The organism is Thermopolyspora flexuosa, assembly GCF_006716785.1.
In the GTDB taxonomy this organism is placed as follows: Bacteria; Actinomycetota; Actinomycetes; order Streptosporangiales; family Streptosporangiaceae; genus Thermopolyspora; species Thermopolyspora flexuosa.
Map to the genome: position 1 here is coordinate 3,273,357 of NZ_VFPQ01000001.1, position 922,746 is coordinate 4,196,102.

A 922,746-nucleotide genomic window follows, 5' to 3' on the forward strand; every position below is an offset into this window, starting at 1 on the left:
TCCCGCCGCCTGCCGACGAACCTCGTCTCGGCGGACGGCGGCACCGGCCCGTACCACACGGTCCGCTCCGGGCGAGCGCGGGTACAGGCGGCGGATCAGATGCCCGCGGCCTGCCGCAGGGCCTCGACGCGGTCGGTGCGCTCCCAGGAGAAGTTCGGTTCCTCCCGGCCGAAGTGGCCGTAGGCGGCGGTCGGGGTGTAGATGGGGCGCAGCAGGTCGAGGTCCCGGATGATCGCGGCCGGGCGCAGGTCGAAGACCTCGAGCACGGCGTCCTGGATCCGCTCGACCGGGATCTTCTCGGTGCCGAAGCACTCGACGAACAGGCCGACCGGCTTCGCCTTGCCGATCGCGTACGCGACCTGCACCTCGCAGCGGTCGGCGAGCCCGGCGGCGACCACGTTCTTCGCCACCCAGCGCATCGCGTAGGCGGCGGAGCGGTCGACCTTGGAGGGGTCCTTGCCGGAGAAGGCGCCGCCGCCGTGGCGGGCCATGCCGCCGTACGTGTCGATGATGATCTTGCGCCCGGTGAGCCCGGCGTCGCCCATCGGGCCGCCGATCTCGAAGCGGCCGGTGGGGTTCACCAGCAGCCGGTAGCCCTCCACCTCGATGTCGAGGTCCTTGAGCACCGGATCGACCACGTGCTCGGCGATGTCCGGCGTGAGCATCTCCTTCAGGTCGATCTCCGGCGCGTGCTGGGTGGAGACCACGACGGTGTCCACCCGCACCGGGCGGTCGCCGTCGTACTCGATGGTGACCTGCGTCTTGCCGTCCGGGCGCAGGTACGGGATGGTGCCGGACTTGCGGACCTCGGCGAGCCGCCGCGCCATGCGGTGGGCGAGCATGATCGGCAGCGGCATGAGCTCGGGGGTCTCCCGGCAGGCGTACCCGAACATGAGGCCCTGGTCGCCGGCGCCCTGCCGGTCGAGCTCGTCGGTGTTCACGCCCTCGCGGAACTCGTAGGCGTCGTCCACACCCTGGGCGATGTCCGGCGACTGGGCGCCGATGGAGATCGACACGCCGCACGAGGCGCCGTCGAAGCCCTTGTGGGAGGCGTCGTAGCCGATCTCCAGGATCTTCTCCCGGATGACCCCGGGGATGTCGACGTACGTCTCCGTGGTCACCTCGCCCGCGACGTGGACCTGACCGGTGGTGATCAACGTTTCCACGGCGACCCGGCTGCGCGGGTCGTCCTTCAGCATGGCGTCGAGGATCGCGTCGCTGATCTGGTCGGCGATCTTGTCGGGGTGGCCCTCGGTCACCGACTCGGATGTGAACAGGCGGCGGGACAACTCAATGGCTCCTCATGCAGCGGCTGCTGACGTATCAGGGCGTGCGCGCCTGCCGTGGCGGGCGAGCGGCGCCTCGCCGAGTCTAGCCCCACCCCCGGCCGAGCCGCGAAACCCCCACGGTGTCGCGCCGCGCGCGGACGCGATCGCGCAGGTCAGGCCACCTGTCAGGATGCGGACACCGGCGGCCGGCCCACCTCCGCGGTACGGCCCGGCAGGCGGGCGGCGACGAGGTCCCACACCACGTCGGCGAGCGCCTCCTTGGGCCCGCGTGGCACCTCCACCGCGGAGCCGTCGGCGCCGAGCACGGTGGCGGCGTTGTCCGGGGTGCCGAAGCCGAGCCCCGCGCCCACCTGGTTCACCACGAGCAGGTCGCAGCCCTTGCGGCGGAGCTTCGCGCGGCCGTTGGCGAGCACGTCGTCGGTCTCGGCCGCGAACCCGACGATCACGCCCGGCGCGTCCGCGCCGCCCTCCCGGCGGCGCGCGCACAGCTCGGCGAGGATGTCGGGGTTCTTCACCAGGCGGATCGGCTCGGGCTCGGCGTCCGTCTTCTTGATCTTGGACTCGGACGGCGCGGCCGGGCGGAAGTCGGCGACGGCCGCGGCCATGACGACCGCGTCGGCGTGCGCGGCGGCCTCGAACACCGCCTCGCGCATCTCGAGCGCGGTCTCCACGCGGATCACCTTCACCCCGGCGGGGTCGGCGAGCGCCGTGTTCGCGGCGATCAGCGTGACCTCGGCGCCCCGGGCGGCCGCGGTGGCCGCCAGGGCGTAGCCCTGCAGCCCGGAGGACCGGTTGCCGATGAACCGGACCGGGTCGATCGGCTCGCGGGTGCCGCCCGCGGTGACCACCACGCGCCGCCCCGCCAGGTCGCCGCGCCGCGCCGCCAGCAGGCGGCGGCAGAACGCGAAGATGTCCTCGGGGTCGGGCAGCCGGCCGGGGCCGGTGTCGGCCCCGGTGAGCCTGCCCACGGCCGGGTCGAGCACGTACGCGCCGCGCTCGCGCAACGTCGCGACGTTCGCGCGGGTGGCGGGGTGCTCCCACATCTCGGTGTGCATCGCCGGGGCGAACACGACCGGGCAGCGTGCGGTGAGCAGGGTGGCGGTGAGCAGGTCGCCGGCGAACCCGCCGGCCGCCTTGGCGAGCAGGTCGGCGGTGGCCGGCGCGACCACCACGAGGTCGGCCTCCTTGCCGATGCGCACGTGCGGCACCTCGTGCACGCCGTCCCACACCTCGGCGGAGACCGGATGCCCGGAGAGCGCGGCCCAGGTCGGCTCACCCACGAAGCGCAACGCGTCGCGGGTCGGCACCACGCGCACGTCGTGGCCGGACTCGGTGAACAGCCGCAGCAGCTCGCACGCCTTGTACGCGGCGATGCCGCCGCCGACCCCCAGCACCACCCGCGCGGGAGCGGTCATCGCCGGGTCAGCTCTCCACCGGCTCGGCGGTGAGCAGCCCCTCGGCGACCTCGCGCAGCGCGATCGAGAGCGGCTTCTCCTGGGGGTGGGTCTCCACCAGCGGGCCGACGTACTCCAGCAGGCCCTCGCCGAGCTGGGAGTAGTAGGCGTTGATCTGGCGGGCCCGCTTGGCGGCCATGATCACGAGACTGTACTTGCTGTCGACGACGTCGAGCAGCTGGTCGATCGGCGGGTTGGTGATGCCTTCGGCAACCGGGGCAGTGCCAGCCACGTTCGTGTCCCCCATGTCGGTGAACTGATGTCTGCGGGTCGGCGCCGGACCCGTCCGGTCACCGGCCGGGTCGCCGGGCGTCCGCGATGCCGCGTACGGCGGGCCGGCGGAGACGCCGGCGGGACCCGCCGGTCCTCGCCGGACCCGGGCCCTGCGGGCAGGGTTCAGCGGACGCCGCTACGGACCCGCATCAAATCTATCAGCCGCTCGCAGACTTCCTGGACCGACGTGTTGATCAGGGTGACGTCGAACTCCGGTTCGGCGGCCATCTCGATGCGCCCCTGGGCGAGCCGCCGCTCGATCACGTCCTCGGGCTCGGTGCCGCGGCCGCGCAGCCGCGCCTCGAGCACCTCCCAGCTGGGCGGGGCGAGGAAGACCAGCAGGGCATCGGGCATGGCCTTGCGGACCTGCCGCGCGCCCTGCAGGTCGATCTCCAGCAGCGTCGGGACGCCCGCCTCGAGCCTCTCCAGCACCGGCGCGGCGGGGGTGCCGTACCGGTTGCCGGCGAACTCGGCCCATTCCAGCAGTTCGCCGGCCGCGACCAGCCGGTCGAACTCCTCGCCGTCCACGAAGTGGTACTCCACCCCGTCGGTCTCGCCCGGACGGGGCTTGCGGGTGGTCACCGAGACCGACAGCCACACCTCGGGGTGCGTCCGCCGGAGCTCGGCGACGACCGTCGACTTGCCCACCCCGGACGGGCCGGACAGGACGGTCAGGCGGTTGCCGGTCGGCCCGGAGAAGCGCCCTGGACGGGGCGGCGTCTCCTCCGGGCGGCCGCTGCGGGGCAGAGGGTTCCGGGCACCCGTCCCGGTGCCGTCCCCGGCCGCCCGCGCCGGGCCTGCCGCGGCGCCCACCGCGGCGGTCTCGTGGAGCCGGCCTTCGCCGGACCAGGACATGCCGGTCACCTCATTACCCCCGTTCGACCATCCCCGCGTGCGGCGTCTCCGGGCGGAGACGCCGGACCGGAACGCTTCCGAACCTACCGGTTCGGCCGTCCCGCCCCGTCACGCGGGGCCGACCATCCGGCCGAAGCCGTCAGGCCTCGGCCCCGCCGAACTCGCGCTCCAGAGCGGCACGCTGGTTGGCCCCGAGTCCCCGCACTCGCCGGGACTCGGCGATACCGAGCCGCTCCATAAGCTGCTTGGCGCGGACCTTGCCCACGCCGGGTAGCGACTCCAGCAGCGCCGACACCTTCATCTTCCCGATGACGTCATCGGTCTGCCCGCTTTTCAGCACCTCAGCCAGAGAAACCGCGCCATGCTTGAGCCGGTTCTTGACCTCGGCACGCTCTTTGCGGGCCTTGGCAGCCTTCTCCAGGGCTGCGGCGCGCTGCTCGGGGGTCAGTGGAGGAAGAGCCACGCCGGGTCACCTCGAATTTCTGTCGATGTACTCGGACGGGAGGGGAAACTAGCTGGTCTTCGGCCTTCTAGCAACGTCAAAGCCGGTTTATCCCCCCACAAAATCCGGTTCATCTCGTTCCGTGACCGGAAAGGCACGTTCCGTCTATCAAAAGGCCCCCACCACCCGGCTTTGCCGCGCCCGCGCGGCGCCCCCGCCGTGCCCGCCGCGGGCCCGCTCCGCCCGCCGCTCCGGGACCACGGCGCCCGGCCGGCACCGCCAGCTGGCGCCCTGCGGGCGGCCACGGGCACGTCACGGCGGAGCCCGGAAGCCCGCGCCAGGGTACGGCGACGCCCACCGGACGCCGGTATCGGGCCCCCGGAACCACATGACCTGTGGGCCCGAAAATCGGCCAACCCGCCAAAAAACGGACTGAAATATCAGCACTAATCCGTGACGCTGTGTGGCCGGTTCCGGTCCGCCGGATCCCGGCCATGCCACCGGGGCGGGCACCGGCCCCCGGCGGGCGTGATTCGCGTCACACGATCACGCGGTCGCGGCGAATGCGAAAGCACGGTCCGGGCCGTGATTTTTCTCACAGCCCGTTCGAGCGTGGCGTTCCGTGAACCGTTCCGCGCGGCGCGGCCGGGCCGGCCGGCTCAGCCGATGGACGCGTGCCGGCGCAGCGCGCTGGCGATCGCCGCGGCGGCCGCCCCGGGGTCGGCGGCGCCGGTGATGGGGCGGCCGATCACCAGCAGGTCCGCGCCGTTCGCCAGGGCCTGCTCGGGCGTGGCGACGCGCGCCTGGTCCTGGACGGCGGCCCCGGCGGGCCGTACGCCGGGGGTGATGAGCGTCACGTCCGGGCCGACCTCGGCGCGCACCGCGGCGACCTCGTGCGGCGAGCACACCAGGGCCTGGGCGCCCGCCTCCACCGCCAGAACGGCGAGACGGCGCGCGGCGTCCGTGGCCGGGCCTCGGAGTCCCACCGCCTCGAGATCGCCCGGCGTGAGCGACGTCAGCACCGTCACGGCCGCGATTTTCGTCTGCGGGGCGGCCTCCACCGCGGCGCGGATCATCGCCGGGCCGCCGGCGGCGTGCACGGTGAGGATCGCGGGCTTGAGCCGGGCCACCGCGCGGGTCGCGCCCGCCACGGTGTTCGGGATGTCGTGCAGCTTCAGGTCGAGGAAGACCTGCACGCCGCTCGCCCCGCGCACCGAGGCGATCACGTCGGGGCCGTAGCGCAGGTACAGCTCCAGGCCGACCTTCACGGTGCTCACGTGGGGGGTGACCAGGTGGGCCCAGCGGGCGGCGGTCTCCAGGTCGGGCGCGTCGAGCGCGACCGCGATGGGGGCGGGCGTCACAGGGAACTCTCCTCAAGATCGATTCGGCCCCGAGGGCCGGTGCCCGGCGGCCGGTGGGCGAGGCCCACCGCGTCGGCCAGCCGCTCGAAGCCGCGTTTGTGCAGCAGATCCTCGAGCTCGCGCAGGATGCGCAGGCACGCGTAGGGGTCGTTGAAGATCGCGGTCCCGACGGCGACCACGCACGCGCCCGCGAGGATCAGCTCGAGCGCGTCGCGTCCGGTCATCACGCCGCCCATGCCGATGATCGGCACCCCCGGCAGCGCCGCGTGCACCTGCCACAGGCAGCGTACGGCGAGCGGCCGGATGGCGGGACCGGAGAGCCCGCCGGTGCCCGCGGCGAGCGCGGGGCGCATGGTGTCCACGTCGATCGCCATGCCGAGCGGCGTGTTGATCATGGAGAGCGCGTCCGCGCCCCCGTCCACGCACGCCCGGGCGACCGCGACGACGTCGGCCACGTCCGGGGAGAGCTTGGCGATCACCGGCACGTCGTACCGGCTGGAGGCGCGCACCGAGGCGATCACCTCGGCCGCGGCGGCCGGGTCCCGGGCGAAGATCCGGCCGCGGTCCTCCACGTTGGGGCAGGACAGGTTCACCTCGACCGCGGTCACCCCGGCCGCGGAGGCGAGCCGCCGGGCGAGCGTGCCGTACTCGGACACGCTGCCGCCGGCGATCGACACGATCGTGGTGACCCCGCGCTCGGCGAGCCAGGGCAGCTCGCGGTCGAGGAAGGCGTCGATGCCGGGCCCCTGCAGGCCGACCGCGTTGAGCAGGCCGGAGGGCGTCTCCGCGGTCCGCGGGGTGGGGCGTCCGGAGCGCGGGGTGAGCGTGATCGACCGGGTGATCACCGCGCCGAGCCGGTTGAGGTCGAAGAACTGGGCGAGCTCACGCCCGCTGCCCGCGCAGCCGGCGGCCGTGGTGATCGGGTTGGCGAGCTCGACATGCGCGAGGTACGTCCGCATATCAACTGACATGTCGGTTCCCTGTCTGGCCGCCGGGCTCGTGCGCCCGCCCGCCCGGCGCCCCAGGGGCGCCCAGGGCGTCGAACGGGATCGTGCCGATGTCCTCGAACCGCACCCGCTCGCCGCGGAACACCGGGCCCTCCACGCAGGCGCGCACCATCCGGGTGACCCCGTCCTCGCCGATCACCGGCAGCACGCACGAGCCGCACACCCCGAAGCCGCAGACCATGGTCTGCTCCACGGCCACCTGGATCGGGATGTCGAACTCGATCGCCACCGCGGCGACCCCGCGCAGCGTGGACAGCGGGCCGCAGGCGTACACCACGTCCGCCCGGGTGTCGGCGATCACCGACGGCAGCACGTCGGTGACCCGGCCCCGCACCCCCAGCGAGCCGTCCTCGGTGGTCAGCGTCGTGGTCTCCCCCATGCGCCGGGCGCGCAGCGCGCCGAACACCCGGTCCGCGCTCGCCGCGCCGAGCACGAAGTCCACCCGGCAGCCCCGCCGCTGCAGCAGGTCGGCGAGCCCGAACAGCGGCGCCGAGCCGTACTCGGCCCCGACCAGCACGCAGTGCACCGGGTCGCGGGGCAGCGGAAAGGGGCGGCCGAGCGGGCCGACCATGTCGAGGGTGTCGCGCGCCTTGCGCTCGGCGAGCCAGGCCGTGCCGGGGCCGCGCACGGTGAACACGAACTCCACCGTGCCGCCGTAGTCCGGCTTGACGTCGTGCACCGAGAAGGCGCGGCGGGCGAGCGTCGACGACGCCGGGCCGCCGACCGCGACGGTGATGAAGTGGCCCGGGCGGAACCGCTCGGCGATGCCGGGCGCCACCACGGTGAGCGCATGGTAGGCGTCGACACGGCGCGTCGTCAGCACCGTGCCGGTCACCTGTACCGGGCTAGCAGCCGTCTCACTCACCTCCGCCGGAGCACGCGCCGGGCCGCCCGCCGCCCGGACCGGCCGGGACGGCGCCCACCTTGCGGCGACCCCTCGACGGGACCCGGCCGGGCGCCCGCCGGGGGTGGCCGTCACGGGAACCCGTCACGCGGCCCCTGCGGCGGCCCGTCGAGGCGTCGAGGCGACCCGTCGAAAGCAACCCGCTGTAGCAACTCTGCCGTCAACGCCCCCCTTGTCGTCAAAGGACCCGCCGACAGCAGCTGCCGTTTTCCGGCCGCCTTCGGGCCGGTTCCGGACGGCACTGCGGCCGGGTTCCGGTGGGAACCCGGCCGTACGAGTGCCGCGGGCCGCCCTCAGCCGCGCAGCCGCCGCGCGTGCTCCTGCAGCGACCGCACGCCCACGTCGCCCCGGATCAGCGCCTGGATGCCCTGGACCGCCGCGGCGAGCCCCTGCACCGTGGTGACGCACGGGATGCCGCGCAGCACCGCGGCGGTGCGGATCTCGTACCCGTCGAGCCGCGGCCCGGACTGGCCCGGGCTGCCGAACGGCGTGTTGACGATCAGGTCGATCTCGCCGTCGAGGATGCGCCGGACCACGGTCGGCTCCCCGTCCGGGCCGGGCCCGTCGCTGTGCTTGCGCACCACCGTGGCGCGCACCCCGTTGCGGCGCAGCACCTCGGCGGTGCCCTCGGTGGCGAGGATCTCGAACCCGAGGTCGGCGAGCACCTTCACCGGCAGGATCATCGCGCGCTTGTCCCGGTTCGCCACGGAGACGAACGCCCGGCCCTTGGTGGGCAGCGAGCCGTACGCCGCGGCCTGCGACTTGGCGAACGCGGTGCCGAACACCTCGTCGATGCCCATCACCTCGCCGGTGGAGCGCATCTCCGGGCCGAGCACGGTGTCCACGCCGCGGAACCGGTTGAACGGCAGCACCGCCTCCTTCACCGCGATCGGGGCGTCGAGCGGCAGCGTGCCGCCGTCCCCCTCGGCCGGGAGCAGGCCCTCCCGGCGCAGCTCGGCGATGGTGGCGCCCATCATCACCCGGGCGGCCGCCTTGGCCAGCGGCACCGCCGTCGCCTTCGACACGAACGGCACGGTACGGCTCGCCCGCGGGTTGGCCTCGAGCACGTACAGCACGCCGGCCGACAGCGCGTACTGCACGTTGATGAGCCCGCGCACGCCCACGCCGCGCGCGATCGCCTCGGTGGCGGCGCGGATGCGCTTGATGTCGTGCCCGCCGAGGGTGATCGGCGGCAGCGCGCACGCCGAGTCGCCGGAGTGGATGCCGGCCTCCTCGATGTGCTCCATCACGCCGCCGAGGTAGAGCTCCTCGCCGTCGTAGATCGCGTCGACGTCGATCTCGATCGCCTCGTCGAGGAACCGGTCGATGAGGATCGGGTGGTCGGTGTCGGTCACCGCCCGCGCCATGTACGCGCGCAGCGTCTCGTCGTCGTACACGATCGCCATGCCCGCGCCGCCGAGCACGTACGAGGGCCGCACCAGCACCGGGTAGCCGATCTCCCGGGCGATCCGCTCGGCCTCCGCCAGGCTGCGCGCGGTGCCGTGCTTGGGCGCGACCAGCCCGGCCTCGGCGAGCACCCGGCCGAACGCGCCGCGGTCCTCGGCGAGGTGGATCGACTCCGGCGGGGTGCCGACCACCGGCACCCCGGCGTCCTTGAGCGCCTGCGCCAGCCCGAGCGGGGTCTGCCCGCCGAACTGCACGATCACCCCGGCGACCGGGCCGGTGGCCATCTCGGCGTGCACCACCTCGAGCACGTCCTCGAAAGTGAGCGGCTCGAAGTAGAGCCGGTCGCTGGTGTCGTAGTCGGTGGAGACGGTCTCCGGGTTGCAGTTCACCATCACCGTCTCGTAGCCCGCCTTCGCCAGCTCGAACGACGCGTGCACGCAGGCGTAGTCGAACTCGATGCCCTGGCCGATCCGGTTCGGCCCGCTGCCCAGGATGATCACCTTGGGCCGGTCGCCCTGCGGGACCTCGGTCTCCTCGTCGTAGGTGGAGTAGAGGTACGGCGTGCGCGCGGCGAACTCGGCGGCGCAGGTGTCCACGGTGTTGTACACCGGCCGCACGCCCAGCTCGTGGCGCAGCGCGCGCACCTCGGCCTCGGTCGTGCCGCGGATCTCGGCGATCTGCGCGTCGGAGAAGCCGTACCGCTTGGCCCGGCGGAGCCGCTCGGCGGTGAGCTCGCCCTCGGCGAGCGCGCGGGCCTGTTCGTCGATGGCGAACAGCTGGTCGATGAACCACGGGTCGATCGCGGTGGCCTCGTGCAGCTGCTCGGCGGTGGCCCCGGCCCGGATCGCCTGCTGCATGGTGCGCAGCCGCCCGTCGTGCGGGGTACGGCAGGCCTCCAGCAGCTCGTCCAGGTCCCCCGGCTCCCCCGCCCAGCTGAACGACGAGCCCTTGCGCTCCAGCGACCGCAGCGCCTTCTGCAGCGCCTCGGGGAAGTTGCGGCCGATCGCCATCGCCTCGCCCACCGACTTCATGTGCGTGGTGAGCGTCCGGTCGGCCCCGGCGAACTTCTCGAACGCGAACCGCGGCACCTTCACCACGACGTAGTCGAGCGCGGGCTCGAACGACGCCGGGGTCTCGCCGGTGATGTCGTTGGGGATCTCGTCGAGCGTGTAGCCGACCGCGAGCCGGGCCGCGATCTTGGCGATCGGGAAGCCGGTCGCCTTCGAGGCGAGCGCCGAGGACCGCGACACCCGCGGGTTCATCTCGATGACGATCATGCGCCCGGTGCGCGGGTCGACCGCGAACTGGATGTTGCAGCCGCCGGTGTCGACGCCGACCTCCCGGATCACCGCGATCGCCACGTCCCGCATGTTCTGGTACTCGCGGTCGGTGAGCGTCATCGCCGGGGCGACCGTGACGCTGTCGCCGGTGTGCACGCCCATCGGGTCGACGTTCTCGATCGAGCAGACGATCACGACGTTGTCGGCCCGGTCGCGCATCACCTCGAGCTCGTACTCCTTCCACCCGAGGACCGACTCCTCCAGGAGCACCTCGTGGGTGGGCGAGGCGGCGAGCCCGGCCCCGGCGATGCGGCGCAGCTCGGCCTCGTCGTGGGCGAACCCGGAGCCCGCGCCGCCCATGGTGAAGCTGGGCCGTACCACGACCGGGTAGCCGAGGTCCTGCGCCGCGGCGACGCACTCGTCCAGCGAGTGGCAGATCACCGAGCGGGCGGAGGAGGCGTTGAGGCCGTACTTGGCGGCGACCCGGTCGACGACCTCCTTGAACCGGTCGCGGTCCTCGCCGGCCCGGATGGCGTCGATGTCCGCGCCGATCAGCTCGACCCCGTACCGCTCGAGCACCCCGGCCTCGTGCAGCGCGACCGCGGTGTTGAGCGCGGTCTGGCCGCCTAGCGTGGGGAGCAGGGCGTCCGGCCGCTCCTTCTCGATGATCTTCTCGACGATCTCCGGGGTGATCGGCTCGACGTAGGTGGCGTCGGCGAACTCCGGGTCCGTCATGATCGTCGCGGGGTTGCTGTTGACGAGGATCACGCGGTAGCCCTCGGCGCGCAGCACCCGGCAGGCCTGGGTCCCGGAGTAGTCGAACTCACACGCCTGCCCGATCACGATCGGGCCGGAGCCGATCACCAGGATCGACTCGATGTCGGTCCGCCTAGGCATGCGCGCCTCCCGCCTTGCCCTTCTCCATCAGGTCGCAGAACTCGTCGAACATCCCCTTGGCGTCGTGCGGCCCGGCGGCCGCCTCGGGGTGGTACTGCACGCTGAACGCCGGGTAGTCGAGCAGCCGCAGCCCCTCCACGCAGCCGTCGTTGAGGTTGACGTGGCTCACCTCCGCCCGGCCGTAGGGGGTGTCGAACGGGCCGTCGAGCGGGGCCTCGAGGGCGAAGCCGTGGTTGTGGCTGGTGATGTGCACCCGCCCGGTACGGCGGTCGCGCACCGGCTGGTTCACGCCGCGGTGGCCGTACCGCAGCTTGTAGGTGGAAAGGCCGAGGGCGCGGCCGAGGATCTGGTTGCCGAAGCAGATGCCGAACACCGGCTTGCCCGAGTCCAGCACCCCGCGCACCGCGTCGACCGCGTAGCCGGCCGCGGCCGGGTCGCCGGGGCCGTTGGAGATGAACACCCCGTCCGGGTCGAGGGCGAGGACGTCGGCGGCGGTGCAGGTGGCGGGGAGCACGTGCACCTCGCAGCCGCGCTCGGCCATCCGGTACGGCGTCCTCGCCTTGATGCCGAGGTCGAGGGCGGCCACCCGGTACCGGGTCCGGCCGTGCGCCTTCACGACGTACGGCTCGGGCGTGGTGACCTCGCGGGCGAGGTCGGCGCCGATCATCGACGGGCTCTGCCGTACCCGCTCGACCAGCTCCTCGACGTCGGCGAGGGCGGCGTCGCCGGAGAACACCCCGGCGCGCATCGCGCCGCGCTCGCGCAGGTGGCGGGTGAGCGCGCGGGTGCCGGGCATGGCGATGCCCACGATCCCCTGGGCCCGCAGCTCCTCCTCCAGGCTCCGGGTGGCGCGCCAGCTGGAGGCGATGCGCGACGGCTCGCGCACCACGTACCCGGCGACCCAGATGCGGCGGGACTCGGGGTCCTCGTCGTTGACGCCGGTGTTGCCGATGTGCGGCGCGGTCATCGCGACGATCTGGCGGTGGTAGGAGGGGTCGGTGAGGGTCTCCTGGTAGCCGGTCATCGCGGTGGTGAACACCATCTCGCCGAAGGTCTCGCCCACCGCGCCGAACGGCTCGCCGCGGAAGGCCCGGCCGTCCTCCAGCACGAGCAGCGCGCTCATTGCAGCTTTCCTTCCAGGACCGTGGGCCGGCCGCGCAGGAACGTCGCCACGACGCGGCCGGGCAGGGCCATGCCGATGTAGGGGGTGTTGCGGCTGCGCGAGGCGAAGCCGGACGGCTCCACCAGGCGGCTCACCGACGGGTCGTACAGGGTGAGGTTCGCGGGCTCGCCGGGCCGCAGCGGCCTGCCGTGGCCGTCGAGGCGGCCGATCCGGGCGGGCCGGAACGACATGCGGTCGGCGACGGCGGCCCAGTCGAGCAGGCCGGTGTCGACCATCGCCCGCTGCACCACCGACAGCGCGGTCTCCAGGCCGATCATGCCCATCGCGGCCGCGTCCCACTCGGTCTCCTTGTCCTCGACCGGGTGCGGGGCGTGGTCGGTGGCGACGCAGTCGATCGTGCCGTCGGCGAGCGCCTCGCGCAGCGCCTCGACGTCCTCGCGGGTGCGCAGCGGCGGGTTCACCTTGTAGATCGGGTTGTACGCGCCGACCGGCGAGTGCTCCACCAGCTCGTCGGTGAGCAGCAGGTGGTGCGGGGTGACCTCGGCGGTGACGTTCCACCCCTTCGACTTGGCCCAGCGCAGGATCTCCACCGACCCGGCGGTGGACACGTGGCACACGTGCAGCCGCGAGCCGACGTGCGCGGCGAGCAGGCAGTCCCGGGCGATGATCGCCTCCTCGGCGACCGCGGGCCAGCCGACCAGGCCGAGCCGCCCGGACACCTCGCCCTCGTTCATCTGGGCGCCCTCGGTGAGCCGGGGCTCCTGGGCGTGCTGCGCGATCACGCCGTCGAACGCCTTGACGTACTCGAGCGCGCGGCGCATGAGCACCGCGTCGGAGACGCACTTGCCGTCGTCGGAGAACACCCGCACCCGGGCGGCCGAGTCGGCCATCGCGCCCAGCTCGGCGAGCCGCTCGCCCTGCAGCCCGGCGGTGACCGCGCCGACCGGCTGCACGTCGCAGTGACCGGCCTCGCGGCCGAGCCGCCACACCTGCTCGACCACGCCCGCGGTGTCGGCGACCGGGCTGGTGTTCGCCATCGCGTGCACCGCGGTGAACCCGCCGAGCGCCGCGGCCGCGGTGCCGGACTCCACGGTCTCGGCGTCCTCCCGGCCGGGCTCGCGCAGGTGGGTGTGCAGGTCGACCAGGCCGGGCAGGGCGATCAGCCCGTCGGCGTCGACCACCTGCGCCGTGGCGGAGGCCGCGTCCGGCCCCACCGCGGCGATCACGCCGTCGCGCACCAGCAGGTCGGCCGGCTCGCCGCCGAGCAGGCGCGCGCCCTTGATCAGGTACTCTCCGCTCACCTCGGTCCCCCCTTTCACGCCCCTGCTCATACGGCGCCCCCGAGCAGCAGGTACAGCACGGCCATGCGGATCGTGACGCCGTTGGTCACCTGCTCCACCACGGTGGAGCGCGGGCTGTCCGCCACCTCCGCCGCGATCTCCACGCCGCGGTTCATCGGCCCCGGGTGCATCACCAGCGCGTCCTCCGGCAGCCTGGCCAGCCGGTCGGCGTCGAGGCCGTACCGGCGGCTGTACTCGCGGGTGGACGGGAAGTACGCGGCGTTCATCCGCTCGCGCTGCACCCGCAGCATCATCACCACGTCGGACTTGGGCAGCACCGCGTCGAGGTCGTACGACACCTGGCACGGCCAGGTGTGCACCGACACCGGCAGCAGCGTGGGCGGGGCCACGAGGGTGACCTCGGCGCCGAGCGTGTTGAGCAGCAGCACGTTGGACCGTGCCACCCGGCTGTGCAGCACGTCGCCGACGATCGTCACCCGCCGGCCCTCGATGCCGCCGAGGCGGCGGCGCATGGTGAACGCGTCGAGCAGCGCCTGGGTGGGGTGCTCGTGGGTGCCGTCGCCGGCGTTGAGCACGCTGCCGTGCACCCAGTGCGCGAGCCGGTGCGGGGCGCCGGAGGCGCGGTGCCGGATCACCACCGCGTCGGCCCCCATCGCCTCGAGGGTGAGCGCGGTGTCCTTGAGGCTCTCCCCCTTGGAGACGCTGGAGCCCTTCGCGGAGAAGTTGATGACGTCGGCGGACAGGCGCTTGGCCGCGGCCTCGAAGGAGATGCGGGTCCGGGTGGAGTCCTCGAAGAAGAGGTTCACCACGGTACGGCCGCGCAGCGTGGGCAGCTTCTTGACCGACCGCTCGGAGACGGCGGCGAGCTCCTCGGCGGTGTCGAGGATGAGCAGGGCGTCGTCCTTGCTGAGGTCGGCCGCGGAGATCAGGTGCCGGTTCATGCGCGCTCCTTCTTGATGAGCACCACGGCGTCGCGGCCGTCGACCTCCTCGAGGTAGACCTTGACGGTCTCGGACTTGGCGGTCGGCAGGTTCTTGCCGACGTAGTCGGCGCGGATCGGCAGCTCGCGGTGGCCGCGGTCGACGAGGGCGGCGAGCTGTACGGCGCGCGGCCGGCCCAGGTCGTTGAGCGCGTCGAGCGCGGCGCGCACGGTGCGGCCGGAGAACAGCACGTCGTCGACGAGCACGACGAGCCGGTCGTCGATGCCGCAGGACGGCAGCCGGGTGGCGCCGAGCGCGCGGGCCGGGCGCAGCCGAAGGTCGTCGCGGTACATGGTGACGTCGAGCGAGCCGTGCGGGACGCGCGCGCCCTCGAACTGCTCGATGTACCGGGCGAGGCGCGCGGCGAGCGGGACCCCGCGGGTGGGGATGCCCAGCAGCACGACGTCCTCGGCGCCCTTGGTGCGCTCGAGGATCTCGTGCGCGATGCGCATCAGCGCGCGGTTGATGTCCGGGCCCTCGAGCACCGCGCGCGGCGGCTGGGCGGCCGGGCCGGAGGCGGGGTGAGAAGCGGAGGAGTGAGATCTGTCACGCCCCTTGGGGGCGGCGTCCGGGGATCCGGACCGGCCACGATCACCGGCAGGATCGTGGGCAGGCGAAACGGCAGCCGCCATGGCAAACGCACCACCTTTCCCGCCTCACTGGACGGGTCTTAAAGGGGACAAGCGGTATTCACGATTCGGACCGCCCCGCCTCGGACCGGGGACGACCCGGCGAGGGAGAACGCGTCCCGGCACGCTCGCGGCCGGCCGCGGCGGTCCTTCTCGCCCCTCACGTTAGCAGCCCGCTCCGAGCGCCCCGCGCCGCCCCTCGGCGGCCCCGGCGCGGGGCGGAGCACGTGGGTGGCCTGCCGGTGGGTACCCTTCCGGGCGACGGCCGGGTCGGCCGGGCCCGCCGGGTGAGGAGGGATCGGGTGACCTTCCACGTCGACTCGGAGGTGGGGCGGCTGCGCCGGGTGCTGCTCCACCGTCCCGACCTGGCGCTCAAGCGGCTCACCCCGGGCAACAAGGACGAGCTGCTGTTCGACGACATCCCCTGGGTGGCCCGGGCGATCGAGGAGCACGAGGAGTTCGAGCGGGTGCTCCGCGACCACGGGGTGGAGGTGCACCTGCTGGCCGACCTGCTGGAGCAGACCCTCGAGATCCCCGAGGCGCGCGAGCACATCCTGACCTCGACCGTCGACGAGCGGTGGTACGGCCCGCTCGCCGCCGACGCGATCCGCGAGGCCCTCGCCGCGATGGACGCGCCCGTGCTGCGCGAGTACCTGATCGGCGGGATCACCAAGCGTGAGCTCGCCGAGCACGGCACCGCGCCGCGCGGGCTGGTCCTGCACGCCCTCGAGCCGGACGACTTCGTGCTGCCGCCGCTGCCCAACCACCTGTACACCCGGGACCCCTCCTGCTGGATCTACGACGGGGTGTCCATCAACCCGATGCGGCGGCAGGCGCGGCGGCGCGAGACCGTGCACATGGAGGCGATCTACCGCTGGCATCCGATGTTCGCCGCCGGGTACGGCCGGCCGGAGCGGGGCGGCTTCCACGTGTGGAACGAGGGCATGGCGAGCGCGCCCGCCACGATCGAGGGCGGGGACGTGCTCGTGCTCGGCGGCGGCGCGCTGCTGGTGGGGATGAGCGAGCGCACCCGGCCGCAGGCGGTGGAGATGCTGGCCCGGCGGCTGTTCGCGGCCGGGTCGGTGCGGCGCATCGTGGCGCTGCGGCTGCCGCACGCCCGGGCCTTCATGCACCTCGACACCGTGCTCACCAACGTCGACGTGGGGGTGTTCACCAAGTACGCGGGCCTCGGCATGCTGCCCTCGCACACGATCGAGCCGGGCGACGGCGCGGAGGAGCTCAAGGTCACCGACCATCCGCCGGAGGACATGCACCGGGTGATCGCGGCGGCGCTCGGCCTCGATGATGTTGAAATTCTCACACCCACCCAGGACGTGCACTCCGCGGCGCGGGAGCAGTGGGACGACGGTTGTAACGTTCTGGCGCTGGCCCCGGGTCTGGTGGTCGCCTACGAGCGCAACACCACGACCAACAACCATCTGTACGCGCACGGCGTCGAGGTGGTCACAATCCGGGGCAGTGAACTGGGACGGGGCCGGGGCGGCCCGCGGTGCATGAGCTGCCCGCTGGAGCGGGACGCGGCCTGACCCGGCACCGGTCGGTGGACCGCCGAAACTACCGGGAAAATGGTACAAGTGCGACGTTATCGGGGGAGTTCACATGATCAGTCCGGATGGGATGCGGCTCATTCTTTCCAATCAGCTTGACCTTGGGCGGCGACACCTTTACCGTCACTGTCCGTAACCGCAACTCGCTACCTTCCCGGGTAAAACCCGACGCAGCGGTCACTGATGGTGCCTTCACCCCTGGCACCGGCCCGGTCGGTCTACTCGCGGCAAGGGAGCACAATCAAGTAAGAACAGAGATAGAAAGCCGGGGGCCAGACAAATGCCGTCTGATTATGCCAAGTCTCTGGGTGCACGACTCCGCGCCATCCGCACCCAGCAGGGACTGTCCCTGCACGGAGTCGAGGAGAAGTCCCGTGGGCGGTGGAAGGCGGTGGTCGTTGGCTCCTACGAGCGCGGCGACCGGGCCGTCACCGTGCAGAAGCTGGCCGAGCTGGCCGACTTCTACGGTGTTCCGGTCTCCGAGCTGCTTCCCGGCGGTGCGTCGCCGAGTCCGCTCGGCCCGACGCCGAAGATCGTGATCGACCTGGAGCGGCTGGCCCAGTTGCCGAAGGAGAAGGCCGGCCCCTTGGCCCGCTACGCGGCGACGATCCAGAGCCAGCGGGGTGACTACAACGGGAAGGTGCTCTCCATCCGCCAGGAGGACCTCCGCTCGCTCGCCGTCATCTACGACAAGTCGCCCGCCGAGCTCACCGAGGAGCTCATCGAGTGGGGCGTGCTCGACGCCGAGGCACGCCGGGCCGTCGAGGCCTTCTGACCGGGGATCTTCAGGCGTAACCCGGGCCGACGGCACCCGGGTGGTGCCGGCGGACGGCCCCGCGGCCGCGCCCGCGGGGTCCTTTCCCCTTCGGAGTTCCCGATGGGTCGTTCAGGTACGGCCTGCCCCGCCGGACGGCGGCCGTGCCGTACCGCGTCCCGGCGACCGCACCGATGGCGCGACCGGCGACGACCGGTGGCGCCCCGCACGGGAACACTCCCCGTTTCCGGCCGGGCCGACCGGCCGGAGACATCCCGCGGTCAGCCCGCGAGCGTGACCGGCAGTGTGGGCTGACCGGGAAGACCCAGCAGTCTCTCCACGGTGACGACGAACCTCGTCGCCTCCGCCACCAGTTCGTCGGCGTCCCTCGCCGAGACGACGCGGACGAGGCCCGCCTCGGCCGCCGCCCGCTTGCGCGCGCTCAACGCGAAGTAGGCCGCCCATTCGGTGAGCCGCGGCTCGACCTCGGGCAGCAGCTCCCACGCGCTGCGCAGCCGGCGGCGGCGCCCGTCGATCGGCCTTGGCCGCGCGGCGAGAACGGCGGCGGCCGCGCGCAGCGCGGCGAGATGGGCGGCGACGTACCGCTCGGCCGGGGTGCGCGCCGCGGCGGACTCCGCGAGGTGGGATCGCGCGTCGGCGAGGTGCGTGCGCACCGCGCTCGGCAGCCGCGGCCCGCCCAGATCCTCAGGCTGGTGCTCGGACACTGGCCCTCCTTCGTCGGCCTCGGCGGCGCGGGTGCCTCGCGCGTGCCTGTGTGTCACCCGTCCGGTCCGCCTCGGCCTCCTTTGGTGTGGCGCTTCCGGTGAAGCACCCTGCTCTGCCCAGATTCGCAGGTCCCACCGACAAAACCGCCGCCCCGCCGATGGGCGGCCGGACGAGGAGCTTCCCCTCTCCCCGTCCGGCCGGGCGGGCCGGGGCCCGGACCGTCTCCGCCGACGACGGGGGCCGCGCCCGTACGGCGGGGGTGCGCCGCGAGTCCCACCCCCGCGCGATCGAACATAGATTCGATCACGCTTCGTGTCAAGCATCATACGAACATCGGTTCGACATCCGCCTCGGACGTCCCGGCCGTGACAGGCCGTAGGTGGCGCGCGGCACCCCCACCGTGCCGGCCGGCGGGCCCGGCGGCCCGTGCGTGCCCGCTTCCCCGCCGCCCCGCCGCGACCCACCGCGCGCGGCCGCGTACCCGCCGGCACCCCGCGGTCACGCGACGCGGCCACTGCCCCTAAAGTGACCGCATGCGGGAAGAGTTGTCGCCTACCGTGGCAAAGGTCGCCGCCGCCCTGCGCGAGCACGGGGTGAGCGGCGAAGTGATCACGTTGCCCGAGCCCGCCCCGACCGCCGCCGCTGCCGCCGAGCAGCTCGGCTGCACGGTGGGGGCGATCGCCAACAGCCTCGTGTTCGACGCCGACGGCGAGCCGCTGCTCGTGCTGACGAGCGGCGCGCACCGGGTGAACACCGAGCTGATCGCCCGGCACGTCGGAGCGACGCGGGTACGCCGGGCCTCCCCCGAGTTCGTCCGGCAGGCGACCGGCCAGGCGATCGGCGGCGTCGCCCCGGTGGGCCACCCCGCCCCGATCCGCACCCTGGTGGACAAGTGGCTCGCGCGGCACGAGCGCGTCTGGGCGGCGGGCGGACATCCGCGTACCGTCTTCCCCACCACCTTCGAGGAGCTGGTGCGGATCACCGGCGGGACACCGGTCGAGGTGGAGTGATCGGGCGGCCGGACGCGGGCGGCGGCTCCGCCGGGTTCCGCCCGCGTCGGCACCGGCCCTGATACGGTGCGTGCGTGACCGTGCTACGACGTGTCGGCGCCGAGGGCTTCGCCCAGTCGCTGCACCGGGTGGTCGAGATCTACGGGGCGGCGATGCGGCCCCCGGCCGACCAGGTGGCCGGGCGCGCCGCGATCATGCGCGCCCACGCGTCCCACCCCGGCTTCACCTGCCTGTTCGCCGAGACCGAGGACGGCACCCTGGTGGGGTTCGGCTACGGCTTCCACGGCATGCCGGGCCAGTGGTGGCACGACGTGGTACGGCGCGCGCTCGCCGACCGGAACGGGCACCAGGCCGCCGAGGAGTGGTTCGGCGACGCGTTCGAGATCGCCGAGATCCACGTGCACCCCGACCACCAGAACCGGGGCATCGGCCGCCGCCTCATGCACGCGCTGTGCGAGGGCCGTACCGAGCGGACCGCGGTGCTCTCCACCCTCGACCAGCCCACCGCGGCCCGCCACCTCTACCACAGCCTCGGCTTCACCGACCTGATCAGCGGGTTCACCTTCCCCGGCGGCTACGAGCCGTACGCCATCCTCGGCGTCCGGCTGCCCCTTCCCGGCCCCGGCACGCCCGGCTGAGCCCCGGGCACGGGGAACGAGGACCGCGGCCGCTCAGGCGCCCACGGAGACGCCCGCGGGCGTGAGCGCCTGGAACACCTCGCGGGTCGCGCTCGACCGGTTGAAGGTGATGAAGTGAATGCCGGGCGCGCCCTCGTCGAGCAGGGCGCGGCACATCTCGACGGCGTGCTCGATGCCGAGCGCGCGCACCGCCGCCGGGTCGTGGGCGACCTTCGCGAACCGCTCGGCGAGCTCGGCCGGGAACGGCGCGCCGGAGAGCTGCTCGGAGCGGGCGATGGTGCTGTACTGGGTGACCGGCATCACCCCGGGGATGATCGGCGTGTCGCAGCCCTTCGCCGCCACCCGGTCGCGCAGCCGCAGGTAGTCCTCGGCGCGGAAGAACATCTGGGTGATGGCGAAGTCCGCGCCCGCGCGGCACTTGCGCACGAAGTACTCGGTGTCCGACTCGATCGACGGCGAGCGCGGGTGCTTGTACGGGAAGGCGGCCACGCCCACGCAGAAGTCGCCGGACAGGCGGATGAGCCGTACCAGTTCCTCGGCGTACTCCACGCCCTCGGGGTGCTTGACCCACTCGCCGGTCGGGTCGCCCGGCGGGTCGCCGCGGAGGGCGAGGATGTTGCGCACGCCGGCGGCGGCGAACCGGCCGATCAGGTGCCGCAGCTCGCGCACCGAGTGGTTCACCGCGGTGCAGTGCGCGACCGGGGTGAGGGTGGTCTCGTGGGTGATGCGCTCCACGATCTCGACGGTGCGGTCGCGGGTGGAGCCGCCGGCGCCGTACGTGACCGAGACGAACGTCGGGCGCAACGCCTCCAGCTCCCGGATCGCCCGCCAGAGCTGCCGCTCCCCCTCCGGGGTCTTCGGCGGGAAGAACTCGAAGGAGAACGACCGGTCCCCCGCGGCGAGCAGCTCACGAACGGTGGGGGCGCGGCCGATCAGACGCGAAGAGCGACCCAAGGACATGGGGTTCAGGCTACCCCGTTGACGCGGGGTGCCGCCGGGAGACACGTCAGGTCTCAGCAGTTCAGCGCTATTTCTCCCTAAAGTGCCATGATTTGCCAGATTGAACCCTCGCGGCCGAGGCGACCTCGGCGGCCGGTTAATCTCGGAACATGACCGCTACCGCCACCCCGCTGGATATCGTCCGCACCGAGGTGGACCGTGCCCTGAGCGAATTCGTCGACCGGCGCCGTCCGCTGTTCGCCGACCCGGCGCTCGGTCCCGTGCTCGCCGCGGCCGAGGATCTGCTCGCGGGCGGCAAGCGGCTGCGCCCCGGGTTCTGCTACTGGGGCTGGCGCGGCGCCGGCGGGGGCGACGATCCGGCGATCTTCAACGCCGCGGCGTCGCTCGAGCTGCTGCAGGCGAGCGCGCTCGTGCACGACGACGTCATGGACGCGAGCGACATGCGCCGCGGCATGCCGGCCGCGCACCGCCGGTTCCAGGCGCTCCACGAGCGTTCCGGCTGGCGCGGCTCGGCGGAGCAGTTCGGCGAGGGCGCGGCGATCCTGCTCGGCAACCTCATGCTCGTCTGGTCGGGCGAGATGTGGCGCACCAGCGGCCTGCCCGACGCGGCGCTCGCCGCGGCCGAGCCGGTGCACGACCTCATGCTCACCGAGCTCATGTGCGGCCAGTACCTCGACCTGCTGGAGCAGGCGCACGGCGAGAGCACGTTCGAGGGCGCGCTGCGGGTCGCGCTGTTCAAGAGCGGCAAGTACAGCGTGGAGCACCCGCTCCGGCTCGGCCTCGTGCTCGCCACCCAGGGCACCGAGCCGTGGATCGAGCGCCTCTGTGTGGAGTACGGCCAGCGGGTCGGCATCGCCTTCCAGCTCCGCGACGACGTGCTCGGCGTGTTCGGCGACCCGGCGGAGACCGGCAAGCCCGCCGGGGACGACCTGCGGGAGGGCAAGCGCACGATGCTGATCGCGCGCACCCTCGCCGCCGCGAACCCGGCCCAGGCCGACGTGGTGCGCAGCCACCTCGGCGACCCCGACCTCGACGCCGAGGGCGTCTCCCGGCTGCGCCAGGTGATCGCCGAGACCGGCGCGCTCGTCGAGTGCGAGGAGATGATCAAGCGGTACGTGGACGAGGCCCTCGCGTCGCTCGACGACGCCCCGATCACCGAGGAGGCCCGCCGCGCCCTCGCCGACCTCGCCGTGCTCGCCACCAGCCGCCGCGCCTGACCCCGCGGGAACCGCGCACCCGGTGGGCCGGATCATGTCCGGCGCGTCGCCGACGCCGCGCTCGCCGACCCTGCGGGCCGTCACCAGGACGGCATGACCGGGTGACCCGCCGCGGCTTCCGCTCCTCGTGCCCCGCCGCGGTCGCGGCCTCGGTTGCGCTCGTGGGTGACGCGCCGCTCTCGGCGGGCGCCGGTGAAGCCCGGAGCGAGGGCGGGCGAAGCCCGCTCCACGTCCGGTCCGCGCGCACCACCGGGCACGCCGCCGCCGGGCGGGCGGATGTCGCCCGCGGCCCGGAGCGGCGGGAGGCCAGGACCCGGCGGAGTGAGGCCGGGCCGCATACGGTGGTCCTCCGCCACCCGTGGCCACGCCGCGTGCGCGGCCGGCACTCTGGAGACCGTCCAGGGGGCGCGGGGCGGCGGGAGGTCCGCCTCTCTCGCCGCACCTCGGCCGCTCCGGCATATCCGCGCACAGGCCCGCCGAAGGATGGCGTACCCGCCGACGGTGGCCTCCGCCGCACCGCTCGGCACGGCTCGCCAAACAGGTGCGGCAAGCGGCGGCCGGGCACGCCGTACCGGTCGGCGACCCGCCCGGCGAACGCCCCGGCCGGGTGGTCAGACCGCGGCGAGGCGGCGGGCGAACTCGGCGGCGGCCGCGCCGGGGTCCTCGGCCTCGGTGATCGCCCGGACCACCACGATCCGGCGCACGCCGTACCCGAGCACCTCGTCGAGGTTGTCCAGGTTGATGCCGCCGATGCCGAACCACGGCCGGTCCGTGTCCAGGGATGCCGCGTGCTTGAGCAGGGGCGGACCCGGGGCCGGACGGCCCGGCTTGGTGGGTGTGGGCCAGATCGGGCCGCAGCAGAAGTAGTCCACGCCCTCCTGCCGCGCGGCCGCGGTGGCCTCCTCGGCCGAGTGCGTCGACAGTCCAATGATCATGTCCGGACCCACGATCCGCCGGGCGATCTCCACCGGCAGGTCGCCCTGACCGAGGTGCAGCACGTCCGGCCGGGCGGCGAAGGCGACGTCCGCGCGGTCGTTGACCGCGAGCAGTTTGCCGTGCCGGTCGCAGGCCGCGCGGAACACCTCGAGCAGCTCCAGCTCCTCCCGGGCCTCAAGGCCCTTCTCCCGGAGCTGGACGATGTCGACGCCGTTCGCCAGAACCGCGTCGAGGAACTCCTCCAGGTCACCCTGGCGGCGCCGGCCGTCGGTGCAGAGGTACAGCCGGGCGTCAGAAAGCGAGAGCTTGGGCACGCCGCTTCACTTCGGTGTGCCGGCCGGCCGCGATCGCCTCGACGGGCGCCCCCGGCAGGGAGTCGTCGACGGTGAACAGCCAGCGCAGCGACTCGATCTCGTCAAAACCCGCGTCCGCCAGCACGGTGAGCGTGCCGGGCAGGCCCTTGAGCACGTCTCCGTTCTTGATGAACGCCGCCGGGACCTGTGGTTCGCCGCCGTCGCGGCGGACGCCGATGAGCTTCCGGTCTCTGAGGAGCTGCTTGGCCCGGCCCACGGTGATCCCAAGCCGCCGGGCCGCTTCCGACAGGGGGATCCACTCGCCGACGAGCTGATCCGTCTCCCGGTCGATCTGTAGCACGGAAAGCGTCACGCCATCACAATTACCACGGGCGCACGCTTGTCAAACACCCCCGGCATGCGGCACGGACGTGCCACGCAAAGCTTTGGTCAAGTGCGCCGCACCGCCCACCCCCGGCCCACCGCGCCCACCGTGACGGCGCCCGGCGAGCGGCCCCCTGAGGACGGCGACGACCACCCCTGGAAGCCGGACCGGGCCGCCGTCCGCGGCACCGGACGGCGGCCCGGCCGTCGTGTCACCTCCGTCACCGGGGCAGCGGGCACCGCGCCCGCCGCCGGGACAGGCCCTCCGGCCGGCAGCGGCACCTGCCGCCGGGGGCCCGTTCACCGAGGCGGAGCGTCCGCCGCGCCGTACGCTCCGCCGGCCCCGACCGGCACATCGGGGCCGGCGGGATCAGCCGACGACGCAGTCGCGCAGGGTGACGTCGGGGTCGGCGATCCGGACCGGGTCGACCCGGTGGCGGCCCTCGATGAGGCGGCGGCCCTGCACCAGGTCGCGCGGGCGGTCGACGGTGAGGATCGCGGCGAGCCGCTCCTCGCCCGGCCGGCCGGTCAGCCAGCACACCGACCACTTGGCGTCCGCGGACGGCTCGCCCCGCGGCACCATGCGGGCTCCGGCGTGGTGGCCCGCGTACTGCACCATGCGGCCGAACTGCTCGGACCAGAAGTACGGCACCGGGTCGTAGACCGCCTCCTCGCCGAGCAGCGAGGCGACCGCGACCTCCGGGGCGCTGAGCGCGGTGTCCCAGTGCTCCACCCGCAGCCGCCGGGAGAACCGCCGTGACCACCAGGCGGCGCAGTCGCCCACGGCGACCACGCCGGGCATGGTGGTGCGCAGATGGGCGTCGGTGAGCACGCCGTCGCCGAGCTCGACGCCGGAGCCCTCCAGCCAGTCGACCGCCGGCCGTACCCCGACGCCGGTCACCACCACGTCGGCCTCGACGAAGGTGCCGTCGCCGAGGGTGACCCCGCCCACGTCCACCGACTCGACCTTCGCCTCCAGCAGGAGCTTGACGTCGGCCTCGGCGTACCAGGACGTGGTGTACGCCCCGACGGCCGGGCCGAGGGCCGCCGCCAGCGGGGTCGGGCCCGCCTCAACCACGGTCACCTCGCAGCCCGCCCGGCGCGCCGCGGTCGCGACCTCCGCGCCGATCCAGCCCGCGCCCACCACGACCACCCGGGTGCGCGGGGTGAGCAGCGCGCGCAGCGCGAGCGCGTCGTCGATGGTCCGCAGCACGTGCTGCGGGCCGTCGCCGGGCAGCCGGATCGGCTTCGCCCCGGTGGCGATCACCAGTCCGTCGTACGGCACCTCGCCGGACGAGGTGAGCAGCACCCCTTCACGCAGGCCGGTCGCCACCACGCCGGTGCGCAGCTCGACGCCGAGGGCGTCGAGGTCGGCGTCGACCACCGTGCTGTCGGCCTCACCGGCGAGAACCGCCTTCGACAGCGGCGGCCGGTCGTAGGGGCGGTGCGGTTCCTCGCCGATCAGCGTGATCCTGCCGCTGAATCCGCGAGCCCGCAGTGCTTCGACGCTTCGCAAGCCGGCCAGGCCGGCACCCACCACAACGACATGATTCACAACGCCGACCATAAACGGCGATGCCGCCCTCGCGCTAACCGCGTTTTGGTGACAGGTTCGCTCACCGGCGCCCGAATTCATTGATGAGACCACGCGCGGCGGCACGAACCGCGCCGGGGTCACGCCCGGCCCGCCGCAGGGCGCGCACGTGCCACGCCTTCCCGCCGGTCAGGAGGGGGCGCGTTTCGGACGGACAGCGACAGGTCAGCGGCCCTGCGTGCGGCGTCCGCCCGGGACGGAAATCCGCGTGGGTGGAAGTTTCAGCAGCCTCCCACTTCAACCGTGGTTACCGCATGTCAACATCTGCTGAAAAGTCAGGTCCTTCGGTACGCGTCCGGGCGCACCACCGAGAAAAAGCATATTTTTCCATGGATTTCGGACGTCCCTGCGGGCACCCCCACCGAAACGCACCGGCGACGCGCACGAGGTCTCGGTGACCGAGGGGTGACCTAAGGTCGTTATCCGGCGTCGCAAACGTTTTCGGTGATTGCATTCGATCGATCGCGCCGGGGTGGGCGGGACACGCCGGTCGCGCCGCGGTGATCGGGCACGGCGAATCGGCCGCGTGGAATCGGCCGCGTGGAATCGGCCGCGTGGAATCGGCAGGGTGCGATCGGCCGCGTGATCGGCTTCGGGCCGCCGGCGGCCTCGCCGTACCCCGGCGGGACCCCGCCTCCCCTGGCGGTCCTGCCGGGAATAGGCTGATATAGGAACAAAACGCGCGGGAGCCCGGCGGCCGGGCTGAGAGGAGGGCGGGGAGGCCCTCGACCGCAGGAACCTGATCCGGGTCATACCGGCGAAGGGAGCGATACAACCTCATGAACGACACCGGGATCGACGGAGCGGCCCCGGACGTGCTCGTGGTCGGCGGCGGGATCATCGGGCTCGCCGTGGCCTGGCGCGCGGTACGGGACGGACGGAGCGTCGCGGTGGTCGATCCCTCCCCCGGCTCGGGCGCCTCGCACGCGGCGGCGGGCATGCTCGCCCCGGTGAGCGAGGTGACCTACACCGACGAGCCCCTGTTGCAGCTCGGCCTGGAGTCGCTGCGGCGGTGGCCGGCGTTCGCCGCCGAGCTGACCGAGGCCACCGGCATCGACCTCGACTACCGCGCCGACGGCACGCTCGCCGTCGCGTTCAACCCCGACGACATGGCGGCGCTCGACGAGCTCGGCGCCTTCATGCGCAGCCTCGGGCTGGAGGTGACCCGGCTCACCGGGCGTGAGTGCCGCCGCCTCGAGCCGATGCTCGCCCCCGCCGTCTCCGGCGGCATGCTCGCCGAGCACGACGCCTGGGTGGACCCCCGGCGGGTGACCAGGGCCCTCGCCACGGTCGTCGAGCGCCTCGGCGTGCCGGTGCACCGCGAGCGGGTCACCGGCTTCCTGTTCACCGGCTCCGGCGACGATCCCAAGGCGTGCCGGGGCGTACGGCTCGCCGGCGGGGACGGCCTGCCCGCCGGCCAGGTGGTGCTCGCCGCGGGCGCGTGGTCGGGCTTCGTCGACGGGCTGCCGCCCGGCGTGCTGCCGCCGGTACGGCCGGTGAAGGGCCAGATCATGCGGCTGCGCGCGGAGCGGCCGCTGCTCGGCCACTGCGTGCGCGGCATGGTGTACGGCTCGCCCGCGTACCTCGTGCCGCGGCGGGACGGCGAGCTCGTGCTCGGCGCCACCCAGGAGGAGATGGGCTTCGACGAGCGGGTGACCGCGGGCGGCCTGTGGGAGCTGCTGCGCGACGCCCGCGAGCTGGTGCCCGGGATCACCGAGCTGGAGCTGGTCGACGTGGTCGCCCGGCCGCGCCCGGGCACGCCCGACAACCTGCCGATGATCGGCCCGAGCGCCGTCGACGGGCTCGTCCTCGCCACCGGCCACCATCGCAACGGCATCCTGCTCGCTCCGCTCACCGCCGACACCGCGCTGGCGGAGGACCGGTCCGTGGTGGCGGCCTGCTCGCCGGCGCGCTTCGCCAAGCACGGGCCGGACCAGGGCGACGGCCGTGACGACGTGTCCACCACTCGCTGACGAACAGGGGAGTGCCTATGCGAGTCACGATCAACGGCACCGACCACGAGCTGCCCGCGGGCGCCACGGTGGCGCAGGCCGTACGGGCGCTCACCGAGCGGACCACCGGCGTCGCCGTGGCGGTGAACGACGAGGTGATCGCGCGTGGCGCGTGGGACTCGACGCCGTTGGCGGAGGCCGACCGCGTCGAGGTGCTCACGGCGGTGCAGGGTGGTTGAGCGGCGGATGAGGCGGCCCGAAGCGGCCGCACACGAAGGCGGCGGACACCGGATGGTCGAGCACGGGATGGTCGAGCACGGGACGGTCGAGCGGCGTGGATGAACTGATCATCGGCGGGGAGAAGTTCACCTCCCGCCTCATCATGGGCACCGGCGGGGCGCCCTCGCTGGAGGTGCTGGAGCAGGCCCTGAAGGCCTCCGGGACCGAGATCACCACGGTCGCGATGCGGCGGGTGGACCCCAAGGCGCGCGGCTCGGTGCTCGACGTGCTGCACCGGCTCGGCATCAAGGTGCTGCCGAACACGGCCGGGTGCTACACCGCGGGCGACGCGGTGCTCACCGCCCGCCTCGCCCGGGAGGCGCTCGGCACCTCGTGGGTGAAGCTCGAGGTGATCAGCGACGAGCGCACGCTGCTCCCCGACCCCATCGAGACGTTCGACGCGGCCGAGCGGCTCGTCGCCGAGGGCTTCACGGTGCTGCCGTACATCGGTGACGACCCGGCGCTCGCGCGGCGTCTGGAGCAGATCGGCTGCGCGGCGGTGATGCCGCTCGGCTCGCCGATCGGCTCGGGGCTCGGCATCCGCAACCCGCACAACATCGAGCTGATCGTGGAGGCGGTGAGCGTGCCGGTGATCCTCGACGCCGGGATCGGTACGGCGAGCGACGCCGCCCTCGCCATGGAGCTCGGCTGCGACGCGGTGCTGCTCGCCAGCGCGGTCACCCGGGCCCAGCGTCCCGAGCTCATGGCGGCCGCGATGCGCGACGCGGTGATCGCCGGCCGCGCCGCCCGCCTCGCGGGCCGGATCCCCCGGAGGCGCCACGCGGTGGCCTCCTCCCCCACCGAGCCCTGACAACCGAGCCCGACACCGCCCGGCCCGCGTGCCCGCCCGGTGTGATCCGCCCGGTGCGTGACACGCGGGCCGGGCCGCTCACGGGCGCGCGGCCGAGACCGCCGCCGCACGGCACGCCGTCGCGCGCGTGGAGCGCGCCCGGACGGGCACCGGGCTCCCGCGGCGCGCCCCGGCGGGGTGCGCCCGCGCGGTCTTGGAGCGTTTCCGTAGCCGTTTCCGCGCAGGGGTTCAACGGAGGGTAGGCCGAGGGGCACGGCTCGGCATCGGTTTCGGGCGTCGAGACCTGCCCGGGCACAAAGCCGCCGTAAACTCGCCCCCGTGGACACGACGCTTGCGGACCCTCTGGTGGGGCGGCTCCTGGACGGACGCTATCGCGTCGAATCCAGGCTCGCCCGGGGTGGCATGGCCTCGGTGTACCTCGCGATGGACGTCCGGCTCGACCGCACGGTCGCCGTGAAGGTGATGCACCGCTCCCTCGCCGAGGATCCGTCCTTCGTCCAGCGCTTCATCGGCGAGGCGAAGTCCGTCGCCAGGCTCTCGCACCCGAACGTGGTGCAGGTGTTCGACCAGGGCATCGACGGGGAGCACGTCTACCTGTCGATGGAGTACGTGCCGGGGCGCACGCTCCGCGACGTGCTGCGGGAACGCGGCAGGTTACCCGCCCGCGAGGCCCTGGAGATCATGATCCCGGTGCTCGCCGCGCTCGCCGCGGCGCACCGGGCCGGCTTCGTGCACCGCGACATCAAGCCGGAGAACGTGCTGATCGCCGACGACGGCCGGGTGAAGGTGGTCGACTTCGGGCTCGCGAAGGCGATCGAGGGCAGCAACCACCAGACCCGCACCGGCTTCATGATCGGCACGATCGCGTACATGTCGCCGGAGCAGGTGACCGACGGCCGGGCGGACGCGCGCAGCGACGTCTACGCCGCCGGGATCACGCTCTTCGAGCTGCTCACCGGGCGGCAGCCGTACGCGAGCGAGAGCCCGATGTCGGTGGCCTACAAGCACGTGCACGAGAGCGTGCCGCCGCCCTCCAGCGTGGTCCCGGGCATCCCGGCGGAGATAGACCGGCTCGTGCTCGACGCGACCGCGAAGAACGCCGACGACCGGCCGGCCGACGCGGGCGCCATGCTCGTCGCGGCCGTGGAGGTGCACCGTTCGCTCCCGCCGGACGGCGCACCGGCCCCGGACGCGGACGCGCCGACCCGGCTCGTCGACCTCGAGACGGCCTCCGCCGGCGGCTCCTCCGCCGCGGACGCGGACGGGCCCGCCGAGCTCGGGCCGAACCGCACGATGATCCAGCCGCGGAGCGAGCTGCCGACCCGGGCCTCCCGGTCCCGGTCGCGGCGGCGGCTGCGGCCGCAGTGGATCGTGATCGGCGTGCTGTCGGCGCTGATGCTCGCGGGCATCGGGTTCACCGCCTGGTACTTCTCCCAGGGGCGCTACACCACGGTGCCCAACCTGATCAACAAGAACATCGTCGCCGCGCAGAACGAGGCGACCAAGCTCGGCTTCCAGGTCACCATCGCCAAGGCCGAGAACAGCAACGAGATCGAGGAGAACAAGGTGCTGCGCACCGAGCCCGCGTACGGCTCGAGCGTGCCCAAGGGCTCCCCGCTCGTTCTCGTGCCCTCGGCCGGGCCGGTGAAGATCCCGGTGCCGAACGTGGCGAACCTGAGCGAGGCCGAGGCCCGGTCGAAGATCGCCGAGGCCGGGCTCACCGTGGGCAAGGTGATCAAGCAGGGCAGCGCCGACGTGCCGCGCGGCCTGGTGATCCGGACGAGCCCGCAGATCGGGTCGAAGGTGCGGGAGGGCCGCGCGATCACCATCGTGATCAGCTCCGGCCTGCTCATGCCCGACGTGACCGGGATGCCGCGGGAGCAGGCCGAGCAGTTCCTCCGCGAGAAGGGGTTCAACCCCCAGGTCGTGGAGCAGGTCGACGACGCCCAGCCGGGCACCGTGATCGCGCAGAACCCGGCCGCCGGCGCTCCGGTCGACAAGGGCGCGGTCGTGCAGATCACGGTGGCGAAGCGCCCCGACAACGTCCTCTGCCTCAGCCCGTTCGGGCCCTGCCAGGAGGGCGGCCCCGGCCACAACCCGAACGAGGGCGGCCCCGGCGCGAACTGGCCCGGCGGCGAGCAGACGCTCGTCAACGTGCCCGACGTCCGGTTCAAGGACGTCCGGGACGCCCGCGAGGAGCTGCATCGGGCCGGCTTCAAGGTGCGGGTCCGCGACGTGGCGCGGTCGGGCCGCGTGTTCGCCCAGCACCCGATGGGCCAGGCCCCGTCCGGCAGCCACATCACGCTCTGGCACTGAGCCGCCCGCCCGGGCCGGGCGCGTGGGCCGCCGCCCCGCCCCGGCCGGGCCCCGCGGCGCGCGAGCCGTACGGCCCGGCCCGCGAGATCGCCGCGCCGATGGTGCAGGCCCGGTACGCGGTCAGGTGCGCAGCTCCGGCTCGGTGGCCGCGATCCGGGCCGCGAGCCGCTCCAGCAACGGCCCGGCATGGGCGATGCAGACGTCCGGGTCGGGCTCCAGGTCGGTGAGCGCGTACGCGGCGCGGATGCCCGCCGCGCGGAGCCGGTCGTCGTCGAGCGTGCGCCGCCCGCAGACCGCGATCACCGGCACGCCGCGCCGCCCGGCCGCCTCGGCCACGCCCGCCGGGGCCTTGCCGCGCAGCGTCTGCTCGTCCAGCGACCCCTCCCCGGTGATCACCAGGCGGGCGCCGTCGAGCAGCGCGTCGAAGCCGAGCACGCCGAGCAGGTAGCGGATTCCGGGCTCGATCCGCGCCCCCAGGAACGCCATCGCGGCGAACCCCACGCCCCCGGCGGCCCCCGCCCCGGGCCGCTCCGCGTACGGGACGCCGTCCCCCTCGCCCACCGTGCGCGCGGCGACGCGGGCGAACCGGCTCAGCCCCTCCTCGAGCACGGCGACGTCGGCCGGGGAGGCGCCCTTCTGCGGGCCGTACACCGCGGCCGCGCCGTGCGGGCCGAGCAGCGGGTTGTCCACGTCGCTCGCCACCACCACCTCGGCGCCGGCCCGCAGCCCGGAGACGTCGATCCGGGCGAGCCGGCGCAGCGCGGCCCCGCCCGGGGGCAGGTCCCGGCCCGCCTCGTCGAGCAGCCGGACGCCGAGGGCCTGGAGCATGCCCGCGCCGCCGTCGGTGCACGCGCTGCCGCCCAAGCCGAGCACGATCCGGCGGGCGCCGCGGCGCAGCGCGTGGCCGATGAGCACGCCGGTGCCGTGGCTGGAGGCGGTGAGCGGGGCCGGCCCGGCGGGCAGCCGGCGCAGCCCGGACGCCTCGGCGAGCTCGATCACGGCCACCGGGCCGTCGCCGTCCGGCGCGGCGGGCCGCCACGCGTACGCGGCGGTCACCGGCTCGCCGGTCGGGCCCGGCACCTCCACCCGAACCCGGGTGAGGCCGCGGCTCACCACGGCGTCCACGGTGCCGTCCCCACCGTCGGCCACCGGCACCGCGACGGTGCGGACGCGCGGCCCCAGCCCGGCGGCGACGTGCTCGGCCACCTCGGCCGCGGTGAGCGACCCCTTGAACTTGTCGGAGGCGATGACGACGTGCCCGCCCGCCCGGCCGTGACCGGTCACCGCGGGTCCCCGGCGGCGGCGAGCCGTACCGCGGTCCACTCCCCCATCAGGCGCTCCTTCGCGTCGGCGTTCCCGGCCCAGGTCAGGGTACGGCCTGCCGCCGCGGCCGGGAAACGGCCGGCGACCACGCCGGGCGGTGCGCCGGTTCCGGCCACCGCCGGCGATGCCGGTAGCGTGGAGGCGCGGGGGAACGCCCCGCGGCGGCCCGCCGGGCGCGGGCCGGAACGGTCGAGGTGAGGGACACGATGGCGGAGAGGTCCACGCCGATCGGCGGGCATGTCTTCGTGGCGGGCGGCCTGGCGAAGGGCGGCCTGGCCTACGCGGCCGAGATCGGCGCCGAGGTGATCCAGGTGTTCGTGAGCAACCCGCGCGGCTGGGCGCTGCCCGCGGGCGACCCGGCGCAGGACGCGCGGCTGCGCGAGTCCGGCATGCCGGTCTTCGTGCACGCGTCGTACCTCGTCAACCTCGGCTCCCCCACCCCGGAGACGCTGCGGAACTCGGTGGAGTCGCTGCGGCACGCGCTGCGCCGCGGCGCCGAGATCGGCGCCCGGGGCGTGGTGGTGCACACCGGCTCGGCGGTGACCCAGTCCCACGAGCAGGCGCTGCGCCAGGTGCGCGAGCACCTGCTCCCGCTGCTCGACGAGATCCCCGAGGACGGGCCCGACCTGCTGCTGGAGTCGATGGCCGGGCAGGGCCGCATGCTGTGCGCCACCGTGCAGGACCTCGAGCCGTACCTCGCCGCGCTCGACTTCCACCCGCGGGCGAACGTGTGCCTCGACACCTGCCACGTGTTCGCCGCGGGCCACGACCTCGCCGCCCCCGGCGGGGTGGCCGAGACCCTCGACGCCCTCGACCGGGTGGCGCCCGGGCGGCTCAAGCTCATCCACGCGAACGACTCCAAGGACCCGTGCGGATCCCGCCGGGACCGGCACGAGAACATCGGCGCGGGGCACATCGGAGCGCAGGCGTTCGCCGAGCTGATGCGGCACCCGGTGGCCGCGGGCGTGCCGCTGTGCATCGAGACCCCGGGCAAGGGCGAGAAGCATCGCGAGGACATCGAGCTGCTGAAGAAGCTGCGGGACAGCGCCTGAGACAGCGCCTCACGAGAGCGCCCGACCGGCGAGGGGAGCGTCCGGCGTGGCGGGTGGGCGCCCGCCGATGCGCCCGCCCCCGAATGGCGTATCGCTCGGGCCCCTGGTGGGGCGTCGCCCACGCCGCCACGCCGTGGCCGGCGGGCCCTTCGTCCCCCCGGCGAGGGCCCGCCGGCCGGTGCTCCGCCGCCGTCGCCGCCCGCACCCCTCCCCGGACGACGCGGCGGCGGAGATCACCGTGTGAACCGTCCCGGTGCTGCGTCTTCCCCCCCGTTCACCGGGCCGGTTCCGCTCCGACGTGAACGACTCTACGAGCCGCCTCGGGTAACAGGTAGATCTCGACCCCGGCCACTCGATAAACGGTGTGTAACCGTCGGTGTACGGAGCGTATCAGTCCGGTGAGTGGTCGGTTCCGCGCGACGAGCGGTCCAGCAGGTGGTGCGCGAGCCGCTCGGGCAGGTGCATGCGCGCCATCATCTCCGCCTCCCCGGGCGGCACCCGGCGCGGCGTCGCCGCGGACACGGCGAGCATGACGGCGAACGCCACCGGGACGGCGACGAGCGCCGGGTAGCGGCCCGCCGCGCCGACCGCCTCCGGGGCACAGGCGGCGAGGCCGGCGAGCACGGCGACCGCGCCGCCCCCGGCGAGCATGCCGGCCACCGCGCCGGTCGTGGACAGCCCGCGCCACCAGATGCCGAGCACGAGCAGCGGGCACAGCGTGGCCGCGGCGATGGTGAGGCCGAGCAGCACGAGGGCGAGCGAGTTCGCGTGCGGGACGAGCCGCAGCAGGGCGAGCGCGACCGCGAGCAGCCCGGCCACGGTGACCCGCAGGCCGCCCACGCCGCCGCCGAGCACCCGCGAGGAGATCGTGCCCCCGACCGTGACCACGACCCCGCACGAGGTGGCGAGGAACGCCGCGAACGCCCCGGTGGCGAGCAGGCCGGTGAGCACCTCGCCCGGCACGCCGGGCAGCATCCGCAGCGGCAGCAGCAGCATCATCCGGTCGGCCGGGGCGCCCGGGGCGTACAGCCCGCCGAGCACGCCGTACACCGGGGGCAGCAGGTAGAACAGGCCGAGCATGCCGAGCACGGCGACCACGGTGCGCCGGGCCGACCAGCCGTCCGGGTTGGCGTAGAAGCGCACCGTGACGTGCGGCAGCCCCATCGTGCCGAGCGCCGAGGCGAGCACGACCGCGAGCACCCCGGGCGGCGACAGGTCCCCCGCGGCCGGGCCGAGCGCGCCACGGGCCTCCCCCGGCCCGTACGGCGAGGCGAACGCGGCGGGCAGGTCCGCGACGGGCGGCGCGGCGAGCCCGGTGAGCCAGGCGACGGCGAGCGCGAGCGCACCCGCCCCGAGCACGGCGAGCATCACCCAGAACTGCACCGCCTGCACGTTCGTCGTGCTCCCGGCGATCGCGACCACGGCGACCACGACGGCGAGCGCGCAGCCGCCCACCCACGGGGGCACGCCGCACAGCACGTTGAGCACGGCCCCGCCCGCGTGGATCTGCGCCATCAGGTAGACCACGCCGATCAGCAGCACCACGCCGGTGACCACCCGGCCCGCCGCGGCCGAGCCGAGCCGCCAGCGGGCGAAGTCGCACAGCGTGTAGGCGCCCGAGCGGCGCAGCGGCGCCACCACGAGGGTGAGCAGCACCACGTACCCGACGACGACGCCGACCGGGTACCACAGCAGGGGCGCGCCGTGCCCGGCGATGAGCCCCGCCAGGCCGAGGAACGCCGCGGCCGAGGTGAAACCGGCCCCCACCGCGGAGGCGTTCCACCAGGGCGCGACGGCGCGCGCCGCGGTGTAGAAGTCGGACTTCGTGACGTACCTGCGGGACGGTGGCACCCCGGCGATCGCCGAGACGAGCAGGAGCACGGCCACCCCCAGGACGGAGGTGACGACGGCGGTCATGCCGATCCGCGCCCCGGCGGCCGGACCGGACCGTTGCCACCCGCCCCGGTCCGGCGGCGGACCGCGCGCACCAGGTCCCGTTCCGCCTGCTCGGCCGCGCGGACGTGGCGCAGCGCGACCACGAGCCAGGCCGGCTGCACCCCGGCGGTGAGCACCAGCCAGCCGAACGGCACGCCGCCGAGCGCGGCCGCCCCGGCGGCGGGCGCGAGGGCGAACGCCCCGAGCAGCAGGCCGAGCCCGGCGCCGACCACGGCGAGGGTGCGCAGCGCGTGCCGCCGCTGCACCGCGACGAGCGCGGCCACGCTCCCCCACACCGGGTCCTCACCGGCGCGCAGCGCCGCGGCGCGGGCGGTCATGGGCGCGGTCCCGTACGGCGGCGCAGCGGGGAGCCGCCGAGGCTCGCCTGGCCGATGAGCTGTTCCCGCACCTGGCGGCTGTGCCGGCGGCTCACCGGCACGGTGTGCTCGCCCACCTTGAGCACGATGCGCCCGGCCTCCAGGTAGAGCTCCTTGACGTGCCGGGTGGAGACCAGGGTGCTGCGGTGCACCCGGATGAAGCCGAAGTCGGCCCACTGGCGCTCGAGCGTGGCCAGCGAGGCCCGCACCAGGTAGTTGTCCGTCGCGGTGTGCAGGCGCACGTAGTCGCCCTGCGCCTCGGCGAACAGCACCTCGGGCAGCGCGACGAACCGGGTGTGCCCGCCGAGCTCGACCGGGATGACCTCCTCGGCGTCCGGCTCGGCCGCCCTGCCGACGGCGATGGACAGGCGGCGCACCGCCTCCGCCAGGCGCGCCGAGCGCACCGGCTTGAGCAGGTAGTCGACGGCCTCGAGCTCGAACGCCTTCACCGCCCACTCCTCGTGGGCGGTGACGAACACCAGGCGGGGCGGGTCGGGGAACCCGCCGATGAGGCGGCCGAGCTCGAGCCCGCTGAGCCCCGGCATGCGGATGTCGAGGAAGATCCCGTCGAGCCGCTCCCCTCTGCCGATCATCTCGACCATGTCGCGAAGCGCGGTGGCGCCGTCGGATGCGGTGGCGACGTGCTCCACCCGCGCGTCCTCGCGCAGCAGGTAGGCCAGCTCGTCCAGGGCGGGAACCTCATCGTCGATGGCCAGGACACGCAGCATGCCCCCACGTTGCCGCCCCGGATCCCGTTCGCGCAACCGAAACGCCAGCGGAACGTAAAAAAGTGACTACGCTCCGCTATGCTTGTCCCAGTTTTTCGGTACGCGGAGCCGTACCTTGGTCCCCTGGCCGGGGGCGCTCTCCACGACGAGCCCGTACTCGGGGCCGTAGATCTGCCGCAGGCGGCGGTCGACGTTGGTGAGCCCCACGCCGCCGGAGCCCGTGCGGCGGCCCTCGAGCAGCGCCTTCACCTGCTCCGGGTCCATGCCGACGCCGTCGTCCTCGATGGTGATGTGCGCCTCCGGCCCGGCGTCCCGCACCACCACGCGCACCTCGCCGGCGCCGTCGGTGGCGCGCAGGCCGTGCTTGATCGCGTTCTCCACGATCGGCTGCAGGCAGAGAAAGGGCACCGGGACCGGCAGCACCTCCGGCGGGACCCGGACGCTGAACCGCAGCCGGTCGCCGAACCGGGCGCGCTCCAGCAGCAGGTAGCGGTCGACGCAGCCGAGCTCGTCGGCGAGCGTGGTGAACCGGCGGGCGCGGCGCAGCGCGTACCGGGCGAAGTCGGCGAAGTCGAGCAGCAGCTCGCGGGCCCGGGTCGGGTCGGTGCGCACGAACGAGGCGATCGCGGTGAGCGAGTTGTACACGAAGTGCGGCGAGATCTGCGCGGTGAGCGCCTGGAACTCGGCCTCGGCCACCCGGCGGCGGCACTCGTCGAGCTCGGCGAGCTCGAGCTGCCCGGACACCCAGCGGCCCAGCTCGTCGGCGGTGCGCAGCAGGGCGGCGTCGGCGTGCGCGTCGTAGGCGGCGAGCGCCCCCACCACCCGGCCGCCGACGGTGAGCGGCACGACCACGGCGGCGCGCAGCGGGCAGCCGGGCGCGCCGCAGCCCGCCTCGTCGCGGGTGACGATGTGGGCGCGGCCTCCGGCGAGCACGCCGCGCACGTGGCCGAGCACCGCGTCCTCCGGCGGCTGGGCCCAGCCGCGGCGCGGGGCGCGGCGGTGGCCGGATCCGCGCCCGGGGCCGCCGCGCCGCCCCGGCTCCGCGCCCCGGCCCCGGCCGGCGTGCCGCGGTCCCCCGCGCGGGCGGCCGGCCGCGCCGGTCCGGGCGTCGTGGCCGCGCCCGGCGGCGGGCGGCGGGGACACCTCGATCCGGCCGCCGCGGTACTCCCAGCGCGCCGTCTCCCGCGGCACGGGCGGGCCGATCGGACGGGCGGCCGGATGGGCCCCGGCCCGGTGCCCGGCGCACCGGTCCGTGCCGAGGTCGTGCCCGGCCGGGCCCGCCTCGGCGGGCAGGGGGGTGACGTGGTCGTGGTCGCCCGCGGAGTCCCAGGCGAGCACCCGGTCGGTGGAGACGATCGCCAGGCCGCTCGTGCCCAGCAGCAGGCGCAGGTGCCGTACCGCCTTCGCCGCGGACTCCGCGGACAGGCCGGTGCGCAGGTGCCGCGCGGCGAGCCCGGTGAGCGGGAGGGTGAAGTAGGCGGCGCCCCGGGGCGGCTCGCCGACGGGATCACCCCGGCCGGCCGTGTGCAGCAAGGCGACGCCGTACCCCAGCAGTGCGGCGGCGGCACACACGAGGACCCACCACGCCGTCGACATGCCCCTCACGGTAATCAACACGCAGCGCCACCGCAGGTAAACGGACGGTTATCCGCATTGCGGATCCGCGGTCGCGGCCACGGCCGTACGGCGGGCGGTGGCGGCGGCCGCGCGGGGCGCGGCGCGCCGTGGGTCAGGGCGGGCCTTCGCCGGGTTCCTCCTGGTAGGAGTAGCGCTGCTCGCGCCAGGGGTCGCCGATGTTGTGGTAGCCGCGCTCCTCCCAGAAGCCGCGGCGGTCCTCGACCAGGTACTCGATGCCGCGCACCCACTTCACGCTCTTCCACGCGTACAGGTGCGGGACGACCAGCCGCACCGGGTGGCCGCGCTCCGGGGTAAGGGGCTGGTGGTCGAGCTCGGTGGCGAACAGCGTCTGGGGCGAGGTGAAGTCGGACATGCGCAGGTTGGCGCTGTAGCCGTACTCCGCCCAGATCATCACGTGCCGCACCTCGGGCGCGGGCGGCACCAGCTCGAGCAGGGTGGTGGCGGGCACGCCGGTCCACACGTTGTCGAGGACGGAGAACCGCGTGACGCAGTGGAAGTCCGCGACCACGGTCACGCGGGGCAGCGCGCGGAACTCGGGCCAGGTCAGCTTGGTCTCCGTGCCCGACGCCGTGGCGCCGAACACCATGAGGCTCCAGCGTTCCGGGCGAAACGGCGGGACCCTCCCGTAGTGCACCACCGGACGGCCGCGCGGGATGTGCTGGCCCGGGGGCAGACGCCGCTCCACCTCCATCTCATCCGGCACGATCGCCATACTGCCATCGCCGTGACGGCCGCCCGGCACCGCCCCCTGGGTTCGGTTGCGCTACTATTTCGGCGATGCGTACCGCGTTCGAGTTTTGGTATGGCGACGGACCCGAGGGTCGGACCGTTCGCCATCAGACGCTGCGCTGACACCAGACGGACGAAGGGCCCCGGGTCGATCGACCCGGGGCCCTTCGTCTTTGTCCGGACTATCCCCGACAACGCGTATATACCGAGCAGGAAGGCAGAGATGGTCATCGTCATGGCCCCGGAGGCCACCCAGGACGACGTCGACGCGATCGTGGAGCTGGTCGGCACCGCCGGCGGCGAGGCGTTCGTCAGCCGCGGCGTGAGCCGTACCATCATCGGGCTCGTCGGCGACATCGAGCAGTTCTCCTCGCTGAACCTGGGCGGAATGCGGGGCGTCGCCGACGTGATGCGCGTGTCCACGCCGTACAAGCTGGTCTCCCGGGACAACCACCCGGAGCGGTCGACGGTCTGGGTGGGCGGGGTGCCGATCGGCCCCGGGTACATGACCCTGATCGCCGGGCCATGCGCCGTGGAGACGCCCGAGCAGACGCTCAAGGCCGCGCGGATGGCGAAGGCGGCCGGGGCGTCGCTGCTGCGCGGCGGCGCGTTCAAGCCCCGCACCTCTCCGTACGCCTTCCAGGGGCTCGGCGAGCAGGGGCTGCAAATCCTCGCCGAGGTCCGGGCCGAGACCGGGCTGCCCGTGGTCACCGAGGTGGTGGACGCCCACGACGTCGAGCTGGTCGCCTCGTACGCGGACATGCTGCAGGTCGGCACCCGTAACGCGCAGAACTTCGCGCTGCTGCAGGCGGTCGGCGCGGCGGGCAAGCCGGTGCTGCTCAAGCGCGGCATGAGCAGCACGATCGAGGAGTGGCTCATGGCCGCCGAGTACATCGCCCAGCGGGGCAACCTCGACATCGTGCTGTGCGAGCGCGGCATCCGCACGTTCGAGAAGGCCACCCGCAACACCCTCGACGTCTCGGCGGTGCCGGTGGCCCAGCGGCTCTCCCACCTGCCGGTGGTGATCGACCCCTCGCACTCCGGCGGCCGCCGCGACCTGGTGCTGCCGCTCACCCGCGCGGCGATCGCGGCCGGCGCGGACGGCGTGATCGTCGACGTGCACCCCAACCCCGAGCAGGCGCTCGTCGACGGGCCCCAGGCGCTGGTCGAGGAGGACGTGGCCGAGCTCGCCCGGGTGGTCCGGGAGTTCCCGCCGCTGCTCGGCCGTACCCTCACCCCGGCCCTGGAGGCGGCCGAGCGCGCCGGCGAGGCCGCCGAGTCCGCCCCCGTGGCCTGATCCCCGGCCGTGCGGGCGGTGCTCCGGCGCCGCCCGCGCGACCGCGGTTTCAACCGCCCGCGGCCACCGGTCCGTCACGGTGTACGGCCGGCGGCCGCGGGGCCGTGCTCAGGCGTCCTCCTGCCAGGTGAGGATGCGTCCCTTCGTACCGCCGGACCTGGCGAACTCGCCGGGGAAGACGCGCAGCCGCCACGGGACCAGGCGCATCACGCCCCACGCGGGCGAGTCGGGGCCGTCCGCCCACTGCGGGATGATCGCCGGGTCGTAGCCGAGCGGCGGCGGGGTCGACCTGAACCGCTCCCAGCCCTCGTGCCGGCTCTTCTCGTCGAGCAGCAGCTCGGCGCGGCACTCGGCGACGCAGGTGTCGTAGACCTCGAAGCCGTCCCAGTAGTTGCACGACACGTACGGGTTGTTCGCCAGGTGGGCCTTCTTCATCGGGGTCACGATGCTGCCGACCCAGCCCACCAGGTGCTCCCCGTCCCACTCCCACAGCGTGTGGACCATGCGGGCCCTGGGCCGCCCGCGCCGATCGACCGTGGTGAGCGTCGCGTAGATCATCCGGTTCGCCATCTCGACGAACGCCGGGGCCGTCTCCGCGAGGGTGTCCAGGGCCATATCGTTACCTCCACATCCGGTTACCACTCCAGTTGTAGTACTTTGACTGTAGTGGTTGCAACCCGTTTCTCCCAGGAGGACCGATGGGCCGGAATCCCGCGCGCCGGGCGGCGCTGCTCGACGCCGCCATCGAGGTCCTGGCCCGCGACGGGGCCAGAGGGCTCACCTTCCGCGCGGTGGACATGCAGGCGGGGGTGCCGGTCGGCACCGCGTCCAACTACTTCGCGAGCCGCGACGACCTGCTCGGCCAGGCCGGGCGGCACATCCACCACCGGCTGGCGGCCACGCCGCAGGAGGTCGACGACTTCTCCCGCGAGTTCGCCGACGCCGGGCCCTCCCGCGCCCTCGCCGAGCGCATGCTGCGCGCGCTGCTGCGCCGCATCGACGCGGACCGCGCCGCCTATCTCGCCCTGCTCGAGCTGCGCCTGGAGGCCACGCGCCGCCCGGGGCTGCGCGCCACGCTCACCGAGACCATCCGGGCGAGTCACGCGGCGAACATGCAGGCGTACCGCGACTTCGCGCTGCCCGGCACCCCGGTCACGGGCCTGCTGCTCTACTACGCGATGAGCGGCCTCATCGTCGAGCTGCTCACCCTGCCCGACGCGATCACCGACCTGCCCCCGGACGAGGTGATCTCCGCGCTGGTCACGCACCTCGTCCCGGAGGCCTGACCGGGCGGAACGCATGCCGGGGCGGCGCCCCTTCGCGGGCGCCGCCCCGGCACGGTGGGCGAGGTCAGTCCTCGAGCTTGTACTCCTGGACGCTGTCGGCGAGCCGTACGGCGAGCTCCTCGGCGTCGAGGCGCCGCTCGATCTGGCGGAGATCCTCGATCTTGGCGCGGGTCTCGGCCCGGCGCGGGGTGAGCAGGGTGCAGCAGTCCTCGTCGGGCAGCTCGGAGATCTCCAGGGTGCCGATGCGGCGGGCCTCGGCCATGATCTCGGTCTTGTCCATGCCGATCAGCGGGCGCAGGATCGGCAGGTCGACCGCGTCGTCGAGCGCGGTGATGTTCGCCAGGGTCTGCGACGACACCTGGCCGAGCGAGTCGCCGGTGATGAGCGCGGCGGCGTTGATGCGGTGCGCCATCTCCTCGGCGGTCTTGAGCATGAGCCGACGCTGCGCGACCACCTGCAGCCGGTCCGCGCCGGAGGCCTTGAGGGACTGCTGGGCCTTGCCGAACGGCACCACCCACAGCCGGGAGCCGCCCTGGAACCGGTCGAGCCTGCGGACGAGCGCGTACGCCTTGTAGATCGACTCCGACCCGGTGAACGGGATGCCGGAGAAGTGCAGGAAGTCGACGCGCAGGCCGCGGCGCATCATCCGGTACGCGGCGACCGGCGAGTCGATGCCGCCGGACATGAGCACGAGGGCGCGGCCGCTCATGCCGACGGGCAGCCCGCCCTGGCCGGGAAGCCCGTCGGTGAACACGAAGACCTCGTCCCGGTCGACCTCGATGTAGACGGTGAGGTCCGGCGCGCTCAGGTTGACCGGCAGGCCGTAGGTGTCCACGATCGCCGCGCCGACGAGGCGGTCGATCTCGTTCGAGCGCAGCGGGAAGCGCTTGTCCCGGCGCCGGGAGCGCACCGCGAACGAGGCGCCGCGCCGGACGTCCTCGCGGTCGGCGAGCAGCTCGACGGCCGCCTTGGTGACCGCGTCCGGCTCCTTCGGCACGCGCCAGGCGCGGTGCACCCAGACCAGGCCCATCACGTCGGTGACCCGGCGGGCAACCGCGTCGGCGGTCGCCGGATCGGTGCCCTCGGGGAGGTAGAGCACGAAGACGCCGTGGCGCCGGCGGATGTCGACCTTGAGGCCGAACTCGCGCAGCGCGGTCTTGATGTTGCCCTGCAGCCGCCGCTCGAACAGCTCCCGGTTCTTGCCCTTGAGAACCACCTCACCGAGCTTGAGCAGCACGCATGGCTCGCCGAGCGCCGACGTGATGGCAAGGGACATGGTCTCCTCCGGCCGTTGCGGTGAGGGAAATGAACGGGGCAGGGATCCGCCGGTCCGGCCGATCCCCGGTTGCCCCGGCGTGCCGGAAGCGGCATCCCCTCAATGTACCCAACCACCGCACCGCCCCTGGGCATCCGCGGTGCGCCCGCCCCGCCCCTGGGGAATCGCGGATCGGTCTTTCACCGGGGGAAGGCGGGCCGCGCGGCACCGGAAAACCGGATATGTTGCGACGCCGTCCCCGGGTTTCGGCAGGCATTCAACGATCTTTTCTGGGCACCCGTTCCACCGGCACACAAGGAGGCTTTCGAAGATCATTCACAACCGGCCCGCCGTGCCATTCCGTGGAACGGTCCAATCCCGGCGGTGATGTTCCTCACCACAACCGCACGCGACCGGGTGTGCGACGCCGCCGCCCGCCGGGCCGTACCCCCTGCGCCGGGCCCGCGGCCGGGCCGCAGAGGGCGACGCCGCAGGTCGGCGGCGACCCGCCCGATGCGGTACCGGGGCGCCCCGGCGCCCCGCGGGGGGTGTTGCCCCGGCACACCCCACCGCATAATCGAGAAATTCTCGTATCCACCGGGGAAGGGCGCAGACCATCCGCCGCTGTCATACTTCCTGTTGCTCCTCCCGACCCTGTTTCATCGGGTGAAAAGAGTTCGGCCATGCATCACATCAACCACTTCTCCCAAGGGTTGATCACGCCCTTGCTCGGATATGCCATGTCCGTCGTCGGCTCCCTGCTGGGATTGCTGTTCGCGGCGCGGGCCCGCAGCACCGAAGGGGCCGCGCGGGTGCGCCGGCTCGCCGGCTCCGCGCTCGCCCTCGGCGGCACCGGCATCTGGGTGATGCACTTCATCGCGATGATGGGCTTCTCGGTGAGCGGGGCCACGATCCGTTACGACGTCATGCTCACCGCGGCCTCGGCCGTCGTGGCGGTCGTGGTCGTCGGCGCCGGGCTGCTGCTCGTCTCGTACGGCGGGACCCGTCCGGCCCCGCTGCTCGGCGGCGGCCTGCTCACCGGCTGCGGCGTCGCGTCGATGCACTACCTGGGCATGGCCGCGATGAACACCACGGTGAGGCTCTCCTACGACCCGGTCACCGTCGTGCTGTCGGTGGTGATCGCGGTCGCGGCGGCCACGGTCGCGCTGTGGTTCAGCCTGCGGGTGCGCGGGAGGCTGCTCACGCTCGGCGCGGCGCTGCTCATGGGCGTCGCCGTGACCGGCATGCACTACACCGGCATGTTCGCGATGAGCGTCACCGGGACCGGGTCCTCCGAGCCGCCGCCGGGCGCGGCCCCGATCGACTTCCTGGTCCCGCTGCTGGTCGGGATCAGCCTGCTCACCATCGGCCTGCTCATGGCCGTGATGCTCTCGCCATCGGAGAAGGAGCTGCGCAGCGAGGCCGAGCTGCTCGCGCGCATCGAGCGGCGCCGGGAGCAGGAGGACCCGCCGCCGGCGACCGGGGGCCGGCACCGCGGCCCCGCGGTACGGCACGGCGGGCCGCAGCCGCAGCGGCGGGCCGGCCGTACCCCGGCGTCCGGGCCCGGGTGGCCCGGGAACGGCGGCCCGGGTGCCGCCGGGCCGGACGACCGGCCGTCGCTGTTCGATCCCCGGTCCCGTCCCTGACCCGGGCCGGCCGGCACCGGCGTGGTGACGCCGGCAGGCCGTTCACGCACCGACCCGGCGCCGGCACGGGGCCGGACGCCGGGTCGGTCACGCGTGGTGCACCGCGGCCGGATCAGCCGAAGAAGACCTCGGCCTCCTCGTAACGCTCCACCGGGACGAGCTTGAGCTGGTCGACCGCCTCCTCGAGGCCTACGCGGACGATCTCGGTGCCGCGCAGCGCGACCATCTTGCCGAAGTCGCCGTCCTGCACCGCGTCGATCGCGTGCAGGCCGAACCGGGTGGCGAGCACGCGGTCGAAGGCGCTCGGGGTGCCACCGCGCTGGATGTGGCCGAGCACGGTGGTGCGGGCCTCCTTGCCGGTGCGCTTCTCGATCTCCTTGGCGAGTTGCTCGCCGATGCCGCCGAGGCGGACGTGGCCGAACGCGTCGAGCTCGTTGCTCTGCAGCGCCATCTGGCCCTCGATCGGGTGCGCGCCCTCGGCGACGACGATGATCGGGGCGTAGCGGGTCTTGAACCGGCTCTCGACATAGGCGCAGACCTTGTCGATGTCGAACGGCTTCTCCGGGATGAGGATGACGTTCGCGCCCGCGGCCATACCGGCGTGCAGCGCGATCCAGCCCGCGTGCCGGCCCATGACCTCGCAGATCAGCGCCCGGTGGTGGGACTCGGCGGTGGTGTGCAGCCGGTCGATCGCCTCGGTGGCGATGTTCACCGCGGTGTCGAAGCCGAAGGTGTAATCGGTGGCGTTGAGGTCGTTGTCGATCGTCTTCGGCACGCCGACGACCTTCACGCCGCTCTCGAACAGCTTGCGCGCCACACCGAGGGTGTCCTCGCCGCCGATCGCGATGAGGGCGTCGACGCCGTTCTTCTCCAGGTTCTCCTTGATCCGCTCGACGCCGTTCTCGATCTTCATCGGGTTCGTCCGGGACGAGCCGAGAATGGTGCCGCCACGGGGCAGGATGCCGCGGACCGCCTCGATGTCGAGCGGCATCGTGTCGTTCTCCAGCGGACCGCGCCAGCCGTCGCGGAACCCGACGAACTCGTGGCCGTACACGCTGATCCCCTTACGGACCACGGCCCGGATCACTGCGTTGAGACCGGGGCAGTCGCCGCCCCCGGTGAGCACACCTATGCGCATTGCGGGTTCCTCCCGATGGATCTCACAGATCGGTTCTGTTGGTCACGGCGGTCCATCCCGCCGGCCGACGCCTGGTCCGGCACGTCCCCCACACGCTGCCCGGCAGCGGGCAGGCGACACGGACGGACAACGCTACCGAATTGTGCCCTACACCAGGGGATTGGTCTAGACCAAACGGTGACACGACGAGAATCAGGACTTTATACTTGACTGAGTCAACGAATTAGTTGAGGTGGGCAGTGGATCAAGTCGCCGCCATCCGTGCCTTCAACCGCTTCTACACCCGGCACCTCGGGGTCCTGTCCGCCGGGCTGCTGGACACCCCCTACTCCCTCACCGAGGCCAGGATCCTGTTCGAGATCGGGCTGCGGGACGCCTGCGAGACCGGCGAGCTGCGCCGGATGCTCGGCCTCGACGCCGGATACCTCAGCCGCATCCTGTCCCGGTTCGAGGCCGACGGCCTGGTCACCCGGGAGCGCTCCGCCACCGACGGCCGCCGGCAGATCATCCGGCTCACCGACGCGGGGCGTGCCGCCCGCGCCATGCTCGACGAGCGCGCCGCCGCGCAGATCCGCGCCTTCCTCGACCCGCTTCCGGAGGAGGAGCGGCGGCGGCTCGTCGCGGCGATGGGGACGATCCGGGATATCCTCGAGGGCGCCCGCCCGGCCGGGCCGTACCTGCTCCGTCCGCCCCGGCCCGGCGACCTCGGCTGGGTGGTGTACCGGCACGGCGCGCTCTACCACGACGAGTACGGGTGGGACGAGACCTTCGAGCGACTCGTCCTCGGCATCGTGAACGACTACGTCGCCGCCCAGGGCGACAAGGGCCAGGCGGGCTGGGTCGCCGAGCTGGACGGCGAGCCGGTCGGGTTCATCGCCTGCATGCGCCAGGACGCCCGGACCGCGCAGCTGCGGCTGCTCCTCGTCGAGCCCTCCGCGCGGGGCATGGGCATCGGCTCCCGGCTGGTGGACGAGTGCCTGCGCTTCGCGCGCACCGCGGGCTACTCGCGCATCACGCTCATGACCTACGACGTGCTCGCCGACGCCCGGCGCATCTACCGGCGCGCGGGCTTCGAGCTGGAGAGCGAGACGCCGGAGCGCGCGTTCGGCAAGGACATGGTCCGCCAGACGTGGTCCCGCGACCTGTGACGCCGGTACGGCCACCGCCGCCGCGGGTGACCGCGCCGGGCCACCCGCGGCGACGCCGGCGTCAGGGGCGGGCCGCCGCCTCCGGGCGCGGGTCCGGGACGGGCGCCGCCGCGGGCTCGGGCCGCAGGCCGGACAGCCGGCGCAGCGGCCCGGGGGCCCACCAGTTGGCCCGGCCCGCCAGGCGCATCGCCGCGGGCACCAGGATCGCGCGGATCACCGTGGCGTCGACGAGCACCGCGACGGCCACGCCGACGCCGAGCATCTGCACGAAGACCACCTGCGCCGTGCCGTACGCCGCGAACGAGAGGGCGAGGATCCCGCCCGCGGCCGTGATCAGCGGCCCGCCGTGGCGCAGCCCGGCGGCGACGGCGGTCTCGGTGTCGCCGGTGCGCCGGTACTCCTCGGTGATCCGGGACAGCAGGAACACCTCGTAGTCCATGGACAGGCCGTAGGCGACGCAGAGCATCAGGATCGGGATGCTCGGGTCGACGCTGCCGGTCGGCGTGAACCCCAGCACTCCCGACAGGTTGCCCTCCTGGTAGACCCACACGATGACGCCGAACATCACCGCCAGGCTGAGCGCGTTGAGCACCGCCGCCTTCAGCGGGATCAGCAGGCTGCCGGTGAGCCGGAACAGCACGGCGAAGGTGACCGCGAACATCAGGCCGAGCGCCCACGGCAGCCGGTCCACCACCGAGGCCCGGTAGTCGGCGAGCTCGGCCGGATAGCCGCCGACCAGGACCGGGAACGGCGCGGGCTGGGCGCGCACCCGGTCGACCAGCCGGACCGGATCGGCGGCCATCGCCTCGGCCGACGGGACCACCGACAGCCAGGTCCCCTCGCCGCCGTCGCGGGGCCGGAACCGGCCGACATCGCCGTCGCCGACCCGGGCCCCGCCGGCGTAGGAGCCCGCGGCCGAGTCGACCTGCGCGACGCCGGGCAGCCGGGACAGCGCCGCCGCGTACCCGGCCACCGCGTCGCGGTCCACGGCCGCGCCGGGCGCGGAGACCACCTGCAGCGCGTCGGTCTCCTCGGCCGGGAAGGCGGCGCGGACGATCTCCTGGGTCTGCCGGGCGGGGGCGGAGGCGGGCAGGATGCGGTCGTCGGCCACCCCGAACCGCAGCCCGAGCACCGGCGAGGCGAGCAGCAGCAGGGCCGCGGCCGCGACGCCCCCGAAGGCGAGCGGCCGCCGCATCACCCGGGCGGCGAGGCCGGTCCAGAACCCGCCGCGCGCGACCGGCTCCGCGGCGTGTCCGCCGGCGTGGCCGCCCCGGGGCAGTACGGCACCGCCTGTCACGGCCAGCACCGCGGGCAGCACGACGAGCGACGCGACCACCCCGCCGACCACGACCGCGATCCCGGCGTAGGCGAACGAGCGCAGGAAGTCGAACGGCAGCACCAGCAGCACGGCGAGCGACGCGGCCACCGTGGCCCCGCTGAAGATCACCGTGTGCCCGGCGTGCTCCACCGCGCGGGCGACGGCCTCCTGCCGCTCGCGGCCGTGCCGTACCTCCTCGCGGAAGCGGGAGACCACGAACAGCGCGTGGTCGACGCCGAGGCCGAGCCCCATCGCCAGCGTGAGGTTGAGCGCGAACGTGGAGATGTCGGTGAACAGCAGCGGGATGCGGAGCAGCGCCAGCCCGATCACCATGGCGAACAGGCCCGCCGCGATCGGCAGCACGGCGGCGAGGATGCGGCGCAGGTAGAGCCAGAGCAGCAGGAAGACGAGCGGGAAGATGACCAGCTCGGCGCGGAGGAAGTCCTGCCGGGCCAGCGGCACGGTCTGGCGGAACACCTCCTCGCCGCCGCCCGCGCGCACCTCGATCGCGTGGTCGCCGCGGGTCACCTCGGGCAGCAGCGCGGGCAGGATCCGGGCCCGCACGTGGTCGGCGTCCCCGGGGATGCGGGCGAGGATCAGGGCGTGGCGGCCGTCGGTGCTGCGCAGCGTGGCCGGGGCGCCGCGGGTCCAGTACGAGGCCGCCTCGGCCACCCCCTCGAAGGCGGCCACCCGGGCGGTGAGCGCCCGGCCGGAGGCCGCGACCTGTGGGTCGTCCACGTCCCCGCGGCGGGCGGTGACCAGCAGGATCAGGTCGGCCCCGCCGGTGCCGAAGCGTTCGGCGAGCTGGGCGGCGGTGCGGTCCGACTCCGACCCGGGCGCCTCGAAGCGGGCGAGCGACAGCGCGCCCACGGTGCCCGCGGCGAGCACGCCCGCGACCACGGCGGCGACCAGCGAGCACAGCAGCACGAGGCGGCGCCGCCGCACCGCCCACCACCCGAGGCGGCGCAGCGGATGGCCCCGCCGGGTCCTGTTCTCCATGACTCCCCCGCGAAACTCGGTAAAGTACTCGTATTTGGTGGACCCAGAAATACAAGTAAACACTCGTGTTTGTCAACGGGGGTGGCGCATGCCCGAGCAGCGGCGGCCGGTGCGGCGGCAGGCCCGCGGGCTGAAACGCATGGAGGCGATCCTGGACGCGGCCGAGCAGGTGATCGAGGAGGTCGGGTACGCCGACGCCACGACGAACGCGATCGCCGCCCGGGCCGGGATCTCACCGGGGTCGCTCTACCAGTTCTTCCGCAACAAGGAGGAGATCCTCGACGGCCTGCTCGAGCGCTTCACCACCGGCCGCAAGCGGTTCTGGGACACCTACTTCACCCCGGAGACCGAGCGGCTGCCCCTGCCCGAGCTGGTCGACAAGGTGATCGACGCCGCCGTCGGGTTCAAGCGCGCCCACCCGGCCTACTGGTCCCTGCTGTACGGCTCGGCGATCGCCGACCGCCTGGCCGAGGCGTCGGCGCGGCTGCACGCCGACCTCGCCGGGCTGTTCGCCGAGGTGCTCGGCCGGCGCGCCCCGCACCTGCCCGCACAGCGCCGCCTCGCGATCGCCGGCATGGTGCTCGCCACGGTGACCGCGGTGATGCCGCGCATCGTCGAGGCCGACCCCGCCCGCGCCGGCGAGCTCACCGCCGAGCTGAAGGCCATGCTCACCGCCTACCTCACCGCGGCCCTGGCGCCCGGGCGGTGAGCAGGACGCACAAAGCCCGCCGGCCGAACCGGCCGACGGGCTTGCCGATACGAGAGGGCGCGCGACCTCAGCCGCGGCCGATGCGCCCGAACGGGCCGCTCACCGCGTAGGTGACGCCGCCGGTGCCGGACGCCGGCCCCGCGGCCCCGCGCTGCGAGGAGAAGTAGAGGTGCCGGCCGTCCGGCGAGAACGCCAGGCCGGTGATGGCCGAGGAGTCGTGGCCGGTGACCCGGAGGAACGGCGCGGCGGTGCCGTCGGCGGTCAGCACGTCGATGGTCATGCCGTCGCCCGCCACGAACAGCTCACCCGTGTCGCCGACCAGGGCCGGGATGAGCGACGCGGCGTCGGAGGTGGCCTCGAGGCGGTGGTGCACCGCGTCGTACGACCACACCAGCCCGTCGGCGGTGACGAACCGGCACACGCCGTCCGCGAAGTGGCAGCCGGCGGGGCGCTCGAACCGCCGGGCGCCGGGCACCTGGCTGCGCACCGGTTCGATCAGGCCGGCCGGGTTGGGCACCCGCCGCCAGACGATCGGCCCGGCCCCGGCGGGGGCGGTGACGAGGACCTCCAGCGTCCCGGAGGTCAGGTCGCCCCACTCGTCAGGGACGAACCGGTAGAAGCAGCCGTCCGGCTCGTCCTCGGTGAGGTACACGACCCGGCGGTCCGGGTCGCACGCCAGGCTCGAGTGGGTGAGCCGCCCCATGGACAGGCGGGGCATCGCCGCCGCCGTGCCGTACGGGTCGCATTCGAAGATCCGGCCGCCGGGGATCGCCTCGCCGGACAACCAGGTGTGCCAGGGCGTGGCGCAGCCCACGCCGTTGAAGCTGGTGCCGGAGAGGATGCGGTAGGCGCCGCGCGCCGTCCCGTCGGGCGCGAAGCGGATCGCGGTGACCCCGCCGAGCAGCGAGGTCTCCGAGTTGGAGACGTAGATCCACTCGTCGCCGTCGGGGAAGCAGGCGCCGCCGTCGGGCGCCGAATGCCACACCACGCCCGCGGTCTTGTACCCCGAGCGCGCGATCACCCGTACGGTGAACCCCTCGGGTACGGCGATGCCGTTCTCGTCGGGGGCGCGCAGCGGGCCGTAGGGGCCGTTGCGGGAGTGCGGGCGGGCGGCGGCGAGCACCGCTCGCCACAGCGGGCCATCGGCCGCGGTGTGCCGGATGGCGGAGGCGGTCGCGCGTCTCCCGCCGGGCGGCGCAGCGAGCGCCCCCGGCCGGGCTGAACTGCTGCGGGACATGCTCTCTCCCCCAGAGCACTCGGCGACGGACGCCGGCCGGATCGGGCGTCCAGACACACGCTACGCCTGTGCTCCGGCACCATGGGGGATTTCGGGTGAACGATGCGTGTTTCTTGCACCCTGCTCCGCCGCACCGCCCGGCCGGGTGCGGGGTGAGGGGCGTCCCGCGGCGCCCCGCCCCGCATCCCGCGTACGCTCCGTGCCGGGCGGATGCCGGTGGGTGAAGGGCGCGTCACCTCGCAGCGTCACCTCGCAGCGTCACCTCAAGATGGCCCGGTCAGCGCTGGGCCTGCATCATCCAGTGCTGCTGCTCGAGGTCCTGGGCGGCCTCGATGAGCAGGTCCTGGGTGACCGGGTCGGGCTGCTCGGTCCGGTCCACGCGCTCGCGCATGCGCCGTACGCAGCCCTCGAGGATGTCGGTGAACGCCTCGACGACCTGCGTGTCCTGGAGGTAACCGGCGTTGAGCTGCTTGAGCTGGGTCTCGCGGGCAACGGTGCCGCAGCGGCCGTCCGGGTTCACGCCGATGGCGATCGCCCGCTCGGCCACCCGGTCGGTGTGCTTGCGCGCCACGTCGACGATCTCGTCGAGCTGGAGGTGGAGCGAGCGGAAGTTGCGGCCCACGAGGTTCCAGTGCGCCTGCTTGGCGAGCAGCGACAGGTCGATGAGATCGATCAGCGCACCCTGCAGGCATTCGCCGACTATCTTGCGGTCGCTGTCGTTGAGGGGGCTGGTGATCGCCGACATGGGTCCTCCCGTGTTGGTCCTGGGCTTCGCCGCCGGATACCGGCCACCCGGCGGGTCCTCCGCCGCCTACCCGGGCGGTTCTCCGTTATGCGTCCGCCCGCGGAGCGCATCCTGACATTGACAGTGTCATAATGACAGTGTCATTGTTGGGGTATGAGCGAGACGTGGACGATCGGCGAGCTCGCCGAGCGGGCGGCGGCCGCCCTGGCCGGGGAGGCCGGGCAGGGCACCGGTGACGGCCGGATCCGCGCGGTGCCCAACGAGCGGCTGATCCGCTGGTACACCACGATCGGGCTGGTCGACCCGCCTCTCGCCCGCCGCGGCCGCGTCGCCCTGTACGGCCGGCGCCACCTGATGCAGCTGGTCGCGATCAAGCGGCGGCAGGCGGCGGGCCGCAGCATCGCCGAGATCCAGGCCGAGCTCGCCGGCGCCACCGACGCCGTGCTCGCCGACATCGCCCGCATCCCGCCGTCCGCCCTGGCGCCCGCGGCCCGCCCGGCCGCCGCCGTGCCCGGCGCGCCGGACGACCGGGCCGCCGGTGCGGCGCCGCGGCCCGTGACCACGCCGGGCGGCGATCCCGGCACACCGAACGGCCCGGCGGGCCGCCGCGACCGGTTCTGGGCGCGGCGCTCCCCCGCCGAGCCCGGCACCGGCCGGACCGGCGTACCGGCCGCGGCCGACGGGGGCGCGCCCGCACCGCCCGACGGTGTGGGGATCGCGCCCGCGCCCGCGTCTCCGCCGTTCCCCCCGGTGCTCCGCACGCCCGGGCCGGACGCCGTGCCGTACGGCGTGCCGGAGCCGGTGCCCGGGCTGCGGCTCGCGCCGGGGGTGACCCTGCTGCTCGACACGGCGGCGCGCCCGCCGGACCCGGACGACCTCGCCGCGATCGCGGCCGCCGCCCGGCCGCTGCTCGACGTGCTGCTGGCCCGCGGGCTCGTCGGCGGCCCTACCGAGGGGAGCCCCACGTGACCCGCCCCGGCCGCGGCCCGAGCCGCAACCGATACGTCACCGGCGCGCCCGGCGCCGGGCTCCGCCGTACCGAACCCGCCCAAGGGAGTTCTCATGAGCGTTACCGTCACACCGCTGCGGGGCCGCTGCGTCCCGTTCCCCGACGCCGGGCTCGGCGCGCTCGCCACCGCGCAGGGCAACCTGCCGCTGGAGAGCCTCGACGTCACCGCCGACGTGTCCGGCCTCGTCGCCGGGGTCGAGGTGGTGCAGGTCTTCCGCAACGCGTTCCCGGAGTCGCTGGAGGCCACCTACGTCTTCCCGCTGCCCGACCGGGCCGCGGTGACCGGCTTCCGCATGGAGGCCGACGGCCACGTGGTCGAGGGCGTGCTGCGCGAGCGCGGCGAGGCCCGCGCCGACTACGACCGCGCGCTCGCCGAGGGCCGGCGGGCCGCGATCGCCGAGGAGGAGCGGCCGGACGTGTTCACCGTCCGGGTCGGCAACATCGTGCCCGGCGAGCGGGTCACGGTACGGCTCACGCTCAGCCAGCCGCTCGCCTACGAGGACGGCGCGGCCGTCTTCCGGTTCCCGCTCGTGGTCGCCCCGCGGTACATCCCGGGCACCCCGCTCGACGGCACGCCGAGCGGCGCGGGCACCGCCCCGGACACCGACGCGGTGCCGGACGCCTCCCGCATCACCCCGCCGGTGCTGCTGCCCGGCTTCCCCAACCCGGTACGGCTGTCGCTCGCCGTGCACCTCGACCCGGCCGGGCTCGACCTGCGCGAGATCGAGTCCAGCCTGCACACCGTGGTGCGGGAGGGCGGGGACGGCGGCGCGCCGCTCACCCTGCGCCTGCAGCCGGGCGAGCGGCTCGACCGCGACTTCGTGCTGCGGCTGCGCCTGGCCGCCTCCACCTCCCTCGCCCTCGTCCCGGACGAGCCGGGCGACGGCAAGGCCGAGGCGGCGGAGGGCACCTTCACGCTCACCGTGGTGCCCCCGGCGGCCGAGGGCGTGCGCCCGCCCCGGGACGTGGTGCTGCTGCTCGACCGCTCGGGCAGCATGCACGGCTGGAAGATGGTCGCGGCGCGGCGCGCGGCGGCCCGCATCGTCGACTCGCTCACCGCGGACGACCGCTTCGCCGTGCTGTCGTTCGACCACGCGGTGGAGCGCCCGCCGGAGCTCGGCGAGGGCCTGGCGCCCGCGACCGACCGCAACCGCTTCCGCGCGGTCGAGCACCTCGCCCGGCTGGACGCCCGCGGCGGCACCGAGCTGCTGCGGCCGCTGGAGCAGGCGGCCGACCTGCTCGGCACCGCCGAGCCCGGGCGGGACCGGGTGCTCGTGCTCGTCACCGACGGCCAGGTCGGGAACGAGGGGCAGATCCTCGAGCGGGCGGGCGGCCGCCTGCGCGGCGTGCGGGTGCACACGGTCGGCGTCGACCGCGCGGTGAACGCGGGCTTCCTCGGCCGGCTCGCCGCGCTCGGCGCGGGCCGGTGCGAGCTGGTGGAGTCCGAGGACCGGCTGGACGCGGCGATGGAGCACATCCACCGCCGCATCGGCGGCCCGCTCGTCACCGACCTGGCGCTGCACGCCGAGGGCCTCGGCGTGCTCCCGGACACCGTGACCCGGCTCGGCTCGCTCTTCCCGGGCGTGCCACTCACCGTCAGCGGCCGGTACGCCGGCGCGGCGGGCGGCGCGGTGGTCGTCCGCGGCCGCACCGCCGACGGCGAGCCGTGGGAGCGGCGCGTGCCCGCGGTCGTGACCGGGGGCACGGCGGCCCGCGCGCTGTGGGCCCGCGCCCGGCTGCGCGACCTGGAGGACCGGTACGACGCCGGCGAGTGGGACCTGGAGCGGGAGATCGTCGAGACGTCGCTCCGGTTCGGCGTGCTGTGCCGGTTCACCGCGTTCGTCGCGGTCGACTCGCGGGTGGTCGGCGACGGCGGGCCCGGCCACCGGGTGATCCAGCCGGTCGAGCAGCCCAGCGGCTGGGAGCCGTCCGCCCCGCCGTCCCCGCTCGCCGCCGCGCCGATGGCGTTCACCGCGCCCGCCGGGCCGCCGATGGCCGCCGCGTACGGCGCCGCCCCGGCCGGCCCGCCGCCCGCCGGGCGGGGGGCGACCCGGGGGTTCTTCGCGGTGCGCCGCGCCCTCCCCGGCTCCGGGCTCGGTGGCGCGCCGATCGAGGTGGACTTCACGGCGCTCGCCGCCGAGGAGCTGGCCCGGCTGCGCGAGGCCGCCGGAGGCTCGCCGTACGAGCGGCGGATGCACCTCGCCGACCTCGCCAGCCGGCTGCGGGTCCTCGCCGAGCACCATGCCGAGCTGTCCGCCCTCGCCGCCGAGCTGGAGGCCGCGGAGGAGCCCGGTGCCGACCTCGACCGGCTCTGGCGGCGCGCCGAGGAGGTCCTCGCCCGCGTCGCGGGCGGGCGGCCGGCGAACCCCGACCTGCCGGGCGGCTCCGGCCGGCCCTTCTGGAAGCGCATGTGACCGCCGGGCCGCCGCCGCACCTCGCCCTGCGGCGGCGGCCCGCCGCGCAGGGGAAGGCTGCGCCGTGGCCGGTACGGCACCGCTCACCGGCGAGGGCGTTCCGCTCCCTCCGGCCGCTCCGCGGATACCACTGTCAATGGGACGCGAGTGAACATCCGTGACCGCCCGGCTCCGCGGCGGAGGCGGCCACGGGGGGCCTTGGCGATCTTCGCGGCGTGCGCCGGACCGGGTAACACGCTTGTCATGCCGGGTTGCTTCGGCTGCAACATCGCTGGGTTTCACTACCCGCTGACCCTGCACCGCCCCCACTTCACTGCGCGATCTTCCGCGGAGGTGGCCACCGTGGCCGAGGTGACCCTGGATGCCGACCGGCTGGGCATCCGCGGGCTCAACACGGCACTGCACGCCGTGCCCGCCGGGGCCCACGTCCGTGTGCTCAACCCGCGCGGGCGGCACAACCTGGCGGTCGGGCTGCGTGAGCGGGTGACGGTCGACATCGCCGGGCCGTGCGGCCACTACCTCGGCGGCCTCGGCGCGCGCGCGGAGATCACGGTGCGGGGTCCGGTGGGCCGCGGCGTGGGCGAGAACCTCATGTCCGGCGGCATCCGGGTCCGGGGGGATGCGGGGAGCGGCGCCGCCGCCGCGGCGCGGGGCGGCACCATCGCCATCTCGGGGGACTGCGACTCCGGCGCCGGGATCGCGCTGGCGGGCGGCACGCTCGCGATCGCCGGGAACGCCGGGCCGTACTGCGGCCGGGCCGCCCGGTCGGGGGTGATCCTCGTGTGCGGCGACGCCGGGCCCGGGCTCGGCGACGCGCTCGTCGACGCGGTGATCTACGTGGGCGGCCGGATCGCCGGGCTCGGCGAGGGCGCGCTCGCCGCGGAGCCCGACGAGAACGACCTGACCGCGGCGAAGCTCATCGCCGCGACCTGCGGGTTCGACCACGTGAACCCGGAGAACCTCACCAAGGTGACCTCGGTGCGGTACCGCCCGCGCCTGCTGACCGGCCGCCGCGCGAGCGGGCGTCCGCCCGTGCCCGGACGCCTCTCCGCGGCGAGCGCGTGACCGACCGGCGCGCCCCGCGTCGGCGCATCCCCGACGCGCCCTCCCTCGAGACCCACCACCCCGCCCTCCCCCCGGGAGGCCCGGCGCGGGGCCGCCGCGTCCACCTCCCGCACGGGGGCGGGACCGAAACGATCACCGGAGAGCAGAGGAGCGGATGAGGAGCCGTCAGGAGACCGCATGAGCCACACGTTCCCACCGCACGTGATCGCCGAGATCCAGGAACGGGCGCGGCTCGGGCGGTACGGCGTGCGCGGACGGGGCGCCACGCGGCGGCTCCCGACCTTCGACGACCTGCTCCTGCTCACCGCGGCCGCCGGGCGGGACGGCGAGGCGCCGCGCGGGCCGTGCCGTACCCGGACCGTGCTCGGCACCCGGTACGCCCGGGAGCCGGTGGTGCTCGACCTGCCGGTGACGATCGCCGCCATGGCGTACGGGGCGATCTCGCCGGGCGCGAAGGAGGCGCTCGGCCGGGCGGCGACGATGGCGGGCACCGCGGCCACGACCGGCGACGGCGGCATGACCCCGGAGGAGCGGGACGCGGCGAAGACGCTCGTCTACCAGCTCACCGCGTCCCGGCACGGCGTCGACCCGGACGACCTGCGCGCGGCCGACGCGGTGGAGATCGTGCTCGGCCAGGGCGCGCACCCGGGCGCGGGCGGGCTGCTGCCGGGCGAGAAGGTGCCGCCGCGGGTGGCGCGGCGGCGCGCCGTGCCCGCCGGGGTCGACCTGCGCGCGCCCGTGGACCATCCGGACTGGTCGGGCCCGGACGGCCTCGCCGTGAAGATCGCCGAGATCCGGGAGGTCACCTCCTGGCGGGTGCCGGTCTTCGTGAAGCTGGGCGCCTCCCGGGTCACCGAGGACGTGACGCTCGCGGTCACCGCCGGGGCGGACGTGGTCGTGGTGGACGGCATGCAGGCCGGCACCGGGGGCGGCGAGGAGGTGCTGATCGAGCACACCGGCCTGCCCACGCTCGCGGCGGTGCGCGTCGCCGCCGACACGCTCGCCGGGCTCGGCGTGCGCGGCGAGGTGCAGCTCGTGGTCTCCGGCGGCATCCGGACGGGCGCCGACGTCGCCAAGGCGCTCGCCCTCGGCGCGGACGCGGTGTCGGTGGGCATGGCCGCGCTGATCGCGCTCGGCTGCAACGCGTCGTCCGACGACACCGGCGCGGACGTCACCGCCGACTACCGGGCGCTCGGCACGGTGCCGGGCTCGTGCACCGCCTGCCACACCGGCGGCTGCCCGGTCGGCATCGCCACCCAGGACGACGTGCTCGCCGACCGGCTCGACCCCGACCTCGGCGCCGAGCGGGTGGCGAACTACCTGCGCGCGATCACCGCGGAGGCCGCGCTGCTCGCCGAGGCGTGCGGGCACGCCTCGGTGCACGACCTGCGCCGCGAGGACCTGGTCGCGCTCACCGTGGAGGCCGCCGCGATGGCCCGGGTCCCGCTCGCCGGGACGACCTGGATCCCCGGTGTGCTCCCCGGCCCGGCGGACGGCTGAGCCGTACGGCCGGGCCTCGGGGTCACTCCTCGGCCGTGACCGGGTCGCCGACCCGGATCGTGCCGGTGCCGTCCGGGATGAGGTTGACGGCGAACCACACCTTGCCGTCCCAGCGGCGGTGGCGGGACAGGGTGCGGATCGGCTCCTTGCCCTTGGTCAGGGTGCCGGGGTCGATCGTGGTGAGCACGCACCGGTCGCAGAGCTTGACCGCGCGGAACGGCACGTCGCCGATGCGCACCCGCCGCCAGCGGTCCTCGGCGAACGGCTCGGGCACGTCCTCCACGACCACGCTCGGCCGGAACCGGGTCATCGGCAGCGGTTCCGGCGGCTCCTCGCCGCGCTCCACCGCGCCCTCGGCGATCCAGTCGTTGAGCCGGCGCAGCGAGGCGGTCGAGGCGAGCAGCAGCGGGTAGGCGTCGGCGAAGCTCACCCGGTCGTCCGCCGTGCCGTAGTCGGGGTCGACCGGCCGCCGGGTGGGGTCGTCGAGCCACACCAGGCGGGCCGGGACGCCGAGCAGCGCGGTGAACCAGGCGGCCGCCTCGTCCCCGGCGTCGACCGCGTCGACGTCGTCGTTCCAGATGCGTACCCGCCGCGTCGGGGTGCCGGGCGCGGGGGACACCTGCAGCGGGTCCGCGTGCGGCCCGGTCAGCGTGAGGCCCCGGCCCTCGGCCGTGGCCGCGACGGCGAGCATCCGCGGGTGGTCCCGCGCGGTGAGCACCATGCCGTCGGCGTCCACGACCATGTAGCGGCGGTCCCCCGCCAGTCCCCAGGGTTCGACCTGCGCCGTGGCGACCTGCAGGCCGCGCGTGGACTTGATGGGGTAGATGTGGATGCTTCCGAGCCGCATGGGCCGACGGTACCAGCGGGCCGCGCAGAATCCGAGGGATTTTCGATCAAGCGGCGGCCGAGCGGGCCGGCGCGCCGGTGGCGGCCCGTTCCGGTACGGCGGGCCGCGCCGGGATGAGCGCGGCGACGAGCACGCCGAGCAGCCCGACGGCCCCGGCGATGACCATGGCGGTCTGGATGCCCGCGAGCGAGGTGAGGGCGACCGGGCCGAGGGTGATCGTCATGTTCGCCATGACCGCGCTGGTGACCGCGCTCGACGTGGAGGTGCCGACCGCGCGCATGAGCGCGTTGAGCCCGTTCGCGGCGGCGGTCTCGGTCACCGGCACCGCCCGCATGATCAGGTCGGGCATGGCGGCGTACGCCAGGGCGAGCCCGGCCCCGATCACCGACGAGGTGATCACGATCTTCCACAGCGCGTCGAGGGTGACCGCCGCGACGAAGTAGGTCACGCCCATGAGGATGCCGCCGAGCATGAGCGAGACCTTCGGCCCATAGCGGCGGGAGATCCGGGCCGACACCGGCGGCAGCACCATCGACACCACGCCGCTCGGCCCGAGGACCAGCCCGGCCTCGAGCATGCTCAGCCCGAACCCGTACCCGGTGGCCGCCGGGGCCTGCAGCACGTGCGGCAGCACCAGCGACATCACCATGATCGAGAACCCGACGAGGACCGAGGCGAGGTTGGTGAACAGCACCGGCCGCCGGGCCGAGGTGCGCAGGTCCACCAGCGGGGCCGGGCGGCGCAGCTCGTAGACGCCCCAGGCGGGCAGCAGCACCGCCGCGGCGGCGAAGAGGCCGAGGGTGGCCGCGCTCCCCCAGCCCCACGAGCCGCCCTTGGTGATGCCGAGCAGCAGGCAGCTCAGCCCGATGGTGAGCCAGACCGCGCCGAGCAGGTCGAACCGGGCCCGGGCGCGCACCGGCGACTCGCGGACGAAGAGGTACACGAGCACGATGTCGAGGGCGCCCACGGAGCCGGAGACCCAGAACAGGGCGTGCCAGTGCGCGTGCTCGGCGATCACGGCGGCGAGCGGCAGGCCGATCGCGCCGCCGAAGCCGAGGGTGGCGCTCATCAGCGCCATCGCCGAGCCGAGCCGCTCGGGGCTGAGGTTGTCGCGCATGATGCTGATGCCCAGCGGGACCACGCCGATCGCGAGCCCCTGCAGCGCCCGGCCGGCCACCACCCAGGGCAGCGACGTGGACAGGCCGCAGATCACCGAGCCGGTCACCATGAGCGAGAGCACGGCGAGCACCATGCGGCGCTTGCCGTACATGTCGCCGAGCCGGCCGACGACCGGGTGGGAGACCGCCGCGGCGAGCAGCGTCGCGGTCATGATCCATGAGGTGTCCTCGGCCGGGGCGTCGAAGATCCGCGGCAGCTCGGGGAGGATCGGCACCACGAGCGTCTGCATGAGCGCCACAATGCTGCCGCAGAAGGCGAGCACCCCGACCATGAGGTTCGGGTTCCGGACGCCGGGACGTGGGCTGGCCGACTCTCCGGGGTCCGATGCTGCGGTCACGCGCCTCCTCCGTGCACCATGCGAGAGAGCAATATGTGCATGGTACAGGCAAATATCGCCTAGATCACGATCGGGCGGCCAGAAAAGAACAAAACGCCCATCGAGGCACGATCAGCACCATATCCCGGCCACGACGGCGTGCCGCCCGCCGGGCCGGGCACGCGGGCGTCGGACCACCCCGCGGCCACGCCCCCGTCGACGGGCACGTGCGGGCCCGGGGTGAGCGAGAGGTCGCCCGCGCTGAGCGCGAACACCGCGGCGGCCACGTGCTCCGGCAGCACCTCGCGCTTGAACAGGGTGCGCCGGGTGGCGACCCCGCCGAGCCGTTCCTCCGGCACGCCGTACACCCCCGCCCGGTTCGCCCCGGCCGGAACGGACGATCACGCCGGGCGGCGCGGCGCACCGGCCGGGAAAATCCAACGCCCCGCAAAGCGCCGGTCAAGTTACGATGACCCCGGTCGATGATCGGATGCGGACGGTGCGGGAGGGATCCGTGCTCAGGTGGGGTATCGCGGCCACGGGCGGGATCGCGCGAACGGTCGGGCACGTGATCGCGGCGGAGCCCGACATGATGGTGACGGCGGTCGGCTCGCGCAGCCTCGACCGCGCCCGGGCCCTCGCCACCGAGCTGGGGGCGCGCAACGCCTACGGCTCGTACGCCGAGCTGGTCCGCGACCCGGACGTCGACGTCGTCTACGTCGCCACCCCGCAGTCGCACCACCTGGAGGTGGCCGAGCTCGCGATCGCGGCGGGCAAGGCGGTGCTGTGCGAGAAGCCGCTCGCCGCGACCCTCGCCGACGCGGAGAAGATGGTGGCGCTCGCCCGGGAGGCCGGGGTCTTCCTCATGGAGGCGATGTGGATGCGGTTCAACCCGCTCATCCGCCGCCTGCAGCGCATGGTCGCCTCCGGCGAGTTCGGGCGGGTGCGCAGCATCTCGGCGTCGTTCGGCTTCCCGGTGCCCGAGCGCGACCACCGGCTGTGGAACCCCGCGCTCGGCGGCGGCGCCCTGCTCGACCTCGGCATCTACCCGCTCGGCCTGGCGCAGCTGCTGCTCGGCGTGCCGGAGGTGATGACGGTCACCGGCGCGATGGAGAACGGCGTGGACGCCGAGGCCGGGATCCTGCTCTCCTACCGGGACGGGGCCCGCGCCCTGCTCGACACCTCGCTGATCAGCCCGCTCGCGGGCACCGCCCAGGTGACCGGCACCCGGATGCGCGCCGACCTCGACGCGCCGTTCTTCGCCACCGATCGCATGGTGGTCACCGGCCCGGACGGCGAGCGGCGGGAGTTCGTGCTGGATCCGGGCGAGACCGGCTACGTGGGCGAGATCCGCGAGGTCCGCGACCGGCTCGCCGAGGGCGCCACGGAGAGCCCGGTCATGCCGCTCGACGACAGCCTCGCCATGATGCGGCTGCTGGAGGACGCCCGCTCCCGCGTCATCGACCCGACCGGCGCGGCCGCCTGACCGCCGCCGGTACGGCCGGCCCGGTACGGCCCGGCCCGAAACGGCCCGGCAGGGCTCACCGCCGCGGCACGAGCGCGACGTCGAAGCGCACCGTGACGTCGTCGGCGACCCGGAGCGCGCCGAGGAAGGCCGAGTACGGCCGGATGCCCCACCGGGACTGGGTGACGACCGCGGAGCCGCGCGCCCGGCCGCCGGCGATCGTGCCGGTGACCACGACGTCCCGGGTGACCCCCATGATCGTGAGCGGCCCCTCGACGCGGAAGGAATCCGCCGTGCCCTCGACCCGGGCCGACCGGAACGTGATCTCCGGGTGCCGCGCGGTCTTCAGGATCCGCTCCCGCACGATCCTCTCGATCTCCGCGCGGTCGCCGGCGGTGAGCGGCTTGACACCGCCGGTGCCCCGCCGTACCTCGAGGGAGCCGGCGTCGGCGGTGACGCTCACCGCGCACGCGGCCGCGTCCGCGGTGTCGATCATGGCCTGGCCGTGCCACCGGGTGACCTCGATGAGCAGGTCGTGCCCGGCCTTCGCGACCGCCCCGGAGCGGCCCGTCTCGATGACGAGCCGCCCGGTCTCGGGCCCGAAGGTGTACTCGCCGATGGTGATGCCCACCCTCCCAGGCTAGGCCCGCCGCGAGGCCGCCATGTCCGTGCCCGCGGCGGCCTCGTCCTCGGTGGGCGTGCGCCCGGTCACTTCCCGGCCGCCTGCCTGGCGGCCTCCTTCGCGGCCCGGGCCATCTCCGCCTTGGCGGTGGCGGCGTACTTGTCGACGTACTCCTGCCCGGACAGCTCCATCAGGGCGTACATGATCTCGTCGGTCACGGCGCGGAGCACCAGGCGGTCGTCCTCCATGCCGTAGTAGCGGGAGAAGTCGAGCGGCTTGCCGAACCGGATGCCGGGGCGGATGCCGAACCTGGGGAAGATTTTGCCGGGGGGCATGATCTCGCGGGTGTTGATCACGGCCCAGGGGATGACGGGGGCGCGGGACATCAGCGCGAGCCGGGCGACACCGGTCTTGCCCTTGTAGAGGCGGCCGTCGGGGGAACGCGTCCCCTCGGGGTATATGCCAAGAAGGTGACCTTCGCGCAGGATACGGAGGCCGGTGCGCAGGGCGGCCTCGCTCGCCTTGCCACCGGAACGGTCAAGGGGGACGGTGCCGACGCCGCGGAAGAACATCCGGCTGATCAGGCCTTTGAGCCCGCGGCCGGTGAAGTACTCGGCCTTGCCCAGGGAGATGACCTTACGGGGGAGATGAAGGGGACCGAAGAAGTGATCGGAGAAGGACAGGTGGTTGCCGGCGAGGATCGCCGGCCCCTCTCGCGGCACGTTCTCCACGCCTTCGGCCCAAGGGCGGAACACCAGGTGGAGGAGCGGCCCGAGTGTGACCTTCAACACCCAGTACAGCACTTGGGCACCTCACTTCTGTGCGGGCGGTCAGGTGTACGGCGTCATCTTCCCATCTTCCGGCCCCTGCTCGTACCCGGCCCTATCCGGGCACTCGCGATGATGCGCCCGATCGTGCGACGATCGGGCCAGCACGTCCACACGTGTTCGACGGCGAACAAGGGTGGCCGGACGAGAGAGGTGTCGCCATGCCGCTGATGCCGGGCGCCGAGCCGTACCACCACGAGGGCGGCAAGGTCGGGGTGCTGCTGTGCCACGGGTTCACCGGCACGCCGCAGGCGCTGCGCCCGTGGGCGGAGTTCCTGGCGCGGGCCGGGCTCACCGTGTCGCTCCCCCGCCTGCCGGGGCACGGGACCACCTGGCAGGAGATGAGCCACACCGGCTGGGAGGACTGGTACGGCGAGCTCGAGCACGCCTTCGGCGAGCTGCGCGGCCGGTGCCCCGACACGTTCGTGATGGGCCTGTCGCTCGGCGGGTGCATGGCGCTGCGCCTCGCCGAGGTGCACGGCGACGCCGTGCGCGGGGTGGTCGCGGTGAACCCCTCGGTGGTGAACGACGTGCCGCTGCTCCGGCTCGCGCCGCTGCTCAAGTGGGTGGTGCCGAGCGTGCCGGGCGTCGCCAACGACATCAAGAAGGAGGGGGTCACCGAGCTCGCCTACGACCGCACCCCGGTGCGGGCCGCGGCGACGCTGCCCCGGCTGTGGTCGCTGGTGCAGAGCGAGCTGCACAAGGTCACCCAGCCGGTGCTCGTGTACCACAGCCCGCAGGACCACGTGGTCAAGCCGGCGAGCGTACGGCTGCTGCGCGAGCGGCTCGGCGACAACCTCACCGTGGTCGAGCTGCCGAACAGCTACCACGTCGCCACCCTCGACAACGACGCCGAGACCATCTTCCAGGGGAGCCTGGAGTTCATCACGGCCCACGCGTCGGTACCCTTGCAGCAGGACTGATCGGCCCAGGGACGAGTTCACCGGTGACGCCGCAGAGTGACGAGGACGAGATCTGGCGTCAGATCGTCGCCTCATTCCACGCACCGGCCGAGGAGACCTCGGCGGGCCAGCCCTGGCCCGACCGGGAGAACATCACCCCCCGCAGCGGCGACCAGCGGGACCGCGACGACCTCGCCGATCCCCTCGGGGAGCGCGCCCTCGCGGACGGCGGGCCGCCCGCCGCGGGCCGCGGCGGGGACCTCCACCCCGACGCCGACGGGGACGACGATGACGACCACTACGTGCCGCCGCCCCCGCCGCCGCTGCCCAAGGTCGAGCTGGGCACCAAGATCGCCTGGCTGGCGCTCTTCGGCGGCCCTGCCTACCTGCTGCTCGCGGCCCTGCTCCGCTGGCCGATGGACGGCTGGATCCTGTTCGCCGCGGTGGCCGCGTTCATCGGCGGGTTCGTGGCGCTCGTGGTGCGCATGGGCGACGGCCCGCCCAAGGACTCCGGCTGGGACGACGGCGCCGTGGTCTGAGCCCGCGCCGGTCAGGTCCGCTCGTCGCCCTGGACCGTCTCGATGAGGTCGGTGTAGCGGCCGGAGCCGTCCACGACGTGGCCCACGGCCATGGTGAGCCCGGTGACGTGGGTGACCGCGAGCAGCCGCACGGTACGGCCCGCCCCCGCCTTCCGGCCCCGCTCGGTCCGCCACCTGCCGTCCGCGTAACGCAGCAGGAACGGCTCGCCCGGGCGGGCCGGATCGAACCCGGCCGCCCAGAACCGCCCGGCGGCGTCCCCGGTCACGCCGTACAGCTCGGCCGGACGGTCCGGGACCCGCATCCGCGTCCAGCGCTTGCCGTTCCACCGCAGCGCGAGCGGATGGATCGCGCCCGAGGACCGGTAGACGCCGCCGATCGCGACCACCCGCTTGGGGCCGTCGGCGTGCACGTCGCGCAGGAAGCCGCCCTTGACCCGGGGCACCCGCACCTGCTTCCACTTGCCGCCGGACAGCCGCAGCACCAGCGGGCCCGAGGTGGTCTCGCCGACCGCCCAGCCGTCCTTGGCCGACAGCAGCGCCACGCCGTACAGGGTGCCCCGCGCCTTGCGGGTGACCACGGACCAGCGGCCGGACGCGCCGGTGGCGATCATGGGGTGGCCGTCGCGGCTGCCGACCGTGACCACGCGGCCGGGCACCGCGGCGACGCCGCCGAGCCAGTCGCCCGCCCGCAGCGTGGCCACGTCGATCCGGTCGAAGGTGGACCCGTCGCCGCGCACCACGTACGGCCGGCTGTCGTGGCCCTCCCCCACGGCCCACAGCTCGGTGGGCGAGGCCGCGGCGACCGAGCGCAGCCGGCCCGCGCCCGAGGCGTCGTTGCGGATGCCGACGGCGTTCCACGACGAGCCGTCCCAGTGGGTGATCACGCCGCGGCTCTGCCAGTCGTCCCAGACGCCCTCCTGGCCGACCGCCCACACGTTCTGCGGGCCGAGCGCCACGATGTCGGAGAGCGAGCCGTCGACGCGCAGCCTGGCGGAGGCGGACGGCGGGGTACGGTCGCCCGCCGCCGCGGTCGGCGGAGCGGCGTCCGGATCGGCGCCGGGGATCACGAGGGCGTGCGCGGCCGATGTGGGGCGCAGGAGCGTCCCGGCGAGAAGGCCGGAGAGGAGCACGCACAACGGCACCGCACGCCGCGGCGGGCGGCGGGTCATGAGCAAATCGTACGCAGCTGCGTGTCGCCCGTGCGGCACTCATCCCCCAAGTCGTGGTGAAAGAGCAGGTCGGCGAGGACGGGCAGGTGGTCGGTGGCGGCGGCGAGGTCGGCCGGGGCGGCCCGCGGCACGCCGCACGCCCGCACGGCCAGGCCGGGCCCGGCGAGCACGGCGTCGATGCGGTGGCGGGGCCGCGCGGCCGGGAAGGTGGCGCCGTCGCCGTCCGGCGCGGCCGCGAAGCAGTCGGTGTACCGGCGGGTCAGGTAGCGCCAGGCGGCCCGGCCCGGCCCCTCGTTGAGGTCCCCGGCGAGCACGTCCGGCACGCCGAAGCGCTCGCGCACCCGGGCCATGTGCCCGGCGATCTCGGCCGCGTGCCACAGCCGGGCCCCGGCGGCGAGGTCGAGGTGCACGCTGCCGACCGCGGCCCGGAACCCGTCCTTCGCCACCACGGCGATGGCGAGCGCCCGGCGCTGCAGCGGCGGGCAGGGCCGCAGCAGGTGGTACTCGCGGTGCACGGTCCGCACGCCCGGCCCGGTGAGGATGGCGAGGGCGCCCCCGCGCCGCCCGGCCGCGACGGTCATCCCGACCCGGCGGGCGAGCAGGGACCGGCGCCACCACAGCAGCCGGGGGACCTCCTGCAGGCACAGCACGTCGGGCCGCATCACGGTGATGACGCGCACCAGCGCGTCCACGTCGTCGCGCAGCGACCGCACGTTGTAGCAGGCGACCCGGAGCGTCGCCCGGGGCTCGCCCCCGGCGTCCGGCCCCGCGGGTGCGCGCCGTGCCGGGCTCACCCGCGGCGCCCCCTTCCCGGGCACGCCACGGGCCGCCCGGCCCGGGCGTCCGCGCAGCCGAGCCGGGCGAGGGGCCTGCCGGGCACCTCGCCCGCTCTCCGCATCATCGCCATGCATCCGATGAAACGGCCGGGGCCCGCGTCGCGGTTCCCCCGCACATGCGTCAGGTACGTCACTGTCCTCCAGTACGGCCGCGCGCCGGGCGCGGTTGCCCTCGTCCGCGGCGGCCGGCCGTGTCCCCCGAGCGCGGCCCTGCCCGCGTGGACCGGAGCGGGACGGACCCGGCGAGCGACGGCCCGCCGTCAGGCGCCGGGCCACGCAGGCTCGCATCCGTCGGGCCAAGGCGCCCGCGATCACCCTTGGTCAGGTCGGCCCGGCCCTGCTTCCCCCTCAGCGTGCGCGAGCCGGACCGTGCAGGCCCCAGGAGGGACGGCAGAGCGCCACGAGCAGGTCGGGTCGGGCCACGCCCGCGCACCGCGTCGCGGCCGCTCGTGGCCGCGGCGGCTCCGGCTCACCCCGGAGCGACACCAGAGCACCCGCCGGCGGGACGGCTGCCGCCCCACCGGGCGTATGGGGACGCACCGCCTGGATCGGCAGGCCCGGGGTGGCCTCGGGCCCGCGCGCGGCACCGCCGTACCCGGACTCGGCCGGTCGCGCGGGCCCGGTCAGCCGAGCCGGGCGAGGTCGGCCGCGCCCACGATGCCCGCGGCCGGGCCGAGCTCGGCGACCCTGATCTCCGCGAGCGGGCGGTGGCCGCGACCGGCGATCCGGCGGGCGAACTCCTCGCGGGCCGCGTCGATGAACAGGTCGGCGGCGTGCGACACCCCGCCGCCGATGACGAAGCAGCCGGGGTCGAACATCGCGGCGAGGTCCGCCAGCCCCTGGGCGAGCCACCGGGCGAGCAGGCCGAACGCCTCCAGCGCCACCTCGTCGCCCTCCCGGGCCGCGGCGGCGACGATCTCGCCCCGGGCCGCGTCGAGGTTGCCGCCCGCGAGCTCCAGCAGCCGGGCCCCGCGCGACGGGTCCGCCGCGATCGCCTCGCGCGCGTCCGCCACCAGCGCGGTGCCGCTGGCGTACCGCTCCCAGCAGCCCCGGTTGCCGCAGCCGCACGGGCGGCCGTCCGGCACCACCCGCATGTGGCCGGGCTCGGCGCCCATGCCGTACCGGCCCCGGTAGAGGCGGCCGTCGAGCACGATGCCGCCGCCGATGCCGGTGCCGACGGTGACGCACACCATGTGGCTCTCGCCCCGGCCCGCGCCGAAGCGGTACTCGCCCCAGGCCGTGGCGTTGGCGTCGTTCTCCACCACGACGGGCAGGCCGGTCAGGTCGCCGATCTTCTGCCGCAGCGGCTCCTCACGCCAGCAGGGCAGGTTCGGCGCGAACCGCAGCGCCGAGCGGGTCTCGTCCACGAAGCCGGCCGCGCCGACCCCCACCGCCTCCACCTCGTGGCGGCAGGAGAGCTCGTGCACCAGCCCGGCGATCACCTTCGCGACCTCGTCGGGGTCCTCCGCCGGGGTGGGCCTGCGCAGATACTCGACGATCGTGCCGTCCTCGGCCACCACCCCCGCCAGGACCTTGGTTCCGCCGACGTCGATCCCGATGGTGTACGCCATCGCCTCCCGCTTCCCGCCCTTCCGCCTCGCCGTGCCGCCGTACAGTGCGGCTGTACAGTGCCGCGCCGTACAGTATCGCGTCCGCTCAGTCCAGGTCGATCCGCTCCACCCGGCTCGTGCGCTCCTCCCGGTCCCGCTCCCGCGACCGCGCGCTCGGCGCCGGGCGCTGCAGCGCGTCGAGCGCCTGCCGGAGCGCGGCGACCAGCTCCCCGCCCGCCGCCAGCAGGTGGTCGGTCACGTCCCCGCGGGACTCCCGCGCGGCGGCCTTCATCCGGCAGATCGGGCAGGCCCGGCAGATGTACTCGTCGTGCTCCTCCTGCCCGGCCTCGGCGACCGCCTCGCTCCACACGTCCCGCGGCTCGGCCCGGCCGAACGCCTGGCCGAGCCCGCTCATCCCGGCCCGGGCGCCGCCCTTCACCACGCCCTTGCCGATCTCGCGCATCACCCGGTCCTGCAGCGCCTCGAAGAGCTTCATCGCCTCCTCGGCCACCGAGCCGATCGGGTCCCGGGCCGTGCCGCCCGGCCCCGGCGCGCCGGCCCCGGACCCCGGCGTGCGCGCCCCGGCCTCGGCGCCGCCGTCCGCCGCCCGCCCGGGCTCCTCGGTCACCCGGAGGTCCTCCGCCTTGCCGTTATCCCGGTTCTCGCTCATCTGACCCTCCTGACCCGAACCGTACCCGGAGGCGGCCGTCCCGGAGCGACGCCTCGGCAACGGTGCGCCGGGCGAGCGCCGCGGGCAACGCCAGGATCCGCCGGTACGGCCCGGCCGTGATGATCAGCTCGTCGCCCTTGCGCGCCAGGTCCACCTCGCCGCGCTCGGCGAACGGCAGCGCGAGCGACAGCTCCCAGCCGCCATCACCATCGGCCGCCACGCTCATCGGCGGCGGCACCTGCGGGCGGGCGAACGGATCGGCCTCGCCGTACAGGGTCTCGGCGAGGCCGGCCAGCGCGGGCAGGCCGACCGGCTCGGCGGGCAGGTACGGCACGGTGTGCACCGGCAGCGGCGCGAAAGATTCATGGATCTCGGCGAGCCGCCGCCCCTGGGCCGCCACCCACCCGTGCCGCCAGGCGTCCGCCCCATCGGCCGGGAACACCCGGTTGGCGATCACCGCGTCGACGCGGTAGCCGTACAGGCTGAGCGAGGTGAGGGTACGGCGGGCCTCGGCGACCACCACCGACTCCGGGGTGAGCACGAGCCGCACCGAGGCGTCGTCCCCGGCGAGCAGGCCGCGGATCTCCAGCAGGCCGCGGTGCAGCCGCTCGGCGGCGCCGATCACGTCGTCGCCGGGCATGCTCACCCGGGCGACCTGCCGGACCAGCGGCGACACCGCCCGGATCACCCGCCGCCCGGTGGGCAGCAGCCGGGTGACGTGCCAGTCGAGCGCCTCGGGCAGGGCGAGCAGCCGCAGCGTCTCCGCGGTCGGCGCGCAGTCGATCACGAGCACGTCCCAGCGGCCGGTGCGCGCCTGCTCGCGCAGCTCGAGGAGCGCGATCACCTCCTCGGCGCCGGGCAGCACGGTGATCTCCTCGGAGGTCACCTCGTCGAGGCCGAGCTCGACGAGCATGTCCTTGGCGTACTCGCGCAGCTCGCCCCAGTGCCGCTCCAGCGAGCGCTGGGTGTTCACCTGCTGCAGGAACAGGCCCGGCGCGACCTCGGCCGGGTCGTCGCTCGGCGGCACGGCGAGCGCGTCCGCGAGCGAGTGCGCGGTGTCCGTGGAGACCACGAGCGTCCTGTGGCCGCGGCGGGCGGCGAGCACGGCGGTGGCCGCGGCCACGGTCGTCTTGCCCACGCCGCCCTTGCCGGTGAACAGCAGCAGCCGCGGCGCGCCCGGGACGGCCTCCCCGGTGGGTTCCGGCCGCGCCGTCGCCGTCACCGGCCCTCGACGCGCTTCTTGAGGCCCCGCAGCGCGGTGTCGATGATCACCTTCTCGGCCTTGCGCTTGATCAGCCCGATCATCGGCACCTTGAGGTCGACCGCGAGCTCGTAGGTCACCTCGGTGGCGTCGCCGCGCCGGTCGAGCCGGTAGCTGCCGTTGAGGTCGCTGATCATGCGGCCGGGCTCGGTGATGCGCCAGTGCACCGCGTCGTCGCCGGACCACTCGTAGCCGAGCACGTACTCGTCGCTGATCACCCCGGCGTCGAGGACGAACCGCACGGTCGCCGGTCGCCCGTCGTCGCCCGTGGTGAGCACCTCGGCGCGCTTGACCTGCCCGGCCCACTCCGGGTACGACGCGAAGTCGGCGATGACCTTCATGATCGCCGGCTTGTCCGCGGCGATCGAGATACTCGACGTGGTGCGATCAGCCATGGTTTCACCGTACTCGCATTCTCAGATCTCGATGACGTACGGCGTGCGGCGGGCGCGGAAGTGGCCGACGTTGAGGCACTCGGTGCGGCCGATGCGGGTGCGCGGCTTCAGCGGCTGGTGCACGTGCCCGAACAGGGCGTAGCGGGGCTGGGTCTCGCGGATCGCCTCGAGCAGGGCCTCGCTGCCCCGCTCGTAGCGGCGGGCGACCACGTCGTACAGCAGCTCGGGCACGGCGGGCGGGATGTGCGAGCACAGCACGTCGACCCGGCCGAGCGCCGCCACCTTGGCCGCGTACTCCTCCTCGTCGACCTCGTTGGGGGTACGGTAGCGGGTGGGGAGGCCGCCGCCGACGAACCCGAACACCAGGCCGCCGATCTCGGCGGTCCGCCCGTCGAGCACGTGGTGCCCGTCGCGCACGTAGTCGGCCCACAGCCGGGGCACGTCCACGTTGCCGTAGGTGAGGTAGGCGGGGGTGGGCAGCGCCGCGAACAGCTCGGCGTACTGCGCCCGCACCGCCCGCTCCAGGTGCTCGCGCGGGTCGCCGCCGAGCCCGGCCCACAGCTCCGCGGACAGCGCTCGCGCCTCGTCGAAACGCCCCGCGGTGCGCAGGCCGATGTACCGGGTGGCGTTCTCGGCGCCGAACAGCTGGGGAAATATCCCCTGGGAGTGGTCCTCGTAGTCGATGAAGAGCAGCAGGTCGCCCAGGCAGATCAGCACGTCGGCCCCGTCGCCGGCCTTGGCGAGCGCATCGGCGCGGCCGTGCACATCACTGACGACGTGGACCCGCATGCCGAGCATGGTAACCCGCCGTGCAACGGCCCGGCCCGTCCGGAAAGGGCGCGACGGGCGCGGTTGGCGGCTCATCGACCCGGAAAGCTACCCAATCGTAAACATCGGGTGTAACGTCCCTGAAACCACCCAGTGCGTGCACCCGCAAGGAGCCACCGTGCGCGAGTACAGCGTTCCCACTCTCGTGGACGTCCCCGCCTCGGCCAACTGCACCGACACGGTGTTCGCCCGGGCCGAGCGGGAGCCCACGGCCGTCGTCATCCGGCGCAAGGAGGGCGACGGCTGGGTCGACGTGACGGCCCGCCAGTTCGCCGACGAGGTCGTCCGCATCGCCAAAGGCCTGATCGCCGCGGGCATCGAACCCGGCGACCGGGTCGGGCTGATGTCCCGCACCCGGTACGAGTGGACCGTGCTCGACTACGCGATATGGACGGCCGGGGCGGTGGGCGTGCCGATCTACGAGACCTCCTCGCCCGACCAGATCCGCTGGATCCTGTCCGACAGCGGCGCCCGCGCGGTCTTCGTCGAGCACGCCGCGCACGAGGAGACGGTACGTGAGGTCCTCGCCGAGCTGCCCGGGGTCAAGCACCTGTGGCGGATCGAGGACGGCGGCCTCGACGAGCTGGTGGCCGGCGGTGAGGGCGTGGCCGACGAGACGGTCGCCGAGCGCCGCACCGCCCGCGGCGGCCGCGACCTGGCCACGATCATCTACACCTCGGGCACCACCGGCATGCCCAAGGGGTGCAAGATCACCCACGACAACCTGCTGTTCACCGCCCGCAACGCCACCACCGGGCCGCTCAAGCCGATGTTCGACGTGCAGGACCGCGCGGCGCTGCTGTTCCTGCCGCTCGCGCACAGTTTCGCGCGGCTCATCCAGGTGGCGCTGATCGAGACCCACACGATCCTGGCGCACACCCCGAACATCAAGAACGTCGCGCCCGACCTGCAGTCGCTCAAGCCGACGTTCCTGCTCGGCGTGCCGCGGGTGTTCGAGAAGGTCTACAACTCGGCCGAGCAGAAGGCGACCGCCGAGGGCAAGGGCAAGATCTTCCACCTCGCCGCGGACGTGGCGATCCGGTACAGCAAGGCGAAGGACTCCGGCGGCCCGGGGCTCGGCCTGCGGATCCAGCACGCGATCTTCGACAAGCTCGTGTACCACAAGATCCGCGCGGCCACCGGCGGCAGGCTGACCGCCGCGGTCTCCGGCGGCTCCGCGCTCGGCGACCGGCTCGGCCACTTCTTCCGCGGCGTCGGCATCGAGGTGTTCGAGGGCTGGGGCCTCACCGAGACCTCCGCCCCGTCCACGGTGAACCCGGTCAACGCCAACCGGATCGGCACGGTGGGCAAGCCGCTGCCCGGCGTCACGATCGCGGTCGCCGACGACGGCGAGATCCTCGTCTCCGGCCGGCACGTGTTCGACGGCTACTGGAACAACGAGAAGGCCACCGCCGACGCGTTCGACGAGCAGGGCCGGCTGCGCACCGGCGACGTCGGCGAGCTCGACCAGGACGGCTACCTGCGCATCACCGGCCGGAAGAAGGAGATCATCGTCACCGCGGGCGGCAAGAACGTCGCCCCGGCCCCGCTGGAGGACCGCATCCGCGCCCATCCGCTGGTGAGCCAGGCGATGGTGGTCGGCGACGACCGGCCGTTCATCGGCGCGCTGATCACCCTCGACCCCGAGGCGCTCGAGCAGTGGAAGGCGGCGAACGGCAGGCAGGGCGCGACGCTCGCCGAGCTCGCCACCGACCCGGCGATTCTCGCCGAGATGCAGAAGGCGGTCGACGAGGCGAACCGCATGGTCTCCAAGGCCGAGCAGATCAAGAAGTTCGTGGTGCTCGACACCGACCTCACCGAGGAGACCGGGCACGTCACGCCGAGCCTCAAGCTCAAGCGCGACATCGTCGCCCGCGACTTCGCCAAGCAGATCGAGAGCCTCTACAGCTGAGCATCACGGCGGGGGCCGTGGTGACACGGCCCCCGCGCCGTTTTCCCGGCCGGCGGCGAGGAGTGCGGCGGTCAGGCCGCCGCCCGGCAGACGCGGGGCGTGCACCCGTCCTCGGGCTCACCGTGGGCGGCGTGCGCGCCGTGGCCGTCCCGGCCGGTCCATCCTGCCCGCTCGGCCTGCGAAACTCCCGGCGCGGGGGACGCCGGCGCCGGTGCCTGGCGTCGGTTCACGGTCCCCGAGCGTAGTGCAGGCCCCGCCGTCGGCCCAGGGATCCGCGTGGCTCCGCTCCCCCACCCCGCCGGTCGTCCCGGGCCGCAGGACCGGCGCGGCCGTACCGGCGGGGCGCACCAGCGTTCAAGACCGCGGCGACGAGGCCGGGCCGGCTGGGGTGCACGCAACGCGGTGGACAAGGCGCTCAAGGGTCTGCCCCTGCATCCTTGAGGTCGGCGGCGCCCGACAGCAGCGCGGCGAAGCGGTCGGCGACCGCGTCCCAGCGCCACTCGCGCTCGATCCACGCCCGGCCGCGCTCCCCCATCGCCCGCGCCCCGGCGGGGTCCTTGAGCAGGCCGATCAGCGCGTCCGCGACCTCGTCGGGCGAGCCGCCGTCCACGACCAGGCCGGTCTGCCCGGGCACCACCGCGTCCGGGGCACCGCCCGAGTTGCCCGCGACCACGGGCAGGCCGGTCGCCGACGCCTCCAGGTACACGATGCCGAGCCCCTCCACGTCCATGCCCCACCGCCGGGTACGGCACGGCATCGCGAACACGTCGCCCGCGTCGTAGTAGGCGGGCAGCCGCCCCCACGGCACGGTGCCGGTGACGAGCACCGACCCGCCCAGGCCGAGCGAGGCGATCATGCGCTCCAGCGTCCTGCGGTACGGCCCGCCGCCGACGAGCAGCAGGAAGGCCCCCGGGGCCGCGCGCAGCACCTCCGGCCAGACCCGGATGAGCATGTCCTGCCCCTTGCGCGGCACCAGCCGGGAGACGCACACCACCACCGGCCGGTCCCCCAGGCCGAGCGCCGCCCGGATCTCGGCACCGCCCGCCCCGGGCCGGAACACCTCGGTGTCCACGCCGGGCGTGAGCCGTACCAGCTTCTCCGGCGGGATCGGGCCGGAGAGCCGGTCGAAGGTGTAGCCGCCGAGGTAGGTGACGACGTCGGCGCCCTCGGCGATGCGGCGCAGCAGCGCGCGGCCGACCCCGAGGCCGGCCCAGGCGGCCTCGTGCCCGTGGGTGAGCATGACCACGCGGCGCGCCCCGGCCTGCCGCAGCGCGGGCGCGAGCAGGCCCATCGGCAGCGCCGCCCCGAACACGACCGTGTCGCACCCGTGCTCCCGCACCAGCCGGGCCGCGCGCCGGGCGACCGACGGCACCGGCAGCATGAGCGAGGTGGGGTGCCGCACCACCCGGTACGGCTGGCGCGCGTCGAACGCCTCGCACCCCTTCCACCGCGGCGCGTAGACCACCACCGAGCCGGGCGGGCGGCGCACGGCCAGGGCGTGCACGAACGCCTGGATGCCGCCCGGCCGGGGCGGGAAGTCGTTGGTGACGATCAGGGTGCTCACGTCGGGCCGTCTCGGTGCGCGGAGGCGGGTGCCTTGGCGTGCGCCCCGGAGGCGATGGGACGCGCTCCGAATCTACTGCACACACCGGTCGCCGCGGCGGCAGCCCGGAGCGATCCCCCGGCCGCGCCCCGGCGCCCCGCGCGCGGGGTGCGGCGACGGCCGGTCGCGGTGAGGGCCCGGGACAGGGCGCGGCCCCGCCCACCGCTGCGGTGGGCGGGGCCGCGCTCCGTCGCGGTTCGCCGCGGGCTACAGGCCCGGGCGCACGGCGCCGCTGAACGAGGACCTGCGCCAGGCGCTGAGCTTGTCGATCCGCACCCGCTTGCCGGAGCTCGGCGAGTGGATCATCCTGCCCTTCCCGACGTACATGCCGACATGGCCCTTGCCGTTGAAGAAGAGCAGGTCGCCCGGGCGGAGGTCGTTCCAGGAGACCTTGGTCTTGATCAGGCGGTACTGGGCGGTGGTCACGCGCGGAATCCGCACGCCGGCCTTCCGCCAGGCGTACTGCACGAAGCCGGAGCAGTCGAAGGCGTGCGGCCCGGTGCCGCCGTACCGGTACGGCGCGCCGATCTTCGACTTCGCGACGGCCACGGCCTTGCTCGCCTTGAGGCGCTGGCGTGCGGCCCTGCTCAGCTTCCTGCCGCTCGCGTCACCGGACTTCGCGTCCTTCGTCTTCGTGCCGCTCGACGAGGTGGAGGTGGCGTCCGCCGTGCTCCCGGTCGCCGTGCTCGCCGACGCCCGCCCCGCGGCCGACACGACGCCGCCCAGGGTGGCGCCGGCCGGCGTCGTGGTCTCCAGGATCCCGGTCGTGGCGGCGGGGACCGGCGATCCGGTCCGGGCCGCGGCCGTCGTGCCGTGCTCGGTGGTGGCGGCGTTCGCCGCGGGGGAATCGATGGCGACCGCCCCGGTCGACACGGTCACGGTGAGCGCCACGCCACCGAGGGTGACGCGGGCGGCACGAGACAGACGGGGGTTGTGCGCGTTGGTAGACAGGATCTCTCCTAGGGTCTTCCGCTTGTGCCTACCGGGTTAGCTGACGGGTTCGGGTGGGGAAGTCTCGCCCTACGGTGCGATCACCGATTCACCCCGTGGCCCTGGGAGGGCCGATTGGGTCCCCGGCTCCATGCCTCCTGACTGCATGGACTCGGCGGTTCGCCGCGCTCCGCTCCGGCGATCGTCCATCGCGCGGATCGCGGCCGGATATTGATCTGTTATCTGCACGCCCGGCGCCGGTGCCGGGCGCTTCCCGCAGCGGCATGTCGCGCTCGCCGCCGAACCGAAAAGTTACACAGCCGTGGCAAAGCCGTGAACCGTTTCGCCGAAACTGCTCACTCCGCGACGGCCGATCGGGAAACGAAAAGCGCAGTTCAGCGGCATTCTCGTTACCGTTCTGTGATTCGCATCACAAACCCCCTCCAGGGGCTTGAAACCGCCACATCCGCCCCATGGGCCACACGATTCAAGATCAAAACGCCGTCATGCGCCCGGGAAACGATGATCGCTACACATCGGCAGGAAACACGGGAACATGACCACACCCGAGAAAATCTCAGCATCCGAGAAACCCGGCATGCCGGTGAAGCGCTTTCCCGGCAGATCACGAGCCGATAAATCACCGCGCCATCCACTAAACGTGAGAAATATCACCCGCCGCCCAAGCGATTGTTCGGCCCGGTTCGACGATGAAAGGCGCTCGCAAAAAACAGCTCGTCGCAGGACGGCAAAGGGGTACGCGGGCGCGGCGGCGGCCCGCCGGAGCGAAGGGGGGAACGCGACCGGCGGCACCGCACGGGGCCGGTGCCGCCGGGAACGGCACGGGGTGCCGGATCCGGTTCGCGGCGGCGCCTGCTCACGTCACCGAGGCGTCGCCGCAGGGGCGAGGAGGCGATCATCAGGTTCGCCCGGCGCCGCCCGCCCGGCACGGCGGGCCGCCGTACGGCACGCGCCCGGCCCCGCGTCCCGTGACACCGTTCGGCGATGTTCCTTCCGGTGCCTCCCACGCCGGGACGCGACGGGCCGGGCGCCGCGGTTACGGCCGTACCCCGCCGAGCAGGCGGTGCATGCCGTAGGCGGAGAGGGTGGTGATCTTCACGACGTCACCGGTGCGCGGCGCGTGCACCATCTTCCCGCCGCCGATGTAGAGGCCGACGTGCCCCAGGCTCCGGCTGAACACCAGGTCGCCCGGCTGCAGCGCGTCCAGCGGCACCCGCCGGCTCGCGCCCCACGCCCACTGCTGCGTGGTGGTACGCGGCAGCTCCACCCCGGCCGCCCGCCAGGCCGCCTGGGTGAGGCCGGAGCAGTCCCACGCCCCCGGCCCGGTGCCGCCGTACCGGTACGGCTTGCCGATCTGCGCGAAGGCGAACTGCAGCGCGACCCGGGCGTTGCCCGAGGCGGGCCCGGTGTAGCGCATGCCGGCGCTGTTGGGGTCGCCGGTCTTGTAGGTCCCCAGCCGGCGCAGCAGCCGCTCCTGCTCGCGCACGAGCTTCTCGACCTCGATCTTCTTGCGGCGGAAGTCCTCGCGGTCCTCCTCCGCCTCCTTCATGGCCTTCTTGGCCTCGTCGCGCCGCTGCTCCAGCTCCTTGACCGCCTGCTCGAAGCCCTTGAGCGCCTCGGCCCGGGCGGCGGAGAGCTGGGTGAGCGTGGCGATGCCGCTCAGCGCCCGCTGCGGGTCCCCGGCGCCGGTGATGCCGGCGATCCCGATGTCGCCCTCGGAGTAGGCGGTCGCCACCAGGCTGCGGATGTCGGCGCGCATGCGGTCCACCCGCTCCTGGCGCTCCTTGAGGTCGGCGTTGAGCTCCTGGTACTTCTTGCGCGTCTTCTTCCAGCGCTCGTTGGCCTCGTTGTACCGCTCGACCGCCAGGTCCGCCTTGTCCTCGAGCTTCTTCAGCTTCGCCTTCGCCTCGGCGATCGTGGGCCGCGGCTCGGCCATGGCCGGGCCGGCCAGGCCGGCCTGGAACGCGACCACCATGGCCGCGGACAGGCCGACCGCGAGCGGCACCCGGCGGTGCCACATCGGACGCCCCCGGCCAGGAGCGGAATCCCGGCCCGACTCGTCGAGGATGCGTCCATTCCGAACATCGCGTACGGCCACGTTTGGTGCCAGCCTTCCCCAGCGAGATAACCGGGGCGTGACGTTACTCAAGAGAATTCTGGGATTTCAACCGGTTCACCGGTATTGAACCGAAGGCACGCGGCGGCCGTACCCCCAGGCGGGATCACCCTCGTCCCAGGCGACGGAGCAGCACGGATGACGGCAACGGACGGGCGCCCATGCGCCGGACCGACTCGGCCACCTCCCGGTCGGAGGAGACCACCGCCATCGCCCGGCCGGGCGGCTCGGCGCGCACCAGCCGGCGGATGAGGTCGTCGGCGATCTCGCCGGGCGCGCTGAACAGCACGCGCACCCCGCGCGGGGCCTGCACCTGCACCGGGCCGTCGAGCTCGGCGCCGTCGAACACGCAGGTGATCTCCACGCGGGACTGCACGGCGAGGCCGCCGAGCCCGGTGAGCAGCCGGGCGCGCTGGTCGACGAGGGTGAGCGACGGATAGCCGGTCTTGGTGACGTTGTAGCCGTCGACGATGAGGTGCAGCCGGGGGATGGCGAGCAGCTGGTCGAGCAGCTCCGGATCGTCGTCGTCGAGGGCGCGGGCGGGCATCGCCCGTACGCTCGGACGCCCCGGGGCGACCGCGGCCACCGAGTCCGCCGGGCGGGTGATGGACGCGGGCAGCGCCAGCTCGCTGCGCAGCCCGGCCGCGGCGTCCTGCAGCGTGTCGAGCAGCACCCGGATGCGCGCGTCGTCGAAGCTGCGCCCCTCGCGCGCGGCACGGCGGGCCGCGTCGACCTGTTCCTCGGCCTCGGCGAGCCGCTCCCGCAGCCGCCGTACCTCGGCCTCGCTCGCGCTCGCCGCCTGCGCGGCGGCGGCCTTCGCCTCCGCCGCGGCCGCCTCCAGCTCCTGCGCCCGCGCCTCGGCGGTCTTGACCCGCTCCCGCGCCTCGTGCAGCTTGCGCCGCAGGTCGGCGATCTCCGCGCGGGCCTCCTTGAGCTGCTCGCGCAGCCGGTCGATCTCCGCCTTGCTCGCGTTCTTCTGCGCCGCGAGCTGCTCGCGCAGCCGGGCGATCGTCTGCTCCTGCGCGGTGCCCTCGGCGGCGGCCGCGCACCGCTCCAGATCGGCCCGCGCGGTCTCCACCAGGTCCGGCCAGCCGGGCGGCCGGGTGAGGTACGCGGCGGCGGCGACGACCACCGGATCCGCGGCGGCCGGCACCGTGCCCTCGTTGAGGCTGCGCACCAGCTCGGGCCATGCCTCGGCGAGCGCCTCCGCCACGGTCTCGCGGAACCTCTTGTCGGTCTCGAGCTGGGTGGCGATCGGCGCACCGCCGAGCCGGGCCCGCTTGCGCGGATCGAACCGGGCGATGGTGCGCAGCGGCGGAGGCACGGCGGGGGGAGGCAGCGTCCCGAGCACCTGGGCCGCGAGCTCCACCACATGGGCGCGGACCGGCTCGGGCAACGGGCGAGACAGACCCTCTTCGGCTGAACTCATTCCCCTGCTCCCAGTCTGGCCCCTGCCATGCACACCCTCGGCGAACCCTTCATGTCCTCCTTGTCAAGGGTACGACCGTGTCGCACCTGATCGAGTCGGCAAGGTCACGCGGAGCGACATGAAGCGCCAGTGAACGGACGGTCATCTCAGCTTATAGACAAGCGCTTGGTCGGATCACCGTGGCGACGACCGGCGGCGCGCGGCCGTACCGCCCCACCCTACGGGCGATGTCGGTGGTGACCTTTAATGTCTCCGGCGTGGAACCGGTACAGGGCACGTTCGACGACCTCGGCACCCCGCTGCACGAGGTCACGTTCGTGGTGTTCGACCTGGAGACCACCGGCGGCTCGGCCAGGGAACACGCGATTACCGAGATCGGCGCGGTCAAGGTGCGGGGCGGCGAGCGGCTCGGCGAGCTCGCCACGCTCGTCGATCCCGGCACGCCCATCCCGCCGTTCATCACCGTGCTCACCGGGATCACCGACGCGATGGTGACGGCCGCGCCGAAGATCGCCTCGGTGCTGCCCACGTTCCTCGAGTTCATCCGGGGCGCGGTGCTCGTCGCCCACAACGCGCCGTTCGACGTCGGCTTCCTCAAGGCCGCCTGCGCCGAGCTCGGCTACCCGCCGCCCGCCAACCCGGTCGTCGACACCGCCGACCTCGCCCGGCGCATGCTCACCCGCGACGAGACCCCCGACTGCAAGCTCGCCACCCTCGCCCGGGTGTTCCGCACCCCGAACCAGCCCTGCCACCGGGCGCTCGCCGACGCCCGCGCCACCGTGGACGTGCTGCACGCCCTGCTCGAGCGGGCCGGCGCGTTCGGCGTGCACACGCTCGAGGAGCTCACCGCCTTCGCCCGCGCGCCCTCCCCGCAGCAGCAGCGCAAGCGCCACCTCGCCGAGGCCGTGCCGCGCGCCCCGGGCGTGTACGTGTTCGAGGACGCGCGCGGCGAGCCGCTGTACGTCGGCAAGAGCGCCAACCTGCGCAACCGGGTGCGCTCGTACTTCACCGCGGCCGAGACCCGCCCCCGGATCCGGGAGATGATCGGCATCGCCGAGCGGGTGCGCCCGATCGTCTGCGCCACCGCGCTCGAGGCCGAGGTGCGCGAGCTGCGCCTGATCGCGGCGGCCAAGCCGCGGTACAACCGCCGCTCCCGGTTCCCCGAGCGGGTGGTGTGGCTCAAGCTCACCGACGAGCCCTTCCCCCGGCTCGCCATCGTCCGCGAGGTCAAGGACGACGGGTGCGCCTACCTCGGCCCGTTCGGCGGCACGCGAGCCGCGGACGACGCCCGCACCGCCATCCACGAGGCGGTGCCGCTGCGCCGGTGCTCCGAGCGCATCGGTGTCCGCACCCGGCGCCCGGCGTGCGCGCTCGCCGGGCTCGGCCGGTGCGGCGCGCCGTGTGAGGGCCGGGAGACCCCGGAGGCGTACGCCCGGCACGTGACGGCCGCGCGCCGCGCGATGACCGAGGACGCCGGGATCGTCTACGCCGCGGTGAAGGCCCGCATGGACCGCCTCGCCGCCGAGCAGCGGTACGAGGAGGCCGCGGTGGACCGCGACCGCCTCGCGGTCTTCGTCCGGGTCGCGGCCCGCATGCAGCGCCTCGCCGCGCTCACCCGGATCCCGCAGCTGGTCGCCGCCGCGCCGGGCGCCGACGGCGGCTGGGACGTCCACGTCATCCGGCACGGCAGGCTCGCCGCCGCCGGGGTGATGCCGCGCGGCGCCCACCCGGTGCCGTACGTCGAGGCGCTGGTCGCCACCGCCGAGACCGTGGTGCCCGGCCCCGGCCCGACCCCGGCGGCGAGCGCCGAGGAGACCGAGTGCATCCTGCGCTGGCTGGAGACCCCCGGGGTACGGCTCGCCCAGGTGGACGGCTCGTGGAGCCTGCCGGTGAACGGGGCGGGGCGGCTGCTCGCCCGCATCGAGCTCGCCTACCAGGGGCGGGACGAGCGCCCGGCCCGGGAGGGGCGGCCCCTGCGCTGACGCCGGGCCCCGCGGGCCGCGCTAGAGTCGGGCACGGACCGGCGCGCGGGGCGTCCGCCGGCGTCCGCACCGGCCCGTGATCCGGCCGACCGGAGACGCGACGCCACCCGGCCGCGCAGGACCCGTGCCGGGGCACCGCGCATCCGGTGCCTCCCGGCGCACTCCGGCACCCGAAACCCGCGTCGCGGCCGCACCCCGGCCCGCGACCCTGCCGTATCCGGCGTCCGCCGCGCCCGCCCGGGGCGCCGCGCGGGACGCCGTGGGAGAGAGGAAACGATGGTCACCGCGATCGTGCACATCAAGACCGAGGTGGACAGGATTCCCGAGGTCGCCGAGGAGATCGCCGGCATCGAAGGGGTGAGCGAGGTCTACTCGATCACCGGCGACTACGATCTCCTCGCCATGGTGCGCGTGCCGGCCTACGAGGACGTCGCCGAGATCATCCCCGGGCGGATCAACAAGGTGCCGGGCGTGCTCTCCACCGAGACGCACCTGGCGTTCCGCACCTACTCCCGGCACGACCTGGAGGCCGCCTTCTCCATCGGCCTGGAGTCCGCCGACTGACGCGGGCACGCCTTCCGGCGGCACCGCTCCCCCACCGACGGCACGCCGTACCCGCCCGGCCGGACGAGCCGGGCGGGCGACCGCCGCCCGTACCCGCGGGACGCGGACGCACGCACATCCCCGGTCACGACGGGACCGGGACTCCGCGGGCGCTCCCGGCGGGATGCGTGCCCGGTCATGCGGCAGGCGTGCGTCACGGACGCCGCACGGCCGCGCCGTCGGCACGTGGCCTGACCGCCCGGCGCCTCGCCGATGCCGTGTCCATGCCGCGGCCGTGCCGTACCGATGCCGCATCAAGACGCCGTATCCGTGCGGCATCGATGCGGCATCGCGGCGGCGTCGATCACCTATCGATGCCGCATCGGATGCGCAACATCACACACAACATCAATACGTGTCGACAGACGCGAAAGGCCCGCCGGACGCCGCCTGCGCGTCCGGCGGGCACGAATCCGTACGTCGAAGCCGCCGCCTCGGGTCAGGACCGCGCGGCGTGCAGCGAGCGGCTGACCTCGATCCAGCGCTCCAGCGTCGCGGCGGCCGCGCCGGAGTCGATCGCCTGCGCCGCACGCTCGTAGCCCTCGGCCATCGCGTCGACGAAGTCCTTGCCCGCGCCGTCGAGCGCGGTGAGCGCCGCGGCCGCGTTCAGCAGCACCGCGTCCCGCACCGGGCCCTTCCGGCCGGCGAGCACGTCGCGTACGGCCTGCGCGTTGTACGCCACGTCCCCGCCCCGGAGCGCGCCGGGCTCCGCGCGCGGGATGCCGAGCACCGCCGGGTCGAAGGTGAGCTGCTCGGCGGTGCCGTCGCGGACCACGAACACCGTCGAGGTGGCCGAGATGCTCAGCTCGTCGAGGCCGTCGTCGCCGCGGAACACCACCGCCGACACGCCCCGCTCGGCGAACACGCCCGCGACCACCGGCAGCATGCGCTCCTCGAACACGCCGATCGCCTGCGAGGTCGGCTGCGCCGGGTTGGTGAGCGGGCCGAGGAAGTTGAACACGGTCGGGACGCCGATCTCCTTGCGGGCCGGGGCCACGTGCTTGAGCGCCGGGTGGTAGACCGGGGCGAAGCAGAACGCGATGCCCGCCTCCTCGGCGATCCGCGCGGTGTCCTCCGGGGTGTGGTCGAGCGCCACGCCCAGGTGCTCCAGCACGTCGGCCGCGCCGCAGGAGGAGGACGCCGCCCGGTTGCCGTGCTTGACCACGCGGGCGCCGGCCGCGGCGGCCACGATCGCGGCCATCGTCGAGACGTTGACGGTGTGCGCCCGGTCGCCGCCGGTGCCGACGATGTCGACCACCGGGCCCTCGACGCGCAGCGGCACGGCCCGCCGCAGCATCGTGCGCGCCATGCCGGTCACCTCGGCGACCGTCTCGCCCTTGGCGCGCAGCGCCACGGCGAACGCGGCCACCTGGGCCGGGGTCGCCGAGCCCGACATGATCTCGTCCATCGCCCAGGCGGTCTCGTCGGCGGTGAGGTCCTCGCCGGCCAGCAGGGCCGACAGTAAGGCGGGCCATGTGGTACGCGCGTCCATCTGCGTCTCCATCGTTTCCTTAACTCGCCTGTGGCTCGGGACCCTATCGGTCGGGCCCGCGTCCGGTGGCCGCAACACGTAACCGGAAACCACCGATTCATGTCGCTCGCCGGGCATGTCCGCGGCCCTGCCGTACACGCCCGGCGAGGACGCTCACCGCGTGGCGGGGAGCTTTGCGGCGGCCCGCTTGCGCATCAGGTCGGCGACGGTCTCGGCGAGGACCACCGGGTCGATCGGCCGGACCACGACCGCCTCCGCCCGGGACCAGGTGGCGAGCCACCGGTCGTCGCGCCGGGCCACGACGAGGCAGATCGGCGGGCAGTTGTAGATTTCGTCCTTGGCCTGCCGGGCGATGCCCATGCCGCCGGCGGGCACCGCCTCGCCGTCGAGCACCGCGACGTCGATCTCTCCGGACTCGAGGTGCTTGAACACCGCGGGCGGGGTGGCGGACTCCACGATCTCCACGGGAGGAAGGTCCGGGGCCGGGCGCCGCCCGATCGCCAGCCGGATCTCCTCGCGGGTGCTCGCGTCGTCGCTGTAGACGAGAACCCTCATGTCACGCTCACTGTCGGTCGGCGAGGTATTGTCACCTGGGGATGCTACCGGGCCGCCCGACCGTGCTCGGGCATCGGCGGTACCTGCGCGCACGTATGCGCGACCACGCACGGTGATTCAGAGGCTATAGGGGGGCCGTGCGGGGGACCGGCCACCTCAGCCGCAATAATGCTGCCCGTGGCGACAGCATCCGCAATCTCGACGTCGACAGCCCACGCGTCCCGGCGGCCGAATCTGGTCAGCGTCGGGACGATCGTCTGGCTGTCCTCCGAACTCATGTTCTTCGCGGCGCTGTTCGCGATGTACTTCACCATCCGGTCGGTCAGCCTTGGCCAGGACAAGCCCTGGCCATCGGTCGAACTTGACGTGCCGTTCGCGCTGTTCAACACGACCATCCTGGTGCTGTCGAGTGTGACGTGCCAGATGGGCGTGTGGGCGGCCGAGCGGGGTCAGGTCCGGAAGCTCCGCTTCTGGTACGTCGTCAGCTTCCTGTTGGGTGCGTACTTCGTGGGCGGCCAGTTGTGGGAGTACCGCAACCTGGTCCACGAGGGCCTCACCCTGTCCTCTGACGCCTACGGTTCGATCTTCTACCTGGCCACGGGCTTCCACGGCCTGCATGTGACCGGTGGTCTGGTCGCGTTCCTGTTCATGCTGGGACGCACGTACGCCGCGAAGCGCTTCACCCACGAGCAGGCCACCAGCGCCATCGTCGTGTCCTACTACTGGCACTTCGTTGATGTCGTCTGGATCGGCCTGTTCGCGACCATCTACATCATCAAGTGATCAGAACGGGGATTCCGGTGAATTCGATCACCGCGCGACGGCGGCATCCCCTCGCGCGTTATGCCGTCATTCTTCTGGCCCTGTGTCTGGTCGGGGGAGCGTACGCTCTTCTGTCCCCGACCGGGGACCGGGCGGACGCGGCCATCGCGTCGGGCACGAACGACGACGTGGCCAACGGCAAGGCGCTGTTCGAGGCGAACTGCTCCAGTTGCCACGGCCTCAACGGCCAGGGCGTGCCGGGCAACGGCCCGTCGCTGATCGGTGTGGGAGCGGCGTCGGTCGACTTCCAGGTCAGCTCCGGGCGCATGCCGGCGGCGAACAGCACCGGTCCGCAGGCGCCGCGGAAGGCGCTGCCCGAGTGGGTCACCCCCGAGGCGATCGACGACCTGGCGGCGTACGTGCAGTCGCTGGGCGGCGGTCCCACCCGGCCGACCGCCGACATGGTGGACCCGGCCAAGGGCGACCCGGCCAAGGGCGGCGAGCTGTTCCGTGCGAACTGCATCCAGTGCCACAACTGGGTGGGCGCCGGTGGTGCCCTGACCGAGGGCAAGCACGCGCCGAGCCTCAACAAGTCCACCCCGACCCAGATCTACGAGGCCATGATCACGGGCCCGCAGGCGATGCCGGTGTTCAACGACACCACGATCACTCCCGAGCAGAAGCGGGACATGATCGCCTACATCGTCAAGGTCCGCGAGCAGGTCGACCCGGGTGGTAGCGGTCTCGGCCGCATCGGCCCGGTCACCGAGGGTCTCGTCGGCTGGGTGGTGGGCATCGGCCTGCTCTCCCTCGCCTCCATCTGGATCACCGCGAAGAGGCGGGCGAAGACGAAATGAGTGAAAGGGAAAACACCGGAACCCCGGAGGAGCGGGTACCGCACCGGGTGATCGGAACTCCGCAGCCCGGCGCCTCGACCGGCGTCGCGACGGCCGGTGAGCCCGACACGCCCGCCACCCTGGACGGCGGCGTGCGCGAGCTGGAGCCCGGTACCGGCATCATCTACCCGGACCCGGCGAGCGCCCGGCGCGCCGAGCGGCTGGTCGCGCTGCTGTTCCTGGTGGCCTTCCTCGCCGGCGTGGGCTTCATCGTGTCGTACGTGGCGTTCCAGGTCGGCGACATCGACCGCACCGCGGTGTCGAACCTGGCGCTCGGTGGCACGATGACGGTCGCCTTCCTCGCGCTCGCCATCGGGCTGGTGGTCTGGGTGCGGCGCATCATGCCCAAGTACAACCTGGTGCAGGAGCGCCACCCGATGGCCTCGGAGCCCGAGGTCCGGGAGGAGGTCTCCCGGGTCTTCGCCCAGGGCGCGGAGGAAAGCGGCTTCCTCAAGCACAAGCTGCTGCGCCGTACGCTGCTGCTGGCCGCCGCGCCGCTCGGCCTGGCCCCGCTGGTGCTGCTCAAGGACCTCGGCCCGCTGCCCGAGGACAAGCTGCGCCACACCGTGTGGCGCAAGGGCATGCGGCTCGTCGTCGAGGGCACCGGCCAGCCGATCCGCGCCGCGGACTTCAACTCGCCCGGTGGCATCCTCTCGGTGGTTCCCGAGGGTTACGAGCACGACCTGAACGCGCTGGCCAAGGCCACGCTGATCCTCATCAAGCTGCGTCCCGAGCAGTTCAAGTCAGGGACTAACCTGAACTGGACCCACGACGGGATCGTGGCGTACTCGAAGATCTGCACGCACGTGGGCTGCCCCGCCGCCCTGTACGAGCAGACGACCAACCACATCCTGTGCCCGTGCCACCAGTCGACCTTCGACGCCGCCGACGGCGCGAAGGTGGTCTTCGGCCCGGCAGCCCGGCCGCTCCCGCAGCTGCCCATCACCGTGGACAGCGAGGGTTACCTCGTCGCACAGGGCGACTTCCAGGTTCCGGTCGGGCCCAGCTTCTGGGAGCGGGGCGACGCGGAAGCCGAAGTTAGGGGGAACGCATGAGCAGCGCGACACAGGCCGGTGCGCGCCCGGGCTCAGGTTCGTTCACGCCTCCCAAGGCGATCAGCGGCATCAGCAGGTTCATGGACGACCGCACCGGTGCGGGGAGCTTCCTCAAGCGCAACATGCGCAAGATCTTCCCCGACCACTGGTCGTTCCTGCTGGGCGAGATCGCGCTGTACTCGTTCGTCATCCTGCTGCTCACCGGCACGTTCCTGACCTTCTGGTTCGAGCCGAGCATGCAGGAGGTCGAGTACAACGGCTCGTACGAGCCGCTCAAGGGCGTGCACATGTCCGCCGCCTACGCGTCGGCGCTGGAGATCACCTTCGACGTGCGCGGCGGTCTGCTCATGCGGCAGATCCACCACTGGGCGGCCCTGCTGTTCGTCGCCGGCATGATGGCCCACATGCTCCGGGTCTTCTTCACCGGTGCGTACCGCAAGCCGCGTGAGCTCAACTGGCTCATCGGCCTCGGGCTGCTCAGCCTGTCGATGGTCGAGGGTCTGTTCGGGTACTCGCTCCCGGACGACCTGCTCTCCGGCGCCGGTCTGCGGATCACCCAGGGTGTGCTGGTCTCGGTCCCGCTGGTGGGTACCTACCTCCAGTTCTTCCTGTTCGGCGGTGAGTACCCCGGTGACGACGTCATCGGCCGGTTCTACAGCCTGCACATCCTGATCATCCCGGGCATCCTTCTCGCGCTGATCTCCGCCCACATGATCCTCATGTGGGTGCAGAAGCACACGCAGATGCCGGGCAAGGGCCGCACCGAGACGAACGTGGTGGGCGCGCCGTTCTACCCCGCCTTCATGGTGAAGTCGGGCGCCTACTTCATGTTCACCTTCGCGGTGCTCGCCGGCCTGGGGACGTTCGCCCAGATCAACCCGATCTGGCTGTACGGCCCGTACACCCCGGCGGACATCTCGGCCGGCTCGCAGCCCGACTTCTACATGGGCTTCCTCGAGGGCGCGCTGCGGATCATGCCCGCGTGGGAGATCAACATCGGCGGCTACACGCTGGCGCTCAGCGTGCTCATCCCGGCGCTGATCCCGCTCGGTCTGATCATGACCGGTGCGGCGCTCTACCCGTTCATCGAACGGTGGGTGACCGGGGACAACCGCGAGCACCACATCGCCGACCGTCCGCGGAACAACCCGCACCGCACCGCGATCGGCGTCTCCGTCATCACCTTCTACGGCATCCTGTGGATGCTCGGTGCGAACGACGAGATCTCGATGCACTTCCACATCAGCCTGTTCGCGCTGTCGATCTTCGGGCGCATCGCGATCTTCGTCGGTCCGGCGATCGCGTACTTCGTGACGTACCGGATCTGCATCGGCCTCCAGCGCAAGGACGCCGAGGTGCTGGCGCACGGCGTGGAGTCCGGCGTGATCGTCCGCTCGCCCGAGGGCGGCTACTCGGAGATCCACGTCGAGCCGGACGAGGACATCGCCGAGCACATCCGCGGCAAGAAGGAGATCCCGACGCTGCCGTCCGCCGAGGCCGACGGCGAGGGCATTCCGCCCAAGGAGGCGCGTGGCCCGCTCGGCAGGCTCCGCGTCAAGCTGAGCCGCGCCTACGGCACCGACCTCGTGCCGCTGCCCGCCAAGGGCGAGGGGCACGTCAACGGCGAGCACGCCGCGGTCGGCGCGGGCGAGGAGCGCAAGCAACTGCACTGACGGCGGCCGCACCGACCGCATCGGACCGACCGGCAGGCAACCGCATCGGCCCGGACGGAGACCACTCCGTCCGGGCCGATCGCTTTTTCGTTCGCTTCTCCCTGGGCGGCGACTCCGGGCGTCACCCCCACCCACGGCCTGGCACCTTCACACCTCGGACGATCCGGCGATGATGCCGCTGTACGGCCCTCAGGACTCCGTGGGGGCCTGCGCGGCCGCCGGTGGGTGCTGACTACCCGGGAAGGGCTCCGTCACGGCAGCGATGCGCAGAGCGCTCCATTTGAGCCACTGCCGCCAGGCGAGCTGCCAGTGCCCCCAGCCGTTGGTCGGCTCCAGCTCCCGCGGCGAGCCCTTCACGATGATCGGGTCGCCGATCAGGGTGTGGTTCTTGAACCACTTGGCGTTCGCCGGGCTCACGTTCACGCAGCCGTGGCTCACGTTCGCCCGCCCCTGCGAGCCCACCGACCAGGGCGCGCCGTGGATGTACTCGCCGCTGTTGGAGATGCGCACCGTGTCGTACACGGTGAGCCGGTAGTAGCCCGGCTGCCCGGGGGCCGCGTCCGGCGAGGTCATGATCGTGACGTCCTCGCGGGACATCGCCAGGTGGACGCCGTTCGTGGTGTGGTACTTGCGCACGCCGCCCCGGCCCGCGCTCACCGGGATGACGCGGATCACCCTCCCGTTGCGCTCAACCGTCATGTGGTGCGTGCGCACGTCCACGGTGCTGATCTGGGACCGGCCGATGCGGAACTCCCGCACGTAGTCGCGGTCGCCGTACAGCCCGTCGCCGCCGGGTGTGCCCGCGAGCAGCGCCTCGACGCGGACCTTGGTGCCCGCCGGCCAGAACCGCTTGGGCCGGTAGTGCACGGTCTTGTCGTCGAACCAGTGCCAGCTCCCGGTGACCGGCTTGGAGGTGAGCACCCGCAGGCTGCGCTCGACCGAGACCCGGTCGGTGATCGGCCGGTCGAACGTGATCATGATCGGCATGCCCACGCCGACCGTGTCCCCGGTGATCTCCTTCTTCGGGAGCAGGTCGGTGATGCCGAACGTCTGGGTGGCGGGCACCGTGGTGAACGTGCTGGTCCGGCGCGTCTCCCCGCCGGGCGTGGCGACCACCGCCTCCACCCGGTAGGTACGGCCCGGCAGCATGTTGCGCAGGCTGCGCCAGCGCGTGCGGTCCGCGCTCATCCGGCCCTGGACGGGCTTGCCGCCCGACTCCACCCTCACCTGCCTGAGCGTGCCGTGCGCGGCGCTGATGAGGATCGGCGTGTCCGGACGGACGTGTGTCGCGCCGTCGGCGGGGGTGATGACGATCTCGGCCGCGGGCCCCTGCTGCGGAGCGGCCGTCTGCTCCTTCGGTGCCGAGGAGCAGGAGGCCGCCAGCGCGAGGACGAGAGCCCCTGCTCCGTACGCGGAAATGTGTCGCACCTGAGTCCCCCAGCTCCGGATTGATCACGCGTCGTGCTGGCTCTATACCCCTGCGTGTGCGTCTCGCTCCACATATGGAGAACCGGGGAACAAAAAACACCATCGGGGCGGCCGGCGGTCCGATGACGGACCGCGGCCGCCCCGATGGCGGACCTCTTCGCTATGGCCTGGTCTGCGGGCCGGCCGACCCGTGGGGAGTTACGCGACCGGAAAGCGGTGCCCCCGGATCAGTGCGAGAAGTTCTTCCGGTAGAACTCGAACACGAAGCCGACCATGGTGCACACCACCGCGACCACGCCGATGAGGAACAGCCACCAGCCGATGACGAACCCCACGAAGGCGAGCGCGGCGGAGAGGCACACGAACAGCGGCCACCAGCTGTGCGGCGGGAAGAACCCGACCTCGCCGGCCGCCTGGTGGATCTCGCCCTCCTTGTCGTCCTCGGGCTGGTCGCCCACCCGGCGCGCGGTGAACAGCAGGTAGTAGCCGATCATGAAGGCCAGGCCGATGGAGATGGCCAGGGCGGTGGTGCCGGCGGGCTCACGCGACCAGAACCAGTAGATCACGTCGACCGCGGCGAAGAAGACGCCGATGGCGATCAGCAGCCATCCCTGGATTTTCATCGGACCTCCTCAAGCTCCGGCCGCTGCTCGGGCGGAAGGTGCGGGTGCTTCAGGTCGAAGGCCGGACGCTCGGAGCGGATCCGCGGCAGCGACAGGAAGTTGTGCCGCGGCGGCGGGCAGGAGGTGGTCCACTCCAGCGAGCTGCCGTAGCCCCACGGGTCGTTCACCGTGACCTTCTCCCCCACCCGGGCGGTGCGCCAGACGTTGTAGAGGAAGAAGAGGGTGGACAGACCCAGGATCAGGGCGCCGACCGAGGAGACCATGTTGAGCGTGGTGAAGCCGTCGGCCTCCGAGTAGTCGGAGTACCGGCGCGGGAAGCCCTCGACGCCGAGCCAGTGCTGCACCAGGAAGGTGGTGTGGAAGCCGACGAACAGCGTCCAGAAGTGCCACTTGGCGAGCGTCTCGTTGAGCATCTTCCCGGTGAGCTTCGGCCACCAGAAGTAGAAGCCGGCGAACATCGCGAACACCACCGTGCCGAACACCGTGTAGTGGAAGTGGCCCACCACGAAGTAGGTGTCGGTGATGTGGAAGTCGAGCGGCGGCGACGCGAGGATGACGCCGGTGAGACCGCCGAAGAGGAAGGTCACCATGAAGCCGATGGTGAACAGCATCGGCGACTCGAAGGTCAGGTGGCCGCGCCACATCGTACCGATCCAGTTGAAGAACTTCACGCCGGTCGGCACCGCGATCAGGAAGGTCATGAAGGAGAAGAACGGCAGCAGCACCTGGCCGGTGGGGAACATGTGGTGCGCCCACACCGCCATCGACAGGCCGGCGATCGCGAGCGTGGCGCCGACGAGGCCGACGTACCCGAAGATCGGCTTGCGGCTGAACACCGGGATGATCTCGGTCGCGATGCCGAAGAACGGCAGCGCGATGACGTAGACCTCCGGGTGGCCGAAGAACCAGAACAGGTGCTGGTAGAGGATCGGCCCGCCGGAGCTCGGGTCGAAGATGTGCGTGCCGAGCTTGCGGTCGGCCTCCAGCGCGAGCAGCGTGGCGGCGAGCACCGGGAACACCAGCAGCACCAGGAGGCTGGTGATGAGGACGTTCCAGGTGAAGATCGGCATGCGGAACATGGTCATGCCCGGCGCCCGCATGCAGATGATCGTGGTGATGAAGTTCACCGCACCGAGGATCGAGCCGAGACCCGCGAGGGAGAAGCCCATGATCCACAGGTCGTGGCCGATGCTCGGCGAGAACGTGTCATCCGACAGCGGCGCGTAGGCGAACCACCCGAAGGAGGCGGCCCCGTCGGGGGTGAGGTACGCGCTCAGCGCGATCAGGCCACCGAACAGGAAGAGCCAGTAGCTCACCATGTTCAGCCGCGGGAACGCCACGTCCGGGGCGCCGATCTGCAGCGGCATGATCGCGTTGGCGAACCCGGCGAACAACGGCGTGGCGAACAGCAGGAGCATCACCGCGCCGTGCATGGTGAACATCTGGTTGTACTGCTCGTTGGTGAGCAGCTGCAGGCCAGGGTGGGCCAGCTCGGCGCGGATGGCCAGCGCCATCACGCCACCGATCAGGAAGAACGCGAACGAGGTGATCAGGTAGAGGTTACCGATCACCTTGTGGTCGGTGGACGAGGCCCACTTGGCGATGATCGTGCCCACCCGGGCGCGGCGGGCACCGACCGCGGGCGGAAGAGAGTATTCGGCGGCGCTCACTGGGTACTCCCGGCTGCCTGGGCGTTCGTCGCCTGTGTGTTCATGTACTGCTCAAACTCGGCCTGCGGCACGAGCTTGACGTTGAAGAGCATACGGGCGTGGTCCTGCCCGCAGAGCTCGGCGCAACGACCGGCGAAGACGCCGTTGCGGTCCAGGGTCTTCACCTCGAACTCGTTCGTGACGCCGGGGATCACGTCCATCTTGAACAGGAACGCCGGCACCCAGAACGAGTGGATCACGTTGTTCGACTCCAGGGTGAACCGCACGGTCTTACCCCCGCTGGGGAGCACGAGCTGCGGCCCCTCCCGGTAGTCGCTCACCGGCAGGCCGGTGACGGTCGCCGTCTTGCCCTGGTACTCGGTGGTGAAGCGCCAGCTCCACTGGAACGCCTCCACCTTGACCTTCACGTCCGGGTTGGCGGACTTCTCCAGCAGGTAGTCCTGGTCCCGGGCGGTGAAGTAGAAGAACACCGCCACCATCACGATCGGGATGGCGGTGTAGAGGATCTCGATCGGCAGGTTGTACCGCACCTGCGGCGGGAGCTCGCTGTCCGCGTTCTTCCTCCGACGCTTCCGGTGGAAGATGCAGGCGTACAGGATCAGGCCCCAGACCAGGACACCGGTGGCGAGCGCCGCCACCCAGGACCCCTGCCACAGGCTCAGCACGCGGTTGCCCTGCTCTGTGATGTTCTCCGGCATCGCGCCCCGGGCCCACTCTTCGGTGCTGCACGCCGTCGCGGTCACCGGGACCAGTGCCAGGACGGCAGCGCACCTGGCCCAGCGGGCCGCTGGACTGCGCCGCGTCGAACGGCGGGTCGGACTCACGGATCGCCTACCCCACAGATCAAGCCCAAGAGGCCCTCCCTTGGGCGGTCTTTCATGTTTCGCTACAGTCGCGTTCTCGGCCTATCCAGTTATGGCATCCAGTCACGCACGGGACACATTAGCGCGGACCGTGGTCGCCCTCCCGTTCGCCCCCGGCAATGTCGGTCCCCTGAGATGGCCGTTCGCCCGGGAGTGGGAGGATGGACGGGTGGCGTACCTCGACGCGGCATCCACCGAACCGTTGCACCCCCGGGCGCGGGAGGCCCTGCTCGCGGCGCTCGACGCCGGATGGGCCGACCCGGCCCGCCTGTACGGCGAGGCCCGCCGGGCCCGCCTGCTGCTCGACCAGGCCAGGGCCGACGCGGCCGACGCGCTGGGCGTGCGGCCGGACGAGGTGACCTTCACCACGTCGGGCACGCAGGCGATCCAGATCGGCATGCTCGGCGCGCTCGCCGCCCGCCGCCGGGTGGGCCGGACCCTCGTGGTGAGCGCGGTCGAGCACTCGGCCGTGCTGCACACCGCCCAGGCCCACGAGCGCGACGGCGGCGAGGTGCGGATCGTCGGCGTGAGCCGTACCGGGCGGGTGGACGCCGAGGCGTTCGCGGAGGCGGTGTCCGCCCCGGGCACGGCGCTCGCCTGCCTGCAGACCGCCAACCACGAGGTCGGCACCCTGCAGCCGGTGGCGCAGGTGGCGGAGGCCTGCCGCCGGGCCGGGGTGCCGCTGCTCGTCGACGCCGCCCAGACGCTGGGCCGGCTGCCCCTGCCCGAGGGCTGGTCGCTACTCGCCGGCAGCGCGCACAAGTGGGGCGGCCCCGCGGGCGTGGGCATCCTGGTGATCCGCAAGGGCGTGCGCTGGCGTTCCCCGCTGCCCGAGGACGAGCGGGAGCGCGGGCGGGTGCCGGGCTTCGAGAACGTCCCGGCGATCGTCGCCGCGGTGGCCGCGCTGCGCGCCCGGATGGAGGAGGCCGAGGAGGAGAACCGGCGGGCGTTCGCCCTCGTCGACCGCATCCGCGCCCGCGTGCCCGAGCTCGTGCCGGACGTGGAGGTGGTCGGCGACCCGGTGGAGCGGGTGCCGCACATCGTCACCTTCTCCTGCCTCTACGTGGCCGGGGAGGCGCTGCTCACCGAGCTGGACAAGGCGGGTTTCGCGATCTCGTCCGGCAGCTCCTGCACGGCGAGTACGCTTCGTCCATCGCATGTTTTGGAGGCGATGGGCGTGCTCACCCATGGCAACGTCCGGGTATCACTGCCACGAGGCGCCTCGGCGGAGGACGTGGACCGGTTCCTCGAGGTCCTCCCGACGCTGGTACGCCGGATCCGGGAAGAGGCAGGAGTGATGTCGTGATGCGTCCGCAGCCCGGGACCGACCGGGAGCAGGCCGCGCCCGCGCTGACCATCGACGCGCTCGGCCGCAAATGCCCGATCCCGATCATCATGCTCGCGCAGCGGATCAACCAGGTGCCGCTGGGCGGGGTGGTGGCGGTGCTCGCCGACGACCCCGCCGCCTACAACGACGTGCCGGCCTGGTGCCGGCTCAAGTCCCACACCCACGTCGGCAGCTACGAGCTGCCCGGCGGCGGCTGGGCGATCCACGTGCGGCGCAACTACTGATCCGCGCCCGCCGAGGGGCGGCGCGCCGCACGCCCGCGCCGTCCCCGCACCCTCCCCGCAGCGTCTCCCGGCGCGTCCGCCGCCCCGGCATTTCCCGTCCGGACCGGGGTAGCGGGGCAGGGACACGTCATCGACTGTCGGGAGGGACGAGATGAGCGTGCACAGCGGTTCGACCGGTGCGAGCACCGTACGCGACATGATGCACCCGGGCGCCGAGTGCATCGGGGAGAACGACAGCCTGCTCAAGGCGACGCAGATGATGCGCGACCTCGGCGTGGGCGCGCTGCCCATCTGCGGCGAGGACGACCGGCTCAAGGGGATCGTCACCGACCGCGACATCGTGATCAAGTGTTGCGCCGAGGGCAAGGACCTGCGTACCACCACGGCGGGCGAGCTCGCCCAGGGCCTGGTGTACGTCACCGCCGACGCCTCGGTGGACGAGGCGCTGCAGATCATGGAACGCAACCAGATCAAGCGGCTGCCGGTGATCGACAACCGCCGCATCGTCGGCATGGTCACCGAGGCCGACCTCGCCCGGAGCCTGCCGGAGGACAAGCTCGCCGAGTTCGTCCACCGCGTCTACGCCTCGCGGTAGGGCAGGCCGGAGCATCCGCGCCGTCCCGGTCCGCGGCGACCGGGACGGCCCCGGTCACGGGTAGTGGCAGCGCACGTGCCGGGCGACCTCGGCGGCGGCCTCCGCGCCGTACGCCTCGGTGAACCGCTCGAGGAACTCCTTCTGGCCCAGCTCGTACTCCTGGCCGCCGACGTGCTCGAGCACGTGGGTCGCGGTGAGGTTGCCGATCTGGGCGCACCGCTCCAGCGACAGGCCCCAGGACAGCCCGGCGAGGAAGCCCGCGCGGAACGCGTCCCCCACCCCGGTCGGGTCGGCCTTGCGGCGCTCGGGCGCGGGCGGCACGTGCAGCGACGGCTCGCCCTTGATGTCGATGCGGGCGCCCTTGGGACCGAGCGTGGTGACCCGCACCCCGACGCGGTCCAGCACCTCCTCGTCGGACCAGCCGGTCTTCTGCTCGATCAGCGCCTTCTCGTAGTCGTTGCTGAACAGGTACGCCGCGCCCTCGATGAGGCGGCGGATCTCCGGGCCCTCCATGCGGGCGAGCTGCTGGGAGCAGTCCGCGGCGAACGGGATGCCGCGCTGCCGGCACTCGTCGGTGTGCCGGAGCATGGCGTCCGGGTCGCTCGGCCCGATCACGACGAGGTCGAGGCCGCCCACCCGCTCGGCGATCGGCCCGAGCTCGATCTCCCGCGACTCGGCCATCGCGCCCGCGTAGAACGAGGCGATCTGGTTGTGGTCGCGGTCCGTGGTGCACAGGAACCGGGCGGTGTGGTGCAGCTCCGACACGTGCACCGAGTCGCAGTCGACCCCGTGGCGCTCCAGCCACGACCGGTAGTCGTCGAAGTCGTGGCCCACCGCGCCGACGAGGATCGGCCGCAGTCCCAGGCAGGCCATGCCGAAGCAGATGTTCGCGGCGACGCCGCCGCGCCGGATCTGCAGGTCGTCGACGAGAAAGGACAGCGACACCCGATCCATCTGGTCGGCGACGAACTGGTCGCCGAACCGACCGGGGAAGGTCATCAGATGGTCGGTCGCGATGGAACCGGATACGGCGATGCGCACGGGGTCATTCTCCTCGTTGTCAGCAACGCGACCGGTCAAGAATACGCGACGACCCCTCCGGCCCGCGGCCGGACGGGGTCATCGTGATCGCTTCGTGGTCCCCGGTCAGTTGAACGAGTCGCCGCAGGCGCACGAACCGGTGGCGTTGGGGTTGTCGATGGTGAACCCCTGCTTCTCGATCGTGTCGACGAAGTCGATCGTCGCGCCCTTGAGGTACGGCGCGCTCAGCCGGTCGGTCACCACGTCCACGCCGTTGAACTGGGAGACGATGTCGCCGTCCATCTTCCGGTCGTCGAAGTACAGCTGGTAGCGGAGACCCGAACAGCCACCCGGCTGCACGGCGACACGCAGATGCAGGCCCTCCTCGCCCTGCTGCTCGAGCAGGCTCTTGACCTTGGCCGCAGCGGCTTCGGTGAGGATGACCCCCTGCTGTGTGGTCTCGCCGCTCTCAACGGTCATGTGCTGACTCCCGCGTCTACGCCGACCGCCCCCGGCGGCCGGTTCTCTGTGACGTCCTTACTAGACGCTACCAACACCCGGGGATTGCTACACATTCCTGTCCGCCATCCGGGCGACCTGCCCGCACTCCGCCGGCGGCGGCCCGGTGCGTGGCATGCCCGGCCCGGCGGGCCGTACCGCACAGATCGCCCGACCCGGAATAAATCACAACGAGCGGTGTGTCATCATTAGTCGTCAGTTCGACGATAAGTCCCGCAAGCGCAAGGGGGTGTGGTCGTGACGACCACTCAGACTCGGCTGCCGCTCTTCATCCTCGGCCAGAGCTCCGACCCGCACTGCGAGCGCGGGGTGGAGTGCCCGGGAGAGCTGCCGCCCGCCTCCGACCCCGCCCTGGTGGAGCGTGCGTGGAAGGCCAAGGAACGGCTCGGCGAGCGGCTGTTCGTCCTCGGCCACCACTACCAGCGCGACGAGGTCATCCAGTTCGCCGACGTGACCGGGGACTCGTTCAAACTGGCCCGGGAGGCGGCCGCCCGGCCGGAGGCCGAGTACATCGTGTTCTGCGGCGTGCACTTCATGGCCGAGTCCGCCGACATCCTCACCTCCGACGCGCAGAAGGTCGTGCTGCCCGACCTCGCCGCGGGCTGTTCCATGGCCGACATGGCCACCTTCGACCAGGTCGAGGAGGCCTGGGACGTGCTCACCGACGCGGGCGTCGCCGACGTGACCGTGCCGATCACGTACATGAACTCCTCGGCCGACATCAAGGCGTTCGTGGGCCGGCGCGGCGGCGCGGTGTGCACCTCCTCGAACGCCAAGCGCGCCCTCACCTGGGCGTTCGAGCAGGGCGAGAAGGTGCTGTTCCTGCCCGACCAGCACCTCGGCCGCAACACCGCGGTGCTGCAGCTCGGCCTCTCCCTCGACGACTGCGTCGTCTACGACCCGCACCGGCCCGGCGGCGGGCTCACCGAGAAGCAGCTGCGGGACGCGAAGATGATCCTGTGGCGCGGCCACTGCTCGGTGCACGGCCGGTTCACCGCCGAGGCCGTGGACGACGTGCGCGCCCGCATCCCCGGCGTCAACGTGCTGGTCCACCCCGAGTGCCGGCACGAGGTGGTGACCAAGGCCGACTACATCGGCTCGACCGAGTACATCATCCGCACCATCGCCGAGGCGCCCGCCGGTTCGGCGTGGGCGATCGGCACCGAGCTCAACCTGGTGAAGCGGCTCGCCTCGCAGCACCCGGACAAGTCGATCTCGTTCCTCGACCGGAGCATCTGCCTGTGCTCCACGATGAACCGGATCGACATGCCGCACCTGGTGTGGGCGCTGGAGTCGCTCGCCGAGGGCCGGGTGGTCAACCAGATCGTCGTCGACCCCGAGACCACGCACTGGGCGAAGGTCGCCCTCGACCGCATGCTCGCGCTGCCCTGAGCCGCGTCGCCCACCGGGGGAAAAGGCCGTGCCCGCCGGGCGGTCAGGTCCGGCGGGTCCGGGGCGGCCTCGTCACAGGCCGGGGGCGCCCCACAGCGGGAACCAGCGGGACAGGTCGGGCTCGATGGGGAGCTCGTCCGCGAGGACGCCGCGGAGCTGCAGCTCCAGTACGTTGTCCCGGCGCTGCCCGCCGAGCGGGGCGAACGGGTAGAAGGTGCCCTGCTTGTACAGGTAGACGAGCGCGACGTGGCGGTCCGCGCCGTACCGGTCCGTGGTGCCGGTGAACGCCACCAGCGAGCAGAGCAGGGACGGGCCGAACCCCGCCTGCTCCAGCGAGCTGTTCGCCGCGTGCAGGTCGGTGACGAGCGCGGACACGTCGTCCGCGGCGCGGCGGATCACCAGCCAGGTGTAGCCGTAGGAGTCGTCGACGCGCTCGATCGCCGGGCCGCCCGCCACGCCGAGCAGCGCGCGGATGTCCTGCTCCACCGTGGCGAACGCCCCGCCCTCGACGGCGCGGAAGCACACCGAGCCCGTCCCGGTGGGCGCGAAGCCGGTGGCCGCCCGCAGCGTGACCGCCGCGGACGGCAGCGCGAACAGCGCGTCGAGGTCGGGCTTGGCGGGCCGGCTGCGGCCGAGCAGGATGTCGAGCCAGCGGGGCATCGGCCTCAGGCCCCCCGGCCCAGCTCGGCGGCGATCCGGTGGAGCTGGGCGAGCCGCTGCTCGAGCGGCGGGTGGGTGGAGAACAGCGCCGCGAGGCCGGCCGCCGCGCCGCGCCGGGACAGCGCGGGCGCGAAGTAGAAGGCGTTGAACGGCTCGGCCTCGCGCAGGTCCCGGGTGGGGATGCGGGCCATCTCCCCGCTGACCTTGGTGAGCGCGCTCGCCAGCGCGGACGGCCGCTGGGTGAGCAGGGCGCCCGCCCGGTCGGCGGCGAGCTCCCGGTACCGGGACAGCGCGCGGGTGAGCAGGAAGCTCACCGCGTAGACGAGGGCGGACACGAGCAGGATGATCAGCCCGATCGGCGCCCCGTTGTTGCGGCTCCCCCGGCCGCCGAACCCGGTGTACAGGGCGATCCGGGTCATCAGCCCGGCGACGATGCCGAGGAACGAGGCGATCGTCATCACCGCGACGTCCCGGTGCGCGATGTGCGCCATCTCGTGGGCGAGCACGCCCTCCAGCTCGGCGGGTTCGAGCCGGCGCAGCATGCCGGTGGTGACGCACACCACCGCGTTCTTCTGGTTCCGCCCGGTCGCGAACGCGTTGGGCACGTCGCTGTCCGCGATCGCGACCCGGGGCTTGGGCATGTCGGCCATCGCCGCGAGGCGGTCGACCACGCCGTGCAGCTCCGGCGCCTGCTCCGGGGTGACGAGGCGTCCGTGCATCGCGAACAGCGCGATCCGGTCGGACAGGAAGTACTGCACGGCCAGCAGGCCCGCGGCGAGCGCGAGCACCACGATCGCCCGGACGCCCAGCGCGACCAGCGCCGCGACGAAGGCCACGTACAGCAGCCCGAGCAGGAACAGCGTGACCGTCATGCGGGTGGTCAGCCCCCGGTCGGGCGCGTATCGGGTCCGCGTCATCGGACCGCCCCCCTCGATCTCCGGGCCGCCGTTCCCCGCGACGCCGACACCTGGATGTCCGCCTCCCCCTGTGACACGATCAGCCGGCCCCGGGCCCCGGCGCACCGGGGCCCGGACGGCCGGGCGCGCCCGGACGTCAACCCGGGATCAGGCCCTGGTCGCCGAGCATGGCGCGCACCTCGTCCATGGCGGCGTCCGCCGGCGGCAGGATCAGCTCGGACGGCTCCAGCGAGTCGTCCGGCAGCGGCTTGCCGACCTGCCGCACCTTGTCGAGCAGCGCGTGCAGCTTGGCGCGGAACTCGGCCTCGTCGCCGGCCTCGATCGCCGCCTCCAGCTCGCCGTCGAGGGCGTTGAGCGCGTCGAGGTCGGCGGCGTCGATCTCGACCTGGCCCTCCCCCATGATGCGTACGATCACAGCCCCTCCCCCGGCTGACGGTACTGCTGGGTCGGCGCGGCGGGCGGCGGAGGCGGCGGCGCCTGGCCGTGCTGGGCGGGCGGCGGGGCCTGCTGCGCCTGCTGCCCCGGCCGGCCGGGCTCGAGCGCCTCACGCGGCGCGGGCGCCTGGCCGAGCTCGGCCTTCATGCGCTGCAGCTCCAGCTCCACGTCCATGCCACCGCCGAGCCGGTCGAGCTCGGCCTGGATGTCGTCCCGCTGGCCGGTGACGTCGTCGAGCACGCCGCTCGCGAGCAGCTCGTCGACGGCGCTCGCGCGGGCCTGCATCTGGGCGGTCTTGTCCTCGGCCCGCTGGATCGCCAGGCCCACGTCGCCCATCTCCTCGGAGATGCCGCTGAGGGCCTCGTTGATCCGGGTCTGGGCCTCGGCCGCGGTGTAGGTGGCCTTGATCGTCTCCTTCTTGGTGCGGAAGGCGTCGACCTTCGCCTGGAGGCGCTGGCTCGCGAGGGTGAGCTTCTCCTCCTCGGCCTGGAGGTTGTCGTGCTGGGCCTGCAGCTCGGCGATCTGGCTCTGCAGCGCGGCCCGCCGGGTGAGCGCCTCCCGGGCGAGGTCCTCCCGGCCCATGCTCAGCGCCTTGCGGCCCTGCTCCTCGAGCTTGTCGGCCTTCTGCCGCAGGCCGTTGATCTGCAGCTCCACCCGCTTCCGCGAGGTCGCGACGTCGGCGACGCCCCGCCGTACCTTCTGCAGCAGCTCCAGCTGCCGCTGGTAGGAGTAGTCGAGGGTCTCGCGCGGGTCCTCCATCCGGTCCAGCGCCTTGTTGGCCTTGGACCGGAAGATCATGGAAAGTCTCTTCATCACGCTCATGCGCGTCGGCCGTCCCCTTCTATGTCGTGCTGCGCCAACGGTCCCGGTTGCCGCCTCGCTCGCCGGCCATCGGCTCTCTGCGCTCGCATCCTCGCTCCCTCGCGTCGGGCGCCCGTCTCACCGGCCGCCCACGGCTCTGAAAGCCACCCATGAACGACGGAACCGCCTAGGGTAACCCTATGCATAACGTACGGGGGCGTCACCAAGTTGCGGCCCCGGTACGCTTACGACGTGTTCCGACGCCGTACTGAGACGCCCGCCGAGGACGCCGCCCGCGCGGCCTCCTCCGAACAGCCTAAGTCGGCACCCGTGGGTAAGGGCCGGCCAACTCCGAAACGCCGGGAGGCCGAGCGCCGCCGGCGCCAGCCGGTGACCGCGCCGAAGAACCGCAAGGAGGCCTACCGGCAGATGCGGGCCCGGCAGGCCGCCGAGCGCGCCCGCATCCGCGAGGCCCTGGCGCGCGGCGACGAGCGGTACATGCCGGAGCGGGACAAGGGGCCGGTGCGCCGGTTCGCCCGCGACTGGGTGGACTCCCGCCGCCTGGTGAGCCAGTACTTCCTGCCGTTCTCCCTGGTGATCCTGCTCGCCACGTGGATCCCGCTGCAGCCCGACATCCGCGCCTACGTCTACTTCGCGGTGGTCAGCGTGATCTGGCCGCTGATGATGGTGAGCGTGCTGGTCAGCACGATCTACGTCGGGTGGCGGGTCAAGCGGCTGGCGAAGGAGAGGTTCCCCGACCAGAACGTGCGCGGGGTCGGCTGGTACGCGGCGATGCGCGCGCTGCAGGTGCGCCGCCTGCGGTTCCCCCCGCCGACCGTGCTGCCCGGCGGAAAGCCGGTTCCGCAGAAGCGGTAACCCACGTACCGTCGTCCCGACGCCGGGGATGCCCGGGCGTGCGGGCGTGGCCCGGACGTCCGGTCTGATCCCGGGTGCGAAGATGGATCGGTAAGCGACCACCTCGCAGTTGGGGAAAGGTACATGGAGTTTCGCCACCTAGGCCGCAGCGGCCTCATGGTCAGTGAGATCAGCTACGGCAACTGGCTCACCCACGGCTCCCAGGTGGAGGAGGAGGCCGCCATCGCCTGCGTGCACGCGGCGCTCGACGAGGGGATCACCTCGTTCGACACGGCCGACGTGTACGCCGGCACGAAGGCCGAGGAGGTGCTCGGCAAGGCCCTCAAGGGCGTGCGCCGCGAGTCGATCGAGATCTTCACGAAGGTCTACTGGCCGACCGGCCCGGGGCCGAACGACCGAGGGCTGTCGCGCAAGCACATCTTCGAGTCCATCCACGGCTCGCTGCGGCGGCTGGGGACCGACTACGTCGACCTCTACCAGGCGCACCGGTTCGACTACGAGACACCGCTGGAGGAGACCCTCCGGGCCTTCGACGACCTGGTACGGCAGGGCAAGGTGCTCTACGTCGGCGTGAGCGAGTGGACCGCGGACCAGATCGCCCAGGCCCTCAAGATCGCCGACGAGATGGGCTTCGACCGGATCGTGTCGAACCAGCCGCAGTACTCGATGCTGTGGCGGGTGATCGAGGGCGAGGTCGTGCCGTTCTGCGAGAAGGAGGGCATCGGCCAGGTCGTGTTCTCCCCGATCGCCCAGGGTGTGCTCACCGGCAAGTACCTGCCCGGCCGGCCTCCGCCGCCGGCGTCCCGGGCCACCGACCCGAACGGGTCCGGCTTCGTCTCCCGGTTCCTGCGGGACGACGTGCTCACCCGGGTCCAGGAGCTCAAGCCGATCGCCTCCGACCTCGGCCTCACCATGGCCCAGCTCGCGGTCGCCTGGGTGCTGCAGAACCCGAACGTCTCCTCGGCGATCGTCGGCGCGAGCCGGCCGGAGCAGATCCGCGACAACGCCAAGGCGAGCGGCGTCCGCCTCGACGCCGAGGTGATGCGGAAGATCGACGAGGTGCTCGGCCCGGTCGTGGAGCGCGACCCGGCCAAGACCAAGGCGATGAGCCCGCCGTCCCGGCCGAAGTGATCCCGCGGACGGTCACGGTCGCGGGGCGCCCGGCGCCCCGCCTCCGGTAGGGAGGGCGCGGCTCACTCGGGGCGGAGCGACATCCCCGAGTACTCGACCCGGTCGTCCTCCAGCAGCGTGACCTGCTCGACGCCCTGCGCGAGCAGGTCACGCCAGTTCTCCCCGATCCACGACTCGGCGTCCGCCTGGCTGGAGAACAGCTCACGGGGCAGCGAGCGGTCGGTGATCTCCGCTCCGCGCGCATCCTCGTAACGCCACCGCCAGGCCATGCTCTACGCTCCTTCTCACGTCGCTGCTCAGTGACGAGGTCTCCGTTCGCCGCCGCCCTGGTGCGGCGAGTGCAGCAGACCCTATCCGATCACATCCGACCACACGCCGGGGGGCCAAGGGGGCATGCGGGTACGGCTTCGCGGCACCGGCGGCCCGCTCGGCTGGCCGGCGCCCGGCTGCCGCTGCGCCTCCTGCGGCCGGGTCCCGCCCGGCCTGCGCCGCCCGATCTCGATCGTCGTGGGCGACCGGCTGCGCCTCGCCCCAGCCCTCGGCGGCGCCGAGCCCGGGCACGCGGTCGCCGCCACCGCCGACGGGTGGACCGTGACCGGCCCGGACGGCGCCCGGGTGCTGTACGCCCCCGCGCGCGACGCGCTCCCCGAGCCCTGCCACGGCGGCGACCCCGCGCCGCCGTGCGATCTCGTGCTCATCGACGTGCTCGACGACCCCGGCCGGCTGGGCGACCTGCGGCGGCGCGGGGTGGTGCACGACCGCACGCCGGTCGTCGCGGTCGGGGCCGACCACCGGGTGGGCGACGAGGCCGAGCTCGCCCGGCGGCTCGCGCTGTGGGGGGTGCACGCCGTACCCGACGGGACCGTGCTCGAGGTGCGGCCCGGGGCGGTCCGCGTCCTCGCCGGCGGGGACGCGAAGGCCGAGGTGCTTCCCGGCGATCCGCTCGGGGCGGCCGGCGTGTCCCGGGCGCCGCGGCGCACCCTGCTGCTCGGCGGCAGCGGCTCGGGCAAGTCGGCCGAGGCCGAGCTGCGGCTCGCCGCGCTGCCCGAGGTGGTGTACGTCGCGACCGGGCCGTCCGGGGAGGGCGACCCCGAGTGGGCGGAGCGGGTGCGGGCCCACCGGGAGCGGCGGCCCGCGCACTGGCGCACCGTGGAGACCGTGGACGTCACCGGCCTGCTGCGGGAGGAGGGGCCGCCGCTGCTCGTCGACGGGCTGGGCACGTGGCTCGCGGCGGTCTTCGACGCCTGCGGCGCCTGGGAGTCGCGGGCGGGCGCGGCCGAGGTGACGCGCCGCTGCGACGAGCTGGTGGCCGCGTGGCGGGACACGCCGCGCCGGGTGGTGGCGGTCTCCGACGAGGTCGGCCTCGGCGTGGTGCCCGCCACCGCGAGCGCCCGGGCGTTCCGCGACGCGCTCGGCCGCCTCAACCAGCGTCTCGCCGCCGAGTCGGAGGAGGTGGCGCTCGTCGTCGCCGGGCGCCTCCTCCCGCTGTCGTGACGGCCGCCCCGGGGCGGGTGCCGCCCGCCGCCCTGGACGGGCTGCGCCTCGCCGTGGGCCTGCTGAGCGTGCTGCCGGTACGGGTGACCCGGGTGGATCGGGAGACCGCCGGGTGGGCGATGGCGTTCGCCCCGGCGGTCGGCCTGCTGCTCGGCGGCACGGCCGCGCTCGCCGGCGCGGTGCTGGAAACGTTCACGGGCGCGGGCGGGCTGCTGGCGTCCGCGATCGCGCTCGGCCTGCTCGCGCTGCTCACCCGCGGCCTGCACCTCGACGGGCTCGCCGACCTCGCCGACGGCCTCGGCAGCGGCAGACCGGCCGGGCAGGCCCTGGACATCATGAAGCGCTCCGACATCGGGCCGTTCGGCGTGCTCACCCTCGTCTTCACGCTGCTGGTCCAGGCCGCGGCGCTCGACCGGGCCGGGCCGGCCGCGCTCGTGGTCGCCGCGGCCACCGGGCGGCTCGCGGTCACCTGGGCGTGCCTGCCGCAGGTGCCCCCCGCCCGGCCCGAAGGGCTCGGCGCGACCGTCGCGGGCACGGTACGGCCGGCCGCCGCGGCGGCGGCGACCGCGGCGACGGCGGTGGCGGCGCTGCTCGTGGCCACCCTCCCCGGCGGCGAGGCGTGGGGCGTGACCGCCGTGCGCCACCTGCTCGCGATCGCCGCGGGGCTGGGCCTCGCCTGGGCGCTGCGGCGGCACGCGGTGCGCCGCCTCGGCGGGGTGACCGGCGACGTGTTCGGCGCGCTCGTCGAGGCCGCGGTCACCGCGGCCCTGGTCACCTGCGCGCTCACCGCCTGACCCGCACCGGGCTCCGTCGCCGCCCGGCGGTCGCCGTCGTCCGGCCGCGGCGGCGACACGTGGGCCCCGCGGCACGCCGTACCACGCCTTCGCGGCGGGTTCGAGGGGCGCCGCGTGGCCGGACGCACCGGGTGTCGCGGGCCGCGACACACCGATCATGATCGGTAACGCCCAATGGTAGGATCACCCCCTGTTTATGACCTTGGACAAAGCAGGGCTAGCATCGGGCTACGTGACCACCGTGAACCTCGACTCGTCCGGTACCCTCCCCGGCGACATCGACGCCCTCGTCGTGGGCGTGCACTCCGGAAGCGACGGGCCGCAGCCGGCGCCCGGCGCCGAGCACGCCGACCAGGCCCTCGGCGGACGGCTCGCCGCGAGCCTCACCGCACTGGGTGTCACCGGCAAGGCCGGCGAGATCGCCAAGATTCCCACCCTCGGAGCGGCGCCCGTCCCGCTGATCGCCGTGGTCGGCCTCGGGGACGCGCCGAAGGAGGGCTCCTACGACCTTGAGGTGCTGCGGCGCGCCGCAGGCACCGCGACCCGTTCCCTGGCGGGCTCGGCGCGGGTCGCGCTCGCCCTGCCCGCCACGAGCGCCGAGCAGACCGAGGCGATCGCCCTCGGCGGACTGCTCGGCGCTTACACGTTCACCCGGTACCGCACCCGGGACGAGGACAAGCCGCCGGTGCGGGAGCTGACCGTGCTCGGCTCCGCCGCGGGCGCCGACGAGGCCGTCCGGCGGGCGACCGTGATCGCCGAGTCGGTCACGCTCGTGCGGGACCTCGTCAACACCCCGCCCTCGGACCTGTGGCCCGCGCGGTTCGCGGAGATCGCCACCGAGCGCGGCACCGCGGCCGGCCTCGGCGTCGAGGTGCTCGACGAGACCGCGCTGAAGGAGGGCGGCTACGGCGGCCTCGTCGCGGTCGGCCAGGGCTCGGCCCGGCCCCCGCGCCTGGTGCGGCTCAGCTACCGGCACCCGGAGGCCGACAAGACCCTGGCGTTCGTCGGCAAGGGCATCACCTTCGACTCCGGCGGCCTGTCGCTCAAGCCCACCACGGCGATGGACTGGATGAAGTCCGACATGGGCGGCGCGGGCGCGGTGCTCGGCGCGCTCATCGGGATCGCGCGGCTGGGGCTGAAGGTGAACGCGATCGGCTACCTGTGCCTCGCCGAGAACATGCCGAGCGGCACCGCGCAGCGCCCCTCCGACGTGCTCACCACCTTCGGCGGCAAGACGGTGGAGGTGCTCAACACCGACGCCGAGGGCCGGCTCGTGCTCGCCGACGGGCTCGGCCGGGCCGCGCAGGACTCGCCCGACGTGCTCGTGGACATCGCCACCCTCACCGGCGCGCAGATCATCGCGCTCGGCAACCGCACCACCGGGGTGATGGGGAACGACGACGCGCTGCGCGACGAGGTGGTGGCGGTCGCCAACGAGGTCGGTGAGCCGGCCTGGGGCATGCCGCTGCCCGAGGAGCTGCGCCGGTCGCTCGACTCGGCGGTCGCCGACATCGCCAACGTCCACCCCGACCGCGTCGCGGGCATGCTCGCCGCCGCGGTGTTCCTGCGCGAGTTCGTCCCCGACGGCCTGCGCTGGGCGCATCTGGACATCGCCGGGCCCGCGTTCCACCGCACCGAGCCGTACGGCTACACGGTCAAGGGCGGCACCGGTGCGGGCACCCGGACGCTCATCGGCCTGGCCGCCCGGTACGCGAAGTGAGGGTCAAGCCCGTCACATCGCGCACGCACAAGTGAAAAGATGCCGTTGGACAGGCCGTGATCCGGCACCCGGCGGCACAGAGATCCGACAAGGAGCATTCCCGTGGCTGATGGCAGCGGCCCCTTCGACGTCGTGGTCCTGGGGGGTGGCAGCGGCGGCTACGCCTGCGCCCTGCGGGCGGCCGAACTCGGCAAGCGGGTGGCGCTGATCGAGAAGGACAAGATCGGCGGCACCTGCCTCCACCGCGGCTGTATCCCCACCAAGGCGCTCCTGCACTCGGCCGAGGTCGCCGACGAGACCCGTGAGAGCGCGACGTTCGGGGTCAAGGCCCGGTTCGAGGGCATCGACATGCCGGCCGTGCACGCCTTCAAGGAGAAGATCGTCAGCCGTGCCTTCCGGGGCGTGACCGGCCTCATCAAGGCGCGGGGCGTCACGATCATCGAGGGCTTCGGCCGGCTCGTCGGGCCGAACCGGATCGCCGTCACGCGCGACGGCCACCAGGAGGTCGTCGAGGCGGCCAACATCGTGCTCGCCACCGGGTCGGCGCCCAAGACCCTGCCCGGCCTGGAGATCGACGGCGAGCGGATCATCACCAGCGACCACGCGCTCACCCTCGACCGGGTGCCGGGCTCGGTGGTGGTGCTCGGCGGCGGCGTGATCGGCGTCGAGTTCGCCAGCATCTGGCGCTCGTTCGGGGCCGAGGTGACGATCGTCGAGGCGCTCCCCCACCTGCTGCCCGCCGAGGAGGAGTCGAGCTCGAAGCTGCTGGAGCGGGCCTTCCGCCGGCGCGGCATCGGCTACAAGCTCGGCGTGCGGTTCGAGAGCGTCAAGACCACCGCCACCGGCGTGGTCGTCACCCTCGAGGGCGGCGAGACCCTCGAGGCCGAGCTGCTGCTCGTCGCGGTCGGCCGCGGCGCCGTGACCGAGGGCCTCGGTTACGAGGAGGCCGGCGTGGTGATCGAGCGCGGCACGGTTAAGGTGGACCAGTACTGCCGCACCAGCGTGCCGGGGGTGTACGCGGTCGGCGACCTGATCCCCACCCCCCAGCTCGCCCACACCGGGTTCGCCGAGGGCATCCTGGTCGCCGAGCACATCGCCGGGCTCAACCCGGCGCCGATCGACTACGACGGCGTGCCGCGCATCACCTACTCCGACCCCGAGGTGGCCTCGGTCGGGATCACCTCGGCGACCGCACGTGAGCGCGGTTACGAGGTCACCGAGTTCGTCTACGACCTGGCCGGCAACCCCAAGAGCCAGATCCTGCAGACGCAGGGCGCGGTCAAGGTCGTCGCGGCCAAGGACGGCCCTGTGCTCGGGGTGCACATGGTCGGCCGCCGCATCGGAGAGCTGGTCACCGAGGGGCAGCTCATCTACAACTGGGAGGCGCTGCCCTCCGAGGTCGCCCAGCTCATCCACGCCCACCCCACCCAGTCCGAGGCCGTCGGTGAGGCGATGCTCGCCCTCGCCGGCAAGCCGCTCCACGTGCACGACTAAAAGTGCCCTCACACCACATGCGATAGAAGGAGTCACAGGACACCATGCCGGTCTCCGTACAGATGCCCCAGCTCGGCGAGAGCGTCACCGAGGGCACCGTAACCCGCTGGCTCAAGAGGGAAGGCGAGCGCGTCGAGGCCGACGAACCGCTCCTCGAGGTAAGCACCGACAAGGTCGACACCGAGATCCCCTCGCCGACGTCCGGCGTGATCACCAAGATCCTCGTCAAGGAGGACGAGACGGTCGAGGTCGGTGCCGAACTCGCCGTGATCGACCCGAACGCCGCCGAGGGTACGGTCGCCCCGGCCGCGCCGGCCGCCGAGCCGGCCCCGGCCCCGGCTCCGGCGCCCGAGCCGCAGCCCGCTCCCCCGCCCGCCCCGGCTCCGCAGCCCGAGCCGGCCGCGCCGCCGATCGCCTCGATCCCGCAGCCCGCGCCGGCCCCGGCTCCGGCCCCCGCGCCGCAGCCCGCCCCCGCTCCGGCCCCGGCCCCGGCTCCGGCGCCCGAGCAGCCGGCCGCCCCGGCGCCCGCTCCGGCCGCCGAGGGGCCGTACGTCACGCCGCTCGTGCGCAAGCTCGCCGCCGAGCACGGCGTCGACCTGAGCACGATCACCGGCACCGGCGTCGGTGGCCGGATCCGCAAGCAGGACGTGCTCGAGGCGGCCCGGCGCAAGCGTGAGGCGGCCGCCCAGGCCGCGCAGGCGGCTCCGGCCGCGCCCGCGCAGGCCCCCGCGGCCCAGCCCGCCGCCGGTCCCGAGCCGGTTCCGGTGGACACCACGCTGCGCGGCCGTACCGAGAAGATGTCGCGGCTGCGGCAGACGATCGCCAAGCGGATGATGGAGTCGCTCCAGGTCTCCGCGCAGCTCACCTCGGTGGTCGAGGTCGACGTCACCAAGATCGCCAAGCTGCGCGAGCGGGCCAAGGAGGACTTCCAGCGGCGCGAGGGCGTGAAGCTCACCTTCCTGCCGTTCTTCGCGCTCGCCGCGGTCGAGGCGCTGAAGCAGCACCCCAAGCTCAACGCCACGATCAACAACGAGACGAACGAGGTCACCTACTTCGATGTCGAGCACCTCGGCATCGCGGTGGACACCGAGCGCGGCCTACTCGTGCCGGTGATCCGCAACGCCGGCGACCTCAACCTCGCCGGGCTCGCCCGGAAGATCGCCGACCTCGCCGAGCGCACCCGCACCAACAAGATCAGCCCGGACGAGATCACCGGCGGCACGTTCACCATCACCAACACCGGCAGCCGCGGCGCGCTGTTCGACACGCCGATCCTCAACCAGCCGCAGGTCGGCATGCTCGGCACCGGCGCCGTGGTCAAGCGCCCGGTGGTGCTCGACACGGCGGACGGTGAGGTGATCGCGATCCGGTCGATGGTCTACCTGTCGCTCACCTACGACCACCGGCTGGTGGACGGCGCGGACGCCGCCCGGTTCCTCACCACGATCAAGCGCCGCCTCGAGGAGGGCCGCTTCGAGGCCCAGCTCGGGCTGGAGTGACCCCTGCGCCCCGCCGCCCGTGCGGCGGCGGGCGGTCCGCCTCCCGGACGCGTCCGGGAGGCGGACCGCGGCGCGTTCCCCTCGCGCACCCCACGGGCGCGCGAGCGGCGGCAGGGTAGAGTCTGAGGCCATGCGGGGGCCGGAACGGCGCACGCCGCCGTGGCGGGGCGGTGCCGTACCGGTCCGGATGTGCCGGGCGGTGCGGTGAGGGAGGCGTGATGAGCACTTCCGGGCAGTCCCACATCGTGGCGATCGGCGGCGGCTCGTTCCGGGCCACGCCGCGGTTCGGGGTGATCGAGCCGACCGGGCTGCTGCGCTACGCGCTCGACCTCACCGGGAAGGAACGGCCGCGGCTGTGCCTGCTCGCCACCGCGGTGGGCGACGACTCCGAGTGGCTGCTGAAGATGTACGGCGCGTTCCGCGGCTGGAACGTCGAGGTGAGCCACCTCGCGCTGTTCCCGATGCCGAACGTGCCCGACCCGCGCGCCTTCCTGCTCGAGCAGGACGTGATCTACGTCAGCGGCGGCAGCGTGGCGAACCTCATGGCGCTGTGGCGGCTGCACGGCATCGACGAGGCGCTCGCCGAGGCGTGGCGGGCCGGCGTGGTGCTCTCCGGGCAGAGCGCCGGGGCGCTGTGCTGGCACGTGGGCGGCAACACCGACTCGTTCGGGCCCGAGCTGCGGCCGTGGGCCGACGGCATGGGGCTGCTGCCGTACTCCTGCGGGGTGCACTACAACTCCGAGCCGCAGCGGCGGCCGCTGCTGCACCGGTCGGTGGCCTCGGGCGAGCTGCCCGAGGGGTACGCCGCGGACGAGGGCGTGGCGCTGCACTACGTCGGCACCGAGTTCGCGGGGGCGGTGTCGATCGACCCCAAGGGCGCCGCGTACCGGATCGAGCGTGACGGTTCGGGCGGTGTGAAGGAGCTGCGTATCGAACCGCGCCTGCTCGAGCGGTGAACTGCTCTACGCTGGGGCGGTGAGCAGCGGGGAGCGCCCGCGGCGCTGCCGAGGAGCCCCCTCCCAGTGGAGATCGGCATGAGTGAGCTGGCCATCGTCCGGTTAGGGGTGGACGTCCCCTACGAGCAGGCCTGGAGCCTGCAGCGCAAGGTGCACGAACGGCGCGTCGCCGGGGAGATCGGCGACACGTGCCTGCTGCTGGAGCACGCCCCCGTGTACACCGCGGGCCGGCGGACCCTGCCCGAGGAGCGGCCCACCGACGGCACGCCGGTGATCGACGTCGACCGGGGCGGCAAGATCGCCTGGCACGGCCCGGGACAGCTCGTCGCCTACCCCGTCATCCGGCTGACCGAGTCGCTCGACATCAACCGCTACGTCTGGCTGCTGGAGGAGGCGCTCATCCAGGTGTGCGCCGACTTCGGCGTCACCGCGCGCCGGGTGCCGGGCGTGGGCGGCGTCTGGGTGCCCGGGGACCCGGCGAGCGGGCTGCCCGACCGGGCGCTGGGCGCGGTCGGCATCCGGGTGCACAAGGGCGTCACCATGCACGGGTTCGCGCTCAACTGCGCCAACGACCTGAGCTGGTACAACCGGATCGTGCCGTGGGGCGTCAGGGACGGCGGGGTGACCTCGCTGTCGGCCGAGACCGGTCGGCGCCTCACCGTCGACGAGGTGACGCCCGTCGCCGAGAAGCGCCTCGCGGGAGTGCTCGGCGTGGAGCTCGTCGAGCTCCAGGAGGAGGACCTGCTGCGGCTGTGACCCCCTGCCGGGCGGCCGCGGCCGGCGCCCGCGCGGCGGGACGCGGGCCGATGCCGGGCCGATGCCTGAACGGGCATAGGCTGGAGGGGTGACCGACAGCACCGCGCGGACGAGGAGGGCAGCGTGACCGTCTCCCCCGAGGGCCGCAAGCTCCTCCGTCTGGAAGTCCGAAACAGTCAGACCCCGATCGAGCGCAAGCCGGAGTGGATCAAGACCCGGCTGCGCAACGGGCCGAACTTCAACGAGATCAGGTCGCTGGTCAGGGACCAGAACCTGCACACCGTCTGCCAGGAGGCCGGCTGTCCCAACATCTCCGAGTGCTGGGAGGACCGGGAGGCGACCTTCCTCATCGGCGGCGACCAGTGCACGCGCAGGTGCGACTTCTGCCAGATCGACACCGGTAAGCCCGCCGAGTACGACGTCGACGAGCCGCGCCGGGTGGCCGAGTCGGTGCGCCGGATGGGCCTGCACTACGCGACCGTCACCGGGGTCGCGCGCGACGACCTGCCGGACGGCGGGGCGTGGCTGTACGCGGAGACCGCCCGGAAGATCCACGAGATGGTGCCCGGGTGCGGCGTCGAGCTGCTCGTGCCCGACTTCAACGCCGACCGGGCCAGGCTCGAGGAGGTGTTCTCGAGCAGGCCGGAGGTGTTCGCGCACAACATCGAGACCGTGCCGCGCGTCTTCCGGCGCATCCGCCCGGGCTTCCGGTACGAGCGCTCGCTCGAGGTGCTCCGCATCGCGCACGAGGCCGGGATGGTGACCAAGTCCAACCTCATCCTCGGCTTGGGCGAGGAGCCCGAGGAGGTCGTGGAGGCGATGCGCGACCTGCGTGAGGTGGGCTGCGACCTGCTCACCATCACCCAGTACCTGCGGCCGAGCCCGCGGCACCACCCCGTGTCCCGGTGGGTGCGGCCGGAGGAGTTCGTCGAGCTGCGCGAGAAGGCCGAGGAGCTGGGGTTCGCCGGGGTCATGTCCGGTCCCCTGGTGCGCTCCTCCTACCGCGCGGGCCGCCTGTACCGCCAGGCGCTCGAGCGGCGCGCCATCCACCCCGTCTGACCCGCGGATCGCCGCCCGGGTCCGCTCCGGGCCCGTGGCACGCCACCGGGATCGGTGACCATCCGCGCCGCCGCCGATCCCGCACGGCGGCCCGGCGATCCCCGCGTCACCCCGTCTCCGTCGCGGCCGCGCCGACCGTGAGGCCCGGTCCGGCCGGGCGTTCACGGCCGGACCATGATCCGACCGAAATGTGACCGAGGCGGGCCGTTTTCCCAGTCGCACCCCGCTGTTTGTATCCTTCGAGACATGGCGAAGAAGCCCGCCGACCCCGCGACCACAGATCGCCCGGGCCGCATCCAGCAACTCAAACTGATCGCCCAGATCATCCAGCAGGTCAACCCGAAGGGCATGCCGATCGTCATCGCGTCGGCGCTCGGCACGCTGCTCGTGTGCGTGCTCATCGGCATCGCCACGAGCTGGCTCGTCTACATGATCGTCATCGGGATCCTGCTCGCGATGACCGTGGCGCTGCTGGTGTTCGGCCAGCTCGCCCAGAAGGCGCAGCACACGCTGCTGGAGGGCAAGCCCGGCGCGGCGGCCGCCGTGCTGCAGAGCATGCGCGGCAACTGGCACGTGACCCCCGCGGTCGCGGTGAACCGGGAGCAGGACGTGGTGCACCGGGTGGTGGGCTATCCCGGCATCATCCTCGTCTCCGAGGGCCCGCGGAACCGCGTGCAGCGGCTGCTCGCGGCCGAGAAGAAGCGGGTGCAGCGGGTCGCCATCGACGTGCCGGTGTACGACATCCAGTGCGGCAACGACGAGGGCCAGGTCCCGCTGCGCAAGCTGCAGCGGCACCTGCTGAAGCTGCCGCGGAACCTGCGCAAGCCGGCCGTCTCCGAGGTCAACTCCCGCCTGCGGGCGCTCCCCCAGACGCTGCCCGTGCCCAAGGGCCCGCTGCCGAAGGGCGCCCGCATCCCGCGCAGCGTGCGCATGCCCAAGGGCCGCTGACGCATCTCCCCCGGACTTCCCCTGACCGCGCCGCCGACGCGATGGTGATGGCATGACCGAGGAGTTCACTGCGGAGTTCCCCACGCGCGTGGCGCGGCGTCCGCTCTCCGAGGCGGAGACGTCCCGCGCGAGCCGCCGCTGGTGGGAGCAGGCCGCCGACGAGTACCAGGCCAAGCACGGGGATTTCCTCCGCGACGCCGGGTTCATCTGGTGCCCGGAAGGGCTCGACGAGGCCGAGGTCCGGCTGCTCGGGGACGTGCGCGGCAAGCGGGTGCTCGAGGTCGGCTGCGGGGCCGGGCAGTGCGGGCGCTGGCTGGTCGGCGCGGGCGCGCAGGTCGTCGGGTTCGACATCTCCCACCGGCAGCTCGAGCACGCGCTGCGGCTCAACGCCACGACCGGGCTGAGGCTGCCTGTGGTCCAGGCCGACGCGGTGCGCATCCCGTTCGCCACCGCCTCCTTCGACCTCGCCTGCTCGGCGTTCGGCGCGCTCCCGTTCGTCGCCGACGCGCGGAAGGTGCTCGCCGAGGTCGCCCGGGTGGTACGGCCGGGCGGCCGCTTCGTGTTCTCGGTGTCCCACCCCATCCGGTGGGCGTTCCCCGACGATCCCGGGCCGCGCGGGCTCACCGCCGAGCACTCGTACTTCGACCGCAGGCCGTACGTGGAGCTCGACGAGGACGGCGTGCCCTGTTACGTGGAGTACCACCGCACGCTCGGCGACTGGGTGGCCGCGATCGTCGGCGCCGGCTGGCGGCTCACCGGCCTGCTGGAGCCGGAGTGGCCGGACGGGCACGACCGGGCGTGGGACGGCTGGAGCCCGCTGCGCGGCCGTCACCTGCCGGGCACGGTCATCTTCACCTGCACGCGGCCCTGAGGCCGCGCCAGGGCCGCGCCGCGGCGCCGTACCCCGGCCGGCCTCAGGAGCGCAGCACGATGGTGCCGGCGACGCGGTCGTGGATGCCGCGCTGGTCCCGGTCCCAGATGATCGCCGGGACGGCGAGGCAGAGCAGCACGGTGCGGAGCACGATCGCGAGGAAGTTGAGGACGTAGGGCCGGTCCGACCGCACCATGGCGACGCGCACGCCGAACAGGCGCATGCCGAGCGTGGCCCCGACGGTGCCGACGAGCAGGATGTTCTCCACGGCGAACGCGGCGAGGCCGATCCAGGAGGCGCTCGCCGTGTCGGCGCCGAACAGCCCGCGGGCGATCGCCCAGACGCAGATCAGCCAGTCGACGAGGAGCGCACCGAACCGGCGGCCGAACCCGGCGACCGAGCCGCGGCCGTGTTCGGGCAGGCCCAGCCGCTCCCCCGGGTACCCAAGGTCGGCGCCCGCGGCCCGGACGCCGCCGATCCACGTCTGTGTCCACCTCGGCTGACCGCTCATGTTTCCAACGGTATCCGCCGCGGGCGGCGGGTCGCGCCGCGGGGTTCCCGGCGCACGACCCCGTGCCGGGCGGGAAGCCCGAGGTCAGGAGCACCCCGCCCGGTCACCGGAGACGCCTGCCGCCGCTTATAGCCCTGCATGTCCGAAGTAACACGGAGTGCCCTCTCCTTAACATCTGTGAAACAAGCGGGACACGGCGTCGAAACGGCGGGCACCTAGTTTCGAGCCTGCAAGCCCGTGCCCCTTGGAGGTTGGATGTTCAACTCCGCCGATGACGTCCTGAAGTTCATCAGGGACGAGGGGGTGCAGTTCGTCGACGTCAGGTTCACCGACCTGCCGGGTACGACGCACCACTTCACCCTGCCGGCCGAGAACGTCGGCCCGAATATCTTCACCGACGGCCTGATGTTCGACGGCTCGTCGATCCGTGGCTTCCAGGCCATCCACGAGTCGGACATGCTCCTGCTGCCCGACCCGACGACGTGCGTGCTCGACCCCTTCCGTGAGCACAAGACGCTCAACATGAACTTCTTTGTTCACGACCCGCTCACCGGCGAGCCGTACAGTCGCGACCCGCGCAACGTGGCACGGAAGGCCGAGGAGTACCTGAAGGGCACGGGCATCGCCGACACGGTGTACTTCGGCCCCGAAGCGGAGTTCTACATCTTCGACGACGTCCGGTTCGAGACGAAGGCGAACGCCGGGTACTACTTCATCGACTCGATCGAGGGTGCCTGGAACACCGGTAAGGCGACCGAGGGCGGCAACCTCGGCTACAAGCCGCGGTACAAGGGCGGCTACTTCCCGGTGCCGCCGATGGACCACTTCACCGACCTGCGCTCGGAGATGGTCCGCAACCTGATCAACGCGGGCATCGAGGCCGAGATGCAGCACCACGAGGTGGGCACCGCCGGCCAGGCCGAGATCGACTTCAAGTTCGGCACGCTGCTGCAGACCGCCGACAGGCTGATGCTGTACAAGTACATCATCAAGTGCACGGCGCTGCAGCGCGGCCACACGGTCACCTTCATGCCGAAGCCGATCTTCGGTGACAACGGCTCCGGCATGCACTGCCACCAGTCGCTGTGGAAGGACGGCGAGCCGCTCTTCTACGACGAGGTCGGCTACGCGGGCCTGTCCGACACCGCCCGGTACTACATCGGCGGCCTGCTCAAGCACGCCCCGTCGCTGCTCGCCTTCACCAACCCGACGGTGAACTCCTACCACCGCCTGGTGCCCGGCTTCGAGGCCCCGGTCAACCTGGTGTACTCGCAGCGGAACCGCTCCGCGGCCGTCCGTATCCCGATCACCGGGTCGAACCCGAAGGCGAAGCGGATCGAGTTCCGGGTGCCGGACCCGTCCTGCAACCCGTACTTCGCCTTCGCCGCCATGCTCATGGCCGGCCTCGACGGCATCAAGAACAAGATCGAGCCGCCAGAGCCGATCGACAAGGACCTCTACGAGCTTCCGCCGGAGGAGGCCCGCAACATCCCGCAGGTGCCCGGCTCCCTCGAGGCCGTTCTCGAGCACCTCGAGAAGGACCACGAGTACCTGCTCGAAGGCGGCGTCTTCACCCAGGACCTCATCGAGACCTGGATCGACTACAAGCGGACCAACGAGGTCGACCCGATCCGTCTCCGTCCGCACCCGCACGAGTTCGAGCTCTACTACGACGTGTGACGCCCTGGGACGTTGACCCGGACGGCGACCTCGGCACGCCGCATCCGGGTCACAACCGGGAAACCACCCGTCCTCCGTGATAAGGCCGTTGGCCGTCGCCCGCCAGGGCACGGTCAACGGCCTTTTCCGGCCCGGTCCCCGCTCGACGGCAGGAGACGGGTGTACGTGCGGAGCGTGAACCCGGGTCGGCGCGGCCCAGGTACTCGGCGAGGGTGCGGACGTCGACACCCTCGGCAAGCGGCGACGAGGCGGAGTAGTGCCGTAGGGCGTGAACCCATGTCCGCGCGCCTCGGCGTGCTTCTCCCCTTCCCCGGCTTCGGGCTCACCCCGGCCTCGGCGAGCCCGCAGGCAGGCCGGCCTGCGCACTGGACGCCCCGTTAACGGGTCGCGTGGGCCAGGGTGACGCGGACCTGCCAGCCGTCGCTGATGGGGATGAGTCGGGGTTGCAGCGCGTCGATGCCGGGGCGGCCGGCCAGTTGCCAGTCGCGGAAGTGGTCGCGGAGTTTGGCCAGCGCGGGAGAGTCGGACCTGTTGGCGAGGAAGCGGCCGTCCGCGGTGAGGACGGCGGCGTGTTTACCGCTGGAAAACCCGATGCCGGAGATCCAGACATCCCCGGCGGTGCCGTAGGCGGTGAGGCTGGACGGGGTGTGGGTGTTGTCGCGGCCGGCACAGTAGGCGCGGAAGTCCCGCCAGGCGATCGCCTGTTCTTCGTCGCTGTCGCCGAGCGCGACCGGTTCGGCGTGGGCGGGGTTCATCAGCATCCGCAGGGTGGTGACGGGGTCGTGGCCGGGGTGGTGGCCACGCCAGGCGACGCTGACCCACGCGATCCGGCCGTCTGGACTGTCGTGGCGGGCGTCGAGGTAGAACATCGGGATCCCGAGGCTGGTATTGACCTTCGGTCCCATGTCGACGTAGACGGCCCCGCCGAGTTGGGGCTCGGTGAGCCGGCCGTCGCCGGTGACCCGGGCACGGATGTGACCGACCGTACGGGCGACCGGGGCCAGGTAGATCGGGGTGGAAATGATCGCTCCGGGGCGGGCCTGCCTGATCCAGGCGTGGGGGATGTGGGTCGGGGTGGCCCAGCCGAGGATCGCGTCGAACGGCGCGTGATCGGGGGCGCCGAGGTGCCCATCACCAACGAGGAGGGTCAGGTTCGCCACGCCGCGTTCGGCATGCAGCTTCGCCGCCCGCTTGACGAGGGCAGGGTCGATGTCGACGGAGACGACGTGCCCGTCGTCGCCGACGAGTTCGGTGAGCAGCGCGCCGGTGTAGCCGGTGCCGGTGCCGATCTCCAGCACCCGCATCCCGGGCCGTACCCCGGCGCGGCGCAGGTCCCGTTCGATGGCGAACTGCGCGGTGGCCTGCGGGACGCCACCCAGGTGGGGGTGGTCGGTGTAGTGCTCGCGCGGCACGGCGGCGACGGCACGCGCGACGGCGTCATCGATGATGGCGGTCTCGGGCACGAGGTCAGTCTCCAAGATCGGTCAGATACGAACGGTAACGCGGAACGGGCGGTCGGGCAGGGCAGGCTCACCGACCGGCCGCCCGGCGGCTTCGATCCAGGCGTGCGACTCGCATGGGCGGCCGCTGAGCGCGAAGGCCGGAGAAGCGTGGTGGTCCGGTCTGCAGGCGCTGTTCCCGAGGATCTGACCCGGGAGAACGGCAAGCGTACCTTCGCGCTGAGCGAGCTTATGATCATCGAAGGCTATACCGGCCGCGGCATCGCCCACCGCCTCGACGAACTGTTGTCGGCCCGGCAGGAGCAACGGGCGACGCTGGCTTGTCCGCCCGAACAACGAACGCGCCTACAACGCCTACCGGAGGTTGGGCTGGTACAAGATGGCCCGGCTGCGACCGAGCCGGCCGAACACCCCCGTCTTCGACATCCTGCCTCTGGACCTGCCCCTGAAGGCCGGCACCTGACGCCGGCCACGGACGCCCGGCGGATCGGTGGGCAGCGGGAAGGCGCCCGATCAGCCACCGGTCCCATGGCCGCGGGCGGGGAAGCAGTCGGCGGGATCGCCGTCGCCGGGGGTCACGACGAGGTGCGGGACCGGGACGCGTGGGGATGCGGGTTCCCGGCGGAGGCGTACGGTGAGCGCCCGGGGCTCGGGTGGGGGTGGGGTGTTCCGGGCGAGGGCCTCGTCGGCGGTGGTGACGACGGGTTCGGCGGGGATCGGGAGCGGGGTGGCGGACTCGTGGGCGGACAGGTGGTCGAACAGGCGGGCGGTGAGGGACCGGGCCAAGGCTCTGAAGAGGCGGGTCCAGGAGGTGACCCGGCGGACGGGGATCGCCTCGGCGCGCAGCTCGGGGAGGCCGAGGCGGGCAAGGCCGGTGGTCTGCAGGGCGTAGCCGCCGGGATCGGGGTGGACGCCGATCCATAGCCAGTCGGCGACGGCGAAGGTGTCCGGCGTGGTCGCGATCGCGGGACGCCAGGGCCTCGGCAGCGGCCGGGGCGCCTCGGCGTCGAGCGGAAGGCCGCCGGTGGCCTCGGCGAGCGCCTCGACCGCCCGGGCCACCGCGTACAGATGCACCGGTGGCCAGCCGGGCCCGGCCGTACCGGTGACCCGGAGGTGGTGGCGGGACGTCCGCATCAGTTCGCCGAGCATGGCCTCCGCCCCGGGAGAGCAGTCCGGGCAGCAGAGGATCTCCCGGGCCCAGGCGAGGGTGGGGTCGTCGTCGCCCAGCTCGGTCACGGTGACGGTGAGCGGCTCACGACCCTCGGGAACGGGGAGGCCCTTCAGGGCGTCGGCGATCACGCTCGCCGGATCGTCCGGCACGCGCTCCGGGGCGGCCACCACGTAGCTCGCGCTCACCCTCGCGGGCACGGGCAACAGCAGGTCGTCGCCGGCGCGTCCGGAGGAGGCGCCGAAGACCGGGCCGGAAGGGTTGGACATGGGGATCGCCTCCCATGGTGTGTGCCGCGGATGGACACCGCCCACTCTCCCGGATGCGAACACCTGATCGAGGGCCGATCGGCCAAGCTGTGGATAGCCCGGAGGTTGTGGAAAACTCGAACTGATGCGCGAACCGCGTGGCTACTCGGCTGGTGTGATCTTGGGGCGCAGGCCGGTGATGCGGCGCAGCACGTCCCACCAGAAGGAGGCGCCGAACAGCAGGGCGACGAAGGTCAGCAGGAAGCCGGGCCAGTGTTCCGGCGTGGTGACCCGCTCCCACCACGCGCCGCCGTTCCAGGTGAGGCTCGTGGTGCCGTTCTCGGCCACCGACAGGCTCAGCGGGGCGTTGCCGAAGACCCGCACGAACGCCGGGCTGCTGAGGACCTCCGTGACACAGGCGTAGGTGTCGGCGTTCCCGGGGCTTGCGGCGCACGCCTCGCGCAGCGACGCCAGCCGCTCCGGGGCCGTGTCCGCGAGCGCCGCGACCACGGCGCGCCGCGCGTCGTCCTTCAGCAGCTCCTTGCCGTACTCCAGCGCGTCGACGGTGAACACCAGCGTGACGACCAGGCCGATCGCGGCCACCACCCAGCGCACGTAGCGCCGGTACAGCATGCTGAGCCGCTGCATCTCGCCGTCGAACCACCGCTCCACGCCGACGCGGAAGGCGTCGAGGTCCTCCGCGGCGCTCTCCCACACGCTCTGCAGCGGCCGGAACAGCGGGCTGCCCTGCTCCCGGAGCCGGGTGAGCAGGCCCGGCACGCCGCCGTGCCCCATGGCCAGCTCCATGATCGCCACACCGAACCGCTCCGGCGGGATCTGGGAGATCGCGGTCCGGCCGCCCTTGTCGTGGTCGATCTGCTGGATGCGCGCGTGGAACGCGTCGGTGACCGACCCCGTGGTGGGGATCTCCCGCGGCGCGGGCTCGTCGCGGAACACCGGGCGGGGATCACCGGTGAACGGGAACTTCAGGAAGACCCCCGCCACGCTGATCGGCAGCCGCGACCGGGCCTGCCCGGGCAGGAAGTCCCGGAACACTCGCCGCCCGATGCGCCCGATCACCGGCAGCCGGCACAGCCGTTGCACGAGCCTGGCGAACGTGCCGAGGACCCGCGCGTGCCCGGGCGGCAGCCCGCCGTCGAGGGTGTCCCGCAGGTAGGCCCACAGGAACTTGCTGCGCACGCTGAACAGCCGCACCAGGCCTTCGTTGATGCCGCTCACCAGCAGCGACAGCAGCAGGAAGGCGAGGGCGAGCCCGATCGCGAAGTCAAGGTAGACGGATAACAAGACATCACCTGAGTACCGTTAATACCCCTTTGCGATCGGCGTCGCAACGCGTTCCCCACGGTACGGCTCCCGCGGCGCGGCCGAGGACGCTGCCCGGTGCCGCGGCGGTCAGGTGTCGTAGAAGACGCGCTCGACGACGAGCCGGGCACGGCGGGTCGCGCGCCGGTAGTCGTCGAGGAAGTCCTCCGACCCGTCGGGCGGGTAGCCGAGCGCGCGGGCGACCCGGGCGCGCTCCCGCACGTCGACCGGGACGCTGTCCCCGGCCCGGCCGCGCACCAGCATGATCGCGTCCCGGACCTGGGAGGCGAACCGCCAGGCGTCCGCGAGGATCTCCTCGTCCTTGGGCGCGAGCAGGCCCGCCGCCGTCGCCGCCCGCAGCGCCTCCAGCGTGCGGGTGGTGCGCAGCTCGGGCACCCGGTGGGCGTGCCGGAGCTGCAGCAGCTGGGCCACCCACTCCACGTCCGACAGGCCGCCGCGGCCGAGCTTGATGTGCAGCGTGGGGTCGGCGCCCCGCGGCAGCCGCTCGGCCTCCATGCGCGCCTTGAGCCGCCGGATCTCGCGCACCGCCTCCATGGAGATGCCGTCGGCCGGGTACCGCAGCGGGTCGATGAGCTCGATGAACCGCCGCCCGAGGCCGGCGTCCCCGGCCGAGAACCGGGCGCGCAGCAGCGCCTGCGCCTCCCACGGCGACGACCAGCGCTCGTAGTAGGCCGCGTACGACGCGAGGGTGCGCACCAGCGGGCCCTGGCGGCCCTCCGGGCGCAGGTCGGGGTCGATGATGAGCGGCGGGTCCGGCGTGGGCAGGGCGAGCAGCCGCCGCAGCTCGTTGGCGACCGCGTGCGCCACGTCGGTGGCCTCGCGCTCCTCGGCGCCCGGCAGCGGCTCGTGCACGAACATCACGTCGGCGTCGCTGCCGTACGAGCACTCGTACCCGCCGAGCCGCCCCATCGCGATCACCGCGATCCGGGTCGGCGGCTCCCCGCCCCCGCGCTCGGCCATGACCGCGGCGATCGCGGCGTCGAGCGCGGCCTGGATGGTGACGTCGTTCAGCTCCGACAGGCCCTGCCCGACCTGCTCGACGTCGATGCGGCCGATGAGGTTCGCCACCGACAGCCGGAACAGCTCGCGGCGCCGCAGCGCGCGCACCGCGGTCACCGTCGCCTCGGCATCCGGCTCGTACCGCTGCGCGATCGAGGCCGCCTCGGCCTGCAGCGCCTCCATCGGCCGCACCTCGAGCTCGGCGTCGGAGCCGAGCATCGCCACGCCCTCCGGCGCGTGCAGCAGCAGCCCGGTGACGTACTTGCTCGTGCCGAGCAGGCGGGCCATGCGCTCGGCGACCGCGGTCTGGTCGCGCAGCAGGCGCAGGTACCACGGGGTGGCGCCGAGCCTGTCGCTCACCTGCCGGAACCCGAGGAGGCCCGCGTCCGGGTCGGGGGCGTCGGCGAACCAGCCGAGCATCACCGGCAGCAGCGTGCGCTGGATCGCGGCCCGCCGGGACACCCCGCTGGTGAGCGCGGCGATGTGCCGCAGCGCCCCCTCGGGGTCGGCGTACCCGAGCGCCTCCAGCCGGGCCACCGCCGCCGAGGTGGAGAGCCGGGCCTCGTCGGCGGGGAGCCGGGCCACCGCCTGCAGCAGCGGCCGGTAGAACAGCTTCTCGTGCAGCCGCCGGGCCTCCATCGCGTGGCGCTTCCACCGGGTGGTGAACTCGCCGACCGGGTCGGCGGTCATGCCGAGCCCGCGGCCGAGCCGCCGCAGGTCCATCACGTCGGTGGGCACCACGTGGGTACGGCGCAGCCGGTGCAGCTGGAGCAGGTGCTCGACCTGGCGCAGGAACGTGTACGCCTCGGCGAGCGCCTTGGCGTCGTCCCGGCCCACATAGCCGCCCCGGGAGAGCGCGTTGAGCGCGGACAGCGTGGCCCGGCGGCGCAGCAGCGGGTCGGTGCGGCCGTGCACGAGCTGCAGCAGCTGCACCGCGAACTCGATGTCGCGCAGCCCGCCGGGCCCGAGCTTGATCTGCCGGTCCGCCTGGTCGGCGCGCACGTGCGCCTCCACCCGGCGCCGCATCGCCTGCACGTCCTCGACGAAGTTCTCCCTGGCCGAGGCCTGCCAGACCAGCTCGTTGACGGCGGCGACGTACTCCTCGCCGAGCGCGAGGTCGCCGGCGACCGGGCGGGCCTTGAGCAGCGCCTGGAACTCCCAGGTCTTCGCCCAGCGGCGGTAGTAGGTGAGGTGGCTGGCGAGGGTGCGCACCAGCGGCCCGGCCTTGCCCTCGGGGCGCAGCGCGGCGTCGACCTCCCACAGCGAGCCCTCGGGGGTGCTCGCCGAGCAGGCGCGCATCATGCCCTGGGCGAGCCGGGTGGCGGTGCGCAGCGCCTTGGTCTCGTCGACGCCCTCCCGCGGCTCGGCGACGAAGATCACGTCGACGTCGGAGATGTAGTTGAGCTCGCGCGCCCCGCACTTGCCCATGCCGATCACGGCGAGCCGTACCCCGTCGTACTCGTCGAGCTCGGCGCGGGCGATGGCGAGGCCGGCCTCGAGGGCGGCGGCGGCGAGGTCGGACAGCTCGGCGGTGCACTCGGCGATGGTGACCTCGCCGGTGACGTCCCGGGCGGCGAGGTGGAGCAGCCTGCCCCGGTAGGCGGCGCGCAGCGCGGAGAGCGTCTCGGTGCTCGCGTCCCGCGCGACGGGCTCGTCGCTCTCCGGGTCGGCGCCGACGGCGAACAGCAGCTCGGCGCGGAGCTCCGCCTCGGAGGGCCGCCGCGCCGCCTCCTCCCCGGCGAGCGTGCGCCAGTGCTCGGGGTGCCGGACGACGTGGTCGCCGAGGGCGGCCGAGACGCCGAAGACGCGGATCAGCCTGCGGCGCAGTCCGGGGTCCTGGCGCATGGCGCCGAGCACGCTGGGGTCGCGTTCGGCGAGCCGGTTGAGCGAGGTGAGGGCGAGGTCCGGGTCGGCCGCGGCGACGAGCTCGGCGAGCAGCTCGACGTCGCCGACCGCCTCGGGACCGAGTTCGTCGAGCAGGCGCTCGGCCCGGGCACCGTCGACGAAGCCGAGCCGGGCGAGCCTGCCTGCGGTGGTGTCGATGCGTCCCGCGGCGTTCACTTTGACAAAAGTAGTCCGTAGGGCCGGAAGGGCGTTAGCGTCGGCGCACCGTAATCGTGCGCTCACGTGTGCGGAACGCGACCTCCGCGCCTCGCGGACCCGTCCGGTGCGTCAGCCCGCGACGTGCTCGCGTGCCCGCCGGACCACGGCGGCGAACCCCTCCGCGAGGGGCCGCCAGGCGGCGACGAGGCGGGGCTCGGCCCGCTCGACCGCCGCGGCGAGCGCGGGGACGTCGAAGCCCCGGGCGGACAGATCGTCCGTGCCCTTCTCCAGCCAGCCGCGGAAGATCTCGGTGGTGGCCTCGGGGTGGAACTGCACGGCCCAGGCCGTCTCGCCCAGCCGGTAGGCCTGGTTGGGGTAGACCGCGCCGGTGGCGAGCGGCACGGCGCCGGGCGGCAGGGTGACGCAGGCGTCGTAGTGGAACTGCACGGCCGGGGCCGCCGCGGACAGGTGGCCGAGGAGCGGGTCGCCGGCCGCGGCGGGCAGCGGATCGACGGGGACGACGCCGACCTCGAGGCCGTGGCCGCCGGGCTCGACGGCGCCGCCGCAGGCGAGGGTCATGAGCTGGGCGCCCAGGCAGATGCCGAGGGTGGGCACCCCGTCCGCGACCGACCGGGCGAGCAGCTTCCGGGTGGCGGGCAGCCACGGGTACTCCTCGTCCTGCCACGCCGAGGCCTCGCCGCCGAGCACGATCAGCCCGCCCTCGGCGCGGTCGGGCACCGGCTCGCCCAGGTAGGGCCGGACCACGTCCCACTCCAGGCCCGCGGCGGACAGCCACGGCCCGAAGTGCCCCAGTCCGCAGGTCCGCTGGTGCTCGATGACGATCACGTTCACCACCTCAATGTACGGCCGGCCCGGTGGGTCGGGCGATGCGGAGTCCGGACGCACTCGTGACGGGCCGGGGAACGCGACGCCACCGCCGCGACGGGCCGCACGGGGCGGAGCCGGGGCGGCGGGCGCCTCCGGTCCGGCTCCGGGCGGGAGACGCCCGCCACCGAGGCCGGACCCGCGGGGCCGCGATCACGGCACCGGGGAGTCGTCCGATACGAGGTCAGCCGGGTGCACCCCGGACCGGCGGGAGGCCCCGCGGGTCAGGGGTCGGCGGAGATCCGGGAGGGGGCGTACGGCGACGCCCTCCCCGGCGATCTCCGGTCACGCGTGGCGGGCCGCTCCATCGAGGCACCGCTCGACGGCACGGTACGGCACCGCGACACGGCCCGGTGCGGGCAAAGTGGCGCGGTACCGCGGCGCGCCATGGCGGGCGCGAAGGTCAGCGCGGGGCGATCCAGGTGGCGCGGGCGGCGGCGATCAGCGTGCCGTCGGTCTCGTAGATCGCGCTCTCGCCGTACAGCTTGCGCCCGTCGCGTCCGGTCGCCCGGGCCACGATGGAATAGGTGCCGCCGGGCAGGACGCGTCCGTAGATCCGTCCGGTGAGGCGGCCGAGCAGGGCGTACTCGCCCGGCTTGAAGTGCGCCCACCCGGTGGGGCAGTCGAGCGCGGCCCAGACGATCGAGTCCGGCACGTTGCCGCTTGCGTCGGCGACCGCGACCGGCACCCGCCACCCGGCGGCGACGACGCCGTCGCCCACCGGCCCGGGGAACACGCGCAGCCCGTCACCGGGGGCGCGTACCCCGCATACGAAGCATCCGGGGAAGGGGTGGTCCCGCAGGCCGGCGAAGCCCGCCTCGGCGCGGGCGGCGTCGGCGAACGGCACGAACGGCGGCGGCGTGATCTCCTCCGCCACCGGGATGGCCTCGACAAGCTGCTCGTCCCCTTTGGAGAGGGTGACGGTGTTCGCCACCTGGCCGAGCCGCAGCTCGGTCTCCAGCGGGACCGGGCGATGCAGCGTGACCTCCACCGCCGAGTCGCGAGCCGAACCGGCCACGACGCTCGCCAGCGTGCCCGCCACCCAACCGCCGTTGGCCGTGGTGTCGGGGCCCCGGAACCGCTCCGGGACGGTCAGCGCGGTCTGCAGGCCCGCAGCCGTCGTCATACCGAATCCTCCCAAAAGTGCTTACATGGTGCGAAAGCTCACAAACGTGATAAGGAATGGGATCAACTTTACCCCGGGTAAGTCGATCAGGATCTAACCAGGATGCCATGACGCGCCCGTTAGCGCGGCGTGACGTCTCGATTACGTGACCTCCTCGGGCGGGAGGCCGCGCACCGGCAATGCCGTACCCCACGACGGCCGCCGGAGACGCCCCGCCGGGACCGGGGACGCGGGCCGCATTACGGGCATGCTCACCAGCGACGATGACACCCGTTCAAACCCGGTCGTCCGGGCCGCGACGTGGGCGTATCCCCTAGAATTTTCGCCTCCCGGTGCCGGTGGAAAGGACGCGTCCATGCCCGAGTCCCCCTTCGACGCCTTGCTCTCCAGGGTGAGGCAGATCGACGGATTCCTCCTCGGGTGCATCATCGACGCCTCGACGGGAACCGTGCTGGGCTCGGCGCAGGACCAGCAGGACCTCAGCCTGCCGGTCGCGGCCGCGGGCGCCACCGACCTGGCGAACGTCATCTCGCTCATGGCGGCCGGCCTGGCGGCGAACGGCGGCCTCGAGGACGTGATCATCACGCTGAGCGGCCACTACCACCTGATCCGGCAGTTCAGCCCGGCGCCGAAGCTGCGTTTCCTGCTGCTGGTCGTGCTCGACCGGGAGCAGGCGAACCTGGCCATGGCGCTCCGGGAGCTGCGCGACTTCGACCTGGGCGCCGCCGTCCGGCCCGACCCGGCACTGCCCGGTCATCCCCGAGGCGTATGAAGGTCGAGCGAGAACAGGGGCCCGCCGTGTACTTCCAGAGGGAACCGCTCGTCGTACGGCTGACCAGGCTCGCCGAGGCCGGCCGGACCGGGGTGCTGCGCGTGTCCGGCGACGACGGCGGGGCGATCCACCTTCGGGACGGCGCGATCGTGTACGCCGAGTGCCGCCGTACCCCGGACCCGGGCCGCTGGTTCGCGCACCTCGCCGGCCCCGTCCCGGACGCCTTTCCCACGGCGCCTCCCGGTGCCCTGCCCGGCCCGGAACCCGGCCCCGATCCGGTCGCCGCGCCCGGCACGGACACGCCGGGCCTCGACCGCGACCTGGCGTGGGCCTACGCGGTCCGGGAGGCGACCCTCGACGCGGCGCTGGAGCTGCTGTCCGCCCGCCCCCGCTACGCGCTGCGGCAGCGGTTCCGGGACTCCGAGCCGCCGGTCACGCACGGCATGGCCGGATGGCCGCTCGCCGAGCTGCTCACCGAGGTGGAGCGGCGGCGGCATCTGATGCGGCAGATGGCCACCTCCCCGGTCCCGCTCACCGCGGACACGCCGCTCGTCCGCGTCCCGGACCTGGCCGCGCCCCGGATGCAGGTGTCCGCCCTGCAGTGGGCGCTGCTCATCCGGGTCGACGGCACGGCCACCCCGCGCACGCTCGCCTGGGAGATCGGCAACAGCGTCTTCGCCACCACGCTCGAGGTGTTCCGGCTGATCGCGCTGCGCTTCCTGACCGTCGCGCAGCCCGCGGCCTCCCGTAATCCCCCGCCCCCGGGTGCGCCGGCCCGCCCCGAGGGCGAGGCCGTACCCGGAGGCGGACGGCCGGTGGTGTCCTTCCTCCGCGCCGTCGACCCCTGACCGCCGCCTCGCGGCGTAACCACGACGACCAGGTCGCACGAGATTTGTGCGGAACCGAGCCGGTTGGGATGAGCACATGACGATGCCGTACATCGACGAGACGACCCCCGAGGAGCGCGTCCGCCGGGAACTGCGGGGCCTGCGCGACCAGGTGGTGGGCGTGTACGGGAGCCTGGTCGCCACCAGCGACGGCTTCCTGGTCACCCACGACATCCCCGACCTGGAGCCGACCCGGATCGCCGCCCTCGTCGCCACCACGCTCGGCCTGGCGCAGCAGGCCACGCACGTGACCGGCCGGGGCCGGTTCCGCGAGTCGGTGGCCCGTGGCAGCGACGGCTATCTCGCGGTGTTCGCGGCCGGGGACAAAGCGGTGCTCGCCGTACTCGGCACGAACGATCTCAACGTGGGCATGCTCCACTACCAGACCCGCGACCTCATCGGGCGCATCGTCGACCACCTCACCCGGTTCGAGGGCGGCTGGGAGGCGGACACCCTGCCGCACGGCGCCGTCCTGCCGCACGGGGCCGTCTTCCGCTCCTCCGACGCCCCGCCGCCCGGGCGCTGACCGCCCGGCCCCGCCGCGGTCACGGGTCCCGCGGGTCGTCCTCGTCGAGCTGCCGCAGGCCGTCCAGCAGCCGGCGCAGCAGCTCGGGGGTGGCCTGCGCGAACGGCATCCCCGCCGCATACTCCGCGGCCGGCGGCACGGGGTCCCGCCCCCGGATCGACGCGCCGGGCCGGCGACGCGGCATGGGCGGGGCCGCGTCGCCGGGGGTCCGTTCCTCGCCCGGGTCCGCTCCCCCGCCCTCCTCGCTCCCCGCCGGGCCGGTGGCGGGGTACGGCGGTGCGGTCGCCGCCGGAGGCTCCGCGAGGGCCGGGGGAGCCCCCAGCACCGGGGTGGCGCTCCTCGGCGGCTCCCCCGCGGGCTCGCCGGGTCGTGGCGCGGGAACCGGCCGCGGCCCGCCGTCCCGGCCGCCGGGGGTGCGCAGGGCGCACAGGCCCTCGCGCAGCAGGCCGCCGGCGCTCTCCACCGTGTCGTACAGCGCGAGGCCGTACCGCCAGGCGAGGTCGCGCAGGGACGTGACGCCGTCGATCCGGCAGGCCAGCGCCCACTCGTCGCGCCCGACCCTGCCGAAGGGACGGCGCAGGTCGGTGCCGACGAGGAGCGCGTCGAGGCGGACGGGGAGGGCCGCGAGCCGGTCGGCCCGGCGGGCGATCTCGGCGCGCACCCACTCGACCTCGAGGGAGAGCAGCGAGCCGATCCAGGGGCGTTCCCGCTCGTCGAACCACAGCCGGGTGACCGACGGCGGCCGCATGAGCGGCGCGGTGAGCGCGGTGAGCGCGTCGAGGGAGGCCGAGCGCAGCACGGCGAGCATCTCGTCCCGGCCGACGAGCCCGCGCTCCACGAGCAGCGTCCCCAGGCCGCCCGCGGGCCGGTCGGCGGCGCGCAGCGCGGCCCACTGGCCGGCGGACAGCCGGCGCGTGCCGACCAGGCGGGCCCCCACGTCCGGGACCCCGGCCGCCTCGGCGAACACGAGCCGCCCCTCGTCGAGGTAGACGACACCGCCGGGGTCGCCGTCGATCCTCAGCGCACCCGAGGCCCGGCCACGCGTCAGCGTGGCGAGCTCGTCGAGGATCGGGAACGTTCCGTCCACGGCCGATCGCCCGGGACGGGCTCCATCATCTGGGGAGGACACGCGACCACCAGACGCTCTCGTCAACGGTCGATGCGGCGACGGCCTCCGGGGATCCGAGACCGAGCGCCGACTCTAGCACAGCGCTTCCGGGGCGTCACCATTCGTATATCGAATGGGTAGAACTCGCAGGTAACGGGCGAAGCAAATAACAATTACCCAACGTGGCGGGATTCGCACGGGAATGCGCTTGCCCGGTCACCGTCCCCGGCGACAGACTCTCCTCCCACGACGCCTCACCACAACACGCGTCGCTTTGGCAACGTCTACCTCGGACGTGACAACGGCCCATCCCCAGAAAGCGACGGATGAACCTCACACAACTCGTCACCAACGCCCTGAAGTCCTTCCGCCGTGACGTCCCCGACTACGTCGGCGCCGGAGTCGTCGACATCTCCACCGGCATGCTGCTGGCGGTCGACACCGTCGACAACCATCCGCGGGACATCCTCGACATCGTCGCGGCCGCGACGGCGGACCTGTTCCAGGGCCGGATGGTGGTGCAGATCGAGGACCTCTGGAAGAAGCACCGCGGCGTGAGCGACAACCGCCGCTACTTCAACGAGATCCTCGTCAACAGCGAGAACCTCGTGCACCTGTTCATGCGCAGCAAGACCAACCCCGACATCGTCGCGGTGGTCATCTGCACCCGCAACGTCAACGTCGGCATGCTCTTCGCCCAGGCCCGCCGGGTCATGGCGGAACTCGACGCCCGCTGACCCGAGGCGGCCTCGCCTCGTGCGGCCCACCGGGCCGCGCCGATGGACCGTTCCCACACCGGCCGCGTACGGCGACGCCCGCTACGCGGCCGGGCCCAACCGCGGCCGGACGACCACCCCGCCCCGGCCGTACGGCACGGCCGACCGACGGCACCACGGACGGGACGGCCAGGGCCGTACGAGGGCATGGCGGACGGCCCGGCGGTGGAGGCGCCGGGCCGTGGCTCACGATCGGGCCGACGGCGGCCGCGCGGGCCGGGTCACAGGATCGGCAGGTAGCGGCCGAGCTCGTACTCGGTGATCTGGCGGCGGTACTCCTGCCACTCGGCGCGCTTGTTGCGCAGGAAGAAGTCGAAGACGTGCTCGCCGAGGGTCTCGGCGACGAGCTCGCTGCGCTCCATCGCGGCGATCGCCTCGTCGAGGTTCTGCGGCAGCGGGTGGATGCCGAGGGCGCGGCGCTCGGCCGGGGTGAGCGCCCACACGTCGTCCTCGGCGCCGGGCGGCAGCTCGTAGCCCTCCTCGATGCCCTTCAGGCCCGCGGCGAGGATGACCGCGAACGCCAGGTACGGGTTGCAGGCCGAGTCGAGGGAGCGGAACTCGATGCGGGTCGAGTTGCCCTTGTGCGGCTTGTACATCGGCACCCGCACCAGCGCCGAGCGGTTGTTGTGCCCCCAGCAGATGTACGCCGGGGCCTCGCCGCCCTGACCCGCGGTGGCCGCGGCCGCGCCCCACAGCCGCTTGTAGGAGTTGACCCACTGGTTGCACACCGCGGTGATCTCGGCGGCGTGCCTGAGCAGGCCGGCGATGAACGACCGGCCGACCTTGGAGAGCTGGTACTCGGCGCCCGGCTCGTAGAAGGCGTTGCGGTCGCCCTCGAACAGCGACATGTGGGTGTGCATGCCGGAGCCCGGGTGCTCGGTGAACGGCTTGGGCATGAAGCTCGCCCACACGCCCTGCTCCAGCGCGACCTCCTTCATGACCAGGCGGAAGGTCATGATGTTGTCGGCCGTGGTGAGCGCGTCGGCGTACCGCAGGTCGATCTCCTGCTGGCCGGGGGCGGCCTCGTGGTGGCTGAACTCCACCGAGATGCCCATCGACTCCAGCATCATGATCGCCTGGCGGCGGAAGTCGTGGCCCGCGGAGTGCGGGGTGTGGTCGAAGTAGCCGCCGGAGTCGATCGGCTCCGGCCGCTCGCCGGGCTCCGGCTTCTTCTTCAGCAGGAAGAACTCCACCTCGGGGTGGGTGTAGAAGGTGAACCCCATGTCCGCGGCCTTCGCCAGGGTGCGCTTGAGCACCCAGCGCGGGTCGGCGTGCGAGGGCGAGCCGTCCGGCATGAGGATGTCGCAGAACATGCGCGCCGCGCCCGCGGACTCGTTCCGCCACGGGAGGATCTGGAAGGTCGAGGGGTCGGGCTTGGCGAGCATGTCGGACTCGTAGACCCGCGCGAACCCCTCGATCGCCGAACCGTCGAACCCGATGCCCTCCGCGAACGCCCCCTCCAGCTCGGCCGGTGCGATCGCCACGGACTTGAGGAACCCGAGCACGTCGGTGAACCACAGCCGGATGAACCGGATGTCGCGCTCCTCGAGCGTGCGGAGAACGAACTCCTGCTGACGGTCCACGGCATACCTCTCTACGTACCGGACGTGACCCAAACGGTGGCCGTTGCGCCGGCGGTCAGATGGAAAAAGGGACACTCGCCCTCCAGTCTGCCCGTCGCGTGTTTCGCACACGTTACGGCAGCCAGCACCGACATGGCCACTCAGTGCTGACTGCCACGCCCGCGAAGCCGGAAACGTCCCGGTACGGCCCGGCCGGACGGCGGGTCGTACGCTGGATCGCGTGGCGCAACTCCGCATAGCTCTGGCCCAGGCCAACCCGACGGTCGGGGACCTGTCCGGCAACACCGACAAGCTGCTCGAATGGGCGCGTCAGGCGGCCGACCGCGGCGCGCACCTCGTCGTCTTCCCCGAGATGTTCCTCACCGGGTACCCGGTGGAGGACCTGGTGCTGCGCGCCTCGTTCGTCAACGCCTCCATCGCCGCCCTGGAGACCGCGGCGCGGCGGCTCGCCGACGAGGGGCTCGGCGAGCTCCCGGTCGTGGTGGGGTACGTCGACCGCGCCGGGCTGCAGCCGCGCGTCGGGGTGCCGAAGGGGGCGCCGCTCAACGCCGCGGCGCTGCTGCACCGGGGCCGGATCGTGGCCCGCACCGCCAAGCACCACCTGCCCAACTACGGGGTCTTCGACGAGTACCGCTACTTCGTGCGCGGCGACCGGCTGCCGATCTTCCGGCTGCACGGCGTGGACGTGGCGATCGCGATCTGCGAGGACCTGTGGCAGGACGGCGGGCCGGTCGCGGTGGTCTCCCAGGTGGGGGCCGGGCTGCTCGTGGTGCCGAACGCCTCGCCGTACGAGCGGGACAAGGTGGACGTGCGCGGCGACCTGTGCGCCCGGCGCGCCCGCGAGGCCGGGTGCGCGCTCGCCTACGTCAACCAGGTGGGCGGGCAGGACGAGCTGGTGTTCGACGGCGACTCGCTCGTGGTGGACGCCCGTGGCGAGCTGGTCGCCCGGGCCGGGCAGTTCGTCGAGGAGCTGCTCGTCGTCGACCTCGACCTGCCGGCCGCGCCCGCCGGCGTCCGGCCCGGGGCGGCCACGGTCGACGCCGGTGACGGCACCGCGATCACGGTCGAGCGGGTGGAGCTGTCGGCCGAGCCGGTCGCGCCGTACCCACCGGAGCCGCCGCGGATCGCGCCGCGGCTCGACGACCTCGGCGAGGTGTACGCGGCGCTCGTGCTCGGCGTGCGCGACTACGTGACCAAGAACGGCTTCCGCTCGGTGATCCTCGGCCTGTCCGGCGGCATCGACTCGGCGCTCGTCGCGACGATCGCGAGCGACGCGCTCGGCCCGGACCGGGTGCACGTGGTGCTCATGCCGTCGCGCTACTCCTCGGAGCACTCGCTCGCCGACGCGCGGGAGCTGGTCCGGCGGCAGGGCGTGCACGCCCGGACGATCCCGATCACCGAGATCGTCAACGCGGTGGAGAAGGAGATCGAGCTGCACGGGCTCGCCGCGGAGAACGTGCAGGCCCGGGTGCGCGGCGCGGTGCTGCTCATGGGGCTGTCGAACGAGCACGGCCACCTCGTGCTCACCACCGGCAACAAGAGCGAGCTCGCCGTGGGCTACTCGACGATCTACGGCGACGCGGCCGGCGGCTTCGCGCCGATCAAGGACGTGTTCAAGACGATGGTGTGGGACCTGTCGCGGTGGCGCAACGCGCAGGTGGGGCGCGAGAGCCCGTTCCTGTACGGCTTCGCCGAGCCGCCGATCCCGGAGAACTCGATCGTCAAGGAGCCGAGCGCGGAGCTGCGCCCCGACCAGCGGGACACCGACTCGCTGCCGCCGTACCACGTGCTCGACCGGGTGCTCATCGATTACGTGGAGAACGACATGGGCCGCGACGACCTGGTCGCCGCGGGCCACGACCCCGAGCTGGTCACCCAGGTCATCCGCATGGTGGACGCGGCCGAGTACAAGCGGCGGCAGTACCCGCCCGGTCCGAAGATCACGCCGAAGAACTTCGGCCGGGACCGCCGCCTGCCGATCACGAACCGCTGGCGGGAGACCGCCCCGTAGCCGCCGCGGCCGTCATCGCCCGCCGCCGTGCCGTACCCGGGGTGGCCGCCCGGCCGCGGGTACGGCCCGCCTGCCGGTGCCCCGCGCCTGACCTCGGGTTTCCCGCCCCGGCCGCGCGCCGTGACCGGGCGGCGGTGTTCGCGCACAGCGTGACCCGAAGGGAAGTGCGAAAGCACGGCGGGGGGTGTTGAAACCGATGACGGCCATGACATCATCGGAGACGTCCGGGGACGCCATGGGGGCGCCTCGAGGCTTGGAGGTAGGCACGATGTCCTCTGTCACGCCCTCTTCTCCCGCTTCTTCCCTTTTCTCCCCTGAAGCCGCATCTGACCGGTCGACCGCGCTGTACGGCGGCAAGGCGGTGCGCCGGGTGACCGTGCGCGACATCGCGGCGGCGAAGGAGCGCGGTGAGAAGTGGCCGATGGTCACCGCGTACGACGCGATGACCGCGCGGATCTTCGACGAGGCGGGCATCCCGGTGCTGCTCGTCGGCGACTCCGCCGCCATGGTGGTGTACGGCTACGACAGCACGATCCCGGTGACGGTCGACGACCTCGTCCCGCTCACCGCGGCGGTGGTACGCGGCTCCCGCCGGGCCATGGTCGTGGCCGACCTGCCGTTCGGCTCCTACCAGGCGTCGCCGCAGCAGGCGCTGGAGTCGGCGGCGCGGTTCATGAAGGAGGCGGGCGCGCACGCCGTGAAGCTGGAGGGCGGCCGCCGCGTGCTGCCCCAGATCGAGACGCTCGTCGCGTCCGGCGTCCCGGTCATGGGCCACCTCGGCCTCACCCCGCAGTCGGTGAACGTGTTCGGCGGCTACCGGGTGCAGGGCCGCGGCGAGTCCGGCGAGCGGCTCATGGCGGACGCCAAGGCCTTGGAGCACGCGGGCGCGTTCGCGGTCGTGCTCGAGTGCGTGCCCGCCGATCTCGCCGAGCGGGTCACCGCCGCGCTGTCGATCCCCACGATCGGCATCGGCGCCGGCCCCGCGTGCGACGCCCAGGTGCTGGTCTGGCAGGACCTGATGGGCCTCAACGCCCGCCCGCCGAAGTTCGTCAAGAAGTACTTCGACCTCGCGGGCGAGATGAGCCGGGCGATCCGCGCCTACGCCGACGACGTGGTCAACGGCGTCTTCCCGTCGTCCGAGCACACCTACGCCTGATCACCCACGATGTGGCCGGGGCCGCCGCGGCGGTACGGCCGGCGCGCGGCGGCCCGGTGCCCGGTCAGACGTCGGTGATGCGCAGCCCGGCGTGCGCCTTATAGCGCCGGTTGATGGAGATGAGGTTGGCGGTGAACGCCTCGATCTGGCCGGCGTTGCGCAGGCGGCCGCCGTACAGGCCGCGCACGCCCGGGATGCGCGCGGCGAGCGCCTGAACGGTGTCGGTGGCGGCGCGGTCGTCGCCGAGCACGAGCACGTCGAGCTCGATGCGCTCCACCTTCGGGTCGAGCAGCAGCACCGCGGACACGTGGTGGAACGCCGCCACCACCTTGCTGTCCGGCAGCACGGCCTGGGCCTGCTGGGCGGCGCTGCCCTCCGCCACCGGCAGCGGGTAGGCGCCCTTGGCGTCGAAGCCGAGCGGGTTCACGCAGTCGACCACGATCTTGCCCGCGAGCGGTTCGCGCAGCGCCTCCAGCGTGGCCTTGTGCCCCTCCCACGGCACGGCGACGATGACGACGTCCGCCTCGGCGGCGACCACCGCGTTCTCCGCCCCGCGCACCTCCACGTCGAGCTCGCGCGCCGCCGCCTCGGCCCGCTCCGCGCTGCGTGAGCCGATCAGGACGGTGTGCCCGGCGAGGGCGAACCGGCGGGCCAGCCCTTTGCCCTGGTCGCCGGTGCCCCCCACGATCCCGATCGACAGCGCGCTCACATCAGGCAGATCAGTACTCATGCGTCGATCCTGCCAGGTGGCCGGGCGGAACCGGACGCCGGGTCGGCTGCGTGCCGCGATTCCCCGGATCCGGAGCGTGCCGGTGCGGCAGGATTAAGGCATGGACGCGGCCTCGGTGACCTTCCTGCGTGAGGTGCTCTCCTCGGCCTGGGTGGAGGGCACGCGGCGGCTCGGACGGGCGTTACGGTCCACCCGCTCCCCCGGCGGCCTGCTCGTGGTGGGCACCCCGGGCGAGGACCCCTGGCACCTCGCCGCGCACCTCGACGACGAGGCGCGGCTGTCCGGCCTCGACCAGCTCCGGCCCACGCTGGTGCGCTGGGCCCCGCCGCCGGGCGCGCCGCCCCACCTGTCGATCGGGCTGGAGCGCATCGCGGCGGCGCGGCGCGGCGAGACCCTGCTCGTGGTCGCCGAGGAGCAGGCGCCCGCACCGCTGCTGGAGCGCGTCGACGACGCCCGCCGTACCGGGACCACGATCGTCGCGCTCGACGGCGGCGACCCGGAGCTGGAGGGCCTGGCGCACGAGGCGCTCGCCGTGCCGCCGACCGCGCCGCTCAGCTTCGACGCCGCCCAGCACCTGGTGAGCCTCGCCGCCGGGGAGGAGCCGCGGCGGCGCGGCCTGCGCGAGCGCCTCGCCCGCCTCGCCGACCTGGTGACCGGGCCGCGGGTGCCCGACTGATCCCGGCCGGCCGAGCCTCAGTCGTCCTCGGTGTCCTCGTCCCACTCCCGGTCGGCCTTGCGCCAGGCCTCGTTGCGCTCGTCGGCGGTCTGCAGCGCGGCGGCCGCCGCCTCCCGGCTCGGATACGGGCCCATCCGGTGCTTGTTGGGGCAGCCCTCGTCGGGCTCCACCCGCATGTGCTTGAGGCAGTACCACCACCGCTCGCCCATGTCGGCCGTCACACCGTGGCCCTGGTTCGCTTCCGGATACACCTGACCTCCTTCGGGGGCGCCGGCGTCCTCGCTGCGATCCTGCCCCCTCGTGACCACAACTAGACTTACCGGCATGAGGTCGCCACTCCGGCCGGGGAGGATCTCCCCCCAGCGCAAGGTTCCCCCGCACATCGAGCGCCCAGAGTATGTCGGCAGGAAGGAGCCGCGCCGGGGCACCACCGACGTGCAGACGCCCGAGACCATCGAGCGCATGCGGATCGCGGGGAAGATCGCGGCGCAGGCGCTGCAGGAGGTCGGCAGGCACGTCCGGCCGGGGATCACCACCGACGAGCTCGACCGCATCGGGCACGAGTTCCTGTGCGACCACGGCGCCTACCCCTCGACGCTCGGCTACCGGGGCTTCCCCAAGTCGCTGTGCACCTCGATCAACGAGGTGATCTGCCACGGCATCCCGGACGACACCGTGCTCGAGGAAGGCGACATCGTCAACGTCGACATCACCGCCTACATCGGCGGGGTGCACGGTGACACGAACGCGACCTTCCTCGTCGGGGAGGTGGACGAGGAGTCGCGGCTGCTCGTCGAGCGCACCCGGGAGGCGATGATGCGGGCGATCCGCGCCGTCGCGCCGGGGCGCCAGCTCAACGTGATCGGCCGCGTGATCGAGGCGTACGCCAAGCGGTTCGGGTACGGCGTGGTGCGCGACTTCACCGGCCACGGCATCGGCGAGTCCTTCCACTCCGGGCTGATCGTGCCGCACTACGACGACCCGACGCTCACCCGGACCCTCGTCCCCGGCATGACGTTCACGATCGAGCCCATGCTCACGCTCGGCACGATCGACTTCGAGCTCTGGCCGGACGGGTGGACCGCGGTGACCAAGGACCGCAAGCGCACCGCGCAGTTCGAGCACACGATCGTGGTCACCGAGACCGGCTACGAGATCCTCACGCTGCCCTGAGCGGGGCGGTGACCGGAACGGTCCCGGTCCGTGCGCGGGGCTCAGGCCTCGGCGTAGCGGGTGAGCATCTCCGCGGGCACGAAGCCGCTCACGGTCGTGCCCGCGCCGGGCACCGGGTTGACGGCGAGCCGTCCGCCGATCTCGGCGAGGTACGCGTGCATCGCGACGATGCCGCGTCCCGTCGTGCCCGGCTCGAAGCCCCGGCCGCCGTCGCTCACGGTGAGCCGGAGCCCGGTCCGGCCGACGGTGAGGGCGATCGACACCACCCGCGCCCCGCTGTGCCGCGCCACGTTGTCGAGCGCCTCGCGCACGGTCGCGTAGACGTTGTCCGCCACCTTCGGCGGCACCTTCTGTTCCGGGAGGGCCCACACCTCGACCGTGATTCCGGTGCGTTCGGACCACTCCGTCAGGTGATCGCGCAGCAACTGCGAGAGCCCCTCGTTCTCCCGCATGCGACGCTGTTCGGCCACGTGCCTCCCCCAACCGTGTGAGCGCATCTCGGCGGCGACGATCCACCTCCTCACCTTTTGGACTGATTTGTGTGCGACGGTATCGCTCCACGGCCGGTTACGAAACCGTCACTCGCCCGGTGTGGGCACAGGCCCGTGGGCCCGGCGTACCCGCAGGGTGTATCCAGACGCTACCCAAAGGCGGGTCGCGCCACGCCGGTGACGGGCCAGGTGACCGGCGTGTCCGTCGCGGTCACCGGTCATGTCAGGGGCACGCGCGGGGAGGCAGGACCGTCCGGCGGCCGGGCCGTACCGGGACGGAACGGACGGTCCGGTCAGGAGGAGGCGGGCCGGTACGGGGTCAGTCGGCGTTGCCCGCGGCCTGGTTGAGCCGGCGCAGGTACTCGTTGTAGGCGTCGAGCTCGGCGTCGCCCGTCCCGCCCGTCCTGGCGGCCCGCGCGTCGGCCCGGCGCTCGGCCTGCCGCGCCCGGCGCTCGTCGTTCCGGTACCACTGGAAGGCGAGCGCGACCACCACGATGAGCGTGGGGATCTCCCCGAACGCCCAGGCGATGGCGCCGCCGTCCGACTGGTCGGCGAGGATGGACGGCCCCCAGGTACGGCCGAGCTGGTCGTACCACTCCGGCGCGAGCGGCTCGGACATGCTCATCAGCGCCACGCCGAAGAACGCGTGGAACGGCATGGTGACGAACAGCAGCAGCAGCCGGTAGACGTGCGACAGCCCGTGCGGCGACGGGTCCACGCCGATGATCACCCAGAAGAACAGGCAGCCCGCGGCGAGGAAGTGCACGGTCATCGCGAGGTGGCCGATGTGCTCCTGCATGAGCGCGCCGAAGATCGGGGTGAAGTACAGCGCGTAGGTGGAGCCGACGAAGACCACGGTCGCGTACGCCGGGTGGCCGATCACCCGGATCACCCGGCTGTGCAGGATCGTGGTGAGCCACTCGCGCGGCCCGCGGTCGCCCCGGCGGCGCGCCGGCTTGAGCGCGCGCAGCGCGAGCGTGACCGGTGCGCCCAGCACCAGGAAGATCGGCACGAGCATGGACAGCACCATGTGCTCGACCATGTGCATGCTGAACAGCACCGGCGAGTACCGGGCGAGGCCGCTCTGGGTGGCGAACACGAGGATGACCACGCCGGTGTACCACGCCAGGGTGCGGCCCACCGGCCACCGGTCGCCGCGGCGGTGCAGCCGCAGCACGGCCGCGCCGTACAGGCCCGCGAGCACCGCGGCGAGCACGGCGAACAGCAAGTTGAACCACCACAGGGTGAGCACGTTGCCGAGCGTGAGCGGCGGCGGCACCGGGTAGCCCAGCAGCTCGAAGGCCCGGTCGGTGGGGAGGTTCACCGGCGGCGGCGCGGTGCGCGACAGCGCCACGGCCACGCCCATCGTGCCCGCCATCAGCAGCACCTCGCCGGTGGCGAGGGCGATGAACGCGTTCCGCCGCCCGGCGGCGAGCTCGGGCAGGGTGCGGCGGCGGTGCCACCAGCCGAGGACGCCCAGCCCGCAGAACGCGACCACCTTCACCACGATGAGCAGGCCGTAGGTTGAGGTGAACAGGTCGGTCACCGAGGCGAGCCGGGCCATGGAGGCGAAGGCGCCGGACAGCCCCACGCCGATGAGGCACCACAGCGCCATCGCCGAGAACCGCCGCGCGGCCTCGTCGAGGTGCTTCCCGCCGCGCAGCGCGTGCACGCCGAGCACCGCGAGCCCGCCGATCCAGATCGCGAGCGTGATGATGTGGAACGCGGCCGAGGTGATGGCGAGCCCGTGGTTGGGGGAGCTCGCCGAGTGCCCGGTGAGCGGCGGCGGCAGCAGCGTGATCAGCGAGAGCACCAGCAGCCACGCCGCGGCGCCCGCGGTGATCGCGCCCCGGGCGAAGAACGCGATCGCGACCGCGAACAGCACCACGAGCACGAGCGCCACGCCCTGCTCGGTCTGCGCGGCGTAGCTGGACAGCTCGTTGCCCGCGAGCAGCTCGCCCACCGGCATGCCGAGCACGTCGGAGGCGCCGAACACGAGCGTGGCGCCCGCGGCGCCGGACCAGATCAGGGCCGACCAGGCGGCGGCCTTGACGTAGCCGAGCGCCGCGGGGCGCAGCACCCCCTTGTCGCTGGGGAGGAGCACGGTCGCGGTGAGCAGCAGGCCCACGGTGAGCACGCCGGCGGCGTTCATGGTGAGCTTCGACACCGGCAGCATCCAGCGGGTGAACATGCCCTGGTCGGGCAGCCCCGGGATGATGCGCGGGTTCGCCGCGCCGCCGAACACCATCGCCATCACGAGCGCGCCCGCGGCGACGCACGCCGCGGCGATGATCAGCCGTACGGCGCCGCTCCGCCCCTGGGCGGCCGCCGCCCGCTCGTCCTGCCCGCTCGCCGTCTTCATCGTCCTGTCGCCACCGTCTCCGGGTACTCAGCGCGGTACGGCACGGCCGTTACCGGTCCTCCGCGGCCTTCGTGGTCTGCTCGCCGCCCGCCTTCTTCGGGCGCAGGCTGATGGCCAGGCCGATGCCGATGCCGGCGAGGCCGAAGACGACCATCCACACCCAGGCGGGCACGCCGCCGGACCGCTCCTCGGTGGACGCCGGCGCGGCGTTCCCCGCCGCCTCGTCCGCGGCGTCGCCGGAGCCGCCCGAAGTGCCGCCCGCGGGCGTCTCGCCGGCCCCGGCGGACGGCTCGGCGGACGCCGTGGGCTCCGGGGTCGCGGCGCCGTCGCCGCCCTCCTCCTCGGCGGTCGGGCTCTCGGTGGGCTCGGGCGCGACGAGCGTGAACGGGATCTCGCCGTCGACCGGGTGCCCGTCCGGCGAGACCACGCGGTAGGCGATCGTGTAGGAGCCCGGGGGCAGGTCGTCGGCGACGTCCTGGGTGACCAGCGCGCCGTCGACCTTCGGCTTGCCGGTGTGGTACGTCTCCCCGTCCGGGCCGCGGAGGATCACCGTGGGCAGCCGCACCGGCTGGGTGAACTCCAGCTCCACCCGCTCCAGGCTCTCGACCTTGGCGTTCTTCTCCGGGTCGCTGCGCTTGAGCGCGGTGTGGGCGAGAGCCGGGGCGGCCGACGCGATACCGAGCGCGGTGCCGAGCACCACGCCGAGGACCGCGGCCAGCAGGCGGGAGAACCTGGCCGCGAGGAAAGAGGTCTTCATAACGTCACAAGGCTACCCAGGCGGGCGACCGGTCCCCACCCCAACCGGGGAACCCCGCCGGAGGGTACGGCCGGCCGTACGGCACGGCCGATCCGCGCCACGACACGACGGCGGGGCGGGACCGGTGGGTCGGCCCCGCCCCGCGCGGGTCACGTCCTACAGCCCGGCGCCGGCGAGGGCGCGCTGGTAGGCGGTGGTGCTCGCCTCCACGTCGTCGAGGCGCTCGAGCGCGGCGGCGGCCACCACCCAGCTCCGGGTGTTCGACCGGGAGACCGGGGCCTTGTCGAGCCACTCGGCGGCGGCGGCCAGCTCGGCGGCGGCGTCCTCCTCCCGGCCCAGGCCCATGTAGGCGTGGCCGAGCATGAGGCGGGCCTCGGCGCGCATGCCGCGGGCGCTCTCGGTCAGCGCCTCCAGGGCGGCCTTGGCGTACTCGGCGGCCTTCTCGTTGTTGCCGAGGGCGAGCTCCGCCCGGGCGAGCTCGACGTCGCACAGGGCGCGGTCGTTGCGGCTCGCCGACGACTCGGTCAGCTCCCGCTTGACCCGCAGCAGCAGGTCGCGGGCGGTCTCCGCCTGCTCGGGGCGGACCCGCAGCAGCAGCCCGGCGTACGCGCCGCGCACGCGGGCGAGGTTGCGCGGGTCCCCGTTCTCGGAGTGGATGGCGAGGGCGCGCTCGGCGAGCGCGAGCGCCTCGTCGCCGCGCCGGGTCTGCTCGGCGAGTATTGCCGCGTTCCAACACGCGGCAACGATCGCCCGCGGCGTGCCGAGCCGGTCCGCGGCGGTGAGCAGCTCCCCGGAGAACTGCCGGGCGCGCAGCAGGTCGCCGCGCTCGATGTACGCCATGAGGAGCGTGGCGCCCAGCTCGACGAGCCCGTCGTTCCAGGCGACCTCGTCCGGTCGGCCGAGCGTCCGCTCCCCGATCCGCACCGCGGCGGACAGGTCGCCGAGGTCCCGGTAGCAGCGGCACAGGGCCAGGGAGATCGCGACCCGGCGCTCCTCGGTGAGCTCCTCCTCGGTGGACTCCAGCAGCCGCTCGTGGATCTCGATCGCCTCGGCGACGTCGCCGCACGCCTCGAGGGCGAGGGCGTAGCCGTACTCGGTGTCGAGGCGAAGCCGGGCGAGTCCGGCGAGCTTGGGGTCGGCCCGCAGCTCCGCGAAGCGGGTGCGCGCCTCCTCGACCTCACCGTTCTCCAGCGCGAGCTTGGCGTACCGCAGCCTGAGCTCGAGCTCCTCCATCTCCTCGGCGGTCACGCCGTTGAGCAGATAGGTGAGCGAGCACTGCAGCTTGGCGGCGAGCAGCTCGAGGACGGCCGGGGTCGGCGTGCGCTTCCCGCTCTCGATCAGGGATACGTAGCTGTCCGACAGTTCCGGATGCGCGAGCTGCGCCTGCGACATACCGCGCTGACGGCGAATCGCCTTGATTCGCTGGCCCACGAGATCTTGACTGCCCACCGGCACCCCTAAAATGCTCCAAGCCGTAACACACGATGGAGGTCAACATGCGTCGACGCCTCGCCTTGATCGGCGCGCTCGTAGTGGCAGCGTTGTCGATCCCCACCGCAGGAGCTAATGCTACGACTAACACAGCCAACGACGCGACGCTTTCCCGGTCGCCGATCGTCGCCCTCGGATACATCTGGGCCTGCTGCTGATCGGCGGCAACGCCCGTCCGGGGCGCCACGGCAGGCCGAAACAATGCGCCATTGACGCGCGGTTTCGGCGGGCGCTCCCCGCGGCGCGGCGAATTCGATATCCGACCGTGTTCACATCTATATCCGGAAGGGCGGCTCGGGCGACCGGAAGCCCGGCGGATAACGGGCCGGAGGGTTCGTCCGGAGAGCCCGACCGGCGCGCCGTTCCCGTCGGATAAACGGTCGCGCGGAACCGGGCGGCGCCGGAATGCCGGGCCCGCCGGGAACGAGCGGGCGACGCCGCGGAAACGCGCCTTCCGCCGCCCGCCGGGCCCGCCGGGTCGCGACCCGGCCGCCGCGGACCGCCGCCGCGCCGCACGGCGCGCACACTCCCGGGGCCGCACTCGCACCGGTCCTCGCCGGGGCGGGCGCGGCCTCCCCTTTGCCCGGCCACCGCCCGCGGGGAACGCGTCCGCCGGGGCACGACGGACGACCGCGGGTGCCCTGCCGGTGCGCTCCCCCGATTCCAGGGACGGCGTAGGCCCGCGCCGTGTTGCACGCACGGCGGAACTTTCGTTACCGAAGTTCGTTCCGGCGCACGCGACGCCGATGTGCGCGGGAATCGCCGCCGGGGCCTGCCGTACGGCCCGGCGAACCGCACGGCCGGGTCACGGGGTGGGTCCGCCGGCGCCGGGCCGCCCGCCGCCCGCGGGCCCGGGGGAACCGAGGCCGGTGGACCCGTCGGTGGGCATGGTCGTCGGCCCGGTGCTCGGCGCCGCCGGGTCGGACGGCGTGCCGGGCTGCGTGGCCGGCGCGGTGCCGGGAACGGTGGTGTCCGGCACGGCGGGGGACGTGCCCGACGGGGTGCCGAGGAGGCGGGCGACCAGGGCCTCGGCGCTCTCCTTGGTGAGGCCCGCGATGCTCAGGCTGTCCCGGGTGATCGCCTGGCTGACCCGGGGCGCGGTGACCACCTTGTCGCCCACCACGAGGGCGAGCTGCCGCTCCACCGTCTCCCGGGTGAGGTCCTCGATCAGGTCCCGGCTCTCCGGCGCGAGCACGATCCGGACCGCGTAGGCGCCGTTGCGCTCCTGCAGCGTCTCGATCTTCTGCACCGTGGTCACGGTGACCCCGGCCTCCACCTGGTAGCAGGTGGTGCCCGCCTCGTCGAGCACCGCCTCCGCGCCGGGGCAGGGGGCCTGCTTGACCGCCCTGACCGGGGCGAAGTGCATCGGCGTCGCCAGGCGGCGCACCTGGACGGTGGCGAGCGGCGGCGCGTGCGGGTTGCGGGTCATCAGCACCGCGACGGTGGCCGCCACGCCGGTCAGCACCACTACGAGGACGAGCGACACGGCGAGGATGATCGTGGCCGCGCGGGGAGCCCGCGGCGCCCCCGCACCGGGCCCGCCCGGCGCCGCGGCCGGTGGCGCGGAAGCCGGTGGCGCCGGGGTCGCGGGCGCGCCCGGGGCCGGCGGCGTCGCCGGGGCCGGTCCCGGCACGAACGGGCCCCCGGTCTGCGGGCCGTGCTCCTGCGGACCCGCCGCGGGGGCGCCGGATGGCCGCGCGCCCGGTGCCGGACTGTCGTGCATGCACTCCCTCTATCCGCCCGCCGGCCGCCCGCCGGATCACGGACGGCCTGCCGCATCCGGGGCAGAGCCTAGCGAGACGGGCGAAAACCGGGTAACCGGGCGGGCTCCGCCGCCGGGCGCGGCGGCCATGTGGGCCGCGCCGCCGGGACGAAGACGAACATTTCACGCCGATTGTGCGCCCCTGCCGTACCGGTGGGAAGCAGGGCGGTATGAAGGTGGCGGTCCCTCGCGAGGTGATGAGTCAGGAGTACCGCGTCGCCCTCACCCCGGCGGGCGCGTACGAGCTCACCCGGCACGGGCACCGGGTGCTGGTGGAGAGCGGCGCGGGCGCGGGCTCGGCGATCACGGACGCGGACTTCGCCGCCGCGGGGGCGACGATCGTCGGCTCGGCGGACGACGTGTGGGCCGAGGGCGAGCTCGTGCTCAAGGTCAAGGAGCCGGTGCCCGCCGAGTACCCGCGCCTGCGCGCCGGACAGGTGCTCTTCACCTACCTGCACCTCGCCGCCTCGGCGGAGCTCACCCGCGCCCTGCTCGGCTCCGGGGTCACCGGCGTGGCGTACGAGACGGTGCAGACCGACGACGGCCGGCTGCCGCTGCTCGCCCCCATGTCGGAGGTGGCCGGGCGGCTCGCCCCGCAGGCCGGGGCGCACCACCTGGGGCGTCAGGCCGGCGGGCGCGGGGTGCTCATGGGCGGCGTGCCGGGCGTGTACCCGGCGAAGACGGTGGTGCTCGGCGCCGGGGTGGCGGGCCGCAACGCCGCCGCGATCGCCCTCGGCATGGGGGCCGAGGTGCTGCTGCTCGACAAGGACGCCGACCGGCTGCGCCAGGTCGACGCGGTGTACCGCGGGCGCTGCCGTACCGTGGCGTCGAACGCGTACGAGATCGAGCGGGCGGTGCGCGACGCCGACCTGGTGATCGGCGCGGTGCTGGTGCCGGGGGCGCGGGCGCCCACGCTGGTCGACGACGACCTGGTGGCGCGGATGAAGCCCGGCTCGGTGCTCGTGGACGTGTCGATCGACCAGGGCGGGTGCTTCGCGAGCTCCCGCCCCACCACCCACGGCGACCCGACGTTCCGGGTGCACGGGTCGATCTTCTACTGCGTGACGAACATGCCCGGCGTGGTGCCGCACACCTCGACGTACGCGCTCACCAACGTGACCCTGCCGTACGCGCTCGCCATCGCGGAACGCGGCCTGCAGGGGGCGATGCGGGCCGATCCGGCCCTCGCCCGCGGGCTCAACGTGCACCGGGGCGTGCTCACCAACGCCGCGGTCGCCGAGGCGCACGGCCTGGCCGCGGTGCCCGTGGCGCAGGCCCTCGCCTGACCGGCCGGGCCGTCACTCCTCGCCGCTCTCCGACGGGGACGCCGACGGCGTGGCGCTCGCCTCGGGGCTCGGCGACGCGTTCTGCTCCGCCTCGGCGTGCGGGTCGCCGGTGGGCGTGGGCAGCGGCGCCTCGTCGGCGGTCGCGTCGGTGCCGCCCTGGCAGGCCGCGCCGAGCTCGGGCGTGTAGGTGGCGTTCTGCTTGTACTTGGCGATGTACCGCGGCAGCCGCGGGTCGTCGGCGCCGGTGAGGTGGAGCTGGTTGTTCCAGGAGCTCACCACGACCGGGGCGGGCAGGCCGGGGTACGGGCTGAGCAGGATGTAGTCGCCGGTGACGTGCTTCTTGAGCTTCTCCACCTCGGAGGCGGGCAGGTCCGGCCGGTAGGTGATCCAGACCGCGCCGTGCTCCAGCGAGTGCACCGCCGTCTCGTTGTTGATCGGCTTGTCGTACACGCCGCAGTTCTGCCAGACCGGGTTGTGCGGCCCGCCGACCGGCGGCGTTTCCTTATAAGTGATTTTGGTCGTCTGGTGGATCGCGCCCTCGTAGTTGTAGGTGCGGACGGCGTCGAGCGAGGCGACCGACCGCTCCCTGATCAGGTAGAAGGCGACCATCCCGATCAGCAGGACGATGACGAATCCTCCGGCACCCCACATGAGGAACGCGGCGCGACGCTCCCGGCGCCGCTGCTCGGCACGCATCCTGGCCAGGTGCTCGCGCCGGGCTCGCGACCTGTCGTTCGCCATCAACCCTCCACCGAGTGCCCGCGGCCGTGCCGCGGCCGGACATTACATAGTTGAAGTGAGGATAATGTGTCGCCAACGTGAGGGAGTTCGTGGACCGGGAAGATGAGGCGGCCGCCGGAGAAAGCACCCGGAACGGCTCGTCCCCGGGTAGCCTGGCGGCGATGATCCGGCAAAAGCGCACCCTGTTCTTCGCCGCCGGGACGGTGTTCCTGGTGGCGGGTCTGGTGCTGTTCCTCGTGCTGCGCGGGCCGGGCACGCCGGGCGACGCCTCGGCGGACGCCGGGTTCGCCCGCGACATGGCCGTGCACCACGCGCAGGCCGTGGAGATGTCGTTCATCGTCCGGGACGCGAGCACCGACCCGAAGATCCGCACGCTCGCCTACGACATCATCGTCACCCAGTCGGCGCAGCGCGGCATGTTCATGGGCTGGCTGCAGCAGTGGGGCCTCGACCAGGCCACCACCCGCCCCCCGATGGCGTGGATGGCCGGTCACGGCTCCCACGGCGGCGGCGGCCGGCAGCCCGCCTCCCCGCCCCCGGGCTCGGGCCCCGACGTGTCCTCGGTCATGCCGGGCATGGCGAGCGCGGAGGAGATGGAGCGGCTCAAGGCGGCGAAGGGCAGGGACGCCGAGATCCTCTTCCTGCAGCTGATGATCCGCCACCACGAGGGCGGCGTGGACATGGCCCGCGGCGCGCTGCGGCTCGCGGAACGGCCCGAGGTGCGCACCATGGCCCGGCACATCGTCTCCTCGCAGAACTCCGAGATCGACCTCATGACCGAGCTGCTCAAGGAGCGCGGCGCCGAGCGGCTTCCCTCGATCCTCCAGGAGCAGGGCTCCTGAGCGGCCGGGCGGCCCACCGCGCCGCCCGCCGTACCGGCTCCCGCCGGTGACCGGTCACCTTTCGGTGACAGGTTGCAAAGGCATGTCGGTACGGAATGACGTCTTGTCCGGTACCTCCCCCGCTGCGACTCTGAAAGGGAGTACGTCAGTGAGGAGACGCCGGATGCCACGCCTGCACTCCCTCATCGCGGGACTCGTCGTCCTCGGCGCGTTCGTGCCGCCTCCCCTGCACGAGCATCCGAGCGGCTCGACCGACCGGGTGACCCCGGCTGCGGTGCGCGTCGAGGCGGTGGCGCGGGTCTCGATCACGCTGTACGACGACCGTGGCGTCATCCGCCGGGTGCGCCGGGAGTACGAGGTCCCGATCGGCGAGGGCAGCGGCTTCACCGTGACGCCGGACGGCGCCGTGGTCACCGCCACCGGCGTGGTGAAGAGCGACCGCGACCCGCGCGTCTACGCCGCGAACCGGGTGTTCGCCGAGTACTACAAGGTGAAGGTCCCGGCGGACCACTCCCGGCACCGGATCCGGAACGCCGACCTCAACCTGCGGCTGCAGCGCTGCTACCCGCCGGTCGCCGAGGACTCGCTGTGCGAGGCCGAGGTCACCACCGAGGTGAAGGTGTTCCCGCACGAGACCTCGCCCGCCAAGGGCCTGCCCGCGCGGATCCTGCACACCGGCTCGACGCCGGCGGCCGCGGCCGTGCTCAAGGTGACCGAGGGCGCCGAGGACGAGACGCTGCCCACCGTGCCGCTCGCCACCTCCCTCGGCAACGTGGAGTCGGTGGACTTCATGACGCTGCCCGAGCGTCCCTCGCTCGACAAGCCGCCGGTGCTCACCGCGGTCCACTTCGACCCGCCGGGCAGCGGCACCTTCCGCAAGAACGAGGCGAAGACGATCGACAAGGTGCTCGGCCGGGACGGTGACGGCGCCGCGGTGATCGACGACGGGACCAGCGAGGTGATCGGCCTCGTCACCGGCGGGGGCGGCGACCCGGTGATCTTCACCCCGGTGGAGGACATCCGCGCCGCGCTCGTCGCGGCCGACGTCACGCCGCGCCGCGGCCGGGTGGACGTGGTGTACGAGACCGCGCTGGCGTCGTACCACAACAAGAACTACACGAACGCGATCCCCGTGCTGCAGCAGGTGCTGCGGCTGCGCAACACCCACGCGGTCGCCGCCGCCTACCTGCAGACCTCGCAGCAGAAGGCGGGGACCGCCGAGGACAGCGGGGCCGCGGGCGCCCAGCCGGAGACGACCCCGGAGCGGTCCGGATCGTTCTCGCCGTGGCTGCTCGCCGCCGGCGGGGTCGTGGTGGCCGGGCTGCTCGTCGCCGTGCTCGTGCCGATGGCCCTGCGCCGCCGCCGCGGGCGCGCCGCGGACGAGACGGGCGAGCCGGTGTTCGCCGAGGCCGCGTTCGGGGAGGCCCAGGCCGGCGGATCCGGGCTCGGCGGGGCGGGGCCGAACCCCGCCTCGTGGCCGCCGCAGGCGGCGCTGGAGTACGCCCGGCCCGCCGAGGCGCAGCTGCCGCTCGGCATCACGCCCGTGCCGGCGCCGGTCGCGGGCGGCGCCGTACCCGACCCGCAGGCCGCCGACGCGCCGCCGCCCGGCGGCACCACGATGCGCTTCTGCACCCGGTGCGGCATGCGCCTCGGCCACGCGCACCGGTTCTGCGGCTTCTGCGGCCACCCGGTGGAGTCGCCGTGAGCGAGGTGGGACGGGCCCGGACGCCCTCGCTGGTGGGCACGATGCTCGGCGACTACCACGTCGAGTCCGTGATCGGCGACGGCGGCATGGCGACCGTGTACCGGGCGCACGACCGGCGGCTCAACCGCACGGTGGCGCTGAAGGTGCTCGCCCCGCAGCTGTCCCACGACCCGCGGTTCCGTGACCGGTTCATCCGCGAGTCGCGGCTGGTGGCGAGCATCGACCACCCGCACATCATCCCGATCTACGAGGCGGGCGAGAGCGGCGAGCTGCTGTTCATCGCCATGCGCTACGTGGAGGGCAGCGACCTGCGCCGGCTGCTGCAGAGCAGCGGGCCGCTGCCGGTCCCCCGGGCGCTGCGGCTGTTCCACCAGATCGCCTCGGCGCTGGACGCGGCCCACCTCGCCGGGCTGGTGCACCGCGACGTCAAGCCCGCGAACATCCTGGTGGCGCAGGGCCACCCGGACGACCCGCACGGCGACCACGTCTACCTCACCGACTTCGGGCTCACCAAGAGCACCTACGCCGAGGCGGGGCTGACCAGCCAGGGCCAGTTCATGGGCACGCCCCGGTACGTCGCGCCGGAGCAGATCCGCGGGCTGCCGGTGGACGGGCGCGGCGACCTGTACGCGTTCGCGTGCGTCGCCTTCGAGACGCTCGCCGGCATCCCGCCGTTCCAGCGGGACACCGAGCTGGCGCTGCTGTACGCGCACGTCTCGCAGGAGCCGCCCCCGCTCACGCCGTACCGGCCGGAGCTGCCGCCCGCGGTGAACGAGGTGATGGCGCGGGCGCTGGCCAAGTCGCCGGACGCGCGGTACGCCACCTGCCTGCAGTTCGTCACCGCGCTGCAGGAGGCGATCGCGGCCGGTACGCCGCCCGTGCGGCCGATCGCCGAGGTGCCGATGCAGCCCGGCCCGGTGAGCGGGCCGACGCTCGCCCAGCTCGGCGCCGTCGCGCCCACCGGCCCGGTGGTGGGCGCGAGCACCTGGCCGCCCGGCGGCTCGGGGCCCCACTCGGTCGTCGGCCCGGGCGGGGGGAGCGTGCCGCCGGAGGCCGCCTGGACCCAGCCGACCGGGGAGTACCGCGCCCGGCGTCGCGGCCGCGCCCGCGGGCCGCTGATCGGCGCGATCGCCGCGCTCGTCTCGCTCGCGGTGGTGGCGTTCCTGTGGCTCAGCCCCGGCGGCCCCTCGGTGACGTGGCGGACGTTCCCCGGCAACCCGGCCGCGCCGTTCACCTTCGAGCACCCGGCCGCCTGGCAGACCCGGGTGCACGGCGACGAGTACGTGGTGCTCTCGCCCGCCGCGGCCGAGTTCGAGGCCCTGTTCTCGGTGCCGGTCGCCTCGGACTGGACGGCGGTGAACGGCATCCTGAACGGCGAGGAGCCCGAGCGGGCCTCGGGCCTGGTGGCGCAGGTGAGCAACACGCTCGACGTCTCCGACATCCCGCACATCAAGGACAGCCTGGCGGCGTCGCTGCCGGGCACGGTGGGCTTCGGCTCCGAGCCGTCCGCGACCACCGTGGGCGGCCGCCCGGGCTTCCGGGTGACCGGCACGATCAACGACCCGCAGGGGAACGGCCGCCTCGACTTCGTCGCCTACCTGGTACGGCGGGCCGACGGGCGGCGCACGGCGCTGCTCACCTTCTTCTGCGCGCCGGGCCGGTGCGACGACGGGGTGATCGAGCGCGTGGCCGGCAGCGTCACCTTCCCGAGCCCGTGACGAGCCCGTGCCGGTCAGCGGGGGCCGCGGTACCAGGCGCGGGTGCCCTCGAGCACGGCGGCGTGCACGGCGCGGGCGATCCGGGCGCCCCAGGTGGAGCGGGGGCCGCCGAAGATCTCCTGCGGCCCGTGCTCGGGCACCGCGACGCACACCGCGTCCGAGGCGGTTCCGGTGCCGGGGTAGCCGGTCTCGAGCAGCGCCTGCGTCTTCGCCTCGGTCACCGTCATCACCGCGTTCACCAGGGCGGCGTCGGACATCGCCACCGGCACCACGACGAGGATGTTGATCGTCCCCGGCACCGGGGCGGCCCCGCCGCGGCCGGGCCGTCCGGCCGGCCGTACCGGCTCCCCGCCCGGCTCCAGCACCGGGTCGGCGGCGTCCGGCGGGGCGGCGGCCCAGGTGGGGTGGCGCAGGCCCACGGTGGCGACCGCCTCCACGCCGCCGTCGCCGCGGCGCACGTACCGGTCGACGTAGGCGACGGTCATCATGCCGACGCCGGGCCCGGCCGGGCCGAGCGCGCGCAGGTGGTCGGCCGGGTCGAGGCGGCGGTATCCGCTCGCCACCTGCGCGTTGAGCACCCACTCACGCGGCCCGATGCCGCCGCCGAGCACGGCCGAGGAGATCATGCGCCAGCCGGGGCCGAACCGCCACAGCAGCGAGGCGAGCCGCTGCCCGTCCTCCTGCCGGTAGTCCAGGGTCATCGCGGGCCGGGCCACCGCCCCGGCCCCGTGCGGTGCCGCCTGACTTGTGCGCTCCTCCCCCACCGGCGCTCCTCCACCTGGTCCCTGCCTCTCCCCGGCTCACCGGTCGCCGTCCGGGCGGACGAGGTGCACCAGGGGCCGCCCGCCCGGACCGGCGTCGACGCGCACCCGGGCGCCGAAGTGCTCGGCGAGCGACGCCTCGGTGAGCACCTCGGCGGGCGGCCCGGACGCGACCGACCGGCCCTGCGACAGTAGCAGCACCGTGTCCGCGTACTGGCCGGCGAGGCTGAGGTCGTGCAGGGTGGTGACCACGGTGAGGCCGTCGGCGAGCCGCAGGTGGTCGACGAGCTCGAGCACCTGCTGCTGGTGGCCGAGGTCGAGCGCGGTGGTGGGCTCGTCGAGCAGCAGGATCGGCGCCTGCTGGGTGAGGGCGCGGGCGAGCACGACCCGCTGGCGTTCCCCGCCGGAGAGCCGGCCCAGCCTGCGCCGGGCGAGCGGGCCGAGCCCGAGCCGGTCGAGCACCGCGGCGGCGATCTCCCGGTCGGCGCGGCTCTCCCACCCCAGATAGGACAGGTACGGCGTGCGGCCGAGCAGCGCGTACTCGAACACCGTCATGTCCGGCGGCAGCGACGGCGTCTGCGGCGCGTAGGCGACGAGCCGGGCCCGCTCGCGCAGGGTGCGGGCGTGCGCGGGCTCGCCGTCGACGAGCACGGTCCCGGTGTACGGCACGAGCCCGAGGATCGCCTTGAGCAGGGTGGACTTGCCCGCCCCGTTCGGCCCGATCACCGCGAGCCAGCTGCCGCCGGGCACGGTGAGCCGGACGCCGGAGAGCACCGGCGTGCCGTCCAGCGCGACGTCGAGATCGTCGACCACGAGCCCGCCCGGCGCGGCGGGCACGCCACGCGGGGCACCCGCGCCCGTGGCGGCGTGCGCGGCACCGGCCGCGGCGGGCGCCGGAGGGCGGCGGCGGGCGGGCGCGGTCATGTCCCCACCGGCCGGGTCGCGCGGAGGATCGCCACGAAGAACGGCGCGCCGACGAACGCGGTGACCACGCCGATGGGCAGCTCGGCGGGGGCCAGCACGGTGCGCGCCACCAGGTCGGCGGCGACGAGGAACGCCGCCCCGCCGAGCAGCGACAGCGGCAGCACCATGCGGTACGAGCCACCGGCGAGCCGCCGCACCACGTGCGGCACCACCACGCCGACGAACCCGATCAGCCCGCTCACCGCGACCGCGGCGGCGGTGGCGAGCGAGGCGGCGAACAGCACCACGAGCCGCACCCGGCCCACGTGCACGCCGAGCCCGGCCGCCTCCTCGTCGCCGACCGACAGCACGTCGAGCAGCCGCCCGTGCAGCAGCAGGGCGACGGCCGCGACCGCCGCGTACGGCGCGATCATGCCGAGCCGCTCCCAGCTCCCGCCGAGATCGCCGAGGATCCAGGCGTACACGCGCTGCAGCTCCTCCACCTTGAGCTGCTGCACGAACGTCTGCACCGCGGTGAGGAACGACATCACCGCCACCCCGGCGAGCACGAGCGTCGCCGTACCGCCGCGCCCCGCGCTGCGGCCGAGCGCGTAGGCGAGCAGCACGCCGCCGACCGCGCCGGCGAACGCGGCGGCCGGGATCGCGGCCACCCCGGCCTCGCCCGGCAGGAACACCACGGCGAGGGTGACCGCGAGCCCGGCCCCGGCGGCGGCGCCGAGCAGGTACGGGTCGGCGAGCGGGTTGCGGAACACCCCCTGGTAACCGGCCCCGGCGACGGCGAGCAGCCCGCCCACGGCCACCGCGGTGAGCACCCGCGGCAGCCGCAGCTCGAGCAGCAGGCTCCGCTCCACCGGGGCGAGCCCGGAGTCCACGGAGACGAACGGCAGGCCGTCGAGCAGCGCGAGCAGCACGCCGCGGACCGGCATGTCCGCGGCGCCGGTGAGCAGCCCGGCCACCATGGCGGCGGCGAGCAGCACCACCGAGACGAGCAGCGGCGGCAGCAGCGACCGCCGCGCCGGCACCACCGGCGCGCGCATCCCGTGGTCCATCGGTCAGCCACCGGTCACGCGTTCGCCGGACGTCGCCCCGCCCATGGCTCAGCCGGCCGCCTTGCGCACGGCGTCGCTCACGGTGCGGGCGAGGTCCACGACCCGCGGCCCCCAGCGCGAGGCGATGTCGTCGTCGAGGTTGATCACGCGGTCGTTCTTGATCGCCGACAGGCCGGACCAGCCGGGCCGCTTGGCGAGGGTGTCCCGGTTCTGCCCGCAGCACTTGGTGGTGGCGAGGAAGATCAGGTCCGGGTCGGCCTTGGCGATGAACTCGGCCGACAGCCTAGGGTAGCCGCCGGCCGCGTCCGGCGCCCTGTCGGCGATGTTGACGAGCCCGAACAGGCCGTAGACGCGCCCGATAAAGGTGTTGGAGGTCACCGAGTACGGCGTGACGTCGAGCTCGTGGTAGTAGCTGAGCCTCTTCTCCTTGGGCGCCTCGGCGGCGAGCCGGTCGAGCTCGCGCCGCATCTCGTCGACGAGCCGCCGGGCGCGGTCGGCGTTGCCGGTCGCCGTGCCGAGGTCGAGGATCTGGTCGTAGGCGTCGTCGAAGTCGGTGGCGGACGGCTCGACCAGCACCGGCACGTTCACCTTGCTCAGCTTGGCGGCGATGTCGTCGATGTCACTGGCGATCACGACGAGGTCGGGCTTGTACTCGACGATCGCCTCGACGTTCGGCTTGAACCCCGACAGCGAGGTCTTCGGCGCCTCGGGGGGATGGTTGGAGCGCTCGTCCACGGCGACGACCTGCGGCCCGGCGCCGATGGCGAACAGGGTCTCGGTGGCGGTGGGCGAGAGGGAGACGATGCGCTCCGGCCGCCGCTCGATGGTGACCTGCCCGTTGCCCGCCTCGACGGTGACGGGGAACGCGGACGCGGCGGACGACGCGGATGCGGACGAGGGGGCGGACGGTGCGGGATCCTGCGCCTGGCCGCACGCGGCCAGTCCGAGGATCACCAGCAACGCGCTCGCCAAGGCCAGCCGTACGGGCCTCACGAGAGTCCTCCACAGGGGTCGGTTGCCGGGAATCGAGGGACCCGTACGCGACGGATCACCCTTTTCCACGAGGGCTGATGTCGTCGACGCGGCGCACAGGCGACCTGGCTCGTCCCCACGACGGGGGCTTGACAGTTGCGGGACAGCGCCGGACTCGCACCGGACTTCGCTGTACGTCGCGTTTGACTGGCACGTTACCAACCCCCGGGCCCGCGCTCCAGGGCGGCCCCGGCGAGCGGGCACGGCGCGGCAGGGGCGCGGGGGCAAGCCGAAGGCCGCCGCCTGGTCCGCGGGCCATGGCGAACCGGACGGCGGGCATGATGGTCACATATGGCAGAACTTTTCGTGATCCGGCACGGCGAGACCGAGTGGAGCCGTGACCACCGGCACACCGGACGCACCGACGTGCCGCTCACCGCGCGCGGCGAGGAGCAGGCACGGCTGCTCGCGCCCGTGCTCAAGGCCCGCTCCTTCGCCCTCGTCCTGGTCAGCCCGGCGCGGCGGGCCCGCCGTACCGCGGAGCTCGCCGGCCTGCTGCCGGACGGCGCCGAGACGCCCGAGCCGGGGCCGGGCACGCCGGAACGACGGCTCGACCCCGACCTGTGGGAATGGGACTACGGCGGGTACGAGGGCGTGACCTCGGCCGAGATCCGCCGCACCCGGCCGGGCTGGTACCTGTGGCGGGACGGCGTGATCCCCGGCGACGCGGATCACCCCGGCGAGACGGCCGAGCAGGTCGGCGCGCGGGCCGACCGGGTCATCGCCCGGGTACGGCCCGTCGTGGCCGGGCACGACGTGGCGATCGTCGCGCACGGCCACCTGCTGCGGGTGCTGGCCGCGCGCTGGCTCGGCCTGGAGCCGCGCGACGGCCGCCTGTTCCGGCTCGACACGGGATCGATCGGCGTGCTCGGCTTCGAGCACGGCGAACCGGTGATCCGGCGGTGGAACGTGCCGGTGCAGGGCCTGTGACCGGCCCGGCCGCGGCCTTTCCGGACCTCACGCCACGGTGCGGCGTACCGCCGTGCAGGCGCGCCGTACGGCGCCCAGGCGTGCCCTCGCGGGGGAACGGGAACGCCTCGGCGGGTGGCGTGCGTGCGGCGGGAACGGTCCGGGATCCCCGGCGCCGGGTGGGGCGCCGGGGCGTCGTCACAGGCGGCGGCACCCGGTTTCGCGCCCGGGTGCCGGCCGACGGCTCAGCGGGCGGCGGCCGGCTGCGGCCCGCGTCCGGTGAGCCACTCCAGCACCTTGCGGTGCCCGCGGCGGGCGTCCTCGAAGTGACCCCACCGCCAGTACCGCGGCTGCTCCCGGATCCCGGTCACCCAGGTGCGGTACGCGATCGCGTGCCGCTCCCCCGTCTCCCCCGTGGCCGGCTCCACCGGTGTGGCCACGCCGTAGGTACGGATCACGACCCGGCCGCCCGGTGCGAACAGCACGTCGTCGGCCACGGGATAGAGCGTCATCCGATCCAGCATTGGGGCCCCCACGATGTCGTCCATTGCCAGTCGTCCGACCGCGCGTCGTCGCACACGATGGACGATCCCCAATGTGCCGGACTCGACGAAGATCCTGGTTACACGTCCACCGCACCCGCGTTAATCGGATGCGGGCAATGTTAAATGCGTGTTACGCCAGCAGGTTGTCGAACTCGCCGTCCTTGACCCCCAGCATGAGGGCGCGGAACTCCTCACGGGTATAGATCAGGGCCGGGCCCTCCGGGTCCCGGGAGTTCCTGACGGCGATCCCCCCGTCGGGAAGCTCGGCGAGCTCCACACAGTTGCCGGTCGAGTTGCTGCGGATGCTCTTGCGCCACCGAACCCCGCGGATTGCGCTGGCCGGCATCCCGTTGTACGTCTGCTGCATCTACATCTCTCTGAGAATTTCCCCGAGTATCTCGGCGGTGCCCCCTGGCGTGGTGCTCTCCACGCACAGCTGCTCCATCGCGGTGAGGTACGGGTCGACGTCCTCCCGCTTGTCCAGGTACAAGGCACCCCAGAGCTGCTCGACGTAGACCACGTCCGGTAGATCGGACTCTGGAAACCGAAGGATCGTGAACGCCCCGCCCTCGGCGGCGTGCATGCCGTACTTGAACGGCATCACCTGGATGGTGATGTTCGGCAGCGTGGAGACGTCAAGCAGGTGCTGGATCTGCTCCCGCATGATCTCCGGGCCGCCGATGGGCCGCCGGAGCGCGGCCTCGTCGATCACCGCCCACAGCTTCGGCCCGTCCTTCCGGGTGAGCCGCTCCTGCCGCTTCATGCGCATGTGCACGCGGCGGTCGATCTCCTCCTCGGGGACGTCCGGATACCCCAGCCGGATGACCGTGCGGGCGTAGTTCGCCGTCTGGAGCAGACCGGGGATGAACTGCACCTCGTAGGTGCGGATCACGTTCGCGGCCTCCTCCAGGCCCACGTAGGTCGTGAACCAGCTCGGCAGCAGATCGCTGTACTTGTGCCACCAGCCCGGCGTGTTCGCCTCACGGACCATCTCGAGCAGGTTACGGCGTTCCTCGTCGTCGACGACGCCGTAGAGCGTGAGCAGGTCCTCGACGTCGCGTGTCTTGAATCCGACCCGGCCGAGCTCCATCCGGCTGATCTTGGACTCCGAGGCCCGGATGTGGAATCCGGCGACCTCTCTGGTGAGCCCTTTCTGCTCGCGCAGCCGGCGAAGGCTGGCACCGAGCATGATGCGCCGAACTGTGGAGCCGGAACCAGGCGGATCTATGGACACGTCACTTTCCTCCGGTTGTGGACTGCATCACACAGTCTGTCAAAGATCGCGCGTGGGCTCCCCTTTCGGTTCAGGGTTCCATGCTCCAACGGTAGCGCGTGCACGCGGCCTCTGCACGTGCATTCGCTCTTGCAATTGCACATGAGAGTGCACCATCATCGATCACATGCGATCCCTGACGCGTGGCGCGGGCACCCGGGTCTTCGACTGGTGGCCCTCGCTCGGCTGGTGGCCCGACCGCGCCCGCGACCTGCTCGGGGGACGTGTCCAGGTGCCCGCCGCGAGCGCCACGTTCGCGCTGCCGGCCCGCGCCGAGTCGGTGCACACGGCACGCGCGTACACCACCGGGACGCTGCGCGGCTGGGATCTCGGCCATCTCGCCGACGGCGTCAACCTCGTCGTCTCCGAGCTCGCCACCAACGCGCTGCGGCACGGGATCGCCCCGGCCGTCCGGTGGCCGGCCGACCCGATCCGGCTCTCCCTGGTCCGCCGCGGCCACCTGCTCACCTGCGCCATCGCCGACCCCGGCCGTGCCGTACCGGTGATGCGCGACTCCGGCCCGCTGGAGCCCGGCGGCCTCGGCCTGCACATCGTCGACTCGCTCAGCGTGCGCTGGGGCTGGTCCCCCATCGCCCCGTACGGCAAGGCGGTCTGGGCCGTGCTCGACGCCTCCGCGCCCGGCGGCGGGACCGCCGCGGCGTGCTTCTGATGATCTTCGTGAGCATGGTGGGACGCCTGCGTCCGACGATTTTCCGGGCTTCGCCGAAGAGCATTGACGAAGGTCGCGAAGTAGAGAACAGTTCCCGGTAACGGGAACAGCCGCCCACGTCCGCGAGGCGCGAGGGACCGTGCGCCCGGACCGGCCGGGCGACGGGTGCGGCGGGCGGAGGAGTTCCCGCCGCCAGGCGTACCCACCCACCTGCACCCTGCTCGTATCGACCCGTTCCGACCCGTGGAGAGCATGCTCATGACGGGGCTTCCGACGGGAGCCGTGCCGTACGCGGCCGTCCCGTCACGCCGGCCGCGCCGGGGCGACACCCGGGGTGTGACCGGCGGGTGCGGAATGGGTGTCGATTACGGCAGGCAGATCCCGCACCTTGGTGATCTGCATTACGGTGGCTTTCTGGTCGGTCCCGGAAGACGCATGAGAGATCTGTGATGGACGATCACCTGCTCGGCTGGCTGACGACCCTCGACGAAGACCGGCTCACCCGAATCCTCGCGAACCGCCCCGACGCCATCGCCGCCCCGTGGCCCCGGCGCCTCGAGGCCCTCGCCGAGCGGCTGACCGACCCCCGCGCGGTGCTCGAGGTCATGCGCACCCTGCCGCTGCCCCCGCTGGAGCTGCTGCAGGCCTGCCTGGTGATCGGGGACCGCGCCACCGAGGACGAGCTCGCCCGCTTCCTGGGGGTGAGCAGGAGCACGGTGCAGCCGTGGCTGGAGCAGGTGTACGACCACGCGCTCGCCTGGCCGGGACCGGACGGGCGCATCCACCTCGCCGACGCGGTCGCCCGCACGTGGACCGCGCCGTACGGCCTGGGCGACCCGCTCGCCCTCTATCTGGAGACCTGGACGCTCAACCTGGAGGAGCTGCGCCGGATCAGCCGCCGCCTCGGGCTGTCCGCGCAGGGCGGTAAACGCCAGCTCATCGCCCGGATCCGCGGCGTGCTCGAGGACCCGGACCGGCTGCACGCGCTGCTCGCCGAGGCGCCGGACGGCACGCTGGGCCTGCTCGACGACTTCGCCTGGGACGGGCCGGTGCGCACCGTGGACGGCGACCGGTTCGCGGTGGAGGGCACGCCGGAGAAGTGGGCGGCCGACCGCGCGCTGCTGTTCCGCACCCGGTGGGACCTCGCCGAGATGCCGCGCGAGGTGGCGCTCGCGCTGCGCGGCCCCGACTACCACGCGCCGTTCACCCCGCAGCCGCCCGAGGTGGCGACGGTGCGGGTGGACCTCGCCGCGGTCGAGGAGGCGATGTGCCTGGCCGCGCCGCGCGCCGTGGAGCGGGCCGCCGCCCTGCTGGAGAACACCGACAAGACCCCGCTGCCGCTGCTGAAGACCGGCGGCGTGGGGGTGCGCGAGGTGCGGCGGGTGGCCCGGGAGACCGGCGGCACCGAGGCCGAGACGCGGCTGCTGCTGGAGGTGTGCGCGGTGGCCCGGCTGCTCGCCGTGGACGAGGCGGCCGGGGGCCTGGTGCCCACCGAGCGGTTCGACGCCTGGCGCCTCGAGGACGCGCCCGCCCGGCTGCGGGTGCTGCTCGCCGCCTGGTGGCGGATGGAGCGCTCCTCCTTGTTACGCCGCCAGGACGGCCGATATCCGACCGTCCTGGGGGACGAACCGAGCGGCGAGACCGTGGCGCGGATCCGGTGGGCCGTGCTCTCCACGCTCGCCTCGCTGCCCGAGGGCACCACGTTCGCCACCATGCCCGAGCTGGTGCAGGCCGTGCACTGGCGGGCGCCGCTGCTCGACCGCACGCTGCTCGCCCGGTGCTGCCCCGCCGTGCTCGAGGAGGGGCGGCTGCTCGGGGTGATCGCCGGGGACGCGGTGACCCCGCTGGGACGCGCCCTGGCGCGGCTGTCCGGGGTGGCCGGGTCCGAGCAGGACGAGCACGTGCCCGAGGTCGAGCACGACCCGCAGCTGATCGAGCGCTCCACCAAGGCGCTGGCGAGCGCGCAGCGCACCGCGCAGTTCGGCGCCGACCTCACCGCGGTGGTCACCGGCCCGCCGTCGGCCGAGCTCGCCGCGCTGCTCGACCGGGCCGCGGACCGGGAGACCCGGGGATCCGCCTCGGTGTGGCGGTTCTCGCCGGCGAGCGTACGGCGGGCCCTCGACGCCGGGCACACCGCGGACGGCCTGATCGCCGACCTCGCCCAGGTGGGCGCGCTGCCGCAGACGCTCACCCGGCTCATCCGGGACGTGGCGCGGCGGCACGGCGAGGTCACCGTGACCACGGTGGCGTGCATCATCCAGGGCTCCGATCCCGCGTTGCTCGCCGAGATCGCGGCGCACCGCAGGCTCGCCCGGCTGGGCCTGCGGCAGCTCGCGCCGACCGTGCTCGCCAGCTCGGTGCCCGCCGAGCGCACGCTCGCCGCGCTGCGCGAGGCCGGGTACTCCCCGGTGCCGGTCGACGACACCGGCGAGATCACGGTACGGCGGGAGCCCGCGGGCGGCGGCAAGCTGATCCTGCTGCCCGGCGGCCGGGTCGCCGAGCTCGAGTCCACCCCGATCCCGATCGCCGACCCGCCCCCGGACCCGCGCGAGCACGCCCGCCGCCTGCTGCGCGCCCGCGCCCGCGAGGAGCCGCAGGGCCGTACCTGGGCGGTGATCGGCCGCCTCGCCACCCGTCTCCCCACCGCCCAGCAGTCCCTGCTCGGCAGCGTCGTCGACCGCGGCGCCCGGGCCATGATCACCCTCACCGACGGCATCACCGCGACGATCAGCCACGGCGAGCTCCGCCGCAACGTGCTGGAGGCCTGGTGCGAGGAGGCCGGCGACTACCTTGAGTTCCCGCTCTCCGAGATCTCCTCGGTGACCGCCGCGTACTGAGGCCGGCGCACCGAGCCCGCCCGCCGAACCGGCACGGCGATCCGTTCCTCCGCACACCTCCACGGCCCGGCGCGGCCTTCGGCGCGTGCGCGCGTACGTAAGGATTCACCTGCCGGTTCGCGTGCGGATTCACTTACAGGTGCACGTGCAGCCGCACGTGCGATCCATGACAATGAATGCCGGTGAGAAGGCCTGCCGTCGCGTGCGGGGGCCGTGGGCGGGGAGGGAGGCCCCGTGGCCGGCCGTCAGGGCTCGTCGGGCCGGGGCAGCTCCACGGCCGCCTGCTGGGCCGCCCGGAGGCTCTCCTGCAGCGCCTTCTTCAGGTCGGCGGCGTTGCGGGCGAGGCGGTCGATCTCGGAGACCGCGAGCTCGTCGGCGACGGTCTCGGCGAGCAGGTCCTGGTACTCGGCGGCCCGGTCGGCGACCCGCGCGACCTGGGCGTGCGCCCGGTAGGCCGCGTCCGCCTCGGCGGTGCGCTCCGCGTACCGCTCGAGCGCCTCCACCCGGGCGGCGACCGAGGCCTCGACGTCGTCGAGGGCCTTGCGCAGCGGGCGCAGCGCCTCCTCCGCCTGCGGGGCCACCCCCTCCGCGACCAGGCGGCGCTGGTCCTCGCGCAGCTGCGCGACCTTGCGCAGCGTCTTGGCGATCTGCCACTCCTGCCGGGGCAGGGTGACCGCGTTCTCCCCGGGCTCGAGCAGCCCGGCGCGGGCGACATCGGACTCGCGCACCCGGCGGATCGCCTCCTGGGCGCGGCGGAGCAGCGCCCGGCCGCGGTCGTCCAGGTCCCCGGGGAGGCAGAACCGGTCGGGGTTCGCCTTCGCCACCGCGGCCACCTCGCCGAAGCGGCGCTGCCAGGCCCCGCGCCGCAGGCCGTACAGCGCGGCGCCGGCCGCGGCGAGGGCGACGAAGACCAGCGGCGAGAGGTCCACGCCGGCCGCGCCGCCGAGCATGAAGACGGCGAGGAGGAGAAGCACGATGAGGCGCAGCCAGTCGCCGCCGTGCGGGCGCGACCGCTCGCCCGCCCACGGCGCGCCGGTGCGCACGTGCCGCAGCAGGTCGGGGCGGGCCCGCAGCCGGGCGGCGAGGTCCTCGCCGAGGTCGGGGTCGACCACGGGCAGGACCCCGTCGTCCTCGTCCTCCACGCCGGGCGCGCCCACGCGCAGCCAGTCGCCGGGCATGTGGGTCTGGAACGCGACGTCGCCGCTCTCGATGACGACCTCGGCCTCGCCGGGCGCGTCCGGCCGCCCGGCCACCGGGGCGGCGTTCCCGCCCGGGTAGCGGATCCAGCGGCCGTTCCCGGGCGTGCGGCACACGTAGCGGCCGGGCACGACGTCGGCGCCCACGACGAACATGCCCTTGGCCGGGATCCGGTCGAGGTAGCGGACGTTCAGGCACTGCCCCATGAAGGATGTGTTTCCACGGGACCGCGCCTCAGACGACCGGCGTCCCGGCGAATCGGTGGTGGGGTGGTGATCGTGGGGGTGGATCTCGCCCCGTTGGACCAATACGCCTCCCGCGCCCGCCGCGACACTGGTTCTCCCTATGGAACCAGCATGCTCGCAACTCGCCTAGGTCGGGAGAAAAAGGTCAGCAAGGTGAGACGATCAGGCAAGCCCGATTCCGCGCCGCCGTACGGCCGGCCGGAGACGCCCGGCCACGCCGCCCGGAAGCGACCGGGAACGCGGCGCCTGTGGCCGGGCCGGGCGACTCCGTACCGTGCCCGGGCGAACGCGGTCGACGCCGACCCCTCCCCACGCGGGCGGCTCGTCCACATAAACTTCCAGCGTGACAGAACCGAAGTTCGAGATACAGATGCTCCACGACCGTGTCATGATCAAGGTCGAGCGCGACCCGGAGGAGCGGCGGAGTACTTCGGGCATCGTCATCCCTGCCACGGTCAAGATGGCCAACCGGCTCACCTGGGGCCTGGTCTGCGGTGTGGGCGCGGGCGCCCGCCAGGTGAAGGTCGGCGACAAGGTCCTGTTCAACCCCGAGGACCAGTACGAGGTGGAGATCCACGGCGAGGTCTACCTCGTGATGCGCGAGCGCGACCTGCACGCCATCGCCACCCAGCACACCGACCACGGCACCGGCCTCTACCTGTAGCGGCCGGTCACGCACCGGGTGCGGCGTCCACGGGCGGCCCGCGGGCACGCCACGGGCGACCTCCGGCGCCCGGGGATGCGCGACCCGGCATGCGGCGTCCGGGGACGCAGCGGGCGGAGCGCCCTGGGCGATCCGCCCCCGGCCGACCTCACCGGCTCACGAACCGCAGTCCCTCCACGACCAGGTTGACGCCGAGCGTCAGCCAGACCGAGGCCCAGACGATCGCGCCTGCGATGGCGAACGTGACCACGGAGACGAGGATCCGGACAGGCCAGCTCTGCCGTACGAGCCACCGTGTCCACAGACCGAGCAGTCTCTTGCCGAACTGCAGCACGTGATGTGCCCAGGCGAACTCGGTCGCGAGCACCGCCAGTCCGCCGAAGACCACCAGCCAGCCCGGGCCGGGGAAGGGCACCATGATCAGCCCGCCGACGACCATCGCCGTGCCGATCACCCCGACGACGATCTTCAGCGTGAGGCGCCCGGCGGGATTGGCCCGTACGGCGTCACGCCAGCGCCTCAGCGCCGTCCGCCGCTTGATGACGCCACCCCCGTCGCGTGAAGCCGGCGTTTCCTGTGTCCGCAGCACCGTGCCGCCCTGTCGCTCATCGCCCAAGCCGCCGCCCCCCGTAGGTCCGTCCCCGCCGGTGACAGCATAGAAGGCGGGAGGGCCTCCCCGGGGAGCATGGGGTCGCCTAGGCTGGCTCACCGAGCAATGTTCTACGGCGGAGGTGGGCATGAGCAAGGCACTGGTCCTGGGCGGCGGCGGGGTTGCCGGGATCGCCTGGGAGGTCGGGGTGATCCACGGCCTCATCCGGGAGGGGGTCGACCTCTCCGACGCCGATCTCATCGTCGGCACCTCGGCCGGCTCGGTCGTCGGCGCGCTCGTGGCCACCGGGGCCGATCTGGAGCAGGCGATCGAGACCCAGATCGCGGCCACCGCCAAGGCCGGGGCGGACCGGGACGCGCTCGGGCCCGGGCCCGATCCGCAGTCGATCACCGCCGCCTTCGGCATCCTCTTCGACCCCACGCTCGAGCCGAAGGAGGCCCGGCGCCGGATCGGCGAGCTCGCCCTCGCCGCGCGGAACGTGCCGAGCGAGGAGCGCGCCCGGAAGGTCTTCGAGCGGCTGCCCATCCACCAGTGGCCCGAGCGGCCCCTCAAGATCACCTGCGTGGACGCGCACACCGGCGAGTTCGTCGTCTGGGACAAGGACTCCGGGGTGCCGCTGGTGCTGGCGGTGGCGTCGAGCTGCGCCGTCCCCGGCTTCGTCCCCCCGGTGACGATCGGGGACGGCCGGTACATCGACGGCGGCGTGCGCTCGCCGGTCAACGCCGACCTCGCCGCCGGGGCGTCGTCGGTGGTGATCCTCGAGCCGCTCGCCGCGGTGTGGCCGCGCGAGCGGCTCCGGGCCGAGCTGGCCGCGCTTGGCGACGCCCGGGTGCTCAGCGTCGTGCCCGACGAGGCGGCCCGCGCCGTGTTCGGCGTGAACGTGCTCGACCCCCGCCTGTGGGGGCCCGCCTTCCACGCCGGGCTGAACCAGGCGGCCTCACTCGCCGACGACGTGCGGAGGGTGTGGAAGCCCGAGGAGGAGTGACCCGGCGCGCCGTCCCCCGGTCAGCCGGGCCCGCCGGTCTCGGCGTCGGCGCGGCCGCGGGCGGTACGGCTCGCGCCGCAGCCCGCGACCGGAACGGCGACCCCCTGCGGGCGGGCGTACGGCCGCCTCGCGCAAGCGGCCGAGGACTCGGCCCGCAGGGGTTGCAGGGGAAGTCTGCCCGACGACCGCCGTTCTCCCCACCGTACCCGTGACCCACATCCGCCACATAGGCCGCAAAGTTTCAATCAAGCAAACAACAGCCGCACAACTCGCCGGGCGTGGCGATGAGCCGTCCGAATCCTCCCCGTCTACACTCTCCGTGATCAAACGACTACGCATGGGAGTGACTGTGGCTGATTCGGACGTGCGGCTGGACAGGCGGCGCCTGGTCGGGCTGACCACGGCGGCTGCGGGCGGCGGGCTCATCGCCCTGGCGGGCGGCATCGCCGGCGGCACGGCGGCGTCGGCGACGCGGGAGCTGCCGCTCAGCCCGCCGGAGGACCTCATGCGCGAGCACGGCCTGCTCAACCGCGTCCTGCTCGTCTACCGCGAGGCGATCCGGCGGATCAAGAAGGGCGAGCCGGTCCCGCACAAGGAGATCGGTACCGCGGCGGGCGTGATCCGCGAGCTCATCCACGACCACCACGAGCACGTCGAGGAACGGCACCTGTTCTCGGCGCTGCTCCGGGCCGGCAGGCACACCGCCACGATCGACGTGCTGCTCACCCAGCACGCGGCCGGCCGCGCCCTCACCGGCGAGCTGCTGCCGCTCGACAACACCCCGGCCCGCAAGATCGGGGCGCGCGACCGGCAGAAGATCGTCGATACCATGTCCGCCTTCATCCGGATGTACCAACCGCATGAGGCGCGCGAGGACACCGAGATCTTCCCGACGTTCCGCGCCATCACGCCGCCCCGGGAGTTCTACGAGCTCAGCGAGGAGCTGCGCGAGCAGGAGTTCCGCCGGTTCGGCCCGATGGGCTACGCCAGGTTCGTCTCGCGCGTCGCCGACGTCGAGAAGTCCCTCGGCATCCACGACCTGGCGCAGTTCACCCCGAAGGACGCGCCGAAGCCGCGCCGCCCGAACCGGCCGCGCCCGGAGGCCGCCGACCGCGGCGAGGACCGGCGCTCCTGACGGCCGCCGCGAACCGAGGCACGGCCGAAGGCGCCCGAGCGCCGGAGGCACGGCCAAGGCGGTGCCGGACGGCGTGGCCCGAGGCACCGCCCGTGCCGTACGGCGCGGGCCGGGCCACCGGACCGGGGTGCGGCACCGGGAACCGTCCGCACCCCGGCCGGGTCACCGCCTCGTGCCGGGCGGCCGTATGCCGGACCCGCGGCGGCCCCGGCCACCCGGGCCCACGCCCAGGCCACCGGCGGCCACGTCGTCCGCCGGGCCGTACCCGGAGTCGAAGGTCATCTGGGAGCTGTCGCCCTTCCACTCGGCGATCAGCACGGCCGCGTCGTCCTGCAGCCGCCCGCTCTGGTGGCGCAGGATGTCCTGCATGAGCCGCCGCAGCGTCTCCTGCGCGGCGAGGCCGCCCGCCGCGTGCCGGACGATGAACCGGACGAACCGCTCCATGCCGAACGGCTCCCCGGTCTTCGGATCGCGGGCCTCCGTGATGCCGTCGGTGTAGTACAGCAGCCGGTCGCCCGGTTCGAGGCGGCGGCGGTGCTCGCGCGGCCGCTCCGGCAGCCGCAACCCCATCGGCAGCGTCGGCTCGCTGTCGAGCACGTCCACCCAGCGGCCGCCGCGGACCAGCAGCGGCGGCGGGTGGCCCCGGTTCACCCAGGTCAGCTCGCCGGTGTCGAGGTCGATCCGGGACAGCACGCCGGTGACGTACCGCTCCCCGTCGAACTGCTCGATGACGTCCTCCTGGATCGCCATGCTGATGTCGGCGAGGCCCATCCCGGCGCGCCGGTGGCCGCGCCAGCTCGCGATCGCGATGCTCGCGGTGAGCCCGGCCGAGGTGTCGTGCCCCATCGCGTCGAAGATCGACAGGAAGAGGGTGCGCCCGCTCACCGCGTAGGAGAACGCGTCGCCGCCCACCTCGTACGCCGGCTCGATCGCCGCCCCGATCGTGACCCGGTCGTTGGCGAAGGCGAGCGGCGGCAGCAGGTGCCACTGCACCTCGGCGGCGAGCGTCATCGCGCGGGTACGGGTCACCCGCGCGTAGGTGTCGCTGTGCATCCGCTTGCTGACGATGAGCATGCCGACGAGCGCGGCGAGGCCGGATAGCAGCTCCCGCACGCGCCGGTCGTCCCGCGGCGAGCGGGCCTCCAGCACGCCGATGCGCTCGGTGCCGTCGAGGACCGGCACCCAGAAGCGGTACGGCTCGCCCGCCGCCGCCTCCTCCGCGGTGCGGTACGGGCCCACGATCTCGACCTCACGGAACGCGAGCCCGGCGAGCGTGCCGTCGATGTCGAGCTGGCCCTTCTCCGGGGACCAGTCCGGCCCCTCCCCCAGCATCCGCAGCACCTGCTGCTGCCGGTCGGCGAGGTAGACGCGGGCGTCGAGCAGTCCCTCGGCGGCGGCGTGCCGCGCGATCAGCGCCGGAAGGTGGTCGAAGTCGCATAGTTGGCTCGCCTTCAGCAGCTCGCCGAGCACTCCACCACCCCCTGGCGCCCGAAGGCCTTACCCGTCAGAATGACTCCTCTACCCCCACGGCGAGCCAACGAGTCCCGCAGGCCTGGGTAAATTCGCAGGCCACCACCTCAAAGGCCCGCCTTCCGGAAGGTGACCATGGTCGCGCGCCGGGCCGTACCTCCCCGGCCGTCGTACCTCGATGCGGTGGTGGTCGCCGATGCGCGGGCCCTCGCCGTTCGGGGGCGGTGCGCGCGCCGGACCGGCGAGCCGGACGGCCGGACCGTCCTTCCGTGGCCGCAAGCGGTGCGGTGAATACTATGCTGTGCTCTGCGTACGTATCCGTGGTAGGTTCTCTCTGGCCTGTGAAATGCGCAGGTCAAACCGTTTTTGACGGGGCGATAGCTCAGCCGGTCAGAGCAGCGGACTCATAATCCGTCGGTCCTGGGTTCAAGTCCCAGTCGCCCCACTCTCTCTTCCATCAGGTCCATCAGGCCGGACGGCCCACCGGGGCCCGCGGCCTTCACCCGGTGCCAGGGCCGCTGAACGGGGAACCGTCTCCCGAGCCCGCCCGCCGTGAACGCCCGCCTCTTGGTCTCCCGCACGACAGCGAAGCCGCGCCGCGCGAACGCGACGCGGCGGAGGGCGCGGTGGATGCGGTGGCACGCGGCCGGCCGGCTGGGCGATGGCCGGGCCCGCGTGCCACCGCGCGCACGCCCCGAGGTGATTTCCCCCCTCCGCGCCCAGGGCGTGCGGGCCTGACGGGCCGGAAGGCCCAACGTCTTCAGTCCTTGCGTCCGATTCCGCAGAGCACCGGGACGGTCAGTACGGCCGCCCGGTCGGGGTCGTCGGCGCCGATCCCGGCGATCGCGCCGGTGGTCAGCAGCCAGTCGCCCACCGGGCGCAGGCCGGGCTCGGCCAGGCGGGTGCCGGCGAACAGGGCCGCGATCTCCGGCTCGGTGCGGGCGATCGCCCACGCGGCGGGCTCCCGGCCGGCGGGCGCGGGAGCGTCGCACCGCCGCGGGTCGCGGTGCAGGTGGGAGATGACGAGCATCGAGCCGGGGGCGAGCTCGGCGACCAGGGTGGCGACCGCCTCGGCGGGGTGCTCGTCGTCGCGGACCAGGTGCATGATCGCGACGAGGAGCAGGGCGATCGGCCGGTTGAAGTTGAGGTTGCCGGACGCCATCACCTCGTCGATCAGCCGGACCGGTTCGCGGACGTCCGCCTCGACCACGATGGTGCGCGGGTCGAGGGCGAGCATCGCCCGCGCCTGGGCGACCACCGCCGGGTCGTTGTCGACGTACACGGTGCGCGCCTCGGGGGCCACCTGGCGGGCGACCTCGTGCACGTGGCCCTGGGTGGGAAGCCCGGAGCCGATGTCGAGGAACTGGCGGATGTCGTGGGCCTCCACGAGGTGGCGGACCGTCCACCGCAGGAACGCCCGGTCGGCCTTCGCCGCCGCCCGCACGGCCGGGTGGCGGGCCAGCAGCCTCTCCCCGGCCTCGCGGTCCACCGGGTGGTTGTCCTTACCGCCGAGGAACCAGTCGTGCACGCGGGCCATGTTCGGCGCCGGCACATCGATATTCCCCGGCGTCTCCGGAAGCGAATGCGAGAAGTTCTCGCCATTCGCCCGCTCCCGTCCCACGGTCACCATTTGCATGCCGGGTTTCCCGCTCGTGAGGCCGGGCCGGAGTCACCGGTCGTCGCCGGCCGTACACCCCGATCGATGATCGATAAGTGATCGATATCCGCACGACGGACCGGCCGCCGCCTCGGCCGCGTCCCCCGGCCGGAGGCCCGGCCCCTCCGGGCGTCCCGTACCCGATCACCGCAGGTGACACGGTCGTCCGCCCGCCCCCGTGGCCCTGCGGGGCGGGCCGCCGGGTACGGCGCCCGAATATGGTTCCGGAATGGCGGCATATCCGTCCCTACCGCCCCTTTCATCTGCGCAATGGACGTTTCTCCTGCCGGTCAGGGACACTAGAGCGGGGCGGACGCGGCATCCCGGAAAATAATTCCGGGGTTCTCGGGCGGATTTAGGCAAGGTTCATAAGCATGCGGGGCATGACGGATCATTTGTCGTTCGGCGAGCGTATCGCATGGTATCGCCGCCGTCGCGGAATGTCACAGGAGGTGTTGGCCGGGCTCGTCAACCGCACCCCGGATTGGCTGAGCAAAGTCGAGAACGACAGGATAGAGCTCGACCGGCTCTCGGTCATCAAAAGCCTCGCCACCGCCCTCGACGTTTCCGTCGGCGAATTGCTCGCCGAACCGTCGCTCACCGACTGGACCGGCGAGAGCGGCGACCGCACCGTCCCCGCCCTGCGCGCGGCGATCACCGACTACCGCCACCTCACCCCCGTCGCCGCGCTCGCCCGGGCCCACGATCCCCCGCCCCTCGCCGAGCTGCGCCGTGACGTCGCCGACGTGTGGGAGGCGTACCAGGCGTCGCGCTACGGCCTGATGATCCGCCGCCTGCCGCCGCTGCTCGCCGAGGCCCACCACGCCGCGGCCGCCGCGACCGGCGACGAGCGGGCCGAGGCCCACCGGGTGCTCGGGCAGGCGTACCACGCCGCCGCCGCCATCCTCGTCAAGATCGGCGAGACCGACCTGGCGTGGATCGCCGCGGAACGCGGCCTCAACCACGCCCAGAACTCCGGCGACCAGGTGGTGATCGCCTCGCTGCTGCGGTCGGTCACCTACGCGCTGATCGCCAACAACCGGTTCGACGCCGCCTCCCAGCTCACCGCGCACGCCGCAGGCATGCTCGAGCGGGAGCTGTCCCGCCCCACCCCCGAGCTGCTCTCGGTGTACGGCACGCTGCTGCTGTGCGGTTCCATGGCCGCCGCCCGGGCCGACGACCGCGCCACCACCCGCGCCTACCTCGACCGGGCCGACGCGGCCGCCCGGCGGCTCGGCGGCGACGCCAACCACGTGTGGACCGCGTTCGGGCCCACCAACGTCGCCATCCACCGCGTCGCCACCGCGGTCGAGCTCGGCGACATCCAGATCGCCATCGACCTCGGCCCCGGCCTCGACACCAGCGGCATGCCGGTGGAGCGCCGCGCCCGCCACGGCATCGCCGTCGCCCAGGCCTACAGCCGGTGGAACCGCACCGACGAGGCCCTCGACGCCCTCCTCGAGGCCGAGCGCATCGCCCCCGAGCAGGTCCGCCGCCACTACCTCAGCCGGCAGCTCGTCCTGGGATGGATGCGCCGCCGCAGGGGCAGGCCCGACCGCCGCCTCGCCGACCTCGCCCGGAGGCTCCACGTCGCCTGATTCCGGGCCCCGGCCCTCCGACCCGCCCTCCGACACGTCCCCCTCAGGTGAATGCGGTGACGGCACACGACACCCCGCCCATGGCCACCCCGCGCGCCGCCGCCGGCGCGCTCTTCTTCGACGAGCACGACCGCCTGCTGCTCGTCCAGCCCCGCTACAAGGACCACCGCGACCTCCCGGGCGGGTACGTCGAGCCCGGCGAGACGCCGTACCAGGCGTGCCGCCGGGAGGTCCGGGAGGAGCTCGGCATCGAGCCCGCCATCGGCGGGCTGCTCGTCGTCGACTGGGCGCCGCACCCGGCCGAGGGGGACAAGGTCCTCTTCCTGTTCGACGGGGGCGTGCTCAGCAGCACCGCCCGGCAGGACGTACGGCTCGCCGACGACGAGCTCGCGGGCTACGACTTCCACCCGGTCGAGGAGATCCCCGGGCTGCTCATCGGCCGCCTCGCCGCCCGGGTGACCGCGGCCCTCGCCGCCCGCCGGCTCGGCCACCCCCTCTACCTGGAGAACGGCCGCCCGCTTCCGGACTGAGCGTGCGCGGCCCCGCGCGGCCGCGCCGCCGGGGCCGGGGTCCGAGGCAGCCCCGCCGCCGTCCGCCCGCCCGGGCGCGGCCCGAATTTCCCGCCGGTCGCGCCGATTCCGTTGAACGCCGGCCGGGGCGGAGCCGTACCTGCGCATGGACGCCGATCTCCGTGATGCGCGGGCCCACGGGCGGGCCCTGCGCGACACCGGCCTGCCCTCTGGAGGGAATGCAATGTAAATGACGCAACCGGTTTTCTGTAACGTTCGCGTACCAAAGAGGCCCATGGGGCGGTAGTGTCATCGCGGCGTGGTTCAGCGATCTCGGGCTGGCACCCCCTCCTCGCCCCCACCATCCACAAGGACGGTATGAAGGACATGCGACAAGGTCAGGTGTCCGGGACGCCCGCCCTTCCGGGCTGGCCGTTCATCGCGTCGATACTGATCCTCCTGGCCGTACTGATCGTTCCCATCCTCAACGGCCCCTCCGTGACCGTGTTCGGCTTCCTCGAGCGGTACGCCGGCGTGGTCGTCCTCGTCTCCCTCAGCAACGCGGTCATGTTCGGCCTGGCCTGCACCGACCGCCTCATCGTCTCGATCCGGATGCGCGTCGCCCTGCAGCTCATCCACCGGGCGATGGCGTTCATCGGGGTCGGCTTCCTCTTCGTGCACGTGGTGACCAAGGTCGCGGCCTCGAAGGCGGCGGCGATCGAGGGCGTGCTCCCGTTCGTCGGCTCCGTCGCGGTGGGGCTCGGCACCGTGGCCGGCTACCTGATGGTCATGATCGTGGCGATCGGCATCCTCCGGGTGAGGTTCCACCCCAAGCCGTGGGTGTGGCGGCTGCTGCACAGCGTCGCCTACATCTGCTGGCCGATCGCGGTGGTGCACGGGCTGACGGCCGGGCGTCCCGGTGCGCTGTGGGTGATCCTCAGCTACTCGGGCTGCATGGTCGCCGTCGGCATCGGGCTGGTGGTGCGCTTCATGTTCTCCACGCGGCGGATGCGCAGCTTCGAGCAGGCCACCACGACCGCGCCGCGTCCGGCGGTGTCGCGCCGGCCCGGCCCCGCCGCCTTCCCCGGCGGGCCGCAGTCGCCGCTCGGCGGTGACACGGTGGACGCCGAGTTCTGGGCCTCCCTGCGCAAGGAGGTGCGGCGCTGAGGCGGCGCGGCGGCGCCGTCGCACAGGTGAGCCGGACCCGGACGGGAAGATCCTGGCCCGCGAGCGCTCGACGCCCGCGGGCCTTCGCGTGTCCGCGCCCGGGTCGGCGGTCGTGACGGCCCCGGCCGCTAGACGCCGGTGCTGCCGTCGATGCGTTCCCGCAGGATGTCGGCGTGCCCGTTGTGCCGGGCGTACTCCTCGATCATGTGGACGAGGATCCAGCGCAGCGAGACGGTCTTGCCGGTGCGCTTGTTGACGCCGGTCACCTCGAGGTCGGGCTGGGCCGCGACGATCTTGCGGGCGTACTCGACCTCGGCCCGCCAGGTGGCGAACGCCTCGCTCACCGAGGCGGTGTCGACGTGGTCGAAGTCGCCGTCGGGGTCGTCGGGGCCGTAGTAGATCGGCGGGGCGTCCTCCCCGGCGAGGGTGCGCCGGAACCAGGCACGCTCCACCTCGGCCATGTGGCGGACCAGCCCGAGCAGGGAGAGGGTGGAGGGCGGTGCGGCGCGCTCGCGCAGCCGCGCCTCGGACAGGCCTGCGCATTTGAGCGCGAGGGTCTCCCGGTGCCAGTCGAGCCAGGAGGTGAGCATCTCGCGCTCCCCCGCGACGTACGGCGGGGCGATCCGTTCGGTTGTCACGGTCCCGATCCTGCCCGAACCCGATGCCGCCTGGGAACCGTGCGCCAACCGGGAGGCGGTACGCCGCGTCTTCGGTTCGTGACAGGACGCGTTTGCAGAGACGTCAAGGGAACGGTGAGGCGCGTGTGCGACCCCGGGAAAGCGGGCGGGCGCGGCCGCCCGCAGGACGATCTCGACGGGCCGTTGGATCCGGACCTGCCGCTGAAGCTGCTGCTGGTGATGGCGCTGTGCACGGAGGCGGAGCGCCTGGTGCCGGACCGCGGCGGGCCGGATCGTCCGAACCGGTGAGCGGGCGGGGCCTCCCGGTCGCGGCCGTGCCCGCCACGGAGGTACGGCACGCCGAAAAGGGACTCACGCGCGGCGGTACGGCGGCGCCGCGCCGGCCGCGCGGTGCGAGGTCACGGCATGCGCGCTCCGCCGCGATCGCCGGGGGACGCGGCGAGGGCGGGCGTGCCGGCGGCGCGCACGCCGGGCCGTACGCGAGGTCAGGCGCTGCGCGGCGACTCTTCGACCAGGAGGGCGGCGAGCCGTTCCACGGTCTGCCGGGACACCACGTGCAGCCGGGCCAGGTCGAGCCCTTCGTCGCCCACGACGACGAGCAGGCCCTCCTCGCGGATGGCGTACACCACCACGTATCCGCGGCTGCAGCGAATCACCACCTCGCGCAGGTCGCCGAGACCGGTCTCGTAGCCGGCGCGCTTGCCGAGGCCGAGCGCGGTCGCGGCCAGCGCGGAGATCACCTCCGGCCGGACGATCTCGGTGTCGGCGGCGACGAGCAACCCGTCGACCGCGGCCACGGCCGATTCGGTCACACCGGTCACCTGTTCGCGCAAGGCGAGTAGTTCGGCAACAACCGCTTCGTAGCTCATCGCTGCACCCTCTCTGCCAATGGTTTCAGTTCCCTCGCCGCACGCCAACTATGGCAACCGAAATCGGTATGGGCTCATCCGCCGTCCCGCTCGTCCGGCTTCTCCTCCGAACCGTCGGATGCGGGGACCGGGGGAAGGGAGGTGATCGCACGCAGGCGGCGCAGCCGGACCGGACCGCCTGCCCGAGGCCGGGGCAACATCTCGTTGATCATACTTGCGCCGCGCCGCCGCCGGGGCAGCCCCGCCGGACCTTCCGCCGGTCCGGGGGCGGCGATCGGCACGCCCGCGTCGAGCAGCCCCTCGCGCACCAGCCGGGCGATCTCCCCGAGCACCGGGTACAGGCCGCGCCCGACGGCGAAGGCGATGTCCCGCGGGGTACGGCGGCCGTTCACCGCCTCGAGCACGTGGCGCTGCAGCGGGTCCGGGGCGACCCGCGACCGGGGCGGGGAGGCGGCGGGCCGGGGCCGGTTGCGCACGGTGACCCCGAGCTCGGCCCACGCGGCGGCGGCCCGCATCCGGCGGGCGGTCTCGCGCACGAGCCGCCGGGCGTCGACACCGGGATCGAGCGGCAGGGGCGGCGGGATCTCGTCCGCGTCCGCGGCGGCACGCCGTACCGACTCGGCGCCGTACGCGGCCATGGCGAACAGGGCGTCGGCGATCGCGAGCAGGCACACCACCTCGACCCCGGCCTCGCCGACCAGGCCGCGCCCGGCGAGCTCGGCGGCGAGCCGGCCGGACGGCATCGCGGCGTCGTAGGCCCGGGTCCACTCGTCCTCGGTGACGCGTCCCGACCGCAGCAGCAGCACCTCGGGGCCGGGTGCGGCGGGGGTGGCGGCGGCGACGACGCGGCCGTTGCGCAGCGTCACCGTCCCGCCCGGGGTGCCGTCGACGTGGAGCACACCGGTGAAGTGCTCCCGGTGGCAGCGGAGCAGCTCCGGCCCGAGGGGACCGATCTCCTCGCCCTCGGTCACGGCAAGCGCCGTACGAGCCGGGAGATGCCCACAAAACGGCGAGATGGAGAAAGCTCCGACATATCGCCTCCTTCACCCCTTAAGACACGCAAGAGTACTTTATGCTCACCTGCCACACGGAACCCGAGAGTTGATCACAAGGCGGACGCGAATGAACATCGAGACCGCGCTCAAGGAGGCCATGTCGATCAACGGGGCGCTCGGCGCGGCCCTGGTGGACTACGAGAGCGGCATGTGCCTCGGTACGGCCGGCGGCGGGCGCGACCTCGACCTGGAGATGGCGGCTGCCGGCAACGCCGAGGTGGTGCGCCACGAGATGCGGATGATGGCCACCCTCGGCATGGACGACGCGATCGAGGACATCCTCATCACGCTGCACCGGCAGTACCACCTGATCCGGGTGTTCTCCCGGAACGGCGCCTACCTGTTCCTCTACCTGGCCCTCGACCGCGAGCGGGCGAACCTCGCGCTCGCCCGGCACAGCCTGCGGCGCATCGAGCAGGACCTCTCCATCTGACCGCCGCCCATCCATCCCGGGGCCGCCCGCGCCACGGCACCGCCCCGGATGACGGTCCCGGCGCGGCTCTCGGGAACCCGCCACCCCCGGCCATCGACGGTGTCCGGAGCCGACGCCATGTTTCGGCATCGTTGACCGGTTCCGGCCGCATCGTTAGCGTCCGGGCTATGACGTCCTCCTCATCGGCGGCCCCGACCGGGGCCCGGCACCGGCGACCGCCCGCGCCACGCCGCCCGGAGGCGCGGCGATGACCGCGTCCGGCCTCCTCGTCGGGGTGGACGTCGGCACGACCCGCATCAAGGCCCTCGCGGTGGACGCCGCCGGAAAGGAACGCGCCCGCGCGGAACGGCCGACGCCCTGGCGCCGCGAGAACGGCCGCACCGAGGCCGACCCGGAGCGCGTCGCCGAGCTCGCCGCGGTCGTCGCCGCCGAGGCCGCCGCCGCGTCCGGCGAGCCCCGGGTGCTCGGCATCGGCGTCACCGGCATGGCCGAGACCGGCGTGCTCGCCGACGGTGCCGACCGGCCGCTCGCCCCCGCGATCGCCTGGCACGACCCGCGCGGCGACGCCGAGACGATCCACCGCGAGCTCGGCACCGACCTCTTCCAGCGCACCACCGGCATGCGCGCCGGCCCGCTGCCGTCGCTCGCCAAACTGCTGTGGCTGCGCCGCGAGCACCCGGAGACCGCCGCGGCCGCCCGGTTCTACTCGGTCGGCGAGTGGGTGGTCCGCCGCCTCGGCGGCGAGCCGGTGGCCGAGCTGTCCCTGGCGAGCCGTACCGGCCTGCTCGACCTCGGTACGGCACGGCCCTGGCCGGCCGCGGCCGAGCTGCTGGGCGGCCGGGTGCTGCTGCCCGACCCGATCCCGGCCGGGACCCCGGCGGGCCGCGCGGGCGGCGCGCACGTGCCCGCGGTGCTGCACGGCGCGGTGCTCACCGTCGCGGGCCACGACGACCAGGTCGCCGCGTACGGGGTGGGGGCGGCCGAGGACGGCGCGCTGTTCGACTCGCTCGGCACCGCCGAGGCGCTGGTCCGCACGGTGCGCCCGCCGCTGCCGCCGGAGCGGGTCGGCGCGCTCACCGCGCAGGGCGTGACCGTGGGGTGGCACGTCGCCGCGGGCCACCTGTGCGTGATGGCCGGGCTGCCCACCGGGCTCACCCTGGGCCGGATCGCCACCATGCTCGGCGCCACCACCGCCGAGGCCCGGGCCGAGCTCGGCCGCCTCGCCCTCGCCGAAGCGGGCGGCCATCCCACGCTGCGCCTGGTCAACCCGCGCGAGGAGCACTTCGGCCTGGCCGGCATCACCGACGACGTGACCCCGGCCCGGCTGTGGCGGGCGGCCGTCGACGGCCTCGCCGAGCACGCCGCCGCCCTGCTCGGCCGCATCGACGCCCAGGTGGGCCCGTGCCGCCGGGTGGTGGCGGCGGGCGGCTGGCTGCGCGACCCGGCGGTGCTCGCGGCGAAACGGCGGCACTTCCCCGGCATGCGGACCGCCGGCGTGTCCGAGCCCGGCGCGTACGGCGCAGCGCTGCTCGCGGCCAAGGCGGCGGGTGTGCCGCTGCGCCCGGCGGCGGACGGATGAGCGGGCCGACGGGCGTCCCCGGCGCCGCCCGGCCGCCGGCCCGCACCGACCTCGCCGAGGAGTCCCCTTGCTGATCGCCACGCCGAACCTCGCGGTGGACCGCATCCTCCGCCTGCCCGAGCTGCGCCCCGGGGGCGTGCTGCGCTCCTCCCCCGCCGTGGTCACCGCGGGCGGGAAGGGCGTCAACGTGGGCCGGACCGCGGCGGCCTTCGGGCGGCGCGCCACCCTGGTGAGCTTCCTGCCGCAGACCGACGCGGCGCTCGTGGCACGGCTCATGGCCGCCGAGCCGGTGGCGTTCGCCGGGGTTCCGGTGCCCGGCGAGGCCCGGGTCGCCACGATCTACCGGGAGGACTCCGGCCGGGTGACCGTGGTGAACGAGCCGGGCCCGGCGGTGCCCGGGGACGCCTGGGCCCGCTACGAACGCGCCGTCGCCGCCGAGCTGGCCACCGGCCGCCATGCCACCCTGGTGTGCTCGGGCAGCCTCCCGCCGGGCGCGCCCGACGACGGCTACGCCCGGCTCGTCGCGCTCGGCCGCCGCGCGGGGGCGCGCGTGCTGGTGGACGCCTCCCGCGCCGCCCTGGCCGAGGCGCTCCCGGCCGCCCCCGACGTGGTCACGCCGAACCTCGCCGAGGCCGAGCAGGTGCTGTACGGCCGGGCCCACGAGGGGGTCGCGGAGACCGGCGACGACGTGCCCGGGCGGGCCCGCCGGGCGGCGCTGGAGCTGTGCCGCCGCGGCGCCCGGAGCGCCGCGGTGACCGCCGGGGCGGCCGGGACCGCGTACGGCGAGTCCGGCGAGGTCGTCTGGGTGCCGACCGTGCCGGTGCGGGTGGCGAACCCGATCGGCGCGGGCGACTCCTTCGTCGCCGGCCTGGTGGAGGCGTTCGAGGCCGGCCGTACCGGCGTGGCCGCGGTCGTGTTCGCGGTCGCGACCGCCACCGCCGCGGTGGAGCACGAGCGCGCCGGGGCCGTCGACCCGGAGCGGGCGCGGGAGCTCGCCGCCCGCCTCACCGGCATCCTGTCCGGCGCCTGAGCGCCCCGCCCGGCCCTTGGCAAGGGGATCACACGCGCGATCCCGTACGGCCCGCTCCATGGCGCCCTGGCGAGCGCCGGGCGGTCCTTGAACCGGCCTCCCTCTCCTCGCGCCGCCATGCCCGTCCGAGGCGCGCCCGGACGGCCCGGCCGGTCAGGCGAGACGGCGGGCGCCCGGGGACGGGACCGCCTCGAGGAACCGGGGCGCGGCGAAGCCCCGCTCGCGGTAGGCCCGGTTCACCGACTCCTGCACGGACGCCACCCGGTCGGCGGGGACCAGCGCGATCGCCGAGCCGCCGAACCCGCCGCCGGTCATCCGGGCGCCGCGGGCGCCGCCCCGCACGGCCGCCTCCACCGCGACGTCCAGCTCGGGGCAGGACACCTCGAACTGGTCGCGCAGCGACAGGTGCGAGGCGTTGAGCAGGGCCCCGATCTCGGTGACCGCCCCAGCGCGCAGCAGGCCGACGAGCGCCTCGACCCGGTGGTTCTCGGTGACCACGTGCTGGGTGCGCCTGCGCTCGGCGCCGTCGAGCCTGGCGAGCGCGTCGTTCAGGTCGGTGACGTCGCGCAGCGCGGCCACGCCGAGCCGCTTGGCCGCGTTCTCGCACTCCCGCCGCCGCTGCGCGTACCGGCCGTCGGCGAGCTCGTGGTGCACGCCGGTGTCGATGATGAGGAACCGCATCCCCGCCTTGGCCACGTCGAGCGGCACGTTGCGGTAGGCGAGCGAGCGGCAGTCGAGGAAGAGCGCGTGCCCCTCGGTGCACAGCGCCGAGGCCGCCTGGTCCATGATCCCGCACGGCATGCCGACGAACTCGTTCTCCGCCCGCCGGGCGAGCCTGGCGAGCTCCATGCGGTCGAGCCCCAGCCCGTACAGGTCGTCGAGGGCGACGGCGACCGCGACCTCGAGCGCGGCGCTGCTGGACAGCCCGGCGCCCGGCGGCACGTCGCCGTCGAGCACGAGGTCCGCGCCGCCCACCTCGTACCCGGCGTCCCGCAGCGCCCACACCGCCCCGGCGGCGTACCGGACCCAGCCCTCGGCCCGGTCGAGGTCGTCGAGGGTGTGCGCCTCGCCGGGGGCCTGCAGCGAGCGGACCGTCACGGTGCGGTCCGCGCGCCGCGACGCCGCGACGGACACCCCCCACGGGAGCGCGAACGGCAGCACGAACCCGTCGTTGTAGTCGGTGTGCTCACCGATCAGGTTGACCCGGCCGGGCGCCCGCCAGACCCCCTCGGGGGCGCGGCCGTGGGCCTCCTGGAAGACGTCGGCGACCTGCATGACGCGGGACCCCTCCTGCCTCGGTGCGGTGGCTACCACTTCTCCCCGGTGATGCGCTCGTAGGCCTCGATGTACCGGTCGCGGGTGATCTCCACGATCTCCGGCGGCACCTCGGGCGCGGGCTCGGTCTTGTCCCACCCGGTGCTGAGCGCCCAGTCGCGCAGGTACTGCTTGTCGAAGGCGAACTGCGGGCCGCCCGGCCGCCAGTCCTCGGCGGGCCAGAACCGGGAGGAGTCGGAGGTGAGCAGCTCGTCGCCGAGGGTGAGCACGCCGTCCTCCGACCAGCCGAACTCGAGCTTGGTGTCGGCGACGATGATGCCGCGCTCGGCCGCGATCGCCGCGCCCCGCCGGTAGATCTCCAGGGTGAGCCGCCGCAGCTCCTGCGCCACCTCGGCGCCCTCCTGCGCGACGACCTGCTCGAAGGTGACGAACTCGTCGTGGGTGCCGAGCGGCGCCTTGGTGGTGGGGGTGAAGATCGGCTCGGGCAGCCGGGAGCCCTCCACGAGCCCGGCGGGCAGGGGCACCCCGGAGATCGACCCGTCGCGCTCGTACTCCTTCAGGCCGCTGCCCGCCAGGTAGCCGCGGGCGATGCACTCGACCGGGATCATCCTCAGCCTGCGGCAGCGTACGGCACGGCCGGCGAACTCCTCGGGCACGTCCGTGGCGGAGATCACATGGTTGGGCACGACGTCGGCGAGCCGCTCGAACCACCACAGCGACAGCCGGGTGAGCACCTTGCCCTTGTCCGGGATGGGTGTGGGAAGGATCACATCGAAGACCGACACCCGGTCCGAGGCGACCAGGATGAGGTCCCCCCGGTCCTCGTAGACGTCGCGGACCTTGCCCGAGTGAATGAGCCGCACGATGCCCCCTGACTGCTTCGGCCGATACCGGCGGACCTACCCGCAGGGCAACGGTACTAGGAAGCCGGAACGGGAGGACCAGGGGCGGCCCGCAACCGGGAAAGGCCGGGGGGCCGGGGCGAGGACCTGCGGAAACGCCGAGGCCCCGGGGTCGCCCCCGGGGCCTCGTGTGTGGCTCCCGCGATAGGACTCGAACCTATAACCTGCCGGTTAACAGCCGGATGCTCTGCCGATTGAGCTACGCGGGATCGCCACAGGCACCGCGGGTCGGGTTCCGCCCCGCCGTGCTTGCGTTCAATACCTTAGCGCACTCTCCGGGGTGTGTGTTCCACCTATTAATGAGGGGAGGATCGTCGCCCCGCGGGTAGGGGCTCGATGCCGGAGAAGCCGGTCGCTCGGAGGTGGGAAGCATGCGGTATCGGGTGGTGTTCGTCGCCGGTCTGGCCGTCGGTTACGTGCTCGGCAGCAGGGCCGGGCGGGAACGCTACGAGCAGATCAAGCGGCTGGCGCAGCGGGTCGCGGACAACCCCAAGATCCAGGAGGCCGCGGGTCTGGTCGGCGCGCGCGCGTCCCGGATCGTGGCGACGGCCAAGGACCGGATCGGTGACAAGGTGCCCTTCCTCGCGGACGTCATGCCCGCGAACGGCGTCGCGCACTCGGCCCGCACGAGCCCGGCGCCGAGGGGCGGGCGGACGGTCACGCCGGCCGGCGCGAGTGGCGGGACGAGCGGGAGCGGGGGCACCCCTGGCGCCTCCGCGGGCGAGGCCAAGGAGCCCGGCGGCACCGGCGCCGAGGACTCCGGGCCGATCGTCACCCCGACGAGCGGCACCGCGGGCGCGACGTCGAGCGGCACGAGCGGTGGTACGGAGGCCGGTTCGGCCGGGCGCGAGGACTCGGGCCAGATCGTGGCGCCGACCCCCGAGGCGGGCAAGGACTGACCCCGCCCGGGTCAGACGCCGAGGCTGCGCCGTACCTCCTCCAGCGCCTGCTCGGCGAGGGCGCGCAGCCCCGGATCCCCCGGATCCAGCCCCTCGTCGAAGACGAGGTTCCACTCCAGGACCGCGTCGTGGCCGTCTCCCCCGACGACCCTGCGGGCGACGAGGCGCACCCCGCCCCGGCTCCCCAGGGTGACGTGACGGCTGGCGACGATCGACGCGGTGACCCGCTCCTTGATCGTCTCGGGCAGCAGCCCCGGCTCGCGCACCGCCACCCGGTGGGACGCCCCGTCCGTGCCGGTCACGACGAGGACGGTCTCCTCCCAGCGTGCGTGCTCCACCCGGTGCCAGGGCAGGCGCGGCCCGCCGGGCAGGTGGAGGGCGCGGTCGGTGGCGACGAGGTACGCGCCGTCGGCGGTGGCGGTGTGCGCGAGCACGCGCTCCCCCGGCTCGATCCCCAGTGCGGCGCGGGCGGCGGCGGGCAGCCGCGAACGGAACAGGCGCATGGTGCGACGCTACCCGCTCAGACCGCCATCGGCGTGAGCAGGTCCAGCGTGAGCGCGGCCGAGCAGGAGAAGTCCCGGCAGCCCAGGCCGGAGCCGTCGAACGGGTCGAAGCACTCGCGGAACCCGGCCTGGCGCACCAGCCGCAGCGTCGCCGCGGTGACGCCGGCCGCGAGCGGCGCCCGCCCGTGCGTGAGCGCGCCCTGGCACACCAGCCAGTTCGCGCTCACCCAGGACGGCCCCCGCCAGTAGCGGGTGCGGTCGAACTCGGCCGCGCGCACCTCGCAGCTCGGCACCGGGTAGCCGGTGGTGCCCATGAACCGGGGCGACTCGAGCAGGTCGATGAGCGCGTCGACCACGTCGGTGGGCAGGCCGGGGTCGAGCAGCGGCGCGAACCCGCCCACGGTGCCCACCGGGATCGGCCCGCCGGCGCGCAGGTCGAGCGCGAGGAACCCGCGCCCGTCGTGCCACAGCCGCTCGATCAGCGCCTCCCGGATGCGCTCCGCCGCCTCCTCGTACGGCTTGGCATCCGCCCCGGCCACCTCGGCCAGGCGGGTCATCGCCCACGTGGAGGCGAGCCAGGCGCCGTTGAACAGCGGGTCCTCCACCGCGAACGGGTGCTCGTCGCGTAGGTAGCCCGCCCGGTACCCGGCGTCCCGGTAGCGCGTCGCGAGCCACACGTACCGGTCGAGGTGGGCGTTGCCCGCCTCCGGGAACGGCAGCGCGGCGAGCGGCCGGTCCCAGGCCGGGCTGTCGTCCATGCCCGACTCCCACGGGTGCACGATCGCGGCGAGCCCGCCCCCGCCGAGGTCCCGGCTGTCGGTGAGGTAGCGGTGCTGGGCGGCGAGCCGCGGCCACACCCGCCGCACGAACGCGGCGGTCTCCGCGCACGGCCGGCGCCGCCAGATCCGCCACGCCACGTACGGCTGCAGCGGCGGCTGGGTCAGCCCGGAGGTGGCGATGCCGGGCGGCGCGTCGGGGCACTCGTCCGACCGCCACACCGACGGCCCCGGGAAGTAGCCGTCGGAGCGGCCGGACCGGAACACGATGTGGGGCAGCATGCCGTCGCGCCACTGCGCGTCGAGCAGTCCGGCGAGCTCGGCGCGCGCCCGCACCGCCCGGTCGTGCCGGGCGGCGAGCCCGGCCGCCACCAGGGTGGAGTCGAGGTTCCACTGGTGCGGATAGAGGCCTGGGGCGGGGAGCGTGACCTGTCCGGTCCAGTTCGCGTCGAGCACCGCCACGGCGGCCCGCCCGAGCGCCCCGTCGTCGAGCGCGGGCCGATAGTCCATACGGCCAGTGTCGCCGCAGGCAGGGCCGCGGAACAAGGGCCGAAGGTCACGCCCTTGAGGGCGTGACCTTCGGTTTTACGCGCCTGCGTCACTCCAGGTAGTCGCGCAGCATCTGGGCGCGCGTGGGGTGGCGCAGCTTCGCGAGGGTCTTCGACTCGATCTGCCGGATGCGCTCCCGGGTGACGCCGAACTCGCGGCCGACCTCCTCCAGCGTCCGCGGGTGGCCGTCGCAGAGCCCGAAGCGCAGCTGGATGATGCGCTGCTCCCGCTCCGAGAGCGTGGAGAGGATGTCGTCGAGCTGGTCCTGGAGCATGATGAACGCGGCCGCCTCCATGGGCACCACCGCGTCGGCGTCCTCGATGAAGTCGCCGAGGTCGGAGTCCTCCTCGCCGATCGGGGACTGGAGGGACACCGGCTCCTGCGCGATGCGCTGGATCTCGACGACCCGCTCCACCGGCATGTCCATCTCGACCGCGATCTCCTCGGGGGTGGGCTCCCGGCCGAGATCCTGGTGGAGCTGCCGCTGCACCCGGACGAGTTTGTTGATCGTCTCGACCATGTGCACGGGAATGCGGATCGTCCGCGCCTGGTCCGCGATCGCCCGGGTGATCGCCTGCCGGATCCACCAGGTGGCGTACGTGGAAAACTTGTAGCCCTTGGTGTAGTCGAATTTCTCGACGGCGCGAATGAGGCCGAGATTGCCCTCCTGGATGAGGTCGAGGAAGAGCATGCCGCGCCCGACATACCGTTTCGCTATCGAGACGACCAGCCGCAGATTCGCCTCGATCAGGCGCTGTTTGGCGCGCTCACCCTCCCAGACCAGCTCCTCCAGTTCCGGGGACGGATGATCGGCGGCCGACAGCCGGGCCTCGGCGAACAGCCCCGCTTCGATCGCTTTGGCGAGCTCCACCTCCTCCTCAGCGGTGAGCAGCGGCACCCGGCCGATCTCCCGCAGGTAGATGCGGACGAGATCGCTGGTCGGTGCCCGTCTGCCGAGGTCGTCCTCCTCGGCGCGTAGCGAGTCGTCCTCGTTGGGCTCGAGAACCTCCACACCGTTGTCGGCGAGCATCCGCACGACGCCGTCGAGTTCGTCGGGCGGAAGCTCGGAGCGGTCGAGCGCGGCGGCCACGTCGTCGACGGTGACCCCGCCGCGTTCCCTTCCTCTCGCCATCAGATCGGCCATCCGGTCCACCGCCGGAGGCCCACTCGTTGGCAGCACCGATGCACCCACGCAACACAGTCTGCGCTATAAGTACGGCAAAACGGCAGACCCATTTTTGTCACGTGAGGTAAGACGACCACCCTTACCAAATCGAGATCGGATCAAGGTTTAATCGATCTCGAAAATGGAAAGGGTAATTTTTTACGCGCCCGTGGCGCGCTCGCGGAGCACCCGGCGCTGCTGCTCGAGCGCGACCAGCTCGCCGAACAGCCGGTTGTACTCCTGACGCTGCTCCATCGGGTTGAGCCGCTCCATGCGCGCCTTCACCTGGACCAGCACGCGGGTGACCGCCATCTCGCCGAGCCGGGCGAGCGTGGCCGAGGCGTAGCGCTCCTCCCCCTCGGGCGTGACCGCGATCGGCTCGACCGCGAGCCGGGTCACCAGGGCGCGCAGCCGCTCGTCGGCGGTGGCGGCGAGCAGCCGGTCCACCCAGGGCTGCCCGCCCGGGCCGGCCGCGGCGGTGCCCCCGGCCGCGGCGATGAGCTCGTAGACGGCCGCGTACTCCGGCACGGTGAACGTTCCGGCGCCGAGCGCGTCGAACTCCGGGCCGAGCAGCGCCGGGCGCTGTACGGCGAGCTTGAGCACCTCCAGCTCCACCCGTGCGGCCGGGTTCGCCGCATCGGCCGCGGGACGGGACGGCCGGGCGGCGGCGCGGCCCGCCGTACGCCCCCGGCCGCCGCCGCGGCCGGCCGCCTCCTGCACCCGCCGCAGCACGAGCTGCTCGTCGAGCAGGCCCAGCCACCGGTCGAGGTCGACGGCGTACCGCTTGCGCAGCGCCGGGTCCTTGATCGCGGCCACGATCGGCGCGGCCGCGTCCAGGGCGGCGATCCTGCCCTCGTTGGTGCCGAGGTCGTAGCGGTTGATGGTGCTGCGGATGGCGAACGCGAACAGCGGCTCGCGGCTCGCGATCAGGTCCCGCACGGCCGCGTCGCCCTGCTTGACCCGCAGGTCGCACGGGTCGAGCCCGTCGGGCTGGACGGCGACGAAGGTCTGGGTGACGAAGCGCTGCTCGCCGGAGAACGCGCGCAGCGCGGCCTTCCGCCCCGCCTCGTCGCCGTCGAAGGTGAAGATCACCTCGCCGCGGAACTCGTCCTGGTCGAGCAGGATCCGCCGCAGGATCTTGATGTGCTCGTCGCCGAACGAGGTGCCGCAGGTGGCGACCGCGGTGGGCACGCCCGCCAGGTGGCAGGCCATCACGTCGGTGTACCCCTCGACGATCACGGCCTGGGCGCGCCGGGAGATCTCCCGCTTGGCCAGGTCGATGCCGTACAGCACCGAGCCCTTCTTGAAGATCGGGGTCTCCGGGGTGTTGAGGTACTTGGGGCCGTCCTCGGCTTCGTTGAGCTTGCGCGCGCCGAAGCCGATCACCTCGCCGGTGATGTCGCGGATCGGCCAGAGCAGCCGGCCGCGGAACCGGTCGATCGGCCCGCGCCGCCCGTCCCGGGCGAGCCCGCCCTTGATCAGCTCGGCGGGGGTGAAGCCGCGGGCGAGCAGGTGGCGGGAGAGCGCGTCCCAGGCCTGCGGCGCGTACCCGACGCCGAACCGCTCGGCGTCGGCCCGCTCGAACCCGCGCTCGGCGAGGAACCGCCGCCCGGCCGCGGCCTCCGGGGAGGCGAGCTGCTCGGCGTAGAACTCGGCGGCGACGCGGTGCGCCTCCACCAGCCGGGTGCGCTCGCTCTGCTCCCGCCCGGGCACGTAGCCGCCCTGCTCGTAGCGGAGCTTGATGCCCGCCCGCTGGGCGAGCCGCTCGACCGCCTCGGTGAAAGACAGGTGCTCGATTTCACGGACGAAGGTGATGACGTCCCCGCCCGCGCCGCAGCCGAAGCAGTAGTAGTAGCCCCGCGACGGGGTGACGTTGAACGAGGGGGTCTTCTCGTCGTGGAACGGGCACAGGCCCTTGAGGTTGCCGCCTCCCGCGTTGCGCAGCTGGATGTGCTCACCGATCACCTCGGCGATCGGTGAGCGCTCCCGTACGAGAGCGATGTCCTCGTCACTGATGCGCCCGGCCACGCAGTGAGTGTATTGCTCCGGCATGCGCCTCAGCGATGCCGTACCGCAACCAATCGGTTGTGATATCCGGTCGTATGTGGACGAACCGTCCGTTACAAAGAAGAGTTAGCGAACCGTACAGAAGTGGCGGGGGTTTCGATGCGTTCGGGGAGAGTCGCGGCCCTGGGTGGGCTGGTGCTGCTGGCGGCCGGTTGCACCGGGCCCGGCGTGCCCGGTCTCGGCGCGCCGTCGATCCCGCCGACCAACCCCGCCGCGGCCGAGTTCGACCCGACCCCGGCGCCCGCCGCCATGCCCGAGCCCGACGACGAGGCCGCTGACGCGGCGAACGACGGGGAGGGCCAAAGCTTCCGCACCAACCCGTCGGCCGCCCCCTCCCCCTCCGGCGAGCCCGCCGCGATCCCCGGCCGGGAGACCGGCGCGCCCGGCGCCACGCCGTTACCCACCCCTGGGGTGACCGGCGACGGCCCGGTCCGCATCCCGCCGCCGAAGCTGTCCGACTACACCTACGTGTTCCCGGTCCAGGGGTGCAAGGTCAGCTACGCCCGCAAGCTGCTCGTGCTGCCCAAGACGACGATCTGGGCGAAGCGCGGCTGCCGCTTCGTCGCCCCGGTCGACGGAACCGTGCACGAGGTGAACACCGTGGACCGCTGGTCGCCCGCGACCGACCGCGGCCAGGACCGGGAGGGCAAGTTCGTCTCGATCATCGGCGTCGACGGCGTGCGCTACCTCGGCGGCCACCTCGACTCGGTCGCCCGCGGCATCAAGCCGGGCATGAAGGTGAAGGCCGGGCAGGTGCTCGGCCGGGTCGGCAACAGCGGCAACGCCGCCGGCCAGGCGACGAACCTCTACTTCGCCGTCTCCTGGGAGGCCCCCGCCGACTACTGGTGGGTACGGCGCGGCATGGTCAAGCCGTGGAACTACCTCGACGCCTGGTACGACGGCAACCGCACCTACTCGCCGCGCAGGGAGATGCTCGCGCTGCGCAAGCGCCTCGGCGCGACCCCGCCGTGCACCGTGCTGTGCGCGAGCAAGCAGCAGCCGGTGCGGTCCCGGCCCACGCCGCAGCCGACCACGAAGCCCAAGCCGAAGCGGACCAAGAAGCCCGAGGAGATCATCCTCACCCCGCAGCAGCAGTGACCGGCGGGGTCAGACCTCGGCGAGCGGCACCTCGGGGTCGGCGAGCCGCTTGGCGTCCACCGACCGGCCGGCGCGGATCATCGCCTGCAGGTCCGCGACGACCTCCCAGACGTTGACGTTCATCGCGGCGACCACGGTGCCGTGCCGCAGCCAGAACGCGATGAACTCCAGGTCCTCCACCGAGCCGCGGTAGACGATCTCGTCGTGCCCGGTGATGTCGCCGCTGAACTCCATGCCGAGCTCGAACTGGTCGCTGTAGAAGTACGGCACGCGGTCGTAGACGACCTGCTCGCCGAGCATGGCCCGCGCCGCCGCCGGGCCGCCGTTGCGCGCGTTCGCCCAGTGCTCGACCCGGATGTGCCGCCCGAGCAGCGGGTTGTACGACCGGGCGACGTCCCCCGCGGCCCAGATCGCCGGGTCGCTGGTGCGCAGCGACGCGTCGGTGACCACCCCGTTCTCGACCTCGAGCCCGGCGTCCCGGGCGAGCTCCACGTTCGGGGTGACGCCGATCCCGGCCACCACGGTGTCGGCGCGCAGCACCTCGCCGGTGGACAGCACCGCCTCGCGCACCCGGCCCGGCCGCAGGCCCCGCCCCGCGTCCTGCCCGTCCTCCTCGCCGGGGCCGGCCTCCGCGCCGCGCAGCTCGGTCACCGCCGCCCCGAACCGGAACCGCACGCCGTGCCGCTCGTGCAGCCGGGCGAAGATCCCGCCCACCTCCGGCCCCAGCACCCGGTAGAGCGGGGCCGGGTCGGGCGACACCACGGTCACCTCGCACCCGGCCTGTCGCGCCGCCGCGGCGGTCTCCAGCCCGATCCAGCCCGCCCCGGCGATCACCACCTCGCCGCCGCGGGCGAACGCCTCGCGCAGCGCCTGGCTGTCGGCGATCGTGCGCAGGTAGTGCACCCCGGCCAGGTCCGCGCCCGGCACGTCCAGCCGCCGCGGCGTCGCCCCGGTGGCGAGCAGCAGCCGCTCGTACGGCAGCGCCGACCCGTCGGTGAGCAGCACCCGCCGCGCCGCGCGGTCGATCGCGGTCGCGGCCACCCCCAGCCGCAGCTCGACGCCCTGCTCGCCGTACCAGCCCGCCTCGTGCACGTAGACCGAGCTCAACTCGGCGGTGCCCTGCAGGTAGCCCTTGGACAGCGGCGGCCGCTCGTACGGATGCTCCTGCTCGGCCCCGACCAGGACCAGCTCGCCGGTGTAGCCCTCGGCCCGCAGGGTCTCGGCGGCCCGCGCCCCGGCGAGCCCGGCCCCGATGATCACAATCGCCATGCCCGCTCCTCATCTCCTCGACGCGTCGCGCAGGTGCCGATGCCAGGCCACGGCCGAGGTGTCGGTCAGCGACGCGAGTTGGTCGATCACCACCCGGAGGCGCGCGGCGTCGTCCGGCGCGTCCAGGAACGCCTGCCGCAGCGCGGGTTCCAGCGTCGCCGGGGCGTCCCGCATGATCAGGTGCGCGAGCTCGGCGAGCAGCTCGCGCTGCCGCGCCCGGTTCGCGTTGTGGTCCTCGCGGGTCATCACGTAGTGCACGGTGACGCCCTTGAGCAGCACGCACTCGAGCCGGGTACGGCGCGGCACCACGAGGTCCCGCCCGCCCGCCTCCAGGGTGGCGACCTCGGCGGCCCGGCAGAACCGTCCGATCAGGGCGCTGGTGAGGCTCTTGAGCGCGACCAGGCGGGCGAGCCCGCCGTCCGCGGTGCGGCCGGGCCAGATCGGGTCGGTCACCAGCCGGGTGAAGGTCTCCTCCAGCTCGTTGAGGTCGGCCCCGGCGAGCTCCCGGCCGTACCACTCGAGCGTGCGCAGGCACACCTCGTGCCGCTCGGCGGGGTCGGCGAGCGCCTCGAGGGTCACGTGCCCCGAGTGCAGCGCGTCCTCCAGGTCGTGGACCGAGTAGGCGACGTCGTCGGCCCAGTCCATCACCTGCGCCTCGAAGCACAGCCTGCCCTCGGGCGACCCGGCGCGGAACCACTCGAACACCGGCAGGTCGTCCTCGTAGACGCCGTACGGCCCGGTGCCGCCGGGGCGGCGGGACCGCGGCCAGGGGTACTTGCAGCTCGCGTCGAGGCTCGCCCGGGTGAGGTTGAGCCCGGCGCTGCGCCCGTCCTCGGTGAGCACCTTCGCCTCCAGGCGGGTGAGCAGCCGCAGGCTCTGCGCGTTGCCCTCGAAACCGCCGCAGGGCGCGGCGAGCTCGTCGAGCACGATCTCGCCGTTGTGCCCGAACGGCGGGTGCCCGAGGTCGTGGGCGAGGCAGGCGGTCTCCACCAGGTCGGGGTCGCAGCCGAGCGTCTTGCCCATCTCCCGGCCGATCTGCGCGCACTCCAGCGAGTGGGTGAGCCGGGTACGCGGGATGTGCCGGCCCTGGTCGATCACGTCGCCCGGGCCGACCACCTGGGTCTTGGCCGCGAGGCGGCGCAGCGCCGCGCTGTGCAGCACCCGCGCCCGGTCGCGCTCGTACGGACTGCGCGCCGGATTGCCCGGCGGCTCGGGCACCCAGCGAGCCTGCCGGAACGCGGCATCCTGCCCATTTCGCTCGACGTAACGCCTCATGGGAGAAGGTGTCTTACCCACCACCAGACGTCACAAAGCGCCGGGGCGCCGAATCGCTCGTCGCGATCGACGCCCCGGCCGGATGTGAGCGAACGACGGTCAGCGAGTGTCGGACCCCGCCGCCGCGCAGGCCGCCCGCCCGGCCTCGAGGCGGGCGATCGGCACCCGGAACGGCGAGCAGGAGACGTAGTCGAGCCCGATCTCGTGGCAGAAGTGCACCGAGTCGGGGTCGCCGCCGTGCTCGCCGCAGATGCCGAGCTTCAGGTCCGGCCGGGTCTTCCGGCCCTCGTCCACGGCGATCCGCATGAGCCGGCCCGGGCCCTCGCGGTCGAGCGTCTCGAACGGGGAGACGCCGAACACGCCGAGGTCCAGGTACCGGGAGAAGAACGACGCCTCCACGTCGTCGCGGGAGAAGCCCCAGGTCATCTGGGTGAGGTCGTTGGTGCCGAAGGAGAAGAACTCGGCCGCCTCGGCGATCTGGCCCGCGGTGAGCGCCGCCCGCGGCACCTCGATCATGGTGCCGATCAGCGCGTCCACGCCGACCTCGCGGAGGATGCGCTCGGCCTCCTCGCGCACGATCTCCAGCTCCTGGACCGCGCCGACGAGGGGGATCATGATCTCCGGCCGCGGGTCGCCGCCCTGCCGCTTGCGCTCGGCCGCCGCCTCGGCGATCGCCCGCACCTGCATCGCGAACAGCCCGGGGATGACCAGGCCGAGCCGTACGCCGCGCAGGCCGAGCATCGGGTTCTGCTCGTGCAGCCGCTTGACCGCCTCGAGCAGCCTGCGGTCCTTCTCGCTCGCCTGCTCGCCGGCGAGCGCGACCTTGACCGACAGCTCGGTGAGGTCCGGCAGGAACTCGTGCAGCGGCGGGTCGATGAGCCGGATCGTCACCGGCAGGCCGTCCATCGCCTCGAGGATGCCGATGAAGTCCCGGCGCTGCAGCGGCTCGAGCGCGTCGAGCGCGGCCTGCCGCTCCTCGTCGGTCGAGGCGAGGATGAGGTCCTCCACGAGCTTGCGCCGCTCGCCGAGGAACATGTGCTCGGTACGGCACAGCCCGATGCCCTGCGCGCCGAACCGGCGGGCCCGGGCCGCGTCCTCGGGGGTGTCGGCGTTCGCCCGCACGGCGAGCCGCCGTACCGAGTCGGCGTGGCGGAGGATGCGGTCGACGGCGGCGACGAGCTCGTCGGAGGTGTCGCCCTTGCCCTCGAAGTACTCCACGACCGCGGACGGCACGACCGGGACCTCGCCGAGGTAGACCGCGCCGGTGCTGCCGTCGATGGAGATCACGTCGCCCTCGTTGACCACGACGCCGCCGGGGGCGGTGAACCGCCGGTTCTCGAGGTCGACGTCGAGCTGCTCGGCGCCGCAGACGCAGGTCTTGCCCATGCCGCGGGCGACCACGGCGGCGTGGCTGGTCTTGCCGCCGCGGCTGGTGAGGATGCCGCGCGCGGCGATCATGCCGCCGAGGTCGTCGGGGTTGGTCTCGCGCCGCACCAGGATGACGTCCTCGCCGGCGGCGGCGAGCTCCTGGGCGCGCTCGGAGGAGAACACGGCCTTGCCGACGGCGGCGCCGGGCGAGGCGTTCATGCCCTTGGCGATCGGGGTGTGGCCGCTGGCGTCGAACCGGGGGAACATGAGCTGGGCGAGCTGGTCACCGGTGACCCGGGTGACCGCCTCGTTCATGTCGATCAGGCCCTGGTCGACGAGCTGGGTGGCGATGCGGAAGGCCGCGGCCGGGGTGCGCTTGCCGACGCGGGTCTGGAGCATCCACAGCTTGCCGCGCTCGATCGTGAACTCGATGTCGCACAGGTCCTTGTAGTGGTTCTCCAGGATCTCCATGATCCGCAGGAGCTCGTCGTAGGAGCGCTTGTCGATGCGCTCGAGCTCCTGCAGCGGCATGGTGTTGCGGATGCCGGCGACCACGTCCTCGCCCTGGGCGTTCTGCAGGTAGTCGCCGTACACGCCCTGCTGGCCGGTGCTCGGGTCGCGGGTGAAGGCGACGCCGGTGCCGGAGTCCATGCCGCAGTTGCCGAAGACCATGGCGCACACGTTGACCGCGGTGCCGAGGTCGGCGGGGATGCGCTCCTGGCGGCGGTAGAGCACGGCGCGCGGCGCGTTCCACGACTCGAACACCGCGCGGATCGCGAGGTTCATCTGCTCGCGCGGGTCGGCCGGGAAGTCCTTGCCGGTCTGCTCGCGGACGATGCCCTTGAAGGTGTCCACCAGGGCGCGCATGTCGTCGGCGTCGAGGTCGAGGTCGCTGGTGGTGCCCTTCGCCCGCTTGACCTCGTCGATCGCGTGCTCGAACAGGTCGCCGTCGATGCCGAGCACGGTCTTGCCGAACATCTGGATCAGGCGGCGGTAGGAGTCCCAGGCGAAGCGCTCGTTGCCACCGGCCTGCTTGGCGAGCCCGTGCACCGACTCGTCGTTGAGGCCGATGTTCAGCACCGTCTCCATCATGCCGGGCATCGAGAACTTCGCGCCCGACCGCACGCTCACCAGCAGGGGGTCGGCGGGGTCACCCAGGCGCCGGCCCATGGCACGCTCCAGGTCGGCCAGGTGCTGGGAGATCTCGTCCTGCAGCCCGTCCGGCTCCCTGCCGTCTCGGAGATAGGCGCGGCAGGCCTCCGTGGTGATGGTGAAACCGGGGGGCACGGGCAGACCAAGGTTGGTCATTTCCGCGAGGTTGGCACCTTTGCCACCAAGCAGGTCTTTGAGATCCTTGTTGCCTTCGGTGAAGTTGTAGACGTACTTGGGCACGACAGCTCCTCCCGCGACCGCATGGCGTTTCACCGCCCTGCCCACGGGACTCTACCTATACCGAACCACATGAAACGCCACTGGCTCGCTCACACTACGTTCAACCAGGTAGATACCCAGGTAGCGGTCTAATCCAATCCTTATCAGGAGAAACTAAAGTGATTTCTGCCACAGGCTGGCAAATGGTATAAACCAGTGGTTCACACCAATGGTTCATACCAATTTCCGGGCGATATCCCAGGCGAAGGTCGGTGGGGCTCGGCCACAAAACCGGCCGCGCCCCGGATTGTTTCGCCGTCCCACTATTCGGACGGTTTACGTCGTGGAAACCTCCGGACCGATAAACGGACGCCTCGCCGGGCTCGGCCCGGGGCCGGCCGGTGGCCCACCAGCGGAGCCATGGCACCCCCGGAAGGCGGCGTCGAGCGGCTGCGCCGCACAACCGCGTTGGCCAAACACAACGGGCGGGCGCCACGGACCTCTCGCGTCCGTGACGCCCGCCCGGGGAGCGTCGTCGTCACGCCCGGCCCCCGCTGTGGTGACCGCGGCCCCTCGGCCGCGAACGCCCACGACGATGGGCGGGAGGGTCTGGAGACTCCCCTCGGGGACAACCCCTGACGCCGTGGCGGCGGCAGGGCTCGGGTGGCGCGCACCGACCGGTGCACAGTGTGGTGCCCATCCCGTCCGTCGGCACTCGGGCTCTTGGCTGCCGGCGCGGGCCGTACTCAGGGCCGCGATCTCCTCGCCGGGCCGGCCGCCCGCACGCCGTTGTGGCGGGCGTTCCCCTCCGGAGGCCCGGCTGCGTCAGGCGCGATCCGACGACGTCCAGCAGGTACGCCGCCCCCACCGACCGCCGAGGACGGCGTCCGCGGTGTGACCGTCTCGGGTGATGGCCTGCCGGCGTTCGCCGGGGGCGGTCAGCGGGTCGCGGCGATGCCGTCGAGCAGGGCGAGCTCGTCGGCGCTCAGCTTGATCGCGCCCGCCGCGACGTTCTCCTCGAGGTGGGCGACGTTGCCCGTACCCGGGATGACGAGGACGTGGTTGCCGCGGTGCAGGGTCCAGGCGAGCCGGATCTGGGCCGGGGTCGCGCCGTGCGCCTTCGCTACCTCGGCGACCTCGGCCTCACCCCGCGTGTCGGCCTCGCCGTGCGGGACGGCGCCGGGAACCGAGGCCGCGATGCTGAAGAAGGGCACGAACGCGATGCCGTGCTCGGCGCACAGGTCGACCAGCGCGTCGTCCGCCCGCTCGGTCAGGCCGTACCGGTTCTGCACGCAGGCCACCGGCGCGATCCCCATCGCCTCGGTGAGCTGCTCCGCGGTGACGTTGGAGATCCCGAGGTGCCGGATGAGGCCCTGCTCGCGCAGCTCGGCGAGCACGCCGAAGTGCTCGGCCACCGAGCCGGGCTCCTTGCCCAGCCCGGCGCCCCAGCGCAGGTTGACCAGCTCGAGGTGGTCGAGCCCGAGCTGCCGGATGTTCTCCTCGACCTGGGCGCGCAGCCGGTCCGGCCGTACGAACTCCAGCCCGCCGTCCGGGGACGGCCCGGGCCCGACCTTCGTGGCGATCACCAGGTCCTCGGGGTACGGCTGGAGCGCCGTGCTGATCAGCTCGTTGGCCGAGCGGGTGGGCAGGAAGTAGAAGGCGGCGGTGTCGATGTGGTTGACGCCGAGCTCGACGGCGCGGCGCAGCACGGCGATCGCCTCGGCGCGGTCCCTGGGCCTCGGGTCCCCGAACCTGCCGGGCAGCCGCATCGCGCCGAACCCGATGCGGTTGACGGTACGGTCGCCGAGCCGCCAGGTGCCCGCGGCGGCGGCGTTCGGCGTGCCGGAAGAGCCGGTGCTTGGAAGCGTCATGTCTCCCAGCCTGCGGACGGGGTCGCCGCCTGTCCGGGAACGGCAACAAGCTGCCAACTTCGCCACGATCCGCCCAGGGCACGCAGAATCGGTGGTGTGGCGACGAGCGACGGGCTCACCGGGCTCACCCAGGTGAGCCGATCGATCACGATCGTGCGCGGCGAGGAGGAGCTGTACCGGCGCACGGCCCACCTGTTCACGGCCGCCACCGACCTGGCCTGCGCCGCCGCCGGCCTGGCGAGCTGGGTCGGGGACCACCGGTCGGAGGAGTTCGCCGAGGCGGCCGCGGCGCGCCGGGGTGAGATGCGGATCCGCAAGCTGTACCCGGCCGGGCTGCTGCTCGACCCGGTGGCCGCGCGCGAGCTGGCCCGCCGCCGCGACCGGATCGGCGCGGAGATCCGCGTCACCCCCGACGAGATCAACGAGACGATCGTCATCGACCGCAGGCTGGTGATCCTCGCGGGGGACCGCAGGTCCGGCCCGCGCGGCTACAGCGTGATCACCCAGCCGGAGATCGTGCAGGGCGTGCTGTCGCTGTTCGAGACCGCGTGGCGGTCGGCGGTCGACCTCGCCGTCTACAACGCCCGGGTCGCCGAGATCCGCCAGATCGCGCCCGCCGTACTCGACCTGCTCAGCGAGGGCGTGAAGGACGAGACCGCCGCCCGCCGCCTCGGCCTCGGCCTGCGCACCTACCGGCGCCGGGTCGCCGAGCTGATGGCCGCGCTCGGCGCCGAGTCACGCTTCCAGGCCGGCGTCCGGGCCCGCGAGCTCGGCCTCGTCTAGCGCGTTCCCCGGCTCCCGGCGTACGGCTCGCCGCCCGCGCGGGCCGTACGCCGTGGGAAAGGCGACGGGGCCGGAGGGAGGGCGGCGCCCCGCCTCCGGCCCGTGCGCGTACGTCGGTGCCGGGCCGCGGCGAACCTAGTCGTCGAGCCGCTCGCGCAGGTACTTCTCGACCTGGTCGATCGAGATGCGCTCCTGCTGCATCGAGTCGCGCTCGCGAACGGTCACCGCCTGGTCCTCGAGCGTCTCGAAGTCGATCGTGACGCAGTACGGCGTGCCGATCTCGTCCTGGCGGCGGTACCGGCGGCCGATCGCGCCCGCGTCGTCGAACTCGACGTTCCAGCGGCGGCGCAGCTTGTTGGCGAGGTCACGCGCCTTCGGCGACAGCTCGGGGTTGCGCGACAGCGGCAGCACGGCGGCCTTCACCGGGGCGAGCCGGTGGTCGAGCCGCAGCACCGTGCGCTTCTCCATCTGGCCCTTGGCGTTCGGGGCCTCGTCCTCGGTGTAGGCGTCGACCAGGAAGGCGAGCACGCACCGGTCGACACCGGCCGCGGGCTCGATGACGTACGGGACGTACCGCTCACCGCTCTCCTGCTCGAAGTACGACAGGTCCGCCCCCGAGTGCTTGGAGTGCGTGGAGAGGTCGAAGTCGGTGCGGTTCGCGATGCCCTCGAGCTCGGCCCACTCGCTGCCGGCGAAGTTGAACCGGTACTCGATGTCGACGGTCCGCTTGGAGTAGTGGGACAGCTTCTCCTTGGGGTGCTCGTAGAGCCGGAGGTTGTCCTTGTTGATGCCCAGATCGACGTACCAGCGCATGCGCTCGTCGATCCAGTACTGGTGCCACTCCTCGTCGGTGCCGGGCTTGACGAAGAACTCCATCTCCATCTGCTCGAACTCGCGGGTCCGGAAGATGAAGTTGCCCGGCGTGATCTCGTTGCGGAACGACTTGCCGATCTGACCGATGCCGAACGGGATCTTCTTCCGCGCCGACTGCTGGACGAGGGCGTAGTTGATGAAGATGCCCTGCGCGGTCTCCGGCCGCAGGTACGCCAGACCCGACTCGTCCTCGACCGGGCCGAGGAAGGTCTTCAGCAGGCCGTTGAACATGCGCGGCTCGGTGAAGGCGCCCTTGGTGCCGCAGTTCGGGCAGGTGAGCTCGGTGAGGCCGCCCTCCGGCTTGCGGCCGTGCTTGGCCTCGTACGCCTCCTCGAGGTGGTCGGCCCGATACCGCTTATGACAGGAGAGGCACTCGGTGAGCGGGTCGACGAACTCCTTGACGTGACCGCTCGCCTCCCACACCTCGCGGGCGAGGATGACCGAGGAGTCGAGGCCGACGACGTCCTCCCGCCCCTGCACCATGGCCTTCCACCACTGGCGCTTCACGTTGTTCTTGAGCTCGACGCCGAGCGGGCCGTAGTCCCAGGACGCGCGCAGTCCTCCGTAGATCTCGCTCGACGGATAGACGAGGCCGCGGCGCTTGGCGAGGCTGACGATCGTGTCCATCACGTCGGTACGGCGTGCCATCAAGATCTCCATCCGGCTGGCGGTCGGGGTTGGTTTGCGTCGAATTCAGCGAGCATCATGGCGGGACGACCCTGGCGTCACCTGCTCGATCCTCAGACCCCTAGCCTAGGGGAATTCGCATGATGCCCGCGGCCACATTACTAGCCGCACACCGCGCCGGGCGCGGCTCCGCGCCGGTCACGACCCCGACACGACCTCGAAGGCGCTGGGCTCGTTGATCATAAGCGACATCATGGGATACATCGCCATCCGGGCGGCCGACAGCGCCCGCCGGTAGTATCCGGCGCCCTCCCATTCGCTGACGATCGCCCACAGCCCCGGCTCGTCCACCGCGCGCCCCACGCGCCCCGCCCGGTACCCGGGCTGCGCCGCGAACACGTCGAGGATCTCCTGCGCGTGCTTGCCGAACTCCTCGGCCCGCGCCTCGGGAACCGAGTACCGGATGACAGCGAACATGCCCCCAGAATCCCACGTCCCGCCACCCGCCCATGCCATGCCCGTGCGCGACGCCCGATGACCGGCGGCGACGGGACGTGTTCGGGTACGGCCTGGCGTGTCCGCGCGGGCGATGCCGCACGTGACGCCCTCTCCCCCGCCGTCGGCGGTACGAGGAACCATCCGGCCGGACGGGATTCAGCCGCGCCACCCACCGGCGCTAGGCTCGGCTCGTGGCGTCCAAGCACGATTCCGACCCCTCGGCGCGACGGCCCGCGCACCCGCTCGCCAAGCAGCCCGCGCCGGGCCGTAACGGCCGGCGGAAGGGCCCGCGGCCGCTGCCGCAGGGCGAGCAGTTCTTCACGCCGGGCGCGACCGGCCTCCGCCGCGCCGTCGAGCGCAGGAGCGCGACCCTGCTGGTCTTCCTCTACCAGCTCCCCCGCTGGATCCTGCCGATCGTCATGGTCGCCCTGCTGCTCGCCGGCCTGGTCGTGGACGACTGGCGCGGCGGCGTCGCGGTACTCCCGGTCCTCGCCTTCATCCTCTGGCTCGCCTACCTGTCCTGGCCGTCCCTGGGTACGGTCGCCAGGCTGATGCGCGTCGCCCTCGGCGCCTTCGTCACCCTCCTCGCCCTGGACCGCTTCGGGCTGTTCTGAGCCCGCGGCGGGACGCCGGAGGTCTCGCCGCTACATCAGCGATCGCGATCCGCCTCATCCGCGGCGAGCAGAAGCTCGGCCCAGACCGCGTGGCCCACGACGGGGTTGCCGCGTACGCCGGTCCTATGAGCGACGCGTGCGCCGAGATCGCGCACCTCGGAGAGGGAGGAGTCGAGGAGGCGGGACACGTGGAACGCTCCTTCGCTTCGATCGAGAAGTGCCGCCTCAGAACCCTGGGATGACGGGCAGTCCGCAGGCACTTCCGGACACCGCCGCAGAACCGCCCCCAGGCACAGGCACGCCTCGAAGGCCACACCAGCTGGGTCCATGACGTGTGCGCCTTCCTCCACAGCCAAACCCTCCTCGCCACCGCCGGCGACGACAGAACCGTCCGCATCTGGGAACCGGGGACAAGGAAGCGCCTCGCGATCATAAGCGTGCACGACGAGGCGCCGGCCATAACCTGGGACGGAACGCGACTTGCGACAGCCCTGTCAGCCGGATTGCCGGCCATTCGGCCGCCGCCACCTCTACTCGGCTTCTGATCTTGCTACGCTGAGGCAGCCATACTCGCCAGAAAATGCCGTTCGGTGAATTATCACCTCTACTTTTTACGCTTTCGATAGCGCATATGCCCGAAATTCTCCGAACCGCTCTTCAGGATGCTCAAGTCGATCTACTGTACGGCGATGGAGATACATGCACGCTGTCTGCCCCGTCCTCGGCCAGAGGACGAAGCCTGATGTTTTCGATTAGCAAGACTTGACCGACTCAGGTCAGGCCTGCACCCGATGGCCACGCCCTTTCGGTACAGCTCAACCCCGGCCACGGTGTACGGCACGGTGTTGGCCGGGAGGTCGTCGATCGGCGCCCACGTCAGGCCGCCGCACTTGTCCGGCTCGGCGTTGTACGGCTCGCCGTACCAGCGGGAGGTCGCGAAGAACACCCCAAGCCTCGCCTGGCCCTCGGGGTTGAGGTGGTGCACGACGGTGGCGGCCGCGGGTCGGCCGGGTCGATGGTCACGCCGGTCTCCTCGCGGGCCTCGCGGACGGCGCGCTGGACGACGGTCTCGCCCGCCTCCAGGTGGCCGGAGGGCAGGCGGGAGCGCAGGCCAGGAGCCGGCCGTCCCGTTCGAGGATGACGTGAACGTCCACGGTGATCTATAAGCGCCGCCGCATCGCCATGCCTCCTGCCACCGGGTCGCCGCCTGACCCTAGCCTCGCCATCCGTGGGCAGTCGACGGGACGGCAACTCACGATGAAGTGGCATCCGTGGTGAGCTGACATTGCGCACAACGCCGACCGTCAAGACTTCCCTTGCCCGCAACAAAACGGGCGATTCTTAGGAAAAGACGCATACTGGCCACGCCGCATTCCGGGCCAGTGCTGCACCTTCTGGACAATCACTCGCGGAAAAGGTCATGTCCATCTAAGCTTTCGGGCCACCAGGGGGTGGTGGAGCGTGGCGAGGGTTGTGACGTACCAGCTCGATCCTGAGACGACGGTCCAGTTCGAGATCGAGCCACCGCAGGGACCTTACGACTTCGAGCCGGCCGGGCCGGACCAGATCGTGGGACAGGTGCGCGCGGCCGTGGAGCCCGCGGTGCGGGCGGCCCAGGTCGTGCTCGAGAAGGCCAAGCAGATGGCCCCCAAGACGGTCGAGGTCAAGTTCGGCATCAAGGTCAGCGGCACCGCGAACTGGATCGTGGCCAAAACGGCGACCGAGGGGAATTTCGAGGTCACGTTGACCTGGGAGCCCGGCCCGCCCGCGGGGCGGACCGAGAACGGGCAGGCGCGGGCCGGTGAGGTGGAGGTCGGCGCCGCGTCATGACCGCCGGGCCCGCTGTAGGGCCTCCCGACCGTTCGTGGGTGGCCGCGATCCACACGAGTGAGAACGACCGTCATCCGATCGGGTCCGGCGTGGTCGTCGACACGCGGCGGGTGCTCACCTGCGCGCACGTGGTGCGGCCGGAGAACACGGTGAGAGAAGCCCTGTGGGTCGCGTTTCCCATGTACCAGGGGAATTTCACCGCCTGGCGAAGGGTCGCGCAGGTACGGCTCCCCACCATGGCCGATTTCCTTCATGTCGCCGACGTCGCGGTATTGGAGCTGGCCGAGGAGGTTCCCGCCGGGATCCTCCCCGCACCGCTGCGCAGTCCGAAACTCGATCAGATCACCGCTCTGCGGTGGTGGGCCTACGGGTTCCCCGGTGGTGACCCGATAGGAGACTCGGCGCACGGGGAGATCAGTGAGGTTCTCGGTTTCGGGTGGGTCCGGCTCCGCACGGACAAGGATTCGAGCTACCGGGTGTCCCAGGGGTTCAGCGGCGGCGGGCTGTGGTGCCCGGAATATCAGGCGGTGATCGGCCTGGTGGCGCAGGCCAACCAGGACGGTGACGGGCGTGCCATCACGCTGTTCCAGATCGACCGGTGCATGCCCGAGGAGAAACTGCTGGAGCTCGCCACATGGTCGGCCGACCAGGCCGGCGAGGCCGCCCTCGCCGCGTGGGGCTGGGAGCTGAGCATCGATCCCGAGGCCGGACGGCATTGGCGGCCGCGGGCACGAGGTGTGACCAGAGAGAGCGAGCGCGGATTCCGCTTCAGAGGCCGTACCGCCGCGCTCACCGAGATCCGCGACTGGCTGGACGCCGACCGCGTGGAACCGGGGGCCCTCGTGGTCACCGGCGATCCCGGTGCCGGCAAGTCGGCGGTGCTCGGCCGCATCATCACGACCGCCGATCCGGCGATCCGGCGAGAGCTGCCGCCGGACGATCAGGCGGTGAAGGCGTCGGTGGGCTCGGTGGCCTGCGCCGTGCACGCCAAGGGCAAGACCGCCCTCGACGTCGCCGTCGAGATCGCGCGGGCGGCCTCCGCCCCGCTTCCCTCCGACGTGGACGAGCTGGTCCCGGCCATCCGTGAGACGCTGGCCGAGCGTCCCGGACGCCGGTTCACCGTGATCATCGATGCGACGGCTGCTGTTCTTCGCAGGCCATGCCACATCACCGGAGGGCCGAAACCGGGCCCGGCTGCTCCGGCTGACGCATCAGGCCGCCACGGCGTCCCCGATCGACCGCGCGGCGATGTTCACGATCACCGAGGCGGTCTACGACCTCGGAGACGGCTTCCGCAGGACGACCCGAGACCTGCCCTACAAAGCGGAGTGGGCGTCGGATGCGGGTTCCCGCGACATCCACATGATCTTGAAGGGGCACAGCGGCCGGCTGTCGGCGGTGTGCGCCTTCACGCTGGGCGGCCGGCTCCTGCTCGCCAGTGGCGGTGACGACGGGGTGGTGCGCGTCTGGGATCCCCGTACCGGTCAGCAGTACCGAATGCTCGAAGGCCACCGCCACAAGGTGCGCTCCGTGTGCGCGTTCACGCTCGACGGCCGCACCCTGCTCGCCGGCGCCGCAGAGGACCGTACCGTCCGCATCTGGGACCCCCTCTCCGGACGCCAGGAACACGTCTTCGAAGGCCACCGCCGCAGGGTGCGCTCCGTGTGCGCGTTCACCCTCGACGGCCGCACCCTGCTCGCCAGCGCCTCCGCCGACCGCACCGTCCGCATCTGGGACCCCCTCGCGGGGCACGAGCGAACAGCCCTGAAAGGGCGCATCGACTGGGTGCACGCGGTCTGCGCCTTCGCCCTCGACGGGCGGCCTCTCCTCGCCGTTGGCACCGCCGACGGAACCGTCCGCATCTGGGACCCGCATGCCGGACGAGAGCGGCATCTTCTCAACGGCCATAGCGGCAAGGTCCGGTCGATCTGTGCCTTCGCCCTCGACGGGCGTACCCTGCTGGCCACCGCCGCTGAGGACCGTACCGTGCGCATCTGGGACCCCCAGACCGGACGCCAGGAGTACGTCTTCGAAGGTCACCGCCGCAGGGTGCGCTCCGTGTGCGCGTTCACCCTCGACGACCGAACCCTGCTCGCCAGCGCCGCCGCCGACGGAACCGTCCGCATCTGGGACCCGCGCACCGGGCAGGTGCAGCGCACCATCCAGGAGGGCTCTGACTGGGTGCAGGCGGTCTGCGCCTTCACCCTCGACGGCCACCCGTTGCTCGCGACCGCCAGCAGGTTCGCGACGGTCACCATCTGGGATCTTCAGCCTGACGAAGGGCGAGGGGCTCTCAAGGCGCACACCGGGTGGGTGCGAAGCGTCTGTGCCTTCACCCTCGACGGCCGCACCCTCCTGGTCGGTGCGGGCAACGACGCGACCGTCCGCGTCTGGGAGTCCGACACCGGGCGCGAGCTGCACGTTCTGCAGGGTCATACCGACCTGGTGCGGTCGGTGTGCGCCTTCCGCCTCGGCGGCCAGCCCCTGCTCGCCAGCGCCTCCGCGGACGGCACCGTCCGCATCTGGGACCCCGCCACCGGAACCGAGCGCCGGATCCTCAGGGACCTCGGCGACTGGGTGTACGCGGTGTGCGCCTTGCCTCCCGACGAGGGCGCCCTGCTCGCCACGGCTGCCGCCGATGGAACCGTCCGCGTCTGGAACCCTGCCACCGGGCGCCGGCGGCGAATCCTGAAAGGCCACACCGACCTGACGCGATCCGTCTGCGCCTTCACCTCCGGTGGCCGCACCTTCCTGGCCAGCGCCGGTAACGACGCGACCGTCTGCGTCTGGGACGCCCGGACCGGCGAGCGGCACCACCTTCTCGAAGGCCATACCCGCAGGGTGCGGTCCGTGTGCGCGTTCACCCTCGGCGGCCACACCCTGCTCGCCAGCGCCTCCGCGGACGGCACCGTCCGTATCTGGGACCCCGTCACCGGATACCGCCTCCGAACCCTGAGCGGCCACACCCGTGGGGTGCGTGAGGTGTGTGCCCTCGAGCTCGGCGGCCACACCCTGCTCGCCACCGTCGCCGAGGACCTCACCCTCCGAGTCTGGGAGCCGCGCACGGGGGTGTGTCTGGCGGCCATCGACGTGCCGCATCCGGGGTGGACGGTGGCGTGGGACGGGGAGCGGCTGGCGATAGGCACGTCGGCCGGCCTGCTGACGATCCGGCCCCTCCCACCGCTGCTCGACGACCGGCGGAGCCTGTTCGGTGATCCACCTGGTGATCCATACGACTGACTCCCCGGTCGCACGCGGACGGACCGGGTCGGGCGGGGCTCCGCGAGGTTCCCGCATCCGCCGTACGGCACGTGCCGGTTCGACCGCGTGGGCGCTGAGCGCCTTCATCCGGCCGTCACGGGCCGGTCGCGCGTGGCCGGAGGGAGGTCTTTCCGCCGGGCGGCGGGACCGCATCGCCCCTGTGGTCAGCGTCGCCACAGGCGGGTGCGGTGGTTCCAGATGAGATAGGACAGGGCGGACAGGGCGACGACGTAGGCCGCACCCTGGGCGAGCATGGCCGCGACGTCGGGGGCGGGGGCGAAGGCGGCGGACTTGAGGGCCTCGATGCCGGGCCAGTACGGCAGGTAGCGTTCGGCGTCGGCGCCGGAGCGGCCGAGGGCCATCTGGACGCCGGCCGCGGCGACGAGGATCATCGAGGCCTCGAACTCGCGGGGCACGATCAGGCCGACGAACGTGCCGAGGGCGACGCCGGTCAGGCCGACGAGGAGCAGCGACGCGGCGGCGAGCGGGACCGAGCGCAGGGTGACGAGCGGGGCGAAGAGCGCCATGAAGACCGCGGTGGACGTCACCGTGATGACGAGCAGGACGTGCAGGCGGGCGGTCAGCAGGTGGGCGGCGCGGTAGCCGACGAGGCGCAGGCGGCGCAGCGCGGCCATGCCGGGCCGTACCACGGTCATCGCGGCGAACGAGCCGGTGACGCTGATGCCGAGCACGGCGAGGTAGAGGGCCTTGAAGTCGCGGTCGAGCACCTGGAGTACGGCACGGCCGTCCGCGGTGCGCACCTCGGCGGGGAGCGTGGTGACCGCGTCGCTCGTCACGTAGCTGACGAGGAAGTACGCCCCCGGCATGAAGATCATGAAGAGCATGGACGGCCAGCGCCGCAGCAACTCCTTCACGGACATGCGGGTGGCGGTGCGGATCGGGCGGTGGGGCCGCGTATCCCCGGTCGGCCGCGTCGCCCGGGAGCGCACGGTCATGCGGCCGCCCTCCCGCCGAGCCGTACCTCGTCGGCGCGGCGGCCGCTCACCCTGACCCGCCCGTCGACGAGGTCGAGCATGGCGTCGAACCGGGACAGCTCGGTGTGCATGTGGCTCACCACGACCACCGAGCCGCCGGTGGCCCGGTGGAGCTCGGCGTACTCCCAGAAGCGCCGGTAGGTCTCGTAGTCGAAGCCCTGGTAGGGCTCGTCGAGGACGAGCACGTCCGGGCGATGGAGCAGCGCGGCGATGAGGTTCACCTTCTGCCGGGTACCGCCGGAGAGGCGGTCGACGCGGGTGTCGGCATACCTGGCGCAGCCGAACTCGTCCATGAGCGCCTCGGCCCGCTCGGCGATCTCGTCCGGGTCCAGCCCGTAGCCCGCGCCGAACAGCTCGAACTGCTCGCGCACGGTCAGGCTCTCGATCAGCGACGGGTCCTGGGGGCAGTAGCCGATCCGGCCGTGCAGCTCGACGCTGCCGCGGTCCGGCCGGAGCAGCCCGACCAGGCACTTGAGCAGGGTGGACTTCCCGGCGCCGTTCTCGCCCTGGATGCCGACGAGCACGCCCTCGGGCACGGTGAAGCCGACGTCCTCGAGGACCCGGCGGCGGCCGTAGCGCTTGGCCAGGCCGCGCACGGTGATCAGGGCCGCCACGGCCGCCCCCGGCCTGCCGCCGCGGGCGGCGCGACCACGCCGACCTGCGCGAAAGTTACACCGATCATTGTTCTCCTCGGGTTGACGCGCGCACGGTCCCCCGAAAAGCCGCACGTCGAAGTGTCACGCACCGGCCCGCCCCAGGCCATGCTCCGGCGGGGCCTGCTGCGGCCGTGGCAGCAAGCTGCCACCCGCCTAGGATCGGCACCGTCGGGGGATGTCCGTCGATCGGTGAGCACAGCGCGAGGCGGGGGCGCGTCGTTGGGCGGTCACATGCTCGATGCGCTCGGTGTCGACGCGGTGGCGGAGGCCGTGTACCGGGCGCTGCTCCAGCACCCCACCTGGGGACTGCACGAACTCGTGGCACATCTCGGCCGTCCGGAGGACGAGGTGCGGGCCTCGCTCGACGCACTGATGAGGATGGCGCTGCTGCGGCCCTCGCCGGACGGCGGCGCCGCCGGGCCGTACCGGCCGGTGAGCCCGGAGATCGGGCTCGCCTCGCTGCTCGCCCGCACCGAGGCGGAGCTGTACCGGCGGCAGCAGGAGATCGCCGCGATCCGGAAGGCGATCGCCGCGATCGCGCTGGAGTACGACGCGATCCGCGGCGACCGGCAGGCGGCGTTCGAGCGGCTCGACGGGCTGGACGCGGTGCGGTCCCGGCTGGAGGAGCTCGTGCACAAGGCCCGGTCGGAGTACGCGTCGTTCACGCCCGGCGGCCCGTCGGCGTTCACCCCGCCGGAGGCGCGCCACCAGCTCGACCGGCGGGCGCTGGAGCGCGGCGTGCTGATCCGCAACGTGTACCAGGACGGCTGCCGCAACCACGCCGAGACGCTCCGGTACGCCCAGTGGCTCGCCGCCCGCGGCGGGCAGACCCGCTCCTGCCCCACGCTGCCGATGTCGCTGGTGATCGTGGACCGGCGGGTCGCCCTCGTCCCGCTCGACCCGGCCGAGCCGCGGCGCGGCGCCCTCGAGGTGACCGCGCCCGGGGTCGTCGAGGGGCTGTGCGCGCTGTTCGAGCACGTGTGGGCGATCTCGGTCCCGTTCGGCGAGGCCCCGGCGGACGGGCACGGGCTCTCCCCGGTGGAGCGCACGCTGCTGCGGCTGCTGCTCGACGGCGTCACCGACGAGACGGCCGCGCGGCGGCTCGGGGTGTCGCTGCGTACGGTGCGGCGCACGATGTCGTCGCTGATGAGCCGGCTCGGGGCGCGGAGCCGGTTCGAGGCGGGCGCCCGCGCGGTGCAGCGCGGCTGGCTATGAGGCCCCGCCGGTACGGCACGGCCGACGGCTAACGCCAGCGGGTCCGGTCCGGGGTGAGCCAGCCGAACTCGCCGGCGCTCGGGCCGCTCGGCCGGTACTCGAGGGAGACGTGGCCGGAGTAGCCGGTGGCCTCGAGGCGGGCGAGCAGGTCCGGGTACGGCAGGACGCCGGTGCCGGGGCGGCCGCGGCCGGGGACGTCGGCGATCTGGACGTGGCCGAAGCGGGCGCCATCGCGGTCGATGAGGGCGGCGACGTCCTCGCCCATGCGGGCCAGATGGTAGAGGTCGGCGAGGAACGCGACGTTGGCCGCGCCCACCTCGCCGATGAGCTCGTAGGCCGCGGCCGACGAGGTGATGCCGTAGCGCGGGTTGTCGTAGGTGTTGGTGGCCTCGACGAGCACGGTGATGCCGGCGCGGGCGGCGGCCTCGGCGGCGCGGCCCAGGTTCTCCACGGCGAGGCGGCGCTGGACGGCGGCGGGGACGTCCGGATCGAGGTTGCCGTAGAGGGCGTTCATGACCCGGCAGCCGAGGGTGCTCGCGAAACCGACGGCGACGTCGATGTTGGCGCGGAACCGGGCCGAGCCGGTCGGCGAGCAGATCAGGCCGCGGTCCCCGGCGGCCATGTCGCCGCCGTCGAAGTTGAGGCCGACGAGCCGTACCCCGGCGTCCTCGATCGCGCGGCGCAGCGCGTCGAGCTCGCGGTCGGCGGGCTGCGGGCCGTCGAACGGCCACCACATCTCCACCGCGTCGAACCCGGCCCGCGCCGCCGCGGCCGGGCGTTCGAGCAGCGGCAGCTCGGTGAACAGGATCGACAGGTTCACGGCGAAACGCACGGTCAGGGCACCTCCATCATGATCCGCACCGGGCGGCCGGGCTCGGCGGCGACGGCACGCGACGCGCCCACGCACCCCGCCGCGCGGCCGTACGACGAGGCCCGCCGCGGACCGGGCCGGGCCGTACGGTTATCCACAGGCCGCGAGGGACGTGACGCGCGCAGCCCGAATCGTCGCATAGAGTCACAGCAACCCGATCAACCGGGGTGGACCTGCGAAGACGGGTGTCAAAACGGCCTGGCCGGGAAGGGGGGCCTGTCGTTCTCGCTTGGTGTACATGTCACCATTGATTGCCGACAATATGGTCAACACGACCGGCCGGGGCAGTCGTCTGCTACCAGGCGGAGAAGTTCTTGCCGAGACCGCCGAGGCTACCTAGCGTCGGGCGCACAGCCATAGAGGAAGGATGGGCATGAAGAGGAAACGACCCGAGCGCTACGAAAGACTCACCCATCCCCTGATCCGCGAGGACGGCGTGCTGCGCCGGGCCACGTGGGAGGAGGCGCTGGACAAGGCCGCCGAGGGCTTCCGGCGGAACATCGAGCGGAACGGCGTCGACGCCTTCTGCATGCTCGCCTGCGCCCGCTCCACCAACGAGCTCAACTACGTGGCGCAGAAGTTCACCCGCGTGGTGATCGGCAACAACAACGTCGACTCCTGCAACCGCACCTGTCACGCGCCCAGCGTGGCCGGCCTCTCGGCGGTGTTCGGCAGCGGCGGCGGCACCTCCTCCTACGAGGAGGTCGAGCACGCCGACGTGATCGTGATGTGGGGGTCGAGCGCCCGCGAGGCCCATCCGATCTTCTTCCAGCACGTGCTCAAGGGCATCCGCAACGGCGCCCGCATGATCGCCGTGGACCCGCGGCGCACGAGCACCGCCCAGTGGGCGGACCTGTGGCTGGGCCTCAACGTCGGCACCGACATCCCGCTCGCCAACGCGGTCGCCCGCGAGATCATCCACGCCGGGCTGGTCAACAGGACGTTCGTGGAGCGCGCCACCGAGGGCTACGAGGAGTTCGCCGCCGCGGTCGAGCCGTGGACGCTCGAGGTCGCCGAGCAGGTGACCGGGGTGCCCGCGGAGGCGATCCGCGAGCTCGCGCACGCGTACGCCACCGCCGACCGGGCGCAGCTCGTGTGGACCCTGGGCATCACCGAGCACCACAACGCCACCGACAACGTGCGCGCCCTGATCAACCTCGCGCTGCTCACCGGCCACGTCGGCCGGTACGGCTCCGGCCTGTCCCCGCTGCGCGGCCAGAACAACGTGCAGGGCGGCGGCGACATGGGCGCGATCCCGAACCGGCTGCCCGGCTTCCAGGACATCCTCGACCCGGAGGTCCGCGCCAAGTTCGAGGCCGCCTGGGGCGTCAAGATCCAGCCGCGGTACGGCCACAACCTCACCCAGATGCTCGAGGCGATGGGCGAGGGCCGGATCACCACCGCGTACGTGATCGGCGAGAACCCTGTGCAGTCCGAGGCCGACACGCTGCACACGATCAAGCGGATGAGCATGCTCGACCACCTCGTGGTCCAGGACATCTTCCTGACCAAGACCGCGCAGATGGCCGACGTGGTGCTCCCCGCCGCCGCGGCCTGGTGCGAGTCCGAGGGCACCTTCACCAACAGCGAGCGCCGGGTGCAGCGGGTGCGCAAGGCGCTCAACCCGCCCGGCGAGGCCCGCGACGACATCGAGATCATCTGCGAGATCGCGCGCCGGCTCGGCCACGACTGGCGTTACGAGAGCGCCGAGGAGGTCTGGAACGAGCTGCGCTCGCTCTCCCCGATCCACCGCGGCATGACCTACGAGCGGCTGGAGAGGCTGCAGGGCATCCAGTGGCCGTGCTACTCGGAGGACTCCCTCGAGCCGCCGTTCCTGCACGGCCGGCTGTGGGAGGAGGACCCGGCCAAGCGCGGCAAGCCCGCCCCGTTCGCGGTGCTCAAGCACTCCCCGCCGGTCGACACGCTCACCGACGAGTACCCGATCCGGCTCACCACCGGCCGCCGGCTCGACTCGTACAACACCGGCGTGCAGTCGAGCGGGTTCGACTCGCCGCTGCGCAAGGGCGAGACGATCGACCTGTGCCCGGAGGACGCCGAGCGGCTCGGGGTCCGCGAGGGCGAGAAGGTGCGCATCACCTCGCGCCGCGCCTCGGTGATCGCCCCGGTGCGGATCGACCCGGGCCTGCGCCCGGGCCTGGCGTTCATGACCTTCCACTTCCCCGACGAGGTCGACACCAACAGCCTCACCATCGAGGCGACCTGCCCCGTCGCGGGAACCGCCGAGTACAAGGCGGCCGCCATCCGGGTGGAGAAGCTCGAACCTGCGCAGATCGGGTGAACTGTGGACATTCGTTTCCGTGACGTCGAACCCACCGCCGAGGAGCGCGCCGCCGTCGACGCGCTCCTCGGCCCGGCCCCGTCCGCCTGGGAGGGCGGCGAGCGCAGCGAACGCGACCTGCGCGTCGCCGTCGGCGGGCACGCCGCCCGGGAGCGCCGCGACCTGCTGCTCCCCGCCCTGCACGCGGTGAACGACCGCGTCGGGTGGATCAGCGAGGGCGCGCTCGACTACATCTGCCGCCGCCTCACCATCCCACCGGCCGAGGCGTACGGCGTGGCGACGTTCTACTCCCTGTTCTCCACCAAGCCGCGCCCGCAGGCCGTGCTGCACGTGTGCACCGACATCGCCTGCCAGGCGAAGGGCGCCGACCAGGTACGGCAGGCGGTCGAGGAGCGGCTCGGCCCGCCCGGGCTGTCCTGGCACCCGAGCCCGTGCCTCGGCCTGTGCGAGCGGGCCCCGGCCGCGCTCACCCTGCGCGCCGGCGAGACCCCCTCCTACACCGTGTACGGCCCGGCCGACCCGGAGACCGTCGCCGAGGTGGCCGAGGTCGACGAGCCGCCCGCGGAGAGGGCGGTGCCGCAGGCCGGGCAGGACGGCCTGGTCCTGCTGCGCCGCGTCGGCGTGGTGGACCCGGCGAGCCTCGACGACTACCGGGCGCACGGCGGCTACACGGCGCTGCGCCGGGCGTTCGAGCTCGGCCCCGCCGGGGTGATTCGCGAGGTGCTCGACTCCGGCCTGGTCGGCCGGGGCGGCGCGGCGTTCCCCACCGGCCGCAAGTGGCAGGCGACCGCGAGCCGGCCGGACCGGCCCAAGTACCTGGTGTGCAACGCCGACGAGAGCGAGCCGGGCACCTTCAAGGACCGGGTCATCATGGAGGGCGACCCGTACGCGCTCATCGAGGCGATGACGATCGCCGGGTACGCGATCGGCGCCTCCCGCGGCTACCTGTACATCCGCGGCGAGTACCCGCGGGCGCTGCGCCGCCTGGAGCACGCGATCGCCACCGCGCGGGCGCGCGGCTTCCTCGGCGAGCGGGTGATGGGCCAGGACTTCTCGTTCGACATCGAGATCCGCCGCGGCGCCGGGGCGTACATCTGCGGCGAGGAGACGGCGATCTTCAACTCGATCGAGGGCCGCCGCGGCGAGCCGCGCAGCAAGCCGCCGTTCCCGGTGGAGAAGGGCCTGTTCGGCAAGCCCACCGTGGTGAACAACGTGGAGACGCTGGTCAACGTCCCGGTGATCCTCACCATGGGCGCCGAGGCGTACAGGGCGATCGGCACCGGCGGCTCGACCGGCCCGAAGCTGTTCTGCGTCTCCGGCACGGTCCGCAGGCCCGGCGTGTACGAGCTGCCGTTCGGGGCGACGCTGCGCGACCTGCTCGAGCTCGCCGGCGGCGTGCCCGAGGGCCGCACCCTGCGCGCGGTGCTGCTCGGCGGCGCGGCCGGGGCGTTCGTGCGGGGCGACGAGCTCGACATCCCGCTCACCTTCGAGGGCACCCGCGCGGCGGGCGCGACCCTCGGCTCCGGCGTGGTGCTCGTGCTCGACGACAGCGTGGAGCTGCCCGGCATCCTGCTGCGCATCGCCGAGTTCTTCCGCGAGGAGTCGTGCGGCCAGTGCGTGCCCTGCCGGGTCGGCACGGTCCGGCAGCACGAGGCGCTGAACCGGCTCCGCGCCAACGGCCGCTCCCCCGACGGCGACATCGCGCTGCTGCGGGAGGTCGGCCAGGCGATGCGCGACGCCTCGATCTGCGGCCTCGGGCAGACCGCGTGGAACGCGATCGAGTCGGCGATCGACCGGCTGGGGGTTTTCAACGCGACGCAGGGCGTCGCCGACGGCAGGGAGAGCTCGTGATGAGGGGTGTTCCGGTGGAGCCGCCGCGGCGGCTCGTCGAGATCACGGTGGACGGCGAGACCGTCCGGGTGCCGGAGGGCTCGACGATCCTCGACGCCTGCGCCTCGCTCGGCAAGGACATCCCGACGCTGTGCTACGGCGACACGCTGACGCCGAAGAACGCCTGCCGGGTGTGCGTGGTCGAGGTGGAGGGCGCGCGCACGCTCGCCCCCGCCTGCTCCCGCAAGGCCGAGCCCGGCATGGTCGTCGGGACCGACACCGAGCGGGTGCGGCACAGCCGCAAGATCGTGCTGGAGCTGCTCGCCTCCTCGGTCGACCTGTCCACCACCCCGCGGGCGCAGGAGTGGATCGACGAGTACGGCGCCGACCCGGACCGGTTCGGCCCGGACGCCGAGAAGCTCGACCGCCCGGCGAAGGTGGACAACGACCTCTACGTGCGCGACTACGACAAGTGCATCCTGTGCTACAAGTGCGTGGACGCGTGCGGCGAGCAGTGGCAGAACACCTTCGCGATCGCGGTGGCCGGGCGCGGCTTCGACGCGACGATCTCCACCGAGTTCGACGCGCCGCTGCCCGACTCGGCGTGCGTCTACTGCGGCAACTGCATCGAGGTCTGCCCGACCGGCGCGCTGTCGTTCAAGTCCGAGTACGACATGCGCCAGGACGGCACCTGGGACGAGTCGCGGCAGACCCAGGTGACCACGATCTGCTCCTACTGCGGCGTGGGCTGCAACCTCACGCTGCACGTGCAGGACAACCGGATCGTCAAGGTCACCTCGCCGCACGACAACCCGGTGACCCACGGCAACCTGTGCATCAAGGGCCGCTTCGGCTTCCAGCACGTGCAGAACCTGCCGAGTTCCTCGAAGGAGGGGTAGGCCCGTGGGCAGGGTCACCGTGCGCCGCAGGGTGATGCGGGTGCGGGACTCGGCGGTCTCGCACCGGGTGGACGTGCTCGCCGCCGAGGAGCCGCTGGAGATCCGGGTGAACGGCAGGCCGGTCACCGTCACCATGCGGACGCCGGGGCACGACTTCGAGCTGGCCGCCGGGTTCCTGGTGAGCGAGGGCGTGATCGCCTCACCGGACGACATCGCCGGCATGCGGTACTGCGCCGGGGCGCTCGAGGACGGGATGAACACCTACAACGTGCTCGACCTCAGCCTCGCCCCCGGCGTACGGGAGCCGGACACCTCGCTGGAGCGCAACTTCTACACCACCTCCTCCTGCGGGGTGTGCGGGAAGGCGAGCCTGGAGGCGGTGCGGACGGTGGCCCGGTGGCGGATCGCGGACGACCCGCTGCGGCTCGACCCGGAGCTGGTGGCGGCCCTGCCCGAGCGGCTGCGGGCCGCCCAGCAGGTGTTCGACCGCACCGGCGGGCTGCACGCGGCCGGGCTGTTCGACGCCTCGGGCGAGCCGCTGTGCGTGCGCGAGGACGTCGGGCGGCACAACGCGGTGGACAAGGTGCTCGGCTGGGCCGTGCAGGAGGGGCGGCTGCCGCTGCGGTCGACCGTGCTCATGGTCTCCGGGCGGGCCTCGTTCGAGCTGGTGCAGAAGGCCGTGATGGGCGGCATCCCCGCGCTCGCCGCGGTGTCGGCGCCCTCGTCGCTCGCGGTGGAGCTCGCCGCCGAGGAGGGGCTGACCCTGCTGGGGTTCGTGCGCGGGTCGTCGATGAACGTGTACGCGGGCGAGCACCGCATGGTCGCCTGAGCGTGCGTGCGTGTCCGTTGCCCCGGGCCGGCCCGTCCGCGCCCGGGGCCGGACGCCGCGCGTGACCGACCCGCCCGGACACGGCGCCGTTCGCGGGCCGTCCGGTACGGCGATGCGTCGTGTGCGAGCTGTGACGCGTACCGGACATGACGGCGTTCGCCCTGTTCAGGCGGCAGGTTCCACACATCCCGTTGCGGGGCATTGGGGCCGTTTGTCAGGCTTGGGCCGTTTTGACAATGGTTTTCATTTTGCCCCATACTCGGAGGCGTGAAGCGTGAAACCTCCCGCCATAGGCCCGCATTCCCCACCGTCTCCCGATCCGCGGTCGCGTCCCGCGTCGCCGCGCTGCGCCGCCCGGCCGCCGCGATCGCCGGCGGGCTCGCGCTGCTCGCGGCCACCGCGTGCGGCTCGCCGACCGGGGCGTCCGGCGGCTCGCCGGGGGGCGACCGGCCGAAGGTGCTCGCGGCCTTCTACCCGCTGGAGTGGGTGAGCGCGCGGGTCGCCGGGTCCGACGCCGAGGTGGGCACGCTCACCGCGCCCGGGGTCGAGCCCCACGACCTGGAGCTCACGCCCCGGCAGATCGCCGAGATCGCCGAGGCCGACCTCGTCGTCTACCTCAAGGGGGTGCAGCCCGCGGTCGACGAGGCGGTCGCCGAGCACGCCCCGGACCGGTCGTTCGACGTGGCGAGCGTGGTCGGCACGATCCCCGCCGCCGAGGAGCCCGGGCACGAGGAGGACGAGGAGGGCCACGGCCACGAGGGGACCGAGTACGACCCGCACCTGTGGCTCGACCCCTCCCGGTTCGCGACCGTCGCCACGAGGCTCGGCGACCGGCTCGCCGAGGCCGACGCCGCGCACGCCGACGGCTACCGGTCACGCGCCGCGGCCACCGCGAAGGAGCTCACCGACCTCGACAAGGAGATGAGCGACGGGCTCGCCGACTGTGCCCGCCGTACCGTGGTCACGAGCCATGCCGCGTTCGGCTACCTGGCGGAGCGGTACAGGCTCAAGCAGGTGGGCATCAGTGGCATCGACCCAGAAAGCGAACCTTCGCCCGCACGCCTGGCAGAGGTGGCGAAGGTGGCGAAGCAGGAGAAGATAACTACCATTTTCACCGAGGATCTCGTCAACCCGAAGGTGGCCGAGGTCCTCGCCGCAGAGGTGGGCGCGAAGACCGAGGTGCTCAACCCGATCGAGAGCCGCCCGGAGACGGGGGACTATCTGTCGGCGGCCCGGGAGAATCTCGCCCGCCTGCGGACCGCGCTCGGCTGCTCCTGACCCGGCCGGGCGCCGACATCGAACCGATCGACCTGGACCGATCTCACGTGACATCCGTCTTCCAGATGACCGGCGGCCGGGTGACCCTCGACCGCCGGCCCGTGCTGCGGGGCATCGACCTGACCGTCTCCGAGGGCGAGGCGGTCGCGATCCTCGGCGCGAACGGCTCCGGCAAGTCCACCCTCGTCCGGGCGCTGCTCGGCCTCGTCCCGCTCTCCGGCGGCACCACCCTGCTGTACGGCGTGCCGCCGTCGCGCTTCCGCGACTGGAAGCGCATCGGGTACGTGCCGCAGCGCCTCTCGGTCGGCGGCGGGGTGCCCGCGACCGTGCGCGAGGTGGTGCTCAGCGGCCGGATCGCCCGGCAGCGGCGGTGGCGGCGCACCACCGCCGAGGACAAGGCCGCGGTCGCCGACGCGCTCGAGGCGATGGGCCTGACCGCCCGCGCGAACGACCCCGTGCACGCCCTCTCCGGCGGCCAGCAGCAGCGCGTGCTGATCGCCCGCGCGCTCGCCGGGCAGCCGGACGTGTTCGTCATGGACGAGCCCACCGCCGGGGTGGACGCGGCGAGCCAGCAGGCGCTCGCCGACGTGCTCGCCACGCTCGTGGCGAAGGGCCGTACCGTCGTGCTCGTCATGCACGAGCTCGGCCCGCTGGAGCCGCTCATCTCCCGGGCGGTGGTGCTGCGCGACGGGGTGATCGTGCACGACGGCAAGCCGCCGCAGGCGGTCGGCGTGCACGCTCGGCCCGGCCACGACCACGTGCACCCGCACGGCCCGGCCGAGCGCGACGAGCTGCTGAGGTGGACATCGTGATGGAACTGCTCGCCTTCGACTTCATGCGGCGGGCGCTGCTCGCCGCGGTGCTCGTCGGGCTCGCCGCCCCGGCCGTGGGCACGTTCATCGTGCAGCGGCGGCTCGCGCTGCTCGGCGACGGCGTCGGGCACGTCGCGCTCACCGGCGTCGCGCTCGGCTTCCTCACCGGGACCGCGCCGGTGCTCACCGCGGTGGTCGTCTCGGTGCTCGGCGCGATCGCGATCGAGCTGGTGCGCAGCCGCGGCCGCACCGGCGGGGACGTCGCGCTCGCGCTGCTGTTCTACGGCGGCATCGCGGGCGGCGTGCTGCTCATCGGGCTCGCGCCGGGCGGCAGCAACGCCACCCTCACCTCCTACCTGTTCGGCTCGATCAGCAGCGTCACCGACCTCGACCTGTGGGTGATCGCGATCATGGCGGCGGCGGTGCTCGCGGTGGTGGCGCTGTTCGGGCGCGAGCTGTTCGTGCTCTGCCAGGACGAGGAGGTGGCCAAGGCGAGCGGGCTGCCGGTGCGGTTCCTCAGCCTGCTCATCGCGGTCACCGCGGCGCTCACCGTGGTCATCGCGATGCGCGTGGTGGGGCTGCTGCTGGTGAGCGCGCTCATGGTCGTGCCGGTGGCCACGAGCCAGCAGCTCACCCGGGGCTTCCGCGCCACCATGCTGCTGTCCATGGCGATCGGCGTGGCCGCCACGGTGGGCGGGCTCACCTCCGCCTACTACGTGGACGTCGCGCCCGGGGCCGCGATCGTGCTCATCGCCCTGGCCGGGTTCGGGGCGGCGCTGACCCTGGGTAGATTCGTACGGCGAAGCCGTACACAGGAGTCCGCACCATGACGACCAGTCGCCGGCAGGCCGTCCGGAAGGTACTCGCCGCAAGCACCTCGTTCCGGAGCGCGCAGGACATTTACGCCGAGATGCGGGCGTCGGGAGCCAAGATCGGCCTGACGACGGTCTACCGCGCGCTGCAGGCGCTCAGCGACGCCGGGGAGATCGACGTGCTGCGCACCGACGACGGCGAGGCCGTCTACCGCGCGTGCGCGACGGTGAGCCACCACCACCATCTCGTGTGCCGCCGCTGCGGGAAGACCGTCGAGGTGGCCGGGCCGGACGTGGAGCGGTGGGCCGAGGCGGTCGGCAAGGAGCACGGGTTCACCGACGTGACTCACACCGTCGAGGTGTTCGGCACCTGCCCCTCCTGCGCCGAGGAGGCCAAGGCGGGCTGACGGGCCGGGCGCGAGCCGTACAGCACGCCGAGGGCGACCGCGACGCAGCCGGCGAGCTGGAGCGCCGAGGGGCGCTCACCGAGCAACACGGCCGACAGCGCCACCGTGGTCACCGGCTGGATGAGCAGGATCAGCGCGGTGAGCGCGGCGGGCTGCCGGGGCAGCGAGTAGGTGATCAGCACCCAGCCGAGCACCTGCGGGCCGAGCGCGAGCAGCAGCAGCCAGCCGTGCGTCGGCCACTCCGGGCGCAGGTCGGCGCCGCCGAACAGCGGGCTCAGCGCCGCGATCGCGACCGTGGCGACCGCGGTGGCGTGCGCGAGCGGCCCGGCGGCGCGGCGGCCGGTGCCCGACCCGGCGCGCAGCACGAGCAGGTACGCGGCGTAGGTGAGCGAGGTGAGCAGGCCGAACAGCACGCCGAGCGCCGGGTCCTCCCCGTACGGCGCGGCGTCGAAGGCTCCGGAGATGAGCACGGCCCCGCCGAGCACCACCGGCGTGGCCACCGCGATCCGGGCCGAGGGGCGCTCGCCGAGCAGCGCCCAGGCGGCGAACGCCACGATCACCACCTGCAGGTTGCCGAGCACGGTGGCGAGCCCGGCCCCGATGTACCCGATGGACAGGTGCCAGAACAGCAGGTCGAGGGCGAAGAACACCCCGGCGAGCCAGGCACGGCGGCACTCGCGCCACGACATCGCGCCGAGCCGCCGCCGCTCCCACCAGGCGAGCGCGGCGAGCGCGGGCACCGCGTAGCCACACCGGAACAACGCGGACGTGGCCGGGGTGGCCTCGGAGAGCCGCACGAGCGGCCCCGATGTCGAGATCACCAGAGCGCCCGCCACGGCGACGAGAACGGGGATAGTCTTCCCAACAGTCGGCGTGCGGCGCATCAGGGCCACGCTAAGCCCACGAGCGGACAGGAGTCAACATGGCCTTCAGTCATGACATGGCGCATTCGCTCGCGACCGTGGTGGAGCTGATCAACACCGCCCCGGAGACCCACGGCGAGGAGGCGCTCTGCGACCTGTCCGACCTTGCGGACTTCCTTGCCCGCAGGCAGGTGAGCGGCATCGGCGCGCTGGAGCGGCGCGACCTCGACGAGGTGCGCGCGGTGCGGGCCGCGTTCCACGAGGTGTGCACCGCGCCGGACCGGGAGGGCGTGATCACCCGGCTCAACGCGCTGCTCAGCGGCACCCGGATCACGCCCCGGCTCACCGAGCACGACGGCCACCCGCTGCACATCCACTACTTCGCGCCCGGCTCCTCGGTCGCCGAGCACCTCGCCGCCGAGTGCGCGATCGCCCTCGCCTACCTGCTGGTGGAGAACGAGTGGGAGCGGCTGCGCACCTGTGCCGCCCCCGACTGCTCGCACATCTTCATCGACGAGTCGCGCAACCGGTCCCGCGTCTACTGCGACAGCCGTACCTGCGGGAACCGGATGCACGTGGCCGCCTACCGGGCCCGTCGCCGGGCCTGAGCCGCCGTACGGCCACCGGCCCGAAGGGCGGCCCGCACCCGCCGGAGGCGGGCACGGGCGTGGGCCGCGCCGCGGCGGGGCGGGCTAGACGGGCTCGGCGCCGCCGTACCGGCGGTCGCGCTTGGCGTAGATCTCGACGGCCTGCCACAGGTCGCGCCGGTCGAAGTCGGGCCAGAGCTGGTTGAGGAAGACCATCTCGGCGTAGGCCGACTGCCACAGCAGGAAGTTCGAGATGCGCTGCTCGCCGGACGACCGGAGGAACAGGTCGACGTCCGGGATGTCCGGCTCGTCGAGGTAGCGGCGGAACGTCTTCTCGGTGATCTTCTCCGGCTTGAGCCGCCCGGCGGCGACGTCCTGCGCGATCCTGGTCGCGGCGTCGACGATCTCGGCGCGGCCGCCGTAGTTCACGCAGAACTGGAGCGTCAGCACCGTGTTGTTCTTGGTGAGCTCCTCGGCGTCGCGCAGCTCCTTGATCACGCTCTTCCACAGCCGCCCGGTACGGCCGGCCCAGCGCACCCGCACGCCCATCTCGTGCAGCTGGTCGCGGCGGCGGCGGATCACGTCCCGGTTGAAGCCCATGAGGAAGCGCACCTCCTCCGGGGAGCGCTTCCAGTTCTCGGTGGAGAAGGCGTACGCCGACAGGTAGGGGATGCCGAGTTCGATCGCCCCTTCGATCACGTCGAACAGGGACGACTCCCCCATCTTGTGACCCTCGGTACGGGGAAGCCCGCGCGCCTTGGCCCAGCGGCCGTTGCCGTCCATGACGATGGCGACGTGCCGCGGGATGAGCTCACGCGGGAGGTTCGGCGGGGTCGCGCCGGACGGATGCGGAGAAGGTGGGCGAACTGCCATCACTCGCTCTCAGACTCGTTCGACATGGCGTAGCGAGCGTATTCCGTGTTCGAGGTGCCATTGCAGATATGCGGCGATAAGGCCGCTGCATTCGGCACGATGCCGGGGCTCGGAGGCGTCCGCCGCCGCCCAGTCGCCGCGCAGCAGCGCGATCATCAACGCGATCGTCTCCGCCGCGGGTACGGCCGCGCCCGCCGGGCGGCAGCGCGCGCACACCACGCCGCCGGCCGCGATCGCGAACGCCCGTACCGCCTGGGCGCCGCACCGGGCGCACTCGGTGAGCGCCGGGGCGTAGCCCGCCACGGCGAGCGAGCGCAGGAAGTAGGCGTCGAGCACGAGGCGCGGCTCGTGCTCGCCCGCGGCGAGCGTGCGCAGCCCGCCCACGAGCAGCAGGAACTGCCGGAGCGCCGGCTCCTTCTCGGCCACGGTGATGCGGTCGGCGGCCTCCAGCATCGCGCTGCCCGCGGTGTAGCGGGCGTAGTCGCGCACGACCGCCTCGCCGTACGGGTGGAGGGTCTCGGCCTGGGTGATAACGTCGAGTGACCTGCCGGTGTGGAGCTGGAGATCCACATGGGTGAACGGCTCCAGCCGGGCGCCGAAGCGGGACATCGTACGGCGGACGCCTTTCGCCACCGCGCGCACCTTGCCCGTGCGTTTCGTCAGAATCGTAACGATTCTGTCAGCCTCCCCCAGCTTCTGGGTGCGGAGCACGACGCCCTCGTCACGATACAGACCCACCCGGCCAGTGTACGGACCCTTGACGACGTGCTGCGTCGCACCAGGTCCGAAACAGGCGCAGACGGGGAACACCGAAGGAAGAACACAAAGTAGGGAAGAATCGGGGATGAACTTTCGCGTGCACGGGCCTTACCGAAAGGTCACTAAACTTCTCGCTTTGGCGGACCCCCCGCTTCGATCAAACCTTTCGCCGCTGCCTGAAAGGGTGCCATGACCCGCGTGGTCCTACTGGGCTCCTCGCCCAGGCCGATCGACTCAGATATCCAGCCGGTGTCGCCCGTGCACATCCGGCTGTCGTCCTTCCCCACCGCCCCCACGGTCACGGCTCGCCTGTACGGCCAGATGGCCGCCCTCGACCCGAACCCGATCACCATCGCGAGACCGGACGAGGCCAAGTTCTACCGCCAGCTTCCCGGCCGGGTGGTGGAGACCACCGACATCGCCGAGGACCTGCGCGCGCTCGCCGACGCGATCGAGGACACCACCGAGAGCGTGCTCATCATGCCGACCGCCTCGGTGATCCACGACGAGCTCATCTACCAGATCAACAAGACCAAGCGCGGCGCGCTCGCGCTCATCGCCAAGGAGCCCCGGCCGACCGAGAGCACCGAGATCGCCGAGGGCCCGGAGCCGGGCGAGGAGATCGCCGACAACGGCGAGCCGCTCACCCCCGAGCCGCCGATCGAGGAGGCCGAGCCCGAGATCTGCAACCGCACCTTCGAGGGCCTGCCGGTACGGCTGCGCGCCGGCCGGTCCCGGGTGGTCTCGGTCGGCACCGCCTACCACGCCGTCACCCGGCCCAACGCGGTCGCCCTCGGCCCGCTGTACGTGAGCGCGAAGAACGCCCCCGTGCTCGCCGAGGCCGCGCGCGAGCTCGCCGGCCTCACCCACCTGCTCGGCCCCGAGGACGACCTCGTCCAGCTGCTCATCCTGTGCCTGGTACGGCGCGGCGTCTCCGTGGGCATCCGGGGACGCCGCGACCTTTACTACCGCCGGGTGTTCACCCAGGCCGACGCGGACGAGGCCCAGCAGATCATGGCGGGCATCGACGAGGACCGGGTGCGGCTCAACAACGCGGTCAAGGGCGCGGACGGCTTCTTCACCACGTTCTTCGTCAGCACCTACTCGCGGTTCATCGCCCGCTGGGCCGCCCGGCGCGGCCTCACCCCCAACCAGGTGACGCTGTTCTCCATCACGCTCGGCGTCGCCTCGGCGGCCTGCTTCGCCACCGGCACCCGGGCCGGGGCCGTGGCGGGAGCCGTACTCATCTACTTCGCGTTCGTGTTCGACTGCGTCGACGGTCAGCTCGCCCGGTACGCGCGCAAGTTCGGGGTGCTCGGCGCCTGGCTGGACGCGACCTTCGACCGCTTCAAGGAGTACGTGGTCTTCGCCGGCCTCGCCATCGGCGCGACCGTGGCCGGGCAGGGCGACGTGTGGACGCTCGCGCTCGCCGCGATCGCCATGCAGTCGGTCCGGCACCTGCTCGACTTCGCGTACGGCGCGGGCCACCGCCGCCGGCGCAAGGCTCCCCCGCCGCTGCCGACCCTCGACCTGACGGTCAGCGCCGACACGCCGCTGCGCGAGGCGCTCGTCCAGCGCCGCATCGAGCAGACCAACACGATCAAGAAGCTGCTCAGGCTCTGGACGAAGGCCGGCAGGTTCCGCCCGCTCTACTGGGCGCGCAAGATGATCGTCTTCCCCATCGGTGAGCGGTTCGCCGCCATCGCGATCACGGCCGCGTTCTTCGAGCCTCGCATCACCTTCCTCACGCTGCTGATCTGGGGTGGCATCGCGGCCGCCTACAGCCTGACCGGACGTCTCATGAGGTCACTCGCATGATCACGCAACCACAGACAACTCCGGTGACCACCACCCCGGACCCCGACGAGGAGCGCCTGCGCGTCCAGACCGCGCGCCTCGTCTCCTACCGCGACGACGGCCCGCTCGCCGCCCTGCTGCGCGACCGGCTCGGTCCCGGCCTTCCCCCGGTCTTCACCACGCTCGTCGCGCTGGTCGCGGTCGCCGCCCTGGCGTTCACCGACACGCTGGCCGCCGGGTCGGGCCCGATCATGCTGGTGCCCGCGCTCATCGTCGTCGCCCTCGTGGTGCCGACCGTCCCCCGCGACCACCTCGGCCGCTTCGACTGGCTCGTCCCGCCGCTCGTCCGCGCCGCCGAGTTCCTCGCGATCCTCACCATCGGCCTCGCCACGGACACGCCCAGGTGGCTGCTGTTCGTGCTCCTGTACGTGATCGGCTACCACACGTACGACACGGTCTACCGCACCCGGCAGGGCATCTGGCCGCCCGCCTGGATCTTCAAGGCCGGCCTCGGCTGGGAGTGCCGCCTGATCGTCATCGGCGCCGGCGCGGCGATCGGCCAGCTCACCATCGTCGTCGCCGTCCTCACCGCGTACCTGTTCGTCCTCTTCGCCGCGGAGAGCGTCACGAGCTGGGTCCGCCTCGACAAGGCCTCCACCCAGGCCCAGGCCTCCGACGACCTCGAGGCCGCCCCCGAGGAGGCCGCCGAGCGCGCCGAGGCCGAGGCCGCCCAAGAGAAGGCCTGACCTCCACGCGACAAGGCCCGACCGGCTCCCTGGAGCGGCCGGGCCTTTCTTGTCTCCGTCCCCGCCGGGGTGCCCGCCTCCTGCCGCGAGCAGCGCGGTTAGCGAGCGTCAGGCGTTCTCCCGGTGGAACAGGCGGGTGCCGAGGGCCACGCCGATGACGAGGAGCGCGAGCCCGGCGAGCACTCCCCAGGCGACCGCGGCGCCGCCGTACGACCCGGAGAAGAACGCGCGCAGGGCCTCGACCACGTAGCGGAACGGCGTCAGCCGGGAGAGGACGTCCAGCCACGGCGGTGCGAGCGACATCGGCAGGAGCGCGCCCGACAGCAGCATGAGCGGCACGACCGCGGTCGACGCGACCGGCGGGAAGAGCTCGTCCGGCATGACCAGAGCGATCGCGTAGGAGAGCGACGCCAGGCCCGTGGCGAGCACGACGAGCAGCGCCAGGCCGAGCAGCACCCCGGCGAGCGGGGCGCGCAGTCCGAGCGCCCAGCCGAGCGCGAGCAGCAGCGCGGACTGCACGAGCAGCACGACGACGTCGCGCAGCACCCGGCCGAGCAGCAGCGAGGTACGGCCGGCGGGGGTGACGCGCAACCGTTCCAGTACCCCGAAACGCCGGTCGATGAAGATGCCGAAACCGGCGAGCCCTGCGCTCATCAGGGCGAGCTGCACGAGCAGCCCGGGCACGAGCACGTCCCACGAGCCGACGCCGCTGCGGTCGAAGAGCGGGCCGAACAGCACCAGGAACATGATCGGCTGGATGGCGCTGAACAGGACGGAGAGTTTGCTGCGGAAGGTCGCGCGCAGATAGTGGCGCGCGAGGATCAGGGCGGTCACAGGGGTTCTCCTTCGAGACGGCGGTCCGGCCCGGCTCAGGCGGCGGTGCTCTCGCGCAGCTCGCGGCCGGTCACGTGGAGGAAGACGTCGTCGAGGGTCGCGGACGGGCCGAGCTCGGCCTTGAGGTCCGCCGGTGCGCCCTCGGCGACCACGCGGCCGTGGTCGATGATGAGGATCCGGTCGCAGAGCGCGTCGGCCTCGTCGAGGTAGTGCGTGGTGAGGAAGACGGTCATGCCCTCCCGGTCGCGCAGCCGCCGCACGTGATCCCACAGGTTGGCGCGGCTCTGCGGGTCGAGACCGGTGGTCGGCTCATCGAGGAAGAGCAGCCGTGGGTTGTGCAGCAGGCCCATGGCGAGATCGACGCGCCTTCGCCGGCCGCCGGAGAGCACGGCGGCCGGGCGCGCCTCGACGCCGGCGAGGTCGAGCGCCCGCAGCGTCTCGGCGACCCGGTCCCTCGCCTCGGCCCGGCTCATGCCGTACAGGCGGGCCTGGAGCTCGAGCTCCTCCCCCACCTGGGCGGTGGGGGCGACGGTGTTGCCCTGGGGCACGTAGCCGATGCGGCGCCGTACCTCGGCGGGCTCGGCCACCAGGTCGTACCCGGCCACGGTGGCGGTGCCGGAGGTGGGTTTCAGCAGCGTGGTGAGCATGCGCAGGCTCGTGCTCTTGCCCGCGCCGTTCGGGCCGAGGAAACCGACGATCTCACCGGCGGCCACGTGCAGGTCGAGACCGCGTACCGCCTCGACCGTGCCCTTCCCGCCGGTGAAGGTCTTGGTGAGCGCTGTGGCGTGAATCACGTTCGATAGAGTAACACCAAATTTGGAGTCACTGAAAAATTGTGGTCACTGATAGCATGTCCGCCATGTCCGAGGAGCTGAGCCTGCGGGAGCGCAAGAAGCGGGAGACCCGGCAGCGCATCTCCGACGTCGCCATGGGTCTGTTCATGCGGCACGGCTTCGACAAGGTGACGGTCGCCGAGGTGGCGCGCGCCGCCGACGTCTCGGTGAACACGGTCTTCAACTACTTCAAGACCAAGGAGGAGCTCTTCCTCGACCGCCAGGACACCGCGGAGGAGTTCCTCGCCGACCTGGTACGTGGGCGCGCCCCAGGCGTGTCGGCGGTGCGGGCGATCCGGGACGACTTCCTCGACGCGGTGCGCACCCGGCACTGGCGGTACGGCTTCAACGCGGGCGCCGACTGGTGGCACCAGATGGTGGCGGACAGCCCGGCCCTCACCGCCGCCGTGAACCGGCTGCACGAGGCCCGCCAGGAGAAGCTCGCCGCCGCGCTCGCCGACGAGGCCGACGCCGACCCCGACGACCTCACACCCCGCGTCGTGGCGGCGCAGATCTGCGCGACACTGACCGTGCTCACCGAGCAGGCACACCGGCGCAGAAGGGCCGGTGAGGCATGGGAGGACATCCTCGCCGACACCGAGAAGAAGGCCGAGCGCGCCTTCGACCTCCTCGAACACGGCATCGGCGACTATCCCGAGCCATCCCGCTGAGCCACCGGGCAGGCCTCGGCCAGGCCGTTCGGCTTCGTACGGCTTGTCGCGCGGCGGACGCGTGGACGCCACCGCCCCTGTCTGGGCGAGCAGGTCACGGGCGCTGTCGACGACGGGGGCGAGGAGCCGGGAGACCGCGGCGTCGAGCAGGGTCTCCTTCCCGCCGAAGGCGCGTACCACCATGGCGGCGCCGAGCCCGGCGCGCTGCGCGACCGCCTCGACGGTGAGCGTCGCGCCGGCTCGGCAAGGAGGGCCATGGCGGCGTCGAGGGCCGGTTGGCGGTTGCGGACGGCGTCCGATCGGCGGCGCGGCGCGGCGTTGACAAGTGAAATGCTCCTTCCAGATATTCCAACTGGAATGCTCATTTCACCTAGACGCCGACGGAAAGGCGGGCCGAGGCATACCCTCAGTCACTATCTCTGAAGGAAACAAGGAGGCGGCAGAGAGATGGACGTGAGTCAAACTATATGGCGAAAGTCCAGCTATTCGAACGATACCGGTCACTGTGTCGAAGTGGCGACAAACCTGCCCGGCATCGTCGCGATTCGAGACTCTAAGAACCCCGACGGTCCCGTCCTTGTGCTCAGCCGAGCCGAGTGGTCGGCCTTCCTCGCTAGCGTGCGCGACGGCGCTGTATGACCTTTCCCGCCGTTCGAGGGCTGGGAGGTGCCGACCGGCCGGCGGGCCTTCCAACCGCCTGTAGACCAGATTTCGCCTGCACGAACAACCCCGATCGCTCGCCGAGCACGACCGAGTCCACATGCCCGCATGCGAAGCGGGACGCGCGCCAGGATCGATCAGGAACATGAAGAAAGGGCTGGAGAATGGACCTGAGTAAAGCGCGGTGGCGTAAGTCCAGCCGATCCAACGACGTCGGTGCCTGCGTCGAGGTGGCAACGAACCTTCCGGGCATTGTTGCCATTCGGGACTCCAAGGATCCCGACGGACCGGTTCTCGTGCTCACCCGCGCCGAGTGGCCGGCCTTCCTGGCAAGCGTGCGCGACGGCACCGTGTGATTCCGTTCTGCGGGCCTGATTGGCACGGCTTCGCCGAGGTGCTGGTGATGCCTCACCGTCCGGCAAGGCGCCCGGAGGCCCGCCGCGCCGAGGCGCGCCACGGGCCTCGAACACATTCCGCGCCAAGGCCACTCACCACTTACGCGAAGGGTACGGTGGCGGGGTCATTCCGGCCGGTCGGGGGTCGGGTGGACATGCGGGGGTTTCAGGAGCAGGCGATCGCGATCTTGCCGATGGCGCCCCTGGTGAACGCGGCGAACGCCTCGGGGGCCCGCTCGAGCGGGTAGACGGCGCCGATCGGGACCCGCAGCTTTCCGGCGGCGACCAGCTCGGCCAGGGTGGTGAGGGTCGTGTCGGTGGGGTCGGCCATGACCGAGCGGAGGGTGACGCCGTCGACGGCGTCGGCGGGGAGGCCGAGGGTGGAGGCGATGCGCCCGTCCTTGGCCAGCAGGCTCGCGAGGCGGGTCACGTCGCCCGCCAGGTGGAGGATCACGTCCACGCCGTCGGGGGCGATCTTGCGTACCGCGGACTCCAGGTCGTCGGTGTGGTCGACGACCTGCACCGCCTCGGCGAGGCCGGTGACGAACTCCTCCTCCGCGCCCGGACGTGCGGTGGCGATCACCCGGGCGCCGCGTGCGGCGGCGAGCTGGACCGCGAAGGCGCCCACGCCGCCGGTCGCGCCGGAGATCAGCACGGTGTCGCCCTCACCCACCTCAACCGTGTCGAGACTGTTGAGGGCGGCGGTGCCGGCGAGCCCGAGCGCCCCGGCGTCGCGGAACGACAGGCCCTCGGGGATGCGGGCCAGGCCGTAGCTGGTGGGCACGGCGGCGTACCGGGCGAGCGTCCCGGCCTGCAGGAACGGTGCCATCAGGACGCCGAACACCCGATCGCCGGCCGCAAGCCCCTCGACCCCCTCGCCCACCTCGACGACCGTCCCGGCGTAGTCCTTGCCGAGCACGAGGGGGAAGCGGTGCTCCATCAGGTCGCGCAGCTTCCCGGCGGCGACCGCCGCGTCGAATCCGTTCACCGACGCCGACGCCACCTCCACGAGCACCTCCCCGACCGCGGGCCGGGGGACGTCGATCTCGATGACGGACGGGGTGGCGGGGACGGTGGTGAGTGCTACGGCGCGCATGCGATGCACCTTTCGGAGCCGATAAGTGGAACGGACTTCCCGGTTAGCTCTCCTTCAGCATAAACACAAGTGGACCGGTCGTTCCACTTGTAGAGTAGGGACATGGCTCCATCCACCGAGTCGTACGCGTCACCCGGCGTGAGGACCGCGGGACTGCGCGCGGACGCCGAACGCAACCGCGAGCGCATCCTCGCCGCGGCCCGCCGCCTGTTCGCCAGCGACGGACTCGACGTCTCCATGGCCTGCGTGGCCCGCGAGGCCGGGGTCGGCAAGGCGACCCTGGCGCGCCGCTTCCCCAGCCGCGAGGACCTGATCAACGCGGTGTTCGCCGACCGGATGGACGCCTACGTCGGCGCGGTCACCGAGGCCCTCGCCGACCCGGACCCCTGGCACGGGTTCACCGGCTTCGTCCGCAACGTCTGCGCCATGCAGGCCGCCGACCGCGGCTTCGCCGAGGTGCTGGCGATGACCTTCCCGTCCGCCAAGGCGCTGGAGGCCCGCCGCGCCGAGGCGTACCACGGGCTGCTCGAGCTCATCCGCCGCGCCAAGGCCACCGGCCACCTGCGCGAGGACGTCACCGACCAGGACATGGTCATCCTGCTCATGGCCAACGCCGGCGTCGTCGCCGCCACCCACGAGGCCGCCCCCGACGCCTGGCACCGCCTCGTCGGCCACATGCTCCGCGCCTTCGCCGCCCCCGGCACCGAACCGCCCCCACTGCCGCCCGCCCCCAGCCCGGCGGCCCTGTACCGCGCCATGATCCAGGCGGCCCGCGCCGCCCGCCCGCCCGACGGACGCGCAAGGCACGACGCCCGCCAGGCGCGCGACGAATGACCGGTGCAAAGCCGCAGGCCCAGGGGCGCGGCCATGTGTGCGCGGGCGGGGCGCGGTATACAGGTCTGCGTGGAGCTGGATCAGCTTGATCGTGCCATCATTCGGGAGCTCGTCGAGGACGCCCGGGCGACGTACGCCGAGATCGGGCAGCGGGTGGGGTTGTCGGCGCCCGCGGTGAAGCGGCGGGTGGACCGGCTGCAGGAGAAGGGGGCGATCAAGGGGTTCACGGTGCGGGTCGACCCGGCGGCGCTGGGGTGGACGACCGAGGCGTACGTGGAGCTGTTCTGCCGGGGGAAGACCTCGCCCGCGGACATCGCGACGGCGGTGGCGCGGAACCCCGAGGTGGTGTCGGCGTGCACGATCACCGGGGAGGCGGACGCGCTGCTGCACATCCGGGCGACCGACATGCGCCACGTGGAGCAGGTGATCGAGCGGATCGCGGCCGAGGAGTTCGTGGTGCGCACCAAGAGCTCGATCGTGCTCTCCCGGCTGGTGGACACCCCATTGCCCACCTCGTAGCCACCGCGCCGCCCGTGGCAGGGGTGTTTCGGCGGCTTTTCGGGCGCGTTTCCGTGCAACAAATCGACACCGCGGGGCCGGAACACGCAACGGATCGACGGCAACGCGCAATTTTTTCGCCTGGGCCGCACGAAACCCGGTTTCTATCCTGAACCTATCCCCTGACCAGCCGTTTTGACCCTGTGGAGCGGTGTATGGCGCATGTTCGGCATTACGCCATGTGTCGGCCCGATCACTTCGCGGTGACGTACGCGATCAATCCGTGGATGGATCCGTCGGCCGGTGCGGACCGGGACAAGGCACTCCGGCAGTGGGAGCGGCTCAAGGCCGTGTACGAGGAGCTGGGCCACCGGGTGGACGTCGTCGAGCCGGTCGCGGGGCTGCCGGACATGGTGTTCGCCGCCAACGGCGGGCTGGTGGTGGACGGCAAGGTGTACGGCGCGCGGTTCGCCAACGCCGAGCGGGTGCCGGAGGGGCCCGCGTACCTGGAGTGGTTCCGCAGCCGGGGCTTCACCGAGATCAAGGAGCCGGAGCACGTCAACGAGGGCGAGGGCGACTTCCTCGTGCTCGACCACGTGATCCTCGCCGGGACCGGCTTCCGCACCCGGCCCGAGGCGCACCACGAGGCGCAGGAGTTCCTCGGCCGGCCGGTGGTGACGCTGCGGCTGGTGGACCCGCGCTACTACCACCTCGACACGGCGATGTTCGCGCTCGGCGGCGACAACATCGCCTACTACCCGGAGGCGTTCTCCCCCGGCAGCCGGGCCGTGCTCGAGCGCATGTTCCCCGACGCGGTGATCGCGTCCGCCGAGGACGCGGCCGTGCTCGGCCTCAACGCGGTCTGCGACGGGCGCCACGTGGTGCTGAACGCCGAGGCGGGCGGGCTCACGCTTGAGCTCAAGCGCCGCGGGTACGACGTCATCCCCGTCGACCTGAGCGAGCTGCGCAAGGCCGGCGGCGGGCCCAAGTGCTGCACCCTGGAGATCCGGTCATGAGCGTGACGAGCGAGTTCATCGCGCGCAGCGAACGGCACAGCGCGCACAACTACCACCCGCTGCCCGTGGTGATCCGCGAGGCGCGCGGCGCCTGGGTGACCGACGTGGACGGGCGGCGGTACCTCGACTGCCTGGCCGGATACTCCTCGCTCAACTTCGGGCACGGCAACGAGACGATCCTCGCCGCGGCCCGGGAGCAGCTCGACCGGCTCACCCTCACCAGCCGGGCGTTCTACCACGACCGGTTCGCCGAGTTCTGCGCCGCGCTCGCCGAGCTGACCGGCAAGGACATGGTGCTGCCGATGAACACCGGCGCCGAGGCCGTGGAGACCGCGATCAAGGTGGCCCGCAAGTGGGGGTACGAGGTCAAGGGCGTGCCCGACGGCAAGGCGAAGATCATCGTGGCCGAGGGGAACTTCCACGGCCGCACCACCACGATCGTCGGGTTCTCCACCGACCCGGACGCCCGCGGCGGGTTCGGGCCGTTCGCGCCCGGGTTCACCGTGGTGAAGTACGGCCACGCCGACGCGATCCGCGACGCGATCGACGAGCACACCGTGGCCGTGCTCATCGAGCCGATCCAGGGCGAGGCGGGCGTGATCGTGCCGCCGGACGGCTACCTGCGGCAGGTGCGGCAGCTCTGCTCCGAGCACAACGTGCTGTTCATCGCGGACGAGATCCAGTCCGGGCTGGGCCGTACCGGGGAGACGTTCGCCTGCGACCACGAGGGCGTGGTCCCGGACGTGTACGTGCTCGGCAAGGCGCTCGGCGGCGGCGTGGTGCCGGTGTCCGCGGTCGCCGCGAACGCGGACGTGCTCGGCGTGATCCGGCCCGGGCAGCACGGCTCCACCTTCGGCGGCAACCCGCTCGCCTGCGCGGTCGGCGTCGCGGTGATCGGGCTGCTGCGCACCGGCGAGTACCAGGCGCGGGCGCGCGAGCTCGGCGCGGTGCTGCACCGGCGGCTCGGCGAGCTCGTCGGCCGCGGGGTGACCGGGGTGCGCGGCCGCGGCCTGTGGGCCGGGGTGGACTTCGACCCGGCGCTGCTCACCGGCCGCGAGGTGTGCGAGCGGCTGCTGGAGCGGGGCGTGCTCGCCAAGGACACCCACGGCGCCACGATCCGGCTCGCCCCGCCGCTCGTGGTGACCAAGGAGGAGGTCGACTGGGCGGTGGACCGGCTCGCCGAGGTGCTGCCGCGCTGACCCGGGTCAGCCGCGTGGTACGGCCCGCCGGGACGCGGGCCGTACCCGGCCGGGGGCGAGCCGGGCCTCGGCGATCTCGCTGACCGTGTCCGTGGCGGGCCCGGCGGTGTGCCAGCGCACGGTCGCCTCCCGGCCGGCCAGGTCGAGCGTGCCGACCGCGTTGTGGAACCACGGGCCCTTGACGATCTTCCACCGGTACGGCGGGCGGGGCAGCCGCGCGAGCCGGGCGAGCAGCCCGCCGGCCAGGCCCGCCACCCCGAACGAGGCGACCACGTTGGCGAGGCGCAGCGTGCGGCTGAGCGGGTTGCGGATCGGCGAGCAGACGATCTGGTAGATCGGGCGGCGGCGCGCCTTGGCGAGGTACGAGTAGTGCACATCGCCCGAGAGCAGCAGGATCGTGGCGGGCGGCGCGCCATGGGCACCGTCGGCGACCTCGGCGAGCCGCCGGGTCAGCGCCTCGAACGAGCGGCGGAACGCGGCCCAGTGCTCCAGGTCGATCGCCTGCCGCAGCCGCTCGGACCAGCGGGCGACCCGCGGGCCCCACGCCCCGTCGGCGAGGGCCTCGTTCCACGCCTCCACGTGGTGGATGCCGCTCGGCAGCAGCACCGGGATCGAGGAGCAGACCACCAGGTGGTCCACGTCCCCGGTCAGCTGCCCGGTCGCCCACTCCCACTCCTCGTCGTCGAGCATGCGCCGCGCCCCGGGGTCGAGCACCCGGGCGGCGCGGGTGTCGAGCACGAGCAGGCGCACCCGCCCGATGTCGCGGGCGTGGCTCCACCGCACGGCCGCCGGTTCGGCGTCGGCGCGCGCGGCGTACGCGTCGAGCACCGCGCCCCGGTCGCCGTCGCCGGAGCGCAGCTCGGCGTACACCGGGTCGGCGGCCCGCTCCTCCGGGGACAGGTTGCCGAGGTGCTGGTAGACGTAGTAGGCCCCGAGCGCCGCGACGATGCGGCGGGGCCACCACTCCACCTTCGCCATCTCGGCCCGCCAGGCCGCGCTGGTGTTCCAGTCGTCCCGCACGTCGTGGTCGTCGAAGATCATCGCCGTGGGGAGGGTGGACAGCAGCCAGCGCATGTCCGGGTCGGTCCACGCCTGCCGGTACAGCTCGGCGTAGTCCTCGAAGTCGGCGACCTCGTCGCGCGGCTCGCCGTCCCGGCGGGCCCGGATGAACTCGAGCATCGCCTCCGACGGCTCGTCCGCGTACACCTGGTCACCGAGCAGAAGCAGCATGGCGGGCCACTCGTCCTCGGGGGTCTCGCGCAGCCGCCGGCCGTACGCGCCGAGCACGTCCACCCCGTGGGACAGCACGTGCCGCGCGTCGTGCGGCACGCTGGTCCGGCACGAGCCGAACAGCAGCCGCCGCGCCTCGGCCACCGGCCGGGCGAGGCTCGGCGGCGTCCCGTCGTCCCGCGGCCAGACCCGCACGCCGTCGAGCGCCACCGTGTACGGCACGGCCCGGCGCAGCCCGTCGAGATCGACGATCGCGTAGTGGTGGCCGTGCACGGTGAACGTGCGCTCCTCACCGCGCACCTGCCCGGCCTCGACGGTGACCGTGCACGGCTCGCTCGTCTCCACCCAGATGGAGACGCGGGTGGCGTCGGCGTACCGCGTCATGGGGCCGACGACGAGTTCCGCGCTCATCGGTCCTCGCTCAGAACCACCCCGGGCTCCTTTCCCCGATGGCCCTGGCTTGGAGCATACGTGCGCCTCCGGGGTGCCGGGCGGATCCCGGAGGCGCCTGGCCTACGCGAAGGTGTGGTACCTCCCCCGGTAGTAGAGCAGCGGCCGGTCGGCCTGCCCGGGCGGCGGGCTCAGCTCCCGTACCCGGCCGATCACGATGTAGTGGTCGCCGGCCCGGTACTCGGCCTCCAGCTCGCAGTCGATCCAGGTGTGCACGCCCTCGATGACCGGGTTCCCGGCCGCGGTGGGCCGCCAGGCGACCCCGCGCCACTTGTCCCCGCCGCTGCGGGCGAACCGGTTCGACACCTCCTGCTGGGTGTGCGAGAGCACGTTCACGCAGAACGCGCCGGCCGCGCGGATGTGCGGGTAGCTGGCCGAGGCCACCCCGACCGAGAACGACACCAGCGGCGGGTCGAGGGAGACGCTGTAGAACGACTGGCAGGTGAGCCCGAACGGCACGCCGTCCCGGACCGCGGCCACCACGGTCACCCCGGAGGCGAAGTGGCCGAGCGCGTCGCGGAACTCCCGCGCCGAGAAGGCGAGCTGGGATGGTGTCATGTCTCCTCCAGTCCGCGCCGCCACGGCATCGCCCACCGCTCGGCGAGCACGACGAGGCCGAACGACGCCAGTCCGATGACCGCGGCGACCACGACCGCGGCCCACAGGTACTCGTTGTCGAGCCGGGCCCGGGTGTCGTGGATGAGGTAGCCGAGCCCCTGCAGCGCGCCGATGTACTCGGCGGCGATCGCCGCGACGATCGCCGCGGACGCGCCGAGCTTGAGCCCGGTGAACAGGTACGGCAGGGCGGCCGGGAACCGCACGTGGACCAGCTCCTGCCGCCGCGAGGCGTTGAGCGTGTGCAGCAGCTCCAGCGTGGCGGCCTCGGCCGAGGCGAGGCCGCGCACCAGGTTGACGAGGGTGACGGTGTAGGCGAGGAACGCGGCGAGCAGCACCTTCGACGGCACGCCGGGCCCCAGCCACAGCACGAGGATCGGCGCGATCGCCACCAGCGGCACCGCCTGGAGGGCGAGCACGAGCGGGTAGGCCCCGGCGCGCAGCAGCCCGGAGTAGGTGAACGCGACCGCGCACCCGATCGCCACCAGGTTGCCGAGCGCGAACCCCAGGAACGCCTCCATGATCGTCACGAGGGCGTGGTGGGCGAGGTCGGCGTGGTTCGCCGCGATCGCGGCGGCGATGCGCGACGGCGACGGCACGACCAGGCTGCTCACGCCCGCCCCGGTGACGTACAGCTCCCAGCCGGCGAGCACCGCAACGAGCAGCAGCCCCGGCGGCAGCGCGCGGGCGAGACGCCTCATGCCGCACCTCCCTGCCGGGCGGCGGCGCCGACCCCGCCGCGGGGCACCCACGGCATGGCGACCCGCTCCACGAGCGTGATGATCCCGACCAGCCCGAGGGTGAGCGCGGAGGCGACGACGATCGCCGCCCACATCAGCCCGATCTGGAAGGTGTATCCGGAGATCTGCACGAGGTAGCCGAGGCCGCTGTCGCCGGTGATCCACTCGGCGACGGTGGCCTCGATCACGCACGACGAGGCCGAGATGCGCAGCGCCGCCAGCAGGTACGGCCGGGCCGCGTAGGCCCGGACCTTGAGCAGCCGCTGCATGCCGGTCGCGTTGAGCGTGTGCATGAGCTCCTCCACCTCGGCGTCGGCGGAGCGCAGCCCGCGCATGAGGTTGACGAGCGTGGTGAGGAAGGTGCTGAGCGCGCAGACCGTGATCCGCGGCTCGTACCCGGTGCCCATGATCACCACGAGGATCGGGATGATCGCGATGAACGGCAGCGCGCGCAGCGCGAGCAGCAGCGGGTACACCGCGTCCCGGACCAGCCGCGCGTAGGTGAGCGTCATCGCCACCGCGATCGCCGCCACGGTGCCGAGCCCGAACCCGGCGAGCGCGACGGTGAGCGTCGCCAGGCTCTCCTCGGCGATCGTGGGGGCGTACCGCGCCATCGCCTCAAGGACCGTGCTCGGCGCGGGCAGCACGTAGAACTTCACCAGCCCGGTGCTCGTCACCACCTGCCACAGCAGCAGGGCGGCGGCGAGGAAGGCCAGCGGGGCGCGCATGCCGCCCGCGCCGTCGCGGATTCTCCGTCCGACCCGGCTCATCCGGCCTCCACGCCTCAGCCCGCCAGCAGCGCCGGGTCCGGCTCCGGCTCCGGCGCGATGCGGACCGGCGGGACCTCGTGGCCGTTGCCGAGCGCCCGGCGCAGCTCGCGTTCGGCCGCGGCGAACCGCGGGTCGTCGCGCAGCGCGGGGGTGCGGTGGTGGCCGAACGGCAGCGAGGCGAGGTGCACGATCCGGCCGGGCCGCGGCGACATCACCGCGACCTGGTCGGACAGGATCACCGCCTCGGACACCGAGTGGGTGACGAGCAGCAGCGTCGCCCCGCTCTCCTCGAGGATCTGGATGAGCTCGAAGTTGAGCCGCTCCCGGGTGATCTCGTCGAGCGCGCCGAACGGCTCGTCCATGAGCAGGAACTTCGGCCGCAACGTGAGCGCCCGGGCGATCGCGGCGCGCTGCCGCATGCCGCCGGACAGCTCGTGCGGGTAGGCCTTCTCGAACCCGGACAGCCCGACCAGCTCGATCGCCTCCCGGGCCCGGGCCCGCCGCTCCCGCTTGGGGATCCCGGCGAGCTCGAGCCCGAGCTCGACGTTCTCGGCGAGCCGCCGCCATGGCAGCATGGTCGACTGCTGGGACACGAGGGCGAAGATCCGCGCGGCGCGGGCCTCCGCCGGGGTCAGCTCGTCCATGGTGACCAGGCCGCTGGTGGGCTTGACGATGTCGGCGAGGATCTTCAGCAGGGTGGACTTGCCGCAGCCGGAGGGGCCGAGCAGCGAGGCCCAGGACCCCTTCGGCACGACCAGGTCGCAGTCCGCCACGGCCGTGGTGGTGATGCCCCGCCGCTCGTAGGTCATGGTGAGGCCGCGGACGACGATGCCCTCTCGGTGACGCCGGTCAGCCACGGCCGCCCACCTCCGCCAGCGCCGGCCGTACGTGCCGCTGGAACAGCTCCAGGGTGCGGCGGGTCGGCTCGGGCGCGAGGCCGGGGAACTGGACGAGCAGGTCGAGCTGGTCCACGCCGGTCACCTCCAGGTACTCGCGCAGCCCGGCGGCGACGTCGTCCGGGTCGCCGACGATCACGCAGGCGCGGCGCATGCGCTCGTCGAGGGTGACCGCCTGCGCGGGCAGCAGGCCGGCGGCGGTGGCGTCCGCCGCGTACCGGCCGCGGCCGATCTGGGCGTAGTAGGTCTCGAAGGCGCTCTCGAACCGGGCGAACGCGTCGGCGCGGTCCTCGGCGATGAACACCGCGCGCACCCCGCGCACCCGGCCGGTGCCCCCGGCGGCGCGGTAGCGGGCCACGTAGCGGGCCTGCGCCTCGGCGACCTCGGCCTGCCCGACCACGAAGTTGAGGCCCTGCTCGGCGATGTACTCGATGGAGGCGTCGTCGCGGCACGCCGCCCACATGCGCTCCACCAGGTGCGGCGCGGGGCCGACGTTGAGCAGCGGCAGGCCGGTGGAGGTGTCGCCGCGCAGCAGCATGAGGATCTCGCCGAGCGCCTCGCGGAATCTCGCCTGCCTGCGCCGCCGGGACTCCTCGTCGTGCGGCCCGGCGGTGCCCTGGCCGATGCCGATCTCGGCGCGGCCGTCGGTCACCAGGTCGAGCAGGCACATCTCCTCGGCGCTGCGCTGCGGCGGCACGCCGGGCAGCACCTTCACGCCGGTGCCGAGCCGCAGCCTGGTGGTGGTCGCGGCGACCCGGGCGAGCAGCAGCTCCGGCACCGGGATGCGGCCGTAGAACGGGGCGTCCTGGACGTTGTGGTGCTCGCCGACCCACACCGAGTCGTAGCCGAGCTCCTCGGCGAAGGCGAACTCCTCGTAGGCGCGCCGGACCAGGTCGGCGGTGGCCTCCTCGCGCACCTCCCACATCTGGTAGAGCAGGCCCACCGGGGCGTGGACGGTCGTCATGGTCATGGTCGTGCGCTCCCGTCTCCTCGTGGTGTGCGGTCAGAGCTTGGCGGTGCCGGCCTCTTTGGACAGGTCGCCGATGAGCGGCTTCGTGTCGACGAGGCTCGAGGTGAGGCCGAGGTCCTTGGCCACCTGGGCGACCTTCTCCCATGCCTCGGGGTTGAGGGCGAGCAGGCCGTTCGCGGCGGTGTACTCGGTGGCGATGTAGGACGCCTGGGTCTTGGACTGGTAGATCTGCTGGTCGAGGTCGAGCCCGGTGGTGAACGCGTTGTCGACCATGTACCTGGCCCCGGCCTCCGGGTCGCGCAGCAGCACCTCGTACGCCTCGGCGATCGCGCCGATCCACTTGACGAGGACGGCGCGCTTGGCCGGGTCGTCGTAGATCGCGCGGGTGGTCACGTAGGTGTTGCCCTGCGAGGGGATGCCGAGGTCGCCGAGCGGGAAGACGGTGACCGGCACGCCCGCCATCTCGATGGACCGCGGCTCGTTGAACGCGAACGAGGAGAACATGCAGTCCACCTGACCGGCGATGATCATGCTGACGTCCTGGCCGCCGATCGGCACGATCTTTATCTGGTCCTTGGTGACGCCGATCGTGGAGAGGATCGCGGGCAGGTAGATGTTCGCCGCCTGCTTCAGGCCGAGGGTCTTGCCCGCCAGGTCGGCGGGCTTGCTCACCCCGGAGTCCTTGCGGCAGGTCATCGAGGTGGGGGTCTGCTGGTACTCGGTGGCGATCGCGACGAAGTCGGCGCCCTTGTCCGCCGCGGTGATGGTGCTGAGCGTGTCCATCACCGCGACGTCCACCTGCCCTGCGGCGAGCAGGGTGGACGGCGGGGTGTCGCCGCCCGGCTTGATGGTGACGTCGAGCCCGGCCTTCTCGTACAGGCCCTCCTTGAGGGCGTAGTAGGGGGCGAAGTGCTCGACGGTGCCGACGTAGTTGAGGCCGATGGTCAGTGAGGCGGACGACTCGGCGGATGTGGCGGGCTCCGCCTGCTGGGAGGCGGAGCCGCAGGCGGAGGTGACGAGGGCGAGGGTCGCGGCCACGGCCGCGGACCACAGCGCGGAGGGGCGTAGGCGCATCACAGACTCCTCACAGGGCTTTCGGCGGGGGGAAGGGGCGGACGGGCGCCGGCGTGGCCGGCGTGCCGGAGTCGAGCAGGGCGGCGAGGTCGGCCTTGCGGATCCGGCCGTGCACGCCCTTGACCTGGTCCACCACCTGGGAGACCGCGAAGTCCGCCGCCACGCTGAGGTAGGCGTAGGCGGTGGCGCGGTCCAGCGGGTACCGGCTGGTCAGCAGGTCGAGGCCGTTGCGGACGCAGGCCGTCATCGCCCGGTCGAGGTCCTCGTCGAGGCCCACCGGGATGAGCAGGTCGTCGGTCTCCCCGTAGAGCACGCCCATGTGCTCGGCGGCCCCGGCGGGGACGAGGTCGAAGCGCAGGGTGGCCCGCAGCGGGGCCTCGAACGCGGTGAGCGCCACCTCGCCGTCGCCCTGCGCGTAGTGCGGGTCCCCGACGTACACCAGCGCGTCGGGCACCTGCACCGGCAGGAACAGCGTCGAGCCTGCGGTGAGCAGGCTGATGTCGAGGTTGCCGCCGTGCCACCCGGGCGGGATCGAGCTGGGGCGGCCCCTGCCGGCCCGGACGACGCCGATGACGCCGAGGAAGAAGCCGAGGGGGAACCGGATCGTGCCGGCCGGGGTACCGATGCACCCGACCGGGCCGTCCGGGCCGTCGCCCGCGGTGCACAGCACGAAGGTGGATCCCGGCCCTTCGGGCATCTCCCCCGGCAGGGCGCCGCGGCCGTGCCGGCTGGAGACGAACCCGTAGGGCAGCCGGGGGCGCAGGTCCTCGATGCGTACGGCGAGCATGTCGCCGGGCCGTGCCCCGGTCACCGCGATCGGGCCGAGCACCACGTGCGGCCCGTCCCCCGCCCGGTGCGGCACGGTGCGCGCCACGTCGATCGCGTCCCGCAGCACCAGGTCGGCGCCGATGCCGTAACGGGCCATGAACGCGACCGGGTCCCGCCCCTGGTCCTCCAGGATGCCCTCGTGGCTCACCGTGTCGATCACCACCGGCTCGCCGGGGGCGACGCGCAGCACCGGCGGGTCCTCGGGGCCGGGCAGCCGGCCCCAGAGCACCGAGCCGGGGGTCGCGCTGAGGTAGGCGGTACCGGGTGGGACGCCGTCCCCGGCCTGCAGCACCGCGAACGGGCGGAGGTCGGCCGCCGGGGAAGCGGGCGGCCGCCGCTCGCGCCCGGGGTGCGCGGGCGGATCGGCGTGGATCACGCTGTCGAGAGTCACGGTCCGAGCATCGCCGCGGCCCCTGGCCACGGGCACTGTCCCGGGCGGACAACGATCCCGCCGCGGTCTCGTCCCCGAGCGGTCCCGGCCGTACGGGCGGGAGCGGGCGGCGGAGGTGCCGCGCCGGGCGGTCACGGGGACGCCCGCGAGGCCGGTACGGCCGCGCATCACCGGGCGCCGGGGCCGTCGGGGCCGTGCGTGGCGGGCGGCAGGCCCGCCACGGCCTCGTCCGCGAGGAGGCTCGGCCGCTCGGGCTCGAGCAGGCGCAGCGCGTACAGCGCCAGGTACATCTGGAAGCGGCCGCTCGGTGAGGAGAACCGGCCGCCGGTGAGCGCGTCGATCCGGGCCAGCCGGTACTTGAGCGTGTTGACGTGCACGAACAGCGCGTCGGCCACGGCGCGCAGGCCGCCGCGCAGGCAGTGGTACGCCTCCAGGGTGCGCACCAGCTCGCCGCCGGTGGCCGCGTCGTGGTCGAGCAGCGGGCCGAGCTGCTCGGTGACGAACGCGCGCCAGGCGGTCTCGTCGAGCTCGAGCAGCAGGCCGTACACGCCGAGGCGGCCGACGTCCACCGGGCCCGGGTGGCCGAGCCGCCGCCCCAGGTCGGAGGCGAGCTCGGCCCGCCGTACCGCGGCGCGGAAGCCGTCCGGCCAGACGACCGGGGTGCCGCAGCCGACGCCGACCGCCCTGCCGCGCAGCACGGCGGCGAGGTGGCGCGCGGCGGCCCGCGCGCGGGCCTCGACGTCGCCGACGGCCTCGTCGACGAGGGCGAGGATGCCGTGCGGGCGCTGGAAGAGCACCACCTGCGGCGGCTCGCCGAGCGCGCGGCGCACGATCTCGGCCCGGCTGCGGGCGGCGAGCGCGCCGTCCTCGCCCTCCCCCGCGTAGCCGAACCACACCGGCCGGTACGGCCGGGCGAGGTTGAGGCCCACCAGGCTCGCCCGGGGCAGCGCCTCGCGCGGGTCGGCGTCGTCGGACAGCAGCAGGTCGAGCACGTCGCCGCGGAGCCGGGACTCCACCTCGAAGGCGGCCTTCCACTTGGCGAGCTCGAGCGCGACCACGTGCGCGATGACCGCGAGGTCGTCCTCGGGCGGCGGGGCGGGGCCGACGAGCAGGCGGCCCGGCGGCGACTCGGCCGGGTGCAGCGGCAGCTCGGCCGAGACCTCGCCGTCGACCGTGCCGGCGAGCGGGGTGCCGAAGCAGTCGACGACGCCGAACCAGGTGCCGCAGGCGGCGCTCGCCTCGGCGACGAGCGCCTCCAGGCCGCGGTCGTCGAGCACGACCGCGACGAGCCGGTCGTAGAGGCCGGGCTCGCCGGTGGAGCGTTCCGGCTCGGGGGCCGCGGCGGGCGCGGCGGCGGGGTCGGGCAGCCGTTCCAGGGCGAGGCCGAGCTGCTCGGCGACGCTTTCCAGGTAGTGCCGGACCGCCGGGTCCCGCCAGCTCCCCGCGCCCTTGGCGGAGCGCAGGGCGAGCAGGCCGTGCCGGTCGCCGTCGCGGCCGAGCGGCAGCACGAGCACCGCGTCCTCGGCGGCGGGCGGGCCGCCGTGCAGCGCGGCGGCGAGGTCCGGGTGCACGTCGCTGCCGCCGTCGGGGGCGATGAGCACCGGCTCGGCGTCATGCCGCCCGGGGGACAGCGCGATCGCGGTGTCGGCCTCGGGCAGCACGACGGCGAGCTCGGCGAGCACCCGTACGCACACCTCGGTGCGGCCGCCGGAGGCGGCGACCATGCCGCTGAGCGTGGACAGCAGGGTGGGGCCGCGCAGCCGCAGGGCGAGATGGCCGTCGCGGCCGGTGCGGGCGAGGTGCCGGGCGACCTCGTCGGCCAGGCGGCACAGCAGGTCACGGTCGGCCGGGCCGTACTCGCGGGGGGCGACGGTCTGCACGTTGAGCACGCCGAGCAGCTCGCCGCGGTGGCTCACCGGCACCGCGAGGATGGACCGGTAGCGGCTCTGGTCGAACCCGGGGATGATCTTGAACTGGGGGTCGCGCCCGACGTCGGCGGCGGCCACCGGGGAGCGGCGCAGGGCCGCCTCGCCGCTGATCCCCTCCCCCAGCGCGAGGGTGACGAAGCCGATCGCCGACCGGGCGAGCCCGTGCGTCGCGGCGAGCACGAGGCGTTCCCGGTCGGGATCGTAGGCGTACAGGGTGGCGACCTCGGTGCCCATGCGGCGGGCGACCCGGGTGACGACGGCCTGGAGGGCCTCGTCGGCCTCGAGGCCGTCGATCTCGTGCAGGGCCAGCATGCCCCGCGTGCGGGCGGGCCGTCGCCGCCGGCGCGAGCGACGTCCTGCGGTCATCTCCACCATGGCCGGAAACTACGCAGGGCGTATTGCCCGCATATTTCCGCGGTGTTATCGCTCGCTTTAATGACGATTCAGGGCAAACCGGATCAGTTGAGCAGCTTGAAGGCGGCCTCGAGCAGCTCGCCGACCTCCGGGAAGCGGCCCTCCTCGGCCTTGGAGAACAGGGTGGTGTCCCCGAGCGCCACGTCGTAGACGCCCCCGGTGCCGGGGACGAGGGTGAGCCCGGAGACCGACTCGGCGAGCGGCCGGAGCAGCTCGCCCGCCTGCCAGAGCGCCCGCGGCAGGTAGTCGCACGGGACGCAGTACGTGATGGTGATCATCGGCTTGTCCATGCGCCGACGGTACGGCCCGGCGTGCCGTGGGCGGTATGTCCCGGCGGGCCAACGCGGTGCGGACGTCGTTGGCCCGCCTGGTTAGGGTGAGTGCCATGGTCGAGCGGAGTCGGGACGCCGGGCGCGGGGCGCGGAACCTCACCGACCGGCTGGAGGAGGTGCTGGCCGAAGCGGCCAGGGAGGGGCGGCCGATGCCCGGCGAGCCCGCCCTGACGAGCTTCCTGTCGGCGAGCCGGCCCGCCGTACGGGAGGCGCTGATCCGGCTGGAGGAGCGCGGCTACCTGCTCCGGCGGCAGGGGGCGAACACCGTGGTGAACCGGCCCGCACTGGAGATCCCGGCCCGGTTCGACGAGCAGCTGGAGCAGGCCGAGCTGATCGCGGCGATGGGGCACACGCCCCGGGTCGAGGTGGTCGCGCACGAGCGGCGCGAGGTCACCCCGGACGAGGCCGACGCCTACCGGGTGCCCGCCGGGTCGGCGGCGCTCACCACGACGAAGGTCTGGTACGCCGACGAGGTCCCGGTGATGCTCGCGACCGACACCGTGCCGCTGCCGCGCGGGGCCGCCCCGCCGGAGGGCCTCGACCCGGCGATGTCGCTGTTCGACCTGGTCGAGCTGGTGCGCGGCGAGCGGGTCGAGTGGGAGATCGCCTGGCCCGGCGCGGACGCGCTCGACGAGGAACGCGCCCGGCTGCTGCGCCGTCCCGTGGGCGAGCCCGCGCTCACGTTGCGGCTGACCGGCGTCGCCCGGGACGGCTCGACCGCGTACTGGGCGGCCGAGGCGCACGTGCGCGACGCGTTCCGCTACGCCATGGTCCGCTCGGTCCGCCGGTGACCCGCGGCCGCCGGGTGGCGGCTCCGCCCCGGAGCGCCCGCCGTACCCTGCCGGGACCTCGTCACCCGGGCAGCAGGGACACGTGGGCCAGCTCCACCTTCCAGCCGTCGGGGTGGCGCTTCCACGTCTGGGTCTGCCTGCCCCGCCGTCCCGATCCGGCCCGGACGAACTCGGTGGAGGCGATGCCCGCGCCCGGGGCGATGATCCGCACGTCGTACCGGACCAGCTCGCGTTCCAGGTCGGTGGCCGGGCGGGCGCGGCGGAACGCGGCGATCTCGTCCGCGCCGTACGCGGCGTCGGCCGGGCCGAACCGGATGGTGTCCGGGCCCGGCGCGAACAGCTCGATGAGCGTCGGCACGTCGTTGCTGACGAGCGCCTCCTCGTACCGGTAGAAGGCGGCGACCAGCTCCTCTCGGGCGGGGTCGGGCGGCTGCGGCAGCCACTCGGCGGGCAGCGCCTCGGCGAGATCGAGCAGCAGGCGGTCCGCGCCGCGCGGGCCGAGCACGGACACGCCGAGCGCGGCGCCCTCGGCCTCGGCGAGCGGCAGGCCGACGACCGGGGCGCCGGACAGGCCGCCGAGGCTGGTCAGGCGCAGGGTGGCGGTGCGCACCCGCTCGTTCGCCGCGGCCGCCTCGGGGTCGCCGGCGAGCAGCGGCTCGCGCAGCGGCGCGGGCCCGGACGCGCTCGGCAGCACGACCAGCGTGCCCTCGCCGAGCAGCCGGTCCAGCTCCGCGGACAGCTCGGCGCGCCGCCGCCGGGCCGCCTCGACCGCGGCCGCGTCGCCGTGCGCCCCGGCGCGGAACCGGGCCTCGACCTCGGGGGCGAGCGCGCCCGGGTGGGCCTCGATCCACGCGCCGCGCTCCGCCCACGCCTCGGCGCACTGGATGGTGCGGAACACGGTCAGCCACTCGTCCAGCGAGGTGCCGAGCGCGGTACGGCGCAGCGGCAGCGACCAGGCCTCGGCGAGCCTGCCCGCCCAGTGGGTGACCGCCGCGGCGACCTCGCCGGTGACCTCGGCCAGCGTCTCCTCGAGCACCACGACCCGGGCAGGGGCCGGCGTGCCGTCCGCGGGCGGCAGCAGCACCCGGCCGACCTCGGCCGCGGTGCGCACGTCGGCGGCGAGCCAGCCCACGGTGTCGAAGGACGGCGCGAGCCGGAGCACGCCGTCGAGCGGCAGCGCCCCGTGGGTGGGGCGGACGCCGACCAGGCCGCAGTAGGACGCGGGCACCCGGATCGAGCCGCCGGTGTCGGTGCCGAGCGCGAACGGCACGAGCCCGGCGGCCACGGCCGCCGCCGACCCGCTGGAGGAGCCGCCGGTCACCCGGTCGGGGTGGCGCGGGTTGACCGGGGCCGGGTAGTGCCGGTTGACCCCGGTGAGGCTGAACGCGAGCTCGTCGGTCTGGGTGATGCCGACGCAGGACGCGCCCGCCTCCAGCAGCGCGGCCACCACGGGGGCGTCCTGCTCGGCGGGCTTGCGCTCGGCGAGCAGCTCCGGGTTGCCGCCGCCGATGGTCTGACCGGCCACGTCGATGAGGTCCTTGACGGCGAACACGCGCCCGGCGAGCGGGCCGCCTGCCGTACCCGGGCGGAGGATGCGGGGGCCCACCCGCAGCGCGTTCCACTGGTCGCCCATACCAGACCTCCTTCGGTTGTTTTGTCCCCAACAGTCCTATCACGACTTGTCAGACAAGTGCTACCGTCGGAGGCGTCTCACGCCACTCACCCCGCCCAGGAGGTCTCATGACGACCCTCACCACCCACCGGATCACCGCCCGGCCCCTGACCGACGAGGCGTTCGCGCCGTTCGGCGCCGTGCTGCGCGCGACGCCGGACGGCGCGCCGTTCAGCGAGCGGGAGGCGCTGCTCGATTTGTCCCGCGGCACCCCCCGCTTCTACGTGATGGACCTGGTCGACAAGCCGCCGGCCTTCACCGGCATCACCCGGCACCGCGCGGTCACCCAGACGCTCGCCGCCGTGGGCGGCAAGCCCTGGCTGCTCGCGGTCGCGCCGCCGTACGACGTCGACGTGCCCGACGCGACCCCGCGCCTCGAGGACATCGTGGCCTTCCAGATCCCCGGGGACGTGGCGGTGCTGCTGCACCGCGGCACCTGGCACTCCGGGCCGTTCTTCACCGGCGAGCGGATGTCGTTCTTCAACCTCGAGCTCGCCGACACCAACCAGGTCGACCACCACACCTACCGGCTCGACCGCGACCTCGGCATCCGGTGCGAGGTGGTCGTGCCGGACTCCGAGGCATAGCCCTCGGCCCGCCGCCCACCCGCTCGTCCCGCGCAACCGGTACGGCGGGCGAGGACGCCGAGCCGTACCGGACATGGACGGCCCGGCCCCGTCCGGTCAGGCGGCGGCCGTCTGCCGGAGGACCCAGGAGAGTGCGCGTTCGGCGCGCTCCCGGGGCGCGGTCTTCGCCGAGCCCGCCTCGTACGGCGGGGCGGGGTCGTACTCGATGGCGAGCTGGACCGTCTTGGCGGTCTCCTCGTCGGTCATCTCGGCGAGCAGCCACAACGCCATGTCGACGCCCGCGGAGACCCCGGCCGCGGTGACGATCTTGCCGTCGACGACGACACGCTCCTCGACCGGCACGGCCCCGAACGCGGCGAGCTGTCCGGTGAACCCCCAGTGGGTCGTGGCACGTCTGCCCCGCAGCAGCCCGGCCGCGCCGAGCAGGAACGATCCACTGCACACCGACGTCGTCCACCGGGTGGTGGCGTCGGCCCGGGCGATCCAGTCGAGCAGGCGGCGGTCGGACAGCGCGGGCACGGTGCCGGTGCCGCCGGGCACGACGATGACGTCGTAGCCTGGCGGCTCGTCGAAGGACGCGGTGGCGGTCAGCGCCAGCGTCCCCTGCTCGTCGCGGACCGGGCCGGGCTCGGCCGCGACGAAGGTGACGGCGACGCCGGGGGCGGCGGCGAGCACGGTGTACGGCCCGACGGCGTCGAGCGCGGTGAACCCCGGATACAGCGGGATCGCGACCCTCATCTCAGCTCTCCTTGGCGTGCGCGGTGCGGAACCGGCGACGGTAGTCGCCGGGGGACACGCGCAGGTGGCGCCGGAACACCCGGTAGAGGGTCTCCCGCATGCCCAGCCCGGTCCGGCGGGCGACCCGGTCGAGCGAGTCGTCGGTGGTCTCCAGCAGCCGCTGGGCCGCCGCGGCCCGGCTCAGCTCGACGTACCGCCCCGGCGGAATGCCGACCTGGGCGCGGAACACGCGCGAGAAGTGCCGCTCGCTCATGTTCATCCGGCGGGCGAGCGCCGGCACGCTCAGGTCGGCGTCGGGGTTGGCGTCGATCCACTCCTGCAGCTCGCGCAGCGCCTCGTCGCGCGGCGGGCTCCCGCGCAGCGGCACGCTGAACTGGCTCTGCCCGCCGGAGCGGTGCAGGTAGACCACGAGCGTGCGGGCCACGTCGCGGGCGACGGCGTGGCCGTGGTCCTCGGCCACGAGCGCCATGGCCAGGTCCATGCCCGCGGTGACCCCGGCCGAGGTCCACACGTTGCCGTCTCGGATGTAGATCGGGTCCTCGTCGACCTTGACCGCCGGGTAGCGGGCGCGCAGCTCGTCGGCCATCAGCCAGTGCGTGGTGACCCGTCTGCCGTCGAGCAGCCCGGCTTCGGCGAGCACGAAGGCGCCGGTGCACACCGAGGTGACCCTCCGGGCCGTGGCGGCGAGCCGGGCGACCCCGTCGATCAGCTCCCGGTCGCCCAGGTGGTCGAACACGCCCAGGCCACCGGCGACCATGAGCGTGTCGACCGGCCCGGCGACGTCCGCGAGCGCGGTGCGCACCGTGGTCGTGATGCCGCTCGCGGCGCGCACCTCGCCGGCGCGGGCGGCGACGACCTCGACCGCGTAGCCCCCGTCGCCGACGATCAGGCTCGCCAGGCTGAACACGTCCACCGGGCCGGCCATGTCGAGAAGCTGGTAGTCGTCGTAGATCACGATGACGACGCCCCTGCGCATGGCTCCATGCTCACGAACCGGCGGAAATGGCGTCAACGACGCAGATGTTGCACATCCAGCCATCGGCCGGGCCGGTGGGGGTCAGGCGGCGGAGCGTTCCCGGGTTCGCCACCAGTCGAGGGTCTCGGTGAGCGCCTCGTCGAGCGGCGTGGGGTGCATGCCGAAGGTGGCCTGGAACGCGGAGGAGTCGAGGACGAAGGGCCGGTCGAACTGGTATTGGACCTCTCCCAGCTCGCGGAGCATCGGCGAGAACAGCCCGGCCACCAGGCGCAGCAACCGGGGCATCACGCTGATCCGCGGCGGCTGCGACACGCCGGCCAGCTCGCACACCCGCTTCGCGACCTCCCGGGCGCTGACGGCCGGGGCGGTTGGAACGTGCCACGGGCGGCCCCAGGCGCGCTCGTCGGTCGCCGCGATCTCCAGGGCGCGGGCCACGTCCTTGACGTACGTCCAGCTGTGCGGCTGGTCGGGGTCGCCGAGGTAGAACGCGGGCTTGCCGGCGAGCAGCCGCGGCACGAAGCGCTCACCCAGGTGCGACCCGGCGACGGCGCCCGGCCCGAAGAAGTCGGAGCCGCGCAGCTCGACGGCCCGGATCCGGCCCGCCTCGTGGGCGGCGAGCGCGTCGGCCCACATCCGTGCCCGCACCCGGCCCTTGGTCCCGGTGGCCGCGAGCGGCAGGTCCTCGGTGATCGGCCCGTCGACCGGGCCGTAGCCGTACAGGTTGCCGAGGATGACGAGGACGGCGCCGGTGCGCTCGGCGGCGGTGAGGAACGAGGCCGCCATCGGCGGCCAGTCGGCCGGCCAGCGCCAGTAGGGCGGGTTCACGCAGTTGAACAGGGCCTCGGCACCGCGGGCGAGCTCGGTGAGGCGCGCGGCGTCGGCCACGTCGGCCGCGACGCGGCGCACGCCCTCCGTCCGCGGCCCGGAGCCGGACCTGGTGACGACGACGACCTCGTGGCCCTGCTCGGCGAGCCGCTCGGCCAGGTGGTAACCGACCTGGCCCGCTCCGGCGACGACGTACTTGCTCATGGAGGGCTCCTCGGGGGTGCGTATGTCTCATATCGGGATATGAGGCACGGCGCGGCGCTCACACTACCGTGCCGCGTGTGAGTGAAGAAGCGGGTGTTCCGTACCGTGGGCCGGCCGACGACGGTGACCGGAAGCCGGTCGTCGAGCGCGGACTCTCGCGGACATCGGACAGGTCCGGCCGCTCTCACTCGAGAGCAATGCTCTCGTTTGTGAGCACCGATGTCAAGAGCACTGCTCTCGTTTGTGTTCGGCGCTCTCGATTGCAGTAGGATGCCGCCATGAGCGCGAGCCGTACCGCACGGGAGAGAGCCAGAGCCGAGCTGATCCGGGAGATCAAGGCGGTGGCGCGGCGGCAGCTCGCCGAGGCAGGCGCCACCGGGCTGTCGCTGCGGGCCGTGGCGCGCGAGCTGGGCATGGTGTCCTCGGCGGTCTACCGGTACTTCCCGAGCCGGGACGACCTGCTCACCGCGCTGATCATCGAGGCGTACGACGACATCGGCGAGGCCGTGGAGCGCACCGACGCGGCGCTCCCGCGCGAGGACCTGATCGGGCGGTGGCTCGCCTGCTGCCGGGCGATCCGCGACTGGGCGCTGGCGCACCCGCACGAGTACGCGCTGATCCACGGCACGCCGGTGCCCGGCTACGCGGCCCCCGAGGAGACGGTGATCCCCGCCTCCCGGAACGGCCGGGCGCTCGCCGGGATCCTGCGCGACGCCGAGGCGGCCGGGGTGCTCGCCCCGCCCACCGACCTGCCGCCCGCGCCCGCCTCCTTCGCGGAGGACGCGGCCCGGCTGCGCGAACACATCTTCCCGCCGGTCTCCGACGACGTGATCCTGCGCGCGTTGATCGCCTGGACCTGGGTGTACGGGGCGGTCAGCTTCGAGCTGTTCGGCATGTACCGCGACGTGATCACCGATCGCGCGGCGGCCTTCGACCACGGCGTGCTGTGCATGGCCCGCATGGTCGGCCTGCCCCTGCCCGACGGCGAACGGCCGGCGAATGGATAGTCCGTCCGTACCGGCCGGAACACGGGCGGACGAGACCGAGCGGCGGACCTGATCCCTGTCGCGCGGACGCGGCCGGTATTCCTGCCGGGCCACACCCGCTGCCGCGGCGCGTCATCCGCGACGCGCCGACGTCACGAGTGAGAAGGCCGGCAGCGCCCGTCGATACACACGGGCATTCGCGCCCGCACGTCCTGGACCGCAAGCGCGAGCGGCCCGGGCGGACAGCACGTCATCGTGCTCGGCCTCACGGTCCTGCGCGGCGGGGTCGGCGGTGGCAAGGCCCCGGACGCGCCAGGGCGGCCGGACGAACGAGGTTTCGGAACCGGCGTCGATGACGCGAAAACGGCCGAAGCCCCGCCGTACCGGCAGGGCTTCGGCGCGTACGTACGCAGGTCTGTCGAACGGGCTCAGCGCATCGCGCGGTTGACCGCCGACAGCACGGCCTTGAGCGACGCGGTGACGGTGTTGTGGTCGATGCCCACGCCCCACAGCGTCTTGTCGCCAACCTGGCACTCGATGTAGGCGGCGGCGCGGGCGTCACTGCCGGAGCTCATCGCGTGCTCGGTGTAGTCGAGGACCCGGACGTCGACGCCGATCGTGCTCAGCGCGTCCACGAACGCCGAGATCGGGCCGTTGCCGATGCCCCGGATCTCGCGGATCTCGCCGTCGATCCGGATGTCGGCGCTGATCTTGTCCTTCTCGTCGACGGTCGCCTCGCTGCGGTGGGCGAGCAGGCCGAACCGGCCCCACGGCTTCTCCGGGGTCGGCAGGTACTCGTCGGAGAAGATCTTCCACATCTCCTCCGGGGTGACCTCGCCGCCCTCGGCGTCGGTGCGGGCCTGGATCACCCGGGAGAACTCGATCTGCAGGCGCCGCGGCAGGTCGAGCCCGTGCTCGGTCTTCATGATGTAGGCGACGCCGCCCTTGCCGGACTGGCTGTTGACCCGGATGACCGCCTCGTAGGTGCGGCCCACGTCCTTGGGGTCGATCGGCAGGTACGGCACCTCCCAGCGGAACTCGCGCACCGGCACGCCCGCGGCGGCCGCGTCCCGCTCCAGGTGCTCGAAGCCCTTCTTGATGGCGTCCTGGTGGGAGCCGGAGAACGCGGTGTAGACGAGCTCGCCGCCGTACGGGTGGCGGGGGTGCACCGGGAGCTGGTTGCAGTACTCGACCACCCGGCGGATCTCGTCGATGTCGGAGAAGTCCAGCTCGGGGTCGATGCCCTGGGAGAACAGGTTCATGCCGAGGGTCACCAGGCAGACGTTGCCGGTGCGCTCGCCGTTGCCGAACAGGCAGCCCTCGATCCGGTCGGCGCCGGCCATGTAGCCGAGCTCGGCGGCGGCGACGGCGGTGCCGCGGTCGTTGTGCGGGTGCAGCGACAGCACGATCGAGTCGCGGCGGGCCAGGTTGCGGTGCATCCACTCGATCTGGTCCGCGTACACGTTCGGCGTCGCCATCTCGACGGTCGCCGGCAGGTTGATGATCACCTTCTTCTCCGGGGTGGGCTCCCAGACGTCGGTGACCGCGTTGCACACCTCGACCGCGTACTCCAGCTCGGTGCCGGTGAACGACTCCGGCGAGTACTGCAGGAAGATCTCGGTGTCGCCCATGTCCTCGGCGAGCTTCTTGCACAGCTTGGCGCCCTCGACCGCGATCGCGGTGATGCCGTCCTTGTCCTTGCCGAAGACGACCCGGCGCTGCAGCGTGGAGGTCGAGTTGTACAGGTGGACGATCGCCTGCTTGGCGCCGCGCAGCGACTCGAAGGTGCGCTCGATCAGCTCCGGCCGGGCCTGGGTGAGGACCTGGATGACGACGTCATCGGGGATGCGGTCCTCCTCGATGATCAGCCGGATGAAGTCGTAGTCGGTCTGGGACGCCGCGGGGAAACCGACCTCGATCTCCTTGAACCCCATGCGTACCAGCAGCTCGAACATCTTCAGCTTGCGGGTCGAGTCCATGGGGTCGATCAGCGCCTGGTTGCCGTCCCGGAGGTCGACCGCACACCACTTGGGGGCCTTGGTGATCACCTTGTTCGGCCAGGTGCGGTCGGGCAGGTCGATCGGCTTGAACGGCTGGTAGCGGTGGAACGGCATACGACTGGGCTGCTGCTGCGGATACATGCACATGCTCCTTGTCGAGGCGATCTGACGAACCTGGGACCGGCGGCGACGAACACCGAGACCGCAAGTCCGCGAAATCAGAGGAGAGTCGCCACCGGATCGGGGCGGCCGACACGCATGGCTGGCACCGCGACGAGGGAGCCGACCTTTGTCACCGACCCTCGCCGCGGCAGCTAAGGAGCAGCCCGCGCAGCATAGGAAGAACGTTAGCAGATACCTGGGAGTGCGATGTCAAGGAACCCCCACCTTCGGGCGGCCATCCCGCCGCTCGACCGCGGGCGGGGATGAACCGCCGCGACGCACACTCGACGGTCGAACCGCCGTTTCGCGCGTTCGACGCGGATCGGCGAGCATCGTACTCGCCGCGCGTATCGTATCCCAATTTTTCGGAGGGCTCCCCCGGTACGGCACAGCCGGGTCCACGCCTGCCACCGCGCCGCCCGGCCACCGGGCGCCGGCGGCGACCACCGATCCGCGCCTCGGCCACCGTGCTCCGCCCCGTCGGCGGACGGCCGCGCCCGGCGCGCCTCGCCGTACCCGGCACCGCCCGCCGTACCGGACAAGAAGGGCGGGTGCGGGCGTTTCGGTGGTCGGGGTGGGGGGCGAGGATTACGATCGCGTATCGATGGACGGTGTCCTCCTCGAGGGTGATCCGGTCCGGGTCGGCCCCTACCGCATCGTGCGCCGCCTGGGCGAGGGCGGCATGGGGGTCGTGTACCTGGCCGAGGCGCCGTCGGGGGAGCAGGTCGCGGTCAAGCTGATCCACCGGCATCTCGCCGCCGACTCGGAGTTCCGGCGGCGGTTCCGGCGCGAGGTGGAGACGGCGCGGCGGGTCGCCCGGTTCTCCACCGCGGCGGTGCTCGACGCGGACGTGGACGGGCCCACCGCCTACCTCGTCACCGAGTACGTGCCGGGGCCGACGCTGCTGGAGGAGGTGCGCAGGCGGGGGCCGCTGCGCGGCTCCGCCCTGGAAGGGCTCGCGGTGAGCACGGCGACGGCGCTGCGCGCGATCCACGCCGCCGGGGTGGTGCACCGGGACCTCAAGCCGTCGAACGTGCTGCTGTCGCCGCTCGGCCCGAAGGTGATCGACTTCGGTCTGGCCCGGCTCGCGGACGGGTCCACCCAGTCGATGCTCGCGCTCGGCACCCCGGCGTACATGTCGCCGGAGCAGGCGCGGCGGGAGAAGGTGACGACCGCGTCCGACATCTTCTCCTGGGGCGGGGTGATGGTGTTCGCCGCGACCGGCTCCCCGCCGTTCGGCAGCGGCCCCGGGCAGGACGTGCTCTACCGGGTGGTGCACGACGAGCCGCAGCTGCCGCGGATCGACGGCGTGCTGGGCGAGCTGGTGGCACGGGCGCTGGCGAAGGACCCGGCCGCCCGCCCCACGGCCGAGCAGCTCGTCGACGCGCTGGCCGCCGGGCACACCCGGAACCTGACCGCTCCCCTGCCGTCCCCGCGTCCGGACGCGACGCCGTCCACCGGGCCGTCGACCGTGCCGTCGACGGTGCCGTCGGGCGCGGCGCGCAGGCGGTGGCCGGTGCGTGCCGCGGCGGCGGGCCTGGTGGTGGCCTGTCTCGTCGCGACCGGGGCACTGCTCGCCCTGTCGGGCACGGACGACGACGGCGCCCCGGCCATGCGGCGGCAGGGCGTCGCGGGCGGGAACCCGCTGCGGGAGGGCGCGCGGCTGTTCGCGCCGCCGGACGGCGACGCGGCGCGGCAGGCGCAGGTGTGGGAGGCGCAGGGCCGGGCCGCGGACGCCGCGCTGATGCGGGCGCTCGCCCGGGTGCCGCAGGCGATCCGGCTGGCCGGCGGCGGCCCCGAGCAGGTGCGGCGCACCGTGCAGGACACGATGGCACAGGCCGCGCGGCAGGACGCGGTACCGGTGTTCGTCACCGACTTCGTGCCGCAGCGCGACTGCCACAACGGCGGCGCGGCGAGCCCGGAGGCGTACCGGGCGTGGATCGACGCCGTGGCCCAGGGCATCGGGGACGGCCGGGCGGTGGTCGCGCTGGAGCCGGCCGGGCTGTCCCGGGCGCCGGGCACCCCCGAGTGCCCCGCGGGCGGGCCGCAGGCCCTGCGGCAGCGGTACGCCGACCTCGGCTACGCGGTGACCCGCCTGGGCGGGCTGCCCCGCACTGCCGTGTACCTCGACGGCGGGCTCGCCGACTGGCCCTCGCTGGAGGCGTCGGCGGAACGGCTCGCCGCCGCGGGCGTGGCGGGCGCCGACGGCTTCTACCTCAACGTGAACGGCCACCGCCCGACCCGGGACTCCGTGGCCTGGGGCGTACGCCTGGCCAAGTGCGTGCACCTGCGCCTGTCGGCGGGCGCGACCGCCTGCCCCGAGGACGCGCTGCGCCACGTGCCCGACGACACGGCCGAGCTGCCCCGCTTCGTGGTCGACACGAGCCGGAACGGCACCGGCGAGTGGCGGCCACCGCCGGGGCGGTTCGCCGACCCGCAGGAGTGGTGCAACCCGCCCGGCCGCGGCGCGGGCGCCCGGCCCACCACCACCGACACCGGCCACGCCCTGGTCGACGCCCTGCTCTGGCTCAACGACCCCGGCCGCTCCACGATGCGCTGCACCCGCGGTACGGCGGGCCCGGAGGACCCGGTGTACGGGGTGGTCACCCCGGACGCGGGCCGGTGGTGGCCCGAGCTCGCCCTGGAGCGGGCGCGCAACGCCGTACCCCCGCTCACCGAGTGACGCCCCGTCCGGGCGGACCCGGCTCCTCGGGGAGGTGGGTCACAACCGGCTGAACAGGAGGATCACCGCGGTCCCGAGCAGGAAGATGCCGAACACGACGAGCGCCGGCACCTTGAACTCGTGGAACCGGTTCGGCGCGAGGCGGATGGGGTGCGGGGAACCAGCCGAACGACCGGCTCCCGCCACCGGCTCGGCCACCTCGCGGCGCGGGCGGGGCACCGTCGCCGACAGCTCGGTGGGACCGTAGTGCGAGAGCCAGATCTCGGCACCGCCGTGGGCGGCCACCGCCTCCAGCAGCGCCACCCGCATCCCGTGCGTGGTGTCCTTCCGGCCGGCCAGCTCCACCGCCTTGCGCAGCGACCTCTCGTCACCGTCCGCGAACGCGCAGGCCACCAGGTCCCGCAGGGCTCGGTCGAGCTCGTCGGGGGTGAGCACCGTCTCCAGCCGCTCGCGGAAGAACCCGTTGCCGATGAGGATGTCCCGCAGCTGGGCCCGCGCCTTGCCGTCCCCCTCGACCACCCGCGCAAGGCCCTCGACGCCACGCCGTACGTCCTCCGGGATCTCCGCCGTACGCAGCTTCTGCACCAGGAAGGGGACGTTCTCGTGCGGCTGCCGCTCCGGCACGGGCGGCAGCGGCCGGGTCTCCGCCGCGCCCTCACCGCCGGACGCCTCCCCCTCAGGCCCGACAGGCGGAAGTGGTGCCGTCTCCGCCGTGCTCCCCTCGGCATCCCCCGCCTCGCCCGGCGAGGACTCCGCCACCGGAGTCGAAACGGCCTCCTCCGCCACCTCGTCCGACGGCGACGGTACGGCACCGGCCTCGCTCGCCCCGGCGCCTTCGGCCGAATCCTCCACCGCCGACGGCGAATCAGCAGGCTCTTCGGCCTCAGGCGACGGCGATCCCGCAGAACCGGACGCACTCACCCCGGCGCCTGCGGGCGAACCCTCACCCCGAGGCGGCGAGTCCGTGCGCTCTCCGGCCCCGGACGACGGCGACTCCTCGGGGCCTGACGCGGCCGTCCCGGAATCCGCCGGGCCACTCGCCACCACACGCTCCGCCCCATGAGACGGGCCGGTCCCCGCGCCACCCGTCTCGGGTCCGGGCAACGGTGACTCCGCCGAACGAGCCGTGCTCACCGCTCCGGCATCCGGTTCCTCGATCTGGAGGACGTCCCCCACCACAGGAACCGGGCCGGGCCGCTCGACGGTCCTCGGCGACGGCACGTCCGCCTCGGCACCCGCGGTCGAATCCGGCACCGCTGATGGCGAACCGACGGGTTTTCCGGCCATAGGCGACGGCGACGCCTCGGAACCCGCCGTACCGGCACCGGCATCCGCCGGACCACTCGCCGCCACGCTCTCCGAGCCGTGAGCCGAACCGGCCCCGGCACCACTCGTCTCGGCGTCGAACGACTGCGGGTCGGCGGCCCCAGCGGAACCAGCGGCTGCCTCCGACGGCCCGCTCGGCGGCCCTTCAGAACCCGGCCCCAACGGGTCGACGGCTCGCGGCCACTGCGGCGCCGCGGCCCCGGCCGCGCTCACGGCGGCACCCGTCACGCCACTTGACGGCGGCCGCCCCATGTCCTGAGCCGAAGCGGCCACCGCGCCACTTGCCTCAGTGCCGGACGATGGCGAGCCCAAGGAGCCGAGCGCAGTCACCTCGGTACGCGCCGAGCCACCGTACGGCGGATCTCCCACCTCGGCGGTGGCATCGGTCCGCTCCTCGGGTGACGGCGAGACCGCCGCGCCGGCCGACCCCCGCCCGCTACCTGCCACCTCGCTCAGCGGCGGATTCGCGAACGCTTGTGCCGGCCGCGGGCCGCTCGACTCGGTCGGCGACACCGGGAAAGCGACCCCGCTTTCTCCGGATCCCGGTGCCCCACTCACCGGCGAGCCCACCGCCTCAGGCGTCGCACCGTCCCGCCCCGCGATCTCAGGCGACGGCGGTACACCGGGACCTGCCACCGCACTCGCCGGAGCATGCTCCATCCGTGGATGCGGACGAGCCCACCCCGCGGCCACGGGCGACGACACCTCGGAACCTGCCGCACCGGTTCCGGCACCCACGGTCCCGGTCGGCGACGGATCCTTCGGCCCTTCCGGCAGACCGGTCTCGGCGCCGCCCGCCTGGGCCTCGGACGGCGGCATCGCGGAACCGGCGAAACCCATCCCGGCGCCCGCCACCGGCTCCCCCACCGCGGGGGACGTACCGGGGCGCTCAACGGCGTCGGGCGAGGGGGCAGGACCGGCCGCGCTCGCCGCCACCCCTGACGGCCGATCCTCCCGATCCCGGGAAGGACCGATGCCCGCGTCCCTCCGCTCAGCCGGCGGCGGTGGCATCGCGGAACCGGCAAACCGCACTCCGGCATCGATCGGCGCACCCCCTGCAGCCCGAGGCGAACCGGCATGCCCGACGGTGCCGGGCGACGGCGAGGGCGCAAGCCCGCCCGCCGCCGCAGGGGTGCCTGCGGTTTGCGGCGATTCCGGATTCTCCTTCCGCGGGCCGCCCGCCGCACCACTCGCCTGGGCGTCCCGCGCCGCGGACGCGTCCGCGGATCCCGGCGCGTACGGGGTCGGCGCGAACGGGTACGGCTGCCGCCGGTGGGCGGGGACCCGCCGCTCCACGGTGGGGTCGCCGTCCCCCACGGTGGTGGCCTGGGGGGCGGGACCGGCCACCCGCACGCCCTTGACCTCGGCGTACTTGAGCACGATCGCGATGCGCTCGGCCTCGCCGTGCCGTTCGTGGCGGATGCCGATCCGCCGCAGCAGGCGGCGCACGCCCGCGGCCGAGCCGCCGCGGTAGGTCTCGAGGAGCGTGTCGGCGGCGTCCAGGTAGCGGTCACGGCCGGGCGGTGGCGCGGCGAGGTCGAGGCGGAAGTGGCCGGGTTGCAGGCCGCTGTGCCGCCAGTCGTCGAGGAAGACGAACCGCGGCAGGCCGGGCCGGGTGTCGTCGTTCTCCCTGGTGGAGAACGTCCAGTACCTCCCGGTGCCGTCACCGACGATCTCGCCGAGCAGATCGATCAGGCCCCACAGCAGGCGCCCGGGTTCCACGCCGGGCGGCAGCCGGCAGGAGAAGCCCTGGTCCGGGGCGCGCAGCACCTCGGCCGCGAGACGGCGCAGCGCGTCGTGCGGCCCTCGCCGGACCTCGTCGGTGCGCTCGTCCCGCAGGATCGGGGAGAGCCCGCCGATCCGGGTGGCGTCGATCGGCTCGTCCCCCTGCCCCGGCGCGGGGATCCAGTGGTGCCAGGTGTCCACCGTGGCGAGCACGGATCGCGGCTCGAACACCGGCCCCTCGCCGATGTAGGCGTAGGTGACGGTGCCCGCTTCGGGGTCCGGGGCGGGTGCGCGGTGCAGGGCGGCCACCCGGTCGTCCCACACCAGGCGGCACACGCTCGGCCCGGGTTCCACCCCCGGGATGCGGCGCGGCTCGGCCAGCGGCATGAGCCGCCGCTCCCACCGCTCCCGCTCGGCCCGGTCCACGAGCGAGGAACGGCGCAGCCCCGGCATCGCCGCCCCCTGCGCCCGGCCGAACACCAGCCAGTCGACGCGGCCGTTCATCGCCCCACCCCCGGAACCTGCGGACGGGCGGGCACGGCGATCTTGTCGGCGGACATCACGCCGGTGTGACGCACCACCCCGGCCGGCCGGTGCCCGCGCGCCTCACGGGCGGGCACGACCCCCGCCCACCACGGCACCGGTTCGAGACCTCCGGGCCATCCGGCTCCGTCCGCACCGACGGCACACTCCGCCACCCGCATCCGCCGAATACTGCCGGGGACATCGGCGACCTCCGGCATCGTCCCCCCTCACCGTCCACCCACGCTTCCCGGCTCCTTACCCCAGATTTACCGCCCCGCGACGGTTGGAGAGAACGATTTCCGGAAGCGGGCGGATACGGCGTGCCGCATTCTCCACGGCAGAGCCAGACTCACGGGACGATATCCGACATTTCGGACAGAGCTGACCCGGCATTTCGGACACCGCAGGCGGAGAAAAATACAACAGCGGAGAGATTACGCCTCCCCGCGAATGAACGGGCTGCGCGTTGCCGGGAAAAGCACTGGGCGGCCGGACCATCGTCACCGCACCCGTACCGTGCGCACGAGGCCACGCCGGCGGGAAGCCCGGGCCACGGCCCGGGGATCGCGGGTGGCGGCGATGACGCCGGCGGAAGCGGACCCACCGTGCGGATGCCGGAGCGGACCGCCCGCCGTGACAACCGGCACACGACAGCCGCGAGCGCGTGCACGACCGGCCGGCACGGGTGCGCGTGGCGAGCGACGGCGACGGTGGCGTCGCCCACCAGGCGCCGACCCGATCCGCCCGCGAGACCGCGTCCGGCGCGCACGCGACCCCATATCGGCGTGCCGCACGCGGCGGATCAGGGTGCACGGATCGGACGGCTAGACCGCGAGCAGCCGGTGGACCTCCTCGCCGCGCAGCTCGTCGGCCGAGCCGGAGTGGACCACGTGGCCCGCGTCGAGAATGAGGAAGCGATCGGCCATGCGCAGGGCCAGGTCCACGTACTGCTCCACCAGCAGCACCGCCAGGCCAGAGGCGTGCAGGCGTTCGATCGCTTCCTCGATTTCGAGGATAATCGACGGCTGGATGCCCTCGGTCGGCTCGTCGAGGATGAGCAGCTTGGGCCGGGTGACCAGGGCGCGGGCGATCGCGAGCTGCTGCTGCTGGCCGCCGGAGAGGAACCCGGCGCGGCGCTTGAGCAGCGGCTTGAGCCGGGGGAAGATCTCCAGCGCCTCGTCGATCGCGCTCTCGTCCCGGTGCGGCGAGGCCTCGAGCGTCACCAGCAGGTTGCCGAGCACGCTGAGCTGCGGGAAGGTCTCGTGGCCCTGGGGCACGTAGCCCATGCCGAGCCGTACCCGCTCGTGCGGCTTGAGCTTGGTGACGTCGCGCCCCTCGAAGGTGACCGTGCCCGCGGTGGCGGGGATCACCCCCATGATCGTGTTCAGCAGCGTGGTCTTGCCGACGCCGTTCCGGCCCATGACGCACACGAGCTGCCCGGGCTCGACGTCGAGCGAGACCCCGAACAGCACCCGCGCGCGGCCGTACCCCGACTCAAGACCGCGGACCGACAGCACCTATCCCACCTCCCCGGGCACCGGCTGGGCGGCCCGGCCGAGATAGACCTCGCGCACCTTCGGGTCGTTCCGCACCTGGTCCACCGAGCCTTCCATCAGCACCTTGCCCTCGTGCAACACCGTGACGACCGAGGCGTGACGGCGCAGGAAATCCATGTCGTGCTCGATCACGATCACCGTGTGCTCCTCGGCGATCCGGGTGAGCAGCTCTCCGGTGCGGGCACGCTCCTCCTTCGACATGCCGGCCACCGGCTCGTCGAGCAGCAGCAGCCGCGGTTCCTGCGCGATCAACATGCCGATCTCGAGCCATTGGCGCTGGCCGTGAGAGAGCGTGCCGGCGGCGCTGTCGGCGAGATCGGTGAGTCCTGTGACCTCCAGTGCCCGCGCCACCGCGTCCGAAACACCCTTTCTGCGCCGCAGCAGCGACCACAGCGGCCTGCGGAACGACGCGGCGAGGTCGAGGTTCTCCACGACGGTGAGCTCCTCGAACACCACCGACGTCTGGAAGGTACGGCCCACGCCCATGCGGACGATCTCGTGTTCCCTGCGGCCGACCAGCTCGGCCCCGGCGAACCGCACCGACCCGGTGGCGGGCCGGGTGAGGCCGGTGATCACGTCGACCAGGGTGGTCTTCCCCGCGCCGTTCGGGCCGATCAGGAAGCGCAGCTCGCCCTTTGCGACGGTGAGGTCGACGCCGTCGAGCGCGCGGAAGCCGTCGAAGACCACCGACAGGTCGCGGATCTCCAGCAGCGGCTCCGCGGCCGGGCCGCCTCCGTTGACGCTCATGCCGCCTCCTTCGCCTCACGCGCCGCCCATCCCGGCCGGGCCCGCCGCCACCGGGCGACCGCGTCCCGGGCCGAGGCGAGCAGCCCGGCCACGCCGCCGGGGGCGAGGGTCATGACGAGGATGAACAGCGCGCCCTGCAGGTAGAGCCAGCCGCCGGCGAACTCCTCGCTGAAGGCGGTCTTGGCGTAGTTCATCAGCACCGCGCCGAGCACCGCGCCGCCGAGCGCGTACCGGCCGCCGACCGCGACCATGACGACGAACTCGAGCGACGGCACCACGCCGAGCAGCGCGGGCGAGATGATGCCGACCACCGGGACGAACAGCGCGCCCGCGATGCCCGCCATGCCCGCCGCGACCGCGAAGGTGATCGTCTTGACCACGGCCGGGTCGTAGCCGAGGAACCGCACCCGGTCCTCGGCGTCCCGCACCGCCACCAGCAGCCTGCCGAAGCGGCTGCGGGCGAGCTGCCAGGCGAACAGGAACAGCACCCCGAGCGTGATCGCGACCACGAAGTAGAGCCCGCGCTGGGTGCCGTCGGCGGCGAGGTCCTGGCCGAACAGCTCGAAGAAGTTCGTCAGGCCGTTGGTGCCGCCGGTGAGCCCCTGCTGGCCGACGAGCAGGATCACCAGGGCGGCGGCGAGCGCCTGGGTGAGGATCGCGAAGTACGCGCCGCGCACCCGGCGGCGGAACACGAGCAGGCCGAGCACGGTGGCGATCGCGACCGGCAGCACCACGGCCGCGGCGAGCGCGAAGGCCGGGCTGCGGAACGGCGCCCACAGCGCGGGCAGCGTCTCGACCCCGCTCCACACCATGAAGTCGGGCAGCTCGCCTCCGGCGTCGTTGAGCTTGAGGTACATGCCCATCGAGTAGCCGCCGATGCCGAAGAACACCCCCTGCCCGAGGGTGAGCATGCCGCCCCGGCCCCAGGCGAGGCCGATGCCGAGGGCGACGATCGCGTAGCACAGGTACTTGGCGAGCAGGTTCAGCCGGAACGGCTCGAGCGCGACCGGCGCCACGGCGAGCAGGAGCAGCGCGACCACGACGAACAGCCCGGGCCCGGACCGCGCCGCCTCGGTGACGCGGGCGAGCGCGGCGGGCCGCCGCCGCTGCACGGGCCGCTCCGGAACGGTCTTCAACGTGACGGTCATGTGAGCGCCCTCGATCGGAGAACGAACAGGCCCTGCGGCCGGATCTGCAGGAACGCGATGATCACCGCGAAGACGATCACCTTCGCGAGGCTCGCGTTCGTCCAGAACTCGGCGTAGGAGTTGAGCAGCCCGAGCCCGAACGCGGCGAGTACGGCGCCGCCGAGCCGGCCGAGGCCCCCGCACACGACCACGAGGAACGCGTCCACGATGTAGTACGTGCCGAGGGTCGGGCCGACGGGCCCGATCAGGGTGAGCGCGACGCCGGCGATGCCGGCGAGGCCCGAGCCGATGAAGAACGTGAGCTGGTCCACCCGGCCGGTGTTGATGCCGCCGATCGCGGCGAGCTGCCGGTTCTGCATCACCGCCTGCATCCGGCGGCCCTGGGAGGACCGGGCGAGGTAGGCCCAGATCGCCAGCACGCAGCCGACGGCGAGGGCGAGGATGAACAGCCGCGCGTACGGGATCTGCGTGCCGAACAGCGGCAGCCCGCCGCTGAGCCAGGTCGGGGCCACCACCTGGACGTTCGGCGCGCCGAACAGGTCCCGCGCGAGCTGCTGCAGCACCAGGCTCACGCCCCAGGTGAGCAGCAGCGTGTCGAGCGGGCGGCCGTAGAAGCGGCGGATCGCCAGCCGTTCCAGCAGCCAGCCCATCGCGCCCGCGACGATGAAGGCGACCGGCAGCGCCACCGGCACCGCCGCGGTGCCGACGACGGCCTGCAGCAGGTAGGCGGTGTAGGCCCCGGCCATGATGAACTCGCCGTGGGCCATGTTGATCACGCCCATCTGGCCGAACGTGAACGTGAGGCCGAGCGCGATGAGCAGCAGCACGGCCGCGATCGACAGGCCGACGGGCAACTGGTTGAGAAAGGCCTGCACTCCGGCTCCTTGGATGGTCGACGTCCGGAAGGTCGGTCCTGTGGGGCCGCCCGGCGGCCGCGGACCCGGGTACGGCCGGCCGGGGGAGCGCATCCCGGCCGGCCGCCGCGTGCCCCGCGGCCCGGGCGTGCCCTGCGATCAGCTCAGGCCGCCCGCCCAGGAGTAGGTCTTCAGGTACGGGTCGGGCTTGATCGGCTCGCCGGAGTTCCACACCTCCCGGATCAGGCCGTCCTTCTCGATGACGCCGATGCGCGCCGTCTTGTACAGGTGCTGGTTCTCACCGTCGATCGTGACCGTGCCCTCGGGGCGCTTCAGGGAGATGCCGGCCGCGGCCTTCTTGACCGCCTCCACCTCGGTGGTGCCGGCCTTCTTGACCGCCTCGGCCCACAGGTAGACCGCGTTGTAGCCGGCCTCCATCGGGTCGGAGGTCACCCGGTCCTCGCCGTACCGGGCCTTGAACGCCTTGACGAAGGCCTCGTTCTCCGGCAGGTCGGTGGTCTGGTAGTAGTTCCACGCCACCAGGTGGCCGGCGATGTTGTCGACGCCGATGCCCTTGACCTCCTCCTCGGCGATGCTCACCGACATCACCGGCGTGTCCTCGGCGGTCACCCCGGCGCTCTTGAGCTGCTTGAAGAACGCCACGTTGCTGTCGCCGTTGAGGGTGTTGAACACCGCGTCCGGCTTGGCGTCGACGATCTTGTTCACCAGGGTGCTGTACTCGGTGTGGCCGAGCGGCGTGTACTCCTCACCGAGGATCTCCATGCCGTTCGCCGCCGCGTACGCCTTGATGATCTTGTTGGCGGTGCGGGGGAAGACGTAGTCGCTGCCGACGAGGAAGATCCGCTTCTTCCCCTCCTCCTTCAGGTAGTCGAGCGCCGGGACGATCTGCTGGTTGGTGGTGGCGCCGGTGTAGAAGATGTACGGCGAGCTCTCCAGGCCCTCGTACTGGACCGGGTACCACAGCAGCGCCTTGCGCCGTTCGAAGACCGGCAGCATCGCCTTGCGGCTCGCCGAGGTCCAGCCGCCGAACACGGTGGCGACCTTGTCCTGGGTGATGAGCTTGTCGGCCTTCTCGGCGAACGTCGGCCAGTCCGATGCGCCGTCCTCGACGATCGGCTCGAGCTTCTTGCCGAGCACGCCGCCCGCCGCGTTGATCTCCTCGATGGCGAGCATCTCCGCGTCCTTCACGGTGACCTCGCTGATCGCCATCGTCCCGCTCAGCGAGTGCAGGATGCCGACCTTGATCGTGTCCCCGGCGCCGGCTCCGCCGCCGGCGGCCCCACCCTCGGTCTGGCTCGTTCCACTCCCGCACGCGGCGAGACCGACGATCGACGCGACGACGAGCGCGCCGACTCTCAACACGACCGGCCAGGTTGTTTTCCGCAACTGTCCTCCCTGCGGCTTGGCCCCCGCGCTTGCATCTGCCGACAAGGTGACGTTGCGAAATTTCCCGGCATGTTCCGCAAAGTTAATTGCTGTTTGCGGGAGATTCACAGGTGACGTTTATTCACCGAAAGCTCGCCCACGAGAGGTGACACATCGCCGAAATGGCGGATTAACGCGGTGGAAACCGCCGTTCCCTACTGTCCGGCCATGCGGCTCACTCCACATGAACAGGAGCGTCTGCTCATTCACGTCGCCGCGAGCCTGGCGCGGGAGCGCAGGGCCCGCGGGCTGCGCCTCAACCATCCCGAGGCGACCGCGATCATCGCCGCCTACCTGCTGGAGGGCGCGCGGGACGGGCAGAGCGTGGCCGACCTGATGGAGGGCGGGCGCAAGGTGCTGCGCCGCGAGGACGTCATGGAAGGCGTGCCCGAGATGCTCGAGTCGGTGCAGGTCGAGGCGACCTTCCCCGACGGCACGAAGCTGGTCACCGTCCACAACCCGATCCCATGAGCGCCACCGGCATCAGCGGCGCGCCCGGCGAGATCGTCTTCGGCCGCGGCGGAATCCCGCTCAACCCGGGCCGCGAGCGCCGTACCGTCCGGGTGGTGAACACCGCGGACCGGCCGATCCAGGTCGGCTCGCACTACCACTTCGCCGCCGCCAACCCGGGGCTGGAGTTCGACCGCGAGGCCGCCTGGGGCATGCGCCTCGACGTGCCCGCCGGCACCGCGGTCCGGTTCGAGCCGGGGGTGGCGCGCGACGTCACGCTGGTACCGATCAGCGGCCGGCGGGTCGTTCCGGGCCTGCGCCCGGAGTGGGCCGGGCCGCTCGACAGGGGGTCCGATGGCTGAGCGGCCCGACCTTCCCACCATCGACCGCGCCCGCTACGCGGCGCTGTACGGCCCCACCCGGGGCGACCGGGTACGGCTCGCCGACACCGACCTGTACGTGGAGATCACCGAGGATCTCAGCATGGGCCCGGCCGGGGCCGGGGACGAGGTGGTGTTCGGCGGCGGCAAGGTGATCCGCGAGTCGATGGGCCAGGCCCGCGCCACCCGGGCCGAGGGCGCGCCCGACCTGGTGATCACGGGCGCGGTGATCCTCGACTACTGGGGCGTGGTGAAGGCCGACATCGGGGTGCGCGACGGGCGGATCGTCGCGATCGGCAAGGCCGGCAACCCGGACACCATGGACGGGGTGCACCCGGACCTGGTGATCGGGCCGTCCACCGAGGTGATCGCCGGGAACGGCAAGATCGTCACCGCCGGGGCGATCGACTCGCACGTGCACCTCATCTGCCCGCAGATCGTGGACGAGGCGCTCGCCGCCGGGGTCACCACGCTGATCGGCGGCGGCACCGGCCCGGCCGAGGGCACCAAGGCGACCACGGTCACCGGCGGCTGGTACCTGCCGCGCATGCTCGAGGCGATGGACGGCATGCCGGTCAACGTCGCCCTGCTCGGCAAGGGCAACACGGTGAACGAACAGGCCCTGTTCGAGCAGCTGCGGCTCGGCGCGAGCGGCTTCAAGCTGCACGAGGACTGGGGCACCACGCCCGCCGCGATCGACGCCTGCCTGCGGGTGGCGGACGCGGCCGGGGTGCAGGTGGCGATCCACACCGACACGCTCAACGAGGCCGGGTTCGTGGAGTCCACGCTCGCCGCGATCGGCGACCGGGTGATCCACGCCTACCACACCGAGGGGGCGGGCGGCGGGCACGCGCCCGACATCATCACCATGGCCGGGTACGCCAACGTGCTGCCGTCGTCCACCAACCCGACCCGGCCGTACACGGTGAACACCCTCCACGAGCACCTCGACATGCTCATGGTGTGCCACCACCTCAACCCGGCGGTGCCCGAGGACCTGGCGTTCGCCGAGTCGCGCATCCGGCCGACCACGATGGCCGCCGAGGACGTGCTGCACGACATCGGCGCGATCTCGATGATCGGCTCGGACTCGCAGGCGATGGGCCGGGTCGGGGAGACGATCATCCGGACCTGGCAGACCGCGCACGTGATGAAGCACCGGCGGGGCGCGCTCGGCTGCGCGGGCGGCAACCCGGCCGACAACTTCCGCGCCCAGCGGTACGTCGCGAAGTACACGATCTGCCCGGCGATCGCGCACGGGCTCGACGCGCACGTCGGCTCGGTCGAGGTGGGCAAGCTCGCCGACCTCGTGCTGTGGGACTTCGCGTTCTTCGGGGTCAAGCCGCACCTCGTGCTCAAGGGCGGCATGATCGCCTACGCCCAGATGGGCGACGCGAACGCCTCCATCCCGAGCCCGCAGCCGGTGCTCCCCCGCCCGATGTTCGGCGCGGCGCCCGCGGCCGCCGCCGCGACGTCGGTGCACTTCGTCGCGCCGCAGGCGATCGAGGCGGGCCTCGCCGACCGGCTCGCGGTACGGCGGCGGCTGGTGCCGGTCGCGGACGTGCGGGGCCGGGGCAAGGAGTCGATGCCGCACAACGACGCGCTGCCGGAGATCACCGTGGATCCGGACACGTTCGAGGTGCGGATCGACGGCGAGGTCGTCGAGCCCGAGCCCGTCGAGCGGCTGCCCATGGCCCAGCGCTACTTCCTGTTCTGACGGGCCGCCATGGGCACGTTGCGATCCGCGGCCGAGGCGCTCACGGGGACGGGCGTGATGGGCGCCTCGGCCGCGCTTCTCCTCATCGCCGACTCCCGGCTCCCCGCGGGCGGGCACGCCCACTCGGGCGGGGCCGAGGAGGCGGTGCACGCCGGGGCGATCGCCGGCCCCGAGGATCTGGCGCGGTTCCTCCGCGGCCGGCTCGCCACGGCCGGGCTCGTCGCCGCCGCCCTCGCCGCGGCGGCCTGCCACCTGGCGCGCACGATGGCCACGCGGCCGGGCACGCCCGTGGCCCCCGCTCCCAACGGGGTCAACGGCGGGCATCCTCCGCCCACCGCCACGGACGACGACGGCGCCTCCCCGGACACCGCCTCCCTCCGGGGCGCCGCCGCCTCCGGTACGGCGGGCGAGTCCTCACGCCGCCCGCCGGAGGACCTCGCGGCCGGGCACGCGGCACGGTGGCGGGAGCTCGACGCGGAGGCCGACGCGCGCACCGCCTCGCCCGCCCAGCGGACGGCGAGCCGTACCCAGGGGAGGCTGCTGGTGCGCACCGCGCGGCGGATCTGGCCGTCGCCGGTGCTCGACGGGCTCGCCGCGGCGGTCCCGGACGGCGCGCACCACCCGATCGCGCTCGGCGCGGCGTGCGCCGCCGCCGGATGCCCGCCCGGGCAGGCCGGGCTCGTCGCGGCGTACACCTCGGTCACCGGACCGGCCACGGCGGCGGTGCGCCTGCTCGGCCTCGACCCGGTGACCGTGCACCGGATCCTCGCCGACCTCGCCCCCGAGCTCGACCGCACGGCCGAGGCGGCGGTGGCCGCCGTGGCCGCCTGCCGTACCGCGGGCCCGGCCGGGGCCGAGGCGCCGGATCCGGACGCACCGCAGGACCGCACCGCCCGGCACGACTGGTCGGCGCTGCCGTCCTGGGGCGCCCCGGCGCTCGACCTGCTCGCCGAGGGCCATCTGCGCAGGGAGGTGCGGCTCTTTGTCTCCTGACGGACGCCGGCCCGGGCGCCGGGCCGGGCGCGTCCTGGCACACCTGCCGAAACCATCTCACGGAAGGGCGGCCACCCATGGGCCTTGACCACGGCGACCACCACGACGTTCCGGACCCCAACGGGCGGGCGCTGCGCCTCGGCATCGGCGGACCGGTCGGCAGCGGCAAGACCGCCCTCGTCGCCGCGCTGTGCCGGTCCCTCGGCGAGGTGCTGCGGCTCGGCGTGGTGACCAACGACATCTACACCACCGAGGACGCCGACTTCCTCCGCAGGGCGGGGGTGCTCGACCCCGAGCGCATCCTCGCCGTGCAGACCGGCTGCTGCCCGCACACCGCGATCCGGGACGACATCGCGGCGAACATCGACGCGGTGGAGACCCTCGAGGAGCGGTTCGGCCCGCTCGACCTGGTGATCGTGGAGAGCGGCGGCGACAACCTCACCGCCACGTTCAGCCGCGGCCTCGCCGACCGGCAGATCTTCGTGCTCGACGTCTCGGGCGGCGACAAGGTGCCCCGCAAGGGCGGGCCGGGCGTGACCAGCGCCGACCTGCTCGTGATCAACAAGACCGATCTCGCGCCGCTGGTCGGCGCGGACCTCACCGTCATGTCCCGCGACGCCAACGCGGTCCGGGACGGCAGGCCGGTGCTGTTCACCTCGCTGCGCGAGGACCCCCACGCCGGCGCCGTCGCCGAGTGGGTGATGGGCGTGCACGCCGCCTGGGTCGCGGCGCACTCCCACCCGCACGACCATCCCCATGAGCATCCCCACGAGCATCCCCACGAGGGACGGCCGGAACCGGCGCCGCGGTCCTAGGAGGGCGGTGCGATGTCCCCGAGCGGCACCGCCACCGCCACGGCACCGCCCGCCGCCGCGGTTCCCCGGCCACCGGGCCCGTCCGGCCGCGCGTCGCGGCGGGCCATGCGGGCGCGCGCGGCGATCGCCACCGCGGCCACCCCGCAGGGCGGCACCACGCTGGCCACCCTGCGCTCCGACCCGCCGCTCACGCTGCGCCGTACCGGCCCCGGCCGGGTGCACCTGGTGTCGACCGCCGCCGGGCCGCTCGGCGGCGACGTGCTGGAGCTCGACATCGAGGTGGCCGCGGGCACCACCCTCGAGCTGCACTCGGTCGCGGCCACGCTGGTGCTCCCCGGCGCGGGCGGCCCGTCCCGCATGGTCGTCACCGCGCGGGTCGGCCCCGGCGGCGTGCTCCGCTTCACCCCCGAGCCGACGATCCTCGCCGCGGGCTGCGACCACCGCCTGGAGGTACGGCTGTCGCTCGCGGCCACGGCCTCGGTGCTGTGGCGCGAGGAGATCGTGTTCGGCCGGCACGGCGAGCCGCCGGGCCGCTGCGAGACCGGGTTCGACGCCGTGGTCGACGGGGTGCCCCTGCTGCGCCAGCGGCTCGCCGTCGGCGACCCGGCCGTCGACACCAGCCCCGCGGTGTACGGCACGGCCCGCTGCGTCGGCGGCACGCTGCTCGCCGGACCGGCGTTCACGCCCCCGGAGGGCCGTCGCGGGGACGCGGCGGTGGCCGACGGGGTGGCCGTGCTCCCGCTCGCCGGGCCGGGCGTGCTCGTCTCCGCGCTGGCCGGTGACGCGGCCGAGCTGCGCCGCCGCCTGCTGTGGGGTGAGACGCTCGCCCTCGGCCGCGAGCGCGCCCGGCACGCACCGGTGCCATAGGCCGCCCTGCGGAGGATCCCTCCAGGCACCCTGTCCTCTCCGTGCCGCCACCGCCCCGGCCCGATGGGTGCCCGCACCGCTACCCTGGGCGGGCGACGTAACGCATCCGGCTGGAAGGGACGGCACCATGGCCGTGCGGCACCTCAATCCCGAGGGCCTGTACGCCCTGCCCGAGATGTTCACGCACGTGGTCTCGGTCACCGACGCCGAGCTCGTGTACGTCTCCGGGCAGGTGGCCTGGGACGCCGAGGGCGGGCTCGTCGGCGAGGGCGACCACGCGGCCCAGGCGGCCCAGGTGGCGAGGAACATCGAGACGGCCCTCGCCGCGGCCGGCGCCACCCCGGACGACGTCGTCAAGCAGACGATCTACGTCGCCGACTACTCCCCGGAGGTCGCCCCGGCCGTCTTCGCCGCGCTCAACCACGGCCGCCGCAGGCCGCCCGCCAGCACCCTCATCCCCGTGCCCGCGCTGTACGCCCCGGGCTACCTGATCGAGGTCGAGGTGGTGGCCGCGGTGCGGCGGTGAGACGCGGCCGCGACGCGGCCCGCGTGGCCCGGGGACCGTACGTCCGCCCGCCGCGCGCCGCATCGCCGGGTCCGGCCGGTACGGCCCGCGCCGCCGGGCCGTACCGTCAGTCGAAGAAGCCGAGGCGGCGCAGCTGCTTGGGGTCGCGCTGCCAGTCCTTGGCGACCTTCACGTGCAGGTCGAGGTAGACGCGGGTGCCGAGCAGGGCCTCGATCTGCTTGCGCGCCTTGGTCCCCACCTGCTTGAGCCGCTCGCCCTTCTGGCCGATCACGATCGCCTTCTGCGACGGGCGCTCGACGAACATGACCGCGTAGATGTCGAGCAGGTCCTCCCGGCCGGGGCGGGGGTGCATCTCGTCGACGACGACCGCGATGGAGTGGGGCAGCTCGTCGCGCACGCCCTCGAGCGCGGCCTCGCGGATCAGCTCGCCCACGAGCACCTGCTCGGGCTCGTCGGTGAGCTCGCCGTCGAGGTAGAGCGGGGGCCCCTCGGGCAGGTGCTTGACGAGCACGTCGGTGAGCACGTCGAGCTGCTCGTTCGTCTGCGCCGAGACCGGGACGATGTCCTCGAAGTCGGCGAGCCGGGAGACGGCGAGGAGCTGCTCGGCGATCTCCTTTTTGCTCGCCAGGTCGCACTTGGTGACCACGGCGACCACCGGCGTCTCGCGGATCGCCGACACCTTCTCGGCGATGAACCGGTCGCCCTTGCCGATGCGCTCGTTCGCGGGCACGCAGAACCCGATCACGTCGACCTCGGTGAGCGTGGACAGCACGAGGCTGTCGAGCCGCTCGCCGAGCAGGGTGCGCGGGCGGTGCAGGCCGGGGGTGTCGACGATGATGAGCTGGGAGTCGGGGCGGTGCACGATCCCCCGGATCACCCGGCGGGTGGTCTGCGGCTTCTCGGAGGTGATCGCGACCTTCGTCCCGACGAGGGCGTTCATCAGGGTGGACTTGCCCACGTTGGGGCGGCCGACGAAGCAGGCGAAGCCGGTACGGTGCGGCGCGCCCGCGCCGGGGGACCCGCCCGCGGCCCTCCCCGGGGCGCCGCCCGCAGCGCCGTGCACCGGATCCCTCGCCGAATCCTTCGCCGAGGTCCCGGCGTCCCTGGCGTCGCGTCCTGCGGTCATACGTGGCGCCCCTTGACGGTGCCGTCGGGAGCGGCGAGGAACAGGGCCCCGGCCGACATGTCGCGCACCGCGCGGAGGTCGGCCTCGGAGGGCGCGTCGGCCTCGGTGACGAGCGCGGCGGCCTCGAGCGACCGGGCGCCGCTGCACGCCGCCATCACCACGGCGGCCTGCACCGCGGTCAGGGTCAGCGACGGAAGGTTCACCTCGGATGCGGTGTAGGTACGGCCGATCTCGTCGCGGACCGCCGCGCCCTCGGCGGTGCCGTTGCGGGCCCGGGTGGCGCGGGCGAGCACGACGAGCTTGTTGTCCTCGGGATCCAGTGTCGCTTCAGTCACGCGTCAAGCCTATAGAGAACTCGGCGACGGCCGATCCACCGCCCGGGTACGCCGTCCCCGGCCGGCCGTACCGGGACCACCGAACCGCAAGGCCGCCGGGAAACGCCGTAAGGGTGTTCCCACCCGCTCGCGCGGGCGGGAACACCCTTGGTATCCCCCGTTTGCAACCGGTGCGCCGGCAGCCCCCGTCCGGCGCTCCGGTCCCACCCCTCACGGCGCTCACCCCTTCCGTGAGCGCCTGGGATAAGACTGGCCGAACCCGCTTGCAGATCACTTAAAGAACGGTTGCGGCATCCCGCGCAAATGCCGACAAAGAGGAAACCGCACGTCAGGAGCCGTTCGCCGCCGCGTCGACCGGCTCGTCCTGCTCGGTGCGCACCCGGCGCACCACCACCGTGCTGATCCGGTTGCGCCGCCCCGCAAGGCTCTCCGCGGTGAGCACCAGGCCGTCGATCGTCGCCTCGGAGCCCGCGATCGGCACCCGGCCGAGCGCGTGGGCGAGCAGGCCGCCCACCGTGTCGACGTCGTCCACCTTCAGCTCGGCGCCGAACAGCTCCTCCAGCTCGTCCACCGGCAGCCGCGCGGTGACCCGGGCCGCGGTGCCCTCCTCCAGCCACTCCACCCGGGGCGCCTCCTGGTCGTACTCGTCGGCGATCTCGCCGACGATCTCCTCCAGGATGTCCTCGATCGTGACCAGCCCGGCGGTGCCGCCGTACTCGTCGATCACGATCGCCAGGTGGATCTGCCGGGCCTGCATCTCCCGCAGCAGGTCGTCGATCGGCTTGCTCTCCGGCACGTACGTGGCCGGGCGCATCAGCGTCTCGACGGTCTCGCGGCCGCCGTCCTCGCCCCGCTGGCCCGCCTCGTGCAGCCGGCGCACCACGTCCTTGAGGTAGGCGATGCCGATGACGTCGTCCTCGTTCTCGCCCACCACCGGGATGCGGGAGAAGCCGCTGCGCAGCGCGAGCGACAGCGCCTGGTTGAGCGTCTTGCCGCGCTCGATGAACACCATGTCGGTGCGCGGCACCATCACCTCGCGCACCAGGGTGTCGCCGAGCTCGAACACCGAGTGGATCATCTGCCGCTCGCCCGGCTCGATCAGCCGCCGCTGCTCGGCGAGGTCGACCAGGTCCCGCAGCTCGGCCTCGGTGGTGAACGGGCCCTCGCGGAAGCCCTTGCCCGGGGTGAGCGCGTTGCCCAGCAGGATCAGCAGCCGGGGCAGCGGCCCGAGGATCCGGGTGAGGCGGTAGACGATCGGGGCGCTGGCGAGCGCGATCGGCTCGGCGTGCTGCCGGCCCAGGGTGCGCGGCGACACCCCGATGATCACGTAGCTCACCACGATCATGACCGCCGCGGCGAGCAGGTAGGCCGGGCCGGCGTCGCCGATCAGGTCGATGAAGAGCAGCGTGGCGATCACCGTCGCGACCGTCTCGCAGCTCAGCCGCAGCAGCATGAGCAGGTTGAGGTACTGGGGCGGGTCGGCCACGATCGCGCTCAGCCGTTCGGCGCCGCGCCGTCCCTCCCGGACGAACTCCGCCGCCCGCACCCGGGAGATCCGGGAGAGGGCCGTCTCCGCCCCGGCCAGCAGACCGCCGACGAAGACGAGGAGGACCGCCGACAACAGCCACCAGTTGGCGGGGTTCACCGCTCCCGGCGCACCCCCCGCCACGATTCGAGCAGCTCGGCCTGGAGGCCGAACATCTCCGCGTGCTCCTCCGGCTCGGCGTGGTCATAGCCGAGCAGGTGGAGGATGCCGTGCGTGCACAGCAGCTCGAGCTCCTCCTGCGCGCTGTGCCCGGCCTCGGCCGCCTGCCGGGCCGCCACCTGGGGGCACAGCACCACGTCGCCGAGGAGCGCCGGATCCGCGGGCACGTCGCCCTCCTTGCGGGCGCCGCCGCCCGGGTTGGGGCGCAGCTCGTCCATCGGGAAGGCGAGCACGTCGGTCGGCCCGCTCTCCCCCATCCACTGTTCGTTCAGCGCCGCCATGGCCGGCTCGTCCACGATGAGGATGGACAGCTCGGCCAGCGGGTGGATGCCCATCTCCTCGAGCACGTGCCCCGCGAGCGCCACGAGCGCGGACTCGTCGATCTCGACGCCGGACTCGTTGGCCACCTCGATGCTCATGCCAGGCCTATCTTCCCCGTGGGCGCTTCGCGCCCTTGATCGCGTGTGGTTCTCGTTGCCGCAGGTCGGCGTCGTACCGGTTGTACGCGTCGACGATCTCGCTCACCAGGCGGTGCCGTACCACGTCGACGCTGGTCAGCGTGGCGAAGTGGATGTCGTCGATGCCGTCGAGGATCTCCCGGACCACCTTCAGCCCGCTCTCCTGCCCCTCGGGCAGGTCGACCTGCGTGATGTCACCGGTGACGACGATCTTCGACCCGAACCCGAGCCGCGTCAGGAACATCTTCATCTGCTCGGGCGAGGTGTTCTGCGCCTCGTCGAGGATGATGAAGGCGTCGTTGAGCGTACGGCCCCGCATGTAGGCGAGCGGCGCGACCTCGATCGTGCCCGCGGCCATGAGCTTCGGGATCGTCTCGGGATCGAGCATGTCGTGCAGCGCGTCGTACAGCGGGCGCAGGTACGGGTCGATCTTCTCGTAGAGCGTGCCGGGCAGGAAGCCCAGCCGCTCCCCCGCCTCCACCGCCGGCCGCGTGAGGATGATCCGGGTGACCTCCTTGGCCTGCAGCGCGCGGACCGCCTTCGCCATCGCGAGGTAGGTCTTGCCGGTGCCGGCCGGGCCGATGCCGAACACGATCGTGTGCTTGTCGATCGCGTCGACGTAGCGCTTCTGGTTGACCGTCTTCGGCCGGATGGTACGGCCCCGGGCCGACAGGATGTCGAGCGAGAGCACCTCGGCGGGCCGCTCGCCGCTCATCCGCAGCATCGTGATCACCCTCTCCACGGAGTCGGGTGTGAGCTGGGCACCGGTGCGCAGCAGCTCGACGAGTTCCTCGAACAGGCGCACGACGGCGCCGCTCTCCTCCGGAGAGCCGGTGATGGTGATCTCGTTGCCGCGAACGTGGATGTCGGCTCGGTACGCCTTCTCGATGACGCGCAGGATCTCGTCCCGCGAGCCGAGCAGCCCCACCATGGACTGCTCATCCGGGATGACCACCTTGGCCTGGGTCCGGGTCGGGCCCTTGGTACGCGGCGGCGCGGGGTTGCGTTCGCGGTTGGATTCGGAGTGTTCGGACATGGGCGGCCTATCGGCCAGCTCGCCTCCCGGTGCGGGCCTCACTGGTTTCTACCGTCATGTTATCCACCGTCGGTTTCGTACGACAGCGCTTAACCCGCCGGTCGGCGGCCCGGCCCGCACCCTGGCCCGCACCGTTCCGGCGTGCCGGTCAGCCCGGAGGCCAGGTGAGGTCGCGGCCGCCGAGCACGTGCAGGTGGACGTGGAACACGGCCTGCCCCGCGGCCGCGCCGGTGTTGAACACGAACCGGTAGCCGCTCTCGGCGATGCCCTCCTGCTCGGCGACGGCGTGCCCCGCCTTCAGCACCTCGTCGGCCCAGCCGTCGTCGGCCTGCGCCATCGCGGCCGCGTCACGGAAGTGCTCCTTGGGCACGACGAGCACGTGCGTCGGGGCCTGCGGGTTGATATCGCGGAAGGCGAGCGCCCGGTCGGTCTCCAGGACGATGTCCGCCGGGATCTCCTTGGCGACGATCTTGCAGAAGAGACAGTCGGTCACGCGCCGCATCGTAGCGACAGCCGTTGTCAATCGGTAATACCGAGTAGGCCACGCCGAAAGATCCGTCCGGATAGGGTTGGAGTGCGACACTTCATCGACGGCGTAGGCAGCTTCCCAGTGTCGGGCGAGGACAACCAGCGGGCCATGCCCCCCAAAGAATCGGATGAGCGTAAACCTCCTGGAAAAGCCGCGCGTCCAACGGATGTGACCACCGAGACCATCGTTGCCGACCGGTCGATGGGGGCGGTGCCTGTCGGGTGGGATGCCGACATGGCCGTGACGGCGCTCTACAGCGCGCACTATCGGTCGCTCGTCCGTCTCGCGGTGTTGCTGGTGCGCGATCTGGCCTCGGCCGAGGAGGTCGTGCAGGACGCGTTCGTCGCCATCCACGGGGCGTGGCGGCGGCTGCGCGACCCCGACAAGGCGCTCGCCTACCTCAGGCAGTCGGTCGTCAACCGATCGCGCTCAGTGCTGCGTCACCGGGCCGTCGTGGAGAAGTACGCCCCCAAGGGGCTGCCGGACGCGCCCAGCGCGGAGAACGGTGCCATCGGCGAGCTGGAGCGTTCCGCGGTGATCGAGGCGCTGCGCGCGCTGCCCGCCCGGCAGCGCGAGGCGTTGGTGCTGCGCTACTACGCCGACCTCTCGGAGGCCGAGATCGCGGACGCGATGGGCATCAGCAAGGGCGCGGTGAAGAGTCACACGGCCCGGGGCATGGCCGCACTACGGAACGTACTGGAGAAGTTTTCATGACGGAGTTCCCCGACGAGTACGGCGAGATCCTGCGCCGTGCCCTGCGTGCGGAGGCGGACTCGGTCGTGCCCTCTCCTGACGGACTGGAGATCATCCGCAGCCGCATCGCGCAGCGCCGCGGCATGCGCGGGGTCTTCTGGTGGCGGATCGCGGCCACGGCGGCCGGAGCGGTGGCGGTGGCCGCCTCGATCATGATGCTCGTCCCCGGGCTGCGCGAGCAGGCCACGCCGCCGAGGCAGGGCATCACCGAGATCGGCGCCGAGACCGACGCACCCGAGGGGGCCTCCACCAGCCGTCCCCCGAACACCCGGCCGCCCGAGGTGTCGTCCACCGAGACCGCGGCCGTACTGCCGCCGCCGAGCGCCGTGCCGACCCTGCCCCCGGCGCGCACCACCGCCCCGCCGGCCACCTCCGCGTCGCCCACGCCCAGCCGGACGCCGTCGGCGACGCCGAGCAAGCCGTCCGGATGCCCCTCGGGCGGCACGGACGGGTCGGCCGGACGGACGTCGTGCCCCACCTCCGCCAAGCCGACGCCCACACCGACGCCCACGCCGAGCACGACCGCGCCGCAGGAGCCCTCCTGCCCGGCGGACGAGTGCCCCGCCCCCGACGACCCGCTCCCCACCGAGACACCCGGCGAGCAGCCCGGTGGGGAGCCCACCCTCAGCAACGACGAGGAGCAGGCCCAGGAGTGACGCGCTCCCCCGGCGCGCTGACCATCCCGATCGTCCCGTCGCAGACGTCCCGGCATGCCCGCCGCAGGGCGGATGACCGGGTGCGGAACCTTCCGCCGGGTGCTCCGTGCGGCGTTCCGCTCCCCGCGTTTCCGGCCCGGGGCGTACCGATGCCGTCCTGATCGTGCCGCCTGGTCCGCGGTGGCGCATGTGGCCTGCCGTCTTCCGATCTTTCGCCGGGCGGCACGCTGTCACCGGCCTTTCCTGCGGCTACCCGGGCTTCTCGACGGACGCCGGCCGTCCGTACGGCTCCCGGCGTACGGCACCGCCGCGGCGTGGGCCACCGGCGTGCTCAGGCCGGCGGCGCGGCGGGCAGGGGCCGCGGCGTCCGGGCGGGCCTCACCAGCGGCCGCAGCGGGCCAGCAGGACGGCCGCCGCCGCGACCCCGGCCGTCGAGGTGCGCAGGATCGTCGGGCCGAGCACGGCCGGGACGGCGCCCGCCTCGCGGAACCGGTCGAGCTCCTCCTCGCTGACCCCGCCCTCCGGGCCCACCACGAGCATGATGTCCCCGCCGGGCGGCGGGGTCAGGCCGGACAGCGGGCGCTCGGCCTCCTCGTGCAGCACGACCGCGAGGCCGTCCTCGGCGACCGCGCGCAGCCGCTCGGCGAGCGCGGCCGTGCCCACCGGCTCGGTGACCTCGGGCAGGTGGAAGCGCCGGGACTGCTTGCCCGCCTCGCGGGCGGTGGTGCGCCACCGGGCCAGCGCCTTGGCCGCCCGGTCCCCCTTCCACTGGACCACGCTGCGGGCGGCCGTCCACGGCATGATCACGTCGACGCCGACCTCGGTCATCATCTCGACCGCGAGCTCGCCCCGGTCGCCCTTCGGCAGCCCCTGGGCCACGATGACGCGGGGACGCGGCGCGGGCACGCCGTACCGGGCCTGCACGGTGAGCAGGAGCGCGTCCTTGCGCGCCTCGCGGACCACGCACTCGGCCACGCTTCCGGCGCCGTCGGTGAGGTCCACCCGCTCGCCCGGGCGCAGCCGCCGCACGGTCGCCGCGTGCCTGCCCTCCGGCCCGTCGAGCAGGATCTCGTCGTCCGCCAGCGCCTCGGTGGCGGCCAGGAAGACCGGCACGCTCATCCCCGCCGCCCCCGTCCGCGGCGCGCTCCCCGCCTCCCGTCGATGACGCCGTCGATCACGGCCGCAGCCTAGCCACGCCCGGCCCTGGGAGTCGAATCGAAGTTCTCACTTTCGGTAGTCAACCGAATCCTATAGGTAATAGCGTGGTCTCCGGTGCCCTCCCATCCCCGAGTTCCACGGGCGGGGGCCACCGGGTACCGAGGGGGGTCTTCCCGGCGCCATGGCCGGGCGGGACGGCGTCCCAGCCGGGTGACCCGCGAGCGGCACCGGCCGGGCCTTGCCACGGCCCGTGATCGAACGTCACTTTACCGCGACACACAGTGAGGTTGAGTCAGTGGCCATTCGGGGGCGGCCGCCCGCCTTATCACATCCGCAGCGTCTCCAGGAACGGGCAGGTCAATGGCACGTCTGATCAGGATGCCGCGCACCATCCGCGCGAGGCTCACGTGGATCCTCGCCATCCCGTCGACCCTGCTGCTGGGGGTGACCGGGCTCGAGGTGGCGGCGCGGTACGAGGCGCGCTCCGGCGCGCATTCCGCGGCGCGCCAGGTCGAGCTGGTGCGCGCCGCACAGGAGCTCGCGCACGAGCTGCAGCGGGAACGGGGGCTCACCGTGGGGCTGCTCGGCGGCGAGTTCCGCTTCCGGGGGGAGCTCGCCGCGCAGCGGCGGCGGGTGGACGAGAGCCGCGCGGCCCTCGGGCCGCTGCTCGCCGACCCGGCACGGCGGGGGGTGCCGCGGCTGCGGGACGCGCTCGACCGGCTCGGCGACCTCGGCGCGGTGCGCGCCACCGCCGACGCCCGGCAGTCGACCCGGCAGGACGCCTACGCCTTCTACACCACCGCGATCGAGGCGATCGACGACGCCCTGTACGACCCCGACGCGGGCGGCGGCGACCCGGCGCTCCGGCGCGACCTGGTGGCGCTGTGGACGCTCGGCCGCGCCCAGGAGGCCGCCGCGCAGGAGCGGGACACCCTCACCGGCGTGCTCGCCGCGCACGGGTTCACGCCGGAGGAGTACGTGCGGTTCATCGAGGTGCGCGCGGCCAAGTCCGACGGGCTCGCCCGGTTCGGCCGCGTCGCCTCGGCCGCGCACGCGGGCGCGGTGAGCGCGGCCCGGCAGTCGCGGGCGGCGACCACGATGGGGGCGATCGGGCTGCGCGCGGCCGCCTCGCCGCGCGGCCGGAACCTCACCGTCGCGCCCCGCGAGTGGTGGGAGGCGGCCGACGCGTTCGTGGCCGACCTGCGCGAGGTACGGCGGGCCGTGGGCGAGCAGGCCGCCGCCCGCGCCCGGAGCGCCGAGGCGCGGGCCGGTCGCGAGCTCGTCGTGCTCGCCGTACTCGGGGGCGTGCTGCTGCTCGCCACCCTGCTGCTCGGCCTGGTGACCGCGCGCTCGATCCTGCGCCCGCTGCGCCGGCTCACCGAGGAGGCCGACGAGATCGCCGAGCGCCGGCTCCCCGAGGCGGTGGCGCGGGTCCAGGCGACCGCGAACCCCGAGGACGCGGTCCCGGCCGAGGAGCCCGCCGCCGACGGGCGGCAGGACGAGTTCGCCGCGGTGGCCCGGTCGCTCGCCAAGGTGCACCGGACCGCGCTGCGGCTCGCGGCCGAGCAGGCGGTGCTGCGCCGGAACACCGCCGAGTCGCTGGCGCACCTCGGCCGCCGCAGCCAGACCCTGGTGCGCCGCCAGCTCGACTTCATCGGCGCCCTGGAACGGGACGAGTCCGATCCGGCGGTGCTGGCGAACCTGTTCGAGCTCGACCATCTCGCCACCCGGATGCGGCGCAACGCCGAGAGCCTGCTCGTCCTCGTGGGCGAGCGGCTGCCCCGCCCGGCGGCCGAGCCGGTGGCGATGAGCGAGGTGCTGCGCTCGGCGCTGGCCGAGGTGGAGGACTACCGGCGGGTCGTGCTGCGCCGCGTGGACCACGACGTGGTGCGCGGCGAGGTGGTCGCCGAGGTGGCGCACCTGCTCGCCGAACTGATCGAGAACGCCCTGGTCTTCTCGCCGCAGGACCAGGACGTGGAGATCCAGGCGAAGTGCGACGCGACCGAGTACCACATCGCGATCGTCGACCAGGGCGTGGGCATGAGCCCCGAGGAGCTCGCGGCGGCCAACGCGCGGCTGCGGGGCGAGCAGAGCTTCCTCTCCTCCCCCACCCGGCGGCTCGGGCTCTACATCGTGGGGCGGCTCGCCGAACGGCTCGGCATCCGGGTGTGGCTGCACGACTCGCCGCTGGCCGGCATCACCGCCCGGGTCGTGCTCCCGGCCGACCTGCTCGTGCGCAACGGCGCGGCGGGCGCGCCCGCGCCTGCGGCGGCCCGCGCCGGGCGGATGGTGGACGTGCCGATCCCGTCCGGGCCCGGCGCCACCCCGCGCGCGACGGACGCCGCCCGCCCGGCCGCCGAGGCCACGGAGCGGGAGACCGCGCCCGCGGGCGTGGCCGCGGCGGCGCCCGAACCCGGCCCGGCCGCCGCGCCGGACGAGGCGGCCGCACCGGTCGCGCCGCACGCGAACGGCGCCACGGCCGAGATGGTGGCGGTGGTGCCGGTGCCCGAACCGGCCGAACCGCCCTCCCCGGGCGCGCTGCCGCCGACGCTGCCCACGACTCCCGCGCCCGCCGTCCCGCGGCCCGCCGGAGCCGCCGAGGCCACGGCGCCGGTCACGGCCGCCGCGGCCGCCGCGGCCGCCGCGGAACCGGCCCTGGCGCCGTCCGCGGAGCCCGCGGCGCCACCGTCCGGGCCGCGTCCGAGGGCGGACGCGGCGGCGCACAACGGCTCCCGCCCTGCCCCCGTCCCGCCGGTGATGCCGACCCCGATCCCGCTGCACGTGAAGCCGCCCTACCTGCTCTCCGGGCAGTCGTCCGCGGGCGCGGCCAGGTCCAACGGGCACGCGGCGGGGGACGGCGCCGACCGGGAGGCCGGGCGGAACGGCGTGCCGGACGGGGCGGCGCGCCGGACGCCGCGCGACGAACCCGGGCACGGCGCCGACGCCCGGGAGCCGGAGAGCCCGGTCGAGCGGGTCCGGTCGATGCTCAACGACTACCGGGCGGGGACGCGCCCGCCGGGCGCCTAGGTGGGCGTGTGCCGGAAGGAGCGGTGACCACGACGGGAGGCGCGGCGGGGTTCCGCGCCTCCCCGTTCGCCCGGATCCGGGCGTTCCACCGCACGCGCGGGCGGGCATGGGCTTGCACATTTCAGCCGATTGGCCGCGGAATACGGCGATCGGCCCTCCCACGGCGCCGCGTACCGGTACGGTGACGTTGGGGTGGGCTCGTCACGAGCCGAACGCATCGGGGGTCCTACCGATCCGGCCGTTCCTGACGGGGGCACGCTCGTGCGCGTTCGCCGGGCGTTTCCGTGCCAGGTGGGCCGGGCGGTTGCCGACACAGAGCGGGGCGGGGTGGACGACTGCGATGAACGACGGCTGGAACGAGTGGGGTCCGCGGGTCCCCGACCCGCGCACGACCGGCTCAGGTCACGCGGGTGCCGCCGAACCGGCCGGTAATCCGCGTCCGGCCGTGCCCCCGCAGGCCCGGCCGCCGCACGGTGACCTGCTCGGCGGCCCGTCCCAGGGCCACCGCATCGCGCCCGGGCAGGCCCTGGCCGGCCATCGGCCGCCGGAGGGGGCCCTGCCCGCGCCGCCTCCCGCCTGGTCCGGCCAGGTCGGCGCGGCGTGCCCGCTGCCCCAGACCGGGAACGGCCCGTACGGCGGGCCGGGCAGCGGCGGGACCGGCCCTTCCGCGCACTTCCCCGGCCCGCAGGCCCAGGGCGGCGACCACGCGGCCGTGCCGCCGCAGGCCCGGTTCGCCCCGCCGGAGACGGGCCGTCACCTGCTCGGCCCGCACGTCTCCCCGGCGGCCCAGGCGGATCCGGCCTCCGCGGACCGTCACGCCACGCGCCCGGCGCTCCAGGTGTCCGAGCCGCCGCCGGGCCGGCTCGCCGTACCGCAGACCGGGTACCACGTCGTGCGGTTCCACCCGCAGACCACCCGGGCCGGGCACGACCGGCCGGACGCCGTGCCGGGCCGCCACGCCGCCCGCCCGCCGCTCGGCGCCGGTCCGGGCCGGTTGCCGGAGGAGATGACGGACCGCCCGCTGCGGTGGGGTGACGAGCGCATCCTGCGGCGGCTGGCCGACCAGGGGTTCGGCTGGGGGTACGACCCGGGCGCGCACCGGCCGCGGTACGGCCAGGAGCCGCCCTCGCGCGGCGGCGAGCCGTACCCGTTCGACGACGAGGCGATGGACGGCCCCTCGATGAAGGTGAGCGCGTCCGGGGAGATCGCCCGCCCGTTCGTCACCACGTCCCGGCGCACCCGGCCGCTGGAGGAGCGGCTGCGCATGGAGACCCTGCTGTCCTCGACCCCGGCCGCGCTCGAGGCCCCGCTCGCCTACGAGCACGCGCACATCGTCGAGCTGTGCCGCAGCCCGCAGTCAGTCGCGGAGATCGCCGCCGGGCTGCGGCTTCCGGTCGGGGTGGCGCGTGAGCTCATCGCCGACCTGGTGACCGAGCGGTTCCTGATCATCCACGCCCAGGTCGTCCTCGGCAAACGCCCGCCGCGGCAGCTCCTGGAACGTATCCGGGCCGGGGTCCGGGCGCTCTGAGCCGCACCGGCGCGCGGCCGGGCACGACGGCACGCCGTACCCCGGGCCGTTACCGGCGGCGGTGAACGGTTCGACCGTGACGACGGGGCGGCGCGCTCCGATCGGGCGTGACAGAGCCGCCGGCGCGCACCGCGCGGACCCGGCCGGGACGTGGGCGTGGTCGCGACGTGCTCAGGCCGTCATCGGCCGCGCCACAGATCTCTTCAACGACCGTTGAACGCGTCCCGGAGGCGGGAGAAGAAGCCCTGCTGGCCGGGGGCGAACTTGCCGGGCGGGTGCTCCTCGCCGCGCAGCTTGGCGAGCTGCCGGAGCAGCTCCTCCTGCTGGGAGTCGAGGCGGGTGGGGGTCTCGACGTTGACGTGGATGAGCAGGTCGCCCCGGCCGGTCTCGTTGAGGTGCGGCACGCCGCGCCCGTACAGCGGGATGATCTGGCCGGACTGGGTGCCGGGGCGGATGTCGACCTCCTCGGGGCCGTCGAGCGTGTCGATCACCAGGGTGGTGCCGAGGGCGGCCGCGGTCATCGGCAGGTGCACGGTGCAGTGCAGGTCGTCGCCGCGCCGCTCGAAGATCGGGTGCGGCCGCTCGACGATCTCCAGGAACAGGTCGCCGGGCGGGCCACCGCCGGGCCCGACCTCGCCCTCGCCGGCGAGCTGGATGTGCGTGCCGTCCTCGACGCCGGCCGGGATCCGCACCTTGATCGTACGGCGGGTGCGCACCCGGCCGTCGCCGGCGCACTCCTGGCAGGGGTGCCGGATGATGGTGCCGTAGCCGCCGCACTGGGGGCACGGCCGCGTCGTCATGACCTGGCCCAGGAACGAGCGGGTGACCTGGGAGACCTCGCCCCGCCCGTTGCACATGTCGCAGGTGTCGGGGTGGGTTCCCGGCGACGTGCCGGAGCCCTGGCAGACGTCGCAGAGGACCGCGGTGTCGACCACGAGCTCCTGGGTCGTGCCGAACGCCGTCTCGGTCAGGTCCAGCTCCACCCGGATGGTGTGGTTCCGGCCGCGGCGTGCCCGGGTGCGCGGGCCCCGCGAGGCGGTGCCGGTGCCGAAGAAGGCGTCCATGATGTCGCTGAACGGGAAGCCCGCACCGAACCCGGTGGCCGTGCCGCCCGCCGTGGCGCCGGAGCCGAACGGATCCGCGCCAAGGTCGTACATCTTGCGCTTGTTGGCGTCCGAGAGCACCTCGTACGCCTGGTTGATCTCCTTGAAGCGCTCGGCGGTCGCCGGATCCGGGTTCACGTCGGGATGCAGCTCGCGCGCGAGCCTCCGGTACGCCTTCTTGATCTCCTCTTGGCTGGCGTCGCGACGCACCCCGAGGATGGCGTAGTAATCCTTCGCCACTTAAGACCCCGCCAGAATCTGACCGACGTAGCGCGCCACCGTGCGCACCGCACCCATCGTCACCGGATAATCCATTCGCGTCGGGCCCAGCACCCCGAGCCGGGCGAGTTCCTTGTCGCCGGAGCCGTACCCGGCGGCCACGAACGACATGCCCTTCAACCCCGTGTACGGGTTCTCCGAGCCTATCCGCACCGTCAGGGAGGAGGGGTCGTTCGACGGCTCGCTGAGCAGGCGCATGAGGACCACCTGCTCCTCGAGCGCCTCCAGCACCTCGCGCAGGCTGACCGAGAAGTCGGCCGCGGCGAGGTTCGCGGTGCCGGCCATCACGATTTTCTCATCGTTGCGGTCCACGAGGGTCTCAAGGAGAGCCGAAAGAATCGTGGCCGCGACCGAACGGTCCTCCGGCGGCAGGTGCTCGGGGAGGTCCTGCACGGTGTCGGGCACGTTGCTCAGACCGCAGCCGTCGAGGCAGGCGTTGAGCATCGCCCGCAGGTGCGCGATGCGGTCCTCCTTCACCGGGTCGGGCAGCTCGATCACGCGCTGCTCCACGCGGCCGGTGTTGGTGATGAGGACGAGCATCACGCGGCGGTCGGTGAGCGGGACGATCTCCACGTGGCGCACCGTGGACTTGGTGAGCGACGGGTACTGCACCACGGCCACCTGCCGGGTGAGCTGGGCCAGCAGCCGGACCGTACGGCGCAGCACGTCGTCGAGGTCGACCGCGCCGGCCAGGAAGGTCTCGATCGCCCGTCGCTCGGCCGCCGACAGCGGCTTGATCTGCGACAGCCGGTCCACGAAGAGCCGGTAGCCCTTGTCGGTCGGCACCCGCCCGGCGCTGGTGTGGGGCTGGGTGATGTACCCCTGCTCCTCCAGCACCGCCATGTCGTTACGGATCGTGGCGGGGGAGACGCCGAGGTTGTGCCGCTCCGCGATCGCCTTGGATCCGACTGGCTCGTTGGTGGACACGTAATCTTCGACTATGGCGCGCAGAACCGCCAGCTTGCGGTCATCGAGCAACGTGTTCACCTCCCGGCCGCCCCGGTGTCGTGTAACAACACCTTGCTTGGCACTCAGTGTTCCCGAGTGCCAAGTGTACGGCTCCCATCTCTCAGGTGCGATAACTCATTCTGGCGGGTGGGAAGGCTCCCGCCCGATTCCGCCGTGACGGTACCGCGACGGTCGTGTCGACGGTCCGTTCCGCGGCCGAACGGGCACCAAATCGGTATCGAAACACCGGGTCGAGGGCCGGTGCGGCCGGGGAGGGAAACCGTCACACTCGGATTATGAGCCAGTCGAACGACCCCCGGCCGGAGGGGCAGGCCCCCGGCCCTCAAGGGTACGGCGGCCCGCCGCCCGGTCCCGCGTCCGGCCCGGCCCCGCAGCCCCCGCAGCCGGGCCCGCCCCCCGGGTCACCGTACGGCCCGCCGCCCGGTTCCCCGCCCGGCTTCCCGTCGCAGCCCGGTTCCCCGCACGGCTCGGCCCCCGGGCCGCAGCAGGTTCCGCCGCCCGGCGCGCACCACGCCCCGCCGTACCCGCCGCCGTCCCCCGGCGCTCCCCCGCCCGGCTACGGTCCGCCGCCGGGCGGCCCCGGGGCGCCGCCCCCGCCGCCCGCCGCCGTCGGGCCGCGGCGCGTGTGGATCCTGCTGGCCTGGCTCGCCTTCGTGGCGAGCGTGGTCCTCGGGTTCATGGGCGTGTTCTCCACGGTGGAGTCGGTCGGCGAGGAGGCGGCCCCGCCGCGGCACTTCCGCAGCGGCGAGCCCGCCACCTTCGAGGCCTCCCCCGAGGACCGGCCGGTGCTGTACGCCTCGACCAGCCGGCCGGTGAACTTCGTCTGCGAGGCGACGACCGCCTCCGGCCAGGGCGTCCCGCTCACCAAGCCCGGCTACACGATGACGTTCACCGCGGGCGGCCGGGTGTGGGAGCACGTCTTCGACATCGGCGTCACCCAGCCGGGCACCTACCGGATCGTCTGCGAGGCCCCCGCCTCCTCCGACGTGGTCTTCGGCGTGGGCAAGCAGTTCACCAGCGACCAGGCCGCGAGCACCGTGGGCGGCGTCCTGCTGTGGTTCGCGCTGATGTTCGTCACGTTCGCGGTGGCCGTCGTGGTCACGGTGCTCGTGCTGGTGCGCCGCAGCCGGGCGCGGCGGCGGCTCGCCGGGCCGTGGCCACCGTACGGCGGGCGGTGACACCGGCCGTCGCAAGGCGGCGATGACGCCGTGATTTGCTAGCGTGCCCTGCCATGTACGAGGACGTGCTCTCCGGCCGGCGGCGCCGTTTCGCCCGGGAGCCCATCCCGGAGGTGCCGGCCGAGCCCGGGCTGGTGGTGGAGGACGCCGCGGGCGACTTCTGCGGCGCGGTGGTCGCCTGCGACAAGCACGGGGTCACCCTGGAGGACCGCTTCGGGCGGCGGCGGGTCTTCCCGCTGGAGCGCGGGGCGTTCCTCCTCGAGGGCAGACCGGTCACCCTGGTACGGCCCGGCACCCGGCCGGCGGGCGCCCCGGCGCGGCCGCGGCGCAGCGCGTCGGGCTCGATCGTGGTGGAGGGCCTGCGGGCGCGGGTCGCCAAGGAGAGCCGCATCTACGTGGAGGGCGTGCACGACGCCGAGCTCGTGGAGAAGATCTGGGGCCACGATCTGCGGGTCGAGGGGGTCGTCGTCGAGTACCTCGAGGGCATCGACGATCTGCCGCGGATCGTGGCCGAGTTCGGCCCGGGGCCGGGGCGCCGCCTCGGCGTGCTCGTCGACCACCTCGTGCCCGGCTCGAAGGAGAGCCGCATCGCCGAGCAGGTGGCCTCGCCGTACGTGCTCGTGGTGGGGCACCCGTTCGTGGACATCTGGCAGGCGGTGAAGCCGTCGGTGCTCGGCATCCCGGCCTGGCCGGAGGTGCCGAAGGGGGTGCCGTGGAAGGAGGGGGTGCTCGCGGCGCTCGGCTGGCGCATGGACCCGGGCGAGGCGTGGCGGCACATCCTGGGGCGGGTCACCCACTTCACGGACCTGGAGCCGGAGCTGCTCGGCCGGGTGGAGGAGCTGATCGACTTCGTGAGCCCGCCGCCCGCCGAGTGACCCGCTCAGGCGAGGTCGCGGATGAGCGCGTCGGCGAGCAGCCTGCCGCGCAGCGTGAGCACGGCCCGGCCGGCGCGGAACGGCCCGGGGTCGAGCAGCCCGTCGGCGAGCGCGCGGGCCACGGCCGGGCGGGCCTGCGGGCGGATCTCGTCGAGCGGGTGGCCGGTGGCGAGGCGGAGCTGGAGCATGAGCCGCTCGACGGCGCGGTCCTCGGCGGTGAGCACCTCGCGGGCGTGCCCGGGCGACTCCCCGGCGGCGATGCGGCTCGCGTACGCGGCCGGGTGCTTCACGTTCCACCAGCGCACCCCGCCGACGTGGCTGTGCGCGCCCGGGCCGACGCCCCACCAGTCGCCGCCGGTCCAGTAGAGCAGGTTGTGGCGGCACCGCGCCTCGGGCGAGCGGGCCCAGTTGGAGATCTCGTACCAGGCGTATCCGGCCTCGCCGAGCATGGCGTCGGCGATGAGGTAGCGGTCGGCGGCGACGTCGTCGTCGGGCGCGGGCAGCTCGCCCCGGCGGATGCGGGCGGCGAGCCGGGTGCCGTCCTCGACGATGAGCGCGTAGGCCGAGATGTGGTCGGGCCCCGCCTCGATCGCGGCGGCGAGCGTGGCCCGCCAGTCGTCGTCGGTCTCCCCCGGCGTGCCGTAGATGAGGTCGAGGTTGACGTGTTCGAACCCGGCTGCGCGCGCCTCCCGGGCGGCCGCGGCGGCCCGGCCGGGGGTGTGCCGCCGGTCGAGTACGGCGAGCACGTGCGGCCGCACGCTCTGCATGCCGAGGCTGATCCGGGTGAAGCCGCCCGCGCGCAGCTCGGCGAGCGCGGCCGGGGTGACCGACTCGGGGTTCGCCTCGGTGGTGACCTCGGCGCCGGGGGCGAGCCCGAACTCCTCGTCGATCACGCGCAGGATCCGCACCAGGTCGGCGGGCGGCAGCAGGGTGGGCGTGCCGCCGCCGAAGAACACGGTCGCCACCCGCGGCGCGGCGTCGCCGAGCACCCGCCGCGCGAGCCGTACCTCGGCGGCGGCGGTCTCGGCGTAGTCCGCGCGGCTCGCGCCCGGGCCCAGCTCGGCCGCGGTGTAGGTGTTGAAGTCGCAGTAGCCGCAGCGGGTCACGCAGAACGGCACGTGCACGTAGAAGCCGAACGGGCGCTCCCCGAGTCCGCGCAGCGCGGACTCGGGCAGCTCGCCGGTGCGGGGCACCGGCTCGCCGTCGGGCAGGGCGGAAGGCATGGGCGGCCCCGGCGGGCTACTTCTTCTTGTCGCTCGACGTGTCGGTGGCGAGCGCGGCGACGAACGCCTCCTGCGGCACCTCCACCCGGCCGACCATCTTCATGCGCTTCTTGCCTTCCTTCTGCTTCTCGAGCAGCTTGCGCTTCCGGGTGATGTCACCGCCGTAGCACTTGGCGAGCACGTCCTTGCGCAGCGCCCGGATGTTCTCCCGGGCGATCACACGGGAGCCGATCGCCGCCTGGATGGGCACCTCGAACTGCTGCCGCGGGATGAGCTCCTTGAGCTTGCGCGCCATCTCCACGCCGTAGGAGTACGCCTTCTCCCGGTGCACGATCGCGCTGAACGCGTCCACCGGCTCGCCCTGCAGCAGGATGTCCACCTTGACCAGGTCGGCCTCCTGCTCGCCGGCGGGCTCGTAGTCGAGCGACGCGTACCCGCGGGTGCGGGACTTGAGCTGGTCGAAGAAGTCGAAGATGATCTCGGCCAGCGGCAGGGTGTAGCGGATCTCCACCCGGTCGGTGGACAGGTAGTCCATGCCGAGCAGGGTGCCGCGGCGGCCCTGGCACAGCTCCATGATCGCGCCGATGTGCTCGGCCGGGCTGAGCACCGTGGCGCGCACCACCGGCTCGTACACCGCGGCGATCTTGCCGCCGGGGAACTCCGACGGGTTGGTGACGGTGACCTCCTTGCCGCTGTCGAGCACCACCCGGTAGGGGACGTTCGGCGCGGTGGAGATCAGCGACAGGCCGAACTCGCGCTCCAGCCGCTCGCGCACGATCTCCATGTGGAGCAGGCCGAGGAAGCCGCAGCGGAAGCCGAAGCCGAGCGCGGCCGAGGTCTCCGGCTCGTAGATGAGCGCGGCGTCGTTGAGGCGCAGCTTGTCGAGGGCCTCGCGCAGCTCCGGGTAGTCGTCGCCGTCGATCGGGTAGAGGCCCGAGTACACCATCGGCTTGGGGTGCTCGTAGCCGGGCAGCGGCTCGGTCGCCTGGCGCGCGGCCGAGGTGACCGTGTCGCCGACCCGGGCCTGGCGCACGTCCTTCACGCCGGTGATCAGGTACCCCACCTCGCCGACGCCGAGGCCGTGCTTGGACGGGATCGGCTCGGGCGAGATGACGCCGATCTCCAGGGTCTCGTGGGTGGCCCCGGTCGACATCATCATCGTGCGCTCGCGGGGGGCGAGGTGGCCGTGGACGACCCGCACGTAGGTGACGACGCCCCGGTAGATGTCGTAGACCGAGTCGAAGATGAGCGCCCGGGCCGGGGCGTCGGCGTCGCCGACCGGCGGCGGCACCTGCATGACCACGTGGTCGAGCAGCTCCTTGACGCCCTCCCCGGTCTTGCCGGAGACGCGCAGCACGTCCTGGGGCTCGCAGCCGATGAGCCCGGCGAGCTCCTCGGCGTACTTGTCCGGCTGGGCCTGCGGGAGATCGATCTTGTTGAGGACGGGGATGATGGTGAGGTCGGCGTTCATCGCCAGGTAGAGGTTGGCGAGGGTCTGCGCCTCGATCCCCTGCGCGGCGTCGACCAGCAGGATCGCGCCCTCACACGCCTCGAGCGACCGGGACACCTCGTAGGTGAAGTCCACGTGGCCCGGGGTGTCGATCATGTTGAGGACGTAGTCGACGCCGTCCGGGCCCTTCCAGGGCATCCGTACGGCCTGCGACTTGATGGTGATGCCGCGCTCCCGCTCGATGTCCATGCGGTCGAGGTACTGCGCGCGCATCTGCCGCTCGTCGACCACGCCCGTGAGCTGGAGCATGCGGTCGGCGAGCGTGGACTTGCCATGGTCGATGTGCGCGATGATGCAGAAGTTGCGGATCACCGCGGGGTCGGTCAGGCCAGGCTCAGTGCGCACCGTGGTCCGTTTCGGCAGGTTCGATCACGATCAAGGGGCCGGGAGCGCCGGCCCGTCTTCCATGGTGGCATGTTCGGGTGACAGCCCGGACCGCCACGGTGTCACCGGCGCGGTCCCGCCTCCCGGCGGTTCCCGCGTCCGTCCCGCTGTTGTGCCCCGGTGCTCCCGATCGCGGGCGTGACCGCGGCGGCACTCCTGGCGAGTCTACCGGCAGGGCCGCGAGACGGGCGAAGATCCGGCCGCCCGGGGCCCACGCTCGCCCGGCCGTACCGGTGGCCGGGCGCCGGTACGGCCGGCACGGCGGCGGCCGGGCCGTACCCGGGGCGGCGGGTGTGCCATTGAAACAAGGCGGCGGGCCGGCGGGGCGGCCACGGCGGGATGCGGGCGGGCAGGGCACGGACGGGTGACGGGTCGATAACCTTCGGTGCGGCCTCGACCGGGTGTCCTACACTGCCTTGCGCACGGCACATTCCCCACCGGGTCCCCGTTGCGGCCGGCGGCCGCAGGGGCCATGTGCCCTGCATTGATTTGAGCGGCGTGAGGGGCGTTGATACCCTGTCTCACTGCGTGTGGTGCGCCCTCTCTGCCCGCGCGAACCAATCCACCGACTTTCTGACCGAGGCTTCTTCGTGGCTAACATCAAGTCCCAGATCAAGCGCAACAGGCAGAACGAAAAGCGTCGTCTGCGTAACAAGGCCGTCAAGTCTTCGCTGAAGACGGCGATCCGCAAGTTCCGCGAGGCCGCCGACCGGGGCGAGGTCGAGCAGGCGGTCGTGCTCATGCGCGCCGCGTGCCGCCAGCTGGACAAGGCGGTCACCAAGGGTGTGATCCACAAGAACCAGGCGGCCAACCGGAAGTCGGCCATCGCCAAGCGCGCCGCTGCGCTGCAGGCCGCGGCGTCGAAGTAGGCCTTCCCGGGCCGAGCGCAGGGCGCGCATCACCGTCGCGAGCGCCGTGACTCCGTGGGAGCACGGCGCTTTCGCCATGCCCGGATATCTCAAGTTCGTGACAATGTCATAATTTGTCACGGAATCGATATCACTTCTCCATTTCCGTAGCGCATCGCCTCCATCACCATCCGGCCCGCGCCGCCGACCTCGCCGACGTTCGCGCTTACAGTCGTGGCAGGTGGCTGCGATACGACGAGCGGAGGAGCCCGGATGTGGTGGCGGACGCCGCCGGCGGTGCGGCGTGCAACCGCCGGACCGCTTCCGCTGTTCGTCACCCGCGGCGCGGCGCGGCCTGCCACCGTCTTATCCGGCACGCCCGCGTACGGCCCGCCCCGCCTGCGTCCCGGCCCGCCGTACCGCCTTATCGGCACGGCGGTGACACCGGGCCGGCCGCACGCCACCGCCCACCGCGGCGCACCACGCGGCACCCGCCCGGCCGGTCCGCGTGCTTCCGGTGCCCCCGCCCCCATCGGCCCGGGGATCGTGCCGGCGGCCGTCGCCCTTGGCGCATCGCGCGCCGACCCGTGTCCGCCCGAGGCCACGGCACGCGCCCGGTCCGCGGCCGTCCCGCCTCCGGCCACCGTCCCCGATCACTCGGACACGCCCCGCGGCGGTAGCCGGCCCGCGTCATCCGCCGCGTCCGCCGTCGTTCTCCGCCGGAGCGCGGACCGCATCGGCCCGCCCGCGCCGTGGGGGCGCTCCGCATGAGCCCGCTGCGCATCCTCCGCGCCCACCGCGGCGTGGCCGGCCTGCTCGCGCTCCTCACCCTCACCGCCGCCACGCTGCTCGCCGGGCTGCCGCGGATCGTGGCGGACTCCTTCGACCGGGCGGTGCGCCGTGCCGTACAGGAGAACCCCGCCGAACCGGCCGACCTGACCGTCGCGCTCGAGCCGGAAAGCTCCGCCGACCTGCTCACCGACACCGACCGGCTCGCCGAGCAGCACGACCGGCTGCACGCCGGGCTGCCCGGGCCGCTGCGCGCGATCGTCGCCACCGGCGCCGCGGCTCAGGCGGCGGGGGCGTCGTACGCGGCGCGGACGCGGCGCATGCCGCTCGCCGACCGGATCGGTGCGGAGGACCACGCACTGCAGTTCCTCAACCTCGCCTGGGTTGCGGGTGCGGGGGGCCGGGTGCGCTACGTCGCGGGGTCGCCGCCCGGGCCGCCCACGACGGCACAGCCCGTCCCCGGGTACGGCGGGCTCGGCGACGTGCCGCTGATCGAGGTCGCGCTCTCGCACGCCGGGGCCGCGGCGATGAACCTCTCGGTGGGGTCGCTGCTGCTGCTCGGCGACGTCGAACCGCGGCTCGCCCGGGTCACCGGCCTGTTCGAGCCGGTACGGCCCGCCGACCCGTTCTGGCGCCACCATCGGGATCTGCTGCGCGCCTCGATCCGGCTCACCACGGCCGGGGACGAGCAGCACCTCACCGGCCTCGTGCACCACGCCGCACTGGCGCGGCTCGGCGGCCCGACGGACCTGCGCTACGAGTGGACCCTGCCGGTCGACTCCGGCGCGATCACCGCACGCGACGCCGCCGCGATCGCCGAGGCGGTCGACCGCTACCGGGACCGGCTCCGGCGGCAGGCCGCGCTCCCGAACGGGGTGGCGCGGTTCGAGCTGCACACGGGCCTGGACACCGGGCTCGGCCGGTTCCTGGAGCGGCAGCGCGTCGCGGTGGTGCTCGGATGGCTCGTCATCGGCGGCCTCGGCCTCGTCGCCTGCGGCGCCGTCACGCTCGCGGTACGGCTGCTGTGCGACCGGCTGCGGCCGGCTCCCGCGCCCGCCTGGCACCGCTCGGCGGTCCGCCGGTCACGGTCCTCGCCGAACGGCCAGAGGAACGGCGAGCATCCGGGAGCGGAGCGGCCCGGGACCGACCAGCGGGTGGGCGGATCGCGCCTGGCGGTCGCCCGCGTCGCCGCCGGGGCGGGCGCGGCGGTCGCGCTCGTGTGCGTGCCGGCGGCGCTGCTCGGGTACGGCCTGGGGTCGCTCGTGCCCGGCCCCGCCGTACCGCCGGCCCACCTCGCGCCGTCTCTGCTCGCCCTGGGCGCGGCCGTGACGGCGGCGGGGCTCACCGCGGCCGCCCATCGGGCACCGGCGCGCGGGCCGTCCGGCGACGCGCCCGCCCGGCGCCTTTCCCGGCGACGCCTCGCCACCGAGGTCGCCGTCGTCGTGCTCGCCCTCGCCGCCGCCTACCTGCTGCGCGTCCGCGGGCTGCCCGCCGCCGGGGCGGGCGCGCGGGACGGCGACGCCGGCCTGTTCCTCGTGCTCGCGCCCGTGCCGCTCGCGGTCGCGGCCGGGCTCGTCACCGTCCGCCTCTCCCCCTTCGCGTTGCGCCTGCCGGCGTGGCTGGCCGCCCGGCGGCGGTCCGCCGTCCCCTTCCTGGGGCTCGCCCTGGCGACGCGGGCGGGGGACGTGTGCCGGCTGCCCGCGCTCGTGCTGCTGCCCGCCCTCGCGGTGGCCGTGTACGGGGTGGTGGCCGCCGACGCGCTCGAGTCGGCGCAGTCCGTCGCCGCGTGGCGGGCCACCGGGGCGGCGGCCCGGGTGGAGCGCCTGCCGGGCCCGGCCGAGCCGGTGCTCTCCCGGCTGCGCGAGGTGCCGGACGTACGCGCCGTGGTGCCCGCGCTGAAGGGCACCGGCCGGCTCGGGGCCCGCGGGCAGAGCGTCACCGTGGTCGCGGTGGACCTCGCCGCGTACCGGCGGCTGGTCGCCGGCTCGCCGCTCACCGTGCCCGCCCCGCCCGCGGACGTGCCCGGCACCGCGCTGCCCGCGCTGGTCACCCGCGACCTGACCGTCTACTCCCGTTTCGAGGTCGGCTGGTACCGGCGGATCGAGGTGGTCCCCACCGGCGTGATCGACGGCGGGCTGCCGGGGCTCGCCCCCGAGGAGGGCAGCCTCGTCGTCGTGCCGTTCCAGGCGCTGCCCCGGGCAGGGCTCGGCGGCCTGGCGAACGTGCTGCTCGTGGACGGCGACGATCCGGATCCGGCCGAGCTGCGCGCCGCGGCGGGCGGCCCGGACGCCTCGGTCGTCACCGTGCACGGGGAGGCCGAACGCCTCGCCGCCGCGCCGATGGCCACCGCGCTCCGCACCGTGCTCTGGACGGCCGCCGCGGCGGTCACCGGCTGCGCGGTCCTCGCCGTGCTGCTCGCCCCGGCCGCGCGGGCCGGGCTCCGGTCGCGCACGCTGGCCACCCTGCGCGTGCTGGGCCTGTCGGCCGGGCAGGCGTGCCGGGTGACCGCGTTCGAGGTCGCCGCCGTGGCGGCGTGCCCGATCCTCGCCGGGACGCTGCTCGGCCTCACCCTGCCGGTCCTGCTCGGCCCGGGTGTCGACTTGGCCGTGTTCGCGGGCACCCCGGGCGATTACGGCCTGCCGTTCGGCCTCGTCGCGCCGATCCTGCTCGCCGCCGGGCTCATCGCGGCGGCGGCGCTCGGCGGCGGCCTCCTGCACGCCGGCCCCGGCCGCCGCCGGATCGGCGATCGCCTCCCCGGGGAGGGCGGATGAGCACGGGCCACGCCGTCGCCGTACCGCCGTACCGGACGGCCGCGCCGGGCCGTACCCGGTGCGCGGACGTCAGCGCCGGGCTCCGGCCCGCGTCCGCGCCGACGTGCGGCCACCCGACCGCCGCCGCGACTGCGATGTCGCGCCTTGCCGACCCCATGGACCGGCGGGTACGGCCGCTCCGGAACGCCGCGGCGCGAAGCGTCGACGCCCTCCGGCCGGGTGCCGGCCAGAGCGCGTACGGACGCAGCCCAGCGCCGACCGCAGCCCAAGCCGCAGGTGCCGAGCCGCGCCCGGCGGCCCGGCCACGGCCGCGGGCCGACCGCCCCGAGCTCTCGTCCTACGGCGCGTTGTGCGATCCGGCCACTGCGCACCACCGCGGCCATCACCCGCCCCGGCCGCATCCTCCCGCCGGATGCCTCGCGCAGCGGAGCGCGTGGCGCGGCCGGGTGTGGCGTGACGGAAACGTCCCGAGCAGTACCCGTATGGGGCGACCGGCCGCCCCGGCACACGTCGCCGGTGGCGGGCGCCGCGGCACCGCCACCGGCCACCGGCGTCCCCTACGCCCAACGGCAGAGCACGGCCACATCGGGGGTGTGGCCCAACCGGCCCGAGGAGGACCGTCATGATCGAGCCGATGGTCATCGCCGCGAACCTGCGCAAGGCCTACCGGCAGGGACCGAGGGAGGTCGTCGCGCTGCGCGACGTCTCCTTCGCGGCTCTCCCAGGGGAGCTGGTCGTGATCAGCGGAGGGCGCGGAGCGGGCAAGACCACCCTGCTCAACCAGGTGGGCGGGCTCGACCGTCCCGACTCCGGCGAGGTGACCATCGCCGGGCGGCGGATCACCGACCTCTCCGAAGGCGACCTGCTGCAGCTGCGGCGCAAGGAGATCGGGTACGTCTTCCCGTCGTTCGGCCTCATCCCGGTCCTGACCGCGGCCGAGAACGTCGGGGTGCCGCTGCGGCTTACCAACACCCCGGTCGACGAGCGGGACAAGCGCGTCGAGGAGCTGCTCACCCTCGTCGGGCTCGCGGACCACGCGGACCGCAGCCCGTACGAGCTGTCCGAGGACCAGCGCCAGCGCATCGCGATCGCCCGTGCCCTCGCCAACCGCCCCCGCCTGCTGATCGCCGACGAGCCCACCGGCCGCCTCGAGGCCCGCAGCAGCCGCCGGATCATGGAGCTGCTGCGCACCCTCACCCTGACCGAGGACGTCACCGCGCTCGTCACCACCGCCGACCCCGCCCTCGTCGGCTACGCCGACCGCGTCCTCACCCTGCGCGACGGCGTCCTCTCCTCGCCACGCCAGACCTGGGCGGAGCCACGAGAGGCCTCGTGACGGCCGGAGGCCGGTCGAGTCGATCAGGTCACCTCGAAGCCGGCCTTGGCCAACACGTCCTTGCCCCGCCGGGACAGCACAAGGTCGACGAAGCGCTCGGCCAGATCACCGGCCGACGCCTTGCTCAGGACGGCGATGGGATAGTCGTTGACCGCCTGGCCGGCCTCGGGGAAGGAGATTCCCTTGGCCTTGCCGCCCGAGGCGATCACGTCGGTCCGATAGACGAGCGCCGCGTCCACCTCGCCCAGTTCGACCTTGGTGAGCGTGGCCTTGACGTCCTGTTCCAGGGTGACCGGGGTGACCTTGAGCCCGGCCGCGTCCAGGACCTTGACCGTGGCGACCCCGCACGGCACCTGCTCGGCGCACAACGCCACCTTCACGTTGGGATCGGCGAGGTCCTTCAGCTCGTCGACCTGCGCCGGGTTGTCCGCGGGCACGGCGATCTGCAGCCGGTTACGCGCGAACGTGGTCGGTTGCTCGGCCAGGGACGCGTCGGTGACGGTCTTCATGGTGGCCGGGTTCGCCGCGGCGAACACGTCCGCGGGCGCCCCTTGGACGATCTGCTGGGCCAACGTAGCGCTGGAGCCGAAGTTGAACCGCACCCTGGTGCCCGCGTGCTCGGCCTCGAACATCCTGCCGAGCTCGGTGAACGTCTCGGTCAGCGACGCCGCCGCGAAGACCGTCACCTCGCGCTCCCCGCCGGCCGATCCACCGGAGCCGCATCCGGACAAGGCCCCCAACGCGAGCGTGACAGGCACAGCGATCATCCACCGGGAAAGACGCCTGAACACAAAGAGCTCCCACACGTGACCGGTCACCCGACTGATCGGCGGACGATGCCGGGAACGGCTCCGAGCAGCCCAGCGGCGTCGTCGACCAGAACTTCCTCAATACCCTATATCGCAAGTTCCAATGGAAACACCTCTACCCCATCGCATCAGCGAGCACTGGGCGAAGCATTTCGCCGCAAGTACGAGGTGGAGGCCGCCCGCGCCCGGATCCATCCGGCCGCCGGGTAACCGCCGGCGTATCCGCCGGTGCGCTCCTGACGGCGCACCCCGGTGGGCACGGTCCGGTCCTCACCCACGGGGTGGCCGCAAGATCAGCGGAGTGAACCCCTCCACCTCGGCGACGTCAACGACCCTGCCCTTCCGGCTCACCCCTCCATCCGCCGATTACGACCTGCAAGGCAGTGAGCCTTCCGAGCGGAGACCACACCACGATCAACCCGTTCGGACGGTGCACAGCGCGAACCACCCTCCCACCCCGCAAGGCAAGCACAATCCGTCGACAACCCCCCCGGGGCGACCGCGAGATCAGCGGGGTGAACCCCTCCACGTCGGCAACATCAACGCCCGGCGCCCTTCCAGCTCACTCCTTCACCCGTCGGCCGCGACGCAAAGCCGATGCGTCTCCCAACGGAGACCACACCAGAACACGCCACGATCGACCGTCTGAGGCGCGTGCAGCGGGAGCCGCTCTCCCGGTTCGTGGGAGGCGGGCAGGTCAGCGGCCGTTGCGGCTGGCGCAGATGATGCGCACCGCGCGCTCCAGCGCGTAGGCGGGATCGACGCCGGCGCCCTTGACCTGCTCGTCGGCGTCGGCCACCGCCTGGATGGCGGTGCTCAGCCCTTCCGGGCCCCAGGCGCGCAGCCGGTCCTGGTAACGCTTGGCGAGCCACGGGGGCATGCCGAGGGCCTGGGCGAGGTTGGCGCCGCGGGCGTTGCGGGCGCCCGCGACCTTGGCGAGGGTGCGCAGCTCCTTGGCGAGCGCGCTCACGATGAGCACGGGGGGTGTGCCCGTCGCCAGGGACCAGCGGAGCTGCTCGAGCGCCTCGGCGGCCTTGCCCTCGGCCGCGCTCTCGGCGACCGTGAAGCCGCTCACCGCCGCCTGGCCCCGGTGGTAGCGCGCCACGTCCGCGGCGGTGATCGTCTTGTGCTCCGCGGGCGTGTCGAAGACGAGCTGGCTGCACGCGGCGGCGAGCTCCCGCAGGTCGTTGCCGACCGCGTCGAGCAGTGCCTGGGCCGCGTCGGGCGCGATCGACCGCCCGGCCCGCTTGATCTCGGCCTTGATGAAGTCCAGCCGCTCGCCGGGTTTGGTGATCTTCGGGACGGTGACGACCGCCGCCCCGGCCTTTTTGAGCCCGTCGACCAGTGCCTTGCCCTTCGCTCCGCCCGGGTGGGTGAGCACGAGCGTGGCGTCCTCGGCGGGTTGCTTCGCGTATCCGACGATCTCCGTGATGACGTCCTTGGACAGATCCTGCGCGGACCGCACCACGATGATCGAGCGCCCGCCGAACAGCGACGGCGAGGTCAGCCCGGCCAGCTCTCCGGGCTCGACCTTCCCCCCGATCAGCTCGTGCCGCTCGGCCTCGGGATCGACGGCCCGCACGGCCGCGACGACCGCGCCCACCGCCCGGTCCACGAGCAGCTCCTCCTCGCCGATCACCAACGTCACGGGTGCTGGACTCGTCGCCGCCATGAGAGCCAGCATGCCACGCCCTCCCGGCCTTCGCGCCCTCAGCGGCCACGCACCCGGCCGCTGCGCGGCTCGCCTCGGGGCACCACGGCGAGGCCGTCCCCCTGGACGACCACGGCGAGGTCGCCTTGGCGGTCGGTGCGGTAGACGCGGGCCGACAGGGCGCCGAGACGAGCGATCGTCTGCGGCGCAGGGTGGCCGTAGTCGTTGTCCGCGCCGACGCTGATCAGCGCCGCCCTGGGGCGGATGGCCGCGAGGAAGGCCGGATCACCCCGACCGGACCCGTGGTGCGGGACCTTGAGCACGTCGACCGGGGGCACGCCCCGGCGGAGCAGGGCGGCCTGCGCCTCGGTCTCCACGTCGCCGCTGAGCAGTGCCGAGCCGACGGACCACCGCAGGTGAAGCACGACGCTGGCGTTGTTCACGGCCGAACCTCCCCCTGCGCCCTCCGGGATGGGCGCGGCCCCGGGTCGCGGATCGGGCGCGAGGACGGTGATCTCAGCGGGGCCGAAGCGCCAGTGGGTGCCGGGAGGGACCGTCCATTCGGGAATGCGGCGTTCCCGGAGCCGCGCCGACAGACGGGCACCCTCCGGCGTGGGCATGTGGGCGTGACCGACGAGGGCCGCGCCGACGGCCCGGCGGCGTAGCACGCCCTCGAGCCCGCCGACGTGGTCGAGGTGCGGATGGGTGAGCACCAGCAGCGGCACGCGGCGCACGCCGAGGTCGCGCAGGCAGGCGTCGACGAGGACCGGGTCCGGTCCGGCGTCCACCACGACCGCGCGGTCGCCACCCGCGGACACCACGAGCGCGTCGCCCTGTCCCACGTCGCAGGCGACCATGAGCCAGCCGGGCGGCGGCCAGGGCGCGGCGACCGGGGTCGCCACGACGGCCGCCACGGTGACCCCGGCGGCGACGGCGAGCGCGATCCGGCGCGTGCCCGCGCGGCGCAGCAGCAGGAAGACCGCGACCGCGGCGAGGCACAGCAGCACCAGCCCGGGCACGCCGCCGACCCAGGGCAGGACCGCGAGCGGCAGCGCCGCCGCCTGCTCGGCGACCAGGATGATCCAGCCCACGGCGAGCCCGGCCGGGCGGACGATCCACTGGGCGGCGTCGAGGCTGAACGGCGCGACGAGCGCGGTGACGAAGCCGAGCACGGTGGCCGGAGCGACGGCCGGCCCGGCGATCAGGTTCGCCGGTACCGCGACGATCTCGATCCGGCCGCTGATCAGCACGAGCACGGGCGTGACCGCGGCCTGGGCCGCGGCGGGCACGGCCACCGCCTCGGCGACCCAGATCGGGGTGCGCGGCGGCAGCCGGGCGGCGAGGCGGTCGCGCCAGCGCGGGGCGAGCACGAGGATTCCCGCGGTGGCGGACACCGAGAGCGCGAAGCCGTACGAGCGGGCCAGCGACGGTTCGAACAACATCAGCAGGAGCACGGTGGCGGCGAGCGCGGCGACCCCGTCGCGGGCCCGCCCGGTGCCGAGGGCGACCGCGCCGATCAGACCCATGAGCAGTGCGCGCAGCACGCTGGGCGAGGGACGGGCGACGACGGCGAAGGCCACCATCGCGGCCGCCGCCGCGGCGGCGCGCACCGGGAGCGGCGCGCCCACGGCCCGGGCGAGCACGAGCGCCGCCCCGCCCACGATCGCCAGGTTGGTGCCGGACACCGCCGTCAGATGACCCAGGCCTGCCGCGTTCAGGTCGTTCCTGACCTGCGGGTCCATGCGCGACACGTCGCCGACCACGAGAGCGGGCAGGAGCCCGCGCTGGTCCGGCGGCAGCACGTCGGCGGCGTCCCGCAGCCCTTGCCGCACGTGCCCGGCCACCCGCTGCACGGCCGACGGTCCCTCCAGCACGGTCGGCGGGCCGCGCACGAGCAGCACGGCGGCCCGCAGATCCCCGTCGTCGGCCGGTGCCAGCCGCCCGCGCACGCGCACCCGCACGCTCGGCAGCAGCCCTTGCCACTGCGGCCCGTTCGCGAGCATCAGCACCGGTGCCCGCAGCCGGATGCGCCGCCCGCGCGCCTCGATGAGCTCGACCCGGCCATCCGCGACGACACGATCGCGAGGCATGGCGCCGCCGCGCCGGGTGACCACCCGCGGGTCGTCGGTGAGCACCACCTCCGCCGTCACCACGGCACGCTCCTCGGCGAGCTCGGCCACCGGCCCGGTACCGACCAGGTAGGCCCAGCACCCCACACCCGTCGCCACGGCCGCCGTGCTCCCCAGCACACCGATGCCCGCCCGCCGCCATCCCCGCGGAGGCCACGGGCTTCGCCGCTCCCCCACACCGTGGCGCCGGCCCGGCCGCCGGGCGCCGGCCCTGCCCTGTGTGATGGGCAGGGCCGGCGCCCGCCGCCGGAACCGGGGTGCCAGGGCGAGACCGGCCGCCGCGATCACGGCGACGGCGGCCACGGCCCATGCGACGGGTGCGGGCAGGCCGACCAGGACGAACGCGGTCGCCCACGCGGCGAGCGCCGGTGCGACGAGCGGGTACGCGTACCCGCGGCGGCCGGGCGCATCGTCGGCCATCACACCCGCACCTTGTCCTTCAGCTCGGCGAACCTCCGCTCGCCGATGCCGGTGACGTCGCGGAGCTGCTCCACGCTGCGGAAACCGCCGTTGGCCTCGCGGTACTCCACGATGCGGCGGGCGAGGACCTCGCCCACGCCGGGTAGGTGCTCGTCGAGCTGCTCGGCGGTGGCCTGGTTAAGGTCGATCAGGCCGGTGCCGGGATCAACGGCCGACGCCGCCGCGCCGGAGGCCGCGCCCACCGGTCCGCCGGCGGGCGGTGCACCACCGGCTGCGGTGGCCGGGGCGCCCACGACGATGTGCTCGCCGTCGACGAGGCGGCGGGCGAGGTTGAGGGCTCCCGGCTTGGCGCCGGCCCGCAGGCCCCCGGCGGCCTCGATCGCGTCGGCGATCCTCGAGCCCTCGGGCAGGGTGTGCACGCCGGGTTTGCGAACCCGGCCGGTGACGTACACGACGACACCCGGCCCGCTCGGGGAGGGCGCGGGCGACGCCGCCGCCTGCGGGGCACCGGCCGGGATCGGCGGAGGGAGGGGTTCGGCCTCGGGGCGCGACCGCCACACGTAGACGGACGCCACGACGGCGGCGAGTACTCCGAGTAGGAGAAGAACCCGCAGTCCGGGACGCCCAGGATCGAGAGCGGCGGTGTGGGCGGCGAGCGTATCCCGTACCTGGTCGAGAGCGGGCCACCGTCGCGGTGACGTGTGATCACCACCGCCGATCTCGTCCTCATCGGGGGCAGGTGTCGTCGGAACCGCTCGCGGCCGGCCCTCGCCCACGACGCCCCGCTCCGGATACACGGCCCGTGCGCCACCGAGTTCCGCCACCGCCCCGGTGGAAGGGGTGCTCCGCTCCCCTGCCGCGGCTCCGCCCGCGTCGCGGGCGCGCTCGGCGGCCGGGCCCTCACGCCAGGCGGGTCCGGCTGGGGCACCATGACCGACGGGGCCACGGCTCGGCATCGTCCCAGGCGGGACAGATCGCGGAACAGCGGGCTCATCCCGCCCGAGAAGGGCACGCAGGCGGGTTTCGGCCGCAGCGGCTGCAAGAGGTTCGGTCGTCCTTCCCACGCGGGTGACGGTAGGTACGCCCGACCGACCGGACGCCCGCTGAACGCCATTCTGTGGATAACCGACACCGTCCGGGCCAAACCAACGGACGCGCCACCGCGGGTGCCGCATCGGCATGCTGGGCATTCCGATCGGCATGGCCCGGTTTCGGGCGCTTCTGCGACGACGAGCGGGCGTGAACGGGCAGGTTCGGCAAAGCGACGTCAGCAGGCCTCAACCCACCGATCACCCGTATGCGCGGCCGACTGGAAGCATTCGGCCGAGAAATACCGAGTGGAAATCAGCTGCCACCGGCTCACGCCGAATAGCGGAGCCCTCGCTCCGCCAGCCAGCTCGCAGCTCAGGCCACCAGGGGTCACGCGATAGACGAGGGCAGAGCCTCGGGCTAAGGGCGACAGCGCCCATCGCTGCGGCTGAATCTGCGCGAGTCCGATTACCGGCCAAGTCCGGCTCGTCAGGTCATCCGAGTAAGGACTCGGTGAGCCACGGCTCATTGTGGGGCCGATGTCGGCGGTGTCTTCGTGCCCGAAATCGGCCGGACACGCGTGGGCGACGCACCGACACCACGACGCCAACAGAGTGCGCCTGATCGGTGCACCAACGAGGCCGGCGTTCCGCTCGAAAGGCAGAGGCAGGGCGAGGATCGGCCAGCGCGGTGGGAGGCAGGGCAGGCAGCGCCCGTGTAGGCCTTCAGCCCTATGCCTATTTCGCCCACATGATGCATACAGGCGAGGAACTCGAGGGGGAAGTGGGCGGCGGCCCCGCCTGAAGCCTGCGGCGAAACATCGGTGGCGCCATTCGATGACGAAGGCCAGGTGTCGTGCACGCACTCGGCGAGCCGTACGAAAGCCAGAGTCAGGGTGAGAGATGGGCGAGAGCCACCGTGACGTCGAAATGCAGCAGCCCGGCCCTGGCTGACGTGATCTGGAAATCCGGGAGAAAGGGCAGCGAGACCCCGCCGGAGTGCGCGGGGCAATACCAGGCGGCGCCGCCGGTGACGGCCCGGGCATCGGGCACTCGCACTCGACGCGCCGTACGACCGCCAGGGTCAGGGCGAGGGTCAGGCGGGGGCGATGGTGACGCCGAGCATGCCGGGGCCGGCGTGGGCACCGATGACCAGGCCGACCTCGCCGATGTGGAGGCGGTTCAGGTGGGGGATGCGGCGGGTGAGGCGGGCGGCGAGGTCCTCGGCACGGGGGCGGGCGGCGAAGTGCTGGACGGCGACGTCGACGGGGCGGTCGGCGGCGGCCTGGACGGCGAGGTCCTCGAGGCGGGCGAGGGCGCGGGTGGCGGTGCGTACCTTCTCCAGCGGGGCGACCACGCCGTCGGCGATGTGCAGCAGGGGTTTGATCGCCAGCGCGGAGCCCAGCAGGCTCGCGGCGGCGCCGATGCGGCCGCCGCGGCGCAGGTATTCGAGGGTGTCGACGTAGAAGAGGCTGCGCAGGGCGGCCATGTGGCGGCGGGCGGCCTCGGCCACCTCGGTGAGCGGGAGCCCGGCGCAGGCCGCGCGGGCGGCGGCGAGCACCGGGAAGCCGAGGCCCATGCCGATCGAGCGGCTGTCGATGACCTCGACGGGCAGGGGCGCGTCGGCGGCGGCGAGGCGGGCGGCGTCGACGGTGCCCGACATCTCACCGGACAGGTGAATGGAGACCACCCCGGTGGCCCCGCGCTCGGCGGCCTCGGCGTACGCCCGGGCGAACCGCTCGGGCGCGGGCCGGGAGGTGGTGACCGGGTACCATGCGCGCAGCAGCGCCGCCGGGTCCGGCCCGAGGTCCACGGTGTCGTCCATCGTCCGGCCTCCGGCCGTCACCTGTAACGGGATCACCACAACGTCGTGCTGCGCGGCCAGCTTGGGGTCGAGGTACGCGGTGGAGTCGGTGACGACGGCGACCGAAGGCGGCATGCTCGCAGCGTAGTGCGCGGCGCACGATCGCGCGCGATTCGTCGTCCGCGGACCGAGACGGGTACGGCCCGGCGTCAGACCGGGCCGGGAAACCTCGAGGCCTACTGCACCGGGGTGCCGCCGCGCCAGACCCGCCGCGGCTTGAGCCCGAAGGCCCAGGCGAAGGCGCCCTCGTGGTCGGCGTCCCACTGCACGATGTCGGCGAGCCGCCCGGGCGCGAGCACGCCGCGGTCGGGCGCGCCGAGCACGTGCGCACCGCCGAGGGTGGCCGCGCGCAGCGCGTCGTTGACGCTGATCCCGAAGGCGGCGACGGCGAGGGCGATCACCAGCGACATCGAGGTGATGCCGCAGTGGCCGGGGTTGTGGTCGCTGCCGAGGGCGATGGTGACGCCCTGGGCGAGCATCCGGCGCACCGGCGGGATGCCGTTCTGCAGCGCGCTGCCGGGGCAGACGACGGCGGGCACGCCGTACCGGGCGAGGGCGGCGATGTCCTCGTCGGTGCAGTGGTTCAGCAGGTCCGCCGAGGCGCAGCCCATCTCCGCGGCGAGCTGCACCGCGCCGCGCCGGCTGCTGTGCGCGCCCGCGTGGATGCGCGGCATCAGGCCGACGTTGCGGCCGGAGGCGAGCACCCAGCGGGCCTCCTCGGTGGAGAAGTGCCCTTCGTCGCAGTAGACGTCGACGCTGTCCGCGCCGGCCGCCGCGGCGTCGGCGCACCAGGCGCCCACCGCCTCGACGTAGTCGCGCTGGCGGCCGAAGTACTCCGGCGGGACCACGTGCGCCGCGAGGAACGTCACGTGCACCCGCGGCATCATCGGCTCCTTCTCCAGCTCGCGCAGGAGCCGGACGTCGGCGAGCTCGCCGTCGCGGGTGAGGTGGAAGCCGGTCTTCGCCTCCACGGTCGTGGTGCCGGACAGCAGCCAGTCGCGGAGCCGCTCGCGGACGTTGTTGCAGAGGGTCCACGGGTCGGTGCCGCGGGTCACGGTGACCGTCGAGTTGATGCCGCCACCCGCGGCGTTGATCGCGCTCGGCGAGGAGCCGCCGGACCGCATGGCCAGCTCGGCGTACCGGTTCCCGGCGTAGACCGGGTGGGTGTGGGCGTCGATCAGACCCGGCGTGACGAGCGCGCCGCCCAGGTTCTCCACGTGGTCGACGTCGACGATGTCGTCGACGACGCCCGGCACGCTCTGCGGCAGGTCGGCGGCCCGGCCCACCCAGGCGATGCGGTCGTTGTGCACGAGGATGGCGGCGTTGCTGAGGACATCGTTGCCGGTCCACAACCGGCCGATGTTGGTCAGCAGACGGACGGTCATCGCATCACCGCCGGATCGTCCGGGCACGCGCGCACGGCCCGGCTCCTGCCGGGCACCACGCCCGTGGGGTCCGCCGTGTGTCCGGACGTCATCGGGGGGTCTCCTGCTCTCATCCGCACTCTTGGTGCGATGACCGTATCGCCGCAAGCATGGTTCGGCGATTTCAGTTCAGTTACGTTATTTCACAGATCGGCCTGCTGTACAGGGTTATCGGGAAAGACATGCAAACGTCACACCCGTAACCACCGCCGCAGGAAAGCCGCCCCCGTCACAGTGGGGTCCGCTCAGGCCGATCGGACCCGTCCTCGACGCACGCCCCCCGCCGTCAACAGCACGTAAAGCCGTCATGATGAACCCGCGCCAGGATCGGTTATAAGGTTCTCGCAATCCTAGCAATCCCGGGCCTTGCGGGCCACCGCGCGACCGTTTCCGGCCGCGCGACGGCTCACATAAACGCCATTGACCAGCGAAAACGGCGTACCGGGTGACGGCGCGCGGCCACCCGGGCACACGGTCCCGGGTGGCCGATCGAGGTCGTCAGGCGGGCCTTTCGGCCCCGGCGCCGACCTTCTCCGGTACGGCACAGCGGCGCAGCTCGGCGGCGAGCGCCGCGGGCACGCGCGCGTGCAGCAGGGTGCCGTCGGCGGTGTGCTCCTCGGCGAGGATCTCGCCCTCCTCGTGCGCCCGGGCGACCAGGTCGCCGCGCCGGTACGGCACGAGCACGCGCACCTCGTGGTCCATCCGCGGCAGGTCCCGCTCGATCGCGGCGAGCAGCTCGTCGATGCCCTGCCCGGTCCGGGCGGACACGACCACGCTGTGCTTCTCCCGGCGGGTGAGCCGGGTGATCGTGTCCGGGTCGGCGACGTCCGCCTTGTTGATGACCACGATCTCCGGGATGTGGGTGGCGTTCAGCTCGGCGAGCACCTCGCGCACCGCCTTGATCTGCGACTCGGGGTCGGGGTGCGAGCCGTCCACGACGTGGAGGATCAGGTCGGCGTCGCTGACCTCCTCCAGCGTCGAGCGGAACGCCTCGACGAGCTGGTGCGGCAGGTGCCGGACGAACCCGACGGTGTCGGCGAGCGTGAACAGCCGCCCGTCCGGGGTGCGGGCCCGGCGCACGGTCGGGTCGAGCGTGGCGAACAGCGCGTCCTCCACCAGCACGCCCGCCCCGGTGAGGCGGTTGAGCAGCGAGGACTTGCCGGCGTTCGTGTACCCGGCGATCGCCACGGCGGGCACCTCGCGGCGCTGCCGCCGCGCCCGCTTGGTCTCCCGGGTGGTGGACATCGACGCGATCTCGCGGCGCAGCTTCGCCATGCGCTCGCGGATGCGGCGGCGGTCCAGCTCGAGCTTGGTCTCACCGGGACCGCGGCCGCCGATGCCCACGCCGCCGGCGGCCCGGCCGCCGACCTGGCGGGAGAGGTTGCCACCCCAACCGCGCAGCCGCGGCAGCAGGTACTCGAGCTGGGCGAGCTCGACCTGGGCCTTACCCTCGCGGCTCTTGGCGTGCTGGGCGAAGATGTCGAGGATGAGCGCGGTGCGGTCGATGACCTTCACCTTGACGATCTCCTCGAGCCGGCGCAGCTGGCCGGGGGTGAGCTCGCCGTCGCAGATCACCGTGTCCGCGCCGGTGGCGGCGACCACGTCGCGCAGCTCCTCGGCCTTGCCCGAGCCGATGTAGGTCGCGGGGTCCGGGCGCTGGCGACGCTGGATCAGTCCCTCCAGCACGACCGAGCCCGCGGTCTCGGCGAGCTGCTTGAGCTCCTGCAGCGAGTTCTCGGCGTCGGCCACGGTGCCCGTGGTCCACACGCCGACGAGCACGACGCGCTCCAGGCGGAGCCGCCGGTACTCGACCTCGGTGACGTCCTCGAGCTCGGTCGAGAAACCGACAACCCTGCGCAGCGCGTACCGGTCGGCGAGGTCGAGCTCGCCGGTCGCGGGAGCGTCCGCGTCGTCCCGGTCGGCGTCACGGCCGAGATCGCGGTCGAGTTCGTCGAGTTCGCGTTCACGGGCGGTCAGCAGCCGCAGCGACTCCTCACGGTCGCGCCCCTTCCGGCCGAAGCGGGCGCGGCGTCCTTCGTACCGGTTGTCGGTGTGAATGTTCTCAGCGGTTATGTCGCGCTCCTCAGCGCTCGTGGGGACGGCCTCGTTGCACGTCCCTCTCGTTGTCGTTTGTCGTTATTTACAACATCCCGGCCGAGGGGTGTCTTCCCCGATGGTGCCACGTCCACGCCTGCGGATCACCTGGTTATCTGCCGCATTTTCCGGTTCCGCGTCCGCCGCCGCGTTCCCGGGCGACCGGGGCGTACGGGATCACGGAGCGGGGCTCGGGAGGCGCAGCACCTTGGCGTCGCCCGCGCCGGACCGCACCACGATCCGGTGCGGCGCCGAGTCGTCCCGGTCCACCCCCACCACGCGCTCGCCCACCGCGGTCTCCGCGGTCACCGCGTACCGGCCGGCGGGCAGGTACACCGTGCCGTTCCCGGCCCCGACGTCGATCCGCACGTCGTCCGGCGCCGCGCCGAAGCGCACCTCGACGTCGCCCGCGCCTGACCGGCCGACCAGCCGCCTGGCGGTCAGCTCCTCCCCCGTGATCTCCCCCGCGCCGGTGGACGCCGTGACGTCCCCGGACAGGCCGCGCAGCGTGACGTTCCCGGCGGTGCCGCTCGCCTGGACGCGGACCCCGCGGGGCACCTCGACCCGGTAGTCGACCCAGCAGCGCGGCCGCGATGACGCCGGGCGCTCGTACCGGAGGACGAGCACGCCGTCTTTGACCTCGTGCCGGGTCCGCGGCCGGGCGTCCGCGCCGCCCCGCCAGAACAGCGCCTCGGTGACCGCGACGCCCGACCGGCCGGACTCGGTGACGGTGATGTCCCCCGCCACGCTGACGACGTCGACCGCGGTGACCGCCGTGTCGACCGTGTAGCGGTTCCTCTCCTCGTGGGTCCGCCCGCCCACGCTCGCGACGAGCTCGTCCGGGCTGCAGGCGCCGAGCACGGCGGCCGCGACGACGGCCGCCCCCGTGATGGCCGCCGCCCGCCGTACCGATCCGCTCCGTGCCGATCCGCGCTGTGCCGATCCACGCTGTGCCGATCCACGCCGTGCCGGCGCGCTCCCCGCCGCCTGCCGCAACGTTCGCCGTGTCGTTCTCAAGCCGTCCTCGCGTCCTGGTCAAGGTCCTGGCGTGCGTCCGGGCCCGATCCGCACACCGACCAGCCTGCCGGGAAGCGGCCCGCGAGCCCATCAGGCACGCCCCTGAACCGTCCCGGGGCCGTCCCGGGGGCCGCCTCCGGTGCCCGCCGTACCGTCCCCGACCCACCCGGACCCTCGTTGACCCCGAAAGATGGCATCAAGTAGCGTGATTTCCATACTTCAGAATCACTTTTCCGCATCCCGGAAAGGATCACGGCATGGACGGCGTTGAGATCACCGGCCCGCTGCTTACCCGATTCGACGAGATCCTCACGCCGGAGGCGCTGGCGTTCGTGGCCACGCTCCAGCGCGAGTTCAACGGCCGCCGCCTCGAGCTGCTCGAGGCCCGGCAGGCCCGCCAGCGGGAGCTGTCCGCCGGCGCCAACCTCGACTTCCTTCCGGAGACCAAGCACATCCGCGAGGACGACTCCTGGCGGGTCGCCGACCCGGCGCCCGGCCTGGTCGACCGCCGCGTCGAGATCACCGGTCCGACCGACCGGAAGATGACGATCAACGCGCTCAACTCCGGCGCCAAGGTGTGGCTCGCCGACTTCGAGGACGCGCTCTCCCCGCTGTGGGAGAACGTGATCGGCGGCCAGCTCAACCTCAAGGACGCGCTCGACCGCACCATCGACTTCGAGACCGGCGGCAAGTCCTACCGGCTGCGCCCGGACGAGGAGCTCGCCACGATCGTGGTGCGCCCGCGCGGCTGGCACCTGGAGGAGAAGCACATCCTCGTCGACGGCGCCAAGATGTCGGGCTCGCTGCTCGACTTCGGGCTCTACATGTTCCACTGCGCCAAGCGGCAGCTCGACAAGGGCAAGGGCCCGTACTTCTACCTGCCGAAGATGGAGAGCCACCTCGAGGCCCGGCTGTGGAACGACGTGTTCGTCCGCGCCCAGGAGCTGCTCGGCATCTCGCGCGGCACGATCCGGGCGACCGTGCTCATCGAGACCTACCCGGCCGCGTTCGAGATGGAGGAGATCCTCTACGAGCTGCGCGAGCACTCGGCCGGGCTCAACGCCGGGCGCTGGGACTACCTGTTCAGCGTGATCAAGAAGTTCCGCACCCGCGGCCGCGAGTTCCTGCTGCCCGAGCGGAACGTGGTCACCATGACCGCGCCGTTCATGCGCGCCTACACCGAGCTGCTCGTGCGCACCTGCCACAAGCGCGGCGCGCACGCGATCGGCGGCATGGCCGCGTTCATCCCGTCGCGCCGCAACCCCGAGGTCAACGCGGTCGCGCTGGAGAAGGTGCGCCAGGACAAGACCCGCGAGTCCAACGACGGCTTCGACGGCTCCTGGGTCGCCCACCCGGACCTCGTGCCGATCTGCATGGAGGTCTTCGACGGCGTGCTCGGCGACAAGCCGAACCAGCTCGACCGGCTGCGCGAGGACGTCAACGTCACCGCCGCCGACCTGCTCAACGTCTCCGCCACCCCCGGGAACATCACCGAGGCGGGCCTGCGCAACAACGTCGACGTGGGCATCCGCTACCTCGCCGCGTGGCTCGGCGGCAACGGCGCGGCGGCGATCCACAACCTGATGGAGGACGCGGCCACCGCCGAGATCTGCCGCTCCCAGGTGTGGCAGTGGGTGCACAACGGCATCAAGCTCGACGACACCGGCGCGACCGTCACCAAGGACCTGGTGGAGCGGATCGTCGAGGAGGAGCTGGCGAACATCCGCTCCGAGCCCGGCTTCGACGAGGACCTGTACGGCAAGGCGACCGAGCTGTTCAAGGAGGTCGCGCTCGACGACGACTTCGTGGAGTTCCTCACCCTGCCCGCGTACGAACGCATGCCATGACATGTGCCGCTGTACGACGTAAGGTCTCGCTGATGGCGATTCTCGACGGGAGGCGGCCGTGAGCGAGACCTTCGTCGCCGCTCCGGACGGCGGGCCGGACGGTCCCGGCCCGCTCGCCCGGCTGACGGCACGCTGCCGGGAGATCCTCGGCCCCGATGCCGTGATCACCGACCCGGTACGGCTGCGCACCTACGAATGCGACGGCCTCACCTACCATCGCGCCACTCCGGGCCTGGTCGTGCTCCCGGAGTCGGCCGAGCAGATCGCGGCGATCGTGCGCGCCTGCAACGAGTACGGCGTGCCGTTCGTCGCCCGCGGCTCGGGCACCGGCCTGTCCGGCGGGGCGCTGCCCCGGTCCGACGGGGTGCTCATCGTCACCTCCCGGATGCGCCGCATCCTCTCCATCGACCTGGCGAGCCGCCGCGCCGTGGTCGAGCCCGGCGTGACCAACCTGGCGATCACCGAGGCGGTGCGCGACCGGGGCTTCTACTACGCCCCCGACCCCTCCAGCCAGCAGGTCTGCTCGATCGGCGGCAACGTCGCGGAGAACTCCGGCGGCGCGCACTGCCTCAAGTACGGCTTCACCGTCAACCACGTCGAGGCGTGCGAGATCGTCACCCCGGACGGGGACATCGTCGAGCTCGACCGCATGGACGCCGGCTACGACCTGCTCGGCGCGTTCGTCGGCTCGGAGGGCACGCTCGGCATCGCCACCAAGATCACGGTCCGGCTGTCGGTCACGCCGGAGGCGGTGTGCACGCTGCTCGCCGCGTTCCCCGACGTCGAGTCCGGCGGCCGCGCGGTGTCCGCGATCATCGGCGCGGGCGTGGTCCCGGCCGCGATCGAGATGATGGACGCGCTCGCCATCGAGGCCGCCGAGGCCGCGGTCGCCTGCGGCTACCCGCCGGGCGCGGGCGCGGTGCTCGTGGTCGAGCTCGACGGCCCGCTCGCCGCGGTGGAGCAGGAGTACGCGCAGGTCGAGCGGCTGTGCCGGGAGAACGGCGCGTTCGAGCTGCGGGTGGCCAAGGACGCCGACGAGCGCGCCGCGATCTGGAAGGGCCGCAAGTCCGCGTTCGCCGCGGTGGGCCGGATCAGCCCGGCGTACATCGTGCAGGACGGCGTGGTGCCGCGCACCGCGCTGCCGGGCGTGCTCGCCGCGATCGACGAGCTGTCCCGCGAGTACGGCATCCGCGTGGCGAACGTGTTCCACGCCGGGGACGGCAACCTGCACCCGCTGGTGTTGTTCGACGACGAGGAGGAGGGCGCCGGGGAGCGCGCCGCCGAGGTGAGCGGCCGCATCCTCGACCTGTGCATCCGGCACGGCGGCTCGATCACCGGGGAGCACGGCGTGGGCGTGGACAAGGCGCGGTACATGACGAGGATGTTCAGCGACCAGGATCTTGACACCATGCAGCTGGTGCGGTGCGCGTTCGACCCGCGCAACCTGTCGAACCCGGGCAAGGTGTTCCCCACCCCGCGGCTGTGCGGCGAGGCACCGGGGGTGCGCAAGGGCGTGCACCCGCTCGTCGAGGCGGGAAAGGCGGAGCTGTTCTGATGGCCGCGCAGCCCGCCGAGGCCCTCGCCGCGACCGGCGTCACGATCCGGGACGCCGGGCCGGACGACGACGTCGCCGGGGTGAAGCCGCGCTGGGTGGCGCTGCCGGAGAGCACCGAGGAGGTCGCCGCGGTGCTGCGGGTGGCGAGCGAGCACGACCTCGCCGTGGTGCCGGTCGGCGGCGGCACCAAGCTGCACTGGGGCCGCCCGCCCGAGCGCTGCGACGTGCTGCTCGACACCTGCTGCCTCAACCAGGTGCTCGAGCACGCCGCGGGCGACCTGGTGGTGCGGGTGCAGGCCGGGGTGACGATGGGGCAGCTCGCCGAGATCCTGGCGCGCGAGGGCCAGGAGCTCGCGCTCGACGTGCCCGACCCGGAGGCGACGGTCGGCGGCACGCTCGCCGCCGCGGTCGCCGGGCCGCGCCGGCTGCGCTACGGCACCGCCCGCGACCTGCTCATCGGCGCCACCGTGGTGCTCGCCGACGGCACCATCGCGAAATCCGGCGGCAAGGTGGTCAAGAACGTGGCCGGGTACGACCTCGGCAAGCTGTTCACCGGCTCGTACGGCACGCTCGGCGTGATCGCCGAGGCGGCGTTCCGCCTCCACCCGCTGCCGGCCGACCGCCGCTGGGTGACCGCGACGTACCCGATCGCCCGCGAGCAGGTGGACGGGCACGGCGAGCGCCGCTTCGTCAACGACTTCCCCGTCGACCCGTTCCAGGTGATCGGCCCGGTCGCCACCAGCGTCGCCGAGCCGTCCGCGATCGAGATCGACTGGCCCGAGGTGATGTTCGGGCCGTTCACCGTGGCCGTGCTCGTCGAGGGCGCGGCGGCCGAGGCCCGGGCGCAGGCCGTGCGCGGGCTGCTCGAGGCGCACGGCGCGGCCGCGGACGTCTCCGCCGAGCCGCCGCCGTGGTGGGGACGGCTGCCCGGGGACGAGTTCCTCGTGGAGATCCGGGTGCCGCCGGGCGAGATCGGCACCGCGATGGCCGAGGTGAGCAGCGCGGCCACCGGCGACATCCGGGCGCGCGGCTCGGCCGCCTCCGCGGTGCTGCACGTGGCGCTGCCCGCCGACATCGCGCCCGAGCGCGCCGAGCACTTCGTCGCGGACGTGCGCGCCGGGGTGGAGAACGCGGGCGGCCGGGTGATCGTGCTGGCCGCGCCGGAGGAGATCGCCCGCCGGCTCGACCGGTGGGGGAAGGTCGGCGCGCTCGGCCTCATGCGGCGGGTGAAGGAGCGGTTCGACCCCGGGCGGATCATGGCGCCCGGGCGGTTCCCGGGAGGGATCTGATGACGGCGGAACGGACCGGGCCGGCGGCCCCGGGCATCGATCCCGAGCTGATCGACACCTGCGTGCACTGCGGCTTCTGCCTGCCCACCTGCCCCACCTACGTGCTGTGGGGCGAGGAGATGGACTCGCCGCGCGGGCGCATCCACCTGATGGGGCAGCACGTCGCGGGCACCCCGGTCACCCCCGAGATGGCCGGGCACCTCGACGCCTGCCTGGGCTGCATGGCGTGCGTCACCGCCTGCCCGTCCGGGGTGCGCTACGACCGGCTGATCGAGCAGGCCCGGGCCGTGGTGGAGGAGGAGCACCGCCGCCCGCTCGCCGAGCAGGCGTTCCGCGAGCTGGTGTTCCACCTGTTCCCGTATCCGCGGCGGCTGCGCGCGCTGCGGGCGCCGCTGCGGCTCACCGAGGGCCTGCGCCGCCGCCTCGCCCCGGTGCTCGAGCTGCTCGCCCCGCGGCTGGGCACGATGGCCGCGATCGCCCCGCCGATCACCCCCCGGGTACGGCTGCCGCGTCTGGTGCGGGCGCGCGGGCCGCGCCGGGCCCGGGTGGGCCTGCTCACCGGGTGCGTGCAGGACGCGTTCTTCCCCGGGGTGAACGCGGCGACCGCGCGGGTGCTCGCGCTGGAGGGCTGCGACGTGGTGATCCCGCCGGAGCAGGGCTGCTGCGGCGCGCTGTCGGTGCACTCGGGGCGGCGGGAGGAGGCGGTGCGGTTCGCCCGGCGCATCGTCGAGACGTTCGAGCGGGCGGGCGTGGACACGGTCGTGGTGAACGCGGCCGGGTGCGGCTCGGCCACCAAGGAGTACGCCGAGCTGCTCGCCGGCGACCCGGCCTGGCAGGCCCGGGCCAAGGGGCTGCGGTTCGCCGACCTCGCCGAGTACCTCGCCGAGCTCGGCCCGGCCGCCGAGCGGCACCCGCTGCCGCTCACCATCGCCTACCACGACGCCTGCCACCTCGCCCACGCCCAGAACGTTCGGTCCCAGCCGCGGGCGCTGCTGTCCGGCGTGCCGGGGGTGCGGCTGGTCGAGGTCGCCGAGTCGGCGATCTGCTGCGGCTCGGCGGGCACCTACAACCTGTTCCGGCCGGACGCGGCCCGACAGCTCGGCGACCGCAAGGCCGAGCGGGTCGCGGCCACCGGCGCCGACCTGCTGGTGTCGGCGAACCCCGGCTGCACCATGCAGATCGCCGCGGGGCTGCGGCGGCGCGGTGACCGGCCGATCCCGGTCGCGCACACCGCGCAGGTGCTCGACGCCTCGCTGCGCGGCCTGCCCGCCTCGACCCTGCTGGCGGTGCGGTGAGCGGGGTCCAGTCGGTCGACCGGGCGCTCGACGTGCTCGAGGCGCTCGCCGGGCACGGCGGCGCGGCCGCCCTGTCGGAGATCGCGGCCACCACCGGCCTGCCGTACGGGACGATCCACCGGCTGCTGCGCACCCTGCTCGCCCGCGGCTACGTGCGGCAGGAGTCCGACCGCCGCTACGCGCTCGGCGGCGCGCTGGTACGGCTCGGCGGCGCGGCCGAGAACATGGTGGCGGCGTGGGCGCGGCCGTACCTGACGCGCATGGTGGACCTGTCCGGGGAGACCGCGAACCTGGCGGTGCTCGAGGGGGACTTCGTCGTGTACGTGGCCCAGGTGCCCTCGCCGCGGCGGCTGCGCATGTTCGCCGAGGTGGGGCGGCGGGTGCCGGCGCACAGCACGGCGGTGGGCAAGGTGCTGCTCGCCGACCGGCCGGACGCGGCCGCGATCCTCGAGCGCACCGGGATGCCGCGCCGTACCGACCAGACGATCACCTCGGTGCCGGAGATGCTCGCCGAGCTGGAGCGGGTGCGTGAGCGCGGGTACGCGCTCGACCTCGGCGAGGAGGAGACGGGCGTGCACTGCCTGGCGGTGCCGGTGCGCGACGGGCGGCGGGTGGTCGCGGGCATGTCGGTGTCCGGCCCGGCGGACCGGATGAAGGCGCTCGACCTCGCCGAGCTGGCCCGCGGCATGCGCGAGATCGCCGACGCCTTCGGGGCCGACGTGTACGGTTCGTCGGTGGCGGCGGGTTGAATGAGGGCATGTGCAGGAGCATCAAGACCCTCCGCCCGCCGTACACCGACGAGGTGACCGAACAGGACGTGCGCGCCGCGGCGCTGCAGTACGTCCGCAAGATCTCCGGGTTCCGTACCCCGGCCGCGCACAACGCCGAGGCGTTCGAGCGGGCGGTGACCGCGGTCGCGAAGGCGACCGAGGAGCTGCTCGCGTCGCTGACCGTGCGGGGCCGCGGCTGACCGGCACGCGGCCGCGCACCGGGGGTGTGCGGGCGCGCGTGCCGGCCGCCGGGGATCCCGCGGTCAGAGGGAGGCGCGGCGCATGCCCCGGATGCCGAGCGCGAGGCCGACCGCGGCGATCGCGCCGGCGGCGAGCGCCCCGTAGGCGACCTCGGGGGCGGTCAGGTCTCCGGCGAACAGCGCCCGCTCGGCCTCGACCACGTAGGTGATCGGGTTGACCCGCGACACGGCGGCGAGCCAGGACGGGCCCGCCTCCACGGGTAGCAGCACCCCCGACGAGAGCAGCAGCGGGAACTGCGCGAACTGCTGCACCGCCCAGAACAACGACGGCGTGCGTTTGGCGGCGAGGGCGAGCGCGAAGGACAGCGACCCGATGCCGATGCCGACCACCACGAGCAGGGCGAGCCCGGCGGTCACCCCGGCCGGGTGGAGGCGCAGGCCGAACGGCGCCATCACCAGGGTGATGAGCACGCCCTGGGTGAGGAGGATCAGCCCCTCCTTGAGGGTGCGGCCGATCAGCATCGCGGCCCGGCTGACCGGGGTGACGAGCACGCGCTCCAGCGAGCCGCCGCCCGCCTCCACGATCACGTTGTAACCGGCGGCTCCGGAGCCGAACAGGCCGATCATCACGAGGATGCCGGGCACGAACCACTGCCAGTGGGAGTCGCCGAGCCCCGGCATGCCGCCGAGCAGCGGCCCGAACAGCACGAGGAAGATGAGCGGCTGCAGCATGCCGATGATGAGGCCGATCGGGACCCGCAGCTCGGGGCTGATCTCCCGGGCGAACACCAGGCCCACCTCGCGGAGGAGGTTGGCGGCGCGGCCGAGGCGGCCCGGGGCGGCGACGGCGGTGGCGGTGGTGGTGGTGGTCATGGTCAGGCTCCTTCCTGGGTCTGGTCGCTCTCGCGCAGGCTGCGGCCGGTGAGCGCGAGGAACACGTCGTCGAGGGTGGGGCGGCGGACCTCGGTGGCGACCGTCCACAGCCCGGCCGCGTCGAGGGCACGCACGAGCTCGGGCAGTACGGCAGGGCCGTTCTTGACCCGGAAGGTGACGGTGTCGGCGCCCTCGTCCGGCCCGTCCTGCGGGGCGGTGGACGGACCGGCCGCGTCCGGAGCCTGCCGGCCGGTGGTGATCTCGTGCGCGGTGGGGATGCGGGCGGCGATCTCGGCGGCCCGCGCGGCCTCGCCCTTGCCGACGGTCACCGTGATCAGGTCGCCGGCGAGGTCGGCCTTGAGCCGCTCGGGGGTGTCGTCGGCGATGACCCGGCCGTGATCGATGATCATCACACGCTCGGCCATGGTGTCGGCCTCGTCGAGGTAGTGGGTGGTGAGGAAGATGGTCGTGCCGTACTCCTCGCGCAGCCGCAGGATGTGCTGCCACAGGTTGGCGCGGCTGTGCGGGTCGAGCCCGGTGGAGGGCTCGTCGAGGAAGAGCAGCTCGGGCCGGTGCATCAGGCCGAGGGCGATGTCGAGCCGCCGCCGCTGGCCGCCGGAGAGCGTGCTCGCCACGCGCTTGGCGACCCCGTCGAGCTCGAGGCCGGCGAGCAGCTCGTCGGCGCGGCGCCGCGCGTCCGCCCGGCTCATGCCGTGGAAGCGGCCCTGGAAGAGCAGCTCGTCGCGGACGCGGAAGGCATCCCCCGCGCCCCGCCCCTGGCCGATGTAGCCGATGCGGCGCCGGGCGCCGAGCGGGTCGGTGCGGATGTCGCACCCGGCGACGGTCGCCGTCCCGGCGGTCGGGGGCAGCAGCGTGGTGAGCATGCGCAGGCTGGTGGACTTGCCCGCGCCGTTGGGGCCGAGGAAGGCGACGAGCTCTCCTTCCGCGACGTCGATGTCGATGCCGCGCACGGCCTCGACGGTCTCGCCCTTGACCCGGAAGTGCCGGGTCAGGCCGCGAGCATGGATCATCGGATTTCCCCTTTCGCCACGGTTTTCGGGCATGACAAACAAGCACCTCGTGGGCGCGTCAGGAGGATTCAGGGGTTATTGCCGGGCCGATCCGCCGAATCGGAGCCCGAAAGCTCAGGACGATATGACCAGGTGGCCCGTCCGGTGGCGCACCCACCGGCCGACCCCCTTTTCAACGCTCGCCACCTGGGCGAACGCCGCGATAAAGCCTCAATTCACTGTGTCAGCCTAGGTTGACACAGAAGGCGTGTCAACCAAGGATGACAAGCACAGAGCCGGGATGACCAGAAGCTCCGGACGGACCTGCGCAACTTCACCCGGCCATTCGAATGCCGAGACCAGAACGATCGGCCACCGGCGTTTCCCCGGCCGTTCACTCGCGGACGGTGGGGCACGCGCGGCGATCTCTGCGGCCGGGCTCCTCACCCTTGCCGATGGTCACGTGATGTGACCCCCGGCGAGATCGGCCTTGAACCGTCCGGGGCGTCGCCGGCAATGCCCGACCACAGTCGAGCACACGCTCGGCCATTGTGTCGGCCTTGTCGAGGTAGCGGGCGGTGAGGTTCGTCGAGGGAGATCGGCTCGGGCCGGTGCATCGGGCCGAGGACGGTATCGGGCCGCGACGAGGGCCGCCGGAGGGCGTGCCCGCCGGGCGGCGCGATCCCCCGCGAGTGGCCGAGGGCGGCGAGCAGCCGGTCGGCGTGGTGCCGGATGTCGAGCGGGCCGGCGACGGTCGCCGTCCCGGCGGCCGGGGTCGGCAGCGGGGTACGCATGCGCCCCGCGCCGTCGGCGCCACGGAAGGCGACGGATTCCCTTCCGCGACGTCGACGCCGATGCCGCCCACGACCTCGCCGGTCTCGCCCTTGGCCCCGGGAGGTCCCGGGGTCAGACCGCGAGTGCGATTCACGGGTTTCTCCTCTCGCCACGGGTTTCGGGCACGACAAGAGAGCACCTTGTGGGCGCATTAGTGGGTTCTGGGGTGGTTTCCGGGTCACTCCCCCGGTTCGGGACCCAGAAAGCTTAGATCGAAAACACGCTCGAATGTCAGGAACCCTGACTATCCTGGCGGAATGCCGTCAACATCCACGCCGCAGACGAAGCCGGCACAGCCACCCCCGATCTTCTGTCTGCTCGCCTACGCCGCCACGATCGCGGCCCGGCACGCCGAGCGGGAGCTTCGCCCGCACGGGCTCACCGTGCGCCAGTTCGGCCTGCTGATGCAGCTCCGCCAGGAACCCGCGCTCACCATGGCGGAGCTCGCCCGCCAGATCGGCGTGACCCGCCAGTCGCTGCAGGAGATGACCGCCGAGCTGGAACGGGCCGGGCATCTGCGCAGGCGGCCCGGCATGTCCGGCCGTACCTGCCGCCTCGAGCTCTCCTCCCGCACCGAGCGCGCCGTCTACTACGCCCAGGCCGCGCTGCTCGAGGCCGAGGCCGAGTTCCTCGGCGACGCCCTCACCCCGTACGAGATCGAGACCCTGCGCACGCTGCTGCGCCGCCTGCTCGCGCACGCCACCGACGACGAGTCCTGGCTGCCCTGACCCCGGCCGCCCGCCGGACCCGCCGGATAGGGGTGAAACGCACCGGGCCCTGCGGACACCTCCATGGGTGACGGACTCCTCAGAACGGGAGGGAGCAGGGTGGATCCCCCCAACCGTAAGGCGCGCTTCGCCGAGATGTACCTGGCGCACTACGCCGACGTGCTCGCCTACATCCGGCGGCGCACCGACTCACCACACGATGCGGCCGACGCCCTCGCCGAGACGTTCACCATCGCCTGGCGGCGCCTCGACGACATCCCGGACGGGCCACGGACCCGGCTGTGGCTGTACGGCGTGGCCCGGCGGGTGCTCGCCAACGGGCGGCGGGCCGAGACCCGCCGCAGTGAGCTGGTGGAACGGCTCGGCGCGGAGCTGGCCGGGTGGGCGGCGCGCTCGCCCGATCCCGCCGAGGCCGCGGACCGCACCGAGGTGCGCGCCGCGTTCCGGCGGTTGCGGCCCGCCGACCGTGAGGTGCTCGCCCTGGTGAGCTGGGAGGGCCTGAGCCACGACGAGATCGCCGTGGTGCTGGGCTGCTCGCGCGCCACGGTCCGCCTCCGGCTGCACCGCGCCCGCAAACGGCTGGCCAAGGAACTGCGCGCGGCCGGGCTCGACGTGTCCCGCTACGGGGCGCGGGCGGTCGCGCTGAGCGAAGGGAAGGCGTGATGCCACGAACCGACGACATCGACCGGCTGGTTGCCGCCATCGCCCCGGACCCCGGTCCCGGGCTGACCCCATCGGGCCGCCAACTGATGGAAGAGATCACCACGACCCCGGTCGCCCTGTCCCCGGCGCCGGCCCGCCGACGCCGCCGGTGGCTCGCCGTACCGGTGGCCGCCGGGCTCACCGCCGCGGCGCTGGCGCTGGGCTGGGTGCTCCCCGCCCTACCGGGGCTCGGCTCCGCCCCGGCCGCCGCCGCGCTCGACATCCGCCGCGACGGCGACCACTACGTCATCCGGGTGCTGGACATGTACGCCGATCCGGAGACGTACGAACGGGAGCTGCGCGCCCGCGGGCTCGACATCACACTCGAGGTGAAGCCGACGTCCCGCGGCCGCGCGGGTTCCGTCTTCATCGTCCAGGACCTCGACCGGCTCCAGGCCGAGGGCAGGGTGCCGGCCGACGGAAGGATCACCACCGTCGACGAGCTCCCGCTCGGCAAGGAGGCCTCCCCCGGCGATCCCGTCTCCCCCCTCCGGCCGCCCGGCTCCTGCCAGACGCCCCACGGCTGCCCGCTCGGGGTGCGGATACCGGTCGACCTGACCGAACGGGCCCGGATCACCATCGGCCGGGAGGCCCGCCCGGGTGAGGACTACCTGATCAGACCCGACGTCGGCTCCCCCGGCGAGCCGCTGCACTGCGTGCCGTACGTCAACCGGACCGTCGCCGAGGTCACCCGGATCGCCCGCGAGCGCGGCGTCGAGCCGACCTTCGCCCACGCGGGCACCATGCACGGGCCGGACCGGGCCCCCGCCGGCTGGTACGTCCACGAGGGCGTCATGAGCGGCGCGAAGACGGCGATCTTCCTGATCGGTCCCGAACCCGACCCGTCCCCGCACCCGGATTCCGCCTTCGGCTGCGGCGAATCCTGACCCCTCCGAGGCCATCTGCGACGGCCCCGCCCGGTTCAGTGCCGTGATCTCCCGGCACTCGCCACGGTGACAGGTATCGCCGCCGAGGTGAGACGGCCCGCCCGGCCCACCGACCAGGCCGGGCGGGTCGTTCCGCTTCCGCCGTCATCGGCACTCCTGACGGAGCCCGGCCGCCCCGGTCCGTCTCTCTCGGACACGTCTCTGCGGATCGCCCGGACCAGGCTCCCGTGAGTCCGGCCGACAGTGGATGGAACAGCCGGGGCGCCGCCCCGTTGCCTGGTCGCCGACGGAAGCCGTGGACGACCACCGAGCACAACGCCTGTCCCTGCGGCTACACACCCTCATCGACGGCCACGGGGGCGCCGCATCCGGCCGCGCGGACCCGCCGGTGCCGGCTGGGTCGTCCTCCTCGGCTCGAAACCTCCCACGTCGGCGGGGACCGCCGGCTCGCTGCTGCACGGCCGTACCGCCCTGCCCCTGGACCGCGGCCATGGGCCTGCTCGTCGGACCGGTGGCCGTCCTCGACCACGACCGGCTACGTGCAGCCCGTCCACCCTGTCGCCTCCCTTGCCCCGCACGCGCTCATCGTCAGGCTCCGCTGGACGCCCACAGCGGCACCGCCGCGATGATCAGAGGCGGGGTGGTGGGCTACTGGCGCTTGAGGACGCGGCTTATTCCGGCCGCGATGACGTCGCGAGGATCCAGCCGATCGCGACGACGGCATAGCCGAACCACTGATCGACGGGGGTGGCGGGGCCGAAGGCCTTCTCCTGACCGAGGTCGACCACGGGGAGGAGCAGGTCGAGCGCGTACGCGAGCGGGCTGAAGGCGAGTCCGTTGTCCGCGTCGAGCGGACGGGGCGGGCGGATGGAGTAGTACCAGGTGGCGAGGGCCAAGGGCAGGAGCAGCCACGCGCCGGCGCGCAGCGGGCGGTAGCCGTAGCCCATCATGACGTCCTGGACGTACCCCCACAGGCGTCCGGGCAGGCGGAGCGTCGCCCGGCGACGGCGCTCCTTGGCGAGCAGGACGGTACGCGCGTCCTCGTCGTGGCCGATCCGGCGGAACATCGCCACCAGCTGCTCGTACGGGTGCGGCTCGTAGGTGGCGACGGATCGGCGGAGCCAGTCGAGCAGCTGTTTGGGGGGCAGCTCGGGGGTGAGGCGCTCGAAGTGCAGGCCGCCCAGCCGCATGGTTCCCGTGGTCGCCACGCCGTGCAGGTCGAGGGTCACCACCCGGGTGTCGGTCAGGTCGATGGTGCCGCTGCAGCTCTCGGGCAGCGAGACGGTCTTGGCCTCGATCTCGGACAGGTCGAGGCTCACTTGCGCGTCGGAGATCACGCGCCCGCCGGTGAGATCGAGGCTCGAGCCGATCCTGCTCTCCGAGAGCGTCAGCCACCCGCGGACGGTGACGCCGCGCAGGTCGGCGAAGTGGCCGACGTTGAGGTTCGTCGCCTCGAGGGCGCACTGGCCGGGGTTGTGCATGACGGCGCCCTCCATCCGGAGGGTGGAGCCGATGGTGACGCCGTCCAGGCGTATCTTTCCGTCCGCGACGTACGCGCGCCGGACGGGGCCGCCGCGGTCGCCGCGGCGCAGGTAGAGCGAGCCGCCGACGGACATGCGCCCGGCGGCGAGGGCGGTGCCGCCGGGGTTGAGCAGCCATGCGCCGATCATCAGCACGCTGTCCTGGACGATGGCGCCGTACAGCCTGGCCTCGCCCTCGATCGAGGCCCCGTTGGCGTGGAGGCTGCCGTTGACCTTGAGGTGCGTGCCGTACAGGGCGCAGCCGCCCACGTTGACCAGCCGGGCCTCGTCGAGTTCGAGGTTGCCGTTCACCTCGGCCCCGTACAGGCGCAGCTCGCGGGCGGTGAGCCGGGTGAGGTCGAGGTCGGTGGCCGACCTCAGGTAGTCGGCGCGCAGGGCGGGGAGACGGCTTCCGGCGAGCGACAGGTGCCGGACGTCGGCACGGTCGCAGACGACCGGCTCCGCGAACGAGCAGTCCTCCAGCCATACCGGGCAGCCGATCGTGCCGTGCGCGAGGTCGAGCCGCCCGGTGATACGAGCGCCCCTGAGCCGCAGGGCCGGAACCCGTCCCGCCTCCGGGGCGACGCCGGTGCCGAGCACGAGCCGCTCGATCACCTCCGCCCGTACGGTTCGCCGTGGCCCCCATTCCTTACCTCGGCGGGGATCGTCTTTGGCCGCGTCCCCCTCCCGCAGGTCCACCTGGACACCGCGGCGGAAGGCGTCGACCAGCCGCTGCTCGGGCGCGGTCAGGGCGAGGTCGCCGAGCAGGTGTTCCTCGGTCATGCCCTGCCCCGTCGCGAGGCACGGGCGCCGGCCACCTCGTTCAGCAGCGTGGCGGCCGCATTGGCCCACGTGACCTTCTCGCTCAGCGTGGCCCTGACCTGCTCCGCGCGTGCGAAGGCGGCGGGCACGTCGTACATGACCGTCTCGATCGCCCACGCCCAGGACTCGGCGTCCTCGTCGTCCACGCCCGACATCGGCACGATCATCCGTGCCGCGGACTCGTTGTCGAGCACCTCCTGCAGCAGCTCGGCCAGGCCACTGTTCTCGCTCACCAACGTGGGGACGCCCGTCGCGATGGCCTCGGCGGCGACGAGCCCGAATCCCTCGGAACGGGACGGCATGATGACGAGACTCGCCCGCTCCAGGTCGGCATCCAAGCGCTCCTCGTCCGCCGAGTATGGGCGGACGACGACGCCCAGCTTGGGGTTCGCGGCCCATTCCCGGATCCGTTCGCGCTGCTCGTCCGCGGTCCCCGCAGGCGCGCCTCGCACCACCAGTTCGATCGGCGGCAGCTTGTGGCGTTCCCTCCTCCGGCACACCAGCCCGCACGCACGAGCCGCCAGGTCCACACCTTTCAGCGCCGCGTCCTCTATGCGTCCGATGAAGAGGATCTTCGCCGGATGGCCCTGCGGAGGCGTCCGCGGGCTCGTATCGACCATGTCGAAGCCCGGGTCAAGCCGCAGCGGAGGCGGGGCGCCGGTTCCGGACAGCTCGGTGCGGAACCGGTTGTGCAGCCGGGGTCCCACGGCGACCAGCCGATCGGCGGTGGCGCCGAGCCGGCGTTCCAGCTCCGTGCGTTCCTCGGCACGGGTACCGGCGTCGACGCCCTGCCCGGGTTTGTGCCATTCGATCTCATCCGGTGCCATGTGCACGAAGTGGAAGCGCATGGCGTTCGGATAGAAGTCGCTCTGCAGGCACTCCGCGGCGGGCCCGGTGATCCGGCCGTGCCCGATGATGAGGTCGGGGGTCACGCCGTCGGGAAGGCGCGGGCGCCGGTAGAGCCGGGAGAGCGCGGGCAGACCGGGGACCTCCGGCGCGCGCAGCAACGTCACGCCCGCTTCGCTCGCCGCCGCGATCTCCTTCTCACTCGCCGCCGGGACGGTGCAGTAGACCTGTGCTCCTGCCGCGGCGAGCGCCCGGCACAGGTCGCGGTTGAGCGTGCTCAGGCCACCGTGCGCCGAGGCCCATTCGGTGGCGACCACGAGAACGATCGGCCTGGGTGCCCTGCGCACCCGTGACGTGACGTCCTCACCGGTGTCCTCGGCCGAGCGCCCGAGCAGGCTCAGCGCCTGCTCGATCGCACGGCCCAGGTGCACCTCGGACCGCTCCACCAGCTCGACGTCGGCACCCTCGACGTCGGCGCCGTCGCGCGGCAACAGGAGATACCCGGCCGTGAACCCGGGATCGCTCGATGACCTGATCATCTGGGCGGCGAGGAGGAGTCGCTCCTCGGCGGCCCTGCGGTCCCCAAGCCGCAGCCACGCGAGCGCGCAGTTGTAGTGGGCGAGGGCCTTCTCGGCCGGATTCTGCGTGAGGGTGACCGCGCGCTCCGCCGACTCCACTGCGGCCCGAGCGTCGCCCAGCTTGAGCGAGACGTAGGCCAGACCGTTCGCCGCAGAAAAGGTCGGCGCGAACCTCAGAGCCGTCGCAAAATGGTCACGTGTGGCGACGGTGTCGCCATCTTCATAGGCGTGATACGCGACGTGCTCATGATTGCGAGCGAAATCCTCACGCATATCATCGGGGAACCGGGCGAGCCATTCGACGACTTCTGACCAATTCCTGAGCGGCAGTCTGGTCCGCTCGGCGCGCAGCGTTCCTCCCATTTCCGAGACCCTCGCGGCCGCCGCAGTGAATTCGGGGTGCGAGCAGATGTCGAAGTCGGCGGAATCGGCTGCAAACAGCCAGCGGACCGCAGTGGCGGCACCATAGATGCAGGTCACCTCAGTGATGTCGAGTGCCCGGGGCATGCCGGCATGCAGGATGGCGTTATGGACGTAGCTGACCGCATACGGGAACGGCCCATCCTCCTCACCAGTCAGGCATTCGAGCGCCGACAGCGCTGCTTGCAGATGCTCCGCACCCATGACCGGACAACAGGTTGGCAGCAGCAGCGCGGGCGAGAGGGACATCTCATGGAGCAGGCGGGAAAGCCTCAGGGAGAGCAAAAACCTATATGAGAAGCGCCCCATGAGGAGCAGATGACGGCGGTTGGGGAGATTCTTGTGTGCCCACAGACGCACGTAGATCTCGTCGAACAGCTCGGTCTCCAGCTCCAGGTCGAGAATCCCCTCCGCATCCTCTCGCAGCACGCCCGCGTCGAGCAGCTCCGCCCGGCATCGCTCCAGCGTCTCCCGGTCGATCCGCGGATCACCCAGCAGGTTGTAGGCGAACCACACCTGATTGAGGGTCGCGTGTCCCAGCGCGGAACAGAGGATGTTGAACGCCTCCAGGCGCTCGGGCGACATCCTGCGCACCAGTTTGATCAGCCGCCGGTCGAGCACATCCCTGCCATCCTCCATCCGGGACCGGATGCTCTCGAGGATCTCGGGGGTCAGCGCCATTTTCCGCGCTGTGTTCCGCTGCCATCGCGCGAACATCTCATGGCAATAGAGCTGGATCTCGTACGGATTTCCGCCGGTGAGCGCGGTGAGTTCCGAGGCCGCGTGGTCGAAATCGTCGAAGCAGTCGACGTCCAGCCCGATGTTCCACAGCGGAAGGAGCATGCACGCACGCAGGTCCGCGGTCTCGGTGAACGGTTCCACCTTGATCTCGCGGAACTGCCGGAGGAGGGGTGAGAAGACCTCGGTGATCCGAGTGATCATGTCACTCGTTCCGGCGAGCACGAAGACGTAGCCCGGCACCCGGCCGCCGAGCGCACGCAGGATGGACAGGATGTTCTCGTCCCCTGCTATGAGCTGCGCCTCGTCGATGAGGAGTGCGATCGGCCGCCCGAGGGTCCGTACGAAATACTCCAGGTCGGCGCGGAGCGCGGGCTCGGAGACCGCACCTAGGGAGCGCGCGCTCAGGGCCAGGGACTCGGGGAACTCCAGAGGGAAGTCGTCCGGCGGTGTCCCGCCCGCGAGAACCCGGCGCACCACGGCGGGGACCGCTCCGGGCGGCGCGTCCGGCCCGCCCTGCCGCGCGAGCGCGGTCGTCAGCTCCTCGTAAAGCTTGCGGAAGAACGCGACGGGGGTCGCATCGCCCGGCACCAAGTCGACCCGGACGGGAAGCACCCGGCACTCTTTCGCGATCGCCTCGGCACGATTGAGCAGGCTGGTCTTACCGGCCGCCCGGCGGCCATGGATGGCGATATATATCGACGGCCGGTCCGGGGCCGCCTGGCCGAACTCGTATCGGAGCTTCGCGAGCTCGTCGTCACGCCCCGCGAAGAGGGACGCGTCCCGTACCGGGTTGCGATAGTCATAGGGATTCGGCAGCGCGGCGATGTCCATGGCCCCCTTTTCACCTCGCGCCGCATCCTAAATCATCCCGGAGATCAGGGGCCCGGGAAGTGTGTTTCGGCCGCTCGCCTCCGACCGATATTCGACCGCCGGTCGTACGTGCGCCCCGGAAACGCCCGTCCGCCGCCTTCTTCTCAGAAAAAGGGTGCTGGCACCCAGATTTCGATCCGGTGACGATTCGGCCGACCGGCGGCGGGCCACGCCACGGCGGGGGTGGCTTCGGCCGACGAGGGGGACACGGCGTTCCGGCTCGGCCTGAGCGGCCATGGCCGCGGCGCGTGGTCGGGTGGCGCGCCGCGGCCGTTCCGGCACCGGTCCCCGGTCAGCGGTTGGTTCGGTTGCCGCCGGTGGACGGGGTGATGTTGATGTTGCCGCCCTGGGGGACGGGGATGACCTGGACCTTGCCGTCCTGGATGGCCTTCCAGAGGACCGCGCCCTGCGGGCCGAGGACCTTCACCAGGTCCTTAATCGACTCCAGCTCGGTCTTGACCTTGGCGTTGATCTGCTGCTGGGCGAGGTTCTGCTGCTTGGCGGCCTGCTCGGCGGCGAGGGCCTCGACCAGGCTCTCCGGCGGCTCGGGCTTCTGGATGGTGAGGACGATGTCGCCGCAGTCGCCGGTGCCGGCGTAGTTGGGCTGGCAGAAGTACTCGTCGCCGGCGGTCTCCTTGATGAACTGGCGGGCGAGCTCGCCGACGCGGGCCTCCCAGCGCTGCTTGGTGTTGGGGTCGTTGAACAGGGCGCGCCACTCGAACTCCTGGCTCGCCGCGTCGAGGGCGCGGTCCAACGGCTGCTTGAGGTAGAAGTTCAGCATCCGGGTCCAGCCGTCGGACGTCTTGCCGTTGTCCTGGTAGGCCGCGTACTTCAGGCCGATGCGCTCGTGGAAGCGGCGCAGCGTCTCACAGTCGGTGTTGAGCGTGAGCGTGGCCGAGCCCGCCACGGTCATCTGCACGTTGTCCTTGCTCACCACCGTGATCGGCTTCGACTCCGCGTCCTTGGACCCGGTGAAGTCGAAGGTGCGCTGGCCGAAGGGATAGCTGTAGTAGGTGTCACCGGGACCGAGGTAGGTGGCACCGCTCGACGGGAGAATGCACCGCTCGAACTTCTTCGGTTCGAAGAGGCCACCCGCGTAGTGCAGGACGACCTCGTCGGGCGCGGTGCTCACCCTGGTGCAGCCCGTCGCCCCGAAACCGAGCAACACGGCCGCGACGACGGCGAGAGTGAATCCTCGCTTGATCCACTTCACCGCGCCCCCCGCGCTCGCGGTGGATGACTTTTTGGCATTCACCCTGCCATAACCCCCTTTATGTGCACGTGCGTTGGACGACCGTACACGATCGGGTAAAGGGGCGGTCAGGCGCCTCCGTAACGGACGGCAGGGCGAAACCGCGGCCGGAGCGGGGCCGTCAGGCCGAGCCCCACCGGTACGGCACGGCCGGGGCGGCGCGTCCGCACCGCGCGCTTGTGGGCGAAACGCCTGGTCAGTCGCCGAGTTCGGCGCGGCGGCGGGCGACGTAGTCGGCGAGCTCCTCGCGGATCGCGTCGTCGAGCGGCGGCTGCTCGTACTCCGCCAGCTTGGCCCGGTAGATCTCGCCCGCGCGGGCGGCGGCGTCCTTGCCGCCGTTGCGCATCCACCGCTCGTAGTTGTCGGAGGAGGACAGCAGCGGGCGGTAGAAGCAGGTGCGGAAGCGTTCCATGGTGTGGGCCGCGCCGAGGAAGTGGCCGCCGTGGCCGACCTCGGCGTGGGCGTCGAAGGCGAGCGAGGCCTCGTCGATCTCCAGCGGGGTGAACTCCTCCTGCAGCATGCGCAGGATCTCGATGTCGACGATGAACTTCTCGTAGCCGCTGACCAGCCCGCTCTCCAGCCAGCCCGCGGCGTGCATCACCCAGTTCGCCCCGGCGAGGAAGGTGGGCAGCATGGTCATCAGCGCCTCGTACCCGGCCTGGGCGTCGGCCACCTGCGAGGAGGTGAGGCCGCCGCCGGACCGCCACGGCAGGCCGAAGTGCCGGGCGATCTGGCCGGTGGCGAGCAGGCCGATCGCGGACTCGGGGGTGCCGAAGCACGGCGAGCCGGTGCGCATGTCGATGTTCGACAGGAACGAGCCGAAGATCACCGGGCAGCCGGGGCGGATGAGCTGGGACAGCGCGATGCCGGTGAGCGCCTCGGCGATCTGCTGGGCGAGCGCGGCCGGGATCGTCACCGGGGACATCGCGCCCATGAGCAGGAACGGGGTGATCACCACCGGCTGGTTCGCCGCGGAGTACTCGAACTGGGCGTCGAGCATGCGCTCGTCCCAGCGCAGCGGCGAGTTGCAGTTGATGAGGGCGATCACGGCCGGGGTGCGCTCGATGTTCTCCCGCCCGCCGAACAGGATCGAGGTCATCGCGATGGTGTCCGCCGCGTTCGGCCCGGACACCACGTTGCCCATGTAGATCTTGTCGGTGAGGGTCTGCAGCGCGTACGTCATGTCGAGGTGCCGGGAGTCGAGCGGCACGTCGTTCGGCTCGCACACCACCCCGCCGGCCGAGTCGAGTTCGGAAAACACCTGGGAGAGCTTGCAGAACCGGTGGAAGTCGTCGAGGGTGGCGTCCCGCCGTACGTCGCCCTCGCGCACGAACGGCGAGCCGTACACGGCGCCGAAGACCATGTGGTCGCCGCCGATGTGCACGGTGTTGGCCGGGTTGCGGGCCTGCACGTCGAACTCGCGGGGGGCCTTGGCGACCTGCTCGAGCACGAACTCGGGGTCGAAGAAGACGGTCTTGTCCTCGACCTTCATGCCCGCCCTGCGGAACAGCTCCAGCGCCCGGGGCGAGTCGAACTCGACGCCGATCTCGGAGACGATGCGCCGCCAGCCGCGGTCGAGGGTGGCCATGGCGTCGGCGGAGAGGATCTCGTAGCGGGGCATCCGATTGACGAACACGCTGCCTCCCTTGACCTCGCTGTGATCAAAATTTTACGCTCGAATTATGGAATTCGAGTCCCACAATGTGGAACTCCCGCCTGGGGGCGGCGCGAGCCGCGCAGCCCGGGCGACCGCGCGCCCGGGCCCGGCCGAGCGCCGGTCCGGGACCCAGGCGATCGACCGGGCCGCGGGCCTGCTCGTCCGGGTGATCGAGGCGGACGAGCCGCTGCCGTTCTCCCGGCTGCACGCCGAGTCCGGGCTGTCGAAGAGCACCGCCTCCCGGCTGCTGTCCGCGCTGGAACGGCACGGCCTGCTCGGCCGCGACGCGAGCGGCGCGTTCGTGCCCGGCCCGGTGCTCACCCGGTACGCGAGCCGTTCCGGCCTCGCCGAGCTGATCGCGGCGGCGCAGCCGGTGCTGGAACGGCTCGGCGAGAAGACCGGCGAGACGGTGAACCTGGCCGTGCCGTCCGGGACCGAGGTGGAGCAGGTGGCCCAGGTGGACAGCCGCTACCTGCTCGGCGCCACGAACTGGGTGGGCCTGCGGGTGCCGCTGCACTGCTCGGCGCTCGGCAAGGTGTTCGTCGCGTTCGGCGCGGCCGAGCTGCCCCGCGGCCCGCTGGAGCGGCGCACGCCGCACACCGTCACCGACCGCACCCGGCTCGCCGCGCAGCTCGCCGAGATCCGCCGGACCGGGTACGGCGTGGCGGTCGAGGAGCTGGAGCCCGGCCTGGTCGCGATCGCCGCCCCGGTGCGCGGCCGCGGTGGCCGGGTGATCGCCGCCATCTCGGTCTCGGGGCCGGCCCTCCGGCTCGACGCCGGCCGGATCGCCGAGATCGGCGCCCTGCTGGTCGCCGAGACGGATGGCCTCTCCGCGGCACTGGGATCGGCCGTCATCCGCACGGCCGGCGAGCCGGAAGGCGGGTCATGAACGAGCAGGACATCCTCCGCGGCCTGTACGACGAGACGCTGGCCGGCAACGGCCCGGCCGTACTCGACCTCACCGACCGGGGCCTTGAGCTCGGCCTCGCCCCCGAGACGATGCTGTTCGACGCGCTCATCCCCGCGCTGGAGGAGGTGGGCGCCCGGTTCGAACGGGGCGACTTCTTCGTGCCGGAGATGCTCATCGCGGGCAGGGCGATGGCCGGGGCGATGGAGGTGCTGCGGCCGCTGCTCGCGCAGACCGGCGCGTCCTCGATCGGCACGTTCGTGATGGGCACCGTCAAGGGCGACGTGCACGACATCGGCAAGAACCTGGTGAACATCATGCTCGAGGGCGCCGGGTTCACCGTGATCGACCTCGGCGTGCAGGTGCCGCCGGAGCGGTTCGTCGAGGCGGTCCGCGAGCACAGGCCGGACATCGTCGGGTTCTCCGCGTTCCTCACCACGACGATGCCGATGTTCAAGGCGAACATCAACGCGCTGGTCAAGGCGGGCCTGCGCGACCAGGTGATCGTGATGGTGGGCGGCGCGCCGGTCACCCAGGAGTACGCCGACGCGGTCGGCGCGGACGGGTACGCGGCCGACGCCTCCTCGGCGGTGCGCCGCGCCAAGGAACTGCTCGAACGCCGCCGGGCCCTGGTCTCCTGAGGAGGGCGGTCGCACATGCACACGGTCCTCCGCTCCCACGCCCGCGAGGTGGTCATCGGCCCCGACCGGCCGTTCTGCGTGATCGGCGAGCGCATCAACCCCACCGGGCGCAAGAGGTTCGCCGAGGCGCTGCGCGCGGGCGACCTCTCCCAGGTGGTCGTCGACGTCGAGCGCCAGGTCGCCGCCGGTGCCGACATGCTCGATGTGAACGCGGGCGTGCCGCTCGCCGACGAGGCCGGCCTGCTCGCCCGCATGGTCCGGCTGGTTCAGGAGCACACCGACCTGCCGCTGTGCCTCGACTCCTCGGTGGTCGAGGCGCTCGAGGCGGGCCTCGCCGTCTACCGGGGCAAGGCCCTGGTGAACTCGGTGACCGGCGAGGACGACCGGCTCGCCGAGGTGCTGCCGCTGGTGAAGCGGTACGGCGCGGCGGTGATCGCGCTCGCCAACGACGAGACCGGCATCCCGGAGACGGTCGAGAAGCGGCTGGAGATCACCGACAAGATCGTCCGGGTGGCGACGCGGGAGTACGGCATCCCGCTCGAGGACATCGTCATCGACCCGCTCGCGATGACGGTCGGCGCGGACGCCGACGCGGTGACCGTCACGCTGGAGACGATCCGCGAGATCCGCCGCCGGTACGGGCTGAACATGTGCCTGGGCGCCTCGAACGTGTCGTTCGGCCTGCCCGACCGGGCGACGATCAACGCCGCGTTCCTCGCCATGGCGATGTCCGCCGGCCTCACCAGCGCGATCATGAACGCGCTCGCCCCCGAGTGCGTCGCCGCGGTGCGCGCGGGCGACCTGCTGCTCGGCAACGACCCGTGGGGCGCGAACTGGATCGCCGCCTACCGCGCCAAGGCCGCGTCATGACGGCCGACTCCGTGCCGGTGCGCGAGGACGGCCGCCCCGCCCCGCCGCCGGAGCCGACCGCCCGGGTACGGCTGCGCTTCGAGCCGTCCGGGGTGCAGGTGAGCGTGCCGCCCGGGGTGACCGTGTTCGAGGCGGCGAGCTGGAACGGCGTCGCGATCGACTCGACCTGCGGCGGGCACGGCACCTGCCGCAAGTGCAAGGTGCGGATCGCCGCGGGCGAGGTCCCGGTCTCCCGGCACGACCCGCGGGCGTTCGACGCCGAGCGGCTGCGGCAGGGCTGGCGGCTCGCCTGCCTCGCCCAGGCCACCGGCGACCTCACCGTGGAGGTGCCGCCGCTGACCACCCGGCCGAAGGCGGCCACGGTCGGGGTGGGGCGGCAGGTGATCCTGCGCCCGGCCGTGCAGAAGCGGTACCTCGAGCTGGCCGAGCCGTCGCTCGCCGACCAGACCCCGGACGTGGAGCGGATCGTGCGCGCGCTCGACGACCTCGAGGTCATACCCGACCTGCACGTGTACCGGCGGGCCGGGCGGGTGCTGCGCGCCGCCGACTTCAAGGTGACCGCGGTGGTGGTGGGCACCGCGCTGATCGACGTCGAGCCGGGGGACACCACCGCCCGCCGGTACGGCATCGCCTTCGACCTCGGCACCACCACCGTGGTGGCCACCCTGCTCGACCTCGCCACCGGCGCCCCGGCCGCGGTCGCCTCGATGCTCAACCTGCAGCAGCCGTACGGCGCGGACGTGATCTCCCGGATCAGCGCGGCGATGCTCGACCCGGCCGCGCTCGACCGGCTGCGCGACGCGGCCCGGGACACGCTCGCCCGGCTCACCGGCGAGGTGTGCGCCCGGGCCGGGGTGGCCCGGGAGGAGGTGTACGAGATCGCGCTGGCGGGCAACGCGACCATGGTGCACCTGGCGCTCGGCATCGACCCCGAGCCGCTCGGCGTGGCCCCGTTCGTGATGGCGGCCCGTTCCTTCCCGGAGCTGCTCGCCGGCGACCTCGGCGTGCCGGTGCACCCGCGGGCGCGCGCGGTGGTGCTGCCCGCGCTCGGCGCGTACGTCGGCGGCGACATCGTGGCCGGGGCGCTCGCCGCCGGGATGGACCGGGACCGGCGGCTGCGGCTGCTCATCGACGTCGGCACCAACTGCGAGATCGTGCTCGGCGACGCCGACCGGCTGCTCGCCACCGCCGCCCCGGCCGGGCCCGCGTTCGAGGGCGCGCAGATCCGGTGCGGCATGCGGGCCGCGCCCGGCGCGATCGAGACCGTGCGCATCGACCCGGCCGCCGGGCGGGTGGCGCTCGGGGTGATCGGCGACGCCGCCCCGGCCGGGCTGTGCGGGTCCGGGCTGGTGGACGCGGTCGCCGAGCTGCGCCGTACCGGGCTGCTCGACGCATCCGGGCGGCTCGCCGACCCGGACGCGGCGCGGCGGATCTCCCCGGCGCTCGCCGAACGGCTCGCCACGGTCGACGGCGAGCGCGCCTTCCTGCTCACCGGCCCGGACGCGGCCGAGCCGGTGTACCTGTCGCAGCGCGACATCCGGGAGCTGCAGTTCGCCAAGGGCGCGATCGCCACCGGGTGGCGGCTGCTGCTCGAGGAGTACGGCGCGGCCGAGCCGGACATCCGGCAGGTGCTGCTCGCGGGCTCGTTCGGCTCGTACCTCTCCCCCGCCTCGGCGATCCGCATCGGCCTGGTGCCCCGGCTCGCGCCGACCCGGATCGTGAGCGCGGGCAACGTGGCGGGCGAGGGCGCGAAGCTCGCGCTGCTGTCGGCGCAGGAGCGGGCCGGGGCGCTCGCGCTGCTGGAGGAGGTGCGCTATGTCGAGCTCTCCGACCGGCCCGACTTCAACGACCGTTTCGTCGGCGAGCTCGCCTTCCCCGGCTGACCGGCCGCCGGAGCGCACGATCGGGGTGATCGCCTGCGGGGCGCTCGCCCGGCACCTGCGCGAGATCGCCGACCGGCGCGGCTGGCCGGTGACCGTGCACCCGCTGCCGCCGCTGCTGCACAACCGGCCACAGCGCATCGCCGCCGCGGTCGAGGCGCTCGTGGCCGAACTGCGCCCGCGCCACCGGCGGCTCGCGGTCGCGTACGCCGACTGCGGCACGTACGGCGCGCTCGACGAGGTGTGCGCCCGGTACGGCCTGGCCCGGCTGCGCGGCGCGCACTGCTACGAGGTGTTCGCCGGGCGGCTCGCGCACGACCTGATCGCCGAGGAGCCGGGCACCTACCTGCTCACCGACTACCTGGTGCGCACCTTCGACCGCTCGGTCGTCGCCGAGCTCGGCCTCGACCGGTACCCCGAGCTCCGGGACGCGTACTTCGGCCACTACCGCCGCATCGTCTGGCTCGCCCAGTCCCCCACCGCCGAGCTGCGCGCCCAGGCCGAGCGGGCGGCCGGGCTGCTCGGCCTGCCGCTCACCGTGCTGGGGGTCGGCGACGCCGGGCTGGAGCGGGAGCTGGCGGCCCTGCTCGCCGCCCGGTGACCCATCGGCACCCCGCCGGCGCGGCACCCCGGCCCTGATCCGGGAAGGGGTGGGCACGCGCCCGCCGTACCCACGGCTTGACGAGAGCCGGGAGATCGGCGGCGTCAGGTGGAGGGCACTCGACGCCCCCGGGCGTCGCCACCCGCGGTGGCATCCCCGGGGAGGGTGGCGGGCACGTGCCACCGCCCTCCCCGGCGGCGCTCCCGGCTCCCGAATTCCCTCCGGCACAGCCGCCCACGAAGGGTTATCGCGGAAATCGGGGGTAGGGGACGGCGGCGGTCATGCGGCGGGCACGTGGCCCGCGGCAGGCCGCGTCAGCCATCGGTCCACCCGGGCCGCCGTCAACGAGTACGAAGGGATCGCCCGCCATGCCGTACGCCACCGTGGGCAGGGAGAACAACGTACCGGTCGAGATCTACTACGAGGACCACGGAACAGGGCAGCCGGTCGTGCTCATCCACGGCTACCCGCTGACCGGGGACTCCTGGGAGAAGCAGACCGTCGCGCTGCTCGACGCCGGATTCCGGGTCATCACCTACGACCGGCGGGGCTTCGGCCGGTCGAGCAGGCCCACCAGCGGCTACGACTACGACACCTTCACCTCGGACCTCAACGGATTGATGGGCGTGCTCGACCTGCGGGACGCGATCCTCGTCGGGTTCTCGATGGGGACCGGCGAGGTGGCCCGGTACCTCGCCACGCAGGGGGCGGGCCGGGTCGCCAAGGCCGCGTTCATCGCCCCGCTCGAGCCGTTCCTGCTCAAGACCGAGGACAACCCCACCGGCCTGGACCGGTCGGTCCTCGACGCGAACATGGCGGCCGCCAGAAAGGACCGGTACGCCTGGTACGACGCGTTCTTCGCGAACTTCTACGACACCGACCGGTTCCTCGGCACGCCGCGGCTGAGCGAGGCCACGGTGCGCGCGAGCTGGAACGTCGCGGTGTCGTCCGCGCCGTACGCCGCGGCGGCCTGCGTGCCGACCTGGTTCACCGACTTCCGCCAGGACGTCGCCAAGATCGCCGAGATGGGCCTGCCCACGATGATCATGCAGGGCACCGCCGACCGCATCCTGCCGATCGACGCGACGGGCCGCCCGTTCCACGCCGCGCTGCCGAGCGCGAACTACATCGAGATCGAGGGCGCCCCGCACGGCCTGCTGTGGACCCACGCCGCAGAGGTGAACGAGATCCTCCTGTCGTTCGTGTCTTAACCCGCCCTTAGGAACGGCACAGCGTGCGCCTATCGCGGTCACGGCTTGACTGAGTGCCATGAGAAACAGGACGAAGCTGGTCATGGCAGGTGTCGGGATCGCCGCGGTGCTCGGCGGCGGGAGCGCGGTCGCGCTGGCGGCCAACGCCCCGGCGCAGGTGCCCACGGCGGCGCAGGGCTTCCGCGCCGAGCCGACACCGTCCCCGTCGACCGCCGAGCCGAAGGCGGCCGTGGAGGACACGGTCACCCGGGAGCAGGCGATCGAGATCGCCACGAACAAGGTCCCGGGCGCACAGGTCACCGACGTCGAGCGCGACCGGGAGCACGGGCGGCGCGTCTGGGAGATCGAGCTGCACAAGGGCGACCAGGAGTACGACGTGCACGTCGCCACCGACAGCGGGGAGATCGTCAAGTTCCACCAGGAGCACGACGACGACTGGGACGATGACGACCGCTACGACGATGACGACGACCGGGACGACGACGATTACGACGACTGAGGCCGGCTCGCCGTACCCGGCCGGTTGAGCGGCGGGGACCCGCGCGGGCGAGGTGCCCGCCGCACGACCGGGACGATCGCACCCACCTACGGCACCGTCGCACCGCAAAGGGGCCCTTCTCCTCGGCATCGGCCGTGCGGAGAGGGCCCTGTCTCGGGTCCGGGAGCCGGTACGGCCGGCACGCGGCGGACGTACCGGACGATCAGGCGACGAGGCCCGGCCGGAGGCGGTGCCTAGTCGGTCTCGGTGTCGGTCTCGACGGTGTGCACCGGCCCGGACGCGGAGCAGCGGACCTCGATCTCCACCTCGCCCCGGTCGCTCTCGAACGTCACCTTGGCCGACTCGTCCGGCCCGGGATCCACGTCGTCGACCTCGTACCCCTGGGCCGGGCTCCACGACCGCAGCGTCACCAGGCCGCCCTGGCAGCGGGCGACCACGCTGCCGCCGCGCGTGGTGATCACCCTGCTCACCGCCGTCGGCGTCGGCGCGGGCGTGGCCTCGGGCGTGGGCCGCGGGCTCGCCTCGGCGGAGGCGGTGGGGGTGGGCTCCGGCACCGCCGGAGACGAGGACGGGCCGGGCGACGGCCGCGTGGGCCGCGGCGAGGCCTCGGCGCGGGCGAGCGCGTCGCGCGCCTCCTCGGCGGACAGCACGTCGCCGGGGCCGCCCGCGAAGGTGCGGCCCACCAGGCCGATGACGGCGATCCCCGCGCCGGTCGCGACCAGGGCGGTGAGCACCCAGCCCGCCACCACGAGCAGCAGCCGCCGGTTCACCGCGTCACCGTCCTCTCTGGTCGCCGTGCCGTTCCCCGGGCTCCTCCACCCTTCCAGTGGCAACGCTAAGCGGGGGTTAAGGCGGCGCTAACGCGTGGTGCGGCAGGCGAGGCGACGGGTTACGGTGGCAGGGATGGCCGGGGTTCTGCTCATCGAGGACGACGTCGCGATCCGCACCGCGCTCACCCGCGGACTGCGCGAACGCGGCCACGCCGTGTCCTCCTCCGGCACGGCGATGGACGGGCTGCGCCAGGCCCTCGCCGAACGCCCCGACCTGATCGTGCTCGACCTGGGGCTGCCCGACCTCGACGGCGCCGAGGTGCTCCGCATGCTCCGCGCGGTGAGCCGCACGCCGGTGATCGTGGCCACCGCGCGCGACCAGGAGTCCGACATCGTGCGGCTGCTCGACGCCGGCGCCGACGACTACGTGGTCAAGCCGTTCAGCGCGGCCCAGCTCGACGCCCGCATCCGGGCCGTGCTGCGCCGCCTCGGCGAGAGCCGTACCGACGACGTGATCGTCGTGGGCGAGCTGCGGCTCGACCCGCGCGCCCGGGAGGCGACCCTCGCGGGCGCCCCGCTCGACCTGAGCCCGCGCGAGTTCGACCTGCTGCACTACCTCGCGGTACGGCAGGGCGAGGTGGTGACCAAGCGCGAGCTGCTCGTCGAGGTGTGGCACGTGCCGTACGGCGGGGCCGACAAGACCGTGGACGTGCACCTGTCCTGGCTGCGCCGCAAGCTCGGCGAGACCGCCCAGGAGCCGCGCTACCTGCAGACGGTGCGCGGCGTCGGCGTGAAGCTGGTCGCCCCGTCATGATCCGCCCGCCCCTGCCGGACGCGCCCCGCACGCCCGGCGGCCGTGACCGCCGCCCCGGCCCGGCCGGACCGCGATGAGGCGCTGGCTGGCGCTGCTGGTGGCGGCGACGACCTCGCTCGTGCTGGTCGCGCTGCTCGTCCCGCTCGCGCTGCTGATCCGCACCGCCGCGGAGAACGCCGCGACCGGCGAGGCGACCCGCACCGCCGAGTCGGTGGCCGTCGCCGTGGCCGTCGAGGACGAGCAGGCCCTGGAGCTCACCGTGGAGCGGGCCTCGGCCACCGGGTACCCGATCACGGTCTTCCTCCCGGGCGGCCGTACCCTCGGCGTCCCCGCGCCGCGTTCCGCCGCGGTACGGCTCGCCGCGCGCGGCCGCAGCGTCACCGCCGAGGCGCCGGGCGGCCGGGAGATCCTCGTCGCCGTGCAGGGCCTGCCCGAGGGCACGGCCGTGGTCCGCGTGTTCCTGAGCGACGCGGCGCTCACCCGCGGCGTCGCCGAGGCGTGGCTCGGCATGCTCCTGCTCGGCCTCGCCCTGGTCGGCCTCGGCATCCTCGTCGCCGACCGGCTGGCCCGCGCCGTGATCCGCCCGGTCACCGCCCTCGCCCAGGTGTCGCACCGGCTGGCCGCGGGCGACCTGTCCGCGCGGGCCGAGCCGGGCGGCCCGCCCGAGGTGCGCTCGGTCGCGACGGCCCTCAACCACCTGGCCGACCGCATCGACGAGCTGCTCGCCGAGGAACGCGAGACCGTCGCCGACATCTCCCACCGGCTGCGCACCCCGCTCACCGCGCTGCGCCTGGAGGCCGAGTCGCTGCGCGATCCCGAGGAGGCGGCCCGGGTCGAGGCCCGGGTCGACGCGCTGGAACGCGCGGTCTCCGCGGTCATCACCGACGTGCGCCGCCGCAGGCGGGAGCGGGGGTCCTGCGACGCCGCCACGGTGGTGGCCGACCGGGTCGCGTTCTGGTCGGTCCTCGCCGAGGACCAGGGCCGGGCCGTCACCGTGGACCTCGCCCCCGCCCCGCAGCCGGTCGCGGTGGGCGCCGACGACCTCGCCGCCTGCGTGGACGCGCTGCTCGGCAACGTGTTCGCGCACACCGCCGAGGGCACGCCGTTCACGGTACGGCTCGCGCCCACCCCGTCGGGCGTCGAGCTCACCATCGCCGACGCCGGGCCCGGCTTCCCGCCGGACCTTGTGCACGGCGCGCTGCGGCGCGGCCACAGCGGGGCGGGCTCCACCGGGCTCGGCCTCGACATCGCCCGCCGTACCGCCGAGTCCGCGGGCGGCGCCCTCCGCCTCGCCGCGGCGCCGGGCGGCGGTGCCCAGGTCACCCTCCTGCTGCCCTCCCCCGCCCCCGGGGACGGGTGAAACGCGCAGGTCGACGGGCGACCGGCCGGTGTGGCGGGGTGCCGGATCGGCGGTCACCGTGATGGCGCAAAAGTGATCAAAGCCGACGTGGGCGTCGCTAACATGATCTTCACGTGAGTACCAGTGTGGTTCACGTCGCGCCGGACGTCCCGGTTTGTGAGGGGACTCCGGTGCGCCGCGGGGGGCGTCCATGACCCGGCCCGCGGACATCATGTCCTTCACCTTCGCGAGCGCCTGCCTGGTGTGCGGGGTGGTGCTCGGCATCCTCCTGCGCGCGCTGTTCGGCCGGCTCGCGCAGCGGGCCGCCTCCACCACCAGCCAGTGGGACGACCTGTGGTGGAACATGTTGCGGCAGATCGCCCTGCCCGCGACGGCCATCACCGGGGCGTGGTGGGCGACGAACATCCTGCGGCTGGAGGAGCCGGTACGCGGGTTCGTCGAGCGGGTGCTCCTCGCCGCGATCGTGCTCACGGTCTCGTTCACGATCGCGCAGTTCGCCGCCAACATGGTGCGCTCGGTCGCCCTCTCCCGATCGGGGGTGGCGAGGTCGGCGAGCATCTTCGTCCTGCTCACCCGCGGCACCATCGTCGGCGTCGGCGTCATGGTGCTGCTGCAGAGCATCGGCATATCGGTCGCGCCGCTGCTCACCGCGCTGGGCGTGGGCGGTCTCGCCGTCGCCCTCGCCCTGCAGGAGACGCTGCGCAACCTCTTCGCCGGCATCCAGATCCTGGCCTCGAAGAAGGTCCAGCCCGGCGACTTCGTGCGCCTCGACACCGGTGAGGAGGGGTACGTCGACGACATCAACTGGCGGAACACCACCGTGCGCCAGCTGTCCGGGAACATCGTGATCGTGCCGAACGCGCACCTCGCCGACACGGTGATGACGAACTACCACCAGCCGGTGGAGGAGACGTCCGTCACCGTGAAGGTCGGGGTGAGCTACGACAGCGACCTCGACGAGGTCGAGCGCATCACGCTCGAGGTGGCGCGTGACGTGCAGCGGACCGTTCCAGGCGCGGTGCCCGACTTCGAGCCGCTGATCCGCTTCAACACCTTCGGCGAGCTCCGGATCGACTTCTCGGTGATCCTGCGCGCGAGCGAGCCGTCGGCGCAGTACCTCATCGTGCACGAGTTCATCAAGCGCCTGCACCGGCGCTACCGCGAGGAGAACATCGAGATCCCCTACAAGCCCTACGAGTCGCTCCCGCCCGCCGAGGAGGCCAAGCAGGAGCGGCCCGAGCTCACCGCGGCCCGCTAGGCGAACGCGCGGCCGGGCGACACCGGCACGCGAACCCGCCTTCGATCGGCGGTGACGCGCTCATCGGCCCATTCGCCGTGGCATGGACGACCACGGCGAATGGGCCGGGCCGTTTTTCGGCGGCCCGCCGGCCCGGCATGGCCGGCCGGAGGCGTTCCCGAGGCTGCGACTCACCGGGGTGCGGCCTCGGCGGTCCCTCGGCCCTGCCGTACCGGCTCGCCGAGCGGAACGCATGCCTCCACCGTGCGCCACACCCGGTCACGTCACGGGCTCCGCCCGGGCCGGTTCGGCGATCTCGCGGGGCGCGGCCAGGACCACCCTCGTCCCGGCGAGCCGGTCCAGCACACGCCGGCGGTCGCCGACCAGGAACGGCACCCAGTCCAGCCAGGCCGCCGGGCCGAGGAGGAAGCCGAGGCGGCGGACGATCCCGGAGATGCCGCTGATCCGCAGGCCGGTGCCGGTGACCACGCGCAGGCCCAGCAGATACTTGCCGGGCGTGGTGCCGGTACGGCTCTCGATGAGGCCGAGCCCGAGCACCGACCAGGCCAGCGCGAGGGGGATGCCGACCGTGAACAGCGCCCCGGCGTGGTCGTACCCGCCGCAGCCGAACGGCGAGGAGACGCAGAAGGTGTCGCCGAGGCGGATGTACCACGCCGGCGGGAACGCCCAGGCCACCTGGTCGCGCGTGGCCAGGTCCCGCAGCACGAGGGTGACCGTCAGCACGATCAGCGGCAGGTTGTCGACGGCGGCCGCCACGAGGCGCCGCGTGGCTGGGGCCGGGTCGGCGAGCCGTACCCGGGCGAAGGACTTCGCCGCCGCCTCGGGATCGCCGAGACGGCGCAGCGCCTCGTCCAGTTCGCCCGCCTCGGCGGCCTCGGTCAGGTGATCGGTGAGTTCGGCGACGATCGCCCGCCGTTCCCGGACGGGGCCCGGCAGCAGGGCGGCCACCTCGCGCGTGTACGTCTCGATGACCTTGCGGTCGCGCTCGCCGGTGCGCTGGTCGTAACTCATCGGTGCACTCCGTCCAATGTGTCGAGCAGGGCGCGCATCGCCTCGACGAGCTCGCTCCACTCCGCCCGCAGCAGGGCCAGGTGAACCCGGCCGTCGCCCGTGATCGAGTAGTACTTCCGCGGCCTGCCCCGGCCGCCCTCCACCTCCCAGGAGGACACGATGAGTCCCGCGTCCTCCAGGCGGTGCAGCAGCGGGTAGAGCGTGCCCTCCTTGATCTCCAGCACGCCCGCACCGGCGCTCTGCAGCAGTTTCAGCAGCTCGTACCCGTAGCGCCGACCCGAGCTGAGGATCGACAACACGGCCAGCTCGGCGGTGCCCCTGGCCAGCTCGCGCCGGAGCCGGTGCAGCGTCGGGGCGCCCTCCTCATCGATGTCCGTCACTCTTTCACGGTACGACCAGATACTTGGTGCGGCAAGGTATAAGGCCGGATAAGGCTCGGGCGACAGGCGGACCTCACTGCGGCGTTACGTCCAGGCGCCTGCGGCGGGCCAGGCGCGGACCGCGCAAGTGCGGGCGGGCATGACCTGGCGCTGCGGCGGATACGCGCTGGTCGGCCGAAGGGGCCGCAAGGGTCAGACAGCGCTCGGCCTGTCTGCCGTCCACCTTGTGGGCGGGAGCCTGCGCGTGGCGGCCCGGGCGGCGACGGCCGCCGGGTGGATGTTGACGGGCGGGCGCGACAGCGGCTTCCGCACAGTCCTTCTGACTCGTCGCGTATGGCGAGCACCGGGAGGATCACCGACGCCGCCTGGCCGGGGCCGGTCCCGCGAGACGTGACCGCGGGCCGCCGGTGTTCTTGTTGCGGACCGGTCGAGCCTCGGTGGCGGCTACAACCGGTTGGGCTGTTCCTCGTTCGGCCGGTCCGGCTTCGGCTCGTCCGCCGGGGCGGCCGTCTGCGGCGGCAGGTTGCTCGCGGTGGTGCCAATAGCCGGTCTCCGGTGGCCGGCATGATCGATCCCGCGCCGTCGGCGGCCCCGGTCATCATGGACCCGACGCGACCAGAGCCGGGGCCGAGAGGGCGGCGCCGCGCCGTTGGCGCCGGAGGCGAAGGTCAGCGGCACTGCTCCAGCATCGCGCTCTTGTCGGCCGTGGTGACCGGAAGGTCGTACTTGAGCGCGACCTGGGCGAACCGCGTCACGTAGGCGCAGCGAATCCTGCGGTTCGGCGGAAGCCAGGAGGCAGGGCTGGCGTCGCCCTTGCTGGAGTTGGTGGAGCCGTCCACGCCGAGCAGGTTGAGCGGGTCGTTCGCGATCTGGACCCGCTTCGCCTTCGGCCAGCGCGAGGCGCCCATCTGCCAGCTGTACGACAGCGGCACCACGTGGTCGATCTGCACCTTGGCCGCCTCGGCCTTGCGCCACTCGATCGTGGTGCCCGTGTAGGGGTCGTAGATGGTCATCGACTCCAGCACGCAGTCGGAGCCGGACCGGTACTTCAGGTTCGTGCCGTCCCGGGCGAGCACGTCGTTGCGGGTGTCGCACCCGTTGCGGGCGAGCGGTACGCCGGTGGCCGTGTCCGCCCAGGCGTAGCCGTACTCCTCGCGGGAGTAGCCGGTCTTGGGGCCGCGCCCCCTGGTGGCGAGCTTCTCGATGAGGGCCCGGGCCTCCTCCTTGTCCTTGGCCGAGATGATCGGCGCGAGCCCGGGCTTGGTGCCGTCCGGGTTGTCGAGGGGGTTGGTGCCCGGTTCGGACGACCCGCCGTTCGATCTGGCGGACCCTGCGTCCGTCTCCAGACCGACCGCGTCCACCAGGCCACAGCCGGTCAGCGCGGCCGCCGCCGCCAGCATCGCCACAGCCGTCCGAATTACGCGCATCCCCCACCTCAAAACCGGTTAATGAACATGCAAGCCCCAGGTATAGCAAACAGCCGATTTCCCGGCGATAGCCGTACCGGTGAGCAGCACACCGCCGCGGCGTGGGGCAGGTCGTTCCGGCTGCGACAGGTTTCAGCCCGCGAGCACCCCGGCCAGCCAGTCGTAGACGATCGACGAGGTCAGGGCGATGTTGCCGATGCCGCAGTGCGCGTCGGCGCCGTCGGCCACGGTCAGCCGGTGGAACCGCTTGTGCGGGACGTCGAGGCGCTCGTGGAAGGACGCGGCCTGGGCCCGCTGCACCGCGCTCTCCCCGTCCGCGGACAGCGACAGCACGGGCACGGTGATCCTCTCGACCAGGTCGGTCAGGCGGAAGGCCCGGGTGAGGCGCAGGAACTCGCCCAGCGACGCGGCACCTGTGGTCCACAGCATGGAGTTCTCGATCGTCGCGGCGAGCGTCCAGTCCAGCGCCGCGGCCTGCCGGTGGACCTCGTCCCAGAACGCGTCGGGCGCGTCCGGCGGTGGCGGTGTGGGCAGCGCCGTGGTGATCGCGTCCATGATCGCCTCGTGGATGTCGAGGATCGGGGCGTTGGCGACGAGCGCCGCGACGCGCCGGTCGAACGCCGCCGCGCGGGGCGCGAGATAGCCGCCGAAGCTCAGCCCGTACAGGGCGATCCGGTCCGGCCGTACCTCGGGGCGCGCGGCCACGTGGTCGAGTACCGCCCCGAGCGGCACCTCGGCGTCGGCGCGCATCACCTGGCCGGGATGGTGGTGCAGCAGCCCGCGCTGCCCCGGCCCGTGGAACAGCACGACGTTGAGCCCGCGGGCGAGCGCCTCGGGCACCCCGGCGAGGAAGTACAGCTCCTCGCCGTGCCCACCGCCGCCGCCCCAGATCACCACGGTGGGCCGGGGCGCGCCGTCGCCTGCCGCGGCGAAGAAGTAGCCGGGCAGGTTCGGGCCGTCGCGGTACGGCACGCGCAGCCGCTCGGCCGGCGTGCCGAGCAGCGGCAGCGCCCGGTCGAAACAGGACACCCCCTCGTCGTACAGCGCCGCGGCCTCGGCCGGGCGGCTCCGGTCGACGAAGAACTCGGCGGCGCGCAGGTAGTTGTAGGCACGGTGGAAATGCGTGCGGGCGGTCGCCGTCCGCCCCGCGGCGAGGGCCTCCCGCGCCCGGGCCGCGTTCGGCCAGCCCTGCTCGGCCCCAGGCGCGCACGTACGCCTCCCGGCCGCCGCCCGCCTCCGCGATCCTGCGGGCCACGTACGCCACCTCGCCGGCGGACGCCGCGCCGTACCCGGCGTAGGCGAGGGTGCGGATGAAGGCGAAATCCTGAAGTTCACCGGCGGCGAGCCCGAGCCGGTTGACCGTCATCACCCTGGCCATCGCGAATTCTCCCCTTGCTGGTGAAATGTCACCCCCAAGGGTTGTGAAATGGGCTGTGTCGTACCATCGGCAACCGTCTCGGAGTGTCGCGCCGTGCGACATGGGGGGACAGATGTCGCATAGCCTTCAGGCCGCCCGCACGCGACGGCTGATCCGCCAGGCGTTCGTGGAGCTGGTCGACGAAAAGGGCTTCACCGAGGTGACCGTTTCGGACATCGCGGCCCGCGCGATGGTCAATCGGGCCACGTTCTACCGCCACTTCCGGGACAAGTACCACGTGGCCGAGCAGATTTTCGCCGAGATCGCCGCCGAGATCCCCCTCGACGCGGACCCCGCCGCCCAGGATCCGACCGACCGCGTACGGTCATGGACCCGGTTCTTCGAGCGTTTCGCCACGCACGCCAAACTGTTCCGCCCGCTCCTCGGCCGCCGCGGCGACCCCGCCTTCACCGCCCACCTGCGCGAACTCTGCGTCCAGGTGGCCCGCCGGCGGCTCGGCACGGCCAGGCGGACCTGCCCCCTCGCCGGGCGCACGCCGTCCGGCATCCCCGAGGACCTGGTCCTCTTCCTCGCCGCCAACCACATCGTCGCCACCCTGAGCTGGTGGCTGGAGGACGGCCGCCACCACACCCCGGAACAGATGGCCACCACCGTCGTGCAATTCTTCAGCCAGGGCTACTTCCGCGCCCTCGGCCTCCACGATCTCCCTCTCGGTGACCGCAAATGATCATCGGCCCGTTCGCTCCCGATGCGATAGGGGGTTACCGGCAATTCGTCCACATACGGCTGCCCTCGCCGCCTCGTACGGGCGGGAACACTTCACTGTTCCCGTCAGCGCAGCGAGATCGAAACGGAAAGGCCGAGACGGTCGACTTCCTGCCGCGCCCGCCATGTTCCTCCAAGATGGTCACGAGGCCGGCCTCTGCCATATCGAGCCCACGGCGGAACCGACCGCCGGCCGGTCCCAGGTAGCGAGTCTGAAAGGCGCGAAGAATGGAGCGACCGCCCCCGGTACCCCCGGGAACAGGGCCGCTGTCGCCCGATTTCTCCGGGATGAATCCGGCCCTGATGGCCGAGTTCGTCGCGCTGCTGGAGAAGGCGCAGGCCGTTCTGCGGGAGGAGACGGGGGCGATACTCGCCGAGCTGGCGCGGGTCGGCGGCGACCGTACCCGTATGCTGCGCGTCCAGGACGTGGCGAACTGGGTGGAGCGGCAGCTTCCGGATCTGCGGCGTCGCGAGGAGCTGGCCCGCAAGACCGGCGCGCTGCCGTCCTGGACGCCCGGCGGCGGGCAAGGGCTGCGTCCGTTCGACGAGAGCGCCTTCGTCAGCGTGACCGAGGCCCGGCTGCGGGGCGCCGCCCTCGCCCGCTCGATCGGCGACGTCTCCCCCTTCACCATCGGCGCCCGCGACAGGTACGCGACGTTCGTCAAGACGCTCGCCGAGCACGAGGACGACCCCGATTTCACCGCGGCGTTCTTCGCGGAACTCGGCCTGGAGAGCACGCTCGACCTCGGGCGGCGGCTGCGCGGCGCGCTGGGCGATGACGCCGATAAGGCGATCGACACGGTCAGCCGCGCGTTCGGCACGGCGATCCGCTCCGGCGGCGGCTCGCGCGCGTTCGCCCAGATGCGGGAACGGCTCGCCGCCGGGCCCGTTCTCACCAAGGCCGGAGGCGTGACGGTACGCAAACACGGCCTCGGCGATCTGCTGCGCGCGGGCGAGTTCCCCGCGGGTTGGCTCGCCGGCGTGGTCAACCGGCATGCCCTCGCCCCCGACAGCAACGTCAGCGGCGAGGACCTCGCCGGCTTCCTCAACGCCCTCGGCAACAACCCTGCCGCGGCTCGCGCGGCGATCGCCGCGGCGACCCGCGACGTCCCCCTGGAGACCTTCCTCCGGCGGCTCAACGACCGGGTCGCGGTGCGGTCCAGCTTCGCCCATCAGGACCACCTTCAGGCCAAGGAGAACTCGCGGGCGGACGCCTTCGGCCGGATGCTCGCCGCCGCGGCGGGCGCGTACGACGAGCGGGACGGCGCGCACAGCGCCGAGGCCGCCAGGCTCGCGTTCGATCTCATCAGGACGTTGCCGAAGCTGGACATCGCCGAGCCCACCAGGGTGCACCTCGCCGAGATCGCCGGGGCGTACGCCACGGAGATCACCGAGGGGGCGAACCTCAGCGACGCCAACCGCACCCTGCCCAGCGCCTTCGGCGCGGTGAAGACCGTGGTCCCCGGGCTCAAACCGGCCTTCCGGCTGAGCCCGGCCGACACGTTCGCGTTCGTGAAGACGTTCGCCACCTCACCTGCAACGATCAAGCCCTTCGAGAAGGGCATGGGTGACCTCGCCGACCGGCTCGTCCGGGCCGCGGCCGACGGCGCCCGCGGCATCGAACCTCTGGAGCGGGTCATGCGCGCCCTGGGCCACGTCTCCGGCATGCAGTACGCCGCCGAGCGGCTGGTTCAGGGCGCCCTCGACGCCGAGGACGAGGCGAGACGCAAAGGGCAATCCTTCCTACTGGGCCTCGCCCTCGGTGTGGCCGGGATCGTCGTACCGCTCGAGGGCCAGGCACTGTGGCTGGCCCTGAGCACCGGCGCCCCGCTCGCCTTCGACAAACTCACCGAGGTCGACAAGACGCGGCTGCAGGCACTCGACGACAAGGTACGGCTCGCCGCCCTGGCCCGCGGCCACTGGCTGGTCAACGCCCTCATTGACAGCGGCTTCAGACCGACCGTGCCCGCCACCGACCCGCGCTTCGCCCACCCGCCGATCACCGGCCCGGACGGCCGCCTGCTCCCCTTCGACCAGATCGCCAAGGACAAGCAGGCCCTCCGCAACCTCAACAACTGGCTCATCGCCAACGGCTCGGGCGGCACCTCAAAGACCAAACTCGGCGAGGCGGCGAAATGGCTGGACGAGATCGTCTTCAACGGGGCACGCGCGACCTCAGCCCAAGATCCAGCACCCCACTGATCTCGCCTGTTATCACTCGATCGGGAGGCACTCGGTCCGGCCGTTTACCACATAGCGTTTCTCGCCCGGAGATTCTATGGTGATCCGCGTACGGGCGGTGGTGCTGACGAGCTCACGTTTAGTATCGCCGAGTTTGGCGTCGGTAAGCGTGTAGTCACCGAGCGCGGTCAGGCCACCGACCATATTGGTGACCAGCCCTTCCGGGTCACCCGACCCGAAGTTGTCCACTCCGGTCGCACCATAGGTCTGCATTGCCCGGTTTTCCCCACAGGGGATGTTTTTCCCTCCCGGGTCGGTGACCTTGATATCGGAGGCACGCACCCTTTCCAGCAGCTGGGTGATGTGCTGTTTCAGGATCGCTCCCGCCTCGGCTGCGGTGGGTTCGTCGGAGTTCCCATCGCCGCATCCGGCCAGCGCGAGCAAAGCAATGAAGATGAGCGAAACGGTGCGGCGTAATGAGTGTGCCATCACCTGCTCCCGTGGCCGACGACCGAATACCGAATGTGATCGTCGTGCGAGAAAGACCGATCCGTGTGATCGGCTGATCACGCGAACGAGGCCCGGGGAAGAACGTGCCTGACCTGATCCCTTGGCGAGCGACGGGGCCTCGATTGCACCTCCAACGGGTCGAGACCTCCCCACCTCATCACGTCGCGGCCAGCCCGACCACCAGCGGAAACACAGACACTGCGTAGCGCTGATGACGATCATCACGCAGTCTAATCCACCGACAAGGCCGTGTCATGCTTTGAGTTCCAACACCATCTTCCGGCGGCCACTCTTCACTTAACGCCCGTAGCACAATGCGGACATGACATGCCATTCTTGCGGCCAGCGCTGGCAATCACTGCGCGAATCACATACTGTTCGACCGAGAGGCACGGCGACTCTTGACGAAGTGCACGAATAGGCAGGAACTGATATGGAAAAGCTCGTTCCGAATCCTCGCTACGAGGAGCTGGAACGCGCTCTCGCCATGATGCGATCGCGGGGTGAAAGGTTGCAGGCCGCCTTGGATCCCGCGTTCGATGCCTTCACCTCCCGCGCGGTCTGGGTCGGGCCGGCCGCGAGAGCGTTCCGCGACGGGCTCGCCCACTACCGGAATCTGCTCAAGACGGCGGTCAACGACGTCATCGCCGACCTGGAAGCCCAGCTCGGATCCATCAGGCGGGAGATCCCACCCAACTCGATCCGGGGCGGCTGACCGGCGCATCAACTCGGCGTACGTCCCGGTTGATGCCACCCCGAGGGCAGTTGATTGTGCCACCACCGTGGACATGTTCGTCGCCGATCGGGCAGCCATGAGCGGTGTGGCACCGCAAGAACGCCGAGGCCGTACCCCGATCGGTGAGGCGGTTGGCGCCCGTCTGCGGGAGGGCGACACCCGGGCCGGACGCACCGGGATCGTTCCGCATCCCGGTGGGTCCGGTCGAGTCCGTGGCCGGTGGGATCACAATCGGGTCCTGTTCCGAACCCGGCGCCGAAGCTCACCGGCGATATCTGTGTTGGTCACTCCGTCTCAGGAGGACTCCGGTCAGGATCGCCGCCGAGGGCGGTTTCCACGCGATGGCCTCCCCAACCCGTGTCCGTCTTCCAGATGATCGACACGTCGAGGATCTCGCGGATCACGTCCACCGCCCAGGTGTCGGAGGGTTCCGCGGGCAGGACAAGGAAGATCTCGTCCACCCGGTCCCCGCCGGCCCACCCGATCTCACGGGCGTGCACCGCCGCCGCGCGCAGTTCCGTGTAGGTGTGCGCCGCGCGAGCCGACACCACGTAGATCGTGGTTCCTCGATCGGTCGTGCGGGCGACGTAGCCGAGGTCGGCCTCGACCGGGTCGAAATCGTTCTTGCACAGGTCGGCCATGAGCGCGTAGCGGAGGTAGCCGTGGCCGCGCTGCCTGTGGTCGGCGGTGGCCTGCTCCCGCAGCCCCGCGAGGAGCCGGTCGCGGCTCTCGTACGTCCCGGTGTCCGTCGAGGTGTGTGCCTCGGGCGCGGCGTCGGCCGCAGCGGCCTTCTGGCCGGTGCCCTTTGCCGGGCCGCCGAGTTCGGCGGGGAGCGGGGCGGAGTGGAGGACGGTCAGCGTCTGGGTGCACCGGGTGATCGCGACGTAGAGCCTGCGCAGCCCCACCGGGCCCTGCTCGGCGAGGAGCTGCGGCTCCACCACGATCACGTGGTCGAACTCCAGCCCTTTGGCCATGCTCGCCGGCAGGACGGTGATCTGCCGGCCGAGCCCGGGCAGGGCCGACTCCTGGGCCGCCGCGACCTCGCCGCGGATCCCGTCCAGCAGCTCCCCGTCGTCCGGCGTGATGATCGCGACCGACCGCACCTGGTCCTCGCTGCGCATGGCGAGGTTGAGGGCGCGGGAAACCGTCTCCGCGACGAGCTTGGCACGCCGGACCGGCGTGACGGTCAGCGAGCCCGGGGCGGGCGGGCGGATCGGCCCCGGGTACGCGGTGGACGGCGACAGGGCGGTGGCGAGCGGCCTGGCGAACTCCATGACCTCCCGCGGCACCCGGTAGCCGGCGGTGAGCTCGGCGATGCGCCAGCCGTCGCCTCCCGCGAGGATGCCGACGAGGCGGCCCCACACGTCGTACTGACGACTCCCGACGCTCTGGGCGAGGTCCCCGAGCACGGTCATGGATCCGCTCGGGCAGCGGCGGGCGAGCGAGCGGGCCTGCATGGGGGTGAGGTCCTGGGCCTCGTCCACGACGATGTGCCGGTAGCGCCGCGGCTCGTCGCCCGACAGCAGCACCCGCAGCTCCTCGAGGCACACGAGGTCCTCCGGCGTCCACGGCTCGTCGGCCGTCCGCCGGGCCTGCGGCCGCAGCAGGGCACGCTGCTCCTCGTCGGTGAGCACGCCGAACGCCGCCTGCCGTACGGCTTCCGCCGAGTCGTACAGGTGACGCAGCACGCGCTCGGCGGTGAGGCTCGGCCAGACCGCGTTGAGGAGGGCGGCGAGGCGCGGCTGCCGCTCCGCCTGGGAGCGGAACCCGGGGTCGATGCTCTTGCGCCGGTTCGCGGGCCACCGCTCGAGCAGCAGGTCCAGGGTGCGGTCGATGAAGCGCCTGCGCCGCACGAGGTAGGGGCCTGCGGAGTCCCGCGCCTCCCGGACGAGGTCGACGAGTTCCGCCCGGCCGATCCTCAGCAGCACGCCGCGGAAGACGAACTCGAGGTCCTCGGTGATCCGGTCGGGGCGGATCCAGGCCTCGACGGCGTTGCGCAGCACCGTGGCCATGCGCTCGTCGGACTTGACCAGCCGGGCCTCCGGCGTGTCGGTGCCGCGGACCTCGCCGTCCCACAGCTGGGAGATCTCCACGATGGAGACGCCACGGCTGCCGAGCCGGGGCAGCACGTCCTTGACGTACCGCAGGAACTCCCGGTGCGGGCCGACGACGAGCACCTCGTCGGGGGTGAAGCGCCCGTTGTCGAGCAGCCAGGTGACCCGGTGCAGCCCGACCGCGGTCTTGCCGGTACCCGGGCCGCCCTGGATGACCAGCAGTCCCTTGCGGTCGTCGGAGACGAGCAGCAGCTGGTCGCGCTGGATGGTCTCGACGATGTCCCGCATCGACCCGTCGCGCGCCCGGTCGAGCTCGGCGAGCAGGAAGGGATCGACGCCTGCGGTGGTCTCGGCCCCGGCGTCCGCCTGCGGCGGGGATGCGGCGGTCGCGGACTCCGGGGGCGGCTGGATCAGCCGGTCGCTGTAGTCGAGGACCTTGCGCTCCTCGCAGTGGAGCCTCCGCAGCCGCCACACGCCCCTGGGGTCGTCGGGCGTGGCGGCCTGCCACCGTACGGCCTGCGGGCTGCTCCACTTGACCAGCACCAGGTCGCCGTTGCGGTCGCGTACGGTCCGGCGGCCGAGATACCAGGTGAGCCGAGCGTCGGGATCCTCGGTGAGGTCGACGCGGGAGATGACGAGGGACCGCCCGCCCAGATCCTCACGGAGGCCGAACTCGGCGGGTACGTCGGGCACGGGGGCGAGCCCGGCGTCGGGGCAGTCCGAGCGCAGCTTGGCGCGGACGGCGTCGACGGAGCGCTGATCCTCGTCCGCACAGGCGTAGATGCGGTCCACTTCGCGCTGCTCTTCGGCGATGACGTCGGCGCGGTCGACCTGACCCATTGCTACCTCCACGGGTGGGCCGAGGGAGAGGGAAGTCGATGCCTGCCGGGAACGTGCGACCGGCAGACGGGGTGTTCGGCGGTTGCGGCCCGCGGGAGGGCCGCTGCCGGGTACGCCGCCGGTCAGGCGGCCTGGGCGACGGGCGGCTCGAAGGTGACGACCTCGGGGGCGGCCAGGTAGAGGCGCCAATTGAGCGAGCCCCGCTTCGAGACGACGGTGACGTGCATGCCGTGTCCGGCGAGCCAGGCGGCCAGGTCGGTGAAGTGGCCGTCGCCGGAGCCGATCACCACCCGCTCGAACCGCTCCGGGAGGCGGTCGGCGTAGCCGCACTCGGTGAGCGCGCGGTCGGCCCCGTCCGGGCCCGAGCGGATCAGCAATTGGATGCCGCGCAGCGCAATCCCGACGGAGAGCACGGCGCGGGGGTTGACCGCGACCACGAACTGGTCGGCCGGGCCGACCGGCACGAGCCCGCGGTAGCGGCTCATGAACGCGGTGACCTGCGCGGCGGTGGGGCTGGGCGAGCCGGTCAGGTTCTCGATGTCGAGCAGGTGGATGCCACGCCCGCGCCGCAGCAGGCGCCTGCGCCGCCGCGTGCGGGTGCGGGACCGGTGGGATGCCGCAGGGCAGACGGTAGGGGGCATGAGCGGGCTTCCCTTTCCAGCAGGGTACGGCGTGCCGACGCCAACCATTGAAACACGTGTTGATGCAATCGACCAACAGATTTCGAGACGTTGGCATGAAGTGACGGGTTGCTGTATGGTCGCGCCGAACACCGAAGCGGAGGAGTGACGTGGCCAAGGACGTCGAGGTGACGGTGGCCGATATCGCCCGGCTGGGCGGTGTCGGACGCGCCGCGGTGAGCAACTGGCGCCGCCGGCACGACGACTTCCCGCAGCCCGTGGGCGGCACCTCGGTCAACCCCGTCTTCTCACTGGCCGAGGTACGGCGGTGGCTGCTCGCCCATTCCGAGGGCAAGAAGCTGCCCGAACGCGAGTGGCTCTGGCAGGACCTGCGAGCGTGCACGGCGTCGGACGATCCCGCGGAACTGATCGCCGACCTCGGCGCCTTCCTCGTCTACCTGCACCGGAACCGGGCGGACTGGGCCGAACTGTCCGCGGCGGACGACGCCACCGTCGCCACCGAACTCCCCCGCCGGGTCCACGCCGTGTGCGCCGAGATCCTCGACGACCCGCCGACACCGCACTCCCTGGCGAAGGTCGAGGTACCGCTGCTGCGCCGCCTCGCCGATCTCGCCGACGCCGACGGTCCTGCCACGACCTTCGGCTTCCTCCGCGACCGCTGGTTCGAACTGCACAGCAGGCGCACGTACGCCACCCCCGAACCCGTGGCGAAACTCATGGCCGAGCTCGCCGGGCTCGCCGCCGAGGCGGTGCTCGACCCGGCCTGCGGCACGGGGGCCCTGCTGGAGCCTTTCCGCTCCCGCCCGAACGGCCCGCCCGGCCTGCTCCTCGGCCAGGAGCTCGACGCCGCGACCGCCCGCCTCACCGCCGTGCACCTCGCGTTCGGCTCCGCGCGGGTGAAGATCGCTCCCGGCGACTCGCTGCGGAACGACGCCTTCCCGGACGTGCTCGTCGACACGGTCGTGTGCTACCCGCCGTTCAACGACCGCGCCTGGGGATATGAGGAGCTGGCCGCCGACCCTCGCTGGGACTACGGCCTGCCGCCGCGCATGGAGTCCGAGCTCGCCTGGGTGCAGCACGCCCTCGCCCACCTCAAACCTGGCGGCACCGCCGTACTGGTCATGCCACCGGCCGCCGCCAATCGCAGGTCGGGCCGCCGTATCCGGAGCCAGCTCATCCGCCGCGGCGCGCTCCGGGCGGTGATCGCCCTGCCGCAGGGCGCGGTGCCGAACATGGCGGTCGCCCTCATGCTGTGGGTGCTGCGCCGCCCTGCCGACGCCCGCGCCCCCGAGCACGTCCTGATGGTCGACACCGCGACCCGCCCGGTCGACTTCGCCCGCGTCGCGGCCGACGCCTGGGCCCGCTTCGACCGAGGCGAGCACGCCGACGAGCCGGGAGTCAGCACCGCCGTACCGGTCGTCGAGCTGCTCGACGACGCCGTCGACCTCACCCCCGCCCGCTACCTCGTCCCACCCGCCGAGGACCTGACTCCCGAGCGGATCACCGCCGAAGGCGAGAAGATCGCCACCTTGCTCCGCGCAACCGCCGACCTGATCCCAGCCGTCGAGGCCCTTGGCGAATCGGGCAACCTACCCACGGTCCCGCTCGCCGAGCTCGAACGGCGCGGCATGCTCACCATCCACCAGAGCATGTCCGCGGCCAACTTTTCACTTCTCCTCAGCGATCTCCCCTTTTTCACGCTCGAGGAACTGCTCGGCGAGAAGAGACCGGACGATGTCGCGCCGCCCTCTGTCTTGGCCCAGCACGTGATCGCGGTCGAGCCTGGAGACGTGCTGGTCACGCAGCACGCAACCCGGCTGATCGCCCTAGTGGTGGCGAATCGCTGCGTCGTCCCCGGCCCTCGCGTGACCCTGCTGCGACCGGACCCCGAACGGCTCGACCCCCATTTCCTCGCCGGCTTCGTCAGCGGCTCGACGAACGTCCGCCACTACACCGGAACCGGCAGCAGGCTGTTCACCGACATCCGCCGCGCCGAGATCCCGCTGCTGCCCATCGAGGAGCAGCGCGCGTACGGCGAAGCCTTCCGGCGCCTGACGGATTTCGGCCGCGACCTGCGCCACGCGGCGGCCATGGGCGAGGATCTGATCCGACTTATCTCGGACGGCCTCACACAGCGAATCGTGCGGCCCGCCGGTACGCATACGAATGGAACACGGTGATCACCAACCACCAGACGTACGCGAACTTCCTCTGGTCCGTCACCGATTTACTGCGGAGCCGAGAGGAGAAGAACTCGCCGCGATGAGTTCCCCAGAGTGATGCGGACAGGACGGTAATCAGTGGCGGTGGTACGCCCGAGCACCGCGTCGAGCCGCTGTCCCGGCTGCGACGGCTCCGCGACGCGCTGATCAACGGCCGTTGCGGGGCTCGAACACGATGGTCATGCCGAAGCCGTCGTGATACACGCCAACGAAGCCGTCCTCGCCGCACTCGACCGGGACCTCCTCGCCTCGTCCCTGGCCGTGGCGAACTCCGCAACCTGCCGCAACTCCTGAAAGATGATCAAATGCGGCTTGTCATCCTGCAATGCGTCATCAGAAGGATCCAGCAGGACGCCACAGCGACAACGGTCCACTCGTAAGCCCAACCCACCGCCACGCCGAGGCCGACGCTCACGCCACTGCGACGGACCGCAGCCTCTCGTCCAGGCTTCGCACGTGCGCGTTGTCCGACCAGGGCTCCAGGCGTTGGCGGGCCTGGGTGAGCATGTGGGCGAGGCGGGCCGAGCTGTGGGTGCGCATGATGGTCACCGCCTCGGAGAGCTTGGCCGTGGCCGCCGGGATCTCCTTGCTCTGGATCAAGGCCATGCCGTGGTGGATCAGGCCGAACGCCCGTTCCCTGGTGTAGCCGGAGCCGAGGGCCTTGAGCTGGGAGGCGGCGGTGTCGGCGGCCTTCCGGGCGTTGCCGAGGGCGGTGTAGACGAAGCAGGAGGCGCCTTCCATGCCTCGTGATTCCCTGACCCAGTAGAGGTAGGGAGGTTCGATCGACGTCGGCCTGTCCGCCCAGCTCTTGGCGGCTTCCAGGCCGCGCAGCGCCTCGGTGGCCTGGCCGGCGAGGCCGTGGGCCCAGGCCGAGGAGACGGCGTTGCACGCCCGGACCAGGTCGCTGCCGCCGCGTCGGGTCCATCCCTGCGTGGCGAACGCGTGGTCCAGGGCGGTCCCGGCGTCGCCGCGGAAGGCGGCCATCCAGCTGTGCCAGTGGTGGATGTAGGCGACGAGAACGGCGTCGCCGGTCTCGTGCGCGGCCTCGAGCCCGGCGTCGAACGCACGCTCGGCGGCCGGGTAGTCCAGGCGGTCGTAGTGCAGGTATCCGGCGAGCTGGGCGAGTTCGGCGTAGGCGTGGACGAGGCGGGCCCGCAGGCCGGGGAGCAGGGACTGGGTGCCGAGCAGGCGGGCGACCAGCTTGCGCTGGGCTTCGACGACGGAGAGGACCTTGGCCGGGCCGTAGGTGTCGTCGAGGCGGCGGCACCGGGCGATGAGCTTCTCGATCGTCGCCACGGTTTCGGCGTCGACGCGTCCCTGGGCTCGGACGACGCGGGCGAGCCGGGCCTCCTCGTCCGGATCCAGCTGGCGGAGCAGCGCCAGGGCGGGCGCACCGCCCAGGGCGAGGGACAGCTCCAGCAGCAGCTCCCGTCGTTTCATGTCGGCCTCCTCGGCGCTGACGGCGCGGAACAGCGCCGTGCAGCTCTCCACGCTCAGGGCAGCGGCCTCGGCGGCACTGCGGGCGGTGACCCGGCGCGGTCCTCCCGGGTGTGCCTCGTCGTCCATGCTGACACGTTGCTGTTGAACCGGGCAGGACGAGAAAGGTTGAAACGGGTCGAGGTGACGGAAGTCTGCCCGATCGATCACATCCCGGTCGTGGGCGCTGTAGGTGGCGAAGACCTCGCCGGTGAGGAGGTTGCGTGCCCGGGTCTGGTAGACCTGCGCCAGCAGGGCGAGCACCCGCGCCGTGGGGCGGCGGCCCGCGGCGGGCCAGGCCTCGAAGTCGTAGAGGCGGCCCTCGCGCAGCGTCGCCGTACCGGCCGGGTCGAGGGCGTTGAGCTCGTCGACCACGTCGACGGCGGTACGGCCGTGGGCGAGCCGGTAGCAGCGCAGCGGGCCGACCTCGTGGACGAGCGCGATGACGTCGGCGATCTGGTCCCAGGTGAAGCGTTTCGCGCGCAGCGCCTCGCTCCACGAGCGGCAGCGCAGCACGATCGCGTAGCCCTCACCGGACATCGGCCGCTCCTTCCGCGAGCCCGCCTTCACCTGCATGAACGCACGGATCGTATAGCGAACGTCACGTTACGTGCAGCCGGTATGGCGATCCGGTCGGCCGCCGCGGAGTGGCGCATCCGGGCAGGCGGGCGTCTTCGCACGTCACCGACGCCGCCGGGCCGGGTGGTCACCGCCCGGATGTGGATCTCCGCGCGGCGGCGGGCCCACGCCACCGTTGTGGCGGCCAACATCGCGATCGACGCAAGGAGCCGCCACATGTCCTCTCTCCCCGACCGTGGCATCGGCATGGCCCGGGCGGAGCTTCCCGAGCCGTGCCCCGAGCTGATCTGGGCCGCCGCCTGCCGGCCCGGCGAGGCCGTGACCTGGCGGAAGATCTTCCCCGGCACCACCGAGCGCGTGGCCGAGGCGCGCCGCCTGACCGGGCTGTTCCTCGACGACACCCCGCTCGCCGACGACGCCGCCTGGATCGTGGGCGAGCTCGCCGCCAACGCCGTGCGCCACACCAGATCCGGCGAGGCCGGTGGCGAGTACGTGCTCGAGCTGCGCCGAACCCGGCACCTCGCCCGGCTCACCGTGTGCGACCTCGGCGGCGGGGGCAGGCCGACGTTCACGCCCGCCGCGCCCGGCCTGCCGTACGCCGAGCACGGCTACGGCCTGCGCGCCATCGCACAGCTCGCCGCCCGCACCGGGGTGCGCGGCACCCCCGAATACGGCCACGCGGTCTGGGCCGACCTGCTGCTCGGCGGGTGACCGCCCCGGCCTGACGCGCGGCAGGGTCAGGACGTGGCCGCCGCGTCCGCCCGGCAGGCGTCGAGGAGCCGGTCGGCGAGGTAGGTGGCGTACGAGGCGCGCACGTACAGGCGGTAGGTGTCGTCGGCGGTGCGCTGCACGATGACCGGGGCCTGGCCGAGCAGGGTCTGGGCGTGCTGGCCGACCTCGAACACGTTCGGGTGGAGGTCGATCGGGCAGCCGGTGAGCAGCAGCTCGCGGGCGTCCGGGCCGGACAGCTCGATGATCGTGCGCTGGGCGGAGACGTCCACGCAGCAGCCGGCGTGCACCACCGGCTCCTCGTCGCCGACGATGAGCCACCAGCCCGGGCCGAGCTCGAGCACGTCGCTCGTGGGCGCCGACGGCACGGCGCGGGCGCGTACCTCCCACATCTGGAGGAACGGGATCTCCCGGATGGTCGTGCTGCCCGTCCCGGCCGCGGCGAAGCGCTCCGCGTACCCGGCGAGCGGGCTGCGCGCGGTGGCGCGGGGGAACGGGCGCGGCGGCTCGGGCAGCCACTCCCGCTCCGCGGGGTCGCCGTCGCGGCGCGTGTTGTCCGGGTCGTAGAAGACCGGGTCGACCACGGTCACCGGTACGGCACGGCCGCGCGACCAGGCGACCAGCCGGTCCCCGGGCGACGCCGTCGCCAGCGCGAGCGCGAAGGTACGGCCCAGCGCGGCGCTGCGGTACGACGAGGTGACGTGGCCGAGCATCGGCACCGGCGGGCGCGGCGGGCCGTCCCCGTTCGGCGCGATGAGCTGGGCGCCCTCGTCGACGAGCACGGACGGGTCCTCGGGCAGCAGGCCGACCAGCCGCCTGCGGCCGGGGCGGCGGGTGTCGGGGCGGGCGAACGAGCGCTTGCCGATGAAGTCGCGCTTGCGGGTGGAGACGAGCCGGGACAGGCCGAGGTCGTGCGGGGTGACCGTGCCGTCGGTCTCGTGGCCGACGAGGATGTAGCCCTTCTCGGCCCGCAGCACGTGCATCGCCTCGGTCCCGTACGGCACGGCCCCGAGCTCGAGCACCGCGTCCCACACGGCCGCGCCGTACCAGGACGGCACGTTGATCTCGTAGGAGAGCTCGCCGGAGAAGCCGACGCGGAGGATGCGCGCCCCCGCGACGCCGAGCACGGTGGCCTCGCGCCAGGTCATGAACGGGAAGCCGGAAAGGTCGAGGCCGGGGGCGAGGGCGGCGACGATGCGGCGGGAGTGCGGGCCGGACACGGTGATGGTGGCCCAGTGGTCGGTGACCGGGGTGAGCCAGACCCGCAGGTCGGGCCACTCGGTCTGGAGCCACTCCTCCAGCCAGTCGAGCACGGCGGCGGCGTTGCCGGTGGTCGTGGTGGCCAGGAAGTGGTCCTCGCCGAGCCGGGCGACCACACCGTCGTCGAACACCATGCCGTCGGCGCGGCACATCAGCCCGTACCGGCACGAGCCGACCGGCAGCGTGGACATCGTGTTCGTGTAGACGCGGTCGAGGAACTCGCCCGCGTCCGGCCCCTGGATGTCGATCTTGCCGAGGGTGGAGGCGTCGAGCGCGCCGCACGCGGTGCGCACCGCGGTGCACTCGCGCAGCACGGCCGCCGCCATGTCCTCGCCGGGCAGCGGGTAGTAGCGGGGCCGCAGCCAGCCGCCCGCGTCCTCGAAGACCGCGCCGCGCGCCACGTGCCGGTCGTGCAGCGCGGTCACCCGGGCCGGGTCCGACAGCATGCCGCGGTCCCGCCCGGCGAGGGCGGCGAACGACACCGGCGTGTACGGCGGGCGGAACGTGGTCGGGCCGACCGGGTCGCCGAGCAGCGCCGACACCACGGGCGAGGTGACCGCGGTCTTGCCCTGCTCCGCCCCGGTCCCGGCGGTGGTGTACCGCTTGACGTGCTCGGGCGAGCGCAGCCCGGCGCCGAGCGCGCGGCGCACGTCGGCGACGGTCACGTCGCGGTGCAGGTCGACGAACGCCTCGCGGTGCGCGCCGGGGGCGGGCTCGTGTTCCACCAGGTCGCGCAGCGGGGCGGTCGGCTCGGCCGGGCCGTCCGGCTCGTCGGTGACCGGCGGGTCCCATCGCCCGCCGCGCGCGTACCCGCACAGCTCGGCCGCCTGGGCGCCCGCGGCGAAGCCGTCCGCGATCGCGGCGGCCGTGCCGTACACGCCGCGGCAGGCCCCGGCGGAGCGCTCGGCCTGCGCGGACAGGTGCGGCACGTACGCCTGGAGCTCCTCGTCGAACCGCAGCCTGCCCTGCGACTGGCCGAACAGGTGCACGACCGGGTTCCAGCCGCCGCACACCGCGAGCAGGTCGGCCTCGATCTCCCGGTCGGCGCCGCCCGCGCGCACGGTGACCGAGGCGAGCACGCCCTGCCCGTCGCCGCCGGTGCCGGTGACGGCCGCGCCGCGCAGCACCTCGACGCCGAGGCCGGCGACGGCCGCCGCGGCAGGCCCCTCGCCGGACCGCGGGTCGGCGATCGCGGCGACCTCCACGCCCGCGGCGAGCAGGTCGGCCGCCGCCTGGTAGCCGGAGTCGGCGCAAGTGAACACGACCGCGCGCCGCCCGGGCAGCACGCCGTACCGGTTGGCGTAGGTGCGGGCCGCGTTGGCGAGCATGACCCCGGGCCGGTCGTTGCCGGGGAACGGGATGAGCCGCTCGTGCGCGCCGGTGGCGAGCACCACCCGGGCGGCCCGGATGCGCCACAGCCGGGTGGCGTCCGCGCCGCGGCGCTCCACCGCGACCAGGAAGTTGTGGTCGTAGTAGCCGAGCACGGTGGTACGGCACAGCACCCGCGTCTCGGGCAGGGCGGCGAGCCGGTCGAGCACGGCCGCGACCCACTCCGCGGCCGGGGCGCCGTCGATGCGCACCCGGGAGCCGAGCAGGTCGCCGCCCGCCTCCTCCTGCTCGTCGACGAGCACGACGCGGGCGCCGGTGATCCCGGCGGCGAGCGCGGCGGCGAGCCCGGCCGGGCCGGCGCCGACCACGAGCACGTCGCAGTGCAGGTACGCCTTGTCGTGGCGGCCCGCCGCGCCGTTCGCGTCGTCGAGCCTGCCCTTGCCGCGCAGCGAGAATGCGGCGAGCCCGTCGCGCAAGGGGACCGTGGTCGCGGCGACCATCGGCTCATGGTCGATGCGCAGCAGCGCGTTCGGCTCCTCCACCCCGCAGGTGTACACGCCGCGGGGGCGGCCGAGATCCACGCTGTGGCCGACCACGCGCACGCCGTTCGCGAGCAGCGCCGAGGCGACCGTGTCGCCGGGGTGCCCGGTCAGGGTGCGCCCGTCGAAGGTGAAGCGGAGCGTCCGGCCGCGGTCGATCCGCCCGCCCGCCGCGCGCCGGTACGGCTGCGCCGCCCCGCCGTCATGTCCGCCCACGTGTCATCCCCACCCTCTGACCTGCTCGGTGCTCGCTCGCCGTGCCCGGTCACGCCCGGCCGCGCCGGAACCGGGACCGCCGCTCCGGCGCGTCCCGGCCGCGGCCGCCGCCCGGGTCGGTGGCGCCGTCCGGGCCGCCCGGCTTGATCTCGTGGGTGACCGTGTGCCGCCGTACCGTGAACCAGGTGCGGCACCCGGCGGCGTGGAACCAGCGCTCGTGGAACCACCCCTTGGGGTTGTCGCGCATGAACAGGTACTCGGCCCACTCCTCGTCGGTGAGCGCCGCCGGGTCCTCCGGGCAGGCGACCCCGGCCTGGCCGCCGTAGCGGAACTCGATCTCGTCGCGGGGCCCGCACCAGGGGCAGTCGATGTGCAGCATCAGTGCGCCACCGCCGCCGCGCCGTGCTCGTCGATGAGCGCCCCGGTGGTGAAGCGGTCGAGCGTGAACGGCTCGGCGAGCGGGTGCGGGCGGCCGTTCGCGATCGTGTCCGCGTACACCCAGCCGCTGCCGGGGGTGGCCTTGAAGCCGCCGGTCCCCCACCCGGCGTTGATGAACAGGTTCTCCACCGGGGTGAGGCCGATGATCGGGGAGGCGTCCGGGGAGACGTCCACGATCCCGGCCCAGGTGCGCAGCACCCGCGCCCGCGCGAAGATCGGGAAGAGTTCCAGTGCGGCGCTCATCTGCCTCTCGATGATGTGGAAGGACCCGCGCTGGCCGTACGAGTTGTAGGCGTCGATGCCCGCGCCCATGACGAGCTCGCCCTTGTGCGCCTGGCTGACGTAGACGTGCACCGCGTTCGACATCACCACGCAGTCGAGCACCGGCTCCAGCAGCTCGGAGACGAGCGCCTGCAGCGGGTGGGACTGCAGCGGCAGCCGGATGCCGGCGCGGGCGGCGAGCACCGAGGTGTGCCCGGCGGCGGCGAGCGCGACCCGGTGGGCGCCGATCCGGCCGAGGTTGGTGCGCACCCCGCGGACCCGGCCGCCGGCGATGTCGAACCCGGTGACCTCGCAGCCCTGGATGAGGTCGACGCCGAGCCGGTCGGCGGCCCGCGCGTACGCCCAGGCGACCCGGTCGTGCTTGGCGATGCCCGCGCGGCGCTGCAGGGTGGCGCCGAGCACCGGGTGGCGCACGTCCGGCGAGGTGTTGACGATCGGGCAGAACTTCCTCACCTCGTCGACGTCGAGCCACTCGGCGTCGATGCCGTTGAGCAGGTTCGCGTTCACCCGGCGCATGCCCTCGCGCACCTCGGACGGGCTGTGGGCGAGGTTGAGCACGCCGCGCTGGCTGAACAGCAGGTCGTAGTCGAGCTCCTCGGCGAGGCCCTCCCACAGCTTGAGCGCGTGCTCGTAGATCGCGGCGCTCTCGTCCCACAGGTAGTTGGAGCGGATGATCGTGGTGTTGCGGGCCATGTTGCCGCCCGCGAGCCAGCCCCGCTCGAGCACCGCGACGTCGGTGATGCCGTGGTTCCTCGCCAGGTAGTAGGCGGTGGCGAGGCCGTGCCCGCCGCCGCCGACGATCACCACGTCGTAGGCGCGCCGCGGCTCCGGGGTGCGCCACAGGAAGTCCGGGTGGGGAGACTCGTTCACGCGCGGGCCCCTAGCATCTGATCTTCGCCATCTCCGGGTCGTACAGCGGCTCGGCGGCGACCTGCGCGGGCACCCGCCGCCCGAAGTACGCCACGGTCACGCTCGTGCCGGGTACGGCGAGCTCGGCGGGCAGCCAGGCGTAGGCGATCGGGCGGCCGATCGTGTGCCCGAAGGCCGCGCTGGTGACGTACCCGGCCGCACCCTCGTGGCCGTCGGCGTACACCGGCTCGCGGCCCATCACCACCCGCTTGGTGAGCAGCGGCACGAGGCGGCGGCGCACCGTCTCGGCGGTCACGCCCTCCAGGGCCGCGCGGCCGACGAAGTCCTTGTCCCGGCGCACCGCGAAGCCCAACCCGGCCTCGTACGGGTTGTGCTCGGTCGTCACGTCCACGCCGTACCGCCGGTAGCCCTTCTCGATGCGCAGGCTCTCGAACGCGGCCCGGCCCGCGGCGGCCACGCCGAGGTGCTCGCCCGCCCGCCACAGCACGTCCCACAGCTTCAGCCCCAGGTCGGCGGTGGTGTACAGCTCCCAGCCGAGCTCGCCGACGTACGACACGCGCAGCGCGGTCACCGGCACCTGGGCGACATACCCGGTCCGGGCGGCGAAGTACGGGAAGGCGTCGTTCGACAGGTCGAGGTCGGTGAGCGGCTGCAGCAGGTCGCGGGCGAGCGGGCCCCACACGCCGACGCAGCAGGTGCCCGCGGTGACGTCGCGCACCTGCACCGGCTCGGGCCAGTCGCGGGCGTGCCGGGCGAGCCACTCCAGGTCGGGGTTGCCGTTCGCGCCGACCTGGAAGCGGTCCTCGCCGAGCCGGGCCACGGTGAGGTCGGAGCGCACCCCGCCGCCGGGGTCGAGCAGGAGGGTGTACGTCACCCGGCCGGGCGGGCGGTCGACGTCGTTGGTGGACAGGTGCTGGAGCAGGCCGAGCGCGCCGGGGCCGGTGACCTCGATGCGCTTGAGCGGGGTCATGTCGTGGAGGGCGACGCGCTCGCGGGTGGCGATCGCCTCGGCGGCGGCGATCGGTGACCAGTACCGCGAGGCCCACTCGTCGCGCAGGTTCCGGCCGACGTACCGGTCCTCGCCGGACGGCCCGGCCTCCTCGCGGCCGCGCCGTACCAGGGCGTCGAGGGCGGCGGCGTTCGCCGCGAACCAGTGCGGGCGCTCCCAGCCGCCGCCTTCGAGGAAGAAGGCGCCCAGCTCCCGCTGGCGCAGGTAGAAGGGGGCGGTGCGCAGCGGGCGGGGCGACTCCATCGGCTGGAGCGGGTGCACGACGTCGTACACCTCGACGAAGTTCTGGCGGCCGCGCTCCTCGATGTAGGCGGGCGAGAGCTGGACCGGCTCGAACCGGGCGAGCTCGCACTCGTGCAGGTCGACGGCCGAGTGGCCGTCGACGAGGAGCTCGGCGACGGCGCGGGCGACCCCGGCCGAGTGGGTGACCCAGACCGCCTCAGCAAGCCAGAAGCCGGAGAGGTCCGGGGCCTCGCCGATCAGCGGGAAGCCGTCCGGGGTGAAGGAGAAGATCCCGTTGAAGCCCTCCTCCACCTTGGTCTCGGCGAGCGCGGGCATGAGCTCGACCGCGTCGCGCCAGGACGGCTCGAAGTCCTCGGGGGTGAACGCCTGCATCGACGGCATGACGGTCGCCTTGGCGTCGATCTCGTCCTGGCGGACCGGCATCGGGCGGTGCGCGTACGAGCCGATGCCGACGCGGTCGGCGTACTGGCGGAAGTAGAGGTCGCGGTCCTGGTGGCGGAGGATCGGGCGGACCGCCTGGACCTCCTCGTCGCAGTCGCCGGCGAGCGCCGGGACGGGGCCGGTCCTGACGTACTGGTGGGCGAGCGGCAGCAGCGGCACGGTGACCCCGGCGAGCGCGCCGATCGCCGGCCCCCAGAACCCGGCCGCGCACACCACGACGTCCGCGGGGAACGTCTCGGTCGTGCCGTCGCCGGTGGCCGCGCGCACCCCGGTGACCCGGCCGCCGCGCTGCTCGATGCCGGTGACGCGGTGGCGGGCGAGGAACCGGGCGCCGCGGTCGATGGCGCGGCGGGCCTGGGCCTCGGCGCAGCGCAGCGCCCAGGCGAGGCCGTCGGTCGGGGTGTGCAGGCCGCCGAGGATCCTCGACGGGTCGAGCAGCGGCCACAGCTCGGCGCAGCGTTCCGGGCCGACCAGCTCGGCGGGCACGCCCCACGCCTCGGCCCAGCCGTGCTTGCGGTGCAGGTCCTGCCAGCGTTCCGGGGTGGTCGCCACCTCCAGGCCGCCCACCTGGTTGAAGCAGGGCCGGCCGTCGAGGGTGAGGCCGAGGTACTTGTGCACCGTGTACTCGGCGAACGCGGTCATCGTCTTCGACGGGTTGGTCTGGAACACCAGGCCGGGCGCGTGCGAGCTGGAACCCCCGGTGGCGAACAGCGGGCCCTGCTCGAGCACGGTGACGTCGGTCCATCCACGGGCGGTGAGCTCGTCGGCGAGGGCGCATCCCACGATGCCGGCCCCGATGATCACCACTCGAGCGCGGACCGTCATGCATCCTCCGGGCACCGCCAGGTCGCCCTGGGCAGGGCGACATTCCGGAATACAAAACGACATTAAGGCCTGGTCCTGAATCGAACAACGGTCCGTTTGAACATTTCCGCCCGCCGTCCGGCGCGCGGTACGGCGGGGCCGGCGCGGGCGTGGCGCGGTGCGCGGCGCGGCGGCCGGGCGGCGGCTAGGTCGCTCGGCGTGCCATGTTTCGTGGGCTTATGTCGCATTTCTCCTGGCCAGGCCACACGGGTGGCGGGTCGCTTTCGCGACGGAAGCCGGGACGGCCGCCCGGAGGTGCGGGCGGCACGCGGCGAACGTAAAAGGCCGCGGGCGCGAGAGGTGAGGCCCCTTCTTTTCCTGGGCATATGACGGCACGCGAGGCGAAATGCCCCGGCGGACGGTGGGCAGGTGCGACAATCGTCGCCTGCTGGCCGTACCGGTGAGGACCCGGCCACGGCCGACTTAGTGGAACGGCACGTGAGGAGACGGACGAACCGTGACCATCCCCCGGCCACCGGGTGCCCGGCAGCCCGACCGGATGCCGCCCGCCACGCGGCCCGCGCCGCTGTGGGCGCGGGCGGTGAGCGAGATCCTCTCCCCCGCGCACCTGGTGATGGCGCTGCCGCTCGCCATCGGGTGGCACGCCACCTGGCCGGAGTTCTCCGGCGCGCTGTGGGGACTGGTCGCGTCGCTGTTCTGCGGGGCCGTGCCGTACGCGGTGATCCTCGCCGGGGTGCGCGCGGGGCGGCTCACCGACAAGCACATCGCGCGGCGCGACCAGCGGGTTCGGCCGCTCGTGCTCGCGCTCGGCTCGGTGGTGGCCGGGCTCGGCGCGCTGCTGCTGCTCGGGGCGATCCCGGCCGTGGTGGTGCTGGTGCTCGGCATGCTGGTGGCGCTCGCCGTGATCGTGCCGATCACCGCGTTCTGGAAGATCAGCCTGCACGCGGCCGTGGCGGCCGGGACGGCCATCGTGCTCACCTTCACCTTCGGCGGCCTCGCCGCCGCGCTCGCCTGGCCGCTCACCGTCCTCGTGGCCGCGGCCCGCGTCGCGCTGGGCGCGCACACCGTCGCGCAGGTGATCGCCGGGGGCCTGGTCGGCTCCCTCGTCCCGCTCGGGGTCTATCTCCTCGCCCTGTGAGCCCGCGGCTCGCCCCGCCGCCCAGGTCGCGGGCGTACCCAGCGACCTTCGAATTCGGGCTGACTGAAAGTCATGTTTTCGGCCGAGCCCATATCGGCCGCGGCGAAATCGAGACGTTACCACTCGTTTATCAAGTCGTACATTTTGTATCGGTGACATACTGTGGGGCATAACCGTTCAATTTCGTGAACGGTGAAGGCTGTCGACGGGGACAGAACGCCAAGAGTTACGTGACGATGAGCGGGCCGGGGGGCGGAAAGCGCCACAAAAATGCGCGGCGTATCGTCCTGCCCCTGATCGGCGGTGTGACGCTGTTCGTCATCGAGATTTTCGCCCCGCTGCTCATCGACAGCGGCGACGCGGCCCCGTTCCTCTCCCTCGTGGGCCTGCTCGTCGTGCTGGTCGCGGTCGCGGAGCTGCTCCGGCTGCAGCCGGAGGCGATCGAGCCGCTGGCGTCGCTCCTGTCCGCCGTGGCCCGGCGGCTGCGCCTGCGCACCCGGCCGCGGCGGGCCCCCAGGCAGGCCAGGCGGTGGATCCCGGCCGCGGCCGTGCTGCGCCGCCTGCGCGTCCTCGTCGCCCACGTGGTGGTCATCGCCGGGTTCGCCGCGTCCGCCTGGCTCGCCACCACCTGGGTGACCACCCGGGTGGCGCCGGGCTGGGGCGAGCCGTGCGGCCGCCCGCTCGAGCTGCGCGTGCTCACCTCCGCCGAGAACCGCGACATCATCCGGCGGCTCGCCGACGAGTTCGCGGTCTCGCCGGAGAACAACCGGGGCTGCCGGCTCGCGCACATCACCCTCTCCACGCAGTCCTCCGCCGAGGTGGTACGGCAGGCGTTCCTGCGCGAGTGGTCCGGCCCGTCGAGCGTGGGCACCGACTCCCCCGTCGCCACGCTGCTCGGCGCCCGCCCCGACGTGTGGCTCCCCGCATCCACGGCCGAGGTGGAGCACGTGCTCGCGCTGCGGCCCAGGGACGCCGAGCTGGAGGTGATGGGCTCGCTCGCCTACACGCCGATGGTGTTCGCCGCGCCGAAGCGGTACCGGCAGCGCATCGAGAGCCAGCTGCCGCAGGCGGGCTCGCCGTCCTGGCGCGACCTCATCGACGCGGCGGTCCGGTCCGGCCTCACCGTGGCCCGGCCCGACCCCGGCCTCTCCGTCGCCGGGCTGCTCGCCACGGTCGACCTCTACCGGGGGATCCCGCGCGGGAACACCCAGGCGCTGCGCGACCTGGAACGGCGGATCACCTCGCTCGGCACCCCGGTGAGCGGCCTGCGCGACCTGCTGTGCACGATCCGCACCTCCGGCGCCTCGACCACCGCCGTGATCGTCACCGAGCAGGCGTGGCTCGACTACGAGCGGGGCGAGCCGCTCGGCGACGGCTGCCCGCGGCCCGGCGGCCGTCCCCCGGTCTCCTACCACGCCTTCCACCCGGCGGACGCGCACGGGGCCGACCACCCCTTCGTCCGCGTCACCTGGGGGAAGGAGGCGGACCCGCGGCGCGACGAGGCGATCGACCGGTGGCGGCGGTGGCTGGCGGAGCGGCTCGCCTCGGCGGGTGGCTACCGCAGCACCGCCGGGCAGGCCGTGGGCGACCTGCCGCCGATCATCGAGCCCGAGGTCCCGGTGCGCCGGTTCCGCGGCCAGGAGCTCGCCCGCACGCTCGAGGAGTTCCCCAGCGCGCGGCAGGCCGTCACCCTCGCGTTCATCGTCGACCGCTCCGGATCGATGAACAAGCCGACCGCGGAGAACGTCTCCCGGCTCGACCGGGCCCGCGAGCTCATCGACGCCTCGCTGCGGCTGCTCGGCGCCGCCGACTCGGCGGGCGTGGCGGCGTTCCCCGCCGAGGGCGAGCCCGGCGGCCCGCGCCTCCACCAGATCCAGCCGGTCGTGCCGTTCAGCGGGGAGAACCGGGAGGAGGCGGCCAAGCGGCTCGCCGCCTTCGACGGCCGGGGCTCGGGCCACATGCCGCTGTACGACGCGATCGAGGAGGCGGCGCGCGGGCTGCGCGGCCGGGGCGTCAACCAGGCCGTGGTCGTGTTCACCGACGGCGAGCGGAGCACCCGCGGCGGCATCGACGCCGCCGAGCTCGCCCGGCGCCTCGCCGCGTCCGCCGACCGGCCGCGCGTGTTCGTGGTCGCGATCGGCGAACGCGAATGCGACGAGCCGGACATCACCCGGCTGGAGGAGCACGACGTCATGTCCCGCTGCTACGCGGCGAGCGAATCCACCACCGACCAGCTCATCGGCTGGCTCTTCGCCGACCTGCGCGCCGAGGGTGAGGCCCGATGAGCGCCGGGGGCCGCCGCCGGTTGCGCTGGCTGGCCGCGCTCGCCACGGCCGGCGCGCTCGCCGGCACGGTGTCCGCGCTCGTGCCGTACCACCAGCGGTACGGCCACGCCTGCGAGCGCGACCCGGCGGACAACCGGATCGTGATGCTCAGCGGCGAGGACATCAATCCCGGGCGGCACCGGCACGAGCTGATCAAGGAGTGGGAGCGGCGCAACCCCGGCGGGCCGTCGGTCACGCTGATCGAGATCTCGGGCGGGTCGAACAGCGAGTACGGCGAGGCCCTCGCCTCGCAGCAGCTCGGGAGCTGCCGGTACGACATCCTCCTGCTCGACGTGGTGTGGATGCGCACGTTCATCGACGGCGGCTACCTCGAGCCGTTCCCGGACGGCGAGTTCCGGCCGGACAACTTCCTGCCCGGGCCGTGGTGGACCGGCACCGGCTCCGACGGCCGGCAGTACGGCATCCCGTTCAAGAGCGACGTCGGGCTGCTGTTCTACCGCAGGGACCTGATGCCCGAGCCGCCGCGGAACTGGGACGAGCTGCGCGACCGCACGATCGAGAACCTGCTGCCGAGCGCGAAGACCAAGGTCACGGCGGGCATGGTGACCCAGCTCGCCGACTACGAGGGCCTGACCGTCAACGGCATGGAGGCGATCTGGGCCGCGGGCGGCACGCTGCGGGTGGAGGGCCGGAAGGTGGTGCTCGACGACGCCGCGGTCGCCGGGCTGCAGCGGCTCGTCGACGAGACCACCCGGACGGTGATCCACCCGGCGTCCACCGAGTACCAGGAGACCGAGAGCCTGAAGGCGTTCATGCAGAGCCGCGTCCTCACCATGCGGAACTGGCCGTACGCCTACGCGGTGCTCAAGGCCGACCCGGTGCTGCGGGACAAGGTCGGGGTCACCGAGCTGTTCGCGCCTCCCGGCGGGTCCGGCGGCGCGGCCGTGCTGGGCGGGCAGAACCTGGTGATCCCCAGGAACGCGCTGCACAAGGAGGAGGCACGGGAGTTCGTGCGGTTCCTCACCGATCCGCGGCGGCAGTGCCTGCTGTTCACCCGCAGTGGGTACGTGCCGGTGCGGACCGAGGTGTACGACCGGAACAACACCTCGGCCACGGCGTGCACCGAGCTGTGGGGCGAGCCGGGCGAGCGGGCGGAGGACGGCGTGGAGAAGGCCGACACGGCCGACGCCAGGGATCTGCGCGAGCTCGCCGGTGTGCTCGACCGGGCGCTGCGGAACGCCCGGCCGCGCCCTGCCGTACCCGACTATCCGGCGTTCAGCCGCGCGTTCCACCGCTACCTGCACAACGCGATCGTGGGCAGCGAGACGGTGTCGAAGCAGGAGCTTGAGCGCCTGCTCACCGCGTGCGCGGGCTGGACCCCGCCCCGCGGCCAGTGCCCGTGACGCCGCGGGTTCCGGTACGGCGGGACGTCGGCCCGAAATGGCGGAAATTTCTGCCCGAAAAGCGCGGTGGTTTCTGTGGAGGATTTCTCATATGGTGCGGCCGTATGCCGGGTGGTGATTCGTCGGCGGACCTGAACCGGCGGGCGGGGATAATTCGTTTGCCAGGCGAGCGGTAAATCCGTGGCGGGAAGGGACGGCATGGCCGAGCGAATGGTGCCCAACCCTCGGCATGTGGAGCTGAAGGCGCTGCTGGCCGAGGTGGCGGAGCGGGCGCGCGAGGCCCGCGACGCCTACCGGCCCGCCGCGGAGGCGATGGGATCGGGCAAGGTGTGGACCGGGCCCACCGCCCGGCGGTGGCGGGACGAGCTGGAGGACCGGCACCGCCGGCTGGCGGCCGCGACCCGGCAGGTGACGGCCGCGATCGAGGCGGAGCTGCGGCGCCACCCCGAGCTCGTCACCGAGAGCGAGGCGGACGCCATCCGGAGGCAGCGCAGCGGCAGGCTGTGACGTGCGGTACGGCCGGGCCGTCGCCTCGCCCGCGCGGGAAGCGGTGCCCGGCGCCGACCTGTCCGGGAGGGACGCTCCATGGGAGCCACGAGTGAGTTCTGCGGCATCGACCCCGACGAGATGGGCCGCCTCGCCGGGGTGCTCGCCACGGGCTCGGACCGGCTGGCGGCGTTCCACCAGGAGGTCGGCCGCAGGCTGCGCGAGCACGGCATCCACGTCCCCGCGCTCCGGGAGATCGCCGACATCGCCGGGTGGGGCCGCGGACAGGTGCCGATGCTCCGGGAGCGGGCGCGGCTCATCCGGGCGCTGAACGCCGACCCCGGCCTGGGGACGAGCGCGGCTCCGGGCATGCTGCGGCTGCCGGACCGGCTGGCGGACTACGAGCGCGCGCAGAGCCTCGCCCGCATGTACGGGCAGGACATCTTCGTCAACTTCAGCGGCGAGTTCCAGGGCAAACTCATCCACGCCCACATCAAGGAGATCGAACGCCTCGCGGAGAACCCGCACGCGGCCGCCGCCTTCTTCGCGCTGCTCCCGCCGAAGATCCGCGACAACCTGCCCACGCTGATCGCGAGCACCGGCAGCCCGACCGCGAAGGAGGACGTCGCGGCCTTCGGCAAGGCCCTCGGCGCGGCCCTGCGGGCGCCGGTCCTGGTGCCCGCGTTCGGCAAGGTCAGGAGCGACCTGCTGCGCCCGGCCCCGAACCGGCCCGTCGCGTGGAACCGGCTCGCCCTGCTCCGGCACGCCGACGCGCCCTCGGACGTGCGCAGCGCGGCGGCCCGTGCGCTGGTGCTCGACGACTTCGTGCGCACGCCGTACCAGGAGTGGCGTGCGGCCGGGACCGGCGAGGCGAAGGCGCTCGGCCTGCCCGCCGACCTCGTCAGCCTCGGCCTCGAGGTCCTCGCCGGGGACGGCGCTGCGGCCCGGGACGCCTTCTCCCGGGTGGGCGGGGACGACGTCAGGCTCACCCAGGTCGACAAGATGCGGCGGTTCCTCGCCTACGCACGGTGGAGCGGCCACGGGGACGACATCGCCGACGCCTTCGGCCGCGTGATCGAGGCCGGCGCCGAGGTGCACACCGAAAAGCCCGGCAGGCACAGCCCACCCGCCGCCGCCTTCGCCCTGGACGCCATCAAGGCCGCAGGCTCCTTCGGCGACGCCATCCCCGAACGCGCCCGCGACTCCATGGCCACCCTCGCCAAGTCCTACATCCACGAACTGGCCTCAGGCGCCCGCTTCGATAAGGCCATTGACCGGACCTCCGGCATGAGCGTCCCAGACGACTGGACGCACATCCCGGGGGTAACTCCCTCCTTCTACCTGAGTCCCGGCGACACCTACCGCTTCTTACAGACCTTCGTGGGCGACAACGGCCTCGCCGACGACTTCGACATCGCGGCCGGGCGATTCCGGAACGAGATTTTGATCACCACGGCCAAGTCGGATGCCCGACGCGGCACACATCATTTCGAGGATGCGGCCGCGATGCTCGGCGACCTGGCAGGCCTACAGTTCAAGGCCACGCTGGACGTACGAGGAGAGCAGGACGCGACCGGTGATCTGGTCCGTGATCTCACGAAGAACTCGGTATCTCTCGGCATTGACCAGATTCCGGTCGCGGGAGCTCTCAAGGCCGCTTGGGATGTGACGAAGGCCTACATCGTCAGCAGTGGTCTGGATGCTTGGGGCGAGAGCTTCAAAACTCACGTGGAGCGGGTGACCGGCGCACGAGCGGACTTCGTCAAACGACAGAAATACGATCTGGCCCAGATCCTGCACCGCGCTGGGTTTCCATCAAGCGAGCCTCCGCCTGAACTCATCAGCAAGACCACCGGAGAACTCAAGACCTACGATGAACTCCTTCAGGAGGCCAAGCGCGAGGCCAAGGACGGCGGCCGACCGTGGGAACAGGTATTGAAGGAGAAACTCACGCCCTACGAACGGTGGCTGGACGGTAACCACGAGCTCGACAAGAAGAGCGAGTACTCCTCGCGGATGCAGTCCAGTGAGTATGCGAAGGAACAGATCGGAATCTGGGATTAAGCGGCGGCTATCCCGAGAGACAGGCAGTCATTATTTGCAGCCTCCATGTCGGTTTTTCTGGTGAGACGTAGGCGCTCACTTGGAGGCCCGCATCCTTCTTCTCCCCCTGAATGAAGCGTCCTTCCTGCGCGTCCTGCTGCCCAGGATCCAAGGCCAGCTCATATCCAAAATCCTGGGCGAGAACGTTCTCCATGAGACGCTGGGCGCGATCCAGATGGGAATCCACCGCGTCATCATCGCGATCCTCGTTCGCGGTGGCTCTCATCACACGCCGGAACCCTCCCTCTCCGCAGGGTATGTCCTTGTCGCCTCGTTGCAGGATACGCAGCTCGAGCAGCGGATTCTTGAAGAACTCGTGTGACTCCAGACGCTGCACATCCTTCTGCAGCTCTGCCGCCGCATCCTCAAACGACGGCTCGCCGGAGGAACAGCTCACCGCCAATGCCAGCGGCAAAAGGATAGCCAGCGATCGGACGGCGCGCACTCCCACCTCCGAACGTGATCGCCTGAACGGTCTCACCAATCTTTGCTCACCGAGCTCACCCGCCGCCACGTTATCGAATGGTGCCGACAGGTCAGGCATGACAGGAGAGGGCACCCGATATCGGACACGCCGATATAGAAAAAATGGGTCACGAATATACGTACCGACCTCACAGGCGCAGCCCGAACGGGGCTCGGGCGCCCTGGACACGACAGAGGGCCACCCTCGACATGACCGGAGCCGCGTCCCGTCATTCACCTTGGGGCACCGGATTCTCACTCGCCTCCCAATAGAGAAAAGAGGACATTGATCGCAAATCATGACATAATTGTCATAGCTTTTCGTCCATCCCGTGAGGAGCAGGTGCTGGATGATCGGCGCGGGCAACGGGCGCCGTCGTTGGCGAACGAGGCGAGCACGACTGCGGCACCGCCGTCCGATCAGGACTGGAGCAGATGTGATCTCAAGGTGGGCGTGGGCAGGCCGAGTCGTCGCATGGCTGGGGCTTGCCGGGCACCTGTGCACCCTGCCCTACTACCTGGCCAGCGGCCTCGTGGCGCCCCTGTGGGCGATCATCGTGCTGCTGCTCGCGTGGCTCGGTCTGCTGGCGCTCGCCGTGCTCGCCGTACGCGCCCGGTCGGCCTGGGGGCTGGCCGTTCCCATCGTTGCCGTCGCCCTGTGGTGGTGCGCCATCACGGCCGGAGAGGTCTTCCTGGGCTGGCAGGCCTGACGTCGCTCCAGGCAGCCGGATGAGACCGCCCAGGCGGGCGAACCTCAAGGCCGGCGGGCAGAAGGGCGAGCGTGCACGCCGCCGTCGAACAGGCAAGGGCTCGGCAACGCAGGGAGGTTCCGGCGGCGGTGTGCGCCGCCGCCGGGGATCCGCGCGGCCATACGGCAATGCCTGCCGGAGCCCTCGCCGCCCCGGCAGGCCGGCCGCAGAAGGTCACAGGCCCTCGGCCAGGGCGTCCCAGAAGGCGATCTCGTAGCGGTACAGGGCGCGGGCCATGCGGAGGGCCATCGCCGAGTCCTCGCCCGCGTCGAGGCCGGCCTGGATCACGGTGGTTGCCTGTTCCTCGAAGCCGGGCGGCATCTTGCTGAAGAAGTGGAAGAAGGCCACGGCGTTCTCGGCGAGGTCGTAGCGGGAGGCGAGGGCGCCGGCGGTGCGGGCACAGTAGGCGCCCCAGACGCCGAAGTTCGTGAGCATGGCCAGTGTGATGCCGCTCAGCGTGCCGTTGATCGCGCTCCACGCGAGGTACGCCGGATAGGTCTGGGCCAACGGGTCCGGCTCGTAGCGCCGCAGGAACGCCTCGTCGGCACCGACCGCGTCGGCGAAGGTGACGAGCAGCCGCTGGGCCTGGATCTCGCCGCCGCTGAGGGACAGGAACATCTCGCCCGCGGGCGCCTCGGGGAAGCGGGCCGCGAGCGCGGCGAAGCTGCGCTGGTCGCTGCGCAGGATCCAGTACTGCTCACCGGCGAACGCCCGCAGCCGGTCGTTCGGCACCCGCCCCTCCTCGAGCAGGTCGAGGAACGTGTTCGGCCCGACGACGATCTCCTTGGCGGCGGCCGCGATCAGCTCCTTGGCCGTGGGCTTGCCCATCACTCTTCCTCCGTCCTGTCGCCCGACCTCTACATGATCAATGACTATCCATGACCGATGTTGTCAAATCATGGAAATTGGTGGGCCTTCTCACCGTCGGAGCACGGCCGGCCGGACCGGGCATCCCGGTGCGGCGACCGGCGGACGCCCTTGCTAGCGTGCCTGCGTGATCGCGCCGTCACACGGCGGCGGGAACCCGGGTGTGGCACCGCGCGTTCGCTGAGTGAGGTCAACGCGAGGAGAGGCCGTGTTTCGCAAGCTGCTGGCCGCGTTCGGCGCGGGGGTCGAGGTCGATACCGTGCTGCACAACCCCCAGGTACGACCGGGCGAGACCCTCCACGGTGAGGTGCGGTTCCGTGGCGGTTCCTCCGATCACCGGGTGGACGCGATCACCATCGACTTCACCGCGGTGGTCGAGGTCGAGCTCGGCGACCACGAGAGCCGCCACACCTTCAGCTTTCTGCGCGCCCAGGTGGCCGGGCCGTTCGAGCTGAGGGCGGGCCAGGCCCACGCCCTGCCGTTCGCGATCCCGGTGCCGTGGGAGACGCCGCTGAGCGCGATCGCCGGTCATCCGCTGCCCGGCATGCGGCTCGGCGTGGCGACCGAGCTGGCGCTCGCGGGCGCGCTCGACAAGGGCGACCTCGACCCGCTCTTCGTCAACCCGCTGCCCGAGCAGGAGTACGTGCTCGCCGCACTGGACCGCATGGGCTTCCGGTTCAAGGGCGCCGACCTGGAGGCGGGCACGCTGCGCGGCTCGACGATGCCCTTCTACCAGGAGATCGAGTACCACGCGGGCCCGGAGTGGCGGCGCCACTTCAACGAGCTCGAGCTCACCTTCATCGCCGGGCCGTCCTCGATGGACGTGCTGCTCGAGGCGGACACCCGCGGCGGCTTCCTCACCTCGAGCCGCGACGTGTACAACCGGTTCCGCGTGCGGTACGGCGAGCACCCCGGCGCCGTGGAGCAGGCGCTGCGCGAGGGCCTGCGCGCCATGGCCCGCCGCCGCGGCTGGTTCTGACCGCCACCCCGAGCGGTACGGCCGGCCGGAAGCGGGGCCGCGGGGCTCAGTCGACGAGCTCCTCGGCGAGCAGGTCCATCAGCAGGCCGTCGTGCCAGGTGCCGTCGGGGCCGCGCTCGTAGCGGCGCATGATGCCGACCGGGCGGAAGCCGACCTTGGTGTAGCAGCGGATCGCGGCGTGGTTGTCCGCGGCCGGGTCGATGGCGAGCCGGTGGTGGCCGCGGTCGTGGATGAGGTGGCGGGCGAGGGTGCGGACCGCGTCGGTGCCGAGGCCGCGCCCGTGCACCGCCGGGTCGAGGTAGATGTCGATGCCCGCGTGCCGGTAGGTCGGCTCGGTCTGCTCCCACCACTGGATCGCGCCGACCACCCGGCCCGCGTACTCGATCACCAGCGTCTCCGTGCCCGGGTCGGAGATCTCGTCGGCGACCTGGGCCGCCATGTCGCTCGCCGTACCCCAGCGCGCGGCCACCTCGGGGGTGGCCCGGATGCGCACGAGTTCCGGCAGGTCACCTGGCTCGGTCGGGCGCAGGGTCACGAGCGCGCCGCGCAGAGGCTCCGCCATGTCCCGACCGTACCGCCGCCGTGCCCGCCCTGTCGCGGGTGATGACCGTGGCCGCCCGGCCCGGAGCCCGGGCGGCCACGGACGCGCTCACCCGTCGTCCCTCTTCTTGCTCGGATCGTGCCGGTAGAACTCGACGTACTCCGGCGGCAGCGGGGTGTTGCCGAGGATGAGGTCGGCGGCCTTCTCCGCGATCATCATCGTGGGCGCGTAGATGTTGCCGTTGGTGATGTACGGTATCGCCGACGCGTCCACCACCCGCAGTCCTTCCACGCCGTGCACCTTCATCGACCTCGGGTCGAGCACGGACATGTCGTCCACGCCCATGCGGCAGGTGCACGAGGGGTGGAGGGCGGTCTCCGCGTCCCGGGCCACCCAGTCGAGGATCTCCTCGTCGGTCTCCACCTCCGGCCCGGGGGACAGCTCACCGCCGTCGAGCTCGGCGAACGCGGGTTGGCTCATGATGTGGCGGGTGTGCCGGATCGCCTCCACCCACTCCCGCCGGTCCTGCTCGGTGGACAGGTAGTTGAACCGCAGCGCGGGCTTCACCCGCGGATCGGCCGACCTGATCTTCACCCAGCCGCGCGCGTCGGAGTACATCGGCCCGACGTGCACCTGGTAGCCGTGGCCCTCGGCGGGCCGGGTGCCGTCGTAGCGCACGGCGATCGGCAGGAAGTGGAACATGATGTTCGGGTAGAGGACATCATCATTTGAGCGGATAAATCCCCCCGCCTCAAAGTGATTGGTCGACCCCGGCCCCGAACGGCCGAACAGCCACCGCGCGCCGACGAACGGCCGCCGCCACATCGCCAGGTGCGGCGCCATCGACACCGGCTGGGTGCACGCGTGCTGGACGTACACCTCCAGGTGGTCCTGCAGGTTCTGCCCCACCCCGGGCAGGTGCTGCACGATCGGGATGTTCAGGTCCTTCAGGTCCCGCGCGTCCCCCACCCCGGAGAGCTGGAGCAGCTGCGGGGACGCGATCGCGCCCGCGCAGAGGATCACCTCGCCCGCGCGGATCACCTCGCGGCCGCACTCCACCCCGACCGCCCGGTTCCCGTCGAACACGATCCGGCTGACGAAGGCCCGGGTGCGCACCTCGAGGTTGGGCCGGCGTTTGGCCGGATAGAGGTAGGCGCGGGCCGCGCTCCACCGCCGCCCGTGCCGGATGTTGCGGTCGAAGGTGGAGAACCCCTCCTGCCGGTACCCGTTGACGTCGTCGGTGAGCTCGTACCCGGCCTGCTGCACCGCCGCGAAGAACGCCTCGAACAGCGGCCCCCTGGCCGGACCGCGCTCGAGCACGAGCGGCCCGCCGTGCCCGCGGAACGGCGCGTCCCGCTCCGACACCGGGCCGGTGCAGTTCTCCATCTTCTTGAAGTACGGCAGGCAGTGCGCGAAGTCCCAGGTCTCCATCCCGGCGTCGGCCGCCCACTTCTGGTAGTCGAGCGGGTTGCCGCGCTGGAAGATCATGCCGTTGATGCTGCTCGACCCGCCGAGCACCTTGCCACGCGCGTGGTAGATGCGCCTGCCGTGCATGTACGGCTCGGGCTCGGTCTCGTACCGCCAGTCGTAGAACCGGCTCCCGATCGGGAACATCAGCGCGGCCGGCATGTGGATGAACACGTCCCACCGGTAGTCGGGCCGGCCCGCCTCCAGCACGAGGACCCGGACCTCCGGGTTCTCGGTCAGCCGCGCCGCCAGCGCCGATCCGGCGGATCCGGCGCCGACGATGACGAAGTCGTACATCCCGCGGCTCACCGCGGCAGCCGCCCCTTCCCGGCACCGGGAGCGGCCTCACCCCGCCTCCCCGGGGTCTCGCCCACCCGCGTCCGGTGGGCCGGCACGTCGTCGGTCCACCACGGCGGCGCCGTACCCGGGCCGGTCCGGCCCGCCGGCCTGCGTCGAAGTCTCATGCGGCGACCCTCTTCTTCCTCCGTTCGGCCCCGGATCCCTGGGTGATCCGGTCGAGCATGACCCCCAGGAGGACGATGGCGATACCGGCCGCGAAGCCCTTGCCGAAGTCCTCGTACTGGGAGAAGCCCGCCACCACGTCGTAACCCAGAGCGCCCGCGCCGACAAGACCGCCGACCACCACGACCGCGAGGACCATGATGATCCCCTGGTTCACGGCGAGCAGCAGCGCGCGCTTCGCCATCGGAAGCTGGACCTTCCACAGCAGCTGGCGCGGGGTGGAGCCGGCCGACGTCGCCGCCTCGACCACGGTGGCGGGTACGGCCCGCAGGCCGTCCTCGATTAGGCGGGCGACCGGAGGCACCGCGTAGATCACCGAGGCGGCGATCGCGGTGAACCGGGAGGGGGAGAACAGGGCGAGTGCGGGCAGCAGGTAGACGAACGACGGCATGGTCTGCGCCGCGTCGAGCACCGGCCGCAGCAGCGTGGAGAACCGGTCGTGCCGCGCCGAGGCGATGCCGAGCGCGAGCCCGAAGACCACGGTGAGCACGGTCGCCACCAGCACCATGGTGAGCGTCTCCATGCTGTGCTGCCACAGGCCGAGCACGGCCGTCGCGAGCAGGCACCCCGTCGCGGTGAGCGCCGCCCGCATGCCGCTCACCTTCAGCGCCAGGGCGAACACCGCCCCGGCGAGCAGCCACCACGGCGAGGTGGTGAGCACCGTCTGCAGCGGGTTGAGCAGGTAGTCGCTGACGGTGTCCTTGATCCAGTTCGTGGCGGCGTACCAGTTGGTCTCGATCCACAGCGTGGCGGCGTTCACGTGCGGGGCGAGCGGGTACTGCCACTGCGCCGGGAACGCCTCGGGCAGCGCCCGGGAGACCGCGACGCCCGCGACCGCGGCCACGCCGGCGACCGCCCAGCGCACCCGCCCGGGGATGCGCCCGCGCCACCGCGGTGCGGCACCACCGCCGCCGGATCCCGTGCCGCGCACCCGGGTCAGGCGGTCGAGCACGACCGCCATGATCACGATGGCGATGCCGCCGTCGAACAGCGCCCCGGTGTTGGTCCGGGACAGCGCGCTGATGATCTTCTCGCCGAGACCCGGGGCGTCGATCAGCGCGGTGATCACGACCATCGAGATCGCCATCATGATCGTCTGGTTGACGGCGAGCAGGATGGTCGAGCGGGCCATCGGCAGCCGCACCTTGATGAGGGTCTGCCACCAGGTGGCCCCGATCGACCGGGACGCCTCGATCGCGGCCGGGGAGACCTGGCGGATGCCGAGCGCGGCGATCCGGATCGCGGGCGGGATCGAGTAGATCATGGTGGCGACCGTCGCCGAGGGCGCGCCGATGAGGAAGAACAGCGTCATCGGCGCGAGGTAGGCGAAGGTCGGCATGATCTGCATCACGTCGAGGATCGGCGTGAGGAACCGCCGGACCCGCTCCGAGTACCCCGCCCAGACGCCGAGCGGCAGCCCGATCAGCAGCGACAGCAGCACGGCGGCGAGCACCAGGGCGAGGGTGTCGACCGCCATCTCCCACACGCCGAGCACGCCGAACGAGGCGAACCCGGCGAGCGCCAGCAGGGCGAGCCGCGGGCCGCCGAGCGCCCAGCCCAGCGCCCCGGCGGCGACGATCAGACCCGGCCAGCCCATCGCGTGCAGGCCGGTCTGCAGCGCGGTCACCAGCACGTCGATGAACAGCCGGATGTAGTTGATGAAGAACAGGAAGATCGGGCTGCTGTTGCGGTTCGCGTCCACCCAGTCCCGGGCGTCGCGCAGGATGGCGAAGGCCCGGGCGTCCTCGTCGTGCGGGAGCACCGCCTCGCCCGCGAACAGCAGGTAGAGCACGACGGCGAGGGTGACGCCCCCGGCCCAGGGCACCCAGCCCGGCACCCGGACGCGGCGGGCGGGTTGCGCGGCCGGGGCCTTCGCGGTCACCGGCGGGGGTGAGACGACCGGTGCGGGGCTGGTCATGACGCGCCGCCCCCGACCTTCCCGGCGACCGGGCCGCGCACGCCGTTCGTCCCGTTGCGGGCGAGCGCCTGGAGGATGTCGACCCGGTCGACCACGCCGACCACCTCGTCGCCCGACACCACCCGGATCGGCCGGGCGCTGGCGAGCACGGCCGGTACGGCGTCGCGGATCAGCGTGTCCACCGGCAGCGGCGGCCCGTCGAGCGGCTCGCCCGCCTCCGGCTTGCGGCAGATCCAGCGCAGCGACAGCACGCCGTCCCGGGGCACGTCGCGGACGAAGTCGGCGACGTAGTCGTCGGCCGGGGCGGCCACCAGCTCCTCCGGCGTGCCGATCTGGACGATCTTGCCGGCCCGCATGATGGCGATGCGCTCGCCCAGCTTGAGCGCCTCGGCGAGGTCGTGCGTGATGAACACCATGGTCTTGCCGACCTCGCGGTGCAGGCGCATCACCTCGGCCTGCATGTCGCGCCGGATCAGCGGGTCGAGGGCGCTGAACGGCTCGTCGAACAGCAGCACCGCCGGGTCGACGGCGAGCGCGCGGGCGAGGCCGACGCGCTGCTGCATGCCGCCGGAGAGCTGGTCGGGGTAGGAGTCGGCGTGGCCGGCGAGGCCGACCAGCTCGAGCATCTCGGCGGCGCGGCGGTGCCGTACCGCCTTGCCCACGCCCTGGATCTCCAGGCCGTAGGCGACGTTGTCGATCACCTTGCGGTGCGGCAGCAGGCCGAAGTGCTGGAAGACCATGCTGACCCGGTGCCGGCGCAGCTCGCGCAGCCGGGACGGGGAGGCGGCGCGGACGTCCTCGCCGTCGATGCGGATCTCACCCGCGGTCGGCTCGATGAGCCGGGTCAGGCACCGGACCAGGGTCGACTTGCCGCTGCCGGAGAGGCCCATGACGACGAAGACCTCTCCGGGAGCGACGGAGAAGCTGACATCCCGGACAGCGGCGGTACATCCGGTCCTGGCGCGGAGCTCGGCGGGCTCCAGCTGGGCGTCCGGGGTCCCGACGATGCGATCCGCCTTCGGTCCGAAAATCTTCCACAGCGAGCGCACCTCGATCGCCGCTGTCTGTTCCGGCATGGTGCTCCTAATTCGGGGGTTCGGGAGTCTGGCGCCCGCGAGGTGGGCCACAGCCCGATCCCGCGCCCGGTCCGACATCGACGCGCTTTCAGACCCAGCCGGGTGTTTCGCCGTCCCCAGCGAGCACCACAGTGTCCTGCAACAGGATCGAAGCTAAAACGTCGACGCGTCAATACGGGCGTAACCCGAAAGAGCACCCCCTGATTGTGACCAACTGGAGATATGCCATATATCTATGGAATGGGCGCGCCGCGCCGGTGCGCATTCAGGCGCGCCCGTAGGCGTCCTCCAGGCGCTCGATGTCCTCCTCGTCGAAGTGCCCGAAGGCGATCTCCAGAATTCGCGCCGGAGCCTCGCCCTCACAGCTCAGCCGGTGCAGCTGCCGGGCGCGGATCAGCACCCGATCCCCCACGTCGGGCCTGGTCACCTCGCCGTCGATCTCGAACACGAGGCCGGGATCGAGCGCCACCCACAGCTCGTCGCGATGCTCGTGCCGCTGCAGGCTCAGCTTCTGGCCGGGCCGTACCGTGATGATTTTGACCGTCGAGGGCTCGTTGAGGGTGAAGCGCTCGAACGCGCCCCACGGCCGCTCGTCACGTACCACGGCGCCGAGCCGGTCGATCTCCAGCACGTGCCCCTCCTATCTGCTCACCGCGCACCGTCGCGCGGTCGTCGTTACCCGATGGGCGATCGGCAGGCAGAAGCCTACCGGCGTGGGGCCCGGTTCCCCCAGCACCCGGCGTCCCGAACCTGACATAAAGGCAAAAATCGGATAAACGCATTTTCAGGAACGGGCCGCCGGGAACTATGCCATAAAGCGGACAGAGGGATTTTCGGACGCACGGAAACTATTAAAGCCCGTACTCCTTGACAATACGTTCGTGCCGTTCGACCTCGATTCCGACCTCGCGGGCGAGGTCGAGCCAGGCGAGCGGGTGCGTCCACCGCTCGGTGGCGTCGTCGAGCAGCGCGTCGACCTCGCGCGGGGTGACGTTCGGCGGCACCGCGACCCAGCCGTACACGCCGGGCAGCCGCTCCCCCGTGCCGGGGTGCGTGACGGTGTAGTCGTCGTCGCTGTACACCCAGATCGCCCAGCCGCGCTCGTCGAGCACCTGGTTGAACTCGACCCACTCCTGCTCGCTCGGGGCGGCGCCGTCGAAGAACCAGCTCGTGTACCCGGCCGAGCGCAGCATCGCGACCGCGGCGAACGGGATGATGAACCGCTCCCGCTCCTGCTCGTCCTCCGGCACCGGCTCCAGCGGCGTCGGGTCGATCACCACGATGTCGTTGACGTTGTAGTCGACGCCCCGCGGCTGCGCGACGAGCAGGCGCGCGGTCGCCGGGCCGGTGCGCAGCGCGAGCACCTCGCGGCGGCTGCCGTCGGGGGCGGGCAGCACCGCCCGGATGAGGTGCCACTCCTCCTCGATCGGCCCCTCGGTGCTCTGCAGCGGCATGCCGAGCTTGGCGGCGCCCGTCCGCACGGTCGCCCAGTCCTCGGCGATCGTCGCCATGACGATCATGCGCCAGACGTCCTCGTCCTCGATCTCCGGCGAGTCGAGCACGTCCTTGATGATCCCCGCGGCCTTGGCGTTGTCGCCGAGCTGCTGCACCGCGCCCGCCCACAGCCTGCGGGCGTCCATGCCGATGCCGGCCTCGACCGCGGCCTCGGCCTCCCGCGCCGTCTCCTCCCAGCGCTCGCGCCGCCGGTGCAGCCGGGCGCGGGCGAGGTGGGCCGGGCCGGCCGGGAGCCGCTCGGCGAGTCGCTCCACCTTCTCGTCCTGCCCGGCGTCGAGCAGCAGGCTGGTGAGGTAGCCGATGTCCTCGGCGTCCGCGGTCGCGGGGTCGCCGTTCTCGACGATCATCCGCCAGTAGATGTCCGCGCCCACCGCCGGGTAGCCGAGGAAGCCGAGCGTGGTGGTGTGGCGGCGGGTCGCCGCGAGGTCCTCGCCGGACAGCGGCCACAGCCACTCCACCCAGCGCTCCGGGTCGGCGGTGATGCCGTCCGCCGCGTCGAACGCCCCCACCAGCTCGTTGCGGGGCGCGGGCGCCTTCGGCGGGGTCGCCTGCTCGGCCCGCTGCCGCAGCACCTCGACCTCCTCGGCGAGGGACTCCGCCTTCTCCAGGCGGCGCAGGCCCTCGGCGGCGTCCTCGACGAGCAGGCGGGCCTGCCACACGCCCTGCCGGCCGATGGCGAGCGCGGCGGCCGCGACCAGCACCTCCACCCGGGCGCGGTGGCCGCCCATGGTGGCGAAGTAGTCCGCCCACTGGCGCAGCACCCGGCCGAGCTGCCAGCTGTTGGTGATCTTGCCGTGGAAGCCGAGCCGGTCCACCACCTGCGCCCACTCGACCCAGTCGCGCGGGTGCCCGTCGATCACGTCGAGGTCGGGCAGCGCCTCGACGGCCTCGTCGAGCCGGTTGAGCGCGGTGAGCACCCGGGCGCGCAGCAGCCTCTCGCGGCGCTCCTTCGCCACCGGGTCGTCCGGCTTGAAGGCGGTCGCCTCGTCGAGCAGGGCGAGCGCGTCCTCCGCGGCGCCCACCGCGAGCAGCGCCCGCACGCCCGCGGCCGCGAGCTCCCAGCTCGCCGCCTTCTCGGCCGCGCGCAGCCGCTCGGTCACCGACCGGGAGTAGGCGACCGCCTCCTGCGCGGTGCCCGCGTCGAGCAGCGCCAGGATGTACTGCGTGGTCAGGCCGGTGTAGGCCGGCGAGTCCGGCCCCATGCCGTCGAGCGCGGTGCCGAGCACGGCGAGCCGCTCGGCCGCGTACCTGGGGCCGTCGGTGTTCGCGAGCGCGATCGCCAGCGCCTCCACGGCCGCCGGGGCCGCGGGGCAGTCGCGGACCTCGTCCCGCCGGGCGAACTCGACCAGCGCCCTGGCGTCCTCCAGCGCGACCTCGCCCTGCGCACGGTCACCGATCCGGCCGATGAGATGCCAGTACCTGGCGAAGAACTCGAGCCACGGCTGCCCCGCCACGCCCGCCTGCTGGGCCACCGCGGGCGCCATCACGTCCAGCTGCGCATATCGTCCTTCCAGCGCCTGGGCCGGAAGGTCCCCCAGTGCGAGGGCCAGCCCGGCGTTCCCCGCCTCGTACAACTGCCGCTGGGTGTCGCCGACCCACGCCCAGATGTCCACGTCCATGGCAGGCCAGTCTGCCAGTTCACGGGGGATGCCCCAAACGATTCCCCGCGCGGCGGACCTGTGTTCACCTCGCCGACCTGCGGCGCTTTCCCCGGCGACGTGCGAGTGTTCACTCTCGGGTGAGCGGAATGTGTGCGCGAGGGCACACCGCCCGGCCGGGTGCCGCGCGGGCCTCGGCGCGGACCGCCGGCCCGCGGGTACGGCTTTCGCGAGGCGTCAGGCGACGAGCGCGGCGGCGTGGATCTCGCCCTCGGCGACCAGGACGGCGGGGCCGGTGAGGAAGGCGGTGTGCTCCTCCAGCGTCACCCGCACCTCGCCGCCGGGAACCTCGACGGTCCAGGCGCCGGTGGTCTCGCCCGCCGCCCGGGCCGCGGCGACCGCGGCGGCGACCGTTCCGGTGCCGCAGGAGCGGGTCTCACCCGAGCCGCGCTCGTACACGCGCATCGCGACGCGGCGCCCGCCCGCCCGGTTGAGCAGCTCCACGTTGACGCCCTGCGGGAACACGGCCGGGTCGAAGGACGGGGGCCGGGTGAGGTCGATGCCGCCCACCGGCTCGTCGGTCAGGCAGGCGAGGTGGGGGTTGCCCACGTCCACGCACACGCCGGGGTACTCACGCCCGGCCACCACGGCGCGGCTGGTGCCGAAGACGCGGGGCAGGCCCATGTCCACGGTGACGTCGCCGGTGGCGCCGAGCCGTACCCGCCGGACGCCCGCGCGGGTGGCGACGCCGAGCTCGCCCGGGGCGGCCAGCCCCGCCTCGACCAGGTAGCGGGCGAACACCCGCACCCCGTTGCCGCACATCTCGGCGACGCTGCCGTCGGCGTTGCGGTAGTCCATGAACCACTCCGCCTCCCCCGCCTGACCGGCGACCTCGGGGCAGAGCTTGGCGGGCACCACGCGCAGCACGCCGTCCGCGCCGACCCCGGCGCGCCGGTCGCAGATCGCGGCCACCAGCTCCGGCGACAGGTCGAGCCGCCCGTCGGGGTCGGGAAGGATCACGAAATCGTTCTGCGTGCCGTGGCCCTTGACGAACCGCAGCGTCTCCGGCGAGTGCATGTCACGAATGGTACGGCCGGCCCGGACCCGCCCGTGCCAACCGGCCGGGCCCGCGGCGCGCCGTACCGGCCCGCCGCGGGCGGCCGAGGCGCGGCGGGCTCAGCCGAGCGCGGCGTGGTGGCCGGTGACGAGCGCGAGGGCGCGGTCGACCAGGTCGGGGGCGTCGTACGGCAGCCAGTGCACGCGGGGGTCGCGGCGGAACCACGACTCCTGGCGGCGGGCGAACCGGCGGGTCGCCCGGATCGTCTCCGCCTTGGCCTGCTCCTCGGTCCACTCCCCGGCGAGCATGCGCAGCACCTGCGCGTAGCCGAGGGCGCGGCCGGCGGTGCGGCCGTCGGCGAGCCCGGCCGCGGCGAGGCGGCGCACCTCGTCGACGAACCCGTCCCGCCACATGCGCTCCACCCGGCGCGCGATGCGCTCGTCCAGCTCGGGGCGCGGCACCTCAAGGCCGATCTGCACGCTCGGGTAGATCGACTCGTAGGACGGCATGCGGGCGGTGAACGGCCCCCCGGACAGCTCGATCACCTCAAGGGCCCGCACGATGCGGCGGCCGTTGCTCGGCAGGATCGCCGCGGCGGCGTCCGGGTCGAGCTCGGCGAGGCGGCGGTGGAGCACGGCCGGGCCGACGCGCTCCAGCTCCGCCTCCAGGCGCGCCCGGATCGCCGGGTCGGTGCCGGGGAAGTCGAGGTCGTCGAGCACGGCCCGCACGTACAGGCCGGAGCCGCCGACCAGGATCGGCACCCTGCCCGCGGCGCGCAGCTCGTCGACGATGCGCCGGGCGGCGCGCTGGTACTCGGCGACGCTCGCGGTCTTGGTGACCGGCCAGATGTCGAGCAGGTGGTGCGGCACGCCGCGCCGCTCGGCCACGGTGAGCTTCGCCGTACCGATGTCCATGCCCTCGTAGAGCTGCATCGAGTCGGCGTTGATGACCTCACCGTCGAGCCGGAGCGCCAGCTCGACGCCCAGGTCGGACTTGCCCGCCGCGGTCGGGCCGACCACGGCCAGCACGGGGACGCGCGCCATCGGCGGTTCGGACATGAGACGAGTCTGTCAGGAGCCGGGGACTGCTCGCGCCGGACCGGACCGGTACGGCCTGCCGTCCGGCGGCGTCCGGGCACGGTGGACGCCGGTCCGGTCGCGCCGGAGCGCCCGTGCAACGAGGCGGAACGGCACGGACGCTCCGCGGGAAGGCGGGCGGACCGGACCGGCCGGTTCAGCATGCCAGAGCGCGGGGCCGCCCGCTAAACCGGGTTCTCCACGGAGTTGAGGTAGGGGACGTCGGCGATCGGCGGGGTGTCGGCCGACGTGCCCGGGATCTGGCCCGGCGGCCCGTCCGGGTACGGCGGGCCGTCGTCCTCCTCGGCGCCGCCGCCGCCCGAGCCGCCCTTGCCGCCGCCTCCGGACGATCCGCCGCCCGAGTCGGTCTTCGACGACGACCGGCCGCCGGTACCGGTCTCGCCGCCCGCGCCTCCGGAGCCGCCGCCCGCTCCCCCGCCTCCGGAGCCGCCGCCGATCGGCTCGCCGTCGACCGGCACGTCCGCGCCGCGGTCGCCCTCCGGCGCCTGTTCGGGTCCGGTCGCGCCCTGCTCGTCGCCGGATCCGGCCTGCTGCTCCCGCTGCGCGCCGTTCCCGGCGCCGGCCCCCGGCTCGGCCGGGGCGGTGGCGGCGGGGTTCGATCCGCCCGCGGGCGCCTCCCGCGAGGAGAGCAGGTACACCGCGCCGCCCGAGGCCGAGGCGGCGGCGACCGCGATGGCCGCGCCGATCAGGATCGTGCGGCCGCGCGAGGGTTTGCCGCCGTCCGCGCGGGGCGGCTCACCGGGCCGCTGCGCCGTACCCGGGCCGTACGGGCCGTATCCGGCGGGGGCGCCGCCGGGGCCGGACAGGTATTCGTACGGGCCGGACGGTGGGCCGGACTGCGTGTGAGGTGGCGTGGCAGGCGGAACCGGGCCGCCCGTGTGGGCGCCGTCGTGCCGTCGCATGTGTGAACTCTCCCTGCGGGCGATCGTCCGGAAACCGGGCAGGCTTCCGCAGTCGGTCGCCCACATTAACGACAATCACGGCACGACGCCCCAAGAATCACAAAATGATCACGGCATTCGCGGCGAAATCTCCTTCTCGGACACCGCGCCACAAAGGCCGCGAATCACGCCTGGTACGCCGACCCGGCCGGCCGTGCCGGCCGCGCGGTCAGCCCCGCCGGATCGCGGGCATGCCGAGCAGCACCGGGCTCCGCCCGCCCGCGCCGGACGCCCCGGCGCCGCACGCCGCGCTCTGCCGTGCCTCCCAGGCGTCGCCCGCCCGGGTACGGCGCAGCGCCAGGATGGGCCCGTCGGCGATGAGATGGTGCGGCGCGGCCTGGGTGACCTCGACGGTGACCATGTCCCCGGGGCGGGGACGGCCGTGCCCGCCCGCGGGGGTGAAGTGCACCAGCCGGTTGTCCGGCGCGCGGCCGGTCATGCGGTGCGTCGCGTCGTCCTTGCGGCCCTCGCCCTCGGCGACCAGCACCTCGAGCACCCGGCCCACCTGTGCCTTGTTCTCCGCCCAGGAGATGTCGTTCTGCAGCGCGACCAGCCGCTCGTACCGCTCCTGGACCACCTCGCGCGGTACCTGGTCCGGCATGGTCGCCGCGGGCGTGCCGGGCCGGATCGAGTACTGGAAGGTGTACGCGCCGGCGAACCGGGCCTCCCGCACCACGTCGAGCGTGGCCTGGAAGTCCTCCTCGGTCTCGCCGGGGAAGCCGACGATGATGTCGGTGGTGATCGCCGCGTCCGGGATCGCGGCGCGCACCCGCTCGAGGATGCCGAGGAAGCGCGCGGCGCGGTAGGAGCGGCGCATCGCCCGCAGGATGCGGTCCGAGCCGGACTGCAGCGGCATGTGCAGCGACGGCATGACGTTCGGCGTCTCGGCCATCGCCTCGATCACGTCGTCGGTGAACGCGGCCGGGTGCGGCGAGGTGAACCGCACCCGCTCCAGGCCCTCGATGCCGCCGCACGCGCGCAGCAGCTTGCTGAACGCCTGACGGTCGCCGAACTCCACGCCGTAGGTGTTGACGTTCTGCCCGAGCAGGGTGACCTCGAGCACGCCCTGCTCGACGAGGGCGCGCACCTCGGCGAGCACCTCGCCGGGACGCCGGTCGCGCTCCTTGCCGCGCAGCGACGGCACGATGCAGAACGTGCACGTGTTGTTGCACCCGACCGAGATCGCCACCCACGCGGCGTAGACGGACTCGCGCCGGGTCGGCAGCGTCGAGGGGAAGACCTCCAGCGACTCCTTGATCTCCACCTGCGCCTCGCGCAGCACGCGGGCGCGCTCGAGCAGGACGGGCAGCGAGCCGAGGTTGTGGGTGCCGAAGACCACGTCCACCCACGGGGCCCGCCGGATGATCTCGCCCTGGTCCTTCTGCGCCAGGCAGCCGCCGACGGCGATCTGCATGCCGGGGTGCTTCGCCTTGATCGGCCGCAGGTGGCCGAGGTTGCCGTACAGGCGGTTGTCGGCGTTCTCCCGCACCGCGCAGGTGTTGAACACCACCACGTCGGGCGTCTCACCCTCGGCGGCGGGCAGGTAGCCGGCCTCCTCGAGCAGCCCGGCGAGCCGCTCGGAATCGTGCACGTTCATCTGGCACCCGAAGGTCCGTACCTGGTACGTGCGGGCGCCCTGCTCGGAGACAGTCATCGCACTCACAAGGGTAGGCGTTCGGCGGACCGGCCGTGGCCGGACCGACGAGGGCCGTGCGCGGGCGGCCGGGAGCGGCCCGGCGCCGGTCCGCGGCGGAATTCTCCGCCCGCCCGGCGCTTCGCGCTGGGCGAAAGAGCAGGTGACGCCGCCTGTCAAGAGGACTTCCCGTAGATCGAACGCAGCACGTAAACGTGCCGTGACCTGATCGGTACCAGCTGGTTAGTGACGTTTGGCCCTCACCCACCTACGTTGTTGACCATGACGGAGACCGGGGGGTCCACTCCTCTTGTCAGGCTTGAGGGTGTCAACAAGTATTTCGGGGACCATCATGTCCTGCGTGATATCAATCTGACCGTTTCCCGCGGCGAGGTTGTCGTGGTCATCGGCCCGTCCGGCGGCGGCAAATCCACGCTGTGCCGTACGATCAACCGGCTGGAGCCGATCGACTCTGGAACGATCACCTTCGAGGGCAAGCCGTTGCCGGCCGAAGGGAAAGCGCTCGCCAGGCTGCGCGCCGACGTGGGCATGGTCTTTCAGTCGTTCAACCTCTTCGCGCACAAGACGATCCTGGAGAACGTCACGCTCGGCCCGATCAAGGTGCGGAAGATCCCCCGGGAACAGGCCGAGCGGCGGGCCATGGAGCTGTTGGAACGTGTCGGGATCGCCGCCCACGCGTCGAAGTACCCCGCGCAGCTCTCGGGCGGTCAGCAGCAGCGCTGCGCCATCGCCCGCGCCCTCGCGATGGATCCCAAAATGATCCTCTTCGACGAGCCCACCTCCGCCCTCGACCCCGAGATGGTCCAGGAGGTGCTCGACGTGATGATCGGGCTCGCCCGGGACGGCATGACGATGATGGTCGTCACCCACGAGATGGGATTCGCGCGTCGCGCCGCGAACCGCGTGGTGTTCATGGCCGACGGCCAGATCGTCGAGGAAGGCGAGCCGGAGCGGTTCTTCACCGATCCCACAACGGAGCGGGCGAAGGATTTCCTGTCAAAGATCTTGACGCACTGATTGTCGGGGCGACCGGCCTCCCCGGAGAAAACGAGGTAACGAAAATGCGGATACGACGTTTGGCGATGGCGCTCACCGCCGCCGGCGCGCTCACCCTCGGCCTGGCCGCCTGCGGCGGCGGTGGCGAGGGCTCGGACGGCGCCACGGCGGCCGGTGACGGCTCGGTCGTGGACAAGATCAAGAACACCAAGCGGGTCGTCGTCGGCACCAAGTGGGACCAGCCCGGTCTCGGCCTGAAGTCCGGCGCCGGCGAGCCGGAGGGGTTCGACGTCGACGTCGCCAAGTACGTGATCAAGGAGCTCGCGGGCGGCGAGGACGTGCAGATCGAGTGGAAGGAGTCGGCGTCCTCGAACCGTGAGGCGTTCCTCGCCAACGGCACCGTGGACATCATCTTCGCCTCGTACTCGATCACCGAGGAGCGCAAGAGCAAGGTGACCTTCGGCGGGCCGTACATCATCGCCCACCAGGACACGATGGTCCGCGCGGACGACAACCGGATCCAGAAGGCCACCGACCTCGCGGGCAAGCGCATCTGCCAGGCCGCCGGGTCCAACTCCTACAAGCGCATCACCGACCCGCCGCCGGACGGCCAGCTCGACCTCGACGCCCAGCTCGTCGGCGCGGCGAACTACTCCGAGTGCGTGGCCAAGCTCGCGGGCAACAACCTCGACGCGGTCACCACCGACGACCTCATCCTCGCCGGGTTCGCCCAGCAGGGCGGCGGCAACTTCAAGATCCTCGGTGACCCGTTCACCGACGAGAAGTACGGCGTCGGCCTGAAGAAGGGCGACGTCAAGACCTGCGAGGCGGTCAACCAGGCCATCCAGAAGATGTACAGCGACGGCACCGCCAAGCAGCTGCTCGACAAGTGGTTCGGCAAGACGCAGGGCCTGAAGCTGCCCACCGAGGCACCGCCCGCGGAGGGCTGCTCCTGATCGACCGCTGACCGACTCACGTGTGGCGGCCGGGGCCCGACTCCGGGTCCCCGGCCGTCGCCGTACCCACCGGGTGGAGCTCGATGGACGAACTGATCAAGTACGCTCCGGACCTCGCCGTGGGCTTCCTGCACAACCTGCAGATCGCGGCCCTCTGCGCGGTCTTCTCCCTGATCCTCGGCACGATCCTGGTCGTCATGCGGGTGGCGCCGACGCCGGTGCTGCGCGCGGTCGGCACCGTGTACGTGAACGTGGTGCGCAACACCCCGCTCACGCTGGTGCTGGCGTTCTGCGCGCTCGGCCTCAGCGACACCCTGGGGCTGATCTTCTCCGACACGCCGATCACCAACAGCTTCTGGCTCGTCGTGCTCGGCCTGTCGGCGTACACGGCGACCTTCGTCTGCGAGGCGCTGCGCTCCGGCATCAACACGGTGCCGCTGGGTCAGGCGGAGGCGGCCCGGGCGATCGGGCTCACCTTCTCCCAGTCGCTGCGGCTGATCATCCTGCCGCAGGCGGCCCGGTCGGTCATCGCGCCGCTCGGCAGCGTGATGATCGCGATGACGAAGAACACCACGGTGGCGATCGCGGCCGGGTACCTCGCCGAGTCGGCCTTCGTCATGCGTGACACCTTCGACGACACCGGCGTGTCGATCCCGATCTTCCTCGGGCTGGCGGCCGCGTTCATGGCGGTGACGCTGCCGATCGGGTTCTTCACCGGCTGGCTGGCCAAGCGGATGGCGGTGGCGCGATGAGCTCGCAGGCGAGCGTCCTCTTCGACGTGCCCGGGCCGCGCGCCCGGCTGCGCAACAACATCCTCACGCTGCTCACCGTCGTGGGGATCCTCGCGGTGGCGTACTTCGTGTACGTCAAGTTCGACGAGAAGGGCCAGTGGAGCGCGATCCTCTGGCGGCACTTCCTCGAGGCCAAGACCTGGACGGACTTCATCATCCCCGGGCTGATCGGGACGCTGAAGGCCGCCGCCCTCGGGTCGGTGTGCGCGCTCGTGTTCGGCGCGGTGTTCGGCCTCGCCCGGCTGTCCGACCACTGGTGGATCCGCGTCCCCGCGGGCGCCGTGGTGGAGTTCTTCCGGGCGATCCCGCTGCTGCTGCTCATCTTCTTCCTGTTCTTCCTCGCGCCGAGCGTGTTCGGCGGCGGCGACTACACGCTGCTCGCGCTGGTGACCGGGCTCACCCTGTACAACGGGTCGGTGCTCGCCGAGGTGGTGCGGGCCGGGGTGCTCGCCGTGCCGAAGGGGCAGTCGGAGGCGGCGTACGCGATCGGGCTGCGCAAGAGCGGGGTGCTGTGGCTGATCCTGATCCCGCAGGCGGTCACCGCGATGATGCCCGCGATCGTCAGCCAGCTCGTGGTGCTGCTCAAGGACACCGCGCTCGGGTACATCATCGCCTACCAGGACCTGCTCAACATGGGCTTCGTGATCCTGCCGGCGAACTACTTCGGCACCCGGGTGTCGAGCGCGATCGTCATCGCCGTCGTCTACATCGGGCTGAACATGGCGCTCAGCGCCCTCGCCACCTGGCTGGAGAAGCGCAGCCGCCGCAGCAGCAAGACGAGCGCGAAGCCGGTCGCCCCGCCCTCCGCCACCGGTGTCGGCGCCCCCGGCGCCGGCGTCGCGGGTGGCACCCCCGGCATCTGACGGCCGCGCCGTACGCGGCGGAACGCCCACGGCCTTTCATCGGGCGGGACGGACGCCTGCGGGCACATGAGTGCCCCGGGGTCGTCCCGCCCGGTGCCGTTGATGACGCCTTGTCATTGCGCTCCGGCGTCTCGGTGAGGGGCCGACGCCGGCCCGCGAGACGAGCGGGACGACCGGCAGGTGAGGTCACCGCCGCATCTCCGGTGTCGCGTAGCGGCCGGTCGATCCGGGCGGCTCCCGCCCGATCTCGGCGCGTACGCCGCACCGACGGATCCGCCGTCCACGGTCGTCGGAGGCGGCACACGGGCCGGAATACGGCTCGACGAGCCGTGCATCGGCCGCCCGGTGGCCGTGTCGCCTAGCGGGCGTACTCGGTGGCGCGGGACTCGCGGACGACGGTGATGCGGATCTGGCCGGGGTAGGTGAGCTCCTCCTCGACCTGCTTCGCCACGTCGCGGGCGATGACCTGGGCCTGGATGTCGTCGACCGCGTCCGGCTTGACCATGACCCTGATCTCGCGGCCCGCCTGCATCGCGAAGACCTTCTCCACGCCCTCGTAGGACTGGGCGATCTGTTCCAGCCGCTCCAGGCGCTTGACGTACGCCTCCAGCGACTCGCGGCGGGCGCCGGGGCGGCCCCCGCTGATCGCGTCGGCGGCCTGGGTGAGCACGGCCTCGACCGTGCGCACCTCGACCTCGTTGTGGTGGGCCTCGATGGCGTGCACCACGTCCTCACACTCGCCGTACCGGCGGGCGATCTCGGCGCCGATCATGGCGTGACTGCCCTCGACCTCGTGGGTGAGGGCCTTGCCGATGTCGTGCAGCAGCGCGCAGCGCTTCAGCAGCGTCGGGTCGAGGCCCAGCTCGGCGGCCATGATGCCGGCGAGGTGCGCCGACTCGATCAGGTGCTTGAGCACGTTCTGGCCGTAGGAGGTGCGGTACCGGAGCTGGCCGAGCAGCGTGACCAGCTCCGGGTGCATGTCGGTGAGGCCGAGCTCGACGAGCGCGTCCTCACCGGCGCGCACGCACAGCTCGTGCACCTCGGCCTTGCTGCGCTCGTACGCCTCCTCGATGCGCTGCGGGTGGATGCGGCCGTCGAGGATGAGCTTCTCCAGGGTGAGCCGGGCGGTCTCCCGGCGTACCGGGTCGAAACACGAGAGCAGTACGGCCTCGGGCGTGTCGTCGATGATCAGGTTGACGCCGGTGATCGACTCGAAGGCGCGGATGTTCCGGCCCTCGCGGCCGATGATGCGGCCCTTCATCTCGTCGCCGGGCAGGTGCAGCACCGAGACCACGGACTCGGCCGTCTGCTCGGTGGCGAGGCGCTGTACGGCGAGCGTTATGATCTTGGTGGCGCGCTTGTCGGCCTCCCTGCGGGCCTCGGCCTCGATGTCCCGGACGAGCAGCGCCGCCTCGCGCTTGGCCTGGTTCTCGATCGACTGGATGAGCTCGTTCTTGGCCTGCTCGGCGGTGAGCCCGGCGATGCGTTCCAGCATCACCCGGCGCTCTTCCTCCATCTGCTCCAGCTCGGCGCGCCGGTCGGCGAGCCGGGTCTCGGTCTCGGCGAGCTTCTTGGCCCGCTCGGCCTGCCGTCGCGCCTCCTCGTCGAGCCGCTGCTCCCGCTCGGCGAGCCGCCGCTCCCGGCGCTCGAGGCCCGCCCGCAGCTCCTTGAGCTCGGACTTGAGGATCCGCGTCTCCTCCTCGACCTCTTTGCGCATCTGCGCGACGGTTCGCGCGGCCTCCTCGGACTTGCGGAGGATCTCCGCCGCGTCGCTGTTCGCCTTGTCCCGGATCTGGGCCGCCTCGCGGCGGGCCTCCTCCAGCTCGTTCTGGGCCTCGGCTATCTGTTCGGGTGTCGGGCCGGACGGCGCTGATCGGCGTTCGGCGCCCGTACGGCGGATCAAGACGATGAGTGAGATGAGTGCGGCAGCCGCGACGACGGCGAGTACGAAAACGGCAACCGTCAGCGCGATGTCGCCCATGCGCCCACCCACTCCTCGCGTCTCGATTCCGCCGCGCGAGGGGTCACATACGCACAGTGACGGATTACGGTGACGCTAGACGGACAATACGGCTCTCAGCACTGGTCTATCGACCACCTGGATCCGGTCACCAGGCGAAAACAATCTTCTACGTCCGTTACTCACCGTTATGTCAATCCGCACTGCGCGGAGTAACTCCTCACTATGGTCGAGATTAGGTGTCAATGCGGCAACGAGCAAGCCACGAGCGGGCAAAGGCATCGCCGAAAACCGAGGCACGGGCGCCGCCCCGCAACCAAAGTGCCTGCTACGGCCGCATTTTCCCCAACCCAAACCGACCCAATCGGATCCGCCTGATGCCGCCGTCCCGAACACGGCCGGTGGCACCGTGCGGCCACGGCGCCGGCGATCCGGCACCGTGCATCGATACCGAACACCGAACGGGCGGCCGTGATTCCGCCGGTCACCACGCCCCGGTCACGGCGTTCCTTTCGACCCGATAAGGACCTGTATTAGCCCGCTCGCACCCCTCGGCGACCACGCCGCCGCGGCGCCCGCGGCACCCGGGGCGCTCGGCGGCGCCGCTCGGCGGCCCGTGGCCGGGCTCCGGGCGGCGCCTCAGGGCACGTCGTCGCCGGTGGTCTCCTCCGGCTCCCAGCCCTCCAGGTCGTCGAGCGGGCGGCCCTCGGCCTCGACCTCCGCCTCCAGCGCCTCCCGGACGACGCGGTAGGCGAGGCCGGGTGAGTAGCCCTTGCGGGCGAGCATGCCGCCCAGGCGGCGGGCCCGGGTGGCGGTGGGCAGGCCGCGGGTGGCGGGCAGGCGGCGGGCGACGAGGCGGCGCGCGGTCTCCAGCTCCTCCTCCGGGTCGAGGCGGGCGACGGCGTCACGGACGGTCTCGTCGGCGACGCCCCGGTGGCGCAGCTCCGCGGCGAGGGCCTTGCGGCCCAGGCCGCGCCCGGCGTGCCGCGAGTCCACCCACGCCTCGGCGAACGCCTTGTCGTCGATGAGGCCCACCTCCTGGAAGCGGGCCAGCACCGCCTGCGCCGCGTCCTCGGGCACGCCCCGGCGGCGGAGGGCGTCGGCGAGCTGTGCCCGGGTGCGCGGCGCGGCCGTGAGCAGGCGCAGGCAGATGGCCCGCGCGACCGCCTCCGGGTCGGCGTCGGGCCCCTGGCTCGCCAGGGTGCCCTCGGCCGGCCCGTCGGGCGGCCATCCCCCGCCCCCGCGCCCGCGGGTGCGGCGTCGCGGGCCGGGTGAACCGGACGGCGGCATGGTCCCGTCGATCAGACGTCACCCGGCCGGGGCGCCGCCGCGGCCTTGGCGGCCCGGGCGGACGCGGCGGCCGCGGCACGGCCGGTGGTCCCGGCGGTACGGCCGGCGGACGCCGCGGGCGCCGCGCCCGGGCCGGCCGCGGGGGCACCGGCCGGAGGCTGGGCGGGGGCGTCGATGCGCGGCCCGACCCCCAGCTTCTCCTTGATCTTCTTCTCGATCTCGTTCGCGATGTCCGGGTTGTTCTTCAGGAAGTTGCGGGCGTTCTCCTTGCCCTGCCCGAGCTGCTCGCCCTCGTACGTGTACCAGGCGCCGGACTTGCGGATGAAGCCGTGCTCCACGCCCATGTCGATGATCCCGCCCTCGCGGGAGATGCCGACGCCGTAGAGGATGTCGAAGTCGCACTGCCGGAACGGCGGGGCCATCTTGTTCTTGACGACCTTCACCCGGGTCCGGCTGCCGACCGGCTCGGTGCCGTCCTTCAGGGTCTCGATGCGGCGGATGTCGAGGCGAACCGAGGCGTAGAACTTCAGCGCCTTACCACCGGTGGTGGTCTCCGGGCTGCCGAACATCACGCCGACCTTCTCGCGCAGCTGGTTGATGAAGATCGCGGTGGTACGGGTCTGGCTGATGGCGCCGGTCAGCTTGCGCAGGGCCTGGGACATCAGCCGGGCCTGGAGGCCGACGTGGCTGTCGCCCATCTCGCCCTCGATCTCCGCCTTCGGCACGAGGGCCGCCACCGAGTCGATGACGACCACGTCGATCGCACCGGAGCGGATCAGCATGTCGGCGATCTCGAGAGCCTGCTCACCGGTGTCCGGCTGCGCGACGAGGAGCGCGTCGGTGTCCACGCCGAGCTTCTTGGCGTACTCCGGGTCGAGGGCGTGCTCGGCGTCGATGAAGGCGGCGATGCCGCCCGCCTTCTGCGCGTTCGCCACCGCGTGCAGGGCGACCGTGGTCTTACCGGACGACTCCGGACCGAAGATCTCCACGATCCGCCCGCGGGGCAGGCCGCCGATGCCGAGCGCGATGTCCAGCGCGATCGACCCGGTCGGGATCACCTCGACAGGGGCACGCGCCTCGTCGCCGAGACGCATGACGGAGCCCTTGCCGAACTGGCGCTCGATCTGGGCGAGCGCCGTTTCCAGGGCCTTCTCGCGGTCGTTGGCTGCCATGGATGCCCCCTGTGAGGGTTGTGGGTCCTGTCGGTCACCAGCAAGCTATGGGGTGCCGCCGACAATTTCCCGGCGACACTCGCCTTCCGCGTGGTGGCACCTTTACCGGCGGCGGCCACCTCAGCATAGCCGAACTGCTGTTCGATCGCGCGGCCAATCGGCCCTCCGCGTGGCTTCGCACGCAGATACCGGGACGAATCGAACGCGCAGGTCGGCGCCGTACCGGCGGATCCCGTCCCCGGCGCCGTCCCGCCCGCGGCCGGCTCCCGCACCCGGCCCTCACGGGCGCCGCCGCCCGGCCGCGCCACGGCACCGCCGCCGCGCCGTACCGGGCCGGAGGCGCCGGCTCACACCGGCGTGGCGTTCAGCGCAGCTTGGGGTCGACGTCGACGGTCGCGCAGACCGCACGCCAGACGTCCTTCGCCGACTCCCCGTCGGCGAGGGCCTGCACCACGGTACGGTGCCCCAGCTCGGCGATGACGAAGTCCCGCGCCCAGGACTCGGCGTACGTCTCGCCGAACTGCCGGTGCATGCGATCCCAGAAGTCTGTTAAGCGCACGCCTCCAGTATGAGACGCTTCCATCAGTGGGCCGCACGGCTCACGGATTGGAGGCCCTATGAAGAGGCTCACCCGCGCCCAGCGGCGCGCCCACCGCGCCAAGCGCCGACTGCTGCGTTCCCGGCAACTGCAGGCCGTGCAGCAGGCCCGCCGAGAGCGGCGGGAACGCAAGGGAGGCTAGTCCCGGCCCGCGGCGAGCGGCTTCCGGCCGACCGGAAACGTCGGTGGCGGGGGGCAGGATGGACGCATGGCGCTCGACCACTTCAGCGCGGTGACCCGGCAGTGGTTCGCCGATGCGTTCGCACAGCCGACGGCGGCGCAGGCCGGGGCGTGGGCCTCGATCGCGCGTGGGGAGAACACCCTCGTGGTGGCCCCCACCGGTTCGGGCAAGACCCTCGCCGCCTTCCTGTGGTCGCTCGACCGGCTCGCCACCTCGCCCGGCGTCACCGACCCCATGCGGCGCTGCCGCGTGGTGTACGTGTCGCCGCTGAAGGCGCTCGCCGTGGACGTGGAGCGCAACCTCCGGGCCCCGCTCGCGGGGCTGCGGCAGACGGCGCGCCGGCTCGGCCTGCCGGTTCCGGACATCTCGGTGGCGGTGCGCTCCGGTGACACCCCCGCCGAGGACCGCCGCCGGTTCGCCGCCAAGCCCGCCGACATCCTCATCACCACGCCCGAGTCGCTCTACCTGATCCTCACCAGCCGGGCGAGGGAGGCGCTGCGGGGCGTGGAGACGGTGATCGTGGACGAGGTGCACGCGGTCGCCGGGACCAAGCGGGGCGCCCATCTCGCGCTCACCCTGGAGCGGCTGGACGTGCTGCTGGAGCGGCCCGCCCAGCGCATCGGCCTGTCCGCCACCGTGCGCCCGGTCGGCGAGGTCGCCACGTTCCTCGGTGGCGTGCGCCCGGCGGTGGTCGTCCAGCCGCCCCACGAGAAGCGGCTGGAGATCGAGGTGGTCGTCCCGGTGGAGGACATGGCCGAGCCGCCGCCTCCGGACCGGGGCGGGCCGGAGGCGGAGTACGGCGCGCCGCCCGCCGAGCGGGGACGCGGCATCTGGCCGCACGTGGAGGAGCGCCTGCTCGACCTGATCGCCGCGCACCGGTCGACGATCGTCTTCGCCAACTCGCGCCGTCTCGCCGAGCGGCTGTGCACCCGGCTCAACGAGCTGGCCTTCGAACGCCGCACCGGCCACAACGGCGCCGCGAACGGCTCCGCGGCCGGAGGCCCCGGCACGCCCGGGACCGCCCCGGCTGCGGGCGGCGGCGCGGGCGGCGACGGCGCGGGGAACACCGCCCCGCCCCCGGGTACGCCGCCGGCCCGCCTCGCCCCGGCCGAGATGATGGCGCAGGCCGGAGCCGGCCGCGGCCTGCCCGCCGGACCGGCCGGTGAGGTGGCGCGGGCGCACCACGGCTCGGTGTCGAAACAGGAGCGGGCGCACATCGAGGAGGAGCTGAAGTCCGGGCGGCTGCCCGCGGTGGTCGCCACCTCCAGCCTCGAGCTCGGCATCGACATGGGCGCGGTCGACCTGGTCGCGTGCGTGGAGGCGCCGCCGAGCGTGGCGAGCGGCCTGCAGCGCATCGGCCGCGCCGGGCACCGGGTGGGCGCGGTGTCCAAGGGCGTCATCTTCCCCAAGTACCGCGGCGACCTGGTGCAGACCGCGGTGGTCGCCGAGCGCATGCGGCGCGGCGAGATCGAGGAGCTGCGCTACCCGCGCAACCCGCTCGACGTGCTCGCCCAGCAGATCGTCGCGATGTGCGCGATGGACGAGTGGACCGTCGACGAGCTGGAGACGGTGGTACGGCGGGCCGCGCCGTACGCGACGCTGCCGCGGTCCGCGCTGGAGGCGACGCTCGACATGCTCGCCGGGCGGTACCCGAGCGAGGAGTTCGCCGAGCTGCGCCCCCGCATCGTGTGGGACCGGGTGACCGGCACGTTGCGGGCGCGGCCGGGCGCGCAGCGGCTCGCGGTCACCAGCGGCGGCACCATCCCCGACCGCGGCCTGTTCGGCGTGTACCTCGCCGGCGGGGACAAGCCCGCCCGGGTGGGCGAGCTCGACGAGGAGATGGTGTACGAGTCGCGGGTCGGCGACGTGTTCGTGCTCGGCGCCACCTCGTGGCGGATCGAGGACATCGGCCCCGACCGGGTGCTCGTCTCCCCCGCCCCCGGACAGCCGGGAAAGCTGCCGTTCTGGCACGGCGACGCGCCCGGCCGCCCGGTCGAGCTGGGGCGGGCGATCGGCGCGTTCCTGCGCGAGCTGTCCGGGGCGAAGGCCGAGCAGGCGGTGGCGCGGGCCCGCGCGGCCGGTCTCGACGATTACGCGGTCGGCAACCTTCTCGCCTACCTGCGCGAGCAGCGCGAGGCGACCGGGTACGTGCCGGACGACCGCACGCTGGTGATCGAGCGGTTCCACGACGAGCTGGGCGACTGGCGGGTGGTGGTGCACTCGCCGTACGGCGCGCCGGTGCACGCCCCGTGGGCGCTGGCGATCGGCCGGCGGCTGCGCGAGCGGTACGGCGTGGACGTGCAGGCCGTGCACTCCGACGACGGGATCGTGCTGCGGGTGCCGGACACGCTCGAGGGCGCCCCCTCGGACGTGGCGGTGTTCGATCCCGAGGAGATCGAGCGGATCGTCGTCGAGGAGCTCGGCGGGTCGGCGCTGTTCGCCTCCCGGTTCCGGGAGTGCGCGGCGCGGGCGCTGCTGCTGCCCCGCCGCCATCCGGGCCGTCGTACGCCGCTGTGGCAGCAGCGGCAGCGGGCCGCGCACCTGCTGGGGGTGGCGAGCAAGTACGGCTCGTTCCCGGTGGTGCTGGAGACGATGCGCGAGTGCCTGCAGGACGTGTTCGACGTGCCCGGGCTCGTCGCGCTCATGCGGGACATCGCCGCGCGGCGGGTGCGGGTGGTGGAGGTGGAGACCTCGCAGGCCTCGCCGTTCGCGGCGTCGCTGCTGTTCCGCTACGTCGAGGCGTTCATGTACGAGGGCGACGCGCCGCTCGCCGAGCGGCGGGCGCAGGCGCTCGCCCTCGACACCTCGCTGCTCGCCGAGCTGCTCGGCCAGGCGGACCTGCGGGAACTGCTCGACCCGGACGTGATCGCCGAGACCGAGCGGGAGCTGGCCCGGCTCGACCGGCCGCTGCGCGACGCCGAGGACCTCGCCGACCTGCTGCGGTCGCACGGCCCGCTGCTCACCGAGGACGTCACGATCCGCGGCGGCGATCCCGCCTGGCTGACCGAGCTGGAGGCCGCCCGGCGGGCGATCCGGGTGCGGGTCGCCGGGATCGAGCAGTGGGCGGCGATCGAGGACACGGCACGGCTGCGCGACGCGCTCGGCGTGCCGCCGCCGGTGGGGGTGCCGCAGGCGTTCCTCGAGCCGGTGCCCGACCCGCTCGGCGACCTGGTCGCGCGGCACGCCCGCACCCGCGGGCCGTTCGCGGCGGCCACCGCGAGCACCCGCTTCGGCCTCGGCGTCGCCGTGGTGACCGACGCGCTGCGCCGGCTCGCCGCGGAGGGCCGGGTGGTGTCCGGCGAGTTCCGGCCCGGCGGGCGCGGCGAGGAGTGGTGCGACGCCGGGGTGCTGCGGCTGCTGCGCCGCCGGTCGCTCGCCCGGCTGCGGCGCGAGATCGAGCCGGTGGCACCCGAGGTGCTCGCCGCGTTCTCCCCGGCCTGGCACGGCATCCCCGCCCCCACGCGGGGCCCGCACGGGATAGACGCGCTGGTGACGGCGATCGAGCGGCTGCAGGGGGCGGCGGTGCCCGCCTCGGCCCTGGAGACGCTCGTGCTGCCCGCCCGGGTGCCCGGGTACACGCCCGCGATGCTCGACGAGCTCACCTCCTCCGGTGAGGTGATCTGGGCGGGCCAGGGGTCGCTGCCCGGCGGCGACGGGTGGGTGGCGCTGTACTTCGCCGACACCGCGCCGCTGCTGCTGCCCGAGCCGGCCGAGATCACCATGACGCCGCTGCACGAGGCGGTGCTGGAGGCGCTGTCCGGCGGGGGCGCGCTGTTCTTCCGCGACCTGTCCGACCGGGTCGGATCGCTCGACGACTCCGCGCTCGTCGCCGCCCTGTGGGATCTGGTGTGGGCGGGCCGGGTGTCCGGCGACACGCTCGCCCCGCTGCGGGCCGCCCTCGGCACCGGCAGGCCCGCGCACCGGCCGCGCACGACGCGCAGGCGGCGGGCCGTACTGCCGACGCGGAGCGGGCCGCCCACGGTCGCGGGCCGGTGGTGGGCGCTGCCGTCGCCCGCGGCCGATCCGACGCAGCGGGCGCACGCGCAGGCCGAGACCCTGCTGGAACGGCACGGCGTGCTCACCCGGGGCGCGGTCGCGGCCGAGCGGCTGCCCGGCGGCTTCGCCGCGGTCTACCAGGTGCTGCGGGCCTTCGAGGAGAGCGGCCGGTGCCGCCGCGGCTACTTCGTGGAAGGGCTCGGCGGCGCCCAGTTCGCGCTGCCCGGCGCGGTCGACCGGATGCGCGCCATGGCGCCGTCCGCCTCGGCCACCGTCTCCGGCGGCGGTGCCCCGGAGCGCAGCCCTCAGGCGGTGGTGCTCGCCGCCGCCGACCCGGCCAACCCGTACGGCGCGGCCCTCCCCTGGCCGGACCGCCCCGGCGACCCGGGCCACCGGCCGGGCCGAAAGGCGGGCGCCCTGGTCGTCCTGGTCGGCGGCCGCCTCGCCCTCTACGTGGAACGTGGGGGCAAGAGCGTGCTCTCCTTCGCCGAGGAGGACGAGCTGCGGGCCGCCGTCGACGCGCTCGCCGCCGCCGTCCGCGGCGGCACCCTCGGCGCGCTCACCGTGGAACGCGCCGACGGCGTCCCGATCACCGAGTCCCCGCTCGCCGCCGCGCTCGAGGCGGCCGGGTTCCACCCCACGCCGCGCGGGCTGCGGCTGCGCGTCTGACCGTCCACGCTCGACGGCGCTCCCCGCCTGACCGAAGTCACGAGAGCGGATGCCGGCACGGGAAGGTGCGGCCGCATCCGGTGCGACACCGGTCCCGTGGCCGCCCCGTCCTGCGGACGGGAGCGTCCTCATCGGCGGGCCGACCGTTCGAAAGACTCGGGGTCCCTGACTTGGTCGCCCCTGCAGCGGAGTGCCATGAAACAACGCATCCGGCGCAGGGCGGGAGCGCGCGGATGCCGACCGCCTGCCGATCACCGCGGGGCCGGCTGCCGTGAGCGCCCGCCGACGGCAACTCGAATCACGAAGATCGATCGGGCGGCCCCCAGGCCGCTCAACGGGCTCGGGGTTACGGACAGGGCCGCCCCTGCAGCGGCGGGCCATCTGACGAGGCTCCGATGCAGGGGCGGGGGTTAGCCGGTGGCGGCGCGACCCGCGCGGTTCGACGGGTCGTGCGCCGCCACCGGGCGCGAACGCCGCTAGCAGGGCTGAACCTGGCTGACCTTGTAGCCGAAGCTGCCAACGTTGTTCTGGAAGCCACTCGTGATGATGTGCTTCTGGCCCTTGTTCCAGCGGCTGCCGTGCTCGTAGAGGCACCAGTTGCGTCCGGTCCTGTTCCTCGCCGACAACACGTGGTCGTTGAGCTTGCCGCCGGCGACGTTGGCGAGATCGCGGACGCCGTGGCGGAGCTCGAGCCGGGCCCCGGTGCCGTTCGTCCCCCAGTAGATGCAGAAGGCGCCGGGCGAGCACTGCCAGCGGGCCTGGGCGTGCGCGGACTCCTTGGCCGCGGCCACGGGCGTGGTCGGACCGAGAAGGGCCGCCGCCGCTGCGACGGCGCCGAGAGCGAGCATGCGTCGAGCCATGTGGCGGGGCCGCTCAGGGGCGCGGATTGTCATGATCTTTCCCCTTTCTCGTGTGCCTCGGCGTGCGGCCGCCGGCGAGATCGTCGCCGACGTACCGGCATGTTGACTTCGCCACGAAATCGTGCGAACGCATTGCGTAACGGAACCGAGTGTGGGAGACGTTGACGGAGGTTGTCGACGGGATGGGTGTCTCCTGGTGGCTGAGGAAAAGGAAACGGTCCAGGAAACGGCTGCGAACAGGGACGACACCGCGGCCAGGACGGCTGCGGAAACCCGGGGAAAGGCCGCCGGGGCGGGTTCCTTCGGCGCGGAGCTGCGCCGGCTGCGGCGGCTGCGCGGGCTGTCGCTGAGCCAGCTCTCCGAGCTGGTGCACTACAGCCGTGGCTATCTGAGCAGGCTGGAGAACGGCAGGCAGGCGGCCTCCCGCGAGGTGGCCCGCGCCTGCGACCGGGTCCTCAACGCCGGTGGCGCGCTGCTGGCGTGGGTGCCGGACCGCGGCCGGCGCAGGGCGGCCCGCCAAGGCACGACCGGCGAGGGTACGGCGAGCGGGACGGAGGTGCGCTGCCCGTATCCGGGAACCGCCGCCTTCGGCACCGATGACGCCGGCCGGTTCTTCGGCCGGGAACGCGTCGTGGCCCGGCTGGTGGGCCTGCTGGCCGACCGGCTCGGCGGCGGCGGCCCGCTCGTGCTGGCCGCCCCGTCGGGCGCGGGCACCACCTCGCTGCTCGCCGCCGGTCTCGTCCCGGCGCTGGCCCGGGGCGTGCTGCCGCTGCCCGACGCCGCCGTGCCCGGCGTGGTCATGTTCACGCCGACCGCGACGCCGTACCGCACGCTGCTCGACCGGCTCGCCGAGGCGGCCGAGCGGCCGCCCGCCGCGCCGTCACCCGGCCCGGCCACCTCCCCCGACGGCCGGGCGCGGCGCGGTCCGGTGGTCGTCATCGTCGACCAGTTCGAGGAGGTCTTCTCGCGCTGCCGCGACGAGGCGGAACGCGAGCGGTTCGTCCGTCTGCTGTGTGACCTGTCGACCAGCTGGAACGGCGAGCCACCGGCCGCACTCGTCGTGCTGGGGGTGCGGGCCGACCACCTGGAACGCTGCCGGGCCTACCCCGGCCTGGCCGCGGCGCTGCGGGACGGGCGGCTCGACCTCGGCGCGATGCGGCCCGACGAGCTGCGCGATGCGATCACGCGCCCCGCGACCGCCGCCGGGCTGGAGCTGGAACCGGGGCTGGTCGAGCTGCTGCTGCGCGACATCGGCGCCTCGGCGGACGGCTACGACCCGGGGGCGCTGCCGCTGCTGGCGCACGCCCTGCTCGCGACCTGGCAGCAGCGCTCGGGCCGCACGCTCACGGTCGCCGGATACCAGCTCGCGGGCGGGGTGCACGGTGCGGCGGTGGCGGCTGCGGAGCGCGCGTACGCGAGCCTCCGCTCGGCGGACCGCGACCGGGCGCGGCGGCTGCTGCTGCGCCTCGTGCAGGTGGGCGAGGACGGGCGGCTGACCCGCCACCGGGTGACGCGGGCACGGCTGCTGCGCCACGTTCCGGACGCCGTCGGCGTGCTCGACGCGTTCGCCCGGGCCCGCGTGGTCACGCTCGACGAGCACCACGTCGAGCTCACCCACGAGGCGCTGCTGGAAGGCTGGCCCCGGCTGCGCGGCTGGATCGACGCGGACCGCACGGGCCTGCGGATACGTCAGCGCCTCACCGAGGCAGCGGAGGCGTGGGAACAGGACGGCCGCGACCCCTGCCACCTCTACCGGGGGACGCCGCTCACGGTGGCGCTGGAGTGGGCCGCCGACCCGCGGCACCGCCACCAGCTGAGCGCCATGGAGCGTGCGTTCCTGCAGGCGAGCGCGCGCGCAGCCGACCGGGACACGCCCCGCCGGTACGGCCGGCTGCTGCGCCGCCTGATCGCGATGATGGCCCTCGTGCTGAGCGCGGCGATCACCGTGAGCTCGGCCCCGGCCCACCTGGTGAGCCGCCCCGAGACACGGCCACGGCCCACTGCGCCGGGCGGCAAGCCTCGGGGCATGCCCGGCGGCCTCCCCCGCGGGATGGGCCCGGACGCGACGCCGCAGAGCGCCGGTACGGCGGAGCCGCCGGGCTCGCGGGCGTGCACGCGGGCCCCCGGAGCGCCCGCACAACCGGGTGGCGCGGCGTGTCCGAACCGGCACGATCCCGCCGGGGCACGAGCGGGCGACGACCAAGCGGCCGCCGGACGACGGCCGGGGCGGGGGCACGGCCAAGCCGACGTACGTCGCCGCGGCCGTTCCGGACGCCTCCCCGCTCCGCAGCGCCGCCGCGACCGCATGTCAGGGGGCCGGAAACGGCGCGGCCGATCGCCTGCGCTGCCCTGAAGGCGCGGCTTGCCCAATTTCCTGCGCCATGCCGGGGCACATCGCCGGGGATCCCGATTGGGAAGGCTGCCCGGCCTGTCACCGAAAGCGCCGCGCCAGGCCGCGCGGCGCCACGGCACGGCTCAGAACTCGGCCGGGCCGTACAGGGCGGCCGGGGTGCCGGTGCTCATCGCCCAGTAGCGGTCGCCGTACGACCAGTGCCACCACTCGGTGGGGTAGTTGATCAGCCCGGCCGCGCGCAGCGCGGTGGCGAGGATCTCGCGGTTGCGCCGGGCCTCGGCGGAGATGCCGGGGGCGTCGGTGTAGCAGGCGCCGTTGCTCTGCTCGGGTGTGGCGTTGACGGGGGTGCCCATGTCGACCTCGACCCCGTCCTCGGTGCAGAGGGTGAGGTCGACGGCGGCACCCGCGGTGTGCGGGGCCACCTCGATCGGGGAGACGTACCGGCTCGCCGCGACGTGCAGCTCGTCGGGCGTCATGTCCGGGTAGGTGGTGCGGAGCTCCTCCTTGTACTCCTCGAAGTACCGCCGCTGCAGGGCCGGCGGCCGGTAGCCCTCCACGATCAGCAGGCGGTACCCGGCGGGCAGCAGCCGCTGCGCCTCCTCCAGCCGCGTGGCGAGCCCTTCCCGCAGGTGGGCGTAGGCGCCGGCCTCGTCGGCGAGGCGGGTGTCCACCGCGAACCGCCCGCGCAGATCGACCAGGGGCTCACCGATGTCGTCGACCGGAATCGAGGTAACCCGGGGGTCAGAGATGAGAACAATGTCCGCCACGGGAAGCCATTCTCACACAGCGGTTCGGGCGAAAGGGCCGGGACCGGCGAGCCCCGCCGCAGCCGCCCCGGACCCGGGTGCCACGTCCCCCACCCCACGGGCGGCTCACGCCTCGACCGTGGTGGCGAACAGCTCCTCCCGCGCATGATCGAGCGCGACGAGCAGGGCGCCGCGCAGGATCGGGTTGCCCTCGACCTCGGTCACCGCGACCCGGGGACGGCTGGGGCAGATCCGGGCGACGGCCTCCTCGACCCGGGCCGCGAGGGCGGTGCCGCCGGCGCGGCCGACGTGTCCGCCGAGCACGACGAGGCCGGGGTCGAGCACGACGGCGGTGGCCGCGACCCCGACGGCGAGGCGCATCGCCAGTTCGTCGAGGAAGTCCGCGGCGCCGGTCGCCACGGCGGTGCGCACCACGTGGGCGATCCAGTCCGCGGTGATCTCGTCGGGTATCGCCTCGGCGAGGCCGTAGGAGGCGGCGAGGTTCGCCACCGCCTCGCCGCCGACCAGCCGCTGGAACGATCCGGACTGCGGCTCGCTCACGTCGGTGGGGAGCGGCTCGCCGGGCACCGGGAGCCAGCCGACCTCGCCCGCGCCGCCGGTGACGCCCCGGTGCAGCCTGCCGCCGAGCATCACGCCGAGGCCCTGGCCGATGCCGGTCCACAGCAGCACGAAGTCGTCGACGCCGCGGGCCGCGCCGTACGCGCGCTCGGCGACCGCGGCGAGGTTCACGTCGTTCTCGATCATCACGGACCTGCCGAGCGCGGTGCGCAGCCGGGCCAGCGCGCCGAGGTGCCAGGCGGGCAGGTCGAAGGAGAAGCGCACCTCCCCGGTGGCGGGGTCGACCACGCCGCGGGTGCCGATGACGACGGCCCGCAGCCGGGACAACGCCACGCCCGCGCGCTCGCAGGCGCGCCGTACCGCGTCGTGGACGACCGCGGCCGGGTCGCCGCCGAGGTCCATGCTGATCTCGGCGACGGTCGTGCCGGTGATGTCGGCGATGCCCGCGGTGACGGTGTCGGGCAGCACGTCGAGCCCGGCCACGTACGCGCTGGAGGGCACGATCGAGTACAGCGCGGCGTTCGGGCCCCGGCCGCCGGGGCGTTCGCCGCTGACCCTGACGAGCCCCTTCCGCTGCAGCCGGTTGAGCAGCTGCCCGGAGGTCACCTTGGACAGGCCGGTGTGCCTGCCCAGCTCGGCCCGGGTGAGCGGGCCGAGGGTGAGGAGGAGCTCCAGGGCCGCGCGATCGTTGAGCTGGCGCAGCAGCCGGGGTGTGCCCGGGCGTCGGGTCAAGATCGGCCCCCTGTCGTCACGGTCGGCGTTCGCATTTTTTAAGAAAGTTTCCTGTTAGTTTAGCCGCTTCCCGGCCCGTGAGAACGGAGACTCCCCGGTACGGCGTGCCTCAGGAGCCCGCGAAGATCGCCTCTCGCGCGTGCTGGAGCGCGGCGAGGACCGCGCCGCGCAGCACCGGGTCCTCGGTCACCGTGGTGGTGACCACCTTGGGGTGGATCGGGCACATCCGGGCGACCGCGTCGGCGACCCGGACGGTGAGCGCGTCTCCCCCGGCCTGGCCCACCTCGCCGGCGAGCACGATCAGCTCGGGATCGAGCACCACGCACACCGAGGCAACCCCGAGCGCGAGCCGCCGGGCGATCTCGTCGAGCAGCGCCTCGCCCGCCTCCCCGGCCGCGACCGCCGCGCCCACGCACTCGGCCGCGGTCGGCGCGGCGAACCCGTGCTCGGCGGCGAGCTCGCACACCGCGTCCGAGCTCACCAGGGTCTGCAGGCCCCCGCCGAGCGACGGCGGCCGCCCCGGCCGGGACCGCACGTCCTCGGCGAGCGGCACGCCCGGCACCGGCAGGTAGCCGATCTCCCCGGCGCTGCCCGAGTGCCCGCGGTGCAGCCGGCCCCCGAGCACCACGGCCATGCCGATGCCCCGGGCCACCCACACGAGCACGAAGTCGTCGAGCCCGCGGGCCGCGCCCTCGGCCCGCTCCGCGATCGCCGCCAGGTTGACGTCGTTCTCGATGATGACGTGGGTGCGCAGCTCCCGGGCGAGCGCGTCGTGCACCCCCTCGTGCCAGCCGGGCAGGTCGAAGGAGAACCGCACGTCGCCACTGCGCGGATCCACCACGCCCGGGGTGCCGATGCCCACCGCGTCGAGCCGGCCCAGCGGCACCTTGGCGGCGCGGGACGCCTTCGCCAGCGCGCCGCGGATCATCGCCACCGGATCGGCCGCCGGACGCCCGTCCGGTGTCGTGCCCGCGCCGTACGCGTCCGGGGTGACCCGCGCCCTGCCCCGCACGTCGCCCTTGATGTCGGCGATCGCCGCGGTCACCTCGTCGGGGCCCACGCTCACCCCGCCCACGAACGCGGCGGAGGCCACCACGCCGTACAGCGCAGCGTTCGGCCCGCGGTTGCCGCCCTGCTCGCCGACCACCTCAACCAGCCCGCGTTCCTCCAGCCGGGCCAGCGTCTGGGAGGCGGTCACCTTGGACAGGCCGGTCGCCTCACCGATCTGCCCGCGGGTCAGCGGTCCGGACGTGAGCAGCAGCTCCAAGGCGGCCCGGTCGTTGATCTCCCTGAGCAGCCGGGGCACGCCAGGACGTCGCTTCATTCGCCCGCTTTCTTACTCGCCGTCCCCGATGGTTTACCACAGTCCGTAGCCGGCGCCCATGGGGAGGCCCGGCCAACCCGCCTCTAGCAGGCGGGATAATCAACAACATGCGTCTATCCGCCCGAGTCGACTACGCCCTCCGAGCCGCGGCCGAGCTGGCCGCCGCGGGCGGCGGCAGCCCGATCACCGTCGGTGAGCTCGCCAAAGAACAGGAGATGCCGCCCAAGTACCTGGAGAACATTCTGCTGCAGATGCGCCGGGCGGGTCTCGTCCGCGGTCAGCGCGGCCCGGAGGGCGGCTACGTGCTCGCCCGCCCCGCGAGCGAGATCAGCCTCGCGGACGTGATCCGCGCCGTGGACGGTCCGCTCGCCAACGTCCGCGGGGAACGTCCCGAGCACGTCGGCTACACCGGCGCGGCCCAGTCGCTGCAGAAGGTGTGGATCGCGTTGCGGGCGGCCGAGCGGGCCATCCTCGAGGAGGTCACACTCGAGCACATCGCCTCGGGCGACCTGCCGAAGAAGGTTCTCGAGCTCACCGCCGACCCCGCCGCCTGGGACTGACCGGTGCCCGAGGGCGACGCCGTCTACCGCACCGCGGCACGGCTCCGCGCCGCCCTCGACGGCAGGCCGCTCGTCCGGTCCGACTTCCGCGTGCCCCGGTACGCCACGACCGACCTGTCCGGCCGGACCGTGCTCACCACGGTGTCGTACGGCAAGCACCTGCTCACCCGGATCGACGGCGGCCTCACCGTGCACACGCACCTGCGCATGGACGGAAGCTGGTGGATCCAGCCGGCCGGACGCCGTCTGCCGCCGGGCGACGTGGTGCGCCTGGTGCTGGCGAACGCCGAGCGTCAGGCGGTCGGCGTCCGGCTCGGCGTGGTCGAGCTGCTGCCCACCGAGCACGAGGACCGCGTCATCGGCCACCTCGGCCCGGACCTGCTCGGCCCGAACTGGGATCCCGAGGAGGCGGCGCGCCGGATGCGCCGCCGGCCGGAGGAGACGATCGGGGAGGCGCTGCTCGACCAGCGCAACCTGGCCGGCATCGGGACGATCTGGCGGGCGGAGACGTTGTTTCTCGCCGGGGTCTCGCCCTGGCGTCCGGTGGGCGAGTGCACCGGTCTTGCGGAGATGGTGGCCCGTACGGCACGGCTGATGAAACGTGCGGCTGAGCAGGGCCGCGGTCCGGTCACCACCGGCGACCCGCGCCCCGGGCGGGAACTGTGGGTGTACGGCCGCGACCGCCGCCCGTGCCGGCGGTGCGGAACTGCGATAGCGCGTGGGGAGATGGGCTCACGGCCCTACGAACGGTTGGTCTTCTACTGCCCGGTCTGCCAGCCATGGTGAGGTCGCATGAGGTCCCGGAGCACGGGGTGGCGAAGGGCGAGCCGAAGAGCACTCCGTGCGGTCCCGGGCGGGCACGCCCGGTGGAGGTGTCCGCCGTGACCGTGTGATCCGGCGGCGCAACGCGCGCAGGGGCGCGCGGCGTCGAGGGGAGGAGCCGGTCAGGCGGCGACCATGTCCTTGACCTCGGGGAAGCCGTCGAACTCCGGACCGGGAACGGCGTCCGGGATCGGCAGGCGCTCGCGCTCGGGCACCTCCGCCATCACGGGCGCGTGCTGGAGCTCGGCCAGGGCGAACTGGTCGGACACCTCACGCAGCACCTGCGAGAGCGGGACGCCGAGGGCGCCGCAGATCGACGCGAGCAGCTCGGAGGACGCCTCCTTCTGCCCACGCTCCACCTCGGACAGGTAGCCGAGGGAGACTCGTGCCAAGGTCGAGACCTCGCGCAGGGTGCGACCCTGGCGCACCCGCAGCCGCCGCAGGACGTCACCGAGCAGCTGACGCAGCAGGACCATCTGTCGCTCCCTCCCGAGCGCGGGCGGCGCCTTGGCCACTCCCCGCGCGGCCGGCTCCTGTCGACCGTTCTTTGCGCTCCTCTTGTACATACTCCCCAGCCGCAGATTTGGTTCGTTCGGCCCCTTCGCCGGGGGCGTTACGGGTTGACTCCTCGCCGGTGGCTCACGGACCTCACTCACAGCTCCCACCGTACCTGTAACGACCGACGTGACGGCAGACCAAGGTGGACATGTTCGCTTGGGACGTAACGTGGTAATCAGCCAAATTCGTTCTCTGATCTCGACTCAAGCACGTCACACAGCAGGTCAACGGATTCCCGCACGACCTGCAGCCGGATCTCGGCTCGCTCCCCGGAGAGCACCGGGTCGCGGTGCCACAGCCGGTCGCCGGGGCCGCTCACCGCGATGTGCACCGTCCCGACGGGTTTGCCGTCCTGCGGGTCCGGCCCGGCCACGCCCGTCACCGCCAGGCCGTAGTCGGCCCCGGTGAGCCTGCGCACCCCGGACGCCATCGCCGCCGCCACCCCGGGATGCACCGCGCCCTCCCGTTCCAGCAGATCGGCCGGTACGGCGAGCAGCCGGTGCTTCAGCTCGGTGGCGTAGGCGATCACGCCCCCGCGGAACGCGGCCGACGACCCTGCCGGGACGGTCAGCGCGGCTCCGATCATGCCGGCGGTGATCGACTCCGCCACGGCCACCGTCCTGCCGGCCTGCACCAACAGCTTCAGCGCCCGCGCGGAGGCGTCCCGCAGCCCCTTATCCACAAACATTTCCATCGCCACCGGCATTCCCCCGACCGACCTGATCATCACCTGTCTCCGCCGCGGCCGCCGTTCCGGCCGGTCCGGCGGGTGCCTCCGCGGCGCGGGCCCGCCGCGCCACCTGGCGCAGCCGTACCGCGCGGACGACGTAGTCGGCCCCGGTGACCGTGGTCACGAGCACCGCGGCGCCCATGGTGAGCCAGCGCAGCGCCTCCGGCGCCCCGGGGAGCAGGTAGAGCGAGATCGCCAACACCTGGAGCACGGTCTTGATCTTGCCGCCCCAGCTCGCCGGGATCACGCCGTGCCGGATCACCGCGAACCGCAGCAGCGTGACGCCGATCTCCCGGCCCATGATCAGCACGGTGACCCACCAGGGCAGCTCGCCGAGCACGGACAGGCCGACGAGCGCGGACCCGGTGAGCGCCTTGTCCGCGATCGGGTCGGCGATCTTGCCGAAGTCGGTGACCAGCCCGTAGCGCCGGGCGAGCTCGCCGTCGAGCCGGTCGGTGAGCGAGGCGAGCACGAACACCGCGAGCGCCGCGTACCGCCACCTGTCGCCCGGCAGGAACAGCAGCACCGCGAAGAACGGCACGAGGAACAGCCGGACCACGGTGACGGCGTTGGCGACGTTCCACAGGCTCACCCTGCGGCCCACCACGGGACGCAGCGGCTCGGCACCGGTGCCCGGCTGATCGGTCACGGCCCGGCCTTGACCTTGGCGATGAGGTCCACGCCCTCGGCGTCGACCGCGACGGCACGGACGAACTGCCCGGGAGCGAGCCCGATGCCCTGGACGGTCACCGACCCGTCCACCTCGGGGCCCTGGTGGTCGGCGCGGCCCTCGAAACCGCCGTCGCCGAGATCCTCCTCGATCAGCACCCGCAACTCCTCACCGATGCGCTCCTCGGCACGCTGCGCGTTCAGCTCCTCGGCCAGCTCCGCCAGCACCGAGACCCGCTCGTCGATCACGTCCTGGTCGAGCTTGCCGTCGAACCCGGCCGCCTCGGTGCCCTCCTCGTCCGAGTAGCCGAACACGCCGATCACATCCAGCCGCGCCTCCTGGAGGAAGCCTATGAGCTGCTCGAACTCCTCCTCGGTCTCGCCGGGGAAGCCGACGATGAAGTTCGACCGGATGCCCGCCCGCGGGGCGCGCTCGCGGATGCGCTCGAGCAGCCCGAGGAACCGCTCGGGGTCGCCGAACCGGCGCATGCGGCGCAGCACGGTGGGGCTGGCGTGCTGGAACGACAGGTCGAAGTACGGCGCCACGCCCTCGGTGCCCGCGATCACGTCGATGAGGCCGGGCCGCAGCTCGGCGGGCTGCAGGTAGCTGACCCGCACCCGCTCCACGCCGTCGACCGCGGCGAGCCGCGGCAGCAGCCTCTCCAGGGCGCGCAGGTCGCCGAGGTCCTTGCCGTACGAGGTGGAGTTCTCGCTGACCAGGACGATCTCCTTGACGCCCTGCCCGGCGAGCCAGCGGGCCTCGGCGAGCACCTGCTCCGGCGGGCGGGACACGTGCGCGCCGCGGAACGACGGGATCGCGCAGAACGTGCACCGGCGGTCGCAGCCGGAGGCGAGCTTGAGCGAGGCGACCGGGCCGCCGGTGAGCCGCCGCCGCATGAGCCGGGGGCCGCTCGCCGGGGTCGGCACCGCGGCGTCGTCCTCGGCGGCCTGTGACGCGGTGATGTGGCCGGGCACGTGCCGGGCCTCGCGGTGCCGCTCGACCGGGGTGATCGGGAGCAGCCGGCGGCGGTCGCGCGGGGTGTGCGGCTTGACCGGCCGCCCGGCGACCACGTCGTCGAGGACCGCGCCGATGTCCGCGTAGTGGTCGAACGAGATCACGGCCGCCGCCTCGGGCAGCGCCTCGGCGAGCTGCTTGCCGTACCGTTCGGCGAGGCACCCGGCGGCGACCACCTTGGCCCCGGAGTCGGCCGCGGCGAGCAGCGTGTCGATCGAGTCCTGCTTCGCCGACTCGATGAAGCCGCAGGTGTTCACGACGACGACGTCGGGCGTGTCATCGTCGTCGGCGATACGCCACCCGGCGGCCTCGAGCCGGGCGGCGAGTTCTTCGGAGTCGACCTCGTTCCGGGCACAGCCCAGGGTGACGAGCGAGGCGGTCCGGGACGGGGTACGGCGAGCAGACATGGCGTGCTCTACGGTAGCGGGAGTTACCCACCACGCGGCGCACCTCCCCCGCCCGGATGTGCCCTTGTCGCCTCCGCGGCCGGGCGCAGGGCCTGCTCAGCGGGCCCGCGGCGGCCGGAACGTCCTGGTGACACGCTCGCCCGGTTCCCCAAGGGGGGCGAGGTTCCTGCCGTTGACCTTCAGCCGCACCGCGGCCGCGTCGTCCACGGTGAGCGTGATCCTGCCCTTCGCCCGCCACTCGGAGGTGCTCCCGGCCATCAGGTCGCCCCGGAACAGGCGCTTGCCGTCCGCGTCCCGGACCACCAGCCGGGTGGTGCGGTCCGCGGTCACCTGCAGCGTGACCTCGGGCACCACGGCCGCGGGCGGCCGGGACGGCGCGGCGGACGGCGCCGCGACCCGGCTCGGGGTGGCGGCCGGCTGGGCGGGGGCGCGGCGCAGGTCTGCGGACTCCACCCCGCCGCCGGTGCCGCTCAGCAGCCGCGCGATGCCGAACGCCACGACGAGGATGAGCAGGAAGGCCAGCGCCGTGGTCCAGTTGAAGGTACGGCGTTCCCGCAGCTTGATCGGGATCTCGGCGAGGAAGACCTCGGCCGCGCGGACCGGCTTGGGCGCCCCGCCGCACTGCTCGTCGTACTCCTGCAGGACCGGCCCCGGGTCGAGCCCGATCGCCCGGGCGATGTTGCGGATGTGGCCGCGGGTGTAGAAGTCGCCGCCGCTGATGGAGAAGTCGTCGTGCTCGATGGCGCGGATCACCGGCTCGCGGATGCGGGTGCGGAGGCTCAGCTCGGCCACGGTCAGGCCGGCCTCCTCGCGGGCGCGCGCCAGCTTCGCCCCGATCCCGCGCGGCCGCGCCTCGCCGTCCCGCACGGCGGTGGCGCCGCCGCGCGTGCCGGCCGTACCGGTCCTGCCGGTGACGCCGCCGCGCGTGCCGGCCGCCGGCGTGCCGACGGCGCCGAGCCGCGTCATGCCCGGCTTCACGTCCGCCGCGGCGCCCCGGGCGGTGTCGCCCGCCGTCGCGCCGGGCCGCCGCCCGTCGGCCGCTCCGATGTCCCTCATCTCGGCTCTGACCTCGGAGCCTGCGACGCCGCTCGCGCCGCCGCTCCCGTGGCCGCTCCCCCCGACACTCTCCGTGACGCCTTCGGTGTTGCCGCTCATGGGCGCCTCCCGCTGTTCCCCCGCGCCCGGCGCACTTTCGATCACTGTCGTCTCTGTGGTACCCGCCACAACGAAATGTAGTCATTCGCATTCAATCAGTGATTGAAGGGCGGGTCGCGTGGCGCGGTGCACCGCGCAAAGGGTGGGTACGGCCGGCAGGCGGCGCCGTACGCGGCGCTATTCGCCGCGCAGCGAGGCGAGCAGCCCGGGCAGCTCGTCGGGCTTCACGAGGACCTCGCGGGCCTTGGAGCCCTCGCTGGGGCCCACCACGCCGCGGCTCTCCAGCAGGTCCATGAGCCGGCCCGCCTTGGCGAAGCCGACCCGCAGCTTGCGCTGGAGCATCGAGGTCGAGCCGAACTGGGTGGTGACGACGAGCTCGGCGGCCTGCAGCAGCAGCTCGAGGTCGTCGCCGATGTCCTCGTCGATCTCCTTCTTCGCCTTGGCCCCGCCGAAGACGTCCTCGCGGTACTCGACCTGCATCTGCGCCTTGCAGTGCGCGACGATGTCCGCGATCTCCTTCTCGGAGATGTAGGCGTTCTGCAGCCGCATCGGCTTGCTCGCGCCCATCGGCAGGAAGAGCGCGTCACCCTGGCCGACGAGCTTCTCGGCGCCCGGCTGGTCGAGGATGACCCGCGAGTCGGCGAGGCTGGAGGTGGCGAACGCGAGCCGGGACGGCACGTTCGCCTTGATCAGGCCGGTGACCACGTCGACCGACGGCCGCTGGGTGGCGATCACCAGGTGGATGCCGGCGGCCCGGGCGAGCTGGGTGATCCGCACGATGGAGTCCTCCACGTCGCGCGGGGCCACCATCATGAGGTCGGCGAGCTCGTCGATGATCACCAGCAGGTACGGGTACGGCCGGTACACGCGCTCGCTGCCGGGCGGCGGGGTGAGCTTGCCCGCGCGCACCGCCTTGTTGAAGTCGTCGATGTGGCGGAACCCGGTCGCGGCGAGGTCGTCGTACCGGCGGTCCATCTCGCCGACCACCCACTCGAGGGCCTCGGCGGCCTTCTTCGGGTTGGTGATGATCGGCGTGATCAGGTGCGGGATGCCGTCGTACGCGCTCAGCTCCACCCGCTTGGGGTCGACGAGCACCATGCGCACCTCGTCCGGGGTGGCGCGCATGAGGATCGAGCTGATCAGCCCGTTGATGCAGGTCGACTTGCCCGCGCCGGTGGCGCCCGCGATGAGGATGTGCGGCATCTTCGCGAGGTTCGCCACGATCGTGCGGCCCTCGACGTCCTTGCCCAGACCGACGATCATCGGGTGGTGCTCGGCCGCCGCCACCGGCGAGCGCAGCACGTCGCCGAGGGACACCAGGTCCTTGTCGGTGTTGGGGATCTCCACCCCGATCGCCGACTTGCCCGGGATCGGGGACAGGATGCGCACGTCGGCCGACTTGACCGCGTAGGCGATGTTCTTGGTCAGCGCGGTGACCTTCTCCACCTTCACGGCCGGGCCGAGCTCGATCTCGTACCGGGTGACCGTGGGCCCGCGGGTGAACCCGACCACCTGCGCGTCGATGCCGAACTGCTCGAGCACGCTGGTGAGCGCCTCGACCACCATGTCGTTCGCCTTGGTACGCGGCTTCGGCGGCGTGCCGGGGCGCAGCAGGCCGAGGTCCGGCAGCGTGTACGAGCCCGCATGGGGCGACAGCACGAGCTGCTCGACCTTGCGCGGGGCGGGTGTGGGCAGCGGCGGCTGGCTGCGCGGCTTGGGCTCGGGCGGCGGGGCCTGATCCTCGTCCGCGAGCCCCGGGATGATCTCCGGCGCGTGCGCCTCGCTCGCCGCCTCCTTCTCCGCGATCACCGGGCTGTCGTAGGGGCGGTCGCTCTCACCCGGCTCGGGGACCACGGACTCCCGCCGGGGCCGCTTGGCACGCCGCTCGGCGGCGGGCCTCCCCTCCTCGTCACCGCCTCGGCGCTGCCGGGACCGGCCGCGGGTGCGGGCCGTACCCCGCTCGAAGAGCATGTGCCGGATGTCGGCGAGCCGTTCCGGGATGCGGTACACCGGGGTGGCGGTGATCACGAGCACGCCGAACCCGGACAGCATGAGCAGCAGCACGATCGTGACGAACGACGGCAGGATGCTGTCCGGCGGCGCGGACACGAGGAACCCGAGCAGGCCGCCGGCCTCGGACACCGCGTCCATGCCGTCGTTCGGCCCGCCCGACGGGTACGGCGTGCCGTGCGCGACGTGCACGATGCCCAGCACGCCGAGCATGAGAGCGGTCCAGCCGATGCTCATCCGGCCGGTGTCCTGGCTCTGGTCCGGGTGGCGCAGCAGCCGCCAGGCGAGTGCGGCGAGCATGATCGGCAGCGCCCAGGCGAGCGAGCCGAACACCCCTCGGGTCACGGCGTTCACCGTGGACGAGACCGCGCCGGTGGGGGTGCGCCAGATGAGCGCGGCGAGCGTGATCGCGCCGGCGAGCACCGCGAGCCCGAGGCCGTCCCGCCGGTGCTCGGGGTCGAGTTCCCGCGCCCCCTGCCCCACGGCCCGTACGGCACCGCCGATCGTGTTGGCGAGCAGCAGCCACAGCCCGACGATGAGCTTGCCGATCGCGGTGAACAGCCAGCCGATCGGGTCGGAGTGGGCGTGTACCGGCCTGCGGGCCGGGGCGCGCCCCGACGTGCGGGCACCCGCCCGCTTGGCCGTACGTGCGGACGCCCCGCCTCTCGCGGGGGCGGACCCTCGGGAGGACTTGGCACGGGCCGCCGATCCCCTCGGCTTCCCGTCGGACGCACGGGTGGCCATGATCCGAGGCTAGCGAAGCATCCCCGGCAAGTGACGGAGGCACGCGGGAAGCATCCCGACTGCCCCTGAATCCCACCTTTCGCTAGCCTGTTTCAACACATAAATCCGTATTCCATTACACGGAACACTTGCCCGAGGGGCGCCTCACCGCGCGGCCCGATGCCGCGGTGCCTCCACCGGGACGCCGTGAGGCGAAGGGAGCACGCCATGGACGTCGTCGTGATCGGTGAGCCGCTCGTGGAGTTCTCCGCGGCCCGCCCGCTCACCGAGGCCGTCGACTTCCGCCTCTCCTTCTCCGGCGACGCGTTGAACGCCGCCGTCGCCGCCGCGGCCGCGGGCGCGCACGTCGCCCTCGTCACCCGCGTGGGCCGCGACGAGTTCGGCGAGCGCCTGGTCGCCTTCGCCGCCGCGCACGGCGTCGACACCCGCTGGATGCGCCCCGGCGACGGCCCCACCGGCGCCTACGCCGTCGGCGCCGACCCCACCGGCGAACGCGCCTTCGCCTACCTGCGCGCCGCCAGCGCCGCCTCCCGCATGACCCCGGCCGTCCTCGACGACGTGCCCTTGGACGCGACCCGCGTCCTGCTCGTCAGCGGCATCACCGCCGCCATCTCCCCCACCTGCGACGACCTGGTACGGCAGGCCGTACGCCGGGTCCGCGAGTCCGGCGGCCAGGTCGTCTACGACCCGAACTTCCGCTCCCGCCTCACCACCGCCCAGGCGGCCCGCGCCACCCTCGCCGCCGTCGCCCCGCAGGCCACCCTGCTCACCCCGTCCTGCCCCGGCGACAGCACCGCCCTCCTCGACACCGCCGACCCGGCCGAGGCCGCCCGCGCCTGCCACCGTCTCGGCGCCCCCGCCGTCGCCGTCACCCAGGGCCCCGACGGCGTCCTCCTCAGCACCACCGACGAACCGCCGGTCACGATCCCCGCCTTCCCCGCCCGCGAGATCGTCGACCAGACCGGGGCAGGCGACGCCTTCGCCGGCACCCTCGCCGCCCGGCTCGCCCGCGGCGAACCCCTCCCCGCCGCCATCCGCGCAGGCATGGCCGCCGCCGCCATCTCGCTGTCCGGACAAGGCGGCACCGGCCGCATCGCCACCCCGGCGGAGGTGGACGAACTACTGCGGATGCCACTCCCTCCGGCCGCAGGACGCGACCGAGCGCGCTCGTCGTCGTAGGTGTCACGGCCGTATCCGGCCCGCGCCTCAGCCCCAGAAGTCGCCGTGCCTCCCTGCTGCGCGAGACAGCGAGCCCGTGGTCATTCGGCGGCGAAATCGAACTCGCCTTCCTTGACACCCGCGATGAAGGCCTGCCACTCCTCGCGGGAGTACACGATCACCGGACCATCAGGACGACGGCTGTGCCGTACCGCGACACGCCCAGAACCGTCGGCCAGGGGGCCAGCCTCAACACAGTTGCCACCGCCGCCGTCGCTTTTCGTACTGATATGCCATGCGACCTTGGCAAGTTCGTCAGGGCTGAGAGGCTGGTGCTGTGAACTCATTCGAACTCCTCCGCGATTTCCGATATTAGGTGGGCCGACTCGTCTGGAGAAAGCGCAGCCTCGCGCAATTTGTCGTACGTAAGCGTCAATCGTTCTGTTTCTGGCGACTCAACGTATATCGCGCCTGTTGGTGTCTCCACGTACCCGACCGACGGGAGTGGTTCCTCCATCGTGAAGACACGGAAGGCGCCGGTAGGACTGGCATGTGCGCCAGCAGAGAAAGGGAGTACTCTGACCTCGATATTGGGCTTCTTGGCCTGCTCTGAGAGGTGGCGAATCTGGGCTGACATGCATTCGCGTCCACCGACCTCACGACGCAGGGCACCTTCATCTATGATCACCATTAGTCGTGGTGGTTCATCTCCGCTCAGTATCCTCTGGCGAGCCATGCGGAGATCGAGCCATCCATCGATCTGCTCATCGTCAGCGTCGAACTCAGCCGCCGAGATGAACGCCCGTGCGTAGTCGGGCGTTTGCAACAGACCAGGCAGGTGGGTGTTGTCGAACGCTCGAATCTCTTTTGCGCGGGACTCCAACCACACATAGTCCACGAACGCGCCATCGAGATCCTTCGAGTAGCCCTCCCACCAGCCCTTCTGCCAGACGTCTTGACTGAGACGAAGCAGGGCATCGCGTCGACGGCTGTCGGAGACCCCATAGAGATCCAGTAGCGCCATCAGATCGGGGCGTCGTATTGGGTATTCGCCCGTTTCGAATCGGGCCACAGTGCTGGGGTTGCGCTGCAGGTACTCGGCGGCCTCCTTGAGCATCATGTTGTTTGCTTCCCGGAGCTCCCGAAGCTGCTGCCCGAGCCACTGCGCCCGCAACGTCGCCCTCTTCAAGGACGCCATGCTCCACCCTCCGTTTGTCCCACACTCTGACGACTTGCACAAGAAGGCGATTGCACAGGAGCCCACTTGTTAAGCCGCCTTACCCGCGCCAGCATACCGATCGTAAAGAGAGTGCAACGCAGAGTAATCGGAATGTCCTAGATGCCCGGAAAAAGGGGGCGAAAGGACTCCAAATACACACAGAAAGGCTGAGGATGGACCGCTTGCGAGGCACTGCCATCCCCAGCCCTAATCGGAAAGGAAGCACTCGGCATGGAGCACTTCTCTGGTTCCGATCACCCGACTGTCTACCACGGCTCTGGTGAGAACGGGAGCCCGGCGACACCTCTCCCTGTTGCGGGCTCAGTCGAGACTCAGGTGAGCGAGCACGTGCGGGCGTTGCTCGGCACGCCTCGCATGTTCGCGCTGGTACGGGACGACGACGAGGACGGAGCCGAGGTCGTGGCCTACGGACTCAGCTTGCCCGGGGGCGACGCAGCAACCATCGGCGTCCGGCGACCGACATTCGGTTACTGGACCAGCGCCCAGAGCGCCGCCCGCCGACTCCGCTCGGAACTCATCTGGCTCGAGGGGGATGGACGACTGTCCACGTCGTGATGGACTCGACCGGCGTATGGGCCTCGGCGGCTTGCCCGAGGCCCATACGCCACTGGTGAGGCCTGGTGAGGGTGTCCGGCGGCGGGATAGACGAACAAACGAAAGCCGACCACGCGTTTTGCCGACCTGACCAGAGCGACGGTCAACTCCGAACGGCTCGCGCTGCCAGGCGCGACGTCACCTCGCCCGTGAGCAGGTCGTGCACGGTGAACCGGCCGAGTTCCTCGGCGACGGCGTCGGCGACCGCGTGGTCGAGGGCGGTCAGTGAGCGTTGCACCTGACGGCCGACCTCGCAGGCGGGGTTGGGGCCGTGGAGGCCGAGTACCGGGTCGTCGCCTTGGAGCAGACGCCAGACCTCGGCGAGGGTGATGGCCGTGGCGGGGCGGCCGAGTTCCCAGCCGCCGTTGACGCCGGGGCGGGAGCGGACCATGCCGGCCGTACGCAGCGGCCCGAGGACCCGGCGCACGTGCACCGGATTGACGTTCGTGCTCGCCGCCAGCTCGTCGGAGCTGACGGGACGCTCGCCGGCGACGCCCGCGAGGTACGTGAGCACGTGCACGGCGACCGCGAACCGGGTGTTCGTCGATCGGGCCATGGCCCCATCTTGCCATACGTAACCGTCGCGGCTACAGTTCTCGGGCGTAAATCGTAACCGTCACGATTACGAATGGGACGGACATGACCATCGCGATCACCGGTGCCTCCGGCGGGCTCGGCCGTAGCACCGCCGAGCGTCTGCTGCAGCTCACCGACCCGCGCGACGTGGTGCTCACCACGCGCAACCCGGACGCGCTCGCCGACCTCGCCGAGCGCGGCGCGCAGGTGCGGCGGGTCGACTTCAACGAGCCGGGCACGTTCGCCACCGCGTTCGCGGGTGTGGAACGGCTGCTGCTGATCTCCACCGACGCCATCGGGGCCCGGCTTGACCAGCACCGTGCGGCCATCGCGGGGGCGGCCGAGGCCGGGGTGCGGCACATCGTGTACACCTCGGTGCCGGAGCCGGTGCCCGGCAACCCGGCGCTCGTCGTTCCCGACCACGCCGGCACCGAGCAGGCGCTGCGCGAGAGCGGCCTGAAGTGGACGATGCTGCGCAACAACCTGTACGCGCACATGCAGGTCCCCGCCATCCAGCAGATGATCGCCACCGGGCGGTACGTGACCAACACCGGCGACGGCGCGACCGCGTACGTGACCCGTGAGGACTGCGCCGCGGTCGCGGCGGCGGTGCTGACGCAGGACGGGCACGAGGACCGTGCGTACGACGTGACCGGCCCGGAGGCGTTCACCGCCGCCGACCTCGCGGCGCTCGCGGAGAAGGTCGGCGGCCGCCCGGTGGAGACGGCCATCCTCGACGACGACGAGCTGACGGCGCAGCTGCAGGCCGCCGGGCTGCCCCCGGCGGCGGCGCAGGCGATCGTGTCGTTCGGCGCGGCGACCCGCCTCGGCTACCTCTCGCGGGTCACCTCGGTCGTCCCGGACCTCACCGGGCGCCCGGCGACCCCGCTCGCGGACCTGCTCAAGGACGCCTCGCCGGCATCATGACCGGCGACGCCCGGGGCAGGGCCCCCGTAGTGCTGCTCGGCGCGCTGGTCGCGCTGGCGCCCCTGTCCATCGACGCCTACCTGCCCGCCCTGCCGCGCATCGCCACGGACCTGGAGGCCACCCCCTCAGGGGTGCAGCTCACCGTGACCGCGTGCCTGGTCGGGCTCGCCTGCGGGCAGCTGGTGGCCGGGCCGCTCAGCGACAGGTACGGCAGGCGGCGGCCGCTGCTGGCCGGGCTCGGCGGATACACCGCGGCGGGGGTGCTGTGCGCCGTCGCGCCGGACCCGGTGAGCCTGATCGTGTTCCGGCTGCTGCAGGGCGCGGGCGGCGCGTTCGGGCTGGTGATCGCCTCCGCGGCGGTCCGCGACCGGTACACCGGCGCGGCGGCGGCCCGCGTGTTCTCGTCGCTGATGCTGGTGAGCGGGCTGGCGCCGGTGCTCGCCCCGCTCGCGGGCGCCCAGGTGCTGCGGTTCGGGGACTGGCGCACCGTGTTCCTCGGGCTCGCGCTGCTCGGCGGCCTGACGCTCGCCGGATGCGCCGTCGCGTTCCCCGAGACCCTGCCTCCGGGACGGCGCGGAGCCGAGCGGGCGCGGTACACCGCCCTGCTGCGGAGCCGGGCGCTGCTCGGGTACGCGGCGGTCAACGCGCTGGTGTTCGCGGCGATGTTCGCCTACATCGCGGGCTCGCCGTTCGTGCTCCAGCGGATCCACGGCATGTCCCCGCAGCAGTACGGCGTGGTCTTCGCCGTCAACGCGTTCGGGCTCGCCGCGGCGGCCCAGGTGAACGGCAGGCTGGTGCGCCGCCTCCACCCGCGCACCCTGCTCGGGGCCGGAGTCGCCATCGCGGCCGCAGGCGGCGTCGCGCTCCTCGTGGTCGTGCTCACCGGCGCGGGCCTGTGGCCGCTGCTCGCGGCCCTGTTCCTCGTGGTCACCAGCGTGGGCCTGGTGATGCCGAACGCACCGGCCCTCGCCCTGCACGACCACGGCGGGAACGCGGGGGCGGCCGCGGCGCTGGTCGGCTTCGCCCAGTTCGTCGTCGGCGGCCTCGTCGCGCCGCTCGCCGGGGCCGACGGCGTCGAAAGCGCGCTGCCCATGGCCGTCACCGTCGCCGTACTCGGGCTCGCGGCGGCCCTCACCTTCCTCCTTCTCCGGCCCGCTGCCCGCCCTGCGCGGCCCAAGGAGGAGGTACGGCCTGCGGCGTCACGGCGGTGAGGCTCCCGGCGGGGCATCCCTGACGACAAGGCCGGGCGGGGACGACCTGCGCTCCCCGCTCGGCCCCGCCAACGGGTACGCCGGATGGCACGGCCGCGCACCGGCCGGTGCGCCGTACCGCACCGGGGCCGGGTCAGGAGCGGACGGTGAGCGGGGCGCCGAGGGCCTGGGAGGCCTCGCGGGCCGCGGCGACGACCTCCGGGCCGAGGGCCTCCAGGTCCTCGCGGGAGGCGTCGAGGGCGAGGGCGGAGACGGAGATGCCGCCGATGACGCGGCCGGTGTGGTCGAACACGGGGGCGGCCACGCAGCGCACGCCGGGCTCGTTCTCCTCGTCGTCGACGGCGTAGCCGCGGGCGCGGACGCCGGCCAGATGAGCGAGCAGGTCCTCGTCGCTGGTGATGGTGTTGGGGGTGCGCGGCTCCAGGCGGGTGCGGGCCGCGATCCCCAGCACCTCCTCGTCGCCGAGCTGGGCGAGGATCGCCTTCCCGATGGCGGTGGAGTGCAGGCACAGGCTCATGCCGACCCGGGAGGTCATCTGGTACGGCCGGCGGCCCTCGAGCTTCTCCACGTAGACGGCCTCGTCGCCGTTGCGGATCGCGAGGTGCGTGGTGTAGCCGGTGCGGTCGTGCAGCGCGCGCAGCGCGGCGGCCGCCTGCCGGGCCGGGTCGAAGCGGTTCATCGCCCGCGCGGCGAGGGTGAGGATGCGCGGCCCCGGCTCGTAGCCGCCGGAGCCGTCCGGCCGGGCGAAGCCCCACTCGACCAGCGACTGCAGGATGCGGTGCGCGGTCGACTTCGACACCCCGGCGGCGGCCGCGATGTCGGTGAGCCGGTGACGCTCGGCGACGGCCTCCAGCACGGCCAGCGCCTTGTCGATCGAACTGCCTTCCCTCACCACGCATCGAGCCTACTCGCGACGCCTTCCCGGCGGATCCGAGGCGACGGGCGCCCGAGAAGGGAGAGGACGCCGAGACGGAAGCGATCCGTGGCCGATTGTGTGCGAATAGTTATCACAGCCGGTTGCGCAAAGCACCGGCCGACGGGGGTGGCGTGGTTACGCTGCTCTCATGCCGGACGCCCAGCCCCTGGAACCCACTGATCCGGCCCGGCTCGGGCCGTATCGGTTGACCGGACGCATCGGCTCGGGTGGCCAGGGGGTCGTCTATCTCGGCGAGGCCGAGGACGGTTCCGCCGTCGCGATCAAGTTGTTCCACGCCTCGATCGGCGCGGACCACACCTTGCGCGACGCGTTCACCCGCGAGCTGGAGGCCGCCAAGCGGGTGGCCCGGTTCTGCATCGCCCAGGTGCTCGACTCGGGCATGGTCGGCGACCGCCCGTACATCGTGAGCGAGTACGTGCCGGGCCCGTCGCTGCAAGCGGTGGTGACCGAGGAGGGGCCGCGCACGGGCGGCGCGCTCGACCGGCTCGCGATCGGCACCGCGACCGCGCTCGTCGCGCTGCACGACGCCGGTGTGGTGCACCGGGACTTCAAACCGCAGAACGTGCTGCTCGGCCCGGACGGGCCGCGCGTGATCGACTTCGGCATCGCCCGCGCGCTCGCCGCGACCGGCACCGTGACGACCGCGGTGGTGGGCACGCCCGCCTACATGGCTCCAGAACAGTTCAAAGGGGGCGAACTCGGCCTCGCCGTGGACGTGTTCTCCTGGGCGGCCACGATCGCGTTCGCGGCCACGGGGCGCCCGCCGTTCGGCGCGGACTCGCCGGCCGCGATCATGAACCGGGTGCTGAACGAGCCGCCGGACCTCGGCGGCGTGGAACCCCCGCTGCGGGACCTGCTCGCCGAGTGCCTCGCCAAGAACCCGGCGGACCGGCCGTCCGCGCACCGGATCCTCGACCGGCTGGTACGGCGCAACGGGCACGCGGCCGCGGAGAGCGGCGCGCCGGACATCCCGCCGGCGGCCGCGCCAGTGGCGGAGGTCGACGCGGCGGACCGAAAGGCCTCGGCGGGCGGGGCCACCGACCCCAAGGACGACACCGGCGCCCGGCGGCGCAGTCGGCTGCTGCCGGTCGCCGCGGCGGCGGCCGCGGTGACGGCGGGGGCGGCGATCGTGCTGGCGAACCCGTCGGCGTTCGGCCTGTGGCCGGACGGCCAGGAGCGCGCGGCACCGGCCGTCCCGCGGTCCTCCGGCACCGCGATGCCATCCCCCACGGGCGCGTCACCGACCGGCACCGGCGGCTCCACCGGTCGCGGCGCCGGGGCCACCGCCCCCGGCGTACCGGTCGAATCCCCCCGGGCCGCCTCCAGGGGCGTGGCCACCTCGCGGCCCATCGCGCGGCCCACGGGCCCCGGATCGACGCCCACCTCGGGACCGTCGTCGAAGCCGTCCGCCGGGCCCACCGAGACGCCCACCGGGACGCCCACGTCGGCCCCCACCCCGGACGAGACGACGCCGCCCACGACCTCGCCGCCCCGGCCCGTCGAGCTCGGCCCGGTACGTCTCACGAGGTACTGCCGGTCGCTCGGCTGGGAGTGGGCGGAGTACCGCACCTGGCCGCAGCCCGGCGCCTACTGCGTGACGCGGCGGGGTGAGACGATGCCGCTCAGCCCGGAGCAGCGCGACGAGGCGTGTCGCCGGTGGTACGGCGAGCCGAAGGCGTTCCACCGCTACCGGGGCCGGGCCAACTGGTGCTACGTCCACGTCTGACGGCCCGGACGCGACGGCGGGCCGACCCGCCCCGGCCGGTGCGGGCGCATCGGCCGGGGAGCCCGGCCGGTGTCAGACCTCGATCACCACGGGGATGATCATCGGCCGGCGGCGGAAGGTCTCGTTCACCCACCGGCCCACGGTGCGCTTGACCACCCGGCGGATCTGCTGCGAGTCGGTGACGGCGTTCGCCGCCGCCTCCTCCAGCGCCTGCTCGATCTGCGGGATGATCTCGTCGAACGCCTCGACGGCGATGCCGGAGCCGCGGGCGTGGATCTCGGGGCCGCCGAGCAGCTTGCCCGTGGTGGAGTCGATCGCGATGACGATCGAGACGAAGCCCTCGTCGCCGAGGATGCGCCGGTCCTTGAGCGCCACGTCGGTGACGTCGCCGACCGAGGTGCCGTCCACGTACACGTAGCCGCACGGCACCGCGCCGGTGATCCGGGCGCGGCCGTCGACGAGGTCGACGACGACGCCGTCCTCGGCGATGACGATGTTCTCCTCCGGCACGCCGGTGAGCGCGGCGAGCTTGGCGTGCGCCCGCATGTGCCGCCACTCGCCGTGGATCGGCATGAAGTTCGACGGGCGGGTGAGGTTGAGCACGTACAGCAGCTCGCCGGCGGCGGCGTGGCCGGAGACGTGCACCAGGGCGTTGCCCTTGTGCACGACCTTCGCCCCCCAGCGGGTGAGCCCGTTGATGACCTTGTTGACCGCGGTCTCGTTGCCCGGCACGAGCGACGAGGCGAGCAGCACGGTGTCGCCCTCGGTCACCCGGATCGGGTGGTCGCGGTTCGCCATCCGGGACAGCGCGGCCATCGGCTCGCCCTGGGAGCCGGTGCAGATGAGCACCACCTCCTCCGGCGGCCACTCCTCGATCTCCCGCGAGTCGACCAGCAGGCCGGCCGGGACGCGCAGGTAGCCGAGGTCGCGGGCGACGCCCATGTTGCGCACCATCGAGCGCCCGATGAACGCGACCTTGCGCCCGTGCGCCTCGGCGGCGTCGAGCACCTGCTGGACGCGGTGCACGTGCGAGGCGAAGCAGGCGACGATGATGCGCTTGGACGCGGCGCGGAACACCTCGTCGATGACCGGCGCGATGTCCCGCTCGAACGTGACGAACCCGGGCACCTCGGCGTTGGTCGAGTCCGACATCAGCAGGTCCACACCCTCGGCACCGAGCCGGGCGAAGCCCGCCAGGTCGGTCAGCCGCCCGTCCATCGGGAGCTGGTCCATCTTGAAGTCGCCGGTGTGCAGCACGAGCCCGGCCGGGGTGCGGATCGCCACCGCCAGCGCGTCCGGGATCGAGTGGTTGACCGCGAAGAACTCGAGGTCGAAGGGTCCGAACCGGTCGCGCTGGCCCTCGGCCACCTCGACCCGCACGGGCTTCATGCGGTGCTCGGCGAGCTTGCTCTCCACCAGCCCGAGGGTGAGCCGCGAGCCGACGAGCGGGATGTCGGGCCGCTCCCGGAGCAGGTACGGCACGGCGCCGATGTGGTCCTCGTGCGCGTGGGTGAGCACGCAGGCGACGACGTCGTCGAGCCGGTCCCGGATGTAGTCGAAGTCCGGCAGGATCAGGTCGACGCCCGGCTGCTCGGGGTCGGGGAAGAGCACGCCGCAGTCGACGATGAGCAGGCGGCCGTCGAACTCGAAGACCGCCATGTTGCGGCCGATCTCCCCCAGACCGCCGAGGGCCACGATGCGCAGGCCGTCCTTCGGCAGCGCGGGAGGCGGACCCAGTTCAGGGTGCGGATGACTCATACATCTCCATCAGTTTGTGTCCATGACCTTTACTCCACTTGCCACGAGGTCGGCGCGAAGCATCTCGATCTCCTGGGGCGTGGCGTCGACCAGCGGAGGCCGTACGTGCCCGCCGGTCTGGCCCACCAGGTTGAGGGCCGCCTTCGCCATGATCGCCCCCTGGGTGCGGGTCATGATCGCGGTGACCGCGGGGAGCAGCTGCCGGTGGATCTCGGCGGCGGCGTCGACCCGCCCCTCCCGGTAGTGCTCGATCATCGCGGCGAGCCGGTCGCCCACGACGTGCCCGACGACGCTGACGAACCCGGCCGCCCCGATGGACAGCCAGGGCAGGTTGATCATGTCGTCACCGGAGTAGAACGCCAGGTCGGTGGCGGCCATCACCTGCGAGGCCGCGAACAGGTCGCCCTTGGCGTCCTTGACCGCGACGATGCGCGGGTGCGCGGCGAGCCGGATCAGGGTGTTCGTCTGGATGGGCACGCCGGTGCGTCCGGGGATGTCGTAGAGCATCACCGGGAGACCGGTCGCGTCGGCGATCGCGGTGAAGTGCTGATAGATCCCCTCCTGCGGGGGCTTGTTGTAGTAGGGCGTGACCAGCAGAAGCCCATGGGCGCCCGCGCGCTCCGCGGCCCGGGCCAGCTCGATGCTGTGCGCGGTGTCGTTGGTGCCCGCACCCGCGACGACGGTGGCCCGGTCGCCGACAGCCTCGAGGACGGCCCGCAGAATGCGGTCCTTCTCCTCGTCGCTGGTGGTCGGGGACTCACCGGTCGTACCACTCACGATAAGGCCGTCGTTGCGCTGCTCGTCCACGAGGTAGACGGCGGTCCGCTGCACTGCGTCGTAGTCGACCGCTCCATCGGCGGTGAACGGGGTGACCATCGCGGTCAGCATGCGGCCGAAGGGGGCGCCTGAAGTTCCTGTTGGCGATGCCATAAAGGGAACGGTACCCGGAACCGGCGAAACGGTGGACCCCGCCACCCGGGTTCCCGGCACGCGCCGGCGGCCCCCGGCAGGGCCGCCGCCTGCGGGAACGCCCGCCCGTCGCGCCCCGCCGGACACGCCCCGGCGTCGGCGTGGCGCGCCCGGGCACGAAAAGAGACCGTCGATATGTGCTCGGGGGTACACACATCGACGGCCTCTACCCGTGAATCGTCCGGGCTTACCTCGGTGTTACACGGGAACCGGAGAGAATTTTCCTGCGGCGGGCTTACCCGCTTTCACCCGTGGGATCATCCGCCATATCCGTCCGGTCCACCACACGACGCCGTTCTGGAACGGTCGTACGGTCTTTCCCTAGGCTTTAGGCAAAGTTGGCGCTCCACCCACCCCCACTACGCAGTGTCGTCCAATGCACTCGACAGGATTGGCATTCGCCAAGGCGGCCCGCCGCGCCGGGCGCTGCGGGTGTGTGGCGCCGCGGGACCGGCGGCATCCGCCCCGGTCGCGACCGAGCGGAACCCAGGGATGGACCAGTGGCCAGCTCCGATCCGGTTTACCTGCGGGTCGTCGAGGACCTGCGTCGGCAGATCATCGACAGCACGTTACCCCCGGGGGCTCCGATCCCCTCGCGGGTGCAGCTCACCCAGCGGTACGGCGTCGGCGAGACCGCGGCCCGGCACGCGCTCCGGGTGCTCGCCCAGGAAGGCCTCATCGTCGGCCGGGTGGGCGCCGGGCACTACGTGCGGGAACGCCCGGTGCTGTCACCGTTACGCCGATCACGGTTCGCTGACCCGCACGACCTGTTCACCACGGACATGCAGGCCCACGGGCGCCGCGCCACGTGGGACTGGCGGTCCGAACTGGTGGACGCCACTCCCGACATCGCGCGCCGGCTGAAGCTCGACACCTCCGCGCCGGTGCTGCGCACCACCTGCGTGCTGCGCGGGGACGGCCGCCCGCTGCAGCTCGTCACCTCCTACGAACCGGCCGAGTTCAGCGAGGGCAGGCCGCTGCCCCAGGAGGGCACCGGCGCCCGCACGGCGCTCAGCGCCCGCATGGCCGCCGCCGGGGTGCCGATCACCGCGGCGAGCGAGGACGTCTACGTCCGGGTCCCCCGGCCGGACGAGAGCGACCGGCTCGAGCTTCCCGCCGGCACCCAGGTGCTGCACCTCGAACGTACCCACTGGTCCGGCGACCGCCCGGTCGAGACGAGCGACATCGTGGTGCCGGGCGACAAGTTCCGCCTCACCTACACGATCCCGATATCCGACCCGATACCGGGCGCCTGACCGCGCGAGCCGCCTCGTCGCACGGCCACGCCCGCGGGCGCGATCCCGCGAGGGCCCCGGACGCGGTACGGCCCGGCGAACGCGGGCCGTACCCGGCGTCAGAACACGGGGATGATGTCCTCCGGATCGGTGACGTCGACCTTGACGCCGTCGATGTCGAGCTCCGGGATCGCGGGGAACTCGATGCCCCAGCGCTCGACGATGGCCCGCACCTTGGCCATCGCCTGACGCCAGTTCTCGGCCTGCCGGTCGTGGTCGAGCACGCCGAGCCCGGCGTCGCGGGCGTGGTCGATCAGCACCCGATGGTTGGCGAGGAAGTACGGCGGCAGGTCCCAGAACTCGTCCGGCGGCTCCCACAGGATCATCGAGAGGAACACGAAGCCGGCGCGGAGCTGGCGGGTGATGACGCCCTTGACCTCGTCGGTGAGCCCCGGCCACTCCTTCTCGAGGATCGTCATGCAGATCTGCAGGTGGCGGGACTCGTCCCGGCCGATCCGCCGGAACATCTCGGCGAACAGCCGGTGCCGGGTGGCCGCCGCCATGCCGCGGAACAGCGTGGAGGCGGCCATCTCGCCCATCATGAAGCTGGTGAACAGCACCGGCAGGGTGTACCTGCCGAGGGCGGCGCTGTAGCCGTTCCAGTACCGCCCGCCGTTGTGGTACAGCCAGGCGATGTTGTTGTGGGCGGCCCGCTCCAGGTCGGTGACCGGTTTCCAGTCGAGCGGGCCGCCCGGCCACAGCCGGGTGATCGCCCGCTGGCAGCACTCCTCGTGGTTCATCTCGTCCCGCGTGATCGAGAAGAAGCACTTGCGGACCGGGTCCTCCTGGTGCTTCTCGAACGCGTGCACGGTGGCCCGGGCGAACACCGCGGGCCCGCTCGCGTCGAAGTTCGCCAGCACCGAGAACCAGTACATGACGCCGAGCCGCTGCTCGGGGGTGAACGCGGCGGGGTCGAGCTCGTCCCAGGGCAGGTCGGCGGGGTTCCACACGGCCCGCTTGGCCTTCTCGTAGATCGCGGCGAGCTTGGCGGTCTCGACGCGCCACTCGATCGGAAAGATGTTCGGCTGGGGGATCTCGGGTGCGGGCAGGAAACCGCCCTCGGGAACCGTCACCTCGGCCATGCCGCCCTCCCGCGCGGTGATGTGACACATTCACGTCTATCATGCGCTTTGGCGTAACAAAGTGCAATGGGTCACATTGCGGAGGATCCGGCGGGCCTCACCGGAGCCGTTGGGTGAGCGCCACGCAACCGAGCACGGCGACCGCGCCGAGCACGGTGACCGGGCCGACGTGCTCGCCGACGAGCAGCCAGGACCAGACCAGGGTGAGCAGGGGCTGGAGGAGCTGGGTCTGCCCGGCCCGCGCGATGCCGCCCCGGGCGAGGCCCGCGTACCAGGGGATGAAGCCGAGGAACGAGGACACCACGCCGGCGTAGGCGAGCCCGGCGAGCGCGTCCGGGGCCGGCCGTACCTCGGTGACCAGGGCGAGCACCACGGTCGCCGGGACGGTGACCGGCGCGGCGAGCACGAGCGCGTGGGAGATCACCTGCCAGCCCGGCCGGTTCCGGGTGAGCCGCCCGCCCTCGGCGTAGCCGATCCCGGCGGACACCAGCCCGCCGACGAGCAGCAGGTCGGAGAGGGTGAAGTGGCCGCCGCCCTGGCTGAGGGTGAACACGGTGACCGCCACCGCACCGGCCGCTGCCGCGGCCCAGAACGACACACGCGGCCGCTCCCCGGCCCGTGCCACCGCGACGGCCGCGGTGGCGGCGGGCAGCAGCCCGGTCACCACCGCCGCATGCGCGGAGCTTGCCCCCAGATCGAGAGCGAGGCTGCCGAACAGCGGGAAGCCGAGCACCACGCCGAGCACGATCAGTCCGTACGAGCGCCACTCGGCCCGGGGCGGCAGCAGGGGCGCTCCGACCGCGAGGAGGCACGCCGCGGCGATCACAACGGCCGTCGAGGCCCGGCCGAGCGCGACGAGGTAGGGGTCGAAACCGCGCAGCGCGAGCGCCGTGGCCGGAAACGAGCCGGAGAACGTCACGACGCCGAGGAACGCGAGGGCGGTGCCCTGCCAGGCGCGGGCGGCGGAGGAGCGGGAGACCGCTACTCGATCGGTCCCGGTAGCGATATCGTAGCTTCTCATGAAAAAGGATAGCAGTATCGATCGGCTCGCGGCGATCCTGCGGGCCGAGGTGGACCGGCTGCGGCCCGGCGACCGCCTGCCGTCCAGCCGGGAGCTGGTGGCCCGGTTCGGGGTGAGCCCGGTCACCGTGTCCCGGGCGCTGGCGCAGCTCGCGGCCGAGGGCCGGGTGGTCACCCGGCCGGGCAGCGGCACGTTCGCCGCGCCGCGCCCGGCGGGCCGCGCCGAGGCCGCCGACCTCTCCTGGCAGACGGTCGCGCTCGGCGACCGGGTGATCGACGACACCGGCGTCGCCGCCCTGCTCGCCCAGCCGCCGGAGGGGGTGATCCCGCTCGTCGGCGGCTACCTCCACCCGAACCTGGTGCCGGCCCGGGAGCTCGCCGCCGCGGCCGGGCGGGCCGCGCGCCGCCCGGAGACCTGGCTGATGCCGCCGCTGTCCGGGGTGGCCGGGCTGCGCCGCTGGTTCGCCACCGAGCTCGGCGGCGACGTCACCGCCTCGGACGTGCAGGTGGTCGCGGGCGGCCAGGCCGCGCTCGCCCACGCGTTCCGCGCGCTCGCCGCCCCCGGGCAGCCGGTACTGGTGGAGACGCCGACGTACCCGGGCGCGCTCGCCGCGGCGAAGGCGGCCGGGCTGCGCCCGGTGGCCGTGCCGATCGACGCCGACGGGGTGCGTCCCGACCTGCTCGCCGAGGCGTTCGCGGTGACCGGGGCGCGGCTGTTCTACTGCCAGCCGACGCTGCACAACCCCACCGGGGCCACCCTGCCGCGGGAGCGCCGGGAGCAGGTGCTCGCGGTGGCGCGCGCGGCGGGCGCGTTCGTGATCGAGGACGACTACGCCCGGTACCTCGCGCTCGGCCCGACCCCGCCGCCGCTCGTCACCCTCGACACGCACGGCGTCGTGGTGCACGTGCACTCGCTGACGAAGATCACCTCTCCGAGCCTGCGGGTGGCCGGGCTCGTCGCCCGCGGCCCGGCCGCGCACCGGCTGCGGGCCGCGCGGCTCGTCGAGTCGTTCTTCGTCGCCCGCCAGCTGCAGGAGACCGCGCTGGAGTTCCTCGAGTCCCCCGCCTGGCGGCGGCACCGCGCCGCGATCACGGCCGAGCTCGCCGCCCGCCGCGACGCGCTCGCCGGGGCGGTCGCCCGTCATCTCCCCGACGCGCAGCTGCACCTCCTCCCGCACGGCGGGGTGCACCTGTGGGTACGGCTGCCGCGGGAGACCGACGAGGCCGCGCTCGTCGAGGCGGCGCTCCGGCACGGGGTGCTGGTGAGCCCGGGGCGCATCTACTACCCGTCCGAGCCGCCGGGCCCCCACATCCGGCTCACCCACATCGCCGCCGCGCACCCGCCCGAGCTCGCCGAGGGGGTGCGCCGCCTCGCCGCCGCGTTCGCCGAGCAGCCCGCCGTACCGCGGCGCGAGGCCGAATCGGGGGCGGGCGTGCCGTCGGCATAGAGTGGTGCGGGAGGTGGGCGTAAGTGACCGACCCCGCGGAGCTGATCCGCGACTTCGTGAACACCTACGACGTCGAGAAGGACGCCGACGAGCTGGGCTCGCCGGAGGAGCTGGCGTCGTGGCTGTGCGCCCGCGGCCTCGTCGCCGCCCACGACCGCGCCACCGCCCAGGACCTCGCGGCCGCCGTCGCGCTCCGCGAAGGGCTGCGGGCCGCGCTGCGCCGCAACCACGACCGTGCCACCCGGACCCGGCACGGCCGGGACGCGCACGCCGCGGCCGCCACCGCCGAAGCGGTGGCACCGGCCTCCCCGCAGACGACCCACGACCCGCCCGACGGCCTTCCCGCCGCCACCACACCGACCCCCGCCGAGATCCGCACGGGCGCCCGGCGGGCGGCCCGGGCAGCCGCCCAGGCATCGGGTTCGGCGCCGTCGGATGGGCTGGCGGCCCTGCTCGCCGATCTCCCGCTGCGCGTCACCCTCGACGGGCCGGCGCCCGCGCTCGAGCCGGTCGCCACCGGGGTACGCGGCGGGCTCGCCCGGATCGCCGCGGCGATCGTCGCGGCGCACGCCGCCGGAACCTGGCCGCGGCTCAAGGTCTGCGTCGAGGCCACCTGCCAGTGGGCGTTCATCGACTCCTCGAAGAACCGCTCCCGCTCCTGGTGCTCGATGCGGATCTGCGGCAACCGCACCAAGACCCGCGCCTACCGGGCCCGCCACCGGGCCACGGGCGGGCGACGCCCGTCGTGACCGCCGGACGCAGGCTACCCTTACCCCCTGAAAGGGGGTGCCGATGGCCGAGGTGGGGGTACGTGCCGCGCTGCCGCGGGACGTGGACGCCGTGACGGACACCCAGATCCGGGCTTGGCGCTGCGCCTACGCCTTCCTGCCCGAGGAGCCGCTGCGCCAGATGGCCGGTGAGGACGCCCGCGGGTTGTGGCGCCGCCAGTGGGAGGAGGCGATCGTCGCCCCGCCCACGCCGCGCCACCGGGTGCTCGTCGCCGTCGAGCGTGGACTCGAGGACGAGGACGAGCCGAACGGCACGGCCCCGGACAACCGGCGGCTGCGGGAACGCGTGGTCGGCCTCGCCTCGCACGCGCCCGCCGAGGACCCCGACCTCGATCCCGGCAAGTTCGCCGAGCTGCTCACCCTGCTCGTCGACCCCGGCCACGTACGGCGCGGCCACGGCAGCCGGCTGCTCAACGCCACCGTCGACCACCTGCGCGAGGACGGCTACACCGGCGTGGTGACCTGGGTGTTCGAGGAGCACACGCCGATGCTCGCCTTCCTCGAGTCGGCCGGCTGGGCCGCGGACGAGGCCGAGCGCATCCTCGACATGGGCCGCCCCGTCCGCATGATCCGCCTCGTCACCGACATCAGCTGACGCCCACGGCCAGGGCGGCCTCCGGCGGCCGGTGACCGGCCGGGCCGTACCCGCACGCCGTACCTCGCGATGCCGCCGGGCCGCCGGGCGTGGTCGCCGAGGGGCCGTCGGTGGCGGCCGAAACGATGTTCTACGCTGCAGGGAGCAGTCAGAACCCCAGGGAAAGGCAGACGTTGGCGACACCAGCTCAGTGGCTCGCGGGGGCCCGGCCGCGCACTCTCCCCGCCGCGATCGTGCCGGTCGCCGTCGGTACCGGAGTGGCCGCCGCCTACGGCGGAGTGGTCTGGTGGCGGGCGCTGACGGCCCTGTTCGTGGCCTTGGCGCTCCAGGTCGGGGTGAACTACGCCAACGACTACAGCGACGGTGTCCGCGGCACCGACGACCGGCGGGTCGGCCCGCTGCGGCTCGTCGGCTCCGGCGTCGCCCGGCCGCGTGAGGTGTTCGGCGCGGCGATGCTGTGCTTCCTCGCCGCCGCGGTCGCCGGGCTCGCCCTCGTGGTGGCCACCGGCGCGTGGTGGCTGCTGCTCGTCGGCGCGGCCGCGATCGCCGCGGCCTGGTTCTACACCGGCGGCTCCCGGCCGTACGGCTACCGCGCCCTCGGCGAGGTGTCGGTGTTCGTGTTCTTCGGCCTGGTCGCCGTGGCCGGCACCACGTACGTGCAGCTGGAATGGCTGCCCTGGACGGCGGTGGCCGCGGCGGTGCCCTGCGGCCTGCTCTCCTGCGCGCTGCTCGTGGTCAACAACCTGCGCGACCTGCGCACCGACGCGGCCGCGGGCAAGCGCACCATGGCCGTCGTGCTCGGCGACGTGCGCACCCGCACGCTCTACACCGCGTGCCTGCTGCTGCCGTTCGCGATCGCGCTCGTGCTCGTGCCGTGGCGGCCGTTCGCCGCGCTCGCCGTGCTCGCGATCCCGCTCGCCCTCGCCCCGGTGCGCGCCGTCCGCACCGGCGCGGTCGGGCCCGCGCTCATCACCACGCTGCAGCAGACCGGCCGCGTCCAGCTCGCCTTCGGCGCCCTGTTCACCGCGGGCCTGGCCCTGTGATGCGAGCGCTCCGGGCCGCCCGCCGGGCCCGGAGCCGCGCCTTCCGCTTCCTACAGGTCGAGTTCCTACAGGTCGAGCAGGTGCTCCAGCCCGACGGTGAGGCCGGGCAGCTCACGGATGCGCCGCACGCCGAGCAGCACCCCCGGCGTGAACGACGCCCGGCTCATCGTGTCGTGCCGGATCGTCAGCGTCTCGCCCTCGCCGCCGAGCAGCACCTCCTGGTGGGCGATGAGGGCGGCGAGCCGTACCGCGTGCACCCGCACGCCCTCGACCTCCGCGCCCCGCGCCCCGGGCAGCGCCGAGGTGGTCGCGTCCGGCGACGGTCCCCGTCCCGCCGCGCGCCGCGCCTCGGCGACGAGCTCCGCGGTACGGCGGGCCGTACCGGACGGCGCGTCGGCCTTGTTCGGGTGATGCAGCTCCACGATCTCGACCGAGTCGAAGTAGCGGGCCGCCTTCTGGGCGAAGTGCATCATCAGCACCGCCCCGATGCCGAAGTTCGGGGCGATCAGCACGTTGACGCCCTCGTGCTCGCGGAGCCACCCGCGGACCGTCTCCAGCCGCTCGGCGTCGAACCCGGTGGTGCCCACCACCGCGTGCAGCCCGTGCGAGATGCACCAGTGGAGGTTGTCCATGACCACGTCCGGGTGGGTGAAGTCCACCACCACCTCGGCCGCGGTCAGCGCCTCCCGCGGATCGCCCTTGTCCACGGCGGCCACGAGCTCCATGTCCTCGGCCGCCTCGACCGCCTTACAGACCTCGACACCGACGCGCCCACGCGCGCCCAGCACACCTACCCGAATCACGAGCCCCAAGCGTATCCGCTTTCCCCGCGGACGCTCGCTCGGGACCGGCCCGGGCGGCCGGACGCGCGCGGAGACGGCGGTCAGGCGATGTAGTCGGAGAAGTCCCGGCCGGCGTACGGGCCGATCACCGCGAGGGTGAGCGGCCGGTTGAGCACCTCCCGGGCCACCGCCGCGACGTCCTCGGGGGTGACCGCGTCGATGCGGCGCAGCACCTCGTCGACCGGCATGAGCCCGTCGTAGACCAGCTCGCTCTTGCCGATCCGGGACATGCGCGAGCCGGTGTCCTCCAGGCCGAGCACGAGGCCGCCGCGCATCTGGCCCTTGCCGCGGACGATCTCCTCCTCGGTGAGGCCCTCGGCGACCACCCGGGCCAGCTCGTCCCGGCAGATCTTCAGCACCTCGTCGATCTTCGAGGGCAGGCAGCCCACGTAGATGCCGAACTGGCCGGTGTCCGCGTACTGGGAGGTGTAGCTGTACGCCGAGTAGGCCAGGCCGCGCTTCTCCCGGATCTCCTGGAAGAGCCGGGACGACATGCCGCCGCCGAGCGCCGCGTTGAGCACCCCGAGGGCGAACCGCCGGTCGTCGGTGCGGGCCAGGCCGGTGGTGCCGAGCACGAGGTTCGCCTGCTCGGTGGGCCGGTCGAGCACCCGCACCCCGGACCGGAACGGCACGCCGGGCCCGGACAGCCGCGGCGGCGCGGGCGGCGCGTCGCCCTCGAGCGCGCCCACCCGGTCGTACGCCTCGGCGACGAGCTCGACCACCCGGTCGTGGTCGACCCCGCCCGCCACCGAGACCACGGTCCGCGGCGGCCGGTAGAACCGGTGGTAGTACTCGGCGATGCGGTCCCGGGTGAGCGCGTTGATCGACTTGACCGTGCCGAGGATCGGCCGCCCGATCGGCGTGTCGCCGTACAGCTCGGCGGAGAACTGCTCGTGCACGACGTCGGACGGGTCGTCGTCGTGCATGGCGATCTCCTCGAGGATCACCGCCCGCTCGGACTCCACGTCCTCGGGGGTGATCAGCGAGGAGGTCACCAGGTCGGCGAGCACGTCGATGGCGAGCGGCAGGTCCTCGTCGAGCACCCGGGCGTAGTAGCAGGTGTACTCCTTGGCGGTGAAGGCGTTGATCTCGCCGCCGATGCCCTCGATCGCCGCGGAGATCTCCAGTGCGTTCCGCCGGGGCGTGCCCTTGAACAGCAGGTGCTCCAGGAAGTGGGTGGCCCCCATGTGCTCGGGGGCCTCGTCCCGCGACCCGATGCCGACCCACATGCCGACCGAGACGCTGCGCACGGCCGGCATGGTCTCGGTCACCACCCGGAGCCCGCCGGGGAGAACGGTGCGGCGGACCACCCCGGCACCGTTCTCGCCGTCGTGGAGAGTGATCGTGTTCAGTGGTCGTTTCACGTCAGTGCCGGACGCAATCAGGAGTTGCCCTCGTTGCGCGCGCCACGGGAGCGGGTACGGCGCCGCCGCCCGGTGGACGACGACTCGCCCTGCTCGGCACCGCCGCCGCCCGCCTTCGCGGCCGCGCCGGCCTTCGCCGCTTCCTTCTCCTTGGCCTTCTTCGCCTCGGCCTCGATCACCTCGACCGGGACGAGGGAGAGCTTGCCGCGCGGGTCGATCTCGGCGATCTCCACCTGGATCTTCTCGCCGACGCTCATCACGTCCTCGACGTTGTCGATGCGCTTGCCGCCGTGCAGCTTGCGGATCTGCGAGACGTGCAGCAGGCCGTCCTTGCCCGGCAGCAGCGAGACGAACGCGCCGAACGCGGCGATCTTGACGACGGTGCCGAGGTAGCGCTCGCCGACCTCGGGCATGTGCGGGTTGGCGATCGCGTTGATCGCCGCCCGGGCGGCCTCGGCGGACGGGCCGTCGGTGGCGCCGATGTAGATGGTGCCGTCGTCCTCGATGGTGATCTCGGCGCCGGTCTCGTCCTGGATCTGGTTGATCATCTTGCCCTTCGGGCCGATGACCTCGCCGATCTTGTCGACCGGGACCTTGATCGTGATGATCCGCGGCGCGGTCGGGTTCATCTCGGCCGGGGCGTCGATCGCCTCGCGCATCACGTCGAGGATCGCCAGCCGGGCCGCCTTCGCCTGCTTGAGCGCGCCCGCGAGCACCTCGGCCGGGATGCCGTCGAGCTTGGTGTCGAGCTGCAGCGCGGTGATGATGTCCCGGGTGCCGGCGACCTTGAAGTCCATGTCACCGAACGCGTCCTCGGCGCCGAGGATGTCGGTGAGCGTGACGTACTGGCCGTTCTCGTAGATGAGGCCCATCGCGATGCCGGCGACCATGTCCTTCAGCGGCACACCGGCGTCGAGCAGCGACATCGTGGACGCGCACACCGAGCCCATCGAGGTCGAGCCGTTCGACCCGAGCGCCTCGGAGACCTGCCGGATCGCGTACGGGAACTCCTCGCGCGACGGCAGCACGGGGATGAGCGCCCGCTCGGCGAGCGCGCCGTGCCCGATCTCCCGCCGCTTCGGCGAGCCCACCCGGCCGGTCTCGCCGGTCGAGTACGGCGGCATGTTGTAGTTGTGCATGTAGCGCTTGGTGCGCTCGGGGCTGAGCGAGTCGATCATCTGCTCCATGCGGAGCATGTTGAGCGTGGTGATGCCGAGGATCTGGGTCTCACCGCGCTCGAACAGCGCCGAGCCGTGCACCCGCGGCACCACGTGCACCTCGGCGTTGAGCTGCCGGATGTCCTTGGGCCCGCGGCCGTCGATGCGCACGCCCTCGTTGATGATCCGCTCGCGGATGAGCTTCTTGGTGAGCGCCCGGAACGCGGCGGCGATCTCCTTCTCCCGGCCCTCGAAGTCGGCGAGCAGCTTCTCCGCGGCGAGCGCCCGGACCCGCTCCAGCTCGGCCTCCCGCTCCTGCTTGGAGGGGATGGTGAGCGCCGCGGCGAGCTCGCTGCGGACCGCGTTCACGACCGCCTCGTAGGCGTCCTCGTGGTAGTCGATGAACAGCGGGTACTCGACCGGCTCCTTGCCGGCCACCTCGGCGAGCCGGGTCTGCGCGTCGCACAGCACCTTGATGAACGGCTTGGCGGCCTCGAGGCCCTCGGCGACCCGCTGCTCGTCCGGCGGGGTCCCGCCCTCCTCGATGAGCTGCAGCGTGTTCTTGGTGGACTCCGCCTCCACCATCATGATCGCGACGTCGCCGTCCTCGAGCACCCGGCCCGCGACGACCATGTCGAACGTCGCCCGCTCCAGCTCGCTGTGGGTCGGGAACGCCACCCACTGGCCCTCGATCAGCGCCACGCGCACCCCGCCGATCGGGCCGGAGAACGGCAGGCCCGCGAGCTGGGTCGACATCGACGCGGCGTTGATCGCCACCACGTCGTACAGGTGGTCGGGGTGGAGCGCGAGGATCGTCGCGATGATCTGGATCTCGTTGCGCAGGCCCTTGGCGAAGCTCGGCCGCAGCGGCCGGTCGATCAGCCGGCAGGTGAGGATCGCGTCCTCGGACGGCCGGCCCTCACGGCGGAAGAACGAGCCGGGGATGCGGCCCGCGGCGTACATCCGCTCCTCGACGTCGACGGTGAGCGGGAAGAAGTCGAGCGCCTCCTTGGGCTGCTTGGAGACCGTGGTGGCGGACAGCACCATGGTCTCGTCGTCGAGGTAGGCGACCGCGCTTCCCGCCGCCTGGCGGGCGAGCCGTCCGGTCTCGAACCGGACGACGCGCGTGCCGAAGGAGCCGTTGTCGATGACGGCCTCTGTGGTGTGGACTCCCTCCACGGGGGACCTCCTTCTCGGGTTGGTCTCCCCGCGCCCGGCGCACTCGCCTGCTCCCCGTCAAGTGCAGCGCCGGTCTTCGATCGAAGCACCCGGTCTGTACGGCGGTAGCCGTGACCATCCGGAGGCCACTACCGAGGACCGGCCCTCCGACTCCGCGGGAACGCGCCAGCGCGGACGCGGGGCACTGTCTGTTCAGTTGTGTTGTCCCTACGGCCCAGTCTGCTCAAAAAGTGGGTCATTTAACGGGCGCGACGCGCCGTGGACCCACACCAGACCGGTATTTGACCGGATACGAGTGAGGGGGCGACCCGACCGCCGCCCCCTTGGCCACTCTATCGGCGCAGGCCAAGCCGCTCGATCAGCGACCGATACCGCTCGATGTCCCGCGACTGCAGGTACTTCAGCAGCCGGCGGCGCCGGCCGACCAGCAGCAGCAGACCGCGGCGGCTGTGGTGGTCGTGCTTGTGCACCTTGAGGTGCTCGGTGAGCTCCTGGATGCGCCGGGTCAGCAGCGCGACCTGGACCTCCGGCGACCCGGTGTCGTTCTCCCCGGTGCCGAACTCCTCAATGATCTTCTTCTTCGTGGCGGTGTCGAGCGACACGGCTCTCCTTAGTCCTCTATGGGCACACCAGAACACACGATGACCGTCGAACGACCGTGTGTGCCTACAGTCGCCGACCGGGAGTCGGCGGACGGCGCAGGACGCGCCGTTGCACAGCCGACATGCAAGGCTACCATCCTGCCACACCCGGCAGCATCTTACCGATCGCCCCGGGATCGCCGCGAAGCTTGCCGTCGATCTCCCGCCACACCGCCGATCTTGCGGTTCCGGCGGCGGGTCAGCGCTCGGCCGTGCCGGACTCAGTGCCGGACTCAGTGCCGGACCGGGCGCCGGGCTGCGCGGTGAGCTCGCGGGTGCGCTCGATGTCCCGCCGCATCTGCTCGATCAGCGCCTCCACGCTGTCGAACCTGAGGTTGTCGCGCAGCCGGTAGCCGAAGTCGACGGCGACGTGCGCGCCGTACAGGTCGAGGTCGTCGCGGTCGAGCGCGTGCGCCTCGACGGTGCGCTCCACCCCGGCGAAGGTGGGGTTGGTGCCCACCGAGATCGCCGCCGGCCAGCGCTCCCCCGGGTACGCGGGCGGGATGCCCGCCACCTCGATGCACTGCAGCCACCCGGCGTAGACGCCGTCGGCCGGGATCGCGGTCCGCTCCGGCGGCTCGACGTTCGCGGTCGGCACGCCGAGGGCGCGGCCCCGCTGGAAGCCGCGCACCACCACGCCCTCGACCCGGTGCGGGCGGCCGAGCGCCTCGGCGGCGCCCGCCACGTCCCCGGCCGCGAGCCGTTCCCGGATCAGCGTGGACGAGATCGTCTCACCGTTGCTCACCAGCGGCACACCCTCGGCGACGAAGTCGTACTTCTCCCCCAGCTCCCGCAGCGTCTCCACGTCGCCCGCCGCCTTGTGGCCGAACCGGAAATTCTCCCCCACCACCAGGCCCGCGACCTTGAGCCGGTCGACGAGCACCGACTGCACGAACTCGTCCGGGGACATCTTGGAGAACTCGAGCGTGAACGGGAGCGTGCACACCGCGTCGACGCCGAGCTCGGCGAGCAGCTCGCCGCGGTACCGCGGGGTGGTGAGGCGGGGCGTCTGGGTGCCGGGGCGCACCACCTCGTCCGGATGCGGGTCGAAGGTGACGACCACCGCGGGCAGGTTGAGCCTGCGCGCCATCTCGACCGCGCGCCGCACCATGCCCTGGTGGCCGCGGTGGACTCCGTCGAACACACCGATCGTGACGACGGATCTGCCCCAGCCCTCGGGCACGTCGTCGAGTCCGTGCCAGAACTCCACCTTGACCTCGTTCCCTTCGGATTGTCGGTCGGCCCTCACCAGCGTGCCACGTTCCCGTCGGCGGCCCCGCACCGGGTGCGCGCGACTCCCCTCCAGGGTCGCATCATCGGGGCCGTTTCCCCCAGAGGCCGGGCTCCCCACGGGAAGCGTACGTCCGGCCTCGTGTTGCCGCGGGCCGTACCGCCCGCCCCGGCCGACGCCGGGGCCTTCTCGCGGCGGTGTCAGGGAACGAAGACGGCCAGGGGCCGGGCCTGCCCGCCCCGTTCCTCGACCAATGCCAGAAGCGTACCGTCCGGGGCGAACACCCCGACCGGCCCGGGGCCGAGCCCGGCCGCGGGCAGCCGCCCGCCGTGCGCGATCACGCGGGCCTGCTCGGCGGTCACCTCCCGGCGCGGGAACGCCGCGGCCACCGCCTCGCCGATCGGCATGATCTCGCACGACCGGGACAGCTGCTCGATCGTGCGCGCCTGCGCCAGCGAGTACGGCCCGACCCGGGTGCGCCGCAGGTAGGTGAGGTGGCCGCCCACGCCGAGCCGTTCCCCCAGGTCGCGGGCGAGCGCGCGGATGTAGGTGCCGCTCGAGCAGTGCACCGTCACGTCCACGTCCACGATCTTCGTCGCGGTGGCGGCGTCCTCGCCGGGCCGGAAGGCGGTGACCTCGAAGGAGTGCACGGTCACCGGGCGGGCGGTCAGCTCGACCTCCTCCCCGGCGCGGGCGCGCCGGTAGGCCCGCTGCCCGTTCACCTTGATCGCGCTGACCTGCGGCGGGATCTGCATGATCGTGCCGGTGAGCTCGGCCACGCCCGCGGCCACCGCCTCGGGCGTGACGCCCGCCGCCGAGGTCACCGCGACCACCTCGCCGTCGGCGTCGTCGGTGTTGGTGGACACCCCGAGCCGGATGGTGCCGTCGTACACCTTCTCGGTGAGCGCCAGGTGGCCGAGCAGCCGGGTCGCCTTCTCCACGCCGACGACGAGCACGCCGGTCGCCATCGGGTCGAGGGTGCCGGCGTGGCCCACCCGGCGGGTGCCGGCGAGCCGGCGCAGCTTGCTCACCACGTCGTGGGACGTCCAGCCGGCCGGCTTGTCGACGATGATCAGGCCGCTTGCGGGCGTGGGCGCCTTCATCGGAACGGATCGCACCTTTCGGATCGGGTCGGGCGTCGGATCGCTGACGGAACGCATGCCGCGCGGGGCGGTCACATCCGGGTGAGCAACGGCCGCAGCAGGGCCAGCGTGTCGTCGGGCGGCAGGTGCGAGGTGAACCCGGCCGCCCGGGCGTGGCCTCCGCCGCCGAGCGCGGCGCAGGCCCGGCCGACGTCGATCGCCCCCTTCGACCGGGCCGACACCTGCCACAGGCCCTCGTCGTCCTGCTTGAGCACCACGGCGACGTCGGCCTCGCCGGCCTGCCGTACCACGTCGATGACCCCCTCGACCTCCTCGTACGGCAGGGCGACCGCGGCCCGGTCGTCCCGGGTGACGTAGGTCCACACCAGGCCGTGCGCCTCGGCCGCGAGCGGCTCCAGGGTGGCCCGCTCCAGCGCGGTGGCGAGCACCTTGAGGTAGCCGAACGGGTTGCCCTCCCACAGCGCGCGGGTGATCGCGTCGGTGGCCAGCCCGGTGGCGACCAGCCGCCCGGCCATGTCGTGCACGGCCGGGGTGACCCCGTACCGGAACGATCCGGTGTCGGTGACCAGCCCGGTGTACAGGCAGGTGGCGATGTGCTCGTCGACGGGCAGGCCGAGCCGGGTGATGAGCTCCTCGGCGAGCACCGCGGTCGCGGCGGCGGTCGGGTCGACCAGGCGCAGCGTGCCGAAGCCGGTGGCCGCCACGTTGGACGCGTGGTGGTCGACGACGAGCAGCTCGGCCGCGTTGCGCGCGTTGTCCTCGAGCAGCCCGAGCCGCTCCACCGTGGCCACGTCGAAGGTGATCATCAGGGCGGGCGCGGCAGGGTACTCGGCGGGCGCCACGAGCAGCTCCTGCCCGGGCAGGAAGCGCAGCAGCCGGGGCACGGCGAAGTGGCGGTCCCCGAACGAGGCGACCACGTGCCGGCCGGCGCCGCGCAGCGCGAGCCCGAGGGCGAGCATCGAGCCGAGCGCGTCGCCGTCGGGCGAGACGTGGCAGGCGAGCGCCACCTCCTCGGCCGACTCGATCGCCGCCACGGCCCGCCGCCAGGTCTGCTCGTCGATCGCGCCGCCGCGGGCCGGGCGCCGCCACGGCGGGGCGGGGCGCGCCGCCGTGGGCCGCCCCTGCGGACGGGCCCGCGACCCGGTGCCCGGGCCGGTACCGGGCCGGTACCGCTGCTCCGGCTCGGCCCCGCCGGGCGCGGCCGCCCACGTGTGCGGTGACGTGGTCACTTCGCCCGGCGTCCCACGCCGCCCGGCACGTCCACGCCGTCCTCCTCGTCCTCCTCCTGGTCGGCGTCGTCCAGGTCGTCGGAGACGACGGGCCTGCGGTACGGGTCGGGGTCGCCCGCGGGCCGGGCCCCCTGGGCCTTGCGGGCGATCTCCTCGTCCCGGGCACGCGCCTGGGCGAGCAGCTCGTCGATGTGCCGGGCGTTCTCCGGCAGCGGGTCGTGCACGAAGGTGATGGTCGGGGTGTGGCGCAGGCCGAGCCGCCTGCCCACCTCGGAGCGGATGATGCCCTTGGCGCTCTCCAGGGCCGCGGCGCTGTCGGCGCGCTCGGCGTCGGACCCGAAGACCGTGTAGTAGACGGTCGCGTCCCGCAGGTCGGCGGTGAGCCGGGCGTCGGTGACCGTCACGAATCCCAGCCGCGGGTCCTTGATCCGTCGTTCCAGCATCTCGGCGACGATCTGCCGGATGCGGTCGGCGAGCCTGCGAGCACGTGCTGCGTCCATCTGGTCGCGCTCCCCCAATCAGTGTGAGTCGCCCTATCGCCGCGAATCGAGCGACGAGCCGGACCAGGGATCGTCGGCGTCCTCATGCCCGGATTCCTCGTGCTCATTGAAGATTCGCTGCCGCGCGGACAGAAGTTCGATCTCCGGATGAAAGGCGATCAGCCGCTCGCACGCGTCCATCACCTCGCCGCAGTTCGCCGCGGTGGCGCTCACCACGGCGATGCCGATCTGCGCGCGCCGGTGCAGCTCGAGGTGGCCGGTCTCGGCGACCGCGACGGCCGGGAACTTGCGCCGGACCTCCGCGATGATCGGACGCACCACGGAGCGCTTCTGCTTCAGCGACCGGACGTCCCCGAGCAGAAGGTCCAACGTCAGGGCACCTATGTACATGGGTCGGTGATCGACGAACGATCGGTGTCGGCATGGACCGCGGTGCCGGGGAGGATCCCCGGCACCGCCGCCCATGGGTGTTCGGTTGTCCGGTGACGTCCGGTCGGCCGCGGACGCGGGAGCCGGCGCGTCAGGTGCGCGGCTTCTCCCGCATCTCGAAGGTCTCGATCGTGTCACCGATCTTGATGTCGTTGTAGCCGAGGCCGATACCGCACTCGAAGCCCTCGCGGACCTCGGTCGCGTCGTCCTTGAACCGGCGCAGCGACTGCACCGTGAGGTTGTCGGCGACCACGACGCCGTCGCGGATGAGGCGGGCCTTGGCGTTCCGGGTGATGACCCCGGTGCGGACCACACAACCCGCGACGTTGCCGACGCGCGGCACCTTGAAGACCTCGCGGATCTCGGCGGCGCCGAGCTGGACCTCCTCGAACTCCGGCTTGAGCATGCCGCGGAGGGCGTTCTCCACGTCCTCGATCGCCTGGTAGATGATCGAGTAGTACCGGATGTCCACGCCCTCGCGCTCGGCGAGCTCGCGCGCCCGCACCTCGGGCCGCACGTTGAAGCCGATGATCACCGCGTTCTCGTCGGCGATCGCGAGGTTGACGTCGTACTCGGTGATCGCGCCGACCGCGCGGTGCAGCACGCGGAGGCTGACCTCCTCGCCGACGTCGATCTTGAGCAGCGCGTCCTCGAGGGCCTCGACCGAACCGGAGACGTCGCCCTTGATGATGAGCTTGAGCTCGCGGGGCTGGCCCTTCTCCATGTCCTTGAAGAGCTCTTCGAGGGTACGGCGGCGGCTCGACTTGGCCATGGCCGCGCTGCGCTGCCGCGCCGCCCGCTGCTGGGCGATCTGGCGGGCCACCCGGTCGTCCGGCACCACGATGAAGTTGTCGCCGGCGCTCGGCACCGAGGTGAGACCGAGGACCTGCACCGGGCAGGACGGCTCGGCCTCCTGCACCTGCTGGCCCTTGTCGTTGAGCAGGGCACGGACGCGGCCGTACGCCTCGCCGCAGACGATCGAGTCGCCGACGCGGAGCGTGCCGCGCTGCACCAGGACGGTCGCGACCGGGCCGCGGCCCTTGTCCAGGTGCGCCTCGATCGCCAGGCCCTGGGCGGCCTGGTTCGGGTTCGCCCGCAGGTCGAGCTCGGCGTCCGCGGTGAGCAGGATCGCCTCGAGCAGGTCGTCGATGCCGATGTTCTCCTTCGCCGAGATGTCGACGAAGAGCGTGGAGCCACCGTACTCCTCGGCCACCAGCCCGTACTCGGTGAGCTGGGCGCGCACCTTGTGCGGGTCGGCGTCCGGCTTGTCGATCTTGTTCACCGCGACCACGATCGGCACCTCGGCCGCCTGGGCGTGGTTGAGGGCCTCCACGGTCTGCGGCTTCACACCGTCGTCGGCGGCGACCACGAGCACCGCGATGTCGGTGGCCTGGGCACCACGGGCACGCATGGCGGTGAACGCCTCGTGACCCGGGGTGTCGATGAAGGTGATCTTCCGGGTCTCGCCCTCGTGCTCGGTGGTCACCTGGTAGGCGCCGATGTGCTGGGTGATGCCACCGGCCTCGCGGGCGGCGACGTTCGTGTTCCGGATGGTGTCGAGCAGCTTGGTCTTACCGTGGTCGACGTGACCCATCACGGTCACCACCGGCGGCCGCGGCACCAGGTCGGCCTCGTCGCCCTCGTCCTCGCCGAACTCGATGTCGAAGGACTCGAGCAGCTCCCGGTCCTCCTCCTCGGGGCTGACCACCTGGACGTCGTAGTTGAGCTCCGCACCCAGCAGCTGCAGGGTCTCGTCGCTCACCGACTGCGTGGCGGTCACCATCTCGCCGAGGTGCAGCATGATCTGCACGAGCGAGGCCGGGTTCGCGCCGATCTTCTCGGCGAAGTCGGCCAGCGAGGCACCGCGCGGCAGCCGCAGGACCTGGCCGGTGCCCCGGGGTACCTGCACGCCGCCGATGGTCGGCGCCTGCATGTTGTCGAACTCCTGCCGGCGCTGCCGCTTCGACTTGCGGCCCTTGCTCGGCTTGCCGCCGGGACGGCCGAACGCGCCCGCGGCACCGCCACGGCCGCGACCGCCACCCGGACGGCCGCCGAAGCCGCCGCCACCGGGACGGCCGCCGCCACCGGCGCGCGGCGCTCCGAAGCCGCCACCGGCGCGACCGGCACCACCGCCGGGACGACCGGCGCCGCCACCGGGACGACCGGCGGCACCGGGACGGGGACCGCCGGGCGGCGTGGGCCGCGACGGCGGCATCATCGACGGGCTCGGCCGCGGACCGGCCGGACGCGGACCGGCGACACCCGGACCCGGACGCGGAACCGGGCCCGGACGGGCGGCCGGCGGACGCGGGATGGGCGCCTGGCCGCCGTCGCGGCGCTGGGCGTCACGCCCCCCGGCGTCCCGCGGCGGACGCGGGCGCGGGGGCTGGCCCATGCCGCTGGCCTGCGAGGTGAAGGGGTTGTTGCCCGGACGCGGACCGCGCGGGCCGGGCTTGGGCACCGGCGGACGCGGCACCGGCGGCGGAGCAGGCCGCGGCGTCGGCGCGGTCGGCGTGGCACCGCCGGGGCCCGCCGCGGGCGGGCGCGGAACCGGCGGACGCGGCACCGGCCGCGGGCCGGGAGTCGGCCGCGGCTGCTGCGTGGCGGCCCCGCCCTGCTGACCGGCCGCGGGTGCGCCGGGCTGCGGCCGCGCGGCCGCCGGACGCGGCTGTTCCTGCTGCGTTTGGGGCATGGCAACGGAGGGACGCGGCGGCGTGGGCCGCGGCCCCGGCTTGGGACCCGGACGGGGGGCCGGCGGCGGGGTCGGCACCGGGGCGCCGTTGCCCGCCTTGCCCGCGCCCGCACCGGGCCGGGGAGACGCCGCCGTCTGCGGCGCCTTCGGGGACGGCTTCTCGCCGCCCTTGGTTTCGGACGGCCGCTTGCCGCCCGCGAAAGCCTCTTGAAGCTTACGGACCACCGGCGCCTCGATCGTCGAAGACGCCGAACGCACGAACTCGCCCATCTCCTGGAGCTTGGCCATCACGACCTTGCTCTCTACTCCGAACTCCTTGGCGAGCTCGTAGACCCGGACCTTCGCCACTGCACTCCCTACTCGGTCCGGGAGGCTTGCAGCGCCGCGCCGGACCGTCTCTACCTACACGTACTCATCGCCGCGTACTCATCAGGCGCTCATCACAATCTGACCCGCCCATCAACTCGGCGTCCTACGTCACTCTTGGTAACCATTCACCCGGTCCTAATCGGCGTCAAGCCCCTCAAGATGAGCCCTGACGGGCGTCGCGTCGAGCGGACCCGTGACGCGAAACGCGCGTGGGAACGCCCGACGGCGCTCGGCGAGCTCCAGACAGCGCAGGGTGGGATGCAGCGAGGCACCCCGCCCCGGCAGCCGACCCAGTGGATCGGGGACAACCCTGCCCTCGACAACCACCAGGCGGAGCAGCTCGGACTTAACCGTGCGAATCCGGCAACCCACACAAGTTCTCAGCGGGGCTGCCTGACCACCATATTCCAGCTTACCGTGTCGACGCATCTGCGGGGCCGACGGCATCCTCCGGTTGACCCTGATCCGCCGCGGTCTCGGCGTCGGACCTGATGTCGATGCGCCATCCGGTGAGCCGCGCGGCGAGGCGGGCGTTCTGCCCCTCCTTGCCGATCGCGAGCGACAGCTGGTAGTCGGGCACCGTGACCCGGGCGACCCGGCCGCCTGCGTCGACGACCTCAACGTGGGAAACACGCGCAGGTGACAGCGCATTCCCCACGAACTCCGCCGGGTCGTCCGACCAGTCTATGATGTCGATCTTCTCGCCGTTCAGCTCGCCCATCACGTTGCGCACCCGTGAGCCCATCGGGCCGATGCAGGCGCCCTTGGCGTTCACCCCGGGCTTGCGCGAGCGTACGGCGATCTTCGTACGGTGGCCGGCCTCCCGGGCGATCGCGGCGATCTCCACGACGCCCTCGGCGATCTCCGGGACCTCGAGCGCGAACAGTTTCTTGACCAAATTGGGATGCGTTCGCGACAGGGTCACCGAGGGACCCTTGGGGCCCTTCTTCACCTGCACGACGTAGCAGCGGATGCGGTCGCCGTGGTTGTACTCCTCGCCCGGCACCTGCTCGTTGTGCGGCAGGATCGCCTCGATCTTGCCGAGGTCGACCAGGACCGTGCGCGGGTCCTTGCCCTGCTGGATCACGCCGGACACCAGCTCGCCCTCGCGGCTGGCGAACTCGCCGAAGTTGATCTCGTCCTCGGCGTCGCGAAGCTGCTGGAGGATCACCTGCTTCGCCGTGGTCGCCGCGATCCGGCTGAAGTTGCTCGGCGTGTCATCGTACTCCCGGACGACCTGGCCCTCCTCGTCGAGCTCGGCGGCCCAGATCGTCACGTGGCCGGTCTCCCGGTCGAGCTCGGCCCGTGCCTTGGGCGCCGCGCCCTCGGTGCGGAAGTAGGCGATCAGCAGGGCGTCCTCGATCGCCTTGACGACCAGGTCGAAGGAGATGTCCTTTTCGCGCTCCAGGGCGCGCAGGACGCTCATGTCAATGTCCACAAGGCTCCCCCTTAGCCCTCGTCGCCATCGTCTACGCCATCGTCTTCGGCAACGTCGTCGGGACGGCGGAACTCCACCTGCACCCGCGCGCGGGTGACCTCCTGGTACTCGACCCGCCGCGTGGTGCCCGCGACGTTCAGCTCGGCGCCGGTGTCGTCCGCGGCCAGCACGCGCCCCTCGAACGAGGCGCCGGTCACCGTGTCCACCTTGACCAGCCGGCCGCGTGCCCGTCGCCAGTGCCGAGGCAGGGTGAGCGGCCGGTCGACCCCCGGCGAGGTGACCTCGAGAACGTACGGGCCGGAGCCCAGCGCGTCGTCATGGGCGTCGAGCGTCTTGGACACCAACCGGCTCACCTCGGCGATGTGCTCCAGGTCGACACCGCCGTCCTTGTCCACGACCACCCGGAGCAGACGCCGCCGCCCGGCGGGCGTGATCGTGACATCCTCCAGGTCGAGCCCTTCGGCAGCGACCACCGGCTCGATGAGCCTCCTCAGGCGGTCGCGCCGAGCCTCGCTGCCCATCCGACCTCCCATGCGCGCGCGGCCGTCGGCGGACGGCCATCAGGGCGGACCTCGCCCCGATGGCCCCCAGCCTATCGACACCAGGGGGGCGAACGAGCGTGGGTCGGACGACCGGGTCGTGATGCGCCGTACGATGCTGTCTTGCACATGACCACGCCCACCCGCGCCACGCCCGCCGCAGGGCCACCGCCCAGGTACGGCGGGGCGCCGTGGGCCGGACCGACCGACCGCACCAGGAGACCATTCCGTGCACGAGCGTGGCCTGACCCGGCGGGTGCTGTTGCGCGGGGCGGCCGCGGGATCCGCCGCCGCCGCGGCGCTCGCGAGCGCGGGATGCTCCTCCGAGCGGCGGCCGCCCGCCGCCAGGCCCGCTCAGCCCGATCCGGACGTCGCGCTGCTCGGCGAGCTCATCGCCGGCAAGGAGCGGTTCATCGCGCTCTACCGGCAGGCCGCGGCGGCGGATCCGGAGCTCGCGGAGACGCTGCGCCCGTTCGAGCGGCGCCACCGGGCCCACCTGGAGGAGCTGCGGCGCCGGCTGCCGCCGGGCGTGTCGCCGACGCCGGCCGGGCGGGGCGGCGCGGGGTCCGCGGACGCGTCCGCGGCGAGCCCGCGCGCGCAGTCCTCGGTCGCCACCGCCGACCCCGGCGACGGCTCCGCCGAGCCGTCCCCCTCGCCCTCGGCACCGAAGGTCACGGTGGCCCGGCTGCGGGCCGCCGAGCGTGCCGCGGCGGCCGCCCGGCCCCGCCAGCTCGCCACCGTCTCGCCCTCCCTGGCCCAGCTCGTGGCGTGCATCGGGGCGTGCGAGGCCGCGCACGTGGTCGCCCTGGCGGCCACGAGGTCGAAGTAGCCGGGAGACGAGCGAAGCCGGACGGATGATGGACGCCCTGGAAGGACTGCGCAAGGCGCTCGAGGCCGAGCACGCCGCGGTGTACGCCTACGGCGTGGTCGGCGCGCGCACCGCCGGGACGCACCGCCGGGAGGCGACCGCGGCCTTCGACGCGCACCGGGCGCGCCGTGACCGGCTGCGCGAGCTCATCGTCGCCCGCGGCGGCACCCCGGCCGAGCCGGCCGCGGGCTACGACCTGCCGTTCCCGGTGCGCACCGCCGAGGACTGCGTGCGCCTCGCCGCGCTCGTCGAGGAACGGGTCACCGCCGCGTACCTGGAGCTCGTCGCGGTCGGCGACGCCACGCTCCGCGACCTCGCCGCCACGGCGATGCAGGAGAGCACCACGCGCGCCTACCGCTGGCGCCCGCAGATCCCCGACTTCCCCGGCTGGAAGTAGGCCCGGCCGACGCGCGGCCGCGCGCAACGATCACCCCTCACGCGGCACCGCCCTGCGTCACGGCGGGTCGTGGCGGGCGGCGCCGGCACGACGCCGGGCGCCCACGATGTCGCGGGCGCCCGGGCGCAGGTCAGTATCGGATCAGGCGCGGCAGGCCGCGACGACCCGGTCGACCGCCTCGTCGAGCGGGACCTCCTGCCGCTCGCCGGAGGCCCGGTCGCGCAGCTCGACCACGCCGGAGGCGAGGCCGCGGCCGACGATGAGGATGGTCGGCATGCCGAGCAGCTCGGCGTCCTTGAACTTCACGCCGGGCGAGACGCCCGGGCGGTCGTCGACGAGCACCCGCAGGCCCTTCGCCTCGAGCTCCTCGGCGAGCCGGACCGCGACCTCGACCTGGTTGTCCTTGCCGGTGCCGACGATGTGCACGTCCGCCGGGGCGACCTCGCGCGGCCAGACCAGGCCGAGCTCGTCGTGCCCCTGCTCGGCGAGCACCGCGACCAGGCGGGAGACGCCGATGCCGTACGAGCCCATGGTGATGCGGATCGGCTTGCCGTCCGGGCCGAGCGCGTCGAGCCCGGCGGCGTCGGAGTACTTGCGGCCGAGCTGGAAGATGTGGCCGATCTCGATGCCGCGGTCGAGCGAGAGCGCGCCGCCGCAGCGCGGGCACGGGTCGCCGGAGCGCACCTCGGCCGCCTCGATCGTGCCGTCGGCGACGAAGTCGCGCCCGGCCACCACGTTCGCGGCGTGCCTGCCCGGCTCGTTCGCGCCGGTGACCCAGGACGACCCCGGCACCACCCGCGGGTCGACCAGGTAGCGGATGCCCAGGTCCTTGAGGATCTGCGGGCCGATGTAGCCGCGCACCAGGCCCGGGTGCCGGGCGAAGTCCTCGGCCTCGAAGATCTCCGGTACGGCCGGCGAGAGCGCGGCCTCAAGGCGCTTGAAGTCGACCTCGCGGTCGCCCGGCACGCCGATGACGAGGGTCTCGACCTCGTCCGAGCCCGGCGTGCGCACCTTCACCACGACGTTCTTCAGCGTGTCGGCCGCGGTGATGCCGAGGCCGTACCGCTCGTTGACGAACGTGACCAGGCTCTCGATCGTCGGCGTGTCCGGCGTGTCGAGCACCTGCAGCGGCGGGTGCTCGGTGGTGACCTCCGGCGGCGCCGGGGTGACGACCGCCTCGGCGTTCGCCGCGTAGCCGCACTCGCGGCAGGAGACGAAGGTGTCCTCGCCGTTCTCGGCGGGCGCGAGGAACTCCTCGGAGGCCGAGCCGCCCATCGCGCCGGACATCGCCGAGCAGATGCGGTACTCGAGGCCGAGCCGGTCGAAGATCCGGATGTACGCCTCGCGGTGCAGCTCGTAGGAGCGCTTGAGGCCGTCGTCGTCGAGGTCGAAGGAGTAGGAGTCCTTCATGACGAACTCGCGGCCGCGCAGGATGCCCGCCCGCGGACGCGCCTCGTCCCGGTACTTCGTCTGGATCTGGTAAAGGATGACCGGATAGTCCTTGTACGACGAGTACTCCCGCTGGACGAGGTCGGTGAACAGCTCCTCGTGCGTCGGGCCGAGCAGGTAGTCGGCGCCCTTGCGGTCCTTGAGCCGGAACAGCGTGTCGCCGTACTCGGTCCAGCGCCCGGTGGCCTCGTAGTACTCGCGCGGCAGCAGCGCCGGGAAGAGCACCTCCTGGGCGCCGATGCGGTTCATCTCCTCGCGGACGACCTGCGAGATGTTGTCCAGCACGAGCTTGCCGAGGGGCAGCCAGGAGTAGATGCCGGGGGCCACGCGGCGGATGTACCCCGCGCGGACCAGCAGCTTGTGGCTCGGCACCTCCGCGTCCGCCGGATCCTCGCGCAGGGTGCGCAGGAACAGGGTGGACATACGCAGCAGCACGGCTACTCCTCGGTGGGTCGTGACGGACTGTCTCAAGGCTATCGACTCCGCGGCCACGTCCGCGCCGCGAATTTCGCGCCAGGCATCGGCATCCCGCCGGAGGCGGGCGTTCCGTTGCACGGCAGCCTAACCGGCCCGGTCATCGGCGCGGTCGCGACACGATCACCGGTCGGTCATCGGCCCCCTGCGCCGATGCGCGCCCTCCGGTACGGCGGGCTCACCCGGCCACGCCGAGCGCGAGCAGACAGCCTCCGGCGATCACCGCGGCCACGGCGAGCGCGCACAGCCGGGACCGGAGCCTGCGCCGCAGCGCGAGGACGAGGCCGAGCAGCAGCAGCGTCACGGCGAGCGCGGGCCAGGGCAGGAAGCCCGGGACGGCGCCGGGCAGGCCGGGCAGCGCCCGGCCGCCGACGTCGGCGAGGAGCACCCCGGCGATCGCCCCGGCCGCGACGTCGGCGCCGAGCCCCGCGCCGCGTGCCGCGTACCCGGCCAGGCCGAAGCCGACGAGCACGAGCAGCAGGATGTTGAGGCTGTCCGGATCGCCGCCGAGCGCGTCCCGGGCGTGCCCGGCGAGCCCGATGCCGGCGAGGGCCGGGATCAGCGGGGCGAGCGCCGCGAGCGTGGCGGACAGCGCCGCCCAGCCGAGGCCCGCCGCGGTGCGGCCGACGAGCACCGCGAGCGCGAAGTAGGCGTAGGGGTCGTAGGCCAGCTCCACCTGCCGGATCCCGCTCACGTGGATGAGCGTGCCGATCGTGCCGGCCACCGCCCCGGCCGTGACCGAGAGCACCAGATGCCGGATGATGCCGCGGCAGCGCCGCTCGATCGCCTCGTAGTGGGTGTATGGGCTGTTGTCATCCGACAACACGGACATGGCTCCCCCTGGAGTTCGGGCGGCCACCACCGGCGCGACCCGGTCGCCGGAGGTGGTCACGGATGGACCGCGGGGGATTCGGTATCGGGGACCTGGGAGTCGCGGGGACGACGCGCCGCGGGCGGGTCAGCCGCCGAGCAGCTCCTCCCAGTGGCGGCGCGCCACCGCCTGGCGCGGGGTGTCGGTGTAGGTGGTGTTGAGTGCCGCGGCGAGGCGCCACAGCCCGGCGCGGGCGGCCGGCCGTTCCCGGCCCAGCGGGTCGATGGCGCGCAGGGTGAACGGCACACCGAGCACGGTGACCGCCGCGCTGGACCGGTCGGTACGGCCCGCGGGCCCCACCGGCCCGGGGATCCGGGCGGCGAGCATCGCGGCCACGTCCGAGGCGTACGGGCCTTCGCGCCACTCGATGTTCCAGTCCTGTTCGGTCCCCTGCCACCAGGTGAGATCCCGGCTGGTCTGCATGAACTCGGCCTCGGTCGCGAGCGCCGCCATGACCCGGCCGAACGCCTCGAAGCGCCGCGCCTCCGGCGCGCCCCCGGACCGGTACGCACCCGCGTCCGGTTCGGGGCCGGCGCCCGCGGGCATCGGCGGGGACGTCGCGGACGGATCCTTCACCGAGCGTCGCCGCGCCTTCGCGCCCGAGTCCCGCCGCTTCTTCGCCCCAGCACCCACGGTCCCCTACTGTGGTTGGCCCTGCCGCCCGCGTGCAACCCCTCCACGCTGAGCATTTGCCACATTTACCTGGCGAATGGGCGCTTCGCCACGCCACGGACGTCCGCCGGGCCTTCCCGAAGACCGGGCTTACGCACGTATTACACCGGGTAAACCGTCATAAGCCTGGTTTGGGAGGCTTCGACTTTTCCGCGGAGTTCTCCCGCGCCTGTCTCGTGGGAAGGACCCGATGCCGCGTCCACCCGCCGCGGAGACCACCCGGCCGCGTCCACCGGCCGCCGCGGCCGCGTGCCGGTACGGCGCCGCGGCCGGACCGGACCGGCGGCCGGACGCGGTGCGGCGATCGTCCGTCCCGGCGGCGTTTGCCCCTCCCCCGGCCCGTCCTCGCCCGGCCGTTCCGCATGTCGGGCGCGCCTTTCCGGCCCTCGGTGTGCGACCGTTAGCCCAGGAAGGAGGCGGGACCCGGCCCGCCGGATCCGCAACGGGGCCGCCGTCGGCCCGGCGCCGTGGCGGACGGCGGCGGCACGGGTGCGCCTCCGCAGGCGCGGTATGGCGGACCGCGGGAGGTGGTGGCGGTGACTCCGCGATCGCAGGCGGCCGGGCGCGGGCACGCCCGCGTCCTCGCCGTGACGCCCCGGCGGGCGCCGGGACCGGTCCCGCCCGGGCGGCGGACCGGCCCGGCCGGGTACGCCCCACCGGACGCGGGTCCGGAGCGGCACAGGTGCGGCGACGCGTCGGTCGCGTGGCCGACGCCCGATGGACGCCCGACAGACTCGGAAAGGGAGACCGCGGCATGACTCTTCGCGTGGCGATCGTGGGCTCGGGGCCGGCGGGCATCTACACCGCGGACGCGCTCACCAAGCAGGCCGGCCCGGACGTCGAGGTCGACGTGCTGGAACGCCTCCCCACCCCGTACGGCCTCGTCCGGTACGGCGTGGCCCCCGACCACACCTCCATCAAGTCGATCGCCCGCTACCTGCGCCAGGTGCTGGAGCGGCCTGCGGTGCGCTTCCTCGGCGGGGTGGAGCTCGGCGCCGACGTCTCCGCGGCCGAGCTGCGCGAGCACTACGACGCGGTCGTCTACTGCACCGGGGCGACGGTCGACCGCCGCCTCGGCATCCCCGGCGAGGACCTGCCCGGCAGCGCGGCCGCCACGGACTTCGTCAACTGGTACTGCGGCCATCCCGACGTGCCCGCCGGCGCCTTCACCCTCGACGCCGAGGAGGTGGCGGTGATCGGGGTGGGCAACGTCGCGGTGGACGTGGCCCGCATCCTCGCCAGGTCCGCCGACGAGCTGCGCCGTACCGACGTCCCCGAGCCGGTGCTCGAGCGGCTGGCGGCGAGCCGGGTGCGCACCATCCACGTGATCGGCAGGCGCGGGCCGGAGCACGCCAAGTTCACCACGAAGGAGCTGCGCGAGCTCGGCGAGCTCGGCAACGCCGACGTGCTCACCCACCAGGGCGAGGTGAAGGTCGACGACGTGACCTCGCTGTCCCGCCAGGCCCGCGGGAACGTCGAGGTGCTGCAGGCGTGGGCCTCCCGGGTGCCGGAGGGCCGGCCGCGGCGGCTGGAGCTGCGGTTCTGGCTGCGCCCGGTGGAGATCCTCGGCGACGGGCGCGTCGAGGCCGTCCGCCTGGAGCGCACCCACCTCGCCGACGGCCGCCTCGTCGGCACCGGCGAGTTCGAGACGATCCCGGTGCAGCTGGTGCTGCGCTCGGTGGGCTACCGGAGCGTGCCGCTGCCCGGCGTGCCGTTCGACGCGGCGACCAACACCGTGCCGAACGAGGCGGGCCGGGTCGTCCGCAAGGGCCCGGAGGACCGGTACGGCACGGCCGACGACGGCGCGGCGGCCGAGTACGTCGCGGGCTGGCTCAAGCGCGGCCCGACCGGCGTGATCGGCACGAACAAGTCGGACGCCGCCGAGACCGTGCGCACCCTGCTCGCCGACCTGGCCGGCCGCCCCACCGGGGACCGCCCGCGCCTCGACGACCTGCTCGCCCGGCGCGGCATCAGGCCGATCACCTACGACGAGTGGCTGGCGATCGAGGCCGCCGAGGCGGCGCTCGCCGCCCGCCTCGGCCGTGGCGAGCGGGTGAAGCTCCCCGACCGCGCGGCGCTGCTCGAAGCCTGCGGGCGCGCGGAGGATCACGGCTAGCCCGGCGCACCCGCCCTGCCCGGCGCGGCCGTGCCGCCTGCCGCGGCGCGCGCGGTGGTCAGCCGCCGACGAGCTCGCGCCACTGCCGCACGAGCCGGGCCTCCACCGGCGCCGACCAGCCGGTGCGCACCGCGCCGCCGACGTGGAAGGAGCCGATGCCCTGCGCGCGCAGCAGCGGCACGTGGTGGCGTTCCAGGCCGCCGCCCGCCATGATCAGCCCGGCGTCCCCGGCGTGGGCGCGGGCGCGCAGCACCGGCAGCCCGTCCTCCACGCCGGTGGCGGCGCCCGCCGTGAGGATCGTGGCGAGGTTGGGCAGCAGCCGTACCGCGCGCCATGCGGCCTGCACGTCGACGGCGTGGTCCACCGCCCGGTGGAAGGTCCACGGCAGCGGCGCGATCGCGCCGACGAGCGCCTCGGTCGCCGCCAGGTCCACCGTGCCCTCGGCGGTGAGGAACCCGAACACGAACCCGGCCGCGCCCGCGTCGGCGAGCTCCCGGGCGCGTCTCTTGAGCTCCTCCAGCTCCGCCGGGGTGACCGTGTAACCGGCGCCGGGCCGGGAGCCGCACCCCAGCCGGACCATCTGCGGCAGCGAGCACTCCCGCGCGATCGCCGCCACCGTGGCCGCCTCCGGGGTGCCGTCGCCGGAGGGATGCGCGACCACCTCCACGCGATCGGCGCCGCCCTCCTCGGCGGCCACGGCGTCACGCACGTCGAGCGTGACCACTTCGAGCAGCGAAGGCGTCATGTTGGGAGGCTATCGGAGGAGCCGTCCGGGATCGTACGGCTACCGCCTGCTCCCGCAGGTGAAGCGGCGCAACCTGATGATTTGCCCGGCTTGTCCTACCGGGTGAGCACGAGACCGCCCTCCGGTACCCCGGCGGACGCGGGCGCGCGGCCGTCCACCTCGCCGGGCAGCAGCCCGGTCGCGGACACCTCCGCGGCCAGGTCGGCGGTGAGGTCGACCAGGCGCGGCCCGCCGTACCCGGCGAAGCCGCCCGCCGGGCGCTGGAAGAGCGCGCCGGACGCGCGGTGCGGCAGGTCGACGGTGCGCACGTGACGGAAGCCGAGGGACCGGTAGTAGCCCTGCAGCCCGGTGTTCGCCTTGGCGCAGTCGAGCCGCAGCCAGCGCAGGCCGTCGGCGAGCGTGCGCCGGCCCGCCCAGTCGAGCAGGGCGCGGCCGATGCCGAGCCCGGAGCACGCCCGCGCGGTGCACAGCTTGTGCACGTAGTAGGCGTCCTCGGGCCGGTCCTCGGGCGTCCAGAACTCGGGGTCGGCGAAGGTGTCGAGGGCGATCGTGGCGAGCGGCCCCCGGGCGTGCCCGTCCTCGCAGACGCCGTCCGGCTCACCCTCGACGACGTAGAGCGTGCCCGCGGCGATCAGCGGCTCGATGCGGTGGGCGGGGAAGCCGCCGACCGGCCACTGGCGCACGCCGCGCCCGTTGAGCCACTCGGCCGCCTCGGCGAACAGGGCGAGCACGCCCGGCAGATCGGCGGATCCGGCGCGACGGAGAGTGAGCGTGAGCGGCTCGCGGACGGCGTGAAGGACGGTGTTCGTGTGCATGATGCATCCTTTCGGTGCTGGTGGTACTGCGGTGAGTACGCAGAGTGACCAATGGACGGCGTGAGGTCGTAAGGAAGGGATTCAGAGAAGGGGGGCCGCCGGAGACGACAAGCCGCTAGGGATCACGGCCCGTGGCGGATCAGGCCACGGCGGCGGCGGGCGGAACCACCCCCCATGCGCGAGGGCAGGCCCGTGCGACGGGCAGGGGCCGCCTCGCACCGCCGTCCGCACGGACGGCGACCGGCCCCGCCCACAGGGCGGGCGCGTCGAGCATCAGAGCCGGCCGTACCGGAGCGGCGACGCGACCCGCTCCGGGACCGGCCGGGTTCCACCCGTCGGACACGACAACGGCCGCCCCATCCGAGGATGAGCCGGCCGGCGCTGCGTCAATGACGTTCCAGCTCGTATCTGATCAGATGTTTGTCGGCGGGCAGCACCGACACCGCGACCCGCACCGGCATATCTTCGGGGTCGTAACCAACCCGGACGTGAACGACAACAGGAGTACCAGGTTCGAGCTTTAGGCGCGACACTTCCTCAGAAGTCGGCATACGTGCCGAAATGTCGTCGACCATGCGAACCTGCGGGTGTCCGAGTTCCTCCAGCACGCGGTTCGCGCCCCGGGTGATGTCGGCCGGACGGGCGATCTCCGAATTCTGGACGAGCGAGAGGGGGAAGTAGGAGTCGTTGGTGTTGAACGGCTGGTCGTCGACGTAACGGAGCCGGCGACGGACCACGGCGAGCTCGCCGTCGGGCAGCGCGAGCCGGGTGGCGATGTCCTCGGGCGGCTCCACGATCGCCACCTCGATGTCCTGGCTCGGCTTCCGTCCCACCTCGGCGACCGCGCGCGCGAACGCCTCCTGCCGCCCGCCCTCGGGCTGCGGCTCGAGTTCCTTCTGCGGGTACAGGAGCAGGGGCCGCCGCTCGCGGACCACGCTGCCACGGCGCGGGGTGCGGCTGATCAGGCCCTCGTTGACGAGCTCACCGAGCGCCAGCCGTACCGTGTTGCGGCTGACGTTCGACTTGCGCATGAGATCGGCCTCGGTTGGCAGCGGGTCCCCCGGACGGAGTTCCCCCGAGTAGATGGCGCGCCGCAGCTCCGACGCCACCTGTTGATACAGCGTTGACCGTGCCACTCCGACCCTCTGCATGCCCTTTTGTTCCAACAAATTTAGACGATCTCGTTGCAACTTGGAACAACCCCTTGACCTCGGAGAGCCCGGGGGCGCATCATCCAATCGTTGGTACAAATCCATCGAAAGGTCGGCCAGCGGGTGAGCGCCGGCCGGACGGCCTGACCGACCGTGGGCGCTCGGTAGCGGTCGCGCGACGGGCCGTCACCCCAAGGGCTCCCCGCGCGTCGGCGGTTCAGGACCCCATCCCTCGCCGGGGTCCTGGGCGCCACGCGCCGGGGCGGAGCGTGTCCTGGCGGGTCCCCCACGCCCGCCAGGACACGCTCCACTTTTTTTCGGGCCGGCCCCGGGTCACGCCGATGCGCACCCGTCTCTCCGATCACGAGACGTTGATCACATCCGTTCTTCATCTCCGGTCACCTTCCGTCAAGGCCCAAATTCGGCCGATCCGTGGATATTGACCCTGTGTCGATACCGACCGGTCGGTTTGTACCGAAGACCCGGATCGGGCATGCTGGCCGTCATGAGCCTGTTCTCGGTCGAAGGAAAGACGGTCGTCGTCACGGGCGGATCCCGCGGCATCGGCAGGATGATCGCCCAGGGGTTCGTCACGGCCGGCGCCCGCGTCTACATCGCCTCCCGCAAGACCGCCGAGCTGGAGAAGACCGCGGCCGAACTCGGCTGCACCGCGATCACCGCGGACCTGTCCACCCGCGAGGGCATCGAGACGCTGGTGTCGGCGGTCTCGGCGCAGGAGGACCGCCTGGACGTGCTGGTGAACAACGCGGGCGCGGTCTGGGGCGCGCCGCTCGAGGACTACCCCGAGTCCGGGTTCGACAAGGTCTACGCGCTCAACGTCAAGGCCGTGTTCTACCTGACCGTCCGGTTCCTCCCGCTGCTGCGCGCGGCGGCGAGCCCGGACGACCCGGCCCGTGTGATCAACATCGGCTCGGTGGACGGCATCCGGGTGCCGGAGATGGAGAACTACGCCTACTCCGCGGCGAAGGCGGCGGTGCACCAGCTCACCCGCCACCTGGCGGGCCGGCTCGCCCCCGAGCGCATCACCGTGAACGCGATCGCGCCCGGCCCGTTCGAGTCGAAGATGATGGCCTTCGCCCTGAACGACCCGAAGATGCGCGCCGAGATCGAGGCGGCGATCCCGCTCGGCCGGATCGGCCGGCCCGAGGACGTGGCCGGGGCCGCCATCTACCTCTCCTCCCGGGCGGGCGCCTACCTCACCGGGGCCGTGATCCCGGTGGACGGCGGCATCACCGCCAAGGCCTGACCCGCCGCTCGGGCCAGGGCGGGGCCCGCGCCCGCGTACCCCCGAGACGCGGGCGCGGGCCCGTCCGGCCTACGGCGCCAGCCCGGCGAGCACCTCGGCGGCGGCCTGGCCGCAGACCCGCGCCGAGCCGTGGGTGGCGATGTGCACCGCCCCCCGGTCGGTACGGCCGGGCAGCCCCATCTCGACCACGATCGCGTCGGGCCGGGCCGCGAGCAGCCGGTCGATCGCCTCCGCCAGCCAGCGGTGCCGGTCGGCGTACCGGGCGACGATCACCAGCGGGCGCCCGGCCGCCTCGGCCAGCGCGGCGTCGAGCTCGGCCGCGCCGGGCACCTGGCCGTCGCGCTCGGCGAACCGCGCCACCGTGGTGCCGGGCAGCAGCCTGCCGAGCGGCTCGCCCACCCCCCACGGGGTGTGCCGGTCGCTGGCGAGCGAGAGCTGCGGCGTCATCTCGATCACGTGCGGCGGCGCGGCGAGCGGCAGGGCGGCCGGGTCGCGCCGGGTGATCCGGATCGCGCGCCGGGCCACGTGCAGGCCGATCGGCACGCCCTCCGGCAGCTCCACGGCCGGCTTCCCCGCATCCGCGGCGGGCCGCGCGGTCGCGGGCCAGGCGGCGAGCCGCCGCATGCGCTCGGCGGCCTCGGCGAGCCGCTGCTCGGGCAGCACCCCCTCGGCGACCGCCCCGGCGATCGTCTGCCGGATCTCCTCGACGATCCGCTCGTCGTCGTGCTCGCCGCCGACGCAGATCCCGTCCGCGCCCGCGGCGATCGCCCGCATCGCCGCGCCGGGGATGCCGTACCGGTCGGCGACGGCCGCCATCTCGATGCCGTCGGTGATCACCGGCCCGTCGAAGCGCAGCTCGTGCCGGAGCAGGTCGCCGAGGATCTTCGGGCTGAGCGTGGCCGGGTACGCCTCGTCGTACGCGGTCACCACGAGGTGGCCGGTCATGATCGCGGCCACCCCCTCCTCGATCGCGGCGCGGAACGGCAGCAGCTCCACCTCGGCGAGCTCCTCGCGGCTGCCGCTCACCAGCGGCACGCCGAGGTGGGAGTCGACGTTGGTGTCGCCGTGGCCGGGGAAGTGCTTGGCGCACGCGGCCACCCCGGCCGACTGCAGGCCGCGGATCCAGGCGGCGGTGTGCCGGGCCACCAGGCGCGCGTCCGCGCCGAACGAGCGCAGCCCGATCACCGGGTTGTCCGGGTTGGAGTTGACGTCGGCGGCCGGGGCGAAGTCGATGGTCACCCCGATCTCGGCGAGCGCCCGGCCGAGGTCGCGGGCGAGCTCCTCGGTGAGCGCGACGTCGTCGACCACGCCGAGGGCGTAGTTGCCCGGCCGGGAACTGCCGGTGGCCGCCTCCAGCCGGGTGACCTCGCCCGACTCCTCGTCGATCCCGATGATCACGTCCGGCCGCTCGGCGCGCAGCGCCGCGGTCAGCCGTGCCGTCTGCTCGGGATCGCCGATGTTGCGGGAGAACAGCACCACGCCGGCGAGGCCCTCGGCGAGCCTGCGGCGTACCCAGTCCGGCGGCTCCCGGCCCGGGAACCCGGGCAGGATGACCGCGTCGGCGAGTCGGAGCAGGGCGGGGTCACGGCTGGTGGCATCCTTGGGCATGCCGCCAATCTAATAGGAAACTTTCCTAACTGCTAGTCCCGCACCCTCAGGCGTCCGCCCTTTTGAGACGGCCGTCGACCACCGAGAAACGGGCCACCGTGCGCACCGGCGCCCCCGGCCGGTCCACGTGGTCGACGACCCGGTACTCGGCGGTGAAGCTCTCCCCGTCCGCCTCGCACCACACGTACCCCCGGTGCCCGTCGAAGAACTTGATGTGCGGGTTGAGCCGCAGCACCGCGTCGACGTCGGTCTCCGGCGGCGCGCTCGTCACCGAGCTGCCGACGAACTCCACCCCGACCGAGGGCGAGGCCGGGTCGGCGAAGTCGGTGAGCACCTCGGCCGCCCAGTGGTTGTGCACGTCCCCGCTGATCACGACGAGGTTCGGCCTCCCGGAGGCGCGCACCGCGTCGACGATGCGGGTGCGCTCGGCCGCGAAGGCGTCCCAGGCGTCGGCGCTCGTCCGGTTGCCGGCGAACAGGCGGCGGGAGAAGAACAACGGCTCGGCGACCACCCGCCACCGGGCCTGCGACTCGGCGAGCCGGGTGAGCAGCCACCGCTCCTGGTCCGCGCCGAGCATCGAGGTCTTGGTGCGGTACTGCCGGGAGTCGAGCAGCAGCAGGTCGGCGACCTTGCCGTACGGCCGCCACCGGTACATCTGCAGCGCGTCGCCGGACGGGCGCACCCGCAGCGGGAGGTGCTCCCAGTAGGCCTGGTACGCGGCGGTACGGCGGCGCAGGAACGCGGCCGGGTCCGAGCCGTCGCCGGGCAGCTTCCCGGCGTAGTCGTTCTTCACCTCGTGGTCGTCCCAGATCGTCACCCACGGCGCGGCGGCGTGCGCGGCCTGCAGGTCGGGGTCGGACTTGATGCGCGCGTACCGGTTGCGGTAGGCGGGCAGCGTCTTGCACTCGGCCTCCGGCGGCTCCAGCTTGCGCACGTACCGCCCGGGGGCGGGATTGGCGGGCTTGCCGTACTCGTAGATGTAGTCGCCGAGGTGGACGACGAGGTCCGGCCGCTGCTGGGCGATGTGCCGGTAGACGGTGTAGTACCCGTGCTCGTAGCGCTGGCAGGAGACGAACGCGAAGCGCAGCGGCGTGTCCGCGTCCCGGGCCGGCGCGGTCCGGGTACGGCCCACCGGGCTGGTGGTGTCCGCGAACGGCGCGCCGACGCGGAACCGGTAGAAGTACTCGGTGCCCGGCCGCAGCCCGTCCACCTTCACGTGCACGCTGTGCGCGTGGGCCGGGGTGGCGGTCGCGGTGCCCTCGGCGGCGATCCGGGTGAACCGCTCGTCCTCGGCCACCTGCCAGCGCACCTTGACGTTCTGGTTCGGCATGCCGCCGGGCACGGAGGCGCGGCTGAGCGGCTCGGGGGCGAGCCGGGTCCAGATGATGACGCCGTCCGGCAGCGGTTCTCCGGATGCGACGCCCAGGGTGAATGGATTCGACAACTTCGCCATGTCCCCGATCCTGCACAAATCACATCGCCCGGGCGCCCGGTTCCCGGGGATCACTCATTTACCAGGGGTGAATAAAGGGACACCGCACCCGATTTTCACCCCGACGGTCAGGTGAACGCCGGATTGCGCAAGGCTCATAATGGAGGGCGTGAAAATCGGCGATAACCCGGGCGACACCGCAACCACCGAGGACGGCCCGCCCGAACGCGGCGCCGTCGACGAACGGCACGAGTGGCGCCGGGCGTCCCGGCGGCGCGCGACGCGCCGGGGCACGCGACCGGCGGACGGATCCGGCCGACGCGAGTACCTCGTGAAACTAGCCGCGGAGATTTTCGCGCGGAAGGGATTCCAGGCGACCACGGTCCGGGAGATCGCCAGGGAGGCGGGCATCCTCTCCGGCAGCCTCTACCACCACTTCGACTCCAAGGAGTCGATCGTGGACGAGGTGCTGTCGACGTTCCTGAGGGACCTGCTCGCCCGCTACCGGGCCGTGCTCGACGCCGGGGGCGAGCCGCGCGAGGTGGTCGCCGCGATGGTGCGCATCGGCTTCGAGGCGCTGGTGCCGCACCGCGCCGCGATCACCGTGATGCAGAACGACTGGAACTACCTGCGCTCGCTGCCCGGCGACCGCTTCGGCTACCTGGTCGCGGCCGAGGAGGAGGTCGAGCGCATGTGGGTGGAGCAGATCAGGCGCGGCCAGGCCGAGGGGCAGTTCCGCACCGACGTCGACCCCAAGCTCACCTACCGGATGATCCGCGACACGATCTGGGTGACCGTGCGCTGGTTCCGGCCCGACGGGCCGCTCGACGCGGCCGCGCTCGCCGACAACTTCATCGCGATCCTGTTCGACGGCCTGGCCGCCGGTCACCGGGCCGCGCACGCGACCGCCGCGACCGGCCGGGGCGGATGACCCCGCTGCAGAAGGCCGTGCGGGAGGCGCTGCAGGAGGTCGCCGACCCCGCCAAGGCCCCGGTGATGCAGGCGTACATGAAGTCGGCCATGCCGTTCCTCGGGGTGCAGGCCGGGCCGCGTCGCGCCGCGCTGCGCGCGGTCTTCGCCGAGCACCGCATCGAGTCCGCGCCCGAGTGGCGGCGGGCGGTGCTCGCGCTGTGGCGGGAGGCCGAGTACCGCGAGGAGCGGTACGCCGCGATCGAGTTGTCCGGGTTCCGCTACTACCGGCGCTTCCAGACGCTCTACACGGTGCCGATGTACGAGGAGATGATCGTCACCGGGGCGTGGTGGGACCTGGTCGACGACATCGCGATCCGCCGCATCGGCCCGCTGCTGCGCGCCTACCCGGACACGATGCGGCCGCTCATGCTGGAGTGGGCGCACGACCCCGACCTGTGGAAGCGCCGCACCGCGATCCTCTGCCAGAACAAGTTCGGCCGCGACACCGACACCGGGCTGCTGTACGCGTGCATCGAGCCGAGCCTGTCCGACGTGGACTTCTTCGCCCGCAAGGCGATCGGGTGGGCGCTGCGCGAGTACGCCAAGGTCAACCCGGACGAGGTCGTCCGGTACGTCAACGCCACGGGCATCACCGGGCTGAGCCGCCGCGAGGCGCTGAAGAACCTGCCCGTGGACTGACGGGGCCGTGCCGTACCGGAGAGGCGCCGGGCGACGTGGTGACGCCGCCCGGCGCATGCCCCCGTAGGCCGCGGTACGGCCGGCCCTGCCCGCCTGGGCGCTACTTCAGCGCGCCCGCGGTGAGCCCGGCCTGGATCTGCCGCTGGAACACCGTGTAGATGATGATCATCGGCAGGATCGCCATGCTCAGCGCGGCGAACAGCGCCGACCAGTCGGCGTCGTAGCCGGCCGCGGTGGAGATGCTCGCGATGCCCTGGGTGAGCACCCACTTGTCCCGGGCCTCGCCGCTGAGCAGCACGAGCGGAAGCTGGTACTGGTTCCACTGCCCGAGCACGTTGAAGATCGTCACGCTGACGATGCCGGGCCGGGCCATCGGCAGCATGATCTGGAAGAACACCCGGGTGTGCGAGGCGCCGTCCACGAACGCCGCCTCCGCCACCGCGGTCGGCAGCGTGCGGAAGAACGCGGCGAGGAAGAACACCGTGAACGGCAGCGAGTAGGCGATGTAGACGAGGATGAGCCCGCCGTGCGTGTTGAGCCCGATGAACTGGCCGATCAGCGGCAGCTGCCCCATGTTCTGCACCACGAAGAACAGCGGGGTGAGCGCCAGGTAGACCGGGAACGCCAGCCCGGACACGAACAGCAGGTAGATCGCCCGGTTGCCGCGGAACCGGTAGCGGGAGAGCACGTAGGCGGCCATCGAGCCGAGCAGCATCGTGCCGAACGTGCTGCACGCCACCACGATCACGCTGTTGAGGAAGTACTGCCCCACGTGCGCCTGTTCCCAGGCGCGGGCCCAGTTGTCGAACCGCGGCACCGCCGGGAACGTCCAGGCGCCGCTGAAGATCTCGTCCTCGCTCTTGAACGACGCGAGGAAGGTCCAGGCGAGCGGCACGACGACGAGGATCGTCCACACCACGAGCGCCACATGCGACAGGTACGACAGCGGGCCGAGCCGTACCCGGCGCGCCTGCCGGACCTCGGCACGGGAGATGGTCATGCTGTGCGAGACCACGTGGGGCACCCCCTAGTACTCGATCCGCTCGCGGCGGGACAGCCGCAGGGCCAGCACCGCGAAGCCGATCGTGAAGAAGAACAGCACCACGCCCATCGCCGAGGCGTAGCCGAACTTGAAGTAGTCGAACGCGTTCCGGTAGATCTCCGCCGCGATCACGGTCGTGGAGTGGTCGGGCCCGCCCTGCTCGGCGGTCATCACCCACACCACGGCGAACACGTCCAGCGCGGCGATGCCGAGGTAGACCCAGCCGACCTGCACGGTGTCCCAGAGCAGCGGCAGCGTCACCCGGAAGAACATCGCGGCCCGGCCGGCCCCGTCGATCTGCGCGGCCTCGTACATCTCCTTCGGGATCGACGCCATGCCGGCGGAGAACAGCACGACGTAGAACCCGACCGCCTGCCAGATCAGCACCCCGAGCACCGACCACAGCGCGATGTCCGGGTTGGACAGGAAGCCGATCGGCTCGAGGCCGAGGGCCATGAGCGGCCCGTTGAGCATGCCGCCCCGGTCCGGCCGGAACACCTGCTGGAACAGCACCGCGATGATGGCGACCGCGAGCACCTGCGGGAAGAAGAACACCACCTTGTAGAAGCCGGACCCGCGGATGCCGCCGACGCCGCGCCCTTCGCCGCCCACGTTGAGCAGGTAGGCGAAGAACAGCGCGATGGTGATCGTGCCCACCGGCAGCAGGATGAGCAGCAGCAGGTTGTGCCAGACCGCCTTCCAGAAGACCGCGTCGTCGAGCAGCCTGCGGAAGTTCTCCAGCCCGACGAACTGCGGGTTCGCGTTCACCCCCCGCCAGTTCGTCATCGCGATGTAGAACGCCTGCGCGTAGGGGGAGATCACGTAGACGAGGTAGAGGAGCACCGGGAACGCGAGGAACCCGATGATGAATCGCGTTCTGCCGTGGGTCATGATCTCCCCCTCGCCGTCGTCACCGCTGGAACTTCTTGACCGAGTCGTCGCGCTTGATCTGCTCGGACTTGCGCTGGATGCGCTCGGCCCACGCCTGCGGGGTGAGCCGCCCGCTCATGAGCTGGCCGGTCGCCGCGGCGACCTCGTCGTGCAGCTCGGCGTACCACTGCCGGAACCGGAAGTAGACGGTGTTGTCCCCGGCCGCCTGCAGCGCCGCCGACGCGCTCGCCAGGCCGGGGCTGAGCTTGCGCCCCTCCGCCGCGCCCTTCACCACGGTGAGCGTGCTGACCAGCTCGGTGAACTGCCCGGCGCCCTGCTTGGAGAGCATCGCCCGCATGTACTCCATGCCGGCCCGCGGGTTGCGTGACTTCGCCGACACGAAGTACTCCTCGCCGGGCCGCGAGTGCAGCGTGCCGTACGGCATGGCGTCGGAGTCGGAGAACGAGGGCAGCGGGAACACCGCGTAGCCGAAGTCCGGCGGGGTGGAGTCCTTCTGCTCGTTCTCCAGCCAGGAGCCGTTCGGCAGCATCGCCACCTGGTACTTGTTGTGCGCGGTCTGCGTCTGGATGTGGTCGAGCCCGATCGTGCCCTGCATCAGGTACTTCGCGCCGACCTCGGCGAACGCGGTGGCGGCGGTGAGCACCGGCTCGGCCTTCCACGCGCCGTCCTCGAGGTTGTCGATGTTGCGCAGCACGTCCGGGCCGCCGATCTTCGCGGCGAGCGTGAGGATGGTCTCGTAGATGTAGAACGGGTGCTTGCCGGCGTAGGTGAACGGCGCGCACTTGCCGGACTTCTTGATCGTCTCGCACAGGGCGAGGAACTCGTCCCAGGTCTTGGGGACCTGCCAGCCGTTCTCGTCGAACAGCTTGGTCGAGTACCAGATGCCCCAGACGGTGTTGGCGTACGGCAGCACCCGGAACACGCCGTCGTAGCTGCCGAACTCGATCGCGGTCGGCAGGATCGTGTCGCGCACCTTGACGTTGGGGTCGTCCCAGCTCGGCGCGTCGAGCAGCGGCGTGAGGTCGGCGATCTGGTCGTCCTGGATCAGCGCGCCGAAGTCCATCGCGTTGTCGCCGGAGTTGTTGACGAACTCCGGCGGGTTGCCGCTCGCGAACCGCGGCTGGAGCGTCTTGGCGATCTCCTTGGTCGCGGTGTGCTTGATCTGCACGTCCGGGTGCTTGGTGCGGAACAGCGGCTGGTGGATGTTGCGCGCGTACGCGTCACCGAACCCGCCGTCGAAGATCACGACCTCGAACGGCTCGTTCGCGGGCACGCCGAGCGGGTTCTCGGCGCTCACCGTGCCGGTGACCGCGGGCTGCGACCCGCCGCCGCCACCGCCGCCGACCGGGGTCGCGCAGGCCGCGGCGAACGGCAGCGCCACTCCGGCGCCGACCGCCGCCCTGAGCAGCTGCCGCCTGCTCAGGCCGCGGCCGGGCGAGTCGTTGCGGGGACCGTTCACGGGGAAGAACGACATTGACTCCTCCATTGGGTGCCGCCCACTGCGGGACGCCGTCCGCCGGGCTAGGCCCCGCGGCGAATGCGCCCCTCGTAGCGGGCCTCCAGTTCCCGGTTGTGTTCGTCGCCCCCGACGACGTTCACCGATCGGTACACCGGCGGGGTCTCCCCCGCCTCGAGCAGCGTGCGCACCACCTCGGCGACGATCATCTGCGCGAGCAGCGCCGAGGTGATCGTGGACACCGCGCCGGTCGCCGTGCCTCCGGGCAGCTCCAGCACCGCGTCGCCGTACGGCGCGCCGTTGTCGAGCACCACGTCGGCCAGGTCGAGCAGCTTGCGTCCGGACGGGTGGCGGGACGTCATCGCCTGGCTGTGCCGAACCGAGGTGAGCGCGATCAACGGGTGGCCGCGCTCCTTGACGAGCGTGGCCATCTCGACGATCGAGCCGTTCACGCCGGAGCTGGAGATGAGCACGAAGACGTCCTGCGGCCGCACCGGCGCCAGCTCGTAGATCCGCTTGGCGACGGTGGGGTCGCGCTCCAGCTCCCGGGTGAGGATCTCCGGCGGTTCCCCGCCGTACAGGACCAGGTCACGCAAGGATAGGCGGTTGGTGGGGATGAGTCCGCCCGCGCGGCCCGCGATCTCCATCGCGATCGCCTCGGAGTGGCCGGAGCCGAAGGCCTGCACGACCCCGTCCGCGCGCAGCGAGGCCGTGATGAGGTCCGCGGCCCGCCGCACCTGGTCGAGCTGGCTCCGCGAGACCTCGCGAACCAGTTCCTCCACGCGCTGGACGTACTCGGTGGCGCCGATGTCCACGATTGGTTCAGTTCCTTTCGACTCGGTGGCTGTCCAGGGCTCTGATCGTGCGGTCGAAGGCCTCGTTCGCCCGCTCGTAGGTGCGCTGGGCGACCGCGACGTACACCACGTCCAGCACGAACAGCTGGGAGTGGATCGCGGCGAGGCCGGAGGGCCGGAAGGTCGTCTCCCGGCTCGCCGTGGTGAGCACGAGGTCGGCGAGCTCGGCGAGCGGCGACCGGGCGAAGGAGGTGACCGCGACGGTGGTCGCCCCGCGGCCGTCGGCCTCGGCCATCGCCTCCAGCACCTCCCGGGTGCGGCCCTGGTGGGAGACGCCGATCGCGACGTCGCCCTCGCCGAGCAGCGCCGCGTGCGCCAGTCCCTGGTGCGGGTCGCAGTAGCTCCAGCACGGGATGCGGATCCGGCGCAGCCGGCCGCTCAGCATGCCGGCCACCTCGCCGCTGGTCGACATGCCGAACATCACCACCTGACCGGCCGCGACGATCGCGTCGGCGACCTTGGCGACGACGCCGAGGTCGAGCTGGGCGGCGGTCTCCTGGATGAGCCGGGCGTCGGCGACGGCCATCGTCTCCACGACCGCGTCGAGCGGGTCGCCGGGGCCGATCTCCTGGCCGATCACCCCGAGCCCCCAGCCGGCCTGGGCGGCGCGCCCGGTCTCGGTGGCGAGCGCGACCCGCAGCTCGGAGTACCCGGCGAAGCCGAACGCCCGGCAGAACCGGGTGACGGTCGCCGGGGAGGTGCCGCTGCGCTCGGCGAGCGTGACGATCGTGGAGCGGGCCGCCTCGGCCGGATCCGCCAGGATCAGCTCGCCCACCTTGCGCAGGGCCTCGGGTAGCCGCGGCAGCTCGGTCTGGATGCGCCCAAGGGCACCACCGGACACGGTCGTTCCTTCCACTCGAGAGCCGTTCCTGTGAAAATAATTCTCACGAACCTTGGCGTCAAGTGCAGGCTAACCAGAAGAAATGCCTGGTCAGACCGCATGTCGGCAGTGAGACGCAGCTCATCGGCAAGGTTCGGGGCGCGCAATCCGCGATCGGAAGTCCCGCCGTACGGCGGTGAGGCCGGCCGCCGGGACGGGACCGAAACCGCGGCGGATCCGGCCATCGCGCGGGGAATCCGCGGCCTCGTGTCCCGGTACGGCTGCGCCGCGGGGCGGGCGCGCGCCGTCACCCGGCGGCCGCCCCAGAACGATCCTTTTGGTTTGTGCGCGGTGTGACGTGAGTGCGCTTCAGTGATCGAGGATGTTTTTTCGGCCGCTGTGCCGCATGCATTTCTCGATGCGGCCGTGATCGCAGGTGCCCGTGTGCGACCGGAACGGTGAACGCGATTCGGTCGACCGCCGGGGCGAGTGTGACGACGCCTCGGCCGCCCATCCCGGGTCGACTGAACAAAAACGCAGGCAGTGGCGGGTGCAGAGGGGCCGAGGGGCCGCCGGTGACGGTGATGACCGGCGATATCGGTCATGACGAAATACCTAGACCACGCAATTGCGTGACAAAGAGCATTTCTGATGAGACCTTCTCTAGGGGGACGAAATCAGAGGACGGGAATGGACACCTGGGTGGTTCCCGGATATCGGGAGGAGCGCGTGCTCGGCGCGGGGGACACCGGGCGCGTGGTTCTGGCCACTTACCTGCCCAACGGGGCTTACGTTGCCATCAAGTATCTGAACGACGCGCTGTGCCGGGACCCGGAGTTCCTCGCCGCGTTCCGGGCCGAGGCCCGGACGCTGGTGGAGCTCGACCATCCCCATATCGTCCGGCTCTACGAGTACGTCGAGACGCCGGCGGGCGCCGCCGTCGTCATGGAGCTGATCGACGGCATATCGCTGCGCAGGCTGCTCGACGAGCACGGGCCGCTCGTCCCCGAGGCCTCCCTCGTCGTCCTCAAGGCGTCCCTGCTCGCGCTGTCGGCGGCGCACGCGACCGGCATCGTGCACCGGGACCCCAAGCCGGAGAACGTGCTGGTGCAGGCCGACGGCACGACGAAGCTGACCGACTTCGGCGTGGCCGCGCGCACCCCCGGGCCGGGCCGCCACGCGGGCACGCCCGCCTACCTCGCCCCCGAGCAGTGGGACGGCGCCCGCGCCACGCCGGCCACCGACCTGTACGCAGCCACGTGCGTGTTCTTCGAGTGCCTCACCGGGCATCGGCCGTACCTGGACGAGCACCCGCCCGCGCTGATGCGCAAGCACAAGAGCGGCCCGATCCCCCTGCTGCAGGTCCCGGCCGCGGTGCGCCCCCTCGTGGCGCGGGGCATGGCGAAGAACCCGGCCGACCGGCCGACGACCGCGCGGGCCTTCCTCGCCGAGGTGGAGGCGACCGCGCTCGAGGCGTACGGGCCGGAGTGGGAGCAGCGCGGGCGGCGGCACCTGGCGGATCTCGCCACGCGGCTGGCGCTGCTGTTCCCGCTCGCCGTCCCGCCGTCCCACGCCACCGGCGCGACCGCGTGGCCGGGCCGGCGAGCCCAGGCCGGTGGCCGCCTGCTGGGCAGGCTGCGGGAGCCCGGGCCGCGCGCCGCGATCGGGGCGGGCACGCTCGCCGCCGCGATCACCCTGGCACTGCTGCTCAGCGTGCTGCGGCCGAACGTCGTGCTCGGCGGCGACGGGCCGCCGCGGTCGACGATCACGCCGACGCAGGTCGCCCGGCCGTCACCCGGCGGCGCCACCGGCCAGTCCCGGGGCCGGCCGCCCGCCCTCGTCCCGACGACCTCGGCCCCCGCCCGGGCCACCGAGGCCCCCAGGACGCGGTCCCCGGTGCCCGCGACCCGGACCGGCCCCACCGCGACGAGCGGCACGGACCGCACGGGCACCCCCACGCTCACCCCCGGCGGTACGGCGACGCCGCAGCGGCCGCCCACGCCCACGGCGACCAGCCCGACGCCGACCCCTTCGCCTCCGCCGTCCGCCACCCCGACCCCCACGCCGACACCGAGCGCGACGCCGACCGAGACCACCACCGAGACCCCCACCGCGGCCCCGCCGACCACCCCCGGCCCGAGCCCGCCCGAGACACCGGCCCCCGACGAGCCCACCGACGACTACGACTCCTCCCCACCCCCGTCCGAATCGCCCCCGCCGGAGTCGCCGCCGCCCGAGCCGAGCCCGTCCGCGTCGATCACGTCCTCGCCGTCTCTGCCACCACCCGAAGTGACGCCCTGGGAGGGCGTCGTCGAGTCGCTGCGCATCCTTCGCTTCGACGGGACCACGGTCACCGCGCGCGTCGGCGTGGCCGGTTCCGGCCCGGTCACCCTGAGCGTGCGGTTCGCCCAGGGGCACACGGCCGGCTCCCTGTCCCCCGTGGGCCCGGCTCGTGCCCACACGCTCACCGGACGGGCCGTGCACACCGTCACCACGCGCGCGAACCTCGCCACGCCCGGCTGCGACACCCGGCTCGTCCGCCGCGTGACCGTCGCCACGCGACCCGCCGCGCCCGGCGGCGCACGCAGCGCGCTCGCCGTCGTCTCCGGCCCGCCGTGCCCGCCCCCGCGGATGTCGATCCCCTCGTTCTGGAACGTCACGACCGGCCGCGCCCGCTGATCACGGCTCGGCCGTTTCCGCTTCGGCCGCCGTGCGCGGGGTCCGCCACGCCCGTCGCACCGGGACCGCACGGCACGGCGTCCCGGCCGGGCACGCGGTCACGTCGGCCCGGGTTCTCCTCCCCGGTCCCTGGGCCGCCCTCTGCCCGGCATTGCAAAAAGTGATATCACTTTGCTAGGTTCCAGATAGACACGAAAGGAGGAAGCGTGACCAAGACCTCGCTGGTGGCGGCGGACGTCACGCCGGACGTTGCGTCCCCGCAGATCAAGGAGTTCCCGGCCAAGGAGATCAACGGCTGGCCGGTGCTCGTCCTGACGCTGGCGGGCCTGATCGCCGGGCCCGCGCTGATCGTCGTCGGCGCGGTCCGGAGCGATTCGGGACCCGGCCTCGCCGCAGCGCTGATCGCGGCCGGTGTGCTCGTCGTGCTCGCCGCGATCGTCGTCTCCACCGGCCTGGTGGCGGTGGCGCCCGGGGAGGCCCGGGTGATCCAGCTGCTCGGCCGCTACAAGGGGACCGTGCGCACGCAGGGTCTGCGCTGCGTGCTCCCGTTCACCCAGAAGACCCGCATCTCGACCCGGATCCGCAACCACGAGACGGGCATCGCGAAGGTGAACGACGCGGACGGCAACCCCATCGAGATCGCCGCGGTCGTGGTCTGGCAGGTCGAGGACACCGCGATGGCCCAGTTCGCGGTCGACGACTTCGTGGAGTTCGTCGCCTTCCAGGCGGAGACCGCGGTGCGGCACATCGCCGGCAGCTACCCGTACGACTCGACCGAGGGCGGCCAGCTCTCGCTGCGGGAGAACGCGGACGAGATCACCGGCCGGATGTCCGACGAGATCGCGGCCCGCGTCGCCTCCGCGGGCGTCAGGATCATCGAGTCCCGGATCACCCGGCTCGCGTACGCCCCCGAGATCGCGCAGGCGATGCTGCGGCGCCAGCAGGCCGGTGCGGTCGTGGCCGCCCGGCAGCGTATCGTCGAGGGCGCCGTCGGCATGGTCGAGGCCGCGCTCGCCAGGCTCGACGAGCACGACGTCATCGACCTGGACGAGGAGCGCAAGGCCGCGATGGTCAGCAACCTGCTCGTCGTCCTGTGCGGCGACCGCGACGTGCAGCCCGTGGTGAACACCGGTTCGCTCTACCAGTAACCGTGGCGACCCAGCGCAAGAGCATCCTGCTCCGGTTGGACCCGGCGATCCACGACGCCCTGGTTCGCTGGGCGGGTGACGAGCTGCGCAGCACGAACGCCCAGATCGAGTTCCTGCTCCGCAAGGCCCTCGCCGAGGCGGGACGCCTCCCCCGCAACGCGGGCGGCATCCCCCGGCGCGGCCGCCCGCCGAAACGGCGCGCGGCGGCCGACCCGGACTCGGCCGAGCCCCCCGAAACCGCCCCCGCCAACGACCAGCCACCCGATACCTAGGGCTCGGGTACGGCCGGCCGGAAGCCTCGCCGATCCGGACGCCGAGCCCGAGCCCGTCCGATCCGCGTGTTCCCGACCGGGCTCCCCACCGACCCGCTCGCACCCGCCGGACCGCACCCCGCGAAGGAGGCCGACCGTGCACGACGTCCCCGCGACCCTTCCCGCCCGCCTCTACCTGCTCGCCTACGACCTGCGGAAGCGGCGGCACGCGCCGAACATGTACTTCCCCTACCTGATCCGCGCCGCCGCCCTCACCGACCTGCTGCTCAGCGGCCACATCACCGAGGAGTCGGGCAAGCCGCGGGCCGTGCCCGGCGCGCCCCCGGTGGCCGACCCGGTGCTCGCCGACCTGCTCGCCAGGATCGCCGAGTCGAAGCCCCGCTCGTGGCAGCGCTGGGTGTACGAGGACTCCAGGGCGACCGTCCGGGCGGTCCGCGACCGGCTGGAGGCGGACCGCTGGATCAAGCTCGAGGTGCGCCGCCCGCTCCTCGTCTTCCGGCGGACGATCGTGCACGTCCGCGACACCCGGGTCGTCAAGCGGCTCGCCGCGCAGGTCTCCAACGCCCTGTCCGCCCCGCTCGCCCGGGTCGACGACCGGGACGCGGCCCTGGTCGTGCTCGCCGCCACCGGCAACCTCAAGACGGTCCTCCCCCGCGACCGGCGACGCGCCCACAAGGACCGCATCACCGCGCTCCAGGAGCGCGTCGGCCCGGCCGCCCCGGCCCTCCGCAAGGTCATCCAGGCCACCCAGGCCGTCATCGCGTCCGGGGCCAGCGGGTGAGGTGACGCCCATCCCGGAGCGCCGACGAGGCGATGAGGGGTGTCCGGAATCGCGCGCCGGCACGCGCGGCTCGGGCACCCCGTTGTCCGTTGCCGACCCGTCGGCCGCGGCCCTTGGCTCACCACCCGGCGAACGCACGCATCGTTCTCGGACGGGGGCGGCGCCGTCGGCCGCGCGCGCCATCACGTACCGCGGCATGCAGGGGCGCGGCCGGGGCCGTCACGGGTCGCGCCGGCACGGGGCCGCCCCGCCGTCGCCCGGCCGGGGCGCTAGACCCGGTCGGCGACCTCCTCGCTCGCGGGCAGCCACGCGGTCGGGGTGATGAACAGGCCGGTGGCCTCGACCAGGACGGTGCCGTCGGGGGTGGCGATGCGGCCGTCCACCCAGGTCTTGCGGCCCTCGGTGCGGGTGACCGCGGCGTCGGCCACGAGCGGCCGGCCGTACGGGGTCGGGCGGCGGTAGCGGACGGTGAGCGAGGCGGTCATGCCGAGCCGCCCGGCCGCCGCGGCGGCGGTGCCGAACAGGTGGTCGAGGATCATCGCGGTCACGCCGCCGTGCACGGAGTTCGGCGGGCCCTCGTGCATGGGGCGGAACGTCGGCTCGGCCCGCACGCCGTCCGGGGTGACCTCGGCCTTCAGCGGGAGCGCGTACGGGTTGCAGTCACCGGCGACCGCGTTGCCGAGGTGGCGGAAGGACCCGTCCGGGGCGATCTCCGGCTGCAGGGGCGTGTCGCGGCGGGCCGCGCGCAGCCGCTCGGTGAGGACCGCGACCTCCTCCGTCACCCGGGCGATCTCGTCCTCGGCCACGTCGGTGAGCACGACGGCGTCCATCAGCTCACGCACCTGCTCGGCGAGCACGCCGAGCGCCGCAAGGCGGGACTCCCGGTCGGAGCCGCCGGTCTCCTCCGTCGCCGCGGTTTCCACTGTCATGACCGAAATTTTAGAACATCTTTCTAGTCCGCCCTGGGGAGGGGTGCGCCGGTCCGGTACGGCCCGCCGTACCGGGTGGGTGCGGTCCAGGCACGGCGGGCGGCGGGGTGGGCCGGATCAGGCGCGGTGCCGCCCGCGGCCGGCGCCGACGAGCGGACGCTCCGGCTCCGGGGCGGGGGCGGGCTCGTCGTCGTGGTGCTCGGCGACCGCGAGCGGCGGCAGGATGCGGTCGAGCCACCGCGGGCACCACCAGTTGAGCCGGCCGAGCAGGACCATCGTGGAGGGCACGAGGAAGCCGCGGATCAGCGTGGCGTCCACGGCGATCGCCACGGCGAGGCCGACGCCGAAGACCTTCACCAGCGGGTCCGGGTAGGCGACGAAGGCGACGAAGACCGCGACCATGATGAGCGCGGCCGAGGTGATGACCCGCCCGGTCGCGCCGAGGCCCTCGGCGACCGCCCGCCGGTTGTCCCCGTGCCGCAGGTAGGACTGGCGCACCGCGGTGAGCAGGAACACCTCGTAGTCCATCGACAGGCCGAACAGCACGGCGAACAGGATCACCGGCACGTAGTTGTCGATCGGCACGGTGAAGAACAGCACCTCCACCGGCGAGGAGTTCGCGCTCGGCGGCGGGTCCATGCCGACGAGGCGGCTGCCCAGTCCGTAGCTGAACACGAGGGCGAGCGCGCCGAACGCGGCCCCGAGGGAGACGAGGTTCATCACCGCGGCCTTGACCGCGACGAGCGGCGCGCGGAACGCGAGCAGCAGCAGGAACGCGCTGAGCAGCACGACCACGGCGATCACCAGCGGGGTGCGGGAGGTGATGCGCTCCCCCGCGTCCGCGAGCCCGGCCACCTCGCCGCCGACGTGCACGGTCGCGCCCGGCACCACGACGTTCCGGATGCGCTCGACCACCTCCACGGCCCGCTCGTCGCTCGGCGCGTACCGCGAGACCACGCTGAACAGCGCGGTGGTCCCGTCCCGGCTGATCCTCGGGTTGTCGACGAACACCACGCCGTCGACCTCCTCGATCCGCTCGCGCAGCTCCCGCACGACCGGGTCCTTCACGGTGTCCGTTCTCTCCGTGCCGGACACATCGGAGCCGGACTTCTTCGCGGACTTCTTCGTCGCCGCGTCGCCGTCGGCCTCGTCATCGGACCCGGCGGCCGGGCGGTCCGACTCGGGCACCGGCCGGTCGAGCTCCGCGGCGACGATCATCGGCGCGACCGCGCCCGGGCCGAAGCCCGCGCTCATCAGCTCGTAGGCCCGCCGCGTCGTGGTGCCCTCGCCCGCGTACCCGTCGTCGAGCGCGCCGAGCTTGAGGCCGAGCATCGGCGCGGTGAGCGCGGCGAGCACCAGGGTGGCGGCGATCAGCACCCGCCACGGCCGCCCCGCCACCCAGTCGCCGAGCGCGGCCCAGCCCGTCGCGGGCTCGTCCCGGCCGGTACGGCGCGGCCCCACGATGGGGATGCGCAGCGCGTTGATGCGGTGCCCGAGCAGCCCGAGCAGCGCGGGCACGAGGGTGAGCGAGGTGAGCACCGCGGACACCACCGAGATGCCGGTGAGCACCCCGAGGGTCTGCAGCAGCGGGAATCCGGCGAGGAAGAGCGCGCTGAGCGCGATCACCACGGTGCCGCCGGCGAACAGCACGGCGCCGCCCGAGCCGGCCGTGGTGCGGGCGATCGACTCGCGCAGCGGCACCCCGTCGGCGAGCAGCCGCCGGTGCCGCGAGATCAAAAACAGCGCGTAGTCGATGCCGACGCCGATGCCGATCATCGTCGCCATCACCGACGCCTGCGAGGGCACGTCGATCACGTGCCCGAGCAGCCCGATCACGCCGAGCCCGAAGGCCACGCTGAACAGCGCGGTGAAGATCGGGATCAGTGCGGCGACGAGCGTGCCGAACGCGAACATGAGCACCAGCAGCGCGATGCCGACGCCGATCATCTCGCTGGTGCCGGTCTTGATCTCCTTGTCCGCCGGCGTGGAGTTGTCGATCGGCACCACCTCGATGCCGGCCCGGGTCGCGGGCGCGGCGGCCGCCACCAGCTCGTCGAGGCTCACCGGCGACGCGGTGCTCGACGAGCCGAACGGGTCGTCGGACTCGATCCGTACCGTGATCAACCCGATGCGCAGGCTGGAGGACATGCCGCCCATCCGGTACGGCGTCTCCACCTTGACGACCTCCGGGATGGCGCGGATCGCCTCCATCGCCGCCTCGACCGCCTTCTTCGGCTCCTTGTCGGTGAGCGGCCGGTCGGGCGAGTAGATCACGAGCTGGGCGGTGCGCCCGCCCCCGGTGTGGGCGTCGAACCTCTCCCGGATAAGGTCGTGGGCGACCTGCGCGTCCGACCCGGGGATCACCACGCTGTTGTTGACGGGCGCCCCGAACACCAGGCGCGCCCCCATGACGCCTCCGGTGAGGGCGATCCACAGCGCCAGCACGAGCACGCCGTGCCGCCCGCACCAGTCCCCCAATCGCCGCAAGAATGCCGTCATCGCCCCGACCTCGAAGTGGATCCCCGTACTGGATGGATGTCCTGTATGGTCGTACAGGACCACGTAAAAGACTAAACACGCTCACAATGGGGAGGTACCACCCCGTCAGGTAATGAGATGATGGCCACACCCGATCAGGGTCATGACACCCGTTCCCGGATACTCGCCGCGGCCCGCAGGCTGTTCGCCGAGCGCGGCTACGCGGCCACCTCGCTCGCCGACATCGCGAGCGCCGTAGGGCTCTCCAAGACCGCGGTCGCCTACCACTTCCATCCCAAGGACCGGCTCGCGGCCGAGCTGATCGCGCCCGCGGGCGACGACATCCTCGCCCTGCTCGGCACCGACTTCCACGACGACACCACGGCCTTCGTGCGGGCCCTGGTCGACTTCTCGGTGCGGCACCGGGCGGTGCTCCGGCTGCTGATGGAGGACATCGGCGGCATGGACTGCGCCCCGCCCGGCTCCATGGGCGAGCTGCTCCGCGAGTTCCGCGACGAGCTGATGCGCAGGATCGCCGGGGACTCCCCGGACCCCGAGGCCCGGGTGCGCGCCTGGGCCGTGCTCGGGGCGATCCAGACCGCCGTGCTCAAGACGATCGACCTGCCCGAGGAGACGGTACGGCCCGCCCTGCTGCGCGCCGCCCTCGCCGCCTACGGGTCCTGACCCCGCCGCCCCTCGCCCCGCCCGCCCGCGCCCGGGGCGCGCCGCACGCCGTTGTCACGGCCGTCCCTCCCGGCGTGCCGTACCGCGGTGCCGTACGGCCGTGCCGCAGGTGCTCTCCCCGTCGCGGCAAACACGCGGACACCCCGCGTCACTCGGCCGAATCACACCCCATCGTTATCAGGGGTGGTCGCTTGCGCCACATCCAGCCACTATTGGGGATGTATCCCGCAAGAGCGCGCAATAGCGCTGTTATACCGTCACGGTGGCCCGCACTTTTGCGTCGCAGGGAATTACAGTAGCTTGACGGAGTTTGCTCGTTCACACCCAGTTAACGACACGAGGTAGCCGGTATCCGATGGAGGCGCCCGCCGTCACATCCGGCCGCGGGGACGCCCTGCGGCGTCTCGTCGCCGCGCTGAGCCGCAGGCCCGTGATCGTCCTCGTTCTCGGCGAGGCCGGCATCGGCAAGACCTACCTGCTGGCCGAGGCCGCCCGGCACGCCCGTCAGGCGGGCGTGCGCGTGCTCCACGGCCGCGCGCGCGACTTCGGCGGGGGCATCGCCTACGCCTCCCTGGTCGAGGCGCTCTCCCCGCTGCACGACGACCCGGTCGGCGGCCCGCCGCTGCGCGCCCTGCTCGACGCGATCGACGAGGCCGCCCTCGGCGGCCCGGCGGGCGCGCCCGCGGTGCTCGCGGTCCGCCTGCTGGAGTCCCTGCCCGGGCCCAGCCTCATCGTGATCGACGACGCGCACCTCGCCGACGCCGACACCCTCAGCCTGCTCGGCTACCTCACCCGGCGCGTCCCCCGGGTCGCGGTGCTCGCCGCCGCCCGGCGGCCGCCCGACCTCGACGCCGACGAGACGATCACCCTCGCCCCGTTCACCCTCGAGGAGACCGGCGCCCTCCTCACCGACCTGCTGGGGCGCACGCCCGACCCGGACACCGTGCGCCGGGTGCACGCCGACAGCCGGGGCAACCCGTGGTTCGCCCAGGAGATCGCGCGCGAGCTGGTGCACGACGGCTCGATGCACGGCGTCGACCCGTCCGCGCGGCGCGGCGCCGTCCTCGGCCGGCTGTTCCAGCGCGACCGCAACGGGCGGAACCTCGCCCGGGTGCTCGCCGCGCTGCGCCGTACCCGCCCGGCGTACCCCACCGACCTGGAGGTGCTCGCCGAGGTGGCCGGGCTGCGGCCGGAGGAGGCCGAGGCCGCGTTCGACGGCCTGGTCCGGGACGGCATCGTGGTGAGCACCGAGGACGGCGCGCACGAGTTCGCCCACCCGCTCGTCGCCGAGGCGCTCTACGCCGACCTCGGCCCGGCCGAGCGGCGGCGGGTGCACAAGCGCATCGCCGAGCTGCTCAGCCGCCAGGGGCTGCGCGGCACCCGCAGCGTGCTGGAGTGGGCCACGCACGTCGCCGAGGGCGGCACCGTGCCCGAGGCGCTCGCCGCCGCGCTGCGCGCCGCCGATGTCACCCGCGTCACCGCGCCGCTGTCGGCCGCCCACTGGTACGGCCGCGCCGCCCGGCTCGCCGCCCCCGAGGACCGGGGCGGGCTGCTGTCGCGGCAGGCCCGCTCCTACTGGAAGGGGTCGCGGCCCCGGGAGGCGGTGGAGGCGGGGCTGCGCGCCCTGGAGCTGCTGGAGCCGGGGCGGCGGCGGGTGCGCACCGCCTACACCGTGGTGCACGCGGCCACCACGCTCGGCCGCTACGACCAGGCGCTGCGGGTGATCGAGGAGCAGCTCCCGCACGCCGACGACCCGACCGCGCTGCTCGCCCAGCGGGCCGCGCTGGAGGCCCAGTTCAACCGGGACTCGGCCGAGAGCGCCCGGCTCGCCTGGGCCGGGCTGGACGACGCGCCGCCCGAGGACCGGCTCGTCACGCTCACCTCGCTCAGCCAGCACGCGCTCATCACGGGGGACTGGCGGCGCGGCGAGCGCGCCGCCGAGCTGCTGGTGACCGGCTCGGTGGCACTGCCCCCGGTGGCGCGGATGACCGCGCTGGAGACCGCGGCGCACCTGCTCGCCATCGCCGGGGTGCGCACCCGGGCGCTCGGCCTGCTCGAGCAGGCCGGGGAGATCCGCGACGCGCTCGGCTGGGGCGACATCGCCGGGCAGGCCCGGCACACCATGGCGCTGCTGCGCAGGCTCGGCGGGGAGTGGGAGCGGGCGCTCGCCGACATCGCGGCCAGCGCCGAGGACATGGCCGAGGCCGGGCTCGCGGAGAGCCTCGCCATCGTGCGCAACATCCAGCTCGACATCCTGCTCGCCCGGGGCCGGTACGACGAGGCCGAGCGGATCCTCGCCGAGCCGCCGCCGGAGAGCCCGATGCAGCTCGGGATGCGCACGGTGTACGCGGCCCGGCTGGCGCTGAGCCGGGGCGACCGGCGGCGGGCCGAGCGCCTGCTCGACGAGGCGCTGGCGAGCGGGCCGCCGGAGGTCGTGCACCGGGCGCTCGCGGTGCGGGCGACGCTGCACGTCAACGCCGGGGAGCGGGCCCTCGCCCGGGAGGCGTCGGTGCGGCTCGACGAGGCCGCGTGCCACGGGACGCCCCGGGCGCGGCTCGCCGCGCATCTGTGCGCGGCGGCGTGCGGGGACCGGGAGCGGGCCGAGGTCGCGCTCGAGCTCGCCCGGGGCGACGGCCTGGTGTTCGAGGAGGCGAAGGCCCGGCTGGTGCTCGGCGAGCTCGGTGACCTGGCGCAGCTCCAGCGGGCCCATGCGATCTTCCGCGAGCTCGGCGCCGCCCCCTGGAAGGAGCGGGCGGCCCGCCGCCTGCGCGAGGCCGGGCTCGCCCCCGCGCCCACCCTCGCCCTCACCCCGGCCGAGCGCCGCGTCGCCCAGCTCGTCGCGGTCGGGCGCAGCAACCCGGAGATCGCCGAGGAGCTGCACTACAGCCGCAAGACGGTCGAGGTGTACCTGAGCCGGGTGTACGCGAAGACCGGGCTGCGCTCCCGGGTGGAGCTCGCGCTCGCGGTGGACCGCGGCGAGATCTGACCGGTCCGGCGGTACGGCCCGGCCGCACGGCCTGCCCGGCGCGGGGCCACGGCCGCGACCGGCCGGCGCGGGCACCCCGGAGGGACGGCGGTCACCGAGGCCGATCGGCGTGCGCGCACGGCACGCAAACCGGCACACGGCGCACACGGCGACGATCCGCCCGGCCCGCGCGGCCGACCGGCGAGTCCTAGGGACCTCCCTACTTCCTCGGCGCACGCCCGGCCCGCCATCGTTGCCTGCTGAAGGCCGAAGGCCGCGGCCCGGACACGGGGATGCGGGCGGACCCGCCCCTGGCGGGCCGTGCGCGCCACGCCGCGGGCTTCGGTCCTTCCGGGCGCGTCGCCGGCACGGCCGTCCCTGTCGGGACGGGGCGACCCACGGCCACGGCGACACGGTCGTCGCCGCGACCGCCGGGGGGGCGGTCGCGGCCGGCCGGCTCCTCCGCCGCACGCCGCGCCGACGGCGCGACCGGCGGGAAGGCCCGGTCAGAACAGCACCGACATGAAGGTGCCGACCTCTTCGAAGCCGACCTTGCGGTAGACGGCGCGGGCCGGAAGGTTGAAGTCGTTCACATAGAGCGTGACGAGCGGGGCGAAGTGCTTCAGCGCCTGCTCGACCACGGCGGCCATGCCCGCCGCGCCGTACCCCTGGCCGCGGCGCTCCGGGTGCACCCACACGCCCTGGATCTGGCAGGCCTGCGGGGTCACCGCGCCGATCTCGGCCTTGAACACGACCTGGCCGTCCTCGATGCGTGCGTACGAGCGGCCGATGCGGATCAGCTCGGCGACCCGGGACCGGTAGAGCGCGCCCCCGTCACCGACGTCCGGCGAGACGCCCACCTCCTCGGTGAACATCGCCACGCAGGCCGGCAGCACGACGTCGAAGTCCTCCGGCCGCACCCGGCGCACCAGCGGGTCCGGCGCCACCTTCGGCGGCGAGGAGGTGGCCATCACCGGCTGGGACCAGCGGATCGCGCGCGCCGGGCCCCAGTACGGCTCCAGCCGCTCCCACAGCAGCTCCACCGACGCGGCCGGGCCGACGATCGACGAGCAGCGCCGCCCCTGCCGCCGGGCGCGCTCGGCGAAGGCGTTGATCGCCTCCGGGCCGGCGTTCACCGGCACCAGGTTCGCCCCGGCGTAGCAGAGCGCGGTCAGCTCGCCGCGCGAGCCGTACCCCCACATCTGGCCGCCGAGCCGGGGCGGGCTGAGGCCGACCGCCCGCACCCGGGACGCGACGAACACGTTGGCGATCGGGTCGGCGTCGAGGATGCGGAGCACCTCTTCGCGATCGCTGTCGTCCAGCACGCGCGACGCCGAAGTACGCAGCATCACACGGTCAAGCCTACGCGACCGCCCGATTTTTTCCAGGTACCGCCACTACAGCCCGAAAGGGGTTCCGATGGGGGCGCGGGCGGCCCGCACGGACGCCGCCCTGGTGGCCTCACCGGGCACCGGCGCGGGCGCCCGGCGGCAGGTGGCCGCGCGCTCGCCCGGCACCGCCCCGGTGAGCAGGTAGGACTCCACCCGGCGGTCGGCGCAGACGTTGCCGCTGAGCGTCACCCCGTGGTTGCCGCCGCCCACGGTGACCAGCCGGGCGGTGGGGAACAGCCGCCGCATGCGCAGCGCCCCCTGGTACGGCGTGGCCGCGTCCCGCCGCGACTGGAGCATGAGGATCGGCGGCAGCTTCGCCGTGGTGCCCACCTTCACCGGGGTGCGGCCCGGCACCGGCCAGAACGCGCACGGCGCGTTGTACCAGGTGTTCGCCCAGGTGAGGAACGGTGCGGTGGCGTTGAGGCGACGGCTGTCGGCGCGCCAGGCCGCCCAGTCGCGCGGCCAGGGCGCGTCCCGGCACTCGACCGCGAGGTAGACGGCGTAGCCGTTCTCCGCGTCGGCCGTGCCGTTGCGCACGTACCGCCGGAACGCCTTCATCAGCCGGGTGGCGTCGCCCCGGCGCACCTGGTCGGCGAACGCGCGGGCGAGCTTGGGCCAGATCGCGTCGGTGTAGCCCGCCACGGTGAACAGGTCGTCGAGCTCGGTGGGCCCGATCACGCCGTTCGCGGGCCGGTCGCGCAGGCTCTCCCGCAGCCGGTACCAGGCGGCGCCGACCCGCTCCGCGGTGGCGCCCAGCCGGTAGGTCCGGTGGTGCGCGGCCACCCACGCCATGAAGTCGCGGTGCCGCCGCTCGAACGCGGTGTTCTGCGCGAGGTTGTTCGCGTACCACACCCCGGTGGGGTCGATGACGCTGTCGAGCACCATGCGCCGCACCCGTTCCGGGAACAGCGTGGCGTACACCGCGCCGAGGTAGGTGCCGTACGAGTAGCCCAGGTAGCTGATCGTGCGCTCGCCGAGGGCCTGCCGGATCACGTCCATGTCCCGGGCCGCGTTCTCGGTGGTCATGTGCGGCAGCAGCCACGACCAGCGGGACGCGCAGCCCTCGGCGTACGCGCGGGCCCGCTCCAGCAGCACCTCCTCGTCCCGCTCGCCGCGCGGCACGTTGTCCGGGCGCGGCGGCCGGTAGTACCGCTTGGGGTCGACACAGCTCAGCGCCGGGCTGCTGGCGCCCACCCCGCGCGGGTCGAACCCGACGATGTCGTACCGCGCGGTGACCCGCTCGGGCAGGTGCGCGGCCACGTAGGCGGCGAGCTCCCGCCCGGACGCGCCCGGGCCGCCCGGGTTGACGAGGAGCACGCCGAGCCGGGCGGAGCGGGGGCCGGTCGCCCGGAACCGGTTGAGGGCGAGCCGCAGCCGCCGGCCGGACGGGTCGGAGTGGTCGAGCGGCACCTCCACCGTGGCGCACTCGGCCTTCCGCTCGCCCGAGCCCGCCCCGACCTTGTCGCACGCGCCCCACCGGAGCGCCTTCGGCGCCGCGCCGGCTCCCGCCGCCCGACCGGCGGCGCCGTACGCCTCCGCACCCGCCGTCCAGCCCAGACCGGTGGCCAGCACCGTGGCACCCGTCGCAACCGCGATGACCCGCTTCACCGTCACTTCCTCTCTGCTGTCAAAGCGCAGAGACGATGTTCTCCTAAGTGAGGGCGCGATTACTCAACGCTCAGGTCGATGGTTGTCAAACTGTAGCAGACGAAACACCAAAGGTAATCGGCGCCGGTGGACGGCGGGTCCGGGACGTCAGGAGACGACCACCTCGGGCCCGTTCGCGCCGGGGTCGTCCGGGTCGACCGTGATGCCGCGGCGCTCGGCGAGCTTGAGCGCCTCCTCGATGAGGGTCTCCACGATCTGCGACTCGGGCACGGTCTTGATCACCTTGCCCTCGACGAAGATCTGGCCCTTGCCGTTGCCGGAGGCGACGCCGAGGTCGGCCTCGCGCGCCTCGCCGGGACCGTTCACCACGCAGCCCATCACCGCCACACGCAGCGGGACCGGCAGCCCGGCCAGCCCCGCCTGCACCCGCTCGGCGAGGGTGAACACGTCCACCTGGGCCCGGCCGCAGGACGGGCAGGAGACGATCTCCAGGCCGCGCTCGCGGAGGTTGAGCGCCTCGAGGATCGCGATGCCGACCTTGACCTCCTCCACCGGCGGGGCGGACAGCGACACCCGGATGGTGTCGCCGATGCCCTCGGCGAGCAGCGCGCCGAACGCCACCGCGGACTTGATCGTGCCCTGGAACGGCGGGCCGGCCTCGGTGACGCCGAGGTGCAGCGGGTAGTCGCAGCGCTCGGCGAGCAGGCGGTAGGCGGCGATCATCACCACCGGGTCGTGGTGCTTCACCGAGATCTTGAGGTCGGTGAAGCCGTGCTCCTCGAAGAGCGAGCACTCCCACAGCGCCGACTCGACGAGGGCCTCCGGGGTGGCCGTGCCGTACTTGCGCAGGAGGCGCTCGTCGAGCGAGCCGGCGTTGACGCCGATGCGGATCGGCACGCCGGCCTCGGAGGCGGCCTTGGCGATCTCCCCGACCCGGTCGTCGAACTTCTTGATGTTGCCCGGGTTCACCCGGACCGCGGCGCACCCGGCGTCGATCGCGGCGAACACGTACTTGGGCTGGAAGTGGATGTCGGCGATCACCGGGATCGGCGACTTCGCCGCGATCTGCGGCAACGCGTCGGCGTCGTCCTGCGAGGGGACCGCGACCCGCACGATCTGGCAGCCCGCCGCGGTGAGCTCGGCGATCTGCTGCAGGGTGGCGTTGACGTCGGCGGTCACCGTCGTGGTCATCGACTGCACCGACACCGGCGCGTCCCCGCCGACCGGCACCGACCCCACCATGATCTTCCGGGACTTTCGCCGCTCCGCGAGCGGACGCTTACGCACGGTGGGAATGCCCAGATCAACAGAAGTCATTGCTGCACCTTGTGTCAGTTGCCGTTGTCGGCGGCGAGCACCGCCGACCAGTCTAGGCAAGGCGGCGGATGGATCAGGACGAAACGCCGCCACGCGCGGGCCGTGGGCGGGGCGCGGCGCGCCCGTGCCCACGGCGGCGCGGGCGTCGCACCCAAGGGCTATCCGGTGAGCTCCCGGGCCCGCGCCCGGGCCCACTCGTCGGCGGCGAGCACCTCCTCCACGGAGGAGGCGGGCTGGACGTCGTGCTCGCCGACGACCCGGGCGACGGTGTCGACGATCCCCGGGAACGGCAGCCGACCGGCGAGGAACGCCTCCACGCAGACCTCGTTCGCCGCGTTGTAGACGGCCGGGGCGGTGCCCCCGGCCTCGCCGACCGAGCGGGCGAGCGCGACGGCGGGAAACGCCTCGTCGTCGAGCGGCTCGAAGGTCCAGGTGTGCGCCTTGGTCCAGTCGATCGCGGGCGCGGCGTCGGGCACCCGCTCGGGCCAGCCGAGGGCGAGCGCGATCGGGAGCCGCATGTCCGGAGGACTCGCCTGGGCGATCGTCGACCCGTCGGTGAACTCCACCATCGAGTGGATCACCGACTGGGGATGAACCATGACGGAGATGCGGGCGTATTCGATATCGAACAGCAGATGGGCCTCGATGACCTCAAGGCCCTTGTTGACCAGAGTTGCGGAGTTGATGGTGACCATCGGCCCCATGGACCAGGTCGGGTGCGCGAGCGCCTGCTCCGGCGTGACGGAGGACAGCTCCGCCCGATTACGGCCCCGGAACGGCCCGCCGCTCGCGGTGACGATGAGGCGGCGGACCGCCGTACCCGGCCCCTCCCCGGCGGCCCGCCCCGGCCCGGCCGCCCACAGGCACTGGGCGAGGGCCGAGTGCTCGGAGTCCACCGGCACGAGCTGCCCGGGCCGTGCCAGCCGCTTGACCAGCGGGCCACCGATGATCAACGACTCCTTGTTGGCGAGCGCCAGCGTCCGCCCCTCGCGCAGCGCGGCGAGCGTGGAGGACAGGCCGAGCGCGCCGGTGATGCCGTTGAGCACCACGTCGCACGGCCAGGCCGCGGCCTCGGCCACCCCCTCCGGGCCCGCCAGGATCTTCACCGGCCGCCCGGCGAGCGCCTCGCGCACCGCGGGCACCGCCCCCGGGTCGGCCACCGCCACCACCTCGGGGCCGAACTCGGCCACCTGCCGGGCGAGCAGCTCGGGCCGTCCGCCACCGGCGGCGAGGGCGACGACGCGGAATCGATGTCGGTTCCGGGCGATGACGTCCAGCGCCTGGGTGCCGATCGATCCCGTCGACCCGAGCAGGGCGATGGTTCTGGGCTCGTAGTCGCTCGTGGCGGCCGGACAGCCGCCGGCGTCCGGCCGCGTTCCCGCGTTTCGCACGCCCCCATTCTTTCCGGCCCGGCCGCAAGGTCGCCAACGCGGGCCGGGCGATAGCGGGGCGATCAGGGCAAACGCTACATGCCGTCACCACCTGGGTGCTTTGCGCCCAACTGTCTCCATAACCGTCTTGACAGTTAGCAAGAAGGCAGTGTCAACCGACCACTACCTTCCCGAGAACAGGGATCACCCGCTCACGGAGGTACGAATGCACCGGATCGCCCGACGTCTTGCCGTACTCGGCCTGCTCCCGCTAGGTGTGGCCGGGCTGACACTGCCCGCGGCGCATGCCGAGGGAGGCGCCGCCACCGGCGCCACCGGGCTCGCCGCGGTGTCGGCCGCCACGCCCGGGGCGGGCTCCGCGGCCAGGACCTCGACCTCCCCGCGCGACCGCGGCTACCACACCTGGCGCGGGGCGAGCACGTTCGCGCAGCAGCAACAGGTGCGCAGGTACTGGAACCGGTCGCGGCTGCGCTCGGCCGAGCCGATGGAGAACATCCTGTTCCGCAACCGGCGCGCGGCGACGCGGCCGGGACAGGACGTGACGCGGCCGGGACGGCCGGGCTCGCCGGGAACGGGATCCGGCTCCGCGGGCTCGGGTTCGGCCGGTTCCGGCTCGGCGGGGGCGGGCTCCGGGGGCTCGTCGGGGTCGTCGGGGGCGGCGACCGGCACCCCCACGGTCGTCCCGCCGACCACCGGGCAGAACTCGCTCGGCAACTCGGTCCGCCAGGTCGCCGCGGCGATCTGGCCGGGCACCGGCGCGATCGCCACCACCGCCGGGCGGGTGTTCTTCACCATCAACGACGGCGGCCGCGCCCGGACGGCCTCCTGCTCGGGCACCGCGGTCACCAGCGCGAACCGCAGCGTCGTGCTCACCGCCGGGCACTGCGTGAAGTCGAACGGGCAGACCCACCGGAACGTGGTGTTCGTGCCGGGCTTCCAGAACGGCCAGCGGCCGTTCGGCACCTGGGTGGCGACGAACCTGTTCACCACCCAGCAGTGGAACGCCAACGAGGACATCAACTTCGACATCGCCGCCTTCGTGGTCGCCCCGCTCAACGGGCGCAACCTCGTCGACGTGGTCGGCGGCCAGGGCGTCGCGTTCAACCAGCAGCGCGGGCGGCAGATGTACTCGTTCGGCTACCCGGCCGCGCAGCCGTTCGACGGCAGCAGGCTGATCTTCTGCTCGGGCCGCTCGTTCGACGACCCGGTGCAGACGAACGACCTGGGGCTGCGCTGCGACATGACCGGCGGGTCGAGCGGCGGCCCGTGGATGATCAACTTCAACGAGCAGACCGGCGCCGGCCTCGTCAACTCGGTGAACAGCTTCAAGTACAACTTCGACCAGAGGTTCATGTTCGGCCCGTTCTTCGGCCAGGAGGCGCAGGCGGTCTACAACGCCGCCCAGAACGTGGGAGCCCAGTGACGGCGACCCGATGACCGCGAACCGCGCGCATCGCACGGAAACCCCCACCCGACCGGCGACCTTTTTACGAAAAGTAGTCGCGCGATCACGTCGCGTGGTCCACACTCGGGAGGCATGACTGCGTGCCTCCCCCTGATGGCCGCCGGCTGTCTCGCCGCCGTCCTGGTGGGTCCCATCACGGGCGGCCCATCCCCGGTCACCCGGCCCTCCCCGGCCGGACCTCCGCACGTCCGTCCCGCCGCCCCGGCGCGTCTCGCGGGGCCGGGCGAGGTGGAGGCCGTCTCCCTGGAGTCCGCCCCGGCCGGGCCGTCCCCGGCCCGGGCGCTCCGGGCGCCCGCGGGAGGGTCAGGGGGTGACGCACCGGGCGCCGCGCCGCCGGGACCGGGCCGGCCCGGCGTGGTGCAGCACGCGGCCGAGGCGGACGGGGCCGCGCAGCGGCGCGTCCTCGCCTACTGGACGCCAGGCCGGATGGCCGCCGCCGAGCCGGTGGAACCGTCCGGGGGGTTCGGTAACCTGCTGCCGCCGGAGCGGCGGCGGCAGGCCACCGCCTCCGGAGTCGGCCTCGCCCACGCCACCGCGGGCGCCCGGTGGACCATGGCGTCCGGCCGCCGCCCGGCCGCGCCCGGCACGATCGCCGCCACCACCGGCCGGGTGTTCCTCACCATGAACGGCCGCGACTTCGTCTGCTCCGCGGTCTCCATCCGCGCCGCCAACCGGGACCTCGTGCTCACCGCGGGCCACTGCGTCAAGGACGGCACCGGCGACTGGGCGCGCAACTGGACGTTCGTGCCCGGCTACGACTCCGGCCGCCGGCCGTACGGGACGTACACCGCCCGGCGGGCGTTCGTCACCACCGGGTGGTCCCGGCACGGCGACGACGACGAGGACGTGGCGATGGTCGCGGTCAACCCCCACGGCGGGCGGCACCTCGCCGACGTGGTCGGGGCCCAGCCGATCGGGTTCAACCCGCCGCGCGGCCGGCAGACCTACGCGTTCGGCTTCCCCGCCTATCCGCCGTACAACGGCGAGCACCTGATGTACTGCGCCGGCCCGCTGCACGCCGACCCGAACCGGCAGACCCGCGGCCAGGGGCTGCGCTGCGACCTCACCGCCGGGGCGAGCGGCGGGCCGTGGCTGTCCGGCTTCGACCCGGTCACCGGCCACGGCACGGTCACCTCGGTGAGCAGCTTCAAGTACAGCAACGACCGGCACACCATGTACGGCCCGTACTTCGGCGACGCGATCCGGCGGCTGCACGCGGTGGCCGAGCGGTCCTGACCCGGCCCGCCCGGCCGCAGCGTGCCGCGCCGGTCACAGGGTCAGGCCGGTGAGCACCGTGGTGCGCGGGTAGGTGTAGTCCTCCATCGCCGAGCGCAGGCCCTCGCGGCCCATGCCGGAGTCCTTGACCCCGCCGTACGGCATCTGGTCGGCGCGGTAGCTCGGCACGTCGCCGATGATCACCCCGCCGACCTCGAGCTCCTTGGCCGCGCGGAACGCGGTGGCGAGGCTGGTGGTGAACACCCCCGCCTGCAGGCCGTACGCGGAGTCGTTCACCACGGCGAACGCCTCGTCCACCGAGGCGACGCGGCGCAGCACGAGCACCGGGCCGAACACCTCCTCGCGGCACACCCTGGCGTCGTCCGGCACGTCGGCGAGCACCGTCGGCTCGACCAGCGCGCCGGTACGGCCGCCGCCGGCCAGCAGCCGCCCGCCGGCCTCGACCGCCTCCCGCACCCACTGCTCCACGCGCCGGGCGGCCTGCTCGCTCACCATCGGCCCGACCTGGGTGCGCTCGTCGGCCGGGTCGCCGGTGACCAGGGCCTTCACCTTGGCCACGAGCCGGTCGGCGAACTCGTCGTACACCTCGTCCTGCACCAGCACCCGCTGCACCGCGATGCAGCTCTGCCCGGCCTGGTAGTTGGCGTAGAGCGCGATCCGGGTGGCGGCCCACTCCAGGTCGGCGTCGGCGAGCACCACCGCGGCCGCGTTGCCGCCCAGCTCGAGCGTGACGTGCTTGCGCGGCACCCGCTCGGCGATCATGAACCCGACCGGGGCCGAGCCGGTGAACGAGACCACCGGCAGCCGGGGGTCCTCCACCAGCGCGGCGGCCCGCTCGTTGGGCAGCGGGAGGATCGAGAACATGCCCTCGGGCAGGCCGGTCTCGGCGAGGAGCTCGCCGAGCAGCAGCGCGGACAGCGGGGTGGCCGGCGCGGGCTTGATGATCACCGGGGCGCCGACCGCGATCGCCGGGGCGACCTTGTGCGCCACCAGGTTGAGCGGGAAGTTGAACGGGGTGATGCCGAGCACCGGCCCGTACGGGTGCCGCGTCACCAGCGCCAGGCGGCCCTCGCCGGCGGGCTCGGTGTCGAGCCGCATCATCTCGCCCCCGAGGCGGCGGGTCTCCTCGGCGGCGAACCGGAACGTCGAGACCGCCCGGGCCACCTCGGCCCGCGCCCACATGAGCGGCTTGCCGTTCTCCGCGCTGATCAGCTCGGCGACCTCGGCGGCGCGTTCGGCGAGCCGCCGGGAGACGTGCGCGAGCGCCTCGGCCCGGGTGTGCACGGGGAGCGCGGCGGCGGTACGGCGGACCGCGTCGGCGGCGGCGACGGCCCGCTCGACCTGCTCGGGCGTGGGCACGGCGGCCGCGCCCACCACCCGGTCGTCGTAGGGGCTGGTCACGATGATCTCGTCCTCGCCGGTAGCGGCCTGACCGGCGAGCCAGAAGGGGCGGACGTCCATGTTCCCGACGCTACGCCCGGACGCGCCATGCTTGGATCACGCCTGGAAGTACATACGGGTACTTGTGTCACGCCAGGGCGAACCATTCCCTGTTCCACGGGTTCGTGGTACAGAGGATGCTCGAATTTGCCACTATTTAGTGGCGAGGTGGTTTGAACCCTCGCCCGACTGGTTAGGTCGCAAGCGTGCGGGTCCGCCGCGGGGACCCCCGAGGGGAGAAGGGCACGTCGCTCATGGGTTCGCCGGCGCCGCTCGGGCTGCAGGGCGCCACTGCGCCGGGTCAGCGCTCCGCGCACGAGGAGCTGCGGCAACGCGTGCTCGACGTGGCCTGCCGCCTGCTGATGAACTCAGGGCCGGAGAGCCTCACGGTACGGCGGATCGCCGCCGAGGCCGACTGCCCCACCACCGTCATCTACACGATGTTCGGCAGCAAGGAGGGCCTCGCCGAGGCCCTCTACCTCGAGGGTTTCGAGCGGGTCCGGCGCCGATTAGAGGCGGTGCCGCCGCATCCCGACCCCCTCGAGTACCTGCGTGCCCTGGGCCCCGCCTACCGGGAGGCGTGTTTCGCCGAGCCCGCCTACTACAGCCTGATGTTCGAGAAGGCGATCCCCGGCTTCGAGCCGAGCGAGCGGGCGCGCACCCTCGCCCGCGCCGCGCTCAACATCCTCGACCGGGTGGTCGCCGACTGCATCTCCGCGGGCTATCTCGTCCCCACCCAGCCGCGGAAGATCGCCGACGCGCTGTGGGCCGCGGCGCAGGGCGCGATCAGCCTGGAGCGGGCCGGGTACTTCCGCGACGGCAGCAACTACGAGCTGGTCACCACCGCCACGGTGCTGCACTTTCTGGTCAAGCGCAACAAGCGCAACCGGTGACCGGCCGGCCGGTCAGGCCGTGCCCACGTTGAGCGCGACCCACAGCTCGGCCCGGGTGGCGGGGTCGTCGAGGTCGCGGCCGAGCAGCTCGGCCGCCTTGCGGATGCGGTAGCGCAGCGTGTGCCGGTGCACGCCGAGCCGCTGGGCGGCGGCGTCCCAGTGGCCGTTGGCGGCGAGGTAGGCGCGCAGCGACTCGATCAGGTCGGCCCGGGAGCCGTGCTCGCGCAGCGGGGCGAGCAGCGCCTCGGCGTACCCGGCCGCCGCCTCCGGGTCGAGCAGCGCGAGCAGCCCCTGACCGGCGAGGTCGCGGAAGCGGACGAGTGCCTTGCCGGTGGTGTGCGCGCGCTCCAGGGCGCGCTCGGCCTGCCGGAGCCCGGCCGCGAGCGCGTCGAGGGCGACCGGGTCGCTCGACCCGGCCCGGCCCCGCTCGGCGGCGATCGCCGCGGCGCGCTGCGCCTGCGCCTCGGGCACGAGGGCGACCACCATGCCCCGCCACGGCGCGGTGAACCCGGGCAGCGCGTCGCCGAGCCCTTCGGCGTCGTCGGAGCGGCAGGCGAACACCACCACGGGGCCGGTGGGGAGCCCTTCGCCGAGCACCTCCTCGGCCGCCGCCCGGTCCCCGGCGAGCAGCAGCCGCAGTGCCGCCGTGCGCACCCGCGCCTCGGCCGCGAACCGGGCCCGGCTCTGCTCGAGCGCGAGGGTGAGCAGCGATCCGGCCGCGTTGACCACGGTGTGCGCGACCGGGGAGAACGGCCGGGCGCGGCCCACGGCGAGGAAGCCGCGCAGCCGCCGGTGGTCGCCGAGCCGCTGCACGATGAGGTGCTCGTCCGGGGTGGCCGAGGACAGGCCGGCGGGGGCGCCGGTGGCGCGCAGCCGCTCCAGCTCGGGCAGCAGCCCGCGGGCCCTGCGCCGGGCGCCCGCCCCGGCCGAGTGCAGCACGCCGCCGCCCTCGTCGAGCAGCAGCACCCAGCCGTCGACCTCCTTGGCGAGCCGGTCGACGACCGCGTGCATGCCCTCGGGCTGCAGCGCGGCCCGGGTGAGCCGCCCCTGCGCGGCGAAGGCGCGGTTCAGCTCCTCGTACTGCTCGGCCGCGAGCAGCTCGCTCACCGCCTTGCCGACGGCGATGAACGGCGTGTCCCGGTGCACCTCGATGAGCGGCAACCCGCGCGCCTCGGCCGCCCGCACGTACTCCTCCGGCACCTCCTCGTGGCTGAGCCCGACGCCGAAGCCGAGGCCCGCCGCGCCCCGGGCGACGAGCCGGGAGATGTACGGCCCGGCGTCGTAGGCGCCGAGCCGCATGCCGGTGGTGAGCACGAGCTCGCCGCCCTCGAGGTAGGGGGTGGGGTCCTCCAGCTCGCTCACCGCGACCCAGCGCACCGGCCGGTCGAGCTCGCCGGCCGCGGCCAGCACGCGAAGGCGCAACGGCGCCATCGCCACCACCCTGCGCAGGGTCGGAGCCATGGGGTGTCCCCGTTCCCGATTGGTCCGAAGTTGTCCATCCTGTACAGAAGCTCTGGCGCCATTGTGCCACGCTGCACAGGGGCGCCACCGGGTTGCAGGCCGTACCGTGACCCCGCGGAGACCATCGCGGGACCGGGCCGACATCCCGGCCCCGCGCCCACCGGCCCTCCCTTGGCCGCGCCCGGCCGCGCGCTGGCCCGGGCGTTGTCGATCATTGGCCCGGCGATCGCGGCGGCGTGACCCGGCCGTGGCCGCGCGGCGCGGCGGGCGGATGAGCGTACCCCCGCCGTTCTTCCGGTTTACACCGACCGAAGCACGGCATCCGGCATGCGATGGATGCCCGTTTTCGTGGGCTATGCGGCATGGCTCATGCCCGTGTTTTAACCCTTACTTGACACCCTGCCAGTCGATCACGACGTGTAACGGCGTTATAACGGTTCGGGTAACGCTGGAGATCATTGGAGAGGTATGGGCAGGGAAGCGATGCCGGGGTCGCCGCACGTGGTGATATTCGACCCCGAAGAGCTGACCCTGGCACAGTGCGACGGTGACGCCTGCGTGGTGTGCCACAAGCGGTGGCCGCGGCCGCGCGTGCGCGTGGGGCGGCTGCCGGACGGCAGGTACGTGCTGACCTGCGAGGACTGTGCCGAGCTCCTCTCCCCCCTGCCGCCGCGCGCGCCCGACGACGACCACGAGGCGTGCCCGCCGCCGGTGCGCGTGCCGGTCCCCTGACACGTTCCGTCAGCGGACGAGCTCGCGCCAGCGCCGCTGCCACTCGGCGTGGTCGACGCAGCCGGTCGTGCCGTCGCCGCAGTCCGCCGTGGGCCGCACCGCGAAGACGATCCGGCCGCGAAGGCCAGGGTCGTCCACCCGGTAGTCGTCGCAGATCCGCCGGGTGCGCCCGGTGCACGCCTTCGGGTTCGCCGGGGCCAGGCCGGTCCACGCCGCCGCCTCCCGCTGCACGTCCGCAGAGCTCACGTGGCCCAGCCAGCGGTAGGCGCAGTTCACGTTCGCCGCGCCCGCGGTGATCATCCAGGCGTCCGCCCAGCCCGTGGTACGCCGCGGCGTGACCCCCTGCACCGGCCGGTCCGCCCGGGCGAGCACGCCCACCTGGTACGGCAGGGCCTGGGCGAGCCGCAGCCGCCCCGGCGCGAAGCCGCGCACCACGTCGGTCGAGCTGCGCCAGAAGGCGCGCTCGTCCTCGCCGCGCGCCTCGAGCAGCGCGACGGCCGCGTCGAACCGCTCGCGGGTGAGCCGGAACGGGTCCTTCGTGCCGTCCTCGCCGTCGAGCGCGAGCGCGGCGTCGGCGATGGTGAGCGGGTCGTCGCGCAGCATCACCGGCCCCCGGTCGCGGAACAGCGCGCCGATGTCCGCAGGCGCCGCGTCCCGCCCGAGCTGGGCGCGGTCGTAGCCGACCTGGTGGTAGGCCCACAGGTACGGCACGCCGTACACCCGGTCGCCGGCGGTGAACGCGGGCAGCGTGCGCAGCCACTTGGGGATGTCGCGGTAGTGGGACACGAGCCTGGTGGCGAGCGGGGCGGCCCGGCCCTCGGCGATGAGCCGGCCGGCCGTCTCCGGCGGGGCGGAGACCACGTCGTAGGAGCCCTCGGCGAGCGCCTGGTCGAGCCGCTCGCCGCGCTCGGCGTAGGTGAGCCGGACCCGGCAGCCGGTGTTCCGCTCGAACGCCGCGATCCAGTTCACCGTGGGGTCGACGCCGCCGTACTCGACGTACCCGCGCAGCGCGAGCACGTTCACCGTGCCCTCGCCCTTGCCCAGCGCGGTGGGCGTCGGGGCGGGGCTCGCGCTCGGGGACGGCGTGCCGGACGGGGAGGCCGAGGCCGCGACCTGCCGGGTCCGCGCGGCCGCCTCGGCCACGACCGTGGTCGCCGTCTGCGGGCCGCCGCAGGCCGCCAGCGCCAGCCCGGCGGCGGCCGTCGCCAGCACGCGGGCCGGCCGCGCCGCCCGCCCGCGCGTCACCCCTGCCACTTGGGCGCCTCCTCCCCGATCGGCCCCGGTGCCTTCGGGTGTGGAGCCTAGCGGGCCGGGCGGTCAGCCGCCCGCGGGGAAGCCCAGGTGCACCCCGCCGTGGGACGGGTCGAGCCAGCGCGCGGTGACCACCTTCTGCCGGGTGTGGAAGTGCACGCCCTCGGTGCCGTACACGTGGGTGTCGCCGAACAGCGAGGCCTTCCAGCCGCCGAACCCGTAGTAGGCGGCCGGGACCGGGATCGGCACGTTGATCCCGACCATGCCGACCTCGACCTCGTTCTGGAACCGCCGGGCCGCGCCGCCGTCGTTGCTGAACACCGCGGTGCCGTTGCCGTACTCGCCCTCGTTGATGATCCGCAGACCCGCCTCGTACGACGGCACGCGCACGATCGCCAGCACCGGGCCGAAGATCTCCTCGCGGTGCACCCGGGAGCCGACCGGCACGTGGTCGAGCACGCTGGGCCCGAGCCAGAACCCGGGCCTGTCCGCGGCGGTGCCACCGCCCCGGATCGGGGCGCGCCGGCCGTCCACCACGAGCTTCGCCCCCTCGGCCACGCCGAGGTCGAGGTAGGCGGCGACCCGGTCGCGGTGCTCGGCGGTGATCAGCGGGCCCATCTGGGACTCGGGGTCGTCGCCGGGCCCCACGACGATCTCGCGCGCCCGGGCGACGATGCGGTCGACGAGCTCGTCGCCGATCGGGTCGACCGCGAGCACGGCCGAGATCGCCATGCACCGCTCCCCGGCCGAGCCGAACCCGGCCGACACCGCGGCGTCGGCGGCGAGGTCGAGGTCGGCGTCGGGCAGCACGAGCATGTGGTTCTTCGCCCCGCCGAGCGCCTGCACCCGCTTGCCGTGCGCGGTGCCGGTCGCGTACACGTACCGGGCGATCGGCGTGGAGCCGACGAACGACACCGCCCGCACGTCCGGGTGCTCGAGCAGCCGGTCCACCGCCTCCTTGTCGCCCTGCACCACGCCGAACACCCCGTCGGGCAGCCCCGCCTCGCGCCACAGCTCGGCGAGGCGCAGCGACGCCGACGGGTCCTTCTCCGACGGCTTGAGCACGAACGCGTTGCCGCAGGCGATCGCGATCGGGGCCATCCACAGCGGCACCATCGCCGGGAAGTTGAACGGGGTGATCCCGGCGACCACGCCGAGCGGCTGGCGGATCGAGTAGGAGTCGACGCGGGTGGAGACGTTCTCGGTGTAGCCGCCCTTGAGCAGGTGCGGGATGCCGCAGGCGAACTCCACCACCTCCAGGCCGCGGGCGACCTCGCCGAGCGCGTCGGCGTGGGTCTTGCCGTGCTCGGCGGTGATGAGCCGGGCGAGCGCGTCCCGGTCCCGGTCGAGCAGCTCGCGGAACCGGAACAGCACCTGGGTACGGCGGGCGAGCGAGGTGTCCCGCCAGGCGGGGAACGCCCGGGCCGCGGCGGCGACCGCCGCGTCCACCTCGGCGGCGGTGGCGAGGTCGACGTGGCCGGTCACCTCGCCGGTCGCCGGGTTGTAGAGCTCCCCGGTACGGCCGGCGCCCGGCACGGCCGCCCCGCCGATCCAGTGCGTGACGCGCCGCGGGCCGTCGCTCACGCCGTCTCCTCGCAGATCGCCTCGAGCGCGTCGACGATGATGCCGAGGCCCTCCTTCGCCTCCGCCTCGGTGAGGGTGAGCGGCGGGGCCATGCGGATCGCGTTGCCGTACAGGCCGCCCTTGCCGACGAGCAGGCCACGGCGGCGGGTCTCCTCGAGGAAGCGGTTGGCGAGCGCGGGCGACCGCTTCCCGGTGGCCGGGTCGCTCAGCTCGATGGCGAACATGAGCCCCTTGCCGCGCACGTCGGAGACGATCGGCATGCGCTCGGCGGCCTGGCGCAGCCCGCCGATGATGAGCTCGCCGAGCCGGGCGGCGTTCGCCTGCAGGTCGTGCTCGAGCACGTAGTCGAGGGTGGCGTTCGCGGCGGCCATCGCGATCGGGTTGCCGCCGAAGGTGGACACGCCCGCCGCGGGCAGCCCGTCGAGCAGCTCGCCCCGGGCGACAACCCCGCCGATCGCGAAGCCGTTCGCCAGGCCCTTGGCGAAGGTCATCATGTCGGGGGTCACGCCGTGGTTGCCGATGCCGAAGAACGACGACCCGGTACGGCCCCAGCCGGTCTGCACCTCGTCGGAGATGAACAGGATGCCCTCCTCGGCGAGGACCTCCTGGTAGGCGCGGTACAGGCCGTCGGGCGGCATGGTGAACCCGCCCACGCCCTGGATCGGCTCGGCGATGAGCGCGGCCACGTTCCCGGCGACCGCGGTGGCGAGCACGTGCCGCAGGTCGTCGACGCAGGCGGCGATGTACTCCTCGTCCGACATGCCGCGGAACCGCGGCAGGTGCCGGTCGGTGCCGTGCAGGTAGTGCACGTTGAGCGGGGAGTAGGAGCTGTTCTTCCAGCCCCGGTTGCCGGTGACCGCGATCGCGCCGAAGCTGCGGCCGTGGTAAGACCCGCGCATTGCGAGCACCTGGTCCGAGCCCCGGGCGACGGTGGCGGCGAGCAGCGCGGTCTCGTTCGCCTCGGTGCCGGAGTTGGTGAAGAACACCTTGGCGTCCGGGATGCCGGACAGCCGGGCGATCTTCTCGGCCAGCTCGACCTGGCCCCGGATCAGGTACAGCGTGCTCGTGTGCACGATGCCGGTGGCGAGCTGGCGCTCCACCGCCTCGCGCACCTCCGGCACGCCGTACCCGATCATGTTGGTGAGGATGCCCGCGAAGAAGTCGAGGTAGCCCCGGCCGCGGGCGTCGTAGACACGGTTCCCCTCGCCGCGGACGATCTCGATGGGCTCGTCGTAGTAGAGGGAGACCCACTTGGGGATGACGGCTCGGTGGCGCGCATAAAGGTCCGGCATGCTCCGAGTATCCCGTGTCGTCCCTTCGCTGTCCCGCCCGCAACGTGTCCGGGGATCCCCTGCCCGGATTACAGGGTGACGGAACCCGGGCCGGGCGTCCTCCTCACACCTTGTCCGGACGAACCGTGCGGAGCAGGACGAGCGCCACCAGGGCCGACGCGAGCGCGAACCCGACGCTGACGTAGGCGCCCACCGACATCGCCTCGAGGAAGGCCTCCTTGGCGGTCCGCACGAGGCCGGGGTCGCCGAGCGCCACCCCGCCCGCGATCGACTCGCGGGCCGCATCCGGCACCGTGGCGGGCATCGCCGCGCGGTACACCCCGGCGAGCACGCTGCCGAGCACCGCGATGCTGAGCGCGTACCCGACCTGCTGGACGGTGTCGTTGAGCGCGGACCCCACGCCCGCGTGCTCCTGCGGCACCGCGCCCATCAGCGTGGTGTACGCGGCCGGGCCGGCGAGGCCGCCACCCACGCCCGCGATGAGCAGCCCGGCCACGAGCGTGCCGTACCCGTCGCCGAGGTCGAGGCTGCCGATCACCGCGAACCCGGCCGCCACGATCGCGAGCCCCAGCACGATCAGCGTGCGGTTGCTCACCCGGCGGCCGAGACCGGCGCCGATCCCGTTGGACACCGCGGCGGCCACCGCGTACGGCAGCAGCGCCAGCCCGGCGGCGAGCGGGTCGTATCCGAGCACGAACTGCAGGTACTGGGTGAGGGCGAGCAGCAGCGCGCCCGCGCCGAACGACAGCAGCACGATCGACAGGCAGGCCCCGCGGAACGAGCGCTCGCGGAACAGGCCGAGCGGCAGCATCGGGTGCGGGACCCGCCGCTCCCAGACGACGAACGCGACCAGCGCGGCCACCGCGAGCACGGCGGCGACCGGCACGCCGTTCGCGGCCCAGCCGTGCACCGGCCCGTTGATGATCGTCCACACCAGCGAGCCCATGCCGACGATCGACAAGACCACGCCGAGGGGGTCGAGGCCGCGGACGGTGCCCCGCGACTCGGGCATGAGGGTGAGCGCGGCGACGATGGCGACGATCGCGATCGGCACGTTGATGAGGAACACCGCGCCCCAGAAGTAGTCGCGCAGCAGCAGGCCGCCGAGCGTCGGCCCGGCGATCACGCCCACCATCGCCACCGCGCTCCACGCGGCGATCGCCTTCCGCCGTTCCCGCTCGTCGAACACCGTGATGAGGATCGACAGGGTGTTCGGCATCACCAGCGCCGCGCCCAGGCCCATGAGCGCGCGGCCCGCGACGAGCTGCCAGGGCTCCTGGGAGAGCGTGGACAGCAGCGAGGCGGCGCCGAAGACCGCGAGGCCGATGACGAGCACGCGCCGCCGGCCGTACCGGTCGGAGAGGCTGCCCGAGGTGAGCAGCAGGCCGCCGAAGACGAGGACGTAGGCGTCGATCACCCACTGCACGTCGCTCGGGGTGGCGCCCAGCTCCCGCATGAGCGACGGGATCGCCAGGTTGAGCACGGTGTCGTCCACGACGAGGACGAGCAGGCTCAGGCAGAGCACGAGGAGGATCCACCAGCGCCGGGGGTTCGGCGGCGCCTGCGGCTCGGGTGCCGCCGTCGCGCTCTGCTCACTCGGCTGCGCGGTCGGTTTGCTCATGTGACGCCTCTCGTTCACTGTTCGAGTTTCTCGTTCACCGTTCGAGTCACTCGCACAGTGTACGAGTGGGTCGAACAGTGTGCGAGCCCTTTTATGCTGGGGTGAGACGAGGGAGGGTGGCGTGCAGCGGCGACAACGGTTCACGTCGGTCTGGGCCCGGGAGGCCGCCCGGCGACGGGAGGGGCGCAATCCGAGCGGGCTGAGCCGCGAGCAGATCGTGCGCGAGGCGGTCGCCCTGCTCGACGCCGAGGGCGCCGACGCGCTGAGCATGCGCCGGCTCGCCGCCCGGCTCGGCTCTGGAGCCACGAGCCTCTACTGGTACGTCGCGAACAAGGACGAGCTGCTCGAGCTCGCGGCGGACGAGGTGCTCGCCGAGGTGGCCCGGCTCGTCACCCACCCCGACACCCACGGGGCCCACTGGCGGGAGCTGGGGTCGCGGTACGCGTACGGCCTGCGCGAGGTGATCCTCCGGCACCCCTGGCTCGGGCAGCAGGTCGGGGTGCGGCCGCTCATCGGCCCGAACGCGCTCGCGGTGAACGCCCGGCTGTGCGAGGCGTTCGCCAAGGCCGGGTTCCGCGGGCGGGACGTGGACTACGCGGTCGGCGCGATCACCGCGTTCGCCCTCGGCACCGCCCTGCCCGAGGCGGCCTGGCGCAACGGCCTGGCGCGGCTGGGCATCCCGGAGGAGGAGTGGGAGAAGCAGGTCCGCGCGGACATGGAGCTGTCCGCGGAGCACTATCCCGAGCTGCTGCGGCTGAGCGACGAGTGGATGGCGTGCGAGAGCCCCTCCGTGGCCCGGCGGATCGCGTTCGACTTCGGCCTGGTCTCCCTGCTCGACGGCCTGGAGGCCCGGCTGCGCCCGTGACCGCCGGCCGTACCCCCGGATGGGGACGGGACTCCGCGGCGGCGTCCGGGTCCGGCCGCCTCCGGACGGCGTGGAGGCGTGGCGCGATGCGCGCACGGGTGACACCATAGGGAAATGGACGCCACGGCAGCGTTCCGCTCAGCACGGGACTTTCTTCTCGAATCCGACTACGAAACGGCCTACCGGGATTTCCGGTGGCCCACGCTCGATCGCTTCAACTGGGCGGTGGACTGGTTCGACGCCGTGCTCGCCGCGGAGACGCCCGGCACCGCCGCGCTCACCATCGTCGAGGACGACGGCAGCGTCGACTCCCACACCTTCGCCCAGCTCTCGGTCCGCTCCAGCCGCCTCGCCAACTGGCTGCACGCCCAGGGGGTACGGCGCGGCGACCGCATCCTGGTCATGCTCGGCAACCAGGTGGAGCTGTGGGAGACGATCCTCGCCGCGATGAAGCTCGGCGCCACGCTCATCCCGGCGACCACCCTGCTCACCGCCGACGACCTGCGCGACCGCATCGACCGGGGCAAGGTCGCGCACGTCATCACCGACGTGGACCACACGGGCAGGTTCGCCGCGGTGCCCGGCACGTACACCCGGATCGCCGTCGGCGGCGAGGCGTACGGCTGGCTCACCTACGACGAGGCGTACGACTTCCCCGACCACCTCTCCCCCGCCATCGAGCGGGAGCTGCGGGAGGGCCGGTCCGACGACACCCTGCTGCTCTACTTCACCTCCGGCACGACCGCGCTGCCGAAGCTGGTGGAGCACACCTACGCCTCGTACCCGGTGGGCCACCTGTCCACGATGTTCTGGATCGGGCTGCGGCCGGGCGACGTGCACCTCAACGTGTCCTCGCCGGGCTGGGCCAAGCACGCCTGGAGCAGCGTGTTCGCGCCGTGGAACGCCGGGGCCACCGCGCTGGTGCACAACGCCCGGCGGTTCTCCGCGCCCGCGCTGCTCGACGTGCTGCGCCGGCACGGGGTCACCACGCTGTGCGCGCCGCCGACGGTGTGGCGCATGGTCATCCAGGAGGACCTCGAGCCCCGGCCGCCGGCGCTGCGCACCGCGGTCGCCGCGGGCGAGCCGCTCAACCCGGAGGTGATCGACCGGGTGCGGGAGGCGTGGGGCATCACGATCCGGGACGGGTACGGCCAGACCGAGACCACGGCCCAGATCGGCAACACGCCCGGCTGCCCGGTGAAGCCCGGCTCGATGGGCCGCCCGCTGCCCGGGTACACGGTGACGCTCGTCGACCCGATCACCGGTGAAGTGGGCGACGACGGCGAGATCTGCCTGCCGCTCGCCGACCGGCCGCTCGGCCTCATGGCCGGCTACCGGGACGACCCGGACCTGACCGCGCGGGCGATGCGCGACGGCTACTACCACACCGGCGACCTGGCGAGCCGGGACGCCGACGGGTACATCACCTACGTCGGGCGGGTCGACGACGTGTTCAAGGCGTCCGACTACCGCATCTCGCCGTTCGAGCTGGAGAGCGTGCTGCTCGAGCACGAGGCGGTCGCCGAGGCCGCGGTGGTGCCCGCGCCCGACCCGGTACGGCTCGCCGTACCGAAGGCGTACGTGCTGCTCGCGCCCGGGTTCGAGGCGAACGCGGACACGGCCCTGTCGATCTTCCGGCACTCCCGCCGCCATCTCGCCCCGTACAAGCGGGTCCGGCGGATCGAGTTCGCCGAGCTGCCGAAGACCATCTCCGGCAAGATCCGCCGGGTGGAGCTGCGCGCGCGGGCGAGCGGCGAGTGCCCCGCGGAATTCCGGGAGGAGGATTTCCCCGAGCTCAGAACCTGACCACCTTCCCGCGGCAGCACCTCCCCGTGGCGCACGCGCTTGGACGGAAGGCGGTGGCGGCGAATATGGAAGTCCAAAATGCGGTTTCTGGCATTACCGTTGGTTACACTATGCCTGGCGATGCCGTACCGCACTGACAGTCTGATCGAATAGGTTTCATGGCCATGCTGCCGACCGTCCGCGACGTTCTTGCCCTGGACGCCGTGCGCCGCGGGGATCCCCGCGTGGTGGCCGGGCGGGACCGCCTCGACGCCACTGTCCGGTGGGTGCACGTCGGGGAGGTGAGCGACATCGCCCACCTGCTGCGCGGCGGGGAGCTGGTGCTGACCACGGGCGTCGCCCTCCCGGACGAGCCGGACAAGCTCGCCGACTACATCGCCGAGCTCGCGGAGGTCGGGGCGTCCGGCCTCATCGTGGAGCTCGGCCGCAGGTTCGTCGGGGAGCTGCCGGACGCCCTGGTCAAGGCCGCGGAGGAGCACGGGCTGCCGCTGATCACGCTCTGCCGTGAGACGCCGTTCGTGCAGATCACCGAGTCGGTGCACGCCCGGATCATCGACAACCAGCTCGAGGAGCTGCGCGCCTCCGAGCAGCTGCACAAGGTCTTCACCGAACTGTCGGTCGAGGGCGCGTCCCCGGCCCAGGTGCTCGCCCAGGTCGCCCGGCTGTCGGGGCGGCCCGTCGTGCTGGAGAACCTCGCCCACCAGGTGCTCGCCTGCGACCTGGCCGGCCGCGACGCCGGGACGGTCCTGGCGAACTGGGAGGCCCGCTCCCGCACCGTCGCGCCGAGCGAGCGCACCGCCCACGATCCGGCCTCCGGCTGGCTCGTGCAGATGGTCGGGGCGCGCGGGCAGGACTGGGGGCGGCTCATCCTGCTGTGCGACGCCGAGCCCACCCCGCGGGAGATCGTGCTCGTCGAGCGGGCGGCCACCACGCTCGCCCTCGGCCGCCTGCTCGAGCGCCACCAGGAGAGCCTGGAACGGCAGGCCCACGGCACGATCCTCACCAGCATCCTGAGCCACGCCTACGCCGACCCGGAGGAGGCCGCGGCCCGCGCCCGAGCGGTGGGCGTGCCGCTCACCGGGCGCAGGCTGATGGGCCTCGTGCTCCGCCTCACCGAGCCGGTGGACCAGGCGCTCGACGGCCAGGCCCGCCTCGGCGAGCTCGCCGAGGCGACCGCGGCCGCGTGCCGCGACATGCGGCTGCCCGCCCTGGTCGGCGCCCTCGACCAGAACCGGGTCGGCGTGCTGCTCTCGCTCGCCCCGCGCACCGTCGCCGAGAGCGTGCTCGGCGACCTCTCCGAACGGCTGCGCGCCGCCGTACCCTCGCGGTTCGTGCTCGCCGCCGGGTCGGTGGTGGACGCGGTCCGGGACGCGCGGCGCAGCCTGCTCGAGGCCGAGCAGGTCGCCGACGTGGCGGTCCGCCAGTCCGACGGCCGCCCCTTCTACCGGCTGCCCGACCTGCGGCTGCGCGGGCTGCTGCACCTGCTGCGGGACGACGCGCGGTTGCAGACCTTCGCCGAGCGCGAGCTCGGGCCGCTGCTCACGTACGACGCGCAGCGCGGCGGCGACCTCACCCGGATCCTCCGCATCTATCTCGACGCGGGCCGCAACAAGGCGGTCGCCGCGCAGCGGGCCCACCTGTCCCGGCCGGCGTTCTACGACCGGCTGCGCCGGTTGGAGCGCATCCTCGACATCGACCTCGACGACGTCGAGTCCTGTCTCTCCCTGCACGTTGCACTGCTCGCCCTGGAGTCGATCCGCCGCGACGCGCGGTGACGCCGCGCCGCCCGGCGTCCCCTCCTTACCGCCCCTCGGCACCTCTCGTTCCGCCCTCGGCAGCGTCGTGACCAGGGCGTCCGCTTGGGTACGGCCCGGCGGCGCGTGCCGTACCGGCGCGTGCGGCGGCGGGCCGGGCCCGCCTGTGTTGACGATCACTTGGAAAACATCTTTATAGCCATTCCCGCGTTTCACTCCCCTTGACCCGCAAATGTCGGGACGATGGTGCATCGCCGATACAGCACCCTCGGGGAGTTTGAATGAAGCGCCCTATTGTCGCGTTAGCTGCCGCTTTGACCGTCGCGCTTCCGCTCGGCACCGCCGGTGTCGCAGAAGCCACCGTCGGTACCGCTGCGGCCGCGACCGCTCAGGGTCGTCTTCCCTCGTCGAAAATTCCGCTCGGTGTGCCGGGAATGCCCAGGTATAAGGCGACAAATGTATTTCCCGGCGTCGACCTGTTCACCTTACGCCACGGCACCGCGACCGATGGCTACACGGTGACCGTGCTCATCAACGGCAAGGATTCCACCGGTTCCCTGGCCAGGGCCGAGGAGGTGGCCGCGGCGGTCGAGGCCGCCGGCTTCACCCCCGGCATCCAGCGGTACGTCCGCCCGGACGTGGCCGACTTCCCGGGTGCCGAGGCCTACATGGTCCGGGTCGGGCTGTGGCCGTTGAAGAAGAAGGCCGCCGCCGAGAAGGTGGTGAAACAGCTCCGGAAGGCGGACATCCCGGCCAAGGTCGACTACCTCGGCGACGACGGGTTCAAGACGACCGGGCCGTGGAACATCCAGATCCTCATGATCGATGCGCGCCGGTTCCGGGGCACGTACCGGACCACGCTGGGCCGCTCCACGGGCAAGCGGGAGACCACCTCGGCCATGGCGAAGCAGGCGGGCGCCATCGCCGCGGTGAACGGTGGCTTCTTCAGCATCCGCGCCCCGCGCAACTTCTCCGGTGACCCGACCGGCATCTCGGTGGTCGGCGGGCGGCTGCTCAGCGAGGCGGTGCGCGGCCGTACCGCGATCGTGCTCCAGGGCCGCCGGGCCCGCATCACCGAGCTCGACTCCAGCGTCACGGTGGTGGCGCCGGACGGCTCCCGGGCGAAGGTCACTGGGGTGAACCGCATCCCGGGCGCGGACGAGCTGGTCCTCTACACCGAGGAGCTCGGCACCAAGACCCCGCGCGACCAGGGCGTGGAGGTCGTGGTGGACGCCCGGGACAGGGTCGTCAAGGTGCGTGAGGCCGGTGGGGCGGTGCCGCGCGGCACCCGGGTTCTGCACGGCACCGGGGCGATGGCCGAGTGGCTCTGGTCGGTCGCACGTGAGGGGGCCGGCATGCGCATCACCACCTCGGTGGTGGACCTGCGCACCGGCCGCCGGATCCCGCTCACCCCGGACACGTACATCATGGGCGGCGGGGTCGGCATTCTGCGCAACGGACGGCAGTACATCACCGCCGCCACCGACGGCATGGCGTCCGACCACATGATCCTGCGCCGCCACCCGCGCACGCTCGCCGGCGTCACCAAGCAGGGCTCGCTCATCCTCGCCACCATCGACGGCCGCGACCCCGGCGTCACCGTCGGCGCCAACATGTTCGAGGCCGCCCAGCTCATGAAGTGGCTCGGCGCCCGGAACGCCATCAACCTCGACGGGGGCGGCTCGACCACCATGGTCGTCAAGAACAAGGTGGTGAACCGCCCGTCCGACGGCGCCGAACGCCCGGTGGGCGACGCCCTCCTCGTCGTTCCCAGGTAAAGGACGTACGAAAAGGCCCCGGAAACACGGTCCGGGGCCTTTTCCATGCCCGGCTCGCGATAGCCCTCGCGAAAACAGAAAAGGCCTCGGAATCACCGAGGCCATACCACGATCTTGGGCCGAAAGTATGCCGCCCTCAGCCCGAAAGTCTCCGAAAATGCGAACGCCCCCAGTCACAAAGACTGAGGGCGTCCACATAAAGTCGTCCGGCAGCGACCTACTCTCCCACACCCCCCAAGGTGCAGTACCATCGGCGCAGGAAGGCTTAACTACCGGGTTCGGAATGTAACCGGGTGTTTCCCTTCCGCCATAACCACCGAAACGACACCCAAAGAACAACAACGGCAAAGCCGCCTGTTGCTCGAGAACCACACAGCGAACACAAGCCTCTAGTGCGAACCACACACCACACCGAGCACGCGATGCCGCATGCTCCGTATGCGGTCAAGTCCTCGGTCTATTAGTACCGGTCAGCTCCACCCCTCACAGAGCTTCCACCACCGGCCTATCAACCCACTCATCTCGTGGGGACCTTACCCCCCAAAGGGGAGGGAGACCTCATCTCGGGGACGGCTTCCCGCTTAGATGCCTTCAGCGGTTATCCACACCGAACGTAGCCAACCAGCCATGCACCTGGCGGCACAACTGGCACACCAGAGGTTCGTCCATCCCGGTCCTCTCGTACTAGGGACAGCCCCCCACAAGTCTCCTACGCGCGCAGCGGATAGGGACCGAACTGTCTCGCGACGTTCTAAACCCAGCTCGCGTACCGCTTTAATGGGCGAACAGCCCAACCCTTGGGACCGACTCCAGCCCCAGGATGCGACGAGCCGACATCGAGGTGCCAAACCATCCCGTCGATATGGACTCTTGGGGAAGATCAGCCTGTTATCCCCGGGGTACCTTTTAGCCGTTGAGCGACACCCCAACCACACGGAAGTGCCGGATCACTAGTCCCAGCTTTCGCTCCTGCTCGACCCGTCGGTCTCACAGTCAAGCCCCCTTGTGCACTTACACTCACCACCTGATTGCCAACCAGGCTGAGGGGACCTTTGGGCGCCTCCGTTACCCTTTAGGAGGCAACCGCCCCAGTTAAACTACCCGCCAGACACTGTCCCCCACCCCGATCCAGGGGCGCGGGTTAGACGCCCAAAACAGCCAGAGTGGTATTTCACCAACGACTCCACCCCAACTAGCGTCGAGGCTTCACAGTCTCCCACCTATCCTACACAAGCCATTCCAGACGCCAATATCAAGCTGCAGTGAAGGTCCCGGGGTCTTTCCGTCCTGCTGCGCGAAACGAGCATCTTTACTCGTACTGCAATTTCACCGGGCCTGTGGTTGAGACAGCGGGGAAGTCGTTACGCCATTCGTGCAGGTCGGAACTTACCCGACAAGGAATTTCGCTACCTTAGGATGGTTATAGTTACCACCGCCGTTTACCGGCGCTTAAGTTCTCGCCTTCGCAAGCCCCGAAGAGCTCGCTAAGCGGTCCCCTTAACGTTCCGGCACCGGGCAGGCGTCAGTCCGTATACATCGTCTTACGACTTCGCACGGACCTGTGTTTTTAGTAAACAGTCGCTTCCCCCTGGCCACTGCGACCCCCACCAGCTCCCAGCGCACAGCCGTTCACCAGCAGGGGCCCCCCTTCTCCCGAAGTTACGGGGGCAATTTGCCGAGTTCCTTAACCACAGTTCACCCGAACGCCTCGGTATTCTCTACCTGACCACCTGAGTCGGTTTAGGGTACGGGCCGCCGCGGCACTCGCTAGAGGCTTTTCTCGGCAGCATGGGATCACCCACTTCGCCACAATCGGCTCGGCATCACACCTCACCCTCAATGCACCGCGGATTTGCCTACGGTGCGGGCTACATGCTTACCCCAGGACAACCACCGCCTGGGATGGGCTACCCTCCTGCGTCACCCCATCGCTTGCCTACTACCGGATCAGGCCAGGCGTTCACCCAGACACCGACGCTCAAAGAACGCCGGCCGGGCTAGGACCCTTAGTATCACCGGCCTCGACATGGACGCACCACAGCGGGTACGGGAATATCAACCCGTTATCCATCGACTACGCCTGTCGGCCTCGCCTTAGGCCCCGACTTACCCTGGGCGGATCAGCCTGCCCCAGGAACCCTTGGTCATCCGGCGCAGAAGTTTCCCACTTCTGAAACGCTACTCATGCCTGCATTCTCACTCGCGCCACCTCCACCAAGGATCACTCCCAGGCTTCACCGGCGACACGACGCTCCCCTACCCACCCCGGCAACACAACGGTCGCCGAGATGCCGCGATTTCGGCGGTGTGCTTAAGCCCCGCTACATTGTCGGCGCGGAATCACTAGACCAGTGAGCTATTACGCACTCTTTCAAGGATGGCTGCTTCTAAGCCAACCTCCTGGCTGTCACAGCGACTCCACATCCTTTCCCACTCAGCACACGCTTAGGGGCCTTAATCGACGATCTGGGCTGTTTCCCTCTCGACCACGAAGCTTATCCCCCGCAGTCTCACTGCCGCGCTCAACTTACCGGCATTCGAAGTTTGGCTGACCTCAGTAACCCGGTAAGGCCCATCAGCCAACCAGCGCCCTACCTCCGGCAAGCACCACGCGACGCTGCACCTAAATGCATTTCGGGGAGAACCAGCTATCACGGAGTTTGATTGGCCTTTCACCCCTACACACAGGTCATCCCCCAGGTTTTCAACCCTGGTGGGTTCGGGCCTCCACCCAGTCTTACCTGAGCTTCACCCTGCCCATGCGTAGATCACCCCGCTTCGGGCCTGCGGCATGCGACTCCATCGCCCTATTCAGACTCGCTTTCGCTACGGCTCCCCCACACGGGTTAACCTCGCCACACACCGCAACTCGCAGGCTCATTCTTCAAAAGGCACGCAGTCACCACACCCGAGTCCCGAAGAACCCAGGCGACACGGCTCCCACGGCTTGTAGGCACACGGTTTCAGGTACTCTTTCACAACCCCTCACCGGGGCACTTTTCACCTTTCCCTCACGGTACTCGTCCACTATCGGTCACCAGGGAGTATTTAGGCTTACCAGATGGTCCTGGCAGATTCACACGGGATTCCTCGGGCCCCGTGCTACTCGGGAAACTCCCCCAGACAGTCGCCACGGTTTCACCTACCCGGCTCTCACGGTCTACGGCCGCCCATTCCAGAACGTTCGGCTACCATGACGATTTCTCACTGCCCGGCCAGTCGGCGGACCAGCCCAGGAAGCTCCCACAACCCCGCACACGCAACGCCCGCCGGCTATCACACGCGCACGGTTTAGCCTCTTCCGCGTTCGCTCACCACTACTAACGGAATCACTATTGTTTTCTCTTCCTACGGGTACTGAGATGTTTCACTTCCCCGCGTTACCACCAACCGCCCTATACATTCAGGCGGCGGCGACCCGACATGACTCGGGCCAGGTTCCCCCATTCGGAAATCCCCGGATCACAGCCCGGTAGGCGGCTCCCCGAGGCTTATCGCAGCCTCCCACGTCCTTCATCGGCTCCTGGTGCCAAGGCATCCACCGTGTGCCCTTAACAACTTGACCACACACGGAGCACACGCCACCGCACCCGCAAACCAGCAACCCAGCACTCAACCGGTCACACCAACCCGGCACCCGCATCACGAACCCGAACCGCAGACCCAACACCCCGGCACACAGCCGAAGGTCACCGATCCACGACCCAGATCCGACTTCCCAGGCACCGGCTCCACCGAGACAGCTCAGGAATCAGGCCTCACCCGACCACCTGGACCAGTCTCCGGTCACCGGTGTGACCAGCAAGCGCTCTTAGGTCGCCGGCCGCAGACACACGGCGCGGCCACACAAGACGCTCGCGTCCACTATGCAGTTCACAAGCAACAAACAGCCACCAGCCCAACCCGCCACCAGACACCCCCACCCATCCCCTCAAGCCCACACAGAGGTAGACCGGGGATCAGGTGACAGCCGGTATGACGGAGACCGGCACCGTCCACAAGGGACCAGACCAACAGGCCCGTTCCCTCAGGACCCAACAGTGTGCCCAAACCACCAGACCCCGCCACAACCACATTCCCACTCCCACCACTCCAAAGAGCAATGGGCGGTACTAGCGGCCGGCAGCCGACCCGGCAGCCTGAATAACCAGCGCTCCACGATCACGAGCACACCACGCGCAGACCACACGCCTGCGAACGCGGCCCATGGACCACAACCACCATCCTGCCCCATGCAGAACAGCAGCCAGGCCGAGTGCTCCTTAGAAAGGAGGTGATCCAGCCGCACCTTCCGGTACGGCTACCTTGTTACGACTTCGTCCCAATCGCCGGCCCCACCTTCGACCGCTCCCCCCGGAAACCGGTTAGGCCACGGGCTTCGGGTGTTGCCGACTTTCATGACGTGACGGGCGGTGTGTACAAGGCCCGGGAACGTATTCACCGCAGCATTGCTGATCTGCGATTACTAGCGACTCCGACTTCATGGGGTCGAGTTGCAGACCCCAATCCGAACTGAGACCGGCTTTTAGGGATTCGCTCCCCCTCACAGGCTCGCAACCCACTGTACCGGCCATTGTAGCATGTTTGCAGCCCAAGGCATAAGGGGCATGATGACTTGACGTCATCCCCACCTTCCTCCGAGTTGACCCCGGCAGTCTCCCATGAGTCCCCACCACCCAAAAGGGCGTGCTGGCAACATGGGACGAGGGTTGCGCTCGTTGCGGGACTTAACCCAACATCTCACGACACGAGCTGACGACAGCCATGCACCACCTGTCACCCAGCCCCGAAGGGAGCGCCCATCTCTGGACGTTTCCGGGTGATGTCAAGCCTTGGTAAGGTTCTTCGCGTTGCGTCGAATTAAGCAACATGCTCCGCCGCTTGTGCGGGCCCCCGTCAATTCCTTTGAGTTTTAGCCTTGCGGCCGTACTCCCCAGGCGGGGCGCTTAATGCGTTAGCTACGGCACGGAGCCCGTGGAAGAACCCCACACCTAGCGCCCAACGTTTACGGCGTGGACTACCAGGGTATCTAATCCTGTTCGCTCCCCACGCTTTCGCTCCTCAGCGTCAGGACAGGCCCAGCAAGCCGCCTTCGCCACCGGTGTTCCTCCTGATATCTGCGCATTTCACCGCTACACCAGGAATTCCACTTGCCCCTGCCTGCCTCTAGCCGGCCCGTATCCACCGCAGACCCACGGTTAAGCCGCGGGCTTTCACGGCAGACGCGACCAGCCGCCTACGAGCTCTTTACGCCCAATAATTCCGGACAACGCTCGCGCCCTACGTATTACCGCGGCTGCTGGCACGTAGTTAGCCGGCGCTTCTTCCGCAGGTACACGTCACCTTCGTCCCTGCCGAAAGAGGTTTACAACCCGAAGGCCTTCATCCCCCACGCGGCGTCGCTGCGTCAGGCTTCCGCCCATTGCGCAATATTCCCCACTGCTGCCTCCCGTAGGAGTCTGGGCCGTGTCTCAGTCCCAGTGTGGCCGGTCGCCCTCTCAGGCCGGCTACCCGTCGTCGCCTTGGTAGGCCGTTACCCCACCAACAAGCTGATAGGCCGCGAGCCCATCCCCGACCGGAAACCCCAAACAGGGCACCTTTCCACCCGCCCCCATGCGGGAGCAGGTCGTATCCGGTATTAGACCCGGTTTCCCAGGCTTATCCCAGAGTCGAGGGCAGGTTGCTCACGTGTTACTCACCCGTTCGCCGCTCGAGTACCCCCGAAGGGGCCTTTCCGCTCGACTTGCATGTGTTAAGCACGCCGCCAGCGTTCGTCCTGAGCCAGGATCAAACTCTCCATGAGATGCCTCAACACCCTTGAGACACCCCCCACGAAGAGGGACATCCCAGCAAAACCATCACCCAGACACACCTCTCAGCAAAGCCCGAGGCCTTGCCGAGCAGCGCCTGGCATGACGGGGTAAAGCTCATGCACTGGCTTTTGACACACTGTTGAGTTCTCAAGGAACGGACGCGTACACCAGGCCACCGGAACCCACGTCCCAGCACCCGGGGCGTACCTCGTCGGTTCAATCTTACCAGACCTGTCCAGCCCGGGCGAACCACCCCTGAATCGGGGTAAACCCCCCAGACCGTACTAATCCGGTTGGATCCGCACCCCTGCCCTGCAGGGGCGGCCCCTAAACCTAGCCATCCCACATCCGCTACGCGAATTGATCTTGGGATGAGCTCCGTCAGAGGCCGGCCGGTCGATCGACGCCTCCACCGGACTCGCGTCCGCGTGCCGGGGACCGCGTCGATCTCGCCGACGTCCAAAACCATAGCAGTTCCCCGGATCAGCTCTTGCCAATCCTGGTAACGATCGAGAAGCGGGTCGCGTTCCGCCGAGGTTTCCCGACCGCGCCGGGTAGGTAGGGGGCGTGGCTGAGCAGCGGATCCCCCGTGCCCTCACGGTCCTGCTGGGCACGGCGTCGGCGATCGTGGTCCTCGCGGGCATCCGGGAGGTCTCGTCGATCGTGGGGCCGGTCGTGCTCGCGCTGGTCCTGGTGATCGCGGTGTCGCCGGTGCGCGAGTGGCTCACCGACCGGCGCGCGCCCGGCTGGACGATCATCGCGGCGCCGCTCGCCCTGCTCATCGTGTTCCTGCTGGGCATGGTGGCCGTGCTCACCCTGTCGATCGCGCAGCTCGCCGTACTCATCCCCACGTACTCCGACCAGCTCAACCAGCTCGTGGCCGACGCACAGCGGTGGGCGGCCCGGCTCGGGTACGGCAGCGCCGAGATCAGCCGGGCACTGGAATCGTTCGACCCCGGACAGCTGCTGGAGCTCGCCCAGCAGTTGCTGTCCGGCCTGATCGGCGTGCTGTCCAGCCTGTTCCTCATCGCCGTGCTGCTGCTCGCCATGAGCCTGGACGCGCCGAAGTTCGCGCGCGCCCTCGGCCACCTCGGGGAGAACCGGGCGGGGCCGATCGCGGCGCTGGTGAAGTTCGCGCAGCAGGTGCGCCGGTACCTGATCGTGTCGACGTTCTTCGGCCTCATCTGCGCGGTCCTCGACGTGGCCGCGCTCTACATCCTCGGGGTGCCGCTGCCGCTGCTGTGGGGCATCCTCGCCCTGATCACGAACTACATCCCGAACATCGGCTTCATCATCGGGCTGGCGCCGCCGGCACTGCTGGGCCTGCTGGAGGGCGGCCTGCGGACGATGATCCTCGTCATCGTCGCGTACGTGGCGATCAACGTGGTGATTCAGTCCTTCATCCAGCCCAAGTTCCTCGGCGACGCGGTCGGGCTGTCCACCACGGTCACGTTCCTGTCCCTCATCCTGTGGACCTTCGTCCTCGGGCCGCTGGGCGCGCTGCTCGCGATCCCGCTCAGCCTCCTCACCCGCGCGCTGCTCGTGGACAGCGATCCCGGCGCGGAGTGGGCCGCCGTGCTCCTGTCCGGCGAGCCACCGCCGGAGGACCGGTCGACGGCGGGGTCGCGCCCGACGCCGGGGAAAGGACCGCAGGACGAGCGGCCCGAGGCGGAGCGGCCGGCCTCCCGTCCTCCCACGCGGGCCGCCGCCCCGCCGTCGCCTTCCGGGCCGCCGCCTTCGCCGCCCGGCCCGGACCGTCCCCCGCCGCCGGGGGCGGCCGCGGCACGCTGAGGCACGGCCGGACGCGTCACGTGCCGGGCCGGGCCGTACCGGGTCTCGCCGTACCCGCGCAGATCACCGGCGTGCCCGTCCGGCACGGTCGGGTCAGGTGGCCGCCGCCGCGACCGAGGGCTCCTTCCCCGGTCGCCGGGGATCCTCCGGGGCCTTCCGCCGGTCCCAGGGCATCGCCGCCACGAGGATCGGCAGCAGGATGACCGAGCTCTTCGCCCACGGCGAGTGCAGGGCCGCCCACAGCTCGGGGGACTGCGTCAGGTACATGTAGCCGAGCCCGGCCCACAGCGAGCACCCGAGGATCGCCGGCCAGGCGAACCGGGTCGGGCGGGCGACGAGGAACGGCATGAACCACATGAGGTACTGCGCGCCGAGCCGGGGCGTCACCACCATGAACGCCAGCAGCATCGCGGTGGCGAGGTCGATCGGGTCGGCCTTGCGCCACAGGATCAGCACGACGAGCAGCGTGCCGTAGATCATGTACTGGCCGATGCGGGCGAGGTCGGCGTCGAGGGTCCAGTTTCCGTCGACGGCGATCGCGGTCCAGCCCCACTCGCCGATGATCGGCCGGACGGAGCCGATGATCCTGACGACCTCGGGCAGCTGCGAGATCTCCGTGCCCGCGCCGATCGGCAGCGTGACGAAGAAGAAGATCGGCGGCACCCCGGTGCTGAAGAACGCGTACGCGCGGGCGCGCAGGTCGGGCAGGAAGAGCAGCATGCCCGGGACGAGCCAGATCGGCCAGCTCTTGGCGCACAGCGCCAGGCCCATCAGCAGGCCGGCGAGGATCGCGTTGCGCACCGGCCGTTCGGTCCGCGCGTTCCGGGCCACGATGAACGCCGCCACCGCGAACACCAGCGAGACCGGCTCGACCTGGCCGTGCACCGAGGCGACGAGGATCGCCAGCGGGTTGCACGCGTACTGGAAGGCGCGCAGCGAGGCCTTCTCGCCACCGGCGAGCCTGCCGACGAGCGGGATGAGGATGATGTCACAGACCACGGTGACAAGCCGCCCGGCCACTTCCCACGGGATGCCGATCCACAGCAGCAGGGCGTAGGCGTACGGAATCATGGGCAGGAAGTGCCAGCCGTGGTTGCCCTCGAGCACCGGGTCACGCCGTTCCAGCACCGCCTGCCCGGCCGGGTAAAAGCTTCTCTCGTAGTCGACCGGCTGCCAGCTGTCAGCCGCCGACATGGCCATGATCGCCACTCGGAAAGCGATCCCGACCGCGAGGATCACGGGAAGTGACGGCCGCCACCCCTTCCACTGGGCGACGATCGCGAGCACGACACCGGTGACAAGGATGATCCCTGTGGGAATTGCGTAGTCCATGGCGGTCCTAGCCTGCCGGATCTCGCCGCCCTACGCCCACTCGGCAACCCGATCACGACCGCATCGTGCACGGATCGTGTCCTGTCCGCCGTACCCCTTTGTGGTCCCCTCCGTACGGCCGGGCGGGCGGCGTCGGCGAAGGTACGACCTGCGGTGGGATGACACGCGCGTAACTTCTCGCCGGTGGTGGCTGATTTCCAAGCGTTTGGCTGATATGACAAAGGGTGAGCGTGCGATCACGCACTGCTGATACCGGTCGGCCCGCTTGCGGGCCTGCGCGGCGGACTCTACGGGGGGCAGTGGTCATGGCCACGGAGACTCAGGTCAAACAACTCATCGGGTGCAAGATCATCGGTGTCAACGGGGAAGAGATCGGCAAGGTCGGGCAGGTCTATCTCAACGACGCGTCGCGACAACCCGAGTGGGTGACCGTCCGCACCGGACTGTTCGGCATGCGGGAGAGCTTCGTTCCGCTGCGCCACGCCCGGCACGTCGGCGAGGAGCTGCACGTGCCGTACGACAAGAACCTGGTGAAGGAGGCCCCGCACCTCGACGTCGGCCAGCATCTGTCGGTCGAGGAGGAGACCCAGCTCTACCGGCACTACGGCCTCGCGCAGCCCCACGTGCCGAGCGCCCCGCAGGCCGCGCGGCACCGGGCCGACGTGCTGGACCCGGTGCACGGCGACGGCACGACCGGGTCGGCCGGTACGGCGGAGGCACACTCCTCGGTCACCGGGTTAGGGCGGACGCGCACCTCCTCGCACGCCGTGCCCGACCTCAGCGTCTACGACCCGATCCCCGGCTACGACACGACGACCGCGCACGAGTCCACGCCGGGATACGACACGGCGCTCGGGTACGACCCCGCGCTCGGCTATGACCCGGCCCGGCTCGAGGCCCGCACGGCCGGCGAGGGCCAGGGTGAGCTGACGATCACGCGCTTCGAGGAGCGGCTGCGCATCACCAAGGAGACCCGCGAGGCCGGGCGGGTGCGCGTGCGCCGCTTCGTGGAGACCGAGGAGGCGGAGGGCACGATCCAGCTCGTCCGCGAGGAGATCATCGTCGAGCGGGAGCAGATCACCGACCCGACGGTCGACGAGATCCGGGAGATCGGCGAGGACGAGCAGGAGATCATCCTGCGTGAGGAGCGGCCCGTGGTCACCACGGAGGCCTATCCGGTGGAGCGCATCCGCATCCGGGTCAAGCAGGTTCCGGTCGAGGAGACCGTGCGCGGCGAGGTCCGGAAGGAACGCGTCGAGATCGACGAGGACGACGTGCACTACACCGGCTCCACCCGCCCCGAGCGGGAACTTCCGATGATCTGATCCACCGGTTCTCGCGCTTCGCGCCCGCGCGGTCCTCCGGTGTCGCCGCCGGAGGGCGTGCGGGCCGCTTGCGTTTCCACCGGCATTGCCGGTGACCCCGGGGCGTGGGTGGGCCGTGGCCGGGGCGGCGCGGGCGTCCACCGAGATGGCCGGGCATCGGTGGTACCGCGGGAACACGCCTGCGGTCGGCGTTGAATTGTGTGGCCGATCGGCGCCGTCCCGCGTTACCTTCCTGAATGCGCGAACGGCGAAAAGCTCGTCGCGCGCGATCCGGAGGGTCCGGCGATCTCTCTGGAAAATCACTTGGCGGCCCGGTGAGGGCGCTCTATCGTAAGGAATACAGGAACCGAACGGCGAGACCGGCACGAGGAGCACGACGATGATTCCGCACGAATTCGCCTGGCACGCGTCCGAGCGGCGTGCGCCCGGTCTGCGGCGCGTCGCCCTTGGTGCCGGGCTCGCGCCACCGGCGGTATCCGTGTAGTCAGCCGATGCACGGAGGCCGCCCCGGGTAGGCACCCGATGGGCGGCTTCGTCATATCGGAGCGGAATTCACCGACACTCCCAATCGTTTTCGACCGTCGAATGGACGCCTGCCCACGGCTGGTGGCGGGCGAGCCGGATTCAGTACCCGGACGAAATTCCGTCCTGCCCGTCGACATGGTCGGGGCGTGGTTTTTCGACAACTTCACAGTGGACGACACGGCGTTTCCGAACGCTGCCATTCCCGAATCCGCCGACGCGGTGGGGCCGTCCGCCCGTGAGCGCGGACGGCGGCAGAGCCCGTGGGCCGCCCCCCTTCCGTCCTTACCGAGCCCTTTCCGGCGGCCGCGACGGGCACCTTCTCGGGCTGATGGTGAAACGGGATCACACCTGCCTTGCAAGCAGGAGTTCAGGGTTCGATTCCCTGTCGGTCCACGAGGGCGTCCGGTGTGCGGCGGTGCCGTACGACGACCGAGTGTGGGGCAGCCAGGCCGGCCCGTCTGCCTTGGGAGCAGAAGGACGCAGGTTCGAATCCTGCCACTCGGACTCCGGACGCCCACGCCGCAGAAGCCGAAGGGGTGAGGCGACCGGCTTCCAACCGGTAGGACGGGGTTCGACTCCCCGCTGCGGCTCGGCCCTGAAGGAATAGGGCACCGGGAACGGCCGACCGGACCGTACGACGCCGGGCGTGGTCGGCGGACGGCGTCGGCGGTACGGCGGAACGCCCGGTATCGGCCGGTACTCGGCGGCGGGAGTGGCGACCCCCGCCCGGTTGACGGCCACTCGCGTCCGTACGGCCACGCCACCGGAACGGACGCGCGACCCGTGCCGCAAGGCGCGGGCTCGCCCCTCGGCAATGGACGTGCGGCCGGGCCTCCGAAGCCCGGTCACCCGGTTCGATTCCGGGCGGGGGGACCACGCGGCCCACAAGGCCGCGCACCGCGTGAGCCATTCGGCTCGCATGACCGCACACGGCAAGCGCGTTCACCGTGTACGCCCACGCGGGTCGGCACGGTCGCGCCTGGCCGGGCCGGATTGTCCATCCGGTCACCGGCGCCACGCCGTACCGGCCACACCGCGGAACGGACGCGCGACCCGTGCCGCAAGGCGCGGGCTCGCCCCTCGGCAATGGACGTGCGGCCGGGCCTCCGAAGCCCGGTCACCCGGTTCGATTCCGGGCGGGGGGACCACGCGGCCCACAAGGCCGCGCACCGCATGGCCGGGTGACCGCAGGTGCTCACGACGACCGGCGCGCCGTCACCGACGGGGCCACGCCACATGGGGCGCGGACAGCCGCAAGGCACCCTGTGATGGCGTCCGGCCCGAGGTCGATGGTGAGTCCCGGGTCATCAGGCCATCACATGCCGTCCTGGCCCAATCGGCAGAGGCGCCGCGTTCAGGGCGCGGAAGATCCGGGTTCGAATCCCGGGGGCGGCACCACGCGGGCAAAGGTCCGTGTGCTCGAAAGGGGATCGAGAAGGTACCGCGCGGTGGATGGGGACACCGTGGCGGGGACCGCGTCGCGGGGTGGCGGCGTCGCCGATGTCAGGGCGAGGTCGCCACCCTGCGATCGGCCGAGCGACACCTCGCGCCGGCATCCGGACGGCGACCCGCGATCATGGCACCGCTCACCGGGGCCGTCGCATCGTAATGGCCTCCATCCGGCTGCACGGCACGCCGTGGAGCGGAAAGGCCGAACCCGGTCGTCGTCCGGGACGATCGGCCGGTTCACCGCCCCGTTGGTCTAACGGCAAGGACATCAGGCTTTCACCCTGAAGGCGACCGGTTCGACTCCGGCACGGGGCACCGAAGACGTCAGCAGATCGCTGCGGCCGTACCGGAGTGCACGGCTCCCGATGCCGCCCGACCCCATGGGCGGGCCGAGGTCGTGGCCGCGAACGCGCGCTCGCGCGGGGTTCAGGCCTGGGTCGACGCCAGCTCCACCACCGTCACATCCGACGGCGCGCCCACCCGGGTCGGCGGACCCCACGCGCCCGCGCCACGCGTCACGTATAGATAGGTGTCCCCGTACCGATCCAGCCCGGCCACCGTCGGATTCACCAGGCCCGCCAGATGGGTGACCGGCCACATCTGGCCGCCGTGGGTGTGCCCCGAAAGCTGCAGGTCGACCCCGTGCCGCACGGCCTCGTGGATCACGATCGGCTGGTGCGCCAGCAGTACCGTGGCCCGCGCCGGGTCCCGGTCGCCCAACGCGGCGGCGAAGTCGGGGCCGTCGCCGTAGCGCTCGCCGGTGACGTCGTTCACCCCCGCCAGGTCGAACGCGGCCAGCTCCACCCGCTCGTTGGCGAGCAACCGCAGCCCCAGCTCCTGCACGTGCCGGGTCCACTCCTCCACGCCGGAGAAGTACTCGTGGTTGCCGGTCACGAAGAAGGCGCCGTGGCGGGCGCGCAGACCGGCGAGGGGCTCGACCGCCGAGCGCAGGTCCTCCACCGTGCCGTCCACCAGGTCGCCGACCACGGCGATCAGGTGCGGCTGGGTGGCGTTCACCGTCGCCACGACCTTCTCGGCGAAGCCGCGGCCCAGCACCGCGCCCAGGTGGATGTCGCTGACCACCGCGATGCGGAACCCGTGCGCCGCGCGCGGCAGCTTGGCCAGCGGCACCGTCACGTGCTTGACGCCGGGGCCGCGCAGCACACCGTAGGTGCCGTAGCCGACCGTGCCCGCCGCCACCACGCCCGCGGCCCCGCCGACCAGCCGGGCCACGAACCTGCGCCGCGCCGGATCCTGCAGGTCGTCCTCGGCGCGGCCGTCCAGGGACTCCGCGGTGGGCGCCCCCTGCTCCGCGTCGTCCGATGCGGCGGCCGACGGCACCGCGACCGCCGCCGGGGCCGGGACGGGCACGGCCACCTGGCGGCGGGCGTGCCTGCGACGCAGCCACCGCAGCAGCACGGGCCGGACGATCTCGCCGGCGAGAAGGGCGATCGTCAGATACGCCGCCAGCGCGAGCCACAGGTACGCGGGCCAGGCCAGGATCTGGACCAGCTCGAACGGCAGGCCGTTGCGCCCGCCGATCAGGACGATGGCGAGAAGTGCCGGTCCGGCCAGGACCAGCGCGGTGCCCAGCCGCCGCCATGCCGTACCCCGGGCGGTCGTGTTCCGCACGAGGCGCCACCACAGGTACCCGTGCAGGGCGCACGTCGTCCCGAGAAGAAGCAGGATGAACACGTTTCTAAGTCTCAGCCTTCCTGTCGTCCTGCGCGCAGCCCTGCGCTCGCGCCCTGGCGCACCCCCGGCCGACGCGTCCGCGCCCGCCGGGCGCCGAAGGGCTCTGGCCGCCCGGCGGCCGATCCCGTACCTCGGCCTTCACGGCCGCGGCCGGACCAAGCCGGTCTCGGCCGACACCACGCCTGCCGACGCGGATCGAGCGCGCCGTACGCGCGACCGGAGAGCGCGTGGCGGCGGACGCACCGTGCGGGATGGAGGGCGGTGGGTCGTCCTGGCCGCCGGTAAATCGCGCGGTCGCCTTGTGCCGCACGCGGCGCCGGGCATGGGGATGGGCACGGCGGCCGACACGGCGCACGCCGCCCGTGGTGCGAGGCCGCGACGCTCGTGGCGTCACGGGCGCATGGCCGGGACGGAGGCGGCGGGGCGGAATTCGGTACCGCCCATCTGTGGCGACATGTGAGGATGATAGACAGTTATCCCCTTATCACCTGTTGCGTCACTGGAGCGGTGAGGCATGTTCTTCGGCATCACGGATCTGTGGACCTACGTCATCGGAGCGTTCCTCATCATCCTGATGCCCGGGCCCAACTCCCTGCTCGTGCTCGCGACCGCCGCCCGCGACGGGGTCCGCAAGGGGTACCGCGCCGCCGCCGGGGTCTTCGTCGGCGACACCGTGCTGATGGTGTTGTCCGCGGCGGGCGTGGCCTCACTGCTCAAGTCGCACCCGCTGCTCTTCGCGATCGTCAAGTACGCCGGTGCGGTCTACCTCGGCTGGATCGGCCTGCAGATGCTGCGCGCGGCGTGGCGGGCGTGGCGCGCGCCCAAGACCGAGGTCGCCGCCGGGCCCGCCGAGGAGCCGGGTCAGGCGATCGCCGCGGCCGATGGCCGGAACGGTGACCCGTTCCGCCGGGCGCTCCTGATCAGCCTGCTCAACCCCAAGGCGATCCTCTTCTTCGTCTCGTTCTTCATCCAGTTCGTCGACCCGTCGTACAGCTCGCCCGCGCTGTCCTTCCTCATCCTCGGCGCGATCCTGCAGTTCTTCAGCATCTCGTACCTGAGCGTGCTGATCTTCGGCGGCACCTTCCTCGCCACGCAGTTCCGGCGGCGCCGCAAGCTGTCGGCCGGCATGACCTCGACGGTGGGGGCGCTGTTCCTCGGATTCGGCGCGAAGCTGGCCACCGCCAGCCTCGCCTGACCGCCCCGGCCGCCCGGCCGTACCCCCGCGCCTCCTTCCCGTGCCGCGGTGGGCTCCTGCGTTTCCAGCGGAGCTTTACCGTTTCAGGCATCAATTGTGGCTAAAGCGTGATACTTGGGCTGCTGTTGCCGTAAGGTGTGCGATGCGCGTCGCCGGTGGGCGTCGCCGGTCGTCGTGACGACCCCGCCACCGGGTAGACGACGAAATCGTGACGCCCGAATCCCGTCTTCTCCGTGGAGCAGCAGCATGACGCACCCGTCGTCCGTGGTTCTCCCCCGGATGACCGCGCTGATCAGGCAGGCCATTCCCCGGCTGCTGGAGGGTGTGGTGGCGCCGCTGGTGGTCTTCTACGCGGCGCTCGCCGCGCTGGGGCTGACCGGCGCGCTGATCGCCGCCGTGGCCTGGGTGTACGCGGGTGTCGGCTGGCGGCTGATCCGGCGCCGGCCGGTGCCCGGCACGATGCTGCTCGCCGCGATCGCGATCACGGCGCGGGCCGCGCTCGGCTGGTGGACCGGCAGCGCCGTGGTCTACTTCATCCAGCCGGAGCTCGGCACGATCTGCATCGCGTTCGCCTTCCTCGCCTCGGTACGGCTGCGCCGTCCGCTGGTCGAGCGGCTCACCTGCGACTACATCCACCTGCCCGCGTTCGTGCTGCGGCACGAACGGGTGCGGCGGTTCTTCGCGCGGATCACCCTGCTCTGGGCGTTCGTGCTGCTCACCAACTCGGTGATGAGCATCTGGCTGCTGCTCAACCAGTCGATCGGCACCTACCTGATCGTGCGCACCGCCGCCATCGCCGTGATCAGCGGCACGGCCGCGGCGTTCTCGGTGCTCGCCTTCCTCCGGCTGTTGCGCCGCCTGCACCTGGAGGCGCCGAAGGCCCTCGCCGCCGCGGCGTAGGGGTACCGGTCACGCGCGACGGCCGCATCAGGGAAGATTTCAGGGTGCACGGATGGCGAACTCGGGGGGATCCCGCATAGGCATGGCGGCCCTGTGGCGGCACGCTGGTGCATGCCGCCGGGACGCCGCCTCCCGGTTCGAGATCGACGAAACAGACCCAACCGCCGACAAGACCGGAGTGCGACCCCCGTGTCCCAAGCCATCCTTGACTTCCTCCACCAGGCGATCGCGTCCCCCTGGCTGTACGTGGCGATCTTCGCGATCGCGGTGGTGGACGCCTTCTTCCCGGCCGTGCCGAGCGAGACCGCGGTGATCACCGCGGGGGTGTTCGCCGCGTCGACGGGAACCCCCGAGGTCCCGCTGGTCATCGCCGTCGCGGCGGTCGGCGCCTTCCTCGGAGACCACATCTCGTACCTGCTCGGCAGGTCCTCGATCGGGCGGCTGCGCCGGCGCGGGCGGGCGCAGGCGGTGTTCGACTGGGCCGACCGGGCGCTCCGGGAACGCGGCGGCCTCGTGCTGGTGATCGCCCGCTACATCCCGGGCGGGCGCACCGCGACCACGATCACCGCGGGCGCGGTGAGCTACTCGCGCCGCCGGTTCGCGTTCTTCGACGCGATCGCCGCGATCTCCTGGGGCTGCTACGCGGTGGCGATCGGCTACGTGGGCGGCGCGGCGTTCGAGAACGACCCGATCAGGGGCCTGCTGCTCGGCTTCGCCATCGCGATCGGGGTGACGATCGTCGTCGAGGTGGTCCGGTACGTCCGGCGCCGGAGGACCCGGCGCGCGGCGGCGGCGGCGCGGAACGCGGACGAGATGGAGGAACCCGCCAAACTCGCCACCGGCGTGTCAGCCGAGTAGTGCACGCGCCGACATTCCTCCAAAATGTGGGCGTATCTCTACAAACGGGGTGAAAATTTCATGGGATGCGCTCTCGTAACCGGCGCCTCGCGGGGGCTCGGGGCGGCCATCGCCGAACGGCTGGCGGCGGACGGCTGGCCGGTCGTGGTGAACTACGCCCATGACACCGCCGGGGCCACGGCCGTGGTCGACCGGATCACCGCGCAGGGGAACACCGCGCGGGCCGCGCGCTTCGACGTGACCGACGAGGGGTCCGTCCGCCAGGGGATCGACGAGATCCTGCGGACCTGGGGGCCGATCAGCGTGGTGGTGAACAACGCCACCGGCCCGCAGCCGGAGATCCCGCTCGAGAAGCAGACCTGGCAGGACCACCTCGACCAGCTCCGCTTCTTCGTCAAGGCCCCGCTGCTGATCCTGCAGGCCGTGCTGCCCGGCATGCGCGCGGCCGGCTCCGGGGCGATCATCAACATCGGCAGCGAGGTCACCGACCTGGGCAACGCCGAGTTCGGCCACTACGTCGCCGCGAAGGCCGCGATGCACGGCCTCACCCGCTCGTGGGCGCGGGAGCTCGGCCCGCTCGGCATCACCGTCAACACCGTCGAGCCCGGCTGGATCCCCGTGGAGCGCCACGCCGGCCTCGACACCTCCGAGTACCAGGCCGGTGTGCTCCTCGGGCGCATGGGCAGACCCGCCGACGTCGCCGAGGCCGTCGCGTTCCTCGCCTCCCCCGGCGCCCGGTTCATCACCGGCCAGCGCCTCGCCGTCAACGGCGGCAAGACCATGAGCTGACCTCCGGGCCACCGCGCCCGCCGATCCGGCCCTGCCGTCGGGCACGTGGCCGCCACCCCCTCCGCGCCCGATTCGGCGCGATCACCACCGGCGCGGCGGGTCGGGTCACGGCCGGTTCGCGGGTCACCGTCGCCCGACGTCACGGGCGAGCCGGGGCGGGCGGGGCGGAGCGTGGCGAGGCCCTCCCGCCCATCCGGCAGGCGGTCGGATGGGCGGGCGACGAGGTCCTCGCGTCTTCCGCGGCGCGACGGCACCGTGCCGTGGACTCCGGTGTCCGGATCGGCGCCGGTCCACGGCCGGGCGCCGCCGTGGGCACGCCGGGCCACGGCTCAGCAGGTCAGGCGGCCACGGCGCGCCGTACCAGCGCGGTGATCTGCTCCTCCACCTCGGGGGTCACCTTGGTCAGCGCGAACGCGGTCGGCCACATCGTGCCCTCGTCCAGCTTCGCGACGTCGTTGAAGCCGAGGGTCGCGTACCGCGTCTTGAACTTCGCCGCGGGCTGGAAGAAGCAGAGGACCTTGCCGTCGAGCGCGTAGGCGGGCATGCCGTACCAGAGCCGCGGCGCGAGCTCCGGGGAAGTGGACTTGACGATGGCGTGGATGCGCTCGGCCATCTCCCGGTCCGCGTCCTCGAAGGTGGCGATCTTCTCGACCACCTCGCGCTCGGCCTGCGCCGCCTTCTCCGCGCGGGAGCCGGTACGGCGGGCCGCCCGCTTCTGCTCCTCGGCGTGCTCCTTCATCGCGGCCCGCTCCTCGGCGGTGAACCCCTCGTACCCGCTGTTCTTGGCCATGGTCCTTGCTCCCATCCTGTGATCGGTCATCGGTTCGCGCCGTTGCCGGGCCCGGTCGGTCCTCTGCCCGGACGCGCGTGGCGGCAACGGCCCATGCGGTCCCGCTCCCCACGGGAGGGGTCGGTCCCATGTCGTTCCGGCCTGGGCAAACGACCTCGGTCGCACCCTGCGTCGCGTGCGCGGGCCAGGGGGCGCCCTGCCCCGGGGAGCCGGTCCTGCGCCCCCGCGGCCGCACCGGCGCGCGGCGCACGTCTCCCCCGGGCCCCCGCTGCCGGCGCGGTCACCGGGTAGAGAGACCCCATGACGGCTGACCGACTCGCCGAATACCGGGACAGACGCGACCGCGAGCGCACGCCCGAGCCCGTGCCCGCCACGGGCCCGCTCCCCACCGGCGGGGACGACACGTTCGTCATCCAGGAGCACCACGCCCGCCGGCTGCACTGGGATCTGCGCCTGGAGCGGGACGGCGTGCTCGTGTCGTGGGCGGTGCCCAAAGGGCTGCCGCGCACCCCGGCGGACAACCGCCTCGCGGTGCACACCGAGGACCATCCGCTGGAGTACGCGGCGTTCGCGGGGGAGATCCCCCGCGGGGAGTACGGCGCCGGCCGGGTGCTGATCTGGGATCGCGGCAGGTACGAGACGGAGAAGTGGACCGACCGCGAGGTGAAGGTCGTGCTCCACGGCTCGCGGGTGTCCGGACGGTACGTGCTGTTCCGGACCCGCGGGCGCAACTGGCTGATCCACCGCATGGACCCGCCGGCCGATCCCGCCGAGGAGCCGCTCCCCCGCGCCGTCGCGCCCATGCGGGCGGTACGGCGCTCGCGTCCGCCGGACGATCCGGAGCGCCACGCGTTCGAGTTCGCCTGGGGCGGGCGGCGCGTGCTCGCCTACGTGGAGGGCGGCCAGGTGCGGCTCACCGACGCCGACGGCGCGGACGTGACCCGGGAGTATCCCGGGCTCCGCGGGCTCGGCGAGCAGCTCGGCGCGCGGCCCGCGGTGCTCGACGGGGAGGTCACGGACCAGATGGGCGCCGCCACCTACGTGATCTTCGATCTGCTGTACCTCGACGGGCACGCGCTGTTCGGCGAGCCGTACCGCCGGCGCCGGGAGCTGCTCGACGGGCTCGGCCTGGTCGGCCCGCACTGGCAGACCGCCCCGAGTTTCACCGGCGCGGACGCGGCCGTGCGGCAGGTGGCGCGCGAGCGCGGCCTGCCCGGGGTCGTCGCCAAACGCCTCGACTCCCGCTACGAACCGGGCACCGACTCGGAGGCGTGGCTGCTGGTGCCCGGCTGACCGCCGGATCGCCGCCATCAGGGCGCCTCCTCCAGGTGCACGCGATGGCGCAGGGCGTCGGGGCGGCAGAAGCGGGCCATCGCCTCCGCCTCGGCGAGCAGCGCGTCGCGGGCCGCCCGCGGCACGGGCTCGAGCGGGGTGAGCGTGACGACCGCCTCCTCGCGGCGGGTGGCGTCGACCGACCAGATGCCCGCGACCATGCCGTCCACCAGGAAGGACGCCCTCACCTGGCCGTTGCGCTTGCAGAACACCTCGTCCCGGTGCCGGTCCGGCAGGATGCGGTCGCGGTGCGCGGGCCGGTAGGCGAGCAGCACGCTGTCGAACCAGGCCAGCAGGCGCACCGGGGCCTCGACGTCGGGGCCGGGCCGCGGGGCGTCGGGCAGGTCGTACAGCATGCGGCCCGCCTCGTCGGCGAACACGACCAGGTCGTCCATGGCGCGCAGGGCGGCACGCACCGGGGTGAGGTTCCAGCCGATCCAGTTCGCGACGTCCTCGGCCGCGGCGGGACCGAAGGCGGCGAGGTGGCGGCGGATCACGGTGCGCAGCGCCTCGTCCGGCTCCGGCCCCTCGGTGACCGGCGCGGCCTGCAGCGCGGTCGGGGTGCGGCCGTCCCAGCGGCCGTCCCGTGGCACCCGCACCAGCCACACCTTGCCGCAGAACGGCCGCCAGCCCCGCTCGCGCTGGTACCTCAGCTCGGCGTCCCGGAACACGCCCGGGTTGCGTGCCACCCAGGATTCGATGAACGCGCACACCTCCGCCACGGTGCGCGGCCGGGCGGTGTGGGCGAGCAGCTCCGCCCGCAGCTCGGCCACGGGCGCGGCCGGTGGCGGATCGGTGCGGTTGCGCCACTGGGAGACCGCCGAGGCGCCGGTGACCACCGCGTACGCGGGGTGGTCCGCGGCGGGGACGGTGTGGATGGTGCCGCGCAGCAGCGTGCCGGTCAGCAGCGCGCCGGAGGCGTGGGCGGCGAACGGGGCGCCGGGCGGGCACGGGGTGGTGCGGCTCCACAGCGCCGGGCCGAGCGACGGCCAGTACTGCATCTGCAGCGCGCCGACCCGCCCGACCGCCGCGGCCGGTGCGAGGGGCAACCGGTCGAGCAGGCCCTGGCGTGCCAGCAGGGCCCGGTTGAGCTCGCGGCGGGTGAGGGTCCGTGCGGCGGTCTTCGGCTCGTCCACGTGAGCGAGAGTAGGCCGCGGGTCCGACAATTCCCGGCGCGCCGGACGGACCGCCGCGAAGGACCACGGGACCGGCCGCGCCGCCCCAAGGCGGCGCCCGGCGGCGAGATCCCGCACCGCCGCGCGTGTGCCGGCCGGGCGGTGAACCGCCGCGGCCCGGTCCGCCCCGAATTCCACGGCGCGCGGGCCGTGCCGACCGCCCGAGGCGAAAATACCACCGGGTGGTATCGGCCGCCTTCCGGGTAATGCCGGTGCTTTCCCACGGCCGCATATCGCTCGTGTGACCTTCGTCTCACCAATCTTTTCTCATCCGGCCGTTCGCGTCAGGATATGGTCACCGGCCGAAGCCCACGGAACCCGCCGAAATCGGTCGGTGCGCTCTCCCCTTTTCCTCACCCGCGTCACGCGGTCATCCGGCCTGTCCAGGTGCGGCGGCCAGATATTCACAAGTGAATCCATGAAAAAAGCCGGACGGACCGGAGTCCGGCGCGGAGGTACCGATGAGCGTCACCGATGAACTCGTCGCGAACGCCGAGAAGTACGGCCCCCAATTGAGCGGGCTCCGCCCTCCGGCACGGCCCGCCAAGCAGGTGGCGGTGATCTGCTGCATGGACGCCCGGATCAACGTGTACAAGCTGCTCGGACTCGCCGAGGGGGACGCCCACGTCATCTGCAACGCGGGCGGCGTGGTGACCGCGGACGAGCGGCGCAGCCTGGCGATCAGTCAGCGAATGCTCGGCACCCGGGAGATCATTCTCATTCACCACACCGACTGCGGAATGCAGAAGTTCACCGACGACTCGTTCAAGCGGCAGATCGAGGAGGAGGTCGGCGTCAAACCCGACTGGGCGGTCGAGTCCTTCACCGACCTCGAGGCCGACGTCATCCAGTCGATCAACCGCATCAAGGCCGATCCGTGCATTCCGTACAAGGACTCGATCCGCGGATTCGTATACGAGGTGGAAACCGGAAGGCTGCGGGAGGTCCGCCCCTGAGCCCGGGCGCCGCCGCAGGCGTCCCGCGCCTTTTCCGGTAAATAACCGCGGACACCGGTCACGGCCGGTTCCGGCCGTCACACGCGGCCCGTGAATTTCCGCGACAGCACTGGAAAAAGGGTCCGCTCACGAAATCGCCGCACGGTCGCGGATCACGGCGACCGTGCGGCGTCGTGCACCGGACGCCCCCGCGGCGGGCGGTCAGGCGTTGATCGCGCCCGTGGTGTCCCGCAGCGGCACGGGGGCGCGGCCGGAGAGCACGGAGAGGATCTCGGCGCAGACGGCGAGGGCGGTCTCCTCCGGGCTGCGGGCGCCGAGGTCGAGCCCGACCGGCCCGCGGATCGAGGCGATCTTCTCGTCGGACACGCCCTCGGCGCGCAGCCGCTCGGCCCGGGACTCCTGGGTGTGCCGGGCGCCGAGCGCGCCCACGTACGGGATCCCGGCCTCGAGGGCCGCGGTGAGCGCCGGGGTGTCGATCGCCGGGTCGTGGCTGAGCACGACGAGGCAGGTGTTGGCGGCGTAGCGGGCGACCGCCTCGGCCGCGGTCGGCACCGACTCGCCCTCCCAGCGCAGCAGCCGCGCCTGCCGCACCAGCGCGGCGCCGAGCTCGCCGCCGCCGACCACGAGCAGGTGCGGCGGCGCCGCCGCGGTCTCCACCAGGTAGTCCGCGCCCGCGGCCGTGACGATCTCCCGGGTGCCGCGGTTCTTCGCCAGCCGCCTGCGGGCGACGTCGAGCACCTCGCCGGGCACCTCGCCGCCGTCCGGGCCCGGGTGGACCGCGCCGTCCGGGGTCACCGCCGTGCTCGGGCCGGGGGCGTCGCCGAGCGGCGTGACCAGCGCCGCACCCTGGGGGCGTTCGATCGCCTCCCACCAGGCGGGCGGCAGGTCCACGACGGGCTGGAACAGCAGCCGGGCCCGCCCGCCGCAGGCGAGACCCGCGCTCACCGCGGCGTCCTCGGACAGCTCGACGTCGAGCAGCCGGGCCCGGCCGTCGTCGATCACCTCGCGGGCGGTGGCGGAGACCGCCGCGTCGGCGGCCCCGCCGTACAGGTCGCCGGCCCGCTCGCCCTTGGCGCTGATCGCGAGGGCGGCGTCGGCCCGGCGGGCGCCCAGGCCGCTCTCGGCGACCGGACGCACCACCGCGCCGGCCACCTGTTCCTCCCGCCACCGTCGCACCGTGCGAACAATGTCACGCATTGGCCCATTATCCGCCGCGGTGCGCAGGGTCCCACAGGGTCCCGCGGAGCGTGCTACAGGAGGGATTTCAGCAGCGCACGGGTACGTGCCGCCTCCTCGCCGCGGGCGAACACCGAGGCGGCGAAGTCGGTGACGCCGGCCGCGGCGAGGTTCTCGAGCGCGGCGGAGACCGCCTTCTCGTCCCCGACGATGGCGACGTCGCCCGGGCCCCTGGCGCCCTCGCGGTCGAGCATCGCGCGGTAGGAGGGCAGCTCGCCGTACCCCGCGAAGACCCGGTCGGCGCGGGCCCGGACCGTCTCGGGGTCGTCGGTGACGCAGATCGGCAGCCCGCACACCACCCGGGGCGCGGGACGGCCGGCCGCCTCCGCCGCCGCGGTGATCGTGGGCACGATGTGCTCGGCGACGGTCCTCGGGCCGGTCATCCACAGCACGGTGCCGTCGGCCCGCTCCCCCGCCATGCGCAGCATGCGCGGGGCCATCGCGGCGAGCAGCACCGAGGCACCGGTGCCCGGGGCCTCCAGGGCGATGTGGGCGGTGACGGTCTCGCCGTCGAAGTCGGCCCGCTCGCCGCGCATGAGCGGCAGCAGGACCGACAGGTACTCGTCCATGTGCCGGGCCGGGCGGTCGAAGCGGTAGCCGTACATGTCCTCGGTGGTGACCTTGTGGGACACCCCGATGCCGAGGGTGAGCCGCCCGCCGAGCGCGGCGTTCGCGGTGAGCGCCTGCTGGGCGAGCGCCGCCGGATGCCGCGGGTAGATCGGCACCACCGCGGTGCAGAACTCGATCCGCGGCACGCCCCGGCCCGCGACGGCGAGCGCGGTCAGCGCGTCAAGGCCGAAGATGTGCGACAGCCAGACCGTGGCGAACCCGTCCCGTTCCGCCTGCACGATCTCCGTGTGCAGGCGGTCGATCGCGTCCGGCCCGGACGGCGCGGTGACGTAGAGTCCGATGCGCATACCGTGTGCTCCTTCCCGTCGGGTCACGAGTCGAATCCGAGTCCCAGCCGGTCGAGCAGCCGCAGCCACAGGTTGCGCCGGCCGCCCCGGGCGTCGGCGCGGGCGAGCGACCAGCGGGTGAGCTGCACCACCGCCGACCGGAGCGGCTCGGGCGGGAACGGCAGTGGCTTCTCCCGGACCATGCGCAGCCGGGTGCGCTCGGTGTCCTGTCCGGTGAGCAGGTCGAGGATCACGTTCGCGCCGAACCGGGCGGCGCCCACACCGAGGCCGGTGTACCCGGCCGCGTAGGCGAGGCGGGACCGGTACGCGGTGCCGTAGAACGCGCTGAACCGCGCGCAGGTGTCGATCACGCCGCCCCACCGGTGGGTGAACCGTACCCCCTCCAGCTGCGGGAACGTGGCGAAGAAGTGTACGGCGAGCCGTTCGAAGGTGGCGTCGCGCTGTTCGTACCAGGGCCGGATGAGCCCGCCGGCGTGGTAGACGGCGTCGAACCCGCCCCACAGGATGCGGTTGTCGCGGGTGAGCCGGTAGTAGTGGAAGCGGTTGCCGGCGTCGCTCACGCCCTGCCGGTTGCGCCAGCCGATCTCGGCGAGCCGGCCGGGCGGCAGCGGCTCGGTGACCAGGGCGTAGTCGTACACCGGGATCAGGTAGGCGCGCAGCCGCCGCAGCAGCGGGGGGAACACGCCGGTGGCGAGCGCGACCCGGTGCGCGTCCACCCGCCCGGCGGGGGTGTACAGCCGCAGCACCCTGCCCGCATCGCACAGGCGGCGCACCGGGGTGTGCTCGTGGACGCGCACGCCGAGCGAGAGGCAGGCGGCGCGCAGGCCCCAGGCGAGGCGGGCGGGGTCGAGCAGCGCGCAGCCGGTGCGGTTCCACAGGCCGCCGAGGTAGGTGGGCGAGTCGAGCTCGGCGCGGATCCGGTCGCGGCCGAGCCGTTCGACGTCGAGCCCGAGCTCGCGGGCGGCGGCGTACTGCCTGCGCAGCACCGCCAGCTGCCAGGGCGCGACCGCGACGTGCAGCTCGCCGGTGCGTTCGAAGTCGCAGCCGATGCCGTGGCGGTCGATGGTGGCGGCGATGTCGTCGAGGTTGCCCCGGCCGAGCCGTTCCAGCACGGGCAGCTCGTCCGGCCAGCGCAGCAGGCCGTTGCCGAGGCCGTGGGTGAGGCTCGCCGAGCAGAAGCCGCCGTTGCGGCCGGAGGCGGCCCAGCCGATGACGTCGCCCTCGAGCAGGACCACGTCGAGCGACGGGTCGCGCTCCTTGGCGAGCAGCGCCGTCCAGAGTCCGGTGTAACCGCCGCCGACGACGGCGAGGTCGGCGGTGGTGCGTCCGATCAGCGGTGGTACGGGTTCAGGTCGATCGGGTTTGTCGAGCCAGTACGGCCGGCGCTCGGCGTCGGCGAGGGCCTTGCTGGGATCCACGAGGTATCACGACCCAATGGGTGCGCGGACGGGGCCGCCGTCCGCGGCCGATGCTCAGCTCTTTCAATGGCCTGAATGGTGGTTGCGGTGTGACGGACAGGGCCGCCGCCGGTGGCGGTTCGGTCACCGGAGACGGGCGGCGGCGGGAACGCCGGACGGATCGGGCGAGGAGGCAGGGACGTGCCGGGCGGTGACCGCGCGGGGCGCGGTCAAGTGCCGCCGCGCCGGCCGCCGAACGCGTTCAGCACGGCGATCAGCACGCCGACCGCGAAGATGAGCGTGCCCATGACGTTGACCTGGGGCGGGATGCCCACGCGGGTGGCGCCGTAGATCCACAGCGGGAACGTCACGGTGCCGCCGGAGACGAAGTTCGTGATCACGAAGTCGTCGATGGAGAGCGCGAACGCGAGCAGCGAGCCGGCGAGCACGCCGGGAAAGATCATCGGGAACGTGACCAGGCGGAAGGTCTCCCAGCTGCTCGCCCCGAGGTCGCGGGCGGCCTCCTCGATCGAGCGGTCCACCACCATCACCCGGGCCCGCACGGTGACGGCGACGAACGAGACCGAGAACATCACGTGCGAGATGACGATCGTCCAGAAGCCGAGCGGTACGGCGAGCGTGACGAACATCGACAGCAGCGACGCGCCCATGATGATCTCGGCGCAGGAGATCGCGGCGAACATCACGAGCTTCATCAGCCCGGAGCCGCGGAACCGGTAGCGGCCGAGCGCGAGCCCGATCAGCGTGCCGAGCACCCCGGCGATCAGCATGGTGAGCAGGGCGATGAGCAGCGAGTTGACCAGCGCGACGGTGAGGTCGTCGATGGCGAACAGCTCGCCGTACCAGCGCAGGGTGAAGCCCTGCCAGGTCTGGTTGTAGCGGCCCCGGGTGTCGTTGAACCCGAACAGGATCATCACCGCGATCGGCAGGAACAGCCACGCGATGACCAGCCAGGTCCAGATGTGCAGGAGCCGCCCGCGGAAGAACGCACCCCGGCGCCCCGGGCGCCGCCGCCGGGTCGCGTTCTTCCGCGGCCCGGCGGCGGCGCGTTCGAGCGTGTTCATCGGGCCGTCACCTCCAGGACCTCCTCGCTACCCAATGCCCGGGCGTACGCGAAGATACCGATCAGCAGCACCGCCATCAGGGTGAACGACAGCGCCGCGGCGACCGGATAGTCCTGGGTGACCAGGTACTGGTTCTGGATGACGTTGCCGATCATGGTGTTGGTGGCGCCACCGAGGATCGAGGCGTTGACGTAGTCCGAGCACGCGGGCACGAACGTCATCAGCACCCCGGCGAACACCCCCGGCAGCGACAGCGGCAGCACCACGCGCAGGAACGTCTGCACCCGGTTGGCGTAGAGGTCGGCGGCGGCCTCCAGGATCCGCGGGTCGATGCGCTCCAGCGCCACGTAGATCGGCAGCACCATGAACGGCAGGAAGTTGTAGGCGAGGCCGAGGACCACGGCGGTCCCGGTGGCGAGGATGTGGAAGTCCTCGGGCAGCAGGCCGATCCTCTTCAGCGGCCCCAGCAGCACCCCGTCGTCGGCGAGGAAGAACTGCCAGGAGATCGTGCGCAGCACGAACGAGACGAGGAACGGCATCAGCAGCAACAGCAGGTACATGTTCTTGCGTCTGCCGCCCCGGAAGGCGATCCAGTACGCCACCGGGAACCCGACCACGATCGTGATGACCGTGGCGGCGAGGCCGTACCCGATCGACCGGATCATCTGGTCGTGGTGGTTCGCGATGCCGTCGAGGTAGTTCCGCCAGTTCCAGGTGAACGCGAAGCCGTCGACGATGTTGCCGCTCTGCAGCGACAACGAGAGCATCACGATCATCGGGACGACGAAGAAGATCGCCAGCCACAGACCGCCGGGGAGGATGAGCAGGTACGGCGTGAGCGCCGCACGCAGCCTGCTGCCCTTCATGCGCGCCCTTCCTCAGGCCGTGGTGATCGCCTGGAAGATCGTGTCGTACTGCTTCTGCTCGGCGGCGTTGGCGAAGCTGCGGTAGCTGTGCAGTCTGGCGTAATCCTCCTCGCTGGGGAAGATCAGCGGGCTGTCGGCGATCGCCTCCAGCTCCTTCCTCCGGTCGCCCTTCGCCTCCGCCGCGTGCCGCCGGATGACGTCCTGCGCGGCGGGCACCGGGGTGATGTAGTTGATGTACTCGGCGAGGCTCGCCGCGATCTCCGGCTCGTAGAAGAAGTCCATGAGCGTGATCGCGTCGACCGGGTTCGCCGCGGTCTTCGGGATCACCAGGTTGTCGGTCCAGATCGTCCCGCCCTCCTCGGGGATCACGAACCGCAGGTCGGTGCCGTCGGAGAGGTTCTTCTGGAAGATGTCGCCGGACCAGGCCTGGCACAGCCAGATGTCGCCCTTGCCGAGCGGGTCGATGAAGTTCTGCTCGTAGTACTTGCGCACGATGCCGGAGTCGCGCTGCTCGCGCAGCTTCGCCGCGGCCCGCTCCCAGTCGGCGGGCGTGGACTTCTCCGGCTCGACGCCGATGAGCAGCAGGCCGAAGTTGCCGATCTCCTGGGTGTCGGCGAGCATGCCGACCTTCCCCTTGTACTTGGGGTTCCACAGGTCGGCGATGCTCTTCGGCGGCTCGTCGACGTACTTGGGGTTGTACGCGATGCCGGTGATGCCCGAGGCGTACGGGATGCTGTAGACGTTGCCCGGGTCGAACGCCTGGCGCTTGTAGGCCTCACCGGCGTTCTTGGCGAAGTTGGGCAGCTTGGAGTGGTCGAGCGGCACCAGGTAGCCGAGCTGCACGAGCTGGGTGAACTGGATGCCGTTGGTGATCACCATGAGGTCGTAGCCGATCGACTGGTTCGCGGCCAGCTGCGGCTGGATCTTCGCGAACCAGCTGCCGGTCTCCTGGATGACCTCCTTGTAGTTCACCGTGATCCCGGTGCGCTCGGTGAACTGCTTCAGCTCGGGAAGCTTGGGGTCCATGTACAGCGGCCAGCTGGCGAAGTCCACGTGGCCGTTCTTGGTCTTGCCCGACCAGTACTTCTCCACGTCGGACTGCTGCGGCGGGGCGGCCTTCTTGCCCTCCACCCCGCAGGCGGCGAGGGCGAGGCCCAGCGCCGACAGGCCGGCCATGCGGAACACGTCGCGGCGGCCGGGGCCGACCCGCCGCCGGGTCATGCCGCGCAGGGCGGCAGGGTCACCGGCGAGGCCGGCAGGGGAAGCAAGAGGGGGGATTGCGCTCATCGGCTGGTTCAACTTCCTATCGCGTACGAGTGGTGTGGCTGCCACGACAACCACACGGAGTCACCGCGCTCCGCCGTGCTCGTGCTGTCATGTGCGTTCTGTTCGAAGACGGTCACCTCGGCACCACCGTCCAAGGTCACCGCGTAGCTGTTGTAGGTGCCGAGGTAGACCACCTCGGAGACGACGCCCGGAACCGCGCTGACGTCGCCCTCCGGTTCGCCCTGCAGGATCCTGATCTTCTCGGGCCGCACCGTGATCTGCACGGACTCGCCCAGGCGGTGCCCGCCGCCGTTGAGCAGCACCCGGCCGCGGTCGCCGAGCCGTACCGTGGCCACGTCGCCCGAGATGGCGGAGATCTGGCCGGACAACAGGTTCGAGGTGCCGATGAAGCTCGCGACGAACGCGGTGGCCGGGCGCTCGTAGATCTCGCGCGGATCGGCGAGCTGCTCGACCGCGCCGTCGTTCATGACGGCGATGCGGTCGCTCATGGTGAGCGCCTCGCTCTGGTCGTGGGTGACGTAGACGAAGGTGATCCCCACCTCACGCTGGATGCGCTTGAGCTCGAGCTGCATCTGCTGGCGCAGCTTGAGGTCGAGTGCGCCGAGCGGCTCGTCGAGCAGGAGGGCGCGGGGACGGTTCACCAGGGCCCGGGCGAGCGCCACGCGCTGTTGCTGGCCGCCGGAGAGCTCGCGCGGGCGGCTCCTCTCCCGGCCGGTGAGGCCGACGATCTCGAGCATCTCGCCGACGCGTCGCCTGATCTCGGGCTCGGGGACCTTTTTCCGCTTGAGCCCGAAGGCCACGTTCTCCCACACGTTCATGTGCGGGAACAGGGCGTAGGACTGGAAGACCATGTTCACGTCGCGCCGGTTGGGCGGTACGTCGGTGACGTCCATGCCGTGCAGGCGGATCGTGCCGCTCGTGGGTTCCTCGAACCCGGCGATCATGCGCATGGTCGTCGTCTTCCCGCAGCCCGACGGTCCGAGCAGGGAGAAGAACTCACCCTCGGCGATCGACAGGCTGATGCCCTTGACCGCCCGGACCACCTCGCCGCGGGAGACGAAATCCTTTCGGACCCCCTCCAGCTCGATGGCGGGTACCTCGGGCCAATCGGGAGGGCGCCCTACGGCGGCCGGACCGGCCGCCGCGTGTCCCACCTGGATCTCCGTCATTCCAGGCCATCCTTCTCTTCCGGGACCCCGCGCGACTCCGGAAGGGAGCGCCGGGGTGCGGTTATCACCTCATCCAACGGGTCAGCACACGGCTAACTAGGCTCTCATCTCGCCACGGTGCGTCACTCGCCGAGGTAGTGCATGACGTGCTTGACCCGGGTGTAGTCGTGCAGACCGAAGACCGACAGGTCCTTGCCGTACCCCGAGTGCTTGAAGCCGCCATGCGGCATCTCGGAGATGAACGGAAGGTGGGTGTTCACCCACACGACGCCGAAGTCGAGCTTGTTGGACATGCGCATGGCACGGCCGTGGTCGCTCGTCCACACTGACGCGGACAGGCCGTACCTGACGCCGTTCGCCTTCCGCAGCGCGTCGGCCTCGTCGGTGAACGTCTGCACGGTGATGACCGGGCCGAACACCTCGGTCTGAATCATCTCATCGTCCTGCCGCAGTCCGTCGACCACGGTCGGCGCGAAGAAGTACCCCTTCTCGCCGATCCGGTGGCCGCCGGTGAGCACCTTGGCGTGGCCCGGGGCGCGGTCGAGGAACCCCTGCACCCGGGCGAGCTGGTCGGCGTTGTTGAGCGGGCCGTAGTCCGCGTCCGCCACCTCGAGGCCGCCGGTGACCGTGTTCCGCGCCGCCGCGACGAGCGCGGCGGTGAACTCCTCGTGCAGGCTCTCGTGCACGAGCACCCGGCAGGCCGCGGTGCAGTCCTGGCCGGCGTTGTAGTACCCCGCGTACGCGACCGTCCTGGCGATCGCGGCCACGTCCATGACGTCGTCGAAGACGACGACCGGGGCCTTGCCGCCGAGCTCCAGGTGCACCCGCTTGAGGTCGTTCGCCGCGGTCTGGGCGACCTGCACACCGGCGCCGACCGAGCCGGTGATCGCCACCATCTGCGGCGTGGGGTGGGACACCACGAGCTTCCCGGTCTCGCGGGTGCCGACCACGACGTTGACCACGCCGGGCGGCAGGATCTCGCCGATGATCTCGGCGAGCCGCACCGTGGACACCGGGGTGGTGTCCGACGGCTTGAGCACCACGGTGTTGCCCGCGGCGATCGCCGGGGCGATCTTCCAGATCGCCATCATGAGCGGGTAGTTCCACGGCGTGACCTGGCCGACCACGCCGATCGGCTCGTGCCGGACGATCGAGGTGTGGTTCCGCAGGAACTCGCCCGCCGTCGGGCCCTCCAGCGTGCGCGCCGCGCCCGCGTAGAACCGGAAGTGGTCGACGCACAGCGGCATCTCGTCACCGGCCATGATCCGGCGCGGCTTGCCGGTGTTGCGGCACTCGATCTCCACCAGCTCGTCCGCGTGCGCCTCGATCGCGTCCGCTATCTTGAGCAGCAGCGCGGAGCGCTCGGCGGGGGTGGTGACGCCCCACGACTCGAACGCGGCGGCCGCGGCCGCGTAGGCCGCGTCGACGTCCTGTTGCCCGGAGACCGGCGCCTCCAGGTACGGCTCCCCGGTCGACGGGTCGACGACGTCGGTGTACCGGCCGCTCCGGGCGTCGACCGACTCGCCGTTGATGTAGTTCCGCAGGCGGCTGGCCATCGTCGACCTCCTCGTGGTGGCTGACACACGCGACCCCCGAGTCACCGCGGCTCTGAGGGGGGAACGGGGCTACGACAATCGATTTCGTGGCGAAGATATCAAATTCCCACGAATTCCATTCTGCGGCGATGATCATCTAACAGGTTGCCGTACCACGATTGCACCATACTGGGAGCACCCGTGTAACCCGACCCGGCCTCATGTCGGCGTACGGCCGTGCGGTACGGGGGCATCCGGCACAGCGACCGGCGCAGGGGATGGAAGGACCGACGATGACGACACCGCCACGGCGAGCGCGCCGGAGCGCCGACGCGCGGCAGGCCCCGGTGGTGCTCGACGACATCTCCAAGCAAATCATCGAGCAGCTGCAGATGGACGGGCGCAAGCCGTACGCGGCCATCGGCAAGGCCGTGGGACTGTCCGAGGCGGCGGTACGGCAGCGCGTACAGCGCCTGCTGGACGCGGGCGTGATGCAGATCGTCGCGGTGACCGATCCCCTCATGCTCGGGTTCCCCCGGCAGGCGATGATCGCCGTCAAGTGCGACGGCGACCTGGAGCGGGTGGCCGACGAGCTCGCCTCGCTCGAGGAGATCGACTACGTGGTGCTCACCGCCGGATCGGTCGACATCATCGTCGAGGTGGTGTGCGAGGACGACCAGCACCTGCTGGAGATCCTCGGCAAGATCCGCGGCATTCCCAGCGTGCGGGCCACCGAGACCTTCGTGTATCTCAAACTGCGCAAGGAGACCTACTCCTGGGGCACGCGCTGACCGGCCTCGTGTTCGCGGTGGGCGTACCGCTTCGGTCGCGCGGGGCATGTCCTGCAGATCGTGCCGGCGGTGGGTCACGTGCGCCACGGTCTGTCATCGCCGGGCCACGTTCCGGGGCCTGACACGCGGCGCGCCGCACCGTACAGTTGATCCCGGCGTGGCCCGGGCGGGCCCGCCGGAAGCGCTCCACCAACCGGTACCGCACGACCGTTTGGAGGACGTTCCACCGTGTCGGCATCCCCCTCCGCAACCTCCCGCGTCTCCGTTCCCGGCGCCTCCGCCTACCCGCACCGTGGCGCCGACGCCCTCGTCATGGTCACCCGGAACGGCGAGCCGCTCGCCGAACGCGAGGTGGTCGTCGCCCAGCGCCGCCACAGGTTCCTCTTCGGCTGCATCGGTTTCGAGTTCATCCCGCTGGCGAACGGCGAGCCGTACGGCACGGCGCGCGCCGGCGACGACCTCGACCCGGTGCGGAACCTCTCCGACGCCGAGGTGGCGCAGGTGGCCGAGCTGTGGTTCGAGCTGTTCAACTTCGTCACGCTGCCGTTCTACTGGCAGCGGTTCGAGCCGGTGCGCGGCCGGCCGGACACCGAGCGGGTGCGCACCGCGGCGCGCTGGTTCGCCGACCGCGGCTGCACGGTGAAGGGGCACCCGCTCGCCTGGCACACCCTGGCGCCGGACTGGCTGCTGGAGCTGCCGAACGACGAGGTCGCCCGGCTCCAGGTCGAGCGCATCCGGCGCGAGGTGAGCGGGTTCGCCGGGCTGATCGACATGTGGGACGTCATCAACGAGGTCGTCATCATGCCGATCTTCGCCAAGTACGACAACGCGCTCACCCGGCTGTGCCGCGAGATCGGCCGCATCCCGCTGGTGCGCATGGTCGTCGACGCGGCGCGGGAGGCGAACCCGCACGCCACGCTGCTGCTCAACGACTTCGACATGTCGGCGGCGTACGAGTGCCTGATCGAGGGCCTGCTGGAGGCGGGGGTGCGCATCGACGCGCTCGGCCTGCAGAGCCACATGCACCAGGGGTACTGGGGCGAGGAGCGCACCCTGGAGACGATCGAGCGGTTCGCCCGGTACGGCCTGCCGATCCACTTCACCGAGACCACGCTCGTCTCCGGGCACCTCATGCCGCCCGAGATCGAGGACCTCAACGACTATCAGATCCCCGAGTGGCCGAGCACGCCCGAGGGCGAGGAGCGGCAGGCCGACGAGCTGGTGCGGCACTACAGGACGCTGCTGTCGCACCCGTCGGTGGAGGCGATGACGTACTGGGGGTTCGTCGACGGCGGCTGGCTCGGCGCCCCGGGCGGGTTCGTGCGCACCGACGGCACGCCCAAGCCCGCCTACGAGGCGGTGCGCTCCCTGATCAAGGGCGAGTGGTGGCTGCCGCCGACCACGGTGCGCACCGACGCCGACGGGCGGATCCGGGTCGCCGGCATGCTCGGCGAGTACGCGGTGACCGCCGGCGACCGGACGGCGACCTTCACCCTCGACGAGCCGGGCGAGACCAAGCTCGAGGTCGCGCTCTGACCGCGGGGGTCACGCCACGCGCGCCACGGCCCGCACCGGCGAGCCGTCCGCCTGCGCCAGGCGCAGCGGTAGCAGGGACACCTCGATCGCGTGCCCGGCCGCCTGGGCGTCGACCAGCTCGGCCAGGTTCGCCAGGTTCTCGGCGATCACCACGCCGGCGCCGCACAGCGCCTGGTGCGCGGCGAACGCCTCGTCGGGCGTGGGGTCGACGCTGAAGCCCTCGATGCCCACCGTGGCCACCCCCGCCTCGGCGAGCAGCCGGGCGGCCTCGGCGTCGATGTAGGGGTGCTCCTGGTAGGTCTCGGTGCCCCAGTGCGCCGACCACCCGGTGGCGACGAGCACGATCGCGCCGGGGCGGGCCACGTCCGCGAACCGCTCGGGGCCGAGCGGGGCGCGCGGACCCGCGTCGCGGGCGTCGACGACGACGGCGGGGCCGACGAACCGGTCGAGCGGCAGCTCGTCGAGCTTCGGCAGGCTGTCGTCGATGTGGTACGGCGCGTCCACGTGCGTGCCGGTGTGCGAGCCGAGGCGCAGGCCGAGCACGTTGCACCCGTGGGTGGCCACGGTGGCCGTGGGGGCCAGCTCCACCGCCGGGTCGCCGGGGTACACGGGCATGCCGGTCGCGATCGGCACCGAGAGGTCGATGTACCTGCTCATGGCTCCTTCCCTGTGTGCTCCCCGGGCGGGCCGCCGCCCGTCCGGCGTCACCGTCTGGCGATCACCTCGGCGATCTCGGCGAGGAACTCGTCCACCTCACCGATGGCATACCCCGGGCGGAACAGCACGGTGGAGAACCTCACCTGCCGCACGTCGTCCGCGGTGAGCGGCTCGTCGGTGGTACGGCGCAGCGTCGCGACGATGCGGTCGAGGAACGCGTCGACCTCCTCCTCGCTGTAGCCCATGCCGAGCCGGCCGGAGCGGAAGCTCACCTGCTCGACCCGCCGGGCCTGTTCCTCGAACCACTCCTCGCCCGGGCCGTCGGGCTCGTCCGCGGCGGCGGCCCCGGCGGCCGGGGCCGGGCCGGACGCGGCGGCGGCCTGCGCGGGCTCCTCGGGCTCGGCCGTGCCGTCGCCGCCGTCCTGCGCGGCGGCCTCGGCCGGTTCCGGCCTGGGCAGCGGCTTGGTCGGCCAGGGCGGGCCGCCCGCCGCGCCGTTCCGCGGGATCGCGTCCTCGGGCATGGTCGGCCACGGCGGGCTCGCCGTACCGGTGGCCCGGCGCGCCGCGCCGCCATCGGGTACGGCCCTCGCCTCCGGACCCGACGTGGTCACGGCGCCCGCCCGGGACGCCGCGGCCGGTTCGGGCGGCGGCTGCTCGGGAGGGGTGGCGTCGCGCGGCGCGGCCGGGGCGTGGTCAGGGATCCCGTTCCGGCCCGGCGCCTGCTCGGTCGCCGCGGCCTCGCCCGCCCGGCGGGGCGGGACGTCCTTGTTCTCCACCGCGATGATGAACGCCTCGAGGGCGTAGTCGACGGCCATCTCGTTGTAGCCGCCGAGGCGTACCCGGAACCGGGCGGCACGGATCTCGTCCGCGGTGACCGGTTCGTCTTCGAGGACGCCCTTCCCGAGCGTGGCCTCGATCCGCTTGATCAGGGCGTCCACCTCGTCCGGATCGTAGCCGGGGACCACCGCCGGCACCCGTGGAAAGCGGTTCACTGACTCCTCCGGTCCGCGCCCCCGAGTTCCGCGATCTTTGCTCTATTGTCCCGATCGGTGCGTATTAGCGTGCCAGATTCGCCCGCCGTGTCGAAGATCTCTTTCCGTTGTGCGGAGAACCTTCCGCGCGGGCCGGGCGCGCCGCGGCGGACCGCGGGCGGCCCGCCCGCTCGCCCGGACGGCCGCCGGGCTCGGCGGCGGCGAGCTGGCCGCAGGCGCCGTCGATCTCCCGGCCGCGGGTGTCGCGGACGGTCACCGGCACGCCGTACGACTCGAGGCGCCGGACGAACGCGCGCTCGTCCCGCGGCCGGGACGCGGTCCACTTGGAGCCGGGCGTGGGGTTGAGCGGGATGAGGTTGACGTGGGCGAGCCTGCCCTTGAGCAGGCGGCCGAGCAGGTCCGCCCGCCACTCCTGGTCGTTGACGTCCCTGATCAGGGCGTACTCGATGGAGACCCGCCGCCCGGTGCGCCGCGCGTAGTCCCAGGCGGCGCCGAGCACCTCGGCGACCTTCCAGCGGGTGTTCACCGGGACGAGGGTGTCGCGCAGCTCGTCGTCGGGGGCGTGCAGGGACACCGCGAGGGTGACCGGCAGGCCCTCCTTCGCCAGCCGCTCGATCGCCGGGACGAGGCCGACCGTGGAGACCGTGATGTGCCGGGCCGAGATGCCCAACCCCTCGGGCGCGGGGGCGGCCAGGCGGCGCACCGCGCCGAGCACCGCCTTGTAGTTGGCGAGCGGCTCGCCCATGCCCATGAACACGACGTTGCTCACCCGGCCGGAACCGCCGGGGACCTCGCCGCGGGCGAGCGCGCGGGCGCCCGCGACCACCTGCTCGACGATCTCCGCGGTGGACAGGTTCCGGGTGAGGCCCGCCTGCCCGGTCGCGCAGAACGGGCAGCCCATGCCGCAGCCGGCCTGGGAGGAGACGCACATCGTCACCCGGTCGGGGTAGCGCATGAGCACCGACTCGACCAGGGCGCCGTCGAACAGCCGCCACAACGTCTTGCGGGTGGTGCCGCCGTCGCAGGCGACCTCGCGTACCCGGGTGAGCAGGTTCGGCAGCAGGTCGGCCACGAGCCGCTCCCGGGCCGCGGCCGGGAGATCGGTCATCTGCTCGGCCGATTCGGTCAGCTTGGCGAAGTAGTGCCGGGAAAGCTGGTCGGCGCGGAACGGCTTCTCCCCCAGCTCGGCGACGGCCGCCCGGCGCTCGGCCATGGTCAGGTCGGCCAGGTGGCGGGGCGGCTTGGCCCGGCGGGGCGCGACGAAGGTGAGCTGGGTGGTCATCGTGGGTCTCCGATATCGGTATCGGTTGCGGACGAGCGGTTTCTCCCCGCCGCCCATCAATTTAAGGTCCTGACCTATGGCGACGTTTCGGGGCGGAACACCTCCGGCCGGAAGGGAGGTGCTCACCGACACCAACCCCTACGGCAGCCGCACCCTCGTGGTCGAGGGCGACGAGGCATCCTCCGTAGCCTACCTTTGCGATCCGCACGGCGTGGTCCACGGAGCCGTCTGGCTCGCCAACCACATCCCCGCCCCGGAGACGGTGGACCTGCGCCGCCTCAACGCGGGCCTGCCGCCGGTGATGCCGCGGGGCGGCACCCGCCACCCCGCCGGAAGGCCGCCGCTCGACCCGGCGCGGCTCGAGGTGCTCTGGTTCGAGGAGGGCGACGGGGTGGCGCTGTTCGAGGACGGCGAGCTGCTCGCCGTGATCCCCGGCTGGGCCGACATGGAGCACGGGCTGCCCGGGTACGCGCGCGACGCGATCGGCGAGACGCCGTTCGCCTGGCCGCTGGAGGAGGCGATGGAGGGGCTGGGGCCCCGGGTCGCGCGGGCGCGGGCCTACTGGGCCTGGCGGCGCACCGAGGGCGCCTGGGAGTCCTACCTCCGGTACGTGCTCGCCCACCTCGACGCCACGGTCGGCCCGGCGGGGCGGTACTGGGACGTCAGCGAGGGCGGCCTGCCCACCGTCGGGGTCACCGAACGCCCGGCCGTACCGGGGCGGGACTACGCGGTGCTGAGCACGGTCGGCATGAGCTGCCAGCGCATGCCGCAGGTGGAGCAGTACATCGACCGGCCCGACGCCTACGCCCGGGTGGAGCTCGCGTTCGCCACCCGGGGTGATCCGCGGGACGCGGCGCGGCTGTTTTTGTGGCTCGCCCGCTACCCCTGGCGGTCGGTCACCTGGCTCGGGCACGGCCACACCGCCCGCTGGTACCACGACCGGGCCGGCTTCCCCGTCCCCGGCGGCTACAGCGGGGTGCTCATGCTCACCGGCCTCGGCCACCTGCCCGATCCGTCGGGGCTGGTCTTCGGCGGCGACAGCGTGCGGTGGCTGTGGCTCGTCCCGGTCACCGACGCCGAGCTCGGCACCGCCGGGCACGACCTTGACGGGCTCGCGTGGCGGGTGGCCCGCCGGCTGCCCGTCTGACGGCCGGCTCGCCGCCGGATCAGCCGAACAGGTAGAGCAGCAGCCAGACCGGGACGAGGGTGAACAGCAGCGAGTCGAGGCGGTCCATCGCCCCGCCGTGGCCCGGCAGCAGGGTGCCCATGTCCTTGATGCCGAGGTCGCGCTTGATCACCGACTCGATGAGGTCGCCGAGGGTCGCGAAGATCACGACGACCGCGCCGAGCAGCGCGCCCTGCCAGAACTCGCCGTCGAGCAGGAAGCGGACGAGCAGGGCGCCGCAGACCACGCAGCTCAGCGCCGAGCCCGCGAAGCCCTCCCAGGTCTTCTTCGGGCTGATGATCGGCGACATCTTGTGCTTACCGAACAGCACGCCCGCGGTGTAGCCGCCGATGTCGCTGCAGATGGTGACCGCGATGAACACCACGACCCGGTGCGGGCCGTCGTCCTCGGCGAGCAGCAGCGGCACGAACCCGGCGATCAGCGCGGGGTAGGCGCAGACGAACGCCGAGGCGGACGCGTCCCGCACGTAGCCCGCGGTGGCGGCCACCACCCCCTTGGCGGACCCCGGCGGCGCGAGCATGCGCCAGGCGAGGGTGACCATGAGGGTCAGCGCGAAGGAGCCGAGCAGGAAGACCGGGCCGCCCCAGTAGGTGCCCACGACCATGAGCACCATGCCGCCGAGGATGGGGGCGACCTGCACCTGGATGCCCTTGGCCGCGAACGCCCGGGCCAGCTCGACGATGCCGATCCCGACGGCCACCACGACCTCGAGCAGGAACAGCACCTTGACGACGTAGAGCGCGGCGAGGGTGACCGCGCCGAGCGCGACCCCGACGGCGATCGCCGCGGGCAGGTTCCGGCCCGCACGGCCGCCGGGCCGCTTCCCGCCCCCGCCCGCCGCGGCGGGCGCCGCCGCGCCGCTCACGGTCTCCGGCGCGGGGTGCGCCGCGCCGTCGGCCGGGCCGGTGGGCACGTCCTCGCCGGCCGCGGCGCCGGGCACGGTGGGCCCGGCCGCCTCGGCGGCCTCGCGCCGCGGCGGGTCGACCCCCACCCGGCCGGCCGTACCCGCGCCGACATCGTGCTCATCGGCCCGGGTGCCGTCGCCACCCGAGCCACCCGGTGGGGTTGGTCTCGCCGCCGCTGCTTCCAAGGGGGTTCCGCGCTTTCCTGACCGCTGCTCCTCGGCGGTGTGATCCGCGGGCGCTCCGACCGGCGGGGCAGGGCTCCGGGACGCGTCCCGTCGCGCGACGCCGCTCCGGGGGAGAAAGCGCTTCCCGGCACACCCTGTACCCGCCGGGGCCCGTCGCCCGGGCCGCGCGGTCACACGCCGTCCGTTCCCGGCGTCTGTGATCGGCGTCGCGGTCCTCCGCGCCACCGAGGACCGGGGCATCGTGACATGCCCGACGGACGCCGATCATCCTCGTGCCCCGGTGCCGGTGGCCATGGCCGCGGCCCGGGCGAACACGCCCCTCCGACGCCGTCCGGCCGGGATCGGTCCCCCGGCCGGGGAGGGGGCCCGGCGTCGCCACGGCGCCGGGCATGCACGCATCACCATGCCACAACCACTGCGGTCGGCCGAACCGTCACGGGCCCGACCGGGCGACGCCGGCATCATGACCGGCCGCCGGTCAGACCTCGAGCAGCTCGGCCTCCTTGTGCTTGAGCATCTCGTCGATCTTGGCGACGTGCTTCTGGGTGAGCTCGTCGAGCTCCTTCTCCGCCCGCCGGGCCTCGTCCTCGCCGACCTCGCCCTCCTTGACCATCTTGTCGAGGGCGTCCTTGGCGTGGCGGCGGATGTTGCGCACCGAGACGCGGCCGTGCTCCGCCTTCGACCGCGCCATCTTCACGTACTCCTTGCGGCGCTCCTCGGACAGCTCGGGGAACACCACGCGGATCACCTGACCGTCGTTGCTCGGGTTCACACCGAGGTCGCTGTCCCGGATGGCGCGCTCGATGGCCCCGAGCGCGTTCTTGTCGAAGGGCTGGACGATGACCAAGCGGGGCTCGGGCACGTGGAAGGAGGCGAGCTGCTGGATCGGGGTCGGCGTGCCGTAGTACTCGGCGGTGATCTTACTGAACATCGCGGGCGTGACCCGGCCGGTGCGGATGCCGGCGAACTCCTCCCTCGCGACCTCCACCGCCTTGTCCATCTTTTCCTCGGCTTCGAGGAGTGTTTCGTCGATCATCGCGGCTCCCTATTTTTCCGCCGGACTCACCAGCGTGCCGATCTTCTCACCGCGTACCGCACGCAGGATGTTACCCTCGCCCATCAGGTCGAAGACCACGATAGGAAGGCCGTTGTCCATGCAGAGGCTGATCGCGGTGGCGTCCATGACCCCCAGACCGCGGGTGAGGACCTCACCGTAGTCGAGCCGGTCAAACCGTACGGCATCGGGGTTCGTGCGCGGATCGGCGTCGTAGACGCCGTCCACCTTGGTGCCTTTCAGCAGCGCCTCCGCCCCGATCTCGAGCGCGCGCTGGGCGGCGCACGTGTCGGTGGAGAAGAAGGGCGAGCCGAGACCCGCACCGAAGATCACAACGCGGCCCTTCTCCAGGTGGCGGATCGCCCGGCGCGGCAGGAACGGCTCCGCGACCTGCTGCATGGTGATCGCGGTCTGCACGCGGGTCTCCACGCCCCGCTTCTCCAGGAAGTCCTGCAGCGCCAGGCAGTTGATGACCGTGCCGAGCATGCCCATGTAGTCGGCCCGTGCCCGGTCCATGCCACGCTCGGAGAGCGCCGCCCCCCGGAAGATGTTCCCACCGCCGACGACCACGGCGAGCTGCACACCGACGCTGACCGCCTCGGCGATCGAGTCGGCAAGGCGCGCGACGACCGCCGGGTCGATGCCGAGCGGCTCGCCGCCGGCGAACACCTCGCCGGACAGCTTGAGCATGACCCGCTTCCAGCGCAGCTGCCCGTCCTGCGACGAAGCCGCCGACGTGGCGGGTGTCGTTCTCTCCTGCACGGCGGCGGCCTCCTCCGTTCTCGGTGGGCTGGATGTTCAGCCGGTCGTCCGATTCCTGCCTGTACCGGTTCGGCTTCGGCCCGGCCGGTCCGGCCGGGCCTGGCGGGTTCGGGTCGGCGGCGTCGCCCCGGGCGTCACCGCGGCCGGGACAACGCCGCGCTGCGACACCAGCCTACGGCTGCCCCACCCGGTACCGGGTGAAGGCGAGCACCTGCACGCCCGCCTCCTCGGCAACCTGGCGGATGGTCTTCTTGTTGTCCTTCACCCAGGCCTGCTCGAGCAGGGTGAAGTCGCGGTACCAGCCCTTGAGCCGGCCCTCGACGATCTTCGGGATGGCGGCCTCGGGCTTGCCCTCCTCGCGGGTCATCTGCTCGAAGACCCCGCGCTCCTTCTCGATGACCTCGGCGGGCACCTGGTCCGGGCTGAGGTACTTCGGCGCCATCGCCGCGGTGTGCTGCGCGATGTCCTTGCCGACCTGCGCGTTCGGCTTGTCGAGCTGGACCAGCACGCCGACGGCCGGGGGCAGCTGCGGGTCGGTCTTGTGCAGGTAGGAGGTGATGTAGCCGCCCTCGAGCAGCGAGAACCGGCGGATCTCGATCTTCTCGCCGAGCGCGGCGTTCGTCTCGTCGAGGTGCTCCTTGACCGTCTTGCCGTCGAGCTCGGACGCGAGCAGCGTGGGCACGTCGGCGGGCTTGGTCGCCACGATGTGGTCCACCACGCGGGCGGCGAGCTCCTGGAAGCGCTCGGACTTGGCGACGAAGTCGGTCTCGCAGTTCAGCTCGAGCAGCGCGGCGAGCGAGTCGCCCTCGTGCTTGGCCGCGACGAGGCCGTTGGAGGCGGTGCGGGACTCACGCTTGCCGACGTCCTTGGCGCCCTTGACCCGGAGGATGTCGATGGCCTTGTCGAAGTCGCCCTCGGCCTCCTCCAGGGCCTTCTTGCAGTCCATCATGCCGGCGGCGGTCAGCTCGCGAAGCCGCTTCACGTCGGCCATGCTCACAGAAGCCATTGTCCTGATTCCCGTGTTGAAAGTCCGTCTGGTGTTGTCGTTCGGGTGGTGCGCCGTCCGCCGGGCGGTCAGGCCACCCGGCGGTTCGGCTTCGCGGTGCCGTACGGACCGGCCGACGGCCCGCCGACGTCAGGCCTGCGGCTGCTCCCCGGCGGCCGGAGCGGTGCTCTCGCCGCTCTTCTCACCGCTCTCGGCCTGCTTCGCGGCCTCGGCGTTCTCCCCGGAGCCGGTGAGCAGCTCACGCTCCCACTCGGCGAGCGGCTCGCCCTCGGCAACCCCCGACGGCTTGTCCTCACCACCGCGCGTGGCGCCCGCGCGGGCCATGAGACCGTCCGCCACGGCGTCGGCGACGACCCGGGTCAGCAGGCTGACCGCACGGATCGCGTCGTCGTTGCCCGGGATCGGGTAGTCGACCTCGTCCGGGTCGCAGTTGGTGTCGAGGATCGCGACCACGGGGATGCCGAGCTTGCGGGCCTCGCTGATCGCGATGTGCTCCTTCTTGGTGTCGACCACCCAGATCGCGCTCGGCACGCGGTTCATGTCACGGATGCCGCCGAGGGTGCGCTCCAGCTTCTCCTTCTCGCGGCGGCGCATGAGGAGCTCCTTCTTGGTGAGCCCGGAGCCGGCCACGTTGTCGAAGTCGATCTCCTCGAGCTCCTTGAGGCGCTGCAGCCGCTTGTGCACCGTGGAGAAGTTGGTGAGCATGCCGCCCAGCCAGCGCTGGTTCACGTACGGCATGCCGACGCGCTTGGCCTGCTCGGCGATGGCCTCCTGCGCCTGCTTCTTGGTGCCGATGAACAGGATGGTGCCGCCGTGCGCGACCGTCTCCTTGACGAAGTCGTAGGCGCGGTCGATGTAGGACAGCGACTTCTGCAGGTCGATGATGTAGATGCCGTTGCGCTCGGTGAGGATGAAGCGCCGCATCTTCGGGTTCCACCGGCGCGTCTGGTGGCCGAAGTGGACGCCGCTCTCCAGGAGCTGCCGCATCGTGACGACGGGGGCCATGGTCTGGACCTCCATGGTCGTGTGCCCGCAGGCACGGCCTCGGTTACCGCGAAGGCCGGCGGCCTTCGCCCTGACGCCCGGCACCGAACAGCCGGAGCGCATGCTCCGGACCGAGAGTTCGGCCTTCGTGCGGGCGTGCGAAGTCGGCCCGATCAGTACGGGCCACCGGAAAGTCTACCGGTAACCGCCTCCCCTCCCGACCGTCGTCTTGACAGCGCGGCCGCTTTGTGAGCCGAGGGCGCCTGTGGTGGGCCATGCCCGGTTTCCCGCTGCCCGGGTGGCCCGGTGAACACGCGTCACCGCCTTGGCGACGCGGTATGGGGCCTCCCGGCATCCATGCCCGCTGACCTCGGGCGACACCCGCCACTGCGGGCGTCGGGCGCGATCTGTGGCCGGTGACGCCGCCCGCGACGAGGAAGGCGGCCCCGTTCCCGGCCGGTCCCGTGACGCTCACCATGCCCTGACGCCGACGGGAACAAACGACACCGGTGACGAAGATTACGGAATTACCACGAACACGGCGGCCCGCGCGCAGCCACCGAATCACCCGCTCGCGGGCCACGGAGGACCGGCCCGGGCGGTCACGCCGTTCCACGACCTGGCCCTCTGGCAGGCGCGGCCCTCTTGAAGGGCCGACCCGGACGGCTCGCGCCGCAGCGGCCGATCGCCCCACCTCCGGAGCGCCGCCGGTCACGAGCGCAGCGAACGCCGTATGCGCCGGCGTGCGGTATCCGGCCCGACGCCGCGCCCCGGGCGGGCCGGAGCCGAAGGACCGAATCACCGGCCGCGAATACCATCGCGCTCGTGTCGATCCGTGAACTCGTCATCCTCGGCACCGCGAGCGCGGTTCCCACCCGCCTGCGCAACCACAACGGGTACCTGCTGCGCTGGGACGGGGCCGGTTTCCTGTTCGATCCCGGCGAGGGGACCCAGCGGCAGATGCTGCACGCCGGGGTGACGGTGCACGGCATCGACTGGCTGTGCATCACCCACTTCCACGGCGACCACTGCCTCGGCGTGCCCGGCGTGGTCCAGCGCATCGCCCGGGACGGGGTGCCCCACCCCCGTACACGCCGTCTACCCGGCCGGCGGGGAGGCGTACTGGCGGCGCCTACGGCACGCCGCGGAGTTCACGGACACCGAGGTGATCCGGCCCGTGCCGGTGAGCGGTGCCGTGGCGGAGTTCGACGCCGGACCGGTCAAACTCACCGCCCGCCCGCTCTCCCACTCCGTGGACGCCTACGGCTACCGGATCGACGAGCCCGCGGGCATCCGAATGCTCCCCGAGCGGCTCGCCCGGTACGGCATCACCGGCCCGGCCGTGCGCGAACTCCAGGCCTCCGGCCGGGTCACCGCCCCGGACGGGTCCACCGTGTTGCTCGAGCAGTGCAGCGTCCCCCGCCCCGGCCAGAGCGCGGCGTTCGTCATGGACACCCGCCTGTGCGACAACGTGTTCGCCCTCGCCGACGGGGTGGACCTGCTCGTCATCGAGTCGACCTTCCTGTCCACCGAGAAGGACCTCGCCGACACCTACGGCCACCTCACCGCGGCGCAGGCCGGCCGGGTCGCCGCCGAGTGCAACATACGCCGCCTCGTCCTCACCCACTTCTCCGAGCGCTACTCCACCGACGACGAGCCCCGCTTCCTCGCCGAGGCCGCCGAGCACTACACCGGCGACATCGTCCTCGCCCGCGACCTGCTCCGCGTCCCCGTCCCCAAGCGCACCACCCCTCCGGCCACCTCCTGACCGCCTCGTCCACCTTTGCCGCCCTGTCTGTGCCGACCGGCCCCGGCGCGGGACGGCCGGGAAGGCGATGTGCGCCCCACGACCGGCCGACAGGCCGGCCACCGGTGCCGGCATGAGTCGGGCGACATCGTCGAGCCGCCATGTCGCCGAGACCTCGCCATGGCGATCACCGCGACGCTCGTGGAGGAAATGGCGGAAAGCGCGACACGTGATCCGCAGTCGTCCACAGAATCCCGTTCGCCGCCGCGGGGAGCGGGTCCGCGCCGCGAGAGTTCGGCACATGACCTGGCTTTCGACCCGGCCGCGTCTCCTCCTGCGGACGGCGTCCCGGCTCGGCGTCCGCGCCGCAGCCCGCGCGCGGGGCGTACCCGCCCTGACCGCGCTCGCCGTGTTCATGCTCGCCACCCCGACGCCGACGCCCACGGTGCCGGAGACACTCGAACCGCGCTGGCGCGCCCCGCTGGCCCCGCCGATCCGGGTGCTGCGACACTTCGCCCCTCCCTCTCTGCCGTGGCTGTCCGGGCACAGGGGCGTCGACCTCGCCGCCGAGCCGGGGACACAGATCCACGCCGCCGGGGCCGGACGCGTCGGGTACGCGGGCGACGTGGCCGGGCGGGGCGTGGTCACGATCCTGCACGAGGGCGGGCTGCGCACCACGTACCTGCCGGTGCGCCCGCTGGTCGAGCGTGGCGCGACCGTACGGCCCGGCGACGTGATCGGCGTGCTGGAGCCGCTGCCCGGCCACTGCCCCACGTCCTGCCTCCACTGGGGCCTGCTCCGCGGGGACCGGTACCTTGACCCGCTCCTGCTGCTGGGCCACGCCCGGGTACGGCTGCTTCCCATCTGGGGCGTCCCCTTCGGCGCTCCCGGCGGGTGAGCGCGCCGAGGCGGAAGGCGGCACAACCCTCGATGAGCTCGCGGACGCTCCGCCCACCCAGCCGAGCCACTGCGCCTCGGGAACAACGACGATCCCCGCGCGGAGTCTGACGCTCGGCCGCTGCTCGCCCGCTGACAACCGACCGGCAGGCGAAACGCTCGGCGCCCCGATCCGCTGCTTCCCATCTGGCAGGCTCCCCTCCGCGCTCCCAGCCGGATGCGCATGCCGGGCAGAATGCCCCTGATGAACCCGCAGTCGTCGGCCCGCGCAGCCGAGTCCCCAACGCCTCGGAAACAACGACGATCACCATGCGGGCCTGACGCTCGGCCGCAGCTCGCCCGCTGACAACCGACCGGCGGGCTCGGCTTCGCGCCCGCGGGCTCCCGCCGGATCGAGGACGACACGCTCGGCAGCCGCCGGTACGTGGTGGGCCTGCGCGACGGCCGCCGCCTCGACGTCACCGTGCTCGACCGGGACCGGCAGGTCGCCGGGCTGGTCTACCGCATCTGGCGGCGGCTCCGCCTGCACACCGAGAGCCGCCACCGTGATCCGGTCGCTGCGGCCGAGCTGAAGCGCGAGGCGCTCATGGCGTACGCGGCGCACGCCGCCGGGGCGAACATCCCGGAAGCGCTGGTTACGCGGCACCTCGATCCGCTGTTTCCGGTCTGGCAGGCTCCCCTCGGCGCTCCCAGTCGGATGCGCATGCCGGGTAGAAGGCGGTATCGCCCCCGATGAACCCGCAGTCGTCGGCCCGCGCAGCCAAGCCCGCAGCTCCACGCGAGCAGTGACGATCACCGCTTGATACGGCCCTCAGCGCGGCGCACCGTCCGGCGACCGAGCGGTGGACGATACACGGGTGACGCGGTGCCTGGAACCGTCCGTCGCGCTGCTGATGGCCGCCCGCCCGGCCGTACCTGCCTCGGCGGCTCAGCGACCGCGGTCCGGCCGCACCCGCCAGCCGCGCCGGTGGCGTTCGACGTATCCGGCGGCGGCGAGGCCACCGAGGCAGCTGAGCACGGTGGGCAGATCGACTCCGGCCGCCACCGCGATGGTCGCGGGCCCGGCGCCCACTCCCGCAGGCACCGCGTCGAGTACCCGGCGCATGGGCTCGCTGAGCAGGTCGCGGGGAAGCACCGGTCCCCGGCGCCGGGGCGCAAGGTCGTCGCCGATGACGCCGACCAGCTCGACCACCTCGTCGGCGTTCGTGACGCAGACCGCCCTGCCCTCCCGGATGAGCCGGTGGCATCCGGCCGAGGCGGCGGAGGTGATCGGGCCCGGCACCGCGCCCACCGGGCGCCGCAGCGACTCGGCGTGGCCGGCGGTGTTCAGCGCGCCGCTGCGCAGGGCGGCCTCCACGACGACCGTGCCACGGGACAGCGCGGCGATGAGGCGGTTGCGGACCAGGAACCGGGATCGGGTGGGCCGCACGCCCGGCGCGCACTCGCTGACCAGGAGGCCGTTGTCCCGTACCGCGCGGAACAGGTCGTGGTGGCCGAGGGGATAGTCGACGTCGGTGCCGCAGGCGAGTACCACGATCGTCGGTGACGCGCTCGCCAGGGCGCCGCGGTGCGCCGCCCCGTCGATCCCGTAGGCGCCGCCGGAGACGACCGTCCAGCCGGCGTCGCCGAGGGTGGCGCCGAACTCGGCCGCCACGTGCACCCCGTAGGCGGTGGCGGCGCGGGAGCCGACGACGGCGACCGACCGCAGGCACGAGAAGCGCAGGTCGGCGTCCCCGTGCAACCACAGCCCGTACGGCCGGGCCGTGCCGAGATCGTCGAGCTGGGTGGGCCACTCGACGTCGCCCGGCACGATGAGCCGTGCCCCCACGCTTTCCCCTGCGGCGATGTCCCGCTCCGGATCGGCAAGCTCGAGCCGTGCCCGCCACGCCTCGATGAGCCGCGGCAGATCACCCCGCGTCCCGACGACCACCGGCCCCGCCCGCTCTCCGGGCGCGGCGCCATCCGCGCCATCCGCGTCCGTTTCCCCACCGGCACCGGTCGATCCGCCACCGTCCGGGCCGCCACCGTCCGTGGATTCGGCCGTCTCCCCGTCCGCGGACCGGGTTGGGACGCCAACGTCGGCAGGTGCCACGGCACCGTCCCGCGCGGTCTCCTGGGCCGCGCGGCACTCGGCGGCGAGCTCACGGGCAAGACGCCGCGCGTCTCCGCCCTGACGCAGCCGCCGCAGGATCTCCACGGCCCCGAGATGGTCGAGCAGGTGACCCATGACCCGCTCACCCGGGTCGGCGACGCGCATCAGCGTGGCCCGGGCCGCACGCTCGTCGTCGGAGACCGGTCGCGCGGCGGATCCTGGGCTCTCGGCGTGCGGGTTCACCATGCGGCACCACCTGCCTCGGAACCACCCGACCCAAGGCGAAGCCTGTCGAGCGCAGGGGCCGCGGATTCCGACCCCGCGGCACCGGCCGGCAGCCGTCCCCGATCACCACGATGTCCGGGCGGGCCGCTGCGGCGAACCGGCACATCGGCGACGCGAGGCTCGCCGTCTCGACGGTCCCGTTCGCCAGGAGGTGGCTGCCGGTGCGGAGCGATGACGGCTGCTGGACGGCCGCACGGCACAGACGCGCGTATCGCGACGCGGGTGAAAGGGCGGGTGTGGCGGATGTTCATGGCGCACCTCGCCAGAGGGTGAGGGCCGCGTGGGTCTCGTCGGCGGTGGGACGGTCCTTGCCTGCGAGATCGGCGAGGGTCCACGAGACCCGGATGGCGCGGTCGACGCCGCGGGCGCTCAGCTCGCCGGTGTCGAGGCACCGCTGGAGCGGCGCCATCGCGTCCTCGGGGATGCGGAGCTCGCGGTGGAGGACCGAGGTGGGGACCTCGGCGTTGCAGCGCCACGGCGTCCCGGCGAGGCGGCGGGCGGCGCGTTCGCGGGCGAGCAGGACGCGCTCGGCGACGGTCTTGCTCGACTCGATGAAGCGGCGGTCGGCGAGCAGCTCGCGGCGGGTGAACCGGTGGAGGGTGACCTTCACGTCGACGCGGTCGAGCAGCGGGCCGGAGAGCCGGGCGAGGTAGCGGCGGCGGATGTTGGGGGTGCAGCCGCAGCTGCCACCGGCCATGCCGGCCTGGCCGCAGGGGCAGGGATTGGCGGCGAGGACGAGGAGGAACCGGGCGGGAAAGGTCACGGCGCCTGCGGCCCGCGCCACGGTGACCACGCCCGACTCGAGCGGCTGGCGCAGCGAGTCGAGCACCGTGGCGGGGAACTCCGGCGCCTCGTCGAGGAAGAGCACGCCCCTGTGGGCGAGGCTCACCGCGCCGGGCCGTACCAGGCCGGTGCCGCCGCCGATGATCGCCGCGGCGGTGGCGGTGTGGTGCGGGGCGACGAACGGCGCGCGGGTCAGCAGCGGGCTGCCGGGCGGCAGGGCACCCGCCACCGAGTGGATCGCGGTGACCTCCAGCGCCTGGTCGCGGTCGAGCGGGGGCAGCAGCGTGGGCAGGCGCTCGGCCAGCATGGTCTTGCCGGTGCCCGGCGGGCCGAGCATCCACAGGTTGTGCCCACCGGCCGCGCAGACCTCGAGGGCGTGTCGCGCCTCCGCCTGGCCGACCACGTCGGCGAGGTCGAGCGGGCGGCGCGCCTCCCACAGCCCGGTCGGCTGGGGCACCGCCGGGTGCTCCGCGGCTTCCACGCCGTCGCCGTGCCCGGGACCGCCGGCGTCCGCGGCGGCACCCGTCGCCTGGTCCTGCGCGTTCCCTGTCTCGGCGGTACGGGCCTCGGGCGGATCCGCGGCGTCGATCGGCGACCGGCCGTGCGCGCCGTCCTCGCGCAGCCACTCGACCAGGCGGGCGAACGAGCTTGCCGGGACGATGGTGATGTCGGGCACCAGGCGCGCCTCGGCCGCGTTCGCCGCGGGGACGATCGCGGTGCGGGCGCCCGCCTCCGCGGCGGCGAGCACCGCGGGCAGCACGCCGCGCACCGGGCGGATCGATCCGTCGAGGCCGAGCTCGCCGATGAAGAACGGCTCCGCGATCCGGTCCGGGTGTACCAGCCGCGCGGCTCCGGCGATCGCGACGGCGATCGCCAGGTCGAAGTGGCCGCCCTTCTTCGGCAGGCCGGCGGGAAACAGGCTCACCGTGATCCGGGCGTCGGGCCAGGCGAACCCGCTGTTGATGACGGCCGAGCGGACGCGGCCCCGCGCCTCGCTCAGCGCGGTGTCGAGAAGGCCGATCAAATGGATGCCCGGCACGCCGCGGCCCACGTCGGCCTCGACCTCCACCACCCGGCCGCTGATGCCGACCAGCGCGACGCAGCGGGTGCGGGCGACGGGCATTCAGCTCACCCCCCGCTCGTGGCGGACGACGAACTCGCCCGCGAACCGCTCGAGCGCCACCACGTCGACCCGCACACGCGCGAACCGCTCGCGCCGACCGGCCAGCCAGCGGGTCGCGAGGCCGTACAGCCTGGCCACCTTCTCCGGGGTCACCGCCTCCAGCGCCGTGCCGTGACTGTGCCCCGAGCGCGTCTTCACCTCGACCGCGACCAGGGTGTCGCCGTCCCGCGCGAGGATGTCGACCTCGCCCTCCCGGCAACGCCAGTTGCGTTCGAGGATGCGCATGCCGGAGTTCCGGATGAACGCGGCCGCGATCTCCTCGCCGTGTCTGCCGAGCGCATTACCAACGGCCATGGGACCACCTCCGGCCCACAACCATCGCGGGAGCGGCACCCCGGCACGGCGTTAGAGCGCGATTCTGTGGACAACCACGGCCTGTGGAAACAGCCGGCCGAGCCGTACGAACGGCGGCGCGATCAACGGAGAGGCGGGAGGTTCGACCTCACGGTCGGACGGCCGCGATGCGAGACACGGATGACGGCGACGACCACCCCGTGACACGGCAGGGCGCCAGGGGACGCGCCCATCCGCCCCTCGAGGCCCACGGCGGGCGGAGACCCGGGGCACCTCGGCCAGGCACCGGTGGCCGGGCGTCGTCGATGGGAGACGCGTACGACGGTCAGCGGAGACCGTAGGCGGGCCACTGCCCGCGTACCGCGACGATCGGCGTGCCGCTCACGAGGCCCCTGCCGGCTCGCCCGGTGCCTCCGCCGAGGCACCGATCGGCTCGGGCGCCGGGCGGGCGGGGCGCAACGGATCAGCTCGAGAAACCCTCCTTGGGCATCTCGAGGTCGGGCTTGGCGAGTTCCTCGATGTTGACGTCCTTGAACGTGACCACGCGGACGTTCTTCACAAACCGCGCGGGGCGGTACATGTCCCAGACCCAGGCGTCCTGCATCCGCACGTCGAAGTAGACGTCCCCGTTCTCGGCCGTGCGCACGTCGAGATCGACCGAGTTGGTGAGGTAGAACCGCCGCTCGGTTTCGACGACATAGGTGAACAGGCCCACGACGTCGCGGTACTCCCGGTAGAGCTGCAGCTCCATCTCGGTCTCGTACTTCTCGAGATCCTCTGCGCTCATTCCGGTCCTCCTGTTCCGTGCTTCTGGGTCGCATGCACCTGGTCTCGCGCGGTCGGTGCCCGATATCGCGCCGCATCGCGCCCAGATCGGCATGCCCGATCAGGCAACGCCGGCCCCCAGTTCATTGTCCCGTATCCTCTCCCCCCTGCCGGACCGCGCCACCGTCACGAACGAGAAGCGGTGGTGCGGGCTCGGCCCGTACCTGGCGAGCGCCGCCCGGTGCGCGGGGGTGACGTACCCCTTGTGTTCGGCGAAGCCGTACTCCGGAAAGGACTCGTGCAAGGTGGTCATGATGCCGTCCCTGGTCACCTTCGCCACGATGGACGCGGCCGCCACGCAGGCCGCTACCTGATCCCCCTTCCAGATCGCCAGGGACGGCGCCGGCAGCCCCGGCACCGCGAAGCCGTCGACGAGTACATACCCGGGCTCACAGCTCAACCCGGCGACGGCACGGCGCATCCCGGTGACGTTGCACCGGTGCAGCCCGCGGGCGTCGATCTCGGCCGGAGGGATCACCACGACGTGCACGGCACGCGCCGTCGCCATGATGCGCTCGTACAGCTCCTCCCGCCGCGCGGGCGTGATCAGCTTGGAGTCGGTGAGCCCGTCGATCTCGCGTCCCAGGATGACCGCGGCGACCACCAGCGGCCCGGCGCAGGCACCCCGCCCCGCCTCGTCGACCCCGGCGATCGGGGACAGCCCTCGCCGGGCGAGCGCACGCTCGTAGCCGTAGAGTCCCGAATCCCGCCGGACGACGCTCGGGCGCGGCCGATAGGCAACAGTCATGACAGTACGCAGCGTATGCCGCCTCGCGCCGCGGCGGCCATACGATAACCGCCACTCCCGGCCCGGCCGTCCCGTCCCGCGCGGGCGCCGAGCGGCAGGGCGCGGCCCACGGCGGAGCACGTCACCGGGACGCCGACGCACCGGAGGGCGAGGGGACCTTCTCGAAGGCGTTCGTGGACAGCAGCTTCATCCGGGACGGCGGCCAGTACACCGCCCACGCCCGGCCCACCACCGCGTCCTCGGAGATCGTGCCGGAGTGCTTGTCGTTGATGAAGGCCCGCGAGTCACGCGACGCGACCCGGTGGTCCCCCATCACCCACAGCCGTCCCTTCGGCACCTTCACCTCGAAGGACTCACCCGAGGCGTAGTCGCCGGGGTGGAGGTACTCCTCGTCGACCGGCACGCCGTTCACCGAGAGCCGGTGCTTCTTGTCGCAGCACTTCACCGTGTCGCCGCCGACCGCGATGACCCGCTTGATCCACTCCTGGCCGTCCCAGCCCCTGAACACCACGACGTCGCCGCGCTGGGGCGGGCCGGACAGCCGGTTGACCAGCACCCGGTCGTGCTCGAGCAGGGTGTTCTCCATCGACTCCGACGGGATCCAGAAGGTGCCGATGACGAACGCGCGCAGCAGCAGCGCCACCACCACGCCGCCGGCGATGAGCATGAGCGACTCCAGCCAGGCGCTGCGCTTCTTCGCCGGCCGGGTGCTCGCCGTCTCCCCGTCCTTCTCGTCCGCGGCGGCCGCCGGCGCAGTGGCCTCCTCGCTCGGGGCCGCGGGCGCGTTCTCGGGCACGTTGCCCGTGTCGTTGCCGGTACGGCTCATGCCAGCTCACCCACCGGGCGCGTGAGGCGGCGCCGCAGCGCCATGATCGGCAGCGCGCCGATGCAGCCGAGGATGAGCGGCGCCTGGCCGGTCACCGCACCGGCGGCCTTGAGCGCCGCCTGGTTGAAGGTGTCCGGGATCGGCAGGGTGCCCATGCGGGAGAACGGCCACACGATCACGAAGGCGCGCCCGATCACCCGGTCCTCCGGGATCGTGCCGCCCCCGGGGTCACCCTGGTGCGCCCGCGAGTCGAGGGACACCGAGCGGTGGTCGCCCATCACCCACAGCCGCCCCTCCGGCACCGTGATCTCGAAGGGCCGCTCGGAGGGCTGGTCGCCCGGGTACAGGTAGGAGCTCTCGTCGAGGGGCACCCCGTTGACCGTGATGCGCCCCTCGCTGTCGCAGCACTTGACCTTGTCGCCCGGGATGCCGATGACGCGCTTGATGTAGTCCTTCTCCCCCGGCACGAACCCGAACGCGGTGCCGAGCCACCGGGCGACCGCCGCCACCGGGTTCGACGGCTCCTCGATCTCGACCTCGGGGTCCCAGGAGTCCACGCCGGAGAACACCACGATGTCGCCGCGCTCGATGTCGCGCACGTGGTAGACGAGCTTGTTGACCAGGACCCGGTCGTTGGTGAGGAGGGTGTTCTCCATCGACTCGGACGGGATGTAGAAGGCCTGGACGACGAACGTCTTGATCACGAGCGCGAGCGCGAGCGCGACCACCACCAGCACCGGCAGTTCCCGCCAGAAGGAGCCCTTCTTCTCCTCCTTGTCCTTCTTGCCCTTCCCCTTCCCGCCCTGTGCGGCGGGCGGCTGAGTGTCTTCAGCGACCACGTCCACCTCGTCCCCGGCGGGGCGGCGGGCCGGTGCGCCGTACCCCTGGTCCTCGCTAGCCATCGCTGACGAGCCTAGATGATATGGCCCGCGCCACGGGCGTCCGACTCGACACGATCACACGAGAAATGGCCCGCGCCAAAGGCGGCACGGGCCATTTCATTGCGATCGAGGCTACTTGGCCGCCGGGGCCGCCTCACGCCGCTCCCGAATGCGGGCGGCCTTACCGCGCAGGTCCCGCATGTAGTAGAGCTTGGCACGGCGGACGTGGCCACGGCTCACCACGACGATCTTCTCGATGACCGGGCTGTGCACCGGGAACGTGCGCTCGACGCCCACACCGTAGCTCACCTTGCGGACGGTGAAGGTCTCCCGGATGCCGCCGCCCTGCCGGCGCAGCACGAAGCCCTTGAAGACCTGGATGCGGGACCGGTTGCCCTCGACGACACGGACGTGCACCTCCAGCGTGTCACCCGGACGGAAGTCCGGAATGTCGGTGCGCATCGAGGCCTTCTCGAGTTCCTGGATCGCGGTGTGCATGACAGCGGTTCCTCATCAAACGCGAGCGCGCGGAGGTCCACCCGGTCACGCCGACGCGCGACGGCGAGGGGGACACACGCACTGGGCTGGATACGTCTACCTGGCCGGGACGGTGGCGACCCGGCCGACCGCGCCAACCGTGCGTCCGATCGCGAGGTCGAAGACAGTTGGCAACAGCGATTCAGTCTGCCACAGGTTCGCTCCCGGCGCGAAACAAAGCGTCCGAGCGGGGTGCGTTCTCCACCGATTTGCCCCGGTCCCGTCGCCACCGGGGCACCGAGGTACGGCCGGCCGTCAGGCGACGCCGGGCCGCTCGCCCTCGACGGCCGGTTCCTCCTCGGCCGCCGGTTCGCCGCGGACCGCCCGCCACGCCTCCTCGAGCACCTCGCGGTCACGCCGGTCGAGCGTCGCCGGGTCGAGCCGGGCCGCGAGGTCCGGCCGCCGCTCCACGGTACGGCGCAGCGCCTGGTCGCGCCGCCAGCGCGCGATCGCGGCGTGGTGCCCGGACAGCAGGATCGGCGGCACCTCGTGCCCCCGCCACACCGGCGGCTTGGTGTACACGGGGCCCTCGAGCAGGTTCTCCATCGCCCCCGGCGCGAACGAGTCGTCGGCCACCGAGCAGACGTTGCCGAGCACGCCGGGCAGCAGCCGGGCCACGGCCTCGACGATGACGAGCACCGCCGCCTCGCCCCCGGCGAGCACGTAGTCCCCGATGCTCACCTCGTCCACCCGCAGCCGCTCGCGGTACTCCTCGACGACACGGGCGTCGATGCCTTCGTAGCGTGCCGGGGCGAACAGCAGCCACGGCTCCCGGGCGTACTCGAGCGCGACCTTCTGGGTGAAGGGCCGCCCGCTCGGGGTGGGCACGACGAGCCGCGGGAGCGCGCCCTCGGTCTCGGCGGACGCGATCACCGCGTCGATCGCCTCGGCCCAGGGCTCGGGCTTCATCACCATGCCGGGGCCGCCGCCGTACGGCGTGTCGTCCACGGTGCGGTGCACGTCGTGGGTCCAGTCCCGCAGCTGGTGCAGCCGGATGTCGAGGATGCCGCGGCTGCGCGCCTTACCGATGAGGGACACCTCGAGCGGCGTGAAGTACTCGGGGAAGATCGAGATGATGTCGACGCGCATCACACGGCCTCGTCGGGGTTGAGCAGCCCGCGCGGCGGGTCGATCACGAGCCGCCCGGCGGCAAGGTCCACCTCGGGCACGATCGCCTTGACGAACGGGACGAGCACCTCGCGCCCCTGGTGCCGGACGACGAGGAGGTCCTGGCCGTGGTGGAGCACGTCGGTCACCTCGCCGACGACCTCGCCGCCGACCGTGGCCACCTGCAGGCCGATGAGCTGGTGGTCGTAGAACTCGTCGGGGTCCTCCGGCGGCGGCACGTCCGCCGAGTCGATGAGGAGCAGCGTGTTGCGCAGCCGCTCGGCCGCGTTGCGGTCGCTCACCCCCTCGAACCGCAGCAGCAGCACGCCGGAGTGCCAGCGCCTCCCCGCCACCACGAGCGGCCCGGCCGACGCCGGATCGGTGGCGAACTCCGCCCCGGGCGCGAAGCGCCGCTCCGGATCGTCGGTGCGGACCTCCACCGTGACCTCGCCGCGTATGCCGTGGGGGCGCCCGATCCGGCCGACGACGAGTTGCACGTGACGATCCCCTTCTTCGCAGACGTTGCGTGAGGCCCCCACAGCGCGTCAGGGGACCGCCGCACGCCCGGCCACGGGCGGGGCAGGTCCCCTGACGGAGGAGGGCTTGCACCTGTACGGCACGGCGACACCGCGGACGGCGCCACGGGCACCCGGACACGGGCGTGCTCGGCCACGGTCCGGTGCGGACCGGCCGCGCGGGCGGCGGCCGGTGACGGTCCGGCGCGGTGCGCCCGGGCTCAGCGGCCCTCGTTCAGGTCGAGCAGGTCGACCCGGACGTGCTTGCCGCCGGCCAGCGCGTTCACCACCGTGCGCAGCGCCTTGGCGGTACGGCCGTTGCGCCCGATGACCTTGCCGAGGTCCTCCGGATGGACCCGGACCTCCAGGACCCGTCCGGAGCGGACCCGGCGCGCGCGGACCCGGACGTCGTCGGGATTCTCGACGATGCCCTTGACCAGGTGCTCGAGGGCCTCCTCGAGCACCTCAGGCTCCGCCTTCCGAAGACTGCTCGGCCGGGGCGGACTCCGCGGCGTTCTCGGCCGTCTCCTTCTTCTTCGACTTGCGCGGCGTGGGGGCGGGCGCGCCGGTGTCCCCGGCGAGGGCCTCCTTCGCCGCGGCCTCGTAGATCGCGTGGCGATCCGGCTTCGGCTCGGCGACCTGAACCTTGGAGACCGCGTTCGGGTCGCCCTTGAACCGCTGCCAGTCACCGGTGAGCTTGAGGATCTTCAGCACCGGCTCGGTCGGCTGGGCCCCGACCCCCAGCCAGTACTGCACCCGCTCGGAGTTCACCTCGATGCGCGAGGGGTGCTCCTTCGGGTGGTAGATGCCGAGCTCCTCGATCGCGCGGCCGTCCCGCTTGGTCCGGCTGTCGGCCACGACGATGCGGTACTGCGGATTGCGGATCATGCCGAGCCGCTTAAGCTTGATCTTGACTGCCACGGGTGTGGTCAACTCCTGGACTTCGAGACGTGTTTGAGCGCCGTCACATCGAGTGGGGCACGACGAAAGGACGCTCCAGGGACAAGCGCGACCGCCGGAGATGAGAGGGCGCCCGGCCGGCCACGGTGTTCCAACATGTCATTCTGCCAGAACCGCAGAGCGTTCCGCGACGCAGCCGCCGGAGCGTCGCACGCCGATGCCCGCCCCGGGGCCTCGACCGGCACGGTACTCACTACGGTAGCCCACTAGGCTACCGGCCCCGTCCCGTCGTCGCACCCGGCCCGCGGGCGGACGACCGGGCGGGAGGCGCCCCACCGCCGGGCGTCACTTCGGGCGTACCACCCCGAGGAGCTGCAGGGCGGTGAGCGCGATGAACGCCACGATGATCGACGCCCAGATGAGCCGCATGCGCCGGTCGAACCGCGCGCCCCTGTCCTCGTCGTCCTCGTGCTCGGCGGTCATGTGGTTTCCCTTCCGCTGCCGGGATCACCCCGCGGCGGTCACTTCTTGCCGGGGAACTTGAGCTTCGACGGGTCGAATCCGGGCGGCAGGTTGAGGCCGGGCGGCAGCTTGCCGCCGCCGAGCCCGCCCAGCCCGCCGAGGCCGGGGGGCAGCTGCGGGGCGTCCTGCGGCGGCCGGGCGCCCGCCTTGCCGAGCGCGGCCTTGCGCGGGTCGCCGCTCACCCGGCGCCCCTTCTTCGCCTTCTTCTGCGCCTTGGCCTTGCGCCCGCCCGGCATGCCGGGGAAGCCGAGGCCGCTCGCCATGCGCTTCATCATCTTCTGCGCCTCGAAGAAGCGCACGACGAGGTTGTTCACCTCGGTGACGGTCACGCCGGAACCGCGGGCGATGCGCTCCCGCCGCGAGCCGTTGATGATCTTCGGGTCGCGCCGCTCGGCCGGCGTCATCGAGCGGATGATCGCGGCGATCCGGTCGAGGTCGCGATCGTCGATCTTGTTGAGCTGGTCGCGCATCTGCCCCATGCCGGGCATCATGCCGAGCAGGTTCTTGATCGGCCCGAGCCGGCGGACCATCATCATCTGCTCGAGGAAGTCGTCGAGCGTGAACTCCTCACCCGAGACGAGCTTGCCCGCCATCTTGGCGGCCTCCTGCTCGTCGAAGGTGCGCTGCGCCTGCTCGATCAGGGTGAGGATGTCACCCATGTCGAGGATGCGCGACGCCATCCGGTCCGGGTGGAAGAGGTCGAAGTCCTCGAGCTTCTCGCCGGTGGACGCGAACATGATCGGCCGGCCGGTGACGTGCCGCACCGAGAGCGCGGCACCGCCGCGCGCGTCGCCGTCGAGCTTGGTGAGCACGACCGCGTCGAAGCCGACCCCCTCCATGAAGGCCTGGGCGGTGGTGACCGCGTCCTGGCCGATCATGGCGTCGACGACGAACAGGATCTCGTCCGGCTGGACGGCGTCCCGGATGTCCGCCGCCTGCTTCATCATCTCCTGGTCGATGCCGAGCCGGCCCGCCGTGTCGATGATGACCATGTCGTGGTTCTTCTGGCGGGCGTACTCGATCGACCGGCGGGCGACGTCGACCGGGTCGCCGACGCCGTTGCCCGGCTCGGGGGCGAAGACCGCCACCTCCGCACGCTCGGCGAGCACGGAGAGCTGCTGGACCGCGTTGGGCCGCTGCAGGTCGCAGGCGACGAGCAGCGGGGCGTGGCCCTGCGTGCGCAGCCAGCGGGCGAGCTTGCCCGCGAGCGTGGTCTTACCGGAACCCTGCAGACCCGCCAGCATGATCACGGTGGGCGGCGTCTTGGCGAACCGCAGGCGGCGGGTCTCCCCGCCCAGCACCTCGATCAGCTCGTCATGAACGATCTTCACGACCTGCTGGGCCGGGTTGAGCGCCTGGGAGACCTCGGCGCCGCGCGCACGCTCCTTGACCCGGGCGACGAACGCCCGCACCACCGGGAGCGCGACATCCGCCTCCAGCAGGGCGATCCGGATCTCCCGACAGGTCGCATCGATATCGGCGTCCGAGAGCCTGCCCTTCGAGCGAAGGGAGGAGAATACCGATGTCAGCCGGTCGGATAGGGTCTCAAACACGTGTTGGCCAGCCTCTGCGCGAATGGTCCGTGCTTACTGCGTCGTCTGCGACTAGCCCCAGCCTATCCGCTTCCGCCTCCCCGCGAGGGCGCGGCCCGATCCGGCGGCACCGCGGCGGCGCACCGTGATCGCCGCGCCGTACGGCCGGGCCGAACCGATCGTCCCGGACGACCGGCCGCGCACCGGCCCCGGTCGCTGGAGTCCGGCCGGAGACCCGGTCCCGGAAACGCCGAAACGGCGGCGCCGACCGGCGCCGCCCCCGGCGACACGGATGACCGCCCGACTCCGCGCCCGTCTCGGGCGGCGTCCGCGCCTGCCGCACGGCCGTACCGCGGCCGGCTCGGGGGCGGCCCGGCCTTCCGCTCGTTCGGCGGGCCTCAGCGGCCCCAGCCGCCGCCCGGTACGGCCACGCGCATGGCGAGCGCGTGCTCGACCAGGGTGATGAGGGTCTCCTTGACCGACTCGCGGACGCGCGCGTCGCAGCGAGTGATCGGAATGTGCGGGGAGATGGTGAGCGCCTCGCGCACCTCCTCCTCGCTGTGGGTGAAGTGCCCGTCCCATCCGTTGATCGCGATGATGAACGGGAGCTGGGCCTCCTCGAAGTAGTCCACCGCGGGGAAGCTGTCGGCGAGGCGGCGGGTGTCGACCAGGACCACGGCGCCGATGGCGCCGCGGACCAGGTCGTCCCACATGAACCAGAACCGGTGCTGACCGGGCGTGCCGAACAGGTAGAGGATCAGGTCCTGGTCGAGCGACACCCGGCCGAAGTCCATCGCGACCGTGGTGGTCGTCTTGTTCGGGGTCAGGCCCGTGTCGTCGATGCCCACCGAGGCGTCGGTCATGACCGCCTCGGTGGTGAGCGGCATGATCTCCGAGACGGCGCCGACGAAGGTCGTCTTGCCCACGCCGAAGCCACCGGCGACGACGATCTTCGTCGAGGTGAGCACGCCGCCGCCACCGCCTCGGCTAGAGCCTGCGAAGTCCACTGAGTACCCTCTCCAGCAGGTTCAGATCCGGCTTGCCGGCGTCAAGCTGCGGCTGATACACGTGCACAAGTCCCTCGGCCGCCATGTCCGCGACCAGAACCCGCGCGACGCCCAGTGGTATCCGGAGCATCGCCGAGATCTCCGCCACCGATCGCACCTGACGGCACAGCGAGGAGATCGCCTGGTACTCGGGGGTCATCCCCGACAGGTCGACCTGCGTCACCGTGGCCGACGACACCAACGCTTCCAAGGCCAGGTTGGTTCGCGGCGCCGTACGGCCCTTGGTCATCGCGTACGGCCGTACCGGCGACGGCGGCTCGTGTGGACCCGGACCTCCGTACTGATGATTTCCCCACTGATCCATACTCATCACCCGGGTTGCGTGGCCTGTAATTCGGCACGGACGGCCGGCGTAAGAACCTGACCGGCTCGCTCCACCATCAACGTCATCTGATAGGCGACCAAGCCCATGTCGCAGTCGGGCGCGGCGAGCACCGCCAGGCAGGAGCCGTCGCTGATCGACATGATGAGGAGCAGGCCGCGCTCCATCTCCACGACGGTCTGGGTGACCGGCCCGCCCTCGAAGACCCGCGACGCGCCCTGGGTCAGGCTGATCAGACCCGCGGCGACCGCCGCGAGCTGGTCGGCCCGGTCCTTCGGGAAGCCCTCCGAGTACGCCAGCGGAAGGCCGTCCGAGGACACCACCACGGCGTGCGCCACGCCCGGGACGCTTCTGACGAAGTCGGTGACCAGCCAGTTGACGCCGCGAGCGGCCTGGCTCAGCTCCCTCACGCGTCCTCCTTGCCCTCATCGAACCGGCGGAAGGCGCTCGGGTAGGCCTCGTCCTCGCTCAGCTCGCCGCGGGCCACGGCACGGCCCTGCCGGATGCCCTGCTGGAAGCTCGCCAGCCTGCTGCGCGCGCGGTCGGGCGAGAGCAGCGGCCGCTGCGGACCGGACGACTGCCGGCCGGAGTCGCCGCCGGAGGTCGGGACCGACCCCGGCACCAGGTTGGCCTTGGGGATCCGCTTCGGCAGACCGGACGCGGTCTTGCCCTCGCGCACCGGGTCGCGGACCACCTGGGCGGCCTGCCAGCCGGCGTCGGCGGAGGAGGCGCGCCAGCCGCCGGACGGGTCGTTGTCGTCGGAGGAGTTCGCCGGGGCCCGCCGGAACCACGCGGACTCGACCGCCGCGAAGATCGGCAGGTACTCCTCGTTCTGCTGCTCCATCGGCGACGACTCGGGCACCGCCGGCATCGGGCCGGTCGCCCCGTCGGTGTCGGGGAAGTCGAACCGGCGCGAACGCATGCGGCCGATCGCCGGGGGCGGGCTGCTGAAGGTCGGCTGCTGGCCGGGCCGCAGCGTCGGGTGCGCGCCGCTGTTGCCGCCGAACACCGGGCCCGACGGGCTGTCGAAGCTCTGCGGGCCGCTCGGCGCGGAGCTCGCGGGCTTGGTGAAGGCCGAGCCGAACGCCGACTCGCCGCCGCCGTCGGTCTTCTGCTGCGGGCCGGTGAAGACCGGGCCGGAGGGGGTGTCGAAGGTCTGCACGCCGCTCGGCAGGTCCTGCGACGTGGACGAGGAGCCGGAGCCGAAGCCCTGGCCGAAGCCGCGGCCGAAGCTCTGCGGGCCGGAGGCCCCGGAGGACGGGCCGCCGGAGGAGGCGCCGGCGAAGCCCTCGACCGCGCCGAAGCTCTGGGTGGCCTCGACGCCCCGGCCGGAGTCCATGCCCTGCGAGGAGCCGGAGGACAGGCCCGCGCCCTGCATCGCGCCGGGCCGCGAGGGCTCCTCGAGCGCGGGGGCGGACACCCCGAACCTGCCGGAGTCACTCGTGGCGAACCGGCCCGAGTCACCGGTCGCGAACCGTCCGGAGTCGCTCGTGGAGAACCGGCCGGAGTCGCTGGAGGCGTCCCAGCCGGAGCCGCCCACCGGCGCGGCGGCCGCGGCCATGCCGCCGGCGAAGGCGCCGGACTGGCCGAACGGCATCGCGGGCTGGGTGACGCCGACGAGCGTCTCGGGCAGCAGCACCATCGCGGTGAGGCCACCGCCGTCGTGCGGACGGAGCTGCACCCGGATGCCGTGGCGCAGGGCGAGACGGCCGACCACGAAGAGGCCCATGCGGCGGGACACCGACACGTCGACGACGGGCGGGTTCGACAGCCGCCAGTTCGCCTGGGCGAGCTCCTCGGCGGTCATGCCGATGCCGTGGTCGGTGATGCCGATCATCACGCCGCCGCCGTCGATGCGGTTGGCGGTCACCGTGACCTTGGTGTCCCGCGAGGAGAAGGAGATCGCGTTCTCGATCAGCTCGGCGAGCAGGTGGATGACGTCGTTGACGGCCTGGCCTGCGACGGCGACGCCGGGCAGCACCTGCATGTCGACCCGCTCGTAGTTCTCGACCTCGGAGAGCGAGGCGCGGACCACGTCCACCAGCGGCACCGGCTGGCTCCACCGCCGGGCGGGCTCCTGGCCCGCGAGAACCAGGAGGTTCTCGGAGTTGCGCCGCATTCGGGTGGCGAGGTGGTCGAGCTTGAACAGGTTGGCGAGTCGCTGCTCGTCCTGCTCGCCCTGCTCGAGGCTGTCGATCAGGCTGATCTGACGCTCCACCAGCGTCTGCGTACGGCGCGAGAGGTTTACGAACATCGCGCTGATGTTGCTGCGCAGCGCGGCCTCGTCGCCCGCCAGGCGGACCGCCTCGCGGTGGACCTCGTCGAACGCCCGCGCCACTTCGCCGATCTCGTCGCTGGAGGCCACGCTGATCGGCTTGACCTCGGCGGCGACGTTCGCGGGGGCCGCGTCGGCCTCCCGCAGCCGGGCGACCATGGCGGGCAGGCGGCTGCCCGCGATCTCGAGGGCCTCGGCCCGCAGCCGGCGCAGCGGCCGCACCAGCGAGCGCGCCACGACCGAGGTGACGATGAGGACGAGGATCAACAGGGCGGCGACGAGGATCACGTTGAGGGCCGCGAAGCCCTGGTCGGCGCCCTGCAGCTCGTCACTCTTGGTGATGATCTGCTTGATGAGCTCGCCCTCGACCTTGTGCATCCGGTCGACCGTGTCGGTCATCGCGTCGTACCAACGCTCGGCGTCGCGCGCCGTGTTGGCCGACTCCAGACCGCGCAGCGGCCGGTTCGACTCGGTGAGGAACTTGGCCCGCGCCTTCAGACCCTCGGCGCGGTCGACCTTCTGGCCGGTGACGGTGTCGGCGTACAGCTGGCTCTGCGCCAGGGTGGCGAACTGGCCGAACGCGACGAGCTGGCTGTCCTGGCCGGCGTCCGCGTTGTTGAACGCGTCCTGCTCCATCGGCGTGAACTGCGGCCGCGGCCGCCGTGCGAGCGCCGCGGCGAGCAGGCCGCGCTGCCGGGAGGTCTCCTCCTTGGCCCGGGCGAGGGCGCCGAGCGCGGAGGCGGTGGCGCTCAGCTCTTCGTTCGTGCTCCCCTGCCGGATCTCTTCGTAGAGCTGCAGCATGTCGCTGATGACCAGCGAGTACCGGTCCATCGCCGGCAGCGGCGGCAGCTTCGTCCCGATCGCGGTGTTGCGCAGGGTGTTGAGGTCGTTGAGCCGGTTGAGCAGGGCCTGCAGACGCTGGCGGCCCGAGGCGCTGAGCGCGTCGCGGGCCGGTTCCGCGCTCGCCCGTACCTTGGCGACCGCGCCGTCCACGGCGTCCTGCTGGTTGCGGATGGCCACCAGGCTCGGGCCCTGCGGGCGTCCGGCGGCGATGTACGCGACCGTCTTGTCGCGCTCGTCCTGGAACTCATGCGCCAGCGTGGCGAGGCTGTTGACCAGCTCCGCCACGGTGTTGACCCGCTCGTACTGGGCCGCACTGCTGATCGACGTGGTGACCCGGAGTGCACCAAGCAGAACGGCGACGGTGGTGGGGATGAGGATCAGCGCGATGAGTCGCGTCCGGACCCGCCAGTTACGCAGGGCGAGGGGACTCCCGGCCGACGGAGCCGCCTGATTGGGGGCTTCCTGCTCAGGCGGGCTGGTGCCCTCGTTTATTGCTGTCCTCACTGGTTGCGACCTCTCGACGGCTCGCCCTCGTGGGAGGAGGTTGTCTTGTGCGCCTGAAAGCTGCGTCAAGTCACGGGCAATTTGAGCATAACGAGACTACACCGACCAATAGGACCGCGGGTTTCAAACGGTCCAAATTGCAAAGTGATGGGGTAACGAAACGGCAACCGCCTCACGTGGCGGCAATGTGCACAATCGTGACGGATGTCTCACTCTCCGGATGCTGGAACGATCCAAGGCCCGACAAACGGCCCATCCAGGGACATATAACAAGGTGCCGCGCCCCTCGCGGGCCCCTGCCGCCGCGGTTGCCGGCCCCCTGGGTACAGGGGCGGGCCTGTGCTGCTATAAGCTGCGCACCTCAAGGCGGCCGCCTGGCCGGTGGCCGTGCCGCCTGCCCGTACCTCGGACGACGTCCGTGGCCGCACGGGCGGGCATCCGTATTCGAGCGCCGAAGGCACTCCGCGCGCGGAGGCGCCGTGAGGCTTTCACATATCGCCCCGCCGCCGTCGGCACGCCGGACGTCGCGGCGGGTGGTTCACCGCGCGGCGCGGTAAGCGGGCCGTTGCCCGGTGTCCGGCGACCGGACGCGCAACGGGCGGACACCCGAACATCGGACGACACCGTACGGCCGGCCGGCTCGTCCGCCGTGCCCGTCGTCGGGCGTCCCGCCTCACCCGGGTGAGCCGCGGTCGCGTCGCGGCCGGTAAGAGTTCGCGCATGCCCTGCGCGCGTCCGTCGTCTCGCGGATCCCCTGCGGACGCGGTTCGCCCGGCGGTCCGGGATCCGCGCCGGGGCGATCCCCCGCCGACGGCCGGTCCGATACGCCGTCCGGCGGGAAGCGGTGGCCACCACGTCGGCGTGCGCGGACGTGTCGCGAAGGAAAAAGGCGGAGGGATCCGCGCCGCCCGCGGGCCTTGCGTACGGTCGCGGTCACGTCGCGCCGTGCGGGCGGCGGATCATGCGGCACCGCGGCGCGCGGCGCGTGGCGGCCGCCGGGCCGCCGTGGTCCGCGAGCGCCGGGCCCGCCGTCGATCACGCGGCTCGCGAACGGATTCGGCCGGTGCCGTGGTCGGCGACCGGCCGGAGGTCGGTGTCTGGTCACGTCGCCGGCGCGAGCGGGTCGCGCCGGTACGGGTGTCGCCGGAGTTCGCCGGCGGCGTGCCGGCCCCCTGGGCGACGGGGCCGGATCGGACTGCCTCATGGGGCACGGGCGGCGGGCACTCCGGGCAGGTGTCCCGGGTGCGCCGATCCCGTGCTCCGACAGGTCACCGGGGATGTGCCGGCGACGGCCCGGACGCCGTCGTCCACGATCCCCGGTTCCCGACCTCGCCGGAGGAGCCGCGGCGTGACTCGGGCACGGCGGGTGAGGAGGCGGCACACGTTCCCGCCGTTCGCCGGGGCCGGCCGGATGCGCCGGCCCGCACGGCACCACGGCCGGGCGTCGCCGCCGGTTGGGGCCTGCCCCGCCCCGGCCGTACCCACGCCGCTCCGGTACGGCTCAGCGTGCCCAGCCCTGGGCCGCGGTCCGCATGGCGAGCGCGTGCTCGACCAGGGTGATGAGGGTCTCCTTGACCGCCTGGCGGGCGCGGGCGTCGGTGCGCACGATCGGCACCGCCGGCGTCAGCGCCAGCGCCTCGCGCACCTCCTCCTCGCTGTGCGGGAACTGGCCGTCCCAGCCGTTGATGGCGACGATGAACGGGAGGCGCGCCTCCTCGAAGTAGTCGATCGCCGGGAAGCTGTCGGCGAGACGGCGGGTGTCGACCAGCACGACCGCGCCGATGGCGCCGCGCACCAGGTCGTCCCACATGAACCAGAACCGGTGCTGACCGGGCGTGCCGAACAGGTAGAGGATCAGGTCCTGGTCGAGCGACACCCGGCCGAAGTCCATCGCGACCGTGGTGGTCGTCTTGTGCGGAGTCAGGCCGATGTCATCGATCCCGACCGAGGCGTCCGTCATCACCGCCTCGGTGGTGAGCGGCATGATCTCCGAAACGGCACCGACGAACGTCGTCTTGCCCACGCCGAAGCCGCCGGCGACGACGATCTTCGTCGAGGTCAGCGCTCCTGATGTGCCTGACCTAGAGCCTGCGAAGTCCACTGAGCACCCTCTCCAGCAAGTTCAGATCGGGCTTGCCGGCATCCAGACGCTGCTGATGCACGTGCACCAAGCCCTCGGCCGCCATATCGGCGATCAAGATCCGTACCACCCCGAGCGGTATGCGCAGCAGTGCGGACACCTCCGCCACCGAGCGCACCTGCCGGCACAGCGAGATGATCGCCTGATACTCCGGCGTAAACGACGACACATCCTGATGCACCGTCATCGCGGAGGACACCAGGGCCTCCAGCGCCAGGTTCATGCGCGGGGACGTGCGGCCGCCGGTCACCGTGTACGGCCGGACCAGCGAACGGGGCTCCATGGGCGTCCCCGGATCCGGGGACGCGCCGGCGGAGTAGCCGCCTCCGGCGTCCCGCGGCGCGTACGGCGATCCGCCACTCAGCGGGCCGCCGGCACCGCCCCAACCGTGCTCGGCCACGGCGTCCTCCTAACCCCGGCCTGGTTCCACCCTGACGTCCAGCTCATGCGGGCATCACCGCGGGTGCGACGCCTGCAGCTCCGCGCGCACCGCGGGAGTGAGGACCTGACCGGCCCGGTCCACGAGCAGGGTCATCTGGTAGGCCACCAGACCCATGTCGCAGTCGGCGGCGGCGAGCACCGCCAGGCAGGAGCCGTCGCTGATCGACATGATGAGGAGCAGCCCGCGCTGCATCTCCACGACGGTCTGGGTGACCGGCCCGCCCTCGAAGACCCTCGACGCGCCCTGGGTCAGGCTGATCAGACCCGCGGCGACCGCCGCGAGCTGGTCGGCCCGGTCCTTCGGGAAGCCCTCCGAGTACGCCAGCGGAAGGCCGTCGGACGAGACGACCACCGCGTGCGCCACGCCGGGCACGTTGTTCACGAAATCCGTGATCAGCCAGTTGATGCCGCGTGCGGCCTGGCTCATCTCCCTCACGGGTCCTCCTTGTAACCATCGACACCGGGCATGCCGCCCGGATGGGCCTGTTCCTGGTTGCGCATCCCGCGGGCCGCCGCACGACCCTGCCGGACCCCCTGCTGGAATCCGGCGAGCCGGTCGCGCACGCCCTCGGGTGACAGGGCCGGCGCCGGGTACTGCCGGGATGTGGCGTCCGTGCCCACCGATCCGGGGACGAGGTTCGCCCTCGGCACACGCTTGGGCAGCCCGGCGTCGGTCATGCCGCCCGCCACCGGGTTGCCGATCGCCTGTGCCGCGCGCCAGCCGGCGTCGGCGGGTGAGCTCCACCCTCCGGTCCGGCGGGCGGCGCGTCCGCCCTCCTCCCCTTGAACCACGACGATCTCCTCCTCCGCTGATGCGCCGCCGCCCGCCGGGGCGGGACGGCCGGCACGCCTGAACCACTCGGACTCGACGGAGGCGAAGATCGGGAGGTACTCCGCACCGTCGGCCGGGGTGGCTTCCTCGACCGCCGGCGGAGCACCGGCCCCGGCGCCCGCGGGCGACCGCGGTTTCCACGGGTCCCAGGGCTCCTGCCGCCGCTGGGGGTCCCGGAGGTCTTCGTCCCTGGCGGGGGCCGCCGCCGGGGATGCGGTGGTCCCGGTGCTCCCGGGAAGAGGCAGGCTGCCCGGCCAGGGTGTGTCGACGGGGGCCGTCGGCGTCGCGTGCCGATCACGCCCGGACGTCCGGTCGGCGGGGCCGGCCGGTACGGCGTCCGCCGCCGGGACGCTCCCGCCGTAGGCGCCGCCGTACCCGCCCGTGTCGTGGCCGGTGCCGTACGGGTCCGCGGCGGGAGCGGCGCCCACCGGGCCGCCGGGCCGCAGCAGCGCGCCGGGCAGCAGCACCATCGCGCCGACGCCGCCCTCCTCGCGCCGCCGCAGCCGCACCTGGACGCCGTGCCGCCGGGCCAGGCGGCCCGCCGCGGCGAGGCCGAGGTGCCGCGGCACGGTGCCGTCCGTTTCGGGCGCGGCGGCGAGCGCCGCGTTCGCCGCGGCGAGCTCCTCGTCGGTCATCCCGGCGCCGTGGTCGCTCACCGACAGCAGCACGCCGCCGCTCTCCCCCGCGCTGGAGGTCACGATGACCGGCGTGCCACCGCCGCCGGACGCGGCGAGCGCGTTCTCCACCAGCTCGGCGAGCAGGTGGGCCACGTCCCGGACCGCCTCCCCGGCGACCGTCACGTCGTGCCGGACCTGCACGATCACCCGGTCGCCGTCCGCCACCCGGGCGAGCGCCGCGCGCACCACCTCGGTGAGCGGGGCCGGGCTACCGAAGGTGCGGGGCGGCTCCTGCCCGGCGACGAGCAGCAGGTTCTCGCCGGTGCGCCGCATGCGGTCGGCGAGCCGGCCGAGCCGTACCAGGGCGCCGAGCCGCGCCTCGTCGTACTCGCCCCGCTCCAGCTCCGCAAGGAGCATGCGCTGCTGCTCGGCGATCGCCTCGCCGCGCCGGGCGAGGTTGGCGAGCAGCGCCGCGACGTCGCCGCGCAGCCGCTCCTGCTCGGCGGCGAGCCGGGCCGCCTCGCGGTGGACCTCGTCGAAGGCGCGGGCGAGCTCGCCGAACTCGCCGTCGTCGTCCGCCTCGTCGTACGGCGAGGCACCGGCGGCGTCCGGCCGGCCGCCGGTGAGCCGCAGGGCCGCGGCGCGCAGCCGCCGCAGCGAGCGGGCCAGCGAGGCGGCGACCATGCCGGTGATGAGCAGCGCCAGCGCGAGCAGCAGCGCGCAACCGGCCCCGGTGACGAGCGCGCGGATGCGCGCCCGCTCGTTCAGCTCGGCGGCCTCGGCGGCCAGATCCGCGGCGAGCTCGCGCTCCACGGTGCGCAGCTGCTCGAGGACGGCGTTCGCGTTCTCGTACCAGTGCCGGGCGTCGTCGTCCCCGTCGGGGTCGATCCCGCGCGGCTCGCCGCCCTCCCGGAGCCGGGCGGTCACCAGGCCGCGCACCCGGTCGGTCTCGGCCACGCGCGCGCCGCCCACCGCCTTGTGGTACCGGGCGAGGGTGGCCGCCTCGGCCTCGCTCTCGAACAGGTTCGTCTCGGCCAGCTCCCGCTCCCGGGCGGCGAGGAACGCCGGCATCCGGTCGTCGTCGAACCGGCCCGCCTCCAGCGCGACGAGGAGGGTTCCGATCTGCCGGGAGAGCTCCTCCTTGGCGCGGCTCAGCGCGCCGAGCGCGACCGCGTCGCCGTCGAGGCCGGCGTCGGCGCCGTACCGGCCGAGCTCGTCGGCGAGCGCGAGGAACGCGTCGATCACGGGGCGGTAGCCGTCGAGGGCCGCCCCGGGCTGCGCGCCGTCGCGCAGGGTCTCGTCACGCAGGGTCTCGATGCCCGCCAGCCGCTCGCGTACCGCCTTCACCTTGCGGCCGAGGCGCGCGTCGCCGCCGGTGTCGAGGGAGGCGAGCAGGGCCGTGACCCGGCCCGCGGCGGCGTCCACCCGGGCGCGCTGCGCGTCGACGCGCTCCCGCCGGCTGCGCGTGGGGTCGGCGAGGTACCAGGCGGTGAGGGTGCGCTCGGCACCCGTCTCGTGCGCGAGCGTGTCGATCCGTTCGGTGAGGGTGGCGATCTCGGCGAGGCGCCGGTGGTCGGCCCACACGGCGAACGCGCCGACCGGCTGCACCACGGCGACGAGGATCGCGACCGCCGTGGGGAGCAGGATCAGGGTGGCCAGCCGGGTACGGACCCGCCGGTCGCGCAGGCGCAGGCGACCGCCGGTGCCCGCACGGCGCGACACCCGCGAGGCACCGCTCGCGGAGCCGCGTCCACCCTGGGGGTCGGTCTTCCTCACTGGTTGTCGCACCCTCTCGCCGGACCCGGCATGCGCCCGGCCGTGTCACTTGCGCGGTCACTCGCGAGACGTACGGGACGTCCGTGACGTGATGCAGGCGAGGGTAATTGGAACACAACCCTGCCAGATCGGCCAACCGAGCTTCGCGTCGCCAACGACGCCAAAGCGGGCATACTGCCAAATTTCACACCGGCACCCTACATGTTGCCCTGACTCAGTCGCCCCGTGCATGACCTACTCGTAACCGGGCCCTTGCCGGACGGCGATCCGCGGCCGCCCCGGCCGTTCGGCCCGGGCCCGCGGCGGCCCCGGAACACCCCTCCGGGCCGCTCCGGGCGGCTCCCGCCCCGGGGCGCGTGGCCGGCCTCGCGGACCGCGGCGGGTCAGCCCTCGGCCACCCGCGCGGCGAGCCGGGCGTACCTGCCCGCGTGCTCGCCCAGATCGACGAGCGGCTCGTGCCGCAGCAGGTCGGCCGGGGTCATGCGGAGCTGCGGCCGGTCCCCGCCGCCGCGGGCGAGGGCCCGCTCCATCGCGGGCCGGTTCGGCACCTTGTAGCCGGTGTGCTCGGGCACCCAGGCATGCGTGCCGGGCGCGAGCATGTGGTTGACGAACGCGTGCGCCGCCTCCGGGTCGCGGGCGGCGCGCGAGATCACCATCGTCTCGGTCCACAGGTCGCCGCCCTCGCGCGGCACGGTGAACCGGATGTACGGCTCGCCGGTCGGGCACGCCCCGTCCCGGGTCTGGGCGAGGACCGCCTCGCCGCGCAGCAGGCGCTCGCCCGCGGTGACGTCGTCGTAGGCGAGCAGGGTCCGCTTCGCCGCGAGCAGCCTGCGGGCCGCCGAGGCGAGCCGCTCGTCGTCGACGGTGTTGACCGAGTAGCCGAGCGCCTTGAGCGCCGGGAGGGCGAGCGCGCGGTCGGCCGTCATCATCGTCACCCTGCCGCGCGCCCAGGCCGGCGGGTCGAGCAGGTCGTTCCAGCTCTTGGGTGGCCGGCGCACCAGGTCCGCGCGGTAGCAGATGCCGGTCGTGCCCCAGGCGTACGGCACCGAGAAGCGGTTGCCCCGGTCGTGGGGCAGCAGCCGGGCCTCGGGGTGGAGGTTGCCGAGGTTGGGGATGAGCTCGGGGCGCAGCGGCGTCAGCAGCCCGGCCCGGGCGAGCGCCTGCGCGTAGTGGCCGGAGACGAAGGCCACGTCGACCGCCTCGCCGTCCTTGTCTCCGGCGGCGGCCCGCGGGGTCGCGGTGGCGGCGCGGGCGAGCCGGGCGACCGCGGCCGCGTCGCCGTCGTGGACGCGCAGCCGTACCTCGAGGCCGAGCGCCGAGCCCGCGGTACGCGCCAGGTCCGGCGGGGCGAGGCCGCGCCAGATCGTCACCGACAGCCGCCGGGCGCGCTCGTGGGCGCCGGGGCTCCTGCCCGCCGTACCGGAGGCGCCGTCCGAACCGGGGACGCACGCGGCCAGGAGGAGGGCGAGACCGGTCACGGCGGCCACGGGCGGCGCCGCGGATCCGGCGGCCCGGGCGCGGTCACGTCGCGCGCTCCGCGGGGTGAGAGACCGCATGGGTATGGCGTACCGGAAATCGCCGCCGCCCGCCCGGGATTCCCGGATCACCCTGTCCCGTCGGGGTTCGCCACCCTGCGGCGGTACGCGGTCGGTGCGCGCCCGCCGGTCAGTACCGGGCGCGCACCGTCAGGGCGTGCTCCACCAGCGCGATGAGGGTCGCCTTGACGGCCTCGCGGTTGCGGGCGTCGGTGCGCACCACGGGCACGTACGGCGCGAGCGTGAGCGCCTCGCGCACCTCCTCCTCACCGTGCGGGAACCGGCCGTCCCAGCCGTTGATCGCGACGATGAACGGGAGCTGCGCCTCCTCGAAGTAGTCGATCGCCGGGAAGCAGTCGGCGATCCGCCGGGTGTCCACGAGCACCACCGCGCCGATCGCGCCCCGCACCAGGTCGTCCCACATGAACCAGAACCGGTGCTGACCGGGCGTGCCGAACAGGTAGAGGATCAGGTCCTGGTCGAGCGACACCCGGCCGAAGTCCATCGCGACCGTCGTGGTCGTCTTGTGCGGCGTCATGCCCAGGTCGTCGATCCCCACGCTGGCGTCGGTCATCACCGCCTCGGTGGTCAGCGGGAGGATTTCCGACACCGCCCCGACGAACGTCGTCTTGCCCACGCCGAAGCCCCCGGCCACGACGATCTTCGTCGAGGTGAGGGCGGGTGCTGCGCCCTGCCGGCCGTAGGGGCCAGAGCCTCCGAAGTCCACTGCGTACCCTTTCGAGCAGATCAAGCGACGGCCGCCCGCCGACCGGACACGGCCTGGTGCGGACGGTCCCGGCCCTCATCGGCCGGGCGGTCGTGCGCACCCGTGCCACGCCGGACGGAACGCGGAGCGGCGCGGGATTCCAGAACGGGATCCGGCGCGAGGGTCGGCGCGGGATCCGATACGGAGATCTCAGCCACAGAGCGCACCGGACGACGCGGCGTGCCGACCGGCCCCACGGGCCCACGGCGGGCCTGGAGCGGGTCCGTGGTCGGCACGGACGGATCGTCGGCGACGACGGCCGCGGACGAGACGAGCGTCTCCACCGCGTGATCGTATCGCGGCCCGGATCGGCGACCGGTAACGACGAGGCAACCGATCGGCGACGCCCCGGACGCCCCGCGCCAGTCCGCAGGCCGGCTCAGCGGGCCCGCGCCGCGCGCAGCTCCGCGCGCAGGGCGGGGGTGAGCGCCTTGCCCGCCCGGTCGCTCAGCAGCGTCATGTTGTAGGCGACCAGCCCCAGGTCGCAGGAGCGCGCCGCGAGCACGGCGAGGCAGGAGCCGTCGGCGATCGCGGTGAGCAGCAGCAACCCGGCCTCCATCTCGACCACGGTCTGGTTGACCGTGCCGCCGTCGAACACGCGGGAGGCGCCGGCGGTGAGGGCCTGCAGGCCCGCGGCGACCGCGGCGAGCTGGTCGGCCCGGTCGGCGGGGAACCCGGCCGAGCCCGCGAGCGGCAGCCCGTCCGCGGAGACCACGACCGCGTGGGCCACCCCGGGCGTCTCCCGGACGAACTCGGTGACGAGCCAGTCGAACCGGCGGGCCGCCGAGCTGAGGCCGGTCATCGGAGCCCTCCCGCGCGGAGCGGCCGCCGCGGATCGGGAGGATGCGCCGGTACGGCGAGCCACCGCCGCCCCGCCGGTACGGCCGGCGCCGGGTGCGAGAAGCCAGCGGACATCTCCATCTCCTCGGGCCTGGAAGGCGCGTCGTCCCGGGCCGGCGCGCGGGCTCGCGGCGGGCACGCCGGAACCCCCGCGGGCCGACACGGGCCACCGATGCTAGGCCGGAAACCCGCTCCCGGAACCGGCGTATTACCAACGGGCATAAAACGGTGGATCCCGTCGTCGCGGCCGAGGTCAGCGCAGCGCGGCGAGCACCCGCTCGCGCACCTGCGCCCGCTGTGCCTCGTCGACGAGCGGCCGCCCCGCCCGGTCCACCACGTAGAAGACGTCGACCGCCTCGGCGCCGAGGGTCTCCACCCGGGCCGCCCGCACGTCCAGGCCGCACTCGCCGAACGCCCGGCCGATGCGCCACAGCAGCCCCGGCCGGTCGTGGGCGCGCACCTCGACCACGGTGGCGGTGCTGGAGGCGTCGTCGACGATGGTCACCCGCGGCGGCGCCACCGGCACCCGGGGCGGCCGCAGCGACCGGGTCCGCCGGGCGAGCCGCTGCTCGATGTCGAGCCGCCCGGCGAGCACGAGCCGCAGGTCGGCCTCGAGCGTGGCCGGGTCCGGCGGCGAGCCGTACTCGGGGACCACGGAGAACTCGATCACCGCCGTGGAACCGGCCGAGGCGGCCGACGCGGAACGCACCACGAGCCGGTGCGCGGCGAGCACCCCGGCCGCTCGCCACAGCAGCCCGGGCCGGTCCGGCGCGACCACGGTGACCGACCCGCCGACCACGCGTACCGCGCCGCCGCCGTGCCGGGCGAGCGCCGCCTGCTCCGGGGAGAGCGTGGGCGCGGGCGGCGGCGGGGTGCCGGAGAGCACCGAGCGGACCCGGCGCACCAGGTCGGCGACGAGGCCGGCCTTCCACGAGTTCCACGCGGCCGGTCCGGTGGCGTGGCCGTCGGCGACCGCGAGCGCGGCGAGCAGCTCCAGCACCTCGCGGGAGCCGACCGCGTCGGCGACCCGCTTGATCGTCACCGGGTCGTCGAGGTCGCGGCGGGTGGCGGTCTCCGGCAGCAGCAGGTGGTGGCGCACCACGGTGGCGAGCACCTCGACGTCGGCGGGCGGCAGGCCCATGCGGGCGCCGATGTCCCGGGCGACGATCTCGCCGGTGACCGAGTGGTCGCCCGGCCAGCCCTTGCCGATGTCGTGCAGCAGCGCCGCGATGAGCAGCAGGTCGGGGCGGGACACCTCGCGGGTGAACGACGCCGCGCCCGCGGCGGTCTCGATCAGGTGCCGGTCGACGGTGTACCGGTGCACCGGGTTGCGCTGCGGGCGGTGCCGTACCCGCTCCCAGTCCGGGATGAGCCGGACGATCACCCCCGCCTGGTCGAGCTCCTCCCAGACCGGCACCGCGGCGCGTCCGGCGCCGAGCAGGGCGACGAGCGCGTCCCGGGCCTCGGTGGGCCACGGCACCGGCATCGGCGGCGACTGCGCGGCGAGCGTGGCGACCGCGGCGGGGCTGAGCGGCAGCCCGGCCTCGGCGGCCGCGGCGGCGGCGCGCAGCACGAGCACCGGGTCGTTGCGCGGGTTGACGCCGCGGGCGAGCACGACCTCGCCGCCGTGCTCCACCACGCCGTCGGCGAGCGGGCGGCGCCCGCGCGGCGCCGGGCCATGGAGCAGCCGGTCCACGGTGCGCCAGGTGCCGTCGACGGCGTGCGCGATGGTACGGCCGGCCTCGGCGACCCGGCGCATCAGCGCCTCGGCGTCGAGCAGGCCGAGCGCGGCGGCGACCGCGTCCTGCTCCTGGAGCACCAGCCGGTCGGTGCCGCGGGCGGTGACCAGGTGGAGCGCGTGCCGGATGTCGAGGAGCAGTTCGTAGGCCTCGCGCACCCGCGGCCCGGGCGCGGAGGCGACCCACGCGGCGGCGACGGCCTGCATCGCCTGCACGTCGCGCAGCCCGCCGCGGGAGTCCATCAGGTCGGGTTCGAGGAGGAACGCGAGCTCGCCGCTGGACTCGGCGCGCTTGTCCGCGGCCTCGCGCAGCTCGGCGAGCCGGTGCCGGGCCTCGGCCCGCCACTCGGCGAGCACCACCTCGCGCACCGCGCGGGTGAGCTCGGCGTCGCCCGCGACGTGCCGGGCCTGGATGAGGCCGAGCACCGCCTTGAGGTCCTCGCGGGCCACCTTGGCGGCCTCGTCCGGGGTGCGCACCGAGTGGTCGAGGCCCACCCCGGAGTCCCAGATCGGGTACCAGATGCGGTCGGCGATGCGGGCGATGTCGTCCCGCCCGTCGTGGAGCAGGACGAGGTCGAGGTCGCTGCCCGGGGCGAGCTCGCCCCGCCCCAGGCTGCCGACGGCGACGAGCGCGACGCCGCCACCCGCGTGGGCGGCCGCGCCGCGCTCGTCGAAGCGGTCCGGCGCACCCCTGCCGGGCGCCACGCCCCGGCCCTCCCGACCGTACGGCTGCGCGGTCGCGGCGCGGAACAGGTCGGTGAGCCAGCGGTCGATGTCCGCGGCCCGCTCCTTGCGGGCCGCGGCATACGAGCGTGCGCGCGACAAGGGCTCGCCTCTCCTCATCCGGCTACAGGGCCTCCGGCCCGCGTTCGCCGGTCCGTACGCGGATCACCGTGTCGACCGGGACGGACCAGACCTTGCCGTCGCCGATCTTGCCGGTGTGGGCGGCCTTGACGATGGCGTCGAGCACGTCCTCGTGGTCGTCCTCCTCGACGAGGACCTCGACCCGCACCTTGGGCACCAGGTCCACCTGGTACTCGGCGCCGCGGTAGACCTCGGTGTGGCCGCGCTGCCGGCCGTACCCGCTCGCCTCGCTCACCGTCATGCCCTTGACCCCGGCCTGCTCCAGGGCGGCCTTGACGTCGTCGAGCTTGAACGGCTTGATGATCGCCGTGATGAGCCTCATGCGTCCACCTTCTTCTCGCTGGGCTGCGCGGCGGGCAGGGTGACCGGCCCGTTGCTGGTGGCCACGCCGGAGGCGTGGATGGTGCCGAGGTCGTACCCGGTCTCGGCGTGGGTGGTGATGTCGATGCCGGTGATCTCGGCCTCCTCACTGATCCGGAAGCCCATCACCTTGTCGATGATCTTGCCGAGGATCCAGGCGACCACGAACGAGTAGACCATGACCACGACCGGCCCGAGGACCTGGAGGCCGAGCTGGCTCACGCCGCCGCCGTAGAAGAGGCCCGCGCTCTGCCCCTCGAGGGGGTAGGCGGCGACGAAGCCCAGGGCGACGGAGCCGATCAGGCCGCCGACCAGGTGCACGCCCACGACGTCGAGGGAGTCGTCGTAGCCGAGCTTGTACTTCAGGCCGACCGCGTAGGCGCAGATCACACCGGCGAGCAGACCGATGATCGCGGCGCCGAGCGAGTCCACGAAGGCACACGAGGGGGTGATGGCGACCAGGCCCGCGACGGCGCCGGAGGCGACGCCGAGGCTGGTGGAGTGACCGTCCCGCAGCTTCTCCACGACGATCCAGCCGCCCGCGGCGATCGCGGTCGCGATCTGGGTGTTCATGAAGGCGAGCGCGGTGGTCATGTCGACGCCGAGCTCGGAGCCGGCGTTGAAGCCGAACCAGCCGAACCACAGCAGGGCGGCGCCGAGCAGGACGAGCGGCAGGTTGTGCGGGCGCATCGGCTCCTTACGCCAGCCGTACCGCTTGCCCACGACGAGCGCGAGCGCGAGCGCGGCCGCACCGGCGTTGATGTGGACGACCGTGCCGCCGGCGAAGTCCATGATGCCGAGGCTGCCCAGCCAGCCGCCGCCCCAGACCCAGTGGGCGACGGGGAAGTACACGAGCGTCGCCCACAGCGCGGCGAAGACCACCCAGGCGCCGAACTTGGCCCGGTCGGCGATCGCACCGCTGATCAGTGCGACGGTGATGATGGCGAAGGTGAGCTGGAAGGCGCTGAACACGAGGCTCGGGATGCCGGACCCGTCGTCCGCGGTCGCGGTCTCGTGCAGACCCGCCAGGCCAAGGTTGTCAAGCCCGCCGATGATGTTGTTGAGGAACGAGTTCCCCGACTCGTCGAACGCGAGCGAGTAGCCGTAGAGCACCCACAGAACGGTCACGACGATGATGCTCACGAACGACATCATCATCATGTTCAGGACGCCCTTCGCCCTCGTCATCCCCCCGTAGAAGAGCGAAAGGCCCGGCGTCATGAGCAGCACGAGGGCGGCTGCCACGATCACCCAGGCGGTACTGCCGGTATCGATCTCCATCCGATCCGACCCTCCTTACGTATGGCATATGGCCGGCTATCGCGGTACCAGTGCTCTTCGCGCAGGGCGACGTTGACCGGCTGACGCACTGATAGAGGGACCGGGCCGAACGTCGCACCCCGCCGGTCCGCGACCTGCTACCGGCCGCTGCCGGATCGCCGCTCAACCCGTCCGGCGACAGCGTGTTCTTCCGCCGTTTCAGGTCGTGACCCGATGTGTTTCGCGGGTGTGAAACTCGCCACGCACGTGTTTCATTTGGGTTTCCGGCCGCACGGACATCACCGGCCGGTTGCTTCGACGGTGAGATCCGGCATCGGCGACATGGCCGGAAGGGTCCGGCGGAGGGTCGGATCACCAGGTCACAGGCCGGACGCCGGGGCGGAGGCCGGATCACCGGGGCGGGCCGGCGATCCGGTCGGAGGTCGGATCGGAAAGCGGCGTCCGGCCGGGGGGGCGAACCGCCGCCGGCTCAGGCGGCGGCGAGCTTGCGCAGCCGCGCGAGGGCGTCGCGCTCGATGCGGCGGGCGCGGTCGCGGCCGATGCCGTACCGCTCCCCCACCTCGGTGAGCGTGTGCTCACGGCCGTCGACGAGGCCGTACCGCCAGCGCAGCATCTCCCGGGTACGGCCCTCGAGCCCGGTGAGCCACTCCTCCAGCCGCTCGCGCTCGATCGTGGAGATCGCCTGCTGCTCGGGGTCGGCCCACGAGTCGTCGGCGATCATGTCGCCGAGCTCGGTCTCGTCCTCGTCGCCGACGCCGAGCTGCAGCGAGATCGGGTCGGACGCCCAGCGGCGCAGCTCCTGCACCCGCTCGAGCGGCAGGTCGAGCTCCTCGGCGAGGTCCTCGTCGGTCGGCTCGATGTCGAGCTCGGCGAGCATGTCCCGGCGCACCCGCATCAGCCGGGTCATCTGCTCGCCGGCGTGGGTGGGCAGCCGCACCGGCCGGGCCTGCTCGTGGATCGCCCGGCCCACCGCCTGCCGGATCCACCAGGTGGCGTAGGTGGAGAATTTGTAGCCGCGCCGGTAATCGAATTTCTCCACGGCCCGTACCAGGCCGAGATTTCCCTCCTGGATGAGGTCGATGAGCGGCATCCCCCGTCCGGAGTACTTGCGCGCGACGGCCACCACCAGGCGCAGGTTCGCCTGGATGAACTCGTCCTTGGCGCGGCGGCCCGAGATGGCGATGCGTTCCAGTTCCTCGTCGGTCGCGTCCGACGTGAGGGTACGGCTCTCGCCCGCCGGCGGCGCCGGCCCGTCCAGCAGCTGCTCCGCGTAGAGCCCGGCCTCGATGCGCTTGGCGAGCTCGACCTCCTCCTCGGCGGTGAGCAGCGGGACCCGCCCGATCTCGGCGAGGTAGGTCCCCAGCAGGTCCCGGTCCCCAGCCAGGTTGTCCTGCACGCGATTCCCCGTAGCCATGCGTTGGCACCTCTTCCGCCGCGCCTTTGTCACTTGCCCCGACAACGTCCGGCCCGCGGCAAAGATTCCCAGGAGAAATACGACCGGAGAACGGTTCTGGAATCCTCCCGAAGGAGGATGCGCGCCTTCCGCATGGCATCCGGCGGGACGGGAGGGACATAAGCGACCGGTTTCCCGGAAATAGGGATGCCCGATAACGGCTCAGGCCACGCGGGATCCGGCCCGCCACACCTGGGCGACGAGCGGCACCCCCGGCCGGTAGGCGAGGTGCACGTACGAGGGCGCCTCCAGCACCACCAGGTCGGCGCGCGCCCCCGGCCGCAGCGTGCCGACGTCGTCGCGGCGCAGCGCGGCCGCCCCGCCCCGGGTCGCGGCCCGCACCGCCTCCAGCGGCGTCATCCGCATCTCGCGCACCGCGAGCGCGATGCAGAACGGCATCGACGAGGTGTACGACGAGCCGGGGTTGCAGTCGGTGGCGAGCGCCACGGTGACCCCGGCGTCGAGCAGGCGGCGGGCGTCCGGGTACGGCGAGCGGGTGGCGAACTCCGCCCCGGGGAGGAGCGTGGCGACCACGCCGGAGTCGGCGAGCGCGGCCACGTCGGCGTCGGACAGGTGGGTGCAGTGGTCGGCCGAGGCCGCGCCCAGCTCGCAGGCGAGCCGTACCCCGGGCCCCTCGGCGAACTGCCCGGCGTGCACCCGGGCGCCGAGCCCGGCCCGCACGCCCGCGGCGAGCACGGCCCGGGCCTGGTCGCCGTCGAACGCGCCGGGCAGCCCGGGCTCGCAGAACACGTCGGCCCACTTGGCGTACGGCGCGCACGCCTCGAGCATCGGCCCGGCCACCAGCGCGACGTAGGCGTCGGCGTCGACGCCCTCGGGCACGACGTGGGCGCCGAGGAACGTGGTCTCCGGGGTGAACGCGCGGGCGACGCGCAGGCAGCGGCGCTCGTCCTCGACGGTGAGGCCGTACCCGCTCTTGATCTCGAAGGTGGTGGTGCCCTGGGCGAGCAGCTCGGCGGCGAGCCGCCCGGTGCGCTCGGCGAGCTGGGCGTCGGAGGCCGCCCGGGTGGCGGCGACCGTGGTGCGGATGCCCCCGGCCCGGTACGGCTCGCCCGCCATGCGGGCCGCGAACTCCGCGGCCCGGTCCCCGGCGAACACCAGGTGGGTGTGGCTGTCGACGAACCCGGGGAGCACGGCGCGGCCGCCCGCGTCGACGCGGCGGTCCGCGGCCGGGGCGTCGGCCGCCGGGCCGATCCAGGCCACCCTCTCCCCCTCGATGACGAGCGCGGCGTCGGCGAGCTCCTCGCGCTCCGGGTCGGCGAACAGCAGCTGCCCGATCCGGTCGATGAGCACCGACCGGCTCACGGCCTGGCCTCCGCGTCCCGGTCGATCGCCGCGATCGCCTCGCGCAGCAGCGCGCCCGCGTCGCCGAGCACGTGCTCGCCGTCGGCCACGATGCGGCGCCCGCCGGAGACGACCGAGTGCACGTCGGCGGTGGTGGCCGCGTACACCACGACGGCGGCCGCGGTGCCGACGGTGGCGCCCGCGGTGCGCGGGGTGTCGAGCCGGACCGAGACGAGGTCGGCCCGGGCCCCGGGGAGCAGCAGCCCGGCGCCGGGGAAGCCGAGGGACGCGTTGCCGTCCACGGTGAGCATGTTGATCAGGTCCTTCACGCCCCAGTGGCCCCGGTGGCCGGTGGTGGCGCGCTCGCCGTACTCGGCCTCCCGCGCCTCCTGGAACATGTCGATCACCGCGTGGCTGTCCGAGCCGAGGGTGATCGGGCAGCCCGCGTCGGCGAGGCGGCGGCCGGGGCCGATGCCGTCGGCGAGGTCCCGTTCGGTGGTGGGGCACAGGCACACGTGCGCGGTGCAGCCGCCGAGCAGCGCGATGTCCACGTCGGACAGGTGGGTGGCGTGCACCGCGGTGGCGCGCGGGCCGAGCACCCCGCGGTCGTAGAGCACCTGGGCCGGGGTGGCGCAGTAGGCCTCCACGCACGCCTCCACCTCGGCGCGCTGCTCGGCGAGGTGCACGTGGATCGGCGCCGCGTGCCGGTTCGCGAACTCGGCGACCACCGGCATCTGCTCGGCGGGCACGGCGCGCACCGAGTGCACGGCCGCGCCGATCTCCACGTCCGGGGCGTCGGCGTAGGCGGCGGCGAGCTCCTCGGCCCGGGCCGCCCAGCGGTCGGCGTCGCCGTCGCCGAACCGGAGCTGCGGGCCGGTGAGCCGGATGCCGATGCCGCCGGTGAGGTAGCAGGTGTCGAGCAGCGCGATGCGCAGCCCCGCGTCCCGGGCCGCCTGGATGAGCGCGTGGCCCATGATGTTCGGGTCGTGGTACGGCACGCCGTCCGGGCCGTGGTGCAGGTAGTGGAACTCGCCCACGCAGGTGATCCCCGCCAGGGCCATCTCGACGTAGACGGCGCGGGCGAGCGCGAGGTAGGCGTCGGGGTCGAGCACGGCGGCGAGGCCGTACATGTGCTCGCGCCAGCCCCAGAAGTCCCCGGCCTCGTCGGCGACCGGTGCGCCGGGTCCGGGCTGGACCCGGCCGCGCAGCGCGCGGTGGAACGCGTGCGAGTGCACGTTGGCGAGCCCGGGCAGGGTGAGCCCGGCGAGCCGTACCGCGTCCGGCGGGGCGGGCACGCCGGGCACGACGTCGGCGATGCGGTCGCCCTCGACCCGCACGAGCACGCCCTCGGCCACCTCGCCCTGCGGCAGCCAGGCGAGCTCGCACCAGTACAGTGCGCCGTGCGCTGGGCCGTTCTGCGCGCCGTCCGGCGTGGGGACGCTCATGTCGCCGCTCACGTCCACATCACCTCACCCCGCTCCTCCCCCGCCGGTCGCGCCGATCACTCCCCCGTCCGGTGCCCCCGCCGTACCCCGCCCGTGCACAGGTCCTCGAGCACCGCGGCGAGCGCGACCACGCCGGCCTGGCAGTCCTCGGGCTCGGCGTGCTCCTCGGGCGAGTGGGACACCCCGGTGGGGTTGCGCACGAACAGCATCGCGCTGGGGATCCCGGCCGCGGCGAGGATGCCCGCGTCGTGCCCCGCGCCGGTGGGCAGCACCGGTACGGCACGGCCGTCGTCGCCCCGGGCGGCGGTCCCGTTGCCCGCCGCCTTCCCGGCGCCCCGGCCCGGCCGCCTGCCGTTCTCCCCGCCGCCCGCCCGGCCGGCCTCCTCCAGCGCCCGGCCGGCCACCCAGGCGACCCGGTCGCGCAGCGCGACGTCGAAGGCGACGAGCGGGATCCACGACTCGCAGGTCACCTCGTGGCCGTCGGCGAGCTCGGCGACGAGGCGGCGCACCGCGGCCTCGTCCGCGCCCCGGGCGTCGAGCCAGGCGGTGACCCGGCCGGGGATCGCGTTGGCGTTGCCGGGCTCGACCCGCACCTTGCCGAAGGTGGCGACCACGCCGTGCTCCCGGGCGGCCTCGCGGGCGGCGAGCACGGTGGCGGCGAACGGCAGCATCGCGTCCCGGCGGTCGTTGAGCGCGGTGGTGCCCGCGTGGTCGGTGCGGCCGCGGAACTCGAACCGCCAGCGGCCGTGCGGCCAGATCGCGCTCGCCACGCCCACCGGCGCGCCGAGCGGGGCGAGGCCGCGCCCCTGCTCGATGTGCAGCTCGACGAAGACCCCGATCCGGCGCATCGCCTCGTGGTCCCGGCCGAGCGCGTACGGGTCGCGCCCGGCGCGGGCGAGCACGTCGGTGAGGGTGTCCCCGGCGTCGTCGGCGAGGGCGCGCGCCCGGCGCGGGTCGAGCAGGCCGGCCAGCAGCCGGGAGCCCACGCACGGCACGCCGAACCGCGCGCCCTCCTCGTCGGTGAAGCACACCACCCCGATCGGCCGGGCGGGCGCGAAGCCGCGGTCCCGCAGCCGGTCGATCGCAGCGAACGCGGAGGCGACGCCGAGCGGCCCGTCGAACGCGCCGCCGTCCCGCACCGAGTCGAGGTGGCTGCCGGTCACCACGCCGGGGCGCTCGTCCGGGTCGCCCCACCAGGCCCACAGGTTGCCGTTGCGGTCCTCGTACCGGTCGAGCCCGCGCCGGTCGGCCTCCTGCGCGAACCACTCGCGCAGCTCCAGATCCGCGGGTGACCAGGCGTCGCGCCGGTAGCCGCCGGTCCGCCCGTCCCGGCCGATCCCCTCAAGGGCGCGCCACATGCCCTGGAGGCCCTGGCTCTCCGCGCTCATCACCATGCCCGTCCCCCTCGGGTCCGTCCGTCTCCGGTGCCACCCGTCGCCGCCCGCGTCGCCGCACCGTGGGGGCCTCGGCGGATACGCGGGGGTCCGTGTGGCCTTTCCCCGATCCCGGCGTCTCCACGCATCGCGGGCGCCGCGTCGGGCGAGGTGCGTGCCCGCGCGCGGCGGGCGAGCCCGCCGTGGGGGATTGCGCGCGCGATCGGCCGGGATCCGTGCCCGGTCAGGCCTCGCGCATCGGGATGCGTACGGCGTGCTCCTCCGCGACCTCGATGGCCCGATCGTAACCCGCGTCGGCGTGCCGGATGACGCCGGTCGCCGGGTCGTTGCTCAGCACCCGGGCGATCTTCTCGGCGGCGAGCGGGGTGCCGTCGGCCACGGTGACCTGCCCGGCGTGGATGGAGCGGCCGATGCCGACCCCGCCGCCGTGGTGGATCGACACCCAGGAGGCGCCCGAGGCCACGTTCACCATCGCGTTGAGCAGCGGCCAGTCCGCGATCGCGTCCGAGCCGTCGGCCATGCCCTCGGTCTCCCGGTACGGCGAGGCGACCGAGCCGCAGTCGAGGTGGTCGCGGCCGATCACGATCGGCGCGGCGAGCTCGCCGCGGGCGACCATGTCGTTGAACCGCTCGCCGGCCCGCTCCCGCTCGCCGTACCCGAGCCAGCAGATGCGGGCGGGCAGGCCCTGGAAGGCGACCTTCTCCCCGGCGAGCCGGATCCACCGGGCGAGCGACCGGTTCTCCGGGAACAGCTCGAGCACGGCCTGATCGGTGCGGGCGATGTCGGCCGGGTCGCCGGACAGCGCCACCCAGCGGAACGGGCCCTTGCCCTCGCAGAACAGCGGGCGGATGTAGGCGGGCACGAAGCCGGGGAAGTCGAAGGCGCGGTCGTACCCGGCGAGCCGCGCCTCGGCCCGGATGGAGTTGCCGTAGTCGAACACCTCGGCCCCGGCGTCGGCGAACCCGACCATCGCCGCCACGTGCCGGGCGATCGACTCGCGGGCGCGGCGGACGAATCCGGCCGGGTCCTTCTCCCGCTCGGCGGCCATGTCGCGGAACTCGGCGCCGAGCGGCAGGTAGGTGAGCGGGTCGTGCGCGCTGGTCTGGTCGGTCACCACGTCGATCTCGGCGCCGCGGCGCAGCAGCTCGGGCACGACGTGCGCGGCGTTGCCCTCGACGCCGATCGACAGCGGGCGGCGCTCGTCGCGGGCGGCGTAGGCGAGCCGCAGCGCCTCGTCGAGGTTCTCGGCGCGCAGGTCGAGGAAGCCGTGGCGCAGCCGCCGCTCGATGCTGCGCGGGTCGCAGTCGACGCAGATCGCCACCCCGCCGTTCATCGTGATCGCGAGCGGCTGGGCGCCGCCCATGCCGCCGAGGCCCGCGGTGAGGGTGATCGTCCCGGCGAGCGAGCCCTCGTCCGGGCGGATGCGCGCGGCGACCGCGGCGAAGGTCTCGTAGGTGCCCTGCAGGATGCCCTGGGTGCCGATGTAGATCCACGAGCCCGCGGTCATCTGGCCGTACATGGTGAGCCCGGCCCGCTCCAGCCGCCGGAACTCCTCCCAGTTCGCCCACTCGGGCACGAGGTTGGCGTTGGCGATGAGCACGCGCGGCGCCCACTCGTGGGTGCGCAGCACGCCCACCGGCCTGCCGGACTGGACGAGCAGGGTCTCGTCGTTCTCCAGGTCGGCGAGCACGCGGAGGATCGCCTCGAGGCTCGCCCGGTCGCGCGCCGCCTTGCCGGTCCCGCCGTACACCACGAGCTGCTCGGGGTGCTCGGCGACCTCGGGGTCGAGGTTGTTCCGGAGCATCCGGAGGGCCGCCTCCTGCGGCCAGCCCTTCGCGGTGCGCACGGGCCCGCGGGGTGCCCGGAGAGGAGCACTGGAGGACGCCATTGTCCGCCCCTTTCTCTCGTCGTCCGCGGGCCGTCGCGCCACGGGATCGCCGGGCGCGTGCCCTCGGACGGTGGTACGGCCGGCCGCCCGTGCCGGATCCGGGGGGATCGGGCGGGGGCGCGATCGGGGGTGGGGCATCCCGGCGGCCCGGCCACAGGGATGCCCCGATATCGCGCCGCCAGTCCCGGAACGCCCCGCACGAGCGATAACCGGGTACCGGATCTCTAGCGAAGGAGAGGCTCCGCCTTGGCGGAGGTTCCCGCTTTCCCGGGCCGTCAATCCCGCGGGCGGCAGGTGCCCGAACCATCCCGCTTCGCGCCGCCGTCCGGATCAGGCTTCGCCATACCCTCGGACGACGTTCGCCGGTATGCCCGGTAAATCGCGACATCACGGTTACTCGGCGCGTTCGCACGCCCGGCGGCCGGGCGCCGCGGCGGCTCTGCCGTACCGGCCGCGGCCGGGGCGGGACGGGCCTCGGGCGCGGCCGTTGCGCCGGTACGGGGTGCGCCCGGAGGCGCGCAGTCGGTCGGCAAGCGCATATCGGGTGCCCGGCCGAATGATCAGATCAGCTTCCCTTTTTCCTCACCACCGTAATGTCAGGATCGCCAATTCCTACGCACCGCCGTAATGTCAAGGTCGCTGATTGATCTTGGAATTCCGGAGGCGCGATCCCGGGCACGATCACCCGATTCCACGGTTCCGGCGACGGGCGAACAGGCGGCCCCTCGAGAACCGGCGCGGCCTCGCCATGAGCGGCGCGGAGATCCTGCACCGCAGGCCGTACCCCCACGCGGAGTACCGCAAGAAGGTCATCGAGCGGCAGATCGAGCCGATGCACGGGTGCGGCATCCGGGTGCGCCCGGACGGCAGACCCGGCGTGCGGGCGGCGCGCTCAGCCGATCCGCCGCACCGACCCCCGGACCACCACCTCGCCCGGCACGGCGACCACGCGCCCCCGGTACGGCTCGGCCGCGGGCGCCGGCCGCAGCGCGAGGTCGAGGGCGCGCTCGCCCATCCCCTCGGCCGGCGGCCGCACCGTGGTGAGGTCCGGCGAGCCGGCGTGGTCTCCGAACCCGGCCAGGGAGAGCGCGTCCGGCACCGGCACGCCGCGGGCGCGCAGCGTGTCGAGCGCGCCGAGGGCCATCGCGTCGCTCACCGCGAACAGGCACGTCGCATCGGTCCCCTCGGCGAGCAGGCGCTCGGCCGCGGCCCGGCCGCCGTCCCGGTCGCAGGCGGCGTGCAGCACCCGCGGGGCGGGCAGCCCGGCCCCGATCAGGCCCGCGGTGAACCCGGCCACCCGCTCGCGCACCTGCGGCAGCTCGGGCGGCCCGGCGAGCACGGCGAAGCGGCGGTGCCCGAGGGCGGCGAGCGCCTGCGCCAGCCGGGAGGCGCCGCCGCGGTCGTCGGGCACGACCAGGTCGACCGGCAGGTCCCCGAGCGGGCCCGCGCCGGGATCCGCCGCAGGCAGCTCCCGGGCGACGCACGCCACGCGGCCGCCGATCGCCTGGTAACGCTCCAGCTCGGCGCGGAGCCCGGATGCCACCGGCACGGCCACGGCGTCGACCCCGGCGAGCACGATCGCGCGGGCCCGCTGCGCGCGCAGGGTCGCGAGATGGGCGATCTCGCGTTCCGGGTCCCCCCGGCCCGCGCCGACCAGCACCGCGAGGCCGTCGCGCTCGGCGGCGCGCAGCACGCCGTCGGCGAGCGCGGCGAAGTACGGCTCGGCGAGGCCGGGCACGACGAGGCCGACGAGGTCGCTCGCGCCGTGCGCGAGGGTGCGGGCCACGAGGTTGGGGGTGTAGCCGAGCTGCCGGGCGGCCTTCTCCACCCGCTCGCGCAGCTCGCTGCCGACCCGGCGCGCGCTCGCCGGGCCGAGCACCCGGGACGCGGTGGCGAGCGAGACCCCGGCGAGGCGCGCCACGTCGTCGAGGGTGACCACCCCGCGCGGGTTCCGGGCCGTGCGGGTCCGCGCGCCGCGCCCGGCGCCCCGGGCCGCCCGGCGGCGCCCGCCGCCGTCGTGGGACGCGAGGCGCCCGTCCCGCCCCGGCGCCCGCCCGCCGCCGGGGACGCCGTCGGCCCGCGCCGCCTCCGCCGTACCGCCGCCCGGACCGGAACCGGCGGCCGCTCGTCCGTCCGGCGGGCCGGAGCGGGTGAGGCCCGCCCGGTCCCCCGCCCCCGTCCCGCCGCCGTCGGGCGCCCGGCCGGATAATCCGGCTAATCCACCGGTCGCCGACTCCTCGTGCACGTCCGATGACCCGTCGTGCCGATCCGTGGACGTACGATCACCCACGACGTTCCGCCCTATGACCACGTCTGTGCGCCTTCCGCCGCATTGTGGTTGTGGAGTCAAGTATCTCCCGTCCGGAGGGTGGACGTCAGCGGAGGTAACGGGGCGGACGGCGGCGGCGCAGCGCCCGCGGCGGCACGAAGCGCCGCTTGCGGGCCGGGACGCGGGGGCGCACCCGCCTGGCCCGCCGCGGCCGGTCCGCGGACGCGGTGATCGACGGCAGGTCGTGGCGGCCGGAGAGGAACTCCTGGAACGCGATCTTGGCGCGGATGACCGGCCGCCGCCAGCGGACCTCCCGGCGCATCGCCTTCGCCATCTTCCCCGGGTTGGGGCGGCGCGCGCCCGGGGCGAAGAACCAGCGGGCCCACGGCGAGCCCGGGCGGGCGAGCCGGATCGCGCCCACCACGAGCAGGACCGGCACGAACAGCCCGACCAGCCCGGTCCAGATCTTGCCCTTGAGCAGGGTGATGACCGCGAGCACGAGGTTGAGCACGAGCACCGCGACGGCGAGCCCGCCGTGCACCGGCACGCCGCCGATGCTCTCCCAGGTGAGCGGGCGCAGGCCGAGCAGCAGCAGCCCGGTCATCGCGACCGCGACGAACACCGCGTCGACCGAGGTGCGCCCCTCCTCCGACCAGTACACGTCGCGCAGGTGGAGGATGAGCGCGAACTCGTCGAGCACGAGCGCGGAGCCCACGCCGAAGACCGCCGCGGCGAACGCGTACCAGCCGGTGGAGTGCGCCGAGACGAGCAGCCCGGTCACCCCGCCGACGAGCATGAGCACCACGCCGAACACCACATGGTGGATGTGCAGGTCGCCGATGCTGACGTTGCGGAACCAGCCCACGCCCGCGCGGATCAGCCGCACGTGCACCCGGGTGACCACGAACGCGAGGATGAGCGCCACGAAGAAGCAGAACAGCGGCAGCCGCCGCTGTTCGACGATGGTCTCCTGGAACCACGTCAGCACGTTTCGGTCACCCCCCGGTCGGTCGACCCCGTCCCCAATCCCACCATCACCCGGGCGATGGCCGGACCGCGCGCGGGCCGCCGGGGAGGCGGGCGGGCGGGAGCGGCCGTGCCGTACCGACCGGCGGAAACACGGATTCGCCGCGCCCTCTGGCGGAAACCGCCCATCCTGCTACGCTGGCGGTGACACCGTGGATTCCGCGCGGGAGAGTGCCCCGGCAGCCGGTCGGGGCCGCCGAAGGAGCAATCCCCTCCCCGAGAACCTCTCAGGCCAACGAACCGCGCGGAAGTGGTGCCCTCTGGAAAGCAGGCCGGCACGGCCTCGCCGAAGGTGAAAGTCCGGTAAAGCCCGGGCGAAGCTCTCAGGCACAGATGACAGAGGGGGAGGATGCCCGACGATACTGCCCGCATCCGACCCAGCTGAGGTGCCGCAGCATGTCCCGATCCACACCGCTCCACGGCGTGCACGAGAGCCTCGGTGCGACCATGGTCGACTTCGCCGGATGGCGCATGCCGCTCCGGTACGGCAGCGAGTCCGCCGAGCACCGCGCCGTCCGCACCGCGGCCGGGCTGTTCGACCTGTCCCACATGGGGGAGATCTTCGTCACCGGACCTCAGGCCCCCGCGGCGCTCGACCACGCGGTGGTGAGCCGCGTGTCCGGGCTCGCGCCCGGCCGTGCCCGCTACACCATGCTCTGCGCGCCCGACGGGGGCGTGCTCGACGACCTGATCGTGTACCGGCTCTCCGCCGAGGAGTTCCTCGTCGTCGCCAACGCGGCCAACGCCGAGCGGGTCGCCGCCGAGCTCGCCGCCCGGGCTGACGGCTACGACGCGGTCGTCGCCGACCGGTCCGCGGCGCACGCGCTGCTCGCCGTACAGGGGCCGCGCTCCGCCGAGGTGCTCGCCGCGGCCGGGGTCGCCGACCTCGACCTCGGCGAGCTGCGGTACTACGCGGTACGGCCGGCGAAGGTGGCCGGGATCGGCGCGCTCGTGGCGCGCACCGGCTACACCGGCGAGGACGGGTTCGAGCTGTTCGTCGCCACCGACGACGCGGTGCGGCTGTGGCGGGCGCTGGCCGCGGCGGGCGAGCCGTACGGCCTGTGCCCGGCCGGGCTGGCGGCGCGCGACACGCTGCGGCTCGAGGCGGGGATGCCGCTGTACGGCAACGAGCTGACCACGGAGGTCACCCCGTTCGACGCCGGCCTGGGCCGGGTGGTGGACTTCGGCGACCCCGGCGAGCCGCGGGAGTTCGTCGGCCGGGCGGCGCTGGAGGCCGCCCGGGACGCCGCGGACGGCCCGCGCCGCCGCCTCGTCGGCCTCGTGGCGCGGGGACGGCGGGTCCCCCGGCGCGGGTACGCGGTGGTGAACGCCGCCGGCGGCGCGGTCGTCGGCGAGGTGACGAGCGGGGCGCCCTCTCCCACGCTCGGCAAGCCGATCGCGATGGCGTACCTGACCGGCCCGGCGATCGGACGGATGATCGGTAACGTGGCCGACGAGCGGATCGAAGGCCTGGCGGTGGACATCCGCGGCAGGCACGAGCCGGTCGACGTGGTCGATCTGCCCTTCTACAGGAGGAACAGGTGAGCAGCATCCCTGAGGAGCTCGGGTACAGCAAGGAGCACGAGTGGGTGGCCGGGCTCGACGACGGCCGGGTGGTGACGATCGGCATCACCGCGTACGCGGCCGAGCAGCTCGGCGACGTGGTGTACGTGCAGCTCCCCGAGGTGGGCGCCACGGTCCAGGCCGGTGACGCGGTCGGCGAGGTGGAGTCGGTCAAGTCGGTGAGCGACGTCTACTGCCCGGTGAGCGGCGAGGTGGTGGAGATCAACGAGGCGGTCGTCGACGACCCCTCGCTGATCAACTCCGATCCGTACGGCGAGGGCTGGCTGTTCAAGGTGCGCACCACCGGCGAGGCCGAGGAGCTGCTCAGCGCCGAGGAGTACGCGGCGCTCACCGCCGGCGACTCCTGACCGGGCTCGTTCGTCCTGTCGTGGCCCGCCTCCCGCGGGTGGGCCACGCGGCCGATCCGGCCTCTGGCTCGCGCCGACCTGGCCCGGTATAACCGGACGTACCACTCAGAGCAGATCAAACAGGGCGTCACGCGCGCCGCACCGACCGGGCGTGCGCGGGCGCCCGCCGGCAGGGGACCCGCCGACCCGACCGGGGCCGGCGGCGACACCGATACGGCCCACCGGCCGGAAAGGCGTGACCCATGGCCATCAGCGTCTTCGACCTGTTCAAGATCGGCATCGGCCCGTCGAGCTCGCACACCGGCGGCCCCATGGTCGCCGCGCACCGGTTCGCCCGCCTGCTGCACCGCGAGGGCCTGCTGGACAAGACCCGCCGCGTCCGGGCCGTGCTGTACGGCTCGCTCGGCCTCACCGGCAAGGGGCACGGCAGCGACAAGGCGGTGCTGCTCGGCCTCGCCGGGGAGACGCCCGAGCGCGTCGACGTCGACACCGCCGACGAGCGGGTGGCCGCGATGCGCGCCTCCGGCACGGTCCCGCTGCTCGGCACCCACGAGATCCCCTTCGTGGTCGGCGAGGACCTCGTCTTCGAGCGCGGTACCTCGCTCCCCCGCCACCCCAACGGTATGCGGTTCTCCGCCCTCGACGGCACGGGTGACGTGCTGCTGGAGAAGGTCTACTACTCGGTCGGCGGCGGCTTCGTGGTCGACGAGAACGCCACCGGCCCCGACCGCATCAAGCCCGACGACACGGCCCTGCCGTACCCGTTCACCACCGCGGCCGAGCTGCTCGCCCACTGCGCCGAGACCGGCCTGTCGATCTCCGGCGTGATGCTGGAGAACGAGCGCGCCTTCGGCCGCGACCCCGGCGAGATCCGCTCCCGCCTGCTCGAGCTGTGGCGGGTGATGACCGAGTGCATCCGCCGCGGCTGCACCCGCGAGGGCGTGCTCCCCGGCGGCCTCAAGGTCCGCCGCCGCGCCGCGCAGCTCTACCGGCGGCTGCAGAGCGAGGCCCCGGAGAAGGACCCGCTGCAGACGATGGACTGGGTGAGCCTGTTCGCCCTCGCGGTCAACGAGGAGAACGCCGCGGGCGGCCGGGTCGTCACCGCCCCCACCAACGGCGCCGCCGGGATCATCCCCGCCGTGCTCAGCTACTACGACCGCTTCGTCCCCGGCTCCGACGACGACGGCATCGTCCGCTTCCTGCTCACCGCGGGCGCGATCGGCGTGCTGTTCAAGGAGAACGCGTCGATCTCCGGCGCGGAGGTCGGCTGCCAGGGCGAGGTCGGCTCCGCCTGCTCCATGGCCGCCGCCGGCCTCACCGAGGCCCTCGGCGGCACCCCCGAGCAGGTGGAGAACGCCGCCGAGATCGGCATCGAGCACAACCTCGGCCTCACCTGCGACCCCATCGGCGGCCTCGTCCAGATCCCCTGCATCGAACGCAACGCGGTCGCCTCGGTCAAGGCGATCGCCGCCTCCCGCATCGCCCTCCGCGGCGACGGCCACCACTTCGTCTCCCTGGACAAGGCCATCGCCACCATGCGCGCCACCGGCCGCGACATGCTCGACAAGTACAAGGAAACCAGCCGCGGCGGCCTCGCCGTCAACGTCATCGAGTGCTGAGCTGCCGGTGATCGGCTTTCCGGCCTGGGCGGCACCGTCATTTCTCTCATGGGCGGGCGGCGCCCGTGATTCGCGCAAGCGAATGTGGTGTCGGTGCGCTCGGTGAGGCACCTACCACGTATCCATTCCCCCACCGCCGCATGCCGAAGAACTCTCACAGATCGTCACACGCGCCACGAGATATCCCCGGGCATGACGACCGTGGACTGCGTGTTCTGGATCCGCCATTTCATGGCGATGTTCCGTGATCACATCTCTGCGGGCCTGGAACGGAGCCCACGTGATTCACGCGACGGCCTGGAGGCCCCGAACCGAGGGGAGAGCGTGTCATGGGATTGGTCGATGGAATACAGCCGACGGTAGCAATCGACCGGGAGTCTCGGGCGGCGGGGCATTATATATCTGCAGCCTCGTGACCCGGATCATGAAGAATGATATTATGCGGACTCCACGTTTTCCAGGGACGACAGGTTTCGTCTCGACCGCTAGGCTTATTGGCCATGGACGAGTGGCCGCTCACACTCGACGTCGAAGGGCTCATGGCCGCCGGCTGGCGCCCCACACCATTCCGAGAATTCATCTTGAAAATCCACAGTCGATGCGACCTCGCCTGCAGTTATTGCTACATGTACAAAATGGCGGATTCGGGCTGGCGGGACCGACCGAAAACCATGTCCTCGGAAATCGTCGCCGCGACGGCGCAGCGGATCGCGGAGCATGTACAGGCGCACGGCCTACCGAAGATCGAGGTCATCCTGCACGGCGGCGAGCCACTGCTCGCGGGCCCGATGGCGATCCGCCGCATCGTCACCGGCATACGCTCTGCGGTCGGCGAGCGCACCCGGGTCGCGGTCAGCCTGCAGACCAATGGCCTGCTGCTCGACGCACGCTACCTACGGCTCTTCGACGAACTCGGCATACAGGTCGGGGTGAGTCTCGACGGCGACGAGGCCGCGCACGACCGCAATCGTCGCCGGGCGGACGGCCGGGGCAGCCACCGCCGGGTCGTCGAGGCGCTCGGCCTGCTCACCGGGCCGCCCTATCGCCGGGTGTTCGCCGGGCTGCTCTGCACGATCGACCTCAGGAACGATCCGATCGACGTCTACGAGGCACTACTCGAGTTCGACCCGCCCACCATCGACTTCCTGCTCCCCCACGGCAACTGGACCATCCCGCCACCCGGCCGCGTCCCGGACGACCCTGCCACGCCGTACGCGGACTGGCTGATCGCGGTCTTCAACCGCTGGTACGACACGCCTCACGACGTTCCCCGCGTCCGAATGTTCGACGAGATCATCCACCTGCTGCTGGGCGGCGCCTCCACGACCGAGCTGGTGGGCCTCTCGCCGGCCGCGATGGTCGTGGTGGAGACCGACGGCGCCATCGAGCAGACCGACCTCCTCAAGTCCGCCTACCACGGTGCCGCGGCCACCGGCCTGCATGTCCTGCGCAACTCGTTCGACGATGCGCTGCGCCTGCCCACGATCGTGGCCCGCCAGATCGGCCGCGCGGCCCTCGCCGCGCAATGCCGTGCCTGCCGGGTGTCCGCCGTCTGCGGGGGCGGGCTCTACGTGCACCGCTACCGCGCGGGGAGCGGGTTCGCCAACCCCTCCGTGTACTGCCCGGACCTGTTCCGCCTCATCGCGCATATCAGGAGCCGCGTCGCGGCCGACCTCGCCGTCGCACGGAACCCATCTTCGAGGAGCGCCGATGAAACCGCGTGAGCATCGCATCCCGGTTCGGATGTTCGCCGAACTCGCCGACGGAGGTGGCGGACCGTCCGCCGTCGCCCAGCTCGCCGCGGCGCAACACAGCAAACACGTGCTCCTCGTGCGCGGTGTGGTGGAGGCGGCGAAGGCGGTGGGCCATCCCGACGCCGGGATGGCCCGCCGCGCCTACGACCTGCTCGCCGCCATCCAGAGCCGGGACGACGACGCCGTCGACACGGTCCTGCGGCACCCCTCCGTCGGGGCCTGGTCGCGGGACACCATCAACGCGCTCCGCGAAAGGCGCCCCGGTGCCACTCCCCGCGGGCTCGCCGCCCTCGCAGCGGCCGCGGCGATTCGATCGGGCACAGAGTGCGAGGTCGACGTACCGGCGGTCGAGGGCGTGGTGACCCTTCCCTCGCTCGGCCAGGCGGTGCTGCCGCCCACCGCTACCGAGGCGACGGTGCACAGCAGGGCAGACGGTGCCGAAGTCTCCGGAGCCGGAGTGATCGTGACGATCCCGGCAGACCCGAGCCGGGACGGCCCGGGATGGCGTGGGCTGCGCACGGTCTCCGCCGAGGCCGACGGCGTGCCGCTGCGCCTCGTCATCGACGACCTCGATCCGTACCGCATGCCCGGCGCCGCGAACATGGGTGGCCGGCTGAGCGGCGGCGATGTCGCGCGCTGGCAGGAGACGCTGCAGGCGGCGTGGCGGCTACTCGTGCGACACCATCGCACCGTCGCCGACGAGGTGCGGACCGCGATCAGCGTGCTCACACCGCTACGTACGCCACCCGCGGGCGGCCAGTCGAGCGCTACCTCGCGCGAGACCTTCGGCTGCGTGGCGTTGTCGACACCGCCCGATCCAGCCGCTTTCGCGGTCACTCTCACCCACGAGACGCAGCACGCCAAGCTCTCGGCCCTGCTCGATATCGTCCCGCTGACCGAGCCCGATGACGGGTCCCGCCACTACGCACCCTGGCGCGAGGACCCTCGCCCCATACCCGGCCTGCTCCAGGGCGCCTACGCCTATTTAGGTGTGACCGACTTCTGGCGACGGCAGCGCCGGATCGAGACCGGCCGTGCCGAGCTCGAGGCGAGCGCGGAGTTCTGCCGCTGGCGTGAGGGCGCGTACCTGGTGACACGCACGCTCATGCGCAGCGGGCGGCTGACCCCAGAGGGCGAGGCGTTCACCGCCCGCATGGCCCAGCGGCTCAAGCTCTGGGCGGACGAGCCGGTCTCGACCGCCGCCCGTGAGCTGGCCCGGCGGCGAGCTGAGCGGCACCGGGCGCGCTGGCGCGAACGCAACGGCATGGAGCCGGACGCCCCATGACGCCCTGGCGCTCAGACGGCGGGCGGGTCGAAGTCAAAGTCGAGCCGCCGGTTGCTACGCGCCACCTCCGTGTCAGGGTGACCGGGGCCCAGCACCCGCTCGTACCGAGTGATGGTGTCGGTGAGCAGCTCCTCGGCGCGCCTCACCTCGCCCAGCGCGCGCATGTCGATGGCGAGGTTGGTGGCGCAGGCGAGGGTGAGCGGGTGAGCGGCGCCCAGCAGGTCACGCAGCATCTCCAGTGTCGCGTCGCCCAGCTCACAGGCCAAGGCGACCTCACCGAGCTCGGCCAAGTCGCTAGCGAGGTTGATCGCGCAGGTGAGCGAGTAGGGGTGCTTCCGGCTGAGGCTGACGTCGAACCCTGCAAGGCATTTCTCGTTGAGCGCGCGGGCCTCCGTCGCCTTGCCGGTTACCCGGAGCAGCAGGGCGAGGTTCAACTCGGAACCGAAGGTGAACGGGTGGTTTCGGCCGTACGTCCGGGCGAAGCGCTCGGCAGAGTCGCGCAGCAGCTCGAGCGCCTCGCTGAGCTCGCCCCTGGTGCGCTGGACGTTCGCAAGACACGTCGCCGCGGCGAGGGCGTCGGGATGGTCGCGACCGAACCGACGTTCCACTCGTGAATAGGTTTGCCGAGCGAGTTCGTACGCCTCGTCGATCTGCCCGGCCCGACGCTTGGCGATGGAAAGGTCGTTGGCGGTTCGCAGCGTCCAGGGATGATCAGCACCGAGCTCCTGGATGCCGAACTCGTAGGCGTCCTCTCCGATGTCGCAAGCGGCGAAGTAGTTACCGCGGAGCCGTACCACGCGGGCGAGGTTGGTCCATGCGATCAGCACCGCCTGTTTGTCGAGCCGCACCCCGCGCCGCTGCAGGTTGTAGGCGTCCTGCTGCAGCTCGTGGGCCTTGGCGTAGTCGCCGAGGAGCATGTAGTCCACCGCGAGGTTGTTCATCGCCCGGGCGGTCCGGCGGTGGTCCGGGCCGAACACCTGCCGATGGCGGCTCAGCGACTCGATGTCGTGCTTTAGCGCGTCGGCGAAGTCGCCGCGCTGCCGGAGGTCGCCGCCGAAGCTGTTGGACAGCAGAAGCGTCTCCTCATGGTCTCGGCCCAACACGTGGCGCATCCGGTCCAGCGTTACACGATTCAGCTCGAACGAGCGCCGATAATCCCCGAGCTCGCGCAACACCGTGCCGAGGTGCCGCTGTCCCACGAGCACGAGCCAGTTGTTGTCTCCGCTATCGCTCTTCCACTGCGTGACCATGCCCTGAACCAGGTCACGGGCGGACTGGTACTGCCCGGAGGAGTAGAGGTAGCGCACGATGTTCAGCGCGAACTTCCGAATGCGCTCGTCCCGGCACACCGCGACCTCGGCGGGGGTCACGTGGGCGAGCAGCTCCGCGTAGCGCGGCCAGTCGGCGTTGTCCTCGCTGCGCAGCGGGGCCTCCGCCGCCGCCAGCAGCAGGTGTACCTCGTGCCGGAAGGACCGACGCTCCTCCTCGGTGAGCTCGGCACGCAGCAGCGCCTGTACCAGCCGGTGCACCTGGAGGGTCCGGCTCTCGGAGTCGATCCGGACCAGCGCGAAGCGGCCCAGCTCCCGGATCGTCTTGCTAAGCAGGATCGGATCGGCGAGCAGCCTGGCCAGCCGAGAGTCGGCGGCGAACTCCTCCGGCAGCATGCTGAAGACGTCCCGGGGAATCGGCTCCGGTCCGAAGAATGCGCAGCAATGCAGAAGTTCCAGCGCCTCGGGGAGCCGTTGCGCGATCTGGGCCACCGACAGCGACCACGCGGCCGTCACGGAGAGGGGGTAGTCGGCCGCCTTGTTCGCATCGAGGAGCTGCGTCGCCCGCTCCTTGAGCAGCCGCAGGTATTCGTCGACCGACATCGCGGTCTCCGCCTGCAGTGCGCCGGCCTGCTCCAGCGCGAGTGGGAGGTCACCGAGCTCCTCGGCGAGTCGGTCTGCGTCCTCGACGGTGAAGGTGCGGGGAGCCCGCTTGCGAAGGAACTCGATGCTCTCTTCCCGCGTGAAGACGTCGACCGCCACGGTGTCGACCACGCCCTGCCAAGCGTGGTTGCGGGACGTGATGAGCACGTGACCCGGACCGTGCGGAAGCACGTCCTGAATGTCCTCCGGACGGTCTGCGTTGTCGAATATCAGCAGCCATTTCTCGTACGGCTTGCCGCGCCGCAGTGCGTCCAGCACGGCGGTGACGGCGTCCTCGATGCCGGTCGCGGTGGCGTTGGGCAGCCCGAGGTGCGGCGCGAGGGCGGCGAGCGCGGAGCGCACCAGGATCGGCTGATCTGCCGGGATCCACCAGACAAGGTCGTACTCGTGCCCGTACCGGTACGCGTACTCGATCGTGACCTGGGTCTTGCCGACACCGCCGAACCCGTGCAGCGCGTGTGGCACGACGGCGGTGACGTCTGAGCCGATCGTGTCGTGCAGCCTCTCGAGAAGCTCCTCGCGACCCGTGAAGTTCTTGTTCCGCTGGGGAATCCTACCCCAGACCTGAGGTTGCCGCCCGGGTAGACGGGGAGAACTCAAAGAGTCCGCCACAGACATGTAACCGCCTCTCTCGTGAAATGCCGAGGCCAGCTTGATCGCCGCGCCACTCCGAGGGATATCAACGATGTTCCCATCAGGCCGTACTGAGAATCGTAACGGTCTCGGTACGGAAGCGGATCATCTCATCCAATATCGGCCTAAGAGTTTAGGGCGTCTAAGAGCTAAGGTGGTGTCATGTCTGACGAGACCGTGGGTGGAGGCCTGCTCGATGTCGCCGGGCTTAGCCTCCGTGATCTGGATCGGATCGATCGTCCGGTTCTCCGCCGCGCGATACAGCGCATTGTCGACGTCAAGGATACCGGACCGGTGGCGGGATTCAGTGCACACGTGGAGGACGACGAGTTACCCCAAACAGGGGAATTTCGGTCATCTGATCACGCCAAAACTTGACATAGCGCTGGCCCATATGGGAAATAGAAGCTTCGAGACGGATCGTTTCCGGGCCGTCAGAGCAGCTCAGCGGACGAGACGGACAGGCGCTTGGTCGACCGGCTCCGCAGGGGAATCGCACACCTTGCCTCGGTGTCAGCACGTGCAGGGGCAGACCGCCCACTGGCGAGCGACCGAGCGATCGCTGCGCTGTGCGGTTCGGTTCCTCATCCATCGACCACCACCCACAGGCGCGCGGGGTGTAGGCCGCCGAGATCCGGGACGCCGTCGGCCTCCGCCGTCGGCTGCGGAGGCTTGGGAAGAACGCGTCGGCCGTTTCCCACGATGTCCATCCCCTTTTCGCTTCCGGCACCCCAAACCAGCACCACGACGACTTTCTTGCCGACGCCCTGCGGGTAGATGGGAAGGGCCCACAGATGGCGATCTCCCGATGGTGGCGGATGGGTATGGCGGGCGTCCCTCGCAACCGACTGTCGGCCAGTTGTCGTCCACCACCTGCGAGTGGCGCCCATCCCCTCGTGCTCACCGAGCCCCGACCACTTGATGTAGGCGCTGAACATGGTGGACAGGCGGCGAATGGGCGGCATACGAAGCCGGCAGCGATCCTCGAGGGGATGACGATGCGCCCGCTCCTGTCTGTGGGCCGCAAACGCCGTGAACTGAGGACGCGGCTCCCATCCTGGGTGGACGGCACGGTACGGAACGCGAAGGAAGAGACGTGCCGTTCCCTGACACAGCGCCTGAACAGGTGGAACGTCTCGATTGTCCTGGGTGCTGACACGGGGTTGTGCGCCGTACTGCAACGCAGGATGGTGGGCTCGTGAGCACGGTGCGAACCATGATGACCCCGCGAGGGCGCACCGGTTGCCCCTACGTCGGGCTAAGGCCCTTCACCGGCGAGGAGCACGGCCTGTTCTTCGGGCGTGATCGGGAGGCCCGGGACGTCGCCGTCATCTGGCAGGCGACCGGGCTCACTGTGCTGTTCGGGGCGTCCGGCGTAGGCAAGACCTCCCTGCTACACGCGGGCGTAGTGCCGCGCATCGATCCGGCGCGGGCTGACGTCTTGCCGATTGCTCGTCCCGCGCCGCGGCCCAGTGGCCGCCCAGGGGCAGGGCCGTACCCGCCTCCGGGGGTTAACCGGTACGTGCTGGAGCTGCTGTCCGCTTGGGCGCCGGATCAGCCACCGGCCACGCTCGCGCATCTGACGATCTCGGAGTTTCTCGCCAGGAGACCGGTACGGTACGACCGCTACGGTGACCCGGTCCCGGTTCTCGCAGCGATCGACCAAGCGGAAGAGCTGTTCAGCGGCCCGGTGCAGTGGAAGGCCGAACGGACGGCATGCCTGGAGCAACTCGCCCAGGCGGCGTGCGAGCACGACGGGCTGCATCTGCTGCTCTCGCTTCGCGAGGAATACCTGGCGGCCGTGCTCCCCTACGAGCGGCCGCTCGGGCACGGGTCACGGGCACGGTTCCACCTGCTGCCGTTCACCCCGGAGGCCGCGCTCGAGGCGGTCATCGGTCCTCTTCGGCACACCGATCGCTCCTTCGGCCCGGGGGCGGCCGAGGTGCTCGTTGATGACCTGCGCACCGTCACGTTCGTCAACGACGAGGGCCGGAGAACGCGGCTCGTCGTCGACGAGGTCGAGCCGGTCCAGCTCCAGGTGGTCTGCTCGGCGCTGTGGGAATCCTTACCGCCCGAGGTGACCAGGATCACGGCCGAGCATGTGCGCGCCTACGCCGACGTCGACCGGTTCCTCGTGGGGTTCTGCCGCCGGGCGCTGCAGGAGGTGGCGGACGCGCACGGGATCACGGTGGGCGAGCTCCGGCACTGGTTGAGCAGCAACTTCATCACCGAGCACGGCACGCGGAGCGTGGTGAACGAGGGCCTGCAGGAGACCGCCGGCATGCCGAACGCGATCGCCCGGGCTCTTGAGGACCGGCACATGCTACGGGCGGAATACCGGATCAACAGCCGCTGGTACGAGTTACAGCACGACCGCCTGATCTCTGCAATCCGCCGTCCGGAGTCCCCTGCCGCCGACCTGGAGCAGGCGCGCAAGGCCCTCGCGGAGGGAAGATGGGAGGCGGCTCGTGAGCTGGCCGAGGAGGCCGCGCGGGTGGCTGAGATCGAGGACACCTGGGTGCGGGCCGAGGCCCAGGCGATTCTGGGCGAAGTGGATGCCGCGAGCGGCGACGTCGCATCAGCGCATCGGCGGTTCGAGGAGGCCGCCGAGACATTCGCACTGCTCCAGCAGTTCGGCAAAGTCGCCGGCGTTCTCGCGGCGCAAGGGCGGCTCCGGCTCGCCCAAGGCGAGTACGCCACGGCGGTGGAGACGCTCAAGACCGCGCTGACCTGGGCGCCGGGCGACGTGTCCGTACAGCTCGCCCTGGGTCAGGCGCTCTGGCTTTCGGGGCAGCCGCACGCTGCCCTGGCTTGCCTCAACGGCACCGTGGAGCGAGCCGACCGGCCACCCGCTGACGCGCTGGCGCTGCGCGGGGAGATCCTCGCCGACCTGGGCCGGGCGCGGGACGCACTGCGCGATCTGGCCCGGGTTCGGTCACATCTCCGGCCGGCGACGTTGGCTGCACGTGCGCTGGCGTTCGCGCTCACCGGGCGGCACGACGTAGCCGAGCAGGACGCGCTCGACGCGGTCGACACGGCGGGCGGTCTCGGCAGTGAGCCGCAGAACGTGCCGGACGGTCGCGCACCCGCCTTGCTGCGGGCGGCGCGCACGCATGAGCTGCTCGGCGATCTGGTGCGGGCGGCCATGCTCGCCAAGCAGGCACTCGAGACACCCGGCCTGCCGCCGCACCTGCGCCGACAGGCCGACGAGCTACTCGCACGGATAGCGTGACCGGCGGGGCACCTCGGACCACAAGGTTTGGACCGCGCTTCCAGGAGAGCAAGCAGTATCCGAAGGCACGCGCGGTCTCCACGGTTTTGGAATCAAGCCGCTCCGGCATGCTCGTCAGTGCGGCGAGGACGCCGCGCAGGAGATCACACCGAGTCGTCGAACCGCCGGAAGCGAGTACAGCGCATTCTCCTACGGGGAGCCGAGAAACGACGACCCGCACTGACCCGTACTTTTGCACGAGAAGCGCGTACCGCAATAGGCGGTAAATGTCGGCGGAGAGCAACCTCATCGCTGAGACGACGCCGCGAACGTTCCGCCCACTCCTGAATGCCTGCGACAGAGGGCCTTCTGCTGACGATGGGCCGTGGAGTGGCCCGGTCGACAGCTTGGATACGGTCTCGGTATGGTCGCCGGCACCAACAGCACATTCGGCTTGGGAAGCGGCACGGCTGCCTCATGCCTTCGGCAAGTGAATCCACGGCAATGCTGCGTACGACGAAAACAAAGACGAAGACGTGAGAACGCACTCGTCATCGTTCGGCAATTCTGAAGATCGTACATCAGGAGCGGCGGTGAATAATCACACTCCTCTCCTCTCAAGGGATCTAATACCAGATGTTGGCCGACCACGGTCGAGATCCCCGTGCGGTCAAGTTTCACATTTCCCAATTTTCCTGATCTGATCACAGGGCGCGATCTCACTCACCGCCCGGACGACGGACTATCCTGTTTTGGCCGCGTCGGCGGGTTCGGGAGGTCTGGCAGGTGTCGACGGAGACGCGACCGGGACGGACGGGCCTGCGCGGGTGGGTGCGGGCGCACGGGGTCTTTCTCGCGGCGCTCGGCGTGGGGGCCGGGCTGCGGACGCTCGCCGTACTGGGGTATCGGCCGGCGCTGTGGTTCTGGGCCGACTCGTTCGCCTATCTCGGGGCGGCGATCTATCCGCGGCCGCTGGAGAGCAGGCCGTCGGGGTACTCGCTGCTGCTGTGGCTGCTGCGGCCGCTGTCGAGCATCGAGGCGGTCGTGGTCGTGCAGCACCTGCTCGGGCTCGGGCTCGCGGTCTGCGTGTACGCGGTGCTGCGACGGCGGACCCGGCTGCCGGGGTGGGCGGCCACCCTCGCGACGTTGCCGGTGCTGCTCGACGCCCACCAGGTGCAGCTCGAGCACCTGATCATGGCGGACCTGGCCTTCACGTTCCTCGTCACGGCCGCGGTGGCGCTGCTGCTGTGGCGGGAGCGGCCGTCGTGGCGGTTCGTCGCCGCCGCGGCGCTGCTGCTCGCGGCGGCGACGGTGACCCGGACGATCGGGCTGCCGCTGCTCGTGATCGTGTTCGGCTGCCTGCTCGTCGCCCGGACGCGGTGGACGGGCCTGGTGGCCGGGGTGACGGTGGCGGCCCTCGTCGTCGGCGGGTACGCGGCCTGGTTCCGCGCCGAGTACGGCGACCTCGCGCTCGCCCGGGGCAACGCGTTCCTGTACGCGCGCACGCTGACGTTCGCCGACTGCGCCGTGATCGAGCTCGACGCGGACACGCGGCGGCTGTGCCCGCGGGAGCCGGTGGCCGAGCGCGAACCGCCCCCGGAGTACATCTGGAGCGGTGACTCGCCGCTCAACCGTGCCGGGCTGGACTCCCGCGCCCGGGACGAGCTCGCCGGGCGGTTCGCCATGCAGGCGATCCGGGCGCAGCCGGTCGACTTCCTCGTCACCGGCCTGACCGACTTCGCGCACATCTTCACCTGGAACCGGCGCGTCTACCCCTCGCCCGGCTGGCAGAGCGCCTACACGTTCCCCGAGTCGGTCCGGCCGTTCACCGACCAGATCGCCTCCCGGGGGCGCACCGCCGCCGAGCTGACCACGCTCTACCAGGGCGAGAGCGGGCAGACCAGGGTGGTCGAGCCGTGGGCGGGCCTGCTGCGGGCCTACCAGACGCAGGGCTTCCTGCGCGGGCCGCTGCTCGCCGCGATCCTGCTGCTCGGCGCGGCCGGGGTGGTGCTGCCGCGGCGCCGCACCGGCCGGGCGCCGGGCGTGACCGGGCGGACCGTGCTGCTGCCCTGGGCGTCGGCGATGGCGCTCCTCATGCTGCCGCCGCTGATCGCCGCCTTCGACCACCGCTACGTGCTGCCCGCCGTACCGCCGGCGTGTCTCGCCGCCGGGCTCGCCGCGGCGCGGCTATGGGCGGGAGAACGGCGAGCCGGACACGCGGCGGCGCACGTGCAGCCGGACGAGGACCTCGGCGTCGGGCACGCCCGCGGCCATGCGCACCCGTGACAGGGTCCGCTGGTCGAGCCGGGCGAGCAGCGCGCCGAGGTCGGTCCGCGGATCGCAGGTGATGCCGACCCGCAGCCTCCGGTCGCCGACGAGCCGTACCCGCACCGCGCTGATCCCGGTGATGCCCTGCAGGGCGACGCCGAGCGTGGCGACGCCCGACCCGCAGCGCACCCCGCGCCGTCCCCACCCGGCCGCGAGCACCAGCCATCGGGTCGCGGCGAGCGCGAGCAGGAAGCACAGCACCGCCGCCACCGGTACCAGCCACGGGTGGGCGTAGAGGAACATCTCCGCCCGCGGGTCGACGATCGGGACGGCCGGATGGCGGTCCCGCAGCCACAGCGCGGCACCGCCGACGGCGAGCAGGACGAGCCCGGCGAGGGCGAGGCCGACGCGGTTCCCCAGGTGTGAGCGCACGGTCAGCCTCTCCCCGCCTGCACCCGCAGCACGACCTCGCGCCGCGCCTCCGCGCCGATCCGCACGAGCGTGTCGCCGACGGCCGCCGCCACCTGGGGCAGCAGCTCCCCGGTACGGCCGGCCGTACCGCGCACCAGTACCTCGATGCGGTCGGGGCGCACCACCACGCGCGCCGCGTCGACGTCGTCCACCGCGTACACCGCGGCGGTGAGCGCGCGGCGCAGCCCGGCCCGGGTGAGGCCGACGGCGAGCAGCGGGTCGCGGGTGCGCAGCGGGATGAGCCGGGGACGGCCGGGCGTGAGCGCGTGCACGACGAGCGCCACCCCGCCGAGGACGAACAGGCAGGCGAGCACGCCGACCAGCGGATCGCCCCAGGTCCGGGCGCCGATCGCGCCGATCCGGTCGAGCGGGCCCCACCGCGGCCGCCCGCCGAGCATGAGCGAGATCAGCTCGGCCGTCACCGCCCATCCGGCGACCGAGACGAGCAGCGCGACGAGGATCCCGGCGGGGGTGCGGCCCGGCCGCAGCGCGCGCTGCGAGACCCGGGCGTCCGGCTCCTGCCCGGACTCGGGCGCGGGGGCGTTCCGCAGGCCGCCGCGCGGGCCGTCCGGCACGGCATCGCCGAAGAGCCGTGCGCGCTCCGCCCCCGCCCGCCACAGCGGTTCCCGATCCCACTCGCCCGAGGACTCCCGCATGGCCGCCCCCGCCCGCCGCCTCGTGCTGCCCGGACTCGTCACAGCAGCACAGGTACACGGCCACGGCCCCGTCGCGCAGCGCCTTGCCCCATCCCTTGCCGTTTCCGGGACCGCGCCCGGCGGAGACTTTGCGCTCCCGCCCGCCCCACGCAAAGAAAATGCGAGGTTAACTCATGTGATTTCACGGGTGCGCCTTTATGCTGCGGGCATGGCACCCCCCACCATCCTGCCCACCGACCTGCCCACCGATCTCGCCGCCGACCTGCGCCGACGCTACGACCGGGCCACCGCCGCCATCGAGCCGCCGCTGGCGATCCTCGACCTGGATGCGCTGCACGCCAACGCCGCCGACCTGGTACGGCGGGCCGGCGGCAAGCCGATCCGGGTGGCGAGCAAGTCGGTCCGGTGCCGGGCGGTGCTGGAACGCGTGCTCGCCCTCGACGGCTTCTCCGGGATCCTCGCGTTCACCCTGCCGGAGGCGCTCTGGCTGGCCGGGCACGGGTTCACCGACATCGTCGTGGCCTACCCGACGGCCGACCGGCGGGCCATCGCCGCGCTCGCGGCCGACCCGGTCGCCGCCCGGGAGATCACGCTCATGGTCGACGACGTGGCGCACCTCGACCTCATCGAGTCGGCCGTGCGGGACCTGCGGCCCCGCCACGAGCTGCGGCTCTGCCTCGACGTCGACGCGGGCTACCTCGCGTTCGGCGGCCTGCTGCGCGCCGGGGCGCTGCGCTCCCCGGTGCGGGAGCCCGCGCAGGCGGCCGAGCTCGCCCGGGCGATCGCCGCCCGGCCGGGCATGCGGCTCGTCGGGCTCATGGCGTACGAGGCGCAGATCGCGGGCGTCGGCGACCGGGTCGGCGGGCCGTACGGGCAGGTGCTGCGCTGGGTGCAGCGGCGCTCGCAGCGCGAGCTGGCGCTCCGCCGGGCCGCCGTGGTGCGGGCGGTACGGCGGCACGCCGAGCTGGAGTTCGTCAACGGGGGCGGCACCGGCAGCGTGGAGAAGACCGCGCAGGAGGAGGCCGTCACCGAGATCGCCGCGGGATCCGGGCTGTTCCATCCGCGGCTGTTCGACTTCTACCGCTCGTTCCGCGGCCGCCCCGCCGCGCTGTTCGCGCTGCCGGTGGTGCGGCGGCCGGGGCCCGAGGTGGTGACCGTGCTCGGCGGCGGCTACATCGCCTCCGGGCCGCCCGGAGCCGACCGGCTGCCCCAGCCGTACCTGCCGGGCGGGCTGCGCTACAGCCGGAACGAGGGGGCGGGCGAGGTGCAGACGCCGCTGCTCGGCCGGGCCGCCCGCGATCTGGCCGTGGGCGACCGGGTGTGGTTCCGCCACGCCAAGGCGGGCGAGCTGTGCGAGCGGTTCGACGTGCTCCACCTGGTCGAGGGCGACCGCCTCGTGGGCGAGGCCCCGACCTACCGCGGCGAGGGACGCGCCTTCCTCTGATCCCGCCCGCGGTCACGCGGGCGGGCGCCTCAGCGGCGGCGACGGCGGCGGCGCAGCAGGACGACGGTCGCGCCGAGCGCGAGCACCACGCCGACGCCGATGAGCACCGGGGCGAGGTCCGGCGGCGGCTGCCGCCGCTCGTCCTCGGCGCCGTCCACCGGCCGGTAGGCGTCGCCGGTGATCAGCTCCCCCACGGTGGTCAGCAGCTGCTCGGCGTTCGCCTTCACCCGGGCGACGCTCCGCTCCGCGACCCGCCGCGGGCTCACCCGGTCCGCGATCGCGTCGATCGTGCGGGCGAGCTCGGCCCGCGTGCGCTCGATCTCCCGCTCCAGTGCCGCGGGATCGGAGTCCGCCATGACGATCCCCTTCTCCGTATTCCTCTGCGCGGTCCTCCGCGCGTGTTCCTCTGCGCGTTGCTCCGCGCGTCCTGACACCGGGTCCCTCGCCCGCGGTCCCGCCGCGGCGTCGCCGGCGGCCCTGACGGGGAGTCACTCCCCCACGACCGATGTGATCAGTCTTCCAGGTCCGAGCACCTCATGACACATCGGCCATGCCGCTAGGCTGGTGTCGGACCCGGTCCCGGCCGGCACAACGCAGGAGGCACCTCGTGACCGACATCAGGCTCGCGCCCGGCGATGCGGCGCCGGACTTCACCCTTCCCGACGCTCAGGGCGGCGAGGTATCCCTGCGGTCGTTTCGCGGCAAGCGGGTCATCCTCTACTTCTACCCCGCCGCGATGACGCCCGGCTGCACCAAGCAGGCGTGCGACTTCCGCGACAGCCTCACCGAGCTCACCGACGCCGGGTACGTCGTGCTCGGCGTGTCGAAGGACAAGCCGGAGCGGCTGGCGAAGTTCGCCGAGCGTGACAAGCTCACCTTCCCGCTGCTGTCCGACCCGGACCTGACCGTGCACAAGGCCTACGGCGCCTACGGCACCAAGACCATGTACGGCAAGACCACGGTGGGCGTGCTGCGCTCCACCTTCGTCATCGGCCCGGACGGCACCGTCGAGCGGGCGTTGTACAACGTGAAGGCGACCGGTCACGTCGCACGGCTGAAGAAGGAACTCGGCCTCGCCGGGTAGGCTCGGCGCACGCCCGCCGCGGGCGGCCGGAGGCCGGAATTTTCCGGGGTGCCCGAGAGCCCCCCTGACTGTAAGATCGAGGAGACCTGGCCCGTGCCGACGGCCCCCGTTGTGGGCCTGTGTGGGACCGGCGCGGCGACGACCGGCGCCGTGGCCGGGCGACGCCCGTGGTTCGTGCCGCGGCGGTCACCGGCCGGGCGGCGACACACCCGGACGGCAGAGGCCGGCGAGCAGGGGCCGTAGCCCAACGGCAGAGGCACAGTCTTTAGGTGGCTGTAAGTGTGGGTTCGAATCCCACCGGCCCCACCGACATCGATACGTGACGTCTGCCCGGGAACGGCCTTGTTCCGCGGCACCGTCACGCAGGAACGGCCGTCCTCGACCACATTCGCATCGGCGTTCTCCTCTTCCGCCGTCCGCCATCTCCTCCGATCGTTCCCGCGCCCGTGACCGGCCGCCCACGCCGGTGGGCGACACGCGCCGAGCCGTACCGGGCGGCACACCACCGGGATGACCCCGGGCCGCCGGGTGCGACCTGGGTCGTACCCGCGAATCCGTCTCCCGGCGTAATGCCCCAGGTAGGCGGCGTGCATAGGGTTGAGCCGTGTTCGGGCGACTGCGTCGGTGGGGGCGGCGGCACCGCAGGGCGGCGGACGCGCTGTGGCTGGCACCGCTGGTCCTGTTCAGCCTGGTGGAGGTGGTCCGCTACGACCGGCCCGCGGGCTCGGCCTGGGCGGGGACGTCCGCCGGGACGATCGGGTACGTGCTGCTCGCGGTCGTGCTGCTGGCCCCGCTGTGGTGGCGCGGCGAGCGGCCGCGCGAGGTCTTCGCCGCGGTGGCCGCGCTCAGCTTCGTGCAGTGGCTCGCCGGGATCGACCCGATTCCGGCGAACCTGTCCGTCCTGGTGGCGCTGTTCGCCGTGGCCGCGGCCTGCTCCGTCCCGTGGACGATCGCGGCCTGGCTCGTCACCGAGCTGGGCGTGTGGCTCTCCATGGTCGATTTCGCCGACTGGCCCCAGGCCGCGAGCCTGGAGGGGTTCGTCTCCGCGTCCGGGTTCGTCATCGCCATCGCCATCGCGGGCGGCTACGTGAACACCCGCCGCCGCTACCTGGAGAGCCTCGAGGAGCGGGCCGAGCGCGCCGAGCGGGAACGCGACCAGCGCGCCGCGATCGCGGCGGCGGCCGAGCGCGCCCGTATCGCGCGCGAGCTCCACGACGTGGTCGCGCACAATGTCAGCGTGATGGTGGTGCAGGCCGACGGCGCGGCTTTCGCGATCGACGGCGATCCCGAGCAGGCGAAGAAGGCGGTCCAGGAGATCTCCGCCACCGGCCGGCGCGCCCTCGCCGAGATGCGGCGGCTCGTCGGCGTGCTGCGCGCGGACGACCCGGCGGCCGAGGAGTACGCGCCCCAGCCGGGCCTGGCGCAGCTCGAGGACCTGATCGCGAAGGTGCGCGCCTCCGGGCTGCCGGTGGAGCTGTCGGTCACCGGCACGCCGGGCGGCCTGTCCGAGGGCGAGCAGCTGGTGATCTACCGGGTGGTGCAGGAGGCGCTCACCAACGTGCTCAAGCACGCGGGCCCGCGGGCGACCGCGCGGGTCGATGTCGAGTTCCACCCGGACCAGGTGGTGCTGTGCGTCACCGACGACGGCCGCGGCGCGGCGGCCCCGCCCGGCGAGGGCGGCCACGGACTGATCGGCATGCGGGAGCGGGTCGCCGTGTACGGCGGGGCCGTGGAGGCCGGCCCGCGCCGGGGAGGAGGCTTCCAGGTGACGGCACGGCTGCCGGTGGGCAGGGCGGCATGACGATCCGGGTACTGCTCGTCGACGACCAGGAGCTGGTGCGGACCGGGTTCCGCATGGTGCTGTCGGCCCAGCCGGACATCGAGGTGGTCGGCGAGGCCGGGGACGGGGCCGCCGCCGTGGAGGCGCTGAACACGGTGGCCGCGGACGTGGTGCTCATGGACGTGCGCATGCCGGGCATGGACGGGGTCGAGGCGACCCGGCGGATCTGCGCGGGCCGGCCCGCCGGAGGCGACGCCGGGCCGCGGGTGCTCATCCTCACCACCTTCGACCTCGACGAGTACGCGTTCGCCGCGCTCCGCGCGGGCGCGTCCGGCTTCCTGCTCAAGGACGTGCCGCCGGGCGACCTGGTGAGCGCGATCCGCGCGGTGCACGCCGGCGACGCGGTGGTGGCGCCGAGCACCACCCGGCGGCTGCTCGACCGCTTCGCCGTACACCTGCCGCCGGGCGACGGCAGCGAGCCCGAGCGGCTGGGGCTGCTCACCGCCCGGGAGCGCGAGGTGCTCCTGCTCGTGGCCCGCGGGCTGTCGAACGCCGAGATCGCCGACCGGCTCACCCTCGCCGAGGCGACCGTGAAGACCCACCTCGGGCGCATCCTGACGAAGCTGGGCCTGCGCGACCGGGCCCAGGCGGTGGTCTACGCCTACGAGAGCGGCCTGGTCTCGCCCCAGGGTCGGCCGAAAGGCTGACCCGCGGCTACCCCGGCGGTCGCAACCGGCCGCCGGGGTGGTCCGCCCGGCGCAGCCGAACTCCGTACGCGCGGCCGATGGGAGGAACCTCCTTCCGTCCCTAGCGTGGTGCCCACGTGAAACGTTCATGACCACGCCGCCCGCCGCACGTCGGGAGCCGGGCGGACGGAGGACTTTCGGAGGCCTGTAAATGACCATCACCGGAGCCGGACAGCGGCTCACGGAGCACGCCCAGGAGCGCCACGCCGTGACGGCGCGCGGGCTCGTCAAGGTGTACGGCAGCGGCGACGCGGCCGTACACGCGCTGCGCGGCGTGGACGTCGCCTTCGCCCAGGGGCGGTTCACCGCGATCATGGGGCCGTCGGGGTCGGGCAAGTCGACGCTCATGCACTGCCTCGCCGGGCTCGACACGGTCACCGAGGGCGAGGTGTACATCGGCGACACCGAGATCACCCGGCTCAACGACCGGCAGCTCACCCGGCTGCGCCGGGAGCGCATCGGGTTCGTGTTCCAGTCGTTCAACCTGCTGCCGACCCTCACCGCCGAGGAGAACATCCTGCTGCCGCTCAACATCGCCGGGCGGCAGCCGGACCGCGAGCTGTTCGACCTGGTCATCGACACCGTCGGGCTGCGGGAGCGGCTCAAGCACCGGCCGTCCGAGCTCTCCGGCGGCCAGCAGCAGCGGGTCGCGGTGGCCCGCGCGCTCATCACCAAGCCGCACGTGATCTTCGCCGACGAGCCGACCGGCAACCTCGACTCGCGCAGCGGCACCGAGGTGCTGTCGTTCCTGCGGACCTCGGTGCGCGAGCTCGGCCAGACCATCGTCATGGTGACCCACGACCCGGTCGCGGCCTCCTACGCCGACCGGGTGGTGTTCCTCCGCGACGGCCGGCTCGTCACCGAGCTGCTCCGGCCCACCCCGCAGTCGGTGCTCGACACGCTCGTGAAGCTGGAGGGCTGAGCGGTGCTGCAGGCGACACTCGCCGGGCTGCGGGCGCACCGGCTGCGGCTGCTGCTCACCTCGATCGCGATCGCCCTCGGGGTGGCGTTCGTCTCCGGCACCTTCGTGCTCACCGACGCCCTGCAGGCCGGGGTGAACCAGGCGGTCGCCGCCGACGCCGACAAGGTGGACGTCGTGGTCGAGCCCCTCAGTGAGGGCCGCACGAAAGAGCCTCCGGTGATCGGCCAGGACGTGCTGGCCAAGGTCCGGTCGCTGCCGGGAGCGGCGGACGCCCAGGGCCTCGTCCACGGGGTCGCCCCGCTGCTCGGCAAGGACGGCAAGGCGGTGGGGAACATCGCCACCGCGGGCATCTCGATCTCGACCGGACGCCTCAACCGCATGGCCGTGGTGGAGGGCGCCGCGCCGGCCGCCCGCGGGGAGGCCGTGCTCGACGACAACACCGCCGAGCGGACCGGCTACCGCGTCGGCGACACCATCACCGTGCTCGACCACCGGGAGCGCAGGCACACCTTCCGCCTCGTCGGCCTGATCGACACCGGGGTACGGCCGGAGCTCGCCTACCGCGGCGTGGTCGGCTTCACCGTGGCCGACGCGCTGCGCATCACCGGGGCGAAGGGCTACCGCGAGATCGACGTGCTCGCCGCGGACGGCGTCTCCGCCGAACGGCTGCGCACCGAGGTGCGGGAAGCCGTCGGCGCCGGGCACCAGGTCATCACCGGCGCGGAACTCGCCGACCGGCTCGCCAGGCAGAACAACGTCGACACCGGCAGGCTCACCTTGATGATGCTGGCGTTCGGCCTGGTCGCGATGCTCGTCGCCGCCCTCGTCATCTACAACACGTTCAACATCCTCGTCGCCCAGCGGGTCCGCGAGCTGGCGCTGCTGCGCTGCATCGGCGCCTCACGGGGGCAGGTGTTCGGCTCGGTGCTGCTGGAGGCGCTCGTGGTCGGCGCGATCGCCTCGGTGATCGGGCTCGCCGCCGGGTTCGGGCTCGGCGCCGCCTCCCTCGCCGTCTTCGGCGACCTCGGCGGCAACCTGCCGCTGGGGCCGCTCACCCTGCAGCCCCGCACCATCGTCGTCGCGCTGGTGACCGGCCTGCTCGTCACGGTGGGGGCGGCGCTGCTGCCCGCCCGGGCGGCCACCCGGGCCCGGCCGGTGGCCGCGCTCTCCACCCGGACCGAGCAGCCCACCTTCCGCGCCGGCGTGCTGATGATCGTGACCGCCGCGCTGCTCGTCCTCCTCGGGGCGGGCCTCACCTGGTACGGCGTCGCGACCGGGCCGGGCGAGCGGCCGCTGATGTTCGTGGCCGCCGGGGGCACGCTCGTCTTCCTCGCCGTGCTCGTGATCGGCCCGGTGCTCGTACGCCCGCTCACCGGCCTCGTCGGCTGGCTGCCGCGCCGGCTGTGCGGCGTCCCGGGCAGGCTCGCCGTCGACAACTCGCGCCGCAACCCGCGCCGGTCGGCGACCACGACGATCGCGCTCACCGTGGGCGTGGGCCTCATGACGCTCGTCTCCGTCGTCGCCGCCTCGACCGAGGCCTGGCTCGCCGACCGGCTCGACGAGGAGTTCCCGATCGACTACCAGATCATCGCCCAGTACCGGGGGGACCGCACCGACGACGCCACGGTGCCCCGCGCGATCGCCGCCGACCTCCGCGGCCGTCCCGAGATCGGGGCGGTGGCCGAGACCCGCCGGGCCTCCGCCACCGTCAACGGCGACCGGTACGAGGTCGGCACGGTCACCGCGGGGGCGATCGGCAACCTCATCCGGTTCACGGTCGTCGAGGGTGAGCTCGGCCGCCTCGAGCCGGGCACGGCGGCGGTCGCCAAGAACGATGCGAAACGCCTCGGGGTGCGCCCCGGCGACACGGTCATCGCCCAGGCGCCGGGCGGCCGGCGAATCGACCTGCGGGTCGTCGCGGTGATCGGCAGCGAGGCGCTGCGGCTGCCCACGCTGATGGTGCACGAGAGCACGTTCGCCCAGGCCTTCGGCGAGATCGACGACAGCGAGATCCTCGTCAAGGCGAAGGAGGGCGTGTCGGTGGCGGCGGCCCGGCGGGTCGTCGAGGCGGCGGCGCAGCCGTACCCGACCGCGCAGGTGATGAGCATGGCGGAGGTGCGCGGCGAGTTCCAGTCGGTCCTCGACACGCTGCTGCTCGTGGTGGCCGGGCTGCTCGGGCTGTCGGTGCTGATCTCGCTGCTCGGCATCGCGAACACGCTCGCGCTCTCGGTGCACGAGCGCACCCGGGAGTCGGCGCTGCTGCGCGCGCTCGGGCTCACCCGGGCACAGCTCCGGCGCACGCTGTCGCTCGAGGCGCTCGTGCTCGGCGTGGTCGGCGCGCTCGTCGGCGTGGCGCTCGGCACCGTGTTCGGCTGGGCCGTGGTCAGCACCCAGGCGTCGAACGTGCCGCTGGAGGTGCCGGTCGGTCAGGTCCTGCTGCTCGTCGCCGGGTCCGGGGTCGCCGGGGTGATCGCGGCGGTGCTGCCGTCCCGCCGGGCCGCCCGTGCCTCGATCGTCGGCGCGATCGCGTCCGCCTGACCCTGCCGCCTGGACCGTGCGGACCACGCCGGCCGGGGTGCCGCCTCAGCGGTGGCGGCGCCCCGGCCACTGCTCGGCGACGATGTCCGGGGCGAGCAGCGGGCGGATCTCGATCTCGCCGGTCACCCGGTCGATGATCACGCACCCGCCGCCCACCACGTCGGGCAGCACGCTGGGGTCGTCGGGCTCGGGCTCCTTCGCCCACACCACGTAGCCCTCGTCGAACCCCCACAGGCCCACCTCGCGGGCCTCGTCGAACGGGCGGGCGCCGTTGATGTACTCCTCGGCGAGCGCCCGCGCCTGATCGGCGTTGATCACAGCGGTCTCCCCCGAAGGTCGGTGGCGCTCACAGTCGTCTCCCCTGACGGCCGACCGTACTCACAGTCGCCGCCCTTGACGGTCGACGATGACGCAGAACACGCCCGTCACCACCGCGTACGGCGGCTCCACCGACATGTGGCCGCGCTGGGCGTCGATCCACAGGATCTCCCCCGCGGCGTTCACCGCGTTCCACGCGTGGCTGCCGCCGCTCGGCCAGCGGGTGATCAGCACGGCCGAGGAGCCGTGGCCGCCGCTCTGCAGCCGCTGGGCGACGGGCACGAAGGCCCGGCGGCCCAGCCCGACGAACTCGAACCGGTGGCCCAGCCACTGCTCGGCGCGGGCCACCCCGCCCACCTCGCCGAGCAGCGACGGCCGCCCCACCGCGTCGTACTCGGGCATGCGCGGCGCGGCCACCACCGGCTCGCCGTGCCAGGTGGAGATCACCGAGAGCGCGCAGTCCACCGCGTTGGTGGCGCGGAACGGGTTCTCCGACGGGCCCTCGGCGTTGATCAGCCGGATCCAGGTGCCCCGCGGGTCGGGGAACCGCCCCTGGTCGCCGACCGCCTGCACCAGGTCGTCCTGCGCCCGGGGGTCGGGGCGGGCGAGGCCGCCCCGCCTGCCGTACGGCCGGGCGAGGTGGAGCGGCGGCGGGCGGCCGGAGCGGTCGAACCAGTCGCCCCCGGCGGAGTCGTCGAACGCGGGCGTCTCGGCGGCGAGCTCGTAGTCGAGCCAGCGCCACCCGCCCGCCACCACCGGGTTGTACACCCCGGCGGGCAGCCGCCAACGGGACCTGCCCGGCCCGCGGCCGCGACGGCCCGGCACGCCCGCCAACACGGACACCCACCTCCGCAACGCTCGATGTGCCGACGGCAACCGAGCGTACGCGCGCGGCCACGCGCGGCGCGGACCCGTTTACCGGGACTTTGCCGCAGGGCCGAACCGTGCCGGGGACGGGTCAGGCGCGGGCGGTGAGCACCTCGGAGATCACCGGGACGAGGGCGCGGAACGCGCGGCCCCGGTGGCTGATCGCGTTCTTCTCCTCGGGGGTCATCTCCGCGGTGGTGCGGTCGTGGCCGTCCGGCAGGAAGATCGGGTCGTAGCCGAAGCCGCCCGTGCCGCGCGGCTCGCGGCAGATGGTGCCGTACACCGCGCCCTCGACCACGTGCTCCTCGCCGGACGGCAGGGCGAGCGCGGCGGCGCAGGCGAAGTGCGCGCCGCGGCGGCCCTCGGGCACGTCCGCGATCTGGGCGAGCAGCAGCTCGAGGTTCGCCTGGTCGTCGCCGTGCCGGCCGCACCAGCGGGCGGAGAACACCCCGGGCATGCCGTTGAGCGCGTCCACGCACAGGCCGGAGTCGTCGGCGATCGCGGGCAGGCCGGTGCCGCGCGCCACCGCGTGCGCCTTGAGCAGCGCGTTCTCGGCGAACGTGAGGCCGGTCTCGGCCACCTCGCCGATCTCGGGGAACTCCTCCATGCCGACGAGCTCGACCTTCAGGCCCGCGTCGGCAAGGATGTCGCGCAGCTCGCGGACCTTGGCCGCGTTCCGGGTGGCGAGCACGATCCTGGTCACGCCCGCACCCCCGAGAGCACGTCCTTCTGCAGCCGGGACAGCTCGGCGCACCCGGCCACCGCGAGGTCGAGCAGGGCGTCGAGCATGCGCCGGTCGAACGGCGCGTGCTCCGCGGTGCCCTGCACCTCGACGAACTCGCCGGAGCCGGTCATCACCACGTTCATGTCGGTCTGCGCGACCACGTCCTCCTCGTAGCACAGGTCGAGCATGGGGGTGCCGTCCACCACGCCCACCGAGACCGCGGCGACCGAGGCGACCAGCGGGTCGGCGGTGACCAGCCGCTGCTCGCGCATCCACGCCACCGCGTCCGCGAGCGCCACGTACGCCCCGGTGATCGCGGCGGTGCGGGTGCCGCCGTCGGCCTGCAGCACGTCGCAGTCGAGGATGATCGTGTACTCGCCGAGCGCCTTGTCGTCCACGCAGGCCCGCAGGGACCGGCCGATCAGCCGGGAGATCTCCTGGGTGCGGCCGCCCAGCCTGCCCTTCACCGACTCGCGCTCCCCGCGGGTGTTGGTCGACCGGGGCAGCATCGCGTACTCGGCCGTCACCCAGCCCAGCCCGCTGCCCTTGCGCCAGCGCGGGACCCCCTCCTGCACCGACGCCGCACACAGCACCCGGGTGCGGCCGAACTCGACGAGCACCGAGCCCTCGGCGTGGGCGAGCCAGCCCCGGGTGAGCGTGACGGGGCGGAGTTGATCGGCGTTGCGTCCATCTGCTCGAGCCATGGTGCTCACCCTAGGTCATATACGGCACCGCTTCGCGCGAGTTGGATCCGCCCGGTGAACCCGCCCCGCCCGGCGTCGTCGAGGATGCGCCGCCGGTCGTACCAGGGCACCAGGTGGGTGAGCACGAGCGTGCCCACGCCCGCGCGGGCGGCGTGCTCGGCCGCCTGCCGGCCGTTGAGGTGGAGGTCGGCGGGGAGCCCGGGCTCGTCGATGAACGACGCCTCGCACAGCAGCACGTCGGCGTCCTTGGCGAGGTTCACCAGCTCCGGGCACTCCCCGGTGTCCCCGGAGTAGGCCACCGACGCGCCGCCGTAGCTGACGCGGAAGCCGTACGTCTCCACCGGGTGGTTCATCGGCGCCACGGTGACGTCGAACGGGCCGATGCGCAGCGTGCCCGGGGAGAGCGCGTGGAACGCGAACGTGGTGTCGAGGCCCGGCTCGTCGGGCATGCCGTAGGCCGCCGCGAGCCGCCGCGGCGCGTCGGCCGGGGCGTAGACGGGGAGCCTGCCGAACGGGCCGTACGGCGAGTAGGTGCGCACCACGTGGTAGGCGCACACGTCGAGGCAGTGGTCGGCGTGCAGGTGGGACAGGCAGATCGCGTCGATGTCGGCGAGGTCCGCGTGGCGCTGCAATGCCCCAAGGGCGCCGTTGCCGAGGTCGAGCACGAGCCGGAACCCCTCGGCCTCGAGCAGGTAGCAGGAGGAAGGGCTGTCGGGCCCGGGGAAGCTCCCCGAACAGCCGACGATCGTGAGTTTCACGGCGGCCTCCTAACCGGGCGTGACGGCTTGTACGGCTGTCGCGCCGTCGAGCGATACCTCCCCCAGCGGCGCGGGTTCCACGGCCTGCAGTTCCGGCCCGAGGAAGCGGCGGCCGAGGCGCGCGAACAGCTTGGGATCGCCGGTGGTGCGGAAGCGGTGCCGGACCGGCTGTCCGGGAGGCGCGGCGAGGCCCCGGTCGCGCAGGACGCGGTAGACGTCCTTGGCGGTCTCGTCGGCGCTCGACACGAGCGTGACGCCGTCGCCCGCCACGTAGGAGATGGCGCCGAGCAGCAGCGGGTAGTGGGTGCAGCCGAGGATGAGCGTGTCGACCCCGGCGCGCAGCAGCGGCTCGAGGTAGCCGCGGGTGACCTCGATCAGCTCGGCGCTGCCGGTGTCGCCGCGTTCCACGAACTCCACCAGGCGGGGCGCCGCCACCCCCAGCAGCTCGACGTCCGGCGCGGCGGCGAACGCGTCGTGGTAGGCCATCGACTCGATCGTGGCCCGGGTGGCGATCACGCCGACCTTGCCGTTGCGGGTGGCCCGCGCGGCCCGCCGTACCGCGGGCTGGATCACCTCCACGACCGGGACGTCGTAGCGTTCCCGCGCGTCGCGCAGCACCGCGGCGCTCGCCGTGTTGCAGGCGATCACGAGCATCTTCACGTCGTGGGCGACGAGGTGGTCCATCACCTCCAGCGCGTACGCGCGGACCTCGGCGATCCGCTTCGGCCCGTACGGCTGGCGCGCGGTGTCGGCCACGTACAGGATCGACTCGTTGGGGAGCTGATCCATGATCGCCCGCGCGACCGTGAGGCCGCCCACACCGCTGTCAAACACCCCGATCGCCCGGCTTTCCGCCCGGCCCTCTGCTTCCGACACGATTCCCAAGGTTAGGCGACCTGTCACGATCGCTCACGGTAATAATGCTCACAGTGGCGTGTCCGTTCGGGACGGCCGTAACCCGTCCCGCGCCCCGGCCGAATGGCTAGCCGCGGCCGAGCCGGGCGAGCTGCCGGCTCTGCGCCACGAGGCGCCCGGCGGAGTCGCGCACCTCGACGTTCTCGTCGAACCAGCCCTCGGCGATGAGGGAGCCGCTGCCGATCACCGTGAGCCAGCCGGGGGCGGGCAGCGCGCGCAGGTACCAGGTGAGCTCGACGGTGGGGGCCCAGCCGCGGGCGCCCGCGGAGAACACCACCGGCGGCAGCGCGTCGACCGCGAGGGCGATCACGAACGGGTCCGGGTCCTGCGGCTCGGCGAGCCGGAAGTAGGCGCGCATCTCGGGGCGGCCGGTCGGGGTGCCCTTGTACCAGCCGATCGTCGGCGGGTCGAACAGCAGCTCCACCTGTGAGTTGAACGGCATGTTCGACTCGGGCCGGGGCGCGGGCAGCGGCCGGCACTCCTCGATCGGCGGCATCGGCGGCGCCGGGGCCGACCAGGTCAGCTCGCCCGGCTCGGGCTCGGCCCCCGGCTCGTACGGCCGCAGGTTCGCCGTGGTGACGAACGCCTCGACGAACGGCGTGCCGTCCTGCACCAGGCTCGCCCGGGTCACCGTGGTGGTGCGGCCGGACCTGATCCGCTCGAGCCGCACCGTCGCCGGGCCGGGCCGCGCCACGCGGAGGAACTGGGCGCTGGTGGCGACGGGATGGTCGTGCGGTGAGGCGTCGACCACGGCGCGCAGCAGCACGGCCATGAGGTAGCCGCCGTTGAGCGCCGTGCCGATCGTGTAGCCGGCGTCGAGGCACACGTCATAGGTGGTGTCGTCCACCTTGATCGCCTGTGTCGCGTCGTCGAACTTGGTCATGCACGCGTCCCCGGAAGGCCGAACGATGTTCTGCGCCAAGCCTACAGTCCGGCCACAATCCGTCACAGCCGGGGAAAATGTCGTACGCCCGTGATAGCACGACATTAGGGTTAGACGAGTGAAAGTAGTGATTTAGTTCCTTGCAAGCCGATCGCTAGCGGCCTGTCCTAGCGTTCGAGCATCCCGCAACGTCGTTTCATGAGCGAGACAATGCCTGTCAACGATCCCCCGAACCAGCCATATCCACCTGACCAGGATCCCAACCGGACGGTCGTCTACCGCCCGCAGCAGGGCCGGCCCCAGCAGGGCACGCCGCAGGGCGGGCAGCAGTACGGGCAGCCTCCGCAGGGCGGGCCGCAGTACGCACAGCCCCCGCAGGGCGCACCCCAGTACGGCCAGCAGCCGTACGGCGGTCAGCCGTACGGACAGCCCGGCCAGGGTGCCCCGCAGTACGGCCAGCAGCCGTACGGCGCCCAGCCGTACGGCCAGGGCGCCCCGCAGTACGGCCAGCCGTACGGCGGCCAGCCGTACGGACAGCCCGGCCAGGGCGCACCCCAGTACGGCCGGCCGTACGGCGGCCAGCAGGCGTACGGCGCCGCGACCGGTGAGGAGCCGACCCTGCACGCCCCGCGACCGGCCTGGACGCCGGGCGGGCAGGGCCCCGAAGTGCTCGGCTCGGAGCCGGGCGGCGCGGGGCAGCCGCGCAAGAAGGGCTGGCTGCTGGCGATCGTCGCCGCGGTCATCGTCGCCCTGCTCGGCGGCGGCGGGTACGTGGCCGTCAACGCGCTCAGCGGCGGCGGGGCGCAGCCGCAGGACGTGCTGCCCGGCAACGCGCTCGCGTACATCCGGCTCGACCTCGACCCGGCGGCGAACCAGAAGATCGCGATGTTCAACATCGCGCGCAAGTTCACCGTCACCAAGGACGCGTTCAGCGGCGAGGACCCGCGCCAGGCGATCGTCGAGCTGCTGAAGCAGAGCGAGGACGTCAAGGTCGACTTCGCCAAGGACGTCGAGCCCTGGCTCGGCCACCGCGTCGGCATCGCCGTGCTCCCGCCGGAGCAGGCGGGCAAGGACCCCGAGGTCGTGCTCGCCGTACAGGTGACCGATGAGGACGCGGCCCGCGACGGCCTCGCCAAGATCACCGAGGATGACGTCGTCATCGGCTTCCGCGAGGACTACGCCCTGCTCGCCGAGAACCAGAAGCTCCTCGACCAGGCGGTGAACGCCTCGGCGACGCTCGCCCAGAACGGCGACTTCTCCGGCGACATGGCCACGCTCGGCGAGCCCGGCGTGCTGTCCTTCTGGGCGAACCTCTCCGAGGTCATCAAGTCCGCCGGTGACGGGATCACCGCCGACCAGCGGGAGCAGCTCAAGGACCTCGAGGGCTCCCGGTTCGTGGGCGCGCTGCGGTTCGACAGTGCGTACGCCGAGCTCGCCGGCATGGTCCGCGGCGTGAAGAACCTGCCCGAGGGCGGCACCGCGGGCGCCCAGGTCACCACGCTGCCCGCCACCACGGCCGGTGCGCTGTCCATCTCCGGCCTCGGCGAGCTGCTCAACGAGCGGTGGAACGACCTGCTCCGCTCGGCCCCGTCCGGTGCGGACGGGACGTCCTTCGAGCAGCAGCTCAACCAGCTGCAGCAGGCCACCGGCCTGCGGCTGCCGCAGGACCTGGTCACGCTGCTCGGCACGAACGTCACCCTCGCGGTCGACGAGCGCGGCCTCGACCAGCAGAACCCGAACATCGGCGTGCGGTTCGCCACCGACGCCGCCGCGGCCGAGCAGGTCTACGCCAAGCTCGAGCGCCTGTTCAACCAGAGCGCCGGCGCCGGCATGGGCACCACGACCACCACGGCGACTCCGCAGATCTTCAAGGCGTCCAAGGAGGGCACCTTCGTGCTCGCCGCGTCCCAGGCGTACGCCGACGAGCTCGCCAAGGACGGCGCGCTCGGCCAGAACGAGACCTTCACCACCGCGGTGCCCGACGCCGAGAAGGCCGCGTTCACGCTCTACGTCGACCTCGACAAGATCGAGCCGCTCTACCTGCAGAACCTGCAGGGTGACGACCGGGCGAACGCCCAGGTGCTGCGCGCCGTCGGCCTGAGCGGCAACATCGACGGCGACCAGGTGAACGTCTCGCTGCGCGTGCTGTTCAACTGATCTCGGCCCTCCGGTTCGCCGGAGCGCCCGCGGGCCCGGAGACGCCAGGTCTCCGGGCCCGAACCGTGCCCGGGCCCGCCGCGCTACCGCAGCAGCGCGGTGATCTCGCCGTACGACGGCACCGTGGGGACGGCGTCCGCGCGGCCGTCCGCGCCGAGCACGGCCGCGAGCGCGGCGTGCAGCGCGGCACGGTACGGCAGCGAGCCGGTGCTCACCCGGGCGACCCCCAGCTCGCCGAGCTCGCGCAGCGTCGGCCCGGTCGGCTGGAACAGCACGTTCACCGGCACCCCGGCGGCCTCGACCACCGCGGCGATCGCGGCCTTGTCCGGCAGCGCGGGCACGAACACCCCGTCCGCCCCCGCGTCGGCGTACCGGCGCACCCGCCGCAGCGTCTCGGCCAGGTCCGGCACGTGGCCGGGGACTCCGGCGACGGCGAGCCAGTGCGTGTCGGTGCGGGCGTTGACGAACACGCGCGGGGCGCGCTCCTTGACCGCGGCGATCACCCGCGGCAGGTGGCCCTCGGGGGCGAGCCCGTCGGGACGGCCGTCCTCGATGTTCACCCCGACCACGCCGAGTTCGGCCAGCTCGGCGACGAGGTCCGCGACCTCGCCCGGGTCCTCGGAGAACCCGCCCTCGATGTCCACGGTGAGCAGGCAGGGCAGCCGGGCCAGCGACCGGGCGAGCGCGACCGTCTCGGCCCGGGTGGCCCCGGCCCCGTCCGGCCGGCCGCAGGCCGCGGCGACGCCCAGGCTCGTGGTGCCGACGGCGGCGAAGCCGTGCGCGACGAACAGCGCCGCCGAGCCGTGGTCCCAGGCGTTCGGCAGCAGGAACGGGTGCCCCTGGCGATGCAGGCGGACGAAGGCGTCGAAGGTCATCACGTGCGCAGGGCGGCCGCCCTGTTCCCTCCCCTGTGACATCCGGCGGTGGACGGTCAGGGGACGCGCCGGGAAAAGAACGCGCCCCGATCCGGCACCCTACGCGGTGGCGCCGGATCGGGGCGGCGATTTTTCAGGCCCAGAGCTGGCCTTCGAGACGCTCCTCGGCCTCCTCCAACGTGCCCTCGTAGGCACCGGTGGACAGGTACTTCCAGCCGCCGTCGGCGACGATGAAGACGATGTCGGCCCGCTGCCCGGCCTTCACCGCCTTGGCGGCGAGGCCGAGCGCCGCGTGCAGCGCGCACCCGGTGGAGATCCCGGCGAAGATGCCCTCGGTCTCCAGCAGCTCCCGGGTACGGCGCAGCGCGTCGGCCGCCGACACCGAGTACCTCGTGGTGAGCACCGACTCGTCGTACAACTCGGGGATGAACCCCTCGTCGACGTTGCGCAGGCCGTACACCAGCTCGCCGTACCGGGGCTCGGCGGCGACGATCTGCACGCCGGGCACGTGTTCACGCAGGTACCGGCCGACGCCCATGAGGGTGCCGGTGGTGCCGAGCCCGGCCACGAAGTGGGTGACCGACGGCAGGTCCTCCAGGATCTCCGGGCCGGTGGTCTCGTAGTGCGCCCGCCAGTTCGCCGGGTTGCCGTACTGGTAGAGCATCACCCAGTCCGGGTGCCGCTCCGCCAGCTCCTTGGCCACCCGCACCGCCTCGTTCGAGCCGCCCGCCGCGGGCGAGGAGATGATCTCCGCGCCCCACATGCGGAGCAGCTGCCTGCGTTCCTCGGAGGTGTTCTCCGGCATCACGCAGATGAGCCGGTAGCCCTTGAGCCGGGCGGCCATCGCCAGCGCGATGCCGGTGTTGCCGGAGGTCGGCTCGAGGATCGTGCAGCCGGGGGTGAGCAGGCCGTCCTTCTCCGCCTGCTGGATCATCCACAGCGCGGGACGGTCCTTCACCGAGCCGGTGGGGTTGCGGTCCTCGAGCTTCGCCCACAGGCGCACCTCGGGCGACGGGGACAGCCGGGGCAGCCCCACGAGCGGGGTGTGGCCGACCGAGTCGAGCAGTGAGTCGAAACGCATGATGTCCGGCCTTCGCGCGGGCGGTCCGTCAGCCGGCGCCGCCGGCGACCGCGGGGAGCACGGTCACGGTGTCGCCGTCGGACAGCGGCGTGTCGAGTCCGCCGAGGAAACGCACGTCCTCGTCGTTGAGGTAGACGTTCACGAACCGGCGCAGCCCGTTCTCGTCGACCAGGCGGTCCATAAGTCCCGGATGCCGGGAGTCGAGATCGGAGATCAACTCCTTCAGGGTGGCGCCCTCGCCGCTGACAAGCTTCTCGCCGCCGGTGTAGCTGCGCAGGATGGTGGGGATGCGAACGTTGATGGCCATCGCGGGTCAAACTCCTTGATCGGTGGACGTCGTGAAAGGCGCCACCCTTACTGAACAACGGGCGGGCCGGAGGGGATTCCTCGGGCCTGACCTCGGCCTGCGGCCCGCGGGGCGACGCGCCCGCGCGCGGGTCGCGGCCTAGCGTGAAACAGGCCGACTGCGGTGGCCGGAACAGTCGTAGACGACGACAAACCGACAGTGGCCGAACAGGAAGCTCTGCACGGGCGAGCCCGGCGGCACACTGGGCGTCGGCTGCTCGGCGGTCGGCATGACCACGAGTCTACCCGCCCGGGTACTGCCGGGACAGCGCGCCTCAGGCCTCCTCGACGATCTCGACCTCCTCCTCGGTCACCACGCCGTCCACGATGCGGTAGGAACGCAGCGGGGTGTGGTCGGGGTCGGCCGTGGAGACCAGGACGTAGTGCGACTCGGGCCAGGCGGCCAGCGCGATGTCGGTGCGCGACGGGTAGGCCTCGGTCGCGGTGTGGGAGTGGTAGATCACCACCGGCTCCTCGTCCCGGTCCCACATCTCGTTCCAGACCTTGATCTGCTCGGTCGAGTCGAACTCGTAGAACGTGGGCGAGCGCGCGGCGTTACGCATCGGAATGAAACGCTCGGGGCGGTCCGAGCCGGCCGGACCGGCGATGATGCCGCACGCCTCGTCCGGATGGTCGGCGCGGGCGTGGGCGATGATCTTGTCGACCAGGTCCCGTGAGATCCTCAGCATGTGAAGGACGCTACCAAAGCGCTCTGACCAGGCTGTCTTGGAGGTAGGTCAACCAGTCATAGGTGACGAACGCCGCATACCGCTCGTCGTCCTCGGACATGCGCTCGATCTGCTCGTGCACCTCCTCGGTGACCTCGAGGCGGGTGCCGAGCGCGAGCCGTACGTCGTTGAGCGCGCGCAGCCACGCCGTGGCCTGCTCGGCGTCGAGCTCGATTTTCCCGGGTACGGCGGTGCGCAGCACCACCTCGGCGTCCGCGCGCTTGCCGTCGCGCAGGCTCGGCTCGGTGTACCGCCGGAACTCGAGCGCCTCCTTCTCGTCGGCGTAGGCGGCGGGGAACAGCCGGGCGAGCACGGGGTCGGTGGGCGGGGTCACCTCCGCGGCACCGATGCCCAGCGCCCGCTCGAGCGGGTCGTCCGACCCGGCCGATCCCGGTCCCACCAGGTCGAGGATCTGCGCCACCAGCGACCGGAGGATCGCCACCTCGCCGTGGTCGAGACGGATCGACACCCTGCCGTCGCGCCCGGCCTTGAACCCGCCGCCCATGCCGCGTCCACCGATCCCTGTCCGCCTACGCGTGTACTACCTACGCCCGCCCGCCGACGTCCGCCTACCGGTCCTGCTGGATCGTGGCCCACAGACCGTAGGAGTGGAGGATCTGCGCGTCACGCTCCATCTCCTCCCGGGTACCGCTCGCCACCACGGCCTTGCCCTTGTAGTGCACGTCGAGCATGAGCTTCTCCGCCTTCGCGCGCGGGTAGCCGAACACGGTCTGGAAGACGTAGGTCACGTAGGACATGAGGTTGATCGGGTCGTTCCAGACGATCGTCACCCATGGCACATCGGGTCGCACGTCCGACGACGGACGCTCGACCTCGACCGGAGCAGCTGTGGCAACCACATCCCCAGTCTGCCCTAAGCGAGCCGTAGTCTTCGACACGTGAAAACGACCATGAGTACGGCGTTGCACACCGATCACTACGAGCTCACCATGCTGCGGGCCGCGCTGGCGAGCGGCGCGGCACACCGGCGGGCGGTGTTCGAGGTGTTCGCCCGGCGCCTGCCCGGTGACCGCCGCTACGGCGTGGTCGCCGGGACCGGCCGGCTGCTCGACGCGCTGGAGAACTTCCGGTTCGGTGAGGAGGAGCTCACCTTCCTGCGACGCCGCGGGATCATCGACGACCGGACGGCCGAGTACCTGTCCGGCTACCGGTTCGGCGGGGACGTGCACGGCTACCCCGAGGGCGAGTGCTACTTCCCCGGCTCACCGATCCTCGTGGTGGAGGGCACGTTCGCCGAGACCGTGCTGCTGGAGACGCTGGTCCTGTCGATCCTCAACCACGACAGCGCGATCGCCGCGGCGGCCTCCCGCATGGTGCGCGCCGCGGGCTCGCGGCCGCTGATCGAGATGGGCTCGCGCCGTACCCACGAGGACGCCGCGGTCGCCGCGGCCCGCGCCGCCTACATCTGCGGCTTCGCCTCCACCTCCAACCTGCTCGCCGGGCTGCGGTACGGCGTGCCCACCACCGGCACCAGCGCGCACGCCTTCACCCTGCTGCACGACAGCGAGGCCGACGCGTTCCGGGTCCAGGTCGACTCGCTCGGCCGGTCCACCACGCTGCTCGTCGACACCTACGACGTGAAGACCGCGGTGCGCACCGCGATCGAGGTCGCCGGGACCGACCTCGGCATGGTGCGCATCGACTCCGGCGACCTCGCCGAGGCCGCGCACGAGGTACGCGCGCTCCTCGACGAGCTCGGCGCGCACCGCACCGGGATCGTGGTCACCGGGGACCTCGACGAGCACGCGATCGCCGCGCTCGCCGCCGCGCCGGTCAACGCGTACGGCGTCGGCACCAAGCTGGTCACCGGGTCCGGTGCGCCCACGGCCGCGCTCGTCTACAAGCTCGTCGCCCGGGAGGACGCCCAGGGCGTGATGCGGCCGGTCGCGAAGCGCTCGGTGGGCAAGCCCAGCCGCGGCGGGCGCAAGTTCGCGTTCCGGGCGATCGGGCCGGACGGGATCGCGCGGGCGGAGATCGTCACCACCGCCCCGGCCATGCCGGTCGACCAGCTCGAGGCGCTCGCCGAGTCGCCGGGCGGCGAGCGGCCCGGGCGTCCGCTGCTGGTCCCCCTGGTGCGCAAGGGCGAGATCGTCGGCCGGGAGCCGCTCGACGCCGCCCGGGAGCGGCACCGCCGTTCCGTCGCCGAGCTGCCGCCGGCCGCGCTGCACCTTTCGCCCGGGGACACGGCGATTCCCACCGTGTTCGCCTGACGTACGATCAAGGGTGGGCGACGCCACACCAGTCGAGGAGAGCACGACCATGAGCACGGCACTGGTCATCGTCGACGTACAGAACGACTTCTGCGAGGGCGGCAGCCTCGCGGTGGCCGGCGGCGCCGACGTCGCCGCCGCGATCACCCGGCACATCGCGGAACGGCGGTACGACCACATCGTGGCGACCCGGGACCACCACGTCGATCCCGGCGACCACTTCGCCGACGAGCCCGACTTCGTGCGCTCCTGGCCCGCGCACTGCATCGCCGGTACCCCGGGCGCCGAGTTCCATCCCCACCTCGACACCTCGGCGGTCGAGGAGGTGTTCAGCAAGGGTGCCGACTCCGCGGCCTACAGCGGCTTCGAAGGGGCGGCGCCGGACGGCACCCCGCTGGTCGAGTGGCTCCGCGCCCGGGGGGTGACGTCCGTCGACATCGTCGGCATCGCCACGGACCACTGCGTCCGGGCCACCGCGATCGACGCGGCGCGGCACGGTTTCACCACGCGGGTGCTGCTCGATCTCACCGCCGGCGTGGCACCGCAGACGACCGAGCAGGCGATCTCCGAGATGAAGGCGGCGGGCGTCGAGCTGACCGGCACCCCGGTCGTGCGCGCCGCCTAGGGGTTCCGTCTCAGACCTTGGTCAGGCCGAGAAAGGCCATGACCTTGTCCAGCTTGTCGTGCACCGAGGCGACATCGGCGCGCACATCCTGGATGTCGCTCTTGAGCTCGGTCCGGACCTCCTGAATCTCACCCTTGAGCTCGGTCCGGACGCCCTCGATCTTCTCGGTGAGCTCGGTCCGGACCTCCTGGATCTCACCCTTGAGCTCGGTCCGGACGCCCTCGATCTTCTCGGTGAGCTCGGTCCGGACGCCCTCGATCTTCTCGGTGAGCTCGGTCCGGACCCCCTCGATCTTCTCGGTGAGCTCGGTCCGAACCTCCTGAATCTCGCCCTTGAGCTCGGTGCGGACCGCCTCGATGTCGCCCTTGAGTTCCGTGCGGAGGCCGTCCAGCTTGGCGTTCGTGGCGTCGATCCTGGTGAGGACCTCTTCGAACATCGGAGTCACGTACTCGCGTACCTCCGCTCGGATCAGCGTGGTCAGATCCATATGCGTAACTCCCCTAAGCGTAGATGCGTGGACCAAGCCCTGACGGGCCGAAGATGAACACGAAGAGTACTCGCTTAGTCACGCTCGCGTAGGGGAATGGTCAAAAACGGTGGGCGACGGCTCAGCGGGAACGCCGCTGGGTCGCCCACTTGCGGATGAGCGCGATCCGCTCCCGGACCTGCTCCGCGGTGGCCTGGGCGATCGGCGGCCCGCCGGTGAGGCGGCGCAGCTCGGCGTGAATGACCCCGTGCGGCTGGCCGGTGCGGTGGTTCCACGCGCCGACAAGGCTGTTCAGCTCCTTGCGCAGCGCGTGCAGCTCCTCGTGCGGCGACCGCTCGGGCTCCGGCTCGGCAGTGCGCGACCTGCGGCGCTTGGCGGCGAGCTGCTCCGACTGGCGCTTGCGGAGCAGGGTGGCGACCTGCTCGGGCTCGAGCAGTCCGGGCAGGCCGAGGAACTCCTCCTCCTCGGGGGAGCCCGGGGCGGCGGCGGTGCCGAACTCGCCGCCGTCGAAGAGCACCCGGTCGAAGGTGGCGGACGCCTCGACGGTCTCGAACGGCAGCTCGTCGCCGAGCACGTCGGGGTTGTCCTTCTTCCGCTGCGCGTCCTCCACGAGGAAGTCGTCGAGGCCCTCCTCGGGCTGCCGCCGCACGAGCACGTGGTCCCGCTCCGCCTCCATCTCCGCGGCGTAGCCCATGAGCAGCGGGATCGAGGGCAGGAACACCGAGGCGGTCTCGCCCCGCCGCCGCGCCCGGACGAACCGGCCGATCGCCTGGGCGAAGAACAGCGGCGTGGACACGCTCGTCGCGTAGACGCCGACGGCGAGCCGGGGGATGTCGACGCCCTCGGAGACCATGCGCACCGCGACCAGCCAGCGGTCGTCGGACGCGGCGAACTGTTTGATCTTCTTCGACGCGGTCGGGTCGTCGGAGAGCACCACCGTGGCCCCGTGCCCGGTGATCTCCCGCAGCAGCCGGGCGTACGCGCGGGCGGCCTCGTGGTCGGAGGCGATCACCATCGCACCGGCGTCGGGCACGTGCCGCCGCACCTCGGTCAGCCGCTTGTCCGCGGCGCGCAGCACCTGCCGGATCCAGTCGCCCTTCGGGTCGAGCGCGGCCCGCCAGGCCTGGGCGAGCTGGTCCTTGCTGAGCGGCTCGCCGAGGGTCGCGGCGATCTCGTCACCGGCCCTGGTCCGCCACCGCATCTCCCCCGCGTACGCGAGGAAGATCACCGGCCGGACGACGCCGTCGGCGAGCGCCGGGCCGTACCCGTAGGAGTAGTCGGCCACGCTGCGCAGCGCGCCGTCGCCGTCCTCCACGTAGGTGACGAACGGGATGGGGTTGTTGTCGGACCGGAACGGCGTGCCGGTGAGGGAGAGCCGGCGGGTGGCGGGCTCGAACGCCTCCCGGATGCCGTCCCCCCAGGACTTGGCGTCCCCGGCGTGGTGGATCTCGTCGAAGATGACGAGGGTACGGCGGGCCTCGGTGCGCGCCCGGTGCAGCGCCGGATGCATCGCCACCTGGGCGTAGGTGATCGCGACACCGATGAAGTCCCGGGAGGTGGTGCCCTGGCTGTTCTTGAAGTCCGGGTCGACCGGGATGCCGACCCGGCCGGCCGCCTCGGCCCACTGACGCTTCAGGTGCTCGGTCGGGGTGACGATCGTCACGGCCCGGACCACACCGCGGGCGAGCAGCTCGGTCGCGATGCGCAGCGCATAGGTCGTCTTACCCGCTCCGGGCGTCGCCACGGTGAGGAAGTCGCGCGGCTCGCGCCGGAAGTACAGCTCGAACGCCTCCTGCTGCCAGGCACGCAGCTTGGGCGCCGTGCCCCAGGCGGCGCGGTTGGGGTACGACGGTGACAGATGAGACGCGGCTGAGGTGCTCACAATGAATCGAGCGTAGCCTGCGCCGCCGACGAACGCGTGAAGCCGCCGGTCATCCGCCCGGCGCGGCGCAGCGGACACCGTCAGCGCATGGCGGTCATGACCGCGGCGATCTCGCCGCGCAGCCGGGGCTCGTCCGGCTGGGCCATGCCCACCACGACCGTGCCGCTCCGCTCCCCCTCGATCACCATGACCCGCAGGTAGGAGGGCGCGTTCACCACGTCCCGGTATTCGGCGCGCAGCGACCGCACGTGGGCGGCCCGGCCGCCGACCGTGACGCCCCGGTCCTCGACCACGGTCACCTTGTCGGCGTGGAGCAGCAGCCGGGAGTAGAACTCGCCGAGCTCGGCCGCGGCCTGGCGCACCCCGGAGGCGCGCACCCCCTCATCCGGCCGCGCCATCACGATCGCGTTCTCGTGGTTCACCACCGAGGTGAACGCGGTCACCGGCGCCACCCGCCCGGCCCGCCAGCCGGGCGGCAGCGCGAAGCTCACCCCGGCGAGGGCGTCCACCACGCGCGGCGGCGGCTCCGCGGAGTCCCGCAGGCGGCCCAGCCCGAAGGCGACGAGCCCGGCGACCAGCCCGCCGCCCACGACGAGCACGGCGAGGACGACCAGCGCCCGGGCGAGCGGGCGCGGGATGCGCGGCGGCGGGGGCGGCGTCGGCGTGCCGTACCGGCGCGCCGAGGGCGGGAGCGCGTCCTCCGGCGCGGGCCCTTCCGCCACCGGCGGCGCGTGCTCCATCGCGGCGGGACGGGCCTGCGGATCCGGCGAGGGCGGATCCTGGGTGGGCGGCGGCCAGACGCGTGTCGCGTACGGCGGTCGGCGCCTCGGCGGTCGATCGTCCACGCGGCCTCCTGGTCGAGCTGCCGGGGCTTTCATTCAAACCCACGCGCCGCCGCGCCACCGGTGTTGTGCCTTTTCGGATGGGAAAGATGCCCGGGCGCACCCGGCCCGGATCCGGGACGGGCCGGTCATACCGGTCGATCCGGCGGCGGGCCGGGGAGGGCGCCTACTCCGCGCGCTGCCGGTAGGCCGTCCACATCTCCTGGATGCGGACCGCCTGCCCGGGGGTGAAGTGCGTCATGCACCGGTCGTGCGAGTAGTCCATGAAGTTGTGGATCGGGTCCTCGCCGGGCGCGGGGCAGGTGTCCTTGCCCTCGGGACAGCCGTGGGTCGCCACCCCCTCCGGCGGGGTGTCGTCGACGTAGTCCCCGGGCTCCTCGCAGCCGTTCTCGAAGGTGTGCAGCAGGCCGAGCCAGTGGCCGATCTCGTGCACCCCGGTCATGCCGCGGTCGAAGTTCGGCAGCGTGCCGCCGGGCAGGGTGCGCCAGTCGATCACCACGCCGTCGAGGGTCGGCGCCTGGTCGTACTGGAAGGGGTAGGTGGAGTAGCCGAGCACGAGTTCCCCCAGCTCGGCGAGGTAGAGGTTGAGGGTCTCCGGACCGCCGCGGCGCAACGTCGCCTTGAGCGCCTCCTCGTGGCCGAGCGGGTCGCGGAACCAGGCGGGGCTCTCGGTCCGGGTGATGCCGGCCAGCCGGAACCGGACGCCGGTGTCGGTGCCGCCCAGTTTGCCGCCGTAGGCGGCGTTGAGGGTGGCGATCTGCTGCCGCACCGCCGCGACGGAGGCGCCGGTGCCGCCCGAGGTGATGATGTGCACCCAGGTCGGCACGGTGATGGTCTGCGTCCGGCGGCGGGGATGGGCCCGCTCCGCGGCGGCGAGGCGGCGCCGGAAGTCCGCCATCATGCGCGCGATCTCGCCGGCGCTCGGCGTGTACGGCTCCTGCCCCCGCGCGGCCACGCGGAGGGCGTGGCGGGGACCGCAGGAGCCGTGCCGTACGTCGGTCGAGCCGGGCGCGCTCGCCCCCACGAACAGGCACACCAGCGATAAGGCGATCAGGCGCCGGCCCATGCACCCCTCCGGTCAGCAGTAGGCGGAGTGCTGACGCTAACCGGAAGGGGCCACGCGGCCGACGACCAACACGCCGTACCGCTCAGCGCACACCGGGTTTTGACCTGCTCTCGTACCGGCGGGCCGGACGCCGCCCTGCCGGGCCCGCCCGGCGTGCCGTGCGCCCGCGTCCCCGCGGCGGGTCACGCCGCGGCGCGGGCGTCTCACGGGCGGGTTCCCCGGGCCAGGGCCGAAGGCCCCTTGGCGGGGCGGCGACGGGTCAGCCGTTCTCCGGCTCGCCCGGGGGCAGCTCGTCGTAGATCCGCTTGCACTCCGGGCAGACGGGGTACTTGCTCGGGTCGCGGTTCGGGACCCACACCTTCCCGCAGAGCGCACGGACCGGGATCCCGGTCACGTTGCTCTCGACGATCTTGCTCTTCTCCACATAGTGGGCGAACCGCTCGTGGTCACCGTCGCCGTGGGAGAGCTTCGGGCGTACGTCGCTCTCAGGAAGGATCTTGGTGCTCATCTGGCCTCCCTCTCCGGCCAGGCGAGCACAGGTCCACTGTGCGCACTGGCTCGCCGGCTTCGCTCACTCACGAGAATCGAGTGTATTGCGTCCGCGAAGGTCCGCGCGGCCCGGCGGACCGGCCCCGGCGCGCCGCGCGGCGTCCCCGAGAGCGTTCGAGGCCCAGGCCCCGGTGTCACCCCAGGTGCACCGGTACGTCGCCGGGCTGCCTGCGTCCCGCCTTGACGAACAGGCTGAGGACCGCCGCGCACACCGCGATCGCCGTGCTGACGAGGAACCCGAAGTGCATGCCGTCGAGGAACGACAGGTGGGCCGCCTGGGTGATCGCCTCGAGCACCTGCGGCGGCGTGCCCTCCGGGGCGGGCACCACCCCGGCCGCGACCGCGCCCGCCATCCGGTCCACCTGCTCGGCCGGCGGCACCGGCAGCTTCACCTCCGCGAAGTGCCGCGGCAGCACCTCGGTCACCTTGGCGGTGATCACCGCCCCGAGTACGGCGGTGCCGAGCGCGCCGCCGACCTGCATCGCGGACTGCTGCAGGCCGGAGGCGACGCCGGACAGGTCGCCCGGCGCGTTGCCCACGATCACCTGGGTGGCGCCCACCATCACCGGGGAGAGGCCGAAGGCGAGCAGCGTGAACGGCACGGCCGACGCGAGGTAGGAGGCGTCGAGCTCGAGGCGGGAGAGCAGGAACATCGCCAGGGCGGTGATGAGCATGCCGACCGCCATCGGGATCCTGGGCCCGAGTTTGCTCTGCGCGAGCCCGGCGAGCGGCGAGGCGACGATCATGCCGGCGCTCATCGGGAGCATGCGCAGGCCGGCCTCGAGCGGGCTGAGCCCGTGCACGCCCTGGAAGAAGAAGGTGACGAAGAACATCGCGCCGAGCATGGAAAAGCTCACCAGGATCATGAGCACGGTGCCGATCGAGACCGACGCGTTGCGGAACAGGCCGAGCGGCAGCAGCGGCTGGGCGGCCCGGGCCTGCCAGGCGACGAAGAGCGCGCCGATCACCACGGCGGCGGCGAAGAAGCCGAGGGTCCGGCCGTCGCCCCAGCCGTACTCGGGGGCCTTGATGATCGCCCACACCAGGCAGAACATCGCGCCGGACAGCAGCACCACGCCGAGACCGTCGATCCGGGACAGCTGCTCGGCCCGGCTCTCGGCGAGCACCCACAGGCCGAGGAGGATCGCGGCGATCCCGATCGGCACGTTGATGAAGAACACCGACTGCCAGTTCACCTGCTCCACCAGCACGCCGCCGACGATCGGCCCGGCCGCGGAGGACAGGCCCATGACCGCGCCCCACACCCCGAACGCGACGTTGAGCCGGTCGCCGGGGAAGGCGACCCGCAGCAGGGCGAGCGAGGCCGGGTTGAGCAGCGCGCCGAACAGGCCCTGCAGCACCCGGAAGGCGATGAGCCAGCCGATCGACCCGGTGAGGCCGATCGCGAGCGAGCTGGCGGCGAACCCGGCGACCCCGAGGAGGAACACCTTCTTGTGGCCGAACAGGTCACCGAGCTTCCCGGCGGTGATCATGAAGACGGCGAGGGCGAGCAGGTAGCCGCTGGTGACCCACTGCAGGTCGGAGAGCGAGGCGCCGAGCTCCCGGCCGATCGCCGGGTTGGCGATCGCCACCACCGTGCCGTCGAGCAGCACCATGATCGCGCCGAGCCCGACCGCGCACAGCGTCAGCCACGGGTTCCGCGGGCGCGGCGCGCGGGCGCCGCGGGCTGGACGGTCACCGGTTGGGCCATGTATTCCCCCAAGTGGTCGCGACGGGCGGGCCGTCGGCATGGTGAACGGCGTTGCTGAAGGTCGGTGAGGAACGGCCGGTGACAGCGGGCGTGCCCGGGCCGCGCTGCCGCGTCACGGGTCACGGCGGCAGGCGGCGCCGGCCGGGCCGCCCGGTGCGCCCCGCGTCCCGGGCGGCGGCCCCGCGCAGGCGCGTCCGGACGGCGGGTGAGCCGCGTCGGCCCGCCGTACCCGGGTCCGGCCGTGGTGTCAGTTCATGTTGGGGTCGTCGGGGAAGGTCGCCACGAAGGCGAGCTCGTTCCGCTGCCGGCGCAGCACCGCACGCCAGAGGCTCTCGGGGTCGGAGTGGAAGGTGTCGCCCGGCTCGGCGTCGACGAGGTACCAGGCGCCCTGCCGGATCTCGGCCTCGAGCTGACCGGCCGACCACCCGGCGTACCCCGCGAAGATGCGCATCTGGGTGATCTCACCGGCGAGGATCTCCGGGGGCGCGTCGAGGTCGACGGTGCCCAGCCGCGCCACCGCCGGAGTGGGCGAGTGCAGCCGCCGCCAGCCCAGCGGCTCCTCCCCGCTCGGCACCGCCGCCAACGCCAGCGCGCTGTCGGTCTGCACCGGTCCGCCCTGGAACAGCACCGATGGCCCGGTGACGAGGGAGTCCCAGGAGGGCAGCACCTGCGTCACGCTGATGTCACTCGGACGGTTCAGCACCACCCCGAGCGTGCCGCGGTCCTCGTCGTGCTCGAGGATCAGCACCACGCTGCGCCTGAAGTTGGGGTCGTCGAGCAGTGGCGTGGCCACCAGCAGCGCGCCGACGTAGATCCCCTCTGCCATACATCCATGATGGCGGGTATTGCGCCATAAGCGAGCCTCGCCCCCCGAGTTCGCAGAGCCGTAACACGCCCGTGCCCGCCGGAGCGGTCCAGGCCCGGATCGGCGGGGACGCGGCGGGCCGGGCGACGGTACGGCACGGCCCCGGCGCGCGGCTCAGGCCTCGGTCATGCCCCGGGCGCGGCCACCGGCCGCCTCGCGCACCGCGCTCGCCACGGCGGAGGCGACGTCCGGGTGGAAGACGCTGGGGATGATGTAGTTCGGGCCGAGCTCCTCGTCGGTCACCACCGCGGCGAGGGCGCGCGCCGCCGCGAGCAGCATGTCCTCGGTGACCGTGCGGGACTGCGCGTCGAGCAGGCCGCGGAACACGCCGGGGAAGGCGAGCACGTTGTTGATCTGGTTCGGGTAGTCCGACCGGCCGGTGGCGACCACCGCGGCGTGCTCGCGCGCCTCGTCCGGGGAGACCTCCGGGTCGGGGTTGGCGAGCGCGAACACCACCGCGTCGTCGGCCATCGTGGCGATGTCGTCGCCGGTGAGGATGCCGGGCGCGGACACGCCGATGAACACGTCCGCCCCCCGCACCGCGTGCCGCAGGTCGCCGCTGTAGCCCTCGGCGTTGGTGTTCTCGGCGATCCAGCGCAGCGTGTCGTCGAGGTCGTCGCGGCCCAGGTGGATCGCGCCCCGGTAGTCGCACACGATCACGTTGCGGGCGCCCGCGGCGAGCAGCAGCCGCAGCACCGCGGTGCCGGCCGCGCCGGCCCCCGCCATGGTGATCCGGACGTCCTCCAGCTTCTTGTTCACCACGCGCAGCGCGTTGGTGAGCGCGGCGAGCACGCAGATCGCGGTGCCGTGCTGGTCGTCGTGGAACACCGGGATGTCGAGCAGCTCGCGCAGCCGCCGCTCCACCTCGAAGCAGCGCGGCGCGGAGATGTCCTCGAGGTTGATGCCGCCGAACCCGGGCGCGATGATCTGCACGGTCCGCACGATCTCGTCGACGTCCTGGGTGTCGAGGCAGATCGGCCAGGCGTCGATGCCGGCGAACCGTTTGAACAGCGCCGCCTTGCCCTCCATCACCGGCAGCGCGGCCGCCGGGCCGATGTTGCCCAGGCCGAGCACGGCCGAGCCGTCGGTGACCACCGCGACGCTGTTGCGCTTGACGGTGAGCCGCCGCACGTCCTCCGGGTTGCGGGCGATCGCCATGGAGACCCGGGCGACGCCGGGCGTGTAGGCCATGGACAGCTCGTCACGGTTGCGCAGCGGCACCTTCGACTGCATCTCGATCTTGCCGCCGAGGTGCATGAGGAAGGTGCGGTCGCTGACCTTGTGGATGTGCACGCCCTCGACCGCGCCGAGGCGGTCGACGATGAGCTGGGCGTGGTCGGTGTCCTTGGCGGCGCAGGTGACGTCGATGCGCAGCGTCTCGTGACCGGCCGTGGTCACGTCGAGCGCGGTGACCACGCCACCGGCGTTCTCGACGGCGTGCGTGAGCTGACTTACGGCCTTGCCCCCGGCGGGGACCTCAAGGCGGACGGTGATCGAATATGAAACGCTCGGCACGGTGGCCACGGTGCTACGCTCCTTCGCCCCTGACCTGGGTGGGTTCCCTTATCGTGCCACGGTAAAGGATTCAATTACCCGCGTTCGCCGCACCCGCCGCGGTCCGGCGGCCGTCCCCGGGCACGCGACGGCCACCGGTCCACGCGACATCGGCACGGGGAACCCCGTTTCCGAACGGCGCACTCCGACCGCCTGGTCGGCACAGCGTCCGCGCTGCGTGGCGCCGTGTACGCCCACTGTATCGGCCCGTGCCGGGACGGCGCGGGCGCGGGCTCGGCACGGAACACCGGCCACCGCCGGGCGCGCGCCGACGGTGCGGTGCGCGGCCGGGGCGGGGCCGGACCGATCGCAAACCGGTCAGAACAGGGCGTTCGCCAGCTGCCTGCGGGCCTTCGCCACGGTCGGGTCGTCGACGGGCAGGGTCTCGAACAAGCCGAGCAGGTGCAGCCGTACCTTGTCGCGCTCCTCCCCCGCGGTACGGCGCACCAGGTCGATCAGGCGGTTGAACGCCGACTCGGCCGCGCCGGACAGCATCTCCAGGTCGGCCGACTTGAGCTGGACGTCGATGTCGTCGGGACGCTCCACGGCCTCGCGCAGCACCTTGGCCGGGTCGAGTCCCTGGGTACGGCGGAGCAGCCCGACGCCGGCGAGCCCCATCTTGGCGTCGGCGTCCTTCGGCGAGCGGTCGAGCACCCGCTGGTACGCGGCCTCGGCGGCGTCGAGGTCGCCCTTCTGCACCGCCTCCTCGGCGGCGACCAGGTCGGGGTCGGCGGGCCGCTGCGCCTCGGCGCCCTGCGCGGGGGGCAGGTACTGGGCGAGCGCCTGCATCACCTGGTCCAGCCACTGGCGCACCTGCGCCTCGGGCAGCGCGCCCTGGAAGCCGGTGATCGCCTGGCCCTGGAAGATCGCGAGCACGGTCGGGATGCTCTGCACCCGCAGCGCCTGGGCGATCTGCGGGTTGGCGTCGACGTCCACCTTGGCGAGCACCCACCGGCCGTTCGCCTCGGTGGCCAGCTTCTCCAGGATCGGGCTGAGCTGCTTGCATGGCCCGCACCAGGTCGCCCAGAGGTCGAGGATGACCGGGACCCGCATCGAACGCTCGACGACCTCGGTGGAGAACGTCTGGTCGGTGACGTCGATGACGGCCGGGCCCGCCGGGGCCGCTCCTCCGGCACCGGCCTGTGCCGCCGCGGCCTCACGCCGGGCCTGGGCCTCCAATGCCTGCTTGCGCGCGCCGAGGTCCACGGCGCCGTACAGCGATCCGGGTCGAGGATTGAACTCCGCTGGGCTCATAGGTCCAATCCTGCCATCCACCGTGAGCACGTGTTCACCCCCGGCCCGTGACGGCGCGGCGCGCACCGCTCACGGCGAACGGCGCCGGACCGGCGGCGGCACAGGGGTGGCGGGGCGCCGCCGGTCAGAACCGGGCGGGCTCGGCGTAGGTGCCCCACTCCTCGCGCAGCGCGTCGCAGATCTCGCCGAGCGTGGCCTCGGCGCGCACCGCCTCCAGCATCGGCGGGATGAGGTTGCCGTCGCCCCGGGCGACCTCCACCATGCGGGCGAGGGCCCGGTCCACGGCCGCCTGGTCGCGGGCCGCGCGCCGCTCGGCGAGCACCCGCCGCTGCTCGAGCTCGACCTCGTGGCTCACCCGCAGGATCTCCAGCGGCTGCGACACGGTCGCGGTGTGGCAGTTCACGCCGACCAGGCGCTTCTCCCCCTTCTCCAGCTTCTGCTGGTAGGCGAAGGCGGCCTCGGCGATCTCCGAGGTGAACCAGCCCTCCTCGATGCCGCGCAGCACGCCGGAGAGCATGGTCCCGTCGCCGCCCATCTCCCGGATCCTGTCGAAGATCGCCTCCGCCTCGGCCTCCAGCCGGTCGGTGAGCGCCTCGACGTACCAGGAGCCGCCGAGCGGGTCGATCACGTTGGTGACCTCGGTCTCCTCCATGATCACCTGCTGGGTGCGCAGGGCGATCTCCGCGGCCTGCTCGCTCGGCAGCGCGAGCACCTCGTCGAGCGCGTTGGTGTGCAGCGAGTTCGTGCCGCCGAGCACGGCCGCGAGCGCCTCGATCGCGGTGCGCACGATGTTGTTGTACGGCTGCTGCGCGGTGAGCGACACCCCGGCGGTCTGGGTGTGGAAGCGCAGCCACTGGGCGCGCTCGGTCTTGGCGCCGTAGACGTCGCGCATGTACCGCGCCCAGATGCGGCGGGCCGCGCGGAACTTGGCGATCTCCTCGAAGAAGTCGATGTGCGCGTCGAAGAAGAACGACAGCCCCGGCGCGAAGGCGTCCACGTCGAGCCCGCGGCTGAGGCCGAGCTCCACGTACGCGAAGCCGTCGGCGAGGGTGAAGGCGAGCTCCTGCGCGGCGGTCGACCCGGCCTCCCGGATGTGGTAGCCGGAGACCGACAGCGGCTTGTACGCGGGCATCTCGGCGGCGCAGAACTCCATCAGGTCGCCGATGAGCCGCAGGTGCGGCCGGGGCGCGAACAGCCACTCCTTCTGCGCGATGTACTCCTTGAAGATGTCGGTCTGCAGCGTGCCGTCGAGCTCCCGGTGCGGCACGCCCTGCCGCTCGGCGGCGACCAGGTACATGCAGAAGATCGGTACGGCCGGCCCGCTGATCGTCATCGAGGTGGTGACCTCGCCGAGCGGGATGCCGTCGAACAGGATCTCCATGTCCTGGGCGGAGTCGACGGCCACCCCGCAGTGGCCCACCTCGCCGAGCGCGCGGGGGTCGTCGGAGTCGCGGCCCATGAGCGTGGGCATGTCGAAGGCGACCGAGAGCCCGCCGCCCCCGGCGGCGAGGATCATCTTGTAGCGCTCGTTGGTCTGCCGGGCGTTGCCGAACCCGGCGAACTGCCGGATCGTCCAGGTCCGCCCGCGGTAGCCGGTCGGGTACAGGCCGCGGATGAACGGGAACTCCCCGGGCCAGCCGATGCGCTCGAAACGCGGGTCGTCATGATCGGGTGCGTACACCGGTTCGACCGGCAGGCCGGACAGCGTACAGAACTCGGCGTCCCGCTTACGGGCCGCGTCGTAACGCGCCTGCCAGCGGGCGCGCCCGGCCTCGATCTCGCCACGCTCCATGACTCCCCCTCTGCTCCCACGTGCTGCAAATACTAGGACGTCCAAGTAATTCCCGCCAGGAGCGGTCCGATCACGCCCGCGGCCACACCCGATCACGCGTTGATCGCGGATCACTGACAGATCATGACGGCGGCCGTAAAGACCCTTCAGGATGACTGATCGTCAACTCTTCCTGTTGGGAGGTAGCGTGAAGCGCGTCAGCATCGTCGCCGCCGCCGTCCTCGTCACGGCCGCGCTGGCGACACCCGCGCAGGCCTTACCCTCGAGCGCCGTCACCTCGGGGCGGTCCGCCACGGAGTCGGAGTCGGAGTTCCTCGTCCTGTACGCCGAGGGTGCCGACCCCACCGCGGCCCGGAACGCGATCGAGGCCGCGGGCGGCACCATCGTCAAGGAGAACGGCGCCATCGGCCTGGCCACCGTCACCAGCAGGGACGCCGGCTTCGCCGCCGCGCTGGCGGGCAACGGCCTGATCGAGGGCGTCGCCCGGGACCGGGTGATCGGCGCGGTGCCGAAGACCAGGCCCGCCCGGCCGTCCGAGGCACTGCGCCGCGCGATCGCGGAGCGCGCGGTGGAGAAGGAGGGCCACCGCGACCGCAGGCACCTGCCGCACCGGCCCGGCAAGCCGCGCGACCTCGCCGAGCCGCTCGCCGAGCTGCAGTGGGACATGAAGCAGATCGACGCCACCGCCACCGGCGCGCACCGGGTGGAGCAGGGCGACCGGCGGGTGCTCGTCGGCGTGATCGACACCGGCATCGACGGCTCCCACCCCGACATCGCGCCCAACTTCAGCCGGGAGCTGAGCCGCAACTTCACCGTGGACATCCCGTACGACGCCAACGGCGAGGAGGTCGACGGCCCGTGTGAGGCCGAGCCGGACCGCTCCTGCACCGACCCGGCGGACGTCGACGAGAACGACCACGGCACCCACGTCGCCGCGACGATCGCCGCGCCGATCAACGGCCTCGGCATCGCGGGCGTCGCGCCGAAGGTCACGCTGGTCAACCTGCGGGTCGGCCAGGACTCGGGCTACTTCTTCCTGCAGCCGGTCGTGGACGCGCTCACCTACGCCGCGGACATCGGGGTCGACGTGGTGAACATGTCGTTCTACATCGACCCGTGGCAGTTCAACTGCACTGACAACCCGGCCGACTCGCCGGAGGAGCGGGCCGAGCAGGCCACGGTCATCAAGGCGGCCCAGCGCGCCCTCGACTACGCCCACCGCCGCGGCGTCACCCTCATCTCCTCCCAGGGCAACGACGGGTTCGACCTCACCAAGGAGAACATCGACCGCGGCAGCCCGAACTTCGCCTCGGTGCCGGGCCTCGAGCCGCGCACCCGCACCGTGCCGCCGAGCTGCCAGGTCATGCCCACCGAGGGCAACCACGTGATCTCGGTGAGCTCCACCGGCATCAGCCGCCGCAAGTCGTACTACTCCAGCTACGGCAACGGCTCGGTGGACGTCGCCGCGCCCGGCGGTGACGCCTACGACACCCCGACCGGCGACCTCGACCGCACCCGCACGATCCTCGCGGCCTACCCCAAGGCGCTCGCCGAGGAGCGCGGCGAGCTCAACCCGGACGGCACGCCGAACGTGCCGACCGTCGTCCGCGACTGCGACGCCAAGGGCACCTGCGCCTACTACCAGTACCTGCAGGGCACCTCGATGGCGGCGCCGCACGCGGCCGGGGTGGCGGCGCTGATCGTCAGCCGGTACGGCAAGCCCGACCGGCACCGCGGCGGCCTCACCCTCGACCCGGACACGGTCGAGCGGATCATGAAGTCCACCGCGACGAAGATCGCCTGCCCGCCCGGCGGCTCCTACACCTACACCCGCCGGGTCCCGCAGCAGGACGGCAGCGTGAACACCGTGGTGACCACGCACACCTGCGAGGGCACCGCCGCCCGCAACGGCTTCTACGGCTCGGGCCTGGTGAACGCGCTGAACGCGGTCCGCGCCCACCGGTGATCGCGCGCCGACCGGACCCGGAACACCATCTCGCCGGCGCCCGCCCGGGCGCCGGCGGGCACGGCACCTCCACGGCGGCCGGCGGGGCCTCCCCGCCGGCCGTCCGCCGTCTCACCGGACGTTCCCCGGCGCGCCGCTACGCCTCCGCGCCCACCGCCCCGGCGGGATCCGGCGCGGCGGACTCCACGGCCCGGGCGGTCTCCCCGGCACCGTCGGCACCGCTCGGCCCCGGGGTGCGCTCCCCCGCCGCGGCGCCGTCCACCGTGTCGCCCACGGTGCCGCCCGCCTCGTCGCCCACACGGGCGCCCGGGCCGTCCGCCACGAAGTCGCCCGCGGCCCGGCGCAGCGTGCGCAGCAGGTCGAACAGGTCGGCGAGCTCCTGCTCGCCGTACATGGTCATGCAGAAGCCCGCCGCCATGAGGTCGGCGGTGGCGCGGCGGACCACCTCCCGGCCCGCGTCGGTGATCTCGGCGAGCACGCCGCGGCCGTCCCGCGGGTTGCGCATCCGGCGGACCAGCCCGGCCCGCTCCAGCCGGGTCACCGTGTTCGTCACGCTCGTCGGGTGGACCATGAGCCGCTCGCCCATCTTCGACAGCGGCAGCGCCCCGGTACGGCTGAAGGTGAGCAGCACGAGCGCCTCGTAGCGGGCGAAGGTCAGGTCGTACGGCCGCAGCAGCGTGTCCAGTTGTGCCAGCAGGATCTGGTGCGCTCTCATGATCGACGTCACGGCGGCCATCGCCGACGAGGCGCCGAAGCGATCACGCCAGATCGCGACGGCCCGTTCGATGGGGTCGAAGGGGAGATTGAGCGGTTTGGGCCCACCGGTATGCACAGCCGTACCGTAGCGCGCCTCGCACGGGTTCGCCCAAACACATACCGTGATCCGATCACCCGTTTAACCAAGAAACACGACGGCAAACATCACGTTCAGTTATGGTTGTCGCGTCGAAAGGGTGAGGCTGCGGCAAAGTCGCGGGGGAAGGCCGCGCCACGACCGCGTGCCGGGGGTATGCGCGTGGTCGCGACGCGACGCAGGGGGCTTGCCCCGCGAGCGGTGCCAGGGGGACGGCACCGTGGAACGGCCGCCGCCCTCCCGTACGGGGGGTTGGCAGATGAATATCGGAAAGCGACGGGCGGCGTGGCCGGGGGCCACGCGTACCCGTGCGTAGGCACAGGGGCGTCACGCGGGAGGAGCTGAACCAGAGCGCGGCGGTCGCGGTCGCCGTGCTGCTCGGGATCGGCCTCGTCACCGCGTGGAACGTCCTCATTCCGGGGGTCGCCGCCTGGGAGAACACGGTGGTCGCCGTGGTCGGCTCGCTGCGGCACACCGGTCCGGTCGCGGCGGCGTTCGCGGCCTGGGTCGCGCTGCGGGTACGGCGGGCACGCCGGCGCCGCGCCCCGGCTCCCGGGCCGTGGCGGGCGCTGCGGGTGCCGCTCGCGGTGCTCGCGGTGGTGGTGGGCGCGTTCGGCGCCACGGTGGTCGTGCTCGCGCTGCGCACCGCGGTGAGCGACCAGGCGGGGAGGCTGCCGCCGAGCGGGCTGCTCGCCGGGGCGGCCGGGCTGGCGTTCTTCGTCGCCCTCGGCTGGATCGCGGGATGGGCCCTGCCGCGGGGCATCACCCCGATCGCGGTGCTCGCCGCCGGATACGCGATCTCCCACTGGACGGAGCACGGGCCGGACTGGGCCGGGCGGCTCGGGCCGTCGATCCGCGAGCCGTACGACCTGTTCGGCGCGCTCGATCCGGAGCTGTTCACGGGGCAGGCGCTGTGGCTGACCGGCGCGGGCGCGGCGCTGCTGCTCGGCTGGTCCGCGGTGGTGAGCCGCCGGGTGCTGCCCGCGGCCGCGGCCGTGGTCGCCCTCGTCGCCGCCGGTGCCGGGGTGGCGCGGCTGCTCGCCCCGGCGGCGCGGGCGCAGGCCGCCGGGCCGGTGGCGTACGCCTGCCAGGAGTGGCCGATCACCGTGTGCGTGCACCCGGGCATGCGGGCCGGGCTCGACGAGCTGAGCGCGCGGTTCATCGGGCTCGCCTCCCGGGTGGCCGGCACCCCGGCCGCGTTCTCCCGGGTCGAGCAGCACTCCCGGCGCCACCATCCCGAGCTGCCCGCCGGGACGGTGGCGATCCACGTCGACGACCTGCGGCCGGGCTACGCCGACCGTGCGGTCGCGGAGTTCACCGAGCGGCTCGCGCCGCGGTGCGCCGAACCGGCGGGCGGCTACCGCGAGATCGTGATGGGCTGGCTGCGCGGCGGGCCGATCCCCGCCGGGCCGCTGCCGGAGCACCGCCGGGCCGCCGCCTGGTTCTCCGGCCTCACCGAGGCGCAGCGCCGCGACTGGCTGCAGCTCTTCTACACCGACTTCGCCCGGTGCGGGCTCACCGTGAACCACTTCGCGGACACCACCCCGCCGTCCGGCCCGGCGACGCTCGCGACCCACGACGTCTACCCGGTCAATCCGTCGCCGGGGCACGTGTCCGCGCGGTGAGAACCCGATGGAGGCACGGCCGGAGCGGCCCGCGGCGCGGATGACGGCGGCGCCGGCGGGGAACACACCGGTGGTGAACAGGCAGCCGTCCTCCTCCCGGGCCGCCACGCCGCCCGAGGCCGCGGACGCGTCCGGCGCGCCCGGCGGCCCGGCGGCCCAGGCCCCGCCCGAGCCGCGCCGCCGCCGGTGGTGGCCGCTTGCGGCCCTGCTCGTGCTCGTCGTGCTGCTCGGCGCCGGCGCGCGGCTCACCTGGGCGTGGCTCGGCCCGTCCACCGACCCGATCGACCGCGGCGGACCCGCGCTGCTGCGCTCGATCCACGACCTGAGCCGGTTCCAGGCCGCGTCCGGCGACTTCCAGGTGATCGTCGACCTGGAGAAGGACGCGCCCTTCCTCCCCGACGCGGTCAAGGGCACCCGCACCCTGTTCGTCGGCACCGGCAGCGTCGACGCCTACGTCGACTTCGGCCGCCTCGCCGAGGACGCCGTCACGGTCTCCCCCGACGGCGAGACGGTGACCGTACGGGTGCCCCGCGCGCAGCTCGGCAGGACCGTCATCGACAACGCCCGCTCGTACGTGGTGGCGCAGCGGCGCGGGCTGATCGACCGGCTGGAGGAGTTCCTCTCCTCCTCGCCGCAGGACCAGCGGGAGCTCTACCTGGCCGCGGAGAAGAAGATCGCCGAGGCCGCGGCGGCGAGCGACCTGCGGCGGCGCGCCGAGCGCAACACCAGGGCGATGCTCGAGGGCATGCTCAAGGCCCTCGGCTTCACCACCGTGGTCGTCGAGTTCGCGGACGCGCCCTGAGCCGCCCTGCCGTACGGCGGGGCGGCGTCACAGCCCGGCGACGAGCTCGGCCGCCGCGGAGTACGGGTCGGTCTCCCCGGCGAGCACCCGGCCGGCGAGCTCGTCGAGCCGGCGGTCGCCGTGCACCCGGACGATCCGCGCCCGCAGGCTCGCCACCGCGATCTGCTCGATCTCGTCGCGGGCCCGGGCGTGGCGGCGGCGCGCCAGCTCGCCGGACTCGGCGAGGTAGGCGTGGTGCTTGTCGAGCGCGGCGAGCAGGTCGGCGGCGCCCTCCCCGCGGCTCGCCACCGTCGCCACGATCGGCGGGCGCCAGGGTGCGGTGCCGAGCGCGAGCATGCCGCGCAGCTCCCGGATCGTGGCCTGCGCGCCCTCCCGGTCGGCCTTGTTCACCACGAACACGTCGCCGATCTCCATCACGCCCGCCTTCGCGGCCTGCACGCCGTCGCCCATGCCGGGGGCGAGCAGCACCACCGTGGTGTCGGCGAGCCCGGCGATGTCCACCTCGGCCTGGCCGACCCCGACGGTCTCCACGAGGATCACCTCGCAGCCCGCCGCGTCGAGCACCCGCAGCGCCTGCGGCGTCGCCCAGGCGAGGCCGCCCAGGTGGCCGCGGCTCGCCATCGACCGGATGAACACCCCAGGGTCGGTGGCGTGCTCCTGCATCCGCACCCGGTCGCCGAGCAGCGCCCCGCCGGTGAACGGGCTGGACGGGTCGACCGCGAGCACGCCCACCTTGGCCCCGCGCCGCCGCAGCTCGCCGACGAGCATCGAGGTGGTGGTCGACTTGCCCACGCCCGGCGCGCCGGTGAGCCCGATCACCCGGGCCCGGTACGGCTCGCGCCCGTCCGGCCCCGGTGTGGCGAGGCCGGCCATCACCCGGCGCAGCGTGGCGGAGGCGGCCGAGTCGGCGGCCGCCTCGGCCGCGGCGCGTTCGATCAGTGAGATGAGCCGGGCCACCGCGCGCGGCCGTCCCGCCCGGGTGCCCGCGATCAGTTCCTCGACGTGGTCGGCCACGCGCGCCTCCCCTCAGGGTCCTCCCGCACAGGTCCCGCCCCGGCGCTCAGGCCGCGGGGACCTTGAGGATCAGGGCGTCGCCCTGGCCGCCGCCGCCGCACAGGCCCGCGGCGCCGACCCCGCCGCCGCGGCGGCGCAGCTCGTGGGCGAGGGTGAGCACGATGCGCGCGCCCGAGGCGCCGATGGGGTGGCCGAGCGCGATGCCGCCGCCGTTGACGTTGACGATGTCGAGCGGCACGCCGAGCTCCTTGACCGACTGGAGCACCACCGCGGCGAACGCCTCGTTGATCTCGATCAGGTCGAGGTCGGCCGGGGTGAGGCCCTGCTTGGCCAGCGCGTGCCGGATGGCGTTCGCGGGCTGGGCGTGCAGCGAGTTGTCCGGGCCCGCCACGTTGCCGTGCGCGCCGATCTCGGCGAGCCACGGCAGGCCGAGCTCCTCGGCCTTGCGCCGCGACATCACCACGACCGCGCAGGCCCCGTCCGAGATCTGCGAGGAGGAGGCCGCGGTGATCGTGCCGTCGGGCGCGAACGCGGGCTTGAGCTTGGCGAGCGCCTCCAGGGTGGTGTCGGGCCGCACGCCCTCGTCGACGGTGACGAGCACCGGGTCGCCCTTGCGCTGCGGCACCGGCACCGGGGTGATCTCGTCGTCGAACAGGCCGTTCTTGATCGCGGCGGCGGCGAGCTGATGCGAGCGGACGGCGTAGGCGTCCTGCTCCTCGCGGGTGAGCCCGAGGCGGGCGTTGTGCCGCTCGGTCGACTCGCCCATGGCGAGGTGGTCGAAGGCGTCGGTGAGGCCGTCGTACGCCATCGCGTCGACGATCTGGGCCCCGCCGTACTTGACCCCCTTGCGCAGCGCGGGCAGCAGGTGCGGCGCGTTGGTCATCGACTCCATGCCGCCCGCGACGACGATGTCGAACTCGCCGGCGCGGATGAGCTGGTCGGCGAGGGCGATCGCGTCGAGGCCGGACAGGCAGACCTTGTTGATCGTGAGGGACGGCACGGTCATCGGGATCCCGGCCCGGACCGCGGCCTGCCGCGACGGGATCTGGCCGCATCCGGCCTGGACGACCTGGCCCATGATCACGTACTCGACCTGGTCCGGCGACACGCCGGACCGCTCCAAGGCCGCCTTGATCGCGATGCCGCCGAGTTCGACCGCGGACAGCGCCGACAGCGAGCCGAGCAGGCGGCCGATCGGGGTGCGTGCTCCGGCGACGATGACCGATGTGGACATGGGGCCTCCCTCCCAGGCGCGAACCGCGTTTGCCACGATACCCATGTGGCACCCATGTGATCGTGCCCGGCCTCGGAGTGAGGGGGAGGAATTGGACCAGCGCATGTTCCTGCGTATCGACCACGTCGGCATCGCCTGCCGCAACCTCGAGGAGAGCATCGCCTTCTACGAGTCGGCCTTCGGGCTGACCGTGGTGAGCAGGGAGGTGAACGAGGAGCAGGGGGTGCGCGAGGCGATGCTGCACGTGGCCGACGCCGAGGCCGGCGCCTCCTACATCCAGCTCCTGGAGCCGCTCGGGCCGGACACCCCTGTGGGGAAATTCATCGCGAAAAGGGGGGAGGGCGTGCACCACGTGGGCTACGGTGTGGCCGACGTGGCCAAAGCGCTCGAGGAGATCGAGGCCAAGGGTATCCGGCTCATCGACAGGCGCCCGCGGCACGGGTCGATGGGGGCCTCGATTGCGTTTCTCCACCCCAAGGACGTCGGGGGCGTTCTGACGGAGCTTGTCGAGGCGCCGCGGCGCACCACATGATATCGACGGCCGCGAGAGCGATTTATTCGTAACAAGTCGCGCATAAAGTCGGAGCGGGCGTGCAAGAAGGCGGCGCCGGAGTACGCTGGCCTTCCAACGAATGTGGACCGTGCCGTTTGATGTGACGGACCGGGCATATGGGACAAAAGGGGTGAGTCTTGGCTCCCCCTGGCGCCACCGATGCCCGGCCGGCGTCGGCGGCAGAGGCCCGCTTCGGCAGTCCGAACCCCCCGTCCGGCCCGTGTAGCCGTCTCGACAACCAGGATCGAGCCTCATGCAGTCCGACATCGACGCCCAGCTCAATAATTTCTTCGAGGACGCACCCGTGCGGGAATTCGACGTGGTGCTCCGCGGTTTCGACCGCCACCAGGTGCACGACCACCTGAAGCAACTCGACGCGGAGCTGCGCCAGGCGCGTGAGCAAGTCGTCGCCCTGCAGCGTGAACTCGCCGAGGCCAAGCGGCAGCTGCAGGAGAACGAGCGCCCGACCTACGCCGGGCTGGGCGCCCGGATCGAGCAGTTGCTGCGGCTGGCCGAGGAGCAGGCCACCGAGCTCGTCCAGGCGGCCCGGTCCGAGGCGAACGAGATCCGGGCCGCGGCGAAGGTGGAGGCCGCCGACACCCGCGCCGCCGCCGAGAACGAGGCCGCCGAGAAGCTCGCCCTCGCCTCCCGGGAGGCCGAGGAGATGCGCGCGAACGCCGAGCGTGAGGCCGAGGAGATACGTTCCACGGCGCGGCGCGAGGCCGAGGAGCTGACCGCCACCACCGAGCGCGAGGTGGCGAAGCTGCGCGCCGCCGCGGACCACGAGGTGGCCGAGAAGCGCGCCGCCGCCGAGCGCGAGATCGCCAAGCTGCGCACCACGACCGAGCGTGAGGTCGCGCAGCTGCGCGCCAACACCAAGCGCGAGCGCGACGAGATCCTCACCACCGCCAAGCGCCAGGCCGACGAGATGCGCGCCCAGGCGCAGCGGATCCTGGAGGAGAGCGAGGCCAAGCGCGCCCAGGAGGAGGCCGAGTTCGAGATCCAGCTCGCCGCCCGGCGCGAGGAGGCCGAGCGCCAGGACGCCGAGCGGCACGCCGCCGCGCAGGCCGCCACCCAGAAGCTGGTCGCCGAGGCCGAGCAGCGCGCCGCCACCGCCGAGCAGCGCGCCGCCAAGGCCACCCAGCAGGCCGAGCAGACCCGCCGCGAGGCCGACGCGCACGCCAAGCAGCTCATCGCCAACGCCCGCAAGAACGCCGACCAGCTGCTGTCCGAGGCGAAGGCGAACGCCGAGGCGATCGTCTCCGAGGCGAAGGCCGAGGCCGAGCGCATGCGCACCGCGGCGCAGCGCCAGGTCGACGAGCTCACCCGCCAGCGGGACAGCATCACCAGCCACCTCGCCCAGCTGCGCCAGCTGCTCGGCGGCGCCGCCCTGCCGGGCATGGACGACCCCGCCCCGGCGGTGTCCGCGCCCACGCCGAAGCCTGCGCTCGCGGCGACGACCACGAGCCAGGCCACGGAGAAGCCCGCGAGCACGACGCCCGCCGCGTCGTCCGCCCCCGCCGCGTCGACGCCGCGCAAGAGCACCGAGCCGGACGAGGACGCGGAGTGGTGGCAGGAGTGATCCCGACCGGCACGCTCGTGTGACCGGCGGGCGCCGACCGGCACGGCGGTTCGGGGCACCGAGACGAAATCCAGGAGAGCCTGGCGACGCTCGATCGCTAGGCTCTCCTTCGTCTGTGCCCCGCCTCCGCCGTGCCGTACGGCGGGGCGGGCACCGTGACCCGCGACCGGGACGCCGAACTCGAGCAAGGAGCGCACGTGACCGATTCGATCGCCTCCTCGGCATCGCGACCGGACGCGGACAAGGCGCCCGCGCCCGAGAGCACGCGGCGGCCTTCCGCGGGTGACGGCCCGCCCGGCCCCGCGGCCGACGGTGCCGCGGCCGGTACGGCGGGCGACACCGCGAACGGCGCGGCGGGCACCGGCGGGCGCGCCGCGCACGGCACCGTCGACGGGGCGCCGCAGCACGACCTGCCCGGCAGGCCGTTCGGCGCTAGCCCGTTCATGTTCGGGCTCACCGCGGCGCTCGGCGTGCTCACCGCGCTCGGCCTCGCCCAGGCGCTGATCAGCGCGCGCAACGTGATCGTGCTCGTGCTGGTCGCGATGTTCCTCGCGGCCGGGCTCAACCCGATCGTGGAGGCGCTGCAGCGGCGCAGGCTATCCCGGCGGGCGGCGATCTCGATCGTGTTCGCCGCGGTGATCGCCTTCTTCGTGCTGTTCGGCTTCGCGATCGTGCCGCCGGTCACCGCGGAGACCACCCGGTTCGTGCAGGCGATCCCGGGCTACGTGAACGAGCTGCTCAGCGACGAGACGATCAAGCGGCTCGACGCGGAGTTCCAGATCCTGGCCAAGCTGCGGGACTACGTGACGAGCGGCGAGCTCGGCACCACGATCGCCGGGGGCATCGTCGGCGCGGGCGTGGTCGTGCTCGACGGCATCTTCTCCGGGGTGACGCTGCTCGTGCTCACCCTCTACTTCCTCGGCTCGCTGCCGGCGATCAAGGAGTACCTGCTGCGGCTCGTGCCCGCCAGCCGCCGGGACCGTACCCGGGCGATCAGCGAGGAGATCCTCCGCGGCATCGGCGGCTTCGTGGCGGGCGGCATGACCATCGCGGCGATCGCGGCCGTGTTCGCCTACCTGTTCCTCACCATCGCCGGGGCCGAGTACGCGCTCGCGCTCGCCCTCGTGATCGCGGTGACCGACCTCATCCCGCTCGTCGGCGCCACCATCGGCGCGGTGGTGGTCACCTGTGTGACGCTGCTGCAGTCGGTGCCGCTCGGCATCGCGAGCGGGGTCTTCTTCCTCGTCTACCAGCAGGTGGAGAACTACGTCATCTACCCGAAGGTGATGAAGCGCTCGGTGGACGTGGCGCCCGCGGTGACGGTGATCGCGGCGCTCTTCGGCGGCGCGCTGCTCGGCATCGTCGGCGCGCTCATCGCGATCCCCGCGGCGGCCGCCGTGGCGCTGATCATCCGCGAGGTGGTGATCCCCCGCCAGGCGGCCCGGTAGCCCTCGGGTCCCGGCGGCCCGAGGGCGTACGCTCACCCCAGGTTGCGGACGAACTCCGCGACCGCCCGGTTGAACGCCTCGGGCCGCTCGACCGCGCTGAGGTGACCGGCCTCCTCGATCGTGACGAGCGTGGCGTCGGGCACCGCCTCGGCCATCGCCTCGGCGTCGGCGCGCGGCGACAGCTCGTCCTCCTCCCCCACGATCACCAGGGCGGGCACCTTCAGCCCGCGCAGCGTGTCGAAGGAGTCCGGACGGCGGGCCATCGCCCGCGAGGCCCACGCCACCGCGGCCGGCGGCGCCGCCTGCACCAGGCCGCGCACCCGCCCGTACACCATGGGGCGGCGCTCCCGCGTCGTCGGCCCGACGAGGCCGGGCGCCAGCTCGTCCAGCAGGATCTTGCTGCCGTGCTCGGTGACGGCCTGGGCGATCCGCTCCCGGTTCGCCCGGGCGGCCTCCGGGTCGGCGCTCGCCTTGGTGTCGGCGAGGATCACCCCGAGCACCCGGTCGGGGTGGCGGCGGCAGAACTCCATGGTCACGTAGCCGCCCATCGACTGGCCGCCGATGACCGCGCGCTCGATGCCCTCGGCATCGAGGGTCTCGGCCACGTCGTCGGCCATCACGGCGAGCGACGGCTCCTCCTCGCCGAGCACGGAGCCGCCGAAACCACGCAGATCCGGGGTGATCACCCGGCAGACGCCGGAGAGCCCTTCCCGCTGCCCCAGCCACATGGCCGAGGAGAGCGGGAAGGCGTGAAGCAGGACGACCGGCACCCCGTCACCGGCCGATCGTGAGTAGAGCCGCACGCCGAACAACGGTAGTACGAACGCGGCGACGCGAACACGACGAGTGTGCGCACCCGGGAGGGCACGCCCGGGCGGCGCCGGGCAACGGAACGAGGCCCGCGGCCGGCGCCGCATGCCGCGGGCCCGGCGATCAGACCTCCGTGGGCAGCGGATGGGCGGCCGGGTTGACCCGCCGCACGATCTCGTTGAGCACGATGCGCACGTACGGCTCGCCCACCCACAGGTGCTTGGCCCGCTCCACCGCGACCACCTCGCACTGCGGCACCCGCGCGAAGCGCTTGCGCGCCTCGTCCGGCCGCAGGAAGTCGTCGAGCTCCGGCACTAGCGCGACGAGCGGCCGGCCGAACTCGGTCCACGCGTCGAGGTCCGCGTCCGTGGCCCGGCGCAGCGGCGGGGAGAGCAGGATCGCGCCCTCCACGAGCGGGTCGCGCCCCCACTTCAACGCCAGCTCGGTGCCGAACGACCAGCCGAGCAGCCACGGCCGCGGCAGGTCACGGAATTCCACGAACTCCAGGGCCGCCGCGACGTCGTACCGCTCGCCCTCGCCCTCGTCGAAGGTCCCCTCGGAGGTGCCGCGCTCAGAGCTCGTGCCGCGCGTGTTGAAGCGCAGCACGGCGAGGTCGGCGAGCGCGGGCAGCCGGTAGGACGCCTTGCGCAGCACGTGGCTGTCCATCATGCCGCCCGCGGTCGGCAGCGGGTGGAGGCAGACCAGGGTGGCCACGGGCGGCCGTTCCTCGGGCAGCGCGAGCTCTCCGACCAGGGTCAGCCCGTCCGCGGTGTGCAGCTCGATCGGCTCCCGCCGCGCGGGCAGCACCGTCGAGGCGCGTATGTCCATGTGCATCCTTCCAACGCTCGCGGTGGCGACGTCAGTAGCGCGTCCGGCCGGGGTTGCGCCGGATCCGCGCCCGCCAGCACGCGGTGTGCCAGTGCCGCCGCTCCCCTTCGCCGCCGGGCCAGGCCGGCCAGCTCACCACGTGCGGCAGGCCCGCGCGGATCTCCTGGTCGCAGCCGGGGCACCGGTAGACGCGCCCCTCCGCGCCGGTCACCCGCCGCACCACCCAGTCGCCGTCCGGCCACTCCTCCACCTGGTCCACCCCGGGCACGGAGCCGAGGATCGGCCCGCGGCCGGGCACCACGCCGCGGCGGCGGTCCACCCGATCGTACGGCCCCACCCGGCGGGCCCTGCGCGGACTCATGGCGTACGGCGCAACGCGGAACGACGTCCGGTTTCTTCCCGGCCCCCGGCGGCCCGGGCCGCTCGTGCCTCGATCCGCACGCTCCCTCCAACGTGTGCGTCCGAAAGTCGTTGTCACGCCGGTGGTCCAGTCTCGCAGACGCCGGACGCGAGCCATGCGGGCCCCGGTAGGGTTGACGGTCATGCGGCTGGTCATCGCGAAATGCAGCGTGGACTACGTGGGCCGGCTCACCGCCCACCTTCCGATGGCGCCCCGGCTCATCCTGATCAAGGCGGACGGCTCGGTGTCCGTGCACGCCGACGACCGCGCGTACAAGCCCCTCAACTGGATGAGCCCGCCCTGCCGCCTGAAGGAGGAGGGCAACGTGTGGACCGTCACCCACAGCAAGACCGGCGAGCGGCTCATCCTCACCATCGACGAGATCCTGCACGACTCCACGCACGAACTCGGGGTCGACCCCGGGCTGATCAAGGACGGCGTGGAGGCCCATCTGCAGGAGCTGCTCGCCGAGCACATCACCACGCTGGGCGAGGGCTGGACGCTGATCCGCCGCGAGTACCCCACCGCGATCGGCCCGGTGGACATCCTCTGCCGGGACGCGAGCGGCCGGACCGTCGCGGTGGAGATCAAGCGCCGCGGCGAGATCGACGGCGTCGAGCAGCTCACCCGCTACCTGGAGCTGCTCAACCGCGACCCGCTGCTCGCCCCGGTGCGCGGGGTGTTCGCCGCCCAGGAGATCAAGCCGCAGGCGCGGGTGCTCGCCGCCGACCGCGGCATCGACTGCGTGACGCTCGACTACGACGCGCTGCGCGGCATCAAGCGCGAGGACACGCTCTTCTGACCGCTCCCGGCCGCCGCGCCGGGCCCGGCCGGACCGGATGACCGGCCGTACGACCGGGTGTCCTCCGTTCGGAGGACGCCCGATCTCGATCGTCCGTAGGTGCCGCCGACCTGCCCGTTTTCCGCATGCTCGAACCATGGACGACACGGCGGTGAAGGTCAGCGGACTGACCAAACGGTACGGCGCGGTGACCGCGGTCGACGGCATCGACCTGGAGATCCGGCGCGGCGAGGTGTTCGGCCTGCTCGGCCCGAACGGGGCGGGCAAGTCGACCACGGTGGAGATCCTCGAGGGCTACCGCAGGCGGGACGCGGGCGAGGTTCGCGTGCTGGGCGAGGACCCGGCGCACGCGGGCCGCGCCTGGCGGTCCCGCATCGGCGTCGTGCTCCAGTCGAGCAACGACCACGCCGAGCTCACCGTGCGCGAGCTGGTCCGGCACGTCGCCGGCTACTACCCCGACCCGCACGACCCCGACGAGGTGATCGAACGGGTGGGCCTGGCCGAGAAGGCCGGCACCCGCCTGCGCAGACTCTCCGGCGGCCAGCGCCGCCGCGTGGACGTGGCGCTCGGCATCGTGGGCCGCCCCGAGCTGCTCTTCCTCGACGAGCCGACCACCGGCTTCGACCCCGAGGTCCGCCGCCGGTTCTGGGACCTGATCGCCGGCCTCGCGGACGACGGGACCACGATCGTGCTCACCAGCCACTACCTCGACGAGGTCGAGGCGCTCGCCGACCGCATCGCCGTGATCGCCGGCGGGCGGGTGGTGGCCGAGGGCGACCCGGCGACGCTCGGCGGCCGGGCGACCGCCAAGGCCACGGTGAGCTGGCTGGAGGACGGGGTGCGCCGCAGCGTGGAGACCGACGAGCCCACCCGGACCGTGCGCGAGCTCGCCGCCCGGTTCCCCGGCGAGGTGCCGGAGCTCACCGTCACCCGCCCCACGCTGGAGGAGGTCTACCTCGGCCTCATCCGGCAGGCCTGACCGGCCGTCCCGTTCCCCCGGTACGGCACGGCCGCGGCACGCCGTACCCGCTCCCCGGACGGGGCCGTCCCCGAGAACCCCGCAACCCCGGAACCCTGCCTGCCCTGTCACCCGGTTTCCCCAGGAGACGTGATGAGCAAGACCACCACGCTTCCGGTCCCCGCCGCGGCGACGGCCGCGGCACGGCTGCCCGCGACGCTGCGCGTCGGCTGGTCGCGGGCGGTGCTCGAGACCAGGATGTTCTTCCGCGAGCGGGACTCCCTGATCTTCACGTTCAGCTTCCCGGTCGTCCTGCTCGTGCTGTTCGGCTCGATCTTCCGCGGCGAGTTCGAGGACTCCGGCGTCTCGGTGTCCCAGCTGTACGCGGCCGGGCTGATCGGCGCGGGCCTGATGAGCGTGAGCTTCCAGAACCTCGCGATCGCCATCGCGGTGGAGCGCGAGGACGGCACGCTCAAGCGGCTCGCCGGCACGCCGATGCCGCCCGCGGCGTACTTCGTCGGCAAGGTGCTGAGCGTGCTGCTCGCCGCCGTGCTCGAGGTCGCGCTGCTGCTCGCCGTCGGCGTGCTCCTGTACGACCTGGAACCGCCCGCGGACGCGGCCCGCTGGGCGACCTTCGCCTGGGTGTTCGTGCTCGGCCTCGCCGCCTGCTCGCTGCTCGGCATCGCGTTCAGCAGCCTGCCCCGGTCCGCGAAGAGCGCGTCGGCGGTGGTGACGCTCCCGTTCGTGGCGCTCCAGTTCGTCTCCGGGGTGTTCATCCCCTTCGCCGAGCTGCCGCAGTGGGTCACCCACCTCGCCTCGCTCTTCCCGCTGCGCTGGATGTGCCAGGGCTTCCGCTCGGTGTTCCTCGGCGACGCCGGGGCGGCGCTCGAGCTCACCGGCTCCTACGAGTTGGACCGGGTCGCCCTGATCCTGGCAGCCTGGACGGTCGGAGGGCTGCTGCTGTGTCTGAAGACGTTCCGCTGGACGAGCCGGCGCGAGGGGTGACCGCGCCGATGGGCCCGGAGGCGTGGAAGCGGCTGCGCGTCTGGGAGGTGCTGCTCGGGATCGCCGTGGTCGTCCCCGCCCTCCACATCCTGTGGTACGGCACGGCCCCGGTGTGGCAGGCGGTCGTGATCGGCTGCCTGCTCGCGATCCCGGCCGCCTACCTGCTGCTCGGCCGGCGGGCGATCCTCGCCGAGGACACCCGCCGCGGCACCTGGTACGCGGCGGTCCTCGTGGTCCTCTACGTGCCGATCGCGCTCATCAGCGACGTGGCCCTCTTCGTCCTGTTCGGGGTGTGCCCGCAGGTCTTCATGGCGGTGCCCGCGCGGCGCGGGGTGGTCGTCGCGGTCCTGCTCGCGGCGCCGAACGCGGTGCGGCTGGGGCTCACCGAGCCGGACGTCGCCGGGCTCTTCTCGCTGGTGATGATGCTCACCACGACCGTGTTCTTCTCGTCGGCCTTCGGGATGTGGGGCGAGCGCGTGGTCCGGCAGAGCGCCGAGCGCGCCGAGCTGATCCGGCGGCTGGCGGCGAGCCACGCCGAGGTGGCCCGGCTGTCGGCCGAGCGCGGCGCCCTCGCCGAGCGGGAACGGCTCGCCGGGGAGATCCACGACACCCTCGCCCAGGGCTTCAGCGGCATCATCATGCTGCTCCAGGCCGCGCAGGCGCAGCCGGACCCGTCCCGGCACCTCGAGCTGGCGATCCGGACCGCCAAGGAGAACCTCGCCGAGGCGCGCGCCCTGGTGGCGGCGCTGCGCCCCGCGCCCCTCGACGGGTCGACGCTCGGCGCGGCGCTGCGCCGGATCACCGAGCGGTTCGGGGAGGAGACCGGCGTCGCGGCCGCCTTCGCGACGCGCGGCACCGGCCGGGCGCTGCCGCCGCAGTACGAGGTGGTGCTGATCCGGGCGGCGCAGGAGGCGCTGAGCAACGTGCGCAAGCACGCGGCCGCGACCCGGGTGGAGGTGGCCCTCGAGTACGGCCCGGCCGAGGTGACCCTGCGCGTGCGCGACGACGGCCGCGGCTTCGGCGGACACCGGCCCGGCCCGGCGTCCGGGGACGCGGCGGACCACGCGGACGTGCTCTCCGCCGGGTACGGCCTGCGCGCGATGCGCGCCCGCGTCGAGCAGGCGCACGGCACGCTCACCGTCGCCGACGCGGAGTCCGGCGGCGCCGAGCTCACCGTCCGCCTCCCGCTGCCGCCCGAGACACCGGCCCCGGTGCCGCCCGCGACGGTCCCGGCGGCCCGGCCGAGCACCGACCCCTTGCCGGAGGAGGTGTGATGACGGACGACCCGATCCGGGTGCTCATCGTCGACGACCACCCGGTGGTGCGCACCGGCCTGCGCGGCATGCTCGAGGGCGCGCCCGGGATCGTGATCGCCGGGGAGGCGGGCTCGGGTGACGAGGGGGTGGCGTTCGCCCGCGCCCTGCGGCCCGACGTGATCCTCATGGACCTGCGCATGCCGAACGGGGACGGGGTGAGCGCGACGCGCCGCATCCTCGCCGAGCGTCCCGAGGCGCGGGTGGTGGTGCTCACCACCTACGAGACCGACCAGGACATCCTGCGCGCGGTGGAGGCGGGCGCGACCGGCTACCTGCTGAAGGACACCGCGCGGGACGACCTGATCGCCGCGATCGCGGCGGCCCGGCGCGGGGAGACCGTGCTCTCCCCCGCGGTGGCGACCCGGCTCGTCTCCCGGATGCGCGCCCCGGCGCCGGAGGCCCTCACCCCGCGGGAGACCGAGGTGCTCGCCCTCGTCGCGCGCGGCCTGACCAACGCCGAGATCGGCCGGGCGCTGTTCATCAGCGAGACCACGGTGAAGACCCACCTCATCCGCGTCTTCGGCAAGCTCGGCGTCTCCGACCGCACCGCCGCGGTGACCACCGCGCTGGAGCGCGGCCTGCTGCCCCCGCTCGACCGCACGCTCGACTGACCCCGCCACGGCTCGGTACTCGGCCGGTACGGCACGGCCGTTCTATCGTGGCCCCACGGCGAGAGGAACGTGAGGAGGCCTCATGGCAACGGCTACGGAACGGCGGACCTTCGACTCGCTCGACCCGGCCACCGGGGAGGTGGTGGGCACCCACGTCATCCACGACGAGGCCGCCGTCGCCGCCGCGGTCGAGCGGGCCGCGCAGGCGGCGCGCTGGTGGGCCGGCCTCGGCTTCGCCGAGCGGAAGCGGCGCCTGCTCGACTTCGCCGCGGTGCTCACCCGCAACCTCGGCAGGGTGGCCGAGACGGTGCGCCGGGAGACCGGCAAGCCGATCGAGGACGCCAAGCTGGAGACCGTGCTGGCGATCGCGCACACCGGCTGGGCGGCCCGGAACGCCCGCGCGGTGCTCGGCCCGCGCCGGGTCTCCCCCGGCCTGCTCGGCGTCAACATGGCCGCCACCGTGGAGTACCAGCCGCTCGGCGTGGTCGGGGTTATCGGGCCGTGGAACTACCCGGTGTTCACGCCGATGGGGTCGATCGCCTACGCGCTCGCCGCGGGCAACGCGGTGGTGTTCAAGCCGAGCGAGCTCACCCCCGGCACCGGCGTGCTGCTCGCCGAGCTGTTCGCCGAGAGCGTCTCCGAGTACCCGGTGTTCCAGGTGGTGACCGGCCTCGGCGAGACCGGCGCCGCGCTCGCCGGGCACCCCGGCGTCGGCAAGATCGCGTTCACCGGCTCGACCGCGACCGCGAAGCGGGTGATGGCGGCCTGCGCCCGCAACCTCACCCCGCTCGTCGCCGAGTGCGGCGGCAAGGACGCGTTCATCGTCGACCGCGACGCCGACCTTGCGGCGGCCGCCGACGCCGCGCTGTGGGGCGCCTGCTCGAACGCCGGGCAGACCTGCGTGGGCGTGGAGCGCGTCTACGTGGTCGCCGAGGTCTACGAGGCGTTCCTGCGCGAGCTCACCGAGCGGGCCGCCGCGCTGCGCGCCGGGAAGGACTACGGCCCGATCACCATGCCCGGACAGCTCGACGTGATCCGCCGCCACGTCGGCGACGCGGTCGCGCGCGGCACGGCCGTGCTCGGCGGCACCGAGTCGATCCGCCCGCCGTACGTCGACCCGGTGATCGTCACCGACGTGCCGGAGGACTCGCCCGCCGTGCAGGAGGAGACCTTCGGTCCGGTGATCGTGGTGAACCGGGTCGCCGACGTGGACGAGGCGGTGCGCCGCGCGAACGCCACCGCGTACGGCCTGGGCGCAACGGTGTTCTCCCGGAACCGGCGGCGGGCCACCGCGCTCGCCCGGCGGCTGCGCACCGGCATGACCGCGATCAACTCGGTGATCTCGTTCGCGGGCATCCCGTCGCTGCCGTTCGGCGGCGTGGGCGGCTCCGGGTTCGGCCGCATCCACGGCGCGGACGGGCTGCGCGAGTTCGCCCGGCCGAAGGCGATCTCCCGGCAGCGTTTCCCATTGCCGGGCGCGAACCTCACCTCTTTCCGCAGATCACCGGCGGATCTCGAGCGGGTCATCCGGCTGGTCACGTTCCTGTACGGCAGGCGCCGCCGATAACGCACCCCTGAACTTCCACCCAAAAGATCTTGCCGACATAATTATTGGTCCGTTGGTAAACCACCGGGCGAGGGGTGGGAGTCATGGCACGGGGTTACCGGGGGATGACACCGGAAGAACGATTGGCGGACCGCCGGGAACGCTTACTTTCGGCGGCCTACACGCAGTTCGCCGATCCCGGCTTTTCCGCGACCACCATCGAACGGCTGTGCAGCACCGCCCGCATATCCAATCGCGCCTTCTACGAGTGTTTCTCCGGCCGCGAGGAGCTCATGCGGGCGGTGTACGAACGCTGCGTGGAGGACACCAAGGCCGCGGTGTACCGGGCGATCCACGCCGCGCCCGACGACCCGGAGGCCAGGATGGAGGCGGCGGTCCGGGAGTTCGTCACCTTCGTGATGGCGGACCGCCGCCGCGCCCGCATCATGAACCTGGAGGTGCGCCGCGCCGGCGACACGGTGCACGCGTTCCGCCAGCAGAAGATATCCGCGCTGGCGCAAACGATTGAGAAATCACTGGCCGGTTTTCCCGGCGGGTTGCCGGAGAACTCCCACCTGCTCGTGGTCGGCCTGATCGGGGCCGTTCAGGAGTTGCTGCTCGACCGGATGATGTCGGCGAAACCGGCCCCGCTGGAATCCATCATCAACACGGCGGTGGCCATCTTCCGCAAGTCCCTCACCGGCTGACCGGATACCCGGCCGCTTTCCGTACCGGCGGGCACGGGGATCCGAAAGAGCGCGAGAACGGCGCCGAGGGAACACCACCGGAAATCACCTGGAATCCGAAACGTCCGCCGTATTCCACCAAACCTCGCACCATCCCGCACGGCCGCGATCCCGGCGGAGCGCGGGAGCGGGCGGTGGCTAGGCTGGGCCCCATGACACGCGCTGACAAGGACCGGCCGGTGGTGCTCTCCAGGATCTACACGAGGACCGGCGACAACGGGACCACCGGCCTCGGCGACGGGAGCCGCACCCGCAAGACCGACCCGCGCATCGCGGCCTACGCCGACGTGGAGGAGGCGAACGCCGCGATCGGCGTGGCGCTCGCGCTGGGCGACCTCCCCGAGCCGGTCGCCGAGGTCCTTCGCCGCGTCCAGAACGAGCTGTTCGACGTGGGCGCCGACCTGTGCACCCCCGTGGTCCCGAACCCCGAGCACCCGCCGCTGCGCGTGGAGCCCGCCGCGATCGAGTGGCTGGAGTCGCAGTGCGACCGTTTCAACGAGGGCCTGAAGCCGCTGCGCAGCTTCGTGCTCCCCGGCGGCGCGCCCGGCACCGCGCTGCTGCACCAGGCCAGGACCGTGGTACGGCGAGCCGAACGCTCGGCCTGGGCGGCGCTGGAGGCCCACGAGGACGTCAACCCGCTGACCGCGAAGTACCTCAACCGGCTGAGCGACCTGCTGTTCATCCTCTGCCGGGTGGTCGCGGACGGCGACGAGGTGCTGTGGCGGCCGGGCGGCACCCGCTGACCCGGGGCCCGGCCCGCGCGCCGTACCGCGCGGCGCTCAGGCGTGGTCGAGCAGGTGGGCGCTCGGCGGCGCCGCCTCCAGCCAGGCGAGGAACCCGGTGAGGGCGTCCTCGCTCATCGCGAGGGTGACCGCGCCGCAGTCGACCGCCCAGTACCCCTTGGGGCCGTCGATGCCGTCGAGCCGACGGCGGCTGGAAATCTCGAGGCCGCGCCTCGCGATCGCGTGGCGCGGCCTCAGACGTACCGCAAAGAACGGGATCCAGTGGAGCTCGCCGCCGGCGTAGCGGGCCACCCCGCGACGCCAGCCCGAGCCGGCGGTGCGGAGCCGACAGATGATCGTGCCCCGCGAGCGCGCCAGCAACAGCGCGCGTACCGCGATGAGGGCGGCGGCCAGCAGCAGGACCGCGGCGATCGTCAGTGCCGCAAGCGCCACCCTCATCCTCCGTTTCGTTCGACGATCAGACCTCTACGCCCGCGGCGCGCAGCCGGGCACGCGCCCGCTTGGCCTCAAGCTGGGCGTCGAATCCGGTGCCCTCGGCGTCGATGGAGGCGAGCGCCCGGTTGAGGGCGTCACGGGCGGCGGCGACGTCCACCTCGGAGCCCAGCTCGGCCGCCTCGGCGAGCACCGAGACGTCGTTGTTCGCCACGGCGATGAACCCGCCGTGGACCGCGGCCACGAGGTCGTCCCCGTCCCCGCGCTTCACCGTCAGCACCCCGCCGTCGACGAGGATGCCGAGTACCGGGGCGTGGTTAGGCATGATACCGATCTCGCCGTCGACCGTCTTGGCAATCACCATGTCGGCCTCGCCGGACCAGATCTCACGCTCCGGCGAGACGACGCCGACGCGCAGCTTGGCCATCCTGATCCTCTCTCCTATCCCGCGTCAGGTGTCCCGTTGTCCTCGAGAGGTCAGCGGGCCAGCGTCTTGGCCTTCTCCACGGCGTCGTCGATGCCGCCGACCATGTAGAAGGCCTGCTCGGGCAGGTGGTCGTACTCGCCGGCGCACAGCGCCTTGAACGAGGCGATGGTCTCGTCGAGCGGCGTGAACACGCCCGGCTGACCGGTGAACTGCTCGGCCGCGAACATCGGCTGGGACAGGAACCGCTCAACCCGGCGCGCCCGGTTGACGATGACCTTGTCCTCCTCGGAGAGCTCGTCGATACCGAGGATGTTGATGATGTCCTGGAGCTCCTTGTACCGCTGGAGGATCCGGATCGTCTCCTGGGCGACCTGGTAGTGCTCCTCGCCGACGATCTGCGGGTCGAGGATCCGGGAGGTGGAGTCGAGCGGGTCCACCGCCGGGAAGATCGCCTTCTCGAACACCTGCCGCGAGAGCACCGTGGTGGCGTCGAGGTGGGCGAACGCGTTGTGCGGCGCCGGGTCGGTGATGTCGTCCGCGGGCACGTAGATCGCCTGCATCGAGGTGATCGAGTGACCGCGGGTCGAGGTGATGCGCTCCTGCAGCACACCCATCTCGTCGGCGAGGGTCGGCTGGTAACCCACCGCCGAGGGCATCCGGCCGAGCAGCGTCGACACCTCGGAACCGGCCTGGCTGAACCGGAAGATGTTGTCGATGAACAGCAGCACGTCCTGGCCCTGGACGTCGCGGAAGTACTCCGCCATGGTGAGCGCGGAGAGCGCGACGCGGAGCCGGGTGCCCGGCGGCTCGTCCATCTGGCCGAACACGAGCGCGGTGTCCTTGAGCACGCCCGCCTCGGCCATCTCGACCCACAGGTCGTTACCCTCACGGGTACGCTCGCCCACGCCGGCGAACACCGAGGTACCACCGAACTCGCGGGCGACCCGGCGGATCATCTCCTGGATGAGCACGGTCTTGCCCACGCCCGCGCCGCCGAACAGGCCGATCTTGCCGCCCTGCACGTACGGCGTGAGCAGGTCGATGACCTTGATGCCGGTGACGAGCAGCTCGGTACGCGGCTCGAGCTGGTCGAACGCCGGGGCCTTGCGGTGGATCGGCCACCGCTCGGTGACCTCGAGCGAGGCGACGTCGACGTCGAGGGTCTCGCCGAGCGCGTTCCACACGTGGCCCTTGACCACGTTGCCGACGGGAACCGAGATCGGCGCGCCGGTGTCGCGGACCAGGGCGCCGCGCACGAGACCGTCGGTGGGCTGCATGGAGATGGCCCGCACCAGGTTGTCACCCAGGTGCTGCTCGACCTCGAGCGTCAGCGTCTTGGTCTGCCCGTTGATGGTGACGTCGACGTGCAGCGCGTTGTAGATGTCCGGTATCGCCTCGGCGGGGAACTCCACGTCGACGACCGGGCCGATGACCCGGGCGACACGGCCCACGCCGGTCTCGGTCTCAACAGTCTGTGCAGTCATTTCACTCTTTCCCCGCTGCAGCTTCGGCGAGCGCGTTCGCGCCACCGACGATCTCGCTGATTTCCTGGGTGATCTCCGCCTGCCGAGCCTGGTTCATCAGCAGCGACAGCTTCTGGATGGACTCGTTGGCGTTGTCGGTCGCCGCCTTCATCGCCCGGCGGCGCGCCGCGTGCTCGGAGACGGCCGACTGGAGCAGGGCGTTGTAGATGCGGGACTCGATGTAGCGCGGCAACAGCCGGTCGAGGACGGTCTGCGCGTTCGGCTCGAACTCGTAGTACGGCAGCGGCCCGTCCGGAGGCGCCTCCTCGCTCTCCTCGACCTCCAGCGGCAGGATGCGCACCACCTTCGGCCGCTGGGTGAGCATCGAGACGAACTCGGTGTAGACGATGTGGATCTCGTCGATCCCGTTGTCGTCCGTGAACGCCTTGATCAGCGTCCCGCCGATCTCCTTGGCGTGGGCGTACGACGGGTTGTCGGAGAAGCCCGACCACTCGCCGTGCATCTCCCGGTCGCGGAACCGGTGCCAGCCGATGCCCTTGCGCCCGACCACGTACGGCTTGGGCTCGATGCCCCGCTCACGCAGCAGACCGGCGAGCGCCTCGGCCTCCCGCAGGATGCTGGCGTTGAAACCGCCGGCGAACCCGCGGTCGCTGGTGACGATGAGCACCGCCGCGCTCCGCGGATCCTTCCTGGCGACCATGAGCGGGTGCTCGGCGGTGGTGTCGTAGGACAGCACCGCCGAGACCGCACGCGTGATCTCACGCTCGTACGGCAGGGCCGCCTGCATCCGCTGCTGCGCCTTGACGATCCGCGAGGAGGCGATGAGCTCCTGCGCTCGCGTGATCTTGGCGATCGAGCGCACCGACCGGATGCGCCGTCGCAGCTGTCTGAGTTGGGCGCCCATCTGCTACTTCTTCTCCGCCCGCGGGCGTACGTGCCGGACGACCTTCTCCTGACCGACGGCGTCCTCCTCGAGCGCCTCGACCGGCTCGTCCGCGAAGAGGAGCTGGCCGGAGGAGGTCTGGAAGCCCTTCTTGAACTCGGTGACGGCCTCCTTCAGCAGGGTGACCGTGTCGTCCGAGAGGGCCTTGGTCTCGCGGATCGTGTCGTAGATGCCCTTGTAGTTCCGGCCGACGTAGTCGAGGAACTCGGTCTCGAACCGGCGCACGTCCTCCAGCGGCACCTCGTCGAGGTGGCCGTTGGTGCCGGCCCAGATCGACACGACCTGCTGCTCGACCGGGTACGGGCTGTACTGCGGCTGCTTCATCAGCTCCATGAGCCGCGCACCGCGCTCGAGCTGCGCCCGGGACGCGGCGTCGAGGTCGGAGGCGAAGGCCGCGAACGCCTCGAGCTCCCGGTACTGCGACAGGGCGAGACGCAGCGTACCGGCGACGGTCTTCATCGCCTTGATCTGCGCCGAGCCACCGACTCGGGAGACCGAGATACCGGGGTTCATCGCCGGGCGCTGACCGGCGTTGAACAGGTCGGTCTCCAGGAAGCACTGGCCGTCGGTGATGGAGATGACGTTCGTCGGGATGTACGCCGAGATGTCGTTGCCCTTGGTCTCGATGATCGGCAGACCGGTGAGCGAGCCGCCGCCCATCTCGTCCGAGAGCTTGGCGCAGCGCTCCAGCAGACGGGAGTGCAGGTAGAACACGTCACCGGGGAACGCCTCACGGCCCGGCGGGCGGCGCAGCAGCAGCGAGATGGCACGGTAGGCGTCCGCCTGCTTCGACAGGTCGTCGAAGATGATCAGGACGTGCTTGCCGTTGTACATCCAGTGCTGGCCGATCGCGGACCCGGTGTAGGGCGCGATGTACTTGAAACCGGCCGGGTCGGAGGCCGGGGCGGCGACGATGGTGGTGTACTCCATCGCGCCCGCCTCCTCCAGGCGGGCCTTCACCTGCGCGATCGTGGAGCCCTTCTGGCCGACCGCGACGTAGATGCAGCGCACCTGACGCTGCGGGTCGCCGGAGAGCCAGGCCTCGCGCTGGTTGAGGATGGTGTCGACCGCGATCGCGGTCTTACCGGTCTGCCGGTCGCCGATGATGAGCTGGCGCTGGCCACGGCCGATCGGCGTCAGCGCGTCGATCGCCTTGATACCGGTCTGCAGCGGCTCCTTCACCGACTGGCGCTGCACCACCGAGGGGGCCTGCAGCTCGAGGGCGCGCAGCGTCTCGGCCTCGATGGGGCCCTTGCCGTCGAGCGGGTTGCCCAGCGGGTCGACCACGCGGCCGAGGAACGCGTCGCCCACCGGCACCGACAGCACCTCACCGGTGCGGCGGACGGTCTGGCCCTCCTCGATGCCCTCGAAGTTACCGAGGATGACGACACCGATCTCGCCCACGTCGAGGTTGAGCGCCAGGCCGCGCGTGCCGTCCTCGAACTCCAGCAGCTCGTTCGCCATCGTCGAGGGCAGGCCGGAGACATGGGCGATGCCGTCGCCGCAGTCGACGACGGTCCCGATCTCCTCGCGGGCCGCGCCTTCCGGCTCGTAGGCCTGGACGAAGCGCTCAAGCGCGTCCCGGATCTCGTCCGGCCGGATCGTCAGCTCCGACATCTTGATTCCGTCTCCCTATTCATCGCCGCACCGCTCTCCCTAGCCGGCCAACCGGCGGCGGACTTCTTCGATACGTCCCAGGATGGTGGTGTCGATGACCTCGTCTCCGATGCGGACCGAGAAGCCACCGATCACCTTCGGATCCACCTCGCAGTTGAGGCGGATGTCGCGACCGTAGGTCGCGCTGAGCCACGCCGCGAGCCGGCCCCGCTGTGCGTCGCTGAGCGGCACGGCGCTGCGTACCACGGCCACCAGGCGCTGCCGCTGCTCGGCGACGAGCCGCCCGAACTCCTCCAGGGCTGCCTCCAGGCTACGTCCTCTCGGATGCACGACGACCTGGGCGATCAGTCGCAGCCCGGAGGGGGTGACCCGGTTGCGCAGCAGGTCCTCCAGGAGCGCCCGCTTGCGCTCCGCGGGAATCGAGGGGTCGGACAGGGTCCACTGCAGCTGGGCGTGACCCTGGACGATCCGGCCGAACCGGAACAGCTCGTCGTCCAGATCGTCCAGCCGGCCCTGCCCCTCCGCCTCGGCCACGGTCGCGACCACACCGAACCGCTCGAGCACGTCGGCGAGGTCACGGGGCCGCGCCCACTTGGCCTCGGCGGCCGCGACGGCCGTCTCCAGTGCGGCCGGGCACACCTTGCCCTCGAGCAGCACGCGCATGACCTGCGCCTTCTGCTCGGCGGGGCGGGTGGGGTCGGCCACGGCGCGGCGCAGCCCGTGCTCGCGATCGAGCAGGTCGGCGATCGCGAACAGGTCATCGGCCAGCGTGCCGAAGTCGGCCGAGCCCGCGGCGCTGTTGAACCGCTCTTCGACCTCGGCGAGCGAGGTCCTGCTCACACCTCTCATCGGCCGCTCACCGTTCCCAAGCCGGGGTCCGAACCCAGGGCGAACCCCGGGCCGGACCTTGCGTTCACGTCAACGGTCATCCGCGGACCGCCCGCGCGTCGGTGGTGGTGGACTCCAGCTCCTCGAGGAACCGGTCGATGATGCGGCGCTGCCGCGCCTCGTCCTCGAGGGACTCGCCGACGATGCGGCCGGCCAGCTCGAGGGACAGCCGACCGATCTCCGCGCGGAGCTGGGTGAAGGCGGCCTGGCGGTCCGCCTCGATCTGGGCGTGCGCCGCCTCGATGATGCGGCGAGCCTCGGCCTGGGCCTCCTCGCGGAGCTCGGCCTTGATCTGCGCGCCCTCCGCCTTCGCCTCCTCGCGGATCCGGGCCGCCTCCTGCCGGGCCTCGGCGAGCTGGGCGCGGTACTCCTCCAGCGCCCGCTGCGCCTCGGCCTGAGCCTCCTCGGCCCGCTTGATGCCGCCCTCGATCGCCTCGGTGCGCTCTTCCAGCGTCTTCTGGATCCGCGGGACGAGCATCCGGCCGACGACGAGGAAGACGACGAGGAAGGAGAAGACGCCGACGACGAGCTCGTAGGTGTGCGGCAGGATCGGGTTGTTCTCCGCCGCGAGGATCGTGGCTGTCAGTGGCATAGGTCCAGCCTTCCGTCAGTGGTGGGGGGCGTCCTTAGATGCCCGCGAAGATGAACGGCGCGACCAGACCGATCAGCGCGAGGGCCTCGACGAGAACGAAGCCCAGGAGCATGTTCTGGCGGATCAGGCCGTACGCCTCGGGCTGACGGGCGATGGCCTGCACACCCTGACCGAAGATCATGCCCACACCGATACCGGGACCGAGGGTGGCGACGCCGTACGCGATGGCGGTGATGTTGCCGGCGACCTCAGCGAGAGCTGCCATGGGTGATTTCCTTTACTGATCAGGCCGGTGGAACGTCCACCGGTCCGCGCTTACGTACCGGAATGCTTTGACTACGGTGGTCTTGGGTAGATCAGTGCTCGGCGTGCAACGAGTTCCCGATGTACATCGCGGCGAGCATCGCGAACAGGTAGGCCTGCAGGAACTGGATGAACATCTCCAGGCCGGTCATCGCGATGGTCACCAGCGTCCCCAGGACGCCGACGGGGAGCCCGAGCACGCTGAAGTTCTGGAAGATGAAGTAGAAGCCGACCATGCTGAAGAAGGCCAGGAGCATGTGGCCGGCGAACATGTTCGCGAACAGTCGCAGGGCGTGCGTGGCCGGCGCGAGGATGAGGTTCGAGAGGAACTCGATGGGCGCCAGCAGCACGTAGACCGGCTTGGGCACGCCCGGCGGGAACATCATGTTCTTGAAGTAGCCGATCGGGCCCTGGTGCTTGATGCCCAGGTAGATGCGGAGCAGGTAGACCGCCGCGGCGAGCACGATCGGGAACGCGATGTGGGACGCCACCGGGAACTGGATCACCGGGAAGACGCCCATCAGGTTCCACACCAGGACCATGAAGAAGATGGAGAACAGCAGCGGCATGAACCGATCGGTGTCCTTGCCGAGGAACGGCCGGCCGATCTGGTCCCGCACGAACGTGTAGCCGATCTCACCGATGTTCTGCAGGCCCCGGGGGACGAGCTTGGGGTTGGCGAAGGCGCCCCAGAACACCGCGATCAGGATCACCGCGCTGAGCATGGCGAGCAGCGTCGGCTTGGTCAGCCAGGTGGGGGCACCCTCCCAGAGCGGGGGGAGGTCGAAGATCTCCGGTCCCGGAGCGTGGAACCCCTCCGGGTCTTCGGCTTTCAAAGGGAGGGCGGCGAGGAGGAGCGTCGGCGTGTTCACGCGGCGTTCCCTTCAACAGTGTTGATCAACAAAAGTTTGTGTGCGCCGACCTGCGCGGTCAGCGACCGTGCTTGAGGTACACGAGGTACACGGCGAGCCCCACTCCGAGGATGACCCCTATGGGGATAAACGCGGACACGCCGGTCCAACGGCTCAACAGCCAGCCGACACCGCCCCAAACCAGGATTCCCGAGAGAATGTACGCGGGAACTGACCAAGCGGCGTCGGCGAAGGCGCGGCCGTCGTCTTCGGGCGTGCGCTTCTGCTCGCTCATCGCGGCCCCGACGATAGCAGGTGGGAAGGGGACTAGTCATATCAGGCCCTTTTCGGTGGACCGGCCGTCGGTTCATGGCTCCGCCCGGCCCGGTGCCTTGGCGACGGAGTCGTCCACGTACAGCATCTTCAGCCTGGTGAACGCCCACACCTCGCCGGCGATCCAGGCGATGGTGCCCGCCACCACGGTCCAGGCGAAGGTGGGGAAGTGCCATGCGCCGATGCCCTCGAACACCTGCAGCAGGATCCCGATGACGATCACCTTCAGCAGGTAGCTCACCATCGCCGCGGCGAACATCGCCGTCGGCGAGATGCGACCGGCCCAGCTCACGGCGACGAGGCCGATGGTGAAGAACACCGCCACCAGCAGCACGCCGACGGCCGCGCCGAGCGCCCCGCTCGCCCCGACGGCGAACAGGGAGACGATCGCGGCCACCAGGCCGACGACGGCCGTGGGCAGCGCCGCGCTCTTGAGTACGCGGACGTCGTTGACCTGCATCGATGCTCCAGGCGGGTGGTTATCAAGCGAGCGATTGCTACCGAGCAGGACGCATAACGCTCGTCCTTGCTAGTGAAAGGTATCACAAGCTCGGACAGGTACGCCTTTACCTGCCCTTTCGAAGGGCCGCCGGGTCGCGCCGGAACGCCGCCCCCGCCCGGGAACCGCGGCGCGGCGGGCGGTTCAGTTCCCCGCGAACAGGCCGCCGTCGGCCCCGCTCCGGCCACGGCCGGTCGGCCCCTGGCCGGTGGAACGCCGCAGGTCAGCGGGCTTGTCGGCGCCCGGCCGCGCCTCCGCGAGGCCGGTGCGCGGCCGCTCCGCGGGGGCCGTGCCGTACGGGTGACCGCCGCGGATCCGCCGCGCGCCGAGCGGCTTGACCGGGCTGAGCTCCTGGGTCTCGGCGGCCTGCTCGAGCGCGAAACGTTCCGCGAGGCTGGGGCGGCGCACGCCGGCGAACGGGTCGGCGGGGGCGGCCGCTCCCCCGTCACCCGGGGCGACGCCGGAGGCGACCGGGCCGCCGGGCGCCGCGGCCGAACCGCCGGACGCCTCGCCGGACGCGCCGCCGGAACGCTCGCCGGACACGCCCGGACGGGCCTCCGGGCTGTTCGCCGCGGGCGGAACCGGGGACGGCCGGTCCGCGGCGGCGGCCGGCGCGCCCGCGGTGGCCGTGGCCGCGGACGGCCCGCCGCCCGGCCCGGGCCGTTCGCCGGCCGCCGCGGTGCCGCGGCCCCTGCGCGAGCGCCACTTCGGCAGCCACATGAGCATGAGCACGGCGATCGCGAAGACGACGGTGAACGGGAAGACGATGAGCGCGACGCCGAAGATCGACAGGCCGACGACGGTGAACGCGAACAGGAACGTCCAGGAGTAGAGGATCAGCACCGCGCTGCGCTGGGAGTGCCCGGTGTCGAGCAGCCGGTGGTGGAGGTGGCCGCGGTCCGGCGCGAACGGCGACTTGCCGTACGACATGCGGCGGACCACCGCCATGAGGAAGTCGGCGAGCGGCGGCACCAGCACCGCGACCGGCACCAGCATCGGCAGGATCACCGGGAACCGGTTGAGGTCCGGCAGGATGCTCGGGTCGATCGGGGTCACCTTGACCATCGACGCCGCGAGCACGAGCCCGAGCAGCATCGCCCCGGTGTCGCCCATGAAGATCTTGGCCGGGTGGAAGTTGTGCGGCAGGAACCCGGCGCACATGCCGATGAGCAGCGCGGTGATCACCGCGGTGCTGTTGATCCGGGTGTCCTGGATGTCCCACGACAGCGCGATCGAGTACGCGAAGGTGGCCATCCCGGCGATCGCCACGATGCCCGCGGCGAGCCCGTCGAGCCCGTCGACGAAGTTCACCGCGTTGATGCTGATCACCACGATGAGGATGGTGACGACCGCCTGGAGCGTGCTGTCGAGGTTGTAGCCCGCGCCGCCCGGCACCGGGATCGAGGTGAGGCTCATGCCGAAGTAGACCATGAGGCCCGCCGCCCCGATCTGCCCGGCGAGCTTGACGAAGGGGTCCATGCCCCACCAGTCGTCGAGGAAGCCGGTGACCACGATGAGGCCGCTCGCGGCGAGCAGCGGCAGCATGATCTGTTCCTGGGCGATCACCTGGCCGACGTACGGCAGGTGGGAGGCGACGAGCAGCCCGACCACGAACCCCGCGTACATGGCGAGGCCGCCCAGCCGCGGCGTGGGCGTGGTGTGCACGTCTCTCTCACGGATCTCGGGTGCCGCGCCGATGCGGAGGGCGAACCTCCGGACCAGCGGAACCAGCAGGTACGTGACGGCCGCCGTGACCAGCGCCGTGAGAAGGTATTCGCGCACGGACCTAGTTTCCCGAATTGCCCGGCCTCAGGGGCCGGAAATCGTCACACAACCAACCGTTCATCCTTCGTTGCGATACGCGGGGTGAGCGTCGGTCAACGCCCGCACTCTCGCGAGGAGTGACGTTACCGCATTCGGGTTTCCGACGGCTTGCAGGACGATCGACGCGATCTCCTTCATCGCGTCCGGGCCCATGCCCTGGCTGGTCACGTACGGCGTGCCGAGCCGGATGCCGGAGGCGACCGAGGGCGGCTCGGGGTCGAAGGGGATCGGGCAGCGGTCGAGCGTGACGCCCGCCGCGGCGCAACGGCGCTCGGCGGTGGCCCCGTCCACGCCGACCGGGCGCAGGTCGGCGAGCACGAGGTGGGTGTCGGTGCCGCCGGAGACCGGGCGCAGGCCCTCGGCCTCGAGCGCGGCGACGAGCGTGCGCGCGTTCTCCACGACGCGCCGGGCGTACGCGGCGAACTCCGGCCGCGCCGCCTCCCCGAACGCGACCGCCTTCGCCGCGATCACGTGCATCATCGGCCCGCCCTGCACGAACGGGAACACCGCCCGGTCGATCCGCGGCGCCAGCTCGCCGGTGCACAGAATCCCGCCGCCGCGCGGCCCGCGCAGCGTCTTGTGCGTGGTGAACGTCACCACGTCCGCGTACGGCACCGGCGAGGGCACCACGCCGCCCGCGACCAGGCCTATCGTGTGCGCGGCGTCGGCGAGCAGCCAGGCGCCCACCTCGTCGGCGATGCCGCGGAGGACCGCGTGGTCGACGAGCCGCGGGTAGGCGGCCGCCCCGCAGATGATCATTTTCGGCTCGTGGCGGAGGGCGAGGTCGCGCACCTCGTCGTAGTCGATGCGTTCGGTGTCGCGGCGCACGCCGTACGGCACGACGTCGAACCAGCGGCCGGAGAAGTTGGCCCGGGAGCCGTGGGTGAAGTGGCCGCCGTGCCGCGGCGACATGGCGAGCACGGTGTCGCCCGGCCGCAGCAGGGCCGCGTACGCGGCGAGGTTCGCCGTGGTGCCCGAGTACGGCTGCACGTTGGCGTGCTCGGCGCCGAACAGCCGCTTCGCCCGGGCGATCGCGATCTGCTCGGCCCGGTCCACCACCTCGCAGCCGCCGTGGTAGCGCCGCCCCGGGTAGCCCTCGGCGTACTTGTTCGTCAGCGGCGAGCCGAGGGCGGCGAGCACGGCGGGCGAGGCGAGGTTCTCGCTGGCGATGAGCTGGAGGCCATGGCGCTGCCGTTCCAGCTCGTCGCAGAGCACCTCGGCGATCTCGGGGTCGTGCCGCGCGAGCGGCGAGAGGTCGGGTCCGCAGTAGCGCTCCATGTCGCACACCCCCGTGCCGGCCGCCCCGGTCCCTCGCCCGGGCGGCCTCGCCGTGCCTTCCGCTCGCGTCCGGCCGGGCCGTACGGCCGCGCCCCGGGCGTCGGGCGACGCCTCGCCGTACCGCCGGCCGTGCCGACCGAAATCTCGGCCTACCCCCTTTTCGCCCGCTTTCGACCTAGAGACCCAAAATGAATCCTGGGAACGGGCGATCCGCACCATGCGATGACCGGCCGGTGAACGCCGGTTTCCGGATCCGGCGGACCGGGCGCGGCGTGCCGGGAGGGCCGATACCGGTCAGAACAGGAAGGCGCGGGGGGCATCGGCGCCGCTCGGGATCCACCTCGGGGTGTCCGCGGCCTCGTCGCTGATCGCGGTGAGCACGCCCTGGCGGTAGAGGCTGAGGCGCTTGCGCCACTCGGCCATGTCCTTCAGGTACCGCTCCGCCACCGGCGCGTCCCACACCTCCCGGCTCTGGGCCTTCTTCTGCACGTCGGCCAGTGACGCGTTGAGCTTGTCCAGCAGCGGTACGACCTGGTCCCACAGGTCGACGAGCTTCTGGTACTCGGGGTTGAACACCCAGGTGGTCGCCTGGCCTCCGGGCGCGAGCTGCTCGGCGGGCGACTGCCGGGGCGGCGACTCGCCGGGTGCCATCGGCTTCGGCCGGGGCGGGTCAACGAACATGCGCGATCCTTTCTACGTTCCCATCGACCGGCCCGGGCGCTCGCCGTCGTCGCAACGGCCGCCGCCGTCCGCCCGGCCGTCGCCCGCGGCGCCGGCGCCGCCGGTCCCCGTGCCGTCCGTACGCGCTCCGGCGGAGGCTCGGCCGCCGGGCTCGTCCTGCCCCTGACGCGCGCCTGTCTCCGTCCCCGCCGCGCCGTCCGCGGTCGCCGGCGCGTCGACGTACGGCATGAGCGTGACGCCGTCCCTGGAGGCGAACGGGCCGCCGCTCTCCTGGCCCAGGGCCGCACCGCGTACCGCCGGGTACGGCTCGCCGTACCGCGCGGTGGCCGCGCCGTCGCCGGCACGGGCACCGCCGACCGGCTCCGCCCGCTCCTGCCGCCCGTTCGCGTCCGTCCCGGCCGCGCCGTCCCCGCTCCCCGAGCCCTCCAGGTACGGCATCAGCGAGATGCCGTCCCGGTTGACGATCGACACGTCGCCACGCGCGAACGCATCCTCCGTACTCACCGCACCGCCACGCTCGACACCCTGCGACCCGGCCGACTCCACCCCCGCGACCTCACGATCGGTGATCGGATACCGCGAAGCGTCCGAGGGGGCCTCCGCGCGTCCACCGGCCCCGTCCGTGCCCGCGGCGCCCGCCGGATCACCGGCCGTGCCGGCGCCGGGTGTGGTGGGCTCCATCCGCCCGGCGGCGCCGTCCGCCCGTGGCCCGCCGCCGTCGGAGGCGCCGAGTCGTCCGTCCTCCGCCCCGGGCATGCCGAACGGCTGGATCCTGTCCATGTTCTGCTCCAGCCACCGCAGGTAGGCCTCGCTCGGCGGCTGAAGGGAGCCGGTCACCACCTTGACGCCGTCGACCTCGATCACCCGCAGACCCCTGCTCGCAGGGATGTCGTCCGGGTGATCCTTGCCGTCGGTGTCCGCGATCGCGTCCCCGCCGGCCCCCTTGCCGGCGTCGGCGCGGTCACCACCCTTGTCCGTCCGCGCGTCCCCGGCCGCGTCGGGTTTCGCACCGTCCGGCTCACATCCGCCCTTACCACCGGCGGCACCCTCACCGGAACCGCGGCGCTCGGCCTCACCCTTACCGCCGGACTCCCCGGACTCGCCCTTACCACCGGCGGCATCCCCACCGGAGCCACGACGCTCGGCCTCACCCTTACCGCCGGACTCCCCGGACTCGCCCTTACCACCGGCGGCATCCCCACCGGAACCGCGGCGCTCGGCCTCACCCTTACCGCCGGACTCCCCGGACTCGCCCTTACCACCGGCGGCACCCTCACCGGAACCGCGACGCTCGGCCTCACCCTTACCGCCGGACTCCCCGGACTCGCCCTTACCACCGGCGGCATCCCCACCGGAGCCACGACGCTCGGCCTCACCCTTACCGCCGGACTCCCCGGACTCGCCCTTACCACCAGCGGCACCCTCACCGGAACCGCGACGCTCGGCCTCACCCTTACCGCCGGACTCCCCGGACTCGCCCTTACCACCAGCGGCATCCCCACCGGAGCCACGGCGCTCGGCCTCACCCTTACCGCCGGACTCCCCGGACTCGCCCTTACCACCAGCGGCACCCTCACCGGAACCGCGACGCTCGGCCTCACCCTTACCGCCGGACTCCCCGGACTCGCCCTTACCACCAGCGGCATCCCCACCGGAGCCACGGCGCTCGGCCTCACCCTTGCCACTCGACTCACCCTTGCCGTCACCGGCGGCGCTCTCACCGGGACCGCGGCGCTCGGCGTCACCCTTGCCCTTGGATTTGGCGGAGTCCTCCGGTTTCGCGCCGGGGTCGTCGGCGGGCTTCTTTTCGCCCATCGCGTCCGGGGTCGTCACGGACGGCTTCTTCTGCTTCTCCTCCTTCTCGAGGAGGGCGAGCCGGGCCTCGACGTCGCGGATCATCTTGTCGACGTCGTCGGCCACCTGGGAGGGACGGTACGTGGTCTTCGCGGACAGGCCGGCGTTGCTCAGCAGTTGGGTGACCCTGGCGTCGACCGAGCGCATCTCCTTGGCGGCCTGGCGCAGCTCGGCGAGGAGCCTGCGGACCGGCCCCGGGTTCATGCCGTCCAGCTTGGGCATACCGTCTCCCAGGTAGGTGACCAGCGATTTCACGCTAGCCGGGAGACGGTCTTCTCACCTGCCGGGATATCCAGACGGCATGACTTCGAACCGGTGACGGTCCGTAATCGCGGCCCTTGCCGTACTCGGCCGCCGCTCAGTCGTCCGTGGCGACGTACCCGACGACGCCCTTGAGCTTCTCCACCGAGATCGCGCCCTTGCGGAGCACCCGGGGCACGGGCGTGGTCAGGTCGACGATGGTGGACGGGATCGGCTGGGTGCACCGGCCGCCGTCGAGGTACACCGCGACCGAGTCGCCGAGCTGCTCCTCGGCCTCGGCGATGGTCGTCGCGGGCGGCGCGCCCGACCGGTTCGCGCTGCTGACCGCCATCGGGCCGGTCTCCTTGAGCAGGTCGAGGGCGACCGCGTGCAGCGGCATGCGCACCGCGACCGTGCCCTTGGTCTCCCCCAGGTCCCACTGGAGGGAGCGGACCGCGTGGCCGATGATCGTGAGCGGGCCGGGCCAGAACGCGTCGATCAGGTCCTGGCCGTACGGGCCGAGGTCGTCCAGCAGGGCGTTCGCGGCCCTGACGCTGCCCACGAGCACCGGAACCGGCATGTCCCGGCCCCGCCCCTTGGCGGCGAGCAACGCGCTGACCGCGGACGGCGTGAACGCGTCGGCGCCGATGCCGTACACGGTGTCGGTGGGGATGACGACGAGCTTGCCCTGCCGCACCGCGTCCACGGCGGCCTCGATGCCCGCCGCGCGCTGCTCCGGGATCGAGCAGTCGAACCGCAGGACCTTCTCCTTGGCGGCCTCCATGACGACCGCGGGGGCCTCGGGCGTGCCCTCCCCCGGCTTCTCCGCCGCCTCGGCGCCCGCACCCGCCGCCTCCGCCTTCGGCTCGCCGGAGGACGCGCCCTCGGCCGGCTCGGGCGCCGCGGCCTTCGCAGTGGCCTCCTCGGCGGCCTTGCCCACGCCGGCACCCTTCGCCTCGCCCTCGCGATCGTCCTGCCCGGCGGCGGCTCCCTCGCCGCGCGGCGCATCGGCGGACGCGGCCGCCTCACGCACGGGGTCGCCGTGCGGCCCGGTGGAGGAGGGCGCGGCGGGCTGCGCGGCCGGTTCCCCGCCGGGTACGGCGGGCCCGGACGACGCGCGGGACTCCTCCGATGCCGCGGTGCTCTCCGCCTGCGGGTCGGGCCGCCGGTCCGGTGCCGGCCCGCCCTGCTCGTCGGCGGGCTTACCGGCGTCCGGGGCCGGGTCCTTTCGCTCGCTCACGCAGACGATCCTAGTCAGTCCCGGGCGGTGACCGATCCCGGTCGCCCGCACGGCCACGGGCCGCCGGGCGGGCGACCGGGCGGCGCGGACGCTCAGTCCTGGCCGAGCCGGGCCGTCACGAACCGGTCCCGCCCGGTGAGGTCCTGGTGGTTGCGCACGTCGCGCCAGCCGTGCTCCTCGGAGAAGATCCAGTAGACCGCGGTGCCCTGCTCGTCGGCGTGCTCCACCACGACGTACCCGCCGGGGCGGAGCAGCCGCCGGGCGGTGCGCTCGACCGCGCGGATCTCGCCGAGCCCGTCCTCGTCGGACCCGTACAGCGCGCGGGCGGGGTCGTAGTCGCGCACCTCGGGGTCGCGCGGCACCGAGCCCGGCGGGATGTACGGCGGGTTGGAGATGACCAGGTCGACCCGGCCGTTGAGCTCCGGCAGGCAGTCGCGCATGTCCTCCGGATGGAGGTGCACCCGTCCCTGGCCGAGCTCGACGATGTTGCGCTTCGCCCAGGCGTACGCGTCGGGGTCCACCTCGACGGCGTGCACCTCGGAGAGCGCGACCTCCTGGGCGATGGAGAGCGCGATCGCGCCGGATCCGGTGCCAAGGTCGACGACGAGCGGGTTGGCGACATCCATCTCGCGCAGCCGGTCGATCGCCCAACCGGCCACGACCTCGGTCTCCGGGCGGGGGATGAACACGCCGGGTCCCACCTCCAGCGACAGGTAGCGGAAGTAGGCCCGGCCGGTGATGTGCTGGAGGGGTTCGCGGGCCGCGCGGCGCGCGATGCCCTCCCAGAACAGCGCGTCGAAGTCGCAGTCGCGGACGGTGTGCAGCTCGCTGCGCCGTACGCCGTGGACGAACGCGGCGATCTCCTCGGCGTCGGTGCGCGGCGAGGGCACACCCGCCTCCGCGAGTCTGGCGGTGGCGAGTGCGATCTCGTCCAGCAGCAGCGTCATGTGGTGTGTCTCACGAGTGGGCGGCGAGTTTTTCCGCCATTTCTGCGTCGAGCAATGCCTGTATCACCGCGCTGAGGTCGCCGTCCAGCACTTGGTCGAGGTTGTAGGCCTTGAACCCCACGCGGTGGTCGGAGATGCGGTTCTCCGGGAAGTTGTAGGTGCGGATGCGCTCGGACCGGTCGACCGTGCGGACCTGCGACTTGCGCTCGGCCGCCGCGGCCGCCTCGGCCTCCTGCTGTGCCATCGCGAGCAGGCGGGCGCGCAGGATGCGCAGCGCCGCCTCCTTGTTCTGCAACTGGCTCTTCTCGTTCTGGCACGTGACCACCACGCCGGTGGGCAGGTGGGTGATGCGCACCGCCGAGTCGGTGGTGTTGACGCTCTGGCCGCCCGGGCCGCTCGACCGGAACACGTCGATGCGCAGGTCGTTCGGGTCGATCTGCACGTCGACCTCCTCGGCCTCGGGGTAGACGAGCACGCCGGCCGCGCTCGTGTGGATCCGGCCCTGGGACTCGGTCACCGGGACGCGCTGCACCCGGTGCACGCCGCCCTCGAACTTGAGCCGGGACCACACGCCGCCCTCGCCGTTCCGGCTCTTGATCGCGATCGTGACGTCCTTGTAGCCGCCGAGGTCGGAGGGCTGGGCGCTGATGATCTCGGTCTTCCAGCCCTCGCGCTCGGCGTAGCGCAGGTACATCCGCAGCAGATCCGCGGCGAACAGGGCCGACTCCTCGCCGCCCTCGCCCGCCTTGATCTCCATGAGGATGTCCTTGTCGTCGTTCGGGTCACGGGGGATGAGCAGCTTCTTGAGCCGGTCCTCCAGCGGCCCGATCCGCCCCTCCAGCTCGGCCGCCTCCTCGGCGAACGCCGGGTCCTCGGCGGCGAGCTCCTTGGCGGTGGCGAGGTCCTCGCGGACGCGCTGCAGCTCGCGGTAGGTGTTGACGATCGGGGTCAGCTCCGCGTACCGCTTGCCGAGCGTCCGCGCCTGGTTCTGGTCGGCGTGCACCGAGGGGTCGGCGAGCCTGTTCTCAAGCTCCGCGTACTCCTTGAGTAGCTCGTCGAGATTCACCGTGCCTCCTCTTCACACCTCGCACCACGCCGGCTCCGCCCGCGGCGGAACCCACCGACCGGTCGCTCCGAAACCCCGCCGTCCCGTCGGTCCGCTCGGGCGGTACGGCGACGCCGCGCGTCCGGCACCCGCCCGATCACGACGAACGCCGACCCGGGCACGCCCCTGCCACGGCAGGGACGATTCCGAGCCGGCGTCGTGAAAGTTGCTACTTGGACTTCTTGCCGAACCGCTTCTCGAAGCGGGCGACCCGGCCGCCGGTGTCCAGGATCTTCTGCTTGCCCGTGTAGAACGGGTGGCAGGCCGAGCACACGTCAGCGTGGATGACGCCGTTCTTCGCGGTGCTGCGAGTGACGAAGCTGTTGCCGCACGTACAGGTCACCTGCGTGACGACGTAGTCCGGGTGAATATCGGCCTTCATGATCTTCCTCTCGCATTCGGGCGGTCGCCGGGTCGTCCGGTCCGGGACGTGAACCGGTACCGCTGCGGTTCGGCTACCAGTGTGCCAGACGTTCAAACCCGCGCAGGCCGGATGGTATTCCTGCCTGGCATCCCTGCGCGGCGTGCGGCCCGGGCGTCCCGGCACCGCGAGTTCGCACGGCGTTCCGGTACGGCGGGGCCGACCGGCGATGCCACGCGGCCACGCGCATCAGGCGGTGCCGCGCGCCGTGACGTGCGGATGCGCCGCGGCCCCGGGCACGGGCGATCGCGGCGCAGGAGGGGCGCCTCACCGAGGCGCCGCGAAGGCGTTCCCGGCGAGGTTCCCGGAGAGGCGGCGACGGCCCGGCGTGGCCGTGACCACGCCGGGCCGGACGTCCTAGTCGCGGTCGGAGACCGTCGTCTTCTGCACCTGGAGCAGGAACTCCGCGTTCGACTTGGTCTCCTTCATCTTCTCCAGCAGGAGCTCCAGCGCCTGCTGCTGGTCGAGCGCCTGCAGCACCCGGCGCAGCTTCCAGACGATGTTGAGCTCCTCCGGCGACATCAGGATCTCCTCCTTGCGGGTGCCGGAGGCCACGACGTCGACGGCGGGGAAGATGCGCTTGTCGGCGAGGGCCCGGCTGAGCTTCAGCTCGGCGTTACCGGTGCCCTTGAACTCCTCGAAGATGACCTCGTCCATCTTCGAGCCGGTCTCGACCAGCGCGGTGGCGAGGATCGTCAGGGAGCCGCCGTTCTCGATGTTGCGCGCGGCGCCGAAGAAGCGCTTCGGCGGGTAGAGCGCGGTGGAGTCGACGCCACCCGACAGGATGCGCCCGGACGCCGGGGCGGCGAGGTTGTACGCGCGGCCCAGGCGGGTGATCGAGTCGAGCAGCACGACCACGTCGTGGCCGAGCTCCACCAGCCGCTTGGCCCGCTCGATGGCGAGCTCGGCGACCGTGGTGTGGTCCTCGGCCGGCCGGTCGAAGGTCGAGTGGATGACCTCGCCCTTCACCGACCGCTGCATGTCGGTGACCTCTTCCGGACGCTCGTCGACGAGGACCACCATCAGGTGGCACTCGGGGTTGTTGCGGGTGATCGCGTTCGCGATCGCCTGCAGCACCATCGTCTTACCGGCCTTGGGCGGCGAGACGATGAGCCCACGCTGACCCTTGCCGATCGGGCAGACCAGGTCGATGATCCGCGTGGTCAGGATGTTGGGCTCGGTCTCGAGGCGCAGCCGCTCCTGCGGGTACAGCGGCGTCAGCTTGCTGAACTCCGGGCGGTTCTTGGCCTGCTCGGGGTCCATGCCGTTGACCGTGTCGAGGCGGACCAGCGCGTTGAACTTCTCGCGCTTCTCGCCCTCGCGCGGCTGGCGCACCGCACCGGTGATCACGTCACCCTTGCGCAGACCGTAGCGGCGGATCTGGGCGAGGGAGACGTACACGTCGTTCGGGCCGGGCAGGTAGCCGCTGGTGCGCACGAACGCGTAGTTGTCGAGGATGTCGAGGATGCCGGCGATCGGGATGAGGACGTCGTCCTCGGCGATCGTCGGCTCGCTGTCGCCGTACCGGTCGCGTCCGCGGCGGTTGCGCTCACGGAACCGGCCGCGGCGGCTGCGGCGCTCCTCGTCCCCACCCTGCTGCCGGCCACCGTTGCCCTGGCCCTCGCCGGACTCGGCGGCGGCCGGCCGCTGCTGCGGCTGCTGCGGCTGCTCGGTGCGGGTCTCGGCACCGTTGCGCTCGCCGTTGCGCTCCCCGCCGTTGCGCTCGCGGCGGTCCCGGCCGCGGCGGTCGCGGCGGAACTCACCGCGATCGGCCTTCGCCTCGCCCTGACCGGCCTCGCCCTGGCCGACCTCACCCTGGTCGGCGACCGCGGGCGCGGGCTCGGCGGGGCTCTCCGCGGCGGCGGGAGCGGCCTCGGCCGAGGGCTGCTCCGCGGCCTCGGGAGCGGGCTCGGCGGCAGCGGCGGCGCGGGACCGCTCGCGGCGGCGCGACGGCCGCTCGCGGGTCTCGGTCTTCGCCGCGCCCTCGGGCGCCGCCTCGCTCTTCACCTCGGGCGTCGTCCCGGACGCGGCGGACTCGGACGCCGCCGCGGCGGGCTTGGACGTGCCGGCGGCCTCCGGCGTGGCGGCGGAGCCGTCGGCCGAGACGCCCTGCTTCTCCTGGATGGCCGCGATCAGCTGGCTCTTGCGCATCCGCCCGACACCGCTGATGCCCAGGCTCGAGGCGAGCCTCTGCAGTTCGGGGAGCAGCATGGCGGACAGGCCGGTGCCGGAGCGACGGCGCCGGCTGGTGGCGCGAGTGGGGGTGTCGCCGGCGGCCTGCTGCGGCGCTGAGCCGGAGGCGTCGGTGAGGAGTTCAGTGGTGTCGCTCACTAAGGGTCCTTCCCAGGGGTCGGGCGCCGGGCTTGATCAGCCTGGCGTCCCGGTGATGCGACCCGGCGGGACAGACCGGGTCGGGATTCGCGAATTACTGGAATGGTTGGAGGCGTCGGAGACCGGTGCGTTGGAGTCGAACCGGCTCGTGGCCGTCACCGTCCTGATCCGCGAGCTTCTGATGCTCGGGGGTGACCCCCCGGCTGATTGCCGCCGACCAGATGTCAAGGTGATCCGAACGCGCACGTCTCTGAGATCGCCGCCTCGCGGGGTGCCAACCGGATGTGGCCCAACCGGAGGCAACGGATTCAGGGAGGTCGCCGTGCCACCCAGACCTGCGGGCACAGGCATCGCAAGTATGGAATGGCAATGTGGGGCTGACAAGCACGCGCCCGGCACGGGGGCATCTGGTGCGGCTATCAGCCTAACATCACCAGCGCGCACGGCTATTCCCTGAAGGTCGAAGAGATTTCAGCGTGTCTCGGGAAACTGAACGAACGAGCCGACCGGATCGACGCTCAGCGGCTGGATAAGCCAGTCATTACCCACTTCTGGTGCGATCAAATCCTGCGTGTCCGGCGTTGTGAAGGCCAGAACGGTTGGACCCGCACCCGAGACCACCGCGGGCACGCCCTTCGCGCGCAGAGTTTTCACCAGATGTGCGGTCTGCGGCATCGCAGGCGCACGGTAATCCTGATGCAGCCGGTCTTCGGTGGCGGCGAGCAGCAACCGGGAATCCGGCCGCCGGGTCAACGCGGCGATGAGAAGGGCGGCCCGCCCCGCGTTCGCCGCGGCGTCCGCGTGGGGCACGTCCCTGGGTAGCAGTCCACGCGCCCGTTCGGTGGACAACCGCTGCCTCGGTACGCACACCACCGGACGGATGCCCTCGTGCGGGTTCAGTTTCACCATACTCGGCCGACCGGACTGGTCGAGCCATGCGATGGTAAGGCCTCCCGCAAGACACGGGGCCACGTTGTCCGGATGGCCCTCGAGCTCGGTGGCGAGGGCGAACACCTCGTCGTCGGAGAGGAGCTCCGCCCCCGGCGCCCGGCGGTTTCCGCCGGTCGCGTCGTCGTCCCCCGTCGCTCCCCCGTGGCCGCCCTCCGGGCCCGCGCGGGCCGCGTACGGCGCGGCGAGCGCCCGGGCGGCGAGGATGCCGGCGCAGATCGCGGCGGACGAGGAGCCGAGGCCGCGGGCGTGCGGGATGCGGTTGACGCAGTGGAGCCGGATGTTGCGCGGCTGGTCGACCCCCATGCGGTCGAAGGTCTTCCGCATCGCCTTGATGATCAGGTGGTCCTCGCCCTCGTCGAGTTCCCCCGCGCCCTCCCCCTCGATGCTGATGCGGACGCCGGCGTGCGGCCCGGTGCCCGATCCTCCTCCGGGCTCGTCGAGGGTGACCTCGATCTCGTCGTGGAGGTCGAGCGCGAGGCCGAGCGCGTCGAAGCCCGGCCCCAGGTTTGCGCTCGTCGCAGGCACACGAACGCGGACAGTGCTAGTGGTCATGCATCACCGGACTCTCTTGCGTGTTGCGAGGATCATGCGAGTTCGAGGGCGGCCGCGGCCGCCTGGGCGTCGACCGGGATGGTGATCGGGGCGGGCGCGCCCGCGATCGCCCAGTCGGGATCCTTCAGCCCGTTTCCGGTCACCGTGCACACCACGCGCTCGCCCCGCCGTACCAGTCCGCGCTCGTGCGCCTGGAGCAGGCCGGCCACGCTCGCGGCCGAGGCGAGCTCGACGAACACCCCCTCCTCCTGGGCGAGCAGCTTGTACGCGGCGGCGATCTGGCGGTCGGTGACCGACTGGATGTCGCCGCCGGACTCGTCCCGGGCGGCCTCGGCGAGCTTCCACGAGGCCGGGTTGCCGATCCGGATCGCGGTGGCGATCGTGTGCGGATGGGGCACCGGGGCACCGGTCACGATCGGGGCCGCCCCGCTGGCCTGGAAGCCGAGCATGCGCGGGGTCCTGGTGGCGACCCCGTCCTCACGATACTCCTTGTAGCCCATCCAGTACGCGGAGATGTTCCCGGCGTTTCCGACGGGGAGGCAGTGCACGTCCGGCGCGTCGCCGAGCACGTCGACGATCTCGAACGCCGCGGTCTTCTGCCCCTGCAGCCGGTCCGGGTTCACCGAGTTGACGAGGGCGATCGGGTAGTCCGCCGACAGCTTCCGGGTCATCTCGAGGCAGTCGTCGAAGCTGCCGTTCACCTGGAGCAGCTTGGCCCCGTGCACGAGCGCCTGGGCGAGCTTGCCCATCGCGATCTTCCCGCGGGGCACGAGCACCGCGCAGGTGAGGCCGGCGCGCACCGCGTACGCGGCGGCCGACGCGCTCGTGTTGCCGGTGGACGCGCAGATGACCGCCTTCGCCCCGGCCTCGACGGCCTTGCTGATGGCGACGGTCATGCCGCGGTCCTTGAAGCTGCCGGTGGGGTTGAGGCCCTCGACCTTGAGGTACACCTCACAGCCGGTGAGCTGGGACAACCGCGGTGCGGGGAGCAGCGGCGTGCCGCCCTCCAGCAGGGTCACCACGGGCGTCTTGGCGGTCACCGGAAGCCGGTCACGGTACTCCTCGATGACTCCACGCCAGCCCCTGGCCATGTGGGTGCTCCTCCCGTGCGGCGGCGCGGACGGCCGCCTGCTGATATATCCGATCCGGTATTCAGTGCGGTGTTCGGCAGGGTTCGGCACGGTGCGCAGTGCGGGTTGCGGCACACCGCCCGTCCGATGCGCGATGATCGATCGTATTCACGGCCACGGCGCCCGGGTCCCGCGGGACCGGCACCCCCGTCGGCACTGCCCGTCCCGTCGCCGGTCACCCGGCCCGTTCCGCCGTTACCTGCGGTGTTGCAAAGAGTCTACGATGAACCGGCGACGCTCGCAGGAGGGGATGCCGGTGAGCCGATTTCCACGGCGGGGGCCGTGGAACGTTCACCCGGGAACCCCGGCCTTCGGCGCTCCGCGGGCCGTCCCGCGGCGTGCTCCGCACGCCCGGTCACCGTAGGCCCGACGACGCGTTCCCATGGTTTCGCAAACGTCACAACGTTATCAAGGGGCGAACCGAAACCCGGGGAGCAGGACCGCGGCCCCGGCGCGCGGGAATTCGGTCACGGCGCACACCGGCCCGTTTCTCCGGCCCGGCCGTACCCCGTCGTCGATGCACTACAGTCGTGATCGCGACCGCAACGGACGAGGAGCGGATGGATGACGGGTGATCGGGAGCCGGCGCGACCGAGGATCCGGCACAACGACTATTCCCCGCTGACCCCGCCGGACCTGGGCGCGTGGACGCCGACGCTCACGGTGAGCGTCGTCATCCCGGCGCGGTCGCAGCGCCTGCTCGACCTCGCCCTCGCCGCGCTCGCCGCGCAGACCTACCCGGCGCACCTCACCGAGGTCATCGTCGTCGACGACGGCGCCGAGCCGCCGCTGCGGCTGCCGGAGATCGCACCGGAGAACACCCGGATCGTGCCGTCCGCGCCGGACGGCTGGGGCATCGCGCACGCGATCAACACCGGCGCGGCGCAGGCCGAGGGCGAGATCCTGCAACGGCTCGACTCCGACATGGTGGTCTGCGCCGAGCACCTGGAGGCGCTGCTGCGCTGGCACCACCTCACCGACTACGTGGTGACGATCGGCGGCAAGCACTTCATCGAGGACTTCGGCGAGGTCACGCCGGAGCGGGTGCGCGACGCGGTCGCCCGCGACGCGCTCGGCGAGCTGTTCGACCTGTCGAAGGCGATCCCCAGCTCCACCGAGGAGACGATCCGCAGGCTCGACGGGCTGAAGGCCGCGAAGAACCCGTACCACAACTGCACCGGGCCCACGCTGTCCCTGCGCCGGTCGCTGTTCCAGCGGGTGGGCGGCCTCGACGCGGCCGTGCTGCGGGGCTCGGACACCGAGTTCGCCTACCGGCTCGCGATGGCCGGCGTGGTGTTCGTGCCCGACCTCGCCGCGCGGGCGGTGCACCTCGGCCTGCCCGCGCAGCGGGTCAACCGGGAGCGCACCGTGCGCTCGGTCGAGCCGTACCTGGCGCACCGCATCCCGCTCCGCCGCGACCTGCGCAAGGAACGCGGCCGCAGCTGGCTCGTGCCGTACGTCGAGGTGGTGTACGAGGTCGGCGGGCACACCGAGCCGGAGGTGCGGGCGGCGGTGAACGCGGCGCTCGACGGCTCGCTGCCCGACGTGACGGTCACGCTCGTCGCGCCGTGGTCGAAGCTGCCCACCGGGCGGCACGCGGTGCTCGACGATCCCGACTTCGAGCTGCGGCTGCTGCGAGCCGGGTTCGCCGACGACGCCCGGGTACGGCTCGCCGACGAGCCGGCCGACACCCCGTGGCCCGTGCCGTACCGGTATGTCGGGCCGGTCGACGTGCCGCTCGGCCGGGACACCCTGGAGCGCATGATCAAGGTGATGACCGCGGACCGGCCGCTCGGCGTACTCGTCGCCGAGCTGCCCGACGGCCGCACCGCGCGCCTGGAGCGCACCGACGCGGTCAACCGCGCCCGCCTGCTCGCCGCGCCGGGCGAGGACCTCGACGCGGTCATCGACGCCACCCACGGGGTACGGCGCGCCCCGATGGCCGAGTTCTGGCCGCCGAAACCGGCCCCGGCCGCCCAGGCCAAGACCCAGCCCAAGCCGCCCGCCGCGGCCGCGCAGGCCAAGGCGCCCGCGAAGCCCGCGGCCCAGGCGGCCGACCGGCCGAAGGACGGCGCCGCACGGGAGGCCGCGCCGCGGCGGCGGTCGTTGCTCACCCGGCTGCGCGGCACGCTCCGCGACCGGCTGCCCTGACCGGCGGCGACGGGCGCTCAGCTCTTCGGCTTGCGGCCGACCGCGCGCGCGGCGTAGACGGCGAGCGGGATGCGCCGGACCGCCGAGCGGAACCCGCCGCCGCCCTTCTTGCGCAGCGTGCCGATCTCCTTGCGCAGGCTGCCGATCTCGCGGCGGAACTCGACGGCGCTCTTGCGCCAGCGGGCGGCCTCCTCGCGCCACTTGGACACCTGGCCCTTGAGCCGCTCCACCTCCTTGGTGAGCCGCGCGACCTCGGCCTCGGCCTCCTGCAGCGCGCGGTAGGTGCTGCGGCGGCCCCTGATCTTCGGCGCCTCGGCGGCGGGGACGAACCCGTAGCTCTCGCCGTCCACCCAGATCGTTCCGAACGTCTCCTCGACCACGTCGACGAGGTCCTCGCCCTCCTCGCGGGCGAGCTCGGCGCGGGCGAACGCCGCGGTGCGCTCCAGCCGGGCGGCGACGATGCCCACGCCCCGTCCCCCGCCGCCCGCGCCGGACGCCCCGGCCCGCCCGGCGCCCGCGGTCGCGGCGTCGGCGGCGGAGTCGGCGGCGGGCGTGGCCCGGCCGGGTTCCGGCCGCTCGGCGAGCAGCACGGAGACGAGCCCGTAGCCGTCCTCGATCGCCAGGTCGACGAGCCGGGCGATGGTGTCCTCGCCCGGCACCCAGCCCGCGGGGACGCGCAGCCGGAACGGCGCCTTGGTGGGCGCGACCTCGCGCGTCAGCCGTACCCGGCCCTCGTGCCGGTAGTGGCCGTGGATGAGGGCGAGGTCGAGACGCGGGTCCTTGAGCGGGGCGCGGCGCTCCGGGTCGAGCGTGTCCCACGGGCCGGTGAGCACGACCGCGACGTCGGGCACGGTCCCGGCGAGGCAGGCGTCCACGGTGGCGCGCACGTCCTCGTACGTGGCGCCCTCGGCGTCGACGACCACCTCCACGTACGGCACGAGCCACTGCCGGCCCGGGTGCGAGCGCAGCCACCGGTACTGCGGGATGCGGTCGGCGATGAACGCGTGGCTGACCCGCGTGATCGGCTCCTTGTTCCGCATGCGCATGGTCGGGCCGAGGTGGTAGCCGCGGGCGAGCGGCTCGGGGATGAACGCGGCGCCCGCCTGCGCCAGCCGGTACCCCATCTCGGTGTCCTGGCCGAGGAACAGCTGCTCGTCCATCGGCCCGGCGACCTCGAACAGCCGCGCGTTCACCGAGGTGCAGCCGCCGATGTGCAGGCTGAACGTGCGGTGCGCGTGCTCGCGCAGCCCGCCGGTGCGCTCCACCAGGTCGACGATCCACTCGTGCGGCTCGCTCGGCTCGAAGAGCAGGCCGAGGTCCTGGGCCGCGACGACCGCCTGCGGGCTGGGCGGCTCGGCGGACGAGAACCGCAGGTAGCCGGTGACGACGAGGTACGGCGCGAGGTGGTGCCAGCGCATGTGCGCCTCGACCGCCTCCCGGTCGAGCACCACGTCGGAGTCGAGCCAGTGGATCACGTCGCCGGTGGCGATGGCGAGGCCGGCGTTGCGGGCGCTCGCCCGGCCCGGGGTGTCGCAGCGGATGATGCGGGTGCCGGGCGGGCGCAGCGCGGGCAGGGTGAGCCGGGGCTCGCTGCCGTTGTCGACGACGATGACCTCCATCAGCTCGGCCGGGTAGGTCTGCGTGGCGAGCCCGGCGAGGGTGAGGTCGAGTTTGTCCTGGTTGTTGTAGGCCGGGATGACGATGCTGACCCGCATCGTCGGCGTCCACGCGCCGATCCGCGGCGGGTTGAGGGACGTGTAGTCGTTTCCGCGGATGCGCGGTGTCACGGATGTTCCTCCCCGGTCACCTCGGCCTCGGACGATGCCCGCACGACCTTGCGCTCCGCCGCGCGTCGTACGGCGGGCCCCGTGCGGTGGCGGGCGACGGGCCCGACGCCGCCCGCGCGGGCGCCCCGCCCGCGGATCTCCCCCGTATGCTCGGTCATTCCGCTTCCATGATCCGGCTCGGCCGGAAGCCCCGCCACTGGTTCGTGGCGACCCGCAGGAAATGCGCCAGCGGGAGCTGCCAGGTGTGCTCGGCCGCGCTCGACCGGCGCAGCATGTACCCCAGGCCGTGGGTGCGGTAGATGCGGCCGCCCGCGCCGTGGATGGTCTTGAGCAGCGCCGAGTCCACGCCCTTGGGCAGCGGCTGGAAGCCGCCCGCCTCGGCGAGGGTGTCCCGGCCGAGCAGGATCGTGCCGCCCGCCACGTGGTCGGACCACACCTCGCTCTTGTAGTCGGTACGGCGGATCGTGACGTCGAGCGGCTCGAGGTAGAAGAACTCGGCGGCGGTGCCGACCACGTCCGCGCCCGAGTACAGGCGGGCCATGAGCAGGTCCGCGAGGTGTTCCGGGCCGTACCAGTCGTCGTCGTCCCACTTGGCGATGAGGCCCGCGTCGGCGCGTGCGGCCGCCTGGGCGAGCACCTCGCCGAACACCGTGGCCGCGTCGGCCTCGATCACGGTGATCGGCAGCGGGAAGGCCCGTACGGCGGGCCGTACCAGGTCGGCGGTGAAGCCGTGCAGGGCGAGCACGACCTGCACCTCCACGTGCCGCTGCCGGGCGATCTGCGCGAGCGCCTCCGGCACGTGGTGCGGGCGGCGCGAGGCGAGCACCACGGTCACGGGGGCGTCGGCGGTGTGCGACCGCCAGGCGTGGCGGCGCAGCCGTACGCTGTGCTCCTCGCGCCGCAGGTCGGTCACCGAGCGCCTGGCGTCCGCGCCCTTCGGGGGAGCGGACGGGTCCCCGGCGCCGTCGGGCCCGCCCTCCGGCCAGGACCGCAGCAGATCGGCGAGCACGGGGTCGGCCCGCTCCGCCCACGGCGGCACCGCCTCGGCGGTGAGCGGCACCCCGGCACCGGCGAGGGCGGCGAGCAGCGCCATCGCCTCCTGCCGCCCCTCGTTGTACGGCCAGCGCACGCGCAGCCCGGTCAGCTCGCGCAGCCAGGCGAGGTCCTCGGCGCTCGGCGGATCCGCGAGCCGCCGCTCCCCCGCCCACCAGCGGCCGGCCTCACGCCGCAGCTCCTCCATCGGCCGGGTCGGGGTGCGCTGGTAGCCCTCGGGCGTCAGCGTGCTGGATCCACTGGCAATGACGGTCATCTACTGATCTCAACGGTTCTGCCGGAAACGCGATCGACGCCGGAAACGGCGGAGACCAGTATCTCCGAGACTGACCAGCGGATGTGTCAATTCGGACGAGATGGACACGTCCCGCGCCGCTCAGGTGCCGCGGGACGGCATGCGCGCCCACCGCGGGTCATCCGGAACCCGGCCGCGCCGGGCCGTACGCACGCCGGGGGGCCGGTCGGGCGGACGCCGGGCCGGCCGTCATCCGCCCGGAAGGCGGTGGGCGCCGCGGTGACTAGCGCTCGTCCTCGCCCTCGACGCGCATCACGCTCGCCACCGCGCGGACGATGTCGAGCTCGCGCAGCGACTCGACCGTGGCCGACAGGGCGGCGTCCTTGGCGTGGTGGGTGACGATGACGAGCTGGGCGTCGTCGCCGTGGCCCTCCTGGCGCACCGTCTGGATCGACACGTCGTGCTTGGCGAAGATCTCCGCGACCCGGGCGAGCACGCCGGGCTTGTCGGCGACGTCGAGCGCGACGTGGTACCGGGTGACGGTCTCGCCGATCGGGTGCACCGGCAGGTCGGCGTACGTGGACTCGTCCGGGCCGCGGGTGCCGGCGAGGCGGTTGCGGGCGACGGCCACGATGTCGCCGAGCACGGCCGAGGCGGTCTGCGGGCCGCCCGCGCCCGCGCCGTAGAACATGAGCCGGCCGGCGGACTCGGCCTCGACGAACACCGCGTTGTACGCCTCGCGCACCCCGGCGAGCGGGTGGCTCCGCGGGATCATCGCCGGGTGCACGCGCACGCCGACCGAGCGGCCGTCCTCGGACCTCGCGCAGATGGCGAGCAGCTTGATCACGTACCCCATCGCCGCGGCGCTCGCCACGTCGGCGGCGGTGATCTCGGTGATGCCCTCGCGGTGCACGTCGGCGGCGGTCACCCGGGTGTGGAAGGCGATCCCGGCGAGGATCGCCGCCTTGGCCGCGGCGTCGAAGCCCTCCACGTCGGCGGTCGGGTCGGCCTCGGCGTACCCGAGCGCCTGGGCCTCCTCCAGGGCGTCGGTGAACGACGCGCCGGTGGAGTCCATCTTGTCGAGGATGTAGTTGGTGGTGCCGTTGACGATGCCGAGCACCCGGTGGACGTGGTCACCGGCGAGGGACTCGCGCAGCGGGCGCAGCAGCGGGATCGCGCCGCCGACGCTCGCCTCGAAGTACAGGTCCACGCCGTGGCGGCGGGCCGCGCCGTGGATCGTGGCGCCGTCCTCGGCGAGCAGCGCCTTGTTCGCGGTCACGATCGACTTGCCGCGCTCCATCGCGGCGAGGATGAGCGTGCGGGCGGGCTCGATGCCGCCGATCACCTCGACGACGATGTCGACGTCGTCGCGGGTGACCAGGCCCATGGCGTCCGTGGTGAGCAGCGCCGGGTCGATCTCCACGTCGCGGCGGCGGTCGATGCGCCGCACCGCGACACCGGCGAGCTCCAGCGGCGCGCCCACGCGTGCCTCCAGGTCACGGGCCTGCTCCCGCAGCAGCCGTACCACCTGGGAGCCCACCGTCCCGCAGCCGAGCAGCGCGATCCGCAGCGGACGGCGCTCCCCGGCCGGCTTGCCCACAGCGTCACCGGGTTTCACAGCTGCCCCCTCAGCAGGTCTTCTTCGGTCTCCCGTCGGATGATCACCCGTGACCGCCCGTCGCGGACCGCGACGACGGCGGGCTTGGGCAGGTAGTTGTAGTTGTTGGCGAGCGAGCGGCAGTACGCGCCGGTGCCCGCCACCGCGAGCAGGTCGCCCGGGACGATGTCCGCGGGCAGCCACAGGTCGCGCACGATCATGTCGCCGCTCTCGCAGTGCTTGCCGACGAGGCGCGACAGCATCGGCCCGGCGTCGCTCACCCGGGAGGCGAGGCGGCAGGTGTACTCGGCGCCGTACAGCGCGGTGCGGATGTTGTCGCTCATGCCGCCGTCCACGCTGATGTACGTGCGCAGCCCCTCGACGTCCTTGACCGTGCCGACCTCGTACAGCGTGATGCCGGCGAGACCCGCGATGCCGCGTCCCGGCTCCACGGTGAGCCGCGGGATCGGCAGGTCGGCGCCCTTGCAGGCGCGGGCCACGATCTCCCGCAGGTTCTCGGCGAGGATCTTCACGTCGAGGGTGTCGTCGCCCTCGACGTACGGGATGCCGTAGCCGCCGCCGAGGTCGAGCTCGGGGAGCACGACGCCGTGCTCGTCGCGGATCTGCACGAGCAGCGACGCCACCCGCTGCGCGGCGACCTCGAAGCCGGCGGTGTCGGTGATCTGCGATCCGATGTGCGAGTGCAGGCCGACGAGCTCGAGCTGCGGCATGGCGAGCACCCGCCGCACCGCCTCGGCCGCGGCGCCGCTGGACAGCGAGAACCCGAACTTCTGGTCGTCGTGCGCGGTCGCGATGAACTCGTGGGTGTGCGCCTCGACGCCCGTGGTGACCCGGATCAGCACCTTGGGCCGCCGGGTGCCCGTGCCGCGGTCCCGCGCGCCCGGCACGGAGCCGTTGATCTCGTCGACGAGGTAGCCGAGCCGCGCGATCTCCTCGAACGAGTCGATCACGATGCGCCCGACGCCGACCTCGATCGCCTTCCGCAGCTCGGCGACCGACTTGTTGTTGCCGTGCATCGCGATCCGCTCCGGCGGGAACCCGACGCTGAGCGCCACGGCGAGCTCGCCGCCGCTGCACACGTCGAGGCCGAGCCCCTCCTGGTCGATCCAGCGGGCGGTCTCCCGGCACAGGAAGGCCTTGCCGGCGTAGTACACGTCGCTGTCGGAGAACGCGGACCGGTAGTCGGCGCACCGCGACCGGAAGTCCTCTTCGTCGATCACGTACAGCGGCGTGCCGTACTCTTTCGCCAGATCCCTCACGTCCACGCCGCCGACGGTCAGCGCGCCGTCCACACGGCAGGCCGTACGCGGCCAGATCTCCGGGTTGAGCGCGTTCAGGTCGGCCGGGAGCAGCGGAGGACGTTCCTCGGGCAGCAGATCTGCATGCCGGTCACCGGCGGGATGGGCGAATCGACTCACCCGAACGAGGGTATCCGAACCGCAGAACCCCCGCGTCGCGTGACCACCTGGCGAGACATCGGCCCTCCCGTCCCGACCACCATTCGTCCCCCACGGCCCTGCCCATCCCGTCGCCGGCACGGCTCAGCCGGGTACCCACGCGGTCGGCGTGCACCGACCCGAGTGAGATGACCGCCGTTTTCAACGCGCTGGGACGTTGCGCCGCAAGGTCGTCGGCCGGAGGCGCGCAGATGCCATGCCTCGTGCAGTGGCGATGCCCTGGACGCCCCGGTCGTCCGGACGCCTCGGGCACGTCCCGCGATCGGGCCGAATAACACCCTGCGGGATGAGCAACAGGAACACCGCGGTGCCCAGGCTACGTCAAAGAACCAGCCGGCAGTGGTACACGCAAATCAATTTATGTTGAATTCTGCTATTCGCCGGTCCGCCCCCTTCACCATCTCCAGAAAGACATCCCGTTCCAGGCCGCGGTTGGAGTCCGGATCCCGGTGACTACTGAAGGTGACCTCAACGACATACTTGCCGTAGCGTCCGTAAAAGGCCCAGCCGAAACAACTGGGTCGACGCTCTTCACGCCAGGGCATACAGCCAAGCGAGGCCGCGTCCGCCTTCGGACCCTCGGCACCCAGATCGACGGGTCGAACAGTGGCAAGATGGTCTTCATCGTTGTACACCCTGCCATAGGGCGCCATTTGCAATTCACGTGCCGCTGAAGCCTCGCCGGAAAATCTGATCACAGTTTGCCGAAGTGGATAGCGGCCCTGCCGGGCGCCCCAGCCTCCATCTGCCGCAATCTCCGCACCCCACCAAGGTTCACGGCCGACCGTGACGTCCTTTGCAACCCGGATGAAGGACACCTTGGGCAGGTCGTCTTTTTCCGCCAGCAACTTCCATGGTTCGACATCTGCGGATCGACGCCCGGTCACGCGGTCGAAGACAGAAACCCGATCAATACGCCACCTACGACCGCGATGGCTCCGAGGAACGCCGAGAAAAGCCCTACCCATTCCTTCGGGATCTTCCTCATCTCGCCAACCCTGCGGCGGTCGGTTGATTCACGGATTGGAGCACCAGGAGCACCACTTCCCTGCGCTCGCTTGTTCTCCTGAGCCCCGCGATCACCTTGGCCGGCTGCGGCTCCATAGGGCCGGATGCCTCGGCGAACCCGGCACCCTTGAGATCGGCGATGGTTCTCCTGGGCTCGCTCCGCTCCAGTCGTATGAATTCATCGTGCGGCCTCCCGACGACCGTCCAAGTCGGCACGTGTGCTCCCCGATTCGGCGCGGGAGGTATTGGCAGGAGTACTCCTCGTTGAGCCGGCCACGGTCGTTCGTCACGCCCGCACATTTCGGCGGGCACTGAGGGGCCACTCCCGCCAGGCCGTACCTCTCGGTCTCCGGTCGGGCGCCAAGCCCTTCCGCGTCAGTACTTGACCGTGAACCAGACAACACGGCCGGTCGCGTCGTCGTGGAAGCCCCACTCCTGGGAGAGCTGCTCCACGAGGAACATGCCGCGGCCGCCCTCGCCCTCAGGGTTCCGGCAGACCCGTGGCACCGACTCCCCTCCCTCGTCGGTGACGTCGCCGTGGACGAGTCCGTCCCCCTGGGTGATGGCGACCCTGATCCGTCCGCCCTGCCCGGATCGCGAGTGCCGGACCGAATTGGTCACCAATTCCGACACGATGAGCATCACGTTGTCCAGCGCTGGATGTCCGGCGCCGAGCACGCCCTTGACCCAGGATCGGGCATACGAGACGGACGCCGCTTCCCCCGTCAACTCCACGCTGCCCAGAACTCCACCCCGCCCCGTCGTCGGCATCGATACGCTTCGTCACCGAGGTCTTTACCCATTCGTTGGGTCTTTAACGACGTAGGCGGGCCGGCTTTTGAGGCTCCGTGTCCTCACAGGATTCACCGTGGCACGTGAATCAGACAAGAAAGACGCATGCCACTGACGACAGGGATCACGGCGGAAAGCGTCTCTCCGACCGCTACACCCGCGTATCGGACGCCGAGGAGAGACACGGCCACTCTGCTACACAGCCACGAAATGCCGGTGTGGAGCAGCCATCAGGTATCGACATGTGAACTTTATCAACATTAACAAGCGCCGATTCCAGAATCCAAGGGCATCCGGAATCGGCGGCGAGGCTTCACAGGCGCGACGACGGTGCCACCGTCCGGGTCCGGCCGTACTTCCGGATGCGGAGCCGATGCGGTGTGCGGAATCGACCGCTTGGTATCGACCGTTTTGGTGCGGTCCATACGGCCCGCAGGCCGGCCGGGTGCCGGGGCGGGGACGACGCGCGTGCACCGGTGGCGGGGCCGAGCGCCGTTGATCGGCCCCGCCACCTGGCACGACGGCAGCGTGGTGCCGCCAGGGCGCGGGTCACGGCCGGTGCAGATCCGTCGGGCGGCCGTGACCCACGGCGAGCTGGAACGTTCTCAGTCGATCGGCGACTGGGGCTCGCCCTTGAGCTCGAACCAGTAGAAGCCGTGGCCCGGGAGGGTGAGCAGGTAGGGCAGGTCGCCGATCGGCGGGAAGACCACGTTGCCGCGGCACTCGACCGGGCTGATGCCCTTGAACCGGCTCAGGTCGAGCTCGACCGGCTGCGGGTACTTGGAGAGGTTGTTGACGCAGAGCATGCGGTCCTCGCCGTCCTCACGGAGGAAGGCGAGCACGGCCTGGTTGCTGCAGTAGAGCTCGATGTAGTCGCCGGTGCCGAAGACGGGGTGCCGCCGCCGGGTCTCCAGCATCTGCCGGGTGAAGTTGAGCAGCGACGTGGGCTGCTTCATCTGCGCCTCGACGTTGATCGCCTGGTACCCGTAGATCGGGTCCATGATCACCGGCAGGTAGAGGCTCGCCGGGTCGCCGTCGGAGAAGCCGCCGTTGCGGTCCGGCGTCCACTGCATGGGCGTGCGGACCGGGTCGCGGTCACCGAGCCAGATGTTGTCCCCCATGCCGATCTCGTCGCCGTAGTAGAGCACCGGCGAGCCCGGCAGGGAGAGCAGCAGCGCGGTGAACAGCTCGATCTGGTCGCGGTTGTTCTCGAGCAGCGGCGCGAGCCGGCGGCGGATGCCGAGGTAGGCCCGCATGCGCGGGTCCTTGGCGTACTCGGCGTGCATGTAGTCCCGCTCCTCCTCGGTCACCATCTCGAGCGTGAGCTCGTCGTGGTTGCGGAGGAAGATGCCCCACTGCGCCTTTTCCGGGATCTTGGGGGTGCGGGACATGATCTCGCTGATCGGCATGCGGTTCTCCCGCCGCACCGCCATGAAGATGCGCGGCATGAGCGGGAAGTGGAACGCCATGTGGCACTCGTCACCGCCGGTGGCCGGGTCGCCGAAGTACTCCACGACGTCCTCCGGCCAGCCGTTCGCCTCGGCGAGCAGCACCCGGTCCGGGTAGAGCCGGTCGATCTCCTTGCGGATGCGCTTGAGGTAGGCGTGCGTCTCCGGCAGGCCGGCGCAGGTGGTGCCCTCCCGCTCGAACAGGTACGGCACGGCGTCGAGCCGGAAGCCGTCGATGCCGAGGTCGAGCCAGAACCGCAGCACCTCGAGCATGGCCTCCTGCACCGCCGGGTTGTCGTAGTTGAGGTCCGGCTGGTGGTGGAAGAACCGGTGCCAGTAGTACTGGCCGCGCACCGGGTCGAAGGTCCAGTTGGACTCCTCTACGCCGACGAAGACGATCGGCGCCTCCTTGTACTTGTTCGGGTCGTCCGACCAGACGTAGAAGTCGCCGTACGGCCCGTCGGGATCGCGGCGGGAGGCCTGGAACCAGGGGTGCTGGTCGCTGGTGTGGTTCATCACCATGTCGGTGATGATCCGCAAGCCCCGCTTGTGCGCCTGCTCCACCAACTCCACGAAGTCCGACAGATCGCCGAATGCCGGAAGGATCTTCATGTAGTCGGAGACGTCGTAGCCGCCATCACGCAGCGGGGACTCATACAGCGGGAGCAGCCACAGGCAGTCCACGCCGAGCCACTTCAGATAGTCGAGCTTCTCGATGAGCCCGCGCAGGTCGCCGGTGCCGTCGCCGTTCGAGTCCTTGAAGCCGCGGACGAGCACCTCGTAGAAGACGGCCCGCTTGTACCACTGCGGATCCCGGGAGACGAAGTCCTCTGAAACCGGGTCAGGGCAGGCTGAAGCGCACATGAGTCTCACTCACATGATGAGGGAAGCAGGGTGTTACCGGTGGAAGTCCGCCGCCTGGGGAGCTGTGTGACAAGCCCCTCGCCCTGGATAGAACCCCTGATCGTGTCGCGGTTCCCCCGTGCCTGGGCGGCGTTCTGGCCGAACATTACCAGTTCGGCGACCCGTCCGAATCCATTTCAGCGGGAGTCGTCGATTAGCAACGGATCCGTCATCATCCCAGGTGAATAGCCACGTGATCGCTCGGTCACGGTCCGCCCAACAGTCAGGCCCACGGCGGAGTGAGGTCGCCGAGCAGGTCCTCGTAGTCGGCGAGCCAGGCGCCGAACAGCACCAGCCCGCGGAGCCAGAACCGGGAGTTCCACGACCGGAACGCGGTGAGCGCGTCCGGGCCGTCGGCGACCACCCGGAGCATCTCCTCCGACAGCAGCCCCTCGACGGCGGCGACGCGCCGCAGCATGCGGTGGCTCCACTCCCGCGCGGCCGGGCCGCCCGAGCGCAGCGGCACCCGCCGGTTCGGCAGCAGCGGCACGTTGGTGGACGGCAACGCCGCCACCCGCGGGTTCGCCGCCTGCAGGATCTCCCGGTAGAACCGGCCGCCCTCCTTGCGCGTCACCGGCACCGACAGCGCCGCGTCGAAGAACTCCGGATGCAGGAACGGGAAGATCGGCGTGACCTCGGGCCCGACCAGGTTCACCGGGGAGCGCGCGATGCCCCGGGCGGTGCGGGTGTGCAGCACGCTCAGCGGCAGCTCGGCGCGGTGGCCGCGCAACATCGAGGTGGCCCGGCCGAACGCCTCCCGCACCCGCTCGTCGATCCACGCCGCGGCCCGCTCCGACAGCACCGGCAGGTGCGCCTCGCCGTTCGCGAGCGACCGCAGCAGCGCCTCGCGGCGCGCCGCCGCGCTCTCCGCGCCCACCGCCGCCGAGCTGATGAGAAAGTTCTTCATCAGCGGCCCGCCGGCGAGGCCGTCCACGATCGGCCGCCCGGCCGCGTGGACCTGGCGGGCGAACGGCGCGTACCAGGCGTGGTGGCTGGTGAGGTACTCGAGCCGGCGCGCCGTCCACAGCGCCTCGTCCGGGTAGGCGGCGGGGTCCTGCGGGATCACCCGGTGCGGGATGCCGAGCTCGCGGGTGATGTACCGGGCGAAGTCGATGTCGTTGTCGAGCCCGTCGTCCGGGCTCGTCGTCCACGACTCGACGTCCATCCTCCGGGCCACCGCCACGCTCGCGAGCAGCCGCGAGTCGTACCCGCCGCTCACCGGCACGAGCACCGGCCGGTCCTCGTACGGCTTGAGCGCCTCGTGCAGCAGCGCCACCATCTCCCGCGCGGTCACACCCCGGTCGACCGGCTCCTCGCGCACCCAGCGCGGGGCCCGCCGGTCGACGGTGATCCGCCGCCGCGCCCGCGACCAGGTGATCGCGGTCGCGCCCGGCAGCCGCCGCACCTCGCGGTACGGGGTGTCCTCCAGCAGCGGGTAGGTGAGCTTGAGGATCGCCGCCCAGGCGTCCCAGTTCACCTGGTACGGCCGGCGGGCGAGCGCGAGCAGCGGCTCGATCAGCCCGGCGAAGTAGACCGCGCCGCCGGCCTCGAGGTAGTACACGTCGACCAGGCCGAAGGCGCCCGCGTGCAGCACGACCTGCTCCGGGCCGTCGATCAGCCCGGGCGTCTCGTGCTCCTCGGCCACCCGCAGCCACGACGGCGGCCGGTCGTCGCCGGCCACGGGCCGCCGCTCCCCCCAGGCGAACGCGCCCGGCGCGTACGGCTCCAGCGGCGCCGAGCCGTACAGCACCGCGTCCGGCGTCTCGTACACCACCTGGGTGGCCGGGCCGGCCGCGCGCAGCGCGGCGATCCGGTCGGCGGAGAAGGGGCCGAGGGCTCCGCACACGTACGGCCGGGCGGTGAATGCCGGCCAGGTGCCCTTGCGCACTCGCCTCTCCTTCGCTTCGGTGCCGGACGGTGTCGGACAGCGTGCCGCTTACCCGCAGAGTGTACGGAATTACGGAAAAAGCGCGGGTGTCAGGATGTAGCCCGATATCCTTTCTCGACCTTGGAGGACGATGCAGGGGGATCGGATGTCGGAGTTGGAGGCGACCCGCCAGGCGCTGGCGGAGGCCGTCGCCCAGGCTTCCCGGGCCGCCGAGCTGGCCCGCCTGCTCGAGGACCACCGGCGGCGGCTGGAGGAGGCGTCCCGGGCCGAGGCCGAGGCGAAGACCCGGGCACGCGAGGCCGAGGAGCGCCTCAAGCTCGCCGAACGCCACCTCACCCGGCTCGCCAAGAGCCTCGCCGAGCAGCGCTACCAGACCGAGGTGGCGCAGTGGAAGCTCGAGTCGGTGCGGGCGAACCGCTGGCTGCGGCTCGGCGGGGCGATCAACGCGAGCGGCAAGAACCCGGCCCGGCTCGCCCGGGAGCTGCGCAAGGTGCGCGCCCCGGTACGGCGCCGCCCCGCGCCCAAGCGCTCCGACTTCCCGCCCGAGATCCCGGACCTCCAGCCGAAGCAGAAGGCCGCGGTCGCCCCGGCCGCCGCGCCCACGGTGTCCGAGGCCCTCGCCGACGGCTTCACCGTGCCGAAGGGCCCCACGGCCCGGCCGTACCTCACCGTCGCCTGCATCGTCGACCGGCAGTCCGAGGCGCTGCTGCGCTACGAGTGGCGGCAGGTGACGAACTTCGGGCCGGACAACTGGCGGGAGATGCTCGACAAGCATCAGCCGAGCATGCTCCTGGTGGAGTCGGTACGGCCCGGCGCCCGCCAGGGCAACGGCGGCCGGTGGCTGGAGGCGCTCGCCCTGGAGAACCGGGCGCTGCGCGACCTGCTCGAGGAGTGCAAGCGGCGCGGCGTGCGCACGGTGTTCTGGCACTCGGGCGGGCCGGTGTCGGCGTTCGTGCCCGCCGCCGAGTACTTCGAGCACGTGTTCACCTACAGCGAGGCGCGGGCCCGCGAGTGGCGGTCCGCGCTGCGCCGGGAGAACGTCGGGGTGCTGCCGCACGCGGTGCAGCCGCGGGTGCACAACCTCATCCCGGCGGCCGGGGGACGCACGGACGAGGTGCTCACCCTCGGGGAGGTGCCGCTCGCCGCGATGGGCCTCGCCGAGCCCAGGCCGAAGCCCGGTGAGGCGCCGGCCGCGCCGCCCGAGCCGATCTGGCGGCCGCTGCCCGGCCAGGACGTAGCCGACCCGATCGGCTACGACGAGCTGCTGGTCGCCTACCGGCGGCCCGCCCTCGTGGTCGCCGCCCCGGACGCCGACCCGCGCACCCTCGCCGAGCTGCGCGCCTGCGGCACCCCGGTGCTCGAGCTTGCCAAGCCGAAGCCGAACCAGAAGCCGGAGCCCGTGGTCGCCGAGGTGGAGGCGCTGCTCGCCGACTCCGGCCGCCGTGCCGTACAGGCCCACCTCGCCTGGCGGGCGTCGGTGAGCGTGACCCCGCTGCTCGACCCGGTGCTCGACGCCGTGGGCATCCCGAGCGTGCGCGGCGGGCGGGACGTCACCGTGATCGCGGCGGTGCGCGACGAATCCGAGCTGGAGCACCTGCTCGCCCAGCTCCGGCACCAGGTCTGCGCGCCGGTGCAGCTCGTCATCGTCGCCGACGGCGTGGACGGGGCGCTGGTGGAGAAGGCCGCCCGGACCGCCTGCTCCGGCGACGTGGTGGTGCGCACCACCGACGGCCCGCAGAGCCGGGGGGCCGCGCTCGACCGCGCGCTGCGGCTCGCGGACGGCGACCTCGTGGCGGTGTTCGACCCGCGGGACCTGTACGGCGAGCACTACCTCGCCGACCTCGTCCGGTACTTCGACGCCACCGACGCGGAGATCGTCGGGAAGGCGTCGTTCTACGCCCACATCCCGCAGGTCGGGGCGACGCTGCTGCGGCAGCCCGGGGCCGACCACCGGTTCCTGCCGGAGATCGCCGGGCCGACGCTGCTCGGCCGCCGTCCGGTGCTCACCGAGCTGGGCATCGCCGACGTCACCGAGGAGTGGGACGAGGTGCTCATGCGGCAGTGCCGCGACGAGGGCATCCGCGTCTACTCGGCCGACCGGTACTCGTACGTGTGCCGCCGCGACTCCTCCGAGCACCGGCTGCTCGCCTCCGCCGAGCTCACCGGCTACGTCCCGGCGGAGCCGCTCGCGCTGATCTGAGCCCTGTCGCCAGGCCCTGGGCGCCCGGCCGTGCCGCGCGGCCGGGCGTCAGCCGCTCGCCGTACCGCCGAGGTCGGGGCGCTCCACGACCACGTTCGTGGACTTGATCACGGCGACCGCGACCACGCCCGGCTCGAGGCCGAGCTCGTCGGCGGCCTGGCGGCTCATCAGCGACACCACCCGGAACGGCCCGGCGGCGATCTCCACCTGGGCCATCACCGCGTCCTTGATCACGTCGGTGACGATGCCCCGGATGCGGTTGCGCGCCGAGGAGCGGCCGGTGCCGCTGTCGGTCGCGGTCTGCGCCCGGGCGAACGCCGCCAGGTCGGCGCCGTTCAGCACCCGGTGCCCGTGCTCGTCCCGGTGGGCCGCGAGCCGCCCGCTGTCCACCCAGCGCCGGACGGTGTCCGGGCTCACCCCGAGCAGTGCGGCCGCCTCGCTGATCCGAAACGTCGTCACGGCCCCACACCCTACCGTCGGCGCGCTCTCCCGGTGGCGGCCCGCGAACCGCTCTAGGCTGCGGGTGTGGCGACACCGGAGCGACTCGGCGAGATCCTCGGGGAGGTCCCGGCCCCGCGCGGGTCGTGGCGGCACGAGGCGGTCTACGCCTCGGCGGCGGCGCTGCGCGCGCCGGAGCGGGGCGAACAGCTGGCGGCGCGGCTGCGGGAGGTGCCCGGCGTCCGCGAGGTGACGACCGCGCCCGACGGCATGCTGCTCATCACCGTGGACTCCCCGGGCGAGGTGGTGCGGGACCTCGCGGCGGGCGCGCCCGGCCTGCCCGCCGCGCCGGACGCCGCGCGCCCGGGCCGCTCCGCCGTACGGTGGCCGGACCTGCCGCGGACCTGGGACAATCCGGGGTTCGTGGTGCGGTACGCGCACGCGCGGGCGGTCGCCGTGCAACGCTGGGCCGCCCGGCTCGGGGTGCCCGAAACCGGCTTCGACCCGGCCGTGCTCACCGCACCGCCGGACCGGGCCGCGGTGCGGGTGCTCGCCGAGTGGCCCAGCCGGTGCCGCCGCCCCGGCCGCGACCACGGCCCGTACCTGGAGCGGCTCGCCCTCGCCTACCACGACGCCCACGAGCGGGCGCCCGCCGTACCGCGGGGCGACGAGCCGGTCACGCCGGTGCACGTGGCCCGGGTGTGGCTCGCCCGCGCGGTGCGGGCCGTGCTCGCCGCGGGCCTGGCCGCGCTCGGCGAGACCCCGCCGGCGCGGATCTGAGTCACCGGACGGCGTGCGGGATGTGGAACCGGGCCGCCCGGCGGGCCGGGATGAGCGCGACGAGCAGGGCGGCGCCGATCGCGGTGAGCGCCGCGACCGCGAGGGTGGTCAGGGACGGGGTGCGGCCGATGCCGGAGCCGACGCCGCTCGCCGCCCCCTGCAGGTCGATGAGCCAGGCGGACAGCGAGGCGCCCGCGGCCGTGCCGATCAGCACGCCGAGGGTGACGAGCAGGCCGGTGGCGGTGACGAGCGTGGCGGTGACCTGGCGCGGGGTGAGGCCCATCGCCTTGAGCACCGCGAGGTCGACCGCGTGGTCGCGCAGCCCGAGCGCGTTCGCGGTGAGCAGGTTCGCCAGGCCGATCAGCGCGAGCACCACGGTGAGCGCGACGATGATCACCCGGATGATCGCGAGGCGGTCGGCCGGGTTGACCGGCTGGGAGACCTCCAGCCCGGCCGCCTGCAGCCGGGCGCGCACCTCGGCGGGGTCGGCGTCGTCGTGCAGCACGAGGCTGTAGAACGGGACCGGCACCGCGTCCTTGGCGTTGAGGCTGTCGATGCCGAACGAGAGCACCTCGCCGTCCTGCTCCGGCTCGATCACCCGGCCCACGATGAGCAGGATGAGCGGGGTGCCGCCGATCGTCACCCGCACCCGGTCGCCGATCTCCACGTCCATCAGGTCGAGCAGGCCCTGCCCGGCCACGGCCTCGCCGCGCTCGCGGAACATCCGCCCCTCCACCACGTGGAACGGGTACGGCTGGGCGGAGGTGCCGAGCGCGCGGGCGCGCACCGTGCGGGTCTGGCCGGGCACGAGCGTGTCCACCTCGGCGCCCGGGTAGGCCGCCCGCACGCCCGGGTCGGCGAGCGCGATCTTCTCCACGTCGGCCGCGGGCACGCTGCCCGCGCGCACGATCAGCCGGCCCGCCTGGCCGACCCGCTCGGGGTGCTCGCGGAAGTCGTCGAGCGTGGCCCAGCAGCCCAGCCCGATGCTGATCATCATCATCGGTACGGCGAGCCCGAACGTGGTGAGCGCCGCCGGCAGCCGCCGGGTGAACGCGTCCCGGGCGCCGAGCACGAGCGCGGGCGGCAGCCGTACCAGCAGGGCGAGCCGGGCGAGCCGGGACAGCTTGCCACGCGGCGGCGCGGCGGGGGCGGCCGGGATCGGCGGGGTGCGGCCGCCGCGCCAGGCGGGCAGGCCCACGGCGACGAGCACGGTGAGCGCGGTGCCCCCGGCGATCGCGGCGAGCGGGCCGAGCGAGAGCGGCACCACGACGAGGTCCTGCATCGCGTACACGGTGATCGCCCAGCCCGCGGCGACGCCGAGCACCACGCCGGCGAGGCCGAGCGCGCCGTGCTCGATGAGCAGCGCGAGCGAGACCTGGCCGCGGGTGAACCCGAGCGACTTGAGCGTGGCGATGTCGCGGAGCTGGACGAGCACCCGGCCGCCGACCGCGTTCGCGATCGCGAGCGCCGCGGCGATCAGCCCTACCGTGCCGAACAGTGCGAGCAGCACGCCGAGCAGCCGGTTGTCGAGCTCCATCGACGCCCGCACCTCGCGCCAGGTGGAGATCCGCTGCACCTGGCCGCCGAGCGTGGTGACGGTGCGCTGCACGATGAGGTCGGTGAGCTCGGGGTCGGACAGGCGCAGCCCGGTGACCGACTCGGTGCGGCCGCTCTTCGGCTCGACCGTGAGCAGCGTCTGGCGCAGCGTCCAGGCGAGCCCCGGTTTCCACTCCGGGTAGAAGCCCTGGTCGCCGCTCTCGGCGAGGCCGACCACGACGAGGTTGTGGGTGGCGCCGTCGAGGCCGGTGACGGTGAACGCGCTGCCCGGCCGCAGCCCGGTCGCCTTGGCGAAGGAGCGCTCCACCACCACGCCCTCGGGGTCGCGCGGGTCGAGCCAGCGCCCCTCGGCGACCACCGGCCGCCCCACGCGGGGCAGCGCGGCGGGCATCTCCCGGAGCGTGATCGGGGTCTTCTTGCCCGGCTGCACGAGCGTGGCCGGCGCGCTCCGGTACGGCCCGGCGACGTCGGCGACCCCGTCGAGCCGCCGCAGCGCGGCCGGGTCGGGGGGATCGACGGTGTGGATCCACACGTGGGCGCCGTTGCCCTTGGTGAACAGGCCGCGCCACGGGTTGGTGCCGTCCTCCAGCAGCGTCGCCGCGGTGATCAGCGCGGCGACGATGCCCGCGACCGCGAGCACGGTGAGCGCGGCCTGGCCGCGCCGGGCCCGCAGGTCGGCCTTGACCCAGCGTGCGATCGCCTGCATCAGCTCGCCTCCGCCACGGTGCGGGCCGCCTCCCGCCCCGCCGTGCCGTACCCTCTGGTCATCCGTGCAGCTCGATGACGTCCCAGGCGGAGCCCCGGCTGCGGGACCGCCGCGGCGTGATGTCGGCGTCGTCGACGATCTGGCCGTCGAGCAGGTTGATCACCCGGTCGGCCATGCAGGCGACCCGGGCGTCGTGGGTGACGAGCACGATGGTCTGCCCCTTGGCGTGCACCTGGCCGAGCAGGCGCAGCACGTCGTTCGTATGGCGGCTGTCGAGGTTGCCGGTGGGCTCGTCGGCGAGCAGCAGCCGGGGCTGGTTGGCGAGCGCGCGGGCGAGCGCGACCCGCTGCTGCTCACCGCCGGACAGCTGGGCCGGGGCGGCGTCGGCGCGGCCGGTGAGGCCGAGGGCGTCGAGCAGCTCCTCGCGGCGGCGCCGGGCCTCCCGGGCGGAGGCGCCGGCGAGCAGCGCGGGCAGCTCGACGTTGTCGGCGACGGTCATGTTCGCCACCAGGTTGAAGAACTGGAAGACGAAGCCGATCTTCTTGCGGCGCAGCACCGCCCACGCGCTCTCCGAGAGCGTGTCCACGCGCGTGCCGTCGAGCCAGATCTCGCCGCCGGTGCGGGTGTCGAGGCCGCCGAGCATGTGGATGAGCGTGGACTTGCCGGAGCCCGACGGGCCCATGATGGCGACGAACTCGCCCTCCTCAACGGTCAGGTCGACCCCGCGCACGGCGGGTACCGGAACGCCGCCGTTCTGGTAGATCTTCACCAGGTTGACGGTGCGCACCACCGGCGCCGTGGCAGAGGTCATCGGCGGTCACCGCTCCTTCCGTTCCTCGGGCCGTCGTCAGGTCAAATCCTCCTGGCAACGCTCCAGCCAGTCGAGGTCCGCCTGCAGGTGCAGCATCGCACCCTCGATGAGGAGGCGGGCCACCTTGTTCTCCGGGTCGGTGGTGGCGGCGAGCCGGTTGAGGTCGCGCATGAGCTTCAGGTAGTGCCGCCGCTGGCGGTTGATGAGCTGCATCCGGTCGGCGATGCCGGTCATCGGCGCCAGCACGAGCTTCATGAAGAACTCGTCGCGGACCCGCGGTCCCTCGGTGGGCGAGTCGATCCACTCCTCCAGGACCTCGGAGCCCTTGGCGGTGAGGTAGTAGACCTTCTTGTTCGGCCGGTTGCTCTGCTCGACGTCGACCGACCGGACGAGCCCGTCCTTCTCCAGCCGGTTGAGGGTGACGTAGATCTGCCCGATGTTGGGGGAGGGGTACGCCTGTCCGAAGGTCTGCTCAAGCGCTTGTTTCAGCTCGTACCCGTGGGCAGGTTCCTTCTTCAGGAGCGCCAGCAAATGGAGCCGCACCCCACCTCCCTCGGGGTCTGTTTACCTGAGCGTTATGTAACTGTCTGTTGACGTCCACATTAGCGCTATGCATAACATGCATGCATCTACCTAACACGTATGTAACCGGGATTTCGCACGGAGGACACGTGTCCCGACTGGTTCCCCTGCTGCTGGCGGCGGCGCTGCTGCTCGCCGGTTGCGGAGGGGCCGGAGGGGACGCGGACCCCGGTGCGGCCCCGGCCGCCACCGGCCCGATGACCTTCGTGGTCGGCAAGGACACCACCTCCTACTTCCAGCCCCTGCTCGACCGGTGGAACCGTGCCCACCCGGCCGACCAGGTGCGGATGCTGGAGCTGCCCGAGGCGGCCGACGAACAGCGGGCGCAGATGGTCGCGAACCTGCAGGCCGGCAGCGACCGCTACGACATCCTCGCGCTCGACGTCATCTGGACCGCCGAGTTCGCCGAGGCTGGTTGGATCGTGCCACTCGACCGTGGCATGTTCCCGCTGGACAGGTTCTTCCCCGGCGTGGTCGCCACCGCGATGTACAAGGGCCGGTTGTACGCGGTGCCGTACTCGACCAACGCCGGTCTGCTCTACTACCGCAAGGACCTGCTCGACGCCGCCGGGCTCAAGCCGCCCAAGACCTGGGCGGAGCTGCGCGAGCAGGCCAAACGGCTCAGCCGCGAGCACGGCCTGGGCGGGTACGCCGGCCAGTTCCTGCCGTACGAGGGGCTCACCGTCAACTTCCTTGAGGCGGTGCAGTCGGCCGGCGGCGAGCTGCTCAACGCGGACGGCACCGCGGTGAACGTGGACGCCGCGGCCGAGCGGGCCCTCGAGTTCCTCACGACCGGGGTGCGCGAGGGCTGGATCCCCCAGGAGGCCCTCTCCTACAAGGAGGAGGAGACCCGCCTTGCCTTCCAGGAGGGCCGGTACGTGTTCGCGCGCAACTGGCCGCACGCGTACGGCCCGGCGAAGAACTCGCCGATCAAGGGGAAGTTCGCGGTGGCGCCGCTGCCGGGCGCGGACGGGCCCGGCACGAGCACCCTCGGCGGCTACAACCTCGCGATCAACGCCGCGTCGAAGCGGCAGAAGTCGGCCCTGGAGTTCATCCGCTTCTTCACCGGCATCGACATCCAGCGCCTCGTGCTTGCCGAGGGCTCGTTCCCGCCGGTGTGGGCCGAGCTCTACGACGACCCCGAGCTGATCAAGGAGTATCCCTACCTGCCGGTACTGAAGGAGACGATCCTGCGGGCCCGCCCCCGCCCGGTGAACGCCGACTACAACCAGATCAGCCTGGTGATCGCCGGCAACGTGTCGGACGCTCTGGCGTTCCGAAGATCCGGCGCGGAGACCATCGCCCGGCTGCGGGAGCAACTCATCGAGACGACCCGGAACCCCTAGCCGAGGGCCTTTCGCCGGCCCCGGCCCCTGGACCCGACACCGTTTCCGGGCCGGTTCCCGGCCCGGTCCCTACACCCTCTCTCTCGCCCGGCATGCCCGCCGGGCACCCATCACAGCACGAAACCAATCTCGGGGGCAGAAAGCAGGAGGTAGATCATGCGCAGACTGCCAGCGGCGGTCGCCGTTCTCGCGCTCGCCTGCACCACGGCGGCGTGCGGCAGCGGTGGGGGAGGTGACTCCGGCCAGGCCCAGCCGAGCGCGGCCGGCAGCGCCCCCGCGAAGAGCCTGGAGGGCGTGACCATCGAGGTCGCGGCGAAGTGGACCGGTGAGGAGCAGGCGAACTTCCAGAAGGTCCTCGACGCCTTCCAGGAGAAGACCGGCGCGAAGGTGACCTACGCCTCCACCGGTGAGGACACCGGCGCCTACCTCGGCCCCCGCATCCAGGGCGGCAACCCGCCGGACATCGCCATCCTCCCCCAGCCCGGCCTGGTCGCGCAGTACGCCAGGCAGAACGCGCTCAAGCCGCTGTCCGCGGGCGTGCTGGCGCAGATCGACCAGAACTACACGCCGTACTGGAAGGAGCTCGGCTCGGTCGACGGCCAGGTGTACGGCGTGCTGGTGAAGGCGGCGCACAAGTCGACGATCTGGTACCGGCAGAGCGCGTTCGACGAGGCCGGGGTGACCCCGCCCAGCACCTGGGACGAGCTGGTCGGCAAGACCGCGCAGACCCTCGCGGACGCGGGCACGCCGCCGTTCGCGCTGTGCGGCGCCTCCGGCTGGACCCTCACCGACCTGTTCGAGAACATCTACCTGTCGACCGCGGGCCCGGAGAACTACGACAAGCTCGCCAACCACGAGATCCCGTGGACCGACCCGACGGTGAAGACGGCCATGGAGAAGATGGCCCAGATCTTCGGCAAGAGCGAGTTCATGCTCGGCGGGTCGGACGGCGCCCTGCAGACCGACTTCCCCACCTGCGTCACCCAGGTCTACGGCCAGAAGAAGGCCGGCATGGTGATCGAGGCCGACTTCGTCGCGGCGGCGGCGAGCGAGTCCGGCGCCACCATCGGCGAGGAGGCGAAGATCTTCCCGTTCCCGGCGGCCGGTGACACCGCCCCGGTCGTGCTCGGCGGCGACGTCGCGGTGGCGATGAAGGACAGCGAGGGCGCGATGGCGCTGCTCGAGTACCTCGCCTCGGTCGAGGGCGGCACGATCTGGGCGAAGACGCCCGGCTACCTGTCGCCGAACCGCAACGTCTCCCCCGACAACTACCCGAGCGACCTGACCCGCCAGCTCGCGCAGACGATCATCAACGCCGGTGAGTCGGTCCGGTACGACATGTCCGACCTCGCGCCGAGCGCCTTCGGTGGCACCGACGGCAAGGGCCTCTGGAAGGGCCTGCAGGACTTCCTGCGCAACCCCTCGGACATCGAGGGCATCCAGAAGAAGCTCGAGTCCGACGCCAAGAAGGCCTGGGAGCAGTAAAGGGGCGAGGCCGTGACCGAACGGTTCGACGGCCCGCGGACGCCCGGCGGCGGCGAGGCGCCCGCCGCCGGGGTCCCCACCGGACCGCAGCATGACGCAGTGACCTCCGGCTCCGGCCGGAGCCTCGACCGGGAGCGCGAGCAGGGCGCGTCGGCCGCCGCGCGTCCCGGCACCTCGGGCGGCCCGTCCCTCGCCGCCGCGGCGGCCGGGGCGGGGGCGGCGGCCCGCACCACCAGGAGGGGAGCCGCCACGGCGGGCGGCGGGAAGGCACGCCGGCTCGGCCCCTCCCCCGCCGTGGCGGTGTGGTTCCTGCTGCCCGCGTTCATCCTGCTCGGCGCGTGGGTGGTCTACCCGATCATCTACTCGCTGTGGCGCAGCCTGTACGACGCGAGCGGCAACGAGTTCGTCGGGCTGGGCAACTACGGGACGATCTTCACCGACCCCGGGATGCTCACCACCATCCGCAACAACCTCATCTGGGTGGTGGTGGCGCCGTCGGTGGTCACCGTGCTCGGCCTGATCTTCGCGGTGCTCTCCGAGCGCATCCGCTGGGTGACCGCGTTCAAGCTCGTGATGTTCATGCCGATGGCGGTGTCCTTCCTCGCCTCGGGCGTCATCTTCCGGCTCGTCTACGACGCCGACCCGGACAAGGGCGTGGCGAACGCGATCATCACCACGGTGCGTGACGTGTTCCGGCCCAACACCGGGTACCCGGGCGCGCGTCCCCGGGAGAACGACGCCTCCCCGGTGGCCGCGCAGGACGGCGCGGTCGTGACCAAGCAGGAGGCGCAGCCCGGGCAGACGGTGCTCGTCCCGCTCGTCGGCCTGCCGCCGGCCTCGGTGGCGGAGGCGGCCACGGCGAAGGCGCCGCCGCAGCCCGCGCCGGGTTCGCTCACCGGCGTCGTCTGGCTCGACTTCACCCAGGGCGGTGGCGGCACCGTGAACCAGGTCGACGGCACCGAGAAAGGCCTCGCGGGCATCACTGTGGAGGCGGTCGCGAACGGCCGGGTGGCGGCGACCACGACCACCAACGAGGACGGCACGTTCACCTTCGAGAACCTGCCGGCCGGCTCCTACACGGTCCGGCTGCCGAAGGAGAACTTCACCGCGCCGTTCAACGGGCTGCAGTGGCTCGGCCCGACCCTGATCACACCGGCGATCATCGGCGCCTACATCTGGGTGCACGCCGGGTTCGCGATGGTGCTGATCGCGGCGGGCCTGTCGGCGATCCCCCGCGACGCGTTGGAGGCGGCGCGCATCGACGGGGCCACCGAGTGGCAGGTGTTCCGCCGGATCACCGTACCACTGCTCGCGCCGGTGCTGCTCGTGGTGTTCGTCACGATGATCATCAACGTGCTCAAGGTGTTCGACCTGGTGTTCGTCATCGCACCGGGGTCGGTGCAGCCGCAGGCGAACGTGATCGCGCTGGAGATGTGGCGGGTCTCGTTCGGCGGCGGCAACAACCAGGGCCTGGGCAGCGCACTGGCGATCTTCCTCCTCGTGCTGGTGCTGCCGTTCATGTTCTTCAACATCCGCCGGTTCAGGAGGGAGCAGCAATGAGCGGATCCGCGCGGATGACCGGCCTGACCTGTGGGGAGGCCGCATGACCACCGCCGCACTCTCCCGGGCGGGTGGCGCCACGGCCGCCACCGGCGCCCCGCGCCGCGGCCTCGCCGGCCGCATCGTCGACCGGTTCGGCAGCGGCGTGCTGCAGGTCTTCATGGTGCTGCTCGCCCTGTTCTGGCTCGTCCCGACGCTGGGCCTGCTCGTGGTGTCGCTGCGCACCGAGGAGGCGAACAACTCCAGCGGCTGGTGGACGGTGTTCACCAAGCCGGCCGAGCTGACCCTGGAGAACTACAGCAGCCTGCTCGCGTCCGGGTTCACCGCGTCGTTCTGGAACACCGTGTTCATCACGGTGCCGTCGACCTTCCTGGTGATCACGATCGCGGCGCTCGCGGCGTACGCGTTCGCCTGGATCGACTTCCCCGGGCGGGACATCGTGTTCCTCATCGTGGTGGCGCTGCTCGTGGTGCCGATCCAGATCGCGCTCATCCCGATCGCCCGGCTCTACGGTGCGCTCGACATCATGGGGTCGATCCCGGGCGTGGTGCTCTTCCACGTCGCGTTCGGCCTGCCGTTCGCCATCTTCCTGCTGCGCAACTTCTTCGTCGGCATCCCCAAGGAGCTGCTCGAGGCGGCGCGCATGGACGGCGCGGGCGAGTGGCGGATCTTCGCGACCGTGGTGTTCCCGCTGGCCAAGCCGGCGGTGGCCTCGCTCGGCATCTTCCAGTTCCTGTGGGTGTGGAACGACCTGCTCGTCGCGCTGGTCTTCGCGGACACCGAGAACCAGCCGATGACCAAGGCGCTCCAGTCCCAGATGCGGCAGTTCGGCACCAACGTGGACGTGCTCGCCCCCGGCTCGTTCCTCTCGGTGATCATCCCCCTCATCCTCTTCTTCGCCTTCCAGCGCTACTTCGTCCAGGGCCTGCTGGCCGGCTCGGTCAAGTAGGCCCGGCGGGAGGGTACGGACCTTCGGTGCCTGCCTCGCGGGGGCAAACGGGCACCGGAGGTCCCCGTCCGGACCGGGCGGCGCTCCCCGGCACGGGGTGCCGCCCGGCCGGCGTGCCGGGAGCCGTCCCGGCCTCGCAACGCCCCCGCGGCTGTCGGAGGCCGCGGGTAGAGTGAACGGCCATGTCAGGTCGTCCGTTGCACGAAATCGTCGAGGCGGGCTGGGCCAAGGCCCTGGAACCCGTCGAAGGCCGGATCCGAGCGCTCGGTGAGTTCCTCCGGCAGGAGATCGCCGCGGGCCGGGGCTACCTCCCGGCCGGGGAGAACGTCCTGCGGGCCTTCACGCAGCCCTTCGACGAGGTGAAGGCGCTGATCGTCGGGCAGGACCCCTACCCCACCCCCGGGCACGCCATCGGGCTGAGCTTCTCGGTCTCCCCCGAGGTGCGCCGGCTGCCCGGCAGCCTGGTGAACATCTTCAAGGAGTACATGTCCGACCTCGGCCTCCCGCACCCCTCCAACGGGGACCTGACGCCGTGGACGCAGCAGGGCGTGCTCCTGCTCAACAGGGTGCTCACGGTGCAGCCCGGCAAGCCCGCCTCGCACCGGGGCAAGGGCTGGGAGGAGGTGACCGAGCAGGCGATCCGCGCGCTGGTCGCCCGCGGCAAGCCGCTGGTCGCGATCCTCTGGGGCCGCGACGCCCGCAGCCTCAAGCCGCTGCTCGGTTCGGTGCCGTGCATCGAGTCCGCCCACCCCAGCCCGATGTCGGCCGCGAACGGCTTCTTCGGCTCCCGGCCGTTCAGCCGGGCGAACCGGCTGCTGGAGCAGCAGGGGGCGACGCCGATCGACTGGAAGCTCCCCTAAGGTGGCCACAGGCCGCAGACAGGGGGTTTCCACATGATCGTTGCGTTCTCCGTGACACCGCTCGGGGTGGGCGAGGGCGTCGCCGAGCCGGTGGCCCGGGCCGTCAAGGTCGTCCGGGAGAGCGGGCTGCCCAACCGCACCGATCCCATGTTCACCACCGTCGAGGGCGAGTGGGACGAGGTGATGGACGTGGTCAAGCGCGCCGTCGAGGCGGTGGCCGAGGTCGCCCCCCGGGTGAGCCTCGTGCTCAAGGCCGACATCCGCCCGGGCGTCACCGGCGCGATGACCGCCAAGCTCGAGTCCCTCGAGCGGCACCTGTCCTGACGCCGAGGGTCAGGAGCTGAGCAGCTCCTCCCGGCGGGCGAGCAGCTCCTCGCGCCGGGCCCGGATCCCGTCGCGGCGGGTGGCGAGCGTGTGCAGGGTAGTGTCGATCCACACGGCCACCTCCGCGACGGCCTCGCCGGTCTGGTTGATCCGGCGGTGCCGCAGGGCGTCGACGATGATGTTGTCGAAGAACATGTCGGCGAACCAGCGCGTGTCGATCTGGGGCAGGCGCGGCTCGGCGTGGATGCCCACGTCGGCGAGCTCCCGGCCGAAGGCGTCGAGGGCGCGCTGGGCGTGCCAGGCGGCGGCGTCGGCCTGCCGCAGGTGACCGTGCTCGACGAGGTCGGCGAAGCCGCCCCCGCCCAGCATGTCCCAGGTCGAGGCGCTGCGCGCGCCGCCGAGGTTCTTCAGCACCTCCGCGACCGCCTGCGCGGCGGCGACGCCCGCCCGGTGCGCCTCCTCGTGCTCACGCAGGTCGGCGTCGGCGTCGGCGAGCTCGCGGGCGATGGCGGTGAGTTCCTGGGCGCGCACGTCGCCGGAGGCGATCAGCTCGCGCTCCCTGCGGGCGAGCGCCACCTCGAACTCCCGCTGCACGCCGTCGAGCTCGGCGAGCCCCTCCTCCACGGCACGCAGGTCGGACAGCAGCCACTCGAGCCGGTTGCGCTGGCCGTCGAGGCGTAGCCGTACCGCCTCGGCCTCGGCCCGTTCCCGGGCGAGCCGCTCCTCCTTGCCGCCGGTGAGCGCGGCGAGGAAGGCCCGGAACCCGTGCTCCAGCCGGGCGACGTCGTCCTCCTCCTTGGCGAGCGTGGCTTCGAGCTCGCCGATGAGCGCGCGAACCTCGTGGATCCGCGAGTCGAGTACGGCCCGCTCCCGGGTGAGGCGCTCGAAGCGCCGCACGCGCTCCCGAAGCGTGCGGATGTCGTCGTCCGAACCGGTCTGGCCGTGGGGGTCGGTGGCATTGAAAGAGGTCACGTCACTCAGGACGCACAAGCCACCGCAAACGTTCCCATCAGGGCTTTTTTCCGACGCCGCCCCATCCGATCGAGGAGAGCCGTGCGACCACCTGGAGCGGTATGAACTTCTCCTGCGGGATGAGCTCGAAGTCGCCCAGGAACGCCTTGACCTCCTCCACCGTCCTCGCCTTGAAGCCCGGGGCGGAGGCGGCGTACACCGAGCCGACCGTCTCGACGTCGTTCTCCCGCGCCGGCCTGCGGACCATGTGGGTGATGCCGAGGTAGCTGCCCGGGGCGATGCGCCGCCGGATCTCGGCGACCTGCTCGCCCGGGTCCTCGAGGAAGTGGAGGATCGCGAAGAGCAGGACCGCGACCGGCTCCTCGGGGTCGATCAGGCCGGTGGCGAGCGTCCTGTCCCACAGGTCGTCGAGCTCGCGCAGGTCGGCCTCGACCATGGCGACGTTCGGCGAGTTGGCGAGCAGCGCCCTGCCGTGCACGCACACCACCGGATCGTTGTCGATGTAGACGACACGGGCGTCCGGATTGACCTCTTGCGCTACCTCGTGCACGTTTTTCTGGGTCGGCAGGCCGGCACCGATGTCGATGAACTGCTTGATGCCCGCCTCACCGGCCAGGAATCGCACGACATTGCCGAGAAACTCCCGATGCTGCCGCGCCCCCTCGCGTGACTCGGGAAACGCCTTCAGGACCTGTTCCGCGGCGGCACGGTCGACGGCGAAGTTGTCCTTGCCCCCAAGCATGTAGTCGTAGATCCGGGCGATGTTCGGCGTATTGACATCGACACCGGCAGGGGCACGCTCAGTCATCCACGTTCTCCTTGAGGGACCCGTTGGCTCGGCCATGTCCGAGGCATGCCGTAACGTTCACATATCGCCGCTTCGCCAGCGATAGTAGCGCTCCCGGACTTTCCTTCGCCGAAAATGCCGACATTTTCGTCCGCAACGGCATTTAGGCGGCCCGCCCCCAGACGACCTGAGGGGGCGAGGACGACCCGGCGCAGGCGGGGCAGGGTGCCCCGCCGGGGTCGTCGCGGAACGTCACCGGAGGCCGGATCCGAAGCACGGGCACGCCCCGCGCCGGATCCGCCGCGCACGGCCCCGCCGGCGGTGTCGCCGTCTCCGACCGGTCAGGGTTCGGCCACCACTCCAGGGAGCGAGGCACCGAGTGGATGTCCTCCCGTGCCGTCACCTGCCGGGATTCCTCCTTCCAGGTCTGTGCGCGTAACGCCTCGGCCCGCGAGCATTCCCCTTCGGACCGTTCCATACGCCACCGATCGGGGCGTGACGGGGGCGTACCGGGCCGGGATGCGCATCCGGCCTCCGTTCGGATCGCCGTCGGTCCGGGAGCCTCGCCCTGAGGCATCCGCACGAGGGAGAGCCGCACCAGGGCGTACCGCCTCGTGCCCGGCGGAACAGACCGGGACATGGTCGCCACCGCGCTTCTCCGGTGGTCGCGCGCGGCCGCCGCGGCTCCGTAGAGCTGGGGTCGGCCTGGGAGGCGGTAAGCGTCGCGGTGGTCGACCCGGGGAGTGACGCAGTCTCGGCCGTCGACCCTGAGGTGGCCGCAGATCGTGCGTAACCCGCCCGTGGGATGCGCCGCGAGCCAGGCGAGGTGCTCGTCGAGGAGCCGTTGCGCGGCCGCCCGCAGGAAGCCGAAGGGGTGGTGTCCGTGCGTCCAGGCGCCGGACTCCAGCATCAGCTCGGGCAGGCCGAATCGGCACAGGCCACGGGTGGTCACCGACCAGCTCGAACCGATGGCACGCGCCGGGTGGCGGCCGAGATCGTCGCCCGCCGCGGAGGGAAGGCACGGCCCGCCGGACTCGAGCGAGCGTGCGGGACCACCCTGCGGACCACTCGCAGACCCGTCCCGCACCGGAACCAGGCGGTGGACGGGACGTGGGGAGGGTGTTTCGACGTGCCAGCCGAGCCAGTCGTCGGTGAGCGGGAAGACGGCGTTCCCCGGCGGCGGCTCGGGGGCGGCGGTGACGGTCCTGCCGGTGACCGGATCCTCGACGACGCCGCCGTAGGCGTCGGCGATCGCCCGGGCCGCCGCGCACGCCAGGAACGCGGCCCTCGGATGTGCCGAAGGCGACGTCGTGCTCGACACCACGACGCGGGACGGCGGGTGGCAGGTGATGGTCAGCCGGGGCGTGCCGAGGGCGGCGGCGGCCTCCCGCCGGTGGGGGTGGGGCATGCGCCAGGGCACCACGGCGGACGGGTCCGCCGGGGCGCGGTCGACGGTGACGACGTAGCGGGTGGTGATCGCCTCGGGCACGGCGAAGGTGATCTGCATGACGGCCTCCTCGTGTCGGACGGCCATCAGCATGCGTCGCCGGCCGCGACCGCCGAGCGGCAGAACGCCGTTCTGTGGATAACCGCCGGGCATCCCGCCGCAGACCCCGGTCGCAGGGCGATGGCCCCGGTCCCCGGTCGCAGCGGGATGCCCGGCACGCCGTGCGGCCCGCCGTACCCGCGGCCTCCGGCCCAGGTGCGCCACCGATGTCCCTCACCGCCATCGGTGGCCCTCACCGCGCGGGGGCGATCGCCACCGGTCGCGGTTGCCGCGCTAGTCCTCGCGGAGGTCCTGGTCGACGGGGTCCCAGTTGACCGCGATGGGCGGGGGATAGTGGCGGATCACTCCGGTCTTCCACGGCTCGTGGATGAACGTGCGGGGCAGGTGGCTGATCTCGGGCACATACCGGCGCACGTACTCCCCGTCGGGGTCGAAGCGCTTGGCCTGCCGTACCGGATTGAACGCCCGGTGGGGCCGGGTGTCGTTGCCCGTCCCGGCCAGCCACTGCCAGCTTCCGCAGTTGACCGCGACATCGGCGTCGAGCAGGTACTCGGCGAAGTGTTCGGCACCGATCCGCCAGTCCACGCGCAGGCATCGGGTGAGATAGGCGGCGGCGATCAGCCGGGCGCGGTCGTGCAGCCAGCCCTCCGCGGCGAGCTGGCGCATCGCGGCGTCCACGATCGGCATGCCGGTCCGGCCCTCACGCCAGGCCGCGACCACGTCCTTGTCGTCGTTCCAGCGTCGCCCGCGCGGCCGGTACTCGCGGCGGTCGATGTCGGGGAAGGCCCGCGTCACCTGGTGGTGGAAGTCGCGCCAGCACAGCCGCCGCACGAACTCCTCGCTCGCCGCCCCGGCGTTGGCCAGCTCGAGCGGCGACAGGCAGCCGAAGTGCAGGTACGGGCTGAGCCGGGAGGTCGTCTCCCCCGCGAGATCGTCCCTCGTCTCGGCGTAGGTGTCCAGGCAGTGCCGCAGCCACAACGTCATGCGGCGGCGCCCCTCGGTCTCGCCGCCCCGCAGCACGCCGTACGGCTCGGCCTTCGGTAACGGCAACACGCCTGGGTCCAGGCCTTCCGGTACCCGGACCACGGGCGGTGGCGGCACGATCGCGCGCCGCTGTTCGGCCGACCAGGCCCGCCAGTAGGGGGTGAAGACGCGGTAGTGGTCACCGCCGTCCGGCCGTAGCGCGTCCGCCGGGATCACGGTCACCCCCGGGAACGTGCGGAAGTCGAGGCGCCGCCGCGCGCACTCGGCCGCGAGGCGCCGCTCCCGGCGCTGGGCGTACCTGGTGACGTCGGCGCTCACCCACACCGCCTGCGCGCCGACCTCGTCCGCCAGGCGCATCGTCTCGGCCACCGGATCGCCGCGCCGCAGGATCAGATCGCCGCCACGGCGCCGCAGCGAGGAGCGCAGGTCGAGCAGCGCGTCGGCGAGGAACCCGGCCCGGCGGCGCGGGGGAATCGCCGGATCGACCACGAACAGCGGGACGACGCGGCGGGCACGGGCACAGGCGGCGGCGAGGGCCGGGTGGTCGTGCACCCGTAGATCCCGGTTCAACAGCACGATTATGGTGTCCATCACAGTCAGCCTGACAAAACCCGCGGTCGCCGACCGCCCTCATACGAAATCGGAAGCAGCGGGAATCGCTCATTCGCCGCAAACGGCCAGGTATCGGCGCGGCGCACGGGAACTCCTTCGTGACCGGCGGCGTCTCCCCGGGCCGCTGCGCGTGCGCCGACCGGTCAACGCGGCCGGGACGCCGCCCTCGTACGGCCATGCCGAGCAGGGACGCTCCCGGCGCGCCACCGCGCGGTCCCGCCAATGCCCACAGGCTGCGGTCTCCGCGTCACCACGGTTCCGCACGGCGACCGGGTACGGCTGCCGCCCCGGTGCTGCCTCGCCGATGCCTTACCCGCGAGGTGACACGGGCCGCCCACAAACCGGGGCGCCGGATGCGGCCGGCGACAGCGGCGGACCCGCTTATGGCGTCGATTGCCGTGGGCGATCGCCGCCTTCGCGGTCATCGCCGCCGGCTCGTGGGCCGCGATCAAGCTGGAGGTTCCGGGCTGGGCGCGATGGACGCTCGCCGGTACCGCGATCGGCGTGGCCATCTGCCTGGGCATGGCCGTGTTGATCGGGCCTGTGGCCATGCCCTGGAGCCGGCGATCCGCCGGTCGGCAGGGTCGGGCGGGCTCGGACGCGCCGTCCCGGACGCGCACGGTGGCCGAGTGGCCGCCCCCGTCTCGTAGGTCGACGGTTCGCGATCGTCTTCGAGTCGTGCCGGGGCGATGCGGTTCGGCCGATCGGAGTGCAGGAGGCGCGACGCCTGCGCCTGACCGCTGCCGGCGAGGGCTCTCGATCAGAGATCGACACGGCATGGCGTCTCCTTCGCCGTGCGCTCAGGTGCTCAAAGGGCCTGCCACGGCGGGCATCGCGGGCGCGGGTCGATCCTTCGTCAAGTGACCATGGGGCTTGTCCAATATGAGAGGGTTGTCCGTTTAGTCGGTTTTGGCGAATACTGTTCGAGTGGAAGTCGACGACACGCTGCACTTCCGCGAGGTGCACGGATACACCCGCGCCTTCCGGATGATGGGCGACGGTCCCCCGCTGCTGCTCATCCACGGCCTCAGCGACAGCTCGGCGACCTGGGCCCCGGTCCTCCCGCTGCTCGCCGAACACCACCTCGTCATCGCGCCCGACCTCCTCGGCCACGGGGCCTCCGACAAGCCGCGCGCCGACTACGCCGTCGCCGCCTACGCGTGCGGCATGCGCGACCTGCTCGCCGTACTCGACATCGACCGGGTGACCGTGGTGGGGCACTCGCTCGGGGGCGGCATCGCCATGCAGTTCGCCTACCAGTTCCCCGAGCGCTGCGAGCGCCTCGTGCTCGTCGGATCCGCGGGCGTGGGACGCGAGGTCCATCCCCTGCTGCGCCTGGCGAGCTCCCCGCTCGCCGAGCCCGGCCTGGCGTTCCTCACCGCCCCGCCGGTCCGCTCCGCCGTACGGGCGCTCGCCCCGCTGCTCCGCGTCGGGCTGCGGCTCGGCAGGGACTTCGACTACGTGCTCGACCGGTACCGCTGCCTCACCAGCCCGACCGCGCGCAAGGCCTTCCTGCGTACCCTGCGCGCCGGGGTCGACATGAACGGCCAGGTCATCACCATGCTCGACCGCTGCTACCTCACCGTCGGGATGCCCACCCTGATCCTCTGGGGCGCGCAGGACCACGTCATCCCGGTCGAGCACGCGTTCACCGCCCACCGGGCGATGCCCGGCAGCGAACTGGAGATCTTCGAGACCTCCGGCCACTTCCCCCACCAGGACGAGCCCGAGCGCTTCGCCAAGACCATCGAGTCGTTCATCTCCGCCACCGCTCCCCAGGAGTTCGACCCGGCCCGCTGGCGCGCCATCCTGCGCCAGGGCCGTCCCCGCTCCCCCGAGGTCTCCAGCGGCACCTGACCGTACCCGGGCCGGAAGGAGCCCGCCGGGCGACCGGTTCCCGGCATTGCATCGGGCACGCACCGCGAAAGGCCGGATCCGCAGGTCACGGCGTGGTACGCGGTACCGGCGACCGGCGTGAGCGGTACGTCGGCGAGGTGCCAGCGATTCGCCAGTGGCGATCCCTAGCGTCTGTTGCCGTCCAGACGACCAGGAAGGAAGCCACCCCTATGAAGCTCCCCACCCGTCTGCTGTCGGCCGTCGCCGCGGCGGTACTGCTCTCGCTCACCGCGGCCTGTGGCTCGGGGGCCTCCGACGGTGAGAGCCGCGCCTCGGCCACGCAGGAGAACGCGACGGGAGGCGGCGGCGAATCGCGTTCCGCATCGGGATCCGGCACCGGTTCGGACACCGAGTCCCAGGGCGGGGCGGACGACTCCGAGATCTGCCGGAAGGCCCAGCAGGCGCTCCAGCGCTTCACCAACAAGGCGGCGTCGGCGATCGGCGACCACGCGGCGTACAACAAGGCCACGGAGGAGCTGAGCGCGGAGCTGAAGGACCTGGCGGACGAGGCCGACGGCGAGCTGAAGAGCACGCTCACCTCGATGGCGCGCGCGTGGGGCGACTTCAAGATCGACACATCCGACCTCGCCCAGTCGGCGAACAAGCTGACCGAGGCGACCAGGCAGATCAGCGAGCAGACCCGCAACCTCGTCACCGCCTGCGCCTGACCGGGCGGCTTCCGCCGGGCCCGCCGGCCGACGATCGACCGGCGGGCCCTCGGCGTACCACCAGCGGGAGGAGGCTCAGCCCTTGTCCACGCCCTCGTTCGCGCCGCGGACGAAGTAGCGCTGGAAGATCACGAAGATGATCGCCACGGGGATGGTGGCGAGCAGGGCGGCGCCGAGCTTGAGCGGGTACTGCGTGCCCGACCCGAGCGAGCCGGTGACCAGGTCGGCGATGCCGCGCGGCAGCGTGTACAGATCCGGGTCCTGCACCGCGACCAGGGTGTGCGGCAGCTCGTTCCACGAGCCCTGGAAGGACAGGATGGTAAGGGTGATCAGCGCGGGACGGGCCATGGGCAGCACCACCGACCAGAAGATGCGGAACGTGCCCGCGCCGTCGATGCGCGCCGCCTCCTCCACGCTGGGCGGGATCGACTCGAAGAACTGCTTCATGATGAACACGCCCGCCGCGTCCGCGAGCAGCGGCACGATCAGCGCCGTGTACGAGTTGTAGATGCCGAACTGGTTCAGCACCAGGAACTTCGGGATGAGCAGCACCACGCCGGGTACCGCCATCACGGCGATGATCGTGGCGAACACGGCCCCCCGGCCGCGGAAGCGCAGCCGGGCGAGCGCGTAACCGGCGAGCGAGTCGAAGAAGATCCGGCCCAGGGTGACCAGTACCGTGATCAGGATCGAGTTGCCCAGCCAGGTCGGCAGGTCCGTGGCCCAGAAGATCTTCTCGTACGCGTCCAGGGTCGGCTCGGAGGGAATGGGCGAGATCGGGTTGGCCGCGGCCTCCGGCTCGCTCTTGAACGAGTTCGCGACCTGGACCACGAACGGGTAGATGAAGATCAGCGAGAAGAAGACGAGCACGGCGTACCCGAAGAAGGTGCCGACGATCGTCTGGACCTCGCCCTTCCGCCGGACCGCTCTCACGTGGGTCGCGGCCACCTCACGACCTCCCTCCGCGCTCACGCAGCAGCAGCCGCTGCAGCAGCGTGAACACCACGATGATCAGGAAGAGCACGAACGAGATCGCCGCCCCCGACCCGTACTCGAAGTCGCGGAAGGCGGTGCGGTAGGACAGGTACGCGGGCGTCAGCGTGGTCTTGGCCGGGTTGCCCTGGCTCATCACGTAGATCTGGTCGAAGACCTGCCAGGTGCCGATCAGGCCCAGCGTCAGCACCAGGAAGAGCGTGGGCCGCAGCGCGGGCAGGGTCACGTTCCGAAACCGCTGCCAGCGGTTGGCGCCGTCGAGCATGGCCGCCTCCTCCAGCGAGACGGGCACGTTCTGCAGCGCCGCGAGGAACATGAGCATGAACGTCCCGGACGTGGTCCACACGACCAGCGCGATGATCGAGCACATCGCCACGCTCGGCCCGGACAGCCACTCCCACCACGAAAGGCCGAACGGACCGCTCTCCGTCAGCGCGGCCGGCGGATTGTCGATGTCGGCGATGCCGAGCCCGCTCAGCAGCAGGTGCAGCACGCCGCGGGAGTCGGAGAACCACGCCGGGCCCTGCACGCCGAACATGCCCAGCAGCTGGTTGATCACGCCGGCGTTGGCGAAGATGAACAGGAACACCACGCTGATCGCGACCGAGCTGGTCACCGAGGGGAAGTAGAACGCGGTGCGGAAGAACGTCTTGCCCTTCAGCAGGCGCGCGTTCACGACCAGCGCCAGGCCGAGCGCCAGCACGGTCTGCAGCGGCACCACCGCGATCACGTAGTAGACGTTGTTCCGCAGGCTGGTCATGAAGTCCTGGCGGGCCAGCCCTTCCTCGGTGAACAGCCGGGTGTAGTTCTCCAGCCCGACGACCTCGACGGAGGAGGTGAACGGGCTGCCCTGGCCGTTCCAGGCGGTGATGCTCACCCACAGCGCCATGAGGATGGGCAGCAGCACGAACAGCCCGATGATCAGCAGCGCCGGGGCGACGAAGAGCCAGCCCGCGACGTTCTCCCCGTCCCTGACGGACCGCCTGCGGCGCGCGGCGCCGCGGGCGCCGGTGAGGCGCCCGCGGGTGAGCGTCGCGTCGGCCATGACTCAGCCGCCCAGGGCCGACTGGGTGTTCTCCTGCAGGCGGGCGAGGATCTGCTTCGGATCCCCGTCCTTCAGCTTCTGCAGCGCGGTGTCGAAGTCGGCAAGGACGCTCTCCATCTTCGGAGCGTTGACCGGGCCCTGGGCGTACTCGGCACCCTTGACGAAGGCCGCGTCCTCGGGGAACTCCTTGGCGTAGGCCTCACCGGCCGCCTTCCGGGACGGCATGACGCCGAACGCCCGGGCGAAGGCCATCTGCTGGTCGACCGTGGTCATCGCCTCGACGAAGCTGATCGCCTGCTCCTTGTACTTGCTCTTGGCGGCGATGCCCCAGCACTGGGTGAAGGACAGCGTGCCCTTGCCCGCGGGCCCGGCGGGCAGCTCGTACACGGTGTACTTCACGTCGGGGAAGTCGGCCTTCATGGCGCCCTTGATCCAGTTGCCCTCGATCGTCATGGCGGCCTTGCCCTTGCCGAACGCCTCGCCGCCCCAGCCCGCGTCGACCGCGGACGGGTAGACCGCCAGGCCGTCCTTGAGCAGGCCCTGGACGTACTCGAGGGCCTTGAGGTTCTCCGGGCTGTCGCCGGTGGCCTGCTTGCCGTCCTGGCTGATGATCCAGCCGCCCGCCTGCTTCATGAAGGCGCCGAGGCGGTCGCGGGTGTCGCCGACCACGAGCGGCGTGATCCCGGCGTCCTTCAGCTTCTTGGCGACCGCGGTCAGCTCGTCCCAGGTGGTGGGCACGTCCTGCTCGGTGAGCCCGGCCTTCTCCCACAGCTCGTTGTTGACCACCAGGCCGAGGGTGGAGAAGTCCTTGGGCACGCAGTAGTAGGTGCCGTTGTAGGTGAAGGTGGCGCGCAGGCTGTCGTAGAAGCCCTCGGGGTCGGAGACCTTGCTCGCGTACGGCTCGAGCGCGCCGACGCTGGCGTAGTCGGCGAACCGGCCCGCCTCCACGTAGAACACGTCCGGGGGCGAGTCGCCGGCGAACGCCTGGCCGAGCTGCTGGCTCATGTCCTGGGCGGGGATGACGGTGGCGGTGTTGCCGGTGGCCTTCGCCCACGCGGCCGCGGCCTCCTGGACCGCCTTGGTCTCGGCCTCACCCGACGAGCCGATCATGATCTGCAGCGAGGCGGGGCCGCTGCTCTGGGGGGTGCTCGCGGTGTTGTCCTCGAAGCCGCTGCCGCAGCCGGCGAGCAGGGCGCACGCCGCCACGGCGGCTGCCAGGGCTGTGGTGGTCTTGCGTGTCATGGCCAGTTCCTGATCTTCGGTGTTACGTGGGGGGGTACGTCGTGTCCCGGACGACCAGGGAAGGCCGGAGCAGCACGGACTCCTCCGCCTCCGCCTCGCCGTCCAGCAGCCGGGTGAGCAGCCGGACGCAGCGGGCCGCCGCCTCCTCGAGCGGCTGGCTGACGCTGGTCAGGCCGATCGCCCGGGCGACGGGCGTGTCGTCGAATCCGGTCACCGCGAGGGGGCGGCCGAGAGCGCGGGAGGCCTGCAGCGCGCCGAGGGCGAGCGAGTCGCTGGCGCAGACCAGGGCCGTCGGGGCCGGATCGCGGCCGAGCAGTTCGCCGACCACGGCCTCCGCCTCGGCCACCCGGTCGGGGCAGGCGTGGTCGAGACCGGTGGTGTCCTGCCCGGCGGCGGCCATCGCCCGCAGCCAGCCCTGGCGCCGGTCGTCACCGACGCCGGAGCCGGCCGGCCAGCCGAGGAAGCCGATCCGCTCGTGGCCGGCCTCCAGCAGGTGCCGGGTCGCGTCCTCGGTGCCGGACGCGCCGTCCACGTCCACCCACAGGTGGCGGTCGGGCGCGTCCCAGGGGCGGCCGAAGGTCACGAACGGCAGCCTTCGCTCGGTCAGCCAGGTGGTCCTGGTGTCCCGGTGGTGGGTGCTGGCCAGCACGAAGGCGTCCGGCTTGTAGGTGCCGAGCAGGTCCTCGTAGGTGGCGATCTCCGCATCGTCGTCGGCGGCGGTGTACAGGAGCACCCGGTAGCCGCTCCGCGCCGCGCTCTCGGTGAGCGCGTGCAGGAAGCGGTCGAGCACCGACCCGTTGATGCCGTCGCCGGTGGATTCGATGCGGGTGGCGATGAGCCGGGACCGTCCGGTGCGCATCTGCCGGGCGGCCTGGCTGACGCGATAGCCGAGGGCCTCCACCGCCTCGTAGACCTTGCGGCGGGTCTCCTCGCGTACGACCTCGGGGGTGTTGAGGACGTTCGACACGGTCTGCCGGGACACCCCGGCGTACTTGGCGACCGTGGCTATCGTCACCTTTTTCGCCATTTACGCCTTCTTGGTGGGTTGAACGATCAAATTGCTGTGCGGCATGATTTGATCGATCAAATTACGGAGGGATGTCAGGACTGTGCACCTTTGAGCGCGTTCTGTCAAGCCCTTGTTTCCATAGGACCCCCGACACCATCAGGAGATCCGCGTTCCCATGCCCGGCCAGGCCGACCCACCCTCCCGGCAACCCCTGCTGCACGACCTGGTGAGCACGATCGCCGCGCCCACGACCGCGCTCAGCGGCGCCGACGGCCAGATCCGGCACACCGGGGCCCAGGGCCTCTTCCACGCCGACCGGCGTGCCCTGTCGCTGGTGCGGCTGCTGGTGGACGGCAAGGAACCCGAACCGGTGAGCGCCGCCGTCGACGGCGCGTCCCGCACCAGGTTCGTCTCCCTGCCTCGCTGGCTCGACGGCGACTCCATCGACCCCACCGTCCGCGTCGACCGCACCCGTACCGTCACCCCCGGCGGCATGAGCGAGACCATCGAGATCTCCTCGGCCGCGGCTCGGCCGGTGACCGCCGAGGTGAGCGTGGAGCTCGGCTGCGACCTCGCCCCCATCGAGCGGGTCAAGGCCGGGAAGAACGGCACCGCCCTGTCCGCCGAGGCCGCCGGCGACGGGCGGCTGGCCTGGCGGGCCGACGGCATCACCGTCGAGGTGCACGGTCCGGACGCGCACGCCAAGCCCGGCCCGACCGCCACCCTCACCTGGCCGATCACCCTCGGCCCGCGGCAGCGCGTCACGCTGAGCTGGAGCGCCCGCGTCACCGACCCGGCCGCGGTGATGGCCGCCCCCTCCGGCCCCGCCGAATGGACCGACCTGCAGGTCGCGGCAGCCGACCACCGCCTCGGCCGGCTGCTCGCCCGGTCGCTGGACGACCTGCGCGCGCTGCGGCTCACCGAGGCGGGCGCGCCGCCCGGGCACACCTTCATCGGGGCCGGCGTGCCCTGGTACCTCACCCTGTTCGGCCGCGACAGCCTGTGGACCGCGCGCATGATGCTGCCCCTCGGCACCGAGCTCGCCGAGGGCACGCTGCGTACCCTCGCCCGGCGGCAGGGCGTGAAGGTGGACAAGCGCACCGGCGAGGCGCCCGGCAAGATCATGCACGAGCTGCGGCGCGGGCTTTTCGTGGTGGGCGACTCGGAGCTGCCCGGCGCCTACTACGGCACGATCGACGCCACGCTGCTGTGGATCAACCTGCTGCACGACGCCTGGCGCTGGGGCATGCCCGAGGACCGGGTCGCCGGCCTGCTGCCCGCGCTGGAGGCGGCGCTCGGCTGGCTCGCCGAGTACGCCGACCCGGACGGCGACGGGTTCATCGAGTACATCGACGAGGACGGCCGCGGCCTCGCCAACCAGGGGTGGAAGGACTCCGGCGACGCCATGCGGTTCCACGACGGCTCCCAGGCCGAGCCGCCGATCGCCCTCGCCGAGGTGCAGGGGTACGCCTTCGAGGCGGCCCGGAACGGCGCCGCGCTGCTCGACGCGTTCGGCCACCCGGGCGCGGTACGGTGGCGCGACTACGCGGCGGCGATGGCCGAGCGCTTCCGCGAGCGGTTCTGGGTGGACGGGCCGCACGGGCGCCACCCCGCCCTCGCCCTGGACGCGGCCAAGCGGCCGGTCGACTCGCTCACCAGCAACATCGGCCACCTCCTCGGCACCGGCATGCTCAGCGCCGCCGAGACCGAGGCCGTCGCCACCCTGCTCGTCTCACCCGGCATGGCGGGCGGGTACGGCCTGCGCACGATGTCCGCCGGCGACAAGGCCTTCAACCCGCTGTCGTACCACTGCGGCTCCATCTGGACGCACGACACCGCGATCGTGGTCGACGCGCTCGCCCGGGCCGGGCGCGGGCGGGAGAGCGCCCAGCTGGCCAGGTCCCTGCTCGACGCCGCCGAGATGTTCGACTACCGGCTGCCCGAGCTGTACGGCGGGGACGACCGCGGCAGCGCGCCGCGCCCGGTGCCCTATCCGGCCGCCTGCCGTCCGCAGGCCTGGTCCGCGGCGGCCGCGGTGTGCCTGGTGCGGGCCGCGCTCGGCGTCGAGCCCGACGTGCCCGGTGGGCGGGTGACCATCCGGCCGCTGCCCGAGGCGCCGTTCGGCCCGCTCACCGTGCGCGGGCTGCGGATCGCCGGGGCCGCCGTGGACGTGACGGTGCGCGAGGGCGGCGCGGTCGAGGTGACCGGGCTGCCGCCCGGGCTGCGCGTGGAGACGCCGTAGCCGCCGTCACCCCGAGGCGCGCCGCTCGGCGGCGCGGTGCTCGCGAAGCTCGAGGTCGATGAACGCCCCGACCATGGCGCTCCACACGGCCTCGGCGACCTCGGTCGCGAGGCCGTGCTCGAGGGCGCGCCGGCGCGCCGCGGCGAGGACCTCCTCGACGCGTCCGGGGGCGCGCACCGCGCGCTCGTCCGCCTTGAAGCTAGCGGCGGCCTTGACCAGGCGCTGGCGGCGGGCGAGCAGCACGGTGAGCTCTGCGTCGATGGCGTCGATCGCGGCGCGGATCTCGGCGAGCGAGGTGGGTGTGTCGCTCTCCGCCCCGTCCGCGTGCCGCCGGGGCGGGGTGGCGGGTCCGGAGGCCGCTTCGGACATGGCGTTCACCCTTCTGTGCTGTGCCGGATCACCACACCGGCGACGGTCGGTCGTGCTCTGCCGGCCGGGGCGGGACGACGAACGGCGAACTCGGGCGCGTCCAGGCGCGCCCGAGTTCCGGAACCCGGCCCGGATGCGGCGCCCCGTCGCCCTGCTCCACGCGAACGTCGGCGTCCCCCAATGCCCGAGAACGCCGATCATAACGGCCCCTGCGAGCCCCGTCAGGCGCATTCCGGCCGCATGGACCGCTCCGGGTCCCCGACCTGCGGCGCGGCGTGGGAGGGGCGTGAAACGAAGGCGAGGCGATCCGCACGCCGCGCCCTGGCCGTCGCGGGTCACGTGCAGCCGGCGCGGAGGCCGCGGCCGTGAGGAACCCCGGAAAGACGCCGCCGCGCGGCACGCCGGGTCAGTAGTCCAGGCCCCAGTCGTGCGGGCCGAGCACGTACCGGTCCCCGTCGGTGACCAGCCAGCCGTGCCGCACGAGGTCGTCGAGGCTCTCCCGCACCACGCCCTCGTCGAGTTCGGTCATCTGCACGATCTCCGGCACCCGCGGGGCGATCCGCTCGACCGAGCACGAGGCGACCGCCTCGTACACGAACGTCTCCACGTCGGACATCGCCTGCACGTCACGGAGATCGTCACGGGGCTCAGACACGCTGCCGCGCCCCCTCGCGGAGCCGCTCGGCGTCGATGTGGCGCTGCGGGTACCGCCGGAGGTACTCGGCCTCCAGCTCGCTCATGCGCTCGTTGTGGTTGCGCAGCGCGTCGTCCGAACCGTGCAGCAGGGTCTCGGTGCGCGTCTGGTGCAGCTGCCCGAGCTCACGCAACAGGTCCTCGTCGCTGAGCCGCCTCGGATCGATTCCCATACCCATGGCGATCGCCTACCCGTGGTGTGGACCGTCAGACCGTTGTGGGGTTGTCCCAGCGCTCGTCCGGAGCGCCGTCGTCCGCCTTCGCGTTCGGCGGATCGGTGGCGGAGGGGGTGTGCTCCTCCGCGAAGTCCGGCTCGTCGCCCGCGTCCGGATCCAGGGGCCGCCGGTCCGCGAAGGACCGGGAGTCGTACGTTCTCGGTCCGGTCATCTCGATCTCCCCCTCCGTGCCCTCGCCCCGCCCCTGCCCACCGGCCACCGGTTGAATCCCCGGGCGCGCGGCGGGTGCGGCGGATCCGGTCTTCCGGTACGGCGAGCCGCCGCGCGGCGGGCGACCCCGCCGGAATAAGGGGATGTTTGACCTGGTTTTGCCGGTTGTGAGTGACATGATCCGCGGCATCGCCCGGGGTGAGTCCCCGGTCCCCCTCTCCGTACTCGAGCTGGCCACCGTCGGCGCGGGCACCACCCCGTCCGAGGCCCTCGCCGTCAGCACCGAGCTCGCCAAGCGCGCCGAGGAGTGGGGCTACCACCGCATCTGGGTCGCGGAGCACCACGGCATGCCGGGCGTCGCAAGCTCCTCGCCGGCCGTGCTCATCGCGCACCTTGCCGCGCACACCCGCACGATCCGGGTGGGCTCCGGCGGCGTGATGCTGCCCAACCACGCGCCGCTCGTCGTCGCCGAGCAGTTCGGCACGCTGCACGCGCTGCACCCGGGCCGCATCGACCTCGGGCTGGGCCGCGCCCCCGGCACCGACCCGGCGACCGCGCGCGCCCTGCGCCGGGTCGACGTGGACCCGGACGACTTCCCCCAGCAGCTCGCGGAGCTCACCGCGTTCCTCGACGACGACTTCCCCGAGGACCACCCCTACCGGAACATCCACGCCATCCCCGGTGAGGCGAACGTGCGCGGGGTGGGCCGCCCGCCGATCTGGCTGCTCGGCTCCAGCGGCTTCAGCGCCCGCCTCGCGGGCCTGCTCGGCCTGCCGTTCGCGTTCGCCCACCACTTCAGCGCGGCGAACACGATCCCCGCGTTGCAGCTGTACCGGTCCACGTTCCGCCCCTCGCAGGTGCTCGACCGGCCGTACGCGCTGATCGGGGTGAACGCGGTCGCGGCCGACACCGACGAGGAGGCGCTGCGGCTCGCGCGCACCGGCGCCCTGTCGATGTTGCGGCTGCGCATGGGCCGCCCGGGCCCGGTGCCCACGCCCGAGGAGGCGGAGAGCTACCCGTACTCACCGCTGGAGCGGGAGATCGTCGAGGGCTGGCTGTCCAACGTGGTGTACGGCTCGGCGGAGACGGTACGGCGCGGCCTCGACGAGCTGCGCGAGCGCACCGGGGCCGACGAGCTGATGATCACGACGAACGTCCACGGCGGGGCGGCCCGGCTGCGTTCCTACGAACTGATCGCCCGGGCGTACAAGATGATCTGACCGGCTCGGCCGCCGATGCGGGCGGCCGTGCGCCGTGCCGGGTGCGGCGGTCCTCCGGGGCGGTGGACCGGCGGCGCGGCCGGCGGCTCAGCGGTGTGCGGCGGAGTCGACGGCGAAGGCGGCCCAGACCACCTTGCCGGTGCGGAGCGGCGACCACCCCCAGGCGACGGCGAGCGCCTCCACGAGGTTGAGCCCGCGCCCGGACTCGGCGAGCTCGTCCTCGTGGTTGACGACCGGGGGACGGTCGCTCGGGTCGTGCACGGCGCACACGAGGTGGCCGGCGTGGCGGAGCAGGCGGAGCCGGATCGGCCGGGGGGCGGCGAGATGGGGTACGGCGTGCCGTAACGCGTTGGTCACCAGCTCGCTCACCACGAGCTCGACGTCGAAGGCGAGCGCCTCCAGCCCCCAGTCCCGAAGCGTCTGCTGCGTGAACTCCCGCGCCGTGCGCGCGCAGAGCCGGTCCGCACCGAGGCCGTACGCGCGCTCGACCACTGCGGGGTTCGGCTGGACGACCGCGCCCGGCAGCCAGCCGGGGACGTGTCCCCTGGTTGACTTCTCCGCGGTCCAGGACAGCGGGTAGGCGGTCATTGCGGTCCCCGTGGCGTGAGTTCGGCGGGCACGGTCGGGAGACAATCTTCGTGGAAGACGATTCCATATGCAAGGGACAGATTCACGTGCATCGGTCACGTACGTCCGCACGTTCGCGTGACCGAATCCCCAGTGGTCGCGGAGGGGTGACGCCCTTCACGTCCCTCACCACCGCGAATGCCGTCCCGCCATACCCCCGGACGGGGCCGTGGCCTGCGCGTACGCGGTACCCGACCGAAATCATCGGATCGGCGGCGTTCGCCCCTCGGTGACAACGCGTACCGGCCGCCACCTGGGACGTCACGCCGCGAAGCGCCATGATCACGCCGCGGTGATCACAAAGTGCCCTTGATCCGGACGTGAAGAAACATGGGTTTCGACTTGACCGATTTCCCGGTCACCACGGGCTTGTGTGGCGTATCTTGCAAAGGCAACGTCGTCTGTACTTACATATGCACGTGCATCCGCATCGGGGTGAGACGCGATGAGCGAGATATACAACGGCATCCCGGCCGACCGGCTCGAGGGTGTCGTGTGGCGAAAGAGCAGCCACAGCAACCCCAGTGGTAACTGCGTGGAGGTGGCGCGGCTCGCCGACGGCGGGTTCGCCGTGCGGAACTCCCGCCACCCCAACGGGCCTGCTCTGATATTCACGGCCGCCGAGGTCGCCGCCTTCGTCGCCGGCGCGAAGGACGGCGAGTTCGACGACCTGACCCGATGACCATCCCACCAATGGGGCCCGTCCGTGGGGGGCGGGCCCCATTACCTTTCCGCCCACCCGCCCCGGCGATCGGCCCGGCCGGACCGGCCCTCACCCCTTGCCGGCGCCGGGCGACGGCACCCGTGATCCGCCCGGGGTCCACCGGCCCTGACCGTCACAACCATCCCGCCCGCCGCAGGGCGGGCCGCTCATGAACCCCGTATCCGACCTCGGCGACCGGAACGCACGCGGGACGCCGGCCGTACCCACCGCCGGGCCGTACCGCGCCGGCGGATCACGTGGTGTCGTGCCGCTGCCCCAACGGGTCCAGCGGCTCCGCGGGGCGAAGCTCGGGCTCGGGCCAGTGCAGCAGCAGCATGGCCGCGTCGTCGGCGAGCGGGCTGCCGACGTGGCGGAGCAGGTCGGCGCGGAGCGCGTCGAGCGCCACCTGCGGGTCCTCCTTCTCGCGGAGGATGTGCGCCCGCTCCGGCAGCGGGTAGAAGACGCCGTTGCGGTTGCGCGCCTCGATGACGCCGTCGGTGTACAGCAGCACGCGGTCCCCTGGGCCGAACGGCTGATGGAACGGCTTGGGGACCTCCAGCCGCAGGTCGGTGAGCCCGAGCGGCGGCGACTCCTCGGGCGGCTCGGCGAACACGCTCGTGCCGTCCTTGTAGAGCATCAGCGGGGGCGGGTGGCCGCAGTTGATGAACGAGATGCCGCCGTCGCCGGTCACCTCGGCGATGATCGCGGAGACGAACCGCTCCTCGTCCGGGAGGTGCCGGGCGAGCACCTGCTCGAGCCGCGACACCACGCCCTGCAGGTCGGCCTGGTCGTAGGCGGCCTGCCGGAACGTGCCCACGACCAGGGCCGCGGTCTCCACCGCCTCCAGGCCCTTGCCCTGCACGTCACCGACGATCACGCGGACGCCGTCGGGCGTGGTCACCACCTCGTACAGGTCGCCGCCGATGCGCGCCTCCGCGGCGGCGGACGTGTAGGAGAGCGCGACGTCGAGGTCGCCGGCCCGCCGGGGCACCGGCCGCAGCAGCACCCGCTGGGCGGCCTCGGCGACGAGGGTCACGTTGGCGAGCTGCCGCTCGCGCCGGATGCGTCCGGCGCTCGCCCACATGCTGGCGATCGTGACGCCGACGATGGCCAGCACGTTCAGGATGTTCCGCGGGGTCCACTCCTGTTCGTTGTACGCGACGAGCACCACGCACAGGGCGACGGCGAGCAGTCCGATCAGCGTGGTGCGCCGCACCGTGCAGGAGACGCTGGCGAACGCGGGGCCGAGGGACAGCAACGGCAGGTAACCGACCCCGGGGCCGGTCACCACGTCCACCACGACCACCGCCCCCATGACCGCGAAGGGGAGCAGTTCCAGCAACCTCTGTGTCTTCATGCACGCCACCACGACCACGGCCGTCCGGGGGGGAACGGCGTTGGACATCACGTTTCGCCTCTGCCGCTGTACGCGCCGTTACCTGCGTGTGCGCTCGACCGTCACGGCGTTACTCCTCGATTCGACTGGGCGCTGGGTGACCTGCCGGGGCGGGGAACTCGCCTTCCGCCGGGTGGGAGAAAGGGGGACGTCCTCAGCGTACGCCGTCCGGCCGCGCCCGCAATCCCCCGCGACCGCATGCAACCGACCGGGCATGACCGGGAACCGGCCGCCGGGGTGGGGTCGCGGCCTCCCGGACGGCCCGGCCGTACGGTCAGTCCGTGCCCGCGTCGATGATCCGGTGGAACCGGCGGCTCAGGCCGGTCACCTGGAGCAGACGCCGCAGGCTGGAGGGCGGATTGGCGAGGGTGAGTCGGCCGCAGCGGGCCGCGAGCCCATCGGCGGCCTTGACCAGTTCCTCCAGCCCGACCAGGTCACAGAACGGCACGCCGGCCAGGTCGACGGTGATGATCGCGCAGCGGGTCTCCGCCACCGACTCGATCACCTCGCGCAGCGGCCCGGCGGTGACGATGTCCAGCTCTCCGTGGACCTCGATGACCGGGGCCCCGTCGGCTCCCACCCGGGTGACGGTGCGCAGCGGAATCGCCGGCGCTCCGATCCTCGTCGGCCGCCGCACGCTCGTGAACGAGGTGAGGGCCGCACCGTTGACACCGCGGACGGCGGTCACGCCATCGTCCCCGAGGGGGATCGGGAAGCTCCCGTGAGTGGACTCCATATGTCAGCGCCTTCTCCGGCGTAGAGGGTTGTGTCGTCACCGACATCCAAACGCTCTCGCCCCTGTATGTCTCTCGTTTTTGTGAAGAACGTTCTCGCTTCCCGCTTTATTCGGCCGTAGGCGAAACGTGATCATGAAACAGCGCGCGCTCCCGGTCTCGCGAGCCCCTCCCCCGCACCCGGGACCGGCGCGCCCAGGGGTACGAACGCGCTGGTCACCGCCGTTTTCCGCGGGCCAGGCGGGCGGACTCGGGCCGCTCGCCGCGCACCGGCCGCCGGTGACCGAAATCACATCTCCCGGCCGCGCCGGCACAGGGTACGGCATGGCCGGGCCGTACGGCCGCCGATCACCGTACCGCAGGCCACCGACGGTCCCGCGGCCGGGCCGTACGGCCGGGCGGTACGGCGGGGCGGCCGGTCAGCCCCGGTCGGCGGAGCCCGCCCGCGCCAGGTCCGCGAGCACCGAGGCGAGCGGCGGGCGTTCCGCGACGCTCACGTCGCTCACCCGGGCGCGGCCGCGCTCGTCCCGGTCGAACTGGAGCAGGGTGGCGTTGAGCGGCTCGGGCGTCACCACCCGGCCCTGGCGTTCCAGGCGGGACCAGGCGGTGAGCATGATCTGCGCGGCCATCCGGCCGAGCGCCGCGGTGGACTGGTGGCGGTGCTCGCGGACGCCGAGGTCCACCTGGGCCATCGCGTCCAGCCCCGCGGCCTCGAGCAGGTCGATGAGCAGGCCCAGCTCGACGCCGTACTCGGTGACGAACGGCACGCGCTCCAGCACCTCGCGGCGGGCGGCGTACTCGCCGGCGAGCGGCTGCACGAACCCGGCGAGCTCCGGCCAGTAGAGGTTGATCATCGGGCGCGCGACGAGCTCGGTCACCCGGCCCCCGTCCCCCCGGTGCACCACGCCGTCCGGGGTGACGAGCGGGCGCTCGTAGCCGCCCTTGACGAACACCACGCCGGGATCGGTGAGCAGGGGGCCGAGCAGCCCGGTGACGAAGTGCGCGCCGAAGTTCCGCAGGTCGGCGTCGATGAACACGATGAGGTCGCCCTGGGCCGCGGCGAGCCCCTTCCACAGCGCCTCGCCCTTGCCGGACATCGGCGGCAGCTCGGGGAGCACCGCGTCCTGGTGGACGACCCGGGCGCCGGCCGCGGCGGCGACCTTGGCGGTGTCGTCGGTGGACCGGGAGTCGACGACGAGGATCTCGTCGACGAGTGGCACGGCCTCGACGAGCTCGGCGCGGATCGTGGCGACGATGTCGCCGACCGTCTCCTGCTCGTCACGGGCGGGCAGGACGACGCTGATCGTGCGGTCGGCGCCGTCCGCGCGCTTGGCGGCGACGAGCTCGGCGGCGGTCCACTCGGCCGCGGACCGGTTGCGCCGCATCCACTCGCGGACCCGCGCCAGGGTCGCCGTTGACGAGGCGTCCAGGTCGAGGTGGGGATAAACCTGCAGCTCGTCGTCGATCATTTCGGCCCCCTGGGATCGCATAAAGAACTCTCTAGCGGGCCGACATCCCCATAATCAACCGTAATGAACGCCTAAAACTGAAACTTGTTCGTTGCAACCTCCTCCCCGCGCCACCAGGGCGGATGTGCGCGGTCCGACATGTGCCGGACACCGCGACACACCGCCGGTGAAATCCGTTACCGCGCGTCGAGCACGTCCAGGGTGAGCGCCGCCGACCAGCCGAAATCGTGGCAGCCGTGGCCCTCCCAGGTGAACGGGTCGAAGTACTCGCGGAACCCCGACGTCGCGGTGACCCGGATGATGCTCTCCGCGAGCAGGGTGGCGAGCTCCGCCCGCCGCTGCCGCAGGCCGTGCCACAGCAGCCAGGCCGTGTTGACCCAGGCGGGACCGCGCCAGTAGCGCGCCCGCTCGAACGCCGGCCCGCCCGGCGCGTAGCTCGGCGGCAGCCCGGCGTAGATGCCGAACCGGGTGACCGCGGTGTCGATCAGGCGGTCGGCGATGTCGCCCGGCAGGTCGGGCAGGATCAGCGGGATCAGCCCGGCGACGCTGTCCACCGGCAGCGCCTTGCCGGTGAGCAGGTCGCGGGCGAGGAACAGGTTGCGGGCCGGGTCGAAGAGGCGGTCGACCATGGTCCGGGTGACCGCCTCGGCCTCCTCGAGGTGGGGGCACGGGTCGCCGCCGATCTCCGCCGCGATGTCGGCGAGCGCCGCCTCGGCCGCGCCGTACGCGGCGTTGAACAGCGGGTCGGCGACCACGAAGGCGTGCTCGTCGAGCAGCCGGTCGTCCCGGTATCCGCCGTCCCGGTAGGCGGTGGCGAGCGCGACGTAGCGCTGGTAGTCGAGGTCGGTCGGCCGCTCGTCCGGGGCGACGTGGGTGATGTCGCGCCGCCGCTCCCGCAGCGGCTCGGCCGGGACCGCGGCGAGCGGCTCGTCCCAGGCCGGGCTGTTGTCCATGCCCGACTCCCAGGGGTGCACGATCGCCACGAGCCCGTCACCGGCGGGCCGCCGGTGGGTGCGCAGGTACTCCTGCTGGGCGACGAGCCGGGGGTAGATCTCGCGGAGGAAGGCGCGGTCGGGCGCGAGCTGGTGGACGCGCCACGCGGCGAGCGCGTGGACCGGCGGCTGCACGATCCCCGAGGTGGCGGCCCGCGGCGCGGCCGGGGCCTCGTGGGACCGCCAGAAGGCGGGCCCGGGGAAGTACGCCTCCTCCGGCACCGACGGGCTGAACACGATGTGCGGGACCCTGCCGTCCCGCCACTGCGCGTCGAACAGCGTGAGCAGCTCCCGGCGGGCTCGTTCGGGGGCCCAGCCCGCCAGCCCGATCGCGATGAAGGCCGAGTCCCAGCTCCACTGGTGCGGATAGAGCGTCCGCGAGGGCACGGAGTGGGTGCCGGTCCAGTTGGCCGACAGCACGCGCACGGCCGCTTCACGGAGATCGTCGATCGCGGGGGCGGCGACCGTGGCGGTGCGCGACGCCTGGGCACGTAGCGGCGCTGTCACAGGACTTCCACTTTCTTCATGACATAAGTGATGGGGCAAATGACGTAGCCCGACACACACTTTCGTCGCGACTACGCATAAGTGTGTCGTCCGGGCGGCGCCAAGGGGGAGCAGTCATAGAATCCATGATTCCGGCGTGCTACACAAGGGTTTCCGGCAGAGTTCTATCAGCTCACAAGCCGTCATTCTGCCTGGTCAGAAAGCTTACGGATAACTCGGACGATCGCCACTCGACCCCCACAATGGGGACATGCAACCCCGCTCCGCGCCGCGGGACATCGGGTTTCCTGGAATGACCGGAAACGCGCCGGAAATCCGGATCATGCGTGCGACCGGCCCCGCCGTACCGCGCTTTTCATCTGATCTTTACGTCGGGCACGCCGGTATGGCACGGCGGGGCCGGCCCGGTCAGCCGTCGGCGGCCCAGCCGTGGCGGCGGCGCAGCACGGCCGCCACGCGCGCGAACCGGGCCCGGTCGAGCACCGCGCCCTCGCGCCGGATGTCGTCCTCGTCGAGCTCGTAGATGCGGTCGAGCCGCAGGTACGAGACGCGTCCCTGGCGGTCCCAGGGACCGGTGCCGAGCTCCAGCCAGTCCTCCGGGTCGCGGGCGTCGCCGCCGCGGCTGGAGAGCATCATGCCGAGCAGCCTGCGCCCGTGGCGGCCCACCACGAGCATCGGCCGGTCCTTGCCGCGGTCCGGGTCCTCCTCGTACGGCACCCAGGCCCACACGATCTCCCCCGGGTCGGCCATGCCGTCGAGGTCGGGCGAGTATTCGATCGTCGCCGCCCGCGCGACGTGGTACACCTGCCGGACCCCGCCGTGCACCGGGCGCGGGTCCTCGTTGAGATCACGCACGCCCGGCAGCCTACGGAAGCGCACGGCGGGGCCGCCAGGTACGCCCGTGGCGGCCGGGGCCGCGGGGACGCCGGACACGGCGCGGCCCCAGGGCATGTTCGCCTCCGGAATACGCATAGGGTTTCCCCTATGAGTGGACACTTCGACGTCGTGGTGGTGGGCGCCGGACCGGGCGGGTACGTGGCCGCCATCAGGGCGGCGCAACTTGGATTGAGAACGGCGATCGTCGAGGAGCGCTACTGGGGCGGGGTGTGCCTCAACGTGGGCTGCATCCCGTCCAAGTCGCTGCTGCGCAACGCCGAACTGGCGCACCTGCTCACGCACGAGGCGAAGACGTTCGGCATCCGCGTCGACGGCCAGATCACCTTCGACTACCAGGCCGCGTTCGAGCGCAGCCGAAAGGTCGCCGAGGGCCGCGCCAAGGGCGTGCGCTTCCTCATGAAGAAGAACAAGATCACCGAGTACGAGGGGCGCGGCCACTTCGTCGACCCGCACACGCTGCGGGTGACCGCGGCCGACGGCGGCAGCCAGACGATCACCTTCAACAACGCGATCATCGCGGTGGGCGCGGAGACCCGGCTGCTCCCGGGCACCCGGCGCAGCGAGCGGGTCGTCACCTACGAGGAGCAGATCCTCAGCGACAAGCTGCCGGGCAGCATCGTCATCGCCGGCGCGGGCGCGATCGGCGTGGAGTTCGGCTACATCCTCAACAGCTACGGCGTCAACGTGACGATCGTGGAGTTCCTCGACCGGATCGTGCCGCTCGAGGACGCCGAGGTCTCGGCCGAGCTCGCCCGCCGCTACCGCCGGCTCGGCATCAACGTGCTCACCTCGACCAAGGTCGAGTCGATCGACGACTCCGGCGACAAGGTGCGCGTCACCGTCTCCGGCAAGGACGGCACGCAGGTGCTCGAGGCCGACAAGGTGCTGCAGGCGATCGGCTTCAAGCCGCGCGTCGAGGGCTACGGCCTGGAGAACACCGGGGTACGGCTCACCGACCGGGGCGCGATCGACGTCGACGATCACTGCCGCACCAGCGTGCCGCACATCTTCGCCATCGGCGACGTGACCGCCAAGCTCATGCTCGCGCACACCGCCGAGGCGATGGGCGTGATCGCGGCCGAGACGATCGCCGGGGCCGAGACGATGCCGCTCGACTACGTCATGATCCCCCGGGCGACGTACTGCCAGCCGCAGATCGCCAGCTTCGGCTACACCGAGGAGCAGGCCCGCGAGAAGGGCTTCAACGTGAAGGTGGCGAAGTTCCCCTTCACCGCGAACGGCAAGGCGCACGGCCTCGGCGACACGGTCGGCTTCGTCAAGATCATCAGCGACGACACGTACGGCGAGATCATCGGCGCCCACATGATCGGCCCGGACGTCACCGAGCTGCTCCCCGAGCTCACCCTCGCCCAGAAGTGGGACCTGACCGTGCACGAGGTGGCCCGCAACGTGCACGCCCACCCGACGCTCAGCGAGGCGATCCAGGAGGCGATCCACGGCCTCGCCGGCCACATGATCAACATGTGACGGGCGGCGCCCCCGCTCACTCGTTGCCGATATCCCCGCTCGGCCCGTGCTCGGCCTCGGCCGGGCCGGGTCGACCGGCCGGCCCCGGCCGGGCCCGGCTCAGATCAGATGGTTCCGGAACCAGCGGGCCGCCAGCTCGGCGACGCGCTCCAGCGCGCCCGGCTCCTCGAACAGGTGGCCCGCGCCCGGCACGATCACCAGCTCGTGCGGCGCGGTCATGAGGCGGCCGGCGTCCCGGTTGAGCTCGATCACCACGTCGTCACGGCCGCCGACGATGAGCAGCACCGGCGCCCGTACCCGGGGCAGTGCCTCGGCCGCCAGGTCGGGCCGGCCTCCCCGGGAGACCACGGCGCGGACCAGGTCCGGCCGGGCGGCCGCCGCGCCGAGCGCCGCGGCGGCCCCGGTGCTCGCCCCGAACAGGCCGAGCGGCAGCCCCTGGGTCCGCGGCCAGGCGGCGAGCCAGTCGAGGGTGTCCACCAGCCGCCCGGTGAGCAGGCCGATGTCGAAGCGCAGCTCGCCGGTCCACGCGTCGCGGGCCTCCTCGGCCTCGGTGAGCAGGTCGAGCAGGAGCGTGCCGAACCCGGCCTCGTTGAGGTGGGCGGCCACGGCCCGGTTGCGCGGGCTGTGCCGGGAGCTGCCGCTGCCGTGCGCGAACACCACCAACCCGGCGGCGTCCGGCGGAAGCGCGAGATCGGCGTAGACCTCGGCACCGCTCAGCGCGATCGTCAGCGTCTCGATCGTCGCCTTCACCATCGCCCCCTGTGTACCACGTCGTCGAAGTCCCTGCGGTCGGGGCGCTCGATGGGCCGCAGCGGCCGGTCGGCGGGGTAGCCGAACGCCAGCAGGTAGGCGCACAGCCGGTCCTCCGGGAAGCCGAGCACCCGGCGCGCCATCTCCTGGTCGCCGACCGCCGAGTGACCGCTGCCGATGCCGAGGTCGACGGCGGCGAGCATCATCGCCATGGCGGCCTGGCCCAGGTCGAAGTACGTGTGCCGGCGTTCGCCCTCGTTCTCCGGCTCCGGGATGACGAGCGCGACCGTGGCCGCGGACTCGGCCACGTGCCCCGCGCCCTGCCACACCTTCGCCAGGTCGGCGAGCTGCGCCCGGTCGGTGACCACGACGAAGTCCCAGGGCTGCCGGTTGCGCGCCGACGGCGCGCGCCGCCCGGCCTCGAGGATGCGGTCGAGATGCTCGGGCGGGATCGCCCGGTCCGCGTACCGCCGCACGTTCCGCCGCGCCCGGATCGCGTCCCATGTCTCCATGACTCGCGCCCTACCCCGCCCCTCCGGCGGGAAAACGACGGCCGTCCCACTCCCCGCGCTTGACCCACACCATCGGCCGGGCGCAGCGTGACGTTGAGCTGCTCGCCGAGGTGGACCGCGCGCTCGCCGGCGGCCCCGCGCCGACGCTGCGCGGTCTGCTCGGCCGGGCCGCGCTCGCGCTCATCCGGCGTCCGGCCGCGCGCGTCTCACCGCCGCCCGGGCGGCCTGTTCGATCCAGGCGTAGGCCCGGCCCGGGGCGGGGTCGTACTCCTCGCCGCGGATGATCGCGACGAGTTGCCAGACCCGCTCGGCGCGCCGGTCGTGCTCGTCGAAGGCGCGTACCAGCTCCTCGAGGGTCTCGCCGCGCAGCTCGAGCACCCGGTCGAGCACCGGCCGTGCCTCCGGGGCGTCGGGGGCGATGCCCGCGTCCACGGCGGCGAGCGCCTCGGCGACGACCGCCGCGTTGACCCGCCGCATCTCGTCCGCGTCGCGCGGCGTGCTCCAGTACCGCTCGCTCTGCCTGCGCAGGTTCTCCCGGAGGCCGCGGTCGGCGAACAGCTCGGCGAGCTCCAGCCAGGCGTCGAGCTGGGCCGTGGTGGGCTCCTCGGGGAGCTCGGGCAGCATGGCGTCGCGCATCGCCGACAACCACTCGTGCCGGGCCCGGATGTCGCCGCCCACCTCGTCGATGAACTCGTCGACGAGCGCGGCCATCTCCGCGGCGCCGAGCCTGCCGAGCGCGTGCAGGCGGCGCAGGTCCTGCTCGTCCGGGGCGTCCTTGCCGAGCGCGACGCGGAGCACGGCCCGGGTACGGCGCAGCGCCGCGAGCTGCGTCTCCACCGACCGCAGGTGCAGGGCGAGGACCTGCCTGAGGTCGCTCTTGCCGCTGATCGAGCGGATGGTGGCGAGGTCGAGGCCGATCTCGCGCAGCGTGCGGACGAGCTCCAGCCGTACCCGGTGCTCGTCGGTGTAGCGCCGGTAGCCGGAGCGGGTGCGCGCCGGGGCGGGCAGCACTCCGGTGTCCGAGTAGAACCTGATCGTCTTGACCGGGATGCCGGTGAGTTCGGCGAGCCGTCCTATCGAATATTCCACTTGAGTCTCCAGTAACTGGAGACTTTACCGTGGCCGCCATGGCGAAGAACAAGGTGGTCAGGGTCGTCACCCTGCACATCCCGGCCGGCGAGGCGGGTCCGGCGAACGTGGGCAAGGACCTCGGCCCGCTCGGCATCAACCTGATGGAGTTCTGCAGGCGCTACAACGCGCTCACCGCCGAGCGGCGCGGCTTCGTCGTCCCGGCCGTGATCACCGTCTACGAGGACCGCTCGTTCGACCTGGCGATCAAGCAGCCGACGACGGCGTCGCTCATCCGCAAGGTGGCGGGCCTCGACAAGGGCGCGGCCAAGCCGGGGCACCAGAGCGCCGGGGTGGTGACCACCGCCCAGCTCAAGGAGGTGGCCACGATCAAGCTCCCCGACCTCAACACCAGCGACCTGGACAAGGCGATCAAGATCGTCGCCGGTACGGCGCGCTCGATGGGCCTCACCGTGGTCGACTGAGCGACGGCCCGGCCCGGGTCACCGGCTCACAGGTACGAGGGGCCGGTGACGCGGTGCCGGAACGTCCACCACACCCACGCCTGCGCGGCCACGAGCGCCGGGAGCAGGGCGAGGATCACCGGCGCCAGCCAGGATCCGGACGAGCCCGCCTCCAGCGGGAGCCGCAGCCCGGTCAGCACGCCGACCACGGCCAGCGCCACCGCGGTGAGCGCGAAGGTGCGCACCTCCCCGGTGCCGCCGGAGTGCCCGGAGAGCACCGCGGCCCGGTGCCGCAGCGTGCCGCGCAGCCGCAGCGCGGCGAACGCCAGCCCGTGCGCCGCGAACAGCGCCGCGAGCACCGCCGCCGGGATGAGCGCGGGCGGCCCGCCGATGCCGATCACGCCGCTGAGCAGCGTGCCCCAGCTCAGCGCGAGGCCCCAGCTCCCGGCGACGATCACGCCGTCCCACCAGGTCTGCCAGCCGCGGGCCGGGATCCTGCTGCGCAGCCAGAGCCCCGCGTCGCGGAGCACCCAGGACAGCAGCAACAGCACCACGCCGGGCTTGGCGGCGAGCAGCTCGCCCTCGAGGCGGGGGAAGAGCCCGGCGAGCATGCCCCCGGTCACCACCAGCCACACCTCGTTGCCGAGGAAGAACGGCGCGATGGCGGCGAGCACCTCCCGCCGCTCGCCGGGTCCGCGCCCCAGGTACGGCAGCATCATGCCGACCCCGATGTCGGCCCCGGCGAGCACGAGGTAGCCGATCGCGAAGAACGCCAGCAGCAGTGTTTCCACGTGCACTCCCTCAGAAGGTCAGGGCCGGGTCGGGCCGCTCGGGGGCGGTGGGCCGCGGCGCGCCCCCGAGGCTCACCTCACCCGGCCCACGCCGGGCGGCCCGGGCGAGCAGCCAGTAATTGATCACGACGAGCACGGCGAACACGGCGGTGAAGGCGATCAGGGAGAACCGCGCCTGCCCCTCGGTCATCGGGGACATCGCGTCGGCCGTGGTGAGCAGGCCGTACACGGTCCACGGCTGCCGCCCCACCTCGCGGAAGATCCAGCCGCCGATCACGGCGACGAACGGCAGCGGGATCGCCGCGACGAGCGTCCAGTGCCACAGGCGGAAGCCGTACACCACCCGCTTGAAGAGCATGAGCGGCACGCTCCCCATCGAGAGGTAGAAGATCAGCCCGAACGCGGTGAGCATGGTGATCCCGCCGCCCGCCACCCAGCCCACCGGCGGCACGTAGTCCCCGGGCCCGTGCAGCGCGGTCATCTCGGCCTGCACCTGGGCGATCCGCACCGGGTCGGCGTTGAACGCGGCGGCCTTGTTCGGCTGGATCATGCCGAACCCGATGCCGCCGAAGGCCGCGGTGAGGATCGAGGCGGGCAGCGACACGCCGATCCCGAGCCGCAGCGACTTGCGGAAGAGCTCCCGCTCGGCGGTACGGCGGGCGAGGTGGTACGCGCTCACCCCGGCCATGACGAACGCGCCGACCAGGAACGAGGCCCCGAGCACGTGCCCGAACGCGACGGTCGCCGCCGGGTTGGTGACCATCGCCCCGAAGTCGGTCACGTGGAGCACGTCGCCGTCGCGGCGGTACCCGACCGGGTTCTGCATGAAGCCGTTGGCGATCAGGACCCAGAACGCCGAGGCGTACGCGGTGAGCACGACCACCCAGATGAGCGCGAGGTGCGCCCACCGGTTGATCCGGCCCCAGCCGAAGATCCACAGGCCGAGGAAGGTCGACTCGATGAAGAACGCGATCACCGTCTCCAGCGCGAGGGCGGCCCCGAACGCGTTGCCCGCGAAGTCGGTGAGCCCGCTCCACGACAGCCCGAGCTGGAACTCCATCACCAGGCCGGTGATGATGCCCATCGCGTAGTTGATGACGTAGAGCTGCCCCCAGAAGCGGGTCATGCGCATGTGCACCGCGCTCCGGCCGATCGTGGCGCGCGTCTGGATGACGGCCACGAGCGTGGCGAGCCCGAGCGTGAGCGCCACGAACGAGAAGTGCGCGCCCGCGGTGAGCGCGAACTGCAGGCGGGCGAGGTCGACGGTGTCCATGCGAGCAGCATCCGGGTACGGCCGCCGTTCGCGCGTCGTCCCGCGGTTGGCATTCGCGCTACGTCCCGGGTACCGGTCGCCGCCGCCCCGATACCGCCGTCGTAGTACGCCTCTCGGTCAGGTGCCGAGCCAGCCCGGGGTGACGAGCGCGCTCTCGTAGGCGAGCACCACGAGCTGGGCCCGGTCGCGGGCCCGCAGCTTGGTCATGATGCGGCTGACGTGGGTCTTGACGGTCGCCGGGCTGACCACGAGCTTCCCGGCGATCTCGTCGTTGGACAGGCCGCCCGCGATGAGCGCGAGGACCTCGCGCTCGCGTTCGGTGAGCGCGTTGAGCTCGGGGTCGGGCTCGGGCCGCTTCACCCGGGAGGCGAACTCGGCGATGAGCCGCCGGGTGACCGAGGGCGAGATCAGCGCGTCGCCCCGGGCCACCACGCGTACCGCGTGGATCAGCTCGGCGGGCTCGGTGTCCTTCACCAGGAACCCGCTCGCCCCGGCCCGCAGCGCGCCGTAGATGTAGTCGTCGAGGTCGAAGGTGGTAAGGATGATCACCTTGACCGCGTCGAGCCGGGGGTCGGCGGCGATCCGCCGGGTGGCCTCGAGCCCGTCGAGCTCGGGCATGCGGATGTCCATGAGCACCACGTCGGGCGCGGTCTCGCGCGCCCTCGCCACCGCCTCGGCGCCGGTGGCCGCCTCGGCGACCACCTCGATGTCGTCCTCGTCGCTGAGGATGGACCGGAACCCGGCGCGGACGAGCGTCTGGTCGTCGGCGAGCAGCACGCGGATCATCGCACTCCGTTCAGGGGTAGTTCGGCGGTGACCCGGAAGCCGCCCTCAGGCCGGGGCCCGGCCTCCACGGTGCCGCCGAGCGCCGCGGCCCGCTCGCGCATGCCGAGGATGCCGAGGCCGCTGCCCTCGGTGAACGCGGCCCCCGGACCGTCGTCCGCCACCTCGATCAGGATCCTTCCGTCGTCGCGGGTGATGGTGAGGGTCGCCTCGTTCGTCCCGGAATGCCGGTGGACGTTGGTGAGCGCCTCGCGGATGATGCGGGTCGCGGCGAGGTCGACCTCGACGGGCAGGCGGTCCAGCGGCCCGGACAGCTCGGTACGCACGTCCAGCCCGGACGACCTGACCAGCTCGTCCACCCGGGCCAGGCTGTCGGCCGGCGTGGTCGGCGCCTCCTCGTCGACCTGGCGCAGCGCCCCCAGCGTGGCGCGCAGCTCGCGCAGCGTCTCCTTGCTGATGTCCTTGATCGCCCGCAGCGCCCGCTCGGCGTCCTCCGGCCGTTTCTCCAGCCCGTGCAGCGCGGCCGACGCCTGCACGTTGATCAGGGACACGTTGTGCCCGATCACGTCGTGCAGCTCGCGGGCGATGCGCAGCCGCTCCTCCCCGGCCCGCCGCCGGGCCTCCGCCTCCCGGTTCTGCTCGGCCTCCCGCGCCCGCCGTTCCGCCTCCTGCAGGTACCGGGACCGGTTACGGCTCACGCTTCCGGCGGCGATCGCGGCGACCACCCAGCCCGAGATCATCATGAACGCGCTGTCGTCGACGTGCCGGACCTCGCCGGTCTCCCCCAGGCCCATCACGATCAGTCCGGTGGCCCCGATGGCGATCGCGGGCACGAGGTGGCCGCGCTCGGCGGCGGTGAACAGGGCCACGAACGGCAGGAAGATGATCGGCGCGTCCAGCGCCGAGTAGGGGTAGTAGGCGAGCGTCGCCGCCATCACGACGACCAGCGCGACGACCGGCCACCGCTCGCGCACCAGCACGCCGCCCATGGCGACCAGCGGCAACAGCACGTCGAGGGCGTTCGGCTGCAGGTCCCGCCGCAGCAGCCAGGTCACGACGAGCCCGGCCACGGTGGTCCCCACGATGGCGAGGGACACCATCGTGCGCGCCGGGATCCTCCGCATACTCAGCACCGTGCCCGCATTGTCCACGGCTTACCAACCTATGGGCCATACGCCGCTGGTCGTATCCGCGCGGCCCCGCCGTACGACCCGCGGCCGACACGGCACTCCCCCGGCCGCCCAGGCACCGGGGTACGGCCTGGCGCGCCGGTGACCGTCTCATCCGGGGCGGTCACCCGGCGTACGGGCACGGTCGGCGAACCGCCGGAGGCGCAATTCCCGACGGGACGTGGAAATCGCGGCCGGTCAGCCCGAATGCCCGGCGGAACGCGGCCACGAGACCGCGATCAGGGCCGTCGAGCTAGGCATTGAAGTCGAACTCGCCGTTGCGGACGCCGGCGAGGAAGGCGTCCCATTCGGCGCGGGTGTACATGATCACCGGACCGTCAGGGTGATGGCTGTGGCGGACGGCGATGCGTCCCGTCCCATCCAGCACCGGACCGGCCTCGACGCAGTTGCTGCCACCGCTGGGGCTGAAGCTGCTGATGTGCCAGGCTACGGGAAGGTCGGGGTTCGCCATCGTTGCCGCCTCGCTACGTTGGCCGGCTACAGTCCGTTGGAAATCGCCCTAATCAATTTCGCAGACTCGGAACCTGGAAGTCATGGGGGTTCGCACGGCGGAGTTCCCGGGCGATGAGCGTGCGAAGGCCGCCGCCGCGCTCGGGCAGCAGATTTGCGAACCACTCCGGTACGGAACCGCTCGCGGTCCGCGGCCGTGATCGAAGTCCTCATACTCGAGCACGAGTTGTCGTCCAGACGACCGCCCAGTTTGTGCCGATCACGTCCCGGGGCACGCCACGCAGCAGGAGCCGGGTGACGGCCTTCGGTCGGCCGGCCTACGCCTGGAAGTCGAACTCGCCGTTGCGGACCCCGGCGAGGAAGGCTTCCCATTCGGCGCGGGTGAAGACGATCACGGGGCCGCCGGGGTTCTTGCTGTGGCGTACCGCCACCCGCCCGGATCCGTCCAACACCGGGCCGGCCTCGACGCAGTTGCTGCCACCGCTGGCGCTGTAGCTGCTGATGCGCCAGGCCACGGGAAGCCGCTCGGAATCCGCCATGTTCTCTGCCGCCTCGCGTCTAGGACCTCGCAAGCTTGTCCGCGGTCGCCCGGATCAGTTCGATCGACTCGGCCGAGTCCAGACAATCCCGGCGAATGCGGTCGTACTTCAGCATAAGCTGCTGGACGCCATTCGCCTCGATGTAAATGCTTCCGGCCGGAGTATCGGCATATCCGATTTCCGGATATGGCTCGGGCATTTCGAAGATGAGGAAGGAGCCCTCCGGGCTTGCGAAGGTCGTGGCGGAGAACGGCAGGACGCGCAGCTCGATGTTGGGATAGGCCGCCAGCTTGATCAGGTGCCGCAGCTGTTCCTCGAGGACGGCAGGACCTCCGGGCGCGCGGTACAGCACGCTCTCGTCGATGATCGCCTCGATCTGCGGCGGGTCGGGGGTGGCGAGGATCTCCTGCCGCTTGAGCCGGAACCGCGCACCTGAGGTGGAGATCGTGGCGGTGGGGTCGGCCCCGCGGATCACGGCGGACATGTACGCCGGGGTCTGCAGCAGGCCGAAGACCACGGAGACCTCGAAGGAGCGGATACGGCGGGCCCGGGACTCGAGCCAGGCGTAGTCGACGATGTTCTGGGCGAGGTTCCCGGTGTAGTTGTCCCACCAGCCGAGCTGCCACACGTCCTTCGCGAGCGCCAGCAGGGCGTCGCGCTGGGCCTTGTCCGCCACGCCGTACAGGTCGAGGAGCGCCCGGACGTCGTCGGGGCGGGCGGGGATGAGGCCGGCCTCGTACCGGCTCACGGTGGTCCCGTCCTTGCCCAGGTGCTCGCCCGCGTCCTTGAGCAGGAGGCCGGCGGACTCACGCAGCTCCCGCAACTGCCGCCCCAGCCATTGGGCGCGCAGCGTCATCCCACGCTTGACACTGATCGTAATCACCCCATCACGGTAGGACCACGGGAGAGATTACTACGAGTCATGAACGCATTGCGAAGAGTTTGAGAAACCCACGCGCAGACCTGCACGCATCTGCTAGTCATAGGTAGTCGTTCGATGACCCAGAGTGAACAAATCCCTACATAGCGGGGCAAACGCGCACACCACAGGGGGTGAGTGCGTGATCGTGAGGCGTTCCCGGGTGCCGGCGGTCGTGCTAGGCGGTCTCACCGCACGATGGCGAGGGCCGGGTCGTGGGTCCGGAACCGTCGCCGAGCCGCCCGGCGGGTCAGGCCCCGGCGGGTACGGCACGGCGGAGCGGCCGCCGAAGGGCGATCCTCGCTGGGAGCTGTTCGCGCTCGACGTGCTGTCGGCCGCGCCGATGGTCACCCGGCGGTTCGCCGCGAGCCCGGCCGAGGTGCGCCCGGCGCGGGCTTTCGTGGCCGAGCTGCTCGGCGCCGGCCATCCCCGGCTGGACGACGCGATCCTGCTCACCGGCGAGCTCGCCGGGAACGCGGTCCGGCACGCGGCAGGGGGCACGAGTTCTCGGTATCGGTGCTGCTCGGGGGCGAGGGGGTGCTGGTCGCGGTCCGGGACCACCGGAGCGGATCCCGCACCGGCGCGCCGCCGCCGAGGACGAGACCGGCGGGCGCGGCCTCGAGCTGGTGAACGCGCTCGCGGCCCGCTGGGGCTTCCACCGCGACACCGCGGGCGAGACCGTCGTGTGGTTCCAGCCGGCGGATCAGCATGCGAACCCGCATCTCAGCCGACCACGGGCCGGCCGATCGGGCACGGTCGCCCGCCGGGGTCACGCCACGGCTCGCCGTACCGGCGGCCTCAGGCGAGGACGCGGCCCAGCACCCGGGCGTACATGCGCGCGGGGCTCGGCACGGACGGCGGGTTGAGGAAGCCGGGGAGCACGGGCAGGTCGACGGCGAACTCCTGGAGGCGTTCGAACAGCGTGCTCGCGTCGGCCGGGCGGCACTCCGGCCGCTTCTCGAGCAGGTCGTCGACGAGGCGGGCGAGCTCGCGGGGCACGCCGGTGACGGTCGGCGGGCGTTCCTTCACCTGCTTCTCGAACACCGCGTACTCGGTGGGCCCGGTGAACAGCTGCCGCCCGGTGAGCATCTCGTGCAGCACGCAGCCGAGGGCGTACAGGTCGCTCTGCGGCCCGGCCTGGCCGCGCTGGATCTGCTCCGGCGACATGTACGCGGGGGTGCCGAGGAGCTGGCCGGAGCGGGTGGACTGGGCGACGTCGGCGTCGCGGAGCATGGCGAGCCCGAAGTCGAGCACCTTGACGCTGCCGTCCGGGCAGAGCATGAGGTTCGTCGGCTTGAGGTCGCGGTGGCAGATCGACAGCGCGTGGGCGGCGGCGAGCACCGCGCACGCCTGCGCGGCGATCGCGGCGGCCCACGGCACCGGCAGCGGGCCGTACTCGCTCACCAGGTCGGCCACGGTGACGCCCGCGATGAACTGCATCACCTGGTACAGCCGCCGCTCGTGGGCGCCGAAGTCGTACAGCGTGGGCGCGCCGGGATGCTCCAGGCGGGCGAGGATGCGGGCCTCGCGGATGAAGCGGCGCTCCAGCTCCTCGTCCGGGACGGGCAGGTGGAGGATCTTGACGGCGACCTTGCGGTCGAGGTGCTTGTCGTGGCCGCGGTAGACGGCGCCCATGCCGCCCTGGCCGAGCGGGAAGTCGTCCAGCTCATACCGGTCGCCGATGACCATCCCGCCCCTCCCCGTGAACTCTCGGGACAAGGTACACCGTCAGTTGCGCGGCCGCAGAAGCCCGACGGAGAGCCCGTCGAAGCCGAGCCGGATCAGCTCCTCGCCCAGCGCCGCGGTCTCGCGCAGCGTGTCCTCGAGGAAGACCAGTTGCCGGAAGGCGCGGCCGTACGCCTGCTGCTCGGCGAGGGGGAGCCGGGGGATGCGCGCCCGGCGGGCGTCGAGTCGGCTGGAGCCGGAGTGCCCGCGCGGCGGGTTGAGGTGCCCGGCGAAGCGCAGGAAACCGGCGAGGAAGTGCGGGTCGAGCTGCTTGCGGTCGACCCGGTAGAGGCTGAGCTGCGGGCCGAGTACGGCGCCGCCCTCGGTGATCACGCGCGCGGTCACCTCGCCGGTGACGTAGCTGGTGACCACGTCGTCCGGCTCGACGGTGACGAGCCCGGCCCCGCGGAAGGTGCGGCCGGACGGCGGCGTGCCGAACGCCACGTCCTCGGCGGTGAGCACCGGCACGTCGCCGCGGTCGACGATGAGCCGGAACGGCGCATGGTGGATGGTGACGAGCCCGGCCTTCGCCAGCTCGCCGACCGTGGTCGCGGGCAGGTCGGCCCGCTCGGTGAGCACGTCGATGTCGGGCACGCCGGCGGCGAGCGCGGCGGACACCTCGCGGAACCGGTCCCGGGCCGTGGCGAACGCCGCCGCGAGGTCGAACCCGGCGTACGCGGGCCGGTGCCGCGCGGGGCTGAGGTCGACCTCGTCGTCGAGCAGGTCGATGATCCGTACGGCACGGCACCCGTTCGGCGGCCGCACGCCCTCGGGGTCCTCCCGGTAGGCGGCCCAGGCGCGTTCCAGCACGTCGAGGTCGCGGCCGGGGTCGGCGATGAGGATCTGGGAGGGCGGCCGCTCCCCCACGTCAGGGCGGCGCAGCAGCCACAGGTCCGGCCCGCCGGGCTGCACCGTGGCGACCATGCGCAGCGCGCCCGCCCGCAGCAGGTTGGCGCGGATGCGTTTGCCCGCGCGCCGTCCGGCCGCGGTGCCCGGCATGAGAACGGCGACGAGCCCGCCGGGCCGCACGTGCGCGAGGCAGTGCTGCACCCAGGCGAGCTCGGACTCGCCGCGCGGGGGCAGGCCGTACTCCCACCGGGGGTCGCCGATGAGCTCCTCGTAGCCCCAGGCGCGCTCGTTGAACGGCGGGTCGCAGATCACCGCGTCGGCGCGTTCGCCGGCGAAGCCGTCGGCACGCAGCGAGTCGCCCGCGACCACCCGGGCGGGCACCTCGCGCAGCAGCAGCCGTACCGCGGTGATCCGGGCGGCGCTCGTGCCGATCTCCTGGCCGATCAGCCGCAGCTTGCCGGGGGCGTGCCGGTCGGCGGCGAGCAGCAGGGTGCCGATGCCGCAGGCCGGGTCGAACACGGTGCCGCCCTCGGGCGCGACGAGGCGCACCATGAGCTCGGCGAGCTCGGCGCGGGTGACCGACAGGCGGCGCGAGTGGGTCTCGGCGTAGCGCTCGCAGAGGTACTCGAACGCCTCGACGTGCCCCTTCTCGGCGGCGAGCGAGGCGAGCGAGCGGACGAGGGCGGCGTCGTCGATCGGGTCGCCCGGGCCGCCGGGCAGGTCGGGGCAGGCCGCCTCGACCGCGGCGGGGAGGCGGGCGGTCAGGTCGGCGCGCCGCTGCAGCCGCCGCCAGCCGGACGGGTCGCGCCGCAGGTAGAGCAGGAACGCCCCGGCCCAGGCGACCGTCTCGCCCAGGCGCAGGTCGTCGGCGTGGGTGCGCAGGCCCTGCCAGACCCGGTCGGCGAGGGGCACGTCGTACACCTTGCCGTTGCGGCGCAGCCAGCGCTCGACCTCGCGGAGGGAGAACAGCGGGCTGGAGGAGGTGCCGCCGATCGGCCTGGGGAAGTCGTCGTACCGACGGCGCCAGTTGCTCACCGCCGCCCGCCCGACGCCGGCGAGCCGGGCGATGTCGCCCGCGTTCACGGTAGCGTCGTCCGTCACTGTCTTCTCCTTAGCAACTACGCCGGGCGCACCGCGATCCGTCGAGCCTGCTTAGCAGCCCAGGTTAGTTCACAGAAGCCTAAGGGTCTACAGCGGACTACTTGTGAAGTGGCTCAACCAAGTGATTTACTGCCCCCATGGCAGAGACAGCGCGGTACGCACTTCGCTACGCGGCCGGCTCCGACGTCGGCCGCCGACGCGAGCAGAACGAGGACTCGGCGTACGCCAGCTCGCGCTTGCTCGCCGTCGCCGATGGCATGGGCGGACACGGCCATGGGGAGGTGGCCAGTTCGGTCGCCATCGCGGCGCTGGCCGCACTCGACGACACCCTGCCCGAGCGCGGACCGGAGGGCATCGACCTGGTCGCCGCCGTGGAGGCGGCGGTGAAGAAGGCCAACATGCGGCTGCGCGAGATGACCGGGCGCGATCCGTCGCTCAAGGGCATGGGCACGACGCTCACCGCCATGCTCTGGGACGGTACCCGGTTCGCCCTGGCTCACGTTGGAGATTCGCGCGCTTATCTGCTTCGAGGGAACGTCCTCTATCAGATAACCCAGGACCACACGCTGGTCCAGTCCCTCGTCGACGAGGGCCGCATCACGCCCGAGGAGGCGGCGGTGCACGCCCGGCGCTCGATGCTGCTGCGCGCGCTGGAGAGCAGCGGCAACGTCGAGCCCGACCTGTCGCTGCGGGAGGCCAAGGTCGGCGACCGCTACCTGCTCTGCTCGGACGGGCTCACCTGCGTGGTCGGGCCGCAGCAGCTGTACGAGGCGATGGTCGGCATCCGCGACCTGAAGGAGCTGGTGCAGCGGCTCATCGACATGGCGAACGAGGCGGGCGGCCCGGACAACATCACCTGCGTGGTGGCGGACGTGGTCCAGGTGGACGACCCGAGCGAGATCGACGACACCACGGAGATCCGGATCAACGTGGGCGCGTCGTCGGAGTACTCCCACCACATCGACTGAGCGCACGCCTGGGTCGCACAGGGCGCACTCCCGCACGCGTGGCCGGCGTGTCCGCGGCGCGCATCCCGCGCCCCTCGCACCCGCGTGCCGTACCCGGCGGGCTGCGGCCGTCCCATGCCCGCCGTACGTCGCGGCCGGGCCTGTCATGGGCCGTGATGGCGGCCGCACGCGATGCCGCCTCGGTGGCCTGCGGATCCGGCGGTGACGCGGAGGCAGGCCGGCCGGGTCCGTACCCGCGTGGCCGATCCGCGCGGGGCGGAGCGGGTCACTCCGGCTTGCGGCCCACCCCGACGGCGAGCCAGCCGGACGGCGGCGGCTCGTCCTCCGGCGCCCGCCACACCGCGCCGTCGGTCATGCCGGGCTCCACGAGCTCGAACCCCTCGAAGAAGGTCGCGATCGTGGCGCGCGGGCGCAGCACGAGCTTGTCGCGCAGGTTCTCGAACGCGGCGGTGAACTCGCGGGCCGTCTCCGGGTCCCGCCCGTCGGCGGACATGTGGGTGAGCACGAGGTGGCTGCCCGGGGCGAGCTTCTCGCCGAGCCTGGCGACGATGCCCTTCGGGTCGTACTCGTCGGCGACGAAGTGGAGGATCGCGACGAGCAGCAGGCCGACCGGCTCGGTGAAGTCGATCAGCGAGGTGAGCTCGGGGTGGCTGAGGATGGTCTCCGGCTGCCGCGCGTCGGCCTGGAACACCGTCGCCGTGGGCAGGGCGTGCACCTCGGCCCGGTAATGCGTGACGACCACCGGGTCGTAGTCGACGTAGACCACCTTCGCGTTCGGATCGACCCCGTGCACGATGTCGTGCACGTTGACCCGCGCGGGCATGCCGCACCCGATGTCGATGAACTGCCGGATGCCGGCGTCGAGCAGGTACCGCACGGCACGGCGGAGGAACCGGCGGTTCTCCGTGGCCGGGGTCACCCAGCGGTCCCGGCCGAACAGGTGCCGGATCTTCTCGAAGACCTCGCGGTCCGCCGGCAGATGGTTCTTGCCCCCCGTGGCCGCGTCGTAGATGCGGGCGATGACCGGAACAGCCGGATCGAACTCGGGAAGGGCTTGCTCCTCCCTCACGCACACCTCCCCTGACGAGCGCCGTCGAGCAAACGCCGCAGGCCGATGAGCTCGGGACTCATCGGTCTCCCCTCGATACCGGCGGCCTCGGATCCGTGCAGCAGCCGGTCACCACCTCAATTGGGCGGTAATCACGCATCAGCCCTGATTTTCCCATAAATGATCCTATGCCGGGGTAACACCGACATAGCGGGGGGTGACCTTCGGCGCGATGCAGAACATTCGGGGAGTGAACCGCACTCACGTGGGGCGCGCGGCGCCCGGCACGGGGCCGCGCGACGGCTCACTCTCGGCGCACGCCGCGGTCACGCGGGGCTCAGGCGGCACAGGCCTCTCTCGCCACGGAGAGCCCGAAATATACGACTTTGCCCCATTCTGTCGGCTCCCAGTCCCAGAAATCGGCGAGCGCCGACACGATCGCGAGGCCCCGCCCGGACTCGCCGTCCGCCACCGACCGCGCACAGCCGATGCCGCGGCCGCCCGGGTCGTGCACCTCGACCCGGAGCTGCGCGCCGAGGTCGACGAGCACGAGCAGCACCGGCTTGCCGGGCGCCCCGCCGTGGATCACCGCGTTGGCGACGAGCTCGCTGGTGAGCAGGACCGCGACGTCGACGTCGACCGCCATGCCCCAGTCGGCGACGGCGGCGGCGACCGCGTCGCGCGCGGTCGCGACCGAGGAGAGCGCGGGCTCCAGGCAGAGCGTCCGCGACAGCGGGGCGCGCCGCAGACCGGTGCGCGGCGGGGTCGGCATCACCGTCACCGTGCCGTGCCCGGCCGTGCCGGCGGCCGCCTCGCGGCCGCCCGGTACGACGCCCCGCACCCCGCGGCCCGCCGTACCGCCACCCGTGGTCGCACACCCGGCCCCGACCGGACCGCGGGGCCGCCCGCCCATGTGCTCGTTCACGCCGGGAACCTCCTGTCGCCGCGGGTCCGCCCCCGAGCGGGCCGCACCGGCGTCGGGCCGATGCCGTCCACTCGGTGACGCCCCTTCTATTTGACAAAAAGTCAGGACGTTAGTCAAACGAAAGTAAAGCCGGTTCGGTTCACCGGCCGGACGGCAATCTCAACGAATTTCTTGCCGCCTCCACCTGCGCGGATACCCACTCTCCCACGCGCATCACCGGTACCGCCAACCCCCTCTCCCCCACCACGAATCCCGGTCACCGCTGATTTCTCCAGCGTTTTCCAGCACCTTTTCCGGCCGATTTCACGGCCTGCCACGGAAATCCGCCGGGACGCTCCTGGGGCAGGCGTGCGGCGCGCGGAGCGGCGAGGCGGCCGGCGGGGGCCGCGCCGTCGCCCGGGAGTCCCGCGCGGGCGGGCTCCCCCCTGGTCGCGGGGGCCGCGGGCAGGGCCGACCCCATCGCGATCTTGGCCATCGGATACGAGAGGCTATAGACCGGATTGTGGCGTTAGGGGGGGTTTTGACGGTTCGAGGAGCACGGCCGGACCGTTCGCGGCCCGCCGGGATGCTCGCCGGGCGCAAGCTCGTGCTGCTGGCGCACGCGCTGCTGATCCAGGCGCTGACGTTCATCCTGCGGCCGACCATGTCCTACCGGGCACTGGAGCTCGACGTGCCCGCCGCCTGGCTCGGCGTGCTGTCCGCCTCCTTCGCCGTCGCGCCGCTCGCGCTCGCCCTCCCCGTCGGGCAGGCCGCCGACCGGTTCGGGGAACGGCGGGTGGCGACGGCCGGCGCCGTGCTGGTGACCCTGTCCGGCGTCGCCTTCCTCGTGCTCGGCGGCCACGTCGTCGGGCTCGCCGCGGCGAGCGCGCTGTTCGGCATCGGGCACCTCGGCTGCGTGGTGGGCCAGCAGGCGCTCGTGGCGAACACCACCGACCGGCGCGGCTACGCCACCGCGTTCGGGCACTACACCTTCGCCGCCTCGCTCGGGCAGGTGGGCGGCCCCATGCTCATCGCGGCGTTCGGCGGGGACCGGGAGATCCCCGACACCCGGCCGATCTTCATGTGGAGCTGCGTGATCGCCGGGGTGCTCGTGGTGCTGTCCACGCTGCTGCCGCGCGGCAACGCGCAGGAGGCCGCCAGGAGGGAGGGCGGCCCGGGCGGGGTCCGCGCCATCCTGCGCACCCCCGGCATCCCGAACGCGCTCGTCACCAGCTGCGTGGTGCTCGCCGCCGTGGACATCGTGCTCGTCTACCTGCCCGCGCTCGGCACCGAACGCGGGCTCGCGTCGGGCACGATCGGCGTGCTGCTCGCGGTGCGCGGCGTCGCCGCGATGGGGTCGCGGCTCTTCCTCGGCCGCCTCGCGGAGGCGGTCGGCCGCCGCAGGCTGCTCGTGGTGAGCACCGTGGCCTCCGCGGTCGCGCTGTTCGCCGCCCCGCTGCCGCTGCCGGTGTGGCTGCTCGGCTGCCTGCTGTTCGTGATCGGCTTCGGCCTCGGCGTCGGCCAGCCGCTCACCATGGCCTGGCTCGCCGAGGCGGCCCCGCCCGGGCTGCGCGGCCGGGCGATGTCGCTGCGCATGGTGGGCAACCGCACCGGGCAGCTGCTCATCCCCAGCGCGGCCGGGCTCGTCGCCGCCGGGCTCGGCGCGGCCGGGGTGCTCTGGCTCACCGCGCTCGGCCTCGGCTGGGCCGGGCTCGCCGGCCGCAGGCTGCCCGCCGACCCCGGCTGACCGGCGGGCCGTGCCGTACCGGCCCGGTACGGCGGGCGGTCAGGCACCGAGGTCGCGCACCACGTTGTCGAGCCGGGTCGCCAGGTCGTCAAGCCGCTCGTCGGAGAGCTCGCCCTCGCCGAGCAGCGACGTGAGGTCCCTGCGGCGGGTGACGACGAGGCCCCGGTGCGCGTCGTCGATCTCGCCCTCCGGCAGCACCACGCAGGCGCCCCGGACGAACACCAGTGCCGCGTCCGGGTCCGGCGAGTCCAGCAGCCGCCGCACGCACTCCCGGTCGATGAGCAACATCCGGGCCCTCCTCGCCCCGAGACTTTTGTCACACCCACGCACTACGATCCGTGCGAACGGCCTCTACCCGGACGAAGGGACGTTTAGCGGATAGACGGGGATCGTCCGCGCCGGGCGGGGCCAGAGAAGGGGTTTGTTGATGCGTGCTTTCCGCTCGGACACGGCCGGGCGTCACCCCGCCCCCGCGCGCGTCGCGGGCCAGGCGAGGCCGCTCCCGCGACGGGGGGCGCGGTGAGCCGCCGCGGGTGGGTGCTCTTCACGCTGATGAGCGTGATCTGGGGCATCCCGTATCTGCTGATCAAGATCGCGGTCGAGGGCGCGTCGCCGCCGCTCGTGGTGTTCGCCCGTACCGCCGTGGGCGGCGCCATCCTGCTGCCGCTCGCGCTGCGCGGCGGCGGGCTGCGCACGCTGCGCGGGCACTGGCGGTGGCTGCTGCTGTTCGCCCTCCTGGAGCTCATGATCCCGTGGGTGCTGCTCAACGACGCCGAGCGGCACCTGTCGAGCTCGCTCGCCGGGCTGCTCGTCGCCGCCGTACCGATCATCGCGGTGATCGCCGGGAAGATCGCCGGTGACCGGGAGCCGCTGGGCGCGCGCCGGTGGCTCGGGCTGCTCGTCGGCTTCGGCGGGGTCGCGCTGCTCGCCGGTCCGCACCTGCAGGCGGGCGGCGTGCTGCCCATCGTGGAGATGCTCTTCGTCGCCCTCGGCTACGCGATCGCCCCGCTCATCGCGGCGCGCAAGCTCGCCGACGTGCCGAGCCTGCCGATGACCGCCGCCTGCATGTCCGTCACCGCGCTGGTGTACACGCCCGCGGCGATCCTCACCTGGCCGGAGGAGCCCCCGGCGACCCGGGTGCTGGTGGCGCTCGGCGCGCTCGGCGTGATCTGCACCGCGCTCGCGTTCGTGCTGTTCTTCGAGCTGATCCGCGAGGTCGGTCCGGCCCGGACCACGGTGATCACCTACGTCAACCCCGCGGTCGCGGTCGCCGCGGGCGTCGTCTTCCTCGGCGAGCCGCTCACCTGGTCGATCGTCGTCGCGTTCGCGCTCATCCTGGGCGGCTCCTTCCTCGCCACCGCGCGCTCGCGCCCGGCCGACGGGTCCGCCACGGCCACCGCCGCGGGCGACGGCGGCACCGCGAAGGACGGCGCCGTACCGCCGGCGCGTCCCGCCGACGCCTGACCGGCACACCCTGACCCGCACGGCGGCAGCGCCGCCCCCGGGTCAGGGGCCGGGTGCGCTCAGGCGGCGCGGTACGGCACCGCGGTCACGGCCGGCGGGGACGGCTGACGGCCTCGACGAGGCCGTACTCGACCGCCTCCTCCGCCGACAGGATGCGCCCGGCCCGCGCGTCCGCGCGGATCCGCTCCACGTCCTTCCCGGTGAGCTCGGCGAGGCGGCGGTAGAGCGCCTCGAGCATGCGGCGGCCCTGCTCGTCCGCGGCGGCCACCTCCTCGGCGGTGCCGACGGCGGCGAGCCGGGGCTCGCCGAGGCGCAGCACCGAGTTCGGCGTGGCCTGGCGGTGGGTGACCGCGGTGAGCAGGCCCACCGGCGGCCCGCCGAGCCGCCCGGCGACCACCGCGGTCACCTCGACGGTGAGCGAGTCGAGCGTGTCGAGCAGGGTGAGCGTGGCGCCGAGCTCGCCGTCCGGGATGCTCAGGTGCAGCGTGATCGGCTCCCGGCCGATCGCGCCGAGGGTGAGGAGCTGGGCGCACCACGCGGTGGCCCGCTCCGGGGTGAGCTCGCCGTGCGCGAGCACGATGCGCTGCTCGTACAGCCGCTCGCTCACCGGGTCGGGCCCCACCGGCACGAAGTACGACGGGAGCGGCCGGGCGGGCGGGGCGAACGGCGGCCGCGGCTCCGCGGGGAAGGCCGGGGCCGGCCACTCGGGCGGGATCGAGGGCTGCCACGGGTGGGTCATGACTCGAACCTCCAGGTGATGCGGTGCCCGAGGGCGGCGGCGTAGCGTTCCAGGGTGGACGCGCGCAGATCCCCGTCCCCGGCCTCCAGGCGCGCGACGGCGGACTGCGAGGTGCCCATGCGCGCGGCGACGTCGGTCTGCGACAGCCCGGCCGCCCGGCGCAGCTCGGCGAGCTTCACGATCATCGCGCGCCGCTCGGCCGCCATCTGGTCGCGGTAGCGCTGGGCCATCTCCCGGAAGCCGGGCAGCGCCGGCAGGTCGTCGTCCCGAGCCTCTTCCATATCGACGATGGTATCGCAAATTCGATATATGCGCCCGTTTTGTGCAGGTTCGATCGTTCCTCCCCGATGTCACCGAGATCACAGATTGGACACATGGTTGCATTTCGGATAAAGCTCACCGTTTCGTGATCATGGGTCGCTAGGCTCCCGGCGACTTCACAGATCGAAGCGGACGACCATGAACCTCCATCCCCCCTCCCGCCGCGCCTTCCTCGCCGGCGTCGGCGGCCTCGTCGGCGCGCCGTTCGCGCCGCCCCTCGGCACCGCGGCGGGCGCCGCGCAGGCGGCCGCCCTGCCCGCCCGGCCGAACTTCGTCCTCGTCGTGTCCGACGACCTCGGCTGGGCGGAGCTCGGCTGCTACGGGCAGAAGCTCATCCGCACGCCGAACGTGGACCGGCTGGCGGAGCAGGGGCTGCGCTTCACCAACGCCTACTCGGGCGCCCCGCTGTGCGCGCCGTCCCGGGCCACGCTGCTCACCGGCCTGCACTCCGGCCACACCACGGTGCGCGCCAACCCGGGCAACGGGCCGCAGCGGCCGCTCACCACGGCCGACGTCACCTTCGGCTCCCTGCTCAAGCTCGTCGGCTACCGCACCGCGTGCATCGGCAAGTGGGGGTTCGGCCCGGAGAGCCCCAACCAGCCGTCCCACCCCAACGCGCGCGGCTTCGACGAGTTCTTCGGCTACATCGACCACCGCCACGCGCACGACTACTGGCCCGACTACCTGTGGCACAACCGCCGCAAGGTACGGCTCGGCCGTACCCGGTACGCGCCGAACCTCTTCCTCGAGCAGGCCAAGCGCTTCATCCGGCGGGCCGCGGCGTCCGGCGAGCCGTTCCTGCTCTTCTACCCGAGCACGCTGCCGCACGCGCCCAGCGACGTGCCCGGTGACCTCGGCATCTACCGCGACATGCCGTGGAGCCGGGCGAACCGCGGCCACGCCGCCCAGGTCACCCTGCTCGACACCCAGGTGGGCGAGCTGGTCCGCACGCTGCGCGAGGCGGGCGTGGCCGACTCCACGGTGCTCGTGTTCACCGCGGACAACGGGCCGCACCACGAGAAGGGCGTCGACCCGGAGCTGTTCGACGCCAACGGGCCGCTGCGCGCGGGCAAGCGGGACATGTACGAGGGCGGCATCCGCATCCCCCTGATCGTCTGGGGCCCGTCGCTGCCCCGGCGGCGCCGGGTGATCGACGAGCCGGTGGCGTTCTGGGACCTGCTGCCCACGCTCTGCGACCTCGCCGGCGTGCCCATCCCCGACCGCATCGACGGCCGATCCTTCCGCGGGCTGCTCGACGGCACCCGCCACGTCGGCCACGACCACCTGTTCTGGAACCGGCCCGGCACGGCCCAGGCGGTACGGCGCGGCGACTGGAAGGCGGTGCGGTTCCGTCCCGGCGTCGCCGGCGCCGGACCGGGCGGCCGGTTCGAGCTGTACAACCTGCGCACCGACATCGGCGAGCGCCGTGACGTGGCGCGCAAGCACCCCGACATCGTCGGCGAGCTCAACGCGCTCATGGACGCCGCGGTCGGCCCCGACCCGCGCCGGCCGTACGGCATGCACGTCACCGGGGCCACGTCCGGGGTCGCCGGGCGCCCGATCACGCTCGCGGTGCACCTGCAGAACGGTTCCCGCGAGGCCTGGACCGGGCTGCGGCTGCGGATCACCGCCCCGTCCGGCTGGCGGATCACCGGCGGGGCCGCGCCCCGCGCGCTGCGCCCGGGGCAGGCGGCCCGGGTGACCTTCACCGCGGTCCCGCCGTCCGGGAGGACCGGGGAGACGCGGCTGCTCGCCGTGGCCGACTTCCGCGCCGGCGGGCGGCGGGTGCGCTTCCAGGCCCGGCGCACCCTCGAGGTACGGCTCGGCGGCGACCTCTAGCCGCAGGAGGCGGGCAGCGTCTGCTCCACCCATATGGACTTGCCCGTCGCGGTGAACCGGGTGCCCCAGCGGTGCGAGAGGGCGGCGACGAGCTGCAGGCCGCGGCCGCCCTCGTCGAGGTGGCCGGAGCGGCGGATGCGCGGGGTGGACAGGCTCGCGTCGGAGACCTCGCAGGTGAGCACGTTGCTGCGGAGCAGGCGCAGGTGGATCGGCCCCCTGGCGTGCCGTACCACGTTGCCGACGAGCTCGCTGACGAGCAGCTCGGTGGTCATGATGAGCGGCTCCAGGTGCCACTTGGTGAGCTGCTCGCGGGCGTGCCGCCGGGCGAGCCCGGCCGCGACCGCGTCCTCGGGCAGCCGCCACATCGCCACGTTCTCCGGCGGCAGCACGTGGGTGCGGGCGACGAGCAGGGCCGCGTCGTCGGAGCGGTCCGGCGGCATGACCGCCTCGGCGATCTCGTCGCACATCTCCTCGGGCAGCGCCGGGGCGACGCCGTCGCCGTTCGGCCCGCCGGAGCGGTCCTCCCGGAAACGGGCCTGGCGCTCGGTGAGCACCCGGGTGAGGCACTCCAGGCCCACGTCGATGTCCTGCTCGGCGGACTCGACGAGGCCGTCGGTGTAGAGCGCCAGCACGCTGTGCTCCGGCAGCCGCATGCGGTACGTGGCGAACGGCGGGGACGCGGCGCCGAGCGGCGGGTCGGGCTCGGTCACCGGGAAGAGCACGGTCCCGCCGGGCAGGGCGATCGCGGGAGGCGGGTGCCCGGCGATGGAGCACACGCAGCTCCGGTCGGTGGGGTCGTAGATCAGGTACAGGCAGGTGGCGAAGAAGTGCTCACCCATGTCGATGACGGTGTCGTTGAGGTGGGTGAGCAGCTCGTCGGGCGGCAGCTCGAGGTCGGCGAGCGTGCGCACCGCGGTCCGCAGCCGTCCCATCGCCGCCGCCTCGGACACGCCGTGCCCCATCACGTCACCGATCACCAGGGCGACCCGGTCGGCGGACAGCGGGATCACGTCGTACCAGTCGCCCCCGACCTCCATCTCCCTCCCGGCGGGCATGTAGCGGGCGTTGACGCTCACCCCGGGCAGCCGCGGCAGCTCCCGGGGGAGCAGGCCGCGCTGCAGCTCGCGTGCCCGGACGTGGGCGGCGTCGTAGAGCCGGGCCCGCTCCAGGGCCTGCGCGGCGAGCCCGCACAGCGCGATGAGCAGGTCGCGCTCCTCCGGGGGGAAGTGGTGCGGCTCGTCGAAGGCGATGATCGCGGCGCCCAGGTCGTGGCCGGAGGCGACGAGCGGCAGGAAGGCCCAGGCCTGTTTCCGGCTCACCTCGGGGATCACGGCGATCTGCGGGAACTGCGCGGCGAACTCCTCGCCGCTCTCCACGAAGTCCGGGCGGCGCAGCCGGATGGGCGTGTTGAGCAGCTCGCCCTGCCGGGAGTAGAGCTCGGTGAGGAGATCGGTGAACTCGTCGGGGTAGCCGACCGACCCGACCACGTGGGGATGGTCGTCCTCGAGCATCCAGATCTGCACGCCGGTGGCGCCGAACGGCGAGAGCACGTGGCGGGCCATGACGTCCACGACCTCGGAGACGGTGAGCGCGTCCCCGAGCGCCCGCGTGAGCTCGGCGATGCGGGAGGTGCGTTCGGCGACGGCCCGGTCGATCTCGGCCTGCTCGGTCTGCCGCGCGCGTCGTTCGTGGACGTCGGTGATGAGGATGGTGAGCGCACCGGGCGCGGGCGACACGCACAGCCGGTACCAGCGGTGGTCGGTGGGCCAGCACACCTCGATGTCCTCGGGCATGCGCTCCGCACGGGCGGCGCGCAGGCGGTCGGCCATGGCGGTCAGACCGTCGGGGAGGCGGCTCCACAGGCTGCGGTCGAGTACGTCCCCGGCGGGGCCGAGCAGGCGTTCCGCGGCCCCATTGAGGAACACGATGCGCCACGCGGCGTCGACGATGAGGAACCCGTGGCCCATGTGCAGCAGCAGGTCGACGACGTCCGACTCCCTCTCGCCGCCGCCCGCGCCGGGCGGCCGAGGGACGTCGCGGGCCGCCTCGCCGGGGCGGTCGTCATCGCCCACCGGCTGCTCGCCTTCCGCCGGGGCCTCGCCCGCCGGAGGACTCGGCGCGGCGCGGCGACCGCGTGCCGGGGGCACGCGTGCGGCCGTCCGGAGCCGGTGGGCCGCCCCGGGGGTACGTCCTGGCCGTATGGGAGTCATCCATCCCTGCATCCCTGCCCGGCCGCGACGCCGTATCATCTCGGACAACCCAAGAAAAAGGACAAAAACGACAAAATGACCAGCTAGGCTGGGAGGTCTCCGGACCGGTCACCCCTCGGCGAGGATCCGCTCACAAGGCGCCGCCCGCCGGACCAGGCCGGCACCCGCCGCACCCCGACCCCGGTCGCGGCGCGTTTCCGGAGCCTCGGCGGCGCCCGGACGCGGCGTCGTGGTCACCGACGAAACGACGGAGCGGTCACGCATGGGCGAGCACGTGCACGTGAGGGTCAACGCGGGTGTCGCGGTGAGCGACGCCGGGGAGCTGGTGGAGACGTTCCGCTGCGGCTGCGGCGCCACCTGGACCAGGGTCTACCGCGTCGAGGAGGGCGAGCCCGAGCGGTGACTTCCGAGCGCTGAACAGGGCGACGGCGGCCCTCCCGTGCGGAAGGACCGCCGTCGGTGTTTCCCGGTGAGTCGGCTCGTACGGCCGGCGCACGGTGCCGCGTGCGATTCCCGTGCCCGGCACGCGCGGGGGTCGCGCCGGCGGGTCACCCGTCCCCGCCGCCGGCGCACACCGGGATCAGGCGGACCGCGGCGCCGGGTCGGGCCGGCGCAGCGGGAACGGCGACATGCCGCCGCCGTCCACCGGGATCGCCTGCCCGGTGACGTAGCCGCTGTCCGGCGAGGCGAGGTACGCGACGGCCGCGGCCACGTCCTCCGGACGGCCCACCCGGCCGACCGGGATGTTCTGCGCCCGCCGCCGCAGCGTCTCCTCGACGTCGAGGTCCGGGTTCGGGTCGAGGATCGCCCGGCTCGTCGCCACCAGGCCCGGGCACACCGCGTTGACCGTGATCCCCCACGGGGCCACGTCCATCGCGAGCGCCCGGGTGAACCCGATCACCCCGGCCTTGGAGGCCGAGTACGCGGTGGAGAACGGCGCCGCGGTCAGGCCGGCCATCGAGGAGATGTTGACGATCCGGCCGTACCGCTGCCGCCGCATGTGCGGCACCGCCGCCCGGCACATCAGGTACGTGCCCCGCAGGTTGACCCCGATGACCAGGTCCCAGGCCTCCAGCGGGATGTCCATGATGTCGGCGCGGTCCGCCCCCTGGGGCGCGGCGGCGTTGTTGACCAGCACGTCGATCGCGCCGAACCGGTCGACCGTGGCGGCCACCATCGCCTCGGCGCTCTCCGGGCTGGACACGTCACCGAGGACCGAGGCGACCTCGTGGCCCTCGGCGGTCAGCCGCTCCACGAGCCGCGCCAGTCCGTCGGTCTGGCCGTACGTCTCGCCCTTCTTCTCGGCGACGATGCGCTGCCGGGCGTTCGGCACCCCGGCGGGCTCCTTGTCGGCGACCATCACCGCCAGGCCCGCGCGGGCGAGCCGTGTCGCGATCGCCTGTCCCATGCCGTCCGGCTTGCCGCAGCCGGTGACGAGCGCGACCCGGCGCCGCTCGGGGGCGTTTCCCTCCGTCACTGCGCCTGCCCTTCCTTCGGCGGCTCGATCCGGGCGGAGATCCCGGACCAGTTGGAGAACAGCCGGACGACCATGGAGATGCCCGCGTTCCGGGCGCCCGCCACGATGATCGGGATGTTCTTCGGCGAGGCGTCGGCGTAGTAGCGGTCGAAGCCCTCGAGCTCGCCCTCGTCCCGCCGCACGTGCCCGTGGATGCCGTTCTTGCCGGCCTTCGCCAGCTCGGCCTTGGTCTTGCCGCAGCGCTCGAACAGCCACTGGCGCACGTCGTCCTTGCTGAAGCCCGCCTTGGCGAGCATCTGCGCGTGCTCGGGGCAGAACACGATGCCCGCGCTGGCGTGCGTGAAGATCCAGCTACCGGCGCGCGAGATGGTGTCGGCGAAGTCGCCGAGCAGCTTCTCGGGGTCACTGGTGTGCCGGTTGTCCACGAACTCGCTGGTGCGCAGCAGCATGGTGGAGACCGCGTTCACCCCGGCGGTCACGCCGCCGTCGACGGACAGCGGCTCCCACGGGCTCTCCTCCTCGTTCTCGGCGATGCAGATCGACCACCGCCCGGGGATGCCCTGGGTCGCCTGCTCCAGCACGTGCGGCTTGACGCCGAGCGCGTTGCGCACGATGAGGCCGACCGTGCGGGCCACGGTGGCGTTCGGCCGGAAGCCGGGGCCGAACACGCCGCCGGTGCTGTTGAAGCCGAGCTCGTTGCGGATCGGCCCGTTGATCACGATGAGCGGGGCCGGGCCGCTCGTGCTCTGCCAGCCGCCGCCGACCGTGGCACGCTCCGCCATGAGCGCGTCCCAGGTGGCGAGCACGACCGGGAAGTACTCCGGCTTGCAGCCGGCCATCACCGCGTTGATCGCGGCGAGCTCGACCGTCACCTCGCGCTTGAGGTGGTCCAGCCGACCGATCACCTCGTCGGCGGGCCGCGTGGTGGTGGCGAGGAACTCGTCCACCCGCTCGCGGGTCGCCGGGATCACGGGCAGGCCGTCGGTCCAGCCCTGCTCGTACATGTACTCGAAGGCCTTGTGGGCTCCCTCGAGCGGGTCCGTGATCGGACCCGCCCCGTCGGACGCCGTCTCGGCCACCTCGTTGATCGTCATTTCACTGCCTCGCACACCCGCTTCGCCACCACGTCCACCAGATCCGCGGCCCGCTGGGCGACCTGCTCCTGGTTGAGCACGGCGACCGGGTGCGGGGTGAGCAGGAACTCGAAGTCCTTGTCACCGTGCACCTCGGCCATCGCCCGCGCCGTCACCTCGAACGCCTCGGTGACGATCACCGCGGTCGGGATGCCCTCCCGCTCGAACAGGATCCCGTCGGCCGTCGCCGAGGCACTGCACGAGCCGCAGTCGCCCACGCCGACGACGACCACGTCGCTCACCGCGGCGACCTCCTTGAGCTGCGGCTCGTCCACCGGGAAGGCGACGTGCGGCTTGGTGCGCTGGATCGTCACCGTCGCGCCGTACCGCGACTCCAGCAGCTTGCCGATCTCGGCGAGCAGCTCCTTGGCGTTCTGCTTGGTGTTGTTCAGCAGACCCACACGGGCGCCCTTCAGCGAGGGCACCCGTCTCGCGGCCGTGGCCACGCTCGCGGGCCCCGACGACGTGAGCCCGGTCGGGTCAAGGATGCGGTCGAACATCCCTCACACACCTCTTTTCGTCATCTCCGGGCCTCCGGCCCGCTCATCGCCTCCGGCCGGCCCACTGCCTGCGCGTCCCGGTGGCCGGGCGCCGTCGTGCGGCGGCGTGGCCGTACCTCGGGCGCCCGCGGGACGCCCGCTCGCACGCCGCCGGGGTGATCTAGGCGGACGGGGTCTCCGCCGCCTCCACGTCGCTGGGGTAGGTGAGCCGGATCGCGTCGGCGCCGACGCCGAGGATCGGCTCGAGCATGCTCGCCAACACCTTCTTGGGTACGAGGCAGTCGGCACAGGCTTCGGGATCCGCGGTGATCCGCACGTCGTAGCCGGAGTCGTTCTCCGTCACGCTCAGGTGGTAGCCGTCGGCGGCCAGCGTGGACCGCATCTGCTCCAGGCGTGCCTCGTCGCGCATCTTGCCTCACTAGTGATCTATGGCCGACGACCCGCGGGGACGGGCGGCAGGGGGGACCGGTAGAGTGAACGGGCCGTTACGACCCTGCTGTCGGCAATGTAAATCTCCGGCCTGGCCCAACGGAGCAGGGCTTTCGCGACACGGAAGACGAGACCCGCGATTGCTGTGAGGGAGCCGATCGCGGGCACTTTGGGAAGCCGACTTCCGTCAGACGGAAGGAAATTTCTCCCGTTTTGCCCTTCTACCTAAAGAGTGTCCGTTTGTGTAGCCTGGTTAACGCTCATGTAACCTAGGTCACGAAATCGGGCAGGCAGGTGAGTATGACTGTCCTGGCAGACAGGTCTCCGGAGCCCGTTCGCCTGACGTCGGCCCAGCGTGTGCTCTCGATTCTCGGGGTCTTCGACACCGAGAACGTCGCGCTCACACTCAGCGAGATCAGCCGTCGCACCGGCCTCACGCTCAGCACGACCCACCGGCTCGTCAACGAACTGCGCTGCTGGGGGGCGCTCTCCCGGCACAGCGACGGCAAGTACAGCATCGGACTTCGCATCCTCGAGCTGGGCACCCTGGCACCCCAGGGCGGACAGCTCCGCGAGATCGCACTCCCCTACCTGCACGATCTGCAGCATGCGACCCGCGCCAACGTCCACCTCGCGGTGCCCGACGGGCACGACGTCATCTACGTGGAGTCGCTGCGCGCCCGGGACACCGTCCCGGTGCCGAGCCGGCTCGGCGGGCGCTGGCCCATGCACGCGACCGGCACCGGCCTGGTGCTGCTCGCCTACTCCCCGCAGGAGTTCCAGGAGGAGGTCTTCGCCTCCGACCTGCGCAAGTACACCGAGAAGACGCTGACCGACCCGGACGAGCTGCGGCACTTCCTCGCCGAGGTACGCAAGTCGGGCGTCGCGATCGTGGAGAACCAGCTCACCTACGACGTGATGGCGGTGGCCGTGCCGATCCGCGGCCCCCGGGACCGCGTCGTGGCCGCGCTCGGCATCACCGTGAAGACCGGCTCCACCTCGCCGCACTCGCTGGTGCCCGCGCTCGCCGCCACCTCCCGGAGCATCTCCCGCGCGCTCGGCGCGCCGTCCGCGGGCGCCGACCCGTCCATGCCGCGCCCGCAGCAGCACCACTGGCCGGTACGCGAGGCCAAGCGGGACAGCAGGCGCACGGTGGTGCCGCGCCGGCGGCCGCCGCGCTGAGCCGGAACGCCGGAAGAGAAGATCGGAACGTGCCAAAAACGCGCTGAGCCACGTGCCGCGAAGGCCACAAGCCGGACGCGGCACGCACACGCGACGGTGCCGGACCGCCGGTCGCCGGACCGGACGGTCAGTGCTCGGGCCGGGAGCGGTAGGACTCCGCGGGCCGGAGCGTGGGAAGCAGGCACCGGATCGACCGCCCCCTGATCGCGCCGCCCCACAGGCCCGCGCCGTACGCCAGGTCGTCGAGCCGCCGCGCCACGAGGAACCGCACCGGATCGAGGTCGGGCGCGCGCTTGCGGTACTCCGCCAGGCCCTCCAGCAGCGCGGCGACGAGCACCGCCCGCCGTACCCGCCGGGAGAACACGCTCGCCACCAGGCTCAGCGGCCACCAGTGCCGCAGCAGCAGCCCGGCGCCCTGCCCCAGCGCGCCGGCCATCCCGAGCCCGGTGAGCGCCGCGGCGACGACGTGGGGGTTCTCGCTGCGTGGCAGCCTGCGGGCGAGCCGTACCGAGACCACCGCGGCGATCGCCGCCGACAGCGGGACCGACCAGCGCCGCTGCGCGAGCAGGATGCCGAGCACCGCGGCACTCCACGGCGCGAGCGCGGCCGGGGCCACCGCGGGGCCGTGCCGCCGCGCCAGGTCGTGCCCGCCGGAGCCGTAGAACGCCTTGCGGCCGAACCAGGAGGTGAACCGGGTGCGGTGGTCGTGCCGCACCGTGGCGGCGGGCTCGTAGCGGACCCGCAGCCCGCGCGCGACCAGCCGCCAGACCAGGTCGACGTCCTCGCCCACCCGCATCTGCTCGACGTAGCCGTCGCCGAGCGCGGACACCCGCCCCACCAGGCAGGCGCTCGGCACCCAGCCGACCACCGAGCGGGGGTGCACCGGGGCCGCGACCGGCCCCAAATCGAGCGAGCTCTTGGCCGCCTCGTAGCGGCTGATCCAGTTGCCCCGGCCGGTCTCCAGGCCCAGCACCCGCGGGGCGACCGCGGCGACCAGCGGGTCGTGGAAGTGCCGCAGCAGCAGGGCGAGCGCCTCCGGCTCGGCCACCACGTCGGAGTCGACGAACGCCACGTACGGCGTGCGCACCCGGGCGAGCCCGGCGTTGCGCGCCCCGGCGGGGCCCACGTTGCGCTCCAGCGCGACGAGCTCGGCGCCGTGCCGCCTCGCCACCTCCGCGATCGCCTCCGGGTCCTCGGAGGCGTCGTCCACCACGATCGCGCCGACCTTGCCGCCGAGCCCGGCGAGCAGCCGGTCGAGCTCCCTCGGCCGGTCGCGCACCGGCACCACCACGGTGAGCTCGGCGAGGTCGACCGGCGGTAGCTCGGTCACCACCGGGTCGGCCATGCCCATGGCGAGCAGCCGGTCGGCGAGCCGCTCGGAGGCGGCGTCGACCACCTCGAGGCGGCGGCCGCGCAGCATCGACCGGGCCCGGTCGCTCAGGTGGGCGACGCGCGGCGGCACGCCGCCGGCGAGCGTGCGCCCGCGGTCGAAGACGCGCACCCGGCGTCCCAGCTCGACGACGAACCCCTTGGGGAGCCGGTTGCGCCGGGACGGTTCGGGGGACGGTCCGGGGGACGCCGCCACGTCAGCTCCTCTCACCAGCCGGAAGCGGCCACGATGCGCGATACCTCACATTACCGGCACCGGGCCGCACGCCGGCGGGCGGTGGTGGCCCGGCGGCCGTACCGGAAGCGATGAGCCCGGGACACCGTGCGGCACCGCGTCCGCCGGATGGCCGTACGGCGGCGTGGCAGGCGTCCCGGGCGACATCCCTCTCGCCGGGCGGGCTACTCCTCGTCCATGGGCACCGAGGTGACCGGCTCGACCGGCCGGTACGTCGGGCCGCCCTCCACGGTGAGGATGTGACCGGAAACCCAGCGGGCGCGGTCGCTGAGCAGGAAGAGGGCCGCGTAGGCGATGTCCCAGGCGGTGCCCTCCTGCTGCAGGGCGTTCATCTTGCGGCGCGGCTCGCGCATGCGCTCGTCCATGTGCGCGGCGGCGAACGAGCCCCAGATCGCGCCGACCCGCACGCAGTTCACCCGGATGCCCTGCGGGCCGAGCGTGGTCGCCGCGCCCTCGGTCATGTTCTCCACGCCGGACTTGGCGACGTTGTAGACCATCGCCGGGCCGCGCGCCACGACGCCGACCGAGGAGATGTTCACGATCGCGCTGCCCCGCGGCATCGCCGGGACCGCGTGCCGGGTCATGAGCCAGGCCGACTTGAGGTTGAGCGTCATCAGCTCGTCGAACCGCTTCGGCGTCACCTCGAACAGGCCGGCCCGGTCGCCGGAGGCGACGTTGTTGACGAGCGCGTCGAGCGTGCCCCAGCGCTCGACCACGGTGGCGACGGCCTCGGCGCAGGAGCGGTCGGAGGTGACGTCGGCGACCACCGGCATCGCCTCGCCGCCGTCCTGCTCGATGATCTTGACGGTGCGCTGCGCCGCCTCGGGATCCCGGTCGAGCACCGCCACCCGCGCGCCGTGCGCGGCGGCGAGGCGGCAGATGGCGTACCCGACCCCGGGCAGCGTCCCGTTCTGGCCGCCGCCGGTGACCAGGGCGGTACGGCCGGCCAGCCACTTGGGGCCGGCGCCGGCGAACGGGTCGACCAGCGGATCGACCGCGGGTGCGTCGGGCATGGACTCGCTCCAATCGTCGTCACGGGGGCCCGGCCGCCGGGGAGAGGAACGGGGGCGGCGGGCCGGGGGAAGGGGGTTCACCACGGGCGGGCGCGGAGCGGGTCACGGGGGCGTCCCCGGCCCGGCAGGGGGACGATGCCGGGCCGGGGTTTCCCCGTGGGCGCGCGCGGAGGGGATGACGCGCGCCGTGGTGTGCTCTCCCGGCCCCGCGCCGAGCCGGGAGAGGGCGGCGGGGCCATGGCGTACCACCGTGCCCCTGCGGCCCCGCGAGAGGGTCAGGACTCCACCCGCGTGAGGCGGGACTTCATCTCGGTGCGCTCGAGCGTGCCCGGCGGCACGAGGGTGACGTCGGCGCGCACGGTGAGCCGGGCCCGGATCAGGTCCTCGATCTCGCGCTTGAGCCGCTCCTGGTCGCCGGGCTCGGGGCCGAGCTCGACCTCGACGCGCAGCGGGGGCTCCACCCGCGGGCCGGGGTGCGGCAGCACGACCTGGATCACGCCGTTGGTGCGCGGCGCGAGCGTCTGCACCAGGTCGCGGATCGCGGTCGGGAACACGTTCACCCCGAGCACGATCAGCATGTCGTCGGTACGGCCGATGCACCGGATCAGCGGCGCGCCGTCCTTGTCCAGGCCGGTGACGCGCACCCGGTCACGGGTGCGGAACCGCACCAGCGGGCAGCACTCGCGGTCCACCGAGGTGTAGACGAGCTCACCGGTGGCGCCCGGCTCGGGGATGATCACCTCGCCGGTGTCCGGGTCGATGAGCTCGACGACCACGTGGCGGCCGCCGGTGAAGCGCATGCCGCCCGCGCCCGGAGGCTCGGCGAAGATCACCGGGGCCATGTCGGCGTTGCCGAGCCCCTCGGTGACCTGCGCGCCCCACTCCGCCTCGATGTGCGCCCGGAAGGCCGGCTCGCCACCGCCGGGCTCGCCCCCGACGAAGATCTTCTTGATGCCGAACTCCTTGGGGTCGCGCCCCTGCTTGCGCACGTACTCGGCGAGGTAGCGCACGTACGACGGGGTGGCGTGCAGCGCCGTGGCCTTGAGGGTGTCCATCGCCAGCACCGCCTTCTCCGAGGCGCCGGTGCCGATCGGGACCATGGTGCACCCGATGCGCTCCAGCGCGTCACGGATCGGCAGGCCGCCGACGAACAGGGTCAGCCCCGCACCGTGCACCACGATGTCCTCGCGCGTGGCCCCCATGGTCATGAACGCCCGGGCGACCATCTCGGTCCACGCCTCGGCGTCCCGCCGGGTGACGCCCACCCAGCTCGGCTTGCCGGTGGTGCCGGTCGACGCGTGGACGCGGATCACCTCTTTCATGTCCACGCCCGCGTGCCGGCCGAGCGGAGGAGCCGCCGCCTGGGAGTCGCGCAGCATCTGCTTCGTGGTGAAGGGCAGCTTGCTCAGGTCCTCCAAGGACACCAGCGCCGTCGGATCGACCCCGTGCTCGGCGAACAGGTCGGCGTAGAACGGAGACCGCGCGGGCAGCCCGGCGAGCTGTGTACGGAGCATCGCGGTGACGGCGTCTCGGTCCTCAGCCGCGACGAAGCCGGGAGTGATCAACGTGTTGTCCTTCCAGGGAGTGGGATCGCCATGTGCTCTGGGACAGGCGGCGAAGAGCCCCACGCAGGGACGGTCAGTCCTCGTGGATGATGACGCCGCGGATGTTCTTGCCCTCTTCGAGGTCGTGGTAGGCCTCGTTCACCTGGTCGAGGGTGTACCGGCGGGTGATGAGCTCCTTGAGCTTCAGGTCGCCCGACCGGTAGAGCCCCAGCAGCTTCGGCACGTCGTACAGCGGGTTGCAGTCGCCGAACAGCGCCCCGCGGATCTGCCGCTGGTAGCTGATGAGAAAACCGGCGTGCACGTTCACCGCGCCCTGCCGGCCGACGCCGGTGATGGTGACCTTGCCGCCCTTGCCGACCATGAGCGTGGCCGCCTGGACCATCTCCGCGGTGACCAGGTCGGGGGTGAGGATCGCGTGGTCGGCGAGCTGTCCCCAGGTGGTCTCGACGACGAACTCGTGGGCCTCCTTGGCGGTGGCGAAGGCGTGCGTGGCGCCGAAGACCTCCGTCGCCATCTGCCGCTTGAACTCGACCGGGTCGACCACGATGACGTTCTTCGCCCCGGCGAAGCGGGCGCCCTGCACCGCGTTGCTGCCGACGCCGCCCGCGCCGAAGATCACCACGGTGTCGCCGGCGCGGACCCCGGCGGCGTACACCGCCGAGCCCCAGCCGGTCGGCACGCCGCAGCCGACGAGCGCGCCGAGCTCGAACGGGATGTCGTCGGGCAGCGGGATGCACGCGTACTCCGACACCACCGCGTACTGGGAGAAGGTGCCGAGGGTGCAGAAGCCGCCGAAGTCCTCGCCGTCCTTGTGGAACCGGAACGTGCCGTCGAGGAACATGCCGGTGCCCGCGTTGAGGCCCTTCTCACACATGTTCTGGTGGCCGGTCGAGCAGGGCCGGCAGGCACCGCAGGCCGGGATGTAGGAGCAGATGATCCGGTCGCCCGGCTTCACCCGCCGCACGTGCGGGCCGACCGACTCGACGATGCCGGCGCCCTCGTGCCCGCCGACGATCGGGAACCGCACCGGGGCGTCGCCCTTGGTGATGTGGTTGTCGGAGTGGCACAGGCCGGACGCCTTGAAGCGCACGCGCACCTCGTGCGCCTTCGGGGGGTCGAGCTGGAGTTCGGTGATCTCCCAGCCGATGTGCGGGGCGCGGGCGACGGCGGCCCGGGTCGTGATGATCATGGGATTCCCCGTTCCTTTCGCGGTTGCCGTGTCCAGTACGTGTCGCGAGGACGAGCCTCGCCCGTGCGCGGGCTCACGGCGCCGCGACCTTCATCGCCTTGACGTGGGGCAGGACCTCGGCGCCGATCAGGGCGATGTGGTCCAGGTCGTGGATGTCGTAGACGGCCAGATAGACGGTGTCGATGCCGAGTTCGGCGAGCTCGCCGATGCGCTCCACGAGCTGCTCGGGCGAGCCGCTCGCCGCGTTGGACTGGATGAACGGCGAGCCCATCGCGGCCACGCGGCGCTCGACGTCGGCGGCCGTGGTGCCGACCGCGGCCGGGACGAACGCCGAGCGGCGCGGCTCGGCGGGGTCGCGGCCGATCGCCTCGCAGGCCCGGGTGAACGTGTCGAGCTGCACGCGCATGTCGCCGCCGAGCGCCAGGTTGTACTCGGTCGCGTACCGGGCCGCGATCGCCGGGGTGCGCTTGAGGCCGGTGCCGCCGACGAGGATCGGCGGGTGCGGCGACTGCACCACCCGGGGCGGGCTGTAGTTCTTCTCGATCCGGTAGTGGGCGCCCTCGAAGGAGAAGGGCTCACCGGGCTTGGCCGTCCACAGCCCGGTGATGACCGCGAGCTGCTCCTCCAGCCGGTCGAACCGCTCCTTGGTGGCCGGGAACGGGATGCCGAACGCGGCGTGCTCCCGCTCGTACCAGCCGGTGCCGAGGCCCAGCTCGACCCGGCCGCCGCTCGCCTGGTCCACCGTGGCGAGGATGGTGGCGAGCAGGCCCGGGTAGCGGTAGGTGGCGGCGCCCATCAGGGCGCCGAGCCGTACCCGCTTGGTGTCCCGGGCCAGCGCGCCGAGCGTGGTCCAGCAGTCAGTGGGCTGGTAGGACGGGTCGTCCGCGACCACGCCGAGCAGGTGGTCGGACCGGAAGAAGGCGTCGAACCCGGCCTCCTCCACGGCGAGCGCGAGGGCCCGGAAGTCGGCGTAGGTGCCGCCGTGGCGCGGCTCGATGTGGATGCGCAGCCGCACCCCCTCGCGGTCAGTTCGTGCCACGGATCGACACCGCCTTGATCTGGGTGAAGTTCTTGACCGCCTCGGCGCTCATGGTCCGGCCGAAGCCGCTGCGCTTGTAGCCGCCGAACGGCGCGCCGATCACGCCGGCGCCGAGCGCGGCGTTCACCGCGACCTGGCCGGCCTGCAGCGCGCGGGACATCCGGACCGCGCGGCCGACGTCCTGGGTCCAGACCGAGGCGACGAGGCCGTAGTCGGTGCCGTTGGCGACCGCGACCGCCTCCTCCTCGTCGTCGACCGGGATCACGGAGAGGACCGGGCCGAAGATCTCCTCCTGCGCGATGCGCATGTCCGGGCCCACGTTGTCGAACAGGGTCGCCTCGACGAAGAAGCCCTTCTCGAACTCCTCGCCCTTCGGCACGCCGCCGCCGAGCACCAGATCGGCCCCCTCCTCCTGGCCGATCTTGATGTAGTTGAGCACGCGGTCGTGCTGCTTGCCGTTGATCAGCGGGCCCATGCGGACCGGCTTGTACCACGGGCCGACGGTGACCTTCTTCATCTCCTCGGCGAGGCGGCGCACCACCTCGGCGTGCACCGAGCGCTCGACCACCACGCGCGAGCCGGCCGCGCAGATCTGGCCGGTGTTGAGCGTGATGCCCGCGACGATCTGCGGGATCGCGGCGTCCAGGTTGGCGTCGGCGAAGATCACCTGCGGCGACTTGCCGCCGAGCTCCAGGTGGAGCGGGGTGAGGTTCTTGGCGCAGGCGGCCATGACCAGCTCACCGGTCTCCGGCGAGCCGGTGAAGCTCATCCGGCGGATGCCCTTGTGGCCCGCGACGGCCGCGCCGGCCTCGTGGCCGTACCCGGTGACGACGTTCACCACGCCCGCCGGGATGCCCGCCTCCATGGCGAGCTTGGCCAGCGCCAGCGGGGTGAGCGGGGCGTCCTCGGCCGGCTTGATCACGATCGTGTTGCCCGCGGCGATCGCGGCGCCCACGTCGTTGCAGAACATCGGGCCGGGCGCGTTCCACGGGATGATGCTGCCGACCACCCCGTACGGCTCACGCAGGGTGAGGCCGATCACGTCGGGGGTGTGGGTCGGCATCGTGGTGCCGAGCACCTTGTCGGCCTGGCCGGCGATGAACTCGAGCTGGCGAGGGATCGCCAGCGGGCCCCAGTGCGGGCGGCCGACCTCCATCGACTCGAGCTTGTCGATCTCGGCCTCGTGTTCCCGGATGAGCCGTGCCCACTTGGCCACCAGCTCGCCGCGGACCGTGGCGCTGGTGTCCCGCCACTTGGGGAACGCCTCGGCGGCGGCCTTGACGGCGTTGTCGACGTCGGCGGCGGTGCCCCGCGGCACCCGGGCGAGCACCTCACGGGTCGCCGGGTTGATCACCTCGATGGTCTCTCCGCTGACCGCCGGCACCCACTCGCCACCGATCAGGTGCGCGTTCTCGATGATCAGCGGGCTCGCGGGAGAGTTGGTCGCCGACTCGGAGAGGGTGGTGGTCATATGCTGCTGCTCCTCAGTGCTCGTGAATGATCACGCCGCGGATGTTCTTGCCGTCGTTCATGTCCTGGTAGCCCTGGTTGACCTCCTCCAGCCGGTAGCGGCGGGTGATCAGCTCGTCGAGCTTGAGGTCGCCCGTGCGGTACAGGCTCAGCAGGCGCGGCACGTCGTACAGCGGGTTGCAACCGCCGAAGATCGCACCCTGGACCCGGCGCTGGTAGCCGATGAGGATGCCGGGGTGGTGGTTGAGCTTGCCGTTGCCGACCGCGGTGATGGTCACCTGGCCGGACTTGCCCACGATGTTGAGCGCGTGGTCGATCACCTCGTCGTGCAGCTGGCCGACGGTGATGATCGCGTGGTCGGCGAGGTGGCCCCAGGTGCTCTCGACGACGAACTCGTGGGCCTCCTTGGCGGTGGCGAAGGTGTGCGTGGCGCCGAAGACCTTCGCCATGTCCCGCTTGAACTCGACCGGGTCGACCACGACCACGCGCTGCGCGCCGGCGAACCGGGCGCCCTGGATCGCGTTGCTGCCGACCCCGCCGGCGCCGTAGATCACCACGGTCTGGCCGGCCCGGACCCCGGCCGCGTACACCGCCGAACCCCACCCGGTCGGTACGGCACAGCCCACCAGCGCGGCGACGTCGAACGGGATGTCCTCGGGGATCTTGATGACCGAGTACTCCGACACCACCGCGTACTGCGAGAAGGTGCCGAGCACGCACAGCCCGCCGAAGTCCACGCCGTCCTGGTGGAACCGGAAGGTGCCGTCGGGGAACTCGCCGGTGGAGGCGTTCTTCCCGGCGTCGCACAGGTTCTGCCGGCCGGTGGAGCAGTAGCGGCACGCACCGCACGCGGGAATGAACGAGCAGACGACGTGGTCCCCCACGGACACCCGGGTCACACCCTCGCCGACCGCGTCGACGATGCCGGCGCCCTCGTGGCCACCCACGACCGGCATCCGCATGGGGCTGTCACCCTTTTGAATGTGGTCGTCGGAATGACACAATCCGGCGGCCATGAACTTGATACGGACCTCGTTCGGCCGCGGATCGTCGAGTTCAAGTTCCGTGATTTCCCACGGCCTGCCGGGCTCCCGGCAAACGGCGGCACGCGTGGTAATGCTCATTTGAGCCTCGTTTCCTGATTCGGGCGGCCACCTGCGCGGCTGCGCAGGAGGAGAATCCGAGGCGATGCCTCAAGGCGGTTATCAACGGTGATTTCACTATGCCCAGTCAGGGCATCCGCGAGCGATATGTCTTTCGTGTCGCGGAAAGCGAATGCCGTGCTCCCTCCGTCACGAACGGACGGCGTCACCGGCCGTCGCGGCGCCGTTCCCGGAGGCGCTCGCGGTGCCGTTCGAGCCGCCGGACGACCCGCCGGACGACGCCGTGCTCGCGGTGCCGTTCGCCGACGCGCCGTCCGGGGTGGCGAGCGGGAAGTGGCAGGCCACCTGGTGCCCGGGGAACAGCTCCCGCAGCCGCGGCACCTCCTGCGCGCAGCGCTCCTGCGCCAGCGGGCAGCGGGTGCGGAACCGGCAGCCGGACGGCGGGTTGATCGGCGAGGGCGGCTCGCCCTTGGGCGCGGTGGGACGGCGCACCTTGCCGGTCGCCGGGTCGAGGCCCGGGATGGAGTTGAGCAGCGCCGACGTGTACGGGTGCAGCGGCCGGCGGTACAGCTCCTCCGACGGGCCGACCTCGACGAGCTGGCCGAGGTGCATCACCGCGACCCGGTCGCTCACCTGCTTCACCAGCGCCAGGTCGTGCGAGATGAACAGGTACGACAGGCCGAGCTCGGTGCGCAGCCGCTCGAACAGGTTGAGCACCTGGGCCTGGATGAGCACGTCGAGCGAGGCGACCGCCTCGTCACAGACGATCAGCGCCGGGTTGAGCGCGATCGCGCGGGCGATGGCGACGCGCTGGCACTGGCCGCCGGACAGCTCGTGCGGGCGGCGCCTGCCGAACACGCCGGGGTCCATGCCGACCAGGTCGAGCAGCTCGCAGGCCCGCTCGCGGCGCTGTGCCTTGGTCCCCACCTTGTACCCGAGCAGCGGCTCCTCGACCAGCTCCAGCACGGTCCACCGCGGGTCGAGCGAGCCGTACGGGTCCTGGTAGACCATCTGCATCTGGCGGCGCGCCTCGGTGAGGGCCCGCCGCCCGAGCTTCATCAGGTCGGTGCCGAGGAAGCGCACCTCGCCCGACTTGGGGCGGGGCGCCTGGATGATCGACCGGGCGAGCGTCGACTTGCCCGACCCGGTCTCCCCCACCACGCCCAGCGTCTCGCCGCGCCACATGTCGAACGAGACGTCCGACACCGCGTGCACCTTGGCGCCCTTCACCCCGCCCGGCCCGCGCACGGCGAACTCCTGGACGATGTTGCGCACCTCCAGCAGCTTCTCCGCGTCGCGTTCGCGTGCCATGGTCATCGTCATGCTCCGTCCTTGACCTGCCGGGCGGACCCGACCGTCACCTCGTCGGCCTCGCCGCCGGTGCGGGCGCCGGCGGTGTCGCCGTCACCTCCCGCCGGATGCCAGCACGCCCACCAGTGCCCGGGTTCGTGCTCCTCGAGCACGGGCGGCTCGAGGCACTTGTCGGTGGCCACGTCGCAGCGCGGGCGGAACGCGCAGCCCTTGGGCAGCGCGGCGGGGTCGGGCGGCTGGCCGGGGATGACCGGCAGCAGCTCGTGCGTCTTGCGGTCGAGCAGCGGAATCGCCCCGAGCAGCGCCCGGGTGTACGGCATGCGCACGTTGGCGAACAGCTTCTCCGCCGTGGCGTACTCGACCGCCCGTCCGGCGTACATCACCACGACCTTCTGCGCGTAGCTCGCCGCGAGCCCCAGGTCGTGGCTGATCATGATGATCGCGGTGCCGAGCCGCTGCTGCAGCTCGACGAGCAGCTCCATGATCTGGGCCTGGGTGGTCACGTCGAGCGCGGTGGTCGCCTCGTCGGCGATGAGCAGCCGCGGCTCGCTCGCCAGCGCGATGGCGATCACCACGCGCTGGCGCATGCCGCCGGAGAGCTGGTGCGGGTACTCGTAGAACCGCCGCTCGGCCGCGGGCAGGCGGACCAGCTTGAGCAGCTCGACCGCGCGGTCGGCGGCGTCCTTCTTGCTCATGTCGGAGTGCGTGCGGATCGCCTCGACGATCTGCGCGCCGATGCGCATCGTCGGGTTGAGCGACCGGGCGGGGTCCTGGAAGACCATGGCGATCTTCGCGCCCCGCCAGGCACGCATCTGCTTCTCGGGCATGCCGATGAGCTCGGTGCCCTCGAACCTCGCCGACCCCGTCACCTGCGCGGACGGGGGCAGCAGCCCCATCAGGGCACGGGTGCTCACGCTCTTGCCGGAGCCGGACTCGCCGATGATGGCGAGCATCTCGCCGGCGCCCAGCGTGTACGACAGCCCGTTGACCGCGTTCACCACGCGGCCGCCGCGGGTGAAGCGGACCCGCAGGTCGCGCACCTCGAGCAGCGGGCCGTCCGCGGACGGCCGGCTCGCGGCCTCGGGCCGGGCGAGGTCGAGCACCTCTTCGGTCTGCCGTGCAGTCGGTTCACCGCTCATCGACCACTCCATTGGGTGCGCAGCGCCTCGCCGAGGAGGTTGAAGGCGAGCACGGTGATGAACAGGGCGAGGCTGGGCCAGATCACGAGGTCAGGGGTGGCCGAGAGGCTCGCCTGGCCCTCCGAGATCATGTTGCCCCAGCTCGGGTTGGGCGCCGGGATGCCGAGCCCGAGGAAGCTCAGCGCGCCCTCGATCACGATCACCGTGCCCATGCCGAGCATGGAGAACGTGATGAGCTGCGGCGCGATGTTCGGCACGATGTGCCGCAGCAGCATCCGCCACCACGGCGTGCCGGCGAGCTCGGCGGCGGTCATGAACGGCAGCTCGCGCAGGCTCAGCGTGGCCGCCCGGGCGACGCGCGCGACCGCCGGGATGCTGAAGAACGCGAGCGCGAAGATCGTGTTCGTCAGGCTCGGCCCCAGGCTCTGCGCCACCGCGAGGGTGAGCACGAGCGACGGGAACGCGATGAGCACGTCGAGCACCCGCATGATCACGGTGTCGACCTTGCCGCCGATGTAGGCGGACAGCGCCCCCAGCAGTCCGCCGAGGGCGAGGCCGATGAGGTTCACCGTGACCGCGACGAACAGCGACGCCCGCCCGCCGTGCAGGATCCGGGAGAGGATGTCGTTGCCGTTCGGGTCGGTGCCGAGCAGGTGGCCGGGCGAGAACGACGGGAGGCTCGACTCCAGCACGTTCCCGCCCACCGGGGCCGGGATCGGCAGGACCACCGGGCCCAGGAAGCACGCGAGGAAGACGAACGCGGTGAGGCCGGCCGGCACCCAGAGGCTCAGTTTGCGCACCCACGCCCGGCGCGGACGCGGCGCGTCGACCTCGGCGACCGTCGCCACGGGGGCGTCAACTGCTGCCATAGCGGATCCTCGGGTCGAGTACGGCGTAGAGCAGATCGGTGACGAGGTTCGCCACCACGGTCACCACGGCGAACACGATGACGCAGGCCTGGACCACCATCATGTCCCTGGTGTTGATGGCCTGGACCATGAGCTGGCCGAGCCCGGGGATGGCGAAGATCTGCTCGATGATCACGGTGGCGCCGATCAGCGTGCTCAGGTTGAGCCCGACCACGGTGATCAGGCCGAACGACGAGTTGCGGAACGCGTGCCGGATCAGCACCCGCCAGGGGCCGACGCCCTTGGCCTGGGCGGTGATGATGTAGTCCTGCCCGAGCAGCTGGTCGACCAGGTCCCCGCGGAGGAACCGGGTGTAGAAGCAGAACAGCGGGAACGCGATCGCCGCCGCCGGGAGGGCCATGGTGCGGAGGTTCTCCACCGGGTCCTCGGTGAACGGCACGTAGCCGATCGCCGGGAACCAGCCGAGCTGCACCGCGAAGATCAGCACCAGGATGAGGGCGAGCACGTAGTTGGCGACCGAGAGCCCGGAGACGCTGACGATCATGCTCAGCCGGTCGAACAGCCGGTTCGGCCGGTACGCGGCGAGCAGCGCCACCGGGATCGCCAGGACGAGCGACCCGACCATGGCGAGGATCACCAGCTCGAAGGTGACGACCAGCCGCTCGCCCAGCAGGGAGGTCACCTGCTGGTCGCTCACGAACGACTTGCCCAGGTCGCCGGTGACGGCGCCGCCGAGCCAGTCGAGGTAGCGGATCCACGCGGGCCTGTCGAGGCCCATCTCACGCTCGAGTGCCCTGACCTGCTCCTCGGTGGCCTCCACGCCCAGAAGCTGCTGCGCCGCGCTGCCCGGCACGAGGTTGAGCACCCAGAAGGTGAGGATGCTCACGCCAAGCGTGATCGGGATCGCCATCAGCAGGCGCTTGCCCACCAAGCGGAGGCTTGGTGAGGCAAGCAGCGCTGCTGTGACGTTTCGGGTGCGCCGCTCAACGGCGACCGTCACTGACTCCTCCAGACCTCGTCCCAGATGACGCCGGTGTTGACCATCAACGGCGGGATCTTGGTGGTCAGGCCGGGCCCGTAGACGCCCTTGACGACGACGTTGCCGGGAGCGAACGCGAGACCGAACGGAGCGTAGGCGTTGTCGCTGATGTACTGGCCGAGCTCGGTGTAGAGCCGCTCACGCTCCGCCTGGTCGATCGTGGCCGAGGCCTTCCGGACCAGCTCGTCGATCTTCGGGTCCTTGATGCCGCTGTACGGCGAGGTGGAGGTGAAGCGGAAGCCGACGCCCACGCCGGAGGCCGGGTCCCAGGCGCCCGCGGTCTGCAGCATCGCCTGCCACTTGTTCGTCTGGAACTCCTTGATCAGCGTGGCGAGCTGGTGGTCGACGATCTCGACCTCGATACCGGCTTCCCTCCACTGCGTCTGCAGCGCGGTGACGACCTGCTTGGCGACGTAGTTGCTGATCGTGCCAAGCTTGATCTTCATCCCGCCGAGCTCCTGGACGAGCTGCTTGGCCTTCTCCAGGTCGTAGGTGCGGTAGCCGGGCACGGTCTCCTTGTGGAAGAGGCCGCCGGACGCGGTGAACGACTGGCTCACCGGGTACTTGCCCTTGAACACGCCGTCCGCGATCGCCTGGAAGTTGGTGGCGTAGTAGATCGCCTCGCGGGCCTTCTTGTCGTTGAACGGCTCGATCTGGGTGTTCAGCTGGATGACGTACGGCGACGTCGGCGGCTGCAGCGTGACGGTGAGCTTGTCGTTGGCCTCCGCCTGCTCGAGCAGCGGCACGGTGTTCATGCCCTCGTAGGCGTGCGCCTGGCCGGAGAGCAGGGCGGTGTAGGCCGCCTGGTCACCGCCGATCGACTTGAAGGTGAGCTTGTCGAGGTAGGGCAGTCCCTGCTTGAAGTAGTTCGGGTTGCGCTCGAGCACCAGCTCCGAGCTGAGCTTGTTGCTGACGACCTTGAACGGGCCGGCGCCGACCGGGGTCACCCGGAACTTCTCCTCGCCCATCTCCTTGAGGGCGGTCGGGGAGACGATCCAGTTGACGTTCGACACCGGGAAGGAGTTGATCACGGCGCCGTACGGCTCGGAGAACCGGAGCACGACGGTGTTCGGCTCCTCGACCGTGATCGGGTCCTTCTCCGCCAGCGGCCAGGTCGGCTTACAGGTGCAGTTGGCGTTCAGGTTGCGCTCGAAGTTGAACCGGACGGCCTCGGCGTCGAGCGGCGTGCCGTCGGAGAACTTGATCCCGTCGCGGATCTTGATCTTTACGGTCTTGCCCCCGTCGAGCAGCTCGTAGCTCTCGGCCTGGTGCGGCTCGACCCGGGCGTTGCTGCCATCGTCGTTGGCGCGCACCAGGAAGAGCCCGCCGTAGATGGCCTGCATCATCGCGATGTTGGCACCGCCGGTGGTGTTGCTGGCCGGATCGAGCCCGGTCGGCCAGGAACCGGCGAACGCGCTGTCTTCAAGAACAGTGATCTCGCCGCCCTGCCGCGGAGACTCCACGGCCGCCGACGATCCTGTTGTGGATGCACCCTGGTTGCTGCACGCGGCAACGCCCAGCAGCGCCGCCAGAAGGACAGCTATTCGCTGCGTCTTTCTTCTCACTCGCGTCCTCCTGCTTTGGTGATCGCGACTCAGTGACCGATGTGTCGTCGCGAAGCGCGCTCCAGGCGAAGGTCGAACACCTTGGACGTGGACCCCCGACCACTCCGCAATGTGGCCTGGCTCACGGATTGAGCTAAGAGTGACCGCGTGATCTCCACGCGGCAAAGCAGGCTTTCGTGGGACGGAAGACATCGTTGGCCGCCTCACCGCCGTCCCCATCAAGACGGTTAGGTCGGCGGTGTGCGGCCGAGACATATGTCGTAGCCGGCCTGGGACCGGTGCCGGGTGCGCGAAACCGGCCGGTCCGCCGGCCCTCCCGTCACGTGCGAATCCACAGGGCGGGAGCCGCCTCGTGGGCCTCACCGGTCACATCGGTCACCGCGCCGGGAGCCCGCTCCCGGGCCGGAACCCGGCGCCCGTTCCGCACACCGCTGTCTCCCGGAAGCCCGGCGCCGCCGGGGATCGCGCCGCCGCGGCCGGGCCGTACCCCGGCTCGCCGTACCGGCCGCCCGAGGGCCGCCGGGACCGGGCGGGGGACGCGATTGGTTTCCGCGACGTGAAATCCTCGTCGCTTTCCGGTATCGCCATCGACATCCTGTCAGGCGACAGAGAGACGCGGATCGGCGTGACGCGATGCGGCGCGACCCGGTGGCCAAGGCGTCGCGCGCTCGGCGAGTCACCGGCCGCCCAGCCCCCTGAAGAGAGGCCCGCAGACTTATGGCAGAAACGGTACGTGCGGCCGTCCAGGTCGCTCCTCGCAAGATCGAGGTGCGTGAGTTCCCCCGTCCCAAGATCGGTGACGACGACGCGTTGCTGCGCGTGGAGGCGAACGGCATCTGCGGCAGCGACGTCGAGATCTACAAGGGACACATGGGCGTGGGGACGCGGAGCGACTTCACGCCGTTCGTGCCCGGGCACGAGCCGATGGGCGTCATCGAGGAGATCGGCGAGCGCGCCGCGGCCCGCTGGGGGGTGCAGCCCGGCGACCGGGTGGCGGTGGAGATCATCGTCCCCTGCCACTCGTGCCGGCAGTGCGTCACCGGCGCGTACCAGTCCTGCCGGAACCGCAGGGCGAGCCACGGCGTGACCGGGATCGACGTGGCGCCGTCGCTGTGGGGCGGGTTCGCCGAGCTGATGTACCTGTCCCCGAACACGATCGTCCACAAGATCGACAAGACCCTGCCGGTCGAGGTCGCGGCGATGTTCAACCCGCTCGGCGCGGGCGTGCGCTGGGCGCTCCACTACGGCGGCGTGAAGCTCGGCGACACCGTGCTCATCCTCGGCTCCGGGCAGCGCGGCCTCGCCTCGGTGATCGCCTGCCGCGCGGCCGGCGCGGGCAAGATCATCGTCACCGGCCTGGAGTCGGACGCGCACAAGCTCGCCCTCGCCAAGGAGTTCGGCGCCGACCACACGATCGTGGTGGACGGCGAGAACGCCCAGGACACCGTGGAGACGGTGCGCGAGCTCACCGACGGCGAGGGCGCCGACGTGGTGCTCGAGCTGACCCCGATGGCGGTCCAGCCGCTGCACGACGCGCTGCTCGCCGCCCGGCACGGCGGCCGGGTGGTGCTCGCCGGCCTCAAGGGGCACCGCGACATCCCGCTCAAGACCGACCTCATCATCAACCGGGCGCTCACCGTGGTCGGCGCGTTCGGCGTGGACTACCGCGGCATGGAGGAGGCCATCCAGATCATCGAGTCGCGCCGGTACCCGCTGGAGAGGCTGCACACGCACTCGTTCACCCTCGACCAGACCGCCCTGGCGATCGAGACCCTCGCCGGCGAGGTCCCCGGCGAGCTCCCCGTCCACGTCACGGTCCACCCCAACGCCTGATCAACGCCCGGAGGGTTCCCCCACATGCTCATCGACTGTCACGCCCACCTGCTCCCCCGCGACTACCCGGCGGACGCGCCCGAGTGCTTCCCCCGCATGGAGCCGATCGACGGCGAGACCGCGCGCCTGCTGGTGTTCGGCGCCATGAAGTTCAAGGCGCGTGACGTGTTCTTCGAGGCCGAGCGGCGCGTCGAGGCGATGGACGCCGCCGGGGTCGACGCCGAGGTGCTCACCCCGATGCCGCCGCTGCTCCGCTACGAGCTGCCCGCCGGCGACTACCTGTCGCTGTGCCGGTGGGTGAACGAGTTCACCGCGGAGCTGTGCGCGTCCCAGCCCGGCCGGCTGTACGGCTTCGGCATCGTGCCGATGCAGGACGTGGACGCCGCGACCGCCGAGCTGAAGGCGATCCGCGAGGCGGGCCTGTACGGCGTGGAGATCTCCTCGAACATCGCCGGCAAGTCCATCGGCGACGAGTCCTTCCTGCCGTTCTTCCAGGAGGCCGAGCGGCTCGGCATCCCGATCTTCGTGCACGCGATGCCGTCGCCGAACCCGCGGCTGCCGATGAGCACGATGGGCACGTTCGTGGTCGGCATCGAGGGCATGTACGCCGCGGCCTCGCTGATCCACGGCGGTACCGCGGAGAAGTGCCCGAACCTGCGCATCTCGTTCAGCCACGCGGCCGGTGGCTTCCCGCTCATGCTGCCCCGCGCCCAGTACTTCTGGGGCGGCACCTGGAACGAGGAGCCGCCGATCCCCGAGAAGGCGGTCGCCCACACCGAGGGGCCGTCCCCCATGGAGTACGCGCGCCGGTTCTACTACGACTCGCTCGTCTTCGACCGCCGCGCCCTCCGCTTCCTCGTCGACCTGCTCGGCCACGAGCGGCTGCTGGTCGGCTCGGACTTCCCGGCGATGGACCGCGAGGACCCGTGCGGGCGCACGCTCCGCATGCTCGACCTGCCGGAGGACGTGCTCAACGACATCACCTGGAACAACGCCTTCCGCTGGCTGGGCATCGACCCGCCGAAGTGACCCGGCGTCCGTGGTACGTCCCCTGGCGCGCCGGCTGACGCCAGGGGGAGGTGACACCGTGCCGGTGTCCGCCGAGCGCCGCCCCGTGCCGCCCGGACGGGGCGGCGCTCGGCCGTGCCCGCCCGCCGTACGGCCCCGCCTGGGGGATTTGGCGGCAATCGTCTCCTATGCCTGGGATTGACCCGCCGTCCGCACGGTACGTAGGGGGTGAGGCGGCCGCCTCTCCGCCCGACGGGCCGGAAGGAGGGCGTGGGCATGACCGAACGCTTCTACACAGCCGAGCACGACAGGCTGCGCGAGGTGGTGCGCGGCTACGTCGAGCGCGAGGTGGCGCCGAACCTCGGCCGCTGGGACCGGCAGCGGCTGGTGGACCGGGAGGCGTGGCTCGCGGCCGGGCGGCTCGGCCTGCTCGGCGCCCGGGTGCCGCCCGCGTACGGCGGGCCGGGGATCGACGACTACCGGGTGCGGTGCGTGATCGCCGAGGAGATGGCGAAGGCCGGGGCCGCCGCGCCCGCGCTGGGCTTCGCGCTCAACGACGACATCGTGCTGCCGTACCTGCTGCGGCTCGGCACCGAGGAGCAGAAGCGGCGCTGGCTGCCCGGCTTCGTCACCGGGGAGACGATCTCGGCGATCGCGATGACCGAGCCGGGCGCGGGCAGCGACCTGCGCGGCATGCGGGCGGTCGCGGTGCGGGACGGCGACGGGTGGGTGCTCAACGGCACGAAGACCTTCATCACCAACGGCATCCTCGCCGACCTGGTGATCGTCGCCGCGCAGACCCGGATCGACGGCGCGGACGCCGGGCTGAGCCTGTTCGTGGTGGAGGACGGCACACCCGGGTTCACCCGGGGCCGCAAGCTCGACAAGCTGGGCCTGCACGCGCAGGACACCGCCGAGCTGTTCTTCGACGACGTGCGGGTTCCCGACGGCAACCTGCTCGGCGGCGTCGGCGAGGGCCTGCGCCACCTGATCGCGAACCTGCCCTCGGAGCGGCTCTCCATCGCCTACTACGGCCTCGCCGCCGCGGAGGCCGCGCTCGGCTGGACGCTCGACGCCGTCCGGGAGCGCACCGTCGCCGGCGTCCCCATGCTCGACCACCAGGCCGTGCGGTTCCGCCTCGCCGAGCTCGTCACCGAGGTGGAGGTGACGCGCGGCTACCTGGAGCGGCTCGTGCTCCGCTACAACGCGGGCGAGCTCGACGTGGTGGACGCGGCCAAGGCGAAGTGGTGGGCGACCGAGACGCAGCGGCGGGTGCTCGACGGCTGCCTGCGGCTGTTCGGCGGCGAGGGGGTGCTGCTCGACCGGCCGCTCGCGCGGGCGTTCCTCGACGCCCGCGTGCAGACGATCTACGGCGGCACCACCGAGATCATGAAGGAGATCATCGGCCGTTCGCTGCGCTCGTGATCGGCCTCCATGCACCCGCCGCCGAGCGCACGTCCTGCTCGGCCGACGGCGTCACGATCAACGGTCGATTCGCCGCGACGAACGGCGGATCCGGGCATCGATGCCCGGACGACCGGGCCGCGGACGCCGCTCACGTCATCCACGTGTGATCGGCGGCCCCGTACGCGGCGGCCGTGCCGTACCGCTCAGCCTCGGTGCTCCACCAGGTGGACGACCCGCAGCGGCGGCCCGACGAGCTCCCGTACGGCACGGCCGATGCGGGCCTCCGCCTCGGTCTGGCGCTCCAGGTGCTGCAGCACGTGCTCCTCCCAGGAGGCGACCGTCCACGCCTCCACGAGCACCCCCGGCCGGTCCGGGTCGGCGAACAGCCGCCACCGCCGCGCCCCGGTCCGCCGCCGGGACCGGCGCACCTGCCGCATCAGCTCGCGAAACGCCCGCTCGGCCGCCGGGTCCACCCGGTACTCGACCAGCACGAGCACCCGCCGCCGCCCGGACGCGGCCGCGCGCGGCGGCTCCGGCCAGGGCACCGGGTCGCCCGCGCCCGCCGGCCGGGGCAGCCACCGCAGCAGCACCAGCAGCCAGACCGGCGCGAGCGCGACGGCCGCCGCGCAGAAGGCGGCCGGGCCGCCGATACGGTCGCCGGCCGCGCCCCACAGGTACGAGCCGACGGCGAGGCCGCCCTGGGAGGCCACCAGGTGGTAGGAGAGCGCCCGGGCGCGCACCCACGGCGCGAGGATCACCTGGTGGGTGGCCATGAGCGTGGACCCGACCGCGGTCCAGGCGAACCCCGCGACGGCGAGGCCCGCCAGGACCGGAGCCCGGTGGTCCGCCACCGCGACGACCACGAGCGCCGCCGCGTAGCAGGGGATGAGCAGCGCGGCGTACGCGGTGTTCGACAGCCGCCGCCGGAGCGGGGCCAGCAGCACGGTGCCGCCGACCGCGCCCGCGCCCACCACGGCGAGCATGAACCCGTAGCCGTCCGCGCCCTCCCCCATGCCGCGCATTGCGATCACCGGCAGCACGGCCCAGAACGCGCCGCCCGCCACGAAGAACCCGGCCGTGACCGCGAGCAGCCGCAGCTGGTCGGCGCTGTGCACCACGTGCGCGAACCCGGTGCGCAGCGCGGCGGTGAACCGCTCCGCGCCGAGCGGGCGGCGCAGGTTCCGCGCGGCCAGCCCGGCGAGCGCGTAGTAGAGGAACGCGGCCCCGCTCACCGCGAACGCGGCCGTCGCCCCGGAGGCGACGATGAGCACGCCGCCGAGCGCCGGGCCCACCACCCGCGCCAGGTTCACGCTGATCGACGCGAGCATCGACGCCGACGGCATCAGCTCCGGCTCGACGATGTCCGGCACCGACGCCGACCAGGCCGCCTGGTTGATCGCCTGCGCGGTGCCGAGCAGCACGGTGAGCGCGAGCAGCGGCACCGGCGCGAGCGCCCCGGCCAGGCTCGCCCCCACGAGCACGAGCCCGGTCAGCGTCGCGGCGAGGTTGGTCGCCACCAGAACGGTACGGCGCGGCAGCAGGTCGGCGAGCACCCCCGCGGGCACGCCGAGCACGAGGAACGGCACGGTGATCGCCGCCTGCACCAGGGCGACCGTGAGCGTGGAGTGCCCGGCGTGCACCATGTACCACTGCGCGGCCACGGTCTGCACCCAGATGCCGAGCTGCATCGCCAGATGGCCGCTCCACAGGGTGCGGAAGGCCGGCGACCGCCGCAGCGGCGCGAGCAGCCCGGCACCCCGGTGGGCGTCGTCGCGGCGGTCGCGCGCGCGATCGCCGTGCCGATCCCGTTCCAGAGGCCGGACCGTCAAGCCGTGGCGTCCTCCCCCGGCACGGGTTCGAACACCGCGCCGCCGACCGGCCCGTCCGCCCCGCCCTCGGGGGCGCGCAGCCGCAGCCGCATGCCCACCTCGAGCCGGTCGAACGGCACCCCGGCCACGTTCGCCATGATCGTCGGCCCGCCGTCCAGGCTCACGTAGCCGAGCACGTACGGCACGGCCTCGGCGAACGCCGGATCCGGGCGGTGCACGACCGTGTACGAGTAGAGCGTGCCCTCCCCGGAGAGCACCCGGGTGGTGGTCGGCCCGGCCAGGCAGGCCGGGCAGCGGTCCCGCGGCGGCCAGACGTGCCCGTCGCACGCCTCGCACCAGGTGACCACGAGCTCGCCCCGGGCGAGCCCGTCCCAGAACGCCCGCGACTCGGGCGTGACGTCGACCGCGACCTTCGGCAAGGTGCTCACTTCACATCCCCCCGGCACAGGATCGCCGTCGCCGCCGAGGCCCGGCTGCCCAGCGAGAAGCCGGACCCGTGCACCAGCGCGAACTCGCAGTCGGGCACCTGCAGCTCCGGATGGGCCTCGCCGCGCAGCTGCCGTACCGCCTCGATCGCCCGGATCATGCCGCCGCGGCGGTCCGGGTGGTTGTTGGCGAGCCCGCCGCCGTCGGTGTTGCACGGCAGCCGCCCGTGCGGCGCGTGCAGCGCCCCGTCCCGCACGAACCTGCCGCCCTCGCCCTTGGCGCAGAACCCCAGGTCCTCCAGGGCGGTGAGCACGGTGATGGTGAACGAGTCGTACAGCGACACGTAGTCGATGTCGCCGGGGGTGAGCCCGGCCGCGGCGAACGCCTCCGGCCCGGTGCGGGCGGCCCCGGTGACGGTGAGGTCGACCTTGCCGTTGTTCCAGTGCCGCACGGTGGTGGCCTCGGCGAGGATGCCCGGGCAGGGCCGGCCGAGGCTCGCGGCGATCTCCTCGGACACCACGACGAGCGCGCCGCCGCCGTCGGTGGTGACGCAGCAGTCGAGCCGGTGCAGCGGCTCGGCGATCGGCGGCGACTCGAGCACCTCCGCCACGGTGACCCGCCTGCGCAGCAGCGCGTTGGGGTTGAACGACGCGTGGTAGGCCGCGGCCACCTTGATGTGCGCCAGGTCCTCGCGGGTGGTGCCGTACTCGTACATGTGCCGCCGGGCGACCAGCGCGTACTGGGCGATGAGCGTGGAGCCGTGCGCGGCCTCGAACGGCAGCGTCGGGGACGGCGGCGCGCCGCGCAGCCCGACGCCCTGCCGGGGCAGCCCGGCGTGGATGATCAGCGCCACGTTGCACCGCCCCGCCTGGATCGCCCGCGCGGCCGCGCCGAGCGCCGCCACGTAGGTGGCGCCGCCGAGGTCGGTGCCGTCGACGTGCCGCAGGTTGGCGAGGCCGAGCAGCTCGGCGAGCGCGAGCGGCCCACCGGGGGTGACCGAGGTGAACAGCCCGTCGACGTCGGCCGGGGTGAGCCCGGCGTCGGCGAGCGCGCCGGCCGCGATCTCCAGGTGGACGGACTCCAGCGAGCGGCCGGGGATGTCGCGTTCGGGGTGTTCGAAGGCACCGGCGATCCGGGCCATGACCCTGCCCATGTGACTCCTCACTCTCCAACGCCGGGCGCGAAGCGGACCGGCGCGCCGGTGGCGCGGACCACGGTCTCCGGCGCGACGCCGGGGGCGAGCTCGAGCACGGTGAAGACGCCGTCGCCCGGCTCGAACACGCCGAGGTCGGTGATGACGCGGCGCACCACGCGCGGGCCGGTGAGCGGCAGCGTGCACGCGGGCACGAGCTTGGGCTTCCCCCTGCGGTCGCAGTGGTTCATCAGCACCCACACCCGCTTCGCGCCGAGCACGAGGTCCATCGCGCCGCCGACCCCGGGGGTACGGCCCGGCGCGGTCCAGTTGGCCAGGTCGCCGTGGGCCGACACCTGCAGCGCGCCGAGCACGGCGAGGTCGAGGTGGCCGCCGCGGATCATGCCGAACGAGTCGGACGAGTCGAAGGTCGCCCCGCCCGGGACGATGGTGACCGGCCGCTTGCCCGCGTCGGTCACGTCGACGTCGATCTCGTCCTCCGGCGGCGCCCCGCCCATGCCGAGGATGCCGTTCTCCGAGTGCAGGAAGATCTCCCGCGCCGGGTCGAGGAAGTCGGCGACCAGCTGCGGCATGCCGAGGCCGAGGTTGACGTACCAGCCGTCGGGGATGTCGGCGGCGGCCCGCGCCGCGATCTGCTCACGGGTCCAGCCCGTCCGGGCGGCCGTGCCGGGCCGGGTCGCCGCGGGTGCGGTGCTCGTCACCGGGCGGCTCCTTCCTTCGACTGCACGACGTGGTCGACGTAGATGCCGGGGAGGTGGATGTCGTCGGGGCCGAGCTCGCCGACCTCGACGATGTGCCGGGCCTCGACGAACGTGGTCGTCGCCGCGATCGCGGCCACCGGGTTGAAGTTGCGCGCGGACAGCCGGAACGCGCAGTTGCCGAGCCGGTCCGCCCGGTCGGCCTTGACCAGCGCGAAGTCCACGTGGAGGGCGTACTCGAGCACGGCCTGCCGCCCGCCGAAGGTGCGGACCTCCTTGGGCGGGAGGTACTCGACCGGCCGCCCCGACGCGTCGTACCGGCTGGGGTAGCGGCCGTTCGCCAGGTCGGTGCCCGCCGAGGTCGGGGTGTAGAAGGCGGGGATGCCGTACCCGGCGGCGCGCAGCCGCTCGGCGAGCGTGCCCTGCGGGACGAGCTCCAGCTCGATCTCCCCGGCGAGCAGCCTGCGGTTGAACTCCTTGTTCGAGGGGAACGAGCCGGTGAACTTCCGGATCCGCCCCTCCTCGGCGAGCCGGCCGACGCCGCGCGGGTCGATGCCGGCGTTGTTCGCCACGATGTGCAGGTCGCGGCGGTCGAGCTCGCACAGGGCGTCACACAGGTCCATCGGCACGCCGGTGACGCCGAAGCCGCCGATCGCGATCGTCGCTCCCGACGGGATCATCTCCATCAGCTCGAGGGCGGAGCCCCGTATCTTGTTGATCAATTCAGCGCACTCCGTGGCTTTCGGGTACGGCGTGGCGGGCCCGGCCGCCCGGCCGGGGGCGACGCGGACGGCCGGGCCGGGTGCGGGACACGAAGGGGTTGGCGGTACGGCACCCGGCACGCGGCGGGGTGCCCGGGACGGGTCACCGGGCGCGGGTCAGGACGAGTGGGCGCCCATCATGGCGGCGGCGAGATCCTCGGGGCGGAACATCTGGGCCGGCGGCGGGGGACCCCACGAGTAGTAGGTCTTCGGCCCCTCCCACTCGCCGGGTTCCCACAGCTCGTCGTCGACGATGACGTCCATGTCGGAGTAGTACTCGGTGAAGTTGCCCGCCGGGTCCTTCAGGTACCAGAAGAAGTTCGACCCGACGTAGTGCCGCCCGAGCCCCCACACGTGCCGCCGCTCGTCGGCCTCGAGCATGCGCAGCGCGGCCTGGCCGACCGCGTCCACGTCCGGCACCTGCCAGGAGGTGTGGTGGAGGAACCGGATCGGGGCGGACTGGACGAGCAGGTTGTGGTGGTCGGTGGAGCAGCGCAGGAACCCGGCCCGGTCCTTGATCAGGTCGCTGATCTTGAAGCCGATGCCCTTGACGAAGAAGTCCTGGGAGCGTTGCTGGTCGGTGGAGCCGAGCACCACGTGGCCGAGCTTGCGCGGCCGCAGGTGCTCCTCGTCCCGGGTGAGCGCCGTGGCGCGGGCGTTCGGCCGGTCCACGCGGCCGGGGCCGTTCACCGCCGCGGGCGGGGTCTCGGCCTGGCGGATGCGCTCGGCGATCTCGACGCGGACCTCGACCCCGGTGCCCTCCTCGACCGCGGTGAGCGCGGCGGGCTCCCGCCTCGCCGCGACGCCGAGCGCGGCGAGGTTCGCGGCGATCCGGTCGAGGTCGTCGGGGTCGTCCACGCCGATGCCGACCTGGACCGCGCGCCGCCGCTCGGTGCGGACGAGTTTGAGCTGCTCGCCGCCGTCGACGGTGGCGAACCGGCCGTCCCCGAGCGGGGTGAGACCGAACTCGGTGTAGTACGCCTCGGCCGCGGCGACGTCGGGGACGCCGAGGACGAGCCTGGTGAGTCTGTGCAGTGGCATCGCCGGTTCCCTCTGCTCGTTTGTCGGGCTCGTACGGTCCGCCCTGGTTTCCGGTGGGCGGCGCTCAGTCCTGGGCCGCGATCGGGTTGCGCAGCACGCCGACGCCGTCGATCTCGACCTCGACCACGTCGCCGGGCGACAGCAGCCGCGGCGGGTCGGAGAACAGGCCCACGCCGCCCGGGGTGCCGGCCGCGATCACGTCGCCGGGGTTGAGCGGCGTGAACGTGGACACGTACGCGATCAGCTCGGCGACCGAGAAGAGCATGTCCTTCAGCCGGGCCGACTGGCGCACCTCGCCGTTGACCCGGGTGACGAGCTCGGCGTCGCCGAGGTCGGCCACCTCGTCGGCGGTGACGATCCACGGGCCGAAGCCGCCCGAGCGGTGGAAGTTCTTGCCCGGGATCCACTGGCCGCTGTGCCGCTGCCAGTCGCGGGCGCTGCCGTCGTTGAAGCAGGCGTAGCCGAAGACGTGCTCGGCCGCGGCGCTCTCCGGAACGTTCCACGCCCGCTTGCCGATCACGACGGCGAGCTCGCCCTCGTAGTCGAACTGCTCGCAGACCCGGGGCAGGATGATCGGCTCGCCGTGGCCGACCACGCTGTCCGCGTACCGGGTGAAGATCGTCGGGTGCTCCGGCCGGGCGGCCGAGAGCTTCACCTCCTCGCGGTGGGTGGGGAAGTTGACCCCGGCGCACAGCAGCTTCGCCGGCTCCACCGGCGGCAGCAGGGTGACCTCGTCGAGGCCCGCGGTGGCCGGCGCCGCGGCGAGCGCGGCCGAGTCGGGCAGCGTCCCGCCCGCGATGAGCTCGCGGACCGAGCCCGCGGTCACGCCGGGCACGTCACGGTGGTCGACGACGCGGTCCCCCACCACGAACCCGTAGGAGACACGGCCGTCGTGGGCATAGCTGACGATCTTCACGATGCTCCTCAACCGGTGCCGATCGGAAAACAGCTCTCACTAGACCACATGATTGTTGATTGCACAAGAGATTTTCGAAAATCCACGCTGCTATCATCAACGCCATGGTGCGGACCAACGGGGCGGAGACGCTGGGCGCGGACGTCTACGTGCAGCTGCGGTCGGACATCCTGGACGGCCGCTACCTGCCCGGCGAACGCCTGCAACCGGCCAAGCTCGCCGCCACGTACGGCGTGAGCGCCGGGGTGATCCGCGAGGCGCTCACCCGGCTCGCCGAGCAGCGGCTCACCGTGGTCGAGCCGAACCGGGGTCACCGCGTGGTCACGATCAGCGTCAAGCAGATCCGCGACCTGGTCCAGCTCCGCCAGATCAACGAGTGCGCGGCGCTGCGGTTGTCGATGGAGCACGGCGACGCCGCCTGGGAGGGCGAGGTGCTCGCCGCCCACCACCGGCTGCGCTCGGTCGGCCCGGTGCTGGAGGCCCCGGCGGACGCCTGGGCGGCCGCCCACCGGGACTACCACATGGCGCTGTTCTCCGCCTGCGGCAACGAGCGGCTGCTGCGGCTGTGCGAGGAGCTGTTCGCCGCCTCCGAGCTGTACCGCCGCTGGTCGAGCGGGCCGGTCGACGAGCGCACCCCGGACGAACGGCGGGCCCGCGGCGCCGAGGTGGACGCCGAGCACGCCGCGATCCTCGAGGCCGTGCTCGCCCGGGACGCCGACCGCGCGGTCGCGCTCTACCACGAGCACCTGGAGCACACCGCCCGGAACGCGGGCGCGGCGGTCGAGGCCGCCGCGCGCCGCATCGCCGCTCGGGAGGCGCTCAGTCGGGGCGCGGCGCCGGGTTCCGGGTCACCGCGCGCAGCAGCGGACGGGACAGCGCGTCGGCCGCGATGACCCCGCCGAACCCCACGGCGATCGTGACCAGCAGGATGGCCGCCCCGCCCGCGCTGAGCGTGGCGAACACGAACGGCAGCGCGCAGAACATCCCGGCGAGCAGCGAGCCGCCGCCCATCACCGCGAGCGGCACCAGGGTCTCGATGCGCCGCGCCCGGTCGAGCACCTCGAGCGGGGTCCCGGCGAGGCGCAGCAGCGCGTAGGTCTGCCGCCGGTCGAGCACCGAGGAGGACGCGGTGATCCCCGCGCTCACGATCGCCACCAGGAACGACGCGCCGAGCACGATCAGCGTGCCGGTGCGCAGGTCGGCGAAGAGGACGAACGCGGCCCGCTGCTCGTCCATGGGCGAGGTCGCCACGTGCCCGGGCACGAGCCCGGCGAGCGCGGTGCGCGCGGTGTCGACCTGCGCGGTGTCCGCGGTCTTGGGCAGCTCCACGATCACCCTGGCCCGCTGCGGCACGTCCGCCCGCGCCCGCCCGTCGGCGCGCGGCTCCCGGACGCGCACCTCGGCCTCGACCCCGGCCCGGGCCAGCCGCGCCCGGGCCTCGTCGGCGACCGCGCGCACCTGCTCCGCGGGCGCGAGCACGATGAGGTCGGTCGAGGACGGGCTGCCGAGCATGCCGCCGGACGGGGTGAGCAGCCCGGTGAACCCGGCGATGAAGCCGGTGAGCGCCACGCCCGCGATCGTCCGCCACGCCGACCTCGGGTCGTCGACCAGCCGCCGCCCGGCGAGCAGGGCCGCCGGGCCGCGCGCCACCCGCGCGGTGATCCGGCCGATCACGCTCACCACCCACGGGCCGGTGAGGTTGAGCGCGAGGAAGGCGAGCGCGAGCACCACGGCCACCACGGTCACCGAGGTGCTGCGGGACGCGAGCGGCACCACGGCGAGGGCCGCGAACAGGGCGACCAGCCGGATCACCCGCATGCCGGGCGGCGTCTCCCGCTTCGCCACCCCGAGCGGGCTGATCACCACGCGCCGCAGCCCGACCACCGCCGACACCCCGACGAGCAGCGGTACGGCGAGCAGCACCCCGGCCACCGGAAGCAGGCCCGGCCACAGGTCGGAGACGAACCACGGGCCGCCCGCGAGCTCGATCCGCGCCACCAGCGGCATCGACGCGACGTACAGCACGAGGCCGAGCACGGCCGCGCCGGCCGCGACGATCATCGCCTCGGCGACCGTCATCAGCACCACCTGCCCCGGCGTCGCCCCGACCAGCCGCAGCGCGGCGAGCCGCTGGTCCCGCCGGGCCACCGTGAGCCGGGCCGCCGCGCCCCCGAACACCAGCAGCGGCACGACCATGAGCACGCTCGCGATCACGGTGAGGATGCGGTAGCCGAGCAGCATCTCCCCGTGCCGCCCGGTGAAGTCGGCGACCCGCGTCGGCCCGATGACGGTGGACGACGCGTACAGCGGCTTCCGGGTGACCGCGGGGTCGTCGGGCGCCCGCCCCACGACGGCGACGAGCTCGTCCGGGTGCACCAGGGCCTCGTCGCCGATCGTGCCCGCCACCGTGCCGGGGAACCGGCCGGCGAGCCGCTCGTCCGGCAGCCGCCGGGCCAGCTCGGCGAGCGCGGGCGACAGCCACACCTCGCCCGGCCGCGGCATGCGGGTCAGCCCGGGCGGGTGCACGCCGGACCGCTCCGCGCCGTCGAGCGGGGCGATGGTGACCACCGTGATGATCTCGTCCTCGACGAAGTCCTGGGCGACCGCCTGGATCGCCACGGCCCCGCCGCTCGCCTCGACCGGGTGCCGCCACGCCTCCCGGTCCGCCCGGGCCAGGAACGCGACGTTCCCGGCGATCGTGAACAGCAGCAGCGCGGTGGACACGGTCACCGCGGCCGCGGTGAGCACGGTGCCGAGCATGCCGTGCCGCCCGGCGCCGCGCAGCAGCCGCCAGCTCAGCGAGAGCATGCCGGTCACGCCCACCCCCGCACGGTCGTCTCGGGCGCCGGGTGGCCCGGGTCCTGCGGCGAGGCGTCGGCCGTGCCGTACCGGGAGCCGATGATCCGGCCGTCCCGCATCTCGAGGACGCGGTCGCACCACGCCGCCACCTGCGGGTCGTGGGTGACCACGACGAGGGAGGCGCCGTTGTGCTTGGTCGCCTCCACGAGCAGGCGCATCGTCTCGTGGCCGGTGGCCTGGTCAAGGGCGCCGGTCGGCTCGTCGGCGAAGATCACGGCGGGGCGGGTGACGAGCGCCCGGGCGATCGCGACCCGCTGGGCCTGCCCGCCGGACAGCTCGCCCGGCCGCCGCGCGGTCAGGCCGTCGAGGCCGAGCGGGGCGAACCAGCGCCGCGCCTCGTCCACCGCCTTCGCCCGCGGCACGCCGCCGAGCATGAGCGGCAGGGCGACGTTCTCGTCCGCGGGCAGCTCGGGCAGCAGCTGCCCGAACTGGAACACGAACCCGAACCGGGTACGGCGCAGCTCGCTGCGCCGCCGCTCCCCCACTGTGTCGATCCGTTGCCCGAGCAGGTGGACCTCGCCGGAGTCGGGCCGCATGATCCCGGCGAGGCAGTGCAGCAGGGTGGACTTGCCGGAGCCGCTCGGCCCCATGATCGCCACGGCCTCGGTGCGGCCGATCGCGACGTCCACTCCGGCGAGGGCGACGGTGGTGCCGAAGCGTTTCACCAGTCCCCGGCCCGTCAGTACGGGTTCGTTCGTGTCCGCGGTTGCGCTCATACGGACACCCTCGCCGAACCGCCCCGTACCGCGGATCGGCCGACCGGGCGAAACGCGCCGCCCGCATCGGCCGAAAGTCGGAGGCGCGCCCGGGCGCGGCCCGGGCAACCGGGTCAGTTCTGCCGCTTGAGCTCGGCGCAGGCGATGCGGCCGCCGGAGTCGCCGGCCTTGCGGGTCTCGGCGTCCGGCCCGCCCTTGCCGTCCACGCGGTAGCGCTCGGGGATGTTGCCGTGGTTGTCCGGCTTCTCGTGCACGAGCATCGCGGTGCCCTCGCCACCGACCAGCTTGTCCACCTGGACCCGGTCGGTCACGTACGAGCCCTCGCCGGTGCCGTCCTTGTTGACGAGCAGGTTGGGCAGGTCGCCCTCGTGGTCCGGGTGGTCGCCCGAGCCGAGGTGCGCCCCGGCGCTGGAGAACGGGCTGCCGGTCTCCGGGTCCTTGGCCGAGGCGTCGCAGACGCCCTTGGCGTGCAGGTGGAGGCCGTGGAAGCCCGGGGGCAGGTCGCGCGTCTTGACGGTCACCCGGGTCTTGCCGTCGCCCGCGTCCTCGATCTCGACGGTGCCGACGGTCCGGCCCTCGGCGTCCTTCAGCTCGGCGCTCACCCCGCCGGTGGGCGACGCGGTGGGCGACGGGGACGGCGAGGCCCACGCGGCGCCGGCGCCGCCCGCCACGGTGAGCGACGCCAGGGTCAACGAGACAGCTGCGTACCGGAGCATGGAAATCCCCTTTCCGGTTCCGCCGGCGCCCCGCCGCCGCGGCGGAACGCCGACGTCGGGTACAGCCAGGTTAGGTAGCCGTCCCGGCGGCGTGGCCCAAGCCGACGTCAACTCTGCACCCGTACTGTCTTGCCGGTCCCACCCCGCGCTTTCGGGCGCGTCCCGCCCGCCCGCGTGCCGGTCAACGCCCTACCGGGTACGGCCCAAGCCGCGGTCGCGCGGCGGCCGGGCGCGCGTCAGGCGTCCCAGGCGGCGCCGAGGGCGAGCAGCCGGTCGCGGTGCTCCAGGTGCGCGGTCCAGTCGGCGGGCCAGGCGGCGGCGCCGTGCCAGGCCCCGGCGAACGCGCCGGTCAGCGCGGCGATGGAGTCGGAGTCGCCGGAGGAGCAGGCGGCGCGGCGCACCGCGGCGAGCGGGTCGCCGGGCAGCAGCAGGAAACAGTACAGGCCGGTGGCGAACGCCTCCTCGGCGGTCCAGCCCGCGCCGGTGGCGAGGCACGGGTCGGCCTCGAGGTCGGGGGCGGCGAGCGCGCGCTCCAGGCGGTCGAGCACGGCGAGGCACTCGTCCCAGCCGCGGGCGAGGTACGCCGCGGGGTCGGCGGCCCCGGCGCGGGCGGCGAGGTCGCCGAGCCAGTCGCCGTGGTAGACGGTGCGGGACGCCTTGGCGTGGTCGCGCAGCGCGGCCACCAGCTCGGCGGGGTCGGTCCCGTCGGCGAGCAGCCGTACCGCGTGGGCGGTGAGGTCGGCGGCGGCGAGCGCGGTGGGGTGCCCGTGGGTGAGGGCGGCCTGGAGCTGGGCGGCGGCCGAGCGGGTCGGCCCGTCGAGGCCGGGGACGAGCGCGACCGGCGCGACGCGCATGTTCGCCCCGCAGCCCTTCGACCCGGTCTGGCTCGCCGCCTGCCAGGGGCGGCCGTCGCCGAGCAGCGCGCAGGCGCGCAGGCAGGTCGTACCGGGCGCGCGGTCGTTGTCCGGCGACCGCCACCAGGCGAGGAAGCGGTCGCGCAGCGGGCCGACGAGCCGGTCCGGGGTGAGCGGCCCGGCCGCGGTCGCGTCCGCGAGCGCCTCGGCCACGGCGAGGGTCATCTGGGTGTCGTCGCTGACGAGCACCCGGCCGCCGGAGACGATCAGGGTCATCGCGCGCCACGGGCCGTACCGGGCGGTGATCTCGCCGACGCCGAGGAACTCGGCCGGGTAGCCCAGCGCGTCGCCGACGGCGAGGCCGAGCAGGGTTCCGGTCGCCGCTCGTTTCACGTGCTCAACCCCACAGCCGTCATCGAATCGGTACGGCACCGCCGGGTGGGTCACCGGTTGAGGCAGCCCCGGGGGTGCCGCCGGTGGGCGCCGCCCGGGACGGGCGGGTGCCCGGCCGCCCGGCGCGCCGCGGTCCGGCGCTCGTAGGCGCGCATCTCGGCGAGCACCTCGAGCGGGTCCTCCAGCAGCCGGGAGAAGGCGAGCTCGGCGGCGCCGACGAGGGTGGCGTCGTCGCCGAGCCCGGCCACGCGGAGCCGTACCTGCTCGCGGGAGACGGGCAGCACGTTCGCCCGGATGCGCGCCCGGACCTGGGCCTCGGCGCGCGGGTAGACCTCGCGCAGCATGCCGCCGAAGATCACCATGCCCGGGTTGAACAGGTTGATCAGGTTGGCCACGCCGATGCCGAGCCAGTCGCCGATGCGGTGGAACGCGTCACGGGCCGCGGCGTCGCCCTCGTCGGCGGCGCGCACCACCGTGTGCCAGCCCTCGCGGCCGGACAGCTCGCCGGACCGCCCGGCGAGGTCGATCAGCGCCTGCTCGCCGACCTCCGCCTCCAGGCAGCCGCGCGAACCGCAGGCGCACGGCCGTCCCTGGTACGGGTTCACCATCATGTGGCCGAGCTCGCAGCCGTACCCGCGCTCGCCGTCGAGCAGCCTGCCGTCGACGATGATCCCGCCGCCGACGCCGACGTCGCCGTGCAGGTAGACGAGGTTCCGGTAGCCGACGCCCGCACCGCGCTCGTGCTCGGCCACCGCGCCGAGGTGGGCCTCGTTGCCGACGAGCACCGGCAGCCCGAGCCGCAGCCCGAGCTCGGCGCCGAACGCCTGGTCCACCCAGCCGAGGTTCGGCCCGTACCGCACCATGCCGTCGGCGCGGCTGATCATGCCGCAGTAGGAGGCGCCCACCCCCACGCAGAGCGCGTCCGGCGGCGCGGTACGGCGCAGCTCGTGCCCGAACGCGGAGAGCACCTCGACCACGTACTCGAGGTCGGCGCCCGCGCGCCGCCGTACCGCCTCGCGGCGGTCGAGGATCCGTCCGCCGAGCGCCACCCGCGCGGCGACGAGCCGGTCGACCCGGACGTCGAACGCGAGCACGTACAGGCGGGGGTCCGGACGGACCACGAGGGACGGCCGCCCCGCCCGGCCGGTGTCCCGCGGCTGCTCCTCCCGGACGAGCCCGGCCGCGGACAGCTCGGCGGTCAGCGCCATGATCGTGCTCCGGTTGAGCCCCATGCGGTGGGCGAGCTCCGACCGGGACAACGCGCCGCTTCGGTGCAGGTGCCGCAGGAGGGTCCCGAGGTTGTGCCGGCGTATCTCCTCCTGGGAACGGCCGCCCTTCACCATGCCGCCGCCCGCGGGCCGGACGCCTGGCGGCGCGGGGGCAGGACGCGATCGCGCATGCCGATCACCCGCGGCGCCCCGGGCGCGTTACGCGGGTACCGGCCACGCTTCCGACCGGGACGCGGCGGGAAAGGCCACGGGCGTGGAACGTTCACGGACCGAGCCCGCCGTCCGCCGCCTGCCGGGTGGCCCTCGTATGCCGCCTCGGACGCCTCGGGACAGGACGTCCGCGGCGACGGACAGGGAATTACCGATCGGGCCATGTGTTCATATGAACATAGAACGTGTGCTCTGGCAAGTGACACCCGGCCGTACGGGCGCGCTGCGCGGGGCGGCCGGAGACGGGCTCCGATGCGCGCCCACGGCCGGACGATGCAACACGGAACAAGGGGTCGATCACCTCACAACTCACCTATCGCCAGTCAACACCGGACCGTCAAGGGATGCCGGAAAGCGCCGCCCACCTGCGGTTTCGCAGCGCGGGACGACCCAGGAGCCACGTGACGACTCACTGCATCGAAGCAGGAAGTCGACATTCCGGACAGCGTTCCAGGCGTGATGGGACACCGTCCCCCTCGTCCGAGGGCACGAGCCGGCCGTACGGAACGCCGGTCGGGCAGAGTACCGGCACGCGCTGGTCGTGGCCCTCGGGGGCCACCGTGCTCGGCCACGGCCTGCCGGATCCCCGGCGAACCACTCCACCTGAGCCGCGCCCGCGTCCGCACGCTCCCGGCCGGCGCCCCGGTATCGGTGCGTGAGGGCGACGTCCTTCTCCGGTTCGGGTGCAGGGCGCGGCGGTGCCGGTGGCCCTGAAGCCGTTGCCGGATCCGCACCTCAAGCCTCCGGTGCCCTGACCCGCTCCGGGGCCGGCGCGACGATGGAGGCCGGGGCGCCGCGATTGCCGGTCAGGAGCCCTCGGGCGTTCCCTTCTCGGACTCGCCGAGCTCCTGGAACACGGTGATGTGCAGGCCCGCGGGCGCGTCCAGCCGCGAGTTGAGCGAGCGCCACGGGGTCCTCGTCGGCGGGGCGACCTGCTCGGCCCCCGCCTCGACGAGCCGGGCGGTCACCGCAGGGGTGTCGTCCACCTCGAAGGCGAGCCGGATCTTCGGCGCCACCTGGCGGCCCACCTCCACCTCGTCGATGAACCGCTTCTGCGCCGGATTCGCGATCTCCAGCGTCGCCCGGCCGGCGTCGAGGATCGTCACCCGGGCGTCGCCCTCCCCGGAGATCGCCGCCTGCTCGGGCATGCCGAGCACGTCACGGAAGAAGGCGACGGCCGCGTCGTAGTCCTCCGCCTCGACCACGACGCGCAGCTGCCGGACCACCGGCGCGTCGCCACCCGTTCCTGCCGCGCTCATCCCACACCCCCTCGGTGTCGACAAGGTCAAAACGTGGCGAGGATACCTACGAGACGGGCCTCGCCGACGTCGCGGCCGGTCAGCGTGGTCACCGAGAAACCGTGATCCGCCACGGCCGACGCCACCTTCGCGGCGATCTCGCCCGCGCGCGCCTCCGGCGGCGCCTCCCAGTACAGGTGGAACCCGCCGCCGGACGCCGGCCGGCGCCGCAGGGCGGGCAGCTCGCGTTCCGCGGGGCCGGTCCCCGCCCCGCCGCCACCGCGTCCCGGTTGCGCCGCACGGCGGCCTCGATGGCCGTGCTCGATCGGTCGAGGCCGAGGTAGGTGCCCCGGTCAAGGCGGTCGAGCACGAGCGCGGCGGCCACCCCGCGCCCGCAGCCGTCTCCAGCACCCGCTCGTCCGGCCCGAGGCACAGCGTCTCCACCGCCCACGACAGCCGTGCGGGCACCTGAGTCCCCATGATCGCCACCCTAGGCGGCGACGGCCGCCGAAGGCCGGGCGTGATCCGATCGATCGGGCGAGCGGGTCCGGCATTTCGGGTACGGCGGCACGCCGTGGGGGCGATGAGGTGCCCTCCCCCGCCGCCCGTGGTGTGCCACCGAGGGACACGGCGGCGGCCGGGCCGTGGGCACGACGCCCGGTGCCGCCCCGCGGCACCGGACGAGACCGACGGGCAACCGGGACCCGCGCGGGACGTCACCGCGACCCACCGCGACGCCCACGCCGTTGCGCCGCTGCGGGCGCCGCGACGGGGGAACCTGCGGTGGAAGGGAACGGCCGGTGCCCTCCCATGTCACTCGGCTCAGCAGACCAGAGGCATCACGGCGGCCGGACCGGCGGTCACGGTGCGCCCTGTGGTGCGCTGGTAGCGCCGGACGAGGTCGGCGAGGCGGGATCGGCGGCCAAGGCGGCGGTCGAGGCGCAGCACCACGTTCCGGCGCGGCGGCGGGAAGGCCGCGGCGAGGGCGGCGAGCACCGTCTCCGGTTCCGCGCCCGCCCGGTTGAGCACCCACGCCGTGCCGGCGTCGAAGGCGACGAGCGCGAGGGCCAGATGTTCCCGGCGGTGCCACCGCTCGCGGCGGGCGAGGGCCAGCCGCAGCGAGGCCTCGTAGGCCGCCTGGGCGTCCAGGCCGATCGGGGGGTTCATCCGGGCGCAGCGGCGACGCGCCCTGGCCGCGCCGAGCGGCAGCAGCGGTTCCCGCGCGGGCGGCCGGTCGAGCAGCGCCGTACCGGCCTCGCCCAGCATCCGGTCGAGGTCGACACCGAGCCTGGCGAGCATCTCCCGGTCGGCCGCCGCCCCGGCGTCGGCGGGCTCGGCGGCGCGGGCCGCCGCGCGGATCGCGTCCTCGGTGGCGCCGTGCGCGCCCAGCAGCTCCGCGACGGTACCGCCGCCCACGGCGAGCGCGAGCAGCAGATGCTCGGCGCCCACCCTCGGGTGCCCGAGGTCGCGGGCGAGCACCCACGCCCGCCCGATCGTCCGGCTCAGGTCGGGATCGTCACCGCGGAACATCAGCCCTCCAGGAGACGGTGGTACTTGCGGTGCACGGTCTGCTTGGTGACCCCGAGCCGGACCGCGATGTCCCGCCAGGACCAGCCCGCCCGGCGCGCCGCCGCGACGCGCTCGGCCTCCAGCCTCTCCACGAGACGACGCAGCCTCGCGACCGCGCGCAGTCCGGCGTCGAGATCATCCCCGTGCAGCGCCTGTTCGAGATCGGCGTTCACGGACATGGCGTCAGCATATGCTGACGACTCGAGGCCGTCAACATATGCTGACGCACCGCCTGCCTCGCTCCTGGGCCGGGATCGCGCGGCCGCCGCCTGGGTAAGCGCACCCCCGGTGGCCGCCACGGCGACCTCGGCCCACCGGCCGCCCTCCGCCCGGCATCGATTCCACGGAGTGGGCCCCTCCTCAGAACATCGGGCCGTTCACCCTGGGTCCCCCCTGCTCAAGGCCAAGTGCCCGGCTCGTGCGGAGGCGCGGTGCCACCTCACCGAAACGGGCGTCACCCACCCGCGCCCGTACGGCGGGTGCCCGCCAAGGCGGCCGTGCCGTAACCGGGAACGCGCGAACCGCCTCGCGGCCTACCTGGTGAGGACCACCTTCAACGCCCCGGTGTCCTGGGCGTTGGCGAACGTCTCGTACGCGGCCTCCATCTCCTCCAGCGCGAAGCGGTGGGTGATGAACGCCGTGGGGTCGAGACGGCCCGCGGCGATCATGTCGAGCAGCGTCGGGGTGGAGTAGGTGTCCACCAGGCCCGTGGTGATCGTGACGTTCTTGATCCACAGGTCCTCGAGGTGCAGCGTGGCGGGCTTGCCGTGCACGCCGACGTTCGCCACCCGGCCGCCGGGCCGTACCAGGCGGGTGCACAGCTCGAACGTCTCCGGCACGCCGACCGCCTCGATCGCGGTGTCCGCGCCGAGCCCGCCGGTGAGCTCGGCGACCGCCGCGGCGGCGTCGTCACCCGGGCCGACGACCACGTCGGCGCCGAAGCGCTTGGCCGCCTCCAGCCGGGCCGGGGCCAGGTCGACGGCGACGATGTGGCTCGGGGTGAACAGCCGCGCCGAGAGGATCGCGGAGAGCCCGATCGGGCCGGCGCCCACGACCACCACGGTGTCGCCCGGGCCCACCTTGCCGTTGAGCACGCCGACCTCGTACGAGGTGGGCAGGATGTCGGCGAGCATGAGCGCGGACTCGTCGGCGACCCCCTCCGGGAGCTTGTAGGTGGAGGTGTCGGCGAACGGCACGCGCAGGTACTCGGCCTGCGTGCCGTCGACCCGGTGGCCGAGGATCCATCCGCCACCGCCGAGGCACTGCCCGAACATGCCGATCCGGCAGTACCGGCACCGGCCGCACGCGGTGATGCACGACACCAGCACCCGGTCGCCCTCCGCGATCGTGCGTACCGCGGCGCCGGTGCGCACGACGGTACCGACCGCCTCGTGGCCCAGGATCCGCCCCGGCTCGACCGTCGGCACGTCCCCCTTGAGGATGTGCAGGTCCGTGCCGCAGATCGTCACCGCCCGCACCTCGACGATCGCGTCGGTGTCGTCGATGATCTCCGGATCCGGAACCTCCTGCCAGGACCGGTTGCCCGGCCCCTGGTACACCATCGCCTTCATGCGTCCTCCTCCGGTTCCGCTGGGCTCTTACGAGGGGCGGTTCCACCGTCCCTCGGGCGAGCCCGCCCCACCCAGTGGCGGAAGGCCCCTCCTGCGCAGCCCTTCGTCACTCGATGCGCACGTGGCCGACGCGGGCGCGCTGAAGGAAAGGTGGATCCGGTACCGCCGGACGGCATGGTCAAACCCGTCCGGCACCGGAGGACGGCCGCGGTGCCCTGCCGTACGGCCGGCCGCGCGGTCGCCGCGCCGTACGGTCTGCCCGGTTCGGCGGGGTCAGGAGCCGGGGAGGATGCCGATGCCCGCGAAGCCGTCCACGCCGGGGAGGGGCGGCAGGGCGAGGGGTTCGTCCTCGAGCCACTCCCGGGTGGCGACCACGCCCGGCGGCACGAGCTCGAAGCCGTCGAAGAAGCGCAGCACCTGCTCGCGGGTGCGCGGGGTCGGCATGCCGGTACCGGTGCCCTGGTAGACGGCGCGGCCCTCGTCCACCTTCCGCTCGTCGAGGTCACCGCTGGTCAGGTGGGTGATGGCGAGCGCGCTGCCGGGCACGAGCCGATCCCGCAGCGTGGTCACGATGCGCTCGGCGTGCTCCTGCTCGGGGACGAAGTGCAGGACGGCGAGCAGCAGCACCGCCACCGGCTTGGCGAAGTCGAGGTGGCCGGTGACCTCCGGGTTGTCGAGGATCGTCGCCGGCTCGCGCAGGTCGCCGTCGACCACGATCGTCTGCCGGTTGTCGGCGAGCAGGGCCCGGCCGTGCACGAGCACGATCGGATCGTTGTCGACGTAGACGACGCGGGAGTCCGGGGCGACCGAGAGCGCCACCTCGTGCACGTTCTCCTGGGTGGGCAGTCCGGCGCCGATGTCGAGGAACTGGCGGATGCCGCGCTCGGCCAGGAGCGTGACCGCGCGCTTGAGGAAGCGCCGGTTCTCCCGCACGCCCTCCCTGACGTTCGGCGCGAGCTGGAGCAGCTTCTCCGCCGCCGCCCGGTCCGCGGCGAAGTTGTCCTTACCGCCCAGCAGGTAGTCGTAGATCCGTGCCGCGCTCGGAACCGTGGGGTCGATCCCGGGTGGCGCCTTTTCCTCGCTCATCTCGTCCAACTTTCCAGGGCGGTCACATCTGGTTGATCACCAACATAGTTGGATTGATCGCCCACCGCAGGACAATCGCCGAGCGGGCTCGCCGTACCGGGCGGACGGCCTCGCTCCCTCGGATGGCCACGGGTCGCGGCGAAGGGCTTCCCGGGCAAATTTCCGTCTTATACAGTAGGAAATACAGGTTTATTGCCGCCGTCCGGCGGGCCACGCCGCCGGGGCGTACCGGAGATCCACCGTCCGCCCACCACCCGCGAGGAGGGGACGCAGCATGTCCAGTGATTCCCGGTTCGAGATCCGGAAGATCGGCGGGCGAATCGGGGCCGAGGTCGTCGGCGTCGACGTGCGCGACCTGTCCGACACCGCCTTCGCCGAGATCAAGGCCGCGCTGCTGGAGCACAAGGTGCTCGGCTTCCGCGGCCAGGAGCTGACGGACGAGGACCAGATCGCCTTCGCCGCCCGGTTCGGCCCGCTCACCGGGGCGCACCCCACGGTGCCGTCGGTGGCGGGCAGACCGGAGGTGCTCGCCGTGGACGCGGAGCAGGGCATCCGCTCCAACCACTGGCACACCGACGTCACCTTCATCCGCACGCCGCCGAGCATCACCACGCTGCGCGCGCTCGTCATCCCCCCGTACGGCGGGCACACGCTGGTCGCCAACGCCGCCACGGCGTACCGGGACCTGCCGCGGGAGCTGCGCGAGTTCGCCGACCGGCTGTGGGCGGTGCACACCAACGACAACGACTACATCCGCCCGGCCCGCAACGCGAAGGGCGAGGCGTACCGCAAGGTCTTCACCTCGCGGGTGTGGAAGACCGCGCACCCGGTGGTCCGGGTGCACCCCGAGAGCGGGGAACGCGGCCTGTTCGTCAACGGGTTCGCCCAGAGCATCGTCGGCCTGAACCTCCGGGAGAGCCAGGCCATCCTGCAGATCTTCCAGTCGTACGTCGTCCGTCCCGAGAACGTGTTCCGCTGGACCTGGTCGCCGGGCGACCTGCTGGTCTTCGACAACCGGATCACCCAGCACTACGCCCCGGACGACTACGACGACCTGCCGCGCAAACTCCACCGGGTGACCGTGGCCGGCGACGTCCCGGTCGGCGTGGACGGCCGGACGAGCCACATCATCGAGGGCGACGACGCCGCCCACTTCACCCCGGCCGCGGGCGCGGCCTGAGGCGGCCGATCCGGGCATCGAGCCCCGGCCCCGGCGGACGCCGACGCCGCTTTCCCCGCCGGCTCTCCGACAGCGCGCCGAACGCGGCGCACCGGCCGCGAGGCGCCCGCTCATCCTCGGCTGATCACCCGTGCCCGCCGTACGGCCGGGCGAGGGACGCGGCCGCCCGGGCTCGGACGGCCCGGGCGGCGATCCGCAAGGGCGGCTACTGGAGGCCGCCGCGCACGGAGGTGATGCGCTGGGTGTTGAAGCCGAGCCAGTGCATCCGGCCGACGTAGCGCGCGTGCTCGACCTTGATGCACCGGTCCATGATCACGGTGACGCCGCCCTCCTCGGCGATCCGCGCCGCCTCCTCGTTCACCACGCCGAACTGGCCCCACAGGGCGCGGGCGCCGATCCGTACGGCCTCGCGGGCGATGCCGGGCAGCGCGTCCGGGGCGCGGAACACGTTCACCACGTCCACCGGCTCGGGCACCTCGAGCAGGCTCGGGTAGCTGGTCTCCCCCAGGATCTCGGTCTCCCGGGGGTTGACCGGGATCACCCGGTAGCCGTGCCGCTGGAGGTAGTAGCCGACGAAGTTGCTCGCCCGCAGCTCGTTCTTGGACAGCCCCACGATCGCGATCGTCTTCGCGGTGTGGAGGACGCGCTGGATGGTGAGCGGGTCCTGGTAGCGCGCGAGATCGGTCATGCCGCCCCCGCCTTCTCCTCCTCGAGCACCGCGGCGACGCGGGCGAACCCCTGTTCCAGATCCCAGATGAGGTCGTCGACGGACTCGATGCCGACCGACAGCCGCACCGACCCCGGCCCGACGCCGGCCGCCCGCAGCTCGTCGTCGCTGAGCTGCCGGTGGGTGGTGCTCGCCGGGTGGATGACGAGGCTCTTGGCGTCGCCGACGTTCGCCAGGTGCGACCACAGGGTGAGGCCGGAGATGAAGCTCTGCCCGCCCTTGCGGCCGCCCGCGCAGTCGAACGAGAACACCGCCCCGGCACCGCGCGGCAGGTACTTCTCCACCAGCGGCCGGTACCTGCTGTCCGGCAGGCCAGGGTAGGTGACGTTGGAGGCCAGCTCGTGTTCCTGCAGGTACCGCGCGACCGCGAGCGCGTTCTGCACGTGCCGCTCCATGCGCAGCGACAGCGTCTCCAGCCCCTGCAGCAGCAGGAACGCGTTGAACGGCGAGAGCGCGCCGCCCAGGTCACGCAGGGTCTCGGCGCGCAGCTTCATCAGGAAGCCGTACATGCCGAACGTCTCGTGGAACTTCAGCCCGTGGTAGGCGGGCGAGGGCTCCGCGATCACCGGGTAGCGCCCGTTCGACCAGTCGAACGTTCCACTGTCGACCACGACGCCGCCGAGGGTGGTGCCGTGGCCGCCGATGAACTTGGTCGCCGAGTGGATCACGATGTCCGCGCCCCACTCGATCGGGCGGCACAGGTACGGCGTGGCGAACGTGTTGTCCACGATCAGCGGTGCCTCGTGCTCGTGCGCGATCGCCGCCACGGTCTCGATGTCGAGCACGTTCCCGGCGGGGTTGCCGATCGTCTCGCCGTAGAACGCCTTGGTGTTCGGCCGCACCGCCTTGCGCCAGGCCTCCGGGTCGTCGGGGTCGACCCAGGTGAGCTCCACGCTCATCTTGCCGAGCAGGTGCTTGAGCTGGTTCACCGTACCGCCGTAGAGCGCGGCGGACGCGACCACGTGGTCGCCCGGGCGCAGCAGGGTGAAGAACACAGCCGCCTGCGCGGCGATGCCGCTGGCGAACGCGACCGCGCCGCAGCCGCCCTCGAGGTTCGCCACCCGCTCCTCGAACACGGCGACGGTCGGGTTCATGATGCGGGAGTAGGTGTTGCCGTACTCCTGCAGGTTGAAGTAGGCCGCCGCGGACTCCGGATCCTCGAAGACGTAGCTCGTGGTCTGGAAGATCGGTACGGCACGGGCGCCGGTGTTCGGGTCGGGCCGTTGCCCGGCGTGCACCTGCCGGGTCTCGAACCCGAACTCCCGCGCCTCCTCTGTACGGGGGAACCGGTCGGTCACAGTCCTCTTCCTCGACGTCAGTCGGCCCCGGCCTCGGCCAGGAACCGCTGGATGATGGGCGTCTGTCGCGCTTCCTCGAGCAGGAAGCAGTCGTGACCGTACGGCGCGTCGATCACATGCAGTTCGACCGGCTTGCCGAGGGCACGCAGCGCCCGCTCGATTTCCTCGGACGCGGAGGGAGGGTACAACCAGTCGGAGCTGAAGGCGATGAGCAGGGTCCGCGCACGGACCGGCTCGAGGGCCCGCTCCAGCGACCCGCCGCCGTGCTGCCGCGCCAGGTCGAAGTAGGTGAGCGCGCGCGACAGGTACAGGTAGGTGTTGGCGTCGAAGCGCTTGACGAACGAGCCGGCCTGGTGGCGCAGGTAGTTCTCCACCTGGAACTCCGGCTCGGTGATCGTGTAGCGGATGTCGTCGGAGAACTGCAGCCGGCGGCCGAACTTGCCCTCCAGCGCGACCGCGGACAGGTAGGTGATGTGGCCCACCATCCGGGCCACGCCCATGCCGGCGTCGGGCGCCCGGCCCGTGCCGTAGTAGCGGCCGCCCTGCCAGGCCGGATCCCGCATGATCGCCTCACGCGCGATCGCGTTCCACGCCACCCCCTGCGGGTGGAGCGCGTGCGTGCTGGCGATCACCACGATCGAGTCGACCTCGTCGGGGTAGCTGACCGCCCACTCCAGGGCCTGCATGCCGCCGAGCGAGCCCCCGGCGACCGCGGCGAGCCGTTCGATGCCCAGCGCCCGCAGGAACGCCCGCTGCGTCCGCACCATGTCGGCGACCGTGATCACGGGGAAGTCCGGCCCGTACGGCTCGCCGGTCTCCGGGTTGATCGACGACGGCCCGGTCGTGCCGCGGCAGCCGCCGAGCAGGTTGGTGCAGACGACGAAGTAGCGGTCGGTGTCGAAGGCCTTGCCGGGACCGATCATCCCGTCCCACCAGCCGAGCCCCTTGTTGCGCGCGCCGTCCCGCTCCTCGGCGCCGAACCCGTCACGGGTGCCCGCCTCGGGCGGCGTCTTGGCGATGCCGGCGGCGTGGGCGTCGCCGCTGAGCGCGTGGCACACCAGGATCACGTTGTCGCGCAGCGGCGACAGGGTGCCGTAGGTCTCGTAGGCGACACGCACGGGGTACAGCTCGCGGCCGCAGTCGAGGGGGATCGGCTCCGGCAGGTCGAGGTACCGGGTCTCCACCACGCCGACACTGCCGGGTGCGACCGTCGGTACTGAGTGTGACATGGGGCCATGCTAGCCGCCGCCTTCCGTATATGGTCAAATACCTAGCGGCAAACCTGGGATTTAGGCAAAGGACGGATCTCATGACGACCACGGTCGACAACGGTGTGAACGTCAAGCACCTGCTCGACGCCCGCGAGGCCCTGAAGCAGCAGCCGGAGGCCGCCCAGTTCGTCTGGAAGGCGAAGTCCAAGTGGGAGCGGGGCGTCAACACCACCATCACCGTCAAGGAGTTCTACGGCCTCGGTGAGGACCGGGAGCACAAGAGCGAGTCGGTGTTCAAGGCCGACCACCCCGAGGTCTTCGGGGCCGAGGACGACGGCATCACCCCGATCGAGTACCTCCTCGTCGGCCTGGCGAGCTGCCTGACCGCCGGCATCGCCTCCGTCGCGCAGAACCGCGGCATCCAGCTCCGCTCGGTGGAGGCCACCGTCGAGGGCCGCCACGACATCCGGGGTATCCTCGGTGCCGACCCCGACGTCCGGAACGGCTACAACGACATCAAGGTCACGTTCCACATCGACGCCGACGCCTCCCGCGAGGACATCGAGGCCCTGGTGGCCCAGTCCCAGAAGCGTTCGGCCGTGTTCGACGCCCTCACCAACCCGACGGACGTCACCGTCGAAGTCGCCTGAAAGGTCCGGCCATCAGCGAGCAAGTCACCACGGTCGTCATCGGGGCCGGCCATGCCGGCCTCGCGGCGAGCCACTTCCTGAGCGAACGGTCGATCGACCACGTCGTGCTCGAACGCGGTGAGGTGGCGAACTCCTGGCGGAGGGAGCGCTGGGACTCCCTCCGCCTCCTCACCCCGAACTGGCAGAGCCGCCTGCCGGGCTTCCACTACGACGGCCCGGACCCGGACGGCTACATGTCCATGCCCGAGGTGATCAAGTTCATCGAGGGCTTCGCCGCGTTCACCCGCGCCCCCGTCCGCACCGGCGTGAACGTCACCTCGGTACGGCGCGGCGACGACGGCTACCACCTCACCACGAGCGACGGCGAGTTCCGCGCCCGCACGGTGGTGCTGGCGAGCGGCGCCTGCAACCGGCCGAACGTGCCCGGGCTCAGCGAGGGCGTGCCGCCGGAGATCGTGCAGATCACCCCGTTCGACTACCGCGGGCCCGACGCGCTTCCCGAGGGCGGCGTGCTCGTGGTCGGCGCGTCCGCGACCGGCGTGCAGCTCGCCGCCGAGCTGCAGCGGTCCGGCCGCCAGGTGATCCTCTCGGTGGGCGAGCACGTACGGCTGCCGCGCGTCTACCGCGGCCGCGACGTGCTGTGGTGGATGGACCACTCGGGCGTGTGGGACCAGCGGTACGACGAGATCGACGACCTCACCCGGGCCCGCCGCCTGCCCTCCCCCCAGCTCGTCGGCACCCCCGAGCGGGTGACGCTCGACCTCAACGCGCTCACCGCCATGGGGGTCGAGCTGGTGGGCCGCTGGGCCGCGGTGCGCGACGGCGTCGCGCTGTTCTCCGGCGGCCTGCGCAACATGTTCACGCTCGCGGACCTCAAGATGAACCGCCTGCTCAACACCTTCGACGAGTGGGCGCGCGAGACCGGCCGCGACGACGAGGTCGACGCCCCCGAGCGCTTCGAGCCCACCCGGGTCCCGTCGTCCGCCCGCCTGCGCATCGACCTGCGCAGCGGCGAGATCCGCACGGTCCTGTGGGCCACCGGCTTCCGCCCCGACTACTCCTGGCTCCACGTACCGGTCGTCGACGACAAGGGCCACCTCCGCCACGACGGCGGCGTGGTCGCCGACAGCCCCGGCCTGTACGCCCTGGGCCTCCCCGTCCTGCGCCGCCGCAGGTCAACCTTCATCAACGGCATCGAGTCCGACGCCCGCGAGGTCATCGACCACCTCGCCGGGCATCTGGACCACGCCGCGTGACGCCGTCCGGCGTACCCGCGGAGCCACGCGAAAGCCGGCCCAGCCGATCCTGGGCCGGCTTATCTACTCCACCGGTACAAACCGCGGGGTGCGATCGGGAGCCAATTGCCGACGCTCGATTGTCCGGCCGCACCGCGTGGACAGGCCGCGTCCCGGGCTGGTCTTACGGTCAGGTGGGACCGGCATCGACGGGTCTGGGGGACCTTTTCGCTGAGGTCCACTCCCGTACGACCGCGCGGTGGCGTCCGGCGAGACGCTGTGTGACCGGCAAGGGCGCGTCATCCCCCATGCGCCCGGTCGGTAATGGTGGCAGACCGGCCCCGCAACGCCGTGTACGCCGGTGTCAGGCAGTGGCAGCTGGATGGATGTCGGCCCCGCCCGGCGATGGGAAGGACGACGCCTCGCGACCGGCCATCGGGTGCACCGGCCGATCGCCATGGTCATCCTGACGGCCCCGGGCCCCTCGTGCTCGTCGCCCCGCCGGAAGCCATGGCGGGCGGGCCGAGACGGCGCCGGCGATCCTTCGGTCAGACGGAAAAACCAGCTCACTCGCGGTGAGCTGGTTTCGATGGTGCCCCCTGCAGGATTCGAACCTGCGCACCCGGCTCCGGAGGCCGGTGCTCTATCCCCTGAGCTAAGGGGGCGCGCCGCGGGTTCAAGGTTACCAGTCGTCGAGGGGTGGTTGGGACATCGGCGGGGTCACGGATCAACGACCGGACACGGTTCGGGCGGGGAGTGGGCGGAGAGAGGGGGTTTGGTTTAGCCTCGCGGCCGTGAGTGATTCTCCTGGGCGTGTGCTGGTGGTGGATGACGACGAGGTCATCCGGCAGCTGATCGCGGTCAACCTCACCCTGGAGGGGTTCGAGGTGGAGACCGCCTGCGACGGGCAGGACTGCCTCGACCGGGTGCTGGAGGTCCGGCCGGATGTGATCACCCTCGATGTGATGATGCCGCGGCTGGACGGGTGGGTGACGGCCACCCGGCTGCGGGACGACGAGCGGACCAGGCACATCAAGGTGATCCTGCTCACCGCTAGGGCGCAGGAGGCCGACAAGCAGCGCGGGCTCTCGCTCGGGGTGGACGCCTACATGACCAAGCCGTTCGATCCGGAGGAGCTCATCCAGCTCGTGCGCGAGCTGGCGCAGCAGGCGCGGGCGCCGCAGCACGGCTGAGCGCGGCCGGACGGGGTGGAACCGGGGCGGGAGCGGGCGGGACGACGCGCGGGCCGCGGCCGCCGGCGGGGCAATGGCCATCTAGCTGGGCAAACAGGACGAATGACCTTACAGCGGTCTTAGCCGCCAGGGCGCATCCTGGACTCATCCTGCTGGTGCGAAGGAAGAAGAGATGAGTCCCGGCCACGACGAGTTCAGCACGACGGAGATCCTCGAGAGCGGACCTCCCCGGCGTCGCCGCCTCCCGAGGTCCGTCCTCTTCACCGCGGTCGCCGCGATCACGGTGACCGCGGGCGCGGGAGTGGCGGCCGCGACCACGACCGACACCCCGGAGCCCGGGACGCCGACGCCCACGGCCACCGCCACGGGCGGCCCGGCCCCGAGCGAGAGTCAGAGCCCGGCCCCGAGCGAGAGCCCGTCCGCCGGGCCGGACCGGGACGGGCGATCCCGGTGGCGCGACGGCCGGGGTTCGCGGTGGTTCCGGCCCTTCGGCGGGAGCATCCACGGCGAGTTCACGGTGCCCGGCGCGCAGGAGGGCCAGTGGCGGACGGTCGCCGTCCAGGTCGGCGAGGTCACCGCGGTCGACCAGGACTCGGTGACGGTCCGCAGCGCGGACGGCTACACCCGGGAGTACGTGGTCACCTCGGACACCCGGATCAACAGCGACCAGGGGATCGGCGCGGTCCAGGTCGGCCACCAGGTCGCGGTGACGGCCCAGGTGGAGGGCGGTACCGCGACCGCGCGCGATCCTCGACAGGGACCTGCGGCCGAGCCGTGGCTTCCGGCACTACCGGAGAGGCCCCCACTGGCACGGCCGCGACAACGACCAACCTCACTCCTCACCACCGTCGCCGTCGGCCACGCCCTCGGCGACGACCACGGCCTGAGGGCTCACCACCCGAGGGAGCCCTCGGGCCGTGGCCACACCCGTCCACGGTCACAGCCTGCGGTGGACACCCGGCCCCGGCTCCGCGTCACGCGGACCGGGGCCGAGGCATGCCCGGAGACCGCCCGCCAGCCCGCCGTGGGCCGATTCCCGCGGCACGGCCCGGGGCACGCCCGCCGGTACGGCCCGGCCGTACGGCTTGCCACTCCGGCTTGAGGCCGGGGCCTGCATGCCCGTTCGCCGGGAAGCCCGGCGATCGTTCAGCGGGCTCGCCGGGGAGGCCGTACGGCTCCGGTCCCGGGCCTGGCCCGCTCGTGGTCGGCCCTGGGTCACGAGGACCGACGGGCCGGGCCACATCCTGCGATCACCTCGGCACAGCGGACCGCACCGCGCCCGCCGGTTCGGCCCGGCCGTACGGCTCAGCCCTCGGGTTCGAGGTCGAGGCCGGCGGCGCGGGCCTGCTCGACGAGGAGGGCGGCGAAGTCCTCCTGGCCGTGGCCGGTGGCCACGGCGGCCTGGATGAGCTGGTGGGTGAGCGCGGCGAGCGGGACCGGGGCCTGCAGGGCGCGGGCGGCGGCGAGGCCAAGGTCGAAGTCCTTGCGCAGCAGCTCGGTGGTGAACGAGGGGGTAAAGTCGAGCCCGACCAGGGCCGGGGTCTTGTACCGGGTGAAGGTGGAGCCGACCACCGAGTCGTTGAGGAAGCCGAGGAAGGTCGCCCGGGGGATGCCGGCCTTCTCCGCCATCACCGTCACCTCGGCGAGCGCCTGGGTGAGCACGCCGAGCACGATGTTGTGGCAGAGCTTGGCGACGCGGGCGCTCTCCCCCTCGCCCACGTAGCTCACGGCCCGGCCGAGGGCGCCGAGCACGCCGGAGACCTCGTCGAACGCCTCCCGCGGGCCGGACACCACGAGCGTGGCGTTGCCCGCGGCGACGGCGCCGGGGTTGCCGCTCACCGGGGCGGCGAGCAGCGCGGTGCCCTCCGCCGCGGCCCGGTCCCGGACGCGCTGCGAGACGTCGGGCGCGACGGTCGAGGTGTCGACGAGCACCCGGCAGCCGCCCGCGTCGAGCAGCGCGGTGGCGACCTCGGCGAACTGCGGGGAGTCCGGCAGCGAGGTGAACACCACGTTGAACCCGGCGAGGTCGGCGATCGCGTCGGCGACGGTCGCGCCGGAGATCGCCTCCGCCTTCGCCCGGGTGCGGTTGTACACGGTCACCGCGTGCCCGGCCGCGATCAGCCGCGCCACCAGGGCGGCCCCCATCCTGCCGACGCCGATCCATCCGATGCGGGTCACCGGCCACCTCCCGGGCCTGCTGCGATCACCTTTCCGCGAGTCTGTGCCGCACCGGTCCGCCGCGTCAACGGCTCCGCCGTACCGATCTGAGAGCGCTCTCAAACACGCTCAGCGCCCGTTGGGTAACAGCAATTGTTACCTAGTCAGCCCTTGACCGCCATGAAAATTACAAACAATCTTAACGGAGAGCGCTCTCTTCATGATCAAGATTTCTGGCACCCAGAGAGGGTTCCCAATGGGTAGATCGCGTTCCCGGCTCCTTGTTCCGCTCGTCTCGGCCGCGATGCTCATGGTCGCCGCCTGCGGCGGCGGGGGCGGGGCCGGCTCCGGCGGGCAGGGCGCGGCCCCGGGCGAGAAGATCAAGCTGACCGTCGGGCTGTTCGGCGACTTCGGCTTCGGGCCGCTGTACGAGGAGTTCAAGAAGACCCACCCCAACATCGAGATCGAGGAGCGCCAGGCCGCCTTCGCCGACCACCACACCAACCTCGCCGCGCGCCTCGCCACCGGCGCGGGCGCGGCCGACGTGGAGGCGATCGAGGTCGGCTACATCAGCTCGTTCACCGCGCAGCCGGACAAGTTCGTCAACCTGCGCGACTACGGCGCGGGCGAGCGGGAGAAGGACTACCTCGACTGGAAGTGGAAGCAGGGGCTGGCGAAGGACGGCTCGACGATCGTCGGGCTCGGCACCGACGTGGGCGGCCTCGCCATGTGCTACCGCAGGGACCTGTTCGAGAAGGCCGGGCTGCCGAGCGACCGCGACGAGGTGTCCCAGCTCTGGCCCACCTGGGAGAAGTACATCGAGGTCGGCAAGAAGTTCACCGAGAAGGCGCCGGACGGCGCGAAGTTCTTCGACGGCCCCGGCGAGATCTTCCGGGCGATGATCGGCCAGGCCCCGGTCGGCGTGTACGACGAGAACGACAACATCGTCGTGGCCACGAACCCGCACGTGAAGCAGGCCTGGGACCTGAGCGTGCAGATGATCCAGGCCGGCCTGTCGGCGAAGATCGGCGCGTTCACCCCCGAGTGGAACACCGGCTTCGCCAAGGGCTCGTTCGCCACCGTGGTGTGCCCGGCGTGGATGACCGCCTACATCCAGGACCAGGCGAAGAACGCGGCCGGCAAGTGGGACATCGCCGCGATCCCCGGCGGCGCGGGCAACAGCGGCGGCAGCCACCTGACCGTGCCCAAGCAGGGCAAGCACCACAAGGAGGCCGCCGAGCTGGTGATGTTCCTCACCTCGCCGGAGAACCAGGCGAAGGTGTTCAAGAGCACCGGCAACTTCCCGTCGATCCCGGCCCTCTACGACCAGCCGGACATCCAGGACTTCAAGAAGGAGTTCTTCAACAACGCCCCCGTCGGCAAGATCTTCTCCGACGCGGCGCGCAACCTCAAGCCGCAGCACCTCGGCCCCAAGGAGGGCGACGTGCGCACGGCCATCGGCAACGGCCTCACCCGGGTCGAGCAGGGCAAGCAGTCGCCCGATGAGGCCTGGCAGCAGGTGCTGAAGGACGTGGAGAAGATCAGGTAGGCCCGGCCCCTCCGCCGACGTCGTCCGCGGGCCCGCCGGCGTACGCCACGCCACGCGGGCCCGCGCAGCCGGAAAGGAAACCGATGTCCGCTCCCGTGAAGGCGGAGGCCCGGTCCCGGCCCGCGCCGTCCCGCCCGGCCGGCCACCCGCGCCCCCGCCGGCACCTGTTCGACACGAAGATCTCCCCGTACGCCTACATCTCGCCGTTCTTCCTGCTGTTCTTCGCCTTCGGCCTGTTCCCGCTGGCGTACACGGCGTGGGTGTCGCTGTACGACTGGAACCTGCTGTCGTCGGAGCAGACCTTCGTCGGCCTCGACAACTACACCGAGCTGCTCGCCGACGAGTACTTCTGGAACGCGGCGTTCAACACGCTCTCCATCGGCGTGCTGTCCGCGGTGCCGCAGCTGCTGTTCGCGCTGTGGCTCGCCCACCTGCTCAACCGGCCGCTGCGGGCGCAGACCTTCTTCCGGGTCACCCTGCTGCTGCCGAACGTCACCAGCGTGGTCGCCGTCGTGGTGATCTTCAGCCAGCTCTTCGGCCGCGAGTTCGGGCTGATCAACATGGTGCTCGAGGCCTTCGGGCTCGGCCGCATCGACTGGCAGGCGGGCACCGCGACCAGCCACGCCGCGATCGCCACGATGATCATGTGGCGGTGGACCGGCTACAACGCGCTGATCTACCTCGCCGCGATGCAGGCCGTACCGCGTGAGTTGTACGAGGCCGCCACGCTCGACGGCGCGTCCACGTTCCGGCAGCTCGTCAGCATCACGATCCCGATGATCCGGCCGACGATCATCTTCACCGTCATCGTGTCCACGATCGGCTCGATGCAGGTGATCGCCGAGCCGATGCTGTTCGGCGCGCAGGTGAGCGCGGGCGCGATGGCCACCGGCGGCGCGGACCGGCAGTTCCAGACCCTCGCCCTGTACCTGTACGAGCAGGGCTTCCGCAGCTTCGAGTTCGGCTACGCCTCGGCCGCGGCCTGGGTGATGTTCCTGCTGGTCGTGATCGTCGTCGGGATCAACTTCCTGCTGGTACGGCGGATGCGGGGGTCGCTCGACTCATGACGAACCGACACACCACCTCGATACGGCGGGCGTGGCAGAGCATCGCCTCGCGGCCGCTCACCTACCTCACCCTCACCGCGGTGGCGTTCTTCTCCGCGTTCCCCATCTACTGGAGCGTGGTCGTCGCCTCGCACGACAACTCGGCGCTCGCCCAGATTCCGCCGCCGCTGCTGCCCGGCGGCAACTTCTTCGCCAACGTCGCCCGGGTGTTCGACACCGCGCCGTTCCAGCTCGCGCTGCTCAACTCGGTGCTCGTGGCCGGGTCGATCACGATCTCGGTGATGCTGTTCTCCACGCTCGCCGGGTTCGCCTTCGCCAAGCTGCGGTTCCGCGGGCGCAACGCGCTGCTCGTGCTCGTCATCGCCACGATGATGGTGCCGACCCAGCTCGGGATCATCCCGCTCTACATGATGATGATCAAGCTGGAGTGGACCGGCACGATGTACGCGGTGATCGTGCCGTCGCTGGTGAGCGCCTTCGGGGTGTTCTTCATGACCCAGTACCTGTCCCGGGCGCTGCCGACCGAGCTGATCGAGGCGGGGCGGGTGGACGGGGCGAGCACCTGGGCGCTGTTCTGGCGGGTGGTGCTGCCGATCGCCCGGCCGGCCGCCGCGGTGCTCGGCATGCTCACCTTCATGACGGCCTGGAACGACTACTTCTGGCCGCTCGTCGTGCTCACCCCGGAGAACCCCACCGTGCAGGTGGCGCTGTCCCAGCTCGCCGCCGGATACGTGCAGGACTTCACCCTCGGCCTCGCGGGCACCGCGGTCGCCACGCTGCCGCTCGTGCTCGTGTTCGCACTGCTCGGCCGCCACATCATCGGCGGCATCATGCAGGGCGCCGTCAAGGGATGACGCCGGTACGGCCCGCCGTACCCGAGCCGCGGCGGGCACCGTTCGCGGCCACCGGCAACGGCCCGCGCAGGGCACCGATCACGGAAGGAGAACGATCATCGACACCGAGACTCGGGGGCGGCCGGCGACGCTGAGCGCCGCCGGCCAGGACCACGACGACGTGATTTTCCCGGACGGCTTCGTGTGGGGGGCGGCGACCGCCGCCTACCAGATCGAGGGCGCGGCGGCCGAGGACGGCCGGGGCCCGTCGATCTGGGACACGTTCTCGCACACGCCCGGCAAGGTGCGCGACGGGCACACCGGCGACGTCGCCTGCGACCACTACCACCGGTACGCCGAGGACGTGGCGCTCATGCGCGAGCTGGGCCTGCGGGCGTACCGGTTCTCGGTCGCCTGGCCGCGGGTGCAGCCGGACGGCCGCGGCCCGGTCAACGCCCGGGGCCTCGACTTCTACGACCGGCTCGTCGACGAGCTGCTGCGGGCCGGGATCACCCCGTACGTCACGCTCTACCACTGGGACCTGCCGCAGGCCCTGGAGGACGCGGGCGGCTGGCCCGAGCGGGACACCGCGTACCGGTTCGCCGAGTACGCGCGGGCGGTGTACGACCGGCTCGGCGACCGGGTGCGCACCTGGACCACGCTGAACGAGCCGTGGGTGGCCGCGTTCCTCGGCTACGCCTCGGGCCGGTACGCGCCGGGCCGTACCAGCCCGGCGGACGCGTTCCGGGCGGCGCACCACCTGCTGCTCGCGCACGGCCTGGGCGTGGCCGCGCTCCGCGAGGCCGGGGCCGGCCAGATCGCACTCACCCTCAACCTCGCCCCGGTGCGCACCCCGCCGCACGCCACGTCGGAGCCGGACCAGGCCGCGGCCCGGCTCGTGGACGGCCTGCTCAACCGGCAGTTCCTCGACCCCGCGCTGCGCGGGAGCTACCCGGAGGACGTGCTCGAGGTGGTGGAGCGCCACGCCGGGCTCGGCCACATCCGCGACGGCGACCTCCAGCTGATCAGCCGGCGGATCGACCTGCTCGGGGTCAACTACTACAACCCGAGCGTGGTCTCGGCCCGGCCCGGCGAGCCCGCGAACCCGGCCTTCCCCGGCACCGAGGGCGTGCGCTTCGAGCCGCCCGCCGGCCCGGTCACCGCGCTCGGCTGGGAGATCGACCCCACCGGGCTCAGCTCCCTGCTCGTCCGGCTCTCCCGCGAGTACCCCGGCGTCGGCCTGCTCATCACCGAGAACGGCGCGGCGTTCGACGACACGGTGGAGCCGGACGGGGCGGGCGGCGACCGCGTCCCGGACCGGGACCGCATCGCCTATCTCGACGGCCACCTGCGCGCCGCGCACGCCGCCATCCAGGCGGGCGCCGACCTGCGCGGCTATCTCGTATGGTCACTCTTGGACAACTTCGAGTGGTCCGAGGGCTACCACCCGAGGTTCGGCATCGTGTACGTGGACTATGGGACCCAGCGGCGGGTGCCCAAGGACAGCGCGCTGTGGTATCGGGATGTGATCCGGCGGAACGGAGTGCGGTGAGCAGGACGAGACGACCGACGCTGGAGGCGGTGGCGGCGCGTGCCGGAGTGTCCCGGGCGACGGTGTCCCGGGTGGTGAACGGCCTGCCGACGGTCACCCCGGAGATCCGCGCCCAGGTGATGCGGGCGATCGAGGAGCTCGGGTACATCCCGAACTCGGCGGCCCGCAGCCTCGTCACCAAGCGCACCGACTCCTACGCCCTGGTCGCCTCGGAGCCCCCGTCCCGGGTCTTCTCCGACGATCCGCTGTTCTCGATCGTGATCCGCACGGTGAGCGTCGAGCTGGAGGCCGCCGACAAGCAGGTGGTGCTCATGCTCGCCAGCTCGCCGCGCAGCCACGCCCGGATCGAGCGGTACGTCGCGGGCGGCCACGTGGACGGGGTCATGCTCATCTCGATGCACGCCGCCGACCCGCTCCCGGCCGCGATCCTGCGCATGGGGGTGCCGGTGGTCTCGTACGGCCGGCCGGCGGTGAACGTCGAGATGCCGTACGCGGACAACGACAACGTGGGCGGCGCCCGCCGTGCGGTCGAGCACCTGCTCGCCACCGGCCGGCGCCGCATCGCCACGATCGCCGGGCCCCCGGACATGATCGCGGGCCAGGACCGGCTCACCGGCTACCGGGAGGCGCTGCGCGGCTCGGGGCGGCGGTCGATCGTCGCGGTCGGCGACTTCACCCGGGAGTCCGGCGCGGTCGCGATGCGGCAGCTGCTCGAGGACGATCCGCAGCTCGACGCGGTGTTCGCGGCGAACGACCTGATGGCGATCGGCGCGCTGCAGGCGCTGCGCCGGGCGGGCCGCCGGGTGCCCGACGACGTGGCCGTGGTCGGCTTCGACGACATCGAGGCGGCGAAGTTCACCGATCCCCCGCTCACCACGGTGCGCCACCCGGTCGTCGACCAGGCGACCGCGATGGTGCGCCTGCTGCTCACCCCGCCGTCCGAGCGGACCACCGACCGGGTGATCCTGCCGACCGAGCTCATCGTGCGGGACTCGGCGTGACGGGCGGTCACAGCCAGCCCATCTCCTGGGCGGTGCGGATCGCGGCGATGCGGTTCGCCGCGCCGAGCTTGGTCATCGCGCTCGACAGGTAGTTGCGCACGGTGCCCTCGGTGAGGTGGAGCTCCGCGGCGATCTCGCTCACCGAGGCGCCGCGCGCGGCGAGGCCGAGCGCGGCCCGCTCGCGCTCGGTGAGCGGGTTCTCGCCCGCCATCATCGCGGTGGCGGCGAGGTCCGGGTCGAGGTGCCGCCCGCCCGCATGCACCTTGCGGATCGCCGCGGCGAGCTCGTCGGCGGAGGCGTCCTTGGGCAGGAAGCCCCGCACCCCGGCGGCGAGGGCCCGCCGCAGGTAGCCCGGCCGGCCGAAGCTCGTCAGGATGAGCACGGCCCGGCCGGGCAGCGACTCGGCCACGGCGAGCCCGTCCATACCGGGCATCTCGATGTCGAGCACGACCACGTCCGGGTCGCAGGCGGCGACCGCGGCGGCCACCTCGTCGCCCCGGCCCACCTGGGCCACCACCTCGATGTCCGGCTCCAGGCCGAGCAGGGTGGCGATCGCGGTGCGCACCAGGTGCTCGTCGTCGGCGAGCAGCACGCGGATCACGTCGCCCCCCGCAGCGGGATCTCCGCGGACAGCTCCCACCGGCCGCGGCCGGCCGGTCCGGCCCGCAGCACCCCGCCCGCGGACGCGACCCGCTCGGCGAGGCCCGCCAGGCCGATCCCCCGCTCCTCGTCGCCGCCGGGCGCGGCGTCCGCCGGGGCGTCCGGCGCCCCGGGCCCGGCTCCGTCGTTGCGCATCTGCAGCACCACTCTTCCGTCTCGCACGCGCAGGCCGATCTCGCAGGCGCCCGCCCTGCTGTGCCGCAGCACGTTCGTGGCGCCCTCCCGCACCACCCAGGCGAGCAGCGTGGACACGTCCTGCGGCAGGCCGGCCGTGCCGGTCTCCGGCTCCACCGTCAGCGTGCACCGGACTCCCCCGGCCTCGAGCACGGCCCGCACGCTGCGCAGCTCGGCGTCGAGGTCGACGGTACGGTAGCCGCGCACCGCGGCGCGGATCTCGCGCAGCGCCTCCCGGGCGAGCCGCCGTACCTCGGCCATCTCCTCGGCGGCCCGGGCCATGTCCTTCCGGGCGAGCTTCTCGGCGACCTCGCTCTTCACCGCGATCGCGGTGAGGCTGTGCCCGACCAGGTCGTGCAGGTCGCGGGCGAAACGCAGCCGCTCCTCGGTCACCGCGAGCCGCGCCTGGGCCTCGCGGCCCTGCTCGGCGTCCCGGACCAGCTCCCACAGCCACAGCTGGAACCGGTTCGACCAGGGCAGCAGGATGCACAGCAGCGCGTTGAACAGCAGGGTCGCCGGGTCCGGCGGCGCCTTCAGCGCGACGATCGGGGTGACCAGGGTGGTGGCGACGCAGATGACGGCCGCCGTGCGGCTGCTCACCCCGAGCACGGCGAGGGAGGCCCAGGCCGCGCCGAGCGTGACCCACGAGAGGTACTCGGAGTGCGGCCCGGTGAGCAGCGCGAGCGTGACCGCTCCGGCGGCCGCGACCGTCCTGGTGGCGAAGCGTCCCGCCAGCACCGAGCGGACCGCGCGCAGGTACAGGACGGTGAAGACGGTGAGCCCGGCCGCCTGGGCGGTCACGCGGAGGACCGACACCCCGCTGGTCATCACGGCCTGGATCGCGGCCACGGCCGGCCCCACCCAGGCCAGCACCACGCCGGCGGCGAGCATCCAGTAGGTGAGCCGCCGCCCCCGGCCGAGCCGCGACCGGTCGCCCCTGCCGAGCGGCCACCGCGCGGGCGCCCACCGGCGGGACTCCCCGCCGGGCCGCCGGTCGTCCGCCGGTCCGCGCGTCCCGGCCGGCCGCTCGGCCGGTTGCGGTGCCGATTTTGGTGCCTGTCCCCGGGTCACGCCGTCCACGCCGTCGTGTCGAGCCCTTCCATGGCGCCCACCACGCTAACCGCGCCGGGTGTCCCACCGGAACAGCCACCGGGCGAGCAGCGCCGCGACGACGAGCCAGCCGGCGAGGATCGCCAGGGACGGCAGCGCCGCGTCCCACTGCTCGGCGAAACTCAGCGGCTCGCCGAGGTCGCCGATGTGGTCGGCGCCGAGGAACGCGGTCCGGGTGATCTCCACGACCGGCGTGATCGGGACCAGTTCGGCGAGGATGCGCAGCGCCCCCGGCATCTGGGCCACCGGGACGAACAGCGGCGCGCCGGCGATCATCACCAGCAGCACGGGGAGCACCGTGACCTGGGCGAGCTCGGCGGTCCGGGTGATGCCGGAGAACGCGGCCGCGAGCAGCGTGATCACCGCCGCGCCGAGCACCGACGCGAGCAGCAGCAGCGGCAGGTTCGCGGGCGGGGAGCCGCCCTCGACCCGGACGATCCAGACCGTCAGCAGCGCCACCTGGGCGAGGTAGACGAGGAACGCGCTCAGCGCCGCGCCGCCGAAGATCGCCGCAGGTGAGGTCAGCCCGCCGTACAGCCGCTTGAGCACGAGCTCCTCGCGCCGCGCGGTGAAGTTGTTCACCAGGTTGACGAAGATCGCGAAGCTCATCATGAGCCCCGGGAGCCCGGTGAGCACGAAGATCTCGGCCGGTACGCCCGCGACGGGCTCGCCCTCGGGCATGAGCCGGGAGGACATCCAGCCCATCAGCACGGGCAGCAGCACCACGTTCACCATCGCCGTCTGGTTGCGGCCGAGCAGCCTCAGGTCGAGCCGCGCCAGCCGTACGGCGTGCCGGACGTCGGCCAGCACGGTGCCCAACGCCGTACCCGTCACCGGACACCTCCCACGGCCGCGCCCACCGGCTCCCCGGCGGCCTCGCCCACGACGCGCAGGAACACGTCCTCCAGCGTCCCCCGGCGCACCTCCAGGCGTTCCAGGGTGAGGCCGCGCTCGGCGGCCCAGTCGAGCAGCGGGCGCAGGGCCGCGTGCGCCCGCACGGCGGCCGGGCCCTCGGCGAGGGTATAGCTCACCTCGCACCGGCCGTCCGCGTGGGTGACCGCGGGTGCGACGCCCGCGAGCACCGGCAGGTCCTCCCAGTGGACCTCGGGCAGCCGGAAGGTGATGCGGTCGCCCGCCTCGGCCACGACCTCGTCGACCGTGCCGCGCACGTGGATCCGGCCCTCGTGCATGATCGCCAGGTGGTCGGCGAGGCGCTCGGCCTCCTCCAGGTAGTGGGTGGTGAGCAGCACGGTGACACCCTCGCCGCGCAACCGGCCGATCACCTCCCAGGTGTCGCGGCGCGCCTCGGGGTCCATTCCGGTGGTGGGCTCGTCGAGGAAGAGCACCTCCGGGCGGGCGATCACGGCGAGCGCGAGGTCGAGCCGGCGCTTCTGCCCGCCGGAGAGCTGCCGTATCCGGGTGCGCGCCTTGTGGGCGAGCCCGACCAGCTCCAGCACGTCGCCGATGACGGGCCGGTGCACGTCGGCCGCGAAACCGGCCCAGGCCGCCACCGTCTCGGCCACGGTGAGGTCCTCCAGGAACCCACCGTGCTGGAGCATGATCCCCACGCGGGGGCGGAGGGCGCGCCGGTCCCGGCGGGGGTCGAGGCCGAGCACGCGGACGCGGCCCTCGGTCGCCGGGCGGTAGCCCTCGAGCACCTCGATCGTCGTGGTCTTGCCGGCCCCGTTCGTGCCGAGCAGGGCGAACAGCTCCCCGGTGGCCACGGAGAACGAGACGCCGCGTACCGCCTCGAAGTCGCCGTAGCGCTGCCGGAGCCCGCTCACCTCGATCGCGGGGGTTTCCTGGTGCGTGCGCATGCCCCGATGATCGCGATCGCGGTGCCGTGCCCGACAGTCGCCGATATCACCACTTGAAGGTGGGTTCCGCACCGCTCCCGGCATGACAGGTGTCATGCCGGCGCACCCGCCTGGAAACCCGCCTAGAACGAGGGCGGGGTGTGGCGGGCGGCGAACTGGGTGAGCCGGTGGGTCCAGGTGCGGATCGCCACCCAGTCGCGCAGGTCGCGGCGGTTGCGGCGGCCCGGCGGGTCGACGCCGCCGAAGACCGCGATCGTGGTGGGGGTGATCCAGGGGAACCGGGAGAGGGAACGGTCCAGCTGCTCCCGGGCGCGGAGCCAGGTGGGACCGTGGTCGGTGCGGGGGCCGACGCCGAACACCGCGATCGGCGGCAGGCCGGTGCGGTGCCGCTTGAGGAACCGGCGGGCGTCCCGGTGCCAGCGGCCGTTGTACAGGGGTGCGCCGAGGACCACCAGGTCGTAGCGGCGGAGGGGTTCGCGTACGTCGCGCGCCGGGCGGCACTCCACCGTGATGCCCTCGAGGCACAAGGTCTCCGCGATGTCCTCGGCGACCTGCTTGGTCGAACCGTTTCGGGTCGCGAACGCCACCAAGGCGGTGGTCATCGCCATCACTCTCGTCCTTTCGGGATTGCGTTGGTGTCCGCGGTGCCCGCGGGCCGGGTCGCCGGAGGGGATCGCACGGAGGGACCCACGAGATCCACGATCGCCCCGAGGCCGCACCACACGCCGCCGACGACCGGGATCGAGCACGTCCGGATCGATCCGGGGACGGTCCTGGAACGGTTCGGAACTCGGCAACGGGGGCCACGCCGGGTGAAGGCACGGCAAAGCAGCGTCAACCACGGACGGCGACGGCACACCCAATGCCATTTGTGAGCATATCGCGTGCTGCTCGTTGCCAAGCCGTGTCCTGCGAATCGTAAATGTGGATCTTTGACGCCGTGATCAGCGGCGACGGCGGGCATCGCGGTCGCCGGTACGGCCTGGCGCGCGGGGCGGCGAGGCGGGAAAATTTACGCCGGGACGCCCGCGGTACGGCCTGGTGGGCGGGCCTGAGCGGCCGCGCCGTATCAACGAAGGTCAAACTGCCACAAATCTTGTTAATTGATCATTCACCCTCGCTAGAGTCGTCCCCATGGCTGATCCACAGATCGATCCCGCAGGGAACACGCAGCAGTTCAAGGCCTTCGCGCAGCGCCAGCAGGAGGAGGAGGCGGCCGCGCAGCGGAGCCCCGCCCTCCTCATCTCCGGGATCATCGTCGGCGCGATCGCGGTCGCGGCCATCATCTATCTCCTCGTCATCCGCTGAACGGGGGCGGCGGGCCGGAGGCTCGCCGTACGCACGCGCGATCCGAGGGCCCGCGCCCTCGGGGTTTTCGCGTGCCCGCGACGGGCGTCGCCGCCCCCGCCGGCACGCGGGTGGTCCACGGCCGTGCCGATCGGTCCACCCGGCCGTCCGGCCACGGGCGCGACGAGCGACGCGGAACCGGACGGGGGATGCTCCGCCGCCCCATCCGGGGCGGCCGTGCCGCCGCTCACCGGCGCGTGCGTGAGGGGGCGTGCGCCGGTGCGGGCGCGGGGCACGAGGTCCTGCACGGACCGGGCGGGCGAGCGGATAGCGTGGGGACATGCTCCGGACGCTGTTCCTGCCCCGGCTGCTCGTGCTCCACCTGCTGCTCATCGGGGTGCTCGTCTCGTTCACCCTGCTCGGGCGGTGGCAGCTCGGTGTCTTCGAGGAATCGGGACGGCCGGAGGCCGCCGCCGACCCGGCCCCGGTCGAGGTGACCACGCTCACCTCGGTGGGCACCGGCTTCCAGGTGGAGGCGATACGGCGGCAGGTGACCGCCGCGGGGACGTTCGAGGCCGACCGGCAGCTGCTCGTCGCGGACCGTACGGCGGACGCCGAGCGGCCCGGCGGGCGGGCCTCGCAGGGGCAGGGGTACTGGCTGCTCACCCCGCTCCGGCTCGCCGACGGCACCCTGATCCCGGTGGTGCGGGGCTGGGTGGCGTCGCCCGGCGACCCGGCGACGGCCGTGCCGGAGGGGCAGGTCACGGTCACCGGGCGGCTGATGCCCCCGGAGCCGAGCGACCGCATCCAGCGCACCGGCGCGCTGCCGCGCGGGCAGGTGGCGACGGTCACCACGTCCGAGCTGATCAACGTCTGGACCGGGGAGCGGGTGCGCAACGGCTACGTCATCGCGACCCGGCAGGTGGGCGGGGGCACGCCGGAGCCGCGGCTCGTCTCGGTCGCGCCGCCGACGGCCGAGCGCTCGTTCAACTGGCGCAACCTCGCCTACGCGCTGCAGTGGTGGATCTTCGCCGCGTTCGCCGTGTACATGTGGTGGCGCCTGGTCCGCGACGCCGTACAGGAGCGGCGGCGGCAGGGCGCGCAGGACGGCCCGCCGGACGACGAGCCCTCCGGGGAGGCGGACGCGGGCGGCCGTGCCGTCGCGCAGGCCGCCACCGCGGGTGACCGGCGGCCGGGGCCGGGCTGATCGCGCCCGGGGATGGCCCCGCCCGGCGGACCGACCGCCGCGCGGGGCGGATATGGTGTGACTCGTCCGCGAACAAGCCGTCCGGGTGCGGTCATGCACCGGACCCGTGATCAGCGAACAAGGTAGTGATCCGCCGTGGAATCCGCGCTCAAGTCGTTTCGCGTCATGGCCTACATCGTCGGCGTCATGCTGCTCGCCCTCGTCGCGGCGATGGTGCTCAAGTACGGCTTCGGCGAGGCCGCCGGCGTCGCGATCATCGGCCCGCTCCACGGCTTCCTGTACGCCATCTACCTGCTGGCCGCGCTGAACCTCGGGCTCAAGGCACGGTGGTCGTGGGTGTACCTGCTGGGTGTGCTCCTCGCGGGCACGATCCCGTTCCTGTCGTTCGTGGTCGAGCGCAAGGTCACCCAGCGGGTACACCGCGAGATCGCGGCCGCCTCGAGCTGATCAGCGGCCGATCTGCCGGCGCCGGATGCGCTTGAGCCGCGCCCGCTGCGACTCGTCGAGCATGAAGTAGACGGCGACCGGCCCGCCGAGCAGACCGAGCACGATCAGCCAGGCGAGCAGGTTCGGCAGCAGCCAGAGCGCGAGCAGGGACGCGATACCGGCGCCCAGGTAGTACTTCCCAATCGGCGACATATCCGGCCTTTCGTGTCGGGGGGTGACTCCCCGCCTGCCATTCTGGCCCGTCGCGGCGGGATCCGCGTCGCAGGCCCGGCACGCCCGGTCACCACCGGGCGGCCCGCGCGGCACGGTGTCCCGTCCGCGCCCGGTCCAACGCGGCACCGCCCGGGGAAGTTCCGGTGGAGCGCGCCATCCCGGCCATCCCCCTGGCCGCACCTTTGTGACCGGGGGCGTGACCAGGGGTACGGGTCAGGGCCGCTCGACCAGGGCGCTGCCGCCGCCCCGGCGGGCGGGCTCGGCGACCGCCCGGACCCGGCCGTGGCCGAGGAACTCCACCGCGGTCGCGGCGCCGATCTCCGGGGTGGTCGCGAACTCGTGGCCGAGCGCCGTGAGCGCGGGCCCGTGGGCGTCGATGAAGCCCTGCTCCGCCTGGGTCTGGGCGGTGTTGCGCTGGCTCGCCCGCGGCGCGGCGAGCGCGTCCGGCAGCGTCATGCCGAGGTCGAACCGGCCGACGAGGATCTGCAGCACGGTGGTGATGATCGTGGCGCCGCCGGGTGAGCCGACCGCGAGCACCGGGCGGCCGCCGGCGACGACGATGGTCGGCGCCATCGAGGAGCGCGGCCGCTTGCCGGGGCCGGGCAGGTTCGGGTCGCCCTCGGCCGGGCCGAAGGTGAAGTCGGTCAGCTCGTTGTTGAGCAGGAAGCCGCGGCCGGGCACGACGATGCCGCTGCCGCCGGTCTGCTCGATCGTGCTGGTGTAGGCGACGACGTTGCCCCACCGGTCGGCGACGACGAGGTTCGTGGTCTCCGGACCCTCGGCCTGCTCGGGCACGCCCTTCGGGGCGGGGCTCGGCGCGCCGGGGCACGGGTCGTAGTCGCCGTCCGGCACCCCGGCCGGGGCCGGGTGGGCCATGGCCCGCTCCCCGACCAGGCAGGCGCGCTCCTTGGCGAACTCGTCCGACAGCAGCTCGCGCAGCGGCACCCGCACGTGGCCGGGGTCCCCGACGTAGGCGTTGCGGTCGGCGAACGCCAGCCGGGACGCCTCCAGGTACTCGTGCAGCCCGACCGTGCCGAGCGCCTCGAGGATGTTGAGCGCCTCGCCGACCGTGGAGCCGCCCGAGGACGGCGGGGCCATGCCGTACACGTCCATGCCCCGGTACGACACCCGGGTGGGCGGGCGCTCGACGGCCCGGTAGGCGCGCAGGTCCGACCGCTCCAGGAGGCCGGGCCGTACCCGCCGGGTGGTGCCGGGGGCGACCGGGGGCCGCTTCACGGTGGCGACGATCTCCTCGCCGAGCCGCCCCTCGTACAGCCAGCGGGGGCCGTGCTTGCCCAGCTCCCGGTAGGTGCGGGCGAGGTCGGGGTTGCGGAACACGCTGCCCACCCTGGGCGGCCTCCCGCCGGGGAGGAACAGCCTCGCGGTCGAGGTGAACGCGGCGAACCGCTCGGCGTTCTGCGCGGTCTGGTCGTGGAAGGTCCGGTCGACGACGAAGCCCTTGGTGGCGACCTCGATCGCGGGCTCGAGCGCCCGGCGCAGCGAGATCGTGCCGAAGCGGCGCAGCGCGAGGTCCCAGGTCGCCACGGTGCCGGGCACGCCGACCGACAGGCCGCTGGTGACCGCCTCGTCGAACGGGATGGGCGCGCCGTTCTCCTGGAACGAGGTCGCGGTCATGCGGCGGGGCGCGGTCTCCCGGCCGTCGATGGTGTGCACCTTTCCGCGGCGGGCGTCGTAGTAGAGGAGGAAGCCGCCGCCGGCGAGCCCGGTCGAGTAGGGCTCGGTGACGCCGAGCACGGCCGCCGCGGTGACCGCCGCGTCCACCGCGTTCCCGCCCTTGCGGAGCACCTCGAGCGCCGCCCTGCTCGCGTCGTGGTCCACGGTGGCCACGGCTCCGCCGTACCCCTCGGCGACGGGTTGTTTGCCCGGCCCGCCCTTGGGCGGCGCCACGGCCGTGGCGGGCGGGGCGACGAGGGACACGACGAGGGTCGGGGCGGCGAGGAGGCCGACCGCCAGCGACGCGGAGCGTTTCACCCGGCACCTCCAATCCACGGGTCAGATCAGCATGACGCATGAAGTCAGGGATTTGGGATGCGTTGTCCGCATCCGGCCGGTGCCGGGGCTACTCCTTTACCGGTCGGGCGGGGGTAACCGAACTGTCACTGGTAGCGTCCGTTCGGTCACGTTACGGTGCCAAAGTCGGCATTCAGTCGCCCTGACGGAACGAAAGGTGCCATGTCCCCGCCGATCCGGTCCGGCCTCGTCCCATGGTGAGCGTGGACGCGCTGCCCCTCGCCCTCGGCGGCCTCGCCGCGGGCCTGCTCGCGGGCTCCGCCACGTGTACGGCGGTGCAGGGCGGGCTGCTCGTCGGGCTGGCCCGGCCGTCCGGCGCCGGGCGGGCCACGGGGTGCGGCGCGACGCCCGGGCACGGCACGGGATGCGGCCACGGGTGCGCTCCGGCGGTCTCGGACGGCCGGGTGGTGGCGGCGTTCGCCGCCGGGCGGTTCGCCTCGCACGTGCTCGCGGGCGCGCTGCTCGGCCTGCTCGGCGGCGCGGTACGGCTCGGCCCCACGCCGCGGGCCGTGCTGCTGGTCGCCGCCGGGGTCCTCGTCGTGGCCTTCGCCGCCCGCCTGCTGCGGCGGTCCCGCACGCGCGGCTCCCCCGCCCCTGACGCGGCGGGGTGCCGGGGCGTGCCCGCGGGCCGGGCTACGGGCCGGGCGCGGGCGCTCGCGCTGGGGGCGGCGACCGTGCTCGTGCCGTGCGGGACGACGCTCGGGGTCGAGGCGGTGGCGGTCTCCACCGGCTCGGCGGCGGGCGGGGCGCTGGTGATGGCCGCGTTCGCGGCCGGCAGCACGCCCGCGTTCGCCGTGCTCGGCCTGCTGCTGCGGCGGGCCGCCGCGACGAGGTTCGCCGCGATCGCGGGGGCGGTGGCGATCCTCGCCGGTCTGTGGACGATCGCCTCCGGGCTGCGCCTCGGCGGCTGGCTGCCCGAGCTCGGCACGCCCCCGGCCTCCGCGGCCACCGCGATGGTCCGGCCGGACGGGGTGCAGACGGTCACCGTCTGGGCCACGGCGGAGGGCTACCGGCCCGCCGTCGTGGTGCTCCGCGCGAACGTGCCCACCGAGGTCGTCTTCCGGGTCACCGACGACGCGGGGTGCGCCCGCACGCTCAGCCTCGAGGGCCGCGACCTCGCGCTCCCCGCGACGGTACGGCTGCCGCCGCGCCCGCCGGGGCCGCTGCGCTACGCGTGCGGCATGGGCATGTACCCCGGCGTGCTCCACTTCCGCTGACCCGCCGCCGGCCGGCCGCCGACCGGAATGTGCGATTACTCTGCGCGACCGAACCGTTACATGTCAATCTGAGGGCATGAGGTTGTGGGTGACTCCAGCGGCCCCGGACGGGAACGGCTCCGCGCCCGCCATCGCCGAGGCGGCACCGGCGGACGACGGCGAGGTCCGTGCCCCGGCGCCGCGCGCCACGGCCGCGGTGGCGGAGACGCGCTCCCCCGGACCGGCCGCCCCGGCGCCGCCCCCGCGGCGCCCGCCGTACGGCCCCGTGGACGGCACCTTGGCCGCGCCGGTCGGCACGGCCGAGGCCCGCCCGGCCGTACCGATCCCCCGCACCCCTCAACCGGAGGCGCCGCGCCCGGATCCGCCGCCCGGCGCGATGCCACGTCTGGATGCGCCGCCTGACGCGGCGCTCCGTCCAACTGCACCGCCTGACGCGGCGCAGTGGCCGGACCGGCGCGGGCGGCGGGACCACGCGGCGGAGGAGGAGTCGTTCGCCGACCTGCTGAAGGCGGCCCAGGCCGGTGACCCGCTCGCGGCGCACCGGATCGGCCGGGTGTACGCGCGCCGCGGCGATCCGATGTCCGCGCGGCTGTGGTGGGAGCGGGCGGCGCGGGCCGGGAACATCGACAGCGCGTTCAACCTCGGCGTCTGGCACGAGAAGCACGGCAGCCTCGAGGAGAGCTGCGGCTGGTACGAGGTCGCGGCCGCCGCCGGGGACCGGGAGGCCGCGGTCCACCTCGCCACGCTGCTGCTGGAGCACACCGGCGACGTGGCCGGCGCCCGCCGCTGGCTGGAGCGGGCGGCGCGGGCGGGCTCCCGGCACGCCGCGCGGCGGCTCGGGCTGCTGTGCGAGGAGGCCGGGGAGCTGCACGACGCCTACGAGTGGCACCGGGCCGCCGCCCTCGACGGCGACCTGAAGTCAGCGCACGACCTGGGGTTCCTCGCCTACACGGCGGGCGCGGAGGACCAGTCCCGGCAGTGGTGGGAGCACGCCGCGCGCGGCGGGCACATCGACGCCTGCTACCACCTCGGCCTGCTGCTGCAGGCGACCGGGGACCGGGAGCGGGCCGAGGCGACCTACCGGCTCGCGGTCGCGGGCGGCCACCTGCGCGCCGCCTCCCACCTGGGCGGGCTCGCGCTCGCCCGGGGGGACCTGCGCGAGGCCCGGGAGTGGCTGGAGCGGGCGGCCCGCGCGGGCCGGGTCGCCGACCAGCGGCTCGCCGCGTTCGTCTGCGTGGAGCTGGGGGACGCGGCGGCCGCGGCGCACTGGTTCGGCCGCGCCGCGGCGCGCGGCGACCCCGAGGCCGCCTACCACCTCGGGCTGCTGCTCATCGCGGAGCACGACGACGTGCACGGCGGCGGGCACTGGTTCCGGCGGGCGGCGGCACAGGGCCACCACCGGGCCGCGGTGGAGCTCGGCACGCTGCTCACCGCGCTGGGCCGTACCGCCGAGGCCGAGCGGTGGCTCGCGCACACGCCCGCACCGGTCTGCGCCCCCACGGTCGACCCGGAGCCCGCGGCACGCGCCGAGCTCGCCGCCGCGGCGGCCGGGAGGCGCGGCGAGCCGATCGACCCGGACGACCTCGTGGAGATCCTCGGCACCTGGGAGCACGTGGCGCGGCGGTTGCGCGAGCCGGACGCGGCGCGGTGGCTCGCCGACCGGGACGACCGGCACGCCGCCGCGATCGAGTGCCTCGACGCGCTGCGCACCACGCTGCTGTGCCCGGGCAGCGCGCCGTGGCCGACGGCCGCCGAGGTCCGCCGGGCGCTCCGCGTCGCCCGCGAGCTGCGCGCCCGGCTCAACCCGAACTGACCCGTCCGGCCCGGCCGGGCCACGAATACGACCCGGCCGGGCCGGACCTTGCCGGCCTGCCCCGGGCCGGCCGGGGCGCCGCCTGACCGTGTCCCAGGCAGAGCGAATGGCCTGACCCGGTGTCAGGCGGCGAGCACCGTCTCGACGGGGGTGCAGGGCAGGCCGTGGGCCTCGGCGACCGGCGGGCTGGTGAGCACGCCGTCATGGGTGTTCAGGCCGAGGGCGAGGGCCGGGTCGGCGCGCAGCGCCTCGCGCCAGCCGAGGTTCGCGAGCCGCACCGCGTACGGCAGGGTCACGTTGGTGAGCGCGTACGTCGAGGTGTGGGCGACCGCCCCGGGCATGTTCGCCACGCAGTAGAACAGCGAGCCGTGCACCGGGAAGACCGGGTCGTCGTGGGTGGTCGGCCGGGAGTCGGCGAAGCAGCCGCCCTGGTCGATGGCGATGTCGACGAGCACCGAGCCCGGCTTCATCGCGGCCACGAGCTCGTTGGGGACGAGCTTGGGCGCCTTGGCCCCGGGGATGAGCACCGCGCCGACCACCAGGTCGGCGGTGGGCAGCTCGCGCTCGATCGTGTACCCGGTGGAGACCAGCGTGCGCAGCCGCCCCCGGTAGATCTCGTCGATGTGGCGCAGCCGGTCGAGGTTGACGTCGAGGATGGTCACGTCCGCGCCCATGCCGACGGCGATCTGGGCCGCGTTCAGCCCGGCCACGCCCCCGCCGATCACCACGACCTTCGCCGGGGCGACCCCGGGCACGCCGCCGGGCAGCACGCCGCGCCCGCCGTTGACCCGCATGAGGTAGAAGGCGCCGACCTGGGTGGCGAGCCGTCCGGCCACCTCGGACATGGGGGCGAGCAGCGGCAGCGTCCTGCCCTTCTGCACCGTCTCGTACGCGATCGCGGTGACCTTCCGCTCGAGCAGCGCGTCGGTGCACGCGCGGGACGCGGCGAGGTGCAGGTAGGTGAACAGCACCTGCCCCTCGCGCATGCGCCCGTACTCCTCGGCGACCGGCTCCTTGACCTTGAGGATCATCTCCGCCTCGGCCCACACGTCGTCCGCGCGGTCCCGCAGCTTCGCACCTGCGGCGGCGAAGTCCTCGTCGGTGATGTGCGAGCCGAGTCCCGCGCCGCGCTCGATGCTGACCTCGTGTCCGTTCCGGACGAGCTCGTGCACTCCGGCGGGGGTGATGGCGACGCGGTACTCGTGGGGCTTCACCTCGGCGGGCACACCGATCTTCATTGGCCGGGTCCTTTCGTGTCCGGCCGGGCGGCGCGCCGTTGCGCCGGCCGCGGCCACATGCCGATGACGATGCCGTGGACAGGTGCCGTGCGTAAACGTTTCCGGATACTCGACCGTAGGTCGACGTCGAACGTTGACGATGAGGTGACAATTCGGTTATCTCGCACCGGGGGTGGACGTACCGGTCATTTGTGCTAGCGGTCCACGACCGGGCCGCCGCCGCCCGCGCCAACGGCGATCATCGCAGGTCAGGCGGGTTCCCCGGGTGCGCGGCCGAACGGCCCGGACGCGGCGGAACGGTTGACCGCGGAATCCGACAGGCCACGCGCCGCGTACCGCCGGCGCCGCGGCCGGACACCGTCGGTTGATCGTTTATCGGCAAGAAATCCGTCAGGCGCGACCGGGCACGGCCCGGCCACACCGGCGTCGCCCACCCGCGTGTGATCCAATAAAAGAACACGAGAAACGAGATAACGGAGTGACCGTTGACTCCCGAGGAGATCGAGAACGCCGTCGCGGCGGGCATGCCGCGTGCGGTCGAGGACCTCAAGCGCCTGGTCGCCATCCCGTCGGTGGCCTTCCCGGGCCACCCGGCGGAGCCGGTGCTCGCCGCCGCCGAGGCCGTCGAGGAGCTGCTGCGTTCCGCCGGCCTGCCCCACGTACGGCGCATCCCGGTCGAGGGCAGCTTCCCGGCCGTGTACGGCGAGGCCCCGGCGCCCCCGGGCGCGCCCACCGTGCTGCTGTACGCCCACTACGACGTGCAGCCGGCCGGGGACCCGCGGCTGTGGCGCACCCCGCCGTTCGAGCCCACGCTGATCGACGGCCGCCTGTACGGCCGGGGCGCGGCCGACGACAAGTCCGGCGTCATCTCCCACGTCGCCGCCCTGCGCGCGTTCCAGGGCCGCTTCCCGGTCGGCATCAAGGTGCTGATCGAGGGCCAGGAGGAGTACGCCGGGGAGCGCCTTGAGGCGTTCATCGAGGCGAACCCCGAGCTCGCCCGCGCCGACGCGATCATCGTGGCGGACACCGGCAACCCGAAGGTCGGCGACCCGGCGGTCACCACCTCGCTGCGCGGCCTCGCCGCCTTCACCATCGAGGTCCGCACGCTCAAGGAGGCGATGCACAGCGGCCAGTTCGGCGGGCCCACGCCGGACGCGCTCGCCGCGCTGATCCGCATGCTCGCCTCGCTGCACGACGACAACGGCGACATCCGGGTGCCCGGCCTGCCCCGGGGCACGTTCCTCGGCACCGGCCCGTCGGAGGAGGAGTTCCGCAAGACCGCGGGCGTGCTCGACGGGGTGCGGCTCGTCGGCTCGGGCAGCCTCGCCGACCGCCTGTGGTCCTCCTACGCGATCACCGTCACCGGCATCGACGCGCCGAGCGTCGCCAACGCGGTCAACGCGGTGCAGCCGGTCGCCCGGGCCCGGGTCACCGTGCGGGTCCCGCCCGCGGGCGACCCCAAGACCGCGGTGGAGGACGTGATCGACCACCTGCGCCGGGTCACCCCGTGGGGGGCGAAGGTCGCGATCGACGACGTGGTGCTCGGCTCGGGCTTCCTCGCGATCCCGGGCGGCACCGCGCGCGGCGCGCTCAACCGGGCGATGGAGCGCGCGTACGGCAGGCCGCCGCGGGACATCGGCGCGGGCGGCTCGATCCCGCTCGTGGCGATGCTCGCCCGGCTCTTCCCGGTGGCCGAGATCCTGCTGTTCGGCGCGGAGGACGACGGCGCCTCCATCCACGCCCCGAACGAGCGGGTCGACCTGGAGGAGCTGCGCCGCACCATCCTCACCGAGGCCCTGTTCCTCGCCGAGTACGCCGGCGCCGCGGTCCCCGGCCGCTGACGCGGGCACGGCCACGGCGCCCGGCGGCCGAGGTCCGGCCGTGCCGTACCGGCGGGCGTGCCGTGTCTCCTCGTGTCACCCCCGTGACACGAGGAGACACGCCCGTACGGCCGGTCAGGACCGGGCGTGCGCCGCCGAGCGGCGGCCGCGCAGCACGACCACCACGCCGACGACGAGCAGCAGCAGGCCGGTGACGAGCAGCGCGACCGGGATGCGGGTCTTCAGCATCAGGATCTGGTTCTTGGCGTCGGTCGCGGTGCGCACCATCTCGTCCACGCTCTCCGGCGTGTACGTGGCGGTGGCGATGAGCGCGGGCTTGCGCTCCACGCCGTCGGTGGTCTTCAGCACCTCGTGGCGGCGCTGCTCCTGCTTGACCGGGGCGCCGCTCACCGGCTCCACCCAGTAGATGATGCGGGCGTCGTACCAGCGCTCGATGCGGACGTCGCCGGACTTGTCGATGCCCATGGCCTTCGCCGGCGCGTCGAACTCGTCGATCTTCGTGGCCGGGATGTTCTGCTCGTACCGGTAGACCGGGAGGCCGTCCACGACCTCCTCGCCGGCGAAGTGCGCGTCGAACGCCCTGCGGGTGTTGGTGTTGAACACCTTGTAGGTCTTCTTCTCCGCGTTGAACGGGAAAAGGAAGATCTGGCCGCTCGGCGCGACCGGCTCGTCGTCGACGTTCGCCCCGCAGCAGTTCACGCCCTCCCCCGTGTACTTGTTGAACGCGCTGCGGAACCGCGTCAGCACGATGCCCGACCGGTTGTTGGTGGTGTCGTTCACCGAGGTGAACTGGTCCCACACGACCCGGTCGCCCTTCGCCTCCCGGACGTCGCCCTTGGTGGTGACGGTGATGTTGAGCGTGCCCTTGAGCACCTTCAGGTCCGCCACGCTGAAATACTCCGCGTCGTTCGCCTGGAGCGTGGTGACGCGGTACTGATCAGCGGGAGCGGCGATCAGCTTGTCGGCGACCTGGAACCGCATCAGCGGCGCCAGTGTCGCGAGGAACGCCCCAAGTCCTACGAGCACGATCCCGACGACGCGGCCCATCGTTTCGCTCCTCCTGGGGGTGCGGGGGTGGGGGACAAGGGCTGGACAGCGTACCGTCCAGAACTTGAAACATTATTCCACTCAAGGGCTGTTGGTACGCTTTCCGACAAGTGTCACGAGGACAGGAGAACGTGGCCGAAACAGGTTCCAGGCGCGCGCCGGTGAAACGCGTCGCCGTCACCGCCGACCCCCATATCGACGCGCTCGACGGCGTGCGGGCGATCGCCGCGTTCGCGGTCCTCACCTTCCACGTCGCCATCGAGTCCGGCGCCGCGCTCGGCGACGACTTCTTCACCGGCCTGCTCGCGCGCGGCGACGTCGCCGTACCGATTTTCTTCACCCTGTCCGGGCTGCTGCTCTACCGCCCCTGGGCGACCGCCGCGCTCACCGGCGCCCCGGCCCCCGACGTCCGGGCCTACCTGGTACGGCGGGCGCTGCGCATCCTGCCCGCGTACTGGCTGGTCGTGGCCGTGGCGATCACGTGGTGGTCGCGCGACCGGGCCGGCGACCCGGGCACCTGGCTCGTCCTGCTCACCCTCACCCAGACCTACCACCCCGACCCGTGGTGGGTGGGGCTGGGGCCGAAGGGCCTGGCGCAGATGTGGAGCCTGTGCGTGGAGATGGCGTTCTACCTGCTGCTGCCGCTGCTCGCGGCCGGCCTCGCCGCGTTCGCCCGGCGGGCCGGGGACGACGTGGGCCGCCGCGCCCGGCGGCTGCTGCTCGGCCTCGCCGCGCTCGCCCTCGCCTCCCCGGTCACCGTGGTGCTCAGCCACCACCCGGCCTACCTGCCGCACCTCAACAGCTGGCTGCCGCGCTCGATGGCCTACTTCGCCTGCGGCATGGCGCTCGCCGTGGTGCTCGCCTGGGCGGCGGCCGACCCCTCCCCCGGCAACCCGGCCCGGCGGCTGCGCCGCTCGGTCGCCGCCGCCCCCGGTACGGCGTGGCTCGTCGCCGCCCTGGCGTACGCGATCGCGATCACCCCGGTGACCGGGCCGCGGTTCACCGGCGTCGAGGGGGTGTGGCCGGGCCTGTTCGAGACCCTGCTCTACGGGACCGTGGCCGTCTGCCTCGTGGCCCCGGCCGCGATGCTGCCCCGGCCGGGCGCGCTCGTCGGCCGCATCCTCGGCAACCGGGTCATGCGGTGGCTCGGCCGGATCTCCTACGGCGTGTTCCTGTGGCAGTTCGTCACGCTGTACGGCTGGTACGAGTTCACCGGGCAGCCGTCGTTCACCGGGAACTTCCCCGGCAACCTCGCCGCGGTGGCCGCGATCACGATCGTGCTCGCCGCGGTCACCCACCGGCTGGTGGAGGAGCCCGCCCGCCGCCTCGGCCGCCGCGTCACCGCGCGGCTGCGCCACCGGGAGCGGCCGGCCGTACCGTCCGGCGGGCCCGTCCCGGCCGCGCCCCGGTACGTGAAGTCCGAGCACGTGAACAGGAGCAGCAGTGGAGCCCTCTCCTGAGCCCTTCCGCGCCACGTTCGGCCGGTCGGTCCGGCTGCTGCGGGCGTTCCGCAAGGAGCAGACCGATCCGGACTTCTTCTACGGCCTGCTCGCCCGGGACACCGTCGCCCAGCTCGCCACCTACACCGAGCTGGCCGGGGCGCTCGTGTGCGACGTCGGCGGCGGGCCCGGGTACTTCACCGAGGTGCTGCGCGCCCGCGGGGCCCGGCCGCTGTGCGTCGACGTCGACCTCGGCGAGCTGATGGCGCGCGACGGCGTGGTGCCCGAGGGGGCGGTGCTCGGCAGCGCGCTGGCGCTGCCGCTGCGCGACGCCACGGTCGACGTCTGCTTCTCCTCCAACGTGCTCGAACACGTGCCCGACCCGTGGCGCATGGCCGGCGAGATGGTGCGGGTCACCCGGCCCGGCGGGGTCGTGTACCTGTCGTTCACCAACTGGCTGTCGCCGTGGGGCGGGCACGAGACCTCGCCCTGGCACTACCTGGGCGGCCACCGCGCCGCCGCCCGGTACACCCGGAGGTACGGCCGCCGCCCCAAGAACCGGTACGGCGAGAACCTGTTCCCGGTGTCGGTCGCCGCCGCGCTGCGCTGGGCGCGCCGCCGCGCCGACGTCGAGGTGCTCGACGCCAGGCCGCGGTACCACCCGAGCTGGGCCACCTGGGTGGTGCGGCTACCGGGACTCCGCGAGATCGTGACCTGGAACCTGTTGCTGGTCCTGCGCCGCCGCTGAGCCGCCGGCCCGCCGCCGACCGGTCCACCAGGCGGCGAGCACGGCGAGCGGGGCGAGCGCGAGGAGCACGGGCGGCAGCACGTCCCGGACGAGGATCGCCCAGGAGCGGAACCCGTTCGCCTCGGCGGCGAGGATCTCCACGTCGAGCGGGTCGGTGGCCAGGTCGGCCTCGAACGCGACGAGGCGGTCCACCCCGTCGGCGGTGCGCAGGGTGTCGCGCCGCTGCTCGCGCACCTGCACCGGCAGCCCGCTCTCCGGCTCCACCCACAGCGTCCGGGTGATCGCGACGTACCGGGACACGGGCACGAAGCCGCCCGCGCCCTCGCCCCGGTTCCCGGCGCCCCTGCCCGCCGATCTCCCCTTCTTCGCCGGCTTCTTCTTCCGGCCCTGGTCGAGGCCGAGCGCCTCGGCGGTGTACACGTCCGGCAGGTCCTCCACCCGCACCGGGCCCGCGGTGGCGGTGTACCGGTACACCGGCAGGCCCGCCACAGTGTCCTCGCCCGCGAAGCGCAGCGTGACCTGCCGCCGCAGCACCGGGTCGTACATCGGGTAGTCACGCCTGTCCGCGCCGAACGGCAGCCGGAAGGCGAGCCCGCTCTGCCGCGCGCCGGGGACGTCGTCCACGTACGACTCGCAGCAGTCGACGATCATGCCGGTGCGGCGGTCGAACGCGGTGCGGCGCTCGTGGTAGTCGATGCGCTGCCCGAACTCCGTCTCCACGCTGGAGAACTCCACCCACACCGCGGTGCGCTCGTCCCCCGCCCCGGGGTCGCCGAGCAGGGTGGTGGTGGCGGTGACCGGCACGCCGCGGCGCACCTCGAGCGTGGCCGGGTCGAGGAAGCTCGCGTCCCGGTCGGCCAGGTGGTGGATCCGGTTCTGCTCCAGCGGCAGCACGAGCGCGCCGGGGTAGACGAGGGTGCGCAGCAGCACCGCCATGGTGGCGAGGAACGCCGCGGCGGCGAGCAGCGCCGTCCGCGCCCCCCGGCCCCCCGCGCGGACCTTCCCGGACCCGCTCATCGCGGCGCCTCGGCGTGCGACGGATCCGCCGGTGCGTCGCCCGGCCCGGAGGCGTCCGCCGGGGCCTGCGGGGCCGCCGGGCGCGGCGCGGGCCGCGGGCCGTCGCCGGGCACGGCCGCGACGATCCCGCCCAGTACGGCGAGGCAGAGCAGCTCGGGCGCGAGACCGGCCCACGGCGCGATCCCCGCCGAGGCGCCGAAGGCCGCGCTCAGCCCGGCGAGGGCGAGCAGCGCGGCGGGCGTCCAGGGCGACAGCAGCGCGCGGGCGAACCGGTGCAGCGGGCTGCCGTCGATGGCGTGCTGGGCCGAGCGCACCCGCCGCGCCCACCACACGGCGAGGGCCACGAGCGTGACCACGGCCGCCCCGGCCACGCCGCCGGTCCACAGGCCGGCGAGCGGCGCGAGCGGCCACGCCCACCGGACGCCGATGCGGGCGGCGCCCACCGGCGCGGGCCGCCGCCCGCGGCGGCCGGGGACGAGCGCGAGCACGACGACCGTGAGCACGAGGCCGAGCCCGGCGAGCAGCGCCACGCGGTAGGCGGGCTCGGGCTCGTAGCGCAGCTCGACGGTGCCGGAGGCCCCGGCGGGCAGCACCCACGCCTGCCGCCACCCGTCGAGCCGGGCCGGGGCGAGCCGGGTGCCGCCGAGGTAGGCCTGCCAGCCCGCGTTGTGGTTCTCGTTGACCACGAGGTAGGCGGGCGACGAGGCGGACGGCGCGGCCACCCGCAGCCGACGCTCCTGCGGCCCCCAGGCGAGCACCGTGGCCGCGGCGGCCCGCACGGTCCCGGTGCCGGACGCGGCCGCGGACGCCGTGCGCGCCCCGGGCGCCCGGTCGGCCCGGGTCAGCACGACCGAGCGCACCCGGTACGGGTCGGTGGCCGCGGCGGTCACCCGCGCCGAGCCGGGCGAGAGCCGTACCCGGGCGCAGGCGGCGAAGCCGAGCGGGCGGCCGTTGAGCACGTCGTCGAGGGTGCCGTCGACGATCCGGGTCTGCACGGTGCGCCCGCCGACGGTGAGCGTGGGCCCGAACCCGCACGGCAGCCGCAGCGGGACGTCGCCCGGTGGGCCGAGCGGCCGTACCCCGGGGATGGTGATGTCGGCGACCTCGACCGCGCGGGACGCCGCCGCGGTGAACTCGATGCGCAGCCGCCGCACGGTCATCTCCGGGAAGTGGATCCACCCGTCGCCGCCCACCCAGGCCTGCACCGCGTGGGTGTCGGTGCGGATCGTCACCTTCACCGGCGGCTTGCCGAGGTGCGAGTCGGGGAAGAGCAGCCGGATCTCCGAGACGCGGCGGTCGCGGCCGAGGTCGATGTCGAGCGCGGGCCGCCGGTCGGCCGGGTCGGCGTACCAGATCGTCTTCAGGTCGCCGTCGAACGCCGCCCGGCCGAGCGCCGCCGGGTGGCCGGTCGCGGTCGAGGACGCGGTGACGTGCGGGTAGATCTTCGGCAGGTTGACGATCCGGTCGGCGGTGGCCGGGTCGGTGAGCACCGCCCGCCCGGTGACCGCCCGGGTCTCCTCGTGCGGCACCGGGAACGTGCGGTCGAACCCGTACCCGTCCTCGCGCAGGATCTCCAGCCGCTGCGAGCAGGACCAGGACGACGAGCCGCGCATGCAGGCAGGCGCGCCGTCCTGCGCGGCCAGGAGCACGACGTCCGCCGTGCCGTCCCCGGGCAGGCCGGGCACCGCGAGCGTGCGCTCCGGGCGCACGCCCGGCAGCGTCACCTCGGTGACGCCGACCCGGCCGCCCGCGCCCGGCGTGCCCCGCCCGGCGACCTTGGTGACCCGGATGCGCAGCCGCCGGGTCGGCCCGGCGGGCGGCTCGACCCGCTGCGGCGCGTCGGTCGGCAGCACCGCCACCCGCCGGGTCCCGGCGTCGGTCTCCAGCGCGATCTCGGTCACCGCCGGGCCGATCAGGTTCCGCTCGAAGGCGATCTCCAGGTACGGCAGGCGGGTCGGGGCGGTGAACTCGACCTGCAGCCACTCCCCGACCGGGCCGCGCCACCCGTCCGAGCGCCAGCTCGTGCGCCGGTCCCCGTCGAACGCCGCGTACGGCTGCCGCCCCGGCTCGCGGATCGCGGGCGGCGCGGTGACGTCGGAGGCGGCGGAGGAGGCGGTGATCGCGGCGACGCCGAGCAGCCGGGCCGCGGCGGCGGCCTTCGACCAGTTCGGGTCGAGCAGGTCGGTGGTGCGCGCGGCCTCCCCGGCCGGCAGCGTGGCGCCGGCGCTGCGCCGTACGTCGCCGTAGACGAGGTCGCGGCGGCGCAGCGTGTCGGTGAGCACGGTGCGCGCGTCGAGCGTCTCCGGGGCCCCGGCGTCGTCGCCGAGCAGCACCGGCGCGTCGTCGGTGAGCACCCCGGCGTCGGCGAGGTCGAGCACGCCCTCCGGCGATCCGGCGGCCCGCACCGCCGCCCCGGCGGGCAGCACCGCGGCGACCGGCGCGGGGTCCGGCACCTCGTACACCTCGAGCGCGCGGTAGGGCTGGTCCCACCAGCCGGAGGCGATGCCGCCGGACCGCTCGCCGACGAACGGGCCGAACTCGGCGACCCGCCGCAGCCCGCCGGAGTCCTCCAGCGCCTGGTGCACCCGGGCGGGCCAGGCGGTGCCGAGCGTGTCCCGGGCGAGGTCGTTGCGCACCAGCAGGTAGCGCACGCCGATGCGGCGCAGCGCGAGGGTGATCCCCGCCGAGCCGGTGCCGTTCGCGATGCGCTCGTCGATCGCCTGGAGCAGCCGGGCGAGCCCGGCCGAGCCCCACGGCACGTTCGAGTGGGTCGCCCAGCGCGCGGTGAGCAGCATCTGCATCGGCTCGTCGAGCGGGCGGCCCCACTGGTACTCGCCGCGCTTGGAGCCCGGCACGACGAGCACCATGTGCTCCCCCGCGTTGCGGTTGAGCCAGGCGGCCGCGTCCCGCCAGTACGACGGCAGGTCGGGGAACGGCCCCGGCGGGGTGACCCCGGCGGTGGCGACGGGCGCGAGCGCGCAGACCACCGCGGCGGCGGCGAGCACCGCCGGACCCGGCAGCGCCACCCGCGGCCGGGCCGGGTGCGGCAGCAGCGGCGGCAGCGCGGCGAGGCCGAGCGCGAGCGGCAGCCGGATCAGCGCGTCGAACTTGTGCAGGTTGCGGAACGGGGCGAGCACCCCGTCGAACGCGTCCCGGACCTGCTCGGCCCACGGGAAGGCGAGCGTGCCCGCGTGCCCGGCCGTCACGATCGCCACCCCGGCGAGCACGCACAGCGCGAGGAACGTCCGCTCCGGGGTGTCCCGGCGCAGCAGCCCGGCGAGGCCGAGCGCGGCCACGGCCGCGGTGGCCGCGACCAGCCACGGCCGGGTGGCCTGCTCGTAGGCGGCGGGCAGCCACGGCATGCCGTTCTCCACCAGGTGGGCGAGCCAGCTCGAGGTGCCGCGCAGCACGTTGAGCAGCGAGGTGACGCCCGTGGTGGCCTCGGCGGTCTCGATGAACGGCAGGAACGAGAAGATGTACCGGCCGAGCAGCAGCAGCGGCACCAGCCACCACATGGAGACCGCGGCGACGCACCCGAGCCACCAGGCGAGCAGCGCCCGCTTGCGCGGCCCCGCGGACCGGGTGAGCAGGTAGAGGCCGGGCACCACGAGTACGGCGAGCTCGGCGGCGGCGTTCACCCCGCCGGCGAACGCGAACGCCACGGCGGACAGCGCGGCGGCCCGGCGCGGGCTCGTGCCGTCGTCGCGCGAGCCGTACACCAGCGGCAGCAGGATCCACGGCAGCACCGCGCTCGGCTGGAACTCCGAGGAGTTGAACCCGATGAGCGCGAGCGCGTGCGGGGCGAGCGCGTAGCCGAGCCCGGCGAGGACGCGGGTGCCCGGGGTGCCGACGCCGAGGGCGCGGGCGAGCCGCTCCGTGCCGAGGAACGCGGCGCACAGCACGAGCGTCATCCACAGCCGCTGGATCGCCCACGCGGGCACGCCGACGGCGTCCAGGACGACGTAGAACGGTCCCATCGGGAACAGGTAGCCGTACGCCTGGTTCTGCAGGTGGCCGAAGTAGGCGTCGTCCCACAGGTGGAGGGCGCGCTCCAGGAAGCCGAGCGGGTTGACCGCCATGTCCATCTTGGTCTCGGAGATCAGCATCCCGGGCGCGGTGTTGAACGCGATCGCGCCGAGCAGCAGGCAGCCCGCGAGCAGGCGCAGGCGGTGCCGTAATGCGGCCTCCGGCCGCTCGTGCCGGAACGCGGCCTCCGGCCGCATGTCCGGGGCGCGCCGGTCGGACCCGGCCGTCCTGCGGGCACGGAACCGGGCGGCGAGGGCTGCGGCTTTGGTGGCGAGGCTCAAGGCGCGCTTCTCTGCCGGCTCAGAGGGGGTTTCGGGTCATTGCGGTCTCGCGGGGAGCGAGGTGGAACCGTGTTTTCCGAGCGTGTCCGCGCTTGTCCAGCTCTGCGGCTATCAGCTGGGTCATCCTAGCGCCGGTACGGCCCCAGGTGAACCGGTTTGCCCAGGCCCGGCATGCCTCCTGCACCTCGGCCCGCCGGGCCGGGTCCGCGAGCTCGTCCAGCGCCCGGGCGACCACGTCGGCGAGCCGCTCGCCGTCGCGCACCAGCCAGCCGGTCTCGCCGTGCCGTACCGAGTCGCGCAGGCCCGGCACGTCGTAGGCGACGGTGGGCACGCCGAGCGCGGCGGCCTCGATCACCGTCAGGCCCCAGCCCTCGAACTCGGATGCGGTGACGTTGAGCCGGGCGGTGCCGAGCACGGCGTTCTTCTCCGGCTCGGCGAGGAAGCCGTGCAGGTGCACCCGGTCGGCGACGCCGAGCTCGCGGGCGCGCGCGGCGAGCCGGTCCCGTTCCGGGCCGCGGCCGACCACGTGCACCCGCAGGTCCGGCCAGCGGTCGCGCAGCTCGGCGGCGAGCTCCACCACCCGCTCGACCCGCTTGTGGCCGACGAGCCGGCCGAGGTACGTGATCACCGGGTCGCCGGGCGGCGCGGCGGGCTCGGCGACCGGGCGGGCGGCGGGGCCGCCGTTGTGGATGATCTCGATTGGCGCGATCCAGCGCAGCCGTTCGCGCAGCTGCCTGCGGGAGGACTCGGAGACGGTGACGGTGGTGCAGCGGCGGTAGAGCAGCCGGGCGACCGGCCCCTCGATGAAGCAGCCGAGCCGGGCGACCGGCCGCGGGAAGAAGGCGTGGAACTGCCGGTCGTGCACGTGGTGCACGACCACGATCACCGGGGTACGGCGGGGCACCACGAGCGGGGCGAAGAACGGGATGCCGTTCATGCAGTCGATCACGACGTCGAACCGGCGGCGGTTGAGCAGCAGCCACAGCGGCACGAGCAGGTAGACGAGGAAGCGGTTGCCCATGCGGCGCAGCTCGATGCCGTCGCGCCGCTCGGCCCGGGGCTGGCCGGGCTCGCGGCTGGTGGCGAAGTGCACCGTGGCGCCCTGGCCGACCAGGTGGCGGGCGACCTGCCAGGCGTACTGCTCGGCCCCGCCGGCGACCGACTGCAGCGGCTCGCGGAAGTTGAGCAGGGCGACGCGCACGCCCGCGAGCGGCCGGTCCGGCGGGGCGTCGGGCGTGCCGGAGGATGCGGAGGAGGGTGCCGCGTCCGGGGCGGCGACGGCGGGCCGGCCCGTGGCGGACGGTGGCGCCGCCGGTCCGGGCTCACCTTCCGCGTACCGTGCGACCACGTCGTCTCCTCACACCGCGCTACACGTCATCTCCCTCGGCCACGTCCCGCTCGCCGGCGCCGGGACGGCCGCGCGAGGGCGACGCCGGTCCGGCCGGACCCGGTCACCTGCTGCCGTAGTTGTACAGCGGCCGGTCCGGCGGCTTGGGGGTGGGCGAGGCGACGTTGACGACGGCCACGGAGGCACCGACCGCGAGCACGGCTCCGGCGATCAACGCGGCGAACACCCGCAGCATCGCGACCTCTCCTTTCGCCGGGCGCACCGGAAATTAGAACGTGATCCAGGTCACAGCGTAAAGATCCTATCAAACCGTGTCCTGAAACTTACCGTGCAGTATGACGTGAGATTAGGCGTTTTCCCAAATCACAGCCGTACCAGGGTGAGTTCCGGTCCGGCATGAACCACGGTTCCGCCCGGCAGCCGTGACTGAAACCTGTTACGGTCCGGCCCGCTGATGAGCACGTACCGCACGCCGCGCGCCCGCAGCGCCGCGGTGACCGGGCCGTCCCCGGCGAGCAGCGCCCCGATCGCGCGGGCCTCGGGGTCCTCGCCCGCGACGCGCAGCTCGCCGCCGCCCGGCAGGCCCACGGTGAGCGCGTCGTTCCACAGCACCCGCCGGGCGAACATCTTCACCGCCGGGTCGAGCGTCACCCGCCCGCCGTTCCACGCGAACGCCCGGTGCGCGCCCCACGGTAGCGACAGCAGCGCCCCCGGCGCCGGGTCGTCGTTCACCAGCGCCTGCACCCGCCGCCACTCCGCCGGGTACGGCACCGCGTCGAGCCGCCCGAACGCGCCCCAGGCCGCGCCCGGCAGCACGAGCACCGGGGCGAGCAGCACCACCACGGCCACCGGCCAGACCGGGGCCGGGCGCCGCCCTCTGGCGGGCGCGGTGACGCGGGCGGCGAGCAGGCCGAACCCGGCCGCCACGAGCAGCGCCAGCGGCGCGAGGTAGGCCTGGCCGTCGCGCAGCGGGCCGAACCCCGGCCACCAGGCGATCAGCGTGCGCGGCAGGCCGGGCAGGTACGCCCCGGCGAGCGCCACCGCGAGCCCGGCGGCCGCGGCGGCGAGCAACCCGGCCCACCAGGCCGGACGCGCCGCCCGGGTGCGCCCGGCCCACAGGTAGGCGGCGATCGCGGCGAGGCACAGCGCGAGCCGGGCGGTCGCGGGCGGCCACTCCCCCTGGCCGGGCACCTCCGCCTCGGCGTTCCAGATCCCGCCGAGCGCGAGCAGGCTGCCCGCCGTGCCGTACGGCCCGTCGGCCCGGGCGGCGAACGCGTCCACCCCGGCCGGGTCGGTGGACGCGCCGGAGAGCAGCGCGGGCACCGCCCACGGCAGGCAGTACGCGGCGATCACCCCCGCCGCGGCGGCCGTGGCACGCCAGGAACGGCCGGGCCGGGTCGCGGCGACCGCGAGCACGGCGGGCGCGGACACCAGCATCGCCTGGAAGCCGCCGGCCGCGGCGGGCAGCAGGGCGAGCGCGAGCCGCCCGGTCCCGCCCCGGGCCGCCGCGCGCACCGCCCACGGCAGCCCGGCGTAGCCGAGCAGCAGCGCCCACTGGCCGAGCAGCAGCCGCTGGGCGAGGTAGGCGTTCCACGCGTACAGCACCGCCGCGGCGAGGCGCGGCACGAGGCGGCCGCCGGGCACGAGCGCGGCCGCCCCGGCCGCGGCGAGCACGAAGATCCCCAGCAGGATCGCCTTCTGCACCAGATCGGCGGGCAGCACCCGCGCCGCGGCCGCCAGCAGCAGGTCGCTCGGCACCGACCGGGGGAACCCGCCCGAGGGCCAGGCGAGCGGCGGGTCCGGCACGACCACCATGTCGTACCGGAGTGTGAACCCGGGCCCCAGCGCGGGCCCGAGCGCCGCCACGCCCAGCACGAGCCCGGCGAGCGCGGGCGCCAGGGCGCGCGGCGCGGCGCGCCACCGCTCCCTGCTCGCCGGGCGGGCGGGGCTCACGTCACCTGCCGGGTTCCGGGTCGCGCGGCAGCCCCAGCATGCGCTCGCCGATGATGTTGAGCTGCACCTCGGTGGTGCCGCCGTAGATGGTCATGGCGCGGCTGGCGAGGATCGCCCGGTTCCAGAACCCGGCGTCGCCGAGCTTGACGTCCGCGGCGGTCGCCGCGGCCGGGCCGAGCAGGCTCACCGCGCACTCGGCCACCCGCTGCGCGTGCGAGGTGGACAGCAGCTTGCGCACCGACGCGTCCGCGCCGGGCTCGGTCCCGGCGAGCTGCCGCAGCGTGACCCGCAGGCTGAGCGCGGCGATCGAGTGCGCCTCGCAGACCACGGCGGCGAGGTCCTGGCGCTCGGCCGGGGTGAGCTCGCGGCCGAGCCGGGAGCACAGGCCGAGCAGCTCGCGCAGGCTCGCCCCGGAGGTGCCCGCGCCGACCGAGAGCGACACCCGCTCGTTGGAGAGCGTGTTCCGGGCCACCCGCCAGCCGTCGTTCACCTCGCCGACCACGTGCTCGTCGGGCACGAACACGTCGTCGAGGAACACCTCGTTGAACAGGTTCTCGCCGGTCAGCTCGGTGAGCGGGCGCACGGTCACGCCCGGGGCCTTCATGTCGACGAGGAAGTACGTGATGCCGTCGTGCTTCGGCCTGTCGGGGTCGGTGCGGGCGATGCAGATGCCCCACTCGGCGTGCTGGGCGAGCGAGGTCCACACCTTCTGGCCGTTGAGCCTCCAGCCGCCCTCGACCTTCTCGGCCCGGGTGCGCAGCGAGGCGAGGTCGGAGCCCGCGCCCGGCTCGGAGAACAGCTGGCACCACATCATCTCGCCGCTCAGCGTGGGCGGCAGGAACCGCTGCTGCTGCTCCGGCGTGCCGTACACGGCGAGCGACGGCACCACCCAGGCGCCGATGAGCATCTGCGGCAGCCGCACCTTCGCGGCCTTCAGCTCCTGCAGGATGATCACCTGCTCGAGCGGGGAGGCGTCGCGGCCCCACGGCTTGGGCAGGTGCGGGGTGACGAACCCGGCCTTGGCGAGCGCGCGCCGCTGCTCCACGCCCTCCAGCCGGGCGATCTCGTCGATCTCGGCGCGGATCCGCGCCCGCAGCGGCTCGGCCTCCTCCGGCAGGTCGATCGTCATCTCCCGGGTGACGCCGGCGAGCGCGAGCCCGGCCACCCGGTCGGCCCACTCGGCCGACGGGCCGAGCAGCGCGCGCAGGGTGAGCGCCCGGCGGTAGTAGAGGTGCACGTCGTGCTCGAAGGTGTAGCCGATGCCGCCGAAGGTCTGGATCGCGTCCGCGGCGCAGCGCACCGCCGCGTCGGGGGCGGTCACCGCGGCGATCGCGGCGGCGTACGACCGCTCGTCGGCCGACGGCCCGGCGGCCTCCTCACCGGCGGCGTTTCGCGCGGCGTCGAGCGCGCGCAGCCCGTCCCAGACCGTGGCGCGGGCCTGCTCGAGCGCGACGAGCATGCGGGCGAGCTTGTGCTTGATGCCCTGGAACTGGCCGATGGGACGGCCGAACTGCACCCGCACCTTGGCGTACTCGGCCGCCTCGGTCACGCACCACGCGGCGAGGCCCGCGGCCTCGGCGCCGAACAGCACCGCGGCGATCTCGCGCACCTCGGCGGCGGTCAGCCGCTCGAGCACCCGCTGCGCGGGTACGGCGAGGCCGTCGACCTCCACCTTGGCCACGCCGCGCGTGAGGTCGAGGCTCGCCAGCGGGGTCACCGTGGCCCCGGCGGCGTCGATCGCCACCCACTCCTCGCCCTGGTCGGTGCGCACCGGCAGCACGAGCACGTCGGCGACCGCGCCGCCGAGCACGGGCTGCGCCGTACCGGTGATGGTGAGCTCGCCGTCCTCGCCGCGCACGCCGGTGATCTCGGCGGTGAGCGCGACCGCACCGGTGAGGGTGCCGTCGGCGAGGCCGGGCAGCAGCTCGGCGTGCGCCTTGCCGTCCGCGGCGAGCACGACGGCGCTCGCCAGCACCGTCGGCAGGTACGGCCCCGGCGCCACCCGCTCGCCGAGGGCCTCGAGCGCGACGGCCGTCTCGAGCAGGCCGTACCCGGACCCGCCGTGTTCCTCGGGGATGTGCAGCCCGAGCAGGCCCTGTGCGGCGAGCCCCGCCCAGAACGGCGGACGCTCCTCACGCTCGGCGGACACCGCGGCCCGCACCACCTCGCTCGGGATCTCGCGCGTCGCCCAGCCGAGCACCGACTCGCGCAGCGCCTGGTGTTCCTCGCTCAGCCCAATCGCCATGACGTTCCCTCCCGGACACGACCCGGTTAGAACTATATTCTGGAAGCGGCCCGCTGAGGAGGGGCGAATATTCATGAGCCGCCGTCGCGTCCGCCGTCAGTCGTCGACCTGCACGGACTCGACGATCGTGTTGAGGTCGCGGAACTGGTCGGGCCGGGAGTCCGGCACGGTGGCGAACAGCAGGCCCGGCTTCGCCTTGCCGGTGTCGGCGACCACGACCACCGCCTGGGAGGTACGGCTCTCGCCGTCCACCTCGTAGGCGACCCGGTAGCCGAGCACCCAGCCGCGCCCTCCCGCGAACGACTGCGAGGCGGTCCAGGTGACCTTCGTCGGCGTGGGCTGGTAGCGCAGCGTCCAGCGCGCCGCCCGGACCGCGAGCGCGCGGTACCGCTCGGCCGTGGACAGGTCGGCGGGGACCGTTCCGGGCAGCGGCGCCGAGGCGATCAGCGCCTGCGGGGCCCGGGCCGAGCCCGCGCGCTGCGCCGCGGTGAACGGCCTGGCCGTCGTCGTGGTCCACGGCTCGCCGAGCCGCGGATAGGTGAGCCCGGCCTCCTCGTCCACCACGAGCCCGATGACCGGCGCGGCGGTGCCCGGCAGCATGTCGAGCGACTTCGCCCGCGGCGGCGCGGGCAGCCGGACCTGCGGGGTCGGCGTCGGCTCGGCGGAGGCCGGGTCCTGCGGGGCGGCGCCGGCCGCGCTCGCCCGGGTGGTGCTCGCCGTGTCCGGGGGCGGGTCCTCGTCGAACACGATGAAGACCAGGATCACGGCGGCGATCGTGGCGATCAGGGCGAGGAAGGCGTAGACGGTCCGCAGCGGGATGTCGCCGATGCGCAGCAGCAGGCTGTCCGGCAGCTCGCTGCGGGAGGACGGCCCGCCGCCCCCGGCACGGGTGGCCCCCGGGTGGGGCACGTCGGCGGGCAGCGGCCGCGCCCCAGGGAACGGTCCACCCGCCCTCGGCCGCAGATCGGCGGTGGGGCGGTCCTCCTCGAACGGTCCGGGCGCGGGCACGCCGGGCGCACCCCCGGCGGGCCGCGGCGGCACGGCGGCCCCCGGCGCGACGGGCCGCGTGACACCGGGACCGGGCGGCTGCGGGGGCCCGGGCCGCCCGGACGGCCGCGACGGCGACGACGGCGGCCCGGCCTGGGACACGCCGGGAAACGCCCACGCGGGCGGCTCGGACGCCGAACCGCCCGCCGGGCGCGGCGGCCGCTCCGTCCCCGTGGAACGCGGCGGTTGCGGCGCGGCCGCAGGAGGCGACGACCGCGGCGGAGCGGCCGCGGCGTGCGGTGCCTGCCCCGCGGCGGCGGGACGCGGCGGCTGCTGCTGGGCCGCGGACGGCTTCGGACGGGGCGCGGCGGGCGGCGGCTGCGGCGTGGCGCCCGCGGACGGCGGCGCGGGCCGCTTCGCCCCGGCGGCCCCGGCGGACGGTCCCGCCGGAGGCTTCGCCGCGGGCGGCGGTGCGGCGGCCGGGCGCGGCGCGGGCGAGCCCTCCGCGGGCCGGTCCGGCCGGGCGGGGCCGGGCGGCGCGGAGGCCGCGGACGGCTTCGGACGGGGCGTGGCGGGCCGGGCGTCGCCCGGCTCGGCGCCGGGTTCCGACGGCGCCTCCTCCGGATCGATCTTCGGCATCGGTGTCGTCGGCGCGTCGTACGAAGGGATGAACTTGCTGGGCCGCCCGTCCTCCGGGCGTCCGGTCGTCTTCTCGCCGCCGTCCGCCATGTGGGCAGGCTACGTCACGCGGCCCGCCCGATGGGCGGCCAGTCATCACGCTTCGGCCACGGATGTGACGATTACCGCAGGTCACAGGCCGGATATGAGCATAGAAGAGAATGTGTCCGGCATGTAAGGAACGCCGCACCGCGCCCGGCGCATCTCCCCCAAACCCCAGGGGAAGGAGCCTGACATGAGGACCCATAGGCTCATCCCCGCCGGTGCGCTCGCCCTCGCGCTGCTCGCCGGGTGCGGCGCGGCGGGCTCGGGCGCAGGCACGCCGGGCACCGCATCGTCCCCCGCGTCCGCGGCCACCCCCACCGAGACCGCGGCCACCGGCACCGCACCGGCCCCCGAGGCCGCGGCCGCGCTGGAGCAGGCCTATGTCGAGGTCATCAACCGCGTGCTGCCGTCGATCGTGCAGATCAACACCAGGGACGGCCTCGGCTCGGGGGTCGTGTACGACGGCTCGGGCCACATCGTGACCAACGCCCACGTGGTGGGCAACGCGACGAGCTTCGAGGTGACGCTCCCCACCGGCGGCGCGCCGCGCCGCGCCCGGCTGGTGTCGTCCTTCCCCATGGGCGACCTCGCCGTGATCAAGGTGGACGACGCCTCCGGCCTGTCCCCCGCGACGTTCGGCGACTCCAGCAGGCTGCGGGTCGGCCAGATCGTGCTCGCGATGGGCAACCCGCTCGGCTTCTCCGGGACCGTGACCGACGGGATCATCTCCGCGCTGGGCCGTACGATCACCGAGCCGCAGGGGCGCGGCTCCCCCGGCGCCACGATCACCGACGCGATCCAGACCTCGGCCGCGATCAACCCCGGCAACAGCGGCGGCGCCCTGGTCAACCTCTCCGGCGAGGTGATCGGCATCCCCACCCTGGTGGCGACCGACCCCCAGACCGGCGGCGGCACCGCGCAGGGCCTGGGCTTCGCCATCCCCAGCAACACCGCCAAGGACGTCGCCGACCAGATCATCACCCAGGGCGAGGTGACGAACACCCGCCGGGCCGCCCTCGGCGTCCGGGTGCAGACCGTGGTCGGCCGCGACGGCACCCCGGCCGGGGTGGGCGTCTTCGAGGTGATCCCCGGCGAGGCCGCGGCGAAGGCCGGGATCCGGACCGGGGACGTGATCACCGCGATCGACGGCGCCCCCACCCGCAACATCCAGGAGCTGTCCGAGGTGCTCGCCGGGCACAGGCCCGGGGACCGGGTGCGGGTGGACCTGCGGCGGGCGGACGGCTCCACCACCGCGGTGACCGTCACCCTCGGCGAGCTGAAGCAGGACTGAGTCCGGTACGGCGGGCCGCGGCGGCCCGGCGGGCGGTGCCGTCAGCGGCGCCGCCCGAGCGCCCGTACCCGCGCCACCAGCTCGGGGAGCGCGACCGGCTTGGCGAGGCAGTCGTCGGCGCCCTGGGAGAGCGCCTCGATCCGGGCCATCACGTCCCCCGCCGGGGTGAGCATGAGCAGCCGCCCCCGCACGGGCTGCCGGGCGAGCCGGCCGACGATCTCCTGCTCGCGGGCGGCCGGCGGGTCCGCGTCGAGGACGATCACGTCGTACCCGGACCGCGCCAGCCGCCGCAGTGCCTCCTCCCCGTCCGGCACCACCTCGACGGCCATGTCGCTGCCGCGTAAGGAACCGGCGATCCGGTTCGCGAGAGCCGGCTCGCTCTCGACGACAAGCACGCGCATCGCCGCATTCCTCCTGGTCACCGGCACAGACAAGGCCGCACCCAAGGATGCCGCACCGGGCATCAGCTGCCCGTAAGGACGCCGAGTCACGTCCCGTCCGGGCGGCCGGGGACGCGCCCCTGCCCGCACCGGCCCGGGGAAAACGCAAGGCGGCGGTGTCGCGAACGACACCGCCGCCGGCGGAACGTGGAGGTGGCGGGAATCGAACCCGCGTCCTTCGCCATCGGGCCAAGGCTTCTCCGGGCGCAGCCTGCTCTGGGTTTCTCGGCCCCGGCGGACACGCAGGCGAGTCGCCGAGGGCCCAGCCACTGTGAGGTTTCCCGCTCAGCCCCGTGGCCGGGCCGAACGGTTGAGCCTCCTAGCGATGCCAGACACCGGGCCGGAGGCGCTCCCGGGCTGACAGTGGGTCGACTCGCTTATCAGGCAGCGAGAGCCAGCTCACGCTGGCTGCCCACGGTGGCCTTGGAATTGGCACTTATTTTTTTGCGGACACAGGATTTACGAGGTTATGTCCGCCGTCCTCGGCCCGCTTCCCTTGACACGAACTGGCGAAGTCGAAACCGGTCACCCCCTTGTTGAGTTGTCAAACACCGATCCTTCCGGATCAGCGTGATCCTACACCTAGCAACACCGAAGCCGCCACGTCAATTCCCGGCGACAGGGACGAACCGGCAGGTCCCGGGCCTTCGCCCGGAGCGAAGCGGCGGTACGGCACGGCCGGCGTGACCGGAGGCGACGGCCGGGAGACGAGGGACGGAGACCACGACGGGGGATCCTGGCCGGAGAGCCGAAACCCCCGGGGACCGGTGATCCGATCCCCGGGGGTGACCGGCAGGGTCGAGCCGGTCCGGACGGCAGGGCTTCCCCCGAGATGAAGCCCTGGTCTCATCACGGCGACTGAGTCCGCAACCCCCCAAGCGGTGCTCAGTCACCCGGTAAGACGCCCGGGCGAGCGGCGATGGTTGCTCGCCCCGGAAGATTTTCCACGGCCCCGGTACGGCACGGCCGGCCGGGGGCCGGCGCCGGGCGGCCTCAGGCGGCCGACCGGGCGGCGGAGAAGAAGCTCCCGGCCACCGCGGCCGCCGTGGCCGGGTCGCCCCGCTTGGCCAGGACGGCGACGGCGAGGTCGCCCTGGTAGCCGATGAACCAGGACAGCCGCACCGGCTGCTTGTTCTCCACGTGGCCGACCTCGGCGGCGACGCCGTACACCCGGCCGCGGGCGGTGGCGGCGGCCTTCGCCGAGCCGGACTCCACGCCCGCGCGCATGATCGCCCGCAGCTGCTTCGCCACGCCCTCGTCGAGCGTGATCGGCGCGGTGGCGACCGGGTTCGGCACGTCGGCGGTCGGGTCGGGCGAGGCCGGGGAGGTGACCAGCGTGGGCGGATGCCAGGTGCCGCCCGCGATCGCCGCGGCGACCAGGGCCATGGAGAGCGGGCTCACCTGCACGCTCTGCCCGACGATCACCCGCGCCTTCTCCGCGTCGGTGACGGCGGGCGGCACGTGGCCGCTGAACGAGCGCAGCGGCAGCGACCAGCCCGCGCCGATGCCGAACTGCGCGGCGGCCGCGGCGAGGGTCTCACCGTCGACGAGCCGGGCCATCGACGCCAGCGCGGTGACGCAGCCGTGGGCGAGGCCGGCCTGGAAGGTCGGCGTGGTGCCGACCACCTCCGAGCTCTGCTGGAACCGCGCGCCGCCGACCGACCGGTCCCCGGTGCACGGCACCTTCTGGCTCGGCCGGATCCCGGACTTGAGCATGCCCGCGGCGGCGACCACGGAGAACGCGGTCCCGGCCGGGTACCGCCCGGCGAGCGCGTCGCGCTCCTGGTGCATGTCCTCGGTGGCGACGGCGCGGATCTCGCCGGTGGCGACGTCCACGGCGACGAGCGCGACCGGGCCCGAGCCGTTCACCGCCAGCTCGGCCGCGGTCTGCACCGAGCCGTCGATCGTGGTCCGCACCGGCGTGTTCGCCCGGCCGGGCCAGGCGGCGAGCTCGGTCACCTCCTCGCCGGAGGCGTCCACGGTGACCACCCGGGTCTCGGTGGAACCGGTGAGCTGGTCCTGGTAGGCCTTCTGCAGGCCGCTGCGGCCGACCGTGTCGCCGGCCCGCTGCGGGCCGCCGAGCTGCTGCTCGGTCTCCGGCGTGACCACGTTCACCTGGCCGACGATCTGCGTGGGCGGCGCGGGCGCCACCGGCTGCTCGTCCTCGTAGATGTTGACGCCGGGGATCTTCAGCTTGTCGCGGAGCTGGGCGTACTTGGCGCGGCCGAACGTGGCGAGCGGCACCAGCTCGTTCGGCGGCGCCGAGCGGATCCGGCTGAGCAGCCGGTCCGCGGGGAACCCGGTGACCCTGGCGAGCTCCTCGCACAGCTTGGCCGGGTCCTTGAGCTTCGCCGGGACGACGCTCGCCACGTAGACGGTCTGCTCCTCCTGCAGCGAGTCGCCGTCGCGGTCGAGGATCGGCTGGCGGCCGTTCGAGTTGGTGATCACCGCGAACCGCTCGCCCGGCCGCAGCTTGGGGTGGAGCACGCTCGGCGACCAGCGCACCTTCCAGGTGCCGTTCACCAGGCGCAGCGGCAGCACGCCGTCGTACTCCCACAGCGGCTGGTTCTCGCCCAGGTCGACCTCGGCGTGGTAGCGCGCCTCGGCGGTGTCGCCGTCCATCCGCAGGCTCTTCAGCGAGAACCGGAAGGAGGCGGCGTCGAGCTGCAGGCCGACGTCGGCGAGCGCGCGACGCACCGCGGCGGGGTCACCGTCGGTGCGCGCCGCCGCTTGGGCGAAGCCCTCCTCGTCGCCGGTCTGCCATCCGACGAGGAACTCCTGCACCGCGTCGTGCGGGGTGGGCTCCTCGAAGCAGCCGGTGAGGGCGGGGGTGAGCAGGGCGAGCACGAGCGCGGCCCGCACGGCGCGGGCGCCGCGCCGCCACCGCCTGCCACCGCCCGCCCGTACGGCTGCGCGTGGCCGGTCCGACCCGTCCGCCACGGTCACGCTCCCCGGCGGCGGACGGCGTACGACATGGCCCGGGCGATCTCCCGCTTCGCCTGCTTCTCGGCGAGGTCGCGGCGCTTGTCGTACAGCTTCTTACCGCGGGCGACGCCGATCTCGACCTTCGCCCGGCCGTCCTTGAAGTAGAGCGAGAGCGGGATCAGGGTGAGCCCGCGCTCGTTGGTCTTGCCGATCAGTCGGTCGATCTCCCGCCGGTGCAGCAGGAGCTTGCGCTCCCGCTTGGCGGCGTGGTTCGTCCAGGTGCCCTGGCTGTACTCGGGAATGTGGACGTTCTGCAGCCACACCTCCCCATCCCTGACCACGGCGTAGCCCTCGGTCAGGTTGGCCCGGCCCTGCCGCAGCGACTTCACCTCGGTGCCGGTCAGCACCATCCCGGCCTCGTAGGTGTCCTCGATGATGTAGTCGTGCCGGGCCCGCTTGTTCTGGGCGATGAGCTTGCGCCCCGTCTCACGTGGCATATCCCGAGCCTACCGGGGGCCGTCACACCTTCAGGTAGCGGCGAAGCGTGACGAACGAGGCGATGACACAGATGAGCACGCCGACCGCCATCGTGAACGCGATGACGACCGCGACGTCCTCCCAGGTCATCCGCGCCGCCGCCACGAGGTAGTTCTGCATGCCGTCGAAGATCACGATCTTCGCGGCGACGAGCATGAAGCCGGAGATCACACCGCCGATCAGGCCGGCGACCATGCCCTCGAGCACGAACGGGGCCTGGATGTACAGGTTCGAGGCGCCGACCAGCCGCATGATCGCGGTCTCCCGGCGCCGGTTGTACGCGGACAGGCGGACGGTGTTACCGATCAGCAGGATCGCGGCGAAGACCTGGATGAGCGCGACGACCAGGGCCGACGACCGCAGCGTGCCGAGGAAGCCGAAGAAGTTGTCGACGATCTTGCGCTGGTCGACGACCTGGGAGACCCCCTCGGCCTTCTGCAGCGTCTCGATGACGTTGCCGTAGTTCTCCGGGTTCTTGAGCTTGATCCGGAAGGACTCCGGCATGTCCTCCACCCTGGTCGCCGCGACGAGGACGGAGTTGTTGGCGTACTGCTGCTTGAAGTTCTCGTAGGCCTGCGCCTGGTCCTCGAACTCGACCCGCTCAACCTCGGTCATGGCCTTGATCTGCTGCTCGAGCTTGGCCTTCTGCGCCTGGGTGACGCCACCCTTCCCCTTGCAGTTGTCGAAGGGGCTGTTCTTCTGGCACAGGAAGACCGAGATCTCGACCTTGTCGGTCCAGTAGTTCTTCGCCTGGGAGACCTGCGTGTTGATCATCATCCCGATGCCGAGCAAGGCCATACCGATCGCAACGGTGACGATGAGCGCGATGGTCATCGTCGCGTTGCGCCGGAGGCCGATCCAGACCTCGGAGAAGATGAAACCTGCCCGCACTTGGGACTCCCCTGATTACTCGAGCCGATCAGTACGCCTGGCCGTACACACCGCGCGACTGGTCACGGACGATCCTGCCGTCCTCCAGTTCCACCACACGCTTGCGCATGGAGTCGACGATGGCGGCGTCGTGGGTGGCCATCACCACCGTGGTTCCGGTCCGGTTGATCCGGTCGAGCACCTTCATGATGCCGATGCTCGTGGCGGGGTCGATGTTCCCCGTGGGCTCGTCCGCCAGCAGGATCATCGGGCGGTTCACGAAGGCGCGGGCCATCGCCACGCGCTGCTGCTCACCACCGGACAGCTCGTGCGGCATGCGGTGTGCCTTGCCCTCCAGGCCGACGAGCTCGACCACTTCCGGCACCACCTTGCGGATGAACCGGCGGGGCTTGCCGATCACCTCGAGGGCGAACGCGACGTTCTCGTACACGTTCTTGTTCGGCAGCAGCCGGAAGTCCTGGAAGACGCAGCCGATACGGCGGCGCAGGTGCGGCACCTTGAAGTTGGACAGGCGCGACAGGTCCTTGCCCGCCACGTGGATCGTCCCACTGTCGGGCCGCTCCTCCCTCAGGATGAGGCGGAGGAAGGTGGACTTCCCCGATCCCGAGGGACCGACCAGGAACACGAACTCGCCCTTGTCCACGTCTACGGATACGCGGTCGAGGGCAGGGCGGTTCTGGTTGGGGTAGACCTTGGTGACGTTGTCGAAGTGGATCACGGGCGCATCACGGCATGCCAGTCTAGGGGGTGGGACGGTGACGAAGGGAGTTTCCTCGCCACCCGCCAACCAGAAGGGCGGCCTTTACCAAAGATCGACGTTCCGGTTGGCCATCGCTCAGTCTAGGGGGAACACTGGCATGGAAGGCCCATAACGGAAACAAAACAATTCCGGTCTCGCCACCGGCGGGGCAAGAGAGGGCGCACGAAGGGTGCACCAAGGAGCGCACCGAGAGGTGCTGTGGAGGCTGGAGCGTCGACATGAGCTGTGACCATCTCATCTGTGCGCACTGCGCCGGACCCGTCGTCGAGGGCCGCTGCCCCGTCTGCCGCGCCGGCCGGGAGAAGATCCACCACCAGGGCCCGGCGGGTCTGTCGCCGCTGCTCGTCGCGCTCGCGCTCCTGCTGGTGCTGATCGCGCTGATCGCGGCCCGGCACCTGACCGGCGGTCTCTAAGCCGGGTACGGCCGTCGCCCGGCACGCCGATGCCCTCGGGGCCGTGCCGGGTTCCCGGTGTGCGTGCCCGCCCGCCGGGCGTTACGCCCTGGCCTCGGTCTCCCGCCGCCGCAGCCAGCGGATCTCGCCCTCGATGAACTCGTCGAGCTCGCCGTCGAGCACCGCCGCCGGGTTGCCGGACTCGATGTTCGTGCGCAGGTCCTTGACGATCTGGTACGGGTGCAGCACGTAGTTGCGGATCTGCGTGCCCCACGAGGTGGTGGTCTCGCCGCGCAGCTCGGCCAGCTTCGCGGCCTCCTCCTGCCGCTTGCGCTCCAGGAGCTTGGCCTTCAGCACCGCCATCGCGGTCGCCTTGTTCTGCAGCTGGGAGCGCTCGTTCTGGCAGGAGACCACGATCCCGGTCGGCAGGTGGGTGATCCGGACCGCCGAGTCGGTGGTGTTCACGCCCTGGCCGCCCGGCCCGGAGGACCGGTACACGTCGACCCGGATCTCGTCCTCGTTGATCTCGATGTCGTCGGTCTGCTCCACCACCGGCACCACGTCCACGCCGGCGAACGAGGTCTGGCGGCGGCCCTGGTTGTCGAACGGGCTGATCCGCACCAGCCGGTGGGTGCCGTGCTCGCCGCGCAGCGTGCCGTACGCGTAGGGGGCCTTGACGGCGAACGTCGCCGACTTGATGCCCGCCTCCTCGGCGTAGGAGGTCTCGTAGACCTCCGTCGGGTAGCCCTTGCGCTCGGCCCAGCGCAGGTACATGCGCAGCAGCATCTGCGCCCAGTCGGCCGCGTCGACGCCGCCGGCCTGGGCGTTGATCGTCACCAGGGCCTCGCGCTCGTCGTACTCGCCCGACAGCAGGGTGCGCACCTCGAGGGCGTTGATCTCGCCGCGCAGCTTGGCGAGGTCGCGGTCCGCCTCCGCCCGGGCCTCCTCGTCCCCCTCCTCGGCGGCCAGCTCGTACAGCACCGCGAGGTCGTCGAGGCGACCGGCGAGCGACTCGACGCGGTTCAGCTCCGCCTGCAGATGGGAGAGCCTGCTGGTGACCTTCTGCGCCCGTTCCGGGTCGTTCCACAGGTCGGGCGCCGCGGCCTGCTCCTCCAGCTCCGCGATCTGCTTGCGCATCGCGTCGAGGTCGAGCACCTCCTGAATGCCCTTCAGGGTGCTTCTCAGCTCGCTGATCTGTTCAGCCGGATCGATGGGTGCCACAACAGTAAAGGGTACGCGACGTGACGGCCCTCTCGCTCCGCGCCGGACGCGCCGTGGATCGCCGCCGGGCGGACCGGACCGCGCGGCTACCATGGGGCGCGCGGTCTTCGGACGGGAGGGCGGTGTGGACAGGCTGCTGCGCAGGGCGCTCGCGGCGCTCGCCGTCCTGCTCGCCGCGGTGGCCGGGTGCACCGCGGACGGCGCCGGGCGGGTCGGCTCGACCGGCTCCCCCTCGGCCGGCGACGCCACGGCCACGGCCGGGGGTGCGCAGGCCGCGGACGAGCCCGCGGTGACGCTCCGGGAGGCCGCCCGCGAGCTGGAGGAGCTCCTCGCCGCCGACGACGTGGCCCGGGCCTCCGGGGAGGAACGGCTCGCCCTCGAGCTCGCCCGGGACGGGCAGCACGCGGTCACCCCCGCGATCTACCGCTCTGCCGATCTCGCCCCGCCCCGGTACGTCTGGGGGCGGCCCACGCTGCTGGTGCCGCGGCTGTCCGAGTTCCCGCACTGGTTCGCCGCGCTGGTCGAACGCCGCGAGGCGGACAACCCCCGGGCCGCGCCGCGCACCGCGGTGCTCGTGCTCATGCGCGACGCCGAGCACGTGCCCTGGCGGCTGGCGTTCTCCTCGCTGCTCGACGAGGACCGCGAGGTGCCGCCGGTCGCGCTCGACGAGGAGGGGTACGCCACCGCGCTCGCCACCCGCGACGAGAGCATCAAGATCAGCCCCCACCTCATCGGCGCGGTGCACGCCACGATCGCCGAGGAGGGCACGGTCGCGTTCGCCAAGGGCCTGTTCGCGCCCGGGCCGTACACCACCGGGTACTACACGGAGATCACCGAGTCGCGGCGGCTCGCCAAGGAGCGCGACTGCATGAACTACGACTCGATCTTCGCGGCGACCACGTACCCGGTCTACGCGCTGCGCCTCGAGGGCGGCGGGGCGCTGGTGTTCTACTCGCTCAACCGCACCACCACCTGGCACCCGGTGCTCAAGTGCGGCGAGGGCCGGCGGCTGGAGATCCCCAAGGGGGCCCGCTGGCTGCTCTCCGACCCGTCGATCGTCGCCCAGCGGCAGATCGTGGAGACCCAGCAGTACGTGAGCGTGGTGCCCGGGAAGAACGCGGCCGCCCCGGCCGAGGTGATCGCCTTCGACGGCTTCGTCACCAAGGCGAGCGCGCGCTGAGCCGCCGCCCGCGCCGCGGCGGTCCCCCGGGGCCGCACCGGCGCGCGGCCCCGGGGGTGAGGCTCACCGGTCGGCGGCGGGCAGGCCGCTCGCCGCGACCAGGGTGCGGATCGCGCGCAGCGCCACCGAGAGCGTGGCGAGGTCGAAGGTCTCGCTCTCCCAGATCTCCGACAGCGTCTGCCGCGCCCGGGCCACGGCCGAGGCGTTCGCCTCGGTCCACCGGGCGAGCCGCTCCTCCGGCGTCAGCCCGCCCTCACCGGGCCGCGGGCCGTGCGCGAGCACGTGCCGGGTGAGCGCGGCGTGCGCGGCGTACAGGTCGTCGCGGAGCGCCGCCCGGGCCATCGAGTTCCACCGGCTGTCCCGCGGCAGCGCGATCACCCGCTCGCGCAGCCGGGCGAGCTGGAGCCGGTCGGCGAGGTCGAAGTAGACCTCGGCGACCTCGTGCACCGGCCGCCCGGTGGAGTCGGCGATCTCCACCAGGTCGAAGGTGGAGTACGCCGGCACCATCGCGGCCACCCGGCCGGCGAGCTCCTCCGGCACCCCGCGGCCGGTGAACGACTCGTACCGCTCCCGGTAGGCGGCGAGGTCGGGCCCGGCGAGCAGGTCCGGCAGGTGCGGCAGCAGGTCGCGCGCCCCGGCGCCGAAGTGCGCCACGGTCGCGGCGATGTTGAGCGGCGGCCGCCGGTTGCCGAGCAGCCAGCGGGTGCCGCGCTCGACGAGCTTGCGGCCCTCGAGCAGCATCGCGATCTGGGTCGCGGTGTCGACCTTGCCGTCGAGCCGCTCCACCGCCGCCCAGAAGGACGGCATGTCGAACACCTCGCGCGCCACCAGGTAGGCCCGGGCGATGTCCGGCGCCGAGGCCCCGGTCTCCTCGCCGAGCCGGAAGGCGAACGTGGTCCCGCTGTGGTTGACCAGGTCGTTGGTGACGCAGGTGCTGATGATCTCGCGGCGCAGCGGGTGCTCGCGCATCTCGTCCCGGAACCGCTCGCGCAGCGCCGACGGGAAGTACGAGACCAGCCACGACTCCAGGTAGGGGTCGTCGGGCAGGTCCGAGGCGAGCAGCGCACCGTCCACGGTCAGCTTGGTGTACGCCAGCAGCACGGCGAACTCCGGCCCGGTGAGCCCGAGCTTGTGCTGGCGGCGGTCGGCGAGCGCCTTCTCCGAGGGCAGGAACTCCAGCTCCCGGTCGAGCCACCCGTCCCGCTCCAGCTTGCGCAGGTAGCGGGTGTGCACGTGGAGCATCGCGGGGGCCTGGGCGCGGGCCGCGGCGAGCACCGTGTTCTGCGCCTTGTTGTCGCGCAGCACCAGCTCGGCGACCTCGTCGGTCATGCCGAGGAACAGCCGGTCCCGCTCGTCCTCGGACAGCCGGCCCTGCCGTACCGCCCGGTCGAGCAGGATCTTGATGTTCACCTCGTGGTCGGAGGTGTCGACCCCGGCCGAGTTGTCGATGAAGTCGGTGTTCACCAGCCCGCCGTTCCGGGCGAACTCGATGCGGGCGAGCTGGGTGAGGCCGAGGTTGCCGCCCTCGCCGATCACCCGGCAGCGCAGCTCGCAGGCGTCCACCCGCAGCGGGTCGTTCGCCTTGTCGCCCACGTCGGCGTGGCTCTCCGTGGACGCCTTGACGTACGTGCCGATGCCGCCGTTCCACAGCAGGTCGACCGGGGCGCGCAGGATCGCCTTGATCAGCTCGTTCGGCGGCAGCGCGGTCACGTCGTCGGCCAGGCCGAGCGCGGTCCGCATCTGCGGGGTGATCGTGATCGACTTGGCGGTGCGCGGCCACACCCCGCCGCCGGTGGAGATCAGCTTGGGGTCGTAGTCGGCCCACGACGACCGGGGCAGCTTGAACAGCCGCTCCCGCTCGGCGTAGCTCGTGGCCGCGTCCGGGTTCGGGTCGACGAAGATGTGCCGGTGGTCGAACGCGGCGATGAGCCGGATGTGCCGCGACCGCAGCATGCCGTTGCCGAACACGTCGCCGGACATGTCGCCGATGCCGACCACGGTGAAGTCGGTGGTCTGCACGTCGTGGCCGAGGCTGCGGAAGTGGTACTTCACCGACTCCCAGGCGCCGCGGGCGGTGATGCCCATCGCCTTGTGGTCGTAGCCGACCGAGCCGCCGGAGGCGAACGCGTCGCCGAGCCAGTACCCGTACTCGGCGGCGACCTCGTTGGCGATGTCGGAGAACGTGGCCGTGCCCTTGTCCGCGGCGACCACGAGGTAGGTGTCGTCGCCGTCGTGCCGCACCGTGTCCGGCGGCGGCACCACCCGGTTGTCCACCAGGTTGTCGGTGAGGTCGAGCAGGCCGGAGATGAACCACCGGTAGCAGGCCACGCCCTCGGCGAGCAGCTCGTCGCGGCCGCCCTCCGGCGGGCGCTTCACCACGAACCCGCCCTTCGACCCGGTCGGCACGATCACGGTGTTCTTCACCATCTGCGCCTTGACCAGGCCGAGGATCTCGGTGCGGAAGTCCTCCCGGCGGTCCGACCAGCGCAGCCCGCCGCGGGCCACCTTGCCGAACCGCAGGTGCACGCCCTCCACCCGCGGCGAGTACACGAAGATCTCGAACTTCGGCCGGGGCAGCGGCAGCACGCTGATCGCCTCGGGGTTGAACTTCAGCGCCACGTACGGCTTGCGCCGCCGCTCACCGTCCGGCCCGGGCACGGTCTGGTAGACGTTCGTGCGCAGCGTGGCCTGGATCATCTCCAGGTAGGCGCGCAGGATGCGGTCGGCGTCGAGCGAGTCCACCTGGTCGAGCGCGCCGAGGATCTCCTCGGTGAGCGCGTCGCACAGCTCCTGGCGGGCCTCGTCGTGCCGCGGGTCGAACCGGGCCTCGAACAGCCGGACCAGCAGCCGGGCGACGCGCACGTTGCCGAGCAGCACCCGCTCGATGTAGTCCTGGCTGAACGTGCCGGACGCCTGCCGCAGGTACTTGGCGTACGCCCGCAGCACCTCGGCCTGCTCCCAGGTGAGCCCGGCCGCGGTGACCAGGGCGTTGAACCCGTCGTTCTCGATCCGGCCGTGCCACAGCGCGGTGAACGTATCGGTGAACAGCCGCTTGAAGCGCGCGGGCTCGACGTCGCCGGGGCGGCGGCAGCGCAGGCCGAAGTCGTAGATCCAGAAGCTGCGCGGGTGCTCGCCGTCGCAGCTCACCTGGTACGGCCGCTCGTCGACCACCTCGACGCCCATGCGCTCGAGCAGCGGCAGCACCTTCGACAGCGAGACCGGCGCGCCGTTGCGGAACACCTTGAGCCGCAGCTCGCCCGCGGAGTCGTCGGCCGGCTCGTACAGCTCGGTGGCGATCTCCTCGCCGGACGCGGCGAGGTGCTCGAGCACGCGCAGGTCGGCGACGGCGACGTCCGGGGCGAAGTCCGCCTTGTACGCCTCGGGGAAGGCCGTGCCGTACCGCTGGACGAGCTCGGCCGCGTCCCGGTGCGGCCACCGCTCGCCGATGACGGTGGCGAGGTCGTCCTCCCAGGAGCGGGCGACCGCGGCGACCCTGCGCTCCAGCTCCTCCACGTCGATGTCGCCGACCTCGAGCGGCGCGCCGCCCTCGCCGCGGATGACCAGGTGGAGCCGGGCGAGCGGGGACTCGCCGATCATCGTGCTGTACTCGAGCGAGCCGCCGCCGAACGCGTCGAGCAGCAGCCGCTGGACGCGCAGCCGGACCTTGGTGGAGAACCGGTCGCGCGGCAGGTAGACGAGGCAGGAGACGTACCGGCCGTAGTCGTCGCGGCGCACGAACAGCCGCACCTGCTTGCGCTCGCGCAGCCGCAGCACGCCGAGCGCGATCGGCAGCAGCTCCTCGGCGGAGAGCTGGAACAGCTCGGTGCGCGGGTAGGTCTCCAGGATCTCCACGATGTCCTGGCCGTCGTGGCTGGCGAACGGGATGCCGGCCAGGCGGAGGACCTCGTCGAGCTTGGTGCGCAGCAGCGGGATGCGGGAGATCGACTCGTTGTAGGCGACGTGGGTGAGCAGGCCGAGGAAGCGGCGCTCGCCGACCACCTCGCCGGAGGGGTCGAACAGCTTGATGCCGATGTAGTCGAGGTACGCCGGGCGGTGCACGGTGGCCCGGCTGTTCGCCTTGGTGATGACGAGCAGGCGCTTCTCGCGCACCTTGGCACGCAGCTCGGCGGGCATCGCGGCGAAGCTCTCCGAGCCGGGGCGGTCGGCGCGCAGGATGCCGAGGCCGGTGCCGGTGAGCGCGGTGAGCGCGTCGCCGTCCTCGCCCCGCTCCAGCCGGTACTCGCGGTAGCCGAGGAAGGTGAAGTGGTCGTCGGCGAGCCACCGCAGCAGCTCCTTGGTGTCCCGCACCTCGGACTCCGGCAGCGGCGGCGGGCTCGCCTCCAGCTCCTCCGCGGTCCGGATGGCGAGCGCGCGCATCTTCTGGTGGTCCTCGACCGCGCAGCGCACGTCCTCGAGCACCCGGCGCAGGTCGGCCTCGAGCCGCTCCAGTACGGCCGGGCCGTACCGGTGGTCGAGCTCGATGTGGATCCACGACTCGGTGAGCTCCAGCCCGGTGCGGCCGTCCTCGTGGGGGCCGAGCAGCCGCCCGGTCAGGTCGCGCCGGACCTCGAGCTGCGGGTGGACGAGCAGGTGCACGCGGAGCCCGTGGCGGTCGAGCTCCATCGTCACCGAGTCGACGAGGAACGGCATGTCGTCGGTGACCACCTTGACCACCGAGCGGCCCGGGTCCCACCCGTCGGCCGCGCGGGTGGGCGTGTAGGCGCGCACCAGCGCGCGCCCCTGAGGCCGGTTCGCCGCGAGGTGGAGGTGGGCGAGGGCGGGCCCGCAGACCTCGGCGGGGTCGCGGTCGATGAGGTCCTCGGGTGCGACGTGCCGGTAGAACCGGGTGAGCAGGTCGTGGGCGGCGTCCCGGTCGAGGCCCTCGGCCACGTGGGCGAAGTCCGCTCCGCTTAACGGTTCCCCCGTGGCGCGGCCCGCGCCGCGGGCCTCCCCCGCCTGCCCGTCCGCCGTGCCGGCCTGCGCGAACAGGTCGGCCGCGGCGGCGAGCAGTTTCTCCTTCGCCTCGTCAAGCGGCATGTCGGTCTCACTCCTTTGTGAGTTCCCAGATCGATGGTGATGTGCGACGGCCGACGCACCCTCTGCCCGGACAGGGCTGTGGTGTTCCTCCGGCTCGTGGCCCGTTTCGCGGTGCGTCACGCGGCCCGTCGCGTCGGCCGGTTCGTCACGGTCGCCGGTGTCCCGGATGCCGGGCGTCCTTGCCCGGCGTCCCGTCTTCCATCACACCGGCACCTCCAGCGGCACGTTGCCGCCCGTACGTCCGCCCGGTCGCCCTTGACCGAGCGGCAGACCACTCCCTGATATCACCCGATAAGGGGAGGTACGTCAATGTGACGCCCCGGCCGGTAACAAATACGCAACGCGGTCGTGCCCGCGTCCGGCGTCAGGGTCGGAAGTGGTCGAGCACCTCCGGATTGGCGAGCGCGTCGCGGTTCGCGGCCTGCTCCGGCGGGGTGCCGAGCAGGATCTTGCGCACCGGCACCTCGAGCTTCTTGCCGCTGAGCGTGCGCGGGATGCCGGGCACCACGCGGATCTCGTCGGGCACGTGCCGGGGCGACAGCTCGGTGCGCAGCGCCGCCCTGATCCGGTCGACGAGCTCCGGGGTGAGCTCGGCGCCCTCGGCGAGGGCGACGAAGAGCAGCAGCCGCCCCTCCTGGCCGAGCCGCCCGGTGTCGATCACCAGGCTGTCGGCGATCTCGTCGAACCGCTCCACCACGCGGTAGAACTCGCTGGTGCCCATGCGCACCCCGCCGCGGTTGAGCGTGGAGTCGGACCGGCCGTAGATCACGCAGCCGCCGTCCGGCCGGAACTTGACCCAGTCGCCGTGCCGCCACACCCCCAGGTATTCGGCGAAGTAGCTCTCCCGGTACCGGGCGCCGTCCGGGTCGTTCCAGAACATCACCGGCATCGACGGCATCGGCACGGTGAGCACGAGCTCGCCCACCTCGCCGACGATCGGCCGGCCCTCGGGGTCGAACGCCTCGACCTTCGCGCCGAGCGCGCGGCACGGGATCACCCCGGCCCGGATCGGCAGCAGCGGCACCGCGCCGACGAACCCGGTGCACACGTCGGTGCCGCCGGAGAACGAGCCGAGCTGGATGTGCCGGCCGACGTTGTCGTAGACCCACTGGAAGCCCTCGGGCGGCAGCGGCGAGCCGGTGGAGCCGACGCCGCGCAGCCGCTCCAGGCCCTCCGGCTTGAGCCCGGCCTTCATCGAGGCGAGCAGATACGGCGCGCCGACCCCGAAGTACGTGACGCCCTCCTCGGCGGCGATCCGCCACAGCGAGTCCACGGGCGAGGCGGCGCCGTCGTAGAGCAGCACGGTGCACCCGACGAGCAGGCCTCCGATGAGGTAGTTCCACATCATCCAGCCGGTGGTCGTGTACCAGAAGAACACGTCCTCCGGCCCGAGGTCCTGGTGGAAGCTGAGCGCCTTGAGGTGCTCGAGCACGATGCCGCCGTGGCCGTGCACGATCGGCTTGGGCAGGCCGGTGGTGCCCGAGGAGTAGACGACCCACAGCGGGTGGTCGAACGGCACCGGCTCGAACGCGAGCTCGCCGGGCTCGGCGCGCAGCTCGGCCCAGCGGATCGCATCGGTCCCCGTGCTCTCCGGCGCGGTGCCGAGGCGGGGGATCCACACGGTGGTGCGCAGCCCGGGCAGGCTCGCGGCGATCTTCCTCGCCACCTCGACCCGGTCGAAGACCTTGCCGTTGTACCGGTAGCCGTCGACCGCGAGGAGCACCTTCGGCTCGATCTGGCCGAACCGGTCGATCACGCTCGGCGCGCCGAAGTCCGGCGAGCAGGACGACCAGATCGCGCCGAGGCTCGCCGTGGCGAGGAAGGCGATCAGCGCCTCGGGGATGTTCGGCACGTACGCGGCGACCCGGTCGCCCCTGCCGACGCCGAGCCGTACCAGGCCGGCGCGGACCCGGGCGACCTCCTCGCGCAGCTCGCCGTAGGTGAGGGTACGGCGCTCGCCCGACTCGTCGCGGAAGATCACCGCGACGTGGCCGGGGTCGCGGGGCCGGAGCGCGTTCGCCGTGTAGTTGATCGTCGTGCCCGCGAACCAGCGGGCGCCGGGCATGGCGCCGCTGAGCACCGGCCCGTCACCGCGCTCGCCGACCACCTGGAAGAAGTCCCACACCGCGGTCCAGAACTCGGCGGGCTCGTCCACCGACCAGCGCCACAGCTCGTGGTAGTCCTGTCCGGCCCGGCCCAGCCACTCCATGAAGCGGGTGACCTTCGCCTCCCGCACCACGTCCGGCGTGGGCTCCCACAGCAGCGTGCCTTCCTCCACCATGTCGCGACCTCGTCCTCGCGTCCCGTCCTGTTCCGCTTGGACCGTACCGCGTGGACGCGGCGGCACTCCACCGTCCGCGTGCGCCGCCGCCCGGGTCCGCCGGGCCGCGAGGCCGCCGCGCGCTGGGGGTATTGACGGCGTCGATCGCGACGGTCGATGACTTTCATGCCGCCGCGGGCCCCGGTGCGGCCTCGCGGGGCATGGCGGCGGGTCAGCCCGCCACGTGGCCGGCCGGGCTGGTGAGCCGGGTGACCGCGGCGACCAGCCACTCGGTGTCGCACAGGTCGTCGAGCACGACGTCGGCGCCCGCCTCGGCGAGCTCGGCGGCGGTCGACCCGCCCGAGGCCACCGCGATCATGGCGACGCCGCCGAACCGGGCGGCCTGCACGTCCCGGGTGGAGTCGCCGACGAGCACGGTGGCGGAGGCCGGGAACGGCACGCCGTACCGGGCCTCGGCGCGGCGCCGGGCGACCTGGATGAGCGTGGCCTTGGGGTAGACCTCCTCGCCGTACCCGCCGACCTCGACGTCGATGTGCTCGTCCAGGCCGAACGCGCCGAGCATGAGCACCGCGTTGCTCCGGATCGTCCCGGTGAGCACCGACTGCACGGTGCCCTCCAGCCGGGCCACCGCGGCGAGCGCCTCCCGCGCCCCGGGCATCGCCCGGCCCTGCTCGGCGATCCGGTCCCGCCGGTCGGCGAACGCCCTGGCGAGCGCCTCGGTGAACGCGGGCAGATGGTCGTCCTCGGCGACGACGCCGTTGAGGGCGAGCGTCTCGAAGATCACCTCGGAGTCGGGCCTGCCCCGCGCGGGCGCGAGTCTCACCAGCGGACGCCCGGTCACCTCGCGGAACGCCGCCGCGTAGGCGTCCCGCAGCACGATCGTGACGTCGACCAGGGTGTGGTCGACGTTCCACAGCACGAGACGGTTGATGGGGGCCTCCCGGTCGCGAGGGTCCCGCGCCCGGCGGGCGCGGTGAGCGGTACGACGGTTTCGTCCGGCGATCAGTATGCCGTCCGGCGCCGACGGTGGGTGCCGTGGTCGTCACGGCGGGAGAGGGACGGGGGTTCGCGGGGGATACGGCCGGGGTACGGCGGGCTCAGCCGTCGGCGAGCGCGATCGCCTCGGTGAGCGAGTCGACGACGGGGAAGCCGCTCGCCTCCAGGTCGGCGCGGCGGGTCATGCCGCCGGTGTAGAGGATCGCCTGGGCCCCGACGTGCCGGGCCGCGTGCGCGTCGTCCACGCTGTCCCCGATCACCACCACGTGCCGCGGGTCCACGCCGATCGCCGCGACGTGCGCCGCCATGTGCTCGGCCTTGTGGCCGCCGGGGGTGCCGCCGCGCAGGCCGTCGATGCGCACGAAGTGGTGGTCGATGCCGAGCTCGCCCGCCTTCGCGGTGAGCCGGTCGTGCATCCACATCGACAGCAGCGACTGCGAGCGGCCGGAGTCCGCCCAGCCCTCGAGCACGTCGAGGGCCCCGTCGGTGAGGCCGCAGCCGTCCATGAGGCGGTGGTAGTGCTCGTGGAAGGTCCGGTCGAGCTCCTCCCACTCCCCCTCCCGCAGCGGGCGGCCGAGCAGCCGCTCGTACGCCACCCAGATCGGGCGGGTGTACACCGCGCGGAAGCCGTCCGCGTCGAGCGGGTCGAGCCCGTACGGCCGGAACACCTGGTTCGTGGCGTCGACCACCGCGTGGATGTCGTGGAAGAGCGTTCCGTTCCAATCCCAGACGATGTGTTTACGTCCCATAACCCACCCAGGGTACGGCGGCGGCCGTGGAAACGGGCGGCCGCGTCACCGCAGCAGGTCCGGGATCTCCTGCGTGGCGTACCACATCAGCTCGTGCGCCTCGGCGCCGTCCACGACGAACCGAGCGTCGTCGTCGCCCTCGTCGGCCGCGGGCAGGGCGGCGATCGCCGCGTCCACGTCGGGGATCGCCTCGGTGTCGTCGACGTGCACCGAGGCCATCCGGCGCAGCGGCACGGGCGTCTCGACCCGTACCCGGGCCCGCTCCTCCAGGTCGGTGCCGGTCTTGACGTACCTGTCGGGCACCTCGGCGGCGATGACGACGCGCCGGCCCGCGACCTCGGCGCCGTCGCGCCGCTCGGCCAGGATCATCCGCAGCGACGCCCGGGCCGCCTCGGTGAGGGCGACGTACTCCAGCTCCTCGGTGTCCCCGGACACGTACCACTCGATGAGCGCGGGCGTCACCGCGTATCCGGTCAGCGGGGCCGGGCCCAGCTCCCCCTCGGCCGCGACGCGGGCGAGCGCGGGGAGCGTGCACGGCAGGTAGACGCGCATGTCACCTCAACTTACCGGAGGGAACGGGATGCGGAGCATTCTCTCCAGCTCGGCGAGGGTCGTGCCGGGGTCGACGTGGTGGATGCCGGCGATGCCGAGGCCCTTGGCCGCCTCGACGTTCGCCTTGATGTCGTCGATGAACACGCACTCGTGCGCCTCCAGGCCGATCACCCCAAGCGCGTGCCGGAAGATGCGCGGCTCGGGCTTGCGCATGCCGACCTCGCCGGAGATCACCACCCCGTCGAACAGCTCGTCCCATCCCTCGCGCGGGTAGTCCGTGCCCCAGGAGTTCGACACCAGGCAGGTCCGCAGTCCGGCGGCGCGGACCGCGCGGAGCATGTCGTACATCGGCTCGACCGGACGGAACGCGGCGAACATCCGGGAGATCATGCCGTCGGCGGACGGCTTCCGGCCGTCGAGGGTGCGCAGCCGCTCGGCGAGGGCGCGCTCGAACTCGGCGACCTCGACCTCGCCGCGTTCCAGGGCGTGGATGAGGTTCTCCCGGGTGGCCTCGGCGTCCTGACCGTCTCCCTGGCCATCGGGGTGGCCGTCGACGGCGTACGCCTGGCCGACCATCTCGGCCATCACGTTGTAGTAGTGCGGCACGTCGATGCGGTCGGCGGCGAGCCACTCCTGGATCGCGTCCGGGAGCGGCTGGGTGAGCACCCCGCCCCAGTCGATCAGCACGCCTTTGAACACAAATCCCTCCACGGCACCCTGAAGCGGACTTTACCCAGCCTAGGACCGCGGGATGGACTTGGCGATCCGCAGGTGCTCCCGGGACTTCACGATCCTCTTCGCGGCGTCCGGGTCGGCCGGCTTCGCGGTGAACAGGCCGCGCCGCTCCTTGAGCGCGAGCACCCGGGCGACCGACTCGTCGAGGCGCTTGGCGCTGATCCGGCCGGACCTCACCGCTTCGAGCACCGCGTTGTAGGCGCGGGGGAAGTCCGGCGGCATGAGCAGGATGTCGGCGCCCGCGAGGATCGCGCGCACCGCCACCTCGCCGTCGCCGTACCTCTGGCGCGCCCCCGCCATCTGCAGCGAGTCGGTGATCACCACGCCGGTGAAGCCGAGCCGCTTGCGCAGCAGTCCGGTGAGGATCGGCTTGGACAGCGTCGCCGGGTCGCCGGACCTGTCGAGCTTCGGCATCACCACGTGCGCGGACATGATCGCGTCCACGCCGTGCGCGATCGCGGTGCGGAACGGCGGGGCGTCGAGTTTCTCCCACTGCGCCTTGGTGTGGTGGATCACCGGCAGCCCGGTGTGGCTGTCCACGGTGGTGTCGCCGTGCCCGGGGAAGTGCTTGGCGGTCGCGGCCACGCCCGCGGCGTGGAAGCCGTCGATCGCGGCGCCGACCATCCGCGCCACCTTCTTCGGGTCCGACCCGTACGCCCGGGGCCCGATCACCGGGTTCCTCGGGTTGACGTTCACGTCCGCCACCGGGGCGAAGTCGAGGTTGATGCCGAGCGCGCGCAGCTCGGTGCCGGTGACCCGGGCGGCCTCGCGCGCCCACCGGGTGTTGCCGGTGGCGCCGATCACCTTGGCCTCGGGCAGCTTGGTGACGAGCGGGTCGAGCCGGGACACCCGGCCGTTCTCCTGGTCGACGCCGATGAGCAGCGGGATGTCGCCCGCGGCGCGCTGCAGGCCGTTGGTGAGCGCGACCACCTGGCTCACGCTGGACACGTTGCCCGCCCACGGGAAGAGGATCACGCCGCCGAGGTGGTACCTGCGGATCGCCTCGGCGGGGGTGCGCACGCCGAACCGCGCCACGTTCTCCTGGTGCGGGGTGTCGGCGCGCGAGCCGTACAGCACGGGCATGAACAGCTGCCCGACCTTCTCCTCCACGGTCATCCGGGCGAGCCGGTCGGCGCGCGACGGCTCGGGGGAGGCGGCGGGGGTCGCGGCGGGGCTCGCCGGGCTCGGCGTCGGCGCGGCCGACGGGCCGGTCTCCGCCGCGCGCGGGCTCGCCGTGCCCGGCGCCGCCGTACCGGACGCCGCCGAGCCGGGCGCGGCCGAGCCGCCGCAGCCGCCGGCCAGCGGCCCGCCGAGCAGGGACACCGTGGTGAGAAGTACCGCGAACCTGGTGCCTCGCAACATGCCCCCAACGCTAGCGACGGGTGGATCGATCCGGGTCACGCATCGCCGAGCGCGGGCAGCAACGCCCGGGCCGCCGTGCGGGCCGCCTTCGCCGTGGTGGCGGCGCGGGCCGCCGCCGCGGCCGCCCGGCACCGGTCGAGGGTGTGCCCGGCGAGCGCGCGGCGCACCGCGCCGAGCGCGGCGGGCGCCATCGACAGCGCGGTGACGCCGAGGCCGACGAACACGCAGGCGAGCGCGGGGTCGGCCGCGGCCTCGCCGCACACGCAGCACTGCCGGCCCGCCCGGGCCGCGGCCTCGGCGACGAGCGCGACGAGGTCGAGCAGCGCCGGGTGCCACGGGTCCTCGATCGAGTGGAGCGAGCCGACCTCCCGGTCGGCGGCGAAGGTGAACTGCACCAGGTCGTTGGTGCCGATCGAGAAGAAGTCGGCCACCTCGGCGAGGTCGCGGGCGCGCAGCGCCGCCGCGGGTACCTCGATCATCACCCCGGCGGTGGGCAGGCCCGCGTCGTGGCAGGCGCGCACGAACCGCTCCGCCTCCTCGACCGTGGTGACCATCGGGGCCATCACCCCGAGCCGTGCCGTGGTGCCCGCGGCGGCCTCGGCGATCGCGGTGAGCTGCTCGGTGAGGATCTCCGGGTGCGCGGTGTAGGCGCGCACGCCGCGCATGCCGAGCGCCGGGTTCGGCTCGTGCCCGGCGGGCGGCAGGAACGCGAGCGGCTTGTCCGCCCCGGCGTCGAGGGTGCGCACCACGACCTGGCCCTCGGGGAACGCGTCGAGCACCGCCCGGTAGGCCTCGCGCTGCTCGGACACCCGGGGCCGGGCCCGGCGGCCGAGGTAGAGGAACTCGGTGCGCAGCAGGCCCACCCCCTCGGCGCCGCACCCCACGGCCGCGGGCAGGTCGCGCAGCGACCCGATGTTCGCCAGCAGCGCGACCGGCCGCCCGTCCGCGGTCCGCCCCGGCCGGTGCGTGGCCGGGCCGTACGTCGCCCGGCGGGCGGTCCGGGCCAGCTCCGCGGGGGTCGGGGCCACCCGCACCTGCCCGGTGTCGCCGTCGACGAGCACCACGGTGCCCTCCGGCACCCGCATCGCGCCCGCGCAGCCGACCACCGCGGGCACCCCATCGCCCGGGCGAGGATCACCGTGTGGCTGGTGGGCCCGCCCTCCTCCAGCAGCAGCGCGGCCACCGACCCGGGCGTCAGCACGGCCATGTCCGAGGGGGCGAGGTCCCGGGCGACGAGCACGTACGGCGTGGCGTCGCCGGTGGCGAGCGGCGAGAGCACGCCGGGGCCCGGGGTGGCGCCGGCGTCGAGCAGCACGAGGGCGCGGTCGCGCACGTCGTCGATGTCCCCGGCGCGCTCGGCGAGGCGGCCGCCGGCGCGAACCAGGGCGTCGTGGAACACGGCGAACGAGTCGTAGATCGCGCGGGCCGCCGCGGCGCCCCCGTCGATCAGTTCCCGGACCGCCGCGCGCAGGCTCGGGTCGCGGGCCATCATCGCCTGGGCGGCGAGGATGTCCTGGGCGACGCCGCCCGCGGCGCGGCCGAGCGCCTGCAGCTCGGCCCCGACCCGCTCGAGCACGGCCTCGGCCCGCGCGAACTCGGCGTCCGCGTCGCCGCCGTGCCGCGCGTCCGGGGGCGGGATCGGGGCGCGCCGTACCAGCCGGCGTACCGGCCCGTAGCCGACGCCGGGGCTCACCCCGTTCCCCGTCAGCCGCATCGCTGCTACGAGGCGGCGGCGATCGCGGCGAGGCGGTCGAGGAGCTCCTCGGCGCCCTCCCCCTCGGCGCGGATGACGATGGTGTCTCCCCGGCGCACGTCGAGGGCGAGGATGGACAGGATGCTCTTGGCGTTCACCGGCTCACCGCCCTGCTTGGCGACGGTCACCTCGAACGGCGCCGCGGCCGCGGTCTGCGCGAAGGTCGCCGCCGGGCGCGCGTGCAACCCGATCACCGACTCGACCGTGACCTTCCGTTCCGGCATCGTCCCCATCCTTCCCCGGTCCGCCGGACCCATCCTCGCATCTTCCGCCGGGTCCTCGGGGCTTTCCGGGCCGGAGTGTGGCTAATCGGTCTGGGTGACCTTCCGCAGCCCCCGGGGTGAGTCCGGGTCGATGCCGAGCCGGCGGGCGAGCGCCTCGGTGACGAGCTGGCCGGGCACGATCAGCCCGATCGGCGCCACCCACTCGGGCAGGTCCGGGCCGTTGAGCCGGGCGGTGCACGCCGCGGCGAGGGCCTCGTCCCCGCCCACGCCGTACGCGGCCGCCCCGGCCGAGCGGACCCGCTCGGCGAGCGCCACCGTGCCCGGCAGGGTGGGGCCGGACCCGGCCGCCACGAGGATCGCCGGGGTGCCCGAGTCCACCACGGCGATCGGCCCGTGCAGCAGGTCCGCGTACGACAGGCCCATGGCGTGCAGGTAGCAGGCCTCCTTGAGCTTGAGCGCGAGCTCCAGCGCGGTGGAGAACGCCATGCCGCGGCCGGACACCACCGCCCCGGCCACGCCGGCGAGCCCGTCGACCACCGCGTCGAGGTCGCCGGGGTCGTCGAGCAGCGCGGCCACCGCGTCCGGCGCCCGCTCCAGGTCGGCGGCGTCGACCTCGGCGCCGAGCGCGAGGGCGAGCACGGCGAGCGCGGCGAGCTGGGTGGTGTAGGTCTTGGTCGCGGGCACCGCCTTCTCCTCGCCCGCCTCGGTGCACAGCGCGAGGTCGGCCGCCTGCGCCAGCGGGCTCTCCGGCCCGCCGTTGGTGATCGCCACGGTGCGGGCGCCGCAGTCCTTCGCCCAGGCGAGGGTCTCGACGATCTCCTCGGTACGGCCGGACTGCGACAGCGCGACCGCGAGCACGCCGTCGAGGTCCATGCGCCGCCGGTACACGGTCGCCACCGAGGGCGCGGCGAGCGCGGCCGGCCGTCCGGCGTACGCCTCCAGCAGGTAGCGCCCGTACACGGCCGCGTTGTCCGAGGTCCCCCGCGCGATGAACAGCACCTGCCGGGCGGAGCCGCCCAGCGCCCGTACCTCGTCCCGCCGCGGCAGCAGGGCGCGCAGCGTGGCGCGCAAGGCCTCCGGCTGCTCGGCGATCTCGCGCCGCATCATGCTCGTCATCGTGGCCCCCATCGTCGCGTCGGCCGGTGCCGGTCCAGTCCGGCCTAGACCAGTACGTACCATACAGGGAGCCACGGAAAGGGGGAGGCATGGCGCAGATCGATCCCGGCAGCCCGGTCCCGAAGTACTTCCAGCTCCGGGAGATCCTCCTCGACCTGATCGAGCGCAACGAGCTGCCGATCGGCTCCGCGATCCCCTCCGAGCGGGAGCTGTCCGCGTGCTACGGGCTGTCCCGGATGACGGTACGGCAGGCGGTCGACCACCTGGTCTCCGAGGGACGGCTGCACCGGGTGCCGGGCAAGGGCACCTTCGTGGCCCGGCCGAAGATCGAGATGACGCTGCAGCTGCGGTCGTTCACCGAGGACATGCGGGCCCGGGGCATGGAGCCCGGCGCGCGTGACCTGGACCGCCGGGTGGTCCGGGCGAGCCCGCACCTCGCCCGGCGGCTCGGCCTGCGGCCCGGCGACGAGGTGCACTACCTGGAGCGGCTGCGCACGGCCGACGGCGAGCCGCTGTGCATCGAGCGGGTGCACATCCCCGTCGCGCTCGCCCCCGACCTCGCCGCGCACGACCTCACCGACCGGTCGCTGTACGCGCTGCTCGAGTCGGTCTACGGGATCGTCTTCGACGCCGGGGAGCTCACCATCGACGCGGGCATCGCCGACCCGGGCGACGCCGACCTGCTGCGGCTGCCCCGCGGCGGGGCCGTGCTCATCCTCCAGCACCGCTCGTTCGCCGGGGGCGTGTGCGCCGAGATCGGGGTGTCCACCTACCGCGCGGACCGGTACCAGCTGCGCGCCGCGATCGTGTCCCCCGCCCGCCACCGCTCCGCCCAGGGCCGCGGCGTGCTCCAGGCCGCCGAGTAGGGGTCCGCCCGGCGGCGCACCGGCGGCCCGTATCCCCGGCGGGGCCGTTCCTCCGCCGCGATCGCGGGCGTCCCGCCCGGCGGCGCACGCGGAGGTTACCAGCGGGTAACGGTACGGCGACAGTCCGCCCGGGCCGTATCAGCCGGGCCGTACGCGGCCTCTGTAGGGCGTCCCGAAGCAGCACCCGCCGGACGATCACGGAGTTGCGATGACCCGACCTCCCCGTCCCGTCGCCCTGCCCCGCCTGGTCCGCACGCCCCGCATCGACCCGCCGTACGACGACGAGGTCGCCGCGCCGGTGGTCGACGGGGCGCTCGCCCTCGCGCCCCGTCCCCGGCCCGCCGCGCCCCGGCCGGCCCCGGCCGCCGAGCGCCCCGCCGGGCCGTACCCGGGGCCGCGGCGGCTGCGCGCCCTCGGCCAGGCGGTGGCCGAGGTGCTCGCGGGCATGCGGCCCGCCGCGACGGTCGCGGACCGGTTCACCGAGCGCGCCTACGCCGAGCTGGTGCGCGCCGGGCGCATGCTCCGCGCCCGCCGCCCGCCGCGGGCGGGGCGCCCGCACGTGAGCACGCCCCGGGAGGGCGTGATCGAGATGTGCCTGCCGGTGCACTGCGGCGAGCGCACCCACGGGCTCGCGCTCCGGCTGGAGCGGCGCGGCGTGCAGTGGCTGTGCACCGAGTGGGAGACGGCCTGAGCCGCATCCGAAAAGGCCGCACACGACGACGGTGACCGGCCCCCGCGCGGGGCCGGTCACCGTTCTCTCGGGCCGTCTGTCGCGTCAGGCCTTGGTGTTCTTGGGGTCGCCGTGGCAACGCTTGAACTTCTTGCCCGACCCGCAGGGGCAGGGCGCGTTGCGCTCGACGTTGCCGTAGGCGGCGCGCTCCTCGGGCGTGGTGCGGACCCGGACCTGCTCGACGTCGCCGGTCTCGCCCGGCGCCGTGTAGATCATCTCGGCCGGGCGCTCCGGGCGGCGCAGCGCCCTGGCGATGATCTCGCTCGCCTCGGCGACCGCGGCGTCCTCCTCGCCCGCCTCCTCGACGATCGGGTTCGGCTGGACCTCGATCTCGAGGTTGAACAGGTAGCCGACCGAGTCCTCCTTGATCGCGTCGAGCATCGCCACGAACATGTCGTAGCCCTCGCGCTGGTACTCGACGAGCGGGTCCCGCTGCGCGTAGGCCCGGAGCGCGATGCCCTCCTGGAGGTAGTCCATCTCGTACAGGTGCTCACGCCACTTGCGGTCGAGCACCTGCAGGATGACCCGGCGCTCCAGCTCGCGCATGGTCTCCGCGCCGAGCTCCTCCTCCCGCACGTCGTAGGCGGCGAGGGCGTCGGCGATGATGCGCTCCTCGATCACGTCCGCGGTGAGCCTCTCGCGGCCGCCGGCCTCCTCGATGAGCTCGTCGGCGGTCACCGAGACCGGGTAGAGCTGCTTGAACGCCTTCCACAGGGTGTCGAGGTCCCACTCCTCGGCGTAGCCCTCGGCGGTGGCGGACCGCACGTACCCGCTGATCACGTCGCGGATGAACCCGCGCACCTGCTCGCGCAGGTCGGCGCCCTCGAGCACCTTGCGGCGCTCGGCGTAGATCACCTTGCGCTGCTGGTTCAGCACCTCGTCGTACTTGAGCACGTTCTTCCGTGCCTCGAAGTGCTGCTGCTCGACCTGGTGCTGGGCGGACGCGATCGCCTTGGTGACGATGCCGGACTCGATCGGCACGTCGTCCGGGATGTTGAGGCGGTTCATGATCATCTCGACCCGCGCGGAGTTGAACAGCCGCATCAGGTCGTCCTCGAGGGACAGGTAGAACCGCGACTCGCCGGGGTCGCCCTGCCGGCCGGACCGGCCGCGCAGCTGGTTGTCGATCCGGCGGGACTCGTGCCGCTCCGTGCCGAGCACGTACAGGCCGCCGAGCCGGACGACCTCCTCGTGCTCGGCCTTGACCTCCTCCTTGGCCTTCTCGAGCGCCTCGGGCCAGGCCTTCTCGTACTCCTCCGGCGTCTCGGTGGGCGACAGGCCGCGCTTCTCCAGCTCCCGGGCGGCGCGGAACTCGGGGTTGCCGCCGAGCATGATGTCGGTACCGCGACCGGCCATGTTGGTGGCGACGGTCACCGCGTGCTTGCGGCCCGCCTCGGCGACGATCGCGGCCTCCCGCGCGTGGTTCTTCGCGTTGAGCACCTCGTGCGGGATGCCCCGCCGCTTGAGCATCTTCGACAGCTTCTCGGACTTCTCCACCGAGGTGGTGCCGACCAGGACCGGCTGTCCCTTCTCGTACCGCTGGACGATGTCCTCGACGACCGCCTGGAACTTGGCGTCCTCGGTCTTGTAGACCACGTCCGGGTGATCCTTACGGATCATCGGCTTGTTCGTGGGGATCGGCACCACGCCGAGCTTGTAGGTCTGGTGGAACTCGTTCGCCTCGGTCGCCGCGGTACCGGTCATGCCCGCGAGCTTCTCGTAGAGGCGGAAGTAGTTCTGCAGGGTGATCGTGGCGAGGGTCTGGTTCTCGTCCTTGATCTTGACGCCTTCCTTCGCCTCGATCGCCTGGTGCATGCCCTCGTTGTAGCGGCGGCCGTGCAGGATGCGGCCGGTGAACTCGTCGACGATGAGGACCTCGCCGTTCGCGACGATGTAGTCCCGGTCCCGCTTGTAGAGCTCCTTGGCCTTCAGCGCGTTGTTGAGGAAGCCGACCAGGTGGGTGTGCTCGGGCTTGTAGAGGTTGTCGATGCCGAGCCAGTCCTCGACCTTGGCGACGCCGGACTCCAGGATGGCGACCGTGCGCTTCTTCTCGTCGACCACGTAGTCGCCGGTGGGCTCCTCGCCGTTCTTGCCCTCCTCGCCCCGGCGCAGCCGCGGGACGATCTTGGCGAACTCCTGGTACCACTTGGCGGACTGCTCGCCCGGCCCGGAGATGATCAGCGGGGTACGGGCCTCGTCGATGAGGATCGAGTCGACCTCGTCGACGATGGCGAAGTAGTGGCCACGCTGCACGCACTCGTCGAGGCTCCAGGCCATGTTGTCCCGGAGGTAGTCGAAGCCGAACTCGTTGTTGGTGCCGTAGGTGATGTCGGCCTCGTAGGCCTTGCGCCGCTCCTCCGGGGGCATCTGGGCGAGGATCACGCCGACCTTCAGGCCGAGGAAGCGGTGCACCCGGCCCATGGTCTCGGCGTCACGCTTGGCGAGGTAGTCGTTGACCGTGACGATGTGCACGCCCTTGCCGGTGAGCGCGTTGAGGTACGCCGGCAGCGTGGCGGTGAGCGTCTTGCCCTCACCGGTGCGCATCTCGGCGATGTTGCCGAAGTGGAGCGCGGCGCCACCCATGATCTGGACGTCGAAGTGCCGCTGGCCGAGCACGCGGCGGGCGGCCTCGCGGACGGTCGCGAACGCCTCGGGGAGCAGGTCGTCCAGCGACTCGCCGTCCTTGTAGCGCTGCTTGTACTCGTCGGTCAGCGCGCGCAGCTCGGCGTCGGTGAGGCTCTTGAAGTCGTCCTCGATGGAGTTGACCTGCTCGGCGATGCGCTTGAGCTTACGCAGAATCTTGCCTTCGCCGGCCCGGAGAATCTTGTCGAGAATGGCCACTTTTCTTAGAGCTCCTCGCAGGTCTACCACGCCCGGAGGCGATGGTTGGTGAGGACAGTCGAACTACCCCGGTAGCCCATCGTAGGGCGTTCCACCACCGGACACAGCCACCGTTAACGACGAGCGTCAGGGCCGGGAAGTTCCCGTACTCGCACCGCCGGAGAATACGGCACCGATCAACGGGTAGGTACGTCACACCGCTGTTTGGGCGAATCTCCGCGTACGGCACGCAAGGTCGCCGTACACGGTTATACCGCCGAAACCGCCACAACGCCGTGCGGGAACGCAGGGAGGCGCCATGCCCCAGACCGAACGCCCCGACGAGCACGAGGGCCACGCGTTCGTCGCCAGCGGAAGCCACGCCGGCCGGCCCGGCTCCTGGCTCGCGGTCATCGTGATCATGCTCGGCTTCACCGTCGGCGGGGTCGGGCTCTGCCTCGGCCCCAACTGGATCCTGATCGGCGTCGGGATCGGGCTCATGGTCATCGGGGGCGTGATCGCGATGGCCGTCGACATCTTCTCCGACGTGATCGTCGACTCCCGGCGTGACGTGCCCGCCCAGGAGCACCACTCCCCGTTCGAGCGCCACCGGCTCCGCGTCGAGCACCACCGGGCCGAGCGGCGGATCGAGCACCCGGCCGAGCACCGCCACGAGGCCTGAGCACCGGCCCTCGGCTTCGGGCGCCGGCCCCGGGGGCCGTGCGCCCGCCTTTGCCTGCCGTACGCCGGACGGCGTGTAACCGGCATAGCGATTTTGTCGGTGGCGCGCGGTAGCATCGCCGGCATGGCCACGAGCGCGTATCCCGCCCCCACCTCCCCGGGCGTCTCCCCCGGGCCCGTCCCCCCGGAGCCGGCGGCCGCGCCGCCCTCCGGCCGTCCGGAGACCGAGCTGTCGGCCGACGAGGCACGCCGGATCATCCTGCGGGCGCAGGGGCTGCTCGGCGCGGACGGGCGGCGCGGCGGCGTGCCCGCCATGCTGCGCCGGCTCGCCGCCGTGCAGCTCGACACGATCTCGGTGCTCGCCCGGTCCCACGAGCTCGTGGCGTACGCCCGGCTCGGGCCGGTCGGGCGCGAGGCGGTGGAGCGGGCCTACTGGCACGAGCCCGCCCGCGCCTTCGAGTACTGGTGCCACGCGATGTGCGTGCTGCCGATCGAGCACTGGCCGCTGCTGGCGTTCCGGCGCCGCGCCTACCGGGAGCGCCGCAAGCGCTGGCACGAGGTGCCGGCCGGCCTCGGCGAGGTGCTCGCCCGGGTGCGGGACGAGGGGCCGGTCACCACCACCGACCTCGGCGGGGCGAGGAACGGCGGCGCGTGGTGGGACTGGTCGGACGTAAAGATCGCCCTCGAGTACCTGCTCGACATCGGCGAGGTGGTGTGCACCCGCCGGGTCGGCTGGCGGCGCGTGTACGACCTCGCCGAGCGCGCGGTGCCGCCGGAGCTGCTCGGGGCCGAGCCGGACGACGAGGAGTGCGTGGCGCGCCTCGCCGCGATCGCGGGCCGGGCGCTCGGCGTGGCCACCCGGGCCGACCTGGTGGACTTCCTCCGCCTCGACGGGCGGCACGCGGCGATCCTCGACCGCCTGCTCGCCGAGGGGGCGTGCGGCCTGGTTCCGGTCCGCGTCGCGGGCTGGCCGCAGGCGCGCGGCGGCGCCGGGCGGGCGAACGCGTACGCCGATCCCGTCGCGCTCGCGACCGAGCCGCGCGGGCGGCACCGCACCACGCTGCTGTCGCCGTTCGACTCGCTGGTGTGGGACCGCGCCCGCACCGAGCGGGTGTTCGGCTTCACCCACCGGCTTGAGGCGTACGTCCCGCGGCACAAGCGGGTGCACGGCTACTACGTGATGCCGGTGCTCGCCCAGGGCCGGCTGATCGCCCGGGTGGACCCGGCACGGGAGGGCCGCACGCTCGTCGCGCGGTACGTCGGCTTCGAGTCCGGCGGCAACGGCCGCGGGAACGGCGCCGGCAACGGCACGATCGGCGGCGTGCGCGCCGCGCACGTGGCGGCCGTGCGCGACGCACTGTGGGCGGCCGCGGCCTGGGTCGGCTGCGACGACGTGCGGGTGGAGCGGGTGCTCCCCGCGGAGCACGACGCCGCGCTGCGCCGGGCCCTGGAGTCCCGGGACGCGCCGGTCAGGTGATCTCCAGCAGGCGCTCGCGCACCGCGTAGACCACCGCCTCCATCCGGGAGTGGAGCTGGAGCTTCTCCAGGATGTTGCGGACGTGGTTCTTCACCGTGTTCTCGGAGATGAACAGCTCCTTGGCGATCTCGCGGTTGTTCATGCCCTTCGCGACGAGCCGCAGGACCTCCATCTCGCGATCGGTGAGCCGGGGGGCGGGCACCTGCGGGGGACGCTCGGCCTCCTTGCGGCTCATCGCCGCGAACTCCTGGATGAGCTTGGTCGCCATCGAGGGGTTGATCAGCGACTGCCCCTCGTACACGCTGCGCACCGCGTCGGGCACCTCGTCGATCTGCACGTCCTTGAGCAGGTAGCCCGTCGCGCCCGCCTTGATGGCGTCGAAGAGGTCCTCCTCCTCGTCGCTCACCGTGAGCATGATGATCCGCGCGCTCGGCACGGCCTCCTTGATGCCGCGGGTCGCCTCGATGCCGGTGCGCCGGGGCATGCGCACGTCCATGAGCACGACATCGGGCATGAGGCGGCCGGCGAGCTCGACCGCCTCCTCCCCGTCGCTCGCCTCACCGACCACTTCGATGTCCGGCTCCGCGGTCAGCGCGAGCTCGAGGCTGCGGCGGATCAGCGCGTGATCGTCAACGATCAGCACGCGGATCGGCTCGCCGCCGTCGGCCGCGCGGGCCGCCTCGTCGGGTCGGGTCACGCCTCCTCCTAGAGGGCTGCCACAAAGCCGTAGGGAACGCCATCATTACACGGCTTTCTCCCGGTCGGAGCAGTCGGAAGGGCCACCTCCGGGTGGGGGCGGGCGCCCCCACCCCCGGCCTACTCCTCGATCAGCCGCAGCACGCCGTAGTGGTAGCCGCGGCGCCGGTACACGACGCTGGGCAGGCCGTTCTCCTTGTCGCGGAAGAGGTAGAAGTCGTGTCCGACCAGCTCCATCTCGAGCAACGCCTGGTCGACGGTCATCGGCTGGGCCTTGTGATACTTCTCACGGACGACGAGCGGGCCCTCGCCCTCCATGGGGATCGGGACGATCGGCTCCTCCTCGCCGCCGGCCTCCCGCCGCCGCGCCTCCTCCTGCTCCGCGGCGTAGGTGTCCTCGTACGTCTCCTCCTCGGCCTCGGCCGTGCTCCGCGCGGCCTGGCCGCCTTCCTGGGCACGCAACTCGTCGAGCCGGGCGAGCGCCGCCGTGATCTCGGCAACCGAGGGGGGGCACTGGCTGCCGTAGTGCACCTTGCGGCGGTCGGCGATCCGGCGCAGCCGGTTCTCCAGCTTGTCAAGGGCGAGGTCGAGGGCGGCGAAGCGATCGGCGGCCGACGCCTCGGCGCGGATGGCCGGGCCGCGGGAGTGGATGGTCAGCTCGACCCGCTCCCGCTGGTCCGCAAGACGCGGGTTACGCTCCTTGGACACCTCCACCGACACGCGGATCAGCCGGTTGTCGAGGCGCTCGATCCTGGCGAGCTTGCTCTTCACGTGATCGCGGAAGCGATCGCTCACACCGGTGTGCCGACCCTTGACGATGATGTCCACCTGGGCAGCCCCCCTTCGTCCGACGACTTTGGCGTGCAACAGGTGCGGACAGGAAATGGCACCCGTTCGGCCGACCTGGTCTTCGTCCCCACATCCGCCTGCTGAGGGGTTCGCGGCTCTTCTCCCGCCACTACTACCCTTCTCTTCGTACGGGGGACATCCGGACCCCCGGGAAGGCAGGACTTACCTCTAAGCCGCACCGTGATCGGTCGACGAAGAGTCGCCTTACGTGGGCCGTTTCGCCTGCGGCTGGCATCGGCTAGCCGGACCTGCCGTGCGGCAGGCCCGGCGCAACCACGGACCCGAACGGGTGCCATGCTGGAACGCTAGCCGGTAGCGCGCGGAATGTCAGCCGGGCGTCTCGCGCCGTGGTCACGCACGGTGAGATCCGCGGCGGGGCCGGCCGCCCGAAAAAGTCCGATCCGGCAGGCCAAATCACCCAGGAAACCGGCATCTCAGCGGCGCGATCAGCGGCGGCGTTCCGGTGGGGTGAGAGTTGTGTGACCAAGCGGACAGGGTCCGATTTTGCCCGGATCTTTACGCCGAGTGATCGTCACGGATGATTTTCCTTCGGCGTGTCGCGGCGATCGTGACCGCGAGCGAGGGCCGCACGCCCGCCTCGCGGAGCGCCCGCGCGGCCTCGGCGAGCGTCGCCCCGGTGGTGATCACGTCGTCCACGAGCACGCAGGCCCCGGGCGGGACCGGCCGTACGACGGCGAACGCGCGGTGCAGGTTCGCCGCCCGCCGCGCCGCGTCCAGCCCCGCCTGGTCGGCCACCCGGCGCCGCTGCCCGAGCACGGGCGCGACGACCACGGGCCGGTCCGGCCGGGCGAGCCGCCGGGCCGTGAGCGCCGCGAGCCGGCCGACCGGGTCGTGCCCGCGCGCCCGCCGCGCCGCCCGCGCGCTCGGCACCGGCACCAGCACCACCGGGCCCGTCCGGTACGGCACCGCCGCGGCCGTGACCGCGGCGAGGCAGGCGGCGAGCGCGGGCGCGAGGGCGGTACGGCCGCGCTCCTTGTAGGCGAGGATCAGCCGCCGGGCCGCCCCCGCGTACGCCGTGGCCGTCCAGCACTCGGGCAGGCCCGCCGGGGCCGGACACGGCCGGTGCGGCCCCGGCCGCCCGGCCAGCCCGGCCGCACAGTCCACGCAGAGCGGGCCCGCCGTGTCCCCGCAGCCCGCGCAGCGCTGCGGCAACAGCAGATCGAGCAGCGGGCCGAGCAGGCGGCCGGGCGCGAGACCGGGCAGGATCCCGCGCGTGACGCCGGGCGACACCGTGCGCATGGGTCCACTATGCCCGGCCCCACCGACACTTTCCGTGACGCAGGGCCACACCCCGCGCGACCGACGAGGGCGGCCCGGGTCAGCTCAGCGGGAAGGCCGGGGTGTCGGCCCCGCGCATGGCCGTGGCCATCCACTCCTTCTTCTTGTCCGGATCCCACATGAGGATCTCGCCGTCGTCCCCGGTGCCGGCGAGCAGCCGGCCGTTCGGCGCCGCCGTGATCGTCCGGATCCGGGAGTCGGCCTTCAGGCCCGCCGAGGTGAGCTGGGTGCCGTCGGTGACGTCCCAGGCGGTGAGCTCCCGGTTCTGCTTGTTGTCCCGGGTGAGCACGAGCAGCGTCTGGGCGTCCTGCCAGGCGATGTCGACGACCTCGACGCCCGACGCGGTCGCGTCCAGCGGCAGCAGGCCGTCGATGCGCCCGCCGTCCCGGTCGATCGCGCCGACGTACACCCGCTGGGCGAGCCCGTCGTCGGCGACCACCGCGACCCGGACCCCGTCCCGGGCCACCTTCAGCGCGCTCACGTGCTTGTTCTCCAGCTCGGGGGCCTGCACGTGGCGCTGCGTCGAGCCGTTGGAACGCCACACCCGCGACCGCTGCTCCCCGACGCGCTCCACGGTCCACACCTCGTCGTACCGGTCCCAGGACGGCGGGGTGAGGTCCCGGCCCCGGACCCAGCGCTGCCACTCGCCCTCGTCGGCGAGCGGGGCCACGTAGATCCCGTCGTCGCCGAGCGCGGCCACGTACGTGTTCGCGTTCCCGGAGATCGCCGGGCGTCGCACGGCACGGGTCTTCTTCCCGGCCACGCCCGGCGCCACGCCGGGGTCGCCGTTCCAGGTGAGCCGGTGCAGCCGGCCGTTCCGCATGAAGTAGGCCTCGGGCTGCTGGCCCAGCACGTTGGGGTCGTAACCGGCGTAACGGTCGAGCTCGATGCGCAGGCCGCCGCCCGGCCACGGCTCGCCGTTCACCAGCACCTCGACCGTCCGGCCGGAGGCGAGCCCGCGCAGCGTCCAGGCGAGCTGCGCCTCCATGGCGCGCTGCACGGTTTCGGAGGAGCGGGCCGAGAGGATCTCGGCGCTGAAGTCGACGACGAGGGTGCCCTGCTCGGCGGCGGTGACCCGGTTGAGCCGGGTGCCGACCGGGATCGCGCTGCGCACCGCGCTGCCGAGCGCCGAGGTCGGCCCCTGCAGCAGCCGCTCCAGCAGGGACTCGATGAGGGTCTCCCGCGGGCTCACCGGGATCTGCACCCGGTCGACCACGAGGCCGGACATCTGCTGGTCCGGGAAGTACAGGTCGAGCGGCCGGTAGATGCGCCGGAAGTCGTCCAGGGAGAGCAGCAGCCCGGGGGGCGCGGACGAGATGCGCCAGCCCTGGGGGGTCTTCACCAGGGTGAAGGTCTTGTCCTCGGGGTCCTTGTCCTCCATGTCGCCGACGGCGGGCCGGTAGCGGCCGTCGTCGTCCACGGTCGCCACCACGTTCGCCTCGAGCACCAGGCGGGTCACGTTCTCGTCGTCGGGCGACGTCACCACCCGGATCTGCTTCTCCTGGTCGTACACGGTGACGCCGGCCCACGGGTTCCAGGTGCGCGCGGCCTCCCCGGTGAGGTACGAACGGGCCACGACGCGGGAGTCGTCGTCGCCCGCCATCGCGGCCTGGAAGCCCTTGAGGATCTCGATCGGCGTCCCGCCCGGCTTCGGCGAGGGGGCGATCTTGCGATAGAACGGCCGGCTCAGCGAGTCGCCGGAGCCCGCCTCCTCCCCGGGCACGGGGTTGCCCCCCATCGGCACGAGGCTGCACCCGGCGAGCGCCAGCACCAGGGCGAGCAGCAGTGGCAGCACCGCGCCGCCCCGGCCCGGCCCGCGGCCGGTCCCCCGCGGCTCACCGGTCCGCATCGCCGCCTCCGCCGTCCCTCACCTCGGCGTCCCGCGCCGCGGCCTCCGTGCGGGGCGCGCCCGCGGCCCCGGAGTCCGGCGTGACACCCGCCCCGGAGTCCCCGGCGGTGCCCGTCGTGGCCCCGGCACCCGCCGCGGCCTCGGCCGCCGGGCCGTTCCCGGACGCCGGCGCGGAGCCGTTCCCGGAGCCCTTCGCAGCGCCGGAAACGGTGCCCGAACCGGTGCCCGCCGCCGTGCCGGACGCGGTGGCCGGGCCGGCGCCCCCGATGGAGGACGTCACCGAGGCGTGGCCGCGCCAGGTGCGGCGCATCTCCACCTCCGGCGGCACCAGCGGCAGCGGCGAGCCGCGCAGCTCGGCGCCCGCGACCCGGGGCAGGGAGAGGCGGAACTGCGCGCCCTCCCCGGGCGCGCCCCACGCCTGCAGCCAGCCGCCGTGCAGCATCGCGTCCTCGCGGGAGATCGCCAGGCCGAGCCCGGTGCCGCCGATGGTGCGCTTCCGCGACGGGTCGGCCCGCCAGAACCGGTCGAAGACGAGGTTCTCCTCCCCCGGCTTGAGCCCGACGCCGTGGTCGCGCACCGCGACCGCCACCGCGTCCCGGTCCGCGCCGAGGGTGACGATGATGTCCTTGCCCTCGCCGTGCTCGATCGCGTTGAACAGCAGGTTGCGCAGGATGCGCTCGACCCGGCGGGTGTCCACCTCGGCCATGCACGGCTCGCTCGGCAGCCGCAGCTCGATCCGGGTCGAGTGCTTCTCGGCGAGCGCCTGGGAGTCGCCGACCGCGCGCAGCACCACGTCGCGCATGTCCACCGTGTCGGCGACGAGGGTGGCCGCCCCCGCGTCGTGCCGGCTGATCTCCAGCAGGTCGTTGAGCATCGCCTCGAAGCGCTCGAGCTGGTTCTGCATGAGCTCGGCCGACCGGCGCACCGCGGGGTCGAAGTCCTCGCGGGCCTCGTACAGCAGGTCGGCCGCCATCCGCACGGTGGTGAGCGGGGTGCGCAGCTCGTGCGACACGTCGGAGACGAACTGGCGCTGCACCTGGGAGAGCTCCTCCAACTGGCGGATCTTCTGCGCGAGGTTGGAGGCCATGTCGTTGAACGAGGTGCCGAGCCGGGCGAGGTCGTCCTCCCCGCGGACCTTGAGCCGCTCCTCCAGGTTGCCCGCGGCGAGGCGCTCGGCGGCCTGGCGGGCGAGCCGTACCGGGATGACGACCTGGCGGGTGACGAGCGAGGCGATCGCCGCGAGCAGCAGCACGAGCACGGCGCCGACCGCCACCACCATCTGCCGGACGAGGGCGAGCGTCTCCTCCTCCTCGCGGAGCGGGAAGAAGTGGTAGATCTCGTACGTCCGGCCGGGCGGCCCCTCCACCCGGTGGCCGATCACCAGCCCGGGCACCGCGGCGGCGCTGTTCTCGTAGTACAGCGGCGTGGTGAGGCGCTGCGGCGGATCCCCCGGGGTGATCTTCTGCACCTGCTTGCGCATGCGCGGAGGCAGGCTGCGCGGGTCGATGTCGCCGGTGACGTAGTCCTTACCGACGTCGGTCTCGCTGAGGATGATCACGTTGTACCGGTCGCTGGCCCGGTTGGCGAGCGCGTTCGCCGCGACCTCCACCGGGTCGCTCGGCAGCACGGGGGCGTCGCCCTGCCGGGTGGAGGACTGCTTGGCCGCCTCGCCGGGCTGCGCGGTGAGGTGCCCGACCGCCGTGGCGACGTTCGCCTGCGCCTCGGCGAGCCCGGCCCGGATCCGCGCGTCGATCATCGTCGTGGTGATCGACTGCATGAGGAAGACCCCGAGCACGGCGACGACGACGATCGAGATGACCAGCGTGCTCGTGACCACCCGCAGCTGCAGGGAGCGCCGCCACAGCCGGCGTACCCGGCCGGCGGCGCGCCGCGCCCGCCTCCGGACGCCCCGCGCGATCTGCCGGAGCGTCCGGCGGCGCCGCTTCTTGGCGCTCTTCGCCGTGCTCTTCCCCTTGCGGGGGGCGTTCCGGCCCGGCGAGGTCCGGCCCGCACCGGGCCGGACCGGAGCGCCCTTGCGCTGCGCTCTCGTGCCCGGGGCGCCTCGGCCCTGGGCGCTCTCGCTCTGGGCGGCGGGCGACGGGGGCATGATGGGGGAATTCCGTCGGTCAGGCGGGGCCGGCCTTGTAGCCGACGCCGCGCACGGTCACCACGATCTCCGGGTGCTCCGGGTCCTTCTCGATCTTGGCGCGGAGCCGCTGCACGTGCACGTTGACCAGCCGGGTGTCGGCCGCGTGCCGGTAGCCCCACACCTGCTCCAGCAGCACCTCCCGGGTGAAGACCTGGCGGGGCTTGCGGGCCAGCGCCACCAGCAGGTCGAACTCCAGGGGGGTGAGGTTGATGGTCTGGTCGCCGCGCTTGACCGAGTGACCGGCCACATCGATGGTGATGTCGCCGATCTGCAGGATCTCCGGCGTCGGCTCGTCGGTACGGCGCAGCCGCGCGCGCACCCGGGCGATGAGCTCCTTCGGCTTGAACGGCTTGATGATGTAGTCGTCCGCGCCGGACTCCAGCCCGAGCACGACGTCGATCGTGTCGCTCTTGGCGGTGAGCATGACGATGGGCACGCCCGACTCCGCCCGGATCCGGCGGCAGACGTCGATGCCGTCGGCGCCGGGCAGCATCAGGTCGAGCAGCACGAGGTCCGGACGGGTCTCACGGAACGCGTCGAGCGCCTTGTCCCCGTCGGAAACGAACGATGGCTCGAAGCCCTCCCCGCGCAGCACGATCCCGAGCATCTCGGCGAGAGCGGCGTCGTCATCGACGACCAGCACGCGTCCTTTCATGACCCCTCATTTGTCGTACCCAGCCTGTGAATTTTGCGAGCACCGCACGAAAGTAGAAGGTTACCGGTCCGGAACGTGTGGGCGAGACTCCAAACGAACAACCGATCGCCGACCGCAAACCCCCAGTCCATACCGCGAGTCATCTGCAGGTCAGCCCTCATTGATCGTCGTTCGGTCGTCGCCGCGCGGGGTAGGGCCCGCCACATCCGGGAAAACCCGTGCGGTCGCCTTCCCAGTCTGCCCGGCGTCCGTCTGATCGTGCGAGTGCTCCGCGCGCCTTACGGATCCGCACCGGGCGGCGGCATGTCAGGATTGACATTATGTCGGAGGGTCACGATTCCTCAACGGATCAGCCAACACCGGGATCGCAGCCGCCACAGCCGGGGGGCTCGTCGTGGGCCGCTCCGGGGGGTGAACCGGCGCACCCGCAGGGCCCGGGCGGCGGGCCGTACCAGGGCGGTCCGCAGCCGCCACCGCCCGGCGGGTACGGCGGCTACGGCGCCGGGGGCGGATATCCCGGGGCGCCCGGCGGTCCCGGCGGGTATCCCGGCGGAGGGTACGGCGCCAGCCGGCCCGAGATGCGGCCGGGCATCATCCCGCTGCGCCCGCTCGCCGTGGGCGAGATCCTCGACGGCGCGCTGCGGCTGATCCGGTCCAGCCCGCGGGCCGCGCTCGGCCTCGCCGCGGGGGCCGCGGTGATCGGCACCCTGCCGCTCGCGATCGTCCAGGCCCTCGAGGCGAACGAGGCGTTCTCCTCGCTGTTCGGCGAGGACGCGAGCGTGCGGCCGCCCGCGGGGATCCTCCCGTCGGTCAGCGAAGTCATCGCCGACGCCGCCGGCGTGCTGGTGCAGTTCCTCCTCGTCACCGTCCTGACCGGCGTGCTCACCCAGATCCTCGGCCGCGCGGTGTTCGGCGGGCGGATCACCGCCGGGGAGGCATGGCAGCGCAGCAAGGGACGGATCCCCGCGCTGCTCGGCACCGCCGTGCTGACCGGCCTCATCCTGGCGGCCCCGGCGCTGGTGCTGATCACGCTGATCTTCTTCGCGCTCGGCGCCGCCGAGATCGGGCTGTTCTTCCTGCTGAGCCTCGGGGGCACGGTCGCCCTCATCTGCTACGTGGCGTTCTTCGGGACCCGGCTGGCGCTCGCCGCGCCCGCCGTGGTGCTGGAACGCCTCGGCGTGATCGCCGCGCTGCGCAGGTCGTGGGAGCTCACCAGGGGCGCCTTCTGGCGCGTGTTCGGCGTCATCGTGCTCACCAACATCATCGTCGCCGTGGTCACCCTGGTGATCGGCATCCCGTTCGGGCTGATGGCCGGCGCGATCCTGTTCGCCACGGACGGCGGCTCCGGGGCGACCCCGGTGCTGGTGACGCTCAGCGTGCTGTCCGAGATGTGCGCGGCGATCATCACCTATCCGCTGCAGGCGGGCGTGCTGGGCCTGCTCTACACCGACCGCCGGATGCGGGCCGAGGCGTTCGACCTCGTGCTCCAGTCGGCGGCGGCGGACCAGTACCGGCTCGGCTGGGTGCCGGCGTCGGCCGACGAGCTGTGGCTGCGGCCCGCCGGCGGCGGCCCGCACGGGGGTGCGTGACGGCGTCGTGCCCATGATCGTGACGGCCCCGATCGGCGTCGATCGCGACCCGGCCCGGGAGCGGGCGCTCAACGAGCTGCTCGATCCGCGATACGAGCACGAGCCGTGGCTCGACCGCCTCCGGCGCCAGTTCGACGAGTTCCTCGACCGGCTCAACGACGTGATCCACTCGGAGCAGACCGGGTGGCTCGCGGCCGCGGCGCTGCTGACGTTCATCGTCGCGCTCATCGCGCTGCCGCTGTGGCGGGCGCGGCGGCTCACGCGGCGGGCCGCGCTCGAGCGGACGGCCGTGTTCACCGGGCGGGAGCGCACCGCGGCCGAGCATCGCGAGGAGGCCGAGCGCCTCGCCGCGGCGGGCGAGTGGGCGGAGGCGATCCGGGAGCGGCTGCGCGCCGTCGCCCGGGACCTGGAGGAGCGGGCGATCCTCGACCCGATGCCCGGCCGGACCGCCGCGGAGCTCGCCGCCGACGCCGGGCGGGAACTGCCCGGGCTCGCCGACGAGCTCGCCGCCGGCGCCCGGCTGTTCGAGGACGTGACCTACGGCGAGATGCCCGGCTCGGCCGAGGGGTACGCACGGCTCGTCCGGCTCGACGAGCAGGTGGCCGCGGCCCGGCCGCGGCCGTTGACCGCGGTCGGGGGTGAGCGCGGATGACGGCGCCGGCCCCCACGTCCGTCTCGCCCACCGCGCGCGACCTGTGGCGCCGCGGCCGGGGCGTGCTGCTCGTCGCCCTGCTCGTGCTGCTGGTCGCGGCGGCGACCGCGGTGTTCGTCCGGAACGACGAGATACCGGAGCGGCGTTATCTCGACCCTTCCGACACGTCGCTGAGCGGCACGGCGGCACTCGCCGAGCTGCTCCGCGACGAGGGCGTCCGGGTGGTCCGGGTGACCTCGGTGGACGAGGCCGTCCGGCTCGCCACCCCGCGCTCGCAGCTGCTGCTCACGGCGCGCCGGGCCATCTCCGGCGAGGCGGACGCGCGGCGGATCGCGGCGCTGCCGTCCGACCTGCTGATCGTCGGCCGGCCGTACGAGCTCGGCATCCTCGCCCCCGCGGCGCGGCCGGGCGAGTGGGCCGACCCCCGGTCGCGGGAGCCCGGCTGCACGCTGCCCGAGGCGCGCCGGGCGGGCAGCGCCTACCTCGGCGGCGTGACCTACCGCGCGCCGCGCAACGCGGCCGGCTGCTACCCGAGCCAGGAGGGGCCGACCCTCGTCCGGTACTGGGACGGCCGGCGGACGATCACCCTGGTGGGCGACGCGGACTTCATGACCAACCTGCGCCTCGGCGAGGACGGCAACGCCGCGCTCGCGATGAACCTCGCCGGGCGGCAGCCGCTGCTGATCTGGCTCACCGACCCCGTCGAGGACGACCCCGGGTACGACGTGGCCACGACGCGGCCCAGGAGCCTGCTCGACCTGGTCCCGGAGGGCGTGCGCTGGGCGGCGGTGCAGCTCGGCGTCGCGGTGCTGCTCACCGCGCTCTGGCAGGCCCGGCGGCTGGGGCCGGTCGTGGCCGAGCGGCTGCCGGTGGTGGTGCGGGCGTCCGAGACCGTCGAGGGCCGCGGCCGGCTCTACCGCGCCCGGCGGGCCCGGGACCGCGCGGCGGCCGCGCTGCGCGCCGGCTGCCTCGACCGGGTGACCCCGCGGCTCGGCCTGCCCCCGGGCGCGGGCCCGGATGAGATCATCTCCTCGCTGGCGGCCCGCACCGGTGAGGACCCGGCCGAGCTGCGCACCCTGCTGTACGGCCCCACCCCCGCCGACGACGCCGCCCTGGTCGCCCTCGCGGCCCGGCTCGAGGACGTGGAGGCCCTCCTCCGCCACGGGCCGCCGGCCGCATCCCCCGCGCCCTGACCGCGCGGTTCCACCCCGACCGCCGTCCCGACCGAGACGTGAAAGGAGGCAGCGCCATTCGCGGGTGTCCTACGCCGGCGCCGGACGCCGGCCCGCACGCCGTGGCCCGCCGGCGCGACCACACGTGACGACTCCACCGACCCCGCCGACCAGCCCGCCGAACCCGCCGACCGGCCCGCCGTCCCCGCCGCCGGGCGAGCCGCCGTCCGCGGACGCCGCCCGGGAGGCGCTCGCCGCGCTCCGCGCCGAGGTGGCGAAGGCCGTCGTCGGCCAGGACTCGGTCGTCAGCGGCCTGGTGATCGCGCTGCTGTGCCGGGGGCACGTGCTGCTCGAGGGGGTTCCGGGCGTGGCCAAGACCCTGCTCGTGCGCGCCCTCGCCGCGGCGCTCTCGCTCGACTTCAAGCGGGTGCAGTTCACCCCGGACCTGATGCCGGGCGACGTCACCGGCTCGCTCGTGTACGACGCGCGCACCGCCGAGTTCGAGTTCCGCGAGGGCCCGGTCTTCACCAACCTGCTGCTCGCCGACGAGATCAACCGCACCCCGCCGAAGACGCAGGCGGCGCTGCTGGAGGCGATGGAGGAGCGGCAGGTGAGCGTGGAGGGCGCGGCCCGCCCGCTGCCCGACCCGTTCGTGGTCGCCGCGACCCAGAACCCGATCGAGTACGAGGGCACCTACCCGCTGCCGGAGGCGCAGCTCGACCGGTTCCTGCTCAAGCTCACCGTGCCGCTGCCGCCGCGCGAGCAGGAGATCGCGGTGCTCGAGCGGCACGCGCAGGGCTTCGACCCGCGCGACCTGTCCGGGCTCAAGCCGGTGGCGACCGCCGCGGACCTGGCGGCCGGCCGCGAGGCGGTCGGCAGGGTGCACGTCGCGCCGGAGGTGCTCGGCTACATCGTGGACGTGGCCCGCGCCACCCGCGAGTCGCCGTCGCTGCAGCTCGGGGTGTCGCCGCGAGGCGCGACCGCGCTGCTCGCCGCGGCCCGCGCCTGGGCCTGGCTGTCCGGCCGCTCCTACGTCACCCCCGACGACGTGAAGGCGCTCGCCCGGCCCACGCTGCGGCACCGCGTCCGGCTGCGTCCCGAGGCCGAGCTGGAGGGGGCGACGCCGGACGGCGTGCTCGACGGCATCCTCGCGTCCGTCCCGGTACCCCGCTGATGGCGCTCACCGGTCGTGCCGCTCTGCTGGCGGCCCTCTGCTCCCTGGTCGTGCCGTTCACGCCGCGCCCCGGCCTGACGGTGCTCGGTGCCTGGCTGCTGCTCGCCGTACTGGTCGCGGTGGACCTCGCGGCCGCGGGCGCGGTGCGGGTGCTGCGGTTCCGCCGGGACGGCGAGCGCCTGGTACGGCTCGGCGGCACGGTGGCCGTCGGGCTGGTGGTGGAGAACCCGGGCCGGCGCCGGGTGCGCGCGGTGATCCGCGACGCCTGGCCGCCGTCGGCGCGGCCGTCGCCGCGCGCGCACCGGGTGACGGTGCCCGCGGGCGAGCGGCGGCGGCTGGTCACCGTGCTCGCCCCGGTGCGCCGCGGCGACCGGGAGGCGGTCGCGGTCACGGTGCGCTCGTTCGGTCCGCTCGGGCTCGCGGCCCGGCAGGGCACCCACCTGGTGCCGTGGACGGTGCGCGTGCTGCCGCCGTTCCACAGCCGCCGCCACCTGCCGTCCCGGCTCGCCCGGCTGCGCGAGCTGGAGGGCGGCAACCCGGTGCTGGTGCGCGGCCAGGGCACCGAGTTCGACTCGCTGCGCGAGTACGTGGTCGGCGACGACGTGCGGTCGATCGACTGGCGCGCCACCGCCCGGCGCGGCGACGTGGTGGTGCGCACCTGGCGGCCGGAGCGGGACCGCCGGGTGGTGATCGTGCTCGACACCGGCCGCACCTCGGCGGGCCGGCTCGGCGTGAACCCCGCCGGGGCCGCGGCCGGGCCGTCCGGCTGGCCCCGCCTCGACTGGTCGATGGACGCCGCGCTGCTGCTCGCCGCGCTCGCGGCCCGCGCCGGGGACCGCGTCGACGTGCTCGCCTACGACCGCGCGGCGCGCATCTGGCTGAGCGGCGTGGCCCGCACCGAGCTGCTGTCGGCGATGGTGAACGCGTTCGCGCCGCTCGAGCCGGAGCTGGTCGAGACGGACTTCGCGGGCATGGCCGCCACCGTGCTCGCCCGCGCCAAGCGGCGCTGCCTCGTGGTGCTCCTCACCGACCTCAACGCCGCCGCCCTGGAGGAGGGGCTGCTGCCCGTGCTGCCCTCGCTGTCGGCCCGGCACCTCGTGCTCGTCGCGGCGGCCCGCGACTCCCGGGTGGCGGACCTCGCCGCCCGCCGGGGCGACGCCGAGTCGGTGTACGACGCGGCCGCGGCCGAGCGGCACATCGGGGAGCGCCGCGCCGTCACCGCGCGGCTGCGCCGCCTCGGCGTGGAGGTGGTCGACGCGCTCCCCGAGGACCTCGCGCCCGCCCTCGCCGACGCCTACATCGCGCTGAAGGCCGCGGGACGGCTCTGAGGGGCGCGCCCGGCGGTACGGCGCAGCCGGGCGGTCCGCGGGGTCACCCGGAGGTGGGGGCGGCGTCCGGGGCGAGCTCGATGTCCCCGGTCTCGCCCTCCGCCGCGGCCCGGCGGCCGAAATACGCGACGTACCCGAGGAACGCGGCCTCGGCGAGCACCCCGATGCCGACCCGGGCCCAGGTGGGCAGCGGGGACGGGGTGACGAGCGCCTCGATGAGGCCGCAGACGAGCAGCACGGCGACGAGGCCGATGGCGACGGACGCGACCGCGCGGCCCTGCTCGGCGAGCACGTCGGCGCGGCGGCGCGGGCCCGGGGCGATCATCGTCCAGCCGAGCCGCAGCCCGGCGCCGGCGGCGAGGAAGAACGCGGTGAGCTCGGGCAGCCCGTGCGGGGTGATGAGGCCGAAGAACACGTCGGCCCTGTCGTTGGCGACCATCAGGCCGCCGATGAGGCCCACGTTCTCGGCGTTGACCCACAGGATGTACGGGATGGGGGCGCCGAGCAGCACCGCGCTCGCGATCACCTGCGCCGACGCTATGGAGTTGTTCACCCACACCTGGGCGGCGAACGAGGCGGCCGGGTTCTCCGAGTAGTAGTCCGCGAAGTCGTGCTCGACGAGCTCCTTGATCTCCTCGGGCGGGGCGATCGCGGCCTGCACCTCGGGACTGCCCGCCACCCACGCCCCGAGCGCGGTCGCCACGAGCAGGAACGCGGCGGCCACGCCCGCCCACCACCACCGCGCCCGGTAGGCCACGACCGGGAACACCACGGTGACGAACCGCACCAGCTCCCGCACGGCGGGGGCGTGCGCCCCGGTGACCGCGGATCTGGCCCGGGCGACGAGGGCGGAGAGCCGGCCGACGAGCGGCGAGTGCGGCGCGTGGGAGCGCACGATCGACAGGTGGGTCGCCACCCGCTGGTAGAGGTCGACGAGCTCGTCCACCTCGACGCCGTCGAGTGACCGGCGCCGCCGTACCAGGTCCTCCAGCCGGTCCCACTGCGGCCGGTGCGCGGTCACGAAGGCGTCGATGTCCACGCGACGAGCCTACCGAGGCGGCCTGTGGCGCGCGCCTGGCTCGCCTTCGGGCTCCCGCGCATTTGGTGCGATTCGGGTCTTGGCGGCACAGGCGGGGCGTACGGCGCGCGGCGCCGACCGGCGGCGGGGAGAATTGACGCATGTCCGATGTCGTCACCGGCGAGGCCGTCGTCGTCGAGGTGCGGGTCGCCCAGCTCCCGACGCGCGCGCTCGCGCTGCTCATCGACGTGGTGATCCAGCTCGCGCTCGTCATCGGGGCGAACTTCCTGCTGGGCCACGCCATGGCGGCCGCGGACCCGGCGCTCTGGGCCGCGCTCGCCATCGCGATGACGGCGCTGATCTTCCTCGGCTACCCGGTGGCGTTCGAGACGCTCACCCGGGGGCGCAGCCCGGGGAAGCTCGCGATGGGGCTGCGGGTGGTCGGTGACGACGGCGGACCCGTGCGGTTCCGGCAGGCGCTGTTCCGCGGGCTCGCCGCGCTCGTGGAGATCTGGGGGCTCTCCGGCGCGCCCGCCCTGATCGCCTCGCTCCTGTCGAACCGCGGCAAACGGCTCGGCGACCTGTTCGCGGGCACGATCGTGATCTCCGAGCGGGCGCCGCAGGCCGCGCCACCGCCGCCGATGCCGCCGGAGCTCGCCGCCTGGGCGGCCACGCTCGAGCTGTCCCTGCTGCCCGAGGAGGTGGCGAACACCGCGCGGAACTACCTGTCCCGGGCGCCGCAGCTCTCCCCCGCGATCCGGCGGGAGCTCGGCGAGCGGATCGCGGGCCAGGTCGCCGCCTACGTCAGCCCGCCCCCGCCGCCGGGGGTGCCGCACGCGTCCTACCTCGCGGCCGTGCTCGCGGAGCGCCGCCGCCGCACCGAGGAGCGCCTGGCCGCCCGGGCGGCCCAGGCCGAGGCCCCGCGGTACGGCGAGCCGCGGCCGGCCGTACCGGGCGCGGCGTGGCCCGCCCCCGCGCCGCAGGCCCCGGCACCGCAGGCCGCCCCGCCGCAGGAACGAGTGGTGCCGCGGGGGACCGTGGGCCCCACGCCCGGCGGTTTCGTGCCGCCCGCGTGACCTGCGCGGCCGCGTCGTCCGGGAAATCCCCGCGGAACGCGAGGTTTCGCGGCCCGGCGCGGGCAGGAATGGCTACGGGCGGACCGGCGGCCCGCGGACGGCACGCCCGCGCGTGGGGAGGGTGCGCCCCGGTCGGCCGCCGGACCGCCCGTCACGACCCGATGCGCCAGGACCGCAGGTAGTCCTCCTGCTCGGGGGTGAGCACGTCGATGCGCACCCCCGCGGCGTCGAGCTTGAGCCGGGCCACCTCGGCGTCGATCTCCTCCGGCACCGCGTGGACGCCGGGCGCGAGGCCCGCGCGCTCCCGGGCGAGCCAGGCCACGGCGAGCGCCTGGGCGGCGAACGACATGTCCATCACCGCGGCCGGATGGCCCTCGGCGGCGGTGAGGTTGACCAGCCGCCCCTCGGCGAGCAGCAGCAGCCGGCGGCCGTCGGGAAGCACGTACTCGTCGGTGTTCGGCCGCACCCCCGGGTTGAGCTCGACGGCCAGCTCGCCGAGCGCGCGCACGTCGATCTCCACGTCGAAGTGGCCGGCGTTCGCGAGGATCGCGCCGTCCTTCATGACCGCGAAGTGCTCGGCGCGGATCACGTCCCGGTTGCCGGTCACGGTGACGAACACGTCGCCCTCGGCCGCGGCCTCCGCCATCGGCCGTACCTCGTAGCCCTGCAGGCTCGCGTCGAGCGCCTTCACCGGGTCGATCTCGGTGACGATCACCCGCGCGCCGAGCCCGCGGGCCCGCTCGGCCACGCCGCGCCCGCAGTACCCGAACCCGGCGACCACCACGGTACGGCCGGCGAGCAGGGCGTTGGTGGCCCGCATGACCCCGTCGAGGGTCGACTGGCCGGTGCCGTACCGGTTGTCGAACATGCGCTTGACCCGGGTGTCGTTCACCGCGACCACCGGGAAGCGCAGCGCCCCCTCGGCGGCCATGCGGCGCAGCCGGATCACCCCGGTGGTGGTCTCCTCGCAGCCGCCGGTCACCCGCTCGAGCAGCTCGGTGCGCTCGGTGTGCAGGGTGTTCACCAGGTCGCAGCCGTCGTCGAGCACGAGGTCCGGCTCGACGTCGAGCGCCCGGTGGATGTGGCGGTAGTAGGTGTCCCGGTCGACCCCCGCCCTCGCGTGCACGGTGATGCCGTACCCGGCGAGGGCGGCGGCGACGTCGTCCTGGGTGGACAGCGGGTTGGAGGCGGCGAGCGCGATCTCGGCGCCGCCCGCCCGCAGCGCCCCCATCAGCACCGCGGTCTCCGCGGTGACGTGGAGGCAGGCCGCGATGCGCAGGCCGGCGAGCGGCCGCTCGGCCGCGAAGCGCGCGCCGATCGCCCGCAGCACCGGCATGTGCCGGGCGGCCCAGTCGATGCGGCGCTCCCCCGCCTCGGCCCCGGCCCTCCGACCGGCCGTGCGCATCACATCAGTACCGGTAGTGCTCGGGCTTGTACGGGCCGTCCACGTCCACGCCGATGTACTCGGCCTGCTTCTTGGTGAGCCGGGTGAGCTTCACGCCGAGCGCGTCGAGGTGGAGCCGGGCGACCTTCTCGTCGAGGTGCTTCGGCAGGCGGTAGACGCCGACCGGGTACTGGTCGGTCTTGGTGAACAGCTCGATCTGCGCGATCACCTGGTTGGTGAACGAGTTCGACATGACGAACGACGGGTGGCCGGTGGCGCAGCCGAGGTTCATCAGCCGGCCCTCGGCGAGCACGATGATCGAGTGCCCGTCGGGGAACACCCACTCGTCGACCTGCGGCTTGATGTTGATCTTCTTGATGCCCGGGACGCGGGCGAGCCCGGCCATGTCGATCTCGTTGTCGAAGTGGCCGATGTTCGCCACGATCGCCTGGTGCTTCATCCGCGCCATGTGGTCGGCGGTGATGATGTCGACGTTGCCGGTGGCGGTGATGAAGATGTCGGCGGTCTCGACGACGTCCTCCAGGGTGGTGACCTGGTAGCCGTCCATCGCGGCCTGCAGCGCGCAGATCGGGTCGATCTCGGTGACGATCACCCGGGCGCCCTGGCCGCGCAGCGCCTCGGCGCAGCCCTTGCCCACGTCGCCGTAGCCGCAGACCACCGCGACCTTGCCGCCGATGAGCACGTCGGTGGCGCGGTTGAGGCCGTCGATCACGCTGTGGCGGCAGCCGTACTTGTTGTCGAACTTCGACTTGGTGACCGAGTCGTTGACGTTGATCGCCGGGAAGAGCAGCGTGCCGTTCCGCTCCATCTCGTAGAGGCGGTGCACGCCGGTGGTGGTCTCCTCGGTGACGCCCTTGATCCCGGCGGCGGTGCGGGTCCACCGGCCCGGCTCCTCGGCGATGGTACGGCGCAGCCGGTCGAGGATGACCTTCCACTCCTCCGGGTCGTCCTCGGCGGCGCTGGGCACCGCGCCGGCCTTCTCGAACTCGGCGCCCTTGTGCACGAGCAGGGTGGCGTCACCGCCGTCGTCGAGCAGCATGTTCGGCCCGGAGCCGTCCGGCCAGCGCAGCGCCTGGTCGGTGCACCACCAGTACTCCTCCAGGGTCTCGCCCTTCCAGGCGAACACCGGCACGCCCTTGGGGTCGTCCGGGGTGCCGTCGGGGCCGACCACGACGGCCGCGGCGGCGTGGTCCTGGGTGGAGAAGATGTTGCAGCTCGCCCACCGCACCTCGGCGCCGAGCGCGACCAGGGTCTCGATGAGCACGGCCGTCTGGACCGTCATGTGCAGCGAGCCGGTGATCTTCGCGCCGCGCAGGGGCTTTTTGTCGGCGTACTCCTTGCGCACGGCCATCAGGCCCGGCATCTCGTGCTCGGCCAGCCGGATCTCCTTGCGGCCGAACTCCGCAAGGGAAAGGTCGGCGACCTTGAAGTCCATCTGCTCTTCCTCTCCACCGTGTGGACGTGCCGACAAGGGCTCGTCGGTGTCGGCCTATGGGTGTTTGCCTCTCGTGCTACGCGTGCGAGTCTAGGAGCCGGGCGCGGCCGGACGCACACCCGACGGGCCGAATCTCACACGGAAATGTAAGAATTGCTGCCATGCGTATCACGGAGGCGGCCAAGAGGCTCGGCATGTCCCCACGGATGCTGCGGTACCGGGAGTCGCTCGGCCTGTTGCCGCCCGTGCGTGAGAAGGGCGCGCACCGGCGCTTCGGCCCCGAGGAGCTCGCCGCGGTCACCCAGGCGACCGAGCTGGAGCGGCGGTTCGACGTCTCCCCGGCCGAGCTGGCGTTCGGGCTGCGGGTGCTGTGCGAGCCCGAGGTGATGCAGGCCGTACGCGACCTCGGGGTGCGCATCGGGCGCATCCCCGCGCCGCGGCGGGCGCTCGACTTCGAGAAGGAGAAGGCGCTGCGGCTGCTCGACGGCCGCTGAGCGGCGCCCCGCGCCGGAGGCACCGCCCGCGGCCGTGCCGTACGGCGGGCGTGCCGTACCTCAGGCGTGATGGTCGGCGGGGGCGGCCGAGGAGCCCGCGCCCCGCCCGCCCGCGGCCTTGTCCTCCCGGTACAGGTCGGGCTCGAGGTAGATGACGCGGGCGATCGGCACCGCCGCGCGCACCCGCTGCTCGGCCGCGTCGATCGCCGCGGCCACCTCGGCGGCGGTGTCGTCGTGGTCGATGGCGATCTTGGCGGCGACGAGGAGCTCCTCCGGGCCGAGGTGGAGGGTGCGCAGGTGGATCACCCGCGCGACGTCCTCGCCGGCCTCGAGCGCGGCGATGATCCGCTGCTCGTCCTCGGGGTTCGCGCCCTCGCCGATGAGCAGCGACTTGGTCTCCATGGCGAGGATCACCGCGATGATGCCGAGCAGCACGCCGATCATGACCGTGCCGACGCCGTCCCACACGCCGTTGCCGGTGATCACCGCCATGGTCACGCCGAACAGCGCGAAGATCAGGCCGAGCAGCGCGCCGAGGTCCTCAAGGAGCACCACGGGCAGCTCGGGGGCCTTGGCCCGGCGCACGAACTCCACCCAGGAGCGGCCGTTCCGGACCGCGTTCGCCTCCTGGATCGCGGTGCGGAACGAGTACGCCTCGGCGGCGATCGCGAAGATCAGCACGCCGAACGCCCAGCCCGGGGTCTCCACCGGGTGCGGGTCGGTGAGCTTGTGCACGCCCTCGTAGATGGAGAACAGCGCGCCGACGGTGAACAGCACCACGGCGACCACGAACGAGTAGAAGTACCGCTCGCGGCCGTAGCCGAACGGGTGCTCGCGGGTCCGCTTGCGCTCGGCGCGCTTGCCGCCGAGGAGCAGCAGCGCCTGGTTACCCGAGTCCGCGACCGAGTGCACCGACTCGGCGACCATCGACGACGACCCGGTGAACAGGAACGCCACGAACTTCGCCGCGGCGATCGCCAGGTTCGCCGCCAGCGCCGCGATGATCGCCTTGGTACCGCCCCCTGCGCTCACGGTCCTCTCCGCTCCCTGTGTCGTCCCCCCTGCGGGACGCCTCGTCCCGCAAAATACGGCACGCGGGATCTTATTGGGTGGCGCCGGCCTGAAACTCGGCAATCGCTGCCATTCGTGCCGGATCCATCCCGTATCCGAGTGCCAGGTAGACGCTACCGAAGTCGCAGAGCCCGACGAGCACCGCCAGCCGCTCCAGCGGGTGCACCCCCTCGGCGTCGATCACGCTCACCGGCACGCCCCGCTCCTCCGCGATCCGCGTCGCGGCCTCGCGGCAGCGCACCGTGCGCGGGTTCTCGTCGGTGTCGCGCAGCAGGACCAGCCGCAGGGTACGGCCCGGCCCCTCGGCGAAGATGTCCTTCTCCGCCACCGGGCCGTCGAGCGTGGCGATCTGGGTGTGCCCGGCCTCGGGCAGCTCGCCCCAGATCGCCGGGTAGCGGGCGTGCGTGTGCAGCGCCCCGGCGAACCGGCGGGCCGCCGCGGCGGTGAGCGGGTAGGAGCCCCAGATCACCGGCACGGTGTCGGCGAGCTCGAGCGCGAGGCTCTTGCCCGGGTTGATGAACGACTCGCTCGCCGGGCGGCACCGGTGGGCGACCTCCTCCAGCCGCCGCGCCGCGGCCTCGCACGCCTCCGGCACGCCCCGCACCAGGCCGAGCGCGCCGGTCGCCACGACCAGCGGCACGGTGAGGTCCCACACCGTGGCGGGCGGGCCGTCGTAGGCGGGCACCGGCACGAAGATCCCCCGCGCCCGCAGGGTCACGTCCTCCAGCGGGGATCCCCTGCGGCCGACCGCGAGCAGGCCGCAGCCGCGGCGGCCCGCCTCGGCGGCGAGCGCCACGGTCTCCTCCTCGGCGCCGCTGCGGGAGACCGCCATCACCAGGTCGGCCGCGCCCACCCAGCCGGGCAGCACCGGCGAGCGCACGGTGGCGATCGCCACCGGAACGCCGTACCCGCAGACCGCGGCGAGCATGTCCCCGGCGAGCGCGCCGGGGCCCACGCCCGCCACCACGATCGCGCGGGGCCGCCCCTCCCGGGCGAGCCGGTCGACCCCGGCCTCGGCCGCCGCCCGCTGGGCCATGCGGACCCGCGCCGCGGACGAGGCGACCTCGCGCAGCACGCCGCCGGGGTCGGTGCGTTCCAGGTGGTCGACGTCGTCGAGCCGCTCCGGCTCGAATGCGAGGTCCGGCACGGCTACGGCTTGCGCGCCTCGTCGACCAGCAGGACCGGGATCTGGTCCCGCACCGGGTAGATCAGCCCGCACGACTCGCCGGTGCAGGCGAGCTCGTCGGTCTCGGTCTCGGCGCGCAGCGGGGACTTGCACGCCGGGCAGGCGAGAATCTCGAGCAGCCAGTCGTCGATCTTCACTGTGTTCCTCAGCTCCTCACGATGGCGAGAACCGCGTCGCGGATGGCCGTCATGCTCTCCTCGTCGCGGGCCTCGGCGTTCAGCCGCAGCAGCGGCTCGGTGTTGGACGGCCGCAGGTTGAACCACCAGCCGGCCCCGGCCACGGTGAGGCCGTCGAGCTCGTCGATCCGCACGTCGTCGCGGCCGGCGTACGCCTCGCGCACCCGGGCGAGCACGGCAGCCTGGTCGGCGACCCGGCTGTTGATCTCGCCCGAGGCGACGTACCTGGTGTACCCGGCGAGCAGCTCCGACAGCGGCCGGGGCTGGGTGCCGAGCGCGGCGATCACGTGCAGCGCGGCGAGCATGCCGGAGTCGGCGAACCAGAAGTCGCGGAAGTAGTAGTGCGCGGAGTGCTCGCCGCCGAACACCGCGCCGGTGCGGGCCATCTCGGCCTTGATGAACGAGTGGCCGACCCGGGTACGGACCGGCGTGCCGCCGTGCTCGGCGATGATCTCGGGCACCGCCATCGAGGTGATCAGGTTGTGGATGACGGTCGCGCCGGGGTGCCGGGCGAGCTCGCGGACGGCGACGAGCGCGGTGATCGCGGACGGGGAGACCGACTCGCCCCGCTCGTCCACCACCCAGCAGCGGTCGGCGTCGCCGTCGAAGGCGAGGCCGAGGTCGGCGCCCTCCGCCAGCACCGCCTTGCGCAGGTCGCGCAGGTTCTCCGGCTCCAGCGGGTTCGCCTCGTGGTTGGGGAAGGTGCCGTCGAGCTCGAAGTAGAGCGGGACCACCTCGATCGGCAGGTCCCCGGCGCCGAGTACGGCGGGCACGGTGTGCCCGGCCATGCCGTTCCCGGCGTCGACGACGATCTTGAGCGGCCGGAGCCCGGACAGGTCGACGAGCCCGCGCAGGTGCCGGGCGTAGCCGTCGAGCAGGTCGCGCCGCTCGATCCGGCCGGTCCGGCCCTCGGCCGTACCGAGGTCGCCGGAGGCGAGCAGCTTCTCGGCCCGGGCCCGGATCTCGGTCAGCCCGGTCTCGGCGCCGATCGGCACCGCGCCCGCACGGCACATCTTCATGCCGTTGTAGCGGGCCGGATTGTGGCTGGCGGTGAACATCACGCCGGGCAGGCCGAGGCTGCCGCTGGCGTAGTAGAGCAGGTCGGTCGACCCCAGCCCGGCGTCGATCACGTTCACGCCGCGGCCGGTCACCCCCCGGGCGAACGCCGCGGCGAGCGGCTCCGACGAGGTGCGCATGTCGCGCGCGATCACCACGGTCTCCGCGTCGCACACCTCCGCGAAGGCCGCGCCGATCGCCTCGGCCGCGGTCTCGTCCAGCTCGTCCGGCACGACGCCGCGGATGTCGTACGCCTTGAATATCTTGGCGAGGTCGCCCACTTTTGGTCCGCCCCTCAATCCGTTCCGATCTCTACGAGCCTAGTGGCCCGGCACGTGCCTACGGCGAAAACGATCGCCGGTCAAGCACCGCGCGGCGGAGCGGAGCGGATCCGGTGCGGACGGTGACGTGTCGGTGGCAGACCGAAATGGCCGCCTGGCCGGGCCCCGGTGCGGGACCCGGCGCCGGGCCTGCCGCTCGAACCGTCACTGTTCGCGTTCGGGCTGCGCGGAGCGCAGCACGCGCAGATGACCTCGCCGGCCCACCTCCACGCCCTGGCCGACGGGCTCGGCGTGCTGCGCGGGGGCGGGCTTGGCGGCCTCGCGGACCGCGTTCGCGAGCGCCTCCAGGTCGTCGGCGCTGGGTTGACCCGCCTCCGCGGGCAGGCGCACCACCTCCCAGCCGCGGGGGGCGGTGAGCCGCTCGGCGTGTTCCGCGCAGAGGTCGTAACAGTGCGGTTCCACGTACGTCGCGAGTGGGCCGAGAACGGCGGTCGAGTCGGCGTAGACGTACGTGAGTGTGAAGACGGCAGGCTGCCTGCAGGCGGTACGGGAACAGCTGCGGACGGGGCTCACGGAGGGACCGTATCCGTTCCGCGTTCACTTTGCCACCACCGCGCGGCTCTTAACTAACGTGTCGCCACAATCCGGACAGTCGCCGCTGGACACACCGTCCGTCCCTGGGTGCCCATACCCTTGGATCGTGAGTGCGTCATCGGGTGGTAGAGGACGTTCCACGGGCCCGGGCCGCCGGATCCGCCGCGACCGGCACGGTCGTGGCATGCGCGGCCCTCTGGCGCCTCCGCACGTGCCGATCTCGCGGACCCGCAGCGAGCGCTTCGACGACCTCGTGCTCGACGCCGTCGACCGGCTCAAGCCGCGCTGGGGCGAGCAGTTGTCCGCGGTGGAGTTCGCCGTCGAGGAGGTGCCGCCGGCCGACGAGCTCGTCGACGGTCCGGCGCGGCTGTCGTCCGATCCGATCCCGCTCGGCCGCGCCGAGCCCGCGGCGAGCGGCGAACCGCCCTCGGTCGTGATCTATCGCCGGCCCCTGGAGGCGCGGGCCCGCGATCGCGAGCAGCTCGGCGCGATCGTGCACGACGTCGTGGTGGAGCAGGTGGCCGATCTGCTCGGCCTGTCCCCGGAGACGATCGACCCAGGCTACGACGAGCGACACTGAGCCCGCGGCGGCGCGGCGGTACGTACGGCGACGGCGACGCGGAGACCGATACGGACGCCGCGCCGCGCGGCATGCCGCGGGCTTTGGCACGTTCCCAGAGGTGTCCGGCGTGCGTCTCGGCGGGTGTGGTGGCCGGTCACGGCCGGCCGGTTGGCACGGACGAGCGGGAGGTCAGCTCGCCTCGCGCTTGATCCGGCGGCGTTCCCGCTCGGAGAGGCCGCCCCAGATGCCGAACCGTTCGTCGTGTTCCAGGGCGTACTCGAGGCACTCGGCGCGCACCTCGCAGGCGCGGCACACCTTCTTGGCCTCTCGAGTCGACCCGCCCTTCTCCGGGAAGAACGCCTCCGGGTCGGTCTGCGCGCACAGCGCGCGCTCCTGCCACCCGAGCTCCTCTTCACCGCCGAGCGCCTGTGCGATGACCTTGTCGGTCACTGCACACCTCCCTGTCGCCCGCTCGTTTGCCCGCCTCACGAATACGGAGGCCCCCCAATGGACACGCCCCTCCCCATACCCACCTTGAGGACCGGGCCAAACAACAATGTTGTAATTACACGCGTGTCTCACCTGTGACGTCAAGCGCATGACGCCATCCGGGGAAAGACACGCTCCCCCCGGTCCGGTCGGGCTGGATGATCAGAAGCGCTTTCGGCGGACGGAACGGTACCAGCGGCCACCCGGCGCCGCAGCATTCCCTACCTGATCACTGTGGACATCTTCCTCGATCATTACCTGGGCGGAGGCCGGTCCGGCGTGTAGATCGCGGTCGGATCGATGGGCTCGTCGCGGTTTCGCGGGTCGTTGGGCGGCGTGGCGCCCTGCTGCTCTCCTCGGTGCTCTCCTTGGTGCTGGGTTGACTCCGGGTATCCCCCGGCCTGGAAGGTCACGGTCTGCTGGGAGCCGAGCCGGTCGCCGTGCCCGAGCAGCGGCTCGGGCGGCGGCACCGGACCGGTCGGGGTCGGCTGGTACGGCGAGGCCTGCGACACGCCGCCGAGCGAGCCGCCGAAGCCCTGCGCCGGGGCGCCGGCCCGCTGGTGGTCCGGCGGCCGCGGGTCCGACAGCGACGGCCGCTGCGGCGGGTTGTCGAGCGGCGACGGCTGGGGGCCGGACGGGTACGAGGTGTACCCGGACACCGGGTGCGGCCCGGAGATCGGCCCGGTGGGCAGGGGGTGCGGCCCCGAGACCGGCTCCGCGGGCTGCGGCTGCGGCCCGGACGGCCGGTCCGCCACCGGGTGCGGCCCCGACGGCTGCTCCAGCGGCGAGGGCTGGGGTCCCGACGGGTACGAGGTGTACTCCGGCAGCGGCCGGCTCGTGTCGAGCGGGTCGTCGATCCGCGGCCGCTGCTGCGGCCCGGTGGCGTACGTCCCGGTCTGGGCCTGTGCGCCGCCACCCTGCCGGTAGCTCTGCGCCTGCTGGTAGGCCTGGAAGATCTGCTGCTGCCGCGGGTCGCCGAGGTCGCCGTACGGCTGCAGGGGGTGCGGTGCCGTCGGCTGGGCGGCCGGTTCGGCGGCCGGCGCCGCGGCGGCGGGGCGCCCGGGCTCCTGCTGCGGGGGGAAGGGGGTGCCGTAGCCGGAGTCCGGGGCCCCCGAGGCGAGGGGCGTGGGGTCGCGTGGTTCCTCCTGCGGCCCGTACGGCGAGGCGGGCGCGGCGGCCGAGGGCTGCTCGGCCGGGCGGGCGGTGCCGTACCGGGGGTCGGAGGGGGCGTCGATGGGGCCGTACTCGCCGGAGGTGTAGCCGCGGTAGCCGCCGGTCTGGTTCTGCGCGGCGTCGCCGCCCGGCCGCTCGGCCTCGCCGGTCCCGTACGGCCCAGGCGCGGGAGGCCGGACGCCCTGGCCGGCGGGCCGGACCACGGTGGTGGGGATGTTGTAGTCGTCCGCGGCCGGCGGGACGTAGGTGGGCGCGGGCGGCCGCGGCACGTCGCGGGTGCTCGCGTGCTCGTCGTCGGTACGGCCGTGCCGTCCCTGGCGCGGGGCGGGCTGCTGGGTGGTGCCGGGGTCGCCGCCGTAGACCGGCGGGGCCTCGGCGGCGGCCGCCGCGGGCTGCTGCTCGGGTGCCTGGCCGGGGGCGGGCGGCTCGGCACCCGGCGCGTCGCCGGGGACCTGACCGGCCGGGGCGGCCTGCTCGCCCTGGTCGCCCGGCACCGGGGCCGCGGACGGCCCGGCCTCCAGCGCGGGACGCGGCGCGTCCTCCGGCCCTGCGGGCGCCCCGGGACCGGCAGGTGGGGGACCGGCCTGGGGCGGAGGCGGCGGGAACGGGCCGGCCTGGGGGTGACCGGCCTGCGGGACGAACCCGCCCGGCGCGGCGGGGCCGGGGAACGGCGCCCCGGCGGGGCCACCCGGACCGAACGGCGCGGCCGGGGCGGCGGCCTGGGGCAGGGTCTTGAGCAGGTGGAGCCCGTAGAGGAGGGCGATGGCGAGCAGCGCCAGCTGCGGCAGCCCGAGCAGGAGCAGCTGCACCTTGGTCCCGGCCGAGAGGGCGCCGGCGAACACCAGCGCGCCGAGGCCGAGGAGGCTGAACAGCGCGGCGAGCCCGAGCGTGCCGAGGGCGCCGAACAGCAGGAGCCGGGCGCGCGGGCTCACCGGGCCGAAGCGCGTGGCGAGCAGCACCGCGCCGAGCGCGAGCGCGGGCCTGATCGGGTGGCTGAGGTCGTCGAGCGCGGTGCCGGCGCGCACCCCGAAGCCTCCGGTGTCGCCGAACAGCACGTGCGCGACGAGCACGAGCACGGACACGGCCGCGGTGACGAGCATGGCCCAGGCAGCGGGCTCACGCAGGCGGCCCACCTCGACGTCGATCACGACGCTCCCTCACCTCGGTGAACCACCCGGGCGGTGCGCCTCCTGCGCGGGCGGCCCGCTCTGTACTGCTCGTCCACGTCCTCACAACCCCCTGTGGCCACATGTGGCACCGGGGCAGTTTTGCACATCGGCGACATTCGCGTTGAGATACTGGGAATCCTCCGTGTCACAAAAAGGTTTCCTTTCTGGGACGCCGCCCCAGCTCAGCCCATTCGTCGCATCCGGACCGGCGGCATGCCCCGGTCTGCGCAGGACGAATGTCGTAGCCCCGGACCCGCGCGGAAGCGGGATTCCGTGACGCGGTGGTGCCCTCGGGTGAGGAACGGCCGAGGTGTCAGACTGGCGGCATGCGCATTGTGTCTCTCGCCGGCGGCATCGGGGGCGCGCGGTTCCTGCGCGGGCTCAAGGCGGCGGCGCCCGACGCCGAGATCACCGTGATCGGCAACACCGGGGACGACATCACCCTGTTCGGCCTGCGGGTCTGCCCCGACCTCGACACGGTCATGTACACGCTGGGCGGCGGCATCAACGAGGAGCAGGGCTGGGGCCGGGCGGACGAAACGTTCACGGTCAAGTCCGAGCTCGCCGCCTACGGGGTCGAGCCGCAGTGGTTCGGCCTGGGCGACCGCGACCTCGCCACGCACATCGTGCGCACCCAGATGCTCTCGGCGGGCTACCCGCTCTCCCAGGTCACCGAGGCGCTGTGCACACGCTGGAACCCCGGCGTCCGGCTGATCCCGATGAGCGACGACCGGGTGGAGACCCACGTGGTGATCGAGGACGAGCAGGGCCGCCGCGCCATCCACTTCCAGGAGTGGTGGGTACGGCTGCGCGCCTCGGTCCCGGCGCAGCGGATCGTGCTCGTCGGCGCGGACGAGGCGAAGCCCGCCCCCGGCGTGCTGGAGGCGATCGCCGAGGCCGACGTGGTGATCCTGCCGCCGTCGAACCCGGTGGTGAGCATCGGCACGATCCTGCAGATCCGCGGCATCCGCGAGGCGCTCGAGCCGAAGCCGGTGGTCGGCGTCTCCCCGATCATCGGCGGCGCCCCGGTGCGCGGCATGGCCGACGCCTGCCTCACCGCGATCGGCGTGCCCACCACCGCCCAGGCCGTGCTCGAGCTGTACGGCACGCCGCTGATCAACGGCTGGCTGGTCGCCGAGGAGGACCGGGACGTGGCCCTGGACGGCGTGCGCGTGGTGGCCCGCCCGCTGCTCATGACCGACCTGGAGGCGGCGGCCGACATCGCCCGCGCCGCGCTGCGCCTCGCCGAGGAGGTCGCCGCGTGAGCACGCCCCGGTTCGAGGCGTACGGCCTGCCCGGCCTGCCGGAGATCACCCCGGGCACGGACCTCGCCGAGGTGATCGCCGCCGCCGAGCCGGGCCTCCGCGACGGCGACATCGTCGTGGTGACCTCGAAGATCGTCAGCAAGGCGGAGGGCCGCATCCGGAAGGCGGCGAGCCGTACCGAGGCGATCGAGGAGGAGACCGTGCGGGTGGTGGCGCGGCGCGGGGAGACCGTGATCGCGCAGACCCGGCACGGCCTGGTGATGGCGGCGGCGGGCGTGGACGCCTCGAACACCGAGCCGGGCACGGTGCTGCTGCTGCCCGAGGACCCGGACGCCTCGGCCCGCCGCATCCGGCAGGGCCTGCGCGAGCGGCTCGGCGTGCAGGTCGGCGTGCTCGTCTCCGACACCTTCGGCCGCCCCTGGCGGGAGGGCCTGGTCGACGTGGCGATCGGCGCGGCGGGCGTGCGGCCGCTCGACGACCTGCGCGGCACCACCGACCCGTTCGGCAACCCGCTGGTGGCGACGGTGACCGCGGTCGCCGACGAGATCGCGGCCGCGGCCGAGCTGGTGAAGGCGAAGACCGCGGGCGTCCCGGTCGCGGTGGTGCGCGGCCTCGCGTCCTGGGTGACCGCCGAGGACGGCCCCGGCGCCCGGGCCATGGTCCGCCCCGCCGACCAGGACATGTTCCGGTACGGCTCGGCCGACGTGGTGTTCGCCCGCCGTACCATCCGGGAGTTCACCGGCGAGCCGGTGGACCCGGCGGCGGTGCGCCGCGCGGTGGCCGCCGCGATCGCCGCCCCGGCGCCGCACCACACCACGCCGTGGCGGTTCGTGCTGCTCGAGTCGGAGCAATCCCGCACCGAGCTGCTCGACGCGATGCGCGAGGCGTGGATCGCCGACCTGCGCGCCGACGGGCTCTCGGAGGAGGCGATCGCCCGCCGGGTGCGCCGCGGCGACGTGCTGCGCAACGCGCCGTACCTGGCGGTGCCGTGCCTGGTGATGACCGGCGCGCACCGCTACCCGGACGCGCGGCGGGCCACGGCCGAGCGGGAGATGTTCGTGGTCGCGGCAGGGGCCGGGGTGGAGAACTTCCTGGTCCAGCTCGCGGTGGAGGGCCTCGCCTCGGCCTGGGTGTCGTCGACGATGTTCTGCCGGGACGTGGTGCGCAAGGTGCTCGGCATCCCGGACGACTGGGACCCGATGGGCGCGGTCGCGATCGGGCACGCCGCGGCGCCGCCCCGGCCGCGTCCGCCGCGCCGCCCGGACGACTTCATCGTCACCCGCTGACCCGAGCGCCGGGCGCGTGGGCGGTCACGGGCCGGGCAAACGGTTGTCCACAGGTTGGCCACAACGTGCGGCGTGGCCGTGTCAGGGCACAGTAGCCTTGGTCAACAGCCCGTCGGCGATCGTGCCGGCCTTGCCGAAACCTTGCCCGACAGCCCACGCCGAAGCAGTGAGACTGGGACGATGGAAGACGCCAAGCCGTACGTGACGATAGTCCTCCCCTGCTACAACGAGCAAGATCACGTAGTGCTGGAGGTCGACCGCATCTGCAAGGCGATGGACTCCAGCGGCTACAGCTACGAGCTGCTCGCCATCGACGACTGCTCGACCGACGGGACGCTCGACCGGCTGCGGGAGGCCGCGCCCCAGTACCCGCACATGCGGGTGATCGCGTTCCACCGCAACGGCGGCTCCGGCACGGTGCGGCGCATCGGCACCCAGGAGGCCCGCGGCGAGATCGTCGTGTGGACCGACGCCGACATGACCTACCCGAACGAGCGCATCCCCGAGCTCGTCGCGATCCTGGAGAAGGACTCCACGATCGACCAGGTGGTGGGCGCGCGGACCAGCGAGCAGGGCTCGCACAAGCTGCTGCGGGTGCCGGCCAAGTGGTTCATCCGCAAGGTCGCCGAGCTGCTCGCCGGGCAGGAGATCCCCGACCTCAACTCCGGCATGCGGGCGTTCCGCCGATCGGTGGCCTTGCCGTACCTGCGGCTGCTGCCGCCCGGGTTCTCCTGCGTCACCACGATCACGCTGGCGTTCCTGTCGAACCAGCACGGCGTCCACTACGTGCCGATCGAGTACAGCAAGCGGGCCGGGAAGTCGAAGTTCAACTTCGTCTCCGACGCCTACCGCTACATCCTCCAGGTGTTGCGGATGGTGATGTACTTCAACCCGCTCAAGGTGCTCATGCCGCCGTCGCTCGTGCTGCTCGGCGTGGCGCTGGTGAAGGGCGTGGTGGACATGGTCCGGCACCCGTTCTACTTCCCGGCGAGCACCGTGATGGTGTTCCTGACCAGCCTCATCATCGGCTCGCTCGCGCTGCTCGCCGACCTCATCGTGCGCTCGCGCGGAGACTAGGAGCACCGTGAAGATCGTCCTGGTCGGCCCGACCTACCCGTACAAGGGCGGCGGCGCCCAGCACACCACCGAGCTCGCCCACCGCCTCGCCGCCGCGGGCCACGACGTGGTGATCGAGTCGTGGCGGGCGCAGTACCCGTCGTTCCTCTACCCGGGGCAGCAGACGATCGACGCGCCCGAGGGCGAGCCGTTCGGCAACGTACGGCGCGAGCTCGACTGGCGCCGCCCCGACGGCTGGCTGCGCGCGGGCCGCCGCCTGCGCTCCGCCGACCTGGTGGTGCTGGCCGTGCTCAGCCCGGTGCAGGTCCCGCCGTACCTCGGCATCCTGTACGGCCTCGGCGCCCGCCGCCGCCCCGGCGCCACGCCCCGGGTGGTGGCCCTGTGCCACAACGTGCTGCCGCACGAGCGCAGGCCGTACGACCGCCCGCTGATGAAGGCCCTGCTGCGCCGCGTCCACCTGGTGCTCACCCACAGCGACCAGCAGTCCGCCCTCGCCGCCGACCTCGCCCCGACCCCGCGCCGGGTCGCCGTCATGCCACCCCACCTGCCTGCCCGCCGCGACGCGACGGGTGTCTCGGAGGAGCCGCCGAGGGTCCGCAACCGCCTCCTCTTCTTCGGCCTCGTCCGCCCGTACAAGGGCCTCGACATCCTGCTCCGCGCCCTCGCCGCGGGCCCGCCGCAGGTCTCGCTGACGGTCGCCGGCGAGTTCTGGGGCGGCCTGGAGGAGACCCGCGAGCTGATCGCCGAACTCGGCCTGACCGACCGCGTCGAGCTGCGCCCCGGCTACGTCCCCGCCGACCAGGTCCCCGCCCTCTTCGAGCAGGCCGACGCCCTCGTCCTGCCGTACCGCTCGGCCACCGCCAGCCAGAACGTCTGGCTCGGCCACGAGCACGGCGTCCCCGTCATCGCCACCCGCGTCGGCGCCCTCGCCGACCACATCACCGACGGCGTCGACGGCCTCCTCGTCGAACCCGGCTCCGTCGAGGCCCTCACCGACGCCCTCAACCGCTTCTACGCCCCCGGCGAGCCGGAACGCCTGCGCGCGGGTGTGAAGGCCGTCGACCCCGACCCCTACTGGGCGCGTTACGTGGAGACGCTGCTCGCCCCCTGACCGGGCTCCGGCTGCGCTCGCGGCGGGGGGCGAGGCGGCGGAACGAAAAAGGTCTGCCGAGCCCGTGCAGGGCCCGGCAGACGCGGCATATCCCTTTATCGTCCCTTATTGCGGGATCCCGAGAAGTCCCGTGGCACCGAAATCACTCCGGTACGGGGAGTCTCACTTGCAGTACTTCCTCAGGTACGCGCGCAGGTCCTCCGGAGCGATAACGCCGTCCTTCTTGCTGCGCGGGGCCGCGTTGTCGAGCCTGTCGAACCACCTCTTGTGCATCTTCCGGGTGAGCATGGTGGCCGCGCCCTTGAGGTCGCCGGAGGCGTTGACCTTGCCGTTCTTGACGGCCACCAGGTCCTTGAAGGTGAACAGGCCGTCGCGGATGCCGGACCTCGCCGAGTCCAGCACGTGGAAGTCGGTCAGGAGAACGCGGGTGTAGAAGCACTTGAGCTTCTGGGTGCTGGACACCTGGGCGGTGGCCGCCGAGGCCTGGGCCGGGGCGGCCGCGAGACCGATGGCCATGATTCCGGCGGTGGCCGCGGTGGCGGCGGCGGCGAGGAACTTGCGCATTTCGATGTCTCCCTTTCCGGTGTCGCCAACGTTTCCCGTTGCGCGTATCCATGCCTTCGATGCGGTGACGACATCTCGGGTTCGACCAAAAAATGCGACATAGACCACAGAACTCGTCCTGCCCAGAACGTGTCCTCATATAGAATGCGCCCGGACATCCGCCGGGCGATCCGCCCCTGAAACATTCAGCCTATTGTGAAACATTCACTCTCTACGGGTGCCTCGCTTCCGCACACCGCTCGTCCGGCGATTCATCCGCCGGAAATTCAACGCGAACGTCACAGTGAGAGTCGGCCTGCGGCTCGGGAAAACAAAAAGGTCTGCCGTGCCGGTAACGGCCCGGCAGACCTCGAACGCATCGCCTCGTCAGCGATGCCCCGGCGGCGGCCTTACGTCAGCCGCCGCAATACTGCTTCAGGTACGCCTTGAGGTCGTCCCGCGAGACCAGCCCGTCCGGGTTGTCCTTCGCGCCCTTGTACGCCGTGTCGAGCCGGCTCCACCAGTGCACATTGTCCCGGGCCGGCTGCAGAAGCAGAGTGACCGCGGCCTTCAGGTCGCCGGAGGCGTTGACCTTGCCGTCCCTTACCATCCGTGCGTCGTCGAGACCGAACAGACCGTCGTGCTTACCGGACAGCGCCGAGTCGAGCACGTGGAAATCGGCCAGGAAGACCCTGGTCTCGAAGCATCGGAGCCGGTCGGCGCCGGACGAGGTCTGGGTCGCGCTCGCCGCGGCCTGAGCCGGGCCGGCGGCAATACCCATGGCCATAACGCCGGCGACGGCCGCGGCAGCGAACAATTTCCGCACGGAATCTCCCTTGCGTGTCGTTGTCGTTGAACCGCACTGTGCGGTTCTGGGTGGTTCGATGCGCTGACGACACCTCGAGTTCGGCCAAGAAATGCGACATAGACCACAGAACCCATCCCACCCAGAACGCGTCCTTATGCAGAACGCGCCCGGGCACCCGGCGGCGGGCGAACCGCCCCGCCCGGCCGGCTCCGGCCCCCACGCCGGGATCACCGCACGCACAGCGCGGAGTGTGCCGCCGGCCGCCGCCGTCGTGGCGTGCAACCGGATCTCCTGCGTCCACATCGGTTCGCCGCTGCCGGACCGGCGGGAGGATTACGACGTGGCCGCCTACCCGGTCGTCGACCCGCCGGACGGGCACCGCCCGCCTGCGACGCCTATCTGAAGCACCTCGGACGGCGAGTTCTACGTCTGGCCGACGGGCTCCGGCCCGGACGGCTGGACGGTGACGCAGGGCGGGCCGTACCGGCTGTGGGACCGTGTCGAGGCGAGCGTGCGGGCCTGGCGGGAGGCGGGAGCACCGAGTCAGGACCGCTTCACGATCGGCATCACCGAGAAACGGCAGGTCGTCGCCTGTCCCGATCATCCCGGGCTCGTCTGGGAGCCGCCCGGTTCGTGACCGTGCGCACAGGACGGTTGGGCGCACTGTGGTCACCCGCGGGAAACGGTTCGATCGCCAGAGGCCTGCCGGTAGGGCCGAAGGTCGGTAACGTTGGGCGGCGTGGGTAGGGAACGCACCGCGCAGCTCGAGTACTCCGAGATACAGAGCGCCATGCTCGACGAGGCGAAGCGCCGGCGGAAGGCCGCGAAGATCATCGCGGTTCTCGGGCACTTCCTCGGGCGTGAGTCCGGCGATGGCGGTAAGGGTGTGCTCGACGGGATGACCGTGGCCGACATCGGGTGTTCGGCCGGGTTCATCGCGGACGAGCTGGTCAACGCGGGGGCGAGCCGTACCCTCGGGGTGGACATCGACGTGCCGGGGTTACGGCGCGCCGCGGCCCGGTTCGGGGACCGGGTGGTGTTCCTGTGCGGGGACGGTACGGCACTGCCGTTCCCGGACAACTCGGTGGACGTGCTCGTGTTCAACCACATCTACGAGCACGTGGTGGACCCGGACGCCGTGGTGAAGGAGATGCACCGGGTGCTCGCCGACGACGGCGTGCTCTACCTCGGGCTGGGCAACCGTCTCGGCGTGATGGAGCCGCACTACAAGCTGCCGTTCCTCTCCTACCTGCCGCCGGCGCTCGCCGACTGGTACGTGCGGCTGTTCGGGAAGGCGGACCGCTACCACGAGCGGTTCCGCACTCGGCGCGGGCTGCGGCGCATGCTCCGGGACTTCTACGTGTGGGACTACACGCTCCCGGTGCTCGTCACCCCGGACCGCTTCGCCGGGTCGGAGCTGTTCGCCGGGCTGCCCGGCCGGTTCGCCCGGGCGGTGCTGGACCGCATGCCCGGGTTCCTGCTGCGGGCGCTGCTGCCGCTGGTGCCGACCTATCTGTGGGTCGCCACCAAGAAGCCGCGCTATCCCGCCGGGGAACGGCTGCCGCGTCCGCCCGAGTTCGTACGGACCCCATGATCAAGCCCGGTACGGCCGAGCGGGGGTGGCGATGAGCCGGACCGTGCTGCGCCGCGTGCTGCGGTGGGGCTTCCTGCTCGTCGCGCTCGGCTTCGGGATCTGGGCGGTGGCCGGGCAGTGGCGGGCGGTCGCCGACGGGCTGGGGCGGCTGTCGTGGCCGCTGCTCGCCGGGTCGCTCGGGGCGACGCTCGCCGCGCTCGGCGCCGGGATGATGATGTGGCGGGCGCTGCTCGCCGACCTGGGGTCGCCGCTGCACGTGGTCGACGCGGCGAAGGTGTTCTTCGTCGGCCAGCTCGGCAAGTACATCCCGGGCTCGGTCTGGCCGGTGCTCGCCCAGATGGAGCTCGCCTGCGACCTGGGGGTGCCGCGGCCGCGCAGCGCGGCGGCGTTCTTCCTCACCTACCCGGTGTACCTGGCGACCGGGCTGCTCGTGGCGGGCGCGACGCTGCCGGTGCTCGCCGGGGAGTCGGTGGCCCGGTACGCCTGGCTGGTGGTGCTGCTGCCGCTGCTTCTGGCCGGGCTGCACCCGCGGGTGGTGAACGCCGTGCTCAACCTGGGGCTGCGGCTCATCCGCCGCCCGCCGCTGGAGCGGCCGCTGTCCCGCCGGGGCGTGGTGACCTCGGCGGCCTGGGCGCTCGCGGGCTGGGTCGCGTACGGCGTGCACCTGTGGCTGCTCGTGCACGGGCTGGGCGCGACGGGACCGGCGGCCGCGGTGCTCTCGCTCGGGGCGTTCGCGCTCGCCTGGTGCCTGGGCTTCCTCGTGGTGATCGCGCCCGCGGGCGCCGGGGTGCGGGAGGTCGCGATGGTGGCGGCGCTCGCCCCGGTGCTCGACCAGGGCCCGGCGATCGCGGCGGCGCTCGTCTCCCGGCTCATCGTCTCGGTCGGCGATCTGGTCTGCGCGGCGCTCGCCGGGGCCGCGGCCAAGGCGGCGCTCCGGTGGAACGGGCAGGGCGGCGCGGACCGGCCCGGCGACGGCGCGCCGAACCCGAAGCCCGGCACCGACGACGAGCGGCACCCGGTACGGCCCGGCGCGGACCGCGATCGCGGCACGTCCCGTGGCGACGGTCCGGGGCCGGCGGCGCCGTAGCGCAGCCGCGACACGGTTCACGCAAAGGTTTACACGCAGGCGGTCAGAACGGTTAGCCTATTGGTCAACGTGTCGGTTCATGACGGCGTCCCGTGACGTCGGGGATGCCCGTACGGCCGCGGGGGCGTCGCGAAGGCCGCCCGGAACCTCGCCGATACCCGGTCGTGTCCACTCCGGCGAGTTACCGGTCGGTCGGCTAGCCTCACCTCTGTGATGGAATCTTCGCCGGATATCGGACATCTGCAGGCCATTCTTCTCGTCGGTGGCCAGGGAACGCGGTTACGCCCGCTCACGCTCGGAACCCCCAAACCGCTACTGCCGACCGCCGGGGTCCCCTTCCTCGCGCACCAGCTCGCGCGGGCGAAGTCGTTCGGGGTCGAGCGCATCGTGTTCGCCACCTCCTACCGGGCGTCGATGTTCCGCGAGGCGTTCGGCGACGGGTCGGCGTTCGGGCTCCGGCTCGAGTACATGACGGAGGAGACCCCGCTCGGCACGGGTGGAGCGATCCGCAACGCCGCGCAGGCGCTCACCTGCGGGCCGGACGACCCGGTGCTCGTGCTCAACGGCGACATCCTCTCCGGGCACGACATCCACGCCCAGGTGCGGCTGCACCAATCGCGCGGGGCCGCGGTCACGCTCCACCTCACCGAGGTGGAGGACCCGTCGCGCTTCGGCTGCGTGCCCACCGACGAGAACGGCCGGGTCACGGCCTTCCTGGAGAAGACGCCGTATCCGGTGACGAACAGGATCAACGCCGGCTGCTACGTGTTCCGCCGGTCGGTGATCGACACGATCCCCGAGGGCCGGGTCGTCTCGGTGGAGCGGGAGACCTTCCCCGGCCTGATCGAGGCCGGCGAGCTCGTCCTCGGCTACATCGAGACCGCGTACTGGCTCGACGTGGGCACCCCCGCCGCGTACATCCAGGGCTCGCGCGACCTCGTGCTCGGCCGGCTGCGGTCGCCCGCGATGCCCGGCCCGTGCGGCGAGTACCTCGCGCTGCCCGACTCGATCGTGTCCCCGGAGGCGAAGGTGTCCGGCGGCTCGGTGGTCGGGCACGGGGCCATCGTCGAGGCCGGGGCCACGGTGAGCGGCAGCATCCTGCTCGACGGCTGCGTGGTCGGCCCCGGTGCCACGGTGATCGACTCGGTGGTCGGCCCGGGCGCCCGCGTCGAGGGCGGGGCGGTGCTGTCCGACGTGGTGGTCGGGGACAACGCCGTGGTCGGCGCGCGCAACGAGCTGCTCGCCGGGGCCCGGCTGTGGCCCGGCGTGGTCCTCCCGGAGTCCTCGGTCCGGTTCTCCAGTGACGTGTAGCCGGTGGGTGACGCCGTGACCCGGGTGGCCACTCCGCTCGAGCGCCGCTGGCGGCCGGACGGGCCGCTGGACGTGACGCTCACGCTCTCCCCGCTGCGCCGCGGCGCGCACGACCCCACGTGGCGGGCCGAGGGCGGCGCGGTGTGGCGCACCTGCCGCACGCCGTACGGCCCTGGAACGCTCCGCGTCACCGTGGACGCGCGGGAGGGGGCGGTCCGGGGGCAGGCGTGGGGGCCGGGCGCGGAGTGGCTGCTGGAGACGCTCCCGGCGATGCTCGGCGCGGACGACGACGCCGCCGCGTTCCCGGCGCTCGCCAGAAACGCCGGGAACGGCGCCGAGGTGGTGCTGCGGGCCCACCGCAGCCATCCGGGTCTGCGGATCGGCCGCACCATGCGGGCCTTCGAGGCGCTCGTGCCCGCCGTTCTCGAGCAGAAGGTGGTGGGCCGGGAGGCCTGGCGGGCCTGGCGGTGGCTGCTGCGCCGGTACGGCGAGCCCGCCCCGGGCCCGGCGCCCGAGGGCATGCGGGTGTTCCCCGAGCCCGAGGTGTGGCGGAAAATCCCCTCCTGGGACTGGCATCGTGCGGGCGCCGAGGCGGTACGCGCCCGCACGATCGTCAATGCGGCCCGGCACGCCGACAAGCTGGAGGCGACCGCCGAGGCGGGCCGGGACGGCAGCGCGGCGGCGGACCGGCTGCTGCGCGCGCTGCCCGGCATCGGCGTGTGGACCTCGGCGGAGATCCGGCAGCGCGCGCACGGCGACCCGGACGCGGTCTCCGTCGGCGACTACCACATCCCGGGCATCGTGGGCTGGGCGCTGACCGGGCGGCGCACCGACGACGAGGGGATGCTCGCCCTGCTCGCCCCCTACCGCGGCCACCGGTACCGGGTCACCCGGCTGCTCGAGATCGCAGGTCACCGGCCGCCGCCGCGCGGCCCGCGCATGCCCGCCCGCGACTACCGCTCCTTCTAAATCGGGTGCGCGATCGCCCCGATATTGGTCATCAGGCGAGGCCCTGGCTGAAACCCGGCAAACCGGCGGACGTAGTCTGCGAAACATGACTCAGGCCTCCCCGAGTGCACACGCCCTGCGTCGGGCTCTCGCCCGCGCGCGTGACGGAAAGCAGCTCAACCTCGACGAAGCCGTCGTGCTCCTGCAGGCGCGCGGCGACGCGCTCGACGCGCTCCTGGAGCACGCGTCCCGGGTGCGGGACTCCGGGCTGGAGGCGGCCGGACGGCCGGGCGTGATCACCTACAGCCGGAAGGTGTTCATCCCGCTCACCCGGCTGTGCCGGGACCGCTGCGGCTACTGCACCTTCGCCACCGCCCCCGCCAAGCTGCCGGCGCCGTACCTCTCCCCCGACGAGGTGCTCGAGATCGCCCGGCAGGGTGCGGCGCTGGGGTGCAAGGAGGCGCTGTTCACCCTCGGCGACCGGCCCGAGGACCGCTGGCACCAGGCCCGCGAGTGGCTGGACGCGCACGGGTACGACGACACGCTCTCCTACGTGCGCGCGATGGCGATCCGGGTGCTGGAGGAGACCGGCCTGCTGCCGCACCTCAACCCGGGCGTGATGAGCTGGCGCGACCTGCAGCGGCTCAAGCCGGTCGCGCCGTCGATGGGGATGATGCTGGAGACGACCTCGCGGCGGCTCTTCGAGGAGAAGGGCGGGCCGCACTACGGCTCGCCGGACAAGGACCCCGCGGTACGGCTCCGCGTGCTGGAGGACGCCGGGCGGGTGGCCGTGCCGTTCACCACGGGCATCCTCATCGGGATCGGCGAGACCCTCGAGGAGCGGGCCGAGTCGATCTTCGCGATCCGCAAGGTGGCGCGCGAGTACGGCGGCATCCAGGAGGTGATCGTCCAGAACTTCCGCGCCAAGCCGGACACCGCGATGCGCGGCATGCCCGACGCCGACCTGCACGACCTCGCCGCCACGATCGCGGTGGCCCGGCTCGTGCTCGGCCCGAAGATGCGGGTGCAGGCGCCGCCGAACCTGGTCGACGAGGAGTACGCGCTCATGCTGCGCGCGGGCATCGACGACTGGGGCGGGGTGTCGCCGCTCACCCCGGACCACGTCAACCCGGAGCGGCCCTGGCCGCAGATCGAGGAGCTGGCCGCGCGGACCGCGGAGGCCGGGTTCGAGCTGCGCGAGCGGCTCACCGTGTACCCGGAGTACGTGCTCGCCGGGGAGCCGTGGATCGACCCGCGGGTGCGCGCGCACGTGGCCGCGCTCGCCGACCCGGCCACCGGGCTCGCCCGGCCGGACGCCGAGATCGTGGGGCGGCCGTGGCAGGAGCCGGACGGCGGGTTCGCCGCGGCCGGCCGTACCGACCTGCACGTGGAGATCGACACCGTGGGCCGCACCAGCGACCGGCGGGACGACTTCGACCACGTCTACGGCGACTGGGACGCGCTGCGCGAGCGGCTCGCCGAGGCGGGCGACGGCCCGGCGGTGCTCGTCGGCGAGCTGGGCGCGGCGCTGCGCAAGGCCGCCGAGGACCCGGCCGGGCTCACCGAGGAGGAGGCCCTGACCCTGCTCGGCGCGGCCGGCGACCGGTACGGCAGGGGCGCGGACGACGCGGCGCTCGACGAGATGGCCCGGATCGCCGACGACCTGCGGCGCGAGGCGGTCGGCGACGACGTCACCTACATCGTCAACCGGAACATCAACTTCACCAACGTCTGCTACACCGGCTGCCGGTTCTGCGCGTTCGCCCAGCGGCGCAACGACGCCGACGCGTTCACCCTGTCCCTGGAGCAGATCGCGGAGCGGGCGCGCGAGGCGTGGGAGGCCGGGGCGACCGAGGTGTGCATGCAGGGCGGCATCCACCCCGACATGCCGGGCACCGCGTACTTCGACATCGCCCGGGCGGTCAAGCAGGCCTGCCCGGAGATGCACGTGCACGCGTTCTCCCCGATGGAGGTGGTGAACGGGGCGAGCCGTACCAATATGTCGATCGAGGAGTGGCTGGTCGCGGCGCGCGAGGCCGGGGTGGACTCGCTGCCCGGCACCGCGGCGGAGATCCTCGACGACGAGGTGCGCTGGGTGCTCACCAAGGGCAAGCTGCCCACCAGCGAGTGGATCGAGGTGATCACCACGGCCCACCGGGTCGGCATCCCCACCACCGCGACGATCATGTACGGGCACGTGGACACCCCGCGGCACTGGGTGCGGCACATCCGGCTCATCCGGAGCATCCAGGAGGAGACCGGCGGATTCACCGAGTTCGTGCTGCTGCCGTTCGTGCACACGAACGCGCCGATCTACCTCGCGGGTGTGGCCCGGCCGGGCCCGACCGCGCGGGAGAACCGGGCGCTGCACGCGCTCGCCCGCATCCTGCTGCACGGTGCGATCCGTAACATCCAGTGCTCGTGGGTGAAGCTCGGCGACGAGCTGTGCCGGAAGATCCTCCAGGGCGGGGCGAACGACCTCGGCGGCACGCTCATGGAGGAGACGATCAGCCGGATGGCCGGGTCGGACAACGGCTCGTACAAGACGATCAGCGAGATCGCCGCGATGGTCGCCCCGACCGGGCGCCCGCTGCGCCAGCGCACCACCTCGTACGGCACGCCGAGCGAGGAGCGCCTCGCCGCGGCCCGGGCGAGCGACGGGGTGTGCCGGAGCGTGCGCCGGCCGGTGCTGCCCGTGCTCGCCGACTGACCGGGACCCTGCCGGGCGCGGGCGCGGGTGCGGCGCGGGCTCGATGATCATCCGCTTTGTGACGGAACGCTGCTGCGAAAGTGATCAACTCTGGGACAGGATCACGGTGATCAACCCACCCATATCCCCTCAGAGGTAGTCATGACAAAGCTGCTTCGAGTCCTCGCCGCACCGGTGATCGCCATGGTCGCCCTGCTCGCGGCGGTCGTGACGCCCGCGCAGGCCGCCTCGGAGCCGAGCGACGCCGATCTCGCGGCGGAGTGGTGGGAGGCGTGGAACACCCACAAGTTCTACCTGAACATCCCGCCCGCCCCCGACTCCGGCAAGAGCCGGGTGACCACGAGCATCTCGATCGACATCGACGCGCCCGCCATGCGCGTGTTCAAGGCCTACTCCGACATGCGCAACCACATCGGGCGGGCCGCGTTCCTCAAGCGGGTCGTGGTGCACGCCGAGCACAAGGTGGGCCCGGCGCGGCACATCAACCTCACCGCCGTCGAGGAGGTGCCGTACGAGGGGCAGACGGTGCTGCTCAACACGCACGCCCAGCAGCGCGTTTACAAGCACCGGCTGTACTACGAGACCGACACCTGGTCGCTGCCGGGCGTCGTCACCCACCAGAAGATCGTGTTCACCAAGGTCGGCCCGCACAAGACCCGGGTGACCGAGCACCTCACCTTCGACGCCGACAGCACGCTGATCGACTTCGTCGTGGCGAACGGCGTCGCCTCGCACCAGCAGACCCAGGCCGCGCTCAAGCAGGCGATCGAGAGCGGCCAGCTCTGACCTGGGCGTGACGCCCCCGCGAGGGCGGGACCGGCCCGGCCGGTCCCGCCCTCGCCGTCTCCCGGCCCGTTCCAGCGCGTTTCATCGGACGTTGCAGGAGCGGGCCGGAGGCGTCTCCGGGGCCGATGCCCGGCGCCGTGCCGGGCGCGGGCGTCCGCCCCCGTCCAAGGGTTTCCATACGGCTTGACGGAGGGCTTGCGTGTCTGGTCGGATTTGGTTCTGCAAACCTTTGCAGAAGGGGTGCGATGGGCGACTACCTCTTCCCGGCCGAGCCCCGGGTGCGCGCGATCGCGCGGGAGCTGTACGAGCACGTCCGCGCGCTGCCGATCGTCAGCCCGCACGGGCACGTGGACCCGGCGACGCTCGCCGACGACCGGCCGTTCCCGGACCCGGCGCGGCTGCTGATCGTGCCGGACCACTACGTGACCCGGCTGCTGGTGAGCCAGGGCGTCACGCCGGAGCGGCTGGGGGTGGCGCCCCGCGACGGCGGGCCGTACGAGACCGACGGCCGCGCGATCTGGCGGCTGCTCGCCGAGCACTGGCACGCGTTCCGCGGCACCCCGTCCCGGATGTGGCTCGAGCTCACCTTCCGCGACGTGTTCGGCCTCGGCGAGGTACGGCTCGGCCCGGACACCGCCGACGAGGTGTACGACGCGGTCGCGGCGCGGCTCGCCGAGCCGGGCTTCCGGCCCAGGGCGCTGTTCGACCGGTTCGGCATCGAGGTGCTCGCCACCACCGAGTCGCCCCTCGACCCGCTCGCCCACCACGACCGGCTCGCCGCCGACGGCTGGGGCCGCAAGGTGATCACCACGTTCCGGCCGGACGACGTGGTCGACATGGACCGCCCTGACTGGGCGGACAACGTGCGGCGGCTCGGCGAGCTCACCGGCGAGGACACCGAGGGCTTCGACGGTTACCTCGCCGCGCTGCGGGCCCGCCGCGCGTACTT

791 protein-coding genes, 11 tRNA genes, 3 rRNA genes, 1 other RNA gene, 9 pseudogenes and 4 riboswitches (2 of these 819 running past the window's edge) are annotated in these 922,746 nt (G+C 73.0%); of the genes and pseudogenes, 315 read left to right on the forward strand and 500 right to left on the reverse strand.

The annotated features are described in order from the left end of the window. From FHX40_RS13805 to pyrR, 14 genes and pseudogenes are all read right to left on the reverse strand, one after another. Positions 1-59 carry the beginning of an ATP-binding protein gene (locus tag FHX40_RS13805; RefSeq protein ID WP_142259991.1) on the reverse strand. It extends 2,269 nt beyond the left edge of the window, so only the first 59 of its 2,328 coding nucleotides appear in the window; its start codon is at positions 57-59; its stop codon lies beyond the left edge, outside the window. Positions 60-95: 36 nt separating this feature from the next. After that, complete coding sequence (gene metK / locus FHX40_RS13810; RefSeq protein WP_142259992.1) at positions 96-1,289, reverse strand: methionine adenosyltransferase; 1,194 nt, start codon at positions 1,287-1,289, stop codon at positions 96-98. Positions 1,290-1,453: 164 nt separating this feature from the next. Next, complete coding sequence (coaBC, locus tag FHX40_RS13815) at positions 1,454-2,704, reverse strand: bifunctional phosphopantothenoylcysteine decarboxylase/phosphopantothenate--cysteine ligase CoaBC (protein WP_142259993.1); 1,251 nt, start codon at positions 2,702-2,704, stop codon at positions 1,454-1,456. 7 nt (positions 2,705-2,711) lie between these two features. Continuing rightward, complete coding sequence (gene rpoZ, locus FHX40_RS13820; RefSeq protein WP_142259994.1) at positions 2,712-2,975, reverse strand: DNA-directed RNA polymerase subunit omega; 264 nt, start codon at positions 2,973-2,975, stop codon at positions 2,712-2,714. A 164-nt stretch (positions 2,976-3,139) separates the two neighbouring features. Beyond that, a complete protein-coding gene (gene gmk / locus FHX40_RS13825; RefSeq protein ID WP_229788301.1) occupies positions 3,140-3,880 on the reverse strand; it encodes a guanylate kinase in 741 nt (246 codons plus the stop codon). Positions 3,881-4,010: 130 nt separating this feature from the next. After that, entirely contained in the window at positions 4,011-4,334 is a 324-nt protein-coding gene (mihF, locus tag FHX40_RS13830; protein WP_142259996.1) for an integration host factor, actinobacterial type, read from the reverse strand. A gap of 638 nt (positions 4,335-4,972) precedes the next feature. After that, on the reverse strand, positions 4,973-5,674 hold the full coding sequence (pyrF, locus tag FHX40_RS13835; RefSeq protein WP_142259997.1) for an orotidine-5'-phosphate decarboxylase: 702 nt from the start codon (positions 5,672-5,674) through the stop codon (positions 4,973-4,975). Beyond that, complete coding sequence (locus FHX40_RS13840) at positions 5,671-6,645, reverse strand: dihydroorotate dehydrogenase (protein ID WP_142259998.1); 975 nt, start codon at positions 6,643-6,645, stop codon at positions 5,671-5,673. Before FHX40_RS13840 ends, pyrF begins: the two co-directional genes overlap by 4 nt. Then, positions 6,635-7,516, reverse strand: a complete 882-nt coding sequence (locus tag FHX40_RS13845) for a dihydroorotate dehydrogenase electron transfer subunit (protein ID WP_229788302.1) — start codon at positions 7,514-7,516, stop codon at positions 6,635-6,637. Before FHX40_RS13845 ends, FHX40_RS13840 begins: the two co-directional genes overlap by 11 nt. Before the next feature lie 362 nt (positions 7,517-7,878). Beyond that, on the reverse strand, positions 7,879-11,169 hold the full coding sequence (gene carB / locus FHX40_RS13850) for a carbamoyl-phosphate synthase large subunit (RefSeq protein ID WP_142260000.1): 3,291 nt from the start codon (positions 11,167-11,169) through the stop codon (positions 7,879-7,881). Beyond that, positions 11,162-12,292 (reverse strand): glutamine-hydrolyzing carbamoyl-phosphate synthase small subunit, encoded by a 1,131-nt coding sequence (gene carA / locus FHX40_RS13855; RefSeq protein ID WP_142260001.1) that lies wholly within the window; start codon positions 12,290-12,292, stop codon positions 11,162-11,164. The genes carB and carA overlap by 8 nt, the downstream gene beginning before the upstream one ends. Continuing rightward, positions 12,289-13,623: a dihydroorotase gene (locus FHX40_RS13860; RefSeq protein WP_142260002.1), complete on the reverse strand. Its 1,335-nt coding sequence runs from the start codon at positions 13,621-13,623 to the stop codon at positions 12,289-12,291. The genes carA and FHX40_RS13860 overlap by 4 nt, the downstream gene beginning before the upstream one ends. Continuing rightward, positions 13,620-14,534 (reverse strand): aspartate carbamoyltransferase catalytic subunit, encoded by a 915-nt coding sequence (locus FHX40_RS13865; RefSeq protein ID WP_142260003.1) that lies wholly within the window; start codon positions 14,532-14,534, stop codon positions 13,620-13,622. The genes FHX40_RS13860 and FHX40_RS13865 overlap by 4 nt, the downstream gene beginning before the upstream one ends. Beyond that, a pseudogene (pyrR, locus tag FHX40_RS13870) lies at positions 14,531-15,067 on the reverse strand (bifunctional pyr operon transcriptional regulator/uracil phosphoribosyltransferase PyrR); the annotation flags it as partial. The gene FHX40_RS13865 and the pseudogene pyrR, both read right to left, overlap by 4 nt. A gap of 437 nt (positions 15,068-15,504) precedes the next feature. On the opposite strand from pyrR, the gene FHX40_RS13875 reads away from it, so the two are divergent. After that, on the forward strand, positions 15,505-16,749 hold the full coding sequence (locus FHX40_RS13875; RefSeq protein WP_142260005.1) for an arginine deiminase: 1,245 nt from the start codon (positions 15,505-15,507) through the stop codon (positions 16,747-16,749). Between the two features lie 301 nt (positions 16,750-17,050). Further along, a complete protein-coding gene (bldD, locus tag FHX40_RS13880; protein ID WP_142260006.1) occupies positions 17,051-17,545 on the forward strand; it encodes a transcriptional regulator BldD in 495 nt (164 codons plus the stop codon). A gap of 260 nt (positions 17,546-17,805) precedes the next feature. Here the strand turns inward: bldD and FHX40_RS25825 are convergent, their stop codons facing one another. After that, positions 17,806-18,249, reverse strand: a complete 444-nt coding sequence (locus FHX40_RS25825; RefSeq protein ID WP_142260007.1) for an SAV_6107 family HEPN domain-containing protein — start codon at positions 18,247-18,249, stop codon at positions 17,806-17,808. Positions 18,250-18,783: 534 nt separating this feature from the next. Here FHX40_RS25825 and FHX40_RS13890 point away from each other — a divergent pair. Then, positions 18,784-19,260 (forward strand): YbaK/EbsC family protein, encoded by a 477-nt coding sequence (locus FHX40_RS13890; RefSeq protein WP_142260008.1) that lies wholly within the window; start codon positions 18,784-18,786, stop codon positions 19,258-19,260. A 74-nt stretch (positions 19,261-19,334) separates the two neighbouring features. Then, complete coding sequence (locus FHX40_RS13895; RefSeq protein WP_142260009.1) at positions 19,335-19,898, forward strand: GNAT family N-acetyltransferase; 564 nt, start codon at positions 19,335-19,337, stop codon at positions 19,896-19,898. A gap of 33 nt (positions 19,899-19,931) precedes the next feature. Here FHX40_RS13895 and metF read toward each other — a convergent pair whose 3' ends face one another. Next, positions 19,932-20,858, reverse strand: coding sequence for a methylenetetrahydrofolate reductase [NAD(P)H] (metF, locus tag FHX40_RS13900; RefSeq protein WP_142260010.1), 927 nt, complete (start codon positions 20,856-20,858; stop codon positions 19,932-19,934). Positions 20,859-21,007: 149 nt separating this feature from the next. Between metF and FHX40_RS13905 the strand changes: the two genes are divergently transcribed. Continuing rightward, a complete protein-coding gene (locus FHX40_RS13905) occupies positions 21,008-22,075 on the forward strand; it encodes a polyprenyl synthetase family protein (RefSeq protein WP_142260011.1) in 1,068 nt (355 codons plus the stop codon). 611 nt (positions 22,076-22,686) lie between these two features. On the opposite strand, the gene thiE is transcribed toward FHX40_RS13905, so the two are convergent. The 3 genes from thiE to FHX40_RS13920 all read right to left on the reverse strand — a co-directional run bounded on the left by thiE (position 22,687) and on the right by FHX40_RS13920 (position 25,255). Continuing rightward, complete coding sequence (gene thiE / locus FHX40_RS13910) at positions 22,687-23,325, reverse strand: thiamine phosphate synthase (protein WP_142260012.1); 639 nt, start codon at positions 23,323-23,325, stop codon at positions 22,687-22,689. Beyond that, entirely contained in the window at positions 23,303-23,677 is a 375-nt protein-coding gene (locus FHX40_RS13915; RefSeq protein WP_142260013.1) for an Rv2175c family DNA-binding protein, read from the reverse strand. Before FHX40_RS13915 ends, thiE begins: the two co-directional genes overlap by 23 nt. Positions 23,678-24,058: 381 nt before the next feature. Next, entirely contained in the window at positions 24,059-25,255 is a 1,197-nt protein-coding gene (locus tag FHX40_RS13920) for an NAD(P)/FAD-dependent oxidoreductase (protein ID WP_142260014.1), read from the reverse strand. Between the two features lie 699 nt (positions 25,256-25,954). Beyond that, positions 25,955-26,065, forward strand: a riboswitch (TPP riboswitch). Between FHX40_RS13920 and thiO the strand changes: the two genes are divergently transcribed. The 4 genes from thiO (at position 26,062) to pknB (ending at position 30,640) form a co-directional block, all read left to right on the forward strand. Next, positions 26,062-27,255 carry a glycine oxidase ThiO gene (thiO, locus tag FHX40_RS13925; protein WP_142260015.1) on the forward strand — a complete coding sequence of 398 codons (1,194 nt, stop codon included), beginning with the start codon at positions 26,062-26,064 and terminating at the stop codon, positions 27,253-27,255. It overlaps the preceding riboswitch by 4 nt. Positions 27,256-27,272: 17 nt before the next feature. Beyond that, complete coding sequence (gene thiS, locus FHX40_RS13930; RefSeq protein ID WP_142260016.1) at positions 27,273-27,473, forward strand: sulfur carrier protein ThiS; 201 nt, start codon at positions 27,273-27,275, stop codon at positions 27,471-27,473. Positions 27,474-27,616: 143 nt separating this feature from the next. Further along, a complete protein-coding gene (locus tag FHX40_RS13935) occupies positions 27,617-28,324 on the forward strand; it encodes a thiazole synthase (RefSeq protein ID WP_229788411.1) in 708 nt (235 codons plus the stop codon). Between the two features lie 402 nt (positions 28,325-28,726). Then, positions 28,727-30,640, forward strand: a complete 1,914-nt coding sequence (pknB, locus tag FHX40_RS13940) for a Stk1 family PASTA domain-containing Ser/Thr kinase (protein WP_229788305.1) — start codon at positions 28,727-28,729, stop codon at positions 30,638-30,640. 120 nt (positions 30,641-30,760) lie between these two features. Here the strand turns inward: pknB and FHX40_RS13945 are convergent, their stop codons facing one another. Together FHX40_RS13945 and FHX40_RS25110 are read right to left on the reverse strand one after the other, a co-directional pair. Then, complete coding sequence (locus FHX40_RS13945) at positions 30,761-31,924, reverse strand: glycerate kinase (protein ID WP_229788308.1); 1,164 nt, start codon at positions 31,922-31,924, stop codon at positions 30,761-30,763. Continuing rightward, entirely contained in the window at positions 31,921-32,079 is a 159-nt protein-coding gene (locus FHX40_RS25110; protein ID WP_170198833.1) for a hypothetical protein, read from the reverse strand. The genes FHX40_RS13945 and FHX40_RS25110 overlap by 4 nt, the downstream gene beginning before the upstream one ends. Before the next feature lie 90 nt (positions 32,080-32,169). Here FHX40_RS25110 and FHX40_RS13950 point away from each other — a divergent pair, with 90 nt between their 5' ends. Next, positions 32,170-33,015, forward strand: coding sequence for a deoxyribonuclease IV (locus FHX40_RS13950; RefSeq protein ID WP_142260019.1), 846 nt, complete (start codon positions 32,170-32,172; stop codon positions 33,013-33,015). 390 nt (positions 33,016-33,405) lie between these two features. Here the strand turns inward: FHX40_RS13950 and FHX40_RS13955 are convergent, their stop codons facing one another. The 5 genes from FHX40_RS13955 to FHX40_RS13975 all read right to left on the reverse strand — a co-directional run bounded on the left by FHX40_RS13955 (position 33,406) and on the right by FHX40_RS13975 (position 38,384). Then, a complete protein-coding gene (locus FHX40_RS13955; protein ID WP_142260020.1) occupies positions 33,406-34,932 on the reverse strand; it encodes a sodium:solute symporter family transporter in 1,527 nt (508 codons plus the stop codon). Then, on the reverse strand, positions 34,929-35,288 hold the full coding sequence (locus FHX40_RS13960; RefSeq protein WP_142260021.1) for a hypothetical protein: 360 nt from the start codon (positions 35,286-35,288) through the stop codon (positions 34,929-34,931). Before FHX40_RS13960 ends, FHX40_RS13955 begins: the two co-directional genes overlap by 4 nt. After that, complete coding sequence (locus tag FHX40_RS13965; protein ID WP_142260022.1) at positions 35,285-36,055, reverse strand: LytR/AlgR family response regulator transcription factor; 771 nt, start codon at positions 36,053-36,055, stop codon at positions 35,285-35,287. The genes FHX40_RS13960 and FHX40_RS13965 overlap by 4 nt, the downstream gene beginning before the upstream one ends. A gap of 66 nt (positions 36,056-36,121) precedes the next feature. Continuing rightward, complete coding sequence (locus FHX40_RS13970; protein ID WP_142260023.1) at positions 36,122-37,651, reverse strand: sensor histidine kinase; 1,530 nt, start codon at positions 37,649-37,651, stop codon at positions 36,122-36,124. Positions 37,652-37,784: 133 nt separating this feature from the next. After that, entirely contained in the window at positions 37,785-38,384 is a 600-nt protein-coding gene (locus FHX40_RS13975) for a sulfite oxidase-like oxidoreductase (RefSeq protein ID WP_170198951.1), read from the reverse strand. A gap of 261 nt (positions 38,385-38,645) precedes the next feature. Here FHX40_RS13975 and aroF point away from each other — a divergent pair, with 261 nt between their 5' ends. After that, positions 38,646-39,719, forward strand: a complete 1,074-nt coding sequence (gene aroF, locus FHX40_RS13980) for a 3-deoxy-7-phosphoheptulonate synthase (RefSeq protein ID WP_142260025.1) — start codon at positions 38,646-38,648, stop codon at positions 39,717-39,719. A 108-nt stretch (positions 39,720-39,827) separates the two neighbouring features. Here the strand turns inward: aroF and FHX40_RS13985 are convergent, their stop codons facing one another. Further along, complete coding sequence (locus tag FHX40_RS13985; RefSeq protein WP_189136135.1) at positions 39,828-40,334, reverse strand: pyridoxamine 5'-phosphate oxidase family protein; 507 nt, start codon at positions 40,332-40,334, stop codon at positions 39,828-39,830. Between the two features lie 83 nt (positions 40,335-40,417). Between FHX40_RS13985 and FHX40_RS13990 the strand changes: the two genes are divergently transcribed. Further along, complete coding sequence (locus tag FHX40_RS13990; RefSeq protein WP_142260026.1) at positions 40,418-41,005, forward strand: TetR/AcrR family transcriptional regulator; 588 nt, start codon at positions 40,418-40,420, stop codon at positions 41,003-41,005. 64 nt (positions 41,006-41,069) lie between these two features. On the opposite strand, the gene thiI is transcribed toward FHX40_RS13990, so the two are convergent. Next, the gene (thiI, locus tag FHX40_RS13995; RefSeq protein WP_142260027.1) at positions 41,070-42,281 is read right to left on the reverse strand and encodes a tRNA uracil 4-sulfurtransferase ThiI; all 1,212 of its coding nucleotides are present in this window, start codon (positions 42,279-42,281) and stop codon (positions 41,070-41,072) included. Positions 42,282-43,000: 719 nt separating this feature from the next. On the opposite strand from thiI, the gene FHX40_RS14000 reads away from it, so the two are divergent. Beyond that, a complete protein-coding gene (locus FHX40_RS14000) occupies positions 43,001-43,906 on the forward strand; it encodes an MHYT domain-containing protein (RefSeq protein WP_229788311.1) in 906 nt (301 codons plus the stop codon). Positions 43,907-44,018: 112 nt separating this feature from the next. Here the strand turns inward: FHX40_RS14000 and FHX40_RS14005 are convergent, their stop codons facing one another. After that, positions 44,019-45,044, reverse strand: coding sequence for a 6-phosphofructokinase (locus tag FHX40_RS14005; protein WP_142260029.1), 1,026 nt, complete (start codon positions 45,042-45,044; stop codon positions 44,019-44,021). A 239-nt stretch (positions 45,045-45,283) separates the two neighbouring features. Here FHX40_RS14005 and FHX40_RS14010 point away from each other — a divergent pair, with 239 nt between their 5' ends. Further along, a complete protein-coding gene (locus FHX40_RS14010; RefSeq protein WP_211350259.1) occupies positions 45,284-46,192 on the forward strand; it encodes a bifunctional helix-turn-helix transcriptional regulator/GNAT family N-acetyltransferase in 909 nt (302 codons plus the stop codon). A 61-nt stretch (positions 46,193-46,253) separates the two neighbouring features. Here the strand turns inward: FHX40_RS14010 and FHX40_RS14015 are convergent, their stop codons facing one another. Then, positions 46,254-48,509: an MMPL family transporter gene (locus FHX40_RS14015; protein WP_142260031.1), complete on the reverse strand. Its 2,256-nt coding sequence runs from the start codon at positions 48,507-48,509 to the stop codon at positions 46,254-46,256. A gap of 88 nt (positions 48,510-48,597) precedes the next feature. Between FHX40_RS14015 and FHX40_RS14020 the strand changes: the two genes are divergently transcribed. Beyond that, entirely contained in the window at positions 48,598-49,218 is a 621-nt protein-coding gene (locus tag FHX40_RS14020) for a TetR/AcrR family transcriptional regulator (protein ID WP_229788313.1), read from the forward strand. Positions 49,219-49,285: 67 nt separating this feature from the next. On the opposite strand, the gene FHX40_RS14025 is transcribed toward FHX40_RS14020, so the two are convergent. Both FHX40_RS14025 and FHX40_RS14030 read right to left on the reverse strand, forming a co-directional pair. After that, positions 49,286-50,455 (reverse strand): alkaline phosphatase PhoX, encoded by a 1,170-nt coding sequence (locus tag FHX40_RS14025; RefSeq protein ID WP_142260033.1) that lies wholly within the window; start codon positions 50,453-50,455, stop codon positions 49,286-49,288. 277 nt (positions 50,456-50,732) lie between these two features. Then, a complete protein-coding gene (locus tag FHX40_RS14030) occupies positions 50,733-51,200 on the reverse strand; it encodes a Dps family protein (RefSeq protein ID WP_142260034.1) in 468 nt (155 codons plus the stop codon). A 153-nt stretch (positions 51,201-51,353) separates the two neighbouring features. Here FHX40_RS14030 and FHX40_RS25830 point away from each other — a divergent pair, with 153 nt between their 5' ends. The 4 genes from FHX40_RS25830 (at position 51,354) to FHX40_RS14050 (ending at position 57,188) form a co-directional block, all read left to right on the forward strand. Further along, positions 51,354-52,169, forward strand: a complete 816-nt coding sequence (locus FHX40_RS25830; protein ID WP_142260035.1) for a MerR family transcriptional regulator — start codon at positions 51,354-51,356, stop codon at positions 52,167-52,169. A gap of 93 nt (positions 52,170-52,262) precedes the next feature. Continuing rightward, positions 52,263-54,623 (forward strand): VIT domain-containing protein, encoded by a 2,361-nt coding sequence (locus tag FHX40_RS14040; protein ID WP_142260036.1) that lies wholly within the window; start codon positions 52,263-52,265, stop codon positions 54,621-54,623. A gap of 342 nt (positions 54,624-54,965) precedes the next feature. Further along, positions 54,966-55,688, forward strand: a complete 723-nt coding sequence (locus FHX40_RS14045) for a glutamate synthase (protein ID WP_142260037.1) — start codon at positions 54,966-54,968, stop codon at positions 55,686-55,688. 177 nt (positions 55,689-55,865) lie between these two features. Further along, on the forward strand, positions 55,866-57,188 hold the full coding sequence (locus tag FHX40_RS14050) for an FMN-binding glutamate synthase family protein (protein ID WP_142260038.1): 1,323 nt from the start codon (positions 55,866-55,868) through the stop codon (positions 57,186-57,188). Between the two features lie 22 nt (positions 57,189-57,210). On the opposite strand, the gene FHX40_RS14055 is transcribed toward FHX40_RS14050, so the two are convergent. From FHX40_RS14055 to FHX40_RS14065, 3 genes and pseudogenes are all read right to left on the reverse strand, one after another. Beyond that, a complete protein-coding gene (locus tag FHX40_RS14055) occupies positions 57,211-58,035 on the reverse strand; it encodes an MOSC domain-containing protein (protein WP_142260039.1) in 825 nt (274 codons plus the stop codon). A gap of 46 nt (positions 58,036-58,081) precedes the next feature. Next, complete coding sequence (locus tag FHX40_RS14060) at positions 58,082-59,551, reverse strand: MFS transporter (RefSeq protein WP_229788315.1); 1,470 nt, start codon at positions 59,549-59,551, stop codon at positions 58,082-58,084. Between the two features lie 173 nt (positions 59,552-59,724). Then, a pseudogene (locus FHX40_RS14065) lies at positions 59,725-59,916 on the reverse strand (hypothetical protein); the annotation flags it as partial. A gap of 128 nt (positions 59,917-60,044) precedes the next feature. Here FHX40_RS14065 and FHX40_RS14070 point away from each other — a divergent pair. Further along, positions 60,045-61,016, forward strand: coding sequence for a Gfo/Idh/MocA family protein (locus FHX40_RS14070; protein ID WP_211350260.1), 972 nt, complete (start codon positions 60,045-60,047; stop codon positions 61,014-61,016). Between the two features lie 55 nt (positions 61,017-61,071). Here the strand turns inward: FHX40_RS14070 and FHX40_RS14075 are convergent, their stop codons facing one another. Together FHX40_RS14075 and FHX40_RS14080 are read right to left on the reverse strand one after the other, a co-directional pair. Further along, positions 61,072-61,626 carry a YceI family protein gene (locus FHX40_RS14075; RefSeq protein WP_189136136.1) on the reverse strand — a complete coding sequence of 185 codons (555 nt, stop codon included), beginning with the start codon at positions 61,624-61,626 and terminating at the stop codon, positions 61,072-61,074. Between the two features lie 77 nt (positions 61,627-61,703). Then, a complete protein-coding gene (locus tag FHX40_RS14080) occupies positions 61,704-62,420 on the reverse strand; it encodes a lysophospholipid acyltransferase family protein (protein WP_142260041.1) in 717 nt (238 codons plus the stop codon). A gap of 185 nt (positions 62,421-62,605) precedes the next feature. Here FHX40_RS14080 and FHX40_RS14085 point away from each other — a divergent pair, with 185 nt between their 5' ends. Next, positions 62,606-63,367 (forward strand): alpha/beta hydrolase, encoded by a 762-nt coding sequence (locus FHX40_RS14085; protein WP_142260042.1) that lies wholly within the window; start codon positions 62,606-62,608, stop codon positions 63,365-63,367. A gap of 23 nt (positions 63,368-63,390) precedes the next feature. After that, complete coding sequence (locus tag FHX40_RS14090) at positions 63,391-63,885, forward strand: hypothetical protein (RefSeq protein WP_142260043.1); 495 nt, start codon at positions 63,391-63,393, stop codon at positions 63,883-63,885. Between the two features lie 11 nt (positions 63,886-63,896). On the opposite strand, the gene FHX40_RS14095 is transcribed toward FHX40_RS14090, so the two are convergent. The 7 genes from FHX40_RS14095 to FHX40_RS14125 form a co-directional block, all read right to left on the reverse strand. Continuing rightward, on the reverse strand, positions 63,897-65,054 hold the full coding sequence (locus tag FHX40_RS14095; protein WP_142260044.1) for a beta propeller repeat protein: 1,158 nt from the start codon (positions 65,052-65,054) through the stop codon (positions 63,897-63,899). Next, positions 65,051-65,848 (reverse strand): endonuclease/exonuclease/phosphatase family protein, encoded by a 798-nt coding sequence (locus FHX40_RS14100; RefSeq protein ID WP_229788317.1) that lies wholly within the window; start codon positions 65,846-65,848, stop codon positions 65,051-65,053. The genes FHX40_RS14095 and FHX40_RS14100 overlap by 4 nt, the downstream gene beginning before the upstream one ends. 665 nt (positions 65,849-66,513) lie before the next feature. After that, complete coding sequence (locus FHX40_RS14105; protein ID WP_142260046.1) at positions 66,514-67,461, reverse strand: ROK family glucokinase; 948 nt, start codon at positions 67,459-67,461, stop codon at positions 66,514-66,516. Between the two features lie 85 nt (positions 67,462-67,546). After that, complete coding sequence (locus FHX40_RS14110; protein WP_142260047.1) at positions 67,547-68,110, reverse strand: hypothetical protein; 564 nt, start codon at positions 68,108-68,110, stop codon at positions 67,547-67,549. Continuing rightward, the gene (locus FHX40_RS14115) at positions 68,091-69,332 is read right to left on the reverse strand and encodes an ArsA family ATPase (protein WP_142260048.1); all 1,242 of its coding nucleotides are present in this window, start codon (positions 69,330-69,332) and stop codon (positions 68,091-68,093) included. Before FHX40_RS14115 ends, FHX40_RS14110 begins: the two co-directional genes overlap by 20 nt. Continuing rightward, positions 69,329-69,766 (reverse strand): SRPBCC family protein, encoded by a 438-nt coding sequence (locus tag FHX40_RS14120; RefSeq protein ID WP_142260049.1) that lies wholly within the window; start codon positions 69,764-69,766, stop codon positions 69,329-69,331. The genes FHX40_RS14115 and FHX40_RS14120 overlap by 4 nt, the downstream gene beginning before the upstream one ends. A 21-nt stretch (positions 69,767-69,787) precedes the next feature. After that, a complete protein-coding gene (locus FHX40_RS14125; RefSeq protein WP_211350261.1) occupies positions 69,788-70,555 on the reverse strand; it encodes a metallophosphoesterase family protein in 768 nt (255 codons plus the stop codon). A gap of 157 nt (positions 70,556-70,712) precedes the next feature. Here FHX40_RS14125 and FHX40_RS14130 point away from each other — a divergent pair, with 157 nt between their 5' ends. Beyond that, positions 70,713-72,506, forward strand: coding sequence for an AMP-dependent synthetase/ligase (locus FHX40_RS14130; protein WP_142260051.1), 1,794 nt, complete (start codon positions 70,713-70,715; stop codon positions 72,504-72,506). 415 nt (positions 72,507-72,921) lie between these two features. Here the strand turns inward: FHX40_RS14130 and FHX40_RS14135 are convergent, their stop codons facing one another. The 4 genes from FHX40_RS14135 to FHX40_RS14150 form a co-directional block, all read right to left on the reverse strand. Continuing rightward, positions 72,922-74,070: a glycosyltransferase family 4 protein gene (locus FHX40_RS14135; protein WP_229788318.1), complete on the reverse strand. Its 1,149-nt coding sequence runs from the start codon at positions 74,068-74,070 to the stop codon at positions 72,922-72,924. 246 nt (positions 74,071-74,316) lie between these two features. Beyond that, positions 74,317-75,000, reverse strand: coding sequence for a C40 family peptidase (locus tag FHX40_RS14140; protein ID WP_229788319.1), 684 nt, complete (start codon positions 74,998-75,000; stop codon positions 74,317-74,319). Between the two features lie 70 nt (positions 75,001-75,070). After that, positions 75,071-75,227, reverse strand: a riboswitch (cyclic di-AMP (ydaO/yuaA leader). A gap of 869 nt (positions 75,228-76,096) precedes the next feature. Beyond that, positions 76,097-77,080 (reverse strand): C40 family peptidase, encoded by a 984-nt coding sequence (locus FHX40_RS14145; RefSeq protein ID WP_142260052.1) that lies wholly within the window; start codon positions 77,078-77,080, stop codon positions 76,097-76,099. A gap of 202 nt (positions 77,081-77,282) precedes the next feature. After that, complete coding sequence (locus tag FHX40_RS14150) at positions 77,283-78,605, reverse strand: NYN domain-containing protein (RefSeq protein WP_142260053.1); 1,323 nt, start codon at positions 78,603-78,605, stop codon at positions 77,283-77,285. A gap of 227 nt (positions 78,606-78,832) precedes the next feature. Here FHX40_RS14150 and FHX40_RS14155 point away from each other — a divergent pair, with 227 nt between their 5' ends. Both FHX40_RS14155 and FHX40_RS14160 read left to right on the forward strand, forming a co-directional pair. Further along, positions 78,833-80,587, forward strand: coding sequence for a DEDD exonuclease domain-containing protein (locus tag FHX40_RS14155; RefSeq protein ID WP_142260054.1), 1,755 nt, complete (start codon positions 78,833-78,835; stop codon positions 80,585-80,587). A 276-nt stretch (positions 80,588-80,863) separates the two neighbouring features. Beyond that, a complete protein-coding gene (locus FHX40_RS14160) occupies positions 80,864-81,151 on the forward strand; it encodes an Lrp/AsnC family transcriptional regulator (protein WP_142260055.1) in 288 nt (95 codons plus the stop codon). Positions 81,152-81,629: 478 nt separating this feature from the next. On the opposite strand, the gene trpD is transcribed toward FHX40_RS14160, so the two are convergent. Continuing rightward, positions 81,630-82,682: an anthranilate phosphoribosyltransferase gene (trpD, locus tag FHX40_RS14165; protein WP_142261780.1), complete on the reverse strand. Its 1,053-nt coding sequence runs from the start codon at positions 82,680-82,682 to the stop codon at positions 81,630-81,632. 153 nt (positions 82,683-82,835) lie between these two features. After that, positions 82,836-83,237 carry a DNA-binding transcriptional response regulator gene (locus FHX40_RS14170; protein WP_142260056.1) on the reverse strand — a complete coding sequence of 134 codons (402 nt, stop codon included), beginning with the start codon at positions 83,235-83,237 and terminating at the stop codon, positions 82,836-82,838. 168 nt (positions 83,238-83,405) lie between these two features. Here FHX40_RS14170 and ctaE point away from each other — a divergent pair, with 168 nt between their 5' ends. Genes ctaE through qcrB form a run of 4 tightly spaced genes read left to right on the forward strand, consistent with a single transcriptional unit; the run spans position 83,406 to position 87,623 of the window. Then, the gene (gene ctaE / locus FHX40_RS14175) at positions 83,406-84,020 is read left to right on the forward strand and encodes an aa3-type cytochrome oxidase subunit III (RefSeq protein ID WP_142260057.1); all 615 of its coding nucleotides are present in this window, start codon (positions 83,406-83,408) and stop codon (positions 84,018-84,020) included. A gap of 17 nt (positions 84,021-84,037) precedes the next feature. Beyond that, entirely contained in the window at positions 84,038-84,856 is an 819-nt protein-coding gene (gene qcrC, locus FHX40_RS14180; RefSeq protein WP_142260058.1) for a cytochrome bc1 complex diheme cytochrome c subunit, read from the forward strand. Beyond that, positions 84,853-85,950, forward strand: coding sequence for a cytochrome bc1 complex Rieske iron-sulfur subunit (qcrA, locus tag FHX40_RS14185; protein WP_142260059.1), 1,098 nt, complete (start codon positions 84,853-84,855; stop codon positions 85,948-85,950). Before qcrC ends, qcrA begins: the two co-directional genes overlap by 4 nt. After that, positions 85,947-87,623 carry a cytochrome bc1 complex cytochrome b subunit gene (gene qcrB, locus FHX40_RS14190; protein WP_142260060.1) on the forward strand — a complete coding sequence of 559 codons (1,677 nt, stop codon included), beginning with the start codon at positions 85,947-85,949 and terminating at the stop codon, positions 87,621-87,623. The genes qcrA and qcrB overlap by 4 nt, the downstream gene beginning before the upstream one ends. A gap of 189 nt (positions 87,624-87,812) precedes the next feature. Here the strand turns inward: qcrB and FHX40_RS14195 are convergent, their stop codons facing one another. From FHX40_RS14195 to ctaC, 4 genes are all read right to left on the reverse strand, one after another. Beyond that, positions 87,813-89,051 (reverse strand): L,D-transpeptidase, encoded by a 1,239-nt coding sequence (locus FHX40_RS14195; protein WP_229788320.1) that lies wholly within the window; start codon positions 89,049-89,051, stop codon positions 87,813-87,815. A 227-nt stretch (positions 89,052-89,278) separates the two neighbouring features. Then, entirely contained in the window at positions 89,279-89,674 is a 396-nt protein-coding gene (locus FHX40_RS14200; protein ID WP_142260061.1) for a cytochrome c oxidase subunit 4, read from the reverse strand. Next, the gene (ctaD, locus tag FHX40_RS14205) at positions 89,671-91,344 is read right to left on the reverse strand and encodes an aa3-type cytochrome oxidase subunit I (RefSeq protein ID WP_142260062.1); all 1,674 of its coding nucleotides are present in this window, start codon (positions 91,342-91,344) and stop codon (positions 89,671-89,673) included. Before ctaD ends, FHX40_RS14200 begins: the two co-directional genes overlap by 4 nt. Then, on the reverse strand, positions 91,341-92,168 hold the full coding sequence (gene ctaC, locus FHX40_RS14210) for an aa3-type cytochrome oxidase subunit II (RefSeq protein ID WP_142260063.1): 828 nt from the start codon (positions 92,166-92,168) through the stop codon (positions 91,341-91,343). Before ctaC ends, ctaD begins: the two co-directional genes overlap by 4 nt. 208 nt (positions 92,169-92,376) lie before the next feature. On the opposite strand from ctaC, the gene FHX40_RS14215 reads away from it, so the two are divergent. The 3 genes from FHX40_RS14215 (at position 92,377) to FHX40_RS14225 (ending at position 94,374) form a co-directional block, all read left to right on the forward strand. Continuing rightward, the gene (locus FHX40_RS14215) at positions 92,377-93,513 is read left to right on the forward strand and encodes a cysteine desulfurase family protein (RefSeq protein WP_189136137.1); all 1,137 of its coding nucleotides are present in this window, start codon (positions 92,377-92,379) and stop codon (positions 93,511-93,513) included. Next, on the forward strand, positions 93,513-93,779 hold the full coding sequence (locus tag FHX40_RS14220) for a sulfurtransferase TusA family protein (RefSeq protein ID WP_142260065.1): 267 nt from the start codon (positions 93,513-93,515) through the stop codon (positions 93,777-93,779). Before FHX40_RS14215 ends, FHX40_RS14220 begins: the two co-directional genes overlap by 1 nt. A 151-nt stretch (positions 93,780-93,930) precedes the next feature. After that, entirely contained in the window at positions 93,931-94,374 is a 444-nt protein-coding gene (locus FHX40_RS14225; RefSeq protein ID WP_142260066.1) for a CBS domain-containing protein, read from the forward strand. A gap of 54 nt (positions 94,375-94,428) precedes the next feature. Here the strand turns inward: FHX40_RS14225 and FHX40_RS14230 are convergent, their stop codons facing one another. Both FHX40_RS14230 and FHX40_RS14235 read right to left on the reverse strand, forming a co-directional pair. Then, complete coding sequence (locus FHX40_RS14230) at positions 94,429-95,415, reverse strand: carbohydrate kinase family protein (RefSeq protein ID WP_142260067.1); 987 nt, start codon at positions 95,413-95,415, stop codon at positions 94,429-94,431. Between the two features lie 105 nt (positions 95,416-95,520). Then, positions 95,521-95,874, reverse strand: a complete 354-nt coding sequence (locus FHX40_RS14235) for a HesB/IscA family protein (protein WP_142260068.1) — start codon at positions 95,872-95,874, stop codon at positions 95,521-95,523. Between the two features lie 276 nt (positions 95,875-96,150). Between FHX40_RS14235 and nadA the strand changes: the two genes are divergently transcribed. Continuing rightward, positions 96,151-97,305, forward strand: a complete 1,155-nt coding sequence (gene nadA, locus FHX40_RS14240) for a quinolinate synthase NadA (RefSeq protein ID WP_142260069.1) — start codon at positions 96,151-96,153, stop codon at positions 97,303-97,305. A 72-nt stretch (positions 97,306-97,377) separates the two neighbouring features. On the opposite strand, the gene pspAB is transcribed toward nadA, so the two are convergent. The 4 genes from pspAB to FHX40_RS14260 all read right to left on the reverse strand — a co-directional run bounded on the left by pspAB (position 97,378) and on the right by FHX40_RS14260 (position 100,139). Further along, complete coding sequence (pspAB, locus tag FHX40_RS14245) at positions 97,378-97,965, reverse strand: PspA-associated protein PspAB (RefSeq protein ID WP_142260070.1); 588 nt, start codon at positions 97,963-97,965, stop codon at positions 97,378-97,380. A 5-nt stretch (positions 97,966-97,970) separates the two neighbouring features. Next, positions 97,971-98,882, reverse strand: a complete 912-nt coding sequence (gene htpX / locus FHX40_RS14250) for a zinc metalloprotease HtpX (RefSeq protein WP_142260071.1) — start codon at positions 98,880-98,882, stop codon at positions 97,971-97,973. A gap of 136 nt (positions 98,883-99,018) precedes the next feature. Then, positions 99,019-99,297, reverse strand: a complete 279-nt coding sequence (gene pspAA, locus FHX40_RS14255) for a PspA-associated protein PspAA (protein ID WP_142260072.1) — start codon at positions 99,295-99,297, stop codon at positions 99,019-99,021. Further along, positions 99,294-100,139: a PspA/IM30 family protein gene (locus FHX40_RS14260; RefSeq protein WP_211350262.1), complete on the reverse strand. Its 846-nt coding sequence runs from the start codon at positions 100,137-100,139 to the stop codon at positions 99,294-99,296. The genes pspAA and FHX40_RS14260 overlap by 4 nt, the downstream gene beginning before the upstream one ends. 309 nt (positions 100,140-100,448) lie before the next feature. Between FHX40_RS14260 and FHX40_RS14265 the strand changes: the two genes are divergently transcribed. Together FHX40_RS14265 and FHX40_RS14270 are read left to right on the forward strand one after the other, a co-directional pair. Continuing rightward, positions 100,449-100,994, forward strand: coding sequence for a DUF3043 domain-containing protein (locus tag FHX40_RS14265; protein ID WP_268241017.1), 546 nt, complete (start codon positions 100,449-100,451; stop codon positions 100,992-100,994). Between the two features lie 123 nt (positions 100,995-101,117). Further along, complete coding sequence (locus tag FHX40_RS14270) at positions 101,118-102,125, forward strand: aldo/keto reductase family protein (RefSeq protein WP_142260075.1); 1,008 nt, start codon at positions 101,118-101,120, stop codon at positions 102,123-102,125. A 62-nt stretch (positions 102,126-102,187) separates the two neighbouring features. Here FHX40_RS14270 and FHX40_RS14275 read toward each other — a convergent pair whose 3' ends face one another. Then, on the reverse strand, positions 102,188-102,394 hold the full coding sequence (locus FHX40_RS14275) for a hypothetical protein (RefSeq protein ID WP_142260076.1): 207 nt from the start codon (positions 102,392-102,394) through the stop codon (positions 102,188-102,190). Between the two features lie 124 nt (positions 102,395-102,518). On the opposite strand from FHX40_RS14275, the gene FHX40_RS14280 reads away from it, so the two are divergent. The 10 genes from FHX40_RS14280 to FHX40_RS14325 all read left to right on the forward strand — a co-directional run bounded on the left by FHX40_RS14280 (position 102,519) and on the right by FHX40_RS14325 (position 113,716). Next, complete coding sequence (locus tag FHX40_RS14280; protein WP_142260077.1) at positions 102,519-103,619, forward strand: bifunctional adenosylcobinamide kinase/adenosylcobinamide-phosphate guanylyltransferase; 1,101 nt, start codon at positions 102,519-102,521, stop codon at positions 103,617-103,619. Then, positions 103,616-104,413 (forward strand): adenosylcobinamide-GDP ribazoletransferase, encoded by a 798-nt coding sequence (locus tag FHX40_RS14285; RefSeq protein WP_229788323.1) that lies wholly within the window; start codon positions 103,616-103,618, stop codon positions 104,411-104,413. Before FHX40_RS14280 ends, FHX40_RS14285 begins: the two co-directional genes overlap by 4 nt. A gap of 196 nt (positions 104,414-104,609) precedes the next feature. Further along, positions 104,610-106,133 carry a leucyl aminopeptidase gene (locus FHX40_RS14290; RefSeq protein WP_142260078.1) on the forward strand — a complete coding sequence of 508 codons (1,524 nt, stop codon included), beginning with the start codon at positions 104,610-104,612 and terminating at the stop codon, positions 106,131-106,133. A 102-nt stretch (positions 106,134-106,235) separates the two neighbouring features. Further along, complete coding sequence (gene lpdA, locus FHX40_RS14295) at positions 106,236-107,627, forward strand: dihydrolipoyl dehydrogenase (RefSeq protein WP_142260079.1); 1,392 nt, start codon at positions 106,236-106,238, stop codon at positions 107,625-107,627. A 44-nt stretch (positions 107,628-107,671) separates the two neighbouring features. Further along, positions 107,672-109,126: a 2-oxoglutarate dehydrogenase, E2 component, dihydrolipoamide succinyltransferase gene (gene sucB, locus FHX40_RS14300; RefSeq protein ID WP_142260080.1), complete on the forward strand. Its 1,455-nt coding sequence runs from the start codon at positions 107,672-107,674 to the stop codon at positions 109,124-109,126. Between the two features lie 218 nt (positions 109,127-109,344). Then, entirely contained in the window at positions 109,345-110,082 is a 738-nt protein-coding gene (locus FHX40_RS14305) for a Type 1 glutamine amidotransferase-like domain-containing protein (protein WP_142260081.1), read from the forward strand. A gap of 78 nt (positions 110,083-110,160) precedes the next feature. Continuing rightward, the gene (gene lipB / locus FHX40_RS14310; protein WP_142260082.1) at positions 110,161-110,838 is read left to right on the forward strand and encodes a lipoyl(octanoyl) transferase LipB; all 678 of its coding nucleotides are present in this window, start codon (positions 110,161-110,163) and stop codon (positions 110,836-110,838) included. Between the two features lie 123 nt (positions 110,839-110,961). After that, positions 110,962-111,897, forward strand: a complete 936-nt coding sequence (lipA, locus tag FHX40_RS14315; RefSeq protein WP_142260083.1) for a lipoyl synthase — start codon at positions 110,962-110,964, stop codon at positions 111,895-111,897. 246 nt (positions 111,898-112,143) lie between these two features. Further along, positions 112,144-112,845, forward strand: a complete 702-nt coding sequence (locus FHX40_RS14320; RefSeq protein WP_142260084.1) for a DUF4191 domain-containing protein — start codon at positions 112,144-112,146, stop codon at positions 112,843-112,845. A gap of 52 nt (positions 112,846-112,897) precedes the next feature. Beyond that, a complete protein-coding gene (locus FHX40_RS14325; RefSeq protein WP_142260085.1) occupies positions 112,898-113,716 on the forward strand; it encodes a class I SAM-dependent methyltransferase in 819 nt (272 codons plus the stop codon). Between the two features lie 43 nt (positions 113,717-113,759). On the opposite strand, the gene FHX40_RS14330 is transcribed toward FHX40_RS14325, so the two are convergent. Then, positions 113,760-114,227, reverse strand: a complete 468-nt coding sequence (locus tag FHX40_RS14330) for an RDD family protein (protein WP_142260086.1) — start codon at positions 114,225-114,227, stop codon at positions 113,760-113,762. A 255-nt stretch (positions 114,228-114,482) separates the two neighbouring features. Here FHX40_RS14330 and glnA (FHX40_RS14335) point away from each other — a divergent pair, with 255 nt between their 5' ends. Beyond that, a complete protein-coding gene (gene glnA / locus FHX40_RS14335) occupies positions 114,483-115,907 on the forward strand; it encodes a type I glutamate--ammonia ligase (protein WP_142260087.1) in 1,425 nt (474 codons plus the stop codon). A 377-nt stretch (positions 115,908-116,284) separates the two neighbouring features. Here glnA (FHX40_RS14335) and FHX40_RS14340 read toward each other — a convergent pair whose 3' ends face one another. The 6 genes from FHX40_RS14340 to FHX40_RS14365 form a co-directional block, all read right to left on the reverse strand. Then, positions 116,285-117,385 carry a protein-L-isoaspartate O-methyltransferase family protein gene (locus tag FHX40_RS14340; protein ID WP_170198834.1) on the reverse strand — a complete coding sequence of 367 codons (1,101 nt, stop codon included), beginning with the start codon at positions 117,383-117,385 and terminating at the stop codon, positions 116,285-116,287. 495 nt (positions 117,386-117,880) lie between these two features. Continuing rightward, positions 117,881-118,804, reverse strand: coding sequence for a hypothetical protein (locus tag FHX40_RS14345; protein ID WP_142260089.1), 924 nt, complete (start codon positions 118,802-118,804; stop codon positions 117,881-117,883). Positions 118,805-118,945: 141 nt separating this feature from the next. Further along, positions 118,946-120,088 (reverse strand): hypothetical protein, encoded by a 1,143-nt coding sequence (locus FHX40_RS14350; RefSeq protein ID WP_142260090.1) that lies wholly within the window; start codon positions 120,086-120,088, stop codon positions 118,946-118,948. Between the two features lie 108 nt (positions 120,089-120,196). Further along, positions 120,197-123,187, reverse strand: a complete 2,991-nt coding sequence (locus tag FHX40_RS14355) for a bifunctional [glutamine synthetase] adenylyltransferase/[glutamine synthetase]-adenylyl-L-tyrosine phosphorylase (protein WP_142260091.1) — start codon at positions 123,185-123,187, stop codon at positions 120,197-120,199. 111 nt (positions 123,188-123,298) lie between these two features. Next, positions 123,299-124,021 carry a type 1 glutamine amidotransferase gene (locus tag FHX40_RS14360; RefSeq protein ID WP_142260092.1) on the reverse strand — a complete coding sequence of 241 codons (723 nt, stop codon included), beginning with the start codon at positions 124,019-124,021 and terminating at the stop codon, positions 123,299-123,301. Between the two features lie 436 nt (positions 124,022-124,457). Next, complete coding sequence (locus FHX40_RS14365) at positions 124,458-125,180, reverse strand: hypothetical protein (protein WP_142260093.1); 723 nt, start codon at positions 125,178-125,180, stop codon at positions 124,458-124,460. 355 nt (positions 125,181-125,535) lie between these two features. On the opposite strand from FHX40_RS14365, the gene FHX40_RS14370 reads away from it, so the two are divergent. The 3 genes from FHX40_RS14370 to FHX40_RS14380 all read left to right on the forward strand — a co-directional run bounded on the left by FHX40_RS14370 (position 125,536) and on the right by FHX40_RS14380 (position 127,365). Then, complete coding sequence (locus tag FHX40_RS14370; RefSeq protein WP_142260094.1) at positions 125,536-125,952, forward strand: roadblock/LC7 domain-containing protein; 417 nt, start codon at positions 125,536-125,538, stop codon at positions 125,950-125,952. Then, positions 125,949-126,800 carry a DUF4388 domain-containing protein gene (locus tag FHX40_RS14375; RefSeq protein WP_142260095.1) on the forward strand — a complete coding sequence of 284 codons (852 nt, stop codon included), beginning with the start codon at positions 125,949-125,951 and terminating at the stop codon, positions 126,798-126,800. The genes FHX40_RS14370 and FHX40_RS14375 overlap by 4 nt, the downstream gene beginning before the upstream one ends. Positions 126,801-126,876: 76 nt before the next feature. Next, complete coding sequence (locus FHX40_RS14380; protein WP_142260096.1) at positions 126,877-127,365, forward strand: roadblock/LC7 domain-containing protein; 489 nt, start codon at positions 126,877-126,879, stop codon at positions 127,363-127,365. A 19-nt stretch (positions 127,366-127,384) separates the two neighbouring features. Here FHX40_RS14380 and FHX40_RS14385 read toward each other — a convergent pair whose 3' ends face one another. After that, positions 127,385-128,452 carry a DUF4388 domain-containing protein gene (locus FHX40_RS14385; protein WP_142260097.1) on the reverse strand — a complete coding sequence of 356 codons (1,068 nt, stop codon included), beginning with the start codon at positions 128,450-128,452 and terminating at the stop codon, positions 127,385-127,387. Between the two features lie 347 nt (positions 128,453-128,799). Between FHX40_RS14385 and FHX40_RS14390 the strand changes: the two genes are divergently transcribed. Next, on the forward strand, positions 128,800-129,210 hold the full coding sequence (locus FHX40_RS14390) for a roadblock/LC7 domain-containing protein (protein ID WP_142260098.1): 411 nt from the start codon (positions 128,800-128,802) through the stop codon (positions 129,208-129,210). Between the two features lie 260 nt (positions 129,211-129,470). Here the strand turns inward: FHX40_RS14390 and glnA (FHX40_RS14395) are convergent, their stop codons facing one another. Further along, entirely contained in the window at positions 129,471-130,832 is a 1,362-nt protein-coding gene (gene glnA, locus FHX40_RS14395; protein ID WP_142260099.1) for a type I glutamate--ammonia ligase, read from the reverse strand. A 220-nt stretch (positions 130,833-131,052) separates the two neighbouring features. On the opposite strand from glnA (FHX40_RS14395), the gene FHX40_RS14400 reads away from it, so the two are divergent. Beyond that, positions 131,053-132,843: an NAD+ synthase gene (locus tag FHX40_RS14400; RefSeq protein WP_142260100.1), complete on the forward strand. Its 1,791-nt coding sequence runs from the start codon at positions 131,053-131,055 to the stop codon at positions 132,841-132,843. Positions 132,844-133,111: 268 nt separating this feature from the next. Next, the gene (gene panB, locus FHX40_RS14405) at positions 133,112-133,999 is read left to right on the forward strand and encodes a 3-methyl-2-oxobutanoate hydroxymethyltransferase (protein WP_142260101.1); all 888 of its coding nucleotides are present in this window, start codon (positions 133,112-133,114) and stop codon (positions 133,997-133,999) included. Between the two features lie 64 nt (positions 134,000-134,063). Here panB and npdG read toward each other — a convergent pair whose 3' ends face one another. Further along, a complete protein-coding gene (gene npdG, locus FHX40_RS14410; protein ID WP_142260102.1) occupies positions 134,064-134,729 on the reverse strand; it encodes an NADPH-dependent F420 reductase in 666 nt (221 codons plus the stop codon). 100 nt (positions 134,730-134,829) lie between these two features. Here npdG and FHX40_RS14415 point away from each other — a divergent pair, with 100 nt between their 5' ends. Beyond that, on the forward strand, positions 134,830-135,405 hold the full coding sequence (locus FHX40_RS14415) for a hypothetical protein (RefSeq protein WP_142260103.1): 576 nt from the start codon (positions 134,830-134,832) through the stop codon (positions 135,403-135,405). Positions 135,406-135,422: 17 nt separating this feature from the next. On the opposite strand, the gene FHX40_RS14420 is transcribed toward FHX40_RS14415, so the two are convergent. Further along, entirely contained in the window at positions 135,423-135,656 is a 234-nt protein-coding gene (locus tag FHX40_RS14420) for a hypothetical protein (RefSeq protein ID WP_373286858.1), read from the reverse strand. Between the two features lie 73 nt (positions 135,657-135,729). Here FHX40_RS14420 and map point away from each other — a divergent pair, with 73 nt between their 5' ends. Continuing rightward, a complete protein-coding gene (gene map, locus FHX40_RS14425) occupies positions 135,730-136,578 on the forward strand; it encodes a type I methionyl aminopeptidase (protein ID WP_142260104.1) in 849 nt (282 codons plus the stop codon). A gap of 41 nt (positions 136,579-136,619) precedes the next feature. On the opposite strand, the gene FHX40_RS14430 is transcribed toward map, so the two are convergent. The 5 genes from FHX40_RS14430 to FHX40_RS14450 all read right to left on the reverse strand — a co-directional run bounded on the left by FHX40_RS14430 (position 136,620) and on the right by FHX40_RS14450 (position 143,165). Continuing rightward, on the reverse strand, positions 136,620-137,048 hold the full coding sequence (locus tag FHX40_RS14430) for a sensor histidine kinase (protein ID WP_142260105.1): 429 nt from the start codon (positions 137,046-137,048) through the stop codon (positions 136,620-136,622). 340 nt (positions 137,049-137,388) lie between these two features. Beyond that, entirely contained in the window at positions 137,389-139,431 is a 2,043-nt protein-coding gene (locus tag FHX40_RS14435; RefSeq protein ID WP_142260106.1) for a bifunctional copper resistance protein CopD/cytochrome c oxidase assembly protein, read from the reverse strand. 49 nt (positions 139,432-139,480) lie between these two features. Further along, positions 139,481-140,188 carry a copper resistance CopC family protein gene (locus FHX40_RS14440; RefSeq protein ID WP_142260107.1) on the reverse strand — a complete coding sequence of 236 codons (708 nt, stop codon included), beginning with the start codon at positions 140,186-140,188 and terminating at the stop codon, positions 139,481-139,483. Between the two features lie 156 nt (positions 140,189-140,344). After that, positions 140,345-141,643: a helix-turn-helix domain-containing protein gene (locus tag FHX40_RS14445; protein ID WP_306465685.1), complete on the reverse strand. Its 1,299-nt coding sequence runs from the start codon at positions 141,641-141,643 to the stop codon at positions 140,345-140,347. 841 nt (positions 141,644-142,484) lie between these two features. After that, positions 142,485-143,165, reverse strand: coding sequence for a SecDF P1 head subdomain-containing protein (locus FHX40_RS14450; protein WP_142260109.1), 681 nt, complete (start codon positions 143,163-143,165; stop codon positions 142,485-142,487). Positions 143,166-143,611: 446 nt separating this feature from the next. Between FHX40_RS14450 and ald (FHX40_RS14455) the strand changes: the two genes are divergently transcribed. Further along, a complete protein-coding gene (gene ald / locus FHX40_RS14455) occupies positions 143,612-144,727 on the forward strand; it encodes an alanine dehydrogenase (RefSeq protein ID WP_142260110.1) in 1,116 nt (371 codons plus the stop codon). 12 nt (positions 144,728-144,739) lie between these two features. On the opposite strand, the gene FHX40_RS14460 is transcribed toward ald (FHX40_RS14455), so the two are convergent. Next, positions 144,740-145,468 (reverse strand): thioredoxin-like domain-containing protein, encoded by a 729-nt coding sequence (locus FHX40_RS14460; protein WP_142260111.1) that lies wholly within the window; start codon positions 145,466-145,468, stop codon positions 144,740-144,742. 161 nt (positions 145,469-145,629) lie between these two features. Between FHX40_RS14460 and FHX40_RS14465 the strand changes: the two genes are divergently transcribed. From FHX40_RS14465 to FHX40_RS14475, 3 genes are all read left to right on the forward strand, one after another. Continuing rightward, the gene (locus tag FHX40_RS14465; protein ID WP_142260112.1) at positions 145,630-146,310 is read left to right on the forward strand and encodes a DUF305 domain-containing protein; all 681 of its coding nucleotides are present in this window, start codon (positions 145,630-145,632) and stop codon (positions 146,308-146,310) included. A gap of 163 nt (positions 146,311-146,473) precedes the next feature. Then, positions 146,474-148,015, forward strand: a complete 1,542-nt coding sequence (locus FHX40_RS14470; RefSeq protein WP_142260113.1) for a zinc ribbon domain-containing protein — start codon at positions 146,474-146,476, stop codon at positions 148,013-148,015. Further along, a complete protein-coding gene (locus FHX40_RS14475) occupies positions 148,012-149,733 on the forward strand; it encodes a serine/threonine-protein kinase (RefSeq protein ID WP_229788325.1) in 1,722 nt (573 codons plus the stop codon). The genes FHX40_RS14470 and FHX40_RS14475 overlap by 4 nt, the downstream gene beginning before the upstream one ends. A gap of 14 nt (positions 149,734-149,747) precedes the next feature. On the opposite strand, the gene FHX40_RS14480 is transcribed toward FHX40_RS14475, so the two are convergent. The 4 genes from FHX40_RS14480 to FHX40_RS14495 all read right to left on the reverse strand — a co-directional run bounded on the left by FHX40_RS14480 (position 149,748) and on the right by FHX40_RS14495 (position 153,460). Further along, complete coding sequence (locus tag FHX40_RS14480; protein ID WP_142260114.1) at positions 149,748-150,434, reverse strand: adenosylcobinamide amidohydrolase; 687 nt, start codon at positions 150,432-150,434, stop codon at positions 149,748-149,750. 99 nt (positions 150,435-150,533) lie between these two features. Next, a complete protein-coding gene (locus tag FHX40_RS14485) occupies positions 150,534-151,418 on the reverse strand; it encodes an ABC transporter ATP-binding protein (RefSeq protein ID WP_142260115.1) in 885 nt (294 codons plus the stop codon). Next, a complete protein-coding gene (locus tag FHX40_RS14490; RefSeq protein WP_142261785.1) occupies positions 151,415-152,455 on the reverse strand; it encodes a FecCD family ABC transporter permease in 1,041 nt (346 codons plus the stop codon). The genes FHX40_RS14485 and FHX40_RS14490 overlap by 4 nt, the downstream gene beginning before the upstream one ends. A gap of 60 nt (positions 152,456-152,515) precedes the next feature. Next, positions 152,516-153,460: an ABC transporter substrate-binding protein gene (locus tag FHX40_RS14495; protein WP_142260116.1), complete on the reverse strand. Its 945-nt coding sequence runs from the start codon at positions 153,458-153,460 to the stop codon at positions 152,516-152,518. A 45-nt stretch (positions 153,461-153,505) separates the two neighbouring features. After that, positions 153,506-153,655, reverse strand: a riboswitch (adenosylcobalamin (AdoCbl) riboswitch). Between the two features lie 135 nt (positions 153,656-153,790). Here FHX40_RS14495 and FHX40_RS14500 point away from each other — a divergent pair. Next, positions 153,791-154,429, forward strand: coding sequence for a histidine phosphatase family protein (locus tag FHX40_RS14500; protein WP_142260117.1), 639 nt, complete (start codon positions 153,791-153,793; stop codon positions 154,427-154,429). 224 nt (positions 154,430-154,653) lie between these two features. Here the strand turns inward: FHX40_RS14500 and FHX40_RS14505 are convergent, their stop codons facing one another. From FHX40_RS14505 to FHX40_RS14515, 3 genes are all read right to left on the reverse strand, one after another. Next, entirely contained in the window at positions 154,654-154,920 is a 267-nt protein-coding gene (locus tag FHX40_RS14505) for a hypothetical protein (protein WP_229788327.1), read from the reverse strand. Between the two features lie 163 nt (positions 154,921-155,083). After that, complete coding sequence (locus FHX40_RS14510; RefSeq protein WP_142260119.1) at positions 155,084-155,320, reverse strand: DUF397 domain-containing protein; 237 nt, start codon at positions 155,318-155,320, stop codon at positions 155,084-155,086. Further along, positions 155,321-156,142 carry a helix-turn-helix domain-containing protein gene (locus FHX40_RS14515; protein WP_211350264.1) on the reverse strand — a complete coding sequence of 274 codons (822 nt, stop codon included), beginning with the start codon at positions 156,140-156,142 and terminating at the stop codon, positions 155,321-155,323. It abuts the gene before it with no gap. 211 nt (positions 156,143-156,353) lie between these two features. Between FHX40_RS14515 and FHX40_RS14520 the strand changes: the two genes are divergently transcribed. Both FHX40_RS14520 and FHX40_RS14525 read left to right on the forward strand, forming a co-directional pair. Then, positions 156,354-156,896: an ATP-binding protein gene (locus tag FHX40_RS14520; RefSeq protein WP_142260121.1), complete on the forward strand. Its 543-nt coding sequence runs from the start codon at positions 156,354-156,356 to the stop codon at positions 156,894-156,896. A 449-nt stretch (positions 156,897-157,345) separates the two neighbouring features. Beyond that, a complete protein-coding gene (locus tag FHX40_RS14525; RefSeq protein WP_142260122.1) occupies positions 157,346-159,733 on the forward strand; it encodes a helicase-associated domain-containing protein in 2,388 nt (795 codons plus the stop codon). Between the two features lie 245 nt (positions 159,734-159,978). Here the strand turns inward: FHX40_RS14525 and FHX40_RS14530 are convergent, their stop codons facing one another. After that, entirely contained in the window at positions 159,979-161,136 is a 1,158-nt protein-coding gene (locus FHX40_RS14530; protein ID WP_142260123.1) for an Rv1352/Rv1906c domain-containing protein, read from the reverse strand. 382 nt (positions 161,137-161,518) lie between these two features. Between FHX40_RS14530 and FHX40_RS14535 the strand changes: the two genes are divergently transcribed. Continuing rightward, positions 161,519-161,839: a GroES family chaperonin gene (locus FHX40_RS14535; RefSeq protein WP_142260124.1), complete on the forward strand. Its 321-nt coding sequence runs from the start codon at positions 161,519-161,521 to the stop codon at positions 161,837-161,839. A 148-nt stretch (positions 161,840-161,987) separates the two neighbouring features. Here FHX40_RS14535 and FHX40_RS14540 read toward each other — a convergent pair whose 3' ends face one another. Beyond that, complete coding sequence (locus tag FHX40_RS14540; RefSeq protein WP_229788329.1) at positions 161,988-162,455, reverse strand: TIGR02611 family protein; 468 nt, start codon at positions 162,453-162,455, stop codon at positions 161,988-161,990. Between the two features lie 121 nt (positions 162,456-162,576). Between FHX40_RS14540 and FHX40_RS14545 the strand changes: the two genes are divergently transcribed. Next, a complete protein-coding gene (locus FHX40_RS14545; protein WP_142260126.1) occupies positions 162,577-163,434 on the forward strand; it encodes a patatin-like phospholipase family protein in 858 nt (285 codons plus the stop codon). Positions 163,435-163,783: 349 nt separating this feature from the next. Further along, positions 163,784-164,569, forward strand: coding sequence for a hemerythrin domain-containing protein (locus FHX40_RS14550; RefSeq protein WP_170198835.1), 786 nt, complete (start codon positions 163,784-163,786; stop codon positions 164,567-164,569). Positions 164,570-164,731: 162 nt separating this feature from the next. Here FHX40_RS14550 and FHX40_RS14555 read toward each other — a convergent pair whose 3' ends face one another. Then, a complete protein-coding gene (locus tag FHX40_RS14555) occupies positions 164,732-166,039 on the reverse strand; it encodes a PP2C family protein-serine/threonine phosphatase (protein WP_142260128.1) in 1,308 nt (435 codons plus the stop codon). A gap of 371 nt (positions 166,040-166,410) precedes the next feature. Between FHX40_RS14555 and FHX40_RS14560 the strand changes: the two genes are divergently transcribed. Next, positions 166,411-166,484, forward strand: a tRNA-Ile gene (locus FHX40_RS14560). A gap of 315 nt (positions 166,485-166,799) precedes the next feature. Here FHX40_RS14560 and FHX40_RS14565 read toward each other — a convergent pair. Beyond that, positions 166,800-167,675, reverse strand: a complete 876-nt coding sequence (locus FHX40_RS14565) for an SAM-dependent methyltransferase (protein ID WP_142260129.1) — start codon at positions 167,673-167,675, stop codon at positions 166,800-166,802. Positions 167,676-168,079: 404 nt separating this feature from the next. On the opposite strand from FHX40_RS14565, the gene FHX40_RS14570 reads away from it, so the two are divergent. From FHX40_RS14570 to FHX40_RS14580, 3 genes are all read left to right on the forward strand, one after another. Continuing rightward, positions 168,080-169,294 (forward strand): helix-turn-helix domain-containing protein, encoded by a 1,215-nt coding sequence (locus FHX40_RS14570; RefSeq protein WP_142260130.1) that lies wholly within the window; start codon positions 168,080-168,082, stop codon positions 169,292-169,294. Positions 169,295-169,350: 56 nt separating this feature from the next. Further along, positions 169,351-169,824 (forward strand): NUDIX domain-containing protein, encoded by a 474-nt coding sequence (locus FHX40_RS14575; protein ID WP_306465686.1) that lies wholly within the window; start codon positions 169,351-169,353, stop codon positions 169,822-169,824. 357 nt (positions 169,825-170,181) lie between these two features. Next, positions 170,182-170,970, forward strand: a complete 789-nt coding sequence (locus FHX40_RS14580) for a ferric reductase-like transmembrane domain-containing protein (RefSeq protein ID WP_142260131.1) — start codon at positions 170,182-170,184, stop codon at positions 170,968-170,970. 128 nt (positions 170,971-171,098) lie between these two features. On the opposite strand, the gene FHX40_RS14585 is transcribed toward FHX40_RS14580, so the two are convergent. Then, positions 171,099-171,608 carry a DinB family protein gene (locus FHX40_RS14585; RefSeq protein WP_142260132.1) on the reverse strand — a complete coding sequence of 170 codons (510 nt, stop codon included), beginning with the start codon at positions 171,606-171,608 and terminating at the stop codon, positions 171,099-171,101. A 123-nt stretch (positions 171,609-171,731) separates the two neighbouring features. Between FHX40_RS14585 and FHX40_RS25115 the strand changes: the two genes are divergently transcribed. Next, positions 171,732-171,896: a hypothetical protein gene (locus FHX40_RS25115; protein WP_170198837.1), complete on the forward strand. Its 165-nt coding sequence runs from the start codon at positions 171,732-171,734 to the stop codon at positions 171,894-171,896. Between the two features lie 197 nt (positions 171,897-172,093). Here FHX40_RS25115 and FHX40_RS14590 read toward each other — a convergent pair whose 3' ends face one another. Both FHX40_RS14590 and FHX40_RS14595 read right to left on the reverse strand, forming a co-directional pair. Beyond that, positions 172,094-172,477: a roadblock/LC7 domain-containing protein gene (locus tag FHX40_RS14590; RefSeq protein WP_142260133.1), complete on the reverse strand. Its 384-nt coding sequence runs from the start codon at positions 172,475-172,477 to the stop codon at positions 172,094-172,096. Positions 172,478-172,551: 74 nt separating this feature from the next. Further along, positions 172,552-173,448 (reverse strand): hypothetical protein, encoded by an 897-nt coding sequence (locus FHX40_RS14595; protein WP_142260134.1) that lies wholly within the window; start codon positions 173,446-173,448, stop codon positions 172,552-172,554. Between the two features lie 151 nt (positions 173,449-173,599). Here FHX40_RS14595 and FHX40_RS14600 point away from each other — a divergent pair, with 151 nt between their 5' ends. From FHX40_RS14600 to FHX40_RS14610, 3 genes are all read left to right on the forward strand, one after another. Beyond that, positions 173,600-173,965: a hypothetical protein gene (locus tag FHX40_RS14600; protein ID WP_142260135.1), complete on the forward strand. Its 366-nt coding sequence runs from the start codon at positions 173,600-173,602 to the stop codon at positions 173,963-173,965. Between the two features lie 247 nt (positions 173,966-174,212). Continuing rightward, entirely contained in the window at positions 174,213-175,544 is a 1,332-nt protein-coding gene (locus FHX40_RS14605) for an FGGY-family carbohydrate kinase (protein WP_142260136.1), read from the forward strand. 67 nt (positions 175,545-175,611) lie between these two features. Further along, positions 175,612-176,574, forward strand: coding sequence for a 1-phosphofructokinase family hexose kinase (locus tag FHX40_RS14610; RefSeq protein WP_170198838.1), 963 nt, complete (start codon positions 175,612-175,614; stop codon positions 176,572-176,574). 153 nt (positions 176,575-176,727) lie between these two features. Here the strand turns inward: FHX40_RS14610 and galK are convergent, their stop codons facing one another. The 3 genes from galK to FHX40_RS14625 all read right to left on the reverse strand — a co-directional run bounded on the left by galK (position 176,728) and on the right by FHX40_RS14625 (position 178,960). Further along, positions 176,728-177,849, reverse strand: a complete 1,122-nt coding sequence (galK, locus tag FHX40_RS14615) for a galactokinase (protein ID WP_142260138.1) — start codon at positions 177,847-177,849, stop codon at positions 176,728-176,730. Positions 177,850-177,881: 32 nt separating this feature from the next. Next, positions 177,882-178,712, reverse strand: coding sequence for a phosphoribosylaminoimidazolesuccinocarboxamide synthase (locus tag FHX40_RS14620; RefSeq protein WP_142260139.1), 831 nt, complete (start codon positions 178,710-178,712; stop codon positions 177,882-177,884). A 172-nt stretch (positions 178,713-178,884) separates the two neighbouring features. Then, positions 178,885-178,960 (reverse strand) — tRNA-Asn (locus FHX40_RS14625). A 162-nt stretch (positions 178,961-179,122) separates the two neighbouring features. On the opposite strand from FHX40_RS14625, the gene FHX40_RS26285 reads away from it, so the two are divergent. Continuing rightward, on the forward strand, positions 179,123-179,650 hold the full coding sequence (locus tag FHX40_RS26285; protein WP_373286860.1) for a hypothetical protein: 528 nt from the start codon (positions 179,123-179,125) through the stop codon (positions 179,648-179,650). An 11-nt stretch (positions 179,651-179,661) separates the two neighbouring features. Here FHX40_RS26285 and FHX40_RS14635 read toward each other — a convergent pair whose 3' ends face one another. The 4 genes from FHX40_RS14635 to dnaG form a co-directional block, all read right to left on the reverse strand. After that, on the reverse strand, positions 179,662-180,153 hold the full coding sequence (locus FHX40_RS14635; protein ID WP_142260140.1) for a hypothetical protein: 492 nt from the start codon (positions 180,151-180,153) through the stop codon (positions 179,662-179,664). A 17-nt stretch (positions 180,154-180,170) separates the two neighbouring features. Continuing rightward, entirely contained in the window at positions 180,171-181,439 is a 1,269-nt protein-coding gene (locus FHX40_RS14640; RefSeq protein WP_142260141.1) for an MGH1-like glycoside hydrolase domain-containing protein, read from the reverse strand. 88 nt (positions 181,440-181,527) lie between these two features. Beyond that, on the reverse strand, positions 181,528-182,622 hold the full coding sequence (gene rpoD / locus FHX40_RS14645; protein WP_142260142.1) for an RNA polymerase sigma factor RpoD: 1,095 nt from the start codon (positions 182,620-182,622) through the stop codon (positions 181,528-181,530). Positions 182,623-182,802: 180 nt separating this feature from the next. Then, the gene (gene dnaG / locus FHX40_RS14650) at positions 182,803-184,671 is read right to left on the reverse strand and encodes a DNA primase (protein WP_142260143.1); all 1,869 of its coding nucleotides are present in this window, start codon (positions 184,669-184,671) and stop codon (positions 182,803-182,805) included. A 138-nt stretch (positions 184,672-184,809) separates the two neighbouring features. Between dnaG and FHX40_RS14655 the strand changes: the two genes are divergently transcribed. Next, a complete protein-coding gene (locus tag FHX40_RS14655) occupies positions 184,810-185,808 on the forward strand; it encodes a M23 family metallopeptidase (RefSeq protein ID WP_229788336.1) in 999 nt (332 codons plus the stop codon). A 9-nt stretch (positions 185,809-185,817) separates the two neighbouring features. Here the strand turns inward: FHX40_RS14655 and FHX40_RS14660 are convergent, their stop codons facing one another. The 4 genes from FHX40_RS14660 to FHX40_RS14675 form a co-directional block, all read right to left on the reverse strand. Continuing rightward, positions 185,818-187,077, reverse strand: coding sequence for an NAD(P)/FAD-dependent oxidoreductase (locus FHX40_RS14660; protein WP_142260144.1), 1,260 nt, complete (start codon positions 187,075-187,077; stop codon positions 185,818-185,820). Positions 187,078-187,086: 9 nt separating this feature from the next. Continuing rightward, the gene (locus FHX40_RS14665; RefSeq protein WP_142260145.1) at positions 187,087-188,352 is read right to left on the reverse strand and encodes a deoxyguanosinetriphosphate triphosphohydrolase; all 1,266 of its coding nucleotides are present in this window, start codon (positions 188,350-188,352) and stop codon (positions 187,087-187,089) included. Positions 188,353-188,451: 99 nt separating this feature from the next. After that, positions 188,452-191,112, reverse strand: coding sequence for a pyruvate, phosphate dikinase (ppdK, locus tag FHX40_RS14670; protein WP_142260146.1), 2,661 nt, complete (start codon positions 191,110-191,112; stop codon positions 188,452-188,454). Positions 191,113-192,029: 917 nt separating this feature from the next. Then, positions 192,030-192,962, reverse strand: a complete 933-nt coding sequence (locus FHX40_RS14675; RefSeq protein WP_142260147.1) for an oxidoreductase — start codon at positions 192,960-192,962, stop codon at positions 192,030-192,032. Between the two features lie 96 nt (positions 192,963-193,058). On the opposite strand from FHX40_RS14675, the gene FHX40_RS14680 reads away from it, so the two are divergent. Next, a complete protein-coding gene (locus FHX40_RS14680) occupies positions 193,059-193,745 on the forward strand; it encodes a helix-turn-helix domain-containing protein (RefSeq protein ID WP_211350268.1) in 687 nt (228 codons plus the stop codon). 135 nt (positions 193,746-193,880) lie between these two features. Here FHX40_RS14680 and FHX40_RS14685 read toward each other — a convergent pair whose 3' ends face one another. Both FHX40_RS14685 and FHX40_RS14690 read right to left on the reverse strand, forming a co-directional pair. Next, complete coding sequence (locus FHX40_RS14685) at positions 193,881-195,266, reverse strand: glycine--tRNA ligase (RefSeq protein ID WP_142260148.1); 1,386 nt, start codon at positions 195,264-195,266, stop codon at positions 193,881-193,883. Between the two features lie 177 nt (positions 195,267-195,443). Continuing rightward, positions 195,444-195,722 (reverse strand): antibiotic biosynthesis monooxygenase family protein, encoded by a 279-nt coding sequence (locus FHX40_RS14690; protein ID WP_142260149.1) that lies wholly within the window; start codon positions 195,720-195,722, stop codon positions 195,444-195,446. 212 nt (positions 195,723-195,934) lie between these two features. On the opposite strand from FHX40_RS14690, the gene FHX40_RS14695 reads away from it, so the two are divergent. Continuing rightward, the gene (locus FHX40_RS14695; RefSeq protein ID WP_229788339.1) at positions 195,935-196,357 is read left to right on the forward strand and encodes a DUF6703 family protein; all 423 of its coding nucleotides are present in this window, start codon (positions 195,935-195,937) and stop codon (positions 196,355-196,357) included. A gap of 35 nt (positions 196,358-196,392) precedes the next feature. Here the strand turns inward: FHX40_RS14695 and FHX40_RS25120 are convergent, their stop codons facing one another. Further along, positions 196,393-196,545 (reverse strand): hypothetical protein, encoded by a 153-nt coding sequence (locus FHX40_RS25120; RefSeq protein ID WP_170198839.1) that lies wholly within the window; start codon positions 196,543-196,545, stop codon positions 196,393-196,395. 120 nt (positions 196,546-196,665) lie between these two features. On the opposite strand from FHX40_RS25120, the pseudogene FHX40_RS14700 reads away from it, so the two are divergent. Further along, positions 196,666-196,902: pseudogene (locus FHX40_RS14700) on the forward strand (hypothetical protein); the annotation flags it as partial. Positions 196,903-197,233: 331 nt separating this feature from the next. On the opposite strand, the gene FHX40_RS14705 reads toward FHX40_RS14700, so the two are convergent. Continuing rightward, the gene (locus FHX40_RS14705; protein WP_229788412.1) at positions 197,234-197,626 is read right to left on the reverse strand and encodes an NUDIX domain-containing protein; all 393 of its coding nucleotides are present in this window, start codon (positions 197,624-197,626) and stop codon (positions 197,234-197,236) included. Positions 197,627-197,818: 192 nt separating this feature from the next. Here FHX40_RS14705 and FHX40_RS14710 point away from each other — a divergent pair, with 192 nt between their 5' ends. Genes FHX40_RS14710 through FHX40_RS14720 form a run of 3 tightly spaced genes read left to right on the forward strand, consistent with a single transcriptional unit; the run spans position 197,819 to position 201,427 of the window. Next, the gene (locus FHX40_RS14710; RefSeq protein WP_211350270.1) at positions 197,819-198,187 is read left to right on the forward strand and encodes a CU044_2847 family protein; all 369 of its coding nucleotides are present in this window, start codon (positions 197,819-197,821) and stop codon (positions 198,185-198,187) included. A gap of 38 nt (positions 198,188-198,225) precedes the next feature. Next, positions 198,226-199,635 (forward strand): serine protease, encoded by a 1,410-nt coding sequence (locus FHX40_RS14715; protein WP_170198840.1) that lies wholly within the window; start codon positions 198,226-198,228, stop codon positions 199,633-199,635. Continuing rightward, positions 199,556-201,427 (forward strand): WD40 repeat domain-containing protein, encoded by a 1,872-nt coding sequence (locus FHX40_RS14720; protein ID WP_170198841.1) that lies wholly within the window; start codon positions 199,556-199,558, stop codon positions 201,425-201,427. Before FHX40_RS14715 ends, FHX40_RS14720 begins: the two co-directional genes overlap by 80 nt. Positions 201,428-201,612: 185 nt before the next feature. On the opposite strand, the gene FHX40_RS14725 is transcribed toward FHX40_RS14720, so the two are convergent. Both FHX40_RS14725 and FHX40_RS14730 read right to left on the reverse strand, forming a co-directional pair. Next, on the reverse strand, positions 201,613-202,329 hold the full coding sequence (locus FHX40_RS14725; RefSeq protein ID WP_142260152.1) for an ABC transporter permease: 717 nt from the start codon (positions 202,327-202,329) through the stop codon (positions 201,613-201,615). Between the two features lie 71 nt (positions 202,330-202,400). Further along, on the reverse strand, positions 202,401-203,057 hold the full coding sequence (locus tag FHX40_RS14730) for an ABC transporter ATP-binding protein (RefSeq protein WP_142260153.1): 657 nt from the start codon (positions 203,055-203,057) through the stop codon (positions 202,401-202,403). A gap of 273 nt (positions 203,058-203,330) precedes the next feature. Here FHX40_RS14730 and FHX40_RS14735 point away from each other — a divergent pair, with 273 nt between their 5' ends. Next, positions 203,331-204,314 carry a helix-turn-helix domain-containing protein gene (locus tag FHX40_RS14735; RefSeq protein WP_142260154.1) on the forward strand — a complete coding sequence of 328 codons (984 nt, stop codon included), beginning with the start codon at positions 203,331-203,333 and terminating at the stop codon, positions 204,312-204,314. 28 nt (positions 204,315-204,342) lie between these two features. Here FHX40_RS14735 and FHX40_RS14740 read toward each other — a convergent pair whose 3' ends face one another. After that, complete coding sequence (locus FHX40_RS14740; protein WP_142260155.1) at positions 204,343-205,146, reverse strand: hydroxypyruvate isomerase family protein; 804 nt, start codon at positions 205,144-205,146, stop codon at positions 204,343-204,345. Between the two features lie 412 nt (positions 205,147-205,558). On the opposite strand from FHX40_RS14740, the gene fdhF reads away from it, so the two are divergent. The 8 genes from fdhF to FHX40_RS14780 all read left to right on the forward strand — a co-directional run bounded on the left by fdhF (position 205,559) and on the right by FHX40_RS14780 (position 214,351). Continuing rightward, positions 205,559-207,484: a formate dehydrogenase subunit alpha gene (gene fdhF / locus FHX40_RS14745; protein WP_142260156.1), complete on the forward strand. Its 1,926-nt coding sequence runs from the start codon at positions 205,559-205,561 to the stop codon at positions 207,482-207,484. 3 nt (positions 207,485-207,487) lie between these two features. After that, complete coding sequence (locus FHX40_RS14750) at positions 207,488-209,335, forward strand: NAD(P)H-dependent oxidoreductase subunit E (protein WP_142260157.1); 1,848 nt, start codon at positions 207,488-207,490, stop codon at positions 209,333-209,335. Beyond that, on the forward strand, positions 209,335-210,213 hold the full coding sequence (locus FHX40_RS14755; protein ID WP_142260158.1) for a 2Fe-2S iron-sulfur cluster-binding protein: 879 nt from the start codon (positions 209,335-209,337) through the stop codon (positions 210,211-210,213). Before FHX40_RS14750 ends, FHX40_RS14755 begins: the two co-directional genes overlap by 1 nt. A gap of 4 nt (positions 210,214-210,217) precedes the next feature. Continuing rightward, positions 210,218-211,042: a formate dehydrogenase accessory sulfurtransferase FdhD gene (fdhD, locus tag FHX40_RS14760; protein WP_142260159.1), complete on the forward strand. Its 825-nt coding sequence runs from the start codon at positions 210,218-210,220 to the stop codon at positions 211,040-211,042. A gap of 267 nt (positions 211,043-211,309) precedes the next feature. After that, a complete protein-coding gene (locus tag FHX40_RS14765; RefSeq protein WP_229788343.1) occupies positions 211,310-212,320 on the forward strand; it encodes a metal ABC transporter substrate-binding protein in 1,011 nt (336 codons plus the stop codon). A 65-nt stretch (positions 212,321-212,385) separates the two neighbouring features. Further along, positions 212,386-213,132 (forward strand): metal ABC transporter ATP-binding protein, encoded by a 747-nt coding sequence (locus FHX40_RS14770; RefSeq protein WP_142261790.1) that lies wholly within the window; start codon positions 212,386-212,388, stop codon positions 213,130-213,132. Next, entirely contained in the window at positions 213,129-213,962 is an 834-nt protein-coding gene (locus FHX40_RS14775; protein ID WP_142261792.1) for a metal ABC transporter permease, read from the forward strand. The genes FHX40_RS14770 and FHX40_RS14775 overlap by 4 nt, the downstream gene beginning before the upstream one ends. Then, positions 213,959-214,351, forward strand: a complete 393-nt coding sequence (locus FHX40_RS14780; protein WP_142260160.1) for a Fur family transcriptional regulator — start codon at positions 213,959-213,961, stop codon at positions 214,349-214,351. The genes FHX40_RS14775 and FHX40_RS14780 overlap by 4 nt, the downstream gene beginning before the upstream one ends. Here FHX40_RS14780 and FHX40_RS14785 read toward each other — a convergent pair. Further along, the gene (locus FHX40_RS14785; protein WP_142260161.1) at positions 214,291-215,235 is read right to left on the reverse strand and encodes a DMT family transporter; all 945 of its coding nucleotides are present in this window, start codon (positions 215,233-215,235) and stop codon (positions 214,291-214,293) included. The two genes, FHX40_RS14780 and FHX40_RS14785, sit on opposite strands and share 61 nt — an antisense overlap. A 38-nt stretch (positions 215,236-215,273) precedes the next feature. Here FHX40_RS14785 and FHX40_RS14790 point away from each other — a divergent pair, with 38 nt between their 5' ends. Beyond that, entirely contained in the window at positions 215,274-215,822 is a 549-nt protein-coding gene (locus FHX40_RS14790) for a CGNR zinc finger domain-containing protein (protein ID WP_142260162.1), read from the forward strand. A gap of 84 nt (positions 215,823-215,906) precedes the next feature. Here the strand turns inward: FHX40_RS14790 and FHX40_RS14795 are convergent, their stop codons facing one another. Next, on the reverse strand, positions 215,907-216,674 hold the full coding sequence (locus FHX40_RS14795; RefSeq protein ID WP_142260163.1) for an isoprenyl transferase: 768 nt from the start codon (positions 216,672-216,674) through the stop codon (positions 215,907-215,909). A 9-nt stretch (positions 216,675-216,683) separates the two neighbouring features. Next, positions 216,684-217,412: a DNA repair protein RecO gene (gene recO, locus FHX40_RS14800; RefSeq protein ID WP_142260164.1), complete on the reverse strand. Its 729-nt coding sequence runs from the start codon at positions 217,410-217,412 to the stop codon at positions 216,684-216,686. Between the two features lie 210 nt (positions 217,413-217,622). Between recO and FHX40_RS26070 the strand changes: the two genes are divergently transcribed. Next, the gene (locus FHX40_RS26070; RefSeq protein WP_142260165.1) at positions 217,623-219,251 is read left to right on the forward strand and encodes a CDP-alcohol phosphatidyltransferase family protein; all 1,629 of its coding nucleotides are present in this window, start codon (positions 217,623-217,625) and stop codon (positions 219,249-219,251) included. A gap of 23 nt (positions 219,252-219,274) precedes the next feature. Next, positions 219,275-219,976: a DUF5941 domain-containing protein gene (locus FHX40_RS26075; RefSeq protein WP_268241018.1), complete on the forward strand. Its 702-nt coding sequence runs from the start codon at positions 219,275-219,277 to the stop codon at positions 219,974-219,976. Between the two features lie 108 nt (positions 219,977-220,084). On the opposite strand, the gene FHX40_RS14815 is transcribed toward FHX40_RS26075, so the two are convergent. Together FHX40_RS14815 and FHX40_RS14820 are read right to left on the reverse strand one after the other, a co-directional pair. Next, on the reverse strand, positions 220,085-220,810 hold the full coding sequence (locus tag FHX40_RS14815) for an ABC transporter permease (protein ID WP_142260167.1): 726 nt from the start codon (positions 220,808-220,810) through the stop codon (positions 220,085-220,087). 110 nt (positions 220,811-220,920) lie between these two features. Beyond that, positions 220,921-221,604: pseudogene (locus tag FHX40_RS14820) on the reverse strand (ABC transporter ATP-binding protein); the annotation flags it as partial. 65 nt (positions 221,605-221,669) lie between these two features. Between FHX40_RS14820 and FHX40_RS14825 the strand changes: the two are divergent. The 3 genes from FHX40_RS14825 to FHX40_RS14840 all read left to right on the forward strand — a co-directional run bounded on the left by FHX40_RS14825 (position 221,670) and on the right by FHX40_RS14840 (position 223,330). Further along, positions 221,670-222,314, forward strand: a complete 645-nt coding sequence (locus FHX40_RS14825) for a TetR/AcrR family transcriptional regulator (RefSeq protein WP_142260169.1) — start codon at positions 221,670-221,672, stop codon at positions 222,312-222,314. 447 nt (positions 222,315-222,761) lie between these two features. Then, positions 222,762-222,953, forward strand: coding sequence for a DUF397 domain-containing protein (locus tag FHX40_RS14835; protein ID WP_142260170.1), 192 nt, complete (start codon positions 222,762-222,764; stop codon positions 222,951-222,953). Between the two features lie 185 nt (positions 222,954-223,138). Next, positions 223,139-223,330, forward strand: coding sequence for a DUF397 domain-containing protein (locus FHX40_RS14840; RefSeq protein ID WP_142260171.1), 192 nt, complete (start codon positions 223,139-223,141; stop codon positions 223,328-223,330). 205 nt (positions 223,331-223,535) lie between these two features. On the opposite strand, the gene FHX40_RS14845 is transcribed toward FHX40_RS14840, so the two are convergent. Further along, on the reverse strand, positions 223,536-224,465 hold the full coding sequence (locus FHX40_RS14845) for an NADP-dependent oxidoreductase (RefSeq protein WP_142260172.1): 930 nt from the start codon (positions 224,463-224,465) through the stop codon (positions 223,536-223,538). A 102-nt stretch (positions 224,466-224,567) separates the two neighbouring features. On the opposite strand from FHX40_RS14845, the gene FHX40_RS14850 reads away from it, so the two are divergent. The 4 genes from FHX40_RS14850 to rocD all read left to right on the forward strand — a co-directional run bounded on the left by FHX40_RS14850 (position 224,568) and on the right by rocD (position 228,012). Then, positions 224,568-225,299, forward strand: coding sequence for a TetR/AcrR family transcriptional regulator (locus FHX40_RS14850; protein WP_142260173.1), 732 nt, complete (start codon positions 224,568-224,570; stop codon positions 225,297-225,299). 69 nt (positions 225,300-225,368) lie between these two features. After that, positions 225,369-225,818, forward strand: coding sequence for an Lrp/AsnC family transcriptional regulator (locus FHX40_RS14855; RefSeq protein WP_189136140.1), 450 nt, complete (start codon positions 225,369-225,371; stop codon positions 225,816-225,818). Between the two features lie 194 nt (positions 225,819-226,012). Further along, complete coding sequence (ddaH, locus tag FHX40_RS14860; protein WP_142260175.1) at positions 226,013-226,813, forward strand: dimethylargininase; 801 nt, start codon at positions 226,013-226,015, stop codon at positions 226,811-226,813. Continuing rightward, positions 226,810-228,012: an ornithine--oxo-acid transaminase gene (rocD, locus tag FHX40_RS14865; protein WP_142260176.1), complete on the forward strand. Its 1,203-nt coding sequence runs from the start codon at positions 226,810-226,812 to the stop codon at positions 228,010-228,012. Before ddaH ends, rocD begins: the two co-directional genes overlap by 4 nt. 6 nt (positions 228,013-228,018) lie before the next feature. Here rocD and FHX40_RS14870 read toward each other — a convergent pair whose 3' ends face one another. From FHX40_RS14870 to FHX40_RS14915, 10 genes are all read right to left on the reverse strand, one after another. Then, positions 228,019-229,653, reverse strand: a complete 1,635-nt coding sequence (locus FHX40_RS14870) for an alkaline phosphatase D family protein (protein ID WP_142260177.1) — start codon at positions 229,651-229,653, stop codon at positions 228,019-228,021. Between the two features lie 102 nt (positions 229,654-229,755). After that, positions 229,756-230,250, reverse strand: a complete 495-nt coding sequence (locus tag FHX40_RS14875; protein ID WP_142260178.1) for a flavin reductase family protein — start codon at positions 230,248-230,250, stop codon at positions 229,756-229,758. Further along, complete coding sequence (locus FHX40_RS14880; protein ID WP_142260179.1) at positions 230,247-231,008, reverse strand: ABC transporter permease; 762 nt, start codon at positions 231,006-231,008, stop codon at positions 230,247-230,249. The genes FHX40_RS14875 and FHX40_RS14880 overlap by 4 nt, the downstream gene beginning before the upstream one ends. Further along, the gene (locus tag FHX40_RS14885) at positions 231,005-231,817 is read right to left on the reverse strand and encodes an ABC transporter permease (protein WP_142260180.1); all 813 of its coding nucleotides are present in this window, start codon (positions 231,815-231,817) and stop codon (positions 231,005-231,007) included. Before FHX40_RS14885 ends, FHX40_RS14880 begins: the two co-directional genes overlap by 4 nt. Before the next feature lie 14 nt (positions 231,818-231,831). Beyond that, positions 231,832-232,674 (reverse strand): ABC transporter ATP-binding protein, encoded by an 843-nt coding sequence (locus tag FHX40_RS14890; RefSeq protein WP_211350272.1) that lies wholly within the window; start codon positions 232,672-232,674, stop codon positions 231,832-231,834. Further along, complete coding sequence (locus FHX40_RS14895; RefSeq protein ID WP_142260181.1) at positions 232,667-233,683, reverse strand: LLM class flavin-dependent oxidoreductase; 1,017 nt, start codon at positions 233,681-233,683, stop codon at positions 232,667-232,669. Before FHX40_RS14895 ends, FHX40_RS14890 begins: the two co-directional genes overlap by 8 nt. Positions 233,684-233,716: 33 nt before the next feature. Next, the gene (locus FHX40_RS14900) at positions 233,717-234,757 is read right to left on the reverse strand and encodes an ABC transporter substrate-binding protein (RefSeq protein ID WP_142260182.1); all 1,041 of its coding nucleotides are present in this window, start codon (positions 234,755-234,757) and stop codon (positions 233,717-233,719) included. A 10-nt stretch (positions 234,758-234,767) separates the two neighbouring features. Continuing rightward, on the reverse strand, positions 234,768-235,976 hold the full coding sequence (locus FHX40_RS14905; RefSeq protein WP_211350275.1) for an acetamidase/formamidase family protein: 1,209 nt from the start codon (positions 235,974-235,976) through the stop codon (positions 234,768-234,770). Between the two features lie 167 nt (positions 235,977-236,143). Beyond that, positions 236,144-238,270 carry a helix-turn-helix domain-containing protein gene (locus FHX40_RS14910; RefSeq protein ID WP_170198842.1) on the reverse strand — a complete coding sequence of 709 codons (2,127 nt, stop codon included), beginning with the start codon at positions 238,268-238,270 and terminating at the stop codon, positions 236,144-236,146. Between the two features lie 92 nt (positions 238,271-238,362). Beyond that, complete coding sequence (locus FHX40_RS14915) at positions 238,363-238,608, reverse strand: Rdx family protein (protein WP_142260185.1); 246 nt, start codon at positions 238,606-238,608, stop codon at positions 238,363-238,365. A gap of 95 nt (positions 238,609-238,703) precedes the next feature. Here FHX40_RS14915 and FHX40_RS14920 point away from each other — a divergent pair, with 95 nt between their 5' ends. Then, on the forward strand, positions 238,704-239,441 hold the full coding sequence (locus FHX40_RS14920) for a GntR family transcriptional regulator (RefSeq protein ID WP_170198843.1): 738 nt from the start codon (positions 238,704-238,706) through the stop codon (positions 239,439-239,441). Between the two features lie 61 nt (positions 239,442-239,502). Here the strand turns inward: FHX40_RS14920 and FHX40_RS14925 are convergent, their stop codons facing one another. Continuing rightward, a complete protein-coding gene (locus FHX40_RS14925) occupies positions 239,503-241,074 on the reverse strand; it encodes an amidase (protein WP_142260187.1) in 1,572 nt (523 codons plus the stop codon). Between the two features lie 107 nt (positions 241,075-241,181). Between FHX40_RS14925 and FHX40_RS14930 the strand changes: the two genes are divergently transcribed. Then, positions 241,182-241,700: an ureidoglycolate lyase gene (locus FHX40_RS14930; RefSeq protein ID WP_142260188.1), complete on the forward strand. Its 519-nt coding sequence runs from the start codon at positions 241,182-241,184 to the stop codon at positions 241,698-241,700. 96 nt (positions 241,701-241,796) lie between these two features. On the opposite strand, the gene FHX40_RS14935 is transcribed toward FHX40_RS14930, so the two are convergent. The 3 genes from FHX40_RS14935 to FHX40_RS14945 form a co-directional block, all read right to left on the reverse strand. Next, positions 241,797-242,438, reverse strand: a complete 642-nt coding sequence (locus FHX40_RS14935) for a DJ-1/PfpI family protein (RefSeq protein WP_142260189.1) — start codon at positions 242,436-242,438, stop codon at positions 241,797-241,799. Position 242,439: 1 nt separating this feature from the next. Continuing rightward, positions 242,440-243,414 carry a GlxA family transcriptional regulator gene (locus FHX40_RS14940; protein WP_142260190.1) on the reverse strand — a complete coding sequence of 325 codons (975 nt, stop codon included), beginning with the start codon at positions 243,412-243,414 and terminating at the stop codon, positions 242,440-242,442. Between the two features lie 81 nt (positions 243,415-243,495). Continuing rightward, entirely contained in the window at positions 243,496-244,443 is a 948-nt protein-coding gene (locus tag FHX40_RS14945) for an NAD-dependent epimerase/dehydratase family protein (RefSeq protein WP_142260191.1), read from the reverse strand. Between the two features lie 278 nt (positions 244,444-244,721). On the opposite strand from FHX40_RS14945, the gene FHX40_RS14950 reads away from it, so the two are divergent. Next, positions 244,722-245,450 (forward strand): TetR/AcrR family transcriptional regulator, encoded by a 729-nt coding sequence (locus FHX40_RS14950; RefSeq protein WP_142260192.1) that lies wholly within the window; start codon positions 244,722-244,724, stop codon positions 245,448-245,450. Positions 245,451-245,857: 407 nt separating this feature from the next. On the opposite strand, the gene leuA is transcribed toward FHX40_RS14950, so the two are convergent. After that, positions 245,858-247,570, reverse strand: a complete 1,713-nt coding sequence (gene leuA / locus FHX40_RS14955; protein WP_142260193.1) for a 2-isopropylmalate synthase — start codon at positions 247,568-247,570, stop codon at positions 245,858-245,860. Positions 247,571-248,195: 625 nt separating this feature from the next. On the opposite strand from leuA, the gene FHX40_RS14960 reads away from it, so the two are divergent. Then, positions 248,196-250,274: a glycoside hydrolase family 6 protein gene (locus FHX40_RS14960; protein ID WP_142260194.1), complete on the forward strand. Its 2,079-nt coding sequence runs from the start codon at positions 248,196-248,198 to the stop codon at positions 250,272-250,274. A 39-nt stretch (positions 250,275-250,313) separates the two neighbouring features. Here FHX40_RS14960 and FHX40_RS14965 read toward each other — a convergent pair whose 3' ends face one another. From FHX40_RS14965 to urtA, 6 genes are all read right to left on the reverse strand, one after another. Next, on the reverse strand, positions 250,314-253,829 hold the full coding sequence (locus FHX40_RS14965) for a hypothetical protein (protein ID WP_142260195.1): 3,516 nt from the start codon (positions 253,827-253,829) through the stop codon (positions 250,314-250,316). 845 nt (positions 253,830-254,674) lie between these two features. Next, positions 254,675-255,367 (reverse strand): urea ABC transporter ATP-binding subunit UrtE, encoded by a 693-nt coding sequence (urtE, locus tag FHX40_RS14970; RefSeq protein ID WP_142260196.1) that lies wholly within the window; start codon positions 255,365-255,367, stop codon positions 254,675-254,677. Continuing rightward, positions 255,368-256,153 (reverse strand): urea ABC transporter ATP-binding protein UrtD, encoded by a 786-nt coding sequence (gene urtD, locus FHX40_RS14975; protein ID WP_142260197.1) that lies wholly within the window; start codon positions 256,151-256,153, stop codon positions 255,368-255,370. After that, complete coding sequence (gene urtC, locus FHX40_RS14980) at positions 256,150-257,301, reverse strand: urea ABC transporter permease subunit UrtC (RefSeq protein WP_142260198.1); 1,152 nt, start codon at positions 257,299-257,301, stop codon at positions 256,150-256,152. Before urtC ends, urtD begins: the two co-directional genes overlap by 4 nt. Next, on the reverse strand, positions 257,298-258,176 hold the full coding sequence (urtB, locus tag FHX40_RS14985) for an urea ABC transporter permease subunit UrtB (RefSeq protein ID WP_142260199.1): 879 nt from the start codon (positions 258,174-258,176) through the stop codon (positions 257,298-257,300). The genes urtC and urtB overlap by 4 nt, the downstream gene beginning before the upstream one ends. Positions 258,177-258,314: 138 nt before the next feature. After that, positions 258,315-259,562, reverse strand: coding sequence for an urea ABC transporter substrate-binding protein (urtA, locus tag FHX40_RS14990; protein WP_229788349.1), 1,248 nt, complete (start codon positions 259,560-259,562; stop codon positions 258,315-258,317). 207 nt (positions 259,563-259,769) lie between these two features. Here urtA and FHX40_RS14995 point away from each other — a divergent pair, with 207 nt between their 5' ends. The 7 genes from FHX40_RS14995 (at position 259,770) to FHX40_RS15025 (ending at position 265,349) form a co-directional block, all read left to right on the forward strand. Next, positions 259,770-260,072, forward strand: a complete 303-nt coding sequence (locus FHX40_RS14995) for an urease subunit gamma (RefSeq protein WP_142260200.1) — start codon at positions 259,770-259,772, stop codon at positions 260,070-260,072. Further along, positions 260,069-260,413: an urease subunit beta gene (locus tag FHX40_RS15000; protein WP_142260201.1), complete on the forward strand. Its 345-nt coding sequence runs from the start codon at positions 260,069-260,071 to the stop codon at positions 260,411-260,413. Before FHX40_RS14995 ends, FHX40_RS15000 begins: the two co-directional genes overlap by 4 nt. Continuing rightward, a complete protein-coding gene (locus FHX40_RS15005; protein WP_142260202.1) occupies positions 260,406-262,148 on the forward strand; it encodes an urease subunit alpha in 1,743 nt (580 codons plus the stop codon). The genes FHX40_RS15000 and FHX40_RS15005 overlap by 8 nt, the downstream gene beginning before the upstream one ends. Before the next feature lie 9 nt (positions 262,149-262,157). Further along, complete coding sequence (locus tag FHX40_RS15010; RefSeq protein WP_211350277.1) at positions 262,158-263,141, forward strand: urease accessory protein UreF; 984 nt, start codon at positions 262,158-262,160, stop codon at positions 263,139-263,141. A 77-nt stretch (positions 263,142-263,218) separates the two neighbouring features. Continuing rightward, a complete protein-coding gene (gene ureG / locus FHX40_RS15015) occupies positions 263,219-263,956 on the forward strand; it encodes an urease accessory protein UreG (protein WP_142260203.1) in 738 nt (245 codons plus the stop codon). A 12-nt stretch (positions 263,957-263,968) separates the two neighbouring features. Then, positions 263,969-264,823 (forward strand): urease accessory protein UreD, encoded by an 855-nt coding sequence (locus tag FHX40_RS15020; RefSeq protein WP_229788351.1) that lies wholly within the window; start codon positions 263,969-263,971, stop codon positions 264,821-264,823. Positions 264,824-264,950: 127 nt separating this feature from the next. Continuing rightward, the gene (locus tag FHX40_RS15025; RefSeq protein WP_142260204.1) at positions 264,951-265,349 is read left to right on the forward strand and encodes a RidA family protein; all 399 of its coding nucleotides are present in this window, start codon (positions 264,951-264,953) and stop codon (positions 265,347-265,349) included. 106 nt (positions 265,350-265,455) lie between these two features. On the opposite strand, the gene era is transcribed toward FHX40_RS15025, so the two are convergent. The 6 genes from era to FHX40_RS15055 all read right to left on the reverse strand — a co-directional run bounded on the left by era (position 265,456) and on the right by FHX40_RS15055 (position 270,511). After that, on the reverse strand, positions 265,456-266,475 hold the full coding sequence (gene era / locus FHX40_RS15030) for a GTPase Era (protein WP_142260205.1): 1,020 nt from the start codon (positions 266,473-266,475) through the stop codon (positions 265,456-265,458). Continuing rightward, positions 266,472-266,810 (reverse strand): cytidine deaminase, encoded by a 339-nt coding sequence (locus tag FHX40_RS15035; RefSeq protein ID WP_142260206.1) that lies wholly within the window; start codon positions 266,808-266,810, stop codon positions 266,472-266,474. The genes era and FHX40_RS15035 overlap by 4 nt, the downstream gene beginning before the upstream one ends. A gap of 328 nt (positions 266,811-267,138) precedes the next feature. After that, entirely contained in the window at positions 267,139-268,455 is a 1,317-nt protein-coding gene (locus tag FHX40_RS15040) for a hemolysin family protein (RefSeq protein WP_189136141.1), read from the reverse strand. Further along, the gene (gene ybeY, locus FHX40_RS15045) at positions 268,452-268,934 is read right to left on the reverse strand and encodes an rRNA maturation RNase YbeY (RefSeq protein WP_142260208.1); all 483 of its coding nucleotides are present in this window, start codon (positions 268,932-268,934) and stop codon (positions 268,452-268,454) included. The genes FHX40_RS15040 and ybeY overlap by 4 nt, the downstream gene beginning before the upstream one ends. 7 nt (positions 268,935-268,941) lie before the next feature. Then, positions 268,942-269,904 carry a PhoH family protein gene (locus FHX40_RS15050; protein ID WP_229788413.1) on the reverse strand — a complete coding sequence of 321 codons (963 nt, stop codon included), beginning with the start codon at positions 269,902-269,904 and terminating at the stop codon, positions 268,942-268,944. A 253-nt stretch (positions 269,905-270,157) separates the two neighbouring features. Beyond that, the gene (locus FHX40_RS15055; RefSeq protein WP_142260210.1) at positions 270,158-270,511 is read right to left on the reverse strand and encodes a histidine triad nucleotide-binding protein; all 354 of its coding nucleotides are present in this window, start codon (positions 270,509-270,511) and stop codon (positions 270,158-270,160) included. A gap of 228 nt (positions 270,512-270,739) precedes the next feature. On the opposite strand from FHX40_RS15055, the gene FHX40_RS15060 reads away from it, so the two are divergent. Together FHX40_RS15060 and FHX40_RS15065 are read left to right on the forward strand one after the other, a co-directional pair. Further along, a complete protein-coding gene (locus FHX40_RS15060; protein WP_142261797.1) occupies positions 270,740-271,252 on the forward strand; it encodes a SigE family RNA polymerase sigma factor in 513 nt (170 codons plus the stop codon). Further along, on the forward strand, positions 271,249-271,947 hold the full coding sequence (locus tag FHX40_RS15065) for a hypothetical protein (protein ID WP_142260211.1): 699 nt from the start codon (positions 271,249-271,251) through the stop codon (positions 271,945-271,947). The genes FHX40_RS15060 and FHX40_RS15065 overlap by 4 nt, the downstream gene beginning before the upstream one ends. Positions 271,948-272,325: 378 nt before the next feature. On the opposite strand, the gene FHX40_RS15070 is transcribed toward FHX40_RS15065, so the two are convergent. After that, positions 272,326-273,066 (reverse strand): 16S rRNA (uracil(1498)-N(3))-methyltransferase, encoded by a 741-nt coding sequence (locus FHX40_RS15070; protein WP_142260212.1) that lies wholly within the window; start codon positions 273,064-273,066, stop codon positions 272,326-272,328. Positions 273,067-273,465: 399 nt separating this feature from the next. Between FHX40_RS15070 and FHX40_RS15075 the strand changes: the two genes are divergently transcribed. Both FHX40_RS15075 and FHX40_RS15080 read left to right on the forward strand, forming a co-directional pair. Continuing rightward, positions 273,466-276,132, forward strand: coding sequence for a sensor histidine kinase (locus FHX40_RS15075; protein ID WP_142260213.1), 2,667 nt, complete (start codon positions 273,466-273,468; stop codon positions 276,130-276,132). A gap of 445 nt (positions 276,133-276,577) precedes the next feature. Continuing rightward, complete coding sequence (locus FHX40_RS15080; protein ID WP_170198844.1) at positions 276,578-277,660, forward strand: DUF742 domain-containing protein; 1,083 nt, start codon at positions 276,578-276,580, stop codon at positions 277,658-277,660. Between the two features lie 203 nt (positions 277,661-277,863). Here FHX40_RS15080 and dnaJ read toward each other — a convergent pair whose 3' ends face one another. Together dnaJ and hrcA are read right to left on the reverse strand one after the other, a co-directional pair. Continuing rightward, positions 277,864-279,003, reverse strand: coding sequence for a molecular chaperone DnaJ (gene dnaJ, locus FHX40_RS15085; RefSeq protein WP_142260215.1), 1,140 nt, complete (start codon positions 279,001-279,003; stop codon positions 277,864-277,866). Then, the gene (gene hrcA / locus FHX40_RS15090; RefSeq protein WP_142260216.1) at positions 279,004-280,020 is read right to left on the reverse strand and encodes a heat-inducible transcriptional repressor HrcA; all 1,017 of its coding nucleotides are present in this window, start codon (positions 280,018-280,020) and stop codon (positions 279,004-279,006) included. It lies immediately after the preceding gene. Positions 280,021-280,286: 266 nt separating this feature from the next. Here hrcA and FHX40_RS15095 point away from each other — a divergent pair, with 266 nt between their 5' ends. Both FHX40_RS15095 and FHX40_RS15100 read left to right on the forward strand, forming a co-directional pair. Beyond that, positions 280,287-281,189 (forward strand): hypothetical protein, encoded by a 903-nt coding sequence (locus FHX40_RS15095; protein WP_142260217.1) that lies wholly within the window; start codon positions 280,287-280,289, stop codon positions 281,187-281,189. 53 nt (positions 281,190-281,242) lie between these two features. Then, on the forward strand, positions 281,243-282,064 hold the full coding sequence (locus FHX40_RS15100; RefSeq protein ID WP_189136143.1) for a DUF3097 domain-containing protein: 822 nt from the start codon (positions 281,243-281,245) through the stop codon (positions 282,062-282,064). 5 nt (positions 282,065-282,069) lie between these two features. Here the strand turns inward: FHX40_RS15100 and hemW are convergent, their stop codons facing one another. Both hemW and lepA read right to left on the reverse strand, forming a co-directional pair. After that, positions 282,070-283,287, reverse strand: a complete 1,218-nt coding sequence (gene hemW / locus FHX40_RS15105) for a radical SAM family heme chaperone HemW (RefSeq protein ID WP_142260218.1) — start codon at positions 283,285-283,287, stop codon at positions 282,070-282,072. A 16-nt stretch (positions 283,288-283,303) separates the two neighbouring features. Further along, complete coding sequence (lepA, locus tag FHX40_RS15110) at positions 283,304-285,142, reverse strand: translation elongation factor 4 (protein WP_142260219.1); 1,839 nt, start codon at positions 285,140-285,142, stop codon at positions 283,304-283,306. 629 nt (positions 285,143-285,771) lie between these two features. On the opposite strand from lepA, the gene rpsT reads away from it, so the two are divergent. The 3 genes from rpsT (at position 285,772) to FHX40_RS15125 (ending at position 290,925) form a co-directional block, all read left to right on the forward strand. Further along, the gene (gene rpsT / locus FHX40_RS15115; RefSeq protein WP_142260220.1) at positions 285,772-286,050 is read left to right on the forward strand and encodes a 30S ribosomal protein S20; all 279 of its coding nucleotides are present in this window, start codon (positions 285,772-285,774) and stop codon (positions 286,048-286,050) included. Positions 286,051-286,796: 746 nt separating this feature from the next. After that, the gene (locus FHX40_RS15120) at positions 286,797-289,589 is read left to right on the forward strand and encodes a hypothetical protein (protein WP_142260221.1); all 2,793 of its coding nucleotides are present in this window, start codon (positions 286,797-286,799) and stop codon (positions 289,587-289,589) included. Between the two features lie 622 nt (positions 289,590-290,211). Beyond that, positions 290,212-290,925 (forward strand): ABC transporter ATP-binding protein, encoded by a 714-nt coding sequence (locus FHX40_RS15125; RefSeq protein WP_229788354.1) that lies wholly within the window; start codon positions 290,212-290,214, stop codon positions 290,923-290,925. A 23-nt stretch (positions 290,926-290,948) separates the two neighbouring features. Here FHX40_RS15125 and modA read toward each other — a convergent pair whose 3' ends face one another. The 8 genes from modA to FHX40_RS15165 all read right to left on the reverse strand — a co-directional run bounded on the left by modA (position 290,949) and on the right by FHX40_RS15165 (position 303,205). Beyond that, entirely contained in the window at positions 290,949-291,692 is a 744-nt protein-coding gene (modA, locus tag FHX40_RS15130) for a molybdate ABC transporter substrate-binding protein (protein WP_142260222.1), read from the reverse strand. A 739-nt stretch (positions 291,693-292,431) separates the two neighbouring features. Beyond that, positions 292,432-293,418, reverse strand: a complete 987-nt coding sequence (gene holA, locus FHX40_RS15135; protein WP_229788357.1) for a DNA polymerase III subunit delta — start codon at positions 293,416-293,418, stop codon at positions 292,432-292,434. 26 nt (positions 293,419-293,444) lie between these two features. Beyond that, on the reverse strand, positions 293,445-295,934 hold the full coding sequence (locus tag FHX40_RS15140; RefSeq protein WP_142260223.1) for a ComEC/Rec2 family competence protein: 2,490 nt from the start codon (positions 295,932-295,934) through the stop codon (positions 293,445-293,447). After that, positions 295,934-296,509 carry a ComEA family DNA-binding protein gene (locus FHX40_RS25840; RefSeq protein ID WP_229788358.1) on the reverse strand — a complete coding sequence of 192 codons (576 nt, stop codon included), beginning with the start codon at positions 296,507-296,509 and terminating at the stop codon, positions 295,934-295,936. The genes FHX40_RS15140 and FHX40_RS25840 overlap by 1 nt, the downstream gene beginning before the upstream one ends. 1,549 nt (positions 296,510-298,058) lie before the next feature. Continuing rightward, on the reverse strand, positions 298,059-298,901 hold the full coding sequence (locus FHX40_RS15150) for a DegV family protein (RefSeq protein WP_142260224.1): 843 nt from the start codon (positions 298,899-298,901) through the stop codon (positions 298,059-298,061). A 101-nt stretch (positions 298,902-299,002) separates the two neighbouring features. Beyond that, positions 299,003-300,211 carry an imidazolonepropionase gene (gene hutI / locus FHX40_RS15155; RefSeq protein WP_142260225.1) on the reverse strand — a complete coding sequence of 403 codons (1,209 nt, stop codon included), beginning with the start codon at positions 300,209-300,211 and terminating at the stop codon, positions 299,003-299,005. A 537-nt stretch (positions 300,212-300,748) separates the two neighbouring features. Beyond that, positions 300,749-302,227, reverse strand: coding sequence for a GTPase HflX (hflX, locus tag FHX40_RS15160; RefSeq protein WP_373286871.1), 1,479 nt, complete (start codon positions 302,225-302,227; stop codon positions 300,749-300,751). Positions 302,228-302,521: 294 nt separating this feature from the next. Then, the gene (locus tag FHX40_RS15165; protein ID WP_142260227.1) at positions 302,522-303,205 is read right to left on the reverse strand and encodes a DUF4097 family beta strand repeat-containing protein; all 684 of its coding nucleotides are present in this window, start codon (positions 303,203-303,205) and stop codon (positions 302,522-302,524) included. 413 nt (positions 303,206-303,618) lie between these two features. Between FHX40_RS15165 and aceB the strand changes: the two genes are divergently transcribed. From aceB to FHX40_RS15195, 6 genes are read left to right on the forward strand one after another with little or no spacing between them, the layout of a single operon-like run. Further along, positions 303,619-305,208 (forward strand): malate synthase A, encoded by a 1,590-nt coding sequence (aceB, locus tag FHX40_RS15170; RefSeq protein WP_142260228.1) that lies wholly within the window; start codon positions 303,619-303,621, stop codon positions 305,206-305,208. A gap of 58 nt (positions 305,209-305,266) precedes the next feature. Further along, positions 305,267-306,763: an FAD-linked oxidase C-terminal domain-containing protein gene (locus FHX40_RS15175; RefSeq protein ID WP_373286863.1), complete on the forward strand. Its 1,497-nt coding sequence runs from the start codon at positions 305,267-305,269 to the stop codon at positions 306,761-306,763. Further along, positions 306,763-308,052 carry an FAD-binding oxidoreductase gene (locus FHX40_RS15180; RefSeq protein WP_142260229.1) on the forward strand — a complete coding sequence of 430 codons (1,290 nt, stop codon included), beginning with the start codon at positions 306,763-306,765 and terminating at the stop codon, positions 308,050-308,052. Before FHX40_RS15175 ends, FHX40_RS15180 begins: the two co-directional genes overlap by 1 nt. Next, a complete protein-coding gene (locus tag FHX40_RS15185; RefSeq protein ID WP_142260230.1) occupies positions 308,052-309,347 on the forward strand; it encodes a (Fe-S)-binding protein in 1,296 nt (431 codons plus the stop codon). Before FHX40_RS15180 ends, FHX40_RS15185 begins: the two co-directional genes overlap by 1 nt. Then, positions 309,344-310,096 (forward strand): IclR family transcriptional regulator, encoded by a 753-nt coding sequence (locus FHX40_RS15190; protein WP_142260231.1) that lies wholly within the window; start codon positions 309,344-309,346, stop codon positions 310,094-310,096. The genes FHX40_RS15185 and FHX40_RS15190 overlap by 4 nt, the downstream gene beginning before the upstream one ends. Before the next feature lie 8 nt (positions 310,097-310,104). Then, the gene (locus FHX40_RS15195; protein ID WP_142260232.1) at positions 310,105-310,317 is read left to right on the forward strand and encodes a DUF2277 domain-containing protein; all 213 of its coding nucleotides are present in this window, start codon (positions 310,105-310,107) and stop codon (positions 310,315-310,317) included. Positions 310,318-310,380: 63 nt separating this feature from the next. On the opposite strand, the gene FHX40_RS15200 is transcribed toward FHX40_RS15195, so the two are convergent. Together FHX40_RS15200 and FHX40_RS15205 are read right to left on the reverse strand one after the other, a co-directional pair. Continuing rightward, positions 310,381-311,190 carry an ABC transporter permease gene (locus FHX40_RS15200; RefSeq protein ID WP_142260233.1) on the reverse strand — a complete coding sequence of 270 codons (810 nt, stop codon included), beginning with the start codon at positions 311,188-311,190 and terminating at the stop codon, positions 310,381-310,383. Between the two features lie 2 nt (positions 311,191-311,192). Beyond that, complete coding sequence (locus tag FHX40_RS15205; RefSeq protein WP_142260234.1) at positions 311,193-312,221, reverse strand: ABC transporter ATP-binding protein; 1,029 nt, start codon at positions 312,219-312,221, stop codon at positions 311,193-311,195. A 1,070-nt stretch (positions 312,222-313,291) separates the two neighbouring features. Here FHX40_RS15205 and FHX40_RS15210 point away from each other — a divergent pair. The 3 genes from FHX40_RS15210 (at position 313,292) to FHX40_RS15220 (ending at position 315,351) form a co-directional block, all read left to right on the forward strand. Further along, entirely contained in the window at positions 313,292-313,762 is a 471-nt protein-coding gene (locus tag FHX40_RS15210; RefSeq protein ID WP_142260235.1) for a MarR family winged helix-turn-helix transcriptional regulator, read from the forward strand. A gap of 99 nt (positions 313,763-313,861) precedes the next feature. Continuing rightward, entirely contained in the window at positions 313,862-314,425 is a 564-nt protein-coding gene (locus FHX40_RS15215; RefSeq protein WP_142260236.1) for an RNA polymerase sigma factor, read from the forward strand. Further along, the gene (locus FHX40_RS15220) at positions 314,425-315,351 is read left to right on the forward strand and encodes a hypothetical protein (protein WP_142260237.1); all 927 of its coding nucleotides are present in this window, start codon (positions 314,425-314,427) and stop codon (positions 315,349-315,351) included. Before FHX40_RS15215 ends, FHX40_RS15220 begins: the two co-directional genes overlap by 1 nt. Positions 315,352-316,022: 671 nt before the next feature. On the opposite strand, the gene FHX40_RS15225 is transcribed toward FHX40_RS15220, so the two are convergent. From FHX40_RS15225 to FHX40_RS15240, 4 genes are all read right to left on the reverse strand, one after another. Next, the gene (locus FHX40_RS15225; protein WP_142260238.1) at positions 316,023-317,654 is read right to left on the reverse strand and encodes a hypothetical protein; all 1,632 of its coding nucleotides are present in this window, start codon (positions 317,652-317,654) and stop codon (positions 316,023-316,025) included. After that, positions 317,651-321,109: a glycosyltransferase gene (locus tag FHX40_RS15230; RefSeq protein WP_142260239.1), complete on the reverse strand. Its 3,459-nt coding sequence runs from the start codon at positions 321,107-321,109 to the stop codon at positions 317,651-317,653. Before FHX40_RS15230 ends, FHX40_RS15225 begins: the two co-directional genes overlap by 4 nt. Before the next feature lie 331 nt (positions 321,110-321,440). Then, entirely contained in the window at positions 321,441-322,316 is an 876-nt protein-coding gene (locus FHX40_RS15235) for an SPFH domain-containing protein (RefSeq protein WP_229788359.1), read from the reverse strand. A 280-nt stretch (positions 322,317-322,596) separates the two neighbouring features. Beyond that, positions 322,597-324,036 carry a trimethylamine methyltransferase family protein gene (locus tag FHX40_RS15240; RefSeq protein ID WP_142260241.1) on the reverse strand — a complete coding sequence of 480 codons (1,440 nt, stop codon included), beginning with the start codon at positions 324,034-324,036 and terminating at the stop codon, positions 322,597-322,599. A gap of 46 nt (positions 324,037-324,082) precedes the next feature. Between FHX40_RS15240 and FHX40_RS15245 the strand changes: the two genes are divergently transcribed. From FHX40_RS15245 to FHX40_RS15275, 7 genes are all read left to right on the forward strand, one after another. Further along, entirely contained in the window at positions 324,083-324,946 is an 864-nt protein-coding gene (locus FHX40_RS15245) for an IclR family transcriptional regulator (protein ID WP_142260242.1), read from the forward strand. Beyond that, positions 324,943-325,605 (forward strand): corrinoid protein, encoded by a 663-nt coding sequence (locus FHX40_RS15250; RefSeq protein ID WP_142260243.1) that lies wholly within the window; start codon positions 324,943-324,945, stop codon positions 325,603-325,605. The genes FHX40_RS15245 and FHX40_RS15250 overlap by 4 nt, the downstream gene beginning before the upstream one ends. Positions 325,606-325,620: 15 nt before the next feature. Continuing rightward, positions 325,621-326,475 carry a dihydropteroate synthase gene (locus FHX40_RS15255; RefSeq protein ID WP_142260244.1) on the forward strand — a complete coding sequence of 285 codons (855 nt, stop codon included), beginning with the start codon at positions 325,621-325,623 and terminating at the stop codon, positions 326,473-326,475. Continuing rightward, positions 326,472-328,358, forward strand: a complete 1,887-nt coding sequence (locus FHX40_RS15260) for an ASKHA domain-containing protein (protein WP_142260245.1) — start codon at positions 326,472-326,474, stop codon at positions 328,356-328,358. Before FHX40_RS15255 ends, FHX40_RS15260 begins: the two co-directional genes overlap by 4 nt. Before the next feature lie 25 nt (positions 328,359-328,383). Further along, the gene (locus FHX40_RS15265; protein WP_211350281.1) at positions 328,384-328,956 is read left to right on the forward strand and encodes a DUF1638 domain-containing protein; all 573 of its coding nucleotides are present in this window, start codon (positions 328,384-328,386) and stop codon (positions 328,954-328,956) included. A 368-nt stretch (positions 328,957-329,324) separates the two neighbouring features. Next, positions 329,325-330,167, forward strand: a complete 843-nt coding sequence (locus tag FHX40_RS15270) for an alpha/beta fold hydrolase (RefSeq protein WP_142260247.1) — start codon at positions 329,325-329,327, stop codon at positions 330,165-330,167. Between the two features lie 58 nt (positions 330,168-330,225). Next, positions 330,226-330,666: a PepSY domain-containing protein gene (locus FHX40_RS15275; RefSeq protein ID WP_142260248.1), complete on the forward strand. Its 441-nt coding sequence runs from the start codon at positions 330,226-330,228 to the stop codon at positions 330,664-330,666. 233 nt (positions 330,667-330,899) lie between these two features. Here FHX40_RS15275 and FHX40_RS15280 read toward each other — a convergent pair whose 3' ends face one another. Next, the gene (locus FHX40_RS15280; protein WP_142260249.1) at positions 330,900-331,436 is read right to left on the reverse strand and encodes a septum formation initiator; all 537 of its coding nucleotides are present in this window, start codon (positions 331,434-331,436) and stop codon (positions 330,900-330,902) included. 133 nt (positions 331,437-331,569) lie between these two features. On the opposite strand from FHX40_RS15280, the gene FHX40_RS15285 reads away from it, so the two are divergent. The 3 genes from FHX40_RS15285 (at position 331,570) to FHX40_RS15295 (ending at position 334,868) form a co-directional block, all read left to right on the forward strand. Beyond that, positions 331,570-332,250, forward strand: coding sequence for a response regulator transcription factor (locus tag FHX40_RS15285; RefSeq protein ID WP_142260250.1), 681 nt, complete (start codon positions 331,570-331,572; stop codon positions 332,248-332,250). A 73-nt stretch (positions 332,251-332,323) separates the two neighbouring features. Further along, the gene (locus FHX40_RS15290; RefSeq protein ID WP_142260251.1) at positions 332,324-333,610 is read left to right on the forward strand and encodes a sensor histidine kinase; all 1,287 of its coding nucleotides are present in this window, start codon (positions 332,324-332,326) and stop codon (positions 333,608-333,610) included. Positions 333,611-333,800: 190 nt separating this feature from the next. Further along, positions 333,801-334,868, forward strand: a complete 1,068-nt coding sequence (locus FHX40_RS15295) for a mechanosensitive ion channel family protein (RefSeq protein ID WP_142260252.1) — start codon at positions 333,801-333,803, stop codon at positions 334,866-334,868. Between the two features lie 258 nt (positions 334,869-335,126). Here the strand turns inward: FHX40_RS15295 and FHX40_RS15300 are convergent, their stop codons facing one another. The 4 genes from FHX40_RS15300 to FHX40_RS15315 form a co-directional block, all read right to left on the reverse strand. After that, positions 335,127-335,879 (reverse strand): RDD family protein, encoded by a 753-nt coding sequence (locus tag FHX40_RS15300; protein ID WP_142260253.1) that lies wholly within the window; start codon positions 335,877-335,879, stop codon positions 335,127-335,129. Next, positions 335,876-336,259: a PadR family transcriptional regulator gene (locus FHX40_RS15305; protein ID WP_142260254.1), complete on the reverse strand. Its 384-nt coding sequence runs from the start codon at positions 336,257-336,259 to the stop codon at positions 335,876-335,878. Before FHX40_RS15305 ends, FHX40_RS15300 begins: the two co-directional genes overlap by 4 nt. Before the next feature lie 668 nt (positions 336,260-336,927). Beyond that, positions 336,928-337,659: an HNH endonuclease family protein gene (locus tag FHX40_RS15310; RefSeq protein WP_244941615.1), complete on the reverse strand. Its 732-nt coding sequence runs from the start codon at positions 337,657-337,659 to the stop codon at positions 336,928-336,930. Positions 337,660-337,818: 159 nt separating this feature from the next. Continuing rightward, positions 337,819-338,715: an alpha/beta hydrolase family protein gene (locus FHX40_RS15315; RefSeq protein ID WP_170198846.1), complete on the reverse strand. Its 897-nt coding sequence runs from the start codon at positions 338,713-338,715 to the stop codon at positions 337,819-337,821. A 461-nt stretch (positions 338,716-339,176) separates the two neighbouring features. On the opposite strand from FHX40_RS15315, the gene FHX40_RS15320 reads away from it, so the two are divergent. After that, positions 339,177-339,791 carry a TetR/AcrR family transcriptional regulator gene (locus tag FHX40_RS15320; RefSeq protein ID WP_170198847.1) on the forward strand — a complete coding sequence of 205 codons (615 nt, stop codon included), beginning with the start codon at positions 339,177-339,179 and terminating at the stop codon, positions 339,789-339,791. A gap of 341 nt (positions 339,792-340,132) precedes the next feature. After that, on the forward strand, positions 340,133-342,031 hold the full coding sequence (locus FHX40_RS15325) for a hypothetical protein (protein WP_170198848.1): 1,899 nt from the start codon (positions 340,133-340,135) through the stop codon (positions 342,029-342,031). 12 nt (positions 342,032-342,043) lie between these two features. On the opposite strand, the gene FHX40_RS15330 is transcribed toward FHX40_RS15325, so the two are convergent. Then, positions 342,044-342,499: a hypothetical protein gene (locus tag FHX40_RS15330; RefSeq protein WP_142260259.1), complete on the reverse strand. Its 456-nt coding sequence runs from the start codon at positions 342,497-342,499 to the stop codon at positions 342,044-342,046. A gap of 454 nt (positions 342,500-342,953) precedes the next feature. On the opposite strand from FHX40_RS15330, the gene FHX40_RS15335 reads away from it, so the two are divergent. Continuing rightward, complete coding sequence (locus FHX40_RS15335) at positions 342,954-343,235, forward strand: hypothetical protein (protein WP_142260260.1); 282 nt, start codon at positions 342,954-342,956, stop codon at positions 343,233-343,235. Between the two features lie 305 nt (positions 343,236-343,540). Here the strand turns inward: FHX40_RS15335 and FHX40_RS15340 are convergent, their stop codons facing one another. Next, complete coding sequence (locus FHX40_RS15340) at positions 343,541-346,150, reverse strand: HelD family protein (RefSeq protein ID WP_142260261.1); 2,610 nt, start codon at positions 346,148-346,150, stop codon at positions 343,541-343,543. A gap of 122 nt (positions 346,151-346,272) precedes the next feature. After that, positions 346,273-346,791: a PIN domain-containing protein gene (locus FHX40_RS15345; protein ID WP_142260262.1), complete on the reverse strand. Its 519-nt coding sequence runs from the start codon at positions 346,789-346,791 to the stop codon at positions 346,273-346,275. A 149-nt stretch (positions 346,792-346,940) separates the two neighbouring features. Between FHX40_RS15345 and FHX40_RS15350 the strand changes: the two genes are divergently transcribed. Beyond that, positions 346,941-348,971, forward strand: coding sequence for an N-6 DNA methylase (locus tag FHX40_RS15350; RefSeq protein ID WP_142260263.1), 2,031 nt, complete (start codon positions 346,941-346,943; stop codon positions 348,969-348,971). Between the two features lie 453 nt (positions 348,972-349,424). On the opposite strand, the gene FHX40_RS15355 is transcribed toward FHX40_RS15350, so the two are convergent. Then, positions 349,425-351,065, reverse strand: coding sequence for an NsdA family TPR-like regulatory protein (locus FHX40_RS15355; RefSeq protein WP_142260264.1), 1,641 nt, complete (start codon positions 351,063-351,065; stop codon positions 349,425-349,427). Between the two features lie 219 nt (positions 351,066-351,284). Between FHX40_RS15355 and FHX40_RS15360 the strand changes: the two genes are divergently transcribed. Then, positions 351,285-351,779, forward strand: coding sequence for an ATP-binding protein (locus FHX40_RS15360; RefSeq protein WP_142260265.1), 495 nt, complete (start codon positions 351,285-351,287; stop codon positions 351,777-351,779). Positions 351,780-351,805: 26 nt separating this feature from the next. Here FHX40_RS15360 and FHX40_RS15365 read toward each other — a convergent pair whose 3' ends face one another. Genes FHX40_RS15365 through FHX40_RS15380 form a run of 4 tightly spaced genes read right to left on the reverse strand, consistent with a single transcriptional unit; the run spans position 351,806 to position 359,249 of the window. Then, complete coding sequence (locus tag FHX40_RS15365) at positions 351,806-355,141, reverse strand: 2Fe-2S iron-sulfur cluster-binding protein (RefSeq protein ID WP_211350283.1); 3,336 nt, start codon at positions 355,139-355,141, stop codon at positions 351,806-351,808. 49 nt (positions 355,142-355,190) lie between these two features. Beyond that, positions 355,191-355,520: a sarcosine oxidase subunit delta gene (locus tag FHX40_RS15370; RefSeq protein WP_142260266.1), complete on the reverse strand. Its 330-nt coding sequence runs from the start codon at positions 355,518-355,520 to the stop codon at positions 355,191-355,193. Next, a complete protein-coding gene (locus FHX40_RS15375; protein ID WP_142260267.1) occupies positions 355,520-356,731 on the reverse strand; it encodes a sarcosine oxidase subunit beta family protein in 1,212 nt (403 codons plus the stop codon). The genes FHX40_RS15370 and FHX40_RS15375 overlap by 1 nt, the downstream gene beginning before the upstream one ends. A 10-nt stretch (positions 356,732-356,741) precedes the next feature. Further along, positions 356,742-359,249: a GcvT family protein gene (locus tag FHX40_RS15380; RefSeq protein ID WP_211350285.1), complete on the reverse strand. Its 2,508-nt coding sequence runs from the start codon at positions 359,247-359,249 to the stop codon at positions 356,742-356,744. Positions 359,250-359,745: 496 nt separating this feature from the next. On the opposite strand from FHX40_RS15380, the gene FHX40_RS15385 reads away from it, so the two are divergent. The 5 genes from FHX40_RS15385 to FHX40_RS15405 all read left to right on the forward strand — a co-directional run bounded on the left by FHX40_RS15385 (position 359,746) and on the right by FHX40_RS15405 (position 366,625). Continuing rightward, the gene (locus FHX40_RS15385; protein ID WP_142260269.1) at positions 359,746-360,387 is read left to right on the forward strand and encodes a phosphatase PAP2 family protein; all 642 of its coding nucleotides are present in this window, start codon (positions 359,746-359,748) and stop codon (positions 360,385-360,387) included. Between the two features lie 305 nt (positions 360,388-360,692). Beyond that, entirely contained in the window at positions 360,693-362,672 is a 1,980-nt protein-coding gene (locus FHX40_RS15390; protein ID WP_170198849.1) for a vWA domain-containing protein, read from the forward strand. Then, positions 362,669-364,075 (forward strand): extracellular solute-binding protein, encoded by a 1,407-nt coding sequence (locus tag FHX40_RS15395; RefSeq protein WP_142260271.1) that lies wholly within the window; start codon positions 362,669-362,671, stop codon positions 364,073-364,075. Before FHX40_RS15390 ends, FHX40_RS15395 begins: the two co-directional genes overlap by 4 nt. Positions 364,076-364,273: 198 nt before the next feature. Further along, positions 364,274-364,582 carry a hypothetical protein gene (locus tag FHX40_RS15400; protein WP_142260272.1) on the forward strand — a complete coding sequence of 103 codons (309 nt, stop codon included), beginning with the start codon at positions 364,274-364,276 and terminating at the stop codon, positions 364,580-364,582. Between the two features lie 120 nt (positions 364,583-364,702). Next, a complete protein-coding gene (locus FHX40_RS15405; RefSeq protein WP_170198850.1) occupies positions 364,703-366,625 on the forward strand; it encodes a hypothetical protein in 1,923 nt (640 codons plus the stop codon). Between the two features lie 7 nt (positions 366,626-366,632). Here the strand turns inward: FHX40_RS15405 and FHX40_RS15410 are convergent, their stop codons facing one another. Then, complete coding sequence (locus FHX40_RS15410; RefSeq protein WP_142260274.1) at positions 366,633-367,208, reverse strand: hypothetical protein; 576 nt, start codon at positions 367,206-367,208, stop codon at positions 366,633-366,635. Between the two features lie 358 nt (positions 367,209-367,566). Between FHX40_RS15410 and FHX40_RS15415 the strand changes: the two genes are divergently transcribed. Continuing rightward, positions 367,567-367,839 (forward strand): hypothetical protein, encoded by a 273-nt coding sequence (locus FHX40_RS15415; RefSeq protein ID WP_211350287.1) that lies wholly within the window; start codon positions 367,567-367,569, stop codon positions 367,837-367,839. 213 nt (positions 367,840-368,052) lie between these two features. Here the strand turns inward: FHX40_RS15415 and FHX40_RS15420 are convergent, their stop codons facing one another. After that, on the reverse strand, positions 368,053-368,706 hold the full coding sequence (locus FHX40_RS15420; protein ID WP_142260275.1) for a thiaminase II/PqqC family protein: 654 nt from the start codon (positions 368,704-368,706) through the stop codon (positions 368,053-368,055). A gap of 247 nt (positions 368,707-368,953) precedes the next feature. On the opposite strand from FHX40_RS15420, the gene FHX40_RS15425 reads away from it, so the two are divergent. Then, positions 368,954-369,724: a sporulation protein gene (locus FHX40_RS15425; protein WP_142260276.1), complete on the forward strand. Its 771-nt coding sequence runs from the start codon at positions 368,954-368,956 to the stop codon at positions 369,722-369,724. 46 nt (positions 369,725-369,770) lie between these two features. Here the strand turns inward: FHX40_RS15425 and FHX40_RS15430 are convergent, their stop codons facing one another. The 10 genes from FHX40_RS15430 to miaB form a co-directional block, all read right to left on the reverse strand. Beyond that, complete coding sequence (locus tag FHX40_RS15430; RefSeq protein ID WP_142260277.1) at positions 369,771-370,286, reverse strand: GNAT family N-acetyltransferase; 516 nt, start codon at positions 370,284-370,286, stop codon at positions 369,771-369,773. A gap of 87 nt (positions 370,287-370,373) precedes the next feature. Beyond that, complete coding sequence (gene betA, locus FHX40_RS15435) at positions 370,374-372,041, reverse strand: choline dehydrogenase (protein WP_142260278.1); 1,668 nt, start codon at positions 372,039-372,041, stop codon at positions 370,374-370,376. Positions 372,042-372,192: 151 nt separating this feature from the next. Further along, positions 372,193-374,172, reverse strand: coding sequence for an ABC transporter permease (locus FHX40_RS15440; protein WP_142260279.1), 1,980 nt, complete (start codon positions 374,170-374,172; stop codon positions 372,193-372,195). Further along, on the reverse strand, positions 374,169-375,248 hold the full coding sequence (locus FHX40_RS15445) for a quaternary amine ABC transporter ATP-binding protein (RefSeq protein WP_142260280.1): 1,080 nt from the start codon (positions 375,246-375,248) through the stop codon (positions 374,169-374,171). Before FHX40_RS15445 ends, FHX40_RS15440 begins: the two co-directional genes overlap by 4 nt. Positions 375,249-375,513: 265 nt before the next feature. After that, positions 375,514-375,879: a phosphomannose isomerase type II C-terminal cupin domain gene (locus FHX40_RS15450; protein ID WP_142260281.1), complete on the reverse strand. Its 366-nt coding sequence runs from the start codon at positions 375,877-375,879 to the stop codon at positions 375,514-375,516. Between the two features lie 220 nt (positions 375,880-376,099). Then, positions 376,100-378,382, reverse strand: coding sequence for a tetratricopeptide repeat protein (locus tag FHX40_RS15455; protein ID WP_142260282.1), 2,283 nt, complete (start codon positions 378,380-378,382; stop codon positions 376,100-376,102). A gap of 216 nt (positions 378,383-378,598) precedes the next feature. After that, complete coding sequence (gene dapF, locus FHX40_RS15460; RefSeq protein ID WP_142261805.1) at positions 378,599-379,420, reverse strand: diaminopimelate epimerase; 822 nt, start codon at positions 379,418-379,420, stop codon at positions 378,599-378,601. Positions 379,421-379,537: 117 nt separating this feature from the next. Next, the gene (miaA, locus tag FHX40_RS15465; protein ID WP_142261806.1) at positions 379,538-380,461 is read right to left on the reverse strand and encodes a tRNA (adenosine(37)-N6)-dimethylallyltransferase MiaA; all 924 of its coding nucleotides are present in this window, start codon (positions 380,459-380,461) and stop codon (positions 379,538-379,540) included. A gap of 218 nt (positions 380,462-380,679) precedes the next feature. Next, on the reverse strand, positions 380,680-381,417 hold the full coding sequence (locus FHX40_RS15470) for a hypothetical protein (RefSeq protein WP_142260283.1): 738 nt from the start codon (positions 381,415-381,417) through the stop codon (positions 380,680-380,682). 208 nt (positions 381,418-381,625) lie between these two features. Then, positions 381,626-383,110, reverse strand: coding sequence for a tRNA (N6-isopentenyl adenosine(37)-C2)-methylthiotransferase MiaB (miaB, locus tag FHX40_RS15475; RefSeq protein ID WP_142260284.1), 1,485 nt, complete (start codon positions 383,108-383,110; stop codon positions 381,626-381,628). Positions 383,111-383,371: 261 nt separating this feature from the next. Between miaB and FHX40_RS15480 the strand changes: the two genes are divergently transcribed. The 4 genes from FHX40_RS15480 (at position 383,372) to FHX40_RS15495 (ending at position 386,716) form a co-directional block, all read left to right on the forward strand. Next, positions 383,372-384,127: an amino acid ABC transporter ATP-binding protein gene (locus FHX40_RS15480; protein WP_142260285.1), complete on the forward strand. Its 756-nt coding sequence runs from the start codon at positions 383,372-383,374 to the stop codon at positions 384,125-384,127. A 44-nt stretch (positions 384,128-384,171) separates the two neighbouring features. Further along, positions 384,172-385,062 carry a glutamate ABC transporter substrate-binding protein gene (locus FHX40_RS15485; RefSeq protein WP_142260286.1) on the forward strand — a complete coding sequence of 297 codons (891 nt, stop codon included), beginning with the start codon at positions 384,172-384,174 and terminating at the stop codon, positions 385,060-385,062. 83 nt (positions 385,063-385,145) lie between these two features. Then, positions 385,146-385,814 carry an amino acid ABC transporter permease gene (locus FHX40_RS15490; protein WP_142260287.1) on the forward strand — a complete coding sequence of 223 codons (669 nt, stop codon included), beginning with the start codon at positions 385,146-385,148 and terminating at the stop codon, positions 385,812-385,814. Then, a complete protein-coding gene (locus FHX40_RS15495; RefSeq protein WP_142260288.1) occupies positions 385,811-386,716 on the forward strand; it encodes an amino acid ABC transporter permease in 906 nt (301 codons plus the stop codon). The genes FHX40_RS15490 and FHX40_RS15495 overlap by 4 nt, the downstream gene beginning before the upstream one ends. A 358-nt stretch (positions 386,717-387,074) precedes the next feature. Here FHX40_RS15495 and rny read toward each other — a convergent pair whose 3' ends face one another. From rny to FHX40_RS15515, 4 genes are all read right to left on the reverse strand, one after another. Continuing rightward, positions 387,075-388,697 (reverse strand): ribonuclease Y, encoded by a 1,623-nt coding sequence (gene rny, locus FHX40_RS15500; protein WP_142260289.1) that lies wholly within the window; start codon positions 388,695-388,697, stop codon positions 387,075-387,077. Positions 388,698-389,315: 618 nt separating this feature from the next. Then, on the reverse strand, positions 389,316-389,966 hold the full coding sequence (locus FHX40_RS15505; RefSeq protein ID WP_142260290.1) for a regulatory protein RecX: 651 nt from the start codon (positions 389,964-389,966) through the stop codon (positions 389,316-389,318). A gap of 11 nt (positions 389,967-389,977) precedes the next feature. Continuing rightward, positions 389,978-391,138 (reverse strand): recombinase RecA, encoded by a 1,161-nt coding sequence (gene recA, locus FHX40_RS15510; RefSeq protein ID WP_142260291.1) that lies wholly within the window; start codon positions 391,136-391,138, stop codon positions 389,978-389,980. Positions 391,139-391,502: 364 nt separating this feature from the next. Next, a complete protein-coding gene (locus tag FHX40_RS15515; protein ID WP_142260292.1) occupies positions 391,503-391,697 on the reverse strand; it encodes a DUF3046 domain-containing protein in 195 nt (64 codons plus the stop codon). Positions 391,698-391,755: 58 nt separating this feature from the next. Here FHX40_RS15515 and FHX40_RS26080 point away from each other — a divergent pair, with 58 nt between their 5' ends. Beyond that, positions 391,756-391,878 (forward strand): hypothetical protein, encoded by a 123-nt coding sequence (locus FHX40_RS26080; RefSeq protein WP_268241019.1) that lies wholly within the window; start codon positions 391,756-391,758, stop codon positions 391,876-391,878. A gap of 66 nt (positions 391,879-391,944) precedes the next feature. Further along, the gene (locus FHX40_RS15520) at positions 391,945-396,582 is read left to right on the forward strand and encodes an Lhr family helicase (protein ID WP_142260293.1); all 4,638 of its coding nucleotides are present in this window, start codon (positions 391,945-391,947) and stop codon (positions 396,580-396,582) included. A 476-nt stretch (positions 396,583-397,058) separates the two neighbouring features. On the opposite strand, the gene FHX40_RS15525 is transcribed toward FHX40_RS15520, so the two are convergent. Further along, positions 397,059-397,430, reverse strand: coding sequence for a peptidase inhibitor family I36 protein (locus FHX40_RS15525; protein ID WP_170198851.1), 372 nt, complete (start codon positions 397,428-397,430; stop codon positions 397,059-397,061). Between the two features lie 208 nt (positions 397,431-397,638). On the opposite strand from FHX40_RS15525, the gene FHX40_RS15530 reads away from it, so the two are divergent. Then, positions 397,639-399,795: a helix-turn-helix domain-containing protein gene (locus tag FHX40_RS15530; protein WP_142260295.1), complete on the forward strand. Its 2,157-nt coding sequence runs from the start codon at positions 397,639-397,641 to the stop codon at positions 399,793-399,795. A 122-nt stretch (positions 399,796-399,917) separates the two neighbouring features. Here FHX40_RS15530 and FHX40_RS15535 read toward each other — a convergent pair whose 3' ends face one another. The 3 genes from FHX40_RS15535 to FHX40_RS15545 all read right to left on the reverse strand — a co-directional run bounded on the left by FHX40_RS15535 (position 399,918) and on the right by FHX40_RS15545 (position 403,176). Continuing rightward, positions 399,918-400,562, reverse strand: a complete 645-nt coding sequence (locus FHX40_RS15535; protein WP_142260296.1) for a M15 family metallopeptidase — start codon at positions 400,560-400,562, stop codon at positions 399,918-399,920. Positions 400,563-400,667: 105 nt separating this feature from the next. Next, positions 400,668-401,852 carry an ROK family transcriptional regulator gene (locus tag FHX40_RS15540; protein ID WP_142260297.1) on the reverse strand — a complete coding sequence of 395 codons (1,185 nt, stop codon included), beginning with the start codon at positions 401,850-401,852 and terminating at the stop codon, positions 400,668-400,670. A gap of 109 nt (positions 401,853-401,961) precedes the next feature. Continuing rightward, positions 401,962-403,176: an ROK family transcriptional regulator gene (locus FHX40_RS15545; RefSeq protein ID WP_142260298.1), complete on the reverse strand. Its 1,215-nt coding sequence runs from the start codon at positions 403,174-403,176 to the stop codon at positions 401,962-401,964. Between the two features lie 107 nt (positions 403,177-403,283). Here FHX40_RS15545 and FHX40_RS15550 point away from each other — a divergent pair, with 107 nt between their 5' ends. Next, positions 403,284-403,736, forward strand: coding sequence for an RrF2 family transcriptional regulator (locus FHX40_RS15550; protein ID WP_142260299.1), 453 nt, complete (start codon positions 403,284-403,286; stop codon positions 403,734-403,736). A 3-nt stretch (positions 403,737-403,739) separates the two neighbouring features. Next, complete coding sequence (locus tag FHX40_RS15555; RefSeq protein WP_142260300.1) at positions 403,740-404,522, forward strand: DNA-formamidopyrimidine glycosylase family protein; 783 nt, start codon at positions 403,740-403,742, stop codon at positions 404,520-404,522. A 158-nt stretch (positions 404,523-404,680) separates the two neighbouring features. Here FHX40_RS15555 and FHX40_RS15560 read toward each other — a convergent pair whose 3' ends face one another. From FHX40_RS15560 to FHX40_RS15585, 6 genes are all read right to left on the reverse strand, one after another. Then, positions 404,681-405,034 carry a helix-turn-helix domain-containing protein gene (locus FHX40_RS15560; protein WP_142260301.1) on the reverse strand — a complete coding sequence of 118 codons (354 nt, stop codon included), beginning with the start codon at positions 405,032-405,034 and terminating at the stop codon, positions 404,681-404,683. Positions 405,035-405,291: 257 nt separating this feature from the next. Beyond that, positions 405,292-405,810, reverse strand: a complete 519-nt coding sequence (locus FHX40_RS15565) for a CinA family protein (protein WP_142260302.1) — start codon at positions 405,808-405,810, stop codon at positions 405,292-405,294. Next, a complete protein-coding gene (gene pgsA / locus FHX40_RS15570) occupies positions 405,791-406,495 on the reverse strand; it encodes a CDP-diacylglycerol--glycerol-3-phosphate 3-phosphatidyltransferase (protein ID WP_373286865.1) in 705 nt (234 codons plus the stop codon). Before pgsA ends, FHX40_RS15565 begins: the two co-directional genes overlap by 20 nt. After that, positions 406,492-407,937, reverse strand: coding sequence for a 30S ribosomal protein S12 methylthiotransferase RimO (rimO, locus tag FHX40_RS15575; RefSeq protein WP_142260303.1), 1,446 nt, complete (start codon positions 407,935-407,937; stop codon positions 406,492-406,494). The genes pgsA and rimO overlap by 4 nt, the downstream gene beginning before the upstream one ends. 96 nt (positions 407,938-408,033) lie before the next feature. Then, positions 408,034-408,993: a helix-turn-helix domain-containing protein gene (locus tag FHX40_RS15580; protein WP_170198852.1), complete on the reverse strand. Its 960-nt coding sequence runs from the start codon at positions 408,991-408,993 to the stop codon at positions 408,034-408,036. 276 nt (positions 408,994-409,269) lie between these two features. After that, the gene (locus FHX40_RS15585) at positions 409,270-411,846 is read right to left on the reverse strand and encodes an FtsK/SpoIIIE family DNA translocase (protein WP_142260305.1); all 2,577 of its coding nucleotides are present in this window, start codon (positions 411,844-411,846) and stop codon (positions 409,270-409,272) included. Positions 411,847-412,053: 207 nt separating this feature from the next. Between FHX40_RS15585 and FHX40_RS15590 the strand changes: the two genes are divergently transcribed. Next, positions 412,054-413,025, forward strand: coding sequence for a sugar kinase (locus FHX40_RS15590; RefSeq protein WP_211350288.1), 972 nt, complete (start codon positions 412,054-412,056; stop codon positions 413,023-413,025). Between the two features lie 80 nt (positions 413,026-413,105). Here the strand turns inward: FHX40_RS15590 and FHX40_RS15595 are convergent, their stop codons facing one another. After that, positions 413,106-413,351, reverse strand: a complete 246-nt coding sequence (locus FHX40_RS15595) for a DUF397 domain-containing protein (RefSeq protein ID WP_142260307.1) — start codon at positions 413,349-413,351, stop codon at positions 413,106-413,108. Continuing rightward, the gene (locus FHX40_RS15600; RefSeq protein ID WP_142260308.1) at positions 413,348-414,202 is read right to left on the reverse strand and encodes a helix-turn-helix domain-containing protein; all 855 of its coding nucleotides are present in this window, start codon (positions 414,200-414,202) and stop codon (positions 413,348-413,350) included. Before FHX40_RS15600 ends, FHX40_RS15595 begins: the two co-directional genes overlap by 4 nt. A 357-nt stretch (positions 414,203-414,559) precedes the next feature. Between FHX40_RS15600 and FHX40_RS15605 the strand changes: the two genes are divergently transcribed. Continuing rightward, entirely contained in the window at positions 414,560-414,799 is a 240-nt protein-coding gene (locus FHX40_RS15605; RefSeq protein WP_142260309.1) for a hypothetical protein, read from the forward strand. A 142-nt stretch (positions 414,800-414,941) separates the two neighbouring features. Here FHX40_RS15605 and FHX40_RS15610 read toward each other — a convergent pair whose 3' ends face one another. Continuing rightward, positions 414,942-415,394 carry an Rrf2 family transcriptional regulator gene (locus FHX40_RS15610; protein ID WP_142260310.1) on the reverse strand — a complete coding sequence of 151 codons (453 nt, stop codon included), beginning with the start codon at positions 415,392-415,394 and terminating at the stop codon, positions 414,942-414,944. An 83-nt stretch (positions 415,395-415,477) separates the two neighbouring features. Here FHX40_RS15610 and FHX40_RS15615 point away from each other — a divergent pair, with 83 nt between their 5' ends. After that, the gene (locus FHX40_RS15615) at positions 415,478-416,341 is read left to right on the forward strand and encodes an SDR family oxidoreductase (protein WP_142260311.1); all 864 of its coding nucleotides are present in this window, start codon (positions 415,478-415,480) and stop codon (positions 416,339-416,341) included. Next, on the forward strand, positions 416,338-417,552 hold the full coding sequence (locus FHX40_RS15620; protein ID WP_142260312.1) for a multidrug effflux MFS transporter: 1,215 nt from the start codon (positions 416,338-416,340) through the stop codon (positions 417,550-417,552). The genes FHX40_RS15615 and FHX40_RS15620 overlap by 4 nt, the downstream gene beginning before the upstream one ends. Positions 417,553-417,685: 133 nt before the next feature. Here the strand turns inward: FHX40_RS15620 and FHX40_RS15625 are convergent, their stop codons facing one another. After that, positions 417,686-418,444, reverse strand: a complete 759-nt coding sequence (locus tag FHX40_RS15625) for an IclR family transcriptional regulator (RefSeq protein ID WP_170198853.1) — start codon at positions 418,442-418,444, stop codon at positions 417,686-417,688. 172 nt (positions 418,445-418,616) lie between these two features. Here FHX40_RS15625 and FHX40_RS25850 point away from each other — a divergent pair, with 172 nt between their 5' ends. Continuing rightward, positions 418,617-420,215, forward strand: a complete 1,599-nt coding sequence (locus FHX40_RS25850) for a serine/threonine-protein kinase (protein WP_229788362.1) — start codon at positions 418,617-418,619, stop codon at positions 420,213-420,215. 72 nt (positions 420,216-420,287) lie between these two features. Here FHX40_RS25850 and FHX40_RS15635 read toward each other — a convergent pair whose 3' ends face one another. Then, positions 420,288-421,973 (reverse strand): ribonuclease J, encoded by a 1,686-nt coding sequence (locus FHX40_RS15635; protein ID WP_142260314.1) that lies wholly within the window; start codon positions 421,971-421,973, stop codon positions 420,288-420,290. Positions 421,974-421,982: 9 nt separating this feature from the next. After that, positions 421,983-422,903 carry a 4-hydroxy-tetrahydrodipicolinate synthase gene (dapA, locus tag FHX40_RS15640; RefSeq protein WP_142260315.1) on the reverse strand — a complete coding sequence of 307 codons (921 nt, stop codon included), beginning with the start codon at positions 422,901-422,903 and terminating at the stop codon, positions 421,983-421,985. Positions 422,904-423,442: 539 nt separating this feature from the next. Here dapA and FHX40_RS15645 point away from each other — a divergent pair. Continuing rightward, on the forward strand, positions 423,443-424,198 hold the full coding sequence (locus tag FHX40_RS15645) for a GntR family transcriptional regulator (RefSeq protein ID WP_142260316.1): 756 nt from the start codon (positions 423,443-423,445) through the stop codon (positions 424,196-424,198). A gap of 98 nt (positions 424,199-424,296) precedes the next feature. Here FHX40_RS15645 and FHX40_RS15650 read toward each other — a convergent pair whose 3' ends face one another. After that, entirely contained in the window at positions 424,297-425,349 is a 1,053-nt protein-coding gene (locus FHX40_RS15650; RefSeq protein ID WP_229788363.1) for a hypothetical protein, read from the reverse strand. Between the two features lie 67 nt (positions 425,350-425,416). After that, positions 425,417-426,340, reverse strand: a complete 924-nt coding sequence (locus FHX40_RS15655; RefSeq protein ID WP_142260317.1) for a DMT family transporter — start codon at positions 426,338-426,340, stop codon at positions 425,417-425,419. Here FHX40_RS15655 and FHX40_RS15660 point away from each other — a divergent pair. The 4 genes from FHX40_RS15660 to FHX40_RS15675 all read left to right on the forward strand — a co-directional run bounded on the left by FHX40_RS15660 (position 426,339) and on the right by FHX40_RS15675 (position 430,213). Next, positions 426,339-427,787, forward strand: a complete 1,449-nt coding sequence (locus FHX40_RS15660) for an aminotransferase-like domain-containing protein (RefSeq protein ID WP_189136145.1) — start codon at positions 426,339-426,341, stop codon at positions 427,785-427,787. The two genes, FHX40_RS15655 and FHX40_RS15660, sit on opposite strands and share 2 nt — an antisense overlap. A gap of 23 nt (positions 427,788-427,810) precedes the next feature. After that, positions 427,811-428,536 carry a CGNR zinc finger domain-containing protein gene (locus FHX40_RS25855; RefSeq protein WP_142260318.1) on the forward strand — a complete coding sequence of 242 codons (726 nt, stop codon included), beginning with the start codon at positions 427,811-427,813 and terminating at the stop codon, positions 428,534-428,536. 43 nt (positions 428,537-428,579) lie between these two features. After that, positions 428,580-429,170 carry a GNAT family N-acetyltransferase gene (locus FHX40_RS15670; protein ID WP_142260319.1) on the forward strand — a complete coding sequence of 197 codons (591 nt, stop codon included), beginning with the start codon at positions 428,580-428,582 and terminating at the stop codon, positions 429,168-429,170. A 173-nt stretch (positions 429,171-429,343) separates the two neighbouring features. Then, positions 429,344-430,213: a 1,4-dihydroxy-2-naphthoate polyprenyltransferase gene (locus tag FHX40_RS15675; protein WP_142260320.1), complete on the forward strand. Its 870-nt coding sequence runs from the start codon at positions 429,344-429,346 to the stop codon at positions 430,211-430,213. A 65-nt stretch (positions 430,214-430,278) separates the two neighbouring features. Here FHX40_RS15675 and dapB read toward each other — a convergent pair whose 3' ends face one another. The 13 genes from dapB to rimP form a co-directional block, all read right to left on the reverse strand. Then, positions 430,279-431,016: a 4-hydroxy-tetrahydrodipicolinate reductase gene (gene dapB / locus FHX40_RS15680; protein WP_142260321.1), complete on the reverse strand. Its 738-nt coding sequence runs from the start codon at positions 431,014-431,016 to the stop codon at positions 430,279-430,281. Positions 431,017-431,096: 80 nt separating this feature from the next. After that, complete coding sequence (locus tag FHX40_RS15685; RefSeq protein WP_229788366.1) at positions 431,097-432,419, reverse strand: M16 family metallopeptidase; 1,323 nt, start codon at positions 432,417-432,419, stop codon at positions 431,097-431,099. A 17-nt stretch (positions 432,420-432,436) separates the two neighbouring features. After that, positions 432,437-434,755, reverse strand: a complete 2,319-nt coding sequence (locus FHX40_RS15690; RefSeq protein WP_142260322.1) for a polyribonucleotide nucleotidyltransferase — start codon at positions 434,753-434,755, stop codon at positions 432,437-432,439. A 332-nt stretch (positions 434,756-435,087) separates the two neighbouring features. Then, positions 435,088-435,357, reverse strand: a complete 270-nt coding sequence (gene rpsO / locus FHX40_RS15695) for a 30S ribosomal protein S15 (RefSeq protein ID WP_142260323.1) — start codon at positions 435,355-435,357, stop codon at positions 435,088-435,090. 238 nt (positions 435,358-435,595) lie between these two features. Further along, positions 435,596-436,606: a bifunctional riboflavin kinase/FAD synthetase gene (locus tag FHX40_RS15700; protein ID WP_142260324.1), complete on the reverse strand. Its 1,011-nt coding sequence runs from the start codon at positions 436,604-436,606 to the stop codon at positions 435,596-435,598. Positions 436,607-436,827: 221 nt separating this feature from the next. Beyond that, positions 436,828-437,730, reverse strand: coding sequence for a tRNA pseudouridine(55) synthase TruB (gene truB / locus FHX40_RS15705; RefSeq protein WP_142260325.1), 903 nt, complete (start codon positions 437,728-437,730; stop codon positions 436,828-436,830). A gap of 71 nt (positions 437,731-437,801) precedes the next feature. Further along, positions 437,802-438,959, reverse strand: coding sequence for a DHH family phosphoesterase (locus FHX40_RS15710; RefSeq protein WP_229788368.1), 1,158 nt, complete (start codon positions 438,957-438,959; stop codon positions 437,802-437,804). Continuing rightward, positions 438,956-439,459, reverse strand: a complete 504-nt coding sequence (rbfA, locus tag FHX40_RS15715) for a 30S ribosome-binding factor RbfA (protein WP_142260326.1) — start codon at positions 439,457-439,459, stop codon at positions 438,956-438,958. The genes FHX40_RS15710 and rbfA overlap by 4 nt, the downstream gene beginning before the upstream one ends. A gap of 33 nt (positions 439,460-439,492) precedes the next feature. Next, positions 439,493-439,849: a DUF503 domain-containing protein gene (locus FHX40_RS15720; protein ID WP_142260327.1), complete on the reverse strand. Its 357-nt coding sequence runs from the start codon at positions 439,847-439,849 to the stop codon at positions 439,493-439,495. Between the two features lie 130 nt (positions 439,850-439,979). Then, a complete protein-coding gene (gene infB, locus FHX40_RS15725) occupies positions 439,980-442,928 on the reverse strand; it encodes a translation initiation factor IF-2 (RefSeq protein ID WP_142260328.1) in 2,949 nt (982 codons plus the stop codon). A gap of 156 nt (positions 442,929-443,084) precedes the next feature. After that, on the reverse strand, positions 443,085-443,396 hold the full coding sequence (locus tag FHX40_RS15730) for a YlxR family protein (protein WP_306465688.1): 312 nt from the start codon (positions 443,394-443,396) through the stop codon (positions 443,085-443,087). After that, entirely contained in the window at positions 443,362-444,375 is a 1,014-nt protein-coding gene (gene nusA / locus FHX40_RS15735; protein WP_229788418.1) for a transcription termination factor NusA, read from the reverse strand. Before nusA ends, FHX40_RS15730 begins: the two co-directional genes overlap by 35 nt. Positions 444,376-444,398: 23 nt before the next feature. Continuing rightward, positions 444,399-444,908, reverse strand: coding sequence for a ribosome maturation factor RimP (gene rimP, locus FHX40_RS15740; RefSeq protein WP_142260330.1), 510 nt, complete (start codon positions 444,906-444,908; stop codon positions 444,399-444,401). Positions 444,909-445,155: 247 nt separating this feature from the next. Here rimP and FHX40_RS15745 point away from each other — a divergent pair, with 247 nt between their 5' ends. Both FHX40_RS15745 and FHX40_RS15750 read left to right on the forward strand, forming a co-directional pair. Then, positions 445,156-445,755, forward strand: a complete 600-nt coding sequence (locus tag FHX40_RS15745) for a hypothetical protein (protein ID WP_142260331.1) — start codon at positions 445,156-445,158, stop codon at positions 445,753-445,755. Between the two features lie 28 nt (positions 445,756-445,783). After that, complete coding sequence (locus FHX40_RS15750; protein ID WP_142260332.1) at positions 445,784-446,191, forward strand: ferritin-like domain-containing protein; 408 nt, start codon at positions 445,784-445,786, stop codon at positions 446,189-446,191. Positions 446,192-446,332: 141 nt separating this feature from the next. On the opposite strand, the gene FHX40_RS15755 is transcribed toward FHX40_RS15750, so the two are convergent. The 3 genes from FHX40_RS15755 to FHX40_RS15765 all read right to left on the reverse strand — a co-directional run bounded on the left by FHX40_RS15755 (position 446,333) and on the right by FHX40_RS15765 (position 449,618). Beyond that, on the reverse strand, positions 446,333-448,075 hold the full coding sequence (locus tag FHX40_RS15755) for a proline--tRNA ligase (RefSeq protein WP_142260333.1): 1,743 nt from the start codon (positions 448,073-448,075) through the stop codon (positions 446,333-446,335). A gap of 217 nt (positions 448,076-448,292) precedes the next feature. Next, a complete protein-coding gene (locus FHX40_RS15760; protein WP_142260334.1) occupies positions 448,293-448,946 on the reverse strand; it encodes a hypothetical protein in 654 nt (217 codons plus the stop codon). Between the two features lie 126 nt (positions 448,947-449,072). Further along, the gene (locus FHX40_RS15765; RefSeq protein WP_229788370.1) at positions 449,073-449,618 is read right to left on the reverse strand and encodes a hypothetical protein; all 546 of its coding nucleotides are present in this window, start codon (positions 449,616-449,618) and stop codon (positions 449,073-449,075) included. A gap of 793 nt (positions 449,619-450,411) precedes the next feature. On the opposite strand from FHX40_RS15765, the gene FHX40_RS15770 reads away from it, so the two are divergent. Next, positions 450,412-451,773 carry an FAD-dependent oxidoreductase gene (locus FHX40_RS15770; protein ID WP_142260335.1) on the forward strand — a complete coding sequence of 454 codons (1,362 nt, stop codon included), beginning with the start codon at positions 450,412-450,414 and terminating at the stop codon, positions 451,771-451,773. Positions 451,774-451,831: 58 nt separating this feature from the next. Here FHX40_RS15770 and FHX40_RS15775 read toward each other — a convergent pair whose 3' ends face one another. The 3 genes from FHX40_RS15775 to FHX40_RS15785 form a co-directional block, all read right to left on the reverse strand. Further along, the gene (locus tag FHX40_RS15775) at positions 451,832-452,518 is read right to left on the reverse strand and encodes a copper homeostasis protein CutC (protein WP_142260336.1); all 687 of its coding nucleotides are present in this window, start codon (positions 452,516-452,518) and stop codon (positions 451,832-451,834) included. Positions 452,519-452,613: 95 nt separating this feature from the next. Then, positions 452,614-453,333: a GNAT family N-acetyltransferase gene (locus tag FHX40_RS15780; protein ID WP_142260337.1), complete on the reverse strand. Its 720-nt coding sequence runs from the start codon at positions 453,331-453,333 to the stop codon at positions 452,614-452,616. Positions 453,334-453,719: 386 nt separating this feature from the next. Continuing rightward, positions 453,720-454,442 carry a GntR family transcriptional regulator gene (locus FHX40_RS15785; protein ID WP_229788371.1) on the reverse strand — a complete coding sequence of 241 codons (723 nt, stop codon included), beginning with the start codon at positions 454,440-454,442 and terminating at the stop codon, positions 453,720-453,722. A gap of 547 nt (positions 454,443-454,989) precedes the next feature. On the opposite strand from FHX40_RS15785, the gene FHX40_RS15790 reads away from it, so the two are divergent. Next, positions 454,990-455,751, forward strand: a complete 762-nt coding sequence (locus tag FHX40_RS15790; RefSeq protein WP_211350289.1) for an SDR family oxidoreductase — start codon at positions 454,990-454,992, stop codon at positions 455,749-455,751. Positions 455,752-455,820: 69 nt separating this feature from the next. Here the strand turns inward: FHX40_RS15790 and FHX40_RS15795 are convergent, their stop codons facing one another. Together FHX40_RS15795 and FHX40_RS15800 are read right to left on the reverse strand one after the other, a co-directional pair. Then, positions 455,821-457,359, reverse strand: coding sequence for a glycoside hydrolase family 3 N-terminal domain-containing protein (locus FHX40_RS15795; protein ID WP_142260340.1), 1,539 nt, complete (start codon positions 457,357-457,359; stop codon positions 455,821-455,823). A gap of 46 nt (positions 457,360-457,405) precedes the next feature. Next, entirely contained in the window at positions 457,406-458,812 is a 1,407-nt protein-coding gene (locus tag FHX40_RS15800) for an alkaline phosphatase D family protein (protein ID WP_142260341.1), read from the reverse strand. Positions 458,813-458,960: 148 nt separating this feature from the next. Here FHX40_RS15800 and FHX40_RS15805 point away from each other — a divergent pair, with 148 nt between their 5' ends. Together FHX40_RS15805 and FHX40_RS15810 are read left to right on the forward strand one after the other, a co-directional pair. Beyond that, positions 458,961-459,722, forward strand: a complete 762-nt coding sequence (locus FHX40_RS15805; RefSeq protein ID WP_229788374.1) for a TetR/AcrR family transcriptional regulator — start codon at positions 458,961-458,963, stop codon at positions 459,720-459,722. Then, a complete protein-coding gene (locus tag FHX40_RS15810) occupies positions 459,719-460,402 on the forward strand; it encodes a DNA alkylation repair protein (RefSeq protein ID WP_142260343.1) in 684 nt (227 codons plus the stop codon). The genes FHX40_RS15805 and FHX40_RS15810 overlap by 4 nt, the downstream gene beginning before the upstream one ends. 100 nt (positions 460,403-460,502) lie before the next feature. Here the strand turns inward: FHX40_RS15810 and FHX40_RS15815 are convergent, their stop codons facing one another. The 5 genes from FHX40_RS15815 to FHX40_RS15835 are packed head-to-tail and all read right to left on the reverse strand — an operon-like array spanning position 460,503 to position 465,486. Continuing rightward, positions 460,503-461,402 carry a carbohydrate ABC transporter permease gene (locus FHX40_RS15815; RefSeq protein WP_142260344.1) on the reverse strand — a complete coding sequence of 300 codons (900 nt, stop codon included), beginning with the start codon at positions 461,400-461,402 and terminating at the stop codon, positions 460,503-460,505. A gap of 27 nt (positions 461,403-461,429) precedes the next feature. Beyond that, positions 461,430-462,335, reverse strand: coding sequence for a carbohydrate ABC transporter permease (locus FHX40_RS15820; RefSeq protein WP_142260345.1), 906 nt, complete (start codon positions 462,333-462,335; stop codon positions 461,430-461,432). A 19-nt stretch (positions 462,336-462,354) separates the two neighbouring features. Next, the gene (ngcE, locus tag FHX40_RS15825) at positions 462,355-463,809 is read right to left on the reverse strand and encodes an N-acetylglucosamine/diacetylchitobiose ABC transporter substrate-binding protein (protein WP_142260346.1); all 1,455 of its coding nucleotides are present in this window, start codon (positions 463,807-463,809) and stop codon (positions 462,355-462,357) included. A 47-nt stretch (positions 463,810-463,856) separates the two neighbouring features. Beyond that, a complete protein-coding gene (locus FHX40_RS15830) occupies positions 463,857-464,606 on the reverse strand; it encodes a sugar isomerase domain-containing protein (RefSeq protein ID WP_142260347.1) in 750 nt (249 codons plus the stop codon). Positions 464,607-464,613: 7 nt separating this feature from the next. Continuing rightward, positions 464,614-465,486 carry a MurR/RpiR family transcriptional regulator gene (locus FHX40_RS15835; RefSeq protein ID WP_142261814.1) on the reverse strand — a complete coding sequence of 291 codons (873 nt, stop codon included), beginning with the start codon at positions 465,484-465,486 and terminating at the stop codon, positions 464,614-464,616. 669 nt (positions 465,487-466,155) lie between these two features. Between FHX40_RS15835 and FHX40_RS15840 the strand changes: the two genes are divergently transcribed. The 4 genes from FHX40_RS15840 (at position 466,156) to FHX40_RS15855 (ending at position 470,345) form a co-directional block, all read left to right on the forward strand. Next, positions 466,156-468,144 (forward strand): serine/threonine-protein kinase, encoded by a 1,989-nt coding sequence (locus FHX40_RS15840; RefSeq protein WP_170198855.1) that lies wholly within the window; start codon positions 466,156-466,158, stop codon positions 468,142-468,144. A 206-nt stretch (positions 468,145-468,350) separates the two neighbouring features. Continuing rightward, a complete protein-coding gene (locus FHX40_RS15845; RefSeq protein ID WP_373286866.1) occupies positions 468,351-469,292 on the forward strand; it encodes an SPFH domain-containing protein in 942 nt (313 codons plus the stop codon). A 2-nt stretch (positions 469,293-469,294) separates the two neighbouring features. Next, a complete protein-coding gene (locus FHX40_RS15850; RefSeq protein ID WP_142260350.1) occupies positions 469,295-469,564 on the forward strand; it encodes a type II toxin-antitoxin system antitoxin in 270 nt (89 codons plus the stop codon). Positions 469,565-469,700: 136 nt separating this feature from the next. Further along, complete coding sequence (locus FHX40_RS15855) at positions 469,701-470,345, forward strand: GOLPH3/VPS74 family protein (RefSeq protein WP_142260351.1); 645 nt, start codon at positions 469,701-469,703, stop codon at positions 470,343-470,345. Positions 470,346-470,614: 269 nt separating this feature from the next. Here FHX40_RS15855 and FHX40_RS15860 read toward each other — a convergent pair whose 3' ends face one another. Both FHX40_RS15860 and FHX40_RS15865 read right to left on the reverse strand, forming a co-directional pair. Further along, positions 470,615-471,274, reverse strand: coding sequence for a PaaI family thioesterase (locus FHX40_RS15860; RefSeq protein WP_142260352.1), 660 nt, complete (start codon positions 471,272-471,274; stop codon positions 470,615-470,617). A gap of 117 nt (positions 471,275-471,391) precedes the next feature. Continuing rightward, a complete protein-coding gene (locus tag FHX40_RS15865) occupies positions 471,392-473,773 on the reverse strand; it encodes an MMPL family transporter (RefSeq protein ID WP_142260353.1) in 2,382 nt (793 codons plus the stop codon). 120 nt (positions 473,774-473,893) lie between these two features. Between FHX40_RS15865 and FHX40_RS15870 the strand changes: the two genes are divergently transcribed. Together FHX40_RS15870 and FHX40_RS15875 are read left to right on the forward strand one after the other, a co-directional pair. Beyond that, on the forward strand, positions 473,894-474,436 hold the full coding sequence (locus FHX40_RS15870; protein ID WP_142260354.1) for a TetR/AcrR family transcriptional regulator: 543 nt from the start codon (positions 473,894-473,896) through the stop codon (positions 474,434-474,436). 355 nt (positions 474,437-474,791) lie between these two features. Further along, entirely contained in the window at positions 474,792-477,422 is a 2,631-nt protein-coding gene (locus FHX40_RS15875) for an ATP-binding protein (protein ID WP_142260355.1), read from the forward strand. A gap of 485 nt (positions 477,423-477,907) precedes the next feature. On the opposite strand, the gene FHX40_RS15880 is transcribed toward FHX40_RS15875, so the two are convergent. From FHX40_RS15880 to dxr, 4 genes are all read right to left on the reverse strand, one after another. After that, entirely contained in the window at positions 477,908-478,750 is an 843-nt protein-coding gene (locus FHX40_RS15880) for a GNAT family N-acetyltransferase (protein WP_142260356.1), read from the reverse strand. Positions 478,751-478,798: 48 nt separating this feature from the next. Further along, on the reverse strand, positions 478,799-480,400 hold the full coding sequence (locus FHX40_RS15885) for an alpha/beta hydrolase (protein WP_142260357.1): 1,602 nt from the start codon (positions 480,398-480,400) through the stop codon (positions 478,799-478,801). A gap of 147 nt (positions 480,401-480,547) precedes the next feature. Next, a complete protein-coding gene (ispG, locus tag FHX40_RS15890; protein WP_142260358.1) occupies positions 480,548-481,717 on the reverse strand; it encodes a flavodoxin-dependent (E)-4-hydroxy-3-methylbut-2-enyl-diphosphate synthase in 1,170 nt (389 codons plus the stop codon). 158 nt (positions 481,718-481,875) lie between these two features. Then, positions 481,876-483,036, reverse strand: a complete 1,161-nt coding sequence (gene dxr / locus FHX40_RS15895; protein WP_229788425.1) for a 1-deoxy-D-xylulose-5-phosphate reductoisomerase — start codon at positions 483,034-483,036, stop codon at positions 481,876-481,878. Positions 483,037-483,313: 277 nt separating this feature from the next. On the opposite strand from dxr, the gene FHX40_RS15900 reads away from it, so the two are divergent. Further along, positions 483,314-484,531, forward strand: a complete 1,218-nt coding sequence (locus FHX40_RS15900) for a trypsin-like serine peptidase (protein ID WP_142260360.1) — start codon at positions 483,314-483,316, stop codon at positions 484,529-484,531. A gap of 396 nt (positions 484,532-484,927) precedes the next feature. Then, the gene (locus FHX40_RS15905) at positions 484,928-485,809 is read left to right on the forward strand and encodes a trypsin-like serine peptidase (RefSeq protein WP_244941598.1); all 882 of its coding nucleotides are present in this window, start codon (positions 484,928-484,930) and stop codon (positions 485,807-485,809) included. A 33-nt stretch (positions 485,810-485,842) separates the two neighbouring features. Here FHX40_RS15905 and FHX40_RS15910 read toward each other — a convergent pair whose 3' ends face one another. Then, entirely contained in the window at positions 485,843-487,270 is a 1,428-nt protein-coding gene (locus tag FHX40_RS15910; protein ID WP_142260362.1) for an aldehyde dehydrogenase family protein, read from the reverse strand. A 233-nt stretch (positions 487,271-487,503) separates the two neighbouring features. Between FHX40_RS15910 and FHX40_RS15915 the strand changes: the two genes are divergently transcribed. Then, positions 487,504-488,142, forward strand: coding sequence for a TetR/AcrR family transcriptional regulator (locus tag FHX40_RS15915; protein ID WP_142260363.1), 639 nt, complete (start codon positions 487,504-487,506; stop codon positions 488,140-488,142). 12 nt (positions 488,143-488,154) lie between these two features. Here the strand turns inward: FHX40_RS15915 and FHX40_RS15920 are convergent, their stop codons facing one another. After that, complete coding sequence (locus tag FHX40_RS15920; protein WP_142260364.1) at positions 488,155-489,603, reverse strand: PucR family transcriptional regulator; 1,449 nt, start codon at positions 489,601-489,603, stop codon at positions 488,155-488,157. A 468-nt stretch (positions 489,604-490,071) separates the two neighbouring features. Between FHX40_RS15920 and FHX40_RS15925 the strand changes: the two genes are divergently transcribed. Then, positions 490,072-490,335 carry a hypothetical protein gene (locus FHX40_RS15925; RefSeq protein WP_189136151.1) on the forward strand — a complete coding sequence of 88 codons (264 nt, stop codon included), beginning with the start codon at positions 490,072-490,074 and terminating at the stop codon, positions 490,333-490,335. Between the two features lie 9 nt (positions 490,336-490,344). Here FHX40_RS15925 and FHX40_RS15930 read toward each other — a convergent pair whose 3' ends face one another. The 4 genes from FHX40_RS15930 to FHX40_RS15945 all read right to left on the reverse strand — a co-directional run bounded on the left by FHX40_RS15930 (position 490,345) and on the right by FHX40_RS15945 (position 496,083). Continuing rightward, entirely contained in the window at positions 490,345-491,589 is a 1,245-nt protein-coding gene (locus FHX40_RS15930) for an extracellular solute-binding protein (protein WP_142260365.1), read from the reverse strand. A 63-nt stretch (positions 491,590-491,652) separates the two neighbouring features. Further along, positions 491,653-493,170 (reverse strand): CoA-acylating methylmalonate-semialdehyde dehydrogenase, encoded by a 1,518-nt coding sequence (locus FHX40_RS15935; protein ID WP_142260366.1) that lies wholly within the window; start codon positions 493,168-493,170, stop codon positions 491,653-491,655. Next, complete coding sequence (locus FHX40_RS15940; RefSeq protein ID WP_142260367.1) at positions 493,167-494,462, reverse strand: aspartate aminotransferase family protein; 1,296 nt, start codon at positions 494,460-494,462, stop codon at positions 493,167-493,169. The genes FHX40_RS15935 and FHX40_RS15940 overlap by 4 nt, the downstream gene beginning before the upstream one ends. A 103-nt stretch (positions 494,463-494,565) precedes the next feature. Beyond that, positions 494,566-496,083 carry an MFS transporter gene (locus FHX40_RS15945; protein ID WP_142260368.1) on the reverse strand — a complete coding sequence of 506 codons (1,518 nt, stop codon included), beginning with the start codon at positions 496,081-496,083 and terminating at the stop codon, positions 494,566-494,568. Between the two features lie 121 nt (positions 496,084-496,204). Between FHX40_RS15945 and FHX40_RS15950 the strand changes: the two genes are divergently transcribed. The 4 genes from FHX40_RS15950 to FHX40_RS15965 all read left to right on the forward strand — a co-directional run bounded on the left by FHX40_RS15950 (position 496,205) and on the right by FHX40_RS15965 (position 502,286). Then, the gene (locus FHX40_RS15950; RefSeq protein WP_142260369.1) at positions 496,205-496,948 is read left to right on the forward strand and encodes a TetR/AcrR family transcriptional regulator C-terminal domain-containing protein; all 744 of its coding nucleotides are present in this window, start codon (positions 496,205-496,207) and stop codon (positions 496,946-496,948) included. Positions 496,949-497,062: 114 nt separating this feature from the next. Continuing rightward, positions 497,063-498,754 (forward strand): AMP-binding protein, encoded by a 1,692-nt coding sequence (locus FHX40_RS15955; RefSeq protein ID WP_142260370.1) that lies wholly within the window; start codon positions 497,063-497,065, stop codon positions 498,752-498,754. A 164-nt stretch (positions 498,755-498,918) separates the two neighbouring features. After that, positions 498,919-500,529 (forward strand): PucR family transcriptional regulator, encoded by a 1,611-nt coding sequence (locus FHX40_RS15960; RefSeq protein WP_142261815.1) that lies wholly within the window; start codon positions 498,919-498,921, stop codon positions 500,527-500,529. Positions 500,530-500,942: 413 nt separating this feature from the next. Continuing rightward, positions 500,943-502,286, forward strand: coding sequence for a phosphodiester glycosidase family protein (locus FHX40_RS15965; protein WP_142260371.1), 1,344 nt, complete (start codon positions 500,943-500,945; stop codon positions 502,284-502,286). A gap of 204 nt (positions 502,287-502,490) precedes the next feature. Here FHX40_RS15965 and rrf read toward each other — a convergent pair. The 3 genes from rrf to FHX40_RS15980 form a co-directional block, all read right to left on the reverse strand. Next, positions 502,491-502,607 (reverse strand): 5S ribosomal RNA (gene rrf, locus FHX40_RS15970). Between the two features lie 119 nt (positions 502,608-502,726). Beyond that, positions 502,727-505,851: ribosomal RNA gene (locus FHX40_RS15975) — 23S ribosomal RNA — on the reverse strand. A 701-nt stretch (positions 505,852-506,552) separates the two neighbouring features. Further along, positions 506,553-508,089 (reverse strand): 16S ribosomal RNA (locus FHX40_RS15980). The 16S, 23S and 5S rRNA genes sit together here, the layout of an rRNA operon. A gap of 577 nt (positions 508,090-508,666) precedes the next feature. Between FHX40_RS15980 and FHX40_RS15985 the strand changes: the two genes are divergently transcribed. Then, the gene (locus FHX40_RS15985; protein ID WP_229788935.1) at positions 508,667-509,890 is read left to right on the forward strand and encodes an AI-2E family transporter; all 1,224 of its coding nucleotides are present in this window, start codon (positions 508,667-508,669) and stop codon (positions 509,888-509,890) included. A gap of 93 nt (positions 509,891-509,983) precedes the next feature. Here FHX40_RS15985 and FHX40_RS15990 read toward each other — a convergent pair whose 3' ends face one another. Then, on the reverse strand, positions 509,984-511,222 hold the full coding sequence (locus tag FHX40_RS15990; protein ID WP_142260372.1) for a hypothetical protein: 1,239 nt from the start codon (positions 511,220-511,222) through the stop codon (positions 509,984-509,986). Between the two features lie 305 nt (positions 511,223-511,527). On the opposite strand from FHX40_RS15990, the gene FHX40_RS15995 reads away from it, so the two are divergent. The 8 genes from FHX40_RS15995 to FHX40_RS16020 all read left to right on the forward strand — a co-directional run bounded on the left by FHX40_RS15995 (position 511,528) and on the right by FHX40_RS16020 (position 514,836). Next, the gene (locus FHX40_RS15995; RefSeq protein ID WP_142260373.1) at positions 511,528-512,547 is read left to right on the forward strand and encodes a DUF2382 domain-containing protein; all 1,020 of its coding nucleotides are present in this window, start codon (positions 511,528-511,530) and stop codon (positions 512,545-512,547) included. 847 nt (positions 512,548-513,394) lie between these two features. Then, a tRNA-Ala gene (locus FHX40_RS16000) sits at positions 513,395-513,465 on the forward strand. 36 nt (positions 513,466-513,501) lie between these two features. Then, positions 513,502-513,576, forward strand: a tRNA-Pro gene (locus FHX40_RS16005). A 14-nt stretch (positions 513,577-513,590) separates the two neighbouring features. Further along, positions 513,591-513,662 (forward strand) — tRNA-Gly (locus FHX40_RS16010). Between the two features lie 215 nt (positions 513,663-513,877). Further along, positions 513,878-513,948, forward strand: a tRNA-Arg gene (locus FHX40_RS25125). 201 nt (positions 513,949-514,149) lie between these two features. Continuing rightward, positions 514,150-514,220, forward strand: a tRNA-Arg gene (locus tag FHX40_RS25130). Positions 514,221-514,393: 173 nt separating this feature from the next. Continuing rightward, positions 514,394-514,470 (forward strand) — tRNA-Leu (locus FHX40_RS16015). Positions 514,471-514,763: 293 nt separating this feature from the next. Continuing rightward, positions 514,764-514,836, forward strand: a tRNA-Glu gene (locus FHX40_RS16020). 111 nt (positions 514,837-514,947) lie between these two features. Here FHX40_RS16020 and FHX40_RS16025 read toward each other — a convergent pair. Further along, positions 514,948-516,216: a metallophosphoesterase gene (locus tag FHX40_RS16025; protein WP_229788938.1), complete on the reverse strand. Its 1,269-nt coding sequence runs from the start codon at positions 516,214-516,216 to the stop codon at positions 514,948-514,950. Positions 516,217-516,730: 514 nt separating this feature from the next. Between FHX40_RS16025 and leuE the strand changes: the two genes are divergently transcribed. The 4 genes from leuE (at position 516,731) to FHX40_RS16045 (ending at position 519,958) form a co-directional block, all read left to right on the forward strand. Next, positions 516,731-517,411: a leucine efflux protein LeuE gene (leuE, locus tag FHX40_RS16030; RefSeq protein WP_142260375.1), complete on the forward strand. Its 681-nt coding sequence runs from the start codon at positions 516,731-516,733 to the stop codon at positions 517,409-517,411. 246 nt (positions 517,412-517,657) lie between these two features. Beyond that, positions 517,658-518,311, forward strand: a complete 654-nt coding sequence (locus tag FHX40_RS16035) for a VC0807 family protein (protein WP_142260376.1) — start codon at positions 517,658-517,660, stop codon at positions 518,309-518,311. Between the two features lie 189 nt (positions 518,312-518,500). Further along, positions 518,501-519,169: a DedA family protein gene (locus tag FHX40_RS16040; RefSeq protein ID WP_142260377.1), complete on the forward strand. Its 669-nt coding sequence runs from the start codon at positions 518,501-518,503 to the stop codon at positions 519,167-519,169. A 60-nt stretch (positions 519,170-519,229) separates the two neighbouring features. Then, positions 519,230-519,958 carry an SDR family oxidoreductase gene (locus tag FHX40_RS16045; RefSeq protein WP_142260378.1) on the forward strand — a complete coding sequence of 243 codons (729 nt, stop codon included), beginning with the start codon at positions 519,230-519,232 and terminating at the stop codon, positions 519,956-519,958. A gap of 337 nt (positions 519,959-520,295) precedes the next feature. On the opposite strand, the gene FHX40_RS16050 is transcribed toward FHX40_RS16045, so the two are convergent. Beyond that, positions 520,296-520,748 carry an iron chaperone gene (locus tag FHX40_RS16050; RefSeq protein ID WP_211350290.1) on the reverse strand — a complete coding sequence of 151 codons (453 nt, stop codon included), beginning with the start codon at positions 520,746-520,748 and terminating at the stop codon, positions 520,296-520,298. A 300-nt stretch (positions 520,749-521,048) separates the two neighbouring features. Between FHX40_RS16050 and FHX40_RS16055 the strand changes: the two genes are divergently transcribed. After that, the gene (locus tag FHX40_RS16055) at positions 521,049-522,041 is read left to right on the forward strand and encodes a DNA polymerase ligase N-terminal domain-containing protein (protein ID WP_142260380.1); all 993 of its coding nucleotides are present in this window, start codon (positions 521,049-521,051) and stop codon (positions 522,039-522,041) included. A gap of 17 nt (positions 522,042-522,058) precedes the next feature. Here the strand turns inward: FHX40_RS16055 and FHX40_RS16060 are convergent, their stop codons facing one another. After that, complete coding sequence (locus FHX40_RS16060) at positions 522,059-523,216, reverse strand: winged helix DNA-binding domain-containing protein (RefSeq protein ID WP_142260381.1); 1,158 nt, start codon at positions 523,214-523,216, stop codon at positions 522,059-522,061. A 500-nt stretch (positions 523,217-523,716) separates the two neighbouring features. On the opposite strand from FHX40_RS16060, the gene FHX40_RS16065 reads away from it, so the two are divergent. Beyond that, positions 523,717-524,211: a beta-class carbonic anhydrase gene (locus tag FHX40_RS16065; RefSeq protein ID WP_142260382.1), complete on the forward strand. Its 495-nt coding sequence runs from the start codon at positions 523,717-523,719 to the stop codon at positions 524,209-524,211. Between the two features lie 201 nt (positions 524,212-524,412). Here the strand turns inward: FHX40_RS16065 and FHX40_RS16070 are convergent, their stop codons facing one another. The 8 genes from FHX40_RS16070 to FHX40_RS16105 all read right to left on the reverse strand — a co-directional run bounded on the left by FHX40_RS16070 (position 524,413) and on the right by FHX40_RS16105 (position 533,724). After that, the gene (locus FHX40_RS16070; protein WP_142260383.1) at positions 524,413-525,408 is read right to left on the reverse strand and encodes an XdhC family protein; all 996 of its coding nucleotides are present in this window, start codon (positions 525,406-525,408) and stop codon (positions 524,413-524,415) included. A 53-nt stretch (positions 525,409-525,461) separates the two neighbouring features. Further along, positions 525,462-526,364 (reverse strand): TIGR03564 family F420-dependent LLM class oxidoreductase, encoded by a 903-nt coding sequence (locus FHX40_RS16075; protein ID WP_142260384.1) that lies wholly within the window; start codon positions 526,362-526,364, stop codon positions 525,462-525,464. A 23-nt stretch (positions 526,365-526,387) separates the two neighbouring features. Then, entirely contained in the window at positions 526,388-527,782 is a 1,395-nt protein-coding gene (locus FHX40_RS16080) for an NAD(P)/FAD-dependent oxidoreductase (protein WP_142260385.1), read from the reverse strand. Positions 527,783-527,991: 209 nt separating this feature from the next. Next, positions 527,992-528,846, reverse strand: a complete 855-nt coding sequence (locus FHX40_RS16085; RefSeq protein WP_142260386.1) for an ABC transporter permease — start codon at positions 528,844-528,846, stop codon at positions 527,992-527,994. Continuing rightward, positions 528,843-529,712 carry an ABC transporter permease gene (locus FHX40_RS16090; protein ID WP_142260387.1) on the reverse strand — a complete coding sequence of 290 codons (870 nt, stop codon included), beginning with the start codon at positions 529,710-529,712 and terminating at the stop codon, positions 528,843-528,845. Before FHX40_RS16090 ends, FHX40_RS16085 begins: the two co-directional genes overlap by 4 nt. Before the next feature lie 12 nt (positions 529,713-529,724). Further along, positions 529,725-530,999 (reverse strand): polyamine ABC transporter substrate-binding protein, encoded by a 1,275-nt coding sequence (locus FHX40_RS16095; RefSeq protein WP_211350291.1) that lies wholly within the window; start codon positions 530,997-530,999, stop codon positions 529,725-529,727. Positions 531,000-531,007: 8 nt separating this feature from the next. Then, positions 531,008-532,168 carry an ABC transporter ATP-binding protein gene (locus FHX40_RS16100; RefSeq protein WP_142260388.1) on the reverse strand — a complete coding sequence of 387 codons (1,161 nt, stop codon included), beginning with the start codon at positions 532,166-532,168 and terminating at the stop codon, positions 531,008-531,010. Positions 532,169-532,290: 122 nt separating this feature from the next. Continuing rightward, positions 532,291-533,724 carry a gamma-aminobutyraldehyde dehydrogenase gene (locus tag FHX40_RS16105; RefSeq protein ID WP_142260389.1) on the reverse strand — a complete coding sequence of 478 codons (1,434 nt, stop codon included), beginning with the start codon at positions 533,722-533,724 and terminating at the stop codon, positions 532,291-532,293. A 272-nt stretch (positions 533,725-533,996) separates the two neighbouring features. Between FHX40_RS16105 and FHX40_RS16110 the strand changes: the two genes are divergently transcribed. Then, on the forward strand, positions 533,997-534,494 hold the full coding sequence (locus tag FHX40_RS16110) for an Lrp/AsnC family transcriptional regulator (protein ID WP_189136235.1): 498 nt from the start codon (positions 533,997-533,999) through the stop codon (positions 534,492-534,494). Between the two features lie 228 nt (positions 534,495-534,722). Then, positions 534,723-536,030 carry an endo-1,4-beta-xylanase gene (locus FHX40_RS16115; protein ID WP_211350292.1) on the forward strand — a complete coding sequence of 436 codons (1,308 nt, stop codon included), beginning with the start codon at positions 534,723-534,725 and terminating at the stop codon, positions 536,028-536,030. A gap of 9 nt (positions 536,031-536,039) precedes the next feature. Here the strand turns inward: FHX40_RS16115 and FHX40_RS16120 are convergent, their stop codons facing one another. The 3 genes and pseudogenes from FHX40_RS16120 to rlmN form a co-directional block, all read right to left on the reverse strand. Further along, positions 536,040-536,687, reverse strand: a complete 648-nt coding sequence (locus FHX40_RS16120) for a cyclase family protein (RefSeq protein WP_142260391.1) — start codon at positions 536,685-536,687, stop codon at positions 536,040-536,042. A 47-nt stretch (positions 536,688-536,734) separates the two neighbouring features. After that, a complete protein-coding gene (locus FHX40_RS16125) occupies positions 536,735-537,679 on the reverse strand; it encodes a DivIVA domain-containing protein (protein ID WP_142260392.1) in 945 nt (314 codons plus the stop codon). Positions 537,680-537,872: 193 nt separating this feature from the next. Beyond that, positions 537,873-538,961: pseudogene (gene rlmN, locus FHX40_RS16130) on the reverse strand (dual-specificity RNA methyltransferase RlmN); the annotation flags it as partial. Between the two features lie 118 nt (positions 538,962-539,079). Here rlmN and FHX40_RS16135 point away from each other — a divergent pair. Further along, a complete protein-coding gene (locus tag FHX40_RS16135; protein WP_229788941.1) occupies positions 539,080-540,108 on the forward strand; it encodes a suppressor of fused domain protein in 1,029 nt (342 codons plus the stop codon). Between the two features lie 19 nt (positions 540,109-540,127). Here the strand turns inward: FHX40_RS16135 and FHX40_RS16140 are convergent, their stop codons facing one another. The 5 genes from FHX40_RS16140 to rpsB form a co-directional block, all read right to left on the reverse strand. After that, positions 540,128-541,012 (reverse strand): phosphatidate cytidylyltransferase, encoded by an 885-nt coding sequence (locus tag FHX40_RS16140; protein WP_229789060.1) that lies wholly within the window; start codon positions 541,010-541,012, stop codon positions 540,128-540,130. A gap of 703 nt (positions 541,013-541,715) precedes the next feature. Next, on the reverse strand, positions 541,716-542,273 hold the full coding sequence (frr, locus tag FHX40_RS16145) for a ribosome recycling factor (RefSeq protein WP_142260396.1): 558 nt from the start codon (positions 542,271-542,273) through the stop codon (positions 541,716-541,718). A gap of 9 nt (positions 542,274-542,282) precedes the next feature. After that, complete coding sequence (gene pyrH / locus FHX40_RS16150; RefSeq protein WP_373286902.1) at positions 542,283-542,981, reverse strand: UMP kinase; 699 nt, start codon at positions 542,979-542,981, stop codon at positions 542,283-542,285. Between the two features lie 244 nt (positions 542,982-543,225). Then, the gene (gene tsf / locus FHX40_RS16155; RefSeq protein ID WP_142260398.1) at positions 543,226-544,059 is read right to left on the reverse strand and encodes a translation elongation factor Ts; all 834 of its coding nucleotides are present in this window, start codon (positions 544,057-544,059) and stop codon (positions 543,226-543,228) included. A 129-nt stretch (positions 544,060-544,188) separates the two neighbouring features. Next, positions 544,189-545,064 carry a 30S ribosomal protein S2 gene (rpsB, locus tag FHX40_RS16160; RefSeq protein ID WP_142260399.1) on the reverse strand — a complete coding sequence of 292 codons (876 nt, stop codon included), beginning with the start codon at positions 545,062-545,064 and terminating at the stop codon, positions 544,189-544,191. 804 nt (positions 545,065-545,868) lie between these two features. Between rpsB and FHX40_RS26290 the strand changes: the two are divergent. The 4 genes and pseudogenes from FHX40_RS26290 to FHX40_RS25520 all read left to right on the forward strand — a co-directional run. After that, positions 545,869-546,249: pseudogene (locus FHX40_RS26290) on the forward strand (MBL fold metallo-hydrolase); the annotation flags it as partial. Positions 546,250-546,490: 241 nt separating this feature from the next. Beyond that, positions 546,491-546,811, forward strand: coding sequence for an MBL fold metallo-hydrolase (locus tag FHX40_RS26295; protein WP_373286903.1), 321 nt, complete (start codon positions 546,491-546,493; stop codon positions 546,809-546,811). Between the two features lie 280 nt (positions 546,812-547,091). Then, complete coding sequence (locus FHX40_RS16170; protein WP_142260400.1) at positions 547,092-547,688, forward strand: M23 family metallopeptidase; 597 nt, start codon at positions 547,092-547,094, stop codon at positions 547,686-547,688. 423 nt (positions 547,689-548,111) lie between these two features. Further along, the gene (locus tag FHX40_RS25520) at positions 548,112-548,423 is read left to right on the forward strand and encodes a hypothetical protein (protein ID WP_189136236.1); all 312 of its coding nucleotides are present in this window, start codon (positions 548,112-548,114) and stop codon (positions 548,421-548,423) included. A gap of 192 nt (positions 548,424-548,615) precedes the next feature. Here the strand turns inward: FHX40_RS25520 and dprA are convergent, their stop codons facing one another. From dprA to FHX40_RS16345, 35 genes are all read right to left on the reverse strand, one after another. Further along, on the reverse strand, positions 548,616-549,617 hold the full coding sequence (dprA, locus tag FHX40_RS16180; protein ID WP_244941599.1) for a DNA-processing protein DprA: 1,002 nt from the start codon (positions 549,615-549,617) through the stop codon (positions 548,616-548,618). A gap of 694 nt (positions 549,618-550,311) precedes the next feature. Continuing rightward, positions 550,312-551,970 carry a YifB family Mg chelatase-like AAA ATPase gene (locus FHX40_RS16185; protein ID WP_142260401.1) on the reverse strand — a complete coding sequence of 553 codons (1,659 nt, stop codon included), beginning with the start codon at positions 551,968-551,970 and terminating at the stop codon, positions 550,312-550,314. After that, positions 551,971-552,324, reverse strand: coding sequence for a YraN family protein (locus tag FHX40_RS16190; RefSeq protein ID WP_142260402.1), 354 nt, complete (start codon positions 552,322-552,324; stop codon positions 551,971-551,973). A 463-nt stretch (positions 552,325-552,787) separates the two neighbouring features. After that, positions 552,788-553,111, reverse strand: coding sequence for a DUF2469 domain-containing protein (locus FHX40_RS16195; RefSeq protein WP_142260403.1), 324 nt, complete (start codon positions 553,109-553,111; stop codon positions 552,788-552,790). 99 nt (positions 553,112-553,210) lie between these two features. Further along, positions 553,211-553,897 carry a ribonuclease HII gene (locus FHX40_RS16200; RefSeq protein ID WP_142260404.1) on the reverse strand — a complete coding sequence of 229 codons (687 nt, stop codon included), beginning with the start codon at positions 553,895-553,897 and terminating at the stop codon, positions 553,211-553,213. A 121-nt stretch (positions 553,898-554,018) separates the two neighbouring features. Further along, positions 554,019-554,723, reverse strand: a complete 705-nt coding sequence (gene lepB / locus FHX40_RS16205) for a signal peptidase I (protein ID WP_142260405.1) — start codon at positions 554,721-554,723, stop codon at positions 554,019-554,021. Continuing rightward, the gene (gene lepB / locus FHX40_RS16210) at positions 554,720-555,625 is read right to left on the reverse strand and encodes a signal peptidase I (protein WP_142260406.1); all 906 of its coding nucleotides are present in this window, start codon (positions 555,623-555,625) and stop codon (positions 554,720-554,722) included. Before lepB (FHX40_RS16210) ends, lepB (FHX40_RS16205) begins: the two co-directional genes overlap by 4 nt. A gap of 111 nt (positions 555,626-555,736) precedes the next feature. Beyond that, positions 555,737-556,102: a 50S ribosomal protein L19 gene (gene rplS / locus FHX40_RS16215; protein WP_142260407.1), complete on the reverse strand. Its 366-nt coding sequence runs from the start codon at positions 556,100-556,102 to the stop codon at positions 555,737-555,739. 294 nt (positions 556,103-556,396) lie between these two features. After that, positions 556,397-557,230, reverse strand: a complete 834-nt coding sequence (gene trmD / locus FHX40_RS16220; RefSeq protein WP_142260408.1) for a tRNA (guanosine(37)-N1)-methyltransferase TrmD — start codon at positions 557,228-557,230, stop codon at positions 556,397-556,399. Beyond that, positions 557,230-557,745: a ribosome maturation factor RimM gene (gene rimM / locus FHX40_RS16225; RefSeq protein ID WP_142260409.1), complete on the reverse strand. Its 516-nt coding sequence runs from the start codon at positions 557,743-557,745 to the stop codon at positions 557,230-557,232. Before rimM ends, trmD begins: the two co-directional genes overlap by 1 nt. 239 nt (positions 557,746-557,984) lie before the next feature. Then, positions 557,985-558,227 (reverse strand): RNA-binding protein, encoded by a 243-nt coding sequence (locus tag FHX40_RS16230; RefSeq protein ID WP_142260410.1) that lies wholly within the window; start codon positions 558,225-558,227, stop codon positions 557,985-557,987. A gap of 1 nt (position 558,228) precedes the next feature. Continuing rightward, positions 558,229-558,684, reverse strand: a complete 456-nt coding sequence (rpsP, locus tag FHX40_RS16235; RefSeq protein WP_142260411.1) for a 30S ribosomal protein S16 — start codon at positions 558,682-558,684, stop codon at positions 558,229-558,231. A 324-nt stretch (positions 558,685-559,008) separates the two neighbouring features. Then, positions 559,009-559,146, reverse strand: a complete 138-nt coding sequence (locus FHX40_RS25135) for a hypothetical protein (RefSeq protein ID WP_170198856.1) — start codon at positions 559,144-559,146, stop codon at positions 559,009-559,011. 38 nt (positions 559,147-559,184) lie between these two features. Further along, positions 559,185-560,738: a signal recognition particle protein gene (gene ffh / locus FHX40_RS16240; RefSeq protein ID WP_142260412.1), complete on the reverse strand. Its 1,554-nt coding sequence runs from the start codon at positions 560,736-560,738 to the stop codon at positions 559,185-559,187. A 377-nt stretch (positions 560,739-561,115) separates the two neighbouring features. Then, positions 561,116-561,724, reverse strand: a complete 609-nt coding sequence (locus FHX40_RS16245; RefSeq protein WP_189136237.1) for a GTP-binding protein — start codon at positions 561,722-561,724, stop codon at positions 561,116-561,118. Continuing rightward, entirely contained in the window at positions 561,705-562,088 is a 384-nt protein-coding gene (locus FHX40_RS16250; protein ID WP_229788946.1) for a DUF742 domain-containing protein, read from the reverse strand. The genes FHX40_RS16245 and FHX40_RS16250 overlap by 20 nt, the downstream gene beginning before the upstream one ends. Positions 562,089-562,093: 5 nt before the next feature. After that, positions 562,094-562,516: a roadblock/LC7 domain-containing protein gene (locus tag FHX40_RS16255; RefSeq protein WP_142260415.1), complete on the reverse strand. Its 423-nt coding sequence runs from the start codon at positions 562,514-562,516 to the stop codon at positions 562,094-562,096. Beyond that, positions 562,513-565,728, reverse strand: a complete 3,216-nt coding sequence (locus FHX40_RS16260; protein WP_142260416.1) for a sensor histidine kinase — start codon at positions 565,726-565,728, stop codon at positions 562,513-562,515. Before FHX40_RS16260 ends, FHX40_RS16255 begins: the two co-directional genes overlap by 4 nt. Before the next feature lie 1,501 nt (positions 565,729-567,229). Beyond that, positions 567,230-567,790: a GTP-binding protein gene (locus tag FHX40_RS16265; protein WP_142261820.1), complete on the reverse strand. Its 561-nt coding sequence runs from the start codon at positions 567,788-567,790 to the stop codon at positions 567,230-567,232. A 19-nt stretch (positions 567,791-567,809) separates the two neighbouring features. Beyond that, positions 567,810-568,268: a DUF742 domain-containing protein gene (locus FHX40_RS16270; protein WP_373286900.1), complete on the reverse strand. Its 459-nt coding sequence runs from the start codon at positions 568,266-568,268 to the stop codon at positions 567,810-567,812. A gap of 54 nt (positions 568,269-568,322) precedes the next feature. Beyond that, positions 568,323-568,736: a roadblock/LC7 domain-containing protein gene (locus FHX40_RS16275; RefSeq protein ID WP_211350451.1), complete on the reverse strand. Its 414-nt coding sequence runs from the start codon at positions 568,734-568,736 to the stop codon at positions 568,323-568,325. Positions 568,737-568,741: 5 nt separating this feature from the next. After that, the gene (locus FHX40_RS16280; RefSeq protein ID WP_170198857.1) at positions 568,742-571,534 is read right to left on the reverse strand and encodes a sensor histidine kinase; all 2,793 of its coding nucleotides are present in this window, start codon (positions 571,532-571,534) and stop codon (positions 568,742-568,744) included. A gap of 383 nt (positions 571,535-571,917) precedes the next feature. Beyond that, the gene (locus FHX40_RS16285; RefSeq protein ID WP_170198858.1) at positions 571,918-573,012 is read right to left on the reverse strand and encodes a polyamine ABC transporter substrate-binding protein; all 1,095 of its coding nucleotides are present in this window, start codon (positions 573,010-573,012) and stop codon (positions 571,918-571,920) included. 187 nt (positions 573,013-573,199) lie between these two features. Then, positions 573,200-573,796 carry a GTP-binding protein gene (locus tag FHX40_RS16290; protein ID WP_142260420.1) on the reverse strand — a complete coding sequence of 199 codons (597 nt, stop codon included), beginning with the start codon at positions 573,794-573,796 and terminating at the stop codon, positions 573,200-573,202. A 418-nt stretch (positions 573,797-574,214) separates the two neighbouring features. Continuing rightward, a complete protein-coding gene (locus FHX40_RS16295) occupies positions 574,215-574,637 on the reverse strand; it encodes a roadblock/LC7 domain-containing protein (protein WP_142260421.1) in 423 nt (140 codons plus the stop codon). 291 nt (positions 574,638-574,928) lie between these two features. Next, complete coding sequence (locus FHX40_RS16300; RefSeq protein ID WP_189136239.1) at positions 574,929-577,256, reverse strand: [protein-PII] uridylyltransferase; 2,328 nt, start codon at positions 577,254-577,256, stop codon at positions 574,929-574,931. A gap of 4 nt (positions 577,257-577,260) precedes the next feature. Beyond that, positions 577,261-577,599 (reverse strand): P-II family nitrogen regulator, encoded by a 339-nt coding sequence (locus tag FHX40_RS16305; protein ID WP_142260423.1) that lies wholly within the window; start codon positions 577,597-577,599, stop codon positions 577,261-577,263. After that, positions 577,596-578,918, reverse strand: a complete 1,323-nt coding sequence (locus FHX40_RS16310) for an ammonium transporter (RefSeq protein ID WP_142260424.1) — start codon at positions 578,916-578,918, stop codon at positions 577,596-577,598. Before FHX40_RS16310 ends, FHX40_RS16305 begins: the two co-directional genes overlap by 4 nt. A gap of 469 nt (positions 578,919-579,387) precedes the next feature. Next, the gene (locus tag FHX40_RS16315; RefSeq protein ID WP_142260425.1) at positions 579,388-580,332 is read right to left on the reverse strand and encodes a sigma-70 family RNA polymerase sigma factor; all 945 of its coding nucleotides are present in this window, start codon (positions 580,330-580,332) and stop codon (positions 579,388-579,390) included. Positions 580,333-580,533: 201 nt separating this feature from the next. Then, positions 580,534-581,694, reverse strand: a complete 1,161-nt coding sequence (gene hutI, locus FHX40_RS16320) for an imidazolonepropionase (RefSeq protein ID WP_142260426.1) — start codon at positions 581,692-581,694, stop codon at positions 580,534-580,536. After that, positions 581,691-583,118, reverse strand: a complete 1,428-nt coding sequence (locus tag FHX40_RS16325; protein ID WP_142261822.1) for a formimidoylglutamate deiminase — start codon at positions 583,116-583,118, stop codon at positions 581,691-581,693. The genes hutI (FHX40_RS16320) and FHX40_RS16325 overlap by 4 nt, the downstream gene beginning before the upstream one ends. Positions 583,119-583,174: 56 nt before the next feature. Next, positions 583,175-584,506 (reverse strand): allantoate amidohydrolase, encoded by a 1,332-nt coding sequence (locus FHX40_RS16330; RefSeq protein WP_244941600.1) that lies wholly within the window; start codon positions 584,504-584,506, stop codon positions 583,175-583,177. A gap of 229 nt (positions 584,507-584,735) precedes the next feature. Next, on the reverse strand, positions 584,736-586,400 hold the full coding sequence (hutU, locus tag FHX40_RS16335) for a urocanate hydratase (RefSeq protein WP_142260427.1): 1,665 nt from the start codon (positions 586,398-586,400) through the stop codon (positions 584,736-584,738). An 892-nt stretch (positions 586,401-587,292) separates the two neighbouring features. After that, a complete protein-coding gene (locus tag FHX40_RS16340; protein ID WP_306465714.1) occupies positions 587,293-588,690 on the reverse strand; it encodes a LacI family DNA-binding transcriptional regulator in 1,398 nt (465 codons plus the stop codon). A gap of 85 nt (positions 588,691-588,775) precedes the next feature. Beyond that, positions 588,776-589,657 carry a hypothetical protein gene (locus FHX40_RS16345; protein WP_229788949.1) on the reverse strand — a complete coding sequence of 294 codons (882 nt, stop codon included), beginning with the start codon at positions 589,655-589,657 and terminating at the stop codon, positions 588,776-588,778. 192 nt (positions 589,658-589,849) lie between these two features. Then, positions 589,850-589,948, forward strand: a riboswitch (glycine riboswitch). A 143-nt stretch (positions 589,949-590,091) separates the two neighbouring features. Here FHX40_RS16345 and gcvT point away from each other — a divergent pair. The 5 genes from gcvT (at position 590,092) to FHX40_RS16370 (ending at position 596,284) form a co-directional block, all read left to right on the forward strand. After that, positions 590,092-591,240 (forward strand): glycine cleavage system aminomethyltransferase GcvT, encoded by a 1,149-nt coding sequence (gcvT, locus tag FHX40_RS16350; protein ID WP_142260428.1) that lies wholly within the window; start codon positions 590,092-590,094, stop codon positions 591,238-591,240. Further along, positions 591,237-591,626 (forward strand): glycine cleavage system protein GcvH, encoded by a 390-nt coding sequence (gcvH, locus tag FHX40_RS16355; RefSeq protein ID WP_142260429.1) that lies wholly within the window; start codon positions 591,237-591,239, stop codon positions 591,624-591,626. Before gcvT ends, gcvH begins: the two co-directional genes overlap by 4 nt. A 242-nt stretch (positions 591,627-591,868) precedes the next feature. Further along, on the forward strand, positions 591,869-593,245 hold the full coding sequence (locus FHX40_RS16360) for an L-serine ammonia-lyase (protein ID WP_142260430.1): 1,377 nt from the start codon (positions 591,869-591,871) through the stop codon (positions 593,243-593,245). 500 nt (positions 593,246-593,745) lie between these two features. Continuing rightward, positions 593,746-594,969: an FxsB family cyclophane-forming radical SAM/SPASM peptide maturase gene (locus FHX40_RS16365; protein WP_142260431.1), complete on the forward strand. Its 1,224-nt coding sequence runs from the start codon at positions 593,746-593,748 to the stop codon at positions 594,967-594,969. Continuing rightward, a complete protein-coding gene (locus FHX40_RS16370) occupies positions 594,956-596,284 on the forward strand; it encodes an HEXXH motif domain-containing protein (protein ID WP_142260432.1) in 1,329 nt (442 codons plus the stop codon). The genes FHX40_RS16365 and FHX40_RS16370 overlap by 14 nt, the downstream gene beginning before the upstream one ends. Positions 596,285-596,295: 11 nt before the next feature. Here FHX40_RS16370 and fxsT read toward each other — a convergent pair whose 3' ends face one another. Next, entirely contained in the window at positions 596,296-598,833 is a 2,538-nt protein-coding gene (fxsT, locus tag FHX40_RS16375; RefSeq protein ID WP_142260433.1) for an FxSxx-COOH system tetratricopeptide repeat protein, read from the reverse strand. Between the two features lie 177 nt (positions 598,834-599,010). Here fxsT and FHX40_RS16380 point away from each other — a divergent pair, with 177 nt between their 5' ends. The 3 genes from FHX40_RS16380 to FHX40_RS16390 all read left to right on the forward strand — a co-directional run bounded on the left by FHX40_RS16380 (position 599,011) and on the right by FHX40_RS16390 (position 604,345). Then, a complete protein-coding gene (locus tag FHX40_RS16380) occupies positions 599,011-599,226 on the forward strand; it encodes a hypothetical protein (RefSeq protein ID WP_142260434.1) in 216 nt (71 codons plus the stop codon). Between the two features lie 841 nt (positions 599,227-600,067). Beyond that, positions 600,068-602,080, forward strand: coding sequence for a tetratricopeptide repeat protein (locus FHX40_RS16385; protein ID WP_342353871.1), 2,013 nt, complete (start codon positions 600,068-600,070; stop codon positions 602,078-602,080). Positions 602,081-602,845: 765 nt separating this feature from the next. Further along, entirely contained in the window at positions 602,846-604,345 is a 1,500-nt protein-coding gene (locus tag FHX40_RS16390; RefSeq protein ID WP_142260436.1) for a hypothetical protein, read from the forward strand. Here the strand turns inward: FHX40_RS16390 and FHX40_RS16395 are convergent. After that, complete coding sequence (locus FHX40_RS16395; RefSeq protein ID WP_142260437.1) at positions 604,247-604,759, reverse strand: hypothetical protein; 513 nt, start codon at positions 604,757-604,759, stop codon at positions 604,247-604,249. The genes FHX40_RS16390 and FHX40_RS16395 overlap by 99 nt on opposite strands. Before the next feature lie 2 nt (positions 604,760-604,761). Continuing rightward, positions 604,762-605,454 carry a DUF6286 domain-containing protein gene (locus FHX40_RS16400; RefSeq protein ID WP_142260438.1) on the reverse strand — a complete coding sequence of 231 codons (693 nt, stop codon included), beginning with the start codon at positions 605,452-605,454 and terminating at the stop codon, positions 604,762-604,764. A gap of 208 nt (positions 605,455-605,662) precedes the next feature. Between FHX40_RS16400 and FHX40_RS16405 the strand changes: the two genes are divergently transcribed. Beyond that, positions 605,663-606,898, forward strand: coding sequence for an amino acid deaminase/aldolase (locus FHX40_RS16405; protein WP_142260439.1), 1,236 nt, complete (start codon positions 605,663-605,665; stop codon positions 606,896-606,898). A gap of 29 nt (positions 606,899-606,927) precedes the next feature. On the opposite strand, the gene FHX40_RS16410 is transcribed toward FHX40_RS16405, so the two are convergent. Beyond that, a complete protein-coding gene (locus tag FHX40_RS16410; RefSeq protein ID WP_142260440.1) occupies positions 606,928-607,254 on the reverse strand; it encodes a DUF3618 domain-containing protein in 327 nt (108 codons plus the stop codon). 251 nt (positions 607,255-607,505) lie between these two features. Between FHX40_RS16410 and bcp the strand changes: the two genes are divergently transcribed. From bcp to FHX40_RS16440, 6 genes are all read left to right on the forward strand, one after another. Beyond that, complete coding sequence (gene bcp, locus FHX40_RS16415; RefSeq protein ID WP_211350294.1) at positions 607,506-607,982, forward strand: thioredoxin-dependent thiol peroxidase; 477 nt, start codon at positions 607,506-607,508, stop codon at positions 607,980-607,982. Positions 607,983-608,215: 233 nt separating this feature from the next. After that, positions 608,216-608,288: transfer RNA gene (locus FHX40_RS16420), tRNA-Leu, on the forward strand. A gap of 298 nt (positions 608,289-608,586) precedes the next feature. After that, positions 608,587-609,783, forward strand: a complete 1,197-nt coding sequence (locus FHX40_RS16425; RefSeq protein ID WP_142260442.1) for a sensor histidine kinase — start codon at positions 608,587-608,589, stop codon at positions 609,781-609,783. After that, on the forward strand, positions 609,780-610,469 hold the full coding sequence (locus tag FHX40_RS16430) for a response regulator (protein WP_142260443.1): 690 nt from the start codon (positions 609,780-609,782) through the stop codon (positions 610,467-610,469). The genes FHX40_RS16425 and FHX40_RS16430 overlap by 4 nt, the downstream gene beginning before the upstream one ends. A 190-nt stretch (positions 610,470-610,659) precedes the next feature. Further along, entirely contained in the window at positions 610,660-611,430 is a 771-nt protein-coding gene (locus tag FHX40_RS16435) for an ABC transporter ATP-binding protein (protein ID WP_142260444.1), read from the forward strand. Positions 611,431-611,433: 3 nt separating this feature from the next. Next, on the forward strand, positions 611,434-613,968 hold the full coding sequence (locus tag FHX40_RS16440; RefSeq protein WP_142260445.1) for an ABC transporter permease: 2,535 nt from the start codon (positions 611,434-611,436) through the stop codon (positions 613,966-613,968). A gap of 45 nt (positions 613,969-614,013) precedes the next feature. On the opposite strand, the gene FHX40_RS16445 is transcribed toward FHX40_RS16440, so the two are convergent. From FHX40_RS16445 to FHX40_RS16475, 7 genes are all read right to left on the reverse strand, one after another. After that, the gene (locus tag FHX40_RS16445) at positions 614,014-614,286 is read right to left on the reverse strand and encodes a hypothetical protein (protein WP_229788952.1); all 273 of its coding nucleotides are present in this window, start codon (positions 614,284-614,286) and stop codon (positions 614,014-614,016) included. 60 nt (positions 614,287-614,346) lie between these two features. Further along, a complete protein-coding gene (locus tag FHX40_RS16450; protein ID WP_229788954.1) occupies positions 614,347-615,129 on the reverse strand; it encodes a toxin glutamine deamidase domain-containing protein in 783 nt (260 codons plus the stop codon). A 115-nt stretch (positions 615,130-615,244) separates the two neighbouring features. Beyond that, positions 615,245-615,856 carry an XTP/dITP diphosphatase gene (locus FHX40_RS16455; RefSeq protein WP_142260446.1) on the reverse strand — a complete coding sequence of 204 codons (612 nt, stop codon included), beginning with the start codon at positions 615,854-615,856 and terminating at the stop codon, positions 615,245-615,247. Continuing rightward, positions 615,853-616,581: a ribonuclease PH gene (gene rph, locus FHX40_RS16460; protein ID WP_142260447.1), complete on the reverse strand. Its 729-nt coding sequence runs from the start codon at positions 616,579-616,581 to the stop codon at positions 615,853-615,855. Before rph ends, FHX40_RS16455 begins: the two co-directional genes overlap by 4 nt. 5 nt (positions 616,582-616,586) lie before the next feature. Beyond that, positions 616,587-617,339, reverse strand: coding sequence for an MBL fold metallo-hydrolase (locus FHX40_RS16465; protein ID WP_142260448.1), 753 nt, complete (start codon positions 617,337-617,339; stop codon positions 616,587-616,589). Between the two features lie 9 nt (positions 617,340-617,348). After that, the gene (murI, locus tag FHX40_RS16470; protein ID WP_142260449.1) at positions 617,349-618,215 is read right to left on the reverse strand and encodes a glutamate racemase; all 867 of its coding nucleotides are present in this window, start codon (positions 618,213-618,215) and stop codon (positions 617,349-617,351) included. A gap of 106 nt (positions 618,216-618,321) precedes the next feature. Continuing rightward, the gene (locus tag FHX40_RS16475) at positions 618,322-619,137 is read right to left on the reverse strand and encodes a thioesterase family protein (protein WP_142260450.1); all 816 of its coding nucleotides are present in this window, start codon (positions 619,135-619,137) and stop codon (positions 618,322-618,324) included. A 198-nt stretch (positions 619,138-619,335) separates the two neighbouring features. On the opposite strand from FHX40_RS16475, the gene FHX40_RS16480 reads away from it, so the two are divergent. Then, entirely contained in the window at positions 619,336-621,294 is a 1,959-nt protein-coding gene (locus FHX40_RS16480; protein WP_229788956.1) for a DUF3352 domain-containing protein, read from the forward strand. Between the two features lie 83 nt (positions 621,295-621,377). Here FHX40_RS16480 and FHX40_RS16485 read toward each other — a convergent pair whose 3' ends face one another. The 6 genes from FHX40_RS16485 to clpS form a co-directional block, all read right to left on the reverse strand. After that, positions 621,378-622,211, reverse strand: coding sequence for an isocitrate lyase/PEP mutase family protein (locus FHX40_RS16485; RefSeq protein ID WP_211350296.1), 834 nt, complete (start codon positions 622,209-622,211; stop codon positions 621,378-621,380). A 91-nt stretch (positions 622,212-622,302) separates the two neighbouring features. Next, positions 622,303-623,250: a PLP-dependent cysteine synthase family protein gene (locus FHX40_RS16490; protein WP_142260451.1), complete on the reverse strand. Its 948-nt coding sequence runs from the start codon at positions 623,248-623,250 to the stop codon at positions 622,303-622,305. A gap of 28 nt (positions 623,251-623,278) precedes the next feature. Continuing rightward, positions 623,279-623,557, reverse strand: a complete 279-nt coding sequence (locus tag FHX40_RS16495; protein ID WP_142260452.1) for a MoaD/ThiS family protein — start codon at positions 623,555-623,557, stop codon at positions 623,279-623,281. Between the two features lie 313 nt (positions 623,558-623,870). Further along, entirely contained in the window at positions 623,871-624,284 is a 414-nt protein-coding gene (locus tag FHX40_RS16500; protein ID WP_142260453.1) for a M67 family metallopeptidase, read from the reverse strand. A gap of 10 nt (positions 624,285-624,294) precedes the next feature. Further along, positions 624,295-624,828, reverse strand: a complete 534-nt coding sequence (locus FHX40_RS16505) for a DUF2017 domain-containing protein (RefSeq protein ID WP_142260454.1) — start codon at positions 624,826-624,828, stop codon at positions 624,295-624,297. A 64-nt stretch (positions 624,829-624,892) separates the two neighbouring features. After that, positions 624,893-625,183 (reverse strand): ATP-dependent Clp protease adapter ClpS, encoded by a 291-nt coding sequence (gene clpS, locus FHX40_RS16510; RefSeq protein WP_142260455.1) that lies wholly within the window; start codon positions 625,181-625,183, stop codon positions 624,893-624,895. A gap of 51 nt (positions 625,184-625,234) precedes the next feature. Here clpS and FHX40_RS16515 point away from each other — a divergent pair, with 51 nt between their 5' ends. Then, complete coding sequence (locus FHX40_RS16515; protein WP_142261829.1) at positions 625,235-626,554, forward strand: nicotinate phosphoribosyltransferase; 1,320 nt, start codon at positions 625,235-625,237, stop codon at positions 626,552-626,554. A gap of 49 nt (positions 626,555-626,603) precedes the next feature. After that, the gene (locus tag FHX40_RS16520; RefSeq protein WP_142260456.1) at positions 626,604-627,179 is read left to right on the forward strand and encodes a nicotinamidase; all 576 of its coding nucleotides are present in this window, start codon (positions 626,604-626,606) and stop codon (positions 627,177-627,179) included. 10 nt (positions 627,180-627,189) lie between these two features. Here the strand turns inward: FHX40_RS16520 and FHX40_RS16525 are convergent, their stop codons facing one another. The 10 genes and pseudogenes from FHX40_RS16525 to icmA form a co-directional block, all read right to left on the reverse strand. Then, the gene (locus tag FHX40_RS16525) at positions 627,190-627,666 is read right to left on the reverse strand and encodes a hypothetical protein (RefSeq protein WP_142260457.1); all 477 of its coding nucleotides are present in this window, start codon (positions 627,664-627,666) and stop codon (positions 627,190-627,192) included. Between the two features lie 121 nt (positions 627,667-627,787). Further along, complete coding sequence (locus FHX40_RS16530) at positions 627,788-629,548, reverse strand: DEAD/DEAH box helicase (protein ID WP_142260458.1); 1,761 nt, start codon at positions 629,546-629,548, stop codon at positions 627,788-627,790. Between the two features lie 80 nt (positions 629,549-629,628). Beyond that, positions 629,629-630,393 carry a hypothetical protein gene (locus FHX40_RS16535; RefSeq protein ID WP_142260459.1) on the reverse strand — a complete coding sequence of 255 codons (765 nt, stop codon included), beginning with the start codon at positions 630,391-630,393 and terminating at the stop codon, positions 629,629-629,631. Between the two features lie 163 nt (positions 630,394-630,556). Beyond that, positions 630,557-631,456 carry a zinc metalloprotease gene (locus tag FHX40_RS16540; RefSeq protein WP_142260460.1) on the reverse strand — a complete coding sequence of 300 codons (900 nt, stop codon included), beginning with the start codon at positions 631,454-631,456 and terminating at the stop codon, positions 630,557-630,559. Between the two features lie 259 nt (positions 631,457-631,715). Then, entirely contained in the window at positions 631,716-631,964 is a 249-nt protein-coding gene (locus FHX40_RS16545) for a DUF3039 domain-containing protein (protein ID WP_142260461.1), read from the reverse strand. 161 nt (positions 631,965-632,125) lie between these two features. Further along, positions 632,126-633,756, reverse strand: a pseudogene (locus FHX40_RS16550) (DHA2 family efflux MFS transporter permease subunit); the annotation flags it as partial. A gap of 207 nt (positions 633,757-633,963) precedes the next feature. After that, positions 633,964-634,542, reverse strand: a complete 579-nt coding sequence (locus tag FHX40_RS16555) for a YqgE/AlgH family protein (RefSeq protein WP_142260463.1) — start codon at positions 634,540-634,542, stop codon at positions 633,964-633,966. Positions 634,543-634,695: 153 nt separating this feature from the next. Continuing rightward, complete coding sequence (locus FHX40_RS16560; RefSeq protein WP_142260464.1) at positions 634,696-636,105, reverse strand: NAD-dependent malic enzyme; 1,410 nt, start codon at positions 636,103-636,105, stop codon at positions 634,696-634,698. A 348-nt stretch (positions 636,106-636,453) separates the two neighbouring features. Beyond that, positions 636,454-637,389 carry a tetratricopeptide repeat protein gene (locus tag FHX40_RS16565; RefSeq protein WP_142260465.1) on the reverse strand — a complete coding sequence of 312 codons (936 nt, stop codon included), beginning with the start codon at positions 637,387-637,389 and terminating at the stop codon, positions 636,454-636,456. 124 nt (positions 637,390-637,513) lie between these two features. Continuing rightward, a complete protein-coding gene (gene icmA / locus FHX40_RS16570; RefSeq protein ID WP_142260466.1) occupies positions 637,514-639,181 on the reverse strand; it encodes a coenzyme B12-dependent isobutyryl-CoA mutase large subunit in 1,668 nt (555 codons plus the stop codon). Positions 639,182-639,368: 187 nt separating this feature from the next. Between icmA and FHX40_RS16575 the strand changes: the two genes are divergently transcribed. Next, the gene (locus FHX40_RS16575) at positions 639,369-641,147 is read left to right on the forward strand and encodes a S8 family serine peptidase (protein ID WP_142260467.1); all 1,779 of its coding nucleotides are present in this window, start codon (positions 639,369-639,371) and stop codon (positions 641,145-641,147) included. Positions 641,148-641,457: 310 nt separating this feature from the next. Here FHX40_RS16575 and FHX40_RS16580 read toward each other — a convergent pair. Then, positions 641,458-641,979, reverse strand: a pseudogene (locus FHX40_RS16580) (MarR family winged helix-turn-helix transcriptional regulator); the annotation flags it as partial. A gap of 329 nt (positions 641,980-642,308) precedes the next feature. Between FHX40_RS16580 and FHX40_RS16585 the strand changes: the two are divergent. Beyond that, a complete protein-coding gene (locus FHX40_RS16585) occupies positions 642,309-643,625 on the forward strand; it encodes a hypothetical protein (RefSeq protein ID WP_142260469.1) in 1,317 nt (438 codons plus the stop codon). Positions 643,626-643,698: 73 nt separating this feature from the next. Further along, positions 643,699-644,427 (forward strand): DUF4230 domain-containing protein, encoded by a 729-nt coding sequence (locus tag FHX40_RS16590; RefSeq protein WP_229788961.1) that lies wholly within the window; start codon positions 643,699-643,701, stop codon positions 644,425-644,427. Positions 644,428-644,454: 27 nt separating this feature from the next. Here the strand turns inward: FHX40_RS16590 and meaB are convergent, their stop codons facing one another. Together meaB and FHX40_RS16600 are read right to left on the reverse strand one after the other, a co-directional pair. Further along, positions 644,455-645,441 carry a methylmalonyl Co-A mutase-associated GTPase MeaB gene (meaB, locus tag FHX40_RS16595; RefSeq protein WP_142260470.1) on the reverse strand — a complete coding sequence of 329 codons (987 nt, stop codon included), beginning with the start codon at positions 645,439-645,441 and terminating at the stop codon, positions 644,455-644,457. Between the two features lie 46 nt (positions 645,442-645,487). After that, complete coding sequence (locus FHX40_RS16600; RefSeq protein ID WP_142260471.1) at positions 645,488-646,675, reverse strand: acetyl-CoA C-acetyltransferase; 1,188 nt, start codon at positions 646,673-646,675, stop codon at positions 645,488-645,490. A gap of 103 nt (positions 646,676-646,778) precedes the next feature. On the opposite strand from FHX40_RS16600, the gene mce reads away from it, so the two are divergent. From mce to FHX40_RS16615, 3 genes are all read left to right on the forward strand, one after another. Beyond that, positions 646,779-647,207 carry a methylmalonyl-CoA epimerase gene (gene mce / locus FHX40_RS16605; RefSeq protein WP_142261831.1) on the forward strand — a complete coding sequence of 143 codons (429 nt, stop codon included), beginning with the start codon at positions 646,779-646,781 and terminating at the stop codon, positions 647,205-647,207. 274 nt (positions 647,208-647,481) lie between these two features. Next, the gene (locus FHX40_RS16610; RefSeq protein ID WP_142260472.1) at positions 647,482-648,810 is read left to right on the forward strand and encodes a coiled-coil domain-containing protein; all 1,329 of its coding nucleotides are present in this window, start codon (positions 647,482-647,484) and stop codon (positions 648,808-648,810) included. 197 nt (positions 648,811-649,007) lie between these two features. Then, positions 649,008-650,258 (forward strand): AI-2E family transporter, encoded by a 1,251-nt coding sequence (locus tag FHX40_RS16615; protein WP_229788963.1) that lies wholly within the window; start codon positions 649,008-649,010, stop codon positions 650,256-650,258. 32 nt (positions 650,259-650,290) lie between these two features. Here FHX40_RS16615 and FHX40_RS16620 read toward each other — a convergent pair whose 3' ends face one another. The 3 genes from FHX40_RS16620 to FHX40_RS16630 form a co-directional block, all read right to left on the reverse strand. Beyond that, positions 650,291-651,061 carry an alpha/beta fold hydrolase gene (locus tag FHX40_RS16620; protein WP_142260473.1) on the reverse strand — a complete coding sequence of 257 codons (771 nt, stop codon included), beginning with the start codon at positions 651,059-651,061 and terminating at the stop codon, positions 650,291-650,293. A 130-nt stretch (positions 651,062-651,191) separates the two neighbouring features. Beyond that, positions 651,192-651,896, reverse strand: coding sequence for an alpha/beta hydrolase (locus tag FHX40_RS16625; protein ID WP_142261833.1), 705 nt, complete (start codon positions 651,894-651,896; stop codon positions 651,192-651,194). A gap of 31 nt (positions 651,897-651,927) precedes the next feature. Further along, positions 651,928-652,257: an ATP/GTP-binding protein gene (locus tag FHX40_RS16630; protein ID WP_142260474.1), complete on the reverse strand. Its 330-nt coding sequence runs from the start codon at positions 652,255-652,257 to the stop codon at positions 651,928-651,930. Positions 652,258-652,438: 181 nt separating this feature from the next. Here FHX40_RS16630 and nucS point away from each other — a divergent pair, with 181 nt between their 5' ends. The 8 genes from nucS to FHX40_RS16670 all read left to right on the forward strand — a co-directional run bounded on the left by nucS (position 652,439) and on the right by FHX40_RS16670 (position 660,023). Continuing rightward, positions 652,439-653,098 carry an endonuclease NucS gene (gene nucS, locus FHX40_RS16635; RefSeq protein WP_142260475.1) on the forward strand — a complete coding sequence of 220 codons (660 nt, stop codon included), beginning with the start codon at positions 652,439-652,441 and terminating at the stop codon, positions 653,096-653,098. Between the two features lie 136 nt (positions 653,099-653,234). Further along, positions 653,235-654,077 (forward strand): ABC transporter ATP-binding protein, encoded by an 843-nt coding sequence (locus FHX40_RS16640; RefSeq protein ID WP_142260476.1) that lies wholly within the window; start codon positions 653,235-653,237, stop codon positions 654,075-654,077. Positions 654,078-654,209: 132 nt separating this feature from the next. Further along, a complete protein-coding gene (locus tag FHX40_RS16645; RefSeq protein ID WP_142260477.1) occupies positions 654,210-655,061 on the forward strand; it encodes an ABC transporter permease in 852 nt (283 codons plus the stop codon). After that, the gene (locus FHX40_RS16650; RefSeq protein ID WP_142260478.1) at positions 655,019-656,335 is read left to right on the forward strand and encodes a sensor histidine kinase; all 1,317 of its coding nucleotides are present in this window, start codon (positions 655,019-655,021) and stop codon (positions 656,333-656,335) included. The genes FHX40_RS16645 and FHX40_RS16650 overlap by 43 nt, the downstream gene beginning before the upstream one ends. Beyond that, positions 656,335-656,988: a response regulator gene (locus tag FHX40_RS16655; protein ID WP_142260479.1), complete on the forward strand. Its 654-nt coding sequence runs from the start codon at positions 656,335-656,337 to the stop codon at positions 656,986-656,988. Before FHX40_RS16650 ends, FHX40_RS16655 begins: the two co-directional genes overlap by 1 nt. An 82-nt stretch (positions 656,989-657,070) precedes the next feature. Continuing rightward, positions 657,071-658,555 (forward strand): aldehyde dehydrogenase family protein, encoded by a 1,485-nt coding sequence (locus tag FHX40_RS16660; RefSeq protein ID WP_142260480.1) that lies wholly within the window; start codon positions 657,071-657,073, stop codon positions 658,553-658,555. Positions 658,556-658,638: 83 nt separating this feature from the next. Continuing rightward, complete coding sequence (locus tag FHX40_RS16665; RefSeq protein ID WP_229788966.1) at positions 658,639-659,241, forward strand: TetR/AcrR family transcriptional regulator; 603 nt, start codon at positions 658,639-658,641, stop codon at positions 659,239-659,241. A 191-nt stretch (positions 659,242-659,432) separates the two neighbouring features. Beyond that, the gene (locus FHX40_RS16670; RefSeq protein ID WP_142260481.1) at positions 659,433-660,023 is read left to right on the forward strand and encodes a cob(I)yrinic acid a,c-diamide adenosyltransferase; all 591 of its coding nucleotides are present in this window, start codon (positions 659,433-659,435) and stop codon (positions 660,021-660,023) included. A 36-nt stretch (positions 660,024-660,059) separates the two neighbouring features. Here the strand turns inward: FHX40_RS16670 and FHX40_RS16675 are convergent, their stop codons facing one another. From FHX40_RS16675 to thrC, 22 genes are all read right to left on the reverse strand, one after another. Then, positions 660,060-660,455: a DUF2550 domain-containing protein gene (locus FHX40_RS16675; RefSeq protein ID WP_229788969.1), complete on the reverse strand. Its 396-nt coding sequence runs from the start codon at positions 660,453-660,455 to the stop codon at positions 660,060-660,062. A 25-nt stretch (positions 660,456-660,480) separates the two neighbouring features. Then, on the reverse strand, positions 660,481-660,882 hold the full coding sequence (locus tag FHX40_RS16680) for a F0F1 ATP synthase subunit epsilon (protein ID WP_142260483.1): 402 nt from the start codon (positions 660,880-660,882) through the stop codon (positions 660,481-660,483). Between the two features lie 50 nt (positions 660,883-660,932). After that, complete coding sequence (gene atpD / locus FHX40_RS16685; RefSeq protein ID WP_142260484.1) at positions 660,933-662,366, reverse strand: F0F1 ATP synthase subunit beta; 1,434 nt, start codon at positions 662,364-662,366, stop codon at positions 660,933-660,935. Position 662,367: 1 nt separating this feature from the next. Continuing rightward, a complete protein-coding gene (locus FHX40_RS16690; protein WP_142260485.1) occupies positions 662,368-663,270 on the reverse strand; it encodes a F0F1 ATP synthase subunit gamma in 903 nt (300 codons plus the stop codon). A 3-nt stretch (positions 663,271-663,273) separates the two neighbouring features. Then, positions 663,274-664,926, reverse strand: coding sequence for a F0F1 ATP synthase subunit alpha (gene atpA, locus FHX40_RS16695; protein WP_142260486.1), 1,653 nt, complete (start codon positions 664,924-664,926; stop codon positions 663,274-663,276). Between the two features lie 39 nt (positions 664,927-664,965). Next, positions 664,966-665,775, reverse strand: a complete 810-nt coding sequence (locus FHX40_RS16700) for a F0F1 ATP synthase subunit delta (protein ID WP_142260487.1) — start codon at positions 665,773-665,775, stop codon at positions 664,966-664,968. A 76-nt stretch (positions 665,776-665,851) separates the two neighbouring features. Then, entirely contained in the window at positions 665,852-666,406 is a 555-nt protein-coding gene (locus FHX40_RS16705; protein ID WP_142260488.1) for a F0F1 ATP synthase subunit B, read from the reverse strand. A gap of 34 nt (positions 666,407-666,440) precedes the next feature. After that, positions 666,441-666,671, reverse strand: a complete 231-nt coding sequence (gene atpE, locus FHX40_RS16710) for an ATP synthase F0 subunit C (protein ID WP_142260489.1) — start codon at positions 666,669-666,671, stop codon at positions 666,441-666,443. A gap of 91 nt (positions 666,672-666,762) precedes the next feature. Next, positions 666,763-667,581, reverse strand: a complete 819-nt coding sequence (gene atpB / locus FHX40_RS16715; RefSeq protein WP_229788972.1) for a F0F1 ATP synthase subunit A — start codon at positions 667,579-667,581, stop codon at positions 666,763-666,765. A gap of 58 nt (positions 667,582-667,639) precedes the next feature. After that, positions 667,640-667,855 (reverse strand): hypothetical protein, encoded by a 216-nt coding sequence (locus tag FHX40_RS16720; protein WP_142260490.1) that lies wholly within the window; start codon positions 667,853-667,855, stop codon positions 667,640-667,642. A 72-nt stretch (positions 667,856-667,927) separates the two neighbouring features. Next, complete coding sequence (locus tag FHX40_RS16725) at positions 667,928-668,353, reverse strand: Cg1360 family ATP-synthase-associated protein (RefSeq protein ID WP_142260491.1); 426 nt, start codon at positions 668,351-668,353, stop codon at positions 667,928-667,930. Positions 668,354-668,536: 183 nt separating this feature from the next. After that, positions 668,537-670,174: a glycosyltransferase family 4 protein gene (locus FHX40_RS16730; protein ID WP_189136240.1), complete on the reverse strand. Its 1,638-nt coding sequence runs from the start codon at positions 670,172-670,174 to the stop codon at positions 668,537-668,539. Between the two features lie 60 nt (positions 670,175-670,234). Beyond that, positions 670,235-671,494 carry a serine hydroxymethyltransferase gene (locus FHX40_RS16735; RefSeq protein ID WP_142260492.1) on the reverse strand — a complete coding sequence of 420 codons (1,260 nt, stop codon included), beginning with the start codon at positions 671,492-671,494 and terminating at the stop codon, positions 670,235-670,237. 294 nt (positions 671,495-671,788) lie between these two features. Further along, positions 671,789-672,175: a hypothetical protein gene (locus FHX40_RS16740; protein ID WP_142260493.1), complete on the reverse strand. Its 387-nt coding sequence runs from the start codon at positions 672,173-672,175 to the stop codon at positions 671,789-671,791. 12 nt (positions 672,176-672,187) lie between these two features. Continuing rightward, the gene (locus FHX40_RS16745; RefSeq protein ID WP_142260494.1) at positions 672,188-674,251 is read right to left on the reverse strand and encodes a hypothetical protein; all 2,064 of its coding nucleotides are present in this window, start codon (positions 674,249-674,251) and stop codon (positions 672,188-672,190) included. Positions 674,252-674,387: 136 nt separating this feature from the next. Beyond that, positions 674,388-675,053: an L-threonylcarbamoyladenylate synthase gene (locus tag FHX40_RS16750; protein WP_142261836.1), complete on the reverse strand. Its 666-nt coding sequence runs from the start codon at positions 675,051-675,053 to the stop codon at positions 674,388-674,390. Between the two features lie 548 nt (positions 675,054-675,601). Then, complete coding sequence (prmC, locus tag FHX40_RS16755; protein WP_142260495.1) at positions 675,602-676,456, reverse strand: peptide chain release factor N(5)-glutamine methyltransferase; 855 nt, start codon at positions 676,454-676,456, stop codon at positions 675,602-675,604. Between the two features lie 10 nt (positions 676,457-676,466). After that, positions 676,467-677,522 carry a peptide chain release factor 1 gene (prfA, locus tag FHX40_RS16760; RefSeq protein ID WP_142260496.1) on the reverse strand — a complete coding sequence of 352 codons (1,056 nt, stop codon included), beginning with the start codon at positions 677,520-677,522 and terminating at the stop codon, positions 676,467-676,469. A 208-nt stretch (positions 677,523-677,730) separates the two neighbouring features. After that, on the reverse strand, positions 677,731-677,943 hold the full coding sequence (gene rpmE / locus FHX40_RS16765) for a 50S ribosomal protein L31 (RefSeq protein ID WP_142260497.1): 213 nt from the start codon (positions 677,941-677,943) through the stop codon (positions 677,731-677,733). A gap of 396 nt (positions 677,944-678,339) precedes the next feature. Next, positions 678,340-680,313, reverse strand: coding sequence for a transcription termination factor Rho (rho, locus tag FHX40_RS16770; protein ID WP_142260498.1), 1,974 nt, complete (start codon positions 680,311-680,313; stop codon positions 678,340-678,342). Positions 680,314-680,784: 471 nt separating this feature from the next. Continuing rightward, on the reverse strand, positions 680,785-681,816 hold the full coding sequence (locus tag FHX40_RS16775; protein WP_142260499.1) for a homoserine kinase: 1,032 nt from the start codon (positions 681,814-681,816) through the stop codon (positions 680,785-680,787). Positions 681,817-681,848: 32 nt separating this feature from the next. Further along, positions 681,849-682,907 (reverse strand): threonine synthase, encoded by a 1,059-nt coding sequence (gene thrC, locus FHX40_RS16780; protein ID WP_142260500.1) that lies wholly within the window; start codon positions 682,905-682,907, stop codon positions 681,849-681,851. A 603-nt stretch (positions 682,908-683,510) separates the two neighbouring features. On the opposite strand from thrC, the gene FHX40_RS16785 reads away from it, so the two are divergent. Continuing rightward, positions 683,511-685,097 (forward strand): glycosyltransferase family 2 protein, encoded by a 1,587-nt coding sequence (locus tag FHX40_RS16785; protein WP_142260501.1) that lies wholly within the window; start codon positions 683,511-683,513, stop codon positions 685,095-685,097. Positions 685,098-685,114: 17 nt separating this feature from the next. On the opposite strand, the gene FHX40_RS16790 is transcribed toward FHX40_RS16785, so the two are convergent. The 9 genes from FHX40_RS16790 to FHX40_RS16825 all read right to left on the reverse strand — a co-directional run bounded on the left by FHX40_RS16790 (position 685,115) and on the right by FHX40_RS16825 (position 697,286). Next, complete coding sequence (locus tag FHX40_RS16790) at positions 685,115-686,884, reverse strand: glycosyltransferase family 2 protein (RefSeq protein WP_229788975.1); 1,770 nt, start codon at positions 686,882-686,884, stop codon at positions 685,115-685,117. Continuing rightward, positions 686,881-687,042 (reverse strand): hypothetical protein, encoded by a 162-nt coding sequence (locus tag FHX40_RS25140; RefSeq protein WP_170198863.1) that lies wholly within the window; start codon positions 687,040-687,042, stop codon positions 686,881-686,883. Before FHX40_RS25140 ends, FHX40_RS16790 begins: the two co-directional genes overlap by 4 nt. Next, on the reverse strand, positions 687,039-688,193 hold the full coding sequence (locus tag FHX40_RS16795; protein WP_142260502.1) for a family 2 glycosyl transferase: 1,155 nt from the start codon (positions 688,191-688,193) through the stop codon (positions 687,039-687,041). The genes FHX40_RS25140 and FHX40_RS16795 overlap by 4 nt, the downstream gene beginning before the upstream one ends. A 262-nt stretch (positions 688,194-688,455) precedes the next feature. Beyond that, positions 688,456-689,736, reverse strand: coding sequence for a homoserine dehydrogenase (locus FHX40_RS16800; RefSeq protein ID WP_189136258.1), 1,281 nt, complete (start codon positions 689,734-689,736; stop codon positions 688,456-688,458). 50 nt (positions 689,737-689,786) lie between these two features. Beyond that, positions 689,787-691,208: a diaminopimelate decarboxylase gene (lysA, locus tag FHX40_RS16805; protein WP_142260503.1), complete on the reverse strand. Its 1,422-nt coding sequence runs from the start codon at positions 691,206-691,208 to the stop codon at positions 689,787-689,789. A gap of 392 nt (positions 691,209-691,600) precedes the next feature. Further along, the gene (locus FHX40_RS16810) at positions 691,601-692,134 is read right to left on the reverse strand and encodes a hypothetical protein (protein ID WP_142260504.1); all 534 of its coding nucleotides are present in this window, start codon (positions 692,132-692,134) and stop codon (positions 691,601-691,603) included. Positions 692,135-692,630: 496 nt separating this feature from the next. Continuing rightward, complete coding sequence (locus FHX40_RS16815; protein ID WP_142260505.1) at positions 692,631-693,026, reverse strand: ATP-binding protein; 396 nt, start codon at positions 693,024-693,026, stop codon at positions 692,631-692,633. A gap of 626 nt (positions 693,027-693,652) precedes the next feature. Next, complete coding sequence (gene treS, locus FHX40_RS16820) at positions 693,653-695,359, reverse strand: maltose alpha-D-glucosyltransferase (protein ID WP_142260506.1); 1,707 nt, start codon at positions 695,357-695,359, stop codon at positions 693,653-693,655. Positions 695,360-695,621: 262 nt separating this feature from the next. Beyond that, the gene (locus FHX40_RS16825) at positions 695,622-697,286 is read right to left on the reverse strand and encodes an asparagine synthase-related protein (protein ID WP_142260507.1); all 1,665 of its coding nucleotides are present in this window, start codon (positions 697,284-697,286) and stop codon (positions 695,622-695,624) included. 145 nt (positions 697,287-697,431) lie between these two features. Between FHX40_RS16825 and FHX40_RS16830 the strand changes: the two genes are divergently transcribed. Further along, entirely contained in the window at positions 697,432-699,486 is a 2,055-nt protein-coding gene (locus FHX40_RS16830) for a glycosyltransferase (RefSeq protein ID WP_229788978.1), read from the forward strand. A 48-nt stretch (positions 699,487-699,534) separates the two neighbouring features. Here FHX40_RS16830 and FHX40_RS16835 read toward each other — a convergent pair whose 3' ends face one another. Further along, positions 699,535-699,945: a TOBE domain-containing protein gene (locus FHX40_RS16835; RefSeq protein WP_142260509.1), complete on the reverse strand. Its 411-nt coding sequence runs from the start codon at positions 699,943-699,945 to the stop codon at positions 699,535-699,537. A 66-nt stretch (positions 699,946-700,011) separates the two neighbouring features. Between FHX40_RS16835 and FHX40_RS16840 the strand changes: the two genes are divergently transcribed. Next, complete coding sequence (locus FHX40_RS16840) at positions 700,012-700,704, forward strand: DALR anticodon-binding domain-containing protein (RefSeq protein WP_142260510.1); 693 nt, start codon at positions 700,012-700,014, stop codon at positions 700,702-700,704. A gap of 1 nt (position 700,705) precedes the next feature. Here the strand turns inward: FHX40_RS16840 and FHX40_RS16845 are convergent, their stop codons facing one another. Genes FHX40_RS16845 through FHX40_RS16855 form a run of 3 tightly spaced genes read right to left on the reverse strand, consistent with a single transcriptional unit; the run spans position 700,706 to position 704,321 of the window. Continuing rightward, a complete protein-coding gene (locus FHX40_RS16845) occupies positions 700,706-702,967 on the reverse strand; it encodes an ABC transporter permease (protein ID WP_142260511.1) in 2,262 nt (753 codons plus the stop codon). Positions 702,968-703,025: 58 nt separating this feature from the next. Beyond that, the gene (locus FHX40_RS16850; RefSeq protein WP_142260512.1) at positions 703,026-703,778 is read right to left on the reverse strand and encodes an ABC transporter ATP-binding protein; all 753 of its coding nucleotides are present in this window, start codon (positions 703,776-703,778) and stop codon (positions 703,026-703,028) included. Positions 703,779-703,814: 36 nt separating this feature from the next. After that, a complete protein-coding gene (locus FHX40_RS16855) occupies positions 703,815-704,321 on the reverse strand; it encodes a PadR family transcriptional regulator (RefSeq protein ID WP_142260513.1) in 507 nt (168 codons plus the stop codon). A 128-nt stretch (positions 704,322-704,449) separates the two neighbouring features. Between FHX40_RS16855 and FHX40_RS16860 the strand changes: the two genes are divergently transcribed. From FHX40_RS16860 to FHX40_RS16885, 6 genes are all read left to right on the forward strand, one after another. Further along, positions 704,450-705,706 (forward strand): ABC transporter substrate-binding protein, encoded by a 1,257-nt coding sequence (locus FHX40_RS16860; protein WP_229788980.1) that lies wholly within the window; start codon positions 704,450-704,452, stop codon positions 705,704-705,706. A 156-nt stretch (positions 705,707-705,862) separates the two neighbouring features. Then, on the forward strand, positions 705,863-707,191 hold the full coding sequence (locus FHX40_RS16865) for an ABC transporter substrate-binding protein (protein WP_142260515.1): 1,329 nt from the start codon (positions 705,863-705,865) through the stop codon (positions 707,189-707,191). Between the two features lie 12 nt (positions 707,192-707,203). Then, entirely contained in the window at positions 707,204-708,751 is a 1,548-nt protein-coding gene (locus FHX40_RS16870; protein WP_142260516.1) for an ABC transporter permease, read from the forward strand. A gap of 43 nt (positions 708,752-708,794) precedes the next feature. Continuing rightward, complete coding sequence (locus FHX40_RS16875; protein ID WP_142260517.1) at positions 708,795-709,700, forward strand: carbohydrate ABC transporter permease; 906 nt, start codon at positions 708,795-708,797, stop codon at positions 709,698-709,700. Positions 709,701-709,882: 182 nt separating this feature from the next. Further along, positions 709,883-710,560 carry a uracil-DNA glycosylase gene (locus tag FHX40_RS16880; RefSeq protein ID WP_142260518.1) on the forward strand — a complete coding sequence of 226 codons (678 nt, stop codon included), beginning with the start codon at positions 709,883-709,885 and terminating at the stop codon, positions 710,558-710,560. A 33-nt stretch (positions 710,561-710,593) separates the two neighbouring features. Then, entirely contained in the window at positions 710,594-710,884 is a 291-nt protein-coding gene (locus FHX40_RS16885) for an MTH1187 family thiamine-binding protein (protein WP_142260519.1), read from the forward strand. A 9-nt stretch (positions 710,885-710,893) separates the two neighbouring features. On the opposite strand, the gene FHX40_RS25145 is transcribed toward FHX40_RS16885, so the two are convergent. The 4 genes from FHX40_RS25145 to FHX40_RS16905 form a co-directional block, all read right to left on the reverse strand. Beyond that, a complete protein-coding gene (locus FHX40_RS25145) occupies positions 710,894-711,856 on the reverse strand; it encodes a hypothetical protein (protein WP_170198865.1) in 963 nt (320 codons plus the stop codon). A 37-nt stretch (positions 711,857-711,893) separates the two neighbouring features. After that, entirely contained in the window at positions 711,894-712,664 is a 771-nt protein-coding gene (locus FHX40_RS16895; protein WP_142260520.1) for an SAM-dependent methyltransferase, read from the reverse strand. Between the two features lie 142 nt (positions 712,665-712,806). Further along, positions 712,807-714,150: a hypothetical protein gene (locus FHX40_RS16900; RefSeq protein ID WP_142260521.1), complete on the reverse strand. Its 1,344-nt coding sequence runs from the start codon at positions 714,148-714,150 to the stop codon at positions 712,807-712,809. A gap of 273 nt (positions 714,151-714,423) precedes the next feature. Next, positions 714,424-715,725 carry a cryptochrome/photolyase family protein gene (locus FHX40_RS16905; protein ID WP_142260522.1) on the reverse strand — a complete coding sequence of 434 codons (1,302 nt, stop codon included), beginning with the start codon at positions 715,723-715,725 and terminating at the stop codon, positions 714,424-714,426. A gap of 948 nt (positions 715,726-716,673) precedes the next feature. Between FHX40_RS16905 and FHX40_RS16910 the strand changes: the two genes are divergently transcribed. After that, entirely contained in the window at positions 716,674-717,603 is a 930-nt protein-coding gene (locus FHX40_RS16910) for an alpha/beta fold hydrolase (RefSeq protein ID WP_229788981.1), read from the forward strand. Positions 717,604-717,812: 209 nt separating this feature from the next. Next, complete coding sequence (locus FHX40_RS16915; RefSeq protein WP_142260523.1) at positions 717,813-718,310, forward strand: hypothetical protein; 498 nt, start codon at positions 717,813-717,815, stop codon at positions 718,308-718,310. Positions 718,311-718,385: 75 nt separating this feature from the next. Here the strand turns inward: FHX40_RS16915 and FHX40_RS16920 are convergent, their stop codons facing one another. Genes FHX40_RS16920 through FHX40_RS16935 form a run of 4 tightly spaced genes read right to left on the reverse strand, consistent with a single transcriptional unit; the run spans position 718,386 to position 722,617 of the window. Next, complete coding sequence (locus tag FHX40_RS16920) at positions 718,386-719,258, reverse strand: carbohydrate ABC transporter permease (protein ID WP_211350298.1); 873 nt, start codon at positions 719,256-719,258, stop codon at positions 718,386-718,388. 1 nt (position 719,259) lies between these two features. Next, entirely contained in the window at positions 719,260-720,348 is a 1,089-nt protein-coding gene (locus FHX40_RS16925) for a carbohydrate ABC transporter permease (protein WP_142260525.1), read from the reverse strand. Positions 720,349-720,351: 3 nt separating this feature from the next. Then, the gene (locus tag FHX40_RS16930; RefSeq protein ID WP_142260526.1) at positions 720,352-721,590 is read right to left on the reverse strand and encodes a sugar ABC transporter substrate-binding protein; all 1,239 of its coding nucleotides are present in this window, start codon (positions 721,588-721,590) and stop codon (positions 720,352-720,354) included. Positions 721,591-721,612: 22 nt separating this feature from the next. Then, entirely contained in the window at positions 721,613-722,617 is a 1,005-nt protein-coding gene (locus tag FHX40_RS16935; RefSeq protein WP_142260527.1) for a LacI family DNA-binding transcriptional regulator, read from the reverse strand. A 157-nt stretch (positions 722,618-722,774) separates the two neighbouring features. On the opposite strand from FHX40_RS16935, the gene FHX40_RS16940 reads away from it, so the two are divergent. After that, on the forward strand, positions 722,775-724,841 hold the full coding sequence (locus FHX40_RS16940; protein ID WP_142260528.1) for an amylo-alpha-1,6-glucosidase: 2,067 nt from the start codon (positions 722,775-722,777) through the stop codon (positions 724,839-724,841). A gap of 6 nt (positions 724,842-724,847) precedes the next feature. Here the strand turns inward: FHX40_RS16940 and FHX40_RS16945 are convergent, their stop codons facing one another. The 4 genes from FHX40_RS16945 to FHX40_RS16960 form a co-directional block, all read right to left on the reverse strand. Beyond that, positions 724,848-725,210 (reverse strand): chorismate mutase, encoded by a 363-nt coding sequence (locus FHX40_RS16945; RefSeq protein ID WP_142260529.1) that lies wholly within the window; start codon positions 725,208-725,210, stop codon positions 724,848-724,850. Positions 725,211-725,616: 406 nt separating this feature from the next. After that, on the reverse strand, positions 725,617-725,865 hold the full coding sequence (locus FHX40_RS16950) for a hypothetical protein (protein ID WP_142260530.1): 249 nt from the start codon (positions 725,863-725,865) through the stop codon (positions 725,617-725,619). Then, positions 725,858-726,076: a DUF6158 family protein gene (locus tag FHX40_RS16955; protein WP_229788984.1), complete on the reverse strand. Its 219-nt coding sequence runs from the start codon at positions 726,074-726,076 to the stop codon at positions 725,858-725,860. The genes FHX40_RS16950 and FHX40_RS16955 overlap by 8 nt, the downstream gene beginning before the upstream one ends. 34 nt (positions 726,077-726,110) lie before the next feature. Next, on the reverse strand, positions 726,111-726,290 hold the full coding sequence (locus FHX40_RS16960) for a hypothetical protein (RefSeq protein ID WP_142260532.1): 180 nt from the start codon (positions 726,288-726,290) through the stop codon (positions 726,111-726,113). 175 nt (positions 726,291-726,465) lie between these two features. Between FHX40_RS16960 and FHX40_RS16965 the strand changes: the two genes are divergently transcribed. Beyond that, positions 726,466-727,509 carry an LLM class flavin-dependent oxidoreductase gene (locus FHX40_RS16965; protein WP_229789063.1) on the forward strand — a complete coding sequence of 348 codons (1,044 nt, stop codon included), beginning with the start codon at positions 726,466-726,468 and terminating at the stop codon, positions 727,507-727,509. 87 nt (positions 727,510-727,596) lie between these two features. Here the strand turns inward: FHX40_RS16965 and FHX40_RS16970 are convergent, their stop codons facing one another. Next, positions 727,597-728,097 carry an ATP-binding protein gene (locus tag FHX40_RS16970; protein ID WP_142260534.1) on the reverse strand — a complete coding sequence of 167 codons (501 nt, stop codon included), beginning with the start codon at positions 728,095-728,097 and terminating at the stop codon, positions 727,597-727,599. 484 nt (positions 728,098-728,581) lie between these two features. Between FHX40_RS16970 and FHX40_RS16975 the strand changes: the two genes are divergently transcribed. Beyond that, positions 728,582-728,818, forward strand: a complete 237-nt coding sequence (locus FHX40_RS16975; RefSeq protein ID WP_142260535.1) for a DUF397 domain-containing protein — start codon at positions 728,582-728,584, stop codon at positions 728,816-728,818. Positions 728,819-729,092: 274 nt separating this feature from the next. Here FHX40_RS16975 and FHX40_RS16980 read toward each other — a convergent pair whose 3' ends face one another. The 5 genes from FHX40_RS16980 to FHX40_RS17000 all read right to left on the reverse strand — a co-directional run bounded on the left by FHX40_RS16980 (position 729,093) and on the right by FHX40_RS17000 (position 734,792). Continuing rightward, positions 729,093-730,196: a PP2C family protein-serine/threonine phosphatase gene (locus FHX40_RS16980; RefSeq protein ID WP_229788986.1), complete on the reverse strand. Its 1,104-nt coding sequence runs from the start codon at positions 730,194-730,196 to the stop codon at positions 729,093-729,095. 313 nt (positions 730,197-730,509) lie between these two features. After that, entirely contained in the window at positions 730,510-730,815 is a 306-nt protein-coding gene (locus FHX40_RS16985) for an STAS domain-containing protein (RefSeq protein ID WP_170198867.1), read from the reverse strand. A 573-nt stretch (positions 730,816-731,388) separates the two neighbouring features. Then, positions 731,389-732,459, reverse strand: a complete 1,071-nt coding sequence (locus tag FHX40_RS16990; protein ID WP_280525115.1) for a glucosyl-3-phosphoglycerate synthase — start codon at positions 732,457-732,459, stop codon at positions 731,389-731,391. Between the two features lie 155 nt (positions 732,460-732,614). After that, positions 732,615-733,937, reverse strand: a complete 1,323-nt coding sequence (locus tag FHX40_RS16995; protein ID WP_229788988.1) for an MGH1-like glycoside hydrolase domain-containing protein — start codon at positions 733,935-733,937, stop codon at positions 732,615-732,617. Between the two features lie 408 nt (positions 733,938-734,345). Further along, positions 734,346-734,792: a type II toxin-antitoxin system PemK/MazF family toxin gene (locus FHX40_RS17000; protein ID WP_229788990.1), complete on the reverse strand. Its 447-nt coding sequence runs from the start codon at positions 734,790-734,792 to the stop codon at positions 734,346-734,348. A gap of 129 nt (positions 734,793-734,921) precedes the next feature. Between FHX40_RS17000 and lpdA (FHX40_RS17005) the strand changes: the two genes are divergently transcribed. Then, a complete protein-coding gene (gene lpdA, locus FHX40_RS17005) occupies positions 734,922-736,322 on the forward strand; it encodes a dihydrolipoyl dehydrogenase (protein ID WP_142260538.1) in 1,401 nt (466 codons plus the stop codon). Positions 736,323-736,421: 99 nt separating this feature from the next. On the opposite strand, the gene FHX40_RS17010 is transcribed toward lpdA (FHX40_RS17005), so the two are convergent. From FHX40_RS17010 to FHX40_RS17020, 3 genes are all read right to left on the reverse strand, one after another. Then, positions 736,422-737,075: a dienelactone hydrolase family protein gene (locus tag FHX40_RS17010; RefSeq protein ID WP_142260539.1), complete on the reverse strand. Its 654-nt coding sequence runs from the start codon at positions 737,073-737,075 to the stop codon at positions 736,422-736,424. Further along, positions 737,069-737,584, reverse strand: coding sequence for a nitroreductase family protein (locus FHX40_RS17015; RefSeq protein ID WP_142260540.1), 516 nt, complete (start codon positions 737,582-737,584; stop codon positions 737,069-737,071). Before FHX40_RS17015 ends, FHX40_RS17010 begins: the two co-directional genes overlap by 7 nt. A 180-nt stretch (positions 737,585-737,764) precedes the next feature. Then, a complete protein-coding gene (locus FHX40_RS17020; RefSeq protein WP_170198868.1) occupies positions 737,765-738,673 on the reverse strand; it encodes a helix-turn-helix domain-containing protein in 909 nt (302 codons plus the stop codon). 38 nt (positions 738,674-738,711) lie between these two features. On the opposite strand from FHX40_RS17020, the gene rplK reads away from it, so the two are divergent. Beyond that, positions 738,712-739,137, forward strand: coding sequence for a 50S ribosomal protein L11 (gene rplK / locus FHX40_RS17025; RefSeq protein ID WP_142260542.1), 426 nt, complete (start codon positions 738,712-738,714; stop codon positions 739,135-739,137). Positions 739,138-739,163: 26 nt separating this feature from the next. Here the strand turns inward: rplK and FHX40_RS17030 are convergent, their stop codons facing one another. From FHX40_RS17030 to FHX40_RS17075, 9 genes are all read right to left on the reverse strand, one after another. Beyond that, the gene (locus FHX40_RS17030) at positions 739,164-739,907 is read right to left on the reverse strand and encodes a cytochrome d ubiquinol oxidase subunit II (protein ID WP_142260543.1); all 744 of its coding nucleotides are present in this window, start codon (positions 739,905-739,907) and stop codon (positions 739,164-739,166) included. Between the two features lie 10 nt (positions 739,908-739,917). After that, entirely contained in the window at positions 739,918-741,180 is a 1,263-nt protein-coding gene (locus FHX40_RS17035; protein WP_142260544.1) for a cytochrome ubiquinol oxidase subunit I, read from the reverse strand. Between the two features lie 117 nt (positions 741,181-741,297). Beyond that, positions 741,298-741,966: a response regulator gene (locus tag FHX40_RS17040; RefSeq protein ID WP_142260545.1), complete on the reverse strand. Its 669-nt coding sequence runs from the start codon at positions 741,964-741,966 to the stop codon at positions 741,298-741,300. Further along, on the reverse strand, positions 741,963-743,087 hold the full coding sequence (locus FHX40_RS17045) for a sensor histidine kinase (protein WP_229788992.1): 1,125 nt from the start codon (positions 743,085-743,087) through the stop codon (positions 741,963-741,965). Before FHX40_RS17045 ends, FHX40_RS17040 begins: the two co-directional genes overlap by 4 nt. Before the next feature lie 298 nt (positions 743,088-743,385). After that, positions 743,386-743,604 (reverse strand): DUF397 domain-containing protein, encoded by a 219-nt coding sequence (locus tag FHX40_RS17050; RefSeq protein ID WP_142260546.1) that lies wholly within the window; start codon positions 743,602-743,604, stop codon positions 743,386-743,388. A 316-nt stretch (positions 743,605-743,920) separates the two neighbouring features. After that, positions 743,921-744,142, reverse strand: coding sequence for a DUF397 domain-containing protein (locus FHX40_RS17060; protein WP_142260547.1), 222 nt, complete (start codon positions 744,140-744,142; stop codon positions 743,921-743,923). A 19-nt stretch (positions 744,143-744,161) separates the two neighbouring features. Continuing rightward, the gene (locus FHX40_RS17065; protein ID WP_229788994.1) at positions 744,162-745,025 is read right to left on the reverse strand and encodes a helix-turn-helix domain-containing protein; all 864 of its coding nucleotides are present in this window, start codon (positions 745,023-745,025) and stop codon (positions 744,162-744,164) included. Between the two features lie 834 nt (positions 745,026-745,859). Beyond that, positions 745,860-746,750: a serine/threonine-protein kinase gene (locus FHX40_RS17070; protein ID WP_142260548.1), complete on the reverse strand. Its 891-nt coding sequence runs from the start codon at positions 746,748-746,750 to the stop codon at positions 745,860-745,862. Between the two features lie 39 nt (positions 746,751-746,789). Further along, positions 746,790-748,736 carry an N-6 DNA methylase gene (locus FHX40_RS17075; RefSeq protein ID WP_142260549.1) on the reverse strand — a complete coding sequence of 649 codons (1,947 nt, stop codon included), beginning with the start codon at positions 748,734-748,736 and terminating at the stop codon, positions 746,790-746,792. Between the two features lie 137 nt (positions 748,737-748,873). On the opposite strand from FHX40_RS17075, the gene FHX40_RS17080 reads away from it, so the two are divergent. Then, positions 748,874-749,704 carry a PP2C family protein-serine/threonine phosphatase gene (locus FHX40_RS17080; protein WP_142260550.1) on the forward strand — a complete coding sequence of 277 codons (831 nt, stop codon included), beginning with the start codon at positions 748,874-748,876 and terminating at the stop codon, positions 749,702-749,704. 265 nt (positions 749,705-749,969) lie between these two features. Here the strand turns inward: FHX40_RS17080 and FHX40_RS17085 are convergent, their stop codons facing one another. Further along, on the reverse strand, positions 749,970-750,773 hold the full coding sequence (locus FHX40_RS17085) for an SAM-dependent methyltransferase (RefSeq protein WP_170198869.1): 804 nt from the start codon (positions 750,771-750,773) through the stop codon (positions 749,970-749,972). 316 nt (positions 750,774-751,089) lie between these two features. Beyond that, positions 751,090-751,677: an ATP-binding protein gene (locus FHX40_RS17090; protein ID WP_142260552.1), complete on the reverse strand. Its 588-nt coding sequence runs from the start codon at positions 751,675-751,677 to the stop codon at positions 751,090-751,092. Positions 751,678-752,197: 520 nt separating this feature from the next. Between FHX40_RS17090 and FHX40_RS17095 the strand changes: the two genes are divergently transcribed. Then, positions 752,198-753,403, forward strand: coding sequence for an MFS transporter (locus FHX40_RS17095; protein ID WP_211350300.1), 1,206 nt, complete (start codon positions 752,198-752,200; stop codon positions 753,401-753,403). A 39-nt stretch (positions 753,404-753,442) separates the two neighbouring features. Here FHX40_RS17095 and FHX40_RS17100 read toward each other — a convergent pair whose 3' ends face one another. Further along, positions 753,443-753,691: a hypothetical protein gene (locus FHX40_RS17100; protein ID WP_142260553.1), complete on the reverse strand. Its 249-nt coding sequence runs from the start codon at positions 753,689-753,691 to the stop codon at positions 753,443-753,445. 231 nt (positions 753,692-753,922) lie between these two features. Between FHX40_RS17100 and FHX40_RS17105 the strand changes: the two genes are divergently transcribed. Beyond that, complete coding sequence (locus FHX40_RS17105) at positions 753,923-754,867, forward strand: DMT family transporter (RefSeq protein ID WP_142260554.1); 945 nt, start codon at positions 753,923-753,925, stop codon at positions 754,865-754,867. Positions 754,868-754,952: 85 nt separating this feature from the next. Here the strand turns inward: FHX40_RS17105 and FHX40_RS17110 are convergent, their stop codons facing one another. Beyond that, complete coding sequence (locus tag FHX40_RS17110; RefSeq protein WP_142260555.1) at positions 754,953-755,606, reverse strand: ATP-dependent Clp protease proteolytic subunit; 654 nt, start codon at positions 755,604-755,606, stop codon at positions 754,953-754,955. Further along, positions 755,603-755,887, reverse strand: a complete 285-nt coding sequence (locus tag FHX40_RS17115) for a helix-turn-helix domain-containing protein (protein WP_211350302.1) — start codon at positions 755,885-755,887, stop codon at positions 755,603-755,605. The genes FHX40_RS17110 and FHX40_RS17115 overlap by 4 nt, the downstream gene beginning before the upstream one ends. A gap of 178 nt (positions 755,888-756,065) precedes the next feature. Between FHX40_RS17115 and FHX40_RS17120 the strand changes: the two genes are divergently transcribed. Then, positions 756,066-757,766 carry a sulfatase-like hydrolase/transferase gene (locus FHX40_RS17120; RefSeq protein WP_142260556.1) on the forward strand — a complete coding sequence of 567 codons (1,701 nt, stop codon included), beginning with the start codon at positions 756,066-756,068 and terminating at the stop codon, positions 757,764-757,766. Here FHX40_RS17120 and FHX40_RS17125 read toward each other — a convergent pair. Further along, the gene (locus FHX40_RS17125) at positions 757,763-759,838 is read right to left on the reverse strand and encodes an ATP-binding SpoIIE family protein phosphatase (RefSeq protein ID WP_170198870.1); all 2,076 of its coding nucleotides are present in this window, start codon (positions 759,836-759,838) and stop codon (positions 757,763-757,765) included. The genes FHX40_RS17120 and FHX40_RS17125 overlap by 4 nt on opposite strands. A gap of 400 nt (positions 759,839-760,238) precedes the next feature. Here FHX40_RS17125 and FHX40_RS25150 point away from each other — a divergent pair, with 400 nt between their 5' ends. After that, entirely contained in the window at positions 760,239-760,379 is a 141-nt protein-coding gene (locus FHX40_RS25150) for a hypothetical protein (RefSeq protein ID WP_170198871.1), read from the forward strand. A 177-nt stretch (positions 760,380-760,556) separates the two neighbouring features. Here FHX40_RS25150 and FHX40_RS17130 read toward each other — a convergent pair whose 3' ends face one another. The 4 genes from FHX40_RS17130 to FHX40_RS17145 all read right to left on the reverse strand — a co-directional run bounded on the left by FHX40_RS17130 (position 760,557) and on the right by FHX40_RS17145 (position 763,495). Beyond that, positions 760,557-761,453, reverse strand: coding sequence for an SDR family NAD(P)-dependent oxidoreductase (locus FHX40_RS17130; protein ID WP_142260558.1), 897 nt, complete (start codon positions 761,451-761,453; stop codon positions 760,557-760,559). Continuing rightward, complete coding sequence (locus FHX40_RS17135) at positions 761,450-762,547, reverse strand: hypothetical protein (RefSeq protein WP_142260559.1); 1,098 nt, start codon at positions 762,545-762,547, stop codon at positions 761,450-761,452. Before FHX40_RS17135 ends, FHX40_RS17130 begins: the two co-directional genes overlap by 4 nt. Further along, entirely contained in the window at positions 762,544-763,086 is a 543-nt protein-coding gene (locus tag FHX40_RS17140) for a UGSC family (seleno)protein (protein ID WP_142260560.1), read from the reverse strand. The genes FHX40_RS17135 and FHX40_RS17140 overlap by 4 nt, the downstream gene beginning before the upstream one ends. Positions 763,087-763,246: 160 nt before the next feature. After that, positions 763,247-763,495: a hypothetical protein gene (locus FHX40_RS17145; protein ID WP_142260561.1), complete on the reverse strand. Its 249-nt coding sequence runs from the start codon at positions 763,493-763,495 to the stop codon at positions 763,247-763,249. 377 nt (positions 763,496-763,872) lie between these two features. On the opposite strand from FHX40_RS17145, the gene FHX40_RS17150 reads away from it, so the two are divergent. Continuing rightward, entirely contained in the window at positions 763,873-764,697 is an 825-nt protein-coding gene (locus tag FHX40_RS17150) for an IclR family transcriptional regulator (RefSeq protein WP_211350304.1), read from the forward strand. A gap of 127 nt (positions 764,698-764,824) precedes the next feature. On the opposite strand, the gene mftF is transcribed toward FHX40_RS17150, so the two are convergent. The 12 genes from mftF to FHX40_RS17210 all read right to left on the reverse strand — a co-directional run bounded on the left by mftF (position 764,825) and on the right by FHX40_RS17210 (position 779,521). After that, entirely contained in the window at positions 764,825-766,282 is a 1,458-nt protein-coding gene (mftF, locus tag FHX40_RS17155; RefSeq protein ID WP_142260562.1) for a mycofactocin biosynthesis glycosyltransferase MftF, read from the reverse strand. Between the two features lie 203 nt (positions 766,283-766,485). Then, on the reverse strand, positions 766,486-767,334 hold the full coding sequence (locus FHX40_RS17160; protein ID WP_142260563.1) for an SDR family NAD(P)-dependent oxidoreductase: 849 nt from the start codon (positions 767,332-767,334) through the stop codon (positions 766,486-766,488). A 275-nt stretch (positions 767,335-767,609) separates the two neighbouring features. Then, positions 767,610-768,848: a phenylacetate--CoA ligase family protein gene (locus FHX40_RS17165; protein ID WP_211350305.1), complete on the reverse strand. Its 1,239-nt coding sequence runs from the start codon at positions 768,846-768,848 to the stop codon at positions 767,610-767,612. A gap of 124 nt (positions 768,849-768,972) precedes the next feature. Beyond that, positions 768,973-770,088, reverse strand: a complete 1,116-nt coding sequence (locus FHX40_RS17170) for an NDMA-dependent alcohol dehydrogenase (protein WP_142260565.1) — start codon at positions 770,086-770,088, stop codon at positions 768,973-768,975. Between the two features lie 73 nt (positions 770,089-770,161). Further along, positions 770,162-771,127 carry a TIGR03560 family F420-dependent LLM class oxidoreductase gene (locus tag FHX40_RS17175; RefSeq protein ID WP_142260566.1) on the reverse strand — a complete coding sequence of 322 codons (966 nt, stop codon included), beginning with the start codon at positions 771,125-771,127 and terminating at the stop codon, positions 770,162-770,164. Then, positions 771,114-772,598 (reverse strand): aldehyde dehydrogenase family protein, encoded by a 1,485-nt coding sequence (locus FHX40_RS17180; RefSeq protein WP_142260567.1) that lies wholly within the window; start codon positions 772,596-772,598, stop codon positions 771,114-771,116. Before FHX40_RS17180 ends, FHX40_RS17175 begins: the two co-directional genes overlap by 14 nt. Positions 772,599-772,611: 13 nt before the next feature. Next, positions 772,612-773,721 (reverse strand): NDMA-dependent alcohol dehydrogenase, encoded by a 1,110-nt coding sequence (locus FHX40_RS17185; RefSeq protein WP_142260568.1) that lies wholly within the window; start codon positions 773,719-773,721, stop codon positions 772,612-772,614. Positions 773,722-773,889: 168 nt separating this feature from the next. Then, positions 773,890-775,023, reverse strand: coding sequence for an ABC transporter ATP-binding protein (locus tag FHX40_RS17190; RefSeq protein ID WP_189136244.1), 1,134 nt, complete (start codon positions 775,021-775,023; stop codon positions 773,890-773,892). Further along, positions 775,020-776,150, reverse strand: coding sequence for an ABC transporter ATP-binding protein (locus FHX40_RS17195; protein ID WP_142260569.1), 1,131 nt, complete (start codon positions 776,148-776,150; stop codon positions 775,020-775,022). The genes FHX40_RS17190 and FHX40_RS17195 overlap by 4 nt, the downstream gene beginning before the upstream one ends. Continuing rightward, positions 776,147-777,019, reverse strand: coding sequence for an ABC transporter permease (locus tag FHX40_RS17200; RefSeq protein ID WP_142260570.1), 873 nt, complete (start codon positions 777,017-777,019; stop codon positions 776,147-776,149). Before FHX40_RS17200 ends, FHX40_RS17195 begins: the two co-directional genes overlap by 4 nt. After that, positions 777,006-777,947 (reverse strand): ABC transporter permease, encoded by a 942-nt coding sequence (locus FHX40_RS17205; RefSeq protein WP_211350306.1) that lies wholly within the window; start codon positions 777,945-777,947, stop codon positions 777,006-777,008. Before FHX40_RS17205 ends, FHX40_RS17200 begins: the two co-directional genes overlap by 14 nt. A 68-nt stretch (positions 777,948-778,015) precedes the next feature. Next, positions 778,016-779,521: an ABC transporter substrate-binding protein gene (locus FHX40_RS17210; RefSeq protein ID WP_211350307.1), complete on the reverse strand. Its 1,506-nt coding sequence runs from the start codon at positions 779,519-779,521 to the stop codon at positions 778,016-778,018. Between the two features lie 819 nt (positions 779,522-780,340). Between FHX40_RS17210 and FHX40_RS17215 the strand changes: the two genes are divergently transcribed. The 3 genes from FHX40_RS17215 (at position 780,341) to FHX40_RS17225 (ending at position 783,889) form a co-directional block, all read left to right on the forward strand. Further along, the gene (locus FHX40_RS17215; RefSeq protein ID WP_142260572.1) at positions 780,341-781,456 is read left to right on the forward strand and encodes a zinc-dependent alcohol dehydrogenase; all 1,116 of its coding nucleotides are present in this window, start codon (positions 780,341-780,343) and stop codon (positions 781,454-781,456) included. 24 nt (positions 781,457-781,480) lie between these two features. Further along, a complete protein-coding gene (locus FHX40_RS17220; protein WP_142260573.1) occupies positions 781,481-782,485 on the forward strand; it encodes an amidohydrolase family protein in 1,005 nt (334 codons plus the stop codon). A gap of 255 nt (positions 782,486-782,740) precedes the next feature. Continuing rightward, the gene (locus tag FHX40_RS17225; protein ID WP_142260574.1) at positions 782,741-783,889 is read left to right on the forward strand and encodes an acyl-CoA dehydrogenase family protein; all 1,149 of its coding nucleotides are present in this window, start codon (positions 782,741-782,743) and stop codon (positions 783,887-783,889) included. A 185-nt stretch (positions 783,890-784,074) separates the two neighbouring features. On the opposite strand, the gene FHX40_RS17230 is transcribed toward FHX40_RS17225, so the two are convergent. The 7 genes from FHX40_RS17230 to FHX40_RS17260 all read right to left on the reverse strand — a co-directional run bounded on the left by FHX40_RS17230 (position 784,075) and on the right by FHX40_RS17260 (position 790,695). Continuing rightward, on the reverse strand, positions 784,075-785,700 hold the full coding sequence (locus FHX40_RS17230; RefSeq protein ID WP_142260575.1) for an MFS transporter: 1,626 nt from the start codon (positions 785,698-785,700) through the stop codon (positions 784,075-784,077). Then, positions 785,697-786,128, reverse strand: coding sequence for a Zn-ribbon domain-containing OB-fold protein (locus FHX40_RS17235; protein ID WP_170198872.1), 432 nt, complete (start codon positions 786,126-786,128; stop codon positions 785,697-785,699). Before FHX40_RS17235 ends, FHX40_RS17230 begins: the two co-directional genes overlap by 4 nt. Next, complete coding sequence (locus FHX40_RS17240; protein WP_142260577.1) at positions 786,125-787,279, reverse strand: thiolase domain-containing protein; 1,155 nt, start codon at positions 787,277-787,279, stop codon at positions 786,125-786,127. The genes FHX40_RS17235 and FHX40_RS17240 overlap by 4 nt, the downstream gene beginning before the upstream one ends. Before the next feature lie 8 nt (positions 787,280-787,287). After that, complete coding sequence (locus FHX40_RS17245) at positions 787,288-787,980, reverse strand: 3-oxoacid CoA-transferase subunit B (RefSeq protein WP_142260578.1); 693 nt, start codon at positions 787,978-787,980, stop codon at positions 787,288-787,290. Further along, a complete protein-coding gene (locus tag FHX40_RS17250; RefSeq protein ID WP_229788996.1) occupies positions 787,977-788,699 on the reverse strand; it encodes a CoA transferase subunit A in 723 nt (240 codons plus the stop codon). The genes FHX40_RS17245 and FHX40_RS17250 overlap by 4 nt, the downstream gene beginning before the upstream one ends. Before the next feature lie 156 nt (positions 788,700-788,855). Beyond that, positions 788,856-789,779 carry a VOC family protein gene (locus FHX40_RS17255; RefSeq protein ID WP_142260579.1) on the reverse strand — a complete coding sequence of 308 codons (924 nt, stop codon included), beginning with the start codon at positions 789,777-789,779 and terminating at the stop codon, positions 788,856-788,858. A gap of 64 nt (positions 789,780-789,843) precedes the next feature. Further along, complete coding sequence (locus FHX40_RS17260; RefSeq protein ID WP_142260580.1) at positions 789,844-790,695, reverse strand: fumarylacetoacetate hydrolase family protein; 852 nt, start codon at positions 790,693-790,695, stop codon at positions 789,844-789,846. Between the two features lie 104 nt (positions 790,696-790,799). On the opposite strand from FHX40_RS17260, the gene FHX40_RS17265 reads away from it, so the two are divergent. Further along, positions 790,800-791,588 carry a GntR family transcriptional regulator gene (locus tag FHX40_RS17265; protein ID WP_142260581.1) on the forward strand — a complete coding sequence of 263 codons (789 nt, stop codon included), beginning with the start codon at positions 790,800-790,802 and terminating at the stop codon, positions 791,586-791,588. Here FHX40_RS17265 and FHX40_RS17270 read toward each other — a convergent pair. From FHX40_RS17270 to FHX40_RS17315, 10 genes are all read right to left on the reverse strand, one after another. Next, a complete protein-coding gene (locus FHX40_RS17270; RefSeq protein WP_244941601.1) occupies positions 791,515-793,518 on the reverse strand; it encodes an FtsX-like permease family protein in 2,004 nt (667 codons plus the stop codon). The two genes, FHX40_RS17265 and FHX40_RS17270, sit on opposite strands and share 74 nt — an antisense overlap. Continuing rightward, on the reverse strand, positions 793,509-794,270 hold the full coding sequence (locus tag FHX40_RS17275; RefSeq protein WP_142260582.1) for an ABC transporter ATP-binding protein: 762 nt from the start codon (positions 794,268-794,270) through the stop codon (positions 793,509-793,511). Before FHX40_RS17275 ends, FHX40_RS17270 begins: the two co-directional genes overlap by 10 nt. Positions 794,271-794,383: 113 nt before the next feature. Then, complete coding sequence (locus FHX40_RS17280; RefSeq protein WP_142260583.1) at positions 794,384-794,986, reverse strand: superoxide dismutase family protein; 603 nt, start codon at positions 794,984-794,986, stop codon at positions 794,384-794,386. A gap of 236 nt (positions 794,987-795,222) precedes the next feature. Next, positions 795,223-796,233 carry an ADP-ribosylglycohydrolase family protein gene (locus FHX40_RS17285; RefSeq protein WP_142260584.1) on the reverse strand — a complete coding sequence of 337 codons (1,011 nt, stop codon included), beginning with the start codon at positions 796,231-796,233 and terminating at the stop codon, positions 795,223-795,225. 50 nt (positions 796,234-796,283) lie between these two features. Next, positions 796,284-797,576, reverse strand: coding sequence for an ROK family transcriptional regulator (locus FHX40_RS17290; protein ID WP_142260585.1), 1,293 nt, complete (start codon positions 797,574-797,576; stop codon positions 796,284-796,286). A 902-nt stretch (positions 797,577-798,478) separates the two neighbouring features. Then, positions 798,479-798,931, reverse strand: coding sequence for a VOC family protein (locus FHX40_RS17295; RefSeq protein ID WP_142260586.1), 453 nt, complete (start codon positions 798,929-798,931; stop codon positions 798,479-798,481). Positions 798,932-799,732: 801 nt separating this feature from the next. Beyond that, positions 799,733-800,440, reverse strand: a complete 708-nt coding sequence (locus FHX40_RS17300) for a Clp protease N-terminal domain-containing protein (protein ID WP_142260587.1) — start codon at positions 800,438-800,440, stop codon at positions 799,733-799,735. Then, positions 800,440-800,658, reverse strand: coding sequence for a helix-turn-helix domain-containing protein (locus FHX40_RS17305; RefSeq protein ID WP_142260588.1), 219 nt, complete (start codon positions 800,656-800,658; stop codon positions 800,440-800,442). The genes FHX40_RS17300 and FHX40_RS17305 overlap by 1 nt, the downstream gene beginning before the upstream one ends. A 354-nt stretch (positions 800,659-801,012) precedes the next feature. Then, complete coding sequence (locus tag FHX40_RS17310) at positions 801,013-802,050, reverse strand: zinc-dependent alcohol dehydrogenase family protein (protein WP_142260589.1); 1,038 nt, start codon at positions 802,048-802,050, stop codon at positions 801,013-801,015. A gap of 273 nt (positions 802,051-802,323) precedes the next feature. Beyond that, entirely contained in the window at positions 802,324-803,136 is an 813-nt protein-coding gene (locus FHX40_RS17315; RefSeq protein WP_142260590.1) for an SAM-dependent methyltransferase, read from the reverse strand. A gap of 274 nt (positions 803,137-803,410) precedes the next feature. Here FHX40_RS17315 and FHX40_RS17320 point away from each other — a divergent pair, with 274 nt between their 5' ends. Next, a complete protein-coding gene (locus tag FHX40_RS17320) occupies positions 803,411-804,316 on the forward strand; it encodes a TauD/TfdA dioxygenase family protein (protein ID WP_142260591.1) in 906 nt (301 codons plus the stop codon). A 205-nt stretch (positions 804,317-804,521) separates the two neighbouring features. On the opposite strand, the gene FHX40_RS17325 is transcribed toward FHX40_RS17320, so the two are convergent. Genes FHX40_RS17325 through metX form a run of 3 tightly spaced genes read right to left on the reverse strand, consistent with a single transcriptional unit; the run spans position 804,522 to position 807,570 of the window. Then, positions 804,522-805,004 (reverse strand): CoA-binding protein, encoded by a 483-nt coding sequence (locus FHX40_RS17325; protein ID WP_142260592.1) that lies wholly within the window; start codon positions 805,002-805,004, stop codon positions 804,522-804,524. Then, positions 805,001-806,341: an O-acetylhomoserine aminocarboxypropyltransferase/cysteine synthase family protein gene (locus FHX40_RS17330; protein WP_142260593.1), complete on the reverse strand. Its 1,341-nt coding sequence runs from the start codon at positions 806,339-806,341 to the stop codon at positions 805,001-805,003. Before FHX40_RS17330 ends, FHX40_RS17325 begins: the two co-directional genes overlap by 4 nt. Before the next feature lie 17 nt (positions 806,342-806,358). Then, positions 806,359-807,570: a homoserine O-acetyltransferase MetX gene (metX, locus tag FHX40_RS17335; RefSeq protein ID WP_142260594.1), complete on the reverse strand. Its 1,212-nt coding sequence runs from the start codon at positions 807,568-807,570 to the stop codon at positions 806,359-806,361. An 80-nt stretch (positions 807,571-807,650) separates the two neighbouring features. Between metX and FHX40_RS17340 the strand changes: the two genes are divergently transcribed. Together FHX40_RS17340 and FHX40_RS17345 are read left to right on the forward strand one after the other, a co-directional pair. Then, positions 807,651-808,202 (forward strand): OsmC family protein, encoded by a 552-nt coding sequence (locus FHX40_RS17340; RefSeq protein WP_142260595.1) that lies wholly within the window; start codon positions 807,651-807,653, stop codon positions 808,200-808,202. 38 nt (positions 808,203-808,240) lie between these two features. Further along, positions 808,241-809,458 (forward strand): NAD(P)-binding domain-containing protein, encoded by a 1,218-nt coding sequence (locus tag FHX40_RS17345; RefSeq protein WP_211350458.1) that lies wholly within the window; start codon positions 808,241-808,243, stop codon positions 809,456-809,458. 569 nt (positions 809,459-810,027) lie between these two features. Here FHX40_RS17345 and FHX40_RS17350 read toward each other — a convergent pair. Continuing rightward, a tRNA-Arg gene (locus FHX40_RS17350) sits at positions 810,028-810,102 on the reverse strand. 150 nt (positions 810,103-810,252) lie between these two features. Here FHX40_RS17350 and FHX40_RS17355 point away from each other — a divergent pair. Both FHX40_RS17355 and FHX40_RS17360 read left to right on the forward strand, forming a co-directional pair. Next, on the forward strand, positions 810,253-810,630 hold the full coding sequence (locus FHX40_RS17355; RefSeq protein WP_142261850.1) for a response regulator transcription factor: 378 nt from the start codon (positions 810,253-810,255) through the stop codon (positions 810,628-810,630). A 172-nt stretch (positions 810,631-810,802) separates the two neighbouring features. Further along, positions 810,803-811,732 (forward strand): hypothetical protein, encoded by a 930-nt coding sequence (locus tag FHX40_RS17360; protein ID WP_142260597.1) that lies wholly within the window; start codon positions 810,803-810,805, stop codon positions 811,730-811,732. A gap of 203 nt (positions 811,733-811,935) precedes the next feature. On the opposite strand, the gene FHX40_RS17365 is transcribed toward FHX40_RS17360, so the two are convergent. Continuing rightward, a complete protein-coding gene (locus FHX40_RS17365; RefSeq protein WP_142260598.1) occupies positions 811,936-812,808 on the reverse strand; it encodes an NAD(P)-dependent oxidoreductase in 873 nt (290 codons plus the stop codon). 235 nt (positions 812,809-813,043) lie between these two features. Between FHX40_RS17365 and FHX40_RS17370 the strand changes: the two genes are divergently transcribed. From FHX40_RS17370 to FHX40_RS17390, 5 genes are all read left to right on the forward strand, one after another. Continuing rightward, positions 813,044-814,336 carry an extracellular solute-binding protein gene (locus FHX40_RS17370; protein ID WP_142260599.1) on the forward strand — a complete coding sequence of 431 codons (1,293 nt, stop codon included), beginning with the start codon at positions 813,044-813,046 and terminating at the stop codon, positions 814,334-814,336. Between the two features lie 83 nt (positions 814,337-814,419). Next, on the forward strand, positions 814,420-815,403 hold the full coding sequence (locus FHX40_RS17375) for a carbohydrate ABC transporter permease (RefSeq protein WP_142260600.1): 984 nt from the start codon (positions 814,420-814,422) through the stop codon (positions 815,401-815,403). Further along, positions 815,400-816,257, forward strand: coding sequence for a carbohydrate ABC transporter permease (locus FHX40_RS17380; protein WP_142260601.1), 858 nt, complete (start codon positions 815,400-815,402; stop codon positions 816,255-816,257). The genes FHX40_RS17375 and FHX40_RS17380 overlap by 4 nt, the downstream gene beginning before the upstream one ends. Positions 816,258-816,417: 160 nt before the next feature. Next, positions 816,418-817,788: a GH1 family beta-glucosidase gene (locus FHX40_RS25860; protein ID WP_229788998.1), complete on the forward strand. Its 1,371-nt coding sequence runs from the start codon at positions 816,418-816,420 to the stop codon at positions 817,786-817,788. Then, the gene (locus FHX40_RS17390) at positions 817,785-818,789 is read left to right on the forward strand and encodes a LacI family DNA-binding transcriptional regulator (protein WP_142260603.1); all 1,005 of its coding nucleotides are present in this window, start codon (positions 817,785-817,787) and stop codon (positions 818,787-818,789) included. The genes FHX40_RS25860 and FHX40_RS17390 overlap by 4 nt, the downstream gene beginning before the upstream one ends. Positions 818,790-818,796: 7 nt before the next feature. Here FHX40_RS17390 and FHX40_RS17395 read toward each other — a convergent pair whose 3' ends face one another. The 5 genes from FHX40_RS17395 to FHX40_RS17415 form a co-directional block, all read right to left on the reverse strand. After that, positions 818,797-819,390, reverse strand: coding sequence for a response regulator transcription factor (locus tag FHX40_RS17395; RefSeq protein ID WP_142260604.1), 594 nt, complete (start codon positions 819,388-819,390; stop codon positions 818,797-818,799). Beyond that, positions 819,387-820,694: a sensor histidine kinase gene (locus tag FHX40_RS17400; RefSeq protein WP_142260605.1), complete on the reverse strand. Its 1,308-nt coding sequence runs from the start codon at positions 820,692-820,694 to the stop codon at positions 819,387-819,389. Before FHX40_RS17400 ends, FHX40_RS17395 begins: the two co-directional genes overlap by 4 nt. A 45-nt stretch (positions 820,695-820,739) precedes the next feature. Beyond that, complete coding sequence (locus FHX40_RS17405; RefSeq protein ID WP_142260606.1) at positions 820,740-821,567, reverse strand: ABC transporter permease; 828 nt, start codon at positions 821,565-821,567, stop codon at positions 820,740-820,742. Continuing rightward, positions 821,564-822,550 (reverse strand): ABC transporter ATP-binding protein, encoded by a 987-nt coding sequence (locus tag FHX40_RS17410; protein ID WP_142260607.1) that lies wholly within the window; start codon positions 822,548-822,550, stop codon positions 821,564-821,566. The genes FHX40_RS17405 and FHX40_RS17410 overlap by 4 nt, the downstream gene beginning before the upstream one ends. Before the next feature lie 122 nt (positions 822,551-822,672). Next, the gene (locus FHX40_RS17415) at positions 822,673-823,152 is read right to left on the reverse strand and encodes a flavodoxin domain-containing protein (protein WP_142260608.1); all 480 of its coding nucleotides are present in this window, start codon (positions 823,150-823,152) and stop codon (positions 822,673-822,675) included. Between the two features lie 532 nt (positions 823,153-823,684). On the opposite strand from FHX40_RS17415, the gene FHX40_RS25155 reads away from it, so the two are divergent. From FHX40_RS25155 to FHX40_RS17425, 3 genes are all read left to right on the forward strand, one after another. After that, complete coding sequence (locus FHX40_RS25155; protein ID WP_170198873.1) at positions 823,685-823,858, forward strand: hypothetical protein; 174 nt, start codon at positions 823,685-823,687, stop codon at positions 823,856-823,858. Positions 823,859-824,177: 319 nt separating this feature from the next. Further along, on the forward strand, positions 824,178-825,044 hold the full coding sequence (locus FHX40_RS17420) for an SURF1 family protein (RefSeq protein ID WP_142260609.1): 867 nt from the start codon (positions 824,178-824,180) through the stop codon (positions 825,042-825,044). Positions 825,045-825,179: 135 nt separating this feature from the next. Next, entirely contained in the window at positions 825,180-825,491 is a 312-nt protein-coding gene (locus tag FHX40_RS17425) for a DUF3817 domain-containing protein (protein ID WP_142260610.1), read from the forward strand. Here FHX40_RS17425 and FHX40_RS17430 read toward each other — a convergent pair whose 3' ends face one another. Both FHX40_RS17430 and ggt read right to left on the reverse strand, forming a co-directional pair. Further along, the gene (locus tag FHX40_RS17430) at positions 825,492-825,683 is read right to left on the reverse strand and encodes a hypothetical protein (RefSeq protein WP_142260611.1); all 192 of its coding nucleotides are present in this window, start codon (positions 825,681-825,683) and stop codon (positions 825,492-825,494) included. A gap of 234 nt (positions 825,684-825,917) precedes the next feature. Next, entirely contained in the window at positions 825,918-827,696 is a 1,779-nt protein-coding gene (ggt, locus tag FHX40_RS17435) for a gamma-glutamyltransferase (protein WP_142260612.1), read from the reverse strand. A 242-nt stretch (positions 827,697-827,938) separates the two neighbouring features. On the opposite strand from ggt, the gene FHX40_RS17440 reads away from it, so the two are divergent. Then, positions 827,939-828,952 carry an urease accessory protein UreH domain-containing protein gene (locus FHX40_RS17440; protein ID WP_170198874.1) on the forward strand — a complete coding sequence of 338 codons (1,014 nt, stop codon included), beginning with the start codon at positions 827,939-827,941 and terminating at the stop codon, positions 828,950-828,952. Positions 828,953-829,028: 76 nt separating this feature from the next. After that, complete coding sequence (locus tag FHX40_RS17445) at positions 829,029-830,765, forward strand: tetratricopeptide repeat protein (protein ID WP_244941602.1); 1,737 nt, start codon at positions 829,029-829,031, stop codon at positions 830,763-830,765. Positions 830,766-830,887: 122 nt separating this feature from the next. Here FHX40_RS17445 and ald (FHX40_RS17450) read toward each other — a convergent pair whose 3' ends face one another. Further along, complete coding sequence (gene ald, locus FHX40_RS17450; RefSeq protein WP_142260614.1) at positions 830,888-832,003, reverse strand: alanine dehydrogenase; 1,116 nt, start codon at positions 832,001-832,003, stop codon at positions 830,888-830,890. A gap of 485 nt (positions 832,004-832,488) precedes the next feature. Between ald (FHX40_RS17450) and FHX40_RS17455 the strand changes: the two genes are divergently transcribed. Then, the gene (locus tag FHX40_RS17455; RefSeq protein WP_142260615.1) at positions 832,489-833,844 is read left to right on the forward strand and encodes a dipeptidase; all 1,356 of its coding nucleotides are present in this window, start codon (positions 832,489-832,491) and stop codon (positions 833,842-833,844) included. Between the two features lie 114 nt (positions 833,845-833,958). Here FHX40_RS17455 and pgfA (FHX40_RS17460) read toward each other — a convergent pair whose 3' ends face one another. After that, the gene (gene pgfA, locus FHX40_RS17460; RefSeq protein ID WP_142260616.1) at positions 833,959-834,891 is read right to left on the reverse strand and encodes a cell envelope lipid trafficking protein PgfA; all 933 of its coding nucleotides are present in this window, start codon (positions 834,889-834,891) and stop codon (positions 833,959-833,961) included. A 161-nt stretch (positions 834,892-835,052) separates the two neighbouring features. On the opposite strand from pgfA (FHX40_RS17460), the gene FHX40_RS17465 reads away from it, so the two are divergent. Both FHX40_RS17465 and FHX40_RS17470 read left to right on the forward strand, forming a co-directional pair. Next, on the forward strand, positions 835,053-836,351 hold the full coding sequence (locus tag FHX40_RS17465; protein WP_229789001.1) for an acyltransferase family protein: 1,299 nt from the start codon (positions 835,053-835,055) through the stop codon (positions 836,349-836,351). Further along, positions 836,335-837,078, forward strand: coding sequence for a class I SAM-dependent methyltransferase (locus FHX40_RS17470; protein ID WP_142260618.1), 744 nt, complete (start codon positions 836,335-836,337; stop codon positions 837,076-837,078). The genes FHX40_RS17465 and FHX40_RS17470 overlap by 17 nt, the downstream gene beginning before the upstream one ends. Here FHX40_RS17470 and pgfA (FHX40_RS17475) read toward each other — a convergent pair. The 7 genes from pgfA (FHX40_RS17475) to FHX40_RS17500 all read right to left on the reverse strand — a co-directional run bounded on the left by pgfA (FHX40_RS17475) (position 837,019) and on the right by FHX40_RS17500 (position 848,956). Continuing rightward, positions 837,019-838,095, reverse strand: coding sequence for a cell envelope lipid trafficking protein PgfA (gene pgfA, locus FHX40_RS17475; RefSeq protein ID WP_142260619.1), 1,077 nt, complete (start codon positions 838,093-838,095; stop codon positions 837,019-837,021). The genes FHX40_RS17470 and pgfA (FHX40_RS17475) overlap by 60 nt on opposite strands. Further along, positions 838,092-842,402 (reverse strand): alpha-(1->3)-arabinofuranosyltransferase domain-containing protein, encoded by a 4,311-nt coding sequence (locus FHX40_RS17480; RefSeq protein WP_229789003.1) that lies wholly within the window; start codon positions 842,400-842,402, stop codon positions 838,092-838,094. The genes pgfA (FHX40_RS17475) and FHX40_RS17480 overlap by 4 nt, the downstream gene beginning before the upstream one ends. 19 nt (positions 842,403-842,421) lie before the next feature. Next, positions 842,422-843,750 carry a glycosyltransferase family 4 protein gene (locus FHX40_RS17485; RefSeq protein ID WP_142260620.1) on the reverse strand — a complete coding sequence of 443 codons (1,329 nt, stop codon included), beginning with the start codon at positions 843,748-843,750 and terminating at the stop codon, positions 842,422-842,424. 103 nt (positions 843,751-843,853) lie between these two features. After that, entirely contained in the window at positions 843,854-843,985 is a 132-nt protein-coding gene (locus FHX40_RS26085) for a hypothetical protein (RefSeq protein ID WP_268241046.1), read from the reverse strand. Between the two features lie 128 nt (positions 843,986-844,113). Next, positions 844,114-845,703 carry an MmpA family trehalose lipid delivery protein gene (locus FHX40_RS17490; protein WP_142260621.1) on the reverse strand — a complete coding sequence of 530 codons (1,590 nt, stop codon included), beginning with the start codon at positions 845,701-845,703 and terminating at the stop codon, positions 844,114-844,116. Position 845,704: 1 nt separating this feature from the next. Next, positions 845,705-847,948, reverse strand: a complete 2,244-nt coding sequence (locus FHX40_RS17495) for an acyl-CoA dehydrogenase family protein (RefSeq protein WP_142260622.1) — start codon at positions 847,946-847,948, stop codon at positions 845,705-845,707. 96 nt (positions 847,949-848,044) lie between these two features. Then, complete coding sequence (locus FHX40_RS17500) at positions 848,045-848,956, reverse strand: hypothetical protein (protein WP_142260623.1); 912 nt, start codon at positions 848,954-848,956, stop codon at positions 848,045-848,047. Positions 848,957-849,320: 364 nt separating this feature from the next. Between FHX40_RS17500 and FHX40_RS17505 the strand changes: the two genes are divergently transcribed. Further along, the gene (locus FHX40_RS17505; protein WP_142260624.1) at positions 849,321-849,791 is read left to right on the forward strand and encodes a hypothetical protein; all 471 of its coding nucleotides are present in this window, start codon (positions 849,321-849,323) and stop codon (positions 849,789-849,791) included. A gap of 57 nt (positions 849,792-849,848) precedes the next feature. Beyond that, the gene (locus FHX40_RS17510) at positions 849,849-850,949 is read left to right on the forward strand and encodes a S1C family serine protease (RefSeq protein WP_142260625.1); all 1,101 of its coding nucleotides are present in this window, start codon (positions 849,849-849,851) and stop codon (positions 850,947-850,949) included. A gap of 41 nt (positions 850,950-850,990) precedes the next feature. Here the strand turns inward: FHX40_RS17510 and FHX40_RS17515 are convergent, their stop codons facing one another. The 6 genes from FHX40_RS17515 to ftsE all read right to left on the reverse strand — a co-directional run bounded on the left by FHX40_RS17515 (position 850,991) and on the right by ftsE (position 856,460). Further along, a complete protein-coding gene (locus tag FHX40_RS17515) occupies positions 850,991-851,350 on the reverse strand; it encodes a response regulator transcription factor (protein WP_170198875.1) in 360 nt (119 codons plus the stop codon). 184 nt (positions 851,351-851,534) lie between these two features. Then, positions 851,535-851,922, reverse strand: a transfer-messenger RNA (tmRNA) gene (ssrA, locus tag FHX40_RS17520). A 460-nt stretch (positions 851,923-852,382) separates the two neighbouring features. Further along, complete coding sequence (locus FHX40_RS17525) at positions 852,383-854,329, reverse strand: penicillin-binding transpeptidase domain-containing protein (protein WP_142260627.1); 1,947 nt, start codon at positions 854,327-854,329, stop codon at positions 852,383-852,385. Positions 854,330-854,331: 2 nt separating this feature from the next. Further along, positions 854,332-854,811 (reverse strand): SsrA-binding protein SmpB, encoded by a 480-nt coding sequence (gene smpB / locus FHX40_RS17530; RefSeq protein ID WP_142260628.1) that lies wholly within the window; start codon positions 854,809-854,811, stop codon positions 854,332-854,334. A gap of 22 nt (positions 854,812-854,833) precedes the next feature. Next, complete coding sequence (ftsX, locus tag FHX40_RS17535; protein ID WP_142260629.1) at positions 854,834-855,742, reverse strand: permease-like cell division protein FtsX; 909 nt, start codon at positions 855,740-855,742, stop codon at positions 854,834-854,836. 28 nt (positions 855,743-855,770) lie between these two features. Then, complete coding sequence (gene ftsE / locus FHX40_RS17540) at positions 855,771-856,460, reverse strand: cell division ATP-binding protein FtsE (protein ID WP_142260630.1); 690 nt, start codon at positions 856,458-856,460, stop codon at positions 855,771-855,773. Positions 856,461-856,720: 260 nt separating this feature from the next. Between ftsE and FHX40_RS17545 the strand changes: the two genes are divergently transcribed. After that, positions 856,721-856,915, forward strand: a complete 195-nt coding sequence (locus FHX40_RS17545) for a hypothetical protein (RefSeq protein WP_142260631.1) — start codon at positions 856,721-856,723, stop codon at positions 856,913-856,915. 81 nt (positions 856,916-856,996) lie between these two features. On the opposite strand, the gene prfB is transcribed toward FHX40_RS17545, so the two are convergent. Beyond that, positions 856,997-858,115 carry a peptide chain release factor 2 gene (prfB, locus tag FHX40_RS17550; protein ID WP_142260632.1) on the reverse strand — a complete coding sequence of 373 codons (1,119 nt, stop codon included), beginning with the start codon at positions 858,113-858,115 and terminating at the stop codon, positions 856,997-856,999. 124 nt (positions 858,116-858,239) lie between these two features. On the opposite strand from prfB, the gene FHX40_RS17555 reads away from it, so the two are divergent. Then, positions 858,240-859,295 (forward strand): DUF8094 domain-containing protein, encoded by a 1,056-nt coding sequence (locus FHX40_RS17555; RefSeq protein ID WP_142260633.1) that lies wholly within the window; start codon positions 858,240-858,242, stop codon positions 859,293-859,295. Positions 859,296-859,358: 63 nt separating this feature from the next. Here FHX40_RS17555 and FHX40_RS17560 read toward each other — a convergent pair whose 3' ends face one another. From FHX40_RS17560 to FHX40_RS17605, 11 genes and pseudogenes are all read right to left on the reverse strand, one after another. After that, complete coding sequence (locus FHX40_RS17560; RefSeq protein WP_142260634.1) at positions 859,359-864,332, reverse strand: NAD-glutamate dehydrogenase; 4,974 nt, start codon at positions 864,330-864,332, stop codon at positions 859,359-859,361. 364 nt (positions 864,333-864,696) lie between these two features. After that, on the reverse strand, positions 864,697-866,613 hold the full coding sequence (locus tag FHX40_RS17565) for an acetoacetate--CoA ligase (protein WP_142260635.1): 1,917 nt from the start codon (positions 866,611-866,613) through the stop codon (positions 864,697-864,699). A gap of 211 nt (positions 866,614-866,824) precedes the next feature. Then, on the reverse strand, positions 866,825-867,532 hold the full coding sequence (locus FHX40_RS17570; RefSeq protein WP_229789005.1) for an HAD family hydrolase: 708 nt from the start codon (positions 867,530-867,532) through the stop codon (positions 866,825-866,827). 178 nt (positions 867,533-867,710) lie between these two features. Then, positions 867,711-868,358, reverse strand: coding sequence for an HAD family hydrolase (locus tag FHX40_RS17575; protein WP_142260637.1), 648 nt, complete (start codon positions 868,356-868,358; stop codon positions 867,711-867,713). 45 nt (positions 868,359-868,403) lie between these two features. Beyond that, positions 868,404-868,910, reverse strand: coding sequence for a DUF6912 family protein (locus FHX40_RS17580; RefSeq protein WP_142260638.1), 507 nt, complete (start codon positions 868,908-868,910; stop codon positions 868,404-868,406). A gap of 6 nt (positions 868,911-868,916) precedes the next feature. Next, the gene (locus FHX40_RS17585) at positions 868,917-869,609 is read right to left on the reverse strand and encodes an HAD family hydrolase (protein ID WP_142260639.1); all 693 of its coding nucleotides are present in this window, start codon (positions 869,607-869,609) and stop codon (positions 868,917-868,919) included. 39 nt (positions 869,610-869,648) lie between these two features. Continuing rightward, positions 869,649-871,007, reverse strand: a complete 1,359-nt coding sequence (gene nagZ / locus FHX40_RS17590) for a beta-N-acetylhexosaminidase (protein ID WP_142260640.1) — start codon at positions 871,005-871,007, stop codon at positions 869,649-869,651. A gap of 35 nt (positions 871,008-871,042) precedes the next feature. Further along, positions 871,043-872,122, reverse strand: coding sequence for a putative PEP-binding protein (locus FHX40_RS26165; RefSeq protein ID WP_306465715.1), 1,080 nt, complete (start codon positions 872,120-872,122; stop codon positions 871,043-871,045). Positions 872,123-872,175: 53 nt separating this feature from the next. Next, positions 872,176-872,721: pseudogene (locus FHX40_RS26170) on the reverse strand (phosphoenolpyruvate-utilizing N-terminal domain-containing protein); the annotation flags it as partial. Positions 872,722-872,726: 5 nt separating this feature from the next. Next, entirely contained in the window at positions 872,727-872,984 is a 258-nt protein-coding gene (locus FHX40_RS17600) for an HPr family phosphocarrier protein (RefSeq protein ID WP_142260641.1), read from the reverse strand. An 81-nt stretch (positions 872,985-873,065) separates the two neighbouring features. Further along, positions 873,066-874,100: an SIS domain-containing protein gene (locus tag FHX40_RS17605; protein WP_142260642.1), complete on the reverse strand. Its 1,035-nt coding sequence runs from the start codon at positions 874,098-874,100 to the stop codon at positions 873,066-873,068. A gap of 89 nt (positions 874,101-874,189) precedes the next feature. Between FHX40_RS17605 and FHX40_RS17610 the strand changes: the two genes are divergently transcribed. Further along, positions 874,190-874,966 (forward strand): GntR family transcriptional regulator, encoded by a 777-nt coding sequence (locus FHX40_RS17610; protein WP_142260643.1) that lies wholly within the window; start codon positions 874,190-874,192, stop codon positions 874,964-874,966. 208 nt (positions 874,967-875,174) lie between these two features. Beyond that, a complete protein-coding gene (locus FHX40_RS17615) occupies positions 875,175-875,657 on the forward strand; it encodes an Rv3235 family protein (RefSeq protein ID WP_142260644.1) in 483 nt (160 codons plus the stop codon). An 84-nt stretch (positions 875,658-875,741) separates the two neighbouring features. On the opposite strand, the gene secA is transcribed toward FHX40_RS17615, so the two are convergent. Continuing rightward, entirely contained in the window at positions 875,742-878,537 is a 2,796-nt protein-coding gene (secA, locus tag FHX40_RS17620) for a preprotein translocase subunit SecA (protein WP_142260645.1), read from the reverse strand. Positions 878,538-878,835: 298 nt separating this feature from the next. On the opposite strand from secA, the gene FHX40_RS17625 reads away from it, so the two are divergent. Together FHX40_RS17625 and FHX40_RS17630 are read left to right on the forward strand one after the other, a co-directional pair. Further along, entirely contained in the window at positions 878,836-879,198 is a 363-nt protein-coding gene (locus FHX40_RS17625; RefSeq protein ID WP_189136248.1) for an HGxxPAAW family protein, read from the forward strand. Between the two features lie 123 nt (positions 879,199-879,321). After that, a complete protein-coding gene (locus FHX40_RS17630) occupies positions 879,322-880,674 on the forward strand; it encodes a winged helix-turn-helix domain-containing protein (RefSeq protein WP_142260646.1) in 1,353 nt (450 codons plus the stop codon). Here the strand turns inward: FHX40_RS17630 and FHX40_RS17635 are convergent. The 6 genes from FHX40_RS17635 to mtrA all read right to left on the reverse strand — a co-directional run bounded on the left by FHX40_RS17635 (position 880,667) and on the right by mtrA (position 888,171). Beyond that, the gene (locus tag FHX40_RS17635) at positions 880,667-881,371 is read right to left on the reverse strand and encodes a response regulator (RefSeq protein ID WP_142260647.1); all 705 of its coding nucleotides are present in this window, start codon (positions 881,369-881,371) and stop codon (positions 880,667-880,669) included. The two genes, FHX40_RS17630 and FHX40_RS17635, sit on opposite strands and share 8 nt — an antisense overlap. A 119-nt stretch (positions 881,372-881,490) precedes the next feature. Then, positions 881,491-882,198: a ribosome hibernation-promoting factor, HPF/YfiA family gene (gene hpf, locus FHX40_RS17640; RefSeq protein ID WP_142260648.1), complete on the reverse strand. Its 708-nt coding sequence runs from the start codon at positions 882,196-882,198 to the stop codon at positions 881,491-881,493. Positions 882,199-882,735: 537 nt separating this feature from the next. Continuing rightward, positions 882,736-883,479, reverse strand: coding sequence for a ComF family protein (locus FHX40_RS17645; protein WP_229789007.1), 744 nt, complete (start codon positions 883,477-883,479; stop codon positions 882,736-882,738). A 79-nt stretch (positions 883,480-883,558) separates the two neighbouring features. After that, on the reverse strand, positions 883,559-885,367 hold the full coding sequence (locus FHX40_RS17650) for an LpqB family beta-propeller domain-containing protein (RefSeq protein ID WP_142260649.1): 1,809 nt from the start codon (positions 885,365-885,367) through the stop codon (positions 883,559-883,561). Next, positions 885,354-887,474 (reverse strand): MtrAB system histidine kinase MtrB, encoded by a 2,121-nt coding sequence (gene mtrB / locus FHX40_RS17655; RefSeq protein WP_142260650.1) that lies wholly within the window; start codon positions 887,472-887,474, stop codon positions 885,354-885,356. Before mtrB ends, FHX40_RS17650 begins: the two co-directional genes overlap by 14 nt. Before the next feature lie 19 nt (positions 887,475-887,493). Further along, entirely contained in the window at positions 887,494-888,171 is a 678-nt protein-coding gene (gene mtrA / locus FHX40_RS17660) for an MtrAB system response regulator MtrA (protein ID WP_142260651.1), read from the reverse strand. A 578-nt stretch (positions 888,172-888,749) separates the two neighbouring features. Between mtrA and FHX40_RS17665 the strand changes: the two genes are divergently transcribed. The 5 genes from FHX40_RS17665 to FHX40_RS17685 all read left to right on the forward strand — a co-directional run bounded on the left by FHX40_RS17665 (position 888,750) and on the right by FHX40_RS17685 (position 894,086). After that, positions 888,750-889,760, forward strand: a complete 1,011-nt coding sequence (locus FHX40_RS17665; RefSeq protein ID WP_229789010.1) for a DUF7847 domain-containing protein — start codon at positions 888,750-888,752, stop codon at positions 889,758-889,760. Between the two features lie 13 nt (positions 889,761-889,773). Further along, positions 889,774-890,412: a DUF4129 domain-containing protein gene (locus FHX40_RS17670; RefSeq protein WP_142260653.1), complete on the forward strand. Its 639-nt coding sequence runs from the start codon at positions 889,774-889,776 to the stop codon at positions 890,410-890,412. After that, positions 890,409-891,605 carry a DUF4350 domain-containing protein gene (locus tag FHX40_RS17675; RefSeq protein ID WP_142260654.1) on the forward strand — a complete coding sequence of 399 codons (1,197 nt, stop codon included), beginning with the start codon at positions 890,409-890,411 and terminating at the stop codon, positions 891,603-891,605. The genes FHX40_RS17670 and FHX40_RS17675 overlap by 4 nt, the downstream gene beginning before the upstream one ends. Before the next feature lie 124 nt (positions 891,606-891,729). Further along, positions 891,730-892,758, forward strand: coding sequence for an AAA family ATPase (locus FHX40_RS17680; RefSeq protein WP_229789012.1), 1,029 nt, complete (start codon positions 891,730-891,732; stop codon positions 892,756-892,758). Then, on the forward strand, positions 892,758-894,086 hold the full coding sequence (locus tag FHX40_RS17685) for a DUF58 domain-containing protein (protein ID WP_142260655.1): 1,329 nt from the start codon (positions 892,758-892,760) through the stop codon (positions 894,084-894,086). Before FHX40_RS17680 ends, FHX40_RS17685 begins: the two co-directional genes overlap by 1 nt. Positions 894,087-894,129: 43 nt before the next feature. Here the strand turns inward: FHX40_RS17685 and FHX40_RS17690 are convergent, their stop codons facing one another. Then, on the reverse strand, positions 894,130-895,125 hold the full coding sequence (locus FHX40_RS17690) for a stage II sporulation protein M (protein WP_142260656.1): 996 nt from the start codon (positions 895,123-895,125) through the stop codon (positions 894,130-894,132). 140 nt (positions 895,126-895,265) lie between these two features. Here FHX40_RS17690 and FHX40_RS17695 point away from each other — a divergent pair, with 140 nt between their 5' ends. Next, positions 895,266-896,180, forward strand: coding sequence for an RDD family protein (locus FHX40_RS17695; protein ID WP_142260657.1), 915 nt, complete (start codon positions 895,266-895,268; stop codon positions 896,178-896,180). Between the two features lie 151 nt (positions 896,181-896,331). On the opposite strand, the gene FHX40_RS17700 is transcribed toward FHX40_RS17695, so the two are convergent. Both FHX40_RS17700 and ahcY read right to left on the reverse strand, forming a co-directional pair. Continuing rightward, on the reverse strand, positions 896,332-897,585 hold the full coding sequence (locus FHX40_RS17700) for an adenosylhomocysteinase (RefSeq protein WP_142260658.1): 1,254 nt from the start codon (positions 897,583-897,585) through the stop codon (positions 896,332-896,334). 4 nt (positions 897,586-897,589) lie between these two features. Beyond that, positions 897,590-899,020, reverse strand: a complete 1,431-nt coding sequence (ahcY, locus tag FHX40_RS17705) for an adenosylhomocysteinase (protein ID WP_142260659.1) — start codon at positions 899,018-899,020, stop codon at positions 897,590-897,592. A 161-nt stretch (positions 899,021-899,181) separates the two neighbouring features. Here ahcY and FHX40_RS17710 point away from each other — a divergent pair, with 161 nt between their 5' ends. After that, a complete protein-coding gene (locus FHX40_RS17710) occupies positions 899,182-899,514 on the forward strand; it encodes a MerR family transcriptional regulator (RefSeq protein ID WP_142260660.1) in 333 nt (110 codons plus the stop codon). 60 nt (positions 899,515-899,574) lie between these two features. Here the strand turns inward: FHX40_RS17710 and FHX40_RS17715 are convergent, their stop codons facing one another. From FHX40_RS17715 to FHX40_RS17735, 5 genes are all read right to left on the reverse strand, one after another. Further along, on the reverse strand, positions 899,575-900,546 hold the full coding sequence (locus FHX40_RS17715; protein ID WP_142260661.1) for a cation diffusion facilitator family transporter: 972 nt from the start codon (positions 900,544-900,546) through the stop codon (positions 899,575-899,577). Positions 900,547-900,616: 70 nt separating this feature from the next. Continuing rightward, positions 900,617-901,732 carry an SIS domain-containing protein gene (locus FHX40_RS17720; protein WP_142260662.1) on the reverse strand — a complete coding sequence of 372 codons (1,116 nt, stop codon included), beginning with the start codon at positions 901,730-901,732 and terminating at the stop codon, positions 900,617-900,619. A 2-nt stretch (positions 901,733-901,734) separates the two neighbouring features. Then, complete coding sequence (locus FHX40_RS17725; RefSeq protein ID WP_142260663.1) at positions 901,735-901,908, reverse strand: Trm112 family protein; 174 nt, start codon at positions 901,906-901,908, stop codon at positions 901,735-901,737. Positions 901,909-901,916: 8 nt separating this feature from the next. After that, the gene (locus FHX40_RS17730; protein WP_142260664.1) at positions 901,917-903,284 is read right to left on the reverse strand and encodes a phosphomannomutase/phosphoglucomutase; all 1,368 of its coding nucleotides are present in this window, start codon (positions 903,282-903,284) and stop codon (positions 901,917-901,919) included. 204 nt (positions 903,285-903,488) lie between these two features. Further along, a complete protein-coding gene (locus FHX40_RS17735) occupies positions 903,489-903,857 on the reverse strand; it encodes a DUF3499 domain-containing protein (protein ID WP_142260665.1) in 369 nt (122 codons plus the stop codon). A gap of 205 nt (positions 903,858-904,062) precedes the next feature. Between FHX40_RS17735 and FHX40_RS17740 the strand changes: the two genes are divergently transcribed. Next, the gene (locus tag FHX40_RS17740) at positions 904,063-904,458 is read left to right on the forward strand and encodes a metallopeptidase family protein (protein ID WP_142260666.1); all 396 of its coding nucleotides are present in this window, start codon (positions 904,063-904,065) and stop codon (positions 904,456-904,458) included. A 171-nt stretch (positions 904,459-904,629) separates the two neighbouring features. Here FHX40_RS17740 and FHX40_RS17745 read toward each other — a convergent pair whose 3' ends face one another. Continuing rightward, positions 904,630-904,890: a WhiB family transcriptional regulator gene (locus FHX40_RS17745; RefSeq protein ID WP_189136249.1), complete on the reverse strand. Its 261-nt coding sequence runs from the start codon at positions 904,888-904,890 to the stop codon at positions 904,630-904,632. A gap of 293 nt (positions 904,891-905,183) precedes the next feature. Next, a complete protein-coding gene (locus FHX40_RS17750) occupies positions 905,184-907,250 on the reverse strand; it encodes a hypothetical protein (RefSeq protein ID WP_142260667.1) in 2,067 nt (688 codons plus the stop codon). 347 nt (positions 907,251-907,597) lie between these two features. Here FHX40_RS17750 and cofD point away from each other — a divergent pair, with 347 nt between their 5' ends. The 4 genes from cofD (at position 907,598) to FHX40_RS17770 (ending at position 912,010) form a co-directional block, all read left to right on the forward strand. Next, positions 907,598-908,536 (forward strand): 2-phospho-L-lactate transferase, encoded by a 939-nt coding sequence (gene cofD, locus FHX40_RS17755; protein WP_142260668.1) that lies wholly within the window; start codon positions 907,598-907,600, stop codon positions 908,534-908,536. Continuing rightward, positions 908,533-909,822 (forward strand): coenzyme F420-0:L-glutamate ligase, encoded by a 1,290-nt coding sequence (locus FHX40_RS17760; protein WP_142260669.1) that lies wholly within the window; start codon positions 908,533-908,535, stop codon positions 909,820-909,822. Before cofD ends, FHX40_RS17760 begins: the two co-directional genes overlap by 4 nt. Before the next feature lie 180 nt (positions 909,823-910,002). Next, complete coding sequence (locus tag FHX40_RS17765) at positions 910,003-910,899, forward strand: glycosyltransferase family 2 protein (RefSeq protein WP_142260670.1); 897 nt, start codon at positions 910,003-910,005, stop codon at positions 910,897-910,899. A gap of 7 nt (positions 910,900-910,906) precedes the next feature. Continuing rightward, positions 910,907-912,010 carry a glycosyltransferase family 4 protein gene (locus tag FHX40_RS17770; RefSeq protein WP_142260671.1) on the forward strand — a complete coding sequence of 368 codons (1,104 nt, stop codon included), beginning with the start codon at positions 910,907-910,909 and terminating at the stop codon, positions 912,008-912,010. Between the two features lie 162 nt (positions 912,011-912,172). Here the strand turns inward: FHX40_RS17770 and FHX40_RS17775 are convergent, their stop codons facing one another. After that, positions 912,173-912,574 (reverse strand): hypothetical protein, encoded by a 402-nt coding sequence (locus tag FHX40_RS17775; protein WP_142260672.1) that lies wholly within the window; start codon positions 912,572-912,574, stop codon positions 912,173-912,175. 394 nt (positions 912,575-912,968) lie between these two features. Beyond that, positions 912,969-913,379, reverse strand: a complete 411-nt coding sequence (locus tag FHX40_RS17780) for a hypothetical protein (protein WP_142260673.1) — start codon at positions 913,377-913,379, stop codon at positions 912,969-912,971. Between the two features lie 445 nt (positions 913,380-913,824). Between FHX40_RS17780 and FHX40_RS25160 the strand changes: the two genes are divergently transcribed. From FHX40_RS25160 to uxaC, 8 genes are all read left to right on the forward strand, one after another. Further along, positions 913,825-913,998: a hypothetical protein gene (locus FHX40_RS25160; protein ID WP_170198876.1), complete on the forward strand. Its 174-nt coding sequence runs from the start codon at positions 913,825-913,827 to the stop codon at positions 913,996-913,998. 102 nt (positions 913,999-914,100) lie between these two features. Continuing rightward, complete coding sequence (locus FHX40_RS17785; RefSeq protein WP_211350308.1) at positions 914,101-914,955, forward strand: class I SAM-dependent methyltransferase; 855 nt, start codon at positions 914,101-914,103, stop codon at positions 914,953-914,955. Positions 914,956-914,986: 31 nt separating this feature from the next. Further along, on the forward strand, positions 914,987-916,042 hold the full coding sequence (locus FHX40_RS17790; RefSeq protein ID WP_142260674.1) for a lysylphosphatidylglycerol synthase transmembrane domain-containing protein: 1,056 nt from the start codon (positions 914,987-914,989) through the stop codon (positions 916,040-916,042). Between the two features lie 213 nt (positions 916,043-916,255). Further along, on the forward strand, positions 916,256-917,353 hold the full coding sequence (manB, locus tag FHX40_RS17795; protein ID WP_189136250.1) for a mannose-1-phosphate guanylyltransferase: 1,098 nt from the start codon (positions 916,256-916,258) through the stop codon (positions 917,351-917,353). A 3-nt stretch (positions 917,354-917,356) separates the two neighbouring features. Next, entirely contained in the window at positions 917,357-918,322 is a 966-nt protein-coding gene (locus FHX40_RS17800; protein WP_229789014.1) for a DNA-3-methyladenine glycosylase family protein, read from the forward strand. Positions 918,323-918,407: 85 nt separating this feature from the next. Then, positions 918,408-921,011, forward strand: coding sequence for a bifunctional FO biosynthesis protein CofGH (locus FHX40_RS17805; RefSeq protein ID WP_142260675.1), 2,604 nt, complete (start codon positions 918,408-918,410; stop codon positions 921,009-921,011). A 141-nt stretch (positions 921,012-921,152) separates the two neighbouring features. Further along, the gene (locus FHX40_RS17810; protein WP_142260676.1) at positions 921,153-921,797 is read left to right on the forward strand and encodes an SRPBCC family protein; all 645 of its coding nucleotides are present in this window, start codon (positions 921,153-921,155) and stop codon (positions 921,795-921,797) included. Between the two features lie 245 nt (positions 921,798-922,042). Next, positions 922,043-922,746 carry the 5' portion of a glucuronate isomerase gene (gene uxaC / locus FHX40_RS17815; RefSeq protein ID WP_142260677.1) on the forward strand. Its footprint extends 694 nt past the window's final position, so the window shows 704 of its 1,398 coding nt (coding positions 1-704); its start codon is at positions 922,043-922,045; its stop codon lies off the right edge, out of view.

Bases quoted from the DNA above. Each gene is read 5' to 3' on its own strand.
- truB (WP_142260325.1), bottom strand. From the start codon at position 437,730: ATGAAGGCGCCCACGCCCGCAAGCGGCCTGATCATCGTCGACAAGCCG.
- FHX40_RS16960 (WP_142260532.1), bottom strand. From the start codon at position 726,290: ATGACCGGACCGAGAACGTACGACTCCCGGTCCTTCGCGGACCGGCGG.
- FHX40_RS14015 (WP_142260031.1), bottom strand. From the start codon at position 48,509: ATGGAGAACAGGACCCGGCGGGGCCATCCGCTGCGCCGCCTCGGGTGG.
- FHX40_RS16110 (WP_189136235.1), top strand. From the start codon at position 533,997: ATGACGACACCGCCACGGCGAGCGCGCCGGAGCGCCGACGCGCGGCAG.
- FHX40_RS15330 (WP_142260259.1), bottom strand. From the start codon at position 342,499: ATGGCACACTCATTACGCCGCACCGTTTCGCTCATCTTCATTGCTTTG.
- FHX40_RS14675 (WP_142260147.1), bottom strand. From the start codon at position 192,962: ATGACGCTTCCAAGCACCGGCTCTTCCGGCACGCCGAACGCCGCCGCC.
- FHX40_RS16915 (WP_142260523.1), top strand. From the start codon at position 717,813: ATGAAGCTCCCCACCCGTCTGCTGTCGGCCGTCGCCGCGGCGGTACTG.
- gcvT (WP_142260428.1), top strand. From the start codon at position 590,092: ATGTCCCGATCCACACCGCTCCACGGCGTGCACGAGAGCCTCGGTGCG.
- FHX40_RS15355 (WP_142260264.1), bottom strand. From the start codon at position 351,065: ATGCAGGTGAAGGCGGGCTCGCGGAAGGAGCGGCCGATGTCCGGTGAG.
- FHX40_RS15730 (WP_306465688.1), bottom strand. From the start codon at position 443,396: ATGCCGTCGGCCCCGCAGATGCGTCGACACGGTAAGCTGGAATATGGT.
- FHX40_RS14900 (WP_142260182.1), bottom strand. From the start codon at position 234,757: ATGCGCCTACGCCCCTCCGCGCTGTGGTCCGCGGCCGTGGCCGCGACC.
- FHX40_RS14965 (WP_142260195.1), bottom strand. From the start codon at position 253,829: ATGAACGGCCGCGTCGACTGGCTGGTGTTCGGCCGGGCGCAGGGGGCG.
- FHX40_RS15200 (WP_142260233.1), bottom strand. From the start codon at position 311,190: ATGACCACCACCACCACCGCCACCGCCGTCGCCGCCCCGGGCCGCCTC.
- lipB (WP_142260082.1), top strand. From the start codon at position 110,161: ATGAGTGAGCTGGCCATCGTCCGGTTAGGGGTGGACGTCCCCTACGAG.
- FHX40_RS14870 (WP_142260177.1), bottom strand. From the start codon at position 229,653: ATGAGCGCGGAACTCGTCGTCGGCCCCATGACGCGGTACGCCGACGCC.
- FHX40_RS15670 (WP_142260319.1), top strand. From the start codon at position 428,580: ATGGCCGAGGTGGGGGTACGTGCCGCGCTGCCGCGGGACGTGGACGCC.
- FHX40_RS14370 (WP_142260094.1), top strand. From the start codon at position 125,536: ATGCCCGAGTCCCCCTTCGACGCCTTGCTCTCCAGGGTGAGGCAGATC.
- FHX40_RS16885 (WP_142260519.1), top strand. From the start codon at position 710,594: ATGATCGTTGCGTTCTCCGTGACACCGCTCGGGGTGGGCGAGGGCGTC.
- FHX40_RS16875 (WP_142260517.1), top strand. From the start codon at position 708,795: ATGACCACCGCCGCACTCTCCCGGGCGGGTGGCGCCACGGCCGCCACC.
- pyrH (WP_373286902.1), bottom strand. From the start codon at position 542,981: ATGCTCAAGCTGTCCGGCGAGGTGTTCGCCGGCGGCGAGCCGCTCGGC.
- fdhF (WP_142260156.1), top strand. From the start codon at position 205,559: ATGAAGAGGAAACGACCCGAGCGCTACGAAAGACTCACCCATCCCCTG.
- FHX40_RS16385 (WP_342353871.1), top strand. From the start codon at position 600,068: ATGACCCCGCGAGGGCGCACCGGTTGCCCCTACGTCGGGCTAAGGCCC.
- FHX40_RS16295 (WP_142260421.1), bottom strand. From the start codon at position 574,637: ATGACCGGCCTCAGCTCGGCGGCCCGCCGGTTCGACTGGCTCGTCACC.
- FHX40_RS17605 (WP_142260642.1), bottom strand. From the start codon at position 874,100: ATGACGAGCATGATGCGGCGCGAGATCGCCGAGCAGCCGGAGGCCTTG.
- FHX40_RS17200 (WP_142260570.1), bottom strand. From the start codon at position 777,019: ATGGCAGCAGTTGACGCCCCCGTGGCGACGGTCGCCGAGGTCGACGCG.
- FHX40_RS14665 (WP_142260145.1), bottom strand. From the start codon at position 188,352: ATGAGGCGTTACGTCGAGCGAAATGGGCAGGATGCCGCGTTCCGGCAG.
- FHX40_RS17040 (WP_142260545.1), bottom strand. From the start codon at position 741,966: ATGATCCGCGTGCTGCTCGCCGACGACCAGACGCTCGTCCGCGCCGGG.
- FHX40_RS16935 (WP_142260527.1), bottom strand. From the start codon at position 722,617: ATGGCGAAAAAGGTGACGATAGCCACGGTCGCCAAGTACGCCGGGGTG.
- FHX40_RS17375 (WP_142260600.1), top strand. From the start codon at position 814,420: ATGTCCGCTCCCGTGAAGGCGGAGGCCCGGTCCCGGCCCGCGCCGTCC.
- lepB (WP_142260405.1), bottom strand. From the start codon at position 554,723: ATGAGCCGTACCGGCAACGACACGGGCAACGTGCCCGAGAACGCGCCC.
- FHX40_RS16410 (WP_142260440.1), bottom strand. From the start codon at position 607,254: ATGGCGGACTCCGATCCCGCGGCACTGGAGCGGGAGATCGAGCGCACG.
- FHX40_RS17695 (WP_142260657.1), top strand. From the start codon at position 895,266: ATGTCCGATGTCGTCACCGGCGAGGCCGTCGTCGTCGAGGTGCGGGTC.
- FHX40_RS14030 (WP_142260034.1), bottom strand. From the start codon at position 51,200: ATGTCGGCGATCACCAGCCCCCTCAACGACAGCGACCGCAAGATAGTC.
- FHX40_RS15485 (WP_142260286.1), top strand. From the start codon at position 384,172: ATGCGGATACGACGTTTGGCGATGGCGCTCACCGCCGCCGGCGCGCTC.
- FHX40_RS25850 (WP_229788362.1), top strand. From the start codon at position 418,617: ATGCCGGACGCCCAGCCCCTGGAACCCACTGATCCGGCCCGGCTCGGG.
- FHX40_RS16655 (WP_142260479.1), top strand. From the start codon at position 656,335: ATGACGGACGACCCGATCCGGGTGCTCATCGTCGACGACCACCCGGTG.
- FHX40_RS14275 (WP_142260076.1), bottom strand. From the start codon at position 102,394: ATGGCCTGGCGGTGGCGTTACGAGGATGCGCGCGGAGCGGAGATCACC.
- FHX40_RS17315 (WP_142260590.1), bottom strand. From the start codon at position 803,136: ATGAGCGAGGAAAAGGCGCCACCCGGGATCGACCCCACGGTTCCGAGC.
- FHX40_RS14325 (WP_142260085.1), top strand. From the start codon at position 112,898: ATGACCGAGGAGTTCACTGCGGAGTTCCCCACGCGCGTGGCGCGGCGT.
- cofD (WP_142260668.1), top strand. From the start codon at position 907,598: ATGCGCATTGTGTCTCTCGCCGGCGGCATCGGGGGCGCGCGGTTCCTG.
- FHX40_RS16485 (WP_211350296.1), bottom strand. From the start codon at position 622,211: ATGTCACAGGGGAGGGAACAGGGCGGCCGCCCTGCGCACGTGATGACC.
- FHX40_RS17110 (WP_142260555.1), bottom strand. From the start codon at position 755,606: ATGACCCACCCGTGGCAGCCCTCGATCCCGCCCGAGTGGCCGGCCCCG.
- FHX40_RS15275 (WP_142260248.1), top strand. From the start codon at position 330,226: ATGAGAAACAGGACGAAGCTGGTCATGGCAGGTGTCGGGATCGCCGCG.
- FHX40_RS15010 (WP_211350277.1), top strand. From the start codon at position 262,158: ATGGGCACGTTGCGATCCGCGGCCGAGGCGCTCACGGGGACGGGCGTG.
- FHX40_RS14640 (WP_142260141.1), bottom strand. From the start codon at position 181,439: ATGGACTATCGGCCCGCGCTCGACGACGGGGCGCTCGGGCGGGCCGCC.
- nagZ (WP_142260640.1), bottom strand. From the start codon at position 871,007: ATGTTGCGAGGCACCAGGTTCGCGGTACTTCTCACCACGGTGTCCCTG.
- FHX40_RS15960 (WP_142261815.1), top strand. From the start codon at position 498,919: ATGCTGCCGACCGTCCGCGACGTTCTTGCCCTGGACGCCGTGCGCCGC.
- FHX40_RS14160 (WP_142260055.1), top strand. From the start codon at position 80,864: ATGGTCACCGCGATCGTGCACATCAAGACCGAGGTGGACAGGATTCCC.
- FHX40_RS15585 (WP_142260305.1), bottom strand. From the start codon at position 411,846: ATGGCCACCCGTGCGTCCGACGGGAAGCCGAGGGGATCGGCGGCCCGT.
- nucS (WP_142260475.1), top strand. From the start codon at position 652,439: ATGCGGCTGGTCATCGCGAAATGCAGCGTGGACTACGTGGGCCGGCTC.
- FHX40_RS14530 (WP_142260123.1), bottom strand. From the start codon at position 161,136: ATGGGGCAGTGCCTGAACGTCCGCTACCTCGACCGGATCCCGGCCAAG.
- FHX40_RS16845 (WP_142260511.1), bottom strand. From the start codon at position 702,967: ATGCAGGCGATCGCACGCTGGGTCAAGGCCGACCTGCGGGCCCGGCGC.
- FHX40_RS14780 (WP_142260160.1), top strand. From the start codon at position 213,959: ATGACGACCAGTCGCCGGCAGGCCGTCCGGAAGGTACTCGCCGCAAGC.
- FHX40_RS16505 (WP_142260454.1), bottom strand. From the start codon at position 624,828: ATGGGCGGCGGGTTCAAGGCCGGGCGCGACGGCAGGGTGTCGATCCGT.
- FHX40_RS16645 (WP_142260477.1), top strand. From the start codon at position 654,210: ATGAGCAAGACCACCACGCTTCCGGTCCCCGCCGCGGCGACGGCCGCG.
- FHX40_RS14365 (WP_142260093.1), bottom strand. From the start codon at position 125,180: ATGACGACGGCTGCGGGCCTGCAGACCGCGCTGACCGTCCCGGAGCGG.
- FHX40_RS17140 (WP_142260560.1), bottom strand. From the start codon at position 763,086: ATGTTCGACCGCATCCTTGACCCGACCGGGCTCACGTCGTCGGGGCCC.
- pgfA (WP_142260616.1), bottom strand. From the start codon at position 834,891: ATGGGCCGCGTCGTCGGGATCGTGCTCGTAGGACTTGGGGCGTTCCTC.
- FHX40_RS14605 (WP_142260136.1), top strand. From the start codon at position 174,213: ATGACCGCGTCCGGCCTCCTCGTCGGGGTGGACGTCGGCACGACCCGC.
- manB (WP_189136250.1), top strand. From the start codon at position 916,256: ATGGAATCTTCGCCGGATATCGGACATCTGCAGGCCATTCTTCTCGTC.
- FHX40_RS14280 (WP_142260077.1), top strand. From the start codon at position 102,519: ATGCGGGTACGGCTTCGCGGCACCGGCGGCCCGCTCGGCTGGCCGGCG.
- FHX40_RS16830 (WP_229788978.1), top strand. From the start codon at position 697,432: ATGTCGGAGTTGGAGGCGACCCGCCAGGCGCTGGCGGAGGCCGTCGCC.
- FHX40_RS14725 (WP_142260152.1), bottom strand. From the start codon at position 202,329: ATGTCCGTGAAGGAGTTGCTGCGGCGCTGGCCGTCCATGCTCTTCATG.
- FHX40_RS16520 (WP_142260456.1), top strand. From the start codon at position 626,604: ATGAGCACGGCACTGGTCATCGTCGACGTACAGAACGACTTCTGCGAG.
- FHX40_RS17610 (WP_142260643.1), top strand. From the start codon at position 874,190: ATGGCGCAGATCGATCCCGGCAGCCCGGTCCCGAAGTACTTCCAGCTC.
- FHX40_RS15180 (WP_142260229.1), top strand. From the start codon at position 306,763: ATGGCCGCGCAGCCCGCCGAGGCCCTCGCCGCGACCGGCGTCACGATC.
- FHX40_RS14170 (WP_142260056.1), bottom strand. From the start codon at position 83,237: ATGAGGGTTCTCGTCTACAGCGACGACGCGAGCACCCGCGAGGAGATC.
- FHX40_RS14415 (WP_142260103.1), top strand. From the start codon at position 134,830: ATGGACGCGGCCTCGGTGACCTTCCTGCGTGAGGTGCTCTCCTCGGCC.
- FHX40_RS16090 (WP_142260387.1), bottom strand. From the start codon at position 529,712: ATGAAGGGCAGCAGGCTGCGTGCGGCGCTCACGCCGTACCTGCTCATC.
- rbfA (WP_142260326.1), bottom strand. From the start codon at position 439,459: ATGGACGCAGCACGTGCTCGCAGGCTCGCCGACCGCATCCGGCAGATC.
- FHX40_RS17070 (WP_142260548.1), bottom strand. From the start codon at position 746,750: ATGGTCATCGGCGACCGGTATGAGCTGGACGACTTCCCGCTCGGCCAG.
- FHX40_RS17080 (WP_142260550.1), top strand. From the start codon at position 748,874: ATGGCAGAGACAGCGCGGTACGCACTTCGCTACGCGGCCGGCTCCGAC.
- urtD (WP_142260197.1), bottom strand. From the start codon at position 256,153: ATGAGCGTCAACGGAGGCGGCCCGGCCGCGGAGCCGCTGCTGGAGATC.
- frr (WP_142260396.1), bottom strand. From the start codon at position 542,273: ATGATCGACGAAACACTCCTCGAAGCCGAGGAAAAGATGGACAAGGCG.
- thrC (WP_142260500.1), bottom strand. From the start codon at position 682,907: ATGGCCAGGGGCTGGCGTGGAGTCATCGAGGAGTACCGTGACCGGCTT.
- FHX40_RS14085 (WP_142260042.1), top strand. From the start codon at position 62,606: ATGCCGCTGATGCCGGGCGCCGAGCCGTACCACCACGAGGGCGGCAAG.
- thiO (WP_142260015.1), top strand. From the start codon at position 26,062: ATGAACGACACCGGGATCGACGGAGCGGCCCCGGACGTGCTCGTGGTC.
- FHX40_RS17325 (WP_142260592.1), bottom strand. From the start codon at position 805,004: ATGACCGATCTCGCGCGCTACCAGGACCCGCTCACCATCCAGCGCGTC.
- FHX40_RS15000 (WP_142260201.1), top strand. From the start codon at position 260,069: ATGAGCGCCACCGGCATCAGCGGCGCGCCCGGCGAGATCGTCTTCGGC.
- FHX40_RS16900 (WP_142260521.1), bottom strand. From the start codon at position 714,150: ATGCAGATCACCTTCGCCGTGCCCGAGGCGATCACCACCCGCTACGTC.
- FHX40_RS14105 (WP_142260046.1), bottom strand. From the start codon at position 67,461: ATGGCGTACACCATCGGGATCGACGTCGGCGGAACCAAGGTCCTGGCG.
- FHX40_RS15410 (WP_142260274.1), bottom strand. From the start codon at position 367,208: ATGCCTGACCTGTCGGCACCATTCGATAACGTGGCGGCGGGTGAGCTC.
- FHX40_RS16815 (WP_142260505.1), bottom strand. From the start codon at position 693,026: ATGCCGACGACGGGGCGGGGTGGAGTTCTGGGCAGCGTGGAGTTGACG.
- FHX40_RS16325 (WP_142261822.1), bottom strand. From the start codon at position 583,118: ATGAGCGTCCCCACGCCGGACGGCGCGCAGAACGGCCCAGCGCACGGC.
- FHX40_RS14485 (WP_142260115.1), bottom strand. From the start codon at position 151,418: ATGACCGCGCCCGCCCGCCGCCGCCCTCCGGCGCCCGCCGCGGCCGGT.
- FHX40_RS13865 (WP_142260003.1), bottom strand. From the start codon at position 14,534: ATGAACCGGCACCTGATCTCCGCGGCCGACCTCAGCAAGGACGACGCC.
- FHX40_RS14790 (WP_142260162.1), top strand. From the start codon at position 215,274: ATGGCCTTCAGTCATGACATGGCGCATTCGCTCGCGACCGTGGTGGAG.
- FHX40_RS17775 (WP_142260672.1), bottom strand. From the start codon at position 912,574: ATGCGCAAGTTCCTCGCCGCCGCCGCCACCGCGGCCACCGCCGGAATC.
- ispG (WP_142260358.1), bottom strand. From the start codon at position 481,717: ATGACTTCTGTTGATCTGGGCATTCCCACCGTGCGTAAGCGTCCGCTC.
- FHX40_RS17710 (WP_142260660.1), top strand. From the start codon at position 899,182: ATGCGTATCACGGAGGCGGCCAAGAGGCTCGGCATGTCCCCACGGATG.
- FHX40_RS17560 (WP_142260634.1), bottom strand. From the start codon at position 864,332: ATGCCGCTTGACGAGGCGAAGGAGAAACTGCTCGCCGCCGCGGCCGAC.
- miaA (WP_142261806.1), bottom strand. From the start codon at position 380,461: ATGGCGCGCGTCCCCGTGCTGGCCGTGGTCGGCCCGACCGCGGCGGGC.
- FHX40_RS15620 (WP_142260312.1), top strand. From the start codon at position 416,338: ATGACCGGCGACGCCCGGGGCAGGGCCCCCGTAGTGCTGCTCGGCGCG.
- FHX40_RS15860 (WP_142260352.1), bottom strand. From the start codon at position 471,274: ATGACAGTGGAAACCGCGGCGACGGAGGAGACCGGCGGCTCCGACCGG.
- FHX40_RS14925 (WP_142260187.1), bottom strand. From the start codon at position 241,074: ATGGGCGACCAGTGGAACGCGCTGCGGGTGGGCCCCCGCATCCTCCGC.
- trmD (WP_142260408.1), bottom strand. From the start codon at position 557,230: ATGCGCGTCGACATCATCTCGATCTTCCCCGAGTACTTCACGCCGCTC.
- FHX40_RS14850 (WP_142260173.1), top strand. From the start codon at position 224,568: ATGGCTCCATCCACCGAGTCGTACGCGTCACCCGGCGTGAGGACCGCG.
- FHX40_RS16665 (WP_229788966.1), top strand. From the start codon at position 658,639: ATGGCACGGGGTTACCGGGGGATGACACCGGAAGAACGATTGGCGGAC.
- FHX40_RS14220 (WP_142260065.1), top strand. From the start codon at position 93,513: ATGCGTCCGCAGCCCGGGACCGACCGGGAGCAGGCCGCGCCCGCGCTG.
- FHX40_RS15505 (WP_142260290.1), bottom strand. From the start codon at position 389,966: ATGCCGCCGTCCGGTTCACCCGGCCCGCGACGCCGCACCCGCGGGCGC.
- FHX40_RS17165 (WP_211350305.1), bottom strand. From the start codon at position 768,848: ATGCTCCGTACACAGCTCGCCGGGCTGCCCGCGCGGTCTCCGTTCTAC.
- FHX40_RS16630 (WP_142260474.1), bottom strand. From the start codon at position 652,257: ATGAGTCCGCGCAGGGCCCGCCGGGTGGGGCCGTACGATCGGGTGGAC.
- FHX40_RS16540 (WP_142260460.1), bottom strand. From the start codon at position 631,456: ATGGGCCGGCGCCTGATCGCCTTATCGCTGGTGTGCCTGTTCGTGGGG.
- FHX40_RS14480 (WP_142260114.1), bottom strand. From the start codon at position 150,434: ATGACCCTGGACTACCGGCAGGAGGACGGGCAGCGGCTCGCCTCGCTG.
- FHX40_RS15420 (WP_142260275.1), bottom strand. From the start codon at position 368,706: ATGGGCAAGCCCACGGCCAAGGAGCTGATCGCGGCCGCCGCCAAGGAG.
- FHX40_RS15875 (WP_142260355.1), top strand. From the start codon at position 474,792: ATGGAGGCGCCCGCCGTCACATCCGGCCGCGGGGACGCCCTGCGGCGT.
- FHX40_RS14490 (WP_142261785.1), bottom strand. From the start codon at position 152,455: ATGCGCGCGCCGGTGGTGCCGGCGCGGCGGTCGCTGCTGCCGCCGCTG.
- FHX40_RS16700 (WP_142260487.1), bottom strand. From the start codon at position 665,775: ATGAGAGGTGTGAGCAGGACCTCGCTCGCCGAGGTCGAAGAGCGGTTC.
- FHX40_RS16975 (WP_142260535.1), top strand. From the start codon at position 728,582: ATGAGCGAGATATACAACGGCATCCCGGCCGACCGGCTCGAGGGTGTC.
- FHX40_RS17255 (WP_142260579.1), bottom strand. From the start codon at position 789,779: ATGCCACTGCACAGACTCACCAGGCTCGTCCTCGGCGTCCCCGACGTC.
- FHX40_RS15210 (WP_142260235.1), top strand. From the start codon at position 313,292: ATGCCGTCAACATCCACGCCGCAGACGAAGCCGGCACAGCCACCCCCG.
- FHX40_RS14960 (WP_142260194.1), top strand. From the start codon at position 248,196: ATGGACGGTGTCCTCCTCGAGGGTGATCCGGTCCGGGTCGGCCCCTAC.
- FHX40_RS15455 (WP_142260282.1), bottom strand. From the start codon at position 378,382: ATGGACGTGGACATCTGGGCGTGGGTCGGCGACACCCAGCGGCAGTTG.
- FHX40_RS16610 (WP_142260472.1), top strand. From the start codon at position 647,482: ATGCAGTCCGACATCGACGCCCAGCTCAATAATTTCTTCGAGGACGCA.
- FHX40_RS14040 (WP_142260036.1), top strand. From the start codon at position 52,263: ATGAGCGTTACCGTCACACCGCTGCGGGGCCGCTGCGTCCCGTTCCCC.
- FHX40_RS16305 (WP_142260423.1), bottom strand. From the start codon at position 577,599: ATGAGGCTCATCACGGCGATCATCAAGCCGTTCAAGCTCGACGACGTC.
- FHX40_RS15910 (WP_142260362.1), bottom strand. From the start codon at position 487,270: ATGGACGTCCGCCCCTTCTGGCTCGCCGGTCAGGCCGCTACCGGCGAG.
- FHX40_RS14945 (WP_142260191.1), bottom strand. From the start codon at position 244,443: ATGAGCAAGTACGTCGTCGCCGGAGCGGGCCAGGTCGGTTACCACCTG.
- FHX40_RS14690 (WP_142260149.1), bottom strand. From the start codon at position 195,722: ATGTTCGCTGTCATCCGGTACTCGGTTCCCGAGGCGCGGGCCGAGGAG.
- FHX40_RS13970 (WP_142260023.1), bottom strand. From the start codon at position 37,651: ATGTCGACGGCGTGGTGGGTCCTCGTGTGTGCCGCCGCCGCACTGCTG.
- modA (WP_142260222.1), bottom strand. From the start codon at position 291,692: ATGATCGCTGTGCCTGTCACGCTCGCGTTGGGGGCCTTGTCCGGATGC.
- FHX40_RS16865 (WP_142260515.1), top strand. From the start codon at position 705,863: ATGCGCAGACTGCCAGCGGCGGTCGCCGTTCTCGCGCTCGCCTGCACC.
- hutU (WP_142260427.1), bottom strand. From the start codon at position 586,400: ATGGCGTCCTCCAGTGCTCCTCTCCGGGCACCCCGCGGGCCCGTGCGC.
- FHX40_RS14465 (WP_142260112.1), top strand. From the start codon at position 145,630: ATGATCCGGCAAAAGCGCACCCTGTTCTTCGCCGCCGGGACGGTGTTC.
- FHX40_RS16525 (WP_142260457.1), bottom strand. From the start codon at position 627,666: ATGGATCTGACCACGCTGATCCGAGCGGAGGTACGCGAGTACGTGACT.
- leuE (WP_142260375.1), top strand. From the start codon at position 516,731: ATGTTCTTCGGCATCACGGATCTGTGGACCTACGTCATCGGAGCGTTC.
- holA (WP_229788357.1), bottom strand. From the start codon at position 293,418: ATGCTGGCTCTCATGGCGGCGACGAGTCCAGCACCCGTGACGTTGGTG.
- FHX40_RS15325 (WP_170198848.1), top strand. From the start codon at position 340,133: ATGGCCGAGTTCGTCGCGCTGCTGGAGAAGGCGCAGGCCGTTCTGCGG.
- FHX40_RS15095 (WP_142260217.1), top strand. From the start codon at position 280,287: ATGAGCCAGTCGAACGACCCCCGGCCGGAGGGGCAGGCCCCCGGCCCT.
- FHX40_RS15595 (WP_142260307.1), bottom strand. From the start codon at position 413,351: ATGAGTTCACAGCACCAGCCTCTCAGCCCTGACGAACTTGCCAAGGTC.
- FHX40_RS14440 (WP_142260107.1), bottom strand. From the start codon at position 140,188: ATGAAGACCTCTTTCCTCGCGGCCAGGTTCTCCCGCCTGCTGGCCGCG.
- ureG (WP_142260203.1), top strand. From the start codon at position 263,219: ATGGGCCTTGACCACGGCGACCACCACGACGTTCCGGACCCCAACGGG.
- FHX40_RS14055 (WP_142260039.1), bottom strand. From the start codon at position 58,035: ATGCGGCTCGGAAGCATCCACATCTACCCCATCAAGTCCACGCGCGGC.
- FHX40_RS17790 (WP_142260674.1), top strand. From the start codon at position 914,987: ATGAGCCGGACCGTGCTGCGCCGCGTGCTGCGGTGGGGCTTCCTGCTC.
- aceB (WP_142260228.1), top strand. From the start codon at position 303,619: ATGGACGGCGTTGAGATCACCGGCCCGCTGCTTACCCGATTCGACGAG.
- FHX40_RS14390 (WP_142260098.1), top strand. From the start codon at position 128,800: ATGAACCTCACACAACTCGTCACCAACGCCCTGAAGTCCTTCCGCCGT.
- FHX40_RS17380 (WP_142260601.1), top strand. From the start codon at position 815,400: ATGACGAACCGACACACCACCTCGATACGGCGGGCGTGGCAGAGCATC.
- FHX40_RS16955 (WP_229788984.1), bottom strand. From the start codon at position 726,076: ATGGGAATCGATCCGAGGCGGCTCAGCGACGAGGACCTGTTGCGTGAG.
- FHX40_RS15340 (WP_142260261.1), bottom strand. From the start codon at position 346,150: ATGGGTCAGGTCGACCGCGCCGACGTCATCGCCGAAGAGCAGCGCGAA.
- FHX40_RS15790 (WP_211350289.1), top strand. From the start codon at position 454,990: ATGAGCCTGTTCTCGGTCGAAGGAAAGACGGTCGTCGTCACGGGCGGA.
- FHX40_RS17340 (WP_142260595.1), top strand. From the start codon at position 807,651: ATGACGACCACGGTCGACAACGGTGTGAACGTCAAGCACCTGCTCGAC.
- qcrB (WP_142260060.1), top strand. From the start codon at position 85,947: ATGAGCAGCGCGACACAGGCCGGTGCGCGCCCGGGCTCAGGTTCGTTC.
- pgfA (WP_142260619.1), bottom strand. From the start codon at position 838,095: ATGAGCGGGTCCGGGAAGGTCCGCGCGGGGGGCCGGGGGGCGCGGACG.
- FHX40_RS17580 (WP_142260638.1), bottom strand. From the start codon at position 868,910: ATGCGCGTCTACCTGCCGTGCACGCTCCCCGCGCTCGCCCGCGTCGCG.
- FHX40_RS17295 (WP_142260586.1), bottom strand. From the start codon at position 798,931: ATGAGCGCGGCAGGAACGGGTGGCGACGCGCCGGTGGTCCGGCAGCTG.
- FHX40_RS15205 (WP_142260234.1), bottom strand. From the start codon at position 312,221: ATGATCCATGCTCGCGGCCTGACCCGGCACTTCCGGGTCAAGGGCGAG.
- FHX40_RS15005 (WP_142260202.1), top strand. From the start codon at position 260,406: ATGGCTGAGCGGCCCGACCTTCCCACCATCGACCGCGCCCGCTACGCG.
- FHX40_RS15925 (WP_189136151.1), top strand. From the start codon at position 490,072: ATGGGCAGGGAAGCGATGCCGGGGTCGCCGCACGTGGTGATATTCGAC.
- FHX40_RS14635 (WP_142260140.1), bottom strand. From the start codon at position 180,153: ATGCGCCTGTTCCGTTCGCGGCTGCCCGCCGCCGCCCGCGCCGCACTG.
- FHX40_RS16475 (WP_142260450.1), bottom strand. From the start codon at position 619,137: ATGACCAAGTTCGACGACGCGACACAGGCGATCAAGGTGGACGACACC.
- FHX40_RS15750 (WP_142260332.1), top strand. From the start codon at position 445,784: ATGGACGCCCTGGAAGGACTGCGCAAGGCGCTCGAGGCCGAGCACGCC.
- rplS (WP_142260407.1), bottom strand. From the start codon at position 556,102: ATGCACACCGCGATCCAGGAACTCGAGAAGGCCTCGATGCGCACCGAC.
- FHX40_RS15310 (WP_244941615.1), bottom strand. From the start codon at position 337,659: ATGCTGGCGGCGGCGGCCGCGCTGACCGGCTGTGGCCTGGTGGACGCG.
- FHX40_RS15150 (WP_142260224.1), bottom strand. From the start codon at position 298,901: ATGCCGCCTTCGGTCGCCGTCGTCACCGACTCCACCGCGTACCTCGAC.
- FHX40_RS15125 (WP_229788354.1), top strand. From the start codon at position 290,212: ATGATCGAGCCGATGGTCATCGCCGCGAACCTGCGCAAGGCCTACCGG.
- FHX40_RS16190 (WP_142260402.1), bottom strand. From the start codon at position 552,324: ATGGCCGTTGGTAATGCGCTCGGCAGACACGGCGAGGAGATCGCGGCC.
- FHX40_RS16785 (WP_142260501.1), top strand. From the start codon at position 683,511: ATGACGGGTGATCGGGAGCCGGCGCGACCGAGGATCCGGCACAACGAC.
- FHX40_RS26295 (WP_373286903.1), top strand. From the start codon at position 546,491: ATGGACACCCGCCTGTGCGACAACGTGTTCGCCCTCGCCGACGGGGTG.
- bldD (WP_142260006.1), top strand. From the start codon at position 17,051: ATGCCGTCTGATTATGCCAAGTCTCTGGGTGCACGACTCCGCGCCATC.
- FHX40_RS15915 (WP_142260363.1), top strand. From the start codon at position 487,504: ATGGGTTCGCCGGCGCCGCTCGGGCTGCAGGGCGCCACTGCGCCGGGT.
- FHX40_RS15965 (WP_142260371.1), top strand. From the start codon at position 500,943: ATGCCCAGGTATAAGGCGACAAATGTATTTCCCGGCGTCGACCTGTTC.
- FHX40_RS15490 (WP_142260287.1), top strand. From the start codon at position 385,146: ATGGACGAACTGATCAAGTACGCTCCGGACCTCGCCGTGGGCTTCCTG.
- coaBC (WP_142259993.1), bottom strand. From the start codon at position 2,704: ATGACCGCTCCCGCGCGGGTGGTGCTGGGGGTCGGCGGCGGCATCGCC.
- FHX40_RS17495 (WP_142260622.1), bottom strand. From the start codon at position 847,948: ATGGCGATTGGGCTGAGCGAGGAACACCAGGCGCTGCGCGAGTCGGTG.
- FHX40_RS14380 (WP_142260096.1), top strand. From the start codon at position 126,877: ATGACGATGCCGTACATCGACGAGACGACCCCCGAGGAGCGCGTCCGC.
- metX (WP_142260594.1), bottom strand. From the start codon at position 807,570: ATGTCACACTCAGTACCGACGGTCGCACCCGGCAGTGTCGGCGTGGTG.
- rplK (WP_142260542.1), top strand. From the start codon at position 738,712: ATGGCGAAGAACAAGGTGGTCAGGGTCGTCACCCTGCACATCCCGGCC.
- FHX40_RS16380 (WP_142260434.1), top strand. From the start codon at position 599,011: ATGTCTGACGAGACCGTGGGTGGAGGCCTGCTCGATGTCGCCGGGCTT.
- FHX40_RS16275 (WP_211350451.1), bottom strand. From the start codon at position 568,736: ATGAGCCAGGCCGCACGCGGCATCAACTGGCTGATCACGGATTTCGTG.
- qcrA (WP_142260059.1), top strand. From the start codon at position 84,853: ATGAGTGAAAGGGAAAACACCGGAACCCCGGAGGAGCGGGTACCGCAC.
- FHX40_RS15345 (WP_142260262.1), bottom strand. From the start codon at position 346,791: ATGCCCCCTACCGTCTGCCCTGCGGCATCCCACCGGTCCCGCACCCGC.
- FHX40_RS16310 (WP_142260424.1), bottom strand. From the start codon at position 578,918: ATGGAGATCGATACCGGCAGTACCGCCTGGGTGATCGTGGCAGCCGCC.
- FHX40_RS14305 (WP_142260081.1), top strand. From the start codon at position 109,345: ATGAGCACTTCCGGGCAGTCCCACATCGTGGCGATCGGCGGCGGCTCG.
- FHX40_RS15820 (WP_142260345.1), bottom strand. From the start codon at position 462,335: ATGACCCACGGCAGAACGCGATTCATCATCGGGTTCCTCGCGTTCCCG.
- ctaE (WP_142260057.1), top strand. From the start codon at position 83,406: ATGCTGCCCGTGGCGACAGCATCCGCAATCTCGACGTCGACAGCCCAC.
- FHX40_RS14460 (WP_142260111.1), bottom strand. From the start codon at position 145,468: ATGGCGAACGACAGGTCGCGAGCCCGGCGCGAGCACCTGGCCAGGATG.
- FHX40_RS14125 (WP_211350261.1), bottom strand. From the start codon at position 70,555: ATGCGGGTCCACGTCGTCAGTGATGTGCACGGCCGCGCCGATGCGCTC.
- FHX40_RS14525 (WP_142260122.1), top strand. From the start codon at position 157,346: ATGGACGATCACCTGCTCGGCTGGCTGACGACCCTCGACGAAGACCGG.
- FHX40_RS16745 (WP_142260494.1), bottom strand. From the start codon at position 674,251: ATGCCCAAGCTGGACGGCATGAACCCGGGGCCGGTCCGCAGGCTCCTC.
- FHX40_RS17360 (WP_142260597.1), top strand. From the start codon at position 810,803: ATGAGTCCCGGCCACGACGAGTTCAGCACGACGGAGATCCTCGAGAGC.
- FHX40_RS14600 (WP_142260135.1), top strand. From the start codon at position 173,600: ATGAACATCGAGACCGCGCTCAAGGAGGCCATGTCGATCAACGGGGCG.
- FHX40_RS14260 (WP_211350262.1), bottom strand. From the start codon at position 100,139: ATGAGCGTGATGAAGAGACTTTCCATGATCTTCCGGTCCAAGGCCAAC.
- FHX40_RS14770 (WP_142261790.1), top strand. From the start codon at position 212,386: ATGACCGGCGGCCGGGTGACCCTCGACCGCCGGCCCGTGCTGCGGGGC.
- FHX40_RS16545 (WP_142260461.1), bottom strand. From the start codon at position 631,964: ATGAGCACCAAGATCCTTCCTGAGAGCGACGTACGCCCGAAGCTCTCC.
- FHX40_RS14050 (WP_142260038.1), top strand. From the start codon at position 55,866: ATGAGCCACACGTTCCCACCGCACGTGATCGCCGAGATCCAGGAACGG.
- FHX40_RS14345 (WP_142260089.1), bottom strand. From the start codon at position 118,804: ATGTCCAACCCTTCCGGCCCGGTCTTCGGCGCCTCCTCCGGACGCGCC.
- trpD (WP_142261780.1), bottom strand. From the start codon at position 82,682: ATGGACGCGCGTACCACATGGCCCGCCTTACTGTCGGCCCTGCTGGCC.
- FHX40_RS17010 (WP_142260539.1), bottom strand. From the start codon at position 737,075: ATGGTGAAGGCGACGATCGAGACGCTGACGATCGCGCTGAGCGGTGCC.
- FHX40_RS16200 (WP_142260404.1), bottom strand. From the start codon at position 553,897: ATGACTGTTGCCTATCGGCCGCGCCCGAGCGTCGTCCGGCGGGATTCG.
- FHX40_RS16400 (WP_142260438.1), bottom strand. From the start codon at position 605,454: ATGCGGGAGTCCTCGGGCGAGTGGGATCGGGAACCGCTGTGGCGGGCG.
- FHX40_RS15990 (WP_142260372.1), bottom strand. From the start codon at position 511,222: ATGGACTACGCAATTCCCACAGGGATCATCCTTGTCACCGGTGTCGTG.
- lepB (WP_142260406.1), bottom strand. From the start codon at position 555,625: ATGGCTAGCGAGGACCAGGGGTACGGCGCACCGGCCCGCCGCCCCGCC.
- FHX40_RS16050 (WP_211350290.1), bottom strand. From the start codon at position 520,748: ATGGCCAAGAACAGCGGGTACGAGGGGTTCACCGCCGAGGAGCGGGCC.
- FHX40_RS16100 (WP_142260388.1), bottom strand. From the start codon at position 532,168: ATGACGGAGATCCAGGTGGGACACGCGGCGGCCGGTCCGGCCGCCGTA.
- FHX40_RS17240 (WP_142260577.1), bottom strand. From the start codon at position 787,279: ATGGGCAGGGTCATGGCCCGGATCGCCGGTGCCTTCGAACACCCCGAA.
- ngcE (WP_142260346.1), bottom strand. From the start codon at position 463,809: ATGTCGTTCTTCCCCGTGAACGGTCCCCGCAACGACTCGCCCGGCCGC.
- FHX40_RS16315 (WP_142260425.1), bottom strand. From the start codon at position 580,332: ATGGCTACGGGGAATCGCGTGCAGGACAACCTGGCTGGGGACCGGGAC.
- FHX40_RS16725 (WP_142260491.1), bottom strand. From the start codon at position 668,353: ATGCAGGTCAACGACGTCCGCGTACTCAAGAGCGCGGCGCTGCCCACG.
- FHX40_RS14755 (WP_142260158.1), top strand. From the start codon at position 209,335: ATGAGGGGTGTTCCGGTGGAGCCGCCGCGGCGGCTCGTCGAGATCACG.
- FHX40_RS13840 (WP_142259998.1), bottom strand. From the start codon at position 6,645: ATGTCAGTTGATATGCGGACGTACCTCGCGCATGTCGAGCTCGCCAAC.
- FHX40_RS17430 (WP_142260611.1), bottom strand. From the start codon at position 825,683: ATGTCGCCGATTGGGAAGTACTACCTGGGCGCCGGTATCGCGTCCCTG.
- FHX40_RS14025 (WP_142260033.1), bottom strand. From the start codon at position 50,455: ATGTCCCGCAGCAGTTCAGCCCGGCCGGGGGCGCTCGCTGCGCCGCCC.
- FHX40_RS26085 (WP_268241046.1), bottom strand. From the start codon at position 843,985: ATGCTGCGGGTGTTCGCCGCGTTGATCGCCGGAGCCGTGCTCGCGGTC.
- FHX40_RS17675 (WP_142260654.1), top strand. From the start codon at position 890,409: ATGACGGCGCCGGCCCCCACGTCCGTCTCGCCCACCGCGCGCGACCTG.
- FHX40_RS13975 (WP_170198951.1), bottom strand. From the start codon at position 38,384: ATGGAGGTGGAGCGGCGTCTGCCCCCGGGCCAGCACATCCCGCGCGGC.
- FHX40_RS13905 (WP_142260011.1), top strand. From the start codon at position 21,008: ATGACCGCTACCGCCACCCCGCTGGATATCGTCCGCACCGAGGTGGAC.
- FHX40_RS17600 (WP_142260641.1), bottom strand. From the start codon at position 872,984: ATGCCGGAACGGAAGGTCACGGTCGAGTCGGTGATCGGGTTGCACGCG.
- thiI (WP_142260027.1), bottom strand. From the start codon at position 42,281: ATGTCCCTTGCCATCACGTCGGCGCTCGGCGAGCCATGCGTGCTGCTC.
- FHX40_RS16565 (WP_142260465.1), bottom strand. From the start codon at position 637,389: ATGAGCCCAGCGGAGTTCAATCCTCGACCCGGATCGCTGTACGGCGCC.
- FHX40_RS15225 (WP_142260238.1), bottom strand. From the start codon at position 317,654: ATGACCGAGGAACACCTGCTCGGCGACCTCGCCCTGACCGCGCCCGAG.
- FHX40_RS16775 (WP_142260499.1), bottom strand. From the start codon at position 681,816: ATGACCACTAGCACTGTCCGCGTTCGTGTGCCTGCGACGAGCGCAAAC.
- FHX40_RS15900 (WP_142260360.1), top strand. From the start codon at position 483,314: ATGCACCGGATCGCCCGACGTCTTGCCGTACTCGGCCTGCTCCCGCTA.
- FHX40_RS14290 (WP_142260078.1), top strand. From the start codon at position 104,610: ATGACCTTGGACAAAGCAGGGCTAGCATCGGGCTACGTGACCACCGTG.
- FHX40_RS14785 (WP_142260161.1), bottom strand. From the start codon at position 215,235: ATGCGCCGCACGCCGACTGTTGGGAAGACTATCCCCGTTCTCGTCGCC.
- FHX40_RS17170 (WP_142260565.1), bottom strand. From the start codon at position 770,088: ATGATCATCACGACCCGGGCCGCCGTCGCCCGCGCCCCGCACATCGGC.
- atpD (WP_142260484.1), bottom strand. From the start codon at position 662,366: ATGACTGCACAGACTGTTGAGACCGAGACCGGCGTGGGCCGTGTCGCC.
- FHX40_RS15255 (WP_142260244.1), top strand. From the start codon at position 325,621: ATGCACACGGTCCTCCGCTCCCACGCCCGCGAGGTGGTCATCGGCCCC.
- FHX40_RS16330 (WP_244941600.1), bottom strand. From the start codon at position 584,506: ATGAGCGCGGAGAGCCAGGGCCTCCAGGGCATGTGGCGCGCCCTTGAG.
- FHX40_RS14735 (WP_142260154.1), top strand. From the start codon at position 203,331: ATGCTCGATGCGCTCGGTGTCGACGCGGTGGCGGAGGCCGTGTACCGG.
- FHX40_RS15650 (WP_229788363.1), bottom strand. From the start codon at position 425,349: ATGTGTCACATCACCGCGCGGGAGGGCGGCATGGCCGAGGTGACGGTT.
- FHX40_RS17575 (WP_142260637.1), bottom strand. From the start codon at position 868,358: ATGGGACGTAAACACATCGTCTGGGATTGGAACGGAACGCTCTTCCAC.
- mtrB (WP_142260650.1), bottom strand. From the start codon at position 887,474: ATGCCCCCGTCGCCCGCCGCCCAGAGCGAGAGCGCCCAGGGCCGAGGC.
- FHX40_RS14510 (WP_142260119.1), bottom strand. From the start codon at position 155,320: ATGCAGCAGACGTACAACGGGATGCCGGCCAGCGCAATCCGCGGGGTT.
- FHX40_RS13920 (WP_142260014.1), bottom strand. From the start codon at position 25,255: ATGGTCGGCGTTGTGAATCATGTCGTTGTGGTGGGTGCCGGCCTGGCC.
- FHX40_RS14005 (WP_142260029.1), bottom strand. From the start codon at position 45,044: ATGCGCATAGGTGTGCTCACCGGGGGCGGCGACTGCCCCGGTCTCAAC.
- FHX40_RS14875 (WP_142260178.1), bottom strand. From the start codon at position 230,250: ATGACACCATCCCAGCTCGCCTTCTCGGCGCGGGAGTTCCGCGACGCG.
- FHX40_RS16735 (WP_142260492.1), bottom strand. From the start codon at position 671,494: ATGGAGCGCTACTGCGGACCCGACCTCTCGCCGCTCGCGCGGCACGAC.
- FHX40_RS15445 (WP_142260280.1), bottom strand. From the start codon at position 375,248: ATGCCGGAACAGACAGCGGCGATCGAGGTGCGCTCGCTGTGGAAGATT.
- FHX40_RS15760 (WP_142260334.1), bottom strand. From the start codon at position 448,946: ATGTCCGTGTTGTCGGATGACAACAGCCCATACACCCACTACGAGGCG.
- FHX40_RS15610 (WP_142260310.1), bottom strand. From the start codon at position 415,394: ATGGCCCGATCGACGAACACCCGGTTCGCGGTCGCCGTGCACGTGCTC.
- FHX40_RS25150 (WP_170198871.1), top strand. From the start codon at position 760,239: ATGGGCGAGCACGTGCACGTGAGGGTCAACGCGGGTGTCGCGGTGAGC.
- FHX40_RS17645 (WP_229789007.1), bottom strand. From the start codon at position 883,479: ATGCGCACGGTGTCGCCCGGCGTCACGCGCGGGATCCTGCCCGGTCTC.
- FHX40_RS16085 (WP_142260386.1), bottom strand. From the start codon at position 528,846: ATGAACACGCTCGAACGCGCCGCCGCCGGGCCGCGGAAGAACGCGACC.
- atpE (WP_142260489.1), bottom strand. From the start codon at position 666,671: ATGGCAGCTCTCGCTGAGGTCGCCGGCAACATCACCGCCATCGCGTAC.
- FHX40_RS16360 (WP_142260430.1), top strand. From the start codon at position 591,869: ATGGCCATCAGCGTCTTCGACCTGTTCAAGATCGGCATCGGCCCGTCG.
- FHX40_RS14570 (WP_142260130.1), top strand. From the start codon at position 168,080: ATGACGGATCATTTGTCGTTCGGCGAGCGTATCGCATGGTATCGCCGC.
- FHX40_RS17320 (WP_142260591.1), top strand. From the start codon at position 803,411: ATGTCCAGTGATTCCCGGTTCGAGATCCGGAAGATCGGCGGGCGAATC.
- FHX40_RS17290 (WP_142260585.1), bottom strand. From the start codon at position 797,576: ATGGTGAAGGGCGGCCGTTCCCAGGAGGAGATACGCCGGCACAACCTC.
- FHX40_RS14655 (WP_229788336.1), top strand. From the start codon at position 184,810: ATGCGTTCGGGGAGAGTCGCGGCCCTGGGTGGGCTGGTGCTGCTGGCG.
- FHX40_RS17650 (WP_142260649.1), bottom strand. From the start codon at position 885,367: ATGCGGACCGGTGAGCCGCGGGGGACCGGCCGCGGGCCGGGCCGGGGC.
- ybeY (WP_142260208.1), bottom strand. From the start codon at position 268,934: ATGAGCATCGAGGTGGCCAACGAGTCCGGCGTCGAGATCGACGAGTCC.
- FHX40_RS15065 (WP_142260211.1), top strand. From the start codon at position 271,249: ATGACGGAGTTCCCCGACGAGTACGGCGAGATCCTGCGCCGTGCCCTG.
- FHX40_RS14845 (WP_142260172.1), bottom strand. From the start codon at position 224,465: ATGCGCGCCGTAGCACTCACCACCGTCCCCGCCACCCCGTCCGTCATC.
- FHX40_RS16705 (WP_142260488.1), bottom strand. From the start codon at position 666,406: ATGCCACTGACAGCCACGATCCTCGCGGCGGAGAACAACCCGATCCTG.
- lpdA (WP_142260538.1), top strand. From the start codon at position 734,922: ATGAGTGGACACTTCGACGTCGTGGTGGTGGGCGCCGGACCGGGCGGG.
- FHX40_RS14895 (WP_142260181.1), bottom strand. From the start codon at position 233,683: ATGACCATGACGACCGTCCACGCCCCGGTGGGCCTGCTCTACCAGATG.
- FHX40_RS16980 (WP_229788986.1), bottom strand. From the start codon at position 730,196: ATGAAGACACAGAGGTTGCTGGAACTGCTCCCCTTCGCGGTCATGGGG.
- FHX40_RS17115 (WP_211350302.1), bottom strand. From the start codon at position 755,887: ATGGAAGAGGCTCGGGACGACGACCTGCCGGCGCTGCCCGGCTTCCGG.
- recA (WP_142260291.1), bottom strand. From the start codon at position 391,138: ATGGCAGCCAACGACCGCGAGAAGGCCCTGGAAACGGCGCTCGCCCAG.
- FHX40_RS16495 (WP_142260452.1), bottom strand. From the start codon at position 623,557: ATGGCCATCAACGTTCGCATCCCCACCATCCTGCGCAGCTACACCGGC.
- FHX40_RS25155 (WP_170198873.1), top strand. From the start codon at position 823,685: ATGGCTGATCCACAGATCGATCCCGCAGGGAACACGCAGCAGTTCAAG.
- FHX40_RS14270 (WP_142260075.1), top strand. From the start codon at position 101,118: ATGGAGTTTCGCCACCTAGGCCGCAGCGGCCTCATGGTCAGTGAGATC.
- FHX40_RS17445 (WP_244941602.1), top strand. From the start codon at position 829,029: ATGAGGTTGTGGGTGACTCCAGCGGCCCCGGACGGGAACGGCTCCGCG.
- FHX40_RS16880 (WP_142260518.1), top strand. From the start codon at position 709,883: ATGTCAGGTCGTCCGTTGCACGAAATCGTCGAGGCGGGCTGGGCCAAG.
- FHX40_RS26070 (WP_142260165.1), top strand. From the start codon at position 217,623: ATGACCCGCGTGGTCCTACTGGGCTCCTCGCCCAGGCCGATCGACTCA.
- FHX40_RS16720 (WP_142260490.1), bottom strand. From the start codon at position 667,855: ATGAGCGAGCAGAAGCGCACGCCCGAAGACGACGGCCGCGCCTTCGCC.
- FHX40_RS17765 (WP_142260670.1), top strand. From the start codon at position 910,003: ATGGAAGACGCCAAGCCGTACGTGACGATAGTCCTCCCCTGCTACAAC.
- FHX40_RS15050 (WP_229788413.1), bottom strand. From the start codon at position 269,904: ATGGTGGGGCTGCTCGGCTCGCGGGACGAGATCCTGCGCGTCATCGAG.
- FHX40_RS17195 (WP_142260569.1), bottom strand. From the start codon at position 776,150: ATGAGCGGTGAACCGACTGCACGGCAGACCGAAGAGGTGCTCGACCTC.
- FHX40_RS14020 (WP_229788313.1), top strand. From the start codon at position 48,598: ATGCCCGAGCAGCGGCGGCCGGTGCGGCGGCAGGCCCGCGGGCTGAAA.
- FHX40_RS17415 (WP_142260608.1), bottom strand. From the start codon at position 823,152: ATGACCACCGCCTTGGTGGCGTTCGCGACCCGAAACGGTTCGACCAAG.
- FHX40_RS15810 (WP_142260343.1), top strand. From the start codon at position 459,719: ATGACCCCGCTGCAGAAGGCCGTGCGGGAGGCGCTGCAGGAGGTCGCC.
- FHX40_RS16850 (WP_142260512.1), bottom strand. From the start codon at position 703,778: ATGACCTCTGCCACGGCGCCGGTGGTGCGCACCGTCAACCTGGTGAAG.
- FHX40_RS17420 (WP_142260609.1), top strand. From the start codon at position 824,178: ATGCTCCGGACGCTGTTCCTGCCCCGGCTGCTCGTGCTCCACCTGCTG.
- FHX40_RS16095 (WP_211350291.1), bottom strand. From the start codon at position 530,999: ATGAGCGCAATCCCCCCTCTTGCTTCCCCTGCCGGCCTCGCCGGTGAC.
- ddaH (WP_142260175.1), top strand. From the start codon at position 226,013: ATGGCGCATGTTCGGCATTACGCCATGTGTCGGCCCGATCACTTCGCG.
- FHX40_RS17035 (WP_142260544.1), bottom strand. From the start codon at position 741,180: ATGGACACCGTCGACCTCGCCCGCCTGCAGTTCGCGCTCACCGCGGGC.
- FHX40_RS16185 (WP_142260401.1), bottom strand. From the start codon at position 551,970: ATGCCCGTCGCCCGCACCCGCTGCGTCGCGCTGGTCGGCATCAGCGGC.
- FHX40_RS15775 (WP_142260336.1), bottom strand. From the start codon at position 452,518: ATGACGCCTTCGCTGCTCGAAGTGGTCACGCTCGACGTGCGTGACGCC.
- mce (WP_142261831.1), top strand. From the start codon at position 646,779: ATGTTCCTGCGTATCGACCACGTCGGCATCGCCTGCCGCAACCTCGAG.
- FHX40_RS15335 (WP_142260260.1), top strand. From the start codon at position 342,954: ATGGAAAAGCTCGTTCCGAATCCTCGCTACGAGGAGCTGGAACGCGCT.
- ald (WP_142260110.1), top strand. From the start codon at position 143,612: ATGAAGGTGGCGGTCCCTCGCGAGGTGATGAGTCAGGAGTACCGCGTC.
- FHX40_RS14590 (WP_142260133.1), bottom strand. From the start codon at position 172,477: ATGAGCTACGAAGCGGTTGTTGCCGAACTACTCGCCTTGCGCGAACAG.
- FHX40_RS16035 (WP_142260376.1), top strand. From the start codon at position 517,658: ATGACGCACCCGTCGTCCGTGGTTCTCCCCCGGATGACCGCGCTGATC.
- FHX40_RS15360 (WP_142260265.1), top strand. From the start codon at position 351,285: ATGTCCTCTCTCCCCGACCGTGGCATCGGCATGGCCCGGGCGGAGCTT.
- pknB (WP_229788305.1), top strand. From the start codon at position 28,727: ATGGCCTCGGTGTACCTCGCGATGGACGTCCGGCTCGACCGCACGGTC.
- FHX40_RS25140 (WP_170198863.1), bottom strand. From the start codon at position 687,042: ATGACCGAGCATACGGGGGAGATCCGCGGGCGGGGCGCCCGCGCGGGC.
- FHX40_RS14235 (WP_142260068.1), bottom strand. From the start codon at position 95,874: ATGACCGTTGAGAGCGGCGAGACCACACAGCAGGGGGTCATCCTCACC.
- FHX40_RS14995 (WP_142260200.1), top strand. From the start codon at position 259,770: ATGCGGCTCACTCCACATGAACAGGAGCGTCTGCTCATTCACGTCGCC.
- FHX40_RS16925 (WP_142260525.1), bottom strand. From the start codon at position 720,348: ATGGCCGACGCGACGCTCACCCGCGGGCGCCTCACCGGCGCCCGCGGC.
- FHX40_RS14880 (WP_142260179.1), bottom strand. From the start codon at position 231,008: ATGAGGCGTCTCGCCCGCGCGCTGCCGCCGGGGCTGCTGCTCGTTGCG.
- FHX40_RS17265 (WP_142260581.1), top strand. From the start codon at position 790,800: ATGGTGCGGACCAACGGGGCGGAGACGCTGGGCGCGGACGTCTACGTG.
- FHX40_RS17305 (WP_142260588.1), bottom strand. From the start codon at position 800,658: ATGTCCGTGAACGCCGATCTCGAACAGGCGCTGCACGGGGATGATCTC.
- FHX40_RS16480 (WP_229788956.1), top strand. From the start codon at position 619,336: ATGAGCGAGACAATGCCTGTCAACGATCCCCCGAACCAGCCATATCCA.
- FHX40_RS15600 (WP_142260308.1), bottom strand. From the start codon at position 414,202: ATGGCGTCCTTGAAGAGGGCGACGTTGCGGGCGCAGTGGCTCGGGCAG.
- FHX40_RS17280 (WP_142260583.1), bottom strand. From the start codon at position 794,986: ATGCTCCGGTACGCAGCTGTCTCGTTGACCCTGGCGTCGCTCACCGTG.
- FHX40_RS17220 (WP_142260573.1), top strand. From the start codon at position 781,481: ATGCTCATCGACTGTCACGCCCACCTGCTCCCCCGCGACTACCCGGCG.
- htpX (WP_142260071.1), bottom strand. From the start codon at position 98,882: ATGACGCGGACCCGATACGCGCCCGACCGGGGGCTGACCACCCGCATG.
- FHX40_RS17135 (WP_142260559.1), bottom strand. From the start codon at position 762,547: ATGACGATCAACGAGGTGGCCGAGACGGCGTCCGACGGGGCGGGTCCG.
- FHX40_RS15060 (WP_142261797.1), top strand. From the start codon at position 270,740: ATGGGGGCGGTGCCTGTCGGGTGGGATGCCGACATGGCCGTGACGGCG.
- metF (WP_142260010.1), bottom strand. From the start codon at position 20,858: ATGTCCTTGGGTCGCTCTTCGCGTCTGATCGGCCGCGCCCCCACCGTT.
- FHX40_RS14545 (WP_142260126.1), top strand. From the start codon at position 162,577: ATGAGCAAGGCACTGGTCCTGGGCGGCGGCGGGGTTGCCGGGATCGCC.
- FHX40_RS14500 (WP_142260117.1), top strand. From the start codon at position 153,791: ATGGCAGAACTTTTCGTGATCCGGCACGGCGAGACCGAGTGGAGCCGT.
- FHX40_RS15100 (WP_189136143.1), top strand. From the start codon at position 281,243: ATGTACGAGGACGTGCTCTCCGGCCGGCGGCGCCGTTTCGCCCGGGAG.
- FHX40_RS17630 (WP_142260646.1), top strand. From the start codon at position 879,322: ATGGCCACGAGCGCGTATCCCGCCCCCACCTCCCCGGGCGTCTCCCCC.
- pspAB (WP_142260070.1), bottom strand. From the start codon at position 97,965: ATGCCCCGCTGGCTCGACATCCTGCTCGGCCGCAGCCGGCCCGCCAAG.
- FHX40_RS17665 (WP_229789010.1), top strand. From the start codon at position 888,750: ATGCGGCCGGGCATCATCCCGCTGCGCCCGCTCGCCGTGGGCGAGATC.
- FHX40_RS14505 (WP_229788327.1), bottom strand. From the start codon at position 154,920: ATGACGCTCTATCCCGTGGCCGACGACGTGCTGTTCGCACCGGGCGGC.
- FHX40_RS17615 (WP_142260644.1), top strand. From the start codon at position 875,175: ATGACCCGACCTCCCCGTCCCGTCGCCCTGCCCCGCCTGGTCCGCACG.
- FHX40_RS14950 (WP_142260192.1), top strand. From the start codon at position 244,722: ATGAGCGCGAGCCGTACCGCACGGGAGAGAGCCAGAGCCGAGCTGATC.
- FHX40_RS15025 (WP_142260204.1), top strand. From the start codon at position 264,951: ATGGCCGTGCGGCACCTCAATCCCGAGGGCCTGTACGCCCTGCCCGAG.
- FHX40_RS14795 (WP_142260163.1), bottom strand. From the start codon at position 216,674: ATGGCAGTTCGCCCACCTTCTCCGCATCCGTCCGGCGCGACCCCGCCG.
- FHX40_RS15020 (WP_229788351.1), top strand. From the start codon at position 263,969: ATGTCCCCGAGCGGCACCGCCACCGCCACGGCACCGCCCGCCGCCGCG.
- FHX40_RS13985 (WP_189136135.1), bottom strand. From the start codon at position 40,334: ATGGCCCTGGACACCCTCGCGGAGACGGCCCCGGCGTTCGTCGAGATG.
- FHX40_RS14110 (WP_142260047.1), bottom strand. From the start codon at position 68,110: ATGAGCGAGAACCGGGATAACGGCAAGGCGGAGGACCTCCGGGTGACC.
- FHX40_RS16195 (WP_142260403.1), bottom strand. From the start codon at position 553,111: ATGAGCGCAGAGGATCTCGAGAAGTACGAGACCGAGATGGAGCTGCAG.
- FHX40_RS14835 (WP_142260170.1), top strand. From the start codon at position 222,762: ATGGACGTGAGTCAAACTATATGGCGAAAGTCCAGCTATTCGAACGAT.
- FHX40_RS17190 (WP_189136244.1), bottom strand. From the start codon at position 775,023: ATGACGATGACCATGGCACGCGAACGCGACGCGGAGAAGCTGCTGGAG.
- FHX40_RS17410 (WP_142260607.1), bottom strand. From the start codon at position 822,550: ATGCGCACGCACCAGGAAACCCCCGCGATCGAGGTGAGCGGGCTCCGG.
- tsf (WP_142260398.1), bottom strand. From the start codon at position 544,059: ATGGCTTCTGTGAGCATGGCCGACGTGAAGCGGCTTCGCGAGCTGACC.
- atpA (WP_142260486.1), bottom strand. From the start codon at position 664,926: ATGTCGGAGCTGACGATCCGGCCGGACGAGATCCGGGACGCGCTTGAG.
- FHX40_RS14120 (WP_142260049.1), bottom strand. From the start codon at position 69,766: ATGGCTGATCGCACCACGTCGAGTATCTCGATCGCCGCGGACAAGCCG.
- hutI (WP_142260225.1), bottom strand. From the start codon at position 300,211: ATGACCGTCCGTCTGCTGACCAACATCGGCCGGTTGTGGACCGGCAAC.
- carB (WP_142260000.1), bottom strand. From the start codon at position 11,169: ATGCCTAGGCGGACCGACATCGAGTCGATCCTGGTGATCGGCTCCGGC.
- FHX40_RS17185 (WP_142260568.1), bottom strand. From the start codon at position 773,721: ATGAGCATTACCACGCGTGCCGCCGTTTGCCGGGAGCCCGGCAGGCCG.
- FHX40_RS15865 (WP_142260353.1), bottom strand. From the start codon at position 473,773: ATGACGGCATTCTTGCGGCGATTGGGGGACTGGTGCGGGCGGCACGGC.
- FHX40_RS17145 (WP_142260561.1), bottom strand. From the start codon at position 763,495: ATGCGCGACGAGGCACGCCTGGAGCAGATGCGGTCCACGCTGGCCGCC.
- FHX40_RS13990 (WP_142260026.1), top strand. From the start codon at position 40,418: ATGGGCCGGAATCCCGCGCGCCGGGCGGCGCTGCTCGACGCCGCCATC.
- FHX40_RS15250 (WP_142260243.1), top strand. From the start codon at position 324,943: ATGAACGAGCAGGACATCCTCCGCGGCCTGTACGACGAGACGCTGGCC.
- FHX40_RS16170 (WP_142260400.1), top strand. From the start codon at position 547,092: ATGACCTGGCTTTCGACCCGGCCGCGTCTCCTCCTGCGGACGGCGTCC.
- galK (WP_142260138.1), bottom strand. From the start codon at position 177,849: ATGCAGGTCGCCGACGTCTTCCAGGAGGCCCACGGCCGCGCCCCCGAG.
- prmC (WP_142260495.1), bottom strand. From the start codon at position 676,456: ATGACGCTGCTGCTGGACGAGATCGCACTCGCCACCGCCAGACTCGCG.
- icmA (WP_142260466.1), bottom strand. From the start codon at position 639,181: ATGGAGCGTGGCGAGATCGAGGCCGGGCGCGCCCGCTGGCAGGCGCGT.
- FHX40_RS14565 (WP_142260129.1), bottom strand. From the start codon at position 167,675: ATGCAAATGGTGACCGTGGGACGGGAGCGGGCGAATGGCGAGAACTTC.
- FHX40_RS15525 (WP_170198851.1), bottom strand. From the start codon at position 397,430: ATGCTCGCTCTCGGCGCCGTCGCAGCGGCGGCGGCCCTTCTCGGTCCG.
- FHX40_RS14225 (WP_142260066.1), top strand. From the start codon at position 93,931: ATGAGCGTGCACAGCGGTTCGACCGGTGCGAGCACCGTACGCGACATG.
- thiS (WP_142260016.1), top strand. From the start codon at position 27,273: ATGCGAGTCACGATCAACGGCACCGACCACGAGCTGCCCGCGGGCGCC.
- FHX40_RS15400 (WP_142260272.1), top strand. From the start codon at position 364,274: ATGGCCGAGCGAATGGTGCCCAACCCTCGGCATGTGGAGCTGAAGGCG.
- FHX40_RS15070 (WP_142260212.1), bottom strand. From the start codon at position 273,066: ATGAGCGTGCCGGTCTTCCTGGCCGCCACCGAGGCGCTGGCGGACGAC.
- mtrA (WP_142260651.1), bottom strand. From the start codon at position 888,171: ATGAAAGGACGCGTGCTGGTCGTCGATGACGACGCCGCTCTCGCCGAG.
- FHX40_RS17050 (WP_142260546.1), bottom strand. From the start codon at position 743,604: ATGGCGAACCCCGACCTTCCCGTAGCCTGGCACATCAGCAGCTTCAGC.
- rny (WP_142260289.1), bottom strand. From the start codon at position 388,697: ATGGGCGACATCGCGCTGACGGTTGCCGTTTTCGTACTCGCCGTCGTC.
- FHX40_RS16045 (WP_142260378.1), top strand. From the start codon at position 519,230: ATGGGATGCGCTCTCGTAACCGGCGCCTCGCGGGGGCTCGGGGCGGCC.
- hemW (WP_142260218.1), bottom strand. From the start codon at position 283,287: ATGCCTTCCGCCCTGCCCGACGGCGAGCCGGTGCCCCGCACCGGCGAG.
- FHX40_RS15520 (WP_142260293.1), top strand. From the start codon at position 391,945: ATGGCGCTCGACCACTTCAGCGCGGTGACCCGGCAGTGGTTCGCCGAT.
- FHX40_RS15770 (WP_142260335.1), top strand. From the start codon at position 450,412: ATGACTCTTCGCGTGGCGATCGTGGGCTCGGGGCCGGCGGGCATCTAC.
- FHX40_RS16670 (WP_142260481.1), top strand. From the start codon at position 659,433: ATGACACGCGCTGACAAGGACCGGCCGGTGGTGCTCTCCAGGATCTAC.
- FHX40_RS16405 (WP_142260439.1), top strand. From the start codon at position 605,663: ATGGCACCCCCCACCATCCTGCCCACCGACCTGCCCACCGATCTCGCC.
- FHX40_RS17685 (WP_142260655.1), top strand. From the start codon at position 892,758: ATGGCGCTCACCGGTCGTGCCGCTCTGCTGGCGGCCCTCTGCTCCCTG.
- FHX40_RS15560 (WP_142260301.1), bottom strand. From the start codon at position 405,034: ATGGTCCTGCTGCGTCAGCTGCTCGGTGACGTCCTGCGGCGGCTGCGG.
- ald (WP_142260614.1), bottom strand. From the start codon at position 832,003: ATGAAGATCGGTGTGCCCGCCGAGGTGAAGCCCCACGAGTACCGCGTC.
- FHX40_RS16600 (WP_142260471.1), bottom strand. From the start codon at position 646,675: ATGTCCACATCGGTCATCGTCGCCGGAGCACGCACCCCGATCGGCCGC.
- FHX40_RS16945 (WP_142260529.1), bottom strand. From the start codon at position 725,210: ATGTCCGAAGCGGCCTCCGGACCCGCCACCCCGCCCCGGCGGCACGCG.
- FHX40_RS16640 (WP_142260476.1), top strand. From the start codon at position 653,235: ATGGACGACACGGCGGTGAAGGTCAGCGGACTGACCAAACGGTACGGC.
- FHX40_RS14375 (WP_142260095.1), top strand. From the start codon at position 125,949: ATGAAGGTCGAGCGAGAACAGGGGCCCGCCGTGTACTTCCAGAGGGAA.
- leuA (WP_142260193.1), bottom strand. From the start codon at position 247,570: ATGTATCCGCAGCAGCAGCCCAGTCGTATGCCGTTCCACCGCTACCAG.
- FHX40_RS16300 (WP_189136239.1), bottom strand. From the start codon at position 577,256: ATGAGGAGAGGCGAGCCCTTGTCGCGCGCACGCTCGTATGCCGCGGCC.
- FHX40_RS16490 (WP_142260451.1), bottom strand. From the start codon at position 623,250: ATGCGTTTCGACTCACTGCTCGACTCGGTCGGCCACACCCCGCTCGTG.
- FHX40_RS15075 (WP_142260213.1), top strand. From the start codon at position 273,466: ATGGCACGTCTGATCAGGATGCCGCGCACCATCCGCGCGAGGCTCACG.
- FHX40_RS15380 (WP_211350285.1), bottom strand. From the start codon at position 359,249: ATGACGGTCCGCGCTCGAGTGGTGATCATCGGGGCCGGCATCGTGGGA.
- FHX40_RS14935 (WP_142260189.1), bottom strand. From the start codon at position 242,438: ATGAGGGTCGCGATCCCGCTGTATCCGGGGTTCACCGCGCTCGACGCC.
- FHX40_RS14470 (WP_142260113.1), top strand. From the start codon at position 146,474: ATGCCACGCCTGCACTCCCTCATCGCGGGACTCGTCGTCCTCGGCGCG.
- FHX40_RS14915 (WP_142260185.1), bottom strand. From the start codon at position 238,608: ATGGACAAGCCGATGATCACCATCACGTACTGCGTCCCGTGCGACTAC.
- FHX40_RS15580 (WP_170198852.1), bottom strand. From the start codon at position 408,993: ATGAGGGACATCGGAGCGGCCGACGGGCGGCGGCCCGGCGCGACGGCG.
- FHX40_RS15655 (WP_142260317.1), bottom strand. From the start codon at position 426,340: ATGAGAAGCTACGATATCGCTACCGGGACCGATCGAGTAGCGGTCTCC.
- FHX40_RS15120 (WP_142260221.1), top strand. From the start codon at position 286,797: ATGAGCCCGCTGCGCATCCTCCGCGCCCACCGCGGCGTGGCCGGCCTG.
- rpmE (WP_142260497.1), bottom strand. From the start codon at position 677,943: ATGAAGGCCGATATTCACCCGGACTACGTCGTCACGCAGGTGACCTGT.
- FHX40_RS15285 (WP_142260250.1), top strand. From the start codon at position 331,570: ATGGCCGGGGTTCTGCTCATCGAGGACGACGTCGCGATCCGCACCGCG.
- ahcY (WP_142260659.1), bottom strand. From the start codon at position 899,020: ATGGACTTCAAGGTCGCCGACCTTTCCCTTGCGGAGTTCGGCCGCAAG.
- FHX40_RS15840 (WP_170198855.1), top strand. From the start codon at position 466,156: ATGGACACCTGGGTGGTTCCCGGATATCGGGAGGAGCGCGTGCTCGGC.
- FHX40_RS17100 (WP_142260553.1), bottom strand. From the start codon at position 753,691: ATGTTGCTCATCGACCGGGAGTGCGTGCGGCGGCTGCTGGACTCGCCG.
- smpB (WP_142260628.1), bottom strand. From the start codon at position 854,811: ATGCCACGTGAGACGGGGCGCAAGCTCATCGCCCAGAACAAGCGGGCC.
- FHX40_RS14320 (WP_142260084.1), top strand. From the start codon at position 112,144: ATGGCGAAGAAGCCCGCCGACCCCGCGACCACAGATCGCCCGGGCCGC.
- FHX40_RS15920 (WP_142260364.1), bottom strand. From the start codon at position 489,603: ATGGCTCCGACCCTGCGCAGGGTGGTGGCGATGGCGCCGTTGCGCCTT.
- FHX40_RS15815 (WP_142260344.1), bottom strand. From the start codon at position 461,402: ATGACCATCTCCCGTGCCGAGGTCCGGCAGGCGCGCCGGGTACGGCTC.
- FHX40_RS14885 (WP_142260180.1), bottom strand. From the start codon at position 231,817: ATGAGCCGGGTCGGACGGAGAATCCGCGACGGCGCGGGCGGCATGCGC.
- FHX40_RS17225 (WP_142260574.1), top strand. From the start codon at position 782,741: ATGACCGAACGCTTCTACACAGCCGAGCACGACAGGCTGCGCGAGGTG.
- FHX40_RS16120 (WP_142260391.1), bottom strand. From the start codon at position 536,687: ATGAGCAGGTACATCGACCTCTCGGTGCCGATCGCGACCGGCATGCCC.
- FHX40_RS15295 (WP_142260252.1), top strand. From the start codon at position 333,801: ATGACCCGGCCCGCGGACATCATGTCCTTCACCTTCGCGAGCGCCTGC.
- FHX40_RS15660 (WP_189136145.1), top strand. From the start codon at position 426,339: ATGAAAAAGGATAGCAGTATCGATCGGCTCGCGGCGATCCTGCGGGCC.
- FHX40_RS15995 (WP_142260373.1), top strand. From the start codon at position 511,528: ATGGCCACGGAGACTCAGGTCAAACAACTCATCGGGTGCAAGATCATC.
- FHX40_RS17700 (WP_142260658.1), bottom strand. From the start codon at position 897,585: ATGCGCACGGCCGGTCGGAGGGCCGGGGCCGAGGCGGGGGAGCGCCGC.
- FHX40_RS16105 (WP_142260389.1), bottom strand. From the start codon at position 533,724: ATGGCCAGCCGCCTGCGGAACTACATCAACGGCGAGTCGGTCGACGCC.
- FHX40_RS17810 (WP_142260676.1), top strand. From the start codon at position 921,153: ATGACAAAGCTGCTTCGAGTCCTCGCCGCACCGGTGATCGCCATGGTC.
- map (WP_142260104.1), top strand. From the start codon at position 135,730: ATGAGGTCGCCACTCCGGCCGGGGAGGATCTCCCCCCAGCGCAAGGTT.
- FHX40_RS15230 (WP_142260239.1), bottom strand. From the start codon at position 321,109: ATGGACATCGCCGCGCTGCCGAATCCCTATGACTATCGCAACCCGGTA.
- FHX40_RS15370 (WP_142260266.1), bottom strand. From the start codon at position 355,520: ATGCTGCACATCGACTGCCCCTGGTGCGGGCCCCGCGACGAGATCGAG.
- FHX40_RS16555 (WP_142260463.1), bottom strand. From the start codon at position 634,542: ATGGCAGAGGGGATCTACGTCGGCGCGCTGCTGGTGGCCACGCCACTG.
- urtC (WP_142260198.1), bottom strand. From the start codon at position 257,301: ATGACCGTCACGTTGAAGACCGTTCCGGAGCGGCCCGTGCAGCGGCGG.
- FHX40_RS15290 (WP_142260251.1), top strand. From the start codon at position 332,324: ATGAGGCGCTGGCTGGCGCTGCTGGTGGCGGCGACGACCTCGCTCGTG.
- FHX40_RS14705 (WP_229788412.1), bottom strand. From the start codon at position 197,626: ATGCCACTTCATCGTGAGTTGCCGTCCCGTCGACTGCCCACGGATGGC.
- FHX40_RS14825 (WP_142260169.1), top strand. From the start codon at position 221,670: ATGTCCGAGGAGCTGAGCCTGCGGGAGCGCAAGAAGCGGGAGACCCGG.
- FHX40_RS15635 (WP_142260314.1), bottom strand. From the start codon at position 421,973: ATGAGTCATCCGCACCCTGAACTGGGTCCGCCTCCCGCGCTGCCGAAG.
- rimO (WP_142260303.1), bottom strand. From the start codon at position 407,937: ATGTCTGCTCGCCGTACCCCGTCCCGGACCGCCTCGCTCGTCACCCTG.
- FHX40_RS15055 (WP_142260210.1), bottom strand. From the start codon at position 270,511: ATGCGGCGCGTGACCGACTGTCTCTTCTGCAAGATCGTCGCCAAGGAG.
- FHX40_RS16250 (WP_229788946.1), bottom strand. From the start codon at position 562,088: ATGGATCAGTGGGGAAATCATCAGTACGGAGGTCCGGGTCCACACGAG.
- FHX40_RS15480 (WP_142260285.1), top strand. From the start codon at position 383,372: ATGACGGAGACCGGGGGGTCCACTCCTCTTGTCAGGCTTGAGGGTGTC.
- FHX40_RS16680 (WP_142260483.1), bottom strand. From the start codon at position 660,882: ATGGCCAAGCTGCGCGTCGGCGTCGTCTCGCCGGAGCGTGAGATCTGG.
- FHX40_RS17565 (WP_142260635.1), bottom strand. From the start codon at position 866,613: ATGGTGGAGGAAGGCACGCTGCTGTGGGAGCCCACGCCGGACGTGGTG.
- FHX40_RS15430 (WP_142260277.1), bottom strand. From the start codon at position 370,286: ATGGCGGAGCCTCTGCGCGGCGCGCTCGTGACCCTGCGCCCGACCGAG.
- FHX40_RS14145 (WP_142260052.1), bottom strand. From the start codon at position 77,080: ATGTGGCACCGCCGGGTGCCGCTCGCGGTCGGCCTGTCCGCGGCCATG.
- FHX40_RS15545 (WP_142260298.1), bottom strand. From the start codon at position 403,176: ATGAAGCGACGTCCTGGCGTGCCCCGGCTGCTCAGGGAGATCAACGAC.
- FHX40_RS14000 (WP_229788311.1), top strand. From the start codon at position 43,001: ATGTCCGTCGTCGGCTCCCTGCTGGGATTGCTGTTCGCGGCGCGGGCC.
- FHX40_RS15940 (WP_142260367.1), bottom strand. From the start codon at position 494,462: ATGCCGGACCTTTATGCGCGCCACCGAGCCGTCATCCCCAAGTGGGTC.
- FHX40_RS17740 (WP_142260666.1), top strand. From the start codon at position 904,063: ATGCGCGGCCCTCTGGCGCCTCCGCACGTGCCGATCTCGCGGACCCGC.
- FHX40_RS15395 (WP_142260271.1), top strand. From the start codon at position 362,669: ATGAGCGCCGGGGGCCGCCGCCGGTTGCGCTGGCTGGCCGCGCTCGCC.
- FHX40_RS14920 (WP_170198843.1), top strand. From the start codon at position 238,704: ATGGTCGAGCGGAGTCGGGACGCCGGGCGCGGGGCGCGGAACCTCACC.
- FHX40_RS14910 (WP_170198842.1), bottom strand. From the start codon at position 238,270: ATGACCGCAGGACGTCGCTCGCGCCGGCGGCGACGGCCCGCCCGCACG.
- FHX40_RS14150 (WP_142260053.1), bottom strand. From the start codon at position 78,605: ATGAGTTCAGCCGAAGAGGGTCTGTCTCGCCCGTTGCCCGAGCCGGTC.
- FHX40_RS13955 (WP_142260020.1), bottom strand. From the start codon at position 34,932: ATGACCGCCGTCGTCACCTCCGTCCTGGGGGTGGCCGTGCTCCTGCTC.
- FHX40_RS17545 (WP_142260631.1), top strand. From the start codon at position 856,721: ATGAGCTGTGACCATCTCATCTGTGCGCACTGCGCCGGACCCGTCGTC.
- glnA (WP_142260087.1), top strand. From the start codon at position 114,483: ATGTTCAACTCCGCCGATGACGTCCTGAAGTTCATCAGGGACGAGGGG.
- FHX40_RS16070 (WP_142260383.1), bottom strand. From the start codon at position 525,408: ATGCGTGACATTGTTCGCACGGTGCGACGGTGGCGGGAGGAACAGGTG.
- FHX40_RS15405 (WP_170198850.1), top strand. From the start codon at position 364,703: ATGGGCCGCCTCGCCGGGGTGCTCGCCACGGGCTCGGACCGGCTGGCG.
- fxsT (WP_142260433.1), bottom strand. From the start codon at position 598,833: ATGTCTGTGGCGGACTCTTTGAGTTCTCCCCGTCTACCCGGGCGGCAA.
- FHX40_RS16940 (WP_142260528.1), top strand. From the start codon at position 722,775: ATGCCCGGCCAGGCCGACCCACCCTCCCGGCAACCCCTGCTGCACGAC.
- FHX40_RS16370 (WP_142260432.1), top strand. From the start codon at position 594,956: ATGAAACCGCGTGAGCATCGCATCCCGGTTCGGATGTTCGCCGAACTC.
- FHX40_RS16740 (WP_142260493.1), bottom strand. From the start codon at position 672,175: ATGTTCGTTGACCCGCCCCGGCCGAAGCCGATGGCACCCGGCGAGTCG.
- FHX40_RS14840 (WP_142260171.1), top strand. From the start codon at position 223,139: ATGGACCTGAGTAAAGCGCGGTGGCGTAAGTCCAGCCGATCCAACGAC.
- FHX40_RS17670 (WP_142260653.1), top strand. From the start codon at position 889,774: ATGATCGTGACGGCCCCGATCGGCGTCGATCGCGACCCGGCCCGGGAG.
- FHX40_RS15780 (WP_142260337.1), bottom strand. From the start codon at position 453,333: ATGCACACGAACACCGTCCTTCACGCCGTCCGCGAGCCGCTCACGCTC.
- FHX40_RS14660 (WP_142260144.1), bottom strand. From the start codon at position 187,077: ATGGCGATTGTGATCATCGGGGCCGGGCTCGCCGGGGCGCGGGCCGCC.
- carA (WP_142260001.1), bottom strand. From the start codon at position 12,292: ATGAGCGCGCTGCTCGTGCTGGAGGACGGCCGGGCCTTCCGCGGCGAG.
- dapA (WP_142260315.1), bottom strand. From the start codon at position 422,903: ATGGCATCGCCAACAGGAACTTCAGGCGCCCCCTTCGGCCGCATGCTG.
- rph (WP_142260447.1), bottom strand. From the start codon at position 616,581: ATGGCTCGAGCAGATGGACGCAACGCCGATCAACTCCGCCCCGTCACG.
- FHX40_RS15140 (WP_142260223.1), bottom strand. From the start codon at position 295,934: ATGGCCGACGATGCGCCCGGCCGCCGCGGGTACGCGTACCCGCTCGTC.
- FHX40_RS14515 (WP_211350264.1), bottom strand. From the start codon at position 156,142: ATGCTCGGTGCCAGCCTTCGCCGGCTGCGCGAGCAGAAAGGGCTCACC.
- aroF (WP_142260025.1), top strand. From the start codon at position 38,646: ATGGTCATCGTCATGGCCCCGGAGGCCACCCAGGACGACGTCGACGCG.
- FHX40_RS17160 (WP_142260563.1), bottom strand. From the start codon at position 767,334: ATGCCCGACGCACCCGCGGTCGATCCGCTGGTCGACCCGTTCGCCGGC.
- FHX40_RS15870 (WP_142260354.1), top strand. From the start codon at position 473,894: ATGGCCACACCCGATCAGGGTCATGACACCCGTTCCCGGATACTCGCC.
- panB (WP_142260101.1), top strand. From the start codon at position 133,112: ATGTCCTCTGTCACGCCCTCTTCTCCCGCTTCTTCCCTTTTCTCCCCT.
- FHX40_RS16075 (WP_142260384.1), bottom strand. From the start codon at position 526,364: ATGCGCATCGGACTCTACGTCACCGCGCCGTCCGGGCCGGACGCGATC.
- FHX40_RS13860 (WP_142260002.1), bottom strand. From the start codon at position 13,623: ATGAGCAGGGGCGTGAAAGGGGGGACCGAGGTGAGCGGAGAGTACCTG.
- FHX40_RS15880 (WP_142260356.1), bottom strand. From the start codon at position 478,750: ATGCTGCGTACTTCGGCGTCGCGCGTGCTGGACGACAGCGATCGCGAA.
- npdG (WP_142260102.1), bottom strand. From the start codon at position 134,729: ATGAGTACTGATCTGCCTGATGTGAGCGCGCTGTCGATCGGGATCGTG.
- FHX40_RS15195 (WP_142260232.1), top strand. From the start codon at position 310,105: ATGTGCAGGAGCATCAAGACCCTCCGCCCGCCGTACACCGACGAGGTG.
- FHX40_RS17370 (WP_142260599.1), top strand. From the start codon at position 813,044: ATGGGTAGATCGCGTTCCCGGCTCCTTGTTCCGCTCGTCTCGGCCGCG.
- FHX40_RS15955 (WP_142260370.1), top strand. From the start codon at position 497,063: ATGGACGCCACGGCAGCGTTCCGCTCAGCACGGGACTTTCTTCTCGAA.
- FHX40_RS15270 (WP_142260247.1), top strand. From the start codon at position 329,325: ATGCCGTACGCCACCGTGGGCAGGGAGAACAACGTACCGGTCGAGATC.
- FHX40_RS15550 (WP_142260299.1), top strand. From the start codon at position 403,284: ATGCGTCTATCCGCCCGAGTCGACTACGCCCTCCGAGCCGCGGCCGAG.
- FHX40_RS14930 (WP_142260188.1), top strand. From the start codon at position 241,182: ATGACGACCCTCACCACCCACCGGATCACCGCCCGGCCCCTGACCGAC.
- FHX40_RS17805 (WP_142260675.1), top strand. From the start codon at position 918,408: ATGACTCAGGCCTCCCCGAGTGCACACGCCCTGCGTCGGGCTCTCGCC.
- FHX40_RS16690 (WP_142260485.1), bottom strand. From the start codon at position 663,270: ATGGGCGCCCAACTCAGACAGCTGCGACGGCGCATCCGGTCGGTGCGC.
- FHX40_RS17300 (WP_142260587.1), bottom strand. From the start codon at position 800,440: ATGTTCCGCGGTGACGATCCCGACCTGAGCCGGACGATCGGGCGGGCG.
- FHX40_RS16500 (WP_142260453.1), bottom strand. From the start codon at position 624,284: ATGCTGAGGATCTCACGGGACCTGGTCGACAAGATCATCGCCCACGCC.
- FHX40_RS17015 (WP_142260540.1), bottom strand. From the start codon at position 737,584: ATGGAGACATGGGACGCGATCCGGGCGCGGCGGAACGTGCGGCGGTAC.
- FHX40_RS26080 (WP_268241019.1), top strand. From the start codon at position 391,756: ATGAAGAGGCTCACCCGCGCCCAGCGGCGCGCCCACCGCGCCAAGCGC.
- FHX40_RS16065 (WP_142260382.1), top strand. From the start codon at position 523,717: ATGAGCGTCACCGATGAACTCGTCGCGAACGCCGAGAAGTACGGCCCC.
- FHX40_RS14330 (WP_142260086.1), bottom strand. From the start codon at position 114,227: ATGAGCGGTCAGCCGAGGTGGACACAGACGTGGATCGGCGGCGTCCGG.
- FHX40_RS15470 (WP_142260283.1), bottom strand. From the start codon at position 381,417: ATGCGACGGCACGACGGCGCCCACACGGGCGGCCCGGTTCCGCCTGCC.
- miaB (WP_142260284.1), bottom strand. From the start codon at position 383,110: ATGACTGTCTCCGAGCAGGGCGCCCGCACGTACCAGGTACGGACCTTC.
- FHX40_RS14200 (WP_142260061.1), bottom strand. From the start codon at position 89,674: ATGAAAATCCAGGGATGGCTGCTGATCGCCATCGGCGTCTTCTTCGCC.
- FHX40_RS15800 (WP_142260341.1), bottom strand. From the start codon at position 458,812: ATGGCGAAGTTGTCGAATCCATTCACCCTGGGCGTCGCATCCGGAGAA.
- FHX40_RS16930 (WP_142260526.1), bottom strand. From the start codon at position 721,590: ATGACACGCAAGACCACCACAGCCCTGGCAGCCGCCGTGGCGGCGTGC.
- FHX40_RS16905 (WP_142260522.1), bottom strand. From the start codon at position 715,725: ATGGACACCATAATCGTGCTGTTGAACCGGGATCTACGGGTGCACGAC.
- FHX40_RS15300 (WP_142260253.1), bottom strand. From the start codon at position 335,879: ATGAGTTACGACCAGCGCACCGGCGAGCGCGACCGCAAGGTCATCGAG.
- FHX40_RS15945 (WP_142260368.1), bottom strand. From the start codon at position 496,083: ATGAGCAAACCGACCGCGCAGCCGAGTGAGCAGAGCGCGACGGCGGCA.
- FHX40_RS17310 (WP_142260589.1), bottom strand. From the start codon at position 802,050: ATGAAGGCGATGGTGTACCAGGGGCCGGGCAACCGGTCCTGGCAGGAG.
- FHX40_RS15220 (WP_142260237.1), top strand. From the start codon at position 314,425: ATGCCACGAACCGACGACATCGACCGGCTGGTTGCCGCCATCGCCCCG.
- FHX40_RS16435 (WP_142260444.1), top strand. From the start codon at position 610,660: ATGACCATCACCGGAGCCGGACAGCGGCTCACGGAGCACGCCCAGGAG.
- FHX40_RS17180 (WP_142260567.1), bottom strand. From the start codon at position 772,598: ATGACCACCACCCTCTCCGAGTCGGCGACCAACTCTCCCGCGAGCCCG.
- FHX40_RS16365 (WP_142260431.1), top strand. From the start codon at position 593,746: ATGGACGAGTGGCCGCTCACACTCGACGTCGAAGGGCTCATGGCCGCC.
- FHX40_RS15245 (WP_142260242.1), top strand. From the start codon at position 324,083: ATGGAATTCGAGTCCCACAATGTGGAACTCCCGCCTGGGGGCGGCGCG.
- FHX40_RS17120 (WP_142260556.1), top strand. From the start codon at position 756,066: ATGAACCTCCATCCCCCCTCCCGCCGCGCCTTCCTCGCCGGCGTCGGC.
- FHX40_RS13890 (WP_142260008.1), top strand. From the start codon at position 18,784: ATGCGGGAAGAGTTGTCGCCTACCGTGGCAAAGGTCGCCGCCGCCCTG.
- FHX40_RS16750 (WP_142261836.1), bottom strand. From the start codon at position 675,053: ATGGAGGCCGCCAAGGAGAAGGTCCTGCGGTTCGACTGCTCGATCCCG.
- FHX40_RS17045 (WP_229788992.1), bottom strand. From the start codon at position 743,087: ATGCGGAGGATCCCGGCGCGCACGATGGTGTCCCTCGCCATCGTGGGG.
- FHX40_RS15320 (WP_170198847.1), top strand. From the start codon at position 339,177: ATGTCGCATAGCCTTCAGGCCGCCCGCACGCGACGGCTGATCCGCCAG.
- nusA (WP_229788418.1), bottom strand. From the start codon at position 444,375: ATGAGCGTCCTGCGCGCCCTGGAGCGCGAAAAGGACATCTCCTTCGAC.
- FHX40_RS15495 (WP_142260288.1), top strand. From the start codon at position 385,811: ATGAGCTCGCAGGCGAGCGTCCTCTTCGACGTGCCCGGGCCGCGCGCC.
- FHX40_RS14685 (WP_142260148.1), bottom strand. From the start codon at position 195,266: ATGGCACGCCGTACCGACGTGATGGACACGATCGTCAGCCTCGCCAAG.
- FHX40_RS15720 (WP_142260327.1), bottom strand. From the start codon at position 439,849: ATGTACATAGGTGCCCTGACGTTGGACCTTCTGCTCGGGGACGTCCGG.
- FHX40_RS16625 (WP_142261833.1), bottom strand. From the start codon at position 651,896: ATGGACATACGCGCCTCGACGGTGCTGCCCGCGCGGCGGGAGCCGATC.
- FHX40_RS13935 (WP_229788411.1), top strand. From the start codon at position 27,617: ATGGGCACCGGCGGGGCGCCCTCGCTGGAGGTGCTGGAGCAGGCCCTG.
- FHX40_RS16660 (WP_142260480.1), top strand. From the start codon at position 657,071: ATGGCAACGGCTACGGAACGGCGGACCTTCGACTCGCTCGACCCGGCC.
- FHX40_RS16795 (WP_142260502.1), bottom strand. From the start codon at position 688,193: ATGACCGTCATTGCCAGTGGATCCAGCACGCTGACGCCCGAGGGCTAC.
- FHX40_RS13960 (WP_142260021.1), bottom strand. From the start codon at position 35,288: ATGACCGCCCGCGCCGCGGCGCTGCGCGCCGGTGAGGACCCGGTGTGG.
- FHX40_RS13965 (WP_142260022.1), bottom strand. From the start codon at position 36,055: ATGCTGCGTGTCCTGGCCATCGACGATGAGGTTCCCGCCCTGGACGAG.
- FHX40_RS15260 (WP_142260245.1), top strand. From the start codon at position 326,472: ATGACGGCCGACTCCGTGCCGGTGCGCGAGGACGGCCGCCCCGCCCCG.
- FHX40_RS16515 (WP_142261829.1), top strand. From the start codon at position 625,235: ATGAGTACGGCGTTGCACACCGATCACTACGAGCTCACCATGCTGCGG.
- FHX40_RS14155 (WP_142260054.1), top strand. From the start codon at position 78,833: ATGTCGGTGGTGACCTTTAATGTCTCCGGCGTGGAACCGGTACAGGGC.
- FHX40_RS16970 (WP_142260534.1), bottom strand. From the start codon at position 728,097: ATGACCGCCTACCCGCTGTCCTGGACCGCGGAGAAGTCAACCAGGGGA.
- rimP (WP_142260330.1), bottom strand. From the start codon at position 444,908: ATGGGCAGCGAGGCTCGGCGCGACCGCCTGAGGAGGCTCATCGAGCCG.
- FHX40_RS15590 (WP_211350288.1), top strand. From the start codon at position 412,054: ATGGACGTCGTCGTGATCGGTGAGCCGCTCGTGGAGTTCTCCGCGGCC.
- era (WP_142260205.1), bottom strand. From the start codon at position 266,475: ATGACCGCAGGACGCGACGCCAGGGACGCCGGGACCTCGGCGAAGGAT.
- FHX40_RS15440 (WP_142260279.1), bottom strand. From the start codon at position 374,172: ATGACCAGCCCCGCACCGGTCGTCTCACCCCCGCCGGTGACCGCGAAG.
- FHX40_RS17275 (WP_142260582.1), bottom strand. From the start codon at position 794,270: ATGAGCGCAACCGCGGACACGAACGAACCCGTACTGACGGGCCGGGGA.
- FHX40_RS14435 (WP_142260106.1), bottom strand. From the start codon at position 139,431: ATGAAGACGGCGAGCGGGCAGGACGAGCGGGCGGCGGCCGCCCAGGGG.
- FHX40_RS25135 (WP_170198856.1), bottom strand. From the start codon at position 559,146: ATGACCGCCGAGCACGAGGACGACGAGGACAGGGGCGCGCGGTTCGAC.
- FHX40_RS14580 (WP_142260131.1), top strand. From the start codon at position 170,182: ATGAAGGACATGCGACAAGGTCAGGTGTCCGGGACGCCCGCCCTTCCG.
- FHX40_RS25830 (WP_142260035.1), top strand. From the start codon at position 51,354: ATGAGCGAGACGTGGACGATCGGCGAGCTCGCCGAGCGGGCGGCGGCC.
- FHX40_RS16965 (WP_229789063.1), top strand. From the start codon at position 726,466: ATGATCCGCGGCATCGCCCGGGGTGAGTCCCCGGTCCCCCTCTCCGTA.
- FHX40_RS17060 (WP_142260547.1), bottom strand. From the start codon at position 744,142: ATGGCGGATTCCGAGCGGCTTCCCGTGGCCTGGCGCATCAGCAGCTAC.
- FHX40_RS13950 (WP_142260019.1), top strand. From the start codon at position 32,170: ATGGCGGAGAGGTCCACGCCGATCGGCGGGCATGTCTTCGTGGCGGGC.
- rpsB (WP_142260399.1), bottom strand. From the start codon at position 545,064: ATGGCCCCCGTCGTCACGATGCGGCAGCTCCTGGAGAGCGGCGTCCAC.
- FHX40_RS16895 (WP_142260520.1), bottom strand. From the start codon at position 712,664: ATGACTGAGCGTGCCCCTGCCGGTGTCGATGTCAATACGCCGAACATC.
- FHX40_RS17625 (WP_189136248.1), top strand. From the start codon at position 878,836: ATGCCCCAGACCGAACGCCCCGACGAGCACGAGGGCCACGCGTTCGTC.
- FHX40_RS16055 (WP_142260380.1), top strand. From the start codon at position 521,049: ATGACGGCTGACCGACTCGCCGAATACCGGGACAGACGCGACCGCGAG.
- FHX40_RS14940 (WP_142260190.1), bottom strand. From the start codon at position 243,414: ATGCGCAGGGGCGTCGTCATCGTGATCTACGACGACTACCAGCTTCTC.
- rocD (WP_142260176.1), top strand. From the start codon at position 226,810: ATGAGCGTGACGAGCGAGTTCATCGCGCGCAGCGAACGGCACAGCGCG.
- rpoD (WP_142260142.1), bottom strand. From the start codon at position 182,622: ATGGCCGATCTGATGGCGAGAGGAAGGGAACGCGGCGGGGTCACCGTC.
- FHX40_RS26285 (WP_373286860.1), top strand. From the start codon at position 179,123: ATGCGGTATCGGGTGGTGTTCGTCGCCGGTCTGGCCGTCGGTTACGTG.
- FHX40_RS15795 (WP_142260340.1), bottom strand. From the start codon at position 457,359: ATGCCCAAGGATGCCACCAGCCGTGACCCCGCCCTGCTCCGACTCGCC.
- FHX40_RS15615 (WP_142260311.1), top strand. From the start codon at position 415,478: ATGACCATCGCGATCACCGGTGCCTCCGGCGGGCTCGGCCGTAGCACC.
- FHX40_RS14095 (WP_142260044.1), bottom strand. From the start codon at position 65,054: ATGACCCGCCGCCCGCCGCGGCGTGCGGTGCCGTTGTGCGTGCTCCTC.
- FHX40_RS14520 (WP_142260121.1), top strand. From the start codon at position 156,354: ATGCGATCCCTGACGCGTGGCGCGGGCACCCGGGTCTTCGACTGGTGG.
- FHX40_RS15185 (WP_142260230.1), top strand. From the start codon at position 308,052: ATGACGGCGGAACGGACCGGGCCGGCGGCCCCGGGCATCGATCCCGAG.
- FHX40_RS17215 (WP_142260572.1), top strand. From the start codon at position 780,341: ATGGCAGAAACGGTACGTGCGGCCGTCCAGGTCGCTCCTCGCAAGATC.
- FHX40_RS16990 (WP_280525115.1), bottom strand. From the start codon at position 732,459: ATGCGATCCCAGGGGGCCGAAATGATCGACGACGAGCTGCAGGTTTAT.
- treS (WP_142260506.1), bottom strand. From the start codon at position 695,359: ATGTGCGCTTCAGCCTGCCCTGACCCGGTTTCAGAGGACTTCGTCTCC.
- sucB (WP_142260080.1), top strand. From the start codon at position 107,672: ATGCCGGTCTCCGTACAGATGCCCCAGCTCGGCGAGAGCGTCACCGAG.
- FHX40_RS15565 (WP_142260302.1), bottom strand. From the start codon at position 405,810: ATGGAAATGTTTGTGGATAAGGGGCTGCGGGACGCCTCCGCGCGGGCG.
- FHX40_RS16430 (WP_142260443.1), top strand. From the start codon at position 609,780: ATGACGATCCGGGTACTGCTCGTCGACGACCAGGAGCTGGTGCGGACC.
- FHX40_RS17515 (WP_170198875.1), bottom strand. From the start codon at position 851,350: ATGCGCGTGCTTGTCGTCGAGAGCGAGCCGGCTCTCGCGAACCGGATC.
- FHX40_RS17510 (WP_142260625.1), top strand. From the start codon at position 849,849: ATGAGGACCCATAGGCTCATCCCCGCCGGTGCGCTCGCCCTCGCGCTG.